This is a genomic window from Panacibacter ginsenosidivorans (assembly GCF_007971225.1).
In the GTDB taxonomy this organism is placed as follows: domain Bacteria; phylum Bacteroidota; class Bacteroidia; order Chitinophagales; family Chitinophagaceae; genus Panacibacter; species Panacibacter ginsenosidivorans.
In genome coordinates this window covers 1,792,843-2,715,588 of sequence record NZ_CP042435.1, presented here as the reverse complement: position 1 = coordinate 2,715,588, position 922,746 = coordinate 1,792,843, and the positions used below count along the sequence as shown (strand labels likewise).

Below are 922,746 nucleotides of genomic sequence, written 5' to 3'. Positions count from 1 at the left end.
AAATGCCGGCAATTGGTTATGCCATATAAGCGTATGCGCATTTATTTTCATGTTATGTTTGAATGCGTAATCTACCAGTTCATCTGCAATTGTAAAATTATAGTCGTTCCACCCGGGCTGAATAATTGCAGCTTTCATGACATTCTCTGGCGTAACAGCATTGAACTGTTGTGGCACTAATGCAACGGCGCCTGCATCTTTTTCTTCTATCTGTTGTGTGTTAAGCGCTGCACCAATGAGGAAATCATACTTAAACACTTCTTTTAGAGATGGTATATTGGTTTGTGCTAAGCCTTTGCAAGCAGCAAATAAAGAGCAGCTTAATGCAATGCCAAGTATACGTGTGTGAGGTTTTATACGCATGGTTGCTGCAATCATTTTAGTTATACAAAGATTGACAAAATAAAATAGGTACACAAACAAATTGAATTGTTACAAAGGTATTCTTCCCAGCGGTTAGCGTCCACATCCCGCTGGCCTAAGCATATAAACAAGATGCTGGCCCGGCAATGAGGCTTTAGATTTGTGCGTTAGCTTTCTGTGCCTTGCTGCAATTATGCAAATAGTTTTCTGCTGCCATTGTAACCAATTATACAAGTGAGTGACACAACCGCAGCCTCACAAATAACATGCAGCTTCCTTACTTACTCCGCGAGTCTCCAAATAATCACGTTCTCAGGCGAGTGTCAGACAACTATGTGTGTTGGCTTTGTGGCACTCGCCGCATATGATAACCAAACGGCGAGTCCGCTATGCACAATTCCACACACATGAGACTCGCCTTAAAAGTTCTGCGTTAAGTCAAATCAATATCTTCTAATTCCAGGTAGTGCAATACTTCATAATGATCTTGTTTACCAGTAATGTAAAATCGAGCTGAGCTATGCTGATAATCCTCTGGTAATATCGCAAGCTTCCATTTAGCAGCACAAGGGTTATTGTGCATGTATTCTAACTTTTGAACGATGAAATCATTACCATAACAGTGCTTCCAGTTAAATGTATCTTCCCATATTTCATGAAGTTTTCCCCTTGCCAGGTCACTTTGAATTAACTGCATTTTCAAGCTTACTCAATAATATCTCATGCTTAATATCTTTCAATCGTTTGATGATATCATAAGCAATAAACCTTTTTCCATCACCCACAATTTTATTGATGCTCTTATTAGTTTTAGAAAATGCAATTGTTACATGAATATGATTGGGCATGATAACATAGCCAGTTATAAAATGTCCCTGACTTTTAAGATAATCAAATCAATTATAGATTAGATCATAGCTATTGGTTAATTCAATTAGCGGAAGCCATTCAAAACAAGTGAAGGTTATAAAAAAATGACCACTGTTATATGGTATTGCTTTTTGGGTGAGCATACTCTAAAATAAAAATTTTTATATTTCACGAGTTGACTTTCGCATAAAGAACCAACTGTACAAGTGTTCCAATTTGCTGCTCCGACACGCAAATTGCTCAACGGAAGCTTCACATATAACCTGCAGCTTACCTACTAAAAGCCAATTGTATTTATAGATAATGGTCATTGTAGTATACATGGTGGTTACCTGCTATATAGCAAAACCGACAAGCCCTAACGTTAGCGGTCATGCTATGATGACAATCACGCATTCAACTTTCCAAGAAATAATTGTATTTCTCTATCGGTCGGTGTCCGTAATTACCCAACCATTCCGGCGGGTGAGGACACACCGCCGGTAGAACGTAAATGCATCATTTAATTAACCAGTAACACAACTAAGCTCTATCGGCTGGTGTCACAGTTAGCCTAAGAATATAAACAAGCTGTTGGCACAGAAATAAGGCTTTAGATTTGTGCGTTAGCTTCCTGTGCCTTTGCTGTAGTTATGCAAATAGCTTTCTGCCGCCATTAAAATCAACCGTACAAGTGAGTGACACAACCGCAGTTGCCACTATAACCAAAAGCTTAGTAATGAATATTCTTTATTTGTTACAGACAAAGAGGGAGTGTTTGTAATAACATGTATAACTATACTATAATAACAAGATGCCATAATATAATAATATTATCCCCTTACCGTAATAACAGATGCTCTTTGCTTCTCTGCAATGCCTCTTTACAAAACCATGTGTGCGTGAGCAAGGACATTCGGAAAAATATGAAAGATCGATGAGGAGGTAATATATGCCTGTTTACGTACCGCCCTGATCACTGTTTACATTTGCACCTTTCTGATTGCACGTGGGGCTGCGTTTGTCCATGATTTAAAGGCCTTTCTAAATGCAGCACCGTTTGAGTAACCTAAAATGTCTGATATATCGGATATTTTTATTGACTGGTTTTGCATTAATTGCAGGGCAATATCCTTTCTTATTTCTCCCGCAACATCGCGGAAGGTGGTTCCTTCCAACAGCAGCTTTCGTTGAAGGCTGCGTGGTGTTATATGTAATGCGGAAGCTGCTTCGTTAATGGAAGGTATTCTTCCTTTGAACTGCATAAATAACACCTGTTTTAAATTTGCTTTCATACTGTTGGTTGCCAACAGTGCCTGCTTATCAGCTACAATTGAGTTGAATAAATGAAACATGGATTGGTCGCTGGTGAGTATAGCGGTGTCTACATCTTTTTTACTTAAAATAATACGGTTCGAATCTTTATTGAAAAGTACATCACAGCCAAAAAATGCCCTGTATTTAGAAATTTCCCTCATTTTATAAGCCAGTTCAATCCTTTGAGGAATAAGATGCTTACCTGTAAGTGCAAAGAATGTATTAACCATTGCCGCGAATAAAAAATCATTAGCCTGCCTTGCCGGTTCCGGATGTTTCATCAGCCACATCTTATTCTGCTGTACCTCAAGAATGGCTACATCGCGCATAGTATAACTGTATTCAACCATAGGCGATACCATATTGCCATACCGGCATAACATCTGAAGGCACTGGTCAATATCTTTACTGCTTTGCATTAAAAAACCAACCATTCCATGAAGCAGCTTATTGGTGCCGATGCCTATATGCAGGCCAATCAAAGGATCATCCGTTAACTTTAAAAGTGGCACCCATATAAGCGCAGCTTTTTCCCATTCAACCATGTTTTCTGAATCACCTATCTCTTCAGCGTTAATGCCCGACATCCGGCAAAGTGTATCGAAAGCCGTTCCAAATGAAGTAGCATTTTGAAAAATGGTGCGAATGACTGTTCCTTGTAAACCCATGTCGCAAAATATATCATTTTAGGAAGAAAAGATGCTTTTTCCAGCGCGCAAAGTGAAGGTATTTTGTATTCTAAAAATCACACATCTATGAGATCAGTTAAAAGCATGTTTTTAAAAAAGTGGGTAACCGGCAACCTGGTTATTTATCCCGGATTATTAGGTTTTTTGCATCCACTGATTGCACATGGGTTTACCGGCGACCATGACCGGCTGTTGACAACTCCACAGTTTATCATGCATACAATATCTATATTAATTTTTGTTTTCTTTCTTGCAAGAATGCAGAACAAAACCTTTGAAATGGCGGGCAAAAAGAAAACCCTGTCAAACATCTGGCCATTTCTATTCTTTACACCGTGGGTATTCTGGCTTGGCTATTATACGCTGTTCGTTCCGTTTGATATTTTGTTCATGTTCCTTTCAATCGGCATCATCAATGCTATACAGTTAAAACCGCTGGTAAAATCTCCAACAAAATGGATATGGCAATGCATCCTGGGCTATCTTCTTGCAGCAATAGCCGGAATTATAATTGGGCTGAGTGCTTACCTGCGTTATTATAAAAATTTCCAGGGAGTTTCAAGAGATTTGGCTACCTGGCTATCAATCAGCATTCCTGCGGCTTTCGTTGTTGCTTATTACTTCAGGTATATTCTGCGCGTGCAGATCCGGATTGAAGATCATGAGAGCATAATAAGCGAAGAAAATACGCATTTCTCAAAAGTTGCGTGAAAATTCATGAACCCGCACAAAAGTTGTGTTCCTTACTCAGCGAGTCTCCGCTAACCTAAGAACATAAACAAGATACTGGCGCAGGAATAAGGTGTTAGGTTTGTGCGCCAGCTTCCTGTGCCCTGCTACAATTATGCAAATAGTTTTCTGCTGCCATTGTAACCAATTGTACAAGTGTGTGACACAACCGCAGCCTCACAAATAACATACAGCTTGCTTACCAATAGCAATTGTATATATGGATAATGGTCATTGTATGTATACATGGTGATCACCTGCCACATAGCAAAATCGACAAACCCTAACTTTAGCGGTCATGCTATGTTGACAATGGCTCCTTCAACTTTCTAAGAAATAATTGTATTTGTTTTTTGCCTTTTGTGGTAGCGTATGAAGACAAGAGCTTTCCAACCAACGACAAATAATAATTGAGTTGATCTTCAGCACTCAATTGACGAAATGATATAGTTGCCTCTGAGATCCAAAACCGGGCAATCAGCGCAATAGTTGACACTAAATACTCTGTTTCGTTTTCATCATAAACTTTTAGATAACCTGACTCAGTGAGTGAATTTATATTAGCCCTTAGCGTAGCATTTCTATCCTTTTGGGTTTTCTTATGACGCACAGACATCTCTTTGTTTTGCTCCATCAGGTGAACAATACTAAGCAACATGCAACGATACCTTAACTGGTTTCTGAAAACATTTCTTAGCATCGCAAGAAACGAATGCATGGTTATACTTTTATCATGCACAAGAAATTCAGAGTTTAACTTGTTCAGGTCCAGTGAAAGCTGATTTACCAAATTATCTTTTGTTGGGAAATAATACGTGATGTTGCTTACTCTCATATCAAGAGAGGCTGCCAATTCTCTTAACCCTACATATTCAACACCTTTTGCGTTGAACATTTCAAGCGCTTTGTTGAGAATTTTTTCCCTTGTATTTAACTGATCGTTGGACATTGTCCAAAAATATGTTTTTTCTTTTTTGGACATTGTCCAAATATTTGTATTTTCATAAAAAATATTAGAAAAATGACATACAACTACCCCCACACAATTGAAAACAGCATTGGTGAAAAAATAATTTTTCTAAAAGAAGAAAAAACAAATAGTGACGACAAAGTATTTTTTGAAGGGTTCGTTGAACCGGGATGTGGTCCAACTTTTCACACCCATTTAAAGCAGGATGAAGAACTTACTGTGGTTTCAGGTAAAATGGGTTATCAATATTTTGGACAAGAACCCAAATACTTAACAGCCGGTGAAAGCGTTCTGCTTAAAAGAGGCTCAACGCATAAATTTTGGGCAGAGGGAGAGCCCCTGCATGCCAAAGGTTGGGTATCACCGGCAAACTCTTTCGTGTTTTTCATGACTGTTTTGTATGGAGCACAAAACAAATCGGGTAAAGGGCAACCTGAAACATTTGACGGAGCATATTTAACTACAAAATATAGGAGTGAATACGACATTCCGGAAATCCCATCATTCGTAAAAAAAACAATTATTCCTTTTACTTACTTCATCGGGCGACTTTTGGGCAAATACAAAAACTTTAAAGACGCACCAACACCAGTTAAGTAGAAGCCTAAGAATATAAGATGTTGGCGCACGAATGAGGTGTTAGATTTGTGCGTTAGCTTCCTGTGCCCTACAATTATGCAAATAGTTTGCTGCCATTAAAACCAACCGCACAAGTGAGTGACACAAGTACTGCTGCCACACCTACCAAAGCCTGTCAACAAAAAATATTTCAATTACTGTTAATCTGGATTTTTATACCTACCAAATCTTTTATAACTTGTTAGAAAACCTGCTTTATGAAAACAAAATTTACATGTATCGTTATAATTGCGATAATACTTCGTCTTGCCGGTAACGCACAAACAAGTTGGCAGTTTGAGACAATCATGGTAAACAATGGGGGTAGTTGGTTTGCTTAAAAGATTTTTTGCGTGTGGTTCTAATGTTTAACAGACCTTGTCAATTTTTCTATGGCATAGTTTTTATATCAGCAATCTAATGCGAATTAAAGATGCAGGTATCATTCTTACTAAAACATATCTCGTTTTTAAACGTAATGATCCTTTGCGTCTTGCCGGGGCTACAGCGTTTTTCACAACATTTGCTTTGCCTCCCATTCTTATTATTCTTATACAATTGTTCGGGCTTTTATTTAATCCCGTACAGGTAAGTACTAAGCTTTTTTCACAGGTTCAATCGTTGCTCGGTAAAGAAGGCACTGAACAAATACATAAGATATTAACGGGGTTTCAGGAGCTTGCACATAATTGGCTTATTACAATCGGCGGATTTCTTTTTTTGATATTTGTTGCTACTACATTATTTTCTGTAGTAAGCAATTCACTAAACCAGTTATGGAATATAAAACTTGAAACCAAGCCAGGTATTACATTTAGATTGACGCTAAGAATAAAATCAGTAGCGATAATTGTATTTACCGGTCTGTTACTTTTTGCACAATTACTGGCTTCGGCTTTGCAGGCATTGTTAGCCAGTTATTTAGACGACATCTGGAGCGGGTTTAATTCTCTATTGTATAAAATTATTTCCCAACTGGTATTTGTAGTAATTGTAACTGGCTGGTTTACGATAGTCTTTAGATACCTCGCTAATGCGCACCCTTCATGGAAGGTTGCGTTTACCGGTGGATTGTTTACCGGCATTTTGTTTACAATCGGAAAGATTATATTAGGACTTCTTCTAACCTTTAGTAATTTGAAAACAGTATTTGGTGCCGCAGGCTCTTTTGTGTTGATATTATTGTTTGTTTTTTATTCCGCATTTATTTTTTATTACGGGGCTGCATTTACAAAGGTGTGGGCAGATAATAAGAAGAAACCATTGCAGTTAGATAAACGGGCATATGAATACACAATTGAGGAAATAAGAAAAAAATGAACGTATAACAAATGAGTGCTGTAGTTGCATAAATAACCAAACGTACAAGTGAGTGACACAACGAAGATGCCACAACTACTGATCTCTGGCAAATACAATAAAGTGCACTTTCTTTTCCCAAATGGTATAAGTATGGTAGTCACTGGCGCAATATGCAGCTAAATCTTTGCAGCGCAGTGTAGTTGTGCCAAAGCATAACGTAATCATCTTTCATCAATTAACGGAACGGTATACACCACTATGTTAGGACATGACACAAAATATCTTGAGGCGAGCTAAAATGGGACCCTGCAATAACAGATATTTATGCAGGACTTTTCTCAGAAACGTGATAGGATACGTTGCAGTGCAAGCGGCATATTATTTCTTTTTCTCTTCTTCCGGCTCATCATTATCTGTTTTGTTTTCGTCATTAGGAAACTTAGATAATGGTGCTTTCTTTCCTTCTTCATTTTTTAATGCTTCTGCAAAATCTGTAGTAATAAGATCTTCTTCCCTTTTGTCATCAGGCACCACTGCATCTATATCTATCACATCTTTAGTGCGTTGAACAGTGCCGTCTTTTTGTTGTTGTGTGTTGTTCATATAATAAGCATTTATTGTAATCTATTGCAAAACGCGGACCATTGCATAATCGTGGTATTATTTACACGTTGTTCTTTAAGAACAACAGCGCTGTTTGCATTGAACTGTGCAGGTATCCAGGTTATCGTTAAAGAATTTGCAGGAATATTTTTAGCTAAGGGCGGTGCGTTTATTGTATCGCAATATTGCTGCTCTTGCATAAGCAATATGCTTAAGATATTTTGGCGAAAGAAGAAAATATAAAAGCCCTTTTGGCTCATCAGTTATTACTAAAATGCCCTGATCAGGAATACACCGGAATTAATTGTGATCAACATTTACCCATTTTCTGCCGCTGCATTTTTTTCAATTTCCGCACCTATCTGTTGAATATGCGCATCATCTAATGGTTCTACATTTTTGTCCACAATGTCCCAATAATTCCCCTCTTCGGCAATAGTGAAAAGATATTCGCAGTTTGTTTCTATTATAAATTCCTGTTTGCCGGGCACTGATGCAGACGGCACCGGTGTAACGAGGTATTCATTCCCCTTAATATAAATCATCAATTTGTTCCTCATGACAGTTTATTTTACTATATCATTTCAAAATACATACCACTGATTATAACAGCAATACACGCTCCAATAACTGGCCCAATCTCTGTATGTAAAAAGTAAAACAATGTTATGGCAGATAATAAAGATCAAACAAGCCAGCAGGACAGGATAAGGGTTGATTCCAATGACCCGTCAGAAGTAGAATACCTGCACAAGCAATACCCCGACATGTCTCACCAGCAAATTGTTGATGCCATCAGGATAGCAGGACCAATACGGGCAGATATCATTGCCTGGCTTGACAAGCACCAATAAATGAAAGCTATCCTTTCAACTGCAGAAAGTATAAACAAAGCAGAAGATACTATCAGCAATAAAGATTGGGTCTCAGCTACGGTCATCTATACGCGGCCGAATAAACGCATGCCTTGCACATGACATTCTATGACCGCCTGATAACGTTGTACCAGCGTCAAAACCTGTTTATAAAAGAGCTTGTTGTTATCAATGCTGGTATCAAAACCATATTAACCAACTTGCAAGGGGCAGAAACGCTTTGCACAAAATACAACAGTAAGCTGCATTAGTAATGCATTGATGAAATCATTAAACCTTAAAAATCCCATGGCAAATATCTTTTCTATCCCCATAAGGTAGAGCGATGGCAGAAAAGAAAGGAAGTAGTATTAAAGAAAATTTCGGTACAAAAACTAAAAGGAAAAATATGATGGTATTATTGCTATATGCTTTTTTCAGAATATTCATCTCATCAAATAAACTTCAAACTGAAAACGATCTATGAAATTTTTTCAGCAGACCTTTACACTGGCGCAAAGAAGGAGAGGTTTTCACCTGATAACTGATGAAGTAATAAAAGCGGTTCCACAGTTGCAGGAGCTTACTGCAGGAATCTGTCATGTATTTATACAACACACTTCAGCGTCGCTTACCCTTAACGAAAATGCAGATCCTACGGTAAGAAAAGATTTTGAAATGTTCTTTAATAAAACGGTAAAAGAAAATGACCCGGATTACCAGCATGATTACGAAGGTGCAGATGATATGCCTGCACATCTCAAAGCTTCGCTACTGGGTTCTTCTGTAACAATCCCGGTAAGCAACGGCGTGTTGGCATTGGGTACCTGGCAGGGGATTTATCTATGCGAACACCGCAACCATGGGGGCGGGAGAACAATCGTTGTTACTGCATGGGGCGAATAACCGCTATTACTTCAAAAAAAATGTTTGTACTGCTGCGACTTTTACAGCAGTACAAGAGTGCGACGCAACGGCAGTTGCTTATTGTTATTCAGGCCGGTTCAAAAAAATACACCAATCATTCAACAACGAATATTTATAAAGAGGATCCCGGTACAATTTTGATCATGTGACAAAAAACTATACATATGAAGATTGATCTGGGGGATACTATTAATTACAATTATCAATGCAATCATGCATTGATTGCAGCTATGCAGCAACAATACGAGCGGGTGCCTGGAAACGCTATAAAAATTTTCAGCCATATATTAAATGTGCACAGAATCTGGAATTGCAAAATTGATAATCGCCGACCTGAATTCACACCCTGGCAAATACAAAGGATAGACGACTTTGATTTTATCAACCAAAAGAACCACAGCCATACGCTTGCCGTTGCAAAAGAAAATAATGGCAACCGGGAGATTCAATACATGAATACTAATGGCACAATGTATGTGAACTACCTGAACGAAATTTTATTTCACGTTATCAATCATTCCACCTATCACCGCGGACAGGTAGCAGCAGCATTCAGGAAAGCCGGACTTAAACTACTGTTGACCGATTATATCTTTTATAAGATGAAAAAAAATCAACTGGTATATGGAGATACAATATAGCTGTGAAAAATACCTACAGCAGACGAGATGATTGCGCTTTATAGCGACGCAGGTTTACCAAGACCATTGGATAACAGGGAAAGGATGCAGCAGATGATTAACAACAGCAGCCTTTTTGTTTCCGCGTGGCACAATCACTTGCTGGTAGGGCTTGCCCGTTCTGTTACAGACCTTGTTTGGTGTTATTATCTGGCTGACCTTGCAGTGTTAAGCGACTATAAGAAAAAAGGAATAGGCAAAGAACTGATAAGGCGAACCAAAGAATGGGTTGGACGAGAGTCTATGTTGTTATTACTGTCAGTACCTGCAGCAATGGATTACTATCCAAAAATTGGATTTAAGAAATGCGATAATAGCTTCATCATACATAGATTAGAATAATAAAAGCATGTTTATTGCATTGGTTGTTATGAAAGTATTTTTGTGTTTAAATAATTACCCGCAGGGAACTATATGGGTATGGCTGTACTTAGCCACCGCTGCGTCACCTGAAAGGTGCTCTGCGGAAACAAAATTTTCCTTTTTATCGGTAATGTCTCTTCATAGCTTTCGTGGTTTGGTTAAGGACATTGCGTTACTAATCTGAAACGTCCCTCGCTTTTTCACAATTCTGTTTAGAAGACGTTTCAGTGAAAGGAAACGCCACCGCCTTTGCACAAAGGTATATAGGAAACGTTTCAGCGAAAGAAAAGAGCAATACCGCAACGGAAAACCCGGCAGGCATTTTGATTAGAAATATTATCCTCATTACTATTTAAATCATTAAATTTAAAAAACACCATGAAAAAAAGTAAATTTATAAAACTGGGCATTTTAGTATTTGTTGCCTGGTTTCTGCCACATGCACTCCTCGCACAGGATGACGAAGCTAAAAAGCTGATTTCTGAAAGCAGTAATGCAAAAACTGAGTTTATAAAAACAGACCCTTCTATGGAAGATCTTTTTAAGTCATCTTACGGGTACCTTATTTTTCCTAAAATTGGCAAAGGTGGCTTTATCGTCGGCGGCTCCGGCGGTAATGGCATTTTGTATGAACGCGGTAAAGCTGTAGGGTTGGTTAAGACAGGCCAGGTTACTATAGGTGCCCAGGTGGGTGGTCAGACTTACAGGGAAGTTATATTTTTTGAAAACAAGGATGCACTCGACCGCATGAAAGCAAGTAAAACAGAATTTAGCAGCCAGCTCTCTGCCGTTGCTGTTAAATCGGGCGTATCAAAAAATGCTAAATATACCGAAGGCGTTGTGGTATTTACACAGGATCTTAGCGGTTTAATGGCAGAAGCCACCGTGGGTGGGCAAAAATTCAAGTACACCGCATTCTAAAGAGATTCAGCCAAGAATATACGTTGACTTTTCAAGGAGTTGCTCATGGCAGCTTTTTTTGCCCGTAATTATGTTGCTTAAGTGCTAAAAAATTAACCTTAGTTTATAAGCCTGCTGGAAGCACATTATTAAATTCCGGTTAATAATATTATCCATTGCTGACGAATAAATAAATTATTTTTTGTCACCGGCACTTGTTCTACTGTTAGGCTTCCGTTGCGTCGCACTCTTCCGCAAATTGTCTTTTTCTCAGCAATATCTCTTTATAGTCTTTGTGTTTAGCTAAGGACATTGTGTTATCAAATCTGAAACGTCCCTGCCTTGCACGAATCCATTTAGGAGACGTTTCAGCGAAAGAAAGGAATTATTCTATTCTAATGATTTGCTTGCCGGTTAGTCCATTGTAGCTTTTATGCATTTTTATTATTTACTTTTTGTCTTGATACAAAAAAGCAACCGTAATAGGAGATTGCGAAAAAAAGTCAGGCAAGAAATGATATTGTTCAGTGCATATATATTTTTTTATTTGCCTTCACGAATCTCCTTCGTCGATTTCAGCACATTTGTTCTCTCGCCTTGATTAAGCTTTTGTGCTACTGTGACTTCAGCTAAGTAGCTTTAATGTGCCCGTCCTGATGTTCGATCATCGCACTTTGTGCAAGAGCACTACATCTTACAGAAAAGAATACATAAATAAAGAACGCGATGGGTGGGCAGTGGGAGGCAAAACGGGTGGAGCCTTCGGGTTAGCCCTGATCTTTCTTTGCTACGTTCTTTGCATAAAGACAAAGAAAGCAGGAGAAATAAAATGCAGCAAGGCGTCGACAAAAAAACAGCAAAAATTTCCATTAGCCAATCCCGGCTGCCACGGAATCTATAGAACAAAACTGTATACACTAATGTGGTGGCATATGTTTTGACTTAATATATTACATTAATAATAACATAAAAAAATTACATGAAAACGATTGACACGCTACATGAATTATTGAAACATGAGCTTAAAGATCTTTACTCTGCAGAAGCACAGATAATAGAAGCCCTGCCTGCGATGATAGAAAAAGCAGCTGACAAACGATTGAAGAGTGCATTGAAGCAACATCTTGATATTACCACCAAACAAAAAGCAAGATTGGATAGGGTACAGGAAATGTTGAGTGATGAAAAGAATACACAACAGGAAGAAAAGAAAGGATTTTTTGCCAACCTTTTTAAAGGCAAAGAAGGAGAAGAACATTGCAAAGCAATGGAAGGCTTAATAGAAGAAGGAAAAACATTGTTGGGTGAAGACATGACACCTGAAGTAATGGATGCGGGTATTATTGCAGCCTGCCAGAAAATAGAGCATTACGAAATAAGCAGCTATGGAACGGCAAGAGCTTATGCTTTACAACTTAAGTTGCAAAAGGTTGCAGGCCTGCTGAATGAAACACTAAATGAGGAATATGATGCGGATGATAGCCTTACCAAACTGGCGGTGGGTGACGTAAACCTGCGTGCGGAGACTGCTGCAGGCAAAAAAGCAACCGGCAAAAAGCCTGCGGTTGCAGCTGCTGGTAAAAGGGCAAAGGCTACTGCTAAACCCGCTGCAAGGCCACCAAGGAAAGCAATGATTAAAAAGACAGCACCTAAGAAGGCAGCGCCGGTAAAATCAAAAGGCTCACCTAAGAAAGCGATTACTAAAAAGAAATAAAGAAAATAAAGGGCTGTTTTTACGCAACCCTTTTTTTATTTGTATGACTAGCTAAATAAAACAATGTTTTAAAAGAATAAGACTTTTAAAGGCAATGTAAATGCATTGTGCTATGTGTTACCTTTTTAAAATAAAGGAATGAGTGATGATATAAGTTGTTCCAGTTTTAAATACTTTATGGAGAGCCGGACAGCTTTTAAATCATTAAGTTTTTTGCTTATTTTTATTTTTGGGTGCCGGCTTAGCCACCCATGGAAACGCCTGTTGCGTCGCACACTTATACAGTTGAAACAATATGCAGCAATAAACCCCCCGTTAGCCTGTAGTAACTATATAGCAGTTGCTATGTAAAACTTTTATGGCATGGTTTTACAACATTCTAAGTAAACACAGTATGCGTGATCAGGAAGCAGTAGATTTCAGGGGCCATCAATGGATAGATGTACAGGACCCATCCGTTGAAGAGATGCAGGCGCTTAGCACAAAGTATAAGCTGGATGATCACCTGGTAAGAGATTGTATGGAGCCTGATCATTTGCCTAAATATGATTTTGTAGATAATGTGCATTTTTTGATACTGCGGTTTTATGCCCCCGAAGCCCGTAAAAGCAACACCACCATACAGGAGCTAACCAATAAGATCGCTATCTTTTTTACTGAAAGTTTTGTTATTACGATACACAAGTCTGCCTGTGATTTTTTAGAAGTGCTAAAGCATAAATTTATCCATACCCCTTCCTGTTCATCCGTTGCAGCACTTATTATAAAAATAGCCTGGTATGCACTGGAAAGTTTTGATGATCCTGCCTATAAATTATCCGAACATATTGACGTCTACGAAAAGGAACTATTGTTAAAAAAAACCGTTTCAGACCATATGCAACACCTGTATGACATAAAGCGGCAAGCTTCTATTTCCCAGAAAATTATTATGATGATGCTGGAACCTATTAATCATATCGGGATAACTGAACAGGACAGACCTGCTTACCAGGATCTGAAAGATCAGCACTTAAAAATGCAGACATTATATCACCAGGCATTGGAGGATGTAACCAATCTGTTGAACCTTTCCATGTCTATTTCTTCTCATAAAACAAACGAAGTAGTAAAAGTGCTTACCCTATTCTCTGTATTTTTTATGCCGCTTACATTTATTGTGGGTGTATATGGTATGAACTTTCAATTCATGCCAGAGCTTCGGGAGAAATGGGGTTACCCGGGTGTGCTTGCCTTAATGGTGCTTGTTTCTCTTGTAATATTTATATGGTTCAGGAAAAAGAAATGGTTGTAGGAAATGCTGAACGTTAATTTGTAGAATGAATAAAACATAGAAGCCGCTTAAGAGCGGTTTTTTTGTGGAAATGTTTTTTAGCGGTTACCCCGCCGGCAATTTTAATTTGGGTCTTGCCGGCTAAACATCATTTTTATTGCCTGACAAAAATGGTATTGTTTTTTGAGGAGTATAATTTTTAAAGAGGGTATACAAAAATTCTGAGACGTTTTACCGGATTTTATATTTCAACCGATCCTGTTTAATTGGACCAAAAATTAGCCGGCTCATTATTATACAGAAAGTCAAAGTGCATTAAAATATAATTAGCTATGGATTTTTATACCTATAAAAAACTCACCCAATGAAAAATGGAATGCGAAAAACTGTTTACCTTATTGATGACGATAGTGATATTCTATCTGTTTTAGCTGTGACATTACAGTATGGAAAATTTGAACCGATAATGGATTTTAACGGTAACAATTTTGATGTTACCCGGCGTCCGTGTCCCGATCTGTATATTATTGATATTAATCTTTTAGGTAAAAACGGTTGCGATCTGTGCGGGCAGATAAAGGGTGCATGCCCTGATATTCCGGTAATACTCCTTTCTGCCAATATGGATATAGAACAATTATCCTTAGCGTGTAATGCGGACGCCTTTATATCTAAACCATTTGATATATTGAATGTGCTGGACACCGTAAATAAATTAATGTACAGTGAACGGAGAACAGTGAACAACTAAACGAGCAGTGAAAAAGCGAAAAGAAAAAATTACTTACCCTTTATATTCGCATTGCACTTCTTATATTTTACTCCTTACTTTTTCAGCAAAGAGAAGGAATCTTTTGCCAGCCTGATAATGGCGGTAGTGCCGCTGCCCCGGGCACTGGTTATCTGCATACTGCCATTAACTAATTTCATCCTGTTATACATGTTGCGCAGGCCAAGACTTTTATGTGCTGCTGCTGATTTATTTTCTATATCAAACCCATTTCCATTGTCTTTTACGGAAATGACCAATTGCTCCGGCTGGTATTGTATAGTGGTTGTGATAACGGAAGCAACGGCATGTTTTACAATATTGTTCAGCAATTCCTGTATAACGCGGAATACCACCAGTTCTCTCTGCGGATCGTTCTTGTATTCGGTTCCTTCAGCAGTAAAAACAACAGTATACCTGCCTGTTTTCTCCAGCAACTGTAGTTGCTGTTTTATGGCATTAGCTAAACCAATATCGCTGATAAAACCAGGGTTAAGACTACGGGAAAGATCACGCAGGTCGTGGATGGTTTTATTAAGCAGTTCGTTTGATTCTGTTATTTTAGCGGAGATAATATTATCATCTGTTTTAATGGTACTGAGATTGAGCTTTACAAAACTGAGTGTTTGACCAATATTGTCGTGTATCTCCTCGCTGATGATCTTAAAAGTCTGCTCCTGTATTTCGAGTTGTGTTTGCAGTAATTCTTTTTTATAGCTGATCTCTGCAAATGCTTTTTCCTGCAGGTAATTGTTGCGTTTTTTACGGTACCAGATAAATATGAATAAAAGAAAACCTGCAATGAGGATTGCCAGCAGTGTAAGCATGAATACTGCTAATATGATCTCGTTTTTTTCCATGGTTCATTACATAAGAAACCGGCAGCAAATAATGCATACTGCAGGTTTGTTACTACAGCTGTTATTATGATATAGACATTGCCATTGGGATCCAGGTTGTTATTTAAGATATAATCCAGGAAGCTGGTGTACACAAAATTGCCGACGCAAAAGATCATTATGCCGGTTACGATCCAAAACAAAGGCAATTTAAAATAATTGATCAGGGTTTCCTGCATCAGCAGTTCTGTCATATACAGGAAACACAAGAGCAGCACCAGTAACTGACCGGTGTTATCGGTAACAGTGCTGTAATTATAAAAACTGTTTTTCAATAATACCTGATAACAAAAGAATAATAAAAAAAATGCAGCGAGTGCAAGAGTTACTCTTTTGAATTTTTTGTTGATGAATGCTTTGTAAAAAATAAAAAAATAGAAAGCATATTGCGGTACCAGGTAGAGGTTAAAGATAAAATGATTGCTATTGCCTGTTATTACCCAATACCAGTATCCGGTAACCTGCACCAGCACCCATAATAGCATAGTAAAAGGAAAGAGCCTTAGCCACCGTGGTTGTAACCTTTTATAATAATACAATGAAACAAAAAGGGCAATCAACAGTGTGACAGACAGTATATAAATATCATCCATGCATTCACGGCATTTTGTAGTGATATGCTATTAGTACTATGGTGTTTTGCATCTTGGAGGGCAAAGAACACCATCATTTAATGCCGCACCTTCAAAGAGTCGCATTTATGTTTTGCAGGGTCCAGCATATCTACACTGTGGCGTTGGGTTGGTTTATCTGGTGTCATTTCATCTCTTGTTGCTACCAATGCAACCGTAAGATGGCCTGCATAATAAGGATGGTCATTGTCATAACGGCCCAGATAAATCTTTATGCCATTAGCTTTATTGTCTTTTATAAGCGTCATAATATCCTCCACACTAAACCAGATATGTTGTGTTTCGGTCTGGCAAACAGTTTCGCGGTAATTGGCAGTTAGTTTTTGCAATTCAGCAAAGGGTACGATATTGCGGTTGGGTTCTTTTTCCCACTCCTGCTGGGGCATGTTTTCTGGCATAGCGGTATGGTTTTATATTTCTTTGAAATTACTCTTTGTATTTTGAAAATGCAACCTGTTTTTTTCAGAAGATTGTTATTAAAGATGCAAATAGTAATGAAGCTATTTGCTGGCAGTATTTCGTTTGGTTCAAGAACTAGCAAGGTTATTGAATCCGGTTCTATCATTATTGTAAACTTTGGGCTATATTTTTCCCGTATCATTCGTATTAAGGTTGTTTTTCAACCACAAAGCATACAGTATTTCACCAGGAATATAGAGCCTGAATTACGTTTAATTTTTTTGCGGATGTTGATTTCAATAAGGTACGTTTTAGATAAGTATGACATAATTATTATACCGGCTTTTGTACGCTAATGTTTCTTCGTTGCGTCGCAATCCATTCATCTTTCTTATCATTAATGCAACTTTTAAAATCATGTGCTGCCAAAAGACGTACAGATAAAGTGCTTGCGACGCAAGGAACGATGCCATAAAATACTACTGCCGGTATTCCAGAAAATAATACATCCTTGTACCGAACTCACAGAACTGTTACAGTATTGTGGTTTCGGCTTTACAACAACAGGTGCTTTACTTTTTATTTCGGGAACTTTTATTTTCTTTTTGTCTCAGTGAATGCTTTGTATTCATGAACACTAAAATAAAACAATAGATGAGTGATTAATTTTCTTTGTATCAAGGTAAAGAAATGAAAAAAGGCAGAGAAACTGCCAATGGTATTATTCAATTCCATAACACTTATACATCAAAAAAGCTATTTAATAGCTACTCGTTGTCTGTAGCAGTCCTGAAACCAAAGAAGCTTGGCCATTTCCTTGATTTCTTAGGAGGAGGCGGGGTGGCTTTGGAATTATCTGTCTGAACGGTATCAAATTGTTTGCGTGTAGCAGCAAGTTCTTCTTTCAACTGGAGCAGTGCAGCCTTATGCAGCGCTATATTAGGCTGATCATTTGCACGCAGAGAGCTGTTGTATTCCAGCTCTTTTCTGCTAATACTGTGTTCGAGTGTAGATATCTTATATAGCAGTTGGCTGCTGTTCATAGTAACTGTATTAATTGTAAAGGATATATTTCATTTATAAGGAAAGCATAGAAGTATGATGTACAACAATGCATAGGGTTAATTGTTTGGTGAAGATAGCCCTAAATAAGCAGATGAGTTGTTAATGGTTACGATATAAAAAAATTTCTGTTTAAATACACTTATAAAGATCGCTGTGAAAACGCATGTAAGGTGTTTTATAATAGACTATGATCAGGTTATACAAAAAGGATTTTGTAGTAAGCCTGCTACAAAACCCCGGTACAAAATTGTACACTATTTAGATAAGTAACTCTATTTTCCGGTACCAATAGGGGTTGTTACTTTGTGTTATCAAAAACAAAGGAAATCAAAGTGTTTTTGAGACCGTTCTACTATCCAATTATCATATAGAAAAACCGTACTGTTAAAAAGAAACTCTGGTACATGGTTTCTTTTTTTAAACAGATTTTAAACCGTTAACCCAACCTTGTAGTATACCATTTATATGGAATCGTACAAGCCTGCTGCATTATACTGCATGTATGGTACAAAAGTTTAAGTGTGATTAGCAGTGTTTGTTTTAAGAAAAAGGTTGCTGAACAGTAACCTTTTTTAATGCCGTATTGTGGTAGTTTTCACGCATTGTTAATTTACTAAATATCAACAATATAATGGCTATTTTGGCACTATTATCGTGCAGGTGTTATTATAGCAAAAAGGAGTATTTTATGACAGCAACATTTTCAAAACCGTTTTTAATGGAACTAAAGCAGACGCTGAAAGATTTTGAATTCAGGGATACCTATAAACATATACATGAACAGGAGTTATTTCTCCGTAAATCAAGAAAAAAACTTCTTATCATTTCATTGGTATATGGTGGTTTGATCACTTACTTAATTTCACTGGTTGTGTAGGTTATTGCCTATTATTTTTAAAGGCCACATTCGTGGCTTTTTTTATATCTACGAATGAAGAAAGCTAATTCGTCTTCATTGTAACGATGGATCATTAAATGTATCTCCCCGGGTAATATCGCCGGTGGTATATCCCCTTTTAAACCAGGCAATCCTTTGTGCAGAAGTACCATGTGTAAACGCATCGGGAACCACATAACCCTGTGATTGTTTTTGTAACCGGTCATCGCCAATAGCATTGGCAGCGTTTAATGCCTCATCTATATCCCCATCCTGTATAATTGTTTTGTTTAACCGGGGATCTTCTTTTAGTGTTTCATAGTGTGCCCATACGCCTGCCAGAAAATCTGCCTGCAATTCCAGTTTCACGCTTAACTTATTCATTTCTGTTTTAGTAAGGCTGCTGCGTTGTTCATCAACCCGGTTGGTAATGCCCAGCAGGTGTTGAACGTGGTGCCCCACTTCGTGGGCAATAACATAAGCCTGTGCAAAATCGCCGGAAGCATTAAAGCGGGTTTTCATTTCTTCGAAAAAGGAAAGGTCTATGTAAACTTTTGAATCGGCAGGGCAGTAAAATGGCCCTGATGCCTGGCTGGCAAATCCGCAACCTGACTGTGTAGCTTCTGAAAATAATACCAATGTTGGGTCGGTGTATTGTTTATTCATTTTATTAAATAACTGAGACCATATATCTTCTGTATCGGCCAGCACCACCGCGGCAAATTGGCCTGCTGCATCATCTGCTTTATTAGGTGCAGTGGTTTCCTGTGCCGGTTCGTTAACAGGACTATTGTTGATAACCTGGGAAGGATCTCCTCCCAATAAGTAAATGATCGCAGCTATCACCATGGTACCTATTCCGCCTCCTACCGCGATGCCTTTTCCACTCATGCCACGACGATCTTCAATATTTGAGCTTTGCCTTCTTCCCTGCCAGAGCATATAATGTTGTTTAGTGGTAAATAAAGTATATATCCGTGACATATAATGAAAAGAGTATGCCAATACTTATGGTTAGGTTAATGGCTTGCAATTTGCCTTTTACAAATTGTCGCTAATAAATTATTTGTAAATAAGAATTGCCAGTCATGTTTAATTTATTTAAATCGAGGCCTCCTATTATTATTATTAATGAAGCAGAACGCCACGCACCAACCCCTGTAATCCAGAAAAAGACCTGGTGGGCAAAATTTAGTGGAGTTGTGTATGTAATTACCGTCTTTTTCCATTTCGCAGTATTAATCACTATACTTATGATCATGACACGGATCCAGCAAAATGCAGTGCAGGCTAATGATTTATTACTGCGTCAATTAAGGGTTTCTGATTCATTATATAACGCTGCCACCCTTATGCATTATTATGATTCTATCAATGTTGAAAGGCATTATGCTATTGCAGACAGTGTGCATGCTGTTTCTTTTCAATTGCTGTCCCATCAATTAAACGAGATGGTGAAACAAAACAAGATGTGGCAGAAAAAATATCAGGAAAGGCTGCCAGCCCCACAGCCAAATACTTCACTACGGTAAGCTTATTTTTATAATTATAATAAAAAAAGAAATGCCTCGCTATTTTGTAGCGAGGCATGAAGTAGTTTTCTTAGGATGATTCATTTATAACCCCCGTTAAAATGAAAGTATTTATACTAAATCAAAATATATACCATGATTATTTTGCTTGTAAACTATATAATATTGATTGCAGGTGAGCAAACTATTGCCGCCTTGTGGTTATCATGGGGAATTTTTTCTTTGATACCTCTTATTCTTTTTCCTCAGAAATATATACTCGCTGAATGGTTTCAAGTTCTATTGTTTAGCCAACACCATTGTAATAGGAAGACACTGTACTCTTTTTGTTTCGGGCTTAATGGTTGCAGGATCTGTGTAGATGATTCCAGAAATAGCATTCATTTTAAACTCCTTGCGAACTGATGCAAAAGACAGCTCAGTTAACCCGTTAATGTTATGCACTTTGATGCATTTGTGTTTTCTCTTTAATGATAATATTGTCATCAATGAAGAATTGAGCAAATACTGATAATTGTCGTCCTTCACTTTGTACTTATTCCCTTAAGTCTGTTGAACCTTAGGTTTGTATTGCTTTTTACATAGAGGTACTTCGAAAGACAAAAATTTGCTGTTGAGTTTCAGTTATTAGTGCCAAAGAGAGTAAATAGTGATCAGCTTTTGAGCCTGGCATTTTATTCATTATGGGGTTCCTTGCATCGCATACTTTTACTGCATAGCTATAACAGCAATTGAGGTGTAAGCAAGAGAACCAGTTCAATATATTATAGTTTTTAAGACATACAGGCCTGTTGGCAGTGTAGTACTCTTGCTACAATTCTTTCGTAAAGAAATATACAGCATTTAAATAGTGCGTTCTATTTTCTATGCTTTTGACTGACTGTTATTTTGTGGTATCAAATCAACTACTCCGGGTTTTTAAAAGTAAATTTTAAATCGTTAACCCAACCTTCTATTATATTGTATATGAATCAGTGTGTTTGTTTGTAATGAGTAAAAAAGGTGCCTTCAAGGCACCTTTTATTTGTGTAGCTTGTATTTACTATAGGCTTGGAACTTATGTAAACTACTTTGCATTTATCATTTATGGATATTTACGTAACTACAGGCATTACCAGTGTAGTAATGGTTCTACAAATGCAATAAAAAATACAGTACAATATTTATACAGCCCCCTCTATTTTTTAAGCTTCAGAACCATCTTTATTTTACAGTTTCAAATCAATTAAGTTTTAAAGGAATGAAAATAAGCAGTAATAAAGAGGCAGTTACTTATATCCAATCATCCATGTTTAATAACCAGGGTATTAAAAAAAGCAGGTATAAGGCCTCTCCATTGGAGCAGAAAAAGTATGGCCGCGGCAATAAATCCTTATTCTATGCCATTATTTACGGCTGTATTATCGGTGCTCTTCTGTTCCTGATTTTACGTTAAAGAAGATACCTACTTAAAACATAAGCTTGAGGAAGAACAAGAGGCGTTTGATTTGTAATGTAAAAAAGGTTACTGAGAAGTGGCCTTTTTTAGTGTGCTGATCAAAGATAAAAAAACCCCGGTTTTACCGGGGTAATTAGTTTGAGCAGGTTTTGCGGATTTTTTGGGGTTCGGATTGGGTTGTCAGTATAAATCAATTAAAGGCCATGTTTTCATATTGTACGTTTGTTTTCATATCAGCCATTGTTTTCAAAGGTTCGGGGTTTAAAGAACTAATGCTTTCATAGTTTTTTAGGGGTTCGTCAAAATTCAAGGTTACGGTAATAAAAACGGACTATTAGTAGAAAGCCAAAGCTTATGCCATAAGTATAAACAATTGATTTTCAATATATTTTATAATTTCGGAGATCTAAATTTCCCATAATTGGAAAATTGGATTTCTATTTGGGACAAAATTTGCTATAAATAGCAAAAAATTGACAGGTTTTTACAAAAAAGTAATATTTGAAAAAATAAAAAGCTGCTCTGTTAAAGAGCAGCTTTTGAAATCATAGCGACAGTTTTAAAAAATTAATTCACCAGCAGCTGTGCGCGTCCTACAATTTTTCCATTCTGCTCTGCCACTACCATAAATACGCCACTGTTTAGTCGTTCTGTTCCTTTAAGTATAAACGTATTCTTTCCCTTTGTTCCATTATTTTCTTCCTGTAATACCAGCAGCCTACCGGAAAGGTCGCTTACTTTCAGTGTAACCTTTCCCTGCGCAGCCAGTTCCATTCCCACTGTTGCCATAGTCCCTTTCAGCGGGTTAGGAAGTATAGTAAGGCTATTGCCCTTGTTTTGTGTAATATCAGTCATTGTAGCCAAACCAGTACCACCACTTATGCGGATACTGTAATCTTCCACTTCACCGTAAGTAAAGATGGCACAAGGGTCGGTTTGTGTAACGCTGTAAGACATTTGTACCCTTAAACCTGTGCGTGCATTTGTAGCTGTTGCCGGTACAGTGAATGGAAGGTTAACTGCAGCAGCACTGGTTGAAATAACACTACCCAGGTTTTCTCCTGCATCTGCATAATCACCATCACGGTTAAAGTCGGCATACACTGTCCAGTTTTCTGAAAATATACTGCTGACAAAGCCTGGTGTTAACTGCAACACATAAGACCTGCCTGCTTTTACAGGACCAGAAAAGCTAACGAAATTTCCATAACCTCCATTATTACCGCTTGTATAGCCTGTAGTACCCACCGCAACCCTTTGTATAAATTCATAATCGGTACTCTGACCGTATGAAATACAATATCCACCTGCTGTTAATGTGGTAAAAGTTATAGGTGAACTATAGCCGCTTGTAGTACCACCGGAACAATTGCTTTCTATTTCTACATCGTAGGCAAATGCTGGGCTTAAACCGGTAAGATTATAACTCGTTGCTGCGATATTCGATACAGTGTTCCAGGTAGTGGCGGTAGATAATTTCCATTGCAGATTATAACTACTTACTCCTGAAACGGCTGACCAGCTAATAGTTGCTCCGGACTTTGTAATATTGGAAGCAGCAAGGCCAACAGGATAGTCACAACCGGTAGAAGAAGATCCCAGACCTACTGCATAGAAAGCATTTTTAACCTGGTCTACTTCGTTAGAAGTAGCACCATAAAGATCTGATGCAGCATTTACACAGGCAGTACGCCAGTCGATATACTGGGAAGTAGAAACAAGGTAAACTGACTGGGACCTGTAGATGATCTGGTCTGCTTTTTCAAGGCCAAGTGCTCCAACGGTATAAGCATTGCCTATGTCATTAGTGCCGGTGCCCCCATTAACCAAAAGATAAAACATGAAATTGCCCACACCGCTGTTATAATGTACGCCGCCATTATCGCCAAAACCGGTGTACCAATAAGTACCTTTATATGTGTCAGGCTGACCAAGCAAATTAGGGTTACTAATGTCTCGTATTATCCAGTTCATATCATTACTCAATTGCCAGTTAATGTCTGTTGGTTTAGACCAGAACTGAACAGATTTACCCATTATATCACTGAGGCTTTCATTCATTGCGCCTGACTCGTAACTGTACACAAGACCGCAGGTTGCCTGTGTTACACCATGAGTAAGTTCATGACCCGTTACGTCTATGCCTGTTACCCCGCCGCCTTCATTTGTAGATCTTTTGCAAAAATGCATGGCACTTCCATCCCAGTAAGCGTTATCAATATAGGTGGGATCGTTCACGTAACTGTATAATGCGGTACCTGCATTATCATAACTGTTACGTCCAAATTTGGCCATGTAAAAAGCATAGGTTTGCCCTACACCATAATGTGCATCAAGTGCTGCAACATTGAAACCGCTGAGTGTCCAGTTGGCAGTAGCGCTGGAATAGTCTGTTCCGTATGAACCTGATTCACCATGCAGTGTTATCACACCATTTCCTTTTGTATAGTCTCTTAACTGGTAATTGGTACCGGTAAAATCGGAATGTATGGTTTGTGTTCCGCTCCAGTAAGTACCAGCCGTACCAGTAGCATCAGTAAAATATATTTTATCTTCCTTGCCGATTATTTTACCTGTAATAGCATCCACGAAATAATCAGCCCTGCTCAGCGGTTTAATGGCATATACATCTATCTTATATGCAAGACGCAATGCTCTTGAGTCTAAACCAAAACCCGGGCTGTACCATACCAATCTGGCCTTTGGCATATAGCTGGCATATTTATTACCGGTTTGCATTTTGATGTTTTGTTCCATACCTGCATCTTTCCATGCATAGACCTGCGCACCTACAGAACGAATAGCAGTTTCTTCAGCCTGGCTGGCAGATAAACGGGCTGTATTTCTTTTGTCCATTTCAGGATCAAAATCTACAATTATCCTTCCCGTCATTCCCCGCAGGAGACCGTTGCGGGTATGTGCTATATACATGCTGTTCTCAACAGGGATGCCTTTGTAAGTCTGGAAATACCTGTAATGTATATAGCCTAGTTTATCAGGCTCAGTCTTTGTCAATATAAGATCCGCATTAGCATCCAGTCCAAATATTGTCCGGGCGGATGCAGCTGTAAAACGGACATTCTGATTGGCGGGTACAGCAGTATAATGATTGCTGACGCCTTTTTCGCCACGAATAATGGATTTTAAATTTACCTGCCCATATATGATACCGGACAAGAAAAATGTAGCAATAACAAGTAAATGCTTTTTCATAGTTTTTGTTTTTATGATGAAAGTTTAAAAAATAACCATAGAAAAAAGTTCAATGGAATACTCGTAAAAAATACCTGCGCCAAAATATAGCCGCCTGTGCATTAGTAAGGTATGTGCAAAGCAATAAACAGGCATTTCATGACTGCTTTATATTTCTGAAATGAAAAGTGTTGACTAAGGTTTTTAACAGGAAAATGGGTTATTCCGGATGGCTGTGAGGACAAGTTAAATGAAATTTCTTTTTTGTAAAAAAGAAATATGCTAAACAGGAAAGCAGAAGCTGATGTTACGCAATAGATCTTTTTTGGATCCCGGCTTTTAGTACTTAAAGTGTCTTTTGTTGCGTCGCACTCTTGTACTGCAGTAACATTAAGCAGCAGAACTTAGCCACACCAAGCATAGCCCTTCAAATACCTTATATTGAAGACCAAGGTCGAAAATCCTTTGCATTCTTATAAAATTTGCTGCAATACTGCCTTCTGTCTTTATTTCAAAAGGCTGCAATAAAATATGATCGCTGAAATCTACGCTACCCCAGCCCCACCATTTATATACGGCTTCTTTGGCACACCATAAAACAGTGAGGCTTTTATCGTTTAGCGTTAATGATGTATCAGCTTTGTCCTGCAGCCAGGTACCTGCCACATGGAAGTGTTCCCGTTCCTGAATATTTAAAAATTTGTGACTTATTTTTTTTATCCTGCCGGTGGGTAGTTCTATATCTATACCTACCCTTTCTTTCCTGCTTACAATGGCTGCAGCATAATTGCCACAATGAGAAATAGAGAAATGATATTGTTCATAAGGAAGGTAAGGTTTTCTTGTATCGGCAATCACAATCTCTTCGTAAGGAAAATCAGGGAACAGGTGTTTTAATAAATATCTCCCGGCAAGGTGCTGCAGTCTTTTATGCGGATGTGTAATAGCTCTATGCTGCGGTACGGATGCTAAAAAAAAATCCTCCGGTTCTTCTATCTGCCAGATGCCCAGTTTTGTATTGTCGTTAATATTATGTTGATAAAAGAGTGCCAATTTAAGATTGAGGACTTTAGATTGCAGATTTACGATTTATTTGCAGAATATTTGTTGACCAAAGTTACTTTACGCTAAAGTGAGTGACACAACAGGCGATGCCACAAAGAACATAAGCCGGTAACATAAATAAATATCACATGATCTTATCTGATTTACGCATATTGGAAGAAATAGAAAAAGGTACTATAAAGCTGATACCTTATGACCGTGAATGTCTCGGCAGCAACAGTTATGATGTGCATTTGGGCAAGTGGCTGGCTACTTACCGCGAACATATTCTTGATGCAAAAAAGCACAATGAAATTGAATATTTTGAAATTCCGGAAGAAGGTTTTGTATTGTATCCGCATATATTTTATTTAGGCGTAACACTTGAATATACGGAGACGCATGCGCATGTGCCCTTTCTGGAAGGCAAATCTTCTACCGGCCGTTTAGGGATAGATATTCATGCAACGGCAGGCAAAGGTGATGTGGGTTTTTGCGGCAACTGGACCTTGGAAATATCGGTAAAGCAACCAGTGAAAGTTTATAAGGGCATGCCTATCGGCCAGCTTATTTATTTTCCGGTTGATGGCGAGATAGAAGTAAAATACAACCAGAAAAAAAATGCCAAATACAGCGGGCAGCCGGACAAGCCTATTGAAAGTATGATGTGGAAGAATAAGTTTTAGCAATAGTTATTGTGCAATTTGCAGGTAGATCAAAGTAACTGCAGCAGTGGTCATTAACAGCAGGGTAAAGCCTCCCAAAATGTTGGCAGTTCTTTTATTGGTAAAGTCCCCCATTATTTTTTTGTTATTGCATATGTGCAATATAATGGCGATAAGAACAGGTGCAGTTAATCCGTAAAGAATAGCAGAATAAACAAGAGCCTGTATGGGTGTTATTCCTATATAATTCAATGAAAGACCCAGTATAAGAGAGATGGCAATAATAATGTAAAACGGCCTTGCTTCATTAAACTTTTTATCCAATCCCTCTTCCCAATCAAAGGTCTCACAAAAAATATAAGACAGGGAGCCACTTAAAACCGGGATGGCTAGTAAACCTGTGCCAATAACGCCAACAGCAAAAAGCCAATATGCAGCATCTCCGGCAAGCGGACGTAAAGACTCGGCAGCCTGTTCTACCGTATCTACCTGGTGAATACCTCCTTTAAATAACACGGTACCTGCCGTAAGTATAATAAAGAACATTACCAGATTGGAGAAGAACATACCAAAATCCACATCCCTTTTCATTTCTTCTGTTACTCTTTTATTTACAATCAATTTCTTTTTGCGATGTTTTATTTCTTCCACTTCCATGTTAGCCTGCCAGAAAAAAAGATAAGGAGAAATGGTAGTTCCAAGAATAGCCACAAGCACGGTAAGATAATTCTTATTAAATTGAATGGTGGGTACGATAGTATCTTTAAGAATAGTTAACCAATCCTGTTTGTATAGAAAAGGAACTATAAGATAAACAAGCAAAACAGCACAGAGGTATTTAAGTACGGCCGCAATTTTCTGGTAAGGAAAATAAATAATCGAAAACAACAGCATTACGGTAAACAATACACTAAAATAGCCCGGTTCTATAGATGGGAATAATAAATTACCCACTGCACCCATACCCGCGATATCTGCACCGATGTTCATAACAATAGCAGGAAAACTAAATACCAGCATTAAATATAATACGGGCCTGGCATAATGCTTTTTAAGCGTTCCTGTTAAACCATGCCCGGTAACCAATCCTATTCTTGCGCACATTTCCTGTATGGCAGCCATTAAAGGAAATGTAATAAATGCGGTCCACAGTGTATTTAAACCATAGGCAGCACCCGCCTGTGTATAAGTGGCTATGCCTGAAGGATCGTCATCGCTTGACCCTGTTATAAGGCCAGGGCCCAGTTTTTTCCAATACCGGAGAAATTTATATGCTCTTGTTTTTTGTTTATTCATGATGGGGGCCTTAAAATTTAACTGGTAGTGTTATCAAAAATAAAAGAATAACACCTGACAATAACAGATAACCCAAAAATTACTCATCAGGTAACAACAATGATTATCTTAGCCGCCGAAATATTGGGTATGAAAAGAATTATTTTTTTGATCGGCATCCTGTTCATTGTAAACATAGTTTTGGCACAAAAAGATACAGCGCTTATTAATGAGATCAACCGCTTTCAAAAGGAACTGATACAGGAATATACAAATGCCGGTACGTCACCATTAAGCAGGGAAGCAAAAAAAGAATTTAAAGGCATTCATTTTTTCCCGGTGAGTATGCAATATGTGGTTACCGCAAAGTTTACACGAACCGCTAATGAAAAAATATTTGAGATGCCTACATCCGGAAAGGAAACCAAGCAGTATGTAAAGTATGGTGAAGTAACCTTTACTATAAAAGATAAAGAATATACATTAGGCGTTTATCAATCTATCAGCCTTGCCAGCCAGCGTCAGTATCGTGATTATCTTTTTATTCCTTTCCGCGATGCAACAAGCGGTAAAGAAACTTATGGTGGGGGCCGTTATATAGATCTTACTATTCCACAAACAAATACGGTGGTTATTAATTTCAACAAAGCTTATCAGCCTTATTGTGCATATACTGAAGGATACAATTGCCCCATACCACCAAGAGAAAATTATGTGCCCGTAAAGATAGAAGCAGGAGTAAAGTATTAGTATTTATGCTGGGCCCTACAGCAGTAATACTATTATACCTTCGTTGCGTCGCACACTTGTGCTGTTGTACAAATTTCATCAGTTTAAAAGTTCACATATTTACAAGTTCTCTGCGTTAAACAACGCGTAAACTTTTAAACCCGTAAACGTGTAAACCTGCTCATATTTACTCCAAACGTACCAGTGAGTGACACAACAGCAGATGCCATAAAGAACAACAGCCGGCTACAAAAAATATTTTATCAATCTGTTACAAACCTGTAACCAACGCCTTTAATAGTAAGTATCTCCAGTGCGCTATCTGCTTTTAAATAACTACGCAGTTTTGTAATATACACATCAAGATTGCGGCTGTTGAAAAAAGAGTCGTTGCCCCAGATCATGTTGAGCATGTCTCTTCTGTCAATAATACTATTCCTGTTTTGCCATAAAAATTTCAGTAACTCCGTTTCCCGGTAAGATAATTTTCGCTCTTCGTTATTTATTGTCAGCGTTTGCCTGTTAAGATTGAAAATATATTTACCCATGTGGAGGCTTTCTGCAGTAGCAGGTATAGCCCGTTGATCTTTTTTTATATGCAATACATTTTCGATACGCACTATTAATTCTTCCATACTAAAAGGCTTGCGTATATAATCATTGCCACCGGTGCGAAAGCCTTTTATCACATCTTCTGTTTGCGTTTTTGCCGTAAGAAAAATAACAGGTATATCAGCATGCTCATTTCGTATATCTTCTGCCAGTTCAAAACCATTGCGGTTGGGCAGCATTACATCCAGTACACAAACATCGGGTTGTTCTTTGCGAAATGTTTGCATTACCACAGCGCCATCTGTTTCCATGGCAACTTCGAAGCCACGGCTTTCCAGTGTTTCCTTTACGATCTTGCCAAGAAACAATTCATCCTCTACATAGAGAACTTTAATGCTCATAATTTTATTTCTTTTTTATGATCCTGCGATGTTCATCAATATAAATTACAGGTGCTTCTTTAACAGGCAGCTTAATAATAAACGTGCTACCCTTTTCTTTTTCACTTTCCACGCAAATGAATCCCATATGACGTTTCAGTATCTCTGATACATAGCTTAATCCTAAACCATAACCTTTGGTATTATGCTTATCACCTGTTGGCACACGAAAGAATTTATCAAATATTTTTTGCCTGTATTCGGATGCAATACCAATACCGTTATCACTCACTTTTATTTCAAGTATATCATTTGGTAATGCTGAAAGCTGAACATTAATAACCGGTTTTTCTTTGCTGTACTTTAATGCATTGTCGAGTAAATTATAAATAACACTGGTGATATGCAGTTTATCAGCTTCGAGCATAAACTGTTCGCCTGCTGTTGTAAAATTTACTGTTGCATTATATTTTTCAAACTGCAGTTTCATGGTATCAATAACATCCTGTATCAACACCCGCAAATCAAATTGTTCTTTAGTGAGTTCAATATCCCTGTTCTCAAACATAGACAGCCGCAGTACTTTATCAACCAGCAATGATAAACGTTGCAATTCTGCTGCAGATATATCCAGGTATTCTTTTGTTCTTTCCGGGCTTTGCAACGCATCGAAATTGCGTAATGCTTCAATGGCAACATTCACGGTTGCAATAGGTGTTTTTAATTCATGGGTAATATTGCTGATGAATTCATTCTTCATTTCTGCGAGTCTTCGTTGCGCCAGCAGGTTGCGGTATAAAAAAACAAATGATATAATTGTGAATGCAATTAATAAAACGGATACGAGTATAGGAAGACTTATTTTTTTAATGATATAACCAAACGGATTATCAAATACTGCCTGGTAAGCAAATGTTTTTGATAAGCCAACAAAAGTAAAATTGGTGCGTAGCTCCCCGGTATGTGCAGTATCCGGCTCATGTTTTGAATTGGTGTCTAATAAAATATGAAACGGAATAAAGATGCCAATTCTTGCCAGTTCTGTTTTATAGGCTGAATCAATTTTTTGCAGTGAGATAGAGTCGTTAATAGTTTTACTTTTAGAAAAATATTTTATCAATTGCGGTGGTCCATCATGCGGAGGGTGAATAGGGATGTCAAACGGCTCTGTGGTGCCAACCTGCATCGTTGATTCTCCCTGCATATGTACATCCGGACTGTCTTTAAACCTATTCACCGAGATCATCACCTGTCGTTCTCCATTTTTTCTTAATGTAGAATCAATAAACTTTTCTTTTACACTATCTATTACATCAAACACGAAAAGATTATCAGGTAATCCTTTTTTAAAAAAAGCGGTATCGTTTCTAAATCTTTGCAGTTGCAGTTTATATACCACATCGCGAAAAATTATATCAGTTCCTTTGCTTAAATTATTCCATTCATCTTTATACAATCGGTTTATCCACCAGCACTGGAAAGCAACGATCAGAATGATCGTACTTATCATCAGTATCACTGATACAATTTTAATTTCCCAAACCAGTTTTCTTTTTCCCATTGTTTGTTGTGATAATGTTTTTGTTACCGGCTGTAGTACTGATGGCATCGCTTGTTGTGTCACTCACTTGTGCGTTCTGAACTCTATGAGCAGTGAAAAGTCAACATGCATTCACTTTTCACTTTTATCTTTTCACTTGTTGCTTTATGTAATGAAGCACAAGAGTGCGACGCAACAAAAGTCTAATACATATTCTTTAGCCTGGCTCAAAACATTTCTCTTCTTGCAAAAATATACAAACAATACTGCAGCCGTTGATGCATTAACCTTAATTAACCTTATAGCAAGATTGATTAACAGGCATTGCCTTTAGTTTTGATATTACAAAAACAAAGGTTATGAAAAGATATGCAGTAACAGCATTCATGTTGTTTTGCGCCGCAATGGCCAATGCGCAGATAAAAGAAGGTACAATTATTTATGAGCGAAAGGCAGATCTGCACCGGCGCATGCAGGATGAACAAATGAAGGCAATGGTGCCGCAATTCAGAACAGACAAACAGCAATTATTTTTTAAAGAAAATATTTCTGTCTACAAGGCCATAGCAGAAGATGAAGCTCCTGATCCTTTTGATGATGGCAATGGTGGCAGGATTATGATACGCATCGGAGGGCCAGGTGATGGCGGCATATTATATAAAAATTTTTCTACACAACAATTCTTTGAACAAACATCATTAGGGGACAAAGATTTTATAATTGATGATACGGTAAAAGCACAACCATGGAAATTATCTGATGAAACAAAAGTCATTCTTGGGCATACCTGCAAAAAAGCAACTGTAAAAACATCCATGGGCAGCGATGTAACAGCATGGTATACGGATGATATTCCTCTCCCAATTGGTCCTGAGAATTTTAATGGTTTACCTGGCGCAATCTTAATGATGGATGTAAATAATGCAGAGATTGTGTTTACCGCAGTTGAAATTAAAAACGTTGCGGATGCAAAAGAATTAAAAGTACCCAGCAGCGGCAAACATATATCAAGAGCTGATTTTCAAAAGAAAATGGACGAATTGTTTGGCCCTCCCACACCAGATGGGCGACGTATTATAACACGTGAAAATTAATTTCTTTCTTAAATATGTTTTTAAGCCCTGGCTTTTGGCCGGGGCTTTTCTTTATAAAAAGATTTAAGCACCTGGATAAGGAAAACCGGCATAAAATTTCTAATTTTATAATGCTTACGGTAATTTGAAAATCCAAAATATCCAATTCATGTTAACCGAAAACCTTGTTGATGAAACACGCTTCATTTCTCCTGAAACCTTTGTAAATTATTTGCGTTGGAATATTGCTGCAAACGGAGAGCCACTACATACTGTTTTTAGAAAGACAATTTCCCACATACATAATGCCAGTGAAAAATCTGCAGAGCAAGCATATCTTATTTTAAAAGATGATCTTAAGAAGGCTATGGAACTGTATGCACGGCACGCAGTTTCAAAAGGTAAAATATCTTTTGAGATGGTGTTGCGTTATCATACAATACAGGGAAAAACAATTTATACACTTTGCAAAGCAAACATAACCGAATGGTCAAAGCAGGGTACCGCCTTAAAGATGGAGGGATGCCATATGGATATAACAATGGATAAAAATGCATTTGCAAAAGATGAGGAACAACACCGGCTGATTATTGAAGGCGTTAATGCAGGCATATGGGATCTTGATGTAAGAACGGGGCAATTGTGGTGCTCTGATAAAGTATATGAACTTATTGGTTATAAGCGTGGCGAGATAGAATCTACTTACGATATTTTTTTTAATGAATTGCTACACCCTGACGACGTAAAGAGAACTGTTGAAATGATGAGCGGGCATTTTAAAAGCAGTGCGCCTTACATAAACGATATAAGGCTTAAACATAAAGATGGAACTTATCATTGGTTTGAAACGGCTGGTAAAGCAAAACTCAACAGGGCAGGAAGACCTGTGAGAGTAGTTGGCTCGCTCACTAATAAAGATCAGCGCAGAAGATTATTAATGGAATTGGAGCGCTACCAATTCCTCATCAACGAATCAACAGCATTAATAAAAGCCGGCAGTTGGGAAATAAATTTTGCAAACGATACACTCATCTGGTCGCCTGCCATGTTTGAGCTTCATGAAACAGAAGAAGACTTTCGTCCATTGATCCGCAACCTGTTCCAGTTCCTGCAGGAGAGAGATCGTATACATTTTAAAGCCTTACTAAAAGAAGCCTATCACAACGGCAAAGCATACGACGTAACATTTGAATCTGTAACCGCAAAAGGAAACCTGAAATGGATAAGAACAATTGGCAAACCTGTAATTAATACAGATGGCAGTATTACTACCATACGTGGTATTACGCAGGATATACATGCGCAGAAACTCAAAGATGACCAGATAAAAAACTCTATAGATGTTATTACTGCAAGGAATGAATCGCTTAGTAATTTTGCGCACATCGTTTCGCATAATTTAAGATCACATGCAGGCAACATGGAGAGCATTCTAAAATTGCTTGATGCCAATAGTGATCCTGTTCAACAAAAAGAATTGCTTGTGTATCTTAAAAAGATATCTGCCAATCTCAACCAAACTATTGAACATCTTACAGAAACAGTGAAGGCGCAGAATAGTTCAGTTATTCCAAGGACTAATATTGTTTTTAGTGATACCCTGAATGAGGTACTTGATGTATTGCGCCCAACCATCAATGAAACAAATGCAATCATAGTGCATGATACAGCCGAATATGAAGAGATCGAATATATTCCTGCTTACCTTGAGAGTATTGTGCTCAATTTACTTTCTAATGCAATCAAGTACAGAAAACCTGATATAAGACCTGTTATAGAGATCAGAACTTTTTTTGATAAGGGAAGAAAATGTTTATCTATTACTGATAACGGGCTGGGTATAGATCTTTCCAAACATGGCGATAAACTTTTTGGTATGTACAAAACGTTTCACGCCAACCCGCATGCTATTGGTATTGGTTTGTTTATTACAAAGAACCAGATTGAATCTTTAGGTGGATGCATTATAGTAGAAAGCGAACCCGGGAAAGGAACAATATTTACTATACGATTTTAGCTACGATGTACCCAACTGCAGTAAATAAGTTGGGCTGCTGTTGCGTCGCACTCTTGTACGCTTTATCCATGAGCCGACTAAAAACAATTTCCAGAAAAATAAAATTAGCAAGCAAGCATTCCATTGCTTATCTAAAATCTTATCAAGGCGCTGGCCCATGTAAAACCACTGCCATAAGCTCCTAAACAAAGAAGATCGCCACTTTTTAGTTTGCCGTCTTTTACCGCCTCATACATTGCAATAGGAATTGATGCAGCAGTTGTATTACCATAGCGGTAAATATTTATATAGATTTCATCATCTGTTAAACCAAGCTTTTGTTGCACAAACTCTGCGATACGTGCATTTGACTGGTTCAGGATGAGCATATTCAGATCATCTATAGTATAATTGTTTGCAGTAAGGGCTTCATTAATTACATCAGGCAAAAAAGTAATAGCCCTTTTCATCACCGCATGGCCATCCATGTTTGGATATATCTGTGCGTTTTCAATCATTTCCTGTGTGATGTACTGGTTTCCGAACCAATCCTGTTCAGGATATGTTGCGGCAGTTTCTTTTGCCCAATGATTAGCATGGGTTCCGGGATTGTAACACGCTAACACTTCCGCACCATTACCATCACAATGAAGATGCGTACTTAAAATGCCATCATTTTCTTTTTCTGTTGGCTGCACTACAACGGCACCGGCTCCATCTCCAAACATTACACTAACAGAACGGCCTCTTGTAGAAAAATCAAGCGCAAAAGAATGTTTCTCCGCACCTACCACAAGAATATTCTTATACATACCCGAACGAATAAACTGGTCAGCGACGCTTAACGCATAAATAAAGCCGCTGCACTGATTGCGCACATCCAGGGCACCAATATTTTTCAGGCCCATTGCTCTTTGCAGCAAAACGCCACAGCCGGGAAAAGTATAATCAGGAGAAAGTGTTGCGAATACAACAAAATCAACTTCATCTTTTGTAATACCGGCATTCTCTATCGCCATCTTTGCTGCTTCGGCTCCCATTGTGGTGGTAGTTTCTCCAATCCGGTCTGCATATCTTCTTTCTTTGATACCCGTTCTTTGCTGGATCCATTCATCAGTGGTATCCATGTATCTCATAAGATCAGCGTTGGTAACAATATTTTTGGGTACGTACATGCCTATTCCGGCAATTCTAGTTTTTGGCATAAGATGTTTTTACAGTGGTGTTCCATGAATTTTGGTGTGCAAAAGTAACGAAAAATACATGGTAATAATTGCCATAACAATTTGTTCTGGCTTATTTATATAATCCGGAAGACGTTTTTATCAAAAATAACCTGAATTTTAGCTTTGCATTTATATATCACATTTTTTTGCCTCCGGATGATCATAATATTTATATTCGGTTACTGAACAAAACAACATGACAACTACCAACAACCAACGCTTTACTGCGCTTGATGTTTTCCGGGGAATGACCATTTGCTTCATGATCATCGTAAACACCCCCGGCAATGGAGAAACCACCTTTGCTCCTTTGCAGCATGCCAAATGGAATGGCTTTACACCTACAGATCTTGTATTTCCTTCTTTTATGTTTGCAGTAGGTAATGCTATGAGCTTCGTAATGAGCAAATGGGGAAATATGAGTACAGGTGCAGTAATGGGCAAAATATTCAAACGTACCATCATTATTTTCCTGCTGGGTTATTTAATGTATTGGTTTCCTTTTGTTCGCCAGAATGATGCAGGCAATATAATTTTAGCACCCATTGCCAATACGAGAATATTTGGCGTACTGCAACGTATAGCACTTGGTTATTGTGCCGCCAGTCTTTTAGTATATTTCTTAAAACCTCGTACGGTTATTATTATTTCCGTTGCAATTCTTCTGCTATACTGGCCTGTAATGTTGTTGTTTGGGGATGCAGCTGACCCGCTAAGTTTACATGGAAATGCCGTACTTAAGCTGGATACATGGCTGATAGGAGAAAACCATTTATACAGAGGAGAAGGTTTTCCATTTGATCCGGAGGGACTGCTTAGTACATTTCCTTCCATCGTAAATGTAGTAGCCGGTTATTTCGTGGGCAGGTACCTGCAAAAGAAAGGCAACACATTTGAAGGTCTTGCCAAATTGCTGATGACAGGATTCGTTTTATTCATTATAGCGTATTGGTGGAACCTTGGTTTCCCCATCAATAAAAAACTATGGACCAGTTCATTTGTATTAAATACTGTGGGTTTAGACTGTATGATACTCGCCTGCATTATTTATTTTGTTGACTTTCTTGGCAAAACAAAAGGTGTTTATTTTTTCCAGGTCTTTGGCCGTAACCCATTGTTTATTTACCTGCTGTCAGAGCTTACTGTTATTATTCTCTGGATAATACCCGTTGGCGATCTTTCATTATTTCAATGGATCTATCAAAATATTTTTGCGCATGCAGGCGCTTATATTGGTTCCTTTCTTTTTGCGGTTACCTACATGCTTTTCTGCTGGAGCATTGGTTATATACTCGATAAAAAGAAGATATATGTTCGGGTATAATTTTTTTGTACCCGGCTTAAGCAATACTTATCATCACCTGTTGCGTCGCACTCTTGTACTGAAAAGCATGTTTCAGCAACAAGTAGCAACTGTAAGTTTTTTGCTGATACCTGATTGCTTAAAGCTCATACCCTGACAACAGTACAAGTGAGTGACACAACCCGGGATGCCATAAAAAACAAAAGCTCATCACCAAAAAAATTCCTGTGATTATCAATAGGCTTTTCTGCTGCTAACAATTGTTATTAACAATGCATTGTTTACAATTCCTTTATTTTGCAACTTCAATTGAAAGGGATATATGAAGATGCATAATTTTAATTCCGGCCCGTCTATACTTCCGGATGAAGTGATGGAACAGGCTGCAGCAGCGATTCACGATTTTAATGGCATTGGGTTATCAATTCTTGAAATAGGCCACCGCACTTCGTGGTTTGGCGATGTAATGACAGAAGCAAGAAGCCTTGTAAAAGAACTCATGAACATTGGTAATGAGCATGAAGTATTGTTTTTACATGGCGGTGCTTCCACGCAATTTATGCAGGTACCCATGAACCTGTTGGATAGTAACGAGACAGCAGCTTATGTTGATAATGGCATTTGGGGAACCAAAGCTGTTAAAGAAGCAAAGCTGTTTGGTAATGCAATTGTTGTTTCATCTACAAAAGATAGAAATCATTCTTACATAGCAAAAGATTTCAGCATACCAGCTGATGCAAAATACCTGCATTTTACCACTAATAATACCGTTGAAGGCACAGAATGGCATCATATTCCTGAAACCAATGTGCCGCTTGTTGCAGATATGAGCAGTGATATTTTCAGCCGCCCGTTTGATTATTCAAAATTTGCGCTGATCTATGCAGGCGCACAAAAGAACATGGGTGCTGCTGGTGTAAATATTGTTGTGGTTAGAAAAGATATACTGGGTATTAAAAGAGCAATACCTGCAATTATGGATTACCGTAATCATATAGAAGCGGGTTCTTTATTGAATACACCACCTGTGTTCGCCGTGTATGTGGCATTACTAACCATGCGCTGGATAAAAAAAGAAGGTGGCCTTGTTGAAATGGGAAAGAGGGCAAAAGAAAGAGCAGATCTTTTTTATAATACACTTAACGCGTTACCTGCATTCAGGCCACTTGTAGTGGAAGAAGACAGGAGCTTTATGAATGCAACCTTCACCACCGCAAAACCAGAAATGGAAGATGTGTTCCTGGGTTTATGTAAACAAAATGGTATGGTAGGCGTAAAGGGTCACAGAAGTGTAGGCGGGCTAAGAGTGAGTATGTACAATGCTTTGCCGCTTAGCAGTGTGCAGGCAATCACAGATTTAATGAAAGACTTTTCTGAAAAGCATGCATGATTATTGCTGTAAAGAGTCTACCAAAAATTAACTAACATTCAATGAGTAGTATAAGACCATTTAAAGCATTACGGCCTCAGGCACAGTTTACCAAACAGGTTGCCAGCAGGCCATATGATGTATTAAGCAGTGCAGAAGCAAGAATAGAAGCACAAGGCAACCCGGCCAGTTTTTTACATATCACCAAAAGCGAGATAGACCTTCCTGAATCAACAGATATACACAGTGCCGAGGTTTATGAAAAAGCAAAAGAAAATCTTACCGCATTTTTAAAAAGAGATATACTGTTCAGGGAAAATAAAGATTGTTATTACGTGTATCGTTTGATCATGGATGGGCGCAGTCAAACAGGTTTGGTTTGTGTAAGCAGTATTGATGATTACGAGAATGGCATTATTAAGAAACACGAATTTACAAGACCCGAGAAAGAACAGGATAGAATCAATCATATCAAAACAACAGGCGCACAAACAGGAAATGTTTTTCTTGCTTACCGCAATGTTGAAGAATTGGATGAACTCATAGAAAAATGGATGAAGACTAAAACAGCGGTATATAACTTTACTGCTGATGATGGTATTGAACATGCTGTATGGATCATCAATGATACGGCTGCTATCGAAAAGATAACAGCGATTTTTGAAACGCAGGTTCCCTGCACCTATATAGCGGATGGTCATCATCGTGCAGCCTCTGCAGCAAAGGTTAGAAAAGCCTTGGGCAAAGATGCTACGCCTGAAGCAGATTATTTTCTTACCACTTTATTTCCCGCAAGCCAGTTGGTTATAATGGATTATAATCGTGTTGTTAAAAACCTGAATGGGCATAGTGTAGAAAGTTTTCTTGAGGCGTTGAACCAGGATTTTATTGTTGAAGAAAGCGGCCGTAAAGCATATAAGCCACAGTCATTGCATGAATTTGGTTTTTATGCTGCAAAGAAATGGTACAAGCTTACAGCAAAAGAAGGAACTTATACTGAAGACCCGATCGGTGTACTTGATGTAACCATTTTACAAAATAATGTCTTAGGTAAGCATTTGAATATTCATGATCAGCGCACTGATAAAAATATTGATTTTGTGGGTGGCATTCGTGGCCTTGCCGAATTAGAGAACAGGGTTAACAGTGGAGAAATGGCTGCGGCATTTAGTTTATATCCTGTAAGTATAGAACAGTTATTTTCTATTGCAGATTCCGGAAATGTGATGCCACCAAAAAGCACCTGGTTTGAACCTAAACTCAGGGATGGATTGCTTACACATCTTATTACAGAATGAAGCGTTTAACACATAGATTCAGTTGCATTGCAGTTATAATGATGATGAGTATTGCACTTGTGCATGCTCAGGATGCTGATGCCTTTCACGAAACCGGCCGCAGTTTTATGCGCCAGGGAGATTTCCCCAGTGCATTGCAGGCTTTTGATAAAGCTCTTGAGTTAAAGCCTGATGATATTGATATTTTAAAAGACAAAGCATTTGTCTTTTACCTGCAACGGGACTTCGCCAATACCATTGATCTTTGTAAAAAGATAACTGCAAGACAGGATGCGGATGCACAAAGTTTCCAGATACTTGGGCTTGCATACAAAGCGATTGCCGAAACAAAGGAAAGTGAGAAAATGTATAAGCAGGCGCTCACCAGGTTTCCAAAAAGCGGCGCATTGAATTGTGATTATGGCGAATTTCTTTCATCAACAAATCCTGCAGAAGGAATAAAGTATTGGGAGAGAGGTATTGAAGCAGATCCCAATTACAGCGGCAATTATTATTTCGCTACAAAATATTATGCGCAAAAAGGGAATATTATCTGGGGCCTGCTTTACGGAGAAATTTTTGTGAATATTGAGAGCCTGAGTAAACGTACAGAAGAAATAAAAAATATTTTATATGGGGGGTATAAAAAACTATTTGACGATATTTCTATTCTTGATAATTCAAAACAAAGCACTTCAACTTTTGAAAAACAGGTAGCCATAAACCTTGGTAATCTTACCTCATTCGGCCGCTACGATGTTTCCCCTGAAATGCTTACTGCGCTTAGAACACGGTTTATTTTAAATTGGTATAACAACGAAGACAGCAAAAAAATTAATTTTCACTTGTTCGAATATCAGCGGGATCTTTTGCGTGAAGGATATTTTGACGCATACAACCAATGGCTAATAGGCCCGCTTACAGATTCGCAGAGATATACACAATGGGTGCAACAACATGGTGATGATGTAAAAGGTTTTCAACAATACCAGCGTAATCAATTATTCAAAATGCCTGTTGGACAATATTACCGCCACTAATTTTATAAATATTTTTTTGTACTAAGCTTCTGTGCATGCATTAAGCTTCTGTTGCGTCGCACACTTGTGCGTTCTTATTAGTACTCAACAGCCAATGTTCTGTTTTATAAAATATTTAGTGCAAATAAAAACCGCATCAATGCGGCTTTTCCATTTCCACTTCGCATTCAATAATGTTATCCAAGCACATTATTTTTCTTAAGGTCTTTCATCACCGATCTTGAATAATCATAAGTAAGTGTACCCATAGTAGAAGGATCATTACTTTGTGTTTGCACGGAATAAATCAGTTTCTTACTGTTTACATCATACAGGTTCGTTTCAAATGTGTAATTGATATTGGTTTCGTAATGGCCGCTTCTGAAACCAGGCATATAGTATGGCCTGTAATAATAACCCCATGGCCTGAATGCATAAGGGCGATAATAGCGGGGGCCCCAATAATTATTGTCGGGTACATAGCTCCTGTCTTTCGATTTATCAATAAGACCAATAGTTATCACACCATCAACACTGTTGTCTTTGATCATCTTCAAAGCCTTTTCTTCGCTTACATTTTCAAAAGATTTTGGACCGTAAATACTCACGGATGTCACGGCATTGAATCCTTCGCTGCGCAATTGCTGTGCAAGCTGGCCTTCCATTTGTCTGCGTAGTGCACGGTTGTTATCATCGAATAATCCTACAACAATTATCTTGTTAAACTTAACAGGGTTTTCAATACTATTTTTATCATTCCAGCTGCTGGTGATCTTTGAGCTGCTGCACCCCCCAAAAATTATCATGAGTAGTGCAATGATGGAATAAATTAGCTTTTTCATATGCTTCATTGTTTTTTACTATCTGTTGGATGAAAATGATGTACAACAGATTAAAAGCATAATCAAGCTTAACAATGTATTTGACAAAAAAAATTAACAGCAGTTAACAATGAAAAATGACCCGTAAGCAATAGAACTAATCATTTAGTTTGTTGCATTGCATTCAACAGTACAAGTGTGCGACGCAAGGAACGATCTTTTGAAAAAATTAAGCCTGGCTCATAATAATTCTTTCGAGTTAAGAAACATTCATTTTTATATTGGTCATTTGAATGATGAATAAGTAAATTTGTTGCTCTTTAAAAAAAGATTGTTAATCTAAAAACTTATAGTATGGCATTTACACTACCTGCGCTGCCTTATGCACACGACGCATTGGAGCCACATATTGACACACTGACCATGCAGATACATCATGGAAAGCACCACCAGGCTTATGTTGATAATTTGAATAAAGCAATTGCGGGAACGCCGAATGAAAACAAAAGTCTTGAAGAATTAGTTAGAAATGCAGGGGCTATTTCTGCGCCTGTTCGTAATAATGGTGGTGGCCACTGGAACCACACTTTCTTTTGGGAAAGCCTTGCACCAAATGCAGGTGGTGCGCCATCAGGTGCATTGGGAGATGCGATCAATTCAACATTTGGCAGCTTTGATGAGTTCAAAACAAAATTTGCCGCAGCAGGTGTTGGCCGTTTTGGTAGTGGCTGGGCATGGCTGATTGTTAAAGATGGCAAGCTGGAGATTTCTTCTACACCAAACCAGGATAATCCTTTGATGGATGTTGCTGAAGTAAAAGGCACACCAATACTTGGCGTGGATGTTTGGGAACACGCTTATTATTTGAAGTACCAGAACAAGCGCCCTGACTATCTTGCGGCAATCTGGAACGTGATCAGCTGGAACAAAGTTGCAGAACGTTTTGCTGCAGCAAAATAAAATTCATAAACTTTATTATCTTTCAAGTCCTGTAAACTCTTTGCAGGACTTTTTATTTAAAACTATTTGTCATGAAAAACATTTTATTGCTTACCGGTATTGTTGGACTCTTTTTAGTGTCTTGTAGCAATGGCTCACAAAAGCTTATTGTGTATTCAAACAATGGGGCTGCAATTGATGAAGCTTCAAAAGTGATAACTGTAAAAGATACGTTTGGACATAATGATAAGGAGATTAATTTTTCCGGCGGCAATAAAAAGACGCTGACTGTAAAGTTGAGTTCTGGTGATCAAAACATAGACATCGATGGGGCCGGGTATTTTATTGTAAATGCAAAAGCAAGAGATACTATTATTGGTGGCTTTCAAAAATATTCAACAGTTCAGGAAGCCAACAGGGTAATGACACAGGAAGAACTTGCACATAACATTGATTCATTAAAACAAATGATGACAGGAGCCAACACAAATGTTGCAAATAAAACTTTTTTTATTCTGCCCTACACTGCAGCCAAGATCACAGACAATACCGATGCATTTATTGTTGGGCCGTATCATCGCATGACATCAATTGAAAAAGTTGGAGATAAAGATCCTGAAGTGTACAGATTTTATAGCGTAAGAGAAGTAAGGGAAACGATTGATAAACTTGAGAAGCTTACAGGCGCAAAACCTGCCGAGGATAGTACTGGCAAGAAAAAATAATGTACGATCTTATTTTAAAAAATATTGCTGATCATATCACACTCTCAAATGAAGAGCGTGACTATTTTATTTCTATTCTTAAGAATAAAAGCTTACGGAGAAAACAGTACCTGGTGCAAGCCGGCGATCCATGTAGATATGAATGTTTTATTACGAAAGGATGTCTGCGTCAATATTATGTTGATGAAGCAGGCCAGGAGCATATACTGATGTTCGCAGAAGAAGGTTGGTGGATAAGTGATATGTTTGGTTTTGTTTCAGGCAAGGTTGCACTTACAAATGTTGATGCATTAGAAGATGCAGAATTATTATTAATAGAGAAAACTGCTTTTGATAAATTATTACTTCAGTATCCTGTTTTTGAAAGATTCTTCAGGATAAAATTACAAAGAGCTTTTATTTCGCATCAGCGAAGGTTGATTGAAAATATGAGTCTCCCCGCTGATCAGCGTTATTGTAATTTTGTTGAACGTTATCCATCTTTTGAACAAAGGCTTCCCCTAAAACAAATAGCTTCTTTTCTTGGTATAACCCCTGAATCGTTGAGCCGCATTCGTAGCCAGCGTGCAAAGAACAGCTGAGTTTTTCTTAACATAGATCAAGTTTATTTCTTACCATACGTTATTGGAAACGCCTTCATTGTAATAGCATTTTTGTAGAGTAAATTTTTAAAACAAAAACTACAAAATATGCAAACGTTAAAAGAAAAGATCAGTCATCTGAATCAATTGATTCTTGAAGGAAAAGCTTTGGATGGCTTTGAATTGTATTATGATGATGAAGTGGTAATGCAGGAAAACGCTGCTGAACCAACTGTTGGTAAAGATGCAAACCGCAGAAGGGAAAATGAATTCTTTGGAAGTATCACAGATTTCAGAGGCGCTTCAGTAGAAGGTGTTGCAGTTGGCGATAGCATTACAACTGTTATATGGCATTTTGATTACACACATAAAGATTGGGGTGTACGTAATTACAAACAGGTTTCAGTGCAGCATTGGGAAAACGGAAAGATCGTGAAAGAGCAATTCTTTTACGGTAATTAATAACTCTCTAAATCAAGGTTATGTTCAGAAAAATAATAAATACAGGAAATGATTATAGCGCTTTTATTTTAAGAGTTGCTCTGGGAGTAGTCTTAATGGCGCACGGACTTCAAAAAGCGTTTGGCTGGTTCAATGGTTTTGGCTGGAATAACACTATCAATTATTTCACCGGAACAGTAGGAATACCAGCTTTACTTGGAGCATTTGTTATACTGATTGAAACACTTGGTGCTTTTTTATTAATATTAGGTTTTGCAGGTAGAATTAATGCTGTTTTGATGGGTATTGTAATAACAGGAGCAATGGTTGTTGATCATGCGCAGAATGGTTTTTATATGAATTGGTTTGGCGTTCAGAAAGGAGAAGGTATTGAATTCGACCTATTGTTTCTTGCGATATCAGTAGCATCAGCCATAAAAGGAAGCGGCAGTTTTTCAATTGATAAATGGTTACTTCAATTCAAAAAGAATAAGGAAATGAATATCTCAGGGAAGACATTATACCGTCCTGATAAAGTTTTCAGTTAGTACTTGCTGAGTATTGATTTGTAGCACAAGAGTGCGACGCAAGGAACGATGCCAGTAGTTAATTCAGATGGGAACAAAATTTAAGCTGTTACTTTGGTAATAGCTTTTTTATGGAACAGGATCATGCCCGTGCCCACCCCACGGGTGGCAGCGGCTGATCCTTTTTACTGTTAGCCAAAAGCCTTTGAATACGCCATATTTTCTAAATGCTTCCAAACTATATTGAGAACAGGTAGGCGTAAACCTGCATTTAGGCCCAAGTATGGGTGAGATGGTATACTGGTAAAGCTTTATCAGCAGTATAAAAGGGTAACTAAGTATTTGCAACAGCCACTTCATGCAATTGTTTTATCAGTTTACCAATAGCCAGCGGCATTTTTGATTTTATGAGCGTGTATTCCGGCAAAACTTTATCAATGTACAAAAAGAAAATAGCCACATGTTTTTGATTAGCCCTGGCATAATCAGTTAAAGCATTTTTTTCAGTTCGGTAAGCTTCCCGTAACAAACGTTTCACCCGGTTTCTGTCTGCAGCTTTTTTAAAGTTACGGCTGCCGGTGCCTACACCTGCCTTAACAGGGAAATCTAATTCTTCCTTAACAGGCATATAAAAGACCTTTAGCGGAAACACAGTAAACGTTTTTCCTTTACTAAAAAGCTGCTCCGTAAGCTTCCTGCTTTTCAGTTTTTCTTCCTTTCCGTATGAAAATTGTTTTGCCATATACAACAGAAAAAAGCCCCATCACAAAGATGAGGCTTTAAATAATATCGGTCTTCACACCTTTTAGAGGGGGTGCTGTTACTTTAATGCTCTTTCGTCAGAAACAGTTAATTTTTTGCGGCCTTTCGCACGACGGCTAGCCAGCACTTTGCGGCCATTGGCAGTCTGCATGCGCTCCCTAAATCCATGTACTGATTTGCGGCGGCGTGTATGCGGTTGAAATGTACGTTTCATAAATAATGTTTTACTAACCCAAAAATTGTTATTTCAACTACCAGGAAACAGTCACCATCACTGCCTCCCTGTGAAAGGACGGCAAAAGTAAGGCAAAAATTGATACAGAAGCCTTTGATAAGAAAGTTTTTTATGCTTCCGGCTTTTGAAACCCAGATTAGGCTGCTATTGCGTCGCACTCTTGTGCATTTATATCAGTAAACAGCAGTAAGCAGTTTTACCAAATCGGCTTCTTTAGATTTTAAAAAGCTGCAATGCTTATTTTTATATTTCATCTCCAACAACAATTTTCAAAATGAAAAACAAATATTACAGCCTGTTGATCATTTTTATTTTCAGCTTCTTTGTTCATAACAGCATTACTGCACAGGCTCTTACAGGTTCAAAGTCAGCTTTAGACAGTATTATACCTGTACGTGGCTTCTGCATTGCAGCTCCTGCTGCAAAAGAGGTTGACAGGTTTGTAAAATTTATCAATGAAGAACTGGCACCCCGAAAAGTAAATACGCTTATTCTTCGTGTTGATTACAATTATGCATATGAAAGTCACCCTGAATTACGTGACAATAACCCGCTTTCTAAGAATGATGTAAAACAACTGGTAAATGCCTGCAAAAAGAATAAAATAAGGCTTATTCCCCAGGTTAACTTACTCGGGCACCAATCCTGGGCAAATAAAAATGAAAAGTTGCTGGAAGTATATCCTGATTTCGATGAAACACCATATGTAAAAATGCCCGTAAAATATGAATGGCCTAATGCAGATAACCTTTACTGCAAAAGCTACTGTCCGCTGCACCCCGGTGTACACAAAGTTGTGTTTGATATTGTTGATGAGATCTGCGATGCATTTGAAACAGATGCATTTCATGCAGGTATGGATGAGGTTTTTTACCTGGGAGAAGATGGATGCCCACGTTGTGGTGGCAGAGACAAGGCCGAATTATTTGCTGAAGAGGTAAGAACTATACGCGATCATCTTGCACAAAAAAACAGGCAACTATGGATATGGGGCGACAGGCTCATCGATGGTAAAACCACTGGTCTGGGCATGTGGGAAGCCAGTTATAATAATACTTACAGAGCTATTGACATGATACCAAAAGATATCATGATCTGCGACTGGCATTATGAACGTGCCGATAAAACACCTGTTTATTTTGCAATGAAGGGCCTTGATATTGTAACATGCCCGTGGCGTATGCCTGCACTTGCTGTTACACAAACAGCAGATATGGTAAATTTCAGAAAGCAATCTTCTCCTGAAATGAGTGAACATTTCAAGGGAATGATGCAAACTGTATGGAGTGATGCTGGCTCTTTTCTTGATGGTTTTTATGGCATAAAAAAAGATGATAAAGCAGGTGAAAATACACCATGGGATTGCTTCAGGGCATTGTATCAAAAACTTGGTACTTTGGCCGAATGACTTCGAAAGTTAGTGACGTAATTTCATAGACTCACACTTTTTATGCTCATAGCAATTTTGAACGTACAGGAGTGCGACGCAACAAAAGCATCATAGCAGCACTACCGCCCGGCTCCAAAAATTATCTATGCCTTAAATATTTCTTCTTCTATGAAAGGTTGTTTTCTCAAACGCTTACCGGTAACCTTAAAGATAGCGTTGGCAACAGCGCCACCTGTTGGTGGCAATGCAGGTTCTCCCAAACCGGTAGGGTCAATGCCATTATCAATAAAATAGGTTTCTATCTCCGGTATTTCTTTCATCCGTATAAGACGGTAGTTGTTATAATTTTTTTGTTCGGTTGCACCATCTTTAAAACTGAGTTTACCAAACATGGCATGGCCATAGCCATCTGTAATAGCACCCATCACCTGTTGTTCTGAACCTGATGAATTAATGACCTGACCACAATCCGCTACAGCATATATTTTCTTTACAACAGGCTTGCCGTTTTGCATAGCAGCTTCACAAACCTGTGCTACATAAGAGGCGTGAGAGAAGTAAACACTGAATCCCTGTGCAATATCTTTCTTAGTACCCCAGCCAGATTGCTGTGCCGCTTTTTTTATTACCGTTTCCATCCTGTCTATATTATATTTAATGGCGCCTACTGGTTTTTGTTTTGCTTTTGCTAACAGGTCAAGCCTGAACTGCACTGCATCTTTTCCTGCTGCCATGGCCACTTCATCAATAAAAGATTGCTCCGCAAAAGCCAGGAAATTGGTGATTGGTGCACGCCATGCGCCGGTAGTAATGGGGGATACATATTCAACCGAATCGATCAGTAAATTATCAACTGCACCTGACGGAAAATTATCTTCTCTTGTACAGTTACCTGCATTGATGCCAACTCCCCTGAGCTTATAAGCAATCAGATTGCCTTCGCTATCCAGACCAGCTTCAAAACGGTAACGCACAGCGGGCCTGTAACTACCGCCCTGCATATCATCTTCTTTGGTCCACATTACTTTTACCGGTGCTTTTATAAGACTTGATAATTCTGCTGCTTCTGTTACATAATCAAACTTTAACCTGCGGCCAAATCCGCCGCCCAATCTTGTAAGCTCCAATGTTATTTTATCTTCTGGTATATTTAAAAGTTTGGATACTGCTTCTCTTGCTCTTGCCGGTGTTTGACTTGGCCCTGCCAGTTCTACCGTACCATCACTTTTTACATGTGCAAAAAAATTCATGGGCTCCATAGGACTATGTGCAAGAAACGGGCATTGAAATTCTGATTTCACTATTTTAGCAGCATTCTTTAAAGCAGCATCAGCATCGCCGTCTTTCCTTCGAACTTCGGCTTTACCATTATCAAGAAGATCTGCAAAGATCTTATCGTGATCAGCAGTACTCTCTATATTGCCATCTTTCTCATATTCTATCTTCACAGCTTTTCTTGCCTTCATTATTTCCCAGGTTGATTTACCCACCACTGCCACATTATTTTTAAATGTTACAATGTCAACAATGCCAGGCATTCCTTTAGCCGCTGTGGTATCTACCGATTTTATTTTTGTGCCAAATGCAGGAGGTCTTTGTATCATGGCATGCAGCATCCCTTCCCTGTAATAATCCAATCCAAACAATGGTTTTCCTGTAAGAATATTTTTATTCTCTACATTTCTTACAGCCGTTCCTATGATCTTGAAATCTTTCCTGTCTTTTAGTTTTACATCTTTTGGCACAGGTACTTGAGAGGCTTCTGATGCCAGCTCACCATAACTGAGTTTATTTCCGGTTGCACTGTTTATAACAAAGCCATTTGCAGCTGCGAGCGTGGAAGGATCAACGTTCCATCGTTTGGCTGCAACAGTAACCAGCATTGCTTTTGCCGTAGCACCGGCATTTCTTAAACGCATCCAGCTATGAGGAACTGCACCGCTGCCGCCAGTGAGTTGCCGGTCAAATTTATTTGTGTCCAATGCTGCCTGCACAACTTTTACTTTCGTCCAGTCGGCATCAAGTTCTTCTGCCACGATCATGGGGAAAGATGTCTTGATATTCTGACCTAATTCCGGGTTGGGAGAATAGATGGTTACAGTGCCATCTGCTGCAATAGCAAGATAGCTGTTGAAACTTGCCATTTCACCGGAAGATGTTCCACCGATAATAGCGGGTGTTTTTTGTGTAGCACCAAAGGCATTAAACCCAAGTATAAAACCGCCGGTAGTAAGTGTGGATAGTTTCAAAAAGTTTCTTCTGCTTGAATGTGTAGCTGACATAAGTTAGATTTTAGTGCTGGCTAATTGTACTGCTTTGCGAATGCGATGATATGCTCCGCAACGGCAAATATTACCGTGCATAGCGGTCTCAATTTCTTCCTGTGTTGGATGTGGATTTTTTTTGAGAAAGGCTGCTGCTGTCATCATTTGCCCTGCCTGACAATAACCACATTGCGGCACGTCGGCCTCATCCCATGCCTGCTGCACCGGATGATCACCATTTTCAGACAATCCTTCTATGGTAATAACAGTTGCTGTTTTTACGGCAGAAACAGGCAATGAGCAGGAACGTACTGCCGCGCCATTGATGTGTACGGTACACGCACCGCACTGCGCAATACCACATCCGTATTTTGTTCCTACCAGACCCAGGTGATCTCTTAACACCCATAGCAATGGGGTGTCTGCGGCAACATCTGCTTCTAATTGTTTACCGTTAATATCAAGTTTGAAAACTGGCATGGTTAGTGATTTTTTGAGGAGTTTAAAGTTAGTCAAAATAGTTGTTTCTTCATGTAATTATGGACGCACTTTCTTTTTGCTGATGCATTTCAATTGGTAAAGGCAGATGAGTTATGTAATGCAGATGAAGTGCTTGCGACGCAACAGTTGATGCTATAAGAAACTACTGCTGGTATTTAAAAATTATCCTCGTATAATTACTAATCAAACAAATTTGAAAATTAATATAACGCTATGGCAATATCACTCTTTGATCCATTCACTATCCGCAGCATTACTTTAAAGAATCGCCTTACTGTTTCACCCATGTGCCAGTATTCAAGCATTGATGGTTTTGCAAACGACTGGCATCTTGTACATCTCGGCAGCCGTGCTGTTGGTGGTGCTGGTCTTATCATTATGGAAGCAACTGCTGTTTCACCGGAAGGCAGGATAACACCCGATGATATGGGTATCTGGAAAGATGAACACATCGATTTCTTAAAACGCATAACTACGTTTATAGAATCACAGGGCGCAGTGCCCGCCATACAATTGGCACATGCTGGTCGAAAGGCAAGTAACAGTGCACCATGGAAAGGTGGTGTAGCACTTACTTCAACAGAAGGCGCATGGCAAACATTGGCACCTTCTGCTATTCCTTTTAACGATAAACATCCTGCCCCCAAAGCAATGACCAATGATGATATCAGACAACTGCTTATTGATTTTCGCAATGCCACAACAAGGGCATTGCAAGCAGGCTTTAAAATAATAGAGATCCATGCGGCACATGGTTATCTTATCAACTCTTTTCTTTCTCCGCTCAGCAATCAGCGCAAGGATGATTACGGAGGTTCATTTGAAAACAGGATAAGGCTACTTTGCGAAATAACCGAAATTATCCGTACTGTTTTACCAAAAGACTATCCATTATTCGTTCGTATTTCCGCAACAGACTGGGTAGATGGTGGGTGGACAATTGATGATTCAGTCAGGCTGGCGGCTATTTTAAAAACAAAAGAAGTTGATCTGATAGACTGCTCAAGTGGTGGCAATAGTACTGCGCAAAAAATACCCGTTGGTCCAATGTATCAAACGGTGTTTGCTGAGCGCATCAAAAAAGAAACAGGCATACTTACGGGTGCCGTTGGCATGATCAATACAACAGAAGAAGCAGCCTCAATCATACAGGATGAAAAAGCTGATCTTGTTATTATGGCAAGACAAATGTTACGGGATCCATATTTTGCATTGCATGCAGCAAAAGAATTGAGTACAGATATTAAGTGGCCTGATCAATACCTGCGGGCAAAAAGATAGGATGCATGAATTATATTTTTTACCCAGCCCATGAAGCATTATGCAACGCTTGTTGCGTCGCACTCTTGTACTACAAAATATCCTTCGGCAAAAAGCCAAAGGGGTGTAATTTTTTTTAAAATTTACACAATATATTCCTCCTGTTTAATGTAGCAGAATCAGCTCTACAACTATTCTTCGTCATTGATATATAAAAAGGTGCTTACTACCTTGTATTGGTATTTCAAATTTTTACTTCGTTTTAAAATTGCCAATATGAAACATATAATATTCTTCCTGTTTCTGCCCATGGCATTTATTACCAATGCACAGAAATGGACTAAAAATTTTGATTTTGTAGACCCGGCTATTTGCGGTCTTTCTCTTGTATCCAAAGATCATCTGTATGGGTTTGTGGATAGAGGCGGTAATATAATTATACCCCTGCAGTATGATGAAGCGCTAACTTTTAGTGAGGGTTATTCTGCCGTGCGTAAGGGCAGCAAGTGGATGTATGTAGATAGTAGCGGCAAATCAATTACAGACGCTGTATATGAAGATGCCCAATCTTTCCATAACGGTTTTGCGGCGGTAATGAAAGACCAGCTTTATGGTTATATCAATACAGCAGGCAAACTGGTGATTGATTACCAGTATTATAATGCCCGTGATTTTGGGGATGAGCTGGCACCTGTAGCCAACAAAAAAGGCGAGTGGGGTTATATTAATATACACGGTGAAATAATGATTACCCAGCAATACGACTTTGCTGATCATTTTGCAAATGGAGAAGCAAGGGTAATGAAAGGCGATAAATTATTTTATATTGACAGGCATAATAAAATACTGCACGAATAGCGGCATAGATGGATGCAAATAAACTTCATGACTGCATCTTAGTACAAGTGTGCGACGCAACGATGCTGATAGCAGCACTAAAGCCGGGCCAGTAAAGACTACCGGCTTTTAGAAAATAGTATAGTTATTACGCATGTTACATCTGCATTGTTGTATTATTTATTGGGCAGGTGCAAATAAATGCTAAAATCATATTGGCTTAATGGCAGGGTAATTGTCGCAATAGTATGCTAACAATTTTTCTTTCGTTATTAAAATAAAAGATTATGAAAAACTTATCGGGTAAGAAAGTAGCTATTCTTACAGAGAATGGCTTTGAGGAAACAGAACTGACCGGTCCGAAACGTGCGTTGGAGGAGGCTGGTGCTACTGTACACATCGTTTCTCCACAGGATAAAAAGGTAAAGGGATGGAATCATGATCATTGGTCGCTGGAACTGGCGGTAGATGTACCCCTGCACAATGCACATCCTCAAGACTATGATGCGCTGATGATTCCGGGTGGGGTAATTAACCCTGATCAGATGCGGGTGAATAAAGATTGTGTAAGCTTTGCCACACATTTCCTCCAGGAAGGGAAACCATTGGGCGCTATTTGTCACGGCCCTCAGTTATTAATTGAAACAGGAATGTTAAAAGGGAGAAAAATGACTTCTTACCCGTCCATTAGTACTGACCTGAAAAATGCAGGTGTAAAGTGGGAAGATAAAGAAGTTGTTGTGGATAAGGGGCTTATCACGAGCCGGAGTCCTAAAGATCTTGATGCTTTTAACAAAAAACTGATAGAAGAAATCTACACCAGTGTGTATGAGCCTGCGCATGCATCAACATAATTTTATGATTTAAGAAGGTTGCATGGTAAGATACTTGTTTGATGCTGCATTAAAAAGATTAACCATGAAAAAGATCATCTTAACAGTAATGTTAACCAGTACCCTCATCGGCTTCACAGCCTGTAGTGAGCCTAAACCAGCCCCGGAAAATAGTATGGACAGCAGTAATAATAAAATGCAGGTTCAACCGGATACAAGCGCAATGCATGATACGGATGCAGACACCCTGCAGTAAAAAACCGGGGAAAAAAATCGTATATTTGTACCTGCAATTCACCAAAGAAAAGGAGGTATTCATGCAATCTACAGATCTGTCATGGAAGCCTTCGGTTAATATCGCTTAACCGGGTTTCTCCATCGAAAAATATCTGCTCCGCATAGCGGAGAAGGCCACTGTAATATCAGTGGCTTTTTATTGGTAGCTTTTTTGTAACGTAGCCATATACGCATCAATATGAAAAAAAAATTTTCCTTTGGGGGTTTATGGCAGATACTCAAAAATGCATTTAAAAGTTTCGGCCCGGATAAGATCACTAAACTTAGCGGTTCTCTTGCTTACTATACGGTGTTCTCCATGGGCCCGTTATTGCTCGTTATTATTTCGGTGTGCAGTATTATTTTTAGCAGGGAGGCGATAGAAGGAAAAGTATACGCACAACTTGCGGGTTTTGTAGGCAATGATACGGCTGCACAATTGCAGCAGATCATCAGGAATGCATCGCTGCAGGGGAAAAGTACTATGGCAGCAATAATTGGTGGAGTAACATTATTACTGGGCGCCACTTCTGTATTTGCTGAAATACAGGATTCTATCAATATGATATGGGGCCTTAAACCAAAGCCCAAAAGAGGATGGCTTAAGATGCTGCAAAACAGGTTTCTTTCGTTCTCGGTCATTATAAGCCTTGGCTTTTTATTATTGGTGTCGCTGGGTATAAGCGCTCTTATTGATGGCTTCAGCCAAAGACTTGCAGCGGCTTATCCCGATACTGCAGTAATTATATTTTACATCATCAATCTGGTCATAACCTTTATCATTACAACAGTTATATTCGGCGTTATTTTTAAAGTATTGCCGGATGCACGCATCAAATGGAAAGATGTGCGGGCAGGTGCCACCACAACTGCTATATTATTTATGTTGGGTAAATTTGCTATCTCATTTTATATTGGTAAAAGCCATGTAGGCAGTACTTACGGTGCAGCCGGTTCTTTGGTGATCTTACTTTTATGGGTCTACTATTCCGCTATTATTTTATATTTTGGTGCAGAGTTTACAAAAGCTTACGCCGTGGAATATGGAGAGCCTATTCATCCCAATAGCTATGCGGTAACAACCAAGCAGATAGAGGTAGAAACAGGTAACGCAAGCGTCCAACAAAAGGAGCATATCGATTCAAAACAGATAATAGAAAAAGTAAAAAATAAATAGCCCACCATTTAAAAACCTGATGCATTGCATTATTAATAACAGTTATTGTATTGGTAAATACCAAGCCTGGTATTTTACCGAAGGCATATTTATTGTTAGTGTATAACAAATATAATTTATGCAGTGGTGTATCGGCTGTTCCGGTTTCAGTTACAAAGAATGGAAAGGAAATTTTTACCCGCAGAAACTTCCGCAGACCAGATGGTTTGAATACTACTCCACACATTTCAATACACTCGAATTGAATGTTACATTTTACCGGTTCCCGCAATTAAAAATCATGGAGAACTGGTTTGCAAAAAGCCCTGAAGATTTTTTATTTGCTGTAAAAGCTCCAAGGCTTATAACACACTATAAAAAATTTAATGATTGCCAGCAACTATTGTCAGATTTTTATACAACAATCAGCAAAGGATTAAAAAACAAACTGGGACCTGTTCTTTTTCAACTGCCGCCACAAATAAAATATGATGAAATTTTTTTGCAGAAACTGATTTACAGTGTAGATAATAGTTTCAATAACGTAATTGAATTCAGACATTCAGGCTGGTGGCGCCAGGATGTATATGATATACTGAAAAAACACGGCATTACATTTTGTGGTATTAATCATCCGCAATTACCGGCTGATGTAATCACTAATACACCCCTTGTTTATTATCGGTTTCATGGTGCACCAAAATTGTATTATGATGAATATGCTAAAGCAGATATAACAACAATGGCAAACGACATATTAAGCTCAAAGCGGGCTAAAGATGTTTTTGTATTTTTTAATAATACGGCAACAATGGCTGCTATTAATAATGCGAACCAGTTAAAACAATATATAGCAACAAACAGATAATGCTTACCAGATGCACGTCGTTGTGCTAAAAGTATGCGCCATTTATTTTTTCCCGCGAATAACAAATTTGCAGAACTTCATTACTATACGAAGCATTTATGAAATATGATGTATTGATCATTGGTGCAGGTGCTGCCGGGCTAATGGCCATGAGGGAGCTGATTAAATCAGGTTATCAGGTATGTATCCTCGAAGCTACCGGTATTGCAGGTGGAAGGATCCATACCATTAAAGAGAACGGTTTTGATGATACCGTAGAAACCGGCCCGGAATTTATTCATGGTAACCTTGAACGTACACAGCAACTGGTTAAAGAAGCGGGCCTTTCATTGATACCCGTCACAGGTAAAATGGTCTCTGTGCAAAAAGGTAAATGGTTAACTGAAGATGATGAAGATGAACATTGGGATGTATTTATGAAGCGTCTGCAGCAACAGGAAGATGATATTACGATTGAACAATTTTTGCAGCAATATTTTTCAGCGACACAGTATGCATCGTTGCGCAATGCTGTACAACATTATGCAGAAGGCTTTGATCTTGCCGATATTTCCAAAGCATCGGTTTTATTCGTTAAAGAAGAATGGAGTCAGCATAATGAAGTCAACTACCGCATTAAAGGCGGGTATGGTAAACTTATTGATTACCTGCAACAGCAATGCATGCAGCAACACGATGATATATTTTTCAATCACCCTGTTTATAAAATTGAACACTACCCCGGTCATGTTACGGCACATACCATAAACAATAAAACCATCAGCGCGTCAAAACTTATTGTCACAGTGCCGCTGGGTGTATTACAAAATAACAGCATAGAATTTATGCCCGCACTTGCCAGCCATTCAACTGCCATAGCGCAATTAGGCTTTGGTACTGTTATAAAAATATTGTTACAGTTTAAAACAGCTTTCTGGAAAAAGCATGCAGATGATATCGGTTTTATCTTAAGCGATGAAACCATCCCAACATGGTGGACCCAATCACCCATACAAAATAATTTGCTTACCGGCTGGCTTGGTGGTCCCAAAGCAGCAATGCTTTCACGGTTAACCAATGATGCATTATTGCAAACGGCCCTTCATTCCCTCTCGGCAATTTTTCATAAAAGTATGCCTGTACTGCAACAGCTGCTTACGCATCACAAAATCATTTGCTGGTCCAATAATCCCTATATACAGGGTGGGTATAGTTATAACACCATTGCTTCAGCCGAAGCGAAAAACATACTTGCAACACCTGTAAACAATACCATTTTTTTTGCTGGCGAGGCATATTATACCGGTAAGTCGCAGGGTACTGTAGAAGCAGCTTTGCAAAGTGGCAGGGAGGCAGCGGGAAAACTCCGTGCTTTTATATAAGAACCGTATAAAGTAAAATAGTAGTATTATCAATCCGGCGGTATGCTTGCTATTATACTTTCATTGCGTCGCACTCCTGTACTGCAACAATGCTATGCAGCAAATACTGCTACCTGGTAACAGCAGCAGAAAAATATCTGCTGCACCCGGCTACTTTATCTGTGTTGATAATATCTATACCCATCTCATGAAACTTACGCCAGTACGCTTCATTATCGGGAATAGCCCAAAGCCTTAATAACTTCCCTTTATTATGTGTTGCTGCAACAAGTTGTTTAAGCTTTATATCTATGCTGTCTTTTGGTGAAATATAATTCATATAACTATCGCTTATAAAAGCTACGCGTTTTAGTATAGCGTTGTCATATCTTTCATAAGGCCTGCCATCAAAAAAGATATAAGCAGGCCATTGGGTCCATTGAGCATTATGCCCGCGTTCACCACTCAGCACTATAAGCACCGCATGCGGGTTTATGCTGCGGTCAAAAACATCACGGTAAGGTGCAAGCAGTTTTACAAGTGCAGGTATTACTAATTCGCTGTTCTCTTTAATGTCAATCATCAATATGGGCGCATAATCTGCATCTCCACTAATGCGGCCATGATAGCTGTTAAATAATTGTACAATAGGTTGCAGGTACATGTTTACCAGTGTTCTGCCTGCACGTATATCTTTTTTATCATGCGCCACAAAGAGACTATCGCCGGGGTAAACATCAGCTTCTATTGTAAATGCTTTATTGCGGAGCGCATTGAACAATGGTTCAGGTTTTTCATAATCGTTGTGTGAGTGGATCAATGGTTGTTGGGCTGCGGCTATATAACCCATAAAAAGCAGTACACACAAAAAAATATTTCTCATGCATTAAATTTCGGGATAATATTTTGCATATCTGTTTAAGACACTGTTTCCAGCACCGCTATAAAATGACAGATGCCACCACCCAATACAAAAAGATGCCATAATGCATGGTGATAGCTCCATTTTTGCCACACATAAAAAGTAACACCCGAAATATACAATGCCACACCTGCCAGTACAAGTGCAGCAACTTCGTTTGGCATTGAAGCAAAGAAATGGTTGGGCACAAAAACAAAGATCAAACCCATCAACAGGTATGAAGCCAGTGAGAATATATTGTATTTGCCAGGGAAGAAGGTCTCGAAGAAAATGCCTGCCAGCACCAGTCCCCACAATATGCAAAGTAATACAATGCCTGTAGTGTCAAAGAGGTAGTAGCGTATGATTGCCGTATAGGTGCCGGCAATCAGGAAATAGATACTTATGCGGTCAAGTTTTTTAAACAGCATTTTGCGTTTATACCGCCGCACGCTGTGGTATAATGTAGAACTGGTAAACGTCATTAAGAAACACAATGCGTAAATACTTACACTTATTATATAGCTTATGTTACCATCACTTGCAAAGTCAAGTAAAAAAGGTATAGCTACGATACCGAAAATAATGCCGAGTATGTGTATGATTATATTGGCCAACTCCTGCCGTTTGCCAAACTCCTCAATAAATTCAGGAGGCGAGGAATGCGTGCTCATAGGTTATTTTTAAATACATAATGCAATCAGTGTGCCCACCAATAAAGGTAAATATTAAACCGTTATTGTTGGTACAACAAATATGTTTGTGTTGAGTTCTTTTTTACAAAGCTTTTATTAACCCGCCAATGGTATTCCTATTTAGCAGCCGTTGCGTCGCACTCTTGTACGGCAACAAAAAGACTCGTCATTACGAAGTATATGAGTATATGTACGGATATGCTTAACTAAATGCTGTGGCAATCACTCAGATCAAGGCCACAAACCTATCTTCGCACAATGGCAGATGTGCATAGTAAAGAAACGCGCAGTTATAATATATCTGCCTCATCCTCCCGTCCTTCTCCTTTAGGAGAAGGACGCTACATTTGTACTATCTATGGCAGATGTACACAATAAGGAAACGCGGAGCTATAATATGAGTCGTATCCGCAGCGCCAACACAAAGCCTGAAATGCTGGTGCGTAAATTTCTCCATGCACATGGCTTTCGTTATAAGCTGCACGACAAAACACTATCCGGCAAACCAGATATTGTTTTGCCAAAATACAAAACTGTCATCTTTATCCACGGTTGTTTCTGGCATGGGCATAAAGACTGCAAATACTATGCAGTACCCAAAACAAGAACAGAATGGTGGCTGCAAAAGATTAGCGGAAATATTGCCAATGATGAAAAAGCTGTAAAGGCTTTGAAGAAAGATGGATGGAGAATTATTACAATATGGGAATGTGATCTAAAACCAGATAAACTCGATAAAACACTTCACTCTCTTCTTGTGCATTTCTTATAATTAATTTAAGAAGTTATGCAACGTGACTTATAAGCAAATGTATTATGAGTCACGTTTGCCACTTTTACCTAATGGACATTCAGGTAAAAATTGGTGAACGCATAAAAGCACTCCGCAGCGAAAAAAATCTTACACAGGAAGCTGTTGCATTTAAAGCAGATGTTGACAGAACATACATGAATCATGTAGAAACAGGGAAACGAAATATTTCTGTTGTCACACTTGAAAAAATTGTATGCAATGGCTTGGAAACATCTTTCAAAGACTTCTTTGAACACGAATCATTTTCTAACTCGAAAAGGAGAGGTAGGAAATGATCAAAGAAAAAGGTGTTGCATTAGAAAGTTCAAAGATTCATGCAGTAGCAGATAAGATTTGGAAAATTTCAGTATTTGGACCTGATAATTATAGAACAGCAGTTATCAGTCATTATTTGAGAACAAAAAATAAAAAACTTAAAAAGCCTGCTATTGAATTTGCTGCGAATATTCTTGAGGGATATTTTGATGAAGAGATTACAAATAAAGTTGCCGAAGAAGCACTTCAATATATTATTCGTTTTAATGATGCTGTGTTATTTCCTAAACCCGCATTTCCAAAATTTACATTCATCGATTTATTTGCTGGAATAGGAGGTTTCAGAATTGCAATGCAACGATTACAGGGAGAATGTATTTTTTCTTCTGAGTGGGATAAGATGGCTCAAAGAACCTACTATGCAAACTTTGGAGAAATACCATTTGGGGACATAACTAAAGAAGAAACGAAACAATGGATACCCGATAAGTTTGATGTATTGTGTGGAGGTTTTCCATGCCAGCCTTTTTCTATAGCGGGTGTATCAAAGAAAAATAGCTTAGGGAGAAAGCATGGTTTTGAAGATATAAAACAAGGCAATTTATTTTTCCATATAGCTGAGATAATTGAGAAACATAGACCAAAAGCATTTTTTCTTGAAAATGTAAAAAATCTTGTCTCACATGATAAAGGCAACACGTTTAAAGTAATTAGAGAAACCTTGATTGATCTTGGTTATTCATTTCACTCAAAAGTTTTAAATGGAAAACATTTTGTTCCTCAAAATAGAGAAAGAACTTTTATGATTGGATTCGACGCAGAGGTTTTTAACTATAACGAAAAGTTTGAGTTTCCTGATTTGCCTGAAGCAAACAAAAAATTAAAAGAATTTCTTGAGCCCAAAGTAGATCCGAAATATACACTTACCGATCATCTTTGGAAATATTTACAAGACTATGCTCAAAAACACAAAGAAAAAGGTAATGGATTCGGTTTTGGGCTCGCTGATTTAAATGGGATTAGCAGAACAATGAGTGCTCGGTATTATAAAGACGGTTCGGAAATACTTATACCTCAAAAAAATAAAAATCCAAGAAGACTTTCCGTAAGAGAAGCGGCAAATATACAAGGCTATCCAAAAGATTTTATTGTTGATGCTGTATCAATGAATCAGGGGTATAAACAGTTTGGAAATTCTGTAGTAGTTCCATTAATTGAAACAATTGGAGACAAAATAGTTGAAGTTTTAGAGACAAAAAGAAAATGATGTAAAGTTTAAATAAATGGAAAGCATTTTACAAAAGGCTATTCAATCAATACAAAAATCAAGTATTGCATTTTCTAAATATATCACCGCAAATGATACTGGCGCTACTGGTGCTCATCAGGCTGGCTTTCATATTCACAAAAACGCTTGGCAGTTATTCTTTAAAACGCCTGGTAAAAAAGGTACAAATGAAGATAAATTTGTTACGATAAAATGGCAAGACGATTTTGAAACACAAAGTCGTTTCATTTACTATGGAACTGGAACAAGAAATGAATATCGTTTAACAAGATTTGGAAAAGGCTTTCCTTATCTGCAAGATGACAATATTGGCGATTTATTAATTATAATTAAGAGAACAGATGATTATTATGAAGCGTTTGTGTTACAATCAGATGAGGAAATTGATGATTTTTTTGCAGAACTTAATATTTCTTCAACTGATACAAACGGAATTTTACCAAGACAATTTCAGCAAACTTCAGAGGATAAATTACACGATTGTTTTTTAGCATTTCTCAAATCGCTTAAAGTTGATTTTCCAACAACATTAGAGCTTGCTACGAATTCACGTAATTGTTACAATAATGCTTTTGGTATTACTCAACAAATAATCAAATCTAATCCTGATAAAGAAATTTTAAATTGGCTTAACACTGAATTTCAGCTTTTTAAAACAATTGAAATTGATCGATACTCAAAACGTATTCAAACACCATTTAAAACAGTTGAAGAACTTGTTGAAACTGCTAACACAATTCTCAACAGACGAAAAAGCAGGGCAGGCAAATCACTTGAGCATCATCTTTCAGAGATATTCAAGACATTTCAACTCGATTATTCTACACAGACAATTACTGAAGACAATAAAAAACCTGATTTTATTTTTCCGAATTTAGAAGCTTATCATAATTTAAAATTTGATCCAGAAAAACTTGTTGTGCTCGCTTCAAAAACAACTTGTAAGGATCGCTGGAGGCAAATATTAAACGAAGCTGATAGAGTAAAAACCAAACATCTTTTTACTTTGCAGCAGGGAATATCTAAAAATCAATTAGAAGAAATGTATAAATACAATGTTTGTTTAGTTGTACCAAAACCATATTTAACTAGTTTCCCGCAAGACTTCAAGGAAAAAATTTTAACTCTTGATTCTTTTGTGAAGATTGTTCAATTTAAACAACAATAAAATTCCTTTTCTAAATATATTACTACTGAATCCTTTTAGTAAAAGTTCCATAACGAATTCAACCGTACAAGTGTGCGACGCAACAAAAGCTTAATAGTAATACTACTGCCGGGTTCATGAGAAAGATTGCCACAGCCCATGCCTACACACAAGGGCGTTGCATGGGCTTCGCAATGACCTGATAGTTTTTGGCTTTTAGATAAAATGCTTTGTTATTAGGAACATGTAACCATACCGGAACAAAGGCGTTATAAATGGAGTGTAAAGGAAGTAATATATCAAAAACAACCCATTTTGGGTTGTATATAAAAAACATAACCCAAAAAACAGCTTTTTTGGGTTATGTCATAAAGTTTCGCAATGACGGTGATCATGTTGAGTAATTGTTCTGAAAGTACAAGCGTGCGACGCAACGGCTGCTTAATAGCAGCGCTTCTGTTGGGTACATAAAAAAAGTCCTGCAAGAAACTTACAGAACCTGTTTAAAATAGTTATAAAGAATATCTTGTTATGAGTGCTTCGTTGGATGGTAAGCGTAATGTGTCTTCCCGGTCGTCTTAAGATTATCTCTACATATACGGAATAACATGCTGAACGGGGTAAATACACCTCAATCCAGAATGCAAAGCCCTGACACTGGCATTCACGTTCTTATAAAAGAACCGTACAAGGAATTTATTCAACATACAGGTAAAATCAGCAACATTTTGCGGGCTAATAATTTGATATGCTGATACATTTTTTATTGGCATTAAATTGTACCATACATTATGTAAATAAACTTACTTATGATAACCCGTGTGCCGCTCTATGTTAAGATCACCTGCATTCTTCTTCTGTTAAGTATATTGTTTTTTACTCTTTTTGCAGCACAGGGAATTATACTGCCGCTTGGTTTTTCTTTTTTGATAGCGGTGCTTTTATTTCCGCTGGAAAAAAAGATGGCCCGGATTGGATTACCCCGTGTGATCTGTATTTTACTTTCACTGGTCATTGCAACAGTTGTACTAACAGCATTGATCATGTTTATTTCTTACCAGATGTCTTCTTTTATAGATGACCTGCCTGCCATTAAAAAAAATCTTACCGGTTTTTTTTCGAATGCCCAGGAATGGGTAGATCATACTTTTCATGTAAGTAAGCAACAACAAAACCAGGTGATCACTGATGCGCAAAAAGATGGGATGGGTAATGCAAAAGACATGGCAGGCAGTACACTGGGGGCTTTAACTGCATCCCTGGCTACGCTTATGCTGGTACCCATTTATACTTTTCTTTTTATGTATTACCGCAGCCATCTGATCATGTTCACTATAAAAATATTTGACGACAAACATGCAAATACTGTGGCCCGTGTTATAAGCAAAATAAGAGAAGTGATACTTCAATACGTATCGGGCTTATTAATTGAAACAGGTTGTGTGGCAGTACTCAATTCCGCAGGGTTGCTTATCATTGGCGTTCCTTATGCAATACTGCTGGGCGTAATAGGCGCTATACTAAATCTTATTCCCTACATAGGAGGGCTTATTTCCCTGATATTAACGGCGATAGTAACCTTGAGTAATACCGGCGACACTTATAAAACACTTGGCAGTATGGCTATTTTTTTTGTGGTGCAATTCATTGACAATAATTTTTTGGTGCCACGTATAATTGGTTCCAGTGTAAAACTAAATGCGCTTGTATCTATTCTTGCTGTGCTGTTAGGCGGCGCCTTGTGTGGTGTTGGGGGCATGTTTCTAAGTCTTCCTTTTGTGGCTACCTGCAAAGTAATATTTGATCATGTGGAAGAGTTAAAGCCATGGGGTATGTTACTGGGCGATGAAGATGATGCACGATGGCATAAACTTAAAAAAAGGAAGCCTGCACCTAAGAAACAGCCGGTTGCCTGATTGGTTATCTAAAGTGTAGTCACAACACGGCAGTGTACAAATTATACAAGTATACGATGCAGGGAAACCCGCCTGTTATAAGGTAAGTTAATGCGCTAACAATTTTCTTATCATTTTATTGCTGCGGTCTTAGGTTTTACCTTTTTATGGTTAATGTCAGCTGTTACAGGCACGATAATGATCTTACTAAGCAGTTTACTCGCTTTTTTCAACCCTTTTTCATAATTCTTACCGGGCCTTACATTATACATACCCAATGCATGATCTATTTTTTTGGCTATCAATTCCCGTCGGCTGGCCTTTTGCCGTTTCCTGACTGTATTGGCTGTTTCCCTGACTTTCATATATGTAATTTTTGATGAAGGTTATTCTGATGATGCCCCTTTTAAAAAAGCAAATTTTGATGCACGATAAAATTATCGTATAAATATGTATGGATACATAACCTGCATTATGGTTAAGGATGACACTCATCAGTAAATAAGAAGAAATCAGATGATTATAGGAGTAATGCTGCAAAAACCTGTTCGGTTGTAAAATATAGCACAGGTTATTTGTTGCGCAAACCGGTTGCTTAAGAATAAAATTGTATTTTAAATTTTCATCTCAACATACTTTATGCGTAAAACACTTTTCGTTTTGTTTGTACTGGCAGGAGGAGTAACAAGCCATGCACAGGACAATCTTCATGTTATAAAGCATCTAAAGATCACCATACTCAGTACCATGCTTGCACAGAGGGGATGGGGAGAGTGGGGATTTTCTGCACTTATAGAAGCAGATTCCACAAAAATATTGTTTGATGCAGGTTCGCATGAAAACACGGTATTGCAAAACAGTAAAGCGCTTAATATTGATCTTTCTGATGTAAATACTTTGATACTAAGTCATGACCATACCGATCATACTGCCGGGTGGCTTCCTTTACGCAATGCACTCGCCGCAGTAAATAAAAATGCACTGGGTGTTACGCATGTGGCGCCTGGTTTTTTTGATACAAGGATCAATGATGATGGCAGAGATGACAATGACCGCAAAAAAGATTCATTGCTGTATATAGCTACCGGGGGAAGAATAGTGCTGCATAAAAACTTTGAGGAAATAGCACCGGGCATTTACTTAACAGGGATTGTGCCGAGAGTGCACCCCGAAAAAAATTATGATACTACAGGTAAAATGAAAGATGCGACCGGTAGGGTGATAGCGGATAATGTACCGGAAGATATGGCGTTGGTAATACGCACAACGGATGGGCTGGTTCTAGTAACAGGCTGTGGCCATTCGGGTATCGTTAACAATCTTACGCATGTAAATAACAACTTAAAGCATGAAAAGATCTATACCGTAATTGGCGGACTGCATCTTTTAAATACCAGTGATGATAAAATACAATGGACCGCGCAAAAATTAAAAGAAAACGGTATAAGATATTTTATGGGTGCACATTGTACGGGAATAGAACCTGTGTATCAAATAAGAACATGGGCCGGACTAAAAAGGGGCGAATGTATTGTTGGGTCTGTAGGTGCAACATTTCAAACGGGCAAAGGATTTACAGCAGGATCACTTACCAGGTAAATACAACTACAGAGAGCACTATGGATAAGTGCAGTCATCTTTTTGGAAATTGATTTAGTCATCTGCATGCAACTATAAAACGGCCTTATGCAAAGCTGTTTTTATTGTTTCATAAAAGTTGGCGGTTTTATTAAACCCTGTCGTCGCTGCCAATGCTTAGATCGTTGTATTCGTCTTCTGCCTCATTGGTCATATCGCTCACCATATTCTTTATGGCAGTTATCTTTTCCGATACCATATCGCTGATATCATTTAAAGTATCGGTCATGTCATCTTTAATATCTGAGGCCACACCGGAAATTTTTCTTCTTGTTGCGGATCCTTTATCAGGTGCAAATAAAACACCAAGTATAAACCCGATTGAAACACCTTTTATGAATGTTGTTAAACGCATAATATAAATTTTAATGGTTAACAGATACAAACTAAAAATCCTGCCATAATTAATGCAGTCTAAAACAGGGATGCAGCTTCATATGGCAGCGAAAAATATTCCTCATTATGGTATTAATACAGCACAGGGTTATAATAGTATTCCCGCCACTCTTAACCATCATAAATGGTTTAATAAAGGTACGCACTTGATAGTAAAAAGCCGCGTATAGCTATAAACGCAGAAGTGTGCGACGCAACGGAAGCTTTATACCAGCACTATAGCCCGCTGTCAAAAAAATCCTTTCTTTTAAAAGTAACAATTTTTTGTACCCGGCTTTTGTAGTTATGGCAACTATTGTTGCGTCGCACACTTATACTGCAATGCATAATGCGGCAGAATATGGATGTTTGCATTTTTATGCCCTATAAACTTTAAACTTCTTATTACACGTATTCATCTGTAAAATTTTCCTGTTCAGTCTTTTTAACATGCTGCATTACTGCAACAAAAATAATTTACAGGCAATTTATTAACTGGTTGGTTGTAGCCCTGCTGATAAAATACTTTCCGGTCTTTTAATCATTAAAACAACATATGGACAGAAAACAATTTTTATCGGAAATGGGCTTTAGCGCAGCAGGTTTATTAATGATCAGTTGCCTGGGCGGCTGTAGTAAAAGCTCTGCTACACCTGCAGCTTCAAAAGATTTTACAGTTGATCTTAATGCGGGCAGCAGCGCGGCACTCGGCAGCCCGGGTGGTTATATTTATACCAATGGTGTAATTGTAGCACAAACATTAGCGGGAAAATTTATAGCTGTATCACAGTCGTGTACACATGAAGGCGTAACCGTTACATACGATGGCACAGCTGATCATTTTTACTGCCCTGCGCATGGTTCTGTATTTAATGATAGCGGGAAAGTAATAAACGGACCGGCCAATAACCCCTTGCAGGAATATACCGTTGATGTGAATGGCAGTTCCCTGCATATACATGTTTGATTTGTTGAAACCCCACGTTAAAAAGATCCTTCCTGTGAGGGATCTTTTGTTTTTATTCAGCCTGATATCTCTGTTAATACCCCAACTTAACGCGGCATAACCTTTGTTTTATTTACCGTATTATATAATTCGATTTAAATGATTTACTATGTGGGAAGTAATAACAACATTATCAGAGATAGATACTGTGCATACAGGAACTTTGCTGGCAGAAAAAAATCCACAGTCAGCAGAGAATATTACCATTTTCAGGGTTTCAGATAAAAAAGGTGATAGTATTACTTTGCAACCAAAGGATAATTATGATGCGGATAGCGGAATTACTGTTGAGGCGGACGAATTGTTTGACCGTAACTGGTGGATGTTTAAGAATGACTAATCATAAAAAATAAAAAAGGTGGATTGTGCTATCCACCTTTTTGTTTTTTAACTTAAGCAATATCTATCATGCGCGGCGGCCTTTGCCTGGCATGTTCTTTTTTTGGAATAGTAAGATGAAGTAACCCATTCTCGTACTTTGCCTGGATCCTGTCTTCGTCTACCACATCTTTTGGTAACTGAAAGGTGCGTTGAAAACTCTGGTAACTAAATTCGCGCCTGGAATAACGTTCGCCTTCTTTTTCTTCCCATTTGTTTTGCCGCTCGCTGCTAATGGTAAGCATGTTGCCGTTCAGTTCAATCTTAAAATCTTTCTTCTCCATTCCGGGTGCTGCCACTTCTACTTCATAATTGTCGTTGGTTTCTTTTACGTTAATGGCAGGAATGGTGGTGTTGGTGGTGGAATTATTTTCCAATCCCCAGTTCCATAGATCACGGCTGAGAAAATCGTTGAAAAGGCCCGGCATATCGCTGAAAGGCCACCCGTTTCTTTTTACAATTGACATGTTAACCTCCTTTTTAAAATGTTACAAATAGTTGTTACATGGTGAAAAGAAAATCAATGTATCCAATAACATATTTTCAAGTCTTGTGCCAATGGGATGCTATGTATTTTTTTCAGTTTTTAAAATGCAATTCTGGCAATATTTGATTATGTTAACTTTCATTTTGACAGTGCAGTGAAAGGGAGATAGGATCTGAAGCACGCACAAAAAAAATTGATCATCATCATTGCATACTAACTTTATACCCTTGTATAAAAACTATGATACATCAATACGAACGATTACTAACCACTTATGCATACAACATTCTCGGCTCATACGAAGATGCCAGGGATGTTGTGCAGGATGCTTATCTGAATTTTATGCAACGCGGCAATACGGCTGTTGAAGATACCAAAGCCTACCTGGTACGCAGCGTAATAAATCTTTCTATTAATAAAAAGAATAAACAAAAAAGAGAAAAAAGTCTATATCCCGGTGAATGGCTGCCGGAACCCATTGCCACAGAAAAAGCAGACAGTGCGGTTAACCGTAAAGAAATTCTTTCCTACACTCTCCTGGTTTTACTGGAGCAGTTGAATGCAAAACAAAGAGCGGTCTTTATTTTAAAAGAAGCGTTTGCATATGATCATGCAGAGATAGCATCCGTTCTGGGTATTACGGAAGAACATTCAAGAAAATTATTAAGCCGCGCAAAAGAACAACTTAAATTATTTGATGCTGAAAGAATAAAACCAAAAAATAATACAGCGTATGTAGACAAATATCTTGCAGTAATACAACACGCAGACATGCAGCAACTCGAAAAAATGTTGCACGATGAAATAGTGGTTATTTCTGATGGTGGCGGTAAAGCAGTAGCATTTCGTAAACCGGTTGCCGGAAGAAAATCTGTTGTTAAATTATTGCTGGGCGTGTTCAAAAAGTTTTATGCAGAAAATACTGTGTTGAAAAAAACTACTATTAACCATGAGCCCGCATTATGTTATTACGAAAACGGTAAACTCGTCAATTGTCAGATATTTTCTTTGCGAAAAGAAGGATTGCATCATGTATATTTTATCCGTAACCCCGATAAACTAAAAGCACTCGAAAAAAATCTATCAAGATCTGTCACGTTATAAAGCCTTTGTTTGTTATTCTTTCCAAATAAAACAAAAAAACTATGGAAAGGATCACTTACAAAGATGTACCTGCGGGTTTAACACAGGCCATGCTACAGGTGCAGCATTATATAGACAACAGCGGTTTAGATCACAAACTATTAGAGTTGTTGCGTTTCAGGATTTCTCAGATCAATAGTTGCGCATATTGTTTGGACATGCATTACAAGGAGGCGATGCATGCAGGTGAAGATCCGTTGCGTTTGATCTCAGTATCTGCATGGAGGGAAACACCTTATTATTCTGAAGCGGAACAGGCTGCACTTGCGTTTGCAGAAACACTTACACATATGCCTGCTGAAGAGCACAGCGATGATATTCATGCAGCACTTGAAAAATATTTTACTAAAGCAGAGATCGCAAATCTTACGCTGGCCATTATCCAGATCAATTCATGGAACAGGCTTACGCGTTCTTTTGGCAGCACGCCCGGAAAATATAAAGTAAGGGAAACTGCGGTGCATGCAAATTAGATTGCAGATTTTTTTGAGCCATGCTTCAGCTTTAATGGCATCGTTTGTTGCGTCGCACTCTTCAGGGTTTTGATCAATGCTCAGCAATGAACAAAGCGTACAAGCGTGCGACGCAACGATGCTTAATAGTAGTAATGCAGCCAGGTACACAATTCTATATTTACTTAACAATAAAATGAAAAAAACATGCAATTGTATTTGCATGCTTTTGTATGACCGGGAAAAGATTTTATTTGTGTAAGATAATTGTTCCTGCATCAGTAACACTGCCGCTGGTAACCGGTATATTATTAATCAGCGTATCATTATAACTATTTGCTCCATCAATAGCCAGTGAATAACTACCGGCATCCAATCCCTGTATTATAAAACTACCGGTAAGTGTATCGGGTCTTGCAGAAGCAAGCGTATCATTAATGCCTGATAAAGCATATATCCAGGCATCTGCTTCTATGGGTTGCACAATGCCGGTAATTGAACCACTTACTGCTTTGGTATAAACCCTTATTACAGGTTTGAGTAAATACTTGCCATTGCCTGTTGTTACAACAGATCTTGCTGCATCAAAATCAGTCCATACTTTGTAATCAATGCCGGGTGTAAGTTCTGCATTAATAAGCAGCTTTATTCCTGATTGCTGCGCAGAAGGTGTTTCCAAAGGAAAACTAATACCGTTAATAACTACAGAATTTGATGTGCCCAGTATTAACCTGATCTGTGAAATTTTACCGGCAGGTAATAACCCAGAGGCGAGTAATGTATCAAGACCATTGCGTAAATGTAAGAGGTTGAAAACACCCCTTCGTGGCATTGGCAGTGCTATCCAACCGCTTTCGGAACTATCAGAAGCGTTAACTTCTACTCCCTGGATGTCGATGTTCACTTCATCATATAGAGAGGGGTCGTCCGTAAGATAAATGCTCATAGAAGCATTTCCTTTGCTTTCATTGCTATTGGTTTTATCGCAGGAAGCAAATAATAGACAAGCAATAAAACATACAATTGATACTTTCATGGAATTTAGAATTTATGCCAGAAAGACAAGTTCTATGCCAGAGAATATTTGCTACTAATAATACAGGTAGAAATATCAAAATAAAGAGACCATAGCAAATGCTACGGCCTCTTATAAAAATCACTCACTAAACCCACTTATTTTAATTATGCTGCTTCCATCTTTAAAGATCTTTTAGCAGCAAGCACCTGTTTTTCTTTTCTTTGTCTGGCAAGATTAATTAGTAATACACTGGTTAATATTACAGCCAAACCCACGATCTGTATTGTACTCATGTGTTCACCTGCAAAGAATACACCGAGTAAAACTGCAACCACAGGATTTACATAGGCATACGTGCTAACCTGTGTAGCAGGCCTTACCTGTAGCAGCCACACATAAGCACTGTAACCTGCAAGAGAGCCCATTGTTATAAGATAAAGCACAGAGAGCCATGCTTCGTTACTTACTGACTGCCATTGAAAACCTTTCCATTCATTGCCTGCAAAGCTAAAGATTGTGAATGCAAAACTTGCAGCCAGCATTTGCCACATAGTGTTTACTATTGCAGATCCGGTGCCTTTATATTTGGAATACAGTGAACCCCCTGCCCAGCTCATAGAACCAATAATTAATATCAACAGGCCCAAGACCTGTTCTACACTCCCTGAGGATGAAAGTGCTTCAGAAACTTTTTCACTGAAAAGAAGTATTACACCTATAAATCCTACTGAAAGCCCTATAAGAATCGGGCGGCTGGTAAGGTTTTCTTTCCATTTTGGTTTATCGAGTAATACAAACCATAAGGGAGCTGCGGAAACAAGCACTGCAACAAGTGAACTGGGTAGTTTTTGCTCAGCCCATATAACTGCCCCATTGCCTATAAACAGTAATAAGAACCCACTTAATACTGCTACTTTTATTTGTTGGGGGTTCCATAGCTTTTCTTTTTTATAAATGCACCAGAATAGCAACAACAGGCCGGCAACTAAAAAACGCAAAGCTCCCATGATAAATGGTGGAATATCATAAACTGCTTTTTGTATAAAAAAATAAGTAGAACCCCAAACCAGGTAAACGGTTGCAAAAGCAATTATGACCATTAATGCAGATGCCTGTTTGGTAGTTGTGCTGCTCATAACATTCAGATTTTATCGGTTAGCATTTTTTCGGTTGATTCAATTAAACAATAGCCTTTACAGGTTTAGGGATTACCAGTTGTTGTTGCTCTTTCACTGTCTCTAAAACAATAGTAGTTTTTGTAGATAAGATATTTGGAATCTTTTGCAATGAATTACGCATTAGCGCCATTAATGAAGCGGAATCTGCTGTTCTTATTTTGATTAAAAAACAATCTTCGCCTGCTATATGGTGCACTTCCTGCACTTCGGGAATATTGGCCAGCTGCTGTGCTATATCGCTGCAGCAGGTAAATCCTTCTTTAGATTTTATAAAAATGAAAGCAAGTAATTTTTGCTGTACCGATGCAGGATCAATAGCTGCATTGTATTGTTTGATGACCTTTTTCTGTTCCAGCTTTTTTACTCTTTCCAACACAGCGGAAGGGGCCATATTAATTTCCTTTGCGAGATCAGAATTTGAGATACGGGCATTGGATTGCATCAGGTTTAGAATTTGCAAATCAATATTATCCAGCACTACATCCATATCGATTATTTTTCTGTAAATATAATAACATTCAGAATAAAATTCTGAATTATTTTTTTATACTGAATTAAAATTGGTTTTTGTCGACTTTATATCAATGGTACAAGAGTGCGACGCAAGAGGCGATGCCATTTTATTGAATTGATGGGCTCTAAAAAATTTACATAAAAAAGCCCCGAAATCTTTACGACTTTGGGGCGCCTCTTTACTTTTGAATCTTTTAATTATTTAACATTAACGGCATTACGAGCATTAAAAGATCTTCACCTACGCCCTGCTCTGTTGGTTTTATGATTCCGGCTTTTGTTGGGGTAGACAATTCAATTTTTATTTCGTCTGTATCTGCTGCATTGAGCATTTCAATTAGAAATTTGGCATTAAATGCTATCTGGAGATCTTCGCCATCATACTGGCAGTTCATGCGTTCATTACCTTCAAAACTAAAATCGACGTCCTGTGCCGCGAGTTGCAATTCACTGCCACTAATGCTTAATACAACCTGATTGGTACTTTTATTACTAAAAACGCTTACCCTGCGTAACGCATTCTGGAAATCGTTTTTATTTACCACTAACCTGTAAGGGTTATCAGTTGGTATTACTACTTTATAATCAGGAAAACGTGCATCGATCAGGCGGCATATCAGTTGTGTAGAGCCGTGTGTTACAAAAAGATGATTGCTGTTATAGCTGATGTTCAGTTCATCTTCATTGTCTGGTAAAACATTTCTGAGCAGGTTAAGTGGCTTTTTCGGTACAATAAAGCTTTCGTTCTTTGGGCACTTAACATCTGTTCTTTTATAGCGCACCAGCCTATGTGCATCGGTAGCTACAAACTGTGCCGCATCTTTACTCAACTCAAAAAAAACACCTGTCATAGCTGGTCTCAGGTCGTCATTGCTTACGGCAAATAAAGTATTGTTTACAGCACTTAATAATGCAGTGCTACTCATTTTGAAAGAATTGGTATCGTCGGGTACCGGCTCTTTTGGAAAATTATCAGGGTTTTCGCCCATTACTTTATACTTACCATTGTCGCTGGTAATTTCGACTGTATAATTTTTGTCAATGTTAAAAGTAAGAGGCTGATCGGGAATATTCTTCAGAGAATCAATCAGGATCTTTGCAGGTATACAAACCTTACCATTTGTTTTACTTTCTACTTCCATTTGCACCCGCATTACCGTTTCAAGGTCAGTCGCAAGAATATTCAATTTTTTATCTTCAATATCAAAAAGAAAATCTTCGAGTATGGGCAAAACGGTATTAGCATTTATTACACCACTTATTTGTTGAAGGTGCTTAAGCAGCGAGGAAGCGGAAACTATGAATTTCATGTTACTGGTAAGTATTTTTGTGTAGGAACAAACCTACTGTAAAATAACCATACAAAGCAAGATGTATTTTGCGTTGGCAACTTATCAACAGGCGAATGTGAATTATTTGTGTGTGAGCATTAACTGATAGCCGACTGAAGAATTTCGCTGAACTTTTCCTTGTATACAGGCTTTACCACATACTCAATTACACTGTTGTATTCTTTAGAGCGCATAATGTCATTTTTATCAACAGAGGAACTTAAGATATAAATTTTAATATTGTCGTTAATGCGTGTCGATAATGTTTTATATTCTTCGAGAAATTCCCATCCATCCATTACCGGCATATTGATATCAATAAAAATAACATCGGGTAATTTTCCTGATGAGCTAATTATTCTATTCAGGTACTCAAGAGCATCCAATCCGTTTGTGCATACATCTACAGTGCCGGCCAGTCCTGTAGCTTCTATAGTTTTGGTGGCGGCAAATAAGTATACCTGATCGTCGTCAATTAAAAGCACCTGGGGCTTGCTGTCATTCATCCGATAAATCCTTATGGAGTGTAAATGTAAACTACAATTTTTTAACGAAACCGGAATCTTTTTTATTATTACAAAACAAATCTCATCAATTGGGTATAAAATTTTCATTATCTGTAATACAACAGAAAGCTAAAAATTATTGTGCTTATCAGGAAAGATCACACGCAGAAGTAATGAAAAAATTATACAGTTTTGGCTTGCACAAAACAGAGGTTGATGAAATACTAGGCTGGCTGATAGAAAGTAATTATTTGAATGAAGAAAGATTTGCCATCCTTTTTGCTGGCGGAAAATTCAGGATAAAAAAATGGGGGCGTATAAAAATAAGACAGGCATTGCTGCAGCACAGGATCAGCAATTATAACATCAATACAGCACTCAATAATATTGATGAATTAGCTTATATGAAAACACTCCAAAGATTAGCCTCTGTAAAATGGCAGTCTTTAAAGACAGACACTGTGCTTGTAAAGAAAATGAAAACGACCCGCTACTTATTGCAGAAAGGCTATGAGCGCCCACTTATAGTGCAGACGCTTAGTATACTTGCCTTTCCTTAATTTAGCTTAAATGCAGCAATCTACTAACTTTGCAAAAATTTTTTTATGGCACAGTTCCGCAATTTCAAAATGGTGAGTTATGTGGTGTATGGCAGAGGTAGTTTCAACCAGCTTGATGAAATACTTGCACCCAATCGAAAAGCCAATGCTCCAATGATCTTTTTGGTTGATCACTTTTTTCAAAACAAACCTCTTGTAAACAGAATTCCTTTGCGCGGCAACGATAAAATTCTTTTAGCTGATGTAAGCTACGAGCCTAAAACCACTTATGTGGATGAGCTGGCACAACAATTAAAAGATGAATTTGGCAATATTTCGGGTATCATTGGTATTGGTGGCGGTTCAGTGATGGATTTAGCAAAAGCAGTTTCACTAATGATGAACAACCCTGGTTCTTCTGCCGATTACCAGGGATGGGATCTTGTAAAAAACCCCGGTGTATATAAGGCTGGCATACCTACATTAAGCGGAACCGGTGCAGAAGTAAGCCGCACCTGCGTGCTTACCGGCCCAACCAAAAAATTAGGCATGAACTCTGATTTTACGCCATTTGATCAGATCATACTTGATCCGGAACTTACTGCCAACGCACCATCCAATCAACGGTTTTATACAGGTATGGATTGTTATATTCACTGCATTGAAAGCCTGCAGGGCACTTTCCTGAATGAATTCAGCAAAAGTTATGGTGAAAAGGCACTGGAGCTTTGTCAATATATATTTCTTGAAAAAAATGCCTGGGATGATGAGTGTGATGATAAGCTGATGATGGCTTCTTATGCAGGGGGTATGAGCATCGCTTATTCACAGGTTGGTGTTGCGCATGCAGTAAGTTATGGCTTGAGTTATTTGCTTGGCACAAGACATGGCATCGGTAACTGTATTGTGATGAATCATCTTGAAGAATATTATCCCAAAGGTGTTGCTGAATTCAAAAGAATGGTAGAAAAAAATAAGATCGATATTCCTTCTGGTATTTGTAAAGGCCTTACTGATGAACAATTTGAAGCCATGATCAATGTATCAATGGGCATGAAGCCACTTTGGGAAAATGCATTGGGAAAAGATTGGGAAAAGATCATGACAAGAGAAAAACTCAGGTTGCTTTACGAAAAATTTTAATTTTTTGTTGACTATTAGCAGGTCTCCGTTGCGCCTTCCGTTGTGTCACTCACTTGTACATTTATTTTTCATGGCATCTTCATGATGTTTCTGCCATTAAAAGAAAAAGCCACGCAATTATTATTAGCTATAAATAAAAAAGCCTTGGTAAGAATACCAGGGCCGTTGCTAACCTATGAAAAACACCTAGTTAAATTAGGTTGATATTATCGATTGTATTTAGACAAAGTTGCAACATTAATTATTACAGCAAAATTATAAACACATTAATTTGTATATAATACGCATTAAAAGAATAAGCTAAATAAAGCTATTTTTCTCAAGTTTACAGATCTATAAAAAATAAGTTGATTGATACTCAATATCTAAAATAAAACTGCGATTATATGAGAAAGCGCACAAGAGTGCGACGCAACAAATGCTTCATTTTATTCCAATGCTTGTCACAAAAAATAAATTCCGCAAAAAATGGTGGCACAGTAAATGATTTTATAACAAACTATTTTTCTCTAACGCTCAGAGATATCCTTCTGTCTCTTTTGCGTTCTTCGTCCGGTGCATCAGCTGCAGTTTTTGCATATTGAGAACCATAACCTTCAGCGCCCAATAATTGTTCAGGATTGGCATTTGTTTTCTTTAAAGCTTCCAGCACTGCATCAGCACGTTTTTGTGATAATTGTACATTTGCAACACTATCGCCTGTCTTATCTGTATAACCACCTATTTTTATTTTCAGTTTGGGGTAAGCCTTTAATATGGCCGCAATGTTTTGTACCTGTACATTGCTTTCTTCAGTTATTTCTGCACTGTTGGTTTTAAAATTCAGGTTATCAAAATCGAACCACACATCTTTACCTGGTTTGGAGTCAGGATCATTTAAAAAAGCTGTCAGTTTATCTTCAATGCCGCCTTTTAATGCTTCGATTTCAATACCTGCAGGTAATGTTACTTTTATTGATGCCGGATTGGGCGTAACTTTTTCTACTGTAGCAACTTCTTCCTTAACACCTTCAGTTACGGTTACTGAAGCATGCTCACTACCAGGTATAAAATCTCCCTTCCATTGCATCATTAATATTACAAAACAAAACACAGCCGCAAATGCAAGAAAAATGGTAAGTGTATATTTTCTTATGCTATGCTCATCAAAATGTTCTTTATTCATAAGTTTAATTTTTAGGCTGCGCTAAAGTAAAAACTAATTGGTATAATGAAAAAATGAATTTCAACAGTTATAAAATTATGATTGCTGTTTTGCATGCTGCATCATATTAAGCATAAGATCGGGGTCAGGGCAATTGGCAAGGTACTTTTCACGCTCACTAAATTTACATACACCGGGATAATCCCCTTTATGTAGTTGCATATCTTCTATCACCTGGAAATGCAGGTGTGGCGGCCAGTGGCCATTTTCTTCCGGTAATCCAAAATGACCAAACTCTTCGCCAATATTTATATACTGACCTTCTTTAAGAACTGAGATATCTTTTAACGAAAGATGACCATACAACGTATAAAATGGCATGCCATCCAGCTGATGTAGTAAGATTATTGTAGCGCCATAATCTCCAAAATGGTCATTGTATGCGAAGCTATGTACCATGCCACCTATTGGTGCAAATACAGGTGTTCCGGCAGCACCCCAAATGTCTATACCCAGGTGCACCCTCCGCGGCTCCGTACCATCCGCTGAGTCAAAATGTTTACTGCGACTGTACACTGTTCTGCTTTCGTTATAACCACCAATGCCATAAACTGCATCTGCATTCAACAGTTGGGTTGCTATATATGCAGTAAATTTTTCCGTATGTTCAAATATCTCTCCGGTTAATATTTTATTTGAAGCGGTGAAATCTATACGCAACAGTTTATCCGTTGCGGCATTGAATGGCACAACCTTTTTGTAAATGCTACTAAACTTTCTAAGCAGATTTGCAATCATTTAATGCATATTTAAAAGAATAAATATCAGTAATAAAAAGGACCTGAAAAGAATTTTGTTACCTGCTTTAAACTTATGACCATGTAATAAAATGTTTTATTCGTAAACACATCAATCCCCATTTGCAAACCATATGTCCGTTGTGATTATATTTGCCGCTCAATTCCTGCTTCATGACAATTCACAGGGAAGGATATCAGTCCATCGGTATTGCCGCCTTTTTATTTGGGCTGATTAACATTGCTTCTTTTAATTTTTTGAGTGCTGCGGCACCCTGGCTTACAATTGCCATTTTTGTAGTTACATTAATTTTTTTTCTTTTCATTGTTTCTTTTTTCAGGATACCCAAACGCATACTCTCCATCAACGAGCGCCAGGTTATATGTCCTGCAGACGGCAAAGTTGTAGTTATAGAAGAAATAACCGACAAAGAATATTTCAAGGATAAGCGTATACAAGTTAGCATTTTCATGAGCCCCGCCAATGTACATGTAAACCGAAATCCCATCGCAGGAAATGTGAAATACAGTAAATATCACAAAGGAAAATATCTGGTAGCATGGAACCCAAAATCTTCAGAAGAAAATGAGCGCCACAGCGTCGTAATAGAAAATCCAAACGGTATTATTCTGGTAAAACAAATTGCAGGCGCTCTTGCAAAAAGAATTTGCAATTACCTGAATGTAGGTGAAGAAGTGAAACAAGGCGCTGAATTTGGATTTATAAAATTCGGTAGTCGTGTAGATGTTTTGCTTCCACTAAATGCAAAAATCAACGTACAATTAAACCAGGTTGTAAAGGGCGGCGTAACAGTACTGGCAAGCTTTTAGGCGAAAATGGATATAAACAGGAGAAAGAATTTTGAACTTTACGCAGGATAAATATTAAGCTTTTGTTGTGTCACTCACTTGTACGTTTTGCTCTTTATTCAGCATAAAAAAAATGGAAACTATCCTCAATTTTTTTCATAAAAAATCCATTAGCACATCTCCAGCCCCTTGCGATAAATATGCAGGCATTTTTCATAATAAGCATCCACTGAATAATAAGTATCAAAAAGCTTTAGTAATTGTTGTTGCAATGCATCGTTATCCTTCTGCAATAATTCCTGTATCCTGTTTGACCATTCTTCAATATCAAAGTTTTGCATAACGCATTCAGGTAGATCACTCTTTATTTGCTGTACTACTTCACCCGTATCATAGGTAATAAATGGTAAGCCCTGTGCCATGTATTCGATTAAAACCAGCGGCCCCGATTCTGATGTAGCTGTATGCATTGCCAGATCAAATTCATACAGCACAGATTGTATATCTGTTTCTTTTGTTCTTATACTTACAGCTTCCTGCAATTGTTGAATACCTATATAGTTAACAATGCTATCGTAATATGCTTTGTCTGCGACCTGCCCCATGATCGTAAGATGAAACGATGACCCCCTGCTCAATAAATTTTCCAATATTTGTATACCCGCAAGAATATTTTTTGTAGGCCTGAAATTAGAAACGATCAGCAACCTTTTTATTCCATCTTTTTTTAATTGTACTGACGGATATTTTCCCCTAATAACCGTATTAGGCAACACAAATACTTTATATGCAGGCATCTTCAATTTTTCCATGGCCCAATCTGCGATCTGCTTTGATACCGCTATAAGAATTGTTTTGGGATAAATAAGTTTTGTATGCCAGCGTACAGATTGATCAATATTAATATCACCGAAATGTTCATGAAAAAAAATTGGCCTCTTTAAACGGAATATAGATACAGCAAGAAAAAGATAGCGCAGATTATAGGAAGAGTGTACATGAATAATATCAAAATGCTTAACTGCTTTTATAAGCCTGTACATAGTTACAGGATTCCATTTCCATTTTCTTTTTAATTCAATAACCGGAATTTCTTTGTTCAACATTACTGCAAGCGGACCCTTTGTTACAGTTGTAACAACAGCTACATGATGACCATTATCCTGCAGCAGGTTACTAAGTGTTACCAACACTCTTTCTGTACCACCAATATTTAAGCGGTCAATGATCTGAACTACTGAAAACTTTTTATCTTTTGCCAATTCCATCTTTGCTATAGAAATAATTCAATAAACAGGTATATTTTTGAAACAAAACTAATACATGCATAAACCTTTAAACGCAACACTTTTTCTAAGTACAGACGTTTTGCATCTTAACCAGGTTTATGTTGGCTTTGGTATACTCCGGCAGCTTGGACTTATAAATGTTGCCATAAAAAAAGGAGAAGACACAGGTTTTGGTACGCCGTTCTTTAAATGCATCATTGAAAATAAGAAGATTATTTTTGAAATGCACGACAGTCCCGGATATATTGCAAAAGAAGCATACAACTGGTGCGATTATTATTTTAAAAGAAGCGTAACACCTGTTATTAAAATAAATAACCCAAAGATCATTCCATGGGGTTTAAATTTTTATATTACTTCTGTTCATGATTTTTCATTAAAACGATCACTTTTAAAACCGGGTTTTAAGAATGCTGTTTCCACGTATGTAAGAAGTAATATTTTTCTGAGCAATATTTTTAAAATTAAGAATGGCGCAAGTTCTGCTAACATAAAATATTTCAACGCAAAACCATTTCATACAACAAAACCTGTTATAGTTTTCTCACCACGTTTATGGGATCCACAAAGAGTTGAAGGGCATAAGTATGAAGAACGTATAAGATTAAATGCAGAAAGAATAGCTTTTGTAAAAGGGCTAAGAGAACATTTCAGCAATTACTACAATGGTGGTGTTGAAGATACAGCTTATGCAAGAACGGTGTGTCCTGAATTGATCATACCGCTAAAGCAAACGCATAAGAAAAAATATTTACAGGATCTGAAACAATCCGCGATCGGCGTATCCACAGGCGGACTGGTTAATTCAATAGGCTGGAAGTTTGGTGAATACATAATGTTTTCAAAAGCTATTATTTCAAATAATATAAACGATTTTTTGTTACACGCTCCGGTACAGGAGCAAACAAATTATTTTGCTTATGAATCAACAGATCATTTTTTATCGCTTACTGACTTGCTTATTAAAAAAGATGCATTGAGATATGAGATGATGCAGGCAAATTATACATACGCTCAAAATTATTTGCGGCCGGAAAAGCAACTGGCAATTGCTTTAGCAAATGCAGGATTTGAATTGCGTGTTTAATAATTTATGTAGCAGGCCATTGAATCACTATGTAACAATGGTTGTGTAACTCACTTGTACGTTCTTATATATGCCCGGCAATGAACAAAGTGTACAAGAGTGCGACGCAACAAAAGCCCCATCAGCGTTTCCACAGATGGGGGCATAAAAATCTATAATATATATAAAGGATTAGTTTGCGGGAACGTTTATTTCGGTTTCTATTTCTTCTTCTCTGTTCTCATTCCATTCCACAATAAAATTATTACGGCCTTCGCCTACCATTATGCTCATATATTTCTGTTGTGCCAATTCAAGCATCGATAAAAAAAGAAAAATAGCATGTATGCGGTCATTGCATTGTTCAAATATTTTTTCGAATGAAACAGTTTTCTGCTGCTTTACCATTTCAAGCATGTTTTCGCGGCTGCCTTCCATGGTGTAATTATAACGCACCACAGTGTGTACAGGCTTGTTGTTGCGGTCATGTACACGCTGCATAACTTTTTCAAAAGCCTTCATTAATTTGAAGAGCGTTACCGTTTGTATCTCTGTGCCTTCTGATGCTTCTTCGCCAATCTGTGCAAGTTCTTTCTGCAGATTGCCGCGTTTCATCATTAGCATGCGCATAGCTTCCATCCCGGCCATTTGCACGGCAGCTTCTTTGAATTTTTTGTATTCAAGAATTTTATCAACCAGTTCCTGTCGCGGATCAATTTCATTACCCTGTGCGTCAATTTCTTTTCTTGGCAATAACATTTTTGCCTTGATGCGCATCAATGTTGAAACCAGCAAAATAAACTCACTGCTTAATTCTATATTCAGCTTTTCCTGGTCATGTATATAGGCAAGAAAATCTTTGATGATCTTTGTGATAGGAATATCATAAATGTCCACTTCATCTCTTTCAATAAAAAAAAGCAGCAGGTCAAAAGGGCCTTCAAATTGCGGAAGTTTTATTTGGTATGCAGGTGCGCTCACATGTATAATTTTAAAAGAAAAATCCCGGCGGCTATAGCGTACCGGGATTTCAAAGGTATGATGTGCAATGGAACAGAGGGCTGTTTCCCTCACAAGTATTCCACAATAATTACTTTTTAAGTGAATCGCGTATCTCCATTAGCAATTTATCTGTAGAAGAAGGCTCAGGAGGTGCGGCGGGGGCAGCAACTTCCTGTTTCCTTTTAAGTCTATTGATAGCTTTTACCATTAAAAAAACAGCTAAAGCCAATAAGAAGAAATTGATAGCTACAGTCAGGAAATTACCGTAAGCGAATACTGGTCCTATTTTTTTTGCATCAGCAAGTGAAGTGCCGGGCGGGATGCCATCGACCAAAGGAATATAGGCATTAGAGAAATCCGGGGAGCCTATAATTTTTGCAACAAGCGGCATTATAAGATCATTAATAACCGAGTCTATGATTTTACCGAATGCGCCGCCAATGATAACACCGACAGCAAGATCAATTACATTTCCCTTTACGGCAAACTCCTTAAATTCTTTTACAAATCCCATAAGGTTGGTTTTAAGGTGAGGAATAGAAAACAAGGTAACAAAAAATCCTGCTAAAACAAATATTGCTATTTCTTTAAGCCGGGATAACGCATCTTTAGCGAGGTTAATAACTTATGTAATGCATTTGCAATAATGAACTCTTTATACCAGTTTTGATCTGATGGCACTATTGTCCAGGGTATGTTATTACAGTTTTTAAAACAATCTTCATACACTTTCATGTATTCATTCCAAAGCTTGGCCTCTTCGAAATCTTTTTCGTTGTACTTCCATTGTTTGGTTTTATCACTTAGCCTTTCTTCGAGTCTTTGGTGCTGTTCTTCTTTAGATACATGCAAATAAAATTTCAAGATGTGCGTGCTGTTGTGTTTTGTAAGTAAGTCCTCGAAATCATTAATGGCTTTCATTCTTTTTATTGCCATATCATCATCAATAATTTTATGGACCCGTGTTACAATTATGTCTTCGTAATGAGAACGGTTAAAAAGCTGAATCATTCCTTTTGGCGGTGTATGCTGGTGTATGCGCCAAAGAAAATCATGTGATAATTCAAGGGCTGTAGGAACTTTAAAAGATTGAACGGTAACGCCCTGCGGATTAAGATCACCAAATACATTTCGTGTCAAGCCATCCTTACCACTTGCATCCATGCCTTGTATTACCACCAATACAGCATGTTTATTTTCTGCATATAGAAGATTTTGCAATTCATCCAGCTCTGTTAATAAAGAAGTTGTTTTTGCCTCTGTTTTTTCTTTATCAACATTCTTCGGAGCTCTTGTGCTAATAGCGTTCAGTTTTATGACACCCATATATATATCAATTTGTTTTAAAGTTATCTTTTATTGTTTTAAAAAGAGACCTTTGCGAAAATTTTTGGAATTGGCAAAAAGTGTTACAGGCTGGATATTGTTTATCATACTCGCAGTTATCTGGGGCAGTTCATTCATACTTATGAAACTTGGTATGCAGGCATTGAGCGCCTACCAGGTTGCTGCCATACGCATATTAAGTGCAGCGATTGTGCTGGTGCCTTTTGGTGTGAAAGCATTTAAAAATGTGGCAAAAGAAAAACGTGTGTTTGTAATACTTTCCGGGTTACTTGGCAGTTTTTTCCCTGCTTTTCTTTATTGCCTTGCTGAAACAAGAATTGATAGTTCACTCGCAGCGATATTGAATTCTTTAACACCTTTATTCACCATTATTATCGGTGTAACCTTTTTTAAACTTACTGCGGGTGTAAAAAAGATCATCGGAGTAATCATTGGTTTTACGGGTCTTGTATTATTACCTTTTGCCACACACCAGGGTATTAGTTTTAATGACCTTTCCTATGCATCATTAGTTTTGCTGGCCACTATTTGTTATGCATGTAATGTAAATATGGTAAGCCGTTATTTACAGCAAACAGCTTCTTTGCATGTGGCCGCTTTATCATTTAGTTTTCTATTAATACCTGCATTTATCATTCTTGCTGCAACAGGTTATTTTCAATTGCCATTATTGCAACCAACATATCTGCATGCTACGTTAGCTTCTGCGTTATTGGGTGTTATGGGTACCGCGGTTGCTACCATATTATTCTATATGCTTGTAAAAAAAGAAGGCCCTTTGTTTGCTTCGTTGGTTACTTATGGTATTCCAATTATTGCTGTTATCTGGGGATTGCTTTATGGAGAAACTATTACACTTGCAGAGATAGGATGTTTAATTATTATTCTTGCAGGTGTTTACATGGTTAATAAGAAATAGACCTTTTGAGCCCGGCATTGGAATAAGCATTAAACTTTACTTGCGTCGCACTCTTGTACACTTACTTTATATGGCATCTGTTATATATAATAGCTAAAGTAATCTAAGAGCTTGAAGGTTTGAAAAACCTTCAAGCTCTATATAATTAATGATTCACCAGTTTCAATGCGCCATCGCTATAGCGTTGGCCAACATTAGGATATTTATCTAACAGATATTCAATTTGCAGAAGATCAGCATTGCTTAGTTCAATGTCAACCGCAGCCGCGTTTTCTTCCAGGTATTTTCTTTTCTTGGTGCCTGGAATCGGAATCATATCATCACCCTGAGCAAGCACCCATGCCAATGCTAATTGTGCAGCCGTAGTATTTTTACTTTTTGCAATAGCAGCAAATTCATCTACCAGCTTTTGATTATTGTCCCATGAATCATCTTTAAAACGTGGAAGGGTTCTCCTGAAATCATCCGTTGCCAGTTCATCCATATTCGTTACGGTAGCTGTTACAAGTCCTCTCGCAAGCGGGCTGTAAGGAACTAAAGTAATGCCGAGTTCTCTGCAGGTATCAAGTATCCCGCCTTCAATATCTCTCGTTAATAACGAATATTCACTTTGTAATGCAGTGATCGGATGTACAGCATGTGCCTTGCGAATTGATTTTGGAGATGCTTCAGATAGTCCCAGGTATTTTACTTTGCCTTCTTTTACCAGGTCGGCCATAGCACCAACCATATCTTCCACCGGAACGTTCGGATCTATGCGATGTGCATAATAGAGATCAATAGTGTCGATCTTTAAACGTTGTAAACTTTTTTCAACTGCCTCTTTAAGATAGGCAGGCGATCCATCAAAATAAGAAGCCGGCGTGCCAACAAACCCCGTGGCTCCTTCCCGTAAACGGAAGCCAAATTTAGTGGCGATAAATACTTTGTCCCTGTTAGGTACCAGCACTTTTGAAATGAGTTCTTCATTGTGTCCCATGCCATACATGTCAGCTGTATCCCAAAAATTAATACCCAGTTCAAGTGCCCGGTTTAGTGTAGCAATAGAATCTTCATCGTTGCGTGGGCCATAAGCAAAGCTCATACCCATGCAGCCAAGGCCAATAGCAGATAATTCTACACCTGTGTTTCCTAGTTTTCTGTGCTTCATAAGTTAATTATTTGAAAGACAAATTTACCTCAGAAAAAATATGATTGATGATAGTTTTTAATCGGTAAAATATAAAATTCAAAGAGTACGCTATTGCTGAATTTTATACAAAACGCACACGAGTGCGACGCAACGAAAGCATAATGTCTAAATAAAAGCCGGGCTCAAAAAATCCCTGACGAAACTTTGCTTCATAAAAACTTTGAAACCGCTATTCCCTTACCTTTGCGGCCGAAATTGGATTTAATGCTATTTGAATAGCCCGTTTTTCATACATTTTGTTTGAAATAATTTGAAAACCTGCTAAAAATAAATGTCATTTATGGCTAATAAAGGGAAGATCAAACAGATCATTGGTGCGGTAGTAGACGTACAGTTTGCAGATGGCAACCTGCCCGAGATCTATAACGCATTGGAACTGAAAAGAGATAACGGTGATAAACTGGTTCTTGAAGTTCAGCAACACCTTGGTGAAGACAGTGTTCGTACGATTGCAATGGATGGTACAGAAGGTCTTGTGCGTGGTACAGAAGTAATTGATACGGGAATTGCCATTGCAATGCCCACGGGAGATGCAATCAATGGCCGCTTGTTCAACGTAACCGGTGACGCGATTGATGGTTTGCCCCAGGTTAGTAAAGTAAATGGTCGTCCTATCCATGCTTTACCACCATTATTTGAGAACCTGAGTACTGCAACAGAAGTATTGTTTACCGGTATTAAAGTAATTGACCTGATCGAACCTTATGCAAAAGGCGGAAAGATTGGTCTGTTTGGTGGTGCTGGTGTGGGTAAAACAGTATTGATCCAGGAATTGATTAATAATATCGCCAAGGGTTATGGTGGTTTGTCCGTATTTGCCGGTGTAGGTGAGCGTACCCGTGAAGGAAATGACCTGTTGCGTGAAATGATCGAAGCAGGCATTATGAATTATGGTGCTGCTTTTAAACATAGCATGGAAGAAGGTGGATGGGATTTGAGCAAAGTGGATATGGAGGGTTTGAAAGAATCTAAAGCCACTTTCGTATTCGGGCAAATGAATGAACCTCCCGGAGCCCGTGCACGTGTGGCTCTTAGTGGTCTTACCGTTGCAGAATATTTCCGTGATGGAGACGGTACAGGAAAAGGTAAAGACATCCTGTTCTTCGTAGATAATATCTTCCGTTTTACACAGGCAGGTTCTGAAGTATCAGCGTTGCTTGGCCGTATGCCATCAGCGGTGGGTTACCAGCCAACATTGGCTACCGAAATGGGCCTGATGCAGGAACGTATCACTTCAACAAGAAATGGTTCAATCACTTCCGTACAGGCGGTTTATGTACCTGCGGATGACCTTACTGACCCAGCCCCCGCTACTACCTTTGCACACTTAGATGCTACAACGGTATTGAGCCGTAAGATCTCTGACCTTGGTATCTACCCTGCGGTGGATCCGTTGGATTCTACTTCACGTATCCTTACTGCACAGATAGTAGGTGATGCACATTACGATTGTGCTAACCGTGTTAAATTAATATTACAACGTTATAAAGAATTGCAGGATATCATTGCCATTCTTGGTATGGATGAATTGAGTGATGATGATAAACTTGTTGTAAGCCGTGCACGCCGTGTTCAAAGATTTCTTTCTCAGCCTTTCCATGTGGCAGAACAGTTTACCGGTTTAAAGGGTGTGTTTGTTGATATTAATGATACTATCAAAGGCTTCAACATGATCATGGATGGAGAAGTGGATCAGTATCCCGAAGCTGCATTTAACCTTGTAGGTACTATCGAAGATGCAATAGAAAAAGGTAAGAAATTGTTGGCGCAGGCACAAGGGTAATGCCTTCCCAAACCTTTCCCGTGGAGAGTCTCTTCACGAAAACAGTATTCTGAGCCCGGCTTCCGGCAAAGAATATAGCTTTAGTTGCGTCGCACTCTTGTACGTTTAGTTCTTTATTCATTAATAAGAAAATCAAATACGTTTGCGCATAGGCAATATAAACGTGTTTGCAAAATCCTCCCCCACCGGGGGATGTTAGAGGGTTCCTTATGACTTTAGAAATATTAACACCGGAAAAGAAAATCTATAGCGGCGATGTATATGGCGTGCAGTTACCCGGTATAGATGGGTTACTTGAAGTGCTGGATAAACATGCACCATTGGTAAGCGCCCTTGGAAAAGGGAAACTAAAAATACTTAAAGACAAAAGTAGTACAGAGTCTTTTCAGATTCAAGGTGGCTTTGTTGAAGTGTTAAATAATAAAGCAACTGTATTGGTAGAAGGTGCACAGGAGATGTAAGGCACGAATTCAAATATTTTTTAAAGAGCGCTCATTTTATGAGCGCTCTTTTTTTAATACAGTACACAAAAAATTGTTCAATTGCTTTTTGTTCTCACACATTTAACATCTTTTCTAAATGTTTCTTAAAGCTTAACTAATAAGTAAACCTATCCATATTATAACGTCTTATGATGTGGTTTGGAAATTCTTATTAATCTATAGAAAAGAAACATCATTATGAAAAGAGCGATTGCAGTATTAGCAACAGCTATAGCGGCAGTGAGTTGCCAAAAGGAACCATTAAATAATCTCACACCCGAAGAATCAAGGATCTATGTAACCAATCATGATTCTTCAACAAATTTCAGTGGGTATAAAACGTATAACCTGACAGATTCGGTTGCAGTAATTGATAACGGACACGTAACAAAAGAAATAACTGCAACTGATCAGGCATATATTGATGCGGTAGATAAATACATGCAGCAGCGTGGATACAAAAAAGTTGGTAAAGATCAATCTCCGGATCTTGCATTAACGGTAAACCGCATTTACCAAACATCAACCACAGCAGTCAGTTATGGAGATTATTACGATTCTTATGGCGGTTACTGGGATCCTTATTATTGGGGATATTCCGGGTACGACTATTATGTACCTTATGGATACGCTATTTATCAAATAACAGAAGGCGCAATATCAGTAGATATGCTCGATCTGAAAGATGCATCCGGCAGCAACAAAATAAGTCTTGTATGGAATGGACTTGTTCGTGGGGAGGGCATCTTCAATGCATCTAATGCAGATGCACAGGTAAAAGCATTGTTTGATCAGTCTGCTTATATACAAACAAACAATTAAAAAGAAACTTATGAAACATCTGAAATATTTAGGGGTGTTAGCGATACTGATGACCATTGCTTCAGTGTCTGCAAATGCACAGCAGAAAGGCATATTGAAATTTGACCTAAATTATAACTATAGTATTCCACTGGGCAGTTTTAAGAATAACATTGTCAGCGATGCATCTCCACGCGGTGCAACAGGCGCATTGATGTATGGCATTAACAATAAATGGTCTGCAGGTCTGCAGTTTGGTTACCAGGATTATTATCAAAAATATCCCAGAGCTATTTATAAAACAGGAAACAATGAAGAAACTTCTGCTGTTTTGACCAACTCTCTTCAAACTGTTCCGTTGATGGCTAAAGCAGCATTCAAGCCATTGGGAGGAGGCAATGCTTTAATACAACCTTACATTTCTGCAGCAGCAGGTTTTAGTGTGATTGATTTCAGGCAGTACCTCGGCGAGTTTGGAGGTTCAGACAATAGCACATCCTTTACTGCGCAGGCTGGTGCAGGAATTATGGTGCCGTTTAGCAAAGGCGGCGCCTCAGGTTTTAGCGTTGGTGCAGATTATAATTATATAGCTTATAAAAAACTGGGGTATGATAATTTAAATAACCTGTCTTTACATGCAGGCGTGCATTTCCCTTTGAGATAAAGATTAAATGTTTTGGTGCGGTGTTTGGATATAGCCCCTGGTAGCAATGCCAGGGGTTTTTGTTATGAACATGGCTGTAATATTTTATAGCAGCTTCGTTGCGTCGCACACTTGTGCAGAGAATCGTAAATCATCAGGATTATCATTGCTCCTTTTACAATTCATGACTGCAGAAAAGATTTCCGAACGTACAAGTGAGTGACACAACCATAGCCTAATATTACTACAGCTGTTTGTCGCCAAAACATTATTTCATAAATGCAGAAAGATTGGTACTGAATATTTTTACTGCAATTGCCAATAATATCACACCAAAAAATTTGCGGATGGCAGTAAGACCTGCTTCACCTAATACACGCTCTATGCTTCCTAACGATTTAAGAACGATATAAACCACCACAAGATTTATAAGAATGCCGGCAAGTATATACCAGTCTTCATAATTTGCTTTAAGCGACATGATAGTGGTAAGCGTGCCACTGCCTGCAATGATAGGAAATGCAATGGGTACAACAGTTCCACTTTTTGCATTTGTATCGCTGTGAAAAATTTCTTTACCCAACACCATCTCCAATCCAATAAGAAAAATTACTATAGACCCACCCACAGCAAAAGAATGTACATCAAGACTTAGTATACTAAGAAACTGTTTGCCTACAAATAAAAAGACGATCATAAAAATGCCCGACACAAACGTTGCCTGCATGGAACGTATGCTACCCATTTTTTCTTTGAGACCGATAAGTATAGGAATAGAGCCCACGATATCTATAACAGCAAACAGCGTAAATATTACCGTAATGAGTTTACTAAGATCAAATACCATAAGCAGCATTTTAGTAAAGATAAACTTTTCAGCTGCAGGATAAATTACTTATGCCGGAAGTAAATCGCAGAAATAAAAACCATAGTCAGGCTTAGTTTCGTTACTTGTTTTAGGTGCGTGGTAAGTTTTGTAAACTATTTCTCCTTTTGTAAATGGTATTGGTTTTTTAAATATTGGCCCATCAAAAACAAATGAATGAAATTCTCCGTTCTCGCCGCACGGATCAACATTCTTAGGAAGATCATTTATAAAATCCTCATCGATTATTCTGCCGCAAAAATTTTTATCAAGATATTGCTCATTTATACAAACAATGATACTTTTAAAACCTAATTCGATAAATTCATGAACAAGTTCTGTTGTGTTTATCTTCCATAAAGGAAAGCTACATTCGACGCCAGCATTTGCTAATTTTTGTTCACGGTAATTTTTTAAATCTTCAAGAAAAATATCACCGAAGATGGCATGTGTGCAGCCTGTTTGCTTTAATTCATTTACTTTTTGCAACATCGCATTTTCATATTCTTCCATACCAGGTTCTTCCGGCAATTCAATTGTTGTGAGTGGAATTCCAATAGACGAAGCTTGTGCTTCTAACAAACTTCTTCTTACGCCATGCATGGATATACGATCATGAACAGCATTCACACTTGTTAGTAAATGTGCGATGTTATAATTGCCTGATTGAAACACCTTATACAAACACAAAGAAGAATCTTTTCCTCCACTCCAGTTCATATATGCCTGCACCTTACTCAATGGTTCAAAAATTTTTCTTTAAAGAAAATATATTTGTTCTTTAGTTCTTTCAAACAACCGATGCACAAACAGTCTGCATAACGGTCTTCAATAAAAGCCTGCTCTTCTACAGACAGTGATATGGAACTGCATTGACAATTTGGAGTATCACCAACACGACACTCAAATTGTTTATTACAACGCGGACATGTTTTTGGTTCATGCTGTGGCATATATATTCAATAACAAAATTTTTATGGTGCGTAGTATCCTTATGTACAAGTGTGCGACGCAACAATGTTGATTAGTATTGCTAAAGCCTGGCTAATAAAAATTTTCTACGCTATTCTTAATGCTGAATATTTTTTCTGCATCAATTCAAACACAGCAAACATAATTGTGCTATAAATAACAGTTGCTGTTAATAATCTTAATTCAAACGGGATGGCAGCATTAAGACATTCTATTAATCCAACCCATGTTTGGGTATAAATCCTGCTGCCGATCCACACACCAAGATCTGTAACGATCCAATGAATAAGAACTGCTGTAATTATTGCTACGGCTATGTTTTGGACGGTCACTTTTCTAATGATCAGCTTTGCACTGATACCAATTAATAAGAATGCGCCATACACCCAAAGCCACCCATCATATAAAATACCATTTCCATAATCTTTGTAAACGGTATTGAATAAAATGATATCACTGATGAAAATTGCCATTAGCGGGAACAACAATGGTTTTGCATTTCCTTTGAAGTAAGCACTACCAAACAATGCCATGGCGGCAAGCGGGGAGTAGTTTGCAAGCACAGTAATATTTGAACTCAAATTATTTGCCACGCGAATTGCTGCAATTACAATAATGATGAGTAACACAACCGCATTGCGTGGATTGAATTTTGTTAGTGACATATAAAAAAAGTTTTTTGTGTTTATAATCTGAAACGTATACCTGCAGTTACAGTAATGCCCTGCACATTGTAACCATACACTTCATAAAAATTTCTTTTGTTACCAATATTCTTTGCATCAACAAAAAGATCGATCCTGCTCTTTAAGAATTTATATTCTGCGTATGCATTTAGCAATGCATAAGATTTCAATTCAACCTCTGAAGATGTAAATGTGTTTGGATCAAAATAATTATCGGTGCGCTTACCAATGAATTGCGTAGATGCACTGACGAATAATTGTTTGGTGATTTGATAACCAACAAAAAGATTCACAGTATTCTTTGGTCTGCGTACAAGATTATAAAAAGAAGTGTCTTTGCCAGCAAGTGCCTGGGTTATCTTTCCATCAATGTAGGCGTAAGAAGCTTTAATATTCAGTTGCTCAATTGGTGAATAATTCAATTCTATTTCCACACCAAAATCATGTTGCTTATCGCGGTTCTCATAAGTGTAATTGCTGTTATAAATAATTACATCTTTTATTATTCTGTTGAAACCGGTAAGTGTTGCTGTTAATTTCTTATTGGCTAAAGATGCCTGCACGCCTGCTTCCTGCGTTGTTGACCTCTCAGGTTTCAAATCAGGATTGGAGCCATAAGGTCCAAACAATTCATTGATAGATGGTGCACGAAATCCACTGGTAATGTTTGCAAACAGTTTCACTTTTTCATTTATTAAATAAGAAGGATTAAAGCTGTACGTAAAATTATCCCCGTACTTGTTGTGGTGGTTGTAACGTCCGCCTAACTCTACATTCCATCCATTATTGCTGTGCAGAAACAAAGAAGCATACGGACTAATAATGCTGTTGACTGTATCCGGCGCATCTATGCGATATACCTGCATGTTTGCACCGGCAACCATTTGCACAGCTTTGCTAAAAGCATGATTCACGAATGCTTCTGCCTGGTGAAATTTTCCTTTCATAGAGAAATCACCATACTGGCTTGCATATAATCTTTTGGTGAAATCATATCCGTAATTAAAATGCACAGTTCCTTTTGCATAATTATATCTTCCATCGAGCCCGGTATTTACCAATGATGCATTATAATGATTATCTCCATCAGTAAACGCATCTGCATCATAACCACCTTCAAATTGTGTAAAGCGATAATATGGTGATACTTTGAATTTATCTGTTATGTTCACGCCGACAACAGCCTGCACTGCATGTTGCGTAAAACCATCTTTATCAAAATTTGCTTTGCCTGTTGTGTCTTTCGCTTCTGAAATGCCATCTGTATTGTAATAAACATAATTCAGATCGTACTCCAGCACTTTTGTTTTCTGGCTGATGTTCGCGTTACCTTTAAAAGTGTTGAAACTTCCGTAAGTAGCTAAGCCATTGAATTGTGGCTTGCCTGTCGTTGGCTTTTTCGAAATAATATTGATAACACCTGCTACTGCATTTGAACCATACAATGTACTCTGACTGCCTTTTAAGATTTCAATGCGTTCAATATTATCAAGCGATAATAAACGCAGATCAAAACTGCCACCAACACCTGCTGGTTCATTCAATGGAATACCATCCAATAATATCAACGTGTATTTATCAGTAGCGCCGCGAAGAAATATCGATTTGTCTTTACCTGGGTTGCTAATGGCACCATTAACTATAATGCCCGTTTGTTCTGTGATCAGTTGTGCAAAATCTTTACCACCACTTTTTTCAATTTGCTCTTTTGTAATAACAGTAAGAACTTTTCCTGTCTCACTTAATTTTTTCGGACTCTTTGTGGCAGTAACCACTACCTCATCCAAAATGTTTTGTACCGAATCTTTTTGTGCGTACGTGTTTTGCGCCGTAGCAAAAACAGCAAATGCGAATAGAATTTTTTTCATGCTCATTCTTCTGAATGTTTAAAGTGTTTGAAGAATAAGCTCCCGTAAAATGAAATAAGTAGAAATGAAAATGTCTGCAGTAAGACTCTCTCATCTCCGGCTTTTCACCCGAAAGCTCGTGATAATACTGGAGATGGCAGGTCTTCTGGCTCGCTTCCCGTTGAACACCTTCCCGTATAAAACAGTGGTATGAAGATTCAACAGTATAAAAAGCTTACAGCTACGGGGATAGCGCCGGAATTACACCGGACTTCCCTTTTAATCCGTCGATAATTTTTTGTACCCGGATGCAACGTTTCAATTAAGCATCGTTGCGTCGCACTCTTGTACTGCTGCAACTATATGCAGCAAAAATCATCTTCAGAACCAAATCCACGGCAAAAATAAGGGATGAAAATTTGCCCGAAAATTTTTATTTCCACAGCAGTTGGTGAAAACTTTACATGAATGTGTTAACGCTCAATAAAGAGAAGAACGTATAAGTGAGTGACACAACAGCAGCTGATAACAGCAATTCCGCTGATAAATAAAAGGATTTATGTATTTATATTTTGGAGCTAATAGTAAAGTAAGTTATTGTTTAAAAACTTCGCCGCCTTTCATTACAAAGCTTACATGTTCAAGTGAAGTAATGTCTTTCAATACATCTGCTTTTACAGCAATGATGTCTGCATAGCCACCAATTTTTATTGTTCCTATTTTTTTATTACCAATAAGATCAGCGGCATTTACGGTAGCAGCCTGTATTGCCTGCATTGGCGTGCAGCCGAATTTTACCATGTAATAAAATTGTTTGGCGTTCCAGCCATGCGGATATACACCGGCATCTGTACCAAAAGCGATATTTACTCCGGCCTTCACCGCTTTTTTAAAACTTTCTCTTTGCACTTGCCCAACCAGTTTTTCCTTTTCGATGATCTTATCAGGGTAGCCAAGTTTTGCATACTCGCTCCGGATATAATCATCGTTGTAAATATCTGCAACAAGATAAGTACCATGCTGTATCATTAATTGAATGGTCTCGTCATCTAACATACTGCCATGTTCAATGGAAGCAACGCCGGCTTTTACCGCCATTTTAATGGCCTCCGTTCCATGTGCATGTGCGCATGTTTTTTTGCCCCAGAGTTTTGCTTCATCTACAATGGCATTCATTTCTTCCTGTGAATATTGCGGAGCACCTACACTCTCTTCTTCTGTAAGCACACCGGCACTTGCGCCAAACTTTATTACATCTGCGCCATATTTGATGTTGTAGCGAACCTGTTTACGAAGCTCATCTATACCATCTGCAACGCCGGTCATTTGTTTTGGTAGATTCCAGTCAAGATAAGGTGAGAAGCCTTCAATATCTCCATGACTTCCTGTTGATCCGATAAACAAAGTGGCAACAAACAAACGCGGACCTTCAATATCTCCGCGATTGATGGCATTACGCAAAGCCACGTCTGCAAAGCCTCTTGCACCAACATCTCTGCAGGTTGTAAAACCGGCTTCCAAGGTTTTCTTTGCAAATACAGTTCCCATGATAGCATCATCAACCTGTGTGGCACGGAAAATATCGGCGTAATAATCCCCACTTGGTTGCATTGTAATATGTGTGTGGCAATCTATTAAACCAGGCAGCACAGTACTGTTACTTAGATCAATTACTTGTGCGGAATCAGGAATGGAAATATTTTTCCCGATTGCTTTAATAGTGTCATGATCAACAAGGATAGTTACATTCTCAAGCACAACACCTTTTTCTACATCGATCAGTTTCCCGGCTTTTATGGCTTTTACTGTTTTGTTTTGTGCAAAAGAAACATGCAGCATAAATATGCTGAGAATAAAAAGCAGTTTGGTTTTCATGTGCGACTAATTATAAAATCAAGATAAAGAAATTAAAAGTATCTCTGTTCATTAAAAATAAGAACGTTGAAGCGTGCGACGCAACGAAAGCTGAATTGAAATACAAAAAGACTGGTCCGTGATTGTTTTACTTTATATATCCTTCTCCATACAATGCTTTACCATTTCTGGCGCCTGTATGCACACCATTATTCAAAGTAAGTTTGCCGTTAACAAGAATGTATTTGAAGCCGGTTGAATATTGATGTGGCCTTTGAAAAGTTGAAAGATCATTAACTGTGTTTGCATCGAACACCACAATGTCTGCAGCAAAACCTTCGCGTAAAAGACCACGATCTTTAAAGTGAAATTTTTGTGCAGGCAAAGAAGTCATGCGCCTGATGGCATCTTCAAGCGACATAATATTTTCTTCACGCACATATTTACCAAGTACTCTTGCATTGGTGCCGTAACCACGTGGATGTGGCGCGCCTTCTCCAAACTTTCTTATGCCTGCATCTGAGGCAGGCATGTTGAAAGGATATTGCATAATGTATTTTACGTCATCTTCACTCATGCCATGAAAAACCATTGATGCACCGCCATTCTTAACCATATCAATAATGGTTTTTGTTTCTTCTGTTGCGGTATGTTTTCGTTTCCACAAAAGATTTATTTGTTCAATGCTTTTCCCATTCAGTGTTGTATCTGCTTTATAATAAGCAACTACTGCATAACTGAAATGTTGCAGCTTGCGTGCTGCAAGCTTTTTCAACATATAACCTGCTGCCTGTTTCACAATATCCGGTTCTTGTAATCTTTTCCTCACAGTGCTGTCGCCATCTGCAAGAATCCATTCGGGCAATAGTGTATTCAAAGAAGTGCTGCTCGCTGTGTATGGATATTGATCAATTGTAACATCGAGACCTTCTGCTCTGGCTTGTTTAACCATTGCAAGTGTTTGTTTGCTTCGTCCCCAATTTTGTTGACCACCAACTTTAAAATGTGAAATCTCTAAAGAAATATTTGCTGCTTTTGCAATGTTCAATGCTTCTGCAATTGCATAATTAACACTGTCGCTTTCATTACGCATGTGTGTTGCATAAACCCCATTATATGTGGCAGCCACTTTTACAAGTGCAATTATTTCATCAGTCTTTGCATACGTGCCCGGCGTATAAATCAACCCTGTTGAAAAGCCTACAGCGCCGTCCTGCATTGCTTTTTCAACGAGCGATTTCATTTTATTTAGTTCATCGTTCGTTGGTGCACGATTATCCATGCCCATTGCTGCTTCACGCACATCGTTGTGACCAACAAGCGTGGCAACATTTATAGAAATATGCAGGCTGTCAATGAATGATAAATATTGTTTGACATCAACATGAGATGAACCGCAGTTACCCGTAATTACTGTTGTTACACCATCCATGATAAAATTATTTGCGAACGGATTTTTTATTTCATCATCTTCAATATGCGTGTGCACATCAATAAAGCCAGGTGCAACAATTAAACCCGTAGCATCTATTATTTTATCTGCCTGCCAGTTTTTTAAATTGCCTATTGCAATGATCGTTGAATCTTTCACAGCCACATCTCCATAAACCCATGAGTTGCCGGTGCCGTCAATAATTTTACCATTGCGAATTAAAATATCGGCACGATTTTGTGCTGATACATTTATTGCAATAAAAAGAAGGATAAAAAAGAAAAACTTCATGGCTTCAAGTTATTAAGATAAATGTTATGGAAGTAAAGATTTTTTAATGAAGCGGGCTGTTGTAATGCTATTAAGCTTATGTTGTGTCACTCACTTGTACGTCCTGTTTTTTATTCAGCTTAAAATGTTTTAGTGTACAAGTGTGCGACGCAACAGGCGACGCCATAAGTATTGCAGCCGGGATCATAAAAAAATTTGCCAGCGTCCTTTGAAACACTATATTCATATTACCAAGTACGTTTCTATGAAATCTAATGGGATTATCACTTTATCTGTCCTGCTATTGCTGTGCTATGCCTGTGGCAATAATGCACATAATAAAACCGTGGAAAGAGACACCACTATTAATGAAACAACATCTTTCAATAATTTATTCCTGGACAGTAATACATTGCATCAGTTTTTTGTAACCAACCCCAGGTATGAAAAATATGAAAAGCAGTTCGATGATTTCTACAAAGAACGCAACTATGAATATGCATGGTTTGACAGCAGCGGGATAGGTGAACAGGCACGCGGTTTTATTAATCTGCTCAACAGCACGATAAGCACTATGCAGGATAGCAGTTTTTATAATGAAAGGTTGATGTCTCTTTACAACAAATTTGAAGACAGTGTTGAAAAAAAACATACGGCTGAGGAAGTGTTAAATACAGAACTTTTATTGACAGGTCAATTCTTTCACTACACCGCAAAAATGTACAGGGGAACTGACAGCAACATTGCAGATCTCGGCTGGTTCATACCAAGAAAAAAAATCAATCTTACTGCGCTGCTTGATTCTGTGATACTGACCAAGAATACACAGGTTGATCAATTTGCTTCGCTGAATGAACAGTACAGTAAGCTGAGTGCTTTTCTGCCATCTCTATACGCTTTACAAAAAGAGGGTAACTGGGACTCTATTCCGCAAAGAAAGAAACCTTTGCATTTGAATGATGATACCATAATTATTGCAACCATAAAAGATCGTTTACACAGGCTTGGCGATCTTGCAGAAATTGATTCAACTAACAGGTTTGATTCTGCACTTTTTACAGCAGTAAAATCTTTTCAACGCCGGATGGGCTTGAGTGTTGACGGAGCAATTGGCCCCAAGATGATCGATGAGATCAATATCACTCCCACACAACGCATTCAACAGATATTGGTGAATCTTGAACGTATGCGCTGGATGCCAGCACCGCATAAAAAGCACGAATTTATTTACGTGAATATACCGGAGTACAAAATGTATGTGTATAATGATGACACACTTAAATTTAGTATGAATGTTATTGTAGGTACCGCTGCAAACAGCACGGTAATTTTTTCCGGAGATCTTAAATTTATTGTATTTGCACCTTACTGGAATGTGCCCGTTAAAATTGTAAGAACAGAAATTGTTCCTGCAATAAAAAAAGATCCAGGTTATCTTGTCAGGAATAATATGGAGCGCACCGGCGGACCGGACACATTACCTTCCATAAGACAACTGCCTGGCCCGCTAAACTCGTTGGGCAGGGTAAAATTTTTGTTTCCAAACAATTATGATATTTACTTTCACGATACACCAAACAGGAATTTATTTTCTGCTTCCAGCAGAAGTTTTAGTCACGGTTGCATACGCGTAGGTGAACCCAAGAAACTTGCACAATTTTTACTGCGCACAGACACGGCATGGAATGACATAAGAATTGATACTTCCATGGAAAGCCATACTGAAAAATGGGTAACACTTCCGCATACAGTTCCTGTAATGATAACATACTTTACAGCATTTGTAGATAATGAAGGAGTGCTTAATTTTCGCAAAGACATTTATAAACATGATGAACGATTGGCAGATAAATTGTTTGCCCGGCATTAGTGCCATGAGCAAGTGGCATACTCTAAAAAACTTGTAACCTGAAAGTTGTTTCTTGTTTCTTATTCTTTATCTTGAAAGCCCAAAACGAATTGCTTCATGGAAAAATTTATACTCGCTTTTGACCAGGGTACTACCAGTTCCCGTGCTATAGTTTTTGATAACAATGGAAGTATAGTATCTGTTGCACAAAAGGAATTTACCCAGATATTCCCTCAGCCCGGCTGGGTAGAGCATGATGCCAATGAAATATGGAGTACACAATTGGGGGTTGCTGCGGAAGCAATATCGCAGGCTGGCCTTTCCGTAAAAGATATTGCGGCAATTGGCATAACCAACCAACGTGAAACAACAGTGGTTTGGGATAAAAAAACAGGTAATCCTCTATATCACGCGATTGTTTGGCAGGACAGAAGAACAGCTACTTACTGCGATCAACTAAAGCAACAAGGTTATCTGCAACCGATACAAAGAAAAACGGGTCTTATTGTTGACGCTTATTTCTCTGCTACAAAACTTAAATGGATACTCGATAATGTTGCAGGTGCAAGAGAAAAAGCCGCCAATGATGAATTATGTTTTGGAACTGTAGACACCTGGCTGCTCTGGAAATTAACCAACGGACAGGTGCATGCAACGGACGCTTCAAACGCATCAAGAACGATGTTGTACAATATTCATACACTTGCCTGGGATGATGACCTTTTGCAATTAATGAATATTCCAAAAAATATTTTGCCTGAAGTAAAAAGCAGCAGTGAAGTGTATGGACACACTCAAAATATTTTATCTGCAGTAAACATTCCAATTGCTGGTATCGCCGGTGATCAGCAGGCGGCATTGTTTGGGCAAATGTGCACACAACCGGGCATGGTAAAAAACACTTACGGTACAGGTTGTTTTATGTTGATGAACACTGGAGAGCAACCGGTTTTTTCAAGCAATAATTTATTGACTACTATTGCATGGCAGATCAATGGCAAAACACATTATGCACTTGAAGGCAGCGTATTCATTGCAGGAGCTGTAGTGCAATGGTTAAGAGACGGCTTACACCTTATTCGCTCTTCAAGTGAAATAGAATCATTGGCGCAACAGGTAGAAAGTTCAGATGGTGTATACCTGGTGCCTGCATTTGCGGGGCTTGGTGCACCTTATTGGAACCAGCATGCACGCGGCACTATCGTTGGTATTACCCGTGGTACAACTTCCGCACATATTGCACGGGCAGCCCTGGAAAGCATTGCCTTTCAAACTATGGATGTTGTAAATGCTATGCAGGCCGATGCCAGCCTCACTGTAAAAGAATTGCGTGTAGACGGTGGCGCAACTGCAAATAATTTTCTCATGCAGTTTCAAAGTAACCTGCTTAATACAAAAGTTATACGTCCGAAAGTAACAGAAACAACTGCGTTAGGTGCCGCCTATCTTGCGGGGCTTGCCGTTGGTTTCTGGGAAAACATGGAAGCCATTCAATCGCAATGGCAGGTTGATCGCATATTTGAATCTGCCATTAATGATGAAGAGCGAAAGGAAGCGGCAGGCAACTGGAAAAGAGCAGTTGGCGCTACAAAGTTCTGGGCAGATAATGCATAAATTTTTTTGTTTGCCAACTGCAGTATTTTATGGCATCTTCGTTGTGTCACTCACTTGTACTGTTGTGCAAGATGGAACAACTATAATGTAGATTCGCTTTCTAAATTCCGCTTCATGAAATTCATTGCTTCACTTTTATTTTTTTGCTTCCGGCTAAGTGCTTTTTCACAGACTGATACATCAATCATAAAATTCAATAACCCTGCTGTTGTTTATCCTGTAAAAGGTTATTCACAAACCGCGTCTGTTGATCTTGGCACATGCACCATGCTTGTAATATCGGGTCAGGTTGCTTTTGATAAAAATGGCAACCTTGTGGGCAAAGACGATCTTTCAAAACAAACAGAGCAAATATTTTCCAACATAAAAAGTATAGTAGAAGATGCAGGCGGTTCTATGAATCAAATACTCAAACTCAATTTTTATCTTCTTGATGTCAGCCAGATACAAAGCGTAAGAAATGCAAGAGATAAATTTATCAATACGGCTCAGCCACCTGCAAGCACATTAGTGCAGGTTAGTAAATTATTCAGGGATGATGTTTTGATAGAAATAGACGCAACTGCCATCATTCCAAAGAAAAAATAATGCAGGAATATTAATCATGAACAGAGATGAAATGCTGCAGCAATTGCAGCAAACAACAGAATGGGATATCGTAATTATTGGTGGGGGCGCCACAGGCCTTGGCGCTGCTGTTGATGCAACAACACGCGGCTATAAAACACTACTGATCGAGGCGTATGATTTTGGAAAAGGTACATCCAGCCGATCTACCAAGCTGGTACATGGCGGTGTAAGATATTTAGCCCAGGGCAATATTAAATTAGTAATGGAAGCATTGCGGGAAAGGGGATATCTTTTAAAGAATGCACCACATATTACTTCGGCGTCTCCATTTATAGTTCCTGCTTACAGTTGGTTTGATAAATTTTTTTATGGTGTTGGCCTTAAGGTTTATGATATCATGGCCGGAAAACTAAGCCTTGGCAAAACAAGATTGCTTAATAAAAAGGAAACACTGCAGCAATTACCAGGTGTAAGTGATAAAAATTTAAAAGGCGGCATCCTTTATTATGATGGTCAGTTTGATGATGCAAGACTAGCTATAGATCTTGCTGTAACTGCAGCAAAGCATGGCGGGGCTATTTTAAATTATTGTAAAGTAAATGCGCTTGTAAAAGAAAACGGAAAGATAAAAGCAGTAATACTGGAAGATACCATTAATAAAAAAGTGTATAAAGTAAATGCGCAAATAGTTATTAATGCTACCGGCGTTTTTACCGATGACATTATGCAAATGGATGAACCGGAAAATGATATGCTGGTGTCACCGTCGCAGGGTATTCATTTAGTGGTTGACAGAAAATTTTTTCCCGGCACCAATGCGTTGATGATACCCAAAACAGATGATGGCCGTGTATTGTTTGCAGTGCCATGGCACGATAAAGTTGTATTAGGCACAACAGATACACCTGTTGATAATATAAGTTTCGAACCAAGACCTTTAGAGGAAGAAATTGAGTTTGTGCTGCATCACGCCAATCGTTACCTGGCGCAGCATATTCAACGTAGTGACGTACGCTCTGCATATGCGGGACTTCGGCCTCTGGTAAAACAAAAAGGTGCAAAAAATACAGCCCTCATTAGTCGTGATCATACGATCATTGTTTCAAAGGCAAACCTTGTAACCATTACAGGTGGCAAATGGACCACTTATAGAAAAATGGCAGAAGATGTGGTTAACAATGCAGCTTTTGCTGCAAAGCTTTCAAAGAAATCATGTGTAACAAAGCAACTACCGATTGGTGATACGAAAAAAGCACTATCAAAAAATGGGGATACTTTTTTGCATAGTGCATTTACTTATACAGAAGCAGATATCATTCATTTTGCCAAACATGAGATGGCTGTTACTGTGGAAGATGTTTTATCGAGAAGAACAAGAATATTGTTGCTTGATGCAAAAGCTGCAACAGAAGCAGCGCCTTTTGTTGCAAAAATACTGGCAGAAGTAATGAACAAGGATGCGCAATGGATCAACGAACAGGTAAATGCTTTTACAGAACTTGCCAATAATTATAAACTATAAATCTCTAACGAATGTCTCCATTTATCGCAGAAATTACCGGTACTACCATACTAATTGTTTTGGGTGATGGCGTTGTTGCCAATGTTATACTAAGTAAAACAAAGGGGTTTAACGGCGGACTGATCTCTATTACTGTTGGCTGGGCCATGGCTGTATTTGTTGGCGTGTATGTTGCTGCAGCAGCAAGTGGGGCACACTTAAATCCTGCAGTAACCATTGCCCTTGCCTATGCGGGAAAATTTGATTGGTCACTGGTGCCACAGTATATAGCAGCCCAGATGATTGGTGCAATGCTCGGATCTTTGCTTGTATGGCTTGCTTACAAGCAACATTTTGATGAAACAGAAGATGGAGATACTAAACTGGGTGTATTCTGCACCGCACCTGCAAAGCGTAACAGGATGCATAATTTTCTTACTGAACTCATTGGCACATTTGTATTTATGTTTGCCGTTCTATCTATTACCAAATCATCTTCCAGTTTAGGTTCTTTAGATGCACTGCCTGTGGCACTCGTTGTGCTGGCTATTGGTTTAAGCCTGGGCGGACCGACGGGCTATGCTATTAATCCGGCACGTGATCTTGGTCCGCGTATTATGCATTTTTTATTACCCATAAACAATAAAAGAGATAGTGACTGGGGTTATAGCTGGATACCTGTAGTGGCACCAATAACAGGGGCGCTCTTAGCGGCTGTTGTTTACAATATTGTTATGTAAGTGGCGACTGGTAAGATTTAATTTGCTGAGTAATGGTAGAAGCGCACAAGAGTGCGACGCAACAGGTGCTTCCAGAAGTTCTACTGCCAGGACCCATGAAATTCTTACTTGTGATTATTGATGTTCTTAAAAATAAAGCAGCGGCTATAATAAGTAATATGTTTTATTATAACCGCTGTTAAATAAAATAAACCTGGTTGTTTAACCTACAAGTTGCTCTACAAAGGCATTTACTTCTTTTACACGTTTGTAATTGATGGTGTAATAGATGAATTTTCCTTCGCGTATTGCGCTTACCAAACCTGCCCTGCGCAGTATAGCCAGGTGCTGAGATGTAACTGATTGTTCAAGTCTCAATTCGATATAGATCTCTGTAACAGTCACTTTTCTTTTTTCATCGAGCAATTTTAAAATCTGTTGTCTTAGTTTATGATTCAATGCACGTAAAATCAGCATTGATTTTTTCATGTGTAAAAAATCCAACCGTAGGCTTTCGTTGGTATCCGGGTCATTAATAATTGCTATCTGCTGGTGGTTCGTCATTACGGTTTTATTCAGAGATTAAAAAATAATAAACTGGTATATGTAAAATTATAATAAATTTTTAATTTTTATACCATGTTGAGGGTTGAAAAATTCTTTTATGTAAAAGGGCTCACTATAGGCGAGCTCTGTAAACTCATTTTTATTAAACGCTTTAGCACCCAACACAGCCAGATGATGCACAGAATGCTCATTTTCAATAAAAACGGCATTTTCGCGGAGGTTAATATTTTTGAATTTCCGGCTACCTGATCCCGAAAACACAATTTGTTTATTATCGGGCAAAAAGCCGGCCGACATTTCTGTAAGTACTAATGCAGCCGGTTTTGATAAACATTTTAGCTGAGCATTATATAAGGCCGTAAAGACTTCCATGCGTCTTGCGTCGATCATTGGACAAAAAAGTAAGTCTCTAGATCCCACCTGAAAATTGCTGTATGCAAATATGGAAGCATAAGCCATTACTTCCAGCGTATTTATCATGATCAAAGGTTTTTGTAATGCATAGCAGAGTCCTTTTGCAGTAGCCAATCCCACACGCAAACCGGTATAACTACCCGGTCCCGCTGAGAGAACAATTGCATTAATAGCACCTGGAGAAATGTTAACCTGCTTCAATAATTTTTGTATGGCCGGTTGCACAAAAGAACCATGATTTTTTTGATCTCTGCTTTCTTCTGTGGCCAGTATCTCCATGTTGTTACTTATGCAAACTCCTGCATAAGTTGTAGCGGTGTCTATATTTAGTAATAAAGCCAAGACTTTATATTTTCAGAATAAGTGATTTTTATTAATTGTTTTATTACAGGGTGCAGTTAAAATGAATTGAACATTACCTCTTGTTCAAGATAAGGAGCTACAATATAGCGATCATCCTCAACAAAAAGTGATTTTAGTAAACTGTAAATATTATACAAACCTATCTTTTCACTCCATTCGAAAGGTCCATAAGGATAATTAGTGCCCAGTTTCATGGCAGTATCAATTTCTTGTTTGGTACTAACATTATCACCTAATACATAGTAGGCTTCGTTAATGATCATACTGATCGTTCGGGCACCAATCATGCCACGTATATCAGCTGTAAAAATGTATTTCCAACCCAATTGTTCCATAACCTGAACTGCAACCGCTTTATTTTTTTCTGATGCCACTATCTCCACTACCTCTCTTTTTAAAAAACCATTCCAGGCATTTATCCGAATATAATTGTAAGGCAATTCACTCAGTAACTCAGCTACTGCATGTACGAAAACAGGTTTGTCAATGTTGGCTGCTAAAGATTTGTCTTTCGCAAACAACAGATCAAAATAAACATCATCACTTTCACCTGAAAAAAGATCTTCATCTGCACCAATAAATCTTACCGCAGTATTTTTAACCGCATTTTTGTTTTGCCATTCTTCTTTTTGTTCTTTTGATGCCCTTACTACAATTTGCATGTAACAAAAATAAGCTGCAAAAATAGGTTGCATAGTTCAGGTAAATACAGCAACTTGCCCGAAATTTACAGTATGCCTAAGCAGATCATCAACACAGACAAAGCACCTTCTCCTATCGGACCTTATAATCAGTCAGTTAAAGCCGGTAATCTTTTATTCATAAGCGGGCAAATACCTGTAAACCCCGCCACCAATGAGCTCATAACCGGCGATATTTTGCAGGAAACGCAGCAGGTAATGAATAATCTTGAAGCAATTCTTTCCGAAGCCAAATTAACTTTTGAACATGTTGTAAAGACAACAATTTTTCTTAGTGATATGAGTTTTTTTGCTGTAGTAAATGAGGTATATGGTTCTTATTTTAATGGCGATTACCCTGCACGTGAAACGGTTGCCGTAAAAACACTTCCAAAAAATGTGAATGTAGAGATCAGTATGATTGCTGTGGTAAGTATTTAGAGAAGACCAAAGACAAAAGAATTTTATTAACCCGGCTTTCAAAAAAATGAGATGCTTTCGTTGCGTCGCACTCTTGTACTGAATCAAGAAGAGCAACAAGCATTGCTCATAAAAGTTCAGAACGTACAAGTGAGTGACACAACGAGTGATGCCCTATGCACCGGGGCTGACTAAAATAAAAAGCATCAGCCTTTATACGACCGATACTTTATTCAAAAAAGTAAATGTTATTGACCTAACTGCCCATCTTCTGCATCTTTCTTCATTTTATCGTTAGCATAAATAGCCAGCTCAACACGCCGGTTCTTTACTCTGTTGCTGTCACTGTCGTTTGGATATTTTGGTTGCGTTTCTCCATACCATTTTACAGTAAACCTGGTGGCTGCAAGACCTTTATTTTCGAGATAACCTGTAACAGCATTAGCTCTCTTTTCTGAAAGTTTCATATTGTAATCATCAGAACCTGTATCATCGGTATGACCTTCTACTAAAATATTCGTTTCAGGATATTGCACAAATACACCGGCCAGTTTATCAAGGTCTGTTTTGGCAACCGTACTAAGTTCTGCGGAATTGATCTGAAAAAGTAATGCTGAATTAAAGGTCATTTCAATGCCTTCTCCAACCCGGGTAACTTCTGCATCAGGGATAGCGGCTTTAATAGCCTTTGCCTGTTTATCCATATGGCGGCCGATGGCATAACCTGCACCGCCACCAACTGCAGCGCCGATAATTGCACCTGCTGCAGTATTCTTAAAGATCAAGCCACCTGCTACGGCGCCTGCTGCAGCGCCAATTCCTGTTCCCTTTTGTGTGTTGTTTAAACTTTTGCATGAACCAACGATGATAGCAAGTGCTGCCACAAAAAAATATATCTTTTTCATAAGTGCTTTTTTAATAATTATTTACAAAGGGAAAGTTCAAGCAGGTCAATATTTATATCTTTTACGCCTTTTGCTTTTGCTTTGGCAATTTCACCACACAGGATCTGTTTATCTGATGAAGATATTTTGGATGCCAGTTGTTTGGCATCTGTAGTATTGTATTTCTGCTGATAAGATTTTACATAGGTAACAGATTTTGCTTTCCATGCTTCTGTATCATTTTTACCTCTTGCTATAGCAAGGTCATAATCTGCAATTGCAGCCGTAAAGTCTCCCTGCGCTGTTTTTATATCTCCGCGCTGCATATAAAAATCATTATTATCAGCATCAAGCGCAATGGCCTGTTGAATATTATTTAGGGCATCAGCCTGCATGTTTTGTTTAAGATCAATCTCCGCCATCTTTGCATAAATAGTTGCACGGTCTTTTACATTCTGGTTTTTTTGTGTAAGATCAATGATGGTGCTGAAACTTGCTTTTGCATCTGTTGTCTTTTTAAGTCCAAGCTCTGCGGTTGCTTTTTCGAAAAGATTATCTACGCTTGTTTTGTTAATAACAAGACCTTGTATTGCGGCATCCAAAGCTTCATTATATCGTTGCAAACCGTTAAGTGCAGCGGCTTTGCCCGCATAAGCTTTTTCTTTTGCATCATAGGCTTTACATTGATCCAGTACCTGGTTAAATTGATCAAGAGCATTACTGTAATTACCGGACTTATTTGCCTGCTCTCCCTGTTGAATAGCATTGTAACAACTATTCGTCATGGTTACAAGGCCGCTTCTGCACTGTACAAAAAATAAACTTGCAGATATAATCAGTAAAAGAGGATAGGTTTTCATGTGTTTTAATTTAGGTTAGGCAATTAGATAAAAATAAACACGTAATACAAAATATAGTTCGAAAAAGAACGCAATTTTACGGTGCTGATCTTTTAAACAATAATTTATTTTTTCACTTGCAGCCATCTACAAAACCTTATGAAGCATTTTTATTTGCTAATATTTGTTTTTAAATGCTGCTATAAAATTATGTTGTACAAGAGTGCGACGCAACAATAGCTGCAGAAAGTGTTTGAGCCCGGTACATAAAATCTTTTATTTATTTTTTTCTGCTGCGATCGTTGTAATTGCTTTTACCATGGTATCAAGATCCTGCAAGGTTGTGTATACATGCGGCGTAACACGAACACAATTTATATTCTCGTATTTAATTGGCACTACATGTATTTTGTATTTATTGAACAACTCAGCATCAAGATCGGCGGCTTCCATATTATTTATACTTACACCGCAAATAGCGCATGAATGTTCAGCTTTAAGTGAAGTATGCAGTTTTACACCGGGCACATCTTTAACACGCTCTGCCCAATAATTTTTAAGATAACGTATGCGCTCTTCCTTTCTTTTTGCGCCAATAGCATTATGGAAATTGAGCGCTTCACCAATGCCCTGCTCAATCGGGAAGCTGCGGGTACCGAGCGTTTCGAATTTTCTTATATCGGTGCTGTGTGGTTTATCATTGCAAAGCAGTGGCCATATTTTTTCTATCTTATCTTTTTTTATCCATAACATGCCACTGCCAATGGGTGCACTTAAAAACTTGTGCAGGCTGGTGCCAAAATAATCACACTCAAGATCAGGAATTTTAAAATCGAGTAAACCAAATGCATGCGCACTATCGCATATAACTTCTATGCCATGTGCATGCGCCATTTGAGCGATCTTTTTTACCGGCATTATTTGTCCAACCCAATTGATGATATGCGTGACATGAATGATTTTTGTTTTAGGCGTTATTGCTTTTTCATAAGCTGTAACAATCGTTTCATCATTTTCGATAGGAAAATCAAAACTAAGCTGGTTATAAACAATGCCATCACGCATGCCACGCTGTTTCCAGGCATTCATCATATTGGGATAATCCTGTTTAGTGCCGATCACTTCATCACCAGGCTTAAGATTGAGGCCATAAATAATCGTATTCAATGCTTCTGTTGCATTCCTGTTGATGGCAATCTCTTCCGGGTCACAACCAGCAAGTTCAGCCAGTTTATTACGTAAAGGTTCGCGGCCCTGGTCAAGTATGCGCCACATAAAATAGGAAGGCCCCTCATTACTCAATTTATTGTAACGTTCTACCGCTTCCTGAACAACACGCGGAGAAGGGCTTACACCGCCATTGTTAAGATTAATAATATTGGGATTTACAGTATATGCCTGCTGAATAACAGTCCAATAATCTTCATCGCCTGCAAGTTGCTGTGCTGAAAAGCCTTCAACCTGCCTTGCTGCGCTTTCAAAATCTTTTGCATACAATTTATTAAATAAACTGCCTGCAGAGAATGCTCCTGCAGTTGCCGTAAGTTGCTGTAAAAATTTTCTCCTGTTTGCCACAAATTTTTTTTAGATAAGAAAGATAAAACTTTTACTGGTTCCGGTGCGTATCTTTGCAGCGAAATAATGATGCGATGAAAAAGTGGTCTGCGATAATAATTATTCTTTGTATTTTTTGCTTTGCTGCCGCAGAAAAAGCAACTGCACAATGTTCTATCTGCACCAAAACTGCTTCCCAGCTTGGTGAAAAACCTGCAAAAGGCTTGAATTCCGGCATTCTTTATCTCATGTTTGCACCGCTTGCTATTGGTGGTTTTATCGGTTACCGCTGGTGGCAAAGAGAGAAAGCAGTAATAGAAGATGAAGCAAACAGCTGATCCGGTTTTATTTATGGGCCCAACTACAGCACCTCTATTCTGCTTCCGTTGCGTCGCACACTTGTGCTGAAGAATAAATTTCTGCAATAAAAAATTCTCCGGGTCATTTGAATAACGAATAAAAGAGCCACCATAAATTTTATTCCAATGCGCTACAACTTTATTGTAAACAAAAAGGGCCAGTAGTTAAAAAACTACCAACCCGGCGTTTAACCCTGACCAAAAATTTAATACTTATTCTTTTATAAAGCTCCCTGTAAATATTTCCTTCTCGCTGTTAATCTTAAAATAGTACATGCCAGTTGCGAGACTTGCAATAAATAATTTTATTGGTTCAGTTATATCTTTAATTACCTGTTTATATTTTATGTTTCCATTTAAATCAATAATCGAGATTTCACTTTGTGCAGGTATTGTTTTACCAGTTGTTATGATTATATAAGTTTTTGCAGGATTTGGATAAACACCTGCAACATTAGTATTCTTAATTATTTCACTTGAAGCGTTAGCTGCAAACAAAGACTGACTATAGATATCAATCCTGTTACTTGTAGTTGCTAATGGATACGCAAAGTCTTTATAACCACCTGCAAAAACAGCTTTATTACCAAGGCTTACAGCAGAAATGCCATAACGTGGCTGGGATAATGCATCGATGGACCATGTTTGTGTTGTGGTATTATAAACCTGTACAATAGACGAAGCTCTATTAACCACATCATAACCCCCCGCATAATAAATTTTATCGCCAACAACTGTCGCTGTATAACCTTTTAAAGAAACAGGCATGGTAAGATTTGTCCATGTACCCATTGCTACATCATATACTTCAATAGAATTATCAGCGCCACCACCACCGGCAAAATAAGCTTTGGTTCCTACAACTGCAATTGCCATATCATACCGGCCTACAGAGAAATTAGTATTAGTCCACGTATTAGTTAACGCATCATATATATCTACATTTTTTGAAGCAAATGATGTTCCCGTAGAAGTGTAGCCTCCTGCAAAAAGGATTTTATTTCCTACAACAGCAACACCTATTTCTTCTCTTTTTTTGGATAGTAAAGCTTTAGACCAAATACCTGTTGTATTGTTGTAAATGTCTACCACATTTGTTTGTAACTGGTTGTACATAATATCCCAGTACCAACCGCCGGCAAACAATATTTTATCAGCTGCGCTGCCTACTGCAATATTTGATCTTGCTTTTGAAAGTTTTGCAGTTGTTCGTAAACCTGTTGATGCATTAAAAATATCAACACGGTTATAGATATAAACAGGACCGCCAAAATCACGGCCTAACCCGCCAGCAAAAAAAACTTTGTTACTAATACTTCCTGCACCACCTACCAACCTTGCGAGTGAAAGTTTTGCAACAGACCATGTATTTGTAGCACTGTTATAAATGTCTACATTCTTTGTATAAAGAGGGTCTGTGTATGGACCGTATTTGCCTCCGGCGTAATATGCATTTGTGCCTGCCTGTGCAAATTTTATATCGGTTCTGTTAAAGGATAATGAGCCTGATGTGTGCGTATTGGTTGAGAAATCAAATACATCCCAATTGATTCCGGTACCTGCACCGAATACCATTTTATTGCCAAACACTGCTACTGGTATATTTGCTCTTGGTGAATTAAGTGAATCAACCGTCCATTGACTAATCGCTGATAAAGTAACCAGCGTCATTATATATACTAAAATTGTCTTTTTCATAGTTTGCATATTTTAAAACAGCATAAAGCTATTATCACATCAAAAGAATAACGGTGACAATCATCACTCAGAATAATGAGATGCAGCAATAGCGACAACATTATTTTTTTTCCTTTGGCATTTGCCCGGGTGCTTTATGCAGGTTACAGTAATAAACACCTTCATGCAAATACACTACAGAAGTCCTGAAGCCACCGTCATAATGTTTATACCGGAAAGCTTTATATTTATTGAGTGTTTTACTGAGTGTAACCTTATCAGCATCTTTCAACCCAAGTATTTTTATGAGTAAAGAAACGGGTCTTGCCTGGAAAACTATTTCTGCTTTTTCTAACTGTGTCACTTGATATTTTTTAACAGGTAAATGCAGGCTATCACGGTTAATTATATTTTGCAATGATTATGGTCAATGTAACCCATATTTGCTGATTTATTTCCAGGCGTACAAGTGTGCGACGCAACAATGCATCACCAGTGACTTGCAGCTGGCTACATCATTTTAAAAGTTACTTAACTGCAATAAGCCTGATAATTTTTTTCTGGCAGTTATATCCCTTTTTAAATAAAATGCAATTGACTGCATACCGCTAATAAGCAGGCGTAGAAAATGATTTTGCTTTTACTCACAATAAATGAAGTAACAATAAAGGGATATTAGCATTGCCGCGGAGGCTGAAAAATAGATTTTCCCTGGTTGAGATTATTTACCTGCTGGTTGTAAATAATATAAACTTCTTTTATTTTATGCGGAGTTATGGGTTCTATTGAAGCAGCAAATGGAACTATAATATTTGTAGTTTGACTAAACACTACAGGCGTTGTTTTAAAGGGTAGTTGCATATCCTGGTCAAAGTCAGCATCAACCACAAGCAGCCCGTCGTTGTAATGTATTTGTAAAAAACCTGCAATAGAAAGATCAGGGTTTTGTTGCTTGTGCACGAGGTAATGTTCCACAAACAATGGCAGCTTTAATAACTGGTAAGCATCTGTTGCTCCAAACAGGTACAGGGAAAAAAGAAATATGACTACATATTTTTTCACGAGGTAAAGCTAAGAAACGGCCATAGCCAAAAACATGATAAAAGTCACACAAAAGCTGAGGGCGGAAATGTCTCTCCTGAACGGGCAAACATCCTATTTAAACTGACTGAACATAAGCATATTGCTACTTTGAAAGCCTTTCTATGCTTTTTTGATAGACTTCTTTTGCTGTAACATTATTTCTTTTCAACCAAAAATTTTCTGTCCGCTCAAGGTTTGCATGTACATCCTGGTTTAAGTTCCAGCAAATCTTTGCAAGGCAATCAGGACAAAAATAGGTTGGATGACTGTTCAGTTCTCTTAACGAGTTACTCCCATTCATACAACATTCATATTTAGCACAATGTGGCAAAGAAAACATATGCCCAATTTCGTGTGTAGCTGTTTTGATAGTAAACATCAGGCATTGCTCTTTTTGCTCTTTTTTGTGCGGATCGCCAAAGCGATACATAGACCACACGCCAACTCTTTCTTTTGTAGAACCCAAACCAAAAATATAACTCCAGCTATTTTCAGGATAAAGATCATAATTAGTTAATGCTATTAAAGTTGCTGCATCTTTTGGGAGTTGAGGTTTTAATACAACATTCATGATTTGTTTTGCAGATAATTGTAACTGGCCTTGTGTTGGATGTTTGCGCGAATTAGCGAAAATATCAGCATCTTTTCTCATCTCAATGAAATCAATTTGCAAACCATAAAATGCATGCAAATATTCAGCTGTGCCGGTTACAATTTCTTTTTGCGTACTATCGAAATCTCCGATGAGCATAATGTATATTTTCTTTCTTATGCTATCGGTACTTGTTGGTTTAGATTTGATATAATCATTAAGCGATTGATATTTGTCAATTCTCGTATACAGCCAATCGCCTTTCTGTGCTGGTTTTTTAAACGGGTAGATCGGTGCAAGTTTTTGTTGTGCTGATTCGTATGGATTAGACGAAAGACAAGAAGAAAATATGATGCATAACCATAAAATTTTAAAAGTATAAGATTGATTAAGCATTGCGATCAATGATTTTCCTTGTTGCCATTATAACAGAAAGATAAAGTGCTTGCGACGCAACGAAGATGCCATAAAAACTAAAAGCTGGTATCACTACCCTATTTCATGATATATGTTTTTCTTACAATGCCAATTCCTTTCAATGTTAAAGATTTCCAGCCTGCAGGCAACGTTGTTTTAATTTGTGTTATACCTTTTGCAGAAATATCAAGGCCACCGAAGCCCATCATAACAGCCTGCAGAATACCACCCGCCCCTGTGCCAAAATACGGATTGGTGCCGCCCTTTGTTTCTGCAATCACACGAAACGGCGGATTAAGATTGGGTACATAAGAATCTTTAAAGAAATGTGCGGCTTTATCTGCATCGCCAAGACGTGCGTACAGCAATGCAAAGATGGCCTGTGTCATTGCAGGTGTGCCTTCATTGGGCACACGTAATGAATAATAATCAAGATCTTTTTTTATTTGTGCTGCATCAGTAATTTCTTTTAGCGGATATGCCAGCAAATTCACATCGCCCTGCTTGATGCCTTCACCATGATACGATGCATGTTCCTGCGTAACACCATCGCTCATTTTTAAGATAGGAATATTATCTGCAACATTTTTCCAATCTGCATTGGGCGCAATACCAAGCAACTTTGCAGCTTCTGTTGCTGCATACAAATTCGCTTTTGCTGCTGCATTGGTAAATGCATTGTTGTCTACATTCTCCGCCCACTCATCTGCTGCCACTACATTTTTTATATCATAATGACCAGGGCCATTTCTTTCAACGCGACTTGCCCAGAAATCAGCTGTAGCCTGTAACAATGGCCAGCCCTTTTCCTTAAGCCATGCTTTGTCCTGCGTAACGCAATAATAGTTCCATGCAGCCATACCAACATCTGCAGTGATATGATGTTCAAACGGTCCGCTTAATGCCCACACCGGCGTTTCTTCTACGCCTGTTTCTGCACTCTCCCAGGGAAACATTGCACCTTTATATCCATGCGAGAAGGCATTTCGTTTTGCCGCTTCCAAACGTTGATAACGGTATTCAATTAAACTCTTTGCCATTTCAGGATGCAATACAAGAATAGCGGGGAACATCCACAATTCTGTATCCCAAAATGTATGACCATTATAACCAAGTCCGCTTAAACCCATTGGTGATAAAGAATACGCAGTGCCTTCTCTGGTGAATGAATATAGATGATACATCATACTATGCACATCCTGTTGAGCCTGTGCATCTCCATCAATAATAATATCGCTTGTCCATAAACTATCCCATGCCCTGTTGTGAAAATTTATTAAACGATCTCTTCCTTCAAGTTTAGCAAAGATGGTCATGCGTTCTGCTTCATTCAACGGGTCCTCATGTTGTGCTGATGTAATAGAAGAACCTGCAATAGAATAACGATATGTTTCTCCTGCTTTGATCGTTCTGGAGAATTTCATCAGGTGCATATTGTTATCCCACATTTCATGAATTACACGTGGCTCTTTTCCATGCTCTTCACTAAATAAAAATGTGTTAGATGCACACATCAATAATTTTCCGGTGGGGCTTTTTGCAGAAGACGTTAATAAACTGATCACAACATGCGGCCGGTCAATTTCATTATAATAATTCTGTACATCGCGTAAGGCATCAGGTGCTTCCATTACACTGGCAGCGGTAATATTAATATCTTTCTTTGCAGTTATTTCTATATCCATCAGCACAGTAAATGGCAAGTGGCGCAATGCATAGTATGTGTATTTTACAGAAGCTTTATCAGCATTATCAAATGATGTTGTAAAAGCGCCATGCTGCATATCCAACTGTTGTTGAAAATTGCTTACGTTCTTTGCATCAATTCTTTTGCCATCCACTTCCAGGTAACTGTTCAGCAAATTAAAGCTGCGCAGAAAATTACTTACACGTCCACGTCCATATTGGTCATAAGCACCTGCCAGTACTACATCTTTTACTTTAAATGGTTCCGGCGAAGACACGATTCCCACCATGCCATTGGCAACGGTAATACCATAATAATTTGACGGATCGATGGCAGAAGCTTTAATGATCCATGGATCCTGGGAAAATGAATAATAAACAATGAACAATGAACAATTTAAAAGTAGCAATAGCTTTTTCATGCTGGCAATATTTAGTAGAATAAGCTAATATACTACAGTAAAGGAAAGAGAAAACTTTTTGTTTACCAGCCATTAGTCCATTCATTGAGCTTTGGTTGTGTCACTCACTTATACGGCTTAATCTCTGTTCTGCAATAAAGAAAATTTTTGAACACTATAAGCAGACGCTATAGATACAGAAGATTTTCTGGCACTTTCTTTGGGTATAGAGAAGTGACCATGAAAAGCATCTGAACCATAACCGGCTCACCTGTTTTGTACTACATACATACTTAAAAAAATATGTTAAGTCATGAAAACCAGTTATGTTAAACACAAATTCATTTCATATTAATTTTAATTATTCGCTGTCAGAAAAAATTGTCGTAAACCTGAAAGCCTTTATTGTCTGCGATTATATGCATACCTGTTACGCAGTTAGTGAACTGGAAGTTGTAAACAATGCATCCGGTCAAAAAAATTTTGACAACGAAATAAAAATAATACCCGTAATAAATGAAGACCATATTGAATGGCTGCATGCCGATTCTTTGCGCAGCAGTATTTTAAGCAGTGCCATTGGTAAAGCCATAGAAGCAACAGGAAATGTAGAGATGCTTAGAAGGAGAGAAGCAGCAGCATAATAAAATAAATATTATTATACTTGGGGGACACAGCAAACAAAAGCCCGTGCATATGCCGGGCTTTTTTATTTATGATATTCGTCATTCTGTAAATGTTTTATTTTAGTTCTATGAAAACCGCTTCGGTAAATGAACTAAAACAGGAACTGCTCAATATACCGCAAAAAGACCTGGCAGAATTATGTTTAAGATTAGCAAAATTTAAAAAAGAAAACAAAGAATTACTAACCTTTCTTTTATTTGAAGCGCATGATGTACAAAGCTATATCAACAGTGTAAAAGCTTTGATGGATGAGGAGTTTACCGAAGTGCATAAAACCAATCTTTATTACGTCAAAAAAAACCTGCGCAGAATATTACGTACCGTTTCTAAACATATAAAATACACCGGTAGTAAACAGGCTGAAGCAGAACTGCTGATACATTTTTGCAAGCTTATAAAACAATCAGGTATAACCTTAGGTAAAAGCACAGCGCTTTATAATATGTACACACAACAATTAAAGAAAATAAACGCAGCTATTGCCACCATGCATGAAGACCTGCAATATGACCTTATGAAAGAGGTAGAGCATCTCGTTTAAAAAGCTATTAGCCACCAAAGTGCACTTCGAAACTTTTTGTTATCACTGCATTTCATAACTTTAATAATTACAACTATTCCAACCAGCACCATTTAATTTATCAAGTATGGACCGAAAAATATTTATCCGCAACTCCGCATTTACCGCAGCAGGATTATTACTTGCACAAAAGAATTTACTGGCCTCATTTTTTCAAACGCCTGCATTTAAAATAAAAATGCTTAACAAAGAAACGGGCATCTTTACCGAGAAAGGTGGCACCATATTGTTTAGTTTTACCAAAGATGGTATTGTAGTAATTGATACAGAATTTCCCGAACAATCCCAGCACCTGATAGATGAATTAAAGAAACAAAGCGACCAACCATTCAGGCTTGTTATTAATACGCACCACCACGGAGACCACAGCAGCGGAAACATATCTTTCAAAGGAATTGTGCCGCATGTTTTAGCGCATGAAAACAGCAAGACCAACCAGCAGGTATCCGCACAAAAAAATAAAACAGAAGACAAGCAATTATACCCCGATCAAACCTATGGCAGCACCTGGTGCGAGGATATTGGTAAAGAAAATTTCTGTCTGCATTATTTTGGTGCCGGTCATACCAATGGTGATAGTCTTGTGCAATTGCAAAAAGCAAATATTGTACACATGGGCGATCTGCTGTTTAACCGCCGCCATCCATTTGTTGACAGAAGTGCCGGTGCCAGCATGAAAAACTGGATAACCGTTTTAGACAAAACACTTGATAAATTCAATAAACGCACCACCTACATATTTGGCCATGCCGCTGACGGTTACGATGTTACCGGCACCTCCGAAGACCTGAAAGCTTTCCGCAATTACCTGGAAAAAACTTTGACGTTTGTAGAAGGCGAAATAAAAGCAGGCAAAACAAAAGATGAGATCATAAAAGCAACAGCTATACCCGGTGCCGAAGAATGGAAAGGCGATGGTATAGACAGGCCGTTAACAGCAGCGTATGAAGAGCTGACTGCTTAATATATTTTGGATACAGGCTTTTGTATTTTATGGCATCGGCGGTTGTGTCACTCACTTCGGGGTTCGGAAATATGACGTACAAAGCGAATAATAGCTTCTTCTATCGGTATGTGTCTTCACATACCGAAACATCTGCAATCATTTTCGGTTGGTGCGGACACCAACCGATAGGAAAATGGATGATAAAATTTTAGTAGCCCCCGCAGTGTCACTCCGCAGGTATGTGTGTTTGCAGAGGACGCTGTGGTATCGCGGATCACTATTTTAAGTATTACTCAAAACCCACAGCGTTCCTTTCAGGTAACGCTGTGGAGACGGAAGATTTTTTTTGCTTACCAGCTTTTGTATTTTATGGCATCGGCGGTTGTGTCACTCACTTGTGCGTTCGGATGTTTCTTGAACTTTTATTTTAGCGAATTGGTGGTACATGAGACACGTACCACGGCAGGACTTTATGGTTGCTGTTCTCTATAAACCATCCCATACTTTTTCTCCGTTATTGCATATTCTTCATCGGTTTTTACTTTAGTTAGCATTCCAACCTGTGTGCCGTTCTCTATGAAATAATCTTCAAACCCGGCTGGCGAATACTGAAAAACCATTAGCAAGTTTTCTGTGCCGGTATTGTCCAGTCCATGCCATATACCCCTGGGAACAAATACAACATCACCGGTTTTTACTTCTATAGATTCTTCATCTAAAGTAAGTGTGCCTTCTCCTTTGTGAATAAAAATAAGTTCATCATTATTCAGATGTTTGTGAATACGCATCTTGCGGCCTGGAGACATATCTTCTGTGCAAAATGAAATACCATTTATGCCATTTTTGGTTTTGGAAATTTTTATGGTGATTGGAACTTTGCGTCTGGATAAAATATGTATTCCCTCCTCTTCACGCACTATAAGTCCTTTATCATTATCAGCAGCTGGTTGAGCAAAACTGATTTTTGGCAGGCCTCCAAAAAGCGCAGTTACAACGCCTGTAGTTCCTATCTGCAGAAATTTTCTGCGTGGTTGTTGAATGTGACTCATAATTTAAATTTTGAATCACAGTAAGATAATCTATTTGGCAGGGAATACAGATTTTATATTAGGTTGGTCTCCTCATTCACTCACTAGATATGTCGTTTGCCGGGAACGTTGCGGTATCGTGGATCACTAGTTTAAATATTACTCAAAAACCCACAACGCTTCTTTAAGAACGCTGTAGAGTTTAGTTTAAGTCGTGAAACCGGGAACCTGGTATCTAAAGCGTGATTTTTTAATGCTTAAGCATAACATCAATATCCAACGGCCTGGTTGAATGCGATGTCATCAAATAAACTTTTATGAGACTTGTAATCATATTTATCATTACCGGGTTGATCTCCTGCAAAAAGCATGATTTGCCAAACTATTGTTCGGAAATTGGTACAATAAAAAAGGGTAGCACATTGGGATTATCGTGCCCAGATGCTTTGTTTATTGTAAGAAGCGATAACAAAATTGTTGAACCGGTAATTACACACGATCTTTTAAACGGGTTCTCCGAAGGTGATGTTATTAGATTTGGGCATAAAGAAATTTTCCTGGGTATGAGAAGCTGCGGTGAAAATATTGAAACGGCAGAACTTCTTTGTGTTGACACATTCAAGCCAAACAAATAAATATTACAAAAACCAAGGAGTTGCCTGCAACGTTTGTACCTGGATCTTCTTCGCCATGGTTCGTGTTCCTAAACACCACTGCTTCGGTTTGATAAAGCTCAATAAATTTCCAAAAGTACAAGAGTGCGACGCAACGAAAGCTTAATTGAAATACAAATGTTGGGCTCCAAAAAATCAATAACTAATTACCATAGTGCTGTCGTTATTCCGGGTGAGGATGTAGGCTTCTTTATTAGCAATATTTATTTTCCTGATGTGGCGCACCTGGCCGTTTATTGTAAGGCCATTCAATGTTTGGGCTACGAATTGCGCTTTGCCTTTGTTTATTAAAACAGTGCCGTAGTCTGCATCGTAGCGGCCCATTTGCACATTGCTTTCGTAGTAATTACCTGCAAGCAATATATCGGGCAGGTTGTCTCCGTTGGCATCTGTAATAATTGCATCGCGGTAAGTGGTAAGCTGTGCCTGCCATGGCATGGGCTGTGCTGTATAGGTAAGATTTCCCTGGTTTATAAAAATAGTGTTGGCAAAATAATCTGCTGAAAGCACCTGGGCATAGTCAAGCTTTTCTTTCGTAAAAATGTCTTCGAGTGTGGCTTTGGCAAAATCTCCTGCATAGAGATAGGTTCTTTTTATAAGCGGTATCTGGCGTTGCAATTCATCTTTGCTGGCAAAGGGAACCTGCCTGCCCTGCAAATAATAAGTGAGCACAGGCTCTTTGATACCGTTGTTATCAAAATCGTTATAGTACAACTGTACCGGCTCTTCCTCTGTTGCTTTTAAACGGCTGTTAAGACCAAGATTACCTGCTACAAGATCTATATCTCCATCATTATCTATGTCGCAGGGCAATACAAAATTCCACCAGCCTTTTTTATCGGTAAGTTGTTTTTTGGTAAACTTTCCATTGTTGTTTATAAAAGCGTAAATGCCATCCCATTCCAAAGAGACTATGAGATCACTATCGCCATCTTTATCAATATCGTACCAGAGCCCTTGTGTTACAAACCCAACATGCTCCAGGTCTTTGGCGTAAGTAGTAGTTACATCTTTGAAAATTCCTTTGCCATTATTTAGCAAGAGATATGATCTTGGTATTTCCCCATAACGATATGCTACTGTTCTTGCACCAATGAAAAGATCTGTGAATCCATCGTGGTTAAAATCGCAGGGCGTTACACATGAAGCAGTAACAAATATGCTGTCGAAAGCATTTGGTAAACGGGTTAGGGCTCCTTTGCCATCGTTAAGGTAAACACGTGGTTGCAAATGGATTTCCTTGTTATAATATTCATTGCCTCCACTTGCTATCACGAGGTCTTTGGTGTTGTCATTGTTTACATCAACCCAGCAGGCATCTGCATCTTCATAAGTACTGTCTTCATTTAAAGCAGGTTGCTTTATTTGCTGAAAACGGCCTTCCTTATTTTGCAGGAATACAACAGGCTGTTTTCTTTTTGATGCGCCAATAAAAACATCATCCAATCCATCGCCATTAATATCTGCAATGGTAATTGCCGGGCCTTCTGTGGAAAGCATATGTGGAATAAGCGGTTCGCGGTCAAATTCATTAAAACTGTTTTCTTCATGTTTGTGCAGCAGATTAACAGCTTGTGTTATATCGTGCAAGGATTTTGTATAAGCACGCTTGTCGCGCTGAAATAAATTGTAATTAAATTGTGGCAATCCTTTTTTATAAGTTACACTTATTGTATAGGAAGAATCTTTGAAAGTAGATAGTTGTTGATAACTGTTATCGGGCCAAATGAGCAGTACAGAATCAACAGATGATTTATACGTACCTATGTGTAAAGGTATTTCCATAGAAGAAAGGAAACCATGTACCGGATATTTTTCATAGGTTCTCATACTGTCTCCTGCAAATACAAGAAGCTTAGCGCCAAGTGCATTGATATTTTTCGGCGGGCCTTTTAGTTTTACTTCAATCGCAGGTTTATCCTTTTTATCGTTAGTGGTATTTTCATACAGCAATACCGGTTCATCAATATTATTTACTACCATATCAAGATCGCCATCGTTATCGAGGTCTGCATAGATAGCGCCATTTGAATAAGTGGATTTATTATTTTCGATACTGGTGGCCATATCTGTAAACTTCATCTGGCCTGTATTGCGGAAAAGCCTGTTGGGTATTTTTATCTGGGGAAATTTATCAATCAGCGACATATCTTTTTCACCCATTGTATTGGAATGTATCTTGGCCTGTATCTCTTCGTTGGAAACATAGTTGATATAATCAACATCATTCAAACGTTTCGGAATACCGTTCGAAATAAAAATATCTTTGGAACCATCGTTATCAAAATCGAATAATAAAGTACCCCAACTCCAGTCTGTTGCAGCTATACCCGAATAGAGACCTGTTTCACTAAACTTTCCATTACCCCTGTTGTATTGAAGATTATTGCGTGAGTATTGATAACTGTATCCGTTCTCGATTTTGGTATTAAATACATCATATTGGTCTTCACCTTCTGAACGTTTCAATATGTACGGATCATCGGGCAACATATCCATTGAAATAATCTCAGGAAGCCCGTCATTGGTAAGATCGGCAACATCTGTACCCATTGTGTACTGGCTGGTATGTTTTAGCTCATTACTGCCATCATCTTTAAAAGTGCCATTGTGCTGGTTGATGTAGAGATAATCATTTTCATGGAAGTCATTGCCGGTATAAATATCAGGAAAACCATCAGTGTTTATATCTGCTACAGCAACGCCGAGGCCATAACCAAGGACAGAACTGTGTATGCCTACTTCATTGGTAACATCGGTAAACTTCATATGCAACAGACCATTTGCAGAAGAATCATTATAGCTATCGTTGCGATAAAAACGGTCCCCTGAAAATGCATTTTTCTTATTCAACAGATCCGCTCTTTTTCCAAATGTGCCGTTCTGGTGTATTGAGTGATTGAGTAAATAAATATCAAGATCACCATCCATATCATAATCAAAAAAAGCCGCCTGGGTACTGAATCCTGAAAAATCAAGGCCATAATTTTTTGCTTCATCCTCATAATATGGCACGCCGTTTTTGTCTATGCCTTTACAAATAAGAAACTGGTTATGGCTGTTGAGTATTTCATATTTTCCTACGCGGCAAATATAAATATCCAATAAGCCATCGTTGTTAATATCTACAACAGAAACGCCGGTGCTCCAGCCACCATCATTAGGAATTTTTGCTTCTTTTGTTACATCTTTAAAATGAAGCTTTCCTTCATTAAGATACATTTTATCATCACTTTGGTTGGCTGCAAAAAAAAGATCGGTCAAGCCATCGTTGTTAAAATCACCGGCTGCTACTCCTGCGCCATTGTAATAATACATGTAATGAAAAACATTGAAGCCATTGGTGGGTTTAAGGGTATTGCTAAAATCCAAGCCGGTTGTTTTGCTTTCCAGTATAGTAAAAACAGAGTCTTTCGCTTTATCTGTATTGCAGCCAAAAAGAAGGCCAATAAAAAAAAGGTATAGCCAGGCATTACGCATATGGACAAATCTCATTATTCCGGGTTTCATTTTTATAATGCCACACATAAATCAAAAACGAAAAGTAAATTAATTTTCATTGTATTGCTAATTAAACACGCTATAAAATTCATTAGTAATACTTGATATGCCATAATAAGTTTTGATCAGCATTACAACCTATCTTATTCAAAACATTTTTTTGGGTATCGGGCAGCCGCGCTTTGGTCATCAACTGTTGCGTCGCACTCTTGTGCTTAATGTTAGGTATCAGCAATCAGCACCCAGGTTTCAGGTAAAAATGTTTGCTTAATGAAAACTCATACCAGAAAGCTGATGCCTGTTGGAACGTACAAGTGAGTGACACAACCGGCGATGCTATAAAAAACCAAAGCCGGCAACCAATAATTACCGGCTTTATGTATAAAACTAAATAATATTAAAAATCAAAGCCCATGGCAAAATACCACCTTGGGCTACCACGGAAAATGCCCTGCATTTGCCAGGCCGCATCTATCTTAAGAAAATAGCCAAGCAAAGTGCTGCGTGCACCAAAACCATAACCACCAGCAAGTGGGCCAATACCACCCGCTATCTGTCTTACAGAAACAGGGTTACCGGCGTCGCCACTATATACAAGTGTGGGCCTTTCAATATTCTTCAGGCTTCCTTCCCATGCAGTTCCTAAATCTATAAATTGCACCAGTTGAAAATTACGCAGGAATGCGGCATTAACAGGCTTGTTGAAAAATGTGCTGAATACCGGCAATCTTAATTCACTATTTAACACGAAGGCATTATTGCCATTGGCAATATTCTGGTTAAAGCCTCTCATGTTAACCGTAAGAGACTGGAAAGCGTAGTTGTTATTCCTGGGTAAATTATTGGTAGTGAATTTGGGTGTAAACCATCCGTCAACACCACCGAGATAATAAAGCAATTTGGAATCTCCAAAAGAAAAATCGCCTGCCCCACGCAATGCCCATATAAAATTGCGCTGGATCTTTATATAATGTCTTGCATCAAAACCAAGATTAAAAGTATTACCCCCCTTAGATGAATTTTTACCCACGGGAACATTATAATCAAAATATACTTTCCATCTTGTGCCCACCCAAATATTGGTAGCCGGATTTATTGTATTGTCATGCACAAACTCAAGCCTTGATACTGCCGTGTAAGAAGATGAATCGGGTATACCAAGTGCAGAAGCAAGCGGCCCTAATGCATAATGTATTGGCCTAAGTATGCCTTTATCTCTGCGGATGCCGGTAGTAAGGCGAAGACTGTTTATTTCACTGAACGGGTACGCTACATTTACCTGGTATAAACTGGTAATAACTACATTATCAAGATCTGAATAATAAATACCAAGTGTATCAATTGGCTTTTGCGGGAAAAAGCCCTGATAATTGGTTACGTTGCTGCGGTAATAAGTTAAGCCCCAGTCAACACGCTTACGGTAATTCTGAAAAGAAAGCAGGATATCTTTATCCGATAAAGTGGTACCAAAACGAATACCGCCAATGAACTTAATATCTTCCATAAGATCGCTAACGCCCACTCTGAATGAGAAATTAAGGTTGGTGGAATTGTTCAATTGTATCGGGCTGTCATCACCTGGATCTCTTTGCTGATATGGCTGGTACCTGTTTACGAGGATATTATTGGTGATTCCTGCCAAAATATAATCAGCATTAAATTTAAGCCGGTAATTATGAAGTGATGATCTTGCTAAAACACTCTCTCCTGCCGGTACTGAACTAATATTTGAATTGGCTGCACCCGATGAATCTTTTTTTCTATCATCTTCAAACTCATTTTGAAAACCGTTATCCGGTGAACTTTCTGCAGCAGTATCTTTTGGTATTTCAACTGCTTTACCTGCTTCTATACGCTCCTGCCGCAAAAGAGATTTTATATAATCTGTTGGTCTTGCATTTACATTGCGTTTACGCAGTGCAACGGAATCAACCTGCAATTTGTACAGGAACTTCAGATCACCTTCACGTCTTACCTCACTAACCTGGCCGTTATTGCCTGCTATCCTGCTTTCCAATAAACTGCTTTGGTAATTCGTAATTGGAAAAGTATAAGTAGAATCTTTATAAACAGAAAGATAGCTTACGCTATCAGGCTCCTGTTTTTGCCAGGCATTTAATGTAGAATCAAGCTCTTTATCAGTAGGATTTCTGATTATATCTTCCCCTACATAATAAAGCGTATCCAATCCATCTCTTTGTGTAGAGAAGAAACCGGCCCAACGATTACCCACACCATTCTCATCGCTTACATACGTAAAGTGGTTAGTGTTATATTGTGTGGGATAACGTGCATTGCCATATTTTACATTTGTGAGCTGTGATATTTGTTTATAGTCACTATTATTAAGCAGGTCAACAAGAAAAATATTAAAATGATTACGGCTTGGTAGCACCGTATCTGAACTGACAACATTTACACCCGGCCTGTTAGAAGCAAATACAATACCGTTGCGGTTTGGAAAAGCAACAGCAGTGGGGTCAAGATCATCAAACACATCATTGGTTATTTGCTTGCTCTTACTGTTGTCTATCCTGTATGTGAAAATATCTGTTTGCCCCTTTTTAACTGCACTAAAAAGCAGCGTGTTTGCATCAAACATAAAACCTGCATCAACTATTTGTTCGAAGCCTTCTATCTCCTGCTGAAAGCGTTTTATGTTAGCAATGACATCGTACACAAACATGTATATTTTCCCATCTTTTGAATAAATTACCAACAGTCGGCTTCCTTTTCCATCCCATGCAAGAATGGGATAGTTTGGATTTATATCGCCAATAATTGTTTTGGTGCCGTATTTAAGTATTGTTTTTGTCTCGTATAAATTGTCTACATACTTAACGCTGTACACACCTTTCCTGAACTGTACTACCGCATAAGAATTATTCTTTGCATTTGGGTTGGCTGCAAAGCGATAAAAATCTTCTCCTTTTTTCAGTTCTTCTATTACACTTAATTTACCACGCGGCGCATTGCGACGCTGCTTAATATCCTGCACATAACGATCCTGTTCGTATACCATAAAATCTGCAAGCACGTCCTTGAATTTCTTTTTGCAAATACGCTCAGATGCCGAATTAAGATTTTTATACAACCTTGCCAGGTAAAGAAAATAGGTAACATTTTCGGGTTTATACTTTTCAGCTATATAATACCAGAAGCTATGACCGGCCAATGTGGGTTTGTCAAAAGCAAACTGGTAAAAGTTATTATACTCACCGCTTAATATCGCATTACGTAATGCATCATCGCTGGAAGTGCTCCATGGTTCTGCTATATATTGCACATACCCATCCGTTAACCATTGGGGAAGATCAAGCAAAGCCTGGTTACTGGCAAACTCACCAATATCGTCTCCAAAAAGAATATTGTCTGTAAGTATTTTGGCAATGCCTTCACGGATTTTCAGGCGCAGGGTATTTTTGTTGCCATCAAAATAGATGACCAGTTTATTGTTTACCAGTTTAGTTATACCTCCCGAATTTTGCCAGTCTATACCTAAACCAATATTGCTGGTTTTATAATCATCGTAATTATTATACACTACAATATTGGCACTGCGTTGCAAAGAATATTCAACGGCAGATTGTATTGATGGTAATTCTTCTTCCGCCACCTGTGCCACAAACTTGGCAAGCTCAAGGCCACCCTGGTTAAAGTAGGTATTGAAATTGGGGCTTTGGTAAAACTTCCAGTCAAACTTTTTATATTGGATCCGGTTCTTTCCATAATCCACAGTATTAACCTGTGCAAGAGAGAAAAAAGGCAATAAGGCAACAACAATTAAAGCAGCGAAAACTAAGCTAAGGCGGTTAACTTGCATATCCATTCATTAAAGTACTAAAATTAGGTATTTAAGGATAACGGATTGTAAAAATAGTGTTATGATGCAACTCAAAATGTTTACGTTTAACCCGGTACAGGAGAACACTTATGTGCTGTGGAACGAAAAAAAGGATGCGATTATTATCGACCCCGGATGCTATTTTACAGCAGAAGAAGAGACTTTACAAACCTTTATACGAGAGAATGAATTGAAACCTGTTAAGCTCATTAATACTCATTGCCATTTTGATCATGTGTTCGGGTTAAAATGGGCCGCTAAGACTTTTGAGCTTCAGGTTTTTCTGCACCCAATAGCTGAAAAAGAGTTGCAATTTGCAGCTACTTCTGCCATTCAATGGGGCTTTGGCATTGCCAATTATGCGGGTCCTTTTCATTACTTAAATCATGGAGATACTATTGAACTTGGCAACGATAAATTAAAAGTACTGTACACTCCCGGCCACTCACCCGGCAGTATTTGCTTTTATTGCGAAAAACAAAATTTTGTTATTGATGGCGATGTATTGTTTTTGCAAAGTATTGGCCGTACAGATTTTCCCGGAAGCAATCACCAGCAATTATTGCAAAGTATAAAAGAGCAATTATTTGTTTTACCAGATGAAACGATTGTTTATCCCGGTCATGGGCCACACACAACCATTGGCAATGAAAAAAAATTCAATCCTTTCTTAAGAGAGATCGCATAATTTTTTGTACCCGGCTTTTGAAAAAATATTGAACTTTACTTGCGTCGCACTCTTCAACTGAATAGCTGAATTGAGCAAATTCAATTGGTGTTATTAATCAGTTGTCTAAAGGAGTTGCATTACAAAAAACTTTGCACAGCCAGTAACAATTTTACGCATCTTTCTGTTGCTATAAAACAGAACCATGAAGTGATTGCTCACGCATCAGTTATTTTATTTTGGTGTTCGCGAATCTCCTTCGTCGATTTGCGACGCAACAGGTGATGCTATGAAATACAGGAGTTGGTATTACAATTTACTGCGTAAGGTTAATGTACTTCTTAATGCTCATCCTGTTTACCAGCCATAAAACTATTAATATTAAAAATCCGGCGATAATAGTTGTATAAGAAATTACAGGGTTAAGATAGATATGCTGTGTTTGTAAAAAACTTTTTAGGGAGAATTGCAATATCGCAAGCACGATCAATACTATAGTAACGATAATAATATTGGCGGGGAAAAATTGTTTCATCAGAAATTGTTGCAATTGCTTTGGCGCTGCCCCAAGTGTAATAAGTAATGTTATTTCTTCTTTGCAGGAAGCAATTGTTAACTGGATGAATAATGTAAAAATGAGTAACGCAAACAATAACATAGTTGCGCCGGTAATCCATGAAATATTTACCACTATATCTACCACCTGCCTGTATTTGCTGAAACGTGTTTTGTCTGCATCCGTTGCAAGAGCGTGCTCATTTAAATAACTTACGAGTGCGGGGTTGCCAGGATCTTTTGTTCTGATAACAACCCTTGATGGCGCTGTGTTTTCATTCTCGCCAAATTGTTTGTTTGCCCAGTCCATAAAAGGTTGTGGAACCAGTACAGAAGAAATACGATCGCTAAAGCCAACAACTTTACCATAAAAGATCTGGCGGCCCAGCGGAGATTTTATTCTTATCTCAATAGGCAAATTTTTTACAAGGTCCTGTGTAAGTTGTGGCAGGTCCTGTGATGTAGCAAAACCGAAATTGTACATATCCAAAAACATATTCGGTACGATCATCGGGATAAAATTGGAAGTGCCATCCCATTTCCAGTCGGTACTTTGTACATCAATAAATTCATCCGGAACGCTTTCGAAAAATATATCTGAATAAAAAGGAATTTTATCACTTACACTTTGCGCACCAACTTTAAAACGGCTGGGTGTAAGTATTCCTACGGCATCTACAAAAGGTTGTTTTTTTAAATCTTCAATTTCAGCATTGGATAAGCTGGTGGCGCCAACTGTTTTATCGCTGACCTTTTTATTGATCACCAAAAAATTGGCAATGCTATCCTGGTTGGTTTTGCTGTGCAGCAGGTCATTATAATTGGTTTGTAATTGGACTGCAGAAAGTATTAACAATAGTGCTACCGACATACCAAAAATTGCCAGCACAAATTTTGTGCGTCCACTGCTGGCTTTGATCAGTTTTTTTAGAAGAAGGTTCAACATTGGCCAATCGTGAATAGGGGATGATCAATAAATAATTTCATTATAAATTCAAAACTTTTGTGTACTTAAAATGGCTATCCTCATCAAGATCTGTAAGCATAAAACCTGCCTTGCGTTTTGTGCATTCTTCTGCAATTAATGCCGCAGCTTTACCAATGTTTTCCTGGTCAAGATGACTGAATGGTTCATCCATAATAAGCCAGTCGAATGGCTGTATTAGTGCACGGATGATAGCAATACGTTGTTGCTCACCATAACTGCATAAACCTGCACGCTGGTCTAAAATATGCGATACACCTAATCTTTCCGCCATCGCATCAATCATGTTTTTTTCATAAAACGGCGTTTGCAACACCCGTTTTAATTCTATGTTTTCTCTTGCTGTAACATTGGGAAATAAGCGCAGGTCCTGGAAAATAACACTGATATTTTTTTGCCTTAATTGTGCAAGATCATCGCCTGCTATTTTTGTAAGTTCATTATTGCTCCATAAAACAGTGCCTTCATAATCATGACGCAGTTTATAAATAATGTGAATAAAAGTTGTTTTGCCTGTACCACTGGGCGCTTTTATTTTTATCCATTCGCCTTTTGAAAAATGCAGATTGTTGTTCCATATATCGGAACCGCGTTTGGAAAATTTATCCTTTAATGGTATAGGAACAATTTGTTTTAATTCAAGCTGCATGTTATTCTAATTGTGAAAAGTGAAACCTGAATGCATTGCCGATTCATGTACAACTGTATAAGAGTGCGACGCAAGTAAAGCTTAATAGCATTACTACAGCGGGGCTCCCCAAATATTATACTCTAACAAAAAAAGGCTGCTTACGCAGCCTGGATATTTTATTATTGTTTTGGCGGTGGTGGCGGCGGAATTGCGTCAGAATCAGCATGTGGCATATCTTCCATTTCCATATCACTCATGCCGCCATGGTTCATCCTGTTTTCCATGCTCACCGCTTCTTTTGAAACTGCTGCAAAAAATTTAACCAGCGACACAAGGCTGTTCTCTTTATCATTTGCCATTTTCAATTCCATGTTGCTGGCTACGTACTTGCCATTATAATTCTCACTTGTGGCTATTGCACTATTGAAAGTTGATTGTGCCGCTTTTATTGTTTCAGCACCCGCAGAATCTTTTGCAAATGCACCCAATATTTTATTGATGTCAACATAAAACGCAAAAGCTTTTCCTTTTGACTGGTCTGCAATGTTCGAAGGCACTGCAGCATTGCCTTTGCCTGCAAGATATTGCTGCAGCAATGTGCTGTCTGTTGCAATAATAAGATTCTTGCCATCCATGCTCCATGCCATTTCTCCAAGTTGTTTGGGTACATACTGACCATTCTTCATTTCCATCTCGCCCATTTCTGCAAGCTTTGCGGCAACTTTATCATAAGCGGCTTTATCACCAATGGCTGCATTGAAAACAAGTTTTGCAACAGGTCTTTTTGTTTTGTATACCTGGTCATCAAATGTGTAAGAAGTTTCTTCGTAAGCAATATCACCAAATACTATGGCGAAATCCCCTTTGAATATTTTCAATACATCATCCATTGTAAAACCAGCTTTTTCCATGAATTGTTTCACCGTGCTTTCAAAGCCACCATATTTAACGATCTCTGCAATGATCTGAGGGTTGAAGGAGAAAGCTGCATAACCTTCCACCGGTGAAGGAAACTGGTTAACCATTCCCATATCGGCCTGCGGGCCTTTGTATTTATCCCAGATAGCGGCAAGGTCTTTGCCACTGTATGATTTAAAACTGGCAGTTACTTTTCCATCTTCAAAATTGATAACACCTGCGCCATAAGAATCTTTAAACAGGTCTGCGATCTTTGTCATGCCTAGAAATGGTACAGAGCTGAATGCGCTGCTTGAATTGCTCCAGAAAAGCATATCGCCTTTTTCTTTCATCAACTCCTGGAACTCGGTTATAGAAGCAACAGATTCTTCTTCTTTTTGTGCAAAGAGTGCAGCCAGTGCCGCAGCGCCACCACTGTTATCAGCAGATACACCCGGACCGGTACTGTCGTTATAACGAACACTTTGATTTTGAACACCGGTTAAGATCACCACATCTTTATTCCAGCCTACAAACAATTCATTTTCCAGTTTTATATAACTGTAATTATTTCCTTTTCTTATTTCACCTGCACGGGGCTGGCCTTTTATATATGCTTCAAATGCAACCGCATCTTTCATGGCACCCACAACACCACCTGAAACCTGCTGGCCACCCATTATAGAGCCACCCATTTTAGCAAAGAAGAAAATATCTTTGGTAGTATCTATGCCTGAACGCATAAATTCCTGCATCACTTTCCTTCCTTCTCTTATGGCAGAATCGGCTTCTTCATCAGCAACTGATTTGTACAAAGAATCCCAGTTGATGTTTCCTTTGGAAGCCTTGTCTGACAGGCTTTTCCAGTTTAGATCAAAAACAAACACAGCATCCTTAGGAATATATTTTGTTTGTTCCGGAAGCGATTTTTTACAGGAAGTTGCTACTAAAACTATTGCAGTAAAGAGCAGGGTGTAGCGAAGCATATGTTTCATAATGTGCAATTATTTTGTATTGTATTTGCGAATGTATGTTTTCACCAGTAAATAACAGCAAAAATGCAATAAGCGGTAAAAGATTTATGTACCCGGCTGCTGGTATTTATGGCAACGCCTGTTGCGTCGCACTCTTGTACGTTGGTTTTCTATTGCATCATATTAAAATCATATCAGATTAAGAAGTCCCTTTAGGGATTTAGGGCTCCTTATTCTTAACTTCGGTTTATGTATAACGTTCCACATTTTAAAACTTCAGACAGCGATGAAGTGATCGCATTTATGCATGCGCATCCATTTATTATGCTTTGTGGCGTATCAGAAAATAATACACCTGTTGTAACGCATGTCCCTGTTTTAATAGAACAAAGAGGCGATAAAATTTATTTGCTGGCACATGTAATGCGCAAGCAGGATCATACAAAAGCATTTGAGGCAAACCCAAATGTATTAGCAGTTTTCTCTGGTGCGCATACTTATATAAGTGCAAGCTGGTACGGGAATAAACAATCTGCCAGCACATGGAATTATCAAACAGTGCATGCAAGAGGTATTCTAAAATTTTTAGATGATGATGGGTTACTTAATATTATTACCAAACTCACCGAAACATTTGAGCAAAATCCGGCTTCGCCTTCGCTGGTTCATAAAATGGAGGAAGCTTATGTAAGCAGTATGATGAAAGCAATTGTGGCATTTGAAATTGAAGTAACAGACCTGCAACATGTTTTCAAACTGAGTCAGAACCGTGATGAAAAGAGTTATGAGAATATTATAGAACAGCTTGGCAGTAAAGATTCTGAAGCAAAAGAAATTGCAGAGATAATGCGTAAAAGAAAATCAAAAGTATATCCTTCATGAAAAGAATATTCGCCATTGCTATTGCACTTATGAGTTGCTCGCCAAAAATAAATCCGTCATATACGCCATTACAAGGTGCAGCTTCTTTTGACTTAGAGGGTCATCGGGGCTGCCGTGGATTATTTCCCGAAAATACAATTCCTGCTTTTATAAATTCAGTAAGCATGGCGATTACAACACTGGAGATGGATGTTGTAATAACCAAGGATAAAAAAGTTGTTGTGTCGCATGATAATTATTTCAGCCATGAAATAACGACAAAACCAGGTGGAGACACAGTTACGGAAGCAGAAGAAAAATCTTTGAACATTTATCAAATGACCTATGATGAAGTAAAGAAATATGATGTTGGTTTAAAACCACATCCCCGTTTTCCGCAGCAGCAAAAGATGGCGGCTTATAAGCCTTTGCTTTCAGATGTCGTAGATAGTATCGTGCAGGAAATGATGACAATGAAACGCCCGCCGATACGCTATAATATTGAAACAAAATGTACGCCTGAAGGTGATGATATTTATCACCCAAAACCTGCTGAATTTGTTGAATTGCTGATGTCTGTTATTAAAGAAAAAGGCATTACTGATTATACAACGATACAGTCATTTGATATCAGAACATTGCAATATTTACATCAGCATTACCCGGAAATGAAAACTTCTTTGCTGGTAGAAGATAAAAAATCATTTGCCCTGCAATTAAAAAGCCTTGGCTTTATCCCAACTATTTATAGTCCTGATTATACATTGGTGACACCATTGCTGGTAAAACAATGTCATGATGCAGGCATACAAATTATTCCATGGACAGTGAATGACAAAGAAGAAATGAAAAAACTGAAAACACTTGGTGTTGATGGCATTATTACTGACTACCCGAACTTATATGGTGAACTTTAAATTATTTTGAATATGGACCTATCGTTACAAGGTAAAACAGCATTGGTTTGCGGGAGCACACAAGGCATTGGCCTGGCAACAGCTATAGAGCTTTCTGCACTTGGCGCAAATTGCGTACTGATGGCAAGAAATGAAAAAGCGTTACAGGAAGCTATAGCACAATTAGATACTTCAGTTGGTCAGCAACACACTTATCTTGTTGCGGATTTTAGTAAACCACATGAAGTAAAAGAAGCAATTGAAGCATTTACAAAACTGCATATAATTCATATTGTTATCAACAACACCGGTGGACCAAAAGCAGGGCCAATCGTTGATGCTGACGAGGAAGCTTTCCGTATTGCATTTAACCAGCATGTTGTTTGCAATCAAATTATAGCAAAGACTGTCATTCCCTGTATGAAAAGAGAAGGGTACGGTCGCATTATTAATATCATTTCAACCTCAGTAAAAATCCCGTTGAGTAATCTTGGCGTATCGAATACAATACGTGGCGCAGTTGCATCATGGGCAAAAACTATGGCGAATGAGTTAGGACAATTTAATATTACTGTGAATAATATTTTACCGGGCATGACAAAAACAAATCGCCTTGAAAGCCTGATATTAAATACGGCTGCAATAAAAAAAATTACGGCAGAAACGGTAAGAGAAAATATGCAGCAGGAAATTCCTATGAAACGATTTGGTGAAGCCACAGAGATAGCAAATGTTATTGCATTTCTTGCATCACCCGCAGCTTCCTATGTAAATGGAGCAAGCCTTCCTGTGGATGGCGGAAGAACGGGAAGCATCTAATGGTTATGATGCAGAGTAAAGATATAATTGTACAAGAGTGCGACGCAAGAAAAGCTTAATTGAAACGCTGCAGCTGGTAACATAAAATTGCAGCGTTCATTGAGACTAAAATAAAAATAACTAATACCGGAATAAATGCAATTGTTCGGCTCAAAAAACTATAACAATTAACGATGACTTTTGAAAACACATTATCATTCGCGCAACAATTAGATGCTAACGACACATTGAAACATTTTCGCGAACAATTTTATTTCCCCCGGCATAATGGAAGTGACGCAATTTATTTCTGTGGTAATTCTTTGGGGTTGCAGCCAAAGAAAGTTGAAGATGCTATACACGTTGAGTTGCAGACCTGGCGTGAGTTAGCAGTAGAAGGATATTTTAAAGGAACAAATCCATGGTTGTATTATCACGAATATTTGCGTGGCTCGCTGGCAAAAATTGTTGGCGCAAAAGAGGATGAAATAACGGTGATGAATGCGCTTACTGTGAACCTTCATTTTATGATGTTGAGTTTTTATAGGCCAACAAAACAACGGTATAAAATAATGATGGAAGCAGGAGCATTTCCGTCTGATCAATATGCAGTGGAAACGCAGGTTAAACATTATGGTTTTGATCCTACTGATGCGATCGTTGAAATTTCGCCACGTGCCGGAGAAAAGATCTTACGCAATGAAGATATTGTAAAAGCAATTGACGATAATAAAGACACACTTGCGTTAACCATTTTTGGGGGCATCAATTATTATACTGGTCAGTTGTATGATATTCCTTTGGTAACAAATGCAGCACAAAAAATTGGCGCTATTGCAGGTTGGGACCTGGCGCATGTTACGGGCAATGTGCCTACGCAATTGCATAACTGGAATGTTGATTTTGCAGTGTGGTGCAGTTATAAATACTTGAATGCCGGGCCTGGTGCGGTGGGTGGCGTGTTTGTACATGAGCGCCACGCAAATCCTTCCACAGAAAGGCTTGCAGGTTGGTGGGGTAATGATGAAAAAATAAGATTTAAAATGGAAAAAGGATTTATTGCAAAGTCTGATGCAAGCGGCTGGAACCTGAGTACTACGCAGGTTTTTAATATGGTTGCTTTGAAAGCATCACTTGAATTATTTGATGAAGCGGGCATACAGAATCTTCGTGCAAAAAGTATTTTGCTTACCAACTTTCTTGAATTTTTATTGCAGCAATTAAGGTATGATGCATTTGAAATAATTACGCCTGCAAATGAACATCAGCGCGGTGCACAACTCTGTTTGTTTTTTAAAGAAAAAGGCAAAGCCATTCATGAGCAGCTTATGCAAAACGGCATCATCGTTGATTACCGTGAACCCGGCGTAATTCGTGTAGCGCCTGCACCTTTGTATTGTTCGTTTGAAGATGTTTATAAATGCGTAAAAATTATAAGTGAAGTTTTGAATACTAACTAAAGTATTTCATGGCATCTTCGTTGCGTCGCAATCCGATTAAGGAGCGTTGCAAACGCTAAAATAAAATAAAAGAGAAGTGAGCAAATTTTTCAATTATAGAGTAAATATTGAGCAAAGCGAATGAAGAAATATTTATTAAAAAAGGAAAATATAATAATACTGCTTCTTGGAGTTTGCATTGCGCTTGCTTTGCTTATTAATAATCAATCACTACTTCATTTTAATTTCCAGTATACTTATTTTATAGTCTCAATTCGTCAGTTTTCCGAAGTTCTTTTTATATACACCCTTCTTGTATATGCTATTTATTATTACTTTAGAAGGAAGAATTGGCATATTTCTGGTTTAGTTGTTTTTATTCAAATATCAGGGTTATTTCTTTTTAGTATAATTCAGCTTTTTTATATAAATCAAGCAAATCTTGCAGGGGCACCACGTTATTATTATGACAGTACTTACACCTATTTGAGGACAATAATATTTTCAAATAAAATCAAGGTCGTTGCTACCTTATATTTTATTGTGAGCCAGCTTTTTTATTTTTTTTATGCAATTATTGCTTTTATCAAGCAACTGATCAAAAAATCCTGAATTATTTTTTCTCTTTTACCTTCGCGCCATGAATCGCTTTCAACTTGTACAACAGATAAAAGGTAAACGTTCCTTTCTATGTGTTGGCTTAGATACAGACATCACAAAAATCCCAAAGCATTTACAATCTCATGCAAATGCAATCTTTGAATTCAACAAATCCATCATTGATGCAACAAAAGATCATTGTGTGGCGTACAAGATCAACACAGCTTTTTATGAAGCACTTGGAGTAAAAGGCTGGGAAGCAATGGAGCAAACAGTTGACTATATTCCTAAAACACACTTTACTATTGCAGATGCAAAACGTGGAGATATTGGCAACACCTCTTCTCAATACGCCAAAGCATTTTTTGAAACACTCAATTTTGATTCTATAACTGTTGCGCCATATATGGGTGAAGACAGTATAAGACCTTTCATGGAATACGAAAACAAATTTGTAATTGTTCTTGGGTTAACTTCCAACAAAGGCGCAAAAGATTTTGAACTACAAAAAATGGGTGATGAATTTTTATATGAAAAAGTTATTTCAAAAGTTGCTGAATGGGGAACTCCTGAAAACCTGATGTTTGTTGTTGGCGCAACACAGTCAAGTGAATTAAGTAATATCCGAAAGCTTGTTCCTGATCATTTTTTACTTGTTCCTGGTGTAGGTTTCCAGGGAGGCAGCTTGAAAGAAGTAAGTGAACATGGTTTGAATAAAGATTGTGGCTTACTGGTAAATGCAAGCCGCGCCATTATCTATGCTTCTGAAGATGAAAGTTTTGCTGATGAAGCAAAGATCATTGCGCAACAATACCAGCAAGAAATGAACGGGTATCTGAATTTTTAAACCACCGATTTACCAAAAGGTGTTAGAGAAATTTCAGCAAGTTTAAAATGTTGCTTTGCAAATGGAATTCCAATGATCGTTATAAACAATAATACTCCAAAAATAATATGCACTGCAGCAGTGTAAAGTCCGCCGGTAAGAATCCAGATGATATTAAACAGTAATGAAAGACAACCACCACTATTACTATTACTAACTACTTTTTTTCCAAAAGGCCATAACACTAATCCTGCAATTTTAAAACATTGCATGCCGAATGGAATGCCAATAATGGTTAGGCATAAAATAAATCCACCAAATACGTACCCAAGTGCAGCAGCGAGTCCGCCGAAGATGAGCCAGATAAGATTACCTATAAAATTCATACAGTAAATATAACGGGCAACATTTTATTTGAAAACTGAATTTTGTATAAGTGGTAACACTGCTTTATTCTCAGCTCCTTTTTATTATGCAGTACAAGAGTGCGACGCAAGAAAATTTTAATTGAAAAATTAAAGTTGGTTCAAAAAAATTCTTTCATTTGACTCAACATAAAATTGATACTAACAATATTTTAAATGCGGGTAAAATTGTTGATGTGGATTATTCAGCTACGTTTGTAATAAATAAGCTGAAGATGAATAATAAACATTTGTTACTGGCATTTGGAATAATGATCACCACGCTTGTGCAGGCCCAGCGCCCTGCTACTTATGATGCAGAGGAAAGTAAACAAAGTGGTTTTTCAACCAACAGGATATTTGTTGGCGGTTCTATAAATCTTGGTTTTAGTTCTTATAGTTTCCAGGCAGGTGCTGTACCTGAAATAGGCTACAGCATTACAGACTGGCTGGATGCGGGCCTTGGTATTAACCTCAATTATTCTTCTGAGCGTGCTGATTATTATTACAACGGCAACGTGCGTTACCGCAATTTCAATTATGGTGGCGGCCCTTTTGTAAGAATATATCCGATTCGTTTCCTTTTTGTACAAACCCAATTTGAACACAACTGGCTAAAGCAAAATGCAAAGGACATGAATACAGGTTATGAATATAAAGCGACATACGGGTCAAATAGTTTTATTGCGGGTATCGGTTATACACAACGCATCGTAGGGCAAAGCAGTTTCTATACCATGATTGGTTTAGATCTGCTGACGGATAAAAATTCTCCTTACAGAGATTATAACGGAAGTGCTTATCCAATTATACGCGCCGGTTTTAATTTTTATCTTAAACCATCGAAGCGATAACAGCATCAGGTGTATCGTAAATTTCGAAAGTATCCCGCAGGTCTGTGTGTAAGAAACCCTGCACCTGCATTTGGTTTATATGGCCGATCAATGCATTATAAAATCCTGCTGTGTTCAGCAGGATTATTTTTTTATTGTGTATGGTCAATGCGTTCCAGGTGATCATTTCGAACATCTCATCTAATGTACCATTGCCACCAGGCAGTACAATAGCAGCGTCTGATAATTCATACATCATTTTTTTTCGTGTATGCATATCAGCTACGATATGCAGCTCTGTTAAGCCCTTGTGATGACGCTCAATATTTTTCAGTAATTCGGGAATTACGCCAATTACTTTTCCCCCTTCCTGCAGCACAGTGTTGGCCACAATGCCCATCAGGCCAGTGTTTCCACCGCCATATACCAGCATAATATTTTTTTCGGCAAGCAGTGTACCTATGTCTTTTGCATGCTGTTCGTAAATAGGATCGTTACCACTGTTTGAGCCACAGAATACAGCTATAGATTTATACATATGAATTAACGAAATTTAAAAAGCAATATTAACAGCCTTTCATGATTTTAGCATTATATAACTGATATTTGTTTGTTATATGATCTTTATGGGCCGGGCTTAAGTGCAAACATTAAGCATCGTTGCGTCGCACTCTTGTACTGTTGAAAAAGAATCAGCAAGTGAAAAAGCAAATTTCAAAAGTGAAAGCTGATTTTGAGTTTTTCACATCTCACTTTTCACTGATCAAAAAATTTCTGAACGCACAAGTGAGTGACACAACAAGCGATGCCATAAAAATCTGAAGCCGGGGAAAATATATCCAATAAATAAACATACATGTCTGCAACTTTTTTGTTCTCTTTTGTAATTGCATATTTTCTTTTATTGCTTGGTGTGGCATGGTACACCAGCCGCAACAGTAACAACGATTCATTTTTTATTGGCAACCGCAGCAGCAACTGGATGCTTGTTTCTTTCGGTATGATCGGAACATCACTGAGTGGCGTTACGTTTGTAAGTGTGCCAGGTACAGTTGGTGCAAATGCTTTTGGTTATTTCCAGGTGGTGATTGGTTATTTCATTGGCTATTTTGTGGTGGCCTATGTTTTATTACCGCTGTATTACAGGCTTAACCTTACTTCTATTTATAATTATTTATTACAACGTTTTGGAAACACTGCATACAAAACAGGCGCTATGTTTTTCATATTGTCAAGAGTGCTTGGCGCTACCGCCAGATTATATCTTGTAATAAATGTATTACAGCTTTTTATTCTTGACAACCTGCATATACCTTTTCCTTTGACCACTTTTGTTATACTGCTGATGATTTTGTTGTACACGTTTGAAGGTGGTGTAAAAACAATTGTGTTTACAGATACATTGCAGACAACATTTATGCTGCTTGGTCTAATTGTGTGTGTGTTTTATATTATGTATTCGCTGGATCTTTCTTTCGTGAGTACTTTAAAATTGCTCTCTGCTCAAGGCTACACAAAAATCATTAATACAGATGTTAACAGTGCCGGTTTCTTTTTAAAACAGATTATAGGTGGTGCATTTATTACCATTGGTATGACGGGGCTTGACCAGGAGATGATGCAAAAAAATATCAGTGTAAAAACATTGGGTGGTTCACAAAAAAATATGGTCACTTTCAGTTTTGTACTGGTAGTAGTAAATTTTCTTTTCCTCTTATTAGGCGGCCTGCTTTATCTTTTTGCATCAACCAATAATATTGCCATTAAAGGCGATGATCTTTTTCCAACAGTTGCATTGCAATATTTACCATCCTTTGTTTCTATTATTTTTATTATTGGGCTTATTTCTGCTTTGTTCCCAAGCGCAGATGGGGCGTTAACAGCATTAACATCCTCTTTCTGTATTGATATTTTGGGGTTAAAAAAAAGAGATGATCTGGACGAAAAACAACGCAGAACAATTCGGTTGAAAGTACATCTTACAATGGCAATAATTTTCTTTCTGTGTGTAATGATGTTTAAATGGATTAATGATAAATCAATTATCAACATTATACTAACTGTTGCCGGTTATACTTACGGACCACTACTTGCTTTATTTGCATTCGGCATTTTTACAAAGAGAAAGCTGCCCGATAATTTTGCAGTAATATTTGTTTGCCTTGCTGCACCATTGTTTTGCTATTTCCTTAGCAATAATGCTGTAACATGGTTTAATGGTTACCATATTGGTGTTGAACTTTTATTGATCAATGCACTGGTGACTATTGCAGGCCTGTACTTTATTTCACAACCTGCTGATAAAATTGCTGCGTAATGGAACTGGTAAACATACTTGCAGAAGCTTATGCAGAAAAGTACACTTCTCCGGAAGATGCAGTGCTAAAACAAATCAATGAAGATACTTATGCCAATCACACACAACCGCACATGCTTAGTGGTCACGTACAGGGGAAAGTATTGGAATTTATCAGTTGCATCATGCAGCCAAAATATATTTTAGAAATAGGCACATTTACCGGTTATAGTGCTTTATGCCTCGCTAAAGGATTACAAAATGATGGAGAACTACACGCCATTGAATTAAGAGAAGAAGATGCGCAGCTATGTGCAAAAAATTTCAGTCAATCTGCATTACATAAAAAAATACATTTGCACGTTGGCAATGCATTGGATATCATTCCCAATTTGCCTTATAAGTGGGACCTGGTATTCATAGACGCAGATAAAACAGGGTATATTGCATACTATGAAATGCTGTTATCCCGTTTAAATGATAACGGACTGATTATTGCTGACAACGTGCTGTTTCATGGCAAGGTGCTTGAAGATAACATCTCCGGCAAAAGTGCAAGAGCCGTAGATGCTTTCAACAGACATGTTGCCGAAGATGAAAGAACTGAGCAGGTAATGCTTACGGTAAGAGATGGCTTGTTGTTTATAAAAAAGAAAAAGTGATGAAGCGATTTTCCCTCTTAATTTTCCCGCTGTTTTTTTTGATGACATATGTATCTGCTCAAACTAATGATGCGGTGCAACAGTATATTGAAAAATATAAAGAGATCGCTATTAATGAAGAAATCCGCACCGGCGTGCCTGCTGCTATAACACTGGCACAGGGTATCTTTGAATCGATGGCAGGGCAGAGTGATCTTGCCCTGGCATCCAATAACCATTTTGGCATTAAATGCAAAGAGAACTGGACCGGCAAAAAAGTGTACCATGATGATGATTCACGTGGCGAGTGTTTCAGAAGTTATACTACCGTAGAAGAATCTTACCGCGACCATTCTGATTTTCTTAAGTCAAGGCCTAACTACACTTTTCTTTTTACAATCGATCCCTCCGACTATAAGGCATGGGCTTACGGTTTAAAGAAGGCCGGCTATGCTACCAATCCTGTATATGCACAGGCAATTATAAAAAAAATTGAAGACAATGATCTGCAGCAATATACTTTAATTGCTATGCAGCGCGGTAGTGGTGTGCAGCCTGACGTTGCAGTAAATAATACACCCGATAAACCCGTAATGAACACAGTGGTTGCCGCTTTACCAGATGTTTCTGCTATAGCGATACAATCTGCAGAAAAGCCGTCAGCACAGGAAACAGTATTGGCTGAATATAACGGCGAAGGAAATTATCCAATAGGCATGTTTACTATTAATCAAACCAAAACTATTTATGCCGCAGCCGGTACTTCGCTGTTTGCGTTGGCAAGTAACAATAACATAGCGCTGGAAAAATTACTTGAGTTTAATGAGATCGATAACAGTGATGATATTCTTGCACAGGGTCAGTTAATCTATCTGGAGAAAAAGTCAAAGAAAAGTAACACTAAAGATTTTCATATTGTAGCGCCCAATGAAACCATAGAAACAATCGCGCAAAGAGAAGGCATACAACTGGAAAGTTTATTTGAGTACAACAAAATGCAAAAAGGTTTGGAACCTGCACCAGGCGAAAAAGTTTATTTAAAACCAGGCAGACAAACATACTATCCAAAGCTTCTTCCAAAGAATAATGCAAAGATTGGTTAACCCTTCATATCAAATACAAACTGCATGGCCGAGATAAAGGTTCACGATAAATATTTTGTACCCTGGCTTTCAGAAGAAATAATTCAGCAGCGCGTAAAAGAAATAGCAACCGAAATAAATACAGATTATGCCGGCAAAAAGCCATTGTTTATTGGCGTGCTTAACGGGGCTTTTATGTTTGCATCAGACCTGTTTAAAAATATTCATATTGAGGCAGAAATATCTTTCATCAAATTGGCTTCTTACAAAGGCACCAAATCTACCGGGCAGGTCATCACGGCCATTGGTCTCGATATGGATCTTACCGGCCGCGACATCATCATAGTGGAAGACATTATTGATACCGGCAAAACACTCACAGAATTTCTTCCGCAAATACGCAACCAGCAGCCAGCCTCGTTAAAGATCGCTGTACTACTACACAAGCCGGAAGCAATGGTACATCCAATCCATATTGATTATTGTTGTTTTTCCATCCCCAACAAATTCGTGGTGGGCTATGGCCTTGATTATAATGGTCTTGGCCGAAATATTTCGTCTCTCTACCAGGTAAAAGAGTGATTTTTCGATTGCAGGCTTTTGGTTTTCATGGCATCGCCGGTTGTGTCACTCTCTTCATCGTTCAGATGATAAATGAACAGAGCGTAGAAGAGTGCGACGCAACAAAGCTTAATGCTTAAATATAGCCTGGCTCAAAAGAATAAAAGAAAACTTTAGTGTGCTTAATAAAAGCTTAAGAGCATGTGGCACTTGTCATTTCTAACGTTATAGTAATAAGTGAGAGTAGCTTTGCTAAAGGCTTTTAAACATAACTAAACAGCATTAACCAATTGAGACCTGCATTGCTATTGATATTTGCAAGTATTATTGCCATGCAAAGCCATTCGCAATACTACCTCCGTGGAGAGGTAAAAGATGAGAATGGACAGGGTATCTACAATGCAAAGATCTTCTTATCTTCAAAAGGCACGATTCCTTTTTATACGGGCAGTTCAGGTGCATTTGGCATTCCACTTTCAACACCAACAGACAGCATAATTTTTATGGCAGATGGCTATGAAACTATCAAAACGCTTACTGATGCCAGGAAATACAACACTTATACTTTGAAATTTGCCTCGGCAAATGCATTGGTGGCAAAACATAAATTGTATTCGCTGGTTCCGCAAAATGCAGATGATGTAACCGAAACCTATTATAACCAGGGAGAGACCTACACCAATCTTATAGAAAACGATTTTACTTTCGCGGAGAAATATCCCGAAACTGGTTTTGCATTAAACATTAACAGGGCATCGTACAGTAATATCAGGCGCTTTCTTAATAACAACATGACCGTGCCACCTGACGCAGTGCGTATTGAGGAGATGCTGAACTATTTTGATTTTGCTGATAAGGCAAATACAGACCGTGACAATTTCTCCTGCGCAACCCAACTAACACAATCGCCATGGGATGTAGGCAAACGATTGTTGTTTATAAAATTTAAAGCACCCTATATAAATGTTGACACGGCCCCGCCAACCAATCTCGTTTTCCTGGTTGATGTATCAGGGTCTATGGAAAACCCTAACCGGCTTCCCTTATTGAAAGATGCTTTTAAAATGCTTGTCAATAACCTTCGGGATAAGGATACCATTGCCATGGTAATATATGGTGGCATTGTAGGCACATATCTGCAACCTATTTCCTGTAAATACAAAGACAGTATTAATCGTAGTATAGACAAACTGGAAGCAAGCGGTGAAACTCCCGGTGAGGCAGCCATTCGTACGGCTTATGCACTTGCCGAAAGAATGTATAAAAAAGAAGCTAATAACAGGATCATATTAGCAACTGATGGAGATTTTAATGTTGGGCAAACAACAGATAAAGAATTGGAAGACCTGGTAGTAACACATCGTAATTCCGGAATATATCTTACCTGTCTTGGTGTTGGCATGGGTAATTACAAAGACAGTAAATTAGAAATACTTGCCAAAAAGGGGAATGGCAATTTTGCGTATATTGATAATATTTACGAAGCAGAAAAAGTGTTGATCTCAGAATTTTCAAAAACAATGTATGCCGTTGCCAATGATGCATCTGTAAATGTTTACTTCAATCCTTACTATGTAAAAAGATACAGGCTTATAGGTTTTGACAATAGAAAAGAATTACTTGAAAATAGTGTAGCAGAGCTCGAAGGTGGCGAAGTAGGAAGTGGACATTCGCTTATGGCAGTTTTTGAAATTGAGCCAGTAGATGCAATGTATGATAGCATTATGCGTAATAACCCTGATGTAAATATAGCTCAGCTGCAACTGCATTATAAAGTGCCACAAAGTGATCAACAGGTGGTTAAAAACTTTTCTGTACCCAACAATTTTGAAGATTTCAATACCTGTGATAGCTCTATACGTTTTGCAACTTCTGTTATAATGTTTGGTGGGTTACTCAAGCAATCTGAGCTGTGGGAAAACCTGAACTGGGAAGATATTATAAAAATAGCCCGCAACTCTGCGATGGAAAATGATTTTTCTCAAAAGGAATTTGTTGCCCTGGTCGGAAAAGCAAAAATTATTTACGAACCATATAGGAAGAAAAAGAAAAAAGAACAGGAGTAGAAGTCTTGATTAAATATTTTTTGATACTGGTTGTAGTACTTCATAGCTACATTGTGCCACAAATCGACGTAGGAGGTTCGCGAACAATAAAATAAAAAATTCATGAACAATCCGTTCATCTGCATATCATTTACCAGCAAACATGAATTTCTCAATAGCATTCAATTCCTGATGACTTTTAAAGTCACCCTACCCGTATTATTTGTAAGTGTAATGAAATAAAGTCCATTGGAATACGGCTGCATGTTTATTTTCTCTGTATTTGCACCAATTATTGATGTAAGTTTTTTTCGTAGTAATGTTTTACCCGTCAGATCAGTTAACTCCATCTCATAAACATCCGTTTTTTCTGCAATAAAACCAACTATGGCAAGTGTATTAGCGGGGTTAGGCATAACAATTGCCGAAAGGCTTTTTATATTGCTTTTGTTTTTGACTTTAGTTTTTAATGTGTTTTGCAATGCGGGAGATAAAACCGTAACATCAATACTTGCAGGGCCAGATGAGCCACAATTATTGTTTGCTTTTACATTTACTTTTCCATCAACAGGACCCCAGTTTATAGTTGCCTGCCAGGTATTCTGGCCTGTTGTTATTCTTGTTCCGCTACTGGATGACCATGTGTAAGTTAAAACTGATTTTGGATTTATAACACTGTAGATGAGGCCTGCCTGGTTTGCAAAAACACTTACAGGTCCTGATATACCAACAGGTTTTTCAGGAATTGCAGTTATAGTTTTTGAAGCAGGCAGGCTGCTGCCACATACATTGTTTGCGGTTACTAAAAGTGTACCTTCTGCAAATTCCGCTTGTACAGTAAGAGAAATGCTGTCTTTTTTTGCACTGGTTTTCTTAATTACGGTACCTGCAGGTAAAGTCCATGTGTAAGAGGTGGCGGAACTCACAGGTGATGCAGCATAATAAAAAGTACCACCGTCACAGAGCCCTCCTCCATCATTACCTTTTATTTCATCTGGTTTCGGTGGTACAACCAAAGCTCCCGGTAAAATAGTTATTTTATCCGTTTCGGAAGCACAGCCATTTGCATCTGTAACTACGAACGATACATTACCTGAACTTACTGTAAATATTCCTGTACCAGCATAAGGTGTTGTTCCACCAACTGCTGAAACTGTTACTGTAGTAGTACTTCCTTTACAAACAATATCGCTGTCTTTTTTTATAGAGGCAGATAAGATGCTCGGTTGCGTTATAATGTATTCAGCAGTTACAGTACAACCACCAAATGAATTAACGGTAACAGAATAATTTGCAGGTGATAATCCGTTTATATCTTCAGTTGTTGATTTAAAGGGAAATGAATCAGTTGTCCAGCTATATGAGAAAGGGCCTGCACCACCCGTTACCACAAGATCAATTGCCCCATTTTTTGTGTTATTGCAACTTGCATTTGAAATATTTGCGGTTAATACAGGTCTGCTGTTTATACCTGCACCTTTTAGCGCCATTGATATTGCTTTATACCCACCACCTGAGATGAAAACATTGCCACTATAAACATTTGTTTTTAGCGGAGAGAATTTTACATAGATAGATTTATTTATTCCGGTACCATAACTACTGATAATAAGCGAGTCTGTAAATGTTCCATTTATAGCAGTAGAAAAACTGTACCCCGGCAAAGGACTTATTAAGATATTTGAACCATTTAAGAAATAGCCATTCAATATAAAAGACTTAATGCTGCCTGTAGATTTTGTACAAATTGTATCAAAAAGTAATGATTCTTGTGTAAAAAGCCCAAGTCTCGGGTTGGCAGAATCCGGTCTGCTTAATTCCACTACACTAAAAAGTACATTTTGATTATTAATAGCCTGGATGTAAAAATCAGATGCATTGAAGGCCCGGTTTCCAAAATAAGCATCGTAAAGTGTAACTGATGCTTTTTTCCAAACATTTGTATTGGTTAACTGTACAGCAAGTGATGATTTATTTGTAGATGTCTTTGCATCATAAAACATCCTGAAACCACCAAAACCACTATCAAGATATGTAATATCAACAATGATGGGGTATTTGCCGTTGACTGGCGCATTATTTAAAAAAAGACTATCGACGTCAAAATACAGCGCATTCTTTGAATTTGTAGCATTAATACCTCTTGCATATTTGCCGTACATAGTATTAGAATCTGCAAGAGCTCTCACGTTCCAGTACCCCACACTTGTTTCATTTGCTTTTAATTGATGCAGATAGCGTTCATAATTACCTGGAAAAACATCCCACCCTACATCATTAATACCATTTGCAGCAAGGTTATTAAGTTCACCAAGCGTTGCTGTTAGCGGATCCTCTTGCCGGGCGCCAAATTTTGCAAACCTGGTTGCGATATTTTTATACCTCGTAGTATCTGCTCTGTCAGCTTTGCCATATACGCTTACAGGGAAACGAATTGTATCAGCAGCATTAAGACCATCTCTTAATGCGCACATAGCGTTTGTTGCTGTTGATGGTTTTTTTTGACCGGCGTATTTATTGTAAAAATTAAAGGCATAATCATATTGTTGATCGAATATTTGACCCGGGGCTTGATTACTCCAATCAAGACCCCAGAAAATATCATAAGTAATTAATGCAAACATATTCTTGTATTTATACTCGCTCCACCAGCCACTTTCATCCGGATTAAACTGTAATTCAGATCTTGATCTTATGTAATCTCCGTTTTGAGGATAGTTTAAGAGATTATACAACCAACCAGACTTATACACTTCATCATTAAGCTGAAAACCTTTGCCAATAGAGCCACATTTAATCCAACCATTGGGGCAATTCTGAATAAGCCAGTTCATTTGATCTTGCCCATTATTCTGTGGGTTACTTAGGAGATATATTTTGGGATCTGTATTAACGTATTCGTTATAATAATACTGACTAAACTCAGTGAATAGACCAAAAAATTGTTCATCAGTTAATGCATATTGAGAATCTACAGTTCCTTTATAACCGATATAATCTCCGGTGCTACCGAAACAGCCTTGTACACCAATGATAAATTTTCTAACAGGATAAGGCAAAGTTTCAATGTGCTGATGCACTGTAGTGATCATTCTTTTAAAAAGGTTTTTATACCTGTTATTTGCGTAGTATGGGGCATAAGTAATTGTGCCGTTTTCATTTTGCGCTACTTTGGGCACGCCAAGATCATATATCCAATCTGGCGCTCCTTCTTCTGTATAAACAAGAAATATAATAGGTAATGAATCCTGTGCCCTTCTGGTAAGCTCAATATCAAATGAATCCCAGGCCCAGACATTGTTTGCAACCTCAATGTCTTTCCAGTTAAAATTGCAGAGCCGGCCTTTTATTTCGGGGTATTGTACAACATTAATAGGATCCCCAAAGGTTTGCCATACGCCATAATTAAACATGGAGCCGGGGTTTTGAGCAAATATTGATTGGGGTGCGACAAAACCACAAAGACTGGATAATAAGATAATAAACGTCTTTCTTTTCATTAGGGGGAATAACCACAAAAATTAAACTTTTTTTTGATATTTAGCTTTTAAACAGCTTAAATGAATTTCGTTAAAAGCATTTGATGTGAAACAGAATAAATTTTTGCTCAATTATAGAAAAACTTTGAAGAGTGCGACGCAACGATGCACAATAGCATTGCCAAGGACCGGAATTAAAAATCTTTTCTTTAAAACTCCTGACTCAGGCCATTTTATATTATGCATGTTTAACAATATTGCTATAATAATATTTTATGGAGCAGGCTGTAATTTTTCATAGCATCATCGTTGCGTCGCATTACGTTCATCCATAAATCTTTGTGCCGCTTGATTTATAACACCATGAGTTTCCCTGTATATAGGGCAGTTGCCGTGCTCACTTTTATGAAATAAATGCCGGGTGTAGCAGCGGCCATCTCATTTCTGTTTACTACAACTACTAATCCTGCCGATACTTGTTTCTGAAGTATTATTTGCCCGGATTGATTATAAATAATAACCTGCCTTATAAGTTGGCTATCTTTTGTTTGAATATAAAAATGATCCGTTGCAGGGTTGGGATTGATCAGCAATTGATCTTTTACATTTGTATCATTTGTAATACTTGTTGCCTGGCTATTGGTATTAGATGATAGCATTGAAATGGCAGATTTAGTACTAAATGCAAAATTTGAAGGCCTTGATAATTCTACCACAGAAAAAATAACGTCCTGCTTTTTGCTGGTACTTCTTATACTAAAGTCAGAAGCATTTGGCCCTTTATTGCCAAAATATGCATCGGGTATTGTAATGGTTGCTTTTTTCCATTTATTGGTATTGGTGCAGCTAATAATGCCAGAAGCTTTATCTGGGCCGGTTTGTGCATCATAATATAATTGCCAGCCTCCAGTACCTTTATCAAGATAAGTTACTTCAATAGTTATAGTGTATTGTCCTTTTAAAGGTTTGTTGGAAAAAAATGCATTGTCAACATCAAAGTATAAGCCCATTTTATTATGTGCTACGTCAAAGGCACGACCAAACCTGCCATACATACTATTGCTATCTTTTGATTGAATATTCCAGTAGCCAATACTGGTTTTGTTTGGAATTAACTGATGTAGAAAACGGTCATAATTGCCTGGCATCAAATTCCAGCCAACGTCGTTTGTACCACTTGCCCGAATATTATCCATTTCGGCTAATGTAGCAGACTTTACATCTTCCAGCAGAGCTCCTTTGGAAGAATATTTATTAGCAATATTTATATAGCGCTGTTGATTTGTTCTTGACACAGTACCATAAGTGGATGCAGGAAAGCGCTTTGCATCGGCAGCGTCCAACGCATCTTTAAGTGCGCACATTGCATTTGTGCTGGAAGCAGGGTTTTTTTGACCGGCATATTTTGAAAAAAATAAGAAAGAAGAATCGTAATTGTTATCATTTAGTTGTGCATAATCCTGATTGCTCCAATCTAAGCCCCAGGAGATGCCATAACACATAACCGCAAACATATTCTTATAAGGAGCCCTTTTCCACCAACCGGTAGCAACATTCCCATGAGTCATTTCAGATCTTGTTCTCATATATTCCCCGGAGTTTTGAGGAATATTTATCATGTCATATAACCAGGTTAATTTATCTGCCTCATCATTAAGCTGAAAACCTTTTCCAAGAGTGCCTGTTTTTTGCCACCCTGGACAGTTATCTTGAACCCATATTGCTGCATCATTGCCCTGGTTGCGGGGATTGCTCATTAAGTAAATTTTAGGGCTAGTGTTTTTGTACTCATTGTAGTAATATTGGCTGAATTCTTTGAAGAGGTCAAGAAACTGTTTTGAATCCAAGTCATACTGAGAGGGTACATTTCCTTTATAACTTATATAATCACCGGTACTGCCATAGCATCCTTGTACACCAACTATTCCGTTTCGTACTGTTGTAGGCAAGGATTCAATATGACTATGTACTTTTTGGATCATGCGTTTAAAAAAATATTTATAGTCTGTGTCTGCGAAATAAGGTGAGTACCCCACTATCTTACCGTTATTATCTGTCTCCGTTACTTTCGGCACTCCCGCACTATATATCCAATCCGGAGCATCCTCTTTTGTATAAACCATAAAAATCACTGGTAGTCCATCTTTTGTTCTATCTGTAAGGTCTTTGTCAAAAGTTGTGAAATCCCATACATTGTTAGAAGGCTCAATATCTTTCCATAAAAAATTACAAAGCCGGCCGTTTACAAATGAGAATTGCGATCTGTCGACAGGATTTCCAAATGTTTGCCACATGCCTGGCGTAGCTTTTTGATAGCTAGATGTTTGTGCATTCGAAAAAAGAGTGTATAAAATAAGAGCTGCGCTAATACCGAAGAACTTGTAAAACTTCGACATTGGATTAAATTTTGGGGTTATAAAATGAATGGCTAAGTGAATGGAGCAAATACAATACCACTTAAACTTGTTGCTGAGGGAAATATGTCAAAGTCTTGCCCCACAAAGACATTGATTTGCTTTATAATATTCAGTCTTCGTTTTTTCAAATGACCAAGCCTTTTAGTGTATAATTTTAAATCTTATAGAATTTTTAAAAGCAATGAATTATATATTAAGTAAATAATATATTTAATGAAACATCTTACATAACCTCGTTTTTTCTTGCTGCTGAGCAATTTTTTTATAATTCTTTAAACTTTTATCTAAAGAAGAGTATTAAAATTTTTAAAAAAATCAGTTAATAATTCCATAACATACAATTAATATGTAATTGATACACAGTACTCAAATTTGCAAAAATTGACAGTTATGAGTAAATACCTTATTTCTTTTTGCAGTATTATCTTTTTATTAAGTATTTCTACGATATTAACAGCTCAGGAAACGACCTCCGATATTATTGGTACTATAATATCAGACCAAAAGCCGGTTGTCGGAGCAACTGTGACTGCCTTACACGTCCCAACGGGAACAGTGTATGCCACCACCACACGGGCTGACGGTCGTTATAATTTGCCAAACCTCAAGATAGGAGGACCTTATACCATAACAGTGACTTTTATAGGGTATAAAGAAGAAAAACAGGAAAATATTTCTTTACTACTTGGGCAGGAATATAAAGCTGATTTTGTACTTGTATCTTCAGCTAATACACTAACAGAAGTTGTTGTGTCATCAATCAGCCAGAATAAAATTTTTAACAACAGTCGTACAGGTAGTCAGGAAATTATTAGCCGCAGTCAGTTGGAAAGACTACCAACGATAAACCGCTCTCTTCAGGATTTTACCAAACTTACTCCTTCCGCAAATGGGTTAAGCTTTGGCGGACGAAATGGCTCATTTAATAATCTTACTGTGGATGGTGCTAACTTTAATAATGCTTTTGGTCTTTCGGGTACATTAGGTGGCCAAACAAATTCTCAACCAATCAGTCTCGACGCAATTGAGCAAATACAGGTAAATATTTCGCCTTATGATGTAAGACAAGGAGGTTTTTCCGGCGCAGGCATTAACTCTGTAACAAGAAGCGGTACAAATGTATTTAAGGGGTCTGTATATACTTATCTTAAAGGACCTAATACACAAGGCTACAGAGTTGGAACGGTTAAAGTTCCTAATCAGGATTTTAGCTATAATCTAAGAGGTTTCTCTTTTGGCGGACCTGTAATTAAAAATAAATTGTTCTTTTTTATAAGTGGCGAACAGGAGAGGGTCACAGCACCTGCAACAAGTTATATTGCTTCAGATGCAGCCCACGCCCCAAATGCTTCCTCTGTGTCTCTGGCGAATGCAGACACATTGAATCAGCTTAAACAATTTCTGATTGATAAATATGGTTATGATCCCGGCTCTTTTCAGGGCTATAGCTATGATACATATAGCGATAAGATCACAGCAAAAATTGACTGGAATATTAACAGGAATAACACTTTCACAATTAAATACAATTACTTAAAATCTTATCGGGATATTGCAGCCAGCAATAGTGGTGCGCCGGGAGGCAACCGTCAGCCCGGATCTACAAGTCTTCCTTTTAGTGGCAGCGGTTACAGGATTAATAATAACTTCAATATCCTCATCGCAGAATTGAACACTCGCTTTGGTAATAGGTCATCAAATAAATTGCAATTTGGGTATACTGCTCTAAGAGATTTCAGAGCAAGTCTTGCAGGTGGAGATTTTCCATTGGTTGATATTATGAACGGTCAGGGACAAACCTATACTTCTTTTGGGTATGAACCCTTTACTTATAATAATTTGTTGAATACAGATATCTACCAGTTGAGTGATATTTTTACAATGTATAAAGGTTCACACGAAATAACCATTGGTACGCAGAATTATTTTAAGAAATTTAAAAATGGTTTTGCTCCTAATTATGAAGGTGTTTACCGCTTTAATACACTTACAGATTTTTACAACAGTGCTAATAATGGTTTAGCTAATGCTGTTAGCTATAATTTGCAGTATGCTGTTACAAAAGACGGATCTTTCCCTTTCGCTGAAATTGGTTCTACAGAGTTGGGATTATTTGCACAGGACAAGTGGAGAATCGGTACTCACTTCACCTTTACTTATGGGTTACGCGTTGATGTGCCAATCTTCCAGGATAAATTTGAATCGAATCCTTATGCCAAAGATCTTGTATTCCGCGACGGAAAAAAATATGATGTAGGCCAAAAGCCAGCCACTAATCCGCTGATATCACCAAGAGCTGGTTTTAACTGGGACGTAACCGGTGATCAAAAGACGCAATTGCGCGGTGGAATAGGTTTATTCTCAGGTCCGCCACCTTTTGTTTGGATCAGTAACCAGGCAAGTAATAATGGTGTACAGTTCGGTTCTTTTTCTACTACAGGTGTAGCTTTCAATAATGATATTAATGCTTACAGGCCAAATGCAACTGCAGAAAACGTGGCTTATAATTTAGTATTTACTGATAAAGATTTTAAATACCCGCAAGCTTTGAAAGCAAGCCTTGCTGTGGATAGAAAACTGCCTGGAAATATAGTGGCTACTTTGGAAGCAACTTATTCAAAAGATATCAATGGCGTTTATTTCCAAAATGTAAACCTTCCTTCTACAGGGGTTGCCTTTAATGGCTCTGATCCGCGTCTCCGGTACGACAGTACTAAGCTATACGGAGGTAAACCTACAGCTACCGTTACAAATCCCAATATTTCCAATGCTATCCTTATGACTAATTCAAATAAAGGATATGCTTATAATGTAACATTACAGTTGCAGAAAACCCTGCGTAATTTCTATTTTAGCGCCGCATATACTTTGAACAAATCAAAAACATTGAATGATGGTGGTTCTATAGCTGCAAGTATGTGGAGAGACAGGCCTGTCATGGGAGATCCTAATGCAGAAGAACTCGGGTATGCTAATTTCTATCAGCCGCACCGCTTTATTGGTTCTGCATCTTATCGCAAAGAATATGCAAAACATTTTGCAACATCTGTTGGTATTATATTCGAGGCTGCGCCAGCAGGGGTAGGTTCTTATACTTACAGTGGCGATGCCAATAATGATGGTACAGGTGGCAACAATGATCTTATTTATATTCCAAAAGATCAGACAGATATTGTGCTTGTTCCGGTAAATACTGGTGGTGGAACTATTACAGACACAAGAACTGCCGCTCAAATATGGGCCCAGTTGAACAACTTTATAAATCAGGATCCTTATTTAAGCAAACATCGTGGCGAAGTTGCACAACGCAATGCAGCGGTATTGCCAAACTTCCACCGCCTTGATATAAATATTACACAAGACATTTATTTCTTTACAGGCAGTAAAAAAGATACGAAGCACACCCTGCGTTTAAGCTTAGACATTATCAATGCAGGCAATCTTTTCAATAAGAACTGGGGCGTCGTAAAAAACTTTACCAGCACGTCATTCCTGAAATATGAAGGCCTGGTACCATCAACAGATGTTGATAATGCAGGGAGACCAAGATTCTCTTTCCCATATCTTGATCCTGCAAATCAAATACCAGTTGTAAACAGTTATATTGATAATACAAGCATTCTTTCACGTTGGCAAATGCAGTTCGGTATCCGTTACCTTTTCAATTAGAACGAAAAACCATTATACACAAAGGCTGCCTGAAAAGGTGGCCTTTTTAGTTGATGCAGTGCATAAAAATTATTTGATGAATACCATCTTTTGTAACTCCGGTTTAGCTTCGTTGCGTCGCAATCCTTTCATCGCCTGTGCTGTTATTATGCTTTCAAACACCAACTTAAGCTTATCTTATAGCTGAAAGGTGAAGGAATTGCGACGCAACGAAGATGCTATAAAATACTGCAGCTGGTATCAAAAATAATTTCATGGGAATATTTATTAAGGAAAACAAAAAAAGACCGCCAGGAGTAGGCAGTCTTCAATTTTTTAAGTAGAGAAACAATTACTCTGTACCCGGCTTTACTAAACCCAATTTAGCTTCAAGACTTAATGTAGCATGGGGAACGGCACGTAAACGGGCCTTGTCAATCAATTTACCGGTAACCCGGCAAATTCCGTACGTCTTGTTTTCAATACGAATCAACGCTTTTTCAAGATGATCTATATAAGTTATCTGGCGGCTGGCCATTTGGCTCAGTTGTTCACGTTCCATACTCATACTGCCATCTTCCATGGTCATGTAGCGGTTATCAGTTTCATCGCCGCCCATATCATCTTTTCTCGTTATAAGACCCTGCAGGTAAGCCAGCTCTTTTTTTGCTGCTTCCAGCTTTTTGTTTATCAGGTCTCTAAACTCTCCGAGGTCACTATCACTATATCGTACCAATGGTTCATTAGTTTTTGGTGAATCTGTTCTTTTTTCCAACGGTGTGTATCCCGGTTGATAGGGAACACTTGTCTTTACAGTTGTTTTGGGCACTTTCACCTCTTTTGGAGGCTCAATTTTTGCCGGCCTGGTAGGTGCTGGTGTAACCTTTACTACAGGAGCCCTTTTAACTTCTGCAACCAGTGGTTTGGCCTCAACAACATGTTTTTTTTCTGCCTCTTTTTTAACCACTGCCGTTTGTTTAACAGGTGCTGTTTTAGCTGCGGGTTTTGGCGCTGGCTTTGACACAGGCTTATGGGCAGGTTTTGCAGCTGGTTTAGGAGCTGCTTTAACTGCTTTCTTTGGCGTCGCTGCTTTTGCAACGGGCTTATGGGCAGGTTTTGCTACGGGCTTAGCTGCTGCTTTCTTAGGTGCAGCTTTTTTGGGAGCCGCTTTGGCGACTGGTTTTGCAATCTTCTTTGCCGGTGCAGCTTTTTTAGCTGCCGGTTTTTTTGTAGCCATACCGTTAACCTTTTTTATTTACACGCACTTTCAACAGAATATCATTTATCTCTATCTCAGTACCATCCTGCATTTCGGGCACCCAAGTTAAATTTTCTGCCAGAATTTCCGCGCAAATATAGTTTTTAAATTTATTAATAGATAGTTTGAGCAAATCGTTTTCAAGCAATTCCACGAATATACGGTCTGTAAGTTCAAAACCATTCTCTTTTCGAATATTTTGTATGCGATTCACTAGTTCACGGGCCTCCCCTTCCTGTTTCAGGTCTTCCGTAATAATTATATCAAGAGCTACGGTAAGGCTACCTTTAGATGCCACGCTCCAACCCGGTATATCTTCCGCAGCTATTTCCACATCTGAAAGAGAAAGTTCTATGAGCCCCCCATCGATAGTCAAAGTATAATTACCGTCTTTTTCAAATTGTATAATCTGCTGCTGGCTGAATTGGGAAAGGGCTGCATTAACCGCTTTCATTTTAGGACCAAGCTTACTACCCAGTGATTTGAAATTGGGCTTTATCTTTTTATTGATAAAGCCTTCTGTTTCAGTAATGTATTCTATTGCTTTTACATTCACTTCCGCTTTTAAAAGATCTTCAACTTTTTCAAGCTGGTGCTTCATTTTTACATCAAGGACTGGTATCAATACTTTTTGCAAAGGCTGGCGGACCTTTATGTTCACCTTCTTGCGAAGTGATAAAACCAAAGAAGATGCATCCTGAGCCAGTTGCATTCTTTCTTCAAGATCAGTATCGATCACTTTTTCATTGGCAACAGGAAAATTTGCATGATGTACAGATGCTGCCTGAAGCCTGCCTGTAACTGCTTCAAGATTTTGAAAAACGGCATCGCTGAAAAATGGGGAAACCGGTGCAATTAATCGCACCAGCGTTTCTAAACATTCATATAACGTTTGATAAGCGCAGATCTTGTCATGTTCATACTCGCCTTTCCAGAAACGACGCCGGCAAAGACGCACATACCAGTTACTTAAATGTTCGTCAACAAAAACTTCTATAGACCGGCCGGCAATAGTTGGTTCATAATCATCCATGGCCACCGTAACTTTTTTGATAAGCGTATTCAAAGAAGAAAGTATCCAGCGATCAATCTCTGGTCTTTCTTCAATTGGTATATATGCTTCTTTAAAGGCAAAGCCATCTACATTTGCATAGAGCGCAAAGAATTGATACGTATTATATAGTGTTCCGAAGAACTTACGCTGCACTTCCTGTATACCTGCTAAATCAAATTTCAGGTTGTCCCATGGCGAAGCATTGGTGATAAGATACCAGCGTGTTGCATCTGCTCCATATTTTTCAATCGTTTCAAAAGGGTTTACCAAATTACCCAGGCGTTTACTCATTTTAACGCCGTTCTTATCCAACACAAGTCCATTGGAAACAACTGTTTTATAAGCAACACCCGGATATCGTTTTTCCAATTCATCTGCTTGAAGACCGGTTTCACTCAATTGCTCATGTACAGATTCTTTCATCAAAGAACCTAATGCATGTAGCGTATAGAACCAGCCTCTTGTCTGGTCTACACCTTCTGCAATAAAATCTGCGGGATAGCTATTTTCAAAAATATCTATGTTCTCAAAAGGGAAATGCCATTGCGCGTAAGGCATAGCACCACTATCGAACCATACATCGATAAGATCTGGAACACGTTTCATTGGTTTGCCGGAAGCAGATACTAATATTATTTCATCCACATATGGTTTGTGCAAGTCAAGAATCCCTTCATGCAAATAACCCTTATTTACATTTCCACCTAAAATTTCACTGGCCTTTTTGATACCATCATTTAATTCCTGGATAGATCCAACACAAACTTCTTCTTGCCCATCTTCTGTTCTCCAAACGGGCAAGGGTGTTCCCCAGAAACGGCTACGGCTTAAATTCCAATCCACCATATTCTCTAACCAGTTCCCGAATCTTCCTTCTCCTGTTGATTTTGGTTTCCAGTTAATAGTTTTATTCAGTTCTATCATCCGGTCTTTTAAAGCTGTTGTTTTTATAAACCAGGCATCTAATGGATAATACAAAACCGGTTTGTCGGTGCGCCAGCAATGAGGGTAACTATGCTCGTACTTTTCAACCTTAAATGCGCGGTTCTCTTTTTTCAGCTTTACAGCAATATCAACATTTACATCCTGGTAATTGGGTTCATCTTTATAATCTTTTACATAACGGTTGCTGAATTCTCCAAGCCCATCTACAAATTTCCCCTGGCGGTCAACCATTGTTAGAATACCAATATCATATTTCTTCCCTACTCTGAAATCATCTGCACCAAAAGCAGGTGCAGTATGTACAATGCCGGTACCATCTTCTGTTGTTACAAAATCTCCTAGTAAAACTTTAAATGAATTTGGGTTATCTATCTTGTTTGCTTCAAAAGCTAAGAGTTGTTCATAAGAACAACCTTCAATTTCTTTGCCTTTAAATGAAGTAAGAATTTTCCATGGAAGAATTTTTGTCTTCTCATTATAATTGTCAAAATCTCCGTTTTCCCCCTCTTCTTTAAAATACTTTCCCAGCAAAGGTTTTGCAAGAATTACATTAACTGAATTATGCAGATACGGATTGAATGTCTTCACCAAAACATAATCAATGTTTGCCCCAACAGTCAACCCTAAATTTGACGGTAATGTCCATGGAGTAGTCGTCCATGCAAGAAAGAAAACATCTTCATCTTTTGCAGCATCAAACAAGAATTTACTTTTCTCATTCTTAACAGCTTTGAACATCGCCACCGCACTCGTATCCTTTACATCTTTATAAGTGCCCGGCTGGTTCAATTCATGGGAACTTAAACCAGTGCCCGCAGCAGGTGAATATGGCTGAATGCTTACACTTTCATACAGCAAACCTTTTTTATAAAGTTCGCTCAGCATCCACCACAATGTCTCAATGTATTTATTATCGAAGGTTATATAAGGATTATTCAAGTCAACCCAATAACCCATTTTCATGGTTAATTCATCCCATTTGTCTTTGTAGCGAAGCACGGCCTCACGACATTTCTGGTTATACTCTTCAACTGAAATTTTTTTACCTATATCTTCTTTTGTAATTCCCAATTCTTTTTCTACACCCAATTCAATTGGCAGTCCGTGCGTATCCCAGCCGCCTTTGCGTTTTACCTGAAATCCACGCATCGTTTTATATCGGCAAACCAGGTCTTTGAGCGTACGTGAAATTACATGGTGAATTCCTGGCATACCATTAGCACTGGGCGGGCCTTCATAAAATACAAAAGGCACTGCGCCTTCACGCAGCTCCACGCTTTTTTCAAAAGCCTGACTTTCGTTCCATTTTGCCAATATTTCCTGTTCTATGGCAGGCAGATTCAAACCCGAAAATTCTTTATATTTTGCGCTCATACCCTTTAATACCTTGTATTTCCTGAAATTTAAAGGCTGCGAAGTTAGGAAATATACAGATGGAAAGAAGAGGGTTTATGATTCCAGCTTTTATACAAATAGCATCACCTGTTGCGTCGCAAGCACTTTATCGTTCCGGTCAATAAGCAGCAGGAAAGCACATTTACCTGTTTACTGTTAGTTGACAGACTATATGTAAGCCGCAAAAAGTTTTTATTTATCTTACATCTTGATTTTCAAATAATACCAAAATGAAAACGATACTCATCTTATTTATTACAGCATTTCTTGGTATAAATGCATCTGCGCAGCAAGATGGTTATTGTGGACTGGAAAGATTATTTGCTTTAAACAAAAATCTGTCAAAAGAGGCTATTGCAGATTCTGTAAAAAATATTTATGGGGCAGAGGCTTTAAATATTAATACTGCTGGTAATTCTGCACCAAAAGAACTACTTATTTATCACATTAGAAATAGTGAATGTTTTAATGGCAATAACATAAGGCTAAGGTTTGAATTTTTGAATAATAAACTTGTAAAAGCTTATATGCAAACTGAATTTGCAAGGACAGATTATTACCAGATGCTTGACAATTTTAATGCACTTCGTAATTTTCTCAGGCTGCATTGGGAAAAGGAAAAGGAAATAAAATTTTCTTCAACAGATTTGATAAGTACCGGTTTCGATTTTACTAAACCAAAACAATCAATAACTATTTCAGATAAAATTGCACTTCAATATATAAACACCAGGCCAGATAAAGGTTATGGCATTTACTTACTGCGGTTAAGCTGGGTTAACAGCAATAATGCTGATATTGAAAATATTGTTTATTAATTCACGGGATTTTACTGCTCAAATTATAATAAGGCGTACAAGTGTGCGACGCAAGTAAAGCTCAGCAACATTTCTAAAAGCCGGACCCCAAAATAAATATTCTTTAAAGAAACTACATTTCAGGAGTTTCTAATACCCGGTTGGCTACAAAAATGTGTATCATTTCTATTGAAAATCTTAAATTACATTTTACCGTATCTCAACAAAATGCACTAAGCTTTTGTCATATACCCAAGTATAAACTGCATAGTGAAAAAAATTATTTACTTCTATATTATCCTTACCAGCCTGGCAAATAATGCCAGGGCTGACCATATAAAAGGCGGTGAAATTTCTTATATACTTAAATCCGTTGCTGGCTCAGATTATACTTACACAGTAACTGTAAAAATGTATATGGAATGTAATTCCTACAGGGAATTTTATAATCCAACCTTTGTCTCTGTTTTTAACAGGAAAACAGGTATTCGGGTTCGTGATCTGTCGGTGCCGATCACAAAAATTGAAGTAACCAGTCTTACAGATAATGATGATTGTATAACTAACCCGCCGCAGGTTTGTAACCGTATAGGTTATTATATTTTTGATGTTACACTACCTGCATCTCCAGATGGTTATTTGCTTACAACGGAAGTATTTTTTCGTGTGAATAATATGAGCAATCTTATGCCCGGTTATCAAAACATCGGTGCTACTTATACTGCTGAAATACCCGGTACTTTTAATATTACCACCGGACCAAAAAACAATAGTGCAAAATTTGCTGATAGCGACCTGGTTATTGTTTGTGCAGGACATGAATTTAATTACAGTTTTGCTGCAGAAGATAATGATGGAGATGCTCTTGCTTATTCCATGACCTATGCGTACAGGTCTGACAATTTTATGTTTGGTATCGACCTTACGCCAGCTGCTCCGCCACCATATGGCTCTGTGCCGTATGGCCCTGAATATAGTGGGGGCAAGCCTCTTGGCAATAATGTAAAAATAGATGAACACACAGGTATGATTAGTGGTATTGCTCCTTCGCCCGGTACTTATGTAATTGCAGTATCTGTAGAGGAGCGAAGAAACGGGCAATACATAGCTACACAACGAAAAGATCTGCAGATAAATGTTGCTTCCTGCTCTTTTACTTCAGCATCTCTTGCCGATACCTATCTTTTGTGTGGAAATACAAATACCGTAAACCTTGAAAATCTTTCTGTAAGCGAACTTATTCAAACATATAAGTGGAGTATAACAAATAATGTGGGTGAAACCATTTTCAGTTCTGCCAGCCCCACCGTAAATTATACCTTTGCAGATACAGGTGTATACAACGTAAATCTCAAGATCAATGAGAATGCTAAATGTGCCGATTCTACAGACAGTCAAATAAAAGTGTACCCGGGCTTTAAACCTGATTTCAATTATAAAGGAGTATGTTTAGATAAAGCAACGCAATTTACAGATGCTACATCATCTGTTTATGGAACGATCAATTCATGGCAATGGAACTTCACAGGAGATATACTTTCAGATGCTGTATCAAATACTCAAAATCCGGTATATAATTACACCTCTCTTGGAAATAAAAGCGTTAGCCTTATAGTAACAGACAGCAAAGGCTGTATTGATACGGTGTATAAAAACATTGAGATATTCGAAAAGCCGCCCATTCAGCTGGCGTTTACTGATACCCTGATTTGTAAACCTGATACATTACAACTAATAGCAAACGCCGTAGGTATCTATAATTGGACTCCTGCAAATGAAATTTTAAATGCGAATACTTCAAACCCCACTATTATACCAACACATACAACCAAATACTATGTGGACCTTGACCGGGATGGATGCACCAACCGGGATTCAGTAACAGTAAATGTTGTGGATCATGTAACAATGCAGGCAATGAAAGATACCACCATTTGTAAAGGGGATGCTATTCAATTGCATAATATTTCTGATGCACTGCATTATACCTGGCAACCGGCAAACCAGTTGAATGATGCCACTATTCAGCAGCCCTTTGCAACAACAAGCAGCAATACAAAATATACCGTTACGGCCAATATTGGCAGTTGCACTGCTTCAGATGAAATAAATGTTGTTACGGTACCTTATCCTGTTTCACTTGCGGGTAACGATACAATTATTTGTTTTGGTACAAATGTTTCATTGAACGGTGTTACAGATGGCAACAGGTTCGAATGGTCGCCGTCTGTTGGTTTATTCAATTATACTTCTTTGCATACGATTGCAAATCCAACAACAACTACCACTTATATACTTACCACTTATGATATCAAAGGTTGTCCAAAACCTGGTATCGATTCTGTAACTGTTACTGTACTACCTAAAATTAATGTATATGCGGGGCACGATACAGCCATCGTCATCAATCAGCCGTTACAATTAAATGGAAGTGGAGGGTCAACTTATACTTGGTCGCCACCAAATAATTTATCTTCTCCCTTTATTGCCAGTCCTGTTGCCCAATTTTATTATCCCTCAGATGGTAACCGGTACAAGCTGATAGTAAATAACGAGGCAGGTTGCGCAGACTCAGCTTTTATTACCATCAAAGTGTATAAAACACTTCCATCAGTTTTTGTACCAACTGGGTTTACGCCAAACCGTGATGGTAAAAATGATATACTCAAACCAATTCTTGCAGGCATACAACGCATACAGATGTTTAATGTATATAACCGTTTGGGGCAACTTATTTTTTCAACAAGCACAGAAGGCCGGGGATGGGATGGAACAATAGACGGTATACCACAAAATACAGGCACTTATGTATGGATGGTAAAAGCCGTTGACTACAATGGCGTTCCCTATTTCAATAAAGGCACCGTAACATTAATAAGATAATTTTCTGTTGTACTTAGCTATATTGCTACTATTAAGCTTCGTTGTGTCACTCACTTCAACATTCTTATCAATATTGAGCAATAAATGAGCATTGAGCCGATGCTGATAATTTTTTCGTTAGCTTTATACTTCCTGCGCTTGTTCAATATGAAGAAAATATTCATTACAATTTTATTGCTTTCGTCAGCTGCTGTTTTTTTCATGAATGCATGCAACACAAATGAAGTTGCCGCAGACGGAACAACTATGCCCGATAGCATTAGCTACAACTTTAATATAAGACCAATCTTATCAGACAAGTGTTTTGCATGTCACGGACCTGATGCAAACAAACGAAAAGCCCAGTTAAGATTAGATATAGCCGACAGTGCTTTCAAAGCGTTAAAGGAAACAAAAGGTGCATATGCTTTAGTACCCTTTAAACCAAACGAATCTGAATTATATAAAAGAGTTTCTTCAACAGATACATCATACATGATGCCGCCACCAATTTCGCATTTGGCATCCTTATCACCTTTCGAAGTTCAGTTAATAAAAAAATGGATTGAGCAAGGTGCCAAGTATGAGAAACATTGGGCTTTCACTGCACCTAAAAAGGTTGCATTGCCAAAAGTAAGTGATGAAAAATGGGCAAAGAATGAAATAGATTATTTCGTTTTAAGTAAGCTTGAGAAAATTGGACTCAAACCAAATGAAGAAGCAGATAAAGAAAGATTATTAAAACGTGTTTCATTCGATCTTACAGGGTTGCCACCAACCATCGAAATGATGGATGCATTTAATGCAGACAATTCTCCAACTGCTTATGAAAAAATTGTTGACAAACTAATTGCATCTCCGCAATATGGAGAACATATGGCAGTGCATTGGTTAGACATAGCGCGTTATGCCGATTCTTACGGCTACCAGGATGATAATATACGTACGCAATGGCCATGGAGAGATTGGGTGATACATGCATTCAACGAAAATCTTCCTTACGATAAATTTATTACATGGCAGATTGCCGGCGATATGTTACCCAACGCCACAAAAGAAGAAATACTCGCAACAGGTTTTTTGCGCAATCATAAATACACAGAAGAAGGTGGTGTTGTTCCCGAAGAGTACCGTGTTGAATATTTGATTGATAAAACAAAAACTTACGGTAAAGGCATTCTTGGTATTACCATCGAATGCGCACAATGCCACGATCACAAGTACGATCCATTTCCACAAAAAGATTATTACTCGTTGCTTGCATTTTTCAACAACACGCAGGAAGTTGGATACGAAGGCGATGTAAGTGTATCGCAGCCTGCAAAGCATCCTATACTTACTTTAAATGATACAGACATTGTAAGAACAATGCAGTTCATCAATAAAAAAGATACAGGTAAGCTGACTGTATCCGTAATGGGTGAATTGAAAGATAGCGTTCGCAAAACTTATGTGCTTAATCGTGGGCAATATGGCTCGCCAACAGATGAAGTAAAGCCGCATGCACCAACAGCAATACTTCCATACGATACAACAAAGTATCCACGCAACCGCCTTGGTCTTGCAGCATGGACGGTTGATAAAAACAATCCTCTTACTGCGCGTGTTTTTGTAAATCAATTATGGCAGGAAATTTTTGGAAGAGGTCTTGTAAAAACTTCGGGGGATTTTGGCATGCAGGGAGAATTGCCATCGCATCCTGAATTGCTCGACTGGCTTGCTGTTGATTTCATGGAACATAACTGGGATATTAAACGTTTGGTAAAACAAATGGTAATGTCTGCAACTTATCGTCAGAGTGATGTTGCAAATAAAGAACAATTAGAAAAAGATCCCGAGAATAAGTATTATGCACGTGGTCCCCGTAATCGTTTGCCTGCGGAATCTATTCGTGATATGATCCTTGCGAGCAGTGGGTTGCTTAATAAATCAATAGGGGGTCCAAGCGTGAAACCCTATCAGCCAAAAGGTTTATGGGAAGGCGCAACATCCGGTCGTGGCGTCTTGGCAACATACAAACAAGATCATAAAGAAGATTTGTATCGCCGCGGTATGTACACATTCATTAAGCTTACCGTACCACCGCCATCAATGATCATGTTCGATGCTAGCAACCGCGATCAATGTCAGGTATACCGACCCAAAACAAATACGCCATTGCAGGCACTCATCATGGAAAATGATCCAACCATGCTGGAAGCATCGAGAGTGCTTGCACAAAATTTAGCGCTGCAGCAATCATCTGCACAAGATAAGATCACAAAAGCATTCCGGTTAATTGTGTGCAGGCGTCCTTCGGAAAATGAAAATAAAATTTTGAACGAATATTATACGGAACAGCTTGTAGCATTTCAGCAAAAGAAATTAAGTGCAGACACTACACTGAAAGTTGGCGAATATCCAATGAATGATAAAGCAGATAAAACAGAATCAGCAGCATTGATGAAAGTGATAGAGATGATCTACAATTTAGAAGAGAGCATTACTAAAACGTAGTCTGAACCTGGATTTGGGTGAGATTATAAAGAGTATGAAGATTTATTTTTTGCCCCAAGGCGACAGAATAAATATTTAGCTTTTGTTGCGTCGCACTCTTGTACTGTTGAATAAGAATCGTCATAGCGGGGAGCGAAGCGTAGATAATGTGTGTAGGGCGATGTGGCTATCTGTTGGAATTATGTTCTTACTTTTTGCACGAGATTACCACACGCCACATAGCTAAAGCTCAAAAGCTATTCATGTGGCTCGTAATGACGATTAAAGTATAGAACGTACAAGTGAGTGACACAACAGACGATCACATGAAGAATAAAAGCTGGCAACAAAAATATTCTCCATGATTTTCTGACTTTTTACTTATACACTATGTCAAAAGAATTTATAGAACACAGGTTGAACATGAATCGAAGGAGATTCTTATCAAGATTAAGTCTTGGCGTGGGAAGTGTTGCGTTGGGTTCATTGTTGATACCTGATCTGTTTAGCGGCAAAGAAGAAGATGCAGTGATGGCGGGGCTTCCACATTTTGCACCGAAAGCAAAAAGAGTAATTTATCTGTTTCAGAATGGCGCACCATCGCAACTTGATCTTTTTGATTACAAACCTTTGCTCCAACAAATGCATGGACAGGATCTGCCTGCATCCATCCGTATGGGACAGCGCTTAACAGGTATGACTGCTGATCAGAAAAAATTTCCGTTAGCAGGAACTGTTTTTAAATTCGACAGGTATGGACAGGCAGGCGCATACATTAGTGAATTGCTTCCGCACACAGCAAAAATTGCAGATGATCTTTGTATTGTAAAAACCATTTTTACAGAAGCAATTAATCATGATCCTGCACTTACATTTTTTCAAACAGGCGCTCAGGTTGGTAACAGACCAAGCATGGGCGCATGGGTGAGTTATGGTTTGGGAACAGAGAATAAAAATCTGCCGTCGTTTTGTGTGTTGCTCTCGAAAGGAAAAGGAAATGGACAAGGTGTTTATTCAAAGCTTTGGACGAATGGGTTTCTAGATTCAACATACCAGGGTGTACAATTCAGTAGTGGTGAGCATCCCGTGCTTTACCTGAATGATGCCGATGGTATAACAAGAGAAGATCGCAGAAAGATGCTGGATAAATTAGGCGAGTTGAATGAAGAAAGTTATAAAGAATTTGGCGATCCTGAAATTGCTGCAAAGATCCAACAGTATGAGCTTGCATACAGAATGCAAACCGCAGTACCTGAAATTACAGACCTGACTAAAGAACCGGAATCAATTGTAAAAATGTATGGACCGGAATGTTTAGTGCCCGGCACATATGCGGCCAATTGTTTGCTTGCAAGAAAACTTTCAGAAAATGGTGTACGCTTTGTGCAATTGTATCACCAGGGTTGGGATGGTCATAATAATTTGCCTGGAGAAATTGTTGGTCAGTGTAAAGATGTTGACCAGGCAAGTGCTGCATTAATCACCGATCTTAAACAACGCGGTTTGCTTGATGAAACATTGGTAATATGGGGTGGTGAATTTGGCAGAACAAATTATTGCCAGGGAGAATTAACGAAAGATAATTATGGAAGAGATCATCATCCAAGATGCTTTACAGTTTGGATGGCTGGTGGGGGAATAAAGCCAGGTGTTTATGGAGAAACAGATGAGTTTGGATACAATATTGCAAAAGATCCTGTGCATGTGCACGACTTTCATGCTACCATCCTAAATCAACTTGGTTTAGACCATGAGAAATTAACCTTTAAACATTTGGGAAGAAGGTACCGGTTAACGGATGTTTCAGGAAAAGTGGTGCAGGGAATTATCACTTAAAAAACTTATTTCTATAAAACAAAAAGGCTGATCAATTTTTTGATCAGCCTTTTTGTTTTAAATTGATTTGCTTAATATATTATAATCTTACACCAATACCTACACTAAATGTTCTGTACTTGTTATTATCTGTGCTATTATTTGTTTGTGTAGAATTTATTTTCGTTAAACCCCATCCATAATTAACCCCAAGTGCAAATCTGCTGATCTCCATGCCTGCCAGTGCATTGATACCAACATCAAATCTTTTTAGCCTGTCATAACGTGCGCCTTCCTGCTGGTCAGTTAATGGATTATCGTTGTTGAATTTAATAGCTTCGCTTGTTGATGATTTTACACCCAGTAATGACGATTCTGTTTTTGAATTACCGCCAATACCCATCGCTGCATAAGGGCCTGCACCGGCATATAAACGTACATCGCTACCTAAAGGAAATTTAACTACAAGATTTGCTGGTAACTCCAGATATAACGGGTTGAATGTAGATTTTACATAGTTATCAGAATGATCGCTGGCATCTGCATAGAAAGTTGATTTAGCACCCTTACCAGTTAATAGCAATCCCGTTTGAAAAGACAGTACAGGTGCCAATGGAATATCTGCAATTGCTCCAATATGGAATGTGCTTAATGTTTTTGCGTCATTGGTAGACCCGTCTTTATTTACAGAAATATTAGCGGCGTTATAGCCTCCTTTTATATAAATGCCTCCCGGATTGACTTTGGGTTCAGTCTGCTGCGCAATTAAAGCTCCCGAAATAACTACGCCGATCATAAGTAATGACAATGCTTTCTTTTTCATAAGTTTCAATTTTTGAAACATAATTTTTCCAAAAACATGCCAAATGAAAATATCTATTGAACCTCATGTTTAGTGTAAGTTAAAATGTGGAAGTTATTACCAGTTATTTCTACAGGCTAAACATAATAACAGAGGGGGATTTAAACAAAAGGAGATAGCTTTATATTTTAACAGCACCTGCAACAACCATTGCATCAAGGTGGGGTGATTGGCTACCACCTTTCGGCTCCACTGTAATAGCGAACATGGATGCTTTGGGCACATTGCTCATTTTGCACAAACCATTACAATCTTCTACCAGTCCGGCACTTACGGGTTTACCATCAACAATTGCCCAAAGCTGGTATTGTTTATCAGAAGGAAGAGCATCCATTTTTGCGGGCAGTAAATAAACATCCTTTGTTTTACTGTCCCAATAAACTGCAGCAAAAGTATTCTCATGACCTTTTATACCTGGCAGATCTATTTTCTGTACATCAGGGTTTTGAATAATGTGCATGCTTTCTTCATAATCATTAAGCCTGGTCAGGTTCACATCATTCTTTGCCTGCAGACTATTGCGCTCTTCTAATAAGGCTACATATTTCTCATTACTTGTTTTGTAATTGCTGTAGAAATAAAAATTCAGCGCTGTACTAACAACCAATAAAATAATTGATGCAGCAGCAAGATAACGCCATGTTGGTTTTGGTGCAACCGTCACTGTTTCAGCATCTGTATTACCGGTATGCAAAGGAATAACAGGAACAATTTTATTTTTTTCTTTCTCAAACTCTTCACTAAGTGCAAGCATCACTTTATCCTTCACCGTTGGGGGAGGTGTAACCGCGTTATTAAAAGCATTTGCTTCTATCAATGCTGCAAATTCATCCACAGCATTCTTGATATCGGCATGTTGCATGCAGAGCAATTCCAGCTCAGCCGCTTCATCGGCGCTGGCAAGACCAAGCACGTAGCTTTCAATAACCCCACTTTCTATGTATGCTTTTGTGTCCACTTAATTTTTAACTAATTCACGTAATTGTAATAATGCAGCCCTAAGCCTGGTTTTCACCGTCCCTAAAGGAATATTCAGCATTTTGGAAATTTCATCCTGCGTAAATCCTTCGAAGTAAGAAAGCTCTACAAGTACTTTGTAGTCATCCTTTAAGGTATGAACCAGTTTGCGGAGGCCAATTTTATCGATGTTGGTCGCTGTACTGCCACCGCTCTCATATACGGTTTCTGTTAACTCACGGTTTTGCTGATTGTTCTGGTAGCTTTTGCTGCGTATCACATCAATAGAAGCATTCCGTGCTATATTCATCATCCAAGTAAACAAACGGCCCCTTGTTGCATCGTAAGATTCACTCATACGCCAGATCTTTACAAACACTTCCTGCAACACATCGCTTGCCTGCTCATGCTCCGGAACTATTGCCAATATTACATTGTAGAGCGCACCGGAGTAATGATCATACAAATAACTGAATGCATTTTGCTGGCGCTCTTTTAAAAGCGTCACCAGTTCTTCTTCAGTGTATTTCACAATTTCCGGCATTATAATTACATCCCTTAAATATCTTTTAAAATATATTTTTAAACAAACTGCAGCTTTTTATAGCATCGCCTGTTGTGTCACTCACTTGTACTGTAGAATACAAGTCAGCAAAGTCAGGAGTCGGAAAGTCAGCAAAGACTATTACTTGAAATTAACTTCTTTCGGACTTTTGGCCTTGCTGACTTCCGGACTGGAGTACAAGAGTGCGACGCAATAAAAGCTTAACTGCTGCATTCAGTTTGGCTCATAAAAATTCCTGCACTAAAACTACATGAAACAAATAAACAGTACGGATGTTCAGTTTAAGATTATCCTACCAATGCTTCATAAGCCGCAGCATCCATCAGCGCATCAATATCGGCAACATTGGCAACTTCCAGCTTTACCATCCAGCCTTCACCATAAGGATCCGTGTTTACCAATTCGGGCTGTTTCTCCAGGGCTGCATTAAGTTCCAACACTGTTCCTGAAACAGGAAGAAAAAGATCGCTTACCGTTTTTACTGCTTCTACCGTACCAAAAACTTCTTGTGCCTGCATTGCCTTACCAATGCTGGCAACATCTACATATACAATGTCACCAAGCTCATGTTGCGCAAAATCTGTAATGCCAATCAATGCGATATTACCATCAACCAGTTTTATCCATTCATGATCTTTGGTGTATTTCAATCCGGAAGGAAAATTCATAATTGTATTTTTTTGGAGTACAAATATTGAATAAAAAATTTTAAAACGCGATGCTTTTTAATCGTACACATTTTACAACTGGCAGCCTGGGTTTAATTAAGCATTTTCATTTTCATGCGTATATCTTTCAGCGGCCTGTCGTTACCATCTTTTTCTGCCGCTGCAATTTTATCTAACACCTCAAGCCCTTTTATTACTTCGCCAAAAACAGTATAGTTCTGATCGAGGAAAGGTGTGCCCCCAATTGTTTTATACACTTTACGCTGTGCCTCTGTAAAACGGAAACCGGGATTTTCCTGGCGCACATTACATTCCATCATGTTCAATGCAGTATCGTTATAAGTTTGTCCCTGCACAATATAAAACTGGCAATTACTGCTGGCTTTGTCCGGATTATTATCTCTTGCTGCCGCAAGCGCACCTTTTTTATGGATAAGGTTAGGCGCAAACTCTGCAGGTATGCGTTCTGCGCCCGGGGCACTTCCTGCCCCAAGCTGTTGGCCGGCTTCTGCATTTTTACTATCCGGGTCTCCGCCTTGTATCATAAAATTTTGAATAATGCGGTGAAACATCAGGCTATCGTAAAATCCTTCTTTAACCAGTTTGATAAAATTATCGCGGTGTAGCGGCGTTGAGTCGTAAAGACGAAGTACCATTACGCCATAATCTGTGGTGAGTTGTACCAGCCTGCCTTTTGAAACTGTTGCAGCAGGTTTTGCTGTAGTTGATTTAGGTTTTGCGTTTTGGGCAAACGAGTTTTGTGCTGCTATAAGCACCAGTAAAATAAATGCTGCTTTTTTCATGCTGTAATAGTGATTTTAAAATCCTTGCTGGTCGAAGTAAAGCAAAATATGGTCTTTTAAAAAATTTTCCTGTTCTATCAGACCATTAACGGGCATATCTTTTAGTTGTTTGAAATGTGGCCAGCCATCTTCATCGTGCCCTTCCAGTGCATACAAGCCACTTTGGGAAAGTACGGTACAAACAGCCACATGCATCAGGTCTTGTTTCTGTTCTTTGGTAATTTTTTCTTTCATGAAACTGGTTTCCTGCATACCTATCAGGAAGAGTATAGCTTCCAGGTCGGGTTTCTTTCCAAAACGCTCTGCCAGTTTAGCTTCCAGGTTCCACCAGCGTTGCTGCAGATCATCGTTCACATTTTGCATAGTGCGCAAAGGTAAGTGAGTAAAAGAATAAGTTTTAAAATACGAGAGCCAAGACTGAACCCATTTGTTGTTTTCTTGTCCCTTGTTTCTTGTCGGCCTTATCTTTGCGGCAAAATATTCTTGCATGTTACAGGTAAATGTATTGCGCCAGAAACCTGATTGGGCAAAGGAAAGGTTAGCATTTAAAAACTTTAAGCAAACGGAACTGGTTGATGAGATTATTGCATTGGATGATGAACGTAAAAGATTACAGGCCGAGTTTGATAATACACAAGCTTTAATAAATGTGGCCTCAAAAGAGATCGGCAAACTAATGGGGCAGGGCAAAAAAGATGAGGCAGAAGAACAAAAAGCAACCGTTGCAAATCTAAAATCAACAGCTGGTGAGCTAAATGAAAAAATGTCTGTAACAGAAAAATCGTTGCAGGAAAAATTGGTCGTGCTGCCCAATCTACCATCCGCATTAGTACCTCCGGGCACTTCTGCTGAGGACAACGTAGTGGTAAGGTCTGGCGGCGTAGACAATATTAATCTTCCGGCCAATGCTGTTCCGCATTGGGATCTTATAAAAACATATGACCTCGTAGATTTTGAAACTGGCTCAAAAGTCACCGGTCGTGGTTTCCCTTTTTACAAAGGCAAAGGTGCCAAACTGCAACGCGCCATGATACAGTATTTTCTTGATTTTAATACTGCCGCTGGATATACAGAATTTATTCCGCCATTCATGGTAAATGAAGCAAGCGCTTATGGCACCGGCCAGTTGCCCGATAAAGAAGGACAGATGTATCATGTAACAGAAGACAATTTTTATCTTATTCCAACATCTGAAGTACCACTTACCAATATCTATCGCGATGAAATTTTAAAAGAAAATGAGCTGCCCATAAAAATGACGGCATATTCTCCCTGCTTTAGAAGAGAGGCAGGAAGTTTTGGAAAAGATGTGCGTGGGTTAAACCGTTTGCACCAATTTGAAAAAGTAGAGATATTACAAATAACACATCCGGAAAAAAGTTATGACGCACTGGAAGAAATGGTGCATCATGTAGAACGGCTTGTACAAAGCCTTGAACTGCCTTACCGCATTTTAAAACTCTGTGGCGGTGATATGGGTTTCACCAGTGCACTTACCTACGATTTTGAAGTGTACAGTGCAGCACAGCAACGCTGGCTCGAAGTAAGCAGTGTAAGTAATATGGAAAGCTATCAGACAAATCGTCTTAAATGCAGGTTCAAAGATGCCAATGGTAAAACGCAACTTGCACATAGCCTTAACGGAAGTTCACTTGCATTGCCGCGTATACTGGCAAGCATACTTGAAAATAACCAAACCGAAAATGGAATAAAAATTCCGCAGGTACTGCATAAATATTTTGGTGCAGAGATGATTAGTTAGTATGTACAAACTAATATAGAGTAGATAACTGCCTGCAAAAAGTGCAGGTTTTTTTTACCTGGCATTTGTACCGCTATTAAGCTTTTCTTGCGTCGCACTCTTGTACTGAAGCTTAGATGTCAGCAAGCAACAGCCATGTTTCAAGCTAAAACGTTTTTAACGACTGAATGCTGATACCTGGCTGCAGATTGCTGTTATGAACGCACAAATGAGTGACACAACGATGATGCTATGAAATACTGCAGCTAAAAAAATTACTATGCAGTATTCACAAATACTAAAATGAAATAACAGGCAGCTTTATAAAACAAAAGCCGGTTAGCAAAATCTTTACCTAATATGTTTCGTTATTATTTTAAAGATCAAACACCGTTTATGAAACTGCTCCTTAAAAAAACTGCTTATATACTTTTATTTATTTTCATTTTTTTCAATATTGTTTGCGCTGTTCAGGCTTACCATTTCACCCGCTTTGTAGATAATGCACCACGTCAAAACCCAGCGGAGATGGGCCTTTTTATAAAAGTAGGCGCAGTATTATTTGGTACACCTGTTCCAAAAAGCAAAGTGGTTGATTCATTGCATATACCACACAGCACGGTAAAAATTATAACCGAAGATGGCTTGCAACTTGCAGCATGGAGCACGCTGCATAATAATGCTGTTGCCGCAAAAGGAACGATCATTATGTTTCATGGGCATGGCAGTTGCCGTAGTGGGCTTACAAAAGAAGCCGAAGCATTCTATGGGCTTGGCTGGAATATTTTAACGGTTGATTTTCGTGATCATGGTGAAAGTGAAGGCACCACTTGTAGTGTTGGTTATAATGAAGCCAAAGATGTAAAAGCCGCTTATGATTACGCTGTTGCAAACGGTGCAAAGAATATTGTGCTGTATGGCATATCAATGGGTGCGGCAACCATAACAAAAGCTATGCATGATTACAGCGCCATTCAACCAAAAAAAATAATTCTTGAAATGCCTTTTGGCACTATGCATGATGCGGCAGAAGGTTTTGTAAGGGTGATGAATTTGCCCGATGAACCGTTGGGTACTTTTCTTGCATTCTGGGGCGGCACAGATCTTGGCATTTGGGCATTTTCAAATAAGCCCGTTGAATATGTAAAAGATATTCACTGCAAAACTTTATTACAATGGGGGCAGGAAGATTTTCGTGTAACGCAGGAAGAAACAAATACTATTTATAATAATCTTGGCACTAAGGAAAAAAAATTGGTTGTGTATGCAAATTCAGGACATCAGAGTCTTTGCAAGAATGAGCATGATAAATGGATGCAAAACATTACAACATTTTTGAACGAGTAATCATTTTCTTATTTGTACTTTTGTTCCTACGGGTATCATATTGTATAATTCTTCCACATCTTCATTCTTCATGCTTATGCAGCCCATTGTCCAGTTGTCATAACGGTCAATAGCATAATCTTCACGCGGCCATGTGCCATGAATACCGATACCACCACCAATAGTTGCATTCTGGGGTATCAGGCCATGCGCTTTACGCTCATAAAATCTTTGATAGCTTTCCTGTGTAGGATAATCAAGCATCATGAATCTATCCCATTTTTCATGCACTTTTTTACTGATAATGGTAAATGTTCCTTCAGGTGTTTTGCGGTCGCCTTCCCGCATTTTATCTCCAAGATCTTTATTGCCAAATACAACTGGGTAAGTGGCGTACCAGCCATCATCATCATATACGCTTAATTCATATTTGCTTTTCTCTACAACTAATAAATAAGTACCCTTTGGTAAAATATGTTTATCATGAAAAGATGTAAAACCTAACAATAAACTTATGCAGCAGCAGGAATAAATAAGGCTTTTCATTGCATCAAAATTTTAGGAGGTTAACAATTTGCTATGTGTAAAATTTTAAATGCAACAGGAGGATGATTTGTTAGTGATAACGCAAAAACTATTCCCTGATTTTTTAAGCGGGGTAAAAATTTAGTTAAGAGATTTTATCCACCGGCCCAACTTTACACTGCTGCAATAAAATATTCAGTACAAGTGTGCGACGCAAGGAACGATGCAGGTAATTACTTAAGTCCGGAACATAATAAAACAGCTCTTTGTCAAATGCTGCTTATTATGGTAAACTATTAATGCCGCTTATACTTTTTGGATGGTCAAAGCCTTTAATTGTTGATAACTTAGAATTGAAAACGATATTACTTATGCCTTATGTGCACCTGATAAATGAACAAAATAAACTATCGTTGAATAAGCCAGCCGATACGGACAGGATTTACTATTCTGAACTTAGAGAGTGGTTTACGAATAATGCATTCAGAAGCTTTAGTGTAAAATATGTGGTGGAAGGCGCTATTACTTATCGTTGCGGACAAAAGGAATACAAAGTGGAAAAAAATCATTTTTTGCTAACCAGCAAACAACCTTTTGTAAAAGCATATTTTGAATCTAAACAACCTGTAAAAAGTATTTGCATTGATATATGCCCGTCTTCGATTGCAGAAACATTTTCGGTGCTGCATCACAAAGAAGAACATAACCTAGATAATTACATGACGGGTTATTTTGAATGTCCGCACTTTTTTGAGCATGTATATAATACCGGGCAAACACAATTGGGCCTTCAACTAAAGCAACTTTCTATTGCATTAAAAAATGGCCTGATCTACGAAGATATTGTTAATGAAGAATGGTTTCTGCGGCTTACAGAAGAAATAGTATTGCAGGAAAAACAAAACTGCTTTTCGCTTAATAATATTTCATCGAGAAAAGTTTCTACACGCAAAGAGACCTACGAACGTTTATTAACAGGCAGAGAATTTATACATGCACATTATCTGCAGAATCCTGAAATTGCTGAGGTTGCAAGGCATTGTAACCTTTCCGTATACCATTTCTTCAGAAGTTTTAAACAGGCATTTAAAATATCACCTTATCAATATATGTTGCAGTTACGTTTGCAGCATGCATTGGAGCTTTTAAAGACCGGCATTTATTCTGTTACAGATATCGCTTCGCTCTGTAGTTTCCCGGATGTTTTTTCTTTCAGCAAGGCTTTTAAAAAACAGTACGGACTTTCCCCTAACTATTACATACGCTCAATATTTGAGAGTACATCGTCGGCAAAATTATAATCTTCAGGAAAAGATTGGTCAACCCACATTTGTACAAATTTTCCTTTGCCGATATTTTTTATCCAAGCAGATGCTCTTCCTTTTTCATCAATACCAAGCACGGTGGTCGCATCATTTTTATCAATAGGAGATATGGCTGTCCAATGATCTTTTATCCCCATTGACTTTCCCGCTGCTGTTGCAGTTGCTGAAAAGAAACCACCAAAGCTACGCAGATCATTTGCAGGATAATTGACGCCAATTAAAGATTTGCAGCGTCTGTAATTAAAGCCGTTCAGATTATTGCTTGAATCAATATCACACACCAGAGAATTATTGCCGATATCCACTACAATACCGCCTGATTCAATAAAGCTGTGTAAAATATTTATGGTATCTGTTCTTAAAAATGAAGCTGGCAGTTTTGATGAAACAAATACGATCACCTTTCCACTTCCATCATTTTTATTTTCTGTAACTAATGAAGACAGCTTTTTTTCATCAATCACTATATAGCCCTTGCGGTAAAAAAAATCTTTCACCAATATATCAACCCCATTGCGAAGAAAAATGGATGCATTTTTTTTATCCCAGTAAACATAACGATTCAAAGAGTTTTTATTAATTACTGTATTTTCCAGGCAATAAAATAAACCATTGTCTGCACCAAAATACATCTTGTTATCACCCACAACAGGTGAAGAGAATATTTTCGAATTGATACAAAAGGGATGCGCTTGCTTTTCGCCGGTATTAATATCAATACAATAAAGCACGCCTTCATTACCTCCAATGTAAACATTATTACCAACTACAAGAGGCGATGACCATAATGGTGCGGTGCCATATGTTCGCCATTTTTCCTGCCCTGTTTTAATATTTACAGATTGTACAAAATGCCCATCCGATGTACCTGTAATTACATGCCCGTTTACAACAGATGGAGAAGAAATAACCCATGATACTTTGTGATCAAATTTCCAGCGCAAGGTTCCATCAAAACGATTTACGCAATAAAGAAACCCATCCCTGCTGCCAAATACAACTGCATCATCTTCTACAACTGCAGAACCAAGAATTGCTTTTCTGTCAAAACCAATAGTGTCATTATTAAGTAAAGAGCCGAATGTTTTATATACCCATTTTTGTTTACCTGTTTTTGAATCAAGGGCATACATATCTCCGTTTGTATCCCCAATATATATCCATCCGTCTTTCAACGCAGGTGTGGCACGTATAAAATGTTGTGCTTTAAATTCCCAATAGCTTTTGCCATTTTGTTTATTAAGCGATAATACTTTTCCATCTGCAGAGGCAATTAGTAATGTATCTGTATTAATAGCAGGTGATGGGAAATAATAATCAAAGCCCCAGTCATATGGTTTGTCTTCGCCGATTGATTTTTGCCAGTTGAGGTTTCCATCATTAGCATTTATAGCGAACAAAATTTGTTGTTCACTTAGTATATAAATCAGTCCTGTTGAATAAGCGGGTGATGATGATACCGAACTGCCACAATTAAATTTCCATTTTAGTTCTCCAGTCTTTTTTTCGAGCGCATAGAGATAGCCATCATTACTGCCAAAGTATACGATATCATTTACCGCAATGGCAGTTGAGCGAACTGCAGCACCGGTTTTAAATGTCCAGGAAATTTTATTGAAGACATTATCATCCTGGCCTGCATAGTTTTTATTGTGTGCAGCATTGCCGCGAAACATTTCATCTGGCTGTGCTTTTACGCGTATGAAAAATATGAAAATAAAGAAAAGCAGGCTGTATATTTTATTCATGTGGGGTTATTGAAATAAGTTATAATAAGGTTTAAAATTAATAAGCGCAATTACTATAACTATGTCAAATGCTGCACATTTTATAAATGAGGTTCAGCATGTTCATAATGGCTGTGAAAACGATAGGTAATTTTTTTAGCCGGGCTGCAGTACTACTTTGCTGCTTTTCTTGCGTCGCACACTTGTACTTTCTTATTTCTGCTGCACAAAGTTCAGAATGTACAAGTGAGTGACACAACAACCGATGCCAAAACAGCTGAAAGCCGGTACGCAGAAAAGCAATTATTATCATTAAAGGAAGCCTTTTATCATATCAGTATTCATGTAATGCTTTTGTGTGTTAACTTCCCCGCTTATTAAATTATTGCTATGAAACATTTATTGCTTATTTGCAGCCTTATTGCCTGCAGTGTGGCCGGTGCAAATGCTCAAGCGTTGTATATGCCAAGAGAGGTTAAGGAAGCTTTTAAAAAGGAAACCCGGTCTATTGATGGAAAGCCTGGTAAGAATTACTGGCAGAATTACGGCCGCTATAATATTACTGTTACAGCAGCACCGCCGGATCGTAATATTAAAGGCAGTGAAACGATCATGTATGTAAATAACAGCACCGATACGATCCGTAATCCCGTTATCAAACTTTTTTTGAATATACATAAACCCGGTGCTCCCCGCAATTTTGGCGTTGGCGCAGATTATCTTACGGATGGTGTGCAAATAGATAAAGTAACGGTGAACAACCAGCCTTACCAATGGAGAAACAACCCCAATGCATTTACCTTTCAGTCAATGCGTTTGCCAAAACCACTTGCACCGCACGATTCTATACAACTTATGTTCGATTGGCACTACGAAATATCATTGCAGAGTAACCGCGAAGGCATGATAGATTCCACTACTTATTTTCTTGCTTACTTCTACCCGCGTGTAGCAGTATTTGATGATATAAGCGGTTGGGACCGTATGAATTTTATGGATTCTCATGAATTTTACAGCGACTTCAATGATTATACTGTAACACTTAATGTTCCTAAAAATTATATCGTTTGGGGAACAGGTACACTCAATAACCCTGAGCGTTTATTACAGCCCGATTTTCTAAAGAAATATTATTCATCTTTCACCTCTGATGAAACAATACATGTGGCAACCAAAGAAGATCTTGCTGCAAAAAGAGTAACAGCACAGGATAATATGAACAGCTGGAAATTTACAGCTAATAATATTCCTGATATGGCTTTTGGTTTAAGCGATCATTTTGTATGGGATGCAGGAAGTGTATTGGTTGATGATGCAACAAAAAGAAGGGCAAGTGTGCAGGCTGCTTATAATGATACAGCTGCTGATTACAGGAATATGGTAGAGTATGGAAAACATTCATTGGATTGGTTATCGCACAACTGGCCGGGCATTCCTTACCCTTACGAAAAGACAACAATTTTCCAGGGTTATGCAGGAATGGAATATCCTATGATGGCAAATGATGAAACTTATGAAGATCCTAATTTCTCAAGGTTTGTTGCAGAGCATGAAATAGCACATACCTATATGCCATTTTATATGGGCATCAACGAAACACGTTATGGCTTTATGGATGAAGGCTGGGCGACCACTTTTGAACTGCTGATTGGCCGTGCAGATCTTGGTGTGGAGAAAGCAGAGAGTTTGTATAAGCAATTCCGCATAGCAGGCTGGATAGGCGATCCATCTGCAGGTGAAGATATTCCTATTGTTACACCAGGCGATGCGCTTACCGGTCAGGGCTTTGGGAATAATGAATATGGAAAGGCTTCTATCGGTTATCTCGCAATGAAGGACCTGCTGGGCGACCAACTTTTCAAAACATGCTTACATGCATACATGAACCGCTGGAATGGAAAACACCCTATTCCATGGGATTTCTTTAATACATTCAATAACATCTCGGGGCAGGATCTAAACTGGTTCTGGAACAGCTGGTATTTTTCTAACAATTATATCGACTTTGCTGTTCAGTCTGTAAACAAAAACAAGAATAGCTATGCAGTTGCCATACAAAATATAGGTGGTTATCCTGCACCCTTTGATCTTGTAATAACTTATGATGATGGCAGTTCTGAAAAGCAGCACCAAACACCCATGTTGTGGAAAGCTGATCTGAAAAATGCATCAGTAAATATTACCACCAAAAAGAAAATAAAGTCAGTACAGATCGATGGTGGCATTTTTATGGACGCAGATGAAAGCAACAACACTTTTAATGTTCAGTAAAAATATTTAATGAATACAAAAGGCCATTCAAACGAATGGCCTTTATTTTTTTATGAGCCTGGCTTTGGTAATACTATCACACTTTACTTGCGTCGCACCTTTGTGCATTTATATCGCTATGCAACAATAGCAACAAGTTACTTAGTATTTTATATTTCTTTTCTTCATTTCTGTTTTCAGCTTTTCAGGAATATCCCTGCATCCACAATATTTGCGGTGCTCCAAATGCCATGCAATACATTGCTCTAACGTGGCTTTTTCCGGCATACGGTTTTGTTTGTGCCAATCAGTATTAAGTTTTTGTTTAGTAGCCATGGCAAATATTTAAACGCCAAACTGTCTCAGGTGATGATCAAGATGTTTCCATTGCAAAATGCCCCATTCATCAATAGTCATCTTACCAAAAAAAGGATGCACTCTTGCTGCAATAGTTTGAGGATCGGCTTCTGCAAATCTTTTTATAAGTGTAAAAAGCTGTTCCTGTTCATCAGAAAAAACGCGTTCATCTTTTACAACAAAACTTCCATCTGTTGGCAGGTTGTGCTGGAAGGGAGGTTCCTTCAACATTTTCTTTTTAGCCAGCTTACCAAATAACCAACCAATAAAACTATGTTTTAAAATTCTGTCGCCAAGCGCCACTTCCAGTGGCGCTTTACAATGAGCAAGCATCTGTGCAGCATTCATTTTCCCCCAAAGGGCTTTGGCAGCTGGCTTTAATCTGGCAATGCGCATTACGATTCCGGTGGCAGATTCCGGTTGAAAAAGGTTTTGCATAATTACGGATTGAAAAATGTAAAATATAAAAAAATAGCCGGAAACTAAAATGCATTTTATATTTAAGGGTGGCTCACAAGCGAACTTTAATGGAGCTTTTATCTTTTCCTAACTTAGCCACATGTTATCCATAAGTGATGAATACTTTATGCAACAGGCTTTAAAAGAAGCACAGAAGGCTTTTGATACTGACGAGGTGCCTGTTGGCGCTGTTATAGTGATCAATAATAAAATTATTGCAAGGGCGCATAACCAGGTTGAATTGTTGAATGACCCAACAGCCCATGCAGAGATACTAGCTATTACAACTGCATGTAATTACCTTGGTGCAAAATATTTGCCTGATGCAGCATTATATGTAACCATCGAACCTTGCCTTATGTGTTGCGGTGCACTTTACTGGAGTAAGATTGGGAAGATTGTCTATGGTGCGCCGGATATAAAAAATGGTTACAGAAAATATATTCATGCATCATCACAAACACATGACACCGGAGAGGCACCATTTCATGTAAAAACGGAAATTATAAAAGGTATGCTTCAGGATGAATGCGCTGCATTAATAAAAGAATTCTTTAAAAGGAAAAGATAGATTGAGACATTAGCCTATCTGTCAATAGCTAATAAAAAATCCAGGAAACAATTGTTCCGGGATTTTTTATATCGATTACTATTGTTCATTATGCTTTCAATGTCATCATATACTTTGCATCGGCCTCAGCGCTTAACATGGGCGTAGTGTCATCAAATTTTTCCTGCTCTACTATAAAATATTCTACACCGTATTTTTTTGCAATCGGTACAATAGAGGGATAGTCTATACTACCCGTACCCAATATAACCGATGCATCTTCCACACTTGCATCCACGCCTTTTTGCCTGTCTTTAACATGGCACAGACGGAAACGACCTTTGTATTTTTTTAAGTATGAGTTAATATCTGCCCCTCCTGTTACAACCCAGTACATATCCATTTCAAAATCTACGAGGTCAGGATTTGTATTCGCCAGCATTATATCTTCCGGTACCTGGCCATCAATGGTTTTGAATGAATACCCATGATTATGGTATGCAAAGCGTAATCCGTTCTTTTTACAAATCTCTCCTTTTGCATTGAAATTATCTGCAGCCTTTTTAAAATCATCGGCAGATTTTTGCGGACCAAGGTATGGGCATATCAAGTACTTCATGCCCATGTTGGCTGCATTGGCTGCTTTTATTTCAAACTTGTCGTTGATATTGCAATGGCTGGAGATCATCGTCATGCCAAGATCATCCATATACTTTTTCATGTCGCCAACAGTCATTCCCCAAAACATACCCATCCTGCCTTCAAAGCCTTCGATCTGTTTGTATCCATAAGATGCCAAAGCTTTTAATGTGCCGGCAGCATCTTTAGCCATATCCTGCTGCACTGTCCATAATTGAATACCAAAATTGGTAAGAGGAGCTTTGCCGGCAAATAAATTATTAGAAGCAAGCATTGCACCTGCACCTAACAAACCTGTTGTTTGCAAAAATTTTCTTCTCGAATAACTCATGGCTTATAATTTAATCGTTACATGCTCTTTTACAGAGTTGTAAATATTTGCTGAGAAAAGAACAAGGCGTAAAAGTGTGCGACGCAACGTAGGTGAGCGGTGGCTTATAGCCAGGCTCAAAATAATTGCATAATTCTTCCTCTGTAACCACTAGGTAGCCCAGGCCTTATCACCTTTTTTATAAGGTATGCAACCTTCATATCTTCCGGGCACAGCCACATAACGCAATGCTTTGGTAGCGCCTGGTTCAGAAGTAAAATAGCCCCACAACGTTAACTGCTTGAACGCAGAAAAATAATGAGAGGGATCTTCCGGCTTTTTACTTTTATTAAATGCAGTTGCTTCTTTGTCAAGATCTATCAACAAAGCTTTACGCTGTTCTGGTGTACTTTCCATAAAAGACTTGCTATTCTTTTTCTGGCTGGCATCGTCAAGTTTTTTCATGCCTTCAAGAAAAGCTTTCTGGTCTTTTTCTTCGTAGCAATCCTTAACGATTACGGTCATGAATTCACCAACCTTTGCATCTTTTGCGCCGGGTGTGGATGTAGCAGGAATAATGGTTTCAGCGATCTCGTTCAGATAGGCAATATCTTCCGGAGTAAAGTTGAGGCTCTCGCCATATTTGGTAGCCGTTTTACAGCCACTCAAAAAAGCTTCTGCCCCAATAACAGTGCCGCCCATTATAAGCGCAACACGTGATAAGGCATCTCTTCTGTTCATAACAAACAATGGTTTATAGTTATCAAATGTAATTTAAAAGTGTACGTGTTTGTTTTTACACGTTAATATTTTGATTTCTTTTTTGAACTTAGCTTTTGTATTACTATTAAGCTTCGTTGTGTCACTCACTTGTACTTCCAGTTTATTACTCATCTGTTCTTCAATTGCACATCTGCACATATTCAAATTAGCACATTAAATATTTCCTTTCTTCAATTCTTCCACCGCATGATTGGCTGCTCTTGCTGTAAACGCCATATAAGTTAAGGAAGGGTTCTGGCAGGCCGATGAAACCATGAAAGCACCATCTGTAACAAAAACATTCTGGGCATCCCAAACCTGGTTCCATTTATTGAGCACAGAAGTTTTTTGATCTGCCCCCATACGTGCTGTGCCCATTTCGTGAATACCATCACCAATCTCGTGCCCGCCATCATGCGTTGTTACATTCTTTACACCTGCTGCTTCCAGCATAGCTTTGCCTTCTTCAAGAATATCTTTACGCATCTTCTTTTCATTGTCTTTTATTTCAGCATCCATCGCTAAAATGGGTAAGCCCCACTTGTCTTTTCTGTTCTTATCTAATGTTATCTTATTTTCATGATAAGGCAATAATTCGCCAAAGCCACCCATGCCTATGCGCCAACTACCGGGCTCTGTTAATGCTTCTTTGAATTTATCACCAATACTGAATTCTGCCACATCCCTGCTCCAGCTACCTCTGCTGGCTGCGCCCTGGTAACCAAAGCCACGCAGGTAATCTCTTTTATCGCCATATAAGTTTGCAAACCTTGTTAAGTAGAAACCGTTGGCGCGGCGACCATAATAATATTTATCCTCATAGCCTTCAAAATCTCCGCTAACACCAAGGTTGTAATGATGATCCATGATGTTATGCCCAAGCTCTCCACTGCTGCTTCCTAAGCCATCAGGCCAAACATCTGTTGCGGAATTCATAAGCACCCATGCACTGTTCAAGGCAGAAGCATTTAAGAAAACGATCTTTGAATAAAACTCATAAGTCTTATTTTCTTCTGCGTCCATTATCTCTACACCTGTTGCTTTCTTTGTGTTCTTATCATATAAAATTCTTGTAACAATGCTCCACGGTCTTACTGTAAGATTGCCTGTTTTCATGGCAGCAGGTAATGTAGAAGATTGTGTGCTGAAGTAACCACCAAACATGCAGCCTTCCCAGCAACGGTTACGGAACTGGCATTGTTCTCTATCGGGATGCGGTGCAGTGATATGTGCAGCACGCCCAATGATCATGTGTCGCTGACCTTTGTAAAAATCTTTTATTCTTGCTGATACATCTTTCTCAACACAATTCAATTCCATCGGTGGTAAAAATTTTCCATCCGGCAAATGTTGCAAGCCTTCTAAACTTCCGCTGATGCCTGCAAATTTTTCAACATGATCATACCATGGCTGAATTTCTTTATAACGCACCGGCCAATCTATTGCCCAGCCATCTTTTGCATTTGCTTCAAAATCAAAATCGCTCCAGCGATAACTTTGCCTGCCCCACAAAATGGAGCGGCCACCTAACTGGTATGCACGCCACCACTTGAATGGTTTTACTTCCGTATATGGCGCTTCTGAGTCTTTAACCCAATAATCCATAATGCCTTCACTCTTGCCCCAGGTGCGTGCAATAACAGGTCTTACTTTTAGTTGCTCCTGTGTTGCCATGCCACGGTGTGGAAATTCCCAGGGATTTAAACTTGCTGTTTTATAATCCTTGATATGCTCAAAATTTCTTCCACGTTCCAGCATTAATACTTTCAAGCCCTTTTCACACAATTCTTTTGCGGCCCAGCCACCACTGATGCCACTGCCTACAACAATTGCATCGTACGTGTTTTGCGCTACTGCTTTATTGTTTACATTAAGTGAATCGCCTGGCATAGTGTTTAATTTGAAAATTTGTATTTAAAGATTTCCCTTTTTCAATTCTTCCACCGCACGATTAGCAGCCCTCGCCGTCAACGTCATGTACAAAATGCTTGGGCTTTGATTGCCGGTACTCGTCATGCATGCGCCATCTGTAACAAAAACATTTTTGCAATGATGTAACGCATTCCATTTATCAAGCATTGATGTTTTTGGATCAGCACCCATTCTGCATCCACCCATCTCGTGTATATCAAGACCGGGAGCTTGCTTGCTATCCCTGTGTTCAATATTTTTTACGCCTGCCTTGGTAAGCATCTCTTCTGTTTGCACAAAAAAATCATTTAATAATTTTTCATCGTTATCATCATACCCAACGGAAGTAATTAGCAATGGAATGCCCCATTGATCTTTCTGATCTTTGCTCAACCGCACATGATTCTCTTCTCTTGGAACTGTTTCTCCCTGCAGGTATGCGTATACATGCCACTGCCCTGGTTCAGTCATTGCTTCTTTATACACAGCGCCAATTTGTTCAGGAGAACGATCTCCGTCATGCCTGTCACGGTAGGCACCCATATATGTTGTATAACCACCAACAAAATCCGTATCGATCTTATGAAGATTACGATAGTTTGCAATGATGGCATCTGTTGGATTGCGGCCATAGACATATTTATCTTCAAAGCCTTCCATAAGGCCATTCATCCATCCACGGTAATTGTGGTGACAAACATATTTACCAAGTATGCCGCTATCATTTCCCAAACCATTTGGAAAACGATTCGATGTTGAATTGAGCAATATTAAATTGCTGTTCAATGCTGAACCATTTACAAAAATTATTTTGGCAAAGAACTCGGTCGTTTTGTTTGTTTCAGCATCAATAATTCGTACGCCACTTGCTTTTTGCTTTTGCTCATCATAGATGATTGAATGAACAACAGAAAAAGGCCTTATCGTTAAGTTACCAGTTTTTGCAGCCCAAGGCAATGTTGATGAATTGGAACTAAAGTAACCACCAAACGGACAACCTCTTTGGCATAAATTTCTTGCCTGGCATTTGCCTCTACCCTGGTCAAGATGAATTTGATTGGGTTGCGTTAAATGCGCCCATCGTGCATGAACCAAATAACGGTTGCCATAATTTTTTAAAATACTTTCTTTCAAATGTTGCTCTACACAGTTCAATTCAAATGGTGGAAGAAACTCTCCATCAGGCATAGCTTCCAAACCATCTTTGTTACCACAAACACCAATAAATTTTTCTACATGAGAATACCATGGTGCAACATCCGCATAACGTATCGGCCAATCCCATCCGTAATTAAATCGTTGCGGACCGGTAAATTCAAAATCACTCCAGCGTTGCGTACATCTTCCCCATGTTAATGATTTACCTCCAACCTGGTAACCACGAATCCAATCAAAAGGTTTTTCCTGTATATATGGATGTTCTTTATCTTGTACAAAAAAATGCGCAGCAGTTTCATCAAACGCATAACATTTTGATATTACCGGGTTTTCTTTTTTCTTCTCCTCAGGTAAAGAACCACGATGTTTAAATTCCCATGGTGCTAAAGTAGCCGTAGGATAATCTTTAATATGCTTTACATCTCTGCCACGTTCCAGCACCAATGTTTTTAAACCAAGCTCACACAATTCTTTTGCAGCCCAGCCACCACTGATGCCACTGCCGATAACAATTGCATCGTACGTGTTTTGTGCTACACCTTTTGAATTAATATTTAAAGAATCTCCCGGCAAGGTTTATCGTTTTTATTTTTTGTACTTAACAGTTGTGCTGCTATTAAACTTCGTTGTGTCACTCACTTCATCGTTCAGATTAATGCTGAACAGTAAGTACAAGTGTGCGACGCAACGAATGTTTAATGCATATTCAAACGCTTGGCTCATAATTTATTTTCATTTGCACATTCCCACATTAAATATTTCCCTTCTTCAATTCTTCCACTGCATGGTTTGCTGCACGCGCAGTAATGGCCATGAAAGTGAGCGACGGATTTTGCGTACTTGTTGAAGTCATACACGCACCATCCGTTACAAAAACATTATTGCAGTTATGAAAAGCATTCCATTTGTTGAGCATGGATGTTTTTGGATCTGTACCCATGCGCACACCACCCATTTCATGAATATCCAGGCCCGGTGCCTGTTTGCTGTCGTTCTTATAAATGTTTTTGCAACCCGCTTTAGTAAGCATCTCTTCACCCTGTTCAAAAAAATCTTTCAACACTTTTTCATCGTTATCATCATAATCAACAGAGGTAATAAGTTGCGGAATTCCCCACGCATCTTTCTGGTCTTTACTCAAACGCACATGATTGGTTTCTTTCGGAATCGTTTCGCCCTGCATCATCATAAACACTCCCCAATCACCTGCTTCTGTAATGGCATCTTTAAATTCGCCACCAATCTCTGGTTTGCCTTCTGGCGCATTTGCTGTGCCACGGCCTGCACTGAAATGCACCATATAACCGCGCATGAAATCCATATCGTGCTTATGTACATTTCTAAAGTTAGGAAGCATGGCACCCGTTGGTTTGCGGCCATAATAATATTTATCAAGATAGCCGTCAATGCTTGCATTGAGCGTACCGCGATAATTATGAAAGCAAATGTATTTTCCGAGTAAGCCATTATCATTCCCCAAACCATTTGGAAAACGTGATGATGTTGAATTGAGCAGAATAAGATTTGAATTCAAACAGGCAGCATTTACAAAAATGATCTTTGCAAAATATTCTGTTGCTTCTTTTGTATGTGCATCAATTACACGCACACCAACAGCCTTTCCTTTCTTATCATCATAAATTATAGAATGCACTACTGAATCCGGACGCAATGTTAAATTACCTGTTTTTGCAGCCCACGGCAAAGTAGATGCATTAGAACTGAAGTAGCCACCATAAGGGCAACCTCTTTCGCACAATGTTCTTGCCTGGCATTGCATACGTCCCTGGTCAAGATGTATTTGATTGGGTTTTGTTAGGTGTGCACAGCGTCCAATAATTGCAGTGCGGTCTTTATAAGTTGAATTTATCTTTTGCACCATATCTTTCTCTACACAGTTCAATTCCCATGGTGGTAAAAACTCGCCATCTGGTAAAGTATCTAAACCATCTTTATGTCCACTGATACCTGCAAACAATTCTACGTGAGAATACCATGGCGCCATTTCATCATAACTTACAGGCCATGGCACCGCATAACCATCTCTTGCGGGGCCTTCAAAATCGTATTTACTCCAGCGTTGCGTAGCTCTTGCCCACAACAAAGATTTACCGCCTACCTGGTAACCACGAATCCAGTCAAAAGGCTTTTCCTGTATGTATGGATGTTCGTGATCTTTTACAAAAAAATGTGCTGATGTTTCGTTGTATGCATAACATCTTGCTACAACAGGATCATCTTTTAAATTTTTTACGGGTAATTGTCCGCGATGTTCAAAGTCCCACGGATTTTTTGTGGCAGTTGGATAATCTTTTATATGCACCACATTTTTGCCACGCTCTAATACCAATGTTTTCAATCCATGATCACACAATTCTTTTGCAGCCCACCCACCACTGATACCGCTACCGACAACTATTGCATCGAAAGTGTTTTTATCAACACCGCCTGAATTGATGTTTACTTTGGAAGAATCGCCTGGCATTAGAACCTTGATTTACGTTATTAAAAAAGATTTTGATGAAAATGTTTTATTACCAACTTTTATTCTTTATGCATCTTCGTTGTGTCACTCACTTGTACGCTTTGTTCAGTATTGAGCAGGAAGTACAAGAGTGCGACGCAACGAATGTTTAATACTTATTCAAAAGTTTGGCTCATACAATTCTTCATCTTCACATTTGCATATCTACACATTTGCACATTAAATATTTCCTTTCTTCAATTCGCTTACTGCATGATCTGCTGCACGTGCAGTAAATGCCATATAGGTAAGCGATGGATTTTGACAGGCTGCCGAAACCATGAATGAGCCATCTGTTACAAATACATTCGGTGCATCCCAAACCTGGTTGTATTTATTGAGTACAGAGGTCTTTCTGTCTGCACCCATACGCGCTGTGCCCATTTCATGAATACCACGGCCGAGGTACGGATTGCTGTCTCCACCCTGTACATTCTTAACGCCAAGAGAAGTAAGCATTTCTTTTGCATCTTCCAGCATATCCTTTCGCATCTTAAGTTCATTTTCTTTTAGCTCAACATCGAACGACAATATATTAAGACCCCATTTATCTGTTCTTGTTTTATCAAGTGTTATTTTATTTTCGTGATAAGGTAATGTTTCACCAAAACCACCCATACCAAAGCTCCATACACCGGGTTCAGTCAATGCTTCTTTAAGATCGGCACCAATGCTGTATTCCGCAATATCTGCAGGCCCGCGGCCACGGCTTGCACCGCCCTGGTAACCAAAGCCACGCAGATAATCTCTTTTATCTCCGAAGAAATTGCGATATCGTGGAATGTAAATACCATTTGCACGGCGACCATAATAATATTTATCATCATAACCTTCTACAATACCGCCGGCATATACATTCAGGTGATGATCCATAACATTATGACCAAGCTCTCCACTACTACTGCCCAAACCATCGGGCCATATATCTGTTGCAGAGTTCATTAATATCCATGCACTGTTCAAAGTAGAAGCGTTTAAGAAAACGATCTTTGCTTTGTACTCATATGTTTTGTTTGTTTCTGCATCAAGGATCTCAACGCCGGTTGCACGTTGTGTATCTTTATCGTATAAAATTTTTGTAACAATTGCCCAGGGGCGAACAGTAAGGTTTCCTGTTTTCATCGCTGCAGGTAATGTTGCAGATTGTGTGCTGAAATATCCACCGAAAGGACAACCGAACCAGCATTTATCCCTGAACTGGCAATTGGTTCTGCCAAGATCTTTCTGATGTTGCTGCAGGTTGGTGATATGCGCTGTACGGCCCATGATCATCTTACGATTGCCGCCATAGAAATTTTTTATTCTGCCTGCAAGATCTTTTTCTACACAGTTCATTTCCATGGGCGGAAGGAACTTGCCACGAGGCAATTCAGGAAGGTCTTCATCACCACCGCTAATGCCTGCAAATGTTTCCACATAATCATACCACGGCGCAATTTCTTTGTAACGAACAGGCCAGTCAATAGCAATGCCTTGTTTTGCATTCTCTTCAAAATAAAGATCACTCCAGCGGTAGCTTTGACGACCCCACAAAAGTGAACGACCACCCACGTGATATCCACGAAACCAGTCGAAACGTTTTACTTCTGTATATGGAGAATCTTTATCACTTGCCCACCAGTCAAGGTTTCTTTCATTAAGCGGGTAATCTCTTTTTAGAACAGGATAATCTTTGATCATCTGCTGTGTCCGTTCGCCGCGATGTGGATGATCCCAAGCCTCTTTGGATGCTTCCGGGTAATCCTGAATATGTTTAATGTCTTTACCACGTTCAAGCATAATGGTCTTCAAGCCTTTTTCGCAGAGTTCTTTAGCGGCCCATCCGCCACTGATACCAGAGCCAATGACGATGGCATCATAAACATTGTCAGCCATGATTTTTTTGTTTGCCCCCATCCCCTGAAGGGGGTTAATAAAACCCGGTATAAAGGGGAAATTTGCCGGGCTGATTAATTAATTTATTTTTTATTACAAGCTGCACATCTTTTGGCATCGCCTGTTGTGTCACTCACTTCAACGTTCAGATCAATAATGAACAGAAAGTACAAGTGTGCGACGCAACGAAAGTTTAATACTTATTCAACAGCAGGGCTCAAAAAGGTTTTATATGTTTCCTTTCTTCAATTCACTCACTGCATGATCTGCGGCACGTGCGGTAAACGCCATGTAACCAAGCGATGGATTATGACACGCAGCTGAAGTCATAAATGCGCCATCTGTTACAAACACATTGGGTGCATCCCAAACCTGGTTCCATTTATTGAGTACAGATGTTTTAGAATCTTTGCCCATACGAGCTGTACCCATTTCATGAATGCCGCGGCCTAAAGTGCCGTCGCCTTCTCTACCTTTTACATTTTTTACACCAGCGGCTTCAAGCATTTCTTTTGCATCTTCCAGCATGTCTTTACGCATTTTCTTTTCATTCTCTTTATACTCAACATCAAATGCCAAAACATTTAAACCCCATTTATCTTTCTTCGTTTTATCAAGTGTTATTTTATTTTCATGGTACGGAAGTGTTTCACCAAAGCCACCAATGTTCATACTCCAGGAGCCCGGTTCCGTAAGCATCTCTTTCAGTTCTGCACCCATTAATGATTCTTCCAACGGACGTGCATAACCCTGCCTGCTTGCACCACCCTGGTAACCAAAGCCGCGGAGGTAATCTCTTTTGTCATTTCCAAAATTTCGGTAACGTGGAATGTAAATTCCATTTGCACGGCGACCATAATAATATTTGTCTTCATAACCTTCTACCAAACCACCTGCTCCAACACCAAGATGATGGTCCATTACATTATGACCAAGTTCTCCGCTGCTGCTTCCCAAACCATCGGGCCATATATCTGTTGCAGAATTCATAAGTATCCATGCACTGTTTAACGCAGAAGCATTTAAGAAAACAATCTTTGCTTTATACTCGTATGTTTTATTTGTTTCTGCGTCGAGCACTTCAACACCTGTCGCTTTTTTGGTGTCTTTATCGTAAAGGATTTTTGTAACAATACTCCATGGTCTTAGTGTAAGATTACCTGTTTTCATTGCAGCAGGTAATGTAGAAGATTGTGTACTGAAATAACCACCAAAAGGGCAACCCAGCCAGCATTTATTACGAAACTGACAAGCCTGCCTGTCCTGTAGTGGTTGTGTTATATTGGCAACACGACCAATGATCATGTTTCTTTCACCTTTGTAATGTTCCTTCAACCTTGCTGATACATCTTTCTCTACGCAATTCATTTGCATGGCCGGGAGGAACTGTCCGTCAGGGAGATTTGGAATGTGCTCAATACTACCACTGATGCCGGCAAATTTTTCAACGTAATCATACCATGGCGCAATTTCATTGTAACGGATAGGCCAGTCGATAGCAATGCCTTCTTTTGCATTGGCTTCAAAATCAAAATCACTCAGGCGGTAACTTTGGCGACCCCACATAAGTGAACGCCCACCAACATGGTAGCCACGAAACCAATCGAAACGTTTTATTTCTGTATACGGAGATTCTTTTTCATTAACCCAGTAATCAAGGTTGCTTTCATTTAAAGGGTAATCACGTTTCAGCACCGGGTAATCTGCCTTCATTTGGTTGGTAGCCCTCCCATGATGCGGGTAATCCCACGCTTCTTTACTCGCATTTTTATAATCTGTTATATGCTTAATGTCTCTGCCACGTTCAAGCATAATGGTCTTCAGACCTTTTTCACAGAGTTCTTTTGCAGCCCAGCCACCACTAATGCCCGAGCCAATTACAATAGCATCATAAACGTTTTCTGCCATGGAGTTATAGTTTTTATATTACAAGCAATATTTTTTTACAACGCAAACTGTTATTTATTTTGTGTTTGTGAAATGAATTCGGCAATACTTTTTAAAATGTATAAACTTGTTGCTAATGCCGCAATTTTTTTTGTTTCAAGCTGCGGCATTTCATAGCATCGCCTGTTGTGTCACTCACTTGTACTTTTGAAATATTTTCGACAGTAGACTAAAGAGCTAAACGTACAAAAGTGCGACGCAACGGTAGTTTAATTTATATTCAACAGCAGGGGAAAAATTAAACATCACATATTTGAACGGCCTTACGAAGAGAAGCAATCTTATCGGGACCTGCAGGAATGAACTCCTGTGCTACGTATCCTTTATAACCTGTTTCTAAAATTGCACGCATGATAGCAGGATAAAATAATTCCTGGCTCTCATCTATTTCGTGCCTGCCCGGAACACCACCTGTATGATAATGACCGATGTACTGATGATTATTTCTTATTGTACGAATAACATCTCCTTCATCGATCTGCATGTGATAAATATCATATAACAATTTAAAGTTCTCAGTGTTCAAACGTTTACACAATTCCACACCCCAAGGAGTTTTGTCGCACATATAATCTTTATGATCAACCTTACTGTTCAGTAATTCCATGTGCACCGTTAAACCACTTTTTTCCGCAGCGGGTAAAATTTTCTGAAGGCCTTCAACACAGTTCTTTAAACCTGTTTCATCATCCATTCCATTACGGCTGCCACTAAAACAAATCACATCTTTATAGCCTGCCTGCACCATCATCGGAAATGTTTCCAGGTAATCTTTTATAAGCTTTTCATGATTTGCTTTATCGTTCCATCCGCTGGTAAGACTTGAGCCTGCAGCTACATAACACATGGAACTGTATAAATTATATTTCTTTAAAGTGGGCCAGTCTTTGGGCCCCATAAGATCAATGGCCGGTATGCCAATATCGTTGGCCACCTTGCACAATTCTTCTACCGAGAGAAATCCATATGTCCATTGACATACAGAATGGTTGATATTTCCTTTCAAGGTATTTTCTTTTTTGTTTTCAATACTAAATGATGAAAGCAATGGTGCAGCAGCAATGGCGGCGGAACCTGCCATAATGTTTTTCAATGCTGCCCTTCGATCTTGATTTTTTGACATATCAGGTGCTGCTAAAATTTTATGCTGTTACTGGTTTTAAACTTGGTTTTTTTCTTCCGCGCATATAAAGAAACAGGAGAAGAAATGCAACAGACAAACAGATTGGTATAATCAATGTTGCGTTGATGATTTCCGGACCTGCTGCTTTCTTTGCTTCATTTAAAGCAGCAGCCATTTCAGGTGTTGCTGAAGCGTCAGAATAAGCTTGCAAAGAAGCGCCTTCCGGTAATTTTGCAGCGAGTAATTTATCATAATAACCACCCATAAAGATCATGTAAACAGAAACTGCAAACATTCCGGCACCGCCCATAAGATTCATTCCTACTGCTCCTGTTCTTGGTAAATTTTCTGAAACAAAGCCAATCATAGTAGGCCAGAAATAACAAACACCAATACCAAACACAAGCGCACCAACAAAAAGCATATTGCCGGTTGAATGTCCTAAAAGATATAAACCTAATGATGCAAAAATTGCGGAGAACAATAACACACCTGAAGGAGAGAGCCTGTGAACAACAGGTCCGGCAAAGGCGCGTCCAAGTACCATTACACCCGTTTCAATAGTAAGCAACAAAATTGCATTATCCGTTACATTCTTTAATAAAACATCTATCCATTGTCCGGTAAATAATTCTGTAATAGCAGTACCGAACATTAATATGATCATGATGATAAATAACGGCGTTAACAATGCTCCATACATTTCTGATGTAGAGATACCGCTTGATACGCGTTCTGTCTGCGGAAATTCAAGTTTGCTGAATAAGTATAAGTACAACAATGTTGGTATTAGCATAAGACCTACTTGTACCTGCCATCCTAATCCAATTTTATCCAAAAGAAAAACAAGTAAAGTACCTACTACAATACCACCAGGGAACCATAAGTGAAAGTGATTAAGTTTTGTTGTTTTATTGTCGGGATAAATGCTTGCCACAAGCGGGTTACAGGCTGCTTCCACGGTGCCATTACCTAAACCAATCAGCAAGGTAGAAATAAACAAAGACCAATACCCCGTGGCGAAGATCGTTAGAAGAATGCCCGCCAGGTGAAATATACCGGCACCTACAAGCAGTTTTTTCATGCCGATAACATCAACCACCATGCCGCCAATAATTATTGCAAGCGGAAAACCCCAGAAAGCCGTTGCAGCAATAGTTCCCAGTTGTGCAGCACTTAATTGAAATTGTACCCCAAGGCGTCCAAGAATCCCTGCACGTATTCCAAAAGATAAAGATGTTACAAGAAGAGCAAGACAACTAGCAACAAACAGTTGATCGCGTTTAATGGCTGACATAATCGTTAGATTGTTTGATTAGAGGTTATATAATGATAATCGTTAATAATACACTTATAAAACTTGATCGCCCTAAATGTACATACAATGCGTCATAAAAACGCAATGGAAAAATATTTTTTAACAAAAGCGTCCCTTACGAATGTTAGCAATGAAAAACAATACAATCGTTACAAGAATCAGATATTAATTTGCACAGGGTAAATATAATTTTTTTACTTTTAAATTCACTTTCTCCTCTAAAATTATTTTCACAAATGAACAGAAAACTAAGAATGGGAATGGTCGGTGGAGGCAAGGATGCTTTCATTGGCGCCATTCACCGCATTGCTGCCAACATGGATGGCCTGATAGAATTAAGTTGCGGTGCACTAAGTATCAATCCTGAGATTGCCGTTGATTCAGGTAAGATGTTGTTTCTGCCTGAAGACAGAACCTATCTCAACTTCGAAGAGATGATCAAAAAAGAAGCTGCATTACCTGCTGACAAAAAAATGGATTTTGTAACAATTGTTACGCCCAACTTCGCCCACTTTGCTCCTGCAATGATGGCGCTTGATCATGGCTTTCATGTAGTAATTGAAAAGCCGATTGCATTTACACTTGATGAGGCCAAACAACTAAAACAAAAAGTTACTGAAACGGGATTAACACTTTGCTTAACGCACACTTATTCCGGTTACCCGATGGTTAAGCAGGCCAAAGCAATGGTTGCTGCAGGTACACTTGGTAAAATACGAAAAGTATGGGTTGAATACCCACAAGGTTGGCTTAGCAAATTAAGCGAACGTGAAGGCAATGCACAAGCTGCCTGGAGAACAGATCCCAAGAAAAGTGGTAAGAGCGGTTGCATGGGCGATATCGGCACACATGCAGCACATCTTGCAGAATATGTTACCGGTTTAAAGATTACACACATGTGTGCAGATCTTAATGTACTGGTAGAAGGCCGTGCCTTGGATGATGATGGCGCTGTATTATTAAAATTAGAAAATGGAGCAGCAGGTGTATTAATGGCAAGCCAGGTTGCAGCAGGTGAAGAAAATGGTATCCGCATTCGTGTGTATGGAGAGAGAGGCGGTCTTGAATGGTATCAACACGAACCAAACACTTTATTGGTAAAATGGCTTGATGCGCCAACCCAAATATTAAGAGCCGGTGGAAATTATGGAGATCGCCTCTCCAGTTTTGCAACGCATAATTGCAGAACACCCGGCGGCCATCCCGAAGGTTACCTGGAAGCGTTTGGAAACATCTACAGAAATTTTGCACTTACACTCTCTGCAAAAATGGATGGCAAAGAACCAACCAAAGAAATGCTTGATTTTCCTGGTGTTGAAGATGGTATCCGTGGCATGGCGTTTATAGATAACGTGGTACTCTCCGCACAATCAACAGAAAAATGGACAGAACATGTAGTAAAGTAAAAAATGTATATAAAGTAAATAGTGTATTCAATATTTGAGGTTTATTATGAACCCACCTTTTGAGGAACTATTAAACTTTCGTTGCGTCGCACACTTGTACTGAAGAAAAGCTATGAGCTATTAGCTACGAGCCATGAGCTTTTAAAAATGTGAATAGTTATTGGCTCGAAGCTCACAGCTCGCAGCTCGAAGCTAAAAAGTATAAGTGAGTGACACAACAGGCGATGCCATAACATACGAAAGCTTGTAACAAAAAATCTCTCCAAATAATATGACAACACTTAAAGGTCCCGGAATTTTTCTTGCACAATTCATGGGCGATAATCCGCCGTTCAACAATTTGCAATCTATATGCCTCTGGGCAGAAAGCCTTGGTTTTAAAGGCGTACAGATTCCTACATGGGATGCACGCTGTATAGACCTGCAGAAAGCAGCAGAAAGCAAAACTTATGCAGATGAACTGAAAGGTATTGTAAATGATGCAGGCCTGGAAATAACCGAACTCTCCACGCATTTACAGGGGCAGTTAGTTGCGGTACACCCGGCATATGATGCACAGTTCGATGGCTTTGCACCTGCATCTGTTCATGGCAATAGTAAAGCAAGACAGGAATGGGCCGTGCAGCAATTAAAGTATGCTGCAAAAGCATCACAAAATTTAGGATTGAATGCACATGCAACATTTAGTGGCGCATTGCTTTGGCACACCATGTATCCATGGCCGCAAAGGCCGGCGGGATTGGTAGAAACAGGGTTTAAGGAATTAGCCAAAAGATGGTTACCGATACTTAATGAATTCGATGCATGCGGTGTAGATTTATGTTACGAAATTCACCCCGGGGAAGACCTGCATGATGGCGTGAGTTATGAGATGTTTTTAAAAGAAGTAAACAATCATGCAAGGGCATGTTTGCTGTATGATCCATCTCATTTTGTATTGCAATGCCTGAACTATCTTGATTACATAGATTTTTATCATGAGCGCATCAAAATGTTTCATGTAAAAGATGCTGAGTTTAATCCAACAGGCAAACAAGGTGTATATGGAGGTTACCAGGGTTGGATAGACAGAGCAGGACGTTTCCGTTCATTGGGAGATGGACAGGTTGATTTTAAATCAATATTCAGTAAGCTTGCTGCTTATGATTACAAAGGATGGGCAGTAATGGAATGGGAATGCTGTTTAAAACATCCGGAAGATGGCGCTAAAGAAGGCGCAGAATTCATTGCAAAAAATATTATTCGGGTAACAGAAAAAGCATTTGACGATTTTGCCAATACGGGCAGCGATGAAAATTTTAATCGCAGCATATTGGGCATTCATTAATATCTTAGCTCACTTAATTTCATAACCTCAAAACTTTATTACGTTGAAAAAGTATTTTGTAAGCGCTGCATTAATCGTTCTTATTGCAGCCTGCGGTGGCGGCAGCAGCAGTGATGCAGCTAAAGATTCTGCAGCTACAGTAGCAACAGAACCAGCAGCGGCAGAAGATATAACTGTAAATCCTGATTACAAAGCTGGCCTTGCTCTTATTGCTAAATCAAACTGTCTTACCTGTCATAAAGTATCAGAAAAACTGATAGGTCCTGCTTATGATAGTGTAGCAGCAAAGTATGCAGGTGTGGATACAGCTGTTACATATCTTGCTAAGAAAGTTATTGCAGGTGGTTCCGGTGTTTGGGGAAACGTTCCAATGACTGCTCATCCTGAACTTTCCCAGGCAGACGCTGAACAAATGGTAAAATATATTCTACTTCTGAAAAACCAATAAATAACAGCCATATGAAAATGCTGATATTGAGTGCAGTAATTGCACTCGCATTAACCGCATGCGGAACAGGCACAGAAAAAGCCGCTACAGAAGATACTGCTTCTGCCGTAGCAACAGAAACTACAGCTATGGATACGGGGTGGGTATCTTTATTTGACGGCACAACTTTGGCGGGCTGGCACTCTTACGGTAAAACAGAACCAGGTAAAGCATGGTCTGTTGACAGTGGCGCTATACATTTAAGTGCTGCTGCAAAGAAAGCTTATCAAACAGATGGCGGTGGCGACCTTGTTTCTAATGATGAGTATGAAAATTTCGACCTGAAACTTGAATGGAATATTTCAAAAGCTGGTAATAGTGGTATTATATTTTATGTTCATGAAGATACTGCCAAATATAAAGAAACATGGAATACCGGTCTGGAAATGCAGGTGCTGGATAATGATGGCCACAGCGATGGAAAAATTCCAAAACACCGCGCAGGGAATTTATACGACCTGATTGCGGCAAATCCTGAAACGGTGAAAGGTCCGGGACAATGGAACCAGGCCGAGATCGTTTCCAATAAAGGCCAGCTTGATCTTTATTTAAACGGTACGAAAGTTGTCTCTACTACTTTATGGGATGATAACTGGAAAAAACTCGTGGCAGGCAGCAAGTTCAAAGACATGCCTGATTGGGGCACGTTCACTAAAGGTCATATTGCTTTACAGGATCATGGCAATGATGTTTGGTACAGGAATATCATGATCAAAAAATTATAAACAAATTTCTTTTTTTATAAAAGACTGTTGAGCGATCAACGGTCTTTTTTTATTTTGGTACTTAGCTGCATTGCTGCTATTAAGCTTTACTTGCGTCGCACACTTCTGCGTATTATCACTATTCAACACACATAAAGTCTTGTAATTTTTTTATCTTTCTGGTTAAATCAAAATGCTATGCCAACAACCGAACCACGCATTGATGCATACATAGAAAAATCAGCAGACTTTGCAAAACCAATACTATTGCACTTACGCAAATTGGTACATAAAGCATGCCCTGATGTGAATGAAGCTATCAAATGGAGCATGCCTTTTTTTGATTACAAAGGCGCGGCACTTTGCAACATGGCAGCATTCAAGGAACATTGTGCATTTGGCTTTTGGAAAGCCCGGCTTATGAAAGACCCTGAGAAATTATTTAATAAAGATGGCAAAAATGCGATGGGCCAGTTTAACAGGATCATCTCATTAAAAGATCTGCCTTCAGATAAAATATTGGTTACCTATATTAAAGAAGCAGCCCAGTTAAATGAAGCAGCTGTAAAGCTTCCGCCAAAGCAAAAAACACCTGTAAAAGAGATATCTGTTCCCGCTGCATTGACTGTGGCATTAAAGAAGAACAAAAAGGCACAGGAGGTATTTGAAAAATTTCCACCCTCGCACAGAAAGGAATACATACAATGGATAACCGAAGCAAAAACAGAAGCCACAAGAGATAAAAGAATTAAGTCTGCTGTAGAATGGATCAGTGAAGGAAAGGGTAGGAACTGGAAGTATGAACGCAAATAGAATATTTATCAGTTATAGAAGTTCAAGGTTACCTAAGCTGTATTTTTCATAGCTATCAAATCACCCAATGACCTTGCAGTGCGTATAAGATTTTCATAAGTGTATTGCATTGCTGTATATAGATCCATTGCTTCATTGCTTATCGGCATTAACACATCAAAATATTTTTGAAGGTTGTTGTCTTCTAGCAGAGGTACTTTGCCGGCGATGCCCACAACAGGAAGGTTATATTGTTTTGCTTTTTGTGCTACACCAAATGGACCTTTCCCATTTAAAGTTTGCGTATCAATACTTCCTTCCCCGGTAATGACCAGGTCTGTATGCTGAAGTGCTTTATCAAAATTTGTTACCTGTAAAAAATGATCGATGCCATTCACCAGTTTTGCATGCAGGAATGTATACAGACCGGCGGCTACCCCACCTGCTGCGCCGCCATGTTTTATCATCGACATATCTTTTCCTGATTCATCATAAACAATATTGCAAAGTTTTTTAAAGCCTTCTTCCAATATTAAAATGTCGTTTTGTGTTGCGCCTTTTTGTGGCCCGAATATTTTTGCGGCTCCATGCGCTCCAAGCAGGGTATTTTCAACATCACATAAAACAATTATTTCTGTGTGTAATATTCTGCTGTCCAATGAAAGAAGATTAACAGCGAAAAGATCTTTGAGTGTTGCGGGCAACTGTTGTAATTCTTTTTCATGTATATCAAAAAATTTTCCGCCCAATGCCTGCATAATACCTGTACCTGCATCCACAGTTGCACTGCCTCCGATGCAAATAATTATTTGATTTGCGCCACTATCCAGTGCTGCTTTTATCAGTTCTCCGGTACCATAAGTGGTGGCATGCAAAGGATCATATTCTTCCGGGTTTAATAAACGTAAGCCCGATGCATCTGCCATTTCTATGATAGCTGTTTTGCTTTCATTACTAAAGTCATATGACGCTTCGATGATCCTGCCTAATGGATCATGAACAGTTTTAATAATTTTTTTTGCATTGAAATGTGCAGCCAGCAATGCGCCTGTTCCATCGCCACCATCACCCACAGGAAAACAAATTGTTTCGCATTGAAGTTTGCTTTGCTGTAAGCCTTTACTGATAGCTTCAGCAACATCTTGTGCGTTTAAACTATTCTTAAAAGCATTGGGCGCTATAACTATTTTCATTGAACTGCGATTTGTATTGGTGGCCGACTTATAATATAAACACTGCAGCATAATATAAGTACAACAGATGAACGTAATGCGACGCAACGATGATGCCATGAAATACTATTGCTTGTACCACGTTATTTATAAAATAAACAGTGATAAAATATAAACCATGAGTAATGTTACAAGGCCCATGAATATCGTTGCGGTTGAATATACCCTTAGCATTGCTTTCATTTCTATACCTGAAAATTTTGTGATTACCCAAAAGTATGCATCGTTTGCATGAGAGATCATCATAGAACCGGCACCCATTGCTAATACTGCAATTAATTTTCCTGCTTCAGTATTTAGTCCTAATGCCGGTAATAAAGGTTGCACAATGGAAGCTGCTGTAATTATTGCTACAGTTGATGAACCCTGTGCAGTTTTTAAAATAAATGTAAGCAGGAATGGAAAGAGTATTCCAAGTGTGTTCAATGTAAATGCAGCACTAAAATGATCACCGATCTTTGTTGCAGCAAGCACGGCGCCAAATGCGCCGCCGGCACCGATGATTACTAATATACCACCGGCTTTTTCGGCAGATTCCTGAAGTAAGAGGCTTACTGTTTTTTTGTTCCATTTCTTTTTTGCATTAAAGGCAAGCAATATACCTGCACTTAATGCTACAACAGGGTCGCCGAGCACAAACCAGTTTTTTATCCAGTCATTTGTCAATGCGAATTCATTAAAAAAAGACGCGGCTGCAATCAACAGTATGGGAACAATTACCGGTAAAAATGCTTTTATAACAGAAGGGTGTGCAGTTTTGTCCTCAGGTATTTCATCTTCTTCAATGATGGCATATTCTATTTTATTGCCCGCATACCTTGCCCATAAGTGGCCAACAACCATGGCAGGCACGGCAATGATGATACCGTATGAAATAAGCTTACCAATATCTGCACCTATAGTTCCCGCAGCAGCTGCAGCACCGGGATGCGGTGGTAACAAACAATGCACGGCCAGTAAACCTGTAGCGAGGGAAACACTCGTTACTACAATAGACGCTCCTGTTTTCTTTGACAATGATTTATTTAAACCACTTAGAACGATATAACCTGAATCACAAAAGACAGGGAGCCCAACAATAAATCCTGTAATGCTCAAAGCTAGTGCTGCGTTGCGTTCTCCAACTTTTTTAAGAATATAACCGGCCATTACTTTTGTACTTCCGGTATGCTCCAGCAAAATGCCTAACGCAGTACCCAGCACAATTATAAACCCTAAAGACCGCATAATATTTCCAAAGCCATCTTTGATAACAGTGATAACATTCGTCATTCCCATACTTACGCCCAGCCCGGTAATAAAACAGGCAATCATCAGGGCAAAGAATGCATGAACCCGAAACTTTGCAGTAAGCAGAATAATAACTGTTATGCCGGCAAGCAAAAAAACCATTACCTGCAGAAAGGAAACATTCATTAAAACAAGTTAGGAAAATAATTGCTGAAACATTTTGTGCGGTTATTTTATTTGTTATCCAACGCCAGAAAATGCATTGGGCTTTTCTTGCGTCGCACACTTGTACGTCTTATTTTATCTCAGCTACTTTACTATAGTATTTTTATTGGTTGTGTCAAGCGAAAGAATATAACGCACCATTTCTTTTGCGTCAGCCATCTTCAGGTTTGGATGCGCGGTCATTTCTTTATTTCCCCACAAACCTTTACTGCCATGGATAACAGAATGAGAAAGATTTTCAACATTCCCTTCATTAAAATGATATTTTGCTGCAATCTCACGATAGGAGGGGCCAATCGTTTTTTCTTCTATCCTGTGGCAGGTAAAACAATCATTTGCTGCAATTAGCCTTGCTCCTTTCCGGTAAGCAGCGTCTGCTGTGTTTCCGGCGCTGTTTATAATACTATCTGTTGCAGAAGTTTTATCAGGATATTTTTTATTGGCCGGGTTGCCATTGTTGCATGCAATATGCGTCATTATTAAGATGACAGTACAACTAATAAGAGTATTTTTCATCACTAACATTATTGGTACATACTAATCAAGCAACCATAGTGCCAGAGCATTTGCTGTGATGCTATATGATGCAACAGTACAAGAGTGCGACGCAAGAAAAGCTTCATAGCGCCAGCGCTGCCCGGTAAAAAATCTACTAAAAATATAGACTAAAACACAGGCCCGTGGATGATTATAAAGTGCACAATTCATCAGTATAATTGCACATTTCATGCATGTCTGCCTGTTATGTTAATGAATGTTAATAGAATTTTGTACCTGTAGCTGGAAATATAATATCCTTACTGATTGACCTGTTAAGCATAAATAATTCACATGACACATCTTTTAAATAAACCGGTAAGTTTTGTAGATGACCAGGTTTGGACGGTATTGCCGGATTCCTTCTCTGCCCCCTATGATGGCAAAGCCAGGTTATATGAATGGCTGGTAAAACGGCATTGGTACAACAAATTATTCTGGGGAACTTCTCCATGCGATTACAGGCAGTTTGCAGCAAGATCTATTATGCACTCGAAGGGCAACCTTTTAGATATTGGTTGTGGCGGCCTTATACATACCGCTGCCATTTACAGCAAAACAAAACGAAATGTTTTTTTGCTCGACAATTCAACAGAGATGCTGAAACGTGGCTGCAGCCGTGTTACCAATGGACGCATTAACAACAATCTTTTCTTTTTGCAGGCCAACGCATTTGATATTCCATTCAGCAACAACAGTTTTGATTCGGTTGTAAGTTTTGGTACCATTCATTTGTTTGAAGACAAAGCCGCTTTTGTAAATGAGGCGTTGCGTGTGCTAAAGGTCGGTGGCGATTTTCACTTCTCTACCATGGTCACAGAAAGGCCTTTCAGTAAAAAATACCTTACTGCATTATATAAACGAAAAGAAGTAGGAACTCCTTTTAATGCTGATGAAATAATGGCTCTCTTTAAAGACAAAGTAAATGCCGTAAGCTATACACTGAAAGGAAGTATGCTTTTTATAAAAGGAGTGAAGTAATTTTTTGAGCCCGGCTGCATTACTACTATTAAATTTTCGTTGCGTCGCACTCTTCTACATTTTATAATTCTATTCAACAAATTCATCCGTTCAATTCGTGTAATTCGTACATTATAATTCGTGGCTTATTCTTACATCAACGCTTCATATAAAATCTCCACGGGATGTTTCGCATGTTTGCCTGTTCCATCTTTTACCTGGTGGCGGCAACTGGTACCCGGTGCAGCAATGACCACATCATCTATTTGTTTGCGAACTGCAGGAAATAAAACAAGTTCTCCAATTTTCATGGAAAGATCATAGTGTTCCTTCTCATAACCAAAAGAACCAGCCATACCGCAACAACCTGAAGGGATTGTTTCAACAGTATAATTTTCCGGAAGTGTTAGTGCTTGTACAGTAGGTGCAACAGAAGACAATGCTTTCTGCTGGCAATGGCCGTGCAGCATTATCTTCTTTTTTTCTTTGGTGAATTGTTCTTTACATATGTTGCCATTTTGAATTTCTTTTGCAATAAACTCATCAATTGTAAACACAGATTTACTCATTTCTACGGCGGTGGTGTAAAGGTCATCATCTGCAAGATCTACATATTCATCCCTGAAAGTAAGAATAGCAGAAGGTTCTATACCAATAAGCGGTGTTTCTTCGCTGATCAGTGAACACAACAGTTTGATGTTTTTGTTGGCCATTTTTTTTGCTTCTCTTATTAAACCTTTGCTCAACCAGGCACGGCCGCTTTCTTCATGTTTCGGAATGATAACTTCGTAGCCCAAGCGCTCTAAAAGTTGTATAGCTTTTATGCCAATTTCTGTATCGTTGTAATTAGTGAATTCATCACAAAAAAGATAAATTCTTTTTTGACTTTTGACTTTTGAGTTTTGAGTTTGATGCTTTTTATACCAGCTCATCAACGTTGTTTTATACATCGTCGGCATCGACCTGTCAACGGCAAAGCCTGATATTTTTTTAACGAGTGTACTTATAGTTTTGTTAGTCATCACAAAATTGTACACCCCCGGCATAATAGCACCAAGCCTTGCAGAATTACTGAAGTTCGCTATCAGCCTGCTTCTGAAAGGAACGCCATTGGCATCATAGTAATGCTGCATAAATTCTGCTTTCAGTTTGGCAACATCCACATTACTCGGACATTCAGACTTACAACCTTTGCAACTCAAACAAAGATCCATCACTTCATAAATTTCTTTATGATCAAACCGGTTAACCTTATCTGAATGCGTAAGAAATTCTCTTAAGATATTTGCCCTTGCTCTTGTGGTATCTTTTTCATTCCTTGTGGCCATAAAAGAGGGGCACATCGTACCGCCAGATAAATGTGTTTTCCTGCAATCGCCACTGCCATTACATTGTTCTGCATGCTGCAATACATCCTGGTTATAATACCTGAACACTGTATCGAATTTTGGTGTATGCTGGCCGGGTGTATAACGCAGCATGCTGTTCATGGAAGGTGTGTCAACGATCTTATTGGGATTGAAAATATTTTCAGGGTCCCAGGTATATTTTATATCTCTTAATAACTGGTAATTTTTTTCACCCACCATTTGTTTAATGAATTCGCCACGTAGCCGTCCATCACCATGTTCACCACTTAAAGAGCCATGATATTTTTTTACGAGTGTTGCGATCTCTTCTGCAATCGTTCTGAAAAGATGATTGCCTTCTTCTGTTTTTAAATTAATGATCGGCCTTAAATGGATCTCACCACTTCCTGCATGCGCATAATGCACTGAATACAAATTGTGCTTCTTTAAGATAACATTGAATTCTGCAATAAAATCCGGAAGGTCATTTACATCAACGGCAGTGTCCTCAATTACAGGAACGGCTTTATCATCGCCGGGCAGGTTACTCAATAAGCCAAGACCAGCTTTACGCAATGTCCAGATCTTCTTGGTATCGTCACCAAACAATAAAGGGAAATGATAACCTAAACCAGCAGCACGCATATCTGCTTCTACCTGTTGAGCAATTGGAATAATTTCTTCTCTTTTTTCTTTTGCAAATTCAATTACGAGTATTGCACCAGGATCTCCCTGCACAAAAAACCTGTTCTTGCGCTGTTCAATATTATCCTTTGTGCATTCAAGTATATAATGATCTATTAATTCACTGGCAGATGGGTGATATTTTAAACCGATAAGATTTGCTCTTAATGCTTCATCAATGGAATTAAAATGCACACAAAGCAAACCTGTTTCTTTTGGCGGCAATGGAACTACATTTACTTTTATTTCTGTAATAAAAGCAAGTGTACCTTCAGAGCCAGCAATGAGTTTACAAAAATTGAAACCCTCTTCACCCGCAGTAAATGGCGCAGTCTCCAATAGCAGATCAACTGCATAACCGGTATTTCTTCTTTCAACTGTTTTCTTGGGAAATTCTTTTCTTATTTCTACCTGGTTGTCGTAGTTACTTAAAATGCTCCTAACTTTTTTATAGATCTTTCCTTCCAGTGTTTCCACTTCACATTTTCGGTGAAATTCTTCAGCATTTATCGTTTTAAATTCAGCTTCACTTCCATCACTAAGAATTGCTTTTACTTCCAGTAAATGTTCTCTTGTGCTCCTGTACACAACAGAATTGGAGCCACAGGAATTGTTCCCCACCATACCACCGATCATAGCACGATTGGCAGTTGATGTTTCGGGGCCAAAAAATAAACCATGTGGTTTAAGAAACATATTCAGTTCATCACGAATTACACCAGGCTGCACCCGCACCCAATGTTCTTCTTTATTCAGTTCAAGTATTTGAGTAAATGATTTTGATACATCAACGATAATGCCGCTTCCCACCACTTGCCCTGCCAGAGATGTACCTGCCGTTCTTGGTATCAGCGAAGTTTTATTGGCACGTGCAAATGCAATCAGTTTTTTAATGTCATCAGTTGATTTTGGCATGGTTACCGCTAATGGCATTTCGCGGTAGGCAGATGCGTCCGTAGCATATAAAATACGCATCTTATTGTCGAAATAACAATCTCCTTCCAGTGATTGGGCTAACTGCTGCAACTTTTCGTTCATGTTTATACACTTGCTTTAACGGGCAGCAAAGTTACGTCGTTTAATGGCTTTACAGTAACCTGTTTGCCTTACATATGTTAGGAATTTTATGTACCCGGCAGTAGAATATGTATGTGACTTCTGTTGCGTCGCACACTTGTACCGGGGAAAAGTTTCATCAGTTTATGAAATTATATGTATTAAATAACCTGCAAGTTTTTAAGCAATTAATATTTTATTATTGTTCTGAACGTACACGAGTGCGACGCAACAGCAGCTTAATGCTTATTCAAAAGCCTGCTCAATAACCTTTCTTATGTATACTTATCTTTTTGATTTACTTTCATGCGTCTGCATTATAAAAGACTCTTGGCATGGTATTTAAACAATATGGATAACACTGTTTCATTGCATGAAAAATAATAAACTTTATCAGTTACTTACTTTGGCTACCTGCCTGTTATTTTTAATGGCGCCGCATCAACTATTTGCGCAACATAAGCCTGGACACGACAGTATTTATTTTACAACTTATCCGCAGAGACTTACCACCAGATTTTATTTTTCCAAAAAATACACATCAGTTACGTTTCCCGCAGCAGATAAACAAAACGATCTTACATACCGGGCCAATACGCCACTTACCATGGGTGTTGGTGCTACGTATAATAATTTGTCTTTGAACCTCTCATATGGTTTTGGTTTTCTTAATCCGGATGATGAGAAAGGGAAAACAAAAAGTATAGATCTTGAATTGCATGTTTATCCTTACAAATGGGCGATAGATGTGCTGGGCATTCACCATAAGGGTATGCATATTGAGCCTAAAGGTTACGCAGCAGTTAATGCAAACAATTATTATTATCGCCCGGATGTAATAATGACGCTTGGTGGAATTAGTGCGTATAGAGTAATTAATAACGACAGATTTTCTTACAATGCAGCCATGATACAAAGTGAATGGCAAAAGAGATCGGCTGGCTCTTTGTTATATGGCGGAGAAATTTATTATGGATCGATAAAAGCAGACAGTAGTTTAGTACCTGTGGCAAAAACAAGTTTGTTTGAGCAGGCAGGTGTAGATAAAATGCAGTTCTTTACAGCTGGCATTGGGGCAGGGTATGCATATACACTGGTAATAGAAAAGCATTTATTTGTAATGGGTTCTGCTATTGCCAATATAGATATTAATTTATCTGACGAACATAATGGAAATAATCAAAATAAACATACAGCGGTAACACCGTCTTTTATTTATAAAGCGGCTGTTGGTTACAATTCCCATGATTGGGTTATAAGTGCCAACTGGGCCGCCAATACTTTATGGGTAAATGGTGAATCTTCGGCAAGATCATACATGATCCCAACCGGTAACTATCGCTTTATTCTTGCTAAACGAATCGGGATAAAAAGAAAATAAATATTAGTTGATTTTCTGTTGTATTAGTGAATCAACAGGGGCAGAAGCAGGAAGATGCTCATCCCTTTTTACATTTAGTTTATAGCGCATAATAATTTCATCATCAAAGATTACATGCAGCCATTCTATTTCTGCTGACATAACATGGTAAGTGTAACTTATTTTTTTACCAGACACTTTATTAACGGGTTTAACGGCACCACAACATTGCATAATAAATACTGTGTTTGAATCTGCATAAGGCAGGTCTGAGATCCATAATCTTTCAGGGCGTACTGCTTCAAGTTCAAACACAATACTGTCGCCCACATTTGCTTCTATAATTCCAAATGAAGGGCTATAAGATTTAATATAAAACCTGTTAAACGCCATTGTTTTAAAAGGTGCATACATAAACTCATTTAATACCGGTGGTTGTGGCAACAAGGTCCATCGCATATCTTCAGGATAATGGTCCTTGATGAATTCAACAGGGTCTGTGAGAAAATAGTTAGGATTATAGTCACGTTGAAATTCATTCTTATAATTAATGTATCCGCTTGCCCAGGTGGCATCAAGCAGGTGCCATACTGTATCGAAGAAAACAGCATTCCACCGGTGATTGCTGGCAAATCTTTTATCTGTTCTGCCAGCACTTGCTTTTCCGAGACCTGTTATTACTTCGCATGGTATGCCTGCATGCAGGCATAAGGATTTAAAAAGATTTGCATATCCGCTACATACTGCTGTTCTTCTTTTTAAGACCAGTATGGCAATACGCTCATATAAAGGCTTTAATGGGGCAATAGTATCTTCATCTTCCTCATCAACCACAGGAGCGTATCTGTAGTTATTATTAGTCTCATAACGTTTTACATTATAAGCTATGTTTTGAGTGATCCAGTTAAAAATAGAAGCCACTTTCTGCGCGTCTGTCGTATCTGTGGCTGTGAGCATTTGCGACAATAACTCAGGTGAATTTATTTCATTCAAGTCAGGGTATTGTTTTGCACTATTTTGCGCTATGCAATGTTGAACTAAGCATAATAAAAAAATAATAGTCATGTTTTTCATATACTTCATAATCATTTTAGAAAACAGACTTAATTTAATTTATTTACTGCAATATAATTGCGACAGTTTAATTTTTATCTAAACGTTAAGGTGCGCAAGTTTCGGGTTGGTATAAGTACAGTAGCTATATATTTTTGCAATATGAGAACAGATTATGATCGCATAGAGCAGGCCATTCTTTACATTAAAGAAAATTTTCAGCAACAGCCCGCATTGGATGATGTAGCTAAACAGGTGCACGTAAGCTCTTATCACTTTCAGCGTATGTTTAAAGACTGGGCAGGAGTCAGTCCTAAAAAATTTTTACAATATATAAGTTTAGAACATGCAAAGAAATTATTACAGCAAAATGCTTCTCTTGCTGATGCAAGTTTTGAAACAGGCTTATCTGGCACAAGCCGTTTGCATGATTTGTTTATAAGTATTGAAGGCATGACGCCCGGTGAGTACAAAAATGGTGGGGAAAATTTAGAGATACATTACAGCCATGCTGAAACCCTGTTTGGAGATGTTATCATTGCTTCAACTTCAAAAGGCATTTGCCATCTCGCTTTTATTGCAAAAGAAACGGAAGCCGTGGAACAACTGAAAGCGAAATTTCCGAACGCATTATTGATACAGAAGACAGATCTTATGCAGCAGCATGCATTAGAAATATTTAAAGGCGATTGGGAAAATTTAGCAGCAATTAAGCTTCACTTGAAAGGAACACCTTTCCAGTTAAAGGTATGGGAAACCTTGCTGCATATACCTTTGGGCGGTGTAACGACTTATGGTACTATTGCCAGTTATGCAAACCAACCCAATGCTTCCCGTGCAGTAGGCACAGCTATTGGCAGCAATCCTGTTGCATATTTAATTCCCTGTCATCGTGTTATTCGCGCTACGGGTATTACCGGGGAATACGCGTGGGGTAGTACACGCAAGACTGCATTGCTCGGTTGGGAATCAGCAAAAATTTTTGGTGATAATTGATATAAGAATTTTTTTGGAATCAAGCCATAATACACGTGGCATCAACTGTTGCGTCGCACTCTTGTACTATAGAAAATGAATGAACAGTGAACAATACTCTTTACTTATTATCTCATCGGCTTGTCGCATCTTCTTCCGAACGTACAAGTGAGTGACACAACAGAAGTTTAATAGAATTACTAAAGCCTGCACCAAAATAAAATTCTAATTCGAAACGAATTTTAACCCAATAATAGATGCTATCAATGTAGTGAGAAAAAATAAACGCCAGAAATCTGCTGGTTCATTAAAAACAAAGATTCCAACCAATACCGTTCCTACAGCTCCAATACCAGTCCACACTGCATAAGCTGTTCCTACCGGTAATGTTTGTGTTGCTTTATAAAGCAAGTACATACTGATAGAGAGGCTAACGAAAAAACCAACCATCCAAAGAAGTGATGTATTGCCGGTTGTTTCCTTTGCTTTGCCCAAACAGGCGGCAAAACCAACTTCAAAAAAACCTCCTATAATGAGTATTAGCCAATTCATATAAATTTTTTTTATTGCGTTTGTGCCACTTAATTATCAAATTTCTAATATGAGAATATTTATTTGAGCTATCATTTTGGGAACTGATTTTCCATATACGGGAAAGTAGTAAGGTGTCGCTGATCTTATGTACTGATAATCAACCAGATATTTCAAAATACTTTCTGGCACCGGGTTTGACTATAATAGATAGTCCGTTTTTAGTACCACCCTCTGAAACCTTTGAAACTACCCAAATTAAATTGCAAAAATTATCAAAGCCTCCATTCAATGGAGGTTTTCCTTTTAAAATATTGGTTTAGCTATTGATTAACTTTAGAAACTGAAAATTTTTGTCAACCACAATTATATCAGCTTTTGCCCCCTGTTTTAATACACCTATTTTATTTTGCATACCTAATGCCATTGCCGGATAAAGGCTACACATTCTAATTGCTTCTTCAGTGTCAATACCGCAGTGCTGCGTCAGGTTTTGAAAAGCTTTATACATCGTAAGTGCAGAACCACTAAGAATTCCGTTAGAAGTATATTTATCACCGTCCAATTGATGCTTGTAATAGCCTTGGGATGTTTCTGTAACAGCGTCTGTTATAACAAATAAACGGTTCCCCATTATTTTTTTGGCTATTTGAATAGCTGAGAAGTCAACATGGTGACCATCCGGAACAATACTGCATAGCACTTTGGGATGATTGAAAACAGCGCCAACTAAACCTGGTGCCCTGTGCTGCAACGGGCTCATAGCATTAAATAAGTGTGTAGTAAGATTAAGTCCTTTCTCAAATGCGCCTGTTGCCTGTTCATATGTTGCATTACTATGACCTGCAGAAATAATGATATTATATGATCTGATAAGATCAATCACTTCTTGCGAAACGCATTCTGGCGCCAGGGTAATTATTTTAATTATTCCGTTACCATAGTCAAGTAATTCTTTTGCCTGTGCAATAGTTGGAGAAAATATCCACTCCTCCCGGTGAGCTCCTCTTTTAGCGGGGTTGATCCATGGACCTTCTACGTGCAACCCTATAACACTTTTGCCACCTTGCTGCCAATAACTCTTAAGAGCATCAATACAATGAAAAATTGTATCGTAAGTATTGGTAGCAACAGTAGGTAAACAATAGGCAGCCCCTCCTTCAGCACAGTATTTAACAATACCTGAAATTGTTTCTATATCCGGGTACTCTGAAAGCAGGCGACCAAAAGCTCCATATAACTGGATATCTATAAAGGCTGGCAATAAAATAACATTACCAAGCTCGACGATTTCTTCCTGGGTATTTATTTCAGCTTTAGGCATAATAGTTTCGATAACACCATCCTTTACTAACATTGCATGTTCCTGCAACATTTCTTGGCCCGTAAAAATCAAGGAAGCTTTATAGATCATTTGTTATTCATTAATAATCGTAAAGTTATCAGCATCTTTCCAAAAAGGGAAACGACCTCTTACTTCATCTAATAATTGTTTTTGCAACGTAACAGTAAATATATCTTCTTCATTTGTTTTATGATATAGTATATCTCCAAGTGGAGAAACAACCATACTGTCACCGCTATGGTAAATATTATTGCCATCATTACCAACCCTGTTTACACCCACTACAAAACACTGGTTTTCTATGGCACGTGCCTGCAATAATGTTTTCCACGGATGGCTCCGGCGTTCAGGCCAATTGGCTGTATAAATAAGCAGGTCATATTCAAAAACAGGACTGTTATTATTGCTATGATGAAGCTGCTGCCTTGCCCAGACAGGAAACCTGAGGTCATAACAAACCTGTAGATTTATTCTCCATCCTTTCACAGAAGCAATCAGCCGTTTCGAACCAGGCTTGTAGTGATGATCTTCATTGGCAAATGCAAAAAGATGTCGCTTATCATAGTAACCACATTCACCATTGGGCAACATCCATATAAGACGGTTATAATAATTGTCATATTCTTTTATGATGATACTGCCGGTAAGAATAATTTTTTTCGATAGGGCTATATCACGCATCCATATTACCGTTTCTCCATCCATTGTTTCAGCAAACCGTTCTGGTTGCATAATAAAGCCTGTGCTGAACATTTCAGGCAAAACAACGATTTCTGTTTTAGTATTTATACTATTTATTTTATCTGAAAACATAGACAGGTTTGCCGCCTTATTTTGCCAGTGAAGATTAGTTTGTATAAGAGTTACTGTAAGAGAAGACATTATTTATAGCATTAAGTTTGGTGCAAGCTACATTTTTGCAGAAATATTTTTGGTTTGTATTAAATGATTTTGATCCAACCAGGTGCTTATTCCGTCTTGTTCACTATATCCTGATGCTTCTAAATAATACAAATTTTTGGAGATGAGCTATACTATTTTATGGAATCTTCGTTGCGTCGCACACTTGAGCTTTTTATTAACAGTGTAACTAAATATACCGATGCACATATAGTAGTTGCGCTTACGGATAATTGTTCGCAGATTTTATGAAACAATAAAAAGCGAGGTTATAATATTAAAAAACCAGCCGGCGGGCTGGTTCTGCTTCAAGGATTACATGAAGCAATAAATTAATTGTAATAAAACTTAAAGACTGGAAATAATGCAGGTATATCGCTAAATAAGAAGCGATAATACCACAAGAAATAATTCTTTCTATCTATAATACAAATGAAATAAGAAAAGCAAGTACTACCCCATAAACCAACGCAAAAATTAAGAGGTTTTTTCTGCTAGTGCGACGGCTAATTTTCTTTGAATGCGTTAATCTCAGATTTGCATTCATCGAATTTCTTTGTAATAAGTTGAAATTTAAAGTATCAGAAGTCTGCAGTAAAGTTGGAGATTTCATAAATATTGTTTTTCGGATATTGAATACTTAAAAGTAGGAACTAATTTCAATTATCAAATAAAAAAGCCCATTAAGTACCCTTAAAAGTGGCTTAATCGCCACGTATTTAGTTAAATATCCTAATGTATTGATATGCTATTAGAAAAAAAGAGACGAAAGTAGGTCAATTAAAAATATTTATACAATGCGCATAAAGCATATGTACTCTTTTAAAGAAACTGGAATACATAAGATTATTTTCCATATTACCACTTATCAATCTGACATAGATTTTACAGCAACGGTTTCTCATTTATAAAAACTAAAAAGACATTTGTCTAATAATGCTTATTTTATTATTAGAATAATAACACGTGCATTGTTATAGCGCTGTATGCTGTCTTGATAGTTAGGAAAAATGCCTTTTATAAATTATTAATGTTATTACGAGCAGGCTAAAAGCCTTGCCCGCATAGCTTAATATCATTACAGTAGTTGAAGAGTGCGACGCAACATAAGTATAATAGTAGAAATGAAGATGGGTTCTAAATAAGCTTTTCCGTTCATGTAAAAAGCATTCATTCAACACTAATTAACAATTTATTTTTTGGAAATACGAATAATTTCATAGATCAGAAAATGCAAAGACACCATTATTAATCTTATCACTGCTTCCAATGATAAACGACAAAAGAATAAGAGTTTTTTTTATTCCATTACTTGGCATAGTTATTCCATTGGCATCGGGTTTTTACCACTATAAAACAGCTTCTTTTGAAGAAATTATTATAGCTAACTGTTATTCAGTTTTTATTTCTTTTTGCGTATGGCATGGGGGAAGCTTGATCATTTACAAATATAGGCTGCTATTGCCTTACAACGCTGTTGTAAAAATAGTTACGCTTTGTTTTCTTACGGTTTTGTATGGAGGAATTGTAGCTACAATATTAAGCGGTATATGGCTTTTTTTTACCACAGCTCATCATATAGATTGGCAATTGTTAATGCGAAATACATTGGCCGTATGCATTGCTGTAGTTGTGTTTACATTAATGTATGAAATACTTTTTTTATCAAATGAAAATGAAATAGGACATATAAAAACAAAACAGCTTGATACAGCACTTACAAAAGCTCAATTGACAGTATTGAAAAATGAGCTTGATCCGCATTTCATGTATAATGCATTAAACACGTTATCCTGGTTGGTGCATAAGGATGAAAACAAAGCGGATGATTTCATCAATAAACTTTCCGAAGTCTACAGGTATTTTCTCGTTAATAAAAACAAGGAGCAGGTAACTCTTGCAGAAGAAATTGATTTTATTAAAAACTATTTCGCTCTGCTGCAACTTAGATATGAAAATAAGATTACCCTTGATATAGAACTGCACCATCACAATACAGCTGACATCACCATATTGCCTTGCGCTTTACAATTATTAGTAGAAAATGCTATAAAGCATAATGCATTTACAGCTGCTGATCCTTTATGTATAAAGATCACAGTTGAGAATGAAAGTATCTATGTTGTTAATACAAAAAGGGCTGGTAAAATATCGCATTATTCTACAAAACTGGGCCTAAATAATTTAAGAGAAAGATATCAACTTGTTTGTCAACAACCCGTTACTGTTGAATCTGGCAGGGATTATTTTGTGGTAAGCTTACCTATGTTAAAAAGCGCATAACAACTTATATGCTTAATGCAGTAATCATTGAAGATGAAGGATTAGCCATAGATAAATTAAAAAGCATCCTTACAGAACTGGTGCCTGATATTTTTTTTACAGCCATCATTACTTCTGTAAAAGAAGGTATATCTTATTTTGCAGGGATGCCAAAGCAGGATATTATTTTTTGTGATATTCACTTAACAGATGGCCTTTCATTTGAGATATTCAACAATTTCCAGGTAGATACACCGCTGATCTTTACCACTGCTTATGATGAGTTTATTATGAAGGCATTTGATTATAACAGCATCGATTATTTACTAAAGCCGGTAAATGTGCAGGAAGTTTCCAAGGCAGTTCAGAAATACAAATTGCTGCAACAGCATTTTAACCAAAATGCACAAAAGCTAAATAACCTGCTCAATTATCTTGGAACACCAAAGAAAACCAGGATCATAGTGAAAAAAGGTATGGAACACATTGCAGTAAAACTTGAGGAAATAGTTTTATTCTATACCGAAAATAAAGTAGTGTATCTAATAGACAGACAAAAGACAAAATACATATATGATAAGAATCTAAGCTTATCAGAAAATGAACTTGATCCAAATATTTTTTTCAGGGCAAATAGAAAATATATAGTAAACATCAATTATATTAAATCATTCAGGTCTTATGAAAAAGTAAAATTGATGTTAGAATTTTCTACACCTGATATATCACACCAGGTTATTATAAGTCAGGAAACAGCTCCTGACTTTAAAAAATGGTTGACTGGTACATAGGGTGTCTTTTTCATCTTTATTATTACGTGCTACAGCTACCATATTTCATGCTACAGTTAAATAGCAGCATCATTCGGTTGCCTATCTGTTATCTTAGCAAATAAGGTTTTAAAAATATTTTCTCATGTGCATTATAGCATGTCGGCCGCTATCTCTATAGTGGCCTTTTATGTAAGTAGAATTGCCTTTTCTCCTTTTGCGTTAAAATAGTACTTTCAACAATTATATATTCCCTGCTTGCCGCGCAAGGTATAAATGTACAAGAGTGCGACGCAAGTAAAGTTGATGCCTGTGCCACTGCCCGGTACATAAAAAAAGTATTTATGAAAATTTATCGCTTATTTAAATGCATACCTTTTACAGCTATTTTTATTGTATTTTCTATTGTATCTCTTGCGCAAAGCAGCGATACCACAGCCATCCGCACAGTTATGAATGCACAGGTAAAAGCATGGAACAATGGAGATATTGATGCTTTTATGCAAACGTACTGGAAGAGTGACAGCCTGCTTTTTGTGGGATCGAAAGGCCCGAATTATGGTTGGCAAACAACGCTTGATAATTACAAAAAAAGATACCCGGACACTATTGCAATGGGTAAACTTAATTTTACCATTCTTGAAATAAAATTACTTTCTGCAGAATATGGTTTTGTGTTAGGCAAGTGGCATCTTGCAAGAACGATCGGCGATATAGGCGGGCATTTTACTTTACTCTTTCGTAAGATAAACGGCCAGTGGTTTATTGTTGCTGATCATACGAGTTGATATCTTTTTCCAAAGGCTTCTTCCACAAACGTATATAAAGCCAAAGCATTCCCGCAAAACTCAGGATAAACCAAATGTAAAAAATAACATTGCCCAGGGAAATGCCATCATGTACAAATGCAAAATCAAACATAATACCCAGCGTGGAATTCATGATCATCCAAAAAAGGCCGATGCCTAACGAGAGCGATATGCGTTTTAAAAATTCTCTTACTTCAGGTTCCATAAAAAGTATTACAAGTAAAGTTACAAAAGGTTGTAATGATAATAATGCAAAGCATTTGATTTAGCTGGCTGTATCGCTACTATTATGCTTCGTTGTGTCACTCACTTGTACGTTCAGTACGCCATTGAACTTTAGCGCTACAGTTCCGTTTCATTCAATAGCTTTGCCCACATGCAAAAATTCCTGGTAATACAAACAGCATTTATTGGTGATGTAGTGTTGGCAACAGGCATCATCGAAAAGCTGCACCAGTATTACCCCGATGCTGCCATAGATTTTTTAGTAAGAAAAGGAAATGAAGGATTATTAACTGATCATCCTTTTTTGCATGAAGTACTGATATGGGATAAAAAACAAAGCAAGTATGGCAACTTGCTAAAGCTTCTAAAAAAAATTAAAGCCAATCAATATGATAAGGTTATCAATGTACAACGCTATGCTACCACAGGATTGCTTACTGCATTCTCCAAAGCAAAAGAAACGATAGGCTTTGATAAAAATCCATTGAGCTTTCTTTTTTCAAAAAAAATAAAACATGCTTTCACAGAAGGTACGCATGAGATTGAACGCAACCACGCATTGATCAGTACGTTTACAGATAGTATGGCAGCTAAACCAAAATTATATCCTTCTAAAAATGATTTTGGAAAAGTAAGACAATACAAAGACAAGCCTTACCTGTGCGTTGCACCATCTTCTGTGTGGTTTACCAAACAATATCCAAAAGAAAAATGGATCAGTTTTTTAAACCAGTTGCCACCAAAATATAATATATACCTGTTGGGCGCACCAAGTGATAAATCACTATGCGAAGAGATCAGGAAAATATCGCTGTATCCATTTGTGATCAACCTTGCAGGGCAACTTAACTTTCTACAATCTGCCGCGCTGATGCAGGATGCCGTTATGAATTATGTGAATGACTCAGCGCCCATGCATTTCGCTTCTGCAGTAAATGCTCCGGTCACCGCTGTTTATTGCTCCACTGTTCCCGTTTTTGGCTATGGACCATTAAGTGATAAAAATTTTGTTGTGGAAGTAGAGGAAAAGCTAAACTGCAGGCCATGTGGCTTACATGGTTACAAAGCCTGCCCTAAAGGGCATTTCAAATGTGCGATAGATATAAGAGATGAACAATTGTTATCTGTTGTCGGTTATTAATAAAGACTCCTGTATATTTCTAAGTACTTTTTTGCAGCTTCCTCCCACGTAAATTTTCCAGCTCTTTTTTTTATTATTTCAGAAGGGCTTGTATCTATGTAGTGCTCCATACCTCGCTGAAATGCTTGTTGCATTTCATCCGCATCAAATGATGGAAAATAATAAGCTGCATCTCCACCAACTTCAGGTAAGCTGGTAGCGGTAGAAAGAAATACAGGTTTACCAAAGGCCATTGCCTCTATAACAGGTAAACCAAAACCTTCTGCAATGGATGGAAATGCAAATGCCAAGCAATTTTTTAAGAACCATTCTTTGTCATTTTCTGAAACAGCTCCTGCAAAGATTACCCTGTTACCAACTCCATATTTATTTGCTTCTTCTTTGATCTTTGCGAGATATGCTTCTTCCATTATAGTGCCTGCAATTACAAGCAGCAGATCATTATTACACAATAAGGCCGGTAAAACATGAAAGTTCTTTTTCGTCATTATTGTTCCAATTGTAAAAACGAAAGGTTTATCGGGAATCATTGCCGGCTGCTTTGGATTTGTGTTTAAAGACAGATTGCAACCATTGTAAACGACTTGCACTTCTTTATTTTTTACATCCAGGTTTTCCAGCACTTCTTTTTTTACAAATTCGGAAATAGTACAGATCCTATCGGCATCATTTATTTGTTTCTGAATTTTTGCGAGGTTACTTTTTTTTTTCGCGGTATTGTTCTTGTGCTCGAGCAAAAAGTTAAGATCATGTATGGTAAGCACTTTCTTTATAGAAGATTTTTTAGGCGAATAATTCGAGCCCTGGAAAGTTCCATGCCAGATATCAAAGCCTTTAACAGAAGGGAATACAAATTTGTGCAAACTGCTTTGAGAGATGTAATTATATTTTTCGCCGAATAATTTTCCAACGGAGGACGGCAGGTAAAATGAAATATCTTCTTTTTCTACGTTTATGTTACGTGTTAGTGCAAGCCCAAGTTGTAAACAAAAATAGTACAACCCAGTGTGAGGATATTTCATTCGCTCACAATCAAACAATATATGCTTCTGTTTTTGTCGCATGCTTCAGAAAATTCATCATTGCCTTATTGCCTCAACAGCATAGCAAAAGTCATTTATAGGTTCTGCTGTTAACTGGTAACCTAAAGAGGTAAGATATTTTTTCATTTCCCTGAAGTTATTCTTTTCATCAAGATCATGAATTTCTAAAGCAATAAATTTTGCTCGTTTTATAATTTCAGCATCAGTGTTATAAATAATGTCGTATTCACTTCCTTCACAATCAATTTTTAAAAGATCGATCTCTTCCAGTTTATTTCCTGTAATGATCTCTGTTAAAGTAATAGAAGGAACAGATATTTTTTTAGTATTGTTCTTGTTGAAACCAGAAAAGACAGAAGCTACTACCTGGCTATCGTCTGTGTCTTCCATGTACAATTCAAGTGCTTCTTTGGAATTACCGGTAACTGCACATTGATAAACACTGATGGCGTCTTTTATTTGCGGGTTTTCTGAAATGATCTTATTCAACTTAGCAACATTCACAGGCAGCGGCTCATAAGCATAAATAGTTGCTCCCGGTAATTTGGATAATATCAGCATGTCAAAAAAACCAACATTAGCGCCAATATCAACAATAACAGGTTTTTCAGGAATTTTTTTTAACAGCTCGTCGATGTTGTAAACATCGCTCATAAATATTTCTTTGAACACCAGATAAATACCCGAAGACACATCAAAGGAAATTTTATTAGGACGTGTGGTAAAGTTTAAATTTTTCTCATGGCGTTTTCTTTTGTTGAGAAAATATTCCCATGGATTTTCTACATTCTTTATAAGCTTTAAATATCTTTTGAATCCTGAAATTGCCATACTTTAATTTTCTGTATGATGAACTTATTTTTGCAAAGAAACATTTTATTCATGGCATTACATTGCTGATCTGTATTCAATAGTACAAGTGTGCGACGCAACAGATGCTTAATATTTATGCTGCGGCCGGGTGCAAAATATTATTCAAAATTTTTAATAAATCGGTAAAGGTTAAATTGATCCTCTTGTTGTGAATCTTCTTTTATTTGCTTTACTAAATTTTCTTTACTTACATCTTCCATGCGTTTAGATTGTATAAGCTGGTAAGCTCTCTCTGCCAATAACCTATATTTCTTTTCAGATTTCTTTGAGTTATTAAGTATCGTAATAATCTTTTTATATAATTCATTTACTCCTTCATGCTTTTCTGCAATGGTTTTTATTACAGGAATTTCTTCTTTACTCCTGCTGAAAACCGGCGCCAGCATTGAATGCAGAAATTTTACAAACCTGTCGGCTTCAGGCCTGTCGCATTTATTTACAACAAAAATATCAGCAATTTCCATGATGCCGGATTTCATCGTCTGTATTTCATCTCCACCTTCAGGAACCGTTACAACAATCGTTACATCTGCGAGGCCAGCTATGTCCACTTCGTTTTGGCCAACGCCAACAGTCTCAATAATTATGTAATCAAAGCCCGTTGTTTTTAAATACTCTGTTTCTTCAATGATCATCGGGCTTAATCCGCCCAGTGCTTTTCTTGATGCCATCGAACGAATAAAAACATTTTCATTGTTGTACCATTTACTCATTCGTATCCTGTCGCCTAACAAAGCTCCCATATTAAATGGCGAAGATGGATCAACACAGATTACAGCTATTTTTTTTTCATCGCTGATCATTTCCTGTATCAGTCCATCCACTATTGTGCTCTTACCCGCTCCCGGTGCGCCTGTAATTCCAATTATTGCAGCAGTGTTCTTGCTATTAGCCCGGAGTAATAGTTCTTCAAAACCACTAATGCGGTTTTCAATCAGCGAAACATTTCTGGCTATACTTTTTATATCAAGCTTCATTAATTAATATGGCTGTTTTATGACATCGATACCAGCTAATCTTTTACTTTGGTGTCTGTTATTTTCTTTTTGTCTCAGTGAATGCCGCAAATTTTATGGGTACAAGCTGCGGCATTTCATGGCATCATCGTTGCGTCGCAATCCGTTCATCTGTAATAACACTATTAAACTTCGGCTTTTGTTAGTTGTGTTGCAGCAATTTTGTCCAAAGCATTCTTTATTTGCAATGGTTGTATTTCTGTAATGCAATGGCAACTCATTTTATTATTCTTACAATCCATACAGTCTTTATCTAAAACAAACACCTGCGCCCTAGCGCCCAATGGCGCCCATCTTCCCGGGTGAATAGGCCGCATAGGCGGATAAATGCCCAAAGCATCTTTATTTAGCGCAGCAGCTATATGCAGCGGACCTGTACTATTAGAAACAATCCCATCACATGCATTAATAAAAGAAATGAATTGATCAAGATTCATCATACCGGTAATATCTGTAACAAATTCTCCAGCCGCATCAAAAAGTGGCTGCATTTGTTCCCTTTCTTTCTTTGTACCGGAAATAAAAATATTGAACCTGCTTTTATCCAGCAATTGAATAAGCGCTGCAAAGTTTTTTAATCCCCATTCTCTTGCACTTCCCTGCGAGTGTGGGTGAAGAATAAGATTGTACTTGTCTTTGTTTATAAGTGCACAAAGTCCTTGTTCTAAATCATGTAGCTTTTTCAAACCAAACAATTGCGCAATTTCCTGTAGCGAATAATCATCATTGATACCAAATACTTCCAGCAACTTAATATTTAGTTGCGCCTCGTGTAAATCAGAATTTTTGCGACCAAGCTTTATTAATTTATTGCAGGTGGTCCAATGATAAAGCCTGTTAGTAGTTCCTATGCGTATAGGAATGCGTAATTGCTTGGCGCGTCTGGCAATATTTGTAACAGGGAAAACGTGCAAAATCGCTTGTGGCTTTTCATTGCAAATGGTAATTTTTTTGTACATGAAATCATGTATATCAATAAACTCATCCACAAATTTGCATGCATTTATTACAGGCTTTGTATAAGCCTTACCTATAAAACCAATCTTAATTTTTGGAAAATGTTTTTTTAGAATTGCAGCAACAGGTAATGTTAATACAACATCTCCAATGCTGTCTGTTCTGCTGATAAGTATATTCTCAGGAATTTGCATAGGTTTTATATGATCCTGTAATTTTTAAAATCAAAAGGTCTTAATCCTGTAAGTTTTTCAAAACGGTAAAGCATGGCGTCTTTAAAAGAGAATTTTTTCTCTGAAAGATCTATCTGTATATCCCAATTCTTTTTTTCTATTCTTCCTTTCATCATAGCTGGGTGCGTTCCTGTAAATTTTTGCAATGAATCAAAATCATCAAAATTAAAATAGTCTTCCTGTTGAATATAACTGCGCCATTCATCAGAATCATCATGCCAAAATCTGCTTACATTTTTTTGCTTGCGCATCATTTGTTGGGGACTTTTTACCCATCCATAATGATATATAAACGCGTCTATCAGTTTCACTTTCAGTTTTGTCTTGCCAATTCTAAAGCCTTGCGCATCTTTATAAGCTGATATCTTTTTGTCATTCCTGATGATGCGAACTTCCCTGTGGTACCACCTGCGGCTGTCGCCAACATAATCATACGTTCCATAGAAATGCAGGTATTTGAAAAGTAATCCTTCTACAGACTTATCATCCTTATATTTTTCACAGGCTTCTTTTATCGCAGGTAAATATTTTTCGTGCACCACTTCATCACCCTGAATATAAAAAGCCCAATCGCTTGCCGGATCAATTAACTGAAATGCCTTATTGGTTTCCACAGCAAGCACTACGCCACCTTTTCTCAGCGACATATCCCAGGTTGAATGATGAATCTTTATTTTAGGATCATTTATATTTTTAATCAGTGCTTCTGTTGCATCTTCTGAATCACCGACAAGTACGATCATTTCATCTACAACAGGTAGTACAGATCTTATAGCTTCCGTTATGGGATAGTCGTTTTCAACCGCATTCCTGATGATCGTAAAACCCGATATTTTCATTTCAGTTTTTATGTATTGCGCAAAGAACGGAAAAATTACAGTACCAAATTTTTCGGTTTGGTAAGTAAATGACCAATGCAATTAAAACTTAATTTGCAACTCATTTTTTTAAACATGATCAATTTCATTCCCATTTTTCCGTTGGGTATCGTAGTGTATCCGGGCGAATCGCTTAACCTGCATGTTTTTGAAGAGCGGTACAAGCAACTCATTACTGAGTCATTTAAAGAAAAGAAGCCTTTTGGTATTCCATCCGTTGTAAATAATAATGTAACCGAGATGGGTACCCTGGTAAAAATTACAGAGATCGTGCAGGTGTATGAAGATGGCAAAATGGACATACGTACAGAAGGCATCAGTGTTTTTCGCGTACTGGAAGTAATAAAAAGAGTGCCCGATAAATTATATAGCGGTGCTATAGTAGATTATCCGCCCAATGAGACACAGTTAAAAGTTGCGATGATGCAGCAAGTTATTAATGGTATCCGGGAACTGCATCGTGTGCTAAAAGTAAGTAAAGAAATAAAGAAGCCTGATGAACAATTAACCAGTTATGATATTGCACATCATGCGGGCCTTACACTCGAGGAAGAATATGAATTACTTGGTTTGTTAAGAGAAGACCAGCGAATTGAATACCTGAAACGTCATCTCAATAAAATTCTTCCCATGATCAATGGCATCGAAAACCTGAAAGAAAAAATTCAGCTCAATGGCCATTTCAGGGAGTTAAAAGGTTTCAATTTCGATTTCTGATACAAGCTTTCGGTTTCTATGGCATCAATTGTTGTGTCACTCACTTGTACGTTCCTTTTCTATGGCAACTAAAAAAAAATCTTTTAAAAATAGATACATAATTCGTATGCTTCCTAAAATAAAAATATGTTGTATCAGTTCTGTTGATGAAGGTAAAATCGCTATCAGTTACGGCGCTTCAGCACTGGGCCTTGTAGGTTATATGCCCAGTGGCCCGGGTGTAATTACCGATGAAATGATTGCCTCTATCGCTAAAACGGTTCCTCCACCTGTTGCAACATTTCTATTAACAAGCGAAACTAGAGCAGAGGACATTATTGCACACCAGCAAAAAGTTCATACCAACACAATACAAATAGTAGATGCATTACCAGAACGTAGTTATGCATATATTAAAAAACAATTGCCTTTTGTAAAACTGGTACAGGTAATTCATGTAATTGATGATGCATCCGTAGATGAAGCGCTGGAGCTTTCAGAAGAGGTAGATGCATTATTATTGGATAGCGGTAACCCTAATCTTGCCATAAAAGAATTGGGCGGTACCGGTCGTGTACACAACTGGCAACTTAGCAGGAGGATTGTTGAACGAAGCAAAGTGCCTGTGTTTTTAGCAGGCGGTTTAAGAGCAGATAATGTACAACAGGCTATCGATGCAGTTCAACCTTATGGCCTTGACCTTTGCAGCGGCGTAAGAACCAATGGTATGCTGGATAAACAAAAACTTGATATGTTTTTTAAAGCAGTGGGATATTGATCAAAAATAATCTATGGACAAAGAAGTACCTATACAAACCCAGCATTTATTTCCTGTTCTTGATAATAAACTAATGGAGTTGCTGCATTCACTTACTCCTGAAGAATGGCAGGCCCAAACAGTTGCAAAGCTTTGGAAAGTAAAAGATGTAGCCGCACATTTATTGGATGGAAACATAAGGGCATTATCTATACAGCAAGAAAAATATTTTGGAGAAATACCACCTGCTATCACATCTTACAACGATCTGGTAAGCTGGCTTAATCAACTGAATGCAGATTGGGTAAAAGCTGCTAAACGCATTAGCCCCTCTGTAATGATATTATTGCATGAGGCTACCGGCAAACAAACCTGCGAATATTTTGCTTCTGTGGATCCATTTGAGAAAGCCATATTTGCCGTATCATGGGCTGGTGAAGATGAAAGCCTGAACTGGATGCACATAGCAAGAGAATACACAGAGAAATGGTTGCACCAGCAACAGATCCGCGATGCAGTAAACAAACAAGGCATCATGACAAAAGAATTATTCTATCCATTTATTGATACGTTTATGTATGCCTTGCCATATACTTATAAAAATGTAGTTGCGGAAGAAGGAACAGTGATACAGGTAAATATCAATACCGAAATTGGAGGTATATGGTATCTTATAAAAGATGCGGCAGGATGGAGGCTTTCAAAATCTGTCAATCATGAAATTATTGCTGCAATTACTATCGACCCTGACACTGCATGGAAATTATTTTCAAAAAGTTTAAGAGCAGAAGACGTAATGAAAAATATAGCAATAGCAGGAGATGAAAAGCTGGCCGTAGTTACATTGGAAATGATTTCAGTGATGGCTTAGTGATTGGCTCAATAGAGAACAAACCGTACAAGAGTGCGACGCAAGAAAAGTATTATAGCACCACTACAGTTTGGTTCAAAAATATTCTTCTTTAAATTTCACATTTACAAATCTCCCAATTGTGGTCTCATAATAATTTCTTCAACGCATGCCTGCGAGGATAATTGCGAAACAGCGTAGATCATCTTTGCCACATCATCCGCTTCCATCATGCGTTTGGGATCAATACCGCTACTGCTCCACGAATCTGTATATGCTGCGCCGGGGATTACTGCCGTAACTTTTATATTATGAGGTTTCATTTCTTCACGCAGATTTTTGCTAAAACCAAGCAACGCAAATTTGCTAATGCTGTAAGCACCGCCATTATGATATGCCTGCACAGATGCAATAGAACAGATATTAAAAATATGACCGCTCTTTTTTTCCATCATTTTTGGCAGTAACAACCGCGTAAGATGGTAAGCGCTGTAAAGATTTACTTCTATCATTTTCTCCAGCGCATCTTCAGGCTCGTTGTAGACACTGCCCGGTATAAATTGTCCTGCATTATTTATTATAATATCCGGAACACCAAACTGTAAACACCAATCACCAAATTCAACCACCTGTTCTTTAATGCTCATGTCAACTGGCTTTGCATGAACAGTACATTTCGGGTATTGTGTTTGCAATGCTGCAATGGTTGCATAAAGATCATGTGCATTACGGGAACACAATAATAAAATATGCCCCGCGGCTGCAAACTGCGCTGCCATTGCTTTTCCAAAACCTTTCGATGCACCGGTAATAATAACATTCATCAGGAAGATGTTTTTAATAACAGGCAAGTTAACGTCAAAATAATAATTTCAAACAGCCTAAATTGTAAATTGCGCCATGAAATATCGCCATCTCTTTTTTGATCTTGATCATACACTCTGGGATTTTGAAGCTAATGCAAAAGAATCGATACAGGAAGTATATGAACTGAATGCTTTACACGCAAGAGGCATTACAGACTTCGAAGCTTTTTTTAAAAGTTACAGTCGCCATAACGAGAGGCTTTGGGACCGCTATACAAAAGGTTTTATAAAACAGGAAGAACTGCGCTGGAAAAGAATGTGGTTTGCATTGCTCGATTTTAAAATCGGTGATGAGGCTTTATCAAAACGCATGTCAGTTGAATTTTTAGAAAGGCTGCCACTAAAGAAAAATCTTTTTCCCTACACTATTGAGATACTGGAATATTTAACCAACAAAGGTTACGTGCTGCATCTTGTAACGAATGGCTTCGAAAGTATTCAGTACAGCAAACTGGATAACAGTAATATGCGCAATTATTTTGTGGAAGTTATCACTTCAGAAGCCTCCAATAGTTTAAAACCCAACAAAGAAATTTTTGAATATGCATTAAGCAAAAGCGGCGCTGCTATTGAAGAAAGCATCATGATCGGCGATAATCTTGATGCCGATATAAAGGGTGGTATGGATGCAGGGCTCGATACTGTGTTTGTAAATCATTTAAAAATAGTACCGCATATTAAGCCAACTTATATGATCTATCATTTAAAAGAACTGGAAGATATTTTTTAATTTTTTGTACCGGGCTACTGAATATGCATTGAGCTTTTCTTGCGTCGCACACTTGTACTTTCTGTACCTGGATAAAAATGATTTTACAATAATAAAAATTATTGAATGCTGCTTACAGAAAAAGATTATCATCTGGTTACTGCAAAAGTAAATTTCCTGGAGATGCACAAACAGCCAGAGGCCCGCCCTGTGGTTCCGGAAGGTGTTTCTTTTCTGTTACTTCAAAAACCTGTTGACACAGAATTATACAGGCATTATTACCGCAATGTTGGGTTTACTTATAACTGGCTTGACAGGCTTGCAATAACAGGTGATGAACTACATAAAAAGATCAATGCAGAAAATGTTTTGATCTATGCTTTAAAAGTCAATAATGCAGATGCAGGTTATGCAGAGTTTGCTTTGGAAAATGAATATACTGAAATCGTGTATTTTGGGTTATTCCCTGAATTTGTGGGGCGAGGATTGGGAAAATCCTTTTTGAAATGGGTAATCTTTAAAGCGTGGTCGTTTGGTGCAAAATGGATCCAGTTAAATACGTGCTCGCTGGATCATCCGAATGCTTTGCCCCTTTATCAAGCGCAGGGATTTGAAATAGTACAAACAACAGAAGAAATAAGAAAGGTATTTAATACAAAAATCTGACGGGAAGAAGGACAATTTTAAATTAAGCCACTTAAACCAGAGACAAAAGTTGCCAAAAATGCTTCAGCTGAAGCGCTTGCGACGCAACGATGATGCTATAAAAAACCATCGCTGGTATCAATATAAAGAAAAAGGGCAAATTATTCTACATATTGGGGAATATACTACCGGTTATTTTAATTTTTCAACTACGTTATAGATTATTTCCATGTTAAATGGCTTTGAAATAAAATAATCTGCGCCATGCTCGTAAGCCATCTTCCTGTCAGAAGAAGAGTCAACCGCTGTAATGATCACAACCTTTGTTGAGGGATAATATTTTTTTATATGATCAATAAATTCAACACCTAAACCATCTGGTAAATGATTGTCTAAAAATATAATAGACGGTGTTTCTTTTCTTAGCATTATTTGCGCATCAGATAAAGTATTAACGTATGTTGACCAGACGCTTTTCTTTTTTAAAATGCCTTCTAACAAATAGCAAATATCTATTTCGTCATCAACAATCAATGCTTTTGAAATTTTTTTCCTCACACTCGTTTCCAATTGCTTCAATTTTTAAAAGTGAATTGAATATCATTAACAAATAAAAAAATGTGCCACGATTTATTCTTGAAATCATAATCGATTTTTTAACAAATATTCCCGGACTTCAGTTTTTAAAATTGTAACTTCAATACCATATGGAAATTTGGCACGAATTTGTAGATTATAAGAATGTACTGAAACTATTTTTAAATTCTTAAAGTGGCTGCATACTCTCATGAAAAAAAGAATACTAATTATTGACGATGATACTGATATCTGCCTCTTGCTTAGTAAATTCCTGATGCGTAAAGGCTATGATACTGACACAGCTTACAGTGGTGCAAAAGGTATTGCAATGTTTGCGCAAGAAAATTACGATGCTGTATTATGCGATTACAGGCTCGGAGATAAGGATGGTAAAGATGTTCTGGCTGCATTAAAAGAAAAAGATGCAAAAGCAATTGTGATCGTTATTACAGGCTATTCAGATATTAAGACGGCCGTAGAAATAATTAAAGCCGGGGCTTATGATTATATTACCAAGCCTCTTATTCCTGATGAGGTAGTAAATGTATTATCAGCTGCTTTTAATCAGTCAGAAAAAGGCAGCATTACAATGCCGGCCTCTTCATCAGTAAAAACACCTGCCAGAAAAGCCAGCACTACCAGTGTAGATTTTATGATTGGCAATGCTACTTCAACAAAAGAATTATACAGGCAAATAGAAATTGTTGCTCCTACAGCATATAGTATTATTTTATATGGTGAAAGTGGGACAGGTAAAGAAGTAGTAGCACGAACCATTCATGATTATAGTGACAGGAGGGACAAGCCATTTGTTGCAGTTGATTGCGGAACACTTTCAAAAGAATTAAGCGGTAGTGAATTATTCGGCCATGTAAAAGGCGCTTTCACCGGTGCGTTGAATGATAAGGAAGGACATTTTGAAACAGCGAACGGGGGCACTTTATTTCTTGATGAGGTAGCCAATCTTTCTCCTGATATACAAGCTTCTTTATTGCGCGTGATACAGGAGAGAAAATTCAAACGTGTAGGTGGCAACAAAGAAATGGATATAGACATCCGCATTTTAGTTGCCTCGAACGAAAACCTTCAGGATGCTTACAGGAAAGGTAAATTCAGGGAAGACCTTTATCATCGTTTCAATGAATTCTCTATCAACCTTCCACCATTACGTAACAGGAAGGATGATATTATTTCATTCGCTAATTTTTTCCTTGCAAAAACAAATACCGAACTAAATAAGGAAGTAACAGGTTTTGACGATAAAGTCATTAATATGTTTCTGAGTTATAACTGGCCGGGCAATTTGCGAGAGTTCAGAAATGTGGTAAGACGTTCTGTACTGCTAACGCCCGGCGGTACCACTATTAAAGCTGATACATTGCCCTGGGAAATAACAGGCAGCTCGCAGGAACTTGGCTCAGTTATCAATGAAAGTAGTTACCTGCAAAACGGAGTGGTACATAACAATGGCGCTCCCGCTATGCATACGGAAAATAAGGACCTTGATCTTAAGAGTACTGCGGTTAGAGCAGAATATGAAACCATCATGAACCTGTTAAAACAGGTAAATTACAACAAGAAGAAAGCAGCAGAGATATTAAACATAGACCGCAAAACATTATACAATAAAATAAGAAATTACGAACAGCTTACTGAAAAACTCAATTAGTAATTTTCATCCCTTTGCTTAAACTAAAATCTGTTCAATACTGAATAGATTTTTTTATGCGGTTCAGTTGCCGATTTTTACAGAGGTCATGGTTAATGAACCTGCAACAGCTTTATCATTAAAGAACGAAACTTTATCATTACTGCCCTGCAAGGCGAGTGTATATAAAAGTGGTAAATAATGCTCAGGTGTTGGAATAGCAAGCATCGCTTCTTTTCCTAGGTTTTCATACTTTATCAGTTTATCATGTGTGCCTGATGTGATCAATTCTTTGAAAATATCATTCATTTTCAAGGCCCAATCAAATCCGTAACCAGGTGTATTTATTTTGTCCCATGAAACCAGGCGAAGATTATGCACCATATTTCCGCTGCCAATAATCAACACACCTTTTTTACGCAGTGCATAAATTTCTTTTGCAAGATCATAATGATATTGCGGCGGCTTTGTATAATCAATGCTTAATTGCAATACAGGGATCGTTGCTTCAGGATACATGCGGCGCACAACGGTCCATGTGCCATGATCTAATCCCCAGTCATGTGCAAGCCCAACATCTGTTGTATGTATTAAAGCTGCTGTATCCTTTGCCAGTTGCGGATTGCCGGGTGCAGGATATTGCACATCAAACAATGCCTGCGGAAAACCGCCAAAGTCATGAATGGTTTCAGGAAAATCCATCGCAGTTATATGCGTACCGCGTGTGAACCAATGCGCCGATACAACAAATACAGCTTTAGGCACAGGAATTTCTTTTGCCATCTGTGTCCATCTCTGCGAGAACTCATTGTCTTCAATGCCATTCATCGGCGATCCGTGGCCAATAAATAATACCGGCATCAATTGTTCCTGTTCATCAAGACTGTCTGTAAAATTTTTAAATGCTGATAATGTTGACATACCTGTTACTCCTGTTATTGCTAATTTCAAAAATTGTTTTCTCTTCACAAAGCATATTGGTTAATGTAAACAAATATTTTGGTTACCGGCTGTAGTTTTTATGTCATCACCTGTTGTGTCACTCACTTGTACGTTCGGAACAATGATGAAAAGGATCACGCGTTTATGTGTTTCAAAAGTTTACTGGTTGTTGTACTACAATAAACCTGTAAGCTTGTAAAACGTGTAAACTGTTGAAACTTCATGTTAAGTACAAGAGTGCGACGCAACGATGCTTCATTAAAATGCAAAAGCCGGGTACATAACTCATTTCCTTTTCTTCAAATGCAGTGTACCCGGCTAAATATTTCCCGTGCAAATTATTTCGCCTGTGCAAATTCAAGTCTCATTTCTATTGTTACATCTTTGCCTACCACTGCGCCACCGGCTTCTGTTAAACTGTTCCATTTAAGATTATAATTGAAACGATCTATTGTTGTGGTGGCTTTAAAACCAGCCTTTATATTTCCGTATGGGTCCTTCATAGAGCCACCATAAGAAACATCAAATGTTACCGGCCTTGTTACATTCCTTATTGTAAGATTTCCTTTCAACTGGTATTTGTTACCCGAAACTTTTTTGAAAGATGTGCTTTTGAAAGTCATATTTGGATACTGCGCTGCATTAAAGAAATCATCGCTTTTCAGGTGATTGTCACGCATTTCATTGTCTGTGCTAATGCTGTTTATGTCAACAGCAAAATCTACTGCAGCATCTGTAAAATCTGTATTTGGTGTAGATATAGAGCCATTGAATTTTTTAAATGTCCCTTCCACTTCTGAGATCACAAGGTGTGTAACATTAAATTTTACACTCGAGTGCACATTGTCTACATTCCATCTTGTTTGTGCAAATAAAGCTGTACTAAGAAAAGTAATTGATGCCGCTAATAATGACTTTTTCATGATTAAATTTTGTAACGCAAAGCTACACTTGCATCCAGCCAGCCTCCATTGAGGTATAATAAGAAATGGCATTGATGTAGATCAAGAGAATTTACTTTGCCGTACTTATTTGTTTACGGATACGGCTCAAAGTTTCGGGAGTGATGCCAAGATACGAAGCGATCATATGTTGCGGCACGCGTTGTATAATAGTGGGGTAAGCATTTACCATTTTTGTGTATTTCTCCTCGGCAGAAAGACTGAGAGAAGCCGACAGCCTGCGATGCAGGGCAATCATATTATTTTGTAACAGCAGGCGAAAATATTTTTCCATAGGTGGCACTTTGCTTAGCATTTCTTCAAAAGAAGTATGTGTAATAACTAACAATTCCGAGTCTTCAATTGCATCTATATTATATAGTGAAGGTTCTCCTGTAAGTAAACTGTATTGATCACTTATCCACCCTGCTTCCAGCGCAAACTGTACCACATGTTCATTTCCTTTTTCATCAATAGTGTAAGAATGCAATGCACCTTTTTCTACAAAGGCGGTGTATTTGCATACATCACCTTCCTGTAACAGGTATTGTTTTCTACGAATTTTCCTGGCAATAAAGAAAGGTTTTATAACCTCCAGATCTTCTTTAGTAAGTTGTATTTTTTGATTGATGGTATGAAAAAGTTTTTCAAACATACTGCAAAGGTTACATAAAGTTTGATATAATAATTCAATCACTGTATGTAAAGTGTTTTACAATTATCTATAAAAATTATTTTGATCGTATTGCTTTAATCGTATATTTGCGATATAAGATTTATAAATAAGGCAGTCAGCTTTTTTTATTGAGTTTACTCATCGTATAAATACGATCACTAATATGGCAGTTCACAAAAAAGAAGAATTCGGAAAAAAGGAACAGGACCTGGCCAACTTTGCAAAAGCAATAGCCCATCCTGCACGCATCGCCATTTTGAAAGTGCTTGCCCAAAAAAATGAATGTATCTGCGGCGAGATCGTTGAAGTGCTTCCGCTTGCCCAATCAACAGTATCACAGCATCTGAAAGCATTGCTGCAAGCAGGTCTTATAGATGGCACAGTTGATGGCCCCCGCAGTTGTTATTGTATAAACTGGAAAGTATTCTCTAAATTCTGCGATCAGTTCACCAACTCATTCTCCAAATTAATTGAACTAAGAAAAGATACCTACAAAGGTTATCCCGATAGTGCATGTAAAGATCCAAAGAACAAATGTTGCTAATATTTAAAAATAAATTTTATGTCTAACGAAAAAGAACTTAAAGCACTCGTAAAAGAAAAATATGGTGAGATTGCTGAGCAATCAAAAACACAGAATGAAGGCTCCTGCTGTGGATCAGGGTGCTGCAGTGATGAGATGTATAACATCATGAATGATGATTATACAAATCTTAAAGGGTATAATCCTGATGCAGATCTCGGTCTTGGCTGTGGTTTGCCGACAGCTTTTGCAAAGATGAAAGAAGGCGATACGGTAATTGACCTTGGCAGCGGCGCAGGCAATGATGCGTTTATAGCAAGAGCGGTGGTCGGCGAAAACGGAAAAGTGATCGGTATTGATTTTACTGAAAAAATGATTGAAAAAGCCAGGGCTAATGCTGAGAAACTCGGCTACAATAATATTGAATTCCGCCAGGGAGATATTGAACAAATGCCTGTGTCTGCAAATGTTGCAGATGTTATTGTAAGCAATTGCGTGCTCAATCTTGTTCCTAACAAAAGCAATGTATTCAAAGAAATTTATCGTGTGCTAAAACCTGGCGCTCACTTCAGTATTTCGGATATTGTACTCGAAGGTCAATTACCTGATAAATTAAAAAAGGCCGCCGAAATGTATGCAGGCTGCGTATCCGGCGCTATTCAAAAAAATACGTATCTCGAACTTATAACGCTTGCAGGCTTTAAAAATATTACTGTACAAAAGGAAAAATCTATTCTGTTGCCCGATGATATTCTTGCAAACTATTTTTCCAAAGAAGAAATAGCCTCTTTTAAAAATAGCAGTGTAGGTATATACAGTATCACTGTTTATGCAGAAAAGCCTACTGAAACCAAATCATGTTGCGGTCCCGATTGTTGTAACTAAAATTTTGTTATGCAGATAATACCAATGCTTCCTGAACATTGGAGTGTCGTAAAAAAAATTTATGAAGAGGGCATTGCTACCGGCAATGCCACTTTTCAAACTACTCCGCCTTCCTGGGAAGAATGGGACAAAGATCATTTAACCACTGCAAGATTCCTCGCCCTTGATAACCATGAAATAACTGGATGGGCTGCGCTTACCCCGGTCTCAGGCCGGTGCGTATACGCAGGTGTTGCAGAAGTAAGCGTATATGTAGCTGCTGCTGCACGTGGTAAAGGTGTTGGAAAAATTTTATTGCAGGCATTGATAAAGGCAGCCGAAGAAAATGGTTTGTGGACATTACAGGCCGGCATTTTTCCAGAGAATATTGCCAGTATCAAACTTCATGAAAGTAATGGATTTCGTATTATCGGTACAAGAGAAAAGATTGGTAAAATGCATGGGCTGTGGAGAGATACAGTCTTACTTGAAAGAAGAAGTAAGATGGTTGGTAACAATTGATTTTTGAACCCGGCTATATTGCATGTAGCATCAACTGTTGCGTCGCACACTTGTACTTTTAAAATTAGTTGAGCAAATAAAATTCAACATATTAGAACAGTTTAGGCATCATGAAAAAGAAATTACTTTTTGTTTGTATAGAGAACAGCAACCGTTCTCAAATGAGCCAGGCATTTGCAACAATCTATGGAGGCAATGCTGTAGAAGCTTACAGTGCAGGATCAAAACCATCTGGTGTTGTAAATTCAAAAGCTATTGCAGCAATGAAAGAACTGGGTTATGATCTTAATAAACATGATTCAAAATCTTTAAAGGAAGTAGAAAAGTATGCGCCATTTGATGTAGTTGTAACAATGGGTTGTGGCGATGCATGCCCCTGGATGCCTGCAAAACAATTTATTGACTGGCAGATACCAGACCCCAAACACATGGAGCCTGCTGAATTTAATATAGTGAGAGATTTTATTGCAGGTAAGGTTAAAGATCTGCTGGCAATATTGAACATACCTGTGCAAACAATAACTACATAAGCATTTGCTGAATAATGAGCAAAGCGTAAAAGTGAGTGACACAACCAAAGCTTCATAGTAGTATTACTCCCTGTACCAAAAGTTTATGTAATAATGCAAAATATTACTGCTGCTTACGCAATAAATTTGCGTTATGAAGATCACTTTCTTTTCTACACAACCATACGATAAAGAATTCTTTAACCGGTATAATGACAGTTTTGGTTTTCAACTTGATTTTTTTGAAATAGAGTTAAACGCACAGACCGTTCACCTGGTAGATAAATCAGATGCTGTTTGTGTTTTTGTTAATGATATTGTGAGCGAAACTGTAATTGCGCAACTGTCTATAAAAAATGTAAAGGTTATTGCACTGAGATGTGCTGGGTTTAATAATGTTGATCTTGCGGCAGCAAAACAACACAATATAAATATTTGCCGGGTTCCTGCTTATTCTCCGCAGGCAGTGGCAGAGCATGCTGTGGCATTGATACTTACACTCAACCGTAAAACACACAAAGCATATAATCGCGTACGTGAACAGAATTTTTCTTTAAATGGGCTGCTGGGTTTTGATCTTTATGGTAAAACAGTAGGCGTGATTGGTACCGGTAACATTGGTAAGGCTTTTTGCCGTATTATGCAGGGATTTGGTTGTAAAGTTTTGGCATTTGATATTATTGCCAATAAAGAACTGGAAGCGTCTGGGGTGCAGTTTGTGCCGCTGATAGAATTGCTTCAGCAATCAGATATTGTTTCTTTGCATTGCCCGCTGAATGAGCAAACAAAACATATCATCAGCAGCGATACGATACAAATGATGAAACCTGGTGTAATGCTTATCAATACCAGCAGAGGGGCATTGATAGATACCACTGCTGTTATAACTGCGTTAAAGTCAGGTCAGATCGCGTATCTGGGAATTGATGTTTATGAACAGGAAGAGCATATTTTCTTTCGCGATCTTTCTGCCACAGTTATTGAAGATGACACTATACAAAGGCTCATGAGCTTTTCCAATGTATTGGTTACAGCACACCAGGCATTCTTTACAAAAGAAGCACTTACGCAAATTACTTTAACTACGCTGCGCAATGTGGATGAGCTGCTCAAAACAAACAATTTATCCGCCAGATCTGCGTTATTGGTGTAGGAATGATTTTTGCAAAAAATGCTTCTCATATTTCACACTTATGAAAAGAAACACGCTGGTAATTTTTGCCCTGCTTTGCACGGTTTTTTTTGTTTTTAGTTGTAGTAAAGAACTAAGCCTGGAAAACAGTGTATCTACTATTGTTGCAGAAGGCAGTTTATGGGATACAGCAGGCAATTGTTTGCCTGACAGTGTACACGGTACTTTTTATAATGGTGTACAACCGGGTGGTGATACTGCGTATGTTGAAATAACAGTAGATGTTGCAGTGGCAGGTGTTTATAAGATCTCGTCAGATCTTCAGAATGGTTTCATGTTTTCCGATTCAGGATATTTTGCTACCGCAGGCACCAATACTGTTCAATTAAAACCTATTGGAACACCTGTGCTTATTAAGCCTACTGTATTTATTGTTTCTTTTGATTCAACAATTTGCAACTTCATTGTTAATGTTCAGGATAGTACAGGATTAGGTCTGGGTGGAACAGACACTACGAGTGTGCCGCCGGTAGATTCTACTAATCTTTCAGACACAGCATGGAAATTCAGTGAAGGCCTCAACGCATATCATGGATCAATTGATACAGCCTTTGTAATAGATACGTTGGGATTAAAATATCTTACGCTCGTAGGAAACACGCCGTCTGGTGATACTGCATTTTTAACAGGCATACTTCTTTTAACAGGAAACATCACGCCGGGCACTTATTCAACTGCTTCTGTAGCGGGTGTTTATTTAACAACACTTAATGGTACTACACCTGTTACTATTTACCAGGCAGATGCTACCACAGCATCTTCAGGCTCTGTTACTATAACTATTACTTCATACGACAGCAGTACAGGCGTAGTGCAGGGCACTTTCAGCGGCACGGCTGTTAATAGTTCAGGTGGTCCTGTGATAATCAATAACGGTTCATTTAAAGCCAGGGTTACATAAAAATATTTTTAATAAAAGTAAAAGCAGGTTTTTACGAACCTGCTTTTTTGTGCTTTTATTTTATGAGCCCGGTTTCTGATACTTTGTATATCGTTCCTTGCGTCGCACACTTGTACTACAGTAAGTAATGCAACAGTAATTATTATTTACCTGAACCTTTCACTTACCAGAAGGTCTTTGCTACCTGCCGTGTAAGTATAAAAGCCTTCGCCGCTTTTTACACCAAATTTACCCGCAACTACCATATTTACCAGTAACGGACATGGCGCATATTTAGGATTGCCAAAACCTTCATATAAAACATTCAGAATACTGTGGCAAACATCAAGGCCTATAAAATCTGCAAGCTGCAAAGGACCCATCGGGTGAGCCATGCCCAATTTCATAATTGTATCAATCGCTTCAACACCAGCAATGCCTTCGTATAAACTGTAGATTGCTTCGTTGATCATCGGCATCAATATCTTATTGGCGATAAATCCGGGAAAATCATTAACCACACAAGGTACTTTACCTAACTGTTTACTTAAATCAACAATTGCAGCTGTTACTTCTTTTGCAGTTGCATAACCATTAATGATCTCTACCAGTTTCATTACCGGCACAGGGTTCATGAAATGCATGCCTATAACCAATTGCGGCCTTTTTGTTACCGCAGCAATTTTTGTTATGGATATTGAAGATGTATTTGATGCAAGTATTGTTGATGCAGGTGCAGCTTCATCAACCTGTTTAAAAATTTTTAGTTTCAAATCAACATTTTCTGTCGCGGCTTCTATCACAAGCTCTGCATTTTGTACACCCGCAGCAATATCTGTTTGCGTGTTTATGTTTGCTAATGCAGATTGCTTTTGTGTTTCTGTTAGTGTCCCTTTGGCAATTTGCCTGTCTAAATTTTTTGTAATGATTTGTATAGCTTTTTCTAATTGTGCTGCATTCACATCAATAAGTGTAACGGTAAAACCACTTTGTGCAAATACATGTGCAATGCCATTGCCCATGGTACCTGCACCTACGACTGAAACGTTTTTCATATGCTGAGAATATTTTATCCGTGATGGCGGATGTTTTAAAATCGTTTAGCAATTTCTGTTGCTGCAAAGTAATATGTTCCTGTTGTAAAAGTGAAATATATACACTAATGTATTGACTGCTGCAATAATTGCTATAGTACAAGTGTGCGACGCAACAGGAGTACAATAGCCGGCAGAACGTCGGGTACATAATAATCTAATGACTGCACAAGTTTTGCACAATGTTTGCGAGGGTTATGCATCACTGCTATAATCATCAGTATTTTTACAGTATGCAACAGTTAGATCTATTTGCAGGTATACAGGAGCCACCATCGCCAAAACAAGCAGAGAAAAAAGCTATTGATACTGCTGTTGAAGAAATAAAAGTGCTGCAGGAAATTGAATCTTTACCTGAAAAGGAAGAGGTAGCTGTTGTTCCTGAATTTATTCCTGTTGAAAAAGTTGCTGTGGTGGAGAATGTTCCATCAATACCAAACGGAAGTAAACGTGGCAGGAAATCTTTCAAAGAAATGGATGCAGAAATTGTAATGGTTGAAGTGCCGGATGATGATATTCTTTTTCAAAAACAGTATTATGCTATAAGCGAGGTGGCAAAATGGTTTCATGTAAATCAATCTTTACTGCGTTATTGGGAAAATGAGTTTTCTGTTTTAAAACCACGCAAAACAAGAAAGGGAGACAGGCTTTTCAGGCCTGAAGATGTAAAAAATTTACAATTGATCTATTACCTGCTGCGCCAAAGAAAATTTTCTATTGAAGGTGCAAGACAATATTTAAAGGACAATAAAAAGAAGGCAGACACACAGATGCAGCTCATACAATCTTTAACAAAATTCAGGGCATTTCTTTTAGAATGGAAGGCTAATTTAGGGGTATGAGAAAAATGGCAGCCTTCATTTTTAGTACACTTTCTTTTCTATTAACCACGACAATAGTTACTGCACAACTACGCAGCTATGAAATAAGTACGGATGCAGAAAATGGCTCTAAGGTTTTAAAAGGCCTGTTAACGAGGGCTGATATACAAAATGATACTGCATTCAAATGGTTCAATGATAATATGAAACTAGGCCAGGTAAACGCAGCCGCTGTTGATGCTTTTAAAAAGCATCAACAGGGTATACAGTTGGTTGTATTTGGTGGTACCTGGTGTGAAGACACACAAAATCTGTTGCCGGTATTTTACAGGCTGATTGATAAAAGCAATTTCCCTGACAGCAGTATTACTCTTATTGGCGTTGACCGGCCTAAAACAACACTTTATAATCTGCACAAAGCTTTTAATGTAACAAAGGCACCTACGTTTATTGTTTTAAAAGATGGTAAAGAAGTTGGCCGTGTTGAGGAATATGGAAAATATGGCCAGATAGATAAAGAACTTGGAGAGATTGTTGCTTCTATACAATAATTACCGGTATTACTCTTTTTGCTTTACTACAACGTCGGTGTTTGCAGCTGCAAGTTCTACCCCATTTTTATTCAGCAATTCTATTACGGCAAAATTGATCTCTTCCCGTAGGGCATTAAACTCGCTTATGTTTTGTTGCATAGTAGTGAAATATTCAATAGAAATAATGTGTGCATTTTTTCCTGTATCGCTTAGAAATACGGTACTGTTCTCTATTGTATCTTTTTGCAGCAACGTTTTTATCGCCGGAATTATTTTTCTTAATTGCTCAATACCTGCGGATAGGTCTATTTCCAGTTTTACTTCTGCTCTTCTTTGTGTGCGCAATGTTATGTTGTCAAGAATAGTATCAACCATTTGCTTGTTGGGAACAGTGATAAAAGTCTTATGGTCTGTACGTATGCGTGTACTGCGTAAACCGATCTTTTCCACGTTACCTGTAAAACCCTGCACTTTAACAAGGTCGCCGGTAGTAAAAGGTTTATCGAAAAATATTATAAAAGAAGCGATAAGATTTTCAAGACTTTCCTTTGTGGCAAGTGCTATTGCCGCCCCTACAATACTTAAACCTGTAACCAGTTTGCTAATGTCGTAATGAAAAGTAAAGCGCAACAGTAACATGATACCAAGTATATAGAGCAGCACTTTGAAAAAGTCCCGGAAAAAAATAACCAATTGATTATCGCTCTGGTCGGCAGTAAGGTTTGCCTTTTCTTCAAATATCATAGCAGCATATTTCACAAATCTTATGCACAACCTTATAAATGTAATGATCAGCGCTATGCTTGCAATTCCATCCAGCAGGTCTTTTGTCGTTGCTTTATATATCTTGACTTGAAGAATTTCCGGCATTGCCAGTTTGTCGAGTGTAATTACAATTATGAACGTAATGAAAAATGCATCCAGCGGGGAAACGATCAGATCAATAAATGCCTGTCTCCGGAATTGCTTTTCCTTTTTGGTGAAAAGCCTAAACAATAAACCTGCGAGATATTTGGATATGATTCTTTTAATGATCAGCACAACTAATATAAACCCAAATACCTCAATATAGAGTTGTACGGTATTGTTTAAGATCTTTAACTGAAGAATATCGTTCATGCTTTTTCTATTGAATGCGGTATTGACTTAATTCATTTTTTGTCAACACATAAAGTTTATCAGATACCTGTTGAATTTTTGTAGCATTTGAAATACCCAGGTTTGCTTTTCGTTCGCTGAAGGTTTCTGGATTTATAGTATAGAAATAATTGTTCACAAAACCTGACAATGTATTCCCGGAGGCTTTCACATCATTCCATCCCGGAACGTCAATATGCTTTTTATAAGCACCATAATAATCAAAAATAAGCCAGCCTTTCTTTACGTCATAAAGGTATAAAGTGCCGTCTGCATCAATGATCTGCTGTGGATTGTAAGCGTAGGAAAATAATACCCTGAAATCTGCTGATTCAAGTAACACATTACCATTATCGTCGATCTTTTTTATTTTGCTGTTAAGCTCATCAAACACCCAATAATTGTTATCGTAACTCTGCGCAACAGCCCTGGCCTGCAATATACCGGCACTACGAAGGTCTATTGTATTACGGATATTAAGAAACCGGTCGAGTACAAGAATAGTAGTAAAGTCGCGGTAATATATAACCATCTTTAAAGGGTTATTTACATCAACCATATAAACATCTCCGTAGCGGCGTACATCATTAAATATGCCAACAGAATCAAAATGCTGGTCAAGTTTTTTTATTTGATTATTTGCTGAAATAAGAAATATATTACCAAAATTATCCGTATAAAAATCTTTGAAGCTACCGCTAATAGTCTTTTGCTTTATAAGATGAAATGCAGTGTCCTGGCCCGAAGTAAATACAGGTTGCAAGATCAGAACTAAAAAATATAGGCTTATTACTCTTCCCATTTTTTCAGGTATAATTCACTGCCATCAAAATATGCGTAAGTAAAATCACGTATCCAATCGCCAAGATTTATATAACGGCTATGGCTGCTTAATTGAAAGTCTAATGGAAAGTGGCGATGGCCGAAAATGAAAAAATCAAAATGTTCTTTTGCCAATACTTCCCTGCAAAAAACGATCAGCCATTCCTTTTCTTCGCCCAAAAATATTTTATCGCTCTGCATGGTCTTGATGCGACTCTTACCACTAAAATAATTTGCCAGTCCAATGCCCCATGTGGGATGTAACTGGCCAAAGAGCCACTGGCAAAACCTGCTTCGAAAAATTTTCTTCAGCATTTTATATTTATGATCACCTGGCCCAAGACCATCGCCGTGACCTATATAAAAACGTTTGTCGTTCCATTCAAATATATTAGGTTCATAATAAACGGGAATATTGAGTTCCTTTTCAAAATAGCCTGCCATCCACATATCATGATTGCCCACAAAGAAATGAACCGGTATACCGCTGTCAGTTATTTCTGCAAGCTTTCCAAGAATGCGTACATAACCTTTGGGAATAACAGTTTTATATTCATACCAGAAATCAAACATATCTCCAAGCAAAAATATTTCAGCAGCATCTTTTCTTGCTGCTTCAAGGAAAGCAACAATTTTTTTTTCACGAACAAGACTGCTTGCATAATCAGGTATTCCCAGGTGAAAATCAGAAATGAAATATATTTTTTTACCTTCAGGAATATTCATGTTGATTGTTTGTATTTCTCCCGTATATATTGCATAACATCTCCTGAAGCTATAACTGGCCTGCCACTAATATCTCCGTTATACCAATAAACCCATGCATGCTTTATATCTCCGGTGTCGGCAAAAACTGTTGTCATCTCTCTTTGGAATAACACCTTTTCCCCTTCATCTTCTTCCGGGAACAAACCTTCATATTCGTCAAGCTGCTCTATAGCCCAGTTAAATTCATCTTCATTATTGATGACATATAACTCACCGATAATATAATGCTCTTCTTCACATGGAGTAGCTGCCGGGTATTCTCCCATATCACTCAGGGTACCTTTAATTTTTCCATTGCACACAAAAGAAAAGTACTTGCTGATATATTGGTGCACAGCATGATGAAATCCTTTGCGCAGAGAGCCATACACAAATAAATGGTGTTGATCCTGTTTCATAAAAGCACTTATAATTATGAGTGTTCAATCAAAAAGCAAAAAACTTCTTTGGGGCCATGCACACCAACAACCAACGTTTTTTCTATATCAGCGGTTCTGCTGGGGCCTGTAGCCAAAGTTATGAGAGAAGGTAGTTGTTCAGAATATTTTTCTTTTACTTTAAGCAATGCATCTTTTATATCGTATACCAGTTGATCTGTATAAGCAATACAAATATGCACGGGTGCATATACACTTACTGTTCGGCCACTTTGCTGTGTACTGCTTAGCATAATGCTGCCGGTTCTTGCAACCAGGAATTCGCAATCCGTTATAGAAGCATCACAATTAGGAAGGTCATTGCTGTAGTTGACAATAAAACCGTTTTTTGAAAGTATTTCACGCAGTGCTGAATCGTTACAAAAAATATTGTCCCATTTGCGTGTTGCACATAACTCTTTTAACTGCTTTACTAATTCCAACTCATTCAGGCAATAAGAAAATCTTCCCTGCAGATTGGTAAAATTTTCTGCAAATGTTATTTCCGGGTCTTCTGTCGCAGGTTGAAATACGCTGTCGTTGCCTTCACTTTGCGGAAACGGAACAGGCACTGGTGTTGCCAATGCCTGTCTTATTTTTTTTAATATTTTTTCTTTTGAAGCGGATACTTTCATAATGCTCTGCTTAAAAGATATTTTATTTTATGAACCCAACTTTAGGTATTCTATTAAACTTTCGTTGCGTCGCACCCTTCAGCGTTCAGATCATTATTTGAACATAAAGTACAAGTGAGTGACACAACCGGCGATGTCCAAAGAACTGCAGTTTGCCAACAAATATTTACCCTTCTGCTTTCATTGGCGGAACGGAAACACCGCTATCGTAAGGCGGTACTCCTTCACTAACGGCGCCTTTGCCGGAATGATGTTCTTCAGTTCCGTTCTTGTCCACATCAAGTAGTTTCTTCTCTTCAAACGGGCGCTTGCCAATCAATGCTTCTACGTCACTTTGAAACAATACTTCCTTCTTCAATAATTCCTGCGCCAGTTTTTCTACTTCAACCCTGCGTTCAGTTAATAATGCTTTTGTTCTTTCGTATGCCGAGTCAATTAATTTTCTTACTTCTTCATCGATCAGTTTACCCGTTTCTTCACTGTATGGTTTGGTAAAAGTATTTTCCTGTGTAGGATCGTAGAAACTAACATTACCTACTTTCTCGTTCATGCCATATACAGTGATCATGGAATATGCCATACGTGTTATCTGCTGCAGATCGTTCGATGCACCTGTAGAGATCTTATGGAAGAATATCTCTTCGCTTGCACGGCCACCGAGCGTCATGCAAATCTGATCGATAAGCTGATCTGTGTTATATAAATATTGCTCTTTTGGTGTGTACTGCGCATAACCTAAGGCCGCCGTACCTCTTGGAACAATAGTTACTTTCAGTAAAGGATAAGCATGTTCCAGGAACCAGCCACATATTGCATGGCCTGCTTCGTGGTATGCAATGATCTCCTTTTCTTCAGGAAGAATGATCTTATTTTTCTTTTCAAGTCCACCGATCACACGGTCAATAGCATCCTGGAAATCGCTCATATCAACAGCATCTTTTCCTTTTCGCGCTGCTATTAATGCAGCTTCATTACAAACGTTGGCAATGTCCGCACCAGCAAAACCAGGTGTTTGTTCTGCCAGTTTATGAATATCGAGTGTTTGAGAAATTTTGATTGGTTTCAAATGCACTTTAAAGATCGCTTCACGGCCTTTTACATCAGGTTTGTCGATAGAAATTTGCCTGTCAAAACGCCCCGGTCTAAGCAGCGCACTATCCAATACATCCGGCCTGTTGGTAGCCGCAAGAATGATGATGCCTGCATCACCAGCAAAGCCATCCATTTCTACCAGTAACTGGTTCAATGTATTTTCACGTTCGTCATTGCTCATGATGGCATTACGGCCACGTGCACGGCCAATAGCATCAATCTCATCTATGAATATGATACAAGGTGCTTTTTCTCTCGCCTGTTTAAACAGGTCGCGAACACGGCTTGCGCCCACACCTACAAACATCTCTACGAAATCGCTACCACTGAGGCTGAAGAAAGGAACTTGTGCTTCACCAGCCATAGCCTTTGCAAGCAATGTTTTACCAGTACCCGGAGGACCAATAAGTAATGCGCCTTTTGGAATTTTACCACCGAGTGCAGTATATTTTTTTGGGCTCTTGAGGAAATCAACGATCTCCATCACCTCAACTTTGGCTTCATCCAAACCGGCAACATCTGCAAACGTAATGTTTACTTTAGTGCCTTTATCAAACAGCTGCGCTTTTGATTTACCGATACTGAATATACCGCCGGCACCACCGCCACCAGCAGGGCCACCAACTTTACGCATCAGCAATACCCAAAGGCCGATAAAAAATAATACGGTCAGGATAGTTTGTGCTACCGGACCCAGCCATTCACCTTCATTAATCGTTTTTGTTGGAACCTGCTTTACGGTTGGATTTTCTTTGTAAAAATTATTTAGATCGCTGTTGAAACTTTCCCAATCTGTAACCTGAAACTCGAATAACGGGCTTGTATTACTTGCAGGAACAGCTTTTTTAAGTTTATCCTGGTAATAAGGTTTTTTGAGACTATCACTGTAAATATATATTCTTACAATCTCTTTGTTTTTAACAAGATCTATCTTTTCAACATCACCTTTTGCAAGCATGGTATCTTTAAAGGCAAGTGGTGAAACGCTTCCGGAGTCTACTGTATTGAAAGGATTAAAGAACTGGTATCCCAGTAATATAACAGCTATTAATGCATAAACCCAATATATACTGAAACGCGGGGGTTTTTTTGATCCCCTGTCATCGTTACCCCTGATTGGAAACCCGGGCTTTTGTTTATTATCTTCCTGTGCCATGTTTTATTGTTGCTTCTCTGAATGTATAAATGTTTTTTTTGAAGAAAAGTTGTATGGAGCAAAGTAAATATTATCCGTCATTATGCTCTGTTAAAGCTGCATCGCTCCACATTTCTTCCAGCTTGTAGAATTTTCTTGTTTCGGGTTGCATTACGTGCACCACAATGTTTACGTAGTCGATCAGTATCCATTGAGAAGCTTGCTGGCCTTCATGCTTGTAAGGGTTTTCACCACAATTCTTCTTTACCACATCTTCAATATTATCTGCTATTGCTTTTACCTGTGTGTTGCTGGTAGCCTGGCAAATGACAAAAAAATCTGCCACCGCTTCCGGTATTTTTCTCAGATCGAGCGATACAATCTGTTCTCCCTTCTTCTGTTGGATAGCAGTGATAATGGATTTGAAAATTTTTGAGTTCCTGGTAAGCCTCGTTAAACCTGGTTTTTTACGGTTGGCCAAAAGAGATAAAGTTTCCAATAATCAATAAGTTTGATAAATAATTATATGCTTTTTGAACCAGACTTTTGTGCTATTCCTAACTTCTGTTGCGTCGCACACTTCATGGTTCTGTTTTCAATCAGCAAAAAGAGGTTGTATGATGTTATTTGTTATTTCTTATGTAGTAAGTACAATAACCCACACTTTTATTACAAACTCCTCACCTAAATTTGGGCAAAAATAGTAATTCTTTTGCCTGTCTCATCCACAAATAATATAATCGGAAATCCGCTGATAGAATTCAATTCAGTTGCAAGTACCAACAACTATGCCATGCAACTGGTTCACAAGGGCTTGGCACAACATGGTGCAGCTATTTTTGCGCATGAACAAACGGCCGGAAAAGGGCAGCGTGGCAGGCAATGGCATTCACAGGCAGGAGAAAATATAATTTTGTCTGTAATACTCAATACCAGTGAGTTGCAGGTTTCCAGTCAGTTTTTATTAAGTATGGCGACAGCACTTGCAGTGTATGATTTTTTCAATAGTTATGTAATAGATGAAACTGCTGTTAAATGGCCTAATGATTTGTATTGGCGTGACAGAAAGGCAGGAGGCATACTTATCGAAAGTATTGTTACCGGTAAGGAATGGCAGTGGGCAGTAGTCGGAATAGGAATTAATGTTAACCAGGTAATGTTCAATGAAGATGTTACAAATGCAGTTTCTTTAAAACAAATAACTGGTAAACATTACAAACCCATAGAACTTGCAAAAGAGGTTTGTAATTTCCTGCACACACAATACCAACGGCTTCTAAACGAAAGCAGCAAATCAATAATAACAGCGTATAACGATGTGCTTTATAAAAAAGGACAAGTGGTTACCCTAAAAAAAAACAGTGCAGTGTTTAATTGCACGGTAAAAGGCGTAAATGCTTTTGGACAATTAATTACCGAATCTGCAACAGAACAGCTATTCAATGTTGGCGAAGTGCAATGGGTTATTTGACCTGCACCAAAGAAGAAAGTGCAGATTCATTTTCGTACAATCTTGCTTCTTCTTCAAACTTATTTCTATGGTAGCCTTTTTTTAAAGACTCCCATAAATACAGTGCCATAAATTTAAAACATCCATGTTCGCGGTATTGCAATACATGCACCAGTTCATGCTGAAGCCACTTTTTGTTTTCCAGAAATTCTTCTTTGCCTGTATTCCACAGATGAATAATGTTGCAGGTTACAATCGCTACTTTCTTTTGTTTTAAAAACAAGGTGGCAATCCAGGCGATCAATGACCGCTCTTTGATGGAAATTTTCAATTCACTTAAATTTAGAGCTACACTTAAACATATTTTGTACCATACTATAAAATATTTTGCATTGTTGCCATAAAATTTAACTGTACAAGTGTGCGACGCAACAACAGATGCCATATGCTTTTGAAGCTATGTACCTGATTTTCTTGATCACAAAACGGCAAACTGCTGAATCATAGTCATTAATGCATTACAATGTAGCAATTTTATTTTAGTAAGCTGAATGACATAATTTTTTCAAACTGTTTACAACAGCCATGTATTAACAAAAGTTACAAAAATCTATATAGTTTAGTAATTACATTTGTTGCCAAAATTCCTACAGCATATTAACTCAATAATTGTTCACCTTCAAAACATGAATCTCATGAGAATTAAAAATGGAATTATGCTTGGCTTGTTACCGGTTGTTTTGTTTTCCTGCGTCAGCTCAAAGAAATTTAAAGAAGCTGAAGCAAAATACACACAATTAAATGGCGCTTATGCAGAAATGCAGGGCAAGCTTCGTGATTGTGAAAGCAACCTGAATAATGCAAACAATGACATCAGTAAAAAGAAAGGCGAAATTGATGCTTTGAACACACAGATCGATCTGTTGAAACAAAATAATAATGCAGCGCTTAAACAATTGCAGGACCTTTCTGTAATATCCGGTGCACAGGCAGAAAGCATCAAAAAATCACTGGACAATATTGGCGCAAAAGATATGTATATAAAAGATCTTCAAAGTGAGATGGCCCGCAAAGATTCTTTGAACATGGCGCTGGTAATGAATCTCAAGGGTGCAGTTGGTGATTTGAATGATCAGGATATTAATATTAAAGTTGACAAAGGTGTCGTATTCATAGACATCTCTGATAAACTTCTTTTCAAGAGCGGAAGCTTTGATCTTACAGACCAGGCAAAAGTTGTATTGGGCAAAGTAGCCAAGGTGTTGCTTAACCAACCAAATATAGAATTTATGGTAGAAGGCCATACTGATAATGTGCCTTATAAAAAGAATGCTTACCTGCTGGACAACTGGGATCTTAGCGTAAAGAGAGCAACATCTGTTGTACGTGTATTGCAGAATGATTATGGTATTCCGCCTGCACGTATGGCCGCTGCAGGAAGAAGCGAATACTTACCTGTTACCAGCAACGATACACCGGAAGGCAAAGCGGCAAACCGCAGAACAAGAATTGTTATTTTACCTCAGTTAGACCAGTTCTTTAAATTACTGGAACCTAATGGTGGCAGGCAATAGAACAGGTTTATAATACTTAACAAAAAACCATCACCATTTAAAAGGTGATGGTTTTTTGTTTTATACACTTAGCTTTTGTACTGCTATTAAACTTTGGTTGTGTCACTCACTTGTACAGTTTGATCTGTATTCAGCAAATGCAATTAGTGCAACAAAAAATTTCTGATAATATAAGAAAGCATATCAGTATCTACCTGTTCAATAGGGTGAGATGTGTTGGGCAACACACTCAATTGTGCATTGGGTAAATTTTTATAAACTGCAATCGTTTCTTCCAGTGTAACCATCTTGTCTCTGTCTCCAAGCATTAATAAAGATGAAGTAGCAATTGAATTATAATCATTAATACTTAGGGTATTGTTGCGGCCAAGATTCATCATCATTTCAGCAGTTTTTTGTAATAATAATTTCCAGTCCGAAGGTGCATGTCTTGCAGCAAGTTGCTGTGCAAAGGCAGGAACTTTTAATTCAATTGCAGCAGCGTCAAGCATCTTTACTTCTTTAGCAGCAATAGTTTCATCCCAATGAAATTTAGACGCAAGGGTAACATTCTTCTTTACTTTATCAGCAGCATGCTTTGCAATATACATCGCTACATAGCCGCCCATACTGTACCCGAAAATATTTGCCTGCTCAATATTTTGCGTAAGCATATAATGCAATACATCTTTAGCATACAACTCAATTGATAATGATGTTCCTGGTATTGGTGTTCCACCATGCGCACTAAAATTCAACGTATGAATAATAAAATCATCCTTTAATTTTTCAGTCAGTGGTTCAAACTGATCCTTTGCACCAAACGCACCGTGCAGTAGTAATAGATGTTGCATGAAATAAAAATAGAGAATATCTTATTTCAATTCTTTGATCTTAATATTTCTGAAATAAATAGGCGCGCCGGCATGTTTTCCCTGGAAACCAATATGCCCGGTTAAGGGAATTTCTGCCAGCGGGTTACTTAACCAGGATGGTATATCACTGCCATCTGGGTTTTTCTTTGCAGAAGTGTATAAGCTCATATCAAAAGTATTTACCAGTTCACCGTTTAATACGATCCATATTTTTCTATCGATACAGGTAATAGTATAATGATTCCATTCTCCCGGATGTTTTACAGTGCGTTTACTGGCCGCCTGGTGGCCAAACACTGCTGCGCATTGCCAGGTAGGTACAGCTTTACTCCACTCTGCAGAGTAATCATCAGCAATTTGTATTTCAACTGAATGTGGTATCCATTCTTCCATATTACTTGCATGAACAATTACGCCACTATTGGTACCGTCTGCTGTTTTAAATTCAAGGTCGAGTATAAAGTTGTTATACGTTTTTTCGCTCCACAATGCTTCATCAGCGCTGGCTGTAAAAACACCATCAGCAACGGTCCATATTCCTTTTGGAAAGAGTGCATTCGAAAGATCCGTATTAAACATATCAACCCAACCCGGGCCTGAAGTGTCCGGATGTTTAGAATGATCATCCTGGGCAAAAAGCATACCGGCAGAAAAACAAAACAATGCAATTAGAAGAGACCTGTTCTTTATCATAATGGTGAGATTATAGTTAGCAATAAAGGTAAGGTGATAAGCAAAGCAATTTTTTACAATTGCTTGTTCAATATTAGCCTCTGGGCAATTATCTTTTCGAGTACTATAAATTCAAGCGCTTGTGTGGGTACACCAAAACGTTCTTCAACAGGGAATGGTTTTGTTTCACCGGTATTAACATAGCCATGTCTTTTATACCATGCTATTAATTCTTGACGCACAGAAATTACGGTCATATAAACAGCTTCGCATTGTCGCTCATTTGCAAATGCTTCTGCGGCTTGTAATAACTTTTTACCAATACCCTGCGACTGTGCGGCCGGCGAAACACTAAGCATGCCAAGATAAATTTTATGATCTTTCTGCTCCAGGTAAACACAACCGGTTATTTCATCCCGCTCATTTGTGAATTTCAGAATAACAGCATTTTTGTTTTGGAATTGTTTTAAAAGGGTTGGTTCATCTGTTCGTAAATCTCCTTTTAAAAGATGTGCTTCAGTGGTCCAGCCCTTGGTGGATGCTTCTCCGCGATAGGCACTGTTAACAAGCTTAAGCAATGCTGATATATCTTCTATATTAGCTTTTGTTATTGGCATAACGCAAACTTAATTAAAGATTGGAATTGTATTAAACTGCTCAATTATTAACAATGCGTTGAAGTGTGCGACGCAAGAAAAGTTTTATTGGAGCGTTGCAGCCTGTGCCAAAAAATTACTCTTTGCAAAACAGTATAGTAAACTTTGCAGCGGGCCGCATAAAATATCTTTCATATTTTTTACTGTACTGCGCTATATCTGCATTGTTTAAAATATAGAAAGCTCCTTCGTCTTCATTGTTTACATACTGCATGCTCAGCGACCATCTGTGGCTTAGATCATTTAGCCATTTAAGCTTTTCATCAGTGCTGTGCATAGTTTTATATTGTTCAGCATATTCGGGCGGGTAAATAAATTCAAACCCAAACACGATCCAGTCTTTGGGAAACTCAATTGTTTTGTCGGGCAATTCAAAATCATTCCAGCCGGATTTATATGGGTAAACAATTATGCTGGTATCAGTAAGTTCTTTACCCGGCATATGCAGATCATTATTCCACTCATACCAATGCAGGCGAATGGGTATTTGAAGATTAGGAGATTTTTCATCGAGTAAGAGACTAAGTTTTTTTAAATAGCTGTTACGGCCCGTAGTGTTGTAGTAGCGTGACATGATGACCAATCTTGTCTCAGGTCCTGGCCCTACATATTGTTTTATGCGGCCTTTTTTCTTGTTGAGCGTAAATGATTCGTACCGCGGGCAGTTGGAAACAAAAACCGGCTGCAAGGATTGCTCTTCCCTTATCATTTTTACAATAAAACCAGATGATAAAGCACCCACTGGTAAAAGCTGGTTTACATAACCGAGGTATTGTATAACAACAGAATCATTCTTTTTAAGTGAATCTGTGGTTAATGTAAAATAGCCATTTATATCTGTATAAGTTACCCGCAACCTGTTATCATAAATAACTATGGCGTAAGCAAGTGGCTTATTGTTTACTGCATCAACTACACGGGGTATTATGGTTTGCGCTTTTGTAAATAGAGAGCATATAATAAATAACGGCGATAGTAACCTTTTCATGTACCGAAGTTATTAAGCACATTTCAATGTTCAGAAGAATATTTATGAACCGGACTTAATAACTATGTGCATCGTTCCTTGCGTCGCACACTTGTACAATTTCAATATTACTCAGCAATGCTAAAAAAGATGGCAATTTGGTTTTTCTTTCAATACATAAGTAATCAGTGATCGGTTGTTTGAATATCATCACACAATGTTTCCATACCTGGGGCATAGATTTTCTTTTACAGGTATTTCTTTCTTTGCTGATTTAAGTACGGTGGCAATATTGTACGATGCTGTATGACAAAAAGGGCACGCATGTACATCACCAGCACTGTCTATATAAACACTGCGGCTGCCACTGTAACAGCCAATCCTGCGCTGATGATAACCATGATACATTACCGTAGGATAATCCTTATAAGTGGCATCATGATTTACAATTTTGAAAAATGTTTCCAGTTGCTGAACATGTTCTTCTTCCAGCAGTACATCTTTATCTGCATAATGGCCAACATTCTTAGGTTCTAGTAGTTGCACAAAATGCACGCCCAGCGTTTTAGCAAATTCAAAATATGGGATCAGGTGCCCGCCGTTGATAAAGGCTTTGGTTACGCAAACACTAAGCGCAGTTACCATGCCCGCCTTTAGTGATGCCTGCACACCTTCTACAGCTTTGAAAAATATATCAGCATGGTTACGGAAGCCATTGTGTAATTCAGGTATATAATGATCAATGCTTACGATAATTCCTTTGCAGCCCGCTTCTTTTAAAAGCGCTGCATTGGTTGCAGTAAGATTAAAACCGGATGTTACCACATAGCATTCGCTTTTGTTTTTTGCATGCTTTATCACTTCAATAAGATCATGCACCCGCACCAATGGTTCACCACCACTGAAGTGTATCTGCAGCACACCTTGTTGTTGATAAATATCTACGATCTCTTTTAATTCATGCTGCGTAAATGTTTCTTTTTTATTCAGGTTATCCCATTCGAAACAATGCTCGCAACGCATGGGGCATTTTCTTGTAACGGCCAGGAAAATAAAAGTGAGTTTGTCAGTTGCTGATAATGGTTTTGCATGCCTTAGTAATTCATTTTTTATTAATGAATCGTATGCTGCAGATGGCCAGCCCGGTGTGTACAGGTTGAAATAATATCTTCCATGCACACGGTATATTTTGTTTATAGCTATGCCCCATGTTTTCCTTCTCAGCTCAAGCATAGCTTTGTAGGTTCTCCATATTAATACTGGTTTTTTTAGTGTAATGCAGGCAATAAAAAAGATACGCAGTTTTATCGCGAGCCATATAATGCTTCTTTCCATACCTTTAACTTTTGCATTATTTGACGCATCAACATCTTTTTTTATAACAATAGGCGCTTTTTTGTATTCATGATGCACTGCAGTTAATGAGAATGTTTGCATAAATAAAAATTACTCTGGTGAAAATATTTTTGATACCATGTGTACAATAAATAAACGAGGCGCTGAAGAGTGCGACGCAACCAAAGCTTTATAGTAGCAATGCTGCCGGACTCATAATCATATTATTTATTTGCCATTGCCTGCAGATCAGCCTGCATTGCTTCTTTGTACAGGTTTAAACTATATGTTGAAAGCGCACCTGGTTTTTTGAATTGCTCCAGGAAAGCTATATCCGGTTTGTTCTTATAATCACGCACATGCTCGTAATAACCTTTTGCATGTAGAATAAATGTTTGTGTTTTAGCAGTATCTTTTAACGGCGTGTAAGCATATTCAATGATAGCTGCGTTACCCGGCACGGGTTGTTCAAGAAAAGCATTGTCTTCTTTTTCAAGCGCAGGCATTACATTACTGCCGGTTTCATCTGTTGCTTTTATGGGCAATAATCTGGTAACCAGTAAAGGTGTCTCTGCTGAAAAATCAACGGCAGCATAGTCAATTTCCCAAAACATAAAACCGCTACTTAATTCAAGTGTTACAGTTTTACTGTTTATACCGGTAAGATCGATGGGGACAACTATTTCCCTTGTAGCTACGGGGCCAAATGTTGTAAGCTGTTGCTGTTTTTGCCAGCCTTGTGGCGTTTGCACTGAAATGGAAAGTGGTATCTGTTGTGCATTTGTCCACCGTTTAAGATCTTCTACAGGTTTCTTGTATTGCTGCTTTATAAAACTGGGATAATAAGAACCAAAACCTTCCGTCATTTTTCCATATGCAAGATCAAGCCAGTAAGAATTTTTTAGCCTCAGCACCAATTTTGCATTTGCTGCTGATGATGGTTTGGTAAACGTAAGCTGTAAGTTATTGCTGCCATTATTCAATGCCGTATCATTAAAATTATAAGTTTGATCATCCTTTTGATAGAGCAATAAAGGAAGTACATCACGCCCTGAAGCTGTTGCTGCAACCGGTATTTGAGGGTTTGAAATGCTGTAGAGGTTTCCTTGTTCATCAGTCATAACAGTAACATCTTTATCGTGTGTAACAACCATTAGTTCTGCCAGGTCTGTGAATTGTTTTTCTTTTAATTCATTGCTTATTTGCAATTGAAGTGTATTAGTTTTTGCAGGCGCCATCTTTAGTTTTATAAAATCATTCCTGCACAGTTGGGGGTAAATGGCTCCTCCATATATCTCTCCCTGTAATGACATTTCATTACCATCGTATGCACTTACAAACGGGCATGAGCTTTTAGTGGCCGCAATAATAACCGCTACTACTACTATTGCGCCTACAGTATATCCAATACTACCCAAGACCCAGCTTGTAGTAGTTTTACCTTTATTCTTTTCGAGCACTTCAATTTTTTGCACTTTATCTAATGCAAGTGTGTAGTTGCTGCCTGCAACAATAGCATCGTCATTTGCTATATACAGGTGTATCTCATCTAATACTGCCTTTTCCGGCTTATTTATTTTGTAACGCATATTGCCACCTCTGCCATTTTTGAGGTGTAACTGATGTTCCGGCTCAAGGCTGTCCAGCATACATGTAATTGACCTTTTATCCGGGCTTACTACCATATTGCTCATATGGTATGCTTTGCCGGGAGAAGTGCCTGAGCGCAAAACAAAATAACGCTGCGGATTTGCAGTAACTAAACTATCTGTATGGGCTGTGGCAACAGGTGTTTTGGAAACTTTGTAAAAACTCTGGCAGGAAGTGATAAAAGTAAGTGTGGCTGCAAAGAAGCAGAAGTATGCTACCCGCAACAGGTATGTTTTTCTCATAAGGGAATTATTTTGTCCTTAAAACTATGCTACTATTTCATGAGAGCATAATTGAATATCGCTTATAGCAATGAGCTGATACGCGTTTTGTACAAATAAAATAATCCACAACAGATTCAGAATTATAAAACAGCATCTTTTCTAAGCAGGCATTTGTTTATTACGATTTTTTACAATAAATTGTAAAAGCATGTTTTAATATTTAAACCGTTCCTTTTAAAGATATCTAGAAACCCCGCTTATGCAAAGTCTTCCTGCCCAGCAATACCTTTTTGCCCATGTCCGTGAAATATTACCTGCAAATGCATCATTGGCAGACAGCATAGCCTCTTTGCTTTCTGTAAGTAACGATAGCGCTTACAGGCGCATTCGTTGCGAAACAGCTCTAACGCTTGATGAAACCAAAATACTGGCAGAGCATTTTAATCTTTCCATAGACCAGTTACTGCATTTTAATAATAACTCTGTCTTATTTCAGAACAGCCGCATTACCGGAGAAAATACTTTTGAAAATTTTCTCAAAGGCCTTGAAGAACAATTGACGGCTATCCAGCATTTTGACAATCACGAGATCATCTATCTTACCAAAGACATCCATCTTTTTCAGACTTTTTATTTTCAGCCATTCTTCGCATTCCGTTATTTCTTCTGGATGAAATCTATCATTCAGCATCCTGATTACAGGAACAAACAATTCTCTTTTGATTGCCTTCCAAAGCATATAGAAAAAATGGGGCATAACATTACAAGACTTTACAACCGCTATTCATCTATTGAACTATGGAATACAGAATGTATCAACAGTATTCTTTTTCAAATAGAATATTATAGAGAGGTAGGGTTCTTTCGCTCCGCTGAAGATATTGATGTATTATATGAGTCGGTAATTGAAACGCTGGATCATTTATGCAGGCAGGCCGAGGCCGGATCAAAATTTTTGCCACATGAAAACCCGGAGCTTAAAAAAAATAATTTCCAGTTATATTATAACAGGGTAATACTTGCAGACAATACAATTTTTGTAAAGGTCGATAACAGGCCGGTCGTGTACCTAAACTATGATGTGTTGAATTATATGCAAACGAGTAATGAGCTATTTTGCAATGATACTTATGAAATGATGCAGAATCTCATCCGCCGTTCTACACTTATCAGTTCACAAAATGAAAGCCAGCGGTATAAATTTTTTAATGAAGTAAAACAAAAACTTATTGCACATAAAAATAAGCGGTAAATATTTTTTGTACCCGGCCATAATTTTTTTATAGCATCGCCTGTTGCGTCGCACTCTTATACTGCATAACTTAATGCATCATTAATGCTCTACAAAATTGTTCCCGAAAGCAACACTTGCCATGCTTCCCGAACTCTGCCGGCATCTAATAATTCTTTAGCATACATATGCAGTTCCTTTTCCATTTCATCAGGCATAAGAGAATAGTATTGAAAAATATTTTTGAGCTTATCGTCTTCAAACGCAGCATCAATTAGAGGCAGTTCATGTACATTGGCCAGCATGCCGATATTATTGCCGGTAAGAATGTTGCTGTTACGAATGCTTTCAGGTAATGCATCTACACCAATGCCTAACTGCACATTTGGTTTTGGTACCTGGAATAAATTATGTTCATTCACCACACTGTACCAGTTACCGCCTAATCTTGCTACCTGGTGAAACTTAAGCTGATCAATCATTGAATGATCTTCGTTAAGTATGCTTTCTTCTACATGCATGCAGATAACTTCTGCAATTACAAGGTTACCTGCACCGCCTTCATTTCCCAGCGGTTTTATTTCAAGCACTTTACATTCAAGTTTTACTTTGGCTTCTTTTACCATAGGTGGTTTTACATGCAACGCAGCTTGTTTTGTAAAGCCGGTTTTTATAAATTCATCAACGCCTTTTGGAAATTCGCAACTGGCAAGACTTATTTGCTGCACCATATCATAATCACAAATATTGATGACAACTTCAGGTACTTCTTCTATGTTTTGTAAGGTGTGTTTGGTGGTATTATCTCTTACTCTTCTTGCAGGTGAAAAAATAATTATTGGTGGACTAGAAGAAAACATATTGAAGAAACTAAACGGGCTAAGGTTTACATTACCTGCTTTATCAATAGTACTTGCAAATGCAATAGGTCTTGGTGCAATGGCATGCTGCAGCCAGTTTTGTTTTTCTACTGTTTTTAAATTATTTAATTCGAGTGTAAGCATGCTCAGTAAAATTCAGAACGTACAAGTGAGTGACACAACAGGCGTTGATGAGTATTACAAAAGTTGGTAACTAAATATTTTTCTTCAACGCCAGTATAGAAAAATCATCGTCTTCCTTTACAATCGTGTTACTCAGTTTTCCCAAACCATCAATTTCCATTTCCACTACATCGCCTTCCTGCAGCCATTGTTCCTCGTAATTAGGATCGTTGCGTTTGCCGGTGCCATTCAATTCCAAAAAGCAACCAGTACCAACAGTGCCGCTGCCAATAATATCGCCCGGATATAACGTAACACCATATGAGCAACGTTCAATGATCTCTGCAAAGGTCCAATCCATATCAGCAACATTACCTTCACTAACCTGCACACCATTTACAAAACATTTCATGATAAGATTCCAGTTTTTGCCGGTATGATTTTCTTTTGGAGCAGTTTCAAATGGTTCAAGCTCATCAAGCGTTACAAGACATGGACCAACCGCCGTTGCAAAATCTTTTCCTTTCGCAGGGCCGAGATTCAGCAACATTTCTTCCATTTGTAACCGTCTTGCACTTATGTCATTCATGATCATCAAACCTGCAATATATTCGTCGGCTTCTGCAGCTTTTATATTCCTGCCCATCTTGCTGATAACAATAGCAACTTCTAATTCAAAATCAAGTTTCTCAAAATGATCGGGCATACATTTTACTTCGCCGGGCCCCTGCACACTATGATGATTGGTAAAATAAAAAATGGGGTACTGATCGAACTCCGGAATCATTTGTGCGCCACGGTTTCGTCTTGCAGATTCCACATGCTGGCGAAATGCATACCCATCCCTGCAACTGGAAGGAAACGGAACAGGTGACAGCAATTCAACTTCATCAACAGGAATGGCATGTTGTGAAAACCGGCCGTCATGTATAGCTTTGTCAACAGCCTGTGCTGTGGCAAAACTATCGTCCCAGTAATTCAGCAACATACTCATAGACGAAGGCAGCTCAGGATGTACCATGTCTGCATCGTATACTTTATTGTTTACCAGGAAAGCAAGCTGGTCGTGGCCATCTTTGAGATAAGAAACTAATCGCATAAAATAATAGTGATGTTTGTAAAATAAAAGTGGGCGTAAATGTAGTGGATTTTTATTCGCAGCAAGACGCAGTATTTTAAACAGCCAGCACAAATCTTATCCTGCAATGGATTTTAAAGCCTCTCTTTTTGACGAGGGGTTTGGGATGAGGTCAATGAGTTTTTGTATTATCTTTCACCAATAAAATTGTTGTATGAAAAAATATCTTTTACTCATTGCATTATTTTTTACTTTCTCTGTTGCTGGCTTTGCACAGGTTATTGATAAAAGCGGTAAACAAAATGTCACAGTAGATTATACCAGATTAGCACGTATTGACAGCCTGGTAAATAGTTATGTAAAAAATGATTGGGTAAAAGGTGTGGTTACAATTATCGTAAAAGACAATCAACTGGTGCAATATAAAGGCTACGGATACCTTGATGCAGATACAAAAAAGCCAATGCCAAACGATGCCATATTCCGCATTATGAGCCAGACAAAAGCCATCACCAGTGTTGGTATTATGATGCTGTATGAAGAAGGGAAGTTTTTGCTGGACGAACCTATTTCGGATTTTATTCCCGAATTCAAACATCCTGTTGTATTAGATAAGTATAATGCTGCAGATACAACTTATACAACTGTTCCTGCAAAAAGAGAGATCACTTTTCGTGACCTGCTCACACATACATCAGGTATTGATTATGGCGATATTGGCAGCGATGACATGAAAGCCATTTATGCAAAAGCAGGTGTTCCTTCCGGACTTGGATATTTTGATGCGAGCCTGCTGGATAAAATGAAAATACTTGGCAAACAGCCGTTAAAATTTCAACCTGGCGAAAAATGGCAATATGGTTTAAATACTGATTTGCTGGGTTGTTTAACTGAAGTGATCAGCGACATGAACCTCGAAGATTATTTTCGTAAAAGAATTTTTGAGCCGCTTGGCATGAACGATACTTATTTCAATTTGCCTGCTTCAAAAGCAGGCAGGCTTGCTACAGTATATACAGAAGATGACAATCACCAGATCATCAAATGGAGCCACACTTTTCGTAATATAGATCCTGACTACCCAATTATGAATAAACATTATTTTAGTGGTGGTGCGGGTCTTTCTTCTACAGCATATGACTATGCCATCTTTTTGCAAATGTTGCTTAACAAAGGAAAATATAATGGCAGCCAATTGTTAGCGCCACGCACTGTTGAATTGATGCTGAGCGACCAACTGGAACCAGGGTTATTCGGCGATAGTAACTTTGGCCTCGGCTTCGAGCTCGTTACAGCAAAAGGCGCTGCAAAAGGTTCGCGCAATGAGGGATCCTTTGCATGGGGCGGTTATTATGGCACTACTTATTGGGCAGACCCAAAAGCAAAACTTGTTTGCCTTATAATGACACAACATACACCTAACACTCATGGCGATCTTGCGTCTAAATTTCAAAACCTTGTATATTCCAGTTTGAAATAACACCATTAATTAACCTTCTTAGCCTTGCAGGTATTGATACCCGCCAGTGTATATAAAGGACAAAAACCTATAAGAGAGGTAAGCAGGAAAATGCCTCCAAGTACAAGTAGTGCAACACCTGCTACGCCTGTTACAGTACCGGTAAAACAAAGTACTGCAAATAATGCTGCCAGTATAAATCTTATTAGTCTGTCGCTATTGCCAACATTCCTTTTCATAACAATGAATTTATTTGAAACATAAAAGTAGCAAGTCTGTGTAAGCTGGAATATGACATTTGTCACACACACCAATGATCATATGCATACTGCATGATTAAGTGCACCATATTTTTTACTTTCGCTGCTTAATTAATATTATGAGAATACTGATAGATATGGATGAAGTAATGGCCGACGCCATTGAACGCTTTTTAGAATGGTACGAACGTGATTTTGGTATCCGTTACACTAAAGAAGATCTTTATGGCACAAAGTTGCATGCAATTGTTCCCGAAGAGCACAGGCAGGTTGTAAAGCAATACCCGCACCAAAAAGGATTCTTCAAAGACCTGCCATTGATACCGCACAGCCAGGAAATGATTAAAGAACTGAATGACCGCTTTGATGTGTATGTCGCTTCCGCTGCTATGGAGTTTGAATACTCATTGCAGGATAAATATGAATGGCTTGATAAACATTTCCCTTTCATACACTGGAAAAGAAGAATTCTATGCGGAGATAAAAGTGTATTGAAAGGCGATGTACTGATAGATGATCATGATTTTAATTTGTCTGTATTTAATGGAAGAGCCATCATGTTTACGGCTACACACAATATGCATGAGACAAAATATGAACGAATGAATACCTGGCTTGATGCAGAAAAGTTTTTTGATATGAAGTAGGATTTTGCTTATCAGCTTTTGTTCTTCATGGCATCGCCTGTTGTGTCACTCACTTGTACGTTTGGAAGAAGAAGCGGCTTTTATCTAAGCACAATTGTGGTGCGTGTCACACACACCACGGCGAAAGGAAATTCACGAAAACTTTACAATATCATCATTTCTTTTTTGTTCTCTCCATGCAAAAAATCAAACGAAAAAACGCTATCAAAAGATTATACGATGAACTATATAATGGAAATTCTTGACGCAACCTTTCCTTTTGTTGAAGATCTATTAACAAAGCCTGGAGAATTTTATCCGTTATCGTCAGCGGTAGATAATAAAGACAGCGTTGCTTTTGTGGGAACTTATGACGGAGATGAAAATCCAGAATCAAATACAGTTATTAAAGATTTAAAAGCAGGACTAAAGCAAGGCGTAGAAAGAGGCGATTACAAAGCAATTGCAATTTTCTATGACGTTAAAGTAATTGACCCTGACACAAATCAAAAAACTGATGCAATTGCAGTAATTGTTGAAAGCAAAGATGAAGAGGACGCTTACACATTCTATTATCCATATAAGTTGACAAAAGATAAAAACTTAAATTATGGGGATAGTTGGAAAACAAAAAAAGAAAAAGAAATTTTTATTAAATGACACAAAGTTCTCCTCAGCCGTGGTGCGTGTGTCACGCACCGCAACTCCGCTACAATGAAAGCTGAATAATCTTGATGCTGTACAAGAGTGCGACGCAACAGAAGTTTAATAGCAGTACAGCAGTTTGGCACAAAAATATTTTTCTTATTCCCCTTCAGGGGTTGGGGGCATCTACTTCATCAATGCCTGTATATCCGGATCGTCCTGGATATTATTCATCTGCCTCAAGATCCATTTGTATTTCCACGAAACAAAACGACTTTGTGGTTTTACGGTATAAACTTTTGGATTGGGCAAACAGGCAATGATCTGTGCGGCTTCGCTGCGGGTAAGATTTTTAGCGGGCTTTTTGAAATAGGCCTGTGAAGCGGCTTCTATGCCAAAGATGCCTTTGCCCATTTCAATAGTGTTGAGATAAACTTCAAGAATACGTTGCTTACCCCAGATCCATTCGGTGAGTTGTGTAAAATAAAACTCGGGTGCTTTGCGCACATATTTCATAAAGCCTTCGCCTTGCCACAAAAAAACATTTTTAGCTGTTTGCTGGCTGATGGTGCTTGCACCGGTACCTGCTATTTTATTTTTTTTCCGCGGATCTGTTGCAAAACTTTTCTTCAATGCGTTCCAGTCAAAACCATTGTGATCAGGAAACAACTGGTCTTCACTTGCCATGGCTGCAAGTTTTACGTTGGGAGAAATTTCTTCCCAGCTAACATAATCACGTTTTAAACCATCGCCTTCAAACAGAGCTCCCAATTGTGTTAGTGTAATTGGTGGCATTGCCCATTTGCAGATAAGCAGATAAATAAATGATGAAATAAAGCCTATAATAAAAATGCGTTTCGTCCAGCGCCAAATGGTTTTTAGCATGCCATAAAAATTACCGGCCTAAGATAGAGGATGTTGAAAATTATTCGGTTGAATCTTGTGTGTTTTTTTCTTCGTTGATCTGTTTAAAGATCTCTTCCATTTTAAAAACCTGGTCAAGTGTATCGTCTTTAAAATAATGCAAAACAGGTATGCGGCGCAACTGATGTTTTACTCTTTCTGAAAGTTCCTTTTTTATTTCCCATGCCTTTGCTTCAATTTTTTTCATCGCGGCTTCCTGGTCTTCGATTTTGAAAAGGCTTAAATAGATACGTGCTTCCAGCAGGTCTGGTGTAACTTTTACACTGGATATGGAAACCATTCCACCGTTGATCATATTCAATCCCAGCCGTCTGAAAATATCATTCATCTCTTCCTGTATTACACCAGCTACCTGGCGCTGTCGTTTTCCTTCTGTCATTGTATTAACGTATTAATCGTGGCAAAATTAGTTACTTTGCGGCTTTTAAGCGATTATATTAACAATGAAGAAATACGGAAGGATATTAGATTATCTCAAAGCATATAAACCGAACATCTTACTTTATTTTATCTGCATTTTACTTTCAATAGTTTTTTCAGTGATCTCTTTTGCAATGCTCATGCCTTTTATGAACCTGATCTTTTTGGGCGACCAGGGCGTAGCTGCACTTGCAAAATCTTCACAAAGCCCCATCGTGCAATGGATCAATGACGGAATGGTAAATATCATTCAGTCTGGTGGTGTACAGGGAAAAATAAATGCATTGCTTATTATCTGCATTATAATATTTGCTGCTACTTTTTTTAAGAACCTTTTTATTTATCTCTCTTTTTATATTCTCAATCCTATCAAGAACACGATCGTTAATGCATTGCGGCAGGAGATCTATGATAAGATATTAAGATTACCGATTGGATATTTTACAGAAAAAAGAAAGGGCGACTTGATGAGCAGAACCACCAATGATCTTGCAGAAGTAGAATCTTCTGTAGTAGGTGTGTTGGAAGGATGGATCACTTACCCGTTACAGATACTTGCCTACCTGGGTGTATTGCTTGTACTTAGTCCGCAGCTAACCATATTTGTTTTGATCTTTATTCCTGTGATGGGTTTTATTATCGGCAGAATTACGCGTTCTTTAAAAAAACAATCATTACAGGTGGCAGAAAAATCCGGTGAATCTGTTTCTATACTGGATGAAACATTGGGTGGCTTGCGTGTAATAAAAGCTTTCAATGTTGAAAATATTTTAAGAGGTAAATTTTTTGCAGTTAACAATGATCTGCTGGCTGCAAGAAATCATATCAGCTACAGGAGAGATATGGCTTCACCCATGTCTGAATTTCTTGGTGTAACCATGTTTTGCGGCATTTTGTATTTCGGTGGCAGGCTTGTTTTGGGACAGGATATTAATCTTGCACCATCCGCTTTTCTCACTTACCTGGCTATGTTTTATAATATCATTAACCCGGCTAAATCTTTATCAACTTCTTTTTCTAATGTGCAGAAAGGAAGTTCAGCAATGAAGCGGATAGATGAAGTATTGAATGCACCCGTTACAGTTGATGATAATACAAACGGCAAAAAAATAACTGCATTTAATGAATCGATTGAATTCAGGAATGTTTGTTTCTCTTATGAAGATTTTAGCATCTTGAAGAATATCAATCTAACGATAAAGAAAGGGCAAACCGTAGCATTGGTTGGCAGTAGTGGTGCAGGCAAATCAACACTCGCAGATCTTGTTCCCCGCTTTCATGACGTAACAGCAGGCGAATTATTGATTGATGGTGTAAACATAAAAGACTACTCACTAAAAGCTGTCCGGCAATTGATGGGCATCGTAACTCAGGAACCTATTCTCTTCAATGATACTATTGCCAACAATATTGCACTTGGTAAAGAAGATGCATCAGAGCATGAGATCATCAAAGCCGCAAAGATTGCCAATGCACATAGTTTTATTGAAAATAAAGAAGACAGTTACCAAACCAATATCGGCGATCGTGGCTCCAAGCTTAGTGGCGGAGAAAGACAACGTTTAACCATTGCAAGAGCCGTACTAAAAAACCCTCCCATACTCATTCTTGATGAAGCAACTTCCTCACTTGATACAGAAAGTGAAAGGCTGGTGCAGGATGCGATCAATAATCTGATGCAGGATAGAACTTCAATTGTTATTGCGCACCGCTTAAGCACGGTTCGTCATGCAAATGAAATAATTGTTTTGCAAAAGGGTGAGATTGCAGAACGCGGCACACACGATGAATTGCTGGCAAAAAACGGTATCTACAAGCGTTTGGTAGATATGCAGGAAGTGAAATAAATTTAATAATACCAACTGCAGTTTTTATGGCATCGCCTGTTGCGTCGCAAGCACTTTATATTAATTGATATAAAAATTAACCTGATATTTATTGGAACCCATCTTTATAAACTTTTATGGGTCTTTTGTTGCGTCGCACTCTTGTACTTCCTGTTGCTGAGGCGGCTTACATAGATTTATCATCAGCTAATAAATCTTTCTATCTTTTTCATTTTTTCAGCTGGCACAAATAAAATGTCTGAGGAAGCAATTTGTTCCATCGAAAGTTTATCGCAATGAATCAGCTTATTCTTTTGAAGATTGAATGCAGTATAACCAAGCGCTTTAAAAAAGTTAAGCATTACAGGTAGCTGTTCGCCCCAGGTTTCTAATTGCACCAGCGGTGTATGTTTTTCCAGTATTGGTTTTAACTCCGGAAAGACAACTGTTTCATACCCTTCAATATCACATTTTATGTAATCGAGTTTTTGAAGACCTGCAAATACTTCGCTGCCTTTGCGGATATCACTTTCAAAAATTAACTGGTTTACACTAATATTTTCGTCTTTAAGAATAGTAACTGTGCCATGTCTTAAATACTGCAGCTTTTGCAAAAAGGGAGGCATTCCCAATTTTACCGGACCTTCGTTACTGTTGCCTAATGCAAAAGGATAGATAGTAATATTTGGTTTTTGGGGCAATAACTTTTCCAGTAATTCGCGGTAAGGTTTTACAGGCTCTATACTGTAGAGGCTGCCATTTTCATTAATGATCTTACTGAAAACATAACTGAAGTATCCAAGGTTAGCGCCAATGTCTATAATTGTATCTGTTGGTGTTACGAGCTGTTTTACAAAATAGTGCCACTTATATTTTTCATTCCATTTTAGTGCGCCGCTTTTGTAAGCATTGATAAAAAAAGTTTGCAATAGCTGTAGGTAACGTGTTAAGCCAACTGTCTTGTATAACCATGCTTTTAGTTTGTCCGTCATAGTCACCACTTATTTTCATCAAAGATGTAACAAAGCAACAAACAATGAGCAAGAAATTTTAATAGGGTATTTTCTATTTGAGATACAGTTTTTTAGCTGCTCAGTTATGTTTCACAAGCTGAAGAGTGCGACGCAACAAAAGCTTCATTATTGCGTAGCAGCTAAGTACAAAAAAACTTCTTTGTATTTTTTATTTTGGAATAGCCCAGCCTTTGTTTGTTTTTATTAACTGCACCGGATTACTGAGTTTGCTTTCATTGTTTTCCTTATCTACACTGCTTATTGCAATGTAACAGTTTTTCCATTGCATTGGAATTTGTGCAGCATCAAGATTGAATACAGGTTCTTTTGAAACAGCGTTGATGAGCATGAAAGGTGTATTGCCCAGTGTAGCAAATTCATCGGAAATATAAAACACGTATTCCTTTACTTTCTCTGATTCGTTAGTATCGCCGGCCTTTGCATTTATGATAAAATTGCTGCCGTTTTTTTTATCTTCTGTATAATTTGCAATTACTGGTGGTTCCGGAGCAATGTTATCAATCCATGGCATAGGTGGTATAAGCGCAGGCGTATTGTAATAATTATTGCGCAGAGTATCTGCCCAGCCATTTGGATTTGCCAGCAAATTCTTAGTGCTGAAATATATGCTGCCCTGTATAGTTTCATAACCACGCAAGGCTTTTATTTGATTGGGAAGCTCATTGGAATTACGCCAGGGCGGTGTTGGTTTTTCAAAAACCCGATATATGCCATGCCCAATATAAACATGTTTGCCATAACTGTGATTTGCCCACCAGTTGAGCAACACATTGTAGTCGCAGAGTGGATGACCGATCTCCCAATACAATTGCGGGGCAACATAGTCTATCCAGCCTTCTTTTAACCATAATAAAATATCTGCGTAAAGGTCATCATAGTTTGTTTGGCCTGCCTGTGTGGCACTGCCTTCAACATCTTTATCATTGTTACGCCATACTCCAAAAGGACTGATACCAAACTTAACCATTGGTTTGGTATCGAGTATGGTTTCGTGGATCAGTTTTATAATGCTGTCGCAGTTGCTTCTGCGCCAGTCATCTTTTGATAAGTCATTTCCATATTTCCGATAAGCCTGCTCATCTGGAAATTCTTTACCATTAATGCGATAGGGATAGAAATAATCATCCATGTGTATGGCATCAACATCGTAACGTGTAAGAATATCTTTTACGATATTGTTTACATATTTCATCACATCAGGCAGGCCGGGATTAAAATATTTCTTATTGCCATAAGTAATAAACCAGTCTTTATGTATACGTGTTACATGTTTGGATGAAATGGAAGAACTATTAATGTCGAATACCGCACGATAAGGATTTAACCATGCATGGAATTCCATATTGCGTTTATGGGCTTCATCTATCATGAACTCCAGCGGATCATAAAAAGGAGAAGGGGCAAGGCCCTGTACGCCACTTAGAAATTCGCTCCAGGGTTCAAAACTGGAAGGATAAAAAGCGTCTGTGGCAGGACGTATCTGCACTATGACTGCGTTGATACCTAAACGCTGCAGTCCATCGAGCAGTTGTAAAAATTCAAGCTTTTGTATTAATACAGGGAGGCCTTTTTTAGAGGGCCAGTCAATATTATTCACGGTTGCTATCCATGCGGCTCTGAATTCATATTTAGGTTGTGCATGAATATTGGTGATGTTGCAGACAATAAAAAATATAAAAAATATACCTGATAAAAGGTTCTTCATGCAGCGAAGATAAAAGAATGTGCAGGCATTAATCGCCGCGCATCTTATCGAGTAAATCATTTAACATTTTGGCTTCATTAGGTAGAAGGTTCGATACAATTGATTCAAGTTCGTGGTTTTGTTTATCCAGCACTTCCAGGATGTGTAACCCTTTTGCCGTAAGGGTTATATCAACAAGTCTTTTGTCGTTATCGTTAGGTTTTTTTTCAACGATGCCTTTGACAACCATACGGTCTATAATACGGCTTGTATCGCTCATGCGGTCGAGCATTCTTTCTCTTATTTGCATGGTGCTTAATGGTCTCCCGCTGCCTTTTAAAATACGCAGGATATTATACTGTTGCAGGCTTATATTTTGCTGCTTAAGGAAGTCTCTTGATTTTTCTTCAAGCCAGTTATTGGTGTATAATAAATTTACCATTACCCTGTGATATTGGTTCCTGAATGGCCGTTTTTGCTGGATAGCTTCCTCTATTCTCATAAACAAATAAATATAGATTAATGCAGATTCCGGTGTTGTAAATTAAATATAAAAAATAATGTATTATTAAATATAACGGATAAGTCTTTGTGAGGATACGATGGATAACGTACAGACATTCTTTTCAAAAATGGGTTGAAAAAAGTGGCATAAAAGCAAACAATTCCTGCAGCAATATTTAAGATCACCTCACCCGCATGACCATGTTAGCCGAGTGCCTCTATCTCGCTGTTTACAAATTCCATGAGTGATTTGATATGATCAGGCGACAGATCAAATTTTAAACCAGCTGCCGCATACAATTGTGGTAATGTTTTAGTTCCACCAAGGCTTAGTGCATTGATATAATTTTGCAATGCCTGTTGCGGATCTTTTTTATACTGCATCCATAAACCAATGGCGCCTAATTGTGCAATGCCATATTCAATATAATAGAAAGGCACTTCAAATAAATGCAGTTGACGCTGCCATCCAATTTTTCTGAATTCCTCCAGCCCGCTTGTGTCAACTGTTTTCGTAGAAAATTCATTAAGTATTTCTACCCATTTTGTTGTTCTTTCTTCTATAGTATGATTTGGGTTTTCGTATAACCAGTGCTGGAATTTATCAATGGTAGCGATCCAGGGAAAAATAGTGATCACTCTTTCCAGCTGGTGCTCTTTCGCACGCAAAAGGTCCTCTTCATTATCAAAGAATGTGTTCCAGTGATTCATGCTGAAAAGCTCCATAGCCATACTGGCTACTTCTGCAATTTCCATAGGATATTCTTTAAAAGCACTAAGCTCTAAAGGGTGAGAAAGAAAAGAATGAATAGCATGTCCGCCTTCGTGTACCATAGTTGTTACATCATCCATCTGGCCCGCAGCATTCATAAAAATAAATGGTGCACCACTTTCTGCCAATGGACAGTTATAACCGCCGGGAGCCTTACCTTTCCTGCTTTCCAGGTCAAAATGTTTCATGTTGTCCATAGTGCGCAGGCAATCTGCAAAGAATGGATGCATCTGTGTAAAACATGCTTCTGTTTTTTCCAGCAATTCGGCTCCTGTTTTAAATGGATGTAATGGTTCCAATCCTTCAGGTTGTGCTTCAATATCCCAGGGACGTAATGTATCTAAAGCGAGTTTTGCTTTTTTCTTCTGGTAGATCTTTTCAACGAGCGGCAGTACGTGTAGTTTTACTGCTTCATGAAAGCGATAACAATCCTCTTTTGTATAATCAAATCTGCCTAGCTCTATAAATTTGTAATCACGATAATTTTCAAAACCAGCATTCTTTGCTACTTTATTTCTACGCTCAATTAGCTGCGAGAATAAATTATGCATGGCCTCTTTATCCTGCAAACGCCTGTTCTGAATTTTGAAATAAACTTCTTCACGCAAACCGCGATCATGATTTTCTAAAAACTTTGCAGCCTGCTGTAAAGTATATTCCTGGCCGTTTACTTCCACAGTCATCTTGCCGGCAATAACACCAAACTGTTGCTGCATTACACTCAACTCTGCCTGCAGCGGGATATTCTCTTCGCGAAAAAGATCAATGTTCTTTTTTACACTGCGCAGGTAAGTAAAATATTTTTCCTGGTCCAGTTCTTTTGTAAAAGGGCTGTCAATCAATTTGCGATTCAACTGATCTGCATAAGGTTGCAGCTTTGGCTGTATCTCCATGCAGAAATACGTAAAGGCTTCTTCCAGTTTTTTATCAGTTGTATCACATGTCATGCGTATCTGTCGCCAGCATGCATCTTCGCTTACTGCTGCCTCAACTTCACTGATATCTTTTAACCATTGTTCAAGGGATGACACACTATTGATCTCTCTTTCAAGCAATGCTTTAAAAAAAGGTTCCAGTGCATCCCATGTTTTTACGGTAAAATCTGCAGGAAGAAAGTGTCTTTCGGTTTTTTTGATAGTAGCACTCAGTTGCATAAACACACAATATTTTTTGAACCAAACTGTAGATCTTTATTCAACGCCTGTTGCGTCGCACTCTTGTACTGTTGAATCCTCGATGATCAATCACACATTATTCTTCAGCCTTCTTTTTCTTTGGCGCTGCTTTTTTCTTTGGAGCAGCATCTTCTGTTGCTGTTGTTTCTTCGGCTACTGCTTCTTTTTTCTTTGCAGATTTTTTCGCTGTAGTTTTTTCTTCTTTTGCAGGTTCTTCTGCAACAGGTACGGTTTCGGTTTCTTCCACTTCTTCTTCAGCTTCTTCTCTTAGTTTTATTTCAACGCCATTCTTCTGCAATATATCGAACCAGCGCACCATTTTTTTCATATCGCTGGGATACACCCTGTCAAAATCAAGTTCAGGATAAACTTTGGTAAAATATGCTTTGATAGCAGCCACATCTTTTTCGGAAGGCAACGCTTCTTTGCTTGCACTCATGGCATTAAATACGTCTACGAGATTTACATTATCCCTTTGTGTATATACTTCTATGCTTTCCAGGTGAGAAAAGCTATGCTGACGGGATGATACAAACTTTGTGCTTTTATCGTCCAGTGACTTTACTATAGCGCCGTCTGTTTTGCTGGCCACCAATTCAAACAAACCTCCAAGACCTGTAACGCTGATTAATTTACTGTATTCCATATATAGATTTTAAAATCGAGGATGCAAAATAAAGGAAAATTAAGTAGCTGGTTGCAAAGAGATATTAAAAGTCTTTTTGGTGCTGCTTAATGATACAGAAAATTGCTGTTAATTGCCGCATAATGAGCTGCTGTAAAAGTGTGCGACGCAAGGGACGATGACCAGAGAAACTATGCCGGGGCTCATAAAAGAAAAAACCCGCAAATAAGTGCGGGTTATACAAAAAATAGGGGGCGCTTATACATATTTTGTAATACCCGGCGTGGCTATTGCATAGTAGCCATCTTCTTTTGGTAATGTTTTGGGTACCGTATCCCATGTGTATGTATCGGGATGCAGGTTCATATTTACGTTGATGGCTTTATCCCATTCAACAATTTGCCCACTGTAAGTTGCCATGCGACCGAGAATGGCAGTCATAGTACTTTCTGCGCCATAATCTGCATTGGCAAATTTGTACTCGCCTTTTGCAATGGCTGCAAACAATTCATCATGTTCTGTTTGGTATGGATTGTTTTCTTTTTCAGTATCGTATTGGTACAGCACTTTTCCTTTTGCATCTACAATGTTTGCAGCGCCGCATTGTATCTTTCCTTTTGTACCAACGAGCAACTCATCTACTTTACTCATCGTGCCAGGGATGTGGCGGCATTGGCTATTCAAAATAGAACCGTCTGCGTAATGAAATTCTACATAATGGTGATCGAAGATCTCCCCATACTCTTTTCCTTTTCTTACCTGCCTTCCACCCATGCCTTGTGCTTTTACAGGATGCCCGCCTTTGAACCAGTTAATAACATCAATGTTGTGAATGTGTTGCTCATTGATGTGATCTCCGCAAAGCCACACAAAATAGTACCAGTTGCGCATCTGGTATTCCATTTCTGTTTGCCCGGGCTGACGCATTTTAACCCACACACCATCATTGTTCCACCATGCCTGTGCAGAAGTTATGTCGCCAATCATATCTTTTCTGCTAAATAATTCGCGATAAGAATTCTGATAATGGCGTTGCAAACCAACCACCACATTCAGTTTCTTTTGTTTTGCAATTTGTGCATTTTCCAAAACACTTCTTATGCCCTCAGGTGTAGTCGCCACGGGCTTTTCCATGAAGATGTGTTTGTTTTGTTTTACTGCTTCTGCAAAATGAATAGGGCGAAAACCGGGGGGCGTTGTAAGTATTACCACATCTGCCAATGCGATGGCTTTCTGGTAAGCATCAAAGCCAACAAATTTTCTTTCTTCAGGAACATCTATTTTATCTTTTATATTTCCTGAACCGCCACTCCAGTCAGATATATCATCTGCGGTTAATGTTTTATAAGCATCATCCAGCCTGTCGCGAAATGCATCTGCCATTGCAACCAATTTTACATTTTGCTTGCTAAGCATTGCCTGCATGGCTGCACCTGTGCCGCGGCCGCCGCAGCCTATCAATGCAACTTTAATAACATCAGATGAGCCAGAGAAAAAGTTGGCTCTTGATAATAATGGAGCTGCCATTAGTCCGCCTGCAAGCATAGATGTTTGCTTTACAAAATTGCGGCGGCTTGATTTGTTGTCGTTACTCATATCGTTAGATTTTTTGTGTAGGTGAATGGAGTTAATATTGTTTATAAAATGCTTCTGCTTCTTCAGGTGTTGGTTGTTTTACCGGGCGTACCAAACGGAAGCCTACAGATTTTGCATCTGTTAGCCACCACTTACTTTTTGGCACCTGCGGATCTTTTCGATTCCATAAGACATCTGATTTATTTCTTGCTGCACAACGAACCATTTGAATTCCTTCATTATAACCTCCACCACGAACCGTTTTTGGATATGTTGTTGCCGGTGGAATCATTGGATCATTTGGTTTTGATGCAATCGTTGTAAAATAATTTTCATCATATTGGTCAAGTACCCATTCGCTTACATTTCCTAACATGTCGTACAAACCCCATGCATTTGGTTTCTTCTGCATTACCGGTTGGTACTTGTAAGGACTATTGCCTTCATACCAGGCATAATCATCTATTTTAGAACTGTCATTACCCCAATAAAATTCTGTTGTTGTTCCAGCCCGGCATGCATATTCCCATTCAGCTTCTGTGGGTAAACGATAAAATTGCCCTGTTAATTTATACAACCATTTGCAGTACATCATAGCGGTTTTTTGTTGCATACTGTTTACAGGATAGCCACCTGTTTTACCCATGCCCCAGCTAAGATCTATATATTGAGGTGTTGGTCTTGTAACAGCATCCACGGTTGAGTTTACGCTTGTATTTGCATCCTGGAAGAAAAGCAGAAATTCATCGTAAGTAACTTCATGCTCGCCCATCCAGAAAGCCCCAACAGAAACTTTTTGCTGAGGGCCTTCATTTGCTTTGTGGTGTTTTTCTTTATCGCTACTACCCATTAAAAAACTACCTGCAGGTATGGGAACCATTTTAAAACCTACAGTCGAATTGGGGATAGTGGTGGTGTAAGCAATAAAATCTTCCTGTGCATTCGATTGCACAACTAAGTGCAGTATGGCAAAAAATAGGCAGATTCGTTTCATATTTCGAACATACAAATAAATTGGCATTGCTGCATTTTATTTTGGTGACAAGCACCTGTAATGCTATTGAACTTTTGTTGCGTCGCACTCTTGTACTGTATTGCACAAGGCAACATTAATTACCTGTTATTAAGAATGAATTGAAATACAAATTGAAGGGTTACAATGAAACAGGATAGTGCATTCATTTAACTTTGCTGTTTTAAAAGAATTTGTTTGGTCAATAAAGAAAAAATAAAAGCAGCGCTTAAGAAGATTGGTATTGCAGGGTTTCTTTTCTTTTTGATAAAAGGATTGATATGGCTTGCCGTATTCTTTGGTGCAGCTAAACTTCTTGATTGATAATTTGAAAAAACGCATGGAGTAATGCAGTAAAATGCTGCGTAAAGAAAAGGAAGTATAAGTGAGTGACACAACGAAGCTTAATAATAGTTAAAAAGCCTGCTCAATAAAAATGACTATTTCTGACCCATTTGTAAATACTGCTGTAGCGCTTTTACATAATCTTCAAATGCAGCAATTCCCTGTTTGGTTATTTTACAGGTAGTATTTGGATAATTGTCTTTGAATTCTTTTATAACTTCTATATAGCCAACTTCTTTAAGTTTTTGCACCTGCACACTAAGATTACCCGCAGTAGCATTTGTTTTCTCTTTTATAAAAGTAAACTCTGCTTCTTTTACACTAATAAGCAAACTCATTATTGCAAGCCTTAATTGAGAGTGTAATATGGGATCCAGTTCTTGAAACATTCACTTCATTTTTCTTTAACCACGATGTTGTTTTTTGAAAACTGCATTCAGTATAAAACCCGGAATGATCCATACCAGGATAGCTGTGGCTGCTAGCAGTATATATATGTTCTCATTTTGTATAAAGAATGAAATAGCTGCAAGTAGCCATGTAGCAAAAGCTGCAATGATATGATACCTGAATTTTGAGATCATGCCTGTCAGGAAAACTGCGAGACCTGTGAGCAGCAAGATCACTGATATGATGATATAAGTAAAGCCTGCAAAGCTTGCAGTGAAAGCTGCAAACACAGAAAGGAAATAACCCATCCAAATGTAATTAATGGCTTCGTCTGTAAAGGTCTTTGCTTTCTTTTTCTTTTCTTCCCTTATTTGTATAAATGACTGCACAAAAAATATCGGCACAATAAACCAGAAAGGATGAAACGGCAATGAAAGTATTTGCTTATCTCTGAGCCATGTTAGTATGCTGCAGATCAAAATACTAAAACCATACACCAATGCAGCTATACCACTTTCATAAAAATATCCTTTTGCTTCATGGATCATGCGGCTGATAAGCTGCAGACTTTCCTTTTCGCTAAGTTGATTTTCCTGTTCCATAATTATTGGGATTTGTATTTCGCTCTTAATAAATAACCGGGAATGATCCAGGCAATAAGCATGGCAAGCGGTATCATTAAAAACTGGTAATCATAATTGATAATGAAAGTTGTAATAACACAAAGGAGCCAGCACCCAATACCACCAATAATAAGCGGTTTGAAACGCATAATAATTCCCGTTAAGAAAATGGGCATTCCATATAATGCAAGTACAATTGGAACAATGTGAGTGTAATATTCACCGGATGTTAACCTGCCAATTAAAAAGCCTAACAAAAAAATAAGCACAACAAAGGTTAACCATATATACCCGATTATATAATCAGTATAAGTGCGCACTTTTTGTTTTCTGTATTTTTTGCGCATGTGAACAAGCTGGTAAATTACAATTACCCAGCAAAACATCCATACTATATAATGGTAGGTGTATTGAAAAAAATGAAGCAGCACAAACTGAGTAAGACTTAAAAAGAAAACTGCCCATCCCCAAAGCAGGTACATAAAACCGCCTTCTGCAAATTTATCTTTAGCACGGTTTATCATGCTTTCAATTAACTGCAGGCTTTGCTGCGGATCAAAATCAGGATTATTATTATCCATGTTACAAAAATGAGGTTGAATGAATACAAATCAACAAACCGTATTTTATTGTTTTGCACAGGCTTTGCACTTTATGAAAACACAACAACGATATTTCATTTTTGAAATATCGTTGTTGTGTTATTTTATTTTCACTGGCATTGTGCCAATGCGTCTTCCGCCTGCTTTTGACCCCAATGCGGGTACATTGGTTTGGGCTGTTCTGCTTTAAACAGATCAACTGCTTTCTGCAATATTGGTTTTGCTTTTTCTTTACCGCCACCAAATTGTTCCGGTGTACCAAAAACACTCATGCCCTGCAGGTAATACAATCTTGGATTATTAGGATCAAGCTCCATTCCCTTTTGTAATGCAGCAGCAGCTTCTTGCCCATAGCTAGCCCACCGGCTCTGCGGATCGACGATCATTTGCTGTGTGGCAGCCATGTTGCGCAATGAATAGATCTCTGCATTTTTTTCAATGGCTTCTGCTTTATCGCACAATGCTTTTATTTTATCTGCATTGGCATCTGCATCACCTTTAGGGTTCATCCAGCCGATTGTTGAATAGGCAAGACCCGCATAATAATATGGAAGCCATTGTGTTTTTTCTGCATCGCCAATACGTTCAAACATGGCCGCAGCATTTTGCCAGTCCATAACTGTTTTGGCGCTGTCCATTGCTGCAAAACCTTTCTTCATGGCAGCTTCATATTTATCGCTTTGTGCCATTGCTGTTACAGATACAAACAGCATAAGAGAGAAGATCATTTTTTTCATGGTGTGATAATTAAAAGCTCCCTAAATCCCCCGGTGGGGGACTTTGGAAACGCGTTAATGATGATTATGTGTGTTAAAAAATTTATTCACTTTTTGTTTATCAACTTTTGCTCTTTGGTCATCGCCTGTTGTGTCACTCACTTGTGCGTTCAGATCATTATTGAACAAAGCGTACAAGCGTGCGACGCAACGATGCTTAATACTTATTCAAATGCATGGCTCAAAAAATTATTCTTACAAATTACCATTGATTGCATCCTGTGTTCTGTCAACCCCCCAGCTAAAGAATGCACCAATAAAGAAAAATCTTTTTGCGGGTGGTGTTACGGGCACTTTGTTGGTGCCATCCTGCGAATAATTGTAACCATACACTGCATCATAACCAAGCACATTTGTTACACTTGCCACAATCACCCAGAAAACTTTTGAATTTGTTTTGCCAACGCTGGGCACATAGTTCATACTAAAACCAAGGTTGTGATAATCTTTTGTTTTGCCCTGGTCTGCGATGCTGAATTTACTTGTGCCATTGTCATTATTGTACATGAAATTATAATAAGGCCTTCCTGTTGCATAACTATAAGTGAAATTGAAACCTGTTTTCCAGTTTATCACAAATCTTTTTACTACTAAAGACGCTGTGTGATTGGCTGCAAAATCCGGTTGCAATTGTTCCGGATAATTCATGAAATCTCTCTTGGTATCGAGGTAAGAATAGCTGACCCAGTAATCAAGATTTTTGATGGTTTTCTTATCGCGAAAAAACAATTCGATACCTTTTGCATAACCAGAACCGCCATTATCAAACCTGCTATAATAAAAGTTGATGGGATATGATTTTACAAGTGCATCATACTGCTTATAAAAACCTTCAATGCGAAAGATCCTGTCATTAGTATTTTTCTGGTAGTTGAGTATATAATGTGTTGCTTTTGTATAACCCAATGCTGTTGTGTACGCAAGCTCCGTGTACTCAGGCTTCTGATAGAAGATACCATAGGCCGCAGATATTTGCCCGCCTTTGCCAACTTTATAAGCAAGAGATATACGCGGCGCTATGTTTGCTTTATTGATGATGGAAGAGTGCTCAAAACGTCCGCCAATTTTTGCTGCAAGATCATTGGTAATATAAATGTCTGTTTCTGCAAACAGTGCTTCATAATGATCCTGGAGATTACTTATAAAAGTGTCGTTGAAGTTGGTATTATTTACACTATACATATACTCACCTCCAAACCGCACTGTACTTATACCAAACATTTTCTTTTCAAATACTGCTCTGATCTGTGAGAGTTCCTGTTTGTTTTTGATGACAAAATTTTTACCAAAACTCCATGGTTGATCAACAATATAAGCAGGCTTGTTTTGCTGATCCTGTATTTCCTGTGTAAGATCATCTGTATTGGTACTATAGCCTGCACCCAGGTTCATTTTCCAACCATGACCAAGATTCTCTCTCCAGCTAAGATTATTGTACCAGTTAATATTCTTTAAACCAAAGGCATCTTTCAATTCAAGACTGTCTATATCAGCTCTTCTCAAACCCACATTTCCCTTTGCAAAAGTGGTATAGTATTTTATCATGCCCCCGCTTTTTGTTTTAAAGCGAAAGTTTGCATCTGCATTATGAAATACAGGCATTTTAAAATAATCCGGTGTTTGTTTTACAACACTGAAATAGGCTATCAAATTCACATAGTTATAATTCACTCCCCATGATGACTTTTTATTCTTTGCCAGTTGCTGAAATCCACCATTCACAACGATTGGAGATATGCCGAGACTTGCAGTAGATTTTTCAGGAAGGTCGATAGATTCAAGGATCAATGCAGACGATAAGGCTTGCCCATATAAAGCCGAATAACCACCTGTACTAAAAACAGTTCCTTTAAATAACATAGGTAAGAAACGACCCCTGCTCGCAATATCCGGAACACTGGAGTAGTAAGGATTATTTACAAGCGTACCATCTATGAATTGTTTTGTCTCTGCACCGGTACCACCACGAACAAACAAGCCTTCCTGTTCACCAATCTGCTGAGCGCCGGGTAATGTTTTAACAGCAGAAGTGATGTCAGCGTTACCGCCGCCAACGGTAAGCACATCCAAAGAAGTAAGTACGGTAGCCGCTCTTTTATTATCACCTGCAGCAAATGAACCTGCAGTAACAGTTACAGCTTTTAATTCGTTGAGTTCTTCTTTTAAAACGGCATCTATAACCATGGCAGTGTTGCCGATCGTGATCTGTTGTTCAAAAGATTTATATCCTGTACTGGTAAACTGCAAAAGAAAACTTCCTTTTTCCGTAGTGGTAAATCGGTAATTGCCCATAGAATCTGCAATGGCACCATCATAAGTATCTTTCAGTGTAATGGTAGCCGCAGTTACTGGTCGGCCCCGGTTATCTTTTACTTTGCCGCTTATGGTTACCTGTGCAAATAATTGTGCACCGGTGGTTAGCAATACCATAAACATTATAAACTTTCTCATAATTTCATTTTGATAACACAAACGTAAAGTAGTTTATAAAATAAACCAAATTATTTTTCAAATTTAATACCCGTTAAATGATGAGAGGATGTTTTGTGTGGTGACCGGCAGCAGAAAGTAATTGCAATGCCTGTTGTGTCACTCACTTGTACACTCAAAACAATATGCAGCTTTCAAAGACGGACTGTTAGCAAGAAAAGGCAAGCTTATTGACTTATCTTTATATCATTAATGTCAACATAAATATTCATTATTTGAAAAATATTTTCTTCATAATAGCTTTACTTCTGACCATATTCTCCTGCAACACAAAAACAGAATCAACTTCAACCGTAGCAGGCGCTACAGCAAAAGATGAACTTATAAAACCCGAAGGAAAAGATTCTATGCTATTGCTTACAGACAGGCCTCCTAACCTGGAAACACCGCTGAAATATTTTCTTCAGGATTATACGCCTAATAATGTATTTTTTGTACGCTGGCATTTGGCAGGTCTACCCACAAAAATTAATATAGATACTTTTCGTTTGCGTGTTAGCGGTAATGTGCAAAAGGAATTATCACTTTCAATGAATGATCTTAAAACAAAATTCACTCCTTACACTATTACAGCTGTATGTCAATGTGCAGGCAATTCAAGAAGCTTTTTTGACCCCCGTGTGCCCGGTGGACAATGGAAGAACGGGGCAATGGGCAATGCCAAATGGACCGGTGTTAAATTGAAGGATATTCTTGCTATGGCAGGTGCAAAAAACGATTCAAAAGAAGTAAGCTTTAACGGTCTCGATGCGCCACCAATGGCTGCGACACCTGACTTTGTAAAATCATTGAAATATAATCATGCAACAGATGGCGAAGTAATGATCGCTTATGAAATGAATGGCGAACAGCTGCCTTTATTAAATGGATACCCTTTGAAGCTGGTTGTTCCCGGCTGGTATGCAACTTACTGGGTGGGTATGTTAAGTAAAATAGATGTCTTAACGGATACATTCAGGGGTTTCTGGATGCAGAAAGCTTATTTGATTCCAAAAGAATCAAAAAATGGCAATGAACATCCTGATTCTCTTGCTACCAAAATGCAACCGATCAATAAAATAGATGTGCGTTCTTTATTTGTTTCACCGGAACCAGGCAGCGCCATAACAGTTGGCAGGGTTACCGATATACAAGGTCTTGCTTTTGATGGCGGCGATGGTATTACAAAAGTGGAGCTTTCTGCAGACAGCGGCAAAACATGGATGCCTGCAAAGCTTGATGCAGACTTAGGTAAATATTCGTGGCGCCGATGGCATTACAATTTTACGCCTGCAAAAAAAGACATTTATTATTTACAGATAAAAGCCACCAATGCCAAAGGGGAAACTCAACCGGAACATCAATGGAACCGAAGCGGTTATATGCGTAATGAAATTGAAACTTTAATGATCAAAGCTGAGTAATAATGAAGAACATCACTTCACACGTATCTGTTTTATTCTTTGTTTCCGCATTGGTTCTTGCCGCCTGCAATGAACAGGAAAAGCGGCCGGTAACTGCTTCATCAAATGAACCTGCTAGCCTGAATACCGTTAATACAGAATTACCGGATGGACCAGGTTATGAAACTTTTAAAACAAATTGTACCAGTTGTCATTCTGCCCGCTATATTAAAATGCAGCCTGATTTCCCGGAACAAACATGGACAGTGGTTGTTGCCAAAATGCAGAAAAATTTTGGTGCACCGGTAGCCGACTCTTCAGCAAAAGAAATTGTTCAATACCTTGTGGCTATTAAAGGGAAGAAATAAATTATTACCAATAAGTTATAGAGATCAGGATGTGCCGCTCAACGAACCGAACGTACAAGTGAGTGACACAACATCAGCCAAATTATTAGCCATCAGCCTGAATCAAAATAAAAGAAAAGGCAAGAAATTCTACTAATGAGTGTTATTTTTGCGCTATGGCAAGAATACAAACTGAAAAAGACGTCTCCAGAAAAGAAGTTATACTCAAAGCATCGGCGAAGCTATTTCGCGAAAAAGGTTATAAAGCCGCGAGTATGCGTGACCTGGCCGTAAAAGTGGGTGTGGAAGCGGCAAGCCTTTACAACCACATTCGCTCAAAAGCTGAACTGCTACACGACATTTGTTTTAATGTGGCCAACATTTTCTTCGACCATATCCTGGTTGTTGAAACATCTGACGAACCTGCAATTAGCAAGCTGGAATCGCTTATCCGCTTTCACATCAAACAGATGATCGAAAATTTTGAAGAGGTTTATGTGAACGACCGGGAATGGCGTTATCTCTCTGAGCCTTACTTTTCCAACTATCAGAACCAGCGCCGCAGCTACCGCAAACGTTTTGCTGCAATTATTCAGCAAGGTATTGAGCAGGGCCAGATCAACAAGATCGATGCATCAACTGCAGTACTTATTATTTTGCATGCAATTGGTGGCATTGAATCCTGGCACCGCAGCACGCACAAAATAAGTGGTGAAGAACTGGAAGAAAATATGGTTACCATTTTGATCGATGGGTTAAAGAAATAATTTTTAACCAGGCTTTATAGCTAACATTAAGCTTTCGTTGCGTCGCACGCTTGTACACTTTGTCCTTTATTGAGCAAAGAAAACCCCAGAGATAGAAAGACGCAAAGAAAAATAATTAAACATCTCTGCGTCTTAGCGTCTCTGCGGTGCATAAATAAGATTACAATGTCTGTTCATTTTGAGAAAATTCGTGTAAAAAAAATTAACAGGGAAACCCCTGAGTGTGTTTCTATCACGTTCGATATTCCTGAGACACTTGCAGAGCGGTTTGCATACAAGCATGGTCAGCATTTGAATATGCGTACATTTTTAAATGGGGAAGAAGTAAGACGCTCATATTCTTTATGCAGTTCTCCATTAGATAATGAATGGAAAGTTGCGGTAAAAAAAGTAGACGGTGGTGTATTCTCCTCTTTTGCAAACAGTGTACTGAAACCAGGCGATGAAATTGAACTGATGCCTCCAATGGGGCATTTTTTTTGTGAACTGGATGCTGCAAATAAAAAATCTTATGTAGCATTTGCAGCGGGTAGTGGTATTACGCCGGTTTTATCAATCATTAAAACAGTGCTTTCAACCGAACCTCATAGCAATTTCACATTAGTATATGGCAACCGCAACAGGGCTTCTATTATTTTTAAGGAAGAACTGGAAGCGTTGAAGAATAAATATATCAACAGGTTTAGTATTATTCATACGCTGAGCCGTGAAAAAACAGACGCAGCTATAAATCATGGCCGAATTGATATTGCAAAATGCGAAGCTTTATTTGTAAAGGCAGTTGATATAAAAGCCGATGAATTTTTTCTCTGCGGTCCCGAAGAAATGATCTTTTCTGTAAAAGATTATCTGGAAGCACATAACGTTGATAAAAAGAAAATTCATTTTGAATTGTTTACAACTTTAGAAAGTAAAAAGTCAAAAGTAAAAAGTCAAAAAGAAGAAATTGATAATACCGCGAAAAGCCATGTTACAGTAAAGCTTGATGGTATTGCATTTGATTTTGATATGCCGTTTAACAGTGATGATTCTGTATTGGATGCTGCAACAAAAAAGGGCGCTGACTTGCCATACAGTTGCAAAGGTGGTGTATGTTGTACCTGCAAAGCTAAATTACTCGAAGGCGAGGTGACAATGGATGTACATTGGGGACTGGAGCCTGAAGAAGTGGAAGAAGGATTTATTCTTACCTGTCAATCGCACCCCGTTACAGAGAAGGTAGTAATTGATTTTGATATTAAGTAACCCTAGTTTTTTGAAGGCTGCAACAGATCAAAACAGTCTTTGATAATTTCAAACTTTATCTGCGCGGCAGTTTCCTTTGGCTCGCCATCAATATGTAAAGGAGCCTGCTTAATATTATTAATTGTTATTGTATCCGTTTGAAAATACAATACATTCTTTTTGCTCATTGCTTCTACCAACTGCTGCATTTTATTGTTACCACGTAACTGTTTTAAAATAGCAAAAGGCAGTTTTGCCTTATTCATCTTCTGCACAATTACCACATCCAGCATACCATCATTCAAGCTTGCTTTTGGTGCAATAGTAAAATTATTGCCAAATTGATTTGCATTAGCCACACTTATAAAAAATGCTTCTGTAAAAAGGGAAAATCCATCTACGGAAACTTCAAACTGGTAAGGATGTGCTTTAAAAAAATTAATGATGCTTTGCTGTGTATAAGTAATTAACCCTCTGCTTGATTTTGCTGCAAAATCATGCGCCACCTTTGCATCAAAGCCAATACCGCTAAGCATACAGGAGAATTCCTCATTCACTTTAAAAGCATCTACAACAGACGATTTCCCTTCCAGAATAATTTTGGTAGCCTTTGACACATTCTTAGGAATACCTGCTGCAAATGCAAAACCATTACCACTGCCAAAAGGTATAATACCAAAACGAACTTTTTCCGTACGCAATGATTGTACTACCTGGTTTACAGAAGCATCGCCGCCAATGATCACAATATCTGTAATATTTTCTTCCCTGATCTTTGCTTTTAGGAAATCGTAATCACCCGAAGCAACGGTGGGTAATATTTCAAATGGAATTTGCTGTTTTTTAAAAGTTGCATCTATATGCTTGAATGCTGAATCTTTCTTTGTTCCGCCGGAGATAGGGTTCGCAAGAAAAATAATTTTTCTTTTCATAAGGCATTGTCATTAGCGTCGCAGAGTATTAACAATACACAAATGTATAAACATTAATATTGAACAACTGGATTCCCGCATCTGGTGATAAGGCTTTATCAAAAAATTAATCTTTTGAAGCGTTGTTATAACTTGTTTTTAATAATGAATCAATATTTTATGATTCCAGCGCGTAAATAAGAATTGAGCTTTCGTTGCGTCGCACACTTCAACATTATATCCTTCCTGAAATTGTTTTTTGTGATTGTATATTGTTCTTTATTTTTATAAAAATTAAACCCATGAAAAAATTAATGTCCTTACTCTTAGCTTCAGCTTTAATTGTATCCTGTACAAAATCTGATGTAGTAAAACCATCAACCGTTTCTACTACAGATAATTCCAATGCTGTAACAGCAAAAAATACTTTAGCCCTGCTTACAGCAAATACATGGATTTACGTCAGGTATTACACATCCTCAGACAGCATCGGTTCGGGAACACTTGCTTACAAAAGAGGTCGTGTGAATAATATTATTGCGTTAGACAACAACACTGTAAAATTCAACATCGATGGTACAGTTGATGAATTTGATAATGATGGAAATTACATTCCAGGTACATGGAGTTTTACAAATGATGGGAAAACTTCAATGGTGGTTAATAATTCCTATGGCACATTTTATTCTGATATTCTAAAACTTTCGGCTACGAAATTTGTTTGGAATGGCCCTTACAGTCTTACAACAGGTATTATGCAACCGAAATAATTGTCTTATGCAAATTATTAAAACAGAAACGCGCCGCAAGCGGCGCGTTTCTGTTTTATGAACCCCCTGCTTTTCTTGGTGCAGAAACGCTGTTGCCTTTTTTGGCCGATGAAATATTTTTATTCACCATAAAGGACGAGCCTTTTGCATGTGAACCACCACCGCTGCTTTTTGTAACCATTCCGGAAGCTGCTGCTTTTTTTGGCGGCTTTGCTTTTGATCTTTTTGAATTTGATTTTGCCATAATTATTTGTTTGGTTAGTTATGTAAGAATTGTCTGTAAAGTTACGAATGGTAAATCATAACCATCATTTTGCTCATTATTATTCAGAACCCTTAAGTGAGTGACACAACAGGCGATGCCATTTATTCTACTGCTTGTCCCCTAACATTATTACGCATAAATTCTTTCAATGACATCTTTATATTTTTCCATTACGATCTTTCTTTTTAAACTCATTTTCGGTGTCATTTCACCTGTTTCAATGCTCCATTCACGTGGTAGCAATTCAAATTTCTTGATCTGTTCTACATGATTAAAATTAGGGTTCATTTCTTCCACAATATTTTTATACAGGTCAAGCACTTTAGGATTGTTGATGGCTGCTTCATTTGTAGTAAAAGGTATGCTTTGTTGCAGCATCCACGATTTAAGCATAAGAAAGGAAGGTACGATCAATGCGCCAACAAATTTTCGTTCTGCACCAACTATCATTATTTGTTCAATATAAGGACTGCTTTTTAATAAATTTTCTATGGGTTGTGGTGCTACATATTTTCCACCACTTGTTTTAAAGAGTTCTTTCTTTCTGTCTGTGATCTTTAAAAACCTGTATTCAGGATGCTTTGTATTTTCTACCCATGTACCAATATCACCTGTGTGCAGCCATCCATCAATAACAGTTTCGGCTGTAAGATCGGGGCGTTTATAATAACCTTTCATTACCGTATCACCACGCACAATTATTTCGCCATCTTCGGCCAGTTTAACTTCAATGCCATTCATTGCCGGCCCAACAGTACCATATTTGGTGAGCCCCGGCCCCTGCCTGTTAACAGCAATTACAGGGCTATTCTCCGTAGGGCCATAACCTTCATAAACCGGAATTCTTGCAGCGTTAAATATGCGTAATAATTTCTCCTGGCAGGCGGCCCCACCTGTAATGATAAATTTAATATTGTTACCAAGTGCTTCTCTCCACTTACTGAAAATAAGTTTGTTTGCAAGTGCGAGTTGCATGTTATACCACGGGCCACCACTTATATTGTTATCATATTTTTCTCCAAGTGCCACTGCCCAGAAAAATAATTTTCTTTTTACACCGGTAAGCTCACTACCCTTGCTCATTATTTTTTCATAAACTTTTTCCAGTAATCTTGGTACGGTATCAAACCCATCAGGTTTTATTTCACGCAGGTTATCTGCAATAGTATCAAGGCTTTCTGCAAAATAAATACTGATGCAATTGAACATATAAATGTAAGACGTGCATTTCTCGAATATATGGTTCAATGGCAAAAAGCTCAATACTTTATAAGAAGGGTTTTCGGGGAAAGGAAAACTCTCAATACCAAAGCGTGCACAGCTTACAATATTTTTATGCGTAAGCATTACGCCTTTTGGTGTGCCCGTTGTGCCTGATGTGTAAATGATGGTTGCAAGATGCTCTTCAGGTGTAGATTGTTTTAATGTCTCTACCTTTTGCAGTGTTTCTGCCGACGACATATTTAGCACCATCGTCCAGTGGTCTACATTATTGATATGATCAAATGAATAAATATTTTTTATAGAAGGCACAAAGGCGCAAATACTTTTTACTTTTTCATAAAGATCCTGGCTGCTAACAAAAATATATTTAACCTGTGCATCATTTAAAATGAATTGTAACTCGTGTGCATTAGTTGTAGGATAAATAGGCACCAGCACAGCGCCTGTTTGCTGCACGGCCATATCTGTGAAAAGCCACTCAGGCCTGTTATTGCTGATGATCGCAATTTTATCAACACCTTCATCACTCATATCATTGCCACCAACACCAAGCTCAAGCAATCCGGCGGTAAAACTATCAACTGTTTCTTTTACTTCAGTGGTGCTATATGTTCTCCAACTGCCATTAACCTTTGCTGCAAGCATATCTGTTTTAGGATGCTTGTGCAACTGCAGCGCTACGCAATCAAATAATCTTTTTGGTTTATCCATGACCGGCGATCGTTGTTAATTATTATTTCAAATATATGTACTTGAGTCTGCATATATCGTAAACGTAAGGTATATAAAATGGATCAAATAAAAAAAGTAACAACAGGTGTTTTGCAACATACTTTTTTGTACTTAACTGCATTGCTGCTATTGAGCTTTTGTTGTGTCACTCACTTGTACATTCTTGCCTTTATGCAGCATTTAAGAGGTCTCCGCTTAACAGTTACTGCCAATAAGTCTTGTTCTGTTTTATATATCTTGTGTGGTGCATTATTTGATTATAGAGTAAATTCCTTTTAATTTCAGGAACTAATCAAAACTATATTAAACGGGCATATTATGAAGATATTGATGCAATATTTGAAACCTTACAAAGGGCTGGTATTACTGGCCTTACTGCTGGCAGCTATCAACCAGACCTTTTCCATGTTCGATCCTTTGATTTTCGGTAAAATAATTGATCACTTTGCAAATCATCCTAAAACATTTGATGATGGAACAGCAAGAGATGAAAGCCAGTTTATCAGTGGGTTGCTGTTATTCCTGGGAATGCTTGTTGGCACAGCTATGGTCAGCAGGATTGCCAAAGCATTTCAGGATTATTTCTCCAGTGTTATCATTCAGAAGTTTGGCGCAAAAATTTTTACGGACGGATTAAAACATTCCATGCGCCTGCCTTACCAGGATTTTGAAGACCAGCGTAGTGGCGAAACATTATCTATTTTAAATAAAGTTCGCAGCGATACAGAAAAATTTATCAGCAATTTCATTAATATTTTATTTGGCATTTTAGTAAGTGTTGTGTTTGTAAGTATTTATTCTTTCAGGCTGCACTGGAGCATTATGCCCATTTATTTTTTAGGTACGGTAATAATTGGTGTGGTGACAAACCTGCTGAGTAAAAGAATAAAGAGCATTCAAAAAAATATTGTAAAAGAAACAAACGCACTGGCAGGTTCCACTACAGAATCATTGCGCAATATAGAGTTGGTAAAAAGTCTTGGTCTCACCGAGCAGGAAGTAAAGCGGTTGAATGTAAACACATATAAAATTCTCGGGCTGGAATTAAGAAAAGTAAAAAGCATTCGTGCATTGAGTTTTATACAAGGTACCATGGTCAATTTTTTAAGACAGGTATTGACCTTTACTTTTCTATGGCTCATATTCAGAGATATTATTACTACAGGTGAAATGATCTCTTTGCAGTTTTATAGCTTCTTCATTTTTGGACCATTGCAGGATATTGGTAATATCATCATTTCTTATCGTGAGGCAGAAGCCTCTTTAAATAATTTCGATGGGTTAATGAAAAGAGCCGTAGAACCAAAGCCGGCTTCTCCAAAATCTGTTGGGGCCATTGAAGAACTTGAATTCATCAATGTTTCTTTCCAGCATAAAACCGCACAATACAAAGCACTTGATAATATAAGCTTTGATGTAAAGAAAGGTGAAACCATTGCATTTGTTGGCCCTTCAGGATCGGGAAAAAGCACACTGGTAAAATTATTGGTAGGTTTATACAGAACCAATGAGGGGAAAGTGCTCTACAATAATATTGATGGTAACCTTATCAACTTTGACGAGCTGCGTACACAGATCGGTTTTGTAACACAGGACACACAACTTTTTGCAGGCACAATTAAAGAAAACCTGGTATTTGTAAACCCATCTGCAACAGATGATGACCTGCTCGATGCAATGTATAAAGCCAGTTGCCAGAATTTATTGGCACGGGCAGAAAAAGGTATTGAAACAGTAATCGGCGAAGGTGGTTTAAAATTAAGTGGCGGTGAAAAGCAACGATTAAGTATTGCGCGTTCATTGTTGCGTCATCCGCATTTATTGATCTTCGATGAAGCAACATCATCACTTGATTCTATTACGGAAGAAGAGATAACTTCTACTATCAAAAATATTTCGAAAGAGAAAGAACAAATTACGGTACTTATTGCCCACAGGTTAAGTACGATTATGCATGCAGACCGGATATTTGTTTTGGAGAAAGGCCAGATCGTTGAAACGGGTACACACCAGCAACTGATAACAGATAAGGGCTTGTACTATGCAATGTGGCGCCAGCAGATCGGCGAAAGAAAATATGCAGCTGCAACTGTTGCGTAAAATTTAAAAGACCTGTTGGTTTTTTTAATACCTAACAGGTCTTGTTATTATTATTTGTTCAATTAAATTCTTCAGCTGAAGAGTGCGACGCAACAGGTGATGCTATGAAAAACTGCAGCCGGGCTCATAAAAAATCATGTTCAATTATTTTGCTCTCACATTAACAGAGATTCTCCTGTCTTTTTGTTTTTCTTCATCGGGTGCATTTGCAGCGGCTTTTGCAAACTGTGAGCCATAACCTTCTGCGCCCACTAATTGTGCAGGATTTGCGCCCGCTTTCTTTAAAGCATTAACAACAGCATCCGCTCTTGCCTGCGATAACTGCATGTTTAGTTTTTCATCACCGGTCTTATCTGTATATCCACCTATTTTTATTTTTACCTTAGGATATACTTTAAGTATTACGGCAATATTATGTACCTGGTGCATGCTGGAATCGGTTAACTCTGCGCTGCCTGTTTTAAAATTAAGATCATCAAAATCGAACCAGCGGTTTTTACTGATACTATCTACGGGGTTCTTAGACATGATATATAAAATCAGTTTGTTCTCTATTCCATTTTTATACGCTGTTATTTCTGTGCTGTCTGAAAGTCTTATAGAGAGCGACTTCCTGAGAGTTATATGACTGCTGTCGGGAACAATTGCTTCTGCAGCCGTATCTTCAACATATGCAATGCCCGGCACAGATGTATCATTGACTCCTTTCATAAAATACAATACGAGGCCTGCGGCTAATACGATCAGCAACAAAGGCAACAGCCAGCCCATGTTGTATGTTTTTTCAAAATATACAATGTTCTCTGTTGATGATCCGTCTTTTGACAGATCGTTTAAAGAATGATCAGAAGACATGAGAAAATAAAATTTTAGTTTTCAGTAAATAACGGGCAACAGCAGGATTTTATAATAACAAGTTTACTTCCTTTTTATTGGTTTACAAAAAAGTTATAATAATGCCTTTACTTTCTCAATTACCTGTTGCAAATTACTGGTGTCCTGGCCTCCTGCGGTAGCCAACGTTTTTTGTCCGCCACCGCCACCTTTTATTAATGGTGCAATATGTTCTTTAATGATCTTTGGTGCGTCAGTATTTTTTGCTGCAATAAAATTATCATCCATAGAAACAGCTACGGAGGCTTTGCCTTCTATATTGGCTGCAAGTACAACTATATAATTATTCAAAGATGTTTTGAGATCGAACGATAATTTCTTTAATGCATCGGCATTACTTACTTCCAATACTTCCCCAATAAAGTTGAAGCCGTTAATGATTTGGGCTTTGTCAACCAATTCACTTTTTATAGCAGCTAATTGTTTTGCTTCAAGGCTTTCTACTTTCTTTTTTAGCTCATTATTTTCTGTAACAAGGTTTTCCACTGACTTTTGTATTTCCTTCGGATTTTTTAGTGTCTCACGAATTACACCAAGTGTTTCGAATTGCTCTGCAATTAATTCTTCTGCAGCTTTACCACTAACTGCTTCTATTCTTCTTACGCCTGCTGCAACAGCGCTTTCATGTTTGATCTTAAAGAAACCCAGTTCACCGGTATTGCAAACATGTGTGCCGCCACATAATTCTATGGAGTAATGCGGATCAATAATTACTACACGCACAGTATCTCCATACTTCTCACCAAACAATGCCATGGCACCCATAGCAATGGCTTCGTCTTTATGCATTTGTTTTATTACGACAGGAATATTGGTTCTTATCTTTTCGTTTACGAGTATTTCTATCTGCGCAATTTCTTCATCGGTAACTTTTGCGAAATGAGAGAAATCGAAACGCAAATGTTCATTATTCACAAGGCTTCCTTTTTGCGCTACATGTGTGCCCAATACTTTGCGTAAAGCTGCATGCAGTAAATGTGTTGCGCTATGATGAACTTCTGTTGCTTTTCTTTTTGTAACATCCACTTTTGCAAAAACTTCTCCATTCAAGTCTGCAGGAATTGAGTCTGCAAAATGTATGATAAGGTTGTTTTCTTTTTTTGTATCGGTAATGATTATTTCTTCATTGTTGAGCAATAGCTTTCCTGTATCACCAACCTGTCCACCGCTTTCTGCATAAAATGGCGTTGCTTCCAGAACAATTTGAAATGCTTCTTTGCCTTTTGCTTTTACTTTTCTGTACTTGGTAACTTTTGTTTGTATCTCCATTGAATCATAACCAACAAATTCATTCAATGCATATTCATCTAAAACAATCCAGTCTTCTGTATCTATTGCTGTGGCTGCACGGGAGCGGGATTTTTGTTTAGCCAATTCCTTTTCAAATTCTTTGACATCAACTTTCCAGCCTATTTCTTTTGCCATTAATTCTGTCAAATCAATCGGAAAGCCGTAAGTATCGGTTAACTCGAAAGCAAACTTGCCAGGAATTGTTTTTTGAGTTACTTCAAGCGATTGAGGATTAACTATAACCTTTTTCCCCTCTTGAATATCATAAGGAAATTCATCGCCGAGTTCTTCATTATATGCATGAGTCGCTTCTGGGAATTGCTCACGAAAATTAATATATGAATTGAACTTAGTAATACCTTTTCCAAGTGTTTTTAAAAAAGCATCTTCTTCTTCTTTTACCACTTTGCTTACAAAATCTAATTGTTGTTCTAACTCAGGAAATACATTTGCAAATTGTTTTGCAATAACAGGCAATAGCTGATGCAGTAATGGTTGCTTATAATCCAAATAAGAATAGTAATAGCGGACTGCTCTTCTTAATATTCTTCTTATAACATAGCCTGCACCGGTATTAGATGGCAACTGTCCATCCGCTATAGTAAATGATATTGCACGGATATGATCTGCAATTACACGAAAAGCAACGGCCTCCCTCCAACTCCCTCCGGTTGAGGGAGAGTTAATTGCGGTTGCATTATATTTTTTACCAACTATATTTTCTGTTGCTGCAATCGTTCCTGTAAAAACATCTGTATCATAATTAGATGTATTATTTTGTATCACACGCACCAAACGCTCGAAACCCATACCGGTATCTACATGTTTAGCGGGTAATGGTTCAAGGCTCCCGTCTTTTAAACGATTGAATTGTATAAATACATTGTTCCATATTTCTATCACCTGGGGATGATCATTATTCACCAAAGTTTTGCCATCAACTGCTTTTCTTTCTTCATCCGTTCTGCAATCAACATGAATTTCTGTACATGGTCCGCATGGCCCTGTATCGCCCATTTCCCAGAAATTATCTTTCTTATTGCCTAATAATATGCGGTCTTCTGCAATTACTTTTTTCCATTCATTGTATGCTTCTTCATCTTTGGGTAAATTCTCTTTTACATCACCTTCAAAGATGGTTACGTATAAACGGTCTTTATCCAGTTTATAAACTTCGGTAAGTAATTCCCAGCTCCAGGCAATAGCCTCTGCTTTAAAATAATCACCAAAGCTCCAGTTGCCCAGCATCTCAAACATAGTGTGGTGATACGTATCAACCCCTACTTCTTCAAGATCGTTGTGCTTACCACTTACGCGCAAACATTTTTGTGTATCGGCAACACGTGTATATGGTGCTTTTTTGTTACCCAGGAAATAATCTTTGAACTGGTTCATACCTGCATTGGTAAAAAGCAAAGTGGGATCGTTCTTTACAACAATAGGAGCAGAAGGAACTATATGATGACCTTTCGATTGAAAGAAATCTAAAAACTGTTTTCTTATTTCAGCGCTTGTAAGCATAATCGTCAATCAAAATTTAGAATAGTATTAAGTTTGTAAGCCTTTATCTTTGTTCGCTTACGGGTGGCAAAGGTAAGATTAAGAAAGTTTACAGTTTTATGTTTAGTGTTTAAAGTTGTGCGGATCAAACTGCTGAATAATGATAAAAATGCACAAGTGTGCGACGCAACGAAAGTTAAATAGTTATTCATAAGTTGGGCCCATAAATATTTGCTTGCTCAATGAAGAAAGTAAAGTACTACTACAATACACATACACTCCGGTATGAAAAGCTGGAAACCCCACTGCGGGTAAGACTTTTACGATTATTTGGTTTTATTGCTGCAACGCTTGTTGCTGCCGCAATTATTGTTGCCATTGCTTTCGAATATATTGAATCGCCCAAAGAAATTTTATTGCGCAAACAGAATGATGACCTTCGTGATCAATATTCTATTTTACAACAACGTACCGATGATTTGCAGAAACAAATGCTGGAACTGGAAAACCGCGACAACAATGTATACCGCGCTATTTTTGAAGCTACACCAATACCTGATAGTGCAAGGCTAAAAGAAATGGAAAAAAGTAAAGAAGTGCAATTGGTGCAAAGTATGGGCGAAACAGAACTGGTGAAGAGTTTAACCACGCAGCTGAACACATTGAGTTTACGTGTTGCTTACCAGCAAAAATCCTATAGCGATATTGATGCAATGATAAAAGACAAAGAAAAATTGCTGGCTGCTATCCCTGCGATACAACCTGTAAGTAATAAAGATCTGCGGCATATTGCATCGGGTTTTGGTTATCGTGTAGATCCTGTTTATAAGATCACGAAATTTCATGCAGGTCTTGATTTTGCTGCAACACAGGGCACGCCCATTTATGCCACTGCCAATGGCGTGGTAAAAGAAGCCTCGTACGATGCAGGTGGTTATGGCAATCATGTTGTCATCAATCATGGTTACAGTTATGAAACTTTATATGGCCACATGGTGCGTATTAAGGTGCATATTGGTGAGCAAATAAAACGCGGCGAAGTAATAGGTTGGGTGGGAAGCACGGGTAAGAGTACCGGACCGCATTGTCATTATGAAGTGCATAAAGGTGGCCAGCCTGTTGATCCCGTTTATTTTTTCTACAACGATCTTACACCTGAACAATACGACCAGGTATTGAAATATGCAAAAGCTGCTAATCAAAGTTTTGATTAGGAAATTTTTAAGATCCCGGCCGCAAAGCTTGTAGCATCTGCTGTTGCGTCGCACACTTCTACATTCTGTAAATGGCGCAGCAAAAAAAATTATTTACCAAAAACTTTTTTGCCATTACTGTATGTGGAGATAACTTTTGTATTCAGTACATCTGTTTCATTCACCTTCATAAGGTCATTATCAAGAATAATAAAGTCTGCTTTTTTGCCTGTTTCAATACTGCCGATTTCATTCTCCATAAAGTCTGCTTTGGCAGCCCAGATGGTCATGCCACGAATCGTTTCTTCTCTTGATAGCGCATTCTCCATTTGAAAACCACCTGCAGGATAGCTTTTTGCATCTTTCCTGAAAACTGCAGCCAGAAAGGTTTTGAACGGACTAATATCTTCTACAGGAAAATCTGTACCAAGTGGCAACCAACCATTCTGTTGGAGCAATTGTTTTAATGCATAACCACCTTTTAATCTTTCGGTACCAAGACGTTCGCCGGCCCAATACATGTCACTCGTTGCATGCGTGGGCTGCACAGAAGGAATGATAGAAGCATTGCCAAATAGATTAAAGTCATTTTGATTAATGATCTGTGCATGTTCAATGCGCCAGCGTTTATCATTCTTTCCTTTCAGGTATTTGTTGTACACATTTAGTATCTCACGATTAGCGCTATCGCCAATAGCATGCGTGCACATTTGAAAATCTGTATTGGCGAGTAATGCTGCAACAGAATCGTAATGTGATTTTGTGTTTAATAAAAACCCGTGCCAGTTCGGCCTGTCGCTATATGGCTGCAATAAACAGGCACCACGGCTGCCCAATGCACCATCCGCATAAACTTTAAAACCTTTTACAAAAAGCTTGTCTGTTTTGTATGGGCCTTTGGAAAGATATTTATCGTAATTTACTTTATCATCACTGAGCATAATGTACAAACGCATATCCAGTTTGCCTTCTTTTTGTAAGGTATCGAGCAGGTCAACAGCACGATAACTTATACCACATTCTGTAATGGTAGTGAGGCCTTGCTCAAAACAATTTTTTTGTGCAGCCATTAGCCAGCGTTCCATTTCTTCTTTGGAAGGATAAGGAATTTTTGAAGCAATAACATCTCCGGCATTATCTACAAGAATACCCGTAAGCCTGCCATTAAATGTTTCAAAAGAACCGCCATTAATAGTTTGACCCGGATGCACATTTGCAATCTCCAATGCTTTTGCATTGGCTACATATGCATGCCCATCCACACGTTCAAGTAATACGGGCTTATCAGGAAAGTATTTATTTAGTGAATCATTGGTTGGAAAAGATTTGCCGGGAAATTTATTCTGGTCCCAGCCGCGGCCACGAATCCATGTTTCGCTGGGATGTTCCGCAGCAAATTTTTTAACCCGCTCTAATACTTCATCAAAACTTTTGGAATCATACAGGTCCACAGAAAAAAGTGATTGACCATAACTTATAAAATGTGCATGTGCATCTATAAAACCTGGGTAAACAGCTTTGCCACCTGCATCAACTTTTTCTTTTGCTTCATAGTTATTGAGTATTGCTTCATTGCTTCCTACTTCTACGATCTTGCCATCTTTCACCGCAAATGCCTGCGCTGTGGAGAAACCGCTGTCAACAGTATAAACAATTCCATTATGAACGATAAGGTCAACTGAAGTTTTAGACGAACAGGAAAAAAGCAAAAAACTAATTACAAAAAGCAACAATATATTTTTCATACAACGTGAGTTAAATTATTTTTTAGTTCGAATGATCTTATAAATTTTTATAGCGCTCATCAGTACGATAATAAATCCTATCAATCCTGCAAGTGACCAGATGAAGCTTTCAGATTGTTTTACTACGGCAAGTGTAACGATGGCAACAAGAAAAACTGTTGATACTTCATTCCACATTCGCAATTGCTGTGATGTGTATTTGTATATGCCATTCATTTCCTGTTTAAAAATCTTATGCAGCGTAAAATGATAAACGTAGAGTAATACAACAAAGATCAGTTTAATAAGTAACCATCTTCCTTCAGGTTCCAGTATGAGTTTATTCCAGCCAGCATTAAACATCACCAGCGGCCCAAAGATCAATGTAAGGATTGCAGAAGGCCATGTAATACCATACCATAAGCGCCTCATCATGATCTTAAACTGGCTACGCAGGATATTGCATTCTATTTCTGTTTTTTCGCCAGCTTCTGTACTGTAAATAAACAAGCGCGGCATATAAAACATACCGGCAAACCAGGTAACTACAAAAATGATATGTAATGCTTTAAGATAACTATACATACAACGAATGTATTTTATTTACCGGTTATTTACCACAAACGGGGAAGAGACGCAGAGAAATATTTTTAGCTTCCTGTTTTTTGTTGAAATATATGCTGAACGTACAAGAGTGCGACGCAACAAAAGCATCATAACAATTCAAAAGCCTGGCTCAAAAATTACTTGCTTTTCTTTTTCTTAACCAATGTATTGATCAATACGGGCAGCAATACAAGATTGGTAACAGTACCAACTAACAGTGTTAATGAAGTGAGCCAGCCCAATGCTTTAGTGCCGCCAAAATCACTGACACAGAAAATTATAAAACCTGCTATCAACACAAGCGATGTGTAAATGATGCTAATGCCGGTGTGGCGGATAGTTTGTATCAATGTGTCTTCCACATCATCGTTGCGTAACGGGAGTTCCTGTTTGTAGTTGACAAGAAAACGTATGGTTACGTCTATCACAATGCCAAGTGCTACGCTGAAAATGAGTACAGTAGAAGGTTTCAGTGCAATGCCTGTCCAGCCCATTACGCCTGCAGTGATGACCAGCGGCACTAGATTGGGTATAAGCGAGCACAATAAAATTCTTGCAGAACGAAAGAGATAAAGCATACATAATGCGATGAGCAGGAATGCCCACATGATGCTTTCTTTTAAACCATTGATGATAAAACTGGTGCCTTCAAGAAATGTTACGCTGGTACCGGTGAACGTAATTTTATATTTTGAAGTATCGAATGTTGCTTTTGCTACAGAGTCAAAATCTTTTAACAGCAACGGCAGTTTTGCGCTGCCAATATCTTTCATGTTTACACTGATGCGTGCTGTTTGCTTGTTGCTGTCAATAAAACTACGCAACATATTGCTTAATCCTGTTTTATTGGCGGCCGTATCTTTTTTATCCTGTTTTAAATATTTACCCATTAACGGCATGTCAAATTCTGTTGGTGTTGTGTAGTTAACACTGTCACCATCGTAATATGCCTGCTTGGCAAATTTCAAACCTTCTACAAAAGAAAGTGGTTTTGCAGTTTCAGGCCTGTCTGCAATGTATTGCGAGAATGCATCTATCTTTTCAATTGGCTCGAGTGATCTCAAAAGACCGTTTTTCTTTTTTGCTTCCACTGTTATTTCAAGCGGCATGATGCCATCGAAATTCTTTTCAAACCATTTCAGGTCGGTATAGATCTTATCATTCTTTGGAAGATCATCTACAATATAGCCTTCGCTTTTTAGCCTGGTGATACCAATTACAGCAGCGATCAAAATAACGGCGGTGACAAGATAAATGGTCTTTGCATGATGAAAGGTCCAGCGTTCTATGCGCACTAATATCTTTTCTAAAAATTTATTGTCCAGATATTTTACATGCTTGCTTTTGGGTGCCGGTAAAAAACTTAATACAGATGGAATAAAGATCAGCGAAATCACAAAAAGCATCATGATATTGATACCAGATACTACACCAAACTCTTTCAATAAAGCGCTTTCTGTAAATGCAAAAACGGCAAAACCTATTGCTGCCGCTATATTACAAAAGAGCGTAACAACACCCATGCGCCCCACCATTGTTCTCAGTGCTTCCTGTTTGTCATTGGTATCACGATAAGATGTATGGTATTTATTCAAAAAATAAATACAGTTGGGAACGCCGATAACAACGATCAGTGGTGGAATTAATGCGGTAAGCAATGTTATCTTATAATCAAACAGCACCATGGTGCCCAAACTCCATACAACACCCATGATCACCACCAGCAAACTCATCAGCATAGCGCTGAAAGAGCGGAAGAAAATAAGTAATGTTATTGCAGACAGCACCAGCGAACCGATGAGGAACCAATACATTTCTTTCTGAATTCTGTCAGAAACATTTGTTCTTATATAAGGTAAGCCACTTAGGTGAACAATGATATTCGTGTTGTGTTGAAATATTTCCACCTTGTCAAGAATATCATTCACAAGCCTTGTGCGTGATTTGCTGTTGGCTGTATCCTTGTTCAAACGCACGGCCATCAATGAGGCATTGGTTGCAGCATTGTAAAGCTTGCCATTATAGAAAGGATAATTCAGGAAAACATTTTTATCACTGTCAAGTGCAACCTGTGAAGTATATGGAAGATGAAATATTTTTTTAAAGGATAACTTCTCTGTGGAATCTTCTTTTACCAGCGCGCCAATTTCAGGTATGCCCATAATGTCTTCTACACCCGAAACAGTTTTCAGATCTTTCTGTAAGGTGGCTAATGCGTTGAATACAGATGGTGTATAAAGTTTATCCGTTTCTATGCCCAGCACCATTGTGTTGCCATCGTCACCAAACTTTTTCTTAAAGGCCAGGAAGTCTTTGTATTTGGGATTATCAACAGGAATGGCCTTTGCAAAATCATAACCCATTTGTACGTGGCTAGCTTTATAACCCATCCACACCGTTGAAGCAAGCAACAAAAGCAGCAGAATAATTTTGTACTTCAGTATAAATTGGCCCAGTCTGTACCACATGCGCAATAAGATTGATAAACGGCTGCAAAGAAACAGATTAATGACGGCAAATGCACCAATTAATTGCTTAAGATTTTTTGCAGTGCGCTGTAGATTATAATGGCATCGCCTGTTGTGTCACTCACTTGTACGTTCGGAACGTGAATCGTCAATGATGAATGGCCGGGGAATCTTGTGATATTTTTATTCACCATTGACTACTCACCATTCACCTGTACAAGAGTGCGACGCAACAGAAGCTTAATTGTTAAATAAAAGCCCGGCTCAAAAAAAACTTCAAAATAAATTTGGTGACTTACGATTTGAGTATTTACTTTGAATTTCAAAGTGCTTTTATGACTGACCAAAATCCTCACTTAGATACCCTGAAAGATATTAAACAGATGATGGAACGCAGCAGCCGTTTCATAAGTCTTAGTGGGTTGAGTGGAATAGCTGCTGGTATTTGTGCATTGATAGGTGCATGGTTTGCGAATGGTATTATTGACAATAACAAATATGCTGTAACCAACCTGCGCAGTATGCCGGAAGACAGTAATAATTCAATAAGCATAGGAGACTGGATGGGGAATCAGCTTTTTCAAATTGCAGTATTCACTTTTATCGCTGCATTTATACTCGCTTTTATTTTTACTTATATAAGAAGCAAAAAGACCAACACGCCAATTTGGGGCGCTATGGCTAAAAGAGTTTTGATCAACGTTGCTATACCAATGATCGTTGGTGGCATCTATCTTTTAAAACTTATGGAGAATGAAGCCTATGGTTATATTGCTCCTGGTTGTCTTATCTTTTATGGACTTGCCGTTTTGAATGCAAGTAAGTATACGTTGGACGAGGTGCGTTATCTCTCTTACGGTCTGCTGCTGCTGGGTATAATTAATCTCTGGTATATTGGGTATGGTATTTATTTTTGGGCGCTGGGGTTTGGTGCGTTGCATATAATATACGGTATACTGATGTGGTGGAAATATGAGCGTACCAGCGAATAAAATGTGTTGATGCTAATGTGTAGTGTGGTTCTATAACAAACGAAATGTAATGAAGAATCCGATTGAAAATTTAAATAAAGCTTTTGACAGCAGGGTAAGGCTGGGCATCATGAGTGCCGTAATGGTCAATGATGAAGTAAACTTTAACCAGTTGAAAGAATTGATACAGGTTACTGATGGCAACCTCGCAAGCCATATAAAGGCATTGGAAGAAATCGGTTATGTAAAAGTGAATAAAGGATTTATCGGGCGTAAAACAAATACAACTTATGCAGCAACAAAGGCAGGAGAGAAGGCATTCAAATTGCACCTGGAAGCATTGGAGCAAATGATCAAATCGACGAAGTAAATTTTTTTATATTTTCACTTTGAAATTCAAAGTGCTTTTTAAATTGGCGAAATGACATCTTCAACATTGGCCGCACGAATATGGTTCCTCTCATCTCTCTGTTTTGGGATCGGTGGATTTAGCTGGTTTATTTTTGACGAACCCGGAGCTGCTGTAATGTTGCTTTTTCTTGGACCTATCGCTGCATTTGCCGGAAGTTTCCCTGCGTTTATCATTTTATTTATTTACATTCCTCTTATACAAAAATGGCTGAAAAAAGTTCAGTATAAATTCATCGCACTGATCTCGCTTCAATTATTTATAACACTTGGCTATGGTATAATAGCAGGCATTTTCGATACCTCTTTTAATTACGATAATGAGCCATGGCAAAACTTTTTTCAAACAGCAGGGCTAAGTACTGCTTCACTATTCGCCTGTTCACTTGCAGCTATTGCATTAAGCCACAAAAAACTCACCGCTTATTTTTCTGAGAATATTCTTTCACAAACTCAAATAGACACATATATGGAAAGCAATTACACAACAGAGCCTTCGGCTTATCGCAACCCTAAACCCTCTTCGTCAAACAAAACTTTGATCAAAGGAATTATTACCGGTGTCCTGATCCTCGTATTATTGATACCAACTTATTTTATTTCAGACCTTGTAACAGAGCGAAAGGAACGCAAAGACAAAATTATCACTGAAGCCAGCGATAGCTGGGCGGGTAATCAACTCCTTAGTGGCCCTTACCTATACATTCCTTTCAAAAATGCTGCACAGCATATTACAATGTTACCAGAGAACATTGATGTAAAAGGTGATATTACTCCCGAAGATCGGCAACGCTCTATTTACAAAGTGCTGTTATATAAAAGTGTTATCAATGGCAAAGGAAGTTTCAGTTTTAAATTGCCCAAAGATGTTGATACTGCAGGTTTACAATTATCTGACGCAAAACTCTGTTTTGGTATCAGTGATTTTAAAGGCATCGAAGACAGGATCGTTATAAAATTCAATAATACAGACTATGAATTGTCGCCCGGCCTGCCAACAAACGATATAGACAGTAACGGATTGTCTGTACCAGTTTCTTTATCAGAAGCAGATCTGCAAAATAGTATTGCATTCAATTATTCCATTAAAATTAAAGGCAGCGGACGTTTGCATTTTATTCCTGCTGCAGGCAATAGTAGTTTTGCTTTGCAATCAACATGGCCCAGCCCTTCTTTTGATGGCACTACTATTCCAAATGATCACAATGTGAATGATTCAGGCTTTACCGCAAAGTGGATCTTTAACAAAGCCAATCTACCTTTCCAGACAATACTGCATGATGGTAATACTATAAAAGGTAAAGTTGATTTTGGTGTAAGCATTCTGCAGCCGATAGATGATTATGCAAAAACAACACGATGTATCAAATATGCCATCATGTTTATCGGTCTTACATTCTCACTGTTCTTTATTGTAGAGATCATGCAGAAGAAACCGGTGCATCCCGTGCAATATGTTTTGGTTGGTTTAGCGCTTGTTATATTTTATTCGTTGCTACTCTCCATCAGCGAATTTATTCATTTCGATCTTGCTTATCTTATTGCAGCCACCGCAACGGTTTCGCTCATATCTCTGTATGCAAAAAGTCATTTCAAAACATGGAAGATCGCAGGTCTCTTTGCCGCGGTGCTTGGTAGTTTGTATGCATTCAATTATGTGCTCATCAGCCTTGAAGATACTGCCTTGCTTGTTGGCAGCGTGGCCTTGTTCATCGTGCTTGCAATTGCTATGTATGCCAGTAGAAAGATCAACTGGTATGGCAATGATGCAATGGATATCAAAACGGAAGTTGCGTAGTAAAAATATTTTATGAGCCCAACAATATTACTACTATGATGCTCTGCTTGCGTCGCACACTTGTACGGTTTGTTTATTTGGCGACAAAAAGCAGAATCCTAAACACTTAACAAACATGTTGATTTTGGGCATTGTTTATTATGAGTAACCGGTTGTATAGCAGGTACAGTTAATGCAAAAGAATGTTGCAAACACAAGGCAGTTTCTCAGCCGCGCTGCCATGAAAAATACAACTGTACAAGTGAGTGACACAACGAAGATGCATGAAGCTATACTGCCGGTCTCATAATTATTAAAATTATTTTATCACAAAAAAAATATGAAAATGAAACGCGTATCCATTCTTACACATATGGCAGCTGCAATTATTGTTACAGGCATTTTACTGGCTATGTATGCTACTGTACAACAAGTGCATCGTACTGGTGCCAATGACCCGCAACTGCAACTGGCGCATGATATAAGCGCAAGAGTTAACAGCAATAACATTGATCATTTGTTACCTGATGACACGATAGATATTTCAAGTAGCCTTGGAACATTTGTGACATTTTATAACAGCAACGGTGAGCCGATCGGGTCAACAGGTATGCTGGATGGAAAACTGCCGCAGATACCAAAAGGAGTTTTTGAACACGCAAAAGCAAACGGGGAAAATGATATTACATGGCAACCACGTAAAGGTGTGCGTATGGCAATGGTTGTAGAATCTGTACCATCATCATCGCAGGTTAGTTATGTAGCAGTAGGGCGCTCATTAAAGGAAGTAGAAGTAAGGGAAAGTAATCTTGTAACAATGATATTAATGGTATGGGTTGCCTGCATGGCAGTGATATTGATGCATTATTTAATTCAGTTGTGGTTTGCAAAAAAGGTAGTTAAATAAAACAGTAATTAAAAAAATAAAATTGAAATTAGTATGATAAATGATGGTATTTATATAAACATTATCAGGATGAACAAAAAACGAAGTTTCTTCAAAGCATTCTATCATGCATGGAAAGGCATACAACAATTTTTCCTGCATGACAGAAATGGAAGAATTCATTTAGGTGCGGCTATTGCCACAGTTATGGCAGGTTTTGTTTTACATGTTTCAAATATTGAATGGATAGTGTTACTACTATGTATAGCTGCGGTCATTTCCTTAGAGATGATCAATGCTGCTATTGAAAAATTATGTGATATGGTGCATGAAGCTTATCATCCTACCATTAAGAATATTAAGGATATAAGTGCCGGAGCAGTGTTATTGGTTTCGATAATAAGTGTAGTGATAGCGGCAATTATTTTTATTCCAAAAATTATGGAGTTGTTATGATAAAGAAATTATTGAGTAAGCTGAGTGAATTTGAGAAAATGATCTTTATTTCTATGACGTTTACAGTAGTAATGGTCACTTTGCGTTATCTGTATACAGATGACAGGCAATACTTTTTTTATCCATGGAATTTATTCCTGGCTACTGTTCCTTTGTTTTTCAGCAGGCAGTTAAAGCGGTATAAAAAATTCAATCTTAAAGCAAGTGTGCTATTGTTTTGCTGGCTGTTGTTTCTGCCAAACGCACCATACATTATAACGGACATTTTTCATCTTGAAGAAAGACCATTGATACCTTATTGGTTTGATCTGCTGATCGTGATCTCTGGTGCGTGGAATGGCATTGCTTTATGTATTACTTCATTGATGCAGGTTGAAAGATTTTTGGCAAAGCATATCAAACGAAAATGGCGTTTGCCATCTACTTTGTTGCTGATCACTTTGTGCAGCTATGGCATTTTTCTTGGCCGCTATAAACGTTATAATAGCTGGAATATTATCACAAACCCAGGGGATATAATACACACATTCATCAGTCATATTGCAGAACCAAGAGAACATATACAGGCGTGGATGTTTACCGTTTCGTTTGCAATGCTGTTAACGATTATATATTTTACAGTAAAGAAGATTCCGGGAATGTTGAAGGTAGAGAAGGGCTAGTGATGAAAAGTGTTGTTGCAGTACAAGTGTGCGACGCAACGAATGTCCCATTCATCTTCTGGTGCTGGTACAACAAATCAATTTCCCTTCTTAAATAAACTGTATGGTAGTCCTAAGGAAATATCTGCCGTATCAATTCTTTGCGCAGTGAAATGCATCATCCTAAAAAAAAATGTTGCCTGCCAAAAATAATTTTTGAACAGGCAACATTAAGCAGGGGGAAAACAGCCATTTAATATCAGGGCACTAAAAACTGGTCGTGTATATAATCAACTACATCTATAAGACTGTTGTTTTGCTCATATGCAGCCAACTGCCTGTCTGCGCCTGTACCATTTTCAAGAATTTTATGCACAAGATTTATTGCATGACGGCTTCCCAACTGATCTACCACATCGTCAACAAAATCGAGCAACTCATAAATAAGTACACGTGTGTTTACTTCACTTTCTTTTCCAAAATCAATTAGTGTTCCATCAATGCCATAACGGCTGGCACGCCATTTATTTTCATTAAGTAAAGCTCTTTGATACATCATGAAATTCATATTCTGACTGCGCAGTTTATAGAGCTTAGCGCATATTGCCTGGAACAATGCAGCAATAGCAATCGTTTCATTAATAGTCATTGGTACATCGCAAATACGAAACTCAACTGTATTGAAGAATGGATGCACCCGAAGATCCCACCAGATTTTTTTTGCATTATCTATACAATTTGTTTTGATAAGCAGGTTTACATAACTCTCGTAAGCTTCTATACTTTCGAAATAATCGGGAATACCGGTGCGTGGAAACTTATCAAATACTTTTGTGCGAAAAGATTTATAGCCTGTCTTTCTTGCTTCCCAGAACGGGGAGTTGGTGCTTAATGCATAAACATGCGGTAAAAAATATCTTGCAGAATTGGCAAGATGAATAGCCATCTTACGGTCTTCCATGCCTACATGTACATGCAAGCCAAAGATGAGATTACTTCTTGCAGCTTCCTGTAGCTCATTCACAATTTGGTTATAGCGTACATGATCTGTTATCAACTGGCTTTCCCAATGACTGAATGGATGTGTACCTGAAGCACCGATCCATAATCCAAGATCACCGGCAATTTGTGAAATAGTACCACGCAATGTTGCCACATCTTTATATGCTTCATCAATATCCTGGCAGATGTCTGTACCTACTTCTACAACAGCCTGGTGCATTTCTGCCTTTACTTTGTCCTTAATAACTTTTTGACCCTCGGTAACGATCTTTTGCTCATGGCTTTTTAGTTCACGCGTTTGCGGGTCGAGCACCATGTACTCTTCTTCCACACCAATAGTAAAATGTTTATAACTGAGATTTGCCATAAGGCTACCTGATTTTTTATTTATTGATAAAAGAACTAAACGCACAAGAGTGCGACGCAAGAAAAGTCTAATGCTTATTCAAAAGCCCGGCTCAAAATAATGGCTCTTTATTGGCACCGCGCTTTATATACTCACCCCAGGTAAGATTATCTTTTCCTTCTACATAAGTCAAAGCTTTTTCAATTGCATAATTGGCTGCCGTTTCTACCACCCAGGCAAAATTTTCTTCGCCTACGCTATTGCGATCCGCATCTGGCGCAGGGTTACAGAAATCAATGGCATAAGGAACGCCATCACGAAGTGCTAATTCCACTGTATTGAAATCGTAGCCTAAATATTTATTGATGCGCAATACAATTTCTTCCATCTGTTGCAAACGCTCAGGTGAAGGAGAGAAGCTTGCCACATAACGCAGGTGATGCGGATTGCGTGGTTCGTAAGGCATGATGCGCACATATTTGCCGCCGATGCAATAACAACGGTAATATTCATCGAACACAATTTCTTCCTGGAGCAGCATTACCAGCTGACCGGTCTCTGCATGTTTATCAAAAAAATCTTCTACACTGTTTAGCTTGTACACATTCTTCCAGCCGCCGCCGGCAAAGGGTTTCATGTATGCGGGAAAGCCGATGTATTTAAAAATATTTTCCCAATCGAGCGGGTAAGCAAGATTGGCGAAAGAATTTTCAGAAGTATCTGTGGGTAAGTCTCTCGAAGGAAGGATAACAGTTTTGGGAACCGGCACGTTGATTTTTGTCGCAAGACAATTATTGAAGAATTTCTCATCAGCGCTCCACCAGAAAGGGTTGTTGATAACCGCCGTACCGCAGATCGCCGCATTTTTGAGGTAGGCCCTGTAAAACGGTACATCCTGGCTTATGCGGTCAATAATTACAGCATAATCTGTAGCCACGCCCTGCATTACCTTATCTATGCGAACAGGCTCTGCATGAATACCTTCTACATTCTTGCTGTTAACCCGTTCTACAAATGCCTGAGGAAATGTGCGTTCCTGCCCGTGAAGGATGCCGATCTTTTTCATATGCAGATAGATTTAATTTTAAAAATTTGTGTTAGAGAGACAATTTATAAAAACTAATCTGAATTTAATGCGTTGGTAACATAAAATTCTTTTTGTTGCACATTCCTTATTTTTGAAAATATGGCTGATGAGAAACTAATGGCTGATGGAATATTGGTTGAACAAAATATTGTCACTTCTTCCTTTCTTGAAAGAGATGTAATTGTTGATGCATACTTGCCAAAAAGCGTACAACATCCTGAGCAAATGAGCCTGTTGCTGATAAATGACGGACAGGATCTCCCCAAGATGCCTTTTGATGAAATACTTGATAAACTTATAATCGAAGACACCATTGATCCATTGATGTGCATTGGTATACATTGCGGCCTTGAACGCAAGATGGAATATGGTACAGCAAATGAGCCGGATTATCAAGGCAGAGGTGCGAGGGCAATGGCTTACACGCAGTTTGTCTTTGAAGAATTATTACCGTTCATTCACGACACTTATAGGGTGGCTTCCTTCAAAGAAAAATCTTTTGCAGGTTTTTCTCTTGGGGCTTTAAGTGCTTTGGATATTGTCTGGAATCATCCGCAGGAGTTTAATAAAGTTGGGTTATTCAGTGGTTCATTCTGGTGGCGCAACAAAAGTTATAAGCACGGTTATAATGATGCGGTTAACCGCATCATGCACAAGCAAATTAGAGAAGGTGAATATCATGAATGGCTGCAATTCTTTTTTGAATGTGGCGCACTGGATGAAACAAAAGACCGTAACCATAATGGCATTATAGATTCTATCGATGATACTCTTGATCTTATAAAAGAACTCCACTTAAAAGGTTATCCTGAGAAATCTATTCGTTACCTCGAGTTGCCCGAGGGCAGGCATGATGTCTTTACATGGGGCAAGGCCTTTCCTGATTTTTTGAAATGGGGGTGGGGGAAGAAGTAAAAAAATATTTTGATACCAGCTTATGTTTTATTTAGTTATTCGTTAGTTTATTTTTGCCTGAATGAATGCTGCATTTTTTTTAGTACAAGCTGCAGTGTTTCATGGCAGCATCGTTGCGTCGCAATCACTTCATCTTTCAAAGAAATAGCAGCAGTTCATTATCAGTATAAGATTTGCACCTATTTTTCTTCGTTTATTTCCTAACAAATTACCAATTTTTACTTGTTACTTTTTTGACATATTGGAAATAGAAATACAAAAAACTTTTCCACTTATTTTTTTCTGCGAATAACAGCTGTATGTTGGAGTCTTTTTCATAATACCAGCCTTCTCGTTTTTTATATAACTCCCATTCAAAAAAATGTTCCGGGAAAAATATAGAGAAGCCATGCGCACCCCATCTTTTCTCTGTTGCATTTTCATCACTTATAACAGATCCTATTTCCTTATATGCAATGAGACATATTTCCGCATACTCAATTATGTCAACAATCTGTTCTGCAATTGGTACGAACATTTTTTTATCGTTATCAGATTCAAATTTTGAATCAAGCAGTTTTTTTAAAAAATAAATCAGATCTATTGTTTTAAGATTATAACCTGAGGGGTCTTCCTCATCAAAATAAGAAAGACATAAGAATCTTGCGGTCTGTATATGTGGAAAAAGCTTTTCACTATTTTTTAGAAACACTGCAGCCAGATCATTTATTTTTTCTGCAAATCTTTCAATCTGGTCAAGCTTGATGCACGATAATGTAAAAGTTTTGTCATCGTAAATTTTATGATAAAATAATTTTATAAGCTTTTCAGGAGTTTTTGCTTTAACATTTTCAGTTACTTTAAGATAGGATGACTTTATAAGTAATGTAGCGGCTTCCAGCGGAGATGATGAAGAGTTTTTGCTAAGGTGTTTTAGAAACATATAATATCCAAATCCCTGAAGAGATGCCAGGTTTTGACTTGCTACCAGGTATTTTGCACAGGCTCTTAATGTATAAGCATTTTCCAGCATTTGCATCCAGCATGCATCAAATGCAATAATGTCAACCTGGTTAATCGTTTTTTTAATAGCGGTGAAGATTTCTTTTGTGTATAAAGCATCTTGCCTGCCCCCTCTATTACTGCCAGGATCTGGGCTGGCAGCAACGGCGGTACCGGCTCCATGATCCCAAAAGGAAAGCATGTATTTTTTAGCAGGATACCTGCTCTTACAAAAGGATAAGAAATCTTCGAGTGTTTGTGGTGAGCCAAGTCTTTCCCTTCTTATAGTCTTGCGAACTTTTTTCCGGGCTATAGCTCCTATTTTTGTTTCGATCTCGTATATTTTCGGCAGAAAATTTTTTGAAAGCCTGCCTTTTTTATTTGGATTGCGATCTGCTACTATAATTATCTTTATTGCTGAAGTGCTACCTATTGAACATATTTCCTGCAAATTTTTTTTAAAGCTCATTTCGAACCCTTCGGGTTCCACATTCATATAAATCATGATTGTCCATTCGTGTGTGGGATTAGAATTGGCCATGAGGATAGAGATTAGCGGCGGTTACGAATTATTGGTTGTTCTTACAATATAATTGTTTTAGTGGATAAATCATAATATCTTTTAGGTAATGATTTATAAGATGAAACCTGTTTGTTTTAAACCTATGTATCATTGGCTTATCCTCACAGCACTTTTCTCTCTATGTATTACTGTTTCAAACGCCCAACACTTTCAATTTCGCACCTACTCTTTTAATAATGGGTTGAGTTCTTATAATGCTAATAAAATTGTGCAGGATAATTATGGATTTATATGGATTGCGACACAGGAAGGCTTAAACCGGTTTGATGGAAATGATTTTATTGCTGTGAAAAAAGATCCGTTAAAAAATAATGGATTAAGTGAAAATTATGTAACAGGTATTGCAAAAGACAATAAAGGAAGACTTTGGATCGCATCTGCTTTAGGTGGTGTGGATCAATTAAATCCTGAGAATTTTAGAATTGAACAAAGACTAAAAGCTGATAGTGCTGCAAAAAATAAACTTATAACTAACTGGGTGCGGTGTCTTGCCTGGTCACCACAGCAGGAATTATGGATCGGCACATATTACGGCTTCAATGTTTACAACAGCAGGGATAATAGTTATAGAGCTTTTATTGAAAACCCGTTTAATAAAAACATAGAGTTGAATATATCATTTACCGGCCTGGATTCTATAGGTAACATTTGGCTGATAGCAGAAAATAATGGAATCATTATTTATAATATGAAGACCAAAAAAATGGTCACAACTATTTCCAAAGAACAACTGGGCATCAAGGCTGATGAAACTTTCAATGTAACTGGTCTTTTCGTTGATAAGCCTAACAGCATTTATGTATGCTCAAGCAAGGGGTTAAAGCATATTCTGTATCAGAGCAACAAATACATACCTTCTGCAACCGATAATACTTTTTTTAGGTCTTTTGAAAATGCAGATGTGCGGGCTTTAATTAAGGACAGAGATGAGCGATATTGGGTTGGTACTGCTAAAGGTATTTTTGTTTCTAATGGAAAGAGCGCTCCGGAAAAGATCATTCATTCTGATTTCTTCTACAATACTATACTGGATGATAATATTAACTGTATATATAAAGATGTGTTTGAAAATATATGGGTAACAACCACCAAGGGATTGAACCTTTTCATTAATGACGAATATCGTTTCCAGGCTTATAAAGCCAAGTCTGGTACGTTAAATGAGATAAAACAGGTAAATGTGTTATACCCGGATAATGATTCTCTTATTTACGCATGTGCTTCAACAGGCCTCTTTAAAATAAATATTAATAATTTTTCAACATCAGGTATCTTAAATAGTGATAAATACGGAGAGATGGAAACGCTGATAAGAGTTAATAAAAATGGATTTCTTGTATCCTCTGTTCAGCAATTATTATTCCTTCAAGTAAATAATGATCATTATCAATGCATGGATGCCGGATATGTTTTTAAAGAGCTTATGCCTATAAAGTTTAATTATTTTTCCACTTTTTTAAAATACAATGACTCCATTATTTTACTGGGCAGTATGGAAGACATGGGATTGTTTAAATGGGACATTAAGAACCATAAACTTAAACAATTCAAGAGTCAGCTTAATGCCAGTAATTGTTTACATGAAGATAATATTCATAATATCAAAAGTGACAGATCTGGAAATATCTGGCTACTATGCAATGAAAGCATTACAAAATACAATCCTTTAAAAGACTCCTTTGTAAATTTTTTTCCCAAAATTGAAAATGATGAACATGGCGCCCCGCATTTCTTTTTTGACTTATATGACGATGGCAGGTATCTCTGGATTACGTCTTATGGAAATGGACTGATCCGATTTGATGTAAAAGACAATTCCTTCACTTCGTACACTGAAAAAAAAGGCCTCGCTTCAAATGCCACTTACAATATTCTTAGTGAAAACGACTCCATAATCTGGGTTTCTTCTAATAGAGGATTAATGAAATTCAATCTCTCATCCACACTCAGCTCTTCCTATTTTTTTAGTGATGGTTTGCAATCAGATGCATTTGATGAAAGATCTGCATGCAAAATTGGAAACAACCTTTTCTTTGGCGGCATTGATGGATTTACCAGCATTGCAAAAAACAGGTATTATACTGCTGCGAAAAGAATTCCTGTTTACGTTGGCAAAATTATCTTCACTGCATTAAACGGTGAATTAACAGAAATAAATTCCTTGAATGGTGTTAATTCAGATTTGAATATTAAACCAGGGCCCGTTACTTTTCATATCATATCTCCTGATTATGCTAATAATAACAGGGATAACTATGCTTACAGAATTGAAGAATTAAATGATGGCTGGATACAAATGGGCTCCAAAAAAGAAATTACCCTTGCGGGTCTTGCGCCGGGAACATACCATTTCCAGGGAAGAATTTACAATGCGCATGGTGTTACATCTGACTCACAAACAATTGAATTTTTAGTTGTACCCCAATGGTATCAAACAATCTATTTTAAATTAGCGTTAATATTATTGGGAATAATGGTTATCTCTTTCTTTTATGGTTACCGGTTGAGCCAGCTTAGAAAGCAACACCAGATTCGAAAAGAAATTGCAGAAGACCTTCATGATGATATTGGCGCCACACTTAACAGCGTAAAAATATTTACACATCTTGCCGAAACATCGCCGGAAAAGAAAAAATATTTTGCAAACATTAAAGAATCACTTACGCAGGCATCCGTTGGTCTAAGAGATATGATCTGGGTGTTAGATGATGCCGGTGATACTGCAGGTGATCTGTTAAAAAGATTAGCCATGTTTGCCCACCCTGTTGCAGAAGCAACAGGTATATACATAAGTTTTAATGTAGATGATACGGCACGTGATACCGTTCTTAACAAAACTGAAAAAAGAAATTTATTACTCATTGCAAAAGAAGCCATCAACAACAGTATAAAGTATGCGGAAAGTAAAAATATTACTGTTACTTTCTCTAGGTTGCATAATAAAAATGTGCTTACAGTTGAAGATGATGGCAAAGGGTTTGTTCAAAATAAGATAACTCCGGGAAATGGTTTGAACAATATGCAGCAAAGAGCTCAACAGATACATTATAATATTACACTCAAATCTGCAGAAGGGAATGGGACAAAGATCACCGCTATGAAAAGGTAAAATTTGAATGAGTATTTTTTATGTACAGGCATTAGTACTTATGGCATCTTTTGTTGTGTCACTCACTTGTACGTTCTTATCTTTTATCGTCATTGCGAAGCTTTACCCAAAGATTTATGTGTGGCAAAACTGTGGCAATCTCATTAAACAGATAGCTAAGTTGCACCAACACACATTGACCGCCCTTCGTTCCTCGCTATGACCCACATATATTCTGCAGTACAGGAGTGCGACGCAACGATGCTTAATTTAAATACAAAAGCCCTGGCTCATACAATCTAATTCATCAAAGCACTATTTAACAGTTCAACGGCTATTTCTTTTAAGTGAAGCGGAACATATAATTCTATATCGCCAAAGTTGAGGTAACTGCTGTCGAGCTTATTAAGTACCACTACCTCAATGCTGTTCTCTTCCAGCATACCTTTGATGATGCTGGCTTCTGCATAGTTGCGGGTAATGTATAACTTATACCATCCTTTCATAACAGGCTACGGTTTTTATTCCGGCTGCAATAACAACCGGTCTGATTCTTTTTTGAAAGCAATAAAAAGTGCTAGAATGGCAGCCACTCCAATTAAACCATAATATAGCGGGTACGAATCTTCCATCGCATCCGGCGTTAATTTGCCAGCGCGGCTAAGGCTATATAAAGCTGTAACGCTAAATGCATTATTAATAAAATGAGCTGTTACACTTAACCAGAGATTTTTGCTGTAATAAAAAATATACCCCAGCAATAATCCCAGAAACAAGCGTGGCAGAAAGCCATAAAAAGAGATATGAATGGCGCTGAAAATAAAGCTGGTTATAAAAATACCGATGAAAGCATTTCTTGTCCATGAAACCATGATCTGCTGCAGACAGCCACGGAAAAACATTTCTTCAAAAAGTGCCGGCACAACGGCTAAAACCATAAGTGAAAAAATATAATCGTTGGTTGTTTTCATATTGGCTATGCTCATTACACCCTGGTTGTAGGCATCTTCAAGTTTTTGAAATGAATCTGCCAACTCTTTGGTAAGTGGTATCAAGCGGTTCAATTCTGCAAGTGTATTACCGATCATTATACCGGCAACCATCATAAGCACTACAAAAAATGTTTGTTTACCACTAAGTGTATCATTGCAGCCTAACTGGTTTATCGGGTCTTTGCCGCTAACCGCTGCAACCACAAGGGCGGGTACACCCCACATCAGGAAAGAAGAGAAGACCTGCAACAGCCTTGAAAATATGATGTTTTCAGGGTTTAAAAAAGCCTCCTGCATTTTGGACAATGGTATATGCATTACGTAATTCGCTATTAGTCCCGTAAACATAGAAAGAAGGATCATACCCAAACCTACCAAAGCTATTAACAGTGCAAATTGTGAAACAGGATTCAACTTTTGATTATTCAACATATCATTTACTTATAAGGCTGTAAATTTGCAACTCATTTTTGAGAGTCAGCTATTTTATGCTGATACTTATTGAAATTTATTTGAATGGTTAAGATTGGTAACATAGAACTTCCTGAATTTCCTTTATTACTCGCACCAATGGAGGACGTGAGTGATCCGCCTTTTCGTGCGGTATGTAAAGACAATGGTGCGGACCTGATGTACACAGAATTCATCAGCAGCGAAGGTTTGATTCGTGATGCTATTAAGAGTCGTCATAAGCTTGATATATTCGATTACGAAAAACCAATCGGTATTCAAATCTTTGGCGGCGATGAAGAAGCAATGGCACTAAGTGCAAAGATCGTGGAGACTGTGCAGCCTGATCTTGTTGACATAAACTTTGGTTGTCCTGTAAAAAAAGTAGTAAGCAAAGGTGCAGGTGCAGGTGTGTTGAAAGATCTTCCGTTGATGACACGGCTTACAGAAGCAGTTGTAAAAAGTACTTCACTGCCTGTGACTGTTAAAACGCGTCTTGGCTGGGATGATGAACACAGGAACATAGAAGAAGTTGCAGAACGCCTGCAGGATGTTGGTATAAAAGCACTCGCCATTCATGGCCGCACACGCACACAGATGTACAAGGGCGAAGCAGATTGGTCATTGATCGCTAAAGTAAAGAACAATCCGCGCATTCAAATTCCCATCTTTGGCAACGGAGATATCGACAGTGCTGAAAAAGCAATGGAATATAAAAATCGTTACGGTGTTGATGGCATTATGATCGGTCGTGCTGCCATTGGTTATCCCTGGATCTTCAACGAGATCAGGCATTACATGCAAACGGGCACGCATTTACCAGCACCAACTTTACAGCAACGCATCAATGTTATCAGCAAGCATTTGCATAAGTCTGTGCAGTGGAAAGGACCAATCGTTGGCATCAACGAAATGCGTCGCCACTACGCAAATTATTTAAAAGGAATGCCGGGCATAAAAGAATATCGCAATCGTTTAGTAATTCTCAAAACTGCAGAAGAAGTTGATGAAGTACTTGCAGAGATCGCTAATAAATATGCAGACTTTGAATTTGAAAAACTGGCAATTGAATTAGTGAATTACCACGAGAAATGCCCTTTGTAATTTTTGTTAGTGAGCTGTATTGCTGCTATTGAGCTTCCGTTGTGTCACTCACTTGTACGTTCTGAAGTTTGATGAGCAAGCATTCTTATATCTTCTGTTTTTGTAAGAAAATTTTCAATCCACTACTGTAATTACTTGCTCTTTTCTCTGCAATAAAATCTGCGCCGAACATTAATGCGGCTTCAATTGCTAATGCAATACCAATACCAACTATTAGTTGCTTATCAGTATTCGTTCTGTAAACAAGCGCTAATGCAATACCTGCAACAAACAATATAATTTCTATCCAGCGGTAGGTAACAAAATTTCTGTTGACTTCTTCCATTCTTGGCACTTCTTCATTTTGCAATTTAGATGGATCCATATCAAATGAATAAACCACATCTGTTCTATGTTTATCAGTTCTTGCATAAACAGTATAGCCAACAATTATTTGTATCAATGCAATTAAGATTAAAGGAATGGAAGCGCCTTTCCAGAATTGTGTTTTCCAGTAAAATAAACCAATCAATGCAATTACAATTGCAACAATACCCAGCATTACAAACAATAAGTTTTCCTGTTTTTCTGCAATAAAATATTTCTCAATATCTGTTTTGGTAAACATTCAATTGTGTTTCAATAAAGATAATTATTTGTTTATTGCATCAGTAACTTCTTTACTCATCGGAGAAACAGAACTATTATAAAAGTTTGTAAGCACACCATTTTCATTAACAAGGTATTTGCAAAAATTCCATGTTGGTTCCTGATCGTTCCAGCCGTTTTTAGATTTATCAGACAACCATTGAAATATTTCATTCTGATCTTTACCTTTTACAACAATACTTTTTTTCATTAAGGGAAATGTAACGCCATAATTCACCTTACAAAATGTAGCAACTTCTTCATCATTGCCTTTCTCCTGCTCGCCAAAATCATTTGCAGGAAAGGCGATGATCATAAGTCTGTCTTTGTATTGCCGGTATAATTTTTCCAGGTCTTCATATTGAGGTGTGTAGCCACAATCGCTGGCTGTGTTTACCAGTAATATTTTTTTGCCATGGAACTGTTCAAAGTTTACACTGTTGCCTTTGTTGTCTGTTGTATGTAATGAATAGAAAGAAACAGGTGGTTGCATATTCGTTGTATTTTTTTGTTCATTTTTTGATTTACCAAAAGCCATTAGCACAGGATAGAATGTTTTTAATATCGATTGTCTCAGCGTCATATTTTCTTTCTTTATAAAGACTAGTACTACTGCAATTATTAAAATTACAATAGCTGATCTTTTGATGATTTTATTTTTGAACATCTTAATAAACACTAAAACAAAAGATAAACAGAATTGTTGCAGTACAAATGTGCGACGCAACGATGTTTAATTGAAAATACCAAAGCCAGGTACAAGAAATTATTTGATAACCCATTTAAACAATTTCAATTTTCCTTTAAATGGCGGATATTTTATATCAGGATCGAACCATGTAGGTGTTTTCATAATTGCTTTTTTATGACTGAAAGTATTGAATGAAAACTTGCCATGATAAGCGCCTGTCCCACTAAAGCCCCGACCGCCAAAAGGCAAATGGTAATTGGTTAAATGCCAGCTCGCATTATTAACGCAACCACCACCAAATGCAACACTGTCAAGCCATTCACGCTCTTTGGTATTGCTTTGCGTGAATACATACAATGCCAGAGGGTTTTTATGTTGCGTAATTATTTTCAACGCTTCTTCTTTTGTGTTAAAAGTTATGACGGGAAGAATCGGTCCAAAAATTTCATCCTGCATTACTGGCAAAGAAAGATCAACGTGGTCGATTAGAGTAGGCGTAATAAAAAGTTTGCTTGCATCATGAGTGCCACCACAAATGATATTTGCATTTTGCAAATAGCCTAGTAACCTATTGAATTGTTTTTCATTAATAATCTTTCCATAACTATATGCAGTTAATGGATCAGTGGTATAAAATTTCTCAATCCATTTTTTTAACGCTTCAACAAGTTTTTCTTTTACAGAAGTATGCACAAGCAGATAATCTGGCGCAACACACATTTGTCCGCAGTTAGAAAATTTTGTAAGCACTATTCTTCTTGCAGCAACTTCAATGTTAGCATCGCTTTCAACAATACAGGGGCTTTTGCCACCAAGCTCTAATGTTACTGGTACAAGATTTTTAGCCGCCATTTGATAAATTACTTTCCCAACCATTGTGCTGCCTGTATAAAATACATGATCAAAAACAAAGTTGTTCATCATTTCGGGAACAACTGCTGCGCCATCACCTTCAACAAATAAAACATAATTTTCATCGAATGTTTTTGTGATGATCTCTTTCATTACGTTCAATGTTGCCTGCGCAAACTCACTTGGTTTTACAACAACACAATTACCTGCAGCAATAGCGCCAATAATTGGCGTAAACAATAACTGTAACGGATAATTCCATGGACCAATCACGAGTACAACACCAAGCGGTTCATTTATTACATAACTCGATGATGGCATGTTCAACAGATTTGTTTTTACTTTTTCCGGCTTCATCCATTTATGCAAATTGCGGATGGCATCATTTATTTCTGCAATAAAAAATCCTGTTTCGGTAACCCAGGTTTCTTCTTTACTTTTTTTGAGATCCGCGTACAAAGCATCATACAAATCTTCTTCATGTTGCAACACTGCATCCTTTAATTTTTGGAGTTGCATTTTTCTGAATGCCAAAGATTTTGTTGCGCCACCGTTGAAATAGTTGCGCATCGCTTCCAGCTTTTGTGGTAATGTTTGTGGCATATTGCAGCGGTAGAAATATTTTATAAATTATTTTTTGAACCGGGCTTTGTCATAAGTATTAAACTTTTGTTGCGTCGCACCCTTGTACATTTTGACTGCTATTCAGCAAATACTTCATCAATCGCTTCTATAATTTTTTTGCAAGCATTTATTAACTCTTCTTCTGTAATAATTAATGGTGGCGCTATGCGCATCTTATTTGGCGCAAACAAAAACCAATCTGTTATCAGGCCTTTGTTAATACATTTATGAATGATCTTTTTGTTTGTTTCAAAACTAGCAAACTCAAGGGATGCCCATAAACCTGCGGTATTTAGCTGGATGATCTTTTCATGCTGAAGATGTTGTCTTAAAATTTCTTCTTTCTTCTTTACTACATTGATCAAATTGCTTTGTAATAAAACTTCGAGTGCAGCTTTTCCTGCAGCACAGGAAACAGGATGACCACCAAACGTTGTAATATGACCAAGTACAGGATCGAAAGTTAATGTATGCATTATTTTTCTGTCTGCAATGAAAGCGCCTAAAGGCATGCCACCACCCAAAGCTTTTCCCAAGAGTAAGATATCTGGAACAATATTGTATTGCTCAAAAGCCCATAAAGAACCTGTTCTTCCAAAACCGGCTTGTATTTCATCGAGAATAAGTAAAGTTCCTGTTTTGTTGCATTTTACGCGAATTGCTTTCAGCCATTCCGGTAAAGGTTTTGTTACGCCACTCTCTGCCTGTATAGTTTCTAAAATTATACAAGCTGTATTTTCGTCTATGGCAGCAATTACTTCTTTGCTGTTGTAATTGAAATGATGAATATCAGGCAAGAGTGGACGGAATGCATTTCGGAAATATTCATCTCCCATCAGGCTCAATGCGCCTTGTGTACTACCATGATAACTTTTATTAAAAGCTATAATTTTCCAGCGCCCGGTGGCTCGTTTGGCAAGTTTCATAGCGCCTTCCGTTGCTTCGGCGCCGCTATTGGTAAAATAGACTGAATTGAGTGATGATGGAAGATTATCTGTAAGTGCTTTTGCATAAGCAACCTGGGGTGTTTCTATAAATTCTCCATAAACGATCAGGTGCATGTATTTGGCGGCCTGCTTTTGTACTGCTTCAACAACCTTTGGGTTTGAGTGACCAATATTGGCGACGCTGAAACCAGAAATAAGATCTACATATTCTTTACCATTTACATCGTATTGGTACATGCCGGAAGCCTTTGCGATTTCCAGGGCGATTGGTTCTGTTGAAGTTTGTGCAACGTGCTGAAAAAATAACTGTCGCTGGTTCATGCAAATGAATGTTAGTAAAAATATGCGGCTAAGTTAGCTGAAGTTAGTTGTTCAATTTAAATTCGCAATGTTGCTGACTTGCTGAGGTATAGATAAACGTACAAGTGTGCGACGCAAGCAAAGTTTAATAGTTATTCGATAGCCGGGCTCAAAAAATCATCTTTAAAAATTATTACCAATGACAACTATATTACCTGTACATGGTAAATTTCCAAAATTTGGCAAAAATTGTTTCGTAGCACCTAATGCTACTATTGTTGGCGACGTGGTGATGGGAAATGAATGTAGCGTATGGTTTAATGCGGTAGTAAGGGGCGATGTACATTATATAAAAATGGGCGACAAAGTGAATATACAAGATGGGGCAGTTATTCACTGCACATTTGAAAAGAACCCCACAAATATTGGCAATAATGTATCTATTGGGCATAATGCGATTGTTCATGGCTGTACGGTTTATGACAATGTGCTGATTGGGATGGGCGCCATTGTAATGGACCGATGTGAAATTCAAAGCAATTCTATTATTGCTGCAGGGGCTGTTGTGTTGGAAGGAACGATTGTAGAAGAGGGCAGCATTTATGCCGGCGTACCGGCAAAAAAGGTAAAAGATATCTCCAAAGACCTTATTCATGGCGAAATTGACCGCATTGCGAATAACTACGTAAAATATTCTTCATGGTTTTCTGATTTTAATGCAGCGAAATAAAAATCTGTCTGTCTATTATATCTAAGGATAATTTCCGAAGAGCCATAACTAACTGCTTGTTTTTACATTATATTAATATCCGAAGGGAATTATCCTTATTTTTTTGCACGAAATTTGCCATAATAAAATTTCGGGGTCGTTGCTAATTATTTTTATTGCCTGCCTAAAATAATACTGCGATCTGATTAAGTCAGCAATTACTTTTTTCCGAGAGAATTGTAACCTAACAAAAATCGTTAATTAAACGTATTAATTATATATGATATAAACAGGATTATTATGAGACCAAATGATTACAACACCAACACAACCATTATCGACGACAACGCTACCTTACAGCAGTTTTACGGGCTCACCAACGAATTGAGCCGTATTCGTAAAGTTCGGTTTACATCAAAACATGATGAGATCGACAATATTGAATGGAACTTCAAGTATCGTGGTTACCCGCTTAGCCTTAATTACAGCATTTATTCCGGTGTAACATTAACGCCTCAGAACAGCAAGGATGCTAAGGTTGTGATTGAACTGGCAGGTAAACTAAAAAGCAAAACTGCTCATCAATAACTTTTATCGTTGATGGACTCAAGAATGTTATAATAACTCACATAACGTTCCATTGCAATTTTTCCATGCTCCGCTGCATATTTAACCGCACATCCCGGCTCATTAATATGAATACAATTATTGAACTGGCAATTCTGTAATAATTGGCGCATCTCAGGAAAATAGTGCGACAGTTCTTCTTTTTTTATATCCGTAATACCAAACTCTCTTATTCCAGGAGTATCTATAATTCTTCCACCAAATGGCAAATCAAACATTTCTGCGAATGTGGTAGTATGCATTCCTTTGCCGCTCCAGCCACTTACTTCTTTGGTGCGTAATTCAAGTTCAGGAAAAATAGCATTAATGAAGGTAGATTTACCCACACCGCTATGACCGCTAAGCAAAGTGGTTTTATCTTTTAAAGCAAGTTTTAAATTTTCCAGCCCTTCATTTTTTTCAACACTTGTAAGCAATACTTTATAGCCAATAGCATTGTACATTTCTTTCCGTTCTTCAAAAAGTTGCATTTCCTTTTTACGGTATAGATCCGCCTTGTTAAAAACAATTATGGGCGGCACATGGTAAGCTTCTGCCGCTATCAGGAATCTGTCAATAAATCCTTGCGAAGTTCTCGGTTCTTTTAATGTAGCAAAGAGTAAAAGCTGATCAAGATTTGAAGCAACAATATGACGTTCTTTGTTTTGATGAGGTGTGGCTCTTGCTATATAATTTTTGCGTGGAAGAATATTTGTAATTGTAGCTGTTTGTTCCACTTCATTTTCCATTTCTATTTCAACTTCATCGCCAACAGCAATGGGGTTGGTAGAAGTAATGCCATCAATTTTAAAAATGCCTTTTATACGGGCATTCATTGTTTTACCGGTTTGGGTTTTTACAACATACCAGCTGCCTGTAGACTTGTATACCAAAGCTTTCATCGAAACGAAGATACGTGGAGTTTGATTTTAGCGTAAGAAGAGTTGTGTGCCGGGCTCCGGAATATGCATTGATCTTTCGTTGCGTCGCACTCTTGTGCATTTTATTCTCTACTCAACTGCTGAGAATTGTTTCGTAAGTACAAATGTGCGACGCAACAATGTTTAATTGATTACTGAAGCTGATAACAAAAGAAAAAATAAATATCAAACTTGAGGAATATTGAAATCAATAACTCTTAATTGCAGGCTTTGCTGACCGTTCCATTCATTCATGTCAAGCGTATAAACAATATCGAATGGCTTATCTTTTTGCAATAGATGAAATTTTTCTGCCAGGTTAAATCCTATACCGGTTAATGTTATGCCGTCTTGTCGTGCAACAAAACGTACATGTTTTTCTTTTACAACTTTTGAAAAACCCGTTTCCCCGGCGTTCCTTGTAATAAAGACAGGGCGCATATTCCCGGGACCGAAAGGTTCCATCTGAAGAATAATGCTGTAGAATGTTTGGGTAATGTCCCTAAAATTTATCGCAGCATCAATAACAATTTCAGGTATAAGCGATTCCTCGGTGATGGTGTTATGTACTACTTCCTCGAATTTATCTGCAAAAGCTTTTACGTTTTCTTCGAGCAGCGTCATACCTGCTGCTGCAAAATGCCCACCATAGCCGAGTAAACTTTGCCTGCATGCGTGTATGGCTTCATATAAATTAAAACCCGGTACACTGCGGGCACTGCCGGCAACTATATCTCCGCTTTTTGTAAGTACTATAGTTGGCCTGTAATAACTTTCAATAAGCCTTGATGCAACAATGCCAACCACGCCTTTATGCCAGTGATCGCGATAAACTACAGTTGTTTTACGGTTTATTAACGAAACATCATTTTGAATGATGGCTAGAGCTTCTTCTGTAATATTGCTATCTGCTTCGCGGCGGTCTGTATTATCATTATGCAGCATTTCCGCATATTCCAGCGCTTTATCGAAATCATTTTCTATAAAAAGCTGCACGGCTTTTTTTGCGTCGTCCATACGACCTGCTGCATTAATACGCGGTGCTACAATAAAAACAAGATTAGTTATATGTACTTCTTTTTCCTGTGCTGCAAGTTTTAGTAATGCTTTTATTCCGGTACATGGATTTTCATTTACTTTCTTTAATCCATAAAAGGCAAGAACCCTGTTTTCGCCGGTAACAGGAACAATATCGGCTGCGATTGCAGTAGCAACAAGATCTAGGAATTCGAGAAAATAAGTATCAGGTAATTGCCAGGTTTCGCAAAGCGCCTGAATCAACTTAAAACCAACCCCACAACCACATAATTCTTTATAAGGATAATTACAATCTTTTTGTTTTGGATTCAGGATGGCAACGGCGGGTGGTACTTCAATATCTGGTAAGTGGTGATCGCAAACAATGAAATCTATACCAAGAGTTTTGGCATAAGTAATAAGGTCGACAGATTTTATACCGCAGTCGAGTGAAATAATAAGTGTAAAGTTGTTTTCTTTGGCAAAATCAATCCCGGCTTTTGAGACGCCATAACCTTCTCTATAACGATGAGGGATATAAAATTCAACATTAGAATATTGATTTTTAAGAAACCTGTACATGCAGGCAACAGCTGTTGTTCCATCTACATCATAATCTCCAAAGACTAGTATGTTTTCTTTATTATTAATTGCTCCTTCAATGCGTTGTACCGCCAGCCTCATATCTTTCATGAGCCAGGGAGCATGGAGATCTGAAAGTTGTGGTCTGAAAAAGGATTTTGCTTTGTCGAATGTATTAAACCCTCTTTGTACCAGGATTTTACAAAGTGCAGGGTGGATTTTCAAAGCTTTGCTTAATGTTGCAGAATCCTGTTCATTTTCCTTTTTTATGTTCCATCTTTTTTGCATTATTATTTCTTTAATAATAGAACGGTGTTTAAGATTATGAAACTGTATAATAATGATAAAAAAAGTAATGAACGTACAAGAGTGCGACGCAAGTAAAGCTTAATTGAAATACCGAAATCGGGCTCCAAAAAAAATTAAAAATTTCGATCTGTTGTAAACCGCACCAATTCTTCTAATGCATCTCTTACATCCGTTTGCTCAAATTCGTTCAGTATCGTAAGAGCTTCATCCCTGAAAGAAAGCATTTTTTTTGTTGCATAGTCAATGCCTCCGGTGTTATGCACTGCATCTATTACATACTTTACTTTAGTTTTATCAGTATTGTTATTTTTTACAATGTAGATAATTTTGTTTCTTGTTGTTTTATCACAGTTATTTAATGTATAAATCAATGGTAAGGTAAGTTTCTTTTCCTTTATATCGTTGCCGGTTGGTTTGCCAATATTTGTATTGCCATAATCAAAAAGGTCATCTTTTATTTGAAAGGCCATACCGGTTTTTTCACCAAATAGTCTCATACGCTCAATCTTATTGTCATCATCAAATGTGGAAGATGCCCCTGCTGCGCAACAGGATGCCAGCAAAGAAGCAGTTTTGCCTTTGATAATGTCATAATAAACGTCTTCTTTGAGATTTAAATTACGTGCTTTCTCGAGTTGTAATAATTCGCCTTCACTCATAAGCTTTATTGCTTCTGATAATATTTCAAGTACTTTGTAGTCCTTATTGTTTAGTGAAAGTAACAAACCTTTGGAGAGAAGGTAATCTCCAACGATTACCGCTATTTTATTTTTCCAAAGTGCATTAATTGAAAAAAAACCACGGCGCTCATCCGAATCATCAACAACATCATCATGAACTAATGTAGCCGTATGCAATAATTCTACAAGTGATGCAGCTCTTAAAGTAGATATATTTATGTCACCACCAAGTTTTGCACTTAGCAATACAAACTTGGGTCTTAGTTGTTTACCTTTTCTATTAACAATATAGCGCATTATCCTGTCCAGCAGCGGCACCCTGCTTCTAACTGCTTCTTTGAAATACTCTTCAAATTGTATTATTTCCTGTTGAATTACCTGTGTTGCTTTATCCATCTTCTTAACTTGACTGCAAGATAACTGCAATTAATATTTAAAGCTGTGCATCACTTTATTTATTGTAAGTGTCATTGCAAGGGGATAAAATATATTGTAAAAATTTGGTATTTCATAATCTATCTATAAATTTGTTGGTAGATTTTAAGTGGGAAACATTACAAACAAATCAATTATTACCTATGGCAAGCGGAAAGTACTTATCAATCTTAGCCCTAACGGGGTTAATCACCACTGCTTCATTTGCACAAAAAAGTGATGCAGATTATGGCTGGGTGTTAGATTCTTCAAAAAGATCTGTGAAGAACATGCCTCAGCAAAACGAGTTTTTAAATAATCAGTATCCTTACCCATCCAAACCCCGCAGTATGTGGGAACTTGGCGTAAGCGGCGGCGGATCATTCATCTTTAGTGACATAGATCCTAAATTTGGTTTTGGCGGGGGGCTTTCTCTCAGAAAATCTTTAGGTCATATTTTCTCTGTAAGGGGTAGTTACAATGGTTCTATTAATAAAGGTGCGGATTATCGTTTAAGAAATACTTACGACGGAATTAATGGTCCTTGGAACGGGAATTACCTGATTTACGGAAACAAGTATGTAGCTAACTACAGGACAAAGGTTCACCAGTTATCGGTTGACTTCATTGCCAGCTTAAATACGCCAAGTATTTACAGAGGCAATCCTAAAACAAATATTTATCTTTTAGCAGGATACAGTATTTTAGGTGCTGACGTTGATGTTGACGCAGTGGGTTCTAATGGTCAACCATATAATTATACTGGTATTAACTTCGAAGGAAAAAGAAGTGATATAAAGAGTGCATTAAAAGATAAGTGGGATGGTGAATATGAAAGCAATGGTTCTATCAGAAATGAAAGCAGAGATGCTATCGGAAGAAGCGATAAGAACTGGCTGATACGTCACGGATTAGATCTTGGTGCAGGAATTGCTTTCAGAGTTACTGACAGGGTTAACATTGGCATAGAACAGAAATTCACAATGCCTTTTGATGATAATTTAGATGCGGTTAAAATTGGTTCTGCAAATGATTTCATCAGCGCAACCCAATTCAGACTCAACTTCAATATTGGTAATTCTTCAAAAAATGTACTGCCTCTTTGGTGGCTTAACCCAAACAATTATGTGTATAATGAGGTTAACACTCCAAAACACATGAAAATACCTACACCAGTATTACCTGATGCTGATGGTGATGGTGTTACTGACCAGTTTGATATGGAACCAAATACACCAGCTGGAGCTGCGGTTGACAGTCATGGTACAAGCCGCGACACAGATGGCGATGGTGTTCCTGATTATAAAGATAAAGAGCCACTTACTGCACGTGATTGTTTCCCTGTTGATGCTGACGGTGTAGGCAAATGCCCTGAACCTCCATGCTGCACAGAATTGCGCGAAAAGATGATGGCTAAACCTGCTTGTGCAATTACATCTTTGCCAAGCGTACAATTCAAGACCGGTAGCTTAAGCCTGAGTGCAACTGCTAAAGCTGTTTTAAATAGTGTGGCACAACAAATGAACGCTAATCCTGAGTGTAAGGTTAAATTAACCGGCTATTACAAAGGCTCTGACAAACGTTCAATGCAGTTGGGTTGGGATAGAGTTAATACCGTTATTAAATACTTAGTTGAACAACAAGGTATTGGCGAAGGTAGATTAATTTTCAGCCTGAGTGATGGTGGCGATCCTAACACTGTTGACCTGATGGGTACAACTGAAGAAGGTCCTAACAGCATTCCTGCTCCATTCCCTAATCTTCAGAAATCTAAATAAGATAGATATTCTAGGTAAATAAATAAAAGCCACCAATTGGTGGCTTTTATTTTTGCCACAATTTGTTGGATAATTATGAAGATTTTTATGCTTCCGCTTTATAACCTTTTTCAACTTTTCTTGCGTCGCACTCTTCAGCGGTATAATATAAATGGGCATTTTACTGTTGCAAATATTATGATACATACGCTGTATATTTTATAATCCAATTCGTCACCTTCCTGTCATGTTTCCTTCTTTCGAACATTCATTAGCGTGCATTTGTCTTAAATTGCGCTTTCAAATTTCAAAACAACATTCATGGATAATCAGCAATTTGATTTTGGAATGATTGGTCTTGGTGTAATGGGCAGAAACCTTTTACTTAATATGGCGGATCATGGTTTTGCCGTTATTGGGTTTGACCTTGATGCACAGAAAGGAAGTACGCTCGAATCATCTGCTACACCTGGCACTAAAGTAAAAGGTGTAACTACATTGGCAGATATGGTAAGCCAGTTAAAATCTCCCCGAAAAATAATGATGCTTGTTCCTGCCGGCAAACCTGTTGATGATGTTATAGAAAGTTTGTTGCCATTAGTTCAGCAAGGCGATATAATTATTGATGGCGGTAACTCTCATTACACAGATACATTGCGTCGTGTAAATTATTTGCATCCCAAAGGCTTTCATTTTATGGGTATGGGTGTAAGCGGTGGCGAGCAGGGTGCTCGTCGCGGCCCAAGTATTATGCCCGGTGGCGATGCAGATGCATACCAACATGTAAAACCTTTGCTCGAAGCAATTGCAGCTAAAGTAAATGGCGAGCCATGTACAGCATACATGGGTAAAGATGCTGCTGGTCATTATGTGAAGATGGTGCATAATGGAATTGAATATGCCATCATGCAATTAATAAGCGAAGTGTATGATCTGCTGAAAAGAGGTTTGGGACTTTCTAATCAGGAGCTGCATGATACTTTTAAACAGTGGAATGAAGGTGAACTGCAATCATTCCTTGTAGAAATTACAAGAGATATTTTTTTGCAAAAAGATGATATTACAGGAAATGATCTTATTGACATGATCCTTGACAAAGCAGGCAGCAAAGGCACAGGCAAATGGACAAGCCAGGATGCAATGGAATTACCAATTGCTATTCCTACGATAGATATGTCTGTTGCGCTACGCACTGTTTCTGCATACAAAGAAGAAAGAGTGCAGGCGGCTGCATTATATAAACCATCTGTAAAACCTTTGAAAGGAAATAAAGAAGCTATCATCAAGCAATTGCATGATGCATTGTATTTCTCAACCATCATTTGTTATGCGCAAGGTTTATCAATGTTATACAAAGCATCTGATGAATTGAAGATGGATATTCCGTTGAAAGATGTGGTTAAATCATGGCGCGGAGGTTGCATCATACGTTCTTCATTGCTTGAAACTTTTTACGCTGCATACAACAAGAAAGGAAAAAAACTTCCAAACATTTTGCTTGACAGAAGCATTGCAAGCCTGCTAAAGAAGAAAGAAAAAAATATTCGCACTGCTGTAAAACTTGCATCCCAGAGCAAATTGGCGTGTGCATGTTTAATGAGTTCGCTTGCATATTTTGATGCATACACAACAGAACGCATGCCTACGAATTTGATCCAGGCACAACGAGATTATTTTGGAGCGCATACTTATGAGCGTATAGACAAAGAAGGAAAGTTTCATACTGAATGGCAAAGCCATGAGTAATTTTTTTATGAACAGAGCTATGGAATAATTATCGAACATCGTTGCGTCGCACTCTTCAACGCTTTGATCAATAGTGAACAGGGGTACAAGTGAGTGACACAACGAAGATGAGCAAAGAACTAAAAGTTCATCAACAAAAAATAACAGAATAATTTTTGAGAGATGTCGAACAGTAATAATCACAATCGCCCACCTGCATCGGTGATATTTATTTTTGGCGGCAGCGGAGATTTAAATCAGCGTAAATTAATTCCTGCTTTATACAATTTGTTTTTAGATGAATGGCTACCAGAAAAATTTGCAGTAGTTGGTCTTGGGCGTACACATTATGAGGATGAAACTTTTCGTGGTCACTTGTATGAAGCCGTACAGCAATTTTCGCGTCGTAAAGGAGAATTGAACGGGCACTGGAAAGATTTTTCCAACTATGTCTCTTACTTGCAAATGGATGCAGAAGACCAGGAGTCTTATCATAAAATAAGTGAACGTGTAAAGGCATTTGAAGAACAATTTGGCGAGCATCCGAATGTAATTTTTTATCTGGCTGTAGCGCCACAATTAGTTCCTGATATTGCAACTAAACTTGGGGCGCTCAATATTTGCAAAGACACAAGATGCACACGTATTGTGGTAGAAAAACCTTTTGGTCATGATCTTAAAAGTGCGCAGGAATTGAATGGTCTTCTTGCACAGATTTATGATGAAGACCAGATATATCGGATAGATCATTACCTCGGTAAAGAAACTGTGCAGAACATTCTTGCATTGCGATTTGCCAATGCGTTGTTTGAACCGATATGGAACCGCAATTACATAGATTATGTACAGATAACCGTTGCAGAAACTGTTGGCGTGGAAGGTCGCGGTGGTTATTATGAACAAAGCGGTGCATTACGTGATATGGTGCAGAATCATATTCTTCAGCTGTTGTGTATGATTGGTATGGAAGCGCCGGTGAGTTTTGAAGCGAATGAAATACGCAACAAAAAAGTTGACGTGTTGAATGCCATTCGCAAAATAAAAAAAGAGGAAGTGCAGTCTTACGCAGTTCGCGGACAATACAGCGAAGGATGGATGCAGGCCAAAGAAGTAAAGGGTTACAGGCAGGAAGAAAAAGTTGATCCGCATTCATCAATTGAAACGTTTGCTGCGGTTAAATTTTATATAGATAACTGGCGCTGGCAGGATGTACCTTTTTATGTTCGCACCGGTAAAGCCATGCACCAGAAAACTTCTATTATCACCATACAATTCAAGCGTGCGCCACATTACGCGTTTCCGCCGGAAGCTGCAGATACATGGCGCCCCAATCGTTTGACTATTAGTATTCAACCGGAGATGGATATTCGTTTGCGTTTCCAGGCAAAGCGCCCAGGGCAAACGATGACGTTGAATCCTGTTGATATGATCTTCAGTTACCACGATGCGTATGAAGACGGTCACGAACCCGAAGCTTATGAAACTTTATTGCTTGATGTGATGGAAGGAAACGCCACACAGTTCATGCGTGCAGACCAGGTTGATGCTGCATGGAAAGTAGTGATGCCGATCATTGAAGCTTGGGAAGCAAGACCGCCTGTTGATTTTCCAAATTATGCGCCGGGCAGTTGGGGTCCGGAAGATGCAGAAGCATTGATCGCAAGAGATGGACACAACTGGGTTACATTGCCTGCGCCGCATAAAGAGTAATTAATTGGTTGTGATACCGGCATTTGTTTTTAATGGCATCTTCGTTGCGTCGCAATCACTTCGCCGTTCGGTAAATAATTGAATATTTCCTTCTATGCAATTACATATTCTAAAAGACTCAACAGAATTTAGTACAACAGTAGCAGATTGGATGGTTGAATACATCAATAAGACTTTGCAAAAGCAAGACAGGTTTACATTGGTGTTAAGCGGCGGTGGAACGCCAAAAAAATTGAATGAGCTTTTGGCAAGTAAGACTTATAAAAATAGAATTGACTGGAGCAAAGTTCATTGCTTCTGGGGAGATGATCGTTTTGTTCCTTTTGATGATGAACGCAATAATGCAAAGATGGCTTTTGATACTTTGCTGAATCATGTGCCTGTTGCAAAAGAACATATTCATGTAATGCAAACTGAAAACATTACACCGGAAGATTCTGCAAAAGCGTACGAAGCAATTTTAAAAAGCTATTTTCCTGAAGCACTTACAACGCACAACCCAAAACCCACAACTTTCGATCTGGTTCTTTTAGGCATGGGAGATGATGGTCATACACTTTCTTTATTCCCCGGCAAAACAGAAGTAATACATGAAACAAAAAAATTGTGTACATCATTGTGGCTGGAATCTCAGGATATGTACCGCGTTACATTGACACATCCAATCGTTAATCAATCCGCTGCAGTTGCCTTTCTTGTTACAGGAAGTAGTAAAGTAAATGCTTTGCATGAAGTATTGGAAGGCGCATATAACTCTGATCTTTACCCATCACAAATTATAAAACCTGTAAACGGTGAGTTGCATTGGTTCTTGGATGAATCTGCTGCTGCAGGAATTAAACATTAGCAAAATTTATTATCATGTCTTCAAAAATCAGCACAATCATTTTTGATTTAGGAGCAGTTCTTATAGACTGGAACCCACGCTATATGTATCGCAAGATCTTTAAGACAGAAGAAGAAATGGAATGGTTTCTTGAAAACATTACTACAGGTGAGTGGAATGAAAACCAGGATGCTGGCTATCCGCTTCATAAAGCAACCGAAGAATTGATTGCAAAACATCCTGAATGGGAAAAAGAGATTAGTTCTTATTATGAAAGATGGATAGAAATGCTTGGCGAACAAATACACGAGACTGTTGAAATACTTGCTAAGCTTAAAAAGGATAATTCGCTCAAAATTTATGCGCTTACCAATTGGAGCGCAGAAACATTTCCTAGAGCATTGGAACGTTTTGAATTTTTACAATGGTTCAATGGCATTGTAGTTAGCGGGGAAGAAAAGACCAGAAAGCCTTTTGCTGATTTTTATAAAATATTACTGGATCGTTATAATATAGATGCAACAACATCTTTGTTAATTGATGACAACCTTAGAAATATAAAAGGTGCAGAACAACTTGGAATCAATGGTATTCGTTTCATTAATGCTGAACAATTAAGAAATGAACTTGAAAACGTTTATCAGATCATTGTATAAATTTGTTCTTCCCGGTTGAATAATGTAATACGGTACAAGAGTGCGACGCAACGAAAGCTTAATAAGGTAGACCTATGTTGGGTTAATACAATATAACTATTTGACCGCGGTAACTGTTGAAATAGGTAGAGCAGATGTGCCGTTTAACAATAACTGCACGCTTTCATATAAAATTTGTTGACGCCTGGTTTTAAAGATATCCATTTTATCCTGCGGCAATTTTACTGTGTAAGGTTTACCTTCCGATAAGGTTTTATCAAAATACGGATTAAATGCATTGAACTGACCGATACTCATCATAAGAATGTTAGCCGCAACTAAAGAGTTATATTTACCTGTTATTTCAAAACTTATTGTATTGGCATTTGTCGTAGTGTCTGACCTGCTTAACAGATAGGCCAGCGTTTCTTTTTTCTCTTCAGTTTCTTTAGCAGTTATAGTGGTCCAACCTCCTCCACCTTCAAAAAAATAATGTGTAGCAATATATTTTTTTACATGATTGCGGGTTTCTTCCGAAAGGTACATTTGCAAATCATAAAAATTGCGGGAACCGGATTTTACTATGGCACGGTTAACACCACCTTTTCCGCAGTTATAAGCTGCAATAACCAATAACCAATCTTTGTACTCGCTGTAAAGCTCTTTTAGCAGTTTTGTTGCTGCCTCTGTACTTTTTAAAACATTAGTGCGTTCATCATAACCGGGTATAACTTTCAGACCAAACCTTTTTGCTTCGTCAGGCATCAATTGCCATGGGCCAACAGCACCTGCATAAGAAACTGCACCAGGCTGCAAGTTACTTTCCACTACAGATAAATATTTTAATTCTACAGGTAAACCATTTGAAGATAAAACATGTTCGTAGATCATAAAGTATGGTTGCCCCCATGATCTCATTTTTTCCAGATTGCCTGACTGTTTTTTTAAATAGTCAGTTACAAATGGAACAACCCTTGCGTTAATTTCGAAAAGAACCGTCGTATTGTTTGAGGTGATATTGCTGCTTAATAGATTTCGAAAACCTTTTACACTATCTTTTTCACCATCTTCGGGATTGGTTGATAATGGTTTAGAAAGCGGAGTGTAAATTGTAAAAGACATTAAAGTACAACCCAGCATTAGCATTATGGCTAATGGAATAACTTTTTTCAGGAGTGAAGTTTTTTTATGAAAAAAGTTTTTATGCATAGCGTACTACTTTTAAATTATTGTTAGCCTTTTGAATGTTTCATATATCAGTTCACTATTTATGCAACAACCTTATTTGTTTTTTATTTAAGTTGCATAAACACTTTCGAAGCCTGTAGCAATGTTAATTCGTTTTCACGGGCAGCCATTACCTGAAGGCCAAAAGGCATGCCAGAACTATGAGAAAATAAAGGTAACGATATGCCCGGAATACCTGCCAAATTAGCAAAAACTGTGTAAATGTCGGCCAGGAACATTTCAATAGGGTCTTTACTTTTTTCTCCCAGCTTAAAAGCAGGAGCAGGAACTGTAGGACTTACTAACACATCGTATTTATTAAATATTTCGTTTGTTTTGTTTGCAAGTATTTTTCTTACCTGCTGGGCTTTTGTAAAGTATGCATCATAATAACCCGCGCTTAACACAAAAGTGCCCAGCATTATGCGCCTTTTTACCTCTTTGCCAAAACCATAGCTTCGACTTCTTTTATAAAATTCTGTAAGATCAGAAAAGTCTTCTTTGGCTGCATACCCATATTTGATGCCATCAAAACGGGAAAGGTTGCTGGAAGCTTCAGCAGTTGTGAGTATATAATAAGCTGGCACTATATAATCCAATAAATCAAAGTGTACGGGTTCAATGGTATGCCCTTCAGCTTGTAACTTTACCATAAATGACTGAACAGATGTAGCTATTTCCTTATCAAGGCTCGGGTGCTCTAATGCTTCATTGAAATAGGCTATCTTATATTTCCTGTTTTCGTCTTTAAAAGAGCCGGAATAATAAGGTACGGGCTCATTGCTTATGGTGCTGTCAAATTCATCAGGACCTGCAATTGCTTCAAGCGTTAAAGCAGCATCTTCAACAGAATTTGCAAAAATGCCAATCTGGTCAAAAGAAGAAGCATAGGCAATTAGCCCGTATCTTGAAACTTTGCCATAGCCAGGCTTTAGACCTACAATACCGCAAAAATCTGCAGGTTGCCTTACAGAGCCGCCTGTATCGCTGCCAAGACTTACCATACAAAGACCTGCCTGAACGGCTACAGCAGAACCACCGGAAGAACCACCCGGGACCCTGCTACTATCCTTTGCATTTAACACCGCCCCAAAAGCAGAGTTTTCGTTACTGCTGCCCATTGCAAATTCATCACAGTTATTGCGACCGATAATTATAGCTCCTGCTGCTAATAATCTTTCTACAGCAGTAGCGTTATAAATTGCCGTATAGTTTTCAAGAATTTTAGATCCTGCAGAAGTTTTGTGTTCTTTATGGCAAATAACATCTTTAAGTGCTACAACAACACCATGCAACTTGCCGGGAGTATGACCAGAGGCAGAAAAAGCATCCAGCTCTGCAGCACGTTTCAAAGCTTCGTCGTTATAAACTTCGAGAAAAGCATTCAGGTGACTATTGGTTCTTATTTGCGCTAAATAAAAAGAAACGGCCTCAACACACGATGTCTGGCCGTTAAGCAAACAAGTTTGATAGTCTTTGATAGAAGTGAAACTAAACAAAGGCTTATCTGATTTTAAAACAGGGAAAATTACTGTTGAGTGGTAGTAGTTTTAGCAGGAGCTTTATCTTTTTCATTCATGCCCTCTTCCAGTTCTTTCTGCACATTGCTCTTGGCATCATTAAATTCGCGTATACCTTTACCTAAACCCCTCATAAATTCAGGAATCTTACGGCCACCGAAAAGAACGAGGATTACTACAGCGATCAGGAGTATTTCCTGGAAACCTAAATTGCCCATACAAGTTTTTTTTGAGAAGTGAAAAGCGAAGTTAAATATTAATTCGTCTGCAAAATCAATAATTATTGTTAACACAGCTTTTAGGCAGAAAATTTAAGTTTCCGGCTGTGGTTTTCCATTGCATGGTCTGTTGCGTCGCACTCTTGTACTAAGCAATAAAAAGCGTCAGAGGAAAAGTTATTGATTTAGTAGTTGTCTTATTTAAATGCCGCTTATAATTCAAATGTACAAGAGTGCGACGCAAGAGGTGATGCCATTAGAGTGGCGGTTTGTTTAATAATATTCCTTGTATTTGTTAAGTTGTGTTGGTTCAAAATAAGCTGCTTTTATACATTTGTTATGCTGCATTACACGTACAATATCCCCTAACTTCGTAACTACATAAAATGGATTGCTGCCATGTATTTCGACAGAAAAAATTTGCCTGACAACGAACTTGTTGCACTTTATAAAAAATTATTATTACCAAGACTGATTGAAGAAAAGATGCTTGTATTACTGAGACAGGGAAAGATCAGTAAATGGTTTAGTGGTATTGGCCAGGAAGCTATAGCTGTCGGCGCTACTGCTGCGTTAGAGGAAGATGAGTGGATAATGCCCTTGCATCGTAACCTTGGGGTATTTACAACCCGTAACATGCCCCTGCATAAATTATTTATGCAATGGCAGGGTAATAAAGATGGATATAGTAAAGGCCGGGAGAGAAGCTTTCATTTTGGTTCACGGGAACATTGTATCTGTGGTATGATCTCTCATCTTGGTCCGCAGCTTGCGATTGCTGATGGAGTTGCATTAGCCTACAAATTGAAAGAGGAAAATAAAGTATCACTTGCATTTACAGGAGAGGGTGGGACCAGTGAAGGTGATTTTCATGAAGCCCTGAATGTAGCTGCTGTTTGGGATTTGCCGGTAATATTTATTATTGAAAATAATGGTTATGGATTAAGTACGCCCACACATGAGCAATACCGCTGTGAAAACCTAGTTGATCGTGCACGAGGCTATGGTATGGAAGGTGTACAAATAGACGGCAATAATATTCTCACGGTATATGATACAATCAAAGGTGTACGTGAATACTGCATACGTGAACAAAAGCCTTATCTTATTGAATGCATGACTTTTCGTATGCGTGGCCATGAAGAAGCAAGTGGCACCAAATATGTACCACAGGAATTATTTGATGAATGGGCACACAAAGATCCCGTTAGCAATTATGAGCATTATCTGCTTGCTGAAGAAATTATTGACAATACAACAATGGATTCAATAAAAGAATTGCTTAAAGAAACAATTGAAGAGGAATTAAAAATTGCGTTCAATGTCTCTCTGGTTCAGGCTGATGCCGCAACAGAACTTAAAGATATTTATGCGCCAAAACCCGAGATAAAAAGATCCAAATATGAGGTAATATATATTGATGATGTAAAAGAAAATGATATCCCTGATAAGCGATTTGTAGACGCAATTACTGAAGCATTATATCAATCAATGGAGCAATATGACAATCTTGTTTTAATGGGTCAGGATATTGCAGAATATGGTGGGGCTTTTAAAGTAACAGATGGCTTTGTAAAAACATTTGGGAAGGCAAGAGTTCGTAATACACCTATTTGCGAGAGTGTAATTCTTGGCGCTGGTCTTGGACTTTCATTAGAAGGCTATAAGAGTGTAGTGGAGATGCAGTTTGCAGATTTTGTAAGTGTGGGGTTTAATCAGATCGTAAATAATTTGGCAAAGATACATTACCGGTGGGGTCAGTCTGCAGATGTGGTAGTACGCATGCCAACAGGTGCAGGTGTTGGTGCAGGTCCGTTTCATTCGCAAAGTAATGAAGCATGGTTTATGCATGTTCCGGGATTAAAAATCGTTTATCCGTCTACTCCTGAAGATGCAAAAGGGTTGTTGATCGCTGCAATCAACGATCCTAATCCGGTTATGTATTTTGAGCATAAGGTTTTATATAGAAGCATAGCAGGGCCTGTGCCTGAAACTTATTATGAAATTGAAATCGGCAAAGCAAAAATTGTACAGGAAGGGAAGGATATTACTATTATTACTTATGGCAGTGGTGTTCATTGGGCAATTGAGTATGCAAATCAACATCCCTATATTTCAATTCATATACTTGATCTCAGAACATTATTGCCGCTGGATTATAGCGCTATAAAAAATGCAGTTGCAGCTACCGGTAAAGTTTTGCTTTTACACGAAGACACGCTTATCGGTGGAATAGGTGGGGAAATAAGTGCATGGATAAGTGAACATTGTTTTGAATTACTGGATGCACCAATACAACGTTGTGCATCTTTGGACACACCTGTTCCTTTTAATCAGGAACTCGAAAAAAAATTTCTTGGGAAATCAAGATTACACGAATACGTGGAGAATCTTATGCATTATTAGGTGTATAACTTAAAGCAAGCGTTCGGCATTATCAAAGGTTTAATAGCACCTTTCGGGCATATTAAAAATCAAACGATATTAACGCGAGGGAATGTTCAATTTATCGTTTGCGTACTTCATAATACTCTCAATTGTTTGCTTTCTTGGAGAGTGTAATTTCATTCCGCCAAGTCTCTCAGCAGATTCTTTAATTACATTATACTTTTCTCTTAATACCCAGTTCTCCTCTAATTCTTTCTCGATTTCTTTGTTGCGGTTGTGGTTAGATTCGTTATACATATAAAGTACCAACTCTTCAATAGTAGAATTTACCATACAATGGCTGTTTAATTATGAATAAATGATATAAGCCGCCATGCTTATATGATTCTTCACAGGAGTTGGTTGCTTATTAAAACGTTGCGAGGTTTTTAATATTGTATTAAGAGTTACTTTTTTAATGAGTCATTAGTATTTTCAACCATAAAAACATCTTCGTTATCTCTTTTCATCTGGTAATGTTCTCTTGCATATTTTTCTATGGCCGCGGGGTTATTGCTTAGGTCGGCAAGTTCTTTTTTAGTCTTTTCAATCTCATCCTGATAGTATTGTTTTTTGGCTTGCAATTCCTTTAATTCCTGTTTGCGATCGATCTGTTCAAAGAGATTATTATGATCAAAAAAAAGCACAATAACTGTAAATGCAGAAATGGCAATTAAATATTTATTCTTAACTATTGAAATGATACTTGAAGATATAAGCATAAAAAAATCGTTGGCTTTTGTAAAACTACAAAATCACCAACGATTTTTATTAGGTTTGAATAGTTAATTATTACTTGCTGAATTTAATTTTCCCTTTGGGATATATACCATTCGCTCCCAATGCTTCTTCAATGCGGATCAACTGGTTGTATTTAGCCATACGGTCTGTACGGCTTGCAGAGCCGGTTTTGATTTGTCCGCAATTCAGTGCTACGGCAAGATCGGCAATAGTAGTATCTTCTGTTTCACCGCTGCGGTGGCTCATAATGGTTGTATAACCTGCATTCTGCGCCATTTGCACAGCATTGATAGTTTCTGTAATAGTACCGATCTGGTTTACTTTGATCAGTATACTGTTGGCAGTACCTGTATCTATACCACGTTTTAAAATTTTTGTATTGGTTACAAAAAGATCATCACCTACCAACTGAACACGGTTACCAATTGCATCTGTTAATTTTTTCCACCCATCCCAATCTTCTTCAGCCATGCCGTCTTCAATAGAAACAATAGGATATTTATTTACCCATTCAGTCCAGTAAGCCACCATTTCGTCACTGCTTATTTCACGACCATTGCTTTTATAAAATTTGTATTTGCCATCTTTAAACATTTCACTGCTGGCAGCATCAAGTGCAATACCAATCTGTGAACCAACTTTATACCCGGCAGCTTCAATAGCCAGCAATACAGTTTCAATAGCTTCTTCATTGCTTTGAATGTCTGGAGCAAAGCCACCTTCATCACCAACATTTGTGCTGTAGCCTTTTCTCTTTAAAACGTTTTTTAACTGGTGAAAAATCTCAACACCCCAACGCAAACCTTCACTAAAAGTTTCAGCACCTACCGGTACGATCATATATTCCTGGTAGTCAATTTTATTATCTGCATGCACACCGCCATTAAGTATATTCATCAAAGGCATGGGTAATACAGTAGCGTTTACACCACCAAGATATCGGTATAAAGGCAGGTTACTCTCAATCGCAGCAGCTTTGGCAACTGCCATAGAAACTGCTAATGTAGCATTTGCACCAAGCTTGCTTTTATTCTCAGTACCATCAATTTCAATCAGTTTAGCATCAATACCCGCCTGGTCATTTATGCTCCAACCAATCAGTTGATCCGCTATAATATCATTTACATTCGCAACAGCCTTTAATACGCCTTTGCCAACATATACAGACTTGTCATTATCACGCAACTCTACAGCTTCATGAATACCTGTAGATGCCCCGCTAGGTACAGCAGCACGGCCAAGTTGCCCGTTTTCTGTTAACACATCAACTTCTACTGTTGGGTTGCCACGGCTATCCAGAATCTGGCGGGCATGAATGTCGGCAATGTAACTCATAATAAAGTGTAGGTTTTAATAATAGTAAGATTTTGATAGCAGGCTTTTGTACATCTGCTGAGCTTCGTTGTGTCACTCACTTGTACGCCTTATACTTTGAGCTGCAAAGAAACACTCTTTGCATGAAGATACTACACAGCTTTACCAGGAAATTTTAAAAGAATTTGCTGACGTTTGTTAGGATGAGACCCCGCATCGCAGTTAACATGCATTATAAAGCTTAACTATTATACCTCGTGAGTATTCAATAAATGTCTTTATATTTTTACTTCCTCTTTTCAGTGTAGTTAATAACTGAAAAGGGCGCATCAATCAGCGCCATTTCAATGATATTTATTGGTATTGGATTTGACTGTAAAATTAAAAGTTTTCAAAAATTGGTACAAGGTCTAAAAACAGGCTTACTATTTTTCTTTAGGGTATTATTAGTTAAAAAATTTGCTTTTTTTCTTTGCTTTTTTCCCTTCTGCAAATTTTATCATAACCTCATTATCTCTTTGAACCCAGTCAAGACAACCATTCTCCTCCTTGATGCTGTCGAGTTCCGAAATGTCTGATGAAAAATGAAATGGGTGATCCTGCTTTGGTGGTATGCACATCCATTCAATTGGTATATCTATATAACTAAGGCTTTTTGGTTTTTCTGAATTACTCATTAATACCTCTTTTATGTACCCGGTTATATGGTTATCAATAAAGCGCAATTTTACAATGGTTACAATCTCTTCTCCCTCCTCTGTAAGATCTGTATGCTGGTATTCTTCGTTAAGATCTTTTATTTGAACCGGTGACAAATGTTTTATACGCATTACCATTGATTGGGGTATATTACATTGCTCAAGATCATTTACAATAACAGGCTTTTTATTATTCGCCGAATCCAATTCTCCCGCCTTTGCAGGCTGAAAAGAAAATGAAAGCAAAAAGCAAAATAAAAATAATAAGGTAAATATTACTTTACCCGCTATTATGTAAAAAGTAAACTTCCGTGAAATAAGAGTAGAAGTTTTGTTCATAAGCATTGTTTTGAAAACCTGGATTTTGGGTACGGTTACGGCGTTTCAACGGAGATTGGAGATATGCACAGGTGTTAATAACCTGTATAAAGCAAATGTATTGAACATTAATTATATAAACTTCAAACCCAGATTAAAAAATAACCATGAAAATTAAAATTGAATTTGCCGAAAAGTATTACCTGAAGCTAAAGAGTGCGACGCAACAAAAGCTTAATAATTGAAATGCTGCCTGGTACAAAAAAATAATCCTAACCTGCCCAGCCTTCCCTGTCAAGGCTCCTGTATTGTATGGCTTCTGCCAGGTGTTCTGCTTTTATATCGGCACTCCCAGCAAGATCTGCAATGGTTCGACTTACCTTTAAAATACGGTCATAAGCACGGGCCGAAAGATTCAGGCGCTCCATAGCTTTCTTTAGCAGCAATTCTCCTGCCTGGTTAATCACACATATTTCGCGAAGTTGTTTACTGCTCATTTGTGCGTTGGCGTACATACCCGGATTATTCTTGTATCGCTCTGACTGCACTTCTCTTGCTTTTATAACACGTGTACGAATTGCTGAGGACAATTCTCCTTTGCTGTTATGATTACTAAGTTCGCTGAAAGCAACAGGCGTAACTTCAACATGCAGGTCAATACGGTCCAGCAAAGGGCCTGAAATCTTATTCAGGTATTTCTGTACTGCACCGGGCGGGCAGGTACACTCTTTTTCGGGGTGATTATAAAAGCCGCAGGGGCATGGATTCATAGAGGCTATAAGCATAAAATTGGCCGGAAAATCAAGTGCCACTTTTGCTCTTGAAATAGTAACCTTCCTTTCTTCCATAGGCTGGCGCATTACTTCCAGCACTGTTCTTTTAAACTCCGGTAATTCATCCAAAAACAAAACGCCATTATGTGCCAGTGATATCTCGCCCGGTTGTGGTACACCTCCACCACCTACCAGGGCTACATCGCTGATCGTATGATGTGGTGAACGAAAAGGTCGTTTGCTTACTAATGAACTATTCTCCGGTAGCTTACCCGCCACGCTATGGATCTTTGTTGTTTCCAATGCTTCCAATAAACTCAATGGAGGTAATATCGTAGGCAATCTTTTTGCAAGCATTGTTTTGCCTGCGCCCGGTGGGCCAATCAATATCGCATTGTGCCCACCCGCCGCAGCAATTTCCATGGCGCGTTTAATATTCTCCTGCCCTTTTACATCATTAAAGTCAAGTTCAAATTCGTACTGCGATTCAAAGAATTCTTCCCTGGTATTTACTTCAACAGGCTTTAATGAGGTTCGATCTTTGAAAAACTGCACCACGTCTTTCATGTGAGAAACACCATATACTTCCAAGTTATTTACGAGACCTGCTTCACGTACATTCTGTATTGGAACGATCAATCCTTTAAAACCTTCTTTGCGTGCCTGTATCGCAATGGGCAATGCGCCTTTTATAGGCTGAATGGTTCCATCTAAACTTAATTCACCCATCATTACATAGTCTGCCAAACGCTCGGGTTCTTCAATTTGCCCCGTTGCCCCAAGCACACCAATTGCTATAGGGAGATCAAATGCAGAACCACTTTTCTTGATATCTGCAGGTGCAAGATTTACTACAAGTTTGGTACGGGGCCAGGTAAGATAATTATCTTTAATAGCGCTTTCAATTCTTTGTAAACTTTCCTTTACAGCATTATCAGGCAGGCCCACAATAAAATATTTCAGATCACCGGCAAGCACATTTACTTCTACAGTAATAGTTATTGCTTCTACTCCATAAACAGCGCTGCCAAATGTTTTAACGAGCATAAAGGGTTATTGTTTTTTTTTTGATATCGGCTATAGCATTTACTTGGGTATTTGTTATTTTGTTTTCGTCTCAGTGAATGCCGCAAATTTTATTTTAGTACCGGCTGCGGCATTTTATAGCATCGCCTGTTGCGTCGCAAGCACTTCATCGTTCTGGTCATTTTGCAACAAGAATGAAAATAATTATAAGCTTTGTAACCAGCAACTATTTTCCTTTATGCAATGCGGCGTTAAATAATAAATTCACTTTTGGATCCAACTCTATTAAATTTGGCTCTGCATCGCAGGTAAATGATATGGTTGTGGTCTTATCTTTTATATCTATTGTTTTCAAAACAGATTTATTAATTGTTATATCCAGTGAAAATGTAAAGAAATGTTTCTGCTGCTGTTCAATAATAAGTGTGATCTCTTTTTTCTTTTTATTGTAACTCCACTTTATGTCAAGTTCAGGCTGCCCTGACGTGTAGATCCACTCCTGAAAAAAATCTTTAAGATCTTGCTTGCTTACATCTTCGAACACTTTACGCAGATCATTAGTGTTGGCATTGCTGCCTTTGTAAATATCATAGTAAGCTCTTATGCTTTGCCAGAACAAACTGTCGCCAACTTTTCTGCGCAGCATATGCAATATCCAACCTCCTTTTTGATAACTGTTTGCATTGAGCAATTGCATAAGATTGTTTGAAGCAGAAGTGTCTGATACAGGTGTATTACGTGTTTTAGAAAATGCGATTACTTTTTCCCTGTCTGCTTTCAACCTGTTGTTGAAACTGTCTTCACCATATTTTTCTTCATGGTATAAATGCGTCATATAGGTTGCAAAGCCTTCACTAAGCCATAAATGACTCCAGTCTTTTTCTGTCGCATTATCGCCAAACCACTGGTGTGTAATTTCATGAACAAGTAAACCTTCCAGTCCTTTATCTGTAACTGAATTTTCAAAATAGAAAATAGCACTGGCATTTTCCATGCCACCAAAAACGGTCTTTGATTGCACATTGGCTAATTTTTTATACGGGTAGGGAGCAATATGTTTTTCAAACCAGGGCAAAATATTTTTTGCCGCTGCATAAGCCAGGAATCCTGTATCCTTGTCTTCAGGATATACCCAACTGTACACAGGAATGCAATCAACACTGCCTGCATAATTTACGGCAAAGTCTGCCGCACCTATTACCATTACTTTTGTTGGTAACAGCATATCTTCTTTATAGTGTGTAAGTTTTAAATGACCGGGTAAGTTGCTCTCTTCTGTTTGTATACCGTTTGAAATAATTTGATAATGATCCGGTGCTGTTACAATAAACTCTACCGACGCTTTATCAGATGGGTGGTCATTACACGGCAACCAGTTACGTGCACGGTTTGGCCAGTTATCTGAAAAGAAAGTGCGGTGATTGTATTTGTTAACACCAATAATCAAACCATCAGCAGGAATGCCTTCATAAGTAATGGTATAAATATTTTGATCTGTTGTGTTTGCAGATTCGTTGATGATGATGTGTTGTGCATCCTGTGTGAAAGATATTTCCTGATCTTTTTTTGTAACAGTAGTAACTGTCATTCCTTTACCATCTTTTTTTTTCTGAACGAGATCGAAAACAACTTTATCTACGGCTTTTGTAAATTTTGTTGTAATAACTGCTGTTCCTTTTATGAGATTATTACTGTCGTTAAGTTGTATGGTGAACTGATAATGCTGAACATCGAGACCGTTGGTGGGAATTTGAGCGACTGATTTTATACAGGAGATGATAGTTATGAAAGCACTTATTGCTCTTTTCATGCAAAATATTTTTTGATAATTATTTTATCAGCTAATATAACTATTAGGACTGCAAGAGTAAAGATAAGGAAAGCTTGTATGTAGCTATACTGCCAGGTTTTCGTATAGAATACACTCCACGATGAAGAAAGATAATCCCTGTAAAATCCTGTAATAAAAATTACTATGTTCTCAAGATTGAAAAATATTATCACTGCCAAACTCCACAGAAGAGAAGCCCTCACTTTCTTTTTTAGAAAAAGTAAACATAAAATAAATGGTAAGAAGATTGCGGGATAATGCGACCAACCATAAGGAGAAAAAAAATTTAGTCTTGTGTAATAAAAGGTATACACCTCTTTTTCTGTGTTAAATTCAGAAAGTTCTTTTATAAAGTAAATGATGTTAGCGATTGAAAGATATATGAAGAAGAGGAATACAACCCAATTGGCTATTAAATACCATTTGTTTATGATTGTTTTCTTTGAAGGAATTATTATTTTCAATATCATTATAAGCAGAATTGTAAACGTAAATCCAAATTGAAGTATAAAGAATGGATCAGGTAGCATAGTCGCTTTTGTTTGCTAATATAGTAATCTAAATGTACAAGAGTGCGACGCAACAACCGTTGCCATTATAACCAAAAGCCGGGCTCATAAAAACTTTCTCTTACTGTCAACCCCATTCATATAATTTCCTGCACAGTATTTCTGTATTCGGTTTCTATTCTATACTTTCCAACTCTAAAACTTTCTGCAATGCATAAATTCTTAACCGGCTCTGCTATTTTAGCAGGGTTATTCTTATTGTTTAGTGCACAAACGGAAGCAGGTTATTTTCCTTTTAGTCCAAAAGATCATAATACTGCAGATTCCACCAAAAAAGACACGACAAAATATTCGGAATTTAAAAGTCTTCCGCTGAAGCCCGTTCGCAAGATCAGCTACTCAACCAATGAAGGTTCGTGGATGAGTCTGGATGTTAGTCCTGATGGCAGCAGTATTGCATTTGACCTGATGGGCGATATTTATACCATGCCCATTACCGGTGGTAAAGCAACTGCTATTACAAAAGGCCTGGCGTATGATGTGCATCCGCGCTATAGTCCTGATGGCAAGAAATTATTATTCATCTCAGACAGAAGCGGGGCGGATAATGTATGGTACATAGATATGGCAAAGCAGGATACTGTGCAGGTTACCAGCGACCAGAACCAATACTTTCCTGATGCATGCTGGACGCCCGATGGGCAATACATTGTTTTTAGCAAAGGGCGACGCAATATAAAATTATATATGGCGCACATGAAAAGCGGCAGCGGTATTCAACTGATTGCAGAGCCCTCTACTTTGAAAACGATTGACCCTGCAGTGAGTCCTGACGGACGGTATATTTATTTCTCTACCAGGAATGGTGCGTGGAAATATAATGCCTTGCTTCCGCAGTATGAGATTGGAGTGTATGACAGGGAAAAAGGAACGGTGAATACTATTACATCACGATATGGTTCAGGGTTTACACCGGTGCTTTCTAAAGATGGCAAATGGCTGGTGTATGGAAGCCGTTATGAAGACAAGACAGGACTTGTGATACGCGACCTGAAATCAGGTGATGAAAAATGGCTTGCTTATCCTGTGCAACGCGATGAGCAGGAATCCATAGCACCACTTGGTGTATTACCTGCCATGTGTTTTACGCCCGACAGTAAAGCGTTGATTGCTTCTTATGGCGGACGTTTTTATAAAATACCAATTGACGGTACTGTACCAACAGAAATTCCATTTACTGCGAATGTTGAACTGGAACTGGGTCCGAAACTTGAATTCAAATATCCTGTATCAGATACTGCATACCAACAATCAACACAGATTAGAGATGCAACACCATCACCGGATGGTAAACGTCTTGCTTTTACTGTACTAAATCGTTTGTATGTAATGGACTATCCCGCTGGTGTTCCCAAACGGGTAACCAATAATGATTTTACAGAAGCAGAACCCGCATGGAGCCCTGATGGCTCTGCAATCGTATTTACTACATGGAATGCAGATGGTGGGAATATTTACAAAGCTACGGTAGGAACGAAAGGGACAACATTACAAAAACTTACCAATGAAACCGGACTGTATCAAAATCTTATTTTCACACTGAAAGGTGATAAGATCGTTTTTATCCGCAGTAAAACAAGAGCATACAAAGATGCCTATGGTCCCGGCTACGATGGCAGTGAAGATGAACTTTGCTGGATAGCACCGGGTGGGGGAGAGATCACAAAAATATATAACACTTTAGGTAAGTATAATCCGCATTTTATAAAAGGAGAGGATTCAAGGATATACCTGAATGATGGAAACGGAAATCTTATTTCTATAAACTGGGAGGGAACTGATGAAAAAAGAGTTGCACATATCACTGGTATCACGTCTTATGGAAGCATCCCTTCAAAAATGGGCAGGCCAGACCCATCTAAAATGCAATGTATTCTGCCTGATGTTGAGGATGAAAGTGCAAAGGAATTGAACTTACCTGCTGCTGCTTCATGGATCACTATGTCGCCAACAGGTGTTTGGGCAATTGCTCAGATCAACAATAATATTTATGTTGTAACCATTCCTAAAACAGGTAAAACAGATGAAATATCCGTAGCATCTGCAGATAATGCAGAATTTCCTGCACGCAAGCTTACGGATATTGGTGGTGAATTTCCCTTCTGGCAGGCAGATGGCAAAACAGTGCACTGGAGTTTGGGTAGCACCCATTTTTCTTATGATGTGGAAAAAGCACAATTCTTCGATGACAGTCTTAAAGAGGCAAAGAAAGCTGAAGATAAAAAAGCTGCGGATTCAATTGCAAGATTAAATGCAGACTCCTCGCTTAAGAAAGCAGCTGATTCATTAAAGAAGATCCAGGATTCGATAAAAGCCAAGGACACTACGATAAAGAAAAATGAAAAAAAGGAAGAGCCGAAATATAAAGCGCAGGAAGTGGATGTAAAAGTGTTCTTTAAAAAAGATATACCACAGGGAACTATCTTGTTTAAGAATGCACGCATTGTAACTATGAAGGGCGATGAGGTAATTGAAAATGGTGACATCCTTGTCGAGAACAACCGGATAAAAGCAGTTGGAAAAAGTGGCTCAATATCAGCACCGTCCGGTGCTAAGATCATGGATGTCTCTGGTAAAACAATCATACCAGGCTTTGTTGACCCACACTCTCACATGTGGCCAAACTGGGGCATACATAAAAACCAGATTTGGATGTATGCAACCAATCTTGCTTATGGGGTTACCACCACAAGAGATCCGCAAACATCAACCACTGATGTATTAACTTATGGTGATATGGTTGATGCAGGCATGATGACCGGTCCAAGAATTTATTCAACAGGTCCCGGTGTGGGTTATTGGTTTTATAATGTAAAAGATTCATCGCAGGCAGAAGATATACTGGAGCAATACAGCAAATACTTTCACACAAAGTATATAAAAATGTATCTAACCGGTAACCGTAAGCAACGTGAGTGGATCATTACTGCAGCGCGTCACCAGCAACTGATGCCTACAACAGAAGGCGGCCTTGATTTTAAATTGAACATGACCAACATGCTTGATGGTTATCCTGGTCATGAGCATGCCTTACCAATTTATCCTTTGTATAGTGATGTGTGGAAAGCCATCTCGCAGGCACACATGATCGTTACACCAACATTGCTTGTCTCTTATGGTGGGCCATTTGGCGAAAATTATTTCTGGACAAGAGAAGTGCCTTATCATGATCCAAAAGTGCAGCACTTTTTTGCTTATGAAGAACTTGCTTCAAAAACAAGAAGAGTGGGTGGTTCATTCCCTTATGCAAATGCAGGATGGAGTATGGATGAAGAGCAGGTATTTCCTAAACATGCAAAGAATATGAAAGCGCTTGTAGACGCAGGGGGTATGGTTGGCGTAGGCAGTCACGGCGAGTTTCAGGGGCTTGGTTACCATTGGGAATTGTGGGCGCTACAAAGTGGTGGCATGCGTACTATAGATGCATTGAAATGCGCTACCATACTTGGTGCAGAAGGATTGGGGCTTGATAAAGATCTTGGCAGCATTGAAGTAGGCAAGCTTGCAGATATGATCGTTCTTGACAAAAACCCATTGGAAAATATCCGCAACACGAACAGTATTCAGTATGTAATGAAGAATGGAAGATTGTATGATGGTAATACCTGTGATGAGGTTTACCCGCAACAACGCAAGCTGAATTTAAGCGAATGGCAATACGACAGGCCAACAATTAATACAACTGTAAAAGAATAAATTTTTCCTGCAGTTATAAAAGCCGTTGGTAACAGTACTAACGGCTTTTTTTATTTTTTTATAACTGGCTTCACTGGTGTTATTATACTGTGGTTGTGTCACTCACTTGTACGTTCAGAACATTATTCAACAGATTGATTTGAGATTATTATCAAGTACGAATAATGATATGATGATTAATTTTGCCGCATTAATAATAAAAAGCACAAGAGTGCGACGCAACAGAAGCTAAATAGCATTCTTGTTGAATGGTACACAAAAAACTAAGCTAAATGAACAGAGATATTGCAGATATAAGAAAAAACTACAGCCTTGAAACGCTTGATGAGACAAACATTGCAGGAAGTGCAATGGAGCAATTTACAATCTGGTGGGAAGATGCAGTAAAAAGTGAAATAGACGAAGTAAATGCAATGACGCTTGCAACAGCAACACCGGATGGAAAGCCTTCTGCCAGAATTGTGTTGCTTAAAGATTATGATGAAAGAGGTTTTGTGTTCTATACAAACTATAAAAGTAATAAAGGCCATGCACTTGATGCAAACCCGCACGCAGCGCTTAACTTTTTTTGGAAAGAACTGGAAAGACAAATCCGGATAGAAGGAATTGCAGAAAAAGTGAGTGGACCGGAAAGCGACGAATATTTTTTTTCAAGACCCGCAGGCAGCAGAATCGGAGCATGGGCATCTCCGCAAAGTTCTGTTATACAAAACAGGGAAATGCTTGATGAAAATGTAGCGAAGTATAGTAAGCAATTCGGTGATGAGATACCAAGACCTGAACACTGGGGTGGGTTTCGTATAAAGCCTGTTATTATTGAGTTCTGGCAGGGTCGGAGTAACCGGCTGCATGATAGGATTCGTTATACTCTTATAGAAAAAAATAAATGGAAGATAGAAAGGCTTGCGCCCTGATGGTTGAGATATTGATGAGTTGATAAGTTGAAAGCATCACCATTCAACCTATCAGCTCTATCAACTTGTAAACATTCATTACGCTTTTTTCTTGTCGTCTGTCTTTACTGCTTTTGTTGCTTTTGCAGGACGGCTTTTGCCAAATGAACCTTTGAATATTTTTCCTTTTTTCGATTTTTTATCACCTCTGCCCATGATTGTATTTTTAATTGTTTAAAAAATTAGCGTTGCAAAAATGCAAAAAACATTTTAAACGGCTGTAAATAAAAAAGCAGAAGATGTTTTTCTTCTGCTTTTTACTTTTAGTGCAAGAACCGTAATTACAATTTAGCACTGAGTTCTTTACCGGCTTTAAAGCGTGCTACTTTTTTAGCTTTGATCTTTATAGCAGCGCCTGTTTGCGGGTTACGGCCAGTACGTGCAGCACGTTTGGATACTGAGAAAGTACCAAAACCTACCAATGTAACCTTGCCACCACCTTTCAAAGTTTTTGTAACAGCTTCAACGAAAGAGTCAAGTGCAGAGTTAGCCTGTGTTTTTGTGATGCCAGCATCATCCGCGAGTTTGGCAACCAATTCAGCTTTGTTCATAATGTTATTTTTATTTTGATTAGTAACAGAAACAAATTTATTCGCTTTTGGCAATCAACAAAATTATTTTTGATGATTAATGAAAATTTTATGACGACGTTAAATGCAGGTGGGTAAAGGGTTTCAGCAGATTTACGTAAAATGGCATTATGTATCAAAAAGCATGCTGAATGTTGAAATCCTTTGCAGCAAAGGGTTTCAGCGGCATTCTCTTAAAATACAGTGCTGTAGCGGGTTTTGGAGAAATATATCATTCTTTTTGAATAGAGAAAATTATATTCTTAAACTATCCACAATTAATGCACAACATCCATCAAAGAGCGGAAAGCAATTATTTTATTTCCCCATTTTTCCAGGATCGATTGCCGGAATGCAGGTGCATATAATTCTATATACCTGTTATAATCTGCTTTACTTTCTGCATAATACTGTACTGCGTAAGTTGCCCCTTCTGTTTCATCAACCTCCAGCATACGTATCATTTGAAATTTTATAAAGCATTTGGTTTGCATTACTTCGGGTATATGTATTTGTTTCATCCATGTAAGCCATGCTTCATGAATAGTGTGATTTACATGTGTAGTTACATTATAGATGATCATACAATCAATTGTTTATTTCAAGATATACAGGACAGTGGTCACTGTGTTTTGCATCCGGGTAAATATCTGCCGCAATAAGTTCTGATCTTAAATTTTCTGTGACACTTATATAATCTATTCTCCAGCCTTTATTATTCAAACGTACTGTAGGAAATCGTTGACTCCACCATGAATACTTGTGCGCTTCTGCCGGATGTAAAGCACGAAATGTATCTATATAACCATGCGCTAAAAATTTATCCATCCATGCCCGTTCTTCCGGTAAAAAGCCGGATGAATTTTTATTACCCTTTGGATCATGAATATCTATGGCTGCATGTGCAATATTGTAATCGCCTGTAATAATAAGTTTGTGTCTTGTCTTTTTCAACACTTCAAGATATTCACGGAACTCATCCAGCCATTTATATTTGTAAACCTGCCTTTCATCACCACTCGTGCCCGATGGAAAATACGCATTCACCAATGTTAGATCACCAAAGTCGAGTCGTATTACTCTTCCTTCGGCGTCACTTTGCATAATGCCATTTCCAAACTGTACATTATCTGGATGAATTTTTGTAAATACAGCCACACCACTATAGCCTTTTTTATCAGCGGAGAACCAGTAGGTATCAAAGCCAAGGTCTTCAATAATTTTACAATCAACATCACTCTTCATGGCCTTTGTTTCCTGTATACAAATAATGTCTGCCACATCTGTTCGCAACCATTCAATAAAACCCTTTTTTATCGCGGCTCGTATGCCGTTTACATTGTAAGAGATAATGCGCATTTAAAAATAATTGGTTGCGCAATATATAAATATTTACATGGTTGCAACGAAGGTTTATTATGAGCCCAACTGCAGAACAAATATTATCGTCCCTTGCGTCGCACACTTGTACCTGTTGAAAAGTTTCTGCATTTAGAGTTCTTTGTATTTAAATAACTGCTAAAATTTTCAACCAGTGAATTGGTAAACTTGTTCACTTTTTATTGCGAACGCACAAGTGAGTGACACAACAGTTGATGCCATAAGCATTATCGCCGGTCACAAAAAATTGTATTTGTATAACAAAGCTTTTATTGATATTTATTCTTTATTTATAAACTATGGCTCAAAGAATTATTCCGGCGCATGAACAGGTGTACCTGGATGGACCCAAAAGCAGAACCTACGAATTGAAATTTGCTTTCCAGGTTTTTAAACAATTTATAAAAGGCTTTCGAACATTGCACTTTGTAGGACCATGTATTACTGTTTTTGGTTCTGCACGTTTTAAAGAAGAAGATGCTTACTACCATGCAGCTAGAGAGTTTGGCAAACGCATAGCTGGTCTTGGTTTTACAACTATGACGGGTGGGGGGCCTGGTATAATGGAAGCAGCAAATCGCGGTGCATTTGAAAGTGGCGGTGCATCCATAGGCTGCAATATTGTTTTGCCTCATGAACAAAAAGAGAATCCCTATTTAACAGGCTCTGTAACATTTGATCACTTTTTTGTGCGTAAAGTTTTGCTGGCAAAATATTCTTATGCATTTATAATTATGCCCGGTGGTTTTGGAACAATGGATGAGTTCTATGAAATATTAACGCTGGTGCAAACAAAAACAATTACACAATTTCCGATTGTGGTTTATGGAACAGCTTTCTATAAAACATTGATTGATCAGATAAATTTTATGAGCGATCAGGGTACCATTTCCCCTGAAGATATGAAACTGGTATTGTTTACAGATAATATAGATGATGCCATGCAGCACATTTCAAAATACATAGAAGCAAACTATAAGATAAAGCCCAGAAAAAAAGCCTGGTGGTTATTTGAAAAACGATAACCCCAGGCTCTTTGGTAAACGATCAGTTGTTGCAGACATTATTGAAAAACACCTGTTGTTGTTTTCCTTTTGAAAGGATGCAGCAACAGCTCAGAACTCTTGCGATAAAAAGTTAAGTACGGTTTAAACAGTGCCGAGAATAAACTTTTTTCTAAAACAGGGGCAGGCTCATCTGCATATACTGCTTTGTTAATATAGAACGATACCGCGCCTGATAGATTATTATCTATAAAAGCTATTCCATGCAAAACAAAACTTCCCGGCACATTCTTTTTGTAGAAATGTAATTCAGCGGCAAATGAATTCCAGTTCATTTCAGTTACAGGAAAATAGTTTGTTGAGAACGACAATGTCTTATCATCTTTAAATGTGAAATCATAAATCATTCCTACAGGAACCCTTTGGGAAGATGCATTGTAACAATAAAATATTGCCTGATTCAAAGTGTGTACCTTATTTAGGTATGCAGGCGGATTGGGTAAATGGTGCTCCATAAAATTAAGGTTGTTTAGTTAGATAATTTTCATAATGGGTTTAGATACGTTGGTACTAAATTATAATACAAGTTACCGAAAATAAAGTTCGTCTGTTATTAAAATTTATACACACAAAATCTCTTACTCAATTGAAAAAGACCATTTCAGTAACAGACTTTGGAATATTGATTTTGTTTAATTTTTTAGAAAAATAATTGCGTGCAGTTAACAGTGTATTGTTTATTTTATTCATATAAAGCGCTTATTTTCGTTTAGCATTCCTGATTTATAACACTAATATCTTTGTTGATGATTGCTGCACTGGCAAAAGGTTTTGCGTTGGGGCTTTTGTTGAGCATTTCCGTAGGGCCGGTAATTTTTTCTATCATCAAGCAAAGTCTAACAAACGGGCATAAAGGTGGCTTTGCTTTTATTGCCGGCGTTTCTGCAAGCGACATTACATTGGTGCTTATCTGCAATCTCTTCACCAATTTATTTCAATCTGCTATGACGCACGAATTGATCATTGGAGCTATAGGCAGTATATTTTTGATGTTTATGGGTATTTACACAATTTTTTTTAAAAAGGTTAGTGTAGCTGCAGATGATGGAAAAATAAAATTAAGTGTAATGCGTAAACGGGATGTTATTGGTGTTTTTCTTTCGGGTTATTTTATGAACCTCTTAAACCCCGGTGTATTACTTTTCTGGATTGGTGCTTCTACAGCGGTGTTGTCTGGTTCAGAAAAACAAGATCATCCGGATGAGTATATACTTGTTGCATTTTCTGTATGCCTGCTGCTGAATTTATTTGCAGATACACTTAAAGTAATGCTGGCAGGAAAAATACGCGAAAAACTAAACCCGCACAATATTCATATTATTAACCGCATCGCAGGTATCATATATATAGTGTTTGGCATTGTGCTTATTTACGGATTGGCTACGCACAAAATCATGCAGTAATATTTTATGAGCCATGCAGCATATCATCAATTAAACTTCCGTTGCGTCGCACACTTGTGCAGATGAATATGAATGAACAGTGAACAAGTAACAATATAAAACTCTTTGCCTGTTGCCTGTTCTCCCGAACGTACAAGTGAGTGACACAACAGGCGATGCCACAGCGATTGAATGCCGGTGAAAAATATATTTTATTAAAATGAAAAACTAAACTGTAATAATGCCGTTTCTTATGGCATACATAACCAGCCCTACGCGTGAAAGTGTTTCAAGTTTTTCAAACAGATTGCTGCGCAGAGATTCTACAGCTCTTGTAGGAATATTCATGGCATCAGCAATTTCTTTGTAAGATTTTTCGGTACAACACCATTTAAGAAATTCTATTTCTTTATCGCTTAAAAGAATATGATCTTTTTTATCCTGGTCTCCTTTACTTATCATATGCATGAGCTTATTGCTCACCAGGTCGTTAAAGAAAAAGCCTTTTTCACTAACATCACGTAATGCATTGCGTAATATATCAGGTTTGCTGTCTTTAAGTATATAGCCTTTAGCACCGCTTTGCAGCATCTTGATAATAGCAGTATCATTATCAAGCATAGAGAGCACAAGAACTTTTATGTCAGGGGCATTGTTTTTTATCCAGTTAGCAGTTGCAAAACCATCCATTTCTGGCATATTTATATCAAGCAATACAACATCTGGTTTTCCTTTTGTCTTTATGCTTTCTATAAACTGCCTGCCATTGTCTGCTTCAAAAATTACCTTATAATCTCCAAAGCTGTTTATAACACTGGCAAGGCCACTTCTAAGCAGGGCATGATCATCAACGAGTGCAATTTTTTTCATAGTCAAAATTAGCTATTATTAATAACCAATAGTATAGTAGTGCCTTTACCGGGTATTGAATCTATGCAAAATGTTGCATTGATAAGTTTGCAGCGTTGTTCCATACTCTTTAAACCAATACCTGTTTCTGTACTTTTAATAGAAGTAGTGTCAAACCCGCTGCCATTATCGTTTATTTCAATTATGATTTGTGTTCCATGTTGGCGCATGGCTACTGTAACATTAGTTGCTTTTGCATGTTTTAACGTGTTGTGAAGGGCTTCCTGTATCATACGAAAAATGATAACAGACTTATTACCATCAATAGATATCTCTGTTTCATCTGCAATGAGTTCGGTTCTTATTTTAGAGGCACGTTGAAAAGTAAAAAGCTCATGGCGTGTAGCATTTACAAGGCCAATGTCGGAAATCTTTTCGGGATGCAGACTTTTGCTAAGATCTCTCAGATCATTTATTGCTTTGCCCAGCAATTCTTCAGTTAATGAAATTTTATCAGAAGCTCCTTCGTGTGGAATAGTATTGAGGTTAAGCTTTGCAAGACTTAGCACCTGGCCAATATTATCATGTATTTCCTGGCTTATGTTACGAAATGTTTGCTCTTGTATCTCCAGTTGTGATTGTAAAATAGTTTGCTCATAACGTACTTTGAGATCTAACATTTCTTTTTGATGCATTATTCTGCGGCGCTGTGATTGTATGAAAAAAAGATAGAAGAAAAAAAGAAAGAATAGTATTATCGCGCAGCCGGCAATGATCAGGTTGACGATATAGAATGGCGGCGTCTGTAACATAAAAGTCCGATTGTAATAAAAACAAATCTAAAGATGATGGAAAACAATGGTACTAACCATATTTTATTAGCATCGTCTTTATAGTTAATACCCTGGAAGTATTTATAAGCTACAAAACCAAAAATACTTAATGCACAAGATACAAGAAAAGCACTGGCAATCCAGAAACCGGGGAGCCTTTGAAAATATAATACATCTTCACTTTTTGAAAGTTCAAAGAGGTAATACATAGCAACCAGAAGTATTATGAGATTTGAGACGACAGAAGAATTGCTGTTAAATATTTTGAGGTTTTCAAAAATGAAAATATTAATCAGCCAGAACACACTATATCCTGCCAAAATAAGCCAGTAGAAGGTGAGAGATTTGTGCAATAAGGATTTTAAAAAGTAAAAACTGATAACTGCCATTTCAAAAAGCGAAAAGAAATGGTAAAGAAACATATTGTTCACTCCTCTATCGGCCATTATATTACTTATAAGAAAAACTATGAAGCATGTTATCACATATGCAATCAGGATATATTCTTTTTTATTCATCCGCTTTAATAAAGGAAAGGAAATAATTAAGGTTAGCAACGGCATGTAGGTATCAGTATAGTTTAGAATCCACTCAGGAAGTTGCATATTAAAAATGTTAGCAGATCTGCTATGATTTTAAAAACATTTTCAAATATTACGAGTTTAAAAAATTGGCAGTACTGCACATATTAGGACATGGCCTTGTATCTGCAGTCAGTGGTTGAGATCCTGAAGGAACCGTCATTCCAAGATCATAATCATTATAATTGCCAGCTGCATCTTTCTGGACAGCTACAACATACATGGTAGGCACCATTTGCCCATCAATAATGTCTGCAGCAAAATAAGCCCTTAATCCATCTAGCTGTTGAACACCACCAGCCTGGTCGATCATTGTTTTAATATCATCTTTCGTAATTAAAAAGGCGTATTTAGCTGCTGATCTCGCTGTTGGTGTTAAGCCCTGAACGTAAGTTCTGAATGCCTGTACTTTGGTTTTTACTTCTTGCCATGTTGCCATAAAATTTGTTTTTAGGGATTATAATAATAATTGTTATGAACATACAAAATAAACTGCTAAATATATTATGAACTAGGTGAAAAATCACCATACTGATTGTGATTTTTCACCTTAATAACTTTTCTTCATGAGTATTTAATTTTATACAATTGTTTTTATCCTTAAACGAAACGCTTCAGGGCTTATTTTTGCAATGCATAATCAAAACTCTATGAATAAGCTCAGTAAGCTGGCCGAAACACTTAAAGGATCTGAAATAGTGAAGTTGGGAAACGCTATTAATGAACGTATAAGGCAGGGTGAAAAAATATACAATTTTACTATAGGCGATTTTGATCCTTCCGTTTTTCCCATACCTTCCGAACTTGAAGAACTTATAATTGAGGCATATCGAAACCACTACACCAACTATCCACCTGCTGATGGTATATATGAACTTAGAAAAGCTGTCAAACTTTTTATACAAGAGCATGAGCAACTAAATTTTGAGATGAATGAGATACTTATTGCTTCAGGTGGCAGACCACTTATTTATACATTATTTAAAACAATAGCTGACCCTGGTGATAAAGTTATTTATGCAGTGCCTTCCTGGAATAATAATCATTACTCCAGTATGAATGGTGTAGAGCATTGCATGGTTGAAGCAACACCGGAAAACAATTTTATGCCGCATGCCGGTGATATTGCCCGCAACATAAAAGGTGCAGTACTTGTATGTTTATGTACCCCTCAAAATCCAACGGGTACTACACTACAGAAAGAAGAACTAGAGAAAATATGTGATATTATATTGCAGGAAAATGCCAGCCGCAGCGCGACAGAAAAAAAGGTTTATCTAATGTTTGACCAGATGTACTGGAAACTGACTTATGGTAATACTGTTCATTATAATCCACTCAGTTTGCGCCCCGAAATGAAGCACTGCACCATTTTTATAGATGGTATATCAAAAGTTTTTGCAGCAACTGGTGTGCGTGTTGGCTGGGCCCTTGGCCCTTCCGATGTTATTGCTAAAATGAAAGCATTACTTAGTCATGTAGGTGCATGGGCACCAATGGCGGAACAGAAAGCTGTGGCTTCATTCCTTATGCAAAAAGATGCAGTAAATAAGTATCTTGAAAAATTCAAAGCTTCGTTGGAAGAAAGGCTCCATAAGATTTATGAGGGGTTCGTAAAACTAAAACAAAAAGGATTTCCTGTTGATGCAATAACTCCGCAGGCTGCTATTTATCTTACTATAAAAATTGATATTAGGGGTAAAAGTAACGGTAACAAAATTTTAACCACGCAGTATGATGCTACTGATTATATTCTGGGTGAAGCCAAGCTTGCCGTTGTCCCATTCTATGCTTTTGGAGCAGAAAGCAACTCACCATGGTACCGCCTTAGCGTAGGCACTTGCCACCTGGAAGAAATTGATCCGGTGTTTGAACAGTTGGAAGCAGCACTGCAAAAACTGCGGTAATATTTTTAAAAGCACTTTTTTATTTCTACTATTTTATTTCGGGGTAATGAAAATTGTAGTTATTTATGTTGCCATCTTTGGTGTTTCATGGCATCTGTCGTTGCGTCGCACACTTTAACTTCCAATTATATTATGAAGTTTTTTTATCGCGGATTACTAAACTGAATTTATAAAACCAGGCTAATAATAGTTACCTTGAAAAAGTAAATGTAAAATTTTTTTGTTACTCATTTTTAAAACTAACATCAATTGCCATGTTCGAGAATCTTTTAAATTTAGTAAAGGAGAATGCAGGTGATGCTATAATTAATAATACTGCTATACCAAACGAGAGAAATGACGAAGCTATATCTTATGCATCCAATTCTATTGTAGACGGTTTAAGAGAGGCTCTTGTCAACGGAAATATAAATGATGTGGTAAGCTTGTTCAAAGGTGGTAATGCGGTTGCTTCTCCTGTGGCGCAAAATATTCATGGCGGATTTGTTCAAAGCCTTATGGACAAATTTGGTCTTGACAATAATCAGGCTGGTGGTATTGCAAGTAATTTGCTGCCTTCTATTTTAAACAAATTCATAAGTAAAACGAATGACCCTAATGACAAAAGTTTTGATCTGGGCGATATAATCCAAAAATTGTCTGGAGGTAATGGTGTTATAGACATTCAAAACATAATTTCTAAATTTCAGGGAACTGGTAACCTTGGTGGCGGATTAATGGATAGAGCAAAAGAGTTTTTTAATTAATATAATGACAGTTTGTTTAATGTCGGGAAAATATGAGGTCTCAGTCATTTTGTGTATTTTCCTACACAGCTGGGGAATATTATTATCAACCTATGTGTCTTGCTGAGCAAGGAATATTTAAGTATAAGTGTGCGACGCAACAAAAGCTTGCGTGAAATATGGAAGCCGGATTTAAAAATTGTATTTTATTCAGTTTCCTCATGCATTTCTATATTAAAGTAGTAATTCTTCGGTTTACCTTTAATAAAATAAGCCATCATGAAAAGAATAGCATTTTGTCTGTTGTTTTTTTATTTGTTTGGAAATTTGTGTAGTGGACAATCATCATTACGTTTAGGTATTAAAGGAGGCATTAGCATACCCAATCTAAAATCTTCAAGTGATAACCCGGTAAGTAAAGGATGGTCTTCGCGTCAAGGCCCATATTTCGGAGCTGTTATCGAAATGGGAATTAATAAAAGACTGTATGTGCAAGCTGAACTTAACTATTCTTCACAAGGAGGGAAGAAGAATGGAACGCAAGCTATTGCTAGTGCTCCTTATGCAAATTTTTTTCCACCTGGAACAACTGTGCCAGATTATTTTTATGCGAAGTATAACAATGAAGCCAAGTTGAATTATCTTGAATTACCTGTATTGCTAAAGTTTTATTTTCCATTTGGAGAAAATTTTTCATTTTTTGTTACTGGCGGCCCCTATGTTGCTTATTTATTGGGGGCAAAAGATGTAACTAATGGATTGAGTAATGTATATTTTAACGATCAATTTGCCGAGCCTGTTTTACCTGCGGCAATTTCTTTTGATGCAACTTCAGACGTACAAGGTAATATCAAAAATTTCAATATTGGAATACAAGGGGGTATTGGATTTGCTTGCAATATCTTTGATAAAAATAATTTGTTTTTTTCTGCAGGAGGTAATTATGGGTTAATCCCTATTCAAAAAGATAAGATTAATGGGAAAAGCAATACTGGCGCTGCTACGATTACGCTCGGATACCTCATTGTGCTATGAAAAAGAGAGAATGGATTAACAAGAATAAGACGTTTACTTAACATTTTCTTATTAAACTATGAATGAAATTTGCATCTATAAATGAGAGATGAAAATTGGTAGAAAAAGCAGTAAGAAAGTTATTAGGAGATACTTAACATACTATATAAATATTCTGGCATCTCGTTTGTAAAATTATAAAGCATTAAACTTAGTCAATTTTCTCATAAGCAGTTAGTTTTGGTTGCGGCCCCTGTTTCCACAGGGGCCTATTTTTATAAACTTTATCTTCTTTTGGATAGAAATTTTAATATAAAGAATGCACCAATCAATGAACCAATTGCATCAACCAACATATCGGTCAGATCAAAACTACGGCTTGTAGCATAATATTTCTGCACAAATTCCATCGCAATTCCATAAGCTGTTGCAGATAATGTAACCAGGACAAGTATTCTGGCAGACAAAGGTTTTGATCCAAAGAATGGATATGCCCATAAAACAGTTAAAACACTAAATAACCCTAAATGAACCCATTTATCAAAATAAATAAGTTCAAAAAAATCATTTGAAGGGATGTCTGTTCCAGGCATAATTAGTAAAACGAAAATCATTATTACCCATATAACACCTGGTACAAAGAATATCAGCCTCACTTTAATTTTTTGCGAATCTATGAAAAAAGGGTTGCTTTTAAGCAACCCATGTTCATCTTAAAAAAACCCCGCTATATAAAATATGATGTTTTCAAATGAATTATTGTAAATACGAAGAATCAAATTGACTGGTTTTAAATACTGTCATATATTTTTTGCTCCAAATTTCTTTGAAACCCTATTGCAATAGAAAACATATTTAATCGAATAACACATTATTGTAAAATATATGTTTTGTAGAACTAATAGAAATTCAATGATTAAGACAATATATTTGAAAATTTTTCAAATAATAATCTATAAATGCAAAAAAAATGGGGTTACTTTTAAGTAATTATTGAATAAACGTGTAATTTTACTTTCATAATAATGCATATATTTTTTTTTAATACAAAAATAACCCGCTATGAAGAAAGTTAGCTTTTCGCAAATTGCTCCATTTTTAATTCTGGCATTGGTTGCGATAACCAGCATTTTTATCCCTTCATTACCTGCCTTTAATGATGAAGGAAAATATAATGCAGCAGATACAGCCTGGCTTATAGTTGCAACAGCGCTGGTTTTTTTAATGACTCCTGGTTTAGCCTTTTTTTATGGCGGTATGGTGCACAGGAAGAATGTATTATCTACAATGATCAAAAGCCTTATCGCTGCGGGTGTAGTAAGTGTAATTTGGGTCGTAGTTGGTTATAGTTTATGTTTTGGTTCAGATATTGGTGGATTTATTGGGGATCCGATGGATCATTTATTCTTCAAAAATGTTGCTTCGGGTGCACCTTGGAGTCTTGCTCCAACTATTCCTTTAACACTTTTTGCTTTGTTTCAATTAATGTTTGCAGTAATAACTCCCGGGCTTGTAGTTGGGGCTGTAGCAGAGCGTATACGTTTTACGGCTTATGTTTTATTTAGCGTATTGTTTTGTATACTGGTATATGCCCCACTTGCACATTGGTCCTGGCACCCAGAAGGTTTTCTATTTAAAATGGGAGCTCTTGATTTTGCAGGTGGTACTGTAGTTCATATTTCTGCAGGCTGTGCTGCGCTTGCTGGTGCAATAGTCCTGAAAAGAAGAAAAGTTCACATGGCGCATACTGAAATTCCCCCTGCTAATATCCCTTATGTACTTATAGGCACTGGGTTACTTTGGTTTGGCTGGTTTGGTTTTAACGCCGGTTCTGCAGGTGCTGCAAACTCTCTTTCTGTATCTGCCTTCGCTACAACAAACACAGCCGCCGCAGCAGCAGGCTTGTCATGGATGTTTTTTGACGTTGTAAAAGGTAAAAAACCTTCTGTACTTGGATTCTGCATAGGGGCAGTGGTAGGCTTGGTTGCAATTACTCCTGCCGCCGGATTTGTAGCAATCCCTCAAAGCATCTTTATAGGAGCGGTTGCTGCAATTATTTCGAACCTTGCAGTGTATTACAAATCTAAATCAAGACTCGATGATGCATTAGACGTATTTCCTTGCCACGGTATAGGTGGTATGGTAGGTATGTTGATGACTGGTATTTTTGCTACAAAATCTGTTAATCCTGCTGGGAATGATGGCCTGTGGTATGGAAATCCGGACTTTTTCTTCATACAATTAAAGGCAATGCTGATTGCTGTTTCTTATAGCTTTATTGTTTCATTCCTAATCTTCAAGTTCATTAGTTTTATTTTACCCTTACGTGTTAGTGCTGAAGAAGAAGATAGGGGTCTTGATGAAAGCCAGCATAACGAAAAATATTTACAGGGTACACTTTTGGTTACCACAAATGGTGCAATAACTGAAAAGAACGCAGAAGACTTGTCAGTTTAATACAAACAAATTATTTAAAAAAGAGGATTTCCAAATCCTCTTTTTTGAATTGAAATATTTTAATTTTCAATTGCTATTAGAGGTTCTTCAGGTACTTTGTCAGAATTAGGTTTGGATATGAAACCATTAATGCTGATATATTAATGTTGAACTGCCTTCAAATCCATAACCTATTATAGTTTACCGAAATTAACACCGATTGACTAATGATTGCTTGATTAAAGGGTAGGAATACTTGGGCATATGAAATTTTTCATGTGAAAAAACAGGAATTTATTATTTAACTCTTAAATCAAGTTACATGCTAAAGAAATCTCTTGCAACGTGCATTTTATTGGCTTCTTTTTTTTCAGCATTTTCTCAGTTTGATTCTGCTTCAACTCCACCGCCCGTAACTATTACAGGTTCTGTGGACGTTTATTACAGGTATAATTTTTCAAATCCCAAAACAGAAGGGGTTTATAACAATTATACCAGTTTTACAAATTCACAAAGTTCTTTCGAGCTTGGTATGGCCAGCATACAGGCATCTCACAGTTTTGGAAAAGCAAATGCTTTTGCAGATCTTGGTTTTGGACGAAGGGCCCAGGATTTTTCTTATAACGATGGGGTGAATAACTCATTTTTCTCCCTTTCAAATGTAAAGCAACTGTACGTTAGCTATGCTGTAACTGACAAGTTCAAACTTACGATGGGTAAATGGGCAACCCATGTTGGATACGAGCTTGTTGATGCCTATCTTAACAGAAACTATAGTATGGATTATATGTTTTCTTATGGACCTTTCTTTCATACGGGATTAAAAGCAGATGTTTCTTTAGGTGGCACTTCTGCTTTTATGGTAGGTATTGCTAATCCAACGGATAATTCTACCACCACTTCTTCCACAAAATATATTATTGCACAATTCAGCACGGGTACCAAAAGTGGAAAACTAAAGGGATACCTGAATTTTCAGGGTGCTAATTGGGGCAGCGGCGGCAGCACTAACCAGTTTGACCTTGTTGTTACAGGTGCGGTTAGTGATAAGTTCAGTATTGGATATAATGGTACTGTTTCTTCTTCAAAGCCAGACGGGGGTGATAGTAAAAGCTGGTGGGGTTCGGCATTGTATTTTAACGTAGATCCAAGCAGTAAAGTTGGATTGACATTACGCGGCGAATACTTCGATAATAAAAAAGGTCTTTTACCAATCGGCGAAATGCCCAGCAGCATTTTCGACCTCACTTTCTCCACTAATTTCAAAGTTGGTAATCTTACCATCATCCCTGAGATAAGGCTTGACAACTCCTCAGAAGAAATTTTTGAAAAGGCTGATGGTTCAGGAACAAAAAGTACAGTAACAGGCATTCTTGCTGCAACATATCATTTCTAATCAATTTGTTTGGATGAAGCTAATTGAGGATTTTATTTCTCAAGTTAGCAGATAAATTTTTTATCAGTTCTAGCCCGCTGCTTTTGTATTCATCACCAAAAAAATCTCAAAATGAAAGCAAACCCCTTCGGGAAAATTCTTACCGGTTTTAGTAAAAAAGTTAACCGGCTTACAAAATCTCTGATTCTGCTACTTTTTCTTTCTTGTAGTATTTCTTCTTTTGCTCAGGATGCTAGCGGCGCCAATACCGGTACTATAAAAGATCTTGGTATGGACTCTGTAGCAGCTACCAGTGATACTACACTTAACAAAGTAGTAGACGCTGTGAATACAATAGCAAATGCTGACGGGCACAATAAAATTGCCATCAACATTATGTGGACATTACTCGCAGGTTTTTTAGTAATGTTTATGCAGGCAGGTTTTGCACTTGTTGAAACCGGTTTTACACAGAAAAAGAACGTGGCACATACAATGGGCATGAATTTCATGGTATATGCGCTGGGTATGATTGGTTTCTGGATATGCGGCTTTGCACTTATGTTTGGAGGAGCCCTTAACGCTCTTACATTAGGTGGTGCGCCTGGGGTAATTCCAAATGAATACACCATAACAATGTTTGGCCATAGTTTTGGCATTTGGGGTACAGTTGGTTTTTTCCTAAATAGTAAGGTATATGATGTAGGTGTTTACACGCTGTTCCTTTTTCAAATGGTGTTTATGGATACTACGGCTACTATACCTACAGGCTCTATGGCAGAACGATGGTCTTTTAAATCGTTCCTTATTTTCGGGTTGTTCATCTCTATGTTTGTTTACCCTCTTTATGGAAACTGGGTATGGGGAGGTGGATGGCTCTCCCAGTTAGGTGTTAATTTTGGATTGGGTCATGGGCATGTAGATTTTGCCGGATCTTCTGTGGTGCACCTTGTAGGTGGTATAGCAGCATTAGCGGGTGCCATTGTAATCGGCCCGCGTGTGGGTAAATATGGCAAAGATGGCACCGTAAATACTATCCCAGGTCATAATATACCAATGGCTATTCTTGGTACTTTTATTCTTGCTTTTGGATGGTTTGGTTTTAACCCTGGCTCTACACTTGCCGGTGGTGATCTGCGTATTGGTGTTGTTGCTGTAAATACGATGCTGGCGGGTACAGGTGGTACATTATCAGCATTATTATTTCTGTACGCAACGGGTAAAAAGCCAGATCCCGGAATGCTTTGTAATGGCCTCTTAGCAGGCCTTGTAGCAATTACCGCACCTTGTGCATTTGTTACTTCATTATCTGCGGTAATTATTGGTGCAATTGCCGGTGTGCTGGTGATTGTTGTGTATAATTTTGTTGATGCTAAGCTGAAAATAGACGATCCTGTTGGGGCATTTGCTGTACATGGCGCAAATGGAGCTTGGGGTTGTTTAGCACTTGGACTTTTTGCAGATGGCTCTTACGGCGATGGATGGAACGGGGTAACGGGGCCTGTTAAAGGATTATTTTATGGCGACAGTGGCCAGTTCTTTGCAGAGCTTATAGGTGTGGTTGCCTGTATCATTTTTGTTTTTATAGTCATGTATGTCTTCTTTAAAGTATCTAACAAGATAACACCAATAAGAGTGAAGGAATCAGACGAAATTGCTGGTCTTGATATACCTGAAATGGGTGTTCATGGTTATATAGATTAAGTTTGGAAATGCATGAAAAATTTATAAAAGATCCCGGATTGAGTTCCGGGATCTTAATTTTTTAGACAAGCTTGTAGATAGAAAAATTTGTATCCAAACTGTGATGCTTTAGTTGAGCAAGGTTGCGTCGCACACTTGTACTTCAGAATTTTAATAAGTTAATTTATTATATTTAATTTACTTTAATATTTTATTTTATAATAATTTAAGCGTAAAAAATAATAAAAATTAATTTCAAAATTAAATATTGATTTGAAAGAAAACATAATTGTTACTATTTTTGAAAAATTGTAATACATTAAGTGTTATTATAATATTTAAAAATATGCATAGAAAAGTTCTATCAATAGCGCATCATCACGTAATTACTCCAATCAGGGAGTTCTTACAAGACAGCAGGTCTGTTGGCATAATATTGATTGCATTTACCATTATTTCACTCTTTCTTTCTAATAACTCTTTTACCAGTGAGGCCTATATTTCTTTTTTTCATACGAGTGTTACTATAACAGCCGGAAGTGTTAATCTACCGGAAAGCCCTTTAAGTTGGATTAATGATGTGTTAATGACCTTGTTCTTTTTCTTGGTGGCAATGGAAATCAAAAGAGAATTGACTATAGGAGAGCTTGCTTCAATAAAAAAATCATTATTACCTGTACTTGCTGCATTCGGAGGTATGGTTTGTCCGGCAATCATTTACACTTTTTTTAATGGCAATACAGATTACCATCATGGATGGGGTATCCCCATGGCGACAGATATTGCTTTTTCGCTTGGTGTACTATCACTGTTAGGTAAAAAAGTCCCTGTACAGCTTAAAATATTTTTGGCGGCACTTGCTATTATAGATGATCTTGGTGCAGTAGTAACAATTGCAGTTTTTTATACATCTAAAATACAATTAATCTACCTGTTAGGTGCTATAGGTTCTATAGGCATGGTATTATTATTTAATTACCTGAAACTGCAAAGGATATTTTTATATATTATTCCAGGTGTTGCTTTATGGTATTGCCTCTTTAATTCAGGCGTACATCCTACTATAGCGGGAGTTATGATGGCATTCTCAATGCCCTTATCAAAGCTTGAAAAGCTTGAACGCATTTTACATTTTCCAGTAAATTTTATTATTATGCCGTTATTTGCGCTTGCAAATACGGCAATACTTCTGCCATCTGATTTTAGTAATGTTTTTGATTCGTCCGTAAGCTATGGCGTAATGCTTGGATTGATCATTGGAAAGCCTGTGGGGATATTTTTATTTTCATATATCGCAACAAAAGCCGGGATCGCTTCCTTACCCTCTAATACTAATTACAAACAGCTTTGGGGCATAGGAATGCTTGGTGGTATTGGGTTTACCATGTCAATTTTTACTTCTACACTTGCCTTTAGTGTAGAATCTTTGCAGGTTATTTCTAAAGTAAGTATTATAGGTGCTACATTAATTTCGAGCGTTATAGGTTATGCATATTTGAAACTATTGAAGGCTGCTCCTCTTAAAAGCAAATATGCTGAAGATGCCTCAATTGTAGAATCTTTGGATAACTTGGCTTTAGAGCTAAACCCGACGATATCTATGGCGGAGTAATCTTGCCTTTATACATACTAACCAATAATCTTTTATTCCCCAATTATTTTTTAAAGAAAGATATAAGAAATGAGGGGGTGCTTCTGGTTACAATACATTTAAATAAAAAATATTTCTGCATTATTAGTCGGGTGTTATACAATAAAAGCGAGTAAAGCTTAAATATGATGAGATCTTAAAACTCTTATACCCCATTTTTATATATTGTACTGCCTTTACGCAAATAAAGCAACAACATAAAATATATATTATTTCATATTATTTATAAGTTGCTAAAAATAAAAGCTTAAATTAAGATTATAATTCAATAAAAATACTTGACGCACCATTATTTCGCGCAAGCTTTACCTGTAGAAATTAATTTGAAATGCCAGGTATTATTTTCGATATACTAAAATACGTGTTCGCTGAATGGAACTATGTTTTTCAAAATACAACCACTTCCTCACTGGAATATTTTAAAATTTTTCTTGTTTCTATCGGCTGGATAGGTAGCTTGATACTTTGGTTAGTTCGCAAACAACACAAAGCTCCAGCGACATTTTAACAGCTTTTGAAAGCATTCCCTTAGCGATTTTACTAAGTCTTAATTTCTAAGATTTGTTAATTAGAAAACTTCAATTTTTTATTTTGACCTAGGCACCAAAACTTCCATTTGAAAATAGTTCCATAACGGTATAAGTGTTGAAGTGTGCGACGCAACAACAGTTTAATATTTATTTAAAAGCCCGGTCCATAAATTTTAAACTACCATCTTACCGAACTTTTCTTCATCAAATTCAAATTTCCAACGGCGGTGGCTCCACAAATAACAGGAAGGATTATTGCGTATAGATTGCTCAACAAAACTTATCATCTGCCTGGTAATCTCTCCATGGGGTAAGCTGCGTGCATCAGTGGTAAGTAATACCATGTCGCTTTTGTAGTAACCGCGTTTTACTTTATAGAAATTGCACATAACAACAGCCGTATCGCTAATTTTTGCAGTGCGTTCCGGACCTTTTACAATGGGCGTCATTTTGCCAAAAAATTTTGTCCAGTATGCTTTGTCGGGACCGCCTGGATTCTGATCGCCTACAAGTGCAAGACAATACTGTGTTTTGCTGTATGGCAAAAAGCTGTTACTAAAATCCGTTGCCGGAATAAGTATGGCACCAAATCTTTTGCGCATATAAATAAAAGCGCGGTCAAGAATTTTATTGCTGATGGGCATATAAACAGTAATAAGCGGGTAAATAAAATTATGCGAGTAACCGGCATTGGCAAACTCCCAGTTAAAAAAATGCCCGGAATGTAATTGAACTTTTTTTCCTGTTGCGTGTAAGTCATTCACCACTTCAAAATTGCCGACAAATCTTTTATTCAATTCATCACCACTCATGGAGAAGAGTTTAATGGTCTCAATAAAATTATCAATGAATCCTTTGTAAAAATCTTTCTCAATCTTTTTTCTTTCTGCTACTGTTTTTTCAGGAAAGGCTATTAAAAGATTATTAGCTACCACATCTCTTCTATATTTGATCACATAATAAACCAACAGGTAAATAGCATCGCTAAAAATATATAATACACCAAAAGGAAGTAAGGAGAGTAAATAAAGAAATCCAAAAACGATATAATACATAAATAAGTTTCTGTTTACAATACTACATTCTGTAAAAGCACACTCTTTTGAGGATGATCTGTATTAAAGTGAAGACCCCTGCTTTCTTTTCTGAATTGCGCACCTTTTACTATAAGATAACCAACAGTAATCAAACTTCTTAGTTCGCAAAGTTGGGGAGAAACTTTTGTGTTCTCATATAACTGCTCAGTTTCTTCATGCAGAAGATCTATTCTTTTCATCGCACGTTCTAAACGCACATCAGTGCGAACGATACCTACATAATCACTCATGATCTGCTGAAGTTCTTTTAAACTCTGTGTTATCAGGATCATTTCTTTGGGATCTGTAGTGCCACTGGCATTCCAGTCAGGAATATTAATTTGTAAAGACGCATTGTCAATCTCTTTTTGTTTCAATATCTCAACAGCATCAAGATATGCCCGGTGACTAAATACCATTGCTTCCAGTAAACTGTTACTTGCAAGCCTGTTTGCTCCATGTAATCCTGTGCTGGCACATTCACCTGCTGCATATAAATTCAGTATAGATGTTCTTGCCCACTCATCGGTTTTTATTCCGCCGCAACTATAATGCGCAGCAGGTGCTACAGGTATCATTTGTTTCATTACATCAATGCCAATGCTTTTACATTTTTCATAAATGTTGGGAAAATGATGAATGAATTTTTTTTCATCCATATGCCTGCAGTCAAGATACACATGCTCTGTACCCGTACGCTTCATTTCACTGTCTATGGCACGTGCAACAATATCGCGGGGTGCAAGATCTCTGCGTATATCATATCGCTCCATAAAAGCTTCGCCATCTTTGGTACGCAGTATACCTCCATCGCCACGTACTGCTTCTGTTATCAGAAATGATGGAGATACACCGGGTTCATACAATGCTGTGGGATGGAATTGAATGAACTCCATATTTTCTATTTTGCCTTTCGCTCTATATACCATAGCTACACCATCACCCGTTGCTATCTTTGGATTTGTTGTTGTTCTGTAAGCTTGCCCACAACCACCGCTTGCAAGTAATGTAATATTGGCAATAATCTTTTCGATATTATTAGAGCGAAGATTTAACACATACACACCATAGCAGGTAATATCAGTTGTTGATTTTGTTACAAGATAACCAAGGTGATGCTGCGTAATAATATCAACCACAAAGCAATGATTGATGAGTTCAATATTTTTATGTTGCTTCACTTGCAAGAGCAACGCTCTTTCCATTTCCTTCCCCGTTACATCTTTGTGATGTAATATCCGGTGCTCGCTGTGGCCGCCTTCCATACCCAATGCATATTCGCCGCTTTCTGTTTTATCAAACTGTGCACCGTATTCAATAATTTCTTTAATGCGTTCAGGTCCTTCTTTTACAACAATCTCCACTACATTTTCATTACATAAACCATCACCTGCAATTAATGTATCCTCTATATGTTTTTCATAACTGTCATTCTCTTCATCCCACACGCCTGCAACACCACCTTGCGCATACTTGGTATTTGTTTCATCTGCCTGTGTTTTTGTTATAACAATAACTTTCTTTTCCGGAAAAGCTTTCGCCACTTTCAAAGCATAAGTCAATCCTGCAATTCCTGAACCGATCACTAAAAAATCTGTTTGCTGCATGCGTTATTTTTTTGTTACCAGCTTTTGTTTTTTATGGCATCTCCTGTTGTGTCACTCACTTGTACGTTCGGAAGAAAAGCAACAAGTTCCCGAGTTCGCTGTTTCAAAAATTTCAGAGTTGTTAAACACCTTGAACTCGTAAACATGTAAACTGATGAAACTTTTTCAACAAGTACAAGAGTGCGACGCAACAAAAGCCCAATCTTTATTCTGCTGTGCGGTACAAAATAATTGTATACCATTTTTAAAATGCAAATCTACTAATGCAAGATTGTAATATTATAAGATTTCCTTTCACTTCATTTACGGTGTGAGTAAAACTACTTAAAAGTATTCGTGGAAAATCACCATGCATTTTGTGTATAATCACCTTGTACAGGCTTTACAATCGTATTTACTTTGTGTTTCGAAAATGAACGTTGCCCGTTTTAGTCCAACATAACTTTTTAATTGCCGACGAATGAAAACCACCACCTATTCTAGCCAATGAAAACCACTCAACCAACAGACCATTACCACTGCATGCGCCATTCCCACTAGGGAATGGCCATGAAGTTGGTAAACAAAAATCTTCGCTTACCTATTTTTTACACCATAATCATCAACAATGAAAAATTACGATCAAAAGGAATTACAATTCCATGTGCAGTTTGACGAAAAACCAAACGAAGCTATTAATTACCAGGTTGCTGTATTTGACAGAAACAAACAACTTGTGTATCAGTCACCTGTTAGTGAAAATTATTTTTCACTTCCTTTTTCTTCAGAAGATGCAAGAACAAAGCGCATTTTCTTAACGCCTTATATCGATCAGAGAAAAACAAAGCTTTCGCTTGATAATCTTGAGAAAGGCGGTAATTACGAAATAAGCATTCCGAGAGAAATTCCTTCTGAAGGACCAATTGTACTTAATCCTATTCCAAATTACATCTGGTGCTGGTGGCTGTTTTGTACGTGCCATATCAGGGGCCGTGTATTTAACTATTGTGGCGACAAATACCAGCCTGTTTACAAAGCAAGGGTGCATATTTGCGAAGTAGATCCTATCTACTGGTATATTTATAAATTGCCTGATGTAGAAATTTTAAAACTGCGTGATGATATACTTGCCAAGGCAATTAACTGGCACCTTCCCGATCCGCCACCAGACCAGGTTATAAGAGTAAACCCAGCCATAAAGAATTTAGCCGCTACTACGGGCAAAACTGCTATGCGTACTGCAGCTTTTAAAGAAGATGCAGCAATAAGCAAAACGGCTGCAGATCTTTCAATGTCTCTTCCGCAACAAAATATTACATCGCTTTATTCCAATTCATCTTACCTGGTAAAAGATTACCTGTTGCAGAATTATAAGTTGCTTTATCCATACTGGTGCTGGCTGTACCCCTGGTGGCTTACCTGCACTGAAGTTGCAGTGGTTGAAACAGATGCCAATGGTTGGTTTGAAGCTGATATGTGGTACTTATGCTGCGGCGATAAACCGGATTTGTATTTCAGTGTTGAATATCTTATAAATGGCGTATGGACTTATGTTTATAATCCCGGTCTTTCTTGCGGTACACATTGGGATTATGCATGCAATACCGAAGTAGATATTTATGTAAATGACCAACGTATACCATGTCCTAATACACCAACTATATACGGTAACAAAGTTGTGGTAACAACATTAGGTAATAATATCAATGCAAGTCGTGTTGCCCAAAGCGGGACAGACTTTGGTCTTGCTCCTGATCTCTGGTATGGTCACAGCAATACAGGTCCTTTCAGTGGAAGTATTGAACCACATGTAATGTTTGGTGATGCGTTAACAGGCATTGGTGTTAAATATTATCGCTGGAGATATAAAGCTCATGCGGACGCGGATATAGAAGCCAACTGGCATAATATGAATCAAAGTGTTGACCGCTATTATTTTCATGAAAGTCCTGACAGTTTCCTTACCTATAATTTAGGCCCTAAAGCTTACCAGACTGGTACAACTACACCATTAGTTAATGCTGACCTTTTTGAAATACAAACAGAAAATGTTCCGGCGCCAGGTATCAATACATGGTTTACACTTAATGCAAGAACAGATACCGCCACTGCGTACTTGAATACTTATCCATTAAATACTTTTGACATCAATGGTCACGTAACAGCATTTGCAGATGGGTTGTATGATCTTAAATTAGAGTTCTATGATGCAACTGGTGCACAGGTTAACCTCTCTGCATTGGGCACAACTTTAGAAGTATTAGATCCAACAAAAACTGCGGCATTCACGGATCCATTTATTGATGCAGTTCCTGCACCCGCGGTAAACCAATTGCTTGATGCAAGTAATAACCTGCTTGGTTTTAAAATGACCATAAGAGTTGACAATAATCCAACGCATGCAGTTATTCATGAAACTACTGTAGGCACACATGCTGCAGGGCCATGCGGTATGATTCCTTATCATCATAAAAACACAGCATTGGCACATATTGCATTCGAAGCTTTCCAGAAAAATGATTTTGCATATTTTGATTTCAGTATCACAAAAGGAAGTTCTGGTCATGTGCACGATGTATCTGGTAATGTAAGCAATTCACCTGCTGTTACAGTGCTTGATAATGGTGCAGCTTCCGCAGAAGCGTATTCTTATAATGGCACTACTGACCAGTTTGATTCTGACAAACATGTTAGCACTTTATTGGGAACCTGCGATGATGCAGCTTTTGCTGAAGTGCTTAATGTATATGCAACTGCCACTGATGGATGGGGCCGCATTGGTTATGATTCAAGCGATGTAAAAGCGTTTGCACTTGTTCACAACACTAATGTAAATCCATAACAGTAACATTAAAAGCAGGGCAGGTCATAATAAACCTGCCCATGCTTTTAGTTCAGAATATTTAGAAGTATATTTATTTAGCTGATGAATATTCTTTATCTCATATTATCTGTTTTAGCGGTCTGGCGCATTACCCATATGCTGGGTAAGGAAGACGGCCCGTTCGATATTATTTTTTTAATGCGCAAAAGAGCAGGAGCAGGTTTTTTCGGAAGCCTGCTCGACTGCTTTTATTGCTTAAGCATCTGGATAGCATTACCATTTGGCATTTGGTTAGGCACAAACTGGTACGAAAAAATTTTAGTGTGGCTTGCGGTTTCCGGTGCCGCATGTTTATTAGAACAGGCAACTACAAAAAATGATCAGCCTCCAAAAACTGATTATTATGAAGATTAATTTTTTTGTATTTTGTATAATAGTTTTTTGAACCCGGCTACAAAATAATTATTAAGCACCTGTTGCGTCGCACACTTGTACGATAACAACATAACTCAACTTTGAAATATATACCTAAAGATAAAACATCATAACCTATGTGTAATTGCGGAAAAAAAAGAAACGAATACAGCCAGCAAAGCAATGTTGCAGCAACTCAACCAAAACCACAAATGATACCTGCGATGCAGCAAAACACTAACAGTGTTTTTGAATATACTGGTAAAACAGCATTAACAGTTATGGGTAGTATTACCGGCAGACGTTACCGTTTCAATCGTCCCGGTGATATGCAATCTATCGATCCACGTGACGCTGCAGGTATGATGGCTGTGCCTGTATTGCAGAGAAGATAATTTACGGTTGCAATAATCATTGAGGAGTTAAAACTGTTACAACATTTCATTTTATCCATACAGCGCATTTGCTATGCAGTGTGTTGTATGGATTTTTTGTTTAGTGTGTTATATAAAGTATTTGTTAGTAAACTTATTGCCGAAATATATGTTGCAGTAAAAGAGTGCGACGCAACGGAAGCTTAATGCTTATTCAGAAGCACGGGTCAAAATAATCTTCAAAACGATACTAACAATCGTTAACAGCAAATAGTAATTACGTAGTTTTGTGCGCTCTTAAACATTCAACTATGTCTTACACGCCTCAACATAAAATCAGGATTGTTACTGCAGCTTCGTTATTTGACGGCCACGATGCGGCTATTAATATTATGCGGCGGATTATGCAAAGCAAGGGAGCAGAGATCATTCATCTTGGGCATAACAGGTCTGTAGCCGAAATAGTAGAATGTGCTATTGAAGAAGATGCACAGGGGATTGCTATTACAAGTTACCAGGGGGGCCACGTGGAATTTTTTAAATACATGAAAGACCTGCTTGATGAAAATGGTTGCGGACATATCAAAATATTTGGTGGTGGTGGGGGAACAATTTTACCAAACGAGATACAGGAACTGCATCGCTATGGTATTACAAAAATTTATTCTCCTGATGATGGAAGACAAATGGGTTTGGAAGGAATGATCGAAGATGTAATAAAGCAATGCAGCCCCCTCCTGACCTCCCCCGGTGGGGGGAGAACCTGGCAAGACGATCCATTTTTCAAATCTTCTGAAAAATGGAATGGCAAATTGCCATTAGGAGAAGTAAAAGATATAAGAAGAGTTGCAAGGGCAATTACACTTGCTGAATTAGGAATCAAAAAAGAGAATGAGTATGATGGTTCTTCTATAACGGTTGGTCAGTTTAAAGCTGATCCGATCTTATATGGAAGTCTTAAGCAATTTGCATTAACTCATCGTAAAGAACCAACGATAGCAGAATCCTTATTGTGGGAAAGACTAAAAAGTAAAAAAGAAGGTTACAAATTCAGAAGACAACATATAATTGGACAATTCATAGCAGATTTTGTTTGCCTGGAAAAAGGATTAGTGATAGAGATCGATGGTAATTATCATCAATTACCTGAAATGAAAGTAAATGATGCAGAAAGGACAATCATGCTGAATGATCTTGGATTTGAGGTACTACGATTTATAAATGATGATATACTTTATAATATTAACGAAACGATAGAAAAAATCCATTCTACATTAAAAGGGCTTCCCACAAAACAATTTAATGAGGATAGTAACAATTTACAAAACTCTTCCCCCACCGGGGGAAGTTGGAAGGGGGCTGTACTTGGTATTACGGGCACAGGTGGCGCAGGAAAATCTTCTGTAACAGATGAAATCGTTCGTCGTTATTTGAATTCATTCAGTGATAAAACAATTGCTGTTATCTCAGTTGATCCATCCAAGAAAAAAACAGGTGGTGCTTTATTGGGAGATAGAATAAGAATGAATTCCATTCATCATCCACGTGCCTATATGCGCAGTCTTGCTACTAGAGAAAGTGATAAAGCATTAAGTGTGCATGTGCAGGAAGCGATTGATATTTGCAAAGAAGCTGCTTATGATTTTATTATTTTGGAAAGCGCAGGTGTAGGACAAAGTGATGCATCTATCCTTGATTTCTGCGATGTAAGCTTATATGTAATGACACCTGAATATGGTGCTGCATCTCAATTAGAGAAGATCAACATGCTTGACTATGCAGATGTAATTGCTATAAATAAATTTGATAAGGCAGGTGCGTTAGATGCATTGGCTGATGTGCGTAAACAATATAAACGCAATCATTCTTTGTGGACTGCAAAGGATGATGAGTTACCTGTAATTGGCACCATCGCTTCACAGTTTAATGATGCAGGTATTAATGAATTATTTGAAAAGCTTGTAATAGCTGTTGAAAAGAAGACAGGAATAAAATTTGGAACAACAGAACATGTTGCGCATAAGGATACAGTAAGCAAAGCAATGATCATTCCGCCTGCAAGAGTGCGTTACTTAAGTGAAATAACAGATGAGATAAAAAATTATAATCAACTGGTTATTGACCAGGCGGTTATTGCAACCAAATTATATCAACTGCATGGAGCGCTTGAAATACTGAAAGAAAAAAATGATTCCTCAATTATTAGTGCAATTGAATCACAGATCAATTTTTATACAGAACGATTAACGCCGGTAAGTAAAAAACTAATTCAGCACTGGCCTGAAAAGCTGAAAGCCTACCAACAGGATTTTTATGAATACAATGTGCGTGATAAAGTAATAAAGCAACCGATGTTTAGCAACAGTTTATCGGGCACAAGAATTTCAAAAGTTATTTTACCAAAATATAAAGACTGGGGTGATATCTTAAAATGGCAGGCACAGGAAAATGTACCTGGAAGTTTTCCATATACGGCTGGTGTGTTTCCATTGAAAAGAGAAGGCGAAGACCCGACACGCATGTTTGCCGGCGAAGGGGGACCAGAACGTACCAACAAACGTTTCCATTACGTATCACAAGGTCAGCCTGCAAAGCGTTTATCTACTGCGTTTGACAGCGTTACATTGTATGGAGAAGACCCTGCGCATCGACCCGATATTTATGGCAAGGTTGGTAATAGCGGTGTAAGCATTGCTACTGTAGATGATGCAAAAAAACTATACAGCGGCTTTGACCTTTGCGATCCTAAAACGTCTGTGAGTATGACCATTAATGGCCCTGCAGCTATGTTACTTGCATTTTTTATGAATGCCGCTATTGATCAGCAATGCGAAAAATGGATAGAAGCAAATGATCAATGGTCAATGATTAATGAAGCTTTTGAAAAAAAATATAAACACTTACCCAAACCGATTTACTATAACCCTTCTTCACCTGAAAGATTACCGGAAGGTAACAACGGACTTGGCTTAAAATCACTCGGCTTAAGTGGTGATGAAGTATTGCCAAAGGATGTATATGAGCAAATAAAAGCATCTGCATTATCACAGGTTCGTGGTACTGTCCAGGCAGATATTTTAAAAGAAGATCAGGCACAAAACACTTGTATCTTCTCCACTGAATTTGCATTAAAGTTGATGGGTGATGTGCAGCAATATTTTATTGAAAATAATGTGCGCAATTTTTACAGCGTAAGTATCAGTGGTTATCATATCGCTGAAGCTGGTGCCAATCCTGTAACACAGCTTGCATTTACATTAGCTAATGGCTTTACATATGTAGAATATTATTTAAGTCGCGGTATGCACATAGATGATTTTGCACCGAACTTGTCTTTCTTCTTCAGCAATGGGATGGATCCCGAATATAGTGTTATTGGCCGTGTTGCACGCCGCATCTGGGCTAAGGCAATGAAATATAAATACAAAGCCAACAAGCGTAGCCAGATGTTGAAATATCATATTCAAACAAGTGGCAGAAGTTTGCATGCACAGGAAATTGACTTCAACGATATACGCACCACCTTGCAGGCTTTGTACGCTATTTATGATAACTGTAATTCGTTACATACAAACGCTTATGATGAGGCGATTACAACGCCGACAGAAGAAAGTGTACGTCGTGCAATGGCTATACAACTAATCATCAACCGCGAACTTGGTACCGCAAAAAATGAAAATCCCAACCAAGGTGCTTTTCTTATAGAAGAGTTGACTGATCTTGTTGAGGAAGCCGTGATGAAAGAGTTTGACCGTATTACAGAACGTGGTGGTGTGCTTGGCGCCATGGAACGCATGTATCAGAGAAATAAAATTCAGGAAGAGAGTTTGCATTACGAGCATCTTAAACATACCGGCGAGTTGCCGCTTGTTGGTGTAAATACTTTTCTTAATAAAAAAGGTTCACCAACTATTATTCCTTCAGAAATTATACGCAGTACAAAAGAAGAAAAAGAACAACAGATTCAAAACCTGCAGGCGTTCTGGAAACGTAATGAAAATAAAAGTGCAGATGCACTAAAAAGACTGAAAGAAGTTGCTGTTAATAATGGCAACATTTTCGAACAATTAATGGAAACTGTAAAATACTGCAGCCTTGGTCAAATCACTCATGCATTGTATGAAGTAGGCGGACAATATAGGCGCAATATGTAGCCTCCTTTTATAATATGATTTTTCTGCAGGAGCTTTTTTCTCGCTAATCATTCCGTAATTTATAAGCTTGCCTACTGTTGAAACTTATTTAAAGCGTACAAGTGTGCGACGCAACGAAAGTTTAATAGCAGCAAAAATGTTTGGCTCAACATATTCTTCTCACATGCTATACTCAGTAAATTTTTTGCAGGAATTTTAAGTTTGCAAATCGCTTCAAAAAGTTAATGTTGCAAAAATATTTTTTACCAACAACTGCATAGAAATGAATACAGCGCCGGCAAACAATGTTTTGGCAACACAACAGTCAGCATCAGTAGAAATGCATACTTCGCAGGCAAATGAGCAGTCTTATTCCATACCGTTGCGTTACCGCAAAATGGAAAATCTGCATATTGTATTCTGGCTGTTCAAAGATATAAGCTGGTGTTTGGTTTGGAAGCCGCTTGGTATAGCGATGATATTTCCCACACTTATTATCTCTATCGTCATTGCGTGGCGAACGAAACAATATGTTTCAGAGCTATGTCATAATCTTGCCATCACAGTTTGGATAACAGCCAACTCTTACTGGATGATCTCTGAATTCTTTGGTTTCGATAGTAAAATTGTTTTTGGTGAAGTGGCGTATAAACATCTTGCTATTATTCCATTTTCAATGGGCGTACTAATTCTTGGTTATTATTATTTGTATTTTAAACCGCGGCATAAAGGTGAGGCAGAAACGATGTGAGAAATTTTATTTACACGGCAATTGTATAACTATTAAACTTTTGTTGCGTCGCACACTGCGGCGCTTTATTTTTTATTCAGCTAAGCATACTATAAATTTTGCTTGTTAATAAAAAAGGCATGCAATTATAGTGCATGCCTTTTTTAAATTGTGTTTTTAGGATGAGCAACGGCTGGCGTAAATAATAGCTATCAGGAAATAGCTTTTTGCATATCCCGCATTGCTTTAATTTCGTCGTGCGAAGCACGTAATGTTTGTTGCTGTTGCCCGATGAAATCACGTATCTCTGCTGGCAAATCCTCTGTTTCCATAGCATCTCTGTATGCCTTCTGGGCAGCATCTTCACCGGTTTCACATGATTCAAGTAATGATGTTCGGTCTTTACCTGTAAATGTTGCTTTTACATCCATCCATGCGCGGTAAAGCTTACCTGATACAGTGGTGCCATCCTGTGGCTCGCCACCCAATTGCAAAACGCGGTTGTGTAGTTCAGCGGTGAATTTGATACTTTCGCTTTTCATTTTGCTGAAAACAGTTTGCAGGCCTACATCAATCGTCTTTGCATTTTCAATTGCCTTATCATAACCTTCAATACGATCATTATTGATCTTTATAAGATCATTTAACACTTCGATGATTTCTTTTGATGATTTCATAGTTAAATATTTAGGTGAACGTTCTATAATACAAAATACATGCCCTATGCCATATCATTGGAAACAATTAACTAAATCGCTGAAAACAGCGTACTGATACACAGGAAAAAAATTTGTGCGGAATTAACTACACAAAAACTACTCATGATGCACATAATACAAAAACAATACTAATTTTATTTTGACCTTGTTATTTTTGCTACAATGGAAAATGACGCTCTGCAGCCTGATTCAGCAATGTTGACGCAACTTGTGCAGATGAAAATGCCTTTTGGGAAATACAAGGATGTAGTATTGTGTAATCTCCCCGTATCTTATCTGGAATGGTTTGGCAGAAAGGGTTTTCCAAAAGGTAAACTGGGCATGCTGCTGCAAACGATGTATGAAATAAAGCTTAATGGACTTGACTATTTATTAGAGCCTTTGAAGAAAAGATAACTTATTATTTATTTTATCCGTTCAGCTTGTAAAATTGACCATTCATATTTTATAAGCAGGTGTTTGAGATACGTGTTACTATTTTTATACTGTTTCCAGCCACGTGCATTCCGCACAATTAACCAAAGATTTTTTATTAATATTTCACAGGTATTTTTTAAATGCCTTTGATAATTGTTTGCTACAAACAGGATAATTTATTTACTCATATTTAAACATGCACAACTATGAAAAAATTTTTTGTTTTAATCATCGCTTTTATAGCAACCGGTTTGGTTTCAAAAGCACAATGCGAGGGAGCTACAAAATGGACCTGTACTAAAATGAAAGTTGTTGATGCTTCCGGAAACACGGTTCATGAAAAGGAAGAAAATGTAATAGTCGAAGTGGGAAGTAAAAACATAGAAGTAACACCGGAAGATCAGCAGGACCATATGACAGGTGCGGTAAGTGATTACAAATGTCAATGGCCCGAACCTGGAAAAAATGGTAAGACCATAGTTAAAGGTGAGGTTACTGATGCCGGTGGCAAACTGAGACACGCTACAATAACTATTGAAGGAATCAATGGGAAAATAACTATAACGTTAGAAGCCCCTGAAGAAACTACTAAAATAGTTCTTGACGTAAAAAGCTATGAAGCAGTAAAATAATTTTTTGATGATTCAGGGCTTGCAGTACAGGTGTGCGACGCAACGAAAGTTTAATAGCAGCAGTATAGCCGGGCTCATAAAAATAATATATTTGGTTACAGGTAATAATTTGATAAAACGTTTGTTTTCATCTCGGCTTATTATCTTCATTATCTTTCCGGTTTATGGGTAACCAAATATATTATGGATAACAGAAGAGATTTTATAAAGAAAGCCGCAATGCTTGCAGGCGGGGCAGGATTAATAAACATGTTGCCGCCTTCGGTGCAAAAAGCATTAGCTATAAATCCTGCACCCGGTACTACGTGGCAGGATGCAGAACATGTTGTTTTGCTGATGCAGGAGAACCGTTCTTTTGATCATTGCTTTGGTATGCTGAAAGGTGTGCGTGGCTTTAATGATCCGCGTGCAATAAAGTTACCTAATAATAATAAAGTATGGCTGCAGACAAATGCGAAGGGTGAAACCTATGCACCATTTCGTTTAAATATAAAAGATACCAAAGCAACATGGATGAGTTCATTGCCACATTCATGGAGTAACCAGGTTGATGCACGCAACAATGGTAAGTTTGATAAATGGCTTGATGCAAAGAGACCCGGAAAACCTTATGAAGATATACCCATGACGATGGGTTACTATACCCGGGAAGACATTCCGTTTTATTATGCAATGGCAGATGCATTTACTGTTTGTGATCAGCATTTTTGTTCATCACTTACAGGCACTACACCTAATCGTTTATTTTTCTGGACAGGAACTGTACGTGAAGATGCAAACCATAAAGCAAGGGTAAGAAATGCAGATACAGATTATGGCGTGGAAGCTGCATGGAAAACATTTCCGGAAAGACTGGAAGAGAATGGCGTATCATGGAAAATATACCAGAATGAAATAAGCGTAGGTGTTGGGTTTGAAGGCGAAGAAGAGGCATGGCTTGCCAACTTTACAGATAATCCTATTGAATGGTTCTCTCAGTATAAAGTGAAATTATCGAAAGGTTATCTTGATTATTTGCAAAAAGCAGAGCCGGTTATTCTGCAAAGAATCGAATCACTAAAAAGTAAAGTAGCCTCTGCAAATGCTGATGAACAAAAAAAGATCACTGAGCAAATTGCTGATCTTGAAAAACAATTAGCAATTGTAAAGGAAGACAAGAAAAATTTCACAAAAGAAAAATACGACCAGCTTTCTGCGTTTGAAAAAAATATTCATGATAAAGCTTTTACTACAAACAGTGGTGATGCGGCTTATCATGAACTTACAACATTAAAGTATAAACATAACGATAAGGATGAGACACTCTCCATCCCCAAAGGCGATGTATTACATCAATTTCGCAGCGATGTAGCCAATGGTAAATTGCCAACCGTGTCATGGATTGTGGCACCGGAAAATTTTTCTGATCATCCAACTTCACCGTGGTATGGTGCCTGGTATATTTCTGAAGTGATGGATATACTTACAAAAAATCCTGAAGTATGGAAGAAGACGATCTTTATTCTTACATACGATGAGAATGATGGCTGCTTTGATCATGTACCGCCGTTTGTGCCCCCACATAGTAAAAAGCCTTCAACGGGTTTGGTTACAGGCAATCTTGATACAACTGTTGAACAGGTAAGTCTCGAAGAGGATCTGAAATATTATCCAAAAGATGAAGCAAGAGAAAGCCCCATAGGGTTGGGTTATCGTGTACCACTTATTATTGCATCGCCGTGGAGCCGTGGCGGTTGGGTAAATTCGGAAGTGTTTGATCATACTTCTTCATTGCAGTTCCTGGAAAAATTTATCACCAATAAATTCAATAAAAAAATAGAAGAAACAAATATCAGTACATGGCGCAGGCATGTATGTGGAGATCTTACTTCTGTTTTCAGGCCATACAATGGCGAGCAAATTGATGCGCTTTCTTTTCCTTCAAAAGAGACATTTATTGAATCAATACACCAGGCAAAATTTAAAGCCATTCCTGATAACTTTAAAAATTTAACTGCGCAGGAAATTGCTGTAGCTAATAATAATCCATCAGTATCTCCATACATGCCGCAACAGGAAAAGGGTGTAAAGCCAGCCTGTGCATTGGCTTATGAATTATATGCAGACGGAAATTTAAGCGCTGATAGAAAGCAATATCAAATAAAACTAATAGCAGGCAATACTGTTTTTGGCAGCAATGCCAATGGTGCGCCGTTCCATGTTTACTCCTATAATAAAGAAGTTATAGTAAAAGCTTACACCGTTACTGCAGGCAATGAATTGCAGGATGCATGGCCACTTACAGGGAATGGCAATTACGATCTGCATGTGTACGCCCCCAATGGTTTTTACCGTGCCTTCACCGGCGATGCAAATGATCCGCGTTTGAAAGCACAACTGAAATATGAATTTGAAAAGGGAAATTCAAATGCACTTACAGGCAATCTAATTCTTTCTTTGTATAATGTAAGCAGCAAAGATCTTGCGGTGCAGATAAAAGACAACGCTTATCACAATCCAGTACAAACAACATTGATACAGGCAAGTTCACAGGAGATCATAACACTTAATCTGGGTAACAGTGCTGGCTGGTATGATATAAGTATAACGGTTGATGGCAGCAATACTTTTCTGAAAAGATTTGCAGGACATATAGATACCGGTAAACATAGTTTCACTGACCCATTGATGGGCGGAACTGTCTAAAAAATTTTATGAACCCCACGGTTGAATATCCATGAAGCTTTTGTTGCGTCGCACTCTTGTACGTTTTAAAATATATGCAGCAAGGGGTTCCTCCCATTGACAGCGATTACATTTACCGCAAGATGTTCTTAAATCAATTTAAAAAAGAAAATAGCCGGCGTATTAAGATATTCTTTTGATGGTTAATTCTATTGTACCATGATTATTCCAGTACATAAATATTAAATCATTTGCGTAAAAATATAAATTACCTGCTTTGCAAAATTTGATATTGCTTTTTTGGCCAATTAAATACTTGCGGCCTGATTTATCAACGGTACCAATCAAAGCAAACCACTTGTTTTTAAATGATCGTCTGAATATTGTTGCAAGCGTTAATGCCCAATAACTATAACCATCAGCAGTGCATTCAATGCCTGCATCTTTCCATGTACCAATAGCTTCAAAATAATATTCTTCTTTAGCGAGCACCGATAATCCAGTTGAATTCCATTTAAGTTTAGAATCAATAATAAACTTTTTCTGTTCTCCAATGTTGAGGTGCATAAAAAATTGGCGGTAACGTGAAAGTGTTTATGAAGTTGTGGAATTTGAAAAACGTCAGTTTCAATTAACCACACAAGCAAAATAGCGATTTTAAGTCGAATGCTTAACGTCCCGCCACAATTTTATAAACACACTGTTGCATGCAGTTTTTATCCCACGATTAGCAGCAATATTTGATTGTCGTTTTGCACCTTGCTTAAATTGTCCCGCAATACTTCGATAGCTTCAAGTGTCAACTTTGCTGTTTCTTCATCACCTTCCTCTGAAAAGTTTTGATTGAATTGTTGAATTTCTGCCAGTGAATAATGAGCCGTGTCAAGTTGATTAATAAAAGCGTTTTTTTGATTATTAGTGAGCAAGAAATGAGAGGTTCCTCTTTTGTCAATAAGTTCTTTTGCTATGTCGTCATATTCGTTTTGCGTTAAGTCAATGTTTTTTTCTTCTTGCAGATAGACAAGTAAGTTCGCATAAACGTATCCGGAACCGTCAAATCCTTTCAACTCTTTCGCATTATTCGACAAATAGTCCCGATAATTATCTGTCACTTTCTTGCTGAAAAGACTTTTCTTCACAATGATTTCTGCGCTCTTTTTTAGTTCATCCAGTTTAGAAGTGTCCAATAAATAAAATGAAGCGATTGCAGACATAAGCTTGTTCTTAATTTTTTTGTCCCGTTTTGGAAAGTTTAAGGTGTCACAGAAAATTGCATGCAACGTGTGTATTGGCGCGATAAATTTATAGAAGAATATTGATTTTCAATAATAATCTATTGCGCAAATACAACTTTGGGCTTTCGTTTTTAAACGTTTCTAAACGTTTAAAAACGGATAGAATTATCACGCTCTTTTTATTCACCATTGTTACAACGGTACAAGAGTGCGACGCAACATAAGCCTAATAGAATTACTGCAGCTTAGTACAAAAAATTAAATATCCAGTTTATCCAACACGATCTTAGCCATTAAATAATATGCTTCATGGCTGTAACCTGCAATATGTGGAGTAATAATTACACTAGGTTGCGCACATAACCAATCGAGTTGCTCTTGTTGCGCAGTAGTAAGTGTTTCCAGCTTTTCATTTTCCAGCACATCTAATGCAGCGGCTTTTATTTTGTTTTGTTTTAGTGCTTCAATAAGTGCGGCCGTGTCAGTAACCTTGCCGCGGCAGGTGGTGAGAAAATATGGCGGTTGTTTAAATGCATTAAAAAAATCTGCATTGGCATAATGATGTGTTTCTTCGGTAAGGGGTATATGCATACTGATGACATCTGCATAACGAAAGATCTGCTCAGGTGCCGCTTCACGTATGTAGTCATGCGCATAGCCATCTTTGTATTTATCGTGTGCAAGCACCGTAACATTAAATGGCGCCAGCAATTTTGCAAAGGAAGAGCCTGTATTACCAAAGCCAATGATACCAACTGTCTTGCCGCTTAGTTCTGTGCCACGGTTGGCATCGCGAATCCATTTGCCCTGTTTTACTTCATCGTAACTGCTGCTGATCTTATTCATAAGATTGAGCAGCAAGCCAAGCGTGTGTTCTGCTACAGCATTGCGGTTGCCTTCAGGGCTGCTTACACATTTGATGCCTTTGCTTTCTGCATAAGGCACATCTATCAATTCCATGCCGCTGCCGAGACGACCGATCCATTTTAGTTGCGCTGCTTCATCCAAAATATTTTTGTCGATCTTCAGTCGTGTGGTGATAATAAGACCCTCGATATCTTTTATGGTAACAGCAAGTTCATCATAACTAATGGTTGGCTGAAACAATACTTCGTAGCCGCTGTTTTGTAAACGTTCTGTAAGGTGTTCATGTACTTTGGCAGTGACTAAAACTTTTCTCATTGCATCTTAAAAGTTAGTGCGGCAAAATCATCAATGCTTAATTGTTCTGCACGCTTATTAAAAATATCATCTTTCAAAACATCTTCGGAGAATAAACTTCTGGTGGCGTTGCGTAATGTTTTGCGGCGCTGGTTAAATGCAGCTTTTACGAGAACAAAAAATGATCTTTTATTTTTCATCTCTAATGCTTCATTCTTCATTGTTAATTTGATTACGCCGCTCATTACTTTTGGCGGTGGATTAAAACAGCCGGGTGCCACATCAAACAAATATTCCACTTCATAAAAGGCCTGCGTTAAAACACTCATGATGCCATATACTTTGCTGCCAGGTTTGGAAGCGATGCGTTGCGCCACTTCTTTCTGGAACATGCCGATCATTACGGGCACGAGTTCTTTCCATTCCAATACTTTAAAAACGATCTGCGTGGAAATATTGTAAGGGAAATTTCCTACTACAATAAATGGTGCTGCATAAGGTGCATCTACATCTAAAAAACTCTGGTGAATAATCTTGTCTTTTATTGCCGGATAAGTATGTTCGAGATAAGCTACTTTTTCATCATCGAGTTCCACTGCTTTAAAATCAATACCCGGGATCTGTAAAATGTATTTTGTAATGGCACCTGCCCCTGGCCCGACTTCCAGAACATTATGAATAGCAGTATTTGTAATGGTTTGCTGCAATGCATCCACTATCTTATGGCAAATGTTTTCATCTTTTAAAAAATGCTGACCCAGTGATTTTTTTAGTGTGTATTGCATGCGGGGCAAAAATAGTTGATTGGGGTGAATGCTGAGTGGTCAATGGTGAAAGGTGAAAAGTGAAAATTCAGGGGGAATAAAATTATCATAAAATAAAAGCCCGGCACATTTTTTTGCACCGGGCTTTTAAAAGACTTAAAACTTTTTTACTCATGCACTACCAGCAAAGGCACATGGCTTTGAAATGCCATTTTTTTGGTATGGCTGTTTTTAAAGAGCCTGCTAAAAAGTGAATGCTCCCTGTGTACATTAATAACAAGGTCAATATTTTTATCTTCTGCAAACTGGTTAATGGCATCTTCTATTTCAAAGAGGCGAAGGAAATAAAACTCAGGGTTATACTCACTGAACATTTCATCCAGTTTGTTTCTTTCTGCACGGGCTTCTTCTGAAAGCTCTATATAATGTTCTTCGTTTACATTGATCACATGCAGATTCAGGTTAAACTCTTTCAATATCTTTTTAATGGGAGCTGAAGGTGTGGTTCCTACAACATTCTTAAGATCTGTTGCCAGCAATACATTTTTCATTCCTTTGTATTTACTGTTTTCCGGTACAATTAATACCGGTATATATTTATTTTCGGCAAGCTTTAATGCATTGCTGCCCATAAAACGCTGCTCTCTGCTGGAGCGTCCGCCGGTAATACCCATTATTACAAGATCTGCTTCCCTGTGCCTTGCAAGTTTTTCAAGTTCTTCTAAAAATTCATCTGTTCTTTCTGCCAGCAAGGTTATATTTAAAGGGGTTATCTCCAGAAGCCTGTTCTTAAGATTACCAAGGTTTTCAAGGCTGTTCTCTTCACCTAATTCTGTATCGTAACAATGGTAAAGAATGATTTCAACACCATAATGGCCTGCAAGGAACCTGGCTGCATATTCAGCGGCATTTAAAGACGTATCAGAGAAGTCAATAGGAACAATTACTGTTTTCATTTGCTGGTTTTTTTTGGTGGTGTAAAAATAGCGGTCGCAATTGTCTTATAAAAATCGGAATGAAGATATTATTTTTTACACAACAGATACCGCTAAGTTTGAAGTTTACGCCGTTTAAAGTTTACCGGCTTTTATCCTGCATGGCTAACCCGTATGCGCCTGACCGTGAGAACTGTTCAGGATATAACCTCAGGTACAAGAGTGCGACGCAACGGAAGTTTCATACTTTATCAATTGTCGGGCTCAAAACACATAAATCAATACTTATACGATAATCCTTATTTTTACCGGATAAATTATTTGCATGAGTCATGAATTGCAAAAGCCCGTGGTGGGTTTTACCTGTGGTGACCTGAATGGGATTGGTATTGAACTGATCATTAAAAGCCTTGCTGATGGCCGCATCACAGAATTTTGTGTGCCGGTTATTTTTGCGAGTAATAAGAGCATAAATTTTTACCGTAAAGTAGTACCCGATATTAATTTTTCGTACCAGGCGGTGAAAGATTTTTCGAGGCTGAATCCAAAACAGATCAATGTGTTTAACTGCTGGGAAGAAGAAGTGCAGATAACACCCGGCCAGTTAAATGATATTGGGGGCAAATATGCACTGCTATCCTTGCAGCAGGGCGTGCAGGCTTTAAAAGAAGGAAATATACAGGCATTGGTTACAGCGCCTATTCATAAAAAAAATATTCAATCAGAAGCATTTAATTACAGCGGCCACACGCCTTACCTGAAAGCTGTGTTTGAAGTAAGCGATGTGGTAATGCTGATGGTGGCCGAAAATATGCGTGTGGCGCTGCTTACAGAACATGTGCCTGTGAGCGAGATTGCACAATATGTAACCAAAGCAAATATTTTAAGCAAGCTGAAAATATTGCATGCAAGCCTGCAGAAAGATTTTGGCGTGGATAAACCGAAGATAGCAGTGCTTGGGTTAAACCCGCATGCAGGTGATGAAGGACTTATAGGTAATGAAGAAGAGACCATTATAAAACCTGCCGTAAAAGAAGCGAAACAACAGAATATGCTGGTGTTTGGACCTTATAGTGCCGACGCTTTTTTTGCCCGGGGCCATTATGAAAAATTCGATGCGGTGCTTGCTATGTACCACGACCAGGGTTTGATACCTTTTAAATCCCTGGCCATTGGTGAAGGTGTTAATTACACAGCAGGCCTGCCTGCAATAAGAACAAGCCCCGATCATGGCACTGCGTTCGACATTGCGGGTAAGGGAAAAGCAGATCATAATTCTTTTATAGAAGCTACCTATAAAGCAATAGATATTGCGCACATGCGTTTGGGTTATGCAGAAATGCGCCGCAATCCTTTGCGCAAAATGAGTAATATGATTGTTGCCAATGCACAGGATGAAGTAATAAAAGAAGATGCGGAATAGTTTTATACCAGCAAATGTTTTTTATAGCAGCTTTGTTGCGTCGCAAGCACTTTATCTGTAGTACTTATGGCATCTGCAGTTTCAAAACCTGGATTTATTTACAGTTTCTACGCCTTAATCAATTATGCAGTACACTATAGAAAATCAGTTAGTAAAAGTTGTCATCGACTCTAAAGGTGCAGAACTACAAAGTCTTACCCATAAGAACTTTGCTATGGAATTTATGTGGAGTGGCGATCCGGCTTTCTGGGGTAAGAAAAGCCCGGTACTCTTCCCTATAGTTGGTGGTTTAAAAAATGGAAGCTATGAATACAACGGGCAGTTGTATAAAATGGGCAGGCATGGCTTTGCAAGAGATATGGAATTTGAAGTAAGCTGGCAAAAAGAAGACGGCATCATGTTTACACTGCTGAGCAACGATGCAACACTTACTATGTACCCGTTTCATTTTTCTTTCTCTGTAAGATATACGCTGGATAATAATGATCTCAATGTTTCATACATAGTACAGAATACAGGAAAAGAAAAAATGTATTTTTCTGTTGGTGGTCACCCCGCATTTAAAGTGCCGTTTACAGAAGAAACTTCTTACGATGATTACTTTCTGCAGTTCAGCAGGTCAGAAGCTTTGGACAAATGGCCACTTTCTGCAGATGGATTAATAGAAGATCACGCTAAACCTTTGGTAAAAATTTCCGATAAACTTCCGCTGATCAAAGAGTTGTTTTATGATGATGCACTGGTATTTAAGAGACTGCTTTCCAAATATGTTTTCATTCGCAGCAATAAAAGCACGCATGGTATAAAAGTACATATTAATGGGTTTCCTTACCTCGGTATATGGGCAGCAAAAAATGCTGACTTCGTTTGCATAGAACCCTGGTGCGGTATTGCAGACAATGTAAATGCAAGCGGTAAACTGGAAGAGAAAGAAGGCATTAATCAATTGAATGCAGGAGGCACTTTTGAAAGAACATGGAGTGTGGAAGTGTATTAATATTTACCGCTGATGCAGAGATAACTGAATTGACAATTTATTTTTTTTTGCGCCTTCCTGCCTCAGTGATATAACGCTCTCTTGTAAAATTTTCTTTGAGCCTTATCATCCCTGTGGTAACTTCCTTGTATGAATTTCATCAGGCGTTCTCTTAAGTTCCTGCTCACCAAACCTGTTCTATTTATTGTCAACAGGTTTTCTTCCGCACCTAAAAGAGAAAATGTTTTTGCTTCACTAACAAAATTGTACAACGAGTCGCTTGACCAGCCGGATAAAAAAAGCGGCAGCATGTTCAGCTTCGATCCAAGAGAACAATCAATAATCATTTTCTCCGATCATCATAAAGGCGCAAGAGATGGTTCAGATGATTTCAGGTTTGCTGAAAAAAATTATTTAGCTGCTTTGGATTATTATAACGAACAAAATTTTTTTTATGTAAATCTTGGAGATGGAGAAGAGTTATGGGAAAACACTATTTTCTCTGTGCTGAAACATAATAAAGAAGTGTTTGCCAAAGAGAAGCTATTTGCTGATCGTGATGCATACTGCAAGATCATCGGCAACCATGATCTGTTCTGGAAGAACGATCCTTTTACAGCGCAGTTATACATAAAGAAAATGTATGGCAGGGAATTGAAAATGTTTGAAGGTATTGTATTACGTGTGCAACTGCCTACAAAATACGTGGATGTATTCTGCACACATGGCCACCAGGGAGATGTACAAAGTGATGGTAATGCGTTTAGCAAATGGTTTGTGAGTTATATATGGGGCCCGTTGCAGTCTTTCCTTGAAATAAACATAAACAGCACATCTGCAAATGATAATTTAAAATCGCTGCACAATAAAATGATGTATGACTGGGTATATGAAAAACCTTATTGTATATTAATAACCGGGCATACACACCAACCGGTTTTTAAATCACTCACTCACCTGGAAAGATTATACCTGGCCCTGGAAGATGCAAAAGAAAAAAATGATGCTGCTGCAATAGATAAAATAGAAGCGGAAATTCCGCGCAGAAGAAGAGAGTATGATTTTGTAAACAATTCTTTCCGCAACATGAACCCTTCTTATTTTAATTCCGGTTGCTGTTGTTTTGATGATGGCACTATTACCGGCATCGAACTAGATAAAGGGTTTATTCGTTTGATAAAATGGAGTTACAAAGATGGAGTGCCCGAAAGAATTGTTGCAGAAGAAACTTCACTATATGAGCTTTTACCTTTTATGGCGTAACGCAAATTTGTGAATGTAAAAATGTTGAAAATCAGTTTAAAGTATTCCTGAATTTTAACGTTGTTATTGCTGTTTTTTTTTGCTTTTGATACAGGCTGTATAGCCCTGGTTAAACTTCGTTGCGTCGCATTACGTTCATCGGTTGAATTATAGATTGAACAATGATCTTTTCATTAATTAAAACCTTTCAGCTTTGAAATACATTACAAGAACGGTTTGGGTCTTATCACTCATTAGTTTGTTTACAGATACTGCAAGCGAAATGCTTTATCCTGTAATGCCCATTTATTTAAAGACGATCGGCTTTTCAATTGTACTGATAGGAGTGCTGGAAGGTGTTGCAGAAGCAATGGCAGGACTAAGTAAAGGATATTTTGGTAAGCTCTCTGATAATTCAGGTAAAAGAGTTCCATTCGTACAGGTAGGTTATACATTAAGTGCTTTGTCAAAACCCATGATGGCATTTTTTATTTACCCGCTTTGGATATTCTTTGCACGAACTATTGACCGTTTGGGAAAAGGCATACGAACAGGTGCAAGAGATGCTATATTATCTGATGAAGCAACACCATCAACCAAAGGAAAAATTTTTGGCTTTCATCGGTCAATGGATACATTTGGCGCTGTTTTAGGACCGGCTTTCGCGTTGCTTTATTTATATTATTACCCGCAGCATTACAAAACATTATTTTATATCGCTTTTATCCCTGGCCTTCTTTCCATAGCAGCTTCGTTCTTTTTGAAAGAGAGAAGAAAATCAATTGAACAGAAAAAAAAGGCAACCTCCTTTTTTTCATTTCTGCATTATTGGAAGCAAAGCCCTGCAGTATATCGCAAACTTGTAATTGGCCTTTTGATCTTTACTTTGTTCAACAGTTCTGATGTTTTCCTGCTGCTTAAAGTAAAGCAATCTGGTCTTAGTGATACCATGGTAATTGGTATTTATATTTTTTACAACCTTGTATATGCTTTGTCTGCTTTTCCGCTTGGTGCAATTGCTGATAAGATAGGTTTGAAGAAAATGTTCATCATCGGTTTGTTCTTATTTGCAGCAGTATATTTTGGAATGGCAGCAAACAATAATACTTACCTGTTCTTTGTATTGTTCCTGTTGTATGGTATGTATGCAGCAGCTACAGAAGGAATTTCAAAAGCGTGGATCAGTAACATCAGCAGTAAGGAGGATACAGCAACTGCAATTGGTACCTATTCAGGTTTTCAAAGCATCTGCACCATGCTGGCAAGCTCTCTTGCCGGTTTTATATGGTTTGAGTTTGGAGCACCTGCAACCTTTATGCTTACAGGTGTTGCTACAATTGGCGTTACTATTTATTTTTTAGCGATGGTAAAATTTACGTCTTCAAATAAATAAAGTATTGATTTAATAATGAGTTTTACTGTTCAACTATTTGTTGTTGTATAAGTGTGCGACGCAAGAAAAGCATCATGGTATTACTGCAGCCGGACTCAAAAAAAATATTTGAAATAAAAAAGGGCCCGCAGAGAATTCCGCGGGCCGTATTCATCACCAAAACCAACTTGTATAATTGAATTAATTTCCGCCTATGCCACCACCCTGACCACCTACACGTTTGCTCTCATCTTCTGCAGCAGTCTTACGTTGACGTGCCGCTTTTATTTGTGAACTACCAAAACGATAAGTGAAATTCAAACGGAACTGGCGGCTTTCCCATCCACCGCTTGTTTTTAAATATTGCCCTGCAAAATCGCTGGTGCCGGCCCAATGCATGGTTTGGAATATATCTGTAACAGTTGCTTTAATATTTCCTTTTCCTTTTAAAACAGATTGTTGCACACCAACATCTACACCACCCATTGCCTTGCTCTTAAAGGTGCCCTGCCATATGGACGGCGAAGTGTAAAATCCTGACAACTCCAATGTAGTTTTCTTTGCTACTTTAAAAGTGTTCTGCATATACACATTTGTTGCGAACACATCAAGATTTACGCCACGGCCTTCACCAAAGTCTGCCTTGTATTTGGAATAGTAAGTATTTATGTTTGCAAAGACACTGTAAAATTTATACTGGAACGGCATACTGATATTCAGGTTCACAATGTCTTGTGTGGCAAGATTTTTCTTTGTGATGAAAGCGGCGGAAAGGTCAGCAGTATCAACGATCTGCGAGAATACATCGTTTACATGGCTGTAACTAAGTGTAGTATTCAGTTTGTATTTGAATGTATTGGTAACAGAGAAACTATTGGTGTACTGCGGACGTAATTGTGTATTGCCCTGCTGGAACGTGTACTTATCCAAACGGAATTCAAATGGATTAAGATCCTGGTATGCGGGCCTGTCAATTCTCCTGCTGTAACTGAAACTCCACTGGTTCATCGGGTTCTTGTTCAGTGTAAATGCTGCACTAGGAAAGAAGTCTGTATAATTTCTGTCGAACGTAGAATCGAAGGATACATTTTCTCCATCAACCAGTGAAACACCTTTTGAGGCTCCCTTTATATTAGTGTTTTCCATACGCACACCAGCCTGTATCATAAAGCCTTTAAACTGCCTGTTATAATTTACGTACAATGCATTGATGTTTTCTTTATATAGAAAATTGTTGTTGCGGTCTTTTATTTTATCAGTTTCTTCTACAATATAACGGTCGAAATTATTGTCGCTTTTTACATAAGAAGTTTTTCCACCAATACCTAAACGGCCTTTCTTAAAGTTTTGTTCATAATCAGCTTTTGCTGAATAGATATCAATATTTGTGGGTGCCAGCATATTGTACACTTCGCGTTGCAGAAGATTTTCACCTGTAGCATCATACGTGTAGTTGGGCTGATACTGATCACTCTTAAGCCTGTATAAACTGTAATCCGCATCAACATTCAATTCATGACCAGATGTATCAGCGCGACGAAAGTTTGCATTGAAATTTACATTGTCGCGGCTACTGGTTGTTTTATTGTTGGCGATCAGTAAACGATCCGCCAGCTTGGTTGGCTGATAAGAAATATCTGTACGGCTGTCGTTGCCCAATGTAAAATCAGTAAGGTTACCATTTACCATTACACCAACGGTATTCTTGCTGTTGATATAATAATCCGCACCGGCTTTAAAGTTGTGGCTGTTGTTGCGGAACGTCATGGTAGCATGTTGATCGAACAATGTATCCAACTGTATGCGATACAGGTTCATGTAATTTTCATTGTGGTTCTTATTGTAATTGTAATTACCAAACAAATTCAAACGCTTGTTGCGGTTGTTCAATGAAATACCTGCGTTGTATTTTGGATAGGTGCCAATATTGTAACCTGCATTTACAGAACCGTTGGTGCCGTAAGATTTATTTTTCTTTAGCTTAATGTTAATGATACCTGCATTACCTGCTGCTTCATATTTTGCAGACGGATTTGTAATAAGTTCAATAGCCTCAATCTGGGAAGACTGCATTGATTTTAAAAAATTACTCAAATCTGTTCCGCTGAGCGGTGAAGGTTTGCCATCAATGTACACCTGCACACCATTTTTTCCGCTGAGGCTGATATTATCATCTTTATCAACAACAACACCCGGAGATTTGCGCAGTAATTCCAATGCATCATTACCCACAGCATTAATGCTGTTCTCTACATTTACAATAGTTTTATCTGCTTTTACTTCTATCATTGGTTTTTTTGCAACAACTGTTACACCTTTCAATTCTGCAGCAGCTTTTTCCAATGCAAATGAAGGAACGTTCACATCACCATTTACCTCAAATGCAGCAGAATATTTTGCAGTATAACCAACAAAAGATGCACTTACCATATAAGTGCCTTTGTTTATAGCCACGAATTTATAGTTACCATCTTTGTCGGTAACACCTAATTTAATTACAGCAGTATCTTTTGCATTATGCAGCGATACAGTAGCGTTAGCAACGGCTTTCCCGTCTACATCTTTCACAACACCTGATACCTGCTGCGCCATTGTTGTAAAGGCCATCAGAAAAAAGGCAGCGAAGAGGGATAAAAATTTATTCATAACAAAAGTGTTTTTCTATTGGTGCGCAAAGTTGCTTCAACATTACAGCAGGTTTATGCTGTTTATGTATCAACGGTGTAAATGTTGTTATGAATGGTTGCAATGCTTGCTTAAAATGTTTTGCGCATTTATTTGTTATGAGCAAAAGAAAATTTTGTTCCGGGCTTTTGTTTTTTATAGCATCAACTGTTGCGTCGCACGCTTGTACTTTTTATTGTATGTCAGCAGGGCAACGAGTATAATTTGCAACATGGTTAAAAAGATATTCCACTTACAGAAAAACCGTTTGGATATCAAAGCTAACTTTGCACTGTAATCCCGCAATGATAAACCCAGCTTCAATTGTGTCGTTTACTACTGCTGAATAAAAAACAGAATGCACAAGAGTGCGACGCAACTGTTGCATCATAATTATTCAATTGCCGGGTTCACAAAAAATTAACAAATGGAAAAGGTAAACTGGAAAGTGGAAGGGATGAGTTGCACCAATTGTGCACTTACCATTCATAAATATCTTGAAGGGAAAGGGTTGCAGAATGTAAAAGTAAATTTTATTGGTGGCGATGTGAGTTTTGATATAAATGGAAACGTAGCAAAACCTGATTTGGAAAAAGGCATTGAAGGGTTGGGATATCATGTAGCAAATGGAATACTTGCACAAACAGGTACAAAAAATAAAAAACTTTTTAAAAATCATTTACATCGTTTTTTGTTCTGCATCATTTTTACTGCACCAATGCTTATAAATATGATACCGGGTATTCATATCCATGCTTTGATGAATCCTTATGTGCAACTGGCATTAACTGTTCCGGTGTTTATTGTGGGTATGGATTTTTTTGGAAGAAGCGCTATCAAAAGTTTGTTGAAAGGAATACCCAATATGAATGTGCTGATAGCATTGGGTGCTGTTGCTGCTTTTGGTTATAGTTTGTATGGCACATTGATCGGCCACGCAGAGCAGTATATGTTTTATGAAACTGCTGCAGCTATTATTACATTGGTATTTCTCGGCAACTGGATGGAAGATAAATCTGTGGAGACTACGCAGGCTGCATTAAGAAAATTAACAGTTACACAAAAGGTAATGGCGAATATGATCGCTTATGATGACCAGCATAACGAACATATTTTTCCTGTTGAAAGTACCAGTTTAAAAGTAGGCGATCTTATACTTATTAAAAATGGCGAACATGTGCCGATGGATTGCAAAATTCTCTGGGGCGAAGCGAGTGTGAATGAAGCAATCATTACGGGTGAAAGTGCACCGGTAGAAAAAAAGATGAATGATAAACTGATGGGTGGAAGTATATTGGAAGATGGAACTATAAAAGCATATGTAACAGCAGTTGGTGAAGATACGGTGATGAGTAATATTTTAAAACTCGTAAAAGAAGCACAAACAGAGAAACCACCTGTACAGCAACTGGCAGATAAGATCAGCGCCATATTTGTTCCTGTTGTTATAAGCATATCAGTAGTGACTTTACTCATCAATTATTATTTTACCGACATCGGTTTTGGAGCGAGTTTGTTGAGAGCTATTGCAGTTTTAGTTATCTCATGTCCATGTGCAATGGGACTTGCAACACCTGCAGCAATTGCTGTTGGTTTAGGTCGTGCAGCAAAGAATGGAGTTCTTTTTAAAAATGCAAGAAGCCTTGAAGTTTTTAAAAGTATCAAACAGGTTGTGTTTGATAAAACAGGAACACTGACAACAGGAAAATTCAGGATTGCAAAATGGCGAGTACTTGTTCCGGATTTTAGTGAAGAGGAATTTAAGAGGATTGCTTACTCGCTGGAACGTTACTCTAATCATCCAGTGGCACAAAGTGTTTCAAAAGAATGGAAAACAAAAAATGAAATGCGCTGGCAGAAGATAGAAGAGGTAAAAGGTAATGGTATGAAAGCGCTGGACAAAGAAGGTAATGAATATATTGCGGGTTCTTTTAAAGCTGCAGTTGGTTTAACAGAAAATCATTCACATAACGTCTATATTATTCGAAACAACATTTTATTAGGCTGGATTGACGTAATTGATGATATAAGACCGGAAGCAAAACAAGTTATTACCTTATTAAATGCGAGTGGGTTCAAAACTATTTTACTAAGTGGCGATAAAAAAGAAAAATGCGAACAGGTGGCAAAAGAGCTGGGTATTGAAGAAGTAGTTTCAGAACAAACACCTGAACAAAAATTAGAAAAGCTTGCTTACTATAACAGCATTGCACCAACTGCCATGGTAGGCGATGGAATTAATGATGCGCCGGCGCTTGCCAAAGCAACGGTCGGTATTTCGTTGAGTGAAGCTTCACAGGTTGCCATGCAGAGTGCACAGGTTGTTTTGATGAATCATGGATTGAAAAATTTACCACTATCATTAGGTTTGGGAAAGCATACATATATTACTATTAAGCAAAATTTATTCTGGGCATTTCTATACAATGTTATTGCGATTCCTGTTGCAGCAGTCGGCTTGCTCAGTCCAGCATTTGGCGCATTGATCATGGGTTTAAGTGATGTTGTACTGGCAGTGAATTCTGTAAGACTGAATTGGAAAAAAGTGGTGTAGAGATTTTTGTCACAAACAAAGAGGTTTCATGGCATAGTTCCTTGCGTCTCATTACTTTCATCTTTATATCTTTAGGCAGCAATAATCAAAGCTGCCTTTTTAATTAATGAATGAGACTGCATTAAATATCTTACAACAATACTGGCATCATGATGCTTTCCGCCCACAACAAGAAGCAATTATAGCCTCTGTTCTTGATGAAAAAGACACGCTTGCATTATTGCCAACAGGTGGCGGTAAATCTGTTTGCTTCCAGGTGCCTGCATTGATGAAAGACGGTTTGTGTTTGGTGATCTCTCCATTAATTGCTTTGATGAAAGACCAGGTAGAAAATTTAGTTAAGCGAAATATACCTGCAATTTCTATCCACAGCGGCATGACATTTTATGAAGTAAGACAAGCACTACAACAGGCATCGCATGGTGATATAAAATTTCTCTATCTCTCCCCGGAACGTTTAGAAACAAACCTGTTTAAAGAATCATTGCATCATCTCAACATTAGTCTTATTGCTGTTGATGAAGCGCATTGTGTGTCGCAGTGGGGTTATGATTTTCGTCCGCCGTATTTACGTATAGCCAATTTGCGTGATGAATTGCCTGATGTTCCTATACTTGCCTTAACGGCTTCGGCAACACCGTTGGTGCAGGATGATATTGTTGTCAAATTAAGATTTAAAGAGCCGAATATATTTCGCCAGTCATTTGAAAAACCAAATCTTTCTTACAGTGTCTTTAAAGTGGATAGTAAGATCAACAGAGTAATGGAGATATTAAAGAATGTTAATGGTAGTAGTATTATCTATTGCAGAAACAGGAGATTGACCAAAGAAGTTGCACATCTTTTATCATTACAAAATATATCAGCAGATTTTTATCATGCCGGTTTATCACAGGATGACAGAAATAATAAACAGGAGTCCTGGATAAACAATAGGACACGGGTGATCGTTTGCACCAATGCATTTGGTATGGGTATTGACAAAGCAGATGTAAGAACAGTTATACATTATGATACACCTGATTGTCTGGAAAATTATTACCAGGAAGCCGGTCGTGCAGGGCGAGATGGTAAAAGAGCTTATGCTGTATTGTTATACCAGCCAGAAGATGCAGCTACACTGGAAGCCTTACCAGATGTTCGTTTCCCGGTAATGTATGACATAAGAAAAATATACCAGGCACTTGCTGATTATTTGCAAATACCTGTAGGTTCAGGTGAAGGATGTTATTATGATTTTGATCTGAACGAATTTGTAAAGAATTTTAAACTCGACATTCACCTTGTAATTAACGTACTGAAAGTATTGGAGCAGGAAGGCCATCTTACTTTTAATGAAAGTATCTTTTTACCATCTCAGGTAAAGTTTCTGGTAGCAAAAGAGTTGTTACTTGATTTTGAACAAAGTCATCCTTCACTTGAACCAGTAATAAAATGTTTGCTCCGCACTTATGAAGGTGTGTATAATAACCGTGTATCTGTGCATGAAAGACAAATAGCAAAACTCACCCGTAAGAAAATTGAAGAGGTAAGGAGTGAATTAATGCACTTAGATGCACTTGGTATTATTGAATACCTGCCACAGAAAGAAACACCACAAATCTATTTTATACTTAACAGGGCGCCTGCACAATTCCTTTATATCAATCATGAAAATTACCTGCAGCGGAAACAGCAATTTGAATTAAGAACAGAAACTATGCTTCGTTATCTGCATTTGCAAAAAGAATGCAGAAGTAAATATATCTCTAATTACTTTGGTGATGTAGCAGTAAAAGAATGCGGCATTTGTGATGTATGCCTGCATAAAAAAGGAAGCGGTTTGACCGAAGAAGAATTCAATAAAATTCAGCAGCGTATATTTCATCATACAGATAACATTGCTATTCCGGTTAAAGATCTATTAGAGCATTTGCAGGGTATAAGAAAAGAGAAAATATGGAAAGTGCTGGAGTTTTTGCAAAGTGAAAAGAAAATTGAGATAGATGAATTTGGAATTATTAAATCTTTATAACAACGTGCTGCAAGTTGAGTAATAAATTCACAGTACAAGAGTGCGACGCAAGAGGTGATGCCATTAGCAATACAGCCCGGTATCAAATTTTACATACTATTAATAACAAGAGGTTCGGCAATGCAATTACCGAACCTCTTACGTTATAAAACTTATTTACCTTAAATATTTAATCAGGGCATAATTATTAGTGAACTGCCACCTGCAATCTCTACCATTTCAATATCAAAAATGAGTTCTTTGCCTGCAAGCGGATGATTGGCATCCAGTATCACTGCATCTTCCTTTACTTCTGCAATCACTACAGGAAATTGCTGACCTTGTCCATTGCTCATGTTCAATGTCATACCAACTTCTGGCTTCATGTCAGGAGGAAAACGGTCGATAGGGAACTCCATCAGCATTTCATCCTGCACTGGACCATATGCTTCTTCTGCGGGGATACTAATGGTCTTCTTTTCGCCAACGATCATACCCAGCACACCGCTGTCAAAACCAGGTATCATCATACCGGCACCCACTTCAAACTCAAGCGGTTCGCGGCCTTCCGAAGAATCAAATGTGGTACCATCTGTTAATTTACCATGGTAATGCACTTTAACGGTATCACCACTCTTTACTTGTTGCATGTAAATGTTTTTTGCTTTTTAATTTTTTTGAGGTCAGCTTTTTTACAACCATCAGCTTCCGTTGCGTCGCACACTTCAGGTGAAGTATATAATTCAACAAGTCAGAAGGTACCAACCATTTTGAGGCTGCAAGGTAAGCCTATCCACATTTTCGGGCAATTATTTTTAGTTAACTTTCCTGCTTTATAAACAGGTGCTATGCAAAAAATATTTTTTTTCTTAGTTATATGTATAATGACTGTCGCAGTAAATGCACAACCTAAAAAAGCAGTTGCATCAAATGAAAAAATAATATTACCCGGTGCTTATCAAACTACAGAATACCTGCCTTTATTAAAGGGGAAAAAGGTGGGCGTTTTTGCGAATCAGACCTCTGTTATTGGTAACACGCACCTGGTGGATAGTTTACAAAGACTCGGTGTAAACGTAACAAAAATATTTGCACCCGAACATGGTTTCAGAGGTACTGCAGATGCGGGTGAAAACATTAAAACATATATTGATGAAAAAACAGGAATAACGGTTGTGTCTTTATATGGTGCAAAATTAAAACCCGCTGCAGCGGACCTGAAAGATGTGGACATAATGCTTTTTGATATCCAGGATGTAGGTGTTCGTTTTTATACTTTTATTTCTTCATTGCAGTATTTTATTGAGAGTGCTATTCAAAATAATTTGCCAGTAATTGTTCTTGACCGTCCCAACCCCAACGGATTTTATGTGGATGGCCCTGTATTAGATTCCTCTTACAAAAGTTTTGTAGGCATGCAGCCTGTGCCTGTTGTATATGGAATGACGATAGGTGAATATGCAAAAATGTTATTAGGAGAAGAGTGGCTGCCATGGAAAACGGCAAGACAGGCAGATGGCAAAATTTCGTTAGGAGAAGTGTTGGGCTTTGAAGAAGAGCATAATAACTTCAGGCTTACCGTTATTAAGTGTAAAAACTATACGCATAAAAGCAGGTATGTATTGCCTGTAAAGCCTTCACCTAATCTTGCAGACATGGATGCCATTTATTGGTATCCCTCTACCTGTTTTTTTGAAGGAACTGTTTTAAGTGAAGGCAGGGGCACAGAACATCCGTTTCAGATTTTTGGACACCCTGATCTGCCTGATTCTTTATACGCTTTTACGCCAAAATCAAATGCCGGAGCACAGGACCCTAAATGGAAAGATAAAGTTTGCTATGGCTGGAATCTGGCAGTAATGAAGGAAAAAAGCCCTGTAAGAATTCAACTAAAGTGGCTGATTCGGGCTTACCAGCTCTTTCCTGATAAAGAGAACTTTTTTATAAAACCGAAAAGGTTCAACCAGGAGCCAGAAGATTATTTCTTTAATAAACTTGCAGGCAATGATGAATTGATGCAACAGTTAATAGCCGGAAAAACAGAAGACGAAATTTGTAAAAGCTGGCAGCCAAAACTTGAAGCATTTAAAAAGATCAGGAAAAAATATCTTTTGTACTCCGATTTTTAACGCATGTAGATTTCTCTTTATAGATTTCAGATTGTTCTTTTGCAAATGGATAAAAATCTTCGCATTGTTTTTATGGGTACCCCCGAATTTGCTGTGGCATCACTTAATGCTTTGGTCGAATCCGGGTATAACATCGTGGGGGTTGTAACAGCGCCTGATAAACCTGCCGGTCGCGGTATGAAAATGAATGAAAGTGCCGTTAAGAAATATGCTGTTGAAAAAGGGTTGAAAATTTTGCAGCCAGAAAAACTCAAGAATCCTGCTTTTATTGATGAGCTAAAATCACTGAATGCAGATATACAGGTAGTGGTAGCTTTTCGCATGTTACCAGAAATTGTTTGGAATATGCCACCCCTTGGAACAATCAATGTACACGGCTCTTTATTACCACAGTATCGGGGAGCAGCACCTATTAACTGGGCTATTATTAATGGGGAAAAAGAAACAGGTGTTACTACTTTCAAATTACAGCATGAAATTGATACCGGCAATATTCTATTACAAGCCGTTATTCCAATTGGAGAGGATGAGACTGCAGGGGAGCTCCACGATAAAATGAAAGAAGTGGGAGCGGAGTTACTTGTGAAGACCATTCAGCAGTTAGGTGAAGGAAAATTAAAAGAAATGCCACAACAAAATATTGCTGTGGAAATAAAGCATGCTCCGAAAATTTTTACTGAAACCTGTAAAATAGACTGGAATAAATCAACAGATGAAATTCATAACCTGGTACGCGGCCTTTCTCCTTTTCCCGGTGCCTTTACTTTATTAAATGAGAAGGCATTCAAGATTTATCAAAGTAAAAAAGAGATGGCAATGCATAATTTTGAAAACGGAAGTCTTCATACAGATCATAAAACGTATCTCAAGTTTGCATGTAGTAATGGATTTATCCATGTAACAGACATTCAGTTAGAAGGTAAAAAACGAATGTTCACTGAAGAATTTCTTAGGGGGTATAGGTTTAACTAAGTTGAAACTTTTAGCTTCAGGAATCAATTCATTGCAATTAAGCTATTAATATAATGCCAATTTCACTACACCGGTAATTCTATAATACATAATTCTATTCCTTTATTTATCTTCGCAGATTACCACCTATTCATCAGATGAATAAAGTGCATAACCATAAGAAAAAGAATTATTTAAAAACCCAAAAGCATGGATCAGAATGTTATTTATATTATAATCAGTTTAGTATCAATAGCGATAGGTATTATAGCCGGTAAGTTCATTTTTGCAAAAGATACTAAAAAACAGGTTGCTGAAGCCGAATCTCAGGCTCAAAAAATAATTTCCGAAGCAGAGCTTAAAGCCGAGACTACTAAAAAGGAAAAGATTCTTGAGGCGAAAGAAAAATTTGTACAGCTAAAGTCTGAGCATGATAAAGAAGTGCTCGATCGTAACAGGAAGATTAGCGATGCGGAAAATCGTATTAAGCAGAAAGAGATCAGCATTAATCAGAAAGAAGCTTCACTGGAGAAACAGGTTAAAGATAACGAGGCTATTAAGGAAAACTTAAACAGGCAGATTGAAGTAGTTAATCACAAAAGAACAGAACTGGAAAAGCACCAGGAAGAGCATATCCGCAGGCTGGAAAAAATTGCCGGACTAACAGCCGATGAAGCAAAAGCACAATTGGTAGAAAGTCTAAAAAATGAAGCACAGACTCAGGCACTTGCGCTTCAACAGGAAATTATTGAGGATGCCCGCCAAAAAGCAAATAAAGAAGCCCGTAAGATCATCATACAATCTATACAGCGTACCGCTGCGGAGCAAACAATTGAGAATACAGTTACCGTTTTCAATCTTGAGAGTGACGAAATAAAAGGCCAGATTATTGGTCGTGAAGGCCGTAATATCAGGGCTATTGAGGCATCCACTGGTGTTGATCTTATTGTAGATGATACCCCGGAAGCAATCATCCTTTCTTCATTTGACCCACTTCGCCGTGAAATAGCCCGTTTAAGTTTACAGCGGCTTGTGGCTGATGGTCGTATCCATCCGGCTCGTATTGAAGAAGTAGTAGAAAAGACCCGTAAGCAACTGGAAGAGCAGGTAATGGAAATAGGAGAAAGAACTGTTATTGAGCTCGGTATTCATGGATTACATAAGGAATTGGTAAGAATTGTAGGAAAAATGCGTTTCCGTTCTTCTTATGGTCAGAACCTGTTGATGCACAGCCGAGAAACAGCCAATCTTTGTGGTATCATGGCGGCTGAATTAGGATTAAATGTAAAACTTGCCAAACGGGCAGGTCTACTTCACGATATAGGCAAGGTGCCGGATGAAGAAACTGAACTGAGCCACGCCTTATTGGGTGCTAAATTAGCAGAGAAATATGGCGAGAACCCTGCAGTAGTGAATGCAATCGGTGCCCACCATGATGAAATGGAAATGCAATATGTTATCTCACCTATTATACAGGCTTGTGATGCCATTAGTGGCGCACGACCAGGTGCAAGACGCGAGATCATGCAGCAATACATTCAACGTATTAAAGATCTTGAAACGCTGGCTATTTCTTATCCGGGTGTGGAAAAAGCCTATGCTATACAGGCTGGCAGAGAATTACGCGTAATTGTCGAGGCCGATAAAGTAGGTGATTCTGACAGTGATAAACTTAGCTTTGAAATTGCTCAAAAGATTCAGACAGAAATGACTTACCCGGGCCAGATAAAGGTTACGGTTATCAGGGAGAAAAGAGCCGTAAATGTGGCCAGGTAAAAAGCTGCAGTTCCCGAAAAAAGTTTAGACGTAGCAAAAAAATAGTAAACAATACTGATATTATTGGCAAAACCCCTTACCTTTGCCGTCCTTAAAATTTAAGTTATGAACGCAGCAGTTCAGTTTGTACACGAGCAGCTTACAGCAAAAAAAACATATCCAAAGTTTAAAGCTGGTGATAATGTTACTGTCAATTATAAAATTATCGAAGGCGGTAAAGAACGTATCCAGGGTTTCCGCGGAGATGTATTAAAGATACAGGGTACAGGTGCAACAGCCACTTTTACTGTGCGTAAAATATCTGATGGTGTGGGTGTTGAGAGAGTGTTTCCTTTCTTTTCTCCAAACGTGGAATCAGTGCAGTTGAATAAGGTTGGTAAAGTACGCCGTGCTAAATTATTCTACCTAAGAGAGCGTAGCGGTAAGAGTGCAAGGATCAAAGAAAAACGCATGTAGTTTTATTTATAAAATTTTTAAAAGGCAGAAGACTTATTAAATCTTCTGCCTTTTTTATTTTTAGTTTAAAGCAGCTTTTGAACCAGGCTATCGATCATGAATGGGGCATTGTTGCGTCGCACTCTTTTGCTTTTAAAACCTTATTCAACAGTGCGAGTAATAAAATCATTAAATTCAACTACGCAATTTCCCTTGCTAAAAACAAAAGCTATGAAGGAAACATTGCAGCGAAAGAAGCCATTAGAGATGTTTCTACGGAAAAGGCTATGGCGGAAATGTTGTGACACATAAATAGTTTTTGCAGCTTTTATAGTCAATTATGAAGTATTTGACATTTATTTATTATAAACTCTACACCATTTATATGAAAAGAAAGTATGGTGAATTCTGGGCAAATGTTAATGCGTTTATGGTAACGGGATTTTTATTTATAGCTAATATAATTACAATATCAGGTTTTTTTAAAGGTATATTAAGAATTGACTTTATTCACTACTTTATTAATGAAGGAACTTTAATAAATAGAATAAGAATCGCTATTTTTTATCTTCTAATTTATTTATTAATGTACATTATTTATAAAATCAAAAAACAGTCTATTTTATCGTATTTTGATAAATTCAAACAAATGAGCGAAATAGAATCAAAAGCATTAAATCAATTTTTTATTACTTATTTAATCATTAGTGGCATTCTATTGTTATGCTCGGTTACGAGTCCATTATGGTTAAAAATGTAATTTTTCTTTCCGAAAAAATCTGTTTCCTTCATAGCCTTGTATTTGGTTATACGACATTATGTAGCTTATACGTCGACTGGCTGTTATCAATCTAACACTTTGTAAGCGTCTGACCGAGTGTGCATCTTGCTGAATATTGAACAGAATGTACAAGAGTGCGACGCAACAATGCTTAATGCTTGTTCAAAAGCTTAGTACATAGATCTCCTACTTCAAATATTTATTAAACCAATCAATGTAATTCGTGTACTTGAAAACTTCATAGCTTGGAATATTCAAGCCATGATTTTGATTTGGATAAATGATGAGCTGCGTGGGAATGCCATTGCTTTTTAGCGCCTGGTACATTTGCTCTGCACCGGCAACGGGCACATTGAAATCTTTCTGCGAAGCCATGAAGAGCGTTGGCGTTTTTATTTTATCTGCCTTGAGAAACGCGTATGAAACTTTGAGCCACTTGTCTAAATTTTTCCAGGGCACACCAAGCTCTGTTTCATATTGTGTAACATATTGATCGGTGCCGTACATGCTCAGCTGTAAAGCACTTCCTGCGCCGCTACAAGCGGCTTTAAAGCGTGTTGTTGTTGCAATGGTATAATCTGTGAGAATGCCGCCATAGCTCCAGCCTGCAACGCCCATGCGGTTTTCATCGATGGTGCCTTGTGCAATTAAATAATCAACTGCGCCCATAAGATCTGTAACTTCTTTATTGCCCCAGTCTGCATAGATGGCTCTTGTGTAATCAACACCCCGACCACTGCTGCCACGATAATTTACCTGCGCCACTGCATAGCCTGCACTCGCCATGCTTTGAGGAATAATGTCGAACTCGTAATCGTCTTGTCCAACAGGTCCGCCATGAATGTATAAAATGAAAGGAAGTTTTTGACCGGGAACAGCATTGGCGGGTTTATATAAAATGCCGGAAACCAATGTGCCATCTTTACTCTTGCTCTGAAAAGGTTCAACAGTTGGTAATGTAAGCGGCGCAAGAAAAGAATCCTGCACATGCGTAAGACGTCTTGTGTTGTTGTTCTCAACAGCAAATAATTCGAAAGGTAAATTCGGTTCACTCATTAATGCAACCCAACTATCATTTGCAGGATTTGGTGTAAGATCGAATGTGGCGCGTTTGCCATCTGATAATTTTTTCATCGCACCTGAAGCAACATCAAAAGCAACCACATTACTTTCACGGTCATCTTCCATGAGGGCTGCAATATATTTACCATCTTTACTCCAGTTAACATTCGTTGCAGGGCGATCAACAGACTTAGAAAGTAATTTTGGTGTGCCGCCATCTTTTGAAATTACAGCCACATAATCTTCTCCATACATCGTGAAAGCTTCATTGCTGCTGCTTTGTAAGTATGCGATAGAAGTACCGTCGGGACTGAATTTTGGCGAATGATCTGTGCCTGCCCATGTGGTCAATTGTTTCATTGATGCATTGGGTGTTGCAGCCATTATATAAATATCACTGTTCTCATTCCTGTCGGGATCTTGTGTTCGGTTACTTGTAAAAACAATTTGTTTTCCATCGGGGCTAAAGTCAGGATCAGTTTCATCGTACATACCTGTGGTAAGTGTATCTATGTTTTGCGTAACAAGATCAAGCATGTATAAATGTTTTGCACGACGATCTAAGTAACCAATATAATCCTGTTTGAAATGGTAACGGTCCATTACATAAGGCTTGCGAATTTCTGAAGAAGCGGTGTCAGAAAAATCCTGGTCTTCTATAACCATGAGCACTTTTGTACCATCGGGGCTCCATATATAATCATCAATATCACCGGTAACGTCGGTAATTTTTTTTGCTTCACCACCACGACAATCTAACAACCATAATTGAGATAAGTCTTTATCATCATCTTTTTCATCGCCGCTTTTGCGTGAAGAGAGAAACGAAATATATTTTCCATCGGGACTAAACTTTGGAGATGATTCATCCTCTTTGCTATAAGTAAGTTGTATGTTTTGTTTGCCATCCCAACTAATCATCCAGATGTTATTATCACGTTTGTCTTTTGCTGTATCAACGGTGCTTACAACATAAGCCACCCAATTACCATCCGGCGAAACCTGTGCTGCGCTTACATCCTGGAGGCGGTAAACGTCTGAGGGAACAAGTGAACGCTTTGTTTGTGCATTGAGCGAAAGGCAATAAAGCAGCATTATTGAAAGAAAGAAAATTTTTCTCATATATAGCATTTAGTTATTGAGGGAATTAAATGTAAGGAAAATTTTTTAGCAAGCTGTTTTACTACTATGATGCTTTTGTTGTGTCACTCATTTGTACGTTCGGAAGGAGAGGCAACAAGGCATAGGCAAAGAGTATTGTTTTTTTGCTGTCCATTTATGATCTAGGGCACAAGTGTGCGACGCAACAGTTGATGCCATGAAAAACAAAATCCGGGTTCATAAAAAATTATTTCATTGCTTCGAGCTCTTTCTGCATACGGAACATTTCATCTCTTAAACGTGCAGCCTCAATAAAGTCAAGATCACGTGCAGCTTTCTCCATTTGCTTCTTTGTTTGATGAATAGCTTTTTCCATTTGCGGAATTGTTTTGTACACTTCCTGCTCTTCTGCGGCAGTTGTTATAATGTCTCCATCAGGTGCAATAGCATAAGGGTTTTTTACATCGTATCCTTTTATATCAAGAACAGAAGTTTGTTTCATGATCTGTTCTATAGATTTCTTTATGGTTCTTGGTGTAATGTTGTGCTCAATGTTGTAAGCAACTTGTTTTTCTCTTCTGCGTGTAGTTTCATCAATGGTTCGTTGCATACTTTCGGTCATCTTATCTGCATAGAAAATTACCAGACCGTCCACATTACGGGCCGCACGACCGGCAGTTTGTGTAAGCGATCTTTCATTACGCAGGAATCCTTCTTTATCTGCATCAAGAATGGCAACCAAAGAAACTTCGGGAAGATCAAGACCTTCTCTCAAAAGATTGACGCCAACGAGCACATCAATTTCTCCCAAACGCAACTGTCGCAATATTTCCACACGTTCAAGCGTATCAACATCGCTATGAATATATTTTGATTTGATGTTGATGCGATGCAGGTATTTATCCATTTCTTCTGCCATGCGTTTGGTAAGTGTTGTTACCAAAACACGATCACCTTTTGTAACACGTTTATCAATTTCATCGAGCAGGTCATCAATCTGGTTTACACTCGGTCTTATTTCAATCGGTGGATCGAGCAAACCTGTTGGACGAACAACCTGTTCAACAACAACGCCTCCTGTTTGTTCGAGTTCATAATCACCTGGCGTTGCACTTACAAAAACTGTTTGGCCAATCATGTTTTCAAACTCGTGAAAATTCAATGGTCTGTTATCAAGTGCAGAAGGCAAACGAAACCCGTAATCAACAAGAATAAGTTTGCGGCTTCTGTCACCGCCATACATACCTGCAACCTGTGGAATGGTTTGGTGGCTTTCATCAATGATGCACAAAAAATCTTTTGGAAAATAATCCAATAAACAGAAAGGTCTTGTGCCTGGGTTGCGACGATCAAAAAATCTGGAGTAGTTTTCAATGCCATTGCAATAACCAAGTTCGCGTATCATTTCGAGATCGTATTCTACACGTTCTTTTAAACGTTGTGCTTCTATTAGTTTACCTGTACTTTTAAAATATTCTGTCTGTGCCATCATTTCATCCTGTATCTCATGCATAATACTTTGCAGCATATCTTTTGGTGCAATGTATAAGTTAGCAGGAAAGATAGCGGCGTTCTCAACTGTTCCAATTCTTCTATTGGTTTGCACATCCATCGTTTCTATTTCTTCTATCTCATCTCCAAAGAAAGTTATGCGATAACCATAATCTACATAAGGAAGATTGATATCAACGGTATCTCCTTTTACGCGGAATGTGCCACGCTTGAATTCTATTTGTGTGCGGGTATATAAACTATTCACCAATGAATGAAGAAAGCCTTGCCTTGAAACGGTTTGCCCTCGCTGAATGCGGACAATGCCATTTTCAAAATCGGTAGGGTTACCTATACCATAGATACAACTTACACTTGCAACTACAATAATATCTCTGCGGCCAGAAAGTAATTCACTTGTTGCCTGCAACCGAAGCTTATCTAATTCTTCATTTATACTTAGATCTTTTTCAATGTAAGTATCGCTAACAGGCATGTAAGCCTCCGGCTGATAATAATCGTAATAGCTTACAAAATAGCCAACCGCATTATCAGGAAAAAACTGTTTGAACTCTCCATACAATTGTGCAACTAATGTTTTGTTGTGTGTAAGAACCAGTGCAGGCCGCTGAACATTTTGTATAACATTGGCCATCGTATATGTCTTGCCACTACCGGTTACACCCAGTAATGTTTGAAATCTTTCCCCACTAATTAATCCATCTGTTAGCTGCTGTATGGCTTGTGGCTGGTCTCCGCTCGGTTCGTATGGTGCATGTAACTTAAAAGGCATGCTGCTAAGTTAATAAGTTGATCGGTTGATAAGTTGAGCATGTTGTTAATTATATTCCCGGCTTTTGTAGTAATAGCAGCTTCGTTGTGTCACTCACTTGTGCTTTTGATACATTAATGAGCAATGAGGAAAAGCTTTTTTTCTGCTGACTTTTTTGCTGTAGTACAAGAGTGCGACGCAAGGATGTATAATGCATATTCAAAAGCCGGTATATAAAAAACAAATCCCGGCAAGACTGCCAGGATTGTCCGTTTTTATTACCTAACTCTGAATCTATCTTTTTTGTCTCTTCTTGGGGAAGAAGTTACCATTTTGTAATTTCGAAGAAGTGCCTTCTGTAGGGCCAAAGTGGCTCATTGCACAGCGGAACCCAAGTCCGCTGCTACTTTGATCTTCCTCTACAAAACGACGAGCACCTGGGCTTAACCAATAAGGCATATCCATCCAGCTACCGCCCTTTATAACCCTGGATTTATCACTAACTAAAGTAGTAACACCGTAACCATAATATACTTTGCTCAATGAATCACCATCAAGGTAATTAATAGCGTAGGCATGTTGGTAGTTGCGGCGCTCCGTTAAAGATGAATCATTTTCAGGAACAGTTTTAATGCGTCCTATGCTGTCTCTCAGGTTACCCTGACCACCACTCATATCAACTTTGGAGAAAACGTTACCGCGGTAGGGGTTCATATCATCTGCTTCCATATTTGTCTGTGCTCTATATACGTCAGCAACCCACTCACTGACGTTGCCACTCATATTATATAAGCCAAAACCATTAGGGAAGAAGGAAGTCACGGGTGCCGGTATAGCTGAACGGTCATTCAAGCCACCTGGTGTACCCATATAATCACCGTTGCCTCTTTTAAAGTTTGCAAGAAATGCGCCCTGCCATGTACCTCTTTTTGTTGCACGCAGGTTGTCGTAACCTTCATTTTTCCAGGAATAGATCTGTTTATTGGCTACCAGTTCCTCACCTCTTTTCTTTTCAGATTTGCGGGGTTTTGGATTTTCAAGTATCAGACCCAAAGCGGCATATTCCCATTCTGCTTCTGTCGGGAGCCTGTAATCAGGAAACATAATGCCATCTTCAAACTGTACTTTGGTACGCGGCCTTCCCTGTGCATCAAGTAAAGGATTTTTCTTAGGCTTTCCGGGGATACCTTCATATTCGCCCATCAGGTAAGATTTACTGTTGAAGTTATCCTGACCGCCACCATTCATTTCCTGTTTTATAACATTTTTATTCTGATAGCCGGCATTTACCAGTTCATTTTCATTTACCCTGTCTGTACGCCAGATACAAAAATCGTGAGCCTGTTTCCAGGTTACACCCACAACAGGATAATAATTATAGGAAGGATGGCGGAAATAAAATTCCACATAAGGTTCATTATAGGCTAATTCGCTGCGCCATACCAAAGTATCGGGATAAGCGCCACGTACAACGGCTTCATATTGAGGATCAGAAAAAACATTATTCAACCAATGCAGGTATTCACGGTAGTGCACATTGGCAACTTCTGTTTTATCTATAAAGAAAGAGTTTACAGTTACACGGCGAGGCACATTGTTCCAGTCTCCCATTACATCTTCTTCGGTTGCACCCATTGTAAATGTGCCACCTTGCACAAAAACAAGGCCCGGCCCTGTTTTTACATCCTTAGCTTTAAAAACGTAATAACCGCCCTGGTTTTTATCATTGTAATTCCAGCCGGTAACATCAGACTTTTCTGGTTTCTTTTTAAATATGCTCCCGTTCTTACAGGAAGCGAAACCCAAAGCTGCTGCGAGAAAGAAACTGTTTCTAACTATTTTGTACATGTGAATAGCCTTTTTATCAATTTATAGAACGATAACAAAAATGGAATATTGTATTTTTTTAATGGAATGTGCGAATATATAAGTTTTACTTTCTAAAAAATTCAACATTTACAACAAGAAAGCCTTTAATAGCGTTCTAAGCTAAACATGAATATTTGATTTCTTTCCCAGAGATTGTTTGGCGGGAATCAAAAAAGTTACATATTTGTTTTATTAAAAAATAAGCAATCCATCTTGGAACATTCAAAACCTGACCTGATATAGACCAAAACTCTACGTTAATTTGCTGAAAAATAACACCGGCAACTGGTTAGCCTATTGAATAATTTCAGCTATTTCTCAACAGTAAAAAAATAATTTCAATGAAGCGGATAACACTGAGATCAACTGCTTTATCTGTTCTGTTTAGCATAGGGTTGGGTTTGGCCGTGCAGGCACAGTCATCAATTAACATAGTAACTACAGCAGTTCCGTTTTTGCGAATCTCACCAGATGCTCGTGCTGGTGGAATGGGCGATGCCGGCATCGCTACCACGCCTGATGCAAATGCTGTTTTCTGGAACAGGGCAAAATTACCTTTTGCCAATTATAGCGGGGGGGTATCTGCTACTTACACGCCATGGCTAAAAGATATAGCACAGGATGTTTATTTAACCACGCTTGGCGGCTATTACAAAATAGATGAAGAGTCGGCTATCTCGGGAGGACTTAGGTATTTTAGTCTTGGCAATATACAGTTTACCGATTATTCGGGTAATCCTATTTCAACAGGACGGCCAAGAGAATTTTCATTAGATTTTGGGTACTCTAGAAAAATTTCTGATAAGTTAGGGGTGGGTGTGGCTTTGCGTTATATCAACTCAAGTCTTGCTAACGGGTATAGTAATAATGGGGTTACTTATAAAGCCGGTAATGCTTTAGCGGCAGATTTGTCTCTCTACGGCAATAATCTTGATGAAAACGGCCAGGGCCTTACTTATGGTCTTGCCATAAGTAATCTGGGCTCAAAAATAGGTTATACGACTGATGCGAAGGCAAAAGATTTTATACCGGCAAATCTTGGCGCCGGTGTAGCATACACATGGGCTTTTGAAGAATTGCACAAGTTTACTTTGGCTTTGGATATTAATCATTTGCTCGTTCCTGCATTCCCAGAGTATACAGGTGATACTTTAATAGATGGTCCAGCCATAGACGAATATCGCAACCAAAGTGTATTAACCAGCTGGACAAAATCTTTTGGCAATAAAGCAAACACAGCATCGGTAGGGGCTGAATATACTTATAACGACCAGTTTTCTTTAAGAGCCGGTTATTTTTTACAACCAAAAAGCCAGGGTGGTCAAAGTTATTTTACGGCTGGTGTTGGTTTAAAATATAATGTATTCGGGTTTAATTTTTCTTACCTGGCGCCTTCAGGTAATGGAGTTACACGCAATGCTTTGTCAAATACCATACGCTTTAGCGTAATCTTTGATCTTGGTGAAGCTGCAGAATAACAGAAAATAAATTTTTGTAACCGGCATTTGAAACACTATTTAACTCCGGTTGTGTCACTCACTTGTACAGCAACAATTCTATTCACCAACCATTGGTAAATAATTAAAAGGGATAGTATCTGAAAATGATACCATCCCTTTTTGATTTTTTTTCTTTCCTTCGTTTGGCATTGAATTTTATGGGCCAGCTATTTATGTGCTGTATAAAATGAAACAGTACAAGAGTGCGACGCAACCATGCTTAATAAAAGCGGTAGTGTGGGGTACATAATTTATTTAAAACAATAAAATATTTATGAGTATAAGAATTGGAATGGGTGTAGATTTTCACCAGTTAACAGAGGGGCGTGACCTATGGCTGGGCGGTGTAAAGATACCTCACAGTAAAGGGGCTCTGGGCCATAGTGATGCAGATGTATTGCTGCATGCTATATGCGATGCATTGCTTGGCGCTGCATGTCTTGGAGATATTGGAGTGCATTTTCCTGATACGGATAATGCGTTTAAAAATATTGACAGTAAAATATTATTGTCAAAAACAGCAGAGCTTATTAAAACCAAAGGTTACAGCATTATAAATATTGATACATCATTGTGCTTACAGGCACCGAAAATAAAACCTTATATTGTTTCTATGCAACAAACAATTGCAGGTATTTTGGGTTTAAGTGAAAATGATATTTCCATTAAAGCCACTACTACAGAAAAGATGGGATTTGTAGGCCGCGAAGAAGGATTAATGGCTTATGCGACCGTGCTGTTGCAATCGTTGTAACTTTAACAATGCAGTTTCATACAACTATCGTCAAACAGATTCATTTATCTACATTTGCCGCGTGGAAAAAATAAATGTAAAGATCATTAATCATTCTGCAAATCCTTTGCCTGCCTACGCTACAAGCGGCTCTTCTGGTATGGATATACGGGCAAATCTTTCTAAAACTTTTATTTTATTACCAATGCAAAGAGCCGCAATACCAACTGGTATATTTATTGAATTACCTGAAGGATACGAAGCACAGATAAGACCTCGTAGCGGGCTTGCTCTAAAACAGGGTATAACCTGTTTAAACACACCCGGTACTATAGATGCAGATTACAGGGGCGAAATAAAAGTTATACTTATTAATCTTTCGGTAGAAGAGCAGCCTATAAACAATGGGGATAGAATTGCACAATTAATTATTCAGCGTGTAGTAAGTGTGGAATGGGAACCTTCTATTGAGATAAATGAAACGCAAAGGGGCGCCGGCGGTTTTGGACACACAGGCAGATCATAAATAATAAGAATGAAAAAATATTTGTTTTATGCAATTGCTTTAATGGCGATGGTTGTTGGTTGCAGACCTGCTAAAAAAGTGCAGCGTATTGAGCAATCAATATCAAAAAAAGATACGGCAGTAACCGTAATTGTTACACCTGCTGTAGATTCATTTTCCATTGTAAAAAACATAGTTGACAGCATTAATAAACGGCGCATTGATTTTGCAACTTTTTCCGCAAAAATAAAAGTAGATTATGAAGGAAAAGACGGGGGTGACCAGGCAACAGCTTATGTAAGAATTCAGAAAGACAGCATTATTTGGCTATCTCTTACCGGCGCTTTGGGTATAGAGGGTTATCGTTTGATGATAAGTAAAGATAGTTTCAGGCTGATGAATAAATTACAGAAGACAATACAATACCGCAGCATTGCTTACCTGCAGGAGATCACAGAAGTACCTTTCGATTTTTATTCGCTGCAGGATGTTATAATTGGTAACCCGGTTTTTATTGATAGTAACATTGTTTCCTATAAGAATACAGAAAAGGGATTACTTGTATTAATGATTGGTAACGTATTTAAAAACTTGCTTACACTTGAAAATATTGACTATCGGATAATGCATAGCAAACTTGATGATGTTAATACACTACGCAACCGAACCTGTGATATAACCTATGACGCCTATGAAAAAAGTAATAATTTCTATTTCTCAACTAAAAGGCGCATAAGTGTTGCAGAGAAATCTAAACTGGATATAAACGTAGAGTTTAAACAGTATAATTTTAACAAACCGCAGGATTATCCTTTCAATATTCCTAAAAATTATAAACACGGGTAATAAACAATTCCGCGATACGTTAACTTAGCAATTACCCCATTAATTTTATCTGTTATGGTAAGAAAAATTTTCATATTACTGCTATCTGTTGGTATTGTATTGTTAGCTGGCGCACAGGAAACCAAAGAAGAGATACAAAAAAAACAACAACAGTTGATGCAGGAAATTTCTTCTTTAAATAACACATTAAACGATATCAAAAAAAATAAAAAACAATCCCTGGGGCAACTTGCTATAGTACAAAGAAAAATACAGGCAAGGCAGGAGCTTATTTATAATATTAATAAAGAACTTAAGAGACTTAATGATAATATTTACCTGAACCAGGTAGAAATATACCGCATGAAAAAGGAGCTGGATACCTTAAAAGGCCAGTATGCCAAAAGCCTTGTATTTGCGTATAAGAACAGGAGCAGTTACGAGTATCTTAATTTTCTTTTTTCTGCTGCATCCTTTAATGATGCAATAAAAAGAGTTACCTACTTAAAAAGCTATCGTCGTTACAGGGAAACGCAGGCAGATGCAATAAGACAAACACAGGATGTTCTTGCAAAACAAATCAATACACTTAATTCCAATAAACAGGAAAAAAATAATTCGCTTAAAGAACAGGGAAAACAATTAACTGTTCTGGAAAGTGACAAAAAGGAAAAAGACCAGGTAGTACAGAGCCTAAAGGGCCAGGAAAAAGAAATTGCTGCACAATTAAAAAGCAAAGAACAAATGCGGCAAAAGTTAAATATTGCATTGCAGACTGTAATTAAAAGAGAAATAGCAGCGGCAAAGAAAAAACAGGAAGAAGAAGAGAAGAAAAGAAAACTTGCAGAACAACAACAAACTATTGCAAATAGTAAAACAGACAATAGCAACACAGACACAAAAACAAAAGCAACTCCAAAAAATAATGCGCCTGTAACTGGTATGACGGCGACCAAATCTGATCGTGTATACAATGTTTTTGAATCAACAACAGAGGAAGCAAATATTTCCATCAATTTTGAAAACAGCAGGGGGCGTTTACCATGGCCCGCAGATCAGGGCTATGTTTCTACACACTTCGGGCCTTATACGGTACCGGGCACCAAATTAAAAGGTGATATGCCAGGTGTGGAAATCACCCTGCCAGTCGGTTCTAATATTAAGAACGTCGCAGATGGAGAAATATCAGCTGTATTTGATCTTGGAAACGGGCAAACTGTTGTAATAAGACACGGGAAATATTTTACTACATACACCAATCTTTCTAATGTAAGTGTTAGCAAAGGTCAGCAAGTGAAGCCCGGCAAAGTATTAGGCAAAGCGGTTGCAGGTATGAGCGGAGATGGGCAGATCATATTCATGGTAACCAGTGATAAGGGAACTAATATGGATCCCGAAAGATGGCTGAAAGCAAGATGATTTTCCTTGTTACAAGATCGCTTCTTATAGTTATGAAGATCCATGCGTAACACGATTAGCTTTTACAGGCAAAAAATTATATATTTGTTTTATAAGGATGTTAACCATGAAAGCAGAAATCAACAAAGCCCAAGTACCCGGCTTTATTTTTCTCTCAGGTAAATATTAATACAGCCATTATTCTTAATACTGTGAATATTTTCATTCACATGGTTTGATGTACTAAAAAATTCATCCTAAGAAATTAAAATAGTTTGACTTTGAGATTTTAGAAAAATCAAACACCCCGCCGCCTTTGTCTGAGGTGGCGGTTATTTTTTTTAAGAATGCAGGTAACCAACATTTCAATATTAAGTCAGCTTCGTTGTGTCACTCACTTGTACGGTTTTTTCATTGCTCATCAATGCTAATGCAGTATAAGAGTGCGACGCAAACGCCGATGCACAAAGTATTACAGTCCGGGTCAAAAAAAAGCCTTGCATTTGTGCAAGGACTTTATTATAAATATTAAGAAGGTTATACTATTTCCCATACTTCATTTCCACGTAATAATTTATCAAGGTTTCCAGAACCTTTTGCTGCTATAGCTTCTTCTATCTGCATAGCCATTACATCTTCATAACATGCTCTTTCTGTTTCGTAGAATACACCAAATGGCCTTGGGAAATGACCTTCCACCCTTGGGTCATCAAACATGCGGATGAGCATTTGCGCTTTATAAAAATCCCTTTCGTCATGTATCCAAAGATCATCTGTACTTACACCATTTCCTAATTCAACAACAACGGGTTTAAACCCATCGAGTTTAATACCCTTGCTTTGACCCGCACCAAACACCAATGGTTTGCCATGCTCAAGAAATAATGCTTCATCTGCCTTAGTAGATTTTTCTGTGAATATTTCGAATGCACCATCATTAAATATGTTGCAGTTCTGGTATATTTCAAGAAAAGATGCACCTCTGTGTTGGTGGCTGCGCGTAAGCATTGTTTGCAAATGCTTTGGATCACGGTCCATACTGCGGCCAATAAATGTTGCATCAGCACCCATGGCCAATGCCAATGGATTAAATGGATGATCGATACTTCCGTATGGAGTAGATTTGGTGATCTTATGTTCTTCTGACGTTGGTGAGTATTGTCCTTTTGTTAAACCATAGATCTGGTTGTTGAAAAGGAGAATATTTACATCAAGATTTCTTCTGAGTAAATGTATAGTGTGGTTGCCACCAATGCTCAATGCATCTCCATCTCCCGTTACGATCCATACACTTAATTCAGGCCTTGAGGCTTTTAAACCTGTTGCCACTGCAGTTGCCCTTCCATGAATTGAATGCATACCGTAAGTATTCATGTAATAGGGAAAACGGCTGCTGCAGCCAATGCCACTGATAATAACGATATTTTCTTTTGGAACGCCAATGCCGGGCATAATTTTCTGTACCTGTGCAAGAATAGAATAATCGCCGCAGCCAGGGCACCAGCGTACTTCCTGGTCTGTAACAAAATCTTTGGCTGTTAATGTGGCGGCTCCGTTAGTAATTGTGCTCATATAAAATGATTCTGTACAAAGATAAGAATTTGTATTACTCTGCATGTGGCGCATTCAGCTCTTCCCAATACTCTGCAGCTCTTCTTGTGTGTGGTATAACGATAGTGCCGCCTACAATATTGGCAACAGCAAAAATTTCGTACATCTCATCGGTTGTTACACCAAGCTCATAACTTTTGCCAAGGTGATATTTTATACAATCATCACAACGTAATACCATGCTTGCCACAAGACCCAGCATTTCTTTTGTCTTTTTGTCAAGTGCACCATCTTCGTAGGTATTGGTGTCGAGATTCCATAACCGTTTCATCACAAGGTTATTTTTGCTGAGGATAACTTCATTCATCTTTTGTCGGTAGTCGTTGAATTCTTTTATAAGTGCTGACATAATTTTTTTACAAAAATAAGACTGTGCTTAACTCTTCATACGTGTTTTTATCTGTTGCGTATAGATTCAGATGTACAAGAGTGCGACGCAACCGAAGTTTAATACATATACTTACGACTGGTACATAAATGATTTCATTGTTTTAATGTAGGTTTGAAAAATAATGAGCCTGAAAAAAAAGTATAAAATATGGATCAACTATGTAATTGGTCCTTTGTTGTTTATTATTCTTTCTTTTTCTATTTACTATAAGGTAAAGAACCAAACCGGTTTAGAGGAAACAAAAGATCTTTTGAATAGCGCTGTATCGGGCAACAACCTTTGGTTATTATTGTTGTTGGTCCTGCTGATGTGTGTTAACTGGGGTATAGAAGCGCGTAAATGGCATTTGCTTGTAAGCCGTGTGCAGCCGGTGAATTATTTTACTGCATACAAAGCAGTTTTATCGGGTGTTTCACTTTCATTATTTGTACCAAATGGTATTGGTGATTATGCAGGGCGTTTGGTTTATATGCAGGAAGGCAACAGGTTAAAGTCAATTACACTTACATTGGTGGGTAGCATGGCTCAATTGATAATAACATTAACAGCTGGCCTTGCGGGACTCTTATACTTAAGTAAAGGCAGTTGGTTAGAACTTGAACAATTCAAAGGGCTTTCTGTATATTGGGTAAACGGTATAATATTTATGATTGCTATGGGTGCATTGCTGATGCTGTTTATTTTCTTTAAACTAAATTGGCTTACCATTATGTTTGAGAAAATACCCTTTGTAAACAAATATCGTTTTATGGTTGAGAACCTTGAAACGATAAGCCGTGGAGATTTAACAAGAATTTTGTCGTTATCGGCAGGTCGTTATTGTGTATTTGTCGTTCAATATTTGATTATGTTGCATATTTTTAATGTGCAGCTAAATACTGCTGATGCAGTAAGTTCTGTAGGTGTGTTATTTCTTGTATTGGCTATATTGCCAACTATTCCTGTGGCTGATCTGGGTATGCGTGGAGAAGCAGGTTTACAGCTTTTTGGTTTATTAAGTTTAAATAAGCTTGGCATTATTGCCACAACGGCAGGTATCTGGCTCATAAACCTTATACTGCCTGCTGTGGCAGGAAGTTTGTTCATATTAGGCATTAAATTATTCAGAAACAGGTAACGTGAAGAAAATTTTTATAAGTACCATAGCTATAATAAGTTGGTTAACGCTAACGGCCGGAGATGATTTTTGCGGCATGACCAATAAGGCTTTTAAACCCGGTGAAGTTATTACATACAATGTTTTTTATGCAGTGGCCGGTATTTATGTAAATGCAGGCACAGCTACTTTCTCTCTTACAGAAGAAAAGGTCAATAATATTCCTGCTTATCATGTAGTAGGCGAAGGCCGCACCAATTCGGGTTACGACTGGATCTTTAAAGTACGTGACCGTTATGAAAGTTATTTTGATACTTCCAATTTGCAGCCTTTAAAATTTATACGTAATGTTGATGAAGGTGGTTACAAAAAAGTTGAGAATGTAACTTTTAACCAGCAAACAAATACTGCTATTACCAACGAAGGTGTTTTTAAATTACCCAATTGTGTGCAGGATGTATTAAGTTCTGTTTATTACGCACGCAACATAGATTTCAATAAATACAAACCAGGCGATAAGATACCATTCAGTATGTTTCTTGATAATGAAGTGTACGATCTTTACATACGCTACCTCGGAAGAGAAACTATTAAAACACGGTACGGAAAATTCCACGCTATAAAATTTAAACCACTGCTTGTAAAAGGAACCATTTTTGAAGGTGGTGAAAAAATGACCGTATGGGTAACGGATGATCCCAATCATTTTCCTGTGCGCATAGAAAGTCCCATTGCAGTGGGCAGTATAAAAGTGGATATGATGGGTTATAGAAATAACCGCTACCCGGTTAGCTCACTTATAAGTTTTAGATAATTTTTTTGGGCCGGTCTGCATTGATGCTATTTAGCTTTCGTTGCGTCGCACTCTTGTGCGGTTGGAACATCTTTCAACTAATAATGTACTATAGGTTTTGTAAAAGGCTTATAATATAAACCTTTGCTGGACGATACTTATTCAAAGTACAAGTGTGCGACGCAACAACCGATGCCATGACAACCTTCGGCTTGGCTCACAAAAATTTCTTCTTCCTTAACATTGCAATGCATTAACAACAGTTTTCTACCTTCGCAACGGCAAATGCGTAAATACGTGAACTTGTAAACTTTTAAACTTTTTTATATGCCCGGTTTTGAATTCTTTGGAGATGAAGAAAGAAAAGAACTGAACGATGTGCTGGAAACAGGCATCCTTATGCGTTATGGATTTGATGGTCCACGCAAAGGTCATTGGAAGGCAAAAGAACTGGAGACAGCTATTACAGAAACATTTGGCTGCACCTATGCACAACTTACCAGCAGTGGCACTGCTGCATTAACAACAGCCATGAATGCATTGAACATTGGTTATGGTGATGAAGTTATCATGCCTTCATTCACATTCGTCGCAAGTTTTGAAGCAGTATTAAGTGTTGGTGCTGTACCTGTACTGGTTGATGTAGATGAAAGTTTAACGTTGAATCCTGATGCAGTTCGTAAAGCCATTACATCAAAAACAAAATGTCTAATGCCCGTGCATATGTGCGGTAGTATGGCCGATCTTGATGCATTGAAAGCTATTTGTAAAGAACATGATCTGATACTGCTTGAAGATGCCTGTCAAAGTATTGGCGGTACTTACAAAGGCAAAGCGTTGGGAACAATTGGAGATGCCGGAACATTTTCTTTTGACTTTGTAAAAACAATTACCTGTGGCGAAGGTGGCGTGGTAATGACCAATAATAAAGATGTTTACACAAAATGTGATGGCTATACAGATCATGGTCATGATCATTTGGGTGTTGACCGTGGTGCAGACCTTCATCCATTTATTGGTTATAATTACCGCATCAGCGAATTGCATGCTGCAGTAGGTTTGGCGCAGATAAGAAAGCTGCCAAAATTTTTAGAGATACAAAAGAAGAATCACACACAACTAAAAAATATGCTGCAACAAGTTACTGAAGTTTCTTTCCGTGTAATTCCGGATGAAAGTGGTGACAGCAGAACATTCTTAAGTTGGTTTTTACCAACAGAGGAATTAACGAGAGCAGCAGTTGCAGAAATGAAAGCACAGGGCATTCTTGCAGGAAATTTTTACTGGTTCGACAATAACTGGCATTACATTCGTAAATGGGATCATTTGAAAAATTCAACCGCATTAAACAGGCTGAACCCTTTACAGGAAGAAGCTTTGCTGAAATTGCGAACCACAGATTTTTCTGTAAGTGATGCAATCATGAGTCGTTGTATTTCTACTGCTATTGGCTTAACCTGGACAGAAGAGCAAACAAAAGAAAAGGGAGAGAAGATGGTAGCGGCAATAAAGAAAGTACTGAGTGCTGCTGTTGTTGGTGCGTAGTTTTTTTTGTGAGTCAAGCAGCAGTGATTCTATTTCTCTTTCGTTGCGTCGCACATTTGTACTAAAAAATATAATTGAGCTTTAAACAACAATAAAAAAAGGTCACTTTCGGGTTGACCTTTTTTATTGCAAATAATATTTTATTATTCAGTTGTTGGTATGTTTTTTCTTTCTTTCGCTTTTGTGATTATAATGACTACTCCACTCTTACCATCTTCGCCATAAGCTTTTGTGGCTTCGTTGCCTTTTAAAACATTTACAGTAAGAATATTATTGGCATCTATCTTTTTTGCATCTGTTTCACTTACGGGCTTGCCATCTACAATATAGATAGGTGCATCACCGGTTATATTCTTAGCAATAACCTTTGGTTTATAATCTTTTGTTATAACAACAACTGCAGCCTGCTTCCCTTTTATATTGTAAATACTTTTTCTCCATGGATCATCTTTCAAAATCTCTATGCTTGCTATGTTGTTTGGATCGAGTTTGTCAATTGTTTCTTTTGTTGTTATTTCCTCATTCAATACGTAAACAACATCAGCGGGGATTGTTGTACTTGTTTTTGTATTGTCTTTTGGTTTGGTTGTATCTGCCATCGCATTATCATCCTGGAGTTTTACTTCGTAAGGTTCAACAGGATTATTATTATTGTTTGCATAAGCAACAACGCCTTCAAGAATTTTCTTTGCCATCAATTCAATTTGAACTTCGTCTTTAAGTAAACTCAAATCTTTGTTGTTTGTAAGATAGCCACACTCAACAAGCACGGCGGGTACAGTTGTGGCTTGCAAAACCCAAATACCTGTTTTTCTTTGCAACAATGATTGTGTAGTACTGAAATTCTTATTCAATTCCTGTAAAAGTGCAGAACCCAGGATTTTACTTTTATCTAATTGTTTGTTGTCATTGTTTTTCGAAACGACCACTTCCATTCCTGATTTGTATAACTGATCCTTTTCTGCAGCATTTACATGTATTGAAACAAATGCATCAGCATTCTGTTTATTTGAGAAATCTGCTTTCTCTCTTGGATTCATGTATGTGTCTTCAGTTCTGGTCAAAATAACATTTACACCATAATCTGCAGAAAGTGCTTTGATCTTTTTAGAAATTGCCAGAGTTATATCCTTCTCCTTTGTGCCATCTGTTGTAACTGCACCTCCATCATAACCACCGTGCCCTGCATCAACAACAAGTTTGAATGTTGTACCAGGTTTAAGGGTAGTAACAACTTCATTGTTTTCTTTCTGCAATCTGAAAGCAAATAACAGTACAACACAAGCCAGCAGTGGCAGCGCCATTATGCGTCGTACATAACTAAAACGTGGTTCTTTTGAGGTTGTAAGCATAATTAAACGTCTTTTGATTGGTGAGTAAAAAAATGGTTGGGCAGGATCAAAATTGAATTTGCCATAATGTGCATGCAATAACATTTCGGCAAATGCAGCAGTATCTTTATCGGTGACAGATTTGCCATCTGCAATAAATTCATGAATAAGGTAAAGCTCTTTTTGTATAAGCCTGTACAATGGGTTCATCCATAATACCGCGATCACTACCTGCATAAATAATTTATCCCAGGTATGTTTTTCTTTTATGTGTGTAAGCTCATGTTGGAGTATCAATCTTCCAGCATTTTCTTCCAGTGAGATATCGTTTCGCCAGAAAACATTTTTGAGAAATGAAAAAGGAGCTTGACTCAGATCTGTATTTACAAAATCAAATTCCTGCATAGTGCTTACAGGGAATTTTTTCTTAATGCGATAAATTGTAATGATCCTGTATGCGAGCATCAATAATAGTACAGCAGTAATAGCAAGAACGAGCAAGAGTAATAATTGCTGCCAGTCAGGCAATATTGATTTGTGATCAAATATCATTTCGGCTTCACCTGCTGCATAGATTACATTAAACATGCTGATGGCTTTGTCGCTGCTGCTGTTAAGTGTAAACAGTTTTAGGTTTAGCAACGGCAACACGACACTTAATACAACAGCAGACAATAAATAAAACCTGTTATAATAATGAAAACGCTTGTTGCGTAGGGCAAACCAGTAATACAAAATCAGTACTGCTGATACGATAATTGTTTTAAGCAGATAAATGGCAATGAGCTGCAGCATATTATTTCTTTTTAAGTTGTTGCAATAAAAGTTCGAGTTCCTCTACACTCAGTTTATTTTCTTCTACCAGGAAGGAAACTGCTTTGGTAAAAGATCCACCGAAGTAGCCTTTCACTACAGTGTTCAATGAATTTTTTGAATAAGTGTCTTTTGAAACCAATGGCTCATACTGGTGCATGCGGCCATAAGTTTCTGTTTCCACAAACTTTTTCTCAATCAGAATTTTAAGTAGTGTTGCTACTGTGTTGGAATGTGGCTTTGGATTTGGCATTGCTTCTACTATATCTTTCAGAAAACCTTTCCCAATTTTCCATAAAGCCTGCATGATTTGTTCTTCTGCTCTTGTTAATGTTTTCATGTTTCTTTTTTTGTCAGAACAGTTAGGTTTTAAAAACCTGATAGTTCTCTTATATTTATTCTGTTCTTAAACTGTTTACCGGGTTTGCTGTTGCAGCTTTTACCGTATGGAAGCATACCGTTAAAAAGGCAATGGTTGCTGCAATAATACCTGCTGTTATAAATACCCACCAACTAATTGAAATACGGTAAGCATAATTACTCTCCAGCCATTTGTGCATTAATATCCAGGCAAGAGGCGATGCAATAATAATGGCAAGTAATACCAGTTTAAAAAAATCTTTTGACAGGTTGTTTACAATATTAAGTGATGTAGCGCCAAGGATCTTTCTGATACCAATCTCTTTTGTCCGTTGTGCAATACTAAAGGCCGACAATCCATACAAACCAAGACAGGAAATAAAAACAGCAATCGTGGCAAGGCATATAAATAGTTTGCCAAAACGGGCTTCATCCTTGTATTGGGCATCATATGTTTCATCAGAGAAATTATAAATGAGCGGTAACCCGGGTGCAATAGACTTCCATGTATGCTCAATTTTGTTAATAGTTTCACTGATATCATTTGATGATACATTCAGCGTAATGAATGTAAAAAACCATGGAGACATTTTTATTGCCAGAGGCTGGATGTCTTCTGCATAAGAGCGAAAATGAAAGTCCTTTATAACACCTGTTATTAACCCACTGCTTCCTTTTTGGGCAAAACGTTTTCCAATAGCTTCTGCAGGATTTTTATAACCCAATGCCTTTGTCGCTGCTTCATTAATAATGATAGCAGCAGTAGTATCTGAAATTATCAGCGGAGAGAAATTTCTGCCGGCTACTATGTTGATATTGTATTGTTGCAGGAAATCTTTATCTACGGCATAAAGATCCCAATCTGCTTTTACCATATCACCGTTATTATTTTCTATATCCAGTGATAATTTCCTGTTTGCTTTTCCGGGAACTGCGGAACCAATACTGGCGAATGTAACACCGGGAATTTCTTTTAGTTGTTGTTTTACGATTTCTGTATGTGCAAGAATCCTTTCATTAAAATGGAAATCTATTACCAGCATGTGGTCTTTTTTAAAACCCAGATCCTGGTTGCGCATATAATCAAGTTGGTTGTAAACAACTATTGTAGCAACAATCAAAATAATGGAAATGGAAAACTGTGTAACGACTAAAGCTTTCCTGATTTCAATGCCCTTAAAGCCTGCAATCAAGCGGCCCTTTAAACTGGCAACCGGCTGAAAACCTGATAAGAAAAGTGCTGGATAAATTCCTGAAAATAAGCCGGTAATCAGCGCTATACAAAATAGTAGCAGTAGGTACAGTGGTTGCTCAAAAATACTTTGACTGATCACTTTACCTGATACATTATTGAATAAAGGAAGTAATAAAAAACAAAGTATACAAGCAAGAAAATAAGCAGCAAGACTGAGAACGAATGCATCAATAAGATACTGAAGGATTAACTGTTTTCTCGAAGCACCCAATATTTTTCGTACGCCTGTTTCCTTTGCACGCTTTAATGAAAAAGCTGTAGCAAGATTGATAAAGTTAATGGCCCCAATAATGAGGACAAACAATGATACTATTGAAAAAATATATACATTATTGATATTGCCATGAACAGAACTACCTGTTCTGGAACCGCGGGATTTACCATATAAATAAACAGATCTTAATGGCTCCAATGCCAATGTATATTTTGTTACAGAACGTTCTATATGCTGGTCAATAAATGTGTGTAGACGCGAACTTAATTTATCAATATTATAATTTTCAGGAAGTAACAGGTACGTATAAAAGCCAAATCTTGTCCAGTTAGTTGCCATGTTTGTATTCCACTCTTTTAATAAAGTAGACATGGATACAAGTATGTCTACTCTAAAGTGCGAATTATAGGGTATGTCTTTCATAAGACCAGTAACGACAGCCGGAAATTTGCCATCCAGCAGCAATGTCTTACCTACAGGATTATCTGTACCAAAATATTTTTTTGCTGCAGTTTCTGATAATACAATTGTATAAGGAGCTTCCAGCGCCTTGCTGGGTTTTCCGTTGAGTAAAGGCAATGTAAAAACATCAAATAACGAACCATCCGCATAAGCAATCGTTTCGTCAGCAAAATTATTTTCATCTTTTTGTATTATCAGGTTGTCAAGGAAAATTCTTGTTGAAGCTTTAACTTCAGGAAATGCTGCCTGCAGCGCAGGTCCCATGGGAGCAGATGTGCTTTGATAATCGATTCCGGTTTGCGTTTGTACATCTGTAACCAACCTGTAAATACTGTCAGCGTTTTTATTAAAACTATCATAGCTAAGTTCGAAGTTGACATATAGCAAAGCAAAAAAGCAAACGCATAAACCAGTTGCAAGCCCAACAATATTAATAGCTGAGAACGCTTTATGATGCCACAAATATTTTAAAGCTGTTTTGCAATAAGTTTTAAACATAAGTCAAACTTAAAACTAAATATTTAGTTATACAACTAATTTTATAGTTAAACAATTGCAAATATGTTTGTTGTTGTTTTTAAAGCGATCTCTATACGGTTCTTTTGCAATGCTTTTTATATTTGTAATATTTGGGTGGTTAAGCAGTATTTTTGAGGACTATAATGAATGTTGCATAATGATAAGGATGTACAAGCGTGCGACGCAACAGGTGATGACACATATACAATTGCCGGGCTCAAAAAAATTTATGTATCAAAGGCGTGAGCCGTTAATTTTACACATCACAAAGTTTTACCAGTTATGGCAGAAGCAATAGTAAGTGTTAGAAATGTAAATATATACCAGGGTAATAATCTTATTTTACAGAATGTGAATTTTGAGGTTAACCGTGGTGAGTTTGTCTACCTTGTTGGTAAGACGGGCACAGGTAAAAGTAGCCTGTTAAAAACACTATATGGAGAACTACAATTAAAAGAAGGTGAGGCAAGTGTTGCTGGTTTCAACCTGAAAGAAATGACCTGGAAAAAAGTACCGTTTCTGCGCAGAAACCTTGGTGTAGTGTTTCAGGATTTTCAACTGCTTACAGACCGTAATGTTCATGAGAATCTTCGTTTTGTGCTGAAGGCAACAGGCTGGAAAGATGAAAAGCTGATTGAAGAAAAAATAAATGATGTGCTTGATAAGGTGGGTTTGAAAAGCAAAGGGTTTAAAATGCCTTTTGAAATGAGTGGCGGTGAGCAACAACGTGTGGATATTGCAAGAGCTTTGCTCAACTCTCCTAAATTAATATTGGCTGATGAACCTACCGGCAATCTTGACCCGGAGACCAGCGATGAAATTATGCAATTGCTTTTTGCGATTAGTAAAGATTATGGCACCGCTGTAATTATGGCTACGCATGACTTTATAGTAATAAGTAAAAACCCTGCACGGATTTTAAAAACAGAAAGGGGTAAAGTATTTGATAGTGCGGTGACTGAGGTTTAGAAAAGTTTACCTATTAAAGCGTTTGAAAAGTTTACGAATTGTGATCAACTTGTAAACACGTGAACCTGTAAACTATCAAACTACTTATAAGTCTCCCAAATCCATTTTACCATTTGCTTTGCTCCGGTTTCATTATTGAAATGTTTATATAATATTTTTTTTCTCGCTTCAGTTTCTGTTTGTGTAAAGGGTTGGTGATATAGTAGCTGAATTCTTTCCCTAAATGCATCTGCTGTTTCAACAACATGACATAATTCTCCAAGAGAAGTGCCACTTACCATCGCATCGTTAACCACACAATGCCTTCCATTATACAATGCATTCACTAATTTTATTTTAATGCCTGTATTATTAAAGCATGGGAGTATATTAATATGTGCTTTGGAGATCATATCCTGCATTTCTTTGCCGGATGGATTTGCTACAATGCATGCATTTGCATTTTCATGTACCAGGTCTTCTAAAGATTTGGAAGGATCTTTGCCGGCAATTACCACCGGCAGGTCAAGATCATGAAAAACTTTTTCCAGTAGCCATTTTACCGCATAATCATTTGCCGCAACGCTAAGATCTCCATGATACAAACAATAGGCGCCCATACCTTCTTTGCAGGTTACCTCCCATGGTGGAAGAAACAAGGGCAAATAATCCATGGTATTGCAATGCAATTCATTTCGATAATACTCTGCATCTTTTTCCGTTACCGACCAGAATGCTGTTGCATGATGTACCAGTTGCTGCTCGTATTTTTTAAGTAGTTTACTTTCCCAGAGAAAGTATAATTTTTTAAATACTGCTGTGGCGCAATTGTAGAGTTGTTTATAGTATTCATATTCTACATTGTGAATGCGTACAAATTTTCTTCGATTATTAAAACGCTTATCCAGCGTGATATACGTGCTGTGTACGCCTTCCATAAATATAGGGTAGTCATCTTTCAACAGGTTGCTCAAGAGCGTTTCATTTTTTCTGCTGGCAACGATATAAGGTAGATTTGTTGTAAACCCTTTATGCCCCGTATTGCGTGGATAATAACGCACTTCTTGGCAATATTTATCCAGTTCGGGTTGTTCGCCACGCCCATTATCAAAACAATGTAAATGAATTTTTACGCCTTGTGCCTGCAATGCCGGAAGTTTATAGAAAAGGTCATATACACCACCATAATTTACCGGCCATGGCACATCGAGACTTATAATATGTAAGTGCTTATCCAATTTTTTATTTTTATGAGCCCGGCTTAAAACCTGTATGCAACTTTAGTTGCGTCGCACACTTCTGCTTTCTCTTATGTTGCTTCAAACACTTTTTAAGACGGGTTTATCAGACTAAAAAATGCAATTAGTTTTTTTTCTTCCGATTGCCAGTTCAGTTGTTCTCTAGCTATAACGCAATTTTGCTTCAACTGTTCATACAAAATATTATCGTTTAATAATCTGTTCAATGCATCAGCGATTGTTTGTTCATTTGTATCGTCGATCATCAATGCAATATTATATTCGTCGTTAATAGCTTTATATTCAGGATAGTTTACGCAAACCTGCGGTATACCTGCCATAATGTAATCAAAGAAGCGGTTGCTAAGTGAGTAATATTGATTAAGTCCGGTTTTTTCAAAAAGGGTTAAACCAATATAGGCTTGCTGTGTTAACTTTTTCAGTTGTAGTGGAACCACATAGCCTGCTAATTCTATTTTATCTTCAAGTTTATTGGTTATGATCAATTGTTTTGTTTGTTCAAAGAAATTCCCTTTGCCATATATTTTTAAAGGCGCATCAACCTGTTTCAATGCCGGTATCAGTGTTTCAAAACTTCTGCCTTCATTTACTGCGCCCTGGTAAATAACAAACCTCATCCCTAAACCCTCTCCGCAAAGAGAGGGGGTAAGAGAATAATATTTAGGCAGATTTCTTATAATGCTGTAATCAACATTGTATCTTCTTCTCAATTCCTCTTTAATAAAAATATTCACCGTATAACCATATTTGAATTTTGGAACTGTAAATCTTTCTATTGCCAGCCAGAACTTGTGCACTGTTGGCCTTGTAATTATTTCTTTCTGTTCAGTAAATAATTCATGCGCATCGTATATTTTCTTTTTGCCTTTAATTGCTGAAGCAAAATAAACAGGGAGAATAGTATCAAGATCTACGGCATAAAGGATATCTGCCTTTTTAAACAAAAGATAAAAAAACAACCGAATATTATATTCTACATAAAAAGTAAAACCTGACTGAAAAAAACAGCGAAGTCTTTTTTGTTTGAAGCTTTGTTCTGCAAGTACTATAGAGTTATACATTTTCCTGCCAACCAATGTTACTTCAAAGCCATTTGCAGCCAGCGTGTTACAAATGCGTTGCATGCGCTGATCGTAAGTAAGATCATTGGTGACTGAGCAGATAATTCTTTTCAATAATGAAATATTGTGAGACAAAATAACGGGAGTTGCCTGAGCCTGCAAAGAAGTTTAAAAAATGTATACCAGCGTTATTGCTTTCAGGAACTCTTTTTCTTTTTGTATTTTATTTCTACTTCAGCCACACCTGCAGTTGTTAGCGCTATTTTTTGTGCGGCTTTTTTACTAAGGTCTATAATACGTCCTTCCACAAAAGGTCCCCGGTCATTGATCCTTACCTTCACTGTTTTACCATTTGAAAGATTGGTCACTTTTACTTTAGTACCAAAAGGTAAAGTTTTGTGTGCCGCTGTTAGTTTATGTTGGCTGAAAACAGCGCCGCTGGCTGTTTTGCGGCCATCAAATTTATCTGCATAATAAGATGCTTTGCCTGATTCCACTAAACTGCGACTACAGGAAAACATGCAAACTGAGAACAATAAGAAAATGTAAAAAAGCAAATTAGGTTTATTCATGATAATTAGATTTTATAATGATCAATATGTAACAGCAATAATATTAATGCTTACCCGTTTTAACTGTTTCAGCATATTTTTTTATAAACTTATTTCGTTCCTGCAGCAGTCTTTTCATATAACCTGTTAGAAAAAACTTACAAACTACTTTGCCTAAAATACCAAATGGCGCTTCAAATGTGAAGCTATCTTTCATAGTTGTGCAACCTTGTTCAAAACTAAAATGATGTTCATGATGCATACTTTTGAAATCACCTTCTACCATTTCATCTGTAAAATGATCATAAGACTGCATGGATGTAATTTTTACAGTTAATGATCTTGTTTTGAAGAAATGTTTTGCCTGCCATGTTACTGTTTCGCCTTCTTCAATTAGGCCTGTTGTTCTGCCTGCAACCGCTTTTTCATTGGTAAGCTCCATGCTCTGCTGGTGCAAATCTATGCTACGACTTAAGTCAAATACATGTTTTTTGGGAGCCTTAATAATAGTGGTTAAATGAATAACTGGCATACTATAATATTACAGCTTGGTCTTATGTTGCATAACGATCAGAATGTAGAAGAGTACGACGCAACAAATGCTGGTAGCGGCAATGCAGAATGGTACAAAAAATAACTATGCAAAAGGAACTTTTACCACTTTCGCTCTTACTGCATTGTTGCGGATAGAAATAAATATTTCACTATCCAGCGCAGCGTGTTCAACAGTTACATATCCAAGCCCTATAGCTTTTCCAAGCGATGGAGCCTGTGTGCCGCTTGTAACGTAGCCGATAACATTATTGTCTTTATCTACAATTTGATAATGATGGCGAGGAATGCCGCGGTCGATCATTTCAAAGCCAACCAGCTTTCTCCTGATGCCTTCCACCTTTTGTTTTTCCAAAATTTCTTTAGCAATGAAATTGGTTGTTTTGTTTAGTTTGGTTATCCAGCCAAGACCAGCTTCAAGTGGCGATGTTGTATCATCAATGTCATTGCCGTATAAGCAATAACCCATTTCCAAACGCAATGTATCTCTTGCAGCAAGACCGATGGGTTTTATATTAGACGCTGCGCCTACTTCAAAAATAGTGTTCCATATTTTTTCTGCACAATCATCTTTGTCTTCAAAATAAATTTCTACGCCACCACTGCCCGTATAACCCGTAGCGCTGATCAATACATTTTCCACACCTGCAAAAGTTCCTTTTACAAACGTGTAATATTTTAAATTCATGATATCAAGATCAGTAAGCGGTTGCAAAATTTTACAGGCATTAGGCCCTTGTATCGCAAGCAGGCAGGTCTTATCACTGATGTTATGCATTTCTGCATTATTGGTATTTTGACTGTTGATCCAATTCCAGTCCTTTTCAATATTCGATGCATTTACCACCAGCATATACACTTTGTTTTCTTCAATGCAATACACAATCAAATCATCAACAATACCGCCTTCATTATTGGTTAGTGCGGAATATTGCGCTTTACCGTTAGTAAGTTTCGATGCATCGTTGGTAGTAACGCGTTGTATAAGATCAAGTGCCTGCTCACCTTTCAAAATAAATTCCCCCATGTGGCTTACATCAAAAACGCCTGCATTGTTGCGAACAGCTGCATGTTCATCATTGATGCCGCTATAACTAATAGGCATATTATAACCTGCAAACTCAGCCATCTTTGCACCCAATGCAATATGTTTTTCTGTAAACGGTGTATTCTTCATCATGGTGATTTTATGTGCCGCAAAAATAACAGACTTGCTGTGCAGGAAAAAATTATGTTCTTAAGTGTGTTTTTTATTTTTTGTAGCCGGGCAGCAGCTTATGCATGAAACTTTTGTTGCGTCGCACTCTTGTACGCAAACAAGAGGTTCAGCAGTTTACATGTTCACCTGTTCAAGAGTTGGTTGACAAGAGTATAACATGTGAACTTTGAAACGCGTAAACCTGTAAACTTGCTCCTGATATTTTGAACGTACAAGTGAGTGACACAACGAAGATGCCATTTGTACAAAAGCTTGTGAACAAAGCCTTTTATCTTATTTTAGGCACTGTGTTTGCTAATAATTGCCGATTTTGATATAAAAGCCAATAAATTCGCAGCAATTTCGTTTGAATAGAACTTATCTGGCATTGGGTGAAACCAAAGTAAATAGGAATTTCACTTTGATTGACCAAATATACTTCCTACCCTTTTTTAACGAGACTTGTTAATTCAAACAGAAGGCCTGAAAAATCTGCATTTTGCACCTTGTTAATTCGGGTTAATTACATGAATTTTGCAGGCATTCAAATAACAGTACTTAAATCGGAGTTTTTAATATAATGGGAATTTTTAATTTTTTTACACAGGAGATAGCGATGGATCTTGGTACGGCCAACACCCTGATCATCCATAACGAAGAAATTGTAGTTAATGAACCTTCTATAGTTGCCCTTAACAGGAATAACCTGAAAGAAGTTTTGGCTGTTGGTAAACGTGCATTGATGATGCATGAAAAAACGCATGAAAGTATCCGGACAGTGCGTCCGCTGAAAGATGGTGTGATCGCCGATTTCAATGCGGCTGAATTGATGATAAGGGAAATGATCAAAATGATCTATCCCAAGAAACCGTTGTTTCCGCCAAGCTGGAGAATGATGATCTGTATTCCATCTTCTATTACCGAAGTGGAAAAACGTGCAGTTAGAGATAGTGCAGAGCAGGCGGGAGCAAAAGAAGTTTACCTGATACATGAACCTATGGCTGCTGCGCTTGGTATTGGCATTGATGTGGAAGAGCCTGTTGGTAATATGATCATTGATATTGGTGGTGGTACAACAGGTATTACTGTAATTGCGCTTGCAGGTATTGTGTGTGATCAGTCTATTCGTATTGCGGGTGATGAGTTCACTGCAGATATTATGGAAGCACTGCGTCGTTATCACAGTTTATTGATTGGTGAAAGAACTGCAGAGCAAATAAAAATACAGATAGGTGCTGCAATGAAGGACCTGGAAAATCCACCGGATGATATTCCTGTAAATGGTCGTGACCTTGTAACAGGTATTCCAAAACAGATCATGGTAAGTTTTCAGGAAATTGCAGAAGCATTGGACAAATCAATTTTTAAAATAGAAGAAGCTATCCTGAAAGCGCTGGAAACAACACCTCCCGAACTGGCAGCAGATATTTATCGCCGTGGTTTATATTTAACTGGTGGTGGTGCATTGCTGCGTGGTTTGGATAAACGTTTAAGCCAGAAAATAAAATTACCTGTACATATTGCAGACGATCCATTAAAGAGCGTTGTGCGCGGTACAGGCCTTGCATTGAAGAACTACCAGCGGTATCCTTTTGTAATGAGATAATAAGACTTAGTTGCGGGTTACCGGTTCCTGGTTCCCGGTAACTTGTAACCTTTAACCAGGAACTTGTACCACTGTGCGTAATATCTTTCTTTTCATAAGGCGTTTCTTTAACCTCATTCTGTTCCTTGTATTGCAGGGCACAGCGATTTATATTCTTACCAACTACAACAAAACGCACCAGGCTGTCTTAGGTGCAGTAGCCAATGAGGTTACAGGAAGCATCAGCACAAAGTATAATAACATTGAATACTACTTTCACTTAAAGAAGACCAATGATTCTTTGGTAAAAGAAAATGCAAGGCTGCATAATATGCAGCCTTCCAGTTTTGAAAGCGCTGATACAACCAATACAATCAAAGTTGATAGTTTGCTTAAAGACACCATGGGTACCAGGAAATTTCTTTTCATGGAAGCGAAGGTGGTAAACAGCTCTGTATCGCAGGAGAACAATTATATCACTTTACACCGTGGTGCAAAGCAAGGAGTAAAAACTGATATGGCTGTTATTGGTCCGGATGGTATTGTTGGTAAAGTGATTCTTGTAAGTGATAATTATAGTCGTGTTATGAGCCTGCTGAACAGGAAGAGCAAAGTGAATGCGATGCTTAAGAAAGGCTTTTATACCGGCGACCTTGAATGGGATGGTAAAGACCCTTCTTACTTAACATTAAGCAGTATATCCAAAAGTGCGAAAGTACAAAAAGGTGATACGGTGCTTACCAGTAATGTGTCGCAGGAACTGAGTTTTCCGCCTGGTTTAATGGTTGGTACTATAGCAGAAATTATTCCTGATCCGGGCAGCAGTTTCCTTACTTTGAAAATAAGGTCTGCTACAAATTTTTACAGCCTGCAGTATGTTTATTTAACTGAGAATCTTCAATGGCAAGAACAGAAAGAATTAGAAGCTAAAACACCAAAAGATTAATGAGCAATCTGCTTAAAAATATTATCCGTTTTACTTTATTTATACTGGTGCAGGCATTTGTGCTTGATAAGGTTCCGCCATTACACCAGTTTGTAAAACCTATATTGTATTTTCTTTTTGTGCTATGGCTGCCTTTTAGTATTAACCGCAGTGTGCAATTGATCATTGCATTTATATTCGGCTTATGTATGGATTATTTTACCGGTACGCCCGGCATGCATGCAATACCATGCGTTATGATCGCTTATCTGCGTCCCTTCTTACTAAACATATTATTATCGCAGGAAAAAACAGAAGTAAGTTATGCAGAACCCAGCATCAAAAGCCTTGGCTGGGCTCCATACAGTGTTTATATTGTAGTGCTAACATTCATACACCATGCATGTCTTGTATTAATTGAATGGTTACAGTTTGGTGATTTTGTTTTCTTCATAGGTAAAGTTGCTGCATCAACCGCAGTAAGTATCTTACTCATCTTTATAACAGAAATGTTGTTCCCACGCAAAGCGAAGTTTAGAACAAACGCAGCATAGTTTTTTATGAACTATCTTTTGAATAAGCATTAAGCTTAGGTTGTGTCACTCACTTGTACGCCTTGTTTTTTATTCAGCGATTGGTGCAGTTGTATTTTTTTCTTCTTCCATCATGCTTCTGTAAATACCAAGTTCCAAACCTCTAATTTCAGCAAGTCCCCTTAGCCTTCCGATAGCAGAATAACCAGGATTTGTTTTTTTGTGCAGATCATCAAGCATCTGGTGGCCATGATCAGGCCGCATAGGAATAGATATATTTCTTTGTTGCATTACTTTCAAAAGATTCTTTACTACTGCATACATATCTACATTGCCGTCAAGATGATTGTCTTCAAAAAAATCTCCCCACTCATTTGTTCTTGTACTACGAAGATGAACAAAATGAATTCTGTCTGCGAACTGCATAACCATCTCAGGCAATTTATTATCAGGTCTCACACCAAATGATCCTGTGCAAAAACATAATCCATTGCTTAAAGAAGGAAATGCATCAAATATTTGTTGTGCCTGCCGGTAATTACAAACTACTCTTGGTAATCCTAAAATACTATATGGCGGATCATCAGGATGAATAGCCATTTTTACACCTGCCTCTTCTGCAACAGGAATAATTTCTTTTAAAAAATCAATAAGATGTTGCTGTAATGTTTTTGTATCTATGTCTTTATATCTTGCCAGCGCAGCTTTAAGATCATCAAGAGAAAAACTTTCTTCACTGCCCGGTAAACCTGCAATAATGTTTTGCATCAGCTGAATTTTATCTGCTGCAAACATAGATGCGAAGCGGGTTTTGGCGCGGTTCAACTCTTCCCAACTGTAATCATGTTCTGCACCGTCTCTTTGCAGCATATACATATCAAATGCAATGAATGCAGCTCTTTCAAAACGAAGTGCTTTACTGCCATCGGGTAATTTGTAAGCAAGGTCAGTTCTTGTCCAATCAAGTATCGGCATGAAATTATAAGTAACGATATTTATTCCGCAAGCTGCGAGGTTTAATAAAGTTATCTTATAATTTTCGATGTATTGTTTATAGTTACCGGATTGTGTTTTGATATCTTCATGAACAGGAACACTTTCTACAACATCCCAGTAAAGACCTGCAGCTTCAATTTCATTTTTTCTTTTTTGAATTTCTTCTACTGTCCAGATTTCACCATTAGGAATATGATGTAAAGCAGATACAACACCTGAACACCCTGCCTGTTTTATATCTGATAAGCTAACAGGATCTGTCGGGCCAAACCAACGCATGGTTTGAAGAAAAGTGTATACCTGCTTAGATGTTTGATCGCTCATGAAAATAGTAAGGTTTTGTGTTGCGTAAAGATATGCAGTACAAGTGTGCGACGCAACGAAAGCTAAATAGAATATAAATGCCAGACACAAAAAAAAGATCCTCATTCAAAACTTGAATGAGGATCTTTTTAATTAATTAATATATAAGTTAATGCTACCTGTTTATGATCATTTGTTTTGTATCGATCTTTTTACCATCGATGTATAAACTGTAGCTGTAAGAACCGGCTGACAAGGAAGCACCATCAAATGTAAGTTGTGATGCACCTGAAGAAAGTGGTATTGTTTTAATTACTTTGCCAGAGCCCGTTTGACTAACAATAATGTTTGCATTGCTACCTTGTGGTACACTGAAAGAAATTACCGTACTCTTTGTAAAAGGATTCGGAAAGTTCTGGTTTATTGAAGCGCTGCTTGCTGAAATGGTACCTGTAGATTTTGTTAATTGACTTACTGTTTGTGATAATACTGATACCTGGTTTTTGAGATCATCATTTTGTTTGCTGAGTTCCTGCATTGCTTTGATCATAATAGGGATGAGTTCTGTGTAGTTTACAGCTTTTATATTCATAGTTTCAGCAGATGGCGCCTGCTTTACGCTTTGTGCTATTGTTTCCCTGGAAGGCTGGCTGCCATCAGTTGTTCCTCTAATTGCATCCGAATGGGATTCATTAACAGGGTGAGCACCTTCCTTTACAAGATTTGGTAACACTTGTTCAAGGTCTTGCGCTAATAATCCATAATGCGTTCCTTTAGGAAGATTTAGTGATGCATATTTTTCATCAGTCTTAAATTCATAATTTTTAGGCTGTAGCTTATTAATTATACTCATGGCATTATCGAAGTCTTTTATATTTTTCTTCAGATTTTTGTCACTTGTATAATAAGTTCCTGAGGTCCATACATTCCCATCAAATACACCGGCGTAAAATCCGGTGCTGGTACCAGCTCTTACTCCATATGAACTGGTGGAGTAAAAATAACCACCATAATAACTGCTGCTGCTGCCATAAACACCATAACTAGTGCTGCTAGTGCCTGTAGCACCATACCCACCCGAGCTATAGCCATATGTGCCATAACTTGTTCCGGTTCCATAAACACCCAGGTAACCGCTGGAGCCATAAACACCATAATTACTGCCGCTATAACCATAAACGCCATAACTGGTACCAGTACCATAAACGCCAATATAGCCACTCGAGCCATATAGTCCATAATTACTACTGCTGTAACCATAAACTCCATAAGAACTTCCACTACCATAAAGACCATAAGTACCACCAGATGCATACACACCATAAGTACTGCCACTGCCATAAACGCCTAAATATCCGCTTACACCGGCTACACCATAACCGGCGCTACTATAGCCATAAACACCATAACTGGCGGCAGTTCCATAAACGCCATAGCTACTGCCAACGCCATAACCATAGACGGTAGCATTAAAATAACCGTTGCGCCAGCGTTTGGTATTTGAGCCAATGTCTTTTGTGCCAGTAGTACCACCAGGTATTAAATTGACATTTACTGCCGTAGGAGCTACTAAATTGGAAAGTTTGGTGTTTGCCTGTGCATTGCAAAGGTTAGCAAATGCAAGCAAGGTCAGAGAAAAGAATACTTGTTTCATAGTCTAGTTTTTTAATTTGAAAGAAATGATTTTGATACAGCTTGTAAACTGGAAGAGAACTAGTTCGAAATGGCTTTAGAAATATGGATATTGTTTTTAGTTCAATAATTAAAAGAAGTAATAACTATTTCCCTACTGAAGTGTGTTGGTGGTGTATTAAATATTTCCCATTAGCATCTAATCGTGTTAAATTAATAAATGAATATTAGATTTCATAGCTTTTTTTATTTTTTAATTTCCCTTTTTTTGATCTTACCGGTTATGATTGTAAAAAACCAAACGCCTATTTTTGTCATTACAAAATATGTTTATGGGAAATAATATCCGTAATGACTGGACTATCAATGAAATTGAAGATATTTATCATACACCTTTACTGGAACTGATCTATAAAGCAGCAACTATTCATAAAGAATATAACGATACAGCTGAAGTGCAGGTTTGTACTTTACTAAGTATTAAAACTGGCGGCTGCAGTGAAGATTGTGCGTACTGCCCGCAGGCTGCACGTTATCATACAGGTGTGGATGTGCATGCGTTAATGCAAAAAGAAGAAGTACTTGGGTATGCACAAAAGGCAAAAGATGCAGGCAGTACAAGGTTTTGCATGGGTGCAGCATGGCGTGAGGTACGTGACAATCGTGACTTTGACCGTGTACTTGATATGGTGAAAGGCGTAAATGAAATGGGTATGGAAGTTTGTTGCACACTGGGCATGCTTACAGAAACACAGGCACAGAAATTAGCTGATGCGGGGTTGTATGCTTACAATCATAATCTTGATACATCATCAGAGTATTATGAAGCCATCATTACTACGCGTACCTATGAAGATCGTTTACAGACATTAGATAATGTGCGTAAAGCAGGTGTAAGTGTTTGTTGCGGCGGCATCGTTGGTCTGGGTGAAACACATGAAGACAGAATAAAAATGTTGCATACACTTGCAACAATGCCCGTGCATCCTGAAAGTGTGCCTATCAATGCTTTGGTGCCTGTTGCAGGTACGCCGCTAGAACATAATACCAAAGTTGATATTTGGGATATGGTACGCATGATTGCAACAGCGCGTATTCTTATGCCGGCTGCAATGGTGCGTTTAAGTGCAGGCCGCACAAGTATGAGCGTTGCAGAGCAGGCATTGTGTTTTATGGCTGGTGCAAATTCTATTTTTGCCGGAGATAAATTGTTAACCACACCTAACCCATCTTTTGATGAAGACAATGCGATGTTCCAGCTGCTGGGATTGAAGCCAAGAGCTGCATTTAAAGCAGAAAAAGCAGAAACGCTTGCAGAAGCTGTTGAAGCACTTATGGAGTAAAATTATAACAGCGCTTATATAATGTTTAACCCGCTGAAATTACAGCGGGTTAATTTTTGGGCCGGGCTTAGGGATATTATGGCATCGTTCCTTGCGTCGCACACTTGTACTTTATAATTTTTTCCATCTTATCGAAGCGATGATTTTTAGCAATAACGGCGCAGCCGCAGGCTGCGCCGGAAGGATTGAACTGTTAACCGTATAAAATACTCATCCTTCATTTACTATGAACGTAATGGATTGCGTTTGGCGGTACATAACTTTATTACCATTCTGTATTGCAGGAATCCATTGCTTACTTTTCTTAATAACTTTTACAGCTTCATCAGCAATGCCATAACCGGGATCATTCAATGCCTGTATCTCTGAAACATTACCTTCTCTGTCAACAATGAAAGAAACCTCAACTGTGTACCTTCCTGCAGGTGCACCATTTTCAACAGGAATATCTGTATTGAGTGTTCTTTCCAGAAACTTGCTCCACTCTTTTATGCCACCGGGAAATTGGGCTTCTATCTGAACTTTGGTATATACCGATGGTTCATCTCTTGCAATTGGGGCATCAATTTTTCCTGTTCCTTCTTTTTCAACCAGCGGTGCTACTGCATCGCCAATTTCTTCGCCATCTTTTGTTACGTTTGAAATAGTTACATTTTCAATTTGGTCGTCTGTAGGAACTTCCGGCTCTTTAACCAAATCATCAGGAACAATTTTAGGGATTGTAACAGCAATTGTTTTTGCTTCAATCAGTTTTGGTTTAGGAGTTTCAGCAACAGGTTTCACTTCATCTTTTTCTTTAACTGATGATAAGTTTACTTCTGTTACAACTACCGGATTAATTGCTTCTTTTGATTTCGAACTGGCCAGTAATATGCCGGTAGTAAATACCAAACAAACCACACCCATTCCTATCATTGCTTTCCTGATGCGAATGGAATAAGTGTTACGAAGATCATAAGCGCCATACGCTTTATTTCTACCTTCGAAAATAATGTCGAGCAGATCTGCATTTAGAATTTTGTTAGCTTCCATGGTTTTAGTTTTTTCAACTAAGACACAGCACTAAACAGTATTCCATAAAAATAAAGTTGTGTGGAATTTTGTAAAACTTGCATCGCAGTAGAATTAAAAAGCGCTTACTGCTGCACAGAGTATCACAGTACAAGTGTGCGACGCAACAGAAGGTTAATAGCAATTATTTGGCCGGATTCAAGAAAATAAAATGAGCGATCAATAATTTTATTTTGGGTCAAAAAGATTTATTTATTCTGCAGCAGCATAAACGTTTGCTGTGTCCAGCAGCACTTCCATAAATTTTTTGCCTTTCTTTAATATCTCATCGCCTTCTTTTAGATCGCTCATCATTTCTTTACCTTTCATGCTTTGTAAAAATAATACTAAGACCGCTGCAGCCGCTATGCAAGCAAAAGGTCGACAATTAATTTGCTCTTTCCGTTCAGAATTGTATAACTTAATTAATGAATTAATACTTTTGAACAAACTGCTTTAAACAAACTGCATGGAAAATTCAAAAGAATATAAGGTTAACCGGTATTTTTTTCTTGCCATCATTATAGCGCTGGCAATTTTTTTGGTATTTAGCCTTATTCAGTTTTTTACTGCATTCTTACTGGCTATTATAATTTACATTTTGGGTAAACCGCTTAGCGACTGGCTTATCAAGCGAAGAAGATGGAGGAAAAGTATGGCTGCGTTGCTTATAATAGCTTTATCATTCTTTATTATTCTACTACCAGTTATTACACTTGTTTCACTTCTTTACGATAAAATATCATCTGTTATTACACATCCTGAAAGCATTCTCAGCAGTCTGAAATCTTTTGATGCATATATGCAGAATCGTTTTGGCCTGAAGTTGATCTCTGATAAAAATATTACTGAGTTACAATCTTATGCTACATCGGGACTTTCAGTTATTTTAAGCCAGGGTCTTAGTTTTTTTAGTACCATTATCATGAGTTATTTTTTCCTGTATTTCATGATGATTAATACAGGTAAAATGGAAGCGGCTATTGTATTTTATCTGCCTTTTAAAAAAGATAAGCTATTACTTTTTGGTAATGAACTGGTGGCACAAACATTCAGTAATTCAGTAGGTATACCACTTATTGCTGTGGCTCAAGGTATCTGTGGGTATATAAGTTTTTTGATTGCTGGAGTGCCCGAGCCAGGCTTCTGGGGCATTATAGCAGGGTTTGCTTCTGTAATACCTGTAGTAGGTACAGGCATTGTATGGGTGCCGATTAGTATTTATCTTTTCGCTACCGGCAATAACTGGCAAGGCTTTTTCGTGATTATTTGGGGCCTTCTTATTATGGGCAGTGCAGATAATGTAATTCGATTCTTACTTGCCAAACGCATGGCCGATGTACATCCTATCGTTACTGTGCTTGGCGTTATTATGGGCCTTAAGTATTTTGGAGTTGCAGGCTTAATATTCGGACCAATACTTATATCATTTTTTATTTTGTTATTAAAGATTTACTATTTGGAATATCAAAAACCAGCAGCGGCAAAACGTACCAGTAAGCCAAGGCAATTGATGCCTTCTTATATGCAACCTTTCCTGGGAGGAAATATAAAAAAGAAAAAGTAATAAAATTTTTGTGTTACGGGCTACTGGTTTCTATGGCATCGTCGCTTGTGTCACTCACTTGTACGTTCAGAACTTTATTCAGCTTTAAACTCATTTGGGTTTAACAATTATCAAACTAAACTTATAGCTCGGAGGCTAGTCTTACTTAAGCTAATTCCAATAAAATGAACAGATTATTTTCAGCGGCGCTACTTTCAATTTTGACAATAGCAGCTTTTAGTCAACCGGTAAGTCACAGGAGAGTTTTTGTGCATCCTTCAACAGCGCCGGTTGTAGTACACAGGGCACCTGTTGTGGTAAACAGGGGGCCTGTCGTAGTTAATCGCAGCCCGGTTGTGGTGAACAGGGCCCCGGTAATCGTTAGTCGCCCATCTGTATATTACCCTTATCATGGTATATCATACCGTTTTAACTGCGGTTATTACTATAGGCCTTACGGTAGTTACTGGCGTCCTGCATTCCCGCCAATAGGCTTACGTGTTAATTTTTTACCTTATGGCTATATGCCAATGTATGTGGGGCCTTCTTTGTTCTATTATAATAATGGTGCTTATTACAGAAGATATAATGATAACAGTTATGAAGTGGTAGATCCTCCGATGGGCGCTACATTATCATCACTTCCCGGAGGAGCAAAAAGAGTAACTGTAAATGGCGAAGAGTTTTATGAATTAAATGGGACTTACTATAAGGAAACTACGAATGAAAAAGGCAAAACCGTTTATGTTGTTACAGGCAAACACGGTGAGATAAATAATTCGGTTACTCCTGATTCTTCAGAACAAAATTTTATACCTCAGCAAGGCGATATTATTGATCAGCTTCCTGACAACTGTAAAACAATTACTTTAAATGGAACTACTTACTATGTATCGCCTGATGATATTTATTACCAATCTATAGACCAGGATGGTACTACAAGATATGAAGTGGTGGGAAAGCCTGATGGGAATATCCAGGATTAAGAGCTGAATAAAGGAAATAAGTACAAGAGTGCGACGCAAGAAAAGCTAAACAGTTTTACAAAAGCTAAGTACATAAATTTGAATATAAACAAAAAGGGCGCTGATTTATCAGGGCCCTTTTTATAACTTATAAAAATTATTCTTACTTGTAAGCCGGCATCAAACCTTTAGCTAATTCTACCATTTTAGTAATACCGTCTTCGGGTAAATTACCTTTTTTAAACTCGGCCAGTACTTCAGGCATTTTATTCTGCATTTCAGTTAAGAAATGTTCTTCAAATGCTTTTACATTTTTAACCGCTACATCACGAAGTAAACCTTGTGTACCAAGATAAATGATAGCTACCTGCTTTTCAACTGTTACAGGTGCATACTGTGGTTGTTTAAGAATTTCCACGTTACGTGCACCTTTATCAATTACATATTTAGTAGCAGCATCAAGATCGCCACCGAATTTTGAGAAGGCTTCCAGCTCACGATACTGCGCCTGGTCAAGTTTCAATGTACCAGCCACTTTTTTCATTGATTTGATCTGCGCATTCCCACCTACACGGCTTACAGAGATTCCCACGTTGATTGCAGGACGAATACCGGCGTTGAACAGGTTACCTTCCAAAAATATTTGACCGTCTGTGATAGAAATAACGTTAGTAGGGATATATGCAGATACGTCACCCGCCTGTGTTTCAATAATTGGTAAGGCTGTTAAGCTACCGCCCCCTTTTACAAGATGTTTGATTGAATCAGGAAGATCGTTCATGTTCTTTGCAACAGAATCGTTGGCGATAACTTTTGCAGCACGCTCTAACAAACGGCTATGCAAATAGAATACGTCACCAGGGTAAGCCTCACGACCTGGCGGGCGGCGTAACAACAAAGAAACCTCACGGTAAGCAACCGCCTGTTTAGAAAGATCATCAAAGATGATCAATGCTGCACGGCCGCTATCACGGAAGAATTCCCCAATAGCTGCACCGGCAAATGGTGCATAGAACTGTTGTGGAGCAGGGTCACTTGCAGAAGCAGCAACAATGGTAGTATATGCCATTGCACCATTATCTTCCAATGTTTTCATAACACCGGCAATAGTAGAAGCTTTCTGGCCAATCGCCACATATATACAGTAAACAGGTTTGCCTGCAGCATAAAATTCTTTCTGGTTTATGATGGTATCGATACAGATAGCTGTTTTACCAGTCTGCCTGTCACCAATTACCAACTCACGCTGACCACGGCCAATTGGGATCATCGCGTCAATTGCTTTGATACCAGTTTGTAATGGCTCTTTTACCGGCTCACGATAGATTACACCCGGTGCTTTACGCTCTAAAGGCATTTCATACAAATCACCAGTAATAGGGCCTTTACCATCGATAGGTTCCCCTAACATATTAATAACGCGGCCAGATAAACCATCGCCTACTTTGATAGAAGCGATATTTCCTGTGCGACGCACTTTATCACCTTCCTTAATACCCTTGCTTTCGCCCATCAACACCACACCCACGTTGTCTTCTTCCAGGTTAAGTGCAATAGCTTTTACACCATTTTCGAATTCAACCAGTTCACCGGAACGAACATTGTTCAATCCGTAAACACGTGCAATACCATCACCCACCTGGAGTACGGTACCCACTTCTTCAAGATCAGCAGAGGCATTGAAGTTGCTCAATTGTTGCCTCAGTATTGCTGATATTTCGTCGGGCTTAATCTGAACCATATTTAACTGTTTACAATTTGTAGTTTATAAATAAGTAGTTGAATTTTTTTGAACCCAGCTACAGTATTTTATTTCATTTGTCTTCTGTTGCGTCGCACTCTTGAGCATCTTATTCTTTGTGCAACTATCTTATCTGTTGTACGTAAACGTTCTGACTGAACTGCTTCTTTATATCCTTCAGATCACGAATAATACTTGCATCAACAAGATTATTATTATACTCCAGTAAAAAACCGCCGATCAAACTTTCATCAACTTTTGTTTCAAGTTCTACTTCAGCCAAACCAGCTTCTGTCTTTGCTTTTGCTACAATTGCATTCTTTAGTTCCTCACTTACCGGCACTGCTGTTGTGAGTTTTACTTTATGAATTCCTTTAATGGTATTGTATTGATCAATGAATGTGTCAAAAATCTCAGGCAATTCACTTTCACGGTTTTTTGCCACCAGCAGTTTATTAAACGAGGCAGTAATAGTGCTCACATTACCTGCAGTAACCGCGTCAATGATCTGTTGTTTTTTATCAGATTTAATAACAGGACTATGTAGCAAGTTGGTAAAATCCTTACTTGCTTTGCATACAGCCTGTAAATATTTTGCATCCGCATAAACAGCTTCCAACTGGCCTTTTTCTGTAGCAAGGTCAATCAGGCTTTTTGCGTATCGTGCGGCTAAACGTGGATTGGGCATAATTCAATTTGCAAATTGACTGATGTGCAGATGTGCAGATTTCATTCGCACATTTACACATCTGCACATTAATTAATTTAACTTTACTCCGTCTGCTAATTGCTTAATATAATTTTCCTGTTCTGATTTGTTAGCTAATTCTTTGCGCAACACTTTCTCTGCTACTTCAATTACAAGGTTACCAACCTGATTTTTCACATCGGTCAATGCTGCATTCTTTTGTTGCTGAATAGCAGACTGGGCATCGGCAAGAATACGATCATATTCATTTTTGGCTTTTTCCTTTGCTTCTGCAATCATTTTATTGGTTTCTTCTTTAGCCTCTTTAAGCATTACTGCTCTTTCTTCACGGGCCCTGGCCATTAGAGCTTCGTTCTCACTTTTTAAAGATGCCATTTCTGCTTTTGCTTTTTCAGCCGAAGCAAGTGAATTGGCAATGCCTTCTTCACGTGCCTTCAAACCTTTTGTAATGGCGGGAAAAGCAAATTTTGCCATGATCCAAAAAAAGATAAGGAATGAAACCAGTGTCCATATCAACAAACCAAATTCTGGTGTAAGTAATTTCATAATATATTCCTCCTATTCTCCACAATGGAGATGATTATGATTTTTTCAGTTATATACCAAACGTACAAGAGTGCGACGCAAGAAAAGCTCAATGCTTATTCAATAGCCGGGTTCATAAAAAACTACGAAAAGAACTGTGAAAATTACTGCATCCTCCGCCCTGTGCTTTGGATGCAGTAAAAAATTTGTGTTTACACGAACATTGCAAGGATACCTGCGATAACGGCAAAAAGTGCAACACCTTCTACCAGTGCGGCTGCAAGGATCATGTTTGCACGGATGTCGTTCACAGCTTCCGGCTGACGGGCTATACCTTCTACTGCGCCTTTACCAATCTGGCCGATACCGATACCTGCACCGATTGCTGCAAGACCTGCACCGATTGCGCCTCCGGCATTTGCCCATGCTACGTCGCTTAACAGAACGTTCATTAAGTCCATAATTATTCTTTTATATTGGTTTTAAAAAGACTTATGCAATTACTGCATCATCGTAAGCTGCTGTTGTTACCTTTTCGCCTTCTACATGATGATCTTGATGATGATCATTACCGTGTGTTTCTTCGATAGCCTGCCCGATGAATACTGCAGTAAGATTTGTAAAAATGAATGCCTGGATAAATGCTACCAGAACTTCTATCAAATATATAAATGTTGAAAATGCAATAGAGACAGGAGAAAATCCCCAGCCGATTCCGGTGCTGATATTTGCAAAAATGAATATCAGCGATATCAAACAAATAATGATAATGTGACCTGCGAGCATATTTGCAAAAAGACGAATGATCAATGCAAAAGGCTTGGTAAAAATTCCAAGAATTTCCACCGGGATCATGATTGCTTTAATGCCTCCGGGTACAGGAGGATTAAAGATGTGCGCCCAATAGTGTTTGTTTGCACTAAACATTATAACTATAAAAGAAATTACACCCAGCACTATAGTGAACGCTATATTACCGGTTACGTTCGCAGTACCTGGTATTAATCCAAATACATTATTTATAAGAATGAAGAAAAATACAGTTAACAGGTAAGGAAAATACCTTTCGTATTTATTGCCAAGGTTTGGTTTTGCTACTTCATCGCGGATGAAAGTGATAACAGGTTCCATCAGGTTTTGCATACCTTTTGGAGCAGAAGTAACACCCTGCCCTGCTTTGTAACGTTTAGCAATGGTAAGCATGATCCATACAAGTATAATCAGTGCAAGGATCATTTGTACTACGTTGCGGGTTAGTGAAAGGTCATACACTTTTACAGTTTCATCAATATTACCATTAGCATCAACTGCAACCACATTACCATCTTCCAGTTTGTAACCTTCGTAAGTAGCATGACCATGTTCAAATTTGGATGACATGAAGCTGGTAAAACCACGTTCAGGGGAATATAAAATAACAGGTAATGGAATTGTTACAGGGCCACTTGGCAAATCAAGAAAATGGAATTCATGGGCGTTTAGTACGTGTCCGAAAATAACTTCCTGAGCATCAAAGGCTTCTTTCTTTTTTTCATGATTTGCTCCGGATTTGGCAGCTTCATCGTTATTTTCCTGTGCTATTAAAGGTGCGGTAAAATGAGTAAAAATTAGGCTGAAAACCGCTACCAACAAGCATTTGACACGTTTTGATATCATACCGATCCTGAAATTTGGCGCAAAGATATGCGTTGAGAGATGAAAAACGGAATTTGGAAAGAAATTAATCAATACAATTTGGGAAAAAGTTACACATTCAATTTGTTACAACTGCTTTGGATCTTTTATAAACCAACTGAATTGATATTTATTTCTTGCCTTCAAAAAACCCTAATTGTTTAAGTATGCCATCTAAAATGTTTTTTCGTACGGTGGTAATATCTGTATCATGCGGGCCTTCAACATTTAGCACAAAAAAGTAGGGATGCTGGTTCTCTTCTATCCAGCCAATTATCCAGCCTAAAGCGTCTCCATTTTCAGTATTGCCCCAACCAGTTTTATAGCTGAGTTTGTAATTGGAGTTACTTTCCTGCAGCATCAGCTTCTTTACAATATCCTGTGGGCGGCCCTGGAAGGGTAATTGATTAAAATATAATTTTTTTACCAGTCCAAGTTGTTCATCAGGGGTTACTTTAAGCGAGTTATCAAGCCAGAAAGTATCTATGTTGTTGGTGATTTGGAATTTTTTATAACGTGAACCATAGCCAAGTGTATCAAGCCAACGTTGCATTGTATCTTTCCCAATTCTTCTGGACACTTCCTGGTAATAAGGTACAGCTGAAACTTTAAAGGCTTCTTCCATAGTAAGGTCCTTGTTCCACGCAGTGGCTGTATCACCGTTAGGAAATTTACGAATGATGCCATCCCATGGGATAATCATTTTCTCACCGGAAATTCTACCGGTTTGTATCCCTACCATGGAACTGATTATTTTAAAAGTAGAAGCTGGTAAATAGGTAGAATCTTTATATCTGCCAAGATTATAAACTGTAAACATCCCCTGGCCATTATCAAATAATCCAAATGTTCCGGTTACTTTGTTTTCATCAAAATACTTTTTCAAAGTATCGTCTTTAGTAACATTATTAGGCGCACATGCGGCCAAAGACAAAATAAAGGAAGCAGCAGTTAATCTGAATATTATCTTCATCCAAGAAAATTTGTGCAAAGCTAAAGCAGCGTGCTTTTAAAAAATAAAATATTCCGGTAGTGTTGGGCGCCTAACTTTGTAAGTGGTATGGATGGTTGTAATTACAATCTCCGGAATTTATTATTTTTAACCCGGCTATGCTGCTGCTATGAAGCTTTTGTTGCGTCGCACTCTTGTACTTGAGAATGATAAATAATCAACTTAATATTGTTGTTGTTCTGCTATTAATTAAGCATTGTTCTAAACGTACAAGTGAGTGACACAACAGGCGATGCTAACTGCCATGTAGCCTGGATCAAAAGAAAACCCATTTTCACTCTTTTGGAAAAAAAGTTTACCAACAGGTTAATTAAGGAAACAAGTCCTTATTTACTGCAGCATGCGCATAATCCTGTGGATTGGTTTCCGTGGGGCGAAGAAGCATTACAAAAAGCGAAAGAGGAGGATAAACCTATATTGGTAAGTATTGGGTACTCGGCTTGTCATTGGTGTCACGTAATGGAAAAGGAAAGTTTTGAGGATGAGGTGACGGCCGACATTATGAATAAACATTTTGTTAATATAAAAATTGACAGAGAAGAACGCCCCGACCTTGATCATGTTTATATGGATGCTGTGCAGACAATGACAGGGAGTGGTGGTTGGCCTTTGAATGTTTTTCTTACACCGGATACAAAACCATTTTACGGAGGTACCTATTTCCCACCTGTTCGCGCATTCAACCGCATGAGCTGGAAAGAAACTTTATATGCCATTAACGAATCTTACAGGGACAAAAGAGATGAAGTTGAATCGCAGGCAGAAAACCTTACACAGCATATTATAAATGCAAATTCTTTCGGCATTAGTAAAAAAGCAACAGATCAGATATCTAATTTTTTCTCGAAGGATGATCTTGACCTTATAGCAAAAAATTTGCTACAGTCTGCAGATAAAGAATGGGGTGGGTTTGGAAATGCGCCGAAATTTCCCCAAACTTTTTCTATACAGTTTTTGCTGCGGCATTATCATTTCACCAAAGATGATGATGCCTTAAAACAGGCATTATTGAGCATTGATAAAATGATGCAAGGGGGTATTCATGATCATTTAGGAGGCGGTTTTGCACGATATAGTACCGATGCTCAATGGCTGGCACCACATTTTGAGAAAATGCTTTATGATAATGCACTATTAGTAAGCATTTTAGCAGAGGCATATCAATTAACCGGGCAGGAAAAATATTCAGAGACTATCAAAAAAACACTCGCTTTTGTAGAACGCGAATTAACCTCACCAGAAGGGGGATTCTATAGCGCATTAGATGCAGATAGTGAAGGTGTGGAGGGGAAATATTATGTGTGGAGCAAAAATGAAATAGATCATTTACTGGGAAATGATGCAGAGCTGTTTGCAGAAGTTTATGGCATTTCCGGGAAGGGTAATTGGGAGCATACTAATATTCTATGGCTGAAGGAAACTATTGAAGTGCAAGCTAAAAAGATGGCCATAGATGAAATATACTTAAAAAATAGGCTAAAGTACTGTAGGGAAGTATTATTTAAACATCGCCAAACCAGAATAAGGCCTGGACTTGATGACAAGATATTGCTTGGCTGGAATGCTCTAATGATAACGGCTTGTTGTAAGGCTTATGCTGCTACAGGAGACGCTATTTGCTTAGATATGGCTGTCCGCAATATTAGATTTCTTGAAACCAATCTCAGGGATAGCAAAGGAAACTGGTTACATACGTGGAAAAATAATCAGTCGAAATACCTGGCTTTTTTAGATGATTATGCTTTTTTAATGCAGGCTTATATTCATTTGCAGGAAGTAACAGGGAGACAGGAATATCTTTTTGCAGCAAGAAATATTTTGACAAAAACTATTGATGAATTTTCTGATGAAGATGATACTTTCTTTTTCTTTACTTCTGTTTTACAAGAAGACATTATATTAAGGAAAAAAGAGGTTTATGATGGCGCTGTTCCTTCAGGAAATGCAGTAATGGCTTTCGATTTACTATACTTAGCAATGATATTTAATGAACGATTATGGCTTAAAAGGGCAGAAAAAATGTTGATATCGCTGGATAAAGTCGTTATTAAATATCCATATTCATTCAGTTACTGGGCAGGCTTATGGCAACATATGGTTACAGGAATAAATGAAATAGCTGTAACTGGAGAAAATGCGTTTACTATTGCTTCCCTAATAAACAAAAATTTTATACCTAATAAAATTATGCAATCGGCTATCCTTCCTACAGTAGGAATGCCATTATTAGAGGGGAAATTCAACGATGAAAATGAGACGTATATATATTTATGTAGAAATTATACGTGTGAAAGGCCTTTAAAAATAATTGATGACCTTATTTTGTTACTGAAAAATTAAAAATATACAATAAGACATAACGATTATCGTTAATAGTATTTTGTTGAGAAGTTGTAAAGGTAGTGCCCGATAATGAATGTGATGAAAAAAGTAAGATCACTATAATTTTTACATTTGCTCAATCCCACTTAATTATATAATAAATGAAAACCCGGTTACTAACAATTTCAGCTCTTACATTGATTCTTTTGGGATCTGTAAGTTGTTTCAAAAAAGGCAAAGCGAAAGGGGCGATTCCCGATAATGGCCAATTGATGGGTGTTTCTCCTAGCGCTGCAGGTGGTATGGGTAAGCCCATTGGTATGGTATATGTACCCCCTGGCACATTCCATATGGGGCCGAGCGATGAAGACATAAATTATAATCTTTCTGCGCGAAACAGAGAAATATCAATTATGGGATTTTGGATGGATGCTACGGAAATTACTAATAATGAATATCGTCAATTTGTTAATTGGACACGGGATTCACTTGCGGCGGTTCAACTAGGATATTTTAAACAAGGTGCCGAAGGTGATACGGCCATTGATTGGAAAAAGGCAGCAACTCTAAAATGGGGTGATAAGGCCGCAATGGAAAAATTAAGTCCATTAATGCTTACTCCTGAAAATAGGTTATATGGAAAAATGGAAATAGACCCTGAAAAAATTGTCTATAATGTTCAGGGATTTGATCTTAAAGAAGCTGCAAAACTAGAAAATAAAGGTAAACCAAGAAAAGATTTTATATATCGTTATAATCAAGCCGTTTATCCTGATACATTGGTTTGGATGAGAGATTTTTCTTACTCTTATAATGAACCACAAGCAAAGCGTTATTTTTCACATCCATCTTTTGGGAATTATCCAGTAGTAGGCGTAAACTGGAAGCAGGCTGTTGCGTTCTGCCATTGGAGAACACGTTATCTGAATGCATGGCTGATGAAGAATAAAAAAGCTGTTGAAAGTGATTTTAGGCTGCCAACTGAAGCTGAATGGGAATATGCAGCTAGAGGTGGCCGTAGTCAGTCTCCATATCCTTGGGGTGGTCCTTATTTAAGAAATATGAAAGGATGCCTTTTGGCAAACTTTAAACCTGGTCGTGGTAATTATGTAGAGGATGGGGGATTTTATACAGTAAGGGCAGATGCTTATTGGCCTAACGATTTTAACCTTTATAATATGGCTGGAAATGTTTCTGAATGGACATCTTCATTGTATTATGAAAGTGCCTATAATTTCGTACATGATATGAATCCTGATATAAGATGGAATGCATTAGATTCAGATCCTCCTCGTATGAAACGTAAAGTTGTGCGAGGTGGTAGTTGGAAAGATATAGGTTATTTCCTACAAACCAGTGCACGTCAATATGAATATCAGGATACAGCTAAATCTTATATAGGTTTTCGCTGTGTAATTGATTTACCTGCACAATTGAGAAAAAAATAAGTAATAATAATCATTAAAAATCAAACTTTTTGTCACTTAATAAAGTGAAGTGGCGGTATTCCTAAAAACAAAAACAAAATCAAAAGAAAATTTAAAAATCTAGTCTTATGGCAGCCCAAATTCCTCCAAAAGTAAGCCGAATCGTTGACATTTTTGTTTCTCTGGCAGCAGCAGTAGTAATTGTTGGTGCATTATTTAAAATTATGCACTGGAAAGGTGCAGATGAAATGCTGATCATTGGTTTAGGTACAGAAGCCTTGGTTTTTGGTGTGTATGGCGCCTTGTATCTAAGATATCCGGCTATTGATGATCATCAGGTAAAAATTGCAGGTGCAGATGCCGCAGGTAATCCAGCTTTAAAAACAATGGAAAAAATGTTGCAGGAAGCTGATATCACTCCAGCTAACCTTTCAAAATTAAGCGCAGGTTTTCAGAAATTGGGAACTACTGTTGATGGGATGAAAGAAATAGGAAATGTTGTTGCAACTACGAGTGAATTTGAGCAAAAAACCAAGGAAGCAAGCAAAGCAATGGGTGCGGTAAGTACAGCCTATGCTAATGTTGCCAATTCTGCCGTTGCTTTTAATAATGCATCCGATGGTGCAAAAGTCTTTCACGAGCAAGTACAGGTATTGACAAAAAATCTTTCTTCTCTTAATACAATATATGAGTTGGAATTAGCAGAAAGCAATAATCACCTTAAAGCTATGAATCAGTTCTATGGTAAGCTTGCTGAGGCGTCTAAAGCGATGACTAATACCGCAGATGATGCTAACAGAGCAAAAGATCAGATTGCATTACTTGCTGGTAATCTTAATAAGCTTAACCAGATATACGGTAACATGATTAGTGCAATGTCGGGTAAATAATTTTGATAATTAAGGAATTAGCATTAAACAATTAACAAAATTAAAACCGAAACAGAATGGCACTACCTAAAGAGCCGCGGCAGAAGATGATCAACCTGATGTATCTGGTTCTTACTGCCCTGCTTGCACTAAATGTATCATCTGAAATTTTGAATGCTTTCAAAACAGTTGATGCAAGTTTGATTAACTCAAACAATGTAATTGACGAAAAAAATAATACACTATTTAAATCCTTTGCCGAAAAAATTAAAGATCCCGCTACTAGAGAAAGGGCAGAGCTTTGGGGAACAAAAGCTGACAAGGCTAAATCTTATTCAGACGCCGTTTCTCAATATATCGATGGGCTAAAATTAACACTGAAAAAAGAAGCAGGTTTGGATCCCGTTAAAGGAACCTTTAAAGAAGATGCTCTTGAACCTTCGACAAGATTATTTGTAGAAAATAAGGAAGGTGCAAATCTTCTTAAAAAACTTACTGAATTCAGAAACAATCTTTTAGCAATTGATGACAGTATGGCCAAGGATATTGGCAGTACTTTACCGTTGAATCTGAATCCTCCTGCTAATGTAAATAGCGCAGCTGCAAAAGGAGACTGGGGCTATACTTATTTTCATATGACACCAACTGTAGCAGCACTTACAATTCTTAGCAAGTTTCAAAATGATGTGAAAAACAGTGAGGCACTTGTTGTAGACTACTGTCACAGAAAGACGGGTGAGGTAAAAATTATTTTTGACCAATTCCAGCCACTTGCAAGTCAAAGTTCAGAATATTTGATGCCAGGACAGGAACTAACAATACAAGGAGGGGTAGGAGCATTTAGTAAAGCTGCGCAGCCTACTGTTACTATCGATGGGCAAAATATTCCATTAAATGCTGATGGTGTGGCTGAATTTAAAACAAATGTTGGCGGACCTGGCTCATATTCTAAGAAAGTAGTTATTAGTTTTAAAAAGCCAGATGGAACACCTGGTGTTCTTGAAAAAGAAATCAAATATACAGTTGGTTCTCCTACCGGCGCTAGTGTTAGTGCTGATGCCGTCAAAGTATTATACATAGGATTGGACAATCCTTTAAGTGTTAGCGGTGGTAATGTGGGTGACGAAAGAGTTACCGCTTCTATTGATAATGGCGAGCTTGTAAAGCAAGGTAACGGAAAGTATATAGCTAGGCCCAGAAGTACGGGTAAAGCTAATATTACTTTGAGTATCGATGGTAAGCCTCAGGCTTTTGAATTCCGCGTGAAGAATGTACCAGATCCTGTTGCTAAAGTTGGTAATAATAAAGGAGGCCAAATGGGCGTTAATGAATTTAAGGCACAGTTTGGGGTACGTGCAGATCTTGAAAACTTTGTATTTGAAGGTGTTAAATTTAATGTAACAGGTTTTACTCTTGTAATGACTGGTGCTAATTTCCCAAATTTACAATACAGACAAGTTCAGGGAGATTCTTTTGATAAAGTAAGAGACTTAATCGAAAAAGCAAAACAAGGCACTACCGTTTCTATAGATGAAATAAAAGCAAGTGGCCCTGGTGGTACGCGAACCTTAGCTCCTATAGTATTTAATCTTCGTTAATATAGTAATAATAATTATTTCATCATGAGGACTCGATCATTAAAGTGGATTCTGTTTGCAGCAACGCTTATTATAACAGGTACATCCTTTTCCCAAACAAAGAAAAGAACTACAAAAAAGAAGACTACCTCTACAAGTGGTTATAGTACTTATGGCGGTAATCAAACTAATACAGGATCCTCTTATGGGAATACTAATAAGAAAGATACTACAGCAAATCCAAATAACGGCGGCTCCTCATATGGCGCAAACTATAGTTCTCTTGGTCGGGATACAACTCTGCCGATTGAAGTTATAAAAAATACTTCGGGAGGATTACTTGATACTACAAAAATGTCTTTAAGAAATGATGCCGGTATCGAGCAGAACCTTATTAAGGATAAATCACCTCTTGCATATGAGAATATACGTGAAGATGATGCTGTATATCGTGTTAGAGTTTGGAGAGAAATTGATGCGAGAGAAAAGCTAAATCTTCCTTTCCGTTATGCAGCTACAGAAGATAATGGTAACCAGAGATTTATTAGTATTCTTGTTCGGGCAATAAAAGATGGAGAAATTACCGCCTTTGATGCTGGAGATGATCGATTCACTACCCCTATTACACCTGATGCTGCCATTGCTGCATTTGGGAGTGGTTATGATACGGTCCCGAAATATGATCGCGATGGAAATATTGCTGGATACCAGGTTAGAGAAAAGGCAGTTGATCCTGATTCAATTTATAAGTTTAGAATAAAAGAAGAATGGATTTTCGACAAAGAGAGCAGCAGGTTATTCGTAAGAATTTTGGGAATAGCCCCTGTTGTAGGTCGCAAACTTTCAAACGGAGATCCAATACCTAATTCTGAAGGACCTGTGTGGTGGGTATATTATCCTGACGTAAGGCCCGTATTTGCAAAAGCACAGGTGTATAATCCAAAAAATTTTGGCGCAAGAATGAGTTGGGAAGATTTGTTTGAAAGCCGAATGTTTAGCAGTTATATTATCAAATCATCTTTTGATAATCCTTATGATGTTGACCTTGCTGCAGTTTACCCTAACAGCACACTTTTTCGTTTGCTCGAAGGGGAACGTATAAAAGACAAGATTTTTAATTATGAGCAATCGCTCTGGCAATATTAAAGAGGTTGTTTTATTATTTAAAAATCCCGCTGGTTTTCAATCAGTGGGATTTTTGTTATTATCCATCCCTATAGCCACAACTTTGCGTGGTTAATTTTCGCCAGATAAAATTCTATGTAGTTTGAAAAGAGCTGGTCATCAATAAAAGTAGTTAACAAGTAATCGAATCATGGGTATGCAGACTTATGCACAATTGTACAAGAGTGCGACGCAAGAAATGATGAGAATAGCAAAGAAGCCTGGACTCAAAAATGCTCATAACATATTTAAAATCAGTTTGTTAAAAGGCGTTAATCGTTAATCTGAAGTTAAATGAAAATATTTTTATCAACTTGTTTAAAAAAAATATTGAATATGAGTAATTAAACCGTAAATTTGTAACGGTTTTTCATAGGATATTGGATTTTAAAACGGGGTTGGATCTTCATCCAGGCCCCTTTTTATTTATGGAAATATTCATATACAATTTTCGCTTTCTTATCGCCGATAACTTTTGAAAGTGCTTTCTCTTCCTGAATACTTACATTTTTTATAGAACGAAATTTTTGTAGCAGCACTGTTGCAGTATTCTCTCCAATGCCTTTAATCTTCTCCAATTTATTACTGAATGTACCTCTTGATCTTTTATTACGATGAAAGGTAATACCAAAGCGATGTACTTCATCTCTTATGTAGCGTATCAATTTCATACTCTCACTGTTCATAGGCAATTTAAAAGATTCCGTATCCCCACTAAAGAAAATTTCTTCTTCATTTTTAGCTAGACCAACTACTGTGATTTCCCCTTCTAACTGTAGCAACCTTATACTTTCCATAGCAGCGCTCAACTGCCCCTTGCCTCCATCTATTACTATTAGCTGCGGTAAGGGTTGTATTTCATCAAGCAGCCTTTTATAGCGCCGGTAAACTACCTCTTTCATTGTAGCAAAGTCATTAATACCATCAACGGTTTTTACATTAAAATGTCTGTAATCTTTTTTGCTTGGAATGCCATTTTTGAAGCAAACCATTGCAGATACTGGAAAACTCCCCTGGAAATTAGAGTTATCAAAGCACTCAATATGTAATGGCAGTTGTGGTAATTGCAGGTCTTGCTGTAAATGATAAATAACTTGCTTTTTTTGTATATCTGTTTTCCCTTCCAGATGTAGTGTTTTTTTCTTTTTTATTTCATGTAAAAAATAGTCTGCATTCTTTTGAGAGAGCATTAAAAGTTTCTTCTTATCACCTCCTTTAGGTACTGTAATAACTACATTGTCAAAAGCATTTTCAATTTCAAACGGTACAACAATTTCATCACTTAAACTGTTGAATGTTTCTCTGAGATTTGCTACCGCAAAAGACAATACATCTTCTTCAGTTTCATCAAGTTTTGTTTGCAACTCAACTGTGTGTGTTTGCACAATAGTACCATTTTGTACCATCAGGTAATTAACGTACGCAATATCGTCTTCTTTTAAAATGGAGAACACATCTATATTAGAGATATGTTTGCTTACAATTACTGAACTGGATTGATAGTTTTCGAGATACTCAATTTTCTTTTTAACTTGTTCTGCTTTCTCAAATTTTAAATCAGCTGACAGGATGATCATTTCTTTTTTATAACGCTGAATAATTGGAGTTAGGTTTCCTTTTAGCATTTGCTTTATTTGTTGCAAGCCTTCAGCGTACTCCTGTTCGCTTTGTAATCCTTCACAAGGGCCTTTGCAATTGCCCAAATGATATTCAAGGCATACCTTGAATTTATTTTTTTCTATATTGCTTTGTGTAAGATTAAGCTTGCAGGTGCGTAATGGAATGAATTGCCTGATAAAGCTTATAAGCTCACGAACTCTTCCTGCTGAGGTAAACGGGCCTAAATATTCAGAACCATCATTAATTTTTCTTCTCGTCAAAAAAATACGTGGAAAGGACTCTTTTTTTATTACGATATAAGGATAGCTTTTATCATCTTTCAGGTTAATATTAAATCTTGGCTGAAATTGCTTAATAAGTGAGTTTTCCAATAAAAAAGCGTCTTGCTCTGAATCTACAATCGTAAATTCTATATACTGTATTCGTTGAACTAATTCATGTGTCTTATAACCAGTATATGTTTTGGTAAAATAAGAACTGATACGTTTTCTTAGACTCTTTGCCTTACCCACATACAATAATTCCTTCTTTTCATCGAAGTATTTATAAATGCCTGGTTGCAACGGAATTGTATGCGCAATATCCTGAAATTGTTTAGCTGTCATAATTACGCAACAAAATTAATCGTTACTACTCCATGAAACTGTTATCTGTTGAGTAGTTTCTTTATTTCCGGGCAGTTGTACAATTCTATTGATAAAGAAACTTTCTCCTGTTTTCCAGCCCATTTTTTCAATAATAGTACTATCTCCTTTTGTAAAGTTTTTAGCAATGAACACACGTTTTACATTATTTGTTATTGTGTCTAATAATATATCAAGTGTTTGTAAAGGCAACTTATTGGTTACACTTGTATATGTAAATGTATTACTGGCTGTAGTTACATCGTGAAAGATGGACTCTCGATAATATTTCTTTATGCTCCTGTCATTAATATCATCTTTGAGAAAAGGATTGGCTAATTCTTTGAATTTTGCTGAAGTAATTATTGCCGAATCATTTTTATTATCGGAATCAATGTAGGTATAGCGTATAACAGAAAAACTATCTCCTTTAAGTATTTGAGTTTTAAAGTACTCGTTAACAGGATAAAAAATGGAAGAATCGGTTGAAATAAATATATCTTCTTTTGTAGCATTCTTGTTATTGCATGACCAAACAAAAAAAGTAAGCATAAGAGCAACAATGATTTTTAATGAACTTATCTTTTGTTGAAAATTATTACCGAACGGTGAAAGGAATACGACGCAACTAAAGTTAAATAGTAGTACTGGCTTCTGCATCATACTTTAAAATATTTAAACACTGCAAAAATATTTTAAAAAGATAGTAAAGAAAGTATGTATTTACACTGCAACAAGTAAAAGCGTCTTACTATGTAAAAAAATATTGAAATTATGATTTGCTATTTATCTCAATGCTCTTGTTAAACCAAGTTTAATACCGAAATCAACAGGATATTCACGAATAGGGAAAGAGTTTGCCATTGTTGGCATAAGCTGGTAACGTAATTGAGGGCCTATTTGCCATCTGTATTTGCCAGTGTTGTACCCAAGATATGTTTCAAAATTGACGTTGATATTCCAATTGCGCATAAGCTGAGAACCATCTGCATAATTCTTATAGTTAGAAGTTATAATGAAGGGTTCTTTATCAAATGTATAAGTTGGTTGTATGGCAGTAGCAATACCCCAGGCAAATTTTTTATTTACAGGCCGCCAGTCAATACCAATTGGAACAGCTATTTCGTAATAACGATTCTTCAGCTTAATTGGAGAGCTTCCATCAATATTCCGAAAACCCGAAATGGTGTTGAAAACAAGGTTTGAATTATCTGCACTCAAGGCAACTGTTGCCGGTTCTGCACTATGTACAAATGCATCAATATTGTATTGTCTTGTGTTAAATTGAAGACCGGTACGTATCGCGAATTTTCTTCCGGTATTATATCCCAACGAAAATCCTATTTCATAGCCGGCTGCTGGCCTGTGTTGTATTACATGATTTAAGTCTACGATATAATTGGATGCGTATGGCAACGCTGTCACATATGATTTTGAAAGAGAGCCCTGTACATCGTCTACCAAACGCCTGTAGCTTATGGAAGGCGTTACAAAAAACTGAAAATCAAGTTTTGAAGATCTTTTCCCGATATTTAATAAAGAAGGACTTGATGTTGGCCTGGTAGCACCCAGATCAATATTTACCTGTGAGGAGCTAGCATTTCTCACATATGAAAATTCGTCATTATAAACTGCACTTGTAAAATAATATCCACTACTGTTTGGAACACTGAAATTATTACTGAAAATAAAACGTGCATCAGGTAAAGATGTATTGTGCAGTGTAGTAGCTGAAGTATTGTCGGCAATACTATTCTCATCTTTATTATCCTGTATTTGTACAGGTGCATTAACAGATGTTTTCTCAGGAATATTTATATTAGCCAAATGGTTTGCAGAGAATTCAGTTGATGGAACAATCAATAATTCTTCTGCCTCTTTTTCCTGGATAGTCTCCGTTACTTTAGCAATAGTTTGACGGGTAATATTATTAACGGTAAGATGATCAGCATAACTTTTCTCACTTTCAGTTATTGTAGTAGCTGTTGCCTGATCCTTTGATTGTTCATTTCCAGTCGACTGTGTTTTTTGCTGTACAATAAATTCAGAATGAGGTTTAACCGCAACTGTACCCACTACTAAAGCCGCAATAATAAATACAGCTATTATAGTTAACGCAGGCCATTTCCTGTATCCATGCACTTCGCCTTGTATCTTACGCCATACCTGGTCGGATGGATACATGCGATGTTGGTTAGCCTGGTTTTTCAGGAATTCCTCAAATTCATTATCGTATAACCGATTCCCCATAGAATCAATTCTGTAAAACAGTTAGTTGGTTTTATTATGAGTTGTACTTTCTTCATTTCTTATAAAATGCAACAAGCCTGAAATCTTCTTCTGGTTTATCCAATATCTTTTTCTTTACGAGTATTGATTCCAGCATTGCCTTTGCTCTTGTATACTGGCTTCTGCTGGTACTCTCCTCAATTTCAAGCATCTCAGATATTTCTTTATGATTATAACCTTCAATTGCATAAAGATTTAAAACAGTGCGATAACCAACCGGCAATAGCCTTATACACTCAATTACCTGTTTTGCCTGCATTATAGAAGGTATTGTTTCTTCCTTTACCGCAACATATCCTGCATAGCCTAATTCCAGATTCTCACTAAATTTCTTGTACTTTTTCAAAAAATTGATGCAGGTATGTACAATAATCCTCCTTATCCAGCCTTCAAAAGAACCTTTATTTTGAAATGTATGTATCTGGGTAAATATTTTTATGAATCCTTCCTGCAGCATATCTTCAGCGTCTTCACGGCTTTGCGCAAACCTGTAACACACCGACAGCATTCTAGGACTGTATCTGTTATACAGTTCTCGTTGTGCCGCGGGATTATTTTGAAGGCAGCCCGCCAGAATAGTTTGTTCAGTCATGCAGGTAAATGGGATTACCCTATAAATATAGACAATTTTTTCATTTTATTGCTGCATCGGTTTTCTTAGGAAAACCCCTGGAATTTTTTAACAGGCTTTTTCCGCTTTTGTATTACTCTTTTGAAGACTAGATTGTACAAGCTTTATAATGCGTTTTCAGAACAAAACAACAGGCTCATATTTTGATAAGCCTAATTATTAAGCCGAACGATAAAGTGCTTGCGACGCAACGATGCCGCTATGAAAATATATTGCTGGTATTATAAATAAAAAAAGCCTGCAAAACTGCAGGCTTTAAATGTGGAGCTGGCGGGACTCGAACCCGCGTCCAAACACAATTACCATAAGCTTTCTACATGCTTATTTCATTATTATTTGTCGGCGCAAAACAGGAAACGAACCAACCGATCCTGCGCTTAGCTGTATAGTCTTAAGCAACGGTCACAGCCTTCCATTGCAGCATTCTGTGTTTGTTTTTGAGTCGGCGGCGGAGCTTGGTAACAGAACAACCTGCTCAAGCGGCCCTAATGACTAACTAATCACTGATTAGGCAGCCATGGCATACTGAGTATTGCCATTTAAAGTTTGAATCTTCAGATTAAAGTGCTAATGATACAACGCACTGCATGCTTACACCTACCGTAACCTGTGCTGTCAAAACCAATACAGCCCCATTTAATTTACAATTGATGATTGTAGATTTTAGATCTGTAAAAATATTTATAAGCCAATCTGCATTACTGCTATTAAACTGTTGTTGCGTCGCACTCTTATGCACTTTGTTCTTTATGCAGCAGTGAGAAACGGTTCCATGTTTTCACAATATCGTATTCAGAGAACTATTAAACGAACAGCAAATTTACAAAACAACTACTTATTAATTTCATAAAACTCTTTTCCGTAGCTTCATCCGCATGAACCAGGCTGAAAATTCAACAATATTTTATAGTAAAAGAATAGCAGAACTTGAACAAATACTAGAGCGGCTACATAGCAAAAGAAAAATGCTCGGCTGGTTGCGCTTTGGAATATTGATGTTAACCTTTTTGGCGGTTTATGTAACGTGGGATGCTGATACAGCTTACATTATCACTCTCGCAGTGGGCGGTGCAACTCTATTTTTATTTGTAGTTTCAAAAGATGTAAACAACAAAGAGGCTATAGAAAACTATGAAACATTGGTAGCCATTAATAAAAAAGAATTGGCATTTTCAGATGGGGATTATTACAATGAATATGATGGCAAAAATTTAGAACCGGAACATCACCCATATGCGGCTGATCTTGACCTGTTTGGCAAAGCTTCATTATATCAATACATCAACAGGTGCAATGCAGAAAAAGCGAAGCTGCTACTGGCCAAAAGATTATTACAACCATTAAACAAAAAAGAAATTTTATTACAGCAGGAAGCCGTAAAAGAATTATCTGCAAAACCTCTATGGCGTCAGCAATTGCAGGCATTTGGAATAAAACAGAAAATATCAATTAATACTGAAAGACGAGTCTTTAACTGGCTGAAGGATGAAAAAGAAAAATATTTTGATATGCCTGTTTTCAAAATAGCACTTTATATTTTTCCATTAATAACCATAAGTACTCTGATTTTATATCTTTCAGATTTTATAAGTACATCAATCTTTTCATTGTGTATTATAATTTTTTATTCAATCTCTTTATCGGTAAGTAAAAAAATTACACCTACTTATAATCTTCTGTCAGGAATCGTTACAGAAGTCAATGTGCTGTACAATGAGTTGAACTGGTTTGAAAAGGAATCATTTCAAAGTGAGCTTTTGATTGTAATGCAAAATCAAATCAAACACAATGATACAAAGGCAGCAAATGAAATATTGAACTTAAAAAATATCCTCAATCGTTTCGATGTAAGGTTAAATGTATTTGCGTTTATCATTCTTAATACTTTTTTGTTGTGGGATCTTCATCAAATAATGGCACTAAAAAAATGGAAAGTACAAAACGAGAATCATGTTCCTAAATGGTTCAGTATTATTGCAGAAATTGAAGTATTAAACACAACTGCTACGCTTGCGTTCAATCATGCTGAATGGTGTTATCCGATTATTAGTGATACACATTTTATATTAGAAGGAAAAGAAATCGGTCATCCATTAATTCCTGCAAAACAAAGAGTCAACAATTCGTTCAGCATCACCGGAGCAGCAAAAGTTGATTTAATCACCGGTTCAAATATGGCCGGCAAAAGTACTTTCCTGAGAAGCCTTGGCATAAACATGATACTTGCTTATGCCGGTGCTCCTGTTTGTGCGGAAAGCTTTACAGTATCTATCAGTAAACTTATGAGCAGTATGCGTATTACTGATAATCTTGCGGAAAACACTTCTACATTTTATGCCGAATTAAAGAAGCTAAAATCAATTATTGATGAAGTAAACAAACAAGAAAACTTATTTATTCTGTTGGATGAAATTTTGCGGGGCACAAATTCTTTAGACAGACACACTGGTTCTGCAGCTTTAATAAAGCAGCTTATCAAAAAGAACGCAGTGGCTTTAATAGCCACACACGATGTTGAACTGGCTAGGCTTGAAAATGATAATCCTGCAAACATTTCGAATTATCATTTTGATGTTCAGGTTTCCGGTGAAGAATTGTATTTCGATTACAAATTAAAAGAGGGAATTTGTACAAGTTTAAATGCATCACTGCTTATGAGGAAAATAGGGATTGAATTAGCATAAATAAAAATGCACCTTCTTCATGATGGTGCATTAAAGTAGTATAAAATATTTTTTTTACTTAAACATCCTGAAAATATCCAGTCCCAGCGCATAAGCCATTAAACCAAGCAAGAGCACCATCCCAACCATTTGCGCATATTCCATAAATTTATCGCTCGGTTTTCTGCCGCTGATCATTTCAACCAATGTAAACAAAGCATGACCTCCATCGAGACCTGGAATCGGTAGCAGGTTCATTAATGCAAGTACCAGCGAGAAAAAAGCTGTTAGGCCCCAAAAGCCCTGCCAGTCCCACTTTGGATCAAACATTTTACCAATGCTAAAAACACTACCCAAAGATTCGTTAGGATTTACCTTACCACTAAAAATGAGTTTCAATTGTAGCCAGTAGGATTCAAGTGTTTCATAACTTTTTCTAAAGCCTGCAGGAACAGCTGTTAAAAAAGTATAATCGATCTTTTTCACTTCAAAAGCAGAATCAAGAAAATGCTCATCAATATTATTTGCTATACCAATAATACCTGTTTCAGGCACAAGCACTTTAGCAGGAAGTGTATCTGCTCCACGCAGTATAGTAAGATCAACAGTCTTCTTTTTGTTTTTCACAATCTCATCTCTAAACTCATCAAAAAATATTATTGGCTTTCCATTCACAGCAAGCACTTTATCATTTTCTTTCAGGCCTGCTTTTGCTGCAGCAGATGTATCAGATTGTAAAGAATCTATTGATGTGAAAGGCACACGCAAACCAATATAACCAAGATCTTTAAAATGTATCAGGTTACTGGAGAAATCATCAGGAATTGCTATGTTTACTTTTTCTCCATTTCTGTCAACTGTAAGATTCTTTGTAGAGTTTAGCAGCACGCTCATTCTTATCTTATCAAACTTATCTATATATTGCCCGTCAGCAGTTAGGATTTTATCGCCGCTTTTTAGACCAATGCTCTGCGATAAAGAATCTGTTGCAATGCCGTAAGTCATTTTATTGGTAGGAATATATTCCTCACCCCAATGCCAAAGCATCATTGCATAAATAAGAAAACCAAGAATAAGATTAACCACAATACCTGCCAGCATAATAATCAATCGCTGCCATGCTGGTTTGCTCCTGAATTCATAAGGCTGAGGAGGCAGTTTTAATTGTTCCTTATCCATGCTCTCATCGATCATGCCGGATATTTTTACATATCCACCAAACGGCACCCAACCAAAACCGTATTCAGTCTCGCCAATTTTTTTCTTCCACAAACTAAACCATGGATTAAAGAACAGGTAGAATTTTTCCACGCGGCATTTGAACCAGCGTGCAGTAAGAAAATGTCCTAATTCGTGCAGCGTAACAAGTATTGAAAAAGATAGAATAAATTGTAAAGCCTGCATTCCCGTATTACCCCAGTTGATCGCTAATAAAGTCATACTTCCTTAAATCCCTACAGGGACTTTTTTTGTTTTTAAATTTATGAACCCAGCTTTTGTTTTTTAATAAAGCTTCCGTTGCGTCGCACTCTTCAACGTTCTGTTATCTGCTGAACATGATTACACTTTGCTGAATAAAGAACAAGACGTACAAGTGAGTGACACAACAAAAGCTAAATAGCCCTGAAAAAGCAGGTGCAATAATAGCACATTCATCGTTAACGAAAACAGATATTATGTTTAGCTACATCTGTATAAGAGAAGCGGCAAAATTGCGGGCCTCGCCGTCGCTGTCAAAATATTCATCTAAAGTGGGATTTTCTATGAACGTGATTTTGTTCATGGTACGTTCCACCATTTCTGTGATGTCCAGAAAACCAATGCGGTTGCGCAGGAAGGCAAACACGGCAATTTCATTGGCAGCATTAAGAATGCAGGGCATATTACCACCCTTATACAATGCCTCTGTGGCAAGTACAAGATTGCGGAACGTGCGTGTATCAGGCTCTTCAAACGTTAGTGTATTAGGCTTTTTAAAATCATAGCGTGGAAACTGGTTAGGTAATCTTTCCGGGAAACCCAAAGCATATTGAATGGGCAGTTTCATATCTGGCAAACCCATTTGTGCTTTTACGCTGCCGTCTTCAAACTGCACCATACTATGAATAATGCTTTGCGGGTGAATGACTACCTGTACCTGTTCGGGCTTTAAGTTAAAGAGCCACTTTGCTTCTACCATTTCAAGCCCTTTGTTCATAAGTGTTGCAGAATCTATAGTGATTTTTGCACCCATGCTCCAGTTGGGATGCTGCAATGCATGGTCTCGTTTTACATTGACCAAAAAGTTGGGTTTCTTGCCAAGAAACGGGCCGCCGCTCGCCGTAAGAATTACTTTTTCAATGGGGTTCCTGCTCTCGCCAACAAGACATTGAAAAATAGCGGAGTGCTCGCTATCCACGGGTATTACCGGAGCCTTGTTTTCTGAGGCTTTGCGCATTACAATATCACCGGCAACTACCAGTGTTTCTTTATTAGCCAAACCAATTGTCTTACCATTTTCAATAGCTTTCAAGGTGGGTTTCAATCCTGCAAAACCTACGATAGCAGCCAGCATTATATCATAGCAATCCATTGCGGCAACCTCATCCAATGCATCTTCGCCTGTAAATACTTTTACATGGGTTTTGGAAAGTGCATCTTTTACCCGCTGGTATTTTTTCTCATCCACTATTACCACCATATTGGGCTCAAACTTTAATGCCTGCTGAATAAGTAATTCATCATTGGTATGCGCAGTAAGTATCTCAACGGAGAATTTATCAGGATTGGCAGCAATTACTTCCAAAGCCTGTGTACCGATTGAACCTGTAGAACCAAATATTGCGATGCGTTTTTGAGCAGTCATTATTTCACTTTGTCATTATAAAGTCAGCAAAGATGGTAAAGATAATGTAAAGAGGAACGAAGAAAGAATAGAAAATGAGCTTAAATAAAACAGCCTTAATCTTTTCCAATTGAACGCTATAAACAAAAACCGTTCCCTATTATTTAATCTTTTGAACTTCTATGTTTCGAAGATCACGGATCTTGTACAAAAATTCTTCAAGCCTGCTCAAAGGCACACCAACTTTTAAAATGCAGAATAACTGTGTTTCCTGTGCCAATATGCTGCAATTGTATTTTTTTACAAGGATCATCACGTCATTCATCTGCGTGTAATCGTACTGCAACATATAATTAACTTCTACCGCTTTTGCAATTATCGTAGTTAACTGCAACGCCATAGATGTGGCGTTTTTATAAGCATTAATAAGACCAGGCACCCCTAATAAGGTGCCGCCAAAATAGCGAACTACAACAACCAGCGTATTGGTAAGCTCTTTACTGTCTATTTGCCCAAGTATTGGTTTGCCTGCTGTGCCGGAAGGTTCGCCATCATCGCTTACACGAAAATTATTGCCATCTAAACCAATGCGGTAAGCAAAGCAATGGTGCACTGCTTTTGGATGTTCTTTCTTTAATTGCTGCAAATGATTTTTAAATTCCTCAACATCTTTTATAGGGAAAGCATACGCCAGAAAGCGACTGCCTCTATCTTTAAATTCGGCTACGGATTGCTGACCTACTGTATTGTAAAACTCCTTTTGTTGCATTAATTAGTTTTCTTGTAGTGAGCTATCCTGTCATCCAAAATTTTTGTTGAACCTGTAAATTGATGATTGCTTAACTCCGGTGCTGCTAAGCCTTCCTCAACAATCAATAACTCGTTTGTTATAATTCTTGCTTCATCCCACAAGCCTTCATCAATAAAAGTTTGCAGCAGTTTTGCGCCACCTTCTACCAGTATACTTTGAATATTATTTTGGTAACAGGCATTGAGTATTTGATGAACAATACTTACATCATCTGTAACCTGGTAAAGCCCCCCTCTAACTCCCCCCGGTGGGGGGAGAATTTTGAAAACATCTTCTGAATGTTGCAATGTGTTAAAAATAATTGTCGGTTGTTTTCCATCAAAGATTTTCAAGTTGCGTGGCAAACGCAAATGCATATCCACAACCAACCTTGTTGGGCTTTTACCACTCCATAACCGGTTTGATAATTCAGGATCATCCAATAAAGCAGTGTTGGTACCAACCAATATCGCGGCTTCTTCACTACGCCATTTATGTACGAGTTTATTGGTCAATGCATTTGTAATAAGTAATCTTTTATCTGTTTGTTTTAAAGCCCTCTCCTTTGGAGAGGGTTTGGGTGAGGTTGCAATTTTTTTATTCGCTGTTTGCGCCCATTTCAAAATAATATATGGTCTGTGTTCTGAATGAAATGTAAAGAATCGTTTATTCAATTCTTTGCAAGCTGATTCAAGTACACCAACTTTTACATCAATACCTGCGGCTAAAAGTTTTTCAATTCCTTTGCCATCAACTTCTTTAAAAGGATCTCTGCAACCAACAACAACATTTGGAATTTTCTTTGCTATGATAAGATCGGCGCAGGGTGGTGTTTTGCCAAAATGTGCACAAGGTTCAAGTGAAACATAGATAGTGGATGAAGCAATCAAATCATGATCCTTTTCTGCAACACTGTTAATACAATTTACTTCCGCATGTGCCTTGCCATATTGCATGTGATAGCCTTCGCCAATTATCCTGCCTTTATATACCAACACCGCACCCACCATAGGATTGGGGGCAACAAAACCTGCTCCCATTTCTGCAAGCTGTAAACAACGGTGCATGTATTGTTCGTCTGCTGTCATTTATTTTTATTGGCCCAGCTGTATTGCTACTATTAAATGTTGTTGCGTCGCACACTTGTACGTTCTGATCTTTACGCAACATATTTGCAAGCCGCAAAACTAACCGAAATCATCTTAACATTGCAGTATGGGCATCCAGGAAGCTTATACTCAACTCATGTATCAATTGTTTGAACTGTATGATGACAGGGAATCAGCCAATATTGCAGACTGGACAATCGAACATATTACTGGCTTCAAAAGAATTGACAGAATAACCAATAAGCAGTTTCCTTTAAATATTTTGCAAGAGGAATCGCTAAAAACTTATACAGAACAATTACTACAACACAAGCCTGTACAATATATTTTGCACGAAGCTTGGTTTGCAGGAATAAAATTTTATGTTGATGAAAATGTATTGATACCAAGACCTGAAACGGAAGAACTGGTAATGTGGATTGTTGAAGAGACTAAAAAGTCAAAAGTAAAAAATCAAAAAGTTTTAGATATTGGAACTGGTAGCGGTTGTATTCCTATTGCTTTGAAAAAGAAACTCCCGGAACTTGATGTGCATGCATTAGATGTTTCTGAAGACGCATTAAATGTTGCAAAGAAAAATGCTGTAACACAAAACGTAGATATAACTTTTTATAAAACAAATATCCTCGACAGGGATAAATGGAACTCACTTCCACTTTTTGATATCATTGTAAGTAATCCACCATATATAAAGCAATCAGAAGAAAAAGAAATGCGTGATAATGTATTATTGCATGAACCACACCTTGCATTATTTGTTCCCGATGAAGACGCTTTATTATTTTATAAAACTATTACTGAACTTGGCTTGCAGCATTTAAACAAAGATGGTCAACTTTTTTTTGAGATCAATGAGATGCTGGGAAATGAAGTAAAGGATTTACTTAAGCAGAAAGGCTATTCAAATATTGAAATAAAAAAAGACATGCAGGGAAAAGACAGAATGGTAAAAGCAAGCTTTACTTAACAATAGCTACAACCTTTGCCCCGGCACGTTTAGCGCTTTGCATAACTTTGAATACTTCTCCATAATATGCAGAAGTATCTGCATTAACAACTACAGAAGGTGTATCTACAAAGGCTCTTTGCTTCATTACTTCTGCTTTGAGAATAGTATCGATCATGTTTATATCAATAAGCTTTTGACCAAGATATAATTTCTGTGCCTTATCAATAGAGATTACAATATTCTGTTTTGCTTTTGTATCTTTTTTGCCCGCAGGGTTATTCACTTTTACAATATTTGGATTGGCAAGTGTAGATACAATAAGAAAAAAGAACAACAGTATGAACAGGATATCGTTCAGCGCATTAGCGTGAAGTTCTCCATGTGATTTGCTTCTTTTCAGTTTCATTTGTCTTTATTACTGTTGTTTCCGTTTGAGAAAAAATCTGAACGTACAAGTGTGCGACGCAACGAAAGCTTAATGCTTATTCAAAAGCTTAGCTCATAAAAAATTAGCGTGTTGGCTCCTGCAACATATCTACAAAATCTGCGCTTGCTGCTTCCATTTTATTTACCGTTTTACCGATCTGTGCATTCAAAAAATTATAAGCCAGGTAAGCAAGCAAACCAATGATCAGACCACTTGCAGACGTTACCATTTTTGTATAAATACCACCCGCAATGGAAGCAGGTGTAAAATCTCCTGTTGTACTGATGGCCGAGAACAATTGCAACATACCAAAGATGGTTCCAAGAAAACCGATCATAGGCGCAATGCCATACACCAGCGATAAAATAGAAATATTGCGTTCCATTTTATACACTTCAAGATTGCCTACATTCTCCATGCTTTTTTCAATGGCATCAATTGGTTTACCAATGCGCTGAATGCCTTTGTCTATAATGCGTGCAACAGCATTGTCAGTATTTTTTGCAAGATTTCTTGCAGCGCTCAGGTTGCCTGTCATAATATTATCGCGGATGATGCTCATAAAATTTGCATCGATCTTTGAAGCTTTATTAATAGCAAAAAAGCGTTCAAAAAAAACAAAAATGGTGGCCACAAATAATGCGTATAAAGGATACATCAAAAAACCGCCTTTCTGTAATATGCTCCATGCACTTTCTGTTTGCGGCGCTACTGCATTTATGGCTGTTGTAACGCTGTCCTGAACCTGTAATAATACAACCATGATATAAATTAGGTTTTTGCTAAAGTATGTGTTAACTCAAAACAACGGACAATGTGTGTATAAATTATCAACCTGTGTATGATTTAAGAAAGATTTTGCACAAAGGGGAAAATTATGAACCCGGCTAAAGCAGTTGTGGCGTCGCCTGTTGCGTCGCACACTTGTACTTTTTATCCTTACGCAGCAATAAAACAAACAACAAAAAAATATCGGCCGGAAATTTCCGGCCGATATTTCTACTGTTTACTAATTAGTTATTATTTCTGTTTATCGGTATTCATCTTCAACATGGCCATTATCTGGTTCATTGTTTTTTGCATGCCATCTGTACTTCCATCAAGAAACATAATATTGCCTTTACCAACTTCAGCAAAATTTTTGATTGCTTCTGTCCACATGCTAAAGAGAATAACGTTTGTGTCAAGGTTGGCTTGTTTCATTTGTTCTGCAGCCTGACTCATACCTTTGGCCACTTCTTCTCTGAACAATGCAACGCCTTGTCCGCGCAATCTTGCAGCTTCTCTTTCTGCTTCTGCAGCTATTTTTATAGCGTTACCTTCTGCTTCCGCCGCTTTTGTTTTTGTGATCAATAATGCCTGGCCTTCATTTTCTGCAGCAGCTTTTAAATTATTACTGGCAACAACTTTGCTCATGCTGTCAATAATTGCCTGATCGAATGTTATATCATTGATCTGCAAATCAAGCAGATGGTAACCCCATTCTTCCAGCACATGATCTACTTCAAATTTTACAGCATCAATAATTTCTTTTCTCAAACCAAGAATTTCTGCCTGGCGTTTCGTAGCTACAAATGAACGGATATTACCTTCAATTGTTCTTACCAATGCCTGCATCAAATCCTTATCACTAAAGAATTTGAAAGCTACTTTTTTGATCGTTTCTTCCTCTGCACCCATTACTGCATAAAGCAGCATGCTTTTGAAATATACATTGGCCTGGTCTGCAGTAACCGCCTGGAATTCGAGTTCCACAGAACGGTTCTGTATACTGATACGTTTATATATCTGTTCTATTACCGGGATCTTGAAATTCAATCCCGGCTTTAAAACACGCTGATATTTGCCAAACATTGTTATTACACCAATGGTACCCTGGTTTATAGATACGAACCCGCTAAAAAATATAAAGATTATGACGAGCACCCACCAGTAAGAAATAAATTCCATATTGTTAGATTTTAAAAAGGAAAGATAAGCATTGGAACATCAAGTTTAAAAATTAACTGTTCTCCTCCCATACCTGTACAAGGTTTACCAAAACTTCTACTGCTTTCTCCATATCCTTAACAGCAATCCATTCATGCTTGCTGTGTATAGCCTGCATGCCGGTAAAAATATTCGGGCAAGGTAATCCCATAAAACTTAAGCGGCTACCATCTGTTCCGCCACGAATTGGTTCATTCACTACATTTAAACCTGCACGTTTGTATGCTTCTGCTGCAAATGCAGAAACCTGTGTATGCTGATCCAGTATTTCTTTCATGTTGCGATACTGTTCCCATACTTCAAATTGCATACCTGCTTTGGTATGTTTGCTCATTACTTCTTCAGCAATGGCTTCCAGTCTTTTCTCATGCTTTTCAAGATTGGTTGTAATAAAATCGCGGATAATAAATTCTATGGTTGCTTTTTCTGCAATTCCATTTACTGAAACAGGATGCACAAAACCTTGTCTTCCTTTGGTTGTTTCAGGACTGAATTCATTTTTTGGTAATGCGGCTAAAATTTCTCCGGCAATCTTTAAAGCATTTACCATTTTGTCTTTTGCATAACCTGGGTGAGAGATAACCCCGTTTATAATAATCCTTGCGCCATCTGCACTAAATGTTTCATCTTCAAAAGTGCCGGCTTCGCCGCCATCTAATGTGTAGGCATAATCTGCACCTAACTTTTTGAGATCGAGTTTTGCGGTGCCTTGTCCTACTTCTTCATCAGGCGTAAAAAGAATTTTAATATCTCCATGTCTTATTTCAGGATGCGATACAAGATAGTTTGCCATATCCATAATAACAGCTACACCGGCTTTATCATCAGCGCCCAATAGTGTTAATCCACTTGCAGTGATAATGTCATTACCAATATGTTTTTCTAAATAAGGATAATCTTTTTTACTGATCACCTGTGTTGTATCATCTGGCAGTATAATGTCTTCTCCGCTATAATGTTTATGTAGTATAGGTTTTACGTTGGTGCCACTGCAATCAGGTGCTGTATCTACATGACTGCAAAAACAAATTGCAGGAACTTTTTTATCTGTATTGGAAAGAATGGTTGCATACACATAACCATATTCATCTGTATGCGCATCTGCCAAGCCAAGACTTAATAGTTCTGATGTTAATACCTTACTTAGATCTTTCTGCTTTTCTGTGGTAGGATGTTTATGGCTTGTGGGGTCACTTTGTGTATCTACCTGTACATAACGCATGAATCTTTCTGCAACCGTGAATAGGTAATCTTTCATTAAACACGAATTTTTTGAACACGAATTTCACGATTTACATTAATGGACGCAAATGAAATCTAATTTTCAATTGAAAGAAGAACGATGAAGTGAGTGACACAAGAGGCGACGCCATGAAAACCCAAGCTTGTAAAATAAAAAACCCGGAACTTATAAAAGCCCCGGATAACTATAGTCAGAGTGAAAATTTATTAATGATGATGGTGATGCAACTTCTTTGCAAAATCTTCTGCACTGATGCTCTCTTCTGTTGCCTGAACCTGCTGCTCTACTAACCTGAATAATTTTTCAGTCTGCAGTTTCATATATGTTTCTTCCACGAACTTTTGATCTTTCATCATGCGGTTGGCATATTCATCAAGCCATGGTGCTTCGTCAAGATTCTGCATGCCCATATAACCTGCTATTTGGTTAAGTGCAAACTGCCTGATCTCGGCCGGGTCAACAGTGATCTTATTTTCATTAATTAGCTTGCTGCTGATTAATGACCATTTCAACTGGTTTACAAAAGAAGGATATTCTTTTTCTGTCTCATCGTCAGTTTTCTGTTTTTCACTGCCATCTTTCAACCATCTTTTCAGGAAGCTTTCCGGAAAGTCCATAGTGGTGTGATCTGTAAGATGGTGATAGATCTGATCGTGTACCTGGTTACTGCTTTGCGCGGCATAATAATTTTCGATCTCTACTTTCACTGCATTGCGAAACTCTTCTTCAGTTTTTATGCTGCGGCCGGGATAAACTGTTTCAAAGAATGATTCAGTCATTTCAGCTTTTTCAACCAGGCCTACTTTTGTGATAAGTAGTTTAAACAATTTATCTGCATCTTCTTTGCTGTCTTTATTAAGGCCAAGATCGCCGATTACCCATTCTCTTTCTTTTTCGTCAAATGCAGTGCTCAGCTGAATTGTGATGGTGTCATCTTTCTTTTTACCGATTAATTCAGGGCGAACTGATTCGGCAAAATATTTTACCAGTAAAGAGTTAGATTTTATTAATCCCCCTTCAATAGCATTACCGTCTTTATCAACCTCTGTAAATTCTACATTCAGCACATTATTATCGCCGCTTACAGCTTCAGGCTCTGTCATTTTACCGTGACGGGTTGTTAAACGTTCTACTTCTTCATTTATCATTTGCTCTGTAACCTGTATTACATACCGGGTAACTTTTATATCTGAAATATGTAGATCGAAAGCAGGCTTTAATCCTATTTCAAAAGCAAATGCATAATCAGCAGGATTATTCATATCCAGCATACGTGCATCGTTTTCCAGGGGTAAAGGCTGGGCAAAAATATCAAGTTGCTCCTGCACCATATAATCCTGCAATTGCTTTTCCACAAGGCGTAAAACTTCATCAGAAAATACACCCTGGCCATACATTTTTTTCACGAGGCTGGCGGGTACCATTCCTTTACGAAAGCCAGATATATTAGCTGTTTTAGCATATTTCTTCAGGCTGCTTTCAAACGATTGCAGGTAATCTTCCTTCGCCACTTTTACAATAAGCTTATCTGTAAGCTTACCGATATTTTCCCTCGTAACAGTTGCCATAAAATAAATTGAGAATTTTAAGTTTTGGCTGATAAGTCGTTCATACAACTTATCAGCCATTTGGTGCGGATGATAGGAATCGAACCTACATGCCTTGCGGCGCTAGATCCTAAGTCTAGTGCGTCTGCCAGTTTCGCCACATCCGCAGGAATCCCGGTAACAAATTCAAATCGGGGGCGCAAAAATAGGGAATTTACACAAAAGGGCAAGTGTAGTTGAATTGTTTGTTTGCAAAAGTTTTGTATTGCCGGCTTTTATACTGCTATTTAGCTTCGTTGTGTCACTCACTTGTACACTTCGCACACTATTCGGCTATGCTCATCTATTAACTTTTTTGCTTTCAACAGGCAGCATTACCTTTAGTTTTTATAACATTACAATTCGTAATTATGCAGGAACTTATTGACCGATTGAAAGCGCAGGGGTTAACGGAAGAGCAAGCCTATAAAGCCATTGAAGTAATTAAGGACTTTGCCAAAGAGAAATTTCCCATATTCGCAGGGGCTATCAATAAACTTTTTGATAAATACGGCCCAAAAGAGGAAGAAGACTTTATGCCATAATGTATTTTTCTCAGGGAAGAATTGTAATAACGATAAACAATGGAATGCAAATGATAGACTTTTCTGCCCTTTTGACGTGAAAAGCCGTTTGCATGGTATTTGGTATCTTTTGGCGTTGATTGTTCAAAACACTTATCTTCAATCGAAAATAATTACAAATGAATTTTGGAAAGGAATTTGAAAAGTATGCTGTGAAGCATCAGGGTATCAGCAGCAGTACGCTGCATAGCTATCTTAATCACAATGTAACAAATCTTACGCCATACATTATAGAAGAAAGACCATTGAATGTAGCGAGTATGGATGTATTCAGCCGTTTGATGATGGATCGCATTATCTTTCTCGGCGAAGGCATTAATGATTATGTGGCAAACATTGTAACCGCACAGCTATTATTTTTAGATAGTACAGATCGCACACGTGATATACAGATGTACATCAACAGCCCGGGTGGCAGCGTTTATGCAGGTCTTGGTATTTACGATACCATGCAATTTGTAAGCCCTGATGTATCTACAATTTGCACAGGCATGGCTGCAAGCATGGGCGCAATTTTAATGTGTGCCGGTGTAACAGGTAAACGCAGTGCTTTGAAACATGCACGGATTATGCTTCATCAGCCAAGTGGTGCAATTGGCGGGCAGGCAACAGACATCGAGATCACTGCAAGGGAAATAAAAAAGATCAAACAGGAATTGTATCATGTTATAGCACATCATACTAACCAACCTGTAGAAAAGGTAGCTATAGATTGTGATCGTGATTTTTGGATGACAGCAGATGAAAGTAAAGCTTATGGATTGGTGGATGAAGTATTATTAACTAATCCAAGAAAGGAAAAGAAGTAACTGCGAATGCTCATTCTATAGCAAAACGCATAAGAGTGCGACGCAACAGGCGATGCCATAAAATACAAAAGTAGGATTCACAAAAACTTATACTTACAATATAGAACGTTAATATGATGCAGTCAAAATATATTATTCATCCTGTAATGGATGAAGAAGAAGAAAACGAAAAGGAAAATAAACCGGAAGCACATAGTCCATTTCTGATGAAAAAAATGGAGCAGCTTTTTTTGGAAAAAAGAGCTGTGTATCTATGGGGCATTGTAGATGATAAATCTGCAAGAGACATTGTTTCAAAACTTTTGTTACTTGATGCAGACAAACCGGGTGATGAGATCAGATTCTTCATCAATAGTCCGGGTGGAATGGTTACCAGCGGTATGGTGATGTATGATACCATGCGCTTGATAAAATCTCCGGTAAGCACCATTTGTATGGGTCTTGCTGCAAGTATGGGATCTATTTTATTAAGTGCCGGCACAAAAGGAAAACGGTTCATTTATCCTCATGGTGAAGTAATGATACACCAGCCAAGTCTTGGCGGTTATTTCCAAGCCACATCGGCTGATATTGAAATTCAAGCCAATCAAATGCGCAAAACAAAAGAGATAGGGGCAAAGATATTAGCTGAAAACTGTGGCAAAACGGTAGAGCAGATCATGAAAGATTTTGACCGTGATTATTGGATGGACGCCAAAGAATCAGTTGCTTATGGTATTGTAGACAAGGTATTGGATAAGCTTTAAGCCTGACTTAAAATTTTTTAAAAATCACTTACAGCGATTTAAGTATTTTTGCTGTGGCCCTGAAACCCCACAAATACTTAAATCGCTGCATTTATTATGGCAAAACAAACAAATTTACATTGTTCCTTTTGTGGGAAAAGCCGTGATGAGGTGAAAATCCTTATTGCCGGCCAGGAAGGGCATATCTGCGAAAATTGTGTAGAGCATGCCCAGGAGATCATTGTACAGGAGCTACAGAAAAGACACGAGATTCAAACAACGCAATATCGGTTTAACATTCGCAAACCGATGGAGATAAAACAGTTTCTGGATGAGTATGTGATTGGTCAAACAGATGCAAAGAAGATATTATCAGTTGCGGTTTACAATCATTACAAAAGAATTACTCAGAAGCAACAGAATGATGAGGTTGAAATAGAAAAAAGCAACATCATTATGGTTGGGGAAACAGGTACGGGCAAAACATTGCTTGCAAAAACAATTGCACGTCTATTGAATGTTCCTTTTGCTATTGTTGATGCAACTGTATTTACAGAAGCGGGTTATGTTGGTGAAGATGTTGAAAGCATGCTTACCCGGTTGCTGCAGGTTTGTAACTACGACGTAGCTGCTGCAGAAAAAGGTATTGTATACATTGACGAACTTGATAAGATTGCCCGTAAAGGAGATAATCCATCTATTACCCGTGATGTAAGCGGCGAAGGAGTACAACAGGGCCTTTTAAAAATGCTGGAAGGGACGGAAGTATTAGTGCCACCACAAGGCGGCAGGAAACATCCTGAGCAAAAGATGATCAAGCTGAATACGAGCAATATTCTTTTTATATGCGGTGGCGCATTTGATGGTATCGATAAAGTGATTGCACGCCGTATCAATACGAATGCAATTGGGTTTAATGTAAATAAAAATGAACAGGAGCAACAACGTCAAAACCTTTTGCAGTTTGTAAATGCACAAGATCTTAAATCATTTGGTTTGATTCCCGAATTGCTGGGCCGGTTGCCGGTTGTTACACATCTTGACCCGCTGGATGCAAAGACACTTCGCTCCATTCTTACCGAACCTAAGAACAGCCTTGTAAAGCAATACACACGCTTGTTTGAATATGAAGGCATAGCACTGAAGATAGAAGATGAAGTACTTGATTTTATGGTGAAGAAAGCATTGGAATATAAATTGGGTGCAAGAGGATTAAGAACTATTTGTGAACATATTCTTACAGATGCCATGTTTGAATTACCGGGTACAGGAGTAGAGAAATTAGATGTTTCACTTGAATATGCAGCAGAGAAACTGGGCAACAGCAAATTGAATATGCTGAAAGTAGCTTAAGAAATTTTTTTAGATAATTTGAAAGCAACGTTAATAGCGTTGCTTTTTTTATTTTATGGTTTCGGCTTCAGTTTTCATGTCATCAACTGTTGCGTCGCACTCTTGTACGTTTGAGCATAAGCAGCAATGGAAAACTAAATGGCGTAAAAAAAATATTTACTGCGCCTTTGCATCTCTGCGGTTTATAATGTTGCACAAAGATCAGAAAGTACAAGAGTGCGACGCAACAAAAATTTAATGCTGATTCTAAAGCTTGGTTTATAAAACTATCCATTCAAACTTTCCCTTGCAATAACGATCTTCTGCACTTCGGAAGTGCCTTCTCCGATAGTACAAAGCTTGGCATCGCGATAAAATTTTTCTACCGGAAATTCTTTTGTATAACCATTGCCACCAAAGATCTGCACGGCATCATTGGCAACTTTTACAGCAACTTCGCTGGCATAATATTTTGCCATGGCGGCTTCCCGGGTTACTTTCTCTCCGCGATTCTTAAGATCACATGCTTTGAGTGTAATGAGTTCTGCAGCCATTATCTCTGTTGCCATATCTGCAAGTTTAAAGCTTACGCCCTGAAAATTTGAAATGGGCTGATCAAATTGATGACGATCTTTTGAATATTGCAGTGCGGCTTCATAAGCTCCTTTTGCAATGCCCAAAGAAAGTGAAGCAATGGAAATACGTCCGCCATCCAAAACTTTCATGGCTTGTTTAAAACCAGCGCCCACTTCGCCAAGGCGTTGAGCGTCTGAAATAGTGCAGTTATCAAAGATCATTTCTGCAGTTTCGCTGGCACGCATACCAAGCTTGTTTTCTTTCTTGCCACCCATAAAACCTTTAGTACCACGCTCTACAACAAATGCTGTTGAATTGTCTTTTGTGCGTGGTTCTCCGGTTCTTGCAATTACTACTGCAACATCCCCTGTTTTGCCATGGGTGATCCAGTTCTTGGTCCCGTTAATAATCCAGTTATTGCCGTCTTTTATGGCGGTACATTTCATGTTGCCTGCATCACTGCCGGTGTTTGGTTCTGTAAGTCCCCATGCACCGATCCATTCTGCAGATGCAAGTTTTGGAAGATATTTTTGTTTTTGGTCTTCATTGCCAAAAGAAAGGATATGACCTGTGCAAAGTGAATTGTGTGCTGCAACGCTAAGCCCAATTGAGCCACAGACTTTAGAGATTTCTTCAATTACAGTTTTATATTCAAAGTATCCAAGACCAGAGCCTCCATATTGTTCAGGAACAAAAACACCCATCATTCCGAGATTACCCAATTCCTTGAAAACTTCTATAGGAAAATGTTGTGTTTCATCCCATTTCATTACATGAGGCTTTATGTATTGGTGTGCAAAATTCCTGGCTGTATCTGCTACTTGTTTGGTTATTTCTTGTTGTTGAAAATTCATAGCTAACATTTGTTAGTTCGCAAATGTAGTGGATTCACTAACAAGTTTGAATTTAAATTTTAGTTATCACCCGAAAGAGTGAGATAGGGTAGAATAAGTTGGAAAGCTGAATCAGATAAGCCATATGTTTTGCTGACATCATTTATAGATTTAAAACCATGTATACTGTTCCTGAATTTTATAATGCGCTTACTAAGTATATCTCCTATGCCAGGCAAAGCTTTAAAATCTTCCTCACTTGCAGTATTTATGTCTATTTTTTTTATTACTGATTTAGGTTTTTCTTGATTGTTTTCATAAGCTGATTCTTCTTCTTTGTTGGAGTAGCGGTTTGCAATTTTTATAAATGGAATGAGTTTGTTTGCTTCTTCCTCTTCGAGGCCATAAATTTTGCGAATATCCTCTGCAGTTTTAAAGTGCCCTCCTTTACTTCTGTAATTGATAATTGTCTGAATGGTTTTATCTCTTAAACCAAGTTGCTTAAATCCTGCTGCATCAAGTGTATTTGGATCAAAGTAGAAAAGTTTTATAGAATCAATGGAATTCTTTGTTTGTTGTATTTTGTCTAAATTATTTACAGCAGAATCTTCCTGTATATTTCCTAAAACCGAATCAAGCTGCTTTTGCAAAATTTCATCAACAACTGGTGGTGCAAATGATTTTGCATAAAAAAAGGGAACAATAATACTAATGATCAAGATACCCAGGAAAATAAAAACTGATGCACGTTCACCTTTAGTAAAAGTGAAATAATCTTTCCAAATTTTGTTTGCCATAAAAAATTAATTTTTCAACTAATTCTCATGTAGGGTTATATGCTGATCTGTAAATTATCATAAGCTAATTGAATGCCTTTTGGCAACATGGCATCTATTTCATCATGTTTTCCTAACTGGTGACTGATATGCGTAAAATAAACTCTTGGCACTTCGAGTTCCTGCGCAAGATCAACTGCTTGTTTTAAAGTAAAATGCGAGATATGATCTTCTTTTCGCAGTGCATTTAATACAAGAGCTTCAGACCCTCTGATCTTTTGCTTTTCATTTTCCTCAATCCTGTTCGCATCAGTAATATATGTAAAATTTCCGAAGCGAAAGCCATACACAGGCATTTTATAATGCCATACCTGTATAGGCGTTACTTTTATATCGCCGATAAAAAAAGGAATCTCGTCAATAGTATTCAAATTAATTTCCGGGATGCCCGGGTAGCGTTTATCTGAGAACACATAAGCAAATTCTCTTTTTAAAGCTTCTTCTGTAAGCGAGTTGGCATAAACTTCCATCGCACGATTCGAAAAGAAATTGTACGCTCTTACATCATCCAGGCCTGCAGTATGATCTTTATGCGGATGCGTGAACAATACGGCATCCAGTTTTCTATTATCAATACGCAACATTTGTTGCCGAAAGTCAGGTGTGGTATCAACAACAATAGTTGTTGTTTCAGATTTCACCAAAATACTGCTGCGTAATCTTTTATCTTTTGGATTTGTCGAGGCGCATACTTCGCATGGACAAGCTATCATAGGCACACCGGTACTGGTGCCTGTTCCAAGAAATGTTATGTGGAGATGAGGTTGGCTCACAGGCCAAAAATAATGGACTATTTTGTTTCAATCACCGATTTCTTCATTACCTCTTCATATAATTTCTGAGACTCATGTGTGAGCTTGTCAAATTCTATTTGTAATTGAGGGATCAGTTCAAGTAAGGTATTTATGCGGCCTTCTGTATCTAAAAATTTATTGAGCACCACCATTCTTTTCTGCTCCAGCAAACACCAGCCGCTCTGGAAAGTTCCTCTTTCATACCGCGTAGTATAACCAGATTCACTCAAAATATCTTCCAGTTTATCGAGATTGGATTGCGTAAATTTCATACAGCAAATGTAGTTATACCTTTCAGCAGGTGACATTGCTTTTATCCACAGAAATCTAATAATAAAGTGAAAAATCGTGAGCCGGGCTTCGGTGCAGGAATTTAGCTGCAGTTGCGTCGCACTCTTATACCCAAGTATGTATTGCGGCAAATACAACAATTTGTTCATTAAAGAGCAAAACGTATAAGAGTGCGGCGCAACAGATGTTCAATGCCTGATTAAAAGCCGGTACTAAAATCATCTTTAACAAAATATCAGTGAAAAAAATTTGGAAATAATACATGTATATACATACATTTGCCTTGTGAAATTAGAACAGGCAATAAAAAGTACAAAATTTAAGAGCGAAGTGCATAAAGCAGGTTTGAATATTTTATATACAGCCTGGTGGTTAAAAACCATCATGAGTAAAGAATTAAAAGAATACGGGTTAACACATGAACAATACAACGTGTTAAGAATACTGAAAGGTAAGTACCCTGATCAAATGTGTGTAAGAGATATTGCCTGCCGAATGATAGAGAAAAATTCAAATGTACCACGTATTATAGACAGATTGGAAGTAAAGAAACTGGTGAGAAGAAGTACATCAGCAGAAGATAAAAGGGAAACAGTTATTACGATTACACAAGCGGGTATTAATATTTTAGAAATGACAACCGCACGTATAGATAACCTATATGCAAAAACAGTTACCATGGATGACGAGTCGGCAATAATTTTAAATAATCTGCTGGAGCAGTTAAGAATAACCGAAGAATAAATTTTTTTACACAAATACATGTATATACATGTATAAAAATCAAAACAAAAAAGGAGTATTTATGAAAACTATCTTACACAAAGCCGCCGAGAGAGGACACGCCAATCATGGCTGGTTAGATAGTTACCATTCTTTCAGCTTTGCACATTTCTATGACCCTGAAAAAGTTCATTTTGGTGCATTGCGTGTGCTGAATGATGATACAGTTAAAGCCGGATTTGGTTTTTCAAAACACCCTCATGATAATATGGAAATAGTTTCCATCCCGCTATTCGGGGATCTGGAGCATAAAGACAGTACCGGCCGCCATGAAATCATTAAACAAAATGATGTACAGATCATGAGTGCCGGCAGCGGTATTGCCCATAGTGAAATGAACGCCAACAAAGACAAAGAAGTAAAATTCTTGCAAGTGTGGGTATTTCCTAAAGAACAAAATATTACACCGCGCTACGAACAAAAAACTTTTAATCCCGAAGACAGGAATAACAAGATACTGACAGTAGTAGCACCCGATAATAAAGATGCAGTCTGGATAAACCAGGATGCGTGGTTTTCATTAGGAAAAATGGATAAAGATTTTTCTACAACCTATTTGATAAAGAATAATGGGAACGGGGTATATGCTTTTGTATTGGAAGGCGAAGTGACGATTGGTGGTCAGAAACTTGGCAAAAGAGATGCATTAGGAATTTGGGATACAGATAACATAAGCATTACAGCAACCACAAATGCTGAAGTATTATTGATAGACATTCCAATGAAATTAGAAGGAGTAGCGTAATATGAACAACAGAACAATTAAACAAACATTATACGCACAACAATTTGATATGGGCGGCTTTCCTGTAAGACAACCATTTCCTTCAGGAAAAACAGAACAACTAGATCCATTTCTTTTATTACATCATGCAGATGTAAAAGTACCACAACATAAACCTGTTACGCAATCAGGTGTTGGTCCACATCCGCACAGAGGTTTTTCTCCTGTTACATTTATCTTCAAAGGTGGCGTGCATCATAGAGACAGTCGCGGAAATAATAATACCATTTACGCAGGCGGCACACAATGGATGAATGCAGGTATGGGAATTATTCACAGCGAAAGACCTCCACATGATATTTTTGAAATAGGCGGAAGACAGGAAATTATACAGCTCTGGGTTAACTCTCCTGCAAATCATAAAATGGATCAGCCACATTATTATCCATTAACAGCAGAAGAAACGCCAACCATTCTTTCAGAAGATGGATTAATAGCAATACATGTAATTGCAGGTGAACTTGATGGTATTAATGGAAAGATTCCAACACTTACACCTGTAAACACTTTTACTGCTGAGTTTAAAAAGGGTGGTAAATATTGCTTCACCATCCCTGCAAACCATAATGCATTTATTTATTTACTCGATGGAAAAGTAAATGTAAACAATGAACATGCAGTAGATGGAAAGTATGCAGCCGTATTCAATAATGATGGTGCAGGTTTTGAAGTAGAAGCATTCGAAGATACAAGGTTCTTCATTGGTTCAGGAGAACCACTTAATGAAAAAGTCGCTTCTCACGGGCCATTTGTAATGAATAATGAAACAGAATTATTGCAGGCTTTTCGCGATTATCAAATCGGTAAAATGGGTATTTTAATTGAAGACTAAATAACAAACATAATAATAAATCACACAAACCAAGTATTATGGCAACGTACAAATTCGACGCATCACACTCAGAGGCTACATTTAAAGTAAAACACCTTATGATTTCAAATGTAACCGGAAGTTTTTCAAAATTCGATGCAACACTTACAGCAGACAAAGAAGACTTCACAGATGCAAAAGTTACTTTCGAAGCAGATACGAATAGTATCAGCACGAACAATGAACAAAGAGATGGTCATTTAAAAGCTGATGATTTCTTTAGCGTAGAAAAATTTCCAAAGTTGACATTTGAATCAACTTCAATAACTAAAAAGAATGAGGAAGATTATATAGTAACCGGCAATCTCACCATTCGCGATGTAACAAAACCTGTAACACTCGATGTTACTTACAACGGTTCAACAATTGATCCATGGGGGCAAACAAAAATAGGTTTTGAAATTAACGGAAAGATCAACCGTAAAGACTTTGGCTTGGTATGGAATGCAGTTACAGAAACCGGTGGCTTTTTATTGAATGATGATGTAAAGTTGCATGTGCAGGTACAATTTATAAAACAAGCATAATTATAAAAGTGCCAGGTAATATGCCTGGTGCTTTTTTCTGTTGAACCGGGCAGCAGCGCTACCATTAAGCTTTTGTTGCGTCGCACTGTTCAAGGTTCATCGCAATGGTAAACAAATCCGGTTATAATTATAATTTTGATCTGTAATAAAAGTCATCACGAAAAAGATTTCCTCTTTAAGAAATAAGATATATGCAATACATTATTCATCGCAAAGAAGACCGCGGCACAAAAGACATTGGCTGGCTCATCAGTAAGTTTTCATTCAGCTTTTCGTCTTACTACAATCCTTTAATGAAAGGCTTTGGACTACTCCACACTCTCAACGATGATATTGTAAAACCCGGTGGTGGTTTTGGTTTGCATCCACACACAAATATGGAGATCATCAGTATTTTACTACAGGGCAAAATGAATCATAAAGACTCAATGGGCTACAGCGATATAGTAGAAAAAGATTGGGTGCAGATAATGAGCGCAGGCAAAGGATTAAAACATGAAGAATACAATATTGGTGGAGATGATGTAAACTTTTTACAGATATGGATTGAACCAAAGCTGCAAAATATTGAACCTAGATATCAACGAAGAAATTTTCCGAAAGACAAAAGGAAAAATATTTTAAAAACAGCCTTAAGTAACGAAGAAGGACAGGAGCATTGTTGGATCAATCAAAATGCCAAGATCAGCCTTGGGTATTTTGATGCAGGTAAAACAATTGAATACAAACTGAATCCATTAAATAAAGGCGTATACATTTTTGTAATGGAAGGAAGTTTACAAACAGCAAACGAAACGATCAATAGAAGAGATGCAATAGGTTTTTGGGAAGCAGATACAATTACATTACTGACAACAGCAGCATCAGAATTTATAATAATAGAAGTACCGATCAATCATTAATGCTGCACCGTTTTATAAAGTACAAGTGTGCGACGCAAGGAACGATAAGTAAAGAACAAAAGGATGGGTACACAAAATAATAATGAATAACAATTATGAACATAGAAATAATCTCAGGAAGCCCGAGAAAAAATAGTTTATCACACAGGGTAGCAATATTTCTGCATAAATATATGAGTGAAAGAACGGAACACAATATAAACATAATCGACGTGAGAGATTGGGCTTTCCCATTGTTGCAACAGGAAGTGTTTACAAGTGTTGAACGAGCGCCCGAAGAATTGAAACCTTTGGCAAAAAGAATGTTTGAAGCCAATGCTTTCATTATGGTAAGTCCGGAATATAATGGCAGTTATACACCAGCGTTGAAAAATTTATTCGATCATTTTCCTAAGCAAATGCATAAGACTTTTGGTATTGTTACTGCTTCGCCGGGTATAATGGGTGGTATGCGTGCCACACAACAAATGCAACTGTTAATTAATGCTTTATTTGGTATCGGATCTCCTCACATGTTGGTTACACCAACGGTAGATAAGAAATTTGATGTGGACGGAAACCTGATTGATCCTTCCTTTCAGAAAAATATTGATGTGTTTGTGGGTGAGTTCCTGTGGCTTGCAGAAGCGCTGGCCCCGGAACTGCAACCCATTGTATAAATAACTTTTTTTAACGGTAACTAACCGTAAATTTGCGGCTTCTTTTCGTAAAACCATCATGAGCGACGAAATAAAACATGAATGTGGGTTAGCCTTCATTCGCCTCCGAAAGCCTTTTTCTTATTATCTCCAGAAGTATGGAACAGTTATGTATGGTCTTAACAAGCTGTACCTGTTGATGGAAAAGCAACATAACCGTGGCCAGGATGGGGCAGGTATAGCTGCAGTGAAATTGAATGTAGAGCCTGGACATCCGTTTTTATTTAGAACACGCAGCAATGCACAACAACCAATAGCAGACATATTCTTTAAACTTGGCCAGGAGATTCAGGAGCTGGAAAAATATCAGCCAGATATTAAGCAGCATCCGGGTTTAATGAAAGGTCATGTACCGGCATTAGGTGAGTTATTGCTTGGGCATTTACGTTACGGCACACAGGGTAAGAATAACGTAGAATTTTGTCACCCCTTTATAAAAAGAAATTTAATTCCCGGAAGAAATTTAGCACTTGCCGGGAATTTTAATTTAGTAAATACAGAAGAGCTTTTTGCATTGATCAATGTTGATCCAGGGGAATTTCAACGTCAAAGTGATCTTGCTGCAATGATGGAAGTGGTGCATCATTTCCTTAGTAAAGAGGAAGAGAAAAGTCCTAATGCAGCAGATATTGCAACAGTACTTAAAAAAGCTACGCCGCTTTTTGATGGAGGTTATACTATCGGTGGTTTGATTGGTAATGGTAATGGTTTTGTAATGCGTGATGCACATGGTATTCGGCCGGCTTATTATTACATAGACGATGAAGTAATTGTAGCAGCAAGCGAAAGAGCATCTATACGCACTTCTTTCAATGTGGGCGAAAACGAAGTGCTTGAATTAATGCCTGGTAATGCATTGATCGTTGATAACGATGGCAATTATAAAGTAGAGCAAATTCTGGAACCAAAAGAAAGAAGGGCCTGTAGTTTTGAACGTATTTATTTCAGTCGCGGTAGTGATGAAAAAATTTACAGGGAACGCATTGCATTGGGACATCACTTAAGCAAAGCCGTACTCGAAGCTGTTGAATATGATCTTAAGAATACTATCTTCTCATACATTCCAAACACAGCAGAAGTTGCATTCTTTGGTTTGATAAAAGGAATGGAGGAATATCTTAACAAACGCAAGATAGAACGCATTCTTAGTTGGGGAAATGATTTTACGCCTGAGAAACTCGAAGAGATGATCAACCGTAAAATTCGCCAGGAAAAGATTGCCATCAAAGATGTGAAGCTTCGTACATTTATTACAGAAGATTCCGGCAGAAACGAAATGGTGCAGCACGTTTACGATATAACCTATGGTACCGTTCGTAAAGATCTGGATACACTGGTTGTAATAGACGATAGCATTGTTCGCGGAACCACTTTAAAAGAAAGTATTGTGCGCATGTTGGCAAGATTGCATCCCAAACGTATTATCGTTTTATCTTCCGCGCCACAGATCCGTTACCCTGATTGTTACGGCATTGATATGAGCAAGCTTGGTGATTTCATTGCATTTCGCGCAGCTATCGAATTATTGAAAGAGCGTGATATGGAAGAAACTTTGAATTGTGTATACGAAAAAATAAAAGAGCTGCAGCGTAACAATCAATTGCACACAGAGAATGTTGTTCGCCAGATTTATAAACCTTTTACTACTGAAGAAATATCTGCAAAAATTGCTCAACTTATAACACCTAAAGAAGTAATGCTTCCGGTTGAAGTTATATATCAAACTATCGAAGACCTGCACGACAGTTGTCCTACCAATACCGGCGACTGGTATTTTACCGGTAATTATCCAACGCCAGGAGGAAATCGCGTTGTAAACAAAGCATTCATTAATTATTATGAAGGCAAGAATGTAAGAGGTTATTAAGTTTTTTTGAGCCCAACTATATTGCAGGTATTTAGCTTTCGTTGCGTCGCACTCTTGTACGTTTAAAACTTTGCTAAGCATAAATAAAAAGTAAGCATGTATACATGCTTACTTTTTATTTTAAAATACAATGATAGTGTTTAATAATTAAGATTTGTATCTTCAATAGATGAAAGCCTTGCTATTGATCCGACATGCAAAAAGCAGTTGGGATACGCCATCACAAAAAGATTTCGACAGGCCATTGAATGATCGTGGTCATCACGATGCGTATGCAATGGCGGAAAGGCTACTCGATAAAGGAATAAAAATTGACGCTTTTATTTCCAGTACTGCAAACCGTGCACTTAGTACTGCCAGGTATTTCGCAAAGAAGTATAATGTTTCAGAACATGATATTATAAAAGCATCTGAATTATACGAAGCACCTTTTGATGTGTTTTACGATGTGATTCGAAAAGTTGATAATAAATTTGATTCAATTGCCATTTTTGCCCATAATCCCGGTATTACTGCATTTGCGAATGACCTTACAAAAACAAGGATCGATAATATGCCAACCTGTGGCATATTTGCTATTCAAACCAATATAAAAAACTGGAAAGATTTTGAAGATGCAACAAAAACATTTTGGTTTGTTGATTATCCCAAATTAAAAGAATAGTTGCTGCAACTATACCCCGCAATCGAGACTTATTAAAAAGTCATCTATCACCTTTTCATAAAAAGGTTCATCCAACCCAGGAATCACATAATCAAATTTTTCTGCTTTCAGTATGTGAAATAATAAATCGTCATCCTGCTTGCATTTATAACACCATTGTTGTTGCATAAGATGATCTGCTAAATACTCCTGTTCTGTTTGCCCGGGAGTTGGCATAAGGATAGATTTTTTTCCAAGCGATAATAATTCCATTATTGTTGTGTAACCTGCGCGGCTTATGATATATTCACTTTGTAGAAAAGCGTTTTGCATTTCATCTGTTGTGAGATGATTTTTTATGTTAATCAATCCAGGAGCAATATCTGATTCAGGCTCTGTTGGTTTTCCCCGAACAACCAATATTTTTCCTGAAAGCTTTGGCGTAATAAGCATTATTTTTTCTTCCAATATCGTTCTCTGGGGCTCTGGTCCCGAAAGAACAAAAAAATATTTGTAAACATTTCCTTTTTTTTCTTCCCTGCTAAAACGGGATAACGGCCCAATATATTTGTTAATGCCTGGTGGCATTATTTCAGGATGCGATAAAAGCCCGGCAATATTTTTTTTGCCTTCGAAGTCGGGTATCCAGCATTCAGTAAAACGACTTATAAACCTGTAATTTATTTTTTGTATAAAATTCTGTAACCAGGGGAATGGCGATTTTACAATAAGCTGGTGTGTAATGAATATGCAGGGAACTTTATTAGTATGCAAACCATACCTGTTGTCTGATATCACCACATCTATATCATATTTGTCAACTATCCCCCCCAGGTCAGTATGTTCATGCCTGATTCTTAGCAGAATTTTAGGTGTTTGCCACAATATTTTTGCCCCCAGCCATCGTTTATATTTTGAATATCTGACGTTGTATCCTTTTAACTTAACAAACTCGAGGCCCGGAAATTCTTTCTTTAGCAGGTTCAATTGTTCTCCATCAGAAGCAATAATAACTTTGCAGCCTCTTTTTTGCAGGTATTTTATGATAGGTATACAACGCGAGGCATGACCTAGACCCCAGTCTAGAGGTGCTATCAATACCGTTTTGTGAAAGAGATGACTTATCAAAATTTAATAGAAAATTGTTATTGTGTAAAAAATACCTAATTTTAAAAATACTTATTAATGCGTAAGATAAACCAATGGATCATTTTTTTGTTTGTAGTTACATTGACGATGTCATCCTGCGGCGCAAGCAGGCACAGCAGTGATGTAAATTACGGTAAGTGCAAATGTCCAAAGCTTTAGACAATATTATTTTCGATTTTTATTTTAAAACGATTGTAACCCCAGACTTGTTATGAACCCCCGAAACAGAGACTTGCTGGTACTTACAAAAAAGGAAACAATGAAGCCCGGTGAGCTTGAACATGAAGTTGAGCTACTGGTGGATCTGCTTTATCATGTAGAGCAAATGGATGCATTTTGTACTGCAAACGAACTTATTGATCTCAATCGTTACAAAATCATTCAAAAGCCGCACCTGATAAAACAGGCCGTAAAAGAAAAGAAATTAAAGCCTTTTGTTTTTATCAGCAACAACAATTAAAAGAGCAAAGCAGCAGAAAATTATTGAACTCCGGAAACGGAGTTTTTTATTTTAATTAACCAGGCTTTGGATAAGTAATTAAACTATTGTTGCGTCGCACTCTTCAGGGTTCTGTTCTTTGTGGAGCAATGAACCAAATGTACAAGAGTGCGACGCAACGAAAGATGCTATAAAAAAACAAATGTTGGGTACAAAAAACTTACACTTCATCTAAACTAAAAGGCAATTTCCTGATTCGCTTACCTGTAAGATCGAAAATTGCATTGGTTAATGCCGGCGAAAATGGCGGTAAACCCGGCTCACCAACACCACCGGCTTTTTCATCATTATCCATAATGTGCACTTCTATTTCGGGGGCATCTGTAAAACGCGGCATCCTGTATCTATCAAAATTCTTTTCAACAGCTTTGCCATCTTCGAAGGTTGTTTCATGTACCGTAGCTGCGCCAAGCGCCATCATAATGCTGCCTTCTACCTGTGCCTTAATGATATCAGGATTTACATACCAGCCGCAATCCATTACTGCTATTACTTTATCTATCTTAACGCCGCCTGATGGTTTTTTTGAAACTTTTACCACTTCGCCAACAATGCTGTCGAAACATTCAGTGATAGCAACACCCCAGCCTTCATTCTTTCCACGCGTTTCCCAATTTGTCACCTCTGATAATTTATCAACGAGCACGGCATAACGTGGATTACTTTCTAAATGCGCTCTTCTAAATGCAAGCGGATCTTTTTCTGCAGCTATTGCCAATTCATCTATAAAACTCTCATATGCAAATCCATTGGTAGATGCATATACGGAGCGCCACCACATAACAGGTATGGGAGATGCAGTTGGTACATCCCCAAAACTATAATCAGGTATTACATCTAAATAAGGTTTCAAAAGCCCTTCTATCGTACTGCTATTATATTTGCTTTTATCTGCATTGGGCCCTTGCTGATCCATATTTTGTGTGGCCATTTTGGTTTGCATGGCGGCAATCCTGCCTCCGTTTATAGCGCCTTTGCAACCATAAACTGCTCCAGGTCTGAAAGGCCCTTGCGTCATATCGTCTTCCCTTGTCCAAACAACCTGAACAGGCGCTTTAATTTCTTTTGATATTACCACTGCTTCATGTGGATAGTCAGTAAATGCTTTTCGGCCAAATCCACCACCGAGGAAGGTCATATTTACTGTTACATTTTCAATTGGTATACCCAGGTGTGTACTAATATCTGCCTGTATCCAATCAGGGCCTTGTATGGGACCCCATATTTCACATTTGTTATCATGTACGTGCGCCACACAATTCAATGGTTCCATGCAACTGTGGCTTTCATAAGGGGTCTCATATACGGCTTCTACTTTCTTTGTTGCTTTATCAAAAACCATTTGAAAATTACCGGCTGACCTGTCGTTCAGATGATCTTTGCTTAAATCAGCTTTCATTCTTTCATATAACTGTGCAGTGCTCAAATGTTCAAAGCCATCATCATCCCATTCAACTTTTAAAGCTTTTCTTCCCTGCATGGCAGACCAAACATTATCTGCTACCACGGCAACACCTTCCAGTAATGAATCAAAAACACCACGTTGAATTTTAAAAACATGTTTTACACCAGGAACTGCTTTTGCGGCACTGTCATCAAAGCTTTTCACTTTACCAACTATACGCGGGCAGCGTTCAACAACGGCATACATCATCCCCTCTAATTTTTTATCTATGCCAAATATTGCTTTGCCATTTACTTTAGAAGGTGTGTCCTGTCTGTGTAAAGGCTTGCCAATGATTTTATAGGCTTCCCTCTTTTTTAATTGTACATTTTTTGGAGCTTCTGATTTTGCAGCTTCTTCCGCCAGCTCCCCATATCCAAATTTCTTTCCTGTTGGTTTATGTATAACCGCAGCGTTTTCTGCATAACATTCGGTGTTGGAAACATTCCATTTTTTTGCAGCAGTTGCAATTAGCATTTCCCGGGCAGTAGCGCCCATGCGCAACAAATTTTTATAGGAACCACGTACAGTAGAGCTACCACCTGTTATCTGGCTACCATATTTCTTATTATTTCCCGGTGCAAATTGAATATTTACATCATTAAGATTCACTTCCAGTTCTTCAGCTATCATTTGCGGAACTACCTGGTAAGCGCCCTGACCCATTTCGGAACGATGATTCATCAGTGTAACCTTACCTGCTTTGTCAATTGATACCCATGCATTCATTTCTATACTTAGGTTAACCGCATCTTCACCTGTTATAATTTTTGCTTTATTTTTTGCCGATGCTGGTAAATAAAGTCCTACAGTTAGCGCCGCCCCTGAAATGCCTGTAATTCTTACAAAATTGCGACGGGATACGTTTTTATTGCTAGTGTTCATTGTTACAGTTTTAATTAGTGCACTAAGATTTGGACATTATTTCAGCGGCTGTATGTACAGCTTTGCGGATGCGTACGTAAGTACCACAGCGGCATATATTTCCCTGCATCGCCACATCAATATCCTTATCTGTTGGTTTTGGATTTTTCTTTAACAGGGCTGTTGCAGTCATGATCTGCCCACTCTGGCAATAGCCGCATTGTGGCACTTGTTCTGCAATCCATGCCTGCTGAACCGGATGTGAATTATCTTCCGATAATCCTTCGATCGTAGTGATCTTTTGAGTTGCCGCAGCCGAGACTGGAATAGAGCAGGAGCGTACTGGTGTACCATTCAGGTGCACAGTGCAGGCACCACATTGTGCAATGCCACATCCATATTTTGTTCCTGTAAGACCAGCCAGATCCCGTATTGCCCACAATAGTGGCATTTTAGGATCTGCTTCAATTTTGTATTGCTTATCGTTTATCTGTAATGTATAGGCGGCCATATAGCAGGGATTTTTTGTGAAGAAAATCTAAGTTACAAAATAGCTGTATAGAGATGTATAAATTGTTTAATCAGAAGAATGTTTTTGTGGACGGCTAATGGTGCGTATAGCAGCGCCTATTGTGTCACTCACTTGTACTTTCGGTGCACTATTGAACAATAAAAGAAAAGGAATTATTAGACTGATTGTTTTCTTTTGCGTGCATATAAAAGATCTATCAGCAGCACAATTATCAAAATAACTAATCCAAAAAATTCTCTTGTTTCTTCCACCCATGGTTTTTCCGCTTTCATAGTTTCTGCAATGTTTTCAGCATGATGTAATTCAAGCCAATCCAATAAGCCATTTTGATCGAAGATTTTGTATACTGCATAAACAGCATATACAATAATCCCTGCTATATATGCTTTCGGGTAAAACTTTTTACGTGAAGCCTGCCAGCATAATGCTGCTGCATATAAATAGATAGGCATCCATATATAAGGATCCGGGTCATTGTACTGAAGAGCTGCAAATAATACAAACAAAAAAACAAAAATGAGATTAAAAATTTTCATTGAATTAGTGTAATATTTTATGTGTTAAAAGCTATGCAATCATTATTAGATGCAAGTTTGAATTATCATATAAATATACTTAGTAGTTCTTCTTTATTTATAGTTTAACATAATTTGTGCATCAGTTTACTTATGTTAAATATACTGAAAACCTTGCTAGTATTGATTTTTAGAAACCATGCATTATATAAAAAATGAGTCTAATATGGGAAACATTTTTGTTCTTTTTTTTAAAATAATCACTTTCATTTTGATGTATGGCATAATAGTTGGCTATAAAATAGAAATTATTTTTCCTTTTAATCAAAAGAGTTAACCATGAAAAAACTATTATTCGGAAGCATGATGCTCATGCTTGTTGCAGCGTATGCTTCAAACAAAGACAACAAAAGTAGCGTAGCATTTGCACAAAGTAATTGGAACAATATTACAGATACTGTTCCCAAAGACACGTCTGATACAACGCACAAACCAGAGTCTCTTTTTATTGCTAATTTACTCGCAAAAAATTAGAACTATTTTTCTAAAGCCTTCACAGATTTTTGTTGAATTTAATAGCAAGAATTATGTGAAGGCTTTTTATATATATTACAAAAAGCAGTACAAATAGTAATTATAATTATAGCAAATACAAAAGTAATGCTGTAATTGCTGCGGTAAAAGTATTAAGAAAATTAACGGTATTATTTCCTAATAAAAATTTTCTTTCTGCTGTTGCACCTAAAAGAGAGTCTGCTAAATTACCTGTTGTTCCTGCTACTATAATCAATAAAATATATTTATTAGTCCAGTCAAACCCAATGGCGTAAATGATTGCTATAATACTGCTTCCGGCTAAGCCAATCAATGTGCCTTCTATACTTACTACTCCGTTTAAACCACGCTGGTCTTCTTTAAAAGTAATTATGTTATAAAATTTACTGCCATAGATATTGCCAAGTTCGGAAGATAATGTATCTGCTGTGGCAGAAGAAAACACTGCTGCAATCATTAAACTTACCAGCTCTTTTTGTAGCGGGTATAACCATATTATTATCGATAATAAGGCCGCTATCCCTGCATTTGCAATCACTTGTGGGGCTGTTCTTTTCCCTTTATTTATTTCTGCCAGACCAAGTTGCTGTTTTGCTTTTATTTTCCATAAGGTGGCGGCTGTACCAAGAATAAAAAAAGACGTCATCATTATAACGCCGGTATAACCTGTGCCGATAAATACAAACCAGGCGATGATTGCACCGGTTAGCGCAGCATGAATAGTTAGTTTTTTAAAAATGATGCTTAATAATACTCCTGTAATGATGACGATGAGTATGACAATATCATGGAAATGCATTTATGAATATATACATTAAGGAGCATGTGCAAAGCTGATACTATTAGAAAAATGTGCTGATGCCGCTGATTGCTTTATTGAATGATTGTAATTGTTCATATACTCTTTGGCGTACAAGAGTGCGACGCAACGAAAGCTTAATAGTGATTCTTTCGATTGGCTCATAAATTTTTTCAGATAATTATTGTATTGGTAATAAAGGGCGGAGATAACTCTATTCAACGTAAAAGCAATTAGAAAATAATAAAATTGTGACATATGCGTTTTAAAACCGGGTAACTTTCCCGGAATTGGAGTAAACATTCAAATCTTATGATATGCTGCCGTTGTTTTCTCAAATAACTTTGAGTCTTATACTGGGAACATTTCTTTTAAAGATGGTTTTTATATTTTATTTCAGGTTGCGTAAGAATAACCAGCTTATTGAACATTCATTACTTTTTATTTTTTCAAGGTCTGCTATCAGGAACAGCTTTTACAGGCCTATGGCAAAATACATGCGTATCAGCAACAAGCTTACTTATACCTTATACCTGCTGATAGCTTTATTTGTAGTTCTTAAGTTTTTTGAGATGCAGGTTATATTATGAAGGCTTGTAGTTCGTTTTAAAGTTAGCTTATTGAGCATCATTGTGGCAGTGTACTATCTGGTACATTTCTTATACCTGAACCCTGGAAAAGTGTCCATTCCTTAAAAGATTGATCTGCCTGCATACCATTTTCCCCAATAAATTTTTGATTGTCTTTTTGATTGATCCACACTTTTTTATCGGTATAAAAAATTTCTTTATCGCGGTCCCACCACAGCTCATTTGTAAGTAATGTGTCTCCTTTTATATTAAAGACAATCACACTGTCTTTGAGAAAAACTTTGCCTTGCTGTTCAAAATATTTGCCGTAATTAGCAAAAAGATGGCTTTCTGGTTTAGTGCTGTCATCATAAAATTCTACCTGCAATGTTTTGGGGAATTCTATTATAGCAGTGTCAGCTTCGGTACGCGTCATTAATGGAGATGTAAGTTTTGCTTTTACATGTGCGCCCTGGCTCATATAACTGGTTACATCTTCGGCAATGTCTTTACCTATCTTTTTCTTACTAAGATCATTTACTTCCTGCATACTGTTTTCACAACTGCATACAAAAAAGCAGCACATGATGATGGCTGCTTCGTAATATAGTTTATGAGAAAACAGATTAGTCATATTTGCGTTTGATGAACCAAAGATCAGCTAAAGATAAACCTACAGAGAATTTGAAAAAGTTTTCTGTAACATTATTAACATTGCTTCCTCTCTTTCCAATCTCAAATGCGGTATTTATGAAAGTTGAGTTATTGTCATAACTGGTATATTTCTTTACAAAAAAACCAAAGCCAAACGTTATTGCTCTAACATTGTAATTGTTACCATCGGCATTTATATAATCTTTACCGGTATATAGGCCAAGTCTGTAAGTTGAGCGACTAAAAAAGTGAGTGCTGGTTAGGGCTGGCACAAATTCACCCCCTGCACGAAATGTCCAGCTGTTTATTAGTTTATCAGCTTTGCCATAGTACCTGTAATCTGCCCAGCTTCCGGCGCCAAAATCAGCGCCCAATGACCATTTTGTAGCTACAGCATTTTCACCAATCATATATTTTTTACTTAAAAGAAATCCTGCATTATAGGTAAGCGGAATATCAATATTACCGTTAACCTTTGTAATGCTATGTATGGTATCTATTGGAGTGGTGGCTCCTCCTGAACTATAATCAAAAGTTTCACGAAGTGTGTCAGTTGTAGCTTTTAAACTATGCGCCAGGGTGCCTGACGCACCTAATCTTAGAAAATAAGCTTCACTATAAGCGTTGCCGGCTTTTTTTACCTCATTCAATTTAATATTGTATGAAATACCCGGGGTTACAAAAAGCCCCCAGAAAGTAGTATTCTGCGAAGAATTGGATTTGTAATAATTAACTGTATCGTTTAATAATAATATCCTGGTATTTACATCTTTCCTGCCAAATTCGTATCCGCCATTTACACCAAAACTAAGATTACCAAAGCGTTTGCCTAAACCAATAAATACCTGGTTTAACCCTCCGTTACCTTCATAAAGGGTTTGTCTCGTATAAGCACTTTCTACAACTGAATCCATAACATTGTAATGAATACGTGTAGCGGGTTTAAGACCAAATACAAGGCCGGCGTTTCGTTTCCTGGCATCTGCTTTACTGCTAAGTGGTATACCCATTTGAATATAGGAAGGAAGAAAATTTGTTGATTTATAGGTCTCGCCAAGCGAAACACTGCGTAAAGTTCTGCCATCAATAGAAATACCTATATCATAAGTAATTAATCCTCCATTGGTACCATTGGCATATCTAATAAACTTTAATGAACTGTAAGATGCAGGATTTACAGTATTCAATGCCTGTTCATGACTATAACCTGCAGAAACGCCACCCATACCGCGGGAAGCAATATTCTGTGCGGGGTAAAGATCACCTAAACCATATCTTGAAAATGGAGAATTTTCCTGTGCTGAAAGATGTAGGGAAAGTATCAAACCGAACGCTGCAAAAAAACTTTTCTCAACTATTGCTTTTATTGATCGCATATAAGCCTTTATAGATTAAATGTGGGTCTGCAAATATCTTCTTTTTGAAATGAGGCACAAAAAAGCCCATATCCCCCCCGGTTAAAAGCGCGTTAAAGTTGGCATATCTCATTTCATATTCTTCTATAATGCCTTCTATTTCTTTGCACATGCCTAATATAACGCCGCTAAGCATATTTGTTTTTGTATCATAACCTGTAAGTGGGAAATTCCAGTGTGGTTTTATTAAAGGCAATTTAGCGGTAAGCTGGTTCATTGCTTTGAAACGCATTTCTAAACCAGGAGAAATACTGCCACCAAGAAACTCATGAAATTTATTTACAAAATTGTAAGTGATACACGAGCCTAAACCTATTACAAGATTATGTTTACCAGGATGTATTTCTACTGCTGCCGCAATCAATGCTAGCCTGTCTGCACCAATTGTTTCAGGCTTTCCTACAGGTGTTGTAAATGGTAGCTTACTTGTGTGACCAAGCTTGTGAAAAGTTGTTTCAGAAGCCAGTAATTGTTCTATTTCCGGCGGGTGATTTACAACTGATGAAAGAATAGAGTGAGTTGCTTTTTGTTCGTGCAGAAATTGCTGCATTGTTTCAATGCCTGCATCGTTGAGAATAACAACATCTTTAAGTGTTTCGTTTTCAAATATGGCGCATTTTAAACGTGTATTGCCAAAATCAAAACAAAGCGTTGTTTGCATGTAAGAATATTGCAGTTAGAATATTTTATTTTTTTACAGGCTATAAAACTTATGGCATCGCCTGTTGTGTCACTCACTTGTACGTTTGAAACAGGTATCAGCTGAAACCTGGCTGCTGATTGCTGAAACCTGTTTATCAGCACAAGAGTGCGACGCAACGAAAGCTTTATAGCAGCCATACAGTTGGGTTCAAAAAAATTATAAATACTGATCTCCTATATTACGCCTTACTTCTGCCACATAATCTTTTATCTGTTGTTCTTTGTCTTTTTTGCAGATCAATAATACATCTTTGGTATCAACAACTATAAAATCATCAAGGCCTTGCAGTACCAGCAACTTATGGTTAGTTGCAGAAACCATACATTTTGTAGCATCAATGATCATGACATTTTCGCCGGCAACAGCATTGCCCAGATAATCTTTCTCCAGATTGTCGTAAGCGCTGTTCCAGGTTCCAAGATCGCTCCAGCCAAAAGAAGAAGGAATTACATATACATTATTTGCCCGCTCCATGATGGCATAATCAATAGAGATGTTTGTGCAGAGAGGATAAATGCGTTCAAGTGCAGCCTGCTCTTCAGGCGTATTATAATGAGGCAGTTCTGCGGCAAACAGCTCGTACATTTCAGGCTGGTATTCTTCAAACGCATGCAATACCTGTTTTACTTTCCAGATAAAAATGCCTGCATTCCATAAGAAATCTCCACTGGCAATAAATGCTTTTGCAAGTTCTGTATTAGGTTTTTCAGTAAAGGTCTTTACTTTGAAAATATTGTCTGCTACAGCAAGCGTTTCATGTTGAATGTAACCATAACCGGTGTTGGGGTATGTTGGTTTTATGCCCAGCGTTACAAATGCACGCATGTGTGCGGCGAAACCAAGCGCCTGAATAGCTACCCGTTCAAATTCTGCGTTGTCTAATACAAGATGATCACTAGGCGCTACAATAAGAGAAGCTTCGGGATCGTTTTGCATCAGCTTGAAGGAAATGTAGGCAATACAGGGCGCTGTATTTTTCCGGCTTGGCTCTGCAAGTATATTTTTTATATCTGCTTCCGGCAATTGTTTTTTTACAATATCCACATATTCGGCTACAGTTATAATAAAAATATTTTCCTTTGGAATAAATGCTGCGTAACGGTCAAATGTGGACTGTATAAGTGTTTTGCCAGTATTGAGTATATCAAGAAATTGTTTCGGAAATGGCGTTCTGCTTTTGGGCCAGAATCTGCTTCCAATTCCACCGGCGAGAATAGCAACGTAATTGTGTTCGTTCATTTAAATACTGGTTTATATAATTCCTTCCCTTATTAGATCGTGCAAATGTAGTATTCCGAGATAAATTCCATCTGCATCGGTTACAATAAGCTGGCTTATATCAAATTGCTTTAATAATTCAAGCGCCTCAACTGCAAGTAAACCCGATGCTATTTTCTTAGGATTAATATTGTAAATATCTCTGGCTTTTATATTACTTACATCATTCGTTTCTTCGAGCATTCGTCTAACATCGCCATCGGTAATAACTGCCCTTAATTTATTATCCTTATCCACAACAGCAGTTGCGCCGAGACGCCCTTTGCTTATCTCAATGATAACATCTTTAAGACTCGTTTCCTCATATACAGCAGGTCTTTCATTTTGCTTATAAAGATCATCCACTTTTAGATAAAGCCTTTTGCCAAGATTGCCACCGGGATGATAACGGGCAAAATCCTTACCGCTAAATTCATTTAGCTGCATCAGGCATACTGCTAATGCGTCACCCATAACCATTTGTGCCGTTGTACTGGAAGTGGGTGCAAGATTATTGGGGCAGGCTTCCTGAGCCACCGTTGTATCAAGCAGATGATCAGATTCCCTGGCGAGAAATGATTGCCTGTTACCAATCATTCCAATCAAAGTATTCCCAAAATTTTTTATCAATGGTGTTAGTACTTTTATCTCAGGACTCTCACCACTTTTACTGATAACAATTACCACATCGTCTTTTTGAATCATACCAAGATCTCCATGTATGGCATCACCTGCGTGCATAAACAAGGCAGGGGTACCTGTAGAGTTAAGTGTGGCAACGATCTTTTGCCCCACAATAGCACTTTTTCCAATACCGGTTATAACCACCCTTCCTTTAGAACGGTGAATAAGTTCAACCGTTTTTACAAAGTCATCATCAATGTATGCTTTTAATCCCGCCAAAGACCGGGTTTCCAGTTCAATAGTAAGAAGGGCAGATTGCTTTATATCCTTATTCATCGGCGCAAAGGTAAACTTTAACAACAATGGATTTTTTAGTAATATATTTGCAAGCTAACTTCGTCAGGGTCGATATCATTTTTGAATGATATTTATCTCTGTCATTCTATAATTGTGGTCATCTAAAAGCAAATTATTTTATTGCCTTTTCCGGCCAAAATATAGTACCTTATCAGTTTAATTTAATTACCCCGTGAATGAGGGGTTGGAAATTTATGTGAACAATGGGAACCGTTACTAAAAAGTCAGTTACTAAAAAGGCCGCTGTTTCAAAAACAGCTTCAAAAAAACCAGTATCAAAGAAATCTTCTGCAAGCAACATTGCCCACAACCATAATATACTTGAAGGGCTTCGTATTCATTTTGGCTTTGAACAATTCAAAGGCACCCAGGAAGAATCGATTAACAGTTTACTGGATGGCAATGATACATTCGTAATAATGCCAACAGGCGGCGGTAAAAGCCTTTGTTATCAATTACCGGCAATGATATTGGAAGGTTGTGCCATAATTGTTAGCCCGCTTATTGCTTTAATGAAAAATCAGGTTGATCTGGTACGTGGTTACAGCGAGAATGATAATGTTGCACACTTTTTAAATTCGTCGCTTAATAAAGGCCAGATAAAGGAAGTAAAAGATGATCTTATTGCAGGTAAAACAAAATTGCTTTATGTTGCGCCGGAGACTTTAACCAAGCAGGAAAATCTTGACTTCTTCAGCGATCTTACTATCTCATTTTTTGCAGTTGATGAAGCACATTGTATTTCAGAATGGGGGCACGATTTCAGGCCGGAATACAGAAGATTACGGGAAATGATGGATATCATTAATCCTGATATTGCAGTGGTGGCCCTTACCGCAACGGCTACACCAAAAGTGCAAAGTGATATTGTAAAAAACCTTGGCTTACGCAATCCGAATATTTTTATTTCTTCGTTTAACAGACCCAATCTTTATTACGAAATACTGCCTAAGATCAAAAAAGATCAAACGGTAAAAAGTATTGTTCGCTTCATTTCACAGAATATGGGCAAGAGTGGGATCATCTATACACTCAACAGAAAAACTACAGAAGAACTTGCAGAAGTATTGGTTGCTAATAATATTAAAGCAGTAGCGTATCATGCAGGACTAGACGCTAAGCTAAGGTCCGAAAGGCAGGATCAGTTTTTAAATGAAGATGTACAGGTAATTGTTGCCACTATTGCATTTGGGATGGGGATAGATAAACCTGATATACGTTTTGTGATACATTTCAATATACCTAAATCAATAGAGAATTATTATCAGGAAACCGGTCGTGCTGGCCGCGATGGTCTTGAAGGGAAATGTCTGTTATATTATTCTCATAAAGATGTTTCCAAACTTGAACATTTAATGCGTGATAAACCATTAAGCGAAAGGGAAATTGGGGCACAATTAATCAATGAAACAGTGGCATATGCAGAAAGTTCTGTATGCCGCCGTAAAATATTACTGCATTATTTCGGTGAAGACAGACACGAAGAAAATTGCCGGAACTGTGATAATTGTCTGCATCCAAAAGAGAAGATCGAATCAAAAGATGAAGCAGTAAAAGTGCTGAAGGTTATTAAAGCTTTGGATGAACGCTTTACTGCAGAATATGTGGTAAATGTTATAATAGGAAAATTAACGCCTCAACTGGCAATGTACAGGCACGAGAAGCTTCCGGAGTTTGGAATCGGTAAAGATAAGGATGAACACCTGTGGAACAGTCTTATAAGACAAATGTTACTCGAAAATCTTATCCGTAAAGATATTGAAGAATATGGACTACTGAAGTTTACAGAACTTGGACAAAAATTTTTAAAGAAACCAGCCAGCTTTAAAATTGTACTCAACAATTTATTTGAAGAGGCTAATGCTGATGATGAAGAAGGCGAAGGTGGCAGTAATGCAAGTGCAGCAGCAGATGATAAACTGTTCGAAATGCTGAAAGACCTGCGCCATAAAGAAGCAAAGAAAAAAGGACTCCCTCCATTTGTCATTTTCCTTGAATCTTCTCTGCAGGATATGGCTACCATGTATCCAACCACCTTACAGGAACTGGAAAAATGCCAGGGTGTAAGCAAAGGCAAAGCCATCAAATACGGAAAGCCTTTTGTTGATTTGATTGCAAAATATGTGGAGGAAAATGAAGTGGAGAAGCCAGATGATTTTGTAATGAAAAGCGTCGCTAATAAAAGCAGTAACAAAATATATATTATTCAGAATGTAGATAAAAAGATACCGCTCGAAACCATTGCACGCAATAAAGATCTGCGTTTAGATGCATTGCTCGAAGAAATGGAAACCATCGTTGCAAGCGGCACCAAACTCAATCTTAATTATGCAATTGAAGATATGCTTGATGAAGATGAGCAGGATGAAATAATGGACTATTTCAAAAGCTGTCAAACATCTTCATTGCAGGTAGCACAGGAAGAACTTGCGGACGGCGGTTACGATTGGGAACAGCTAAAGATCATGCGCATCAGATTTATAAGCGAGTATGGAAATTAAAATAAATTACTTCGAAAATAAACCCGTTTGAATTGCAAACGGGTTTTTGTTTTTATAAAATATATTAAAGAATAACAGAGTTTAATTATGAGCCAGGCCGTATTGCATGTGTTAAACTTTCGTTGCGTCGCACACTTCAGCGCTTAGATCAATAATGAGCAGGAAGTACAAGTGTGCGACGCAACTAAAGCTACATATTTTTACAAATGCAGGGCTCTTAAATACCAGTATCCATAACGGTCTCAGATTTTGACAGCATCAGCATTTATATTATTTTCGATGCATGGGAGCGATATATATTCTTCTTATAAGCATATTTGTGTCATTGTTATTTGTGGCTTTTTTTTCTGGCATCGAGATCGCTTTTATAAGTGCCAACCGGCTGGGCATTGAGTTAAAAAAGAAGCAGGGCAGATCTAGCGGTCTTATTATGTCAAGGCTTATGGAACAGCCTTCTAAATTTCTCGGCAGTAATCTTATAGGTTTTAATTTTTTTCTTATCATTTATGGGTTGCTGGTAAGTGAGCTGATCAAAACTTCTTTCTGGATACCTGTTGTACATACAGAAAATCCGTACTTAAAACTGATATTGGACATTGCAGTAGTATGGCTGGTAGTTATCTTTTTTGGAGAGCTTTATCCTAAAGCAATATTTAAAGCAAAGAGCGATTCACTGCTCAGTTTTTTTGCACCCCTAAGCGATTTTTTTCACGATATATTTTCGCCGGTAGTTACTGCCTTTGTAAACTTTTCAGAAAGCATTTTAAAATATCTTTTTAATGTGCGCATAAGAAATACTGACGAGCCATTTTCCATGGTGGATCTTGAACATTTTCTGCAACAAACCAATGAGCAGGGAGATAACAATCAGGAACTAAACAGGGAGTTATTGCAAAATGCCTTATCGCTCCCCGCAGTGCGCATAAGACAATGCCTTGTACCAAGAACTGAAATAGAAGCAGTAGATATACAATCTACCGTAAAAGAAGTGCGTAAGAAACTGGAGGAAACAAAACTCAGCAAGATCATTGTATATGATGGTAATATAGACAATATTGCAGGATATGTGCACCAGCTTGACCTTTTCAAGAAGCCTGAAAATATTCAATCAGTGGTGCATCCTATACCTGTTGTACCGGAAAGTATGAGTGCAACAGATCTTATCAATAAGCTTTCCAGAGAAAGAAAAAGTATTGCATGGGTGATAGACGAATTTGGCGGTACTGCAGGCATTATCACTATGGAAGATGTATTGGAGGAAATATTCGGCGATATAAAAGATGAATATGATATTGAAGAATTTGTGGAGAAGCAAATATCTGAGAACGAGTACATTTTTTCAGGCAGACTGGAACTGGATTACCTTAATGAAAAATACAATCTCGATTTTCCTGAAAGCGAATATGAAACATTATCCGGATATATTATTAATGAACATGAGACGATTCCAAAACCTAAAGAGCGCATCATTATTGACAAATATGAGTTTGATGCACTCAATGTTAGCGATACACGCATAGAAATGGTAAAAATGAAAGTGTTGAGATAATTAACGTTTCATTGCTGAAAAATTTCAACCGGCCATACATTTTAAAATTTTCAAATTAGCACATTAGCAAAGCAGCCTTTACCTTTGCCAACTCAAAATAAGCAATCAACCAATGGCAAGTGGATTTTTTGAACGCAGAAGCAAAGGCAAAGCAGAAATGTCTTTTATAGACCATCTCGAGGAATTACGCTGGCATATTATTCGAAGCGTTATTGCCATATTGATATTAGCCGTCATTATCTTCCTCAATATTCAATGGGTATTCGATAATATAATTGCAGGTCCTGTAAATCCACACTTTGTAAGTTATAAAGCCCTCTGCGATTTCAGTAACTGGCTGCACCTGGGCGATGCGCTTTGCCTTAAACCTATTGATGTGAACATGCAGACTACCACATTTGGCGGTCAGTTCTTTAGCAGTTTCAGCATTGCTTTTGTGGGCGGTTTTATTGGCGCATTCCCTTATATTTTTTGGGAATTCTGGAGATTTGTAAAGCCGGCTTTAAAACCAAGTGAATTAAAAAATACACGCTTTATTATTGCGTTCGTTTCTTTCTTTTTCTTTCTGGGTGCGGCTTTTGGCTATTTTATTCTCGGACCTTTTACTTTTAATTTTCTTACCAACTTCCAGATAAGTGCACAAAATCTTGTACAGGTAAAACCAACTATCAACGATTATCTTGATAATCTTACCAACCTTATTTTAGGATGCGGTATTGCATTCGAATTACCTGTATTAGCATTTGCATTAACCAAGATTGGTCTCATTACTCCGTCCTTTTTAAAACGGTCAAGAAAGTATGCTATCATCGTTATACTTATTGTTGCAGCGGTAATTACGCCAAGCCCAGACTGGATAAGCCAGACAATAGTATTCATACCTCTTTTTGGATTATACGAATTAGGTGTGTTTGTATCAGGCAGAGCATATAAAGCCGATCAAAAGCGTGAGATGGAAGAGTGGAGTTAATACATTTTGATGGCAGGCTGCAGTGCAAATGGCATCGCCTGTTGTGTCACTCACTTGTACGTTCTGATCATTGCTTTACAAAGGTTGTTTATTTTTAAAATCTCTTTTATCCAATAAACATTATTATAAGTTTCTTATATGGAAAACATGTTCGATCTCTCCAGGCCTGTTGCCATCGGTTGCGATCATGCTGGCTTTGAATATAAAGAAGCCATCAAAAAATGGTTAAATGAAAAAAAGCTTGTGGTAAAAGATTTTGGCACCAGCTCCCCGGATTCTGTAGACTTTCCTGATTTTGCGCACCCAACCGCATCATTTGTAGAAAGTGGCGAAGCTGCCTTTGGTATTTTGATATGCGGGTCTGCAAACGGAGTGGCAATGACAGCCAATAAACGCCAACATATACGTGCAGGCATTTGCTGGCAAAATGAAGTAGCAAAACTGATACGCCTTCATAATGATGCAAACATGATTTGCATTCCTGCAAGGTTTGTTGCACTGCCACTTGCAACAGATATGATCGAAACTTTTATGACCACTGCATTTGAAGGTGGCCGTCATGGAAGACGTGTGGAGAAGATGGCTTGTATGTAATGCTGGTAAGAAAGACAGTGAGCCGGTAAAGCAAGAAAGTATTTTGTTTTTAGTTTTATTTTCTTTCGGGCTTTTAGTCTTGCTGAATTTTTGGCTAAAAGCACAAGAGTGCGACGCAACAGGCGGTGCTGCAGGCCCTTTAGCCTGGTTCAAAAAATTTATAGTCAACATTTAAAATAAACACATGAGGAAATTCTTTATTGCTGCTGCTTTGCTCAGCACTACAATAACCTATGCACAAAGCACAAGGAAATTACAAAAAGTAGCCGGAACTATTACTGCAAAAGATTTGAAAGCAAAGCTCTCTGTAATTGCAAGCGCAGAAATGGAAGGCCGCGAAACTGCGACAGCGGGGCAAAGGAAAGCAGCCGCTTACATAGAGAATTATTTTAAACAACTTGGTCTGCAAACTGGCAATGGTGATAGTTATCAAATGCAGTTTCCGGTATTGCAGGATTCTGTGACTTCATCTTCCTTCGCTGTGAATGGAAAAAGTTTTGAGCCGTTTAAAGAATATGCACTTAGTCCATTTTCTATGAATACCGGTAATTGGAATACGGATAGTGTGGTGTTTATTTCTTTTGGTATTGTAGATTCAACAAGAAATGATTTTAAAAGTATTGATGTAAAAGATAAATGGGTAATTGTTGCGGAAGGAAAAGCCGAAGATGCCGATAAACCTGCAGGTGCTGTGCAGTATAGTTTTCGTAACCCTGCATCTGTATATGTTAAAATGGTACAAGCCAAAGCCAATGGTGCAAAGGGTTTGATAGTTGTTACAAAAGATTTTCCGAAGAAAGCAACTCCGGTAAAAAGCAATATGTACCTAAAGAAAAATCAAAGTACAAATATTCCAATGGTATATGTTTCTTATAATGTAGCGTCTACTTTATTGGGCAGATCATTACAATCATTTGCCGATCTGAAAAATATAGCTGCTGCTGGTTTTAATGCTTCAGTTGCTTTGTCTGCCACAACTGTTACCAATAATTTGCAAAGCACAAATGTATTGGGAGTATTGCCTGGTACAGATAAAAAAGATGAGTATGTTTTTGTAACGGGTCATTATGATCATCTTGGAAAAAGAGATTCTGTAATTTATTATGGTGCAGATGATGATGGTTCCGGAACAACGAGTGTATTGGAAATTGCAGAAACATTTGCCAAAGCAAAACAAAAAGGCTATGCACCAAGAAGAACAATTGTCTTCATGACTGTATCAGGTGAAGAAAAAGGTTTATGGGGTTCTGAGTATTACACATCGCATCCTGTTTATCCGTTGAATAAAACCACCGTTGACCTGAATATTGATATGGTGGGCCGTATAGACCCTGATAGAAAATATGGAGACTCTTTGAATTATGTTTATACTATTGGTGAAGATAAACTCAGCAGTGATCTTTTTAAGATCAGTGATAGTATCAATAACAAATTTGCAAAGCTTGAATTAGACAGGAAGTATAATGATCCCAAGGATCCCAATCGTTTTTATTACCGTTCAGACCATTACAATTTTGCAAAAAATGGCGTGCCCGTTATCTTTTATTTTAATGGCACACATGCAGATTACCATCAGCCAACAGATACGGTTGACAAAATCAATTTCGATCTTATGGCCAAACGTGTAAAGCTTGTTTTTTATACAGCATGGGCCATGGCCAGCCGCGATGAAATGCTTAAACGCGATATACCATTAAAGTAAGCAACTGCATAAAACCTTCTCAATATATTTTGAAGGTTTTTCAGTATGTTGCAGTAAATGGAACACAGCCCAATAAATAATATTGATCCTCAAAAAATAGCACAGGCTTATAAACACCTGCCGCAGGTAAAATTTGGCGAAACGCCAAATCAAAACTGCAGCAGGTGTTTATATATTAATGAGACCGGTAATAATTTTTGCACTAATTGTGGCTATCCTCTTCATAAAGGAGATATGCAGTTGCTTTACCAGTTTCGGTTAAAGCAACGCAAAGAAATGCTGAAGAAAAATCTCTTATTTATACAGATAGCCCGTGTGTTTTTATATTCGTTATCAGCACTTCTTATAACTGCATGTATTGGTTTTATGTTTGGCAGATTAAGTAACCGCTTTCTTATCGCAATTATAGCTTTAGCCAGCGCTGTTTTATTTCTGTTACTTGCACGCTGGAGCTTATCAAAGCCTTTCACAGCTTTGCTTACAGCATTTGTTATCATACTTACGTTCACTACCATTGCCGTATTCGGTGAGTTCACGAATACATTTACTTCTGTGCGGGGTGTTTACACCATTGCAGGAAGCTTTGCAATATTATTTTTTTTGTTACGGGGTGTACAGGGCGCTTATAAAGCAGATTTAATTAATGAAGAAATGCAGGTAAATTAATGGAACAGCACGAAGACGATATTTATTATTGCAACGATTGCGATAGTAAGGTAAAAGGCTTTCATCGCTTTTGCCATAACTGTGGGGCATATCTTGGTTCAGATGCTGAACAAATAGATGTTTTCAACAACAGGTATTTAAGATCTGCATTTATTTTTTATACGATCTACCTTTTCGTTTGTCTTGCCGTTAAATTCACCAATTGGTTTACTTCTTATGATACATTGTTTTTTGTAGAGATTTTCCTGGCCTTAGTTACTATTTATTTTGCGTGGATAAACCGCAAGACCATAAAGCCAGTGCTAAAGTTCAATAATTTCGATCCTTTTATACTGATTGTTGTAATTGCCGTAGCAATAGTCTTTTCCACTGTTATAAATATTTCTATTAACCAGATCAATATTTCCGTGTTCCGTATAGATACCAGCCTTTTTGAACCCTACAAAATTTACCAGGCGCCCATACTTGTAATGATCTATTCCATTGCGTTAATGCCTGCGTTATTTGAAGAAATTGCTTTCCGTGGTGTCCTGTACAATTACTTTAACTCTTTTCTTGATGAGCGTATGGTGGTGATGATCACAGGTTTCATATTTGCTGCTATACATCTTAATTTCTTTTCGTTGGTATGGCTTGTTCCTTTTGGTATTCTCATCGGTTCACTACGTAGAAAATACAACACCATCTGGTATGGTATAATATTTCATTTTGTATTTAATCTTACTGCTTGTCTCATTGATCTGCACAGGGCAGGAGAGTTGGGGTAATTTTTTTTGCCTGCCGCAGCATTTCATAGCATCGGTTGTTGTGTCACTCACTTTATCGGCTAGTAATGCTATTAAGCTGGAGCTAGACTCTATTTAGAAAATGTATTTAATATGCTGAATAAAGTTAAGAACGTACAAGTGAGTGACACAACAGGTGATGCCACTATAGATAAAAGCTGGTAAAAAAGGTAATTTTCAATGACTTCTTTTTAGCGCAACACCTTTTATGATATTATATAAAGCAGCAACAATAAAAATCAATCCCAGCACCGTTACAATAGATGAGCCTGCGGGAAAATCGTAATGAAATGAAAAGTTTAGACCGAAGAAACCTGCAAGAATACTGATGATAAATGCAATAATAATAACTGCAATTTTATTTTTTGTAAGCATGATTGCAGATACGGCAGGAATAATAAGAAAAGAAAAAACCGGGATTACGCCATTGATCTTTACTGCAAATACAATTGCTAAACCGATTGAGATATAAAAAAGAAAATTCCAGATATTGAAGATGCCTACCAGGTGGTTCTCGCCATTCTCGAATGATTCTGTTAACGTAAAAAATTTCCTGAAAAAAATTAAATGCATTAGTCCAATAGCGCCGAACACAATACCTATTGATGAGATTTGTTCCCAGCTTACTGATAAAATGTTTCCAAACAATACTTCCTGTATATCCGAATCGCCATGTGCTGTTTTTGAAATAAGTAATACTGTAACAGCCGATGCAAAAGCATATAATATTCCAATGATAGCTTCCTGTTTAAGACGTTTATCGCGGATATTAATAAATGACATAAGCAATGCGCCAACCAGTGTAAAAACAAGCGGAATAGTAGTAAGACCTGTTCCAATATAAGCAGCAAACGCAACACCTAACGACGAGATTTGTCCAAGTGCAAGATCAACAAAAACAATTCCTCTCCCTACAACATGAACACCAAGAAAAGACAGTAAGACTCCTGTAATAACAGCCGCTGTAAAAGCCTGCACCATAAACGGCAATTGAAACATTTCAAACATGATCACGACAATTTAATTTTATAAAAATATCTATTATTTCAGTACGGCAATTAATTGGTTTATGTCGTAATCAAATAGGTCGAAATAACTCTTTATGGCAGGAAATGCACCAGTTGAAGTTGCAATCGTTAATTCTTTTACACCTGTTTGTTTTGAAACAACATCTGATGATGAAGTGGTAAAATAAGGCGATGAGATAATGACCTTGATATTATTTGCTTTTACTTCATTGATCACTTTCACTAACTGTGATGGTGTAGGAGGAATGCCAGGCTTCGGTTCCATAAAATCAACGATCTTTAAACCGAAGCGGGTTTCGAAATAAACCCACTCATTATGATATGCAATGATCTTTGATCCTTTGAAAGGCGCCATCTTAGCCTGCCAGTCTTTCATTTTGGCATCAATATTATTATTGAAAGCCTGAAGGTTGTTTTCGTAAGTTGCCTTATTGGATGGATCAACTCTTTCCAATCCGTTTGCAATATTTCTTGCAATTATTTTTCCATTCAAAGGATCGAGCCAGTAATGTGGGTTACCAAAAATATGAATGTCACCCTCACCTCTGTTTGCAGAAGTAGGAACCTGTACTAAACTTACACCTTCAGAGGCATCCACATATCCTGCAGATCCTTTTTGAATCTTTGTATTTCTTGAGCTGGAAAGCAATTGCGGCGACCAGCCTGTTTCAAGATCTAATCCAACTGTTACAAACAAATCAGCATGCGTTAAACTGATAATATAACTTGGTTTCGGATCTACGAAGTGAGGGTTCTGGTAACCGGTTGCAATAGATGAAACGGAAACTTTATCGCCACCAATTAATTGCGCAATGCTTTGCATATCCGTTGTAGTAGTTACAACTTTAACTGTGCCTGCTTTGGCAATTGAAACAATAAGAAGTAGTAAAGAAGTAAATACAATTGATCTTTTTTTCATCATTATAATTTTATACTTGTTAGAAGCAGCATGAGTTAAATATTTTTTGATACCAGCTAAAGCGTTTCATGTCATCTTCGTTGCGTCGAATTCTCGTACAATAAATTTGTAAACAGCAGAAGCACGAACCAATTTTGAAATTCTACCGAATTGCAAAACACCTCATCAACATTTATTGCAGTATTTGTGATAAAAATTATTCTTTTAATTCAGCAACTAATATTGATGCGCTCCATGTGCACCAATTACAAAAATCCAGCGCAGCCACGCCTGGTAAAAACGCGCCTCAGTATTATCATCTGTTGTTTTTCCTTCAAACTCCAGTTTTGAAAATTCAGTGGCATACCAGCCTGCCGTCAATGAATATGCCTGTTCCTTTAGCGATTTATTGTAAGGTTTTTGCGCATAATCATAGCGCCCGGTTAAAAACCATCTTTTTGCTATCTGGTATTCCAGGAATGAATATAATCCAAATGAACTCATTGAAGTGTTCTCTGTATAATTGGCATGACTATAATAAAATTCACTTTGCCAGGTAAGTGAGCGGTAAGTGTTCATTTGAACAGGCTTCCACTTGTAAGTTAAATCAGCTGCTGCCATATTGGTTATACGCGAAGAATCATTAGGGCCCGAAATGCCTGTAAGCCCTAATTCAAGTGTATTATTATCATCAAGCGTAAAGAAATTTTTAAGATGACCAAGATATATAAAATGATTGCCCTCGCTGCGCATAAAACTTGGTGATTCTGAGGCACCCGCTGTAGTTTGAAATACCAACTCCTGATAAAATGCTTTATTAGGTACCAGCCAACTTAGAGACACCCCTTCATCATTCAATCCGCCTTCTCCAAAATAATTTACATAAGCATTCGGCAGGTCAATAAAAGGAAGTGCATGCGGGTGTGTAGGATTTATTCTGCCCACTGCTTCCCTGAATTTTCCTGCTTTCAATTGTAATTGTGCAGGCAAAGAAAGTGTGGTTAAATATCCTTCTTCTATTTCTACTCCATATTTACCGGTTACAGGATCTCTTGCAAAAGACACAAAAAAATCCGCACGTGCATAAGGATCTACTACTGCTTGTAATGAGACCTCGGTTTCATTAAGATAAAGATCAAAGTTCTTCGGTCCTTTGCTGAAATAGGATGCTCCAAAATCACCAATAACACCAATATCAGGGTTAAATGAAAGACTTGAACGTGGCTGTGCAGCAGTAACAGGTTGATTATTGCTTTGCATTTGCTCTTCAATTTGTTTCAGTAGGGCCGAATCTGCCTGGCTTTTGATCGCAGAACTGTCTCCGGGAATTTGTGCAATTGAAGTCTTTGTTATTAAAAGCCCTAAAAAGAAACAAAATGCAGTGGAAAAAAATGTTGGTTGTCGTTTGTAATTCATATTGAATTTTAAACCTTGATAAAAATGCACAGCAGGATTAACTTTTGTAAGCGATTGCAACTACCAGAAATTTTCAATCAAGTAAAAAAGTGATTGTGTTATCAAAATTTGTTACAATGTTGCAAATATAGAAGCAATAGAATATTCTGCATCTTGTTATGAAAGATTTAACAAAATGTATTTTCATCAAAAAAGACAAAACCACCATATTCAGGAAGGATTGATTTTGTGGAAGCGTATTGGTAAAGTACAAGAGTGCGACGCAACAGTTGTTGATTAATATTTACTAATGCCTGGCTCATAAAATATAAATTACTTTTTAGAGCTATTTTTTATGTAGGTGATACAAGTCACAATTTTTTTTTTAGCATTACCTCAAATTTGTGATCTGAACTACAAAAATTTAAAACTTATTATATGAAAGTTGAACAGATCTATACCGGTTGTCTTGCACAGGGAGCTTACTATATTGAAAGCGAAGGCGAAGCTGTAGTGATTGATCCATTGCGTGAAGTAGAGCCTTATATTCAAAGAGCTGAGCGTAATAACGCAAAGATCAAATACGTGTTTGAAACACATTTTCATGCTGACTTTGTCTCCGGGCATCTTGACCTTGCAAAGAAAACGGGGGCCACTATTGTATATGGCCCAACTGCAAAACCAGGCTTTGAAGCGCATGTAGCAAAAGATGGAGAAATTTTTAAAGTAGGGAAGATCAGTTTTAAAGTGTTGCATACGCCGGGCCATACAATGGAAAGCAGTTGTTATTTATTAACTGATGAAAATGGAAAAGAAACAGGCATATTCACCGGGGATACTTTATTCATTGGTGATGTGGGACGTCCTGATCTTGCACAAAAAGTAATTGCAGAATTAACACAGGAAAAACTTGCTGCATATTTATACGATTCTCTGCAAAATAAAATAATGCCGCTGGCAGATGATATTATTGTTTATCCTGCACACGGTGCAGGCAGTGCCTGTGGTAAGAACATGAGTAAAGAAACAACAGATACACTCGGTCATCAGAAAGCTACCAATTATGCATTGCGTCCGGGCTTAACAAAAGAGCAATTCATGAAAGAATTGCTTACCGGTTTAACACCGCCGCCTGCTTATTTCCCATTGAATGTATTGATGAATATAAAAGGGTATGATAGCATTGATGAAGTAATTAAACGTGGCCAGCATGCACTTTCACCAGAAGCATTTGAAGCTGCAGCCAATGAAACAAATGCAGTGATACTCGATACAAGAGACGCGCAGGTTTTTGCAAAAGGGTTTATTCCTAATGCTATAAACATAGGTATTGATGGAAGTTTTGCACCATGGGTTGGTACGATGATACCAGATGTTAAGCAGGAGATATTATTGGTTACCGAACCGGGCCGTGAAGAAGAAGTGATCACACGTTTGGCAAGGGTTGGTTATGATTATACAATTGGTTATTTAGCGGGCGGTTTTGAATCGTGGAAAAAATCCGGTAAAGAAACAGATCACATAAACTCAATTAATGCAAATGAGCTTGCCGATGTAGCTAAGAAGGAAAGCATCAACATACTTGATGTTCGCAAGAAAAGTGAGTACGACAGCGAGCACATGATAGATGCAGAGAATGCACCACTTGATTATATCAACGATAGCATGTTGCAGGTTGATAAAAGCAAAACGTATTATGTGCATTGTGCCGGTGGTTACCGTTCTATGATCTTTGTCTCTACATTAAGAGCAAGAGGCTACCACAATCTTATTGATGTTGCAGGTGGTTTCAAAGCAATAAAAGAAAGTGGCAAATTTAAACTCACAGAATATGTGTGCCCAACTACTTTGTTATAAGAAAATGTTGAACCAGGCTATAGAATAAGTATTTGACTTTTGTTGCGTCGCACTCTTGTGCGTATGAGTATGTGATTCAGCAAACCGGCTATATAGATGTTAGGTATAGGCTGCCATCTGTTGCTGCCATGTTTGTTGCAGCTGAAGGGTGCGACGCAACGAAAGTTTAACAATTAAATAAAAGCTTACTGTAAAAATATATGCAAACACTATTAAAGGGCTGGAATGTAATGCGGGTGCTGCGTTTGGCAATTGGTATTATGGCTATCATACAGGCATATCAGCAAGGTTCATGGGCGCTGGCTATCGCTGGCTTTTTTGTTGTGATACTTGCAATTGCTAACTTGGGTTGTTGCGGTGCAGCCGGCTGTAATGTAAAGAGTAGCCGCCGTGAAGATAATAGCAAAAATGAAATAGTATATGAAGAGTTGGGCAAATAGAAACAGGTTGTATTTAGCAGGTGCATTAGTTGGTGCTCTTGCAGGTTTTTTATATTGGAAATTTGTGGGTTGCGCATCCGGTACCTGCCTGATAAGCAATAAGCCACTGAACAGTACTGTTTATTTTGCGGTTATGGGATCATTATTTTTCGGAATGTTTAAAAAAGAAAAGCAACAAAAACAATCATAATATGCTAAGCACAGAAACTTTTCTTGTAGAGAATATTAAATGCGATGGCTGCATAGTGACCATTACAAACAGCCTTATGCATTTGCGTGAAGTGCAGTCTGTAAATGTATATAAAGATCAACAAAAGGTTTGCGTTACGGGTATAGCTATGGACAGGGATATCATTAAAAGCAGACTTGCATTACTTGGCTATCCTGAAAAAGCATCGAACAATCTCCTTAAAAAAGCTAAATCATTATTGCATTGCGTAATAAGTTAAATAAATGGTTCTTGTTTTTGAATACGCAGCCTCTTTAAAAAGAGGCTGTTTTATTTTATCCAACAAAATATTTTAAGAAAAAATATGCAACGTGATAAATGTCACCACTATTCTTTTTTTATCGGTATAGCTTAGCAATATAAAAACGAATTGTATGCCACTACATCATCAGATCGTAATTGTGGGAGGGGGGAACGCAGGCATTTCAACCGCAGCACAATTATTAGTCAAAGACAAAACACTTGATATTGCTGTTATAGAACCAAGTGATAAACATTATTATCAGCCTGCATGGACATTGGCCGGCGCTGGTGTTTTTGATATAGCGAAGACAGAGCGTGACGAATCTACAGTAATACCCGAGGGTGTTTCATGGATAAAACATAAAGTAACCAGTTTTCATCCTGAAATGAACGAAGTACTGCTGGAAAATAATGATCGTGTACAATATGATTACATGATAGTAGCACCTGGCATACAATTAAACTGGGATGCCATTAAAGGTTTGAAAGAAACATTAGGTAAGAATGGTGTGTGCTCGAATTATAGTTTTAAAACGGCGACGTATACGTATGAGTGTATTAAAAACTTAAAAGGTGGTAAAGCTATTTTTACCAATCCTAACACGCCTGTAAAATGTGGCGGGGCACCACATAAGATCATGTACCTGGCTGCAGATTATTTCAGGAAACATGGACTACTTGATAAAATTGATATTCAATACTGGAGTGGCGGCACAAGATTATTTGCTGTAGAAAAATATGAAAAGACGTTAAAGAAAGTAGTTGAACGTGGACAAATTAAATTAAACTTTTTTGTAAGGCTCGACGAAATTGATGGTACTAATAAGAAAGCAAAATTTATGGGCTTCGGAGAAGCTAACAAGGACAAGGAATATTGGGTTGATTTTGATATGATACATATAACACCGCCTCAGTCAGCGCCTGATTTTATTAAGAATAGTCCGCTGGCAAATGCTGCGGGCTGGGTTGATGTGGATAAAAATACATTGCAGCACATGCGGTACGAAAATATTTTTTCATTGGGTGACGCATCGTCTTTGCCTACATCCAAAACAGGTGCCGCCATCAGGAAACAAGCGCCGGTTGTGGTAAGTAATTTGTTGTCTTTGATTAACAATAAACCAATGACCGCAACTTACGCTGGTTATACATCCTGCCCATTGGTTACCGGTTATGGTAAACTGGTTTTAGCAGAGTTTGATTACAACAACGTGCCGCAGGAAACATTTCCTTTTGATCAAAGCAAAGAAAGATGGAGCATGTATAAATTGAAAAAAAATGTATTACCATGGTTATACTGGAATAAAATTCTCACAGGGAAAATGTAAGTTTTAGGCGTAGTTTGTTTTAGTTTGGAAAAAAGCAGCCTGGTGCTGCTTTTTGATTTCTTAAGAAGCTTTTTGTAATTGGCAAACTGCTTTATTGGCACAATTTTTTTATTGATAATACTGAATCACTATTCGCTCATCACTAAAAAAATTATATGTCACACAATCTTATCGATGCAATTAAAAAAAATCTTGGAGACATTGAACTAAAAAAAATTGACCCCAATACACAGCAACCTATTGCTGATGGTAAGGACGAAGATAAACTTAACCAGGCTGCAATACCGGCCGTACTAATAGTATTATACAAGTTTACACGCACAGATGAAGGAGCACAACAGGTAATGATTGCCAGCCTTACCAATGACTGGCTTAATGCAATGCTTGGCGACGACACTGCTGATGCTATAATAAAAGTTTCAAAATACAGCGATGTATCTGAAGTAAATGCAGCAGAACGAATGGAACTGATAGCAAAACAGGCAGTAGGATTAATAAGGGCGGCAAACCCTTTGTCAGTAAAGGATGTAAAGAATATTGTTGCGGCTGAGCGCAGTAACATATTACTATATCTGCCACCTTCATTGCATATGGGAGATTTGCTGCACGATGATACGCTTGATGATAATATAACAAAAATGGAAGGGCCTGTTTCAAGCATTGTAAATGCTATTGGTAATGTCTTTGCCGGAAGTGAAAAGGGAAAAGATGATTAGTTGTGGGGAAAATGATGCCCATAAGATACAGCGATGATTGTATATGGGACATTGAAAAAACTGGCAACATTTTAGTAATTAAAATAAATACAATAACAATCAATATTCATTTTATGAGCACACAAAAAATTATTACAGGCGTTTTATTAGGTGCGGCAGCTGGCGCTATCCTGGGCGTGTTATTTGCACCAGATAAAGGTTCAAAAACAAGAAAGAAAATAGCAGATAAAAGCGCTGATCTTTCAGAAAGTTTAAAAGCAAAAGCCAATGATCTTTCAGAAGAGATGAGCGAAAAATTTAAATCTGCTAAAGAGGAAATGTCAGAGTTTATTGCAAAAGGAAAAGAAAAGATACAGGGTTTTAAAAGCCAGGCTGGTTCAGGCCTTTCATAGACTATATGTAAGAATTATTGAAAGACACTGACCGGCAGGATAAATGAATCAATTGAAAATATGGAAGACCGAAGAGATGAGTATGTAGTGTAGTTTTGGTATGAAAACCCGGTGCATCGAAAGATGGCCGGGTTTCTTTTATGTACCCGGCTTTCTTACTACTATTCTTTTTCGTTGCGTCGCACACTTTTACTTTCTGTTCACAATGCTGCAAATTAGCAAAGCCCATTTATTTTATTATACACCTATTATGCGTTCAACTGTCCAATAACCTGCAACCAACGCGATCATAATGGATAAAGGATATACAAACTGCTTTTTAAAATTCAACCTTTTTCCAAAAGGTATTATTAGTAATCCAAAAACCAGTAAAATCACTGCTATCTGTCCAAGTTCTACACCAATATTAAATGCGATAATGGACGTATAGAAATTATTTCGCGGCAAACCAACTTCACCTAATGCACTGGCAAACCCTAATCCATGTACCAGGCCAAAGAAAAATACAATTACTACCCGCCAGGGTTTTAACTCATTGAGTAAAATATTTTCTACAGCTACGAAAGCAATAGATAATGCAATAATGGGTTCTACTACCTGGCCCGGTGCTACAATTATATTTTTCATACTTAATGCAATCGTAATAGTATGCGCAACAGTAAAAGCAGAAGCCTGCCATAAAATTGTTTTGATCTTATTGCTCAGTAAACATAAACTTACCACAAACAAAATATGATCGATTCCATTTGGAATAATATGCGTGATACCCATTTTGGTATAAAACCAGAATACTTCATTTGCCGGTGCACGTTCCATTGCTACATTGATAGGGTGCGCCAGCAATGGCATGGCTGCGCAAATGCACAAAAGAAAACATACGATGATTTTTTTTGTGTAGTTATAATGTTGCTGATGTTTCATGACAATGATTGCTTAAAGCTGCCTATTGCACAAACAGTACAAGAGTGCGACGCAAGAAAAGGTTAAACAGAGAATCGGCAGCCGTGTCCAAAAATTTTCTTGCCAGTTTCTTACAATGTTTGTAACGCAGAAGCTCCCTGCATTTTAAGATCGCTGGTGATATTTGCATTCATATTAAGCGCCTGCTGTAGTGTTGCTTTTGCAATTGTTTTATTGCCTGCTTTTGCATAGATCAATCCTGCATGACAAAGCAATGTTGGGTTTTTACAGTTTGTTCTCAATGCCGTTTTTATATAAGGTAATGCCTTTTCGTAATCTCCCATATTGTAGTAAACCCATGCCACACATTCATTCACATCAATATTATCTGGTCTGCGATCATACTCTAGCAATGCATGTTTTAATGCATTGTCATTATCATTTATTTTAAGATATGCATAAGCAAGTTCCTTATCTACATAGTGACCAATTGTTTGATCATTTACCGCACTCTGTGCTTCGCCATTCATTGTCTTGATAATTTCTTTTTCTAATGCATCGGCCTTTGCTGTTTGTCCCATCTCCCGGTATACATCAGCCAGGCCTTCCTTTATAGAAAAATCTGTAACAGTTGTATCGGCTTGTTCATAATAACTGATTGCTTTAGTAAAATCTTTTTTTGCTGCGGCAATCCTTGCCAAACCTGCAAGTGCATATGGATAGCCTGGTCTTGCTTCATTAGATAATGTGTAATACATTTCAGCATTCCTGAGATCTCCGGTGTTTTCATACAAATGACCCAATTGTATTCTTGTCCACTCAGTAGCTTCATCACCGGGAGCGCCAGCTTGTACTGCCATTTTCATTGCTTCAATAGCACCGGGATAATCACCATAAATTTCTCTCAAATAAGATGCACGGGAATAGGAGCGAAGGTCCGGCCGTATAGATAGCATTTTGTCTGCATCTGCAACTGCAGAATCATAATTGCCCATTTCAACATTGCCATCTATTGCAATGCCATATACATAAGCATTGTAAGGATTAATTGATTTTGCTTTTTCAGCTAATGCAAGACCATCTGAAAAATGGTGTTGTGAAAGATATAAGAGCGATTTTAAGATGAGTGCTTCAAAGTTTGCTGTATCTATTGCCAGCGTATTATTCACATAGGTTAGTGCTGCTTTATCATAGTAAGTATAGTTGCCGGTGATCCGGGCTTCACGTATATAAAGCGTAGCAAGTTGTATAAGGGATTTGGTATCGTTTGGATTTGTTTGAATGGACTTTAATAACTGGTATCCCTGTTCTTTTACTTTAATCCACTCAGGAGAGTTTGCTGCAGCTCCTTTGCGGGGAAGAAGTGCATATGTTTTGTTTGCATTATCATTTGGTTTGCTGCTGGTATACTTATAAACAATAGTGCCAACTGACATAACAAAAGCAATAACAAGCAGGGTATAAATAGTATTCTTTTTCATAACAAAATTTTCAGGACGAACCTGCAGGTAACAGAACCCGCAGTTTTATATTTACTGCGGGCCTGCCTGCAATTATGTTGAACAATTATTGTTTGGTAACTTTTATACTTTGTATAAGACGGCCATCAATAGTCGCGTTAATAATATAAAGCCCTCTTGCATTAGAGCCGGTATTCCATTGTACATTGTAAACTCCTGCATCCTGTTTACGGTTTACCAATACAGCAACCTGTTTGCCTCTTGCATCATATACACTTACAGTAACATTTGATGGTTTGGAAACATGATACTTAATAGTGCTTGCGCCATTGGTTACCGGATTTGGATACGCCGATAAAAACACATCTGATGCCGGGGCTTTAATGATATTAGAAACCTGTGGTTGTGCATGTATTATGTCTGTGTTATCATCAGCAGCATCATACGTTGTAGTATTTGTGCTGCAACCACATTTAGCATCTGTTCCGCTCCAGGGCATTTGTACATAAGGAAACTGATCGAGATAGTTGATATCGTTCTTGCTTACACCCGTATGGTACGTCAATACCTTTTCCAATTGGGGAGTTACAAGGCTGGTGCCATTGTAATCATCATAAGGCAAGCCGATGGCGGCTAAAGCAACACCTGCAACTGCCTGCAATTCTATACGTGTTACATCATCTTCAATTCTTCTTCCATTAGGGAAGCCATCCATGTTAGGAATAAATTGTATGTCTGTATTCTTATTGTAATTCGTATCTAATAAACCAAGCACAGCAGCTCTTACAATACCATCGCGGCTAAAGTTTGGATCTTTGCGATTGGTAGGAGGCACAGCCATATTAAGCCTGAGCATATCGCCACCGTTTGGCAAAAAGTTATTGATAAATGGTTTACCTGCAGCCAGCGGATCACCGTTCTTGCCTGTTGCCAACTGGTAAGGAGCAAGATTAGGAACACCTGTATGGAAGATAGGCCAAAGATCAACTGATCTCGGAGAGCCTGCAGCAGGAAGTAGCAATGTTCCGAATATTGCATCATCCAACGCAGTGCCTGCAACGGCTGCCGTACCTTTTAAACTATACAAACCATCCTGTCCATTGCCAAAGCCAAATGAACCCAATGAATTTTTTTGAATACGCAATTTTGATAATGCAGGAATAGCTGCACCAAACTGCGCATCGTCCATGTATAAAGCCAGTTCAGGATTGTAAAAGAAATTACCAAAGGTTGAAAGGTTTGCAAGATCCTGGTAAGGAGTAAGAGAATTCCAAAGGTCTTTATAACCAATAGGCACAACTGCTTCATTGGTTAATGGCATCCCCAGCCTCGAAACCTGCACCCAGTTACCGGAATGTGTTTCAGTACCATTGCCATTTAGCACACGCATACTCTGCCTGCTTGCAGATGCCCACACACCAATTACAAAATCAGGATCGAGAATATTTACTGCCTGACTTACAGATTTATGATCTTTCTGTAAAGAGGAAATTGGAATTTGAATGGCTATTGCAGAAACATTTTTGCATGCAAGACCATCGGATGGCTGACCATTTTGACGTGGTGCGTCACCAAGATCGAAAATGCCACCAAGATCAACATAGAACGGATCATCTACCGGGCCACAGAAAACGGTTTCCCCACTTGAAGCATGCTGTACACCTTTCTTGAAAAGCGAGCCATAACCTGGGGCACCCAGGCCTGTGGTTGAAGTAATAGATCTTGGCCCGATATTATAAGGAGGTACATAACCGTCTGACTTTACTGTTTGAAAAGTAGCACCGCCGTCAGTACTTTTTTCCATCGTAAATGTTGTCTTCAGGTTTTCTTTACCAAGCCTTATGTTGAAGAAGGTTGTAGGGTCTTCGTTCACCTGTTTAAAAGTGAAACGATAAACAATATCATCACCTGCAGTGGTAAGGTTATTGTCTATATGAATTTCATAACGAATGTTCTCGCCAAACTGGTAATAGTTTGGCCCGCCAAAAGGCAATTGCCCCGGAACATAATTGGCAATAATCGTGATCATGTCGGGCTTGTCAGGACTGCGGAATGCATACACATCCGTATTGTCTGCAAGCGGGTCATTGGCAATCAACGGCGCTTCCCTGTGGCTGCTGGACATAAGCAGCACCGCCGTTCCCAATACGGCAGCAACAGGCACAAGACGCCAGGCCTTGAATTTTCTAAGTCGCATGTTTTTTATTTTTTGGTGTTAAGAAACAGACATATGATGTCGGGGGACTGCGGGTACGCCCCTGGCAAGTATTAAGCACTTTAGTTGATATATCTACGGAAACTGTTTAACCTTGGATTTAAGACAAGAATATATTTTTAACAAGCTGTTGAATATATGGCATCGCCTGTTGTGTCACTCACTTGTGCGTTTAGAACTTTCTGCATCTTATATGTTTATTATTTTTTCACGAGGCAACTGTTTTTTATTTTGTGGGGTTTACTTATACAGTACAAGAGTGCGACGCAACAGAAGCTTAATGCTTAATCTAAAGCTGGATTCAAAATATATAAACACTTATTTAAAAAACGAGATCGCAGTTTATTTCAACATCGTCTATAACTGCTCCCAGTTTTTTATAAAATGTTTGTGCATGGGCGTTCCATTTGGAAACCTGCCAGCGCATTTTTTTGCAGTTGTTTTCTTTGGCGAATTCAATAACAGCATTCATTAAAAGGGATCCAATGTTCTGACCACGATAATTTTCTTTTACAAAAAGATCGTCGAGATAAAGAGATTTGCCGCTCCACGAATAATAAATAATAGAGAAGCATGCGTAACCAACAATGTTATTTGACGTTGTATCTTCTGCTATAAAACAATTAAATAAATCTTTATCTGCCTGCATTTGTTCAGGCGTTATAAAGAATTTTTCCGGTGTTTTTTGAAATGTAGAGAACTCCTTAATTAAAAGAAATATAGATGGAATATCTGTTTCGGCAGATTTGCGAATTGTGATCATGATCAAATATAAAAATTTAACCATTGAAATTATTTGTATTGTTTTTGTAGGAGGATTGGTTTGGTATATGGATGGTCAGGACATATTTATAAGGTTTCAATAGACTTTTTTGCCTGTTGTTTTTCATTCATCATATTCTTTGCATTCGGGTAGTGCAATTTTCTAACTTTAATATACGGCACTATCCTTTGTAAAATCACAGCAACACGCTTAAGCATTTATCTGTACCATTTTGATTATTAACTTTAAAACGACACTGTATGCTTAGGCTCAGTAAACTCATTTCCGCGCTATTATTATTGCAATTAAATGTAACTGCACAATGGACAAAAACAGCAGGCCCGCCAGGTATGTCTGTTAATTGTTTTTATGGTGTTGGCAATACACTCTTTGCAGGATGTTCTGCAAAAGCAGTTTTCAGATCAGTTGATAACGGTGTTAACTGGCAGGCTTCAAATACAGGAATAGAAAACCTTTCTGTTTTTTCTTTGATAGCTAAAAGTGGTTTTCTATTTGCCGGAACTACTGATGGTGTATATCGCTCTGCAGATAACGGCGCAACATGGCAGCCTTTTAATACAAACCTGTCAGGAAAATTCGTGCAAACACTCTATGTTTCAAATGGTTTTATCTATGTAGGTACCACAGGCCAGGGATTATTTAAATCTAATGACAATGGCAGTACATGGACTGATGCCAGTGGTGGTGCATTGGGCAGTTCGACAATACATGCTGTTACTTTTTCATCACCAAATCTCGTGGTAGTTGCAGATAATCTTATTTTTTATTCAATTGATAATGGCGATAGCTGGTTCTATGAACCTACTTCTCCGGTTCTGTTAGTAGGAGAATCTTCTTTTCTTACCAACCGCGATTCTATTCTACTTGTGGCAGGAAGAGGCATCTATCGCTCGTTTGATGCAGGCGTACACTGGGGTAATTTTATTCCCGTAATACCTTCAGCAAAGCAAGCCAACATTAATGGCCTTATAAGAGTCAGTAATACCATTGCTGCAGGAAGTAAAGTTGGTATTTTTTACTCCACAGATTTTGGTGTGTCATGGAAAACTATTACTGCAAATGGTTTGCGCAACGGTAGCTGGTTTACGCACCAATTCTATAATTATGGTAATACTTTATTACTCGGTTATGATGAAATTGGCATTGCATATTCGAATGACAAAGGAAAAAACTGGAACTATACGCTTAATGGTTTTACACCAACTGCATCTATTGATAATGCAATGACCTCTTCAGGCAACGCGGTGCTTACAGGTACACACGGAGATGGTGTTTATGCTTCTTCCAATGCAGGCAATTCATGGAGCAGGATAGGAACTGCAAGTAATGCCGATACACTTTCTAATTCAAATGTTTTTGCAACACTTGTTGTTAATGGTAATATACTACTTGCTGGCACCTGTGGCAATGGGTTATACAGGTCAACAAATAACGGCGCTACGTGGACACGAATACGTAATGGCTTGTCTCAAACATCTGGTTTTTTATGTATTCAAAGTCTTGCAAAAACGACTGATAATATTCTTATGGGTACAGACAAGGGTCTTTATTATTCAACCGATCTTGGCCTTAGCTGGAACGCTTCTAATATAACAGGCACTGGTTTTAATATTGAAGGAATTGCTGCTAATGGGGCAGTGGCTTGTGCAGCATCAGAATCTATTATATTAAACAACAAAATTTACAGATCCACAAACAATGGCGTCACATGGACAAGTGTATTTGAAACAAGCGCTTCAGATTTTGCGTGCATGGCTTCTGATGGAGCAAATCATTTCTATGCAGGCACATTAAATTCAGGAAATCTTGTATCAAACAACAATGGTGCATCATGGCAAAATGTTGGCAGCGGAATTCCCAATGGCAGTGGTGGCTTTACAATAGGTGTCTTACGCAATAATGTTTTTATAGGCAATAACACCGGTGTTTATTTTTCAAACAATAATGGTCTTTCTTTTACACAGCAAAATACAGGATTTGATCCTGCGCCAAATAATGTTGTTCAGGGTTTAACATTTACAGCCACTGATGTGTATGCAGGTCTTTTTGGAAACAGCGTATGGCGCAGACCGCTTGCAGATTTTGGTATTTCTACATTGCCAACAACAGAAAATAAAAGTGAATTAAAAATATCAGTTACACCTAATCCTGTCACAGGACAAAGTGTATTAAGATATCATTTAGTAAATGCAGGTAATGTAATCATAAATGTTTACAGGGCTGATGGCAGTCTTGTGCAAAACCTTTTGAATAATATGCAGCAGTCAGGCGATCATGAAACGTATATTTCAAAAAACAAATTACATCCGGGCAATTATTATGTGGTAGTGGTTACGGGTAACAGCCATGCATCTGTAATATTTACGGTAGAGTAAACGAAATATTTGTAACCAGCAGCTGCGCAAATGGCATCGATGGTTGTGTCACTCACTTGTGCGCCTGGAATAATAATTAAACTAATTCAAAAGCAAAAAATCAAAAGCGAAGGCTTTTGATTTTTTGCTTGCCGCGCCTCTTCCAAAAGTACAAGAGTGCGCCACAACGAAAGCTTGTTGTTTATTCTATTACCGCGCTTAAAAAAATAACAACGCTATTTATAATTAGCTATGCGTATAAGCTTGTTCACATCCTGCACAATGATCTTACGGCCTTTTGTTGTTAAAATTTTATCTTCTTTAAATTCTGTTAATACCCTTACTACATTTTCTCTGGCGGTTCCCACAAGATTTGCAAGATCTTCTCTTGACATATTTATTTCAACAGCCATACCCGGGGAAAAATTTACTTTATACTTTTCACGCAGAATTATTAGTTGTAAAGCGAGTCTTTCCCGTACAGATTTTTGCGTAAGGAGAGTTAATGAATTTGCCAGTACAGCAAACTCGTGACTTAATGTTTTTAAAAGCCGTTGATTTAAAACAGTTGATTGGGCAAGCGCTTTTATGAAGTCCTCTTTAGGTATAAAAGTAATAACGCTGTCTTCAAGTGCAGCAGCAGCATCAGGATAACGATCTTCTGAAAGTATGGCGTGATAGCCGATCAGTTCACCTGTGTTGGCAACATAAATAATATGTTCCCTTCCTTCATTATCTACTTTGTATTTTTTTACTTTACCCATATTTATATAAAAGATTCCGGATGGGTAAGCGCCTTCCCTGAAAATGACATCAGCCTTTTTATAGGTGTGTTCGCTTTTGTTGGTCATTAATATTTCGAAATCCTTTTCAGGCAAATCTGCAAGTATTGATTCGCTTTTGAAATCCCATTTATCTATTGGAAAAAATTCCCTGATGCTCATACTATTCTCAAAAATACCATTTTGAAAATTGATAATGATCACTTTTTGCAGTGATAAGAATTACCGCTGCAGGCAGGTATTGCAGGTAGCTTTGCATCATGAAAACTTTTGGCGCTGCTAAGAAAGATTTATACTACACTAATGATCATGAATGGATAAATTTTCAAGGTTCTATCGCGTACATTGGTGTCTGTAACTTTAAACTCAAAGGAATAAGGAATGTTGAGAAAATAATATTTACTGCGGATATGGGTTTCAAAAAGCAAGGAGATGTTGTCGCTGTTATTCATTATGATGATTACAAAATACCCGTGGGTATGCCGGTGGACGGCAAAATAATCAATCTCAATCAATGGCTGCTAAACGGTCAGCATCAAATATTGTTACAGGATGCTGAAAATACAGGTTGGATGGCACTTATTGTTCCTAATCAGCCTTACGAAAGAAAAAACCTGCTTCAGTACACGCAATACAACCTTAAGCTAAAAAGAAAACCCTAGAAAAACTTATGCCAAATACAACAATTCCTGAGCCGGAGGATGCAAAAAAATGGTTTACCTCTGACACGAAATTTAATCATCTTTATCCTGCCTCTATTCAAATGATGGCACGCCGGCATTGGACACCATTGCACACTGCGTATAAAGCTGCCAACTTTCTTGCTGCAGAGAACGGAGTTAAGATACTTGACATAGGAAGTGGTGTTGGCAAATTTTGTTTGGCAGCTGCATGTTACAAACCGTTGTCTTTTTTTTACGGAGTAGAGCAACGTAAACAACTGGTAAATTACGCCAACGAGGCTGCTGAAATACTGTCATTGGAAAATGTATCCTTTATTCACAGCAATTTCACGCAGCTGGATATTAAACCATATGATCATTTCTATTTTTTTAATGCGTTTTATGAAAACCTGGTTGATACAGCCAGGATAGATGAAAGCATTGATTATTCCGGTGAACTGTATAATTATTACAACCGCTATTTATTTAAGCTCCTTGATCAGAAGCCTGCCGGTACAAGACTGGCAACATTCCATAGCCTGGAAGATGAAATACCACGCAGTTATCACGTTGTTGACACCGATGCTGATAATCTTTTAAAATGCTGGATAAAAGTTTAGCAGTTGAAAACTTAAACTGGAGTTTACATTGGTTACAGATCCATGTGAATCTAATAGCGAAACCATATTACTAAAATATAAATACTAACTTCTATGCCACTTGCATTGTTTGACTATCGCAAAAAGCTTATCGGTAAAATCTTGTCGGCATCTTCTCAGGAGGAGGTGAAGCAAATTATTGATAAAGCTATGGATGGCCTGGAAGATCATAAAGCTGTTAAGAATATTGTCTGTAGCTTTTCAGATAATATGCTTAGTGATCTTGAACAGTTTGACCCGATTAATAAAACATCGCAACAATGGGCTAACATAAATATGGCAAGGGTTACTTTTAACCGTATTAAAGCAGCGATAGGTATAAAACTTAATCAATAATGTTTAAACCAAAATTATTCGAGTCGTTAAAGAGTTATAGTCGCAAACAGTTCTCCAAAGATCTGATGGCGGGTGTAATAGTGGGCATTGTAGCGCTGCCGCTTGCTATTGCCTTTGCCATTGCATCAGGCGTCTCTCCTGAGAAAGGTTTGTACACAGCAGTTATTGGTGGGTTTATTATCTCAGCGATGGGTGGCAGTAAAGTGCAGATCGGTGGACCCACCGGTGCTTTTATCGTTATTGTATATGGCATCGTACAACAGTATGGCGTTAATGGTTTGATTATTGCCACGTTTATTGCCGGCGTAATGTTGATTATAATGGGTTTTGCACGATTAGGAGCGGTAATAAAATTTATTCCACATCCGCTGATTGTAGGCTTTACAAGCGGCATAGCGCTCATTATTTTTTCTTCGCAGGTGAAAGATTTTTCAGGATTACAAATGGGCGCCGTTCCGGCAGATTTTATTGATAAATGGAAAAGTTATATCGAGCATTTTAACTCTGCTAATTTGTATGCAATAATCATAGCAACCATTACAGTCGTTATAATTTTTTTATGGCCAAAAGTTACACATAAAATTCCCGGATCATTGATTGCTATACTCGTTACAACAGCGGCGGTGCAACTATTGCATTTGCCTGTAGAAACGATTGGCAGCAGGTTTGGCGTCATTCCTTCATCGCTGCCTAAGCCGGTTATTCCGGATATTGATCTTGCCACAATAAAAAATCTTATGCAGCCTGCTTTTACTATTGCTTTACTGGGTGGTATTGAATCCTTATTATCGGCAGTAGTATCAGATGGTATGATCGGAGGTAACCACAAATCAAATATGGAGCTGGTGGCGCAGGGCACAGCCAATATTTTTTCTTCCATTTTTGGAGGTATTCCTGCAACAGGCGCAATTGCAAGAACAGTAACCAATATTAAGAATGGTGGCCGCACACCTATAGCAGGTATTACACATGCTGTGGTGCTTTTACTCATCATGCTCTTTGTTGGTAAGTGGGCCGCATTAATACCAATGGCAACACTGGCTGGTATATTGGTGGCAATTGCTTACAATATGAGTGAGTGGGAAAATTTTGTTTCCGTTTTAAAAAGCAGCCGCAGCGATATTGCCGTCTTGTTAACTACTTTTTTTCTTACCGTTTTAATAGATCTTACGGTAGCCATAGAAATAGGTATGGTACTCGCTGCTTTTTTATTCATGCGGAAAATGATCAGGATAAGTAATGTAAATATTCTTACCGGTCAGCTTGATGATCATCGTGCAGGTGTTGACAAGGATGCCATTAGTAATTACGTTATTCCAAAGAATGTAGAAGTTTTCGAAATAACCGGCCCGCTGTTTTTTGGCGCTGCTTATAAATTTAAAGATGCCATAAAATTTGCAGAGAAAACACCACGCATATTTATCATACGTATGCGGCAGGTACCTATTATTGATGCAACAGGGGTAAAAACAATTGCCGAAGTAGAAAAAGATCTCAGGCATCGTGGTGCAAAACTTATACTTGCAGAAGTTCATAGCGGGCAGGTAATGCAGGAATTAAAAAATGCACGTTTATTGTTTGCTATTGGTAAAGCAAATGTTACAGAAACGATGGAACAAGCACTGGAAAGAGCCCGTCAATTACTCTTTGAATAAATTGTTTTCGCAGTAATTTATTTAGGTTACCGGCTAAAATTTTCATGGCATCGCCGGTTGTGTCACTCACTTGTACGTTCGGAATAATTATGTTGCAGATCGAAATTTGTAGCAGTTAATTTGTACATGAGCATATCTTTATCTTCAATAGACTCAGTATCTGCATCGAAAATGAAATTGTTTTTCTCCAGCAATTTTACTGAAGCAATATTTTCTTTATGCACTAAAGCAACAATTGATTGCAGATTCATTTGATCAAATCCATATTCAATCACTTTTTCTATTGCTTCCCTGGCTATTCCCTTCCCATGATAGTGCGGTAACAGTTCATAACCAATTTCTGCCTCATTCTTTTCTTTGTTGATGTTCCATAACAAAATTCCTCCTGCTAAAGTACTTTCTGTTTTTAATGTAATTGCCCACCAGATGGATTGATTATTTTCGATAGCATTCAGAATTTTTGTTATGAATTGCTCTGCATCTTCAATGGTTTTTGCTTTAGGTCGGTTAATATATTTGTTGATGGTATCATCAGACCGCAATGCAAAAATTTCATTTGCATCTGATGGCTGCAATGAACGCAACAAAAGCCTTTCCGTTGACAGTTGTGGAAAGTAAGAAAAATTTAATTCCATCATTTATTTTATTTTGGTTGTATTAAGTCCCACAAATTTCCATACAGATCTTTAAATACAGCGACAGTGCCGTATATTTCTTCCGAAGGTTGCCTTACAAATTCAACATTATTCGCGATAAAATTTTCGTAATCCCTTTTAAGATCATCTGTATGCATAAAAAGAAATACACGACCGCCTGTTTGATTACCTATACGACTTCTCTGTTCTTCATTGGCAGCTTTTGCAAGTAAAATATTGCAACCACCTTCACCATTTGGTTTTACAACAACCCATCTTTTTGTTTCACTAAGTGTAGTATCTTCTATTAAAATAAAATTGAGCTTTTTTGTGTAGAAGGCTATCGCTTCATCATAATCATTAACAACAAGTGCTATTTGTGCCAGTCTTTGATTCATTGATTAATTATTTATAATTGTAATCTTAATTTAATTTTACTCAGCAACATTGCAATGCCCATAACTGCAACAGCAAAAAATGCAGACCATAATGCTCCTGGTAACCCGTAAGCCAAGCTATCAGGAAATAAACTTATACCAAGCAATGCTGTTAGAAAATAAATAATATCCGGTATAATGTAAGTCAGTAAAGGGTTTGCAGCGGCTGGTTTAAAGAATGAAGTCCACTTTTCAATATGCTTTTTATCAATAAGCCAATATAAAAAAATAAAAATGATACAACAGAACCCTGCACTATACAATGCCCATGTTGGCGTTGCATGAATTTTTGATATTTTAAAAGCAGGGCGCAAAAAATAACCTGCAACAAATAATGCTGCTGTGAAAATAAACGCATTTAAAAAGCGATTGCTTTCTTTTATTTCTTTATCCATTTTAAAGAACAATAATGATAACACCATTCCGCTTAGAGTAAGCGATGTATGTATTGCATTGCCACTTTGTGCATGCGTCCATTGAAGCCAGCTTATATCTTTTAATGAATCAGTATGGCTTGCAATAAACACACCCATACAAACAGCTATCATTAAGCAAATTCCCAAAACATTTCCTTTGAACAACTGGTAAATAATACAGCTATATAAATAAGCCCAACCGATCAAACCAAGAATGCCCCACCATTCCGGTGTAATGTGTTCGCCTTTTTCACCTTTGTATATAAATGCAAGCGCAGCAAGCAATACAACACCAATTGTTTTTAAGATATACACAAGTGTTTTGTTCTTTGTATAATAAACTTTCCACACTAAAATAACACCAACAAAGAACAGCAATGCCCAAAGATTAATTGACATACCCATGAGTTGTTCATTATATCCTTCTTCTGTGTTTACCAGAAAAACACCAAGCACCAGCAAACCTAATATGCGAAATAAAATATGCAACTGCAGTTGCCAAACACTATCACCTTTCTTCAAACGATTATTAATTGCAAATGGAATAGACATACCAACAATAAAAAGAAATGCGGGAAACACCGCATCTACAAAACTCATCGCATCCTCATCTGCGTGCATGTGTTTTGCCCAGGCAGGAATATCACGAATGCCTGCGAGTTCATTAACAAAGATCATTACAAGAATAGTTATGCCACGAAACGCATCAATAGACAAAATACGCTGGCTGCTTAGTTTGTTGTACTGCATGAAATGTTTTGGTTGTACTAAAGGAATGCAAGAAGCAATTCAAATATAATGATTGTTTTTATTGACCAACTGTTGGTTAATATGGCATCATCTGTTGTGTCACTCGCTTCTACGTTTGGAAGTTGGATGAACTTTTAAAAAAAATTGCTAATATCGTTATAGTACTTACTCTTTGCGAAACTTAAAATGACAAAAATGAGTTTATATATTCTGGCAGGAGCGGTTATCTTAATTGCTCTAACTTTTTTTCTGAGAAAAAAATCTTCGCCTGACGCATCATCTTCTTTAAAAGAAAGTCCTCTCGATCTTGTTGAATCAACAGCTATCGTAAAACAGTTGGAAAGTCTTGGCTATTTTAAATATGCTGATCCAAAAAATATTGATACTCTTAGAGTAAATCTTGTAAGCTCTATTTCAAGTAATTTTATTTCTTCTGTTGATGATGATACGACGTTGTTGCCTCTTGACTACAGATGTTACACTCTTGATGGGGAAACGCTTTTTGAACAGGATGGCTTTACTGATTACTTGAAGGATATGCAGCCATTATTTAATAAAATGAACTTGAAGATAGATATCACAGATCACATTGAAGATTATGATATGACAAATAAATGGGTGAACCATAGAATAACTATAAATAATAAAGAATATATCATTTTTGCAAACTTTGAAGGATATGGCTGGGGCGAAGCTGCTCAACGATTTGCAGAAATATTAAATGATCAATTAGAACTTCAAGGAAAAGATGAGCGGGTATATTTAATTTATGCCGCCAATGATGGCAGATGTGTGTTTTTAACAAATGAACAATTTGCTTTGATAGATAAAAAAATTAAAGACAAAAAAGAGAAGCCACTGCCAGTTAATGAATGGTGTACTTTTTTTAAAGTAGACCCTACAAAGTATAAGAAGAATATGAATCATTGATTACAATAGTTAATTCTAATTGCTGCATAGCATATCCAACCGTACAAGTGAGTGACACAACCAAAGCATCATAGCAGCACTACAGCTTGCTACACAAAAATTTTCCAAAAATCCACTTCAGATTAATTCCCTTTATTTTGCACAACGCTATGCAGGAAGAACAAGAAATATTGCAGGAAGACAACAGTGAAGAGCTTTATGAGCGCAAGGCTTTTCATGTTGATAAGGGACAGGAGCCGATGCGCATTGACAAATGGGTGCAAATGCACATGGAAAATGCTACGCGGAATAAAATTCAGAAGGGCATTGAAGATGGCTTTCTTACCGTGAATGGTAAAATTGTAAAGAGTAATTACAAAGTAAAGCCAGGTGATGATATTTTGTTGCTGAGTCTTGAACATCCTGATGAATCAGATGTAAAACCGGAACCTGTTCCATTGAATATTGTTTACGAAGATGATGCTGTGATGGTGCTGAATAAAAATGCAAACATGGTGGTGCATCCGGGTGTTGGAAATTATACAGGAACATTGCTGAATGGCATTGCATATCATTTGCTGCAACAAAATCCAACGCTTGATGAAGAGAGTTTACCGCGTTATGGTTTGGTGCATCGCATAGATAAAAATACAACAGGCTTACTGGTTGTTGCCAAGACTGCAGAAGCTGCGGCAAATCTTGCGAAGCAATTTTTCAATCATACCGTGTCGAGAAAATATGTGGCGCTTGTGTGGGGAAATGTGGAAGAAGAGGAGGGGAGAATTGAAGCACATATTGGTCGCCATCAGCGTTTCAGAAAAATGTTTGAGGCATATCCTGAAGGTGATCATGGTAAGCATGCAATAACACATTACAAAGTGCTGGAGCGTTTCAATTATGTAACGCTTGTGGAGTGTGTGTTGGAGACTGGTCGCACCCACCAGATACGTGTGCATATGAAACATATTGGTCACACATTGTTTAACGATTTTGAATATGGCGGCGATAAAATTTTGAAAGGAACGATCTATACAAAGTACAAACAGTTTGTAGATAATTGTTTTGAATTATGTCCGCGCTGTGCACTGCATGCAAGAACATTGGGTTTTAAACATCCTGTAACAGGCAAAGAAATATTTTTTGAAAGTGCATTGCCTGATGATATGAATAAGGTGATCGATAAATGGAGAAATTATTCTAAGCCGAAAGAGATGTGAAGAAGTAAAAAGTCAAAATTCAAATGTAAAAACATGCATCCTTTTTTGAATTTTGACTTTTTACTTTTGAATTATATTCATCAGCTGAAGTGTGCGACGCAACAAAGATGCCATGAAAAACTTCGGCTTGTTACATTAATAAAAAAGAGCCGCATAGAAATGCAGCTCGCTTTAGTAGAACTAAAACTCAAACTTAAAAAATACCAAATTCTTAGTGTCCTACACGTAAATATTCTTTGAGTATATCTGTTTTTGGGTTTTCGAATATCTCTGCTGCCGGTCCGTATTCTATGATCTCTCCGTAATACATAAACACAACATAATCTGCCAGGCGCTTTGCCTGTCTTAGCATATGCGTTACAAGAATGATTGTATAATCCTGGCGCAGCTTTGAAAATTCTTCTTCAATAACCCGGCTTGATATTGGGTCGAGCGCTGAAGTTGGTTCATCAGCCAAAATAATTTCAGGCTCAACAGCCAAGCCTCTTGCCAAACATAAACGTTGCTGCTGACCAATAGATAAACGCTGCGCAGATGTTTTTAAACGATCTTTTACTTCATCCCACAATGCCACTTCACGCAAGTGTTTTTCTACTTTTTCAGCCAATATTTTTTTATTCTTTACACCTTTCAATTTCAAACCATAAGTAATGTTGTCTGCGATAGACATCGGCAAAGGAAATGGTCTTTGCATTACCAATCCCATTTTCTGGCGAATCTGTGTGATATCATTTTTCTCACTTAAAATATCCTGCCCATCAATTTCAATTGCACCGTCTAATCTTAGTTCGCTGTACAGGTCGGTAAGCCTGTTCATGCATTTTAATAAAGTTGTTTTACCACATCCTGAAGGACCTAATAATACAGTGATTGCATTCTTGGGAACCTTAAGATTTATATCTCTTAATATATGTGCGTTTTTACTGTAAACATTCAAATGACGAATGTTGAGCACAGGCACTTCAGCAGTTACTGCATGAAGCGTTGGTTCGGCGTTTGCCATTTCTGTTGGTACGATTGCTGTTTTCATAAATTGTGTTTTAATGTTTGAGTTTTGTTTTAGTTGGTATGTTTTTTAAGAAGATTTGTGTTTATTGCGTGATAACAATCTTGCACTAACACTTATCACGAGTACAGTAAACGTAAGTATGATCGCAGCTGCATATGCACGGTTCTGTACTTCAGGTATGGGTGAACCTAACTGGAAATAAATTGCTAATGGTAACGTAGCAGTTGGATCGCTGAAATTCCTTGGGATATAATCTGTATAACCTGCGGTAAACAATACAGAAGCTGCATCACCAATGCCACGACCAAAAGCTAGCAGAATTGCTGTTGCAAAACCTGGCAAAGCCTGGCGAAATAATACTTTATATGCAGTTTCTGTTTTTGTGGAACCGAGCGCATAAGATGCTTCCTGTAAACCGATGGGTGTTGTTTTTAATACTTCATCCATGGCGCGTATCATGATTGGTGAGATCATTGCACCAACTGTAAGAATACCAAAACCGAGTGATGATTTTAACCCAAAATAGATCATGATTGTAAAACCAAATGCACCGTAAACGATTGATGGTATACCCCATAATACATCAAGGAAAAAACGGATGCCGGTTAATGTTCTGCCATATTTAATTAAATAGGTATTCATGAACAATGCAACAGGTAAGCTAACCAAAAACGCAAGTATGGTTGCGCAAATAGCCAGGTAAAAGGAGCCTGCTATAGCATTAAGAATGCCACCTTCTTTACCAAAGTAGAAACCACCCTGTGGCTCTTTACTTATTATATCCCAGGAGAGTGATGAAAAACCTTTTTCAACAATGCTCCATATAATGTGTGCCAGTACAAACACAATAACAAGTGTGAATATGGCAGATAATACGCGGAAGAATTTCTCTTCATATTTTCTTCTTAGTGTCATAGGGCTTCGGATTTATAGATTAGGTAACGGAATAATACATTGATCGTAATGATGATCACAAATAACAATAGTGAACCAAACATCAATGCTGAATCGTATGATGGAATTGACATCATTTCTCCATAGTTGTTGGCAACAAGTGCCGGCAACGGGTAACCCGCATCAAATACAGAAGATGGTATTTGTACAACATTTCCGATCACCATCATTACTGCAATGGTTTCTCCCAATGCTTTTGAAAAACCAAGACCGAATGCAGAAATAATTCCCGTTGCACCTTTGCGCAGGAAGATATGTTTTATCATTTCCCATTTAGTGGAACCCAATGACAGTGAGGCTTCGCCGAGTTCTATAGGAATTTGCCTGAACACTTCAAGCAGCATGTTTAGGATATATGGAATACTCATTACTGCAAGCACCAATGCGCCTGCAAGAATGCTATAACCAAGAGATTCTGTACCAAAGAATGGTGCTATCTTATCACTTACAAGTGGTACAATTACAAGCACTCCCCACACGCCATATACAACAGAAGGAATACCTGCAAGTATATCAATAACAGGACGCATAAAATTCAAAAACCATCTTGGTGCAAACTGTGTAAGATAAATTGATGCGAGTAAACAAAATGGAATTGAAATACTTAATGCCACCACGGTTACCCACAAAGAGCTCAATATAAAAGGCCAGAATCCAAACTTACCTTCAGAGGGCGACCAGTCTGATGAAAAGATCAGAGCGCCGATAGAGCGTCCATCAAATAAGCCCATCGATTTGAAAACAAGTCCTGCTCCTATTGCCAATGGTAAGAGCAAAAAGAAACAGAGACAGACGACCATCCATTTCGAGGATAAGCCATCAATGAATTTGCGTTTAGTCATAGTTCTTATGTTTTAAGTTCTAGTTTAGTTTTTATTGGTACAGGATATTTTATTTTTTACTTAACTGCATTGCTGCTATTAAGCTTTTGTTGTGTCACTCACTTGTACTGTTGAATCACTGCGCAACACATTTGATTTTATTTTAAAAAATGCGCCGCACACTTAGTTGCTTATTACCCCCAATAGCACAAGAGTGCGACGCAAGAGGCGATGCCATGAAATACTTTAGTTTGGAACATATTTATCTTCTTCAGCTTTCATGAGACCGTGAATAGGATTATACCGGCCTTGGAAACATACATCACCTTAAACCCCCAAATCGCCCAGTTAAATATTTTTACTGTTCTAATTTTTTTAATTGTTCATTGATTACGTCTGCAGGCAAAGGCACATAACCAGCTTCTCTCACCATCGTCTGCCCGTCAGTTAACACCCATTTGAAGAATTCAAGAATTGCTTTATTGGATGTTTTTCCTTTTGTAATAAAATAAAGATCTCTTGCTGGCGGCGCAGGAAATTTTCCTGTGTTTACTGCATCAAGAAATGTATTTAAATCGGCATACACATTTTCATCTGCATCTATTTTGCCATTACCATTTACATCGATCGGCACTACTTCAATTCCCGGATTTTTTTTGCCGGAAACATTATCATAAACAAAGAGCGTGTTATTGTAACCAATACCACCTTTATCTTTCTTGACAGCGTCTGCAACACCTGGATCGCCTGATGCACCAATGCCTTTTAAATTCTCCTGTTTCTTGCCAAAGAATGATGCCCATGAATCTGCTGCGCCTGCTGCATCTGCTCTTGTATAAACTGCGATCTTTTGTTTGCTTCCATTCTTAATATTCAATAAACTGTCCCATGTTCTTGGACGCTGATCGATAAAGATGGATTTGAATTCTTCTTTCTTTATGCCTCTGGCTTTAATGCTGTCTATGTAAGGGTTTGATGCATTTAATGTTGGTAAAACGGCATCCTTACAAAGAGATATCCACCATACACCTTTTGCTTTTTCCGCATCAGTAATTCCTCTTGAGAACATGCCAACATCTACCGTGCCTGATAAACAATCCGTCAAACCTTTTCCTGCCCCGCCAGCCTGTATGTTCAGGCGAACATTAGGATGTGTTTTATTATATTCGGATGCCCATTTTTGAGCTAACGGATACAACGCAAAAGCACCGGAAAAAGAAATAGAAATGTTCTCATTATTGCTAGTGGTTTCACTACCGCCGTTTGAACACGAGCCTAACAAAATTGCTGATGTAAAGAGCTGGATTAAAAGGGACCTGATTTTCATAAATTATAGTTTTTGAGTTTTAATTCTATGCCCTACTTTATCTATATATCCTATAAGTAAAGTAGGAATTAAAATTATACCTTTTCAAACTACTACCCAATTTTTATGGCTTAAATTTTTATTACGAAAACCAGGTGCTCCTTAATGAAAACTATACTGCTTGCTTATGAGAACTATTTGCCTAATTTTTTGATCTGATCCTGTACTGTTCCTTTTGGTAAAGCAACATATCCCGCAACGCTTACAAACTGCTGCCCATCTGTTAATACCCATTTAAAGAAATCAAGAATGTCTTTATTGTTTGTTTTGCCTTTGGTAATGAAATACAAATTTCTTGCAGGAGGTGAAGGATATTTTCCATCATTCACTGCTTTTAAAAAGATGCGCAGGTTGTCATAGAAATTTTCATCCGGATCAATAGTACCATTACCATTTACATCAATTGGAACTACATCAATGCCAGGTAATTTTTTTCCTGTTTTTGGATCGTAAACAAATAATGTATTGTTATAACCAATAGCATTAAGGTCTTTGCGTACTGCATCTGCAACACCAGGATCTCCTGATACACCAAGACCTTTTAAATTTTCCTGTTTCTTTCCAAAGAATGCTGCCCATGAATCAGCAGCACCAGCAGCATCTGCTCTTGTGTACACATTTATTTTGTGTGGGCTTTTAGAAGTAGTTCCTAATAATTGCTCCCACGTAGTGATTGTATGATCTGCAAAAATTGAATTGAACTCTGCTCTCTTTACACCACGGATCTGGATGCTCTTTGCATTAGCATTTTTTGCATTATACGTAGGAAGAACTGCATCGCGGCAAAGTGCCAATGTCCATACACCTTTTGCTTTTTCTGCATCAGTTAATTCTCTTGAGAACATCCCTACATCTACTGCACCAGCAAGGCAATCTGTTAAACCTTTACCAGCACCGCCTGCTTGAATATCGAAGCGGATATCGGGATGTGTTTTGTTATATTCTGCTGCCCATGTTTGTACTAATGGATACAAAGCAAAAGCACCTGAGAATGAAATAGAAACTGTTGTTACTGACGGATCAGGATTAGGTGAACCACCAGGCTTTCCTGAAAATGTTGTAACACCAAGTGCTATAGCTGTTAATAAAATAAATATTCTCTGTTTCATAAAGTAATTGTTGTGTTGTTGATTGTTTAAAATTGTTTTAGCGGTTGTATTTCCTGGTTGCATTTTTTTACATCAGTACAAGTGTGCGACGCAACGATGCCGCCATGAAATACTTTTGCCGGGTAACAAAAAATTTACTCGTTTATTTTAGAAAGTGAATTTTCCTATTGTTGGTGTGAACTTCAGACTGAGATAATACCAATATGGAAATGCTTTTGTATCTCCGCTTTTTTTAATTACCGTCATAGATTTTGTAACTACAGCCCAACAGAAACCTGATTCAATTTCGAACATTGGCATAACCTTATAGTTTATGCGCCAGTCGTTTTCAAAACCAAGGTAATGATCAAGATCTCCTTTACCTTTGAATGCTGCATTTGATTGGGAATAAAAGAGATGGTTTTCCATGCGAAGCGTAAGTTTCTTGTTCTGATACTGGAAGAACAAGTAAGGATTTATTAAACCGCCGTTGTTAAGATCTGAAGGGAACGTTGTGAAGAAATCCATATTACCCATGAAACGGTGAGCAACGCCATACAAAGGAACAAAGTTGTTGTCTTTTGAATTAAGCGTATCCTGACCGCTCACATATTCCACACCTAAACGGATAGACAAGTTTTTTATACCGGAATATTTTATTTCTGGTTGTAAGTAATATGCTGATAATTTTTTACCCGAAGAGTCTTTACCAAATTGGTAGTAGCCACTCATAGTAAGGTACCATTTGTAAGATGAGTATTCCAAACGTCCACCGGTAGTGAAACGCATGTAAGTTGTTTTATAGTCAGAGGCAACTGAACTTTGGTAACCATCTGCAGTATTGATGGTAAGAAAATTCCAGGTTTTACTCAGCTTCCAATTAAGATAATCTACTACAAGTGCTTTATAGTTTGAAAAGCCTACAGGCTTATAGTTTGAAGTAAAATTGTTTTCGCCATATTGGTTATATGCAACAGTAAGCTCGTTCGTAAAATTGATCTTGTTGTTGTAGATAAATCTTATCGCATCGTGAGAGTTTCCAGGTAAGCGCCAGTCATTTTCTGCATATAATCTTTGATTGTCATAGATGAGCCTTTGACGACCAATTCTTACAGAGAATTTATCTGAAAAATGTGGCTCTGCATATATTTCAAACATGTACAAAGGATAGGTTGTTGCTTCTGTTGTTGTAACAGCGCCTTGTCCTTCACGCGGGTCTTGCTGACCCCAAACTCTTGTGTCTTGCAGCGATGCATAAAGATCAAATCTCTTTGTTTTAAAATCGAAATTTAACCTTGTACGTTGATTGGTAAAGAAAGCAGCAGTGGTGTCTTGCGTAGGAATTACGCGATAACCATGTCTTATTTCTGTTCGTGTGCGCATGTCTACAGAAATAGTTAACGAATTAGGTTTATTTGCTGCTTTAAGTGAATCATTTTTTGCTGCGATCTTCAAAGAATCCGCAGTGGTAAAGGCTGTTTTCAATGTGTCTGCTGTTTGCGCAGATAAAATATGCGCTATTAAGATCAGAGTTGTTCCCAGGATGAGTTTTGGTGTTAGTTTCAGATTCATATTAGAATTTTTTTCAAATATATAAATCCTATCGAATTAATAGGAATTAAAATCAAAAAAATTTATTTATTATTTTTTAATTTTTGTCTTTTCCAGTTTTTTGGTTCTGGACATAATTTCTGCAAGTGTTGCCTGCTTTAACATATTTACTGTTTCATTTCTTACATCAAAAAACACAGAGCGTATGCCGCAAGTGGCTTCATCTTTACATTCCTCACATCTTTCATAATACATATGTGTAACGCATGGCAGCAATGCTATGGGTCCGTCAAACAAGCGCATTACATCAGCAATATTTATTTCTTCCGGTGTTTTGTGCAAATAATAACCACCTGTTTTTCCTTTGCGGCTGCTAAGCATTCCCGCATTTTTAAGATCTAATAAAATGGCTTCCAGAAATTTGCGTGGTATGTTTTCACTCTCAGATATCTTACTTATCTGTATCGGCTCTGTACCTTTTCCTTCTTTTGCAAGATATACAAGTGCGTTAATGGCGTATTTCGTTTTCTTTGAGATCATAATTCTTCTTTAATATAAATCCGGGTTCAGTAATATTATTATAAGAGTAGTAATAACTTTTATGAGTCCAACTTTTTTGGTACAATTAAACTGCGTTGCGTCGCACTCTTGTACTTTCGTATCATTATTCAGCAATAATAGTAACAATCATTAATAACTATAAACAAAGTAATCCCAAGGTCTCAACTTAAATATTTGCCCACGCTTCAGATCCTCAGCCTGTTTAGAAAATACATTTATAGCTTTTCCTTCGATCATACTATTATTAAGAACACAATCAACAGCTTTATTACTGAGGTTCAAAATTACCAATACTTTTTTTGTTCCCTTTTGTCTCAGGTATGCATATACTGATGCATCATTATTAGTTTTTATTTTCGTAAACGATGCATTACCTGCTAGTGCCGCATTACTGTTTCTTAACTCCAATAAAGTTTTATAAAAATCGGCTCTTCCATATTTGCCAAGTGTAATCGTGTCTTTATAAAAGAAACTAATGCTGTCCAGGAATGGTTCTTCCTGCCCGCTGTATATTAATGGAACAGATCTTTTCATCGTTTGTGTTAATACTGCAAATGGTGCATGAGATGCTCCGGGCATGGTTTTATAATCAGCTTTATTCCAGCTGTTTTCATCATGGTTACTGGTAAAGTAAAGCAATAAGCCATTCTTCGGAAATGCAGAATCCACGTGGTTTACAACGCTATCCAGTGCAAACGCAGGTCTTTCTCCTTTTGCAATCAGTTTCATCATATTAAATTCATCCCATGGGTATGTTGCATCAAAACCATCTAGCTGCTCAGCAGCTTTATTACTTTCTGCAAGCATGAAAATATTTTTCATTGCTCTTAACTGCGGAATACATTTTTTCCAGAAATCATCAGGTACATTCCATGCAACATCGCAACGAAAACCATCAATATCAGAATTGGTAATCCAGTATTTCATGGCATTGATCATAGAATCTTGGAGCACAGGATTTTTATAATCGAGTTGTCTCGTATCACTCCAGTCAAATGGTGATAATGCTTTTCCTGTAGTGCTATCCTTCACAAAAAAATCAGGATGTTGTTCCAGCCAGTAATGATCTCCTCCCGTATGATTTGGTACCCAGTCAATGATCACTTTAAAACCCATGTCATGACATTTCTTTACAAGCGCTTTCCAATCATCCATTGTTCCAAATTCAGGATTGATAGCATCATAATTTGAAACCGCATAATAACTCCCTAATGCACCTTTCCTGTCAACCTTACTGATAGGATTGATCGGCATGAACCACAATGTTTGAACGCCCATATCTTTCAAGCGTTGCAGGTTTGGTTCAAATGCTTTGAATGTTCCTTGCGGTGTGTATTGACGAACATTTACCTCATACACATTTCCCTGCATGATCCATGATGGGTGCCCATCGATCATTGCAGTGTCTTTTGTTACAATTGCAACGTCTTCTTGTTTTTGTATATTGGTCTTGCAGGAAAATATGACAACGGCAAGCGCCAGCAAATAAATAAAACGACCATGTTTATACATAGAGGGAAAATTAGTTGTTCTACTAAAAGCACACAAACTTAATGATAATGTGCGGATATGCAAATGTGCTCCATAAGCAACAAAGCGTACAAGAGTGCGACGCAAGTATGCTTAATTGAAATACTTCAGCCGGGTTCACAAAAAACTCAAACTATAAAACTCAAAGCAGCCTTTTATCTTTGCGCAAAATGCAACACATGGATGGCAAAAAAGCTGTTGAAAGTTTTACGGTAATGAATGAACTGGTACTGCCCAACGATACGAACACGTTTGGCAACCTGATGGGCGGACGGCTGATGTATTGGATGGATATTGCCGCCGGTATTGCTGCGGGCAAGCATTGTAATGCACCGAGCATGACTGCCAGCGTTGATAACCTGAGTTTCAAAAACCCAATCAAACTGGGTAACGTGGTACACATAGAAGCGAAGCTTAGCCGTGCGTTCAACACGTCGATGGAAGTACATTTGCGCGTTTGGGGCGAAGACAATTTGCATCAATACAAGTACGAAAGCAACGAAGCGTATTTTACATTCGTGGCACTTGACCCCAATGGCAACCCACGTAAAGTGCCGCAGCTGATACCTGAAACGGAGGAAGAAAAGAAGTTATTCGATGGGGCATTGCGCCGTCGGCAGTTGCGCTTGATTCTTGCCGGAAAAATGAAACCGGATGATGCAAGTGAATTGAAAGCGTTGTTCTTTGCAAAATGATTTTGCTGACCGGCTTTTGTTTTTCATAGCATCGCCTGTTGTGTCACTCACTTGTACTGTATATCTTTTCTTAACATTTTTTAAAAAAGTAAGTGCAAATAAATTTGAAAACTCCCCTTTAGGGGATGGGGGCTTTCCTTTATCTTGCAAAACTATAAGCAGTACTTACTTCAATTAATATAAGTCAGCATGAAACACTTGCCACTTAATCCGAAGATTTTTATCGGGAACCGCAAAAGGTTCATCAAAGAAATGAAACCCAACAGCATTGCTATTTTCAACAGCAATGATGAAGTGCCTTCTAACGGAGATGCATTATACCGTTTTCAGCAAAACAGTGACCTGTATTGGCTTTGCGGCATTGAACAGGAAGACACAATGGTTATTTTATTTCCTGATAATCCGGACCCGAAATACAGAGAAGTGTTGGTGCTTGTGCGTCCCAATGAACTCAAAGAAAAATGGGATGGCAAAAGATTAAGAGCAAAAGAAGCAACTGAGTTGACAGGCATTGAAACAATCATATGGCTGGATAGTTTGGACGTTCTGTTACAACCATGGATACATCTTGCAGATAATATTTACCTCAACACCAATGAGAATGACCGCAAAGGCAATCCGCTTGAAACAAGAGATTACCGTTATGCAAAAGAAATGATGCAGAAATATCCTTTGCATAAATATGAGCGGTCTGCCAAGATCATGCGCAACCTGCGTGCAATAAAATCTGCAATGGAAATTGAAGTAGTGCAAACTGCCATTGACATAACGGAAAAAGCATTTCGCAGATTATTGCAATTTATAAAACCCGGAGTATTTGAGCATGAAATAGAGGCAGAACTTGTGCATGAATTTCTTCGCAACCGTGCAAAAGGAGAGGCTTATGGCAGCATTATAGCAAGCGGCGACAGAGCAAGAACATTGCATTATATTTCTAATAATTCAGAATGTAAAGACGGCGAATTGATTCTTATGGATTTTGGCGCAAACTATGGCGGGTATACTGCGGATCTTACCAGGACGGTGCCTGTAAATGGCAAATTCACCAAACGGCAAAAAGAAATTTACAATGCGTGTTTACATTTGCACAACTATGCAAAAAGTTTATTGAAACCTGGTATTACAATTCTCGCGTATCACGATAAAGTTGGTGACGAAGCAACACAAACATTCTTAAAGGCTGGCTTGCTTAATAAAACTGATGTAAAGAATGAAGACAAGAATAACAGGGCTTATAGAAAATATTTGTATCATGGTATATCTCACCATCTTGGTATAGACGTGCATGATCTTGGCACAAAAACAGAGCCTTTAAAACAAGGCATGTTACTTACAGTAGAGCCGGGTATTTATATTGAAGAAGAAAAAATGGGTGTGCGTATTGAAAATAATGTTTGGATAACAAAGAACGGCAACCAGGATCTTATGAAAAAGATTCCAATAACAGCAGAAGAGATAGAACAACTAATGAAGAAGACGACAGTCAACAGCTAACAGACGACAGAAAATTAACTAACAATCAACCATGCCTTTTAAATTTGAAAAATTAAAAATCTGGCAAATTGCACTTGAACTTGCGGGAGAAATTTCTGATATGGTTAAAGCGTTCCCAAAAGATGAATTATTTATTCTTACTTTTCAAATAAAAAGAGCAAGTGATTCTGTCGTTCTAAATATTACAGAAGGCTCTACTTTGCAATCAGATAAAGAATTTTCAAGATTTCTTGTTATGGCAAACAGGTCTGCAATGGAAGTAATAGGTTGCTTATATCTTGCCAAACAAAGAAAGTACATTGACCAAACTGTTTTTACAGAAAAATATACCAAGTACGAAAATCTTATAATTAAAATTCAATCCCTCATTAATTCTTTAAATAAATGAAAGAAAAGGAGCAAGCTCAATCGCCTGAAAGCCGTGGACTGTCGTCTGTCGTCCCAAACCTTTTCACCTTACTCAATCTTGTCTTTGGCTGTCTTGCTATTGTATGCATTTTGCAGAACGGATTGTCTTTTACTGTTAATGAAAATGCCGAAGCATTTGTAATAATGCCGGAAAAAATATTTATGGCTTCAGTGTTTATTGGTTGTGCTGCGATAATAGATTTTTTAGATGGATTTGTAGCAAGGCTTTTAAAAGCTTCCTCAGAAATGGGCAAACAATTAGATTCATTGGCCGATGTTGTAAGCTTTGGCGTTGCGCCAGGGTTGATCATTTACCAATTTCTTCGTTTAAGTTTTGCACAACAGGAGGCTGGTTTGGACGTGAGTACATTGTGGTTATTGCCGGCATTTCTTATTCCATGTGCCGGAGCTTATCGTTTAGCAAGGTTCAATATCGATACCACTCAATCACATGGCTTCAAAGGTGTTCCTATTCCCGCCGCAGGATTATTGATCGCCTCATTTCCATTGATCTATTGGTTTAGTAATACAGAAATGATCATTACACTTTTTACCAACCAGTGGTTTTGGTATGCAGTAATTTTTGTAGTAAGCTATTTAATGATCTCGACTTTACCCATGATGGCGTTAAAGTTCAGTGGTGTAACCATTAAGAAATTAATGCCATTCATTATAATCGGGGCAATTGCGATTATATCTGCAATTTTCCTGGGCTGGCTTGCAGTACCAATTTCCTTTGTTGCTTATGTTATTTTATCTTTGCTTGCAAAACAAAAAGAATCATGACCTATAACGTTCAGATAAAAGTAATGCCATTGAAAGATTTGCTTGACCCACAGGGAAAAGCAGTAATGGGTGGATTAAAAAATCTTGGTATTAATTCAGTTGAAGACGTACGCATTGGAAAACATATTACGCTTCAAATAGATGCTGATTCTGAAGATGCAGCCAAAGCCCTTGCAGATGAAGCCAGCAAAAAGTTACTCGCCAATCCTGTAATGGAATTTTACGAAATTGAAATGATCAATTAATAATGTGCAAATGTGCAGGTGTGAAAATGTGCAAATGATTTAATGCATTCATCCGCACATCTGCATGCTCACACATCTGCACATGCTCTACCTCGTTCCTACGCCTCTTGGTAATTTAAAAGATATAACATTACGTGCACTTGAAGTGTTGCAACAGGTTGATGTAATTCTTTGTGAAGACACACGCACATCTTCAAAGCTTTTGCAGCACTACAATATTCATAAACCACTCTCGCCTTATCACCAGCACAATGAGCACAAAATATTTTCACACATTGCAGATCAGTTAGAATCTGGCAAACCAATGGCACTCATTACAGATGCAGGTACACCGGGCATTTCAGACCCTGCATTTTTATTGGTAAGAGAGTGCGTAAAGCGAAATATTAAAGTAGAATGCTTACCTGGTGCTACTGCATTTGTTCCCGCACTTGTAAACAGCGGGCTTCCTATAAACCGTTTTATTTTCGAAGGTTTCCTGCCCTTAAAAAAAGGAAGACATACACTCTTCACACAACTTGCAACAGAAGAAAGAACAATGGTGCTCTATGAAAGCCCTGTGAGGTTGTTAAAAACATTAGAGGATCTTATTGAATACTTTGGTGCCGAAAGACAATGCTGTATCAGCCGCGAGTTAACAAAAATGTTTGAGGAGAATTTTCGGGGCACATTGCAGGAAGCGCATACACATTTTTCTTCGAAGACAATCAAAGGAGAAATTGTAATGGTTGTGCAGGGTAAAGAAAAATATGTGAACCCGTCTGTGGAATAAACATTAAGCTTTCGTTGCGTCGCACACTTGTGCTGTTTGTTCTTCTGTCGACAGTCGGCCGTCAACTGTTGACGGTTTATCCGAACGTACAAGTGAGTGACACAACAGGCGATGCTCTAAGAATCTGATGCCGGTTTCAAAATGATCTCTATTGTTAGCGCACAGTTAAACAATGTGCTGTTTGTTTTTAACAGTAGTTATTTGTACGAAATTTGCAAACTGTTATCACTAAAATAATACGGCATGAAATTCAATTTGACATTACTTCTTTTATTATTGATCACAGTTTCTTTAAATGCACAGATACGTAAAATACCTGCTGATGTTACGGATGCATTTAAAGCACGATATCCGCATGCAGAAAGAGTTTCATGGAAGGATAACCTGAGTTCTTTTGAAGCGCAGTTTATATTGAATAACTATGAAATGAGCGCCAGTTTTAACAGTGATGGGGATTGGCTGCACAGCGAAAGAAAGCTAAAATATGAAGAATTGCCCGAAGAAGTGAAAGATGGTTTTGGAAAAAGCAAATTTACAGATTGGGAAAAAGGGTCTGTATTTGAAATAACAAAAAATACAGAGCCGCTGCAATACCGCATTCTTGTAAAGAAAAGCGGTGTTCAAAAAAAATACCTTTTTTTTGATGTAGACGGGAAATTAAACCGCGAAAGTTTTACACTCTGATCTTTTTATAATATTTATTATACCCTGCCTGTGTAAATGATGCATGCGCAGGGTATATTTTTTATATCTTCATCGCATTTAAAATTTTTAGCATGAGGAAATATTTATTGTTTGTTCTGTTGTTTATTGCTGTTGTATCAGTTCATGCTCAAACTGACAGATGGCAGCAAAAAATAAAATATCTTATTAATGTAAACATGAATGTGCAAACCAACAGGTTTACAGGTTCAGAGAAAATTGATTACTGGAATAATTCTCCGGACACATTGAACCGCATCTTTTTTCATTTGTACTGGAATGCATTTCAACCCGGCAGTATGATGGATGTGCGCAGCCGTGAACTTGGCAAAATATTATTGGGCACAAACAAGAAAGGGGAAAATGTTTACGATTGGGATGATCGTGTTAAAGATAGGATCAGCAAACTACAACCCGATGAACTTGGTTTCGACAGTGTAAAAACGATTAAGATCAATAGCGTTTCTCAAAAACTTATTTACCACGAAACTATTCTTGAAGTTGATCTTGATAAGCCAATTCTTCCACACACTAAGATAAGCATGGATGTAGCATTTGAATCACAGGTGCCGTTGCAGATACGCCGCAGCGGAAGAGACAATGCAGAAGGTGTACGTTACAGTATGAGTCAATGGTATCCCAAAGTTGTTGAGTATGATTACCAGGGCTGGAATGCCAATCCATACATTGCACGTGAGTTCTATGGTGTGTGGGGAGATTATGATGTAAACATAACTATCGATAAAACATATCTCGTCGCAGCAAGCGGAACTATTCAAAATCCAAATGAAGTTGGTTTTGGTTACCAGGCAGACAATGTAAAAATAAAAGCACCTGTTGGTAACACAATTACCTGGAAATTCAGCGCCCAAAATATACACGATTTTGTATGGGCAGCAGACCCCGGTTACGTGATGCAAAAGAGACAGATCAAAAACGGGCCACTGATATATGTAATATATAAGCAGGTAGATTCTCTTGAAGCAAAATGGACAGGTGTGGCAGATAGTGCTGTTGCGGCTTATCCTTTTATAGCAAAAACTTTTGGAGCATACCCTTATAAAAATTATTCTTTTATACAGGGTGGAGATGGGGGTATGGAATATCCCATGGCTACACTTATAAAAAATGCAAGTATTGGCACTGCTATACATGAGTGGATGCACAGCTGGTACCAGGGTATGATGGGCACTAACGAAAGCCTGTTTGCATGGATGGATGAAGGATTCACTACTTATGCAGAATTAAGAACAACGGCATGGTTAAAGAAGAATGATACCGGCTTTGCTTATAAAGAAGCTTACAACTCGTATTTGCGTTTGGTTAAGAGTGGCCGCGAAGAACCCATGACTACACATTCGGATCACTTCAATACAAACATGGCTTATTCAGCCGCAGCTTATTCAAAAGGTTCTATTTTTCTTTCTCAGCTTGGCTATATAGTTGGCGATAATGTGCTCGATAAAATCTTATTGGAATATTATAATGAATGGCGCTTTAAACATCCTAATGCAAATGATTTTGTCCGCGTTGCAGAAAAAGTAAGTGGCATGGAACTCGACTGGTATAAAGAATATTGGATTTATAGCACCAAGACTATTGATTATGCAGTGGGTGATGTAACAGATGATAATGGTAAAGCAAAGATCACTATAAAACGTATAGGCCTTATGCCAATGCCTGTTGATGTGCTTATCACTTACAAAGACGGTACAAAAGAAATGCATTATATTCCATTGAACATGATGTACGGTGCAAAACCTGCAGAAGACAATACACCACGCATCATACACAACGAATGGAAATGGGTAGACCCTGAGTATAATTTTACGCTAAGCAAAGGCGTAGGTGAAATAAAGCAAATAGAAATAGATCCAAGCATGCGTTTGGCAGATGTAAACAGAATCAATAATAAAATTGTCGTGCCTTAAATTTTTTTTTGAGCCTGGCTGTAGCAATACTATTAAACTTTCGTTGCGTCGCACTCTTGTACGGCAAACCTTTCTTGTACAATACATATGATAAAATACAAAACCACCAATATGGTGGTTTTGCTTTTTCACGATCCATCCATGCAACTATACCTTAGGATAAGCAGAAATAAATGCGCCATCTGCAGTATAATTGGCTTCCCATTTTTGAGTACCTAAATGAAAACTTGCAGTATATACAGGAGTGCCGTAATAAACTGGCTTGTATTCCCACTCAACTTGTGTAGCAGTTGGGTACATATTCCTGAAATTTCGTTTTACTGGCTTTGGTACCTGGCTGGCAGGAATGCTGTTTGTACTGCCGCCTGATCTCGCATAGGAGGATTCAGGCACTAAAGTAAATGTTGCAGTTGCTGCAGTAAGAAGAAGTACCGCGAGGAGTAATTTTTTCATGACCTTTTTTTTGGTTGTTAATATTATGTATAGCCAATGAATACTTTATTTGCTTTATCTTGTTTTCACTGGATTATATATTAGTGGAAGCACTTAAAAGAAATGTAACCGCTATCTGTAAATTATTTTCATTTTATTTAAAAACTTCCTTCCTGCTTATTCGTAGCTTAGCTTGTATGAAAAAATGTTTATTTGTAGTTCTGTTGTTTGTGTTTTTCAAACCAATGTTTGCGCAACAGCTGGTAAGCAATACATTGTTTTCCCCGGTAACTACAAAACAGGCAAGGGCAGAACGTTACAAATACCTTGTTGATACTACCATAAAACAATACCTCGCAGAACCTTTGAATGACGATAATGAAGGTTTATGGAACGAAGCGCTTTGGTCAATAGAATTGATACAGTATAAAAATGCATATACCAAACAAAAATTAACTGTTGCGTGGAGTAAAGCAGCACAACTATCAGAATATTTTCAAAAAAATTTACTGGAAGCAACATATTCATTATACAAAACAGAATTTAAAACACAGGTATCGCAATTAATGCATAGCACTAATTCTGTTCCTGTATTTATACGATGTGCAGAATATGTTTTAAGAGCTGACTCCATCAATAACAAAACACCTATTACATCTTTGATCAAATCAAAATTTCCTTCTGATACAAGTGTTGGGTTAAAGATATTGCAAAGCCGGTTATCAACTAAAAAGCATACAACACTTCCACCGCTGATAGATATTTTTAGCAGGGAGTTTTTAAAAAATCAAACGGTAGTTTATAGCTTGCAAAGAAGCAACCGCGATTATGCAGGCCTTGTTATAATTCGCAAACCAGATGGAAGCTTTGTAAAAGATTCTGACGGTAATTATTTTCATGCAGCGCAATTAGCAAGAGCAATTACAGCTTATCCATTTTATATTACCAACGGAAATTCACCGCAGGGTATTTTAAGATGGACAGGTTTTGGGCACTCAAGATTGTTATATATTGGCCCTACTACAAACCTGCAAATGGTTATGCCATATGAATCTAAGCCTGCTGTATTTTTTGCAGACAGCACTATGCCCGATATACCCTGGCAAAAAGAAATGTATGCATCTATGCTTCCGGAGACGTGGAAAAATTACAATGGCATTTATGAAAGTTTTTTTGCAGGCGCTATGGGCCGTTACGACGTAATTATGCATGGCACTACAATTGACCCCTCATTTTATAAAGGGCAAAAATATTTCCCACAAACGCCATCGCTTGGTTGTTTGTGCAGTTATGAAGAATGGGACACTACAGGTTATCGCGTAAACAGTAATCAGCAACAAATAGCAGATGCTTTAAGTGGCATCGGTAGTAATAATGGTTATGTAGTTATAATTGATATCGATAATAAAAATACACCTGTTACAATTGATGAAATAGAAAAGTATATCAGCATAGCGCAGAATATTGAATAAGGTTGTTTGCTTGTTGCATACAGATCAGAACGTACAAGTGAGTGACACAACCAAAATTTAATAGTAGCAATAAAGCGTAGTTCATAATCTCTCTCTTGGTTATTATTTCATTTCGTAGTTTTATAATTATGGCTAATACTCCTCTGGCAGAACGTATGCGCCCAAACACTTTGGATGAATTGGTAGGGCAGGAGCATCTTATCAGTAAAGGAAGTATTCTGCGCACTGCTATTGAGCATGGTAATATTCCTTCCATGATTTTTTGGGGACCGCCAGGCGTTGGCAAAACAACTATTGCAAATATTATTGCGCATACATTGAATGTTCCTTTCTATCAGCTAAGCGCCATCAGTAGTGGCGTTAAGGATGTGCGTGAAGTAATTGAACAGGCAAAGCAACAGTCAAAAGCAATTTTATTTATTGATGAAATTCACCGGTTCAACAAAGGACAACAAGATGCATTGCTTGGAGCTGTTGAAAAAGGAATTATTACGCTGATCGGCGCTACTACAGAAAACCCGTCATTTGAAGTCAACTCCGCATTGCTTAGCCGCTGCCAGGTATATGTTTTAAAACCATTGGATGAACAACATCTTGTGCAGCTATTACATGATGCACTAACGAAAGACGAAATACTTAAACAGTATAAAGTTGACTTGAAGGAAACTACTGCACTTATAAATATCTCCGGTGGTGACGCAAGAAAATTATTAAACCTTTTGGAACTTGTAATTACTGCATCAGACAAAAAAGAAATAACGATCACAGATAATTATGTGATGGATGTTGCGCAAAAAAGAATTGCGATCTATGACAAGCAGGGTGAGCAACATTATGATATCATTTCCGCATTTATCAAAAGCATGCGTGGCAGCGATCCCAATGCTGCTGTGTATTGGCTGGCACGTATGTTAGAAGCCGGCGAGGATGTAAAATTTATTGCACGACGAATGCTGATACTTGCCAGTGAAGATATCGGCAATGCAAATCCCAATGCTTTGTTATTGGCTAATGCTACGTTTGATGCGGTTAATAAAATTGGTTATCCTGAATCATCGCTGATACTTTCTCAATGCGCTATTTATCTTGCTTCCAGTCCGAAGAGTAATGCTTCAACTGTTGCAATCGGTGCTGCGATGAGCGCAGTCTCGCAGCATGGTGATCTTCCAGTGCCTTTGCATATACGCAATGCGCCTACAAAACTCATGAAGGATCTTGGTTATAATAAAGACTATGAATACAGCCATAGTTTTGAAGGAAATTTTTCACCACAGGAATATTTACCGGAGAAAGTTGCGGGCACAAAATTTTTTGATCCCGGAAAAAATGCACGTGAAGAAGAACTGCGTAAATTTTTAAAGGGGTTGTGGAAAGCGAAGTATAATTATTAAGCAAACTTAAGTGTTGCTATTAAGCTTTGGTTGTGTCACTCACTTGTACGTTCTGTACTTTATTCGACTGAGTTACGAGTCTGTTTTAACTTTAATGAAATTATTCATCAGCCAGCTTAGTAATACAACCGCAAGCGCACCTACAACATTCAACCATAAAAAGCTAAAACCTATTACACCGGATTTATCCAATATATATAAAGCTATCACAAGTAGTTCACCTATTATAGCGCTATAAAAAACAGGGTTGCCATTTATCTTTTTCATATAAAAGGCCACAAGAAAAATTCCAAGAATAACGCCGTAGAACAAAGATCCATATTCATTCACCGCTTGTATCAAACTGCCCATGTTGGTAGAAAATTCAGCTATTATAATACAAAACACGCCCCATCCAAATGTGAACCATTTTGAAAGATTGTATTGCCTTAGTTCTGCAATATCACTTTGTTTCACGTGTGTCTGGTGTTTTTTAAACCGGCAATAAAAATCAATCATGGTGCAGGATGCCAATGAGTTCAATGCTGCAGCAATAGAACCCCATGACGCAAGGAATATAACTGCTATCAGCAAACCAACCAGGCCTGCAGGCAATGTATCTACCACAAAACGAATAAAAATATAGTTAGTATCATTGGTGTCAATGGATGGATCAGCTTTTTGAAGCACGGTTTTATAATTGTTACGGAGATCATTTACCTCCGTATTTATTTTCGTAAGGCTGTCTTTTAAAACAGCAGCGCTCGTTGCTTCATCATTTGTTGCCTGCAGGTATGCAGCAGAAATATTTGACTGGGTTTTATTTAGTAAATTAAATTCATTCTCCAGCATTTTCAAACTATCGCCATATTTGGTTTCATAAACTTTTTCATTAACAGCCGAATTAAAAAAGATCGGCCCACTGTTAAACTGGTAATACGTAAACAGTAAAGCGCCCAGCAACAATATCAGAAACTGCATGGGTACTTTTACCAAACCGTTCATCAATAAACCCAGTTTACTTTCTGTATTGTTTTTTGCAGTAAGATAGCGCCCCACCTGGCTTTGATCAGTGCCAAAATAAGATAAGGACAGAAAGAATCCGCCAATCAAACCACTTATGATATTGTACTTGTCTTTCCATGCAAAACCATTTGCATCAACGCCTGTTGTTATAACATTTAATTTACCGGAAGCTCCACTCACTTTCAATGCATCTGTAAAACTTACACTGGCTGGCATGTCATGCACAATGTAATAACCTGCAATAAACATAGCCGTAAAGATGATGATCATTTGCAACTGTTGCGTATATGCCACCGCTTTTGCACCACCACTCACCGTATAAATAATGAGTATGCCTCCCATTATAATATTGGTCCAGAAAATGTCCCAGCCAAGCAATGATGAAAGAATAATAGAAGGTGCATACACACTAATACCTGTACTAAAACCTCTCGACAGTAAAAACATAGCTGAGGTAAAAGTCCTTGTCTTTATATCAAAACGTTGTTCGAGAAATTCATACGCTGTAAAAACTTTTAGTTTATTAAAGATGGGTACAAAACTTATGCTCACAACAATCATGGCGAGTGGCAAACCAAAATAATACTGCACAAAACGCATCCCATCAGTAAATGCCTGTCCCGGTGCTGAAAGAAAAGTAACAGCGCTTGCCTGTGTGCCCATGATGCTCAGCAATACCAGCCACCAGGGCATACTGCGGTTACTCAAAAAATAGCCTTCCAGGTTTTTGCTGGTACGGCTTTTATACAAGCCATACAGTACAATGCCCGTCAGTGTAAGCACCAGAACAATCCAGTCGAAACTCTTCATGAAAAATGTTTAGTGAACCAGCTAAAGAAAATAATTAAAGCAATCAGCACTGCGATTAATAGTATATACCATTGTCGCCATGATTTTAATAGGGGTATCTTTTTTTTTTGCTGCATGTTTATGGCAAGTTTTTTTGTTACAAGCTTTTAGTTCTTTATTGATCGTCCGTTGTGTCACTCACTTGTACGTTCAGAAATTAATGGACTATTAAAACACGAATTATTATTCACGAATTACACAAATTGTCTTTGTGGTTTTTATTGCTTCATAAAGAATTAACAGTACAAGAGTGCGACGCAACGAAAGCTAAATTTATATTCTATAGCTGGCTCATAAAAGTCTTCTTTAATAATTCATTTAGGGGCTGGGGCTCTCTATCTTCTTCCCGCCAAACTTCCCGCAAGCAAGCCAACCATAAGTCCTATGATCAAACCAACTTCTACATTTTTTATTATAAAGCCAATTGCCACACCGAGTATAACAAGGAACCAGATACTTACTTTCCTTCTTTGTGTTTTTTCTTTTTCAACCATGCTATTTGTTTTGTGGCAATGCAATTAGATTAGCCATAAGCCTGTAGGCACCGGGCACGCCTGCAGGCAATTCGCGGAAGAACACAAGACCGGTATACACAAAATTTCCTTTGCCATATTTTGTAAGAATAAGGCTGCCATTGCTTTCCGGCTCATTGGCATCGTGCATGGCAAGCGGCGTTTTGTAATGGCTGTCTGGTTGTTCTGCCTGGTATATACTTCGTTCCTGTATCCAGTTGTTGAAATCTGCTTGTGTTATTTTATTTGGATAATTGAGTACGGTACTGTTGGGTTGTAAAATTTTTACTTCTGCATTTTCATCTGTAACTCTTGTGCGGCTAACCGTAAAAGGGTATGGCCCGATTTTATTGGAAACGCTGCTTATAAAATTTGATGTGTTGTATTGCACAATATAGTTACCGCCGTTTTGTATATAACGCATCAGTACATCGTATTTGCTGTATAACCAATCCTGTGTGTTGTATGCACGCACACCCGCAATAACGGCGTCAAATTTTTTCAGATTATCATCGGTAATAGTCGCTTCGTTTAACAGTGTTACATTGTAACCCATTTGCTGCAAAGCCTGCGGCACTTTGTCTCCGGCTCCGATAATATAGCCAATGTTTTTACCTTCTACAACAACATCGATCTTTTCAACTTTTGCAGTTAATGGTTTGTAGTAAAGAATAGGTGGAATATGTTCGTAAACGATGCTATGCTCTTCCTGCAATGGTTGCGTGTATGAATTATTTTGATCATCAGTAATATTGTTAATAGCAACAGAAAGATTTGTAATACTGCCTGCTGTTCCTTTACTTACAACAGCATTTGTTTCTTCTGTAGTATTTTTTTGAAGCGCTTTGTTGAATGTGCCGCCGGTTACAGTCCATTGGTCCCCTGCAGAAAGTTTAACATCAACCTTGTTGAAAGTTTTCTTTGTTTTAAGATCGAGTGCAACTTGTTTTTGTTTTGCCCCATCCAGTACATACAAAGGCTGATCGAACTTTCCTGTAATGGCCGGCACTATAAGTAAAGGTTGATATACTTCTCCTTTTACGGGATCAGTAAATTTATATTGCACTGCACGATCTACTGAAAAGTCAACACCATTGATAGTAAAAATAAATCTGGCAATATATGCGGCATCATTTTGTGCTTTGCCGATCAGCGTTTGATCACTTACATCAAAGCTGCCTGATTGCAAAGGCTTCTCTAACCAATATGGCTGAGAAATTTTTGCATCAACAGGAACGGTAAATGCTTTTGTAAAACTAAGGTTTTGATTATTTCCTAATACTTTACCTACAGTTGAATCATAAGATAATAGCTGAACTTCTTTCAAATTAACATTAGCATTGTTTCTCTTGTTGAAGAAGAATTGTACATGAATACTATCACCCTGCACTGCATGTTCGTTGCTAGAAGCCGCTTCTGCAAATAAGCCGGTACATGCAATAATTAATTGTTGAACTTCTGCAAGTTTTTTTGTTTTCCAATAACTATCCGGCAACTGCTGAATAGATTTATAAAGATCAACCAATGGAGCGGTCGAGTATTCCGGGTACTCAAAATTGTATTGCGAAATAATTCCGTTGATTTTATCGTGAACAGTTGATGCTTTTATCCTATCCCAAGTATTATCCACTCCATCCATCAAATCATTCTTAGGCGCATCACCACCTGTTGTAAGAAAATATTCGAAGGCCTGACCTCTTTGTCTTGGTACGCCAAAACCCTGGCTCTTGTGCTGGCTGCGGCTTTCGCTGGCAATCTCTCCATAACTTTTACCAATCAGGCTATTGTACACACCAACATCTATTTTAAATTGTGTACTATCAGTTGTATTAACAGAACCAAAATTAAAGGTGTTCCACAAAATTCGTTTTGCCTGCCAGGGGTGTACACCATATTTAAATTGTTCGGGAAACATGTTAGGGTCAGCAGCCGCTTTAAATGCTTCATTGGCTAACAAAGAAGATGCCTGGTGGTGCCCGTGCCCGGCTCTTTCATCTCCGGGGAATCTTGTGATAATAACATCCGGTTGAAACTTGCGTATTACCCAAACAACATCGCTCAATATTTTATCATGTCCCCATGTTTCCATGGCTTCCTTTGCCGTTTTGCAAAAACCAAAATCATAAGCACGGCTAAAGAATTGCTCTGCACCATCTATTCTTCTGGCAGCCAATAATTCCTGTGTTCTTATCAGTCCAAGTTCAATACCCTGCTCATCACCAATCAAATTCTGACCACCATCGCCACGGGTTAGACTCATATAACCGGTACGGTATTGTTTTTCTTTTGAGAGGTATGCCAGCAACCTTGTGTTTTCGTCATCCGGGTGTGCGGCTATATACAAAACACTTCCCAGTACATTCAGTTTTTTTAGTTGCAGATAAATATCAGCGCTGTTGTAAGTAGGCGGCGTTTGCGCATGAATAATCGAAAAGGGGAAGATAAAAAGTAAAAGGAGAACGAGACGTAAAGATTGCTTCATAATCAATATTGCTGGTTTGTGCATAGCGAAGATAAGTGTAAGATAATTTTTTTATCTCCCATTTATAAAAACAAGTAAACCTGCTTACTTTTTTAACGGATAATATAGATTTTGTACTTAGCGGTAGTGCTGCTATTAAGCTTGGGTTGTGTCACTCACTTGTACGTTCCGAACCAAAGGCGGAACGATGAAAGGATTGCGACGCAAGAGGCGATGCCATAAAAAACTGTTGCCGGTATCATAATTCACTAAACTGTAAACAGATTTACTTTTATCGAAAGTGGGTTTTGCTAACAGAAAGTTTTAAGCCGTAATTTTGCTGATTAAACTTTTTGTATGCTCGATACCATTGAAAGTGCGATTGAAGATATAAAGCAGGGTAAACTGGTAATTGTAGTGGATGATGAAGACCGCGAAAACGAAGGCGATTTTGTAACTTCTGCAGAGAATGCTACGCCGGAGGTGATCAATTTTATGAGTAAATATGGCCGTGGCCTGATCTGTGCCCCCATTACGCAGCAACGTGCCGATGAACTGCAGCTTGAATTAATGGTAAACAACAATACCGCCATTCATGAAACACCTTTTACGGTAAGCGTTGACCTGTTAGGTTTTGGCTGCACCACAGGTATAAGCGCTCATGACAGGTCTGCAACCGTAAAGGCATTGATAGATCCTTCTAAACGCCCGGCTGATTTTGGCAGGCCGGGACATATATTTCCACTGCGTGCAAAAGATGGCGGTGTGCTGCGCCGCACCGGGCATACAGAAGCTACTATTGATCTTGCACGGCTTGCGGGTATGGGACCCGCAGGTGTTTTGGTAGAGATCATGAACGAAGATGGTACAATGGCCAGGTTACCGGAGTTGCTCGAAATAGCCAGGCGGTTCGACCTGAAAGTTGTTAGCATAAAAGATCTTATTGAATACAGGCTTAAAACAGATTCGCTGATAGAAGAAATTGTGCGTGTAAATATGCCAACTAAATTCGGCACTTTTAAACTTGTTGCTTTCAAAGAAAAATTAACCGGTGGAGAGCATCTTGCGTTGATAAAGGGAGAATGGAAAGAAGGAGAGGCTGTGCTTACCCGCGTTCATTCCAGTTGCTTTACGGGTGATATACTGGGTAGTTTTCGTTGTGACTGTGGTGAACAATTGCATAAAGCCATGCAAATGGTGGAAGATGAGGGTAAGGGTGCTATTCTTTACATGAACCAGGAAGGTCGTGGCATTGGCCTCATGAATAAATTGCGTGCATACAAATTGCAGGAAGAAGGACTTGATACAGTGGAAGCAAACCTGCAACTGGGTTTTGGAATGGACGAGCGTGACTATGGAGTTGGAGCCCAAATATTGCGGAAGCTCGGCATAACCAAACTGCGGTTGATGAGTAATAATCCTAAGAAGCGGGCAGGTTTAAGGGGTTATGGGCTGGAGATAGTGGATATAGTTCCTATGCATATAACACCCAATCCACACAACGAAAAATACCTGCAGACAAAGAGAGATAAACTTGGTCATGAAATTCTTTCAGGTGATACCCATTTATAGTTTTTGGTAGTCAGCAACCAAGCAGGTGGCATCGCCTGTTGTGTCACTCACTTGTACGTTCCGAACTTTTATTAGCAGTTAAAGATATAAGCCTGGCAGGTTTTTAAAACCCGACAGGCTTTTTATTATAATTTGCATACTGTACATAAATTATCAGCATGAATTATATTATAAAGAATACATCTATTGTAAATGAAGGTGCTGTTACAAACGGAGATGTATTGATAAAAAACGGCAGAATAGAAAAGATTGCCAACAACATCGATGTAAAATTTGCTGCCACAGAAATCGATGCAGCCGGAAAATATTTGCTGCCTGGTGTAATAGACGACCAGGTTCATTTTCGTGAACCGGGGCTTACACATAAAGCAACGATTTATACAGAAGCAAAAGCAGCCGTGGCAGGTGGCGTTACCAGTTTCATGGAAATGCCCAACACCCAACCGCCAGCATTTACACAGGAACTGCTGGAAGATAAATATGCTATTGCATCCAGAACATCTATGGCTAATTATTCATTCTTTATGGGCACCTCAAACGATAATATTGAAGAAGTGCTAAAAACAAACAATAAGAAACAGGATGTATGCGGAGTAAAAATTTTCATGGGCTCTTCTACCGGTAATCTTCTTGTAGATAATGCCCTAGTGTTAGATAAAATATTTGGTGGCACAGAATTACTCATCGCCACACATTGCGAAGATGAGCAGATCATCAAAGCCAATCTTGCACGATTAAAAGCAATAAAGGCTATATTGGAACCATCTGATCATCCCATCATAAGGAATGAAGAAAATTGTTTTGAATCTTCTTTTAAAGCAATTCAGTTTGCAAAAAAACATGGTAGCCGTTTGCACATTCTGCACATAAGTACAGAAAAGGAATTACAGTTGTTCACCAATATGATTCCATTAGAGGATAAACGTATTACAGCAGAAGTATGCGTACATCATTTACATTTTACCAGTGATGATTATGCTGCATTGGGCAATAAAATAAAATGCAACCCTGCTATAAAGGCACCGAACAACAGAGCTGCTTTATGGCAGGCTCTGTTAGACGATCGTTTGGACGTTATTGCCACAGACCATGCACCGCATACCTGGGAAGAAAAAAATGAGCCTTATGAAAAAGCCCACGCTGGTTTACCATTGGTACAGCATTCTTTATCACTTATGTTGCATTATGTAAAAGAAGGGAAAATAAGTTTGGAAAAAGTAGTAGAAAAAATGAGCCATGCAGTAGCTAAATGCTTCCATGTAAAAGAACGTGGCTATATAAGAGAAGGATATTTTGCAGATCTTGTATTAGTCGATTTAGATAAATCATACACCGTGAGTAAAGAAAACATTCTTTATAAATGTGGCTGGAGCCCATTGGAAGGGTTTACTTTTCCCTCCTCAATCATGAATACTTTTGTAAACGGCCATATGGTTTATGGAAATAATGTGTTTGATGAATCTCATAGGGGCATGCGCATGAAATTTGAGCGATAATCTTTTATCTATCTATTTATTTTTCATTATTACATATCAACCTAGCTGATGAACGTTGACAATACCACGCTAAACGATCTGTCCATCTTTGCCCACGAAGAAGAGCTTTCTGTTTTTCATCGCCTAGATTTTGCCAGGACCATTGGTGGCCGTGCTTGGTTGCGTTATTATATCGATCAGCCACTCAACAGTATTAAACTGATTAACGACAGGCAGCAATTATTGCAGCGTATTATCAATGTACTTGACCAGTGGCCGGTTACCATTAATAATGGAACCATTATGGTAATTGAGCGGTATTTTGAATCAGCAGTTGATAACATTCCTAAAGCACCCGGCGTAATAAATGCACTTTCTTACAAATTACTCAGCGGCCCCGATTATTCTTTAATATCTTACACAGTTGGTCATTTCGCAAGTTTTATAAGAGGTATGCACCAGGTAAAAGAATTACTATGGGCCAATGATAATGCACCTGAACTTGCTATCATACTTGAACGTATCAATGCATTACTCAAAAGGCCCTTGCTGCAAAATATACTTCAACGCGACGCTACTAAAAAGTTTTCAGCTTCAGATAATTTAAATATCGGTCATTTTCTGCGATATGATTTTAAGACACAGTGCCAGGACATGATCGAGCTTTACTCCAAGCTTGATGCATTTTACAGTATGGCCACAGCATGCAAAAAATATGATTTTTCATTTCCTGCATTTACAGATGCTGAGCGGCCGCAATTATCCGCAGAACAATTGTATCATCCGCTTTTGCCTGTTCCTGTTGCTTATGACATTGAATTAACACCTCAGCAAAATTTTCTTTTCCTTACCGGTGCAAACATGGCTGGCAAAAGTACCTTTATCAAAGCCGTTGGTGTATCTGTTTATCTGGCACATCTTGGTATGGGCGTACCTGCAAAAAACATGCAGCTAAGTTATTTTGATGGCTTGCTGAGTAATATACAGGTGGTTGATAATATCATTAAAGGGGAGAGTTATTTTTTTAATGAAGTGCAGCGCATACACAACACTCTGGAAAAAATAACAGATGGTAAAAAATGGCTGATACTTATTGATGAACTGTTCAAGGGTACTAATGTACAGGATGCCATGAAATGCAGCACAGTTGTCATACAGGGCCTGCGCAAAATGAAAAACACTTTGTTTATTCTTTCCACGCATCTTTACGAAATAGGCGAGGAGTTAAAACAATATCCCAACATCCAGTTCCGCTATTTCGAAACCGAAGTGCAGGATGATCAGCTATTGTTCAGTTACCAGTTAAAAAACGGTATCAGTAATGACAGGCTCGGATACCTCATTTTAAAAAGAGAAGGTGTTGTAGATATGCTGGAGAAGTTGTAATTTTTTTCTTTTGATACAAGCAAATCTTTTCATAGCATCACCTGTTGCGTCGCAAGCACTTTACCTTTCTGCTCTTTATTCAATTTCAGTCTCTATTTCTTTCATCTTCTTATTTTCATTATTTCTTTATAGTAACAGTAGTCATTTTAGACACCACATTTTAATAGCATTTTACTAATTATTAGAGCTGTCAAATGTTAAATTTTTTAAAATCAGGTATGCCTGGCGCAACAATCTACGAATCACATCGTATTTTTATACGAACAAATTCGTAAAATGAATTCCCACATTATAAAATCAAAAAAATGAGAAATGTATTCAAGAATCCCAAAGGCCTTATATTGGCTGGTTTGTCTGTCATTGTTATTACTGCTGCTGCCTGGCAGACAGATGATAAAGACAAAAAAAATGACTCAACACGCAGGCAGTCAACAGGAGATACCATTGTACCAAAGCAACGCAATAATGATAAGAATGAATTTAGAATGAAGCAACTGGATGAAGCAATGAAAGAACTGGATCTGCACCTGAAAGACCTTGATATAGAAATTTCAAAAAACGTAAAAGAAGCCCTTGCCCAGGTTGATTTTGAAAAAATAAGTAAAGATGTACAAGCACAATTAAAGCAGGTAGATTTTGATAAAATAAATAAAGAAGTGCAGGAAGAACTGAAGAAAGTTGATTTTAATAAAATAAATATCGAAGTACAACAATCCCTTAAAGAAGCACAGGAGGAAATTAAAAAAGTTGACATGCAAAAACTTCAAAACGAAATGAAAGAGATGCAACTGAAACTAAACAGCACCCAATTCAAACAGCAAATTGAGAACGCCATGCAAGGCGCAAAAAAGGAAATTGAAAAAGCAAAGCAGGAACTGCAGGATTTGAAAGATTTTACCAATGCTTTGGAAAAAGATGGATTGATAGATAAAAAGAAAGGCTACACAGTAGAATGGACAAAAGATGGAGATCTTATTATCAATGGTAAAACACAGCCAAAAGATATTGCTGATAAATACAGCAGGTATTATAAAAAAGATGGCTACAAAATAAAAATAAGACCTGACGATGACCACCTTGAAATTGATGATCTGTAAAGAAAAATATTGATCTTAGAAACGCTTTATTGCTGCCTATTGGTTTAAAGTACAAGAGTGCGACGCAAGAAAAGATGCTATGAAAAATTTTTGAAGGGCCAATATAATTACTACTCTACATATATCAATTCCGTTTAAAAAATATCCCGGAATGTTCCGGGATATTTTTTTAAAAACCTACTGTTGGACATTTTAAATTTTTTCCACCTGGACTAAAGAAACCGCTTTTCACAATCGACAATTCGTAGGCACCACGTGTTTGGTTATAACTGCCAAGTGTAGAACTGGTGGCATCATAACTTACCGTAACGGCAAGTGTGTTCCATTGATAGCCGAACATAGGAATAAATGAGTCTTTAAGACGTAAGTATATGCCGCCAATCAATTGAGAGCTTCCATCGCCACTAAGATTATAGTGCGCATTAAGACCTGCAACGGTTTCCCACACATTCCCCATTTTACTTACATATACATTTGGGTTTACTATCCACTGATTATTTACTTTATAGCTACCATTCATAAATACAGTAAAACGTGGGTCAACACGAACATCTGTTATGTTATTTGCAAAGAATGATTCTTTCGGCCTGTTAATGTGCATTACGCTGAAGCCTGCGTTGAAATAAGCATTATCGCTAGGGAAATATGCATAGTTTAAACCGAGCTGCAGATCAAGATAAGTAACAGATTTATATGCAAAAGATTCACCGCTTGGAATGGTCACATCAAAGAATTTATTGTTCCACTGGTTGTCAAACGTAAGTTTACCAAGATCAATTCTTTTATTTATAAAACCCACATTAAAGCCACCACTTAAAAGACTGTTTTGTCCAAGTAACTGGTGATAAGCAATGGAACCAAAACCTTTAGTGCTGACAAGCCCGCCACTGCCTGCCTGATCACGCAACAATGAGCCCCCTAAACCAACCCAGCCATTATCAAAACGATTGTTGAATAACTGTACATCGCCCCATGCACTCATTGTTTTATAGGGATTGGGTGTAATACTTGCCCATTGGTTACGATAGTTGATGCCCACCCTGTAATCTACATCCGGGGCAAATCCTGTATTGGCAGGGTTTATTAGTAATGGAGAATTAAAATATTGGGAAAAGTGCAGGTCTTGTGCATGCAACTTAGCTATGCAAAAGCAAGCTGTTATTGCAAGTAATACTTTCAGGTATTTATTCTTCTTCGTCCTCATAAAACTATTTCTATCTCAGTAGGGTAATATCACCCGTTTTTCTGTATTTGGTCCCATCAGAAAATGTTACATCCAGTACGTACACATATACTTCCTGTGGCTGTATTGTTCCATTATAACGGCCATCCCAGGTTTCTTTTAGAGTGGTACTGTGAAATATCATAGTACCCCAGCGGTTATAAATTCGCCAATCCATCTTTTCAATGCCAAACCCCCGCACTCTTACAAAATCGTTTGTTCCATCCCCATTTGGTGTAAATGCATTTGGAACATCAACCAGAGGGACAATAATGGCACTTATAGGTGTACAAACAGTGCTGTCACAACCAAACTCATTATAAGCTGTAAGGCAAACATTAAAAGTTGCGGTAGCATTAAAAGTATGTTTTATGGTTGTGTCAATTTTAGTAGTAATGATTGTGTCACCATCACCAAAATCCCATTTATATAAAACCGCCGCTCTTGAAAAATTGGTAAAGGTATATTCCTGGTTCTCTTTAGGCACCTGCGGTGAATAAGTAAATGCTGCAGTTGGAGAGGCACTGACAATTATTGTTTGCTGTGCACTATCGATCTTGTTACAGGTGTTCGGATCTGTAGCCACCATTTTTACTGTGTAAGTTCCGGGCGTAGCATATAGATGCGTAGGACTTTCATCAGTTGAAGTAGTGCCATCACCGAAATTCCAGGTAAATTGAGATCCACCTATCGAAATATTATTGAATGCTGCTGTGTATGGAACACAACCGGATGCAGGTGTTTCAAACAATGCATCAACATTGTCTGCAACCCTTAATGCAAGTGTTGCAGAATCCGGGTAATTGCAATAGCCTGTATCAATTAAACGCAATGCTACATTATAGGTACCTGGTGCTGCATAACTATGGGTAACAGAAGGGGCATTGCTTACAAGTGTATTACCGTCTCCAAAACTCCATTCAAAGCTTCCTGCACTAAAAGGAAGTGCCGGCGGAGCAACGGATGTATTATTAAACTGGTAGAGCAATGCTTCGCAAGGGTCTAATTTTAAAGCACTAAGGCTTACAGAAGCTTTATTATCGCCTACTTTTATATTCAGGTAAGATGTATCGGCAATATTACACGTAGCTGAATCAATAGATACCAATCTTACGTGAAACCTGCCAACACTATTAAAGGTATGACTTGCGGAAGCGGTGGTTGTATTGGTATCAGGTGTTCCGTCACCAAAATTCCATATATATTTTTTACCGTTTGCAATGGTATCTGTAAAATCAACCGTAAGTGGTACACAACCGGAAGTATCTCTTGGAACACCAGCAATAGCAGAGCGAATTCCAGAACCAACCCCGGCAAATTCAAAAGCAATTTTAAGCATAGCCTCGTTGCATTGGGCACCTGTTTGAGCAGGGTTAGAAGGGCCCCAAACGCCGGGAGGTGAAGTTGGAAATGTTCCTACGGTACCACAGTTAGCACAAAGAGCTTCATAAATAATACCTTCACTGTCATAACGACTGGTGCCCCCATCAACATGGTCTCCAACATCAGCAGTGAGATCTATGTTACCATAGAAAGTGCCATATAGCTGGCTCAATGCATTTTTTTCCAGTATAAAAAAATAAAAGTCACTTCCATCAGAAGTAGGGCGTATGGCATTAGCTGTTGTTCTTAAACCTAACGTACCTGCATTAGGATATCCTGAACCTTTATTAATTCCCCCACCCCAGCCTGCAACATATACGTTCTCACACCTGTCTACCAGGAAAGCAGTTGGCGAAATATCAGGAACGCTGTACCCTGATTTACCAAAATTGGTAGAGTATATAATGCCATTTAGAAGAGGTTGCATCTTGGTGATAAATTGCTTGCCTGTAGCCTGCGTATTAAAGGCAGGATTGCCTACGAGCGGGAAAGGTACTGTAGTAGTACCCATTATATAAGGGAAACCTTTGCGGTCGAAATCAATGCCATATATTAGGTCGTCACTATTATCGGCCCCTGATGAAACATAAGTAGTTCTTGTTAATATGGTACCGGTATTATTTATTAGAGAAATAAAACCATCGCATACCCCTCCCTTAAATGAGTTGAAGAGGATAGGGCCATTAAAATTACTCGTCCCTGCTAAATCATTACTGGTCGTAGCCCCGGCTATATAAATATTGTTATTGGTAGGATTTAGTGCCAATACAAAGGCGGCGTCATCACCAGTGCCACCAAGAAAAGAACTCAGGAGAATATTAGAAAGGTCATTACTCGCTTTGATAACTACTCCATCCTGCTGACCTCCAAAACTGCCCTGGAAAGCACCTGCTGTTGTGGGATAATCTGATGATTGTGTACAAGAAGCCAGGTATATGTTATTATTGCCGTCAACAATTACTTCACTTCTTGCATCATCACCATAATTTCGGGTAATACTTAAAGGCCCGCCAATTTCTTTTGACCTGATATTAACACCATCATCCTTGCTGCCACCTATTTTTCTTGAACCAATCAAAGCTGTACCGGCAGAATTCATTACAGTAATAAAAATGTCAAATCCACCACCGCTGCCGAAGGTGGCAGTCTTTATTGGAAAATTACCTGAATTGGTACGGCCTGCTATAACCAGGTTACCAGAATGATCTACCACAAGACTATGTGGTTGCTCATTACCACTGCCACCTAGATAAGTGCCATATAACCTGCTGGTACCATTCGGGCTTAATTTTATCAAAGCAATGTCATACCCACCAGTTAGAGGCCCATCATTAACGCCTCCTCCAAATGTTTGCTGAAAAGCTCCAATGCTTGTTGGATAACCATTTGCAAATGCAATGCCTCCCGCATAAAAATTACCGGAACCATCATAAGTGGCAGTATAACCCCAGTTATCACTTATGCTGGCAGTGAAACTTGCAAAGATCAAAGTGGGATCTATGATTAGTGTAGAAGATTTAGAATAATTGTTGATCTTAAAGCGAACCGTATTTCCATCAATAACATATTTTGCATCTACATCTGCTCTTCCTTTTCCATCAAGCTGGTAGCAATAAGGGCGTAACTCAGAAACTTCTCCTATCGAAGTTTTTACAATAAGGTTTCCATTCTTTACTGCAAGACCATCCACCCCATCAAAACGCAATGCTATTTTATTAATGTCTGCATTTGGGCTTACAATAAGATCATATTTAAGATTGCCCTTATCTGAATAATATCTTGCATCAATACCTGGATAAATATCCTTGTAAGTCACGCCCTGAAAAATGCGACAGCCGGATGCCCATTTACTGGAATCAGTTCCGTAGAAATAATTGTTATAGGTATCTACTGGTTTATCGGGGATGGCAAGCGCAGTTGGAGAAGAGCCAACAAAATTTACTTCATAAGCATGTGAGTGTACCACTACAGGCTGCCCGGCGGCCGACAACGCCATTTTTGTGGCAACGCTGCTGGTGCCTTCATTGTTATGAAAATGCCCGGAATATTTCGCCGCTAATTTTTGGAGATCTTCTTTATTATTCAGCATTACTTTATAACCATGCTGCTGTAAATAAAAAGCACTGCCACCCATATCACTTTTAAACTTCACTTTACTATCCCACTGACCTTTGTTTTCTACAAACTCCATGGACTGGGCTAAGGTAGTTTTGTGTATGACAAGCAATAAAACAAGACAAGTGCAGAATCTGGTCATCAAGTTCAATTGAATTTATTTATAAAAGTTACGAATTATATTTTATCAACGTTTTAATACTGCGTTTATAATTTATTAATTTTTATGGGCCTTGCTTTTGTGTTTCTATATGGCTGTTGTTGCGTCGCACTCTTGTGCGTTTGGTCGGGAAGTCAGCAAGACCGAATGTCCGAAAGACAATGCTGATTAAACGATGTTCTTTCCTTCTTTCTGACTTTATTGACTTTCAGACTTGTTCAATAAAGTTCTGAACGTACAAGTGAGTGACACAACCAAAGCTTAATAGTAAATAAAATGCCGGTATCAAAAGGATATTGGAGGGAATAAATTAATAACGCCGCTGCTATTTATTTGTTGTCTATGATATAAGGCTCCACGCTGTTTTTCCCTTTTGCGATAACAGGAATTGTTTTAACGGGGCATTCTTTTCATGAACAAGTTCCTCATCTGCATTCAGCACCTCAAGCGCATAATGTTTTGCCACATCTAACAAAGCTTTATCATTGACTATACTTGCGAGTTTAAAGTTTAACACACCGCTTTGCCGTGTACCTTCAATATCGCCGGGTCCACGTAGCTCCAGATCTTTTTCGGCAATGGCAAAACCATCATTGGTGGCGCACATGATCTTTATACGTTCCCGCGCATCCTGGCTTACTTTGCTGCCTGTTAAAAGAATGCAATAGCTTTTTTCACTGCCACGGCCAACACGGCCACGTAACTGGTGCAATTGTGATAAACCGAACTTCTCTGCGCTTTCGATTACCATTACGCTGGCATTGGGCACATTTACACCTACTTCAATTACGGTAGTACTTACCATTATGTTGGTGTCATGGCTGATGAAACGCTGCATATTAACATCTTTTTGATCTGCAGGCATGCGGCCATGCACCATACTTATTTTATAGCGAGGTTCCGGAAAATAACTTTTCACCTGTTCATAACCCTGCATCAGGTCTTCGTAACTTAGCTTTTCACTTTCTTCTATAAGTGGATAGATGATGTAAGCCTGTCTTCCTTTTTCAATTTCTGTTTTTATAAAATCCATGACGGCAGCACGTTGCATTTCGTTGCGATGCACTGTCTGTATGGGTTTTCGGCCGGGTGGTAATTCATCCATTACACTGTAATCAAGATCTCCGTAGGCTGTCATGGCTAATGTGCGTGGAATGGGTGTTGCCGTCATTACTAAAATATGAGGAGGGATGGTTGCTTTTTTCCAAAGCTGCGCTCTTTGCGCCACACCAAAACGATGTTGTTCATCAACAATGGCAAAACCGAGATTTTGAAATTGTACAACATCTTCTATCACCGCATGCGTACCTACCAAAAAGTGAATAGTTCCATCTAATAAGCCTGCCAGCACTTTTTTCCTTTCAGCAGATTTGGTGCTGCCCGTTAATATGCGAATCTGTACAGGCATATCTTTCAGCAATTCTTTTAAGCCATTGTAATGTTGTTGTGCAAGAATTTCTGTAGGTGCCATCATGCAGCTTTGAAAACCATTATCCGCAGCGAGCAACATACAAAGCAAAGCCACGATAGTTTTTCCACTGCCAACATCACCTTGCAATAACCGGTTCATCTGGTGTCCTTGTGCAGTATCGGCACGTATTTCTTTGATCACCCTTTTTTGTGCACCGGTTAATTCAAAAGGAAGGTACTGACTATAAAAAGTATTGAAGAGTTCTCCTACTTTTTCAAATACAACACCTTTGCTGCTGCGGTGACGACGCAATCTCGTTAACTGCAATCTTATTTGTGCAAGAAAAAATTCTTCAAACTTTAAACGGTTTACAGCAGCTTCATAATCTTCCATATTGCGTGGAATATGAATATCGCAAAAGGCTTTATAACGCCCAGTAAGTTTTAGCTTTTCAACAATGTATGCTGGAATATTTTCAGGAATATCACGTTCTGAAATTTGTGGTAATAAAGCAGCTGTAAGTTTACCGATCTGTCTTCCGTTTAATGCCCTTGCTTTTAATTTTTCTGTACTGGAATAAATGGGCTCCAAATAATTTTTTCCATCTGCAATGCCTGCAGTTCGTAATTCAATTTCAGGGTGACTCATTTGCGGCTTACCATTAAAAAAACTTACCCGCCCGTAAACGAGATAATCACTGCCGATCTGTAAAATTTTTTCAACCCAGTTAATACCCTGGAACCAAACCAATTCAAGATAACCGGTATTGTCTTTTATTTCTGCCACAAGGCGCTTGCCTCTTTTTTCACCAATTAATTCAATACTGGTTATAGTGCCGGCTACCTGTATAAAATCTGTTTGAGGGTTTATCTCCGCAATTTTATTTACAATGGTTTTATCGATATGCCGCAGCGGAAAATGTTCCAGCAGATCACGAAAAGTAAATATGCCCAGTTCTTTTTTGAGCATGTCTCCACGCAACGGCCCAACGCCTTTGAGGTATTCTATTGGTGAGTCAAGTATGGATGGTCTTGTTTCTATGATCCGTGTTTATGCTGGTAAAAATAGGGAAAGAGTAAATAAGGTATGTAAAGTATATAGGGTAGATAAAATTGCTCAGTATTACCCGGAACGTACAAGTGAGTGACACAACAACAGATGCCGCAAAGCACTATAGCTTGTAACAAAAAAATTTTCTATTAAACAAAAATAGGTTTGCATTTTGCAAACCCATTTTCAAAAATTGTATTGAAATATTTTTTAGAAAATATATCTCAAGCCTACCTGCAACTGCCAACGGGAAATAAGATCCGGGCTGGCAATAAATGTTTGTTTCAAAGAAGGATCGAACTGGTAAGTGGGCGCATTGTTATTGTATGAAACAGACAATGGCTGAAAGTAACCTGATGTAGTTGCATACTTGCGTACACCCCATTCGCTGTTGAGCAGGTTGCCTACATTTACAATATCAAAACTTACCTGTACTGTTTGTGTTTTGTTCTTGCCTTTGAAATTAAAGTCCTGCAATATGCGCATATCAACCTGGCTGAACCATGGTGTTTCGCCGCCATATTTTTCTGTGTACTGTCCGCGTAAACCATTGAGATAATCATCCTGCCCTATGAATTGTTTAAAGGCATTGCGCTGTGTGGCCTGGTCCTGCACATTACCATTTGCATCTGTAAGTGGCGTAAAGGTCATGTTGTCTATTTCAGCATCTGTTGGCACGTATAAAAGATCATTGCTGCTGGTGCCATCGTTGTTGATGTCTCCACCATATACATAAGCGAAGCGATTGCCTGACGTCCAGTTAGCGAATAGTGAAATAGTAGTAGCATACATCTTGTCTTTGCCATAATCAAACTTCTTATAAACTGCTGCGAGTATCCTGTGCTTATTTCCATAGAGCGACGGTGTAAGTCTTGCTTCATTTGCATTGTTAAGAATCGGGTTGCGATCGAATGCATCGCTGGAAATTTCTGCAGAGATGGAACTTGCGTCTTTTGCTACAAGAAAATTATAACCGATCATTGCATACAAACCCTTCTTAAATGTTTGCTGTGCCTGGAAACTAAAGTTGAATTGATAACCAACTTTTGTGTTGGTAAATACATACGTGTTTGCTGTGCCCTGATCATTAGCAGTATAAATTTTCCTGTCATCTCCTGTGCCTGAGTTAAGTGTGCCGGTTGGTGTACCTAATTTATAGTTGCGTACCATCATGGCATTTACATCTTTTGTATATGCTACATCAAATGTGTAAATGGTTCCGAATTTGCTTTTTACATCTGTTCCAATATTGCTGCGCCAAACCTGTGGCCATTTAAAATTCCTGTCTGTGGCATTGTAAAAGAAACTAAATGGATTGCCAATATGATTGCCGATCCACACAAAAGGAAAGCGACCGGTAAATAAACCTGAACCACCACGTACCTGTAAAGTTTTATCACCTTTTACATCCCAGTTAAAACCAACACGCGGAGAAAGTAATGGCGTTGATTTTGGCAATTTAGTATTGTCCAGGTCTTTACCAACACCATTGGTAACAGGATTGCCGTTTGCATCAAATAAAGTAAGATCATCGTTATTAGGAACAGTTGGGTCGCCTGTTGTATAACTGCCAGTAAAAGTTCCATCGCTATTAAGATTGGGTGTTGAATAACTTGAGTTAAAATAAAAAGGAACATCCATTCTTAAACCATATGTCAGCCTGAAGCGTTCACTGGTTTGCCATTCATCCTGTACATATAATGAACCCTGGGCAACAGTTAAATAATACCAAGTCCACACATCTGCAGCAGCATGATTTTTTGCATAGTTTACATCTACATCCAACGGATAAGCACCAAATACAAGAGCTCCGCCAACAGGAACAGAATCTTTAAATGTTTGTATGTCTGAATCCCAGAATAAAGTAGGGCCGTAACCTGTAAGATTAAAGGAGTTGGCAAACTTGAATGATTCATAAGATGCCCCGATTGTTATATTATGGTTCTTCGCAAATATGTTGAAATTATTAGTAGCCTGGAATGCATCCTGGTTAAGACGATTATTGATAGAGAAAGGTTCATGACCTGCAACAATATAACGGGTATTATATTTATCAATGTTTACAACAGGGAAAGGTTCTGAGAATGGATTACGTTTATCGCGGAATGTTGTATAAACCAGTCTTAATTTATTTGCATAATTGCTACTGAAATTTGATTTCAATTCTGCACCAAAAGAGTTGAGTTTATTTACAATCTCATAGCCAGAGTTTTGAAATTGTAATGTGGTATAATCAGGACCTCTTCTTCCAATAGCACTGGGATGTGCTGGTTTGTCTTTACTTGCATCAAGACCATTGTAGGTAAAAGAAAGTTTATGTACACTGTTAATGTTCCAGTCGATCTTCGCTAGCCACTTGTAATTTTTCTGATCGAGTGTGAAATTTTGATAAGGCCCTGTTTCGTAGCCAAATCTTGTTTTCAAAATATTACTTACATCAATAAGATCCTGCTCTAATACACGTGATGTAGTTGGCTTGCCAACATTGTTGCTATTTTGCGCTACATACGCAGAAGCAGCATCTGTTCTTTGTTCTGTTTCGAAACTGAGGAAATAGAATAGCTTATTTTTTATGATAGGACCGCCTAATGCAACGCCGGCCTGTAACTGGCTGAGGTTAGGTATTTCAAAAGTCTCCTTATCAACTTTTTTCCCTGTCATGCCTTCATTTCTATAAAATCCATACATCGTACCGGTAAATTTATTACTCCCACTTTTTGTAACTGTATTCACACCTGCACCTGTAAAGCCCGCCTGCGTTACATCGTAGGGTGCAAGGTTTACCTGTATCTGATCAATGGCGTCCAGTGAAATTGGTTGAGCACTTGTTTGTCCGCCGGGTGTTGGCGCATCCAAACCAAATGGATTATTGAACACAGCTCCATCCAAAGAAAAATTATTATACTGTCCATTTCTGCCTGCAAAAGACAATCCATTATATGTTGCAGATGCAGATGGTGCTAATCTTAAATAATCATCAGACGAACGGGAAATAGTCGGTAATGTTTTTATGATGTTGTTGCTGATATTCGTAGAGGCTCCTGTTCTTTTATTGTCAAAAACTTTAGAACGTGATGAAACGGTTACAGCTTCCAGTTCCTTCTTTCTTTCTTCCAAAACAAATTCGAGCGAGTTGTTCAAACCAAGTTCAAGGAAAATATCAGAAGACACAGCTTCCTGGTAGCTTACATGTGTAATTGAAACTTTATAAGGCCCGCCCACTCTTAGGTTTGGCACAGTAAAACGGCCATCAGATTTTGTAATTACTGTTTGTCGTATTCCGGCATCAACATATTCTATCACAACAGTAGCGCCTGTTAAAGGCTGGCCCTTGGGGTCTTTTACAATTCCATTAATGGTGGCGGTAGTTACCTGTGCATTCGCACATAAAATGGAAATAACAAATAATAAGAGGCATGTAAAACGCCGCAGAAATTGAGCATATTTCATAAGCAGTAGTTTAAGATGCAAAGGAAAAAAAGGTTCTTAACAAAACGATATTATATTTTTCATACTTTGATAATATGTTTATAATAAGGGGAGAAGTTTTTTGAACCGGGTTTTGGATTTTTAATTTGGCTTTCGTTGCGTCGCACACCTGTACTGTCGTGCATTATGCATCTAAGAATGTATTGACTATCGATAATGTTGATTTCAAGATTTTGTTTCTGTGTTTTTTCTTTTCCACGCCGGCAATAGAATATTATTTTTTCGCTTAGCCAGCCATAAAAATAATAAGCTTACTGCAGCACATAATAACAGCGACTGAATGGAGTTTTGTGGTCCTGTTTGCCCGCCGGTTATAAAGACAGGACCGGTAATTTCATTGGTAAATAAACTTTGTTCAATTGAGTTACCTGGATTGATTGCGCCAAAAATTCCCGGCTCAGCAAAGTCCCATGCAAAATGAAGGAATATAGGTACCCAGAGATTGCGACTAAAAATAAAAGCAGCAGAAAGTAAAACACCTGCCTGCATGGAAGTGGCACAAACAGAAAGAAAGGTTGCGTGGTTACTGCCAGAATGTATTACGGCAAAAAGTATTGTAGTAATAAGCAACGTATTTATAGTGCCTAGCTTTTCTTCTGCTAAGCGAAAAAAGATTCCTCTTATCAATATTTCTGCAACAAAACCGGCTGCAAGTGCTGTTAAAAAAGAAGGAAACAAAAATGAGAATGGATTAACCCGTATGATTTTATAACCGCCTGCAAAATAAATGACCAGGATAAAAAGTGTTTGTAAAAAAAGACCCGTTAGAAAACCAATGATTGCATTTTTAGTAAATGTTGGTAATTGTAATTCTTTGATCTCCCTTTTTTCATAAAAGCGAAAAAGAAAAATATAGCTCAATAAGGCAATGACGCAAAATGGTATCGTAATGATCAAATTTTTAATATCATCAGGCGTCCCTGTTTTGTCAAATATGAAATTGAATAGTTCTCCTGATAAAACAACTGATCCTCCAACTATAAAAATACCAATGATGATCTTTATTAAAAAGAAATGCAGGATATTATATAAATTGATTTGTTTGCTCATTTATTAATTAATGAAGATATAATAAAAGCTGAATGATAACAGAAAGTACAAGAGTGCGACGCAATAGTTGATGCCACACATTACAAAAGCCGGTAACAAAAAAATCTGTACTTATCTTTACAAAAAAATATTTTGACACCGGTTAAGTTTGATATACATAAAGAAGAGTTTTGGCTTTCGCCCGGGAAAATGATCTGGTATCCTGCCAATAAAACTTTGATCATTGCTGATCTGCATTTTGGAAAGACAGGTCATTTCAGAAAATCCGGTATACCTGTGCCGCAGGATATTTTTAAACAGGATCTGCACCAACTTTTTGCTGGCATACAATTTTATAAACCGGAAAGATTATTGATCGTTGGCGATATGTTTCACAGCAAAGCTAATAAAGAGCTTGATCTTTTTTTTAAATGGCGTAATGATCTTTCTCATTTGCATATTCATTTAATAAAAGGTAATCACGATATACTCAATGACCAGTATTATACTGATACGGCTATACAGGTGGATCCACACCTTACTGCGGGCAGATTTTCTTTTATACATGATATAGCGGAAATAACTGTGGATGAAAATGATGAACAATTTTATTTCAGCGGGCATCTGCATCCTGGAATTTCTCTTAACGGTGGCAGCAGGCAATCTTTACATTTTCCCTGTTTTTATTTCACCAAAAAATATGCTGTATTGCCAGCATTCAGTGCATTCAGCGGTCATTGTATGATAAGACCCCGGAAAGGTGAAAATGTTTTTGCGATTGTAAATAATTCAATCGTGCAGATCCAATGATAAAGATTGCGTACGATGCAATATATGCACACCCTTTGCCTGAAGGTCATCGTTTTCCTATGCTTAAATATGAATTGATACCTGAACAGTTGTTGCATGAAGGAACAATTACTACAGAGAATATTTTTGCACCGCAACCATGCAAGGAAGAAGTTGTTTTACTAACACATGATAAAACTTATTTTGACAAACTCATTCATCAAACACTTACTGCCAGCGAACAAAGAAAGATAGGTTTCCCGCAGTCGCCGCAACTTACACAACGTGAACTGATCATTACACAAGGCACTATAGATTGTTGTATGCATGCCATGCAATATGGTGTAGCATTGAATGTGGCAGGCGGCACACATCATGCATTTGCAGACAGGGGAGAAGGTTTTTGTTTACTGAATGACATGGCGGTTGCTTCAAATTATTTGCTGCAAAAAAAGCATGCACATAAAATTCTTATCATCGATCTTGATGTGCATCAGGGTAATGGCACTGCAAAAATTTTTGAATATGAACCGCATGTATTCACTTTTAGTATGCACGGTGCGCATAATTATCCTTTTCATAAGGAGAAAAGTGATCTTGATATTCCGTTGAAAGATGGTACGGATGATGAAACCTATCTTTCATTGTTGAAAGAAACATTACCTGCATTGATAAAAAAAATTAAACCTGATTTTGCTTTTTTTCTTGCCGGTGTAGATATACTCTCAACAGATAAATATGGTAAATTACAAGTGACTATTACTGGTTGCAAACAAAGAGATGAATTTGTTTTTATGGTGTTGAAGAAAAATAATATCCCTGTGACTGTTGCAATGGGCGGTGGTTACTCGCCGGATGTAAGAACAATTGTGGAGGCGCATTGCAATACATTCAGAGCTGCTGTTGATGTTTACGGATGAAGTTGACATGCCTAATTTAGTTACGTGTTTTCTTCATTGCTGAATAATGGTTTGGCGTACAAGTGAGTGACACAACGATGTTGCTATGAGATAGCATTGCCGATAATCTAAAATATTTACTCTTTTTTCTTAATAAATTTTTGTGCATCGATATAATACACAAATTTTATGCTGATCTCATTGCTGTGTGGCACATTGAATAATTCTTTAAAGTTGTTGCCGTATTTTGTATTGCTGTATCCATCAACAATCGCATCCGGGCCAAGTGCATTTTTGTACGCAATGATCAAACGGCTACCCAACCGAAAATCCCAGGTAAAAAACATGTCTATATTAAAGGCATTAAAATTCTCATCCTGATCATCGATGAAAGGCCGCTCTGTTCTGTTGCCATCAAGGTCCACATCGTAGAATGTATTGTAGTGCACTTTACTCCAATAGTGCCTTACTCTTGCGCTAAGATTCATGCGTGCTTTGAAATTATAAGTGGCATTGATCAAAGTAGAAAACTGTGTTACTTCACGTAAACCTGCAATAGGCTCGCCTGTAATAGGCTCGTCTAATGCCCACCCAATATTACCTTTGTCGAATTGCCTTTCGCCTTCAACAGATAAACTGAATTTAGGGTTGAACCTGTAACGCAAACCGAGGTTATATAATGTAAAGGGATCGTCTTTCTGTGGCGAGAAATTTGCATAACCTACAAAATAACTGGCAAATATTTTTTTACGGCTATCAGTGCTTCCACGAATACCTGCAAATGCAAACGGAACTGTCTTTAATACGCGGCCTGGCTTTCTTAAGTTATAATAATCATTATCCCAAAAAGGGTGTACAAAAGCAACCAATGATGCGTCCCAGAAATTTTTAAATACATGCAGGAAGTCGCCGTTTATTTCGAGAGATGAATAAGAGAAAGGCTGTAGCCTGTTGATGTAGTCGATACTTATTTCGTAGTTTCTGAAATTAAAAGTTTTGTTGGGTGTGAATTGTTTGTAAGAGAGTTTTGCAATGCTTTCCATTTCATTGTTACGAAAGAGAATACCCAGATCATTGGGATCGTATTGTTTTGATTTTATAAGATTAGATGCTTCCCACTGCCACTTGCCACTTACTTTTCCAAAGCTTGTGTATGTTCTGAAACCATTGTGCGGATCATCTCCTGTTACATAACTATAGGCGCCTTTTGCCTGGAAATTATAAGTATTTGATTTATCAAATAATGAAAGATCAAGTGCACTTACATTTCCATCTCTTGCATGGCTGTTGCGGATTACATTGGTATTGGTGAATGTAATAAATGAACGATTCTTTAAAGATTGGTCTATAACAAATACATTATAATTGGTAAGCGGCTCTGTTTCTACGCTGAATATTTCGCCACTCTTTTTTTCAAACTCTGCATGCATAGGTGCTGTAACTGCATTAAAGATGCCTATACCCAACCCATCCTTTGTGCGGCCGGAAAATTTTGTTGCATTGTATAACTGTGTAGCAGAGGGATTTTTAAGAATAGTATAGCCGCTGTCTGATGCCAGTTGCAACGCATCATAATAACCACCCGGAGTAGCCCCTACACGCCTTGAATAAAAAATGCCTGCTTTATTAAACAGTTCTGTTCCTTCCGTAAAGAAAGGGCGGTTTTCTGCAAACTGTTGTTCAAAGGGTGTAAGATTAAGAATAATATTATCGCTCTGTACCTGGCCAAAATCAGGCACTAATGTCATATCCATTGTAAAGCTTTCATTGATGCCATACTTTACATCCATGCCACCATTATGTAAAAATGTATTGATGCTTCCTTCATTGGTAGGCACTGTTCTGTAACCTGTAGAAATATAGGGCAACAATGAAAGACGCAATGGTGGTTTTATATCTTTCAAACCACTAAGCACTCCAAATTGGTTTACAAAACCATTTTCTTTTGGGTTTACTGGATTCCAGTAAGATGTTTCATTCAAGCGCCTGATATATCTGGAGAAATTTACACCCCATTGCTGTACTTCTTCTTTTGAAAAGCGGATGGCGGAATAAGGAATTTTTATTTCGGCTATCCATCCGTCAGAAACAATAGTTGTACGGCTATCCCACACTGCATCCCAGTTATAATCAAAGCCTCCATTATCGTTGCCATCATCTGCCCCTGATTGTACGGTTGCAGATATACGCACATCGCTTTGTACATTGGCAGATGTAACAATAAACTGAAATGCATTTTGTTTATCACTGTATGTATCGAATGCAACACCAAAATTATCTGCGTCCTGGAATTCCTGTTTATCTCTTTGTGTTAATTGCCTTCTTATAAGTTTGGGGTCATCATGCATGTAAGCGCCAATGTAGATCGCTTCATCATCATATACCACTTTTACATCTGTTGTTTGCGTAGATGCTTTGCCAAAATCGGGAAAGTTGATAATAAATGAATTTGCATCCGCAGCATTTTGCCATACTGCATCATCTAATATGCCATCCAATTTTGGGGGCTGTTCAACTTTTATTACAGGTAATGATTTTACCTGCGCATTCAGGCAAACAGAAACAGAAAAAAGAATAAGCAGTAAGGTTATGTGCCTTAGCATTAAGGTTGGTTTGGCGCAAAAATAGATTGCTGCGCATGCAAACGGTTCATAAAATTGACGAGTGGTAATATAGATAAATCAGGTAGAAGAGATGTTAACCTGTTAATATTTTATTTATAACATTTTTATAAAATATTTTTACACCAGCCGTAGTTGTTGTGGCATCACCGGTTGTGTCACTCACTTGTACGTTCGGAACAATATTGTGAAAGGTGGGATGTGAAAAGTAAAAGTATTTCTGCATTTTTTCTTTTCACTGATGCGATCAGTATATGAGTATAAGTGTGCGACGCAACGATGTTTAATAGAATATCTGTAGTATGGTGCAAAAAAATATTGATGCTCTTAAGAAGCTGTTTTTAAATATTGCATCAGTTTATTGCGGAATGATTCGGGTTCGAACGGTTTTACAACAATATCATTGGCGCCACACGCAATTACTTTTTTATTTTCATCTGCATAAATACTTGCAGTAAGCGCAATGATGGGCACTTTAGCCCCTTGTTTTCGCAATTGTATCGTTGCATCACGGCCATCCATTACCGGCATATGAAGATCCATCAGGATCAGTTTATGTTTTTCTTCATCAAATTTATCAATAGCTTCCTGGCCATTTTGTGCCACATCAATTTCGGCACCCCATGCCTGCAGGAATCTTGTGGCTACAATTATATTAAACTCGCTGTCTTCAACCAGCAAAATGTGAATGCCGAGAAACGGTTTATTATTATCAACTGTTACGGGTTTAATTACCGCTTCAATTTTTTTACAAACAGGAAATGACTGCACAAAAAAGAATTCAGTTCCTTTATTTTCTTCACTTTGCAATTGCATTCTGCAGCCTTGTTTTTCAAGAATGCTTTTACAAATAGAAAGCCCTAACCCTGTACCGCCAAAACTTCTCGATGTAGAAGAGTCTGCCTGTGTAAACTGATCGAATATAATGCGTTGTTTTTCCGGTGGGATGCCTATGCCTGTATCTTTTACACTGAATAATATGCTAATAACAGAGTTGTTTCTTTCCTCAACTTTACAGGATATGGTTACCGATCCTTTTGAAGTAAACTTAATGGCATTGTGTACAAGGTTGGTCAATACCTGGCTGGTTCGTGTAGGATCCGCCAATACGGTAACATCAAGACTTTTATCTGGTTCCACAATAAGGTTGATACCCTTTTCATCTGCATAGGTTTTAAAACCACCGGCAATATTTTTAATGATATCATGCACATTTGTTTCAATGCACTCAAAATGAATTTTTCCCGCTTCTATTTTATTGAAATCAAGAATATCATTTACAATCGACAAAAGATTATTTGCCGAGAAAAGCATGATCTTTAGTTCATCTTCCTGGTCTTTGCGTGGTTCATTCTTTAACATGAGATGTGTAAGACCAATCACTGCATTTAACGGTGTTCTTATCTCATGCGACATGGTGGAAAGGAACTGCGATTTTGCCAGTGATGCATCTTCTGCTTTTTGGCGCGCCACTTTGAGATTATCTGCAAAACGGAATGTAAGGATAAGCGACTGCAGGATAAAGAACAACAGGTAGCCCGACAATATCCAGGCATCCGGTGATGGGATAATGCCAAAGTAGTTCAGGTCGAGTACTGTAAATACTGATAGGCTTATAGCTATGCCTATTAAAGAATATACAGAGCCCTTTCTTTTATTTTTTGCTGCAATTATAAAGACATAAAAAATGTACACCATGTAAAGAAGTATGATAACAAGAAAAGGTGCCAGTAATGTTGTGAAAAATGATATGGGCGTACATATAACAGTAAACAGGAATAGCAAAGAGATTGCTGTCATAATCCTGGTTAGTTTCTTATGAGTGTCTTCAGGGTACAGATATCTTATATATAAAACAAAAAAACAAACACAGAGATACAATGAAATGTAATCTGCATGCATGGTAAACCAGTATGGTATAGAAGGAAACACTGAGTTAAGTAAATAAGGCGGTGACCCTATTACGCGATAGCTGTATAAAACAGAGAATAGTGAAAAATAAAGTATTACTTTATCCTGTTGCCCGAAGAGGTATAATCCAAAGAAAAAAAGCCCGCAAATAAATATACAACCGGCTAACAAAAAATTTGAAGCAAGTTCTTTCTCCCTGTCGGCAGAAAGTTTTGCATTGTCTCCTAGATATATCTTCCTGTTAAAGCCACCTTTTGAATGTGTAAAATTAGCAACCTGTAAAACCAGTTTAAGCGTGTCTGTTTCAACGGGAAGTTTTCTTGTTATTTGTTCAAATGCCGGAACTGTTGTCTCGGCATTAGTCGAAGGATTACCATTTTCTGCAAACAGAACTCCATTAACAAACAATCTGTACGAGGAATAAAAATCTTCGATCTTCAATGCCAGTGGATCTCTTTTAGCCGGCAGCAGGATCGTGAGCGCATAGGTGGCATACCCTTGTGCCGGAAGCTGTTTACCGTTAATTTTAGTATTGTTCCATAATGCGGGAAAAACTGTATAAAGCGGTTTTGCCGAAGGCAATGAATCGGGTGTGAGTAGTTGGTGCCAGTAGAAGCCCCATTCTCCCTGTGGGACAATATTTTTTTCTTTAAAATTATAACTTCTTAAATCGAGTATTCCCTTATGGGCATAAGAAACAGCAGACGAATCAGCGGCAAAACAAGATACCGTGCAGTATGATAAACATACTAAAAACAGAAAGCGATACAGGCTCTTCAAAACGATTATTGGATTTGGACAATAAAAGTATAACAATTACACACTGTAATAACATTGCAGGGAAGGATTTTATTGTATCCGTTTAATATTAAGCTGCTGATTAATAAAGGATAAAAAGATATATATGTTCTGCGGGGTAGTGCTTTGAGCTTGCCGAATAAAGCTGTGAACGATGAAGTGAGTGACACAACAGACGGCGCCATAAAAAACAAAAGCTGGTTCAATAATGACCGGCTCTTATTATATCTTATGAATATTCTACTTGCTCAAATACATACTCTTTTCTTTATACAGTTGCCTGAAATATGGATCACGCAGATCTTTTATAAATCGGATTGCTTCGCCTGTACTCTTCATTTCAGGACCCAGTTCTTTGTTTACGTTCGGGAATTTATTAAAACTAAACACAGGTTCTTTTATAGCAAAACCTTTTAGCTTCTTCTCGTAAGTAAAGTCCTTAAGTTTTGCTGCACCTATCATTACTTTGGTGGCAATATTAAGATAAGGAATCTGGTAAGCTTTTGCGATGAAAGGCGTGGTACGACTGGCTCTTGGGTTTGCTTCGATCACAAACACTTTATCATTCTTTATCGCAAACTGTATGTTAATGAGCCCACGTATATTCAATGCCCTTGCAATTTTTTCAGCATAATATTCCATCGTTGTTATAACGAGTGGTGTAAGGTTGAAAGCCGGTAACACCGCATTACTGTCGCCACTGTGGATACCTGCAGGTTCTATATGCTCCATCACGCCCATCACATGAAAATCTTCGCCGTCAAATATGCCATCGATCTCAGCTTCCTGGCAACGATCCAGGAAATGGTCGATCAGTATCTTGTTGTTAGGAATATGTTTCAGCAAACTGATCACCGCTTTTTCTACCTCATCATCATTGATCACGATGCGCATTCTTTGCCCGCCCAACACATAGCTTGGCCGCACCAGCACGGGGTAGCCAACATTATTGGCCACTTCAATCGCTTCATCAGCTGTATAAGCGGTTCCATATGCCGGGTAAGGAATATCGAGGTCTTTCAGCAGGTCACTAAAACGGCCACGATCTTCGGCAATATCCATACTGTCGAAGGAAGTGCCAATGATCTTAATACCTTTCTGTGTAAGCTTCTTTGCCAGTTTTAAAGCTGTTTGCCCGCCAAGCTGCACAATAACACCCTCTGGTTTTTCCAGTTCAATAATTTCCCAGAGATGTTCCCAATAAACCGGCTCGAAATATAATTTATCGGCCATGTCAAAATCGGTGCTCACTGTTTCGGGGTTGCAATTGATCATGATCGCTTCATAACCACATTCTTTTATTGCCAGCAGACCATGCACACAGCAATAGTCAAACTCGATTCCCTGGCCAATCCTGTTGGGACCGCTGCCTAAAACAATAATTTTCTTTTTCTGCGATGGAATAGACTCGTTGGAGGAAATTGTATGATTCATTTCTTGAAAGATTGCGCAAAATTAAGGGTATGCAACCTTATTAAAACATAAAATTACCCGGCATGTATAAAGTGTGGATATGATTGTATTTGAAAGGGGTTTTTATGAGCCTGGCTTTAATAAAACTATTGAGCGTTCGTTGCGTCGCACTCTTGTACGTTTGATATACTATTGAGCAAATAAAAACCGCAGAGACAGGGAGTGGCAAAAGAAGGAAAAATCTCTTTGAGCCTTAGCGCCTTTGCGTTGAATACTATTTCTCCAGGTTATCCATCAGCGAGCCGGGGCTGTTCAACAGATCTTCCATATTTCTGTCGTTGTCAATTTTGCCTTTCATTTCCAGCATGCGCATGTCTTTTGCATCCTGCAAAAATTCTGACGCAAAAATGAACTTGTTCAGTTTATCACTCTTGCTGAAGATGATCTCTTTGTTAGAGCCTTCCCATTCTTTTTTGCCCTGGTATAAATAAACAATATGATCGCCGATTTCCATTACACTGTTCATATCGTGCGTAACAACAATAGTAGTGGTATTAAACTCATTGGTAAGCTCCTTGATAAGCTTATCTATTACCAAAGATGTTTGCGGATCAAGACCGGAGTTGGGCTCATCGCAGAACAAATATTTTGGATTGAGTACGATAGAACGTGCTATACCCACACGCTTTTTCATACCGCCACTTATTTCTGCAGGGAATTTCTTATGTGCATCTTTCAGTTCTACACGTGCCAGTACCTCATCTACTCTTTTCTTTCTTGTTTTATAATTATCTCTTGAAAACATTTCCAGCGGAAACATTACGTTCTGTTCTACTGTCATGGAATCAAACAATGCAGAGCCCTGGAAGAGCATGCCAATCTGCTGGCGCAGCATTTTGCGGTGCTCATCGTCCATAGCGCCAAAACTTTCGCCGCTGTATAAAATTTCGCCGCTGTCGGGATGAAACAAACCTACCATACATTTGGTGAGCACGGTTTTGCCGCTACCACTGGCGCCAATGATAAGATTGCATTTCCCGGCTTCCATTACAGCGCTTATATCATCAATGATGATCTTATCGCCGAAGGACTTTTTTATATTTTTTATTTCGATCATGCCCTAATCCCTAAAGGGGAATATTTTATTTCCAGATTTCTTTTATTGCTCAATCTATGATTGAAAGATGAAAGGATTGCGACGCAACGAAGATGCCATAAAATACAAAAGCTGGTATCATCATTTTCTTTAATTTTCACATTTGCATATTCGCACATCTGCACATTTTCTTACAACACTTCTACCTGGTTCTTCAGCAGATCAGCAAACTCATCACGCTTTCTTATTAAATAAGCCTTGCCATCTTTTATCAATACTTCTGCGGGTTTGAGGCGACTATTAAAATTACTGCTCATTTCAAAACCATAAGCGCCGGCATTGTAAAACACAAGAAAATCACCTTCACGTACTTCACGCAGTTTGCGATCCCATGCAAAAGTATCTGTCTCACAAATATTACCTACAACGGTGTAAATACGTTCAGGGCCATTTGGGTTGCTGATGTTTTCAATGCGGTGGTACGCTTCATAAAACATAGGGCGTATCAAATGATTAAAGCCACTGTTTACGCCAACAAAAACAGTAGCTGTTGTTTGTTTGATCACATTTGCCTTTACTACAAAATAACCAGATTCACTTACCAGAAATTTTCCCGGCTCAAACCAGATTTCTAATTTACGACCATTCTCTTTTTCATACACTGCAAATGCCTCAGCAACTTTTTTGCCAAGCGACGCAACATCTGTTTTTACATCATCATCCTGGTAGGGCACTTTAAAACCACTGCCGAGATCAATGAATTCGAGTTTTGGAAAATGGCGCGCCATATCAAACATTACTTCCAAACCCTGCAGGAATACATTTACATCTTTTATCTCGCTACCCGTATGCATATGCAGTCCTGCAACGTGTATGTTGGTTGTTTTTACAATACGTTCTATGTGGCGCATCTGGTGAATGGAAATACCAAACTTACTGTCGATATGGCCCGTAGAAATTTTAAAATTCCCACCCGCCATTATATGTGGATTTAAACGAATGCAAACAGGATAAGTATGCCCGTATTTATTACCAAACCTTTCAAGTAAAGAAATGTTGTCAATATTTACATTAACGCCTAATGCAATACCTGCTTCGATCTCTTCAAAGTCAACACAGTTTGGTGTAAATAAAATTTGTTTTGGTGCAAAGCCGGCTTTTAAACCAAGATTCACTTCATTAATGCTTACGCAATCAAGGTTGGCACCGTACTGCTTTATAAGTTTTAAAATATTGATATTGGTCAGCGACTTGCAGGCATAAAAAAACTTTGCATTACAATCTTTGAACGCATTGGTTAGTTCATTAAGCTGCTCTTCTATTTTTTCTGCGTGATAAACATATACCGGTGTACCATACTCATTAGCTACACTGATCAGTTGTTCTTTTGTTAGTTGCTGCGACATAATTTCGAAGATACGATATGAGTGGGGATTGATTTAATAAATGGATTATAAAAATAAAGCCCTTCATTGAAGGGCCGTTATATTAGTCTTTTGAATTTTCATTATCATCGGCTACTTCATCATCGCTTTCGTTTAGATCTTTCTTATTCTTTTCTTCGTCAGGTTCATCTGAAGTACCGGCTGTTTCAACATCTTCATCCAATGTTATCTCAATTGTTTCTTCTATAATAATTGCTTCGTCATCTTCTGCATGCAATACCAGGTCTCCGTTACTATCTACAGAAAGCAATGGTATTTCTGCAGGTATTTCTTCTTCTGATAAATTTTCTGCGCTTACAATAGTGGGTTCAACCATTTGCTCAGCAAGCACCTCTTTTATTTTAGGCAGATCATCGGTTGAGTTCAAACCAAAATAATCCATGAAGTTTTTAGAAGTAGCGTAGACCAATGGTTTGCCCGGTGCGGTTTCATTACGGCCACTTATGAGTATTAATTCTTTTTCCAACAATTTTTGAATACTGTAATCGCTGTTTACACCACGGATACCTTCAATCTCACCCTTGGTGATCGGTTGTTTATAAGCAATAATAGCCAATGTTTCCAACGCTGCTGTGGATAAGCGTTTCAGGAATTTCTCACCATTCAGTTGAGCCAATGTTTTATGAAAATCTTTCTTTGTAAGAAACTGCCAGCCACCGCCACTTTCTCTTACTTCAAATGGGTAAAACTCACTCTGGTATTTTTCTTTGATACCTTCTATACAACTCTCCACCTGGTCGGGCATAATACGCTCTTCCATAAAACCAAAAGCATTGTTGATGAGTTCAACGATCTCAAGGCTTGTCAATGGTTTTTCACTGGCAAAGATCAATGCTTCTATATGAGGTATTATCTGGGAAAGTTCCATGTGGTGAATTTGAAAATTTGAAAACAATGCAGAATATTTTCTGCTAAAACATTTTCAAATCTTTATATTTTCAAATTGTATAATTAGCCTTGCAGAGCTGCTGCGCCGCTTACTATTTCTGTCAGCTCAGTTGTAATGGCTGCCTGGCGTGCACGGTTGTAAGAGATTTTTAGTGCTTTAAGCAATTCATTGGCATTTTCGCTTGCCTTATCCATTGCCGTCATACGTGCGCCATGTTCACTTGCATTCGCATCTAATACAGCTTTGTATAACTGTGTGTTTAGAATCTTTGGCATTAACTCTGCAATGAGTTGTTCTTTGTTAGGCTCGAAAATAAAATCGGCCTTTTTAGCACCTGCTTTCTTTTCTACTTTAGGAATGGGAAGAAATGGCTCGCTCTGGAAACGTTGTGTAGCTGCATTTTTAAATTCGCTATACACGATCTCTACTGCATCAAATTCTTTATTCTCAAAAGCTTTCATCGCAGCAACAGATGCAGCCTGTACATTTTCAAATGTAAGGTTCAAAAAAATATCTTTATAAGCAGCATCAGTCTTGTAACCGCTTTTGCTTAAACTTTCAAACCCTTTTTTCCCAATATTCCAGATGGTTACATTTCCTTTTTTGAACTGTGCAGCATATTTTTCTTCAATGGTTAGCTTGGCAGTTTTTATAATATTGGTGTTATAAGCTCCTGCAAGACCACGGTCGCTGGTAATAACTATAAATAGAACCTTTTCAACTGGTCTTTCTTCTGCAAGTTTTATACTTACATCGCCATCAGAATTGCTTACTATATTGCTCAATACTTCCTGCAGTTTCTGTGCATAAGGCCTCATCTGTATAATGGCATCCTGAGCGCGGCGCAGTTTGGCGGCACTTACCATCTTCATAGCCTTGGTTATTTGCTGTGTGCTTTGTACTGATTTTATGCGGTTGCGAACTTCTTTTAACTGACCAGCCATTGTTGTAAAGTTTTAAGATTCAGCCATTTACGAATACTTAAATCTATTCGTAAACAAAAGGAACCTGAAATCGGCGGCAAAGTTAACGGAAACAGGTGAAATTATTAAGCGTGTTTTCAACTATGTGGATTTTTATAAACTTAGCTACAATGGTACTATAAAGCTTTGGTTGTGTCACTCACTTGTGCGTCTTGTTTTTTGTTCAGCAAATTTCGGAACGTACAAGTGAGTGACACAACTGCCGATGCCATAAAGCTCAACAGCCGGCTTCTAAAAAATTGTTTTAAGAGAACTTATCTGTAAATATTGCTTTTTTATGATTATTTATTTGGGTAGTAATTACTAACTTTAATTATCTGCTATAATTTCTGCAACTATTTTCTAACGAAACCATTGCATTGTGCAAAAGAAAAAAAACCGGGTAAGAATAATTCTGATTGTTTGCTTTGTAGCTTTTTTACTTACAACTAATAATGGTATGGCACAAGAGCCTGTTGCAAAAACAACAACAGGCGCAGAGTTGAAACATTTATGGAAAAAGAATGAAGTGCTTATTGGGGTTGGAACCGCCATGCTACTTACACTGATTGTATATGCGTTATGGCGCAGGAAAAAATCTAATACCAGCAATATAGACTCTATAACGTAGTTTTTGTTTTGCTATTATCATCTTTCAATTCAACCTATATTCTTTCAAGGTCATTTATAGTAATCATTCTGCCTTTTGGAAAAACCATTACTCTTTTTCACCCATCGAAATGCTTACTACATATTTGTCATCGGCATTTTTAAAAAGCGTAAGCCATATTTTGAAATAAATAAAACTGTCTGAACCAGATGGTAAAGAAAATTCTGTTTCGGTCTTGTCGTTTGAATTATTAGGTGCAGTTACAGTGCCTTGTAGCTTAACTTTAGTTGGGTAATATGAATTAGCAATAACAAGATTCTGCAATTGACCAGCCAGGTCTTTATACTTAGCAGTAGCCTTAGCCGCATCATCGGTTTCTAACATTTTTGCGTAATAATAAGTAACAAGATCAAAATCCGTCGCAATGATATTTTTTTCTACACTACCCGGCACCTGAAACAAGGTATAAGAATAATCAAGGTAAGAAGAAGTATCCTGATCCTCAAACTGATCTAGCAAATCATAATCATCAACAATATCGCCTGCAATGTCATCATAATAATTAGTGGGATAATCTTTAATGATATTGTTTATTGCTTCTGCTAATGTTTTGGGGGAACCTGTTATAACATCTCCCTTAGAAGTAATAAGGGTATTAAGGTTAATTACTTTACCATCACTCCACGTTCCTGAAGTATATTTACCAGAAGTTTCCAGGCGGTAGCCATTGCCTGAAAACCTTCCTTTTACGTAATCGCCGGAATACATGCTTCCACTTTCATTAAAGAAATATGCCTTTCCGGTGAATTCACCTTGTATTGCATTGCCATAATAAGCAGATTTCTTTTCGAGATCAATATCAACAATCTCACCATTTAGGTAATCGTCTGTATAGGTTCCTTCGGAATAGTATTTTCCAAATTTGAAATCATAAGAATAGCCATTTGCACCTTTGGTGCCTAATGGACCATAAAAACGTGTGCTGTCGTCTCTAATAATAAGTCCGTTCCTCATGTGTCCATTTTCATAAAAGCCAAAATATCTTTTATGTGCGTTCTGATCATAATAATATGAAGTATCTACTAAATATTGGTTCGAATTGACAGGCCCCATTAAAACATGGTCCGTGGTATTTTCACCAATAAAAGAAGCCGACTTTAAAAAGCTACTAAAATTTGGGGTAGTTGCCTGAACCCACTTGTCATCTCTCCACTCACCTTCATATAATTTTTTTACTTTGGCTTCATATTGATAACCGGTGCCGTTTCTTTTATCATCAGCATAAATAATATCGCTTATAATCGTGCCATCCGTCCATAGGTTAATACAACGGCCATTCATTTTATCGTTTTTATAATTGCCTTTAACAAAACTGTTGTCTTTGTAAATAAGTAAACCCTGACCGTTTTTAAGTCCATCTGCAAAGTCACCAATATAGAGACTTCCGTCACCATTTAAGTTTGCCCCTTTGCCATTGAGCTTTCCATTTTTCCAGGTGCCGGTAAGAAATGCTCCACCATCAAAGAACATGGTGCCTTTACCGTTGTAAGTACCATTCATAAAACTCCCTACATACCTCAGCACATTTCCTGATGCATATTTTGCAACACCCATACCATTTGCTTTACCGTTTACAACTTCACCAGTATAGGTATACAACAGACCCCAGGCATCTTTCTGATTGGTTAAAATACCCGTTTTTTGCGCATTTAACCCGAGACTGATGGCAAACACTACGGAGATAAACAAAAACTTTTTCATGCTGCAGAGATTTGGTTGATATTGAAATTTTTTGGTTAATCTTTTTGAAACAGCCTTTTACAGTGCTATAATACTTATGTTTCGTCGCACTCTCGCTCTTACCATTCTTCTTTGACGAGTCATTATAGAACGTACAAGTGAGTGACACAACCAACGATGCCCATTGCACCAGGTGCTTAGATCAAATTCAACTTCATTAAGACCCGGAAGCCTGTATACAAATCCCGGTTACATAAGTCTGTTCAGAATAAACTCATAAACGCATCTTTGGTTAATTATTGTCTAAACTGTGCATACTGTTTCACTTTTAGCTACACTCCGGGCAAATTGTTTACCTTTGGCGCCTTAAAATAAGACCTGCTGCCATTTTGACCATAAGCGCTTGATAGCATGATTTTTGGCAATGTGAAGGTCTTAATAAAACATACTATTATCAATACCCAATAACACGGATATGTTGAAGTTTATTTCGAAACTTATAGGCGGTAACAAAAGCGAGAAAGATGTAAAACAACTTGAGCCTATTGTGGCTAAGATCAACCAATACTTTCAGCAATACCAATCTCTTTCAAATGATGCACTGAGGCAAAAGACTCAGGAATTTAAACAGCGCATAGCACAGCATATCAAAGAAATTGATGATGTTATTGAAGGCAGAAAGAACACGGCAGAGTCTTTACCTGAATCTGACATACAGTCAAAAGACGAGATCTATACGGAAGTGGACGCGCTTAAAAAGGACCGCGATAAAAAGATTGAAGAAGCACTGGAGGAAATTCTTCCTGAAGCATTTGCAGTTGTAAAAGAAACGGCCCGCAGGTTTAAAGAAAATACACAACTGGAAGCAACAGCTACAGAACTGGACCGTGAGCTTAGTGTAAAAAAAGACTACATAAAGATTGAAGGTGATAAATCTTTTTTTAGTAATACATGGACCGCCGCAGGCGGACAGGTAACCTGGAACATGGTGCATTATGGTGTTCAGTTGATCGGTGGTATAGTATTGCACCAGGGAAAGATTTCTGAAATGGCAACGGGTGAAGGTAAAACACTGGTTTCCACATTACCTGCTTACCTGAATGCATTGGCTGGTGAGGGTGTTCATATTGTAACGGTGAACGATTACCTGGCGCGTCGTGACTCGGAGTGGAATGGAACAATTTATGAGTGGTTAGGATTAACAGTAGACTGTATAGATAAACATCAACCTAATACACAACAACGTCGCAATGCTTATCTCGCAGATATAACCTATGGTACCAACAACGAATTTGGTTTTGATTATCTCCGCGATAACATGGTGCATAATCCTGATGAAATGGTGCAACGTAAACATCATTTTGCGATGGTGGATGAGGTTGACTCGGTGTTGATTGACGATGCAAGAACGCCGCTGATTATTTCTGGTCCTGTTGGACACAGTGATAATACACAGCAATTTTTTGATCTTAAACCAAGAATTGAAAAATTGGTAGATGCTCAAAAGCGGGCTACCAATCAATTCCTGAATGAAGCAAAGAAAAAAATTGCAGAAGGTAATGATGACCCCAAAGATGGTGGCCTGGCATTATTCCGTGCACACCGTGGCTTGCCAAAAAGCAGTGCATTGATCAAGTTTTTGAGTGAGCCGGGTATTCGTCAGAAATTGCAGCGTACAGAAAATTATTATCTCGCAGATCAGCAAAAAGAAATGCCCAAGGCCGATGAAGAATTATATTTCTACATTGATGAAAAAAATAATTCTGTTGAGTTAACTGACAGAGGCATTCAGCTTATTACAGGTGCCGGTGAAGACCCTCATTTCTTTATTATTCCTGATATTGGTGTTGATCTTGCTTCTATAGATACAAATGCAGCATTGCCTCAGGAAGAGAAGATGAAGCAGAAGGAAGTATTACTAAATGAATATGGTGTTAAGAGCGATCGTATTCATACTGTGCAGCAATTACTAAAAGCATATACTTTATTTGATAAAGATGTTGAATATGTTGTTTTAGATGGCGCTGTAAAGATCGTTGATGAACAGACAGGTCGTATTCTTGATGGCCGCCGGTACAGCGATGGCTTGCACCAGGCACTCGAAGCAAAAGAAAATGTAAAGATCGAAGCTACTACGCAGACCTATGCCACCGTTACGCTGCAGAATTATTTTCGTATGTACCATAAATTGTGTGGTATGACTGGTACTGCGGAAACGGAAGCAGGTGAATTTTGGAGCATTTATAAATTAGATGTTGTAACCATTCCTACTAACGTTCCTGCAATCCGCACAGATGAACAAGATCTTGTGTATAAAACCAAACGTGAGAAATATAAATCTGTTATTGAAAAAATAGAAGAACTGCGTAATGCTGGGCGCCCGGTGCTGGTTGGCACTACTTCGGTCGAAGTAAGTGAATTGCTCAGCCGTATGCTGAAGCAAAAGCAAATTCCACACAATGTGCTTAACGCAAAGCAGCACGCAAGAGAAGCACAGGTAGTTGCAGAAGCTGGTTTAGCAGGTGCCATTACTATTGCCACTAACATGGCAGGTCGTGGTACCGATATTAAACTCGGGCCCGGTGTAAAAGAAGCTGGAGGCCTTGCTATTATCGGAACAGAGCGCCATGAAAGTCGTCGTGTAGACAGGCAGTTGCGTGGCCGTTCAGGGCGCCAGGGAGATCCTGGTTCAACTCAATTCTATGTATCATTGGAAGATGACCTGATGCGTATGTTTGGCAGTGAACGTATTGCTAAGGTGATGGATTTTGCCGGTTATAAAGAAGGCGAAGTTATCCAGCACAGTATGATCACCAAGAGCATTGAAAGGGCACAAAAGAAAGTGGAAGAAAACAACTTTGGTATTCGTAAACGTTTGCTTGAATATGATGATGTAATGAATAAGCAACGTACCGTTGTTTATACAAAACGTAACCACGCATTATTTGGAGAACGTCTTGCGCTTGACCTTGATAATGCATTTTACGATGTGGCCGAAGGACTGGTAAATACTTTTAAAGAGAACAATGATTTTGAAGGCTTCCGTCTTGAAGTAATCGTGAATTTTGGAATGGACACTGCTATAACTGCAGAGGAATTTAATAAAGAAAGCAGCACCAGCCTTTCAGATAAACTATACAACGAAGCATCCACAAATTACCAGCATAAACGCCAGGATATAGCTAAACGTGTGTTGCCTGTGTTTGCAAACATAAGACAAGGTCAGGGTGCACATATACAAAATGTGGTGGTACCATTTACAGATGGCAGAAGAGGTTTACAGGTACTCGCCAATCTTGATAAGACTTTATCTTCACAAGGTGCAGAAATGGTTAATGCGGTTGAAAAAACGATTACGCTTTCTTTTATTGATGATGCATGGAAAGAACATTTGCGCGCAATGGACGATCTTAAGCAAAGTGTACAAACTGCATACTATGAACAAAAAGATCCATTGGTTATTTATAAAGGCGAAGCGTACATGCTCTTTAAACAAATGGATAGCGGTGTAAATAAAGACATCGTAAATTTCCTTTGTCACGCAGATATTCCTGTAGAACAACGCCCTGCAGATATAAAAGAAGGTCGCGAACAAAAAACAGACATGAGCCGTATGCGCTCTAACAAAGCAGAAGTTGAAGCTGCCGGAGAAGATTATGCTGCCAATGAGCGAGATCAATATCACGATCCATCGCCGGTAAAACAGGAGCCTGTAAAGGTTGGTCCTAAAATCGGAAGAAATGATCCTTGTCCGTGTGGTAGTGGAAAGAAATATAAGAACTGTCATGGCCGCGAAGTATAGATGAAAAATTAATTGTTGTATAAAAGCCTTCTCAAATAACAGAGAAGGTTTTTCTTTTATGAGCCAGGCTTTATTACCGCTATTAAGGTTTCGTTGCGTCGCACACTTTTACATTCTGTTCTTTGTTGAGCAAGGATAAACAGTACAAGAGTGCGACGCAACAAAGAAACCATGAAATACAGTTGCCTAGCTCATGAAAAATCTCAGAAAAAATATTTTGACAAACTAAAAAAATTAGTAACTTGCGCTAAATGCATTAGCTATGAGTTATGCCGGAAAAAATCTCCGTTACCTGCGCAAGCTGCGTGGATGGACTCAGGAAGAGTTTGCGAACAAACTTAAGATCAAGCGTTCTCTTATTGGCGCTTATGAAGAAGAACGCGCCGAACCAAGGCTGGATGTTTTGGAAAATCTGTGCAATATTTTTAAACTAAGCCTCGATGAGCTTTTGCTGAAAGATCTTACAGCCTCAAAGGGCTCCGGTTCTTATTTAGACAAACGCCGCCAGTTAAAAATGGCTGCTGAAACCCAGGTCATACAATTTGTTCCTGTGAAAGCAGCCGCAGGGTATCTTGCCGGTTATGCAGACCCTGAGTTTATAGATGAACTCAATACGTTTACACTTCCCATGCTCGGCTCTGGTAATTTCCGGGCCTTTGAAATTGTAGGAGACAGTATGCTGCCTACGCCAAGCGGTAGTGTTATTGTAGGCGAAAAAATAGAAGATGTGGAAGATGTAAAAGCCAATAATACTTATATAGTGGTATCAAAGGGCGAAGGCATCGTTTACAAACGCATCATGAAGAATAATCGCCTGAAAAATAAATTAACTCTTGTAAGCGATAATCCTCAGTACTCGCCTTATAATGTAAATACCGAGGACATTATGGAAGTATGGAGAGCACAGATGGTTATTACCAAAGCCAATACTATGCAGCGTTGGGATGTAAACCAACTTGCGGGTTTGGTAAGTAATTTACAGGAACAGGTAAGCACACTTAAAAGAAAAATGAATTAAGTACAATCTTATTGTAAAAGATTTAATAATAAATAAAGAAGGTGATGCACTTGCATCACCTTCTTTATTTTATAATTACTTTACTTGTCACTAAACTAAGGTGCAACCAACCTGAATCCATTACCATGAATATTTACGATCTCGATCTGTTCATCATCTTTTAGATACTTGCGCAATTTGGCAATATAAACGTCCATACTGCGGCCATTAAAATATGTATCGCTGCCCCATATTTTTTTCAATGCTCTTTCTCTTGGTAGAAGATCATTCTTATGCTCCGCAAGCATTTTCAGCAATTCATTTTCTTTGGGAGAAAGTGTTTGAGTTTTACCATCATGTATCAGTTCACGAAGCTTTGGATTAAAATGATAACGCCCAAGATCAAATTGCATGTTCTCACTTTCCCTGTTCAGTTCTTCGTTGCGTTTTAGAATTGCTTTTATTTTTAAAAGCAACACTTCGCTGTCAAAAGGTTTGGTGATATAATCATCAGCACCAAGTTTATAACCCTGAATGATATCTTCCTTCATTGTTTTAGCACTCAAAAAGAACAAAGGAACTTCCGGATCTATGTCACGAATTTCTTCTGCCAATGTAAAGCCATCCATATTTGGCATCATTACATCAAGCAGGCATATATCAAACTTTTCACGCTGAAATGCAGCCAGGCCAAGACGCCCATCCCTTTCAAGTGTTACATCATAATCGCTCAGTTCAAGATAATTTTTCAATACCATGCCAAGGTTCTGATCATCTTCACACAACAAAATTTTGTATTTACTTCCTTCCATAATTGTATAATTTTTTCAATTAAATATAATGCTTTTAAAAAGCCGGAACAAACATCGGGCATTTTTTTGTTAAAGCATTTCCAATTATTAAAAGTTTTTTGCATGTTTTATGTTAGCAATTGTTTAAACCTTGTGTTTATTTTTGCAAAACAAATACGCAATATGTTGTTAACACACGATAATAAACTTAAGAAGCTCATAGTAATAGGAGATCGTTTGCTGATAAGGCCTTCAAAACCAAATGAGCAAACAGCGAGTGGTCTGTATCTGCCACCAGGCGTACAGGAAAAAGAAAAAGTACAACAGGGTTACGTTATTAAAACAGGCCCGGGTTATGCCATTCCTATGCCTATAGAAAATGAATCATGGAAAGGTGAAGAAGAGCAGGTGAAATATGTTCCACTGCAGGCAAAGGAAGGAGATCTTGCTATTTTTTTAGTAAGTGGCGCCACTGAAGTAATTTACGAAGGCGAGAAGTATTTTATAGTGCCGCAGGGAGCTATACTTATGTTAGAACGGGAAGAAGATTTATAATAATTTTATGTACCGGGTGTAGGGCACATATATTAAGCTTCTCTTGCGTCGCACTCTTGTACTTGTTGTGCATGTATCAGCAGGTGGTATCGTACAACAAGACAAATAGAAATAATAATTCAAATGCTCTAACATCATACAACCAACTGCTATGCAATTAAAAGAGCATTATACAAACATGTGGAATGAAGCATTTCATCATTTCGAAAGGAATATGTTTGAGTATGATACTTTAATTGATTCGGTTAAAGATTACAGGTTTGGTGTAACGCTGATAGCAAAGCCTTCAATCGAAACCCAGCTGGAAATAACAAAAATGCTGAATGATCTCAGGCAAACAGAGCCTGACCAATATTATTATCCTCTTGATGATGTACATGTAACTATACTATCAATTATCTCTTGTTACGACGGATTTAAACTAAGCAATATAAATACTGATGCTTATATAGATGTTATACGTAAGTCCCTAAAAAACATTCATTCCTTCCCCATAATGTTTGAAGGTATAACTGCATCTCCAGCCTGCATTATGATACAGGGTTATGCCGGTGATGAGATCGAAAAAATAAGAAATAACCTGCGGGATAATTTTAAGAATTGCAACCTTGAAACTTCCATAGACAAACGCTACCAGATACATACTGCACATTCTACAGTTGTACGATTCAGGCATCCCATAAAAAACTCAAATGCTTTTCTGGAAAAAATAAAACAATACAGGCATCATTATTTTGGCACTACTGAGGTACAGGAACTGGAATTTGTTTTTAATGACTGGTATCAAAGGCACCTGGATGAACATATACTTGCAAGGTTTAAGTTGCCACTTTACTATTAAACTTTACGGCTTTATTTGAACAATCTACAAACCTGTTGCTCAATGTTCAGAACGTACAAGAGTGCGACGCAACAGGCTATGCCACAGTGCATTATAGCCCAGCTACAAAAAAATCCTTCCTTTCCTGTAACATTCAAAACGCTGGCACGTATAACAGGTGTACTTTTAATGCACCAACAAGGAAACACTGTTTATGACGGAACGGGAATACAACGAATGTGTACATCAATATGCGGATAATGTTTTTCGCTTCATCGTAAAAAATTTACGACATGAAGAGGACGCGAAGGACGTGGTGCAGAGTGCTTTTGAAAAACTTTGGCGCAACAGGGATGCAGTAGAGACAAGCAAGAGTAAATCTTATTTGTTTACGGTGGCATACAACCAGATGATTGACCATTTAAGAAAGGCAAAAAGAATTCACCTGCAGGAAGAATTTTCGGCAGAAGCCAAAGTAGCGCACCAACCCGTACATAATATGAAAAAAGCATTGCATGAAGCACTGAACCGTTTAAATGAAGTACAAAAAAGCCTGGTAATGCTGAAAGATTATGAAGGTTACAGTTATGATGAAATTGCGCAAATAACAGGATTAAATGAAGGCCAGGTTAAAGTATATTTACACAGGGCAAGACTGGCATTAAGGAATTATTTGGTGAGCCCGGAAAATGTGATGTAAGAAATGAAATTACCTTAACCATTGAATGTAGAAAAATGATTATCACCCGACATAACTACGAAGAGCTTTTTCTAATGTATGTTGACAATGAGTTGACAACAGAGGAGCGTGCGGCAGTGGAATTGTTTGCAAAGCAAAACCCTGATCTTGCACCTGAGCTCGATATACTGTTGCAGACAAAACTTGCTACAGATGATGTGTTGCCATTTATGTATAAAAATACATTGCTGCAAAATGCTGATACAATAAGCATAGATAATTACGAAGAACAATTTCTGCTGTATATAGATAAAGAGCTTGATAAGGACAAGGAAGAATCTGTTGAGAAGTTTGTATTGCAGCATCCTCAGTTTCAGGATGAATTTATCTTACTAAAACAAACAGTACTGGAACCTGAAGTTGTGGTTTTTGAAGACAAGGCATCCTTGCTAAGAAGAGAAGAAAGAAGAGTTATACCATTGTTCCTTCGCTTTGCTGCGGCTGCAGCAATAATAGGTATTGCTGTGATGGTATGGTGGATTCAGTCTGATAAAAACACCATTGCAACACCTGTTGTTGAGGTTAAGAAAGTTGATTCTGCAAAAGACAATACAGCTTCTGTAAACGCAAATGAAGAGAAGAAAGTCGTACCGGAAACAATAACAAAGCAAGAACAAAATCAGCATAAAGAAGAAGTGGTTGCTACTATAAAACCAGGAACAATAAAAGAAAAAAAGAATACTGTAACAGTTAAAGGCAAAGAGGTAAATACAACACAAGATATTGTTGTTATTCCTCCTGTTGTGAAGAATGATAATACAGTTGCCATTAATAATCCTGATGTAATACCTGTGCATAATAATGTATCAATAATCGGCGCAACTGCAACACAGAATAATAATACTACAGATTATTCAGTTGCTTTAGATAAAGAGCAGCATGCTAATGACAATGGTGTTCGTTTTGCCAATAATCCGGATGCAGGTGATAAGAACAACTTCGCAAAAAATGCAGTCTATAAAGAACTAAATACAGATGAAGACGAAGAACGTAATTCCCTATACCTCGGTTCCATGCAGATCAATAAAAACAAGGTCCGTGGATTTGTGAAGAAAGTAGGTGGCCTCTTTGCGGGAAGATCCAAAGAAGCATCTGCCAATAAAGATGGCAAACTGCAGATTGCCAATCTTGAATTAAATACCAATTAATACAAATTTTTAATCAAAGAATGATATGAAGAGCGTTATTTACACAGCAGCATTTTTACTGCTGGCATTCCAGAGTTTTGCCCAGGCGGATACAACAAGACCCAATGAACCAGATACCATTAAGGTTGGCAATTTTATCATCATAAAAAAGAATAAATCTAAAAATGCCCCCGATACTTTGCCGCAAAAAAAATATTCTATCGATATAACTATTGGTGAAGATAATGGGTCATCATCTTCAAACTACAACGGTCATTCATGGCACCGTTCAAACATAAGCACCAACTGGTTAATTTTCGATCTTGGCTTTGCCAACTGGAGAGATAAAACAGTGTACGGTTCACCTGAAGCAAATGCATATTTACATGCAGCACCGGGCGAAGAAGATTTTACCGGCGGAGACCTTGATCTTAGAAACACTAAATCTTCCAATGTTAACATCTGGTTATTCATGCAAAAGCTGAATATTACGAAGCATGTGGTAAACCTTAAGTATGGTATAGGTCTTGAAATGTATAACTATAAATATTCCACCAATATAACTTACAAGAAAAGCCCCGATGCTTATATATTCAGAGATACCATCAGCTTCTCTAAAAATAAACTGATGACTGGTTATGTTACTGTGCCGGTGATGCTGAATATTGATCCTTTTCCAAACAGGCGGCGCGGACTTAGTTTTAGTGTTGGTGTAAGTGCAGGCTACCTTTATAACAGCCATACCAAACAAATAAGCAATGAGCGCGGCAAACAAAAGATAAGAGGAGATATTGGTATTGATCCCTGGCGCATAGCATACATAGCAGAGGCAGGCCTTGGCCCCATAAGATTATATGGAAGCTACAGCACTAATCCGCTGCACGAAAATGGCCTTAAGCAATATCCATATGCCATTGGCTTAAGGTTTAGTAACTGGTAATTAATTTATATAAATTTTGTTTTCTCGTTTGTGCATTAAGAAGGGTTCCGGTTCTCCGGGCCCCTTTTTTTATTAACCGCAAAGACGCAGAGGCAGAGAGTATTTATTTTGAACCAGGCAAAAGAATTTATGGCATCGTTTCTTGCGTCGCACTGTTGTACTGTTTATTCATTTATCCACAGTCGACCGCCAAGTGTCGACGGCTTTTCCAAACGTACAAGTGAGTGACACAACAACCGATGCCACTGTTAACTGCAGCTGGTAATAAAAAAATAATTACTGTTAGTTTTAGACATTAAAAGTGTTATTGCTATAATAACAGGGCCATTTTACCGTTACCACACTAATTATTTATTTGCGCACCAAGCAGAATGATTACATAATTTTGCGGCGCATAAATTTATTTGTTAACCCTGCAGAAACTAAATGAAAAAGAACTTATGAGAAGAGTTGTAATAACCGGCATGGGCGCTATAACGCCGCTTGGTAATAATGTAAATGATTATTGGAATGGTCTTGTAAATGGTGTAAGTGGCGCCGGTCCAATAACACGTTTCGATGCTTCAAAATTCAAAACAAGGTTTGCCTGCGAAGTAAAAGGTTTTGATCCGCTGAATTATGTAGAAAAACAGGAAGCAAGAAAATACGATCTCTATACACAGTTTTCCATTGCAGCATCAGACGAAGCTATTAAGCAAGCCAATATTGATTTTGATACAGTAAATAAAGACCGCATTGGTGTTATCTGGGGTTCTGGTAATGGCGGTATTCAAACTTACCAGGACCAGATAATTGAATTTGCAAAAGGAGATGGTACGCCACGTTTCAATCCTTTTCTTATTCCCAAGATGTTGATGAATATTGCTTCAGGTATTATCTCTATTCGTTATGGTTTGCGGGGTATAAATTATGTTACCGCTACAGCATGTGCTTCATCCAATACAGCAATTGTAGATGCCTTATATCATATCCGTTGGGGTAAAGCAGATATGGTTGTAACAGGTGGTGCAGAGAACCCCATAATTCTGGGATGTGTTGGAGGATTTAGTGTAATGAAAGCTTTATCGAATCTTAATGATAATCCACAACTGGCTTCCCGTCCGTTCGATATAAACCGGGATGGTTTTGTAATAGGTGAAGGAGCTGGTGCAATGGTGCTGGAAAGTCTTGATCATGCATTGGCACGCGGTGCAAATATTATAGCAGAAGTTGCCGGTGGTGGTATGGCATCAGACGCCTATCATATGACAGGCACACATCCTGATGGCACAGGTGCATATTTGGGTATGATGGCTGCATTGGATGATGCAGGTCTTAAACCATCTGATGTTGATTACATGAATGCACATGCAACCTCTACACCTGTTGGTGACATCAGCGAATTGAAGGCCATTCAACGTGTATTTGGCGATGAGGCTAAACTTAATATAAGTGCTACCAAATCTATGACGGGCCATTTACTTGGTGCAGCAGGCGCTATAGAAGGCATTGCTTCTGTAAAAGCAATTACTGATGGTATAATTCCACCAACCATTAATTCAAAAGACATAGAGCCTGAGTTTGCAGGTAAATTTGATCTTACGCTGGGCACTGCTGTTAAACGGGATGTGCGATGTGCCATGAGTAATACTTTTGGTTTTGGTGGTCATATTGCAACAGTGATATTTAAAAAATACGAATCATAGATATTATTCCAGTTGTATAAAATAAAAGCCGGGATTTTTGTGGTCCCGGCTTTTGTATTGTATGGCATCGGTTGTTGCGTCGCACTCTTGTACGTTCATATCTATAATGATCTTAAACAACAAAAAAATTATTCCTGCTCTCTTATCTTTACCGCTTTAAATTGCCTGCTATGATAAAAGAAAAAATTTTAGTGATTGGCGCATCGGGACAAATTGGTGTGGAGCTTACATTGGCGCTACGAAAAATTTACGGTAATGCAAATGTTGTTGCCAGCGATCTTCGTGAAGAAAACGACCTGCTGAAAGGCACAGGACCTTATGTATCGCTTGATGTGATGAACAAAGAAATGCTGCATGTACAGGTGATACGCCAAAATATTACACAGATCTATTTATTGGCTGCTATACTTTCTGCAACAGGAGAGAAGAACCCCAATCTTGCATGGAGCCTGAATATGCAAAGCCTGCTGAATGTTTTGGATATTGCACGTGAAGAAAAGCTGACTAAAGTTTACTGGCCCAGCAGTATCGCGGTGTTTGGGCCAACATCACCCAAACAAAATTGCCCGCAACAAACCATCATTGAACCCATAACAGTGTATGGCATTAGCAAGTATGCGGGTGAATTCTGGTGCAATTATTTTTTCAAACGTTATGGTGTTGATGTAAGAAGTTTGCGTTATCCCGGCTTGATAAGCTACAAATCGGCGCCCGGCGGTGGTACTACAGATTATGCAGTGGAAATTTTTCATGAAGCACTCGAAGAAAAAAAATACGAATGTTTTTTAAAAGAAGAAACTTACCTGCCCATGATGTATATGCCTGATGCCATACGTGCAACCATCGAATTAATGGAAGCGCCAGCAAATAAAATTTCTGTTCGTACTTCTTACAATATCGCAGGTATCAGTTTTTCACCTGAAGAAATAAGTAGTGAAATAAAAAAACATATCCCTGAATTTAAAGTAAGCTATAAACCCGATTACCGGCAAGCTATTGCTGACAGCTGGCCCGGAAGCATTGATGATTCAGTTGCAAGAAATGATTGGGGTTGGCATCATGAATATGATCTGCCGAAGATGACGGAAGATATGTTAAAAAACCTGCAAACCTCATCCTAAATCCTTCTCCTTAAGGAGAAGGACTTTGAAAGCAGGATAAGCTATTATACCTTTCCTCTAATTATTACTGATCACTATGCAAAAGCTACTTTACAGTATTATTTTCCTTCTCATTTTTTCTGTTGCATTTTCGCAGGATGATGAAATTCCAAACTACAGAAGCAAGCGTGAAAATTTTTTGAAGATGACAGAGAAAGACCTGCGTGCAGATCTTGCTACATTTACATTAGGCGGACTTGATGAAGCATCAGGTAAAGAGCCGCTGCCTTATATACCGGTTGTTGCGTTTGGCAACGATTCTGTATTGTTTCAAAAAGATAATATTAAGATCGTTATCAAAGCAGGAACTTTCGATAAAGCAAAACATAAAATATTACTCTACGATGAAAAGTATGTAACCAAGATCGATAACAAACCTTATTATGGTACTATCGGCAAAATGCCAAAGACCACTATACAATATTTGCTTATTACTGTGGGCAGAGATACCATTACCATTCCTGCCGCGGCTTACACAGATCTTTATGATCCTGCTTTTTGTCATCCCGGCGCCAATGCAAAAACAAAATGCAATACGGGTGTTTATCTTTCAAGGGACAATCATCGCATGTATATTTACATGCTCAACGGCAACGGCCGCGAGGGTTATGAGGTAACCTGGATCATACAGGACAAACAATATTTGCGCCGCGTTATAGATTGGGATTTTCAATAACTACAAGCGCAGTTAAAAAATTATGAACCCAACTTTTAAATAGGCATGTAGCTTTCGTTGCGTCGCACTCTTGTACATTATATTTCTATTGAACATGTTCAAACAAAAAAGGCAACTGTATTCAGTTGCCTTTTGTTTTGTAAATCACACTGATCACTAATCCACGTTAATTTCCTGTGCAGGTCTTTGTGCTTCCGCTGTTTTTGGCAGCGTTACAATTAATACACCATTTTCCTGTCTTGCTTTAATACCTGAACTATCTACCTGCATGTTTAAGGAAATAATTCTTTCAAAAGATTTTACAGGGAATTCCTGTTTGGTAAAATTTGGTTTGTTGTTTTCATCAATAGTTCTTGTACCTGTTATATACAATACATCATCTACAACAGACAGTTTGATATTCTCTTTGTCAAAGCCTGTTGCGTACACGGTTAACTCATAGTGATCTTCCTTCTCTTCAATGTTTACAGGTACATTATATTTTGGACGCCTGTAACCTCCAAATCCATAGTGGTCAAAGTGATGACCCATTCTTCTGTGTGCAGGCCCGTAACCTGCTCCATTGCATCTTCCGTACATAGTTGTTTTGTTTTTATTTTAATAGATTGTTTTTTGCTGAATCGCTTTGTGTATGCGTGCTCTGCTCCTTATGCCAGCAGTTATGATTTCGTTTTCCATATGCATAATATGGTTTTGCAAATACAGTAAGTGTGGCAAATGTTATCACTGCTGTTATTAAACCAATAAGCAAGCCTGATCTTCGTTGCATAGTGTTTTATTTAATCAATTGAAATGATGTTGGGATCGCTTTCATTTTTTCTGCGTAAATGAATAACGGTATCGTTATACATATTTGTTGGACGCATATGCTGATATGCAGAAAACCTGCTATAACCGCGTCTCCATCTTCTCCATACAAAAAAGCGGATGATAGCACTGATAATAAAAAAGAATAGCAATACCCTTAATACAAAGAAGCCAAAAAAGAATAAAGCAGCACCTGCAAGTATTCCTATTAATATTGGTTTGAAAATTGAACGTATCATGTTTTTAAATTTTATTAATAATTGTATATAAAGGAAGACGTGCAACCGGAAGAATTACTTTAAAATCTTTGAAATAAAAAAACCGCAGTTTTAAACTGCGGCTTATAAATGTTTTTTGTTTACCCTTTTCGTTGCTCACAACGCTTTTTCCATTCTTCCCGGAACCTGGTTTTTTCTTCATCGCTCATGCCACTCCATTTATCTTTCCAGTAAGGTTTTTTAAAAGGTGTCCCACCACTATGACGACGTGTTCCAAAACTACCGAATAGAATTTTGCATAGTACCAGTAACCCAACAGCCTGCCAGTATGTAATGGCATTTATATTTAATAACGAAGGCAGTATTGCATTCCATAATAACATAACAACCGCGCCCATTATCAAAGCTGCTGCAATAATAAATAGAGGGAATAGCAGGAATTTTTTCGGACTACGTTTATAATTATTCTGCATCATTGCTAAGTTATTTAATAGTTGATTAAATCGTTGTAAAGATGTTGTAGTCTTTTACGTAAGTGCTGCACGGCATAGCGTTTCCTGCTGATAATGGTCTTAAGATTTTCGCCGCTTTCGTTTGCTATTTCCTGTAGGGTCTTGTCTTCCAGTTCATTCTGCACAAATACGTTGCGCTGATTTTCGGGTAGTTCATCAAGGGCCACAAAAAGTTCTTCCCAGAATATATTCCTTATGTGCTCTGTTTCAGGATTATTTGTGTCTGTAAGTAAGATATCTGTAAAATGCAGCTCACCATCTTCGTCTTCATAGCTTAGATCGTCGATAAGTTGGGGTTGCTTTTTGCGGTAGCGGTCTGTAATTTTATTTCTTGCAACGGCAAACAACCAGCCGCTTACCTGTTCTATCGTTTCAGTTGCTGAAGTGTTGGAGAACTGGTACCATACATCCTGTAAAATATCTTCTGCATCTTCGTCTGTGTTCACTCTTCCGCGGATAAATCCAAACAGCTTTCTGCCATAATCTCTTACGGCCTGTACAACATTCTGTTTTGGTTTATCTGCCATGATTGTATGTGCTGGTTCATCATCCATTGCTGATGAAGACGAATGAAGATTGAAATTACTTTAAAGATTATTAGTAGCAGAAATGACAACGTTATTACTTCCTTGTTCAAATATGGTTAAGGTGCATAAGTGTGCGACGCAACGAAGTTTAATAGTAATAATGTAGCCCGGCTCATAAAATTACATGTCAGCAATATCGGCCACGGTTTTCTTTTCAAGTATGGCAAGGTTTGCATCCCGTACTTCTATCATTACCCGGTTAAGACCGCAATTCTTTTCATCGCAGTTGCTGCATTTTTGATAGAAATGAAGGCTTACGCAAGGCAGTAATGCAATGGGGCCATCAACCAAGCGAAGTACATCGGCCAATAAAATATTATGCGGATCTTTTGCAAGAAAATAACCACCGCCTTTTCCTTTCTTGCTTTCGAGTATACCTGCTTTTTTTAATTCGAGTAAAATATTCTCCAAAAATTTTAACGGTACTTTCTTCTTTCGGGCTATGTCTGCAATAAGCACAGGACCTTTATCGTACTCATGGGAGAGATACATCAGGGCCTTAAATGCATAGAGCGTTTTTTTAGAAAGCATGTGGCAGGTTTATTGCAAGATAAATATTTTGTATGTTGCAATAATTAATTTCATTTTCTAAATACCTTGATATGACACCATTTGCAAAAAAGCAATTACTGATCCTGCTGGCTGGTTGTTTTGCATGTTTTGTTCCGGGTAAACTGCGGGCTCAAAAACTTTTCTTTTTATATGCACATGGCTTGTATGCCAACCCGGTTGATAAAAATTTTAAAGACAATAATAAATACGGTGTTGGTGTGGAAGGCGGTGCCGCTGTTGGCTGGGGTAAAACATTTATTGTGGGTACTGTTGGCTACACTTCTTTTTCTAACAGTGATAAAAACACAGCCGGTAAAACAAGTTATGTTCCATTGAAAGTGGGGTTACGTCAGTATGTTTTTTCAAAATTCATTTACTTACATGGCGATGTTGGCGCAGGCAAAATAAAAAATGATCTGTATGATTATTCGGCGTTTAGCGGTGATATAGGCGTGGGTATAAAACTCACCGCATTTGAAGTGCAGCTTGATTATGATGGATTCACCAGGAAAAGCCCGGAACCTTCCGGTTATGCGTCATGGATCGGTATAAAAGCTGGCTTTAATCTGGGGCTATAAAAATTATATCAGCTTATGCTCATACGAATATTTTACCAGGCCAATAACACTATTGGTTTTTGTTTTTCTGAAAATATTCTTGCGGTGTGTTTCTACAGTTCGTTCGCTGATGAATAATGTATCGGCAATTTCTTTGTTTGACATTTCTTTTTCTATCAGCCGTATAATCTCAACTTCTCTTTGCGTAAGATGCGCCTCATCATTTTGTTTGCGCATATTACTGTAGCGGTTCAGTTCTTCCAGAACCTTTTCATCAAAATAAATACCGCCACCTGCAATTTTCAAAATAGCGGCAGAGAGTTCTTCTTTGCTGATATTCTTCAGCAGGTAACCGGCAATGTCAGAATCGTTGATCATTTCACTAACAATATCACCTTCGCCACTCATGCTAAGTGCAAGAATTTTTATAGCCGGAAATAACTTGCGCACTTCCTTTGCAAGTTGTTGCCCGTTCATCTCAGGCATCATAATATCGGTAAGTAAAATATCAACAGGCTGCTGTTTTAGTATGTCAAGCATTTTCTTTGCAGAATCAGAGCAGGCAATAATGTTGAATGATGGATGATCTTCCAGCAAAGATCTTATGCCATCAATCACTAACCTGTGGTCGTCAACAATAGCAATTTTGATTTTATTTTTTTCCATGTATAAAGAAGCACAGGTTTTCTATTGATAAATAATGAGTATGCTTTTGAACCCAACTGTTGAATTACTATTAAGCTTTTCTTGCGTCGCACGCTTGTACTTTCTGTTTTCTTTTCAGCTAAACCCGTCCTATCAATGCCTGCATTATAACTATAGTATAAAATTCTGTAATTTTTAAACCTTGTGACATGAACAATATCAGTATCAAAGTTTTTAATCAACTTTTATACAGGAATATGCATGGCTACCAATGTACCACCTCCCGGCGCACTGTTCCATTCAATCGTTCCTTTCAAAAAATCTATGCGGCTTTTGATATTCTTCAGCCCAATACCTTCAAACTCTGTAATGCCTGATGTGTCAAATCCTTTTCCGTTGTCTTCAATGGTTACACTAATACCATCATTGTCTTTTATCAGCGAAATATCCAGCAGGCTTGCATTAGCGTGTTTAATAACATTGTTCACGCACTCCTGCACAACACGGTAAAGTACCGTTTCTATGTTGCTGTCAATACGTTCGTTTAAACCTTCTGTATAAAGATTTATTTTAATCACGTGTTTATCTATCTTATCAATGAAAGTTCTTACTGCAGCAGCCAGCCCCGCTTTCAACAATGCGTTGGGCATCATGTTGTGAGAGACTGTTCTAACTTCCAGGCAACTCTCATCGATCAGGCTTTCTATTTTTTCAAAATTATTTTTCTGATCCGCAGATGCAAATGGAAGATTACTTTTCATAGCAGAGAGATTCATTTTTGCGGCGCTCATCATTTGTCCAACGCCATCATGCAATTCTCCCGCAATACGTTTGCGTTCTTTTTCTTCTGCTTCAATTACTGCTTTGGTAGCCTGGTCCTGCTGCTTCATGATCTCTGCCTGCAAATGTGCCTGCTGTTTTAGTTTGTATCGGTGATAATTAGAATACCCAAGCAAACTGCCCAGCAACAATAAAACGCTTATGGCAATGATCCAGTAGTTGCGCTGTTTTATTTCAAACTGCTGTTGCTGTATTTGCTTTTCTTTTTCTGCGGTTTCAAATTTTACAGAGAGTTCTTCAACTTCTTTTGCAGTTTCTGTTTTGTAAATAGAGTCTTTTAAAACAGCAGCCTGTTTAAAATAATCAAGTGATTTTTTATAATCACCTTTCGATGCTTCAATAGCAGAAAGTTCATTAAAATTATTTCGCAGCAGGTCAATATAACCCAGCGCCTGTGCAACTTCATTTGCTTTAAGAATATTTTCTTCCGCTTTGTCAAACTTACCTTCTGCATTGTAAATGCTGCCAAAGTCTGTATAAGTAAGTGCAATGGCAAAGGAGTCTTTCATTTGTTCACGAATGCGCAACGATTGTGCATTGTAGTCTTCAGCTTCTTTAAATTTTCTCATTTGTGCATAAGCACCCGCAATAAAATTCAGTGAGTAAGCAATGCCTTGCTGGTTATTCATTTCTTTACAGATATCCAGCGATGCCTTATAGCTTTTAATGGCTTCTTCAAAATTGCCTTCATATTCATCAAGCACGCCAGATTCATTGTAGATAGTGGAAATACCACCCTTGTCATTGAGTTGCCGGTAGAGGCTCATTGCTTTGTTATAAAATTCATGAGACCTGCTGTAAGGGCCGATCTTTCGATATAATTGTGCAAGGTTGTTGTAAACAGAGGCAAGGCCCGCAAGTTCATTTTTCGATTCAAGTATGGCTGCACTTTTATAATAGTAGTTTGCAGCACTGTCATACCTTCCTTTTAAGTAATAATCCGTACCAATGTTGTGCAGGAAATTTGCAATGCTTACAGAATCATTTTTTGCTTTTGCTATGCTTAAACCTCTAAAGCCGTAGACAAGATTTTCATCAAAATTTTTTAAATTATATTCTGCAGACAAACTCATACAGGCGTGCATAACAGCATTGCTGTCTTTTGCATTTTTTATCACAGCACGCAGACTGTCTATTTTACCAGGCTGTGCAAAAAAAGAAGCAGGAAGAATAAAAAGAATAAATGAGATGGCAGCAGTTAGAAATTTCATATCAGAGGTTCAAAACATCTTTCATGGTAAAAATACCTTTTTTGCCACATAGAAATTCTGCAGCCATTACAGCGCCGGAAGCAAAACCCTGCCTGTTATGTGCTGTGTGAATGATCTCAATATCATCAATAGCAGAACTATATTTTATTTTATGTGTGCCGGGCGCAGGATCAATTCTTTCGCTGATGATCTCCAGCTCCTCTTCATTATCGCTGATATGATTTACCCAAACTTTCTTTGTTTTTATTTTTTGCATTACCTGCTCCGCTAGGGTAATAGCCGTACCGCTTGGCGCATCTCTCTTTTGCGTATGGTGTGTCTCTTCAAGCGCTACATGATAGTTCTCATGTTTGCTCATTAATTCAGCAAGAAAGCTGTTGAGTTCAAAGAACAGGTTTACGCCAATGCTAAAATTGCTTGCATAGATCAGTGCACCCTCTTTATACGTTACGTAATCTTTTACATCGTTCCAATGCTGCAGCCAGCCTGTAGAGCCGCTAACAACAGCAACACCTGCATCAATGCATTTTCTGATGTTGTGTACAGCGCTGTGTGGCGAAGTAAATTCAATGGCCACATCTGCCCTGGCTACGTTTTCCAATGTAAAATCTTCGAGGTTCTCTATACCAATGCGCAGTACAATTTCATGGCCTTTTGCTGTTGCGATCTGTTCAATGGCCTGGCCCATTTTGCCATAACCGATAAGTGCAATTTTCATCTTTTGATAATCTGTGGTTGGTTGCTAATGATTACCACAAAAATAAATGAATAATTTTATTGAACCGGCAACAGAATATGCATGATGCTTTGGTTGTGTCACTCACTTGTGCGTTCGGGAATTAATGGAGTTTTAAACATTATTATAAGATAAATTGCCCCTCTAATACGGTTACCGCTTCCCCTAAAATGTAAACTTTGTCTTCTAAAAGTTCTGTACTCATTGTTCCTGTTCTTAATGAAGACTGGTAAGCATTCAATTTTGTTTTATTTAATTTGATTGCCCAATATTTTGTCAAAAAAGTTTGAATGCCACCTGTTACAGGGTCTTCATTAGTTCCAGCCCAGGGCCAAAAATACCTGTAATGAAAATCAAAATTTTCACTATCAGAAATGGCTGTTACTAACACACCATTTATTCCTGTGTATGAATTTATCAATGCCGGAAAATCAGGTTTCAAATTTGCCAGCTCAGGTGCACTTTTAATTTCAATTAAAACTATTTTATTTTTAGGACTGTATCTTTTATCTGCCATTTCAGAAATTCCAAGTGCATCTAACATCTTTCGGGGAACTTCGATTTCTTCTGTGTCGTAAACAGGAAATTGCATTTTGATTTTACTACCTACTTTCTCAATAAACAATTCAACATTGTTACAGTTGATGAATTTTATACTGTCAAATGAGTTTGTATCGAAAATAATTTTTGATGAAGCCAATGTAGCGTGTCCACATAATGGAATTTCAATCTTTGGCGTAAAAAATCTTATGCCATAAGTGTTGCCTGTGATTTGTTTTATAAAAGCAGTTTCAGAAAAGCCAATTTCTGTTGCAATGCTTTGCATAGTTGTACTGCTCAAATCGCTTTCTGCAATACAAACTGCAGCAGGATTTCCTTTGAATTTTTGATTAGTAAAAGAGTCAACAAAATATGTCTTCATTTTTCTGATTTTCTATTAGTTTAGAGTTTCGTCAAAATAGTATGCAACATTTATTTTGTATTGTCGTCGGGACAAACCACTTTTTTATAGCTCAATTTCTTTCCCGACTCAAGTGTGCGACGCAGCCACCCATTTTGCCATAGCCTATAAGTGCAATTTTCATCTTTTGATGATCTGTGGTTGGTTGCAAATGATTAAAACAAAAATAAATGAATAATTTTATTGAGCCGGCAACAGAATATGCATGATGCTTTGGTTGTGTCACTCACTTGTACGTTCGGTTCTTTATTGAGCTACGTGTAAAACGGACAATTGTTTATTTCGATAACTATAATGCAAGGTTAATTTGTATTAATTTGTATTTTGGTTTTTATGAAACTATATGACAAAAGCTCGGTAAGTATGAAATTTAGTTTAGTAATCCCTTTTAAATGCACAAATCCGTTAGAAATTGGTTTGTTTGAATAAAAAGAGATAGCGGTACCAGAAATTTTAAATGTGTTCTTCGATTGTGCAAATGTCTCAGACATAAAAAGTGTCAAGCAATATATTATTGAGAGTTTAAGCATGGTCGCATTATGATGCCCCATAACGCCTGTATAGGCGTTATGCCACGCAATATAAATATTTTTCCTACTCATGAAAATTAGTCCATTAACATTATACATTTTGTATTATCAGTAGGATAATCCACTTTTTTATAGCTCAATTTATTTCCCTTAGTACAAGTGTGCGACGCAACAACCGATGCCATAAAACACTACAGCCCGTAAACAAATTATTTTTTCCTTACACAACGAACCATTGATCTGCAAAGGGTTTTAGCAGATCATCGGCTGCTTTGGGGCCAGATGTACCGGCTTTGTAATACAGCAATTGTTTTGACGGATTTTTCTTCCATGCATCTACAATGGGCATTACTACTTTCCAGGCGGTCTCTACCTGGTCTGCACGCATAAACAATGTGGCATCGCCATTCAATACATCAAGCAACAATGCTTCATATGCTTCGGGTATAGCTTCGGTGTAAGATTGGTTGTAAGTGAAATCCATTTCAACGGGCTTTAATTTCATATGCAGACCGGGCACTTTGCTTTCGAAGAGTAAACTTATTTCAAGATCGGGTTGTATGCTTATAACAAGGCGATTGGGTACAATATCGTCTTTAAAAATCCTGTTGGGCGAATCTTTGAATTGCAATACGATCATGGATGTTTGTTTGGGCATGCATTTGCCGGTGCGCAAATAGAAAGGCACATTTTTCCATCTTTCATTGTCTATAAAAAGTCTTGCCGCCACATATGTTTCGGTGGTAGAATTTTTTGCCACATGTTCTTCTTTACGATAAGCATGTTGCGGAATATTATTAATGCTTCCTTCTTTGTATTGTGCACGTACCACATTGGTGAACACCTGTGATTCTTTATAAATGCGCACCTGCTTAAGCACATTTACTTTTGCGTTGCGTATGGCTTCAGCCTCGTACTTTGGAGGGCTGTCCATGGCAATAACACAGAGCAGTTGCAACAGGTGGTTCTGGATCATATCACGCAGTGCACCGCTGCCATCGTAGTAGCCGCCGCGTTTACCAACGCTTACCTGTTCGCAAACATTGATCTGTACATGATCAATATAATTCCTGTTCCACAAAGGTTCAAACACATAGTTGGCAAACCTGAATGCAAGAATATTTTGCACGGTTTCCTTGCCGAGGTAATGGTCTATTCGGTAGATCTGTTTTTCTTCGAAACGTTTGCGTAAATACCGGTTGAGCTTTTGTGCAGATTGAAGGTCTGTACCAAACGGTTTCTCTACTACGATCCTGTCTTTGGTAAGTTGGTTGGCAATTTGGTGCGTATATAAACCTTCTGCAATAACTTCTATAAATTTTGGTGATACTGCAAAGTAGAACATGCGTGTACTACGTTGTTTATTTTTTACATCAAATACATCCAGCTTTGCTTTTAGATTAATGAAGGTTTCTTCATTTAAAAAGTCACCTTGTATGTATTGAATTTTATTGGCAAATGCACTCCATGTTGGTGGATCTGCTTTTCCGCTGCGTGAAAATTCATTTACACCAAGTAAGAGGTCGTTCTTAAATTCATTTTCATCAACTGTCATAAAATCAACACAAATAATTGTGCAAATAGCAGGCAGGTGATTGCCAATAAATAAATTATATAAAGCGGGTATTAGTTTGCGGCGTGTAAGATCTCCTTTTGCGCCAAAGATGGTGATGGCAGCAGTATTTGTTGTTGTTTGTTTCATATCTAATGGAAAGGCATTTGAAAATAAAAATAAGACAAATGCAAACGACTATTTTGTATCTTTTCTTTTATAGCATGAATTGCTCAATGCTGCCATAATAACGAACGTACAAGTGAGTGACACAACAACTGATGCTATAAAAAACTAAAGCTGGCAAATAAAAAATTAAAATGCAGGCAATACTTTCCGTTGTGGGTTTTTTAAATTGAAAGCAACTCCTAATCCCGGTGTTTTGGTAGAAAAATTATAAGTGGGTTTTATGTGCATGCTAAGATCGTCGCTTACATCAAAGTCTTTGAGGTGCCCGAAAACAGTGGCGTCTACCACATTTAATCCCCACGCAAGCAGGAAAAATAAAACAGAATAATCGCGGTTTTTTCTGAAATCATTACGGTAAAACTGGAGGCTTTGCGGATAATCTACCAACCCTTTAAGCTTTGGGTCTATCTGGTCATAGTTAGCAGTATCACCATTGATTACGATGCTGTATGCATCCCTTGTTCTTTTATACCATTTATCATTATAAACATAGGTGCCTGCTGTAATACCGAGCGCAGCATATACCAGGGGTATCTTCCAGTACTGCCTGTTATAGGCCTGGCCCCAACCCGGTATAATTGCCGAGCGGCGTGTAGCTTTTGCAGGATCGTGTTTTTTTTTGAGGAGCGTATCTTTTACGGGAACAGAATCTTTTGCTACAATTGCAGTATCTGTTTTGATCTTTATACTTGTGTCCATGATGGACGTAGATGCTAATTGTTGCTTATCATTCTGTGCATACAGACTGGTAACAATAAAGCTTATAAAAAACGGTATGATAATTTTTTTCAGCAGCATTAAGATCAGCTTACCTGAATACTCATCTGTTCCAGGATCTTATTTAATTCTTCGAGTGAATAATATTCCAATGTAATACTACCATAACCTTTATTGTTATGATTGAGTTTTACTTTGGTTCCAAAATGAGACGCTAAATTATCTTCTATTCTTTTGTAAGCAGGCGGTAAGGAGGATTTTGAAGAAGATTTAACAGCACCTGGTTTTTCATTCTTATACAGGTTGCGCACCAATTCTTCTGTTTGTCTTACGCTTAAGCCTTTATTTTTTATTTCAGCGTAAACGAAGAGTTGTTTGTCAATCGTATCAATATTGATCAATGCTCTTGCGTGGCCCATACTTAAATTACCGCTGCGTACAGCAAGTTGTATATCGGGTGGTAATTTTAATAAACGTATATAATTGGTAACCGTGCTTCTTTCTTTGCCCATGCGCTCTGCCACTTGTTCCTGCGTATGGTTAAGTTCTTCCATCATGCGTTTATAACTGAGACCGATCTCAATTGCGTTCAGGTCTTCACGCTGCAGATTTTCGAGTAAAGCAAGTTCTAACAATTCAGCATCATTGGCCTGGCGTATATAAGCAGGTATATCTTTTAGCCCTGCCATTTTAGCTGCACGAAAGCGGCGCTCACCGGCAATCAATTGATATTTGCCTGAGGCAAGTTTTGAAACAGTGACAGGCTGAATAATATCGTGCAGCTTTATTGAAGCTGCCAGTTCATTCAATGCTGTTTCATCAAAATCGTGACGTGGATTTCTTGGATTGGTTTGTATTTGCTCAAGTGCAATGCGGCTGCTGGCTGTAGCGGTTTCTACCACAGTACTTTTTAAATTACCTGTTGTGGTCTTAAGATCAGTGTCAATATTTTGTAGAAGGGATCTTATTCCCTTACCCAATAGATCTTTATTCTGTTTTGGAGTGGTCATGAAACGTTATAAGTTTTAAATGGTAAGTTGTAAGTAATTCGGCGTTTTACTTTGTACGTATAACTTATTACTTACAACCTATTCAATAATTCTTTCTTCATTGGTCATCTTCGTCATACCATTTTTCTGCAGCACTTCTTTTGCAAGGTTCAGGTAATTGATAGAACCTTTGCTGTCTGCATCATATAATATTACCGGTTTGCCTACACTGGGCGCTTCGCTTAATCTTGTATTGCGGTGAATGATGGTGCTGAAAACCATTTCATCAAAATGCCTCCGCACTTCACTTACTACCTGGTTGCAGAGACGCAACCTGCCGTCATACATGGTCATTAATATACCTTCTATCTGTAATTCTGTGTTCAGCCTGCTTTGAACAATTTTTATGGTATTTAGTAATTTACCTAAACCTTCGAGTGCAAAGAATTCGCATTGCACAGGCACTATCACACTATCTGCAGCTGTAAGTGCATTTACAGTTATCAGGCCCAATGAAGGTGAGCAATCAATTACTATAAAATCATAGTTAGCTCTTAATGGTTCAAGAATGCCTTTCAATACCAACTCTCTGTTCGGGTAATTGATCATTTCAATTTCAGCACCCACCAAATCAATATGAGAAGGTATCAGGTCAAGATTTGGTATCTCACTCTTCAATATTACATCAGCGCCAGGCACATTATTTACCATACAGTCGTAAAGGCTGTTGGTAACATTATGCAGGTCAAAACCCACGCCTGTAGTGCTGTTTGCCTGCGGGTCTGCATCCACCAGCAATGTTCTGAACTCCAGCACAGCAAGGCTGGCTGCCAGGTTAATGGCTGTAGTGGTTTTGCCTACACCGCCTTTTTGATTTGCTACTCCAATTATTCTTGCCATAAGCCCCCATCTCCCAAAGGGGAGTATTTGTTTTTATGTTACCAGCTATATTGCTACTATTTAACTTCGTTGCGTCGCACTCTTGTACCTGTTATTCTATATTCAACAAACTACAGTTACGATAAACCAGAAACCACAAACATTAAACTTCTACTGTTTCTCCAATACCCGGCAGTAATAATTTTTTTCCTTTAGCAGCAAAATCGGCTTTTGCTTTTTCTGTATCTATTACTATCGGTGGAAATGTATTGTAATGAACACCTACAATTGTATTGCATTGCACAAAGTCTGATGCTTTTATGGCATCGTTTACATCCATGGTAAAGTTGCTGCCAATTGGCAATACAGCAAAATCAAGTTTTGCCCATACCGGTATAAGCTGCATATCCAGTGTTAAAGCTGTATCGCCGCTGTAATAAAAATTGCCCTGTGCAGTTGTAAAAACAAAACCTAACGGATTACCGCCATAAGTGCCGTCCGGTAACGAAGATGAATGTATAGCGCTAACACCCCTTGCTGTTCCAAAATCAAAAGGAATAGGCCCGCCATGGTTCATGGAATGAACTTTTTGTAATCCTTGTTTTTGCAACCAGCCCGCTACTTCGGCTGCGGCAACACAGGTAGCATTGGTGTTTTTAGCAATGGCTACAGCGTCTGCCACATGGTCTCCGTGGCCGTGGGACAGGAAAATATAATCTGCTTTGAGGTTGTTTATATCAATATGCTTTGCCTGCGGATTCGGGCTTATAAAAGGATCAAATAAGATCGTTTTATTTTCAACCTGCACGGCAAAGCTGGCATGACCATAAAATGTAAGCTTCATAAACCGGTTTTTATATTATGCGGAAAAGGCAGCAAAAATAAATTTTCAGATTCAATTTTCTGTTATTAATAAAATGATCTTTTGCCTATTCTTAAAGCGGAATGATACATTTTTGGTGAATTGATGCTATAAATACTTTTGTACAAGAGTGCGACGCAACAGGCGACGACATGAAATACAACGGCCGGGCACATTAATATTTAAAAACCCATTAATATGATTAAGGATAAAATAACATTATTGATAACCACGTTCTTTTAACATAAAATTTTATCTTGCCGACTTGATGAAAAACACTATCATTAACCGTAAAAACAATAAATGAAAAACTTTATTCATGTATCCGTGCTGGCAGCCATTGAGGCAGGCAAACAAATTTTAGAAGTATATAATCAGGATTTTGCAGTAGAAATCAAGAGTGATAATTCTCCTCTTACCATTGCAGATAAGAAGTCTCATGAAGTAATAAAAGCTGCTTTAGCCGGTACAGGTTTCCCTTTATTGAGTGAGGAAGGTAAACAGTTGTCTTATGATGAAAGAAAAGACTGGACTACCTTTTGGCTGGTTGACCCATTAGATGGGACGAAGGAATTTATTAAGAAAAATGGTGAGTTTACCGTAAATATTGCACTTGTTAAAGATAATAAGCCTGTGCTGGGTGTAGTATATGTTCCTGTAACACGAGTTTTATATTTCGGTGCAGAAGGTGTAGGCAGTTATGCGGTAACTATACAGGAAGAAGTAAACGCTGACAATATTGAAGGTATTTTAAGTGTTGCTACCACATTGCCCGGGGCGGAACAACCAAAAGTTTATACAGTGGTGGCAAGCCGCTCTCATAATACCCCAGAAACAGAAGCCTTTATAGAAGAAAAAAGAAAGGAACATGGCGAGGTGGATATGGTAAGCTCGGGTAGTTCCATAAAACTTTGTTTAGTAGCAGAAGGGAAGGCGCAGGTTTATCCGCGTCTTGCACCAACAATGGAGTGGGATACCGCTGCAGGTCATGGTGTGGCTAAGTTTGCAGGCTGTAGTGTATATAATTACGAAACCAAAAATGAAGTTGTTTATAATAAAGAAAACCTGCTGAATCCCTGGTTTGTGGTAGAACGCAGTAATTAACTGATTTTATTATTCAATTATCGGAAGAGACCATTCAGAACTGCCTATGCCACCAAATAAAATTAAAGTCGGGTTTTTAATTGATAGCTTTTTTGTGCCTGCCTGGGTGCATGAGACGTTTAAAAGAATTACTGAAAGCAATTATGCGTTTGCAGTTGTTGTTATAAAAAAAGAAGGTGGGGTATCAACATTCAAAGGATTTAATTACATAGCCTACAATCTGTACGGCAAAATAAGCAGGAAATATACCAAGATAAGACCCAAAGCATTTTTAAAAAAGAACGCTACAGAGTTTTTTAAAGATGTGCCCGTTTTAGAAGTAAAAACATCTTTGCAAAACGGCGCTTCACATTTACAGGAGCATGATATTAATACCATAAAAGGTTACGGCCTTGATGTGTTGATAAAATTTGGCTTTAATAAACTGGGAGGTGGCGTACTTAGTGCGGCTGCCTGTGGTGTGTGGACATTTGACAATGAAAAGATCTATGGAAGTGCAGGTACAAATGCAGGTGTGTGGGAAGTTGTAAAAGGCAGTTGCGCTACACCAATTACACTAAGAATACTTGCTGATACTGAACCTGAAAAAGTTTTGTACCAATCTTTTTCCACTACGGGAATTTCAATAAGTAAATGCCAGGGGCTTGCCTGTTGGAAAGCCGTTTCATTTATTCCTAGGAGGTTGAAAGAATTGTATGAGTTCGGTACAGAAGCTTTTTTACAAAATATAAGAGATTATAGCAAGTCAATAAATTTAAAAGGACAACCTGCAAATCCACCTGCAAATGGAAAATTTATTACTTACCTGTTTAGCCGGTACAGCAAATGGATAGGTAGGAAAATATGGGGCTTGAATAACCAGGAACAATGGCTGCTACTGTATCATTTTAACGATCAGAATAAGCTTCCTGATCTGTCTGTAACTGATTTTAAGTACAAAGAAATTATTCCGCCTTCCAGTAAATTCTGGGCAGACCCATGTGTTTTTAAAAATTCTGATGGCAAATATTTTATTTTCTTTGAGGAGTATGTTTACAAGAGAAAGAAAGCACATCTTTCGGTATTGGAAATTGACAAAGATGGTACCATTTCCAAACCACAAATAGTATTAGAAAAGCCTTATCATTTGTCTTATCCTTTTATTCTGACAGAAGGCAATGATATTTACATGATACCTGAAACAAGCGAAAATAAAACTATTGAGATCTATAAATGTGTATCATTCCCCGATAAGTGGGAGTTCCAGATGAACCTGATGGAAAATATTCATGCAGTAGATACCACTATACATTTTTACAACAATAAATACTGGCTTTTTGTAAACATCAAAGAAAACAAGGGTGGTTCTGCATGGGATGAATTGTTTTTATTTTCTGCAGACACTTTGCTTACACAGAATTGGAGGCCGCATCCGCAAAATCCTATCATTTCAGATGTAAGACAGTCAAGACCTGCCGGGCATTTGATTGAACATGAAGGGAAATTATACCGCCCATCGCAGGATTGTTCCTGCAGTTATGGCTATGCAACCAATATGAACGAGATTATTACGTTAAATGAAAAGGAATACAAAGAGAAGACTGTAACAAAGCTTTTACCTAAATGGAATAAAAAGGCAATGGCGGTTCATACTTTATCAAGTAGGGATGGATTAGCAGTGCTTGATGCCCGATATAAAAGCAAAAAATAACTGATAATATAACCAATATTTATGAACCTTTTTTACAAAACCATTCTCCGCCATGTATAAGATCGTTCAAATGCTGCCGGCATTAGGCTGGGGAGGTGCCCAGGTGTTTTGCATACAGCTTAGTAACGAACTGGCAAAAAATCCTGATTATGATGTTACGTTGGTTTCATTGTACGATCACACCAGCAATCATATGCCTGTTGACAGGATTGATAAGAAAGTCAAGTTTATAACACTTGGCAAAAAGAACGGATTAGATATTGACATTTATAAAAAAGTATACGCGCTTTTAAAAAAGTTGCAGCCAGATGTTGTGCATACACATTTGCACGCAGGTTATTATGTAATGTGGGCTTACCTGCGCATGAAAAATAATTTTGCTAAGGTGCATACTTTTCATTCGCTTGTTACAAAAGATGCACCGTGGCATGGAAGGCAAATGAATAAATATTTTTTCAGGAAAGCTGTGATGCATCCTGTAAGTATATCAGATGAAGTTTTAAAAGGTGCGATAAAAGAATACGGAAAAAATACAAAGACGCTTATATACAATGGCTCAGATACTGCAAAAGCTACAAACAAATTACAGGAAGTAACCAATGCAATCACTGCCTTAAAAAAGAATGCAAATACAAAAGTGCTGATAAGTGTGGGCCGCATTTACGATGTAAAAAATCATCGCCTCATTATTGAAGCAATGAAAGTGCTTGCAGCAGAAGGAGCGAATGTTATTGCATTAATTGTCGGCGGTCATTTACCACAAGACCAGGCTTTATATGATGAACTTATAAAAGACAAGCCAGCATGTGTGCATTTCCTCGGCAAAGCAAATAATGTTGGTGATTATCTTTTGAATGCCGATGCGTTTCTGATGCCTTCATTGTATGAAGGTTTGCCCATTAGTTTGCTTGAGGCAATGTCTGTTGGTCTTGTGCCTATATGCACGCCGGTAGGAGGTTTGCTCGATATTATAAAACCAGGCACAGGTTATCTTTCAAAAGATCTTAGCACAGAAAGTTATGTTGCTGCAATCAAAAAATTTTTGAATCTTGAACCAACTGAATTGCAATCGTTGAAACAAAATATCAAAACTGTTTTTCAAAATGAATATAGCATGGAGAGTTGCGCAAAAAAGTATGACGCATTATACCATAGCTTATAAGAGAAATTTATTTTTGTGCCCGGCTGAAGAATAAGTATTAAGCTTTGATTGCGTCGCACTCTTGTACGGTTAAAACTATATTCAGCAATAAACGTGGATAAGGAGCATATTTAAAATATAAAATGAACAATAAGCCCACGATAATTTATATCATGTCAGACAACAGGTCTGGTTCTACTTTGCTGGAAAATATTTTATCAAAATCTGATGAATGTTTTTCGGTAGGAGAGCTTGCCATGTTGAAAGGGCACCTGCTAAAAAATGGTCCGGGTGAAAAATGGAATTGGACCTGTGCATGTGGCAGTGCTTTAACTGATTGTGTTTTCTGGTCGTCTATAATAAAACAAACCTACCAGGCAGATCCGGAAAATTTTGCCAGTGCGCTTACCTGGAATTTTAAATCGAAAGCACTTGCACTAAATGCAATGGCTCCTTTTATGTTCAAAAAGAAATTTTTGAAAGTTATTAATCAGCCGGTGAATGTAAAAGTAACCAATACGCTGAATAAATTATTTCAATTAGTACACGAAAAGAGTGGCAAAAATTTCATTGTGGATTCTTCTAAAAATCCTTTGCAGGCACTTGCTATTTATAAAAAAGTTACTGGCTTTGATGTAAAAATAATCTGGCTAAAAAGAGATTTGAGAGCAATTGTAACTTCCAAAACCAAATGGAAAAGCCTGAATAAAAAGAAGGAAAAATCTATGCAGAAACTCCTGCTTGATGTTTTTTATTATCGCAGGCTTTGTTATACTGTTTCTACTTTAGTAAAGCCTGAAGATATTATTGAGCTTGATTATAAAACTTTGGCAACAAATACGCACGAAGAATTACAGAAAATATTTAATGCTTTTGGTATGAAGGCTTTTCCTACACCAGAGTATATGGAATTGGTAGAAGATCATACCATTGGCGGTACACCAGGAAGATTTTCAAAGAAGCCAATTCAGTATGATGATAGCTGGAAAGAACAATACAATGACAATAAGCTCGCTTATTTTACAGGTGGTGTATTGAATAAAATATAGTAGCACTTTGTTCCACCATATAACAAAGCGCTGAAGAGTGCGACGCAACGAAAGCTTAATAGCAGCAAAATATGATGGGTTTATAAAAGTATGCAACTCATATTAAAATTTGCTATAAAATAATAGGTTCATTCCGGGCGTTATTACGACATAAAAATTATCTTGTCCGTACGTGTATATCAATGCCAGCGGAAGTTTTGAAATAAATAGAGCTTACATTTTTCAAGGTATAAAAGCGATCTATGAGCAGGGCCATATTGCCAAATACATTTATAATAGGTGTTCAAAAAGCCGGCACCACTACGCTGGATGGCTGGCTTAGCCAGCATCCGCAGATCTATTGCTATGAATCTTTGAAAGATGTGATGCTTTTTTTTCGCTTTAAATCTATAGAAGAGATACTGCAACGAATGGAAAAAGAACCGGTGCCGTATAAAGGGCAGCCTGTGGTTCTGCAATCAGCAGTTAATTACATTTTCTACCCGCAATATTTGGAGAAGCTTGGGCAAATGAGTCCTGCTGCGAAACTGATTCTTATACTAAGAAACCCTGTTGACAGGGCGGTTTCTTCTTACGGCTATTTTACAAAAATGCTTCGCGAAAAAAGACGCATGCAGGGAGCCGTAATATATGAACCAAAAGACAGCACTGAATTTTCTAAGGACAATAGTGATTTTACTTATATAGAACACGGTTTCTATGCAAAGCAAATAAAAAGTTGTTTAAAATATTTTTCAAGGGAGCAATTGCTGATATTGGATTATGATGATCTTGCAAGCAATCCTTCAAAACTTTTGAAACAGGTATTTTCATTTTTGAATATTGACGAAAACTTTCAACCTGATCTTGCGCCAAAAAATGTAACAGGTTCTGTGAAAAATCAATATCTGCAAGAGAGTTTGATTCATCGCGGCAAATTTCGTAAATGGGTTGTTGATAAAATAGTTGATCCTATTTTTCCTGTTGGAAAAAGAAAAATGTTGAAGCGTAAATTATTTGAATTAAATACCGGTAAGAAAAAAACCGAAGTGCCTGTTGTTGCCGATAAAGAAACCATAGCATCCATCAAAAAGCAATTGCAGCCTTATTTTTTGGAAGACACAAAGGAACTGGATGTAATGCTGGGAACAGATTTTTATAACAAATGGTTTGAGAAAAAAATGGTTAGTGAACCAGGTAATTAAGTTACGCAGGTAAGAAAATTGCGAATGACTTAATTTTGCGACTTAATAAATGAATGAAATAATAGTAGTAAAAAGGAATAGATAAAACTATATTTTAAAAAGACCATGCAGCAAAAGATACCTAATTTTTTAGTATGCGGACCGCCCAAATGCGCTTCTACATCTATATATTTTTACTTAAAACAACATCCCGAAATTTACATGTCCCCTGAAAAACAAATACGGTTTTTCAGTGTATATTATGATAAAGGAGCAGACTTTTATATCAATACTTATTTCTCCGGTATTACTACAGAAAAAATGGCTGGGGAAGCTACACCTACCTATTCCTTATTACCATTTGTAGCAAAACGTATCTATGATTATAACCCAGAAATGAAACTTGTTTTTTGTTTGCGTAATCCTGTTGAAAGAACATTTTCAGGATATACCATGCGTGCAAACAACGGAACAGAACATCTTTCATTTCGCGAGGCAATAACAGAAAATCTGAAGCAAAGAGAAACGGTGAAATTCGAAAGTGAAAAAGATGCTGCAGACTGGGCAGCTGATATGATCCGCGGAGACAGGCTCGAAGAAACAGGCTTCAGAACTTACCTTGAAGGAAGTTTGTATGCAACCAATCTTCGTCATTACTTAAAATATTTTTCACTTTCACAGATCAAAGTTGTTTTTCTTGATAACCTGCAAAAAGACCTGCATGGAACACTAAAAGAAATCTATACTTTTCTTGGTGTGGACCCTAATTACGTAATTGAAAAAACAGAGCAAAAGAACACATACAAGAAATCAAAACTCAAGTTCCTGGAACCAATACTCGGAAAGAATAAACCACTTTCTAAAATGCTGGCTCGTATTATGCCGGGTGGAATAAAGAAGAAGATTCTTGATACTATGTATGTTGAAGGCAGTAAGAAAAAGTTAACACCGGAAGACCGGAAGTTTGCTTATGAAATATTGAAAAATGAAATTGATGATCTGGAAAAATTACTAAGTATTGATCTTTCACACTGGAAATTATCTTAAACTGAGTCCAATATAAATTCTATCAGAAATAAAATTAAAGCTATCACATGAAAATCGTTGTTGTTGGTACTGGTTATGTTGGCCTTGTTACAGGCGCCTGTCTTTCTGAAGTAGGTATAGAAGTTATTTGTGTGGACGTAAATATTCAGAAGATCGAAAACCTGCAAAAAGGAATTCTGCCTATTTATGAACCAGGCCTTGAAGATATTGTGGAACGCAATTTCAAAAATGGTCGTTTGCAATTCAGCACCAACCTGGCAGAAGCTATCATTGGTGCTCAGGTTGTATTTATAGCAGTTGGTACACCTCCGGGTGAAGATGGTAGTGCGGATCTGCAATATGTATTAAAAGTTGCAGATACGGTGGGCACATATATGAACGGTTATCTTGTTGTTGTTACAAAGAGCACTGTGCCCGTTGGTACAGCTGCTAAAGTAAAAAGCGCTATCTCAAATGCATTAAAAAATCGTAGTGCTTATATAGATTTTGATGTAGCTTCTAATCCGGAATTCTTGAAAGAAGGCGCAGCTATTGATGACTTCTTAAAACCAGATCGTATTGTAATTGGTGTGGAAAGTGAGAGAGCGAAAGCAACATTACACCAGTTGTATGATCCGTTTGTTTTAAATGGACATCCTATTCTTTTCATGGATATTCCTTCTGCGGAGATGACCAAATATGCTGCAAATGCAATGCTGGCAACCAAAATATCTTTCATGAATGATATTGCCAATCTCTGTGATATTGTTGGCGCCAACGTAAATGAGGTGCGTAAAGGAATCGGCTCTGATGCACGCATTGGTAACAAATTTATTTATGCAGGCATTGGTTATGGCGGTTCATGTTTTCCAAAAGATGTAAAAGCGCTTATACAAACTGCTGAACAAAACAATTATAAACTTCGCATATTAAAAGCTGTTGATGAAGTAAATAATGATCAGAAGAAAGTAATACTTCAAAAGATCATGAAACATTATAACGATGATGTGGCAGGTAAAACATTTGCAGTCTGGGGGCTTGCATTCAAGCCTAAGACAGATGATATGCGTGAAGCACCATCGTTGGTGATCATCGAAGCGTTACTCAAAGCAGGTGCTAACGTACAGGCTTACGACCCTGTTTCTATGAACGAAGCAGAGCATATGCTTGATGCAAAAGTGGTACTTACAAAAGATGCTATCAACGCAACCAAAGGTGCGGATGCGTTAATACTTGTAACAGAGTGGCCAGAATTTCGCTTGCCCAACTGGGATAAGATCAGCGGTAATATGAAAGATCATGTGATCTTTGATGGCCGCAATATTTATAATGGCGATGAAATGAGAGCAAAGGGCTTTGATTATTATGGAATAGGTATTAAATAATATTTCGATAATTATTGGCCCGGCTGTAAAATAAAAATTTAGCTTTTGTTGCGTCGCACCCTTGTGCATTCTGTTCAATATTCTGCAAAACTGCTGCATGGAAAAGATAAAAGTCTTACATATAACCCAGTCTGTCGGTGGTGTAGAAACCTATCTGCGACAGGTTATTCAGAATATTGACCGCAGTAAGTTCGATCTCAGCATTGCATCCTGCGAACCTTCTCTTGAGAAGATGTGCGCTACATACGAGATTCCTTATCATCACATTAATATGTCAAGGGGGTTTAATCCTTTTACAGACCTGGTATCCATTTTCAAAATCCGGACATTAATTAAAAAGCAAAAACCAGCACTAGTACACCTGCACAGTTCCAAAGCAGGTTTTGTAGGAAGAATAGCGGCAAAGTTTGCAGGCTGTAAATCATTATTTACACCGCATGGGGTTTCTTATTTATCATTTACTGGGTTTAAGCGTGTACTTTTTTTTATGCTTGAATTGGTAGGAAAAAAATTCACGTATAAAGTACTGGCCATCTCTCAGTCAGAAGCAAACAGGTGTATTTATGAAATAGGGCATAAAGAAGAAAATATTTATGTAATTCCTAACTCTATGACGATACCTGTTGTGCCAATACTTGTACCGGATAAATTAGGGCAACTGGAAGGTGAAATAAAAATTGGAACAATAGGCAGATTAACTCCACAGAAAAACCCACTGCAATTTGTTGATATTGCTAACGGTGTTATCAAAGGAAACAATAAAGTACACTTTCATTTTCTTGGTGCAGGCTTTCATGATCACCTGGGTAAGGAAGTAAGAGAAAGTGTAGCGCATCACGGCATTGCTGATAATTTTCATTTGATTGAAAAGGGTGACAGTATCATTGCGTTGAATTTTCTACGCCAGTTAGACATTTTTATTCTGCCTTCTATATTTGAAGGTTTGCCTTATGCTTTACTCGAAGCTATGCTGGAAGCTGTACCCTGTGTGGTAAGTAAATGTGATGGCAACAATGATGTAATTGATAACAACGATAATGGCTATGCCTGTTTAATTACAGATGAATTTGTAAGCGTTATATCAAAACTTATTGCTGATAAAGAGAAAGCAATAGCGATTGGGGAAGCTGGTAAACAATACGTAAAAGACAGGCATGATATAAGCAATAACATAAAAGCGTTGGAAAAAATCTATTCAGAATTGTAGCCGCACTGTTGCATAATAATGAGTCGTACAAGTGAGTGACACAACGGGGATGCCATGAAATTCTGTTGTAGGCATCCACAAAATAAAAAAACCACCGGATTCCGGTGGTTAATATAATAGTTCAAAAGTCAGTTAAACTTTAAAGTGGGAGAAAGCTTTGTTTGCTTCTGCCATACGGTGTGTATCTTCTTTCTTTTTGAAAGCGGCACCTTCACCTTTACTTGCTGCTATTACTTCATTGGCAAGTTTATCAGCCATTGTTTTACCATTGCGTTCGCGGCTGTAACGGATTAACCACTTCATACTCAAAGATATTTTTCTATCCTGGCGCACTTCTGTTGGGATTTGGAAAGTAGCACCACCAATTCTGCGGCTGCGCACTTCAACAGCAGGAGTTACATTGCCTAATGCTTTTCTCCAAACTTCATATCCATCTTCACCTGTGATCTTTGATATTTTATCTACAGCATCATAAAAGATGTTAATGGCTACACTTTTTTTACCCTGCCACATCAGGTTATTGATAAAACGGGTAACCAGTTTATCATTATAACGAGCATCTGGTGCTAAAGGTAATTTCTTGGCTTGCGACTTACGCATATCTTAAAGATTACGTTGATTTAATTATTTTTTCTTTGCTTTTTCTTTCTTGGTACCGTATTTAGAACGGCTCTTTTTGCGGTCTTTTACACCGGCAGTATCAAGACTACCACGTACAATGTGGTAACGTACACCTGGTAAATCCTTTACACGACCACCGCGGATCAACACGATAGAGTGTTCCTGGAGATTGTGACCTTCACCTGGAATGTATGCGATAACCTCTACTTTATTGGTCAAACGCACCTTTGCTACTTTACGCAAAGCTGAGTTTGGTTTTTTAGGTGTAGTCGTATAAACCCTGGTGCAAACACCGCGACGCTGAGGGCAGGAATCAAGTGCCCTTGATTTACTCTTCGCCCTGATGATCTCACGGCCTTTTCTTACTAACTGTTGTATTGTAGGCATTCTGTACCAATTATTTTGGGACGGCAAAGGTATAAGCCTTACTGTGAAATTCCAAATCAGCACGATGTTTTTTTACACTTAATGTGTATTTCCTTTAGATTAAGGATCAAAACTGGCTTATTTTAAAACATTTACAGACTGCATTTCATAAAAAAGCAGCCTGAAAGGCTGCCTTAATATTTAGCATAGTCGCTTTATATTTTATATAACCATCCATATTTATCTTCAATCCTTCCTTCCTTTATATTGTTCATCTTTTCCCTAAGCTCAATAGCAACCTTAAACTTACTGGTATCAAAATGCATGATCTCATCCCTGTATTTTAATTCCTGGATCATAGCAATAGTTGCTGCAGTACCCGTACCAAAAACTTCCTGTAAGTGACCTTTGCGATAAGCTTCAGTCAACTCATCAATACTTATTTTCCTTTCATCAACGGTATATCCCATTTCTTTTAGTAAAGTAATAGCACTGTCTCTTGTAACTCCGGCCAATATCGTTCCTTCTTCAAGGGAAGGTGTTACCACCAGCCCATTGATGATAAAGAATACGTTCATCATACCTACTTCCTGTAACCATTTGTGCTCAAAAGCATCGGTCCACAAAACCTGGTCGTAGCCTTGCTTTTTAGCCTCTGTGGCAGCACGCATGCTGCCACCATAATTACCTGCATTCTTTGAAAACCCAACGCCACCGGGAGCTGCACGGGTATATTTTTCTTCAACAGCTATTTTCATAGGTGCTGCATAGTATGGTCCAGTGGGACTTAAGAGAATCAAAAATTTATAACTGTCAGAAGGCTTTACACCCAGCATAGTGTCCGTAGCAAACATCACAGGCCTTATATATAAAGAGTGGTCTTTACGTGCAGGTATCCAGTTCTTATCCAGTTCAATCAACTGACGCATACCTTCAATAAATATTTCTTCAGGTACTTCCGGCATATTCATGCGTTCAGCAGAAATATTAAACCTGCGGAAATTATCATAAGGTCTGAAAATAAACGCCTCTCTATTATCACTCCGGTAAGCCTTAATACCTTCAAAAATGGCCTGGCCATAATGCAGCGCAGATAATGAGGGTTCCAGCAATAATGGTTGGTAAGGCTTAATTTCTACATTTTTCCATTCGCCATTTTCATAATCGGCTTCCAGCATATGGTCGCTGAAATATTTGCCAAAAGGAATGTTTTCGAGGTTCAAATCGTTTAATTTGCTACGCTCAGCTTTGATAACATTGATGTCAAGTGCTTCTGTCATATCACTAAATTTGTTGCAAAGAAAAGAAAAAAAGAAAACTAACAAGCGTTAACAACTATATTAAAATGTCAACTCAATTGCCAGGTTTTATTATTGCAGGTCTCTATAAAGATTCGCTGGTCCTTGTAGAAGAAACTACGGAACAAATAATACCTGCAAAAAAACAAGTGCAAAATACTAACAAATCGCCTAATCATGAAGTCACTCCGCCACCGCAACCAAAAAAATGGTTCCTGGGTGACAATAAAAAAAATATAACCATTTTATTGAAAGACCCCGATGCTGTTCATATTAATGATGAATGGCTCGGAACATTAAGCAAATTGCTAGCTGCCTGCAAGCTTAACCTTGCGGATGTCGCTATTGTTAATTTGAAAGAGAATCACTCTTTTGCTGATATAAAACAGCAATTGCAGCCGCAATATGTTTTAATGTTTGATGTAAGCGCCAACGATTTGTCGTTGCCATTCAGTATTCCAAATTATCAGCTGCAGCAATATGGAGGCTGTGCTTTTATGACAGCACCCGCTGTTACATTATCGGCAGATAAAACAACCGAAGCTATTAAAACAGAGAAAAGAAATCTTTGGGAAAAACTCAAGGTTATATTTAATGTTTAATTTTTTGGAGCCCAACTTTTGAAAAGTTATTAAACTTCCGTTGCGTCGCACTCTTCAGGTTTCAGTTCATTATTCAACAAATCACAAATGGATAGATCAACACTTATATTCGCTACCAACAACCAGCATAAAGTTGATGAAATAAAAACAGTGATAGGCAACAAGCTACACATTATAACCATGAAAGAGGCCGGTATTGAAATTGATATTCCTGAACCACACGATACACTTGAAGCAAACGCAACAGAAAAATCTTCTACTATTCACAGGCTTACAAAACGAAATTGTTTTAGCGAAGATACAGGACTTGAAGTGGAAGCATTGAATGGGGAGCCTGGTGTAAAAAGTGCACGCTATGCAGGCGATGGGAGAAATTTCCAGGCAAATATTGACAAGCTGCTTTTTAAACTGGAAGGAAAAAATAATCGCAAAGCAAGATTCAGAACGGTGATCTCATTAATCTGGAACAAAATGGAATATTTGTTTGAAGGCGTTTGCGATGGAAGCATAATAGAAGATCAGAAAGGCAACCAGGGTTTTGGGTATGATCCTGTTTTTATTCCTGATGGCGCTGAAAAAACATTTGGCGAAATGAGCAGGGAAGAAAAAAATAAATATAGCCATAGGAGAAAAGCTACTGATAAACTTATTACATTTTTACAAAATCAGCAGTAATGGAAAGAGTAAAAATAAAACTGCCTGCAAATTTTACATTTTCAACAATTGTAAGAATACGCATAACAGATTTGAATCTTGGCGGTCATGTTGGTAATGATACTTTCTTATCGTTGCTGCATGAAGCAAGACACGAATTTTTAAAGCAACATGGATACGGCGAAACTTCTTTTGAAAATGCCGGATTGATAATGGCAGACGCAGCTATTGAATACAAAAAAGAATTGGTGCAAGGTGATGAAGTAAAAATATCTGTTGCTGCAGATGGCTTTGATAAATTTGGGTTTGATCTTTTCTATAAAATGGAAGTAGTAACAGCAACAGAAAATATTTTAGCAGGAAAAGCTAAAACCGGAATGTTGTGTTTCGATTATACAATAAAGAAAATTGCACCACTACCTGAAAAAGCGAGATTAAAATTACAGGGTACCTGACATATATGCTGCATACGGGATAAAGCGTACAAGAGTGCGACGCAACCAAAGCTTAATGTTTGTATAACTGCCTGCTCAAAACAGTTCCAAAAACAATCGAGCGTGATTACATACCAAATAATGTTCTGTTGCCGGAAACAGATAAGATTTTATGAATGATTTTTATAACAGAAATATCTGTATCAGATAATTCAATATTTCTGAAGTTGCGGTCTTTTTGAAGATATTCCGAAATACTTTCCGATATAGTAACGATTATAGATCTTTTATTTTCAATTTCTACGATGCAGGTGTCTTCGTCTGCGTCTGGTCTTACAGCGTGAAGATCGTCTTTGATCTTTTCAACAGGCAGATGTGTTTTGAAATATTTCATAAATCTTTGGGGTATGCTTTGAGATAATAGCAAAAAAAGAGCCACATTTAAAGTTAAGATATTATTTTTTGGAATCCAACGTGAAATTAAAACCAAGTGCTTTTATATATCCCTCATTAGGTATACAGTTCTTAAACGCACAGTTTTCAAGGAAGCCATTTAATGCAGCTTCTATTTCTTCAATATTTTTGGGCCTGTTACTACGGATGTCTTCGAAACTTCTTCTTGTTGTATCAGCAAATTGTATAACCTGATCATAATACTGAGGTACTTTAAAAGTTATAATGCCTTTCGTGTTATCCATTTTTTTGTATGGCCAGTAATGCCAGCCAATGTTGTTTTCATCTAATGTTTTTCTGAATGCTTCAACCCATGCATCATCATTTTCGCCAGTCTCTCCACAGTACAATGGCACATTATATTTATTGCTGAAATCAATATAATCCTGGATCACTTCTTTTGTAGGTGCTGTCCAGTATTTATGAAATGTGTACACCAGTTTGCTATCGAACGGAGCACCAAATGGCTGAAAGTTAGAATCCCATTGAGCGCCACCAAGAAAGAGCAAGTGATTTTTATCAACCATCCTTATTGCAATTGTTATTTTTTTATACATAGGTTCCAGCAATGGATTCAATTTGTCTTTATCAAAGTAATGCGCAATAGGTTCATTTAGCAGATCATAACCAATTACAGTAGGTTCGTTTGCATAATGTGCTGCAATTTTTTTCCAGATGTTTACACATTGCTGCTGGCTTTCTTCATTTTCAAAAAGAAAAGGATAGCCGGAACCATCATCAATATTATCACCCGTTTGCCCGCCGGGTGCACAATGCATATCAAGCAGTACATATAAACCTTCTGCTTTGCACCATTTAATTACACGGTTAAGCATTGTAAAACCACGTGTGGAATCATTATCACCCATATAATTTTCATTCGTAAACAGGCGATAATTAAACGGCACACGAATAGAATTCATACCAATCCGCTTGAGATAATGAATGTCTTCCTGTGTAATATAAACATCCAGGTATTTTTTCCAGAATGCTTTTGTGGCGTCTGGTCCGATCAATTCTGTAAAAGCCTGGTTGATGAGTCTTGGGGAATTGGTATTGCTGAACCTGAACATATAACCTTCGGGTACTAACCAGTTACCAAGGTTAGTGCCCTTCATCAGGAAGGGTTTGCCATCAACACCTATAATGTTTTTGCCTTTTGTAGTGATAAATTTTTGAGCGTTTGCTTGTATACCTAAAGTTATAAGGCAACAGAAAGAAAAAATTTTGAGTTTCATATAGCTGACTAAAGAATGGAGATTTTTAATTGCCGAATAAAGATATGCAGTACAAGTGAGTGACACAACAAAAGCTCACAGGTAGTTATTAAGCTAAGTGCATAATTATGCATATTACTTATGTTTGCAGAAACATCATTTCATGATACTGCGATTAAACCGGTCTTCATTTGGAGATGCTGCAAATAAGGGAAATGCACTTTCAAAAGAAGATGCTGAAGCACTATTTTATGGTTGGGTATTGAACCCAAAACTGCAATTGCATATGAAACAGGTAGGTTATTTGATGAAATGCTGGGCAGCAGAAAAGGAAATGCTTGATGAAATTGATCAGTGGCGTTGGGAATTGGCGGGCCTGCTGCATGATGCAGACTGGGATCAATGGCCGGAACTGCATTGCAAAAAAATAATTGAAGAACTGGAAGCAAGAAATGTTGACCCTGAAATTATGCATGCTATTGCATCTCATGGCCCCGCACATTTTGGAGTAGAGCCGGAAACAAAAATGGATAAGATGTTATACGCCTTTGATGAATTAAGCGGACTGGTACATGCTTATTCATTAATGCGTCCAAACGGTTATGATGCGATGGATGTAAAAGGTGTAAAGAAACGTTTGAAAGAAAAATCTTTTGCTGCAAACGTTTCAAGAGAAGATATTAATGACGCCTGCAGCCGTGCAGGCATTGCATTAGACGAACTGATCGCTTTTATTATTGCCAGGCAACCTGTTGTGCAATAAAATCCCCAAAATAAGTTATTGATTTACGATCTGCCATTACAAATAGTACTGGCAGTTTTTTTGTTGCGTTAAACTGGTAAACCAATCTATTAAATTCAAAATTATTTTTATGGCAAAGTATTCAAAAAAGGCGCAAACAAAAGTTAAGCGTGCAATGGAAGAAATGAAAGAAGGCAAATTGAAAAGTGGACGCAGTAACAAGAAAGTTACTAACCCAAAACAGGCCGTAGCAATTGGATTATCTGAAGCAAGGGCAGAGGGTGCAAAGGTTCCAAAAAAGGCTGCTTCTAAGAAAAGTACAAAGAAGGCAGCATCTAAAAAAGCAGCCTCTAAAAAATCTGCAAGGAAAACCGCTCCAAAGAAAGCTGCAAAGAAAGCTGTATCAAAAAAATCAGCACGTAAATAAATCTTGATTTCGGTATAGTGAAATATAACTGTCACTTAAAAATACAGGCCTCTAAGGCCTTTATCTTTTATGCAACTGTTGTATCAATAATATTGATGACCTGCGCTACATCATCATATTCTATTGCACGAATTGTTTGCAAGAGATAATGACTTAATATTCCCGGCGATTCAATACCAGTACCCAGTCTTTGCACCACTATATCCATTTGCTGAACATAAACCTGCTGTTGTTCAGCCGTCATGCCTGCAAGCAATAATGCGCTGGCCCACGAAGCATCTCTTGCTTTATCAATGCTGAAATTCAGTACTGCTTCCTGCCTGCCATTGGCAATTTTTGTTATCATACGCATGGGCCACCAAACACGGCATAAACTTTCCTGCACATCATCTACCAATGAATTGATCACATCATTGATCTTATTAAAATCATGCTGCAATGCATTGATGGAATTACCAGGACAGGTAAGTGCTGCTGCAACAGCAAGATCAAGATTAATGTGCGTATTAATGCCAAGCAGTAAATGTTGTATCACTGTAAGATTGTTATTATTGCAACAATCAAATACAAGTTTCCACGAGGAAGAACAGGGCTTGCCGCTATAATAAGCATCGTAAGCATCTGTGTAACGTTTTGCAAAAATAACATCCAGCCTTTCCATACGCGGCCCATCTTCAAATGCATGTTGTTGTATGCCTTCCGCAACTGCAGCAGTCATGCGTTTATACAAGGCAGCAAAATAACCTGCACGGTTTTTTGTATGGATACATTGCTGCACTGTTGCGTCCAGCCGTATAACAACATCATTAATGGTTTGCATCTAGGAAAAATAATGTGTTTAAAGCAACTTTACAAGTGGTATTTTTAGATGCAAGCTTATGTTTATATAGCATCGCAGGTTGTGTCACTCACTTGTGCGTTCTGCACTTTATTTAGCAGTTTATCTGCCCTTTAATGAACTTTTAACGCCATGTAGCGCAGCTATTCATTTTCAAAATAATATTTTTTGTTTTTTGGGCGTTATACTCAGTACGGCCGTCAATTCCGCCAACATCCGGAAACTGGTTACCGCTAAAAATTTCTTCCAATATCTTAAAACTATTATTTATGCCTGTTGCAACCATCCGTTTCGCGGATTCTCCAACTAAAGCCTGGTTGCAAAACAACAAACAATATCCTTCCACAAAATAAAACCAAACCGTATGATCAAGATTTTTTCGCTCGACTTCGAATTTAAAAAACTTACCTGTTTTGCCATTATCCGTGTGAGCCGTAAAACCGGTAACACAGAATATCATGTAAGGGTTATGAACAGCCGCCTCGACAATTTACTTTGTGGCTTCAACACTTTCAAAGAAGTAAATGGCAGGCTCATTAATGAAATGCCTGCAGATGGCAGCCGTGAATTAAGATTCAGAACACTGATATTCCAGCGTTTGAATGTATACCTCCAAAACAATCCAAACAGCAACAGGAATTTGCAAACTGCATTCTCTTTATAAAAGTTTGCGCATTGGTTACAAATCAATTAAATCTTTGACTTTGTAAACAGCTGAAACTTTTTTAACAGTAAAAGAGTGCGACGCAAGTAAAGCCCATAATAATTCCAATTGCCGGCTACAAAATAATTAATCGCCATTTTTGACCTGTAAAGTGGTTGATTAATTAGATTTGTTCCATGCGATTGGTTTTTGCTTTTATAATACTCAGTGCATTTTTATTTTTTAAACCGATAGATGAAAAACCTGTAAAGGAAATTATTATCAACGGCCTTGCTCAAGGTACTACGTACCATATTATTTATTTTGCCGCAGACAGCATAATCAGGAAAGCGCAAATTGATAGTGTGCTTGACAAGATCGATAGCTCTCTTTCTATTTATAAGCCTTATTCTTTAATCAGCCGGTTTAATCAATCAAACGAAGGCATTACTGTTGACCAGCATTTTATAAATGTTATCAACTCTTCACTTACTACTTACAAAGCTACGGGTGGACTGTTTGATATAACTGTAGAGCCGCTTGTGGAAGCATGGGGCTTTGCAACAAAACATATTACCGAAATTCCAACCGCCACAAAAATTGATTCACTGCTTAAATGCATAGGGTCGAACAATCTTTCACTCAAAAAAAATTTCCTGCACAAATCAAAGCCTTGCATAAAGATTGATGTAAATGGTATTGCCCAGGGTTATACTGTAGATGTGCTGGCAAATTTTTTTGAACTGCAAGGCATACACAATTACCTTGTAGAGCTTGGCGGAGAAATAAGATTGAAAGGAAAAAAAATACCAGGCAATGAGAAAATGAAAGTGGGTATTGAATCGCCACCCGATGATGATATGGATGATGAAATTATGCAGCAGGTGCTTAAGCTTGACAGTGGCGCTATTACTACCTCTGGTAACTACAGGAAATATTATGAAAGCAATGGAAAGAAGATTTCACATCTTATCGATCCACGCACAGGTTACTCTATACAAAATGAAATGATCAGTGCAACCGTATATGCAAAAGATGCAACAACAGCAGATGCATTCGACAATGCATTAATGGTTATGGGACTTGACAGCGCTATGCATTTTGTGGAAAAAAGAAAAGACCTTGCAGCTTATTTTATTTATAAGAGAAAAGATGGAACGGTTGCTGATACAGCTACAACAAAGTTTTATAGACTGATGCATCCATAAAAAATAGTAGATTTAATTTTTTTAAAATTTCCAATATGAAACATCCCACATTTTTAATGATTGCTTTTATATGCTGCTTTACAGTACAGGCACAGAAAAATACCAGTGGCTTTGTAAATCTTTTTGACGGTAAAACATTTAATGGCTGGAAAAAAATAACGGGCAATGCTGATTATAAAATTGAAGGTGGGATGATCGTTGGCACAACAGTGCTTTCATCGCCTAATACTTTTCTTGTCACTGAAAAGGAGTATGGTGATTTTGTTCTGGAACTTGAAGTAAAGATCGACGATACAACAGCTAACTCAGGCATACAGTTAAGAAGCCATTTTGATGCGCAGGCAAATGATGGGAAAGGAAAAGTTTACGGTTACCAGTATGAGCTTGATCCATCCAGCCGCAAATGGACAGCAGGTTTATATGATGAAGGAAGAAGGGATTGGTTATACCCATTATCATTAAACCCTGCTGCGCAGAACGCTTTTAAACCCGGTGCATTTAATAAGATACACGTGGAATGTGTTGGTCATGAAATAAAAACCTGGATAAATGATGTGCCTGCCGCATACGTGGTAGATACAATGGATAGTAAAGGTTTCATCGCATTGCAGGTACACAGCATTGGCGATAATGCAAAACTCGTTGGCGAAAAAATTTACTGGAAAAACATCCACATCAAAACAACCAATATTACACCCACAACTTTTCCTCCTAATATTTATGTGCTTAATAATATCCCCAATACATTAACCGATTACGAGAAAAAGAATGGCTGGAAATTATTATTCGATGGTGTAACCAGTAAAGGATGGCGTGGTGCATATAAAGATGATTTTCCAAAAGAAGAATGGACAGTAAAAAATGGAGAGATCACGGTCTTATCTTCAGAAGGTAAAGAAGGTGGCAACGCCGGTGACATAGTTACGCTGGATCAATACAGCGCATTCGATCTTTCTTTCGAATTTAAACTTACACCCGGCGCTAACAGTGGTGTAAAATATTTTGTAACGCTTACAGAAAACAATACTGGTTCCGCAATCGGTTTAGAATACCAGGTGCTTGATGATGCATTGCACCCCGATGCAAAGCTTGGTCGTGATGGCAACAGAACGCTGGCTTCTTTATACGATCTGATCGCTGCACCAAAACAGCCACGCTTTGTTCATAAAGTCGGGGAGTGGAATACCGGCCGCATCATCGTGTATCCCAACAATCATGTGGAGCATTATCTCAATGGCATTAAAGTGCTGGAGTATGAACGTGGTTCGCAGGCCTTCCGCGATCTTGTTGCCATCAGCAAATATAAAGTGTGGCCAAACTTTGGCGAAGCAAAACAGGGACATATTCTTTTACAGGATCACGGCAACGAAGTACACTACAGAAGCATTAAGATAAAAGAGTTGAAGTAATTTTTTGATACCAGCTTTTGTATTTTATGGCGTCGCCTGTTGTGTCACTCACTTGTACTATTGTCCATTATTCATCAGGCTTGTTTATTTCTACTAGCGGATAGAACTTTTCTACTGTTGTTATTTTTTTAGCCTTGGTTTTATAAACCAGAATCTCAAACCATTCATCAAACAAAAAATCTGAGTAAGACATAATATAAAAAGGTACGATTATTCTTTTTTGATTTTTGTCTGTAAAACGGAAATACCTGTAAGAACCATAAGGAGATCTTAGACTGTAGATACCTTTAGGCATGCATTAGTTAAGGGCAATGATTTTATTTCTGTAATCAATAAATAGCTGCCTAACGATTTGAATGTACAAGTGAGTGACACAACAGGCGATGACCAAAGAACCAAAGCCCGTAACCCTAAAATTATTTTATGCTTGTTGTTTTTCTTTCAATGCGTTTTGCATAATTACTACCTTTAAAGATGCGGTGCACATATACACCGGCCACATGTATTTCGTCGGGGTTTAGCGCGCCGGGCTCTACCAGTTCTTCTACTTCTGCAATGGTAATATCGCCGGCCTTTGCCATTGACGTAGAAAAATTGCGGGTAGTTTTTCTAAACACCAGGTTGCCCATTGTATCGCCCTTCCATGCTTTTACCAACGCAAACCTTGCATGCAATGCATGCTCCATTAAATGCATCTTACCCTTGAATTCGCGAACCTCTTTGCCTATGGCTATTTCTGTTCCATAACCTGCGGGTGTAAAAAAAGCAGGGATGCCCATGCCTGCCATTTGTATGCGGGTGGCCAACGTGCCTTGCGGTATAAGATCAACTTCAAGCTCGCCGCTGAGCAATTGTCTTTCAAACTCTGCATTCTCGCCCACATAACTGCTGATCATTTTTTTGATCTGTTTTGTTTTTAATAAAAGCCCAAGACCAAAATCATCCACACCTGCATTATTGGAAATGCAGGTAAGGTTTGTAGCGCCTTTGCGCACCAGGGCAGCTATACAATTTTCGGGAATACCACAAAGTCCGAATCCACCAAGCATAATGGTGTCGCCGTTTTGCAGGTCGTGTATGGCATCATCAGCATTTGCAAATACTTTGTTCATGGCAGGCGTGTTGTAGTGAAGCAAATTTATTTTTAAGCATGGTAAATGAGCAAAATAATTACTCTTCATGTAGCTTTTTAAAAAGATCTATTCTTTGCCTGTTGGCATAAGCTGCTACTGAATCGAGTAATATTTTATGTTTATCAGGATGTTCAAGATAATATTGATAACTGTGATAGAATGCATCTTTAGTAGTGCCGTGTATATCAAATACTTTTTGATAATTGGCTACGGCTTCTTTTTTTTGAGTTGCCGTATCCAGCCTGAATTGATTTTGTACAAGCATTCCTGCACGCATCATATCCCAGACGATTGGTTTCATTTGTTCGATATTCATTACATCCTCCGGCATTTTATCAGGAGAAGTGCATGCAAAAGCGCAGCATACCAATATTGTTACAAACAATTTTTTCATGCTCTATTTTAATTCTGTTCTGTACCTGGAAGTATTTGCAACATCGATCTTTGAAAGCAACTCAACCGCTTTTGCCTTGGTAAGCGGGTCGGCTTTCTTAAAAATGCCGATCAGTTCATCGCTCCTGTTTTGCAGAAAGAACTGTACGATCATGGTATTAGGATTTTGCTGTACAAAATCCATAAGATTACCAAGTGTAGAAAGGGTACTGTTACGTGCTGCCACCTGGTCCTGATAAAGGTTGTCAAGGCCAGAACGAAAATAGGAGTAAAGTATATCGTGTATCTGGTTGTACTTGCTGGTGGTAAGATTATTGCTTAACCAATAACGGTTACGATTGCCATCAAAAGCCTTCCATCCGCTGATGTCTCTTGATTCAGGTGCATTGGTTACAATGTTCTGTGCTTTTTGAAAATATGGGTCGCCACCTTTTGCTTCAAAAGAATCATAATCAAGACCAAGTATGATATAGACATAATAAGCAAATATGGCTGTAAGATTTCCGGCAAGCGGATCATTACCGCCTACCCTCGTTTCATTGAATTCTACGGGCTGGTATTCTATATATTTAAAAGTAAAATCAACATCCTGGAAATTTACCAGGGGGCTTTGATAAGTAGCATTGTACACTGGTCTTGCAGCCTGTATAGTCAATGATGCCTTGTATACATTATCGTCTGCAACGCTTGAAATATTCAACAAAAAATTGCATTGTATTTTTTCCTGTGTTTGAAAAACATCTTTTGTCCACTTACGGCTATTGATCATATTCGTAAGCTGGTTCTGCATTGTTACAAATATGTTTTTATTTACTGAAGTGCCTAATTGCTGTGCAAGTACAGTAACCTTTGCCTGCATTTCCTGTGCCCCGGCATAAAATGTTACAGCGGTAAGTAAGACTAAAAGACAAATTTTCTTAGGCATTGATCTTTTGTATAATAATGTTTACAATGTCGGTTGCAATATTTTGTTTCGATGCAAGGTCTAAAGCAAATTCATTGCCTTCTTTATCAAAGATGGTTACTTTGTTGGTGTCATGACCAAAGCCTGCATTTTTATCGCGCAATGAATTAAGCACGATCATATCTGTGTTCTTTGTTTGCATTTTCTTTAATGCATATTCTCTTTCATTATTTGTTTCCAGCGCAAAACCAACCAATAACTGACCTTTCTTTTTTTGCTCACCCAAAGATTTTAAAATATCCTTTGTTTTGGAAAGACGTATTGTTAAATCTTCGGTTGTTTTTTTTATTTTTTCCGGGGCAACTTCTATTGGTTTGTAGTCTGCAACTGCGGCGCTCATTACTGCAATGTGCGCAGAAGGAAAAATTATACTGCACTTCTCATACATTTGTTCAGCACTGGAAACTTTTGTAACATTTATTCCAGAATAGTTTGTTTGCAGTTGGGTTGGCCCTGTTACCAAATCTACTGATGCACCATTTAAATAAAATGCTTCAGCTAAAGCAAAACCCATTTTACCAGATGAATGATTGCCAATAAAACGAACAGGATCCAGAGCCTCGTATGTTGGCCCCGCTGTTATCAAAACTTTTTTACCACTTAGTGCTAAGCCTCTGAAAAAATGTTCTGTAAGATATTGCACAATTGTTTCGGGTTCAGCCATACGTCCTTCCCCGATTAAACCGCTGGCAAGCTCTCCTTTCTCCACATCAATAATGCTATTGCCATAAGATTGGAGTAGCTCAATATTTCTTTTGGTAGACGGATGGTGCCACATGTCTTCGTCCATGGCAGGCGAAACAACCACAGGACAGGTGGCTGATAAATAAACAGCAAGTAATAAATTATCGCATTGGCCATTGGCCATTTTAGCCAGTGTATTACAACTAAGTGGAGCAATTAACATTACATCTGCCCAGCGGCCAAGCATAACATGATTGGCCCAGGTATCCTCGTCAAAAAGATCAACTAAAACTTCATTATTAGAAAGTGTAGACAGTACCAGCGGCGATACAAAGCTTTTTGCAGATTCCGTAATAACAACTTTTACTTCTGCACCCGCTTTTACAAGAAGCCTTACAAGCAAAATAGTTTTATATGCAGCGATGCTGCCTGTAATACCGAGTAGAATTTTTTTCCCTTTAAGCATATTTACTTGTATAAGGAATGATTTGGTTACCGGCTTTTTTTTCTTTTGGTCATCGCCTGTTGTGTCACTCACTTGTGCGTTTGGAACAGGTATCAGCTATCAGGTTTCTGCATTGAGTAAGCAATGCATATTTATTTTAAACCTGATTGCTCATTGCTTAGACCTATTCATTGTAGAAGTGTGCGACGCAACAAAAGTTTAATAGTTATTCTTAAGCCCGGTTCATAAAAATTATAACTAAGTTAATAACCTGTAATCATAAATAAACCTCTAAAATAACAAAAACGACAGTGTGTACTGTCGTTTTGCTGATAATATCAAAAGAATAACGTGTTATCTAAACAGGTCATCGTCATTATTGCGGTAGTAAACTTTACCTTCCAGGAATTCCTGTGTTGCAAGAATAGCAGGGTTTGGCATTTTTTCGTAAGCTCTTGAGATCTCTATCTGCTCTTTATTTTCGTGAATCTCTTCAAGACTGTCTGTATGGCTGGCAAATTCTTCCAGCTTATTGTGCAGCTCTTCTTTCAATGAAATATTGATCTGATTAGCCCTTTTTGCAATGATGGCTATAGATTCGTAAAGGTTGCCGGTGGGCGCCTTTATCTCCATGAGGTTTTTTGCTTCTACAACATTGGTTGTATTGGCGCTCATATGCTTCCTTAGTTTATTCATTTTGTGATATTTTTTATATTGTTTTCTGCTAATGCTTTATAAGAATCTACTTCTGCAGCATGTTTACTGTCAGTAAATCTATCTTTAAAATCTGAACATTCGGAAATTACCTTTTCAAAACGTTCCTGTTGTTTATCAATAACACTTAGCTCTGCATATTTATAATATGCTTTAATGGCCATTAGTTTGTATTCGTCGCTTTTATCAGAATCGGGATAGTCGTCCATTAAAGTAGAAAAAGCGATGGCTGCGGCCCTATAGTTATATCCGCCCATGTCATAATACAATTGGGCTGCTTTAAATTCTTTCAATTCAAGCTTTGCCCTGCAAATATCCATTATCTCGGTGGCATCTTTTATTCTGGATGATTGCGGATGCGTATTTATAAACGCCTGCATCAAAGAAATAGTCTTTGAAGTAGCTGTCTGGTCAAGTTCAACTTTGGGAGATTGCTTGTAGTAACAGTAACACCGCATGTATTCACATTCTTCCAGCCTGGTACTGTTGGGAAAATTTTCTGTATAAGTTTTGAAAAGGCTTTCCGCATTCAGGTAATCTTTTTGATTATAAGCACAATAAGCATATTTATAAAACATGTCTTCATACTTATCACTACCCCTGAAATATGGCATTATATCTTCAAAGACCTGTTGTGCCTGAACGTATTTTTTCTGTGCATAGTATTGCTCAGCCATTTTCAATTTATACTCATTGTCCTTGCTTTTCAACACTTTACCAAGTTTTGAAGCACAAGAGGTCAGTAACACAGAAGCCATTAAAATGCTCAGGAAAAATTTCATAAAGTGTGCAAAATTATATTATTCCGGCAAATTATCGTTTAGAAAATTCTTAAGCAAAGCTAAATCAGTTAATAAATACATAAATCCCGGTTTAGTGTCTCATTGTGTCATAACAGGCAATAAAATTGATTTATAGTGATATATTAAAAAAAGAACATTAAGAAGGACAAATTAAACGTCTATTTTTGCAAACCCAAAAAAGAAGGAAATGAAAAAAGTTTATCTATTGCTTTTACTAATTATTGGTTTTAATGGAATTGCTAATGCACAAAATGACCCTAATGCTAAGAAAGTGCTGGATGAGGTGAGCGCAAAACTTAAAACGTTGAAAGGTGTAATAGCAAATTTTTCTTATACCACCAAAGACAGGAATAAAGCATTAAAAGGTTCCGCCAAGGGTATTATTAACATTAAAGGACAGAAATATTACCTAAAACAAGGTGCTACTGAAATTTTCTGCGATGGTGTCAAAGTTTGGAATTACAACGGAGAGGATGAAGTAACTGTAGCTGATGTTGATAATGAAGACACAAAAATGCTTACGCCTCAAAAATTACTTTCCAATTTTTATGACCAGGATTTTACCTATAAACTGATATCAAGTGCAGGCCCGTCTCATGAAATTGTTATGTATCCAACTGATAAACGTAAAAACTTTAAACAGGTTACCGTATATGTTGATAAAACAAAGAAGATGATCCTAAAAGCACAGGTTATTGATAAGAGTGATAATATTATTGAATTCAGCCTAACCAACGTAAGTACTACCGCGGCACTCGCAGACAGCAAATTTGTATTTGATGCAGCAAAACATCCAGGTGTGGAAGTTGTTACACAATAAAGTAGTAAAAGTAATATTCTTGATAATGCCTCGTTTATACGGGGCTTTTCTTTGAACAACGGTTTTTTTTTATCATTTTTACCCCCTCATGAAAAAGATCATTGTTACTATTGATGGTTATTCGTCTTGTGGCAAAAGCACACTTGCCAGACAATTAGCCAGTGAACTGGGATATACTTTTATTGACAGTGGCGCTATGTACCGTGCTATTACTTTATATTTTTTGCGCAACCATATAAACTGGAAAGACAAGAAGAAGGCAGAAACAGCGCTTCAGAATATTAGCCTCGGATTTGTATTCAATAATAGCACTGGTAAAAGTGACATTTACCTGAATGATGAAAATGTAGAAGCACTTATAAGGGATATGCTGGTAAGCGAAAGTGTAAGTGATGTTTCCACTATAAAAGAAGTGCGTGATTTTGCAGTGGCACAGCAACGCAAAATGGGAAAACAAAAAGGTATTGTAATGGACGGCCGGGATATTGGTACCACGGTGTTTCCAAAAGCTGAACTAAAAATTTTTATGATTGCTGATACCGCCATACGTGTTGAGCGTCGTTATAAAGAATTATTTGCAAAAGATCCCAATATCACAATAGAGGAAGTGATTAATAACCTGGCCATGCGTGATTATATCGACAGTAACCGTGAAGTAAGCCCACTACGTAAAGCAGAAGATGCAATCGTATTAGATAATTCAAAACTAACTATGGAAGAACAGTTGAAAATAGCTTTAAAATGGGTAAAAGAAAAAGTTACATAATTTTTTATGAACCCGGCCACATTCTTTCATAGCATCGCCTGTTGCGTCGCACACTTGTACTTTAAAAAGTATACATCAACAAAGGGCTATTGATTTTTAGTTTTACCTGTGTTGCTGAATAATGTTTTGGACGTAAAAGTGAGTGACACAACCAAAGCTTCATCTTTTATTTTGCCGCCACTTACAAAAATTTTTACGCCTGAAGGAAAAAATTACACACTTAATTATTTTACTACTGTATTGTATTAGACAAATAAAGCATTTGTTCATTGTTTATGTTAAAGAAGTACCGCGTAGCAATTTTTTTATCCTGCACCCGTAGTAATCACAAGCATAAAAGTGTATCTTTATTTTTCACCCGGTTTTAATTTACAGACGTCAGCACAATTATTAATTACATAATGGACCTTGGTATTTTGGGCATAACTTTTGACTTATTTTAGCACCGGGTGTTTTCTATCATACCCCTTGAAAATCTGTTATATAGCATTTTATTTAAACCATGAGATACGCTTATGCTAACTATTATTATTCCTGCACTTAATGAAGAAAATACTATTGCGAATGTTGTAAGTTTTTGCAGGCTTAATAAACTGGTGAGTGAAGTAATAGTTGTTGATGATAAATCAGATGACAATACGGTGGAACTGGCAGAAACTGCAGGTGCAAAGGTTGTGATAAGCGGCGTGCGTGGTAAAGGCATTTCAATGAAAGATGGTATTGATAATGCCACTAATGAAATTATTATTTTTCTTGATGCGGATATTGACCCTTATCCTGAAGAGACCATTGCGAAACTTGCCCAGCCATTATTGATTGATGAAGCAGATTTTGTAAAAGGAACATTTGCACGTAATGCGGGCAGGGTTACAGAACTTGTTGCCAAACCATTGCTCAACATTTTTTATCCCGGACTTGCAGATTTTTCCCAGCCATTAAGCGGCATGATCGCGGGCAAGAAAAGTTATTTTAAACGCATTACATTTTTTAATGATTACGGTGTTGATATCGGCATTCTTTTAGATATGTACCTGATGAAAGCACGCATTAAAGAAGTGAATATTGGGTATATAGAAAATAAAAGTAAACCATGGCAGGCGCTCGGAAAAATGAGCCACGAAGTCTCGAAGGCTATTATTTCAAAAGCGCAGCAGCAGAACCCCGGCGAACAAATGGAAGAAGCTGTAGAATCAATAGAAGAAATAAACAGGCAGATGCATGATGTACTCAAAGAAAATCTTGGTGTGCATCACAGGATGGCCATTTTTGATATGGATGATACTATATTGAAAGGAAGGTTTATAGAAGCCTGCGCAAATAAATTTGGCTTTACTGCAAAACTGCACGACCTGCGTGAAGAAGAAACAGATGCCATGATATTAAGCAAACGAATTGGTCTTTTGCTAAAAGGAAGAACTATTGATGAGCTGCTTGATATTGTGCATAACATTCCAATGGTGGAAGATATAAAAGAAGTAGTTGCAGGGCTTAAACAAAAGGGGTATAAAGTTGGTATCATTAGTAATAGTTATACGCTTATAACAAATTATGTGGTAAAAAATATTGATGCAGATTTTTCGTATGGTATACAACTGGAAATAATTGAAGGTAAAGCAACCGGTGAAGTAAACATGCCTTCTTATTTCTTTGCATCACCTGACAGCATTTGCGGCCATTCATTTTGTAAAACGAATGCTATGCAATTTGCTTGTGAAAAATTCAATGTGCAATTCAGGAACTGTATAGTTGTGGGCGACAGCAAAGATGATCGTTGTATGGTTGGTCATGCAGGTAAAGGGTTTGCTTTTTGCACAAAAGATGAGTTACTTAAAAAAATTGCAGCAAAAGAAATAAAAGAACCCAGCTTCCTTTCGTTGCTGGAATATGCATAATTAATAAACAAATTTTTTAACCAGGAAAACAATTTACTATGCAGAACAACTTATACAATATTCTTGTTCCGGTTGATTTTACACAAAAAGATAAATGGGCAACTGCCAAGGCAATAGAATTAGCCAATGCACTGCATTGTAATATTCACCTGGTGCATGTGGTTTCAAAAAATATATTTCCTCTGTTAACAGTAGAAGCCGCCCATTTTTATCCTTACGATTATACTGCAGATCTAAAAAATGCACAGGATCGTTTGCACGAAATGAAAGAAGCATACAGCCAGCATCTTTGTGGTAAAGGACAGATAGAAATAAGTGTATTGCATGGAAACGAGCAGGAAGAGCTGGCTAAATATGCACGTCTTTACCAGATGGATATGTTTGTAAAAGGGTTATCTAAATTCAATTTGCTGCATCGGATTATTTCAACAGTTAGTATAAGTAATCTCGCAAAAAAAACATTTATACCGGTGCTTGCTGTAAGGGCAAGTGGCTTGGTAAGTCATTTTAAAAAGATCGTATTGCCGTTGCATGATGATCATGTGCCTATGCGTCGTATAAGACTGGCAGCTATGCTTGGCCGCTATTTCAAATCAACCATTTTTGTAGTATCGTTAAGAAAAGAAAACAATGAACCGGGGGTGCCCATACTTTCACAGACAATGGAAGTGATACAAAGCCTTACTACTATACCGGTGCAGTCTATTATATTGGAAGGTAAAAATCTTGCCACAACAACATTGAACTTTTCCAAAAAGATCAATGCAGATCTTATAATGATAAATAACAAACATGAATATTATCTGCCTGGTTTATGGAACAGGGTTACCAAAAGATTACTATCCTACAATTCCAGTATTCCTGTAATTACTTTGGAAAAAGAATACGAATAAAAATATAAACTCCTGTGTAAAGACCACCACATTCAGGCAAATCACTATTGTGTGATTTGCTTTTTTTATTGTGTATGATCGTTCAGTCCTTTATTGAACTTCCGTTGCGTCGCACACTTGTACAATTAGATCATGTATGGGCTGATGCATGATCCAAAAGATGCAGTGTGCGACGCAAGTAAAGATGCTCAATGCCCAGGAAGCTTGTAACAAAAAATTTCTCATCATATGCAACTGCACATAACCATTCATAGTTGCTATTATACATTTATCCCAGACTTCCTTATATTTAAAAAAAATCGCAATGTTATGCAGCTTTAAACTGTAGCTTTAAAAAAATAAATATTTCGTATGAAAAAAATAATTTTTATTGCCTTTATTGCTTTTATAAGTGTTTCGGCAAACGCACAACTTACCAATTCAAAATGGAAGGGCACACTACAATTGGATAGCCCAACCGATATAGTTTTTGATTTTAGAACCGATACATTAGAAGCTATTGTAGCAGCAGACAATTCGAGTCTTGAATTAATGAAATATAGTATTAAAGACAGTATCTTGTCTATTCAAAAGATAAGCGGCCAGAGCGATTGTGATGACAGTGCCATTGCAAAATATAAATTTGAAATAAACAGTGAAGGTTTATTATTAACTGTAATTGAGGATGGTTGTATTAACCGTTCCGGTGTGCTTGATAACACTAAATGGGTAAAGGAATAAAAAATAAAAATTTTTTTAAGCCGGCAACTGCCGGCTTTTTTTATACTGTCTTTTAATTTAAAAATGCGATCAGTTTTTCTTCGAGACTGTGGATTTTGCTGATAATATCTTTAAGCTCAGACAAACTTTTGCCACGGTGAAACCCAAGTGCAAGATTTTTTTTAAGCTGCTTCAATTCTCTTTCTATCCGCGCAGGCGCGGGGGTTTTAATATTGCTTTCCATAACCAAACGAATTTCTTTTTTCACTATTGAAATTAATAATTGTCAGTAAACAAATAATTTCAGGCATACCAAACCGGCATTTTAATTGACTGAACCGGCTTTTTGTTAAACTAACATATAGCATGTATGCAGATAACAACTTTAATAAGGAATTGGTTACCTGACGGCAAAAAAAATGTTCGATACATATCATGCATCAAACACTTTTAAAACTACAAACCTCGTAAGCCGGATTCTGTTTTTACACTATCATTTATCTGCGATAAACATTGCTGTTTACCTGTTGCTGCCTACCCTGGTTCGTGTCCACTCACCGGTGGAATCGAAAGCGGGCCGCTTTCAGACGAACCTATACGTGGCATTACAGCCCCCAAGGTTTACCCATATGTTGCATCGCTGCAATACATCGTAAGCTCTTACCTTACGTTTTCACCCTTACCCTAAGGCGGTTATTTTCTGTGGCACTGTCTGTTGCTTCAAAAGAAACACCCGGCTCTTCACCGGTGGGTTGCCCTATGCTGTCCGGACTTTCCTCCCTGCTTGCACAAGGCGATAGTTCGGGATTGTAGTAAATACAAAAATAACAATAACTAATGAGAGAATTTTTTTGATACCGGCTGCATTTTTTCATAGCATCGTCCCTTGCGTCGCAATCACTTCATCTGTAAATCTTTTGGCATCAATAAATCTTCTTGGTTTTTTTAAGTCATCCACCGGGAGATTTAGGGGGCTTTAATACTGAAAGAATATTTCCGTAGCGCCATACCCATATTGCGGATGATATTGGTTGATAAAATACCGCACTTCTTTTTTTGTTTTTAGTATATCATGTATCTCACCCCTTAATTTGCCACTGCCTACACCATGTATCACAATCAGGTTTGGCTGATGATGTGCAACAGCAAGCTCATACCATTTTTCAAACTCTTTTAGTTGCATGGTAAGAATTTCAAAGTTGCTCATATGTTTCCAGTCATCACTCAGCTTTTCCATGTGCAGGTCTATTACACTGCGCGGCGCCGGAAGATTTTGCCTGGCTTTCTTTGCTTCATATACAGCAAACTGGTTAGAGATCTTTGAGGTTACTTCAGGTTTATCTTCTATTGCTTTATCAGGATATTTTTCAAACAATTGAAAGCTGATGGTGGGCTCATTCTTTTTTTTCATTTCTTCCACCCGCTGAAACAGTTGCTTAGCTTTTATTTTAATAGTTGCTTCATAAAATTCTGCTTTCTTTTTATCAGGTGTTATCAGTGAAAACTCAAATGCAAACGATGGGTTATCATTGAAATCTGCAAAAGAAAGATCGTGTAAATAAAAATCATGGTAAGCAGTTACTTCATTGGTAAGGTCAAATGCAGGATTACCAAAAAAATGTTGCTTGTAAATGAATTTATAGCCTGTATCAGTTCTGTTTACCAGATGAATTTTAAAAAGCTCCACTATTTCATCACCAAATTCATCGGTTGTAAATTTTGGAAGCAACGAAAGCCAGACGCCTGTGGTAGCTTTAATTTCAGCAGGTTTTGATTTTTCTTTTGGAATATCATCCACAAACTTTTTTTCTTTCTTTTGTTGAAAGATGGGTTTCTTTTCGGTAAAGCGTTTGAAATAAGGAAAATCGATCTGGTCCATGTACGATGGAAATTTTACACCACGCACTTCCACCATCACCATCTTATTATTAATGATCTCTACAACCTTACCCTCCTCATTAGTATGCAGCACCACAATATCATCACCAACCTGGTATTTCATAAACGCGATTGTTTATTTTATGAACTGCAAAATTAAGTGAGATTTTTTTATGAGCCGGACTGAAGTGTTTTCATGGTGTCGCCTGTTGCGTCGCACTCTTGTACAGTTTCATTTTACGGCAGCGGATTGAAGCGTATAAGGAAAGACCTGTTAGGTTTTTTAAAATCTAACAGGTCTGGTAACTATTTTTATTGCTCAAACACCTGTTTTAAATGGTGCTCCATATGGTCTACGTAATCATCAATAATGAATTGAAGTGTAAAATCAGTCTCGCCTAAAGTAACTATATGCTGCAGTTTTGTTTTATCTATCTTTTCAAATATATAAGCAATATGCTCATTGTATAATTGCCAGAAAGCAAGAATAGCAGACCACTCTTTATCCTGCCAGTGCTGTACGGCTACCCATTCATTCTGCCTGTACTTGGGCAGCTTTACATGATCTTCTATTTGCAGCCTTACAAATCGCTGGTGATTGTTTGATGCAGAGTCTATCAAATGCCCCATTATCTCTTTCCTGCTCCATTTATTGGGAGAAGGTTTTATAGCAGCATCTTCGTTTGGAATACTGCTGAGCCTTTCAGGAACCGTAGCAAGAATATTTTTTAATCTTGTAAATGCATGCAACATATAATGTAAATTATAAAAGATGAATATAGATAAGAACGTACAAGTGAGTGACACAACCAAAGCTTAATAACAGCACTAATGTTCAGTACAAAAAATCATAAAATAGTTTGTGCAAGCCTGCTTTTTTTATAACCGTAAGAAAAATAAAATATTAAACCAAGTGCAAGCCAGGAACCAAACCATGCCCAGTTTGCACCAGTCATACCCGTTAATAAATATAAGCAGCTGGATAGGCCCAGCAACGGAATAAGTGAAAAAGATTTTACATAACTGAACACGGCAAGTATGATCAATACTATCCACAAAATAATAGTGGAAATATTTAATGAGGCATTGTCTTCTGTAACATTAAACAGTGCACTGAAATAATCTTTGTTGGCCAGTTTAATAATAACAACAGCACACATAATCAGCAAGGGGAAAATATATTTTGAATTAACATAAGGCATATTGAATTTCCCTGCTACTTTTTCTTTTTTAGGAATGAGTAAAATACCGCCGCACACCAGCACAAAAGCAAATAAAGTAGCAATACTGGTAAAGTCAAGTACAAAAGTTTTATCTGTAAATAAAATAGGTACACCTACCAATAAACCTGTAATAATAGTTGCGAAAGATGGTGTTTGATATTTGGGGTGTATACGTTGGAAGGCAGGTGGCAAAAGGCCGTCGCGGCTCATGCTCATCCATATTCTTGGTTGCCCCATTTGAAAAACAAGTAATACACTCGTCATGGCAATTACTGCAGCCACAGAAACAAATGCCTGCATCCAGCCAACATTTTTTACCTCAAATATTTTTGCCAGTGGATCACCTACACCTTCAAACATTCTATAATTGAGTACGCCGGTTAATACCAACGTGAGCAGTATATAAACAACAGTGCAAATAACCAGTGAAAGAATCATACTCCTTGGCAGATCCCTTTGCGGATTCTTACTTTCTTCTGCCATTACACTGATAGCATCAAAACCAATATAGGCAAAGAATACACCACTCACAGCCGTCATTACGCCAGCAAAACCATTGGGCATAAAAGAAGCAACACCTGCATCATTTACGGGCAACCAGTTACCGGGATCAACATAATATGCGCCTACGCCAATTACCAATGCAACAATAATAAGCTTTAGTATCACCATTACATTGCTGAAGTTCCTGGATTCTTTTACACCTTTATAAACAAGTATAGTGATAAACAAATTGATCATTAATGCAGGCAGGTCGAAAATAATTTTAAAACTGCCAACAGTTGGTGCATAATTCCATGCTCCTGTTAATTCTGCGTTGCTGGAGTTATTCATGAAAGCTTTTTTAGCTTCCATATAGCTGCAGGTAAGATAATCGGGAATATGAATATTTATTTTGTGAAGGAAAGAAGTAAAATAGTCGCTCCATGAAAATGCCACATAAATATTACCAATGGAATATTCCATGATTAGCGCCCAGCCAATGATCCACGCAAACAACTCTCCAAAAGATGCATAAGCATAGGTGTAAGCGCTGCCCGCAACTGGTATGCGGCTTGCAAATTCTGCATAGCACATAGCGGTAAATCCGCAGGCTATGGCACATATAATAAAAAGAAAAACCACACCCGGGCCACCTTTAAAAACTGCTTCACCCAAACTGCTGAAACTTCCTGCGCCAATAATAGCGGCAATACCAAAAAATGTAAGGTCCCGCAGCGTCAACACTCTTTTCAAGCCACCGCTGCCATGTGCATTTTCTTCGTTGGTAGCAGCATCTCTCAGTATCTTATCAATATTCTTGGTACGGAACAGCGAGTTGGACATACTATGAGTATTTTTTTAATAGGTTAAAGTAAGCAAAGCATAGTAAGTGATAAAATATTTTTTATGAAGCCGTGCCAAATGCAAATGAAGCGGCTTTTGTTGCGTCGCACACTTGTACTTTCAGTTCATTGCGCAGCTTCAGTTTCAGTGTGCTGTCTTTTATTATTTAGGCTAGAGCAGTTCTATGCAACAACATAGCAACACTGTTTCTGTGATGCTCCACGTGAAGGATATTAAAATAGAGCATTTCTCTCAATGTAAGTTTACCTAATAGCGGATGCGGCAGAATATAACTTTCCAATTCTTCTTCTGCGCAGCTATTTACTTTTTTACAAAGCGCGTCATTTACTAAAAGAATTTCATTGCAAATTTTTTCTTTAGCGTTAAACGCTACAGGTTGTGGTATAAATCTTCCTGATGCACGGCCACCAGCCGCTAATTTTTCTTTATACCTGTCTAATAACTGTTCATAAGTTCTCGATGGCCTGTTGGCCTTACCAAAAAATAACTTCAAAAAAAATTTAGGGAGCGTGAAGGCAAGTTTTACAGGTTTAATAGCGCGGAGTATATGTTCTGCCTGCTGGCCCGCTGTCCATTTATTATCTGTCGTAAACAGGAAATCTTCTTCTCTCAGTGATCTGATATAATCAGCAAAATCATGATGATTTTTTTGCAGCCGGGAGATGATTTGTTGCTTATTCATGATCTGTAATTGATATTTAAATGTTCAGTTTTCATTCAACAGTACAAGAGTGCGACGCAACGAAGATGCTATTTGCACTATAGTTGGTTACCAAAAATAGAAATGCTTTTAAAAGTGCAACCACTACTTCTTTTGGGGTTGGGGTATATCAATGCTCTCTTTGCACCAAAAAATTCGCCAATTCCATCAATGACTTTTTCCTGGAAGAAACCACAGCCACCGCATCAAGATGCTGCATTGCTTTGTCCATGTATTGCTGTTTCAGTTGCCAGGCCCATTCATCTACATTACATGCTTTAAATATTTCCAATACACGTTGCACTTTATCAGCAGGGTTTTCTTCCATCAGTTGCAGTAATGTTTTTTTCTGTGCTGAGTTTGCAGCTTCTAATACATGAATTAACAGAAAGGTTTTTTTATTCTGGCGAATATCGCCGCCTACATCTTTACCAAATTTTTGAGGGTCGCCAAATGCATCTAAATAATCGTCCTGTATTTGAAAAGCAATCCCCAGGTTTCTGCCGAATTCATAAATATGCTGGCGGTTTCCTTCGCTGGCACCGCCAAGAATGGCACCCAATTGCAAACTTGCTGCAAGTAAAACAGAAGTCTTTAGTTCTATCATTCGTATGTAATCATCCAGGCTTATGCTTTGTTGTTTTTCATAATCCATATCCAGTTGCTGTCCTTCACAAACCTCTCTTGCTGTTTTATTGAACAAGGCAATCACTTTATGCAAATATGTATTGTTGATCTTATTCAGGTAATCATAAGCCACCACCAGCATTACATCACCGCCAAGCAATGCCGTATTATTGCCAAACTTTGTATGCACCGTTTGCATACCACGGCGCAGTGGCGCTGCATCCATAATATCATCATGCATCAATGTAAAATTGTGAAAGAGTTCTATTGCAGTTGCCACGTACCACGCATCAGGATTGATCTCGTCAAACAGTTCATTCCCCATCAGGCACATCACCGGCCTTACTCTCTTGCCACCAATAGAAAGAAAATAATCGCAGGACTCGTAAAGACTCTGCGGCGTTGCAGGGAAATGTTTTGTTTCAAATCTCTTCTTAAATAAATCTGCTAATTGTTCAAATGAATGCATAATGCTGTTTAAGTATATCCGCTAAAGTACCAAGAAAATCAAAAGCCTGCTGTAAAGATGTTTGATTTGTGTTTTTGTTATTTATGCCAGGCATGAAAACTGCTTTTTATATTTGCCGAAAAGCTGGAAATATGAATAAGCACAATCGTGTTGTTGCAACGCTTGCCTGTTGCATAATATTTATACAAACATTTGCGCAAAATAAGATCGTTGTTTTTCAAACAGATTTTGGCTTGAAAGATGGTGCCGTTTCTGCTATGAAAGGAGTAGCCATGGGCGTTTCCGCCGATCTTAAACTTTTCGATCTTACTCATGAAATTCCTGCTTACAATATTTGGGAAGCCGGCTATCGTTTAAAACAAACCGCGCAATACTGGCCCGCCGGTACGGTGTTTGTTTCCGTTATTGATCCCGGTGTGGGCAGTGCAAGAAAATCTGTTGTGTTAAAAACAAAGAGCGGTCACTTTTTTGTGACACCAGACAACGGAACACTTACTTTGGTTGCTGAAAGCCTTGGTATAGATTCTATAAGAGAGATCGATGAAACAAAGAACCGTTTAAAAGGTTCGGGTGATTCTTATACTTTTCATGGCCGCGATGTATATGCATATACCGGTGCAAGATTGGCAGATGGTGTAATAAAATTTTCCGGAGTGGGCCCTTTGCTTCCTCCTAAAGTGGTGACCATCGATTATCAAAAGCCTGTCTTTGAAAACAATATCATCAAAGGCAATATTCCCATTCTTGATATTCAGTATGGCAATGTCTGGACAAATATTGATAAAGCAACATTCAGCAAATTAAACATGCAGACAGGAGATCAGATACATGTAACTGTTTTCCATAACAACGATAAAGTGTATGAAGGTACCATGCCTTATGCAACTACGTTTTCAGCAGTTGCAGAAGGAAAGGCTTTGTGTTATCTCAACAGCTTACTCAATATTTCCTTTGCATTAAATATGGATAATTTCTCTGCAAAAAATAAAGTGTATAGCGGAGCGGATTGGAGTGTGGAGATTAAAAAGGAGTAATTTTTATGAGCCCGGCAATTGAATATACATGAAGCTGCTGTTGCGTCGCACACTTGTACGTTCTGTTATTACTACTCTCCGGTATATGGATCTGAAATTTTTCTTTCCTCATATAATATATCAGAAAAAGTAACGGTGCAGCTTGTGCCTGTTGGTGATTGTGCAAGAAAGCCTACTTCAAATTCCGGCCTGGCATCAAATTGAAAATGACGAACAAGAAACCATCTTTTTCCTTCTAAAGAATAATACAACGTAATTACATTATCAGCTTTTGCTATTTTATAAAATACTTTATTGCCCGCTATTTCAACTGAATTGCAATCATCGGAGATATCTTTTGTTACCACGCTTACTACTCTTTTCCCTCCTGCATAGTCTTTTTCAAAACAAAATTTTACCCAGTTCAGGCTATCACTTTTTAAAATAATGGCGCCACCATCCCATTTGTTTGCAAACGCATGCTGAATAGAAGCTGTTAATACAAAATTGTCTGCGGGTTTAAATAAAAGCTTTGGAGCATTGTCTGTGTTATAGGTAACATTTGGATCGCGGAACATATCTGTTTTCTTGCCAGCAACCATTGTTATGGTATTGCCTTTTACCGAAGAATGTAATGGCTGAATATCACAATGCAACGGATAAGGAATTCCCGGAACAGTAATCGTTTGAGCATTTGTAATTGTTGCAAACCAAACGGCAAACAGTAAACTTATAATAGATTTTATTTTTTTCATGAAAGCTACTTTAAATTTTAAATTCTACCCGAATATAAACAATGCATTTTTGATGTGATAGTATTAACTTCATTCTTAAAAGCTGCATAAATTTAGCTTGTCTTTTATAATGTTTTCAAAGTTGCCGTTAGCTGAAGCGTTGAAAGGATTGCGACGCAACGAAGACGCCATAAAAAACCACAGTTCGTATCATAAAATATTTTCAAAAATCAATAAACATTTTGCTATGAGTTCACGCCGCGACTTCTTACAAAAAATCTCTTTATCTGCTGCAGTAATTCCATTTCTCAGTGCGAAAAGTGTTGCTGCAACAAAAGATGACAAGCCTTATGATGGACCAATTTTGCGTGTAGCTATTTTAGGTTTGGGCAGTTATGGTACACGTGTGGCAGATGCCATGCAAAGTTGTAAAAAGGCAAAGTTGGTGGGTGCTATAAGTGGCACGCCTTCTAAGCTAACAGCCTGGCAAAGCAAGTACGGCATTCCTGAAAAGAATTGTTATAACTATGAAACATACGATGCGATAAAAAACAATCCTGATATTGATGCCGTGTACATTATTACACCGAATGCATTACATAAAGAAGCGGCAATGCGGGTGGCAAAAGCGGGCAAACATGTGATTTCTGAAAAACCAATGTCAATCAATGCAAAAGACGCACAGGAAATGGTGGATGCATGCAAAAAGGCCGGTGTAAAATTATTGGTTGGTTACCGTATGCACTACGAACCAAAAACGCTTGAAGTAATTCGTATGCGCAATGCAGGCGAGTTTGGCAAAGTATTATTCTTCCAGGGGTTGAGCGGCTTTATTATTGGTGATCCAACACAATGGCGTTTGAATAAAGCATTATCCGGCGGCGGCGCCATGATGGACATTGGCATTTATTCTGTTAATGGTGCACGCTACATGATCGGTGAAGAACCTATTTGGGTCACGGCACAGGAAGTAAAAACAAATCCTGAAAAATTCAAAGAAGGTATTGATGAAACTATTACGTTTCAACTGGGCTTCCCTGGTGGTGCCGTGGCTTCCTGTTTATCAACGTATAGTTTAAATAACCTTGATAAATTTTTTCTTGATGGCGATAAGGGTTTTGCCGAAATGCAGCCTTCAACCGGTTATGGACCCATTCAAGGTCACACACACAAAGGAGAATTAACGCAGCCACACATCACGCATCAAACATTGCAAATGGATGGTATGTCAGAACTGATCTTTGAAGGCATACAACCTGTGGTGCCTGTGGATGGCGAAGAAGCGGTAAAAGACCTGAAGATCATTGATGCCATTTTTGAAGCTATTAAAACAGGAAAGAAAGTTGCGCTGAAGTTGTAAGTTTTTTTTGGAGCCAGGCAAACGAATAAATATGTAGCATTTGTTGCGTCGCACACTTGTACTGTATAAATAATATAAGCAATGATGTTTGAAAATAGCAGCCCATAATGAAAGCACATGAGCATATAAAATTTAATGGTGCATTGCTGGATAATTTTCTTGCCCAGGGCTGTTATAGAATGCGACAGGATATTTTTACAACTAATCTAATTTGGGATAAAGGAAATATTTACCATGTGTTTTGGTTGCGCTATCCCCTTGCTGATTTTTACTTTGATAACAAACCGCAGAAACTTCTTACAGCCAATAGTTTTTTTGAAATTGGCAACAGGGATTTTTTTATACACACAGAGATAGAAGAACTTTACAAGCTATATCTTGATAAAGTAAATTTTGACGCGCCACCCACAATGCAGGATTTCTTATTTGGGGAAGCATTTACTGCAGGATTTCATCATAATTTATTTGATTCAGCGATCATTGAAATAAGAGACGGTGCTAAATTAATCGCAGCCGGTATTTATGATAAAGGGTCGGAAGCTATTGCAGGCATTATGAACTTTTACGATCCTGCATACAGGAAATATAGTTTAGGAAAATACCTTATGCTGCTGAAGATGCAATATGCCATAGAAAATCAACTGCAGTTTTATTATCCCGGTTATATTGCTTATGGGTATAATAAGTTTGATTATAAATTATTTCCTAATCCGCATCTTGCGCAAATATTTGATGTAAAGAAAAAAGTGTGGCTGCCATACAGCAAACAGTTGCTTGCCCAACTGGTGGATGAATTTGAAGAGTAATTTTTATTCTGCTAATTATTTTTCCCTGCCATCCGTACCTCCCAAACCCTTTGGGTAAGGTTCATTTTTCGATAGCATCTAAAAAACAGCAACAAATAAAAATGCGGGATAATTTTTTAGCTTTGAAACCTTCTGGATAATAAATGTAAGAGATAAGAACGTAAAAAAATTTAACCAGGTATGAACAACGATAATAATAGCATTTTTGAAAGAATGCTTGCAGGAGGATTAATTCCTGATAATGACCCACAATTGCCGGAGATGTGGAAAGTTGTTCAGCGAACCATTGAATTATCTGCCGCACTTAATACTTCTGCCAGCGTTGATCAAATACGGGAACGTTTGAGTGAGATCACCGGAAAAGAAATCGATAAAAGCACTACCATATTTATGCCATTTTATACAAACTTTGGGAAGCATATAAACATTGGTAAAAGAGTATTTATAAATCATGCCTGTTCTTTTCTTGACCTGGGCGGCATAACTATTGAAGATGATGTACTGATAGGCCCTAAGGTTAATCTTATTACAGAAAACCATCCTTTAGATCCATCAAATAGAAAGTCACTTGATCTTAAATCTATTCTCCTAAAAAGAAATGCATGGATAGGCGCAGGGTCAACTATATTGCCCGGTATAACTGTCGGCGAAAATTCAGTTGTTGCGGCGGGTGCAGTAGTAAATAAAGATGTTCCTGACAATACAATCGTTGGTGGCATTCCTGCTAAAATCATCAGGACGATTGACTGATCTTTTTCGGCAACCGAAAGAAAATTAAAGTTAAGTTTTATAACTAAATATTACTAACTATGGCAAAACAAGTATTTATCAATTTAGCAGTAAAAGATGTGGAAAGATCAATGAGCTTTTACACTGCATTGGGCTTCACCAACAATCCTCAGTTTTCTGACGACTCAGGTAAATGCATGGTATGGAGTGATAACATTTTTGTTATGATACTATCGCACGAAAAGTTTGCATCATTCGCAACAAAACCTATTGCAGACACCAAAACCAATCTTGCAGCACTTTATTCTTTATCACTAGACAGTATAGATGAAGTAAATGAATTAATGACAGCCGGACTTGATGCAGGTGGAATTGAACCACATGAAATGAGAGACTATGGGTTTATGCAACAGCGAACCATAGAAGACTTTGACGGTCACAGTTGGGAAGTTTTCTTTATGGATATGAGTAAATTTCCAACAGAACAGCAAAAAGGATAAACTAATTATTGCTTCTTACTTCTATCGGTCGATGGTCCTCACCGACCGAAATGTTTTTAGTTGATAAATTTTCAACAAGCCGAATGAACAAATGGAAAAAAGTAGACTGGAAATCGACTGTGCTCATGGAAAAGGAATTGCTTCAATAGTTTGTTGCCATCTTTTAAATTCTGTTGACTCTGTTGGCTTTATTGAAAATAACTCAGACCCAGATAATCTACAAGCATGGTGCTACGCCTGCGAGTTTTTCTTTCAGCAAGAAGAGGAAATGAGCGAAGAATTCAAAAATTTCAATAATGCAAAAGTGGTATGTGAAAAGTGTTATGAAGAATTGAAAAACACTCACTCGATTAAATAACTTTCTTCACCCCACATGGCTTTGTACAAATCTATTCATGTGGCTTTTAATGACGATAGAAGTGACGCCGCACAAGTGTGCGACGCAACAAAAGTTTAATAGATATTAAAAGCTTAGTACAAAAAAATTCTTTCAATCCACAACAAGTGCTTTACTTCGTAGCAAACTTTTTTTTATGGCAATAAAAGTATTGGTAGTCGGGTGCGGAAACATGGGCGCATCGCATGCAATGGCATATCATATAACAGATGACTTTGAAATTTGCGGCATAGTGGCAAGAGGCAAAAGCAAAGAAACATTGAATGAAAAACTTGGCGGGGGTTATGCGTTGTTCAATGATTATGCAACTGCGCTTGAGGCTACAAACCCCGATGCGGTATGTATTTCAACGTATCCTGATACGCATGAGCAATACGCCATCATGGCTTTTGAAAAAGGTTGTCATGTGTTTATAGAAAAGCCATTGGCAGATACAGTAAAGGGCTCACAGCGTGTTGCAGATGCCGCAAAGAAAGCGGGAAAGAAACTGGTGATCGGCTATATTCTTCGCCATCATCCATCGTGGGAGAAGTTTATTGAAATAGCGCACACGCTTGGTAAACCATTGGTAATGCGCATGAATTTGAACCAGCAGAGTCATGGTTATATGTGGGATGTGCATCGCAATTTGATGAAGAGCCTGAGCCCGATCGTAGATTGTGGTGTGCATTATATTGATGTGATGTGCCAGATGACACGCAGCAAACCGGTGCAGGTAAACGCAATAGGAGCAAGACTTACAGAAGATATACCCGAAGGCAACTACAATTATGGACAGTTACAGATTCGTTTTGAAGATGGCAGTGTTGGCTGGTACGAAGCAGGCTGGGGACCCATGATCAGTGAGACCGCATTCTTTGTGAAAGATGTGATTGGTCCGAAAGGTTGTGTGTCGATTGTTGCTGAGAATGCAGGGGGCAAAGGCAAGTCAGATTCTGTTGAATCTCATACCAAGACAGAAGCCATACGTGTGCATCGCGCAGAAATAGATATTAGTAATGAATTTCAATTTCCCGATGAATGGATTCATCTGGAAGATGAACCTGACCACCAGGAATTGTGCAACAGAGAGCAGCGGTATTTTTTAAAAGCTATAACAGAAGATGTTGATCTTACAGATCATGTAGAAGATGCAGTAAATAGTTTGCGTATTGCATTTGCGTGTGATGAAAGTGTAAGAACAGGGCAGGTGGTTAAGTTATAAAAAAAGGCATTGAGACAATGAGTATTTTATGAGCCGGACTTCTATGTTTCATGGCATCTCCTGTTGCGTCGCACACTTTTACTGTATAACGGTATTCAACTTATAATGCAGGATGATAATGCTATCTTTACGGCATATATTTTTTTCATGATACAGGTTGGTGTTTATAATACGCTCAAAGTTTCCCGCAAAGTAGATTTCGGTTTTTATCTTGATGATGGTAAAGAAGGTATTCTGTTGCCTGTAAGATTTGCACCAAAAGATCTGCGTATTGGTGATGAAATAAAAGTATTTCTCTATCATGATTCTGATAACCGTTTAATCGCTACAACACAGGAGCCCAAAGGTATTGTTGGTGATATTGTAAAACTCAAATGTGTAAGTACAACAGAGCACGGCGCATTCCTGGACTGGGGATTGATGAAAGATATTTTTGTAGCCAAGTCCCAGCAGCTTGCACGTATGAAAGTTGGTGGCGAATACGTTGTAAAAATTTATATTGATGAACAAACGGGGCGTATCGCGGCAACAGAAAAAATTGAAAAGCAGATCAGTAATGAGGAGCTGACTGTAAAAGAAGGCGAAGAAGCTGATCTGTATGTTCAGCGTATAAGCGATCTTGGCTATGTAATGCTCATCAACGGAAAACACAATGGCCTGCTGCATTTCAATGATGTGTTTCGTGATATTCATGTTGGAGACAGGTTGAAAGGTTTTATTAAGACCATTCGCGCCGATAATAAGATAGATATTATTCTTGACAGGCCTGGTTATAGTAAAGTGGAAAATGAAACGGAGAAAATATTACGCTTATTAAAGGATAATAATGGTTACCTGCCTTATCATGATAAAAGTACACCTGAAGATATTTACAGCTTCTTTGGTATGAGCAAGAAAACTTTTAAGATGAGTACCGGTGCATTATACAAACAACATAAAATAGATTTTGCTAAGAACGGGATCGTATTGGTAGAGTAATAAGTTTAATACTGTTCACTATTGTTTTAAGCGTACAAGTGAGTGACACAATGAAGATGCCATGAAAAACTACAGCACGTAACAAAAATCTATTTCTCTTTCTTGGGCTTCCTAACCGTTCCTTTGCTCTTCTCTTTTTTGACTCTTGATTTTTCAGTTTTCACTTCGCTTTCTTCATCAGGTTTCAGCACCCATTCATAATCGAGTTGTCGTTTATCAAGATTGGCTGCAACCACGCGAATAAAAACTTTATCACCCATGCGGAATGCTCTGCCACTTCTTCTGCCCACCAACGCATAATCGCTTTCTATGTGGCGGAAGTCATCATAATCGCTAAGGCTTGTTATGTTCACCAGACCTTCGCATTTGTGTGCAACAGTCTCCACCCAAAAACCGAAAGATGAAACACCACTTACAACGCCTTCAAACACTTCACCAAGATGATCTTTCAAAAACTCAACCTGTTTGTATTTATTAGAGGCGCGTTCGCAATCCATTGCAGCACGTTCACGTTCGCTGGTGTGCTTGCATTTCTCATCCATCTTTTTGTCGATGATGGGCCTGCCCTGTAAACATGATTCCAGTACGCGATGCACCAGCACATCGGGATAACGGCGGATAGGTGATGTAAAATGACAATAATCTTCAAAGCCTAAACCGTAATGACCGATATTCTCCGTGTTATAAGAAGCCTTTGCCATGGTACGTATGCCAAGCTGTTCAAGCACATGCTGCTCAGGCTTTCCGTTTACATCTGCAAGCATAGCGTTGAAGCTTTCTGCAATGCGTTCAGGAGAGCTTATATCAAACTTGTGACCGTACTTTTTTGCAAACTCAATAAACGGTAAAAGCTTTTGTTCATCTGGTGTATCATGTACACGGTAGGGGAAAGGAACAGGCTTCTTGTTTACTTTTATTTTACCAATATATTCTGCAACCGTTCTGTTTGCCAGCAACATAAACTCTTCAATCAATTGATGCGCTTCTTTACTTTCTTTAATTACAATGCCAATGGGTTTTCCTTTTTCATCTAACTTAAAACGCACTTCCTGTGAAGAAAAATTAATAGCGCCTTTATCAAATCTTACCTTTCGCAGGCTGCGTGCAATGCGGTTGAGTAAAATAATCTCTTCACTGAATTTACCTTCTCCTTTTTCAATTATTTCCTGTACATCTTCGTATGTGAAACGATGATCTGAATGTATCGCTGTTCTGCCGATCCAGTGATTTTTTACTTTGCCATGTACATCCATTTGAAAAACGGCAGAGAAAGTAAGCTTGTCTTCATTTGGTCTTAATGAACATAATTCATTCGAAATCCTTTCCGGCAACATGGGGTTTACACGATCAGGCAAATACACTGATGTTGCACGTTTATAAGCTTCTTCATCAAGTTTTGTTTCGGGCTCTACATAATGACTAACATCTGCAATGTGAACACCTATCTCGTACAAACCAGAATTCAATATGCGGATAGATAATGCATCATCAAAATCTTTTGCATCAACCGGGTCTATTGTAAAAGTCAATACATCACGAAAATCTTTTCGTTTATCGATCTCACTCTTACTTATTATATCAGGTAAACGTTCACTTTCTTCCAGCACATCATCACTAAACGACAAAGGGAATCCGCCTTCTGTAAGAATTTCTTTCATCGCCATGTCATTCGCATCTTCAGGCTTCATCACACTCACAACTTCGCCCACAGGATTTTTATCTGCACTTTCCCATTGCAGCATGCGCACCACAACCTTGTCTTTATTTTTTGCACCATGCACATTTTGCAGCGGAATAAAAATATCAGGCATTGGTTTATCACTGTCTGCAACAAAAAATGCATAGTTGGTAGCAAGTTGTAAGGTGCCCACAAATTCTGTTTGCTTACGCGACACAATTTCCGTAATGCGCCCTTCCCGCCTGCCATTCAGCGGATTCATTTTGGTAACTTTTACACGCACAGTATCTCCATGCAGCGCATTATTAAAACTTCCCGGTCTTACCAGCACATCGCCGGTTCCGTCACTTATTACCACGTATCCAATTCCGGAACGTGTTATCTCTAAATTGCCTTTCAATGCCTGTGCATCATGACCTTTGTTGTGTTTGTTCTTATTTTTTTTAGCCATGGTTTTTTATTTCTTTTTTGGTCCAGGGGTTCTGTTATTAATTAAGCCTTAGTTGCGTCGCACTCTTGTGCGTTCAGTTCATGAATGGTCAATGATATGTACACCGGATTTTATTGACCATTCGCTATTCACCAGTACAAGTGTGCGACGCAACAGTTGATGCTATGAAATGCTGCAGCTAATAGCAAAATAACTGCTGCAGCATTCACAACGTAAATACAACTGCATGGCTCATAATTTTTTTATTCTTCAACTACTTCTTCTCTCATTTTAAAGTTGCGGATAAAATTCACAACCAGCTCATCAAATTCACTGCCCGCATTAAATAAAAATTTGTGCCGGATGGGCAACACATACAAATGCATATCACGCAATTCTTCTGTGAATTTTATTAAACGCACTGCATCTTTCTCTGTGGTTATGATCATTTTTTTATCTGCAGTAATGCCCTCATATTTTTTACGGATATCCTTAAGGTCATCAATCCTGAAAATATGGTGATCGCTGTAGTCCATTTGATAATAAGTTGCAGCATTGTCAAAGATATAATCTTTTAAAGGCTTTGGATTGGCAATACCACATACCAGCAGCACTTCATCTTCATTTGAAATTTTTCTGAAGCTGTGATTGCTGATATGATAGGGAACACCATATTCAATTGCGGTAAAGAAAATCTTCTGATGCGCCAATGGTTCAATTTCATTGATGATCTCTTTGCGTGCATCATCTGTAATTGTAGCAGGACATTTTGTTACAATAATTACATCAGCTCTTTGGTAAGAAGCTTTTTGATCTCGTAAATCTCCTGTCGGAAGAAAAAAATCGTTGGTAAAAAGATCATCATATTGTGTAAGCAAAATATTAAGCCCCGCTCTTACTTCACGATGTTGAAATGCATCATCTAAAATAATGGCTTGTGTATCTGGTTTATCGTGCAATAACTGGGGAATGGCTACAATTCTTTCTTCACCAACAGCAACAGCTATGTCAGGAAAATTGATATGGAATTGCATGGGCTCATCGCCAATTTCCAATGCAGTGGTGTTGTCTTTTGCCAGCACATAGCCTTTAGTTTTGCGTTTATAACCGCGGCTTACAGTGGCAACTTTAAAATGTGGACGCAGCAACTGGATAAGGTATTCCACCATCGGCGATTTGCCCGTGCCACCAACAGAAAGATTGCCCACGCATATCAAAGGAAAATTGAACTCTGATGAACGCAGGATTTTCTTATCGTACAAAATATTCCTGATGATGACAATAACCCCGTATAGCAAAGCAAACGGCAGCAACAATAAGCGAAATGATTTGAGGAAAAGCGAGTTAAAATTCATAAACACTTTCTGGCGTAATACAATAATCTAAAGGTATATCAAAGTCATTCTTATCGTCTATTTTTTCAACGGGGTCAAAATAACTAAAGCCGATCTTTATTATATCCCGGCGACATCTTGTAAGATATCGATCATAAAACCCCTTACCATAGCCCACACGGTAGCCATTATTATCACAAACAAGCAAAGGCACAAAAACAAGATCAATTTCTGCAGGCTCAATAATGATGCCTTCTTTTGGTTCGGTTATGCCATATTGATTGCTGTAATATACAGTATCTTCATTTACCTGCAAGGCTTCCATGCTGTAGTTGTTGAGATCACATTTTGGATAGGCAAGCTGCAAACCAGGAATGCTATGTCTTAAAAAGCCGGAGAATAAATGTGTGTTGGGCTCCTGCGCATCTGTTTTTGCCCAATAGGTAAGCAATACGGCAACATCTTCAAAATACAATCGCTGAAAATTGATGAGCAGGACATCATCTAACTTCAGTTTCTCTTTTGAAGGAATAGCTGCACGTTTTTCTTTATAAATTTTTCTTAGCTCTTTTTTTGTCATAATGCTGCCAGTAAAGACGCACTGATCTTTTCTGCTTCTCTTCTGATAAAATTTTTATCTATAGTCGAATTGAAAGATACGGAACCTAATTTTTTATATCCCGACCATTGCACAATTTCTTCTTCATATTGCATATATTGATCATTGAATATCCACCCGGGAACATTAATGTTATGTTGTTTACAAACCATTGCTGTAAGTAATGAATGATTGATGCTGCCCAAATAATTCCTGCTTACTAAAATAACCTTTGCATCAAGTTTCCTGATAAGATCGAGCATGAATTCATTATCGTTTAAAGGAACGAGTAAACCGCCTGCACCTTCTATAATAAGTTGCCTTTTAACTGTTGCCAGTTGCCGGTATTTATCAGCGATCAGGTCAAGATCAATTTTAATATTTTCTTCTCTTGCAGCAATGTGAGGAGATGCTGCCAGTTTGAGTTTGTAAACCTCAGGGTAAATGATTGAATCTTTGTTTAAAATAAGTTCACTGATCAATAAGGCATCAGTCCCATCATCAAAACCTGCCTGTACAGGTTTCCAATAATCTGCCTGCAATGCTTCTGTTACAATTGCTGAAACAATTGTTTTACCGATGCCCGTTCCAATGCCTGTGATGAAAATTGGTTGCATTAAAATATTTGCTGTAGGGTAGAAATAAAAAATGAAAAAAGTGTGGTGCCGTAATTCCTCACAAAACTAAACCCGTTAAAACTTTCGTAACTATTTCTGGGCGTATGTTCTAACACAAAAAAGCCATCTTTCGCAATAAGATTTTTTGAAACAATGATCTTTGGCAATTCATCAATACTGCCCAAAGCATAAGGCGGGCCGGCAAAAATAAAATCAAACTGCTCGTTGCAATTCGTAAGAAAATTGAAAACATCCATCTTCAGCACTTTGCAATTCTCTATACCAAGCATTTCAACGTTTTTTTTAATGAATGAATGCATGGCACTATCTTTTTCAATGATCGTTAAGTTGCCGGCGCCCCTGGAAGCAAGCTCATAACTGATACTTCCTGTACCCCCAAAAAGATCCAGTGTTTTAATGTCTTCGAAATGTATCCTGTTCTGAAGAATATTGAACAAGCCTTCCTTTGCTATGTCTGTTGTAGGTCTTGTATGCGGCATATTTGCCGGCGGATTAATACGCCGTCCACCAAACTTTCCGGAAATAATTCTCATACATCGTGTTGACAGAATGATAAAAAATAATGCAGCGGGTATTCATGAAAACCTTCAGCGGCAAAAAGCGATTTGTCAGGTATTTCAAAAGAAAAATCTCCGAGGTAAGAAAGTAATGTACTGTATAACGGCGATGAATTATCTATCATCCCGCTACAGCGGATATTTACTTCTGCAACAGGCAACCGGTATGTTTTACAAATATTGAGTATATGGTACAATACATCTTCTGCCGTTTTATAAATAAAGCGTTGTATCAGTTGTAGAGCGCCCTTTTTATATGCAGAAATGATAACGTCATTGTTATAAAAAACGAGATGCAGTTTATCCTCTTCATCCGTTGGTTTTTGAATTTTGAGTAACGAATAATATTTATGCATATTAGCTGTAATGCGGTAATGCCTGCTATACACATCCCATGCATCTTCATTAATGGCTGTTGATATTACACAATCGCCCAGCGTATTTTCAATCACACTTCTCTGTTCAATTGCAGCGCCAAACATAAGCTCCATTGCAGATGCTGCCATACCACGCGAATACAATTCATTAGGTGCACAGATGCTGGTTTCATGCCCCCATATGCAATACACATTGTTGAAATGCGTAGTAAGCAAACGCGAATGCAATTGCACATCTGTGAACAATTTTTCAAAGCTCGTATAAGCGTTAACGTCAAAACCAAATTGTTCAAATGCTTTTACAGTTCCTGCCGCTTTATCCTTACACCAGCAGGCAATGTAATCACTTCCTGTCTCGATCATAAAATCGCAACCGGAAAGATCATCACTGTATATTCCAAAATTTTTATTCACCATGCCATACGCATTAATCTGCAATGTTAGGAATTAATGCGGAAATGTGGCAAATGTGATGAATGCGGGAAATTATGAACCCGGCAACAGAATAAATATTTGGCTTTCGTTGCGTCGCACTCTTGTGCTTTAGAAAATAAATGAACTAAGAACAACGTAGAGTGAAAAATAATGCAAAACTTTTTGCTTGCTGCCTTTTCTTCCAACGCACAAGTGAGTGACACAACAGTCGATGCCACATGCACAACAGTTTGTAACACAAAAATAACCGCACATATATTCCCTGCTTTGCTTATTGCAAATACTCATAGTACATTTGCAACCCTTTATGGATGCGGTTACTACAAATAAAAGTTTACAGGTTGAAATCAACAACAGGCAGATCCTGAAAATTGCCATGCCTATTGCTGTGTCTATTCTTGTGCCGCAGATAAATTTTATTACCAACAATATTTTTCTGGGCGGGCTTGGTGAGCAGCCACTTGCAGTTGCAGGTATTACCGGCGTATATTACCTCATTTTTGCAGTGATGGGTTTTGGGCTCAATAATGGTTTACAAGCATTGATTGCAAGACGTGCCGGCGAGAACAGGCTGCATGAAATTGGCAACCTTTTTAATCACGGTATTCGCATTACATTGGTTATTTCTGCATTTAGTATAATAGTTACTTATTTGCTGGCACCGGTCATTTTCAGTTTTGCATTGCACGATGAAACAAATGTGCAGATGGCAATACATTTTTTGTATATACGCATTTGGGGTTTGCCATTTTTATACCTCTATCAAATGCGCAATGCATTGCTGGTTGGCACCAATCAAAGTAAATGGCTTATATGGGGCACACTCGCTGAAACCCTTACCAATATTATACTTGACTACGCTTTGATCTATGGGCAATTTGGTTTGCCTCAAATGGGTTTCAACGGAGCAGCAGTTGCATCTATCATTGCAGAAGCTACCGGGTTGCTTGTTATGTTTTTTGTGATCCACAAAAAAGGTGTGGCAGATGGCTTTAATATTTTTGGCAAACATGCATATGATGGCGCTACCATAAAATTAATATTAAATCAATCTTTACCGCTGATAATGCAATATGTAATAAGCGTCGGAAGCTGGGAATTTTTTTACATTCTTGTAGAGCATCATGGTGAAAGAAATCTTGCAATTTCAAATACCATGCGCAACATCTTTGGTTTATTTGGCTGCGTTACATGGGCATTTGCAGCGGCATCTACAACAATGGTAAGCAATATTATTGGGCAGGGTTTGCAGCATCGTGTTATCGAACTGGTGACAAAAATTACCAGGCTAAGCGTATCATTTGCTTTGATCATTTTTTTATTGCTGAATATTGCACCCGCACTCTTATTACAGGTGTATGGGCAAAGCGAAGATTTTATTGTTGCTGCAGTTCCGGTTGTAAGAGTTGTATCAGTTGCGTTGATCATGATGTCTTTTGGCACTGTTTGGCTAAATGCTGTTATTGGCACAGGCAACACAAGAATAAACCTGGCAATTGAATTTGCAGCCATTACTGTTTACAGCATCTACGCATACATTATACTTGAAAGATTATTTTTATCCATTACCATCGGCTGGACGGCTGAATGGGTATATTGGTTCTGTATGTTCACACCTGCATTCTTCTATTTAAAGAGCGGAAAATGGAAGAACAAAAAGATATAATTTTTGTGCCGGCCTGCATTACTACTATAATGCTATACTTGCGTCGCACTCTTGTACATTCCCATCTTTAATTGAGCACATTTATTAAATTGTATAAGCGCTTAAATATTTTTTCTTTCCCCCAACAAATACAAAATGTTTTTCGTACAGCATTTTTAACAAAAACATAAAGAAAAACTATGAAGGCTAATCTACTAATGACAATGCTATGTGCATGTGCTGTGAGTGTATGTTCTGCCCAATGGGTGCAACAAACAACTCCAACGCAAAACAACTTAAAAGCAATTAGTTTTTACAACAATCGAATTGGTTTTGCAGTTGGAGACGGAGGAACAGTTTTACGTACAAAAAACGGGGGACAAACCTGGCAACAAATGACCGCACCATCTAAAGACAATCTTACTTCTGTAACACTATTGGATAGTGGTATTGTGATTGTAACAACTGCTACATGGGAAAGCAGTCCATTAGTCTACAGGTCTGAAGATGCCGGTGCTACATGGCTAAAATCGGTAAGTGATACACGAAATTTTTATGCGGCAAAAACTCCTGCACAGCGTTTGTTCTCTGTTAGTGATCATATTTACGAAAGCGATGATGCAGGAAAGCAATGGGCGCCACAACACGATCTTAACAACACAAGCACCTATACATACATTGGTTTTGCTGATGAAAATACAGGCATGGTTGCGGGAAATGTTTCAGGTGCATTTACCTATTCTGCAGAATTTGTTAGATCTGCAGACGGAGGAAAAAACTGGTACAATTCTTTTGTATATAATTTCCCTAATGCAAATGGTTTCAGCACCATGGATTTCGTAAACACTGATACTGTTTTTATGTTCACCAATTTTTACAACAGGTATAGCCCCGGAGATTCATGCCAACTGATAATGCTGTATCATTTTCGGTTGCGCCCCGGCATCAGCAATCTTGAATGGTATTTCAAAACAAAAACGCTGGTACCCGGTTTTCGTGACAGGTTGAATGCTTGTAAATTCTTTGCTAATGGAACTGCATATACTGTTGGGGACAATGGTATTATTTATAATTCTTCAAACTATGGTAAAAGCTGGAAGCCGGAATATACAGGAAAATCAATTTTACACGGCATATATATGATAAGTGAGTCAACTGGTTATGTAGTTGGCGATGGCGGCCTGATCATGAAACGAGACAGCGTTGTAAAAAATACACCGATAAGGCAAATGTTGCCTGTGAAATTATACCCTAATCCTGCGCATGATAAAGCAACAGTAAGTTTCAATTTGGAGAAGCAATCAAAGATTTCTGTACAGGTTACAGATGCCAGCGGAAACATTGTAACAACCAGACCTGCGATTATTTTAGAAAAAGGAACACAGCAAATTATTTTACCCGTTGCCAGTTTGCAACGTGGTATTTACCAGGTCAATTTAATTTCAGAAGGAGTCGTTGTTGGTAATTCAAGACTAATTATTGTTCGCTGATGCATGCATTTCTGTACAAGTGTGCGACGCAAGAAAGGCTTAGTATTTATTCAACAGCCCGGCTCATAAATCTAAAAGCAACAGTCAAAATCTGTTGCTTTTTTATTGAAATGCTGCTTCGGCTAACAATCATTCATTTGTGATATTTAAATAAAAATCTGTGCGTTGCATTATATTCCCCCATTTTTTGCGAAATTTGCGCTGCCTGCCTTTACATATTCTCTACTAACGTTTTAAAAAAGATTGCAAAAAATGAGCAAATCTGCCAGCACCCTTTTCGATAAAGTGTGGGATTCCCATGTGGTGCGCAAAATTGAAGATGGCCCCGATGTGTTTTTTATCGACCGTCATTTTATTCATGAAGTCACCAGCCCTGTTGCGTTTCTTGGTTTGGAGCAAAGAGGTTTAAAAGTGATATTCCCTGAAAGAACTTTTGCTACTGCAGACCATAACACACCGACCATTAACCAGGATAAGCCGGTAAAAGATCCTTTGTCTGCCAATCAGTTGGCTGCTTTGGAACGTAACTCTGCCAAATATGGTATCTCACACTGGGGTTTGGGTAATCCAAAAAACGGTATTGTGCATGTGGTGGGGCCGGAAAATGGTATTACACTTCCGGGCATGACCATCGTTTGCGGGGACTCGCATACTTCAACACATGGCGCATTTGGTGCCATTGCTTTTGGTATTGGTACATCTGAAGTTGAGATGGTATTAACCTCTCAATGCATTATGCAGCCAAAGCCAAAGAAAATGCGCATAAATGTAAATGGCAAATTGCAAAAAGGCGTACTTCCTAAAGATGTGGTTTTGTATATTATTGCTAAACTAACTGCTGCCGGTGCAACAGGTTATTTTGTAGAATATGCAGGGGATGTTTTCCGCAACATGAGCATGGAAGGCAGGATGACTGTTTGTAACATGAGCATTGAAATGGGTGCACGTGGCGGTATGGTTGCTCCTGACGAAACTACTTTCGAATATATAAAAGGAAAAGACAAAGCGCCAAAAGGTGAAGCATGGGATAAAGCTCTTGCTTACTGGAAAACATTGAAAACAGATGAAGGTGCAACCTTTGATCTTGAATATAATTTCGATGCAGCTGATATTGAACCAATGATCACTTACGGAACAAATCCGGGAATGGGTATTGGCATCAGCAAACATATTCCAACTGCTGCTGAAGTTGGTGGTGGTAAATCTACTTACGAAAAATCGCTTGGCTATATGGGCTTCCATGAAGACGATGCGATGATCGGTAAAAAAGTGGATTATGTTTTTATTGGTAGTTGCACCAATGGCCGCATAGAAGATTTTCGTGCATTCGCTTCTATTATTAAAGGAAGAAAGAAAGCAGATAATGTTACGGCATGGATCGTTCCGGGTTCGCACATTGTTGAACAACAAATAAAAGATGAAGGTATTCTTGATATACTTACTGAAGCAGGTTTTCAACTGCGTCAGCCAGGCTGCTCTGCATGTCTTGCAATGAATGATGATAAAATTCCTGCGGGCAAATATGCAGTAAGCACAAGTAACAGGAACTTCGAAGGCAGACAAGGCCCCGGTGCAAGAACATTACTTGCCAGTCCGCTGGTTGCAGCAGCAGCAGCAGTTACCGGCGTTGTAACAGATCCAAGAGAGTTGTTGCAGGAAGCATAGAAAGAAACAAGATTCAAGAAAACAAGATTTAAAAAATCAAAAGCTAGCGGCTCACAGCTAGCAGCTAATAGCTCAAGATATGGCTTACGATAAATTCACCGTATTAAGAAGTACAGCAGTTCCAATGCCAATTGAGAATGTTGATACAGACCAGATAATTCCCGCACGTTTCCTGAAAGCCACGGAACGTAAGGGTTTTGGCGATAACCTTTTCCGTGACTGGCGCTACAACAATGATGATTCTCCTAAACAGGATTTCGTGTTAAACAATCCGATTTATTCAGGAAAGATTCTTGTTGCAGGTAAAAACTTTGGTAGTGGCAGCAGCCGCGAACATGCAGCATGGGCTATTTATGATTATGGTTTTCGTTGTGTAGTATCAAGCTTTTTTGCAGACATTTTCAAAGGCAATTCTTTAAACATTGGCATTCTTCCGGTAACGGTTAGCCCCGAGTTTCTGGAGAAAATTTTCACCGCAATTGAGGCTGATCCAAAAACAGAACTGGAAGTAAATCTGCCAGAACAAAAGATTACCATTCTTGCATCCGGCGAAAATGAATCTTTCGCAATTAATGGTTACAAGAAACATAATATGATAAATGGTTTTGACGATATCGATTACCTGCAGGCAATGAAAGCCGAGATCAAAACATTTGCAGATGCAAGTATGTATTAAATTTTTTTGAACCAGGCAATGGAATAAATATTAAACATCCGTTGCGTCGCACTCTTCAACGCTTTGATCAATGTTGAACTGAACGTACAAGTGAGTGACGCAACAGGCGATGCCATAACGATTACAGCTTGTAACATAAATAAAATATCAGCGATTGAGCATTGCATGAATTAAGTGAACATGACAACAACACAACCTACGATGGATACAGCTCTTTCAAGAGATGTACACAAAAGCCACAAGCAGCGGCACATTGAAATAATGGATACAACGCTGCGTGATGGCGAACAAACAAGTGGCGTATCTTTTTCTGCATCAGAAAAGTTGACGATTGCGCAACTGTTACTTACAGAACTTAAAGTTGACCGTATTGAAATTGCATCTGCACGTGTATCTGAAGGTGAGTTCCAGGCTGTAAAAAAAATTACAGAATGGGCCACTGCAAATGGTTTTATTGATAAAGTTGAAGTCCTCACATTTGTTGATGGTGAAGTGTCTATTAACTGGATGTTGGAAGCTGGTGCAAAAGTGATGAACCTGTTAACGAAAGGCTCATTGAATCATTTAACGCATCAGTTAAAGAAAGCTCCCGAGCAACATTTTAATGAGGTGGGAGCGGTGATTGCGTTAGCAAATAAAAAAGGGATTGAATGCAATGTATATCTCGAAGACTGGAGCAATGGTATGCGTCACTCAAAAGATTACGTTTTTGCTTATCTGGATTTTCTTGCAGAGCAACCTGTAAAAAGAGTTTTATTGCCCGATACACTTGGTGTATTAATTCCTTCTGAGACATATGAATACCTGCATGAAATTGTAAACAGGTACCCCCATGTGCATTTTGATTTTCATGCACACAATGATTATGATCTTGCTACAGCCAATGTGTTGGAAGCAGTGAAAGCCGGTGTGCATGGTTTGCATCTTACCATAAATGGTATGGGTGAACGGGCAGGCAATGCACCCCTTGCAAGTGCTATTGCCGTGTTGAATGATTACATGAAAGATGTGAAAACATCTGTTGAAGAACAGGAATTATATAAGGTAAGTAAACTGGTAGAAACATTTTCAGGTTTCAGAATACCGGTTAATAAACCTGTTGTTGGTGAAAATGTTTTTACTCAAACTGCGGGCATACACGCTGATGGCGATAAGAAAAATAATCTTTATTACAACGATCTTTTACCTGAACGTTTTGGCAGAAAACGAAAATATGCTTTAGGTAAAACAAGCGGTAAAGCCAATATTGAAAACAATCTTCAGCAATTAGGAATTCAACTGTCTGATGAAGATTTGAAGAAAGTTACGCAACGTATTATTGAACTTGGTGACAGAAAAGAAGCGGTAACACAGGCGGATCTTCCCTATATTATTTCTGATGTTCTTGATAGCAGTGCGATAGAAGAAAAAGTGCAGATAGAAAACTATGTGCTTAGTCATTCAAAAAATCTTAGACCTTCTGCTACGATCCGTGTAAACTTTAATGGCGAAATTTTTGAAGAACATGCACAAGGTGATGGTCAATATGATGCATTTATGAATGCCTTGAAAAAAGTGTATGTAAAGAAAGATATAGAGCTTCCTTTATTAACGGACTATGCAGTTCGTATCCCTCCTGGTGGTAAAACAGATGCGCTTTGCGAAACCATTATTACATGGATGCATAAAGGCAGAGAATTTAAAACACGTGGTTTAGACAGCGACCAAACTGTTTCGGCAATACAGGCAACACAAAAGATGCTGAATATAATTTAAACAAGCAAGGAGGCAATAGGCAAAGAGGCAATAGAAAAAATATGTCGCAAATAAAAAGTTATAGAGATTTAATTGTTTGGCAAAAGTCTATTGAGCTTGTGAAAAATATTTATCTGTTTACACAATCCTTTCCTAAGGAAGAACAATATGGCTTAACAAATCAAATGAGACGTTGTGCCGTTTCAATTCCAAGTAACATTGCTGAAGGATATGGAAGAAATGCAACTGGCGATTACAAAAGATTTTTACAAATTGCAGTTGGCTCATTGTATGAACTGCAAACCCAATTAGAGATTTCATTTCATTTAAAATATTTAGACGAAAATAATTTTATATCTATCATAGCTTTATGCACAGAGATAGATAAAATGTTATACTCATTAATCCAAAAAGTAAAATAGCCAAAGAACAATATGCGGCCAAGCAATTAGAAAACTCTTTGCCTCCTTGCCTATTGCCTATTTGCCTCAAGAAAAAATGAACAAACACATTCTAATAGTTCCGGGAGACGGAATAGGACAAGAAGTAACAGCAGTAGGTAAAAAAGTTTTAGACAAAATAGCTGCAAAATTTGGACACACATTTACATACGATGAAGCATTGATCGGTCATGTGGCTATTGAAGCAACAGGCAATCCCTTGCCCGATGAATCATTGGAGAAAATGCGTAAGTCAGATGCTGTATTATTTGGCGCAGTTGGTCATCCAAAATATGATAATGATCCTTCTGCCAAAGTAAGACCAGAACAGGGTTTGCTGAAGATGCGCAAAGAACTAGGCTTGTATGCTAATCTTCGTCCAATAAAATTATTTGATGAATTACTGGAAGCATCCAGTATAAAACCTGAGATTTTAAAAGATGCAGATATACTTTTCTTCCGCGAATTAACAGGTGATATTTATTTTGGTGAAAAAGGCCGCAAGAATAATGGCGATACTGCTTATGATGTAGCAGAATACAGTCGCTATGAAGTAGAGCGTATTGCACGCAAAGCATTTGATGCTGCCAGAACCCGCAGAAAAAAATTATGTTCTGTAGATAAAGCAAACGTGCTTGAAACAAGCCGCTTGTGGAGAGAAGTAGTGCAGAAAGTTGCACTGGAATATCCCGATGTGGAAGTGGAGCACCAGTTTGTTGATGCAACAGCAATGTTGCTGATCAAAGATCCACGCAGGTTTGATGTGGTTGTTACAGCAAATCTTTTTGGTGACATTCTTACGGATGAAGCCTCGCAAATTGCAGGTTCTATGGGTATGCTGGCCTCTGCTTCCATTGGTGATGGCACAGGTGTGTATGAGCCTATTCATGGCTCTGCGCATGATATTACGGGCAGAGGTGTTGCCAATCCCCTGGCTTCCATTTTATCTGCAGCGCTGCTGCTGGATATTTCTTTTGGTATGAAAGAAGAATCGGAACTGGTGATAAGCGCCGTAGATAAAGTATTGAAAGAAGGTTATCGCACAAGAGATATTGCCGACGCAAAAATACCAGCAGATAAAATTTTAGGCACGGATGCTATGGGTGCGGAAGTTTTGAAATTTATTTAATTGAGTAAATATTTGAATAACAAAGCCACGTTATCGTGGCTTTGTTATTCAAATATAATTGTTGATTTTTATTGCTGCGAAAAGATCAAAACGTACAAGTGAGTGACACAACTAAAGCATCATAGCAGTACTGTAGCTAAGTACATTATTTTTTCTCCCACAATTGAAAACTGTAGTCGTAAGCATGCTTTTCATCTGCAAAAAAATCCTGGTTAGAAATCAATTTCCATTTGCGTTCATCTATTTCGGGAAAAAATGCATCCGCATCTTCAAACAGAGCATGCACACGGGTTATGTAAATTTTGTCAGCTATATCAATTGATTGTTTATAAATTTCGCCACCTCCAAGAATCATCAGTTCTTTATAATCATGTTGCTGCGCAACAAAAATGGCATCGTTAATATTGTTTACAACAACGCAACCATCTGCTTTAAAATCTTTATTCCTGGTTATGATGATATTGAATCTTCCGTTCAAAGGTTTATTGCCTAATGATTCAAAAGATTTTCTACCCATGGCAACTGGCATTGCCCATGTAACATTTTTGAAAAATTTCAGATCGTTTGGTAAATGCCAAAGCAATTGATTGTCTTTGCCAATGGCATTGTTTGTGGATGCGGCTACTACTTGTGAAAGAATCATAAAAAGCCCCTAACCCCTAAAGGGGAGTTATTAAAGTTAATAAAGTAAGAATCTGCATAAAGATAATTAATCCCCCTTTAGGGGATAGAGGCTAAACCGCAACCGGCGCTTTTATCGCAGGATGTGACTGATAATTTTCCAGCATAAAATCTTCGTAAGTAAAATCAAAAATATTTTTTACCGAAGGGTTCAATTTCATTGTTGGCAATGGATATGGTGTTCTGCTTAATTGCAAATTCACTTGCTCTACGTGATTGCTGTAAATATGCACATCGCCGAATGTATGTATAAAATCTCCAGGCTTAAGATCGCAAACCTGCGCCATCATTAATGTTAGCAATGCATACGATGCAATGTTGAAAGGTACGCCAAGAAAAACATCTGCACTGCGTTGATACAACTGGCAACTCAATTTTCCATCTGCAACATAGAATTGAAAAATGGTATGGCAAGGCATCAGCGCCATCTTTGGCAGATCAGCAACATTCCATGCACTCACAATAATGCGCCTGCTGTCAGGATTATTTTTTATTTGTTTTATCGCATCACTAATCTGGTCAATCACCACACCATCTTTACCTTCCCAGCTACGCCATTGTTTGCCGTAGACAGGTCCGAGTTCACCATTCTCATCAGCCCAATCATCCCAGATCTTTACATTATGTTCTTTTAAGTATTTAATATTCGTCTCACCTTTTAAGAACCAAAGCAGTTCATAGATAATGCTTTTCATATGAACTTTCTTTGTTGTAACCAGTGGAAAACCTTCCTGTAAATTAAAACGCATCTGGTAGCCAAAACAACTGGTGGTGCCGGTTCCCGTACGGTCAGTTTTTGTGCTGCCGGTATCAAGAATATGTTTTAGTAAATCGAGGTATTGTTGCATGGGTGCAAGGTAAGAAAAACGGCAAACGTGAAAAGTGAAAGGTAAAAGGGTGTGGGCAATGTGTGGATTTGAATTTTTTATGAGCCCGACTTTTGTTTTTTATGGCATCGGTTGTTGCGTCGCACACTTGTGCAACAAAATTTTATTGGTCAGTATTCTTTATTGATCCATTTCCGTTTATTGCCTTGTACTTATTAGAACAACCTTCAATACAGCTTACCGGAGATATAATTAATGTAGTTCCATTGTCCTGTATTTGGTAGTAGCACTCATGTGTTGAAGGTATTTGTGTTGGCAGTATAAACTCGAGCCGATTACTGTCTATTATATTAAAACCTATTGCATTTTGATAAGCACTGTCGCTGCTTATGAAAGAATTGTCATTTCTGAATTCTATTGTGTGCTGCGTTGGAGTATCTGCAGGATACCACGACCCACCATTGCCGGGGCTTATATAATATTCTGTAAGCTGCCACTTACCCCGGAGCCTCGTATTTTGATAAAGTGAAGCAGATTTATTACAGGCAAAAAAAGCAGCAAAAATTGCAAATAAAAATATCTTTTTCACAATGAAGATTTCGTACCTGACATCAGGTTAAACGTACCCGTTGCATGAAAAAATAAATTATTATTTTATTTGATCAAAAGGGCAGTGGTGTACAAGAGTGCGACGCAACAAAAATTTCACAAAGTTTCTGCTGGCGGGTACCAAAGAAAAATATACATTTTCATTTCTTGTAAATTTGCAGCGAGGAATTTTTGTTATGCATGAGATTGAACCATTTTACAACTGGCGCCATTTATATACAGCGGAAGAAGATCCGCGGTCTCCTTTTTTTGGACGTTTATACAATGAGTTTGAATACTCGCAGGTGATATATAATTATTATATACATCCGCAGTGGGATGAGTTTGGCAGCCGTACCTTATATATGAAAATTTTGTATGCAGATTATGAGCACCAGTTCGTGATTATTGAACTGATCGGCGAATGGAACGATGCAATTGAAAATGATATTATGACTCTGAAACGGGACGTGGTTGATAAATTATTTGCAGAGGGCATTACAAAATTTATTTTGATAACAGAGAACGTTTTGAACTTTCATAGCAGTGATCGTGAATATTACCAGGAATGGTTTGATGAAGTAACAGATGAAGGAGGCTGGATCGTTGCCCTCGATATGCCCGAAGCCACCCAGTATGATTTCCGCAAGAAGAAACTCAACTATTATATAGAACTGATGGATATTGCTAACTGGCGTGTGTATAAACCCGAACATTTGTTTACCCGAATCAATGATGTTTTTACCAAAAGATTGAACGGCTAGGATTTCCAGTTTTTTTAAGCTTAAAAGTCTTGTTTATTTTTGTTAATGTGTATTTTTTACACATATATTTGCCTGCTCACTCGCTAAATCAAAAAAAATTGCTGTATGAAAAAAATGCTACTCCTGCTATTTCTATTTATAGCGCTCATTGCTCAGAGTCAGTTACTTTCCTGGACACCTGATTTTATTAAAGAAAGTTCCACACCTGTTGTAATAACAATGGATGCAAACTATGGCAACAAAGGCTTGCTGAATTACACACCTACAACTGATGTGTATGTGCATATTGGTGTAATTACCAACAAGAGTACTTCTTCCAGTGACTGGAAGCATGTGCCTTTTACATGGGGCACGACAACTGTTGCAGCGCAATGCACCTATCTGGGCAGCAACAAATGGAAGTTTACTATTACCGGAGGTTTGAGAACATTCTTTAATGTTACAGATGGTACAGAGACCATTCAAAAGATCGCTATTCTTTTCAGAAGCGGCAATGGAAATAAGAAACAGGCAAATGCAGATGGTTCTGATATGTACATACCCGTTTATGATAATGGTGTGTATGCAAGAGTTGATGATCCGTTTAAACAGCCAACGTATGTTCCGATCATTGAACCAATATCAAAAAGTGTAGGTGATGCATTAAACATTACTGCAAAACAAAATACTGCAGGTACATTGAAAATTTATTTCAATGGCAGTTTGTTGAACAGCACTACTGCAGCATCATTAACAGTGAATACAACCATTGCTGTTTCAGGCGATCAACAGATCGTTGCAGAATCAAACAATGGAACAACTACAAAAAGTGATACGGTGAAGTTTGTAGTTGCACCCTCTAATACTGTTGCCGATCTGCCTGCAGGCACACAGGATGGAATTAATTATGAAGCAGGAAACACTTCAGTTGTTTTAGTGTTATATGCGCCCGGCAAAAAGAATGTTTTTGCTATTGGTGATTTTAATAACTGGTCGGCCACTGCAAGTAGTTTAATGAATATTACACCAGACTCAAAACGTTTCTGGATAAGGATATCGGGCTTAACGGCAGGAACAGAATATGCTTACCAATATTTAATTGACGGCAATTTAAAAGTTGCAGATGCTTATGCAGAAAAAGTGCTTGATCCCGATAATGACCAATATATACCTGCCGCAACTTACCCAAATCTAAAAGCATATCCAACAGGTAAAACAACAGGCATCGTAAGTATTTTGCAAACAGCAAAACCTGCATACAACTGGCAGGTTACCAACTTTACAAAGCCTAATAAGAGTAATCTTGTTATTTACGAATTATTGGTAAGAGATTTTGTTGCAGCACACAACTGGCAAACTTTAAAAGACACCTTATCTTATTTAAAACGTCTTGGTGTAAATGCAATTGAAGTAATGCCATTCAACGAATTTGAAGGCAACAGCAGCTGGGGGTATAATCCCAGTTTCTATTTTGCGCCGGATAAATATTATGGAACAGAAACAGCATTGAAACAATTCATTGATGAATGTCATAAGCAAGGCATGGCAATTATTATGGATATTGTATTAAACCATACATTCAATCAATCTCCTTTAGCACAAATGTACTGGGATGCTGCTAACAACAGACCTGCTGCCGATAACCCATGGTACAATGCAGTTGCACCAACTGCTTTTGGGTTTGGGAATGACTTCAACCACGAAAGCACGGCAACAAAATATTTCTTCAACCGCGTATTACAACATTGGCTGAACAATTATAAAATTGATGGATATCGTTTTGATTTCTCAAAAGGCCTTACACAAAAAGTTTCGGCAAGCGATGCAACTTTCTCTGCGTATGATGCAAGCCGTATAGCAATTATAGAAGGCTATCAAACTACAATTAAAACAGCATCGCCAAATGCTTATCTTATACTGGAACATTTCTGCGATAACTCAGAAGAAAAAGAATTGGCAAACAATGGTATGATGCCATGGGGCAATGGTAATTATAATTACAACCAGGCAACAATGGGTTATGCAACGGATTGGGATTTTACTTACAGCAGTATTTATAATGCTGCTTCGAGAGGGTGGACACAACCCAATCTTCTCGGCTACATGGAAAGTCATGATGAAGAACGCCTGATGTATAAGAATGAAAAATACGGCAATGTAAACGGTTCTTACAATGTAAAAGATACAGCAACCGGATTAAAGAGAAATGGTATGGCTGCTGCCTTCTGGTCAATGATACCTGGTCCGAAAATGATGTGGGAATTTGGCGAACTTGGGTACGATTATTCAAGGTGTTATTTATCTACAAATGGCGAAGGTGGTGATTGCAATAAAAAGCTCGATCCAAAACCAATACGCTGGGATTATTACAATAATACAAACCGAAAAGCTTTATACAATGTGTATGCAAATCTTATCAAGCTAAGAACAACGCCTGCATATCTTTCAACATTTACAACCGGCGCCATTACTTCAAATCTTAGCGGTGCTATTAAATGGCTCAACGTTTCTGATAATGCATTAAAGGTTGTTGTGTATGGAAACTTTGGCGTAACCAGTACAACTGCCACTGTTACTTTCCCGTCAACAGGCACGTGGTATAGTTACCTGAATGATTCTGTTGCAGCCATTAATTCAACAAGTGTAAGTGTTACGTTGCCGCCGGGTGCTTATTATGTATTCACCAGCAAAGACATTGTGTTGCCGATAAACCTGTTAAGCTTCACCGCAGAAAAAAGTGGTAAACAAGCGGTGCAATTAAAATGGAGTACATCAAACGAGATCAACAATCAATATTTTGAAATTCAGCGCAGCAGTAACGGAACAAACTTTACAACCATCGGTAAATTGAATGCGCTCATCAATTCATCTTCAGTTAAGCAATACAATTTTACAGATGCAAAAGCCGGCAACATAAATTACTATCGCCTCAAACAGGTTGATATAAATGGCCAGGCGCATTACTCTGCAATCATACGTGTAAGTTTCAATGGCAATGTACATTGGCAGGTTTATCCAAACCCCGCAAATGCAGGCACAGCCTTGTATGTACAGGATGATGTTACAAACCTGCAGTTGACTTTATCAGATGCTTCCGGTAAAATTCTTTATCGGAATACGCTTAAAACCGCGGGTGCAGGTCAGCAGGTTCCTTTGCCTGTAACAACGCTTGCAAAAGGAATGTATTTGTTGAAAGTGCAAAGTGATAAAGGCAGCAGTACAGAAAAAATTATCTTGCAATAAAATATAACAGCTAAAAATTTTCAATCCCGTTTCATTTTAGAAGCGGGATTTTTTTTGTGAACCCAACAGAAATTTTTCATGGCATCGGTTGTTGCGTCGCACACTTGTGCTTTGGAACTGAAAACTGAATAAAGTTTTGCTGTCGATTGTTTCAGCGTCCAAACCCACTTGCAGGAATATTTTTGTTGGAAGAAGTATTAATAGTATTTGTTTGTGTTTGATAATTTCAAATCGAATGGGTCTAGTATTGGATTTGAAACTTTTGCATTTTCTGATAATGGATGACCTAGTAATGTGACCTTTTCTACTTCATCATATTTCCATTTCACTGCAATGGGAAGTGTGTTCAAGCTTTTATAAATTTTTAGCATTTGTGGCGCACCTCCGATGTCCAAATAATCAGCAGATTTTTGTCCTTCAACTAACATGTCTCTTAGAACTTCAAATGGCTCCATTTCAAAATCACCACTCTGCAACTTGCCATTTGCTTTTAATTTTTCAATTAATCTTTTTTTAGCGTCAGCAATATAGTCGCCAATGAAAGTTATTTTTCTTTCACCTTTTACGCCTTTCCAGAAATCAATAGAATGTTGAGTGAATTTTTTTATGCCCTTTTGATACTTTAAATTCCAAAGCAAAAATTCTTGTCGATGCCAACAATAACCACCAAATATGAAACTTACTGCTGGCAATTCATAATCGCTTTTGTATTCAAGCATTTCATTTAGAATATTGAGAACAATTCCTTTGAACACTTCCAGTCGTTGATGTCTACTTTTAATTTTAGGATTAGCATCAATTGTGTTCTTAAGCTGTATCATCATTGGATATGCAAAAGCCGTATCTCCAGCGAAACACATAGCACAGTCGGTTCTGGAAAAAGTAAATATTTTGGGATTACAGTCCCAAGAACCAAATGACCGAAGCCTGCTATCGGTAGCCATTATTAATTCTTCAGCTCGTTTATTTTTCCGTGTCCATGCTATACAAAGTGTCATAAAAGTATTTCGCACAACGTCTGTATTGACGCTATCATACACAATCTAATATTTTTCTGGTATTAAAAACCAACTCTTTAATCGTTATACATTTTGTATTATCGTTAGAACAATCCACTTTACCATTTTTCCGCTTCAATAAAAGTTCCTTCATCTTCCTTCCGCACAAGTGTGCGACGCAACGGCAGCTTAATACTTGCACAAATGCCTGGTTACAAAATAAACATTTCATAACTTCAGATCAATCCTTACTTAGCGGAGGTCCGATCAGCGTCATGTTATATTTTTCAAAGAGCTGGGCAACCACCATTTTATCTGGTGAACCATTGCGGGTGAGTGGGCCTAATTCTTCATAAAATTTGTGACCACCTCCCGGAGTATACACAACAATAATTTCTGCTTCCTGGTCAGTGAGGTTAAGGAAGGCATGAGGAATTTTCGATGGCAGGTAGGCAAAGTCACCTTCGTTGAGATAAAAAATTTCATCACCTATCCGAACTTTAAACTTGCCTTTGAGTACCTGAATTGTTTCCTCCTGTTTATGGTGCACATGTAATGGTGGACCTCCATACGGTGCTACTTCTACAATAAAATAGTCGAATGCGCCATTGGTATCCTCACCGGTAACTTTGAAAATAAGATCGCGGCCGGGACCGGACTGGAGTTTCAAACCCTCTTTTGGAGTTAGAACCCTTGATTGAAGTGAAGTCATGTTTTTGTTTTTAGTGATTGGTTAATGGATACAAAGGTGCCATGCATAAAATACAAAACGATTAACCCGGGTTAAGAAATGAAGGAGAAAGAAAATTCAATGTTTATTCTTGAGACGGTTCCTCATGCGGCTGAGCGATTGGGGTTCAATGTTGAGGTAAGAAGCAATGTATTGCTGAGGAATACGTTGACAAATATGAGGTTGTTTTTCTAATAAATTCAAATATCGTTCCTCTGCCGACAGGGTTTTCATTTCTTCAATTCTGTTTCTTGCAGCGCTTGCTGATCTCAACATTTTGAAGGTATACCATTGTTTAAGTTTTGGTATTTCCAATTCCAATTTTTGAAAATTTTCTTTTGAAATTATCAGCAGTTCTGAATCTTCCATCATTTGAACAAAGTTTGTTGCCGGTTTACCAGAATAATAACTATCAAAGTCACCGAGCCACCAATCTTCAAAGGCAAAGAATAAGATCCGTTCGTGTCCTTTTTCGTCCAGCACAAAGTTTCTTACACAACCTTTGTTGAGATAAGCTTTTGAGCGGCAGCATTCACCCGCTCTTAAGTAGTACTTTTTTTTAGGAATTATTTTAACAGTAAAGCATGACAAGAACAAAGCAAATTCTTCTTCGGTGAAAGCGAACGTTTCTCTGAACAGTTCTGTAAATTTTGGGTTGATATTTTTTAAGTCAATATCCATTGATAATTGCGTGTTTGAGTGTGCAATGTCAGCGGGTGTATTTTTCTAAATTAAATAATGTGTCAATTAATTGAGCTTTGCTTTTGTTCATTAATGATAATGTATATTTTTTTTCGCCGTTATCGAATTCCGGATCATCAGGTTGAATGTTGTATAAACGTTTTAATATTTCGTTTGCTTGCGCAGAGTCGCCTAACATTATTAAGTTGATTGCTTTGTTAGTGGTTAGCATTACATAGTCTCTGTTGCTTGTCTTCATAGTATCTAAAGCCGAATTACATATTGCCAGCGATTTTGTAAAGTACGGTTTTGAAGAAATTGTGTTTATAACTTTTTCATGCAAAATTCCAGCGGCCAAATAAAGGTCATGAGCATCAGGCTTTATTCTGATGCAATCATCAATAGTCGAAAAAATTCTGTCATATTGTTTAAGCGCATACAAAAACATTAATTTGTTGTAATGACAAAGGAAGCAATTGCTGTCAATCGCTGTAGCACTGTCAAGAAATGAAAGTGCTTTTTTACAACTATCAACATTGTCAACATAACTAAATAAAGGAGTTACTCGTCTGCTCAGTCTTGCTACTTCAAGATTTGTTTGATTGGTTGTTTGCTTTTGTTCACAAGAGCACAGCCCGATTAATAAAAATGTCGTTATAAATTTTAGGGTCGTCATAATATTGCTACCAACGCCTGAATTGGCTATTATACGCAATGTAATATTTTTCCTGTTATAGAAGACCAGCCTTTTAATTGTTATACATTTTGGATTGTCGTTAGGACAATCCACCCAACCATTCTTCCGCTTCTCTCGAAGCTGAATAAAATTCCCACAGCACAAGAGTGCGACGCAACGGCAGCTTAATACTTGCACAAATGCAGGGAACATAAAAAATGTTTTGCATCAAAAAAATGGAAGGGAAATATGCAATTACTTTTTTTGATCAGTATTAAGCCAAACAACTTTTTGCTCGGGTATGTGATCTTGCCCGATAATGTTTTTATACAGTTCCGGACGTCTTGCTTTTATATAACGATAACCTCCGGACTGCGTAAGTTTTTCGGGTGTAATGGTAGTGGTGACAAAGCTATCTTCAAACGAACGGCACTCAGCAAGAATATCTCCAAACGGATCAATGATCATGGAGCAACCATTTTTTAACTGGTCATCATCCATGCCAATAGCATTTGAAAAAACTACGTAGATGCCATTGTCATAAGCCCTGGACGGCAACCATTTCATTAACCATTTTCTTCCTTTCATTCCATCAAATTCAAGGCGAAGAGAGGTGGGATCTGCTTCGCGGTTTTGCCAAAGCTTTGGATCTACAAATCCAGCGCCCGGCCTTGTTGAAGGCGTACACATTGTTACATGTGGCATGAAAATAATGTCTGCACCAAGGAGCTTTGTAGCTCTTACGTTTTCAATGATATTATTGTCGTAGCAAATTAATATGCCGCATTTCCAGCCAAACAATTCAAAGATGCAATAGCTGTCGCCGGGCGTTAAATACGGATTTATGAAAGGATGCAGTTTTCTGAATTTTGCAACCAGCCCATTCTTATCTACGCAAACATATGCTTTGAACAAATTCTCATTTTCATCTTTTTCAAAAAGACCTGCGAGGATAGCGATGTTATTTTTCTGGGCTATTTCAGTAAGCTTTGTAATACTTTCACCATGGGGAATAGGTTCAGCCAAATCAAGCATCTGTTCTTTTGAAAGATGCATTGCAAATGTGTAACCTGTAATGGAGCATTCGTGGAACGCAATAATGTTTGAACCTTCTTCCGCTGCTTTTTTAGAAAGCTTTTCAATAACCGAAAGATTATATGCTTTGTCTGCACTTTTATGTTCAAACTGGGCTGTTGAGATTTTTATCTTGTCCATGCCTGATATTTTATTTTACGCAAAAGTAATTTATTAGGCTGCGGGTAAATTATTCTTGAATATATTATTTAATAGCGGAGTGAAATCCTGGCCGCCTTATTACACGTTTATGCTTTCTGTACTGCGTTCGGCAAGTTTATCGGATCGGGGTTTACAGCTTTTGTAAAAACTATATGAGGATCTCCATTTTCAGCAAGTACTAATGCATGAAATTTTATTGTTTCTTTTTTATTTTGTTTGCAGAAACTTTATATAGCACATACGATGCATAAGAAGCTGTATGCAATTGTTATTAATTTTTTTGAGCATGCATTATTTTTGAATTTTGCATTGCTGAATATATAACAAATTGCACAAGAGTGCGACGCAACAAAGGCTTAACAGCAGTATTATAGCCAGATACAAAAATGTATTTATACTATCTCTGTTTTTTGCCTGTATTCTTTAGGGGAAAGCGCTGTAGTTTTTTTAAAGATCTTATTAAAGTTTGACAATGTTTTATAACCGCATTGAAATGCGATCTCTGATACATTTAGATTTGTTTCGAGCAAAAATTTGCATGCATTAGAAATGCGCACTTCGTTAAGGTATTCAACAAAATGCCGGTTGGTTCTTTGCTTGAACAACCTGCAGAAGGCAGTGGGTGAGAGGTTGGCAATTTTAGATATTTCATCAAGCGAAATATCGTTATAATAATTGGTGGTAATGTATTTGTACACATCAGAGAGACGATCAGTTTTTGTCTGTAGAGTGGTGCCCGTATAACCTTCATTGGTTATGTATTCTATATCTTTTGAAGTGGCAAGTATGTTAAGCAGTTCCATAAGGCAAATGATCCTGTCGAAGTCTTTCTTTTTTACAAGCTTCTCCATTTTAATAGCGATCTTTTTTTGCGTTTCACCCATAATTCTGATACCACGGGAAGCGCGGTTAAAAAGATCATTGATCTTGCTGCTTTCTTTTAATTCATAAAAGTTTTTGGAGAAGACTTCTTTATTGAAATATACCACGATTGATTGTGCATGGAGGTAGGTAAACCCTTTGTAATATATTTCATCATTGAGCCATACGTGCGGCAGATTTGAACCCATGAAGACCATATCTCCATCAGTGAATGTATCCAGCTTGTCGCCAATGATACGCTTTCCATGGCTTTCTTTTACATATACCAGTTCAAGCTCCGGGTGGTAATGATATGGCGACTTAAAATAAGGTTCATTCCGTTCTACCACAGCTATATAACTGTGTAAAAGATTGGAAATTTCAGTTTGCAGTGCTTTCATGTATAAAGAAAATGAGTTGGTTGTTAATAAATAATATAACTATACAAGCCCTAATGTTTTGTCTCTAACTAAAAGGCAGCATCCCAGCAAACCTGCTTTTTCATGGATATTGGAAACAATGATTTCTGTATCTGTGTTTACCAGGCTGAGAGAATGCTGAAATATAGATGATTGGACAACGGGTAGAAGCAGTGAATCTTCCAACCCTGAGAGTGTGCCGCCAATTACAATAATATTGGGGTTAAATAAATTGATGGCTACAGCCAGCCCTTTGCCGAGGCTATATCCTATTTTAGTTACACCTTCAATGGCGAGGTTATCTCCAAGACGTACTGCTTCTACTACGTCTTCCAGTTCAAGAAACCCTTTGTTGCTTAATACAGTGCGTAAACGGCTGTTGCTGCCTTCACTCATTTTTTGATTAATAAATTCGATGAGTGCTACGCCTGATGCTTCTGTTTGCATACACCCTTTTTTACCACAAAGGCATATTTTTTCATTATTGAATAAGGGTATGTGTCCAAGCTCACCTGCGTAGCCTGAAGCACCGTAAACAGGTTTGCCATCAATGAAAATACCAGTGCCTAAACCATAATCAAGATTTACAACAATAGCGTTCCCTGCGTATATTTTCTTGCCAAAATAATATTCTCCGTAAGCAATGGTGCGACTGTCGTTATCAATATATACCGGCAATTCAGTGGCTTCTTCGAGTATTGCCTTGACAGGTGCATCTTCAAAGTGGTAAATAGTAAGTACTTCTCCTTTTTTAACATTTATGCGGCCTGCAATACTTAATCCCATACCTACAATTTTTTCTTTGGGTACCGAAGAACGGTCTAGAAAATTATTGATCTCCTTTATAATGGCATCCAACGATTCGTGCGGGTCAAGAAAAGGGAAGGGGATATTTAATATAGAATCAGCAATAGTTTTATCAAAGCCCATTATGCCAATATTGATTTTATATTTTTTTATTTCCACACCCAGAAAATAGCAACTACTTTGATTTAGCGCATAGGAGGTTGCTTTACGCCCTACGCCCTCTGTTTTTTGCCCGGCTTCCCTTACCAATCCTTCTTCTACAAGCCCCATAGTGAGTTCATTGGTTTTTGGGATACTGATGTTAAGAAATTCCGCTAATTCAGGTATAGTACACTCATTGTAGGCGCTTAATTGCGCAATGATTTTTTTTCTGTGAACATGCTCTTTAAAAGCAATGCCAGACAATTCAGAGCCTTTCAAATGACCAAAAACTGAATAATTCATACAGGATATTTGTGCAAATGGTTAAAAATATTCTATTAGTGGGAAATATTTAGCAATTTATTTATTAATGTAATATCTCATTGTAAAAATATTTTAATTTGATAAAGATTTGTTTAAAATCTTTTAATAAACCATTTCTTAACTAAAACTGCTACGAAACGATGAAAAAATTATCCCTTCTTTTCACATTTCTGGTTGCTACGCTATTCGCAGTAGCCCAGAATGTTACAGTTTCCGGTACGGTCACTAATAGTGCCGGGAAAGGTATTGAAGGTATTAATGTACTAGTGAAAGGCACCAGTAAAGGGACTATAACCAAAACTGATGGCTCTTTTAGCATTAATGCTCCTTCAAATGGAACATTGGTATTTAGCGGTGTTGGCTACGCACAACAGGAAGTAGCTGTGAATAACCAGGCCTCTATCAGTGTTACCTTGACAGAGTCTCAGAATGAACTGAATGCTGTGGTTGTAACAGCATTGGGTATTACCAAAGACTCACGTAAACTGGGTTATGCAGTGACTTCTGTAAACGGAGACCTTTTGAACAAAGCCAGGGAAACAAATGTGGCTTATTCACTTACCGGCCGTGTTGCCGGTTTAAATGTAAGCGGTACAAGCGGCGGACCCGGTTCTTCTGCCCGTATTTTGCTTAGAGGCTTAACCTCGGGGAATGCATCTGGTCCTTTATTTGTTATTAATGGTGTTCCCATGGATAATACCCAAAGAGGAAGTTCCGGCGAATGGGGTGGCGCAGATCAGGGTGATGGTATTGGTAACCTTAACCCTGATGACATAGAGAGTATGACAGTATTGAAAGGCGCTTCTGCATCCGCTTTATATGGCACACGAGCAGCAAACGGAGTTATCCTTATTACTACAAAAAGTGGTAAAAAAGGAACTATGTCTGTTGAATATAATGGCAACTATACTATTGACAACGCCGTTAATAATACTGATTATCAGTATGTATACGGACAGGGGCAGCATGGCTCAAAACCTGCTAATGTAACTGATGCCTTGAACTCAGGTATGCTTAGCTGGGGTGCAAAGCTTGATGGTTCCCAGGTTATACAATTTGATGGGAAAGAATATCCTTACTCTGCGGTTACTGATAACATGAAGAATTTTTATAGAACTGCACCGACATTTACTAATACTTTCTCATTTTCCGGTGGCGGAGATAATGGTACATACCGACTCTCATTGTCAAATATGGATAATCAGTCAATTCTTAGAAATAGTGGTGTAAAAAGGAATACCATTAATCTAAGCCTCAATCAGAAATTTTTTGATAAGCTTAGTGTAAACGTAACTGCAAATTACATAGATGAATCTTCTAAGAATCGCCCTCAGTTAAGTGATGGACCACTTAATGCCAATAACATCAATTTCCTTGCAACCAGTGTTAATCAGGTAGCTTTACAGCCAGGGTATGATGTAAATTCTCCGGTCGGAGCCGAGATTCAATACAACGATGATATTTACGTTACCAACCCCTGGTTTGTTGTAAACAGGTACATTAATAACGTAGACAGAAAGCGTTTGATATCTTCAATTAGTGCACGTTATAACTTTACAGATTGGTTATATGCACAAGCCCGTTTAGGATATGACCTTTTAAATGACAGATACTTTTCTGTAACACCTACTGGTACTGCTTATTCCGGTGGTAACTTAGGTGGGTTGAATAATCTTTCAACAGGTCAGACTACAGAAATGAACGCAGATGTACTTGTTGGTGCGAAAAAGAACATTACGAAAGACATCGCGGCTGATGTATCTGTTGGTGCAAACCTGAGAGAAAATAAAAGCGAATCGATTGGTATAAATGGCGGCCCTTTTGTGATACCATTCTTCTACAGCCCATACAACGTAAGCTCTTTTGGAAGAAACTACGGATTCCAGCAACAGGAAGTGCATTCAGCATATTATACTGTTGATTTCTCCTATAAAAATTTCCTTACTTTGTCAACAACAGGAAGGTATGATGCTTTCTCTACGTTGCCGGCCAATAACAACAGTATTTTCACACCTTCAGTATCAGGAAGTTTTGTTTTCTCTGAGTTAGTACATATTCCTAATCTCAATTATGGTAAATTAAGAGTATCTTATGCTCAAACCAGTGGTGATCCTGGCGAAGCTTATAAAACTTCACAATACTATAGTGTAGGATCCACTATTAATGGAATGACCACAGGTTCTTTTAGCAGTCAGCTTCCAAATCTCTTCCTTAAGCCATTTACTTTAACAGAATATGAAACCGGCTTAGAATTGAAATTACTTAACAGCAGGCTGGGTTTTGATATCGCTTATTACAACAGAAAAACAGCAAACGAAATTACAAATGGTTCTTTGTCTGAATCCACAGGTTACAGTAATCAGTATTTAGGAACAGGTTCTACTCAAAATTCAGGGTTGGAATTATTGATAACAGGCAATCCAATACGTCAAAAAGAATTTAACTGGAATGTTTCTTTCAATTTTACAACTGTTAAAAACAAAATAGTTGAAATTGATGGGTCTGGTAATGCAAATGAATCTAAAGGTCTTGGCACTTACCGTCCGTTGAATGCTAATACAGCACTGGTTAAAGGTTTGGCAGGTCCTCAGGTTATGGCTTACGATTATCTGAGAGATGCAAGCGGTAATATAATAATTGATGCTACCGGGGTTCCTATCAGGGGTGCTCTAACACCAATGGGAAGTGTATTGCCAAATGTATACGGTGGCCTCAACAACGAATTCTCTTATAAGTCTTTCAGCTTTGCATTTTTGATTGACTACAAGTTTGGTAATAAAGTATTATCTGCAACTAACTATTATACTATTTTCCGGGGTTTGAACAAGATGACATTGGATGGAAGAGAAACTGGTGTAGTTGCTGATGGCGTCCTTGAAGACGGTTCTAAGAACACTATTAATGTAGATGCCCAAACTTATTACCAGAACTTAGCCCGTAGAATTTCTGCATTGAATGTACTGGATGGTGATTTCATCAAACTTCGCCAGGTTACACTTGGTTACACATTTGATAAAAAGATGCTTGGAAGACTTCCTTTCAAATCTATTACACTTTCATTTGTTGCACGTAACCTGTTAACATTAATGAAGAACACAGACAATATCGATCCCGAAGCTGGGTTCTCTTCCCAGGTTAATTATGCAGGTATTGAAGGTAATAGCCTTCCGTCTACAAGAACATTCGGCTTGAATCTAAATGTTAAATTCTAAAAACAGTTGAAATGAAAAAAGTACTGATATATATATTTTTAGGTTCGGCATTATTCCAGTCTGCGTGTACAAAGGAGTTTGCAGAGATCAATACAGACCCTAACCAGACGAGTGCCGATGTTTTCAATCCCAATTATCTGTTGTCGCAGTCTGAATATGAGGCATCTCAGTCAGGCTATACGCAACTGTTATTCCAAAGCATGTGGCCTCAGGTATTAGCTTCTACTTTTTCTTACTATGGAAATGGCGATAAGTATGTTGCTTCAGGAAGTTTTGATGCCTATAAAGGAAGAACATGGAGCGAACAATATCGTGCTGCAAGTCTTGCTTTTGAAATGCAGAACCTTACAAGAGACAAAGAGAACTATACAAATCTTTATAACATAGGTACTATTGTAAAAATAGTTTGCTTATCAAAGGTTACAGATTGTTATGGTGATGTTCCTTATTCCGAAGCATTAAGAGGAAAAGAAGGAATCAGTGCACCAAAATATGATGCGCAGCAGGACATTTATAATTCAATGCTAAGTGAACTGGAAACTGCCATCAATGGTCTTGATGCAAGTAAAGACGTGCCTTCTGCAGATGTTATTTATGGCGGCGATATAACCAAATGGAAAAAATTCGGTTATTCATTAATGCTGAAATTAGCTATGCGTCTTACTAAAGTTGACCCTGCTACTGCACAGTCATGGGCAGAGAAAGCTGCTGCAGGTGGTACTTTTACAAGTATAGATGACAATGCTAAAGTTAAATGTGACAATAGCACTGGTTATGGAAACAACACAACAGGCGCTTTACGGGTACCGGATGATTACAGGGAAGTTCGTTGGAGCAAGACTTTCATTGACTATCTTAACGAAACTGAAGATCCACGTGTAGGTGTAGTTACTGAAGTAGCGCAGGCTGGTCTTGCGAATAATTCTAATCAGGATCTTGCAGGCGACAGAACTCCGGGAATTCAGATTGGATTACCCAATGGTTATGATCTAAATGGCGGTGCTACTGACATCAGAAGCTATGCTGGTTATCCCGGCAGCACTGGTAGCGGAGATGATATTGCACCTGATGGTAAATATTCCCGTCCTACCACATCCATCTATCTCGACAGAAGTGGTGCAAACTTTATACTCACTTATGCAGAAACTGAATTGTTACTTGCAGAAGCTAAAGTAAGGGGCTGGAATGTAGGCAGCACAACTGCTGCAGAGCATTACCAAAATGGTGTTACTGCTGCCATTGCTTCTCTTGCTCAATTCAATAGCGCTGCTGCAGGCGATGCTGCAATTGCTGCTGCTGTTGCTGCTGTTCCTGCTTTTATTGCTGCAAATCCGCTAAGTGGTACAACAGAAACTGCATTAGAGCAGATCAACACACAATATTGGGTTGCTACAGGCACATTGTTCAACTTTATTGAAACATGGTGCAACTGGAGAAGATCAGGATACCCTGTTCTTACACCGGTAGTATATCCAAATGGTTTCTCAAATGGTACCATACCAAGAAGAATTCCTTATAACGTATCTGAACCTTCTACCAATGGCGCAAACTATGCTGCTGCCGTGGCCAATTTAGCAGGTGGAGATACTTTTACATCAAGGGTTTGGTGGGATAAATAATATCGTTTCACAAGCAGTGTTTCCTTAGCATGGACATGAGACAGGGTTGTTTTCAACCTTGTCTCTTTTTTTAATGCTAAATATTTATACTAAAGATGAACGAAATGCGACGCAACGAAGATGCCATGCTTGTTGCAGCTTGTATCAAAATAATTTTTAAGATTTTGTTACCAGCTTTTTTTACTTTGGGCATCGCCTGTTGTGTCACTCACTTGTACTGTATATCATTTATCAGCTAACTTGCAAACATCATAAAATGCTTTACTTAAAGTATAATTTTAAGCCTCATGAAGTGTTTGTATAAAGTGTGCCTGTTTTTAGTAATGGTTTTTGTTTGTGCTGTTTCAAAAGCACAGCAAACATTGTTTCAATTATTATCTCCCAAAGAAACAAACGTAAAATTTGTAAACGAAATAAGTGAAACAGAAAACCTTAATGTACTGGCGTATGAATATTTCTACAATGGTGCAGGCGTTGCTGTTGGCGATATAAACGGTGATGGCCTTGAAGATATTTTTTTTACTGCCAACATGAAACCAAATAAACTTTTCCTCAACCTTGGCGGAATGAAGTTTAAAGACATTACAAAAGAAGCCGGTGTGGAAGGAAGAAACAACGCATGGAAAACCGGTGTTACAATGGCAGATGTAAATGGTGATGGTTTGCTGGATATTTATGTTTGTTATTCGGGTAAAGTAAGTGATGATCAAAGACGGAATCAATTATTCATTAATAAAGGAAATTTAAAATTTTCTGAGGAAGCAAAGCAGTTTGGTCTTGATGATAAAAGTTACAGCACGCAGGCTGCATTCTTCGACTATGATAATGATGGTGATCTTGATATGTTCTTACTGAACCACAGCACTAAGAAAATAGATAACATGGAGCTTGCCCGCTATCGCAATGATGTTGATTCTTTGTCGGGTAATAAATTATACGAAAATCAAAATAATCATTTTGCAGATGTTTCCGGCAAGTGCGGTATAAGACGCAACCCACTTACGTTTGGCCTCGGCATCGCCGTTGCTGATGTAAATAAAGATGGCTGGCAGGATATTTACGTTTCCAACGATTACAACGAACCTGATTACCTGTACATCAATAATCATGATGGAACTTTTAAAGAAGAATCGCAGCAATGTTTAACGCATCTTTCCCAATTTTCTATGGGTGTAGATATTGTTGATTTCAATAATGATGCGTTGCCTGATATCATGACATTGGATATGTTACCCGAAGATAACCGGCGACAAAAATTATTACAGTTGCAGGAGAATTATGAATCATTTCAATTGATGCAGTCGCAGGAATTGTATAAGCAATATATGCGCAACATGCTGCACCTGAATAATGGTGATGGCACATTTAGTGAGATTGCACAGGCATCCGGTGTTTCTAATACAGACTGGAGCTGGAGCCCGTTATTCGCAGATTTTGACAATGATGGTTATAAAGATTTGTTTATCACAAATGGATATTTACGCGATTATACCAACAAAGATTTTCTGCGTTACTGGGGCGATTATAAAATAAAAAAGGCAATGGATCGGGAGCCTTCAAAGATGATGGATCTGGTAACAGCGATGCCTTCCACAACTTTGTATAATTATATTTTTAAAAATAATCATGATCTTACTTTTTCAAATATGAAAAATGATTGGGGCATGACAGAGTCTGGTATTTCAAGTGGTGCAGTATATGCAGATCTTGATAATGATGGTGATCTTGACCTGGTAGTGAATCATATAAACAGTAATGCTGCGGTATATCAAAACATGGAGGAAGACCAAAAAAAAGCTGCTTATCTCTCTGTGAAATTAAAATATAAAGGAGCTAATATAAATGCTGTTGGTTCTAAAATTTATGTGTACAGTAATGGTACGACGCAGTATGAAGAAGTAAATCCTAATCGTGGTTATTTATCCTGCATGTCAACCATTCAACATTTTGGTTTGGGTGATAATCCAAAAATTGATTCTGTAAAAATTATTTGGCCTGATAATACAGCGCAACTGCTTACCAATGTTACTGCTAATCAAAAAATAGCTATTGAGTATAAGGATACAAAACCATCTATAAATTCAAACGCAGTAGCTGCAACTATATTTTCAAAAACAAAAAATATCATTAACTACAAGAATGAATCTTTTGATGAAAATGATTTCAAGAGACAGCAATTAATGATGTTCATGTATTCAAAGACAGGCCCTGTAACTGCGCAGGCAGATGTAAATAAAGATGGACTTGAGGATGTTTTTATAAGTGGTGACAGAAATAAACCCGGCGCACTTTATCTGCAACAAAAAGATGGAAACTTCACTGCTGTTAAAGGATTGAATATCGGCGATGAAAATATTAGTGCTACAAGCGCAGCAACATTTGCAGATGTAAACAATGATGGATTTGTTGATCTTTATGTTGCCAAAGGGGGTTACTCTTTATTTCAGCCAAATACTGCGGCGCTGCAGGATGAATTATACATGAATGATGGGAAAGGGAATTTTGTATTGTCAACAGATGCATTGCCTGATGTAAGCGCCAGTTCAAAAAGTTGTGTGCGTGCCTGCGATTATGATAATGACGGCGATATAGATTTTTTTGTTGGCGGTCGTGTGGTGCCTGGTCGTTATCCAATGACGCCGGTGAGTTATCTATTAAGCAACGATGGTAAAGGAAAATTCACCATTGTAAATACTTCGTTTAGTGATATAGGAATGGTTACTGATGCACAGTGGGCTGATCTTAATAATGATGGAACAAAAGACTTGGTGCTTTGCGGCGAATTTATGCCGGTAAGTGTTTTCATTAATACAACAAATGGTTTTGTTGATAAAACAAATGAATACTTCACCAAGCCTGATAATGGTTTATGGTTCTCTTTAAACATTGCAGATGTTGATGGTGATGGCAGGCAGGATATTATTGCAGGCAATGTAGGTCGTAACACACAAATACATTTTTCAGAGAAGGAACCTGCTGAATTATACTTTGCAGATTTTGATGGCAACGGTTCTATCGACCCTTTTTTGAATTGTTATGTGGAGGGAACAAGTTATCCTTTTGTTAGCCGCGATGAATTGAATGAACAGATCTACCCCATGCGAAAAAAATTTACATCGTATAAAGATTATTCTACTGCAACGATGAAAGATATTTTTAGTGCCGACGATATGGCAAAGGCCGGAAAGCTTACGGCCACTGAATGTAACACGGTCTGTTATCTCAACCGCAATGGTAAGTTTGAAAAGATAATGTTACCGTTAGAGGCACAGTTTTCGGTGGTAACAAAGGTCATTGTTAATGATTTTGATAAAGATGGAAAGCAGGATCTGCTGTTGCTTGGCAATCGTTCTGATAATCGGTTGAAGATCGGCGCAATTGATGCCAATTATGGGTGCTTGCTGAAAGGTGATGGCAGAGGCAACTTTGCCTATGTGGCGCAAACGCAATCAGGTCTTTCAGTAAAAGGCGATGTAAAATCTGCAGAAGTTATTACTGTAAACAATGAAAAATATTTATTGATCGGCGTTGCTGATGGGCCAATGCAGTTTTATAAGATGCAATAAAATTTTTATGAACCAGTCCTTTGTTTCTTATGGCATCAGCCGTTGCGTCGCACTCTTGTACTGTATAAGATCTGTCGACAGCTGATGGTCGATTGTCGAAGTTTTTCCTGAACGTACAAGTGAGTGACACAACTAAAGCTTAACAGAACCACAAAAGTTTGTAAACAAAAAATTTTATTTCGTGTAATGAAACAATTAATTGTAATCTTACTGCTTGCATCAAATAGTTTGTATGCGCAAAAGAAAATTGCATATGAAGATTTGATGCAGCCCGCTGTTTTTTCTTTGTCAATGGTAATGCTGCATGACGTGGTAAATCCGCCTGCCGCAAGCCGTTATTATGCATATTGCACATTGGGTGCTTACGATATTGTATCACAAAATAATAACGCAATTGTAGCGCCTTCATCATTTATTAAGAGGTATACGCCAGTAGTAATTACTACGCCAAAGACTTCATATGATTACCATATTGCCGCATTGTATTGTGTATATGAAAGCGGAAGATTATTATTGCCTTCCGGTTACATGCTGGAAGAAAATGAAAAGACATTTATTGAATTATTGCAAAAGCATAAAATAAAGCAGAGTGTTATTGACAGTTCTGTTGCAGTGGCAAAATCTGTGGCAGCGCAGATCGCTGCATGGTCGAAACAAGATGATTATGGAAAGTTAAGTACAAGATTACGTTACACGCCTTTGAAAGGCGATGGCTATTGGTTCCCAACGCCACCCTCTTACATGGAAGCAGTGGAGCCAAACTGGAAAACCGTTAAAACGCTTGTTATTGATAGTTGCAACCAGTTTGTTCCTGCACCGCCTGAAAAGTTCAGTAAAGACAGTGGTACTAAGTTTTATGCATTAGCCAGAGAAGTGTATGATGTATCAAAAAATCCATCACAGGAGCAATTGAATGTTGCAGGCTTTTGGGATTGTAATCCTTTTGCTGTTGCAAGCGAGGGGCACATGATGATTGGATTTAAAAAAATCAGTCCGGGAGGGCATTGGATGAACATAACTGCAATAGCAGCAAAAAAGGCAAAACTTGATTTCGATAAAACTATTCAGATACATGCCATAGAAGCAGTAACATTAATGGATGCATTTATCAGTTGCTGGGACGAGAAATATAGAAGTAATAGAATAAGACCTGAGACATATATTAACAGATACATAGATCTAAAATGGCAACCACTTTTACAAACTCCTCCATTTCCTGAATATACAAGCGGGCATAGCGTTGTTTCAACAGCATCAGCAGAAGTGCTTACATATTTACTGGGTGATAATTTTTCTTTTACAGACAACTCAGAAGAAATGTTTGAGTTAAAGCCAAGAACATTTAGTTCATTCAGGAAGGCTGCAGCGGAAGCTGCTATTTCAAGATTGTACGGTGGTATTCATTTCAGGGATGCCATTGAAAGCGGGCAGGTTGAAGGAAAGGCTATCGGGAAATTTATCTGTGAAAAAATAAATGCAGCGGGAATAAAACCAGTTATTCAGTGAGGTTGAAATAAAAGGGAGGTAATAGACATTACCTCCGTCAACCATAAATTGCCCGTGAGGCAAAATCTTTATATATAATTCTTTAAATCCTAATCTTCCGACCTTGCAATATTACCCTTCCGGCGCGGTTTTTACTGCCTTGATATTAACCAAAACAGGGAATATTTTAAATAAGTGTTATTAATACACTTATTAGTTTATAAAATAATAAATTATCTGATTTAGAATAATTCCAAAAGCGGGGGGTTTACTTTTGAATTTTTCTTAATTGCTGTAAAACCGCTTTCAGATCTTTGGGGAGTTCAGCTTCAAATTCATAATGATTCCCATTCAAAGTAAACTTGAGCAAAGAGGAGTGGAGCGCTAAACGTGAAAGCAATGGTCTTTCGCTTTCGTCTTTTGTCGATAAATGAAATTTTCGTTTTAGTGCAGAGAGTAAAATAGGATCAGCGCTTCCATATAATTCGTCACATACAATGCTGTGACCTATGTGCTGCATGTGTACACGGATCTGGTGTGTACGACCCGTATGTATGCGAAACTTTAACCAGGAAAATAGTTTAAAACTTTCCAGCACCTCGTAATCTGTAAGGGCAGGCTTTCCTTTTTGATTAGTAACCATTTTGCCATTCTTGCCGGGATGCTCCATCATTGGTGCATCAACACTGCCGCTTTCATTCATCATTTGGCCATGCACAAGACCTACATAATATTTTTCTACTTCACGGCTTTCAAATAATTGGGAAAGTTGTTTGTGAGTAACTTCATCTTTTGCAAAAACAATAACACCGCTGGTGCCTTTGTCCAAGCGATGCACTGTATAAATGTTGCCATATTGTGCTAAGAGCATGTCTTTTAAAGAAGGTTCAGACTGCATTCGATCAGGAACACTTAATAAACCGCCTGGTTTATTAATGGCTACAAAATATTCGTTCTCGAAAATTATTATTGGTTTGTTATGCTTGCTCATGATGGAACTTGAGTTGCTCAATAAAGATTAAACTGTACAAGTGTGCGACGCAACGATGTTAAATAGAACTACATCAGCATGGCTCAAAAAAATCACTTTTCTTTTTTAGCTCTTACAAAAGATTGGTTCATGTATTTCAATAAACGTACTTCTTTGTCATTGAGAAAACGCCACTTGCCACGATCAACATTTTTCTTGGTAAGATTAGCGAACATAACGCGGTCAAGATTTTTTACATCGTAACCAAGATGTTCGAATACGCGGCGGACAATGCGGTTGCGGCCGCTGTGTATCTCAATGCCTACAACGCTTTTATCTTTGGAGTCTGCATAAGAAATTGCATCTGCATTTATAAAACCATCTTCAAGTGTAATGCCTGCAAGTATGGCTTCCATATCTTTTTTTGCGACAGGCTTATCAAGCCTTACTTCGTATATCTTTTTTATTTCGTAAGAAGGGTGTGTAAGTTTTTGTGCAAGCTCACCATCATTGGTCATGAGTAAAACGCCGGTAGTATTTCTATCCAAACGGCCCACAGGATAAATACGTTCCTGCGTAGCGCCTTTTAAAAGATCGAGAATTGTTTTTCTGCCTTCGGGATCTTTTGCAGTGGTTATATAATCTTTGGGTTTATTTACAAGAATGTACACCAGATTTTTCTGTAGGAACAAAGCTTTGCCTTTAAACAATATTGCATCGTTCTTTGATACTTTATAGCCAGGTTCAAAAACAATAGCACCATTCACTTGCACTTTGCCTTCTTTCACAAATTGCGCAGCTTCGCGGCGACCGCAGACACCCGCATGAGCAATGAATTTATTCAGTGGCATCTGTTCTTCGCTGCTTTCTTTTTCGGTTTGCTGTTTTTGCGTTATCTGCTGGTAAGTTTGTTTTACAGGCTTGCCTTGTTTGTAACGTGGAGCTGGTTTAGCGTTTGCTGTTTGTCGTTTTTCATTAAATGAAGATGGTTTTGTTTCTTCAATTTTTTTCGACTTGTTTAATTCGATATTCTTTTTTCCAAAATCTTTTTCACCTGAATTTTGTACTTTGTTTCTTACGTCTCTATTTGTTACCAGTCGATATTTTTCTGCATTTAATCTTCTTTCTTCTTCACCTTTCTTTTTTAATTCCTGTTTGATCTTTCTTTTTTCCTGGCGCAGAGCTTCTTTTTTCTTAGCGCCTTTTGGTGCCTGGTTAATAAACTTTTCAAATGCGTTTTTTGCCATGTTATGTTGTTTTGCTGTTTTGCAACAGTAATAAGTGATGTGTAAATTCTAATCCCTGTCTTTATTTGCAAGCTGCCCGCATGCAGCATCAATATCTTTACCGCGGCTTCTTCTTAGCCTTGCATTTACACGGTTTGCTTCCAGGTAATTCATAAAGTTCTGTATAGTATCCTCATCCGGTTTTGAGAACCTGAATGCATCAATAGGATTGTATTCAATAATGTTGATGAGATCTGCAGGAACCTGCCTGTAGATTTTAATAAGTTCCTCCGCATCTTTCTGACTGTCGTTGAAATTCTGGAAAAGAATATATTCAAAAGTTATTTCATTCTTGGTCTGCTTGTAAAAATAGTTCAGCGCATCAATTAATGCTTTGATGTTATTAGTCTCATTGATCGGCATTATTTCGTTACGCTTCGTATCATTAGCAGCGTGCAATGATAAAGCGAGTTTAAAACGCACATTATCATCGCCCAGTTTTTTTATTTGTTTTGCAACACCCGCCGTAGACACAGTGATGCGTTTTGGGCTCATAAATAAACCATCTTCCGCAGAAATACGTTCAATGGCCTTCATTACATTATTGTAATTAAGCAATGGTTCACCCATTCCCATGAAAACAATGTTGGATAATTTTTTATCGTATACTCTTTCGCTCTGCTGATTTATTAAAACAACCTGATCATATATTTCATCGAACGATAAATTTCTTTTGCGATCCATATAACCGGTAGCACAAAACTTGCAACTTAAGCTGCACCCGATCTGAGAAGAAACACAAGCCGTTTTTCTTTCGTCTGTTGGTATTAAAACACCTTCTACAAGGTGGCCATCATATGTTTTAAAGCGGCTCTTTACAGTGCCGTCTGCACTGTATTGTGTCGCATCTATTTTTAATGCAGGTAAAGAAAATTGTTCACCAAGTTTTGTACGCAGCTCTTTGCTAAGATTGGTCATGTCAGCAAAACTATGTGCATGTTTTTGCCACAGCCATTCATACACCTGTTTGGTACGAAATTTTTTTTCGCCCATTTCTTCAAAATAATTCTCCAATTCACCAAGGCTTAAATGCCTTATGTTCTGCACTTCTTTCATGCCGCAAAGATAGAATACAGATCGTAGTTTATGGTTTGTAGTTTTTTACTGAAGATTTGGGGGCAAACTGCTGTGTTTCATAGCATCGCCTGTTGTGTCACTCACTTATACTTTCATTTCTTTATTGAGCTGTTATCCATTAGCTAACAGCCAACAGCTGATAGCCTATCTTCAGTACAAGAGTGCGACGCAACAAAAGCTTAATGGATAAAAGAAACTATGACCACAAAAAATAAAAACCGGCATCGTTAACTAATGCCGGTTGATAATAAGCAACATTTTTTTAACGACAGCTTGACGCATTATCGCCTATATAATAACCTCTTTCCGGTTCTTTGCCATCGGCCATCAGGCTGTTAAGAAAGCAGGCACTGTTATCTGCACGAAAATCATCAGTAAATACCCCATGGCCACCACCAGGTTCTACGTGCGCAACTGCGGGTGTTCCAAAACTGGTTAGTAAATCGTAAACCGGTTTGGTGCCATAAGCCAATGGATAACTATCGCACAGATAGAAATGATCAATATCAAATGGTACCACTGCATCGGCTGTTCCATGAAAGAAAATGGTGGGAACCGCATTTTGTCTTGTAATAATACCAAGATCACCAACTGCACCCCACATTGACATTATCCCTTTTATAGTAAATGAATTTGTGAGTGAGTTGTCTGCATTAAGCGGCCCTAATTTAGAAGTTAGTGCAGTACCCAAATAAGAGTCTGCAACTTCTTGTGTAAAATAAGGGAGGTTTAAAGAGGTTACGCCACCAGCACTTGCGCCACCAATAAAGATCCAGTTTGTGTCAATTGAATATTTATCGGCATTAGCAACGAGATAGCGAAGAGCTGCCCTTGCATCTTGCTGTGCACGATAAAACGCTTCCTTAGCTTGCACTGAATCGCCATCGCATGTATTGGTTTCGCTTTTTGTCCAGCCTAGCCTATAGTCAATAGGGGCTGTTACAAAACCTCTTGCTGCCATATCTGATGAAAATGTTTTGGCAGATTCTTTATCGCCTACTAAGAAGCCACCCCCATGCACCCATAATATCAAAGGATACTTTGCTCCTGCAACACGGTTTGGCGGTAAGTAAACATCAAGTTTTAAATCTTCGGTCTGGCCTTTCCAGTCTATATTAGATCCATATGAAAGATTGGTAATAACATCACCTGAAGTATTGGGTGGAGTTACAATATTATTATAACTGTTACTCTTCGAACAGGAATTAAATAACGCTAGTGAAATAATTGCAATCAGGATCGTATATATGCTGCCCGTCTTCATACTCATAATTTGTATTGACATAAAAACATTCTTTAAGTTTAATACCTTTTCCAGTGAGTAATTAATCTTTCAGATTTATCAAGTACAAATTTTCAAAAAGCATGCCGTTACTAAAGAGGACTATTAGTTGCAAAGTATTTGCTGCGTTTGCAAAAGCTATTTAACTTTTTGAAATCATTAGCTGTTAAACAGTTAAGACTATTAAATTGTAATTTGAAATTGTAGCCGGGAAGAAATTATTTCTGATAATAAGCTTACCAACATTTGCGGGTTTGCAATTTATAGCGGACATTTTGCACAATAGTTAACAGGAAGTACAAGTGAGTGACACAACAGGCGACGCCATAAAAAACCAAAGCTGGAATCATAACATTATCCGGCTTTTCTTCTTTCGAGTTCTTTATTAATGAGAGAAAGTTCACGACCAGTCTGACCGCTTACGCTGGTATTTTCCTGGGCACGGCGCATGAGGTAAGGAATCACTTCGCGTATCGGCCCAAAGGGTAAATATTTACTCACAGAGTAACCTGCTTTTGCAAGATTAAAAGTAACATTGTCACTCATTCCATAGAGTTGGGAGAAATGAACATTAGGATTATTATGTGAAAGACCTTTTTCATGCAGCAAGCGTGCAGCTAGTAAGTTACTCTCTTCATTATGAGATGCCACAATAACAGCAATATCCTGAATATTATCTATGCAATAACGAACAGCCTCATTATAATCTCTATCAGTGCTCTTTTTATCGGGTTGAATAGGAGAGGGATAGCTTCTATCTTCTGCGCGGCTTCTTTCTTTTTCCATGTAAGCGCCGCGCACCAGTTTAACTGCCATCTTAAACTGTTTTTGTTTGGCAATACGATGGCTCATCTTTAGAAACTGCAACCTGTCGTGCCGATAGAGTTGAATGGTGTTATATACGATCGGTTTTTCTTTGTTGAAGATCGACATCATATCTATTACCAGTCTGTCTACCGGATCCTGTATCCAGCTTTCTTCTGCATCTACCAATACGCCAATTCCTTTTTCAGCAGCCGCTTCACATATACGATACATACGGTCGTATACCCTGTCTTTTTCTGCTGTTTCTTCTTCATGATCATGTATGCCACTGCGTAAGCGGGGTGCTTCATCCAATGTTTGTAATAAGCCGAAACGGGCAATGGCAGTAACTTTTACACTGATGAATGGGATTTTTTCCTGAGATGCAGCATAGTTAATTACGTTTATAAATTCTTCTGTTGCATGATCAAAATTTTCTTCACTCTCTTTTCCTTCCACACCATAATCAAGTATTACCTGCACATTATGATCTGCCAGTAATTTGCAAACATGCTTGGTATCTTCGAGTGTTTCGCCGCCAACAAATTGTTTGAAAATAGTTTTTCGGATGATGCCATGAACAGGCAACCCTGTTTTCATGAGAAAAGGGGTAAGGCGGGAACCAACAGCCACAAACCATGGGTAATGCATGGTTTTGAGCAGCCAGCGTCCACTTTTTAATTCTTTATCGCTTTTATAAGCAAAGGCGGTCTCAGTGTTGTCGAAGGATAGATCCATACTAACAGTCATTCATCTGCAAATATCAGTACTGTTGTCTATAAATTAAAATATTCGGTGAAGTTATTTTAGTTGAAGTGTTGATAGGTTGACAAGGTGAAGCTTTAGTAAGTTTATTAATGAATAAAGCGTATAAATGTGCGACGCAAGGAACGATGCCATGTAAAACTTTAGCCGGATTCAAAAAAAATTCACAACTTAAGCTGTACACATTAAACCCAGATCTGAAATCAAAAATCCGAAATGAAAATCACCTTCTCATGCCTGGCATTTTGCCCATTGGCATTTTGTTCATCATCTTCATCATCTGGCGCATCTGATCGAACTGTTTCATAAATGCATTTACATCCGCCATTTCTTTGCCACAACCTTTTGCTATACGTTGCCTGCGGCTTGGTGTAATGCTATCAGGATTGGCCCTTTCGTAAGGTGTCATAGAACTAATCATTGCTTCTACTCCTTTAAAAGCATCATCGCTTATATCAACATCCTTAATGGCTTTGCCCATACCGGGAATCATACCCATCAGGTCTTTGAGATTTCCCATTTTTTTGATCTGCTGCAACTGTTCTAAGAAATCCTGGAAATCAAATTGATTCTTGCGGATTTTCTTCTCCAGTTTCTTTGCTTGTTCTTCATCAAACTGTGATTGTGCTTTTTCAACTAATGAAGTAATATCACCCATGCCCAGTATGCGTTGCGCCATACGATCAGGGTAGAAAACGTCGAGCGTATCAAGCTTTTCACCACTGCTTACAAACTTGATAGGTTTTTCTACAGTGTACTTAATAGAAAGGGCAGCACCACCTCTTGTATCACCATCGAGTTTGGTTAACACTACTCCGCTGAAATCAAGACGCTCATTAAATGCTTTGGCTGTATTTACGGCGTCCTGGCCGGTCATACTATCAACCACAAATAATATTTCCTGTGGCTTTACAGCATCTTTAATATTCGCCACTTCGGTCATCATCACTTCATCAACAGCAAGACGGCCGGCAGTATCTATGATGATAACATTCTTATTCTTACTCTTTGCTTCTTTAATGGCATTTTGTGCAATAGCTACTGCATCTTTATTCTCTCTTTCACTATATACATCCACGCCTATCTGTTCGCCCAACACCATCAACTGGTCAATAGCCGCAGGACGATAAATATCTGCTGCCACCAATAAAGGTGATTTACCTTTTTTTGTTTTCAGGTAGTTAGCCAGCTTACCACTGAATGTTGTTTTACCACTACCTTGTAAACCAGCGATCAGTATTATAGCAGGGTTGCCTGTGATATTGAACTGCGCTTCTTCACCGCCCATTAATTCGGTCAGCTCATCCTGCACAATTTTCACCATCAACTGGCCCGGACTGATGGCATTGATAACTTTACTGCCTGTTGCTTTTTCTTTTACCTTGTCGGTAAACTCTTTTGCAATTTTATAGTTAACGTCTGCATCAATCAATGCACGTCGAATATCTTTTAGTGTATTGGCAATATTCAGGTCATTAATGCGTGCCTCGCCCTTCAGGTTCTTAAATGCACTTTCTAAACGCTCGGTAAGATTATTAAACATATTATTAATTCTATTAAACGGGTTGCAAATATAAAGCAAGTTTTGGGTTTACTGTTTTGGGTTTTGAGTTGGTTTTTTATGTAATAAACTATAGTTTTCATGGCATCGCCGGTTGTGTCACTCACTTATACGTTCTGAACAATGCGCAACAAAATGCAAATCAATAGCCCTATCTTTTGATTTTTGAATTTTGCTTTTTAAATGTCCTGTGCACAATTATTTTATGTTCAAAGAATGGTTGTTTATTTTTACTCTTCTAAAATGATTACTAATGATACAAAGAATACAATCCGTTTGGTTATTACTGGCAGCAGTTTGTGCTTTCCTTTCATTAAAGGTTTCTTTTTATACAGGGCATCTTATTAATGATCCGCAGCGGTTACTGGTTTCTTTGAATTCAACAACCACCATTCCCATTGTTATAGCAGCAGTAGCAGTGGGTATTGCAGCACTGGTAACTATTTTTCTATATAAAGACAGGAAGATGCAGATGAAAATAGTTTTTGCAACTTTCGCTGCATCTGTTTTGCTGATCTTTCTTTGTTTTTCTTATGTAAACTCCAAATATGCTGAAGGTAATTATGACCTTACTGCACCTGTTGTTATTCTTATCCCTATATTCCTATTACTGGCTATCCGCAATATTTATAAAGATGAGAAGCTGGTTAAGAGCGTAGATAGACTGAGATAAAAATAGTTGAATAGCATGAAAATTAAAAAGGTCAAATAGTGTAATATCTATTTGACCTTTTTATTGCTGCATAGAATTTCCATTGTACAAGAGTGCGACGCAACAAAAGCTTAATGCATGTTATGCAGCCGGGCTCATAAATATCACTACTAAAACACTGCTGCAGTTATTTTTGTATCTGCTCTTGCAAAAGCTTCTTTAGCTTGTCGTTGTGCTTTCAAACTTTCATTGGTATTGCCTTGCATAATTAATGCTGTTGCAAGCCCGGTAAGCGACCAGCCATTATTGGGGTTTTGTTTCAGGTCTTCCCTGAAAGCTTTTTCTGCATCACTAAGTGCGCCTGATCTTAGTAACACATTACCCAGGTATTGCCGCACCGGGTGCACCCAGTCCTTTGGCTCGTTGTAAAGCATATTATCTTCTTTGCCCATGGCAACAGTTAATAATTCTATGGATATGTCTAAGTGCCCGTTTTCTTCAGCAATTACGCCTTCCAATACTTTTTCTGCAACGCCTGCACCGGCAATAGCAGGGTTAAATGCTGTTGGATGTTCCAGCAACTGCGGATCGTTCATATCCCTGCGCAACATTGCTAACTCATTTTCTGCCCTGTCTGTTTGTTGTTTTCTTGCCAGTGCAAGTCCACGTGCATAATGCCATATAAGATTTGCATACACGTGTTTTTCAGAAATAGCAGGGAGACTAAGAATATCATCCCATTTTCCAAAACGTATCATTGTAAAAACAGGCGTCATATAAATATACTGCGCATATGCGCCAAGGTAACCGCCAAAATCAAGAAAACTGCTATCGGAACTATTCCTGCAATCATTGGAAAATTTCAAAGCATCCGCATAACGGCCATCCATGTTTGCACAGGTAGCCTGCATGTGAAGATTGTGTACAATATAGAGCACGCTATTATTAACAACAGGCGCATATTGGCCAAGGTAATTGTAATAACTTTTTACGGCTGCTACATTTACATCAACGCCTTCTTTGTAATAGCCAGAGCGTATATAAATATGTGATGGCATGTGCACCAGGTGCGCTACACCAGGCATTAGTGAAGGCAATTCTTTTGCAACAGCAAGGCCTCTTTCCGGATGATCGGATGCTTCAACAGCATGAATATAATAATGCGCCGCACCTGGATGTTTTGGATTTGTTTTTAAAATTTTTTCCAGTGTATTTACAATTTCGGGGGTCCATGCTTTTGCTTTGCCTTCATGATCATAAAAATCCCAGGGATGCTGCACCATTAATGCATCTGCATATAACGTAGCGGCATCAGCACTTTCAGGAAATTGCGCATGCACTTTTTTCATCGCATCTGCATAATATTGATTTAGTACTTCACGTGCCTGTGTTGTGTCTGCTGAATACCTTACCTGCATCGCATCTATCAAAGCTTTTTCTACCGGCGTACAATTATTGTATAATTCTTTTGCTTTATGCATGGCCGTTAGTGCATCAGGCGATGCAGCATAACCAAGATCATTTATGTTGGGTCCATAAGCCAAGGCTTTGCCCCAGTAACCCATTGCAAAATTGTTATCAAACTGTGTAGCTTTTTCAAAAGATGCCAGTGATTCAATAATGTGAAATCCATAATACATATTGATGCCTTGTTCAAAATATATTTTAGCGCTGTCATTGGCTTCGGTTACAGGCATGCGGTAATCGCCCCATCCTTCCAGCAATGGAATAACAGTTGTTGAATCATCGAAATCAATGGCAGCAAGGTTTGGACTGCAACTAAAAGACAATCTTTTTTTGTAAGCTACATTTTGTAATGCTTTTGCGTTACTGATCTTATTTTGTGTTGTATTGTTATAGATATATGTTGATGACAGCAATATGGCGGCAAGCAACACAAGCAGAAAAGATTTCATAATAGGGAATTGTTTCTCGAAAGTTACTCAAAAAAATAGTAATTACAATTACGGCAGAATAAGCATAAATAGATCTTGAATTCTAAAATTTATGGACCGGGCTTTTGAACAGGTATTAAGCTTTCGTTGCGTCGCACGCTTGTGCGGTTTGTATGTGTGGCAACTTTTTGATAGCAACATTTTATAACTGCTGTAAATAAATTAGTTTTAAATCGTTAAGCAGGAAAAATATTACATGAAAGCAAGTATAAAAAAAATTTTGAAGCCATTGGTTCCGCCAATTTTACTAAACAATATACGAAAGCAGATCTATAATAATAAGCTCAGGCAGGAACTCAAAACCTGGAAACAAAATGGCCGCCCGGCACCACCGCCACATATTATAAAGCAACATACAATAGCATGGTATCAAAAAAAATGCAGCAATAATATTTTAGTGGAAACCGGCACTTACAAGGGCGATATGGTTGAAGCGCAAAAAAAGCTTTTCAAAAAAATAATTTCGATTGAGTTAAGTGCTGATCTTTTTGAGAAAGCGCAAAGAAGATTTAGCAATGATAAAAATATAACCATCGTGCAGGGAGATAGCGGGCAGGTGCTGCCATCAATTTTGAAAAATATAAATGAACCAGCCATATTCTGGCTTGACGGTCATTACTCCGCAGGAATAACAGCAAAAGGTGATAAGGACTGCCCGATCTTTGAAGAGCTTGATGCAATATTCAGCAACAAAAAATTTGATCATATTTTATTGATTGATGATGCAAGATGTTTTAACGGTGAAGGAGATTATCCAACTATTCAACAACTAACTGATTTTATAAAACAGAAAGATAGCAGGTATAATGTTGAAGTAAAAGATGATATTATTAGGTTTGTTGTATAATTTAAATGCTGATAAATTATTTTATGGCACAAGAGTGCGACGCAACAGCCGATGCTAACTATTCAACAGCCCGGTACAAAAAATTTCTCTCACATTTTCTAATCTCCTAACTTTCCCAAAACTTTTATAATGCCAACACAAGATCAATTCTCTGCTGCTGTAAAAGATGGGTATAGTTTTAAAGGCGAACATGTAAAGATCGGCTGTGCTATGCTGGATGGAAATGTGGTGCCAGGTGCAGATGTTTTTATTCCACTGAAAATGTTGAACAGACATGGCTTGATAGCGGGCGCAACAGGAACGGGTAAAACAAAAACATTGCAGTTGCTTACTGAATTTTTAAGTGATGCAAGTGTGCCTGTTGTAATGATGGATATAAAAGGTGACCTTAGTGGTATTGCTGCTGCAGGAACGTTGAATGATAAGATCACAGAACGTTGCAAACTTTTAAATGTAAATTATAAACCGACTGCATTTCCGGTAGAGTTGATGACACTAAGCAATGAAAAGGGTGTACGCTTAAGAGCAACCGTAAGTGAATTTGGTCCAATATTGTTAAGCAAAATTCTTGGCCTGAATGATACGCAGGGCGGGCTTGTTGCCATGCTTTTTAAATATTGTGATGATAATAAATTGCCACTGCTGGATCTGAAAGATTTTATAAAAGTGTTACAGTTTGCCAGCAACGAAGGTAAAGATGAACTGACAAAATTATATGGCAGTATTTCTTCTACATCAACCGGCACTATCCTGCGCAAAGTAGTAGAACTGCAGCAACAGGGCGCCGATATATTTTTTGGTGAGCCAAGTTTTGAAGTGGATGACCTGATGCGCATCAGTGATGATGGTCATGGTATGATAAATATTTTGCGTGTTACAGATATGCAGAGCAGGCCGAAATTATTTTCTACGTTTATGTTGCAGTTGCTTGCGGAGTTATATGCAACATGCCCGGAAGAAGGAGATATGGATAAACCAAAACTCATCATGTTTATTGATGAAGCACATTTATTATTTGAAGAAGCAACAGATGCATTGCTGAAGAATATTGAAACCGTAATAAAACTGATACGCTCAAAAGGCATTGGTATTTTCTTCTGCACGCAAAACCCGCAGGATGTTCCGGCTTCGATCCTTAGCCAGCTTGGATTAAAAGTGCAGCATGCATTGCGTGCATTTACAGCGACAGACAGGAAAACGATCAAGCAGGCCGCTGAAAATTTTCCCGAAACTGAATTTTATAAAACAGAAGACTTGCTTACGCAAATGGGAACCGGTGAAGCGTTTGTTACCGTGCTTAATGAAAAAGGAATTCCTACGCCACTGGTGCACACCATGCTTTGTCCGCCACGCAGCCGTATGGATATTTTAAGTGATGTAGAAATTGATGCACTTATCAGTAAAAGCAAACTGGCCAATAAATACAACCGCACAGTTGACAGTGAAAGTGCTTATGAAATTCTCAATGAAAAATTAGAAGAGGCCGCAAAGAAAACACAACAACAGCAGGAAGAGCAGGAGCAGGCGAAGCAACAGGCGAAAGAACAAAAAAGCCAGCCGAAAGAAAAAAGTTTCTTTGATAGCGCCGCGGTAAAACAGGTAGAGCGTACTGCAGCTTCTGTTATTACACGCAGTTTGTTAGGTGCGCTTGGTCTTGGCGGCAGAAGCAGTAGCAGAAAGAAAAGTCTGTGGTAAAAACAATCCTTCAGTAGTTGCTTAGTGATTGTAGAATTTTTGTGAGCCCAACTAAAGTGCTGCTATAAAACTTTTGTTGCGTCGCACTCTTCGGCGTTTGTTCATTGCTGAACATTGATAAGAAAGTACAAGTGTGCGACGCAACGATGTTTAATACATATTCAGAAGCCGGGCTCATAAAATCATTTATTGATGAGACTTAAAAATTCATCTTCTGAAATAATGCGAATGGTGTTTATCTTTTTTGCTTTCTCTAATTTGCTACCTGCATCTTCGCCCACAACAAGGTAATTGAGTTTACTGCTAACGCCGCTTACAATTTTACCGCCATGGTCTTCTACCATTGCTTCAGCATCGCTGCGTTTAAGTTTAGTAAGTGTGCCGGTGAAAAGAAAAGTTTGTTCTTTAAGTGTTGAATCACCTGTTGATGTTTTCTTCTGGTTCTTCATTTGTAAACCTAATGCTCTTAGTTCATCAAGTATTTTCAGGTTCTGCTCATTATGAAAAAAACGATAAATACTTTGTGCAACCTTTACGCCAATATCTTCCAGTTGCTGCAAGTCTTCTTCTGTTTTATTTGTAAAATCGTTGATGTCATCCACAGCATTGGCCAATGTTTTTGCAGTAGTTTCGCCAACAAAACGAATGCCCAGACCATACACCAAACGATGCAATGGTTGTTCTTTTGAAGCTTCTATAGCAGTTTGTAAATTATCAATTGATTTTTTTCCAAAGCCTTCCAGTTTGCTTATTGCTGCAAAGTCTAATTTATAAATGCCGGGCACATCTTTAAGCAATCCGAGTTCGTAAAATTTACGCACGTTGGCTTCTCCAAAATTCTTAATGTCCATTGCATCTTTGCTTACGAAATGTATGATGCGTTCCACAACCTGTGCAGGGCAATCAATGTTTATGCAACGCCAGACAGCTTCACCCTCTTCTTTAAATAATTCACTTGCACAAACAGGACATTTTTTTGGAAAATGAATATTGTGTTCATGACCGGTTCTTAATTCCGGTAGTGATTTTACAATTTGCGGTATAACATCACCTGCTCTTTCGATCAATACATTATCGCCAATTTTGAGGTCTTTTTCTTTTATATAATCTTCATTGTGTACAGAAATACTGGAAACTGTTACACCGCCAATGTGAACGGGTTCAAGTTTTGCAACAGGCGTTACCGCACCTGTTCTGCCAACCTGGAATTCTACTGCTTTTAATTTTGTTGTGGCTTGTCTTGCCTTGAATTTAAATGCAATTGCCCAGCGTGGATGATGCGTGGTCATGCCCATTTTATCCTGTAATGCAAAGTCGTTTACTTTAACTACCATGCCGTCTATTTCATAAGGAAGTGTGTCGCGCATTTCTTCAAAATCGTGTACATGTTTTATTACTTCATCAATGCCATTCAGGATAAGCTTTTCTTTTTTTGGAGCACGAAAACCGCATTCCCATAACATATCTAAAGAGCCACCATGTGTTTGCAAATATTTATTATGCTTTGGAAGATTATCATTTTGTATTCCATCACTCGATTGAACATGACCATCTCTTGTTGTATAATAACTGATGTGATAGAGAAAAGCATCAAGATTTCTTTTCGCTACATTTTTGGGATCTTTTTGTCTAAGGCTTCCACTGGCTGCATTGCGTGGATTAGCAAGTGGTGGCAGGCCTTGCTCTGCAAGGCTTTCATTATACTTTTTAAAAACATCTTTTGTAAGAATGATCTCGCCACGTATTTCAACCTGTTGCACACCGAATTTTGAAAATGGTGCAGATAAAGGAATTGATTTTATTTGTTTGATGTTGGTGGTAATATCTTCACCTTCCACACCATCACCACGTGTGGCACCCCGCACAAGTATATCATTCTCATAAATGAGTGAAATGCTTGCACCATCGAACTTTGGTTCCACACAATATTCAATTATATCAAGTCCCGTAAGTTCTCTTGCTTTGCGGTCAAAATCGTAAAGGTCTTCTGCGTTGTAACTATTATCGAGACTAAGCATGGGCACCAAATGCTGAACAGTAGGGAATGCTGCATTTAATGTGCTGCCTACTCTTTGCGTAGGAGAGTCTTTGGCTACCAGTTCAGGATGTTGCTTTTCTATGTGTTCAAGCTGTTTATATAACTTGTCGTACTCCACATCTGCAAGAAGCGGATCATTAAGAACGTAATAGCGATATTCATGGAAGCGTAATACATTTCTAAGCGCATCAATATCTTCAACTGAGGCAGCATGTTTTAAAAATGTATGGGTAGCGGTTTGTAATTCTTTCGTTTGTTCAGTGGTGTACATAAGCGATAATTATACTGCGATAAAGATAAAAGAGAATCGTTGCTTAACGGAAGTTGAAATTTGGGAACATGTTTTATCATGCTGCATAAATAACAAAATGTACAAGTGTGCGACGCAACGGAAATCTCACAGTTATTCATGAGCGGGTACAAAAATCTCCCTGAATTTTTAAAGTGTTATTTTTACACATTTGTAAAAATATTTTACTTTCGGGCTTTGGAAAGTATGCCTGCTTACTAATAAACTGCTTTGAAATTTGCCAGTATGAAAAAAGAACCCGCTGTTATTACTGAACTACGCAAAAAGGAAGATGGACTTATAAACGATGCCAGGAAACTGGTAGAATCGTATCCGCGTGTACCTATAACTGTTGACTGCGTGATCTTTGGGTTTGATGAAAATGAACTGAAGGTATTGCTGATACGCAGTGACCTTGAAATGTTTCATGATAAATGGTCTTTACTTGGTGATTTTGCCGACGATAATGAAATGCTGGATGACGCAGCATACCGTGTATTGAAAGAGCGTACGGGTATGGATGATGTATACCTGGCACAGGTAAAAACATTCAGCCGGCCAGACCGCCATCCTGGTGGGCGTGTGCTTACGGTGGCTTATTGTTCACTGTTGAATATTGAACACCATCAACTTAGCAGGATGGATAATGAACTGCACTGGCATTCCGTGAAAAGCATACAGGATATGGCTTTTGACCATAAAGAGATCATGGATGAATGTTACGCCTGGCTGCAGAAACGTATACAGGAGCACCCGCTTGGCTTTAACCTGTTGCCCGAGAAATTCTCGCTTCGGGAACTTCAAAATCTTTATGAAGCCATTCTTGATATAAAGATGGACAGGAGAAATTTCAGGAAGAAATTTTTTGCTATGGACTTCTTAATTGATACCGGGGAATTTGAAGATGATGTGCCACACAGGCCTGGAAAGCTTTACCAGTTTGACTTTAACAAGTACAAGCATACCAAGAAAAAATGGAGCGGTATAGATTTTTAGTAATTTTTTGATCCGGCCATTTGTAATACTATTGAGCTTTCGTTGCGTCACACACTTCACCTTTTTGTGCTTTACTGAACAAAGAGTCAGTTATTGCATAATTATTCCACTAAGGATATTTCAGAATGTTGATATGCTGAAAGCCCCGCCTGAATTTAGCTTTTTCTGTATTTCTGTTTAGCCAAAACTTCCTGAAAGAATAAAATCCTTTCCTCAAAGCAAAAAAATATCCCTAATAATTTTTGTGTTGTGTAAAAAATACACATATTTGCTAATTAATGTGTATTTTTTACACCTTAATTAAGAATACGATTGCTTAACAACCATGAGACTAACTGAACAGTATAACCATAACATTGCTTAGCATCTTTCTGCATGGACATATTATATCGTCTTCTTCATTGCTTTTATTTATTGCATTTAAGATTTTACAAATAAAAACCAGTAAATCTATCATTATGAACTTTAAACGATTGTTTATGATGCTTGCGCTTCCGCTGGTATTGGTAAGCCTACCGGCTTTAGCGCAGGATAAAGTTGTAACCGGAATGGTTACGGATCTGAAAGATGGAAAGCCCATCGCAGGTGCATCAGTGCTGGTGAAAGGAACCAATATAGGTACCCAAACCAAAGCAGATGGATCGTTTTCATTAAATGCGCCTTCCAATGCAACAACGATTGTTATATCGTATGTTGGCTACACCACACAGGAATTATTAATAGGCAGCGGCGGTATGAATGTATCTCTGGTACAATCTGCAAGTACCCTCAATGATGTTGTTGTGGTAGCCTACGGAACAAGGAAGAAAGGAGATCTTACAGGATCTGTAACATCTGTTACCGCAAAAGACTTTCAGAAAGGTGTAAACAATTCATCAGAGCAACTGTTGCAGGGTAAAGTTGCAGGTTTACAGGTTACTTCAGGCGGTGGTTCTGCAGGTGGTGGCAGTAAAATTCGCATTCGTGGTGGTGCATCATTAAATGCAAGTAATGATCCTTTGATTGTTATTGATGGAGTGCCTGTTGAAAGTAATGGCCTTCCAGGTTCTGCTAATCTTTTGAATACAATTAACCCTAATGATATAGAGTCAATGAGTGTATTGAAAGATGCCTCTGCAACTGCATTGTATGGCTCAAGGGCTTCTAATGGAGTTATAATAATTACAACTAAAAAAGGCGCAAAAGGCAAAGTGAAGTTTAATTTTAATACAACCACATCCGCCGGTGTTGTAGGCAAAACTGTAGGTGTACTAAATGCTGGCCAGATTAGAACAATTATCAATAATGATGCTGCTGCAACCGGTATTAACACTTATAAAGATCTTCTTGGAGATGCCAATACAAACTGGCAGGACCAAATCTATCAGACTGCAATGGGATATGATAACAATATTAGCGCAAGTGGAAGTATTGGTAATTTGCCATTTAGGGCTTCACTTGGTTATCTGAACCAGGATGGTATTTTAAAGACAAATAATTTCAAAAGACTTACATCATCGTTAAGCCTTACGCCCAAGTTTTTTGATGACCATTTAGCAGTCAACCTTGTTGTTAAAGGCAGCCAAACAAAAAACGTTTTTGCCGATGAAGGTGCTATAGGATCAGCTATTTATTTTGATCCAACACAACCGGTTTATGATCAAAAAAATGAGGGCTATTATTATGGTGGTTATTTTGAATGGCGACAATTAAATCATCAAGGAGTTTTTGATAGTGCAATAGATCTTGCCAACCGTAATCCTCTTGGATTGTTAAACTTAAGGAACAATACTTCTACTGTGAATAGGCTTATTGGAAATATCCAACTTGATTATAAATTACATTTTTTTCCAGACTTGCACGTGATGGTTAATTTAGGACTTGATGATGCAAAAGGATCAGGTAATGATAATATTGACTCCGTTTCGGCCACAAATTATAAAACAGGTGGAAGAAAGACCTATTATCAACAAAAGAAGCAAAATACCTTAGCTGATGTTTCTTTATTCTACGCCAAGGAATTAAAAAGCCTAAATACTAAATTTGATTTATTGGTAGGGCATAGTTACCAGGATTTTGTGACTGATGTTTTTAATTATCCGTCATTTAGCTACAGACCAATTGCAGATTTTAATCACCCAGAAAAGAAAGATACGATTGCAGGTACGGAACAGACATTTTATACAGACAAACCAGAATACAGACTTGAATCTTATTTATCAAGGTTGAATGTAACAATTGCAAATAAGTTCCTGCTTACTGCTTCAATAAGAAGAGATGCCAGTTCTAAGTTTTCAAAAGATAACCGCGTAGGTTATTTCCCTGCTTTTGCCGGAGCCTGGAAACTGAAAGAGGAATTCTTCAAAAACACAACTATCGTAAGTGACCTTAAATTACGTTTGGGTTGGGGTGTTACAGGTCAGCAGGACGGTATTGGTTATTATTCTTATTTACCAAGATATACACGAAGCTTTAATACCGGTGCACAGTATCAGTTTGGAGATGCTTTTTACAGCTATCTGCGTCCTGAAGGATATGATGCTAACCTGAAATGGGAAACAACTACAACCTCTAATATTGGTTTAGACTTCGGATTTTTAAATAACCGTATATCAGGTTCTTTGGATTTCTACAAGAAAAAAACGAAAGACCTTTTAAGCCAGGTGCCAGTTGCGCCAGGTGCCAATTTTGTGAACCTGCTTACTATTAATGTAGGTAACATGGAAGTGAAAGGGTTTGAATTTACTTTAAATACAACACCTGTAAAAGGTCCGAATCTTTCATGGGATTTAGGCTTTAATATCAGTTATAATAAATCTACCATCACAAACCTGCTGCAAAATCAGGACCCTAATTTTAAGGGTATTGATGTAAGCGGAATAGGTGGTGGTACAGGTAACAATATAGGCAAGTTTGCAGTTGGGTATGCACCTTATATATTTAATGTTTACAAACAGGTATACGATAAACAAACAGGTAAACCAATTGAAGGTTTGTATGAAGATATAAACAGGGATGGAATTATAAATGATGATGACCGGTATTACTATAAGAAACCTGCTCCTGATGTGATACTTGGTATTAACACACAGGTAAATTACAAACAATTTAGCCTTGGACTTTCTGCACATGCATATTTAGGAAATTACATGTATAATAATTTCAATTCAGGTGCTACACTACGATCTATAAAAAATCCTATCAATTTTATTGGAAATACTGGTGTTAATTATTTAGAAACAGGGTTTTCAAATGCACAGTTTCTTTCTGATTATTATGTGGAGAATGCTTCTTTCTTAAGGTTAGACAATATCAACCTGGGATATAATGTAGGTAAGATATTTAATAACAAAGCAAGCTTAAGAATTGCGGGCAGTATTCAGAATGTTTTTGTTATATCAAAATACTCAGGTCTGGATCCTGAAAACGCAAGTGATACAGGTGTAGATGGAAATATTTACCCGCGTCCGCATACTTATTCTCTCGGACTAAATCTTGATTTTTAGTTATCAAAATAATTGTAATGATATGAAAAGTTTAATAACGAAAAATATGATCATAGTATGTGTTGCAGTAATTACTGCCACATCCTGTGCAAAGAAGCTCGATCTTTTACCACAAAATGACCTTACACCAGCTACTACTTATTCAACTGCTGAAGGATACAAAAGTGTGCTGGCTAAAATTTATGGAGGATTGGCAAGTACTGGTAATACAGGTCCTGCAGGAAGTTCAGATATCCAGGGCCTTGATGAAGGGTCTCAATCACCTTTTATAAGAGGATTTTTTAATTGTGAGGAACTTCCAACAGATGAAGCTGTAGTAGCGTGGAACGACCAAACCATACATGATTTCCACAATCTGAAATGGAGTAGTTCTGACCCTTTCCTGCGTGGTATGTATGCTCGTCCTATCTATAATATTACGATAGGTAATGAATATTTGAGAGAATCAACTGATGAAAAATTATCCGCCCGCAATATAACAGGTGCTGATGCTGATGATATAAGAAAATCGAGAGGAGAAGTTCGATTTTTACGTGCCTTTAATTACTGGGTAATGCTTGATCTTTTTGGTAAGTCTACTTTTATTACTGAAGATGATGGCATCGGTACCTATCTGCCTAAAGAAATAAGCAGAACTGATTTATTTAATTATATAGAAAGTGAACTTAAAGCCATCGATGCAGATCTGGCTCCTGCGAAAACAATTGAGTATGGCAGGGTAGACCAGGCTGCTGCCTGGGCTTTGCTTGCAAGACTTTATTTGAATGCAGAAGTTTATACCGGAACAGCACATTACGCAGATGCATTAAACTATGCACAAAAAGTTATCGATGCCGGTTACCAGTTACAGCCGGAGTACGATAAATTATTTATGGCGGATAATGATAAAAGAAAAGATGAATTTATATATGCTATAAACTGCGATGGCCTTTATACACAGTCCTATGGCAACACTACTTTCTTTGTGCATTGCGCTTCTGGAGATGATCATAATGAATATGGAGTGAGTGGTGGCTGGTATGGGTACAGAGGTACATCTGCATTAGCTAATTTGTTTCCAGACCCAACGGGTGTTACTGATCAGCGCGCAATGTTCACCACTTCAAAATATGGAACCAGTGCCTCTCAAATAGCTATTGGAGATATCAGTGATTTTAATAACGGTCTTCATGTAAATAAGTATAAGAATATTCGTTCAGATGGTTTGCCAACATCAGATGTGCAGAACAATTTTGCCGATGTTGATTTCCCGGTATTCCGTTTATCTGAAATGTATTTGATCTATGCGGAAGCTCATTTACGTGGCGGGGGAGGCGATGCTGAAACTGCACTGGATTATCTAAATAAGATCAGGTTCAGAGCTTATGGTCAGAGTTACGGACCCGGCGATGTTGGTAAACTTACTTCTTCTGACTTAACATTACAAACCATATTGGATGAAAGAGCAAGAGAATTATATTGGGAAGGTCATCGTCGTACAGATCTGATACGCTACGGGTTGCTTACTACCAGCACCTATTTGTGGCCCTGGAAAGGTGGAGTAGCTTCTGGTACCGGCGTAGACAGTAAATATAATATTTACCCTGTTCCAGCGTCAAACCTTACAGCCAATCCAAATCTTACACAAAATACTGGCTATTAATTTTTAATAAGACAAACTCATTAATATGAAACTCATTTCAAAATTGCTGTTCCTCTCTTTACTGTCCGCAGTAATGTTCTGGTCATGCGAAAAAGATGAACACAAGATTTATTATGAAGGTGGAACTCCACCCGAATTATCGGCTTCAGCCAGTGAATTAATCCTCGTGAGAGATAATGCAAACCAGGATGCAATTCAATTTGCCTGGACAAATCCAAATTACCAATTTACAACAGGCATTAGTTCACAAGACGTGAATTACATATTGCAGGTAGACACAGCAGGTGCAAATTTTTCCAGCCCATCCTTGCAGGAATTATCTATTGCAAAAGACTTGGGTGTAACATATACTGTAAGTCAGCTTAATACGATACTTACAAAACTTAATCTGCAGGAAGATATATCCCATACTGTTGAATTCAGGGTAAAATCAACATTGGTTAATAACAGTGCGCCTTTGTTTTCTAATGTTGTACAGGCAGTGATAACTCCTTACCTGGATGTTGCTGTTCCTATTTCTCCAACAGGAGACCTGTATATAACAGGTGATGGTACACCAAGCAGCTGGACCAATAATCCACCGGAAGATCAAAAATGTACGAAGGTTAGTAATACGGAGTATAATATCGTTATGAATTTTAGCCCCGGGTTTTATTATAAATTTCTTACGACTCTTAATCAATGGCAACCTCAATATGGTATAAGCAAATTAGCTGGTGCCAGCGGGGACGCTTCAGGTGGAGATCTTGGATTTAATTTCGGATCGGAAGGTGATCCCGATGCGATTCCGACACCAGCAGTTGCAGGTAGCTACAAGGTAACTGTAAACTTTAAAACCGGAAAATACACTGTTGTTAAACAATAATTCAATCTAATTTTTAAATTATGAAAAAATTCATTCCTGCTGTAGCAACAGTTCTAACCGCAGCGCTGATCTTCGCAGCCTGTAATAAGGTTAAAGACCTGCCATTCTATGCAAATGGCACAGCAGTAACACTTTCCGCTTCTGCAGAATCGGTTGCACCAACACCTGCAGATTCTTCAAATGAAGTGATCAGCTTTTCGTGGACAAATCCTAAGTACGCTTCAGATTCAAATACCTACAAGTATATTTTAGAGATAGATTCTGCCGGAAGAAATTTCTCTAATAAAACAAGTAAGATTGTTACAGGCACTCTTAGTACGTCGCTTACCGGTAAGGAGTTAAATGTTATATTATTAAATTACGGTTTTACATTAGGTGCTCCTTATAGCCTTGATGTTCGTGTCGTTTCTTCTTATGGCAATAACAATGAACAGTATACCTCAAATGTGGTAAATGTAACTGTTAGTGCATACGGAGATGCTTCTGTACTTACCAGTTCTGCTACTTCTGTTACCGCCGGTATTAATACATCTAATGAGCATGCGATTGATTTTTCATGGGGCCAATCTTTCAATGGTTATACCGGAGCTGTAACATATACATTACAGTATGATTCTTCAGGCAAAGAGTTTGCGACGCCTTCAGAAATAGCTGTTGGTACCGGCATTTATACAAAAGGATTGACGCAGGGAGAATTAAATGAAACTGCATTAAATTCAGGCATTCCGGGGGGGAACTCAGGCGATGTAGAATATCGTGTAAAAGCAACGACTGCTCTGGGAGCAACAGTTTATTCAAATGCTGTTGTGGTAACAGTGCAAAGCTATTTCCCGCTATTGAGATTTTATCTTCCAGGTGGCTACCAGGCTACAACTAATAATGGTAATAACTGGGACCCGGGCACTGCTCCTGAGTTTATAAGAGACCTTCGTACAGATGTATTTAACGACATGTACTACATGTACATTTACTTACCTGCCGGTTCTGAATTTAAAATTACACAAGGCAGAAGCTGGGACATAAACTATGGTGGTTCTGGTGGAGATTTATCTGCCGGTGGTGCTAATCTTTCTGTTTCAGCAGATGGTGTTTATCGCATCAGCATTAACAGGAAAACGCTTAAGTACGATATACGTGAAGGCAGGATGGGCTTTGTTGGTGGTGCTGTAGGTGCAAACTGGGATCCACCAAGCGTATTTCCTAACTATGCAATGGGTGCACCTGCAGATAATTTGTTCGTAGGTATCACCAATTTTACGGCAGACGGATGGAAGCTTATAGATAATAACCAATGGAATAACGGAAGCTTTGCTGTTGATGAAACCAGAAGCTACGGATCAAATGGTGGAGATGGAAGTACAATGGAAGTAAACGGGCCAAACTTTCCTAATGCAACTGGAGGTGTTAACAGGGTTATATGGGATGGACGTGACAGGGATAACATAAAATATTTCATGAGCCCTGCTACAGAAATGAGACTTGTGGGAGACGGCATTAACCAGTCAGGTGTTAATGATTGGGATCCGCCAAGCTCTCCGCAAATGACTTACCAGGGCAACGGCGTGTGGACGATCACTGCTACTTTAAAAGCATCTAAGTCTATTAAATTCCTTGCTGGCAATGCATGGGGTGCTTTCGATTATGAAGATAATGGAGACAATGGCACATCAGGCGGTACCATAAAGCGTAAGATCAAGTGGGAAGGCGGCGATAATTTTAGCACACCTTCTACAGCAGGAACATATACCATAACACTTGATGAATACAAACAAACAGTTACTATTCAATAAAATATTTTGAGGTTTGTTTTTGTAAGGGCCATCTTTTAAGATGGCCTTTTTTATTTTATGAGTCCAGCAACAGGAACACTTATGTAGCTTTTGTTGCGTCGCACACTTGTACTTTAGCAAGGTACTCTTCAATGATACTCAACGAACAGAACGTACAAGAGTGCGACGCAACAATGCTCAATCACAGAACAGGAAGTCGGCTACAAAAAAAGTATTTGATTTTTTTTCTCAATTATTTCAGGAAGAGGGCAGGATTGTTTTATATTTAATCATAAGCAGGAACTATCTGAACTTCTCCCTTTTTTAAAATTTTATTATGAGACAATTCTTTTATTTGTTGGTTGTAACGAACGGTTTGTTTCTTGCATCATGCAACAATAATATGGCAGATAAAAAAGCGGGTTCAGAAGATACAACGTTTTCTTACAGGCCGCTATATCACTTTACCACAGACTCCAATTGGATCAATGATCCGAATGGTTTGGTATATGCCAACGGGCAATATCATTTGTTTGCGCAATACAATCCTTATGGAGACAAATGGGGCCACATGAGTTGGGCGCATGCAGTAAGCAAAGATTTGTTTGAATGGAATCAATGGCCACTTGCTATTCCTGAAATAAAAAATAATGACAGTACTACTATCATGATATTCAGCGGCAGTGCTGTTGTGGACAGTTTTAATACAAGTGGTTTTGGTAAAGATGGACAAATACCTTTAGTGGCAATTTATACTTCGCATGTTGATAAAAATGGAAAAGGACTTGCGCAGCATGAAAGCCTTGCTTACAGCGTTGATGAAGGAAAAACATGGCAGCAATATGCTAACAATCCTGTGCTGGATATACACCTTACAGATTTCAGGGATCCCAAAGTATTCTGGTATGCGCCGGAAAAGAAATGGATAATGGCGGTGGTTAGATCGCTGGAATACAAAGTGCAATTCTATGCATCTGCTGACTTAAAAAAATGGAATCTCTTAAGTGAATTTGGGGGTGTAGGTAACGTAGATAAAATTTGGGAATGCCCCGATCTGTTTCCAATTACAGTTGAAGGAAGCAATGAACAGAAATGGGTATTGTCTTTATCCGCAGGCCACCCGCAGAAAGGTTTTATTGCTGTACAATATTTCACTGGCAATTTTGATGGAAAAAAATTTACTGCTGATAAACTTGATTACCCTTTGTACATAGACTATGGCAAAGATTTTTATGCAGGTGTTACTTATAACAATATTCCTGCATCTGATGGAAGAAGAATAATGATCGGCTGGGCCAATTGCTGGAACTATGCAAATGATATTCCTACGAAAGGATTTCGTGGCGCATACTCTGTGCCACGGTCATTGACTTTAAAACAAACCGCAGAAGGTTTGCGATTGTTTCAGTTACCCGCTGCAGAGCTTAATAACTACGAGCAAGATCTTTATAGCGAAACTTCTGTTGAATTAAATAATACTTCAAAATCATTGGACTCAGTAAAAGGAACAGCGTTGGATATTTCTTTTGAATTAAAAGCTGATGCAGGAGCAACAGCAGGCATCAATGTTTTTAAGAGTGGTGATGAAGAAACAACTATCGCTTATACCGCTGCCACGAAAACGATCAGCTTAGACAGAACAAAATCTGGTGATACCAGTTTTCATAAAGATTTTTCCAGCGTAGAAACGGTTCATCTAAATAATGCAGATGAAAAAATAAAACTGCGCATATTAATAGATAAAAGCATGGTAGAAGTTTTTGTTAATGATGGCCTGTATGCAATTACTGATCTTGTTTTTCCTAAACACAGTGATGGAGGAATTGAATTATTTGCTAAAAATGGTACAGCTGTATTTATGAACTTAGATATTAAGAATGTTGCTAAAACAATTCATTAAAACTAAGGCTCACATTATAGTAAGTCGGGTTAATCGAATAATAATTCTTTATCAATTCCATCAACTTCGATCTTCACCTGCACCTGAAATTTTTCTGCAGGTCTTTGTGTAGGTAACCAGCCACGATTTGTTTTTGAAATAATAAACAAGCCATGTGAATCTCCCATCACGGCAAAATCATTGTGAAAAGGTCCTTTTTCAAAATAAGGTATGTTGTATTTTGTTTTTATGACTTCACATGTTGCTAAAACATTTTCTGTAACAATACCAATTTCACAAATGCTTTCTACAGATGATGCAGAGAAAGGGTTTTCATCATTTGTATGCAGATCAAAATGCGTAATAAACTCCAGGATATTTTGTTGCGCATCATGGAAATAAAATGCTTTGGCATTCCAGCCTTTGAAATCGGCGATTTGTTCTTTTTCCAGGTAAATTAAAATGGGCACACGTTGCTCAATCCACTCCAAAGCTTCATTTAATTTATTATTAGGAATTGAAAATGCAACATGATAAAAAGGTACCAAATACGAATTGGTAAGTTCAAAAGATAAAATGGAGTTACCCGTTTTGAAAGAAACACTTTGCGTTGTTTCTTTTATAAGAGGGAACCCCATTAATTCCTCGTAAAATTTTTTTACTGCTGCAATATCTGTAGTTAGTAACACCAGTTCTTTTATAAGCATACAGCAAAATTATTTATTTAGCTTTTTCTAATGTGTATACTTATAAAACTGACTGAATATTTATACCGAAGAAGCGGCTCAGTTTCATTTGATGCATAGCAAAATAAATAAGCAATGCAGGTGTTGCGAGAAATAATTTCTTTTTCATTTGGTTATTAGCTTTTTTAAAGAAACAATATGACTTAATAATACAGCAGGTACAATAAAACAGGGCAGCCATATAAAAGGAAAATAAAGTACAGCAATGTTTGGCTGCTCAAAAGCGAATTGCTGTATGGGTGAAGGCACTGAGAGTATTGCATTGATAACTATATTTAAAAGCAGGATCAGCCCTAATATATTCCAGGTTAATAGTAGGTTTTTATGTACAACTTCTTTGCCTTTGAAACAAATAAAGAAAACCGCTATTGCTGTAATGCCTGAGACAATATCAAAATTTCTTCCTTCAAATGTCATTAGCTGCGGAATGGTTTTGTAACTGTATAGCCAAAACAAAACCAGCTCAACAGGTATTCGCACTATACCTAGTAGTGTTAATATAGAAAGTTCTGCTTTTGCTAAAAATGCTTTTCCCTTAGTAGTAATATGTAAAACAAGTATTGCTAATAACGGAGGTGCAACAGCCAGTGCAAAATGTGGCGGCGTTGCGCCTGTTGCCGCATAAAAACCTTTCCATCCTAATACAGCATTTAATAAAAGCCATGCAAAAAGAACCATAACCACTTTTGCTCCGGTATGCAATGCTTTTGCCAGAAATATAAATGTAAGTATTACTGTAAGTGTAAAAACGATTACAACATACATTGGTATTTGGCTTAGCATGGCTTTATATTTGAATGAATGATCTGTTAAGCAGCTATCCCTTCCTGTATTTTTTCAACACGTTCTGAAGGTAAAGTATTTACAGCTTCAGTTAATATGGATTGCAATACAAATGGCGGTGCTGTTGCTTTTACCTGAGACAACCAGCCGATAGCTTCTTTGTTGTTTATACTGCGGATCATCCACTTTGAAGCAAAAGCCAATTCCTCAGGTGGAATACTTGCTGCTATTTGCTGGCTAATGTCAAGCAACTGTTCATCTGTGTAATGTTCCCACAGTACTTTGTTGATAAGTATCTCTTCTTTACCCATATGCTCCAGGTTAAATACCATAAAATCTATAAACGCTTTGGTTAATGCTGAACCCGCATTAATTCTTTCTTCCTCAAAATTTACGTTGCGGTAAATATTAATAAGATTCTTAAGCAGATTACCAAGACCAAGATCTTTTTTATGCTCTGCTTCAAAAGAAGCTACGAGTGCTGCGTTATATTTTTCTACAGCAGGTAAAACATAAGTGTCTTCATGATGTGCATGACGCTCAAAAATATGAATCACGGCCTCTGTTTTTTCAATTGCAGTTTCAGCTTCTTTAATGTCTGCAAACCATGTTTGCTGTAAAGTTAAAGCAGTATCGTACAGCATATGACGAAGTGCTTTATGGATCATGTTGAATGCATTGTAACGTTGCATAAAATTTATTTTAAGTGGTTAATTAATGATCAAATTTCTTAGTAATGTATGTTTGAGTCAAAGATCTTGGGTATGAACTGTTGTATTTTATGTACAGGTTGCAGATCTTAAAAATTCAATTTTATTTTTCTGCAAGATCTGGTAGTGCAGGTGTTTTCGCAGGCTCAACTGTTTTCAAAAATTTATAGATAGCTTTTAATTCATCATCTGTCATGCGACTGAAAGAACCCCATGGCATCGGGCTGTAAGGAATTACTTTTCCCATGCGGAAACGATTAATGAAATCCTGTTGGCTCCATCCAAATATTCTGCTGCTCGAATCTGTGGTAAGATTTGGAGTGTATAAGACAGGATTTCCATGTTCTTCAAATTTATTGCCGCCGCCAAATGGTTCACCAATAAATGCACCTGACATATCTCTTAGTGTATGACATCCGTTACACTCTGCAATACTTGTTGCCATATATTTTCCATAAACTGCAGTTGTATCTTGTTTTACTGCTACGGGAACTTCACCGGAAGGTCCAACCGGCTTTACCATAAAAGCTTTTACCAGTTTGCCCATAATAGTAAGTGTGTTCTCAGGAACAACATTGTGCACAGGTTTTTGTGAACGAATAAAAGAAAGCACTGCTGTAAGATCTTCATCACTTAGATTATGAAACTGCATAAAATCATAAAGTATTGTTCCATCTGGTTGTACGCCATAACGCAGTGCCCTCGCAAGTTCTTTGTCTGTAAATCTTCCAATGCCTGTTGCAGAATCCGGCGTAATGTTCTTTGAATAAACATGACCAATGCCAATATCAAAATCAAAGCCACCACTCAATGGTACATCAAGACCAAGCTTTATTAACGAGTCTGCATTTGCCGTGCTGTGGCAATCTATGCAATGCGCAGAACTGTAGGCAAGATGTTTACCTCTCGCAATAACTGCACTGTCTGTAGTTGTTGTTATGTTTGGGTATGGCGCATTGTAGTGCATGTTTTGCCTGAATGCTGCAGTAACAGAAATGCCTGCGATCAATACCAGCAATACAATGCCGGTCCATTTCAAAATTTTCTTAAACATGTTGGTTAATTTCAAGGTTTAATAATTACGACGCCAAATTATAAATGGATTTAAGCAGTTAAATTTTGCACCTGTATGAACTGAATAAAATTTGTAATGAAGTATACTTTTATGAGCCGGACTTTTAGTATTACTATTTAACTTTAGTTGCGTCGCACTCTTGTACTTTTGAATAGCTCTCAGCAATCAGCAGCCAGGCCTTAGTTAAAATACACTTTGCCAACTGAAAGCTGATATCTGAAAGCTGATACCTGTTCAGAACGTACAAGTGAGTGACACAACAGGCGATGCCATATATTCAAATGCAGGGTATAAATAAAAAAACAGGATCCTGGAAAGAACCCCGTTACATTATCACCAAACCAACTTTAACTATGCCTTATATTTATGATGTAAAGTTGCAATGGATTTTATTTTGTAAAAATGCATTTGGGTATGAAGTGTTATAATTACTGCATGAACCGTGTATTGCTTATTTAGCAACAGTTCATGCATGCTTTAGCGCAGTTCATCCGGTATAAATGAAGTATGTTTTATAAGTTGATAGAGTGTTTTTATTTTTGAACACAACTAAAACCAACAGTTTGCAAAAAAAGGTATGTTTATGCATTGCATTGCTGATAGCGTTTTGCTGTTTTGCGCAACAGGAAAATCGTTACGTATTTACGCATTTCAGCACCAGCAACGGGCTTGCCTCTAATATTGTTTACAGTATCGTTCAGGATCGCCAGGGATACATGTGGCTAAATACGTTAAGTGGCCTTCAGCGGTACGATGGTAATAAGTTTATTACTTTTCGTAACAGACCCTCTGACCCTTTCTCTGTACCTGCAGATTATCTTACCGGTTTAATAGAAGATGATAAAGCAAACTTATGGCTATGCAGCGGCGATAAGATTGGCATTTTTAATAAACATACAATGCTTTATGAGAATAAAGCCGTGTATGGTAATATGCAGGAAGACCCTTATAATATAATGTTTCTTGCACAGGATGCAACAGGAACAGCAGTTATTTATGTTCAGCATAAAGGCGTTTTCCGGTATGATACTTTGAAGGATCAGTTTATGCCGGTAGCGCTTTTTCGCCTGCCTGTAGATTGGGATCCTATTCATATAAAAATGTCTGCAGACAGAAGCGAAATTGTTTTTGCCTGTGTTCCCGGGTTTGCTGTTTATAATTTTAAAACAGGAAACATCAATATGCGTGGGCATATTATGGATAGCATTCCCTTACTACAACAGCTTCCTGACGAAAAAGTAATAGTGCATATTTTTGAAAAGGGCAATAATGATATATGGTACAGTACCTGGCCACTCGTTAGTGGCGCACCTTTTTTTCAATATAAAAACTTTAAAACGGGTGAAACAAAAAAGTATAGTTTGTATGATGAATTTCCCGGCACAGGATATTACGAAATAGCGGGCTCTTTAAGACAGCGAAACGGAAAGCTTTGGTTCTATGGAAAAACTTTTATTATTGAATATACAGGAGGTAAAAAACCTTTTCAAAAAATTGACAATGAATATCGTGATGAGCAAAGCATAAAGTTTGACCAGGCAATAATGTTGTATGAGGACAATCAGCAAAATATTTGGGTATGTACTGATAATGGCGTTTTTCTTTTTAACCCGGGTGCACAATCTTTTTTTAGTTACAGTCTTGTAAGGCCAGATGGCAGTGGCATTAAAGATGGGCCTGCACAAACTGCATTACAATTAACCAATGGAAAAGTTTTGGTTGGCGGATGGGGTACAGGCATCTATGCTTATGATGCAAAATTTATCCCAATCCCGTTACCGGCATCATTAAATAAATACAGGGAGCCTTATAGTGTTTGGGATATGAAGCAGGCAAAAGATGGCCTGGTATGGATTGGTCTGCAGGGTGGCGGTATAATTGTTTATGATCCGCAGAAAGATAATTCAACCATTGTTGAAGACAGTATTTTTCGTTTAAAAACAATCAGGCAGCTCGATGAAGATGAATATGGTAATATGTGGTTTGGTACACAATCCGGCCAGGTAGTGCAATGGAATAAAATGGCTGCTAATGGTAATGTGCACAAAGGATACAGCACCGTTAAAAAAAATGATTCAGTGTACATTAATAAAATTTATGCAGATAAGAGAGGTTATGTATGGGCAGGTAGCGTAAGCAAAGGATTATTTAAATATAGCACTACTACCGGCAGACTTGAAGATCATATTACCACAACTTGTCCGCCGGGTCACAGGTTATGGAGCAATAATGTAAATGATGTGTACAGGTACAACGATAGTATAATTCTTATTGCATGTGGCTCGCTGGATGTATTGAATACAAATACAAACGAAATAACACATATAACCACAGAAGATGGCTTGCCTTCTAATACCGTCTACTCACTGCAAAAAGATAAAAGCGGCACTTTATGGATGGGCCTTGCGCATGGCCTCTGCCGTTTGAACCTTGAAAAGAAAATATTTTTTATTTATGACAGAAGAGACGGTATCTCCTATGATAATTTCAATCCCGCCGGTGTGGTAAAAATGCAGGACGGCAGATTGATCTATCCAACTGATCACAATGTCGTTGTATTTGATCCATCCGGTATAAAGGATGCACCAACGCCGCCGCCCGCAGTCATCACAGATTTTAAGCTGGCAAATGCTTCATTGCTGGTAGATTCACTCACTGCACAAAAGAAAATTGAACTTCCTTTTGACAACACTTCCATTACTATTGAATTCAGCGCACTCAATTATATAAGCCAGGATAAACTGCATTATCATTACAAGCTGGATGGACTTGATAAAGACTGGAACGAAACAACCGATCTTAACCAGGCTATTTATACGTACCTGCCGCCAGGCGATTATACTTTCAGGGTAAGAGCAGAAAACAGTACCGGCACGCCCGGTAAAGAAACCGTATTACAAATTGTGGTTGTGCCGCCATTTTATGCTACCTGGTGGTTTTATGCATTGGTTATTCTTGCAGGTATCGCAGTTATATACTGGATAGATAAAGAAAGAATAAACAAGCTGCTTAGCATGCAACAGGTGCGTACAGAAATTGCAGGCAACCTGCACGAAGAAGTCAATACTACACTCAGCAATATCAACCTGCTTAGCGAAATGGCCAAGATAAAAGCAGATAAAGATATTATACGTTCAAAAGAATATATAGACCAGATAAGCGATAAGAGCCGCAAAATGATGGATGCTATGGATGATATGTTGTGGAGCCTGGACCCCACAAATGATAATATGGAAAGAACTATTTTGCGTATGAAAGAATTTGCAGAAGGCTTGCAAAATGATCATGAGATATTCGTACAAATGGAAGTGGGTAAGGATGTGCCATCTATAAAAGCAGGTATGAAAGTAAGGCACGAATTATTCCTTATTTTCAAAGAAGCGTTAACACAAATTGCAAAAAGTGGCAATGCATCGCAATGCATCGTTAACATAGATAAAGAATCTTCAAAACTCTCTCTTAAGATATATGATAAGGCTGCTATGCTCGATACTACCAATGCAGAAGTAATGCATGCAATTGCCGATATGGAAAAAAGAGCAGCTATAATGAACGCTTCGCTCGATATACAAACAGATCATACCGGCACATCAGTTATATTGCAGCTGCATGTATGATTTTTTGTACTTAGCCGCAGTAATGCTTATTAAACTTTGGTTGTGTCACTCACTTGTACGTTCAGAACATGCATCAGCTTTAAGGTATCAGCTTTCGGTGGGCAAAGTGTATTTTAACTGAGGCCGGGCTGCTGATTGCTGAGAGCTATTCAAAAGTACAAGAGTGCGACGCAACTAAAGCCTCATAGAAATAATGCAGCCGGCTTATAAAGAAAAATTCTAAAATCAGCAATCGCCAATCTTCAATCGCATTACCTTTGCGCTTCTAAAATCAGCTGTATGGATTATCGCATAGAAAAAGATACAATGGGCGAGGTTAAAGTGCCTGCCAACGTTTATTGGGGTGCGCAAACACAGCGCAGCATTGAGAATTTTAAGATTGCACAGGATATTAATAAAATGCCTAAACCAATTATTGAAGCCTTTGCTTACCTAAAAAAGGCAGCTGCAATAACCAACTTTGAACTGGGTGTTTTGCCTGTTGAAAAGAAAGATGCCATTGCGCAGGTATGTGATGAAATTTTAGAAAATAAACTCGATGATCAGTTTCCGTTGGTTATCTGGCAAACAGGCAGCGGTACGCAAAGCAACATGAATGTAAATGAAGTGGTGGCGTATCGTGCGCATGTTATAAAAGGCGGAGCACTTACAGATAAAGAAAAATTTTTGCATCCTAATGATGATGTAAATAAATCGCAATCATCTAATGATACATTTCCAACAGCGATGCACATTGCTGCATACAAAATGCTGATGGAAACAACTATTCCCGGCATTGAAAAACTGCGTGATACACTTGCTGCAAAAAGCAAAGCATTCATGAACGTAGTGAAGATTGGCCGCACACATTTTATGGATGCAACACCACTTACACTCGGCCAGGAGTTTAGTGGTTATGCTGCTCAGTTAACACACGGCATAAAGGCAATCAAAAATTCTTTATCACATCTTAGCGAGTTAGCACTTGGTGGTACCGCAGTTGGTACAGGCATTAACACACCAAAAGGTTACGCAGAGCTTGTTGCAAAACATATCGCATCGCTTACTGGTTTGCCTTTTGTAACTGCGGAAAATAAATTCGAAGCATTGGCAGCGCATGATGCAATCGTTGAATCACATGGAGCTTTGAAAACTGTTGCAGTTAGTCTGATGAAGATCGGTAATGATATTCGCATGTTAAGCAGCGGTCCACGCAGTGGCATTGGAGAAATATTTATTCCCGATAATGAGCCGGGTTCTTCCATCATGCCGGGTAAAGTAAACCCTACACAATGTGAAGCATTAACGATGATTGCTGCGCAGGTGATGGGCAATGATGTTGCCATAAACATTGGTGGTGCAACCGGTCATTTTGAATTGAATGTTTTTAAACCGGTAATGATCGCAAACTTTTTACACAGTGCAAGATTGATTGGCGATGGTTGCGTAAGCTTTAATGATAAATGCGCAGCAGGCATTGAACCAATCGAAGCAAACATCAAAAAGCACGTTGATAATTCTTTGATGCTTGTTACTGCTTTGAATACAAAAATCGGGTATTACAAAGCTGCGGAGATCGCACAGAAAGCGCATAAAGAGCACACCACGTTGAAAGAGATGGCGGTTAAATTGGGTTATGTAACGCCTGAAGAATTTGACGCATGGGTTATTCCCGCAAACATGGTGGGAAGCTTAAAATAAAAATTCAAAAGTCGCTCTGTAAAAGAGCGACTTTTTTTATGAGCCAGACTTTTGTACAAAATGGTATCGCCTGTTGCGTCGCACACTTGTACATACTGTTTTTCATTGCAACATTTTAACAAGCATCTGATAAGTTATTATTTACTTTCACAGATATTTGTTATTCATAAATGTTCCTGATGAAAAAAATATTTTTCCTGCTCTTAATATTATCAAGTGCTTTATTGGTTCATGCACAAAAAGAAAAGAAACCACCTTATCAAAAAGATTCCACGCTTCCTATATTCAGCATGCTGGAAACAGACAGCACCACGTGGTTTAATACAACAGATTTTCCAAAAGATAAACCAGTTGTGATCGTTTATTTTAATCCCGAATGCGGGCATTGCCAGCTTACTGCCCATGATTTTATGGAGAAGAAAGATGAGTTTAAAGATGTGTTCTTTGTTTGGGTAACATATCGTGCAACAATGGATGAAATAAAGCAGTTTGGTGATGATGCAAAGATGTTTGATGATAGGAATATTCGTTTAGGAAAAGAAATGAAATACACTATTGTTCCATTTTTTAGTGTCCAGTACACACCTTATATAGCAGTGTACAATGAAAACCATAAACTGCTGCAAACCTTTGATGGAGGCACAGATCCCGATACTATTATAAACTTGTTGCACCCGGCTAGAAATTAATGACAACAGTTATAAATGCTGCATAATGATAAAGTTGCACAAGAGTGCGACGCAACAGAAGTTTAATACCTGTACTGCAGCCGGGTGCATAAAAATCCTTTGTATATTTTTCATTTTTGATTGTACATTTTTATGTATCCAACCCTACCTTTGCAACTCTGAATAATTTCTTACACTATAAACCAATTGTTATATGAAAGTTACTGTTGTAGGTGCAGGTGCAGTAGGTGCAACCTGTGCAGATAATATTGCCCGTGCTGCCCTTTGCGAAGAACTGGTATTGCTTGATATTAAAGAAGGTTTGGCTGAAGGTAAAGCGCAGGATATGATGCAAACTGCTGCATTACTGGGTTTTGATACACGCATTACCGGCAGCACCAACGATTATTCAAAGACTGCAGGTTCTGATGTAGTGGTAATTACATCTGGCCTTCCACGCAAACCGGGAATGACACGTGAAGAACTGATTGGTACCAATGCTGGTATAGTTAAAGGTGTGGCTGAAAATATTTTGAAGTATTCTCCTAATACTATCATCATTGTTATTTCTAACCCAATGGATACAATGACTTACCTGGCGTTGACTGCAACGGGTTTGCCAAAGAACCGTATTATTGGTATGGGTGGTACATTGGATAGTGCACGCTTCAAGTATCAATTGAGCCAGCACCTTGGCTGCAGCCCTGCTGATCTGAATGCGGTGGTTGTAGGCGGTCACGGAGATACAACGATGATTCCTTTGATTCGCTATGCTACATGGAACAGTGCACCGGTAACAAAATTTTTGAGCGAAGACCAGCAAAAACAAATTGTTGCTGACACAATGGTGGGCGGAGCAACACTTACCAAATTGATCGGCACTTCTGCATGGTATGCACCGGGTGCAGCAGGAGCAGCTTTGGTTAAAAGCATTGTGCGTGATGAGAAGAAATTGTTCACCTGTTGCGTAAGCCTTGATGGTGAATACGGACAGAAAGATATTTGTTTGGGTGTGCCGGTAGTAATTGGCAAAAATGGTTGGGAAAAAATTCTCGACTTTGGTTTAAATGCAGATGAACAGGCATTGTTTAACAAAAGTGCTGATGCTGTAAGAAATATGAACGATGTACTGAAAACCCTGTAATTATATTTTCGCATTTATACAAACCCCGCCCATTAAGGCGGGGTTTTTGTTGTTTAGATAATTGTAAAACAGTTGTACCTTAAATTTCTTTTCCGTATTTCTCCACAAAATGCTACTGCTATGAAAAAATATTTATCCTTCCGGTTAGTATTACTAATGAATATTGTATTAGCTATTGGTTGTTCTTCAAAAACGGATGCGCAACCGCAGCTTACATTTACTCCTTACATCAATAACATATCCGCTGCGGTTGATATCAAAAATGCCGGCGATGGCTCAAATCGTTTATTTATTGTTCAGCAATCAGGTGAAATACGAATATTTAAAAATGGAGCGTTGCTTAGCACGCCATTTTTAAATATGAGTAATCTTGTTAAGTATGCAAGCGAGCAAGGCTTATTAAGTATTGCTTTCCCTCCGAATTATAAACAGGCAGGATATTTTTTTATTTACTACAATGCACGAAATGAGAATGTTACACTGGCTCGTTATAAAGTAAGCACTTCGAATCCGGATGTAGCTGATCCTTCCTCAGGTGTTATTTTATTTTCTTATCCAAAGCCTGGAGGTTTTGGTAATCATAATGGGGGCTGTTTGCAATTTGGTAAAGATGGTTATTTATACAGTTCAATTGGTGATGGCGGTAGTGGTGGCGACCCGTTCAATAATGCACAGAATCTTGCTTCTCCTTTTGGTAAAATTCACAGGCTTGACGTAAGAAAGCTTACTGCACCTTATTATAAAGTTCCTGCCGATAACCCCTTTATAAATACTGCAAATGCAGTAAAGACGATCTGGGCTTATGGCCTGCGTAATACCTGGCGCTGGAGTTTTGATCGTCAAACCGGCGATGTGTGGTTAGGTGATGTAGGGCAGGATCTTTGGGAAGAAGTAGATTTCTCAACACCCCAACAAGCAGGAGGCGCTAATTATGGTTGGCGTTGTTACGAAGGAAACAACACATACAATACAGATAGTTGCAGGGGCAAAAGAAATTACAGGTTCCCCATTTTTTCTTATCCGCATAACCTTGATACAGGTGGTTTATCAGTGATAGGAGGGTATGTATACCGTGGGAATGCTTTTCCTGCATTAAAAGGTTATTATGTGTGCGCAGATTATTTAAGCAGTAATGCCTGGAAGATCATTTCAAACGGAAGTGGTGGATGGAATATTTACTTACAGAAAAATGTTCCCGCTTCTATTGTTTCTTTTGGTGAAGATGAACAGGGGGAATTGTATGCGGCTTCATTCAATGGTACCATATATAAAGTAGGAGCAACTGCAACTGCGATAAAAGCAAATGAACAGGCTGGCAATACTAATGCCATAAAGAATAATTATATATTTCCCACAGTTGTTACCAATGGAAAAATAAATATTGTTATGAAAGATAATTTCAGTAGAGTAAGAATATTAAATGTAAGTGGTCAGCAAATCATGCAGCAGCAACTGGCAGCACAGGTTAGAACTTTTACTTTATCGCTTCCTCACCTTACTGCAGGCATGTATTTGCTGGAACTTGCTGGAAAAACAACAGAGAAATTTAAATTTTTTATTCAATAGTTTTTTGAGCCTGGCAGCGGTCTTTTATGGCAGCATTGTTGCGTCGCACTCTTGTACTTCATTGCATAAAGAAACAAGTGAAAAGTGAATGCATGTTGACTTTTAACTTTCACTTTTCACAGCTCATAAAGTTCCGAACGTACAAGTGAGTGACACAACTAAAGATGCTATCATTGCTGTCGATTGTCTAATAATAAAGAAACCCCGTTCAACTATGAACGGGGTTTCTTTGTATAAGCACTTATATAATTTTATATCAGCGTACCTCTTTGAATTATTCCACCGCCAATCACTTCATCGCCTTCATAAAATACAGCACTTTGTCCCGGTGTAATGCTTTTTACATTTTCATAAAAGCGAACACGAATGCCATTATCATCATTATATAAATTGCTCAATGCGCCTTTGTCTTTGTAACGTATTTTGGTAAATGACTCCATGCCATCTGTTACTCCATTATACTTTATCCAGTTAAGTTTTGTTACAAGCATATCGTTCTGCGCAAGATCATCTTCATCACCAAGTATAACTGTATTTGTTGATGGATCAATAGCTATAACGTAGGCAGGTTTGCCAAGCGCAATATCCAAACCCTTACGCTGACCAACAGTATAAAAAGGATAACCTTTATGCTGACCCAATTTCTTTCCTTCTTTGTCAATAAACCAACCCCCTGCAACGTTTTCTTCCAAACCATCTACACGGCGCTTTAAAAATCCGCGGTAATCATTATCCGGCACAAAACATATTTCATAACTCTCACTTTTCTTTGCCAGTTCAGGATAACCGTAATCATGCGCCATTTGCCTTATCACAGTCTTGCGATATTTCCCCAGCGGCATAATTGTTCTTGAAAGCAATTCCTGATCAAGCCCCCACAAAACATAACTCTGGTCTTTTGTTTCATCCAAACCTTTGCTGATTGTATATCTTCCATTATCTGCCTGGTAAATATTTGCGTAATGCCCGGTTGCGATAAAATCGCAATTCAATGCATTGGCACGTTTCAGCAATGCACGCCATTTAATATGCGTATTGCACATTACACAGGGGTTTGGCGTGCGACCTGCGAGATATTCTTCCACAAAATTCTCAATTACAAAATCGCCAAACTCTTCACGTATATCTAAAATAAAATGTGGAAACCCATGTTGCACAGCGGCTGCACGTGCATCGTTAAAGCTATCTAAATTGCAACAGCCTGTTTCTTTATGCCCGCCGCCACTTGTAGCGTAATCCCATGTTTTCATCGTAATGCCCACCACTTCATAACCTTCGTGATGCAGCATAAGCGCCGTAACGGTACTATCAATACCGCCACTCATTGCCACCAAAACTTTTCCCTTACGGCTCATTGTTAATAATTTAAAAATGCCTGCAAAGATAACGCAAACGCTTGTAATGCTACTTTTGAGAGCATTTAGCGATTTTCGGATTAGGAAATTTTTATGAGTCCGGCAATTGTAAATAAATAGGGCTTCTGTTGCGTCGCACTCGTGTACTTGATAGCTTTATGAAGCAAATAAAAGATTAGAATTAATTAAAAGCTAATATGAAAAATATACTGATCGCATCTCTGTTATTAATCACCGTCAGCAGCTTTGCGCAAACAAAAAAAGCAGTCTTTATTATTATTGATGGTATTCCGGCTGATCTTATTGAAAGATTAAATGCGCCAACAATCAAAGAAATTTCTAAAGGAGGTGGATTTGTACATGCATATTGTGGTGGTGAAAAAGGTACATACGATGAAACGCCAACGATTTCGGCCGTTGGTTATACAACAATACTTACAGGAACATGGGTTAACAAACACAATGTTTGGGATAATGATGGCATAAAGGAAAACTATAACTACAAAACTATTTTCCGATATTTAAAAGATATTGATCCATCGAAGAAGATTGCTATTTTTTCTACGTGGTTAGATAACAGAACCATTCTTTGTGGTGATGGTTTGCCGGAAACAAATAATCTAAGATTCGATTATGCTTTTGATGGGTTGGAATTAGATACGGTTCATTACCCGCATGATAAGAATGCGGATTACATAAAATATATTGATGACACTGTTTCAACAGTTGCAGGCGAGTATATAAAAGCAAATGGTCCTGATCTTTCATGGGTTTATTTAGAGCATACAGATGATATGGGACACCGTTATGGTGACAGCAAACAATATTATGATGCAATTGAAGCTGCAGACACGCGGATAAAAAAAGTATGGGATGCCATTCAATATCGTAAAAAACAATTTGGAGAAGATTGGTTGATCATTATTACAACAGATCATGGAAGAGACAGCAGCGGACATAATCATGGCGGGCAAAGTGATAGGGAAAAAAATGGATGGATCGCGACAAATGCAAAAAACCTGAATGCCGAATTTAAAACCGACCCGGCATCGCAGGCAGATATAATGCCAGCCATAGCAAATTTTATGAACATCAGTATTCCAAAAGAAAATGCAATGGAAATTGATGGCACTTCTTTTATTGGAACCATTAGCGCAAATAAACCAACAACAAAATTGGAGAATGGAAAAATTACAATAAACTGGAATGCGGTTACAAAAGAAGGTAACGCAAAATTATGGTTAGCTACAACCAACAACTTTAAAACAGGCGGTAAAGATGAGTATAAAATGGTTGCTGAAATTCCACTTAGTAAACAGCAGGCAATAATTGATGTGAGCAAAATGCCGTCAGCATTTTATAAAATTGTAATTGAAACACCAACGAATATTTTGAACAGGTGGATCGCTGTGAAATGATGAATGAAGAGCGGAACGTATAAGTGAGTGACACAACAGGCGATGAGTAAAGAACAAAAAGCTTACTCACAAAAATTATTCTTCATTCCATAATTTCCAATTCTCTTCTGCCTGCAAGATCAGCATATCATAACCATTTTGAACAGCCGCGCCCTGCTTTTCTCCTAAAGAAAGAAATTTAGTTTTAGGAGGATTATACACCAGGTCAAACAGGTAATGTTTCTCTGTTAGCAATTGGTAAGGTATTTCAGGTGCTTCATCAACTTTTGGATAAGTGCCCAACGGTGTGCAATTGATAATAACGGTATAAAGGCTTAACATGTTTTCACTAATGTCAGCATAACCAAGAATATGCCTGTCCACATCACGATGACGCGATACATAACGATAGTCAATGTGTAAATGATCCAGTACAAATGCAACGGCGGAAGAAGCACCACCCGTACCAAGTATCAATGCTTTTGTATGATGAGGCTTCAGGTACCTGATAAAAGATTGTTCAAATCCATAAACATCTGTGTTATAACCGTGTAGTTTACCATGCCGGATGGAAACACAATTGCAGGCCTGCATTTTTTCTACAGCTTCTGTTTTAGTATCGAGAAATTGCATCACTTCTCTTTTGTATGGAATAGTGATGGCAAAACCCTTTAATAACGGATGCTCTTCAATCAAATGCGGTAAGTAATCGATTGTTGGTATGGGGAAAGCATGAAAAATTGCATCATGAATCCCATCACGATGAAACTTTTCCGTAAAATATTTTTGTGAAAAAGAATGTGAGAGTGGATAACCGATCAATCCGTATTCCCGTATCATGCAGTTTCTTTATTCAGGTAAAGATCAAATGTGTCTCCGCGTAAACCTACACGCATAGCTTCCAGCGGAATCACTTCTGTCGGTGCAATATTGCCAAGGTTTACATTGCAGCCAAGTAGTTCAAGAAAATATAATTGCTGACCTTTCTGTGGCGCTTCCCAAAGAATTTTTTCGCCGGGTATCTGTGTTAGAATTTCCTGTACAAGACCTTCACGCACTTCACCACTGCCGCGATAAATGCCAACGTTACCAGATTCTCTTGCCTCTGCAATTACATAAGAAGAACCGGCTTCCAGCTCTGCACGCATCAGTTCTATCCATTTATAAGGCGGAATAATATGCGCCGCATCTTTGCTGCCTACTTCGCTCAGTACGGTTCCATGTTTGGTAAGTTTTTCTATATAGCCACATTTTTCTGCATGCGGTATGGTAACCGAACCATCGCTCACTTCCATGTAATCGATCTTGTAATCTTTGCAGATAGCTATATAATCTTCAAATTGATTGCGAATTAAAAACGCCTCGAAAAGTGTACCGCCAAAATATACCGGTATGTCGTAAGACTGGTATGCTTCAATTTTTTCTCTCAGGTTAGGTGTAACGTACGATGTACCAAAACCCAGTTTCACAATATCAACATGCGGGTAAGAAATGCTCATGAAATTATGTACCTCTGTAATGCTCAATCCCTTATCCATAACCATTGTAATGCCTGAAGTCCGTGGCCGCTGATTACGTGCGGGCATTTGCGATAAATTAAAATTCATCTCGTAACTGTTAATTTAGAAATTGAGCAAATTTAAGGGAACGGTTTGTTCAATAACTACTAAAATAAGCACAACTTTATCCGGGCCTGTGTACAATTAATAAACCTGGACAGATTTATATATAAGTTGAAAGGAATTTTTTTGTACCCGGCTATATAACTGCTATTAGACTTTTCTTGCGTCGCACTCTTGTACTTTCTGTAAAAAAAGCAGCAAAGCGAATTTTATAAAATGCCTGGAATATTATTTAACGCACAATACTAAACTTCTTTTCGGTACCCGTTTTTTCATCTGTAAGAATATAATTACCTGCGGGCAAAGGGCTAAGGTTTACAGTAGCTTTTTCTCTTATAGCTGTCCTGAATATCAGCTTACCTTCTTCATTATGCAGCGTAACTGTTTGCTTACCGGTAATATGTATATAAATGATCTTATTTGCAGGGTTGGGATAAAGATCAAAAATTTTTAAAGGCCTTGGTGGCTTTTTATAACGAACCGGTTCTGCATCTGAAACAGCTTTTGCTGTGTCAGTTAAAGTATATTCAGAAACTGGTAAAGCATCATGATGACAAACAGTTTGCAAATCGTGCGTATAATGTACGGTAGATGTACCCGGTTTGGTATTACTTTGTAACCCAAAAGATCCAAGGAGGGCACAATTAATGAATAGCAGGTATGCGGATACAGTTTTCAAGTGGGAACGGTTTATTGTTTAAATGTAACTAAAACCTCTTTACCTCTATATTAAAATCCTGCGTATCAGTACAGGCAGGATAAATAGATACAGATAAGCTGCTGCATTAATTTAACGGGTATGAAATATACTGACAAAAATTCCTCAACTTTATAGTTACATTTATTTTGCAAAATTTAAACAAGCAAAGAATATGAAAGCAGATTTCTTGCCGCAAACAAACCCATTGGAATCTTTAGATGAATGGGAAGATGATTTACTTACCCGCTATCCAGATCCTGAAACAATCGTACAGAACAAAACAGTAGAAGAATACCGCGATTACGAAAATACTACCAGGGATACGGTGAAAGAATTCTATAAACTTAATCATACATACCAGACGTATGACTTTGTGATGCAGAAACGTAACGATTACCTGAAGTTTGATAAAAAGAAAATGCCGGTATGGAGTGCATTTGAATTCCTCAATCAACTCGTTGATGATTCCGATCCAGATACAGACCTCGATCAGTTTCAGCACTTGTTACAAACATCAGAAGCCATACGCAGAGATGGTCATCCCGACTGGATGGTAGCAGTTGGTTTGATTCATGATCTTGGTAAAGTATTGTGTTTATTTGGTGAGCCACAATGGGCAGTTGTTGGTGATACATTCCCTGTTGGTTGCGCATACTCCGATAAGGTTGTCTATCCTGAGTTCTTTAGTCTCAATTCTGATTATAATAACGAAGTGTATAGCACCAAAAACGGTGTTTACGAAGAAGGTTGCGGATTGCGTAATGTAACAATGAGTTGGGGCCACGATGAATATATTTACCATATAGCAAAAGAGCGTATTCCTGAAGAAGGTTTGTATATGCTGCGCTATCATTCATTTTACGCATGGCACCGCGAAGGTGCATATGATCATTTATTAGATGATCATGATCGTGCAATGCTAAAATGGGTAAAGCTGTTTAATCCTTATGATCTCTATTCAAAGAATCCAACGCCGCCAAACTGGACTGAATTGAAACCATATTACGAAGATTTGGTAGCAAAATATTTGCCTGCTGAAATAAGATTTTGATTTTGTTATAAGCTGTGGTGCATAAGGCATCGCAGGTTGTGTCACTCACTTCATCGTTCGGAATTTTGCTGAGCAATGAACAAGGAGTACAAGAGTGCGACGCAACAAAAGTTTAATAATTATTCTTTGATTGGTCCAAAGAAAATTCATAAAACAAAAAAGGCTGTCTCGCAAAAGAGATAGCCTTTTTAAATTTTGATAGTGATATTATTTTTTCAAATGATGAAAGTTAGAACCTGCCCAATAAGAAACAGGTTGTCGTTTTAATAATATCAATAACGCTTTCTTTATTTTATGAATGAATAACTTTTTCATGATTTATGTTTTTGTGAAGAATAGTTTTTACTGTTGTTGTAATTGGCTGTTCTGTTATTGCCAGCAACTCAACAGGCTGCTCTTTTCTTTTTCGGTAGCCGATACCAATACAAAACAGAAGACCAATAAATGCAAGACCAGCACCTGCATATTCAGGAGAAGTATATCCAAAGCCTGCAGCTATCGGTAAACCACCAAGAAATGCACCAAGTGCATTACCCATATTAGCGCTGGCCTGTAATGCAGCAGAGGCAAGCATTTCAGAACCTCTGGCCGCATTGATCATAAGCATTTGCATAGGCGCAATTACGGCGAATGCAATAGCGCCTGTAATGAATGTCATCAATATTGCTGTTGGTTGAAATGAAGATACCAATGCAACAATGATAAGTGCAACGATCATTGTAAGCAACAATGTGCCAGTTGTTTTGAGTGGTGAAAAGCGGTCTGCAAAACGACCACCAATAAAATTACCAACAGCCATACCAAGACCAGCAATGATCATAATAACTGTAACCATATTACTGTTGAAGCCAGCAACTTCTGTCATCAACGGGGCTATATAACTGATCCATGCAAAGAGACCGCCTGTACCAATTGCAGAGATGCCAATGATGAGCCATAGCTCTGATTTGCCAAATACTTTTATGCTGTCGCGAAAACTATTTTCTGAAGCTGCTTTTACATTGGGCATCCATTTTTTAATGCTACCTGCTGCTATCAATGCAACTGCTGCAATGATGAAGAATGAAAGTCTCCAGCTAAGATTGTGACCAATATAAGTTCCCAATGGCACACCGATAATATTTGCAATCGTTAATCCTGCAAACATTACAGATACAGCTCTTGCTTCTCTACCTGGTTCTGCAAGTTTACTTGCAACTACTGCACCCATTCCAAAGAAAGCGCCATGTGGTAAACCAGCAAAAAATCTTGCTACCATTAATAGTTCGTAGTTTGGTGCTAATGCAAACAGCGCATTAAATACACAGAACATCAGCATTAAGGTCATCAATACTTTTTTAGGCGCAAACTTTCCAGATAATGCGACCAATAATGGTGCACCTATTACAACACCCAATGCATAAATAGATATTAAATGCCCCGCAGTGGGTATAGATACCTGTAATGATTTTGCTACATCAGGTAATACACCCATCATCATAAATTCCGTCATACCAATAGCAAACCCGCCAATGGTAAGTGTAAGTAAACTTGGTTTTATCGAAGAGAGAAATCCTTTTTTGTTCATACTTATTTATTTGATTTAACAGTGACCAGTTTAAACTGCTTACTGTTTATTGAATGCTTGCAGTAATTTTTATACGGCAAGTTTTATTTCATCTTCAGCAACTGCAGTTAATGCACCCTTTTTTGAAGCAGGTATATAGGCTGGTCCTTCCGGTGTGTAAGACTCATTCATTAATATTGAGTCCATAACATAATCTGCTGTTGTGCGGTTACAACAAACAATAATGTTGTGGCTGATAGCGAGTTCCAGCAACTTTCTTATATCACTGTTGTTGAAAGAATCTTTCATTGCATCACTGAAAAAAATGAGTGCATCAATTTTTCCTTCTTCAATCATTGTAGCAAGTTGTGTGTATCCGCCAACTGCACCACTCAATATTTTTTGTACAGGTACATCTACAGTGCCTTCTATAATATCGGCAGTAGTGCCTGTTGCAATCAACTGGTGTTTTGCCAATGCTTCTCTTTTGAAATAAGACCATTCTATCAGCTCAGTTTTTTTATGCTCCTGCGCTGTGATGGCTATTCGTTTTACTGTTGTCATATTTCCTTTTTCCATAGTATCTTATTTAAAAAATGCCTGCACCATAAGTGCAGGCAATCGTTTTTTTATAATATTTTTTTCAAATACTGCTTTACTTATATTCACAGTATTGGTTTAAATTTTTCTGCCTTTATTCTTTGGTACCCGGCAGTGGTATTTTATGTCATCGCCTGTTGCGTCGCACGCTTGTACTATATATCTCTGCTGAGCTACTTTATGAACGTACAAGTGAGTGACACAACAATGTTTAATAGCGATCTATAAACTGATTACAAAATTTTTATATTACTCTTACATATTTTCCTGCTTCCAGTACTTCGCCCACAATATCCATGTCCGCATCATGCGGCGAGGAAACAATTACTAGATCAATTAATGCATCATTGATGATTGATCTGGTATCGTTTACTATTTCTGCCTGCGGGTATTGGTCCTTTACTTCTTTTTCGGATATATTGTTATTGAGGTAAACCTTTTTTATGTTGTAGCCATTTAGTTTGCTTGTTTCTGACATTTGTAAAACCGGTCCATGGTCCCTGCATTCTATCAATCCCACATTTTTATACTTGTCCATATACTTCAGTTTTTTAGTTATTTGATGATGCAAATATATGCATTATTTGTTTAAACGTTTAAACAGATTCAACTATTGTGCCAAATGCCTGACTCTATTGAATACTGCAGAGTTGACAGACCTGATTTTAGATATGTTAGTCTTTATAAACACGTGATTTACAGCTATTATATCTTTTATTTTAAAGCATATTGTTTAAACGTTTAAATTTGTATTACCATCTTACAATGGATTCTTGCTATGAAAAGGAAAGTATCGTTAAAAGATATAGCTCAAAAAGTGGGTGTTTCTATAGCACTTGTTTCTTATGTGTTGAATAATAAGAAGGAGGGAAGGATAAACAAAGAGGTTGCTACAAAAATAAGGGATACAGCAAAGGCATTAAACTACAGAACTAACCAGATTGCAAAAAGCCTTAAGACGAACAGAACTTTTACCATCGGACTTATTGTGTCAGATATTGCAAACCCCTTTTCATCTTCACTGGCACGTATTATAGAAGATGAAGCTGACAAAAACGGATATACGGTGATCTTTGGAAGTTCTGATGAAGACGCGCAAAAATCTCAAAAGCTGATAGATACATTTATTAACCGGCAAGTGGATGGTTTAATAATTGCACCGGTCGATAATTCTATTGAACAGATCAAATATCTTGAGCAGGAAGGTATTCCTTTTGTGTTGGTTGACCGTTACTTCCCTGAATTGAAAACAAGCTATGTTACTATAGATAATTTTAAAGCGGCCCATGAAGCAACCACTTATCTGCTGAATTCTTTTTACAAAAAAATTGGGTTAATTACCTATCAAAGCAAGCTGCATAATCTTGTTGAAAGGAAGAATGGATATCTCTCTGCATTAAAACAACATCATATAGAAATAAAAAAAAACTGGATACGGGAGGTTTGTTACAACAATGCAAGAGAAGGTGTTGAGAAAGCCATGAGTAGTTTGTTATTAATGAAAGAACCTGTGGATGCAATTTTGTTTGCATCGAATGCACTTACTACGGACGGCTTAAGGTATATAAACAACCATAACATAAAAATTCCTGAAGAGCTTGGCATTGTAAGCTTTGATGAAAGCGATGCATTAGATCTTTTTCGTCCTGCACTTACTTATATAAAGCAGCCCCTGCACGAAATGGGACAAACCGCTACAAAAATTTTACTGGAAAATATTAACAGGAACAATAAGATATCTCAAATAAAAATGGATGGTGAATTAATTATCAGAAAATCTGCACTTCCTGTTGCCATGCATGTTTAATAATTTTACTTCCAGGCGTTTCTTATAAACCGCAGCCAGTTGCTATGCATTATGTTTTCAATATCCGCTTTGCTGTAACCCCTTGCCTTAAACAGGTCAGGTAATTTCTGCAGGTCTGCAATAGTTTCAAGATCATAAGGGCATTGCTCTTTGCCAAATGCGCCATCAAGGTCTGTACCTATACCAACATGTAAACTGTTTCCTGCAAGCTGGCAGATATGGTCAATATGATCTATCATTTTTTCAAGGTTGCATTGCATATTCTCAGGAGTTGAGCTATTTCTTTTCCAGCCGGGTACCATCATCCATGCGTCGAGGGCTGCACCAATTACTGCACCTTTTGCTACCAATGCATTGATCATCTCATCACTAAACTGCCTGTTATGATCTACCAGGGCACGACAATTATTATGGCTTGCCCAAATATGGCCGTTAAATATTTCCATGGCATCCCAGAATGCATCATCGCATAAATGTGTTGCATCAAGAATGATATTGAGCTTTTCCATTTCCTTCAATAAGGTTTTACCTTGCTCGTTCAAATGGCCTGTTGCATCTGTTCCATTTGAATAACGGCCGGGGCCATAATGTGCAGGGCCTATTGCACGCAATCCATAGTGATACGCAACATATAAATTTTCCAATGTAACCAGAGAATCCGCGCCTTCCAGGCTTAATATATAGCCGATTGGTTTTTTTTCATTTAATGTATCGTTTAACCATATTGAAATGTGTTGCTCCAACATGGTGAGATCTTTTATCATGATCATCTCACCATCCGCTTCCATTGCTTTATACCATGCAAGCTGCGCTTGCGTTTGGGCCCATGCCTGTTGTGGTGAATGCCAGCCTGGTAAAGGGTTTTCAGGTGCTACATATCTTGCTATTTGTGTTGCTACCACAAGCCCGATATTTCCTTTACGTAATTCAGGAAAAGCAACAGTGCCTTTTGCCCTGTCTGGTTTATCTGTCAATCCTTTTTCGCGTTTGCGGATATCAAAAACAGAAGAACGCAGATCACGGTTCCATTCCATAGCGTTCATGCTCAGGTCTAAATGTGCGTCTATAATAAACATGATGATAAATTATTTTGTTGCTATTATTTCAAAAAGTACAAGTGAGTGACACAACAGGCGATGACATGAAATGCCACAGCCGGTAACAAAAAAATATTTTCAGCGAATGATTCTTCCGGATGTTCCGTTCTGTATAAACTGTTCAACTTCTTCTTTTGTTATGATCGCCCAATCGCCGGCAATGCTTTGTTTAAGTGCACCACAGCCCGTTGCAAATGTGATGATCGTTTGCGGGTCTAAAGAATGAATAATGCCATACAACATTCCTGCAGTAAATGCATCTCCGCTACCAATCTGATCTGTAATAAATGGCAATTGAAAATCATCCGTAAAATAATATTGACCTTTATACATTAATGCGCCGGAGTAATGATGCGTTAAGCCTGTTGCTCTCCGAAAGCTCATAGCCAATGATTGCATGCGCGGCATTTTCTGCAGCAGTGCTGCTGCACATTGTTTGAATTGCTCTTGTGTGCTTGCCTGCTTATCTGTTGTAATGCCATAATAAACAAATGCAGCATCAAGATCGGCCACAACTATTTCACTGTTTTGTAAAAGACCGGGCATTATTTCATTTGGTTGCTTACCATATTTCCATAATGTAGAGCGATGATTAAAGTCAGCAGAAATAGTAACACCATTTTCATGTGCAGCCTGTAATGCCTCTGCACAAACATCTGCAGCTCCCTGCGACACAGCAGCGGCAATACCGGACCAATGAAAATATTGAACGCCTTTTAAAATATTTTTCCAATCGATCATACCCGGTTGCAGGGTTGCATACGATGAGCCGGCACGATCATATATAACACGCGAAGACCGCATTGCATTCCCTGCTTCTGTGAAATAAATGCCAAGTTTATCGCCGCCATACACAATGTTTTCTGCGCCTACTGCATGACTACGTAATTGTTGCAACGCAGCCAATGCAATATCGTTCGCAGGCATACGCGTTACAAAATCTGCGTTTACGCCAAGCCGTGAGAGCAGCACACATACATTCGCTTCGGCACCGCCATAATAAGTATCATAACTGGTTGATTGCAGGAAACGCTTGCCGGCGTTGCATTGCAGCCTCAGCATCAGTTCGCCGAATGCTATAAGTTGCGGCTTATTGGTATTCACTGTTGCCATAAAATTTATTCAAGGAGCCTTGAAGTTATGCAACAGGATGTCATGATATAAATTTTTTTTATGGGCCTGACTTTTGTATTTTATGTCATCGCCTGTTGCGTCGCACTCTTGTGCAATAGAATTATATATCAATAGCTGTGCAATATTTATGTATTAAATTGCCAGCTGAAAAAATAGTTGACCATCATGGAAACAGAAGCATATGTTATCAGTAAAATAAAAGAGCAGGCTGTGATGCCGTTATTCTATCATAGTGATGCTACGACATGTGTCAACATTACAAAAGCATTGTATGATGCGGGTATAAGATTGATCGAATTCACCAACCGCGGTGCAGAGGCATTGCATAATTTCAAAACATTGATCGCAGAAAGAAATGCAAATATGCCGGGACTTTTGCTTGGAGCAGGTACTATAAAAACAGATAACGCAGCGAATGATTTTATAGAAGCCGGTGCAGACTTTTTAGTAAGTCCCGTTTTTGACAGCAGTGTATGCGATACGGCTTATATGCAGAAAATTCTATGGATACCGGGTTGCATGACACCCACTGAAATACATGCAGCAGAACAGGCCGGTTGTAAACTGGTAAAATTATTCCCGGGCCAGTTATTGCAGCCTGCTTTTGTAAGTGCTGTAAAGGAATTATTCCCTGGTATGTTATTTATGCCAACAGGCGGCGTAGAAGCGACTGACACAAATTTAAAAGCATGGTTCGCTGCGGGTGTTTGCGCAGTAGGTATGGGCAGTAAACTTATTTCAAATGAAATGCTCTCGTCAAATAATACTGAACTTTTGAAAGAAAAAACAACTGAGTTATTAAAGTTGTTGATTAAAATAAAAAAACAGTAAGCTGTACGACTTACTGTTTTTTACAGAACAAGATCATTTTACTTCTGCCATTTATTAGCCAATACTTTTATAAAATATCCACCTACAACACTTCTTGCCTGGAAGCCAACCTGTTTACCGTCTGTTGTTTCGTGCCAATCGCTTAAAGGAACACGTGTTGGTGTTTCTGTTGCATATTTGTATAAAGGATCAATGAATGCTTTAAAATCTTTTTGATTGTCTGCAAGTGTTGCGGTCCACATGATCCAGTCAGATTTTGTGTAAGTCTTCCTGCTATCGAGTGGTAAACCAAAAGTGTTTTGTTTAGTTAAATAATAAGCAATTTCTTTTTCATAAACCTCTTTGGGAAAAAGATCAAGCCCAAGCAATTTATCCCAAACCATATTGTATTTCTGGCTCCAGGTATTTTTATTATCAAAAGTAAGTGAGTAATGATCTCCTGCATCTGCAAGCTGCATCCATTTTGTAGCCATTTCTTTTGCAACAGCATTATATTTTACGGCAGTATCTTTTTCGCCGATCATATCAGCCATCATTGCATAAGCGCCGACACCGCAAATTGCTTTTACTGCGAGGTTTGCATTGCGTGCAAGATGACCCGCAAAATCATCTGTGCATAATTGATTGGCTGGGTCAAGACCTTCTTTCACAAGAAAATCAACCCATGTGCTTAATGTTTTCCAATGCTTTTTTGCATAATCAGCATTGCCTTCAGCTTTTACAATAGCTCCTGTAAGACAAACCATATTACCACATTCTTCAACAGGCATGTCTTCTCCGTATGTTTGCCCATTTGCTAAAGGATATGTACCAAGATCATGCGCAGCAAAAGGTTTCGTCCATTTACCACTTTCACTGTAATAGAAAATTCCATTCAACATCCCCTTTAGTAGTTCAGGATTATAAGCAAGGTATAAAGGCGCCGATGGATAAGTTACATCAACTGTATTAATAGAACCGTTGCTGAAATTTTCTTTTGACAAAAATAAAATTTCTCCCTGTGGACTTTTTAAAACTTTATGTGCAGAGATCGATTGCCTGTATGCCATTACACAAAGTTTTGCATAAGTTTCGCCGCCGGCTTTTATCGCATCATCATAAATCATTTTATCAGTTGCTTCGCATTTCTGAAGTATAGAAGAATAATTAGTCGCAGCGTTTGATAATTCCTTTTCAATATTTGCTGATGCATCTTCTTTCCACCATGCTTTTAAATTCTGTTGAAAGTATTGTATTGCATCGATATCATCATATGCAAGCATAATAACTTTTTCTGCTGCATCATTTATCTTGCCAAAAGGGATGATGGTATTTAACCACAAGCTTTTGCCCGTTGTAAGATTGACCTTAGCTGGAGTAAAAGCTGTAACCGGAGATATCGATGCACTTATTGTTTGTACAGCATTCAAAGATTTTGGAACACTTACATACACATATCCCCAGTCAATACGCAGATCATCTCCTTTCTTTTTGAGAATAGCTTGTTCTGTGGTTCCTGCTTTTAAAATGTTCAGATCACCTGAAGTATAATTCTTTGCAGTTACGGTTTGCGAAGGAACATTCACTGCAAGATCAGTTGATGTGCCAAAATAGACCTGTGCATCATGCGCTTTGCCGTCATTCGATTTTAGGTTGAATGAAATGTAAGAAACAGGTTTTGATAATTGATCAATATCTGTAATGATCAAAGGATTGATAAACGAAAGATCGACATTTATTGCACCACATGTAAATGAATATTTTGTTTGTGTTGCAGTAACATCAACAGAATTTTGAACTGCGTCTATTACACTTTTTGCTGCAGCAATCTTTGGTTCATCTGCAAAACCTGCATCAAGCCATGAATTGCCAACAGTATTTTTACAATGCATTGCAAGAACATTATTTCCCTTTTTCAATCTGCTTTTTACTGCGTCATCCATTAAAAAATTTTCCAGTTTTCCATTCCAGCAATTGCAATTATATATTTCCGTTCCATTAAGATAAACTTCTACATCTTCATCGTGACGGATCTGTAAAAAGAGTTTATTTATGTTTACACCATTCAAAGTAAAATTTCTTCTAACCCAAATGTCACCGATTGTCCAGTTTGTTTTTGCAGTTTCATCATTACCAAAAGGCGCTTGTGTTGTCTTCCATTTGCTATCGTCAAAATCCGCGCTCATCCAGCCTTCTGCAGGTCTTTCAGAAACATATTTTACGCTGTAACCTTTTTCTTCTCCTGTTGCAAGAACAGTTTTTAGTGGCGCAGATTCTTTACCAATGAACCTGTAAATATTCCCATCTACTTTTATAAATCCAAGCAATGGCTGTTCAGCGCCCGTCCAATGTTTTGTTGGAGATTCCGTTAGCTTGTCTGTAAATGACCACACGCTAAAATACGGATCGTGAGATATTAATGGATAAGCAGGTGCTTTATTTACCTGCGCAAAAATCTGTTGAGAAAAAATTAAACAACCGAATGTTTTTGTAAGTGTTTTGAAATTCATTTTATATTTTTTTGTGGTCAGCTTTTTGTTCTTTGGTCATCGCCTGTTGTGTCACTCACTTCATCGTTCTGATCATTAATGAACAAAGCGTACAAGAGTGCGACGCAACGATGCTAAATACTTATTCAAATGTTGGGCTCATAAAAATTTTTATTCAATTATTTCTTTCCTGTTAAAGATTTGATGAGTTTTATTTCATCTTCGCTGTAAGGCGTTCCATCTTTACGGAATATATCATGAAACCAAACTTTTGGCTCGCTTCCATCAGGCATTGGCGTGTCCCATGCATAAATGGTATTTGTTTTGCCAGACACAAAACCCCAGTTGATAGCACCAACATTATTTTGTTTGAGCAGCGGCATGATGTTGGCAAAACGGCTGCCACGTGTACGCGCCATATACTCCGTGCAGATCATCGGGCGACCATATTTTTTCAATGAATCGATAACCATTGCATGTTCTTTCTCATCGCTGTAATTGTGATACGTGATAACATCTGAATTCTTTAACTGGAAAGTGTTTAATTCTGTAAGATCCGGTGCCCAAACACCAGACGATAAGGGCTGATCAGGATTTATTTGCCTGCCCCATGAAAATACTTTTGCAAGCAAAGGAAGGCTCTTGCTTTTATAGTTGCTATTTCCTGGTTCGTTGTAAACATCCCACAACAAAATGCGTTTATCATTTTTGAAAGTTGTAAGAATATCTTTTACATATTTCTCAAGCGTAACAATTGCTTCAGGATCTATATCTGAAAGTAATTTCCCCGGATCCTGTACCCAGCCTGAGTTGTGGACACCTGGCTTTGGGTCTCTTTGCTTGCCTGCTGCATAGTTTGCATCCCAACAATCATCAAAAAAAACAAAGATTGTTTTGATGTGATGTTTATCTGCAATAGCAAGATATTCATTCACTCTTTGTTTGAATCCATCAGGATCTATTTCCCATGCAAGGTGATGAAGAAAGACGCGCATAGCATTTAAACCAATGCCTGCTGCATAACCCAATTCACGATCGATGGTTGTGGGATCGAAGGTTTCCTGCTGCCACATCTCCAGTTGATTGATGGCGGTGCTTGGAATAAAATTACATCCGCGAATCCAACCTTGTTTACTATACCATTCATTTGCTTTTTCCTTACTCCATACTGCACGTTCTTTTTGCGCATTTATTTTTGAGAACAATAAAAAAAATGTCAGGGCAAGTAACATCGTTGATTTCTTCATGATCGTTTCTATTAGTTTGTTTCAAGTTTCATTTTATGTTGTTGTGTTTTGCTGCATAAAGATCCATCAGTACAAGTGTGCGACGCAACGATGCTTAATATTTATTCAGTTGCGTGGTCAAAGAAACAAATAACTTTTACTTTACCACAGGGAATGATGATATTCTTAACCTTGCTGCACCCATTGGTATTAAAGTTATGTCTGTTTCTTTTGTGGTAACTGCCACAGGACTTTGTGGTAATGTATCGCACAAACCATATTTATCTAATGTCCACTCAGGAATTAATTTACCTTTTGCTTTTAACATGATGGGCACATCATTTTGTGTAAAAGGAAAATTATTTGCGGGCCATGCTTTCTTTATTATTTCAAATTGCTGATCGAGTGGTTGATCATTAAGCGTCAAACCATAATTCCACATGGAGGCTGGATAAATTTCATAAGCCGGCCATTTACTTTGATCTGCATTTGCCTGCCATTTAGAATCCCATGCAACTGCTTGCTTACTGTCTATAAGTTTGTATACTTCATCTATTTTCAAAGAGAAAGTAAGCGGCCCATAATTTACACTTGCACTGTTTTTATTTTTATCCCATATGCGAACCGTTACATGCATAGGGAAAAATATTTCGATTTTGTCTCCTGTTTTCCATTTTCTTTCAACGCGCACATATGAACCTGCCCCTGGCGTAATATCAACGTGTTGGCCATTTATTTTTATTGAAGCACCGGTACACCAACCCGGAATACGCATGTACAAAGGAAATTCAACAGCATTTGCATCGGTAATGTTGATGGTTATGTTTTCGTCGAAAGGGTAATTGGTAGTTTGCTTTAAGCTAACCTCTTTATTATTGCCAACTTTTGCAGTTACTTCACTACTGTTGTATAAAATTGCTGCAAGACCGTTATCAGGTGTTGCCATCCAAAGATGTTCTGCATAATACGGCCAACCTTGTGAATGATTATGCTGACAACAGCGGCTGCTAAAAGGATTCATCATTAAGAATGGTCTTTCATTTTGTATGCCGGGTGAATGATTCTTGCTATCACTGATAACCATATTGGGCGCAGTAAGATAACGAAGCCCTTTAAAGTCAGGCATTACTGCAGCAGGATAAGTATTGAAAGCAACATCCTCGCAATTATCTGCCCACATTGGATCTCCGGTGATGCCTATTAATAATTCATCTGATGCCATTTGCTCCACCATGCCGCATGTTTCAACAGCCTGGCGGGGATCATCATAACCTTTCCGTGCATTTTCATCTGCGCCAAACATGCCACCGGGCACCTGTCCGTAAATATTTCTTATGAGATGAAAATCTGTATAAGTTGCATTTAGAAAACTACTATCTTTTGACTGCAAAAAATAAGTTGCGGGTTCACGAAAGCATTGCGCAACATTTACATTGTGCCAGTTGGGAAGATTATTTTGTTGAGTCCAGTCTGCTGTGTTATTGTGAATTTTATTGGCAAGATCAAGCAACCATTTTTCACCCGTACGATTGTACAACCAGTAAATGCTATATAAATTATCTCCACCGCGGCTGTTCTCCCAATAGGTTTGTAATAATTTATTATCCGGAACTGTTGTTTGCCATTTAAAATATTTTGTCATGAACGGAATAACACGAGGATCATTGCTGTATTCATAATAAGATTGCATTGTCCATAACATGATCATGTTTGGCCACAGGTCTGTATAATCATTTTGTTTAAAGGTCGGCCCAAAATAACCGTTGGGCTGCTGGCTTTGAAAAACTTTATCGAGCCATGCTTTTGTTTCAGCAATTATTTTTTCATCATGCAATTCATAACCAAGATCGCCGTAACCTTTTAGCCAATATGGAACTTCTTCCCAGCCATGATCTCCTTTGCCCGTGCCACTAAACCATGCATTGTCATTCTTGTCGAGCCATGCACTTATTTCACCAAGATGGCCCGTTAATCCATCTCTTTGTAATTCTAAATATTTCAAGATCCAGCCTTCTGCTTTAATGCTTCCAGCAGGCAATTTTATAAATTGGTCTGGCTGCAACGGTGCTTTGTTAGAAATATAGAATTTATTAGTGGACTTAATTGTAATTCTTTTTACAACAGTTACTGATTCATCGATCGGTTTTCCCCAATTAATGAATAGTAAACTTGTTATAATGCAGATTCCTGCAATGATGAAACTTTTTATTTTGAAATAGCTACGCATTGTGACGAGTTATGTTTGCTGATTGTTTCAGTGACGAAAAGTAGCGAAAGTATTTGCTTTTGGAAAATGGTTCTGCTTTTTTATTTTACAAGCTTTCGTATTTTATGGCATCGCTTGTTGTGTCACTCACTTGTACGTTCGGAGCCATATTTAACAAGCCCAGTGATTTATAATTATCGATAATATTTAGATGAGCTTTTAATGCATGGAGGCCTTGCATATATTGGTAAGATCAATCTTACTCAATGATTGAACGGATTGCGGCCAACAGGTGAACTTGTTGCTAGGTAATAAAACAAAAAAGACCGTTGATTTACAACAGTCTTCCTTTAGTTGTGATCCCGTTGGGACTCGAACCCAAGACCCATACATTAAAAGTGTATTGCTCTACCAACTGAGCTACGGAATCTCCTATTGCTTTACAGCACCCCTTTTGTTTTGGGAGTGCAAAAATAGGTTAAAACATCAATCGCCCAAATTTTTAAACTGTTTTTTTCCTGCAGGCGATAAGTACGTAAATACACTTTCATAAAAGTATCATGTATGTATTGCAGATGAACGTAATGCGACGCAACGAAGACGCCATATGGTTTGCAGTTGGATACCAAAAAAATTCTTTACAGAGAAAATGTGAAAATCGTAAAAGCATTTTCAGTCATTGTATTAACAGTTACTTTTGTGCATATATATTTTATATGTCATTCTTCAATAATAAAGTTGTTGTTGTTACAGGTGGTTCTGATGGAATTGGTAAAGCACTGGTGGACGCATTATTGCAGCAAGGTGCAAAAGTGGCGACCTGTGCTAGAAATTTAGATAAGCTTTACGAGCTTGGTAAAACGCATGCAGGGAAAGCTTTGTTTACTTCTGCAACGGATGTGAGCAACGAAAATGAATGCAAACTTTTTTTGGAAGATGTTGTAAAAACCTACGGTACTGTTGATATTCTCATTAATAATGCCGGTATTTCTATGCGTGCATTGTTTACAGATACCTCGCTTGATACGATGCATAAAGTGATGGACATTAATTTTTGGGGTACCGTTTATTGTACCAAGTATGCATTGCCATATATACTTAAACAAAAAGGTACGGTAGCTGCAGTTTCTTCCATTGCAGGTTTTCGTGGTTTGCCGGGGCGTACAGGATATTCTGCCTCTAAATTTGCAATGAATGGCTTTATGGAAGCATTGCGCACTGAGTTGCTCGAAACAGGTGTTAATGTAATGTGGGTTTGCCCGGGTTTTACTGCATCCAATATTCGAAATGCTGCATTAACAAAAGATGGAACACCACAAGGTGCATCACCCCTTGATGAAGGAAGTTTAATGACGGCAGAAGAATGTGCCACACATATTTTGCACGCAATTGAGAAAAGAAAAAGAACACTTATTTTTTCATCTGGCGATAAACGCACGGTACTATTCAATAAATTCATTCCTGCATTAACAGATAAATTTGTACGCAAATTCTTTTTTAAAAACGGTGAGTTAATAAAGTAAATGTTTCATATTTGCTGATTACGCATGCCTGTAATAACTTTTTCCAGCGATATTGGCCTTAATGATTACCTGGTTGGCGCCATAAAAGGCCAGCTTATTTCTGCTATACCCGATTGCACTATTGCTGATATCTCTCATCAACTTTCTCCTTATGATTATCAGCAGGCAGCCTATGTTTGCGGCAATGCGTTTAAATATTTCCCGGCAGATACTTTTCATCTTATCATGGTGAATTTTTTTGAAAAGCCACTTAAATATTTATTGCTGGCAGAATATGGAGATCAGTATATTATTTGTCCTGATAATGGTATGCTTACAATGATAACCCGCACCAGGCCTGAAAACATAAATGCAATAGATATTGGGGATGCTGTTTCGTTGCTTGATTGTACAAAAGTTATTGCAGCATGTATCCATAAAATGATCACAGGTGCAAAGCTTACCAATGTTTCTTCTATAACAGAGATAGACGAAAAATATCCTATGCGTTCTGCTGTCGGAAATGATTGGATAGACAGCCAGATCATCTATATAGACAACTTTGAAAATGTTGTTTTAAATCTTACCAAAGAAGAATTTGAAGAAATCCGGCGTAACCGAAAATTCAAAATTGTATTGATGCGCAACAGCGAATTCATTACAAAGATCAGCGATCATTATGCTTCTGTACAACCCGGTGAAAACCTTGCATTCTTTAATGCTGCGGGTTATTTGGAGATTGCAATCAATAAAGGAAATGTAGCGGGTTTATTTGGTCTGCAGAAATATGCAAATACTTCCAACATGCAGAACCGTTTGTTATATCAAACCGTGCGGATAACCTTTGAATAATTTTTTTGCGGGCTTTCTATTCTTTACTCATAGCTTGTTGTGTCACTCACTTGTACGCTTTGAACTTTGCGCAGCATTCAACGAATATTTATCAGAACGAAACTGAAATGCCTGTATGTATCCAGCCTTTGGCACCAAAACCAAGTTCTGTAAAACCTGCAAACGCTTTACCGTAGCGAATACCGCCACCAACAATCTGGTAAGCAAATTGTGTGATCGGTGTTTTATCTGTCTGTCCTGTATAAGAATTAAATCTTAAACCAAACTCTGCACCTGAATAGACACTGAACTTCGGTTTCATTACATAGTTATAATGTAATCCTGTAAGCGCTGTGTTCATATTTCTTTTGTACGTAGTAATATTTATGCCTGAATAATCTGTAATCTTCAACCGCTCAAAAACATAAGAATAGGTAAGTTGAAAATGCGGATCACTTAAACTGAACAACAGGTCCTGCGAATAAGTTCCATAATCAGTAAGCCTGAAATTCTTTTGATCTTTGCTGAACAACGAACCAAAGAAAGAATAAGTGCTTTTGTCAAGAGTAGTATAGATCTGCGCATCTGATATATAACCAACAGAACTTCTTAGTTCAATTTTTTTGTATTGCGCATTGGATAAAAATGCAAAAATAGAAAACATGAATGGCAAGTAAATTTTCTTCATGTAAATATTGACAGCATCATGCCTTTTATTGTTGCATTCATTTTTTAATTTAATTGCTCAATAATGTTTTGAACGTATCAACGCCTTTGGCGTGATGCCGCTGAAACTTTCAGTTGAATAATGTGAAAGCGGCACAAGAGTGCGACGCAAGAGAAGCTCAATAGTAATAATGCGGCCTGCTGCATAAAATAAAAAAACCTCGTTAAAAAACGAGGCTCGTAAAAAATATAGGAAGTTTATTTACCACGTTTTGCTTTTAGATTTACATCCAAAGCATCAAGAAATTCTTCGGTATATAAATAATGTTCGCCGTGATTTACTTTATTGCCATAAATGCAAACTGCAAGATCTTTTGTCATCTTACCACTTTCAACAGTTTCTACACAAACTGCTTCAAGTGCATGACAGAAATCTATAAGCTCCTGGTTGCTATCAAGCTTGCCGCGGAATTCAAGACCTCTTGTCCATGCAAAAATTGATGCTATAGGATTTGTAGAAGTTGGTTTGCCTTTCTGGTGTTCACGATAATGACGTGTAACCGTTCCATGCGCAGCTTCTGCTTCCATGATCTTTCCATCAGGTGTTACAAGTGTTGATGTCATTAAACCCAATGAACCAAAACCCTGTGCAACAGTATCGCTCTGTACATCGCCATCATAATTCTTACAAGCCCAAACAAAATTGCCATTCCATTTTAATGCAGATGCAACCATGTCATCGATCAAACGATGCTCATAAGTAATACCTGCTTCTGCATACAAAGCTTTAAATTCATTCTGGTAGATCTCTTCAAAAATATCTTTAAAGCGGCCATCGTATTTTTTAAGAATGGTATTTTTTGTAGAAAGATACAAAGGCCATTTCTTTTGTAATGCAGTGTTGAAACAGCTTCTTGCAAAACCTTTGATGCTTTCATCTGTGTTATACATTGCAAGAGCAACGCCATCACCTTTGAAATTGAACACTTCAAACTCCTGTTTTGTTCCATCTTCGCCTTCAAATTTTATGGTAAGTTTTCCTTTACCTTTTGTAACAAAATCTGTTGCACGATATTGATCACCAAAAGCATGACGACCTATACAAATTGGTGCAGTCCAGTTAGGAACCAAACGCGGTACATTCTTACAAACGATTGGCTCACGAAACACAGTGCCATCAAGAATGTTGCGGATAGTACCGTTCGGACTCTTCCACATTTGTTTTAGTTTAAATTCTTCCACACGTGCTTCATCAGGTGTTATAGTTGCACACTTGATACCAACACCATATTGTTTAATTGCGTTGGCTGCGTCAACAGTAACCTGGTCGTTGGTTTCATCGCGGTATTCCATTCCAAGATCATAGTATTTAATATCAACATCAACATAAGGAAGAATCAGTTTATCTTTTATAAACTTCCAGATAATGCGTGTCATTTCATCTCCGTCAAGTTCCACTACGGGATTGGTAACTTTAATTTTTTGGCTCATGCTCGTTCGATTTTTTGGTTGGTTAAAACGGGACTGCAAATGTAACAGTTTAAGGTTTTATACAAAACAAACAATTTTTATAAGCCCGGCTTAAGTATTTCATGGCATCGCCTCTTGCGTCGCACTCTTGTGCAGATAGATGTTATGGCAGCAAAAACTTCTTACTCGCTCAAAAAACTCTGAATGGTTTTTATATATAATGCAGGTTGTTCAACATAAATGAAATGTCCTGCACCCGGAATAACAGTTAATTTACTGTTTTTAAAAAGCTGTAAGTATTCGTTGGTGAACCCCCATTTTTGGTTATCGCATTGACCTTTCATTACTAAAACTTTAGTATCGAGATTTTTAAATTTATTTCGTGGGTCTTTGATTTTAGTAAGGTCTAAATACGTCATTAATTGCGCGTAATAACCGCTGCCCGCTTCTTCTTTTAATACATTAGATGTATCACATACACAGGATTTGTTTACTTCATAATTCAAATAAGATGCAAAAGCATCTGCTTGTTCATCTGAAGCAAGCTTTTTACCAAATGTTGTTGCAATGAAGGACATTGTTTTTGTTCTAACATTATTTGCTTTTTTATTTCCGTCTGCATTTGAAAGCATTGGATCTTTTAAATGCAATCTATCAGGTGGTTTTACTGTTGCCAATTCGCTATGATAAGGATAAACAGGACCGGGACATGTTAGTATAAGCTTTTCGATCTTGTCCTTATTGTCTGCAGTGAATAACGTAGCTAAAATTGCTCCCCACGACTGACCAATTAATATTACTTTTTCAGCGCCAATATTTTTAATGATCTCATTTAGGTCATCAATATGTTTTTGTACAGTGTAGTCTCTAATATTTTCTAGTCTTGATGATCTGCCGCTGCCAATCTGATCGTACATGTAAACTTCATAGCCACTATCTGCAAGTGGTTGCAGCATTGTTATGGTATTATCAGAAATAAATCCGCCAGGCCCACCATGTAAATAAATTATTGGATAAGGCTTTTTTACACCTTTCGCAGAAAGAAGTGTGTATGCAATTTTTGATCTGTCACTTAGATTCCAGTATTGCGTACTTTTTCTTTCCTGTAGCTGAGGAACATCATAATTTCTTGGAAAAAAAATGAGGAATAAGAAAATAATGATGCAAAGCAACAAAGCGTAAGTAAAGAATTTGACTAGCTTTTTCATTATCGTGTTTTGTCTTAATGCAAAACACTAATCACGCTTTTTTTATTGTTCGAGTAGTTTATACAACTCATCAAGTTTTGGTGAAAGTATAATTTCGGTTCTCCTGTTCTTTGCCCTGCCTTCTGCAGTGGAGTTAGATTCAACAGGATCATATTCACTATGTCCGGATGCAATTACTCTTACAGGGTCAACATTATAGTCTTTTGTTAGTATTCTTACAATTGATGCGGAACGTGCAAGACTTAATGCCCAGTTATCTTCATACGTTTTACGAATAGGAATAGAATCTGTATGACCTTCAATGTTTATGCTGATATCGGCATTTGCATTTAATACACCGGCAAGTTTACCCAACGCTTCTTTGCCTTGTGCATTTACCGCAGCGCTGCCGGATGGAAATAATAAATTCTCACTAAGGCTTACATATACTTTGCCATTCTTTTGTGTTACAGTAAGATCACTTGCAGCAAAGCCACTCAATGCATCTGCCATTTTCTTTCTCAGCTCTTCAGATTTTTGTTTCTGCTGATCGAGTAAGTTTTGCAGTTGCGTAAGCTTCTGTTGCTGCTCCTGTAATTCTTTTTGTCTTTGTGTTAATTCTGTTTGTGTAAAAGATGCAGAAGCCTGCAGGTCTGCATTCTTTTTTTGCAGATCTGCTATCAGCTTTTTTTGGTCTGCAACCTGCTGTTGCAGATCAGTAACTGTTGTAGTTAAACTGTTTACTTTATTGGCAAGCTGTGTACTGTCATATTTGAGATAACGGATAGCAACCTGTGATTCCAAATATTTCTTTTTGCTTACACAGCTTGCCATGAACAACACACAGGCTGCGAGAATAATGATTACATGACGATGATTATTTTGCATACGATGATTTTATGTTTATTTCAAATTCTACAGTATAAGTGTGCGACGCAACCAAAGCTTGATAGCTATTCAACAGCTGAGTACCAACAAAATCATGCCAACACTTCCCCGATGTTAGAATAATTCAGGTTGTTTGTTATTGTCTTCTTCTCTTTTCTCCCATTCCATCTCAACAGATTTGCTGTAATCCATAAGCTTTGCACCAACTGCTTTCCAACCCATTACTTCCACCATTTTATTGATCTTGAATTTTGCTTTTCGTATTTGTTGACCGCGACCTGTTTGCACTACAAGAATTGGTTCTTCAATTGAAGTGATAGCTTCCAGCGTTGCACCTTCTTTGATGAATAAAAATTTACTGTGCAGGGTTGTTGTCTCAATCTTGAAACGTTTTACATTATACTGTCCTTTTTCACTATCAAGATATACTGCGGTAAGAATTTTCTCAGGATTGAATTTTTCTATCAGCAATATTTTATCTGCTTCAAAACGCTGTGTAAGTTCTGTATCGGTGATCTCGTAATTGCCATCGTTGTAAATCACCAGGATTTTTTCTTCTTCAAAGCTTCCAAGGTATGTGCCTTTCTGTTCATTGTTCAATCTTCCATATACGTCATCAAACCAAAGCTTGCGGCCTTCCAATGTTGACTTGCCCTTTTCTTTCAGTTTTACTGAGCGGATAGGATATTTTACCACCTGGTTGCCCATGCTGCTGCGGCCTTTTATTTCAAGCTCTTCAAAATAATAATCAAACTCTTTATTGCGTGCAGTACAGTTCGGGCTTAATGTGATCTTTACCACTTCTGCTTCACCATTTGGATTGGCAGAAAAGTATTGGACTTTACTTTTGTCGCTCCCTTTTGTAAGGTCATATTCTTTATCACGGGTGATACCGGTAACATTGAATCGCTTTGCATAACTAGTGCCACTATCACCATCGGTGTAGATCATGTTGTAAGTGGTGCGCTCATCATTCTTTAGAAACACTGCCGCATGAATAATGTCTTTGCCAATAAAGACTTTGTCTGCAACCTTGACGATCTTCATGATACCACGTTTGGTAAACACAATGATATCATCAAGATCAGAACATTCAGTAAGCAATTCATCTTTCTTCAAACCTGTTCCCACAAAGCCTTCTGCACGGTTTACATAAATCTTTGTGTTGGCAATAGCAACTTGTTTGGCAGTTATGGTATCAAAAGGTTTGATCTCTGTTTTGCGTTCACGGCCTTTGCCATATTTTTTTAAGAGATTCTCGAAGTATGCAACAGCAAAATCTGTGAGATGTTCTAAATCATAATTTACCTGCTTAATATCTGCTTCAATATTTTTGATCTGTTCATTCAGTTCATTAATATCAAGACGATAAATTCTTCTTACGGGTTTCTCTGTAAGTTTTATTATATCTTCTCTTTTTATCTCACGTTTCAGTTTCTTCTTGTAAGGGCCAAATGCTTTATCAATGGCTTCAATTACTTTGTCCCATGTTTCATGTTTTTGTTCAAGTTCTTTATAGATCTTTTCTTCAAAGAATATTTTCTCCAAAGAAGTATAATGCCATTTGCCTTCCAGTTCAGCAAGTTTTATTTGCAGTTCTTTCTGCAATAAATCTTTAGTGTTATCTGCTGAAATGCGCAACAGTTCATGCACGCCGAGGAAACGTGGTTTATTCTCCACGATCACACAACAGTTAGGAGAGATGCTCACTTCGCAATCGGTAAATGCGTATAAAGCATCAATAGTAATGTCTGGAGAAATACCAGCTGCTAATTCAATCTGTATCTCTACATCTTTTGCAGTAGCATCTGTAACTTTTTTTATTTTGATCTTGCCCTGGTCATTGGCCTTTACTATGGAATCCATCAGGCTCGACGTGGTAACACCATAGGGCACACTTTTGATTACCAGTGTTTTCTTGTCCACTTCTTCAATCATTGCTCTCACCCGTATCTTACCACCGCGTTTACCTTCGTTGTAGTTGCTCGCATCCATCATACCGCCGGTAAGAAAATCCGGCAATAATTCAAACTTTCTGCCACGCAAATATTTGATCGATGCTTCACACAATTCGATAAAGTTGTGCGGTAATATTTTCGTTGATAAACCAACTGCGATACCATCTGCACCTTGTGCCAGCACCAATGGAAATTTCATGGGTAGTACAACAGGTTCCTGTTTGCGGCCATCATAACTTAATTGCCATTCCGTTGTCTTTGCATTGAATGCAACTTCCAATGCAAACTTTGATAAACGTGCTTCTATATACCTTGGCGCAGCTGCATCATCACCTGTTCTTACATCACCCCAGTTACCTTGTGTTTCTATGAGCAAATCTTTTTGCCCCATGTTTACCAATGCTTCACCAATACTTGCATCACCATGAGGGTGGTACTGCATCGATTGCCCAATGATGTTGGCCACTTTATTAAAACGCCCATCATCCATTTCTTTCATGGCATGCAAAATGCGCCGCTGCACTGGTTTTAAACCATCCTCCACAGCAGGCACGGCACGTTCCAGTATTACATACGATGCATAATCAAGGAACCATGTTTTATATTGGCCCTGCACACCGTTTTCATTTGAGAGATCAATTTCTTTCTTTTCTTTCGCCATCTTTTATCAAGTCAAAAATTCAAAAGTAAAATTCAAAATATTTTGAGCCAGTCTGCATTGCTACTATAATCCTCTAGTTGCGTCGCACTCTTGTACGTTCTTTTCATTGCTAAGCAAAGAACAACCAGTACAAGTGAGTGACACAACAGGCGATGCCATGAAAACTCATAGCTTGTTTATAAAATTATTCTTCATACAATTCTAACGGCTGCCCATTTGGATCGATAAAGAATACAAATTTCTTCCCTGTCAATTCATCAATTCTTACATCCTGCACATCCACATTTTTACTTTTTAAAAATGCAGTGCTTGCTTCCACATCATCTACTGCAAATGCCAAATGCCGCAGACCTTTTGATTCAGGATATGAACCACGCTCTCGATAATCAGGAAATGAGAACAACTCTATTTGATACAAACCGTTTATTGCAAGATCAAGTTTGTAAGAATTTCTTTCTGCACGATATGTTTCAGCAATAATTTCAAAGCCGAGTATTTCTGTATAAAATTTTTTACTCTGCTCATAATTATCAGTCAGAATTGCTACATGATGTATATGCTTGATCTTGATCATTTCCCGATCTCTCCTAAATGCGTGGATTTAAATCCTGCGAAAGTTTTTAAACCATAACCAAATAGCCTGTCCATGGAAGAATGACCAAATAAAATAATACCAGTCAGTTGTATAATTTCATTCTGCAAATAACAGCCGAGAACATACACGCCTATTGCCAATGCCTTGTGATGAAAAAAATTATACACTATAGCGCCAACTTTATTTCCTGCAGCGTAACCTAGCATACTTAAATCAGGCGTTAAAATTAAAACCGGGAACCACCACCATGCGAAATATAATGTGCTGAAAAAATAAATGCTCAACAGAAGCATGGCAAGTTCTTCCAGTTGTATAATTTGTTTCATAATTATTCAGTAACAACTTCAGTTTGTACAGGAGCGCCGGCAAGCTTTATAGTAATCTCTTTCCAGCCTTTTGCCCAATCGCCGCCGGCTTCTAATTTCCCTGCATTGATCAATTCTTTTATGCGCCATACCAAGAAAACATCGCCTGTTTTTATTTTCATTTTGCCGAACATATTGCCTAACAACTTATGCAGTTTTTGAGGTTCGGTATTTACTGCACTAAGAATCTCTTTATCATAAAAATCTGCTTCTTTACTGGCGATCTTTTTACCGCCTTCCAGTATTCGCACCATGCCATTTTCACTGCAGAGTTTCTTCCATTCATCAGGGTCTATTTCAAACTCGCTCAATGTTATTGGTCTTGCCAGCTTCTTTGCTTTTAAAAATTCTTTTGGCTGAATTTCGTGTAAAGCAGTTGGGTAAAATATTCCACCCTTTTCATTTATAAAAGGCAGGTTGTTCATGTATAATACAAATATCCTTCCCTGGTAATCTTTTAACTGGCTCATCATCCAATAGTAACCACAGACATCATGTTGGTTTTGCCCCAGCCAGATCCATACTTCCAGTTCGGGTTCTTCTTCTAATTTTTTTAAGAGATTATGCACGGTCATTTTATCGTCGACCAAGTCTATTTGCTCTGTATACGGAGAAGATTCAAGCAACATTTTCCACCAATCCCTTCTTGCCTGGTAACCTTCTGTTTCATAAATGCCTTCAACTGGACCAACAGCAAAATCATCTTTGATCTGCCATACTTCACCGGCTATTGTTTCGTCTAACTCAATAGCTTTTTGCAATACTGCAGTATCTGCTTCCTGGAAAACGATGTGTAACATATAAAACCCTCCAAACATCCCTACAGGGAGTCTTTATAATTTTGATTAGCGATATAACTTAATTTAAAAATCATCATTGCTTATTATTGCACAAACCGTTGAAGTGTGCGACGCAACAAAAGCTCAATAGTAATTCTTCAGCTTAGTACATAAGAACTTTCCCCGTCATCTTCAACCATTTTGCTGACTCAGCAAAATGGTAAATAAGTCCCCCAACCGGGGGATTTAGGGGGCTTCTTCAACAAGATCCAACTCTACTCTTAAGTTATCTATGATAAATTCCTGCCGCTCCATTGTATTCTTGCCCATAAAATATTCAAGTAAATTCTGAATGTGATCGCCCTGTTCGAGTATCACAGGCTGCACACGCATATTATCGCCGATAAATCTTCCAAACTCTTCCGGTGAAATTTCTCCAAGACCTTTAAATCTTGTGATCTCAGGCTTGCTGCCTAATTTTTTTACTGCTGCCTGTTTTTCTGTTTCATCATAACAATAGATCGTTTCCTGTTTATTGCGCACACGGAACAACGGCGTTTCAAGAATATACACATGGCCCTGCTTTACAAGATCTGGAAAGAATTGCAGAAAGAAAGTCATCAGCAGCAAACGAATGTGCATGCCATCCACATCCGCATCCGTAGCAATTACAATGTTGTTGTAACGCAAACCATCAAGGCCATCTTCAATATTCAATGCATGTTGTAATAAATTGAATTCCTCATTTTCGTACACCACTTTTTTGGTAAGGCCAAAACAATTAAGTGGTTTACCACGAAGACTGAAAACAGCTTGCGTATCTACCTGGCGAGACTTGGTAATGCTGCCACTTGCACTATCACCTTCGGTAATAAAAATGGTCGATTTATTTTGCAACTCAATGAACGCTTCTTTATTTTTTGTAGGCGGTTCTTCATTGTAATGCACGCGGCAGTCACGAAGTTTTTTATTATGCAGGTTGGCCTTCTTTGCTCTTTCATTAGCAAGCTTTTTTATGCCTGCCAGTTCTTTTCTCTCCCGTTCACTTTGCTCGATCCTTTTCTTAATGGCATCTGCAACTGATGCATTGCGGTGTAAAAAATTATCAAGCTCTTTTGCAAAGAAATCGCCAATGAAATTTTTCATTGTCGGACCACCTTCATACACGACGGAACTGCCCAGTTTCGTTTTTGTCTGGCTCTCAAACACTGGCTCCTGCACACGCACTGCAATGGCAGCAACAATGCTTTGTCTTATATCAGCCGCATCATAATCTTTCTTAAAAAAGTCGCGGATGGTTTTTACAAACGCTTCCCTGAAAGCCTGTTGATGCGTACCGCCCTGTGTAGTGTACTGACCATTAACGAACGAAAAAATATCTTCGCCATAATCATTGTTGTGTGTAATGGCTACTTCAATATCTTCCCCTTTTAAATGAATAATGGGATAACGTATTTCATCTTCATTACTCTTGCGTTTCAGCAGGTCAAGTAACCCATTTTTACTTACATATCTTTTGCTGTTGAAAGTGATTACAAGTCCTGCATTTAGGTAGCAATAATTCCACAGAAGGTTATCAAGATACTCGTGTATGAAATGAAAATTCTTAAACACGGTATCATCGGGAATAAATGTTACCAGCGTTCCATTTGATTCTTCAGTCTTCGCTTCTTTATGATCTTTTATAAGAATACCTTTCTCAAATTCCGCAGCTTTTGTTCTCCCATCACGAAAACTTTCTACTTTAAAATAATGGCTCAGCGCATTCACAGCCTTTGTACCCACACCGTTCAGCCCTACACTTTTTTGAAACGCTTTGCTGTCATACTTCGCGCCGGTATTTATTTTGCTCACCACATCCACCACTTTGCCCAATGGAATGCCACGGCCATAATCGCGAATGGTTACCCCTTTCCCCTCGATCATAATTTCGATCTGCTTGCCATAACCCATCATGTGCTCATCAATACAGTTATCAAGTACTTCTTTTATCAGCACATAAATGCCATCATCCGGCGCAGAACCATCACCGAGTTTACCAATATACATACCGGGGCGTAAACGAATATGCTCCCGCCAATCCAGGCTTTTAATGCTGTCTTCGGTATAATCAAACAAGTCTTTTTCTTTAGCTTCTGCCATATCTTAAACACATTGAGCTTTAAAGAATTTTTTTGTGAACCCAGCCATATATCTTCCTATATCGTTCCTTGCGTCGCACTCTTATACTTCCTGTTCCTTATTGAGCAAAATACAACTTCAAGCCTTTTCTTACTCTCTTTTAGTGGATGGGGGCTTTAATCCCGTGCAAATTTAACTGTACAAGTTACTTTTTCACGTTTACTTTTCTACAATTCAACTAGCCATGTGGATAAAACAATTTTTAGCTGCAACATAATACACACGTGAACTTTAACGTATTTAGTTAGATTACAATGGAAGTCAAAACCCATTGATTTTTAACTTTGCAAAGACAGTTCAGTCTTAGCAGGAACGTTAATAAATCCAATGAGTCCGGAAGCAATAAAAAAACATTATATAACCACACAGGAAATCCTCACCAATATCGCCGGTATCCTATTCATTATACCACTGGCGCCTTTTCTGTGCCGTTTTATACCACCTGTTTTTATTGGCGACTGGAATGTAGACCTTATTATAGCGCTTATCATTTCAGTTATCATTATACGCTTAATGCAGTGGCTGGTAAAACCGTTGATTATCCCGGCTTTCCTGGTAGTATGCGCTATACTTATTTATAATCAGTTTAACAGCAATTATACATTCACCAATATTGCCAGCGGTTATAAAGCTATTGTAAACCAAAACTGGAATGTGAGGGAGCAGAAACAAACAGACCAACTTAGCTTCGACCCGCATCTTTTTGAAAATCCTGAAAAGAAAGTAACAAGGCTTGTAAAAGAAAAAATGCAGTACAAAGATTCTGTGGTAAGAAATTTTGCAGTTAAACATTCACTGGAAAATTTTGATGAGTTTAATTATAAATACCAGCGTTTAACGAGATATTTCTCTCTTTTTAAATATATCAACACCAATTTCAAATATGTTCCCGATGCACAGCGCGATGAATATTATGCTACGCCAAGAGAAACGATATTGAATGGTTTAGGCGGTGATTGTGATGACCACAGTATTTTGATGGCTGCATCGCTGATGAGCATTGGCGCTATGTGTAGACTGGTAATTATCGAAGGACATATGTACCCCGAAATGTATATTGGTGACAAAAAAGATTTTGAAATTGCCCAGGCTGCCATTATTCAATTCTTTGGCGATGATAAAATAGATCGTATTTACTATCATGAAAATGACGGCGAATATTGGGTAAATCTTGATTATACTGCAAGCTACCCCGGCGGCCCTTATATGAATGATAAAGTAAAGCTGGTAATAGCCTTCCCTTAGATATTAGCTACCTTGCGCCCATGCTTTTGACAGACCTTGTAGCAATATCAATGAACGCTAAAAAAAATGAAACTGCAAATCTTCATTTCCGCGAACTGTTAAAGCAGAAAGACAGTAATAGAATAGATGACCTGGTTTTCAAATTGAATGATGAAATTTCAGAAAAGGTTGATTGTACAAAATGCGGCAACTGCTGCCGTAGTTTAATGATAAACGTAAATGATGCAGACGCAGCAAGACTTTCAGCGCATCTTCAGATTGATAAAGAAGATTTTTATAACTGTTATGTTGAACGATCTTCACAAGGCTCACTTGCGGTAATGAATACGATCCCCTGTCATTTCCTAGATGAAAATAAATGTACCGTTTACGAAGCAAGACCCAATGAATGCCGCGAATTTCCGGGCCTGCATCACCCAGGGTTTACAAAAAGATTGTTTACCATTTTTATGCATTATGGCCGCTGCCCAATTATTTATAATGTGGTAGAAAAATTAAAAGAAGAGATCAGCATGTAATTGTTCAATAATGAACAATCGTACAAGAGTGCGACGCAACAAAAGCTTAATACTTTTACTAAAGTTTGGTTCACAAAAAAGAAAAATGCTTCGCTGTTAACGAAGCACTATATACTTTACAAACTTTATTTACTTAACAAACTATCCTTCCCAGATCTCATCTTTTCCTTCAAGCCACAGTTTTACAGATTGTGTGGTTACACTCTTTGGCCTTTCCAATGGGAACGCTAAACCTCTATCCCAGATAAGGCTCGCAAGCACACCCAATGCACGGCTTACAGCAAACAACACCGTATAAAATTCATATTCCACAAGACCATAATGTACCAGCAATGCACCACTGTGCGCATCTACATTAGGCCATGGATTTTTGATCTTACCTAAAGATTGCAATATCGGCGGAACCGTATCATATATCTTCCAAACCGTATTTACCAGTTTATCATCAGGCATGTGCTTCTTGCCAAATTCCATTTGCGCTGTAAAGCGTGGATCTGTTTTGCGCAACACCGCATGGCCGTAACCCGGCACCACTTTACCTGACTTCAAAGTTTTCTGTACATAGTCTGAAATCTGCTCAGCGGTTGGTTCTTCAGAACCTATTTCTTTCTGCATTTCGTAGATCCATTTGATTACTTCCTGGTTGGCAAGACCATGTAAAGGACCAGCCAAACCATTCATGCCTGCAGCATAAGAAAGGTAACAATCACTTAATGCAGAGCCAACAAGATGCGTAGTATGTGCAGAAACGTTTCCACCTTCATGATCTGCATGAATGGTCATATACAATCGCATCAGTTCGTAAAAACTTTCATCGTCATAACCCATCATGTGCGCAAGGTTTCCCGACCAGTCAAGCAAACCATCCGGCTGAATGTGTTCACTGTTCTTATATTTACGGCGATAAATATATGCGGCAATTCTGGGCAGTCGTGCTATTAAGGTAAGTGCATCTTCAAAAGTAGATTCCCAGTAATCTTTTTTACTCAAACCATCTGCGTAATTCTTTGCAAAAACACTTTCAGTTTGCAATGCCATTACACCCACTACATACATGGTCATGGGGTGTGTGGTTATTGGTAAAGCATCTATTGCTGCAAAAACGTGGTTGGGAACATGGCTGCGGCGCTGTAATATAGAGGTAATGCGGTTTGCATCATCCTCGGTAGGTAATTCGCCAATCAGCATCAGGTAAAAAAGTGCTTCCGGCAAAGGTTCGCTGCCCCCTTTTGCTTTGGGTAGTTTTTCCTGTAGTTCAGGGATAGAATATCCACGAAAACGAATGCCTTCCTGCGCATCAAGCAAACTTGTTTCTGTTACAAGCCCTGTAATGCCACGCATGCCCTGATACACCTGGGATAATGACACTTCTCCTATCTTTTTGCTGCCATGTTCTTTCAGCAATTCCTTGATCTCTGTTGCTGCGGCGTCTGCTTTTGCTTTAAATCGCTCCTTAATGATATCCATTGCCGTGTATATATTTTGTTGGTGATATATTCAGCGTAATTACTGATGCAGGGTAGCTTTTTATGAGCCGGGTATTGCATCATTAGTCATCGTTCCTTGCGTCGCACTCTTGTACTGCATAACATTTTTCATCCGTTGCGATTGGGGTAAAGGTAAAACAACTTGCCTTTGAATTACAAAAGAATTGCAAGAATGTTGTCAAAAATATAAGTTGTAAAATCCGCACTTGCTGATAAAAGAATAAAGCGCAGAAGTGTGCGACGCAACAGGCGCTCATGAAAATTATAATGCCGGGTACATAAATTTTACAACTGTTAGTTTAGATTTTACTTAGGTGTCTTTCTGTAAATGTATATGGCTATAAAACTGAAGAATACATCGGGTATCCATGCAGCTATATAAGGCGGCAGGCTTCCTTTGGTAGAAAAAATGGTAGAAAACCTGTCCATGAGTATAAAGGTTACTGCTAGTACAATACCGATTGCTATATGTGCGCCGCTTCCACCACGCACTTTGCGGCTGGCGATAGCAGCGCCAATTATAGTAAGAATAACAACTGCGAGTGGGGTGGCAAAACGTTTGTATTGCTCTATCTCCAGTGCATTTAAACCTTCTGAACCGCGCAGTTTCTCCAGTTGCACAAACTGGTGCAATTCAGCGGTAGTTAATTTGTCTTTGGCATATTCATCGTGACTAAGATCGAAAGGTTTGAAGTTGAATTTCATTTCTTTTTTTTGTGAATAATCAACTTTCTCCTGCAGGCCGTTTATGTTTCTTTCCAATACTGTTTGCAACCGCCAGTTTTTTATGGCAGTATCCCATCTTATCACTTCGGCGCGAAGATTATAAACCAGTTCATCATTCTTTACCCGTTGCATAAAGAATGGCCCGCCGGCTTTTGTGCCTGTATCATAATTCCTGATACCGGCATACGTAAAAGAATCAATACGGAAATAAACATTGTGGCTGCTTCTTACCAGCGGGTCGTATGTTGAATTTACATTCACATATTTTGCTTCGAAACTGGTTCTTATTTCCTGTGCCTTGGGAATATAATAGTTGGCCGAAACAACCAATAATAAACCAAGCGTAATGCCACCCACCCAATAAGGGCGCATCATGCGGTTAAAACTGGTGCCACTTGCAAGAATGGCGATCAGTTCACTTTTTAAGGCCAGTTTAGAAGTAAAAAATATTACCGCTATAAAAACAAATAACGGAAACAGAAGCGCAATGATGTAAGGAACAAAACCAATATAATATTTCATGATGATGTCTGTGGCACTTAAACCCGATGCAACAAAATCATCTGTTTTTTCGCTAACGTCTACAGCAACAGCAATGATGGTAAAGAGAAATATGGAAAAGAAAAAAGTGGTAAAGAATTTTTTGAGTATGTACCAGTCGAGTTTCTTCATGCCATATCCCGTAAAGGGGTATTTTGATTATCGCCAAAAGTAAAGTAAAACCTGTTGTAAAGTTGTTATAACCGTTGTTTAATGATTTCTCTCGTGGAAGTTTTCCAGCTCTTAAAATCACCGGCTATAATGTGTTTCCTTGCTTCGCCCACCAACCATAAGTAAAATGCAAGGTTGTGAATGCTGGCGATCTGCAAGCCCAGTATCTCATCTGCCACAAACAAATGGCGCAGGTATGCTTTGCTGTAATAATTACTTGTTTCGCAATCAATGCCATCATCTATAACAGAAAAATCGGTTGCCCATTTTTTGTTTCTGATATTGATAACACCCTTTGTGGTAAACAACATGCCATTGCGGCCATTGCGTGTGGGCATTACACAATCAAACATATCTATACCAAGACTAATACATTCCAAAATATTCCAAGGCGTGCCAACACCCATTAAATAACGCGGCTTATTGTAAGGAAGATTTTCTGCGCACAAGGCCGTAAGATCATACATCATAGCTTCTGGCTCACCAACACTAAGGCCACCAATTGCGTTGCCTGTTGCTTCTTTTGAAGATACAAATGCACAGGATTCTTTGCGCAGATCTTCGAATGTACTGCCCTGCACAATGGGAAATAAATTCTGCGAATAACCATACTTATCTTCCGTTTCATTAAAACGTGTAAAGCACCGTGTAAGCCAGCGATGCGTAAGCTCCATACTTTTTTTAGCGTAAGCATATTCGCTGGGGTAGGGCGGGCATTCATCAAACGCCATAATGATATCTGCGCCAATGCTGCGCTGAATATCCATTACATTTTCTGCAGTAAACAAATGCCTGCTGCCATCAATATGCGACTGGAACAAAGCGCCTTCTTCCGTAAGTTTCCTGTTCTCTGCCAGTGAAAAAACCTGGTAGCCGCCACTATCTGTAAGAATGGGTTTGGGCCAGCCGTTGAATTTATGCAAACCACCTGCTGCTTCAATAATAGCCGTTGTTGGACGCAGGTATAAATGATAGGTATTACCCAAAATGATCTGTGCTTTTATCTCATCTTTCAACTGTTGCTGCGTTACAGCCTTTACGCTGCCAATAGTACCCACCGGCATAAAGATGGGCGTTTCAATAACACCATGATCTGTAGTTATTGTGCCTGCTCTTGCCTTGCTGTTATTATCTGTATGTTCCAGTTGAAATGTGAGTGCTGCCATAAAGGGCGCAAAGATATTCGTTTATCATTTGTAGTTTATCGTTGGTTGATTTATGGGCCCTGCTTTAGCAAATGCATGAAGCTTTTGTTGCGTCGCACTCTTGTACGATTTGGATTATTAATTGAGCAGGGGGAGAAAAAGCAAATACAATCTGGACTGTAAGAACTTTCGTTTTTTGTATTATCGCCTGCTGACAATTGAGGAAGCACTATAATTTTGGGCAGAGGAAACTTTCATATATTTTTGAGCTATATGCCAAATTATGACTAGACCCTTCCTATTAATTGCAATTCTCTTAATCTCGACCCATGTATTTTCACAAACTATTCAAGACTTACAAATAACTAAAGAACTCAATTTAGTTTATTCAGACACTGTTAACGGTAAAACCTACTTAGGGAATTATGAACCAACAGGAGCAATATCCTGTAATGATAGCTCATATATAATTTCAACAATCTTTTCAATTGATTTTCCAGAACAATATGACACGACATATTTAAGAACGGACTTCGCTAAATATTATGAACGCTCAAAGCTTTATTCTGCCAAGGCTCACGTTAGCAGTGGGAGCGTTTTGAAATTGAACAAGGACTTTAATAAAATATGGGAAGTAACTTTTAAAGATAAAAGAGTAACTCATATCATTTCATTTGACAGTTCCTCCTTTATAATAGCAGGAGAAAGGATAGACCTCAATGTTATTTGGATTGCAAAAATTAATAGTAACAATGCCAATATTATTTGGATGAAGGAATTTAAAGTGGGACGCAGTCTTTCAACTTGTGGGTTGACGTATGCAAATGGAAATTTTTATATTTTAGGAGAAACAGAAAGAATTATTCCACTCAAAATACAAAAAGACTATGGGCGAACACGAATTGAATTATTTAAAGAGAGTGACATGCAGTCTAGTTTGATTTTATTATGTGTTTCAAAAAACGGAAGCTTAAACTGGAAGAAAAAAATTGACCCTAAAAGAAACTATAATTATTTTGGATACAACTTTATTTCAACAAACGAAAATCATTTTATTTTATCTTCATTTACTGGATTTAATAAAGTAAAAAAGAAATGGGTTAAGGACGAAGCTTTAGCTTTTTATACATTAAATAAGAAAGGAAAAATAAAATCGAAGGAGGTAGTAGATTTCAATGATATGCTTTATTTCGATACTTCAATCGTTTTTACAAAGACAAATCTTGGTAGCGATACAATAAAAATATATAAGCTTACAAATTTAGGAGTCGATCGAACCGACTCTTTTTCCATTTTTTCTGAAAGAAAAGACATAAGAATTGAATCAGTTTTGAATACTTCAAAGAATTATTATTTATATGGTTCAATGCAAGTCAATAATAAAGACTATTTAATTTGCAGTATGACGAAAGACTACCAAATAACTGAATGTCGAAAACATGACCAACCAGACTATAATAATCTTGTATCATTGATGGAAACACATGACAAAGAGCTTTTGATAATTGGTTGGTGTTATAAAAGAAATGAGCAAACAGGCAAACTATACAAGTATATGAACCTCATTAAATTCAAAAAATTTGGCACATAGAAAAGTATTACTGCAAGTGGCGCTGGACATTTAAACATCGAACTGCTGCCCTTAGATCCAAAAGTACAAGTGTGCGACGCAAGGGCACTCATAACTGATTTGGGACAAGATAGCGAATTGCAATTTATTGCTTCTGATGGGAATATTGTTGAAATAGATTTAAAATGCAGTATTAAAATCGGTATTATACACGATGAGGAAAGAGCAGTTGAGTTAATAACAAAAGCCATTGATAAAATCAACGAATCCAATCTTGGAAATCAATTTGTGAAAACTCAACAATAGGAACAATTATGAGATTTTCATTTTTATCTACTATTCCATTTTGTTTTATTTGGCTTTCAAATATAGATAAAGCATATTGGTTTAATAGCCATAAATCATTTGCTTCTTTTATTGGCTCATCATTTCTACTTAGCATTACTTCCATTTCAAGAATTGCAACATATTCTCTTACATTCTCATCATTTAATAATACAATTAATCCTGTTGTTACATTGCTATTGAATGGTGCATTAGTATATGTTGGACGTATAAAATATGGCTTTTGTGAAATTGCAGTAGAATTTTCAAGTTTATTCAATCTCTTTATAAAAAAATCAACACTACACTTCCATACCGATATTTTCAAGCCGCTTTTTATTAATTCTAAATTCCTAAACTCTATTTTATTATCCATATTAGTCGTTTTGAAACTACAATTTAAAACTAAATAACCATGTTTAAAAATCTTCATGAACTAATTGCAACGATGCCGGACGATGCTACATGCAGAAAGTTTTTAGCTGAAAGCCGTTGGCAGGACGGTAAAGCTATTTGTCCTTACTGTGGTTATGGTAAATGCTATGTGATTGAGAACGGCAAGCGTTATAAGTGTGGTTCATCTGCATGTTATAAAAAGTTTAGTGTTACAGTAGGAACAGTATTTGAAGCAAGCAATATTCCCTTAAACAAATGGTTCATGGCATGTTATTTAGTTACTGCTCATAAGAAAGGAATATCTTCTTATCAATTAGCAAGAGATATTGGTGTAAGCCAAAAAGCAAGCTGGTTCATGATACATAGATTACGTGAATTAATGAGAGATAAAGAACCTGTTGAATTAAATAATACCTGTGAAATAGATGAAGTTTGGATAGGTGGAAAGATGAAAAATAAACACAAATCAATACGTAATAAAGCACACGTTGAAAATAGAAGTCATACAGAAAATAAAACTGGTGTTATGGGACTATTAGAACGTGAAAACAAAGTAGTATTTAAAGTTATTGATAGTAGTAAGGACACATTAAAAGGTATGGTTAGAAAGCATGTAAATAAAGATGCTGTTGTTATTACTGATAGCCTTATCTCTTATAAAGGTTTGGATAAAGAATATAAACTGCATGAAGTAGTAAATCATTTGCAGGATGAATTTGTAAAAGGACAATACCACACGAATAGCATAGAGGGAGCGTTTAGTTTATTAAAAAGAGGCATTATAGGAATATATCACCAAGTAAGCGTTAAGCATCTTGAAAGATATTGTGATGAATTTGCATTTAGATATAACAGTAGAAAAATGAAAGATGCTGATAGGTTTAGAATGTCATTAGGACAAGTTGAGGGACGTTTGGATTATAAGACATTAACTGGTAAAAAGTAAAGTACATTATAAAATTATTTTTGTTAATACATGCTGTTTTTATATATTCACACTCAATCTATTTGTGCTGCTCAACCAATTTATTAACTGTTTAACCATTATACATACAACTTTCTTTAAATCAATTCGTTTATTATTTAGCATGTTATTTGTTCGCAAAGATTATATATTTGCGCTCCGAATAAAATAAAAAAAGCCCAGTACTGCGAATACCGGACTTTTGGAGATGTGTAAATTCAACCTGCTTGCTTACTACAAGTTTTTAGGTTCTTTACACTGACTACTTTTTCAAACATCTAAGGCAAATGATAACAAGTTTGCCTTTCTTTTTTTCATCCGTGTCCTCGTCATCTTCCTTTTTGACAGTCCTAAAGGTTATCTGCCCAAAATTTTTACAACAAAAACACTTCCCAAAATAGGCTTTACGTGCCATATTATAGGAGATTGTGCCACTACAATGTAGGTGCGGTTATTTACTCAATATCGAGCAAATAGTTAAGCAGCACGCTGCGAAAAATTTAATGTTAAACGGTAATAATTAAGGCGAGAACTGCATTGAAGTATGCAAAGTGTTACGTATATTCGTAACCGAAATCATTCTCAATCCCTCGATTTTTAAGCGTCCAAACTTAGTCGAGGGATTTTTAATTATAGATATAAAGAGCTTATATACCAAATATAACATTTTAATCTTAATGTGTAAATGAGTTTGCTAAAATAATTATCAACAATAAATTACGCCGGTTTTGTACCTTGTATTTATGAAAAATAAAAAGCCACCCAAAAAAGCCTTTATTACTCCAAACACAAAGCAATTACCAGAACAACCATTGCATATAGATATGTCATTTCAAGACCTTATTAAAAAGGCTGCTAATACTCCAATTAAGAATAGTAAAATCAATAAGAAATGACTTTTGAAGAAAAGCAAGACTATGATATTTTAAAATTACTTGTAGATAATAATGGCTATTTAAATTACTGGGATTTTATATCAAAAGCAAGCGAAGCTGGCGTAGGTTTAGAGCATGAGATAACAGAAGAAATGAAAAATAGAGGTCTGATAGAAAAGGGAATGTATTTTGTTGATGATATAGAGGAACAAGGGAATAGATTAACAACAGCAGGTAGAAATAAATATAATTTCTTAGTGGAACAAATGGAAACAGAAAAAAGGAATGAGAAAATAGCTAAATGGACTTTTTGGATTGTAATAATAGGAACTATTGCCGCAATTTTATCAGTAGTGATACCATTGTTATAATAAACTGCAAAACCACCAATATTAATATGCGGCGGTAAATCTTTGACATCTTTATTTCGTGTTCAGTCAATTAAAAAAAGTATCAATAAAGGTTTTTAAAGTATGCTGTGAATATAAAAGCCATCCAATAAGAACGGCTTTTATTAACTTTGAATTTCCGTGAAAGGGAAGAAATTCTCTCTTTATGTGAGATGCGTAGTTCCTATTGTTTTTACATTTCGGGAACTACTGCAAAAGTAAGTCGTTTTGAAACGATAGCTTTTAATTATATACCTTGTCCCTTATTGGCTGTTGTTTCCGACGCAAGGAACGAGGCCATGAAAATCCACTGCCGGGTTCAAAAAATCAATTCCCGCCACTGTGCAAATGTGGATAATCAACCCCGCAAATCCTCTACAGTTAAGTATTTTTGCCGCCATGCACTTAATACAGTTACCCGACTTTCTGCAACTAACCATATTCATCTGCTTTTGTGCTATAATAGCCATACAGCTTTTTTATTACCTGTTTTTTTTTAACAGGCTGGCGCAATACAGGGCGCCCGAAAAAACGGAATCGCAGGAATATCCGGTATCCGTAATTATTTGTGCGAGGGATGAGGCAGAGAATATTGCCCGTAACCTGCCCGGCATTCTGGTGCAGCAATACCGTACTACTCATGAAGTAATTGTAGTAAACGATAACAGCACCGATGAAACAAAATTTTTGCTGGATGAATTCAGGAAATCCTTCAAGAATATAAACCCTGTGGCGCTTACACAGGAAGCGAAGATGATACCGGGTAAAAAATTTCCGTTGTCGATGGGTATAAAATCTTCGAAGTACGAAGTGGTGCTGCTTACCGATGCGGATTGTGTGCCTGCCAGCGAAAACTGGATTCAGAAAATGCAGGATGCTTATCATGATGATGTGCAGATCGTATTGGGTTATGGAGCGTATCATAAAAAACCGGGTCTGCTGAATAAGCTGATAAGGTTTGAAACTTTTCACAGTGCATTGCAATATTTTTCTTTTGCATTAAGTGGTATGCCATATATGGGCGTGGGCAGAAATCTCTCTTACAAAAAAGAATTGTTTTATAACAACAAAGGTTTTTCCGCCATCAATCATATACCCGGTGGCGATGATGATCTTTTTATAAATAAGGTGGCAACCAAAGACAATACTGCCATTGCAATAGATCCGGAAGCGCATACGCTTAGTGAACCAAAGCTTAGTTTTGGCGAATGGCAGAAACAGAAATACCGCCATTATACTACTTCAAAATATTATAAACCAAAACATAAATTTTTGCTGGGGCTTTATTCTTTTTCGCAGATACTGGTGTACCCGTTGTTTGTTGCAGCATTGTTGTTCTACAACTGGTGGCTTGCACTTGCGGTGTTACTGTTGCGTATGATCGTGCAGGGCGCGGTATGGCGCAATACCATGAAGAAGCTAAACGAAGCAGACCTGTGGCCTTATTTTATTTTGCTTGATATCTGGATGCTCTTTTACTATTTATTGTTTACACCGGCATTGTTTAAGAAGCCTGCAAAGAACTGGAATTAAGTTCTCCCCCAACTCCTCCGGTGGAGGGGCATAAAAGCAAATCATGGAAATTCTTTTAAAATATTTTTCTGATTTTACCGAAACGCAATTACAGCAATTTGCTGCGCTGGATGAATTGTATAGAGACTGGAACAGCAAAATCAATGTTATTTCAAGAAAAGATATTGATAGTTTATATGAAAAACATGTATTGCATTCATTAGCAATTGCTGCAGTAATAGAATTTAAACCCGGTACACAGATCATTGATATCGGCACAGGCGGAGGTTTTCCTGGTATTCCACTCGCCATTTTTTTCCCGGAAGTAAAATTTCATTTGGTAGACAGTATTGCAAAAAAGCTAAAAGTGGTAGAAGGCGTTGCAGCAGGCATTGGTTTGAAAAATGTAACCACACAACATACACGTGCAGAAGAAATAAAAAACCGAAAATTTGATTTTGCTGTATCACGCGCTGTTGCACCGTTAAAAGAACTCTGGCAATGGAGTAAACCTCTGATAAAAAAAGGCAATACACAGGAACTGGCCAACGGGCTGATTTGTTTAAAAGGCGGCGATCTTACAGTAGAAATTTTTGAAAGCAATGTTCGGCCCTACATGGTAGCTGTTCAGAATATTTTCAATGAAGATTTTTTCAAGGATAAACACCTGCTGCATGTAACTGCATAATGCTTTTCTCAGGATTTAATTAGCATGTTTTTGAGGTAAACAAAACATAAATTTTTATCTTCACCAGAATCGGAAATCTATAAACTAAGCGCCTATGAACCCATTCTGGAAACAGGTTGTCATTAATACCGTTCTAAAAAAAGAGCAAACCAAAACGGGCGAAGAACCGCAGTACACCTCGTTCCAGTTAGCGAAAGCTTTTCGGAGGTTCAAACTGATGAGCCGCAGGATTGCGAAAGATGCTGTATTAATGGCAATAGGCATTATATCAGCAGCGTTTGGACTCGAGAGCTTTTTACTGCCCAATCAATTTATTGACGGCGGCGCAACAGGTTTATCATTGCTTACTTCAGAAGTAACAGGCACACCTATATATTATCTTATTGTACTCATTAACCTGCCCTTTATTTTTCTTGCCTATAAAGTAATAGGGAAGGAGTTTGCCATAAAAACATGTATCGCTATTATTGGACTTGCGTTATGCGTCGCGTTTATACATTTTCCCGAAGTAACACACGACAAATTATTGGTGGCAGTATTTGGTGGATTTTTTCTTGGTGCAGGTATTGGCATGTCTGTAAGAGGTGGTGCTGTAATTGATGGTACTGAAGTGCTGGCCATTTTTTTAAGCCGCAAGCTTAGTACAACAATGGGCGACATCATCATCATCATCAACGTACTTATTTTTTCTATTGCAGCATATTTATTATCTGTAGAAACGGCTTTGTATTCTATGATCACATACCTGGCTGCTTCCAGAACACTCGACTTTGTGGTAGAAGGTATTGAAGAATATACCGGCGTTACCATTATATCCCCGCATCATGATGAGATAAGAGAAATGATCGTAAATATTATGGGTCGTGGCGTAACTGTTTACCGTGGCCGCCGTGGTCATGGCAAAAGCGGCGAAACAAAAGATGTTGATATTCTTTATACGGTTATAACGCGTCTTGAATTAAGTAAGTTAAAAGCAGAGATCGAACGCATAGACACCAATGCCTTTGTTGTGATGAGTAGTGTTAACGATACCAAAGGAGGTATGATAAAAAAACGTCCGTTGGATCATTAGATTTTTTTTTCTGAACCAGACTGCATTCCAACTGTGATGCTTTTGTTGCGTCGCACTCTTGTACGTTCTCATCATTATTCAACAATGTAGAATAGTAAAGAATTTTAAAGTCTCCCTTTAGGAGATTTAGAAGGTTGTTAGTTTGTTTGTGCTTCTTTGCTGCCAAAAACTTTTTTCAATATATCTGTAACACGTGCAGCGGGATCTTTCCTGATCTTTTGTTCTTCCAGCGCCACTTCATAAAAGATTCCGTCAATCGCTTTACCGGTAACATAAGCACCAAGATCAGTATCTACTTTTTTCGCAGAGAACTTATTGTACACACTAAATACATCTCCCCAATATTTTGTGGCATCTGTTTTTACCAATGCTTTATCTATTACCGGGCGAAATGCTGATGTTAACTGTGCTGTTGTTTTGTCTTTGAAATAATTGGTAGCAGCATTATCGCCACCTTTTAAAATACCCAGTGCGTCAGTGATAGTCATTTGTTTGATAGCATTTACAAAAATGGGTGTAGCAGATTTTGCTGCATCTTCTGCACCACGGTTCATAGAGAGAATAGCTTTATCAACTACGCTCCCAAAACCCAGGCTGCGCAATGTGCTTTCTACTTTTTGTGCTTCCGGTGGCATTAATATTTTTATGGCTGCATCTTTAAAGAAACCATCTACAGCTGAAAGTTTATTACTGCTGTTTTGAGTGCCTACGGTTAACGCTTCTTTTAACCCTGCTACAATATCTGTTGTGGAGAGTGCGCCTGTTGTTGATGTTGAATCATTAAGCACCTGCTGCGCAACATCACAACTGCTAAAGAAAGGAAATATCAGGAAAGCGCATAATAGTTTCTTCATAACGATTGGTTATTTGTGTGTTCAAAATTATTGGAATAGTATGAGGCTGTCAAAAACAATGCAGGAACATGCTTTGAAATAAAAAAAGCAACCATATGATATGACTGCTTTTTATTTTATTGAGGCATTAATATAATCTGTACAAGTGTGCGACGCAAGGGACGATGCAATAACATACTACAGTTGGGAACAAAAAAATATTCTTAATTGGCAAATACTTTTTTCAAAAGATCACTTGTTCTTGCTACAGGATCTTTGCGTATCTGCATTTCTTCCAATGCTATCTGGTAAAAAATTCCGGAGAGTGCTTTCTCTGTTACGTAAGCGCTGAGATCTGGGTTAACCTTGTTGAATGCGATTTTATTATAGCTGGTAAATGCGGTGTTCCAGTATTTGGTAGCGCCTGTTTTTTCAAGCGACTGATCTATAACTGGCTTGAATGCTGCCGTAAGTGCGGGTGTTGTTTTTGTGCGCAAATATTTTGTAGCAGCGCTATCGCCACCTTTTAAAATACTCCATGCATCTTCAATACTCATTTGTTTGATGGCATTAATAAAAATTGGTGAAGCACTTTTTGCAGCATCTTCTGCGGCGCGGTTCATGGTAAGGATAGCGTCGTCCACCTGCTGACCAAGACCAATGCTGCGTAAGGTTTTTTCTGCTTTAACAGCATCTGGTGGCATTAATATTTTTATAGCGGCATCTTTAAAGAAACCATCTGCAGCTGAAAGTCTTGTAGTTCCTTCTGTTACACCTTTATTCAACGCTTCTTTGAGGCCATTGGCAATTTCGTCTGTGCTTAAATTACTTTTATTATTGCTTTTACCGGTAACTTTTTTAAGAAGATCATTACCTATTTGCGCCTGTGATGATAAAACGATCGTTGCTGCACCAAAAAGAAAGAATAGTTTTTTCATTATGTTGAATTTTCAAAACAAGGTCAAAATTAATGCCGTGTGTGGGACACGCTGGTTAAAGAAATGGCAAAATAGAAAAGCAGGAGTTTTTTGCTCCTGCTTTAATACGGATTTTTTTAAACTTTATTGTTTTACAATTTTATATTGTATCTGCTCGCTGCCTGCATTGATCTTTAGTATATATATGCCCGGTTTTAAGGAAGATGTGCCATCAAGTACAATGCTGTTTGATGATGCATTGTACATTTTATTTAACTGGCTTACTACCGGTTTGCCCTGCATATCAAATAACTGTACGGAGATATTTTGTGCAGTAGCCAGGTTAAGCTGCAGTTTTAATGCGCCGTTGAAAGGATTGGCAAAAGTTATATCAGAAATAATTGCATTTGCTTTAACAGCAATTACTCTTGAATATTTTACAGTACCATCACCATCAATTTGCTTAAGCCTATACTGAACAGTTGATGCCGAAGTGAATGCATTTTTATCTGTTACTGAATAAGATTGGTTCTTTGCATTATTTGCTGCTGCTATATTGATAACAGTATTAAATACACCATTGTTATCTGCTCTTTGCACTTCATATCCTTGCATGTTGTATTCATCTGCAATCTGCCAGTTCAATGTAACATCTTTATTATTACGTTGAGCATTGAAGGAAAGTAGTTTTACAGGAAGTGCAGAGCAACCAGTGGAAGAAGTGCTTACGATAGGGAAAGTCCAATAAGTTATATCGGCTGCATAGTCATTTGCATAAGAGATCCAGGTATTATCATTCCATTGTTCCCATGCTTTGCCGGGGATATCTTCACCAACGCCAAATTCATCTAATACAGTACTTGCAATTATTAAAGAGTCAGTAGGCCATGTCAGGCTGGTCAGGTCAACAAAAACATATATCTTTTTTGAGGTCGGTAAAGCTATTGCAGAGGGAAAAGATACAAATGTGTACGAAACCGCATTATAATCTGCAATTGCTTGCGAAAAAGGTATTTGAGCTGAACCTAATAGTGTACCGGGCAGTCCACCATTATCACCGTATACTCTAAAATAAATAAGCTTAGATTGGTTGGCAGCACTTGCCGTATTTGCGAGCAAAAAATCTACCATCATGCCTGTTATGTAGCCATTGGCTGTGGCGGAAAGATCGTAGACATTTCCTTTTTGTTTGTCATCATCCACATTTGTGCCATTCAAAAATCCATCATTTGGGTCATTGGTATAATAATATGCGCCTTCAGTCCAGTTGGGAGCTATAGGATAATCAATAGTATCACAATCAGAGGTAGTGCCTGCAACAATTGAATTAACGGGTAAGTGTGTTTTTATCCTGGTATTTTCGAAACGTTTTACAAGTTTTCTTTGCGCATTGGCAACTGTGCAAAACATGCTTACAAAAAGTGTAATAACTACAGCAGTGTAAATTTTTCTCATAAAGTGGATTTGAGCGTTAGCAAAATTGGTTACATGGAAATTTACAGAACTTTATTTGTAAAACCTGTCCGTTTCTAATAAATATTTCAGGCTGGGTACTGTCTTAAAGATTTGGCATCTTACCATTTTTTTAATTTTTACAGTTATACATTTGCGGCAACCGACATTTTATGCGTAAATTTTTGTTTGCTGTTATAGTCTTATACACACTGCAAGCCTGCAATGGTAGTGATGGACCTGCAGATTCAGGCACTGAGGATAACGCCAACCCTTCACCACCACTTATCAGTTACAATATTGTAAGAGTGTACCCGCATGATACAAGTTCCTATACAGAAGGATTGATCTGGCAAAACAATGCATTGTACGAAAGTGCCGGCAGTTACAATGAAAGCAGGTTGTTTAGGACAAATCTCGAAACTGCCAAAGCAGATAAATCTGTAAAGCTTGCCAATGAATATTTTGGCGAAGGCATTGCAATTCTCAATAACAAAATTTATCAGCTTACCTATAAAGAAGATAAGGTTTTTGTGTACGACCTTAATACATTTCAAAAGATAAAAGAACTGCAATGGCCGCATGAAGGTTGGGGAATGACAACGAATGGTAAAGAACTTATTATAAGTACCGGCAGCAGTAATATCTATTATGTAAATCCGGAAAATTTTAAGATCATAAGAATGATTGGTGTTACAGATAATTATGGGCCTGTAAGCAACATCAATGAGCTTGAATATGTAAATGGTATTCTTTACGCCAATAAATATTTAACCAACGATATCTTAAAGATCGACCCTGAATCAGGAAAGGTTTTGGGGAGAATGGATCTTTCTGGCTTGCTTGCAAAAAGCGGCTATAAATATGATCCCGCCATGTACGAAGGCAATACAGACAATGTACTTAATGGCATAGCTTACGATTCTGCAAAAAACAGTTTTTATGTAACCGGAAAAAAATGGCCTGCTCTTTTTGAAATAAAGTTGAATTAATTTTTTGTTTTTGTAACAGGCATTTGATGCTTTACGCAGCATCGTTGTGTCACTCACTTGTACGTTCTGAACTTTTTTGAACTAGTGAAGCGTTCAAACACAATGCATATTCACTTTTTACTTTGTCTTTTCACTTGCTGCTTCATGTATTGCAGTACAAGAGTGCGACGCAACGATGATGACATTTTAACAAAAAGCCCGGCTCAAAAAATTCAATTCAATAAAATTAATAGTGCAGTTAATTATGCACTATTAATTTATCTCTGTACACGGATTGTGGTGTGCGTATTTCTACAAAGTATAAACCATTAGCCAATGTATTGGTCGGTATGTTTACTAGAGATTGAGATGTTGCGTTAGGAATACGTATCACTGCTTTACCAACAACATTGTAAATGGTAATTTGTCTCATCGATTCTGTACCCTGCGCAATATTTACAAAACCATTTGCAGGATTTGGATACATAAGCGGCGCTTTTGCATTGGTTACTCTTATTGCAACGACAGGTGAATAACTTACTTGGCCATCCATATCCACAATGCGCAAACGATAATAATTAATGCTCTTCAACGGATTCATATCTTTTGCTGCATAGTTCTGTGTAAACTCTCCGTTGTTTTCTGCATATACCGTATCTATGGTTTTGAAATTCATAAAATCGGTAGTGCGCTCTACAATAAAATATTTTGTTTTTGTTTCGAGTGTTGTTATCCAGTTAAGATCTACTGTTTTATTTAAAGTAAGATGTCCCGTAAAACTGATAAGCTTTAATGGTAATACACCACCTAAAGAATAATTATCAATATGTGCAGTAGATAATGTAGCATAATCATGACTGGTTATAGCGAGCCCTGCATACACAGGCTGGCCACCACCAAAACCTGCATCAACTGCAGGTCCTACCTGTGTCCATGTTAATCCATCCGTTGATTTGAATGCTGTATAGGTAGTTCCTGTTATATTTATTTTCAACCATTGTGGTGCAACATTAGTGTTTGCAGTATTATCATTATCGCTATAGCCGCCTGTAGTAACTCTTCTTTGAAAAGCAACGCCATTGCCACTTGTAAGCGCAATGAACACATGTCTTGAAGAAGGGTCAAGACTTTCTCTAACCATAATGCCCGCTTTATTCCACGGATTGATATTATCAATATCAACTACTCTTGCCTTGATGTCTCCGTTGCCCACTAGGGTTTTGTATGCAAAACGAAATGCATCTTGTGTATCCCATATATCCGCACCTGAACCTTTTAGTTCAAATGTTCCTGTAGTGCTGTTGTAGCATGCAGAGCCGGTTGTGCCAACATCGCCAATATCTTGTGTTGACCAGCGTGTAGGCAAAGGATCACAATTGATTTCGCAGGCCAAAGTTGTAAATGAACCTTGAGTAGAAAATGCACTTGTTCCATCACTGCAAACAGTTTGTATACGATAGAGATAAGGCGTGCTGCAGGAGAGACCATTTAGCACAATGCTGTTTGGAGTAGAAGTTGTTTGCACCCAGTTAGTAGCAGTAACTGTTTTGTACTGCACATTATAACCTGTTGCTGAGACAGGATTCCAGTGAAGTGTTGCAGTGTTTTCATAAACATCTGATGTATATAAGCCCGTTGGTACCGGGCAACTGTTAACGCTTGGTTTTCCATATACTTCAAATTCCCAAAGCGAATAGCCATATTGCGAACCCCGTTTTGTACCATACATGCGTACATATCTTCCTGATGCTTTAAGTGAGACATAATTATTATAACTGGTATTGCCTGTGTAGCTTGCAACATCTGTCCAGTTAATAGCATTATCAGAAACCTGTATTTTGAAATCCTTTCCTAAGGCTATTTGCCAGTGCAACACAACTTTGCATATATCATAACTGCTGCCAAGATCAACATAAATATTTTGAGGGTCACTGTAAACGCTTGACCAACGTGTATTTAATTTTCCATCTGTTACATTGCGTGCATAATAATCAGGAGTTTCAAGAGAGGAAGCATATGCTGGCTTATTTAAAGCAATATTCTGTATACCGCAACTATCGGGTTTATTGCCTGTTAAGCCATATACCACAAGTTGGTTTGAAAACGTACCAAGATATACTTTACCATTTGCAACAGTAGGGCAATTGAACTTGGCATAGTTCCCGGGAACATCTTCCGGATACGTTGAAGAATTCCATAATTCTTTTGTTACATCAGTAGCATCAATTGCACGAAGAATTCCCGGTCGCACACTTTGATTAGCATCGCCGTTTGCAGCATGACTTGCCCAAAGAATAGCAGTTGAATCTACTGCACCGTTAGAAGATACAGAAAGCAATGCGCCATTGTTTCCTGTTGGCCCCTGTATACCACTGCTAACTGTATTGGGAAGATCAAATAGATTGGTTGTTCTGCTATAAGGAAATGCGCGAAGTAATGAATTCTCACTCCATGAATAAACAAACTCTTTTTGTGCACCTTTGTAATAAGACATGGATGAACGCAAAAATGCATTGCCGCCAAGATCGATTGTTTGCAGAATATTATCTGTTGTAGAATTATAACCACCCATATTATCCCTGTTCAACAAATAAAGTTTACCATCTTTTACACCAACCATTACACGATTGGTATTTGGTATCAACATCATTTGCGTTACACCAAAATCAAGATCGGCGCCTTCCAGTACTTCATAATTTTTTGGTGTAAAGAAGCTGCTGATGGTAAGTGCTGATGAAAGTTTTAATGCACTTTCTGAACGGTTAGCAAGATCAGATGCATTATTGCCTTTACCAACAGAACCATTACCCACAGCCGCATATACATTACCATTTTCATCTGCGGACATGCCGCCGCCACTCATCCATATACCACCATTGTAACCGTCTGCCGTAGAACAATACACATTTTTTTGTACCAGCGTAGTTTTATCATAACTCATGATCCATCCATGATAAGGCCCCCAGTCGCAATGCGAAGACCATCCTATATAAACAAGCCCGTTCAGCAACAATAGACCTGGCCGCTGGTTATTCTTCTGCGAATCAAAGCTTACTTTTCCTCCCGAACTGCCATCACCTGTACCATTAACGGAAGCAGTAATTCGCACAGGGCTATTTGGTTTTTCAGCACCAGTTGTTATATCCAATGCATGCAAGTATTGATAATAGACATTCGTTGTTGCATTTAAACTTCTTGCCACCACATACAATGTATTTGTGGTACTGTCTATAACAGGCGTACCAACAATTCCCATATTACCGGAAAAGTCGTTATAAAATCCTCCGCATGCGCCAACCATATCTGTTTTTCTTGGAGGCCTGGCGCCTGCCACCGTTAGATTTACCTGCCAGTATGGAGTTGCACTATTTGCCGAGTCTGCATCAAACGCATACACCGTATTATTGACTGTTGCAACAAAAACAACATTCTTTATTCCTTTACCAGGAATGTTGAGTTTTAATTTCACAAGTGGTTGCGCGTAGATCTGGTCGTCCACAACACGAACGAATAATTTCCCAAAGGAACCTGGTTGTACATTCTTTTTATTAAGAATAGTTTCCTGGTCGTTCCATCCTGTGCGGTTGATATTATTGTGTTGTGTAAGCACACTTGTTTGCGCATATGCAGCTATAGAGAAAAACAAAAAAGCTAAAGCAGTAAGCAAAGATTTTTTCAAATGTATTACAAGCATCATATAAATATGAATTGAAAAAGCAATATATATTTATTCATTAATACTAATAAGTTTTACAGGCCACCAAATTTCTAATAAATGATAATTTAATTATTCTGCAAGCTAAAATCTTTCATAGCATCACTTGTGTATCACTTACTGCATCGTTCAGATCATTATTGAACAAAGCGTACAAGAGTGCGACGCAAGAAAGACGCCTTTAAATACTGCAGCCGGTAACCAAAAAATAGAAATATTTTCGTTATCATTACGATTAATAAAATATACCTGGTAAATGAGCATTAAGTTTCGCCTCACCCTCATGAATTTTTTGCAGTTTTTTATTTGGGGATCGTGGTTAATTTCCCTGAATGTGTACCTGGATAAAACATTGCATTTTACCGGCGGACAAATTGGAAGCATTTATGCAACCATGGGCGTAGCATCTCTATTTATGCCTGCATTACTGGGCATTGTAGCCGATAAATGGATCAACACAGAACGTGTTTTTGGCATCTGTCATATTCTTGGTGGTATTCTATTATATAAAGCTTCTACAGAAACAACTTTTAATTCCCTTTATCCAATTATGCTCCTGAATACAATGGTGTATATGCCTACCATCGCACTAAATAACACGGTATCTTATGAGGTACTGGAGCAAAAGAATTTTAATATCGTGAAAGATTTTCCTCCCATTCGTGTGTGGGGAACAGTTGGTTTTATAGTTGCTATGTGGATGGTTGATCTTGCTGGATTTAATAATAGTGCACTTCAATTGTATATTAGTTCTGCAGCTTCGTTTTTATTGGGCATTTATGCTTTTACAATGCCATCATGCAAGCCAAAAAAATCCGGAGAGAGAAAAACATTTATTTCATCATTGGGTTTAGATGCATTTGTATTGTTCAAAAAAAGAAAGATGGTAGTCTTTTTTATTTTCGCCATGTTCCTTGGAGCAGCACTTCAAATAACAAATACTTTCGGCGGCGCTTTCCTTACTGATTTTGGCAGTCAAAAAATTTATGCTGATTCATTTGCTGTCAAGCATCCGGGTATATTAATTTCTATTTCCCAGGTGTCTGAAACATTGTTCATACTTGCCATTCCTTTTTTCCTGCAAAAATTCGGCATAAAAAAAGTAATGCTCATGAGCATCTTTGCATGGGTACTTCGCTTTGGTTTATTTGGCATCGGCGATCCGGGCACAGGGTTACCCCTGTTAATTTTATCCATGATTGTTTATGGGATGGCTTTTGACTTCTTTAATATTTCAGGGTCCCTGTTTGTAGAGAAAGAAACCGATATAAAAATAAGAGCAAGTGCGCAAGGCTTGTTTATGGTTATGACCAATGGCATAGGCGCATATTTGGGAGGCGTTATCAGTGGCTGGGTTGTTGATCAATTTACTTCAAATGAGGTGAAAGACTGGAGAAGTATATGGTTCAGTTTTGCTGCGTATGCTTTAGTGCTCGGCATAATTTTTCCGCTTGTTTTTAAATATAAACACATGCCTTCGGCCAAGGAGATCGGTAAAGCCGAAGCAATTGAAATGACACCGCATTAACTGCTTATATTTCCAAAGTAATTTTTTAGTTGCCCGGCTTTACTTATTATGGCATCTGCTGTTGCGTCGCACTCTTGTACGTTCATAACATTTTGTAGCAAAGCATAACTATTATTTTTATCTTTCATTTATAACCATTGTTGCACATGGAAAGAAACATAAAAAATTCATCATCGTTTATAAAAGCAGTTGCAATAACAGCTTTAATTGCCGGCACACTTGATATGATCGGCGCCATTATCAGTTATACAGCTAATGGCGGAAAAAATCCACTCGTGATTTTTCAATATATAGCAAGTGCCGTGTTTGGAAAAGTTGCTTATAATGGAAACGTGTCAATGATCCTTGCAGGTTTGTTTTTTCACTATCTTATCGCTTTTATTTTTACACTGTTTTTCTTTTTGCTTTTCCCAAAAATAAAATTGCTTGCAGCCAATACTATTCTTTTGGCTATAGTGTATGGTATTTTTGTTTGGGCTATAATGAACAGGATTGTTATACCGCTGACCAGGCTTGACCATGTTTCTTTTGATATTACAAAAGCATCCATTGCCGCTTTTATATTAATTGTTTGCATCGGGCTGCCTGTTGTTATTGGTGCAAAAAAATATTATCGAAAGTTTGCATAGCGGTCTGACGGCTTTGAGCCGTCTGACCTGTTGTTAATGGTTTCCTTTGGTCGGTTTTCTGCGCGCAATAGAATTACAAACCGTACAAGAGTGCGACGCAACGGCAGCCTGATGGCAGCACCAAGTCAGGCACATAAAAAATCCTGAATCTCAAATCCCTTGGATCATCCACAGACTTTCCCCAAGTTCAACAGGATGCTTTTTATCCCGCTTACAACCGTTAACTTTGCCGATCTTTTAAGTGGTCAACCTATTATATTATGAATTTATTCGAAAAACAAGCTTCCGAATTTATACCAAGGCATATTGGCCCAGGTGCGTCAGACACAAAAGAAATGCTGAAGACAATTGGCTTGAACAGCCTGGAAGAACTGATCAGTGATACGGTTCCTGCCGCTATCCGCATGCAGCGCCCATTGAATTTACCGGAGGCAATTAGTGAAAATGAATACCTGAAACTCATTAAAGAAATGAGTTTGAAGAACAAGGTTTACAAGAACTATATCGGGCAGGGTTATTATGATACGATCACGCCTTCTGTAATTCTTCGCAATGTTTTTGAAAACCCGGGATGGTACACACAATACACACCTTACCAGGCCGAGATTTCGCAGGGCCGTTTGGAAAGCCTGTTAAATTTTCAGACCATGGTAAGTGATCTTACGGCTTTGCCCATTGCAAATGCATCTTTATTAGACGAAGCCACTGCAGCAGCAGAAGCAATGGCAATGATCTTTCATCATGTAAATAAAACAGACAGGGTAGAAAGGCCAAAATTTTTTGTAGACAACGAAATTTTTCCGCAGACAAAAGATGTGTTGGTAACAAGAGCAACGCCAATAGCCGTTGAACTGGTATATGGTAATTACGCCACTGCGTTGATCGATACAAGTTATTGTGGTGCCATTGTGCAATATCCAAATGATAAAGGCTCTATTGAAGATTATCGTGGCTTTGTGAATAAAGTGCATGATGCAGGCGGACATGTAGTGATGGCAACAGATCTGTTAGCATTAACATTATTGACCCCCCCAGGAGAATTGGGTGCTGATGTTGCAGTTGGTTCTGCGCAACGTTTTGGTGTGCCTTTAGGTTTTGGTGGTCCTCATGCGGCATTCTTTGCTGCAAAAGATGAATTCAAAAGAAATCTCCCCGGAAGAATAATTGGTGTAAGCATAGATGCGCAAGGCAATCGTGCATTGCGTATGGCATTGCAAACAAGAGAGCAACATATTAAACGCGAAAAAGCAACATCCAATATTTGCACTGCGCAGGCATTGCTGGCTAACATGGCGGCCATGTATGCGGTATTTCATGGTCCGCTTGGATTGAAATCAATAGCGGAACGTATTGCAATACTTACACAAACGGTGGCGGAAGCAATTGAAGAAAGAGGCTTTGAGCTGGTATCAGATAATTATTTTGATACCATCACGGTAAGGGTTGATAATATAAAAGCGATCAGGGAAAAAGCAGAAAGACAACAGATCAATTTAAGATATATTAATAACAACCTTATTGGTATTTCAATTGATGAAACAGTAACAGTAGATGATCTGTATGATCTGATCAATTGTTTTGAGAACGATGTTGATCCTGTTGCATTCGATATTGAAGAAGATGATGAACCAAGGCATATTCCTTTGAATCTTGCACGCACTTCTTCTTATTTAACGCACCCCGTGTTTAACATTTACCGCAGTGAAAGCCAGGTAATGCGTTATATCAAACAATTAGAAAATAAAGATCTTTCGTTAAATACTTCGATGATCTCACTCGGTTCCTGCACTATGAAATTAAATGCAGCCAGTGAGATGATCCCATTAAGCTGGAGCCATTGGGCTAAGATGCATCCGTTTGCACCTGTTGATCAAACTGCGGGTTACCAGCAAATGATAAAAGAGTTAAGTGATTATCTCTGCGAGATCACCGCATTTGATGCATGCAGTTTACAACCCAACAGTGGTGCGCAGGGTGAGTATGCAGGATTGCTTACTATTAAAGCATATCATGAAAGTCGTGGCGATCATCATCGTAATGTAATGCTGATTCCAATTTCTGCGCATGGTACCAATCCTGCAAGTGCAGTAATGGCGGGTATGAAAGTGGTTGTAGTAAAAGCATTAGAGAATGGATACATTGATGTTGAAGACCTGAAAGCAAAAGCTGCACAACATGCGGACAATCTTTCCGGCATCATGATCACTTACCCGAGTACGTATGGTGTGTATGAAGAAACCGTAAAAGAAATTACTGCTATTATTCATGAACAAGGTGGCCAGGTGTATATGGACGGTGCAAACATGAATGCCCAGGTTGGGTTAACAGCACCTGGTTTAATTGGTGCGGATGTTTGTCATCTTAACCTGCATAAAACATTTGCTATTCCGCATGGTGGTGGTGGTCCGGGTATGGGGCCTATCTGCTGCGCAAAACATCTTGCTCCGTTTTTGCCTGGTCATGTTAATGAACAAACTTCAAATGCTGTAAGTGCTGCGCCATATGGTTCTGCATCTATTTTATTAATTTCTTACGGATATATTCGTATGCTTGGTGCAACGGGCGTAAAAGCTGCGACTGAATATGCAATACTCAACGCAAATTATATGCGTGCTCGTTTGGAAAAACATTTTGATATTCTCTACACAAACCACAACGGAGAGTGTGCGCATGAATTCATTGTTGATCTTCGCCCTTTCAAAAAGAGTGCAGAGGTAGAAGCAGAAGATGTGGCCAAGCGTTTAATGGATTATGGTTTTCATGCGCCAACCATGAGCTTCCCTGTTGCCGGCACAATCATGATAGAGCCAACGGAAAGTGAAGACAAGGCAGAATTGGATCGCTTCTGCGATGCGCTCATCAGGATACGTGAAGAAATAAAGACCATTGAAGATGGCACTGCAGATAAGAGAGATAATGCATTAAAAAATGCACCGCATACACAAGCCGTTGTTTGTGCCAACGAATGGAACCACGCATATACAAGACAGGAAGCTGCATTCCCGCTGTATTATGTAACGCAAAATAAATTCTGGCCTTCCGTTGCAAGGATCAACAATACGCACGGAGACAGAAATCTTATCTGTACCTGCGAACCTGTAAGTTCTTATGCAGAAGCAGAAGCATAATTGGTTTATCGTTTTTTGTTCATCGTTATAGAGAAGCTGGTTTCTTTTTTGGAGACCAGCTTTTGTTTTTCATAGGATCGCCTGTTGTGTCACTCACTTGTACGTTTTGAATTTTTAGGCACTTTCTTTTATCATTTATACTTTATATGAATATAAAATTTCAATCATTAATCCTTACCTTAACAACATAACTTAATATTACGCTGAATAATAATTTACACTTATGGATAAAACGATTACTGTGCAGGGTAAAAATATTCAAATGGAAATGACCCGGCATAAAGTAAAGCTTGTCAACGATGATCAATTAACGGCATTACTTGCGCAAAATACAGAAGCTTCAACAGATGAACTTGTTACAGCTATCAAGGCAGCATTTCAGCAAGAGAATAGCAGGGAACTTGATATTTCAAACGCATCTATGGCGGTGGAAATATGGGGCCATGTTTATACCGAAAGTTTTGCCGCTGCCATAAAATCTTTATCTCCGTTTGGATTTGTTGATAGCCTTGCAGATAAGATCATTGGTCATTGTGAAGTAATTGATATGGGAGAATCAGGACGTGATAATAACCGTTTTATCTGGGACAGGCTTGCTTCTTTTAAATCAAATATTGCAGGGCTTTTACCTAAAACAACTGTATAAGTCTTTTCTATGAATTATCTTTTGGAAAACGAACAATCTGTCAGACTCTTATTTCGCAGGCTTGAAGAAAGCGATTTTGATACATGGCTGGAGTTTTATAAAGATCCTTCCTCAACGTATCAATGGTTTTCTGAAATAACAGATGCTGCAACAAACTGCCGCATGTGGTTTGATAAAACATTTTACCGGTACGCAAATAATTTAGGCGGCATGAATGTCTTGACAGATAAGGCAACCAACGCATTAGTTGGCATGTGTGGTTTGCTAATGCAAACCGTAGATGGAACAGAAGAACTTGAAATTGGTTATTCCATTATGCCTGCATTCCGCAACAAAGGATATGCAACAGAAGCTGCTGTTAAATGCAAGGAGTTTGCATTTGAAAATAAGTTTCGTGATTCATTGATATCGATCATCGCAGTTAAGAATCTTGAATCTCAGAGAGTAGCGTTAAAGAATAATATGCAGTTGGAGAAAACAACTATTTATAGTTATAACCTGGTGCATATTTTCAGAGTGTGTAATAAAGAAGTTAAAAGTAAAAAGGCCTTGAACACAACTTAGCTGCCTTTTTCTTCCGAACGTACAAGTGAGTGACACAACAGGCGATGCCATAGAAAACCAATAGCCGGCTACAAAATTTCTCTTCATCATATTTATTTACATCTTAACAGGCACATCTTTACATTTGCTTGTTCCCTGTTAGCATATTTCCTAAATTTCAACAATAATCACATGATGAGAGCGACAAAAAGATCTTTGTTTTTCCTTGCTATGATTTTAACCAACAGTGTTTTTGCACAGCGTTCCAATTATGATCAGCATGATGCATTTGCGCCGTTTTTTTATCCTGCATACGGCGATAAGGTAAGAGCCGCAGATGGCACGCCCGGCCCTGATTACTGGCAGAACCGCGCTGATTATGCTATACAGGCAACACTTGATGATTCGTTGCAAAATGTGCAGGGCGCCGTTACTATTACTTACACCAATAACAGTCCGCAAAATTTATCGTTTGTATGGCTACAGCTTGATCAGAATATTTATGACCAGGATTCGAGAGCTGTTGCTGCAACTGCTATCAGCGGTGGACGCTGGGCAAACCGTAATGCATTCGATGGCGGCTACAACATAGAGTCTGTAAGTATTGTAGTAAATGGTAAAGAACAAAAAGCAAATTATTTTATTACCGATAGCCGCATGCAGATAAAATTAGCTGATGCTCTTAAAGCAGGCGGTGGCAGTATACAATTTAAAATTGCCTTTCATTTTGCCATTCCTGAATATGGTACGGACCGCATGGGCCGGTTGAAAACAAAAAATGGCTGGATCAATGAAATTGCACAATGGTATCCGCGCATGTGTGTGTATGATAATGTGAATGGATGGAACACGCTGCCTTATCTGGGTCAGGGTGAATTTTATTTGGAGTATGGCAATATTGATTATAGCATTACTGCACCGGCTAATCAAATTATTGTTGGGTCAGGCGAATTACTCAATCCTAAAGATGTATTAACTGCAGAACAATTGAAAAGATGGGATGCTGCAAAGAACAGCGACAAAACAGTGATGCTGCGCACCGCAGATGAAGTTACCGATCCATCTACAAGACCTTCAAAAGATCACCTTACCTGGAAGTTCCGTTGCACCAATACAAGAGATGTGGCATGGGCATCTTCTGCTGCATTTGTATGGGATGCGGCAAGAATAAATTTGCCATCCGGTAAAAAAGCATTGGCCATGTCTGTTTATCCGGCAGAAGTAGCAACAGACAGTGCATGGGCAAGAAGCACAGAATATGTAAAGGGCGCTATTGAATTTTATTCAAAATATTTATACGAGTTCACTTATCCTGTTGCAACAAATGTGGCAGGCATAGTTGGTGGTATGGAATATCCCGGCATTGTGTTCTGCGGCTCAAGAGCAAAAAAAGGCGGACTATGGGGGGTAACATCGCATGAGTTTGGCCACAACTGGTTCCCGATGATTGTCGGCAGCAACGAAAGAAAATTCCCGTGGATGGATGAAGGCTTTAACACATTTATCAACACCATGGCAGACTCTGCATTTAATAACGGCGAATACAATGACGATGATCCGGGTAACCATACAGGATATACTAAATATATGTTTACCGATAGTTCGGAAAGTATTATGACCGTACCTGATGTAACACAACCACGCAATCTTGGTTTTGTTGCTTACTTTAAACCCGGTCTTGGTTTAACTATGCTGCGTGAAAATATTTTAGGCAGAGCACGTTTCGACAGCGCATTCAGTTATTATGTGCATACCTGGGCATTCAAACATCCAACGCCTTACGATTTCTTTCATTGCATAGAAAATTATGCAGGCGAAACACTTGACTGGTACTGGCGTGGCTGGTTCATGAACCAGTGGAAGATAGACCTGTCGATAGACGATGTTGCATATATAAATAGAGATCCATCACAGGGCAGTATCATTACTATTTCCAACATGGAAAAATTACCAATGCCTGTAACGCTTGAAATAACCGAGGCCAATGGCAAAGTAAGCCGCAAAATGTTGCCTGTAGAAATATGGCAGCATGGCTCAGTATGGAAATTCAAATTCAGTTCTACAGATAAGATCGCAAAAATTATTGTTGATCCCGACAAAAATTATCCTGATATAAACAGGGGTAATAATGTGTGGTTGGATTATTAAAACCAAACGCAACATTATTAAGGCCGGAGACAGTATTGTTTCCGGTTTTTTTATTTTTATGAGCCGGGCTTAAGTAATAATATTAAGCATCGTTGCGTCGCACTCTTGTTCGGTTGGATATTATTGCGGCAAAAGAGAAAACTAACTGGTTACATATAGTCGGAGAAATTGGAACGCATATAACCAATTGGTTGGATACGGTCGGAAAAATCAGAACATATATAACCACCCGAAATTATTTTTCCATTTGCTAAAATAGATTCCGCTTCATTTTAAAGCTCATATAAAAACAAGCAGTACAAGAGTGCGACGCAACGAAAGCCCAATAGCAGCACTGCACTCTGGCTCATAATAAATCTCATGCTGTTGGAAATTATGCATCATTGCAATTAATACTATCTTTATTTCTTATTCATTGATTATGTCAGAAACAGAAAATGAAGCAACGGTAAAACGCAGGCAAAACCGCTACCGGCTTGTAGTGATGAATGATGATACGTATGAAGAAGTGATCACATTTAAACTGTCGCGGCTTAGCGTGTATGTGGCACTGAGCAGTATCTTTATTTTGCTGGTTGGTTTAACGGTGGCGCTGCTGGTGCTTACGCCATTGAAGTTTTATATTCCGGGTTATGGCAATAATACCAGCCGTGCAGAGCTGCAGGTATTAAAGATGCGTACAGACTCGCTGCAGCAGGCCATTATTTATAAAGATCAGTATCTTGACGGGTTGAAAAAAATTCTTAACGGCGGCAATGCGGTGCAATTAGATACCACCACACTTAAAGTGCCCAAAGCCGAAAGGGTAAATGATTAGCTAAGCCTTATGGAAAAAGGAAAAAGTAATAAAGCATTAATGCTAAGCTATGCAGGACTTGCATTCCAGTTGCTGGCAGGTATTGGCCTCGCAACTTACGCAGGCTCGTGGGTTGATAAGTGGATAAAAACCGGTTTCCCTTTGTTTATCTGGTTGCTACCTTTGATCGTGATCATTGGCATGATCATTAAAGCGGTAAAGGATACTTCAAATAAACAATAATGGATAAAACGAAAGAGAATAAAACCATTGCCCCACTGTTTATACTTTTTATGATCGTTACCGGTTTTTGTACCGTTACAAAAACATGGCTCACTGCAAAAAATATTGATCCCATAGTACTTGGTTTTGGTAACATTTTACTATTTATACTTTCTCTTGCTGTTTTTTCTATACAAAAGAGAGCCATACAGAACCCCAATCCACAGGTGTTTGTAAGATCAGTTATGCTGGGTACTTTTATAAAGCTAATGATAATAGCAATTGTAATCGTTATATACCTGGTAGCTGCAGGTGAGAGCAGGAGTATTTATGCAGTTATTGCCTGCATGGTCCTGTATATTTTTTATACTGTAATTGATGTGCGGATAGCCTCGAATTTAAACCGGAAGAATGGCAGCAGTTAAAGAGCATCCTATGCATGCGCTGGCAGCATTTCTGCCGGATAATTGTTTTGATAAAGTGGTGTATTATCTGCACCATTATAAAGTGCACCTTACTGTTACAAGAGAAAGAAAATCTGTGCTCGGGGATTACCGTAATGCAGTGCATGGAAAGAACCACCGTATTACGGTAAACAGCAACCTGAATAAGTATGCATTCCTGATAACATTGTTACATGAGCTGGCACATTTGCTTACCTATGAGCATCATGGCCACCGGGTTTCTGCACATGGTAAAGAGTGGAAACATATTTACGGCCGTTTATTAGCCGACTTTGTAAACAAAAATATTTTCCCACCGGATATTGAAGAAGAACTGAAACGCTCCCTCACAAACCCTGCAGCCAGCAGTTGCGCAGAAGAGCATTTGATGCGTGTGCTGCGCAAATATGATGCTGGTAAAGATGGTATTTTGCTGGTAGAAGAGATACCGGCTAATGGATTGTTTGTCACCAGGGATGGCAGGGTATTCAGGAAGGGGGAGAAGCTGCGCAAGCGCTACCGCTGCACAGAAATAAAGACCGGCCTGGTTTATCTTTTTAGTGCTATCTATGAAGTAGTGCCCGTAAAATAATAAGCATCCACCTAAATCAAACCAGGCTGAAATATGTGCCCTACATATAATTATGTTTAAGGAATTTCATTCTTGCTATATTTGTTTGTTGAACGTATTTAAGATCCTCCAATGTCTTAGCTAATGAAAAGCATTATTTATATCCCCATTTTTTTCCTTGCAATGTTGTTAGCGCTCATTGTTTACGATGGTATTAATGCCATCAATATGCGCAATGATATGCTTCTAAAAGAAGACAGGATACATTTTCACAGCATAGTTGTTAAGGCGGGTCACACACATTATCACTTTAATATCGATAGCTTTCACTATGTGGTTTTTGTTCAGCCGCACGATCATGAAGAACGTTCTAAAATGCTTGATGATATGGACACCACTATTTTAGTTTTTGCTGAGCGCCTGCAGATCCTGCCCTGAATATACATCTTCTTTACCCGGTTTTTGCAGTATTGATTAACTTGCCTTTGCCATGCAAAAGCTCATTTATACATTCTTTATACTTATTGCTTCAATAACTGCCGATGCGCAGGATGCAATTCCCGGGCAAACAATTTATAGCAGCAACTTTAATATTGACAATATACCACGCAGCTGCACTTTTTATATTCCGCTTGATTATGGGAAACAGGAAACATATCCATTGGTCATAATACTGCATGATAAAGGTTCTTCTGCAAAGAATGTCATCAAAACTTATGGCGATCTTTTGCACGCAAATGCAGACAGCGCCGGAGCTATCATTATCTACCCTGATGCAGTTGACACAAAGTGGAATGATGGCACAAATAAAGATTCAGTAAACGATGTCGGTTATCTTTCCATACTTACAGATTATTTCATTCAGCGTTATCAGTGTGATCCGGACCAGGTTTATATTGCAGGCTTTGGTAATGGCGCTGCAATGGCCCACAAATTTGCCTGCGATCTGCCGGGAAAAGTTACTGCCATCGCTTCTTTTTTTAATCCGGATAACAAAGGTTCCTGCAATAACTTGTTAGTACCTGTGCTACCCGTAACAGCAATTTCATTGTCTGCAAATGGAAGACTTACAACTACAGCAATCAGTAATATGTGGAAGTTCTTTATGCAGCACAAGAAAAAATAAATGTTGGTTACCAGCTGTTGTGCAGGTGGCATCTTTGTTGTGTCACTCACTTGTACGTCTTAAACTTTTATCGGCACAACATTGCCTCATTTTTTTATTTTTCATCAGCAGAAAAAAACTCCTGTGCAGGAAAATCTTAAATTGCAGCAGTAATCATTAACTGATCCGTAAACTTATTCTTCAAATTTCTTGTCAAAAATCAATCACCCATCATGAAAAAGCCGATTCTATTAGTGCTTGTCTTTAGTGCTCTTTGCGCATACAATCCATGCCACGCACAGCTTTTAAAAAAGTTAAAAGATAAAGTAAACAAAACAGTAAATCCTTCAACCACCAGCACTGATAATACCAGTACAGATGCAAACACAGCCACAGACGCGAACGGAAAACCTGTCAATAAAGGTGGTGGCGGTTTAAAGAACACACCACCCCCCGATGTAAATCAGCAGATGGCCGATGCTGAACAGGCACAGGCTGCAGCTAATTACAGCGATGCGCGTTATTCTATACAGCAGGCTTTGATCGGTATAGAGATACAACTGGGACGAGAACTGTTGAAATCATTACCAGACCCTGTTGACGGTCTTGCAAAAGATACCATGCAGGATAAAGTGGTAAGCACACAATGGGGCTGGAATAACATGACCATACAACGTGTTTACACTGACAAGAAAGATAAACAGCTAACCGTTACTATTGGTAATAATGCCATGTACGCAGGCATGGCAAACCTTTACTTCAACAATGCTTATATGACGCAGGCCAATGGGCAGGATCAGAATATGAAGCAAACAAAAGTAAAAGGTAATAAAGCTATCATACAATACGAAGACAGCAAAGGCTATACATTGATGGTAACACTTGGGCAGTCGTCACTCATCGTTTGGGAGTGCATCAACTTTGCGGACGAAACAGAAGTAATGAATGCCGCCAACGCATTTGATATTGACGGCATCAAAAAAATGCTCGGCGAACAATAACAACCACAACCAAAAAAATAAACAATGAAATGAGCCAGAAGAAAGCTGCTCTTATCTATAATTAATTAGGGCGAATTCCATTTGGCAAAAAACAATAAAAAATAATCAAATGAAAAAACTTATTATATCTGTATTCTGTTTAGCCTTTGCAGCTATCTCGTTTGCGCAGGGCGACTTTAAAACACAAATGACAACAGCTAAAACTTCTTACGCTGCAGGAAAACTGGAAGATGCACATTTTGCATTGGAGCAGGCTATGCAGGAACTAGACATGATTATCGGCAAAGAAGTTTTAAAAATAATGCCTGTTAAGTTAGATACACTTGCCATGAATGCAAAAGATGATCATGTAAGTGCCAATGCAGGATTTGTTGGTGCTACTATTCATCGCAGTTATGGAACGATGGGCAAAGCATCCATAGAGATCATTAATAACTCTCCCTTGATAGGTACATTAAACACTTTTCTAAATTCAGCATTACTGGGTGGTATGATGCGGGATGAAAATACCAAAGTGGTTAAGGTACAAGGTTACAAAGCAAGGTTGGAAAAGCAGGGAGAAAACGCAGACGGACAGTCAAACTATAGTTTGCAAATACCTTTTAACAGTGCGTTGATGACTATTACAGTTAACGGCACTACCGAAACGGAAATACTTGCAATGGCCAATACGCTGCCATTGCAGAATATAGCTAAACTGATACAATAGATAAATTGGTGCCTCATTAAAAAAGCCGCTACATTGGTTGCGGCTTTTTTAATCACTATTCACCTTGAAGGTTTCAAAAATCTTCAAGGCTATATATTAATTTATTTCAACTCACTTGTATCAACTCTTGAAGGCGTATCTTTTCCTGCAACAATACTCGCAGAACTAATAGCAATAGCTTTAATGATCTCTGCCATATTATTCATATCAAGCGTTCCCATCTCATCGCTTACTTTATGATAATTAGGTTCGCTATCCATTTTAGAAGTAGAAATGGTATGAGCCGGAACACCAAGCCTGGCAAGTGTTGCATTATCTGACCGATAGAATAAATTTTGTTCTGTATAAGGATCAGGATAAAAAGTAAAAGCAGAACCAGTAAGATTTTGCTGAAGTATTTTTCCCATATCTGTTTTCTCGTAACCTGTAATATAAGCTGAGTTATTTCCCCATTTGGAATCTGTACCAATCATTTCAATATTGAACATGGCCATAACCTGAGAAGGCGCTAATTGTTCTGAAAAATATTTAGAACCGTAACCACCGCTTTCTTCACCTGTAAATGCAGCGAATATGATAGTGCGTTCGTTGTTATGCAGCTTAGCAAAATATTTTGCCAGCATAATAACGGCTGTTGTTCCCGCAGCATCATCATTTGCACCATTATAAATTGAATCGCCATTTACAACTTTGCCAACACCAAGATGATCATAATGACCAGAAAAAATTACAAACTCATCCTTTTTTGATTTACCGGGTAACATACCAACAACATTTGCAAGCTTCAATGTGTCAAAGCTATGCCCGGCTTCTATTTTAAAAGTAGTAGGTGCTGTTGCAGCCAGTATAAATATCACACTTGTTTCCGAAGGGTTTACCTGTTTGGTAAAATATTGTAAGCGCGGAAAACTTTTGGCAAACGCGGTATCAACAGTTACTACATAATTCTTTCCGGCACTTATAAAACCAAATACCATATTGAAAAAATTATCCCCACTTTTAATAGATGCTTTTTCAAAACCCGAAGCATCGTTTATAGAAAGATCTTTTTTAGTAGTTACTATAATTATATTTTTTTCATCAATAACCTGGCCATCGGCAGTGGCTGAAACACTTTGCCTTTTTGGTTTAAGCATGATAAAAGATTGGCGAAAAACATCTGCATTGTTGAATGTTTTTAGCCCGGCGTTTTTAAATTCACTGCTTATAAAATCAGCGGCTTTGTCTATGCCAGGTGTAAATATGGCACGGCCTTTCATGTCATCAGCAGAAAGAACCTTTTCTATTCTTTCAACTTCTTTGGCATTAATGATCTTATTTATTTTTTGCGAGAAGGTAAATGGTGAAATAAATAATAAAGTAATAAAAATGGTTTTCTTCATGTGTATTTTTTGTTATCGGCATTTATTTCTTTGGTCATCTTCGTTGTGTCACTCACTTGTACGTTCTAACCTTAAATGAACAATAAATGACTTCGACACGAATTTTGAATCACGAATTACACAAATTTTTTTAAGGTTTTGTGTCTTGGTAGTTTGCTGAATAATGGCCTGAACGTACAAGAGTGCGACGCAACAGCAGCTAAATATTTATTCTGCTGTTGGGCCCAAAATAATTCTCTTCATTTGATGGTCTCTGCGATAAAAATCAGAAGCTCATCATTTCTTTGAACTTCACTGTTTGCCTGCGGCTTACCTCTATTTTTTCGCCACCTTTTAATTCAACCAGCAAACCGCCATTAAAATAAGGTTCAATTTTTTCTATCCACCGCAGGTTGATGATGTGTTTACGGTTAGCACGGAAGAATACGCGCTCATCCAATCTTTCTTCCAATGCATTCAACGATTTTAAGATGAGTGGTTTATTGGTAGCGAAGAAAACTTTAGCATAGTTGCCAACGCTTTCAAAAAGACGAATTTCATTAAGCTTTACAAACCAGCAACGCTCACCATCTTTTACAAATACCTGATCGTTTTCTGTAAGAGGGCCACGATTTAGAAAACCATTCAACCCTTCACGCTCCTTACTTATTTCATACTGCAATTTTTGAATAGCATCGCTCAAACGCTTTGGTTCTATGGGTTTTAGCAAATAATCAAGTGCATTTACTTCAAAAGCTTTTAATGCATATTCATCATAAGCTGTTGTAAAAATAACATGCGGTGCTTTATCTAATTCTCCCAAAAGATCAAAACCGGTTTTTCCCGGCATCTGTATATCAAGAAAAATGAGATCAGGATTTTGTGTTTCTACTTTTTCAACACCTTCATCTGCATTGGCAGCTTCGTCAATTACATGAATATCTGAAAACTCCTGCAAGAGTTTTTTGAGCTCTGTCCTGGCCAGGCGTTCATCGTCGATTATAATTGCTTTGATAGGCATAGGAATATCTGCTTTATGATTTTAGTTATGAATTTAAAACGGGAATAATTACTTTGGCTTCTACCATATTGCCATTTACATTCTGTAATGCAAATGCGGCTTTACCGCCATACAAAAGTTTAAGCCTGTTTTGTGTACTTACAATACCAAAACCTTCTGAATTTGTTTCTACCGCAAGTTTACCGGTATTCTGAACGATCAATTCATGATGATCTCCCCTGAAATCTGAAATGATCTTTATTTTACCACCGCTAACCTGTTTGCTGATGCCATGTTTAATGGCATTTTCAACCAATGTCTGCAGCATCATCGGTGGCACCTGCTGATCCAATGTATCTTCATCAATATCGTATTCAACATTCAGCCTGTCTTCAAAACGGATATGCTCTAATTCAAGGTAATCTTTTACCAGACTAAGTTCTCTTTCAAGTGTTGCTGTTTCCAGTTTTTCGGCCTGCATGCTGCTGCGGAGTATATTGCTTAATTCGGTAATAGCAGTTCTTGCTCTTTCGGGGTTTTCATCTACGAGCGCTCTTATGCTATTAAGCGCATTAAAAATAAAATGAGGGTTAATATGTGATTTAATGGTCTTTAATTCTAATTCCTTTACGAGGCTTTCAAGTCTTATTTTATCTAACTTATCTGTTCTTGTTCTCATTACGTAGTGATAAGTAAAGTAAATAAGGTTCCAGATGCTAAGGATAAGAAAATACGAAATGGATGCACGCATTACTTTATTCCAGAAAGTATATTGCTTCCACATATCAGATTCGTAATTCAGCAATTCATCAACCTTTACTACAATGGTTCCATATAAAAGAGAGAAAACCAAAGTAGTTACTGCCATGAAAATGATCTGTTTTCTTATATCATGATTAAGGAAATTGTACTTTTTTATGAAAATGCGCATCAGGTGTGTAATACATAAGCCACCAACAGCATCAATAAACAGGGTTGGAAAAAAATCCGGACTTGGTTTTGTGCGGATAGTAAAATAAAAAAAGGTATATACAAGGATATAACTGCTCCAGCCACCCAACTGGCACAACCAATATGCTGATACTCTGTACTTCATTTGTGATTAAGGTTTATGCTTTCTCATGTTCATTTGATTCCTTTTCATCATAAGCATTTTGGTACAAATGGGACAAATTCAAAGTTAACCGAATATATCTCCAAACCCGGATGCCATTTGATTAAAGGTAAATATGGCGGCTATCTGGTTATAAAATTATTTTGAAAATAGTAAACTATCATTACAGTATATGCGTTTGTGGATATGCGAAAAGTCAGAATGGCCTTAAAATTGTACTTTTACAGCTTTAAATTATTCCCGAATGGAGATAACACCCGGCGCTTTACTTAGTAAGATTAATTCCCCCGATGATCTTAAGCAGTTGAGCCGCGAACAGTTACACCAGGTTTGTGATGAATTGCGTCAGTATATTATTGATGTGGTAAGTGTGCACGGCGGTCACTTTGGTGCCAGTCTTGGTGTGATAGAACTTTCTGTTGCACTGCATTATGTGTACAATACCCCCTATGATCAACTTGTGTGGGATGTGGGTCACCAGGCTTATGGTCATAAGATACTCACCGGCCGTCGTGATAATTTCAGCACCAACCGTAAATACAAAGGGCTAAGTGGTTTCCCCAAGCGCAGCGAAAGTGAATACGATACTTTTGGTGTAGGACATTCCTCCACTTCTATTTCTGCGGCACTTGGTATGGCCATTGCTGCTAATCTTAAAGGAGAAGAAAGGAAATCAGTTGCTGTAATTGGTGATGGCGCTATGACCGCGGGTATGGCTTTTGAAGCTATGAACCATGCAGGCGTTGCAGATGCAGATATGTTGGTGGTGCTTAATGACAATTGCATGAGTATTGACCCAAATGTTGGGGCACTAAAAGAATATCTTACTGATATTACTACTTCGCATACCTATAATAAATTCAGGGATGATATCTGGAAGATGCTGGGTAAGCTTCCGGTGGGCAAACATTTTACCCGTGATATGGCGAGTAAAATGGAAGCCGGTATTAAAGGTATGATTAGCAAGAGCAGTAATCTTTTTGAATCATTGGGCATACGTTATTTTGGCCCGATTGATGGACATAATATTACCAAGTTGGTTGATACATTGAAAGACCTGCGCAAAATGCCCGGTCCAAAATTATTACATATAGTCACAGTAAAAGGGAAGGGCTACGATCTTGCAGAAAAAGATCAAACAAAATGGCATGCACCAGGTTTGTTTGACAAGGTTACCGGTGAGATCTATAAAAAGAAGTACGAAACTGCACAGCCACCAAAATACCAGGATGTATTTGGTTATACCATTATAGAACTGGCAGAGAAGAATGAAAAGATCATGGGTATTACACCGGCTATGCCCAGCGGTTCTTCACTAAAATTTATGATGGAAAAAATGCCTAAACGTGCATTGGATGTGGGCATTTGTGAGCAGCATGCAGCCACATTAAGTGCTGGCCTTGCCACGCAGGGTATGCGTGTTTTCTGCAACATTTATTCTTCTTTTATGCAGCGTGCTTTTGACCAGGTAGTGCATGATATAGCTATACAAAAGCTACCGGTTATCTTATGTCTTGATCGTGCCGGTCTTGTTGGTGAAGATGGACCTACGCATCACGGCGCTTATGATATACCTTATTTCCGCTGCATACCAAATATGATCATCAGTGCGCCAATGAATGAACAGGAATTACGCAACCTGATGTACACCGCTCAGCTCGATAGCAATCAATGTCCATTTGTTATCCGCTATCCGCGTGGTGAAGGTGTAATGCCTGAATGGAGAACTGCTTTTCAGGAAGTAACAGTTGGTAAAGGGCGCAAAATAAAAGATGGAAAAGATGCTGCCATATTAAGCTTTGGTCATCCGGGTAATTTTGCAACTGCAGCTATACGCGAATTAAGAACAGAAGGTATCGATCCTGCACATTACGACATGCGTTTTGTAAAACCAATTGATGAAGCATTGCTGCATGAAGTATTTACAAAATACGACAAAGTGCTTACTGTTGAAGATGGAACTATTGTGGGCGGTTTTGGAAGTGCTGTTCTTGAATTTATGAATGCACACAACTATAAAGCAGAAGTAAAAATATTGGGTATACCAGACAGGCTTGTAGAACATGGCACATTGAAAGAGTTACACAAGGAATGCGGTTATGATGCTGCTGGTATTGCTTCAGCTATTCGTGAAATGCTGAAAGAAAAAGTGTATACTAATTTTAGTATAGCCGGATAAAAATTGTTGAATATTATTTATATAAAACATCAATACATATAAAGTGTTGATGTTTTTTTATGTGCCTGGCAGCAGTAATGCTATGATGCTTTTGTTGCGTCGCACACTGCATCGTTTAGTTCAATAATGAACAGGAAGTACAAGCGTGCGACGCAACGAAAGTTTAATGCTTATTCAACGGTGTGGCCCATAAATTCTATAAACTACTTATCTGTAAGCGGAATAGAAACAAAGAAAGTAGTGCCTTCATTTTCTTTTGTTTCGAACCATATATGCCCGTTGGCTTTTTCTACAATGCCTTTGCAAATTGCAAGTCCAAGACCGGTTCCTGATGATTTGGTGGTAAAGTTGGGTGTGAATAGTTTAGGCCGCATAGTTTGCGGAATACCATGCCCGTGGTCTTTAATAGAAATAAGTACTTCATTTTCTTTTATCAATTGTTGAATGAAAATTTTTGCGTCATTAATATTTTCATGTGCCTCGATGGCGTTCTTTACAAGATTGGTAAAGAGCCTGTTTATTTGTGTTCTGTCTGCCTCTATGAGATATGTTCCTTCTTCTTTCTCCCACGTTATCTTAATGCGTTCATCTGCGCTATACAATTGTACGATCATTTCTATTGTGTTGGAAAGATCGAACACTTCAATATTTACATTGGCAATGTTCGCGAACTGAGAGAAGTCACCTGCAATTTTCGACAACTGATCTATTTGTTCAACCAGTGTTCCTGCAACCTGTTTTGAAAGATCTTTTACATTCGGCGCATTGTTGTCAATGGCACGCTGCAGGTATTGAATGCTTAGCTTCATTGGCGTAAGCGGATTTTTTATTTCATGCGCCACCTGCCTGGCCATTTCACGCCATGCACCTTCTCTCTCACTGCGGGCAAGTGCCTGTGCGCTGTCTGCCAGTTTGCGCACCATCTTGTTATACTCTGCAATCAGTTCGCCTAACTCATCTTCTTTTTTCCATTCTATTTCTTCATTTACTGAACCGAAACTGATGGCTTTCATTTTATTACCTATGAGGGTAAATGAAGTAGTGATTCGCTTTGTAACCCAAATGGCAATAGCGCCTGCCATGATAAATATTAATGCATTCAGAATAAGAATGGTTATAAGAAAATTCGAAATCTCCTGCTTTAATTCTTTTTGTGTATTGATGGATGGAATATTGAGATAAGCAAATGTTGTTTTATTGCTACCCTGTACAGGCACATAAATGGTTTGAAAAGAAAAGTCAATAACCTGTTCTTCCTGTATAAACCTTGTGCTGTGTTCATAGTGCATGGAATAATATGCACGTGGATCCATCTTGCGGCTGAGTATGGCATTATCGTACACATATTTTTGAGAGGAGATGAGCAGATTTCCATTAAGATCAAAGAGATTAAAATCTATATCGTGTACAATTGCTATATCAAGTATCTTTTGTTGCAGCTCGCTGCCAAGGTCTATTTTGCTGAGGTCTGCAATATCGCTGATGGCATATTTGTCATCTGAAAGTTGTTGCACTTCTTTTACAATAATATCCGAGGTGGCCATCAGTTTTTTTTCATTATTACTGGTAAAGCTGAAAATGAAAAAAGAAATGATCGTTATACCGATAATAATAAAAGATATGATGCTGACAGACACAATGATGGCTTGTATTTGCGTACGGATATTGAAACGGAAAATTCTTTTTAACTCTTCTGCTTTAAAATGCGTGCTGAAAATAAGTGTGCCAAAATGCTGTATTGCAATAAGCAGGATAAGCAGTGCAAAAAGATAAGCGAAGAATGTGATCGCCTCAATAAACCAGATATTCTTTTTTGCCACTACAACAACCCTTCCGTCTGATGCTTTGTGCCAGAGTTCAGAATAACCATCATGCTGCACATATTCATCCCCGAATTTTGGCACCTGTTTCATTGAAATAATATCGCTGAAATTATAGTTGCCGCTGCTCTTAATAAGATTATATTGCTTGTTGTAAACGGCGTAGGCATAATCTTTTCCTACAACCGATTCGTCTTTTACAAGCTGCTTGAATATTTGAGGGTTAAACCCTTCTTCTCCATTTTTTTTTGGGCTGATGATAAGGAATATATGTCCATCCAAAACAGAATCAGGCTCGTAAATATCTTTTTCATAGATATAACTAAAACTGGTTGCGTCATTTTCATAATAATATAGCTCGGGCACATCTGTTACCTTAGACTGGTTGACAATGATAGATTTCAGTACATTGTAAGAAGTGGAATCTGTATTGAATAAGGGTTGCTGGTGGCTGCCAAAAGTATAAATGCGGGTATAAAAATTATTCAGGTACCCTTCAAAGTTATTATTGCTAAGATTTTCTTTTAATAACCTGTTTTTTTCTTCATCGGTAAATTCACTGAATTTCGTATCCTTTATAAAATTTGAAAACCCGGTTAGAGAAACATCGAGTATTTTGGCACTTGTGTAATCGCTTTTCATACTCACATTTTCTGCAATGGTCGTTCGTCTCGTATGTTCAAGCTGCCTGTTTTGTGAAATAAGCAGTGCAGAAACAGATGCTATTAAAAATATGCTCCACGGAATAAAATAAGAGGTCTTATAAAATATACTGTTAATGCCACTTTTATCAAGCTCAACAAAAAAATAAAATAATATGATCCATGCTACAAGTGAAAAATTGATGAGCGTATCATTATCTCCCGAGATCTTTAAGCCAAGCAGAAATAATGCGAATGAAAGTAGTATTATAATACGCCAATAAAGCCCTGACTGTGTAAAATGCGAAAGCTTAACAAGCATTTGCGCCGTATAAAAATAGCTTAGTATCAAAAAGCAAATAATAATAAAACTTACCAGTGTATAAATGTTCAGATCAAAGAAACTGGTGACATCAAAGGGGATGCCCACTCCATCCATTACAAGGCTGCTTAGTATGCCGGCAAGCTCCATCGTAAAAAGGGGCAAAAGAAGCAATGCAATTACACCGGCCATTTTTTTGATCGTTTCATTTAACGGCAGCTTTTGAGAAAAATGATAATTAAATTTTATAAAGTAAACGAGCCAGTAAAGCAAAATGGTGTTGATAAGAAGATCGCCCAATGAAGGATGCAGGCTGCTCGATGCAAAGATGGCCGGATTAAAAAGCTGGTATTTTTGAAAGTTGAAAAGAGAAGGCAACAGGTAAGTAAGTATTCTCGCTGTTACTACAATTATAAAAAGAAAAGAGAAGCCTGTAATAAAGCCTGTACGTTTTGCAAGCTCTACTGCAAGAGCATTTATAAATATCATCAGGAGCATCAATGCTATTACACGCAGTATAATAGAAGCAACTCCCGGTTCATCTGGTGAGGTTACGCTTTTATCGCCCAGGTAAAAGACCGGTTCTTTTAAAGAGTTTAGTACAGTGACAGCGCCACTGTCTTTTGATATAGCATATCCTTTCTCAAGCCCGGGCACAGCAAATCTTTTTTGTACATCATTCGATTCAAAGCTATAATCCCAATATACCGGCACCAGCGCAGCAACAACATATTCCCGTTTGTCAACAACAACAGTTTTTTTCAATAACTCAAAAAAACCATTTTTATATTTTACTGCATGAAAGCCATCCGGTCTTTTAAGATCATTTGCCTGTATAGACATTTGATTAGTGTTCCAGTAAACCTCTATGGTGTTTCCAATGTCATTGATGGCATAAAGGAATAAGCCATAATCTTCTTTAAATGCTTCCTTTTGTTCAGACGCATCATTATCAAGAATATCTTTTAATCGTTGCGTGTCTTTGCAGAATGTTTCGAATATTTTTTCTTTTTCAGTAAGGTATTGGCTAAGCACTTTTGCAACTTTACCGGCGCTTGCATCAGCGGCAAAATAATTAGAGAATAAGAATGAGATAGTGTACAGCCATGCGGCAGCAATAATCAAATAGCCATGCCTGTAAGCAGCTTTTTTAAGTATACTGATCAATGCGGCTGATTTTCATGTTTAATACGGTTCCAGATGGCGTCCATTTCTTCCAGTGTCATATCAGTTAGTTGTTTACCCTGCTCCGCCGCTCCTTGTTCCATTTTATTAAAACGATGCAAAAATTTTTTATTTACTTTTTCCAAAGCAGCTTCGGCATCCACCTGCAAAAACCGTGCATAGTTTATAAGACTAAAAAGCACGTCTCCAAATTCTTCTTCAGTATGTTTTTCATCACCATCTGCAATTGCTTCTTTAAGTTCATCCATTTCCTCTTCCACTTTTTTCCATACATCTTCCTTGTTGTGCCATTCAAACCCAACCTGCTTAGCCTTTTCCTGTATACGGGTTGCTTTTACAACTGCAGGTAATGCAACCGGCACGCCTGTCATTACAGATTTTTTTCCTTCTTTTATTTTAATGGCTTCCCAGTTTCTTTTTACATCTTCTTCATCATTCACTTTTACGTCACCATAAATATGTGGATGACGAACTATAAGTTTTTTACAAATCCCCTCTATCACATCTTCCAGCGTAAACTGCTGTTGCTCCGTTGCGATTTTTGCATAGAATGTAATGTGCAACAGCAGATCGCCTAATTCTTCCTTTATATTTTGCCAGTCTTCATTGGTAATGGCATCTGCCAGTTCATACATTTCTTCGATCGTCATAGAGCGAAGTGTCTGAATGGTTTGCTTCCTGTCCCACGGGCATTTTTCGCGAAGCTCATCCATTATTTCAACCAATCGCTCAAATGATTCACTAACTTTTTTCATTGAACAAATATTTTAAAAATTATTTTGATAGCAGCTTCAGCACTTATGGCATCGCCTGTTGTGTCACTCACTTGTACGTTCCAGACAGGTATCAGCTATTAGCATTCAGTAATCATAAACGTTTTTAGCTGAGGCCTGACCGCTGATTGCAGACATTTAACCTTCAGTACAAGTGTGCGACGCAACAATGCTTCATAGCAGTAACACAGCTAAGTACATAAAAAGCTCTTTTTACATCGCCGATTTAATTGCAAACACACCAAAAACAATGGTAAATAATATAAACGCAGCAAACAACAGTATAAAATATTTAAACACAGATTTTGCAATGCCTTGCTCGTAGAAATTTTTCATTGCCCATGGCGTGTAAATAAACATGTAGGTACCTACCAGGAAATTAAGCCAGGTAAAAATTTCCCAGCCAGATACTTCGTACAGACCGCCAATACCAAAGGTTATTAGCCACCCAATGAAAAGTGCAATATATACATGCGTTAAAAAAATTACATGGTTTACGTAAAATACCTGCCTGCGTTTTCTTATGTAGAGCAACTGCATGAATAATGCAATTAATGGCAGTGTTACAAACATTACCTGCGGCACGGAATGAAAGAATTTTTCAATAAAGTCTTTCTTAAAATCATCCGGATTTTCTTTATACTTATTATTTACGCCAATTGCCCATTTGCTTGCAATACTTTTAAACCATCCATCGCGTTGATCTTTGGGCAGTGCATTTTGAATGGAATCATATTCCTTTTCTGTTTCGGGCAGGTTTTTGTCGCCAAATACCCTGAAGACAGCTTTATTATTCAGATCTATTTTTGCAGTGTCTTTTAACGACTGCCTGTGCAGAGAATCAGTTTTCTTATTTGTTGTATCTTCTGAAAAATAATCAATAGCATTTAATAGTTTTTCGATCTTTTGTTTTTGTACGCTGTCTGTAGTTTTTGCATAAGCAGCAGATAGTGAATCCCTGAAAGTATTTACATGCTCTTCAGAAAGAGGGCTATTGGTTGAACCTATTGATTTTGCAATTTCATCCGGCTTTACAATGAACGAAAAAAATATAATGAAAAAGATAGCAGATGTGAATACATACATTCTTATGGGATGGAGGTAACTTGCTCTTCTGCCACGCAAATATTCATGCGATAAAAAGCCGGGTTTAAGCAATAGATATTTTAGGGTACTAAAAAATTTCCCATCAAAGTGCAGTATATCGTAAGCAAAATGTGTTGCCAGCATCCAGAATGTTTCTTTGGGCTCAATATTTTCCTGCCCGCATATATGGCAATATTTTCCTTGTACTTCTGCATTACAGTTCAAACAATTTTTTTCTTTTCTTTCCTTTAGATGTGACACCCTGTTAAAATTTGACTAAAAATACATAACTCGGTCAATGCAGCAATACATACTTTTCAAGATGTTTTGCATAATAAAAATTACAGAGCTTACTTTTGAAACAAATATAACCAGATGAGGCTTCTATTTCTATTGATATGTGCTACAATAACAGTTATGGCATCAGGGCAATATTATTTTAATGATATTCTTACCACGAAACAAACCAACAAACAATACAAGCTTTTAAAAGATAACAATGTACAGCAGGTTTCTGCAAAAAGTTTTGAAGCAGATGGTACCATAAGTGAAGGCTTTTCACTTACACAACAATTGTCTGAAGGCAGCACGGTAATTACAACAATATCAGAGCATCCCGGCTCCCCAAGAACAATTTCCACATCGCAGTATAACAATAATAAGATCAGGAAAACAGTTGACAGCAGCGATAAAATTAAAAGCACCACCACTTATAGTTACAATAACAACGACCTGGCAAGTATTAGCACTATAACTGAAGATGCGTTTATGAATAATAGTGCCATTGAAGTGCATCAGTGGATCTATGAGAATGCAGCACCTGCAAGAATGCTGCTTATAAAGAATAATATAGATACCACCATTGTACAACTGATAAAGGATAGTGTGGGCAACATAGCAGAAGAACGCTGGATGAAAAGAGGAACACGTGTTGAGACTTATTATTATTACTATAACACAAAGAATAATCTAACAGATATTGTACGGTATAATATCAGGGCTCAGAGACTATTGCCCGATTTTATTTTTGAATACGATGACAAGGGAACAATTACGCAAGCCATACAGGTGCCGCAAAGCTCAGGTGATTACCTTGTATGGAAATACATTTATAACCCTAATGGTTTAAAACAAAAAGAACTTTGTTTTACCAAAGAAAAGCAACCTGTGGGCAGAATAGAATACAGTTATAAGTAAACTATTTTAGTATGCTGGGTAAAGACAGGAACAGGAACATAGCAGATCATATTTTTAATGGATCTATTACAATGTCCGGCGTATGTGTAACCATCATTGCGCTCTTTCGTGTTATGAAGATCGGATTGCTGACTTATGCTGATGAAATACTTTCTGTAAATACTTTTATCTTTCTGGCGGCTACCATGTTTTCCTATATCTCTTTACGAAAGGAAAATAACAGGCTTTCAGAAACGCTTGCAGATATTTTATTTTTTACCGGGATGGTAAGTATGATTATTGTTGGCATCATCATAGTGTACACAGCTTATTAAGTCATGATTATGATAATTGCTTTTTATGCCAGCTAAGGTTTTCATGGCATCTGCTGTTGTGTCACTCACTTGTGCGTTCGGAGCAACCTGGAGCAAACCACGAACTTTGAGCTATGAGCTTCGGACAAATCACAATGACTCATGGCTCGCAGCTATAAGCTCATAGCTATTCTTCAGTACAAGAGTGCGACGCAACAACAGTTCAATAGAAGTAATAAAGCCGGATACAAAATTTTCTTCATACTTAGTTCTTCAAACTTCTTTATGTTACTTCCGTTTCCGTATGTAATTTGCGCGTATGAGTGAGTATGATATATTGATTATTGGTGCAGGCCCCATTGGCCTTGCATGTGGCATTGCTGCAAAGAAAGCGGGATTGAGTTATGTTATTGTTGAAAAAGGTTGTCTGGTCAACAGCCTGTATAACTATCCTGCTAATATGACCTTTTTCTCTACTTCGGAAAGACTTGAAATAGGCGGGGTTCCTTTTATGAGTTTGAACAACAAACCAAACCGTGCAGAAGCGCTGGAATATTACAGGCGTGTAACACAGGTGTTCAGTTTAAATGTGCATTTGTTTGAAGAAGTGAAAGCTGTAATAAAAAATAAAGACAATTTTTTTTCAATAACTACATCAAAGAATAATTATACAGCTAAGCATATAATTGTATCAACTGGCTTTTATGACATCCCGGTATTAATGCATGTGCCCGGTGAAGAAATGAATAAGGTAGTACATTATTATAAAGACCCGCATTATTACGCATTTCAAAAAGTGCTGGTAGTTGGTGCACAAAACTCTGCGATAGATGCTGCATTGGAAACATGGCGCAAAGGTGCTGAAGTAACCATGGTGGTGAGAGAAAAAGAAATTGGCGAACGAGTAAAATATTGGGTAAGGCCTGATATTATCAATCGTATTGCGGAAGGAAGTATAAAAGCTTATTTCAGTGCTTCGGTTATTGAAATAAGAAAAAATGAAGTGGATATTCAAACAAAAGATGGTCCTGTAACTATTGCGAATGATTTTGTTATTGCTATGACGGGATATAGACCAGGCTTTGATTTCCTGCGAAAGATCGGTATTGAATTATCTAATGATGAGAGTCTTCGTCCATCATATGATCCTGAAACAATGCAAACAAATAATAAGGGCATTTATCTGGCAGGCGTTGTGTGCGGTGGCATGGATACGCATAAATGGTTTATTGAAAATTCAAGAGAGCACGCAGATAAAATAATTAAGAATATTCTTGCAATGCAGGAAAAATAAAGCTGCATTATGTATGATGCAGCTTTACTGAAAAAAGTTTTATTATAAATATTTTATTTAGGACTTATTACAGTTTCATTGGGCCCTTTTCTTATTTCATATACGCTGTCAACAATATATTTTTGCATACCGCGCCATGGTAGTGCTCCAAAATATTCTTTGTAACGTAATTCTACTTCACGGCCTGAATTAGCAAGTAATATCTGCGCTACTTTTTCATCAACTACGCTAAACTCAAATTCATTGCTTTGTACATTCGCTTTAAAACCACTTTGTATGATCTTGCCCTCATAGGTTTTGAAGATATAACCCTTCTTCATAAAAGCATTAAGTACACCAGCTTTAGTACCATGGCCAAATTCCCAGTAAAAATGGTAGTAGATAAAAAGCCCTAATCCAATTACCAGGATCAGGAGTGTGTAACGTAATATTTTCTTTTTCATATCATAAACCATATTTATCTACAAGATACAACAAAGCTGCCATGCTAACTGCGCCTAGCTTTAACTCACGGATGTTTACTGCTTCAAATACATCAGATGCTGCATGATGCACATCAAAGTAGCGTTGTGTATCGGGACTTAAACCTGCAACCGGCGTATTAAATGTTTCATTTAGCGGTTCAATATCTGTACCATCGCCGCCTCTTGTAAATTTATCAGAACCATAAGGTTCAAATAAATTTTTCCATGCATAAATTTTGTTCCACACTGTATCATTTGCAGTAAAGCCAAATCCTCTTGGTGTAAATCCACCGGCATCACTTTCCAGCGCAAAGATCATTTTCAAATTATTGGCTTTTGCATCTTCAGCATATTTGTTTCCGCCTCTTGTACCATTTTCCTCATTTGCAAATAATACAAAACGTATGGTATGTTTTGGCTGGTAACCCAAGGCCTTGAATGCTCTTAATATTTCTATTGTTTGCACTACACCGGCGCCATCATCTGTTGCGCCTTCATTTACATCCCAGCTATCAAGATGGCCGCCGACTGTTATTATTTCATTGGGAAATTGGCTGCCTGTTAATTCACCAATAACACTATGGCCAATAGTATCGGGTAGTTGTTTACCATACGTAAATAATTGTGCAGTAACAGCAATATTATTATCCAGTAAAGAATCAAGTTTTGCCACATCTTTCAAACCAATGGCAGCAGCAGGAATTTTGGGAAAACTATCATTATATCTTAATGAACCGGTATGCGGATTATTATCCATGGCATGTGTCATTGATCTTACCAAAACCGCTGCAGCACCATATTTTGCGGCACGGCTTGCACCAATAGCACGGTATATAACATTCTTTCCATAGGCGCGAAAAGTTTGAACAAAAGTTTCTTCAAATGGTACATTGTAAAAAACGATCTTACCTTTTAACTGGTCTTTTTTTTGCTCCAGTTCATCAAAATTATTTACACGTATGATCTGTGCTTCCACACCTTTTGCACCTGTGCCAAGTGAATTACCCAATGCAAGTGTATTCAGCTGATAGGTTTGTTTTTTTCCTGCAGCATTATACATTATCGCAGCTTTGTCTTTACCACCACGCACCCAATGAGGCACCATACATTCCTGCATGATCACTTTATCAGCGCCGGCAGTTTCCATTGCTTTTTTACCCCATTGTTCTGCCATTACCATTTGTGGAGAGCCCGCAAGCCTGCCACCAACTTTTTTGGTAAGGTTGTAAAGGTTATCGTATGATGACCTGCTTACCAGGATATTATCCGAGATCATTTTTATAAATGCAGAATCACTTAAACTACCTTCATATTTTGTTTGTGCCATCACTGAAAATGGAAATGCCATTAGTACGATCAATAATTTTCTCATCTGTATTATTTTAAGGTCAATTTTTTTATGAACTAAGCTAAGGAATAAAAATTAAGCTTCCGTTGCGTCGCACGCTTGTACTGAAGAATAGCTATGAGCTTTGAGCTGTTAGCGTTGAGCCATTGCGTTTTGCCCGAAGCTCATAGCTCAAAACTCGTCGCTTGCATCTCAGAGTTCCGAACGTATAAGTGAGTGACACAACCGGCGATGCCATAAGTACTGCTGCCGGTAAAAAATCATCATTCACTGCTTGCTGCTAATTTTTTTCCCGCCGCCAAGTTAAGCAAATGTTGTTTGTTTTCGGGATTGGATAAAAGGTAAAACCAAATGAATAAATGGTTGTTAATTTGCAGTCTCAAACTTTATGACATGCGTATAGGGATTGTTTGCTACCCGACATTTGGCGGAAGTGGTGTACTGGCAACAGAACTGGGTAAAGCATTGGCCGATAAAGGACACAGCGTTCATTTTATTACTTACCAGCAACCGGTAAGATTAAATGTCTTCAATACAAATATTTATTATCATGAAGTGCGTGTGCCTACTTACCCGTTATTTGATTACCCACCTTACGAGATAGCGCTGGCAAGTACTATGGTTGATGTAATAAAAAATCATAAGCTGGATCTGCTGCATGTACATTATGCTATACCACATGCTTCGGCTGCCTATATGGCCAAACAGATTATACAGAAAGAAGGTGGTAAAATTCCTTTTATTACTACGCTGCACGGTACAGACATAACACTGGTAGGTAAAGACAAGACCTACGAGCCTGTGGTTACTTTCTCTATCAATGAAAGTGACGCAATTACAGCGGTATCCCAGAATTTGCGGGAAGAAACGTATAAATCTTTTCGCATAACAAAAGAGATAGAAGTAATCTACAATTTTGTTGATGTAAAACGTTTTAGTAAGAAACCTATTGATGCATTTAAAAAAGTAATTGCACCGCACGGCGAAAAAGTTTTGGTGCATGCATCCAACTTTAGAAAAGTAAAAAGAGTGCAGGACGTAATAAAAGTATTTGCGGGTGTAAGAAAAGCAATGCCTGCTAAATTGCTGATGATAGGAGATGGGCCTGAGCGTTCACCGATGGAAGTATTGGCCAAAGAACTGGGTGTGCAGGATGATGTGCGCTTTGTGGGTAAACAGGAGCAGATAGAAGAAATATTATTGGTGTCTGATTTGTTTCTGCTTACTTCAGAATATGAAAGTTTTGGTTTAGCTGCACTGGAAGCAATGGCTGCAAGAGTGCCTGTCATAAGTACGAATGCAGGGGGCTTACCTGAAGTAAATATTTTTGGAGAAACAGGTTTCACTGCCAATGTTGGTGACGTAGAAACAATGACACAGCAGGCTATTGAATTACTCAGCAACAATGAATTATTAGAAAAATTAAAAGAAGGTGCTTACAACCAGGCTGTGCGTTACGATATTAATAATATTGTGCCTCTGTATGAAAAATTATACAGCCGTTTTTGTACAATGGATTGTGCTGAAAAATCACTTATGGAAACAAAGCAACAAACTACTGATGTTGTGATACGATAATTACTTTCCAATTATAAAACTGTCCCCGGTTGTATAAATGCTGATATCGGCATTTTTTAATTTTATCAAACCTTTTTCATCATAGATAATGCCTTGTGGTTTTTGCATTACTATAACCTGGCTCTCACCTGCAACTTTTACTGTGTGGTTGTGTACAATTATCGCAGTTGCTTCATCGATGCCGATGCAAGTAAAAGAAGGAAATGCTGCCAATGCAGAGATCATACGGTTGTAACGGCTTCGTACTATAAAATGCTGATCGATGATGATAGAATCGAGTAAGCCCAATCCTTCTTCAAACTCTATATTGCCTTTCCATAACCTGTCAAATGTAGCATGGTAAACAGTATCGCCTCGTAGCTGGTTGCCTGTAATCATATGTTTACTCATAACTGCAGCACCGGCGCTGGTTCCTGCAATAACAGCACCATTATTATAAGCTTCATGAATAGCATTGTAAACTGGTGTGTTCCATACTGCTTTCATAAACCGGCTTTGGTCGCCGCCGGTAATGAAAACAAGTTTTGCATTTTTTAGAGAGTCAAGCCATTCTTTATCATTAACCTTATCTTTTGTAAAATTTAGAAATGAAACCGTATTTGTGCACACAGAATCAAGATCCTGCCTGATGTAGAAAAAAGAAGTATCAGGTTCTGCACCTGACATAGGCAATATAGCGATGTGATCTGTATTTTTTAATTGTGCAGTATTGATCATTTCCTGCATTAATGATTTGGTGCGGTAGCCGCCACCAATAATAAAAAGGCTTCCTTTTTGCGCATGCAATGCAACTGAAAAAAATAAACATGCTGCTATAAAGATGAATAATTTTTTATACATAAAAATTAGTTGATATTACAAAGGCAGGTTTTGTGTGCCGAATAAAGATAAGAACGTACAAGTGAGTGGCACAACAAAACTGCATAGTAGCAATGCAGCTTGTAACATACAATTTGTGAGTGATGAGTTGTCGGTTGTGGGTGGTAAGTATTTAGCTAAGTTAATTCATTCACCATCGACCACTCACCAGGTTAGCTGTTCCACCAATAAGTAAACTTCAACACAAAGGCTCTGTTACGGACTGATAATGGCGCAGGATAATAATTATCCGTGTACACAAGAAACAGGTCGCTTGCAGGCCTGTAACGCCATTGCAGTCTTGTATTAAGATTTATATTCTTCTGTTGATTGTTGTATTGTACAAAGGTTGTAAAAAAAAGTTTGTTTGTAAACGTAACATCGATGCGTGGACCCACCAGCCAGAAATCTGTTATGTTCCAGGGCAGTGGCATATTTATATGATTGTAACTCGTGCTGAGTGTAATGCTTGCATAAGGCTGAATGCGGTAACCAATATCTGTGCTGATGTTAAGTCTTGTGCCGTCTGCATAATAACCGCCAAACCTGCCGGAGATATTATATGTAAAGAGGTGTTGTGGTTTGGAGAAATAATCAAAACCATACGCTTTCCAACTATGCTTTGAACCTGTAGGCAACGTATCCTTATTGCTGTTGGTGGGGTCAAATGGCTGCAAAAGTTCCACATAATCATGCGCTACCCATGCATCTGCAATACTTTGATCGCGAAAGTTTAAAGTATAAACAAAATATGTCTCATCATCGGTATGCCGCAGATCATTGTTGTAATAATACGTCGTACTAAGCTTTGGCCCGTGACTCAAAATTTTTCCATACGTTTTTGGAAAAAAAAGATAACCTGCAACAGGATTAATTTTTACATAATTTCTGCGTGGTACATAACCAACCTCTGCATTGTAATTATTGCCCACTATTTCATGCTGCCATGAAAGCGTCCAGTGCCTGCTGGTATATTGCAGGTTTGCAGCATGTGTAAAATCTTTATCAGATTTGCCTGGACTAAAAGATTTTACCAGCATAGCTTTTCCGGTCCATACATTATTTGCAGAAGCAAGATTGTATTCGATGCCAATATTCCTGTTGTACAAAGAATACGATGGTTTGGTAGTGTCTTTGCCTGGCTCGTAGTTCAGTGATTGTTTGTTTACAAACATGAACCTTATGTTTGACCTTGCGAATACCCTGCGCTGTAGTGCAAGCACAGCAAAGTTTTGAGAAGGTAATCCAACTTCCCTGTCATGTTTAGTCTGCATATCCATTAACCCAATACGCCAGTTCTTATCAAGGCTGCCGCTTAACCTTGTACCAAAACTTATAGGAACACCCAAACCAATTCTTCTTGAAAAGAAGGGGCGAATATTTGTGTAACCAAAGTTTGCAAAGAGGTCATTATTCTCTAAAAAGAATTGTCTTTTCTCCGGAAAGAATAATTCGAAGCGATCAAGATTGGTAACCTGTTTATCAACTTCTACCTGAGAAAAATCGGGATTTACTGTAAGATCTAAATTCAAAGAGGAGCTTAAACCGATCTTTGCATCTGCACCAATATCTTTTCTGTAAACAGCTTTGGAATTGTTGTCATAATCTTTTGAAACGCCACCCAATGCGTAAGGAATTACGGCAAAATTTCCACCGGTTTCAGGCGGTGGTGCATCCCATAAAAGATCGCCGGTGTAGGCAAGTGATGCGGTAGGAAATTGCCTTGGAACCGGCGCCCATGCTGACTTTTCGGCCACAGTAATATCAAGCCGGCTAAAATTTATACCCCATGTTGTATTACCTTTTTTATAGCGCATAGACTTGAACGGGATAGCTGCTTCAAAGATCCATTTATCACGATAATTCTTTACAACGGAGATCCATTTGTTGTCCCAGTTAAGATCTGCTTTGCCACCTTCGTACAACATGCCATCCCATTGCGCACCTGCAGCATTTGCACCAAACGTAAACCCGTTGGTAAGATCATTGAAGGGATCGAGAAAGAAAATAAAATTATCATTCTTGCCAAAAGTAAAATCGCGACGGAGTGATTCTACCATGTAAGGCGCCTGTTTTATAAGATAACATACGGCAATTATATAGATGTTCTGATCATCATATGTCATGCGTATTTCGGTGGAAACTTTTGAATGGCTTGTATCCATAGGCAGTACCATAAAAAAATTTTTGGCTGCTTCTGCATTCAGCCACGCAGGCTCATCCATTGATCCATCTACGATTACAGGCGAAGTTGCTTTATTAATATGCAGTTGATAAGCGCTGTTCTTTTTTTGCGCAAATGAAATAAGAGTAGAGCAGCAAAAAAAAGCAGTAAGAAGATTTTTCAAAGCGATCGGTTGGTTTATGCTGTAAAAGAAAGTTCACAAGTTAAGTAATGCTGATAAAAAATGAGGGATTTATATAAGCCGGCCTGAAGCGCTTTGATTGTACATGGTTGCGTCGCACACTTGTGCAGCAGAAATTGTTGCAGCAATTCACGTGTTTTCAGGTTCGCAGGTCATTCCATGGAAATAACGTGTAAACGTTATGAACGCATTAACTTGTTCAAGTTTGTTCCGAACGTACAAGTGAGTGACACAACAGGCGATGCCATAAAATACGTATGCTGGTTACAAAAAAATAAATAGCCTCTTATGTCATTCACTTAATTTTGTTGCCCTGATAAAAACAATATATGCCTGAAAGAACCAAGCAGCCACCTATACTTGATGCAGTACAACTTGATCTTAAGTTAAAACCATGTACACAATTTAATTTAGATAATGGTGTACCTGTTTATGCTATTGATGCGGGTGAGCAGGACGTATTAATGGTGGAGTGGGTTTTTTATGCGGGCAACTGGTATGAGGATAAAAACATAGTTGCTGCAACTACCAATTATATGCTGAAGAATGGCACAAAGAATAAATCCGCATTTGCCATTAATGATCATTTTGAATATTACGGTGCGTATCTCAACCGCAGTTGTTATAATGAGACTTCTACAGTAACGCTCCATTGTTTAAATAAACACATCAATAAACTGCTGCCGGTTGTAGCAGAATTATTTACCGAAAGTATTTTTCCGGAAGAGGAACTGGCCATTTATAAAAAGAACCAGAAACAAAAGCTGGAAGTAAACCTGAAGAAATGTGATTTTGTTGGTGGGCGTATTATTGATGAATTGCTCTATGGCATTGATCATCCTTACGGCAAATACAGTTCAGCCGAAGAATATGATGCATTACAAAGAGATGAACTGTTCCGGTTCTATAAAAAATATTATACCGAAGGCAAATGCATTTTGTTTGTTGCAGGTAAACTACCTACGGATATACAGGGACAGCTCAATAATGTTTTTGGTAAGCTTCCACTGAATGCTGCAACTATGCCAATGGTTGAGCATGTTGCAAAACCTGCTGCAGAAAAGAAACACAATATTATCAATGATCCAAATGGTGTGCAGGGCGCCATAAGAATTGCAAGGCCTTTCCCCAACAGGCATCACCCTGATTTTATAAAGGTGCAGGTACTGAATAACATTTTCGGTGGCTTCTTTGGCTCAAGGCTTATGAGCAATATTCGTGAAGACAAAGGCTACACTTATGGAATTCACAGTTATTTGCAAAATCATTTGCAGCAAAGCGCATGGGCTGTGAGTACAGAGGCTGGTCGCGATGTTTGTGCAGCTACGGTTGCAGAAGTATTTAAAGAAATGAAAATATTGCGCGAAGAGTTAGTTGAGGAACAGGAACTGCATCTTGTTCGTAACTATATGATCGGCTCTATTCTTGGTGATCTTGACGGGCCTTTTCAAATAATTGCCCGCTGGAAAAATTATGTACTCAATAATCTTACAGACGCGTACTTTTATAAAAGCATTGAAACGATCAAAACAATAAGTGCTGAAGAAATTATGCAGCTTGCGCAAAAGTATTTGGTAGAAGATGCGTTTTATGAACTAACCGTAATTTAAAACTATGGGCAAATTCATTGGCAAATTATTGGTTACCGCATGCGCTGCAATTATAGCAGCTTACTTGTTGCCCGGCGTAACTATTGTTGATAGTGTTACGGCCATTTTGCTTGCACTTGTACTTGCCTTACTCAATAGTTTTGTAAAACCAATCCTTATTATACTCACTATACCACTTACCATTATTACACTTGGATTGTTCCTGCTTGTCATCAACATCCTAATCATTAAATGGGCTTCAGATATTGTGCCCGGTTTTAAAGTAGATGGCTGGTGGGATGCGTTGCTGTTTAGCATATTACTCTCCTTAACTACAGCACTAATAGAAAGTTTGTTGGGCACAAATAAGAAAGAAGAAAAATAATGTAGCGGGCAGAGGGTTATTATGGCATCGCCGGTTGTGTCACTCACTTGTACTTTCAGAACTATGTTCCTCAAACTAAAAATTCAAAATTAAAAAGTAAAAATGCCTTCATGGTTTGAATTTTGCCTTTTTACTTTTGACTTATGCTCAGCAGTACAAAAATACGACGCAACAACCGCTGCCATAAAAAAACAGCCTGTAAACAAGTATTTATTTCCTTTTTGCCTGCTGAACTTTTAAAAATGCTTCAAATGCTTCCAAAGAAAAGCTGCTCAGGTTATTTTCTTTAGTCACACCTGCTTTTTGGGCAGCCAGTACACCGTAATGTATATCGTGGTAGCCTTCTATGCTGTGTGCATCGGGGTCAATGGAGATGAGAACATTTTTTTCAAGACAATAATGGATCCAGCGCCAATCTATATCGAGTCGTTTGGGATGTGCATTCAATTCAATAACCACATTGTTGGCGGCGCATGCATCAATGATCTTTTTATGATCTACAGGGTAACCATTTCGGCTTAGTAATAGCCTGCCCGTTGGATGACCAAGAATACTTGTATAAGGATTTTCAATAGCATTGATCAAACGCATCATCGCTTTATCTTCTTTCATTTTTAAATTGGAATGTACCGATGCAATAACGATAGCGAATGTGGCAAGCACTTCGTTAGTATAATCTAAATTTCCGTCATTCAAAATATCTGATTCAATACTTTTAAATATTTTAAATGGCGCTAATTTTTTATTCAGTTCATCTACTTCTTTGTGTTGTGCTATCAATCTATCTTCCGTTAAACCTTGCGCATAGAATGCAGTTTTGGAGTGATCACTAATAACAAGATATTGCAAACCTTTTTCTTTTGCAGCAACAGCCATTTCTTCAATTGTATTTGCACCATCACTCCATTTACTATGACTATGAATGATGGCAGTAATATCATTATCCTGTATTACAACAGGCAATTGTTTAGTAAGAATTTCTTTTGACTCTCTTAAGTACGGAGGTATAATTTTAACATTTGCATTTTCAAAAATGGCGTCTTCGGAATTATAAGTATCATTGAAATTATTTTTTGAGACCCATGCTTCCAGGAATTCGGGAGCACAACTTTTCTCAAAAAGTGTTTGATAAAATTTCTCTTTCGTTGTATGATAAAACACCAGCAACACATTTTCTTTTCCTTTGAATTGCGATTCTGTTTCTGCTGATGAAACGACTTCATATTCATTCGTTGTAAAAAAGTCACGTAATGTTTTTGGATCTGCTGTTGTAACCCATTCTACTTTTTCAATGATCTCAAGATGCCTTCTAAAATCACCGCAAAGTTCAAACATAAAAGAAGGGGAAGCTGTCTTCATTTTTGCATCTGCTTCTGTTGCATACTTTTCTATTTGTGCATAGAGATAACTGCCCTGGTTACTTAAATAAAATTCTATGGCTTCTTTTATATTCTGTTGTGTTTTCTCGCCAAAACCTTTATACAGTAATAGCCTGTTTTCATTACATGCGTACAATAATTCACCAAGGCTTTCTACTTCAAGGTCTTTCCATATCACAGCAATTTTTTTCGGCCCAATCCCTTTGATAGCAAGCATTTCCATGAGGCCATGCGGTGTTTTGGCAATAAAATCATCAAGCAAAGCAAGTCTTCCTGTTTCCATTTGCTCTATAATCTTTTTGCCAATCGTTTCACCAATTCCTTTTATGCCGAATATTTTATCCGCAGGCAATGATGATAATTCTACAGGTAATTTCTCAATGGTAAAAGCAGCAGATGAATAAGACTTTGTTTTGAAACTATTTTCTCCATGTATGTCCATTACTTTAGCAAGCAAAGAGAAGTTGTCAGCGATAGCATAATTATCCATAATGTAAAGTTCTGTAAAATAAAAAAGTCCCGGAATAAATCCGGGACTTAAATCTATTGTGCTTTTGAAAGCGACAAGACTACTTCTTTTTAGGAGCAGCTTTCTTTGCAGCTTTTTTAGGAGCAGCTTTCTTTGCAGCTTTTTTAGGAGCAGCTTTCTTTGCAGCTTTCTTCGGAGCAGCTTTTTTTGCAGCTTTTTTTGCAGTTGCCATTGTTTTTAAAATTTAATGGTTAGTAAATATTGGATAAAAATAAAAAAACTTTATGATAACTGCCAAAAAAAACATTTACGCTGTTATTTCGACCGGTAAAACTGACACTGTTGTCTTGTCATTTCTACCTTTTTTGAATTCAACAACACCATTCGTTAATGCAAACAAAGTAAAGTCTTTACCAACTCCAACATTTTTGCCGGGATGATAAACAGTACCTCTTTGTTTTAAAATAATGTTGCCGGATATAGCAGGTTGTCCACCAAATATTTTCACACCGAGACGTTTGCTTTGTGAATCACGTCCGTTCTTAACGCTGCCTTCACCTTTTTTGTGTGCCATATAAAAATGATTTTAAAAATTTATTGATTTCGATATTTTGATATTTGCTTATACACATAATTTATAAAAATAAATTACTGCATCAGCAGTCACAAAATACTAAGCTATGCTTTCGATTTTTATTTGTGTGTACTGTGTTCTGTGTCCGTGTTTTTTACGGAAGCCTTTTCTTCTTTTCATTTTAAAGGCGATCACTTTATCGCCCTGTACAAAATCGCTAACGATTTCTGCTTTAACGGTTGCTTTTACATCGCTGCCAACAGAGAATTTGCCGTCATTGTCTACAAGCAATACTTCGCTGAATTCAACTTTGTCACCGCTTTTTCCTGTGAGGTGTGGCACGTACAGATTTTGACCTTCCTGTACTTTAAATTGCTGACCTGCTATTTTAACTACTGCAAACATAACTTTCCAAAATTAGGACGGCAAAGGTAATGGTTTCAAGTTGAAAGAAGCAAGCTGAATAGAAAAAATCTTTAGTTTTTCCACTGTTTCCAATAGTTAGCTGGGTTTATAAGCTGGAAATTGGTTTCATTTTGCCGAATTTTAATCAAACCGTACAAGTGAGTGACACAACCGGGGCTGATAATAGCACTGCCGCCCGTCCCAAAACCAATCTAAAAAATTACCTGTTTGATCTTCGTTTGGCAAAATTAGCCGTCTTTTGCGCTTTGCTTAAAAGCTATTATTAATTTTGGATACTGATTACTGATCATGAACTTAAAGTCGCTATTAGCCCGTCCGTTTGCCAATTATATTAATAACAAGATATCCAAAGGAATGGAAACTGCTGTGGCCGATCAGCAGCGCATTTTCAAGAACCTGATAAAATCTGCCAAGGTCACCACATTTGGGAAAGATCATGGATTTGATACCATTCAATCTTATGATGATTTTAAAAAGCTGGTACCTATCCGCGATTATGAACAGATAAAACCTTACATAGAAAAAATAAAGGAAGGCAAGCAAAATGTATTGTGGAAAGGCAAGCCTATTTATTTAGCTAAAACAAGTGGTACAACCAGTGGTGTAAAATATATTCCTATTACTAAGGATTCTATTCCCAATCATATCAATTCTGCAAGAGATGCATTGCTTTGTTATATTGCGCAATCGGGCAATTCAGAATTTACAAAGGGTAAACTTATTTTCTTGAGTGGCTCACCTGAACTGGATAGAGTAGGAGGCATACCAACAGGAAGATTAAGTGGTATTGTTAATCATCATGTACCAAAATATTTGCGCAGCAATCAACTGCCGAGTTATGAAACCAATTGCATTGAAGATTGGGAAACAAAACTGGATGCAATAATTGGAGAAACCATTGATCAGAACATGACACTTATCAGCGGCATACCGCCATGGATGCAGATGTACTTCGACAGGCTGATAGAAAAATCCGGCAAGAAAGTAGGAGAGTTGTTTCCGCAGTTTAGCGTAATGGTGCAGGGCGGTGTAAATTTTGAACCATACAAATCAAAGTTGTACGAGAGCATTGGAAGAAAAATTGATTGCATAGAATTGTATCCTGCAAGCGAAGGATTCTTTGCATTCCAGGATAATTATAAAGAGCAGGGACTTTTATTGAATACAGACTCAGGAATCTTTTTTGAATTCGTTCCTGCCGGAGAAATTTTTAAAGAGAACCCGACACGCTTAACTCTTGCTGATGTAAAAGAAGGAGAAAATTATGCACTCATTGTTAGCAGCAATGCGGGTATGTGGGCATATAATATTGGCGATACGGTAAAATTTATTTCAACAAAACCATATCGCCTGCTGGTAACCGGAAGAACCAAACATTATATTTCTGCATTTGGGGAACATGTTATTGCTGAAGAAGTAGAGCATGCGTTAATGAGAGCTGCTAACGAAGAAGCACTGAACATAATTGAATTTACCGTTGCGCCGATGGTAGAGCAGGGCAAAGGAAAAAGTTACCACGAATGGTTTATAGAATTTGAAAATACTCCGCAGGATATGCATGCCTTTATTGAAAAGGTTGATAATAATCTTCGTGCAAAAAATGTTTATTACGATGATCTTATCACAGGAAATATTCTGGAGAAATTAAAAGTTACTATTGTAAGAAAAAATGGCTTTATAGATTACATGAAATCAATTGGTAAACTTGGCGGGCAAAATAAATTGCCACGCTTAAGCAACGACCGCAAGATAGCCGATGCTTTGCAGGAATATATTGAATAGAATTTGTTTGCCGGCTTTCAATTATAATAGCATCGCCTGTTGTGTCACTCACTTGTACATTCTGAACTTTATGGAACTTTTCTGAAAACAGATGCTATCAAAATATCTTTACAAGTCAATATTCAGGAAGTTTAGTATTTTCAATCAAACTATCTTACCTCAAATATTTAATTATGAAAAGAATAATTGCCGTATGCTTGCTTGCTTCAATTGTACTTGTATCAAACGCACAAAAGAAAGTTTCCCTGTTCAACGGTAAAGATCTTGCCGGCTGGAATATTCATGGAACTGAAAAATGGTATGTAGAGAATGGAGAAATGATTTGCGAAAGCGGGCCTGATAAACAATACGGTTATCTTTCTACCGAAAAGAATTATAAAAATTTCATACTCACTTTAAAGTTTAAGCAGGAAGCAAATGGCAACAGTGGGGTATTCTTCCGTTCTTCTATTGATGGGGTGAAGATCAGTGGCTGGCAGGCAGAAGTAGCACCGCTTGGTCAGCATACCGGCGGTATTTATGAATCTTACGGTCGTGGTTGGTTAATACAACCGAAACCTGAAGATGAAAAATATTTGAAAGAGGGTGATTGGAATGATTATAAAATAGAAGTAAAAGGAGACGAAGTAACCACATGGTTAAATGGTCATCAAATGATCTATATAAAAGATGCAAAGATCGGTGAGGGTGTTGGTTTTATAGCATTACAAATACATGATGGCGGTGGGATCAAAGTAAGGTGGAAAGATATTAAGATAGAAGAATTGTAACGTATTCGCCGGACAGTCCCGGTCTGACGATAAAGTATTGATTTGACCAGCAGCAAAATATTTTGCATGATTACAAGAATATGGCATGGACGCACCTTAACAAAAGATGCAGCCGAATACAGAAACTTTGTAATTGAAACAGGGGTTAGAGATTATAAATCTGTTCCCGGAAATCTTGGCGTGCAGATATGGCAAAGAGAAGAAGGAGAAGTTACACATATCTATACAGTTTCCTGGTGGGATACTTACCAGAGTATAAAACAATTTGCCGGAGAAGATTTTGAGAAAGCGAAATATTATGAAGATGACAAAAAATATTTACTGGAATTTGAGCCGCATGTAATGCACTGCGAAACTTTTGATTTCAGGTAAGGAATAATAATTGTATTGCTAAGTTTTTATAATAAAGTACAAGAGTGCGACGCAACGAAAGCTTAATAGGAATTATTCAGCCTGGCTCATAAAAAAATCCCGCCATATTATGTATAGCGGGATTTTTTTTGATTTTTTCTTTATTACATGCCGGGAAGTAAAGGTCTGCCAACTGCATCGCGGAAAGGCCATGGCACTACGGCAAGAATTAATATAAGTGCCAGTACAAAAAACATGTTTGCTTTTTTAGTATTGCCTCCTTTCAGCGATACATGGGCAATTGTAATAAATGCTATTGATACGATCATGCCTGAAATATGTTCAACAGCCCAGAAACGCATGGTGGCATCTTTCATTACTGCAGCCATGCCGTTTTGCTGAATCAATGCGTAACCGCTACCTCCTGCAAAGTACTGGTATAAGCCAATAAGTAATGTAGTATGGGCTGCTATCAGTAACCATTTGCTGTATTTTATTTTACTGTTTCCTGTAGCTATCTTGATGATGTTGATGACAAGCAACGCCAATATTATCCAACGTAAAATACTGTGCAGATATAATAGTACTGTATACATGATGTTTAATTTTTGACAAATCTAACCTTGCTGGCCCAAATAAAAAATTATAAGGTTTTATTAAATCATTTGAATGTTGTTACTCTACCCAATCCGCAACAAACAAATTGGTATCATGTGTGCCGCCATTATTTCTGTTAGAAGAAAACAGGATCCTCTTTCCATCAGGACTAAACATAGGAAATGCATCGAACCCTTTATCGCGGCTTATCTTTTCTAATCCAGTACCATCAAGGTTTATAAGGTACATGTTAAAAGGGAAACCTCTTTTGTATTCGTGATTACTGCAGAAAATAATATGCTTACTGTCTGGTGTAAAATTGGGAGCCCAGTTAGCTTGTCCAAGACTGGTTACCTGTCTGGCATCGCTGCCATCCGCATTGGCTACAAATACTTCCATCTTTGTTGGAGCAACCATACCTTGTGCAAGCAGGTCTTTATATTCTTTTACTTCTGCTTCTGTTTTTGGACGGCTTGCACGCCATACGATTTTCTTTCCGTCGGGGCTAAACCATGCACCACCGTCATAACCAAGTGTATTGGTGATCTGTTTTATTTTATAAGTTTTAAGATCCATGACGTACAGATCAAGATCCCCATTCCTTATGGAAGTAAATAACATCTTTTTTCCATCAGGCGAAAGTGTTGCCTCAGCATCATATCCTTTTTCAGTTGTAAGTTGTTTTACGATCTTTCCATCTTTTGTGGCCATGAAAATATCATAGCTTTCATAAACAGGCCATATATATTTATTGCCAAACTTACTGCGATCTGGTATGGGCGGGCAGGTATCTGCACCCAAATGCGTAGAAGCATAAATGATCTGCTTACCATCAGGAAGAAAAAACCCACAGGTAGTGCGGCCTTTGCCACTGCTTACCATTTTGTATTCAAATTTATTTCCTGCGGCAGGAATATTACCAATGAACATTTGATCACAAAGCAATCCTTCTTTTGCATTAGTGCGTTGAAAGATAATTTGTTTGCTATCATAACTCCAATATGCTTCAGCATTATCGCCGCCAAAAGTTAACTGCTGAATATTTTTAAAATGTTTTTCTTCTGCATAATGCACTGTATCTCCTGTTGTTTGTGCTTTTGCCGTAAAGACAATGGCAAGCATGCAGCAAAAAAGGGTTATTCTCTTTTTGATGTGTAACATCATAATAGTAAAAATTTGTGCAAAAATATGTGTTGGTGTACGAGGTTGTTGTCAGAAAATCGTCATAAACGAAATCATGCCTTTATTTTTGTGGTATGACAAAGGCCACAAAACTTATTCCTGCGCTGATTATCCTGCTTGCTTCCTGTAATAGTGGTACCGGTAACACTGACGTTAAAGATTCCATAGTACAGGCTGCAAAACCATACCCTGACTATGTGCAGGATTTGTTTGATGGGGTGAAGCAACATCCCGATAGTGTTGGCCTTCGTCTAAAACTTGCCACAGCTTTGGATAGTGTTGGTGCCTTTAAAATAGCATTGCAACAAATGGATAGCCTGATTGAAAAAGACACTGTTAATTATGGGCTATGGTTTACCAAAGGTCGTATTGCTGAAGATGCAGGCGATACACTGCTTGCAATGAAAAGTTACGATAAGGCCTTGCGCATCTATCCTTCTGCCGATGCCATGCTTGGGCTTGCTAATCTTTATGCTGAACAAAAAAATGAAAGAGCACTGCTGATATGCACACAGGTTAAGCGTTTGGGGCTAGGCCGCGAATACGACGCACATGCAGATTTTATTTCAGGTGTTTACAATGCAAGAACGGGCAACAGGGAAAAAGCACAGGATTTTTTTGATGACTGTATCGCCAATGATTATACTTATATGGAAGCATATATCGAGAAAGGACTTATTTACTATGATAATAAACAATACAATGAAGCATTGAATGTGTTTAAATTTGCTTCAACAGTAAATGCGTTGGATTCAGATCCATACTACTGGCAGGGCAGGTGTTTTGAAATGATGAATATAAAAGACAGTGCGGTATTGCGTTTTAAGCAGGCATTAAGTCTCGATAAAGATGATAAACAAATACAGGAAGCATTAAAGAGAGTTGAGTAAAGGTGAACAGTGTTCAATGAACAAAGAATAATAATAAACCACAAACTAAATAAATGGCAATAGTAGCACCATCATTTTTAGCTTCGAACTTTTTGAGACTGGAAGAAGCATGTAACATGGTAAACAGCAGTGAAGCTGAGTGGTTTCATCTTGATGTGATGGATGGCGTGTTTGTGCCCAATATTAGTTTTGGCTTGCCTGTTATAGAACACATACGCAAAACAACTAAAAAGATCTGCGATGTTCATTTGATGATAGTTGATCCGGGCAAATATGCAGAAGCATTTAAGAAAGCAGGTGCAGATGTTTTAACGGTGCACATAGAAGCCTGCCCCAATCTTCACCGGAATATACAGCAGATAAAAGAACTTGGTATGAAAGCAGGTGTTGCTGTAAACCCGCATACGCCGGTAAGTTTGCTCAAAGATATTTTACAGGATGTTGATGTGGTAAATCTGATGAGCGTTAACCCTGGTTTTGGTGGACAAAAATTTATTCCACACACCATGCATAAGATCCGCGAAGTAAAACAAATGATCCTCGACCGAGGTCTTGATACACTTATAGAAATTGATGGCGGTGTAACTATGGAAAACGCTGCAGAGATCGTTGCTGCAGGCACCGATGTGCTTGTTGCAGGAAGTACGGTGTTTAATGCAAAAGACCCCCATGCTGTAATTGCCGCACTAAAAAAATTACATTGATTTTTTTGTACCAGGCTTTAGGAATACTATTAAGCTTTGGTTGCGTCGCACACTTGTACTGAATAATATAATTCAAAAATAAAAATTCAAAATTGAGTGTTTATTGTTTTGACTTTTTAATTTTGAATTTTTATTTCAAAGTTCCAAACGTACAAGTGAGTGACACAACGGACGATGCTATGAAAAGCCAAAAGCTTGTACATAAAAAATAATCTCTTTATTAAAATCAATTCATTCGCATATCCACATATTTGCACATCCGCACATTTCCCTATCTTCAAAGCCCAAATAAACTGCATGCTTAAAGAATGGTATAAGGGTGTTTTTCTTGTTGTTTTTTGCTTTGGCGCAATGTGTGTGGCTGCACAGAAGAAAGTTGCATCTATTAGTGGTAAAGTGATTGATGAAAACGATAAAACCATCAGCGGTGTAATTGTGCAGGTATTAAATATTGCAAAGAATACAATCACAAACGATTCAGGTTATTTTAAAATAGAGGTACAATCTAATAAAGCGGTAGCGCTTGTTTTTAGTTTTACAGGTTATGCCAGTGTGCAAAAAAATTTTTACCTGAGTGTTGGAGAAGAAGAAAAAGTGACGATCAAATTACAGCACTCCGTAAAAGAATTGCAGGGGGTTACTGTAACAGATCAAAGGGACCGCAGGCAACCCGGACTTATAAATATCGATGCATCAAAAGCATTGTTGAATCCTTCGCCAATCGGCGGTATAGAAGGATTAATAAAATTTTTTGTTGGCAGTAATAATGAACTTACCTCTCAATATTCTGTGCGTGGTGGCAGTTATGATGAGAATCTTGTTTATGTAAACGACTTTGAAGTATATCGTCCATATCTTACAAGAAGCGGTCAGCAGGAAGGCTTAAGTTTTATAAATCCTGAATTAACCAGTGGTGTAAAATTTTATAACGGTGGATTTTCTGCAAAGTATGGTGATAAGATGAGTTCAGTCCTGGATGTGACTTATAAAAAACCTGTGCGCAATGGTGGTTCTGCATATTTTGGTTTGCTTGAACAAGGTTTCCATTTGGAAGGTGTCGCAAAAAATAATAAGGTCACTTATTTGATTGGTGTACGCAACAGAACTAATCAGAATTTAGTGAGCAGCCAGGAAACAAAAGGAAATTATATTCCCTCGTCTGCTGACCTGCAAACATTGATCACATGGCAGGCTTCAACAAAATGGAAGCTTGAAGCATTAGCTAATTTATCACAAACAAAATTTAGCTTAACACCAACCGAAAGTCAATTGACTGCTGCAGTATTCTCTCCATTGTTTTCTCAAAATCTTGGTCTCGATATTTTCTTTGAAGGGCATGAGAAAGATAAATACAGCACCAATTTTGTTGGACTAACTGCAATTAATCAACCTACAAAAAGATTGCAATTAAAATGGATGCTTGGTTATTTCAATGATTATGAAGAAGAGAACATTGATATAACAGGCGCTTATTTATTTGGCGAAAGAGACTATGATCCTGTTACCGGGCAAAGCGGTGCAGTAATAAATCCGCTGGGTGCCGGTATTAACCAGACATATGCAAGAAACAAACTCAATATTAATGTATGGAGTGCTTCGCATAAAGGCAGTTTGGATAAAGGCAGAAATTTTTTGCAGTGGGGTAATACCATCGAAAGACAACTTGTAAATGATAAGCTGCACGAATGGGTGTATAATGATTCTGCAGGTTATTCATTGCCGTATAATCCGGGTAATTTTAATCTCTTTAGTTCTCTTAACAACAATGCAGATTTTGGTATTACGCGATTCAGTGGATATATTCAAGATAACATTCGTTTCCACGATTCATCAGGTTTTATTCTTAATGCCGGCATCCGATATAATTACAATACACTGAATAAAGAATTTCTTGTTTCACCGCGTTTGGGTTTTTCTTTCAAGCCAAAGAATTGGGAGAAAGATATTATTATTCGTGGTGCTGCGGGTGTGTATGTGCAGCCACCTTTCTATCGCGAAATGCGACGATATGACGGCAGCATTAATTATGATCTTAAATCGCAGAAGAGTTACCAGGTAACATTTGGTTTTGATAACAACTTTAAATTATTTCAGCGCCCGGCAAGATTTACAACCGAAGCGTATTATAAACACATGACCGATGTGGTGCCTTATGATATTGATAATGTCCGTTTGCGTTATTATGGTACCAACAACGCAAAAGCTTATGCAGCGGGCATTGAAGCAAGGCTGTTTGGCGAGATTGTTAAAGATGCAGAGAGCTGGATAAGTCTTGGCTTCATGCGTACAAAAGAAGATATTGATAACGATCAATACACCACTTATAAAAATGCGGCAGGTGAAATAATTGGTCCAAATACAACGGATAAAATTCCTGCAGACAGTGCTGTAAATAGTATTGGTTATTTGCGCAGACCAACTGATCGTCTTGTAACTTTTGGTATGTTCTTCCAGGATTATTTAAGCACTAACAAAAATTTCAAAGTATATTTTAGTACGTTGTTTGGCAGCAACATGCCATTCAATATTCCCGGCAGTACACGTTACCGCAATGCTTTGGAGATACCACCATACATTCGTGTTGATCTTGGTTTCAGTACACAGTTACTTGGGCAAGAAAGCAAGCGCCGTGGTCATTCGCCATTCCGCAACTTCGAAAATATCTGGGCTTCGCTGGAAATATTTAATGTGGTTGATCGTGCCAATACCATCAGCTATCAGCTCATCAAAGATTTTTCAAACAACACTTTTGCCATGCCCAATCGTTTAACGCCACGATTACTGAATTTTAAAATTGTAGCGAAGTGGTGATGGAATATTTTTTTACCGGCTTTTGATTTTCATGGCATCACCTGTTGTGTCACTCACTTCAAGGTTCCTTTTTCAATTAAGCTCATTCAAAATTTCAATGATCGTTTTATAAACTTTCATTAATTCATCTTTGGTAATACAATAAGGCGGCATAATATAAACAGTGTTACCAAGTGGTCTTATATAAACACCTTTTGCCAATGCTTTTTCTGTAATAACACTGCTGATATTATTTAAGTATTCATCTTTGCCCAACGCAATTTCAAAAGCAAGAATAGTTCCCAAACAGCTTACATTCCTGCAAATAAGATGGTACCCATTTATGATTCGCTCCCTGAATATTTCATTTTCTTTTGTAAGCCATTTAATAGCTTCATGGGTTTGTGGTTGCTCTAAAAGGTACATGCTTGCCAATGCTGCTGTACAAGCCAAAGGATTTGCAGTAAATGAATGCCCGTGAAAAAAAGTTTTGAGTTTATCATCATTTACATAAGCATTGTAAATTTTTTCATTACAGGCTGTAACACCGAGAGCCATTGTGCCACCCGTTAATCCTTTGCTTAAACAAATAATGTCTGGTTTTTGATTCATGTATTCACTTGCAAAGATTTTTCCTGTGCGCCCAAAGCCAGTCATCACTTCATCAGCAATGCAAATAATGTCGTGCTGTTTTACAGTGCTAAGCAATTCATTCATCAGGTAATCATCATACATTTTCATGCCGCCTGCCCCTTGCACCAATGGCTCGTATATGAATGCTGCGATTTCATTGGCATGTTTATGAACGATTGCTTTCGTGTCGTCAATGTTATCTCCGGTTGGTGTATCAATAAAAATTACTTCAAACAAAAGGTCGTGAAATGCAAGGGTGAAAACACTTCTGTCGCTAACACTCATTGCGCCGAAAGTATCTCCATGATAAGAATTTTTGAAGGCAAGGATTTTATTTTTTCTTTCTTGTTTCGTGTTTCCTGTTCCTTCATTTTGATTCCACCAATATTGTATTGCCATCTTCAACGCCACTTCTGTTGAGGTAGAACCATTGTCACTATAAAATATTTTGGAAAAACCTTCTGGCAATAAGTTGATCAATCGTTCTGCAAGATCAACAGCAGGTTGGTGTGTAAAGCCTGCAAAAATCACCTGTTCCAATTGCAAAGCCTGCTTGTATAATTTTTCTGCAATGTATGGATGTGCATGTCCATGTAATGTAACCCACCAGCTGCTGATAGCATCTACATAACTATTTCCCTTATCGTCGTATAATAATGCTCCTTTTCCTTTTACTATGGGAATAGGTATTACCATATTTTTTTGCGGTGTAAAAGGATGCCATATATATTTCCTGTCGCGTTCTGTTAATTGCATGCGCAAATGTAATGTGTGACAAGCTAATCAATACATATTAAGCTTATGTTGTGTCACTCACTTGTACATTCGGAACTATGCTGGGCATTCAACAAAGCGTACAAGAGTGCGACGCAACGGAAGTCTAATAGTAATTAAACAGCCGGGCTCATAATTGTTTTCTTTCTTCTGAATTTAGATATAATCCATTTTACAAACAATGCAATGACAGTTGTGAGAAACGCATAGAGACAAGCATAACCAAACGCATCACCAATGATATTATAGATTGTGTTTACATGAGTAATTGGAATATCTGCGATCAACAACTTTTCCTCTGGTGTAAAATAATCATGACTTGCAATTATTTTTCCGCGATAATCTGCAGCAATGCTTAAGCCTCCATTCACCTGACGAAAAATAGAATTTCCGTTTTCAATTGCCCTGTACACTGCGGCATTGCTGTGATAAGGGGAGATTGCTTTCCAATCTCCTGAAGGCAGCAGCAACAAACCAGATTTTTGTTTGCCCAACTGCTGCATGAGCGAAGGGAAATCTGCATCGTAACAAATAGAAGTGGAAATATTTCCGTAATCCGTTTTTATTAACGGGATAACGCCATCGCCGGGTTTACTTGGCTCTATGCCTGGCACAGGTTTGTTTTTGAAAAGTGTGTTTTGAATAATGCCATTATGATCTATATAAACGGCTTTATTCTCCATGAACTTTTTGCCTGAGGTTATTTTGCCGGTTTCAATAGACGCCATTGCTATCAACAGGTCTACGTTATTTTCCTTTGCAAAATTTTGTGAACGGGTAATGAATGATCGTTCATTACCTTTCCAGGTTATCACGCTGCCTTCGCTCCATTCGATAATTTTTGCCCCCTGGTCCGCTGCTTTTTTTGAAAGCGCAAACAAACTGTCGTAAATGTTTGAAAGGGTTTGTAATGTTATTTTAAATTTTGTACTATCCGGGTGTTCTATAAAAGGTATCAAAGAAAGTTGTGCCTGTTGTAGATCCGGAGAAACAGGAGAGCTGGCTGGATCTATGTGAATGCTTTTTCTGTTTACGTCTTTATATAATGCTTCAAGAAAAGGAATTGTGTTAACAGTAATGCCTGCAACTTTTACACTATTTGAGGACTGATCATTGCCGTAATACCTAATAGCCCCGGTTGTAAGAACAATAAATAATATAGAAGGAAAAACGAATGCAGTTTTGCCAAAAGGTTTTTTAACCATCAATAAATTCACTAACCAGCCTGTATAGGAAGCAAACCAATATACTAAAAAACTAATTCCCCAAATGCCTGTAACGGAAGCTAATTGATTCAACCAACTAAACTCAAACTGCGTGTTTACAATAGAACTCCATGCCCCCCAAGGTCCAAATGAACTGATAAATTCAAAAGCTGTATAGGTAATTGGAAAAATAAGTGTTGCCCAAAATGAATTGCTCTTTTTTGTAATGACCTTATCCAATACAAAAGGCAATGACTTAAAAATGCTATTCAATAAAACAAAAATGATCAGCCCTGCACCTGGGATAGGGACTACTTCATAAAAGGCGATGATCTGGGAAATGACCAGTACTGATAATACCCAAAGAAATTTTCTTTTAAAATCACTGAAATGGTAAAACAAAAGTAAGGCTGCGGGCCCTGTCCATGCGCAAATTGGAAAAAGCCATTTGGGCGAAATGAAAATAAAACTGGAGAAGCCTGTAATCAATAAAATTAAACTGTAAAAATTGGAGATCTTTTTTGCAGATGCATTTTCAAGCTGTATCATAATAATTTTTTTGCAGCTCAAAATTGCTATTAGCGACAGGTGATTTTCGCCCGACTTTGCGAACCCGAACGAAAAAATCCGTTCGACTTTAAGCAAACGCAATACCGGAAAGGGTTACACCGTAGTGTTCGTCTTTTTGAATTCGCTGGGAGTAAGCCCTGTATATTTTTTAAAAAGCGTATTGAATGAAGATTTGGAATTGAAGCCCACTTTATACAAAACTTCAAGCACAGTTATTTTTTTATCATCGGGATTAGAAAGTAATCGTTTGGCTTCTTCTATCCTGTAACGATTTATAAAATCAAAGAAATTCTGATTAAGACATTCATTAATGACCTGTGAAAGTATCCTTGGTTTTATTTTCAGCATATCTGCCAGTTCTTCAAGTGTTAATTGTGGCTCGAGATAAGGCTGCTGCTGTTGCATGTAATTAATCAAAAGCATTTTTATATTTTCTTTTTCTATATCCGAAAGTGTAGAACCAGCATACCGTGAAGCAGGTTTTTCTGGCTCTACGTTTTCTTTTTCTTTTATTATTTCCGTTTCGCCTTCTATAATGCCATCGAATATGGTTGGTTGTTGCAGAGCTTTAAATAGAACCCTGTTTATGAAAAGAAAAATAGCTATGATGATCAATGTAAGCGTTACATTAAAATAATGCATTAATGGTGTTAATGTGATAAAAGAATTGAGCAGACCAATTCCAATTACGATCATAAAAAGCACTACAGTTGAATAAAGCCAATCAAGGTTAATTTTATTAACGGCTGAAAAGTGATTACTAATAGCTTTCCGGTAGTTTCTTATCTGTAAAAGCGAAAAAAAGGCATAAGAAAAGAATTGTATATATAATAATATACCGACTATATAAAGAACAGCGGGCATCTCCTGCTTGACGGCCGAGCTTAATATAAACCTTTTCATGTCGCTTGATTGTGTATGGTAACTTATTATGGCAAACACTACAAAAACAAAAAAGGGCGCCGCATGTAAAACATCTCTAGCCTTCAACCTGAAATTTTTATAAATCACACTTCTTGTATATAGATAAAGCAATGGCCCGAACAGCAAACTGAAATTGTTACCAATAAATGCAAACGAAGGATGATCAAAATAAGCATTCCGTAAGATCAGTATGCCGTCAGTAAAGTTGAAACAAATTGCCAGGAAAAAACTTGCCAGTAAAATATTGCTCAACCGCTTTCCTTTAGTATAAGAAAAAAGAAATACAGCAAGAAAGAGTAATTGAAAAATTATAATGATTGATAATATGTCAGTAAATCCAAAATTCATAATCAATAACTGAAGAAAGATACTGTAAGATTTATTGTAAAATGTCGGCAGGCAGGCGTTAAGTACAAATTTCTGGATTTCAGGTGCATTTCGTTGTGGCATCGTCCCTTGCTACGCTCAGTTCAACGTTGTATCATTGGGCATCTTTAGCAAGCTGGTTATACTTTTTTCTAACAAAATTTCATCATTGGCCAGCAAAATGGGTATAGGTTTTATAAAAAACAGGTTATTTTCGCTTTCTTTTTCCACAAAACGGGGAAAAATTATTCTGAAATTTTCTTTATTCAGTTGCAAACTTCTATCTTTGCGCTCCCAAAAATTATGTCAAAACAATCATTGATCAAACAGGACGGCGTTATTTTAGAGGCTCTTAGCAACGCTATGTTCAAAGTTAAACTACAGAATGGTCATGAGATTCTGGCAACAATTTCGGGGAAAATGAGGATGAATTACATAAGGATACTTCCAGGTGATAAAGTGGGTGTGGAGATGAGTCCTTATGATCTAAGCAGGGGCAGAATTATATTCAGGTATAAATAAGGCTGACAGCTTATGCTGAAAGCTGAAAGCTAAATTTTAAAGTCATGAAAGTCAGAGCATCAGTAAAAAAACGCAGCGTCGATTGCAAGATCGTTCGTCGTAAAGGCAAGCTGTACATCATTAACAAAAAGAATCCACGCTTTAAGCAAAGACAAGGATAGAACCTGTTAATGTAAAAAGTAAATCAAAAAAAATCAGAAATTAATACACTATGGCCCGTATTGCCGGTATAGACTTACCAAAGAATAAAAGAGGCGAAATTGGTTTAACCTATATTTTCGGAATAGGTCGCTCTACAGCTCGTTATATACTTGATACTGCTGGTATCAGCTATGATAAGAAAGTGAATGAGTGGAACGATGATGAGCTTGCAGCTATCCGTAATCTCATTACAAACGAATTCAAGGTAGAAGGTCAGTTACGCAGTGAAGTGCAAATGAGCATTAAGCGTTTGCTTGATATTGCCTGCTACCGTGGTCTTCGTCATCGTAAAGGATTGCCAGTTCGTGGCCAGCGTACTCGTACCAACAGCCGTACAAGAAAAGGTAAACGTAAAACTGTTGCCGGTAAAAAGAAGGCACCTAAGAAATAAAAAATTGCAAATAAGCAGTCCCGATCTGTATCGGGATTGTTTTTTTGCGTTTTCATATAAAGCCGCTGGATAGTTCTCCGCAATAAGCGCAGAAAAGGAGGGGCTTGATTTTATAACAAGAAGATTACCTCAAAAAAGAATCATGGCAAAACCAGTTAAAGCACAGAACAGCGCTAAAGCCGCTGCCAAAAAAAGGATCGTAAAAGTTGATGCACATGGCGATGCGCACATCAATGCAACTTTCAACAATATTATTATTGCGCTTACCAACAAGCATGGCCAAGTTATAAGCTGGTCGTCTGCAGGTAAAATGGGTTTCAGGGGTTCCAAGAAAAATACTCCATACGCTGCACAAATGGCTGCTGCTGATGCTGCAAAAGTAGCTTCAGAAGCAGGTTTGAGAAGAGTAGATGTATTTGTAAAAGGTCCTGGTGCCGGTCGTGAAAGTGCTATCCGTGGATTAGCACAAAATGGCATTGAAGTATCAATGATCAAAGACGTTACACCTTTACCACATAATGGTTGTCGCCCTCCAAAGAAACGTAGAGTATAATTTGAGATTAATATCTCATTTTTCATAAACGGGTGTACAATTCATTTTAAGATTTTTACTGATTGTACATCGTCAACAAAAAATCAAACATTAAAAGATTATGGCACGTTACAACGGTCCGAAAACCAAGATCAGCCGCAAATTCGGCGAACCAATTCTTGGTAATGGCAAGTGGTTAGACAAGAATAGCAACCCTCCGGGTCAGCACGGCGCAGCAAAGAAGCGCAAGACCTTGGGAGAATATGCATTGCAGTTAAAAGAAAAGCAAAAAGCAAAATACACTTATGGTGTATTAGAGCGCCAGTTCCGCAATACATTTGAAGAAGCTGCACGAATTAAAGGTGTTACAGGTGAAAATCTCATCAAATTACTTGAAGCTCGTTTGGATAATACAGTTTTTCGCTTAGGTATAGCTCCTTCACGTCCTGCGGCACGCCAGTTAGTTAGTCACAAACACGTTACAGTAAATGGAGATGTTGTTAATATCCCTTCTTACCAATTGAAAGCCGGTGACATCATCGGCCTTAAAGAAAAGAGTGGTGCTAACAGTTCTCTTACCAGCGTGATCCGCGGAAAGAATCCAAAGTTCAGCTGGCTGGATTGGAATGATACTGAGAAACAAGGTACTTTCATTACTTACCCTGAAAGGGAAAGTGTTCCTGAAAACATCAAGGAACAACTGATCGTAGAGTTGTACTCTAAATAGTGAGTGCTGAATAGTGAGTTGAAAGTACAGGAGTGCGACGCAACGGAAGTAACATAAGAAGTACCGAAGTTGGGTACACAACAGAAAAAAATCTTCGACCGTAAAAAGTTGAATTAACAAGCAAAATAAAAACCCAAGTTTTAATATGGCCATATTAAACTTTCAGAAGCCAGACAAGATCGTTTTACAGAAAGCAACCGATTTTGAAGGCCAGTTTGAGTTTCGTCCTTTGGAGCCAGGTTATGGCTTAACTATTGGTAACGCATTGCGCAGGGTGTTACTGAATAGTTTGGAAGGATATGCCCTCACCGGAATGAAAATTGAAGGTGTGGACCATGAGTTTGCAACCATCAAAGGTGTTACAGAAGATGTAACAGAAATGATCCTGAACTTAAAACAGGTTCGTTTTCGTAAAAAAGTTGACCATGATGTGGTTAACGAAAAAGTTTTACTGAGTGTAAAAGGTAAAACAGAATTTACTGCAGCTATGATTGGGGAAGGAACACAGAGTTTCGAGGTGATGAACCCTGAGCTGGTGATCTGTACCATGGATACTTCTGCAAGATTGGATATTGAATTAACTATCGGCCGTGGCCGTGGTTATATTCCATCCGAAGAGAACAAAGTTAAAGATGCTCCTTTTGGATATATTCCTATTGATTCAATTCATACTCCTATTAAAAATGTGAAGTATGCAGTTGAAAACTATCGTGTGGAACAAAGAACTGACTACGAAAAATTAGTGCTTGATGTTGCTACAGATGGTACTATTCATCCTGAAGATGCTGTAAAGCAGGCTTCAAGAATATTGATCCAGCATTTGATGATCATCACTGATGAGAACATCACATTCGACAATAAAGAAGACAAGAAAGAAGATGTAGTTGACGAGCAGGTCCTTCAATTACGTAAAGTATTGAAGACACCACTTGAAGACTTAGATCTTTCTGTACGTGCCTTCAACTGTTTGAAAGCAGCTAAGATCAATTCTTTAAGCGAACTGGTACAGTACGAACAGGAAGACCTGATGAAGTTCCGCAACTTTGGTCAGAAATCTTTAAGCGAAATCGAACAGGTACTTAGTGAAAGAGGCTTACACTTCGGTATGGATCTCGGAAAGTTAGGTCTTGATGATCTGGATAGATAATTAAGCATGTTGAGCTTTTAGCTCGCATATTCATAACAGTCTTGTAATTCCTGACACGGTACAAGGCTACAAAATTTAAACGTCATGCGTCACGGAGACAAAATCAACAACCTGGGTCGTAAGAAAGCACACAGGGAAGCATTACTGGCAAACTTAGCCAGCCAGTTAATAGTGCACAAGCGTATTGTAACTACATTGGCAAAAGCAAAAGCTTTACGCACTTATGTAGAACCGCTGATCACTAAAACAAAGAAAACAGGAAGTCCAGAGCAAATCATGCACCAGCACAGGGTTGTGTTTAGCTACCTTGGCGATAAAATAGCAGTAAAAGAATTGTTTACTGTAGTAGCGCCAAAAATTGCAAGCCGCCCCGGTGGATATTCAAGAATTTTAAAGCTTGGTATTCGTCCCGGTGATAATGCTGAATTGGCAATGATCGAACTGGTTGACTTTAATGATGTTTACGGTAAAGGTGTTGAAAAAGCTACTGAAGCTACCAAGAAAACACGTCGTAGCCGTGGTGGTGCAAAAAAAGCAGATGCTCCAAAAGCTGAAGCTGCTGCACCGGTTGAAGAAGCATCACCTGCAATTGTTGAAGAACCTAAAACAGAAGAAAAAGCCGCTGAATAATGAAGCAGTTTTAAAAATACAAAAGGCAAGATCGTTTACCGGTTTTGCCTTTTTTGTTGCACGTTATTTTTGGAAGATATTTTTTATGAGCCATAATGTAAAATAGATATTAAGCTTTCGTTGCGTCGCACTCTTCAACACCTTGTTCATTAATGAACAGGACGTACAAGTGAGTGACACAACAGGTGGACGCTACCTGCACAATGGCTTGTAACACAAAAGGAAAAATAGTGTGACAAACTTTTTATCCATATTTAGAAATCATATTCTTTTTTTGCAAACTGAAACAAGAAAATAAATAATGCCGAATTCACAACAACCTGCCGTTTTATTGTTAGCTGATGGAAATGTATTTCATGGTAAAGCATTTGGAAAGATTGGCACCACTACCGGGGAAATATGTTTTAATACCGGCATGACAGGCTACCAGGAAGTTTTTACAGACCCCAGTTACTCAGGCCAGATACTGATCATGAACAATGTGCACGTAGGTAACTACGGTGTAAAAGACGCCGATACAGAAAGTAATGGTGTAAAGATTCGTGGCCTTATTGGCAGAAACCTTGAAGATAAATTCTCCCGCTACCAGGCGACAGACAGTCTTGATGCTTATCTTAAGGCAAATGATATTGTTTCTATTGAAGCAATAGATACAAGAGCCTTGGTATCACACATACGCACCAAAGGTGCTATGAACTGTATTATATCTTCTGAGATATCAGATATAGAACAGTTAAAAGCTGAACTTGCCAAGGTGCCGGATATGGACGGCCTTGAGCTTGCCAGCCTTGTAAGCACAAAAGAAGAGTACGAAGTGGGAGATACTGATGCGTCTATAAAAATTGCGGTGCTTGATTTTGGTGTAAAAAGAAACATCATTACCTGTCTGGCAGCACGTGGTGCATATGTAAGGGTACATCCTGCAAAAACGTCCACCAGCAGGTTGAAAGAATTTAACCCCGATGGTTATTTTATCTCCAACGGCCCCGGAGATCCCGCTGCCATGCCTTATGCAGTGGAAACATTGAAAGAAATTCTGAAAGAAAATAAACCGTTGTTTGGAATTTGTCTTGGTCACCAGTTGCTGGCTTTAGCAAATGATATTCCAACTTTCAAAATGCATCATGGTCACCGTGGATTGAACCACCCGGTGAAAAATATTATCACCGGTCAGTGTGAGATCACTACGCAGAATCATGGCTTTGGTGTGTTGCCCGAAGCAGTGAGAAATCATCCAAATGTTGAGATCACACACGTTAATCTTAATGATAACAGTATTGAAGGTATTCGTTTGAAAGATAAGCCAGCGTTTAGTGTACAGTATCACCCGGAAAGCACACCGGGTCCGCATGACAGCCGTTATTTGTTTGATGATTTCATCAACATGATTAAAGCGAACTAGTTTTCGTACTAAGCTGCGGTAATGCTATTAAGTGTTGTTGCGTCGCACTCTTCAACGCTTTTATCTTTGCTGAGCAAAGAACAAAAACGTACAAGTGTTCAAATTTGCTGCTTCGACACGCAAATTGCTCAACAGAAGTTAAATAGTAGTAATAAAAGTTAAGTTCATAAATAAATTTAAAGCCATCTTTTTGATGGCTTTTTTTATTACCAAATCTTTAAAAGCTATTCCGGTATTTTTGCCACATACAATGTTGCCACAAGCACTTATAAAAAGTTTGCAAAATGTAAAAGGCTTTGATGAAGAAGCTTTTAAAAAAGTGCATGCATCTGGTATGCAGGTTACCAGCGTGCGTTTAAACCCTGATAAAAAGGTCAATGGTGAATGGTCAATGTTTAATGAAGAACCAGTTCCATGGTGCAGGTATGGGAAATATTTAACAGAGCGTCCATCATTTACATTTGACCCTTTATTTCATGGTGGTGCGTATTATGTGCAGGAAGCAAGCAGTATGTTTTTGTGGCATGTATTGCAACAGGCCGTAGGTGCTGAAACAACAGGTTTGAAAGTGCTCGATCTTTGTGCAGCACCCGGTGGCAAGAGTACATTGCTGGCGTCTTATTTCAAAGATGGATTACTTGTGTCGAATGAAGTAATTAAATCAAGAGCCAATATTCTTGTTGAAAATATTACAAAATGGGGTAATGATAATGTGATTGTTACGAACAATGACCCAAAAGATTTTTCTTCTCTTGAAAATTATTTTGATGTAATAGTTGTTGATGCTCCATGCAGCGGCAGTGGCTTATTCAGAAAAGATCCTGACGCAATTAATGAATGGAGTGAAGCGAATGTGGCACTCTGTAGCCATCGCCAGCAAAGGATCCTGGCGGATATATATCCTGCCCTGAAAAAAGATGGGATATTAATTTACTCAACTTGTTCCTATTCGAAAGAAGAAGATGAAGATATACTTAACTGGATGAGCGGAGAGTTTAATGTTTCCGGGGTAAAGTTAAAAATTGAAGATGAGTGGAGCATTGTTGAAACAATTACGTCAAAAAAAAATTATGGTTATCGCTTCTATCCGGATAAAGTAAAAGGGGAAGGTTTTTTTATTGCTGCATTTAAAAAAAATGATGGCTATGGGAATGATTTTAAACCACTATCTATACCATCCATTTCAAAAAATGAAAATGCATTGATCAAAGAATGGATTAAAAATGACCAATCACTTTTCTTTTTCAAACAGGCTGACAACATTATTGCTATTCCGCAACAATGGAAAAATGATCTTGCTTTACTGCAAAAGAGTTTATACTTACGTAAAGCCGGCATTACAATTGGTTCACTAAAAGGTAAAGATGTGATTCCGGATCATGAACTGGCATTAAGCTTGCTGATGAATGACCGGGTTCCGGTTGTATATGTCAGTAAAGAACAAGCTTTGCAATATTTAAAGCGGAAAGAGTTTATTATTGAGGACTCTGTTAAAGGTTGGGCATTGGTTAATTACTGTGGAATAAACCTCGGCTGGATGAAAGTTTTGCACAACCGCATCAATAATTATTACCCCGTGAACTGGAGAATTTTAAAAGACTAATTTTACCTGCATTGAAAATCTGTTCATACATGAAAAAGATATTCTTATTACTCTTTACATGCGCATTGTTTTTAAATGTTTCTCTTTTTGCACAAAATGTAAAATATACGTTACATACACTGGCACAAGGTGAAACACTTTCAATGCTTGCAGAAAAATATAAAACTACAGTCGGTGATATCATGCGATTGAATGGAATGCATGCAGATACCAAACTTGCTGTCGGGCAAAAAATTAAAATACCTGCAAGTGGTCAGACTGTTGTACGCGGTGGTACGACAAAAGAAGTACCGCCTGTTCCAACTAAAGCAAAACCTCCAGTAGTTAAAGATTCACCACCCCTCACACAGACACCGGCAGCAACCACAAAATCAAAGAGCTTATCTAAAGAATTAACGCACATTGTTGAGCCCAAAGAAACAATGTACAGTATCAGTAAAAAGTATGGTATTACAGTTGAGCAACTGCAAAAATGGAATTACAAAAAAGATAATAATCTTGAAACAGGAGAGGTGCTTGCAGTTAGTGTTGATGGTATACCTGATGCAATAGCCAAAAGAAAGACAATGGAAGAGTCAAAAGCTATTGCTGCTGTTCCCGATCAAACACCGCCATTGATAGTCAACGAACCGGTCAATGTCGATAAAACGGCTACAGAAAAATCTGCAGCAGATATAAGTGCCAAAGAAAATAAAGCTGTTGAAGAAAAGAAACCAGCAGCATATATAATTACAGAACAAAAACAACGACCAACTATAAATGCTGCTGCTGATGGCAGTGATAATTTCTTTGCAAAGAATTTTGGGGATCAGGCATCCGGCAGATCAACTGCTAATAAAAGTGGCACTGCCATGATATTTAAAACTGCCAGTGGCTGGAGTGACAAAAAATATTATATACTGATGAATGATGCGCCATCGGGTTCTATCGTAAAGATCAGCGCACCAAACGGAAATATTGTTTACGCAAAAGTGCTTTGGAAACTGGATGACATGAAAGAAAACAAAGGGCTTCAATTTCGTATAAGCGAAGCTGCCGCTGCTGCATTAAATGTGCAAGACGATAAATTTCCTTTAACTATTCAATACTATCAATAAATCCAATTATGAAATATCTATTTTTAGTTTTAATGAATGTAGTGCTGTTCTCCTGTTCATCTACAGCACAGCAAACAAATACAGATGTGGATGTTTCCACATTTCAGCAACATCTGGCAAAAGAAAATGTGCAGGTGCTCGATGTAAGAACTGCAGGCGAATATCAGGGCGGTCATATAAAAAATGCTATGCTTGCAGACTGGATGAACCCTGAACAATTCAAAGACCGGGTGCAATACCTTGATAAATCAAAACCCGTATTGGTGTATTGCGCATCGGGAGGCCGTAGTGGTAAAGCTGCACAGTGGTTAGCACAAAATGGATTCACAACAGTTGAAAATCTTAAAGGTGGTTTTACTCAATGGAAGATCGAGAATAAACCCGTGGAAGGCGCTTCAAATACGCCCCAGATCACTGATGCCGATTATAAAACTTATACTACTTCATCAAATGTTGTCTTGATAGATTTTGGTGCAGAGTGGTGCCCGCCCTGCAGAAAAATGGAACCTGTTATTAATGAATTGCAATCAACAGCAAAAGATAAATTCAAGATTGTAAGAGTGGATGGTGGAATAAATACTAATGTAATGCAACAGCAAAATGTAACCGCGTTGCCAACTTTTATTATCTATAAAAATGGCAAAGAAGTCTGGCGCAAACAAGGTGTTATAGAAAAGAGTGAATTGCTTGAGCAATTAAATAATTAATTTTTTGAGCCGAGCTTTTTTACATTTTGCATCTCCTGTTGCGTCGCACACTTATACTTTTGAATTTACTTTAGCAATATTATATAATGTTGAATAAAAAACAGGACGTACAAGTGAGTGACACAACAAAAGCATAATTGTAATGCTACAGCCGGTCACAAAAAAAGCCTGCATCACCTGCAAGCCTTTATATACTTAATACTACTTTATTTACTTTACACATTAACTACTTCCACTGAGTGCTTTATCAATCAACTCTTCCATTTGTGATAACTTGCTGATCGTTTCTTCTAATTGAAAATGCTGACCACCATTTTTTGATTGCTCTGTAGTAAACCAAATAAGCACCATTGATATAAAATCCTGCATGTCTTTACCTGCAAATGTGCCACGGAATTCAATGATCTTTTCGTTAATGAGCTTTACAGACCTGCGTAATGTTTCTTCGTCTTCCGGCTCTATCTTTAAACGGTAAGTACGGTCGCCAATAATAACATTTACGGGTATCAATGCTTCCATATTTATTCATTTATAAGTGTCAGGCATTTCTCTATTTCGGCAAGATACATGTCGATCCTTTTTCTCAATTCCTGTTTTTCTTTTTCATCAAGCGCATTGGCACTTAATTTAAAAACATCCATTTGCTGTTGCATCTTTGTTACTGTTTCTTTTTTTTCCTCAACAGATGTTTTGAGTGCAAGAATTTCTTTTTGTAAAGCCGCATTCTGTTTTTGCAACAACTGGTTTTGCTTCAGCAATTGCTGAAGTTTGGTGTACAGATTTTTTACTTGTAATTCCAGTTGTTCCATGGTAATTATTTTCTAATTACGGCGTTCAATTCTTTTTCGCACGCCTGCATTATTTTTTGCATCATGTTATCGGTCTCTTTATCAATAAGTGTTTTTTCTTCGTCAAGAAAAGTAAAATTAATAGCTAATGATTTTTTATCTGCACCCAATTTATCACTTTCAAATACATCGAATAATTTTATTTCCTGCAATTTTGAAAGGTTCAGTTTCTTTATCACTTTTTCTATCTCTGCAAATGTTATGGCTTTTTCAACCACCAGTGCAATATCTCTTTGTACTGCCGGGAATTTTGATACTTCTTTATAAACGATCTTTTGTTTTTCAATTAAGTTTATGAGTGGCGCATAATAAAAGTCAATAAAATATACCGGCTGTTTTATATCAAACCCCTGCAGGTAATTATTACTTACTTCAGCAATCGTGCCGAGGATGTTATTTTTTATTTTTAAATTATGCTTCCTTCCATAATAAATGCTCGTAGGTTCTTCCAGTTGCATTCCTGAAAGACCACATAATCTGCATAAAGCAAAGGCAATGCCCTTTGCTGTAAAGAAATCCGGTGCCATGCTGTTTTTTCGCCAGTTGTCATTATCATTATTACCGGTAATGAAAACTGAAAAATGTTCTTCTTCTTTATACACGCCAACATTTTCTGAGAAATAAATTTTTCCAAATTCAAAGAAACGCAGGTTGTTATTTTTACGGTTGATATTATATGCAATTGATTCAAGCCCGGTCTCCAGCATGGATGGACGCAACACATCAAGATCAGCACTTAAATTATTGACCATTTTCACGGTAGTTGCTGCAACTTCTTCATTGTAATATTTACTGTTCGTAATTGAATTGGTCAATATTTCATGGAAGCCTAAGCCAACAAGATAATCAGCCATTTTCTCCTTTAGTCTTTCTGTATAAACGGTGCCTTCATTAGAAGGCGTTAAGTAAATACCTTTTGGTATTTCAATATTGTCGAGGCCATCTATGCGGATAATTTCTTCCACAATATCTGCGGGTAAGCTTATATCAGGCTTGCTGAAAGGTACCGCTACGCGAATCTCGTCCATGCCTTCTTTTACAATTTCAAAGCCGAGGCTTTCAAGGATATTTTTGATAGAATCCTGGTGATAATTTTTACCACTCAGTTTTTTCAAATAATGATACTTAATGGCAACCTGTACTTTATCTTTTTTATCAGGATAAACATCAACGACATCACTTGCAATTTCACCACCTGCAATTTCTTTGATAAGCAGTGCAGCACGTTTCAAAACATTTACTGTATTGGAAATATCAACACCCTTCTCAAAACGTGTAGCAGCATCTGTGCGCAATCCATGTTGCACAGATGTTCTTCTGATGTTTACAGGATTGAACCAGGCACTCTCCAGAAAAATATTTTTCGTAGCTTCTTTTACGCCGCTTTTTATACCACCAAAAACACCGCCGATACACATGCCTTCCACTTCATTACAGATCATTAGATCATCTGCTGTTAGTACGCGATCCTTATCATCCAATGTTTTAAAAATGGTGCCGGCCGGCAGGTTCTTTACAATGATCTTAGAACCGGTTATGGCGTCTGCATCAAAAGCGTGCAATGGCTGGCCAGTTTCATGCAATACATAATTGGTAATATCGACAATGTTACTGATGGGTCTTAATCCGATCGCTTTCAGTTTATTTTGCAACCATTCAGGAGATGGTTTTATAGTCACATTTTTTATGCTTACACCGGCATAGCGTTGGCACGCTTCTGTGTTTTCAATAGTTACTTTTATGGGCAGGTCATTATTATCCGGTTTAAAAGCATTTACAAATGGTGTAACCGGTTTTGTTTTCTTCCTGTTGTGGTGAGAAAGATAAGCGCATACATCTTTGGCAACACCCATATGGCTCATTGCATCCATCCTGTTAGGTGTAAGGCCGATCTCGAAAATGTGATCTGTATAAATGCCGAAGTAATCGCTGGCTGCGGTGCCCACTTTTACAGTTTCGGACAAAACCATAATACCTGCATGACTTTCACCAATACCAATCTCATCTTCAGCGCAGATCATACCATGGCTTTCAACGCCGCGGATCTTTGCTACTTTCATAGTAAGCGGTTCACCTGATATTGGGTGTATAGTTGTGCCAACCTTTGCTACAATTACTTTCTGTCCCGCGGCCACATTGGGCGCACCACAAACAATCTGCAATGGTTCACCGTTACCAACAGTTACTTTGGTTACAGAAAGTTTATCTGCACCGGGATGTTTTTCGCACTCCAGTACCTGGCCAATCACCAATCCTTTCAGACCACCTTTTATGTTTTCGTATGTTTCAAGGCTTTCTACCTCAAGTCCAATGGATGTAAGTATCCTTGATAATCTTTCCGGTTCAATCTTTTCGGGCAGGTATTCACTCAGCCAGTTATAAGAGATCGTCATGTAGCTATGCTATTTATAATGGCTGCAAATATAATTCATGCCTGCAAGCTTGGCGGCATAAAAGCTTTCCTGTGTATATTTTAGTGTTGGAATTATTTTGAGCCCGGCTGTATTTCAATAATTAAACTCCTGTTGCGTCGCACTCTTCAACTTTTATGGCAAGATGGGGCAATAATATGAAAATCATTTTTACTGGATGCCCAAAGTTCAAAAGTAAAAGAGTGCGACGCAAGGAACGCCGGGTTATTTATTTTGCCGGCAACACCATTGAGTTTATTTCCTGATAGCTATTAATTTATTTATGTAGCCAACTGAGCCATTTTTTTGGCGATATGATCCATAACTTCTTTGAGCTCTTTTTCCGGGCTAAAATCAATTATTTTAAGATCTTTTTTTACAATGGCAGTATGCCCCGGAGGCATATAGAAGGTATCTCCTGTCGTTAGCCTTTCTTCTGCTCCTGTATCGTATTTTATCAATATCTCACCTTCAACTATATAACCCCAATGGGGACATTGGCAACTATTATTTTTTAACCCCTCCAATAACGGAGAAATATCTGTGCCTGCAGGAAGTTCATTAAAGGCAACAGTCATTCCTCCATATCCGGAAAATGCTCTCATTATTGTACCTGGAGATTCCATTATCATCGGTATTTCTTCTTTTTTGATTTTCATACTATTTATTTTTTATTGCCAATGAACAATGAATGTTTTATAGTCAACTATTGTTCGTCAATTCGTTAAAGGTTATCAGGCCATAGCAGGTGCCTCCACCATTTGCGGTTTAATGTTTTGATTGACCCTGAATAAATTGCCCGGATCATACTTGGCTTTTATTGCAGCCAGTCTTTTGTAATTATCGCCGTAAGTAGCTTTTATCCTGTCTTCGCCTTCGTCCATCATAAAGTTTACATAGGCACCGCCTGCGGAGAAAGGATGCAATGCGTTCCAGTAATCTCTTGCCCAGCTAATGATCTTGTCTTTGTTTGCAGTGTCTGAATCGATACCAACTATTACAACAGCATAATTGGCATCGCGGTAATTCCATGCAGTATCACTTTTACCAACACGGCTTGCTGCGCCATTTACCGGATACATATGCATGCTGGAAAGCGGCGTTGGCATTTCGTTTCCGAATTTTGCATGAATATCAATAGACACTTCATGAAGATCTTTTACAAAATCCGCTTTCCAATACCACATCAACCCCGGCGGATAAAGTCCGTCAAACATGGTTTGTAAGGCAGGCACAGGCAACGGCCCAACAAAATCCAAAGCCGGTGTTTTATAAGCACGGATTGGTTTAAATACTTCTTCTGCTTTGTCAAGATCGCCGGTGTAGCACCAAACAACACCGCACATTTTTTTCATGTGTAAATGTTCCGGGAATGGGGGGAATGGCGGGACAGTAAGAAATGCAAAAAAACCATTGATATTATCAGGAGCAGTTGTAATAAGATTATTGTACCATGTCATCATTTCTTTCGAATCTTCAATATTCCAAAGCATTGGTCCGCCATAGATAGTGGCTGTTGGTTGTAACTGGAAAGTGAATGAAACAACCACACCAAAGTTTCCACCGCCACCACGCAAAGCCCAGAAAAGATCAGGGTTTTCGTTAGCCGATGCGGTTACCTGGTTGCCATTTGCCAGTACTACTTGTGCTTCCAAAAGATTATCGATTGAAAGTCCGTATTGGCGTGTCATATGCCCTAGTCCGCCACCAAGTGTAAGTCCTGACACACCAGTTGTTCCAAATATGCCCGATGGAACAGACATGCCTACCTCATGTGTGGCCGCATCTAATTCTTTTAATAAAACACCACCTTGTACACGTACTGTTTTAGTTGCTGTATCAATTTTGATATCTTTCATATGGGAAAGATCAATCACCAACGCATCGTCTGCAATGCCCAGCCCGCCTGCATTATGCCCGCCTCCTCTTATCGAGAGAAGTACATTGTTTTCTTTTGCAAAATTTATACAGGTCTTTACGTCTTCTACATCAGTGCATTGCGCAATCATGGCCGGATGTTTATCAATCATGCCATTATACACTTTGCGTAGGGTATCATAATCTGCATCATTGGGCAGCACCAGTTTACCGTGTAAACTGTTTTTGAGAGCGTTAATTAATTCGTTTGTCATACGGGAAGTATTTAGTTTAAGTGAGTAATTAAAGTGCAGTTAAAACTGTTTTGTGTTGTTGTAGGTAAATTGTTCTGAAAGTTTCAAACTGTCTGAAGAGTAAGCCCGGATTTGTTTTTGCCGTTTTCTTTAGCTTATATAAGTATGGTACAAAATTATATTTGCAGATAGCAGTATGTTAGCAATAGCTGTTCAAAGAGTAACAATATTTGTTCAGTAATTATATCAGGCAATATCAGTTTTGATAAACAAAGAAGGCGTACAACCAAATTTTTCGGCAAAACATTTGGTAAAATAGGAAGAGCTGTTGAATCCGCTCTCATAGGCTATTTCAGCTATGTTAGATCTTTTTTGTTTTAATAAAGTAAGCGCTTTATCCATTCGCAGGTCACGTATAAAATCAATCGGGGAGCGGCCTGTAAGAGACATAACTTTCCGGTACAACTGTGGTCGGCTCACACAAACCTCATTGCTGAGTCTGTTAAGATCGAATTGCTGGTCGGCTAATTTTGCTTCGGCTATACTTATAAGGGTTGAAACAAATTCTTCTTCTTTTTCATTTAGAAATTTCAGTGAAGATTTTTTTGTTAAAAGTTCTTCATTCCTGCAAAGCTTTTTTACAAGAGAAGAAATAAGTATCTGATTATCCTGTACCGTTACGCTGAGACGGTGTGCAAGCTTTATAGCTTCTTTAAAAAAATCACCATTTTGTGTTACAGGCTGCGAGGCACTGATACCGATCTTAAAAATAATTTCCGGTTGTTTTTGTTCAAAATGTATAAGCTCCTGCTGAATTTGTAATGCGCATTGTATAGCATGAGTGGCATTATGAAAAACACCAATAAGACTGTCGTCTTTTTCCCACCCAAGTTCTCTGCCGTTAAATGCAGGAATATTTTGCATAATAATTTTTCTTGCCCAATCCGGTCTCTGTAATTGAGAAAGATCAGTTAAACCATAAGCCCTGGTTTTGCCATATACAGAAGCGATCAAAATATTCCTGTAGCCAAGATCTTCAGAACCGTCATTATTTTTTACATGTCCGTTATCAACAGTGTGTTCTTTCCCCATTAACTTTTCATAGAAGCCTATTTCTACTTCTGTAAGTGCACAGGCAAGATTACCATGTGCCATTTGATGTACTCGTTCACAGGTTTCTTTGTCCGGGCCTTCTACCAGGCAAAACACAGAACCATTTTCCTGGTTTACCCAAAACTGGTGATATTTTACACCGTATTTATCCTGTATAGCTTCATCTGCCATATGAGCTTTTTTTACATCATCAATGGTTACATTGGCGATTTTATGAAAGTCCATGTAGATAGGCATAGTGCAGATATTTAAACGCAGGCTTATAAAGTTAGTAATTTCCGGATGGTATAGAAATAGTAAGAGTTTTTTAGCTAAAATTTATTTTGCACCAAACTGTAACGGTTTATGGAGCGACTGTTGCGTCGACTCTTGTACTGTTGAATGTGAATCGTCAATGAAAAACACCATTTGACCTCACGATTCACTTTTTACAACTGATGAATAAAGTTCCGAACGCAAAAGTGAGTGACACAACAGGCGATGCTACGAAGTGCCAAAGCTTGTAATATAAGATTACATTATTATGACTTTTATTTCTGGTCGTCAAAACCATCCATCAGTTCTCTTTCGATTTCTTCCATTTGCACAATATCCCACGCTTCGCTTTCTGTTGGTGTAATATTCATTATTTCAAGTAGTTCCATTTGCTCAAGTTTTTCCGATACAGCAGGTTGCATTTCGCAAATAACAAAAGAAGTGTTACTTTCATAAAACGATTGCTGCAGCGTCATAAGATTTGTAGCAGCGGCTTCATCCAATGAAACCACTTCCTTCATGTTGAGCACTACGTTCTTTATGTCGGTTTGCAGACAATTAGTTGCAGTTTGATTGAGTTCTGCTGTTAAATTGTCAGACAAATGAAACTGCAGGGGTGTAATAACCGTAAATTTCTCTTTGGTATCAATTTTGAAATTCATATACCTTTATTAATACATTAACAGGCTGTGCATAACTGCACCATAACATAGCTCAAATTTATTTGTTATAATTGTACAAACACAACTAAATGGATAACAACTTTTCAGCGCAGGTAAAAGAGATCATTTCGTTCAGCAGGGAGGAGGCACTGCGGCTGGGAAATGATTTCATAGGGACCGAACATTTGTTGTTGGGTCTCATTAGAGAAGGAGAGAATATGGCCATAAAAATTCTGAAGCAATTGAACGTGGATCTTTATGAATTGCGCAAAGAAGTTGAACTGGCTGTAAAAGACAAGACAGGAAAAAATATTGCCAACATTAACAGTCTTCCGTTAACGAAACAGGCAGAGAAAGTAATAAGGGTTACTGTGTTAGAAGCAAAAGCTTTGAAGAGTCCGCTGGTAGAAACAGAACACCTGATGCTTTCTATTTTAAAGAACAAAGAAAATATTGCTACACAAATACTCGGACAATTTGATGTAGACTATGATATTTTCAGAAACGAATTAGGTATGGTAAGAAGCAATGAAACTCGCAGCGAGTATACAGAAGATGACAATGATGATTTTGATGAAGAAAAGAAAAGTTATTCTCAGCAATCGAAAGGCAAGCAGGCTGGTGCTGCAAAAAGCAAAACACCTGTGCTTGATAATTTTGGAAGAGATATAACAAGGCTTGCAGAATCAGGATCACTTGACCCGATTGTAGGAAGAGAAGCAGAGATAGAACGAGTGTCTCAGATACTTTCAAGAAGAAAGAAAAATAATCCTATTCTTATTGGCGAACCCGGAGTTGGTAAAACAGCAATCGTAGAAGGTTTGGCATTGCGTATCGTTCAGCGCAAAGTGAGCCGTGTATTATTTGATAAGAGAGTGATTAGCCTTGATCTTGCCGCATTGGTTGCAGGTACAAAGTATCGCGGCCAGTTTGAAGAGCGTATGAAAGCCATCATGAATGAACTGGAAAAAAATCGTGATGTGATCTTGTTCATTGATGAAATTCATACGATTGTTGGTGCAGGTGGCGCCAGTGGTTCTCTTGACGCAAGCAATATATTTAAACCGGCATTGGCACGTGGTGAACTGCAATGCATTGGTGCGTCTACATTGGATGAGTACCGTATGTATATTGAAAAAGATGGCGCATTGGACCGTCGTTTCCAGAAAGTATTGGTAGAGCCACCAACAGTGGATGAAACCATACAGATATTAAACAACATCAAATCTAAATACGAAGATTACCACAACGTAATTTATAACGATGAAGCAATTGATGCCTGCGTAAAACTGAGTGATCGCTACATGACGGATCGCCTGTTACCAGACAAAGCTATTGATGTTTTAGATGAAGTGGGTGCAAGAGTGCATTTGAAAAATATCAACGTTCCCCAGAATATCATTGAGCTTGAAAAACAGATCGAGGATATTAAGCAGGAAAAAAACAAAGTAGTAAAAAGCCAGCGTTTTGAAGAAGCCGCAGCATTGCGTGATACAGAAAAACGTTTAGGCGAAGAGCTTGAAAAAGCAAAGAACAACTGGGAAGAAGAAAGCAAACACAAACGCTATCCCATAGATGAAGAAGCTATTGCAGAAGTAGTAAGCATGATGACCGGTATTCCTGTAAAACGTATGGTGCAGGCAGAAACAGAGAAGCTGCGTAAGATGAGTGATGACATGCGTGGAATGGTTGTTGGACAGGATGAAGCAATCAGTAAAGTGGTGAAGGCAATTCAGCGTAACCGCGTTGGGTTGAAAGATCCAAAGAAGCCAATTGGTACATTTATTTTTCTTGGCCCAACTGGTGTTGGTAAAACAGAGTTGGCAAGAGCATTGGCAAGATATATGTTCGACAGTGAAGATGCATTGATAAGAATGGACATGAGTGAATACATGGAAAAATTCACTGTGAGCCGATTAATTGGTGCGCCTCCGGGATATGTTGGTTATGAAGAAGGTGGTCAATTAACAGAAAAAGTTCGCCGCAAACCCTACAGCGTAATCCTGTTGGATGAAATTGAAAAAGCGCATCCAGATATTTACAACATCTTGTTGCAGGTGCTTGATGATGGTCAGTTAACGGATGGTCTTGGCCGCAAGGTTAATTTCAAAAATACCCTGATCATCATGACATCAAATATTGGTGTACGACAGTTAAAGGATTTTGGTGATGGTGTTGGTTTTGCAACAGCGGCACGTGTACAAAACCAGGATGAGAACAACAAAGCAGTAATTGAAAAAGCGTTGAAGCGCACTTTCTCGCCTGAGTTCCTGAACCGTGTGGATGATGTGGTGATATTCAACTCACTGGATAAGACACATATCTTCGACATTATAGATATACTGATGCGTGGTGTGTTGAAACGCCTTGCCAACCTTGGTTTCAGTCTTGAGCTTACACCGGATGCTAAAGATTTTCTTGCAGAGAAAGGTTACGATTCGCAGTTTGGCGCAAGGCCATTGCATCGTGCCATTCAGAAATATCTTGAAGATCCTTTGGCAGAAGAAATTCTTAACCTGAACATAAAGAACGGCGACATCCTTATTGCTGATGCTGATAAAGAAAACAGCAAACTGAAGTTTAGTTTTAAGAAGAAAGAAGAAGAAGCGAGTGTATAAATAAATATTTTTTATGAGTAAGGTCATCATGCAAATGGTGACCTTTTTTATTTTTATGAGCTGAGCAGTTGAAATGCTATTAAGCTTTTGTTGCGTCGCACACTTGTACACAAGATTATAAATCAGCATTGATGTTAAGGTTACACTATTTACTTTTGCAACAAGCTTATGATTGAAAAGAAAAATAGCACAATTACATTTCGAATAGTTTTTCCGTTTTTGGCTTTAATAGTTCTTGTCATTTTGTTCTAATAAAAACCTCGAATGACAACTCTTCTGAAGAAGAGTATTTTAAAAATTTAGACTTAAAATTAACTGGCATAATAAAATATATAGGCACCCGCAGTAGTTCTAATGGCTTTGGAGTGGTTGGTGTAAAGGTTTTATCATCAAACAAAAGTTATGTTGATGAACGAAAGCAAAGAAAAAATTATTACTGCTTAGTCAAAGAAGACAATGCAGAATTATACCAAATGATTTACGATAGCGACGTAAATAAAGTGGGAGACACAATTTTAGTTGACACTAAAGAGATGATATTTAGCATAAATAAAAATGAGAGCACCCGAACATTTCCTTTGAAGCTTTACGACAATGAATTTTTTTGGGATTTTGTTGAAAAAAATTATCAAAAATTTTAGTTGATTAAACACTGATTTTATTAATCTATTGTTGAAAACCTTTTGCATGTCAAGAACACTGCTCCCCAAACATCCAATCGTACAAGTGAGTGACACAACAACCGATGCCATGAAATACTAAAGCGTGTAACAAAAATATTTTTCTATTTCCCCATCCACTTTTTAAAGTCCGTAACTTTTTCGCGGCTTACAATTGTTTCTTTATCTACGGTTGGTTTAAGCTGCAGCAAAAGGCGATTGCCAAAATAGTCGTGTATCTGATCGATACTGGCAACGGAAATATAGAAGGAGCGGCTGATGCGGAAATAGCGCTGCGGATCAAGCATGTCTTCGAGTTCATCCATGGTATAATCAACAACAAATTTGCGGTTGTCGAATGTTTTGAAAAAGTTTAAACGTCCATCGCTGAAGAAGTATGCAATATCATCTGTTTCGATAGACACAAGTTTTTGCCCGTGCTTTACAAGAAATCTTTTTCTGTAATCTTTTGGTTGTAATTTCTGTTGCAATTCTTTTACCAGTGCATCCATATTCAGTTCGGTTTTTTCTGTTGGTTTATAGATGCCCGTCATGTTTTTGAATTTGTCAAGTGCTGCACTTAACTCTTCTTTCTGCACAGGCTTTAGTAAATAATCTATGCTGTTTACTTTAAAAGCTTTTAGCGCAAACTCATCATAAGAAGTAGTGAATATTACTGCGCTTTTTACTTTTGTTCTGCTGAATATTTCAAAGCTTTGCCCGTCTGATAATTCAATGTCCATCAATATAAGATCCGGAGCAGGGTTACCTTCAAGCCAGTTAACGGTGCTCTGTATGCTTTCTGTAACAGCAATTACTTCTGCAACAGGGTCTACTTCTGCCAGTGTTTTCTTTATTTTTTTTGCTGCCAGTTCTTCATCTTCTACTATCAGGATTTTCATACTACATGTTTTATTGGTTTGGAGATAAATTGATTGCATTTTGTTGAGCAAAGGCCATTTGTTTATCGGCTGTATGGTTCCAGATAAGCGGCAATATCACGGTAAAATTTTTTGGGTCTTCTAATACTTTAAAACCTGTTTGCTGCAGTAATTCATATTTTAGTTTAATATTGGAAAGACCCACTTTATTTGAGTGGACATTTGCAGGTTTGCATTGCAGGTTATTATTTATTGCCAGCTTATTGCCGGGCATACTGAAAATATCTATAGAAAGTGGTTGCTGTTTTGAAACGATATTATGTTTTACCGCATTTTCTACCAACAACTGAAGTGTTAATGAGGGTAAGAGGTAATTGTAATACTTTTTGTCCACTTCTATTTGCAATTGTATGCAATCGCCATGTCTTGTTTTAAGCAATTCAAAGTATGAGTTGATAAAATTAAGTTCGTTCTGAAGCGTTGATAAGCCGTCCTCATTATTGCGCAGCAGGTAGCGATATACTTTACTGAGGTCATTTAAAAAAACTTCGGCCTGTTTAGGATCTTCTGTAATTAATGACGAGAGGGTATTAAAACAATTGAAGAGAAAATGCGGATTTACCTGGCTTTTTAGTGTTTCAAATTCATATTGTAATGACAGCTGTTCTATTTGTTCTTTTTCAGCAAGGCTTTCTTTCCATTTGGTAATAGTGTACTCTGCTTCCCATGCTGTAGTAGCGATAAGCGTTAATGCTACTGCTGCAAGAATAGATATCTGCAGGTTATGTGCGTCAAAAACATACCCAAGAAAATGAAACCTATCGTAGCCGTAAAAAAGCGCTGCAAACGTTAAGGAAGTAAGCGCAACATGAGTAAAAAATAAAAGCACTAACCGGTACACCGCTTGTTTCATCAGCGGGAACCAGATACGGTAGAGGTGCATGGCCACAATATGAAAATACCATGATATAAATCCCTGTGCATAAATAACCGGAAAAGAATACAACCAAATATATACATCGTGCCATATGCGCTCACCAAAAAGCAAATAGTTAAGCGTTGCATCAATAAAAGGCATTAATGCAAAATAAGTTATCCATTCGATCTTTGTTGGCCGCCACGGGTTCATGTTATTGTTATTGCTTCTTTTGCCGGTATTAATGGCACTGTTATCAATTGGTATTCGCCGGTATCTTTAACTATGATATACTTGTTACACAACAACCTGAATTTTTTTGACAGGTTCTGAATACCACTTCTGTCTGCAAGGCTGTCTGTAATCTTACGCTGCACATTATTTTTTATCTGCAGCCAGCCATTATCTGTCACTGACAATTCAATCTTTAATGGTTGCTCTTTGCTTATTGCATTCATATTAAATGCAGATTCGAGCAGTATCTGTAGTGTAAGTGGTGGCAATTGTTTTTCATTATGAAAGGAGTTGATGTTTATTTCCATATCAAGCCCTTCTCCATGTCTTGCTTTTAACAAATAGAAATATGATCTGGTAAACTGTAATTCTGTTTCAAGGGTTACAAGTTGTTCGTCACTATTCTTTAACAGGTAACGATATACCTTACTCATCTCATCTAAAAATTTTTCTGCCTGCTGCGGTTGCTCCTGTATAAGACAGGATAAAGAATTGAGACTATTAAAAAGAAAATGCGGATTAAGCTGGCTCTTCAATCCCAGTAACCTGCTTTGCATATATTCCGTTTTCAATGACTCTGTTTCTGTAATTGTTTTCTTCCATTTTTCAAAATTGGCCACACCCTCATGCAGCAGTGTTATAAAAATATTTACGATCACACCAGACATTAACACCCATTTCAATCTTGCATCGTCAGTAAATGGTTCTATTAAAGTAATACGGCTAAATAGCCAGAAAATAATCGTAAGCGTAAGTGCCGTTATAATAATGAACAATAATATTGCAATGCTTAATCTTTTTAGAATGTCTTTGTCATCAGGAAAACGGTTGCGCAGTGTGACGGCAATCCATGTAAGTAATTGCCAGGAAACAGTAAGAATAATGGCTGCAAATAATGTTGCTAACATAAAAACACCAAAAGAACTAAAATAGCCACTACCCAGCAGTATCGTATTTACCAAAAAAACAAACAAAGGCATTGCTATAGCAATGATAAGCCAGTCTTTTTGTGTGTATTGCGGCAACTTCATAAATATATTCGGGCATATGCCTTTATGCAATTTACAGAAGACGTTATAATTATTTGGCCATACAGCAAATGAATTGACACAGTATCAGATGAATTGTACTAATTACTGTACAGGTTGTAACAGGAATTGTATGGATTGGGCACCCGGCATTTATAATGCTATCAGACTTTCGTTGCGTCGCACTCTTGTACTGCCGTAATTATTTTGAGCGATGATAGGGTTCAATATATGTATTGCCTTACCAAAAGATCATCATTTTTCTGAAACCTGAAGTGTGCGACGCAACAGGCGGTGATAATAGTTTTGTTGACGGGCTTATAAAAATTTAAAAGCGTGTTGCATCAACCATTGAACTTTTAATTGTAATGCATATCTTGTCCCGACAAGAGTCAAACGGGATTAAATATTTTTAATATTAGAGTAAGTAAATAAAAATTTTATAGCTTCAATTTTATCCAATACTGTTGAGAAATTATATCACTTACCCTGCGATTACACATGAGCATGTCTGCAACGATCACTAATGAGACCGGTTTCATTGCTTTCCGGTAACAAGTAAAAGGCAATAACATCATTTACTAAAACCAAAACAGATTATGAAAAAATTTTTCCTCATGATGGGATGCTCTTTGGGCATTCTGGTTTCTAATGCACAAAATGTACAGTCGGGTTTATGGAAACGTACAGACAATGCTGCTTTAAGCACCGAAGTGTTTAAGCACAATTACAAGCCGGAGAATTTTATTACATTTCAACTGAATGAAGCAGGCATGCAATCAGCTTTAAAAAATGCACCTGCTGAAAAAAGTATTGTTGCTGGTATCTCCTCATTAATTTTTCGTGTTCCCAATTCAAAAGGCGAAATGGAAAGCTACCGTGTAGTGGAAGCACCCGTAATGGAACCTGCTTTGGCAGAAAAGTATCCAAATATCAAATCATATGCAGGCCAGGGAATTGAGCATCCGCAATCAACAATCCGTTTTGATATTTCACCCCTCGGCTTTCATGCTATGATCATTTCTCCTGACAGAAAAACGATTTACATTAATCCTGTTGATAAGAGCACTAACTCTTACATTGTTTTCGACAGGGAAAATCTAAATAAAGAACGTCAAACTTTTGACTGTTCTGTGGATGAAGCGGTGAACAGCCAGTTGCAGGCTTCTGTAAAAATTAAAGATGGTGGTATTAGTAACCTGAATGCAAATGATGGAAAGCTACGGCAATATCGCCTGGCGTTATGCACCACCGGCGAATTTTCTACTGCAGCATTAAATGGTGCAACAGGCACAGATGCAGAAAAGAAAGCAATTGTACTTTCTGTTTTAAATACAGACCTTACAAGGGCAAATGCTGTATATGAAAGAGATTTTGGAATAAGAATGGTACTGGTAGCAAATGAAACCAATATTATTTATCTCACTGCATCTACAGATCCATGGTCAAGTTCGTCAGTATGGAACAGCGCCACACAAACCACCTGCGATAACGTTATCGGTAGTGCCAATTATGACGTGGGTCATTTGCTTGCCTGGGTTTCTTCAACTGCAAGCAATAATGGTAATGCCGGCTGTATTGGTTGTGTTTGTAAATCCGGTTCAAAAGGCAGTGGCTTTACGGCTCATACAGATGTGCAGGGAGATCCATTGGTTATTGATTACTGGACACACGAACTGGGGCACCAGTTTGGGGGCAATCACACGTTTACTTTCAGCAGCGAAGGAACTATCGCACAGGTAGAGCCTGGCAGTGGTTCAACTATCATGGGATATGCAGGCATCACAGGTGCAACCGATCTTCAGCCACATAGTGATGATTATTTTAGTGCGATCAGCATTCAACAGATAACAGACTACACACAAACAGGTACAGGTTCGGGTTGTGCTGTGGCAACTTTAACCGGTAATAATATTCCAACTGCTAATGCCGGTGCGGATTTTACGATTCCAAAATCAACGCCATTCATATTGACGGGTTCCGGTTCCGATGCAGATGCTGCCGATGTTCTTTCTTATTGCTGGGAGCAATTAGATGCATATGGTACAAGTTCTAATTCCAACACATACCCAACATCTACAACAACCAAAGGGCCGGTATTCCGTTCCTATTTACCTGTTACAGGAACAAGCAGAATTTTTCCACAGCTAAGTTCAATACTAGATGGCACTAACGCCAATAAATGGGAAGTGTTGCCATCTGTAGCGAGAACATTAAATTTCCGCCTTACGGTAAAAGATAATCATACCGGGGGTGGCGGAAACCAGAGTGATAATATGATCGTTACCGTCAACAGTACATCAGGGCCATTTGCTGTTACTGCTCCTAATACAGCAATAACATGGGCAGCAGGTTCGCAGCAAACTGTTACCTGGAATGTAGCATCTTCCAATGTTACACCTGTTAATTGTGCCAACGTAAATATTCTTTTATCTACAGATGGTGGTCAAACTTTCTCTACCGTGTTAGCTGCCAATACTCCTAATGATGGTTCAGAACTAATAACATTACCATCCATTCAGAATACAACATGCCGTATTAAAGTTGAATCAGTTGGTAATATCTTCTTTGATATTTCAAATACAAACTTTACTATCGGCACACCGCCTGCCTGTGCAGACCCAACGGGCCTTGCTTCTTCCGCAATTACAGCATCTGGTGCAACTGTTAGCTGGACAGCAGTTAGTGGCGCTTCGTCCTATGCAGTAGATTATAAATTGAATTCTTCCTCTACATGGATAAACGCAGCAACAGCCACAACCGCAATATCTGTTAATCTAACAGGTTTAACAGCTTCCAGTTTGTACGATTGGAGAGTAAGAACAAATTGCTCTTCTTCAAACAGTAATTATGTGGCGGCACAATTTACTACAGCAGCAGCTTCTTCCTGCCCGGGCACTTACGATTTAGTAGCAAATGAATCATTCAGTGCTGCCGTTTTAATACCTTTAAACACAGATGTTAAAGGACTCATCAGTACTAACACCGATAATGATTACTACAAATTCACTTTTGTAACAGGTGGCACTATTACGGTGTCATTAACCACGCTTCCTGCAGATTTTGACCTGCGATTATACAATAGTGCACAAACACAGGTAGCTATTTCACAAAACAGTGGTACAATATCTGAAACCATAAACTATACTGTATCTGCCGGCACATATTATGCAAGAGCTTATGGCTATAAAAGAGCAAAAAGCACCACAGTTTGTTATACACTGAAAGTGGCTACAGGTACAGCCGCCAAAGCAGGGATTGCGTTAGCGGGTGATGCATTTAATAAGTTGTATCCTAACCCGGCACAATCTGTACTTAATATCAGTATTACAAAACTGCCTGTCAATGCAGTTATAAAAGTGTTTGATGTTAATGGAAAACAGGTCATGAGAAATACTCTTACACAAAAAGATATACAGCTCGATGTGAAAAAATTAATACAGGGTATGTATTTTATAAAAATAGAAGATGCTTCGGGTGAAGTATTTTACACGTCTAAATTCCTGAAACAATAATATTTTGCTTGTAATCTCCCCAAAAGAAAGGTCGCTGTAAAAAGCGGCCTTTCTTATTTTTACGATACCGGCTTTCAGTTCTCCGGGCATCGTTTGTTGCGTCGCAATCACTTCATCGGCTGGTCAATGAATCAGCTTTTTAAAATGTATGAATCTTATTGTTTTCGTAACCGGTATTTAATTCAACAAAAAAGCGACAATAATAAAGTGCCGCTTAACAGATCTTCGGTACTATAACTATTAAGATACTGCCTGTAACGCTTTCTTCAAATATACTTTTGCCAAATGCCTGCGGTAAGGTTCAGATGCATAGTGATCACTCATGATACTTACACCTGCAGCAGCAGCATTGGTTGCTGCGCTAATTGTTGCATTATCCAATGTTTTGCCTGAAACGGCAGCTTCAGCACCAGCATCACGAAAAGGATTATCACTTACACCTGTAAATGCAATATTCGTTTTGCCATCTGGTGCCCGCATCACTGCACAACCAACAATCGCAAATCTTGAAGCGGGTTGCACAAATTTCTGGTAACTTGTTTTAGTACCCGCAGCAGGAACCGCAATACGGATAGCTGTGATTATTTCTCCATCTTCTAGTGCTGTTGAAAATAAACCGGTGAAAAAATCTGTGGCTTTTATTATTCTTTTACCGCTACTGCTTTGCACCTCAATAGCAGCATCTGCAGCAAGCACCAATGCTGTCCAGTCAGCAGCGGGGTCTGCATGTGCCAGGCTGCCGCCAATAGTACCATGATTACGTACCTGCACATCACCGATCATAGAGGCGCCATCTGCAAAGAATGGTAATTTAGTTTTAATGAGATCATCTTTGGCTATATCGCCATGTGTGGTGCCTGCGCCAATAACAATTTCTCCATTTTCTTCTTTAATGCCTTTTAAGGCAGCAATCCTTGTTATATCAACGAGTTTTGCCGGTTGACTTAAACGCAGTTTCATAGCAGGTAAAAGGCTATGACCACCTGCCAGAATTTTACTGTCGCCTGATAAAGCTGCAATAGCTTCATCAACAGTTGTTGCTCTTTGATAATCGAATGCAACTGGTATCATAATAATTAATAATTAAAAATGAACAATGAATAATTAGAGAACTGAAACACGAATTTTAGCGCACGAATTACACGAATTCCATTTTGTGTTTCTTTGTGTCTTCTTGGTTTCATAGCTGAATATTGTTTTAGCGGTACAAGAGTGCGACGCAACCAAAGCATCATGGATGAACAATTGCACGGTTCATAAAATTCATCTTGTACATAGAACTAATCCTGCATTGCATTCCAGACACGTTCTGATGTAAGTGGCATGCGTATATCTTTTACTTTATGCCCACCACTCCACAATGCATCGATCACTGCATTTACAACTGCTGGCGTAGAACCAATGCAACCGGCTTCGCCTGCACCTTTTACACCAAGCGGATTATGCGGACAGGGTGTAACCTGGCTGCCTGTTTCAAACATCGGGAAATCATCAGCGCGTGGCATGCAATAATCCATATAAGAACCGTTGGTAAGCTGGCCATTATCATCATACTCAGCACCTTCAAATAATGCCTGTCCAACACCCTGCACAACGCCGCCATGTATCTGGCCTTCAACGATCATCGGGTTGATAACATTGCCTACGTCATCTACCGCAACAAAACGTTTCAATTGCACCTTGCCGGTTTCTTTATCTACTTCCACCACGGCGATATGACAACCGAATGGATAAGTGAAATTTGCGGGATCATAGAAACTGCTGAAATCGAGACCCGGCTCTAATCCGGGAGGATATACATGCGGTACATAAGCAGTAAGTGCAATATCACCAAAACTCAATGATTTGTCGGTGCCTTTTACGGTGAATTTACCATCTGTAAAATCAATATCATCTGCACTGGCTTCCAGTTTATGGGCTGCAATCTTCTTTCCTTTTTCAACAATTTTATCAATGCTTTTTACAATAGCGGATCCGCCAACTGCAAGACTTCTGGAGCCATAAGTACCCATACCAAAAGCCACGCTGTCTGTGTCTCCATGAATGATATCAACATCCTCCATGGGAATACCCAGTTTATCTGCAACCACTTGTGCAAAGGTTGTTTCATGCCCCTGCCCATGCGAGTGAGAACCCGTGAAAACACTTACTTTACCGGTTGGCTGAACGCGTACCTGGCCAACTTCAAACAAGCCAGCTCTTGCACCTAGTGAACCAACCACTGCGGATGGCGCAATACCACATGCTTCTATATAGGTAGAGAAGCCAACCCCAATTAATTTGCCATTGCCGGCTGCTTCTTTTTGTGCTTTGCGCACATCCTCATAGCCCAGCATTTTTAAGCCTTTTTCTAACACACCATGATAGTTACCACTATCATATTGTAATGCCACCTGTGTTTGATAACCGGGTTGGTTAACTCCGTCAAATGGTGGAATGAAATTTTTGAAACGCAGTTGAACAGGATCAACATTCATTTCCAATGCGGCAAGATCAATCAATCTCTCCAGTAAATAAGTTGCTTCGGGTCTGCCTGCACCACGGTATGCATCCACGGGAGTTGTATTGGTGAATGTTGCTGTTACATCTACATTGATCTTTGGAGTAGTATATAAACCCTGTAACAAAGTGCCATGCAAATAAGTAGGAACACAACTGCCAAATGTGGAGAGGTAAGCACCAAGGTTGGCATAAGTTTTTACACGCAGGGCAACGATCTTACCATCATTATCAAAGCCCATTTCTGCTTTGGTTACATGATCGCGGCCATGCGCATCCAATTGAAATGCTTCACTTCTTGTGGCAGTCCATTTAATAGGCCGGCCAATTTTTCTGGTGCACCAGGTAAGTAATGCTTCTTCGGTATAATGAAATATTTTACTGCCAAAACCACCGCCCACATCAGGCCCTACTACACGCACTTTATGTTCCGGAAGACCAAGCACGAAAGCGCACATCAGCAAACGGATTACATGCGGGTTTTGTGTACTGGTATATAGAACATATTTATCACTGGTTGCATCATAAGAGCTATTATAACAACGTGGTTCGATTGCATTCGGCACGAGACGCTGGTTTACAAATTCAAGCGATGTAACATGGGCTGCTGCAGCCATTGCCGCATTTACTTCTTCTATGGGGTTACCCAATGCCCAGTCGTAACACATATTATTTGGAACGTCATCATGCACCAATGGAGCGCCGGGTTGTGCAGCTTTAAAAGCATCTACTACACAAGGCAGTTCTTCATATTCCACTACAACAGCTTCTGCCGCATCAACTGCCTGTTCTTTTGTTTCTGCAATAACAAGCGCAACAGCATCCCCTACATGTCTTGCTTTATCAGACACCAGCAATGGATGCTTGGGCTCTTTCATCGTATCGCCATTCTTGAAATTTACCTGCCAGCCGCAAGGCACACCATTTACATCTGCCACATCAGCGCCGGTATAAATAGCTACCACACCAGGCATAGTTTTAGCAGCAGATGTATCCACGCTTAAAATCTTTGCATGCCCATAAGGGCAGCGCACAAAGGATGCATAGGTTTGATGTGGCAATACAATATCATCTGTATAATTACCGCGGCCGGTAATGAATCTTTTATCTTCAACCCGTTTAACGGATTTCCCGATCAATCCATTTGTACTCATACAACAGCCTCCTTTTTATTTTTTTGAGCTGCATGTATTTTATCAGCAGCATATTGCACAGACTTTACAATGTTGTGGTAGCCTGTACAGCGGCAGAAATTACCTTCCAGTGCTACACGTATTTCTTCTTCGGTTGGTTGATCATTGTGTTGCAGCAAATCTGCTGAAGTCATGATCATACCCGGCGTACAGAAACCACATTGCAGACCGTGAGACTCTTTAAATCCTTCCTGCAAAGGATGTAATTCGCCGTTATTGGCAAGCCCTTCAATTGTGGTAATATCGCAGCCCTCTGCCTGTACAGCCAGCATGGTACAACTCTTGGTGGCTTTACCATTTATATGAATGGTGCATGCCCCGCAACTACTGGTGTCGCAGCCCACATGTGTGCCCGTAAGCCGCAGCACATCACGCAGGTAATGCACCAATAGCAATCGTGGTTCAACATCGTGATTGTAATTCACTCCATTGACCTTAACATGAATTTGTATGCTCATGGATCTTTAGTTTTTAAAAATATATGATTAGAATTTTATGATACAAGCTTTCGTTTTTATGGCATCGCCGGTTGCGTCGCAAGCACTTCATCCTCCGGAATTTTATTCAGCAAGTTCCTTTTCCATATTTGTAAAAAACTGCTTACTCAACGTGTTTGCAACACCGCCTAATACACGTTGTCCCATACTAGCCAGCATCCCCGATAATTTTACGTCTCCTTCAAAAGATACTTCTGTTTGTGTGTCTGCAACGGGGGTCAACCCGATTTTTATAGCTGCATTTGCATTGCCGATCTTGCTGTTTTGCTGAACTTTTAGCGTAAAGCCTTTTTCCTGTTCTATATCTTCCATTTGCAGGTTGCCTGTAAAGGAACTGCTCACCGGGCCAAGTTTCATGGAGATGGTAGAGATGTATGAATTGTCGCCGTTCTTTTCCAGTTTGGATATACCCGGAACGATACGCGCAAGCGTATCTGTATTCATGAGCATCTGCCAAACCTTTGCGGGTACTGCATTTACCACATGTTTGCCTGTAAGAAGCATGGAAGAGAGGTTATAAGTGTTAAGAAAGCGTAGCAACGGCCTTATTATGGGCAAGCATTCGTTGCAGCAAATTCAGTATTAAGTTATGAAAAAACAATAACGATTGTATTAAAAATATGAATGATGCTATCATTTTTTACTGCAGCCATGTAAAAGCAGGTGTACAAGTGAGTGACACAACAACCGATGCCATAAAAAACAATGGTCTGCGTACAAAAAATATCATCACACAATAGCCACTTTTTATTAAAAGGGAAATCATAAATTACGCTTTGAAGTATGGCTTATGAAAAAAGCAGCTTTGAATATTAATAAACATTTGCAGATCCGCAAGCTGGAGCAGGTGGTGGAAAACCGCACGGCCTATACACTTGACCAGGCTGAACTGAGTATTTATGAAACGCATGAAACGATTCGTGATGTGGCATTTCAATTCAATATACCCGTACTGGCAAGTATGATAAGAGGGAAGAAAATTATACATATTGATGACAAACCATCTTTTGAATTTTTAGCTGGTGAAAGTATGATTCTTACACCGGGGCAAACCTGCTATATTGATTTTCCCGAAGCAACTCCGCAGGAACCTGTTGAATGTTTGAAGCTTGCCATTTCCCCGGAAAAAATAGCTGCATTTTGCAGCAAGCTAAATGAAAAATATCCCTTAACCGATAGCTTAAATGGCTGGAGTTATAACGCAAATGGCAGCCGTTTTGTAAATGATGCTATGATCAATCAATTGCTAAACAGGCTGGTGCTTATTTGTACAGAAAAAAATGAGGCCAAAGATTTTTTTGCCAACCTGGTACTCCAGGAACTGGTAGTGCGTTTGATGCAGACACAGGCCAGACATACATTGTTGGATAATAGCAAAAAGCATAACACCAGCAATCGCTTTGCACATGTGGCCGATTATATTCAAAAACACCTGCAGGAAAATATTTCAGTAAAAACACTCAGCCGGGAAGCGTACATGAGCGAGCCACATTTTTTCCGATGTTTTAAACAGCAATTCGGGATGTCTCCTGTAGATTATATAAATGAACAACGCATAAGGGTGGCAAAAATGATGCTGCAGGCCGCAGATTATAGTATTACGGAGATCAGTTTTGCCTGCGGTTTCAATAACCTCAATTATTTTCTAAAAATGTTTAAAAGGCGCACTGGTTTAACACCGGCTCAATTCCGCAAATCCCTTCATATTTAAATTTTGATAGGATTGTTCAAGCGTTTTTCTTTTCCGGATTATTAGTTTAGTTTTTGAAAAGAACAGAGATGAAAGAAATTAAAGCGATTATTGATGCTTACAAAGGAATTGATTTTGCAACTACTAAGGCCGCATTGGCAACGGTTGCAAGAGTAGAAGGATCATCATATAGAAGGTCAGGCGCAAGAATGCTTGTACTTGATAATGGTAATTATCTTGGTGGTATCAGCGGTGGCTGCCTGGAAGGCGATGCGTTGAGAAGATCACAAAAAGCAATTGTGCAGGACAAACCTTCCATCATTACTTATGACACAACACAGGATGACGGCGCACAGATAGGTGTTGGTTTGGGATGTAATGGAATTATTGATGTGTTGTTTACACCCCTGCATAAAGAAGATAAAAACAACCCGGTTGAACTACTGTCTGCACTTACAGAAATAAGGAAGCCAAAAGCTGTTGTTTCTATTACATCCGGCACCCAAAAAGATGTTCTTGGCAAAACCATAGTTTATGAAACCCGGGAACAATTCAGTAAAGATTTTCCTTTAGCGAATATTACCGCAGCGGTTGAAGAGGAAATTCATCAATGCTTAAACAAGCAGGCTTCTGTAACCGTTAATTATAATGAAGAGAGTGTAAGAGTTTTCATTGAAGTTTTATTCCCTGTAACACATCTTATTTTATACGGTGGCAACTACGATATCTATCCTATGGCAAGGTGTGCAAGAGAGTTAGGATGGGATGTAACAGTGGTGATGAATATCCAAAAAGCAAACAAAGCACTTTTTTCAATTGGGGCAAAGGTCATTAATAATAAAAGCGAAGAAAATCCTTTGATTGATGCATATTCAGCAGTTGTATTGATGGCGCATGATTACAAAACAGATCTGCAAAATCTGCAAAAAGTACTGGCGACAAACACGAGGTATATCGGTATGCTTGGTCCACGCAAACGAAGCCGGAAAATGTTTGATGTGATGGCAAATGAAGGCAACAGCCTAAATGAAGAAAATATGCAGCGTATCTTTGCTCCTGCGGGTTTGGATATTGGCGCAGCAACACCCGAAGAAATTGCTTTATCTATCTGCGCAGAGATCCGCAGTGTTTTTGCAAAAAGAAATGGCACTAGTCTGCGTTTGAGAGAAGGAACTATTTACGGAAATTCATAAAAAGGGAATAAACATTGCTTACAGATAACCACGGCAGAAAAATAAATTACGTACGGCTTGCAGTAACAGATCGCTGCAATCTACGATGCTTTTATTGTATGCCTGAACATGGTCTTGACTGGCTTTCACGCTCAGAGCTGATGAGCTATGAAGAAATGTTGCGCATCTGTTCTTTAATGGTAAGTATGGGTGTTGAAAAGATTCGCATTACCGGTGGCGAGCCATTTGTAAGAAAAGATATCATGCAATTGCTTACTTCACTTTCAAAGCTGAATGGCTTAAAGCAACTAACACTTACAACGAATGGTGTATTGACTGCACCACATGTTCCTGAACTAAAAAAGATAGGTGTAAAGTCTGTCAATCTTAGTATGGATACACTTGACCGTAACAAATTTTTCACCATCACAAGAAGAGATGAATTACCTGCTGTACTTGAAACGTTGGAACAATTGTTGAAACATGATATTGATGTAAAGATCAATGCTGTGGTGATGGATGGAAAAAATATTGATGACATTATTCCGCTTGTTGAGCTTACAAAAAATCTTCCTGTGAGTGTGCGTTTTATTGAGGAGATGCCTTTTAATGGAGAAGGTAATCATTATTCGCATCTGCACTGGCACTATATGCGCATATTAAGAAAGATACAGGAACAATTTCCAAACATAGAGAAGCTTGTTGATGCACCGCATAGCACTTCATATAATTATCATATTCCAAATCATCGCGGCAACGTTGGTATTATTGCTGCGTATTCACGAACGTTTTGTGGTACATGCAACCGTATTCGTTTAACGCCGCAGGGCATGCTCAATACCTGCTTGTATGACGGCGGTGTATTGAACCTGAAAGACCTTATGCGCAATGGTTTAAGCGATGAAGAGATTGCTCAGCAGTTACTAAATTCAATCAGCCACCGTGCGAAAGATGGTTTTGTGGCAGAGCGTTTAAGAAATGAAAAAGGACCTGTACATGAAAGTATGGCAACGATTGGAGGTTAATTTTTTTATGAACCCAGCTTCATTACTACTATGAAACTTCGTTGCGTCGCACTCTTGTACGTTTAGTTCTTTATTCAGCAATAAAAGTCAAAGAAACATAAAGCCAATTCGTGTAATTCGTCATACAAAATTCGTGTTTCAATTGTTTATTAATTTCGGAACGTACAAGTGAGTGACACAACAGACGATGCCATGAAACACATTTGCTGTACAAAAAATATTTACCATTCACGATCATGATCCAACTGAACGATATTAAACAAATGCTTTTTCAGCAGGGATATATAACTGATGAAAGTGTGGCTATGTCTGTGTTTCTTTCATTGCAATTAAATAAACCATTATTGATTGAAGGTCCTGCAGGTGTAGGAAAAACAGAGATCGCAAAAGTAATGGCGAAAGCTTTGCAAACTGATTTGATAAGATTACAATGTTATGAAGGGCTTGATGCTACACATGCTTTGTATGAATGGAATTATCAAAAGCAATTGCTGCATTTAAAAATGACGGAGCACACATCGCAGAGCATTGATGAAAAAGAGCAAACGATTTTTGGTGATGCATTCTTAATGAAACGCCCATTGCTGCAGGCCATTACACAGGAAAAAAAACCTGTATTGCTGATTGATGAAATTGACAGAAGCGATGAGGAGTTCGAAAGTTTTTTATTGGAAGTATTAAGCGACTGGCAAATAACAATACCAGAAATTGGAACAATCAAAGCAACTAATATTCCACAAGTAATTTTAACAGGCAACAGAACAAGAGAACTAAGTGAAGCATTGCGCAGACGCTGCTTATACCTCTACATAGATTATCCTGATTTTGAAAAAGAATACCTGATTGTAAAGAATAAAGTAAATGGTATTGATGTAAAACTTGCAGAGCAGATCACAAAATTTATGCAACAGTTACGTCTAATGAAACTCGAAAAAGTTCCCGGCATTGCAGAAACGCTTGATTGGGCAATGGCACTTTCTTCATTGCATATTGATTACCTCGATAAAAATATTATTGAACAAACACTTGGTGTTGTTTTAAAAGACTGGCGTGATACAAGACAGGTGCAAATGTCTTTAAGTGATCTGATGGAAAGAATCGGCGTTATTTCCAAATTAGATAATCTTTAAACGATGAAAAATAAGAATTTTATTTTGGTCGTTTTAGTTTCAATTATCTTCTTCTTTCTAGTTAGCACTACATATTACTGGGAAAGTTTTCTTGGGATTTTGGTGATGCCTTCAATATTGATTTTGATTCTTGTTTTTTTCATTCTTTTATTTATTCTTTTTAGGAATATTGCATTTGCAGTAAAAGAGAAATTCAAAGTAAGGGCAAGGATAATTTTAATTTTTATATTAATTACAGTTCTCGGACTTACTGCCTATAAGCCTTCAGGAATAATTGACTTCGATTCTTTGCAAGGCAGGGATTTATTAATCGCAGGCGCAGAAGGCGCTGCAAACTGCACGACAACATTCAAATTAAAAGATAATAACAAGTTCTACGAAAGGAGTATTTGCTTTGGCATAAGTGAAATAAATGGTGAATATTATTTATCAGGTGATACTATTAAATTTAAAAATATAAACTCTCATAGCGTTAAAGATTCTTATGATTTTGCCATTATAAGAACTGCTAAATTCTACAAAAATGAATTTAAAAGGAGCTTGTTATTTTTAGAAATGCGAAGGATACAGTTCCTCAATATCTATCTATTGAAAAAAATGAGCTTCAAATAAAATAGAGCTATTAATGATACAGCGCCAAACATCTCTCTCAAAGAACATTATACAATTCTGTCGCTTTCTGCGGCAGAAAAATTTCACCATAAGCATAGAAGAAGAAGCACTTGCATTGCAGGCGCTGGCATTTATCGACTACAGTAATAAAGATATTTTCAGGACAGCCTTGAAAGCAATTCTATGCAGAAGTCATGCACAGTTGAATGAGTTTGATGAGTTGTTCAATCAATACTGGAAAGAACTGGCAAGTGCGGTTGATTCAAAATTGAAATCTCAACAACAGCCAATTGTAAAACCAACAATAAAAGATGCATCTTTTAAATCATTGAAAGCATGGCTCAATGGCAACCGTAGCGAAGAATTGGAGGAAGTTGCATCATATAGTTTGTATGAAAGTTTATCACAGAAAAACTTTGCAGATGTGCCCGATGATGAAGTAGACGAACTGATGCGTAACATCAAAGCATTATCCAGGAGATTGGCGGCGCATATAAATCGGCGCTATGAAAAAGATAACCGAATTAATCTTCCTGATCTCAGAAGAACATTAAGAAAAAATATGCGGCGCGGCGGAGAGTTATTAGAACTTGCATTTCGTAAACCAAAAAAGAATCGTACAAAGCTTGTCGTGATTTGCGATGTAAGCCGCTCTATGGAATTATATGCAGCTTTTTTATTACAATTCGTGTATGCATTTCAGCAGGTGTATAAACGCGTAGAAACATTTGCATTCAGTACTTCGCTGCAACATATTACACAACTTCTTAAACAAAATGATTTTCATGCAGCCATGCGTGTATTGAGTACGCAGAATGAAGGCTGGAGTGGCGGTACAAGAATCGGTAAAAGCCTGCATGCGTTTGTGAAAGACTATGCAATAAAATACCTTGATAAAAAAACTATTGTAATTATTATGAGTGATGGTTGGGATACCGGCGATATTGATCTTTTACAGCAAAGCATGGAAACTATTCATAACAGAAGTAAAAAAGTGATTTGGTTAAACCCACTGGCGGGCTATTCAGATTACCAACCGCATGTAGCCGGCATGAAGGCTGCATTACCTTTCATTAATGTATTTGCGCCGGTGCACAATGCAGAGAGTTTAAGAAGTTTAAGTAAATGGTTATAATTTTATTTCAATAAGATGACGGGCACAAAAAATATAGCTATACATAAAATCGGAAACGGAAGCACTACGCAAAAAGAAGATTGCATAGTTGAAGAGTCTCCTTTGCAGATCGTTATTGAATATAGCACTGAAAATACCAGGATACAGGAATCACTTTCTGTAACCATGCGGACACCCGGCGATGACAAAAACCTTGTTGCAGGATTTTTATTTTGCGAAGGGTTTATACAGCATGCTTCTGATATCATATCCATAAAACACATCGGCAACGTAGCTGACGAATCTGTAATACTCGTGGAACTTGCCTATCATGTGTATGTAGATATAGAAAGTAAAAAAAGAAATTTTGTTTCTGCTGCTTCCTGCGGATTTTGCGGTAAAACAAATGCTGATATAATTTCGCAACAGGTATTTGCTCCGTTGAATAACAACTTTCAAATAAACGCTCAACAATTATATCAACTGCCGCAATTATTAAACACGTCACAAAATATTTTTACACAAACAGGTGGCTCACATGCAGTCGCATTGATCAATGGAAATGCTGAGTTGATACATATATGTGAAGATGTTGGCAGACATAATGCAATGGATAAATTGGTTGGTACGATGCTATTCAAAAATCTATTGCCACTTAAAGAACATGTCGTTTTATTTAGTGGCAGGCTTGGTTATGAGTTAGTACAAAAGTCTTTAACAGCGGGTATTCCGGTGGTTTGTGCAATCGGTGCACCGTCGAGTTTGGCAGTAGAACTTGCAGCAAAAAATGGCATGACTATCATTGGGTTTCTTAAAAATAACAGCTTCAATATTTATTGCGGTGAAGAAAGAATTATTCAGTCGTAAATTTGTAGAAATCTGTGATCATGAAATTGCGTTTTGAAAATAAGTCCATCCGTTTTCGCATCCGTAAATCTGAATTGCAACATTTGAAGCAACATGGTTTTGTAAAAGATGAAGTAGCATTTCCAAATGAGGTGCTTACTTATGAATTGCGTATTACAGATATTTCTGAAATAACTCCAGCTTTTTCTGATAATAAAATAACCATACATCTTCCTATTATAAAAGCCAATGACTGGCTCGATACTGATGAAGTCGGCATCTACAAACTCATCCACATTAATGCAGACGAGGTACTTGATATTGTTATAGAAAAAGATTTTCCCTGTAAAGACAGACCTGAAGAAGATAAAAGCGACACTTTTACTGAGCTAGTAGATAAAGATTCAAAAGGTAAAGTGTGTTAGTGTTTTTATGGACTTAGCTTCTGGATAAGCATTGAGCTTTTGTTGCGTCGCACACTTTTACTGTATAACTATATTCGGCAGATCATTCTCTAAAAAAATTATAGAAAAAATTTGCGCAAGTAAATACTTGCATTTATATTTGCAAGCACTTACTTGCATATTATGGAAACAAGACGCGATGTATTCCAGGCAATAGCAGATCCAACAAGACGAAAAATAATTGACCTGGTTGCCGGAGAAAAGCAAAACCTTAATGCGATAGCTGGAAATTTTGATATGAGCCGCCAGGCAATCTCGTTGCATATCAAAATACTCTCCGAATGTGGTTTAATAGTAATAAGAAAACAAGGCAGGGAAAGATATTGTGAAGCAAAACTCAAAAAACTTGGCGAAGTATCAACCTGGCTGGAGCAATACCGTAAGATCTATGAGGCAAAATTAGATTCGCTCGAAACCTACCTCGGTAAACTACAATCAAAAAACACGAAATATGGAAAACAAAAAAGCAATCGATAGTAATATATCCGATCGTGAATTGTTGCTATCAAGAGTATTAAATGCACCTGTAAAACTTGTATGGGATGTATGGACAGACCCAGAGCATATAAAAAACTGGTGGGGACCAAATGGTTTTACAAACACTATTCACAAAATGGAAGTAAATGAAGGGGGTGAATGGAATTTGACGATGCATGGACCAGATGGAACTGATTATAAAAATAAAAGTGTCTTCAAAGAAATAGTCAAACATAAAAAAATAGTTTACGAACATATTTCAGCGCCAAAATTTCTTGCAACCATAACCTTTGCCGAACAAGGAAATAAAACATTATTAACATGGCACATGCTTTTTAATACTGTCGAAGAATTTGAGCAAGTAGTAAAAGTATTTAAAGCTGATCAGGGTTTGAAACAGAACATTGACAAATTGGAAAGCTATCTTGCAAAAAGTTAATTTTCGTAATCTGCTATAGTATTTATTTAGTAATAATTGTGGAAGCGGTTATTTTTATTTCTGGTAAGGTGCGTGTTACATGCACCTTAATTTATTTTATAGCAGAGTAAAATATCCAGAGTACAAGAGTGCGACGCAACCACCGATGCCCAAAACTGTGTAGCCCGGCCAATAACTTTTTCTTTGATTACTCTTCATTCTTTCCTTAGTTTAGCAATAATTGTATTACCTACACTTAAAAGCCATTGAAATGAATTTTAAACAAAGCTTACTTCGTTATTCTTTTTTATTGCAACTGTTAATATGTCTTGTGTGTTTTCCTTCCTGTAATAATAATGAAACTGCAAAACAGAAAGAGGATAAGTCAGACAGCTTATCAGATGCACAACAACGGCTTCCTGAAAATGCATTGAAGGGTTTAACTGTTGCAAAAGACGTGCAGGTAAAAACAATGGCAACAGAACCAATGTTGAAAAACCCGACAAACATTGATGTTGATGAGCGTGGAAGAGTGTGGGTAAATGAAGCATACAATTACAGGCCTGCCATTAATGGCAATCCGGTGAATGCTTTGGGAGACCGCATTATGATTTTGGAAGATACAAATGGAGATGGCATTGCAGACACAGCAAAAGTTTTTTACCAGGGACCGGAACTTGATGCACCTCTTGGTATTTGTGTTTTGGGTAATAGAGTTATTGTTTCGCAAAGCCCTTATGTATGGGCCTTTTACGATGACGACGGAGACGATAAAGCAGACCGCAAAGAAATTTTATTTCAAGGCATCAGTGGAGAGCAACATGATCATGGTGTGCATGCATTCACTTTTGGTGCGGATGGAAAATTGTATTTCAACATGGGCAATGCAGGCGAGCAATTAAGAGATAAAAATAACAAGCCGGTTCTTGACCAGGATGGAGATGTAATCAGTCAAAAGAAATACAGGCAAGGCATGGTATTTCGTTGTGATCTTGATGGCTCACATGTAGAATGTCTCGGGCAAAATTTTCGCAATCCTTATGAAGTAGCTGTTGATAGTTATGGTACACTTTGGCAAAGTGATAATGATGACGATGGTAATCGTGGTACACGCATCAATTATGTAATGCAGTATGGCAATTATGGTTATACAGATGAAATAACTGGCGCCGGCTGGCAGGGAAACAGAACAAATATTGAAGATTCGATTCCCTTACGTCACTGGCATTTGAATGACCCCGGAACAGTACCGAATATGCTGCAAACATTTGCAGGATCACCCACAGGTATTTTAGTTTATGAAGGTTCTTTATTACCAAAAGAATTTCATGATCAGTTAATTCATTGCGATGCCGGTACAAATGTAGTGCGCAGTTATACTGTTGCAAATGCTGGCGCAGGCTACAACGCAAGCATCATCAATATTCTGAAAGGCGAGAAGGATCAATGGTTTCGCCCTGCTGATGTTTGCACTGCGCCTGATGGTTCAATCATTGTTGCGGATTGGTATGATCCCGGTGTTGGTGGTCATCAGGCAGGTGATCAGACACGCGGAAGAATTTATCGTGTTGCACAGGATATTTCAACATATAAAATTTCAAAAGAAGATTATTCAACTGCAGCCGGTGCAGTCGCTGCGTTGCAAAACCCAAATCTTTCTGTGCGTTATCACGCGTTTACTGCATTGCAGCAAATGGGTGCAATAGCAGTTCCTGAATTAGAAAAGTTATGGCACAATACAAATGCTGACCCACGCATGCGTGCAAGAGCTTTTTGGGTGTTGGTAAAAATGCCAAAAACTAATGCAGCACAATATATACAGGAAGCAATAAAAGATAACAACCCTGATCTGCGTATAACTGCAATAAGAGCGGCGCATGAATTAAATGCAAATGATGTTACAGTTATTCGTGCATTGGTAAATGTTCCAGATGCACAAGTTCGTCGTGAATGTGCACTTGCCTTACATCATAACAAAAATGCAGAAGCTGCTTCTTTATGGACAACACTTGCTTCACAATACGATGGAAAAGACCGCTGGTATTTAGAAGCGCTTGGTATTGGTGCCGATAAACAGTGGGATAAATTCTTTGCTGCTTATCTTGATAAAGTAAACGACCCTTTGCAAACGGCAGCATCAAAAGACATTGTCTGGCGTGCAAGAACAGATGCGGCTATTCCATACCTGGCAACACTTGCAAGTGATAAACAAACTGATCTCAGCAGTCGCTTAAAATATTTTCGTGCATTTGATTTTGAAACCGGGTCTTTGAAATCAAAGCTGTTGTTGAAAATGATCGAAGACAATACAAGCAATGATATTGCTTTGAATAAATTGGTGTTGCATGCACTCGATATAAAAACAGTAACACAATCACCCGTTGCGCAAAAAGCTTTGGCAGATGTGCTGCAATCTGTAGCAGGGACTGATGAATATATAGAATTGGTAAGTCGTTATGAAGTAAGATCTCAGAATAATAATTTATTACAGCTTGCCATTAACAAGCCACATGAAGGTGTTGGCAGAAATGCTGCGGGTTTGTTGTTGCATTTAGGCGGTGCGTCATTAGTTTCCGGCGTTTTCAATGGAAAAGATGCAGCACAGAAAGATAGTTTATTAATTTCACTTGCAGGTGTTGGTAGCAAAGAATCAATCGACATATTGCAGAACATTGCGCTCTCCAATAAATATGATATTGCGGTTAGAAAAAGTGCGGCTCATAAAATTGGTAATAGCTGGAGTGGCGAAGATCGTGTGCTTGAAATTTTGAAAGCAAAAAAAGTTCCTGCAGAATTAATACCCGATGTTGTTGCGAGTGTTGATGGTGCGTGGCGTGGTTCTGTGCGCAGCGAAGCAGCGAGTTATTTACCTGATAATGGCAAAAGCAAAACTTCAAAACCTGCACCAACTATGCAGGAGATCGCTGCGTTAACTCCCAATGCTGCAGAAGGACAAAAAATATTTGCAAACACCTGTAGTGTTTGTCACATGGTAAATAATATCGGCAACGATTTCGGTCCAAAACTTTCAGAGATCGGTTCCAAGTTGCCCAAAGAAGCGCTGCTCGAAGCAATCGTTAATCCTTCGGCTGGCATTGGTTTTGGCTACGAAGGCTGGGAAGTTAAAATGAAAGATGGTTCCACTATGTCTGGCATTATTGCCAGCAAAACAGAAACAGATATTGATATCAAATTTCCCGGTGGCGCACGAAAGCAGATCAAGACCGCAGATGTATTAGCGCTTACACAAATGAAAACTTCTATGATGACAGATGGCTTGTATCAAAACATGTCAACACAAGATCTTGCCAATTTGCTTGACTATCTTGAATCGTTGAAAAAGAAATAATTTTTTGAGCCGGGCTGAAGAATAAGTATTAGGCTTTCGTTGCGTCGCACTCTTGTGCGAATTGTTCTTTATGCGACATATTCTCTGGAGTAAAATGAATACAAGTAAGAAACTAAAAATATGGACAATCATTACTCAAGCATTTATTCTTGTCGGCTTTGGGCATGGAATTTTGTTCTTTCTGATAATCGAAATATTATGGTTTCCTTATTTTAATAAAGAACATTTCAGTTTTGATTTAAATGCATCTTTCGAAAATCATTTGCCTGTAGCAGGATTATTGACATTGCTAGGACAATGTGCTTTTATAATTTCGATTCTATTGAAGAATTATAAAATTAAGATGACTCTTCAAATTCTGGGGTTTGTTTTATTTTGGGTAAGTATATTTTATTTCGTTTACAACATAGAAGAATCTCCTGGGGTTCACTTTGCCACTATAACTTTTTTTCCATTTGTAATAAGCACAATCATTGCTTTTGCAGGAAAGCCAATAAGCAAATTTTATAAATATATCTTTAAAAAATAGGCATCTTCGCTGTAGTGGGTGTTATACTCTACACATTCTCTTCTTTCATAAAGTTCATCATTGTTCCACGAGTACAAGTGTGCGACGCAACAACCGGTGCCATGAAAAACTTTCGTTTGGTACATAAAAACCCTTCACTATTATTTTGACACAATTCTAATAAGTAACTTAGTGCCATGCCTGTAGAAAATGATCAGATAGATATTTCGCTTACACCTGTAAAATTTTCACACCTGTATCAAACGCCTATGCAGCATAAAGCTGTTGGTGTGCCTGCGATTGTTTCTTCGCTCAAACAAATGCTGCAATACATGCATGTGAAAGATGCGTGGAAAGCCGCGTTTGCATTAAATCAGAAAGGAGGTTTTGATTGCCCGGGTTGCGCCTGGCCCGATCCTGATGATGAGCGTTCATCGCTGGGAGAATATTGCGAGAATGGCATAAAGGCAATTGCAGATGAAGCACAGAAGAAAAAAATAACTGCGGATTTTTTTGCAAAACATAGTGTCTCAGCAATTGGTTCATGGACAGATTTTGAAATAGGCAAACAAGGGAGGTTAACGGAGCCGATGTTATTGAAAGAAGGTGCAACGAATTATACGCCTGTAACATGGGACGAAGCATTTACGATTATTGCAAATGAAATTCAGTCAATGCAATCGCCTGATGAAGCTGTGTTTTACACATCTGGCAGAACAAGCAATGAAGCGGCATTTTTATACCAGTTATTTGTAAGGATGAGTGGTACGAATAATTTACCCGATTGTTCAAATATGTGTCATGAAAGCAGTGGTGCAGGTTTATCAGAAACAATTGGCGTAGGAAAAGGAACGGTTTCATTAGAAGATATTCATAACGCAGAGTTGTTAATTATAATGGGACAAAACCCTGGCACCAATCACCCACGTATGTTGTCTGCATTGGAAAAATGTAAGAAGCATGGCGGAAAAATCATTGCCGTAAATCCTTTGCCAGAGCCGGGTTTAATGAATTTTATCAATCCGCAAAATCCATTGAAAATTGCAACGGGTGGAACACAGTTAGCTGATCTTTTTTTGCAGGTTCGCATTAATGGTGATGTTGCCTTATTAAAAGCAATCATGTTGGTGTTGTTGAATGAAGAAGAAAAAAATCCTGGAACAGTTTTCGACAAAAAATTTATTGGAGAACATACTTCAGGATATGATGAATTTATTGCTTCATTAAAAACGCAATCATTAAAAGAATGCATTGAAGAAAGTGGGGTCGAAGAAAATTTTATTCGTGAAGCAGTAACGTTAATTCAACAGCACAAAAAGATCATTGTAACGTGGGCAATGGGTTTAACGCAGCACAAGAATGCAGTTGACAATATAAAAGAGATCGTAAATCTTCTATTACTGCGTGGAAGTATTGGAAAACCTGCAGCAGGTGTTTGCCCGGTACGTGGGCACAGCAATGTACAGGGCGACAGAACAATGGGCATTTGGGAAAAAATGCCCGAGGCATTTATGCAAAAACTGAAAGATGTTTTTCAATTTGAACCACCTGCGAAACATGGTTATGATGTGGTGCAATCCATCAAAGCAATGCATGATGGGAAAGTGAGATTGTTCTTTGCAATGGGAGGTAATTTTTTGTCTGCAACACCTGATACAGCATTTACTGCAGGAGCACTACGCAAAACAAATCTTACAGTGCATGTTTCTACAAAACTCAACAGAAGTCATTTAGTGCATGGAAAACAAGCGTTGATATTACCTTGTCTTGGCAGAACGGATATTGATCTGCAAAGTGATAATGCACAATTTGTAAGTTGTGAAAATTCAATGGGTGTTGTGCAAATGAGTAGAGGCGTTTTGCAGCCACCATCAAAAGATCTGTTAAGTGAAGTTGCGATTATTTGTCAATTAGCAAAAAAGGTTTTGGGAAATAAATTCAATATTGATTGGGATGAACTGCAAAATAATTATGATGCTATAAGAGACCTTATTGAAAAAATAATTCCAGGTTTTGAAAACTATAATCAGCGTGTAAGAAACCCCGGTGGCTTTTATTTACCCAATGCGGTCAGGGAAAGAAACTTCAAAACAAAAACAGGTAAAGCAAACTTTACCGTATTGCCATTAAATAAAATTGAACTAAATAATGATGAGTATATTATGATGACGATAAGAAGTCATGATCAGTTCAATACTACTATTTACGGCATGCATGATCGTTACCGCGGAATACATAACGAGCGCAGAGTCGTGATGATGCATGAAGAGGACATGAAAGTGGCATCATTGGTAAAGCATGAAGTTGTTGATCTTGTAAGTTATTATGACAGCAAAGAAAGAGTTGCTGAAAAATTCATTGTAGTTCCCATGCCGATTGCAAAAAAATGCATTGCCACATATTTCCCGGAAGCAAACGTGTTGGTTTCTGTAAATGAAGTAGCTCACACAAGCAATACACCTGCTTCAAAATCTGTTGTGGTGAAAATAAGAAAGCGTGTTGACTAGTTTGTAGAATTAATTCCTCAGAGAATACAAATAATAGTCACCCACCTGTTAAAAAATATAAGGCATAGAAATTTCTATGTAACCTGTTGATAAACATCAAACATGGAAGCCATAGAAATTGTTCCTGCTCTTAACAAACAAAAGATCAAACGAATTGGTAAAGATCCTGTGAAAGCTGCTAAAGCTGTTGATCTCATTTATGTTTCAGACAGCCAGCCGGGCATTCTGCGTGTTCGCAATGAGAAGAACTTTGATTATGTTTTTAATAACAGGAAAATAAAAATTAAAAAAGAGCTTGATCGCATTAAAAGCCTTGTAATACCACCCGCGTGGGAAGATGTGTGGATCTGTGCTTTGGCAAACGGGCACCTGCAGGTTACAGGAAAAGATGCATTGAAGCGTAAACAATATCGTTATCATCCGGCATGGAATCATCTGCGCAACCATACCAAGTTTTATAAAATGATAGCTTTTGCAAAAGCATTACCTGCAATAAGATTGCAGTTAGAAAAAGACCTGGCTTTACCGGAACTTTCACAAAGAAAAGTATTGGCTGCGGTGGTCAGTCTTATGCAAAGAACAAATATTCGTGTTGGTAATAGTACGTATGAAAAATTGTATGGTTCATTTGGTTTAACAACGTTGAAAGACAAACATGTGGCCATAGAAGGTAGTAAGTTGCAATTCATGTTTAAAGGAAAGAAAGGTGTGGAGCATGATGTGAATATTACAAGTAAGCGTTTAGCAAGGATTGTAAAACAATGCCGCGATATTCCAGGGAAAGAACTCTTTCAGTATTTTGATGTGAACAAAGAACGTAGGAGCATTGATTCGGGCATGGTAAATAATTATATCAAAGAGATCAGTGGCGAAGACTTTACAGCAAAGGATTTCAGAACGTGGGCGGGAACAGTCAACGCTTTTCTTGCATTTAAAGAGCTTGGTTTTTTTGAAACGGAAGCTGAGTCAAAAAAGAAGGTTGTTGAGGCGTTGGATAATGTTGCAAAAAGTCTTGGCAATACAAGAACAGTGTGTAAAAAATATTATGTGCACCCAATCATCATAAGTATGTATGAAGATAAAACGCTTGAAAAATATTTGAACGAACTTGAAAAGATGGAAGTAAATGATAATAAAGCTGACCTTACTCCGGAAGAAAAAATTGTGATGAAGATTTTGGAGAATTAAATTTTTTAACCGGCAGTGGTTCTTCGTGGTATCGCCTGTTGTGTCACTCACTTGTGCGTTCGGAACATTTATGAACGGGTGAAAAATGAAAGGTAAAAAGGCAAAACTCTATTTCACATGTCACAATTGCTTTTTCACTTGCTGAAATGTGTAGTGCTGTACAAGAGTGCGACGCAAGAGTAGATGCCACCTGCATTGCAGCCCGGCTCATAAAAATAATTGTCGTAAATTAATCTGGATATGTTTTTGTAGTTAATCTTTAAATGTATTTATATGAAAGCGATCTGGACCGGTTCAATTGGTTTTGGGCTTGTAAATATTCCCATAAAAATGTACAGCGCCGTTGAAGAAAGTACACTCGATCTTGATATGCTCGACAAGAATGGGCACGCCAATATAAAATTTAAACGTGTAAATGAACATACTGGCAAAGAAGTGCCATGGGAAAACATAGTGAGAGCATACATGTTGAATGATAAGTATGTAATACTTGACGATAAAGATTTTGCAAAAGCAAGTCCTGAAAAGACAGATCATATAGAGATCATTCAATTCGTTGATGAAAAAGAAATTGATAGTACCTACTTTGAAGCGCCCTATTACCTGGAGCCACAGAAAACCGGAGGCCGTGCCTATGTTTTACTGCGGGATGCGTTAAAAAAAACTGCAAAGGCAGGTGTGGGCACTTTTGTAATGCGCAACAGAGAACATGTTTGTATCATTAAAACAATTGATGATGTATTGGTGCTTAACAGGATTCGTTTTGCAGAAGAAATAAGAAAGACGGCAGATTTAAAAATTCCAACAGCAAAAAGCAAACCTGCAGAAGTAAAGATGGCAACATCTCTAATTAATCAGTTGACAAAACCATTTGATCCATCAAAATTTAAAGATGATTATTCTGACAAACTATTGAAAGTAATTCGCGCAAAAGCAAAAGGTAAACAAGTTGCATATAAGCCTATGAAAGTTGTACATAGCAATACAAAAGACCTGATGGAACAACTAAAGGCAAGCTTATCAGGATCCGGATCAACTAAAAGAAAAGCATCATGAGTTTAAGCACTTATCATAAAAAAAGAGACTTTAAACAAACACGAGAACCAAAAGGAAGTGCAGCAAGGAAAAAAGGTTCTCGTTTTGTTGTTCAAAGGCATGATGCCTCTCATCTTCATTATGATTTTCGCCTGGAGTTGGGAGGTGTGTTGAAAAGTTGGGCTGTGCCAAAAGGCCCTTCATTGAATCCTTCTGAGAAAAGATTGGCGGTAATGGTCGAAGATCACCCGGTTGATTATATTACTTTCAAAGGAACCATTCCGAAAGGCAATTATGGAGCGGGTACAGTGCAGATTTGGGATAATGGAACGTTTATCCCTGTTGATGAAAAGCACGAACCAATAACAGAAGCAAAAGCATTGGCAAACATAAAAAAGGGTGAAATAAAATTTTCGCTGAAAGGAAAAAAATTAAAAGGTGAGTTTGTTTTGGTACGCCTGAAGAAAGATGAGAAGAACTGGTTAATGATAAAACACAAGGATGACTATTCTGTAAATAAGTTGTACGATGCTGAAGATGAAAAGAATGGCGTAATAGCAAAGAAAACGGTAGCGTCAATAAGACATGGAAAAGCAAAAAAAATAGCGACTTACATAAAGCCAATGCTTGCATCAATTGCTAAGAATGCATTTGATGATAAAGACTGGTTGTTTGAAATAAAATGGGATGGGTATCGTGCTATAGCTGAAATAAAAAAAGGTGAAGTGAAATTTTATTCACGTAATGGTATAGATTTTTCAGAACGTTTTCCAGCTATAGTAAAAGAACTGCAAAAGATAAAACATGATGTAATACTCGATGGTGAGATCGTTTTGCTGAACGATAAAAATCTTCCCGATTTTCAAAAGCTGCAGCATTACGAAAATCATTTGAATTATCCTTTGATGTATTATGTTTTCGATATGCTGATGTTGGATGGAAAATCAACAACAGAGCTTCCATTGACAGACAGGAAAGAACTGGTGAAAAAAATGTTGAAGAAGAATGGTGTTATCCGTTACTGCGATGACGTTGATGAAAAAGGCATTTCATTTTTTGCAACTGCAAAAGAACAAGGACTCGAGGGAATTATTGCAAAAAAGAAAGACAGCACTTATGCAAAAGGCGCACGCAGTAAAGAATGGCTTAAGATAAAAAATGTGCAAAGCACCGAATCTGTTATTGTTGGTTATACAGAACCAAAAGGAGGGAGGCATCATTTCGGATCTTTGATACTTGCAAATAAAAAAGGAAAAGGCTGGCAATATCGCGGTCATGTAGGCACAGGTTTTAACAATGATCTGCTTGCATCCCTAAAAAAATTAATGAAGCCTTTGGAAACAGATGCTTCACCATTTAAAGAGGAAGTGCCGGTTAATGGTGAGACAACATGGCTCAAGCCGAAACTGGTTGCCGATATTGCATATACAGAAATAACAAGAGATGGCAGCTTTCGCCATCCCGTATTTTTAAGATTACGTGACGAAAAAAATATAAGTGCTGTGAACGATGAAAGTGAAAATGCAATAGAACCTGTTGCCAAAGAAAGAAAAGTAACTATTGGGAAAGATGTTATTGTCATCACCAATCAACATAAGATTTTCTGGCCCGATGAAGGTTATACGAAAGGCGATCTGGTAAATTATTATGACAGTATTTCAAAATATATACTGCCGCATTTAAAGAACAGACCATTATCGCTGAAGCGAAATCCAAACGGTATCAGAGATGCAGGGTTTTTTCATAAAGATGCAGGTGAACATGCACCAAAATATGCTTCTGTATTTCCTGTGCACAGTGAGAGCAGCAACAAGACAGTTGATTATATTGTGTGCAACAATAAAGCAACATTATTGTATCTCGCCAATCTTGGTTGTATTGAGATCAATCCATGGAACAGCACTGTTCAAAAACCTGATCATCCAACCTGGATGGTAATTGATATTGATCCTTCCGATAAAAATGATTTTACGCAGGTTGTAGATGTTGCGCTTGTTACAAAAGAAATTTTAGACCAGGCAGGTATAATAAGTTTTTGTAAAACATCCGGCGCCTCCGGGTTGCATGTTTATGCGCCAATGAAAAATAAATATGATTATAATACGGTAAAAGATTTTGCGCACATCATTGCATCATTGGTTCATGAACAGTTACCGGATACAACTTCTATAGAGCGTTCATTAAGTAAACGTGGACCACATATTTATATAGATTACTTGCAAAACAGGAGCGGGCAAACGCTGGCATCTGTGTACAGCCTCAGGCCTGTTGAAGGAGCAAATGCATCTGCCGCATTGGAGTGGAAAGAAGTAAATCATAAACTGCATCCATCCCAGTTCAACATACAAAACATGCCTGAAAGATTGGAAAAGAAACATGATCTTTTTAGTAAAGTACTTACTACTTCAAATAACATACAGAAAGCTTTGAAATTGTTGAATGTCTAAATAATATTACTATGAAAAAAGCTACACCTCAACAAAGACCTGGCAGTGAAAGTGCCATGCACCCTGATCCCGTGAGTAATGACCTGAAAGTTGCTGCGACACCAAAGCTTAAAAATAAAGTTGCATTGATAACAGGCGGAGATAGCGGCATCGGAAAAGCTGTAGCTATTCTCTTTGCAAAAGAAGGCGCAGATATAGCGATATCTTATTGGAAAGAACATAAGGATGCAAAAGATACTAAAACAACCATCGAAGAACAGTATGGTAGAAAATGCATATTGATACCCGGAGATATAAGCAATGAGCAACATTGCAAACAGGTGATTAAAGAAACGATTAAGACATTTAAAAAAATTAATGTGCTCGTAAATAATGCCGCCATTCATTATGAAGCAAAGAGCCTTGAAGATATTACTACAAAGCACCTGAAGCACACGTTTGAAGTAAATATTTACTCCATGTTCTTCATAACAAAGTATGCATTGCTGCATATGCGAAAAGGAAGCAGTATTATTAATACTTCATCCGTTACGGCATACCGCGGTAGTAAAGCTTTGATCGATTATTCGGCAACCAAAGGCGCTATCGTTTCTTTTACGCGTAGCTTGTCAGAAAACCTTGTGCAGAAAGGCATACGTGTAAACGGTGTTGCACCCGGCCCGATATGGACGCCATTGATCGTTTCGAGTTTTGATAAGAAACGTATTAAAGAACACGGGAAGAAAGCTCCCATGCAAAGGCCAGGAGAGCCTGTTGAAGTAGCGCCGTCTTATTTGTTTCTTGCATGCGATGACAGCAGTTATATCTCCGGACAATTCCTGCATCCGAATGGTGGCGAGATCATTAATGGTTAGTATTTGTTTGTTGCAGGCATTTGTTCTTCGTGGCATCTTTGTTGTGTCACTCACTTGTGCGTTTCTACATGTATGATCTTTGAGATTGATATTATTGCCCGGGGAAGGATCAGTTAATCAAAATGTTTTAATAAAGCGGGTCTTTGCTGCGTTGAATTGGATAAGTACAAGTGTGCGACGCAACAAAAGCATCATTCCCATTCTTAAGCCAGGCTCATAAAAAAAGCCCACATAAATTGTGAGCTTTCTTATAATTATCGAATATTTTATTTCATCCGCATATATGCTTGTCCACTCATCCGCATATTACGCATACATCTCTTCTCTTAATGCATGTACTCTTGTATCTTCAATATATTCATCAAATGTCATTAACCTGTCGATGGTTCCTTTAGGCGTTATTTCAATAACACGATTGGCAACAGTTTGCATGAACGTGTGGTCATGAGATGTGAGCAACACAATGCCGGGGAAAGTTTGACAACCATCGTTGAAACTTTGAATGCTTTCAAGATCCAGGTGATTGGTTGGCTGGTCGAGCACAATAAGATTTGGGTTTTGCAACATCATCCGGCTGATCATGCAACGCACTTTTTCACCACCACTCAGCACATTGGTTTTCTTCATAATGTCATCACCGCTAAACAACATCTTACCCAAAAAACCACGCAGGAAAGGCTCATCAGCATCTGTAACATGCGCAGGAACAAATTGGCGCAACCAATCTAACAGCGTTAAACCTTCTGTAAAGAATTCCTGGTTCTCTAAAGGCAAATATGCTTTTGTAATAGTAGTGCCCCATTCAAATTTTCCGCTATCCGCAGTTGCGTTGCCATTAATGATTTCGAAGAAAGCGGTAACAGCCAATGGATCTTTACTCAACATTGCGATCTTCTCACCTTTGTGAATACTGAAAGAAAGTTTATCAAACAACTTTCTGCCATCAACACTTTTGCTGAGATTTTCAACATTCAAAATCTGGTTGCCGACTTCACGCAATGGCTGAAAAATGATGCCGGGATATTTTCTGTTGGATGGTTCTATCTCTTCGATGTTCAGTTTTTCTAATGCTTTCTTTCTTGAAGTAGCCTGTTTACTCTTGGAAGCATTTGCAGAGAAACGCGCAATGAAGTCAAGCAATGCCTGGCGTTTCTCTTCCATTTTCTTGTTCTTGTCAGTCAACTGTCTTGCGATCAACTGCGAACTCTCATACCAGAAAGTATAGTTACCCGTATATATCTTAATTTTTCTTTTATCAACGTCGGCAACATGCGTACAAATGGTATCTAAAAAGTGACGGTCATGGCTTACCACCAACACAATGTTTTCGTAATCTGCCAAAAAGTTTTCGAGCCAGCCGATGGTTTCTATATCAAGACCGTTGGTCGGTTCATCCAATAATAAAATATCAGGATTGCCAAAGATTGCCTGTGCCAATAACACACGCACTTTCAACGTACCCGGAATATCTTTCATCAAAGTCTGATGATAAATATCTTTTACACCAAGATCGCTCAAGAGGCTGCCTGCATTGCTTTCCGCTTCGTAGCCGCCCATTTCGCCAAATTCGCCTTCCAGTTCACCGGCACGCATACCATCTTCTTCTGTAAAATCTGCTTTTGCGTAAATTGCTTCACGTTCATGCATTACATTCCACAAATGTTTGTGGCCCATCATCACGGTATTCAATACGGTGCATTCGTCAAACTCAAACTGGTTCTGCTTTAGTACGGCCATACGCTCACCAGGGGTAATTTCTACCGTACCTTTATTTGGCTCAATTTCACCGCTCAGGATTTTTAGAAAAGTACTTTTACCGGCGCCATTTGCACCAATAACACCATAACAGTTACCCTTTATAAAATTCAGGTTAACCTCATCAAACAAAACACGCTTGCCATAAGCCAGCGTTACATTTTTTACACTTATCATTTATTGCTGCTCTTTTAAGAAGGCGCAAAAGTAAGGCATAGTGCGGAAATATGAGAAGAAGATTGTGTTACGGGCCGAAGTGCCTGTGGCATCGCCGGTTGTGTCACTCACTTGTGCGGTTGGGGCTATTGTGCACAGATTATTTTACTTAAATAAAATGATAAGCCAAACTTTGTAAACCGGCATTACCTAAATGCAAAAAATCTTATCCATATATTTATCTAACTAATGTTAAATAACCGCTTTTACTTATGTTTTTTCTACCATCGATTGATTTCATAACTACATAATAGACATAAGTGCCGGAAGGTGCAGGATAATTTTTAAGCATTCCATTCCAGCCTTCAGAAATATTAGAAGTTCTAAAAACTATCTGCCCCCAACGGTTGAAAACCGTAAAGCTTACAAGGAGGTTATTCACCTGTGGTGGTACACGAAAAATGTCATTCACATTGTCACCATTTGGTGTAAATGCATTTGGCATATGTATTTCAAATTCGCATTGTTTAAATACGTTAATGGTATCTTCTTTAAACCCACAGCGGTTTGTAACATTAACTTTATAAACTCCGGGCTCATGAACAGAAAAAGTATTTTCAGTCGTATTGAGTCCATCCCACACATAATTGGTATAACCCTCCTGTGTTTTTAAAATAATGGTATCTTTCTGTCCCAGGCACCTGTCTGCTCCCAGGCTTAATTGTGGAGTGAAAGCGAAATCTACATTGTAGTATACCAGACTGTCACAACCTTTAATTGTTTTGAACTTAATAGTATAAGTGCCGGAGTTTTTAATGGTATCGTTATTAGGTAAAATATAAGATGAAATATTACATAAATTTATCTTAGATGCAGTATCAGTTACATCAGTGCAGCAAAGTTGCTTACAGCCATATTCCCCTTTAATAAAATAGTCAGCTGATGATAATAAAGAAAAATCGTTCCATTGCACAGAAGGCTGTTGATATACTAAATGAATGGGCCGGTTAATAAATGCTGTAGTGGCATCATTTGCTTTTATATTTTTAGGAGCTCCGATACATCCTCCATTGCCAAAGGGATCAGTTTTAATAAGCTGTAAAAATTTGCTTCCCCCATTCTGAGTAAATGAAAAAAAGTAATGACCAAATTCTGTACTAAATAATGCATTTGTTTCCTGGCTTCGTCCAAGTCCGGGGTAAGATTTTTGCCATTTTATATTTCCCTCAGGCTCTACTTCCATAAGAAAAGCGGTATCTGCATTATCCATTAGTATCACCCTGTTTCCGGTATTTGCTATATTAGTACCTGATGAGGCATATAAAGGCGGGCTATCATTTGTATAGCTTATTACCTTTGAAAGAAAACCAAGGCTGTCTGTTATATAATTGAACAATTTTTTTGTTTCTCTTCCATAAAAGTATTTTGTATCAGCATAAGAACTAATAAATCTAAGTTTACCGCCAGGCAATTCAGTAAATCCTGTTATTTCGCCAAACACTTTCTGGGTAAAGGAGAGCGTATCCGTATCAAGTAAAAATCTTTCCCAGTTAAGCGCTCCTGTTTCGCTGTTTAAGGAAGTAAAATAATATCCCTGTTGCTGGTAAGGGTGCGCATCATCAGCGAATCCAATAAAATTTGCAGATACAATTGCGCCATTTTTTAGCTGTTTTATTTTTGGAGCACCCAACGTTGCATGCTGAATAGTTGACTGGATTATTGTGGCCCATTTTGTATTTCCATTTTTATCTGTTCTTACAATAACATTATAGTCTTTATTAGCTAAATAATTAACAGCTAAAATATAATCTCCTTCTTTAGTTATTTCAATACCGCTCACATCGGAAAACGGTTCAGTAAGTGAAGTAACATTTATTTTTCCAAGTATTTTAGACCATATTGGGTTGCCATATTTATTCACTTTTATTAAAAATGCATATTGAGAAAGATGCGTTATGGGAAAGCTTGTATCTACATTTCCCACATTTCCAGCAAGAATAAAATTTTCGTCTTCTACTGCTATAACAGTATTTAAAACAACATAATTGTAAACATTCGTTTTATAATGCCTGCTCCATTGAACAGTTCCATTTGATGAAAATTTTGTAAGCCACCCATCTTGTAACAAAGAGTTATAACGATGTACATTTCCTGCCATCAATATTTCATTTTCGGAAGTGTATATGCTGCTTCTGGGTTCTTGAACAGTTAATGTGTTAAAGTGAATATCAAAATATTCGTCTGCACACGATTGGGCTTGCAGCTGAAGAGGCATTATAAATACCATCATCCATAATATAATAAATGCCAATGTCTTTTTAAACTCCTGCATTTTTGTATGCATAAAGGGTAATGGATAAAGGTAAAATTATATTGATAATAAAGTTTATCGAATATTTAAGAGCACCAGGTTCTTTTTAGAAAATATAATCAACCTGTAAGATAAATTATTAAAAACGTATATTATAAGCTTTGGATAAGTGGCATTGCTGGTTGTGGGCTATAAAATCAGGTGAACGTGTTAAGAAATCGTTTTGAAGATTACTCATGAACTAGTTATAAACTGAATTGTTAATTTAAAAAAATAAATATTGAATAAAGATATATAGCACAAGAGCGCGACGCAACCAAAGCATCATGCATATTCTTATGCCCGTCACCAAAAAATAATTTATCAACTGCAAACGTTTGAGATTATTATTTGTAGGATTTTTTTAAACATAAAATGCACATTGCCCTTTAATATTTTATCACTTATCCTATTTTAATGTGTAACAAATACGGTTTAAATAATAAAACCTAAATTGCGGCGGCATTTTTCACCAAAACGATTGACATGAATTTTAGAAGTTTCCAGGTTCCTTATCAGGTTGACGAGCAGTATTCAACAAGAACGGCTTACTTCTCCATGGAGTTTGCAGTACATAATGCATTAAAAATTTACAGTGGCGGACTTGGTTTTTTAGCGGGCTCTCACATGCGCAGTGCGTATGAATTAAAACAGAATTTAATTGGCATAGGTATATTATGGAAATATGGTTATTACGACCAGGCACGCAACCAGGATCAGACTTTGCAGGTTACGTGGATGGAAAAAATTTATTCATTTCTTGAAGATCCCGGCATCAAGTTTCAGATACTAATTCATGAACATCCTGTGTGGGTTAAAGCATATTATTTAAACCCGGAAACATTTAATACAGCACCCATGTTTTTGCTGAGTACAGATCTTCCGGAAAATGATTATGTATCTCAAACTATTACACACCGTTTATACGATGCGAATGTTGCAACAAAAGTTGCACAATTTATTTTGCTTGGTGTTGGTGGTGCAAAGCTTGTAGATGAATTGGGTTTTGCTCCTGACTTCTATCATTTGAATGAAGCACATGGTATTTCATCTGCATTTTATTTGCTTAATAAATTCAAGAGCGTGGAAATGGTGCGTAAACATTTAGTATTTACCACACACACACCTGAAGAAGCAGGCAATGAAAAACATGATATTTATCTCTGCCATAAAATGAGTTATTTCTGTGGTTTAAGTATTGATGAAGTACGAAAACTTACAGGTTTAAAAGATGACCAGTTCAACCATTCATTGGTTGCATTGCGTTTTGCAAAAATATCCAATGGTGTTTCACAGTTGCACGGGCACGTATCCCGTGAAATGTGGGGCAAGTATGAAGGCATTTGCCCGATCATTTCTATAACCAATGCACAGAACTGGCGCTATTGGGCAGATAAACAATCTTACCGTGCAATGGAAGAAGGCAATGACTGGGCATTTGATGACCGAAAAAAATATTTGAAGAAAAGAGCATTCAATAATGTTATCGCAGACCAGACAGGGAAACTGTTTGACCCCAATATTCTTACCATCGTTTGGGCACGCAGGTTTGCAGGTTATAAACGTGCAGACATGATAACACAGGATAAGGAAAGATTTGAGGCGCTGATGCATAATAAAAAATATCCTATCCAGATCATCTGGGCCGGAAAGCCTTACCCGCTTGATTATCCGGCTATCACGCAATTCAACAGTCTTGTACATTTAAGCAAGAACTATAAGAATATGGCAGTGCTTATTGGCTATGAATTATGGTTAAGCAAACGTTTGAAACAGTCTGCAGATATCTGGTTAAACAATCCACGTGTGCCACGCGAAGCATCAGGAACCAGTGGTATGACGGCAGCCATGAATGGCGCAGTGAATTTCTCCACAGATGATGGATGGATACCGGAGTTTATTAATCATGGTCACAATGGTTTTGTAGTACCGAAAGCAGATTACGAAAATATGACCGTACATGAGCAGGATGAGTATGATCTTAATAAAATGTACGACATTCTTGAAAACCAGGTATTGCCTTTATACTATGACAACTACGATACATGGAGACAGATCATGAAAAATGGTATGCGTGATGTGCGTTTCCAGTTTGACAGCAATCGTATGGCACATGAGTATTATGAATTAATGTATAAATAAAATAACAACGTAAATAAAGTAATAATGAATCCCGTTAAATAATTAGCGGGATTTTTTATGAACTGAACTGAAGAATATGAATGATGCTTTTGTTGCGTCGCACTCTTGTACTTTCTGTTCATTATTCAGCAATTGAAACAAAATGAATTCTTGTAATTCGTGCAATAAAATTCGTGTTTCAAAGATTAGTGTTATGGAAAATACAAATAACTGCATCTGGTAGTATAAAATAATTATTTTAACAGCGTGAAGAAAGACGTTTACGCAAATATCACCGACCAACAATTGCTTGACAATTATTATGCGGGCCATGATAGTCAGTGGTTGGGTATATTGTTACAACGCTATACCATGTTGTTGCTGGGTGTGTGCATGAAGTATTTAAAGAATGAAGAAGAATCAAAAGATGCAGTACAACAAATATTTTTAAAGGCGATAACTGAACTGCAGCGTTATAAGGTTGATTATTTTAAAAGCTGGTTGTACATGGTGGCACGGAATCATTGCCTGATGAAACTGCGGGATAAGAATGGAAGAGCAGTAAGAGAAATAAATGATAATATGCCATTGGCTGCAGACATTCCGGAGCCTGCATTGCAGATAGAAAAAGATAAGCTGCTTACTTATGTAGGGCTTTCACTGAATGAACTTACTGCTGAGCAGAAAACATGCGTAACTTTATTTTACCTCGAAAAGAAAAGCTATACAGAGATTGCTGCAATTACGGGCTTTACATTAATGCAGGTAAAGAGCTACATACAAAACGGTAAACGCAATTTAAAAATTCTTGTAGAAAAAAAGATGAAAGCATAGATGGCAGATCTGAGCAATATATTACAAAGTAATGATGACTTGAATGAAGAGCAACTGAAGAAATATCTTTCAGGTGAAGCGAGTGCTGAAGAGTTGCATGCCGTTGAAAAAAATATGGCAGATGATCCTTTTACAAATGATGCAGTGGAAGGGCTACAAAACTTTTCATCAGAAGCTAAGCTAAATGATTATGTTGAACAGCTTAATAAAAAACTGCATCAGCAGTTAGAGCTGCCTAAAAAACGAAAAGAGAAGAGAAGAATAAAAGATCTTTCATGGGTGATAATTGCCGTTATTATTATTTTACTTTTATGTATTGTAGCGGTATGGGTAATAAGAATTGAACGCGAAAGACAAAATGAAAACAATCAACTAAAAGTCGAGTTTTTTAATAAGCAGGATAATAGCGATGATAATTTTATCTTGTAAGCCTTCTTATCAATACTTCGTGCTGTGGATATTGGTTGCTTAACTCATCTGCATTTGCCAGTTCAAAATCTGCAAAGTCAAATCCAGGCGCTACAGTACAGCCAACAAGGCTGAATGAAGTTGCCGGCATCGTTTCAGACGCAAACCAGCACCCTGCCGGTACAACGAATTGGAGCCTTTCTCCACTCAAAATATCAGGGCCAAGTTTAATTGTTTCAAGATTTCCATGTGCATCAATTAAGTGGATAAGCATACGGCCACCTGCATAAAAATGCCAGCATTCGTCACTTTGTATGCGATGGAACGAAGAAAAATTATTTTCCTGCAGCAGAAAATAAATTGCTGTTGAGAAATTTCTTACTCCTTTAAATCTTCCGGGTAAAGCATTATGTGCAATACTTTCCACAGCCCGGTAAGTTTCTTTATAATAGCCACCTTCCGGATGAGGAATTAATTTGTAATAATTAATAAGATCGATTGCTCTATACATAAGGTATGTGTTATATATAAATAAATCAAACCTTTCGCTTTGAGAAAAGCTTAATAGCAGCACTTCTGATGAACGTAATGCGACGCAACGAAGATGCTATATGTACCTATGCCAGGTTCATAAAATTTAATTATCAAATATATTTTTTATGGAATTGCGTGCAACTTTTTTAATGCAATCTAAAGTAAAGAAAATTTGATGGTTTGTAATTAATCCTGTTCATAGGTTAATAACTCTTTTTTAAAATCGTTTTGAACCCATTTGGAAAAAAATCGTACATCTTATTAAACAGTATTGTTTACCAGCATACATTTACATTTGAATCAACCTAATTGTAACTTAACGTTACTCAGTTTCTAACGATATAAATGTTTGTTTAATGGCGCTCGATAAATATGGTATTGCAAAACGCATTGCACAGGAACTTAAAGATGGCATGTATGTAAATCTTGGTATAGGTATTCCTACACTGGTGGCTAATTTTATTCCTGAAGGCATGACGGTAATATTGCAAAGCGAGAATGGTATTTTAGGTATGGGCCCATATCCCTCAGAAGAAGAAGTTGACGCAGATCTTATAAATGCAGGAAAAGAAACAGTGACGGTTATTCCCGGAGGCGTTTTTTTTGACAGTGCAGAGAGTTTTGGAATGATACGTGCAGGTAAAATTGATCTGACTGTTTTAGGTGCCATGGAAGTAAGTGATAGAGGAGATATTGCCAACTGGAAAATTCCAGGGAAGATGGTAAAAGGTATGGGAGGTGCTATGGATCTTGTAGCAAGTGCAAAAAATATTATAGTAGCAATGCAGCATACTAATCCTAAAGGAGAAAGTAAACTGCTTGCTGAATGTACACTTCCGCTTACAGGTATAAAATGTGTGAAGAAAATTGTTACGGAACTTGCAGTGTTGGATATAAGAGAAGATGGTTTCATTCTTATAGAAAGAGCGCCGGGTGTTTCTGTTGAAGAGATTGTTGCAAAAACAAAAGGCAGATTGAAAGTGCCTGTAGTTGTACCGGAAATGCAGTTGTAATTTTTTTATTATCCTGCATAAGTAATACGATAGGTATTCAATACTTAAAGAATTATTTTATTGAATTTATTGCAAGCCGTTTAAATAGGTGCCACATAAAAGAGTGAATGTAATGAAGTCGCTTTGCAGTATGAATTCATTAAAATTATTCGAAAACGTATATGATAGGTTTTTTAACTAAGCTGTATATTAAATAAGCTATTGCAAAAAGCGATAAACCATAATGTCTTGTTATGGGTGTTTTTTTTCTTTTGTTCCAGCATAAGAACATTCGCCCAACCCAAAGCCGATTTCACTGTAAATGCAACGCATGGATGTGGATCGTTAGTGACTTTTTTTTCAGATAAGTCTTCCGGCAATCCTACTACCTGGTTCTGGGATTTTGGTAATGGGCAAACTTCAATTATTCAAAACCCTTCTATTGTTTATAGTGCTCCCGGCTCTTATACAGTAACGCTAACTGTTACAAATAATGCAGGTAATGACAACAATACAAAAACAAATTATATAGTTGTAGATGCCAAGCCAATCGCACAATTTGATTTGTCTGCTGGAAAAGGTTGTCTGCCTTTTCCTTTATCCTTTACAGACTATTCAAATCCTGTGTCTGGAACCATAACAAACTGGTGGTGGGATTTTGGAGATAGTTCAGTTTCTAACTTGCAGAACCCTACTTATACTTACAACAAGGATGGCATCTTTAGTGTGAAACTAACCGTGCAAAATTCAAAAGGCTGCATTGATTCTTTGGTATTAGTTGATACAGTAAGTGTAGGGGCTAAACCTACACCGGATTTTGTTGCCAATCTTTTTAATGTATGTGCTTCTGTACCTATCAATTTTAATAATAAAACGAAAGGTAGTTACACTTCCTTTTATTGGGAGTTTGGAGATGGCGATACCAGTACCAAAACGGGTCCATTACATTATTTTGATGATACTGGTTTTATGAATGTAAAACTTAAAGCTTATAACAATGGATGTGTTGATTCGATAGAAAAGAAAAAATATGTTTTTATAAAGCCGCCTATTGTCAGAATCCGTTACACCTTTAATTGTGATTCTCCTTATACAAGAAATTTCCAGGCAAGATTTCTTGGCGCCAAAAGCTATGTTTGGGATTTTGGAGACGGAACTACCAGCAGCACGAGTAAGCAACCTTCACATACCTATCAAAATCCAGGAACTTATATTGTAAGTTTATATGCCATTGCAGATACGTGTGATTACACAGATACTGCTATGGTCAGTGTTGTTGATGAACACCCCACTTACTCTTTTATTTCCAAACCAAATGCCTGTAAATATGATACCATAAGATTTAAAGCAGACAATTACAATCCTGCTTTTGTTGATGGGTTTGCATGGGACTATGGTGATGGGACGATAGCTTCATTTAGCAAGTTACCGGTAAGCAACTATGCCTATAAAAGATCAGGTATTTTTTATCCTTCATTAATAGTGCGAAACATTTTGGGGTGTTTTGATACCATAAAAAATAATACAGGCATCCAGGTATATGGGCCCTTAGCGTCTTTTGCTGTTGATACTTTTGTATGCACCAATTTCAATGTAGATTTCAGAGATTTATCAACTAATGACGGCTATAACCCCATTACAACATGGATATGGCAATATGGTGATGGTAAATTTGATTCGCTTCAGTCAGCACCTTTTAAACATAATTATGCAGTTACCGGAATCTATACAATAAAATTAAAAGTAAAAGATGCGATTGGCTGCAGTGATACACTTGTAAAGCTAAACGGGTTAACGGCAATCCCAAAACCTGTTGCTGCTATTAATATTATTGATACTGTTTCTTGTTTCCTATCATCTGTTTCTTTTTTTGATCAGTCGCAGGGCCAGCAATTAGGCAGGCATTGGTTTTTTGGCGATGGCGATACATCGTCCCAAAGCTATGAGCAGCATATATATAGCCAACCAGGGCTTTATAATGCAATGCTTATTGTAGGCTCGCAACAAGGCTGCTCCGATACGGCAAGAGGAATCGTAAGGATAGTAGCCTTGCCAACTGTTGATGCTGGTGTAGACACTTTTTTATGTTATGGCAAAGGCTTATCTCTCAAACCAACGGGCGCTGATAGCTACAATTGGTATGCGGATCCTTCATTAAGTTGTACTGCATGCACAAACCCGTTTGTTCAACCCTTTTCCTCAACGCATTATTTTGTTACGGGCACGAATAAGGAAGGCTGTACTGCATTGGATTCTGTTATCGTTGAAGTTAAACCAATGATTAATCTTTCTTTTCAAAAAACACTCGATAGTATTTGTTATGGTCAATTTACACAATTGATAGCTACAGGATCAGAACTTTATAACTGGTTTCCGGCTTCAGGTTTAAGCAGTGCAAATATTCCAAACCCAATTGCCTCTCCGTCTTTAACTACCAGCTACACTATAATCGGAACCGACAGTAAAAATTGTTTCAGAGATACAGGATATGTAACTGTAGTGGTTATTCCAAACCCGCAGTTTAATATTATTGATACAAACATTGTTATAGCAGCAGGAAGTTTTTACACTATTAAAACAACCAATTCGCCTGATGTTGTAAAATGGCAATGGGCACCGCCAACTGACCTTACTTGCACCAATTGTCCGCAACCTCAGGCAAAAGGAAATAGAATAGTAGAATATACAGGCACTGCTTATAACGCCTTTGGTTGCGCCGTTACTGATAAAATAAAAGTTACAGGACTTTGTAACAATCAGGTAATATTCGTTCCCAACACATTCTCCCCAAACGGAGATGGGGTAAATGATCATTTCTATCTTCGTGGCAAGGGCTTATACATCGTAAAATCTATGCGGATTTTCAGCAGGTGGGGGCAGGCTGTTTTTCAGAAGTTGAACTTTGCTGCTGATGTAGAAAGCGAAGGATGGGATGGTACAAATTATGGTAAGAAACTTCCGTCAGACGTTTATATTTATTATATTGAAGTAATGTGTAATAATGGAGCAACTATAACACTGAGGGGAGATATTACTTTGCTTTTATAGATTACTTCAATAAATTAGTATCAATCCAAAAACCGGACAAATTTTGTCTTTTATGAGTAATACTTTTTTTGGAAACCCGGCTTTAAAAAGCACTACCTGTCTTTGTTGCGTCGCACTCTTGTACCGTAGAATATGAGGCATCAAAAATGTCTGAACCGGACACAAAAAGCTTTTGGTCATGAAATATTTTATACATTCTGCTCGTTAGATTATTAACTTTCTTTTTAGCTGTTTTATTGACGGCATAAGAAGCTAAAAGCAGATTTATGAATTAATCAAATCGAATAGTATATTTTCAACAGCAGGCTAACTGTTTAAAGACAGTTATTTTAATTGATCCCAAAACCCCTCTGAAAATCCTGCTTCATATAGGACAAATGTACAAGAGTGCGACGCAACGAAGACGCCATAAGGCCAAAAAAGCCGGGCAATAAAAAATCGCTTTAAATTTTGTTTGTAACAATTGCCAGTGATAAGTAAATGAATGTTTTAATGTTTGAAGATCAGTTATTAGCCTTATGATGTTAACCAGGATAAAACAGGTGGGGAATTATTTTAATATAAAGCCAGCGGTGTTACTGCTGACAACGGTATTTTTATACGCTTCTGCTTTTGCGCAACCCAAAGCTGATTTTACTGCTTCAGTTACTTCTGGTTGTACACCTCTTTTGGTAAACTTTAAAGATGCATCTACGGGAAACCCCACAGAGTGGTTATGGAACCTGGGAAACGGAGCCATATCAACAAAAGATAGTGCCAGTGCTATTTATATAACGCCGGGTACTTATACTATAAAACTAAGGGTAAAAAATGCCAGTGGTGAAGATTCCATTGTAAAAACAAATTATATAACTGTTTACGCAAAACCTACCATTAATTTCAATGCTTCTCCGGTTACCGGATGTATCCCGTTAAATGTAAATTTTACTGATTTGAGTACAGCAGGCAGTGGTACTTTACAAAACTGGGTATGGGATTTTGGTGATGGCACATCTTCAATAGATCAAAACCCGGCTCATACATATAATTCCAGTGGAAGTTTTAATGTAAGTCTTTTTATTGTCAACAGTTTTGGTTGTCAGCAGTCAATTATTAAGCCTGCATTTATTAAGCCTGCCGATTCTGTGCATGCAGACTTCTCTTACAGTTATCTGAATATATGCAAGCCGCCCACACTTGTTAATTTTACCAATGCTTCTGTTTCCGCATCTGCATTGACCTACTCGTGGGATTTTGGTAATGGTGGTCAATCAACTGCAACTAACCCATCACAAACATATAATACACCAGGTACTTATAATGTAAGCCTTATTGCGACAAATAGTGCAGGATGTTCAGACACTATTATGCATCCTATATCAATAGGCAATGTTTCGGCAGGATTTTCACTGCCACAAGGTGTGTGTGTAAATGAGCCTGCATTAATGAGTGACTCTTCTTCACCCGTAGCAATCTCTGCCACATGGGATTTTGGAGATGGTCAAACTGCAAGCGGTCTATCCGTTACACATACTTACACAGTTTTAGGTTCTTATGTTGTTACTTATACTGCCAATTTTGGTGGCTGTAACAGTGTTGTCACGAAAACAATAAATGTGACAGGCAAACCAACTGCATCATTTACTTCGCCATCAGTTTTGACGTCCTGTCTGCCACCTTTAACTGTGCAGTTTAATAATACTTCTGTTAATGCCACTACCTACGTATGGGATTTTGGTGATGGAACAACATCTGCTCTGGATAGTCCTCAGCATACTTATACTGTTAGTGGAAATTATACTGTAAAATTAATTGCCATAAGTGCAGGGGGGTGTAGTGATACAATTACAAGAAATAATTATGTAAGAATAAATCAGCCGCGTATAAATGGCTTTGCAAATCTTCCATTTCTAGGATGCGCACCTGCAACTGTACCTTTTAAAGCGCTCATTGCAAGCCCGGAAATAATAGGCACATATTTATGGGATTTTGGAGATGGTACTACCTCAACTCAACCCACGCCTACACATATATATACAAATACCGGAACATATACTGTTACACTTACGGTTACCACTGTCAGTGGTTGCACAGTTACGTATAAACAACTTTCTGCAGTTGTACTTGCAGCAAAGCCTGTTGCAAATTTTAGTGCCACTCCTCTAAATGCCTGCGCTTCGGATAGTGTAAAATTTACAGACCTAAGTACAGGGAATGTGGATACCTGGAGTTGGTATTTTGGTGACGGGAATGCTTATACTAACCAGAACCCTCTTTATCATTACACTGATACAGGTTATTTTAGTGTGACTTTAGTTGTAGAAAGTAGTGGGTGCAGCGACACACTTAAGAAGAATAATTATGTTTATGTTGCACCGCCAGTAGCAGCGTTTAATATTTTTGAAAGTTGCGATACGCCTTATGAGAAAACTTTACAGGACATATCAGTTGCGCCGAAAAGCTGGAATTGGGATTTTGGCGATGGTATTATTTCTAACACGCAAAACCCCGCGCATGTTTATACTACGCCTGGCTCCTATAACATTCGTTTGATCGTGACCAACGGAGCTTGTGCAGATACAATATATAAAGTCACTAATGTGATTGATGAAAATCCAACATTCGCGGCAACACCGTTATCGGGTAATTTTTGCAAATTCGACAATATTCAGTTTACAGCGGGTAACTTAAATATGACCAATGTAAATGGCATACGATGGGCCTTTGGTGATGGTACTTCTAACCCCTTCAATATTAATAATGATACTATACTGCATAAGTACGACAGCTCTGCTACTTATAATGTAAGGATGATTGTAAGTTACACAAACGGATGTTATGACACAGCGCTGCTTGCAACACCTATAACAATTAATGGCCCTAAGGCTGCTTTTGCAAACGGGCCAGGTACATGTGCGGATAGTATTTTTGTTTTTACAGACCAGTCGTCAACATATGGTGGATTTGCATTAAATAAATGGATATGGGATTATGGCGATGGTACTATTGACACGCTTACAGGCTCACCATTTCAGCACAGGTATGCAGATTCCGGGACTTATAATATAAAACTAAAAGTTTTTGACGCTAATGGTTGCTATGATAGTACATATAACACCTCATCGGTTATCATAGGTAAACCTTATGCTGATTTTTCTATTCTTGATTCACTACGGTGTACCTCAAGCAGCGTATCTTTTAGTAATCAATCAGCTGGCTTATCCTTACAATATAACTGGAATTTTGGTGATGGCACTATTTCAAATGCAACATTGCCGGCACATTTTTACGCAACAGAAGGCATTTATACTGTTTCGTTATCTGTGAGTGATATTTATGGGTGTAAAGACTCTGCAATAAAACCTACGTCTGTTACAATCTCAAACCCTGTTGCGGCTTTCAGTATTTCAGATTCAGCATCACGTTGTACGCTACCTGTGCAGGCAACAAATATGTCAAAAAACTATAGCAGCCTGGCGTGGGATTTCGGAGATGGAGGCAACGCAGTAATCGATAATCCTTTTCATCTTTATACAGTACCCGGGAAATACAATCTTCAACTGATTGCAAAAGGCTATGGTGAATGTTATGATACAGCCTACCGTTCGGTTGAATTACGCGGTCCTTATGGAACATTTCAATTCACAGCTAACGATGGATGTTTTCCATTAACAGTTACATTCAATGCAAATACAACAAGCACGGTATCTTATATCTGGGATTTTGGTGATGGCTCAGTTAAAAAGACTTTAGCAAATAATACCATATACACTTATACAACGCCTGGTACTTTTGTGCCGAGAGTTTTACTTGAAGATTCAAGTGGTTGTACTGTGGCCCTGGAGTCATCAGACACAGCACATATTGCAGGTGTAAAGCCTAAATTCTATTTAAGTTCGCAGATCGGATGCGATTCATCACTGGTTACATTTACGGATTCATCCTATATAGTAAATACTGATCCTCTAGCTTTCACGTTATGGGACTTTGGTGATGGTACAACATCAAACATAACTAAACCTGTACATTATTATAATGCACCCGGTAATTATCTGGTCACGCAAACAGTAAAGTCTGTGGCGGGTTGTGTAGCAACTTATACATTACCTGTTGATATTTTAATAAATAAATCTCCAAAGCTTAAGCTTGGACTTGTTGACTCTGCATGTGTAAATAGTACTGTCGCGTTTGACGTAAAAGATACGGCCTCTTTACCTGAAACGCTACAGTGGCTTTGGGATATAGGAAATGGAAATCAGTCGTCTACACAAAATTTTAATTACACTTATACAACCCCGGGTATTTATAATGTTAGTGTTATAGCAACATCTTCAATAACCGGTTGCGCCGATACTGTAGGCAATAGTTTAAATATACTTGGATTGCCTCTTGTAAATGCCGGTAACGACACCTCTGTTTGCTTAAATACCTTTGCAATTTTAAATCCATCGGGTGCCTCGTCATACAGATGGGCTGCTTCACCAACATTAAGCTGTACAAATTGTACAAATCCCTTAGCGGCACCAACAACATCAACCACTTACTATGTTACGGGGAGTGATAATTTTGGTTGTCAGGCATCGGATTCAGTAACAGTAATTATCGTTGCGCCTACACAACTTTCATTATCTGTAAACAGCGATACATTATGTCAGGGTAGTTCAATACAATTAGCTGCATCGGGAGCTCAAAAGTATTTATGGCAACCACCAACAGGTCTTAGCAGCACAACTATAGAGAACCCTGTTGCTTCACCAACAGTAAATACGGTTTACACGGTAATTGGCTCTGACAACATAGGATGTTTTGCAGATACGCAATATGTTTCTATTCTTGTTGCACCACTACCTACATTTGATATTGCCGATACTCTTGTAAAGCTTAGTGCAGGTTCTACCTATAGAATTGCAACAACAAGTTCACCAGATGTAATAACATGGTCATGGAACCCTCCTGCAGGATTAAATTCTCCAAATGTTGAGCAACCTTTAGCAGAAACTAAATTTACAACCACTTACAGAGGCACCGCATCAAATGCATTTGGATGTAGTGCAATTGATAATATTACTATTGAAGTGTCATGCAATAATTCGAACGTATATATTCCAAACACTTTCTCGCCAAACGGTGATGGGAATAATGAATATTTCCTTCCTCGCGGAAAGGGCTTGTTTAATATAAAGTCAATGAAAATATTTAACCGGTGGGGTGTTGCGGTTTTTGAAAAATGGAATTTCCCTGCAAACTCACAAAGCAATGATGCTGCATGGGATGGCACTTACCTTGGTAAACCACAACCTGCTGATGTGTATGTTTACGTTATAGATGTAATTTGTGAGAATGGAACAGTGTTGTCTTATAAAGGAAATGTAACACTGCTCAGATAGTTTGTGTATTTATAAAAGTTGAGAAATGAGATAAGTGTACAAGTGTGCGACGCAATTACTGCTTCATTGCAGTAATGTAGCCGGGTTACAAATAAATAAATGTATTGAAGATTATAATTGATAATGATGCAAAAGAATTGAATTATGAAAGAACTAATTTTACATTATTGGGTATGCAAGACAGTGAAAAAGAATTATTTTTTCATACTAATAATGATGCTTTGTATATCTGCTGTAAATGCACAGGATCCTCACTTTTCTCAATTCTTTGAGGCCCCGTTATTGCGTAATCCTTCATTGGCAGGTTTGTTTTCCGGTGATATTAGAGTGCAGGGTGTTTATAGAAACCAATGGGGTAGTGTTACAACGCCTTATCAGACTGGTTCTTTTAATATTGAGTATAAACAGCCAGTAGGTAAAGGGAATGATTTTCTTACTACAGGCTTGCAAATATTATATGATAAAGCGGGTGTTACAAATTTTACCACAACCAATGTATATCCTACTATCAATTTTCATAAGTCCCTAAGTGATGAGAAAAACAAATTTCTTTCTCTTGGGTTTATGGGCGGTATAGTACAGCGCAGAATTGACAGATCGAAAATGACGACCAATAACCAATATGATGGTAATGGTTATAACCCGGCCTTGCCCGATGGGGAACTTTTTAGTAAAACAAATTACAGTTACCTGGATGGTAGTTTTGGAATGTCTTATAACGCCTCCATCAATGGCAGCGAAAATGACAACTATTTTTTTGGAATAGCATACCATCATTTCAACAGGCCTGTAAATTCTTTTTATAAAAATCCACCTGTTGAGTTAAATCCCAAGTGGGTAGTTTCAGGTGGTGTAAGGTTTACGTCTTCTGAAACATCATTCATAACCATACAGGCAGATTTTAGTAAACAAGGCGAGTATAATGAAGCAATTGCAGGCGCTACTTATTCTGTAAAAATCGGCGACGATTATGACAAGCCTAAATACATAATTCATGCAGGAGGCTATCTTCGATTAAAAGACGCGTTTATACCGGTCATTAAAATTGATTATCATCCTTTTTCAATATCTATGAGTTATGATGCAAACATCTCTCAATTGAAAACCGCAAGTCAGGGAAGAGGCGGCTTTGAGCTTGCAATTTCATATGCGGGTTTTCTTGACAGGAATAATACTACTCAAAATGCGGTATTGTGCCCTAAATTTTAGTAACCGATTTTTATTTATCGGCTCAAGATTATATGGCATCGGTTGTTGTGTCACTCACTTATACACTCTATCCTTTATTCAGCAGAATAGATCAAGGTCATCTGTAATAAGCCCAATTGTTCTCTGCTAATAATTTCAAGTATTTCTACGGAAAATCCTGTATTTCTTAAGCAAAACTTCTTATATTGACTATGCATGCTGTAATTTGCGCTAATTAATAATTAATTAAGAAGCATGAGTTTAGCAATTGGCCAGCAGGCACCTGATTTTAATTTATACGATACAGAGAAGAAAATTGTAACTTTATCCGGGCAAAAAGGAAGTAATATTTTGCTTCTGTTCTTTCCATTGGCTTTTACAGGTGTTTGTACAAAGGAATTGTGCAGCGTAAGAGACAATATTGCTGCCTATAATAATGTAAATGCGAAAGTTTTTGCAATATCTGTAGATTCACCACAGACCCTTGCCAGGTTTAAGGAAGAGCAGCATCTTAATTTCACTTTGTTAAGTGATTTTAATAAAGAAGCATCGGAAGCCTACGGTTGTGCATATAATGCATTTATAGGTTGGATGAAAGGGGTTTCAAAGCGTTCCGCTTTCATTATAGACAAACAAGGAGTAGTTCAATACGCTGAAGTTCTTGAGAATGCCGGTGAGTTGCCTGATTTTGAAAAAATTAATGCAGCACTGGCTTCATTAAATTAATATTTGCTGAAAATCGCATTTCATAGTAGGAACAACAATAATATCTTGGTATTTTTATTGTACCAATATATCTTATGAAGAAAAATTTACACATCTTATTAATTACAAAATCTGTTTTAACACTCATTATAGTTCTGATGAGCGTCACTGCTGTATTCGCAAGACCAGCTGGTACACAGATTAAAATAGTTAAATGTTATCCAAACCCTGCCACTTCTGTTATTAATTTTGAGTTCCAATCCGGAGCAGATAGAAATGCCGTTTTACAGATATATAGTTTTTCTGGTAAGAAGATGAAAGATATTCCTGTTTCTTTAGGAAAGGTATCCGTAATACTCGATAATGAATATTACAGGGGTATTTATGTTTTCCAGCTAAGGGATAAAAATGGTAATATTATTGAGACAGGAAAATTTCAGGTGGTAAAATAAAATAACTTACGTTATATAGAACATTTCAAAAGCGCTTTTTACAAGGCGCTTTTTTATTCAATGCTAAAAATAATATTCCAGCGTTTTTCATAAATAGGCAATATTTTTTGTTCATAATATAATCTGAAAGATGCAATATACTACGCACCAGAAGTTTAACAGTTGTTCATAGATTTGGCTCACAATAGCCGTGGGAGTATCACAATTTTAGCGCCTAAAATAAATCTTTGTTTCCGGCTATAGAATATATATTTAACCTTGTTGCGTCGTACACCTGTACTGCAAATCTTCTATTATTACTAAGAGGATTTGGTTTTGCATAGTATCAATTTTGGTAACTGTTAGTTTTATAAAACCTTATAAATACTTTTGCAGCTATTAAGCCAATAAGGAGTAATAAAATTAATTAAGATGAACGACTTTGATAAATTGTTTTCGGATTTCTCAGATCTTAAAGTAGCAGTAATAGGTGATGTAATGCTTGATACATATTGGTGGGGAAAGGTTGAACGTATATCTCCGGAAGCGCCTGTACCAGTTGTTGCTTTGCGCAAAAAAGAACAAAGAATTGGTGGCGCAGGTAATGTAGCGCTGAACACTGTTTCACTTGGTGCAGAAACAGCTTTATTTACTGTTACAGGAGATGATGAAGATGCAGATATTTTATTGAGCCTCTTACAGGATCAGCATATAGACACGAAATATGTTGTAAAGAGTAATGAGCGCATAACTACAAATAAAATACGCATCATAAGCCGAAATCAACAAATGATGAGGCTCGACTCTGAGGTTACAGATTATATTTCCAAAGAAGATGAAACGACACTTATTCAGAACTTTACTTCTTTTGTAAAACGTTACCAACCTTCTGTGGTAATATTTGAAGATTATAATAAAGGGGTTCTAACAGAAACGCTGATTGAAAAGATCATTTCCATTTGCAAAGAACATAATATTGTAACTACGGTTGACCCTAAAAGAAAAAATTTCTTTTCTTTTAAGTCAGTTGAAATATTTAAGCCCAATCTTAAAGAAGTAAAAGAAGGTTTGAACCTGCTTACTGATGAAATAAATGAAGAAGTGCTAAAAAATATTCATAAAGAGTTACACGCTATTCTTCAACATAAGATATCCCTTATTACACTTTCGGAAAAAGGAGTTTACATACAGAAAGGCAATTATTCAAGGATCATTCCTACCCATGCGCGTAATATAGCTGACGTAAGTGGGGCTGGGGATACAGTGATAGCAGTTGCCTCATTAGTCTATGCAGCTACAAAAGATATCACACTTGCTGCCCAGGTAGCAAATGTAGCTGGCGGTCAGGTCTGTGAAGAAGTGGGAACTGTTGCGGTGAATAAAGAGAAACTGCTAAACGAATGCAAAAGCTTATTGAAAACCGAGTTATAATATTCTTATATTATTAACATTGTAATAAGTTAACTGAATTACTCTATTGGCTCTCCTTCAGTTGCTGTTATTTTTTTAAAAGCAGTATACAAACTATTTCTTATTGCTGAATTTGATTTGTTTTCAATTGTTCTTCCATCAATTTCATATACAGGTGTAAGTTCGCCCATTGTGCCTGTAATAAATACTTCATCTGCATTATAAAATTCACTTACAGAAATATTTCTTTCTATACATGGTATATTTAATTCGTGTGCAAGTTGAATAGTTGTTTCTCGTGTAATGCCTGTGAGACAAGCATCTGCATGAGGCGTAAGCAGTCTGCCATTTTTTACCATAAAGATATTGCAGTCATTTGTTTCGGAAACAAAACCAAGATTATCAAGCATAAGGCCTGCATCTGCACCACAATAATTGGCTTCTATTTTTGCAAGAATATTATTGATCAAATTGTTGTGATGAATCTTTGAATCAAGGTGCATAGGAGAATTGCGGCGGACATGCGAAGTAATAAGCCTGATACCTTTGGCATTATCAAAAACGGGTGGTTTAAATTCTGCCAATACGATCAAACAGGACCCTTTTTGATTAAGTCTTGGATCCATACCGGAGGTTACTTTCTCACCTCTTGTTAATGTCAAACGAATATGTGTATTTGTGTACATATCGTTTGCTTTCAATGTTTGCTTAATGGCGTCTTTAATAAATGCTTTTGTGGGAATATCAGCAAAAGCCAATGTTTTAGCTGATGCATGTAACCGATCCAGATGTTTATCGAGATGAAATATTTTTCCGTCATATACGCGCAAACCTTCCCAAACCGCATCTCCGCCCTGCACTGAACTATCAAATACAGAAACCTTGGCTTCACTGCGGTGATACAATTTATCTTTTACAAAGACTTGTATGTTCTCATTCTTTGGATTGTATGGTTGTTGCATGATTATGCTTTTATAGAATGTTGAAATAATTGATCGTAATATTTTTTGCTTTCGTTGTAAAGTGATTCTAAATATCCAGGTAGTGTGCGACTGCTTGTTGCCTGTTTTTCGAAGCCCGTTGACTTGTGTACATTATCATACCAGTATTTTGCCCAAACGCCGTCTTCTGATTTTGGGCCTGTCGGCCAATGCAACATTTCGTTGTAAAACGGAATATCAATAGCCTGACATAACTCAGCCAATACTTTTTTCGGTGCTTTTAGAATTTCATTAGAGTCAAGCACAACACAATTCTGGTTGTTTGTAGTGAGTTGTTCAAACAAATGCCATTGTTTTTCTATACCAATATCCTGCATATTCACATCCGGTCTTACCTGCGCATACGAGCTTATAATCTGTTTTGGATCACGAATAAAAAGTATATTTTTCATCCGAGATAGAAATTTTTCATCTAACTCCACAAGATGATGTGTCATCTGTTTAAAGAAAGCAACAGACTTATCAAAAGAACCAAGCATTAACTCATTCACTACTTTGTTGCCATCATTTTCCTGTGACTGTAATATTTCTTTCTGCCCTGGATGTACGACACCTGTTGCACGCAGGTAATGCGCATACAAAGGTTCATCAAACACAATAGTGTCGGGCCTTTGTGCAAAGGAATACATCATCGCAGTAGAAATATTTCTCGGACTACTCCATAAACAAATGCGTGTTGTATCCATTGCTAAGCTATAAATTGTGTAAGATAATTTCTTGCAGTTAAAATTGCTTTTTCAATACTTGCTGCTGAACCCTCAAAGGCTTTGTCTTCCACTTCAATACACACAGGTCCTTTATATCTTATATCAGTTAATGCAGTAAAAAAATTATTCCATTTTACATCGCCAAGACCCGGCAGTTTTGGTGAATGATATTCCAAAGGATGCGCCATGATACCAACTTTATCTAATTTGTTTTTATACAGCTTTGCATCTTTTAAATGTATATGATGCATGCGGTCTTTAAAATCATATATTGGTTGTATTGGATCCATCTGTTGCCAGATCATGTGCGATGGATCATAATTCAATCCAAAATTTTTAGATGGAAGGGCTTCAAACATTCTTGCCCAGATTGCCGGACTGATAGCAAGATTCTTACCACCCGGCCATTCATCTTTTGTAAAATACATCGGGCAATTTTCAATGCCTATGTTAATGCCGTTATCTTCTGCAAATTTTATTATCGCAGGCCAGCGTTTCAGAAATACTTTAAAATTATCATCAATGCTTTTTGTGTGATCTCTCCCAATAAAAGTATTTACCACAGGAATATTTAATAGTGTTGCAGCCTTTATGATCTTTTTTATATGATCAAGAAAAACCTTTGCCTGTGCTGTATCTGCCACTAAAGGATTTGGATAATATCCCAATCCAGAAATATAAATATTCTTCTGTTGCAAATAATCTTTTATATATGCTACATCATTTTTTGTAAGTGCATTTACATCAATATGTGTTACACCTGCATAACGCCTTTCTGCTTTTCCTTTGGGCCAGCACATCATCTCCACGCATTTAAAATCGTTGATTGCAGCAAAGTCAACCACTTCTTCAAAACTATTATCAGCAAGTATGGCGCTTACGAATCCAAGATCAAACATGATGTAATTTTTTGTGGTCGTAAATGTATTTCAAAATGAGGAATGATTTGGTTGCGGGCTGTATATTTTCATAGCATCAGTTGTTGTGTCACTCACTTGTACGTTTAGAAATTTATTGAACATAGGTTTACGCGTTCACGAAGTTTACAAGTTTACGCGTTGTTCAAAATCCAAAGAACTCGTGAACATACAAACCTGTAAACTGTTGAAAATTTTTCTCCAGCACAAGTGTGCGACGCAACTAATGCATCATATATGTTTTTCTGCCCGGCTCCAAAAAATTAATAACCATCTTTTGTATTTGTATCTGTAAAAGAGGGAGAAGCATTCGCTACACCAAATCTTTTCTTTGCATCTTCAAGAATTGTTGCAGTTGCCGTAGCACCAATACGCGTAACGCCCAGTGCTTTTACTTTTAGCAGATCATCTAATGTACGCACACCGCCAGCGGCTTTTATCTGCACTTCCGGTGTAGAATGTTTGCGCATTAAAATAAGATCATGTTCTGTGGCGCCTTCATAAGAATATTTTCCATCAGTACCTTTTACAAAACCGTAACCTGTAGATGTTTTCACAAACTCCACCTGCAGTTTGCTGCATATTTCGCAGAGCTTTATTTTATATTCATCTTTTGGTAAGTAATCATTTTCAAAAATTACTTTTAATGCAGCTTTATATTTTTTTGTAACAGCAACAATTGCAGCAATTTCTTTTTCAACATAATCCCAATCTTCACCCAACACTTTACCGATGTTTACCACCATATCAATTTCATGTGCACCATCTTTACATGCCTGTTCCGTTTCAAAAACTTTTACATCAATGGTACTGTTGCCCTGCGGAAAACCAATGACAGCGCAGACCATAACATCACTGCCTTTCAGCCATTCCAATGCTTCTTTGATTGCATAAGGTTTTATACAAACTGTTGCTACGTTGTATGCTTTGGCAAGTGCACAACCTTGTTTAAGATCTTCATCTGTCATCGTTGGATGCAGCAATGAATGATCGATCATTTTGGCAAGCTCTGTTACAGGATCCATTTTTATTAGAATTTATAATATGAAATTTATCTTCTTCGTAACGCGGTTATAGAACCGCTCCACATATAACCAACAAAAAAGATGAAATAAATAATGCCGGCAAACATTGCTGACTGGTCATTAATGAACAGCATAATGCACGTGATAATACAAAGCAATATCATAATATGTGCGGTAACCTGCCTGCCCTCTCCTTTGAACCATTTGATGGGAAAATCAATAAAGCTAAGTGGTATAGAAAGTGAGCCGATAAATAATCCCATATACAGGAATTTTTTATCGAGCCATATACCACATGCTATTGATAGTATGCCTGCAACTAACACAATGCCTACAGCTTTTGCACTACTTTTTTCACTATCTGTTAATGCAAGCCTTCCATGTTTTGATGTAAGTAAAAATAAATTTGCCAGCGAATTACCTAACCACGATAACATTACAAATGCAAGGTAGATAAATACAATGCCCACTGTAACATATTTCCACCACACAGGAGCATCCTTGCCTGCCCATGTTAATGCACGTACTACTCCCCATAATCCAAAGATCATTACAATGCGCATGGTGCGATTCTGATGGTTCATCCACAAACTATATTGCAAGATCCATCTATAAAAAGGAAGCTTAGATTTTAGCGATGCTTTGTAACCTTCTTTTGCAGCATTGTTGTTCGGATTAATACGCAATGCTTCACTAAAATGTTCATATGCCTGTTTGTGTTTGCCTTTCTCTAAATAATGCCAGCCATAATTGGTATGCGTATAATCATCTTCGGGATTTACCTGCAATGACTCGTTGATCGTTTCATAAGCTTCTTCTTTTTTATTCAACCGAAACAATGCAGCACTGCGTGCATTTAAGCAACCAATATCTTCCGCATTTATTTGCAAACCCTGGTTGGCCGCATACAAAGCATCTGCATATCTTCTTTCAGTCGCATGAATATTTGATAGTAAGGAGAAGTAACCTGCATTGTATGGAAATATTGCGATGGCCTGTTCAAGATATTTTTGCGCAGCATCAATTTCATGCTTACGATAATAACAAAATGCAATCAGGTAAAGTACATAATCATCATCGGGTTGGTGCCCAATACATTGCTGAAATATTTTTAATGCTTCATCATATTGCTTGTTATCGAGCCTGCAGTGACCAATGATCTGTAATGCATCTGCATCATTAGGGTCCTGCTGTAATACTATGCCAGCCTGCGTTTCGGCATCTTTATACCTGCGCTGACTTAATAACAATCTTGCCCTTTCAATATGTTGATGGCGGTTTAATTCACTCATGATTGATGGCAGTTCCCCGAAATGTTTATTTTATTTTTGTTCCCAACTATATTACATCTATTAAGCTTCTGTTGCGTCGCACTCTTGTACAGTTCATTCTCTATGCAACATTTGGATCCATACAATTCGCGTTATTCGCGCAGTTAGTTCTCTCTAATTCGTGTCTTACTTCTTCAAATTTAAATACTGCAAAATATCATCATACAAACCAGTTTCATTTGCATACAACGCATAGTTGCGTGCAGTGCTGAACCATTCTGCTGTTGTCGGCTTATGTACTTTAATTGCTTTGGTAATGTCTTTTTGTGTTACAGCCTGCAATGAACCTTTTGCTAAAGATTCTTCCAGTTTGCTTTCAACAGCAATATCAATTAAAGCTTTAAGATCAGCACCGGAGTAACCCGGTGTAAGTTTGGCGATATCTTTTGTATCTATTTTTTCTGTCGGTTTATCTTTAATCAACGAGTCAAGAATTTCTTTCCTGCTTTCTTCATCAGGTGGTGCCACAAATATTACACGATCAAATCTGCCCGGTCTTCTAAAAGCACTGTCAACACTCCATGGTGCATTGGTGGCTGCTAATATCAATACACCTTCGTTGCTATCTTTTACACCATCCAACTCGGCAAGAAATTGATTAATGATCTGTCGCATAGCGCTTGTGCGCATATCGCTTCTGCTTGCACCTAATGCATCTACTTCATCAATAAATAAAACACAGGGAGTATTTTTTCTTGCTGCCTGGAAAACTTCATGCAAATTCTTTTCACTATTTCCCATCCACATATCAAGAATATCATGCAGGCCAAGTGTTATAAACTTAGCATCAATTTCACCGGCAGTTGCTTTGGCGAGAAATGTTTTACCACAACCCGGCGGACCATACATCAAAATACCACCGCCTATTTTTTTCCCAAAGGCTTTATAGAGATCAGGATTTTTTAAAGGCTGAATGATCTTTAATGAGATCTCACTTTTTATTTTTTGCATGCCACCAACATCAGCAAATTTTACAGAAGGCTTCTCCATAAAATATTTACCTGATGTTGCTAGTTCTTCTAATAACTCTTCTGCATCCATCCCGGTCTCAATACCAGTCATTCTTAAAACGGAATCAATTTCTGCGTCACGGAAATTTGGTTGTTCTGTTAATGCCTGCGCATAAATTTCTTTAGCTTGTGTTATTGAATTTTCTTTCAACAGGCAACGAACCAGTTTTATTTTGTTCTCGAAGTTTAAGGCGTGCTGCTGTTGTAGTTGCTCAAATAAAATAATAGCCGCAGAATATTTATTTTGTTTGAAATAAATATCTGCCAATCCGCCTAGCGCTTTTGTATTGCTGTGTTCTCTCTTTAATATTTCAGAAAACTGCTCAGATGCTTCGGATAGAAGATTTTGCTGCAACATCATTTCTGCCAGGTGTAAACGCAAAGGAATATTATCGGGAGAAATGTTTACGGCCTGTTTTAACTGCTCTATAATTTTGTTCATATGTTATACTTCCGGTTAAGTTGGCAAAGTACAAAAGAATAAGAAATGAAATATAAAAACAGCAAAGCTTTAAGAAATGCTTCGGATAAAATTTATACCACGCTTGTCTTGGTGCCATTAGTAATGCAGGCGAAGTGCTTGCGACGCAACGAAGATGCTATAGAAAACTATTGCCGGTATCCAAAAAATTTCCCGAATGCAAAAGAACCGGCAATTGTACCGGTTCTTTTAAAAAATTCTCCTAAAACCGTTAATAACGGCTATGGATTAAGGTTGAAACTTTCGATAATTTGAGTAAAAGGTTTTGCGCTGGTTTCCACTACAAGATTACGTGGAAAAATCACAGGACAAACCCGTGTTTTTCACGAAAAAAAATGTGAGAAACACTAATTATTGTTTTAACCAATATTATTTTATCAGAACATAAGATTTTCCAAATCCATGTAATGCCGCACCTGCTAATTAAACAAGTGTAAAACCTGTAAATTATTTTTTGAGTTTAGCTCAACCCGTTGCGCATTAACGCTATAATATGAGCTTCCAGGAGTTCCGGTGCGAGATCATCGCTGGTAATATTTGTAAACCGTATGTATTGCTTTTTAGATATTTTTTCAGCTTTCGGTATATAATCCGGAGCCACGGTTAGTAAGTGTTTTTTTTCGGTGTATTTGTCGGTTAACGTATTCATAAATGGTGTTTTACTGATCATACTCTTAAGATACGATATTAATACAATTCCGGTTGATATGCAAGGTGATTTTTCACTTTGGGCAAGTGATTTTTCACATTCCATTAAGCCTCAACAGAGAAATTTACATAAATACGGAAATCTTAGTGAAAATTGTACAGCCAATTGGAGAAAAAGTTCCAGATAAATACACAACCTATGGCCATTGCTTTGGCATAATAAAACCGCACTTTAAGTTTTTCATGAAAAAAATAAAGCAGGCTATTATTTAGCAGTAACCCTATTAGGCTAAATAGTAAAAATTTTCCAAATTCCGGTAGCCAGTTTTGATTGCTGTGAAAGGTCCAGTAGCGGTTAATCAGATAATTATTGATAACAGCCAGTGTAAATCCACAAGAGTTAGCAACATATTGGTTCCATTTTAATTTTTCACGCACAAGCCAGGTAGTGCTAAAATCTACCACCATACCAATAAGACCGGTAATACCAAACCTTATCAGTTTATAAAAATTCTCCAGGTTAAATTCATTCATGCAATTTTTTTTGGCCAGCTGTATTGCTGCTATATAGTTTTTCTTGTCTGGCTTCTTCCAGTACAAGACGGTTTCACTTGTACGCTTTGTCCATTATACAGCTAGCACAACCATAATTACTTATTTCAAATTTACTCAGGCATTACTTGTAACAATACTGTTTTTCTCGTTACTGCTGTTCTTGTCGCAGGATTCAGGAACTCGCCTGTAAGCATACTTATCCGGTAATATTCAAAATTATGCAGCACTTTTATTTTGAGGCCAGCCTGCTGCAGACTGTCAACGCTTTCTTTTGCAGCATAAATAACACAAGGCTGGTGCGCAGCAGCAAAGTTTTTTACATCATCATTATTATAAAGCCAGGCTGGTTCACCTGCCGCATAAAATTCAAATGAATGCATGAATTCCTTATACATGGCGGCAGGCGTTTTATAATTGTGCTCATTCAGCCATCTTGCTGCCACCATCCCGCTTTCGTATTGCATTATGTACGGGTAAAAAATAAAATTCAGAAATGGGTAGAGGATCAAAGCAAAAGCAAAACTTCTGAAACAAATATTTATGAAAGAAACCTTCCGGAATAAGATAAGCGAGGCGGTTAAAATAAATGCGGTTAAAAAAATAATTAGTGCCTGCAATGGCAACTGTACATAGATGCAAAGAAATACAACTGCTGCGGCCACAATAACCAGGATCACAGTCTGTAAAATAAATATTGCTTTCTGCGCCTTTGCAGAACTACCTTCAAACAATCTTACAAGATAATCTGCCGCCATTATAGAAAACTGTGGAAACAGTATAATAATATAATGCGGCAATTGAAATTTAGAAAACGAGAATAATATAAATGTTAAACCGGCGCTGGCAAAGATGATCCACTGTGCTTTATTGGTAAGCCTGTTATTCCTGCGGAATAATCTTACAACCGCAATATAAAACACAACCGACCAAGGAAGAAAAGCCCATAATGTGGTGTGCAGGAAAAAACTTATATCACCGCTGCCTTGTATTGGCCCGGTGTTAAAGAACCTTCCAAACTGGCTATCCCAGAAAAAGAATTTTATACCCGAAATACCCGTTGTTCCAAACACAACTTTTTCCGGGTGCAGATCAAACTGCATATACAGGCAATACAATTCGGGAAGTATAAATACAAGTATCAATAATACTAAAACATACCAGCGATAATTAATAAACTCTTTCCATTCCTTGTTTACTATCCAGTACATAACAAAACCACCACCAATAGTAAGTAACGCAAAAATGCCTTTTGTCATTACGGCACAGGCGGCAAGCAATGCAGCAAGCAGTATATAAGAAAATTTCTTTTCCCTGTATACTTTATACATATAATATATGCTGCCGATTGTAAGTGTGGTAAGGTAAGGCTCTGCCCTTACATCAAAATTGGCAAGTACAGAATGTAATGCTATTACATAAACCAGTACAGAAACCTGCGCCACTGTTATATTATATAATTCTTTTGCAAGCAGATAAGTAAATCGTATACCAAACAACCAGAATAAAAATGCCGGGAACTTGTATGCAAAAGAATTTATGCCAAAAATTTTATAACTAAACGCAGTTATCCAGAAAGGAAAATGTGGTTTATCAAGCCAGTCGTGGTTATCACCTATAAGATTTATCCAGTCATTGCTCAAAGCCATATGCTTGGCAATGGTAGCATACAATGTGCCATCGGGTTCAAGCACATCATTGAATAATCCTGTTGCATTAAGTGCAACACCCACCAGTACCAATAAAGGAAAAAAACGTTGAATAGATGCACGCATTTTGTGCTATTTCTTTATACAAATATTATATCTGTTTTAAAATCCTCTGCAAATTAAGTGTAACAACTCGTAGTAGTACCAACCTAACAATCGTATGTTCATAAAGTAATTAACAATCACCATTTTATTATGTGGACAATGCGCTTTTGGCTTCAAAAATTTTATGGTTAATTTCATTACTGCTAAAGATTGTGGCGGCATTGTTATCTTATTATTACCATTTCATTAATTCGGTCAAGTACCATTTCGGGATGTTAGTTTTACTAAAATACGCACCATGAATTTACTACTCCAGAATCATGAAACGTTTCCTATCAAGGGAAGAAGACAATTAAATGTTGAACTGCTCAGTGGCACGGAAACAATTTTCTCCATGCATTACGATGTGCCCCTGCATACAGCAAGATTAGAAAGCAATGGCACAAGAAGAGTATTCATGGTTTACACAGAAGGCAAGCGCATGCCTAAACATGTTTTCAAAAATGAATATGGTTTCGATGTTGGTCTTATAGATCCGCAGGCTACCTATAATAATTATGGCTGCGTACAATTGTATGGCAATTCATTTTATTACAATTTAGATTTTGTAGCCACAAAATTTTTGTCTATATACAGAATCCCTGATGCGCCTGCGCAGCTTACTATAAAGCTTGACAGTTATACAACGGGCATTAATAACCTGCCTGATGATTATTTTAATTTCCTGCTTGCGGGTGTATGCTGGTATTTACAATTGCCGGTAAAAGCAGAAGTTATCAATACAAATATTTTAAACACAACGGCAACAGCAATAAGAGTGTAAATACATAAAGACATTTTATAAAAAACGGTTTGATATTTCAGACCGTTTTTTATTGTTGTTATTTTTTGTTTACCGGCTTAAGGTTTCATGGCATCTTCGTTGTGTCACTCACTTGTGCGTTCGGAAAATGGATGAACTTTTTTTAGTAAACAATTAAAGATTAAAAGTAAATTCAAAAAAGACTTCCTTTCTTATTTCTACTTGTCAAAAATATTTTTATCCCATCCCCTGAAGTCATAGTATTTTGATTTTGGCTCTCCTGTAAAACCGTGTATGC

Annotated in this window: 819 protein-coding genes, 2 tRNA genes, 2 other RNA genes, 1 pseudogene and 1 riboswitch (2 of these 825 cut by a window edge); of the genes and pseudogenes, 406 read left to right on the top strand and 418 right to left on the bottom strand. The window is 38.0% G+C overall.

Translation table 11 applies throughout. The features are described from left to right. The 3 genes and pseudogenes from FRZ67_RS11500 to FRZ67_RS11490 all read right to left on the bottom strand — a co-directional run. A protein-coding gene (locus FRZ67_RS11500; RefSeq protein WP_147189700.1) for an endo-1,4-beta-xylanase crosses the window boundary here: on the bottom strand, nucleotides 1-363 show its 5' portion. It extends 756 nt beyond the left edge of the window; 363 of the gene's 1,119 nt are visible here — the first part of the coding sequence; the start codon lies at nucleotides 361-363; its stop codon lies off the left edge, out of view. Between the two features lie 677 nt (nucleotides 364-1,040). Then, nucleotides 1,041-1,238 (bottom strand): annotated as a pseudogene (locus FRZ67_RS11495) (hypothetical protein); the annotation flags it as partial. 957 nt (nucleotides 1,239-2,195) lie between these two features. After that, nucleotides 2,196-3,197, bottom strand: coding sequence for an AraC family transcriptional regulator (locus FRZ67_RS11490; RefSeq protein WP_147189698.1), 1,002 nt, complete (start codon nucleotides 3,195-3,197; stop codon nucleotides 2,196-2,198). An 87-nt stretch (nucleotides 3,198-3,284) separates the two neighbouring features. Between FRZ67_RS11490 and FRZ67_RS11485 the strand changes: the two genes are divergently transcribed. After that, on the top strand, nucleotides 3,285-3,929 hold the full coding sequence (locus tag FRZ67_RS11485; protein WP_225975580.1) for a hypothetical protein: 645 nt from the start codon (nucleotides 3,285-3,287) through the stop codon (nucleotides 3,927-3,929). A 319-nt stretch (nucleotides 3,930-4,248) separates the two neighbouring features. Here FRZ67_RS11485 and FRZ67_RS11480 read toward each other — a convergent pair whose 3' ends face one another. After that, nucleotides 4,249-4,929: a TetR/AcrR family transcriptional regulator gene (locus FRZ67_RS11480; protein WP_147189697.1), complete on the bottom strand. Its 681-nt coding sequence runs from the start codon at nucleotides 4,927-4,929 to the stop codon at nucleotides 4,249-4,251. A 39-nt stretch (nucleotides 4,930-4,968) separates the two neighbouring features. On the opposite strand from FRZ67_RS11480, the gene FRZ67_RS11475 reads away from it, so the two are divergent. The 3 genes from FRZ67_RS11475 to FRZ67_RS11470 all read left to right on the top strand — a co-directional run bounded on the left by FRZ67_RS11475 (nucleotide 4,969) and on the right by FRZ67_RS11470 (nucleotide 6,855). Further along, nucleotides 4,969-5,517, top strand: a complete 549-nt coding sequence (locus tag FRZ67_RS11475; protein WP_147189696.1) for a cupin domain-containing protein — start codon at nucleotides 4,969-4,971, stop codon at nucleotides 5,515-5,517. Nucleotides 5,518-5,753: 236 nt separating this feature from the next. Continuing rightward, nucleotides 5,754-5,876, top strand: a complete 123-nt coding sequence (locus FRZ67_RS23770; RefSeq protein WP_262713668.1) for a hypothetical protein — start codon at nucleotides 5,754-5,756, stop codon at nucleotides 5,874-5,876. Between the two features lie 79 nt (nucleotides 5,877-5,955). Continuing rightward, nucleotides 5,956-6,855: a YihY/virulence factor BrkB family protein gene (locus FRZ67_RS11470; RefSeq protein WP_147189695.1), complete on the top strand. Its 900-nt coding sequence runs from the start codon at nucleotides 5,956-5,958 to the stop codon at nucleotides 6,853-6,855. A 360-nt stretch (nucleotides 6,856-7,215) separates the two neighbouring features. Here the strand turns inward: FRZ67_RS11470 and FRZ67_RS11465 are convergent, their stop codons facing one another. Both FRZ67_RS11465 and FRZ67_RS11460 read right to left on the bottom strand, forming a co-directional pair. Continuing rightward, nucleotides 7,216-7,440: a hypothetical protein gene (locus FRZ67_RS11465; protein WP_147189694.1), complete on the bottom strand. Its 225-nt coding sequence runs from the start codon at nucleotides 7,438-7,440 to the stop codon at nucleotides 7,216-7,218. Nucleotides 7,441-7,757: 317 nt separating this feature from the next. Next, a complete protein-coding gene (locus FRZ67_RS11460; RefSeq protein WP_147189693.1) occupies nucleotides 7,758-8,000 on the bottom strand; it encodes a hypothetical protein in 243 nt (80 codons plus the stop codon). Nucleotides 8,001-8,108: 108 nt separating this feature from the next. Here FRZ67_RS11460 and FRZ67_RS11455 point away from each other — a divergent pair, with 108 nt between their 5' ends. The 8 genes from FRZ67_RS11455 to FRZ67_RS11420 all read left to right on the top strand — a co-directional run bounded on the left by FRZ67_RS11455 (nucleotide 8,109) and on the right by FRZ67_RS11420 (nucleotide 14,902). Then, nucleotides 8,109-8,294: a DUF3606 domain-containing protein gene (locus tag FRZ67_RS11455; RefSeq protein WP_147189692.1), complete on the top strand. Its 186-nt coding sequence runs from the start codon at nucleotides 8,109-8,111 to the stop codon at nucleotides 8,292-8,294. Nucleotides 8,295-8,777: 483 nt separating this feature from the next. After that, on the top strand, nucleotides 8,778-9,200 hold the full coding sequence (locus FRZ67_RS11450; protein ID WP_147189691.1) for a secondary thiamine-phosphate synthase enzyme YjbQ: 423 nt from the start codon (nucleotides 8,778-8,780) through the stop codon (nucleotides 9,198-9,200). A gap of 185 nt (nucleotides 9,201-9,385) precedes the next feature. Beyond that, nucleotides 9,386-9,862 (top strand): DinB family protein, encoded by a 477-nt coding sequence (locus FRZ67_RS11445; RefSeq protein WP_147189690.1) that lies wholly within the window; start codon nucleotides 9,386-9,388, stop codon nucleotides 9,860-9,862. 27 nt (nucleotides 9,863-9,889) lie between these two features. Further along, nucleotides 9,890-10,243 (top strand): GNAT family N-acetyltransferase, encoded by a 354-nt coding sequence (locus FRZ67_RS11440; RefSeq protein WP_147189689.1) that lies wholly within the window; start codon nucleotides 9,890-9,892, stop codon nucleotides 10,241-10,243. A 399-nt stretch (nucleotides 10,244-10,642) separates the two neighbouring features. Further along, nucleotides 10,643-11,185: a lipid-binding SYLF domain-containing protein gene (locus FRZ67_RS11435; protein WP_147189688.1), complete on the top strand. Its 543-nt coding sequence runs from the start codon at nucleotides 10,643-10,645 to the stop codon at nucleotides 11,183-11,185. 958 nt (nucleotides 11,186-12,143) lie between these two features. Further along, nucleotides 12,144-12,878: a ferritin-like domain-containing protein gene (locus FRZ67_RS11430; protein WP_147189687.1), complete on the top strand. Its 735-nt coding sequence runs from the start codon at nucleotides 12,144-12,146 to the stop codon at nucleotides 12,876-12,878. Between the two features lie 394 nt (nucleotides 12,879-13,272). Then, nucleotides 13,273-14,172: a CorA family divalent cation transporter gene (locus FRZ67_RS11425; protein ID WP_158638359.1), complete on the top strand. Its 900-nt coding sequence runs from the start codon at nucleotides 13,273-13,275 to the stop codon at nucleotides 14,170-14,172. A gap of 343 nt (nucleotides 14,173-14,515) precedes the next feature. Continuing rightward, nucleotides 14,516-14,902, top strand: coding sequence for a response regulator transcription factor (locus FRZ67_RS11420; RefSeq protein WP_147189685.1), 387 nt, complete (start codon nucleotides 14,516-14,518; stop codon nucleotides 14,900-14,902). 74 nt (nucleotides 14,903-14,976) lie between these two features. On the opposite strand, the gene FRZ67_RS11415 is transcribed toward FRZ67_RS11420, so the two are convergent. The 4 genes from FRZ67_RS11415 to FRZ67_RS11400 form a co-directional block, all read right to left on the bottom strand. Then, nucleotides 14,977-15,780 carry a sensor histidine kinase gene (locus FRZ67_RS11415; protein WP_147189684.1) on the bottom strand — a complete coding sequence of 268 codons (804 nt, stop codon included), beginning with the start codon at nucleotides 15,778-15,780 and terminating at the stop codon, nucleotides 14,977-14,979. Further along, a complete protein-coding gene (locus FRZ67_RS11410; RefSeq protein ID WP_147189683.1) occupies nucleotides 15,756-16,412 on the bottom strand; it encodes a hypothetical protein in 657 nt (218 codons plus the stop codon). Before FRZ67_RS11410 ends, FRZ67_RS11415 begins: the two co-directional genes overlap by 25 nt. Nucleotides 16,413-16,489: 77 nt before the next feature. Further along, nucleotides 16,490-16,849 (bottom strand): hypothetical protein, encoded by a 360-nt coding sequence (locus tag FRZ67_RS11405; RefSeq protein ID WP_147189682.1) that lies wholly within the window; start codon nucleotides 16,847-16,849, stop codon nucleotides 16,490-16,492. Between the two features lie 768 nt (nucleotides 16,850-17,617). Further along, nucleotides 17,618-17,893 (bottom strand): hypothetical protein, encoded by a 276-nt coding sequence (locus FRZ67_RS11400; RefSeq protein ID WP_147189681.1) that lies wholly within the window; start codon nucleotides 17,891-17,893, stop codon nucleotides 17,618-17,620. 740 nt (nucleotides 17,894-18,633) lie between these two features. Between FRZ67_RS11400 and FRZ67_RS23410 the strand changes: the two genes are divergently transcribed. Then, nucleotides 18,634-18,792 (top strand): hypothetical protein, encoded by a 159-nt coding sequence (locus FRZ67_RS23410; RefSeq protein ID WP_158638358.1) that lies wholly within the window; start codon nucleotides 18,634-18,636, stop codon nucleotides 18,790-18,792. A 75-nt stretch (nucleotides 18,793-18,867) separates the two neighbouring features. Here the strand turns inward: FRZ67_RS23410 and ypfJ are convergent, their stop codons facing one another. After that, nucleotides 18,868-19,734: a KPN_02809 family neutral zinc metallopeptidase gene (gene ypfJ / locus FRZ67_RS11395; protein ID WP_147193199.1), complete on the bottom strand. Its 867-nt coding sequence runs from the start codon at nucleotides 19,732-19,734 to the stop codon at nucleotides 18,868-18,870. Between the two features lie 146 nt (nucleotides 19,735-19,880). On the opposite strand from ypfJ, the gene FRZ67_RS11390 reads away from it, so the two are divergent. Further along, nucleotides 19,881-20,324 (top strand): hypothetical protein, encoded by a 444-nt coding sequence (locus FRZ67_RS11390; protein WP_147189680.1) that lies wholly within the window; start codon nucleotides 19,881-19,883, stop codon nucleotides 20,322-20,324. A gap of 1,240 nt (nucleotides 20,325-21,564) precedes the next feature. Next, on the top strand, nucleotides 21,565-21,759 hold the full coding sequence (locus FRZ67_RS11385) for a hypothetical protein (protein ID WP_147189679.1): 195 nt from the start codon (nucleotides 21,565-21,567) through the stop codon (nucleotides 21,757-21,759). A gap of 570 nt (nucleotides 21,760-22,329) precedes the next feature. On the opposite strand, the gene FRZ67_RS11380 is transcribed toward FRZ67_RS11385, so the two are convergent. After that, entirely contained in the window at nucleotides 22,330-24,975 is a 2,646-nt protein-coding gene (locus FRZ67_RS11380; RefSeq protein ID WP_147189678.1) for a M4 family metallopeptidase, read from the bottom strand. Between the two features lie 369 nt (nucleotides 24,976-25,344). Continuing rightward, nucleotides 25,345-26,007, bottom strand: coding sequence for a 4'-phosphopantetheinyl transferase family protein (locus FRZ67_RS11375; RefSeq protein ID WP_147189677.1), 663 nt, complete (start codon nucleotides 26,005-26,007; stop codon nucleotides 25,345-25,347). A gap of 140 nt (nucleotides 26,008-26,147) precedes the next feature. Here FRZ67_RS11375 and dcd point away from each other — a divergent pair, with 140 nt between their 5' ends. Further along, the gene (gene dcd / locus FRZ67_RS11370; RefSeq protein ID WP_147189676.1) at nucleotides 26,148-26,684 is read left to right on the top strand and encodes a dCTP deaminase; all 537 of its coding nucleotides are present in this window, start codon (nucleotides 26,148-26,150) and stop codon (nucleotides 26,682-26,684) included. A gap of 6 nt (nucleotides 26,685-26,690) precedes the next feature. On the opposite strand, the gene FRZ67_RS11365 is transcribed toward dcd, so the two are convergent. Continuing rightward, the gene (locus FRZ67_RS11365) at nucleotides 26,691-27,959 is read right to left on the bottom strand and encodes an NRAMP family divalent metal transporter (RefSeq protein WP_147189675.1); all 1,269 of its coding nucleotides are present in this window, start codon (nucleotides 27,957-27,959) and stop codon (nucleotides 26,691-26,693) included. Nucleotides 27,960-28,088: 129 nt separating this feature from the next. On the opposite strand from FRZ67_RS11365, the gene FRZ67_RS11360 reads away from it, so the two are divergent. Next, nucleotides 28,089-28,688, top strand: a complete 600-nt coding sequence (locus FRZ67_RS11360; protein WP_147189674.1) for a DUF1684 domain-containing protein — start codon at nucleotides 28,089-28,091, stop codon at nucleotides 28,686-28,688. 242 nt (nucleotides 28,689-28,930) lie between these two features. Here FRZ67_RS11360 and FRZ67_RS11355 read toward each other — a convergent pair whose 3' ends face one another. Together FRZ67_RS11355 and FRZ67_RS11350 are read right to left on the bottom strand one after the other, a co-directional pair. Next, nucleotides 28,931-29,620, bottom strand: coding sequence for a response regulator transcription factor (locus FRZ67_RS11355; protein ID WP_147189673.1), 690 nt, complete (start codon nucleotides 29,618-29,620; stop codon nucleotides 28,931-28,933). A gap of 4 nt (nucleotides 29,621-29,624) precedes the next feature. After that, nucleotides 29,625-31,208, bottom strand: coding sequence for a sensor histidine kinase (locus tag FRZ67_RS11350; RefSeq protein WP_147189672.1), 1,584 nt, complete (start codon nucleotides 31,206-31,208; stop codon nucleotides 29,625-29,627). A gap of 290 nt (nucleotides 31,209-31,498) precedes the next feature. Between FRZ67_RS11350 and FRZ67_RS11345 the strand changes: the two genes are divergently transcribed. Both FRZ67_RS11345 and FRZ67_RS11340 read left to right on the top strand, forming a co-directional pair. Further along, nucleotides 31,499-32,233, top strand: a complete 735-nt coding sequence (locus FRZ67_RS11345; RefSeq protein ID WP_147189671.1) for a GLPGLI family protein — start codon at nucleotides 31,499-31,501, stop codon at nucleotides 32,231-32,233. 148 nt (nucleotides 32,234-32,381) lie between these two features. Then, entirely contained in the window at nucleotides 32,382-34,229 is a 1,848-nt protein-coding gene (locus FRZ67_RS11340) for a sensor histidine kinase (RefSeq protein WP_147189670.1), read from the top strand. Between the two features lie 131 nt (nucleotides 34,230-34,360). Here FRZ67_RS11340 and FRZ67_RS11335 read toward each other — a convergent pair whose 3' ends face one another. Then, nucleotides 34,361-35,413 (bottom strand): 3-oxoacyl-ACP synthase III family protein, encoded by a 1,053-nt coding sequence (locus FRZ67_RS11335; protein ID WP_147189669.1) that lies wholly within the window; start codon nucleotides 35,411-35,413, stop codon nucleotides 34,361-34,363. A 217-nt stretch (nucleotides 35,414-35,630) separates the two neighbouring features. Here FRZ67_RS11335 and FRZ67_RS11330 point away from each other — a divergent pair, with 217 nt between their 5' ends. The 4 genes from FRZ67_RS11330 to FRZ67_RS11315 all read left to right on the top strand — a co-directional run bounded on the left by FRZ67_RS11330 (nucleotide 35,631) and on the right by FRZ67_RS11315 (nucleotide 40,423). After that, a complete protein-coding gene (locus FRZ67_RS11330; RefSeq protein WP_147189668.1) occupies nucleotides 35,631-36,758 on the top strand; it encodes an acyltransferase family protein in 1,128 nt (375 codons plus the stop codon). Between the two features lie 301 nt (nucleotides 36,759-37,059). Then, nucleotides 37,060-38,127, top strand: a complete 1,068-nt coding sequence (gene serC, locus FRZ67_RS11325) for a 3-phosphoserine/phosphohydroxythreonine transaminase (protein WP_147189667.1) — start codon at nucleotides 37,060-37,062, stop codon at nucleotides 38,125-38,127. A 41-nt stretch (nucleotides 38,128-38,168) separates the two neighbouring features. Next, the gene (locus tag FRZ67_RS11320) at nucleotides 38,169-39,404 is read left to right on the top strand and encodes a DUF1015 domain-containing protein (RefSeq protein WP_147189666.1); all 1,236 of its coding nucleotides are present in this window, start codon (nucleotides 38,169-38,171) and stop codon (nucleotides 39,402-39,404) included. Beyond that, complete coding sequence (locus FRZ67_RS11315) at nucleotides 39,401-40,423, top strand: tetratricopeptide repeat protein (protein ID WP_147189665.1); 1,023 nt, start codon at nucleotides 39,401-39,403, stop codon at nucleotides 40,421-40,423. The genes FRZ67_RS11320 and FRZ67_RS11315 overlap by 4 nt, the downstream gene beginning before the upstream one ends. 176 nt (nucleotides 40,424-40,599) lie before the next feature. Here the strand turns inward: FRZ67_RS11315 and FRZ67_RS11310 are convergent, their stop codons facing one another. After that, nucleotides 40,600-41,244: a hypothetical protein gene (locus tag FRZ67_RS11310; RefSeq protein ID WP_147189664.1), complete on the bottom strand. Its 645-nt coding sequence runs from the start codon at nucleotides 41,242-41,244 to the stop codon at nucleotides 40,600-40,602. Nucleotides 41,245-41,577: 333 nt separating this feature from the next. Between FRZ67_RS11310 and FRZ67_RS11305 the strand changes: the two genes are divergently transcribed. From FRZ67_RS11305 to FRZ67_RS11285, 5 genes are all read left to right on the top strand, one after another. Next, nucleotides 41,578-42,183, top strand: a complete 606-nt coding sequence (locus FRZ67_RS11305; RefSeq protein ID WP_147189663.1) for a superoxide dismutase — start codon at nucleotides 41,578-41,580, stop codon at nucleotides 42,181-42,183. 71 nt (nucleotides 42,184-42,254) lie between these two features. After that, on the top strand, nucleotides 42,255-42,887 hold the full coding sequence (locus FRZ67_RS11300; protein ID WP_147189662.1) for a hypothetical protein: 633 nt from the start codon (nucleotides 42,255-42,257) through the stop codon (nucleotides 42,885-42,887). After that, the gene (locus FRZ67_RS11295) at nucleotides 42,887-43,468 is read left to right on the top strand and encodes a Crp/Fnr family transcriptional regulator (RefSeq protein WP_225975579.1); all 582 of its coding nucleotides are present in this window, start codon (nucleotides 42,887-42,889) and stop codon (nucleotides 43,466-43,468) included. Before FRZ67_RS11300 ends, FRZ67_RS11295 begins: the two co-directional genes overlap by 1 nt. A 108-nt stretch (nucleotides 43,469-43,576) precedes the next feature. Then, the gene (locus FRZ67_RS11290; RefSeq protein ID WP_147189660.1) at nucleotides 43,577-43,930 is read left to right on the top strand and encodes a SnoaL-like domain-containing protein; all 354 of its coding nucleotides are present in this window, start codon (nucleotides 43,577-43,579) and stop codon (nucleotides 43,928-43,930) included. A 20-nt stretch (nucleotides 43,931-43,950) separates the two neighbouring features. Then, nucleotides 43,951-44,457 carry a DoxX family protein gene (locus FRZ67_RS11285; protein ID WP_147189659.1) on the top strand — a complete coding sequence of 169 codons (507 nt, stop codon included), beginning with the start codon at nucleotides 43,951-43,953 and terminating at the stop codon, nucleotides 44,455-44,457. Between the two features lie 108 nt (nucleotides 44,458-44,565). Here FRZ67_RS11285 and yidD read toward each other — a convergent pair whose 3' ends face one another. From yidD to rpmH, 3 genes are all read right to left on the bottom strand, one after another. After that, the gene (yidD, locus tag FRZ67_RS11280) at nucleotides 44,566-44,796 is read right to left on the bottom strand and encodes a membrane protein insertion efficiency factor YidD (RefSeq protein ID WP_147189658.1); all 231 of its coding nucleotides are present in this window, start codon (nucleotides 44,794-44,796) and stop codon (nucleotides 44,566-44,568) included. Further along, a complete protein-coding gene (locus tag FRZ67_RS11275; RefSeq protein ID WP_147189657.1) occupies nucleotides 44,771-45,178 on the bottom strand; it encodes a ribonuclease P protein component in 408 nt (135 codons plus the stop codon). The genes yidD and FRZ67_RS11275 overlap by 26 nt, the downstream gene beginning before the upstream one ends. A 78-nt stretch (nucleotides 45,179-45,256) precedes the next feature. After that, nucleotides 45,257-45,412, bottom strand: a complete 156-nt coding sequence (gene rpmH, locus FRZ67_RS11270; RefSeq protein ID WP_147189656.1) for a 50S ribosomal protein L34 — start codon at nucleotides 45,410-45,412, stop codon at nucleotides 45,257-45,259. Nucleotides 45,413-45,707: 295 nt separating this feature from the next. Between rpmH and FRZ67_RS11265 the strand changes: the two genes are divergently transcribed. Continuing rightward, nucleotides 45,708-46,841: a family 20 glycosylhydrolase gene (locus tag FRZ67_RS11265; RefSeq protein WP_147189655.1), complete on the top strand. Its 1,134-nt coding sequence runs from the start codon at nucleotides 45,708-45,710 to the stop codon at nucleotides 46,839-46,841. Between the two features lie 125 nt (nucleotides 46,842-46,966). On the opposite strand, the gene FRZ67_RS11260 is transcribed toward FRZ67_RS11265, so the two are convergent. After that, nucleotides 46,967-49,105, bottom strand: a complete 2,139-nt coding sequence (locus FRZ67_RS11260; protein WP_147189654.1) for a xanthine dehydrogenase family protein molybdopterin-binding subunit — start codon at nucleotides 49,103-49,105, stop codon at nucleotides 46,967-46,969. A 3-nt stretch (nucleotides 49,106-49,108) separates the two neighbouring features. Then, on the bottom strand, nucleotides 49,109-49,567 hold the full coding sequence (locus FRZ67_RS11255; RefSeq protein WP_147189653.1) for a (2Fe-2S)-binding protein: 459 nt from the start codon (nucleotides 49,565-49,567) through the stop codon (nucleotides 49,109-49,111). Between the two features lie 234 nt (nucleotides 49,568-49,801). Between FRZ67_RS11255 and FRZ67_RS11250 the strand changes: the two genes are divergently transcribed. The 7 genes from FRZ67_RS11250 (at nucleotide 49,802) to FRZ67_RS11225 (ending at nucleotide 56,179) form a co-directional block, all read left to right on the top strand. Next, nucleotides 49,802-50,869 carry an NADH:flavin oxidoreductase/NADH oxidase gene (locus FRZ67_RS11250; protein ID WP_147189652.1) on the top strand — a complete coding sequence of 356 codons (1,068 nt, stop codon included), beginning with the start codon at nucleotides 49,802-49,804 and terminating at the stop codon, nucleotides 50,867-50,869. 255 nt (nucleotides 50,870-51,124) lie between these two features. Further along, a complete protein-coding gene (locus FRZ67_RS11245; RefSeq protein ID WP_147189651.1) occupies nucleotides 51,125-51,706 on the top strand; it encodes a WG repeat-containing protein in 582 nt (193 codons plus the stop codon). Nucleotides 51,707-51,972: 266 nt separating this feature from the next. Continuing rightward, a complete protein-coding gene (locus FRZ67_RS11240; protein WP_147189650.1) occupies nucleotides 51,973-52,539 on the top strand; it encodes a type 1 glutamine amidotransferase domain-containing protein in 567 nt (188 codons plus the stop codon). A gap of 64 nt (nucleotides 52,540-52,603) precedes the next feature. Continuing rightward, a complete protein-coding gene (locus FRZ67_RS23405) occupies nucleotides 52,604-52,774 on the top strand; it encodes a hypothetical protein (protein ID WP_158638357.1) in 171 nt (56 codons plus the stop codon). A 219-nt stretch (nucleotides 52,775-52,993) separates the two neighbouring features. After that, nucleotides 52,994-53,971: a YihY/virulence factor BrkB family protein gene (locus FRZ67_RS11235; RefSeq protein ID WP_147189649.1), complete on the top strand. Its 978-nt coding sequence runs from the start codon at nucleotides 52,994-52,996 to the stop codon at nucleotides 53,969-53,971. Nucleotides 53,972-54,089: 118 nt separating this feature from the next. Beyond that, nucleotides 54,090-54,818, top strand: coding sequence for a DUF72 domain-containing protein (locus FRZ67_RS11230; RefSeq protein ID WP_147189648.1), 729 nt, complete (start codon nucleotides 54,090-54,092; stop codon nucleotides 54,816-54,818). A 98-nt stretch (nucleotides 54,819-54,916) separates the two neighbouring features. Next, nucleotides 54,917-56,179, top strand: coding sequence for a flavin monoamine oxidase family protein (locus FRZ67_RS11225; RefSeq protein WP_147189647.1), 1,263 nt, complete (start codon nucleotides 54,917-54,919; stop codon nucleotides 56,177-56,179). A 109-nt stretch (nucleotides 56,180-56,288) separates the two neighbouring features. On the opposite strand, the gene FRZ67_RS11220 is transcribed toward FRZ67_RS11225, so the two are convergent. Together FRZ67_RS11220 and trhA are read right to left on the bottom strand one after the other, a co-directional pair. Continuing rightward, nucleotides 56,289-57,041, bottom strand: a complete 753-nt coding sequence (locus FRZ67_RS11220) for a PI-PLC domain-containing protein (RefSeq protein ID WP_147189646.1) — start codon at nucleotides 57,039-57,041, stop codon at nucleotides 56,289-56,291. Nucleotides 57,042-57,076: 35 nt separating this feature from the next. Next, nucleotides 57,077-57,733, bottom strand: a complete 657-nt coding sequence (gene trhA, locus FRZ67_RS11215; RefSeq protein WP_147189645.1) for a PAQR family membrane homeostasis protein TrhA — start codon at nucleotides 57,731-57,733, stop codon at nucleotides 57,077-57,079. Between the two features lie 379 nt (nucleotides 57,734-58,112). Between trhA and FRZ67_RS11210 the strand changes: the two genes are divergently transcribed. The 5 genes from FRZ67_RS11210 to FRZ67_RS11190 all read left to right on the top strand — a co-directional run bounded on the left by FRZ67_RS11210 (nucleotide 58,113) and on the right by FRZ67_RS11190 (nucleotide 63,174). After that, a complete protein-coding gene (locus FRZ67_RS11210) occupies nucleotides 58,113-58,526 on the top strand; it encodes a very short patch repair endonuclease (RefSeq protein WP_147189644.1) in 414 nt (137 codons plus the stop codon). A 71-nt stretch (nucleotides 58,527-58,597) separates the two neighbouring features. Then, a complete protein-coding gene (locus FRZ67_RS11205; protein ID WP_147189643.1) occupies nucleotides 58,598-58,843 on the top strand; it encodes a helix-turn-helix domain-containing protein in 246 nt (81 codons plus the stop codon). Then, a complete protein-coding gene (gene dcm, locus FRZ67_RS11200; protein WP_147189642.1) occupies nucleotides 58,840-60,090 on the top strand; it encodes a DNA (cytosine-5-)-methyltransferase in 1,251 nt (416 codons plus the stop codon). Before FRZ67_RS11205 ends, dcm begins: the two co-directional genes overlap by 4 nt. Nucleotides 60,091-60,106: 16 nt before the next feature. Beyond that, on the top strand, nucleotides 60,107-61,279 hold the full coding sequence (locus FRZ67_RS11195; RefSeq protein ID WP_147189641.1) for a type II restriction endonuclease: 1,173 nt from the start codon (nucleotides 60,107-60,109) through the stop codon (nucleotides 61,277-61,279). Nucleotides 61,280-62,067: 788 nt separating this feature from the next. Beyond that, on the top strand, nucleotides 62,068-63,174 hold the full coding sequence (locus FRZ67_RS11190; protein ID WP_147189640.1) for an AI-2E family transporter: 1,107 nt from the start codon (nucleotides 62,068-62,070) through the stop codon (nucleotides 63,172-63,174). A gap of 110 nt (nucleotides 63,175-63,284) precedes the next feature. Here FRZ67_RS11190 and FRZ67_RS11185 read toward each other — a convergent pair whose 3' ends face one another. After that, nucleotides 63,285-63,518 carry a hypothetical protein gene (locus tag FRZ67_RS11185; protein WP_147189639.1) on the bottom strand — a complete coding sequence of 78 codons (234 nt, stop codon included), beginning with the start codon at nucleotides 63,516-63,518 and terminating at the stop codon, nucleotides 63,285-63,287. 274 nt (nucleotides 63,519-63,792) lie between these two features. Here FRZ67_RS11185 and FRZ67_RS11180 point away from each other — a divergent pair, with 274 nt between their 5' ends. After that, nucleotides 63,793-64,752, top strand: a complete 960-nt coding sequence (locus FRZ67_RS11180) for an MBL fold metallo-hydrolase (RefSeq protein ID WP_147189638.1) — start codon at nucleotides 63,793-63,795, stop codon at nucleotides 64,750-64,752. A gap of 130 nt (nucleotides 64,753-64,882) precedes the next feature. On the opposite strand, the gene FRZ67_RS11175 is transcribed toward FRZ67_RS11180, so the two are convergent. Further along, the gene (locus tag FRZ67_RS11175; RefSeq protein WP_147189637.1) at nucleotides 64,883-65,146 is read right to left on the bottom strand and encodes a YtxH domain-containing protein; all 264 of its coding nucleotides are present in this window, start codon (nucleotides 65,144-65,146) and stop codon (nucleotides 64,883-64,885) included. A 52-nt stretch (nucleotides 65,147-65,198) separates the two neighbouring features. On the opposite strand from FRZ67_RS11175, the gene FRZ67_RS23400 reads away from it, so the two are divergent. The 3 genes from FRZ67_RS23400 to FRZ67_RS11165 all read left to right on the top strand — a co-directional run bounded on the left by FRZ67_RS23400 (nucleotide 65,199) and on the right by FRZ67_RS11165 (nucleotide 66,512). Next, on the top strand, nucleotides 65,199-65,357 hold the full coding sequence (locus tag FRZ67_RS23400; RefSeq protein WP_158638356.1) for a hypothetical protein: 159 nt from the start codon (nucleotides 65,199-65,201) through the stop codon (nucleotides 65,355-65,357). 365 nt (nucleotides 65,358-65,722) lie between these two features. Beyond that, nucleotides 65,723-66,133, top strand: a complete 411-nt coding sequence (locus FRZ67_RS11170) for a QcrA and Rieske domain-containing protein (RefSeq protein ID WP_147189636.1) — start codon at nucleotides 65,723-65,725, stop codon at nucleotides 66,131-66,133. 148 nt (nucleotides 66,134-66,281) lie between these two features. Further along, nucleotides 66,282-66,512: a hypothetical protein gene (locus FRZ67_RS11165; protein WP_147189635.1), complete on the top strand. Its 231-nt coding sequence runs from the start codon at nucleotides 66,282-66,284 to the stop codon at nucleotides 66,510-66,512. 52 nt (nucleotides 66,513-66,564) lie between these two features. Here the strand turns inward: FRZ67_RS11165 and FRZ67_RS11160 are convergent, their stop codons facing one another. Next, on the bottom strand, nucleotides 66,565-67,017 hold the full coding sequence (locus tag FRZ67_RS11160) for an Hsp20/alpha crystallin family protein (RefSeq protein ID WP_147189634.1): 453 nt from the start codon (nucleotides 67,015-67,017) through the stop codon (nucleotides 66,565-66,567). Between the two features lie 260 nt (nucleotides 67,018-67,277). On the opposite strand from FRZ67_RS11160, the gene FRZ67_RS11155 reads away from it, so the two are divergent. Both FRZ67_RS11155 and FRZ67_RS11150 read left to right on the top strand, forming a co-directional pair. Beyond that, on the top strand, nucleotides 67,278-68,141 hold the full coding sequence (locus tag FRZ67_RS11155; protein WP_147189633.1) for a sigma-70 family RNA polymerase sigma factor: 864 nt from the start codon (nucleotides 67,278-67,280) through the stop codon (nucleotides 68,139-68,141). A 41-nt stretch (nucleotides 68,142-68,182) separates the two neighbouring features. Further along, a complete protein-coding gene (locus FRZ67_RS11150; RefSeq protein WP_147189632.1) occupies nucleotides 68,183-68,653 on the top strand; it encodes a carboxymuconolactone decarboxylase family protein in 471 nt (156 codons plus the stop codon). A 229-nt stretch (nucleotides 68,654-68,882) separates the two neighbouring features. Here the strand turns inward: FRZ67_RS11150 and FRZ67_RS11145 are convergent, their stop codons facing one another. The 5 genes from FRZ67_RS11145 to FRZ67_RS11125 form a co-directional block, all read right to left on the bottom strand. Next, nucleotides 68,883-69,668 (bottom strand): DUF4382 domain-containing protein, encoded by a 786-nt coding sequence (locus FRZ67_RS11145; RefSeq protein WP_147189631.1) that lies wholly within the window; start codon nucleotides 69,666-69,668, stop codon nucleotides 68,883-68,885. Nucleotides 69,669-69,814: 146 nt separating this feature from the next. Next, nucleotides 69,815-70,786, bottom strand: a complete 972-nt coding sequence (locus tag FRZ67_RS11140) for an EamA family transporter (protein ID WP_225975578.1) — start codon at nucleotides 70,784-70,786, stop codon at nucleotides 69,815-69,817. Nucleotides 70,787-70,829: 43 nt separating this feature from the next. Next, a complete protein-coding gene (locus FRZ67_RS11135) occupies nucleotides 70,830-71,315 on the bottom strand; it encodes an Lrp/AsnC family transcriptional regulator (protein ID WP_192903909.1) in 486 nt (161 codons plus the stop codon). Between the two features lie 220 nt (nucleotides 71,316-71,535). After that, nucleotides 71,536-72,651, bottom strand: coding sequence for a DNA polymerase III subunit beta (gene dnaN, locus FRZ67_RS11130; protein ID WP_147189629.1), 1,116 nt, complete (start codon nucleotides 72,649-72,651; stop codon nucleotides 71,536-71,538). Between the two features lie 119 nt (nucleotides 72,652-72,770). Then, nucleotides 72,771-73,178 (bottom strand): response regulator, encoded by a 408-nt coding sequence (locus tag FRZ67_RS11125; protein WP_147189628.1) that lies wholly within the window; start codon nucleotides 73,176-73,178, stop codon nucleotides 72,771-72,773. A 173-nt stretch (nucleotides 73,179-73,351) separates the two neighbouring features. Here FRZ67_RS11125 and FRZ67_RS11120 point away from each other — a divergent pair, with 173 nt between their 5' ends. Next, entirely contained in the window at nucleotides 73,352-73,738 is a 387-nt protein-coding gene (locus FRZ67_RS11120) for a regulatory protein RecX (protein ID WP_147193197.1), read from the top strand. A 45-nt stretch (nucleotides 73,739-73,783) separates the two neighbouring features. Continuing rightward, a complete protein-coding gene (locus FRZ67_RS11115; protein ID WP_147189627.1) occupies nucleotides 73,784-74,860 on the top strand; it encodes an iron-containing alcohol dehydrogenase family protein in 1,077 nt (358 codons plus the stop codon). Nucleotides 74,861-75,359: 499 nt separating this feature from the next. Here FRZ67_RS11115 and FRZ67_RS11110 read toward each other — a convergent pair whose 3' ends face one another. Both FRZ67_RS11110 and FRZ67_RS11105 read right to left on the bottom strand, forming a co-directional pair. Then, entirely contained in the window at nucleotides 75,360-76,025 is a 666-nt protein-coding gene (locus FRZ67_RS11110) for an OmpA family protein (protein WP_147189626.1), read from the bottom strand. A 75-nt stretch (nucleotides 76,026-76,100) separates the two neighbouring features. After that, entirely contained in the window at nucleotides 76,101-76,802 is a 702-nt protein-coding gene (locus tag FRZ67_RS11105) for a peptidoglycan DD-metalloendopeptidase family protein (RefSeq protein ID WP_147189625.1), read from the bottom strand. Nucleotides 76,803-76,975: 173 nt separating this feature from the next. On the opposite strand from FRZ67_RS11105, the gene FRZ67_RS11100 reads away from it, so the two are divergent. Next, the gene (locus FRZ67_RS11100) at nucleotides 76,976-77,632 is read left to right on the top strand and encodes a phosphatidylserine decarboxylase family protein (RefSeq protein WP_147189624.1); all 657 of its coding nucleotides are present in this window, start codon (nucleotides 76,976-76,978) and stop codon (nucleotides 77,630-77,632) included. A gap of 149 nt (nucleotides 77,633-77,781) precedes the next feature. Here the strand turns inward: FRZ67_RS11100 and FRZ67_RS11095 are convergent, their stop codons facing one another. Further along, nucleotides 77,782-78,879 carry a glycosyltransferase family 4 protein gene (locus FRZ67_RS11095; protein WP_147189623.1) on the bottom strand — a complete coding sequence of 366 codons (1,098 nt, stop codon included), beginning with the start codon at nucleotides 78,877-78,879 and terminating at the stop codon, nucleotides 77,782-77,784. A 55-nt stretch (nucleotides 78,880-78,934) separates the two neighbouring features. Between FRZ67_RS11095 and FRZ67_RS11090 the strand changes: the two genes are divergently transcribed. Next, a complete protein-coding gene (locus FRZ67_RS11090; RefSeq protein ID WP_147189622.1) occupies nucleotides 78,935-79,987 on the top strand; it encodes a hypothetical protein in 1,053 nt (350 codons plus the stop codon). 171 nt (nucleotides 79,988-80,158) lie between these two features. On the opposite strand, the gene FRZ67_RS11085 is transcribed toward FRZ67_RS11090, so the two are convergent. From FRZ67_RS11085 to FRZ67_RS11075, 3 genes are all read right to left on the bottom strand, one after another. Continuing rightward, nucleotides 80,159-80,947: a segregation and condensation protein A gene (locus FRZ67_RS11085; RefSeq protein WP_147189621.1), complete on the bottom strand. Its 789-nt coding sequence runs from the start codon at nucleotides 80,945-80,947 to the stop codon at nucleotides 80,159-80,161. A gap of 109 nt (nucleotides 80,948-81,056) precedes the next feature. Then, the gene (gene mscL / locus FRZ67_RS11080) at nucleotides 81,057-81,482 is read right to left on the bottom strand and encodes a large conductance mechanosensitive channel protein MscL (protein WP_147189620.1); all 426 of its coding nucleotides are present in this window, start codon (nucleotides 81,480-81,482) and stop codon (nucleotides 81,057-81,059) included. Between the two features lie 65 nt (nucleotides 81,483-81,547). Continuing rightward, a complete protein-coding gene (locus tag FRZ67_RS11075) occupies nucleotides 81,548-82,294 on the bottom strand; it encodes a PPK2 family polyphosphate kinase (RefSeq protein ID WP_147189619.1) in 747 nt (248 codons plus the stop codon). Between the two features lie 52 nt (nucleotides 82,295-82,346). Here FRZ67_RS11075 and FRZ67_RS11070 point away from each other — a divergent pair, with 52 nt between their 5' ends. Continuing rightward, complete coding sequence (locus FRZ67_RS11070) at nucleotides 82,347-83,234, top strand: DMT family transporter (RefSeq protein ID WP_158638355.1); 888 nt, start codon at nucleotides 82,347-82,349, stop codon at nucleotides 83,232-83,234. Between the two features lie 145 nt (nucleotides 83,235-83,379). Here FRZ67_RS11070 and FRZ67_RS11065 read toward each other — a convergent pair whose 3' ends face one another. Further along, on the bottom strand, nucleotides 83,380-84,384 hold the full coding sequence (locus FRZ67_RS11065) for an aldo/keto reductase (protein ID WP_147189617.1): 1,005 nt from the start codon (nucleotides 84,382-84,384) through the stop codon (nucleotides 83,380-83,382). 322 nt (nucleotides 84,385-84,706) lie between these two features. Here FRZ67_RS11065 and atpD point away from each other — a divergent pair, with 322 nt between their 5' ends. From atpD to FRZ67_RS11045, 4 genes are all read left to right on the top strand, one after another. Further along, nucleotides 84,707-86,209 (top strand): F0F1 ATP synthase subunit beta, encoded by a 1,503-nt coding sequence (gene atpD / locus FRZ67_RS11060; protein ID WP_147189616.1) that lies wholly within the window; start codon nucleotides 84,707-84,709, stop codon nucleotides 86,207-86,209. 209 nt (nucleotides 86,210-86,418) lie between these two features. Beyond that, nucleotides 86,419-86,670 (top strand): ATP synthase F1 subunit epsilon, encoded by a 252-nt coding sequence (gene atpC / locus FRZ67_RS11055; protein WP_147189615.1) that lies wholly within the window; start codon nucleotides 86,419-86,421, stop codon nucleotides 86,668-86,670. A gap of 219 nt (nucleotides 86,671-86,889) precedes the next feature. Beyond that, nucleotides 86,890-87,513 carry a DUF4136 domain-containing protein gene (locus FRZ67_RS11050; RefSeq protein WP_147189614.1) on the top strand — a complete coding sequence of 208 codons (624 nt, stop codon included), beginning with the start codon at nucleotides 86,890-86,892 and terminating at the stop codon, nucleotides 87,511-87,513. A 10-nt stretch (nucleotides 87,514-87,523) separates the two neighbouring features. After that, entirely contained in the window at nucleotides 87,524-88,156 is a 633-nt protein-coding gene (locus tag FRZ67_RS11045; RefSeq protein ID WP_147189613.1) for an outer membrane beta-barrel protein, read from the top strand. 247 nt (nucleotides 88,157-88,403) lie between these two features. Here FRZ67_RS11045 and FRZ67_RS11040 read toward each other — a convergent pair whose 3' ends face one another. The 7 genes from FRZ67_RS11040 to FRZ67_RS11010 form a co-directional block, all read right to left on the bottom strand. Then, nucleotides 88,404-88,982, bottom strand: a complete 579-nt coding sequence (locus tag FRZ67_RS11040; RefSeq protein ID WP_147189612.1) for a MarC family protein — start codon at nucleotides 88,980-88,982, stop codon at nucleotides 88,404-88,406. A gap of 48 nt (nucleotides 88,983-89,030) precedes the next feature. After that, nucleotides 89,031-89,732, bottom strand: coding sequence for a Dph6-related ATP pyrophosphatase (locus FRZ67_RS11035; RefSeq protein WP_225975591.1), 702 nt, complete (start codon nucleotides 89,730-89,732; stop codon nucleotides 89,031-89,033). A 5-nt stretch (nucleotides 89,733-89,737) separates the two neighbouring features. Continuing rightward, complete coding sequence (locus FRZ67_RS11030) at nucleotides 89,738-89,953, bottom strand: cysteine-rich CWC family protein (protein WP_147189611.1); 216 nt, start codon at nucleotides 89,951-89,953, stop codon at nucleotides 89,738-89,740. A gap of 105 nt (nucleotides 89,954-90,058) precedes the next feature. Next, on the bottom strand, nucleotides 90,059-90,637 hold the full coding sequence (locus tag FRZ67_RS11025) for a DUF6580 family putative transport protein (RefSeq protein ID WP_147189610.1): 579 nt from the start codon (nucleotides 90,635-90,637) through the stop codon (nucleotides 90,059-90,061). 20 nt (nucleotides 90,638-90,657) lie between these two features. Beyond that, complete coding sequence (locus FRZ67_RS11020) at nucleotides 90,658-92,526, bottom strand: TonB-dependent receptor plug domain-containing protein (protein ID WP_158638354.1); 1,869 nt, start codon at nucleotides 92,524-92,526, stop codon at nucleotides 90,658-90,660. A 118-nt stretch (nucleotides 92,527-92,644) separates the two neighbouring features. After that, nucleotides 92,645-92,831, bottom strand: a riboswitch (cobalamin riboswitch). A 268-nt stretch (nucleotides 92,832-93,099) separates the two neighbouring features. Beyond that, nucleotides 93,100-94,380, bottom strand: coding sequence for a Xaa-Pro dipeptidase (locus tag FRZ67_RS11015; RefSeq protein WP_147189608.1), 1,281 nt, complete (start codon nucleotides 94,378-94,380; stop codon nucleotides 93,100-93,102). Between the two features lie 127 nt (nucleotides 94,381-94,507). Continuing rightward, on the bottom strand, nucleotides 94,508-96,082 hold the full coding sequence (locus tag FRZ67_RS11010) for an N-acyl-D-amino-acid deacylase family protein (protein ID WP_147189607.1): 1,575 nt from the start codon (nucleotides 96,080-96,082) through the stop codon (nucleotides 94,508-94,510). 244 nt (nucleotides 96,083-96,326) lie between these two features. Here FRZ67_RS11010 and FRZ67_RS11005 point away from each other — a divergent pair, with 244 nt between their 5' ends. The 5 genes from FRZ67_RS11005 (at nucleotide 96,327) to FRZ67_RS10985 (ending at nucleotide 102,335) form a co-directional block, all read left to right on the top strand. Continuing rightward, the gene (locus tag FRZ67_RS11005) at nucleotides 96,327-97,931 is read left to right on the top strand and encodes a L,D-transpeptidase family protein (RefSeq protein WP_147189606.1); all 1,605 of its coding nucleotides are present in this window, start codon (nucleotides 96,327-96,329) and stop codon (nucleotides 97,929-97,931) included. A gap of 96 nt (nucleotides 97,932-98,027) precedes the next feature. Next, a complete protein-coding gene (glpK, locus tag FRZ67_RS11000; RefSeq protein WP_147189605.1) occupies nucleotides 98,028-99,524 on the top strand; it encodes a glycerol kinase GlpK in 1,497 nt (498 codons plus the stop codon). A gap of 114 nt (nucleotides 99,525-99,638) precedes the next feature. Further along, nucleotides 99,639-100,112 (top strand): RidA family protein, encoded by a 474-nt coding sequence (locus tag FRZ67_RS10995; RefSeq protein WP_147189604.1) that lies wholly within the window; start codon nucleotides 99,639-99,641, stop codon nucleotides 100,110-100,112. Nucleotides 100,113-100,128: 16 nt separating this feature from the next. After that, nucleotides 100,129-101,616, top strand: coding sequence for a glycerol-3-phosphate dehydrogenase/oxidase (locus tag FRZ67_RS10990; RefSeq protein ID WP_147189603.1), 1,488 nt, complete (start codon nucleotides 100,129-100,131; stop codon nucleotides 101,614-101,616). An 11-nt stretch (nucleotides 101,617-101,627) separates the two neighbouring features. Then, entirely contained in the window at nucleotides 101,628-102,335 is a 708-nt protein-coding gene (locus FRZ67_RS10985; RefSeq protein WP_147189602.1) for an MIP/aquaporin family protein, read from the top strand. A gap of 201 nt (nucleotides 102,336-102,536) precedes the next feature. On the opposite strand, the gene FRZ67_RS10980 is transcribed toward FRZ67_RS10985, so the two are convergent. From FRZ67_RS10980 to FRZ67_RS10970, 3 genes are read right to left on the bottom strand one after another with little or no spacing between them, the layout of a single operon-like run. Then, nucleotides 102,537-102,878 carry an ArsR/SmtB family transcription factor gene (locus FRZ67_RS10980; protein ID WP_147189601.1) on the bottom strand — a complete coding sequence of 114 codons (342 nt, stop codon included), beginning with the start codon at nucleotides 102,876-102,878 and terminating at the stop codon, nucleotides 102,537-102,539. A 48-nt stretch (nucleotides 102,879-102,926) separates the two neighbouring features. Then, nucleotides 102,927-103,637: a tRNA (adenosine(37)-N6)-threonylcarbamoyltransferase complex dimerization subunit type 1 TsaB gene (tsaB, locus tag FRZ67_RS10975; protein ID WP_147189600.1), complete on the bottom strand. Its 711-nt coding sequence runs from the start codon at nucleotides 103,635-103,637 to the stop codon at nucleotides 102,927-102,929. A gap of 56 nt (nucleotides 103,638-103,693) precedes the next feature. Continuing rightward, complete coding sequence (locus FRZ67_RS10970) at nucleotides 103,694-104,320, bottom strand: 3-hydroxyacyl-CoA dehydrogenase family protein (RefSeq protein WP_158638353.1); 627 nt, start codon at nucleotides 104,318-104,320, stop codon at nucleotides 103,694-103,696. 72 nt (nucleotides 104,321-104,392) lie between these two features. Here FRZ67_RS10970 and FRZ67_RS10965 point away from each other — a divergent pair, with 72 nt between their 5' ends. Continuing rightward, nucleotides 104,393-104,779, top strand: coding sequence for a RidA family protein (locus tag FRZ67_RS10965; protein WP_147189598.1), 387 nt, complete (start codon nucleotides 104,393-104,395; stop codon nucleotides 104,777-104,779). Between the two features lie 227 nt (nucleotides 104,780-105,006). On the opposite strand, the gene FRZ67_RS23865 is transcribed toward FRZ67_RS10965, so the two are convergent. The 3 genes from FRZ67_RS23865 to FRZ67_RS10950 form a co-directional block, all read right to left on the bottom strand. Beyond that, nucleotides 105,007-105,663 carry a YiaD family glycine zipper/OmpA-like lipoprotein gene (locus FRZ67_RS23865; RefSeq protein WP_147189597.1) on the bottom strand — a complete coding sequence of 219 codons (657 nt, stop codon included), beginning with the start codon at nucleotides 105,661-105,663 and terminating at the stop codon, nucleotides 105,007-105,009. Between the two features lie 17 nt (nucleotides 105,664-105,680). Beyond that, nucleotides 105,681-106,502, bottom strand: coding sequence for a tetratricopeptide repeat protein (locus FRZ67_RS10955; RefSeq protein ID WP_147189596.1), 822 nt, complete (start codon nucleotides 106,500-106,502; stop codon nucleotides 105,681-105,683). A gap of 255 nt (nucleotides 106,503-106,757) precedes the next feature. Further along, nucleotides 106,758-108,056, bottom strand: a complete 1,299-nt coding sequence (locus tag FRZ67_RS10950; protein ID WP_147189595.1) for an aminotransferase class V-fold PLP-dependent enzyme — start codon at nucleotides 108,054-108,056, stop codon at nucleotides 106,758-106,760. 74 nt (nucleotides 108,057-108,130) lie between these two features. On the opposite strand from FRZ67_RS10950, the gene FRZ67_RS10945 reads away from it, so the two are divergent. Continuing rightward, entirely contained in the window at nucleotides 108,131-108,373 is a 243-nt protein-coding gene (locus tag FRZ67_RS10945) for a CAMCR motif-containing small membrane protein (RefSeq protein WP_147189594.1), read from the top strand. Nucleotides 108,374-108,607: 234 nt separating this feature from the next. On the opposite strand, the gene FRZ67_RS10940 is transcribed toward FRZ67_RS10945, so the two are convergent. The 5 genes from FRZ67_RS10940 to FRZ67_RS10920 all read right to left on the bottom strand — a co-directional run bounded on the left by FRZ67_RS10940 (nucleotide 108,608) and on the right by FRZ67_RS10920 (nucleotide 114,271). Continuing rightward, on the bottom strand, nucleotides 108,608-110,092 hold the full coding sequence (locus FRZ67_RS10940; RefSeq protein ID WP_158638352.1) for a T9SS type A sorting domain-containing protein: 1,485 nt from the start codon (nucleotides 110,090-110,092) through the stop codon (nucleotides 108,608-108,610). Nucleotides 110,093-110,192: 100 nt separating this feature from the next. Continuing rightward, on the bottom strand, nucleotides 110,193-110,435 hold the full coding sequence (locus FRZ67_RS10935) for a hypothetical protein (protein WP_147189592.1): 243 nt from the start codon (nucleotides 110,433-110,435) through the stop codon (nucleotides 110,193-110,195). Between the two features lie 311 nt (nucleotides 110,436-110,746). Further along, complete coding sequence (locus FRZ67_RS10930; protein WP_147189591.1) at nucleotides 110,747-111,133, bottom strand: hypothetical protein; 387 nt, start codon at nucleotides 111,131-111,133, stop codon at nucleotides 110,747-110,749. A 124-nt stretch (nucleotides 111,134-111,257) separates the two neighbouring features. After that, complete coding sequence (locus tag FRZ67_RS10925) at nucleotides 111,258-112,142, bottom strand: archaemetzincin (RefSeq protein ID WP_147189590.1); 885 nt, start codon at nucleotides 112,140-112,142, stop codon at nucleotides 111,258-111,260. A gap of 98 nt (nucleotides 112,143-112,240) precedes the next feature. Beyond that, entirely contained in the window at nucleotides 112,241-114,271 is a 2,031-nt protein-coding gene (locus tag FRZ67_RS10920; protein ID WP_147189589.1) for a kojibiose hydrolase, read from the bottom strand. A gap of 305 nt (nucleotides 114,272-114,576) precedes the next feature. On the opposite strand from FRZ67_RS10920, the gene FRZ67_RS10915 reads away from it, so the two are divergent. From FRZ67_RS10915 to FRZ67_RS10905, 3 genes are all read left to right on the top strand, one after another. Next, nucleotides 114,577-114,894, top strand: a complete 318-nt coding sequence (locus FRZ67_RS10915; protein ID WP_147189588.1) for a hypothetical protein — start codon at nucleotides 114,577-114,579, stop codon at nucleotides 114,892-114,894. A gap of 110 nt (nucleotides 114,895-115,004) precedes the next feature. After that, nucleotides 115,005-115,478, top strand: coding sequence for a hypothetical protein (locus tag FRZ67_RS10910; RefSeq protein ID WP_147189587.1), 474 nt, complete (start codon nucleotides 115,005-115,007; stop codon nucleotides 115,476-115,478). A gap of 106 nt (nucleotides 115,479-115,584) precedes the next feature. After that, nucleotides 115,585-116,481: an MBL fold metallo-hydrolase gene (locus FRZ67_RS10905; RefSeq protein WP_147189586.1), complete on the top strand. Its 897-nt coding sequence runs from the start codon at nucleotides 115,585-115,587 to the stop codon at nucleotides 116,479-116,481. A gap of 452 nt (nucleotides 116,482-116,933) precedes the next feature. Here the strand turns inward: FRZ67_RS10905 and FRZ67_RS10900 are convergent, their stop codons facing one another. Then, on the bottom strand, nucleotides 116,934-117,512 hold the full coding sequence (locus FRZ67_RS10900) for a cupin domain-containing protein (protein ID WP_147189585.1): 579 nt from the start codon (nucleotides 117,510-117,512) through the stop codon (nucleotides 116,934-116,936). Between the two features lie 296 nt (nucleotides 117,513-117,808). On the opposite strand from FRZ67_RS10900, the gene FRZ67_RS10895 reads away from it, so the two are divergent. Next, nucleotides 117,809-118,126, top strand: coding sequence for a hypothetical protein (locus tag FRZ67_RS10895; protein WP_147189584.1), 318 nt, complete (start codon nucleotides 117,809-117,811; stop codon nucleotides 118,124-118,126). 174 nt (nucleotides 118,127-118,300) lie between these two features. Here the strand turns inward: FRZ67_RS10895 and FRZ67_RS10890 are convergent, their stop codons facing one another. Both FRZ67_RS10890 and FRZ67_RS10885 read right to left on the bottom strand, forming a co-directional pair. Further along, on the bottom strand, nucleotides 118,301-121,660 hold the full coding sequence (locus FRZ67_RS10890; protein ID WP_147189583.1) for a VCBS repeat-containing protein: 3,360 nt from the start codon (nucleotides 121,658-121,660) through the stop codon (nucleotides 118,301-118,303). A gap of 403 nt (nucleotides 121,661-122,063) precedes the next feature. Continuing rightward, nucleotides 122,064-125,489, bottom strand: coding sequence for a hypothetical protein (locus tag FRZ67_RS10885; RefSeq protein ID WP_225975577.1), 3,426 nt, complete (start codon nucleotides 125,487-125,489; stop codon nucleotides 122,064-122,066). Between the two features lie 61 nt (nucleotides 125,490-125,550). Between FRZ67_RS10885 and FRZ67_RS10880 the strand changes: the two genes are divergently transcribed. Further along, a complete protein-coding gene (locus FRZ67_RS10880; RefSeq protein ID WP_147189582.1) occupies nucleotides 125,551-126,198 on the top strand; it encodes an MBL fold metallo-hydrolase in 648 nt (215 codons plus the stop codon). Between the two features lie 295 nt (nucleotides 126,199-126,493). Here the strand turns inward: FRZ67_RS10880 and FRZ67_RS10875 are convergent, their stop codons facing one another. The 3 genes from FRZ67_RS10875 to FRZ67_RS10865 all read right to left on the bottom strand — a co-directional run bounded on the left by FRZ67_RS10875 (nucleotide 126,494) and on the right by FRZ67_RS10865 (nucleotide 130,240). Then, the gene (locus tag FRZ67_RS10875) at nucleotides 126,494-127,678 is read right to left on the bottom strand and encodes a transporter (RefSeq protein ID WP_147189581.1); all 1,185 of its coding nucleotides are present in this window, start codon (nucleotides 127,676-127,678) and stop codon (nucleotides 126,494-126,496) included. A gap of 40 nt (nucleotides 127,679-127,718) precedes the next feature. Further along, complete coding sequence (locus FRZ67_RS10870; RefSeq protein WP_147189580.1) at nucleotides 127,719-128,366, bottom strand: ATP-binding cassette domain-containing protein; 648 nt, start codon at nucleotides 128,364-128,366, stop codon at nucleotides 127,719-127,721. Nucleotides 128,367-128,527: 161 nt separating this feature from the next. Continuing rightward, on the bottom strand, nucleotides 128,528-130,240 hold the full coding sequence (locus tag FRZ67_RS10865) for a DUF4836 family protein (RefSeq protein WP_147189579.1): 1,713 nt from the start codon (nucleotides 130,238-130,240) through the stop codon (nucleotides 128,528-128,530). A 228-nt stretch (nucleotides 130,241-130,468) separates the two neighbouring features. Between FRZ67_RS10865 and FRZ67_RS10860 the strand changes: the two genes are divergently transcribed. The 6 genes from FRZ67_RS10860 to pyrF all read left to right on the top strand — a co-directional run bounded on the left by FRZ67_RS10860 (nucleotide 130,469) and on the right by pyrF (nucleotide 135,660). Next, nucleotides 130,469-131,101 (top strand): FMN-binding negative transcriptional regulator, encoded by a 633-nt coding sequence (locus FRZ67_RS10860; RefSeq protein ID WP_147189578.1) that lies wholly within the window; start codon nucleotides 130,469-130,471, stop codon nucleotides 131,099-131,101. Then, the gene (locus FRZ67_RS10855; RefSeq protein WP_225975576.1) at nucleotides 131,098-131,997 is read left to right on the top strand and encodes a glycerophosphodiester phosphodiesterase; all 900 of its coding nucleotides are present in this window, start codon (nucleotides 131,098-131,100) and stop codon (nucleotides 131,995-131,997) included. The genes FRZ67_RS10860 and FRZ67_RS10855 overlap by 4 nt, the downstream gene beginning before the upstream one ends. 12 nt (nucleotides 131,998-132,009) lie before the next feature. Further along, nucleotides 132,010-132,795 carry an SDR family oxidoreductase gene (locus tag FRZ67_RS10850; protein ID WP_147189577.1) on the top strand — a complete coding sequence of 262 codons (786 nt, stop codon included), beginning with the start codon at nucleotides 132,010-132,012 and terminating at the stop codon, nucleotides 132,793-132,795. 173 nt (nucleotides 132,796-132,968) lie between these two features. Then, on the top strand, nucleotides 132,969-134,234 hold the full coding sequence (gene kynU, locus FRZ67_RS10845; RefSeq protein ID WP_147189576.1) for a kynureninase: 1,266 nt from the start codon (nucleotides 132,969-132,971) through the stop codon (nucleotides 134,232-134,234). Nucleotides 134,235-134,354: 120 nt separating this feature from the next. Next, nucleotides 134,355-134,825: a hypothetical protein gene (locus FRZ67_RS10840; RefSeq protein WP_147189575.1), complete on the top strand. Its 471-nt coding sequence runs from the start codon at nucleotides 134,355-134,357 to the stop codon at nucleotides 134,823-134,825. A gap of 28 nt (nucleotides 134,826-134,853) precedes the next feature. Further along, nucleotides 134,854-135,660, top strand: coding sequence for an orotidine-5'-phosphate decarboxylase (gene pyrF, locus FRZ67_RS10835; protein WP_147189574.1), 807 nt, complete (start codon nucleotides 134,854-134,856; stop codon nucleotides 135,658-135,660). On the opposite strand, the gene FRZ67_RS10830 is transcribed toward pyrF, so the two are convergent. Continuing rightward, nucleotides 135,657-136,025 (bottom strand): YccF domain-containing protein, encoded by a 369-nt coding sequence (locus FRZ67_RS10830; RefSeq protein ID WP_147189573.1) that lies wholly within the window; start codon nucleotides 136,023-136,025, stop codon nucleotides 135,657-135,659. The two genes, pyrF and FRZ67_RS10830, sit on opposite strands and share 4 nt — an antisense overlap. A 158-nt stretch (nucleotides 136,026-136,183) precedes the next feature. Here FRZ67_RS10830 and FRZ67_RS10825 point away from each other — a divergent pair, with 158 nt between their 5' ends. Continuing rightward, nucleotides 136,184-136,897 (top strand): hypothetical protein, encoded by a 714-nt coding sequence (locus tag FRZ67_RS10825; protein WP_147189572.1) that lies wholly within the window; start codon nucleotides 136,184-136,186, stop codon nucleotides 136,895-136,897. Here the strand turns inward: FRZ67_RS10825 and FRZ67_RS10820 are convergent. Further along, nucleotides 136,878-137,414 carry an LOG family protein gene (locus FRZ67_RS10820; protein WP_147189571.1) on the bottom strand — a complete coding sequence of 179 codons (537 nt, stop codon included), beginning with the start codon at nucleotides 137,412-137,414 and terminating at the stop codon, nucleotides 136,878-136,880. The two genes, FRZ67_RS10825 and FRZ67_RS10820, sit on opposite strands and share 20 nt — an antisense overlap. Before the next feature lie 318 nt (nucleotides 137,415-137,732). Here FRZ67_RS10820 and FRZ67_RS10815 point away from each other — a divergent pair, with 318 nt between their 5' ends. From FRZ67_RS10815 to FRZ67_RS10795, 5 genes are all read left to right on the top strand, one after another. Next, nucleotides 137,733-139,193, top strand: a complete 1,461-nt coding sequence (locus tag FRZ67_RS10815; protein WP_147189570.1) for a sodium:solute symporter — start codon at nucleotides 137,733-137,735, stop codon at nucleotides 139,191-139,193. Further along, on the top strand, nucleotides 139,193-139,834 hold the full coding sequence (locus FRZ67_RS10810) for an O-methyltransferase (RefSeq protein ID WP_147189569.1): 642 nt from the start codon (nucleotides 139,193-139,195) through the stop codon (nucleotides 139,832-139,834). Before FRZ67_RS10815 ends, FRZ67_RS10810 begins: the two co-directional genes overlap by 1 nt. Next, nucleotides 139,834-140,916 (top strand): glucosaminidase domain-containing protein, encoded by a 1,083-nt coding sequence (locus FRZ67_RS10805; protein ID WP_147189568.1) that lies wholly within the window; start codon nucleotides 139,834-139,836, stop codon nucleotides 140,914-140,916. The genes FRZ67_RS10810 and FRZ67_RS10805 overlap by 1 nt, the downstream gene beginning before the upstream one ends. A gap of 24 nt (nucleotides 140,917-140,940) precedes the next feature. After that, complete coding sequence (hpt, locus tag FRZ67_RS10800) at nucleotides 140,941-141,477, top strand: hypoxanthine phosphoribosyltransferase (RefSeq protein WP_147189567.1); 537 nt, start codon at nucleotides 140,941-140,943, stop codon at nucleotides 141,475-141,477. 311 nt (nucleotides 141,478-141,788) lie between these two features. Beyond that, on the top strand, nucleotides 141,789-143,522 hold the full coding sequence (locus FRZ67_RS10795) for a YfbK domain-containing protein (RefSeq protein WP_147189566.1): 1,734 nt from the start codon (nucleotides 141,789-141,791) through the stop codon (nucleotides 143,520-143,522). A 161-nt stretch (nucleotides 143,523-143,683) separates the two neighbouring features. Here FRZ67_RS10795 and FRZ67_RS10790 read toward each other — a convergent pair whose 3' ends face one another. Continuing rightward, the gene (locus FRZ67_RS10790; RefSeq protein WP_158638351.1) at nucleotides 143,684-146,914 is read right to left on the bottom strand and encodes a PKD-like domain-containing protein; all 3,231 of its coding nucleotides are present in this window, start codon (nucleotides 146,912-146,914) and stop codon (nucleotides 143,684-143,686) included. Nucleotides 146,915-147,333: 419 nt separating this feature from the next. Beyond that, entirely contained in the window at nucleotides 147,334-149,376 is a 2,043-nt protein-coding gene (locus FRZ67_RS10785) for a T9SS type A sorting domain-containing protein (protein ID WP_147189564.1), read from the bottom strand. A gap of 411 nt (nucleotides 149,377-149,787) precedes the next feature. Here FRZ67_RS10785 and FRZ67_RS10780 point away from each other — a divergent pair, with 411 nt between their 5' ends. After that, on the top strand, nucleotides 149,788-153,066 hold the full coding sequence (locus tag FRZ67_RS10780) for a TonB-dependent receptor (protein WP_147189563.1): 3,279 nt from the start codon (nucleotides 149,788-149,790) through the stop codon (nucleotides 153,064-153,066). 331 nt (nucleotides 153,067-153,397) lie between these two features. Here the strand turns inward: FRZ67_RS10780 and FRZ67_RS10775 are convergent, their stop codons facing one another. Together FRZ67_RS10775 and ileS are read right to left on the bottom strand one after the other, a co-directional pair. Then, complete coding sequence (locus FRZ67_RS10775) at nucleotides 153,398-154,282, bottom strand: TraR/DksA family transcriptional regulator (protein WP_147189562.1); 885 nt, start codon at nucleotides 154,280-154,282, stop codon at nucleotides 153,398-153,400. A gap of 4 nt (nucleotides 154,283-154,286) precedes the next feature. After that, nucleotides 154,287-157,676: an isoleucine--tRNA ligase gene (ileS, locus tag FRZ67_RS10770; protein ID WP_147189561.1), complete on the bottom strand. Its 3,390-nt coding sequence runs from the start codon at nucleotides 157,674-157,676 to the stop codon at nucleotides 154,287-154,289. A 251-nt stretch (nucleotides 157,677-157,927) separates the two neighbouring features. Here ileS and FRZ67_RS10765 point away from each other — a divergent pair, with 251 nt between their 5' ends. From FRZ67_RS10765 to FRZ67_RS10750, 4 genes are all read left to right on the top strand, one after another. Beyond that, complete coding sequence (locus tag FRZ67_RS10765) at nucleotides 157,928-158,515, top strand: hypothetical protein (RefSeq protein WP_147189560.1); 588 nt, start codon at nucleotides 157,928-157,930, stop codon at nucleotides 158,513-158,515. A 249-nt stretch (nucleotides 158,516-158,764) separates the two neighbouring features. Continuing rightward, entirely contained in the window at nucleotides 158,765-161,377 is a 2,613-nt protein-coding gene (locus FRZ67_RS10760; RefSeq protein ID WP_147189559.1) for a PKD domain-containing protein, read from the top strand. Between the two features lie 147 nt (nucleotides 161,378-161,524). Next, nucleotides 161,525-163,852: a PSD1 and planctomycete cytochrome C domain-containing protein gene (locus FRZ67_RS10755; protein ID WP_147189558.1), complete on the top strand. Its 2,328-nt coding sequence runs from the start codon at nucleotides 161,525-161,527 to the stop codon at nucleotides 163,850-163,852. Between the two features lie 369 nt (nucleotides 163,853-164,221). After that, the gene (locus tag FRZ67_RS10750; RefSeq protein ID WP_147189557.1) at nucleotides 164,222-165,667 is read left to right on the top strand and encodes a DUF1501 domain-containing protein; all 1,446 of its coding nucleotides are present in this window, start codon (nucleotides 164,222-164,224) and stop codon (nucleotides 165,665-165,667) included. A gap of 79 nt (nucleotides 165,668-165,746) precedes the next feature. On the opposite strand, the gene FRZ67_RS10745 is transcribed toward FRZ67_RS10750, so the two are convergent. The 6 genes from FRZ67_RS10745 to FRZ67_RS10720 form a co-directional block, all read right to left on the bottom strand. Further along, on the bottom strand, nucleotides 165,747-166,469 hold the full coding sequence (locus tag FRZ67_RS10745) for a porin family protein (RefSeq protein WP_158638350.1): 723 nt from the start codon (nucleotides 166,467-166,469) through the stop codon (nucleotides 165,747-165,749). A gap of 160 nt (nucleotides 166,470-166,629) precedes the next feature. Then, complete coding sequence (locus FRZ67_RS10740) at nucleotides 166,630-167,466, bottom strand: anti-sigma factor (RefSeq protein WP_147189555.1); 837 nt, start codon at nucleotides 167,464-167,466, stop codon at nucleotides 166,630-166,632. Next, nucleotides 167,467-167,997: an RNA polymerase sigma factor gene (locus tag FRZ67_RS10735; RefSeq protein ID WP_225975575.1), complete on the bottom strand. Its 531-nt coding sequence runs from the start codon at nucleotides 167,995-167,997 to the stop codon at nucleotides 167,467-167,469. A gap of 320 nt (nucleotides 167,998-168,317) precedes the next feature. Beyond that, on the bottom strand, nucleotides 168,318-168,698 hold the full coding sequence (gene gcvH / locus FRZ67_RS10730; protein WP_147189553.1) for a glycine cleavage system protein GcvH: 381 nt from the start codon (nucleotides 168,696-168,698) through the stop codon (nucleotides 168,318-168,320). A 92-nt stretch (nucleotides 168,699-168,790) separates the two neighbouring features. Continuing rightward, a complete protein-coding gene (locus FRZ67_RS10725) occupies nucleotides 168,791-169,501 on the bottom strand; it encodes a peptidylprolyl isomerase (protein WP_147189552.1) in 711 nt (236 codons plus the stop codon). A gap of 15 nt (nucleotides 169,502-169,516) precedes the next feature. Beyond that, nucleotides 169,517-169,864: a hypothetical protein gene (locus FRZ67_RS10720; RefSeq protein WP_147189551.1), complete on the bottom strand. Its 348-nt coding sequence runs from the start codon at nucleotides 169,862-169,864 to the stop codon at nucleotides 169,517-169,519. Nucleotides 169,865-169,988: 124 nt separating this feature from the next. Here FRZ67_RS10720 and serS point away from each other — a divergent pair, with 124 nt between their 5' ends. Then, complete coding sequence (gene serS, locus FRZ67_RS10715; RefSeq protein ID WP_147189550.1) at nucleotides 169,989-171,263, top strand: serine--tRNA ligase; 1,275 nt, start codon at nucleotides 169,989-169,991, stop codon at nucleotides 171,261-171,263. A 375-nt stretch (nucleotides 171,264-171,638) separates the two neighbouring features. After that, nucleotides 171,639-172,589: an alpha/beta hydrolase gene (locus FRZ67_RS10710; RefSeq protein WP_158638349.1), complete on the top strand. Its 951-nt coding sequence runs from the start codon at nucleotides 171,639-171,641 to the stop codon at nucleotides 172,587-172,589. Here the strand turns inward: FRZ67_RS10710 and FRZ67_RS10705 are convergent, their stop codons facing one another. Further along, on the bottom strand, nucleotides 172,590-173,114 hold the full coding sequence (locus tag FRZ67_RS10705; protein WP_147189548.1) for a L,D-transpeptidase family protein: 525 nt from the start codon (nucleotides 173,112-173,114) through the stop codon (nucleotides 172,590-172,592). It abuts the gene before it with no gap. Between the two features lie 245 nt (nucleotides 173,115-173,359). Here FRZ67_RS10705 and FRZ67_RS10700 point away from each other — a divergent pair, with 245 nt between their 5' ends. Beyond that, complete coding sequence (locus FRZ67_RS10700; RefSeq protein ID WP_147189547.1) at nucleotides 173,360-174,394, top strand: helix-turn-helix transcriptional regulator; 1,035 nt, start codon at nucleotides 173,360-173,362, stop codon at nucleotides 174,392-174,394. Here the strand turns inward: FRZ67_RS10700 and FRZ67_RS10695 are convergent. Next, nucleotides 174,349-176,166 carry an outer membrane protein assembly factor BamB family protein gene (locus tag FRZ67_RS10695; protein WP_147189546.1) on the bottom strand — a complete coding sequence of 606 codons (1,818 nt, stop codon included), beginning with the start codon at nucleotides 176,164-176,166 and terminating at the stop codon, nucleotides 174,349-174,351. The two genes, FRZ67_RS10700 and FRZ67_RS10695, sit on opposite strands and share 46 nt — an antisense overlap. 369 nt (nucleotides 176,167-176,535) lie before the next feature. On the opposite strand from FRZ67_RS10695, the gene FRZ67_RS10690 reads away from it, so the two are divergent. Continuing rightward, the gene (locus FRZ67_RS10690; protein WP_147189545.1) at nucleotides 176,536-178,416 is read left to right on the top strand and encodes a M1 family metallopeptidase; all 1,881 of its coding nucleotides are present in this window, start codon (nucleotides 176,536-176,538) and stop codon (nucleotides 178,414-178,416) included. A 141-nt stretch (nucleotides 178,417-178,557) separates the two neighbouring features. Here the strand turns inward: FRZ67_RS10690 and FRZ67_RS23495 are convergent, their stop codons facing one another. Then, nucleotides 178,558-178,731: a hypothetical protein gene (locus tag FRZ67_RS23495; RefSeq protein ID WP_192903926.1), complete on the bottom strand. Its 174-nt coding sequence runs from the start codon at nucleotides 178,729-178,731 to the stop codon at nucleotides 178,558-178,560. A gap of 9 nt (nucleotides 178,732-178,740) precedes the next feature. Beyond that, nucleotides 178,741-179,190: a DUF1569 domain-containing protein gene (locus tag FRZ67_RS10685; RefSeq protein ID WP_147189544.1), complete on the bottom strand. Its 450-nt coding sequence runs from the start codon at nucleotides 179,188-179,190 to the stop codon at nucleotides 178,741-178,743. Nucleotides 179,191-179,311: 121 nt separating this feature from the next. Here FRZ67_RS10685 and FRZ67_RS10680 point away from each other — a divergent pair, with 121 nt between their 5' ends. Then, the gene (locus tag FRZ67_RS10680) at nucleotides 179,312-179,782 is read left to right on the top strand and encodes a nucleoside deaminase (RefSeq protein ID WP_147189543.1); all 471 of its coding nucleotides are present in this window, start codon (nucleotides 179,312-179,314) and stop codon (nucleotides 179,780-179,782) included. Between the two features lie 88 nt (nucleotides 179,783-179,870). On the opposite strand, the gene FRZ67_RS10675 is transcribed toward FRZ67_RS10680, so the two are convergent. The 9 genes from FRZ67_RS10675 to FRZ67_RS10635 all read right to left on the bottom strand — a co-directional run bounded on the left by FRZ67_RS10675 (nucleotide 179,871) and on the right by FRZ67_RS10635 (nucleotide 193,307). Further along, a complete protein-coding gene (locus FRZ67_RS10675) occupies nucleotides 179,871-180,731 on the bottom strand; it encodes a sugar phosphate isomerase/epimerase family protein (protein ID WP_147189542.1) in 861 nt (286 codons plus the stop codon). 150 nt (nucleotides 180,732-180,881) lie between these two features. Then, entirely contained in the window at nucleotides 180,882-181,451 is a 570-nt protein-coding gene (locus FRZ67_RS10670; protein ID WP_147189541.1) for a gluconate 2-dehydrogenase subunit 3 family protein, read from the bottom strand. A gap of 195 nt (nucleotides 181,452-181,646) precedes the next feature. Then, the gene (locus tag FRZ67_RS10665) at nucleotides 181,647-183,362 is read right to left on the bottom strand and encodes a GMC oxidoreductase (protein ID WP_147189540.1); all 1,716 of its coding nucleotides are present in this window, start codon (nucleotides 183,360-183,362) and stop codon (nucleotides 181,647-181,649) included. Nucleotides 183,363-183,386: 24 nt separating this feature from the next. Beyond that, a complete protein-coding gene (locus tag FRZ67_RS10660; protein WP_147189539.1) occupies nucleotides 183,387-185,114 on the bottom strand; it encodes a GMC oxidoreductase in 1,728 nt (575 codons plus the stop codon). A 178-nt stretch (nucleotides 185,115-185,292) separates the two neighbouring features. Then, nucleotides 185,293-187,026 (bottom strand): GMC oxidoreductase, encoded by a 1,734-nt coding sequence (locus FRZ67_RS10655; RefSeq protein ID WP_147189538.1) that lies wholly within the window; start codon nucleotides 187,024-187,026, stop codon nucleotides 185,293-185,295. 219 nt (nucleotides 187,027-187,245) lie between these two features. Beyond that, on the bottom strand, nucleotides 187,246-188,940 hold the full coding sequence (locus FRZ67_RS10650; protein WP_147189537.1) for a GMC oxidoreductase: 1,695 nt from the start codon (nucleotides 188,938-188,940) through the stop codon (nucleotides 187,246-187,248). Between the two features lie 228 nt (nucleotides 188,941-189,168). Continuing rightward, nucleotides 189,169-190,848 (bottom strand): GMC oxidoreductase, encoded by a 1,680-nt coding sequence (locus FRZ67_RS10645; protein ID WP_147189536.1) that lies wholly within the window; start codon nucleotides 190,846-190,848, stop codon nucleotides 189,169-189,171. Nucleotides 190,849-191,125: 277 nt separating this feature from the next. Continuing rightward, a complete protein-coding gene (locus FRZ67_RS10640) occupies nucleotides 191,126-192,010 on the bottom strand; it encodes a hydroxypyruvate isomerase family protein (RefSeq protein ID WP_147189535.1) in 885 nt (294 codons plus the stop codon). Nucleotides 192,011-192,029: 19 nt separating this feature from the next. Beyond that, entirely contained in the window at nucleotides 192,030-193,307 is a 1,278-nt protein-coding gene (locus FRZ67_RS10635) for an MFS transporter (protein WP_147189534.1), read from the bottom strand. 257 nt (nucleotides 193,308-193,564) lie between these two features. Here FRZ67_RS10635 and FRZ67_RS10630 point away from each other — a divergent pair, with 257 nt between their 5' ends. From FRZ67_RS10630 to FRZ67_RS10610, 5 genes are all read left to right on the top strand, one after another. Beyond that, nucleotides 193,565-194,734 (top strand): Gfo/Idh/MocA family protein, encoded by a 1,170-nt coding sequence (locus tag FRZ67_RS10630; RefSeq protein ID WP_147189533.1) that lies wholly within the window; start codon nucleotides 193,565-193,567, stop codon nucleotides 194,732-194,734. A 271-nt stretch (nucleotides 194,735-195,005) separates the two neighbouring features. Further along, nucleotides 195,006-196,061, top strand: coding sequence for a sugar phosphate isomerase/epimerase family protein (locus tag FRZ67_RS10625; RefSeq protein WP_147189532.1), 1,056 nt, complete (start codon nucleotides 195,006-195,008; stop codon nucleotides 196,059-196,061). Nucleotides 196,062-196,104: 43 nt separating this feature from the next. Next, nucleotides 196,105-196,509: a c-type cytochrome gene (locus FRZ67_RS10620; RefSeq protein WP_147189531.1), complete on the top strand. Its 405-nt coding sequence runs from the start codon at nucleotides 196,105-196,107 to the stop codon at nucleotides 196,507-196,509. Between the two features lie 11 nt (nucleotides 196,510-196,520). Further along, nucleotides 196,521-197,273, top strand: coding sequence for a 3-keto-disaccharide hydrolase (locus tag FRZ67_RS10615; protein ID WP_147189530.1), 753 nt, complete (start codon nucleotides 196,521-196,523; stop codon nucleotides 197,271-197,273). Between the two features lie 177 nt (nucleotides 197,274-197,450). Beyond that, the gene (locus FRZ67_RS10610; protein WP_147189529.1) at nucleotides 197,451-198,065 is read left to right on the top strand and encodes a YdeI/OmpD-associated family protein; all 615 of its coding nucleotides are present in this window, start codon (nucleotides 197,451-197,453) and stop codon (nucleotides 198,063-198,065) included. Between the two features lie 32 nt (nucleotides 198,066-198,097). Here FRZ67_RS10610 and FRZ67_RS10605 read toward each other — a convergent pair whose 3' ends face one another. From FRZ67_RS10605 to FRZ67_RS10595, 3 genes are all read right to left on the bottom strand, one after another. Beyond that, nucleotides 198,098-199,237 carry a glycerate kinase family protein gene (locus FRZ67_RS10605; protein WP_147189528.1) on the bottom strand — a complete coding sequence of 380 codons (1,140 nt, stop codon included), beginning with the start codon at nucleotides 199,235-199,237 and terminating at the stop codon, nucleotides 198,098-198,100. Between the two features lie 126 nt (nucleotides 199,238-199,363). Beyond that, nucleotides 199,364-200,692, bottom strand: coding sequence for a GntP family permease (locus tag FRZ67_RS10600; RefSeq protein ID WP_147189527.1), 1,329 nt, complete (start codon nucleotides 200,690-200,692; stop codon nucleotides 199,364-199,366). Nucleotides 200,693-200,815: 123 nt separating this feature from the next. After that, entirely contained in the window at nucleotides 200,816-201,247 is a 432-nt protein-coding gene (locus tag FRZ67_RS10595; protein ID WP_158638348.1) for a c-type cytochrome, read from the bottom strand. A 315-nt stretch (nucleotides 201,248-201,562) separates the two neighbouring features. Here FRZ67_RS10595 and FRZ67_RS10590 point away from each other — a divergent pair, with 315 nt between their 5' ends. Continuing rightward, complete coding sequence (locus FRZ67_RS10590; protein WP_147189525.1) at nucleotides 201,563-202,249, top strand: class I SAM-dependent methyltransferase; 687 nt, start codon at nucleotides 201,563-201,565, stop codon at nucleotides 202,247-202,249. Nucleotides 202,250-202,380: 131 nt separating this feature from the next. Here the strand turns inward: FRZ67_RS10590 and FRZ67_RS10585 are convergent, their stop codons facing one another. Then, nucleotides 202,381-205,299: an FAD-binding and (Fe-S)-binding domain-containing protein gene (locus FRZ67_RS10585; RefSeq protein WP_147189524.1), complete on the bottom strand. Its 2,919-nt coding sequence runs from the start codon at nucleotides 205,297-205,299 to the stop codon at nucleotides 202,381-202,383. A gap of 391 nt (nucleotides 205,300-205,690) precedes the next feature. On the opposite strand from FRZ67_RS10585, the gene FRZ67_RS10580 reads away from it, so the two are divergent. Next, nucleotides 205,691-206,698: a DUF4421 domain-containing protein gene (locus FRZ67_RS10580; RefSeq protein WP_147189523.1), complete on the top strand. Its 1,008-nt coding sequence runs from the start codon at nucleotides 205,691-205,693 to the stop codon at nucleotides 206,696-206,698. 3 nt (nucleotides 206,699-206,701) lie between these two features. On the opposite strand, the gene FRZ67_RS10575 is transcribed toward FRZ67_RS10580, so the two are convergent. Continuing rightward, a complete protein-coding gene (locus FRZ67_RS10575) occupies nucleotides 206,702-207,670 on the bottom strand; it encodes a transglutaminase domain-containing protein (RefSeq protein WP_158638347.1) in 969 nt (322 codons plus the stop codon). 222 nt (nucleotides 207,671-207,892) lie between these two features. On the opposite strand from FRZ67_RS10575, the gene FRZ67_RS10570 reads away from it, so the two are divergent. Further along, entirely contained in the window at nucleotides 207,893-208,726 is an 834-nt protein-coding gene (locus FRZ67_RS10570; RefSeq protein ID WP_147189521.1) for a bifunctional transcriptional activator/DNA repair enzyme AdaA, read from the top strand. 204 nt (nucleotides 208,727-208,930) lie between these two features. Here FRZ67_RS10570 and FRZ67_RS10565 read toward each other — a convergent pair whose 3' ends face one another. From FRZ67_RS10565 to FRZ67_RS10555, 3 genes are all read right to left on the bottom strand, one after another. Continuing rightward, the gene (locus FRZ67_RS10565; RefSeq protein ID WP_147189520.1) at nucleotides 208,931-209,257 is read right to left on the bottom strand and encodes a DMT family transporter; all 327 of its coding nucleotides are present in this window, start codon (nucleotides 209,255-209,257) and stop codon (nucleotides 208,931-208,933) included. 298 nt (nucleotides 209,258-209,555) lie between these two features. Continuing rightward, nucleotides 209,556-210,650, bottom strand: coding sequence for an N-acetylglucosamine-6-phosphate deacetylase (gene nagA, locus FRZ67_RS10560; RefSeq protein ID WP_147189519.1), 1,095 nt, complete (start codon nucleotides 210,648-210,650; stop codon nucleotides 209,556-209,558). A 3-nt stretch (nucleotides 210,651-210,653) separates the two neighbouring features. Then, nucleotides 210,654-211,463, bottom strand: coding sequence for an amidohydrolase (locus tag FRZ67_RS10555; RefSeq protein WP_147189518.1), 810 nt, complete (start codon nucleotides 211,461-211,463; stop codon nucleotides 210,654-210,656). 1,287 nt (nucleotides 211,464-212,750) lie between these two features. Here FRZ67_RS10555 and FRZ67_RS10550 point away from each other — a divergent pair. From FRZ67_RS10550 to FRZ67_RS10540, 3 genes are all read left to right on the top strand, one after another. Then, a complete protein-coding gene (locus FRZ67_RS10550) occupies nucleotides 212,751-213,764 on the top strand; it encodes a sensor histidine kinase (protein ID WP_147189517.1) in 1,014 nt (337 codons plus the stop codon). Nucleotides 213,765-213,772: 8 nt separating this feature from the next. Further along, complete coding sequence (locus tag FRZ67_RS10545) at nucleotides 213,773-214,534, top strand: LytR/AlgR family response regulator transcription factor (protein WP_147189516.1); 762 nt, start codon at nucleotides 213,773-213,775, stop codon at nucleotides 214,532-214,534. Between the two features lie 323 nt (nucleotides 214,535-214,857). Next, nucleotides 214,858-215,301 carry a YybH family protein gene (locus FRZ67_RS10540; protein ID WP_147189515.1) on the top strand — a complete coding sequence of 148 codons (444 nt, stop codon included), beginning with the start codon at nucleotides 214,858-214,860 and terminating at the stop codon, nucleotides 215,299-215,301. Here FRZ67_RS10540 and FRZ67_RS10535 read toward each other — a convergent pair. Beyond that, the gene (locus FRZ67_RS10535) at nucleotides 215,276-215,527 is read right to left on the bottom strand and encodes a hypothetical protein (protein ID WP_147189514.1); all 252 of its coding nucleotides are present in this window, start codon (nucleotides 215,525-215,527) and stop codon (nucleotides 215,276-215,278) included. The genes FRZ67_RS10540 and FRZ67_RS10535 overlap by 26 nt on opposite strands. Before the next feature lie 171 nt (nucleotides 215,528-215,698). Between FRZ67_RS10535 and FRZ67_RS10530 the strand changes: the two genes are divergently transcribed. Then, nucleotides 215,699-216,688 (top strand): glycosyltransferase family 9 protein, encoded by a 990-nt coding sequence (locus tag FRZ67_RS10530; protein ID WP_147189513.1) that lies wholly within the window; start codon nucleotides 215,699-215,701, stop codon nucleotides 216,686-216,688. Here the strand turns inward: FRZ67_RS10530 and FRZ67_RS10525 are convergent. The 5 genes from FRZ67_RS10525 to FRZ67_RS10505 all read right to left on the bottom strand — a co-directional run bounded on the left by FRZ67_RS10525 (nucleotide 216,685) and on the right by FRZ67_RS10505 (nucleotide 221,649). Continuing rightward, nucleotides 216,685-217,710, bottom strand: coding sequence for a glycosyltransferase family 4 protein (locus FRZ67_RS10525; protein WP_225975574.1), 1,026 nt, complete (start codon nucleotides 217,708-217,710; stop codon nucleotides 216,685-216,687). The two genes, FRZ67_RS10530 and FRZ67_RS10525, sit on opposite strands and share 4 nt — an antisense overlap. 57 nt (nucleotides 217,711-217,767) lie before the next feature. Then, on the bottom strand, nucleotides 217,768-218,562 hold the full coding sequence (locus FRZ67_RS10520; protein WP_147189511.1) for an FkbM family methyltransferase: 795 nt from the start codon (nucleotides 218,560-218,562) through the stop codon (nucleotides 217,768-217,770). A gap of 140 nt (nucleotides 218,563-218,702) precedes the next feature. Further along, entirely contained in the window at nucleotides 218,703-219,581 is an 879-nt protein-coding gene (meaB, locus tag FRZ67_RS10515; RefSeq protein ID WP_147189510.1) for a methylmalonyl Co-A mutase-associated GTPase MeaB, read from the bottom strand. A gap of 164 nt (nucleotides 219,582-219,745) precedes the next feature. After that, on the bottom strand, nucleotides 219,746-220,771 hold the full coding sequence (locus tag FRZ67_RS10510) for a glycosyltransferase family 9 protein (RefSeq protein WP_147189509.1): 1,026 nt from the start codon (nucleotides 220,769-220,771) through the stop codon (nucleotides 219,746-219,748). Between the two features lie 5 nt (nucleotides 220,772-220,776). Continuing rightward, nucleotides 220,777-221,649 carry a glycosyltransferase family protein gene (locus tag FRZ67_RS10505; protein ID WP_147189508.1) on the bottom strand — a complete coding sequence of 291 codons (873 nt, stop codon included), beginning with the start codon at nucleotides 221,647-221,649 and terminating at the stop codon, nucleotides 220,777-220,779. A gap of 114 nt (nucleotides 221,650-221,763) precedes the next feature. Between FRZ67_RS10505 and FRZ67_RS10500 the strand changes: the two genes are divergently transcribed. From FRZ67_RS10500 to FRZ67_RS10490, 3 genes are all read left to right on the top strand, one after another. After that, nucleotides 221,764-222,405 carry an LON peptidase substrate-binding domain-containing protein gene (locus tag FRZ67_RS10500; protein ID WP_147189507.1) on the top strand — a complete coding sequence of 214 codons (642 nt, stop codon included), beginning with the start codon at nucleotides 221,764-221,766 and terminating at the stop codon, nucleotides 222,403-222,405. A 106-nt stretch (nucleotides 222,406-222,511) separates the two neighbouring features. Next, nucleotides 222,512-223,162, top strand: coding sequence for a phosphoribosylanthranilate isomerase (locus tag FRZ67_RS10495; protein ID WP_147189506.1), 651 nt, complete (start codon nucleotides 222,512-222,514; stop codon nucleotides 223,160-223,162). 13 nt (nucleotides 223,163-223,175) lie between these two features. Further along, the gene (locus tag FRZ67_RS10490; RefSeq protein WP_147189505.1) at nucleotides 223,176-224,012 is read left to right on the top strand and encodes a maleylpyruvate isomerase N-terminal domain-containing protein; all 837 of its coding nucleotides are present in this window, start codon (nucleotides 223,176-223,178) and stop codon (nucleotides 224,010-224,012) included. A gap of 104 nt (nucleotides 224,013-224,116) precedes the next feature. Here the strand turns inward: FRZ67_RS10490 and FRZ67_RS10485 are convergent, their stop codons facing one another. Next, nucleotides 224,117-224,815: an SDR family oxidoreductase gene (locus FRZ67_RS10485; protein WP_147189504.1), complete on the bottom strand. Its 699-nt coding sequence runs from the start codon at nucleotides 224,813-224,815 to the stop codon at nucleotides 224,117-224,119. 76 nt (nucleotides 224,816-224,891) lie between these two features. Between FRZ67_RS10485 and FRZ67_RS10480 the strand changes: the two genes are divergently transcribed. Both FRZ67_RS10480 and FRZ67_RS10475 read left to right on the top strand, forming a co-directional pair. After that, nucleotides 224,892-225,587 (top strand): YjjG family noncanonical pyrimidine nucleotidase, encoded by a 696-nt coding sequence (locus FRZ67_RS10480; protein ID WP_147189503.1) that lies wholly within the window; start codon nucleotides 224,892-224,894, stop codon nucleotides 225,585-225,587. 105 nt (nucleotides 225,588-225,692) lie between these two features. After that, on the top strand, nucleotides 225,693-226,232 hold the full coding sequence (locus FRZ67_RS10475) for a GNAT family N-acetyltransferase (RefSeq protein ID WP_147189502.1): 540 nt from the start codon (nucleotides 225,693-225,695) through the stop codon (nucleotides 226,230-226,232). A gap of 171 nt (nucleotides 226,233-226,403) precedes the next feature. Here the strand turns inward: FRZ67_RS10475 and FRZ67_RS10470 are convergent, their stop codons facing one another. Beyond that, nucleotides 226,404-226,781 carry a response regulator gene (locus FRZ67_RS10470; protein WP_158638346.1) on the bottom strand — a complete coding sequence of 126 codons (378 nt, stop codon included), beginning with the start codon at nucleotides 226,779-226,781 and terminating at the stop codon, nucleotides 226,404-226,406. Between the two features lie 217 nt (nucleotides 226,782-226,998). Here FRZ67_RS10470 and FRZ67_RS10465 point away from each other — a divergent pair, with 217 nt between their 5' ends. Next, the gene (locus FRZ67_RS10465) at nucleotides 226,999-228,459 is read left to right on the top strand and encodes a sigma-54-dependent transcriptional regulator (protein ID WP_147189500.1); all 1,461 of its coding nucleotides are present in this window, start codon (nucleotides 226,999-227,001) and stop codon (nucleotides 228,457-228,459) included. Between the two features lie 63 nt (nucleotides 228,460-228,522). Here the strand turns inward: FRZ67_RS10465 and ygiD are convergent, their stop codons facing one another. The 3 genes from ygiD to FRZ67_RS10450 form a co-directional block, all read right to left on the bottom strand. Continuing rightward, nucleotides 228,523-229,407, bottom strand: coding sequence for a 4,5-DOPA-extradiol-dioxygenase (ygiD, locus tag FRZ67_RS10460; protein ID WP_225975573.1), 885 nt, complete (start codon nucleotides 229,405-229,407; stop codon nucleotides 228,523-228,525). 311 nt (nucleotides 229,408-229,718) lie between these two features. Continuing rightward, complete coding sequence (locus FRZ67_RS10455; RefSeq protein WP_147189499.1) at nucleotides 229,719-230,303, bottom strand: YceI family protein; 585 nt, start codon at nucleotides 230,301-230,303, stop codon at nucleotides 229,719-229,721. 91 nt (nucleotides 230,304-230,394) lie between these two features. Then, nucleotides 230,395-230,976 carry a Crp/Fnr family transcriptional regulator gene (locus FRZ67_RS10450; RefSeq protein WP_147189498.1) on the bottom strand — a complete coding sequence of 194 codons (582 nt, stop codon included), beginning with the start codon at nucleotides 230,974-230,976 and terminating at the stop codon, nucleotides 230,395-230,397. Between the two features lie 184 nt (nucleotides 230,977-231,160). On the opposite strand from FRZ67_RS10450, the gene FRZ67_RS10445 reads away from it, so the two are divergent. The 6 genes from FRZ67_RS10445 to FRZ67_RS10420 all read left to right on the top strand — a co-directional run bounded on the left by FRZ67_RS10445 (nucleotide 231,161) and on the right by FRZ67_RS10420 (nucleotide 235,508). Beyond that, nucleotides 231,161-231,541, top strand: a complete 381-nt coding sequence (locus tag FRZ67_RS10445) for an ArsR/SmtB family transcription factor (protein ID WP_147189497.1) — start codon at nucleotides 231,161-231,163, stop codon at nucleotides 231,539-231,541. Nucleotides 231,542-231,559: 18 nt separating this feature from the next. Beyond that, nucleotides 231,560-232,405: an arsenite methyltransferase gene (locus FRZ67_RS10440; RefSeq protein WP_147189496.1), complete on the top strand. Its 846-nt coding sequence runs from the start codon at nucleotides 231,560-231,562 to the stop codon at nucleotides 232,403-232,405. A gap of 9 nt (nucleotides 232,406-232,414) precedes the next feature. After that, on the top strand, nucleotides 232,415-232,906 hold the full coding sequence (locus FRZ67_RS10435) for a GNAT family N-acetyltransferase (RefSeq protein WP_147189495.1): 492 nt from the start codon (nucleotides 232,415-232,417) through the stop codon (nucleotides 232,904-232,906). 110 nt (nucleotides 232,907-233,016) lie between these two features. Next, nucleotides 233,017-233,436: an arsenate reductase ArsC gene (locus tag FRZ67_RS10430; RefSeq protein ID WP_147189494.1), complete on the top strand. Its 420-nt coding sequence runs from the start codon at nucleotides 233,017-233,019 to the stop codon at nucleotides 233,434-233,436. Between the two features lie 133 nt (nucleotides 233,437-233,569). Then, on the top strand, nucleotides 233,570-234,568 hold the full coding sequence (locus FRZ67_RS10425) for a 2-hydroxyacid dehydrogenase (protein WP_147189493.1): 999 nt from the start codon (nucleotides 233,570-233,572) through the stop codon (nucleotides 234,566-234,568). A gap of 40 nt (nucleotides 234,569-234,608) precedes the next feature. Further along, on the top strand, nucleotides 234,609-235,508 hold the full coding sequence (locus FRZ67_RS10420; RefSeq protein WP_147189492.1) for a hypothetical protein: 900 nt from the start codon (nucleotides 234,609-234,611) through the stop codon (nucleotides 235,506-235,508). 146 nt (nucleotides 235,509-235,654) lie between these two features. Here FRZ67_RS10420 and FRZ67_RS10415 read toward each other — a convergent pair whose 3' ends face one another. Next, entirely contained in the window at nucleotides 235,655-236,542 is an 888-nt protein-coding gene (locus FRZ67_RS10415) for a 3-hydroxyacyl-CoA dehydrogenase family protein (protein ID WP_147189491.1), read from the bottom strand. A 272-nt stretch (nucleotides 236,543-236,814) separates the two neighbouring features. Between FRZ67_RS10415 and FRZ67_RS23610 the strand changes: the two genes are divergently transcribed. Both FRZ67_RS23610 and FRZ67_RS10405 read left to right on the top strand, forming a co-directional pair. Next, nucleotides 236,815-237,423, top strand: coding sequence for a MerR family transcriptional regulator (locus tag FRZ67_RS23610; protein ID WP_225975572.1), 609 nt, complete (start codon nucleotides 236,815-236,817; stop codon nucleotides 237,421-237,423). Continuing rightward, nucleotides 237,420-237,953, top strand: a complete 534-nt coding sequence (locus FRZ67_RS10405; protein WP_147189490.1) for a thioredoxin family protein — start codon at nucleotides 237,420-237,422, stop codon at nucleotides 237,951-237,953. The genes FRZ67_RS23610 and FRZ67_RS10405 overlap by 4 nt, the downstream gene beginning before the upstream one ends. Nucleotides 237,954-237,962: 9 nt before the next feature. Here the strand turns inward: FRZ67_RS10405 and FRZ67_RS10400 are convergent, their stop codons facing one another. The 7 genes from FRZ67_RS10400 to rsfS all read right to left on the bottom strand — a co-directional run bounded on the left by FRZ67_RS10400 (nucleotide 237,963) and on the right by rsfS (nucleotide 244,439). Next, nucleotides 237,963-239,054: a mechanosensitive ion channel family protein gene (locus tag FRZ67_RS10400; RefSeq protein ID WP_147189489.1), complete on the bottom strand. Its 1,092-nt coding sequence runs from the start codon at nucleotides 239,052-239,054 to the stop codon at nucleotides 237,963-237,965. Between the two features lie 7 nt (nucleotides 239,055-239,061). After that, nucleotides 239,062-239,874 carry a hypothetical protein gene (locus tag FRZ67_RS10395; RefSeq protein ID WP_147189488.1) on the bottom strand — a complete coding sequence of 271 codons (813 nt, stop codon included), beginning with the start codon at nucleotides 239,872-239,874 and terminating at the stop codon, nucleotides 239,062-239,064. After that, complete coding sequence (locus FRZ67_RS10390; protein ID WP_147189487.1) at nucleotides 239,862-240,620, bottom strand: UDP-2,3-diacylglucosamine diphosphatase; 759 nt, start codon at nucleotides 240,618-240,620, stop codon at nucleotides 239,862-239,864. Before FRZ67_RS10390 ends, FRZ67_RS10395 begins: the two co-directional genes overlap by 13 nt. Beyond that, complete coding sequence (locus tag FRZ67_RS10385) at nucleotides 240,617-241,060, bottom strand: gamma-glutamylcyclotransferase family protein (RefSeq protein WP_147189486.1); 444 nt, start codon at nucleotides 241,058-241,060, stop codon at nucleotides 240,617-240,619. The genes FRZ67_RS10390 and FRZ67_RS10385 overlap by 4 nt, the downstream gene beginning before the upstream one ends. Nucleotides 241,061-241,074: 14 nt before the next feature. Next, entirely contained in the window at nucleotides 241,075-241,713 is a 639-nt protein-coding gene (locus FRZ67_RS10380) for a LutC/YkgG family protein (protein ID WP_147189485.1), read from the bottom strand. A gap of 166 nt (nucleotides 241,714-241,879) precedes the next feature. Further along, a complete protein-coding gene (gene ftsH / locus FRZ67_RS10375; RefSeq protein ID WP_147189484.1) occupies nucleotides 241,880-243,961 on the bottom strand; it encodes an ATP-dependent zinc metalloprotease FtsH in 2,082 nt (693 codons plus the stop codon). A gap of 70 nt (nucleotides 243,962-244,031) precedes the next feature. Further along, nucleotides 244,032-244,439, bottom strand: coding sequence for a ribosome silencing factor (gene rsfS / locus FRZ67_RS10370; RefSeq protein ID WP_147189483.1), 408 nt, complete (start codon nucleotides 244,437-244,439; stop codon nucleotides 244,032-244,034). Nucleotides 244,440-244,652: 213 nt separating this feature from the next. On the opposite strand from rsfS, the gene FRZ67_RS10365 reads away from it, so the two are divergent. After that, the gene (locus FRZ67_RS10365; RefSeq protein ID WP_225975571.1) at nucleotides 244,653-245,411 is read left to right on the top strand and encodes a biotin--[acetyl-CoA-carboxylase] ligase; all 759 of its coding nucleotides are present in this window, start codon (nucleotides 244,653-244,655) and stop codon (nucleotides 245,409-245,411) included. On the opposite strand, the gene FRZ67_RS10360 is transcribed toward FRZ67_RS10365, so the two are convergent. Next, complete coding sequence (locus tag FRZ67_RS10360; protein WP_147189482.1) at nucleotides 245,404-245,721, bottom strand: DUF4157 domain-containing protein; 318 nt, start codon at nucleotides 245,719-245,721, stop codon at nucleotides 245,404-245,406. The genes FRZ67_RS10365 and FRZ67_RS10360 overlap by 8 nt on opposite strands. A 364-nt stretch (nucleotides 245,722-246,085) precedes the next feature. Here FRZ67_RS10360 and FRZ67_RS10355 point away from each other — a divergent pair, with 364 nt between their 5' ends. Next, the gene (locus FRZ67_RS10355; RefSeq protein WP_147189481.1) at nucleotides 246,086-246,964 is read left to right on the top strand and encodes an OmpA/MotB family protein; all 879 of its coding nucleotides are present in this window, start codon (nucleotides 246,086-246,088) and stop codon (nucleotides 246,962-246,964) included. Between the two features lie 143 nt (nucleotides 246,965-247,107). On the opposite strand, the gene FRZ67_RS10350 is transcribed toward FRZ67_RS10355, so the two are convergent. From FRZ67_RS10350 to FRZ67_RS10325, 6 genes are all read right to left on the bottom strand, one after another. After that, a complete protein-coding gene (locus tag FRZ67_RS10350; protein WP_147189480.1) occupies nucleotides 247,108-247,797 on the bottom strand; it encodes an alpha/beta fold hydrolase in 690 nt (229 codons plus the stop codon). A 21-nt stretch (nucleotides 247,798-247,818) separates the two neighbouring features. Next, nucleotides 247,819-248,511, bottom strand: coding sequence for a 3-keto-disaccharide hydrolase (locus FRZ67_RS10345; RefSeq protein WP_147189479.1), 693 nt, complete (start codon nucleotides 248,509-248,511; stop codon nucleotides 247,819-247,821). 53 nt (nucleotides 248,512-248,564) lie between these two features. Further along, nucleotides 248,565-249,107, bottom strand: a complete 543-nt coding sequence (locus tag FRZ67_RS10340; RefSeq protein WP_147189478.1) for a GNAT family N-acetyltransferase — start codon at nucleotides 249,105-249,107, stop codon at nucleotides 248,565-248,567. A gap of 115 nt (nucleotides 249,108-249,222) precedes the next feature. Next, complete coding sequence (locus FRZ67_RS10335) at nucleotides 249,223-250,134, bottom strand: peptidase associated/transthyretin-like domain-containing protein (protein ID WP_147189477.1); 912 nt, start codon at nucleotides 250,132-250,134, stop codon at nucleotides 249,223-249,225. 189 nt (nucleotides 250,135-250,323) lie between these two features. Continuing rightward, nucleotides 250,324-251,550, bottom strand: coding sequence for a radical SAM protein (locus FRZ67_RS10330; RefSeq protein ID WP_147189476.1), 1,227 nt, complete (start codon nucleotides 251,548-251,550; stop codon nucleotides 250,324-250,326). A gap of 122 nt (nucleotides 251,551-251,672) precedes the next feature. Beyond that, nucleotides 251,673-253,340 carry a hypothetical protein gene (locus FRZ67_RS10325; RefSeq protein WP_147189475.1) on the bottom strand — a complete coding sequence of 556 codons (1,668 nt, stop codon included), beginning with the start codon at nucleotides 253,338-253,340 and terminating at the stop codon, nucleotides 251,673-251,675. 241 nt (nucleotides 253,341-253,581) lie between these two features. On the opposite strand from FRZ67_RS10325, the gene FRZ67_RS10320 reads away from it, so the two are divergent. Then, nucleotides 253,582-254,574, top strand: coding sequence for a helix-turn-helix domain-containing protein (locus FRZ67_RS10320; RefSeq protein ID WP_147189474.1), 993 nt, complete (start codon nucleotides 253,582-253,584; stop codon nucleotides 254,572-254,574). An 89-nt stretch (nucleotides 254,575-254,663) separates the two neighbouring features. Here the strand turns inward: FRZ67_RS10320 and FRZ67_RS10315 are convergent, their stop codons facing one another. Then, nucleotides 254,664-255,557, bottom strand: coding sequence for a flavin reductase family protein (locus FRZ67_RS10315; protein ID WP_147189473.1), 894 nt, complete (start codon nucleotides 255,555-255,557; stop codon nucleotides 254,664-254,666). Nucleotides 255,558-255,627: 70 nt separating this feature from the next. Beyond that, nucleotides 255,628-256,635 carry a fumarylacetoacetate hydrolase family protein gene (locus FRZ67_RS10310; RefSeq protein WP_147189472.1) on the bottom strand — a complete coding sequence of 336 codons (1,008 nt, stop codon included), beginning with the start codon at nucleotides 256,633-256,635 and terminating at the stop codon, nucleotides 255,628-255,630. Nucleotides 256,636-256,828: 193 nt separating this feature from the next. On the opposite strand from FRZ67_RS10310, the gene FRZ67_RS10305 reads away from it, so the two are divergent. Next, nucleotides 256,829-258,094 carry a serine hydrolase domain-containing protein gene (locus tag FRZ67_RS10305; RefSeq protein ID WP_147189471.1) on the top strand — a complete coding sequence of 422 codons (1,266 nt, stop codon included), beginning with the start codon at nucleotides 256,829-256,831 and terminating at the stop codon, nucleotides 258,092-258,094. 5 nt (nucleotides 258,095-258,099) lie between these two features. Here FRZ67_RS10305 and FRZ67_RS10300 read toward each other — a convergent pair whose 3' ends face one another. Continuing rightward, nucleotides 258,100-258,312, bottom strand: a complete 213-nt coding sequence (locus FRZ67_RS10300; RefSeq protein WP_147189470.1) for a YgaP family membrane protein — start codon at nucleotides 258,310-258,312, stop codon at nucleotides 258,100-258,102. Nucleotides 258,313-258,452: 140 nt separating this feature from the next. Between FRZ67_RS10300 and FRZ67_RS10295 the strand changes: the two genes are divergently transcribed. Beyond that, nucleotides 258,453-258,980, top strand: coding sequence for a 5' nucleotidase, NT5C type (locus tag FRZ67_RS10295; RefSeq protein ID WP_147189469.1), 528 nt, complete (start codon nucleotides 258,453-258,455; stop codon nucleotides 258,978-258,980). A gap of 27 nt (nucleotides 258,981-259,007) precedes the next feature. Beyond that, nucleotides 259,008-259,619 carry a hypothetical protein gene (locus FRZ67_RS10290; RefSeq protein ID WP_147189468.1) on the top strand — a complete coding sequence of 204 codons (612 nt, stop codon included), beginning with the start codon at nucleotides 259,008-259,010 and terminating at the stop codon, nucleotides 259,617-259,619. A gap of 171 nt (nucleotides 259,620-259,790) precedes the next feature. Here FRZ67_RS10290 and mtgA read toward each other — a convergent pair whose 3' ends face one another. Together mtgA and rbfA are read right to left on the bottom strand one after the other, a co-directional pair. After that, complete coding sequence (gene mtgA, locus FRZ67_RS10285; protein ID WP_147189467.1) at nucleotides 259,791-260,489, bottom strand: monofunctional biosynthetic peptidoglycan transglycosylase; 699 nt, start codon at nucleotides 260,487-260,489, stop codon at nucleotides 259,791-259,793. Between the two features lie 40 nt (nucleotides 260,490-260,529). After that, nucleotides 260,530-260,907, bottom strand: a complete 378-nt coding sequence (gene rbfA, locus FRZ67_RS10280) for a 30S ribosome-binding factor RbfA (protein WP_147189466.1) — start codon at nucleotides 260,905-260,907, stop codon at nucleotides 260,530-260,532. 64 nt (nucleotides 260,908-260,971) lie between these two features. On the opposite strand from rbfA, the gene FRZ67_RS10275 reads away from it, so the two are divergent. Next, entirely contained in the window at nucleotides 260,972-262,795 is a 1,824-nt protein-coding gene (locus tag FRZ67_RS10275; protein ID WP_147189465.1) for an ABC transporter ATP-binding protein, read from the top strand. A 182-nt stretch (nucleotides 262,796-262,977) separates the two neighbouring features. Here FRZ67_RS10275 and FRZ67_RS10270 read toward each other — a convergent pair whose 3' ends face one another. The 7 genes from FRZ67_RS10270 to FRZ67_RS10240 all read right to left on the bottom strand — a co-directional run bounded on the left by FRZ67_RS10270 (nucleotide 262,978) and on the right by FRZ67_RS10240 (nucleotide 271,137). Continuing rightward, on the bottom strand, nucleotides 262,978-263,766 hold the full coding sequence (locus FRZ67_RS10270) for an FkbM family methyltransferase (protein ID WP_147189464.1): 789 nt from the start codon (nucleotides 263,764-263,766) through the stop codon (nucleotides 262,978-262,980). A gap of 190 nt (nucleotides 263,767-263,956) precedes the next feature. Then, entirely contained in the window at nucleotides 263,957-265,513 is a 1,557-nt protein-coding gene (locus FRZ67_RS10265) for a glycoside hydrolase family 10-like protein (RefSeq protein ID WP_147189463.1), read from the bottom strand. Nucleotides 265,514-265,541: 28 nt separating this feature from the next. Beyond that, the gene (locus tag FRZ67_RS10260; protein WP_147189462.1) at nucleotides 265,542-265,994 is read right to left on the bottom strand and encodes a MarR family winged helix-turn-helix transcriptional regulator; all 453 of its coding nucleotides are present in this window, start codon (nucleotides 265,992-265,994) and stop codon (nucleotides 265,542-265,544) included. A gap of 206 nt (nucleotides 265,995-266,200) precedes the next feature. Continuing rightward, on the bottom strand, nucleotides 266,201-267,922 hold the full coding sequence (locus FRZ67_RS10255; protein WP_147193185.1) for a M3 family oligoendopeptidase: 1,722 nt from the start codon (nucleotides 267,920-267,922) through the stop codon (nucleotides 266,201-266,203). 97 nt (nucleotides 267,923-268,019) lie between these two features. Continuing rightward, nucleotides 268,020-268,589: a DUF5606 family protein gene (locus FRZ67_RS10250; protein ID WP_147189461.1), complete on the bottom strand. Its 570-nt coding sequence runs from the start codon at nucleotides 268,587-268,589 to the stop codon at nucleotides 268,020-268,022. A gap of 237 nt (nucleotides 268,590-268,826) precedes the next feature. Further along, nucleotides 268,827-270,164, bottom strand: a complete 1,338-nt coding sequence (locus FRZ67_RS10245) for a Gfo/Idh/MocA family protein (RefSeq protein WP_147189460.1) — start codon at nucleotides 270,162-270,164, stop codon at nucleotides 268,827-268,829. 31 nt (nucleotides 270,165-270,195) lie between these two features. Beyond that, nucleotides 270,196-271,137, bottom strand: a complete 942-nt coding sequence (locus FRZ67_RS10240) for a formylglycine-generating enzyme family protein (RefSeq protein ID WP_147189459.1) — start codon at nucleotides 271,135-271,137, stop codon at nucleotides 270,196-270,198. Nucleotides 271,138-271,353: 216 nt separating this feature from the next. On the opposite strand from FRZ67_RS10240, the gene FRZ67_RS23765 reads away from it, so the two are divergent. Continuing rightward, a complete protein-coding gene (locus FRZ67_RS23765; protein WP_262713667.1) occupies nucleotides 271,354-271,479 on the top strand; it encodes a hypothetical protein in 126 nt (41 codons plus the stop codon). Between the two features lie 116 nt (nucleotides 271,480-271,595). Here FRZ67_RS23765 and FRZ67_RS10235 read toward each other — a convergent pair whose 3' ends face one another. The 5 genes from FRZ67_RS10235 to FRZ67_RS10215 all read right to left on the bottom strand — a co-directional run bounded on the left by FRZ67_RS10235 (nucleotide 271,596) and on the right by FRZ67_RS10215 (nucleotide 276,342). Then, nucleotides 271,596-271,889 carry a winged helix-turn-helix domain-containing protein gene (locus FRZ67_RS10235; RefSeq protein ID WP_147189458.1) on the bottom strand — a complete coding sequence of 98 codons (294 nt, stop codon included), beginning with the start codon at nucleotides 271,887-271,889 and terminating at the stop codon, nucleotides 271,596-271,598. A gap of 15 nt (nucleotides 271,890-271,904) precedes the next feature. Further along, nucleotides 271,905-272,492, bottom strand: a complete 588-nt coding sequence (locus tag FRZ67_RS10230; protein WP_147189457.1) for a hypothetical protein — start codon at nucleotides 272,490-272,492, stop codon at nucleotides 271,905-271,907. A 2-nt stretch (nucleotides 272,493-272,494) separates the two neighbouring features. After that, a complete protein-coding gene (locus FRZ67_RS10225) occupies nucleotides 272,495-273,094 on the bottom strand; it encodes a hypothetical protein (protein WP_147189456.1) in 600 nt (199 codons plus the stop codon). Between the two features lie 131 nt (nucleotides 273,095-273,225). Continuing rightward, nucleotides 273,226-273,852 carry a hypothetical protein gene (locus FRZ67_RS10220; RefSeq protein WP_147189455.1) on the bottom strand — a complete coding sequence of 209 codons (627 nt, stop codon included), beginning with the start codon at nucleotides 273,850-273,852 and terminating at the stop codon, nucleotides 273,226-273,228. Nucleotides 273,853-274,086: 234 nt separating this feature from the next. Continuing rightward, a complete protein-coding gene (locus FRZ67_RS10215) occupies nucleotides 274,087-276,342 on the bottom strand; it encodes a TonB-dependent receptor (RefSeq protein WP_147189454.1) in 2,256 nt (751 codons plus the stop codon). Between the two features lie 254 nt (nucleotides 276,343-276,596). Here FRZ67_RS10215 and FRZ67_RS10210 point away from each other — a divergent pair, with 254 nt between their 5' ends. The 4 genes from FRZ67_RS10210 to paaE all read left to right on the top strand — a co-directional run bounded on the left by FRZ67_RS10210 (nucleotide 276,597) and on the right by paaE (nucleotide 280,122). Continuing rightward, a complete protein-coding gene (locus FRZ67_RS10210) occupies nucleotides 276,597-277,784 on the top strand; it encodes a molybdopterin-dependent oxidoreductase (protein WP_147189453.1) in 1,188 nt (395 codons plus the stop codon). Nucleotides 277,785-277,786: 2 nt separating this feature from the next. Beyond that, the gene (locus FRZ67_RS10205) at nucleotides 277,787-278,131 is read left to right on the top strand and encodes a hypothetical protein (RefSeq protein WP_147189452.1); all 345 of its coding nucleotides are present in this window, start codon (nucleotides 277,787-277,789) and stop codon (nucleotides 278,129-278,131) included. A gap of 155 nt (nucleotides 278,132-278,286) precedes the next feature. Next, a complete protein-coding gene (locus FRZ67_RS10200; RefSeq protein WP_147189451.1) occupies nucleotides 278,287-278,877 on the top strand; it encodes a TetR/AcrR family transcriptional regulator in 591 nt (196 codons plus the stop codon). 165 nt (nucleotides 278,878-279,042) lie between these two features. After that, nucleotides 279,043-280,122 (top strand): 1,2-phenylacetyl-CoA epoxidase subunit PaaE, encoded by a 1,080-nt coding sequence (gene paaE, locus FRZ67_RS10195; RefSeq protein WP_147189450.1) that lies wholly within the window; start codon nucleotides 279,043-279,045, stop codon nucleotides 280,120-280,122. Nucleotides 280,123-280,124: 2 nt separating this feature from the next. On the opposite strand, the gene FRZ67_RS10190 is transcribed toward paaE, so the two are convergent. Then, the gene (locus FRZ67_RS10190; protein ID WP_147189449.1) at nucleotides 280,125-281,033 is read right to left on the bottom strand and encodes a diacylglycerol/lipid kinase family protein; all 909 of its coding nucleotides are present in this window, start codon (nucleotides 281,031-281,033) and stop codon (nucleotides 280,125-280,127) included. A 281-nt stretch (nucleotides 281,034-281,314) separates the two neighbouring features. Here FRZ67_RS10190 and FRZ67_RS10185 point away from each other — a divergent pair, with 281 nt between their 5' ends. Then, nucleotides 281,315-281,782 carry a hypothetical protein gene (locus tag FRZ67_RS10185; RefSeq protein ID WP_147189448.1) on the top strand — a complete coding sequence of 156 codons (468 nt, stop codon included), beginning with the start codon at nucleotides 281,315-281,317 and terminating at the stop codon, nucleotides 281,780-281,782. Nucleotides 281,783-281,837: 55 nt separating this feature from the next. Here the strand turns inward: FRZ67_RS10185 and FRZ67_RS10180 are convergent, their stop codons facing one another. Beyond that, complete coding sequence (locus tag FRZ67_RS10180; protein WP_147189447.1) at nucleotides 281,838-282,026, bottom strand: hypothetical protein; 189 nt, start codon at nucleotides 282,024-282,026, stop codon at nucleotides 281,838-281,840. A gap of 150 nt (nucleotides 282,027-282,176) precedes the next feature. After that, nucleotides 282,177-283,982: an AMP-dependent synthetase/ligase gene (locus FRZ67_RS10175; protein ID WP_147189446.1), complete on the bottom strand. Its 1,806-nt coding sequence runs from the start codon at nucleotides 283,980-283,982 to the stop codon at nucleotides 282,177-282,179. A 339-nt stretch (nucleotides 283,983-284,321) separates the two neighbouring features. Here FRZ67_RS10175 and FRZ67_RS10170 point away from each other — a divergent pair, with 339 nt between their 5' ends. Next, on the top strand, nucleotides 284,322-286,103 hold the full coding sequence (locus FRZ67_RS10170; RefSeq protein WP_147189445.1) for an ABC transporter ATP-binding protein: 1,782 nt from the start codon (nucleotides 284,322-284,324) through the stop codon (nucleotides 286,101-286,103). A 144-nt stretch (nucleotides 286,104-286,247) separates the two neighbouring features. On the opposite strand, the gene FRZ67_RS10165 is transcribed toward FRZ67_RS10170, so the two are convergent. Both FRZ67_RS10165 and alaS read right to left on the bottom strand, forming a co-directional pair. Beyond that, nucleotides 286,248-286,958: an OmpA family protein gene (locus FRZ67_RS10165; RefSeq protein ID WP_147189444.1), complete on the bottom strand. Its 711-nt coding sequence runs from the start codon at nucleotides 286,956-286,958 to the stop codon at nucleotides 286,248-286,250. A 93-nt stretch (nucleotides 286,959-287,051) separates the two neighbouring features. Next, complete coding sequence (gene alaS / locus FRZ67_RS10160; RefSeq protein ID WP_147189443.1) at nucleotides 287,052-289,808, bottom strand: alanine--tRNA ligase; 2,757 nt, start codon at nucleotides 289,806-289,808, stop codon at nucleotides 287,052-287,054. 221 nt (nucleotides 289,809-290,029) lie between these two features. On the opposite strand from alaS, the gene FRZ67_RS10155 reads away from it, so the two are divergent. Beyond that, complete coding sequence (locus FRZ67_RS10155) at nucleotides 290,030-291,001, top strand: M23 family metallopeptidase (RefSeq protein WP_147189442.1); 972 nt, start codon at nucleotides 290,030-290,032, stop codon at nucleotides 290,999-291,001. An 89-nt stretch (nucleotides 291,002-291,090) separates the two neighbouring features. On the opposite strand, the gene FRZ67_RS10150 is transcribed toward FRZ67_RS10155, so the two are convergent. The 3 genes from FRZ67_RS10150 to FRZ67_RS10140 all read right to left on the bottom strand — a co-directional run bounded on the left by FRZ67_RS10150 (nucleotide 291,091) and on the right by FRZ67_RS10140 (nucleotide 295,778). After that, nucleotides 291,091-292,725, bottom strand: coding sequence for an amidohydrolase (locus FRZ67_RS10150; RefSeq protein ID WP_147189441.1), 1,635 nt, complete (start codon nucleotides 292,723-292,725; stop codon nucleotides 291,091-291,093). A gap of 15 nt (nucleotides 292,726-292,740) precedes the next feature. Further along, nucleotides 292,741-293,289 carry a CopD family protein gene (locus FRZ67_RS10145; protein WP_147189440.1) on the bottom strand — a complete coding sequence of 183 codons (549 nt, stop codon included), beginning with the start codon at nucleotides 293,287-293,289 and terminating at the stop codon, nucleotides 292,741-292,743. A gap of 158 nt (nucleotides 293,290-293,447) precedes the next feature. Next, nucleotides 293,448-295,778, bottom strand: a complete 2,331-nt coding sequence (locus FRZ67_RS10140) for an efflux RND transporter permease subunit (protein ID WP_147189439.1) — start codon at nucleotides 295,776-295,778, stop codon at nucleotides 293,448-293,450. Nucleotides 295,779-296,113: 335 nt separating this feature from the next. On the opposite strand from FRZ67_RS10140, the gene FRZ67_RS10135 reads away from it, so the two are divergent. The 6 genes from FRZ67_RS10135 (at nucleotide 296,114) to FRZ67_RS10110 (ending at nucleotide 300,938) form a co-directional block, all read left to right on the top strand. Beyond that, nucleotides 296,114-296,770: a hypothetical protein gene (locus FRZ67_RS10135; protein ID WP_147189438.1), complete on the top strand. Its 657-nt coding sequence runs from the start codon at nucleotides 296,114-296,116 to the stop codon at nucleotides 296,768-296,770. A gap of 49 nt (nucleotides 296,771-296,819) precedes the next feature. Beyond that, nucleotides 296,820-297,119, top strand: coding sequence for a winged helix-turn-helix domain-containing protein (locus FRZ67_RS10130; RefSeq protein WP_147189437.1), 300 nt, complete (start codon nucleotides 296,820-296,822; stop codon nucleotides 297,117-297,119). Nucleotides 297,120-297,170: 51 nt separating this feature from the next. Further along, nucleotides 297,171-298,955 (top strand): cell envelope integrity protein CreD, encoded by a 1,785-nt coding sequence (gene creD / locus FRZ67_RS10125; protein ID WP_147189436.1) that lies wholly within the window; start codon nucleotides 297,171-297,173, stop codon nucleotides 298,953-298,955. Between the two features lie 325 nt (nucleotides 298,956-299,280). After that, the gene (locus FRZ67_RS10120) at nucleotides 299,281-299,841 is read left to right on the top strand and encodes a hypothetical protein (RefSeq protein ID WP_147189435.1); all 561 of its coding nucleotides are present in this window, start codon (nucleotides 299,281-299,283) and stop codon (nucleotides 299,839-299,841) included. Between the two features lie 69 nt (nucleotides 299,842-299,910). Then, entirely contained in the window at nucleotides 299,911-300,276 is a 366-nt protein-coding gene (locus FRZ67_RS10115) for a diacylglycerol kinase family protein (RefSeq protein ID WP_147189434.1), read from the top strand. Beyond that, nucleotides 300,273-300,938, top strand: a complete 666-nt coding sequence (locus FRZ67_RS10110) for a DUF1361 domain-containing protein (RefSeq protein WP_147189433.1) — start codon at nucleotides 300,273-300,275, stop codon at nucleotides 300,936-300,938. The genes FRZ67_RS10115 and FRZ67_RS10110 overlap by 4 nt, the downstream gene beginning before the upstream one ends. Nucleotides 300,939-301,176: 238 nt before the next feature. Here FRZ67_RS10110 and FRZ67_RS10105 read toward each other — a convergent pair whose 3' ends face one another. Beyond that, nucleotides 301,177-302,286 (bottom strand): carboxylate-amine ligase, encoded by a 1,110-nt coding sequence (locus tag FRZ67_RS10105; protein ID WP_147189432.1) that lies wholly within the window; start codon nucleotides 302,284-302,286, stop codon nucleotides 301,177-301,179. 91 nt (nucleotides 302,287-302,377) lie between these two features. After that, nucleotides 302,378-303,331: an ATP-grasp domain-containing protein gene (locus FRZ67_RS10100; protein ID WP_147189431.1), complete on the bottom strand. Its 954-nt coding sequence runs from the start codon at nucleotides 303,329-303,331 to the stop codon at nucleotides 302,378-302,380. A gap of 120 nt (nucleotides 303,332-303,451) precedes the next feature. Here FRZ67_RS10100 and FRZ67_RS10095 point away from each other — a divergent pair, with 120 nt between their 5' ends. Further along, nucleotides 303,452-304,267 carry an alpha/beta hydrolase gene (locus tag FRZ67_RS10095; RefSeq protein ID WP_147189430.1) on the top strand — a complete coding sequence of 272 codons (816 nt, stop codon included), beginning with the start codon at nucleotides 303,452-303,454 and terminating at the stop codon, nucleotides 304,265-304,267. Nucleotides 304,268-304,475: 208 nt separating this feature from the next. On the opposite strand, the gene FRZ67_RS10090 is transcribed toward FRZ67_RS10095, so the two are convergent. Further along, nucleotides 304,476-305,789, bottom strand: coding sequence for a clostripain-related cysteine peptidase (locus FRZ67_RS10090; protein WP_147189429.1), 1,314 nt, complete (start codon nucleotides 305,787-305,789; stop codon nucleotides 304,476-304,478). A gap of 88 nt (nucleotides 305,790-305,877) precedes the next feature. On the opposite strand from FRZ67_RS10090, the gene FRZ67_RS10085 reads away from it, so the two are divergent. Then, nucleotides 305,878-308,940 (top strand): ligand-binding sensor domain-containing protein, encoded by a 3,063-nt coding sequence (locus FRZ67_RS10085; protein WP_147189428.1) that lies wholly within the window; start codon nucleotides 305,878-305,880, stop codon nucleotides 308,938-308,940. Between the two features lie 278 nt (nucleotides 308,941-309,218). On the opposite strand, the gene FRZ67_RS10080 is transcribed toward FRZ67_RS10085, so the two are convergent. Further along, nucleotides 309,219-309,425: a putative signal transducing protein gene (locus FRZ67_RS10080; protein ID WP_147189427.1), complete on the bottom strand. Its 207-nt coding sequence runs from the start codon at nucleotides 309,423-309,425 to the stop codon at nucleotides 309,219-309,221. Between the two features lie 15 nt (nucleotides 309,426-309,440). Beyond that, a complete protein-coding gene (locus FRZ67_RS10075) occupies nucleotides 309,441-310,343 on the bottom strand; it encodes a CPBP family intramembrane glutamic endopeptidase (RefSeq protein WP_147189426.1) in 903 nt (300 codons plus the stop codon). An 84-nt stretch (nucleotides 310,344-310,427) separates the two neighbouring features. Between FRZ67_RS10075 and dusB the strand changes: the two genes are divergently transcribed. Continuing rightward, nucleotides 310,428-311,465 carry a tRNA dihydrouridine synthase DusB gene (gene dusB, locus FRZ67_RS10070; RefSeq protein ID WP_147189425.1) on the top strand — a complete coding sequence of 346 codons (1,038 nt, stop codon included), beginning with the start codon at nucleotides 310,428-310,430 and terminating at the stop codon, nucleotides 311,463-311,465. An 85-nt stretch (nucleotides 311,466-311,550) separates the two neighbouring features. Here the strand turns inward: dusB and FRZ67_RS10065 are convergent, their stop codons facing one another. From FRZ67_RS10065 to FRZ67_RS10050, 4 genes are all read right to left on the bottom strand, one after another. Beyond that, nucleotides 311,551-312,072 carry a hypothetical protein gene (locus FRZ67_RS10065; protein WP_147189424.1) on the bottom strand — a complete coding sequence of 174 codons (522 nt, stop codon included), beginning with the start codon at nucleotides 312,070-312,072 and terminating at the stop codon, nucleotides 311,551-311,553. Nucleotides 312,073-312,096: 24 nt separating this feature from the next. Then, nucleotides 312,097-312,675, bottom strand: coding sequence for a glutathione peroxidase (locus tag FRZ67_RS10060; RefSeq protein WP_147193184.1), 579 nt, complete (start codon nucleotides 312,673-312,675; stop codon nucleotides 312,097-312,099). A 183-nt stretch (nucleotides 312,676-312,858) separates the two neighbouring features. Next, nucleotides 312,859-314,238, bottom strand: coding sequence for an aldehyde dehydrogenase (locus FRZ67_RS10055; protein WP_147189423.1), 1,380 nt, complete (start codon nucleotides 314,236-314,238; stop codon nucleotides 312,859-312,861). A 98-nt stretch (nucleotides 314,239-314,336) separates the two neighbouring features. Next, entirely contained in the window at nucleotides 314,337-315,527 is a 1,191-nt protein-coding gene (locus FRZ67_RS10050; protein ID WP_147189422.1) for an aspartate aminotransferase family protein, read from the bottom strand. 178 nt (nucleotides 315,528-315,705) lie between these two features. On the opposite strand from FRZ67_RS10050, the gene FRZ67_RS10045 reads away from it, so the two are divergent. Both FRZ67_RS10045 and FRZ67_RS10040 read left to right on the top strand, forming a co-directional pair. Continuing rightward, nucleotides 315,706-316,236: a gamma carbonic anhydrase family protein gene (locus FRZ67_RS10045; protein WP_147189421.1), complete on the top strand. Its 531-nt coding sequence runs from the start codon at nucleotides 315,706-315,708 to the stop codon at nucleotides 316,234-316,236. A 279-nt stretch (nucleotides 316,237-316,515) separates the two neighbouring features. Further along, nucleotides 316,516-316,803, top strand: coding sequence for a DUF3630 family protein (locus FRZ67_RS10040; protein WP_147189420.1), 288 nt, complete (start codon nucleotides 316,516-316,518; stop codon nucleotides 316,801-316,803). Here the strand turns inward: FRZ67_RS10040 and rsgA are convergent. The 3 genes from rsgA to FRZ67_RS10025 all read right to left on the bottom strand — a co-directional run bounded on the left by rsgA (nucleotide 316,797) and on the right by FRZ67_RS10025 (nucleotide 320,725). Continuing rightward, entirely contained in the window at nucleotides 316,797-317,723 is a 927-nt protein-coding gene (gene rsgA, locus FRZ67_RS10035; RefSeq protein WP_147189419.1) for a ribosome small subunit-dependent GTPase A, read from the bottom strand. The two genes, FRZ67_RS10040 and rsgA, sit on opposite strands and share 7 nt — an antisense overlap. Before the next feature lie 204 nt (nucleotides 317,724-317,927). Then, the gene (gene recJ, locus FRZ67_RS10030; RefSeq protein WP_147189418.1) at nucleotides 317,928-319,628 is read right to left on the bottom strand and encodes a single-stranded-DNA-specific exonuclease RecJ; all 1,701 of its coding nucleotides are present in this window, start codon (nucleotides 319,626-319,628) and stop codon (nucleotides 317,928-317,930) included. Between the two features lie 134 nt (nucleotides 319,629-319,762). Beyond that, a complete protein-coding gene (locus tag FRZ67_RS10025; RefSeq protein ID WP_147189417.1) occupies nucleotides 319,763-320,725 on the bottom strand; it encodes a polyprenyl synthetase family protein in 963 nt (320 codons plus the stop codon). A 182-nt stretch (nucleotides 320,726-320,907) separates the two neighbouring features. Between FRZ67_RS10025 and FRZ67_RS10020 the strand changes: the two genes are divergently transcribed. From FRZ67_RS10020 to FRZ67_RS10000, 5 genes are all read left to right on the top strand, one after another. Further along, the gene (locus tag FRZ67_RS10020; protein WP_147189416.1) at nucleotides 320,908-322,521 is read left to right on the top strand and encodes an OmpA family protein; all 1,614 of its coding nucleotides are present in this window, start codon (nucleotides 320,908-320,910) and stop codon (nucleotides 322,519-322,521) included. A gap of 300 nt (nucleotides 322,522-322,821) precedes the next feature. Then, on the top strand, nucleotides 322,822-324,246 hold the full coding sequence (gene gnd / locus FRZ67_RS10015; RefSeq protein WP_192903908.1) for an NADP-dependent phosphogluconate dehydrogenase: 1,425 nt from the start codon (nucleotides 322,822-322,824) through the stop codon (nucleotides 324,244-324,246). 162 nt (nucleotides 324,247-324,408) lie between these two features. Further along, nucleotides 324,409-325,935: a glucose-6-phosphate dehydrogenase gene (gene zwf, locus FRZ67_RS10010; RefSeq protein ID WP_147189415.1), complete on the top strand. Its 1,527-nt coding sequence runs from the start codon at nucleotides 324,409-324,411 to the stop codon at nucleotides 325,933-325,935. A 94-nt stretch (nucleotides 325,936-326,029) separates the two neighbouring features. After that, nucleotides 326,030-326,782 carry a 6-phosphogluconolactonase gene (gene pgl / locus FRZ67_RS10005; RefSeq protein ID WP_147189414.1) on the top strand — a complete coding sequence of 251 codons (753 nt, stop codon included), beginning with the start codon at nucleotides 326,030-326,032 and terminating at the stop codon, nucleotides 326,780-326,782. Nucleotides 326,783-326,796: 14 nt separating this feature from the next. Further along, a complete protein-coding gene (locus tag FRZ67_RS10000; protein WP_147189413.1) occupies nucleotides 326,797-327,417 on the top strand; it encodes an HAD family hydrolase in 621 nt (206 codons plus the stop codon). 96 nt (nucleotides 327,418-327,513) lie between these two features. Here FRZ67_RS10000 and FRZ67_RS09995 read toward each other — a convergent pair whose 3' ends face one another. From FRZ67_RS09995 to FRZ67_RS09985, 3 genes are all read right to left on the bottom strand, one after another. Continuing rightward, nucleotides 327,514-328,605, bottom strand: coding sequence for a lytic transglycosylase domain-containing protein (locus FRZ67_RS09995; protein ID WP_147189412.1), 1,092 nt, complete (start codon nucleotides 328,603-328,605; stop codon nucleotides 327,514-327,516). An 83-nt stretch (nucleotides 328,606-328,688) separates the two neighbouring features. Beyond that, nucleotides 328,689-330,122 (bottom strand): Asp-tRNA(Asn)/Glu-tRNA(Gln) amidotransferase subunit GatA, encoded by a 1,434-nt coding sequence (gatA, locus tag FRZ67_RS09990; RefSeq protein ID WP_147189411.1) that lies wholly within the window; start codon nucleotides 330,120-330,122, stop codon nucleotides 328,689-328,691. 29 nt (nucleotides 330,123-330,151) lie between these two features. Beyond that, nucleotides 330,152-330,361 carry a Sec-independent protein translocase subunit TatA/TatB gene (locus FRZ67_RS09985; RefSeq protein ID WP_147189410.1) on the bottom strand — a complete coding sequence of 70 codons (210 nt, stop codon included), beginning with the start codon at nucleotides 330,359-330,361 and terminating at the stop codon, nucleotides 330,152-330,154. Nucleotides 330,362-330,760: 399 nt separating this feature from the next. Between FRZ67_RS09985 and FRZ67_RS09980 the strand changes: the two genes are divergently transcribed. Then, a complete protein-coding gene (locus FRZ67_RS09980; protein ID WP_147189409.1) occupies nucleotides 330,761-332,767 on the top strand; it encodes an alpha-ketoacid dehydrogenase subunit alpha/beta in 2,007 nt (668 codons plus the stop codon). A 78-nt stretch (nucleotides 332,768-332,845) separates the two neighbouring features. On the opposite strand, the gene FRZ67_RS09975 is transcribed toward FRZ67_RS09980, so the two are convergent. The 7 genes from FRZ67_RS09975 to FRZ67_RS09945 all read right to left on the bottom strand — a co-directional run bounded on the left by FRZ67_RS09975 (nucleotide 332,846) and on the right by FRZ67_RS09945 (nucleotide 340,019). Then, complete coding sequence (locus FRZ67_RS09975) at nucleotides 332,846-333,082, bottom strand: hypothetical protein (RefSeq protein WP_147189408.1); 237 nt, start codon at nucleotides 333,080-333,082, stop codon at nucleotides 332,846-332,848. Nucleotides 333,083-333,195: 113 nt separating this feature from the next. Beyond that, nucleotides 333,196-333,510 carry an FtsB family cell division protein gene (locus FRZ67_RS09970; protein ID WP_147189407.1) on the bottom strand — a complete coding sequence of 105 codons (315 nt, stop codon included), beginning with the start codon at nucleotides 333,508-333,510 and terminating at the stop codon, nucleotides 333,196-333,198. Between the two features lie 70 nt (nucleotides 333,511-333,580). Beyond that, nucleotides 333,581-334,864: a phosphopyruvate hydratase gene (eno, locus tag FRZ67_RS09965; protein WP_147189406.1), complete on the bottom strand. Its 1,284-nt coding sequence runs from the start codon at nucleotides 334,862-334,864 to the stop codon at nucleotides 333,581-333,583. Nucleotides 334,865-335,289: 425 nt separating this feature from the next. After that, nucleotides 335,290-335,880 (bottom strand): hypothetical protein, encoded by a 591-nt coding sequence (locus tag FRZ67_RS09960; RefSeq protein WP_147189405.1) that lies wholly within the window; start codon nucleotides 335,878-335,880, stop codon nucleotides 335,290-335,292. A gap of 251 nt (nucleotides 335,881-336,131) precedes the next feature. Continuing rightward, entirely contained in the window at nucleotides 336,132-337,679 is a 1,548-nt protein-coding gene (locus FRZ67_RS09955) for a YifB family Mg chelatase-like AAA ATPase (RefSeq protein ID WP_147189404.1), read from the bottom strand. Nucleotides 337,680-337,884: 205 nt separating this feature from the next. After that, nucleotides 337,885-339,468 carry a M1 family metallopeptidase gene (locus FRZ67_RS09950; RefSeq protein WP_147189403.1) on the bottom strand — a complete coding sequence of 528 codons (1,584 nt, stop codon included), beginning with the start codon at nucleotides 339,466-339,468 and terminating at the stop codon, nucleotides 337,885-337,887. Beyond that, nucleotides 339,465-340,019: a hypothetical protein gene (locus FRZ67_RS09945; protein WP_147189402.1), complete on the bottom strand. Its 555-nt coding sequence runs from the start codon at nucleotides 340,017-340,019 to the stop codon at nucleotides 339,465-339,467. Before FRZ67_RS09945 ends, FRZ67_RS09950 begins: the two co-directional genes overlap by 4 nt. Nucleotides 340,020-340,208: 189 nt before the next feature. On the opposite strand from FRZ67_RS09945, the gene FRZ67_RS09940 reads away from it, so the two are divergent. Together FRZ67_RS09940 and pdxH are read left to right on the top strand one after the other, a co-directional pair. Continuing rightward, complete coding sequence (locus FRZ67_RS09940; RefSeq protein ID WP_147189401.1) at nucleotides 340,209-343,754, top strand: amidohydrolase family protein; 3,546 nt, start codon at nucleotides 340,209-340,211, stop codon at nucleotides 343,752-343,754. 272 nt (nucleotides 343,755-344,026) lie between these two features. Further along, nucleotides 344,027-344,668, top strand: a complete 642-nt coding sequence (pdxH, locus tag FRZ67_RS09935; protein ID WP_147189400.1) for a pyridoxamine 5'-phosphate oxidase — start codon at nucleotides 344,027-344,029, stop codon at nucleotides 344,666-344,668. 78 nt (nucleotides 344,669-344,746) lie between these two features. Here pdxH and FRZ67_RS09930 read toward each other — a convergent pair whose 3' ends face one another. From FRZ67_RS09930 to FRZ67_RS09915, 4 genes are all read right to left on the bottom strand, one after another. After that, nucleotides 344,747-344,863, bottom strand: a complete 117-nt coding sequence (locus FRZ67_RS09930; protein ID WP_147189399.1) for a 30S ribosomal protein THX — start codon at nucleotides 344,861-344,863, stop codon at nucleotides 344,747-344,749. A 125-nt stretch (nucleotides 344,864-344,988) separates the two neighbouring features. Continuing rightward, a complete protein-coding gene (locus FRZ67_RS09925) occupies nucleotides 344,989-345,258 on the bottom strand; it encodes an HU family DNA-binding protein (protein ID WP_147189398.1) in 270 nt (89 codons plus the stop codon). A gap of 296 nt (nucleotides 345,259-345,554) precedes the next feature. Next, a complete protein-coding gene (locus FRZ67_RS09920; RefSeq protein ID WP_147189397.1) occupies nucleotides 345,555-345,860 on the bottom strand; it encodes a DUF4286 family protein in 306 nt (101 codons plus the stop codon). A 4-nt stretch (nucleotides 345,861-345,864) separates the two neighbouring features. Beyond that, the gene (locus FRZ67_RS09915) at nucleotides 345,865-346,635 is read right to left on the bottom strand and encodes an exodeoxyribonuclease III (RefSeq protein WP_147189396.1); all 771 of its coding nucleotides are present in this window, start codon (nucleotides 346,633-346,635) and stop codon (nucleotides 345,865-345,867) included. A gap of 320 nt (nucleotides 346,636-346,955) precedes the next feature. Here FRZ67_RS09915 and FRZ67_RS09910 point away from each other — a divergent pair, with 320 nt between their 5' ends. Continuing rightward, entirely contained in the window at nucleotides 346,956-347,681 is a 726-nt protein-coding gene (locus FRZ67_RS09910) for an LOG family protein (protein ID WP_147189395.1), read from the top strand. A 38-nt stretch (nucleotides 347,682-347,719) separates the two neighbouring features. Here the strand turns inward: FRZ67_RS09910 and FRZ67_RS09905 are convergent, their stop codons facing one another. After that, complete coding sequence (locus FRZ67_RS09905) at nucleotides 347,720-348,175, bottom strand: hypothetical protein (RefSeq protein WP_147189394.1); 456 nt, start codon at nucleotides 348,173-348,175, stop codon at nucleotides 347,720-347,722. 291 nt (nucleotides 348,176-348,466) lie between these two features. Between FRZ67_RS09905 and FRZ67_RS09900 the strand changes: the two genes are divergently transcribed. Then, nucleotides 348,467-349,123, top strand: a complete 657-nt coding sequence (locus FRZ67_RS09900; protein ID WP_225975570.1) for a LysE family translocator — start codon at nucleotides 348,467-348,469, stop codon at nucleotides 349,121-349,123. 207 nt (nucleotides 349,124-349,330) lie between these two features. Here the strand turns inward: FRZ67_RS09900 and FRZ67_RS09895 are convergent, their stop codons facing one another. The 3 genes from FRZ67_RS09895 to FRZ67_RS09885 form a co-directional block, all read right to left on the bottom strand. Further along, on the bottom strand, nucleotides 349,331-349,972 hold the full coding sequence (locus FRZ67_RS09895; RefSeq protein WP_147189393.1) for a response regulator transcription factor: 642 nt from the start codon (nucleotides 349,970-349,972) through the stop codon (nucleotides 349,331-349,333). Between the two features lie 8 nt (nucleotides 349,973-349,980). Beyond that, nucleotides 349,981-350,631, bottom strand: coding sequence for a sensor histidine kinase (locus FRZ67_RS09890; protein ID WP_158638345.1), 651 nt, complete (start codon nucleotides 350,629-350,631; stop codon nucleotides 349,981-349,983). 807 nt (nucleotides 350,632-351,438) lie between these two features. Further along, a complete protein-coding gene (locus FRZ67_RS09885; RefSeq protein ID WP_147189391.1) occupies nucleotides 351,439-351,804 on the bottom strand; it encodes a hypothetical protein in 366 nt (121 codons plus the stop codon). A 211-nt stretch (nucleotides 351,805-352,015) separates the two neighbouring features. Between FRZ67_RS09885 and FRZ67_RS09880 the strand changes: the two genes are divergently transcribed. The 3 genes from FRZ67_RS09880 (at nucleotide 352,016) to FRZ67_RS09870 (ending at nucleotide 355,032) form a co-directional block, all read left to right on the top strand. Beyond that, nucleotides 352,016-353,272 (top strand): pyridoxal phosphate-dependent aminotransferase, encoded by a 1,257-nt coding sequence (locus tag FRZ67_RS09880; RefSeq protein WP_147189390.1) that lies wholly within the window; start codon nucleotides 352,016-352,018, stop codon nucleotides 353,270-353,272. 254 nt (nucleotides 353,273-353,526) lie between these two features. Then, nucleotides 353,527-354,018, top strand: a complete 492-nt coding sequence (locus FRZ67_RS09875; protein WP_147189389.1) for a hypothetical protein — start codon at nucleotides 353,527-353,529, stop codon at nucleotides 354,016-354,018. A gap of 258 nt (nucleotides 354,019-354,276) precedes the next feature. Beyond that, entirely contained in the window at nucleotides 354,277-355,032 is a 756-nt protein-coding gene (locus tag FRZ67_RS09870) for a porin family protein (RefSeq protein WP_147189388.1), read from the top strand. Between the two features lie 263 nt (nucleotides 355,033-355,295). Here the strand turns inward: FRZ67_RS09870 and FRZ67_RS09865 are convergent, their stop codons facing one another. Beyond that, the gene (locus FRZ67_RS09865; RefSeq protein ID WP_158638344.1) at nucleotides 355,296-355,604 is read right to left on the bottom strand and encodes a VanZ family protein; all 309 of its coding nucleotides are present in this window, start codon (nucleotides 355,602-355,604) and stop codon (nucleotides 355,296-355,298) included. Between the two features lie 469 nt (nucleotides 355,605-356,073). Between FRZ67_RS09865 and FRZ67_RS09860 the strand changes: the two genes are divergently transcribed. The 4 genes from FRZ67_RS09860 to nhaA all read left to right on the top strand — a co-directional run bounded on the left by FRZ67_RS09860 (nucleotide 356,074) and on the right by nhaA (nucleotide 362,117). Then, entirely contained in the window at nucleotides 356,074-357,468 is a 1,395-nt protein-coding gene (locus FRZ67_RS09860; protein WP_147189386.1) for an ammonium transporter, read from the top strand. A 301-nt stretch (nucleotides 357,469-357,769) separates the two neighbouring features. Continuing rightward, on the top strand, nucleotides 357,770-358,843 hold the full coding sequence (locus FRZ67_RS09855; RefSeq protein WP_147189385.1) for an outer membrane beta-barrel protein: 1,074 nt from the start codon (nucleotides 357,770-357,772) through the stop codon (nucleotides 358,841-358,843). Nucleotides 358,844-358,954: 111 nt separating this feature from the next. Next, on the top strand, nucleotides 358,955-360,526 hold the full coding sequence (locus FRZ67_RS09850; RefSeq protein ID WP_147189384.1) for an ammonium transporter: 1,572 nt from the start codon (nucleotides 358,955-358,957) through the stop codon (nucleotides 360,524-360,526). A 325-nt stretch (nucleotides 360,527-360,851) separates the two neighbouring features. Continuing rightward, on the top strand, nucleotides 360,852-362,117 hold the full coding sequence (gene nhaA / locus FRZ67_RS09845; protein ID WP_147189383.1) for a Na+/H+ antiporter NhaA: 1,266 nt from the start codon (nucleotides 360,852-360,854) through the stop codon (nucleotides 362,115-362,117). Nucleotides 362,118-362,859: 742 nt separating this feature from the next. Here the strand turns inward: nhaA and FRZ67_RS09840 are convergent. Both FRZ67_RS09840 and nadB read right to left on the bottom strand, forming a co-directional pair. Next, entirely contained in the window at nucleotides 362,860-363,741 is an 882-nt protein-coding gene (locus tag FRZ67_RS09840; protein WP_147189382.1) for a lysophospholipid acyltransferase family protein, read from the bottom strand. A gap of 14 nt (nucleotides 363,742-363,755) precedes the next feature. Continuing rightward, nucleotides 363,756-365,369 (bottom strand): L-aspartate oxidase, encoded by a 1,614-nt coding sequence (nadB, locus tag FRZ67_RS09835; protein ID WP_147189381.1) that lies wholly within the window; start codon nucleotides 365,367-365,369, stop codon nucleotides 363,756-363,758. Nucleotides 365,370-365,976: 607 nt separating this feature from the next. Here nadB and FRZ67_RS09830 point away from each other — a divergent pair. From FRZ67_RS09830 to FRZ67_RS09805, 5 genes are all read left to right on the top strand, one after another. Next, on the top strand, nucleotides 365,977-368,190 hold the full coding sequence (locus FRZ67_RS09830; protein WP_147189380.1) for a hypothetical protein: 2,214 nt from the start codon (nucleotides 365,977-365,979) through the stop codon (nucleotides 368,188-368,190). An 84-nt stretch (nucleotides 368,191-368,274) separates the two neighbouring features. Further along, nucleotides 368,275-368,586: a DUF1360 domain-containing protein gene (locus FRZ67_RS09825; RefSeq protein ID WP_147189379.1), complete on the top strand. Its 312-nt coding sequence runs from the start codon at nucleotides 368,275-368,277 to the stop codon at nucleotides 368,584-368,586. A 137-nt stretch (nucleotides 368,587-368,723) separates the two neighbouring features. Continuing rightward, nucleotides 368,724-368,981, top strand: a complete 258-nt coding sequence (locus FRZ67_RS09820) for a hypothetical protein (RefSeq protein ID WP_147189378.1) — start codon at nucleotides 368,724-368,726, stop codon at nucleotides 368,979-368,981. Between the two features lie 290 nt (nucleotides 368,982-369,271). Then, nucleotides 369,272-373,114, top strand: coding sequence for a methylmalonyl-CoA mutase family protein (locus tag FRZ67_RS09810; protein ID WP_225975569.1), 3,843 nt, complete (start codon nucleotides 369,272-369,274; stop codon nucleotides 373,112-373,114). A 262-nt stretch (nucleotides 373,115-373,376) separates the two neighbouring features. Beyond that, the gene (locus FRZ67_RS09805) at nucleotides 373,377-373,844 is read left to right on the top strand and encodes a hypothetical protein (RefSeq protein WP_225975568.1); all 468 of its coding nucleotides are present in this window, start codon (nucleotides 373,377-373,379) and stop codon (nucleotides 373,842-373,844) included. Nucleotides 373,845-374,035: 191 nt separating this feature from the next. Here the strand turns inward: FRZ67_RS09805 and FRZ67_RS09800 are convergent, their stop codons facing one another. Further along, a complete protein-coding gene (locus FRZ67_RS09800) occupies nucleotides 374,036-374,500 on the bottom strand; it encodes a PA2169 family four-helix-bundle protein (protein WP_147189377.1) in 465 nt (154 codons plus the stop codon). Nucleotides 374,501-374,704: 204 nt separating this feature from the next. Between FRZ67_RS09800 and FRZ67_RS09795 the strand changes: the two genes are divergently transcribed. The 3 genes from FRZ67_RS09795 (at nucleotide 374,705) to FRZ67_RS09785 (ending at nucleotide 378,276) form a co-directional block, all read left to right on the top strand. After that, the gene (locus FRZ67_RS09795) at nucleotides 374,705-374,938 is read left to right on the top strand and encodes a DUF3820 family protein (protein WP_147189376.1); all 234 of its coding nucleotides are present in this window, start codon (nucleotides 374,705-374,707) and stop codon (nucleotides 374,936-374,938) included. A gap of 227 nt (nucleotides 374,939-375,165) precedes the next feature. After that, nucleotides 375,166-375,591, top strand: a complete 426-nt coding sequence (locus FRZ67_RS09790) for a hypothetical protein (RefSeq protein ID WP_147189375.1) — start codon at nucleotides 375,166-375,168, stop codon at nucleotides 375,589-375,591. Nucleotides 375,592-375,774: 183 nt separating this feature from the next. Then, complete coding sequence (locus FRZ67_RS09785; RefSeq protein ID WP_147189374.1) at nucleotides 375,775-378,276, top strand: phosphocholine-specific phospholipase C; 2,502 nt, start codon at nucleotides 375,775-375,777, stop codon at nucleotides 378,274-378,276. A gap of 162 nt (nucleotides 378,277-378,438) precedes the next feature. Here FRZ67_RS09785 and FRZ67_RS09780 read toward each other — a convergent pair whose 3' ends face one another. From FRZ67_RS09780 to FRZ67_RS09760, 5 genes are all read right to left on the bottom strand, one after another. Then, entirely contained in the window at nucleotides 378,439-378,822 is a 384-nt protein-coding gene (locus FRZ67_RS09780) for a hypothetical protein (protein ID WP_147189373.1), read from the bottom strand. A gap of 149 nt (nucleotides 378,823-378,971) precedes the next feature. Further along, nucleotides 378,972-379,469: a hypothetical protein gene (locus FRZ67_RS09775; RefSeq protein WP_147189372.1), complete on the bottom strand. Its 498-nt coding sequence runs from the start codon at nucleotides 379,467-379,469 to the stop codon at nucleotides 378,972-378,974. 279 nt (nucleotides 379,470-379,748) lie between these two features. Then, a complete protein-coding gene (locus FRZ67_RS09770; RefSeq protein WP_147189371.1) occupies nucleotides 379,749-380,672 on the bottom strand; it encodes an NAD(P)-dependent oxidoreductase in 924 nt (307 codons plus the stop codon). Next, nucleotides 380,669-381,436: a 16S rRNA (adenine(1518)-N(6)/adenine(1519)-N(6))-dimethyltransferase RsmA gene (rsmA, locus tag FRZ67_RS09765; protein WP_147189370.1), complete on the bottom strand. Its 768-nt coding sequence runs from the start codon at nucleotides 381,434-381,436 to the stop codon at nucleotides 380,669-380,671. The genes FRZ67_RS09770 and rsmA overlap by 4 nt, the downstream gene beginning before the upstream one ends. 146 nt (nucleotides 381,437-381,582) lie before the next feature. Further along, a complete protein-coding gene (locus FRZ67_RS09760) occupies nucleotides 381,583-382,371 on the bottom strand; it encodes a universal stress protein (protein WP_147189369.1) in 789 nt (262 codons plus the stop codon). A gap of 304 nt (nucleotides 382,372-382,675) precedes the next feature. Here FRZ67_RS09760 and pdxA point away from each other — a divergent pair, with 304 nt between their 5' ends. The 4 genes from pdxA (at nucleotide 382,676) to FRZ67_RS09740 (ending at nucleotide 387,384) form a co-directional block, all read left to right on the top strand. Further along, nucleotides 382,676-383,773, top strand: a complete 1,098-nt coding sequence (gene pdxA, locus FRZ67_RS09755; protein WP_147189368.1) for a 4-hydroxythreonine-4-phosphate dehydrogenase PdxA — start codon at nucleotides 382,676-382,678, stop codon at nucleotides 383,771-383,773. A gap of 124 nt (nucleotides 383,774-383,897) precedes the next feature. Further along, on the top strand, nucleotides 383,898-384,770 hold the full coding sequence (locus FRZ67_RS09750) for an aldose 1-epimerase family protein (protein WP_147189367.1): 873 nt from the start codon (nucleotides 383,898-383,900) through the stop codon (nucleotides 384,768-384,770). 129 nt (nucleotides 384,771-384,899) lie between these two features. Continuing rightward, nucleotides 384,900-386,012: a metallophosphoesterase gene (locus FRZ67_RS09745; protein ID WP_225975567.1), complete on the top strand. Its 1,113-nt coding sequence runs from the start codon at nucleotides 384,900-384,902 to the stop codon at nucleotides 386,010-386,012. A 193-nt stretch (nucleotides 386,013-386,205) separates the two neighbouring features. Next, entirely contained in the window at nucleotides 386,206-387,384 is a 1,179-nt protein-coding gene (locus FRZ67_RS09740; protein ID WP_147189366.1) for an MFS transporter, read from the top strand. A gap of 180 nt (nucleotides 387,385-387,564) precedes the next feature. Here FRZ67_RS09740 and FRZ67_RS09735 read toward each other — a convergent pair whose 3' ends face one another. Then, nucleotides 387,565-390,009, bottom strand: a complete 2,445-nt coding sequence (locus FRZ67_RS09735; RefSeq protein WP_147189365.1) for an outer membrane beta-barrel protein — start codon at nucleotides 390,007-390,009, stop codon at nucleotides 387,565-387,567. 445 nt (nucleotides 390,010-390,454) lie between these two features. Between FRZ67_RS09735 and FRZ67_RS09730 the strand changes: the two genes are divergently transcribed. Further along, nucleotides 390,455-392,581: a heavy metal translocating P-type ATPase gene (locus FRZ67_RS09730; protein WP_147189364.1), complete on the top strand. Its 2,127-nt coding sequence runs from the start codon at nucleotides 390,455-390,457 to the stop codon at nucleotides 392,579-392,581. Between the two features lie 106 nt (nucleotides 392,582-392,687). Beyond that, entirely contained in the window at nucleotides 392,688-394,595 is a 1,908-nt protein-coding gene (locus FRZ67_RS09725; RefSeq protein WP_147189363.1) for a RecQ family ATP-dependent DNA helicase, read from the top strand. Between the two features lie 173 nt (nucleotides 394,596-394,768). Here the strand turns inward: FRZ67_RS09725 and FRZ67_RS09720 are convergent, their stop codons facing one another. Then, nucleotides 394,769-395,224 (bottom strand): FKBP-type peptidyl-prolyl cis-trans isomerase, encoded by a 456-nt coding sequence (locus FRZ67_RS09720; protein WP_147189362.1) that lies wholly within the window; start codon nucleotides 395,222-395,224, stop codon nucleotides 394,769-394,771. Nucleotides 395,225-395,422: 198 nt separating this feature from the next. On the opposite strand from FRZ67_RS09720, the gene FRZ67_RS09715 reads away from it, so the two are divergent. From FRZ67_RS09715 to FRZ67_RS09690, 6 genes are all read left to right on the top strand, one after another. After that, entirely contained in the window at nucleotides 395,423-396,703 is a 1,281-nt protein-coding gene (locus FRZ67_RS09715) for an exo-beta-N-acetylmuramidase NamZ family protein (protein WP_147189361.1), read from the top strand. Nucleotides 396,704-396,748: 45 nt separating this feature from the next. Next, a complete protein-coding gene (gene fmt, locus FRZ67_RS09710; RefSeq protein WP_225975566.1) occupies nucleotides 396,749-397,675 on the top strand; it encodes a methionyl-tRNA formyltransferase in 927 nt (308 codons plus the stop codon). Nucleotides 397,676-397,864: 189 nt separating this feature from the next. Further along, nucleotides 397,865-399,430 (top strand): ribonuclease Y, encoded by a 1,566-nt coding sequence (gene rny / locus FRZ67_RS09705; protein WP_147189360.1) that lies wholly within the window; start codon nucleotides 397,865-397,867, stop codon nucleotides 399,428-399,430. A 105-nt stretch (nucleotides 399,431-399,535) separates the two neighbouring features. After that, the gene (rplS, locus tag FRZ67_RS09700) at nucleotides 399,536-399,886 is read left to right on the top strand and encodes a 50S ribosomal protein L19 (protein WP_147189359.1); all 351 of its coding nucleotides are present in this window, start codon (nucleotides 399,536-399,538) and stop codon (nucleotides 399,884-399,886) included. Nucleotides 399,887-399,963: 77 nt separating this feature from the next. Continuing rightward, a complete protein-coding gene (locus FRZ67_RS09695) occupies nucleotides 399,964-400,170 on the top strand; it encodes a hypothetical protein (protein ID WP_147189358.1) in 207 nt (68 codons plus the stop codon). 80 nt (nucleotides 400,171-400,250) lie between these two features. Continuing rightward, nucleotides 400,251-400,625 (top strand): hypothetical protein, encoded by a 375-nt coding sequence (locus FRZ67_RS09690; RefSeq protein WP_147189357.1) that lies wholly within the window; start codon nucleotides 400,251-400,253, stop codon nucleotides 400,623-400,625. Nucleotides 400,626-400,832: 207 nt separating this feature from the next. Here FRZ67_RS09690 and FRZ67_RS09685 read toward each other — a convergent pair whose 3' ends face one another. The 3 genes from FRZ67_RS09685 to FRZ67_RS09675 all read right to left on the bottom strand — a co-directional run bounded on the left by FRZ67_RS09685 (nucleotide 400,833) and on the right by FRZ67_RS09675 (nucleotide 406,920). After that, entirely contained in the window at nucleotides 400,833-402,830 is a 1,998-nt protein-coding gene (locus tag FRZ67_RS09685) for a S9 family peptidase (protein ID WP_192903907.1), read from the bottom strand. 226 nt (nucleotides 402,831-403,056) lie between these two features. Further along, on the bottom strand, nucleotides 403,057-405,093 hold the full coding sequence (gene uvrB / locus FRZ67_RS09680; RefSeq protein WP_147189356.1) for an excinuclease ABC subunit UvrB: 2,037 nt from the start codon (nucleotides 405,091-405,093) through the stop codon (nucleotides 403,057-403,059). A gap of 273 nt (nucleotides 405,094-405,366) precedes the next feature. Beyond that, the gene (locus tag FRZ67_RS09675; protein ID WP_147189355.1) at nucleotides 405,367-406,920 is read right to left on the bottom strand and encodes an SUMF1/EgtB/PvdO family nonheme iron enzyme; all 1,554 of its coding nucleotides are present in this window, start codon (nucleotides 406,918-406,920) and stop codon (nucleotides 405,367-405,369) included. A 362-nt stretch (nucleotides 406,921-407,282) separates the two neighbouring features. Here FRZ67_RS09675 and porV point away from each other — a divergent pair, with 362 nt between their 5' ends. The 5 genes from porV (at nucleotide 407,283) to FRZ67_RS09650 (ending at nucleotide 411,922) form a co-directional block, all read left to right on the top strand. After that, nucleotides 407,283-408,419: a type IX secretion system outer membrane channel protein PorV gene (gene porV, locus FRZ67_RS09670; RefSeq protein ID WP_147189354.1), complete on the top strand. Its 1,137-nt coding sequence runs from the start codon at nucleotides 407,283-407,285 to the stop codon at nucleotides 408,417-408,419. A 295-nt stretch (nucleotides 408,420-408,714) separates the two neighbouring features. Further along, entirely contained in the window at nucleotides 408,715-409,194 is a 480-nt protein-coding gene (ispF, locus tag FRZ67_RS09665; protein WP_147189353.1) for a 2-C-methyl-D-erythritol 2,4-cyclodiphosphate synthase, read from the top strand. Between the two features lie 61 nt (nucleotides 409,195-409,255). After that, the gene (gene dut, locus FRZ67_RS09660) at nucleotides 409,256-409,699 is read left to right on the top strand and encodes a dUTP diphosphatase (RefSeq protein ID WP_225975565.1); all 444 of its coding nucleotides are present in this window, start codon (nucleotides 409,256-409,258) and stop codon (nucleotides 409,697-409,699) included. 9 nt (nucleotides 409,700-409,708) lie between these two features. Further along, a complete protein-coding gene (gene lolB1 / locus FRZ67_RS09655; RefSeq protein ID WP_147189352.1) occupies nucleotides 409,709-410,524 on the top strand; it encodes a lipoprotein insertase outer membrane protein LolB1 in 816 nt (271 codons plus the stop codon). Between the two features lie 54 nt (nucleotides 410,525-410,578). Further along, entirely contained in the window at nucleotides 410,579-411,922 is a 1,344-nt protein-coding gene (locus tag FRZ67_RS09650; protein WP_147189351.1) for a murein hydrolase activator EnvC family protein, read from the top strand. A gap of 516 nt (nucleotides 411,923-412,438) precedes the next feature. On the opposite strand, the gene FRZ67_RS09645 is transcribed toward FRZ67_RS09650, so the two are convergent. Both FRZ67_RS09645 and FRZ67_RS09640 read right to left on the bottom strand, forming a co-directional pair. After that, entirely contained in the window at nucleotides 412,439-413,473 is a 1,035-nt protein-coding gene (locus tag FRZ67_RS09645; RefSeq protein ID WP_147189350.1) for a 2-oxoacid:ferredoxin oxidoreductase subunit beta, read from the bottom strand. Between the two features lie 34 nt (nucleotides 413,474-413,507). Beyond that, entirely contained in the window at nucleotides 413,508-413,861 is a 354-nt protein-coding gene (locus FRZ67_RS09640) for a carboxymuconolactone decarboxylase family protein (RefSeq protein WP_147189349.1), read from the bottom strand. Nucleotides 413,862-414,024: 163 nt separating this feature from the next. Here FRZ67_RS09640 and FRZ67_RS09635 point away from each other — a divergent pair, with 163 nt between their 5' ends. From FRZ67_RS09635 to FRZ67_RS09625, 3 genes are all read left to right on the top strand, one after another. Further along, nucleotides 414,025-415,020, top strand: coding sequence for a lysylphosphatidylglycerol synthase domain-containing protein (locus FRZ67_RS09635; protein WP_147189348.1), 996 nt, complete (start codon nucleotides 414,025-414,027; stop codon nucleotides 415,018-415,020). Nucleotide 415,021: 1 nt separating this feature from the next. Beyond that, the gene (locus tag FRZ67_RS09630; protein ID WP_225975564.1) at nucleotides 415,022-415,813 is read left to right on the top strand and encodes a DUF3108 domain-containing protein; all 792 of its coding nucleotides are present in this window, start codon (nucleotides 415,022-415,024) and stop codon (nucleotides 415,811-415,813) included. A gap of 306 nt (nucleotides 415,814-416,119) precedes the next feature. After that, the gene (locus tag FRZ67_RS09625; protein ID WP_147189347.1) at nucleotides 416,120-417,337 is read left to right on the top strand and encodes a DegT/DnrJ/EryC1/StrS family aminotransferase; all 1,218 of its coding nucleotides are present in this window, start codon (nucleotides 416,120-416,122) and stop codon (nucleotides 417,335-417,337) included. A 143-nt stretch (nucleotides 417,338-417,480) separates the two neighbouring features. Here FRZ67_RS09625 and FRZ67_RS09620 read toward each other — a convergent pair whose 3' ends face one another. The 3 genes from FRZ67_RS09620 to FRZ67_RS09610 are packed head-to-tail and all read right to left on the bottom strand — an operon-like array spanning nucleotide 417,481 to nucleotide 422,270. After that, a complete protein-coding gene (locus tag FRZ67_RS09620; protein ID WP_147189346.1) occupies nucleotides 417,481-419,463 on the bottom strand; it encodes an N-acetylmuramoyl-L-alanine amidase in 1,983 nt (660 codons plus the stop codon). Between the two features lies 1 nt (nucleotide 419,464). Then, nucleotides 419,465-419,821 (bottom strand): BlaI/MecI/CopY family transcriptional regulator, encoded by a 357-nt coding sequence (locus FRZ67_RS09615; protein WP_147189345.1) that lies wholly within the window; start codon nucleotides 419,819-419,821, stop codon nucleotides 419,465-419,467. Nucleotides 419,822-419,876: 55 nt separating this feature from the next. Next, entirely contained in the window at nucleotides 419,877-422,270 is a 2,394-nt protein-coding gene (locus FRZ67_RS09610; RefSeq protein WP_147189344.1) for an ABC transporter permease, read from the bottom strand. A gap of 303 nt (nucleotides 422,271-422,573) precedes the next feature. On the opposite strand from FRZ67_RS09610, the gene FRZ67_RS09605 reads away from it, so the two are divergent. After that, on the top strand, nucleotides 422,574-423,260 hold the full coding sequence (locus FRZ67_RS09605) for a cell division ATP-binding protein FtsE (RefSeq protein WP_147189343.1): 687 nt from the start codon (nucleotides 422,574-422,576) through the stop codon (nucleotides 423,258-423,260). An 80-nt stretch (nucleotides 423,261-423,340) separates the two neighbouring features. Here FRZ67_RS09605 and FRZ67_RS09600 read toward each other — a convergent pair whose 3' ends face one another. From FRZ67_RS09600 to gcvT, 5 genes are all read right to left on the bottom strand, one after another. Further along, on the bottom strand, nucleotides 423,341-424,477 hold the full coding sequence (locus FRZ67_RS09600) for a glycosyltransferase (protein WP_147189342.1): 1,137 nt from the start codon (nucleotides 424,475-424,477) through the stop codon (nucleotides 423,341-423,343). 92 nt (nucleotides 424,478-424,569) lie between these two features. Next, entirely contained in the window at nucleotides 424,570-425,673 is a 1,104-nt protein-coding gene (locus FRZ67_RS09595) for a glycosyltransferase (RefSeq protein WP_225975563.1), read from the bottom strand. Nucleotides 425,674-425,756: 83 nt separating this feature from the next. Further along, nucleotides 425,757-426,131 (bottom strand): septal ring lytic transglycosylase RlpA family protein, encoded by a 375-nt coding sequence (locus FRZ67_RS09590; RefSeq protein WP_147189341.1) that lies wholly within the window; start codon nucleotides 426,129-426,131, stop codon nucleotides 425,757-425,759. Nucleotides 426,132-426,174: 43 nt separating this feature from the next. Next, nucleotides 426,175-426,642 carry an SRPBCC family protein gene (locus FRZ67_RS09585; protein ID WP_147189340.1) on the bottom strand — a complete coding sequence of 156 codons (468 nt, stop codon included), beginning with the start codon at nucleotides 426,640-426,642 and terminating at the stop codon, nucleotides 426,175-426,177. A gap of 105 nt (nucleotides 426,643-426,747) precedes the next feature. Next, nucleotides 426,748-427,842, bottom strand: coding sequence for a glycine cleavage system aminomethyltransferase GcvT (gcvT, locus tag FRZ67_RS09580; RefSeq protein ID WP_317131458.1), 1,095 nt, complete (start codon nucleotides 427,840-427,842; stop codon nucleotides 426,748-426,750). A 598-nt stretch (nucleotides 427,843-428,440) separates the two neighbouring features. Here gcvT and FRZ67_RS09575 point away from each other — a divergent pair. From FRZ67_RS09575 to FRZ67_RS09565, 3 genes are all read left to right on the top strand, one after another. Further along, the gene (locus tag FRZ67_RS09575) at nucleotides 428,441-429,466 is read left to right on the top strand and encodes a rod shape-determining protein (RefSeq protein WP_147189339.1); all 1,026 of its coding nucleotides are present in this window, start codon (nucleotides 428,441-428,443) and stop codon (nucleotides 429,464-429,466) included. A 73-nt stretch (nucleotides 429,467-429,539) separates the two neighbouring features. Beyond that, a complete protein-coding gene (gene mreC, locus FRZ67_RS09570; protein ID WP_147189338.1) occupies nucleotides 429,540-430,391 on the top strand; it encodes a rod shape-determining protein MreC in 852 nt (283 codons plus the stop codon). Next, nucleotides 430,391-430,924, top strand: a complete 534-nt coding sequence (locus FRZ67_RS09565; RefSeq protein ID WP_147189337.1) for a rod shape-determining protein MreD — start codon at nucleotides 430,391-430,393, stop codon at nucleotides 430,922-430,924. Before mreC ends, FRZ67_RS09565 begins: the two co-directional genes overlap by 1 nt. Before the next feature lie 69 nt (nucleotides 430,925-430,993). On the opposite strand, the gene uxuA is transcribed toward FRZ67_RS09565, so the two are convergent. Then, nucleotides 430,994-432,223: a mannonate dehydratase gene (uxuA, locus tag FRZ67_RS09560; RefSeq protein WP_225975562.1), complete on the bottom strand. Its 1,230-nt coding sequence runs from the start codon at nucleotides 432,221-432,223 to the stop codon at nucleotides 430,994-430,996. A 154-nt stretch (nucleotides 432,224-432,377) separates the two neighbouring features. Further along, nucleotides 432,378-433,856, bottom strand: coding sequence for a tail fiber domain-containing protein (locus FRZ67_RS09555; RefSeq protein WP_147189336.1), 1,479 nt, complete (start codon nucleotides 433,854-433,856; stop codon nucleotides 432,378-432,380). Nucleotides 433,857-434,166: 310 nt separating this feature from the next. Here FRZ67_RS09555 and bioB point away from each other — a divergent pair, with 310 nt between their 5' ends. Next, a complete protein-coding gene (gene bioB / locus FRZ67_RS09550) occupies nucleotides 434,167-435,177 on the top strand; it encodes a biotin synthase BioB (protein WP_147189335.1) in 1,011 nt (336 codons plus the stop codon). Between the two features lie 210 nt (nucleotides 435,178-435,387). On the opposite strand, the gene FRZ67_RS09545 is transcribed toward bioB, so the two are convergent. Beyond that, nucleotides 435,388-436,209: an energy transducer TonB gene (locus FRZ67_RS09545; protein ID WP_147189334.1), complete on the bottom strand. Its 822-nt coding sequence runs from the start codon at nucleotides 436,207-436,209 to the stop codon at nucleotides 435,388-435,390. A gap of 487 nt (nucleotides 436,210-436,696) precedes the next feature. On the opposite strand from FRZ67_RS09545, the gene FRZ67_RS09540 reads away from it, so the two are divergent. Continuing rightward, nucleotides 436,697-437,794 (top strand): AI-2E family transporter, encoded by a 1,098-nt coding sequence (locus FRZ67_RS09540; protein ID WP_147189333.1) that lies wholly within the window; start codon nucleotides 436,697-436,699, stop codon nucleotides 437,792-437,794. A 164-nt stretch (nucleotides 437,795-437,958) separates the two neighbouring features. Beyond that, on the top strand, nucleotides 437,959-438,759 hold the full coding sequence (locus tag FRZ67_RS09535) for a DUF6515 family protein (RefSeq protein ID WP_147189332.1): 801 nt from the start codon (nucleotides 437,959-437,961) through the stop codon (nucleotides 438,757-438,759). Nucleotides 438,760-438,901: 142 nt separating this feature from the next. Here FRZ67_RS09535 and atpA read toward each other — a convergent pair whose 3' ends face one another. From atpA to FRZ67_RS09505, 6 genes are all read right to left on the bottom strand, one after another. Beyond that, nucleotides 438,902-440,479 (bottom strand): F0F1 ATP synthase subunit alpha, encoded by a 1,578-nt coding sequence (atpA, locus tag FRZ67_RS09530; RefSeq protein ID WP_147189331.1) that lies wholly within the window; start codon nucleotides 440,477-440,479, stop codon nucleotides 438,902-438,904. Nucleotides 440,480-440,603: 124 nt separating this feature from the next. Continuing rightward, nucleotides 440,604-441,167, bottom strand: coding sequence for an ATP synthase F1 subunit delta (atpH, locus tag FRZ67_RS09525; RefSeq protein WP_147189330.1), 564 nt, complete (start codon nucleotides 441,165-441,167; stop codon nucleotides 440,604-440,606). Between the two features lie 72 nt (nucleotides 441,168-441,239). Next, nucleotides 441,240-441,734 carry a F0F1 ATP synthase subunit B gene (atpF, locus tag FRZ67_RS09520; protein WP_147189329.1) on the bottom strand — a complete coding sequence of 165 codons (495 nt, stop codon included), beginning with the start codon at nucleotides 441,732-441,734 and terminating at the stop codon, nucleotides 441,240-441,242. Between the two features lie 191 nt (nucleotides 441,735-441,925). Beyond that, on the bottom strand, nucleotides 441,926-442,165 hold the full coding sequence (gene atpE / locus FRZ67_RS09515) for an ATP synthase F0 subunit C (RefSeq protein ID WP_262713666.1): 240 nt from the start codon (nucleotides 442,163-442,165) through the stop codon (nucleotides 441,926-441,928). Between the two features lie 40 nt (nucleotides 442,166-442,205). Further along, nucleotides 442,206-443,369, bottom strand: coding sequence for a F0F1 ATP synthase subunit A (gene atpB / locus FRZ67_RS09510; protein ID WP_147189327.1), 1,164 nt, complete (start codon nucleotides 443,367-443,369; stop codon nucleotides 442,206-442,208). A 148-nt stretch (nucleotides 443,370-443,517) separates the two neighbouring features. Then, nucleotides 443,518-444,360 (bottom strand): penicillin-binding transpeptidase domain-containing protein, encoded by an 843-nt coding sequence (locus FRZ67_RS09505; RefSeq protein WP_147189326.1) that lies wholly within the window; start codon nucleotides 444,358-444,360, stop codon nucleotides 443,518-443,520. A gap of 252 nt (nucleotides 444,361-444,612) precedes the next feature. Between FRZ67_RS09505 and FRZ67_RS09500 the strand changes: the two genes are divergently transcribed. The 5 genes from FRZ67_RS09500 to porN all read left to right on the top strand — a co-directional run bounded on the left by FRZ67_RS09500 (nucleotide 444,613) and on the right by porN (nucleotide 451,740). Further along, nucleotides 444,613-446,739, top strand: a complete 2,127-nt coding sequence (locus FRZ67_RS09500; RefSeq protein WP_225975561.1) for a thioredoxin domain-containing protein — start codon at nucleotides 444,613-444,615, stop codon at nucleotides 446,737-446,739. 143 nt (nucleotides 446,740-446,882) lie between these two features. Beyond that, entirely contained in the window at nucleotides 446,883-448,169 is a 1,287-nt protein-coding gene (gene porK / locus FRZ67_RS09495) for a T9SS ring complex lipoprotein PorK/GldK (RefSeq protein WP_147189325.1), read from the top strand. A gap of 107 nt (nucleotides 448,170-448,276) precedes the next feature. Continuing rightward, nucleotides 448,277-449,038, top strand: coding sequence for a type IX secretion system motor protein PorL/GldL (gene porL, locus FRZ67_RS09490; protein ID WP_147189324.1), 762 nt, complete (start codon nucleotides 448,277-448,279; stop codon nucleotides 449,036-449,038). Between the two features lie 56 nt (nucleotides 449,039-449,094). After that, nucleotides 449,095-450,615 carry a type IX secretion system motor protein PorM/GldM gene (gene porM, locus FRZ67_RS09485; protein WP_147189323.1) on the top strand — a complete coding sequence of 507 codons (1,521 nt, stop codon included), beginning with the start codon at nucleotides 449,095-449,097 and terminating at the stop codon, nucleotides 450,613-450,615. Nucleotides 450,616-450,639: 24 nt separating this feature from the next. Continuing rightward, nucleotides 450,640-451,740: a type IX secretion system ring subunit PorN/GldN gene (gene porN, locus FRZ67_RS09480; RefSeq protein ID WP_147189322.1), complete on the top strand. Its 1,101-nt coding sequence runs from the start codon at nucleotides 450,640-450,642 to the stop codon at nucleotides 451,738-451,740. A 440-nt stretch (nucleotides 451,741-452,180) separates the two neighbouring features. Here the strand turns inward: porN and uvrC are convergent, their stop codons facing one another. The 5 genes from uvrC to ssrA form a co-directional block, all read right to left on the bottom strand. Further along, nucleotides 452,181-453,983, bottom strand: coding sequence for an excinuclease ABC subunit UvrC (gene uvrC, locus FRZ67_RS09475; RefSeq protein WP_147189321.1), 1,803 nt, complete (start codon nucleotides 453,981-453,983; stop codon nucleotides 452,181-452,183). Between the two features lie 15 nt (nucleotides 453,984-453,998). Then, on the bottom strand, nucleotides 453,999-454,553 hold the full coding sequence (locus FRZ67_RS09470; protein ID WP_147189320.1) for a hypothetical protein: 555 nt from the start codon (nucleotides 454,551-454,553) through the stop codon (nucleotides 453,999-454,001). Between the two features lie 234 nt (nucleotides 454,554-454,787). Next, nucleotides 454,788-456,251: an outer membrane beta-barrel protein gene (locus FRZ67_RS09465; RefSeq protein WP_147189319.1), complete on the bottom strand. Its 1,464-nt coding sequence runs from the start codon at nucleotides 456,249-456,251 to the stop codon at nucleotides 454,788-454,790. Between the two features lie 52 nt (nucleotides 456,252-456,303). Next, nucleotides 456,304-456,882 (bottom strand): RNA polymerase sigma factor, encoded by a 579-nt coding sequence (locus FRZ67_RS09460; RefSeq protein WP_147189318.1) that lies wholly within the window; start codon nucleotides 456,880-456,882, stop codon nucleotides 456,304-456,306. Between the two features lie 298 nt (nucleotides 456,883-457,180). Next, nucleotides 457,181-457,555, bottom strand: a transfer-messenger RNA (tmRNA) gene (ssrA, locus tag FRZ67_RS09455). A 241-nt stretch (nucleotides 457,556-457,796) separates the two neighbouring features. On the opposite strand from ssrA, the gene FRZ67_RS09450 reads away from it, so the two are divergent. Continuing rightward, on the top strand, nucleotides 457,797-459,605 hold the full coding sequence (locus FRZ67_RS09450; protein WP_147189317.1) for a MutS-related protein: 1,809 nt from the start codon (nucleotides 457,797-457,799) through the stop codon (nucleotides 459,603-459,605). A 54-nt stretch (nucleotides 459,606-459,659) separates the two neighbouring features. Here the strand turns inward: FRZ67_RS09450 and rseP are convergent, their stop codons facing one another. The 4 genes from rseP to ribD all read right to left on the bottom strand — a co-directional run bounded on the left by rseP (nucleotide 459,660) and on the right by ribD (nucleotide 464,286). Next, nucleotides 459,660-461,024, bottom strand: a complete 1,365-nt coding sequence (gene rseP, locus FRZ67_RS09445) for an RIP metalloprotease RseP (RefSeq protein ID WP_147189316.1) — start codon at nucleotides 461,022-461,024, stop codon at nucleotides 459,660-459,662. Nucleotides 461,025-461,268: 244 nt separating this feature from the next. After that, the gene (locus FRZ67_RS09440; RefSeq protein WP_147189315.1) at nucleotides 461,269-462,429 is read right to left on the bottom strand and encodes a 1-deoxy-D-xylulose-5-phosphate reductoisomerase; all 1,161 of its coding nucleotides are present in this window, start codon (nucleotides 462,427-462,429) and stop codon (nucleotides 461,269-461,271) included. Between the two features lie 139 nt (nucleotides 462,430-462,568). Continuing rightward, the gene (locus FRZ67_RS09435) at nucleotides 462,569-463,177 is read right to left on the bottom strand and encodes an IMPACT family protein (protein WP_147189314.1); all 609 of its coding nucleotides are present in this window, start codon (nucleotides 463,175-463,177) and stop codon (nucleotides 462,569-462,571) included. Next, on the bottom strand, nucleotides 463,177-464,286 hold the full coding sequence (gene ribD / locus FRZ67_RS09430; RefSeq protein WP_147189313.1) for a bifunctional diaminohydroxyphosphoribosylaminopyrimidine deaminase/5-amino-6-(5-phosphoribosylamino)uracil reductase RibD: 1,110 nt from the start codon (nucleotides 464,284-464,286) through the stop codon (nucleotides 463,177-463,179). The genes FRZ67_RS09435 and ribD overlap by 1 nt, the downstream gene beginning before the upstream one ends. 127 nt (nucleotides 464,287-464,413) lie before the next feature. Here ribD and prmC point away from each other — a divergent pair, with 127 nt between their 5' ends. Next, a complete protein-coding gene (gene prmC / locus FRZ67_RS09425) occupies nucleotides 464,414-465,274 on the top strand; it encodes a peptide chain release factor N(5)-glutamine methyltransferase (RefSeq protein ID WP_147189312.1) in 861 nt (286 codons plus the stop codon). Here the strand turns inward: prmC and FRZ67_RS09420 are convergent. From FRZ67_RS09420 to FRZ67_RS09395, 6 genes are all read right to left on the bottom strand, one after another. Further along, a complete protein-coding gene (locus tag FRZ67_RS09420) occupies nucleotides 465,267-465,662 on the bottom strand; it encodes an ExbD/TolR family protein (protein ID WP_147189311.1) in 396 nt (131 codons plus the stop codon). The genes prmC and FRZ67_RS09420 overlap by 8 nt on opposite strands. Nucleotides 465,663-465,765: 103 nt before the next feature. Then, nucleotides 465,766-466,446 carry a MotA/TolQ/ExbB proton channel family protein gene (locus FRZ67_RS09415; protein WP_147189310.1) on the bottom strand — a complete coding sequence of 227 codons (681 nt, stop codon included), beginning with the start codon at nucleotides 466,444-466,446 and terminating at the stop codon, nucleotides 465,766-465,768. Between the two features lie 257 nt (nucleotides 466,447-466,703). Beyond that, the gene (locus FRZ67_RS09410; RefSeq protein ID WP_147189309.1) at nucleotides 466,704-467,633 is read right to left on the bottom strand and encodes an SPFH domain-containing protein; all 930 of its coding nucleotides are present in this window, start codon (nucleotides 467,631-467,633) and stop codon (nucleotides 466,704-466,706) included. A 52-nt stretch (nucleotides 467,634-467,685) separates the two neighbouring features. After that, the gene (pepT, locus tag FRZ67_RS09405) at nucleotides 467,686-468,930 is read right to left on the bottom strand and encodes a peptidase T (RefSeq protein WP_147189308.1); all 1,245 of its coding nucleotides are present in this window, start codon (nucleotides 468,928-468,930) and stop codon (nucleotides 467,686-467,688) included. A gap of 191 nt (nucleotides 468,931-469,121) precedes the next feature. Further along, the gene (tig, locus tag FRZ67_RS09400; protein WP_147189307.1) at nucleotides 469,122-470,483 is read right to left on the bottom strand and encodes a trigger factor; all 1,362 of its coding nucleotides are present in this window, start codon (nucleotides 470,481-470,483) and stop codon (nucleotides 469,122-469,124) included. A 61-nt stretch (nucleotides 470,484-470,544) separates the two neighbouring features. Next, nucleotides 470,545-470,629 (bottom strand) — tRNA-Leu (locus FRZ67_RS09395). A 243-nt stretch (nucleotides 470,630-470,872) separates the two neighbouring features. Between FRZ67_RS09395 and FRZ67_RS23490 the strand changes: the two genes are divergently transcribed. The 4 genes from FRZ67_RS23490 to clpX all read left to right on the top strand — a co-directional run bounded on the left by FRZ67_RS23490 (nucleotide 470,873) and on the right by clpX (nucleotide 473,972). After that, a complete protein-coding gene (locus tag FRZ67_RS23490) occupies nucleotides 470,873-471,046 on the top strand; it encodes a hypothetical protein (protein ID WP_192903906.1) in 174 nt (57 codons plus the stop codon). Between the two features lie 158 nt (nucleotides 471,047-471,204). Next, a complete protein-coding gene (locus FRZ67_RS09390) occupies nucleotides 471,205-471,894 on the top strand; it encodes a ClpP family protease (protein WP_147189306.1) in 690 nt (229 codons plus the stop codon). Between the two features lie 113 nt (nucleotides 471,895-472,007). Further along, nucleotides 472,008-472,640, top strand: a complete 633-nt coding sequence (locus FRZ67_RS09385; RefSeq protein ID WP_225975560.1) for a ClpP family protease — start codon at nucleotides 472,008-472,010, stop codon at nucleotides 472,638-472,640. A gap of 96 nt (nucleotides 472,641-472,736) precedes the next feature. After that, the gene (clpX, locus tag FRZ67_RS09380; RefSeq protein ID WP_147189305.1) at nucleotides 472,737-473,972 is read left to right on the top strand and encodes an ATP-dependent Clp protease ATP-binding subunit ClpX; all 1,236 of its coding nucleotides are present in this window, start codon (nucleotides 472,737-472,739) and stop codon (nucleotides 473,970-473,972) included. A gap of 266 nt (nucleotides 473,973-474,238) precedes the next feature. Here clpX and FRZ67_RS09375 read toward each other — a convergent pair whose 3' ends face one another. Genes FRZ67_RS09375 through FRZ67_RS09360 form a run of 4 tightly spaced genes read right to left on the bottom strand, consistent with a single transcriptional unit; the run spans nucleotide 474,239 to nucleotide 477,262 of the window. Continuing rightward, nucleotides 474,239-475,381, bottom strand: a complete 1,143-nt coding sequence (locus FRZ67_RS09375) for an acyl-CoA dehydrogenase family protein (protein WP_147189304.1) — start codon at nucleotides 475,379-475,381, stop codon at nucleotides 474,239-474,241. Nucleotides 475,382-475,440: 59 nt separating this feature from the next. Beyond that, a complete protein-coding gene (locus tag FRZ67_RS09370) occupies nucleotides 475,441-476,157 on the bottom strand; it encodes a ComEA family DNA-binding protein (protein ID WP_147189303.1) in 717 nt (238 codons plus the stop codon). A 35-nt stretch (nucleotides 476,158-476,192) separates the two neighbouring features. Then, nucleotides 476,193-476,969 (bottom strand): MBL fold metallo-hydrolase, encoded by a 777-nt coding sequence (locus FRZ67_RS09365; RefSeq protein WP_147189302.1) that lies wholly within the window; start codon nucleotides 476,967-476,969, stop codon nucleotides 476,193-476,195. A 17-nt stretch (nucleotides 476,970-476,986) separates the two neighbouring features. Further along, nucleotides 476,987-477,262 carry a hypothetical protein gene (locus FRZ67_RS09360; RefSeq protein ID WP_147189301.1) on the bottom strand — a complete coding sequence of 92 codons (276 nt, stop codon included), beginning with the start codon at nucleotides 477,260-477,262 and terminating at the stop codon, nucleotides 476,987-476,989. Nucleotides 477,263-477,566: 304 nt separating this feature from the next. Here FRZ67_RS09360 and FRZ67_RS09355 point away from each other — a divergent pair, with 304 nt between their 5' ends. From FRZ67_RS09355 to FRZ67_RS09320, 8 genes are all read left to right on the top strand, one after another. Beyond that, nucleotides 477,567-478,025, top strand: a complete 459-nt coding sequence (locus FRZ67_RS09355; RefSeq protein ID WP_147189300.1) for a MarR family winged helix-turn-helix transcriptional regulator — start codon at nucleotides 477,567-477,569, stop codon at nucleotides 478,023-478,025. A gap of 61 nt (nucleotides 478,026-478,086) precedes the next feature. Then, nucleotides 478,087-478,809, top strand: a complete 723-nt coding sequence (locus tag FRZ67_RS09350; protein ID WP_147189299.1) for a pirin family protein — start codon at nucleotides 478,087-478,089, stop codon at nucleotides 478,807-478,809. Nucleotide 478,810: 1 nt separating this feature from the next. Beyond that, on the top strand, nucleotides 478,811-479,680 hold the full coding sequence (locus FRZ67_RS09345) for a pirin family protein (protein WP_147189298.1): 870 nt from the start codon (nucleotides 478,811-478,813) through the stop codon (nucleotides 479,678-479,680). 38 nt (nucleotides 479,681-479,718) lie between these two features. Then, nucleotides 479,719-480,246, top strand: coding sequence for a YceI family protein (locus tag FRZ67_RS09340; RefSeq protein WP_147189297.1), 528 nt, complete (start codon nucleotides 479,719-479,721; stop codon nucleotides 480,244-480,246). 191 nt (nucleotides 480,247-480,437) lie between these two features. Beyond that, entirely contained in the window at nucleotides 480,438-481,148 is a 711-nt protein-coding gene (locus tag FRZ67_RS09335; protein WP_147189296.1) for a pirin family protein, read from the top strand. Nucleotides 481,149-481,243: 95 nt separating this feature from the next. Then, nucleotides 481,244-481,807, top strand: coding sequence for an NADPH-dependent FMN reductase (locus tag FRZ67_RS09330; protein ID WP_147189295.1), 564 nt, complete (start codon nucleotides 481,244-481,246; stop codon nucleotides 481,805-481,807). A 58-nt stretch (nucleotides 481,808-481,865) separates the two neighbouring features. After that, entirely contained in the window at nucleotides 481,866-483,713 is a 1,848-nt protein-coding gene (locus tag FRZ67_RS09325; protein ID WP_147189294.1) for an amidophosphoribosyltransferase, read from the top strand. Between the two features lie 169 nt (nucleotides 483,714-483,882). Next, nucleotides 483,883-484,377 carry a SixA phosphatase family protein gene (locus FRZ67_RS09320; protein WP_147189293.1) on the top strand — a complete coding sequence of 165 codons (495 nt, stop codon included), beginning with the start codon at nucleotides 483,883-483,885 and terminating at the stop codon, nucleotides 484,375-484,377. Between the two features lie 9 nt (nucleotides 484,378-484,386). On the opposite strand, the gene FRZ67_RS09315 is transcribed toward FRZ67_RS09320, so the two are convergent. After that, nucleotides 484,387-485,454, bottom strand: a complete 1,068-nt coding sequence (locus FRZ67_RS09315; RefSeq protein WP_147189292.1) for a glycosyltransferase — start codon at nucleotides 485,452-485,454, stop codon at nucleotides 484,387-484,389. A gap of 262 nt (nucleotides 485,455-485,716) precedes the next feature. Here FRZ67_RS09315 and FRZ67_RS09310 point away from each other — a divergent pair, with 262 nt between their 5' ends. Beyond that, nucleotides 485,717-485,965 (top strand): hypothetical protein, encoded by a 249-nt coding sequence (locus FRZ67_RS09310; RefSeq protein WP_147189291.1) that lies wholly within the window; start codon nucleotides 485,717-485,719, stop codon nucleotides 485,963-485,965. Nucleotides 485,966-486,164: 199 nt separating this feature from the next. On the opposite strand, the gene FRZ67_RS09305 is transcribed toward FRZ67_RS09310, so the two are convergent. The 3 genes from FRZ67_RS09305 to FRZ67_RS09295 form a co-directional block, all read right to left on the bottom strand. After that, on the bottom strand, nucleotides 486,165-488,333 hold the full coding sequence (locus FRZ67_RS09305; protein WP_147189290.1) for a xanthine dehydrogenase family protein molybdopterin-binding subunit: 2,169 nt from the start codon (nucleotides 488,331-488,333) through the stop codon (nucleotides 486,165-486,167). 22 nt (nucleotides 488,334-488,355) lie between these two features. Beyond that, the gene (locus FRZ67_RS09300; protein WP_147189289.1) at nucleotides 488,356-488,823 is read right to left on the bottom strand and encodes a (2Fe-2S)-binding protein; all 468 of its coding nucleotides are present in this window, start codon (nucleotides 488,821-488,823) and stop codon (nucleotides 488,356-488,358) included. A gap of 176 nt (nucleotides 488,824-488,999) precedes the next feature. After that, entirely contained in the window at nucleotides 489,000-489,380 is a 381-nt protein-coding gene (locus tag FRZ67_RS09295) for a transmembrane 220 family protein (protein ID WP_147189288.1), read from the bottom strand. A 318-nt stretch (nucleotides 489,381-489,698) separates the two neighbouring features. Between FRZ67_RS09295 and FRZ67_RS09290 the strand changes: the two genes are divergently transcribed. Next, complete coding sequence (locus FRZ67_RS09290; RefSeq protein WP_147189287.1) at nucleotides 489,699-489,893, top strand: hypothetical protein; 195 nt, start codon at nucleotides 489,699-489,701, stop codon at nucleotides 489,891-489,893. A gap of 106 nt (nucleotides 489,894-489,999) precedes the next feature. Here the strand turns inward: FRZ67_RS09290 and FRZ67_RS09285 are convergent, their stop codons facing one another. Next, complete coding sequence (locus tag FRZ67_RS09285; protein WP_147189286.1) at nucleotides 490,000-490,713, bottom strand: DUF92 domain-containing protein; 714 nt, start codon at nucleotides 490,711-490,713, stop codon at nucleotides 490,000-490,002. Between the two features lie 317 nt (nucleotides 490,714-491,030). On the opposite strand from FRZ67_RS09285, the gene FRZ67_RS09280 reads away from it, so the two are divergent. After that, entirely contained in the window at nucleotides 491,031-491,303 is a 273-nt protein-coding gene (locus FRZ67_RS09280; protein WP_147189285.1) for a hypothetical protein, read from the top strand. A 37-nt stretch (nucleotides 491,304-491,340) separates the two neighbouring features. Here the strand turns inward: FRZ67_RS09280 and lptC are convergent, their stop codons facing one another. The 5 genes from lptC to FRZ67_RS09255 form a co-directional block, all read right to left on the bottom strand. Beyond that, nucleotides 491,341-491,916: an LPS export ABC transporter periplasmic protein LptC gene (gene lptC, locus FRZ67_RS09275; protein WP_147189284.1), complete on the bottom strand. Its 576-nt coding sequence runs from the start codon at nucleotides 491,914-491,916 to the stop codon at nucleotides 491,341-491,343. After that, nucleotides 491,909-493,312 (bottom strand): BamG-related protein, encoded by a 1,404-nt coding sequence (locus tag FRZ67_RS09270; RefSeq protein ID WP_147189283.1) that lies wholly within the window; start codon nucleotides 493,310-493,312, stop codon nucleotides 491,909-491,911. Before FRZ67_RS09270 ends, lptC begins: the two co-directional genes overlap by 8 nt. Then, nucleotides 493,287-494,012 (bottom strand): type III pantothenate kinase, encoded by a 726-nt coding sequence (locus FRZ67_RS09265; RefSeq protein WP_147189282.1) that lies wholly within the window; start codon nucleotides 494,010-494,012, stop codon nucleotides 493,287-493,289. Before FRZ67_RS09265 ends, FRZ67_RS09270 begins: the two co-directional genes overlap by 26 nt. 198 nt (nucleotides 494,013-494,210) lie before the next feature. Continuing rightward, nucleotides 494,211-495,293: a mannose-1-phosphate guanylyltransferase gene (locus FRZ67_RS09260; RefSeq protein WP_147189281.1), complete on the bottom strand. Its 1,083-nt coding sequence runs from the start codon at nucleotides 495,291-495,293 to the stop codon at nucleotides 494,211-494,213. A 12-nt stretch (nucleotides 495,294-495,305) separates the two neighbouring features. Further along, nucleotides 495,306-496,271: a KpsF/GutQ family sugar-phosphate isomerase gene (locus tag FRZ67_RS09255; RefSeq protein WP_147189280.1), complete on the bottom strand. Its 966-nt coding sequence runs from the start codon at nucleotides 496,269-496,271 to the stop codon at nucleotides 495,306-495,308. A gap of 224 nt (nucleotides 496,272-496,495) precedes the next feature. Here FRZ67_RS09255 and recQ point away from each other — a divergent pair, with 224 nt between their 5' ends. From recQ to FRZ67_RS09220, 7 genes are all read left to right on the top strand, one after another. Then, nucleotides 496,496-498,793, top strand: coding sequence for a DNA helicase RecQ (recQ, locus tag FRZ67_RS09250; protein WP_147189279.1), 2,298 nt, complete (start codon nucleotides 496,496-496,498; stop codon nucleotides 498,791-498,793). 283 nt (nucleotides 498,794-499,076) lie between these two features. Continuing rightward, the gene (locus FRZ67_RS09245) at nucleotides 499,077-500,342 is read left to right on the top strand and encodes a hemolysin family protein (protein ID WP_147189278.1); all 1,266 of its coding nucleotides are present in this window, start codon (nucleotides 499,077-499,079) and stop codon (nucleotides 500,340-500,342) included. 112 nt (nucleotides 500,343-500,454) lie between these two features. Next, the gene (gene tatC / locus FRZ67_RS09240) at nucleotides 500,455-501,312 is read left to right on the top strand and encodes a twin-arginine translocase subunit TatC (protein ID WP_147189277.1); all 858 of its coding nucleotides are present in this window, start codon (nucleotides 500,455-500,457) and stop codon (nucleotides 501,310-501,312) included. Nucleotides 501,313-501,450: 138 nt separating this feature from the next. Continuing rightward, entirely contained in the window at nucleotides 501,451-501,906 is a 456-nt protein-coding gene (gene rpiB, locus FRZ67_RS09235) for a ribose 5-phosphate isomerase B (RefSeq protein ID WP_147189276.1), read from the top strand. Nucleotides 501,907-502,090: 184 nt separating this feature from the next. After that, nucleotides 502,091-503,608 (top strand): M28 family peptidase, encoded by a 1,518-nt coding sequence (locus FRZ67_RS09230; RefSeq protein ID WP_147189275.1) that lies wholly within the window; start codon nucleotides 502,091-502,093, stop codon nucleotides 503,606-503,608. Nucleotides 503,609-503,665: 57 nt separating this feature from the next. Further along, nucleotides 503,666-504,274, top strand: coding sequence for a zinc ribbon domain-containing protein (locus tag FRZ67_RS09225; RefSeq protein WP_147189274.1), 609 nt, complete (start codon nucleotides 503,666-503,668; stop codon nucleotides 504,272-504,274). Continuing rightward, nucleotides 504,274-505,041, top strand: a complete 768-nt coding sequence (locus tag FRZ67_RS09220; RefSeq protein ID WP_147189273.1) for a CPBP family glutamic-type intramembrane protease — start codon at nucleotides 504,274-504,276, stop codon at nucleotides 505,039-505,041. The genes FRZ67_RS09225 and FRZ67_RS09220 overlap by 1 nt, the downstream gene beginning before the upstream one ends. Nucleotides 505,042-505,236: 195 nt before the next feature. On the opposite strand, the gene FRZ67_RS09215 is transcribed toward FRZ67_RS09220, so the two are convergent. The 3 genes from FRZ67_RS09215 to FRZ67_RS09205 form a co-directional block, all read right to left on the bottom strand. Next, nucleotides 505,237-506,067 (bottom strand): metal ABC transporter permease, encoded by an 831-nt coding sequence (locus FRZ67_RS09215; RefSeq protein WP_147189272.1) that lies wholly within the window; start codon nucleotides 506,065-506,067, stop codon nucleotides 505,237-505,239. Between the two features lie 33 nt (nucleotides 506,068-506,100). Continuing rightward, the gene (locus FRZ67_RS09210) at nucleotides 506,101-507,006 is read right to left on the bottom strand and encodes a metal ABC transporter substrate-binding protein (RefSeq protein ID WP_158638343.1); all 906 of its coding nucleotides are present in this window, start codon (nucleotides 507,004-507,006) and stop codon (nucleotides 506,101-506,103) included. A gap of 216 nt (nucleotides 507,007-507,222) precedes the next feature. After that, nucleotides 507,223-508,401, bottom strand: a complete 1,179-nt coding sequence (locus tag FRZ67_RS09205) for a hypothetical protein (RefSeq protein ID WP_147189270.1) — start codon at nucleotides 508,399-508,401, stop codon at nucleotides 507,223-507,225. A 417-nt stretch (nucleotides 508,402-508,818) separates the two neighbouring features. Here FRZ67_RS09205 and FRZ67_RS09200 point away from each other — a divergent pair, with 417 nt between their 5' ends. The 7 genes from FRZ67_RS09200 to FRZ67_RS09170 all read left to right on the top strand — a co-directional run bounded on the left by FRZ67_RS09200 (nucleotide 508,819) and on the right by FRZ67_RS09170 (nucleotide 513,585). Continuing rightward, a complete protein-coding gene (locus FRZ67_RS09200; protein ID WP_147189269.1) occupies nucleotides 508,819-510,237 on the top strand; it encodes an MBL fold metallo-hydrolase in 1,419 nt (472 codons plus the stop codon). A gap of 200 nt (nucleotides 510,238-510,437) precedes the next feature. Beyond that, complete coding sequence (locus tag FRZ67_RS09195; RefSeq protein ID WP_147189268.1) at nucleotides 510,438-510,677, top strand: hypothetical protein; 240 nt, start codon at nucleotides 510,438-510,440, stop codon at nucleotides 510,675-510,677. Further along, nucleotides 510,658-510,867: a hypothetical protein gene (locus FRZ67_RS09190; RefSeq protein ID WP_147189267.1), complete on the top strand. Its 210-nt coding sequence runs from the start codon at nucleotides 510,658-510,660 to the stop codon at nucleotides 510,865-510,867. The genes FRZ67_RS09195 and FRZ67_RS09190 overlap by 20 nt, the downstream gene beginning before the upstream one ends. Before the next feature lies 1 nt (nucleotide 510,868). Continuing rightward, nucleotides 510,869-511,126, top strand: a complete 258-nt coding sequence (locus FRZ67_RS09185) for a heavy-metal-associated domain-containing protein (RefSeq protein WP_147189266.1) — start codon at nucleotides 510,869-510,871, stop codon at nucleotides 511,124-511,126. Between the two features lie 154 nt (nucleotides 511,127-511,280). Then, nucleotides 511,281-512,477: an NAD(P)/FAD-dependent oxidoreductase gene (locus tag FRZ67_RS09180; RefSeq protein WP_147189265.1), complete on the top strand. Its 1,197-nt coding sequence runs from the start codon at nucleotides 511,281-511,283 to the stop codon at nucleotides 512,475-512,477. 155 nt (nucleotides 512,478-512,632) lie between these two features. Then, nucleotides 512,633-513,193: a hypothetical protein gene (locus FRZ67_RS09175; RefSeq protein ID WP_147189264.1), complete on the top strand. Its 561-nt coding sequence runs from the start codon at nucleotides 512,633-512,635 to the stop codon at nucleotides 513,191-513,193. Between the two features lie 113 nt (nucleotides 513,194-513,306). After that, the gene (locus FRZ67_RS09170) at nucleotides 513,307-513,585 is read left to right on the top strand and encodes a YtxH domain-containing protein (protein ID WP_147189263.1); all 279 of its coding nucleotides are present in this window, start codon (nucleotides 513,307-513,309) and stop codon (nucleotides 513,583-513,585) included. A 237-nt stretch (nucleotides 513,586-513,822) separates the two neighbouring features. Here FRZ67_RS09170 and FRZ67_RS09165 read toward each other — a convergent pair whose 3' ends face one another. The 4 genes from FRZ67_RS09165 to FRZ67_RS09150 all read right to left on the bottom strand — a co-directional run bounded on the left by FRZ67_RS09165 (nucleotide 513,823) and on the right by FRZ67_RS09150 (nucleotide 518,947). Beyond that, the gene (locus tag FRZ67_RS09165) at nucleotides 513,823-514,506 is read right to left on the bottom strand and encodes a HupE/UreJ family protein (RefSeq protein WP_225975559.1); all 684 of its coding nucleotides are present in this window, start codon (nucleotides 514,504-514,506) and stop codon (nucleotides 513,823-513,825) included. A gap of 110 nt (nucleotides 514,507-514,616) precedes the next feature. Continuing rightward, nucleotides 514,617-515,966 carry a tetratricopeptide repeat protein gene (locus FRZ67_RS09160; RefSeq protein ID WP_147189262.1) on the bottom strand — a complete coding sequence of 450 codons (1,350 nt, stop codon included), beginning with the start codon at nucleotides 515,964-515,966 and terminating at the stop codon, nucleotides 514,617-514,619. A gap of 85 nt (nucleotides 515,967-516,051) precedes the next feature. Then, nucleotides 516,052-518,142, bottom strand: coding sequence for a DUF4331 family protein (locus FRZ67_RS09155; protein WP_147189261.1), 2,091 nt, complete (start codon nucleotides 518,140-518,142; stop codon nucleotides 516,052-516,054). A 340-nt stretch (nucleotides 518,143-518,482) separates the two neighbouring features. After that, the gene (locus tag FRZ67_RS09150; protein WP_225975558.1) at nucleotides 518,483-518,947 is read right to left on the bottom strand and encodes a GNAT family N-acetyltransferase; all 465 of its coding nucleotides are present in this window, start codon (nucleotides 518,945-518,947) and stop codon (nucleotides 518,483-518,485) included. A gap of 236 nt (nucleotides 518,948-519,183) precedes the next feature. Between FRZ67_RS09150 and FRZ67_RS09145 the strand changes: the two genes are divergently transcribed. Beyond that, nucleotides 519,184-521,319, top strand: coding sequence for a WD40/YVTN/BNR-like repeat-containing protein (locus FRZ67_RS09145; protein WP_147189260.1), 2,136 nt, complete (start codon nucleotides 519,184-519,186; stop codon nucleotides 521,317-521,319). Between the two features lie 215 nt (nucleotides 521,320-521,534). On the opposite strand, the gene FRZ67_RS09140 is transcribed toward FRZ67_RS09145, so the two are convergent. Next, nucleotides 521,535-522,284 (bottom strand): Crp/Fnr family transcriptional regulator, encoded by a 750-nt coding sequence (locus FRZ67_RS09140; protein WP_225975557.1) that lies wholly within the window; start codon nucleotides 522,282-522,284, stop codon nucleotides 521,535-521,537. A 56-nt stretch (nucleotides 522,285-522,340) separates the two neighbouring features. Between FRZ67_RS09140 and FRZ67_RS09135 the strand changes: the two genes are divergently transcribed. From FRZ67_RS09135 to FRZ67_RS09120, 4 genes are all read left to right on the top strand, one after another. Then, nucleotides 522,341-522,742, top strand: coding sequence for a biotin/lipoyl attachment domain-containing protein (locus tag FRZ67_RS09135; RefSeq protein WP_147189259.1), 402 nt, complete (start codon nucleotides 522,341-522,343; stop codon nucleotides 522,740-522,742). Between the two features lie 8 nt (nucleotides 522,743-522,750). Further along, nucleotides 522,751-523,362 (top strand): methyltransferase domain-containing protein, encoded by a 612-nt coding sequence (locus FRZ67_RS09130; RefSeq protein ID WP_147189258.1) that lies wholly within the window; start codon nucleotides 522,751-522,753, stop codon nucleotides 523,360-523,362. Nucleotides 523,363-523,455: 93 nt separating this feature from the next. Then, on the top strand, nucleotides 523,456-523,737 hold the full coding sequence (locus FRZ67_RS09125) for a hypothetical protein (protein ID WP_147189257.1): 282 nt from the start codon (nucleotides 523,456-523,458) through the stop codon (nucleotides 523,735-523,737). After that, a complete protein-coding gene (locus FRZ67_RS09120) occupies nucleotides 523,737-525,392 on the top strand; it encodes a SulP family inorganic anion transporter (protein ID WP_147189256.1) in 1,656 nt (551 codons plus the stop codon). The genes FRZ67_RS09125 and FRZ67_RS09120 overlap by 1 nt, the downstream gene beginning before the upstream one ends. A 62-nt stretch (nucleotides 525,393-525,454) precedes the next feature. Here the strand turns inward: FRZ67_RS09120 and FRZ67_RS09115 are convergent, their stop codons facing one another. From FRZ67_RS09115 to FRZ67_RS09105, 3 genes are read right to left on the bottom strand one after another with little or no spacing between them, the layout of a single operon-like run. Then, complete coding sequence (locus FRZ67_RS09115; RefSeq protein ID WP_147189255.1) at nucleotides 525,455-526,030, bottom strand: GNAT family N-acetyltransferase; 576 nt, start codon at nucleotides 526,028-526,030, stop codon at nucleotides 525,455-525,457. 5 nt (nucleotides 526,031-526,035) lie between these two features. Next, complete coding sequence (locus tag FRZ67_RS09110) at nucleotides 526,036-526,425, bottom strand: VOC family protein (protein ID WP_147189254.1); 390 nt, start codon at nucleotides 526,423-526,425, stop codon at nucleotides 526,036-526,038. Between the two features lie 11 nt (nucleotides 526,426-526,436). After that, on the bottom strand, nucleotides 526,437-527,630 hold the full coding sequence (locus tag FRZ67_RS09105) for a DUF5009 domain-containing protein (protein ID WP_147189253.1): 1,194 nt from the start codon (nucleotides 527,628-527,630) through the stop codon (nucleotides 526,437-526,439). 195 nt (nucleotides 527,631-527,825) lie between these two features. Here FRZ67_RS09105 and FRZ67_RS09100 point away from each other — a divergent pair, with 195 nt between their 5' ends. Together FRZ67_RS09100 and FRZ67_RS09095 are read left to right on the top strand one after the other, a co-directional pair. Further along, nucleotides 527,826-528,560, top strand: coding sequence for a hypothetical protein (locus FRZ67_RS09100; protein WP_147189252.1), 735 nt, complete (start codon nucleotides 527,826-527,828; stop codon nucleotides 528,558-528,560). Nucleotides 528,561-528,709: 149 nt separating this feature from the next. Beyond that, complete coding sequence (locus tag FRZ67_RS09095) at nucleotides 528,710-529,756, top strand: RluA family pseudouridine synthase (RefSeq protein ID WP_147189251.1); 1,047 nt, start codon at nucleotides 528,710-528,712, stop codon at nucleotides 529,754-529,756. Between the two features lie 211 nt (nucleotides 529,757-529,967). Here FRZ67_RS09095 and FRZ67_RS09090 read toward each other — a convergent pair whose 3' ends face one another. The 8 genes from FRZ67_RS09090 to FRZ67_RS09055 form a co-directional block, all read right to left on the bottom strand. Beyond that, nucleotides 529,968-530,786 (bottom strand): phosphate ABC transporter ATP-binding protein, encoded by an 819-nt coding sequence (locus FRZ67_RS09090; RefSeq protein ID WP_225975556.1) that lies wholly within the window; start codon nucleotides 530,784-530,786, stop codon nucleotides 529,968-529,970. Between the two features lie 45 nt (nucleotides 530,787-530,831). After that, nucleotides 530,832-531,680, bottom strand: a complete 849-nt coding sequence (pstA, locus tag FRZ67_RS09085) for a phosphate ABC transporter permease PstA (RefSeq protein ID WP_147189250.1) — start codon at nucleotides 531,678-531,680, stop codon at nucleotides 530,832-530,834. Beyond that, on the bottom strand, nucleotides 531,677-532,561 hold the full coding sequence (pstC, locus tag FRZ67_RS09080) for a phosphate ABC transporter permease subunit PstC (RefSeq protein ID WP_225975555.1): 885 nt from the start codon (nucleotides 532,559-532,561) through the stop codon (nucleotides 531,677-531,679). The genes pstA and pstC overlap by 4 nt, the downstream gene beginning before the upstream one ends. 337 nt (nucleotides 532,562-532,898) lie before the next feature. Then, nucleotides 532,899-533,867: a PstS family phosphate ABC transporter substrate-binding protein gene (locus FRZ67_RS09075; RefSeq protein WP_147189249.1), complete on the bottom strand. Its 969-nt coding sequence runs from the start codon at nucleotides 533,865-533,867 to the stop codon at nucleotides 532,899-532,901. 173 nt (nucleotides 533,868-534,040) lie between these two features. Further along, nucleotides 534,041-535,015 (bottom strand): PstS family phosphate ABC transporter substrate-binding protein, encoded by a 975-nt coding sequence (locus FRZ67_RS09070; RefSeq protein WP_158638342.1) that lies wholly within the window; start codon nucleotides 535,013-535,015, stop codon nucleotides 534,041-534,043. Nucleotides 535,016-535,162: 147 nt separating this feature from the next. Beyond that, nucleotides 535,163-536,566: an alginate export family protein gene (locus FRZ67_RS09065; protein ID WP_147189247.1), complete on the bottom strand. Its 1,404-nt coding sequence runs from the start codon at nucleotides 536,564-536,566 to the stop codon at nucleotides 535,163-535,165. Between the two features lie 69 nt (nucleotides 536,567-536,635). Beyond that, the gene (locus FRZ67_RS09060) at nucleotides 536,636-537,085 is read right to left on the bottom strand and encodes an RrF2 family transcriptional regulator (RefSeq protein ID WP_147189246.1); all 450 of its coding nucleotides are present in this window, start codon (nucleotides 537,083-537,085) and stop codon (nucleotides 536,636-536,638) included. A 150-nt stretch (nucleotides 537,086-537,235) separates the two neighbouring features. After that, nucleotides 537,236-538,618 carry an alpha-amylase family glycosyl hydrolase gene (locus FRZ67_RS09055; protein ID WP_147189245.1) on the bottom strand — a complete coding sequence of 461 codons (1,383 nt, stop codon included), beginning with the start codon at nucleotides 538,616-538,618 and terminating at the stop codon, nucleotides 537,236-537,238. Between the two features lie 197 nt (nucleotides 538,619-538,815). Between FRZ67_RS09055 and FRZ67_RS09050 the strand changes: the two genes are divergently transcribed. The 8 genes from FRZ67_RS09050 to FRZ67_RS09015 all read left to right on the top strand — a co-directional run bounded on the left by FRZ67_RS09050 (nucleotide 538,816) and on the right by FRZ67_RS09015 (nucleotide 545,669). After that, a complete protein-coding gene (locus FRZ67_RS09050) occupies nucleotides 538,816-539,331 on the top strand; it encodes an acyl-CoA thioesterase (RefSeq protein WP_147189244.1) in 516 nt (171 codons plus the stop codon). Nucleotides 539,332-539,520: 189 nt separating this feature from the next. Further along, nucleotides 539,521-540,825: an aminopeptidase P family protein gene (locus FRZ67_RS09045; RefSeq protein WP_147189243.1), complete on the top strand. Its 1,305-nt coding sequence runs from the start codon at nucleotides 539,521-539,523 to the stop codon at nucleotides 540,823-540,825. A gap of 31 nt (nucleotides 540,826-540,856) precedes the next feature. Continuing rightward, entirely contained in the window at nucleotides 540,857-541,213 is a 357-nt protein-coding gene (locus FRZ67_RS09040; protein WP_147189242.1) for a four helix bundle protein, read from the top strand. After that, entirely contained in the window at nucleotides 541,210-542,019 is an 810-nt protein-coding gene (gene pssA / locus FRZ67_RS09035) for a CDP-diacylglycerol--serine O-phosphatidyltransferase (protein ID WP_147189241.1), read from the top strand. Before FRZ67_RS09040 ends, pssA begins: the two co-directional genes overlap by 4 nt. After that, nucleotides 542,016-542,264, top strand: a complete 249-nt coding sequence (purS, locus tag FRZ67_RS09030) for a phosphoribosylformylglycinamidine synthase subunit PurS (protein ID WP_147189240.1) — start codon at nucleotides 542,016-542,018, stop codon at nucleotides 542,262-542,264. The genes pssA and purS overlap by 4 nt, the downstream gene beginning before the upstream one ends. 82 nt (nucleotides 542,265-542,346) lie before the next feature. Further along, nucleotides 542,347-543,036: a 16S rRNA (cytidine(1402)-2'-O)-methyltransferase gene (gene rsmI, locus FRZ67_RS09025; RefSeq protein ID WP_147189239.1), complete on the top strand. Its 690-nt coding sequence runs from the start codon at nucleotides 542,347-542,349 to the stop codon at nucleotides 543,034-543,036. A gap of 243 nt (nucleotides 543,037-543,279) precedes the next feature. After that, complete coding sequence (locus FRZ67_RS09020; RefSeq protein WP_147189238.1) at nucleotides 543,280-543,720, top strand: PepSY-like domain-containing protein; 441 nt, start codon at nucleotides 543,280-543,282, stop codon at nucleotides 543,718-543,720. Between the two features lie 92 nt (nucleotides 543,721-543,812). Then, complete coding sequence (locus tag FRZ67_RS09015) at nucleotides 543,813-545,669, top strand: M1 family metallopeptidase (RefSeq protein ID WP_147189237.1); 1,857 nt, start codon at nucleotides 543,813-543,815, stop codon at nucleotides 545,667-545,669. A 147-nt stretch (nucleotides 545,670-545,816) separates the two neighbouring features. On the opposite strand, the gene FRZ67_RS09010 is transcribed toward FRZ67_RS09015, so the two are convergent. Beyond that, nucleotides 545,817-546,122 carry a hypothetical protein gene (locus tag FRZ67_RS09010; protein WP_147189236.1) on the bottom strand — a complete coding sequence of 102 codons (306 nt, stop codon included), beginning with the start codon at nucleotides 546,120-546,122 and terminating at the stop codon, nucleotides 545,817-545,819. Between the two features lie 176 nt (nucleotides 546,123-546,298). Here FRZ67_RS09010 and FRZ67_RS09005 point away from each other — a divergent pair, with 176 nt between their 5' ends. After that, on the top strand, nucleotides 546,299-547,573 hold the full coding sequence (locus FRZ67_RS09005; RefSeq protein WP_147189235.1) for a hypothetical protein: 1,275 nt from the start codon (nucleotides 546,299-546,301) through the stop codon (nucleotides 547,571-547,573). Nucleotides 547,574-547,701: 128 nt separating this feature from the next. Beyond that, nucleotides 547,702-548,964 (top strand): replication-associated recombination protein A, encoded by a 1,263-nt coding sequence (locus tag FRZ67_RS09000; RefSeq protein ID WP_147189234.1) that lies wholly within the window; start codon nucleotides 547,702-547,704, stop codon nucleotides 548,962-548,964. A 72-nt stretch (nucleotides 548,965-549,036) separates the two neighbouring features. Here the strand turns inward: FRZ67_RS09000 and FRZ67_RS08995 are convergent, their stop codons facing one another. The 3 genes from FRZ67_RS08995 to FRZ67_RS08990 form a co-directional block, all read right to left on the bottom strand. Then, entirely contained in the window at nucleotides 549,037-550,779 is a 1,743-nt protein-coding gene (locus FRZ67_RS08995) for a sodium:solute symporter family protein (protein WP_147189233.1), read from the bottom strand. Between the two features lie 374 nt (nucleotides 550,780-551,153). Then, nucleotides 551,154-551,312, bottom strand: a complete 159-nt coding sequence (locus FRZ67_RS23395) for a hypothetical protein (RefSeq protein ID WP_158638341.1) — start codon at nucleotides 551,310-551,312, stop codon at nucleotides 551,154-551,156. A 1-nt stretch (nucleotide 551,313) separates the two neighbouring features. Beyond that, nucleotides 551,314-553,812, bottom strand: a complete 2,499-nt coding sequence (locus FRZ67_RS08990; RefSeq protein WP_147189232.1) for a PIG-L family deacetylase — start codon at nucleotides 553,810-553,812, stop codon at nucleotides 551,314-551,316. A 336-nt stretch (nucleotides 553,813-554,148) separates the two neighbouring features. Here FRZ67_RS08990 and FRZ67_RS08985 point away from each other — a divergent pair, with 336 nt between their 5' ends. The 4 genes from FRZ67_RS08985 (at nucleotide 554,149) to FRZ67_RS08970 (ending at nucleotide 559,321) form a co-directional block, all read left to right on the top strand. Beyond that, nucleotides 554,149-555,363 (top strand): bifunctional 3,4-dihydroxy-2-butanone-4-phosphate synthase/GTP cyclohydrolase II, encoded by a 1,215-nt coding sequence (locus FRZ67_RS08985; protein WP_147189231.1) that lies wholly within the window; start codon nucleotides 554,149-554,151, stop codon nucleotides 555,361-555,363. Between the two features lie 158 nt (nucleotides 555,364-555,521). Then, on the top strand, nucleotides 555,522-556,859 hold the full coding sequence (locus FRZ67_RS08980) for a dihydroorotase (RefSeq protein ID WP_147189230.1): 1,338 nt from the start codon (nucleotides 555,522-555,524) through the stop codon (nucleotides 556,857-556,859). 48 nt (nucleotides 556,860-556,907) lie between these two features. Beyond that, nucleotides 556,908-558,224: a MutS-related protein gene (locus FRZ67_RS08975; RefSeq protein ID WP_147189229.1), complete on the top strand. Its 1,317-nt coding sequence runs from the start codon at nucleotides 556,908-556,910 to the stop codon at nucleotides 558,222-558,224. A 305-nt stretch (nucleotides 558,225-558,529) separates the two neighbouring features. Then, nucleotides 558,530-559,321 carry a hypothetical protein gene (locus FRZ67_RS08970; protein ID WP_147189228.1) on the top strand — a complete coding sequence of 264 codons (792 nt, stop codon included), beginning with the start codon at nucleotides 558,530-558,532 and terminating at the stop codon, nucleotides 559,319-559,321. A gap of 169 nt (nucleotides 559,322-559,490) precedes the next feature. Here the strand turns inward: FRZ67_RS08970 and FRZ67_RS08965 are convergent, their stop codons facing one another. The 5 genes from FRZ67_RS08965 to FRZ67_RS08945 form a co-directional block, all read right to left on the bottom strand. Next, on the bottom strand, nucleotides 559,491-560,525 hold the full coding sequence (locus FRZ67_RS08965; protein WP_147189227.1) for a PorP/SprF family type IX secretion system membrane protein: 1,035 nt from the start codon (nucleotides 560,523-560,525) through the stop codon (nucleotides 559,491-559,493). A 10-nt stretch (nucleotides 560,526-560,535) separates the two neighbouring features. After that, entirely contained in the window at nucleotides 560,536-564,117 is a 3,582-nt protein-coding gene (locus FRZ67_RS08960; RefSeq protein ID WP_158638340.1) for a DUF7948 domain-containing protein, read from the bottom strand. 424 nt (nucleotides 564,118-564,541) lie between these two features. Further along, nucleotides 564,542-566,635 (bottom strand): ATP-dependent DNA helicase RecG, encoded by a 2,094-nt coding sequence (gene recG / locus FRZ67_RS08955; protein WP_225975589.1) that lies wholly within the window; start codon nucleotides 566,633-566,635, stop codon nucleotides 564,542-564,544. Nucleotides 566,636-566,872: 237 nt separating this feature from the next. Beyond that, nucleotides 566,873-570,112 (bottom strand): TonB-dependent receptor, encoded by a 3,240-nt coding sequence (locus tag FRZ67_RS08950; RefSeq protein ID WP_147189224.1) that lies wholly within the window; start codon nucleotides 570,110-570,112, stop codon nucleotides 566,873-566,875. Between the two features lie 204 nt (nucleotides 570,113-570,316). Beyond that, nucleotides 570,317-571,201: a CPBP family intramembrane glutamic endopeptidase gene (locus FRZ67_RS08945; protein WP_147189223.1), complete on the bottom strand. Its 885-nt coding sequence runs from the start codon at nucleotides 571,199-571,201 to the stop codon at nucleotides 570,317-570,319. A 132-nt stretch (nucleotides 571,202-571,333) separates the two neighbouring features. On the opposite strand from FRZ67_RS08945, the gene pdeM reads away from it, so the two are divergent. Continuing rightward, the gene (pdeM, locus tag FRZ67_RS08940) at nucleotides 571,334-571,990 is read left to right on the top strand and encodes a ligase-associated DNA damage response endonuclease PdeM (protein WP_225975554.1); all 657 of its coding nucleotides are present in this window, start codon (nucleotides 571,334-571,336) and stop codon (nucleotides 571,988-571,990) included. Next, nucleotides 571,987-572,889 carry a histone deacetylase family protein gene (locus FRZ67_RS08935; RefSeq protein WP_147189221.1) on the top strand — a complete coding sequence of 301 codons (903 nt, stop codon included), beginning with the start codon at nucleotides 571,987-571,989 and terminating at the stop codon, nucleotides 572,887-572,889. Before pdeM ends, FRZ67_RS08935 begins: the two co-directional genes overlap by 4 nt. Before the next feature lie 116 nt (nucleotides 572,890-573,005). Here FRZ67_RS08935 and FRZ67_RS08930 read toward each other — a convergent pair whose 3' ends face one another. From FRZ67_RS08930 to atpG, 8 genes are all read right to left on the bottom strand, one after another. Further along, nucleotides 573,006-575,471, bottom strand: a complete 2,466-nt coding sequence (locus tag FRZ67_RS08930; RefSeq protein ID WP_147189220.1) for a DUF5916 domain-containing protein — start codon at nucleotides 575,469-575,471, stop codon at nucleotides 573,006-573,008. Between the two features lie 94 nt (nucleotides 575,472-575,565). Further along, nucleotides 575,566-575,715, bottom strand: coding sequence for a hypothetical protein (locus tag FRZ67_RS23390; RefSeq protein ID WP_158638339.1), 150 nt, complete (start codon nucleotides 575,713-575,715; stop codon nucleotides 575,566-575,568). Nucleotides 575,716-575,816: 101 nt separating this feature from the next. Next, on the bottom strand, nucleotides 575,817-578,180 hold the full coding sequence (locus tag FRZ67_RS08925; protein ID WP_158638338.1) for an ATP-binding protein: 2,364 nt from the start codon (nucleotides 578,178-578,180) through the stop codon (nucleotides 575,817-575,819). 258 nt (nucleotides 578,181-578,438) lie between these two features. After that, nucleotides 578,439-579,632: a carbamoyl phosphate synthase preATP-grasp domain-containing protein gene (locus FRZ67_RS08920; RefSeq protein WP_225975553.1), complete on the bottom strand. Its 1,194-nt coding sequence runs from the start codon at nucleotides 579,630-579,632 to the stop codon at nucleotides 578,439-578,441. Nucleotides 579,633-579,885: 253 nt separating this feature from the next. Then, the gene (locus FRZ67_RS08915) at nucleotides 579,886-580,728 is read right to left on the bottom strand and encodes an ABC transporter ATP-binding protein (protein ID WP_147189218.1); all 843 of its coding nucleotides are present in this window, start codon (nucleotides 580,726-580,728) and stop codon (nucleotides 579,886-579,888) included. Nucleotides 580,729-580,898: 170 nt separating this feature from the next. After that, the gene (gene lysA / locus FRZ67_RS08910) at nucleotides 580,899-582,113 is read right to left on the bottom strand and encodes a diaminopimelate decarboxylase (protein ID WP_147189217.1); all 1,215 of its coding nucleotides are present in this window, start codon (nucleotides 582,111-582,113) and stop codon (nucleotides 580,899-580,901) included. Nucleotides 582,114-582,195: 82 nt separating this feature from the next. Then, a complete protein-coding gene (gene scpB / locus FRZ67_RS08905) occupies nucleotides 582,196-583,020 on the bottom strand; it encodes an SMC-Scp complex subunit ScpB (protein ID WP_147189216.1) in 825 nt (274 codons plus the stop codon). 83 nt (nucleotides 583,021-583,103) lie between these two features. Beyond that, complete coding sequence (gene atpG, locus FRZ67_RS08900) at nucleotides 583,104-583,985, bottom strand: ATP synthase F1 subunit gamma (protein ID WP_147189215.1); 882 nt, start codon at nucleotides 583,983-583,985, stop codon at nucleotides 583,104-583,106. Between the two features lie 400 nt (nucleotides 583,986-584,385). Here atpG and FRZ67_RS08895 point away from each other — a divergent pair, with 400 nt between their 5' ends. Then, nucleotides 584,386-584,634, top strand: coding sequence for a hypothetical protein (locus tag FRZ67_RS08895; RefSeq protein WP_147189214.1), 249 nt, complete (start codon nucleotides 584,386-584,388; stop codon nucleotides 584,632-584,634). An 87-nt stretch (nucleotides 584,635-584,721) separates the two neighbouring features. Here the strand turns inward: FRZ67_RS08895 and FRZ67_RS08890 are convergent, their stop codons facing one another. Continuing rightward, nucleotides 584,722-586,374: an MORN repeat-containing protein gene (locus FRZ67_RS08890; RefSeq protein WP_147189213.1), complete on the bottom strand. Its 1,653-nt coding sequence runs from the start codon at nucleotides 586,372-586,374 to the stop codon at nucleotides 584,722-584,724. 454 nt (nucleotides 586,375-586,828) lie between these two features. Here FRZ67_RS08890 and secA point away from each other — a divergent pair, with 454 nt between their 5' ends. Continuing rightward, nucleotides 586,829-590,155, top strand: coding sequence for a preprotein translocase subunit SecA (gene secA / locus FRZ67_RS08885; protein ID WP_147189212.1), 3,327 nt, complete (start codon nucleotides 586,829-586,831; stop codon nucleotides 590,153-590,155). 262 nt (nucleotides 590,156-590,417) lie between these two features. Then, nucleotides 590,418-591,173, top strand: coding sequence for an XRE family transcriptional regulator (locus FRZ67_RS08880; protein ID WP_147189211.1), 756 nt, complete (start codon nucleotides 590,418-590,420; stop codon nucleotides 591,171-591,173). 95 nt (nucleotides 591,174-591,268) lie between these two features. On the opposite strand, the gene FRZ67_RS08875 is transcribed toward FRZ67_RS08880, so the two are convergent. Beyond that, nucleotides 591,269-591,964 carry a response regulator transcription factor gene (locus tag FRZ67_RS08875; RefSeq protein WP_147189210.1) on the bottom strand — a complete coding sequence of 232 codons (696 nt, stop codon included), beginning with the start codon at nucleotides 591,962-591,964 and terminating at the stop codon, nucleotides 591,269-591,271. 162 nt (nucleotides 591,965-592,126) lie between these two features. On the opposite strand from FRZ67_RS08875, the gene FRZ67_RS08870 reads away from it, so the two are divergent. The 8 genes from FRZ67_RS08870 (at nucleotide 592,127) to FRZ67_RS08835 (ending at nucleotide 599,645) form a co-directional block, all read left to right on the top strand. Beyond that, nucleotides 592,127-592,498, top strand: coding sequence for a co-chaperone GroES (locus FRZ67_RS08870; protein WP_147189209.1), 372 nt, complete (start codon nucleotides 592,127-592,129; stop codon nucleotides 592,496-592,498). 151 nt (nucleotides 592,499-592,649) lie between these two features. Continuing rightward, on the top strand, nucleotides 592,650-593,339 hold the full coding sequence (locus tag FRZ67_RS08865) for a 2'-5' RNA ligase family protein (protein ID WP_147189208.1): 690 nt from the start codon (nucleotides 592,650-592,652) through the stop codon (nucleotides 593,337-593,339). Nucleotides 593,340-593,532: 193 nt separating this feature from the next. Next, nucleotides 593,533-594,018, top strand: a complete 486-nt coding sequence (locus FRZ67_RS08860) for an RNA polymerase sigma factor (RefSeq protein WP_147189207.1) — start codon at nucleotides 593,533-593,535, stop codon at nucleotides 594,016-594,018. A 35-nt stretch (nucleotides 594,019-594,053) separates the two neighbouring features. Then, entirely contained in the window at nucleotides 594,054-595,205 is a 1,152-nt protein-coding gene (locus tag FRZ67_RS08855) for an anti-sigma factor family protein (RefSeq protein ID WP_147189206.1), read from the top strand. 25 nt (nucleotides 595,206-595,230) lie between these two features. Further along, nucleotides 595,231-596,124 carry an outer membrane beta-barrel protein gene (locus FRZ67_RS08850; protein ID WP_147189205.1) on the top strand — a complete coding sequence of 298 codons (894 nt, stop codon included), beginning with the start codon at nucleotides 595,231-595,233 and terminating at the stop codon, nucleotides 596,122-596,124. 440 nt (nucleotides 596,125-596,564) lie between these two features. Continuing rightward, nucleotides 596,565-597,809 (top strand): beta-ketoacyl-ACP synthase II, encoded by a 1,245-nt coding sequence (gene fabF / locus FRZ67_RS08845; RefSeq protein WP_147189204.1) that lies wholly within the window; start codon nucleotides 596,565-596,567, stop codon nucleotides 597,807-597,809. Between the two features lie 170 nt (nucleotides 597,810-597,979). Beyond that, a complete protein-coding gene (locus FRZ67_RS08840) occupies nucleotides 597,980-598,930 on the top strand; it encodes an NAD-dependent epimerase/dehydratase family protein (protein WP_147189203.1) in 951 nt (316 codons plus the stop codon). Between the two features lie 76 nt (nucleotides 598,931-599,006). Continuing rightward, nucleotides 599,007-599,645, top strand: coding sequence for a hypothetical protein (locus FRZ67_RS08835; protein WP_147189202.1), 639 nt, complete (start codon nucleotides 599,007-599,009; stop codon nucleotides 599,643-599,645). A gap of 156 nt (nucleotides 599,646-599,801) precedes the next feature. On the opposite strand, the gene FRZ67_RS08830 is transcribed toward FRZ67_RS08835, so the two are convergent. The 6 genes from FRZ67_RS08830 to FRZ67_RS08810 form a co-directional block, all read right to left on the bottom strand. Next, nucleotides 599,802-600,224, bottom strand: a complete 423-nt coding sequence (locus FRZ67_RS08830) for an Hsp20/alpha crystallin family protein (RefSeq protein WP_225975552.1) — start codon at nucleotides 600,222-600,224, stop codon at nucleotides 599,802-599,804. Between the two features lie 13 nt (nucleotides 600,225-600,237). Next, on the bottom strand, nucleotides 600,238-600,414 hold the full coding sequence (locus tag FRZ67_RS23385; RefSeq protein ID WP_158638337.1) for a hypothetical protein: 177 nt from the start codon (nucleotides 600,412-600,414) through the stop codon (nucleotides 600,238-600,240). Nucleotides 600,415-600,424: 10 nt separating this feature from the next. Continuing rightward, on the bottom strand, nucleotides 600,425-600,691 hold the full coding sequence (locus FRZ67_RS08825) for a hypothetical protein (RefSeq protein WP_147189201.1): 267 nt from the start codon (nucleotides 600,689-600,691) through the stop codon (nucleotides 600,425-600,427). A gap of 119 nt (nucleotides 600,692-600,810) precedes the next feature. After that, complete coding sequence (locus tag FRZ67_RS08820; protein ID WP_225975551.1) at nucleotides 600,811-601,146, bottom strand: hypothetical protein; 336 nt, start codon at nucleotides 601,144-601,146, stop codon at nucleotides 600,811-600,813. Between the two features lie 11 nt (nucleotides 601,147-601,157). After that, nucleotides 601,158-601,736: an RNA polymerase sigma factor gene (locus FRZ67_RS08815; protein WP_225975550.1), complete on the bottom strand. Its 579-nt coding sequence runs from the start codon at nucleotides 601,734-601,736 to the stop codon at nucleotides 601,158-601,160. Nucleotides 601,737-601,889: 153 nt separating this feature from the next. After that, entirely contained in the window at nucleotides 601,890-602,300 is a 411-nt protein-coding gene (locus FRZ67_RS08810) for an RrF2 family transcriptional regulator (protein WP_147189199.1), read from the bottom strand. Nucleotides 602,301-602,371: 71 nt separating this feature from the next. On the opposite strand from FRZ67_RS08810, the gene FRZ67_RS08805 reads away from it, so the two are divergent. Continuing rightward, a complete protein-coding gene (locus FRZ67_RS08805; protein WP_147189198.1) occupies nucleotides 602,372-602,899 on the top strand; it encodes a hypothetical protein in 528 nt (175 codons plus the stop codon). Nucleotides 602,900-602,902: 3 nt separating this feature from the next. Here the strand turns inward: FRZ67_RS08805 and FRZ67_RS08800 are convergent, their stop codons facing one another. The 9 genes from FRZ67_RS08800 to FRZ67_RS08760 form a co-directional block, all read right to left on the bottom strand. Further along, nucleotides 602,903-603,544, bottom strand: a complete 642-nt coding sequence (locus FRZ67_RS08800; RefSeq protein ID WP_147189197.1) for a response regulator — start codon at nucleotides 603,542-603,544, stop codon at nucleotides 602,903-602,905. A gap of 224 nt (nucleotides 603,545-603,768) precedes the next feature. After that, nucleotides 603,769-605,574: a tetratricopeptide repeat-containing sensor histidine kinase gene (locus FRZ67_RS08795; protein WP_147189196.1), complete on the bottom strand. Its 1,806-nt coding sequence runs from the start codon at nucleotides 605,572-605,574 to the stop codon at nucleotides 603,769-603,771. Between the two features lies 1 nt (nucleotide 605,575). Then, entirely contained in the window at nucleotides 605,576-606,292 is a 717-nt protein-coding gene (gene dapB / locus FRZ67_RS08790) for a 4-hydroxy-tetrahydrodipicolinate reductase (protein WP_147189195.1), read from the bottom strand. Between the two features lie 142 nt (nucleotides 606,293-606,434). Continuing rightward, nucleotides 606,435-607,232 (bottom strand): PhzF family protein, encoded by a 798-nt coding sequence (locus FRZ67_RS08785; RefSeq protein WP_147189194.1) that lies wholly within the window; start codon nucleotides 607,230-607,232, stop codon nucleotides 606,435-606,437. 789 nt (nucleotides 607,233-608,021) lie between these two features. Next, nucleotides 608,022-609,503 carry a glucose-6-phosphate dehydrogenase gene (gene zwf / locus FRZ67_RS08780; protein ID WP_147189193.1) on the bottom strand — a complete coding sequence of 494 codons (1,482 nt, stop codon included), beginning with the start codon at nucleotides 609,501-609,503 and terminating at the stop codon, nucleotides 608,022-608,024. 165 nt (nucleotides 609,504-609,668) lie between these two features. Next, nucleotides 609,669-610,340 carry a DUF5683 domain-containing protein gene (locus FRZ67_RS08775; RefSeq protein ID WP_147189192.1) on the bottom strand — a complete coding sequence of 224 codons (672 nt, stop codon included), beginning with the start codon at nucleotides 610,338-610,340 and terminating at the stop codon, nucleotides 609,669-609,671. Between the two features lie 5 nt (nucleotides 610,341-610,345). Continuing rightward, entirely contained in the window at nucleotides 610,346-611,269 is a 924-nt protein-coding gene (locus tag FRZ67_RS08770; protein WP_147189191.1) for a ParB/RepB/Spo0J family partition protein, read from the bottom strand. 78 nt (nucleotides 611,270-611,347) lie between these two features. Beyond that, entirely contained in the window at nucleotides 611,348-612,148 is an 801-nt protein-coding gene (locus tag FRZ67_RS08765) for a ParA family protein (RefSeq protein WP_147189190.1), read from the bottom strand. Between the two features lie 142 nt (nucleotides 612,149-612,290). Continuing rightward, nucleotides 612,291-612,971: a metal-dependent hydrolase gene (locus FRZ67_RS08760; RefSeq protein ID WP_147189189.1), complete on the bottom strand. Its 681-nt coding sequence runs from the start codon at nucleotides 612,969-612,971 to the stop codon at nucleotides 612,291-612,293. 321 nt (nucleotides 612,972-613,292) lie between these two features. Between FRZ67_RS08760 and cysQ the strand changes: the two genes are divergently transcribed. From cysQ to FRZ67_RS08720, 8 genes are all read left to right on the top strand, one after another. Further along, complete coding sequence (cysQ, locus tag FRZ67_RS08755) at nucleotides 613,293-614,093, top strand: 3'(2'),5'-bisphosphate nucleotidase CysQ (protein WP_147189188.1); 801 nt, start codon at nucleotides 613,293-613,295, stop codon at nucleotides 614,091-614,093. Between the two features lie 46 nt (nucleotides 614,094-614,139). After that, entirely contained in the window at nucleotides 614,140-615,783 is a 1,644-nt protein-coding gene (locus FRZ67_RS08750; protein ID WP_147189187.1) for a glucosamine inositolphosphorylceramide transferase family protein, read from the top strand. A 52-nt stretch (nucleotides 615,784-615,835) separates the two neighbouring features. Further along, entirely contained in the window at nucleotides 615,836-616,945 is a 1,110-nt protein-coding gene (locus FRZ67_RS08745; RefSeq protein ID WP_147189186.1) for a glycosyltransferase family 4 protein, read from the top strand. Between the two features lie 152 nt (nucleotides 616,946-617,097). After that, nucleotides 617,098-617,973 (top strand): sulfotransferase, encoded by an 876-nt coding sequence (locus FRZ67_RS08740; RefSeq protein WP_158638336.1) that lies wholly within the window; start codon nucleotides 617,098-617,100, stop codon nucleotides 617,971-617,973. 242 nt (nucleotides 617,974-618,215) lie between these two features. Continuing rightward, nucleotides 618,216-619,157, top strand: a complete 942-nt coding sequence (locus FRZ67_RS08735) for a sulfotransferase domain-containing protein (protein ID WP_147189184.1) — start codon at nucleotides 618,216-618,218, stop codon at nucleotides 619,155-619,157. A gap of 201 nt (nucleotides 619,158-619,358) precedes the next feature. After that, nucleotides 619,359-620,183 (top strand): sulfotransferase domain-containing protein, encoded by an 825-nt coding sequence (locus FRZ67_RS08730; RefSeq protein WP_510184717.1) that lies wholly within the window; start codon nucleotides 619,359-619,361, stop codon nucleotides 620,181-620,183. A gap of 47 nt (nucleotides 620,184-620,230) precedes the next feature. Further along, the gene (locus FRZ67_RS08725; RefSeq protein WP_147189182.1) at nucleotides 620,231-621,547 is read left to right on the top strand and encodes a UDP-glucose dehydrogenase family protein; all 1,317 of its coding nucleotides are present in this window, start codon (nucleotides 620,231-620,233) and stop codon (nucleotides 621,545-621,547) included. A gap of 97 nt (nucleotides 621,548-621,644) precedes the next feature. After that, complete coding sequence (locus tag FRZ67_RS08720) at nucleotides 621,645-622,754, top strand: glycosyltransferase (RefSeq protein ID WP_147189181.1); 1,110 nt, start codon at nucleotides 621,645-621,647, stop codon at nucleotides 622,752-622,754. Nucleotides 622,755-622,886: 132 nt separating this feature from the next. On the opposite strand, the gene rpsG is transcribed toward FRZ67_RS08720, so the two are convergent. From rpsG to FRZ67_RS08705, 3 genes are all read right to left on the bottom strand, one after another. Next, complete coding sequence (gene rpsG, locus FRZ67_RS08715) at nucleotides 622,887-623,354, bottom strand: 30S ribosomal protein S7 (protein ID WP_147189180.1); 468 nt, start codon at nucleotides 623,352-623,354, stop codon at nucleotides 622,887-622,889. A gap of 24 nt (nucleotides 623,355-623,378) precedes the next feature. After that, complete coding sequence (rpsL, locus tag FRZ67_RS08710) at nucleotides 623,379-623,762, bottom strand: 30S ribosomal protein S12 (RefSeq protein ID WP_147189179.1); 384 nt, start codon at nucleotides 623,760-623,762, stop codon at nucleotides 623,379-623,381. Between the two features lie 194 nt (nucleotides 623,763-623,956). Then, nucleotides 623,957-625,021, bottom strand: coding sequence for a branched-chain amino acid aminotransferase (locus FRZ67_RS08705; protein WP_147189178.1), 1,065 nt, complete (start codon nucleotides 625,019-625,021; stop codon nucleotides 623,957-623,959). A 65-nt stretch (nucleotides 625,022-625,086) separates the two neighbouring features. Between FRZ67_RS08705 and FRZ67_RS08700 the strand changes: the two genes are divergently transcribed. The 3 genes from FRZ67_RS08700 (at nucleotide 625,087) to FRZ67_RS08690 (ending at nucleotide 626,750) form a co-directional block, all read left to right on the top strand. Continuing rightward, nucleotides 625,087-625,641, top strand: a complete 555-nt coding sequence (locus FRZ67_RS08700) for a hypothetical protein (RefSeq protein WP_147189177.1) — start codon at nucleotides 625,087-625,089, stop codon at nucleotides 625,639-625,641. A gap of 87 nt (nucleotides 625,642-625,728) precedes the next feature. Continuing rightward, nucleotides 625,729-626,316 (top strand): RdgB/HAM1 family non-canonical purine NTP pyrophosphatase, encoded by a 588-nt coding sequence (gene rdgB, locus FRZ67_RS08695; RefSeq protein WP_147189176.1) that lies wholly within the window; start codon nucleotides 625,729-625,731, stop codon nucleotides 626,314-626,316. Next, entirely contained in the window at nucleotides 626,316-626,750 is a 435-nt protein-coding gene (locus FRZ67_RS08690) for an acyl-CoA thioesterase (RefSeq protein WP_147189175.1), read from the top strand. Before rdgB ends, FRZ67_RS08690 begins: the two co-directional genes overlap by 1 nt. 106 nt (nucleotides 626,751-626,856) lie before the next feature. Here FRZ67_RS08690 and FRZ67_RS08685 read toward each other — a convergent pair whose 3' ends face one another. Beyond that, nucleotides 626,857-627,123, bottom strand: coding sequence for a hypothetical protein (locus FRZ67_RS08685; protein WP_147189174.1), 267 nt, complete (start codon nucleotides 627,121-627,123; stop codon nucleotides 626,857-626,859). A gap of 61 nt (nucleotides 627,124-627,184) precedes the next feature. Further along, nucleotides 627,185-628,420, bottom strand: coding sequence for a glycoside hydrolase family 5 protein (locus FRZ67_RS08680; protein ID WP_147189173.1), 1,236 nt, complete (start codon nucleotides 628,418-628,420; stop codon nucleotides 627,185-627,187). A gap of 142 nt (nucleotides 628,421-628,562) precedes the next feature. Between FRZ67_RS08680 and FRZ67_RS08675 the strand changes: the two genes are divergently transcribed. Together FRZ67_RS08675 and FRZ67_RS08670 are read left to right on the top strand one after the other, a co-directional pair. Then, nucleotides 628,563-629,162: a hydrolase gene (locus tag FRZ67_RS08675; RefSeq protein ID WP_147189172.1), complete on the top strand. Its 600-nt coding sequence runs from the start codon at nucleotides 628,563-628,565 to the stop codon at nucleotides 629,160-629,162. 109 nt (nucleotides 629,163-629,271) lie between these two features. Continuing rightward, complete coding sequence (locus tag FRZ67_RS08670) at nucleotides 629,272-629,568, top strand: DUF6496 domain-containing protein (RefSeq protein WP_147189171.1); 297 nt, start codon at nucleotides 629,272-629,274, stop codon at nucleotides 629,566-629,568. Between the two features lie 67 nt (nucleotides 629,569-629,635). On the opposite strand, the gene FRZ67_RS08665 is transcribed toward FRZ67_RS08670, so the two are convergent. After that, complete coding sequence (locus FRZ67_RS08665; RefSeq protein ID WP_147189170.1) at nucleotides 629,636-630,388, bottom strand: DUF5995 family protein; 753 nt, start codon at nucleotides 630,386-630,388, stop codon at nucleotides 629,636-629,638. Between the two features lie 382 nt (nucleotides 630,389-630,770). Between FRZ67_RS08665 and FRZ67_RS08660 the strand changes: the two genes are divergently transcribed. The 3 genes from FRZ67_RS08660 to FRZ67_RS08650 all read left to right on the top strand — a co-directional run bounded on the left by FRZ67_RS08660 (nucleotide 630,771) and on the right by FRZ67_RS08650 (nucleotide 633,666). Further along, nucleotides 630,771-631,070, top strand: coding sequence for a hypothetical protein (locus tag FRZ67_RS08660; protein ID WP_147189169.1), 300 nt, complete (start codon nucleotides 630,771-630,773; stop codon nucleotides 631,068-631,070). 176 nt (nucleotides 631,071-631,246) lie between these two features. Next, nucleotides 631,247-632,257: an FAD:protein FMN transferase gene (locus FRZ67_RS08655; protein ID WP_147189168.1), complete on the top strand. Its 1,011-nt coding sequence runs from the start codon at nucleotides 631,247-631,249 to the stop codon at nucleotides 632,255-632,257. A gap of 35 nt (nucleotides 632,258-632,292) precedes the next feature. After that, on the top strand, nucleotides 632,293-633,666 hold the full coding sequence (locus FRZ67_RS08650) for a 3-keto-disaccharide hydrolase (RefSeq protein WP_147189167.1): 1,374 nt from the start codon (nucleotides 632,293-632,295) through the stop codon (nucleotides 633,664-633,666). A 67-nt stretch (nucleotides 633,667-633,733) separates the two neighbouring features. Here FRZ67_RS08650 and FRZ67_RS08645 read toward each other — a convergent pair whose 3' ends face one another. From FRZ67_RS08645 to FRZ67_RS08615, 7 genes are all read right to left on the bottom strand, one after another. After that, nucleotides 633,734-633,961 carry a hypothetical protein gene (locus FRZ67_RS08645; protein ID WP_147189166.1) on the bottom strand — a complete coding sequence of 76 codons (228 nt, stop codon included), beginning with the start codon at nucleotides 633,959-633,961 and terminating at the stop codon, nucleotides 633,734-633,736. A gap of 121 nt (nucleotides 633,962-634,082) precedes the next feature. Then, the gene (locus FRZ67_RS08640) at nucleotides 634,083-634,778 is read right to left on the bottom strand and encodes a CoA transferase subunit A (RefSeq protein ID WP_147189165.1); all 696 of its coding nucleotides are present in this window, start codon (nucleotides 634,776-634,778) and stop codon (nucleotides 634,083-634,085) included. 58 nt (nucleotides 634,779-634,836) lie between these two features. Further along, nucleotides 634,837-635,193, bottom strand: coding sequence for a DUF4296 domain-containing protein (locus FRZ67_RS08635; protein ID WP_147189164.1), 357 nt, complete (start codon nucleotides 635,191-635,193; stop codon nucleotides 634,837-634,839). Nucleotides 635,194-635,196: 3 nt separating this feature from the next. Next, entirely contained in the window at nucleotides 635,197-636,117 is a 921-nt protein-coding gene (gene porD, locus FRZ67_RS08630) for a type IX secretion system protein PorD (RefSeq protein ID WP_147189163.1), read from the bottom strand. Continuing rightward, nucleotides 636,110-637,378: a bifunctional phosphopantothenoylcysteine decarboxylase/phosphopantothenate--cysteine ligase CoaBC gene (gene coaBC, locus FRZ67_RS08625; protein ID WP_225975549.1), complete on the bottom strand. Its 1,269-nt coding sequence runs from the start codon at nucleotides 637,376-637,378 to the stop codon at nucleotides 636,110-636,112. The genes porD and coaBC overlap by 8 nt, the downstream gene beginning before the upstream one ends. Nucleotides 637,379-637,639: 261 nt before the next feature. Further along, on the bottom strand, nucleotides 637,640-637,981 hold the full coding sequence (locus tag FRZ67_RS08620; protein WP_147189162.1) for a DNA-directed RNA polymerase subunit omega: 342 nt from the start codon (nucleotides 637,979-637,981) through the stop codon (nucleotides 637,640-637,642). Then, nucleotides 637,978-638,781 (bottom strand): outer membrane protein assembly factor BamD, encoded by an 804-nt coding sequence (locus FRZ67_RS08615; RefSeq protein WP_147189161.1) that lies wholly within the window; start codon nucleotides 638,779-638,781, stop codon nucleotides 637,978-637,980. Before FRZ67_RS08615 ends, FRZ67_RS08620 begins: the two co-directional genes overlap by 4 nt. A gap of 208 nt (nucleotides 638,782-638,989) precedes the next feature. Between FRZ67_RS08615 and lolA1 the strand changes: the two genes are divergently transcribed. The 5 genes from lolA1 (at nucleotide 638,990) to FRZ67_RS08590 (ending at nucleotide 643,893) form a co-directional block, all read left to right on the top strand. Continuing rightward, nucleotides 638,990-639,622: an outer membrane lipoprotein periplasmic chaperone LolA1 gene (lolA1, locus tag FRZ67_RS08610; protein WP_147189160.1), complete on the top strand. Its 633-nt coding sequence runs from the start codon at nucleotides 638,990-638,992 to the stop codon at nucleotides 639,620-639,622. A gap of 88 nt (nucleotides 639,623-639,710) precedes the next feature. Next, on the top strand, nucleotides 639,711-640,388 hold the full coding sequence (cmk, locus tag FRZ67_RS08605) for a (d)CMP kinase (RefSeq protein ID WP_147189159.1): 678 nt from the start codon (nucleotides 639,711-639,713) through the stop codon (nucleotides 640,386-640,388). Between the two features lie 515 nt (nucleotides 640,389-640,903). Further along, nucleotides 640,904-642,280: an HAD-IB family phosphatase gene (locus FRZ67_RS08600; protein WP_147189158.1), complete on the top strand. Its 1,377-nt coding sequence runs from the start codon at nucleotides 640,904-640,906 to the stop codon at nucleotides 642,278-642,280. A gap of 38 nt (nucleotides 642,281-642,318) precedes the next feature. Continuing rightward, nucleotides 642,319-643,173, top strand: coding sequence for a universal stress protein (locus FRZ67_RS08595; protein ID WP_147189157.1), 855 nt, complete (start codon nucleotides 642,319-642,321; stop codon nucleotides 643,171-643,173). A 351-nt stretch (nucleotides 643,174-643,524) separates the two neighbouring features. Continuing rightward, nucleotides 643,525-643,893: a hypothetical protein gene (locus FRZ67_RS08590; protein ID WP_147189156.1), complete on the top strand. Its 369-nt coding sequence runs from the start codon at nucleotides 643,525-643,527 to the stop codon at nucleotides 643,891-643,893. Nucleotides 643,894-643,945: 52 nt separating this feature from the next. Here the strand turns inward: FRZ67_RS08590 and FRZ67_RS08585 are convergent, their stop codons facing one another. The 7 genes from FRZ67_RS08585 to FRZ67_RS08555 all read right to left on the bottom strand — a co-directional run bounded on the left by FRZ67_RS08585 (nucleotide 643,946) and on the right by FRZ67_RS08555 (nucleotide 650,116). After that, a complete protein-coding gene (locus tag FRZ67_RS08585) occupies nucleotides 643,946-644,140 on the bottom strand; it encodes a hypothetical protein (RefSeq protein WP_147189155.1) in 195 nt (64 codons plus the stop codon). A 184-nt stretch (nucleotides 644,141-644,324) separates the two neighbouring features. After that, nucleotides 644,325-644,685, bottom strand: an RNA gene (gene rnpB / locus FRZ67_RS08580) — RNase P RNA component class A. A gap of 163 nt (nucleotides 644,686-644,848) precedes the next feature. Next, nucleotides 644,849-645,874 carry a Smr/MutS family protein gene (locus FRZ67_RS08575; protein WP_147189154.1) on the bottom strand — a complete coding sequence of 342 codons (1,026 nt, stop codon included), beginning with the start codon at nucleotides 645,872-645,874 and terminating at the stop codon, nucleotides 644,849-644,851. 188 nt (nucleotides 645,875-646,062) lie between these two features. Next, nucleotides 646,063-646,503, bottom strand: coding sequence for a DinB family protein (locus tag FRZ67_RS08570; RefSeq protein WP_147189153.1), 441 nt, complete (start codon nucleotides 646,501-646,503; stop codon nucleotides 646,063-646,065). A 95-nt stretch (nucleotides 646,504-646,598) separates the two neighbouring features. Beyond that, entirely contained in the window at nucleotides 646,599-648,299 is a 1,701-nt protein-coding gene (locus FRZ67_RS08565) for an amino acid permease (RefSeq protein WP_147189152.1), read from the bottom strand. 166 nt (nucleotides 648,300-648,465) lie between these two features. Next, a complete protein-coding gene (locus FRZ67_RS08560) occupies nucleotides 648,466-649,002 on the bottom strand; it encodes a DinB family protein (protein ID WP_147189151.1) in 537 nt (178 codons plus the stop codon). A 148-nt stretch (nucleotides 649,003-649,150) separates the two neighbouring features. Then, the gene (locus FRZ67_RS08555; protein WP_147189150.1) at nucleotides 649,151-650,116 is read right to left on the bottom strand and encodes a polyprenyl synthetase family protein; all 966 of its coding nucleotides are present in this window, start codon (nucleotides 650,114-650,116) and stop codon (nucleotides 649,151-649,153) included. Nucleotides 650,117-650,247: 131 nt separating this feature from the next. Here FRZ67_RS08555 and FRZ67_RS08550 point away from each other — a divergent pair, with 131 nt between their 5' ends. Then, entirely contained in the window at nucleotides 650,248-651,150 is a 903-nt protein-coding gene (locus tag FRZ67_RS08550) for an SAM hydrolase/SAM-dependent halogenase family protein (protein ID WP_147189149.1), read from the top strand. 71 nt (nucleotides 651,151-651,221) lie between these two features. On the opposite strand, the gene FRZ67_RS08545 is transcribed toward FRZ67_RS08550, so the two are convergent. Continuing rightward, nucleotides 651,222-651,884, bottom strand: coding sequence for a DUF1349 domain-containing protein (locus FRZ67_RS08545; RefSeq protein WP_147189148.1), 663 nt, complete (start codon nucleotides 651,882-651,884; stop codon nucleotides 651,222-651,224). 226 nt (nucleotides 651,885-652,110) lie between these two features. On the opposite strand from FRZ67_RS08545, the gene FRZ67_RS08540 reads away from it, so the two are divergent. The 7 genes from FRZ67_RS08540 to FRZ67_RS08510 all read left to right on the top strand — a co-directional run bounded on the left by FRZ67_RS08540 (nucleotide 652,111) and on the right by FRZ67_RS08510 (nucleotide 657,837). Continuing rightward, complete coding sequence (locus FRZ67_RS08540; protein ID WP_147189147.1) at nucleotides 652,111-653,223, top strand: Gfo/Idh/MocA family protein; 1,113 nt, start codon at nucleotides 652,111-652,113, stop codon at nucleotides 653,221-653,223. Nucleotides 653,224-653,330: 107 nt separating this feature from the next. Then, the gene (locus FRZ67_RS08535; protein WP_147189146.1) at nucleotides 653,331-654,029 is read left to right on the top strand and encodes a GNAT family N-acetyltransferase; all 699 of its coding nucleotides are present in this window, start codon (nucleotides 653,331-653,333) and stop codon (nucleotides 654,027-654,029) included. Between the two features lie 180 nt (nucleotides 654,030-654,209). Beyond that, complete coding sequence (locus FRZ67_RS08530; RefSeq protein WP_147189145.1) at nucleotides 654,210-654,779, top strand: DapH/DapD/GlmU-related protein; 570 nt, start codon at nucleotides 654,210-654,212, stop codon at nucleotides 654,777-654,779. Nucleotides 654,780-654,838: 59 nt separating this feature from the next. Then, nucleotides 654,839-655,258, top strand: a complete 420-nt coding sequence (locus FRZ67_RS08525; protein WP_147189144.1) for a VOC family protein — start codon at nucleotides 654,839-654,841, stop codon at nucleotides 655,256-655,258. 91 nt (nucleotides 655,259-655,349) lie between these two features. Next, on the top strand, nucleotides 655,350-655,616 hold the full coding sequence (locus FRZ67_RS08520) for a hypothetical protein (protein WP_147189143.1): 267 nt from the start codon (nucleotides 655,350-655,352) through the stop codon (nucleotides 655,614-655,616). A 175-nt stretch (nucleotides 655,617-655,791) separates the two neighbouring features. Further along, nucleotides 655,792-656,859 (top strand): Gfo/Idh/MocA family protein, encoded by a 1,068-nt coding sequence (locus tag FRZ67_RS08515; protein WP_147189142.1) that lies wholly within the window; start codon nucleotides 655,792-655,794, stop codon nucleotides 656,857-656,859. A gap of 105 nt (nucleotides 656,860-656,964) precedes the next feature. Then, a complete protein-coding gene (locus FRZ67_RS08510) occupies nucleotides 656,965-657,837 on the top strand; it encodes a CvfB family protein (protein WP_225975548.1) in 873 nt (290 codons plus the stop codon). Nucleotides 657,838-657,926: 89 nt separating this feature from the next. Here the strand turns inward: FRZ67_RS08510 and rnr are convergent, their stop codons facing one another. The 6 genes from rnr to FRZ67_RS08480 all read right to left on the bottom strand — a co-directional run bounded on the left by rnr (nucleotide 657,927) and on the right by FRZ67_RS08480 (nucleotide 663,887). Continuing rightward, nucleotides 657,927-659,966 (bottom strand): ribonuclease R, encoded by a 2,040-nt coding sequence (gene rnr / locus FRZ67_RS08505; protein ID WP_147189141.1) that lies wholly within the window; start codon nucleotides 659,964-659,966, stop codon nucleotides 657,927-657,929. Nucleotides 659,967-660,208: 242 nt separating this feature from the next. After that, nucleotides 660,209-661,300 (bottom strand): tetraacyldisaccharide 4'-kinase, encoded by a 1,092-nt coding sequence (lpxK, locus tag FRZ67_RS08500; RefSeq protein ID WP_147189140.1) that lies wholly within the window; start codon nucleotides 661,298-661,300, stop codon nucleotides 660,209-660,211. Further along, nucleotides 661,290-661,859, bottom strand: a complete 570-nt coding sequence (locus tag FRZ67_RS08495) for a 5-formyltetrahydrofolate cyclo-ligase (protein ID WP_147189139.1) — start codon at nucleotides 661,857-661,859, stop codon at nucleotides 661,290-661,292. Before FRZ67_RS08495 ends, lpxK begins: the two co-directional genes overlap by 11 nt. Then, a complete protein-coding gene (gene bioD, locus FRZ67_RS08490) occupies nucleotides 661,856-662,494 on the bottom strand; it encodes a dethiobiotin synthase (protein WP_147189138.1) in 639 nt (212 codons plus the stop codon). Before bioD ends, FRZ67_RS08495 begins: the two co-directional genes overlap by 4 nt. Continuing rightward, nucleotides 662,494-663,048, bottom strand: coding sequence for an RsmD family RNA methyltransferase (locus tag FRZ67_RS08485; protein WP_147189137.1), 555 nt, complete (start codon nucleotides 663,046-663,048; stop codon nucleotides 662,494-662,496). The genes bioD and FRZ67_RS08485 overlap by 1 nt, the downstream gene beginning before the upstream one ends. Beyond that, on the bottom strand, nucleotides 663,045-663,887 hold the full coding sequence (locus FRZ67_RS08480; RefSeq protein WP_158638335.1) for a DUF3822 family protein: 843 nt from the start codon (nucleotides 663,885-663,887) through the stop codon (nucleotides 663,045-663,047). The genes FRZ67_RS08485 and FRZ67_RS08480 overlap by 4 nt, the downstream gene beginning before the upstream one ends. A gap of 304 nt (nucleotides 663,888-664,191) precedes the next feature. Between FRZ67_RS08480 and FRZ67_RS08475 the strand changes: the two genes are divergently transcribed. The 7 genes from FRZ67_RS08475 to leuB all read left to right on the top strand — a co-directional run bounded on the left by FRZ67_RS08475 (nucleotide 664,192) and on the right by leuB (nucleotide 672,663). Continuing rightward, nucleotides 664,192-665,550: an MATE family efflux transporter gene (locus FRZ67_RS08475; protein WP_147189135.1), complete on the top strand. Its 1,359-nt coding sequence runs from the start codon at nucleotides 664,192-664,194 to the stop codon at nucleotides 665,548-665,550. Nucleotides 665,551-665,729: 179 nt separating this feature from the next. Next, nucleotides 665,730-667,019 (top strand): T9SS type A sorting domain-containing protein, encoded by a 1,290-nt coding sequence (locus tag FRZ67_RS08470; RefSeq protein ID WP_147189134.1) that lies wholly within the window; start codon nucleotides 665,730-665,732, stop codon nucleotides 667,017-667,019. A gap of 252 nt (nucleotides 667,020-667,271) precedes the next feature. Then, entirely contained in the window at nucleotides 667,272-668,684 is a 1,413-nt protein-coding gene (leuC, locus tag FRZ67_RS08465) for a 3-isopropylmalate dehydratase large subunit (protein ID WP_147189133.1), read from the top strand. Between the two features lie 79 nt (nucleotides 668,685-668,763). Continuing rightward, the gene (leuD, locus tag FRZ67_RS08460; protein ID WP_147189132.1) at nucleotides 668,764-669,360 is read left to right on the top strand and encodes a 3-isopropylmalate dehydratase small subunit; all 597 of its coding nucleotides are present in this window, start codon (nucleotides 668,764-668,766) and stop codon (nucleotides 669,358-669,360) included. A 180-nt stretch (nucleotides 669,361-669,540) separates the two neighbouring features. Beyond that, nucleotides 669,541-671,115 carry a hydroxymethylglutaryl-CoA lyase-like TIM-barrel protein gene (locus FRZ67_RS08455; RefSeq protein ID WP_225975547.1) on the top strand — a complete coding sequence of 525 codons (1,575 nt, stop codon included), beginning with the start codon at nucleotides 669,541-669,543 and terminating at the stop codon, nucleotides 671,113-671,115. Between the two features lie 41 nt (nucleotides 671,116-671,156). Then, on the top strand, nucleotides 671,157-671,516 hold the full coding sequence (locus FRZ67_RS08450) for a four helix bundle protein (RefSeq protein WP_147189131.1): 360 nt from the start codon (nucleotides 671,157-671,159) through the stop codon (nucleotides 671,514-671,516). A 76-nt stretch (nucleotides 671,517-671,592) separates the two neighbouring features. Next, nucleotides 671,593-672,663 (top strand): 3-isopropylmalate dehydrogenase, encoded by a 1,071-nt coding sequence (gene leuB, locus FRZ67_RS08445; RefSeq protein WP_147189130.1) that lies wholly within the window; start codon nucleotides 671,593-671,595, stop codon nucleotides 672,661-672,663. Nucleotides 672,664-672,808: 145 nt separating this feature from the next. Here the strand turns inward: leuB and FRZ67_RS08440 are convergent, their stop codons facing one another. From FRZ67_RS08440 to FRZ67_RS08430, 3 genes are all read right to left on the bottom strand, one after another. After that, the gene (locus tag FRZ67_RS08440) at nucleotides 672,809-673,306 is read right to left on the bottom strand and encodes a dihydrofolate reductase (protein WP_147189129.1); all 498 of its coding nucleotides are present in this window, start codon (nucleotides 673,304-673,306) and stop codon (nucleotides 672,809-672,811) included. A 91-nt stretch (nucleotides 673,307-673,397) separates the two neighbouring features. Next, nucleotides 673,398-674,192, bottom strand: coding sequence for a thymidylate synthase (locus FRZ67_RS08435; RefSeq protein WP_147189128.1), 795 nt, complete (start codon nucleotides 674,190-674,192; stop codon nucleotides 673,398-673,400). A gap of 142 nt (nucleotides 674,193-674,334) precedes the next feature. Further along, nucleotides 674,335-674,760: a hypothetical protein gene (locus tag FRZ67_RS08430; protein WP_147189127.1), complete on the bottom strand. Its 426-nt coding sequence runs from the start codon at nucleotides 674,758-674,760 to the stop codon at nucleotides 674,335-674,337. Between the two features lie 196 nt (nucleotides 674,761-674,956). Here FRZ67_RS08430 and FRZ67_RS08425 point away from each other — a divergent pair, with 196 nt between their 5' ends. Next, a complete protein-coding gene (locus FRZ67_RS08425) occupies nucleotides 674,957-675,523 on the top strand; it encodes a hypothetical protein (RefSeq protein WP_147189126.1) in 567 nt (188 codons plus the stop codon). A gap of 105 nt (nucleotides 675,524-675,628) precedes the next feature. Next, the gene (locus FRZ67_RS08420) at nucleotides 675,629-678,745 is read left to right on the top strand and encodes an alpha-amylase family glycosyl hydrolase (RefSeq protein ID WP_147189125.1); all 3,117 of its coding nucleotides are present in this window, start codon (nucleotides 675,629-675,631) and stop codon (nucleotides 678,743-678,745) included. A 197-nt stretch (nucleotides 678,746-678,942) separates the two neighbouring features. On the opposite strand, the gene FRZ67_RS08415 is transcribed toward FRZ67_RS08420, so the two are convergent. From FRZ67_RS08415 to FRZ67_RS08385, 7 genes are all read right to left on the bottom strand, one after another. Next, a complete protein-coding gene (locus FRZ67_RS08415; protein ID WP_158638334.1) occupies nucleotides 678,943-679,785 on the bottom strand; it encodes a hypothetical protein in 843 nt (280 codons plus the stop codon). A 199-nt stretch (nucleotides 679,786-679,984) separates the two neighbouring features. Further along, nucleotides 679,985-680,455 carry a cupin domain-containing protein gene (locus tag FRZ67_RS08410; RefSeq protein WP_147189123.1) on the bottom strand — a complete coding sequence of 157 codons (471 nt, stop codon included), beginning with the start codon at nucleotides 680,453-680,455 and terminating at the stop codon, nucleotides 679,985-679,987. Between the two features lie 96 nt (nucleotides 680,456-680,551). After that, complete coding sequence (locus FRZ67_RS08405) at nucleotides 680,552-681,154, bottom strand: Crp/Fnr family transcriptional regulator (RefSeq protein ID WP_147189122.1); 603 nt, start codon at nucleotides 681,152-681,154, stop codon at nucleotides 680,552-680,554. Between the two features lie 28 nt (nucleotides 681,155-681,182). After that, a complete protein-coding gene (locus tag FRZ67_RS08400) occupies nucleotides 681,183-682,043 on the bottom strand; it encodes a tetratricopeptide repeat protein (RefSeq protein ID WP_147189121.1) in 861 nt (286 codons plus the stop codon). Nucleotides 682,044-682,085: 42 nt separating this feature from the next. Further along, nucleotides 682,086-683,045 (bottom strand): nitrilase family protein, encoded by a 960-nt coding sequence (locus FRZ67_RS08395; RefSeq protein WP_147189120.1) that lies wholly within the window; start codon nucleotides 683,043-683,045, stop codon nucleotides 682,086-682,088. 413 nt (nucleotides 683,046-683,458) lie between these two features. Then, nucleotides 683,459-684,328: an AraC family transcriptional regulator gene (locus FRZ67_RS08390; RefSeq protein WP_147189119.1), complete on the bottom strand. Its 870-nt coding sequence runs from the start codon at nucleotides 684,326-684,328 to the stop codon at nucleotides 683,459-683,461. A 39-nt stretch (nucleotides 684,329-684,367) separates the two neighbouring features. Further along, nucleotides 684,368-685,597 carry an ROK family protein gene (locus FRZ67_RS08385; RefSeq protein ID WP_147189118.1) on the bottom strand — a complete coding sequence of 410 codons (1,230 nt, stop codon included), beginning with the start codon at nucleotides 685,595-685,597 and terminating at the stop codon, nucleotides 684,368-684,370. 161 nt (nucleotides 685,598-685,758) lie between these two features. Here FRZ67_RS08385 and FRZ67_RS08380 point away from each other — a divergent pair, with 161 nt between their 5' ends. From FRZ67_RS08380 to FRZ67_RS08365, 4 genes are all read left to right on the top strand, one after another. Continuing rightward, nucleotides 685,759-688,830, top strand: coding sequence for a SusC/RagA family TonB-linked outer membrane protein (locus tag FRZ67_RS08380; RefSeq protein WP_147189117.1), 3,072 nt, complete (start codon nucleotides 685,759-685,761; stop codon nucleotides 688,828-688,830). Between the two features lie 11 nt (nucleotides 688,831-688,841). After that, entirely contained in the window at nucleotides 688,842-690,449 is a 1,608-nt protein-coding gene (locus FRZ67_RS08375; protein WP_147189116.1) for a SusD/RagB family nutrient-binding outer membrane lipoprotein, read from the top strand. A gap of 287 nt (nucleotides 690,450-690,736) precedes the next feature. Further along, the gene (locus tag FRZ67_RS08370) at nucleotides 690,737-694,015 is read left to right on the top strand and encodes a VCBS repeat-containing protein (protein ID WP_147189115.1); all 3,279 of its coding nucleotides are present in this window, start codon (nucleotides 690,737-690,739) and stop codon (nucleotides 694,013-694,015) included. Between the two features lie 186 nt (nucleotides 694,016-694,201). Then, the gene (locus tag FRZ67_RS08365; protein WP_147189114.1) at nucleotides 694,202-695,521 is read left to right on the top strand and encodes a vanadium-dependent haloperoxidase; all 1,320 of its coding nucleotides are present in this window, start codon (nucleotides 694,202-694,204) and stop codon (nucleotides 695,519-695,521) included. A 247-nt stretch (nucleotides 695,522-695,768) separates the two neighbouring features. Here FRZ67_RS08365 and FRZ67_RS08360 read toward each other — a convergent pair whose 3' ends face one another. From FRZ67_RS08360 to ffh, 6 genes are all read right to left on the bottom strand, one after another. Continuing rightward, a complete protein-coding gene (locus FRZ67_RS08360; RefSeq protein ID WP_147189113.1) occupies nucleotides 695,769-696,491 on the bottom strand; it encodes an RluA family pseudouridine synthase in 723 nt (240 codons plus the stop codon). 92 nt (nucleotides 696,492-696,583) lie between these two features. Further along, a complete protein-coding gene (locus tag FRZ67_RS08355; RefSeq protein ID WP_147189112.1) occupies nucleotides 696,584-697,717 on the bottom strand; it encodes a pseudouridine synthase in 1,134 nt (377 codons plus the stop codon). Nucleotides 697,718-697,765: 48 nt separating this feature from the next. Then, nucleotides 697,766-698,812 (bottom strand): dual-specificity RNA methyltransferase RlmN, encoded by a 1,047-nt coding sequence (gene rlmN / locus FRZ67_RS08350; RefSeq protein ID WP_147189111.1) that lies wholly within the window; start codon nucleotides 698,810-698,812, stop codon nucleotides 697,766-697,768. Nucleotides 698,813-699,095: 283 nt separating this feature from the next. Continuing rightward, the gene (locus FRZ67_RS08345; RefSeq protein ID WP_147189110.1) at nucleotides 699,096-700,118 is read right to left on the bottom strand and encodes an alpha/beta hydrolase; all 1,023 of its coding nucleotides are present in this window, start codon (nucleotides 700,116-700,118) and stop codon (nucleotides 699,096-699,098) included. A 351-nt stretch (nucleotides 700,119-700,469) separates the two neighbouring features. Next, complete coding sequence (locus FRZ67_RS08340) at nucleotides 700,470-701,657, bottom strand: proline dehydrogenase family protein (RefSeq protein WP_147189109.1); 1,188 nt, start codon at nucleotides 701,655-701,657, stop codon at nucleotides 700,470-700,472. Between the two features lie 250 nt (nucleotides 701,658-701,907). Next, nucleotides 701,908-703,227 (bottom strand): signal recognition particle protein, encoded by a 1,320-nt coding sequence (gene ffh / locus FRZ67_RS08335; RefSeq protein ID WP_147189108.1) that lies wholly within the window; start codon nucleotides 703,225-703,227, stop codon nucleotides 701,908-701,910. 271 nt (nucleotides 703,228-703,498) lie between these two features. On the opposite strand from ffh, the gene FRZ67_RS08330 reads away from it, so the two are divergent. Continuing rightward, complete coding sequence (locus tag FRZ67_RS08330; RefSeq protein ID WP_147189107.1) at nucleotides 703,499-703,918, top strand: DUF4293 domain-containing protein; 420 nt, start codon at nucleotides 703,499-703,501, stop codon at nucleotides 703,916-703,918. A gap of 149 nt (nucleotides 703,919-704,067) precedes the next feature. Here FRZ67_RS08330 and FRZ67_RS08325 read toward each other — a convergent pair whose 3' ends face one another. Continuing rightward, complete coding sequence (locus FRZ67_RS08325; protein WP_147189106.1) at nucleotides 704,068-705,813, bottom strand: tetratricopeptide repeat protein; 1,746 nt, start codon at nucleotides 705,811-705,813, stop codon at nucleotides 704,068-704,070. Nucleotides 705,814-706,048: 235 nt separating this feature from the next. Here FRZ67_RS08325 and FRZ67_RS08320 point away from each other — a divergent pair, with 235 nt between their 5' ends. Together FRZ67_RS08320 and FRZ67_RS08315 are read left to right on the top strand one after the other, a co-directional pair. Continuing rightward, a complete protein-coding gene (locus FRZ67_RS08320; RefSeq protein WP_147189105.1) occupies nucleotides 706,049-706,699 on the top strand; it encodes a class I SAM-dependent methyltransferase in 651 nt (216 codons plus the stop codon). A 129-nt stretch (nucleotides 706,700-706,828) separates the two neighbouring features. Continuing rightward, nucleotides 706,829-708,394, top strand: coding sequence for a helicase HerA-like domain-containing protein (locus tag FRZ67_RS08315; RefSeq protein WP_147189104.1), 1,566 nt, complete (start codon nucleotides 706,829-706,831; stop codon nucleotides 708,392-708,394). 182 nt (nucleotides 708,395-708,576) lie between these two features. Here the strand turns inward: FRZ67_RS08315 and ligA are convergent, their stop codons facing one another. Next, entirely contained in the window at nucleotides 708,577-710,703 is a 2,127-nt protein-coding gene (gene ligA, locus FRZ67_RS08310; protein ID WP_147189103.1) for an NAD-dependent DNA ligase LigA, read from the bottom strand. A 264-nt stretch (nucleotides 710,704-710,967) separates the two neighbouring features. Between ligA and FRZ67_RS08305 the strand changes: the two genes are divergently transcribed. The 6 genes from FRZ67_RS08305 to FRZ67_RS08280 all read left to right on the top strand — a co-directional run bounded on the left by FRZ67_RS08305 (nucleotide 710,968) and on the right by FRZ67_RS08280 (nucleotide 721,378). After that, nucleotides 710,968-711,717 (top strand): NUDIX hydrolase, encoded by a 750-nt coding sequence (locus FRZ67_RS08305; RefSeq protein WP_147189102.1) that lies wholly within the window; start codon nucleotides 710,968-710,970, stop codon nucleotides 711,715-711,717. A gap of 458 nt (nucleotides 711,718-712,175) precedes the next feature. Further along, nucleotides 712,176-715,202 (top strand): SusC/RagA family TonB-linked outer membrane protein, encoded by a 3,027-nt coding sequence (locus FRZ67_RS08300; protein ID WP_147189101.1) that lies wholly within the window; start codon nucleotides 712,176-712,178, stop codon nucleotides 715,200-715,202. 22 nt (nucleotides 715,203-715,224) lie between these two features. Then, nucleotides 715,225-716,844 (top strand): RagB/SusD family nutrient uptake outer membrane protein, encoded by a 1,620-nt coding sequence (locus FRZ67_RS08295; RefSeq protein WP_147189100.1) that lies wholly within the window; start codon nucleotides 715,225-715,227, stop codon nucleotides 716,842-716,844. Nucleotides 716,845-716,869: 25 nt separating this feature from the next. Continuing rightward, a complete protein-coding gene (locus tag FRZ67_RS08290) occupies nucleotides 716,870-717,709 on the top strand; it encodes a SusE domain-containing protein (protein ID WP_147189099.1) in 840 nt (279 codons plus the stop codon). Nucleotides 717,710-717,729: 20 nt separating this feature from the next. Beyond that, nucleotides 717,730-719,499 (top strand): SusE domain-containing protein, encoded by a 1,770-nt coding sequence (locus tag FRZ67_RS08285; protein ID WP_147189098.1) that lies wholly within the window; start codon nucleotides 717,730-717,732, stop codon nucleotides 719,497-719,499. A gap of 316 nt (nucleotides 719,500-719,815) precedes the next feature. Continuing rightward, on the top strand, nucleotides 719,816-721,378 hold the full coding sequence (locus FRZ67_RS08280) for a glycoside hydrolase family 32 protein (protein WP_147189097.1): 1,563 nt from the start codon (nucleotides 719,816-719,818) through the stop codon (nucleotides 721,376-721,378). A gap of 29 nt (nucleotides 721,379-721,407) precedes the next feature. On the opposite strand, the gene FRZ67_RS08275 is transcribed toward FRZ67_RS08280, so the two are convergent. The 4 genes from FRZ67_RS08275 to FRZ67_RS08260 form a co-directional block, all read right to left on the bottom strand. Beyond that, nucleotides 721,408-722,064, bottom strand: a complete 657-nt coding sequence (locus FRZ67_RS08275) for a VOC family protein (protein WP_147189096.1) — start codon at nucleotides 722,062-722,064, stop codon at nucleotides 721,408-721,410. A 144-nt stretch (nucleotides 722,065-722,208) separates the two neighbouring features. Then, nucleotides 722,209-722,886, bottom strand: a complete 678-nt coding sequence (locus FRZ67_RS08270; protein ID WP_147189095.1) for a DUF8737 domain-containing protein — start codon at nucleotides 722,884-722,886, stop codon at nucleotides 722,209-722,211. Nucleotides 722,887-722,912: 26 nt separating this feature from the next. Beyond that, nucleotides 722,913-723,578, bottom strand: a complete 666-nt coding sequence (locus tag FRZ67_RS08265; RefSeq protein WP_147189094.1) for a hemerythrin domain-containing protein — start codon at nucleotides 723,576-723,578, stop codon at nucleotides 722,913-722,915. A 121-nt stretch (nucleotides 723,579-723,699) separates the two neighbouring features. Further along, on the bottom strand, nucleotides 723,700-724,650 hold the full coding sequence (locus FRZ67_RS08260) for a cytochrome c family protein (RefSeq protein WP_147189093.1): 951 nt from the start codon (nucleotides 724,648-724,650) through the stop codon (nucleotides 723,700-723,702). 584 nt (nucleotides 724,651-725,234) lie between these two features. Between FRZ67_RS08260 and FRZ67_RS08255 the strand changes: the two genes are divergently transcribed. The 5 genes from FRZ67_RS08255 (at nucleotide 725,235) to FRZ67_RS08235 (ending at nucleotide 733,346) form a co-directional block, all read left to right on the top strand. Then, nucleotides 725,235-728,288 (top strand): ligand-binding sensor domain-containing protein, encoded by a 3,054-nt coding sequence (locus FRZ67_RS08255; RefSeq protein ID WP_158638333.1) that lies wholly within the window; start codon nucleotides 725,235-725,237, stop codon nucleotides 728,286-728,288. Between the two features lie 279 nt (nucleotides 728,289-728,567). Then, nucleotides 728,568-729,968, top strand: coding sequence for a class II fumarate hydratase (gene fumC, locus FRZ67_RS08250; protein WP_147189091.1), 1,401 nt, complete (start codon nucleotides 728,568-728,570; stop codon nucleotides 729,966-729,968). A gap of 179 nt (nucleotides 729,969-730,147) precedes the next feature. Then, nucleotides 730,148-730,657: a TlpA family protein disulfide reductase gene (locus FRZ67_RS08245; RefSeq protein ID WP_158638332.1), complete on the top strand. Its 510-nt coding sequence runs from the start codon at nucleotides 730,148-730,150 to the stop codon at nucleotides 730,655-730,657. A gap of 193 nt (nucleotides 730,658-730,850) precedes the next feature. Continuing rightward, nucleotides 730,851-731,780, top strand: coding sequence for a malate dehydrogenase (gene mdh / locus FRZ67_RS08240; RefSeq protein ID WP_147189089.1), 930 nt, complete (start codon nucleotides 730,851-730,853; stop codon nucleotides 731,778-731,780). A gap of 120 nt (nucleotides 731,781-731,900) precedes the next feature. Beyond that, nucleotides 731,901-733,346, top strand: a complete 1,446-nt coding sequence (locus FRZ67_RS08235) for a PQQ-dependent sugar dehydrogenase (RefSeq protein WP_147189088.1) — start codon at nucleotides 731,901-731,903, stop codon at nucleotides 733,344-733,346. Nucleotides 733,347-733,597: 251 nt separating this feature from the next. Here FRZ67_RS08235 and mnmA read toward each other — a convergent pair whose 3' ends face one another. Then, complete coding sequence (gene mnmA, locus FRZ67_RS08230; protein WP_147189087.1) at nucleotides 733,598-734,701, bottom strand: tRNA 2-thiouridine(34) synthase MnmA; 1,104 nt, start codon at nucleotides 734,699-734,701, stop codon at nucleotides 733,598-733,600. A 197-nt stretch (nucleotides 734,702-734,898) separates the two neighbouring features. Here mnmA and FRZ67_RS08225 point away from each other — a divergent pair, with 197 nt between their 5' ends. Further along, nucleotides 734,899-736,119, top strand: coding sequence for an alkaline phosphatase family protein (locus tag FRZ67_RS08225; RefSeq protein WP_147189086.1), 1,221 nt, complete (start codon nucleotides 734,899-734,901; stop codon nucleotides 736,117-736,119). Between the two features lie 75 nt (nucleotides 736,120-736,194). Here FRZ67_RS08225 and FRZ67_RS08220 read toward each other — a convergent pair whose 3' ends face one another. The 3 genes from FRZ67_RS08220 to FRZ67_RS08210 form a co-directional block, all read right to left on the bottom strand. Further along, nucleotides 736,195-736,938 (bottom strand): shikimate dehydrogenase family protein, encoded by a 744-nt coding sequence (locus FRZ67_RS08220; protein WP_225975546.1) that lies wholly within the window; start codon nucleotides 736,936-736,938, stop codon nucleotides 736,195-736,197. Then, on the bottom strand, nucleotides 736,935-737,705 hold the full coding sequence (locus FRZ67_RS08215) for a phosphosulfolactate synthase (RefSeq protein ID WP_147189085.1): 771 nt from the start codon (nucleotides 737,703-737,705) through the stop codon (nucleotides 736,935-736,937). Before FRZ67_RS08215 ends, FRZ67_RS08220 begins: the two co-directional genes overlap by 4 nt. A gap of 247 nt (nucleotides 737,706-737,952) precedes the next feature. Further along, the gene (locus tag FRZ67_RS08210; protein ID WP_158638331.1) at nucleotides 737,953-738,399 is read right to left on the bottom strand and encodes a T9SS type A sorting domain-containing protein; all 447 of its coding nucleotides are present in this window, start codon (nucleotides 738,397-738,399) and stop codon (nucleotides 737,953-737,955) included. 193 nt (nucleotides 738,400-738,592) lie between these two features. Between FRZ67_RS08210 and FRZ67_RS08205 the strand changes: the two genes are divergently transcribed. Next, nucleotides 738,593-739,471, top strand: coding sequence for an inositol oxygenase family protein (locus tag FRZ67_RS08205; protein WP_147189083.1), 879 nt, complete (start codon nucleotides 738,593-738,595; stop codon nucleotides 739,469-739,471). 292 nt (nucleotides 739,472-739,763) lie between these two features. Here FRZ67_RS08205 and FRZ67_RS08200 read toward each other — a convergent pair whose 3' ends face one another. The 3 genes from FRZ67_RS08200 to FRZ67_RS08190 all read right to left on the bottom strand — a co-directional run bounded on the left by FRZ67_RS08200 (nucleotide 739,764) and on the right by FRZ67_RS08190 (nucleotide 742,155). Further along, nucleotides 739,764-741,038: an MFS transporter gene (locus FRZ67_RS08200; RefSeq protein ID WP_225975545.1), complete on the bottom strand. Its 1,275-nt coding sequence runs from the start codon at nucleotides 741,036-741,038 to the stop codon at nucleotides 739,764-739,766. Between the two features lie 69 nt (nucleotides 741,039-741,107). Further along, entirely contained in the window at nucleotides 741,108-741,596 is a 489-nt protein-coding gene (locus tag FRZ67_RS08195) for a methylglyoxal synthase (protein ID WP_147189082.1), read from the bottom strand. Between the two features lie 265 nt (nucleotides 741,597-741,861). Beyond that, a complete protein-coding gene (locus tag FRZ67_RS08190; RefSeq protein ID WP_147189081.1) occupies nucleotides 741,862-742,155 on the bottom strand; it encodes a Gfo/Idh/MocA family oxidoreductase in 294 nt (97 codons plus the stop codon). Nucleotides 742,156-742,395: 240 nt separating this feature from the next. On the opposite strand from FRZ67_RS08190, the gene FRZ67_RS08185 reads away from it, so the two are divergent. Further along, a complete protein-coding gene (locus FRZ67_RS08185; RefSeq protein ID WP_147189080.1) occupies nucleotides 742,396-743,424 on the top strand; it encodes a LacI family DNA-binding transcriptional regulator in 1,029 nt (342 codons plus the stop codon). Between the two features lie 5 nt (nucleotides 743,425-743,429). Here FRZ67_RS08185 and FRZ67_RS08180 read toward each other — a convergent pair whose 3' ends face one another. After that, nucleotides 743,430-744,500: a dipeptidase gene (locus tag FRZ67_RS08180; protein WP_147189079.1), complete on the bottom strand. Its 1,071-nt coding sequence runs from the start codon at nucleotides 744,498-744,500 to the stop codon at nucleotides 743,430-743,432. Between the two features lie 99 nt (nucleotides 744,501-744,599). Beyond that, nucleotides 744,600-745,634, bottom strand: a complete 1,035-nt coding sequence (locus FRZ67_RS08175) for a sugar kinase (RefSeq protein WP_147189078.1) — start codon at nucleotides 745,632-745,634, stop codon at nucleotides 744,600-744,602. Nucleotides 745,635-745,820: 186 nt separating this feature from the next. Here FRZ67_RS08175 and FRZ67_RS08170 point away from each other — a divergent pair, with 186 nt between their 5' ends. Continuing rightward, the gene (locus FRZ67_RS08170; protein WP_147189077.1) at nucleotides 745,821-746,486 is read left to right on the top strand and encodes a beta/alpha barrel domain-containing protein; all 666 of its coding nucleotides are present in this window, start codon (nucleotides 745,821-745,823) and stop codon (nucleotides 746,484-746,486) included. Nucleotides 746,487-746,524: 38 nt separating this feature from the next. Here the strand turns inward: FRZ67_RS08170 and FRZ67_RS08165 are convergent, their stop codons facing one another. The 4 genes from FRZ67_RS08165 to FRZ67_RS08150 all read right to left on the bottom strand — a co-directional run bounded on the left by FRZ67_RS08165 (nucleotide 746,525) and on the right by FRZ67_RS08150 (nucleotide 752,816). Further along, complete coding sequence (locus tag FRZ67_RS08165) at nucleotides 746,525-748,975, bottom strand: glutaminase family protein (RefSeq protein ID WP_147189076.1); 2,451 nt, start codon at nucleotides 748,973-748,975, stop codon at nucleotides 746,525-746,527. Nucleotides 748,976-749,133: 158 nt separating this feature from the next. After that, on the bottom strand, nucleotides 749,134-750,201 hold the full coding sequence (locus FRZ67_RS08160) for a glycoside hydrolase 5 family protein (protein WP_192903904.1): 1,068 nt from the start codon (nucleotides 750,199-750,201) through the stop codon (nucleotides 749,134-749,136). A 136-nt stretch (nucleotides 750,202-750,337) separates the two neighbouring features. Next, nucleotides 750,338-752,407, bottom strand: coding sequence for a beta-L-arabinofuranosidase domain-containing protein (locus FRZ67_RS08155; RefSeq protein ID WP_147189075.1), 2,070 nt, complete (start codon nucleotides 752,405-752,407; stop codon nucleotides 750,338-750,340). A gap of 336 nt (nucleotides 752,408-752,743) precedes the next feature. Continuing rightward, nucleotides 752,744-752,816, bottom strand: a tRNA-Lys gene (locus FRZ67_RS08150). Between the two features lie 286 nt (nucleotides 752,817-753,102). On the opposite strand from FRZ67_RS08150, the gene FRZ67_RS08145 reads away from it, so the two are divergent. Together FRZ67_RS08145 and FRZ67_RS08140 are read left to right on the top strand one after the other, a co-directional pair. After that, nucleotides 753,103-753,909 (top strand): SDR family oxidoreductase, encoded by an 807-nt coding sequence (locus FRZ67_RS08145; protein WP_147189074.1) that lies wholly within the window; start codon nucleotides 753,103-753,105, stop codon nucleotides 753,907-753,909. Between the two features lie 24 nt (nucleotides 753,910-753,933). Next, nucleotides 753,934-754,740: an SAM hydrolase/SAM-dependent halogenase family protein gene (locus FRZ67_RS08140; protein ID WP_147189073.1), complete on the top strand. Its 807-nt coding sequence runs from the start codon at nucleotides 753,934-753,936 to the stop codon at nucleotides 754,738-754,740. A gap of 91 nt (nucleotides 754,741-754,831) precedes the next feature. Here FRZ67_RS08140 and FRZ67_RS08135 read toward each other — a convergent pair whose 3' ends face one another. The 9 genes from FRZ67_RS08135 to FRZ67_RS08095 form a co-directional block, all read right to left on the bottom strand. Further along, nucleotides 754,832-755,407, bottom strand: a complete 576-nt coding sequence (locus tag FRZ67_RS08135; protein ID WP_147189072.1) for a hypothetical protein — start codon at nucleotides 755,405-755,407, stop codon at nucleotides 754,832-754,834. Nucleotides 755,408-755,643: 236 nt separating this feature from the next. Continuing rightward, nucleotides 755,644-756,876, bottom strand: coding sequence for an NADP-dependent isocitrate dehydrogenase (locus FRZ67_RS08130; protein ID WP_147189071.1), 1,233 nt, complete (start codon nucleotides 756,874-756,876; stop codon nucleotides 755,644-755,646). A gap of 161 nt (nucleotides 756,877-757,037) precedes the next feature. Beyond that, nucleotides 757,038-758,063: an alpha/beta hydrolase gene (locus FRZ67_RS08125; protein ID WP_147189070.1), complete on the bottom strand. Its 1,026-nt coding sequence runs from the start codon at nucleotides 758,061-758,063 to the stop codon at nucleotides 757,038-757,040. Between the two features lie 42 nt (nucleotides 758,064-758,105). Then, nucleotides 758,106-758,930 carry an OmpA family protein gene (locus FRZ67_RS08120; RefSeq protein WP_147189069.1) on the bottom strand — a complete coding sequence of 275 codons (825 nt, stop codon included), beginning with the start codon at nucleotides 758,928-758,930 and terminating at the stop codon, nucleotides 758,106-758,108. A 114-nt stretch (nucleotides 758,931-759,044) separates the two neighbouring features. After that, nucleotides 759,045-761,549: a DNA gyrase/topoisomerase IV subunit A gene (locus FRZ67_RS08115; RefSeq protein ID WP_147189068.1), complete on the bottom strand. Its 2,505-nt coding sequence runs from the start codon at nucleotides 761,547-761,549 to the stop codon at nucleotides 759,045-759,047. A 184-nt stretch (nucleotides 761,550-761,733) separates the two neighbouring features. After that, a complete protein-coding gene (gene gloA2, locus FRZ67_RS08110) occupies nucleotides 761,734-762,123 on the bottom strand; it encodes an SMU1112c/YaeR family gloxylase I-like metalloprotein (RefSeq protein WP_147189067.1) in 390 nt (129 codons plus the stop codon). Continuing rightward, nucleotides 762,120-762,470, bottom strand: coding sequence for a DUF4260 domain-containing protein (locus FRZ67_RS08105; protein ID WP_147189066.1), 351 nt, complete (start codon nucleotides 762,468-762,470; stop codon nucleotides 762,120-762,122). The genes gloA2 and FRZ67_RS08105 overlap by 4 nt, the downstream gene beginning before the upstream one ends. 2 nt (nucleotides 762,471-762,472) lie before the next feature. Then, entirely contained in the window at nucleotides 762,473-763,309 is an 837-nt protein-coding gene (locus tag FRZ67_RS08100; protein ID WP_147189065.1) for a DUF1835 domain-containing protein, read from the bottom strand. Nucleotides 763,310-763,534: 225 nt separating this feature from the next. Continuing rightward, nucleotides 763,535-765,430 carry a DNA topoisomerase IV subunit B gene (locus tag FRZ67_RS08095; protein ID WP_147189064.1) on the bottom strand — a complete coding sequence of 632 codons (1,896 nt, stop codon included), beginning with the start codon at nucleotides 765,428-765,430 and terminating at the stop codon, nucleotides 763,535-763,537. Nucleotides 765,431-765,796: 366 nt separating this feature from the next. Here FRZ67_RS08095 and FRZ67_RS08090 point away from each other — a divergent pair, with 366 nt between their 5' ends. Next, on the top strand, nucleotides 765,797-766,714 hold the full coding sequence (locus tag FRZ67_RS08090; RefSeq protein ID WP_147189063.1) for a transglutaminase domain-containing protein: 918 nt from the start codon (nucleotides 765,797-765,799) through the stop codon (nucleotides 766,712-766,714). 50 nt (nucleotides 766,715-766,764) lie between these two features. Next, a complete protein-coding gene (locus FRZ67_RS08085; RefSeq protein ID WP_158638330.1) occupies nucleotides 766,765-767,232 on the top strand; it encodes a YkgJ family cysteine cluster protein in 468 nt (155 codons plus the stop codon). Between the two features lie 141 nt (nucleotides 767,233-767,373). On the opposite strand, the gene FRZ67_RS08080 is transcribed toward FRZ67_RS08085, so the two are convergent. The 3 genes from FRZ67_RS08080 to tgt all read right to left on the bottom strand — a co-directional run bounded on the left by FRZ67_RS08080 (nucleotide 767,374) and on the right by tgt (nucleotide 771,322). Further along, nucleotides 767,374-768,699 carry a citrate (Si)-synthase, eukaryotic gene (locus tag FRZ67_RS08080; protein ID WP_147189061.1) on the bottom strand — a complete coding sequence of 442 codons (1,326 nt, stop codon included), beginning with the start codon at nucleotides 768,697-768,699 and terminating at the stop codon, nucleotides 767,374-767,376. Between the two features lie 326 nt (nucleotides 768,700-769,025). After that, nucleotides 769,026-770,117, bottom strand: coding sequence for an LptF/LptG family permease (locus tag FRZ67_RS08075; RefSeq protein ID WP_147189060.1), 1,092 nt, complete (start codon nucleotides 770,115-770,117; stop codon nucleotides 769,026-769,028). Between the two features lie 65 nt (nucleotides 770,118-770,182). Beyond that, nucleotides 770,183-771,322, bottom strand: a complete 1,140-nt coding sequence (gene tgt / locus FRZ67_RS08070) for a tRNA guanosine(34) transglycosylase Tgt (RefSeq protein ID WP_147189059.1) — start codon at nucleotides 771,320-771,322, stop codon at nucleotides 770,183-770,185. Nucleotides 771,323-771,584: 262 nt separating this feature from the next. On the opposite strand from tgt, the gene FRZ67_RS08065 reads away from it, so the two are divergent. Next, nucleotides 771,585-772,892, top strand: a complete 1,308-nt coding sequence (locus FRZ67_RS08065; RefSeq protein WP_147189058.1) for a hypothetical protein — start codon at nucleotides 771,585-771,587, stop codon at nucleotides 772,890-772,892. A 238-nt stretch (nucleotides 772,893-773,130) separates the two neighbouring features. On the opposite strand, the gene FRZ67_RS08060 is transcribed toward FRZ67_RS08065, so the two are convergent. Then, nucleotides 773,131-773,571 carry a hypothetical protein gene (locus FRZ67_RS08060; RefSeq protein WP_147189057.1) on the bottom strand — a complete coding sequence of 147 codons (441 nt, stop codon included), beginning with the start codon at nucleotides 773,569-773,571 and terminating at the stop codon, nucleotides 773,131-773,133. Between the two features lie 39 nt (nucleotides 773,572-773,610). On the opposite strand from FRZ67_RS08060, the gene FRZ67_RS08055 reads away from it, so the two are divergent. From FRZ67_RS08055 to FRZ67_RS08035, 6 genes are all read left to right on the top strand, one after another. After that, nucleotides 773,611-774,537 carry an IS1595 family transposase gene (locus FRZ67_RS08055; RefSeq protein WP_147189056.1) on the top strand — a complete coding sequence of 309 codons (927 nt, stop codon included), beginning with the start codon at nucleotides 773,611-773,613 and terminating at the stop codon, nucleotides 774,535-774,537. Nucleotides 774,538-775,298: 761 nt separating this feature from the next. Then, nucleotides 775,299-775,451 (top strand): hypothetical protein, encoded by a 153-nt coding sequence (locus FRZ67_RS23380; protein ID WP_158638329.1) that lies wholly within the window; start codon nucleotides 775,299-775,301, stop codon nucleotides 775,449-775,451. Further along, the gene (locus tag FRZ67_RS08050) at nucleotides 775,448-775,801 is read left to right on the top strand and encodes a hypothetical protein (protein ID WP_147189055.1); all 354 of its coding nucleotides are present in this window, start codon (nucleotides 775,448-775,450) and stop codon (nucleotides 775,799-775,801) included. The genes FRZ67_RS23380 and FRZ67_RS08050 overlap by 4 nt, the downstream gene beginning before the upstream one ends. Before the next feature lie 366 nt (nucleotides 775,802-776,167). Then, nucleotides 776,168-777,352, top strand: coding sequence for a glycosyltransferase (locus tag FRZ67_RS08045; protein ID WP_225975588.1), 1,185 nt, complete (start codon nucleotides 776,168-776,170; stop codon nucleotides 777,350-777,352). A gap of 43 nt (nucleotides 777,353-777,395) precedes the next feature. After that, a complete protein-coding gene (gene rsmG / locus FRZ67_RS08040) occupies nucleotides 777,396-778,019 on the top strand; it encodes a 16S rRNA (guanine(527)-N(7))-methyltransferase RsmG (protein WP_147189054.1) in 624 nt (207 codons plus the stop codon). Nucleotides 778,020-778,113: 94 nt separating this feature from the next. Further along, entirely contained in the window at nucleotides 778,114-779,091 is a 978-nt protein-coding gene (locus FRZ67_RS08035) for a YitT family protein (RefSeq protein WP_147189053.1), read from the top strand. A 137-nt stretch (nucleotides 779,092-779,228) separates the two neighbouring features. On the opposite strand, the gene FRZ67_RS08030 is transcribed toward FRZ67_RS08035, so the two are convergent. The 3 genes from FRZ67_RS08030 to FRZ67_RS08020 form a co-directional block, all read right to left on the bottom strand. Beyond that, nucleotides 779,229-779,945, bottom strand: a complete 717-nt coding sequence (locus tag FRZ67_RS08030) for a DUF4197 domain-containing protein (protein ID WP_147189052.1) — start codon at nucleotides 779,943-779,945, stop codon at nucleotides 779,229-779,231. Nucleotides 779,946-780,148: 203 nt separating this feature from the next. Further along, the gene (locus FRZ67_RS08025) at nucleotides 780,149-780,862 is read right to left on the bottom strand and encodes a DUF4197 domain-containing protein (protein WP_147189051.1); all 714 of its coding nucleotides are present in this window, start codon (nucleotides 780,860-780,862) and stop codon (nucleotides 780,149-780,151) included. 123 nt (nucleotides 780,863-780,985) lie between these two features. Then, nucleotides 780,986-782,296: a T9SS type A sorting domain-containing protein gene (locus FRZ67_RS08020; protein ID WP_147189050.1), complete on the bottom strand. Its 1,311-nt coding sequence runs from the start codon at nucleotides 782,294-782,296 to the stop codon at nucleotides 780,986-780,988. Between the two features lie 170 nt (nucleotides 782,297-782,466). On the opposite strand from FRZ67_RS08020, the gene FRZ67_RS08015 reads away from it, so the two are divergent. After that, nucleotides 782,467-783,285 (top strand): glutaminyl-peptide cyclotransferase, encoded by an 819-nt coding sequence (locus FRZ67_RS08015; RefSeq protein ID WP_147189049.1) that lies wholly within the window; start codon nucleotides 782,467-782,469, stop codon nucleotides 783,283-783,285. A gap of 238 nt (nucleotides 783,286-783,523) precedes the next feature. Here the strand turns inward: FRZ67_RS08015 and FRZ67_RS08010 are convergent, their stop codons facing one another. Next, the gene (locus FRZ67_RS08010) at nucleotides 783,524-786,961 is read right to left on the bottom strand and encodes a discoidin domain-containing protein (protein ID WP_147189048.1); all 3,438 of its coding nucleotides are present in this window, start codon (nucleotides 786,959-786,961) and stop codon (nucleotides 783,524-783,526) included. Between the two features lie 274 nt (nucleotides 786,962-787,235). Between FRZ67_RS08010 and FRZ67_RS08005 the strand changes: the two genes are divergently transcribed. The 14 genes from FRZ67_RS08005 (at nucleotide 787,236) to FRZ67_RS07940 (ending at nucleotide 800,448) form a co-directional block, all read left to right on the top strand. Next, the gene (locus FRZ67_RS08005; RefSeq protein WP_147189047.1) at nucleotides 787,236-788,507 is read left to right on the top strand and encodes a nucleoside permease; all 1,272 of its coding nucleotides are present in this window, start codon (nucleotides 787,236-787,238) and stop codon (nucleotides 788,505-788,507) included. A gap of 146 nt (nucleotides 788,508-788,653) precedes the next feature. Then, on the top strand, nucleotides 788,654-789,136 hold the full coding sequence (locus FRZ67_RS08000; protein WP_147189046.1) for a hypothetical protein: 483 nt from the start codon (nucleotides 788,654-788,656) through the stop codon (nucleotides 789,134-789,136). 260 nt (nucleotides 789,137-789,396) lie between these two features. Beyond that, nucleotides 789,397-792,264 (top strand): aminomethyl-transferring glycine dehydrogenase, encoded by a 2,868-nt coding sequence (gcvP, locus tag FRZ67_RS07995; protein WP_147189045.1) that lies wholly within the window; start codon nucleotides 789,397-789,399, stop codon nucleotides 792,262-792,264. A 223-nt stretch (nucleotides 792,265-792,487) separates the two neighbouring features. Further along, the gene (locus FRZ67_RS07990) at nucleotides 792,488-792,910 is read left to right on the top strand and encodes a hypothetical protein (protein ID WP_147189044.1); all 423 of its coding nucleotides are present in this window, start codon (nucleotides 792,488-792,490) and stop codon (nucleotides 792,908-792,910) included. Nucleotides 792,911-792,919: 9 nt separating this feature from the next. Then, complete coding sequence (locus FRZ67_RS07985) at nucleotides 792,920-793,474, top strand: GNAT family N-acetyltransferase (protein WP_147189043.1); 555 nt, start codon at nucleotides 792,920-792,922, stop codon at nucleotides 793,472-793,474. Nucleotides 793,475-793,645: 171 nt separating this feature from the next. Then, complete coding sequence (locus tag FRZ67_RS07980) at nucleotides 793,646-795,601, top strand: M1 family metallopeptidase (RefSeq protein ID WP_147189042.1); 1,956 nt, start codon at nucleotides 793,646-793,648, stop codon at nucleotides 795,599-795,601. 421 nt (nucleotides 795,602-796,022) lie between these two features. Beyond that, nucleotides 796,023-796,418, top strand: coding sequence for a hypothetical protein (locus FRZ67_RS07975; RefSeq protein WP_147189041.1), 396 nt, complete (start codon nucleotides 796,023-796,025; stop codon nucleotides 796,416-796,418). A 9-nt stretch (nucleotides 796,419-796,427) separates the two neighbouring features. Then, complete coding sequence (locus FRZ67_RS07970) at nucleotides 796,428-796,640, top strand: AtpZ/AtpI family protein (RefSeq protein WP_225975544.1); 213 nt, start codon at nucleotides 796,428-796,430, stop codon at nucleotides 796,638-796,640. Then, a complete protein-coding gene (locus FRZ67_RS07965) occupies nucleotides 796,640-797,044 on the top strand; it encodes a hypothetical protein (protein ID WP_147189040.1) in 405 nt (134 codons plus the stop codon). The genes FRZ67_RS07970 and FRZ67_RS07965 overlap by 1 nt, the downstream gene beginning before the upstream one ends. Continuing rightward, nucleotides 797,031-797,654 (top strand): SprT-like domain-containing protein, encoded by a 624-nt coding sequence (locus tag FRZ67_RS07960; protein ID WP_147189039.1) that lies wholly within the window; start codon nucleotides 797,031-797,033, stop codon nucleotides 797,652-797,654. Before FRZ67_RS07965 ends, FRZ67_RS07960 begins: the two co-directional genes overlap by 14 nt. A gap of 123 nt (nucleotides 797,655-797,777) precedes the next feature. Then, nucleotides 797,778-798,071 (top strand): hypothetical protein, encoded by a 294-nt coding sequence (locus FRZ67_RS07955; RefSeq protein ID WP_147189038.1) that lies wholly within the window; start codon nucleotides 797,778-797,780, stop codon nucleotides 798,069-798,071. 52 nt (nucleotides 798,072-798,123) lie between these two features. Continuing rightward, nucleotides 798,124-798,759, top strand: coding sequence for a CE1 family esterase (locus tag FRZ67_RS07950; RefSeq protein ID WP_147189037.1), 636 nt, complete (start codon nucleotides 798,124-798,126; stop codon nucleotides 798,757-798,759). A gap of 212 nt (nucleotides 798,760-798,971) precedes the next feature. Beyond that, nucleotides 798,972-799,739 carry a hypothetical protein gene (locus FRZ67_RS07945; protein WP_147189036.1) on the top strand — a complete coding sequence of 256 codons (768 nt, stop codon included), beginning with the start codon at nucleotides 798,972-798,974 and terminating at the stop codon, nucleotides 799,737-799,739. A 109-nt stretch (nucleotides 799,740-799,848) separates the two neighbouring features. After that, nucleotides 799,849-800,448 carry a hypothetical protein gene (locus FRZ67_RS07940; RefSeq protein WP_147189035.1) on the top strand — a complete coding sequence of 200 codons (600 nt, stop codon included), beginning with the start codon at nucleotides 799,849-799,851 and terminating at the stop codon, nucleotides 800,446-800,448. Nucleotides 800,449-800,549: 101 nt separating this feature from the next. On the opposite strand, the gene FRZ67_RS07935 is transcribed toward FRZ67_RS07940, so the two are convergent. The 3 genes from FRZ67_RS07935 to FRZ67_RS07925 all read right to left on the bottom strand — a co-directional run bounded on the left by FRZ67_RS07935 (nucleotide 800,550) and on the right by FRZ67_RS07925 (nucleotide 803,905). Then, a complete protein-coding gene (locus FRZ67_RS07935; RefSeq protein ID WP_147189034.1) occupies nucleotides 800,550-801,830 on the bottom strand; it encodes a M28 family peptidase in 1,281 nt (426 codons plus the stop codon). A gap of 265 nt (nucleotides 801,831-802,095) precedes the next feature. Next, nucleotides 802,096-802,830, bottom strand: coding sequence for a LytR/AlgR family response regulator transcription factor (locus FRZ67_RS07930; RefSeq protein WP_225975543.1), 735 nt, complete (start codon nucleotides 802,828-802,830; stop codon nucleotides 802,096-802,098). A 25-nt stretch (nucleotides 802,831-802,855) separates the two neighbouring features. Beyond that, a complete protein-coding gene (locus tag FRZ67_RS07925) occupies nucleotides 802,856-803,905 on the bottom strand; it encodes a sensor histidine kinase (protein ID WP_147189033.1) in 1,050 nt (349 codons plus the stop codon). Between the two features lie 262 nt (nucleotides 803,906-804,167). On the opposite strand from FRZ67_RS07925, the gene dxs reads away from it, so the two are divergent. Next, entirely contained in the window at nucleotides 804,168-806,102 is a 1,935-nt protein-coding gene (gene dxs / locus FRZ67_RS07920; RefSeq protein WP_147189032.1) for a 1-deoxy-D-xylulose-5-phosphate synthase, read from the top strand. 203 nt (nucleotides 806,103-806,305) lie between these two features. Here dxs and FRZ67_RS07915 read toward each other — a convergent pair whose 3' ends face one another. The 3 genes from FRZ67_RS07915 to FRZ67_RS07905 all read right to left on the bottom strand — a co-directional run bounded on the left by FRZ67_RS07915 (nucleotide 806,306) and on the right by FRZ67_RS07905 (nucleotide 812,190). Continuing rightward, a complete protein-coding gene (locus FRZ67_RS07915) occupies nucleotides 806,306-810,052 on the bottom strand; it encodes a sensor histidine kinase (RefSeq protein WP_147189031.1) in 3,747 nt (1,248 codons plus the stop codon). Further along, nucleotides 810,049-810,825, bottom strand: coding sequence for a nucleoside triphosphate pyrophosphohydrolase (mazG, locus tag FRZ67_RS07910; protein ID WP_147189030.1), 777 nt, complete (start codon nucleotides 810,823-810,825; stop codon nucleotides 810,049-810,051). Before mazG ends, FRZ67_RS07915 begins: the two co-directional genes overlap by 4 nt. Before the next feature lie 231 nt (nucleotides 810,826-811,056). Further along, nucleotides 811,057-812,190, bottom strand: coding sequence for a DUF3667 domain-containing protein (locus tag FRZ67_RS07905; RefSeq protein ID WP_147189029.1), 1,134 nt, complete (start codon nucleotides 812,188-812,190; stop codon nucleotides 811,057-811,059). A gap of 156 nt (nucleotides 812,191-812,346) precedes the next feature. Between FRZ67_RS07905 and FRZ67_RS07900 the strand changes: the two genes are divergently transcribed. The 3 genes from FRZ67_RS07900 to FRZ67_RS07890 all read left to right on the top strand — a co-directional run bounded on the left by FRZ67_RS07900 (nucleotide 812,347) and on the right by FRZ67_RS07890 (nucleotide 814,713). After that, on the top strand, nucleotides 812,347-813,126 hold the full coding sequence (locus FRZ67_RS07900) for a hypothetical protein (RefSeq protein ID WP_147189028.1): 780 nt from the start codon (nucleotides 812,347-812,349) through the stop codon (nucleotides 813,124-813,126). Between the two features lie 11 nt (nucleotides 813,127-813,137). After that, nucleotides 813,138-813,440 (top strand): hypothetical protein, encoded by a 303-nt coding sequence (locus tag FRZ67_RS07895; RefSeq protein WP_147189027.1) that lies wholly within the window; start codon nucleotides 813,138-813,140, stop codon nucleotides 813,438-813,440. Between the two features lie 298 nt (nucleotides 813,441-813,738). Beyond that, on the top strand, nucleotides 813,739-814,713 hold the full coding sequence (locus FRZ67_RS07890; RefSeq protein ID WP_147189026.1) for a YpdA family putative bacillithiol disulfide reductase: 975 nt from the start codon (nucleotides 813,739-813,741) through the stop codon (nucleotides 814,711-814,713). A gap of 53 nt (nucleotides 814,714-814,766) precedes the next feature. On the opposite strand, the gene FRZ67_RS07885 is transcribed toward FRZ67_RS07890, so the two are convergent. Together FRZ67_RS07885 and FRZ67_RS07880 are read right to left on the bottom strand one after the other, a co-directional pair. Beyond that, entirely contained in the window at nucleotides 814,767-815,156 is a 390-nt protein-coding gene (locus FRZ67_RS07885) for a hypothetical protein (protein WP_147189025.1), read from the bottom strand. Nucleotide 815,157: 1 nt separating this feature from the next. Next, a complete protein-coding gene (locus FRZ67_RS07880; RefSeq protein WP_147189024.1) occupies nucleotides 815,158-816,549 on the bottom strand; it encodes a M20/M25/M40 family metallo-hydrolase in 1,392 nt (463 codons plus the stop codon). Between the two features lie 369 nt (nucleotides 816,550-816,918). On the opposite strand from FRZ67_RS07880, the gene bshA reads away from it, so the two are divergent. Beyond that, nucleotides 816,919-818,103, top strand: a complete 1,185-nt coding sequence (gene bshA, locus FRZ67_RS07875) for an N-acetyl-alpha-D-glucosaminyl L-malate synthase BshA (protein WP_147189023.1) — start codon at nucleotides 816,919-816,921, stop codon at nucleotides 818,101-818,103. On the opposite strand, the gene FRZ67_RS07870 is transcribed toward bshA, so the two are convergent. Together FRZ67_RS07870 and FRZ67_RS07865 are read right to left on the bottom strand one after the other, a co-directional pair. Next, on the bottom strand, nucleotides 818,104-818,943 hold the full coding sequence (locus FRZ67_RS07870) for a cyanophycinase (protein WP_147189022.1): 840 nt from the start codon (nucleotides 818,941-818,943) through the stop codon (nucleotides 818,104-818,106). A gap of 191 nt (nucleotides 818,944-819,134) precedes the next feature. Further along, a complete protein-coding gene (locus FRZ67_RS07865; protein WP_225975542.1) occupies nucleotides 819,135-821,309 on the bottom strand; it encodes a DUF5916 domain-containing protein in 2,175 nt (724 codons plus the stop codon). A gap of 347 nt (nucleotides 821,310-821,656) precedes the next feature. Between FRZ67_RS07865 and FRZ67_RS07860 the strand changes: the two genes are divergently transcribed. Together FRZ67_RS07860 and FRZ67_RS07855 are read left to right on the top strand one after the other, a co-directional pair. Beyond that, a complete protein-coding gene (locus FRZ67_RS07860; RefSeq protein ID WP_147189021.1) occupies nucleotides 821,657-822,937 on the top strand; it encodes a M16 family metallopeptidase in 1,281 nt (426 codons plus the stop codon). A gap of 4 nt (nucleotides 822,938-822,941) precedes the next feature. Next, on the top strand, nucleotides 822,942-823,301 hold the full coding sequence (locus tag FRZ67_RS07855) for a phage holin family protein (protein WP_147189020.1): 360 nt from the start codon (nucleotides 822,942-822,944) through the stop codon (nucleotides 823,299-823,301). Nucleotides 823,302-823,511: 210 nt separating this feature from the next. Here FRZ67_RS07855 and FRZ67_RS07850 read toward each other — a convergent pair whose 3' ends face one another. The 4 genes from FRZ67_RS07850 to rplU all read right to left on the bottom strand — a co-directional run bounded on the left by FRZ67_RS07850 (nucleotide 823,512) and on the right by rplU (nucleotide 826,128). After that, complete coding sequence (locus tag FRZ67_RS07850) at nucleotides 823,512-825,170, bottom strand: DNA polymerase/3'-5' exonuclease PolX (RefSeq protein WP_147189019.1); 1,659 nt, start codon at nucleotides 825,168-825,170, stop codon at nucleotides 823,512-823,514. Nucleotides 825,171-825,249: 79 nt separating this feature from the next. After that, the gene (locus FRZ67_RS23760; RefSeq protein ID WP_262713662.1) at nucleotides 825,250-825,381 is read right to left on the bottom strand and encodes a hypothetical protein; all 132 of its coding nucleotides are present in this window, start codon (nucleotides 825,379-825,381) and stop codon (nucleotides 825,250-825,252) included. Between the two features lie 75 nt (nucleotides 825,382-825,456). Next, nucleotides 825,457-825,723: a 50S ribosomal protein L27 gene (gene rpmA / locus FRZ67_RS07845; protein WP_147189018.1), complete on the bottom strand. Its 267-nt coding sequence runs from the start codon at nucleotides 825,721-825,723 to the stop codon at nucleotides 825,457-825,459. Nucleotides 825,724-825,822: 99 nt separating this feature from the next. Next, the gene (rplU, locus tag FRZ67_RS07840; protein ID WP_147189017.1) at nucleotides 825,823-826,128 is read right to left on the bottom strand and encodes a 50S ribosomal protein L21; all 306 of its coding nucleotides are present in this window, start codon (nucleotides 826,126-826,128) and stop codon (nucleotides 825,823-825,825) included. A 309-nt stretch (nucleotides 826,129-826,437) separates the two neighbouring features. Between rplU and FRZ67_RS07835 the strand changes: the two genes are divergently transcribed. From FRZ67_RS07835 to FRZ67_RS07825, 3 genes are all read left to right on the top strand, one after another. After that, nucleotides 826,438-827,931 (top strand): GH3 auxin-responsive promoter family protein, encoded by a 1,494-nt coding sequence (locus FRZ67_RS07835; RefSeq protein WP_147189016.1) that lies wholly within the window; start codon nucleotides 826,438-826,440, stop codon nucleotides 827,929-827,931. Between the two features lie 173 nt (nucleotides 827,932-828,104). After that, entirely contained in the window at nucleotides 828,105-828,701 is a 597-nt protein-coding gene (locus FRZ67_RS07830) for a 3-keto-disaccharide hydrolase (protein ID WP_147189015.1), read from the top strand. 66 nt (nucleotides 828,702-828,767) lie between these two features. Beyond that, on the top strand, nucleotides 828,768-829,073 hold the full coding sequence (locus FRZ67_RS07825; RefSeq protein WP_147189014.1) for an antibiotic biosynthesis monooxygenase: 306 nt from the start codon (nucleotides 828,768-828,770) through the stop codon (nucleotides 829,071-829,073). A 143-nt stretch (nucleotides 829,074-829,216) separates the two neighbouring features. On the opposite strand, the gene FRZ67_RS07820 is transcribed toward FRZ67_RS07825, so the two are convergent. Both FRZ67_RS07820 and FRZ67_RS07815 read right to left on the bottom strand, forming a co-directional pair. Then, nucleotides 829,217-829,648, bottom strand: coding sequence for a hypothetical protein (locus tag FRZ67_RS07820; protein WP_147189013.1), 432 nt, complete (start codon nucleotides 829,646-829,648; stop codon nucleotides 829,217-829,219). A 79-nt stretch (nucleotides 829,649-829,727) separates the two neighbouring features. Then, nucleotides 829,728-830,813, bottom strand: a complete 1,086-nt coding sequence (locus tag FRZ67_RS07815) for a TolB family protein (protein ID WP_147189012.1) — start codon at nucleotides 830,811-830,813, stop codon at nucleotides 829,728-829,730. A 92-nt stretch (nucleotides 830,814-830,905) separates the two neighbouring features. Here FRZ67_RS07815 and FRZ67_RS07810 point away from each other — a divergent pair, with 92 nt between their 5' ends. From FRZ67_RS07810 to FRZ67_RS07800, 3 genes are all read left to right on the top strand, one after another. Then, nucleotides 830,906-831,721: a tetratricopeptide repeat protein gene (locus FRZ67_RS07810; RefSeq protein WP_147189011.1), complete on the top strand. Its 816-nt coding sequence runs from the start codon at nucleotides 830,906-830,908 to the stop codon at nucleotides 831,719-831,721. Between the two features lie 53 nt (nucleotides 831,722-831,774). After that, on the top strand, nucleotides 831,775-832,425 hold the full coding sequence (gene rpe, locus FRZ67_RS07805; protein WP_147189010.1) for a ribulose-phosphate 3-epimerase: 651 nt from the start codon (nucleotides 831,775-831,777) through the stop codon (nucleotides 832,423-832,425). Between the two features lie 297 nt (nucleotides 832,426-832,722). Further along, a complete protein-coding gene (locus FRZ67_RS07800; protein ID WP_147189009.1) occupies nucleotides 832,723-835,236 on the top strand; it encodes a TonB-dependent receptor in 2,514 nt (837 codons plus the stop codon). A gap of 72 nt (nucleotides 835,237-835,308) precedes the next feature. On the opposite strand, the gene bioA is transcribed toward FRZ67_RS07800, so the two are convergent. The 3 genes from bioA to FRZ67_RS07785 form a co-directional block, all read right to left on the bottom strand. After that, complete coding sequence (gene bioA, locus FRZ67_RS07795) at nucleotides 835,309-836,604, bottom strand: adenosylmethionine--8-amino-7-oxononanoate transaminase (protein ID WP_147189008.1); 1,296 nt, start codon at nucleotides 836,602-836,604, stop codon at nucleotides 835,309-835,311. Nucleotides 836,605-836,738: 134 nt separating this feature from the next. Next, nucleotides 836,739-838,376, bottom strand: a complete 1,638-nt coding sequence (locus FRZ67_RS07790) for a nitrilase-related carbon-nitrogen hydrolase (RefSeq protein WP_147189007.1) — start codon at nucleotides 838,374-838,376, stop codon at nucleotides 836,739-836,741. A gap of 114 nt (nucleotides 838,377-838,490) precedes the next feature. Next, on the bottom strand, nucleotides 838,491-839,669 hold the full coding sequence (locus FRZ67_RS07785) for a helix-turn-helix domain-containing protein (RefSeq protein WP_158638328.1): 1,179 nt from the start codon (nucleotides 839,667-839,669) through the stop codon (nucleotides 838,491-838,493). Nucleotides 839,670-839,990: 321 nt separating this feature from the next. Here FRZ67_RS07785 and infA point away from each other — a divergent pair, with 321 nt between their 5' ends. The 11 genes from infA (at nucleotide 839,991) to FRZ67_RS07730 (ending at nucleotide 848,646) form a co-directional block, all read left to right on the top strand. After that, on the top strand, nucleotides 839,991-840,209 hold the full coding sequence (gene infA / locus FRZ67_RS07780) for a translation initiation factor IF-1 (RefSeq protein ID WP_147189005.1): 219 nt from the start codon (nucleotides 839,991-839,993) through the stop codon (nucleotides 840,207-840,209). A gap of 44 nt (nucleotides 840,210-840,253) precedes the next feature. Next, on the top strand, nucleotides 840,254-840,370 hold the full coding sequence (gene ykgO / locus FRZ67_RS07775) for a type B 50S ribosomal protein L36 (protein WP_146782672.1): 117 nt from the start codon (nucleotides 840,254-840,256) through the stop codon (nucleotides 840,368-840,370). Nucleotides 840,371-840,420: 50 nt separating this feature from the next. Next, entirely contained in the window at nucleotides 840,421-840,801 is a 381-nt protein-coding gene (gene rpsM, locus FRZ67_RS07770; protein WP_147189004.1) for a 30S ribosomal protein S13, read from the top strand. A 142-nt stretch (nucleotides 840,802-840,943) separates the two neighbouring features. After that, entirely contained in the window at nucleotides 840,944-841,354 is a 411-nt protein-coding gene (rpsK, locus tag FRZ67_RS07765) for a 30S ribosomal protein S11 (RefSeq protein ID WP_147189003.1), read from the top strand. Nucleotides 841,355-841,454: 100 nt separating this feature from the next. Further along, the gene (rpsD, locus tag FRZ67_RS07760; RefSeq protein ID WP_147189002.1) at nucleotides 841,455-842,060 is read left to right on the top strand and encodes a 30S ribosomal protein S4; all 606 of its coding nucleotides are present in this window, start codon (nucleotides 841,455-841,457) and stop codon (nucleotides 842,058-842,060) included. Nucleotides 842,061-842,205: 145 nt separating this feature from the next. After that, nucleotides 842,206-843,207: a DNA-directed RNA polymerase subunit alpha gene (locus tag FRZ67_RS07755; RefSeq protein ID WP_147189001.1), complete on the top strand. Its 1,002-nt coding sequence runs from the start codon at nucleotides 842,206-842,208 to the stop codon at nucleotides 843,205-843,207. An 84-nt stretch (nucleotides 843,208-843,291) separates the two neighbouring features. Then, on the top strand, nucleotides 843,292-843,837 hold the full coding sequence (rplQ, locus tag FRZ67_RS07750; protein WP_147189000.1) for a 50S ribosomal protein L17: 546 nt from the start codon (nucleotides 843,292-843,294) through the stop codon (nucleotides 843,835-843,837). 301 nt (nucleotides 843,838-844,138) lie between these two features. After that, the gene (gene carA, locus FRZ67_RS07745) at nucleotides 844,139-845,239 is read left to right on the top strand and encodes a glutamine-hydrolyzing carbamoyl-phosphate synthase small subunit (RefSeq protein WP_147188999.1); all 1,101 of its coding nucleotides are present in this window, start codon (nucleotides 844,139-844,141) and stop codon (nucleotides 845,237-845,239) included. Between the two features lie 193 nt (nucleotides 845,240-845,432). After that, nucleotides 845,433-846,842, top strand: coding sequence for a methyltransferase RsmF C-terminal domain-like protein (locus tag FRZ67_RS07740; protein WP_225975541.1), 1,410 nt, complete (start codon nucleotides 845,433-845,435; stop codon nucleotides 846,840-846,842). 29 nt (nucleotides 846,843-846,871) lie between these two features. Beyond that, complete coding sequence (locus FRZ67_RS07735) at nucleotides 846,872-847,939, top strand: LysM peptidoglycan-binding domain-containing protein (protein WP_147188998.1); 1,068 nt, start codon at nucleotides 846,872-846,874, stop codon at nucleotides 847,937-847,939. 8 nt (nucleotides 847,940-847,947) lie between these two features. Further along, nucleotides 847,948-848,646, top strand: coding sequence for a thioredoxin domain-containing protein (locus FRZ67_RS07730; protein ID WP_147188997.1), 699 nt, complete (start codon nucleotides 847,948-847,950; stop codon nucleotides 848,644-848,646). 222 nt (nucleotides 848,647-848,868) lie between these two features. Here the strand turns inward: FRZ67_RS07730 and FRZ67_RS07725 are convergent, their stop codons facing one another. The 7 genes from FRZ67_RS07725 to FRZ67_RS07695 all read right to left on the bottom strand — a co-directional run bounded on the left by FRZ67_RS07725 (nucleotide 848,869) and on the right by FRZ67_RS07695 (nucleotide 856,046). Beyond that, entirely contained in the window at nucleotides 848,869-849,165 is a 297-nt protein-coding gene (locus tag FRZ67_RS07725; RefSeq protein WP_147188996.1) for a cell division protein ZapA, read from the bottom strand. Between the two features lie 2 nt (nucleotides 849,166-849,167). Further along, nucleotides 849,168-849,455 carry a hypothetical protein gene (locus tag FRZ67_RS07720; protein WP_147188995.1) on the bottom strand — a complete coding sequence of 96 codons (288 nt, stop codon included), beginning with the start codon at nucleotides 849,453-849,455 and terminating at the stop codon, nucleotides 849,168-849,170. A 5-nt stretch (nucleotides 849,456-849,460) separates the two neighbouring features. Beyond that, nucleotides 849,461-851,887, bottom strand: coding sequence for a phenylalanine--tRNA ligase subunit beta (gene pheT, locus FRZ67_RS07715; protein WP_147188994.1), 2,427 nt, complete (start codon nucleotides 851,885-851,887; stop codon nucleotides 849,461-849,463). A 299-nt stretch (nucleotides 851,888-852,186) separates the two neighbouring features. Further along, entirely contained in the window at nucleotides 852,187-852,564 is a 378-nt protein-coding gene (locus tag FRZ67_RS07710; RefSeq protein ID WP_147188993.1) for a cupin domain-containing protein, read from the bottom strand. A 75-nt stretch (nucleotides 852,565-852,639) separates the two neighbouring features. Then, nucleotides 852,640-854,037: an FAD-binding oxidoreductase gene (locus FRZ67_RS07705; RefSeq protein WP_147188992.1), complete on the bottom strand. Its 1,398-nt coding sequence runs from the start codon at nucleotides 854,035-854,037 to the stop codon at nucleotides 852,640-852,642. A 225-nt stretch (nucleotides 854,038-854,262) separates the two neighbouring features. Then, entirely contained in the window at nucleotides 854,263-855,366 is a 1,104-nt protein-coding gene (locus tag FRZ67_RS07700) for a nickel-binding protein (RefSeq protein ID WP_147188991.1), read from the bottom strand. 293 nt (nucleotides 855,367-855,659) lie between these two features. Next, entirely contained in the window at nucleotides 855,660-856,046 is a 387-nt protein-coding gene (locus FRZ67_RS07695; RefSeq protein WP_147188990.1) for an STAS domain-containing protein, read from the bottom strand. Nucleotides 856,047-856,135: 89 nt separating this feature from the next. Between FRZ67_RS07695 and FRZ67_RS07690 the strand changes: the two genes are divergently transcribed. Further along, complete coding sequence (locus FRZ67_RS07690; RefSeq protein WP_147188989.1) at nucleotides 856,136-858,664, top strand: ATP-dependent Clp protease ATP-binding subunit; 2,529 nt, start codon at nucleotides 856,136-856,138, stop codon at nucleotides 858,662-858,664. Nucleotides 858,665-859,448: 784 nt separating this feature from the next. Here the strand turns inward: FRZ67_RS07690 and FRZ67_RS07685 are convergent. The 3 genes from FRZ67_RS07685 to FRZ67_RS07675 are packed head-to-tail and all read right to left on the bottom strand — an operon-like array spanning nucleotide 859,449 to nucleotide 862,385. After that, complete coding sequence (locus FRZ67_RS07685; protein ID WP_147188988.1) at nucleotides 859,449-860,225, bottom strand: LytR/AlgR family response regulator transcription factor; 777 nt, start codon at nucleotides 860,223-860,225, stop codon at nucleotides 859,449-859,451. A gap of 10 nt (nucleotides 860,226-860,235) precedes the next feature. Further along, entirely contained in the window at nucleotides 860,236-861,333 is a 1,098-nt protein-coding gene (locus FRZ67_RS07680; RefSeq protein WP_147188987.1) for a sensor histidine kinase, read from the bottom strand. Next, nucleotides 861,330-862,385 carry a sensor histidine kinase gene (locus FRZ67_RS07675; protein WP_147188986.1) on the bottom strand — a complete coding sequence of 352 codons (1,056 nt, stop codon included), beginning with the start codon at nucleotides 862,383-862,385 and terminating at the stop codon, nucleotides 861,330-861,332. Before FRZ67_RS07675 ends, FRZ67_RS07680 begins: the two co-directional genes overlap by 4 nt. Before the next feature lie 596 nt (nucleotides 862,386-862,981). Here FRZ67_RS07675 and FRZ67_RS07670 point away from each other — a divergent pair. Beyond that, entirely contained in the window at nucleotides 862,982-865,897 is a 2,916-nt protein-coding gene (locus FRZ67_RS07670) for a reprolysin-like metallopeptidase (protein ID WP_147188985.1), read from the top strand. Between the two features lie 240 nt (nucleotides 865,898-866,137). Here FRZ67_RS07670 and FRZ67_RS07665 read toward each other — a convergent pair whose 3' ends face one another. From FRZ67_RS07665 to FRZ67_RS07650, 4 genes are all read right to left on the bottom strand, one after another. Beyond that, nucleotides 866,138-866,968 carry an FAD binding domain-containing protein gene (locus tag FRZ67_RS07665; protein WP_147188984.1) on the bottom strand — a complete coding sequence of 277 codons (831 nt, stop codon included), beginning with the start codon at nucleotides 866,966-866,968 and terminating at the stop codon, nucleotides 866,138-866,140. A gap of 209 nt (nucleotides 866,969-867,177) precedes the next feature. Then, nucleotides 867,178-869,550 carry a xanthine dehydrogenase family protein molybdopterin-binding subunit gene (locus FRZ67_RS07660; protein WP_147188983.1) on the bottom strand — a complete coding sequence of 791 codons (2,373 nt, stop codon included), beginning with the start codon at nucleotides 869,548-869,550 and terminating at the stop codon, nucleotides 867,178-867,180. Continuing rightward, nucleotides 869,547-870,047 carry a (2Fe-2S)-binding protein gene (locus FRZ67_RS07655; protein WP_147188982.1) on the bottom strand — a complete coding sequence of 167 codons (501 nt, stop codon included), beginning with the start codon at nucleotides 870,045-870,047 and terminating at the stop codon, nucleotides 869,547-869,549. The genes FRZ67_RS07660 and FRZ67_RS07655 overlap by 4 nt, the downstream gene beginning before the upstream one ends. A gap of 102 nt (nucleotides 870,048-870,149) precedes the next feature. Next, a complete protein-coding gene (locus tag FRZ67_RS07650; protein WP_147188981.1) occupies nucleotides 870,150-870,590 on the bottom strand; it encodes an SRPBCC family protein in 441 nt (146 codons plus the stop codon). 286 nt (nucleotides 870,591-870,876) lie between these two features. Between FRZ67_RS07650 and FRZ67_RS07645 the strand changes: the two genes are divergently transcribed. The 17 genes from FRZ67_RS07645 (at nucleotide 870,877) to FRZ67_RS07565 (ending at nucleotide 890,922) form a co-directional block, all read left to right on the top strand. After that, entirely contained in the window at nucleotides 870,877-871,797 is a 921-nt protein-coding gene (locus tag FRZ67_RS07645) for an AraC family transcriptional regulator (RefSeq protein WP_147188980.1), read from the top strand. 68 nt (nucleotides 871,798-871,865) lie between these two features. Further along, nucleotides 871,866-872,969, top strand: a complete 1,104-nt coding sequence (locus FRZ67_RS07640) for an XdhC family protein (protein WP_147188979.1) — start codon at nucleotides 871,866-871,868, stop codon at nucleotides 872,967-872,969. A gap of 14 nt (nucleotides 872,970-872,983) precedes the next feature. After that, nucleotides 872,984-873,973, top strand: coding sequence for a GTP 3',8-cyclase MoaA (gene moaA, locus FRZ67_RS07635; RefSeq protein ID WP_147188978.1), 990 nt, complete (start codon nucleotides 872,984-872,986; stop codon nucleotides 873,971-873,973). Between the two features lie 236 nt (nucleotides 873,974-874,209). Continuing rightward, nucleotides 874,210-875,103: an AAA family ATPase gene (locus FRZ67_RS07630; protein WP_147188977.1), complete on the top strand. Its 894-nt coding sequence runs from the start codon at nucleotides 874,210-874,212 to the stop codon at nucleotides 875,101-875,103. Between the two features lie 3 nt (nucleotides 875,104-875,106). Next, a complete protein-coding gene (locus FRZ67_RS07625; protein WP_147188976.1) occupies nucleotides 875,107-875,715 on the top strand; it encodes a hypothetical protein in 609 nt (202 codons plus the stop codon). Nucleotides 875,716-875,728: 13 nt separating this feature from the next. After that, the gene (locus FRZ67_RS07620) at nucleotides 875,729-876,850 is read left to right on the top strand and encodes a vWA domain-containing protein (protein ID WP_147188975.1); all 1,122 of its coding nucleotides are present in this window, start codon (nucleotides 875,729-875,731) and stop codon (nucleotides 876,848-876,850) included. A 15-nt stretch (nucleotides 876,851-876,865) separates the two neighbouring features. Further along, on the top strand, nucleotides 876,866-877,696 hold the full coding sequence (gene fdhD, locus FRZ67_RS07615) for a formate dehydrogenase accessory sulfurtransferase FdhD (RefSeq protein ID WP_147188974.1): 831 nt from the start codon (nucleotides 876,866-876,868) through the stop codon (nucleotides 877,694-877,696). A gap of 20 nt (nucleotides 877,697-877,716) precedes the next feature. After that, nucleotides 877,717-878,100, top strand: coding sequence for a DUF7009 family protein (locus tag FRZ67_RS07610; RefSeq protein WP_147188973.1), 384 nt, complete (start codon nucleotides 877,717-877,719; stop codon nucleotides 878,098-878,100). Nucleotides 878,101-878,262: 162 nt separating this feature from the next. Further along, on the top strand, nucleotides 878,263-878,616 hold the full coding sequence (locus tag FRZ67_RS07605) for an ArsR/SmtB family transcription factor (protein WP_147188972.1): 354 nt from the start codon (nucleotides 878,263-878,265) through the stop codon (nucleotides 878,614-878,616). After that, nucleotides 878,591-879,055, top strand: a complete 465-nt coding sequence (locus tag FRZ67_RS07600; RefSeq protein ID WP_147188971.1) for an SRPBCC family protein — start codon at nucleotides 878,591-878,593, stop codon at nucleotides 879,053-879,055. Before FRZ67_RS07605 ends, FRZ67_RS07600 begins: the two co-directional genes overlap by 26 nt. A 250-nt stretch (nucleotides 879,056-879,305) precedes the next feature. Next, entirely contained in the window at nucleotides 879,306-882,383 is a 3,078-nt protein-coding gene (locus FRZ67_RS07595) for a PVC-type heme-binding CxxCH protein (protein WP_147188970.1), read from the top strand. Between the two features lie 70 nt (nucleotides 882,384-882,453). After that, nucleotides 882,454-882,912: a hypothetical protein gene (locus tag FRZ67_RS07590; protein ID WP_147188969.1), complete on the top strand. Its 459-nt coding sequence runs from the start codon at nucleotides 882,454-882,456 to the stop codon at nucleotides 882,910-882,912. A gap of 176 nt (nucleotides 882,913-883,088) precedes the next feature. Then, complete coding sequence (locus tag FRZ67_RS07585) at nucleotides 883,089-885,398, top strand: FdhF/YdeP family oxidoreductase (RefSeq protein ID WP_147188968.1); 2,310 nt, start codon at nucleotides 883,089-883,091, stop codon at nucleotides 885,396-885,398. A 102-nt stretch (nucleotides 885,399-885,500) separates the two neighbouring features. Beyond that, nucleotides 885,501-886,586 carry a DNA topoisomerase IB gene (locus tag FRZ67_RS07580; protein ID WP_147188967.1) on the top strand — a complete coding sequence of 362 codons (1,086 nt, stop codon included), beginning with the start codon at nucleotides 885,501-885,503 and terminating at the stop codon, nucleotides 886,584-886,586. A gap of 273 nt (nucleotides 886,587-886,859) precedes the next feature. Further along, nucleotides 886,860-887,642: a non-homologous end joining protein Ku gene (ku, locus tag FRZ67_RS07575; RefSeq protein WP_147188966.1), complete on the top strand. Its 783-nt coding sequence runs from the start codon at nucleotides 886,860-886,862 to the stop codon at nucleotides 887,640-887,642. Next, on the top strand, nucleotides 887,639-890,068 hold the full coding sequence (gene ligD, locus FRZ67_RS07570; RefSeq protein WP_147188965.1) for a DNA ligase D: 2,430 nt from the start codon (nucleotides 887,639-887,641) through the stop codon (nucleotides 890,066-890,068). Before ku ends, ligD begins: the two co-directional genes overlap by 4 nt. 11 nt (nucleotides 890,069-890,079) lie before the next feature. Further along, nucleotides 890,080-890,922 (top strand): SDR family oxidoreductase, encoded by an 843-nt coding sequence (locus FRZ67_RS07565; RefSeq protein WP_147188964.1) that lies wholly within the window; start codon nucleotides 890,080-890,082, stop codon nucleotides 890,920-890,922. Nucleotides 890,923-891,228: 306 nt separating this feature from the next. Here FRZ67_RS07565 and FRZ67_RS07560 read toward each other — a convergent pair whose 3' ends face one another. Then, nucleotides 891,229-892,854 carry an ABC-F family ATP-binding cassette domain-containing protein gene (locus tag FRZ67_RS07560; protein ID WP_147188963.1) on the bottom strand — a complete coding sequence of 542 codons (1,626 nt, stop codon included), beginning with the start codon at nucleotides 892,852-892,854 and terminating at the stop codon, nucleotides 891,229-891,231. Nucleotides 892,855-893,071: 217 nt separating this feature from the next. Next, nucleotides 893,072-894,991 (bottom strand): T9SS type B sorting domain-containing protein, encoded by a 1,920-nt coding sequence (locus FRZ67_RS07555; RefSeq protein ID WP_158638327.1) that lies wholly within the window; start codon nucleotides 894,989-894,991, stop codon nucleotides 893,072-893,074. A gap of 678 nt (nucleotides 894,992-895,669) precedes the next feature. Between FRZ67_RS07555 and glgP the strand changes: the two genes are divergently transcribed. The 3 genes from glgP to FRZ67_RS07540 all read left to right on the top strand — a co-directional run bounded on the left by glgP (nucleotide 895,670) and on the right by FRZ67_RS07540 (nucleotide 898,567). Continuing rightward, the gene (gene glgP / locus FRZ67_RS07550; protein ID WP_147188961.1) at nucleotides 895,670-897,325 is read left to right on the top strand and encodes an alpha-glucan family phosphorylase; all 1,656 of its coding nucleotides are present in this window, start codon (nucleotides 895,670-895,672) and stop codon (nucleotides 897,323-897,325) included. Nucleotides 897,326-897,571: 246 nt separating this feature from the next. Continuing rightward, a complete protein-coding gene (locus tag FRZ67_RS07545) occupies nucleotides 897,572-898,138 on the top strand; it encodes an RNA polymerase sigma factor (RefSeq protein ID WP_147188960.1) in 567 nt (188 codons plus the stop codon). After that, nucleotides 898,139-898,567: a hypothetical protein gene (locus tag FRZ67_RS07540; protein WP_147188959.1), complete on the top strand. Its 429-nt coding sequence runs from the start codon at nucleotides 898,139-898,141 to the stop codon at nucleotides 898,565-898,567. Here the strand turns inward: FRZ67_RS07540 and FRZ67_RS07535 are convergent. Further along, nucleotides 898,557-899,057: a cupin domain-containing protein gene (locus FRZ67_RS07535; protein ID WP_147188958.1), complete on the bottom strand. Its 501-nt coding sequence runs from the start codon at nucleotides 899,055-899,057 to the stop codon at nucleotides 898,557-898,559. The two genes, FRZ67_RS07540 and FRZ67_RS07535, sit on opposite strands and share 11 nt — an antisense overlap. 379 nt (nucleotides 899,058-899,436) lie before the next feature. Between FRZ67_RS07535 and FRZ67_RS07530 the strand changes: the two genes are divergently transcribed. The 7 genes from FRZ67_RS07530 (at nucleotide 899,437) to FRZ67_RS07500 (ending at nucleotide 912,241) form a co-directional block, all read left to right on the top strand. Continuing rightward, nucleotides 899,437-900,093 (top strand): 3-oxoacid CoA-transferase subunit B, encoded by a 657-nt coding sequence (locus FRZ67_RS07530; protein WP_147188957.1) that lies wholly within the window; start codon nucleotides 899,437-899,439, stop codon nucleotides 900,091-900,093. Between the two features lie 237 nt (nucleotides 900,094-900,330). After that, nucleotides 900,331-903,120 (top strand): PKD domain-containing protein, encoded by a 2,790-nt coding sequence (locus FRZ67_RS07525; RefSeq protein ID WP_225975587.1) that lies wholly within the window; start codon nucleotides 900,331-900,333, stop codon nucleotides 903,118-903,120. Between the two features lie 518 nt (nucleotides 903,121-903,638). Then, nucleotides 903,639-908,486 carry a PKD domain-containing protein gene (locus tag FRZ67_RS07520; protein WP_147188955.1) on the top strand — a complete coding sequence of 1,616 codons (4,848 nt, stop codon included), beginning with the start codon at nucleotides 903,639-903,641 and terminating at the stop codon, nucleotides 908,484-908,486. Nucleotides 908,487-908,630: 144 nt separating this feature from the next. Beyond that, the gene (locus FRZ67_RS07515; RefSeq protein ID WP_147188954.1) at nucleotides 908,631-909,695 is read left to right on the top strand and encodes a PorP/SprF family type IX secretion system membrane protein; all 1,065 of its coding nucleotides are present in this window, start codon (nucleotides 908,631-908,633) and stop codon (nucleotides 909,693-909,695) included. 234 nt (nucleotides 909,696-909,929) lie between these two features. Continuing rightward, complete coding sequence (locus FRZ67_RS07510) at nucleotides 909,930-910,400, top strand: redoxin domain-containing protein (RefSeq protein WP_147188953.1); 471 nt, start codon at nucleotides 909,930-909,932, stop codon at nucleotides 910,398-910,400. Between the two features lie 137 nt (nucleotides 910,401-910,537). Continuing rightward, the gene (locus FRZ67_RS07505; RefSeq protein WP_158638326.1) at nucleotides 910,538-910,831 is read left to right on the top strand and encodes a T9SS type A sorting domain-containing protein; all 294 of its coding nucleotides are present in this window, start codon (nucleotides 910,538-910,540) and stop codon (nucleotides 910,829-910,831) included. A gap of 411 nt (nucleotides 910,832-911,242) precedes the next feature. Then, nucleotides 911,243-912,241, top strand: coding sequence for a bifunctional heptose 7-phosphate kinase/heptose 1-phosphate adenyltransferase (locus tag FRZ67_RS07500; RefSeq protein WP_147188951.1), 999 nt, complete (start codon nucleotides 911,243-911,245; stop codon nucleotides 912,239-912,241). 38 nt (nucleotides 912,242-912,279) lie between these two features. Here the strand turns inward: FRZ67_RS07500 and FRZ67_RS07495 are convergent, their stop codons facing one another. From FRZ67_RS07495 to FRZ67_RS07470, 6 genes are all read right to left on the bottom strand, one after another. Further along, on the bottom strand, nucleotides 912,280-913,182 hold the full coding sequence (locus tag FRZ67_RS07495; protein WP_147188950.1) for an aminotransferase class IV: 903 nt from the start codon (nucleotides 913,180-913,182) through the stop codon (nucleotides 912,280-912,282). 2 nt (nucleotides 913,183-913,184) lie between these two features. Next, nucleotides 913,185-913,907 (bottom strand): sulfotransferase-like domain-containing protein, encoded by a 723-nt coding sequence (locus FRZ67_RS07490; RefSeq protein ID WP_147188949.1) that lies wholly within the window; start codon nucleotides 913,905-913,907, stop codon nucleotides 913,185-913,187. A 2-nt stretch (nucleotides 913,908-913,909) separates the two neighbouring features. Continuing rightward, on the bottom strand, nucleotides 913,910-914,827 hold the full coding sequence (locus tag FRZ67_RS07485) for a sugar phosphate isomerase/epimerase family protein (protein WP_147188948.1): 918 nt from the start codon (nucleotides 914,825-914,827) through the stop codon (nucleotides 913,910-913,912). A gap of 281 nt (nucleotides 914,828-915,108) precedes the next feature. Next, nucleotides 915,109-915,870: a deoxyribose-phosphate aldolase gene (gene deoC / locus FRZ67_RS07480; protein ID WP_147188947.1), complete on the bottom strand. Its 762-nt coding sequence runs from the start codon at nucleotides 915,868-915,870 to the stop codon at nucleotides 915,109-915,111. A 26-nt stretch (nucleotides 915,871-915,896) separates the two neighbouring features. After that, nucleotides 915,897-917,162 (bottom strand): tetratricopeptide repeat protein, encoded by a 1,266-nt coding sequence (locus FRZ67_RS07475; RefSeq protein WP_147188946.1) that lies wholly within the window; start codon nucleotides 917,160-917,162, stop codon nucleotides 915,897-915,899. Nucleotides 917,163-917,327: 165 nt separating this feature from the next. Beyond that, a complete protein-coding gene (locus tag FRZ67_RS07470) occupies nucleotides 917,328-918,653 on the bottom strand; it encodes an ATP-binding protein (protein WP_147188945.1) in 1,326 nt (441 codons plus the stop codon). 45 nt (nucleotides 918,654-918,698) lie between these two features. Here FRZ67_RS07470 and FRZ67_RS07465 point away from each other — a divergent pair, with 45 nt between their 5' ends. Next, nucleotides 918,699-918,947: a hypothetical protein gene (locus FRZ67_RS07465; protein ID WP_147188944.1), complete on the top strand. Its 249-nt coding sequence runs from the start codon at nucleotides 918,699-918,701 to the stop codon at nucleotides 918,945-918,947. 205 nt (nucleotides 918,948-919,152) lie between these two features. Here FRZ67_RS07465 and FRZ67_RS07460 read toward each other — a convergent pair whose 3' ends face one another. The 3 genes from FRZ67_RS07460 to FRZ67_RS07450 form a co-directional block, all read right to left on the bottom strand. Continuing rightward, nucleotides 919,153-919,341 carry a hypothetical protein gene (locus FRZ67_RS07460; protein ID WP_147188943.1) on the bottom strand — a complete coding sequence of 63 codons (189 nt, stop codon included), beginning with the start codon at nucleotides 919,339-919,341 and terminating at the stop codon, nucleotides 919,153-919,155. 143 nt (nucleotides 919,342-919,484) lie between these two features. Next, nucleotides 919,485-919,874, bottom strand: a complete 390-nt coding sequence (locus FRZ67_RS07455) for a GtrA family protein (RefSeq protein ID WP_147188942.1) — start codon at nucleotides 919,872-919,874, stop codon at nucleotides 919,485-919,487. A 131-nt stretch (nucleotides 919,875-920,005) separates the two neighbouring features. Then, nucleotides 920,006-921,667 carry an ArnT family glycosyltransferase gene (locus tag FRZ67_RS07450; protein WP_147188941.1) on the bottom strand — a complete coding sequence of 554 codons (1,662 nt, stop codon included), beginning with the start codon at nucleotides 921,665-921,667 and terminating at the stop codon, nucleotides 920,006-920,008. 277 nt (nucleotides 921,668-921,944) lie between these two features. On the opposite strand from FRZ67_RS07450, the gene FRZ67_RS07445 reads away from it, so the two are divergent. Further along, complete coding sequence (locus FRZ67_RS07445; protein ID WP_147188940.1) at nucleotides 921,945-922,469, top strand: hypothetical protein; 525 nt, start codon at nucleotides 921,945-921,947, stop codon at nucleotides 922,467-922,469. A gap of 197 nt (nucleotides 922,470-922,666) precedes the next feature. Here FRZ67_RS07445 and FRZ67_RS07440 read toward each other — a convergent pair whose 3' ends face one another. Continuing rightward, nucleotides 922,667-922,746, bottom strand: the end of a protein-coding gene (locus tag FRZ67_RS07440) for a hypothetical protein (protein WP_147188939.1). Its footprint extends 250 nt past the window's final position; the window shows 80 of its 330 coding nt (coding positions 251-330); the start codon falls outside the window, past its right edge; it ends in the stop codon at nucleotides 922,667-922,669.

Bases quoted from the DNA above. Each gene is read 5' to 3' on its own strand.
- FRZ67_RS11490 (WP_147189698.1), bottom strand. From the start codon at position 3,197: ATGGGTTTACAAGGAACAGTCATTCGCACCATTTTTCAAAATGCTACT.
- FRZ67_RS11485 (WP_225975580.1), top strand. From the start codon at position 3,285: ATGAGATCAGTTAAAAGCATGTTTTTAAAAAAGTGGGTAACCGGCAAC.
- FRZ67_RS11480 (WP_147189697.1), bottom strand. From the start codon at position 4,929: ATGTCCAAAAAAGAAAAAACATATTTTTGGACAATGTCCAACGATCAG.
- FRZ67_RS11475 (WP_147189696.1), top strand. From the start codon at position 4,969: ATGACATACAACTACCCCCACACAATTGAAAACAGCATTGGTGAAAAA.
- FRZ67_RS23770 (WP_262713668.1), top strand. From the start codon at position 5,754: ATGAAAACAAAATTTACATGTATCGTTATAATTGCGATAATACTTCGT.
- FRZ67_RS11470 (WP_147189695.1), top strand. From the start codon at position 5,956: ATGCGAATTAAAGATGCAGGTATCATTCTTACTAAAACATATCTCGTT.
- FRZ67_RS11465 (WP_147189694.1), bottom strand. From the start codon at position 7,440: ATGAACAACACACAACAACAAAAAGACGGCACTGTTCAACGCACTAAA.
- FRZ67_RS11460 (WP_147189693.1), bottom strand. From the start codon at position 8,000: ATGAGGAACAAATTGATGATTTATATTAAGGGGAATGAATACCTCGTT.
- FRZ67_RS11455 (WP_147189692.1), top strand. From the start codon at position 8,109: ATGGCAGATAATAAAGATCAAACAAGCCAGCAGGACAGGATAAGGGTT.
- FRZ67_RS11450 (WP_147189691.1), top strand. From the start codon at position 8,778: ATGAAATTTTTTCAGCAGACCTTTACACTGGCGCAAAGAAGGAGAGGT.
- FRZ67_RS11445 (WP_147189690.1), top strand. From the start codon at position 9,386: ATGAAGATTGATCTGGGGGATACTATTAATTACAATTATCAATGCAAT.
- FRZ67_RS11440 (WP_147189689.1), top strand. From the start codon at position 9,890: ATGATTGCGCTTTATAGCGACGCAGGTTTACCAAGACCATTGGATAAC.
- FRZ67_RS11435 (WP_147189688.1), top strand. From the start codon at position 10,643: ATGAAAAAAAGTAAATTTATAAAACTGGGCATTTTAGTATTTGTTGCC.
- FRZ67_RS11430 (WP_147189687.1), top strand. From the start codon at position 12,144: ATGAAAACGATTGACACGCTACATGAATTATTGAAACATGAGCTTAAA.
- FRZ67_RS11425 (WP_158638359.1), top strand. From the start codon at position 13,273: ATGCGTGATCAGGAAGCAGTAGATTTCAGGGGCCATCAATGGATAGAT.
- FRZ67_RS11420 (WP_147189685.1), top strand. From the start codon at position 14,516: ATGAAAAATGGAATGCGAAAAACTGTTTACCTTATTGATGACGATAGT.
- FRZ67_RS11415 (WP_147189684.1), bottom strand. From the start codon at position 15,780: ATGGAAAAAAACGAGATCATATTAGCAGTATTCATGCTTACACTGCTG.
- FRZ67_RS11410 (WP_147189683.1), bottom strand. From the start codon at position 16,412: ATGGATGATATTTATATACTGTCTGTCACACTGTTGATTGCCCTTTTT.
- FRZ67_RS11405 (WP_147189682.1), bottom strand. From the start codon at position 16,849: ATGCCAGAAAACATGCCCCAGCAGGAGTGGGAAAAAGAACCCAACCGC.
- FRZ67_RS11400 (WP_147189681.1), bottom strand. From the start codon at position 17,893: ATGAACAGCAGCCAACTGCTATATAAGATATCTACACTCGAACACAGT.
- FRZ67_RS23410 (WP_158638358.1), top strand. From the start codon at position 18,634: ATGGAACTAAAGCAGACGCTGAAAGATTTTGAATTCAGGGATACCTAT.
- ypfJ (WP_147193199.1), bottom strand. From the start codon at position 19,734: ATGCTCTGGCAGGGAAGAAGGCAAAGCTCAAATATTGAAGATCGTCGT.
- FRZ67_RS11390 (WP_147189680.1), top strand. From the start codon at position 19,881: ATGTTTAATTTATTTAAATCGAGGCCTCCTATTATTATTATTAATGAA.
- FRZ67_RS11385 (WP_147189679.1), top strand. From the start codon at position 21,565: ATGAAAATAAGCAGTAATAAAGAGGCAGTTACTTATATCCAATCATCC.
- FRZ67_RS11380 (WP_147189678.1), bottom strand. From the start codon at position 24,975: ATGAAAAAGCATTTACTTGTTATTGCTACATTTTTCTTGTCCGGTATC.
- dcd (WP_147189676.1), top strand. From the start codon at position 26,148: ATGATCTTATCTGATTTACGCATATTGGAAGAAATAGAAAAAGGTACT.
- FRZ67_RS11365 (WP_147189675.1), bottom strand. From the start codon at position 27,959: ATGAATAAACAAAAAACAAGAGCATATAAATTTCTCCGGTATTGGAAA.
- FRZ67_RS11360 (WP_147189674.1), top strand. From the start codon at position 28,089: ATGAAAAGAATTATTTTTTTGATCGGCATCCTGTTCATTGTAAACATA.
- FRZ67_RS11355 (WP_147189673.1), bottom strand. From the start codon at position 29,620: ATGAGCATTAAAGTTCTCTATGTAGAGGATGAATTGTTTCTTGGCAAG.
- FRZ67_RS11350 (WP_147189672.1), bottom strand. From the start codon at position 31,208: ATGCCATCAGTACTACAGCCGGTAACAAAAACATTATCACAACAAACA.
- FRZ67_RS11345 (WP_147189671.1), top strand. From the start codon at position 31,499: ATGAAAAGATATGCAGTAACAGCATTCATGTTGTTTTGCGCCGCAATG.
- FRZ67_RS11340 (WP_147189670.1), top strand. From the start codon at position 32,382: ATGTTAACCGAAAACCTTGTTGATGAAACACGCTTCATTTCTCCTGAA.
- FRZ67_RS11335 (WP_147189669.1), bottom strand. From the start codon at position 35,413: ATGCCAAAAACTAGAATTGCCGGAATAGGCATGTACGTACCCAAAAAT.
- FRZ67_RS11330 (WP_147189668.1), top strand. From the start codon at position 35,631: ATGACAACTACCAACAACCAACGCTTTACTGCGCTTGATGTTTTCCGG.
- serC (WP_147189667.1), top strand. From the start codon at position 37,060: ATGAAGATGCATAATTTTAATTCCGGCCCGTCTATACTTCCGGATGAA.
- FRZ67_RS11320 (WP_147189666.1), top strand. From the start codon at position 38,169: ATGAGTAGTATAAGACCATTTAAAGCATTACGGCCTCAGGCACAGTTT.
- FRZ67_RS11315 (WP_147189665.1), top strand. From the start codon at position 39,401: ATGAAGCGTTTAACACATAGATTCAGTTGCATTGCAGTTATAATGATG.
- FRZ67_RS11310 (WP_147189664.1), bottom strand. From the start codon at position 41,244: ATGAAAAAGCTAATTTATTCCATCATTGCACTACTCATGATAATTTTT.
- FRZ67_RS11305 (WP_147189663.1), top strand. From the start codon at position 41,578: ATGGCATTTACACTACCTGCGCTGCCTTATGCACACGACGCATTGGAG.
- FRZ67_RS11300 (WP_147189662.1), top strand. From the start codon at position 42,255: ATGAAAAACATTTTATTGCTTACCGGTATTGTTGGACTCTTTTTAGTG.
- FRZ67_RS11295 (WP_225975579.1), top strand. From the start codon at position 42,887: ATGTACGATCTTATTTTAAAAAATATTGCTGATCATATCACACTCTCA.
- FRZ67_RS11290 (WP_147189660.1), top strand. From the start codon at position 43,577: ATGCAAACGTTAAAAGAAAAGATCAGTCATCTGAATCAATTGATTCTT.
- FRZ67_RS11285 (WP_147189659.1), top strand. From the start codon at position 43,951: ATGTTCAGAAAAATAATAAATACAGGAAATGATTATAGCGCTTTTATT.
- yidD (WP_147189658.1), bottom strand. From the start codon at position 44,796: ATGAAGTGGCTGTTGCAAATACTTAGTTACCCTTTTATACTGCTGATA.
- FRZ67_RS11275 (WP_147189657.1), bottom strand. From the start codon at position 45,178: ATGGCAAAACAATTTTCATACGGAAAGGAAGAAAAACTGAAAAGCAGG.
- rpmH (WP_147189656.1), bottom strand. From the start codon at position 45,412: ATGAAACGTACATTTCAACCGCATACACGCCGCCGCAAATCAGTACAT.
- FRZ67_RS11265 (WP_147189655.1), top strand. From the start codon at position 45,708: ATGAAAAACAAATATTACAGCCTGTTGATCATTTTTATTTTCAGCTTC.
- FRZ67_RS11260 (WP_147189654.1), bottom strand. From the start codon at position 49,105: ATGTCAGCTACACATTCAAGCAGAAGAAACTTTTTGAAACTATCCACA.
- FRZ67_RS11255 (WP_147189653.1), bottom strand. From the start codon at position 49,567: ATGCCAGTTTTCAAACTTGATATTAACGGTAAACAATTAGAAGCAGAT.
- FRZ67_RS11250 (WP_147189652.1), top strand. From the start codon at position 49,802: ATGGCAATATCACTCTTTGATCCATTCACTATCCGCAGCATTACTTTA.
- FRZ67_RS11245 (WP_147189651.1), top strand. From the start codon at position 51,125: ATGAAACATATAATATTCTTCCTGTTTCTGCCCATGGCATTTATTACC.
- FRZ67_RS11240 (WP_147189650.1), top strand. From the start codon at position 51,973: ATGAAAAACTTATCGGGTAAGAAAGTAGCTATTCTTACAGAGAATGGC.
- FRZ67_RS23405 (WP_158638357.1), top strand. From the start codon at position 52,604: ATGAAAAAGATCATCTTAACAGTAATGTTAACCAGTACCCTCATCGGC.
- FRZ67_RS11235 (WP_147189649.1), top strand. From the start codon at position 52,994: ATGAAAAAAAAATTTTCCTTTGGGGGTTTATGGCAGATACTCAAAAAT.
- FRZ67_RS11230 (WP_147189648.1), top strand. From the start codon at position 54,090: ATGCAGTGGTGTATCGGCTGTTCCGGTTTCAGTTACAAAGAATGGAAA.
- FRZ67_RS11225 (WP_147189647.1), top strand. From the start codon at position 54,917: ATGAAATATGATGTATTGATCATTGGTGCAGGTGCTGCCGGGCTAATG.
- FRZ67_RS11220 (WP_147189646.1), bottom strand. From the start codon at position 57,041: ATGAGAAATATTTTTTTGTGTGTACTGCTTTTTATGGGTTATATAGCC.
- trhA (WP_147189645.1), bottom strand. From the start codon at position 57,733: ATGAGCACGCATTCCTCGCCTCCTGAATTTATTGAGGAGTTTGGCAAA.
- FRZ67_RS11210 (WP_147189644.1), top strand. From the start codon at position 58,113: ATGGCAGATGTACACAATAAGGAAACGCGGAGCTATAATATGAGTCGT.
- FRZ67_RS11205 (WP_147189643.1), top strand. From the start codon at position 58,598: ATGGACATTCAGGTAAAAATTGGTGAACGCATAAAAGCACTCCGCAGC.
- dcm (WP_147189642.1), top strand. From the start codon at position 58,840: ATGATCAAAGAAAAAGGTGTTGCATTAGAAAGTTCAAAGATTCATGCA.
- FRZ67_RS11195 (WP_147189641.1), top strand. From the start codon at position 60,107: ATGGAAAGCATTTTACAAAAGGCTATTCAATCAATACAAAAATCAAGT.
- FRZ67_RS11190 (WP_147189640.1), top strand. From the start codon at position 62,068: ATGATAACCCGTGTGCCGCTCTATGTTAAGATCACCTGCATTCTTCTT.
- FRZ67_RS11185 (WP_147189639.1), bottom strand. From the start codon at position 63,518: ATGAAAGTCAGGGAAACAGCCAATACAGTCAGGAAACGGCAAAAGGCC.
- FRZ67_RS11180 (WP_147189638.1), top strand. From the start codon at position 63,793: ATGCGTAAAACACTTTTCGTTTTGTTTGTACTGGCAGGAGGAGTAACA.
- FRZ67_RS11175 (WP_147189637.1), bottom strand. From the start codon at position 65,146: ATGCGTTTAACAACATTCATAAAAGGTGTTTCAATCGGGTTTATACTT.
- FRZ67_RS23400 (WP_158638356.1), top strand. From the start codon at position 65,199: ATGCAGTCTAAAACAGGGATGCAGCTTCATATGGCAGCGAAAAATATT.
- FRZ67_RS11170 (WP_147189636.1), top strand. From the start codon at position 65,723: ATGGACAGAAAACAATTTTTATCGGAAATGGGCTTTAGCGCAGCAGGT.
- FRZ67_RS11165 (WP_147189635.1), top strand. From the start codon at position 66,282: ATGTGGGAAGTAATAACAACATTATCAGAGATAGATACTGTGCATACA.
- FRZ67_RS11160 (WP_147189634.1), bottom strand. From the start codon at position 67,017: ATGTCAATTGTAAAAAGAAACGGGTGGCCTTTCAGCGATATGCCGGGC.
- FRZ67_RS11155 (WP_147189633.1), top strand. From the start codon at position 67,278: ATGATACATCAATACGAACGATTACTAACCACTTATGCATACAACATT.
- FRZ67_RS11150 (WP_147189632.1), top strand. From the start codon at position 68,183: ATGGAAAGGATCACTTACAAAGATGTACCTGCGGGTTTAACACAGGCC.
- FRZ67_RS11145 (WP_147189631.1), bottom strand. From the start codon at position 69,668: ATGAAAGTATCAATTGTATGTTTTATTGCTTGTCTATTATTTGCTTCC.
- FRZ67_RS11140 (WP_225975578.1), bottom strand. From the start codon at position 70,786: ATGAGCAGCACAACTACCAAACAGGCATCTGCATTAATGGTCATAATT.
- FRZ67_RS11135 (WP_192903909.1), bottom strand. From the start codon at position 71,315: ATGGATGTAGTGCTGGATAATATTGATTTGCAAATTCTAAACCTGATG.
- dnaN (WP_147189629.1), bottom strand. From the start codon at position 72,651: ATGAAATTCATAGTTTCCGCTTCCTCGCTGCTTAAGCACCTTCAACAA.
- FRZ67_RS11125 (WP_147189628.1), bottom strand. From the start codon at position 73,178: ATGAATGACAGCAAGCCCCAGGTGCTTTTAATTGACGACGATCAGGTA.
- FRZ67_RS11120 (WP_147193197.1), top strand. From the start codon at position 73,352: ATGAAAAAATTATACAGTTTTGGCTTGCACAAAACAGAGGTTGATGAA.
- FRZ67_RS11115 (WP_147189627.1), top strand. From the start codon at position 73,784: ATGGCACAGTTCCGCAATTTCAAAATGGTGAGTTATGTGGTGTATGGC.
- FRZ67_RS11110 (WP_147189626.1), bottom strand. From the start codon at position 76,025: ATGAATAAAGAACATTTTGATGAGCATAGCATAAGAAAATATACACTT.
- FRZ67_RS11105 (WP_147189625.1), bottom strand. From the start codon at position 76,802: ATGATTGCAAATCTGCTTAGAAAGTTTAGTAGCATTTACAAAAAGGTT.
- FRZ67_RS11100 (WP_147189624.1), top strand. From the start codon at position 76,976: ATGACAATTCACAGGGAAGGATATCAGTCCATCGGTATTGCCGCCTTT.
- FRZ67_RS11095 (WP_147189623.1), bottom strand. From the start codon at position 78,879: ATGGAATTGGCAAAAGATAAAAAGTTTTCAGTAGTTCAGATCATTGAC.
- FRZ67_RS11090 (WP_147189622.1), top strand. From the start codon at position 78,935: ATGCATAAACCTTTAAACGCAACACTTTTTCTAAGTACAGACGTTTTG.
- mscL (WP_147189620.1), bottom strand. From the start codon at position 81,482: ATGGGATTTGTAAAAGAATTTAAGGAGTTTGCCGTAAAGGGAAATGTA.
- FRZ67_RS11075 (WP_147189619.1), bottom strand. From the start codon at position 82,294: ATGGGTGTCATAAAACTGAACGCTATTAGCACAAGAGCTCCGAAGAAT.
- FRZ67_RS11065 (WP_147189617.1), bottom strand. From the start codon at position 84,384: ATGAAGCACAGAAAACTAGGAAACACAGGTGTAGAATTATCTGCTATT.
- atpD (WP_147189616.1), top strand. From the start codon at position 84,707: ATGGCTAATAAAGGGAAGATCAAACAGATCATTGGTGCGGTAGTAGAC.
- atpC (WP_147189615.1), top strand. From the start codon at position 86,419: ATGACTTTAGAAATATTAACACCGGAAAAGAAAATCTATAGCGGCGAT.
- FRZ67_RS11050 (WP_147189614.1), top strand. From the start codon at position 86,890: ATGAAAAGAGCGATTGCAGTATTAGCAACAGCTATAGCGGCAGTGAGT.
- FRZ67_RS11045 (WP_147189613.1), top strand. From the start codon at position 87,524: ATGAAACATCTGAAATATTTAGGGGTGTTAGCGATACTGATGACCATT.
- FRZ67_RS11040 (WP_147189612.1), bottom strand. From the start codon at position 88,982: ATGGTATTTGATCTTAGTAAACTCATTACGGTAATATTTACGCTGTTT.
- FRZ67_RS11030 (WP_147189611.1), bottom strand. From the start codon at position 89,953: ATGCCACAGCATGAACCAAAAACATGTCCGCGTTGTAATAAACAATTT.
- FRZ67_RS11025 (WP_147189610.1), bottom strand. From the start codon at position 90,637: ATGTCACTAACAAAATTCAATCCACGCAATGCGGTTGTGTTACTCATC.
- FRZ67_RS11020 (WP_158638354.1), bottom strand. From the start codon at position 92,526: ATGAAAAAAATTCTATTCGCATTTGCTGTTTTTGCTACGGCGCAAAAC.
- FRZ67_RS11015 (WP_147189608.1), bottom strand. From the start codon at position 94,380: ATGAAAACCAAACTGCTTTTTATTCTCAGCATATTTATGCTGCATGTT.
- FRZ67_RS11010 (WP_147189607.1), bottom strand. From the start codon at position 96,082: ATGAAGTTTTTCTTTTTTATCCTTCTTTTTATTGCAATAAATGTATCA.
- FRZ67_RS11005 (WP_147189606.1), top strand. From the start codon at position 96,327: ATGAAATCTAATGGGATTATCACTTTATCTGTCCTGCTATTGCTGTGC.
- glpK (WP_147189605.1), top strand. From the start codon at position 98,028: ATGGAAAAATTTATACTCGCTTTTGACCAGGGTACTACCAGTTCCCGT.
- FRZ67_RS10995 (WP_147189604.1), top strand. From the start codon at position 99,639: ATGAAATTCATTGCTTCACTTTTATTTTTTTGCTTCCGGCTAAGTGCT.
- FRZ67_RS10990 (WP_147189603.1), top strand. From the start codon at position 100,129: ATGAACAGAGATGAAATGCTGCAGCAATTGCAGCAAACAACAGAATGG.
- FRZ67_RS10985 (WP_147189602.1), top strand. From the start codon at position 101,628: ATGTCTCCATTTATCGCAGAAATTACCGGTACTACCATACTAATTGTT.
- FRZ67_RS10980 (WP_147189601.1), bottom strand. From the start codon at position 102,878: ATGACGAACCACCAGCAGATAGCAATTATTAATGACCCGGATACCAAC.
- FRZ67_RS10970 (WP_158638353.1), bottom strand. From the start codon at position 104,320: ATGCAAATTGTAGTAAGGGCATCAAAAGAACAAAAAGAAGAATGGCAA.
- FRZ67_RS10965 (WP_147189598.1), top strand. From the start codon at position 104,393: ATGCCTAAGCAGATCATCAACACAGACAAAGCACCTTCTCCTATCGGA.
- FRZ67_RS23865 (WP_147189597.1), bottom strand. From the start codon at position 105,663: ATGAAAAAGATATATTTTTTTGTGGCAGCACTTGCTATCATCGTTGGT.
- FRZ67_RS10955 (WP_147189596.1), bottom strand. From the start codon at position 106,502: ATGAAAACCTATCCTCTTTTACTGATTATATCTGCAAGTTTATTTTTT.
- FRZ67_RS10945 (WP_147189594.1), top strand. From the start codon at position 108,131: ATGAAAAAGTGGTCTGCGATAATAATTATTCTTTGTATTTTTTGCTTT.
- FRZ67_RS10940 (WP_158638352.1), bottom strand. From the start codon at position 110,092: ATGAAAAAGACAATTTTAGTATATATAATGACGCTGGTTACTTTATCA.
- FRZ67_RS10925 (WP_147189590.1), bottom strand. From the start codon at position 112,142: ATGCTTAATCAATCTTATACTTTTAAAATTTTATGGTTATGCATCATA.
- FRZ67_RS10920 (WP_147189589.1), bottom strand. From the start codon at position 114,271: ATGAAAAAGCTATTGCTACTTTTAAATTGTTCATTGTTCATTGTTTAT.
- FRZ67_RS10915 (WP_147189588.1), top strand. From the start codon at position 114,577: ATGTTAAACACAAATTCATTTCATATTAATTTTAATTATTCGCTGTCA.
- FRZ67_RS10910 (WP_147189587.1), top strand. From the start codon at position 115,005: ATGAAAACCGCTTCGGTAAATGAACTAAAACAGGAACTGCTCAATATA.
- FRZ67_RS10905 (WP_147189586.1), top strand. From the start codon at position 115,585: ATGGACCGAAAAATATTTATCCGCAACTCCGCATTTACCGCAGCAGGA.
- FRZ67_RS10900 (WP_147189585.1), bottom strand. From the start codon at position 117,512: ATGAGTCACATTCAACAACCACGCAGAAAATTTCTGCAGATAGGAACT.
- FRZ67_RS10895 (WP_147189584.1), top strand. From the start codon at position 117,809: ATGAGACTTGTAATCATATTTATCATTACCGGGTTGATCTCCTGCAAA.
- FRZ67_RS10890 (WP_147189583.1), bottom strand. From the start codon at position 121,660: ATGAGATTTGTCCATATGCGTAATGCCTGGCTATACCTTTTTTTTATT.
- FRZ67_RS10885 (WP_225975577.1), bottom strand. From the start codon at position 125,489: ATGCAAGTTAACCGCCTTAGCTTAGTTTTCGCTGCTTTAATTGTTGTT.
- FRZ67_RS10880 (WP_147189582.1), top strand. From the start codon at position 125,551: ATGATGCAACTCAAAATGTTTACGTTTAACCCGGTACAGGAGAACACT.
- FRZ67_RS10875 (WP_147189581.1), bottom strand. From the start codon at position 127,678: ATGTTGAACCTTCTTCTAAAAAAACTGATCAAAGCCAGCAGTGGACGC.
- FRZ67_RS10870 (WP_147189580.1), bottom strand. From the start codon at position 128,366: ATGCAGCTTGAATTAAAACAAATTGTTCCTATACCATTAAAGGATAAA.
- FRZ67_RS10865 (WP_147189579.1), bottom strand. From the start codon at position 130,240: ATGAAACATATGCTTCGCTACACCCTGCTCTTTACTGCAATAGTTTTA.
- FRZ67_RS10860 (WP_147189578.1), top strand. From the start codon at position 130,469: ATGTATAACGTTCCACATTTTAAAACTTCAGACAGCGATGAAGTGATC.
- FRZ67_RS10855 (WP_225975576.1), top strand. From the start codon at position 131,098: ATGAAAAGAATATTCGCCATTGCTATTGCACTTATGAGTTGCTCGCCA.
- FRZ67_RS10850 (WP_147189577.1), top strand. From the start codon at position 132,010: ATGGACCTATCGTTACAAGGTAAAACAGCATTGGTTTGCGGGAGCACA.
- kynU (WP_147189576.1), top strand. From the start codon at position 132,969: ATGACTTTTGAAAACACATTATCATTCGCGCAACAATTAGATGCTAAC.
- FRZ67_RS10840 (WP_147189575.1), top strand. From the start codon at position 134,355: ATGAAGAAATATTTATTAAAAAAGGAAAATATAATAATACTGCTTCTT.
- pyrF (WP_147189574.1), top strand. From the start codon at position 134,854: ATGAATCGCTTTCAACTTGTACAACAGATAAAAGGTAAACGTTCCTTT.
- FRZ67_RS10830 (WP_147189573.1), bottom strand. From the start codon at position 136,025: ATGAATTTTATAGGTAATCTTATCTGGCTCATCTTCGGCGGACTCGCT.
- FRZ67_RS10820 (WP_147189571.1), bottom strand. From the start codon at position 137,414: ATGTATAAATCTATAGCTGTATTCTGTGGCTCAAACAGTGGTAACGAT.
- FRZ67_RS10815 (WP_147189570.1), top strand. From the start codon at position 137,733: ATGTCTGCAACTTTTTTGTTCTCTTTTGTAATTGCATATTTTCTTTTA.
- FRZ67_RS10810 (WP_147189569.1), top strand. From the start codon at position 139,193: ATGGAACTGGTAAACATACTTGCAGAAGCTTATGCAGAAAAGTACACT.
- FRZ67_RS10805 (WP_147189568.1), top strand. From the start codon at position 139,834: ATGAAGCGATTTTCCCTCTTAATTTTCCCGCTGTTTTTTTTGATGACA.
- hpt (WP_147189567.1), top strand. From the start codon at position 140,941: ATGGCCGAGATAAAGGTTCACGATAAATATTTTGTACCCTGGCTTTCA.
- FRZ67_RS10795 (WP_147189566.1), top strand. From the start codon at position 141,789: ATGCAAAGCCATTCGCAATACTACCTCCGTGGAGAGGTAAAAGATGAG.
- FRZ67_RS10790 (WP_158638351.1), bottom strand. From the start codon at position 146,914: ATGTTTAATTATGGCGTATGGCAAACCTTTGGGGATCCTATTAATGTT.
- FRZ67_RS10785 (WP_147189564.1), bottom strand. From the start codon at position 149,376: ATGTCGAAGTTTTACAAGTTCTTCGGTATTAGCGCAGCTCTTATTTTA.
- FRZ67_RS10780 (WP_147189563.1), top strand. From the start codon at position 149,788: ATGAGTAAATACCTTATTTCTTTTTGCAGTATTATCTTTTTATTAAGT.
- FRZ67_RS10775 (WP_147189562.1), bottom strand. From the start codon at position 154,282: ATGGCTACAAAAAAACCGGCAGCTAAAAAAGCTGCACCGGCAAAGAAG.
- ileS (WP_147189561.1), bottom strand. From the start codon at position 157,676: ATGAGCGCAAAATATAAAGAATTTTCGGGTTTGAATCTGCCTGCCATA.
- FRZ67_RS10765 (WP_147189560.1), top strand. From the start codon at position 157,928: ATGAAAACGATACTCATCTTATTTATTACAGCATTTCTTGGTATAAAT.
- FRZ67_RS10755 (WP_147189558.1), top strand. From the start codon at position 161,525: ATGAAGAAAATATTCATTACAATTTTATTGCTTTCGTCAGCTGCTGTT.
- FRZ67_RS10750 (WP_147189557.1), top strand. From the start codon at position 164,222: ATGTCAAAAGAATTTATAGAACACAGGTTGAACATGAATCGAAGGAGA.
- FRZ67_RS10745 (WP_158638350.1), bottom strand. From the start codon at position 166,469: ATGAAAAAGAAAGCATTGTCATTACTTATGATCGGCGTAGTTATTTCG.
- gcvH (WP_147189553.1), bottom strand. From the start codon at position 168,698: ATGAATTTTCCTTCCGGATTGAAATACACCAAAGATCATGAATGGATA.
- FRZ67_RS10725 (WP_147189552.1), bottom strand. From the start codon at position 169,501: ATGAAAAAAGCAGCATTTATTTTACTGGTGCTTATAGCAGCACAAAAC.
- FRZ67_RS10720 (WP_147189551.1), bottom strand. From the start codon at position 169,864: ATGCAAAATGTGAACGATGATCTGCAGCAACGCTGGTGGAACCTGGAA.
- serS (WP_147189550.1), top strand. From the start codon at position 169,989: ATGTTACAGGTAAATGTATTGCGCCAGAAACCTGATTGGGCAAAGGAA.
- FRZ67_RS10710 (WP_158638349.1), top strand. From the start codon at position 171,639: ATGAAACTGCTCCTTAAAAAAACTGCTTATATACTTTTATTTATTTTC.
- FRZ67_RS10705 (WP_147189548.1), bottom strand. From the start codon at position 173,114: ATGAAAAGCCTTATTTATTCCTGCTGCTGCATAAGTTTATTGTTAGGT.
- FRZ67_RS10695 (WP_147189546.1), bottom strand. From the start codon at position 176,166: ATGAATAAAATATACAGCCTGCTTTTCTTTATTTTCATATTTTTCATA.
- FRZ67_RS10690 (WP_147189545.1), top strand. From the start codon at position 176,536: ATGAAACATTTATTGCTTATTTGCAGCCTTATTGCCTGCAGTGTGGCC.
- FRZ67_RS23495 (WP_192903926.1), bottom strand. From the start codon at position 178,731: ATGGCTACTAAACAAAAACTTAATACTGATTGGCACAAACAAAACCGT.
- FRZ67_RS10685 (WP_147189544.1), bottom strand. From the start codon at position 179,190: ATGCAAAACCTTTTTCAACCGGAATCTGCCACCGGAATCGTAATGCGC.
- FRZ67_RS10680 (WP_147189543.1), top strand. From the start codon at position 179,312: ATGTTATCCATAAGTGATGAATACTTTATGCAACAGGCTTTAAAAGAA.
- FRZ67_RS10675 (WP_147189542.1), bottom strand. From the start codon at position 180,731: ATGAGTTATTCGAGAAGAAAATTTTTGCAAACAACAGGTTTGTTAGGT.
- FRZ67_RS10670 (WP_147189541.1), bottom strand. From the start codon at position 181,451: ATGAACAGAAGAGATGCCTTATCACGTGTTGCGCTTATAATGGGCGGC.
- FRZ67_RS10665 (WP_147189540.1), bottom strand. From the start codon at position 183,362: ATGCCAGGCGATTCACTTAATGTAAACAATAAAGCAGTAGCGCAAAAC.
- FRZ67_RS10655 (WP_147189538.1), bottom strand. From the start codon at position 187,026: ATGCCAGGCGATTCTTCCAAAGTAAACATCAATTCAGGCGGTGTTGAT.
- FRZ67_RS10650 (WP_147189537.1), bottom strand. From the start codon at position 188,940: ATGGCTGACAATGTTTATGATGCCATCGTCATTGGCTCTGGTATCAGT.
- FRZ67_RS10645 (WP_147189536.1), bottom strand. From the start codon at position 190,848: ATGGCAGAAAACGTTTATGATGCTATTGTAATTGGCTCGGGCATTAGT.
- FRZ67_RS10640 (WP_147189535.1), bottom strand. From the start codon at position 192,010: ATGTCAAAAAATCAAGATCGAAGGGCAGCATTGAAAAACATTATGGCA.
- FRZ67_RS10635 (WP_147189534.1), bottom strand. From the start codon at position 193,307: ATGTCAGCCATTAAACGCGATCAACTGTTTGTTGCTAGTTGTCTTGCT.
- FRZ67_RS10630 (WP_147189533.1), top strand. From the start codon at position 193,565: ATGAACAGAAAACTAAGAATGGGAATGGTCGGTGGAGGCAAGGATGCT.
- FRZ67_RS10625 (WP_147189532.1), top strand. From the start codon at position 195,006: ATGACAACACTTAAAGGTCCCGGAATTTTTCTTGCACAATTCATGGGC.
- FRZ67_RS10615 (WP_147189530.1), top strand. From the start codon at position 196,521: ATGAAAATGCTGATATTGAGTGCAGTAATTGCACTCGCATTAACCGCA.
- FRZ67_RS10610 (WP_147189529.1), top strand. From the start codon at position 197,451: ATGCCAACAACCGAACCACGCATTGATGCATACATAGAAAAATCAGCA.
- FRZ67_RS10605 (WP_147189528.1), bottom strand. From the start codon at position 199,237: ATGAAAATAGTTATAGCGCCCAATGCTTTTAAGAATAGTTTAAACGCA.
- FRZ67_RS10600 (WP_147189527.1), bottom strand. From the start codon at position 200,692: ATGAATGTTTCCTTTCTGCAGGTAATGGTTTTTTTGCTTGCCGGCATA.
- FRZ67_RS10595 (WP_158638348.1), bottom strand. From the start codon at position 201,247: ATGAAAAATACTCTTATTAGTTGTACTGTCATCTTAATAATGACGCAT.
- FRZ67_RS10590 (WP_147189525.1), top strand. From the start codon at position 201,563: ATGACACATCTTTTAAATAAACCGGTAAGTTTTGTAGATGACCAGGTT.
- FRZ67_RS10585 (WP_147189524.1), bottom strand. From the start codon at position 205,299: ATGAACGAAAAGTTGCAGCAGTTAGCCCAATCACTGGAAGGAGATTGT.
- FRZ67_RS10580 (WP_147189523.1), top strand. From the start codon at position 205,691: ATGAAAAATAATAAACTTTATCAGTTACTTACTTTGGCTACCTGCCTG.
- FRZ67_RS10570 (WP_147189521.1), top strand. From the start codon at position 207,893: ATGAGAACAGATTATGATCGCATAGAGCAGGCCATTCTTTACATTAAA.
- FRZ67_RS10565 (WP_147189520.1), bottom strand. From the start codon at position 209,257: ATGAATTGGCTAATACTCATTATAGGAGGTTTTTTTGAAGTTGGTTTT.
- nagA (WP_147189519.1), bottom strand. From the start codon at position 210,650: ATGATCTATAAAGCTTCCTTGATTTTTACGGGCCAAGAAATGTTGCAG.
- FRZ67_RS10555 (WP_147189518.1), bottom strand. From the start codon at position 211,463: ATGTCTTCTCTTACAGTAACTCTTATACAAACTAATCTTCACTGGCAA.
- FRZ67_RS10550 (WP_147189517.1), top strand. From the start codon at position 212,751: ATGATAAACGACAAAAGAATAAGAGTTTTTTTTATTCCATTACTTGGC.
- FRZ67_RS10545 (WP_147189516.1), top strand. From the start codon at position 213,773: ATGCTTAATGCAGTAATCATTGAAGATGAAGGATTAGCCATAGATAAA.
- FRZ67_RS10540 (WP_147189515.1), top strand. From the start codon at position 214,858: ATGAAAATTTATCGCTTATTTAAATGCATACCTTTTACAGCTATTTTT.
- FRZ67_RS10535 (WP_147189514.1), bottom strand. From the start codon at position 215,527: ATGGAACCTGAAGTAAGAGAATTTTTAAAACGCATATCGCTCTCGTTA.
- FRZ67_RS10530 (WP_147189513.1), top strand. From the start codon at position 215,699: ATGCAAAAATTCCTGGTAATACAAACAGCATTTATTGGTGATGTAGTG.
- FRZ67_RS10525 (WP_225975574.1), bottom strand. From the start codon at position 217,710: ATGAAATATCCTCACACTGGGTTGTACTATTTTTGTTTACAACTTGGG.
- FRZ67_RS10520 (WP_147189511.1), bottom strand. From the start codon at position 218,562: ATGGCAATTTCAGGATTCAAAAGATATTTAAAGCTTATAAAGAATGTA.
- meaB (WP_147189510.1), bottom strand. From the start codon at position 219,581: ATGAAGCTTGATATAAAAAGTATAGCCAGAAATGTTTCGCTGATTGAA.
- FRZ67_RS10510 (WP_147189509.1), bottom strand. From the start codon at position 220,771: ATGCAAATTCCTGAGAATATACTTATCAGCAGAACAGACAGCATTGGA.
- FRZ67_RS10505 (WP_147189508.1), bottom strand. From the start codon at position 221,649: ATGAAAATATCGGGTTTTACGATCATCAGGAATGCGGTTGAAAACGAC.
- FRZ67_RS10500 (WP_147189507.1), top strand. From the start codon at position 221,764: ATGATCAATTTCATTCCCATTTTTCCGTTGGGTATCGTAGTGTATCCG.
- FRZ67_RS10495 (WP_147189506.1), top strand. From the start codon at position 222,512: ATGCTTCCTAAAATAAAAATATGTTGTATCAGTTCTGTTGATGAAGGT.
- FRZ67_RS10490 (WP_147189505.1), top strand. From the start codon at position 223,176: ATGGACAAAGAAGTACCTATACAAACCCAGCATTTATTTCCTGTTCTT.
- FRZ67_RS10485 (WP_147189504.1), bottom strand. From the start codon at position 224,815: ATGAATGTTATTATTACCGGTGCATCGAAAGGTTTTGGAAAAGCAATG.
- FRZ67_RS10480 (WP_147189503.1), top strand. From the start codon at position 224,892: ATGAAATATCGCCATCTCTTTTTTGATCTTGATCATACACTCTGGGAT.
- FRZ67_RS10475 (WP_147189502.1), top strand. From the start codon at position 225,693: ATGCTGCTTACAGAAAAAGATTATCATCTGGTTACTGCAAAAGTAAAT.
- FRZ67_RS10465 (WP_147189500.1), top strand. From the start codon at position 226,999: ATGAAAAAAAGAATACTAATTATTGACGATGATACTGATATCTGCCTC.
- FRZ67_RS10455 (WP_147189499.1), bottom strand. From the start codon at position 230,303: ATGAAAAAGTCATTATTAGCGGCATCAATTACTTTTCTTAGTACAGCT.
- FRZ67_RS10450 (WP_147189498.1), bottom strand. From the start codon at position 230,976: ATGTTTGAAAAACTTTTTCATACCATCAATCAAAAAATACAACTTACT.
- FRZ67_RS10445 (WP_147189497.1), top strand. From the start codon at position 231,161: ATGGCAGTTCACAAAAAAGAAGAATTCGGAAAAAAGGAACAGGACCTG.
- FRZ67_RS10440 (WP_147189496.1), top strand. From the start codon at position 231,560: ATGTCTAACGAAAAAGAACTTAAAGCACTCGTAAAAGAAAAATATGGT.
- FRZ67_RS10435 (WP_147189495.1), top strand. From the start codon at position 232,415: ATGCAGATAATACCAATGCTTCCTGAACATTGGAGTGTCGTAAAAAAA.
- FRZ67_RS10430 (WP_147189494.1), top strand. From the start codon at position 233,017: ATGAAAAAGAAATTACTTTTTGTTTGTATAGAGAACAGCAACCGTTCT.
- FRZ67_RS10425 (WP_147189493.1), top strand. From the start codon at position 233,570: ATGAAGATCACTTTCTTTTCTACACAACCATACGATAAAGAATTCTTT.
- FRZ67_RS10420 (WP_147189492.1), top strand. From the start codon at position 234,609: ATGAAAAGAAACACGCTGGTAATTTTTGCCCTGCTTTGCACGGTTTTT.
- FRZ67_RS10415 (WP_147189491.1), bottom strand. From the start codon at position 236,542: ATGAAAAACGTTTCAGTCGTAGGTGCAGGTACCATGGGCAATGGCATT.
- FRZ67_RS23610 (WP_225975572.1), top strand. From the start codon at position 236,815: ATGCAACAGTTAGATCTATTTGCAGGTATACAGGAGCCACCATCGCCA.
- FRZ67_RS10405 (WP_147189490.1), top strand. From the start codon at position 237,420: ATGAGAAAAATGGCAGCCTTCATTTTTAGTACACTTTCTTTTCTATTA.
- FRZ67_RS10400 (WP_147189489.1), bottom strand. From the start codon at position 239,054: ATGAACGATATTCTTCAGTTAAAGATCTTAAACAATACCGTACAACTC.
- FRZ67_RS10395 (WP_147189488.1), bottom strand. From the start codon at position 239,874: ATGGGAAGAGTAATAAGCCTATATTTTTTAGTTCTGATCTTGCAACCT.
- FRZ67_RS10390 (WP_147189487.1), bottom strand. From the start codon at position 240,620: ATGAATATTCCTGAAGGTAAAAAAATATATTTCATTTCTGATTTTCAC.
- FRZ67_RS10385 (WP_147189486.1), bottom strand. From the start codon at position 241,060: ATGAAACAGGATCAACACCATTTATTTGTGTATGGCTCTCTGCGCAAA.
- FRZ67_RS10380 (WP_147189485.1), bottom strand. From the start codon at position 241,713: ATGAAAGTATCCGCTTCAAAAGAAAAAATATTAAAAAAAATAAGACAG.
- ftsH (WP_147189484.1), bottom strand. From the start codon at position 243,961: ATGGCACAGGAAGATAATAAACAAAAGCCCGGGTTTCCAATCAGGGGT.
- FRZ67_RS10355 (WP_147189481.1), top strand. From the start codon at position 246,086: ATGAGAATTAAAAATGGAATTATGCTTGGCTTGTTACCGGTTGTTTTG.
- FRZ67_RS10350 (WP_147189480.1), bottom strand. From the start codon at position 247,797: ATGCAACATCTATTACTACTGCACGGTGCGTTTGGTGCAAAGGATCAG.
- FRZ67_RS10345 (WP_147189479.1), bottom strand. From the start codon at position 248,511: ATGATAAAGAACAGGTCTCTTCTAATTGCATTGTTTTGTTTTTCTGCC.
- FRZ67_RS10340 (WP_147189478.1), bottom strand. From the start codon at position 249,107: ATGCCAATAACAAAAGCTAATATAGAAGATATATCAGCATTGCTTAAG.
- FRZ67_RS10335 (WP_147189477.1), bottom strand. From the start codon at position 250,134: ATGAAAAGGTTACTATCGCCGTTATTTATTATATGCTCTCTATTTACA.
- FRZ67_RS10330 (WP_147189476.1), bottom strand. From the start codon at position 251,550: ATGCAAACATTCTCATTAACTGCAGTGCATCATGAATACAAAAAAGCG.
- FRZ67_RS10325 (WP_147189475.1), bottom strand. From the start codon at position 253,340: ATGAGAAAAACATACCTGTTGCGGGTAGCATACTTCTGCTTCTTTGCA.
- FRZ67_RS10320 (WP_147189474.1), top strand. From the start codon at position 253,582: ATGCAAAGTCTTCCTGCCCAGCAATACCTTTTTGCCCATGTCCGTGAA.
- FRZ67_RS10315 (WP_147189473.1), bottom strand. From the start codon at position 255,557: ATGCTTACACTCGAATTAAATAATTTAAAAACAGTAGAAAAACAAAAC.
- FRZ67_RS10310 (WP_147189472.1), bottom strand. From the start codon at position 256,635: ATGCGATTAGTTTCTTATCTCAAAGATGGCCACGACCAGCTTGCTTTC.
- FRZ67_RS10305 (WP_147189471.1), top strand. From the start codon at position 256,829: ATGAAAAAATATCTTTTACTCATTGCATTATTTTTTACTTTCTCTGTT.
- FRZ67_RS10300 (WP_147189470.1), bottom strand. From the start codon at position 258,312: ATGAAAAGGAATGTTGGCAATAGCGACAGACTAATAAGATTTATACTG.
- FRZ67_RS10295 (WP_147189469.1), top strand. From the start codon at position 258,453: ATGAGAATACTGATAGATATGGATGAAGTAATGGCCGACGCCATTGAA.
- FRZ67_RS10290 (WP_147189468.1), top strand. From the start codon at position 259,008: ATGGCATCGCCTGTTGTGTCACTCACTTGTACGTTTGGAAGAAGAAGC.
- mtgA (WP_147189467.1), bottom strand. From the start codon at position 260,489: ATGCTAAAAACCATTTGGCGCTGGACGAAACGCATTTTTATTATAGGC.
- rbfA (WP_147189466.1), bottom strand. From the start codon at position 260,907: ATGACAGAAGGAAAACGACAGCGCCAGGTAGCTGGTGTAATACAGGAA.
- FRZ67_RS10275 (WP_147189465.1), top strand. From the start codon at position 260,972: ATGAAGAAATACGGAAGGATATTAGATTATCTCAAAGCATATAAACCG.
- FRZ67_RS10270 (WP_147189464.1), bottom strand. From the start codon at position 263,766: ATGACGGACAAACTAAAAGCATGGTTATACAAGACAGTTGGCTTAACA.
- FRZ67_RS10265 (WP_147189463.1), bottom strand. From the start codon at position 265,513: ATGAAGAACCTTTTATCAGGTATATTTTTTATATTTTTTATTGTCTGC.
- FRZ67_RS10260 (WP_147189462.1), bottom strand. From the start codon at position 265,994: ATGAGAATAGAGGAAGCTATCCAGCAAAAACGGCCATTCAGGAACCAA.
- FRZ67_RS10255 (WP_147193185.1), bottom strand. From the start codon at position 267,922: ATGCAACTGAGTGCTACTATCAAAAAAACCGAAAGACACTTTCTTCCT.
- FRZ67_RS10250 (WP_147189461.1), bottom strand. From the start codon at position 268,589: ATGGAATACAGTAAATTAATCAGCGTTACAGGTCTTGGAGGTTTGTTT.
- FRZ67_RS10245 (WP_147189460.1), bottom strand. From the start codon at position 270,164: ATGAGTAACGACAACAAATCAAGCCGCCGCAATTTTGTAAAGCAAACA.
- FRZ67_RS10240 (WP_147189459.1), bottom strand. From the start codon at position 271,137: ATGAAACGAATCTGCCTATTTTTTGCCATACTGCACTTAGTTGTGCAA.
- FRZ67_RS10235 (WP_147189458.1), bottom strand. From the start codon at position 271,889: ATGTTTCAAGAACTGGATCCCATATTACACTCTCAATTAAGGCTTGCA.
- FRZ67_RS10230 (WP_147189457.1), bottom strand. From the start codon at position 272,492: ATGGAACAGGAAAATCAACTTAGCGAAAAGGAAAGTCTGCAGCTTATC.
- FRZ67_RS10225 (WP_147189456.1), bottom strand. From the start codon at position 273,094: ATGGATAATAATAATCCTGATTTTGATCCGCAGCAAAGCCTGCAGTTA.
- FRZ67_RS10220 (WP_147189455.1), bottom strand. From the start codon at position 273,852: ATGAAAAAAATGATCTTCTCTCTTATGCTGTTTGTATCTGTAACAGCA.
- FRZ67_RS10215 (WP_147189454.1), bottom strand. From the start codon at position 276,342: ATGAGAAAGTTTATAATGTTTATGGTATTGCTAACCACCGGTGCACAA.
- FRZ67_RS10205 (WP_147189452.1), top strand. From the start codon at position 277,787: ATGAAGAACATCACTTCACACGTATCTGTTTTATTCTTTGTTTCCGCA.
- FRZ67_RS10200 (WP_147189451.1), top strand. From the start codon at position 278,287: ATGGCAAGAATACAAACTGAAAAAGACGTCTCCAGAAAAGAAGTTATA.
- paaE (WP_147189450.1), top strand. From the start codon at position 279,043: ATGTCTGTTCATTTTGAGAAAATTCGTGTAAAAAAAATTAACAGGGAA.
- FRZ67_RS10190 (WP_147189449.1), bottom strand. From the start codon at position 281,033: ATGAAAAGAAAAATTATTTTTCTTGCGAACCCTATCTCCGGCGGAACA.
- FRZ67_RS10185 (WP_147189448.1), top strand. From the start codon at position 281,315: ATGAAAAAATTAATGTCCTTACTCTTAGCTTCAGCTTTAATTGTATCC.
- FRZ67_RS10180 (WP_147189447.1), bottom strand. From the start codon at position 282,026: ATGGCAAAATCAAATTCAAAAAGATCAAAAGCAAAGCCGCCAAAAAAA.
- FRZ67_RS10175 (WP_147189446.1), bottom strand. From the start codon at position 283,982: ATGGATAAACCAAAAAGATTATTTGATTGCGTAGCGCTGCAGTTGCAC.
- FRZ67_RS10170 (WP_147189445.1), top strand. From the start codon at position 284,322: ATGAAGATATTGATGCAATATTTGAAACCTTACAAAGGGCTGGTATTA.
- FRZ67_RS10165 (WP_147189444.1), bottom strand. From the start codon at position 286,958: ATGTCTTCTGATCATTCTTTAAACGATCTGTCAAAAGACGGATCATCA.
- alaS (WP_147189443.1), bottom strand. From the start codon at position 289,808: ATGCTTACAAGCGCTGAAATAAGAAAACAGTTTTTAGATTTCTTTCAA.
- FRZ67_RS10155 (WP_147189442.1), top strand. From the start codon at position 290,030: ATGAAGAAAGTAAAGTACTACTACAATACACATACACTCCGGTATGAA.
- FRZ67_RS10150 (WP_147189441.1), bottom strand. From the start codon at position 292,725: ATGAAAAATATATTGTTGCTTTTTGTAATTAGTTTTTTGCTTTTTTCC.
- FRZ67_RS10145 (WP_147189440.1), bottom strand. From the start codon at position 293,289: ATGTATAGTTATCTTAAAGCATTACATATCATTTTTGTAGTTACCTGG.
- FRZ67_RS10140 (WP_147189439.1), bottom strand. From the start codon at position 295,778: ATGTGGTACAGACTGGGCCAATTTATACTGAAGTACAAAATTATTCTG.
- FRZ67_RS10135 (WP_147189438.1), top strand. From the start codon at position 296,114: ATGACTGACCAAAATCCTCACTTAGATACCCTGAAAGATATTAAACAG.
- FRZ67_RS10130 (WP_147189437.1), top strand. From the start codon at position 296,820: ATGAAGAATCCGATTGAAAATTTAAATAAAGCTTTTGACAGCAGGGTA.
- creD (WP_147189436.1), top strand. From the start codon at position 297,171: ATGACATCTTCAACATTGGCCGCACGAATATGGTTCCTCTCATCTCTC.
- FRZ67_RS10120 (WP_147189435.1), top strand. From the start codon at position 299,281: ATGAAACGCGTATCCATTCTTACACATATGGCAGCTGCAATTATTGTT.
- FRZ67_RS10115 (WP_147189434.1), top strand. From the start codon at position 299,911: ATGAACAAAAAACGAAGTTTCTTCAAAGCATTCTATCATGCATGGAAA.
- FRZ67_RS10110 (WP_147189433.1), top strand. From the start codon at position 300,273: ATGATAAAGAAATTATTGAGTAAGCTGAGTGAATTTGAGAAAATGATC.
- FRZ67_RS10105 (WP_147189432.1), bottom strand. From the start codon at position 302,286: ATGGCAAATCTCAGTTATAAACATTTTACTATTGGTGTGGAAGAAGAG.
- FRZ67_RS10100 (WP_147189431.1), bottom strand. From the start codon at position 303,331: ATGAAAAAGATCGGCATCCTTCACGGGCAGGAACGCACATTTCCTCAG.
- FRZ67_RS10095 (WP_147189430.1), top strand. From the start codon at position 303,452: ATGGCTGATGAGAAACTAATGGCTGATGGAATATTGGTTGAACAAAAT.
- FRZ67_RS10090 (WP_147189429.1), bottom strand. From the start codon at position 305,789: ATGGCCAATTCTAATCCCACACACGAATGGACAATCATGATTTATATG.
- FRZ67_RS10085 (WP_147189428.1), top strand. From the start codon at position 305,878: ATGATTTATAAGATGAAACCTGTTTGTTTTAAACCTATGTATCATTGG.
- FRZ67_RS10080 (WP_147189427.1), bottom strand. From the start codon at position 309,425: ATGAAAGGATGGTATAAGTTATACATTACCCGCAACTATGCAGAAGCC.
- FRZ67_RS10075 (WP_147189426.1), bottom strand. From the start codon at position 310,343: ATGTTGAATAATCAAAAGTTGAATCCTGTTTCACAATTTGCACTGTTA.
- dusB (WP_147189425.1), top strand. From the start codon at position 310,428: ATGGTTAAGATTGGTAACATAGAACTTCCTGAATTTCCTTTATTACTC.
- FRZ67_RS10065 (WP_147189424.1), bottom strand. From the start codon at position 312,072: ATGTTTACCAAAACAGATATTGAGAAATATTTTATTGCAGAAAAACAG.
- FRZ67_RS10060 (WP_147193184.1), bottom strand. From the start codon at position 312,675: ATGACGCTGAGACAATCGATATTAAAAACATTCTATCCTGTGCTAATG.
- FRZ67_RS10055 (WP_147189423.1), bottom strand. From the start codon at position 314,238: ATGCCACAAACATTACCACAAAAGCTGGAAGCGATGCGCAACTATTTC.
- FRZ67_RS10050 (WP_147189422.1), bottom strand. From the start codon at position 315,527: ATGAACCAGCGACAGTTATTTTTTCAGCACGTTGCACAAACTTCAACA.
- FRZ67_RS10045 (WP_147189421.1), top strand. From the start codon at position 315,706: ATGACAACTATATTACCTGTACATGGTAAATTTCCAAAATTTGGCAAA.
- FRZ67_RS10040 (WP_147189420.1), top strand. From the start codon at position 316,516: ATGAGACCAAATGATTACAACACCAACACAACCATTATCGACGACAAC.
- rsgA (WP_147189419.1), bottom strand. From the start codon at position 317,723: ATGAAAGCTTTGGTATACAAGTCTACAGGCAGCTGGTATGTTGTAAAA.
- recJ (WP_147189418.1), bottom strand. From the start codon at position 319,628: ATGCAAAAAAGATGGAACATAAAAAAGGAAAATGAACAGGATTCTGCA.
- FRZ67_RS10025 (WP_147189417.1), bottom strand. From the start codon at position 320,725: ATGGATAAAGCAACACAGGTAATTCAACAGGAAATAATACAATTTGAA.
- FRZ67_RS10020 (WP_147189416.1), top strand. From the start codon at position 320,908: ATGGCAAGCGGAAAGTACTTATCAATCTTAGCCCTAACGGGGTTAATC.
- gnd (WP_192903908.1), top strand. From the start codon at position 322,822: ATGGATAATCAGCAATTTGATTTTGGAATGATTGGTCTTGGTGTAATG.
- zwf (WP_147189415.1), top strand. From the start codon at position 324,409: ATGTCGAACAGTAATAATCACAATCGCCCACCTGCATCGGTGATATTT.
- pgl (WP_147189414.1), top strand. From the start codon at position 326,030: ATGCAATTACATATTCTAAAAGACTCAACAGAATTTAGTACAACAGTA.
- FRZ67_RS10000 (WP_147189413.1), top strand. From the start codon at position 326,797: ATGTCTTCAAAAATCAGCACAATCATTTTTGATTTAGGAGCAGTTCTT.
- FRZ67_RS09995 (WP_147189412.1), bottom strand. From the start codon at position 328,605: ATGCATAAAAACTTTTTTCATAAAAAAACTTCACTCCTGAAAAAAGTT.
- FRZ67_RS09985 (WP_147189410.1), bottom strand. From the start codon at position 330,361: ATGGGCAATTTAGGTTTCCAGGAAATACTCCTGATCGCTGTAGTAATC.
- FRZ67_RS09980 (WP_147189409.1), top strand. From the start codon at position 330,761: ATGTATTTCGACAGAAAAAATTTGCCTGACAACGAACTTGTTGCACTT.
- FRZ67_RS09975 (WP_147189408.1), bottom strand. From the start codon at position 333,082: ATGGTAAATTCTACTATTGAAGAGTTGGTACTTTATATGTATAACGAA.
- FRZ67_RS09970 (WP_147189407.1), bottom strand. From the start codon at position 333,510: ATGCTTATATCTTCAAGTATCATTTCAATAGTTAAGAATAAATATTTA.
- eno (WP_147189406.1), bottom strand. From the start codon at position 334,864: ATGAGTTACATTGCCGACATTCATGCCCGCCAGATTCTGGATAGCCGT.
- FRZ67_RS09960 (WP_147189405.1), bottom strand. From the start codon at position 335,880: ATGAACAAAACTTCTACTCTTATTTCACGGAAGTTTACTTTTTACATA.
- FRZ67_RS09955 (WP_147189404.1), bottom strand. From the start codon at position 337,679: ATGCTCGTTAAAACATTTGGCAGCGCTGTTTATGGAGTAGAAGCAATA.
- FRZ67_RS09950 (WP_147189403.1), bottom strand. From the start codon at position 339,468: ATGAAAAGAGCAATAAGTGCTTTCATAACTATCATCTCCTGTATAAAA.
- FRZ67_RS09945 (WP_147189402.1), bottom strand. From the start codon at position 340,019: ATGCTACCTGATCCATTCTTTATACTTCAATTTGGATTTACGTTTACA.
- FRZ67_RS09940 (WP_147189401.1), top strand. From the start codon at position 340,209: ATGCATAAATTCTTAACCGGCTCTGCTATTTTAGCAGGGTTATTCTTA.
- pdxH (WP_147189400.1), top strand. From the start codon at position 344,027: ATGAACAGAGATATTGCAGATATAAGAAAAAACTACAGCCTTGAAACG.
- FRZ67_RS09930 (WP_147189399.1), bottom strand. From the start codon at position 344,863: ATGGGCAGAGGTGATAAAAAATCGAAAAAAGGAAAAATATTCAAAGGT.
- FRZ67_RS09925 (WP_147189398.1), bottom strand. From the start codon at position 345,258: ATGAACAAAGCTGAATTGGTTGCCAAACTCGCGGATGATGCTGGCATC.
- FRZ67_RS09920 (WP_147189397.1), bottom strand. From the start codon at position 345,860: ATGATCATCTATAATGTAACTACACATGTAAATCACACTATTCATGAA.
- FRZ67_RS09915 (WP_147189396.1), bottom strand. From the start codon at position 346,635: ATGCGCATTATCTCTTACAATGTAAACGGCATACGAGCCGCGATAAAA.
- FRZ67_RS09910 (WP_147189395.1), top strand. From the start codon at position 346,956: ATGGCTCAAAGAATTATTCCGGCGCATGAACAGGTGTACCTGGATGGA.
- FRZ67_RS09905 (WP_147189394.1), bottom strand. From the start codon at position 348,175: ATGGAGCACCATTTACCCAATCCGCCTGCATACCTAAATAAGGTACAC.
- FRZ67_RS09900 (WP_225975570.1), top strand. From the start codon at position 348,467: ATGATTGCTGCACTGGCAAAAGGTTTTGCGTTGGGGCTTTTGTTGAGC.
- FRZ67_RS09895 (WP_147189393.1), bottom strand. From the start codon at position 349,972: ATGAAAAAAATTGCACTCGTTGATGATCATGCCCTGCTTAGAAGTGGC.
- FRZ67_RS09890 (WP_158638345.1), bottom strand. From the start codon at position 350,631: ATGTTAGATCTCAAAGTACGTTATGAGCAAACTATTTTACAATCACAA.
- FRZ67_RS09885 (WP_147189391.1), bottom strand. From the start codon at position 351,804: ATGGCAACATGGCAAGAAGTAAAAACCAAAGTACAGGCATTCAGAACT.
- FRZ67_RS09880 (WP_147189390.1), top strand. From the start codon at position 352,016: ATGAATAAGCTCAGTAAGCTGGCCGAAACACTTAAAGGATCTGAAATA.
- FRZ67_RS09875 (WP_147189389.1), top strand. From the start codon at position 353,527: ATGTTCGAGAATCTTTTAAATTTAGTAAAGGAGAATGCAGGTGATGCT.
- FRZ67_RS09870 (WP_147189388.1), top strand. From the start codon at position 354,277: ATGAAAAGAATAGCATTTTGTCTGTTGTTTTTTTATTTGTTTGGAAAT.
- FRZ67_RS09865 (WP_158638344.1), bottom strand. From the start codon at position 355,604: ATGCCTGGAACAGACATCCCTTCAAATGATTTTTTTGAACTTATTTAT.
- FRZ67_RS09860 (WP_147189386.1), top strand. From the start codon at position 356,074: ATGAAGAAAGTTAGCTTTTCGCAAATTGCTCCATTTTTAATTCTGGCA.
- FRZ67_RS09855 (WP_147189385.1), top strand. From the start codon at position 357,770: ATGCTAAAGAAATCTCTTGCAACGTGCATTTTATTGGCTTCTTTTTTT.
- FRZ67_RS09850 (WP_147189384.1), top strand. From the start codon at position 358,955: ATGAAAGCAAACCCCTTCGGGAAAATTCTTACCGGTTTTAGTAAAAAA.
- nhaA (WP_147189383.1), top strand. From the start codon at position 360,852: ATGCATAGAAAAGTTCTATCAATAGCGCATCATCACGTAATTACTCCA.
- FRZ67_RS09840 (WP_147189382.1), bottom strand. From the start codon at position 363,741: ATGTATTATATCGTTTTTGGATTTCTTTATTTACTCTCCTTACTTCCT.
- nadB (WP_147189381.1), bottom strand. From the start codon at position 365,369: ATGCAGCAAACAGATTTTTTAGTGATCGGTTCAGGAATTGCAGGATTG.
- FRZ67_RS09830 (WP_147189380.1), top strand. From the start codon at position 365,977: ATGAAAAATTACGATCAAAAGGAATTACAATTCCATGTGCAGTTTGAC.
- FRZ67_RS09825 (WP_147189379.1), top strand. From the start codon at position 368,275: ATGAATATTCTTTATCTCATATTATCTGTTTTAGCGGTCTGGCGCATT.
- FRZ67_RS09820 (WP_147189378.1), top strand. From the start codon at position 368,724: ATGTGTAATTGCGGAAAAAAAAGAAACGAATACAGCCAGCAAAGCAAT.
- FRZ67_RS09810 (WP_225975569.1), top strand. From the start codon at position 369,272: ATGTCTTACACGCCTCAACATAAAATCAGGATTGTTACTGCAGCTTCG.
- FRZ67_RS09805 (WP_225975568.1), top strand. From the start codon at position 373,377: ATGAATACAGCGCCGGCAAACAATGTTTTGGCAACACAACAGTCAGCA.
- FRZ67_RS09800 (WP_147189377.1), bottom strand. From the start codon at position 374,500: ATGAAATCATCAAAAGAAATCATCGAAGTGTTAAATGATCTTATAAAG.
- FRZ67_RS09795 (WP_147189376.1), top strand. From the start codon at position 374,705: ATGGAAAATGACGCTCTGCAGCCTGATTCAGCAATGTTGACGCAACTT.
- FRZ67_RS09790 (WP_147189375.1), top strand. From the start codon at position 375,166: ATGAAAAAATTTTTTGTTTTAATCATCGCTTTTATAGCAACCGGTTTG.
- FRZ67_RS09785 (WP_147189374.1), top strand. From the start codon at position 375,775: ATGGATAACAGAAGAGATTTTATAAAGAAAGCCGCAATGCTTGCAGGC.
- FRZ67_RS09780 (WP_147189373.1), bottom strand. From the start codon at position 378,822: ATGCACCTCAACATTGGAGAACAGAAAAAGTTTATTATTGATTCTAAA.
- FRZ67_RS09775 (WP_147189372.1), bottom strand. From the start codon at position 379,469: ATGTCTGCAATCGCTTCATTTTATTTATTGGACACTTCTAAACTGGAT.
- FRZ67_RS09770 (WP_147189371.1), bottom strand. From the start codon at position 380,672: ATGAGAAAAGTTTTAGTCACTGCCAAAGTACATGAACACCTTACAGAA.
- rsmA (WP_147189370.1), bottom strand. From the start codon at position 381,436: ATGCAATACACACTAAAAAAATCACTGGGTCAGCATTTTTTAAAAGAT.
- FRZ67_RS09760 (WP_147189369.1), bottom strand. From the start codon at position 382,371: ATGAAAACAGTAATTGTTCCTATTGACTTCTCTGATACGTCTTTAAAT.
- pdxA (WP_147189368.1), top strand. From the start codon at position 382,676: ATGAGTCATGAATTGCAAAAGCCCGTGGTGGGTTTTACCTGTGGTGAC.
- FRZ67_RS09750 (WP_147189367.1), top strand. From the start codon at position 383,898: ATGCAGTACACTATAGAAAATCAGTTAGTAAAAGTTGTCATCGACTCT.
- FRZ67_RS09745 (WP_225975567.1), top strand. From the start codon at position 384,900: ATGAATTTCATCAGGCGTTCTCTTAAGTTCCTGCTCACCAAACCTGTT.
- FRZ67_RS09735 (WP_147189365.1), bottom strand. From the start codon at position 390,009: ATGAATAAATTTTTATCCCTCTTCGCTGCCTTTTTTCTGATGGCCTTT.
- FRZ67_RS09730 (WP_147189364.1), top strand. From the start codon at position 390,455: ATGGAAAAGGTAAACTGGAAAGTGGAAGGGATGAGTTGCACCAATTGT.
- FRZ67_RS09725 (WP_147189363.1), top strand. From the start codon at position 392,688: ATGAATGAGACTGCATTAAATATCTTACAACAATACTGGCATCATGAT.
- FRZ67_RS09720 (WP_147189362.1), bottom strand. From the start codon at position 395,224: ATGCAACAAGTAAAGAGTGGTGATACCGTTAAAGTGCATTACCATGGT.
- FRZ67_RS09715 (WP_147189361.1), top strand. From the start codon at position 395,423: ATGCAAAAAATATTTTTTTTCTTAGTTATATGTATAATGACTGTCGCA.
- fmt (WP_225975566.1), top strand. From the start codon at position 396,749: ATGGATAAAAATCTTCGCATTGTTTTTATGGGTACCCCCGAATTTGCT.
- rny (WP_147189360.1), top strand. From the start codon at position 397,865: ATGGATCAGAATGTTATTTATATTATAATCAGTTTAGTATCAATAGCG.
- rplS (WP_147189359.1), top strand. From the start codon at position 399,536: ATGAACGCAGCAGTTCAGTTTGTACACGAGCAGCTTACAGCAAAAAAA.
- FRZ67_RS09690 (WP_147189357.1), top strand. From the start codon at position 400,251: ATGAAAAGAAAGTATGGTGAATTCTGGGCAAATGTTAATGCGTTTATG.
- FRZ67_RS09685 (WP_192903907.1), bottom strand. From the start codon at position 402,830: ATGAGAAAAATTTTCTTTCTTTCAATAATGCTGCTTTATTGCCTTTCG.
- uvrB (WP_147189356.1), bottom strand. From the start codon at position 405,093: ATGCCTTTTAAGTTACATGCACCATACGAACCGAGCGGAGACCAGCCA.
- FRZ67_RS09675 (WP_147189355.1), bottom strand. From the start codon at position 406,920: ATGTACAAAATAGTTAGAAACAGTTTCTTTCTCGCAGCAGCTTTGGGT.
- porV (WP_147189354.1), top strand. From the start codon at position 407,283: ATGAAGCGGATAACACTGAGATCAACTGCTTTATCTGTTCTGTTTAGC.
- ispF (WP_147189353.1), top strand. From the start codon at position 408,715: ATGAGTATAAGAATTGGAATGGGTGTAGATTTTCACCAGTTAACAGAG.
- lolB1 (WP_147189352.1), top strand. From the start codon at position 409,709: ATGAAAAAATATTTGTTTTATGCAATTGCTTTAATGGCGATGGTTGTT.
- FRZ67_RS09650 (WP_147189351.1), top strand. From the start codon at position 410,579: ATGGTAAGAAAAATTTTCATATTACTGCTATCTGTTGGTATTGTATTG.
- FRZ67_RS09645 (WP_147189350.1), bottom strand. From the start codon at position 413,473: ATGAGCACAATTACTAACGGAGCCGCCACATTAACAGCCAAAGATTTT.
- FRZ67_RS09640 (WP_147189349.1), bottom strand. From the start codon at position 413,861: ATGTCAGCACTTATAAAAGAATTCAACGACTACCGACAAAAGATGAAT.
- FRZ67_RS09635 (WP_147189348.1), top strand. From the start codon at position 414,025: ATGAGCCTGAAAAAAAAGTATAAAATATGGATCAACTATGTAATTGGT.
- FRZ67_RS09625 (WP_147189347.1), top strand. From the start codon at position 416,120: ATGCCCGGTTTTGAATTCTTTGGAGATGAAGAAAGAAAAGAACTGAAC.
- FRZ67_RS09620 (WP_147189346.1), bottom strand. From the start codon at position 419,463: ATGCTGCAGCTCATTGCCATTTATCTGCTTAAAACAATTATCGTATCA.
- FRZ67_RS09615 (WP_147189345.1), bottom strand. From the start codon at position 419,821: ATGAAAACATTAACAAGAGCAGAAGAACAAATCATGCAGGCTTTATGG.
- FRZ67_RS09610 (WP_147189344.1), bottom strand. From the start codon at position 422,270: ATGTTTAAAACTTATTGCAAAACAGCTTTAAAATATTTGTGGCATCAT.
- FRZ67_RS09605 (WP_147189343.1), top strand. From the start codon at position 422,574: ATGGCAGAAGCAATAGTAAGTGTTAGAAATGTAAATATATACCAGGGT.
- FRZ67_RS09590 (WP_147189341.1), bottom strand. From the start codon at position 426,131: ATGAATAAACCTAATTTGCTTTTTTACATTTTCTTATTGTTCTCAGTT.
- FRZ67_RS09585 (WP_147189340.1), bottom strand. From the start codon at position 426,642: ATGCCAGTTATTCATTTAACCACTATTATTAAGGCTCCCAAAAAACAT.
- gcvT (WP_317131458.1), bottom strand. From the start codon at position 427,842: ATGATGAAGAATACACCGTTTACAGAAAAACATATTGCATTGGGTGCA.
- FRZ67_RS09575 (WP_147189339.1), top strand. From the start codon at position 428,441: ATGGGAATTTTTAATTTTTTTACACAGGAGATAGCGATGGATCTTGGT.
- FRZ67_RS09565 (WP_147189337.1), top strand. From the start codon at position 430,391: ATGAGCAATCTGCTTAAAAATATTATCCGTTTTACTTTATTTATACTG.
- uxuA (WP_225975562.1), bottom strand. From the start codon at position 432,223: ATGAGCGATCAAACATCTAAGCAGGTATACACTTTTCTTCAAACCATG.
- FRZ67_RS09555 (WP_147189336.1), bottom strand. From the start codon at position 433,856: ATGAAACAAGTATTCTTTTCTCTGACCTTGCTTGCATTTGCTAACCTT.
- bioB (WP_147189335.1), top strand. From the start codon at position 434,167: ATGGGAAATAATATCCGTAATGACTGGACTATCAATGAAATTGAAGAT.
- FRZ67_RS09545 (WP_147189334.1), bottom strand. From the start codon at position 436,209: ATGGAAGCTAACAAAATTCTAAATGCAGATCTGCTCGACATTATTTTC.
- FRZ67_RS09540 (WP_147189333.1), top strand. From the start codon at position 436,697: ATGGAAAATTCAAAAGAATATAAGGTTAACCGGTATTTTTTTCTTGCC.
- FRZ67_RS09535 (WP_147189332.1), top strand. From the start codon at position 437,959: ATGAACAGATTATTTTCAGCGGCGCTACTTTCAATTTTGACAATAGCA.
- atpA (WP_147189331.1), bottom strand. From the start codon at position 440,479: ATGGTTCAGATTAAGCCCGACGAAATATCAGCAATACTGAGGCAACAA.
- atpH (WP_147189330.1), bottom strand. From the start codon at position 441,167: ATGCCCAATCCACGTTTAGCCGCACGATACGCAAAAAGCCTGATTGAC.
- atpF (WP_147189329.1), bottom strand. From the start codon at position 441,734: ATGAAATTACTTACACCAGAATTTGGTTTGTTGATATGGACACTGGTT.
- atpE (WP_262713666.1), bottom strand. From the start codon at position 442,165: ATGAACGTTCTGTTAAGCGACGTAGCATGGGCAAATGCCGGAGGCGCA.
- atpB (WP_147189327.1), bottom strand. From the start codon at position 443,369: ATGATATCAAAACGTGTCAAATGCTTGTTGGTAGCGGTTTTCAGCCTA.
- FRZ67_RS09505 (WP_147189326.1), bottom strand. From the start codon at position 444,360: ATGAAGATAATATTCAGATTAACTGCTGCTTCCTTTATTTTGTCTTTG.
- porK (WP_147189325.1), top strand. From the start codon at position 446,883: ATGAAAACCCGGTTACTAACAATTTCAGCTCTTACATTGATTCTTTTG.
- porL (WP_147189324.1), top strand. From the start codon at position 448,277: ATGGCAGCCCAAATTCCTCCAAAAGTAAGCCGAATCGTTGACATTTTT.
- porM (WP_147189323.1), top strand. From the start codon at position 449,095: ATGGCACTACCTAAAGAGCCGCGGCAGAAGATGATCAACCTGATGTAT.
- porN (WP_147189322.1), top strand. From the start codon at position 450,640: ATGAGGACTCGATCATTAAAGTGGATTCTGTTTGCAGCAACGCTTATT.
- uvrC (WP_147189321.1), bottom strand. From the start codon at position 453,983: ATGACAGCTAAACAATTTCAGGATATTGCGCATACAATTCCGTTGCAA.
- FRZ67_RS09470 (WP_147189320.1), bottom strand. From the start codon at position 454,553: ATGCTTACTTTTTTTGTTTGGTCATGCAATAACAAGAATGCTACAAAA.
- FRZ67_RS09465 (WP_147189319.1), bottom strand. From the start codon at position 456,251: ATGGGGAATCGGTTATACGATAATGAATTTGAGGAATTCCTGAAAAAC.
- FRZ67_RS09460 (WP_147189318.1), bottom strand. From the start codon at position 456,882: ATGACTGAACAAACTATTCTGGCGGGCTGCCTTCAAAATAATCCCGCG.
- FRZ67_RS09450 (WP_147189317.1), top strand. From the start codon at position 457,797: ATGAACCAGGCTGAAAATTCAACAATATTTTATAGTAAAAGAATAGCA.
- rseP (WP_147189316.1), bottom strand. From the start codon at position 461,024: ATGACTTTATTAGCGATCAACTGGGGTAATACGGGAATGCAGGCTTTA.
- FRZ67_RS09440 (WP_147189315.1), bottom strand. From the start codon at position 462,429: ATGACTGCTCAAAAACGCATCGCAATATTTGGTTCTACAGGTTCAATC.
- FRZ67_RS09435 (WP_147189314.1), bottom strand. From the start codon at position 463,177: ATGCAACAAAAGGAGTTTTACAATACAGTAGGTCAGCAATCCGTAGCC.
- ribD (WP_147189313.1), bottom strand. From the start codon at position 464,286: ATGACAGCAGACGAACAATACATGCACCGTTGTTTACAGCTTGCAGAA.
- prmC (WP_147189312.1), top strand. From the start codon at position 464,414: ATGGGCATCCAGGAAGCTTATACTCAACTCATGTATCAATTGTTTGAA.
- FRZ67_RS09420 (WP_147189311.1), bottom strand. From the start codon at position 465,662: ATGAAACTGAAAAGAAGCAAATCACATGGAGAACTTCACGCTAATGCG.
- FRZ67_RS09415 (WP_147189310.1), bottom strand. From the start codon at position 466,446: ATGGTTGTATTATTACAGGTTCAGGACAGCGTTACAACAGCCATAAAT.
- FRZ67_RS09410 (WP_147189309.1), bottom strand. From the start codon at position 467,633: ATGGAATTTATTTCTTACTGGTGGGTGCTCGTCATAATCTTTATATTT.
- pepT (WP_147189308.1), bottom strand. From the start codon at position 468,930: ATGAAAGATTACCTATTCACGGTTGCAGAAAGATTCATGCGTTATGTA.
- tig (WP_147189307.1), bottom strand. From the start codon at position 470,483: ATGGCAACTGTTACGAGGGAAAATATCGGTAAGCTTACAGATAAGCTT.
- FRZ67_RS23490 (WP_192903906.1), top strand. From the start codon at position 470,873: ATGCAGGAACTTATTGACCGATTGAAAGCGCAGGGGTTAACGGAAGAG.
- FRZ67_RS09390 (WP_147189306.1), top strand. From the start codon at position 471,205: ATGAATTTTGGAAAGGAATTTGAAAAGTATGCTGTGAAGCATCAGGGT.
- FRZ67_RS09385 (WP_225975560.1), top strand. From the start codon at position 472,008: ATGATGCAGTCAAAATATATTATTCATCCTGTAATGGATGAAGAAGAA.
- clpX (WP_147189305.1), top strand. From the start codon at position 472,737: ATGGCAAAACAAACAAATTTACATTGTTCCTTTTGTGGGAAAAGCCGT.
- FRZ67_RS09375 (WP_147189304.1), bottom strand. From the start codon at position 475,381: ATGAATTTTCAACAACAAGAAATAACCAAACAAGTAGCAGATACAGCC.
- FRZ67_RS09370 (WP_147189303.1), bottom strand. From the start codon at position 476,157: ATGGCAAACAAAATTTGGAAAGATTATTTCACTTTTACTAAAGGTGAA.
- FRZ67_RS09360 (WP_147189301.1), bottom strand. From the start codon at position 477,262: ATGAAATTTACGCAATCCAATCTCGATAAACTGGAAGATATTTTGAGT.
- FRZ67_RS09350 (WP_147189299.1), top strand. From the start codon at position 478,087: ATGAAAACTATCTTACACAAAGCCGCCGAGAGAGGACACGCCAATCAT.
- FRZ67_RS09345 (WP_147189298.1), top strand. From the start codon at position 478,811: ATGAACAACAGAACAATTAAACAAACATTATACGCACAACAATTTGAT.
- FRZ67_RS09340 (WP_147189297.1), top strand. From the start codon at position 479,719: ATGGCAACGTACAAATTCGACGCATCACACTCAGAGGCTACATTTAAA.
- FRZ67_RS09335 (WP_147189296.1), top strand. From the start codon at position 480,438: ATGCAATACATTATTCATCGCAAAGAAGACCGCGGCACAAAAGACATT.
- FRZ67_RS09330 (WP_147189295.1), top strand. From the start codon at position 481,244: ATGAACATAGAAATAATCTCAGGAAGCCCGAGAAAAAATAGTTTATCA.
- FRZ67_RS09325 (WP_147189294.1), top strand. From the start codon at position 481,866: ATGAGCGACGAAATAAAACATGAATGTGGGTTAGCCTTCATTCGCCTC.
- FRZ67_RS09320 (WP_147189293.1), top strand. From the start codon at position 483,883: ATGAAAGCCTTGCTATTGATCCGACATGCAAAAAGCAGTTGGGATACG.
- FRZ67_RS09310 (WP_147189291.1), top strand. From the start codon at position 485,717: ATGAACCCCCGAAACAGAGACTTGCTGGTACTTACAAAAAAGGAAACA.
- FRZ67_RS09305 (WP_147189290.1), bottom strand. From the start codon at position 488,333: ATGAACACTAGCAATAAAAACGTATCCCGTCGCAATTTTGTAAGAATT.
- FRZ67_RS09300 (WP_147189289.1), bottom strand. From the start codon at position 488,823: ATGGCCGCCTATACATTACAGATAAACGATAAGCAATACAAAATTGAA.
- FRZ67_RS09295 (WP_147189288.1), bottom strand. From the start codon at position 489,380: ATGAAAATTTTTAATCTCATTTTTGTTTTTTTGTTTGTATTATTTGCA.
- FRZ67_RS09290 (WP_147189287.1), top strand. From the start codon at position 489,699: ATGAAAAAACTATTATTCGGAAGCATGATGCTCATGCTTGTTGCAGCG.
- FRZ67_RS09285 (WP_147189286.1), bottom strand. From the start codon at position 490,713: ATGCATTTCCATGATATTGTCATACTCATCGTCATCATTACAGGAGTA.
- FRZ67_RS09280 (WP_147189285.1), top strand. From the start codon at position 491,031: ATGCTGCCGTTGTTTTCTCAAATAACTTTGAGTCTTATACTGGGAACA.
- lptC (WP_147189284.1), bottom strand. From the start codon at position 491,916: ATGACTAATCTGTTTTCTCATAAACTATATTACGAAGCAGCCATCATC.
- FRZ67_RS09270 (WP_147189283.1), bottom strand. From the start codon at position 493,312: ATGCGATCAATAAAAGCAATAGTTGAGAAAAGTTTTTTTGCAGCGTTC.
- FRZ67_RS09265 (WP_147189282.1), bottom strand. From the start codon at position 494,012: ATGCAAACAACGCTTTGTTTTGATTTTGGCAATACACGTTTAAAATGC.
- FRZ67_RS09260 (WP_147189281.1), bottom strand. From the start codon at position 495,293: ATGAACGAACACAATTACGTTGCTATTCTCGCCGGTGGAATTGGAAGC.
- FRZ67_RS09255 (WP_147189280.1), bottom strand. From the start codon at position 496,271: ATGAATAAGGATATAAAGCAATCTGCCCTTCTTACTATTGAACTGGAA.
- recQ (WP_147189279.1), top strand. From the start codon at position 496,496: ATGGGAACCGTTACTAAAAAGTCAGTTACTAAAAAGGCCGCTGTTTCA.
- FRZ67_RS09245 (WP_147189278.1), top strand. From the start codon at position 499,077: ATGGGAGCGATATATATTCTTCTTATAAGCATATTTGTGTCATTGTTA.
- tatC (WP_147189277.1), top strand. From the start codon at position 500,455: ATGGCAAGTGGATTTTTTGAACGCAGAAGCAAAGGCAAAGCAGAAATG.
- rpiB (WP_147189276.1), top strand. From the start codon at position 501,451: ATGGAAAACATGTTCGATCTCTCCAGGCCTGTTGCCATCGGTTGCGAT.
- FRZ67_RS09230 (WP_147189275.1), top strand. From the start codon at position 502,091: ATGAGGAAATTCTTTATTGCTGCTGCTTTGCTCAGCACTACAATAACC.
- FRZ67_RS09225 (WP_147189274.1), top strand. From the start codon at position 503,666: ATGGAACACAGCCCAATAAATAATATTGATCCTCAAAAAATAGCACAG.
- FRZ67_RS09220 (WP_147189273.1), top strand. From the start codon at position 504,274: ATGGAACAGCACGAAGACGATATTTATTATTGCAACGATTGCGATAGT.
- FRZ67_RS09215 (WP_147189272.1), bottom strand. From the start codon at position 506,067: ATGTTTGAAATGTTTCAATTGCCGTTTATGGTGCAGGCTTTTACAGCG.
- FRZ67_RS09210 (WP_158638343.1), bottom strand. From the start codon at position 507,006: ATGAAAAAAAGATCAATTGTATTTACTTCTTTACTACTTCTTATTGTT.
- FRZ67_RS09205 (WP_147189270.1), bottom strand. From the start codon at position 508,401: ATGAATTACAAACGACAACCAACATTTTTTTCCACTGCATTTTGTTTC.
- FRZ67_RS09200 (WP_147189269.1), top strand. From the start codon at position 508,819: ATGAAAGTTGAACAGATCTATACCGGTTGTCTTGCACAGGGAGCTTAC.
- FRZ67_RS09195 (WP_147189268.1), top strand. From the start codon at position 510,438: ATGCAAACACTATTAAAGGGCTGGAATGTAATGCGGGTGCTGCGTTTG.
- FRZ67_RS09190 (WP_147189267.1), top strand. From the start codon at position 510,658: ATGAAGAGTTGGGCAAATAGAAACAGGTTGTATTTAGCAGGTGCATTA.
- FRZ67_RS09185 (WP_147189266.1), top strand. From the start codon at position 510,869: ATGCTAAGCACAGAAACTTTTCTTGTAGAGAATATTAAATGCGATGGC.
- FRZ67_RS09180 (WP_147189265.1), top strand. From the start codon at position 511,281: ATGCCACTACATCATCAGATCGTAATTGTGGGAGGGGGGAACGCAGGC.
- FRZ67_RS09175 (WP_147189264.1), top strand. From the start codon at position 512,633: ATGTCACACAATCTTATCGATGCAATTAAAAAAAATCTTGGAGACATT.
- FRZ67_RS09170 (WP_147189263.1), top strand. From the start codon at position 513,307: ATGAGCACACAAAAAATTATTACAGGCGTTTTATTAGGTGCGGCAGCT.
- FRZ67_RS09165 (WP_225975559.1), bottom strand. From the start codon at position 514,506: ATGAAACATCAGCAACATTATAACTACACAAAAAAAATCATCGTATGT.
- FRZ67_RS09160 (WP_147189262.1), bottom strand. From the start codon at position 515,966: ATGAAAAAGAATACTATTTATACCCTGCTTGTTATTGCTTTTGTTATG.
- FRZ67_RS09155 (WP_147189261.1), bottom strand. From the start codon at position 518,142: ATGCGACTTAGAAAATTCAAGGCCTGGCGTCTTGTGCCTGTTGCTGCC.
- FRZ67_RS09150 (WP_225975558.1), bottom strand. From the start codon at position 518,947: ATGGTTAAATTTTTATATTTGATCATGATCACAATTCGCAAATCTGCC.
- FRZ67_RS09145 (WP_147189260.1), top strand. From the start codon at position 519,184: ATGCTTAGGCTCAGTAAACTCATTTCCGCGCTATTATTATTGCAATTA.
- FRZ67_RS09135 (WP_147189259.1), top strand. From the start codon at position 522,341: ATGAAAACTTTTGGCGCTGCTAAGAAAGATTTATACTACACTAATGAT.
- FRZ67_RS09130 (WP_147189258.1), top strand. From the start codon at position 522,751: ATGCCAAATACAACAATTCCTGAGCCGGAGGATGCAAAAAAATGGTTT.
- FRZ67_RS09125 (WP_147189257.1), top strand. From the start codon at position 523,456: ATGCCACTTGCATTGTTTGACTATCGCAAAAAGCTTATCGGTAAAATC.
- FRZ67_RS09120 (WP_147189256.1), top strand. From the start codon at position 523,737: ATGTTTAAACCAAAATTATTCGAGTCGTTAAAGAGTTATAGTCGCAAA.
- FRZ67_RS09115 (WP_147189255.1), bottom strand. From the start codon at position 526,030: ATGATGGAATTAAATTTTTCTTACTTTCCACAACTGTCAACGGAAAGG.
- FRZ67_RS09110 (WP_147189254.1), bottom strand. From the start codon at position 526,425: ATGAATCAAAGACTGGCACAAATAGCACTTGTTGTTAATGATTATGAT.
- FRZ67_RS09105 (WP_147189253.1), bottom strand. From the start codon at position 527,630: ATGCAGTACAACAAACTAAGCAGCCAGCGTATTTTGTCTATTGATGCG.
- FRZ67_RS09100 (WP_147189252.1), top strand. From the start codon at position 527,826: ATGAGTTTATATATTCTGGCAGGAGCGGTTATCTTAATTGCTCTAACT.
- FRZ67_RS09095 (WP_147189251.1), top strand. From the start codon at position 528,710: ATGCAGGAAGAACAAGAAATATTGCAGGAAGACAACAGTGAAGAGCTT.
- FRZ67_RS09090 (WP_225975556.1), bottom strand. From the start codon at position 530,786: ATGAAAACAGCAATCGTACCAACAGAAATGGCAAACGCCGAACCAACG.
- pstA (WP_147189250.1), bottom strand. From the start codon at position 531,680: ATGACACTAAGAAGAAAATATGAAGAGAAATTCTTCCGCGTATTATCT.
- pstC (WP_225975555.1), bottom strand. From the start codon at position 532,561: ATGACTAAACGCAAATTCATTGATGGCTTATCCTCGAAATGGATGGTC.
- FRZ67_RS09075 (WP_147189249.1), bottom strand. From the start codon at position 533,867: ATGAAAATCAGGTCCCTTTTAATCCAGCTCTTTACATCAGCAATTTTG.
- FRZ67_RS09070 (WP_158638342.1), bottom strand. From the start codon at position 535,015: ATGAAACAGAGAATATTTATTTTATTAACAGCTATAGCACTTGGTGTT.
- FRZ67_RS09065 (WP_147189247.1), bottom strand. From the start codon at position 536,566: ATGAATCTGAAACTAACACCAAAACTCATCCTGGGAACAACTCTGATC.
- FRZ67_RS09060 (WP_147189246.1), bottom strand. From the start codon at position 537,085: ATGATCTCAAAGAAAACGAAATACGCCATTAACGCACTTGTATATCTT.
- FRZ67_RS09055 (WP_147189245.1), bottom strand. From the start codon at position 538,618: ATGTATAAACATGGTCGTTTTATTTATTTGCTGGCGCTTGCCGTTGTC.
- FRZ67_RS09050 (WP_147189244.1), top strand. From the start codon at position 538,816: ATGGATGGCAAAAAAGCTGTTGAAAGTTTTACGGTAATGAATGAACTG.
- FRZ67_RS09045 (WP_147189243.1), top strand. From the start codon at position 539,521: ATGAAACACTTGCCACTTAATCCGAAGATTTTTATCGGGAACCGCAAA.
- FRZ67_RS09040 (WP_147189242.1), top strand. From the start codon at position 540,857: ATGCCTTTTAAATTTGAAAAATTAAAAATCTGGCAAATTGCACTTGAA.
- pssA (WP_147189241.1), top strand. From the start codon at position 541,210: ATGAAAGAAAAGGAGCAAGCTCAATCGCCTGAAAGCCGTGGACTGTCG.
- purS (WP_147189240.1), top strand. From the start codon at position 542,016: ATGACCTATAACGTTCAGATAAAAGTAATGCCATTGAAAGATTTGCTT.
- rsmI (WP_147189239.1), top strand. From the start codon at position 542,347: ATGCTCTACCTCGTTCCTACGCCTCTTGGTAATTTAAAAGATATAACA.
- FRZ67_RS09020 (WP_147189238.1), top strand. From the start codon at position 543,280: ATGAAATTCAATTTGACATTACTTCTTTTATTATTGATCACAGTTTCT.
- FRZ67_RS09015 (WP_147189237.1), top strand. From the start codon at position 543,813: ATGAGGAAATATTTATTGTTTGTTCTGTTGTTTATTGCTGTTGTATCA.
- FRZ67_RS09010 (WP_147189236.1), bottom strand. From the start codon at position 546,122: ATGAAAAAATTACTCCTCGCGGTACTTCTTCTTACTGCAGCAACTGCA.
- FRZ67_RS09005 (WP_147189235.1), top strand. From the start codon at position 546,299: ATGAAAAAATGTTTATTTGTAGTTCTGTTGTTTGTGTTTTTCAAACCA.
- FRZ67_RS09000 (WP_147189234.1), top strand. From the start codon at position 547,702: ATGGCTAATACTCCTCTGGCAGAACGTATGCGCCCAAACACTTTGGAT.
- FRZ67_RS08995 (WP_147189233.1), bottom strand. From the start codon at position 550,779: ATGAAGAGTTTCGACTGGATTGTTCTGGTGCTTACACTGACGGGCATT.
- FRZ67_RS23395 (WP_158638341.1), bottom strand. From the start codon at position 551,312: ATGGTTGAAAAAGAAAAAACACAAAGAAGGAAAGTAAGTATCTGGTTC.
- FRZ67_RS08990 (WP_147189232.1), bottom strand. From the start codon at position 553,812: ATGAAGCAATCTTTACGTCTCGTTCTCCTTTTACTTTTTATCTTCCCC.
- FRZ67_RS08985 (WP_147189231.1), top strand. From the start codon at position 554,149: ATGCTCGATACCATTGAAAGTGCGATTGAAGATATAAAGCAGGGTAAA.
- FRZ67_RS08980 (WP_147189230.1), top strand. From the start codon at position 555,522: ATGAATTATATTATAAAGAATACATCTATTGTAAATGAAGGTGCTGTT.
- FRZ67_RS08975 (WP_147189229.1), top strand. From the start codon at position 556,908: ATGAACGTTGACAATACCACGCTAAACGATCTGTCCATCTTTGCCCAC.
- FRZ67_RS08970 (WP_147189228.1), top strand. From the start codon at position 558,530: ATGAGAAATGTATTCAAGAATCCCAAAGGCCTTATATTGGCTGGTTTG.
- FRZ67_RS08965 (WP_147189227.1), bottom strand. From the start codon at position 560,525: ATGAGGACGAAGAAGAATAAATACCTGAAAGTATTACTTGCAATAACA.
- FRZ67_RS08960 (WP_158638340.1), bottom strand. From the start codon at position 564,117: ATGGAGTTTGTAGAAAACAAAGGTCAGTGGGATAGTAAAGTGAAGTTT.
- FRZ67_RS08950 (WP_147189224.1), bottom strand. From the start codon at position 570,112: ATGAAATATGCTCAATTTCTGCGGCGTTTTACATGCCTCTTATTATTT.
- FRZ67_RS08945 (WP_147189223.1), bottom strand. From the start codon at position 571,201: ATGAGCAAACAAATCAATTTATATAATATCCTGCATTTCTTTTTAATA.
- FRZ67_RS08935 (WP_147189221.1), top strand. From the start codon at position 571,987: ATGATAAAGATTGCGTACGATGCAATATATGCACACCCTTTGCCTGAA.
- FRZ67_RS08930 (WP_147189220.1), bottom strand. From the start codon at position 575,471: ATGCTAAGGCACATAACCTTACTGCTTATTCTTTTTTCTGTTTCTGTT.
- FRZ67_RS23390 (WP_158638339.1), bottom strand. From the start codon at position 575,715: ATGCAGAAATACTTTTACTTTTCACATCCCACCTTTCACAATATTGTT.
- FRZ67_RS08920 (WP_225975553.1), bottom strand. From the start codon at position 579,632: ATGAATCATACAATTTCCTCCAACGAGTCTATTCCATCGCAGAAAAAG.
- FRZ67_RS08915 (WP_147189218.1), bottom strand. From the start codon at position 580,728: ATGATCGAAATAAAAAATATAAAAAAGTCCTTCGGCGATAAGATCATC.
- lysA (WP_147189217.1), bottom strand. From the start codon at position 582,113: ATGTCGCAGCAACTAACAAAAGAACAACTGATCAGTGTAGCTAATGAG.
- scpB (WP_147189216.1), bottom strand. From the start codon at position 583,020: ATGGAACTTTCCCAGATAATACCTCATATAGAAGCATTGATCTTTGCC.
- atpG (WP_147189215.1), bottom strand. From the start codon at position 583,985: ATGGCTGGTCAGTTAAAAGAAGTTCGCAACCGCATAAAATCAGTACAA.
- FRZ67_RS08890 (WP_147189213.1), bottom strand. From the start codon at position 586,374: ATGAAAAAGTTTTTGTTTATCTCCGTAGTGTTTGCCATCAGTCTCGGG.
- secA (WP_147189212.1), top strand. From the start codon at position 586,829: ATGTTGAAGTTTATTTCGAAACTTATAGGCGGTAACAAAAGCGAGAAA.
- FRZ67_RS08880 (WP_147189211.1), top strand. From the start codon at position 590,418: ATGAGTTATGCCGGAAAAAATCTCCGTTACCTGCGCAAGCTGCGTGGA.
- FRZ67_RS08875 (WP_147189210.1), bottom strand. From the start codon at position 591,964: ATGGAAGGAAGTAAATACAAAATTTTGTTGTGTGAAGATGATCAGAAC.
- FRZ67_RS08870 (WP_147189209.1), top strand. From the start codon at position 592,127: ATGTTGTTAACACACGATAATAAACTTAAGAAGCTCATAGTAATAGGA.
- FRZ67_RS08865 (WP_147189208.1), top strand. From the start codon at position 592,650: ATGCAATTAAAAGAGCATTATACAAACATGTGGAATGAAGCATTTCAT.
- FRZ67_RS08860 (WP_147189207.1), top strand. From the start codon at position 593,533: ATGACGGAACGGGAATACAACGAATGTGTACATCAATATGCGGATAAT.
- FRZ67_RS08855 (WP_147189206.1), top strand. From the start codon at position 594,054: ATGATTATCACCCGACATAACTACGAAGAGCTTTTTCTAATGTATGTT.
- FRZ67_RS08850 (WP_147189205.1), top strand. From the start codon at position 595,231: ATGAAGAGCGTTATTTACACAGCAGCATTTTTACTGCTGGCATTCCAG.
- fabF (WP_147189204.1), top strand. From the start codon at position 596,565: ATGAGAAGAGTTGTAATAACCGGCATGGGCGCTATAACGCCGCTTGGT.
- FRZ67_RS08840 (WP_147189203.1), top strand. From the start codon at position 597,980: ATGATAAAAGAAAAAATTTTAGTGATTGGCGCATCGGGACAAATTGGT.
- FRZ67_RS08835 (WP_147189202.1), top strand. From the start codon at position 599,007: ATGCAAAAGCTACTTTACAGTATTATTTTCCTTCTCATTTTTTCTGTT.
- FRZ67_RS08830 (WP_225975552.1), bottom strand. From the start codon at position 600,224: ATGTACGGAAGATGCAATGGAGCAGGTTACGGGCCTGCACACAGAAGA.
- FRZ67_RS23385 (WP_158638337.1), bottom strand. From the start codon at position 600,414: ATGCAACGAAGATCAGGCTTGCTTATTGGTTTAATAACAGCAGTGATA.
- FRZ67_RS08825 (WP_147189201.1), bottom strand. From the start codon at position 600,691: ATGATACGTTCAATTTTCAAACCAATATTAATAGGAATACTTGCAGGT.
- FRZ67_RS08820 (WP_225975551.1), bottom strand. From the start codon at position 601,146: ATGATGCAGAATAATTATAAACGTAGTCCGAAAAAATTCCTGCTATTC.
- FRZ67_RS08815 (WP_225975550.1), bottom strand. From the start codon at position 601,736: ATGGATGATGAACCAGCACATACAATCATGGCAGATAAACCAAAACAG.
- FRZ67_RS08810 (WP_147189199.1), bottom strand. From the start codon at position 602,300: ATGCTTTCTAAAAAAACGCTCTATGCATTTAAGGCCCTGATGTATCTC.
- FRZ67_RS08805 (WP_147189198.1), top strand. From the start codon at position 602,372: ATGACACCATTTGCAAAAAAGCAATTACTGATCCTGCTGGCTGGTTGT.
- FRZ67_RS08800 (WP_147189197.1), bottom strand. From the start codon at position 603,544: ATGGAAAAAAATAAAATCAAAATTGCTATTGTTGACGACCACAGGTTA.
- FRZ67_RS08795 (WP_147189196.1), bottom strand. From the start codon at position 605,574: ATGAAATTTCTAACTGCTGCCATCTCATTTATTCTTTTTATTCTTCCT.
- dapB (WP_147189195.1), bottom strand. From the start codon at position 606,292: ATGAAAATTGCACTTATCGGTTATGGCAAAATGGGCCAGGCCATTGAA.
- FRZ67_RS08785 (WP_147189194.1), bottom strand. From the start codon at position 607,232: ATGAAGACATATTTTGTTGACTCTTTTACTAATCAAAAATTCAAAGGA.
- zwf (WP_147189193.1), bottom strand. From the start codon at position 609,503: ATGAAACAAACAACAACAAATACTGCTGCCATCACCATCTTTGGCGCA.
- FRZ67_RS08775 (WP_147189192.1), bottom strand. From the start codon at position 610,340: ATGCTGCTGAAAAAAATTATCATACCGTTTTTTATAAGCTTTATTGTT.
- FRZ67_RS08770 (WP_147189191.1), bottom strand. From the start codon at position 611,269: ATGACCACTCCAAAACAGAATAAAGATCTATTGGGTAAGGGAATAAGA.
- FRZ67_RS08765 (WP_147189190.1), bottom strand. From the start codon at position 612,148: ATGGCAAGAATAATTGGAGTAGCAAATCAAAAAGGCGGTGTAGGCAAA.
- FRZ67_RS08760 (WP_147189189.1), bottom strand. From the start codon at position 612,971: ATGAAGCTTACATTTTATGGTCATGCCAGCTTTGCCGTGCAGGTTGAA.
- cysQ (WP_147189188.1), top strand. From the start codon at position 613,293: ATGAAAAACTTTATTCATGTATCCGTGCTGGCAGCCATTGAGGCAGGC.
- FRZ67_RS08750 (WP_147189187.1), top strand. From the start codon at position 614,140: ATGCCACCAAATAAAATTAAAGTCGGGTTTTTAATTGATAGCTTTTTT.
- FRZ67_RS08745 (WP_147189186.1), top strand. From the start codon at position 615,836: ATGTATAAGATCGTTCAAATGCTGCCGGCATTAGGCTGGGGAGGTGCC.
- FRZ67_RS08740 (WP_158638336.1), top strand. From the start codon at position 617,098: ATGTCAGACAACAGGTCTGGTTCTACTTTGCTGGAAAATATTTTATCA.
- FRZ67_RS08735 (WP_147189184.1), top strand. From the start codon at position 618,216: ATGAGCAGGGCCATATTGCCAAATACATTTATAATAGGTGTTCAAAAA.
- FRZ67_RS08730 (WP_510184717.1), top strand. From the start codon at position 619,359: ATGTCCCCTGAAAAACAAATACGGTTTTTCAGTGTATATTATGATAAA.
- FRZ67_RS08725 (WP_147189182.1), top strand. From the start codon at position 620,231: ATGAAAATCGTTGTTGTTGGTACTGGTTATGTTGGCCTTGTTACAGGC.
- FRZ67_RS08720 (WP_147189181.1), top strand. From the start codon at position 621,645: ATGGAAAAGATAAAAGTCTTACATATAACCCAGTCTGTCGGTGGTGTA.
- rpsG (WP_147189180.1), bottom strand. From the start codon at position 623,354: ATGCGTAAGTCGCAAGCCAAGAAATTACCTTTAGCACCAGATGCTCGT.
- rpsL (WP_147189179.1), bottom strand. From the start codon at position 623,762: ATGCCTACAATACAACAGTTAGTAAGAAAAGGCCGTGAGATCATCAGG.
- FRZ67_RS08705 (WP_147189178.1), bottom strand. From the start codon at position 625,021: ATGACAGAAGCACTTGACATCAATGTTATCAAAGCTGAGCGTAGCAAA.
- FRZ67_RS08700 (WP_147189177.1), top strand. From the start codon at position 625,087: ATGTCAACTCAATTGCCAGGTTTTATTATTGCAGGTCTCTATAAAGAT.
- rdgB (WP_147189176.1), top strand. From the start codon at position 625,729: ATGGATAGATCAACACTTATATTCGCTACCAACAACCAGCATAAAGTT.
- FRZ67_RS08690 (WP_147189175.1), top strand. From the start codon at position 626,316: ATGGAAAGAGTAAAAATAAAACTGCCTGCAAATTTTACATTTTCAACA.
- FRZ67_RS08685 (WP_147189174.1), bottom strand. From the start codon at position 627,123: ATGAAATATTTCAAAACACATCTGCCTGTTGAAAAGATCAAAGACGAT.
- FRZ67_RS08680 (WP_147189173.1), bottom strand. From the start codon at position 628,420: ATGAAACTCAAAATTTTTTCTTTCTGTTGCCTTATAACTTTAGGTATA.
- FRZ67_RS08675 (WP_147189172.1), top strand. From the start codon at position 628,563: ATGATACTGCGATTAAACCGGTCTTCATTTGGAGATGCTGCAAATAAG.
- FRZ67_RS08670 (WP_147189171.1), top strand. From the start codon at position 629,272: ATGGCAAAGTATTCAAAAAAGGCGCAAACAAAAGTTAAGCGTGCAATG.
- FRZ67_RS08665 (WP_147189170.1), bottom strand. From the start codon at position 630,388: ATGCAAACCATTAATGATGTTGTTATACGGCTGGACGCAACAGTGCAG.
- FRZ67_RS08660 (WP_147189169.1), top strand. From the start codon at position 630,771: ATGATCAAGATTTTTTCGCTCGACTTCGAATTTAAAAAACTTACCTGT.
- FRZ67_RS08655 (WP_147189168.1), top strand. From the start codon at position 631,247: ATGCGATTGGTTTTTGCTTTTATAATACTCAGTGCATTTTTATTTTTT.
- FRZ67_RS08650 (WP_147189167.1), top strand. From the start codon at position 632,293: ATGAAACATCCCACATTTTTAATGATTGCTTTTATATGCTGCTTTACA.
- FRZ67_RS08645 (WP_147189166.1), bottom strand. From the start codon at position 633,961: ATGCCTAAAGGTATCTACAGTCTAAGATCTCCTTATGGTTCTTACAGG.
- FRZ67_RS08640 (WP_147189165.1), bottom strand. From the start codon at position 634,778: ATGAACAAAGTATTTGCAAATGCTGATGATGCCATACACGACCTGCAA.
- FRZ67_RS08635 (WP_147189164.1), bottom strand. From the start codon at position 635,193: ATGAAAAAATTGTTTGTAACAATATTGGTATGCTGCGCTTTTGCATGC.
- porD (WP_147189163.1), bottom strand. From the start codon at position 636,117: ATGCCTAAGAAAATTTGTCTTTTAGTCTTACTTACCGCTGTAACATTT.
- FRZ67_RS08620 (WP_147189162.1), bottom strand. From the start codon at position 637,981: ATGAATAAACTAAGGAAGCATATGAGCGCCAATACAACCAATGTTGTA.
- FRZ67_RS08615 (WP_147189161.1), bottom strand. From the start codon at position 638,781: ATGAAATTTTTCCTGAGCATTTTAATGGCTTCTGTGTTACTGACCTCT.
- lolA1 (WP_147189160.1), top strand. From the start codon at position 638,990: ATGAAAAAAGTTTATCTATTGCTTTTACTAATTATTGGTTTTAATGGA.
- cmk (WP_147189159.1), top strand. From the start codon at position 639,711: ATGAAAAAGATCATTGTTACTATTGATGGTTATTCGTCTTGTGGCAAA.
- FRZ67_RS08600 (WP_147189158.1), top strand. From the start codon at position 640,904: ATGCTAACTATTATTATTCCTGCACTTAATGAAGAAAATACTATTGCG.
- FRZ67_RS08595 (WP_147189157.1), top strand. From the start codon at position 642,319: ATGCAGAACAACTTATACAATATTCTTGTTCCGGTTGATTTTACACAA.
- FRZ67_RS08590 (WP_147189156.1), top strand. From the start codon at position 643,525: ATGAAAAAAATAATTTTTATTGCCTTTATTGCTTTTATAAGTGTTTCG.
- FRZ67_RS08575 (WP_147189154.1), bottom strand. From the start codon at position 645,874: ATGAAATACCAGGTTGGTGATGATATTGTGGTGCTGCATACTAATGAG.
- FRZ67_RS08570 (WP_147189153.1), bottom strand. From the start codon at position 646,503: ATGTTGCATGCATTTACAAGATTAAAAAATATTCTTGCTACGGTTCCT.
- FRZ67_RS08565 (WP_147189152.1), bottom strand. From the start codon at position 648,299: ATGTCCAACTCGCTGTTCCGTACCAAGAATATTGATAAGATACTGAGA.
- FRZ67_RS08560 (WP_147189151.1), bottom strand. From the start codon at position 649,002: ATGAATAAGCAACAAATCATCTCCCGGCTGCAAAAAAATCATCATGAT.
- FRZ67_RS08555 (WP_147189150.1), bottom strand. From the start codon at position 650,116: ATGCATTCATTTGAACAATTAGCAGATTTATTTAAGAAGAGATTTGAA.
- FRZ67_RS08550 (WP_147189149.1), top strand. From the start codon at position 650,248: ATGAATAAGCACAATCGTGTTGTTGCAACGCTTGCCTGTTGCATAATA.
- FRZ67_RS08545 (WP_147189148.1), bottom strand. From the start codon at position 651,884: ATGAAAAAAATAAAATCTATTATAAGTTTACTGTTTGCCGTTTGGTTT.
- FRZ67_RS08540 (WP_147189147.1), top strand. From the start codon at position 652,111: ATGAGTTCACGCCGCGACTTCTTACAAAAAATCTCTTTATCTGCTGCA.
- FRZ67_RS08535 (WP_147189146.1), top strand. From the start codon at position 653,331: ATGAAAGCACATGAGCATATAAAATTTAATGGTGCATTGCTGGATAAT.
- FRZ67_RS08530 (WP_147189145.1), top strand. From the start codon at position 654,210: ATGAACAACGATAATAATAGCATTTTTGAAAGAATGCTTGCAGGAGGA.
- FRZ67_RS08525 (WP_147189144.1), top strand. From the start codon at position 654,839: ATGGCAAAACAAGTATTTATCAATTTAGCAGTAAAAGATGTGGAAAGA.
- FRZ67_RS08520 (WP_147189143.1), top strand. From the start codon at position 655,350: ATGGAAAAAAGTAGACTGGAAATCGACTGTGCTCATGGAAAAGGAATT.
- FRZ67_RS08515 (WP_147189142.1), top strand. From the start codon at position 655,792: ATGGCAATAAAAGTATTGGTAGTCGGGTGCGGAAACATGGGCGCATCG.
- FRZ67_RS08510 (WP_225975548.1), top strand. From the start codon at position 656,965: ATGCAGGATGATAATGCTATCTTTACGGCATATATTTTTTTCATGATA.
- rnr (WP_147189141.1), bottom strand. From the start codon at position 659,966: ATGGCTAAAAAAAATAAGAACAAACACAACAAAGGTCATGATGCACAG.
- lpxK (WP_147189140.1), bottom strand. From the start codon at position 661,300: ATGAATTTTAACTCGCTTTTCCTCAAATCATTTCGCTTATTGTTGCTG.
- FRZ67_RS08495 (WP_147189139.1), bottom strand. From the start codon at position 661,859: ATGACAAAAAAAGAGCTAAGAAAAATTTATAAAGAAAAACGTGCAGCT.
- bioD (WP_147189138.1), bottom strand. From the start codon at position 662,494: ATGCAACCAATTTTCATCACAGGCATTGGAACGGGCATCGGTAAAACA.
- FRZ67_RS08485 (WP_147189137.1), bottom strand. From the start codon at position 663,048: ATGAGAATTATTTCCGGAAAGTTTGGTGGACGGCGTATTAATCCGCCG.
- FRZ67_RS08475 (WP_147189135.1), top strand. From the start codon at position 664,192: ATGGATGCGGTTACTACAAATAAAAGTTTACAGGTTGAAATCAACAAC.
- FRZ67_RS08470 (WP_147189134.1), top strand. From the start codon at position 665,730: ATGAAGGCTAATCTACTAATGACAATGCTATGTGCATGTGCTGTGAGT.
- leuC (WP_147189133.1), top strand. From the start codon at position 667,272: ATGAGCAAATCTGCCAGCACCCTTTTCGATAAAGTGTGGGATTCCCAT.
- leuD (WP_147189132.1), top strand. From the start codon at position 668,764: ATGGCTTACGATAAATTCACCGTATTAAGAAGTACAGCAGTTCCAATG.
- FRZ67_RS08455 (WP_225975547.1), top strand. From the start codon at position 669,541: ATGACAACAACACAACCTACGATGGATACAGCTCTTTCAAGAGATGTA.
- FRZ67_RS08450 (WP_147189131.1), top strand. From the start codon at position 671,157: ATGTCGCAAATAAAAAGTTATAGAGATTTAATTGTTTGGCAAAAGTCT.
- leuB (WP_147189130.1), top strand. From the start codon at position 671,593: ATGAACAAACACATTCTAATAGTTCCGGGAGACGGAATAGGACAAGAA.
- FRZ67_RS08440 (WP_147189129.1), bottom strand. From the start codon at position 673,306: ATGATTCTTTCACAAGTAGTAGCCGCATCCACAAACAATGCCATTGGC.
- FRZ67_RS08435 (WP_147189128.1), bottom strand. From the start codon at position 674,192: ATGCAACAATACCTCGATTTACTAAAACATATTCTTGATACCGGCAGC.
- FRZ67_RS08425 (WP_147189126.1), top strand. From the start codon at position 674,957: ATGCATGAGATTGAACCATTTTACAACTGGCGCCATTTATATACAGCG.
- FRZ67_RS08420 (WP_147189125.1), top strand. From the start codon at position 675,629: ATGAAAAAAATGCTACTCCTGCTATTTCTATTTATAGCGCTCATTGCT.
- FRZ67_RS08410 (WP_147189123.1), bottom strand. From the start codon at position 680,455: ATGACTTCACTTCAATCAAGGGTTCTAACTCCAAAAGAGGGTTTGAAA.
- FRZ67_RS08405 (WP_147189122.1), bottom strand. From the start codon at position 681,154: ATGGATATTGACTTAAAAAATATCAACCCAAAATTTACAGAACTGTTC.
- FRZ67_RS08400 (WP_147189121.1), bottom strand. From the start codon at position 682,043: ATGTTCCCTGCATTTGTGCAAGTATTAAGCTGCCGTTGCGTCGCACTC.
- FRZ67_RS08395 (WP_147189120.1), bottom strand. From the start codon at position 683,045: ATGGACAAGATAAAAATCTCAACAGCCCAGTTTGAACATAAAAGTGCA.
- FRZ67_RS08390 (WP_147189119.1), bottom strand. From the start codon at position 684,328: ATGAAAGCACTGCAAACTGAAATTTCCAATCTTTTACACAGTTATATA.
- FRZ67_RS08385 (WP_147189118.1), bottom strand. From the start codon at position 685,597: ATGAATTATTCAGTTTTTGGTCATTTGAAAGGCTCTGAATTGTCTGGC.
- FRZ67_RS08380 (WP_147189117.1), top strand. From the start codon at position 685,759: ATGAAAAAATTATCCCTTCTTTTCACATTTCTGGTTGCTACGCTATTC.
- FRZ67_RS08375 (WP_147189116.1), top strand. From the start codon at position 688,842: ATGAAAAAAGTACTGATATATATATTTTTAGGTTCGGCATTATTCCAG.
- FRZ67_RS08370 (WP_147189115.1), top strand. From the start codon at position 690,737: ATGAAGTGTTTGTATAAAGTGTGCCTGTTTTTAGTAATGGTTTTTGTT.
- FRZ67_RS08365 (WP_147189114.1), top strand. From the start codon at position 694,202: ATGAAACAATTAATTGTAATCTTACTGCTTGCATCAAATAGTTTGTAT.
- FRZ67_RS08360 (WP_147189113.1), bottom strand. From the start codon at position 696,491: ATGAGCAAGCATAACAAACCAATAATAATTTTCGAGAACGAATATTTT.
- FRZ67_RS08355 (WP_147189112.1), bottom strand. From the start codon at position 697,717: ATGGCAAAAAACGCATTTGAAAAGTTTATTAACCAGGCACCAAAAGGC.
- rlmN (WP_147189111.1), bottom strand. From the start codon at position 698,812: ATGAAAGAAGTGCAGAACATAAGGCATTTAAGCCTTGGTGAATTGGAG.
- FRZ67_RS08345 (WP_147189110.1), bottom strand. From the start codon at position 700,118: ATGTCAATACAAATTATGAGTATGAAGACGGGCAGCATATATACGATC.
- FRZ67_RS08340 (WP_147189109.1), bottom strand. From the start codon at position 701,657: ATGGATCTATCCTTCGACAACACTGAGACCGCCTTTGCTTATAAAAGC.
- ffh (WP_147189108.1), bottom strand. From the start codon at position 703,227: ATGTTTAATAATCTTACCGAGCGTTTAGAAAGTGCATTTAAGAACCTG.
- FRZ67_RS08330 (WP_147189107.1), top strand. From the start codon at position 703,499: ATGATACAAAGAATACAATCCGTTTGGTTATTACTGGCAGCAGTTTGT.
- FRZ67_RS08325 (WP_147189106.1), bottom strand. From the start codon at position 705,813: ATGAAATCTTTTCTGCTTGTGTTGCTTGCCGCCATATTGCTGTCATCA.
- FRZ67_RS08320 (WP_147189105.1), top strand. From the start codon at position 706,049: ATGAAAGCAAGTATAAAAAAAATTTTGAAGCCATTGGTTCCGCCAATT.
- FRZ67_RS08315 (WP_147189104.1), top strand. From the start codon at position 706,829: ATGCCAACACAAGATCAATTCTCTGCTGCTGTAAAAGATGGGTATAGT.
- ligA (WP_147189103.1), bottom strand. From the start codon at position 710,703: ATGTACACCACTGAACAAACGAAAGAATTACAAACCGCTACCCATACA.
- FRZ67_RS08305 (WP_147189102.1), top strand. From the start codon at position 710,968: ATGAAAAAAGAACCCGCTGTTATTACTGAACTACGCAAAAAGGAAGAT.
- FRZ67_RS08300 (WP_147189101.1), top strand. From the start codon at position 712,176: ATGAACTTTAAACGATTGTTTATGATGCTTGCGCTTCCGCTGGTATTG.
- FRZ67_RS08295 (WP_147189100.1), top strand. From the start codon at position 715,225: ATGAAAAGTTTAATAACGAAAAATATGATCATAGTATGTGTTGCAGTA.
- FRZ67_RS08290 (WP_147189099.1), top strand. From the start codon at position 716,870: ATGAAACTCATTTCAAAATTGCTGTTCCTCTCTTTACTGTCCGCAGTA.
- FRZ67_RS08285 (WP_147189098.1), top strand. From the start codon at position 717,730: ATGAAAAAATTCATTCCTGCTGTAGCAACAGTTCTAACCGCAGCGCTG.
- FRZ67_RS08280 (WP_147189097.1), top strand. From the start codon at position 719,816: ATGAGACAATTCTTTTATTTGTTGGTTGTAACGAACGGTTTGTTTCTT.
- FRZ67_RS08275 (WP_147189096.1), bottom strand. From the start codon at position 722,064: ATGCTTATAAAAGAACTGGTGTTACTAACTACAGATATTGCAGCAGTA.
- FRZ67_RS08270 (WP_147189095.1), bottom strand. From the start codon at position 722,886: ATGCTAAGCCAAATACCAATGTATGTTGTAATCGTTTTTACACTTACA.
- FRZ67_RS08265 (WP_147189094.1), bottom strand. From the start codon at position 723,578: ATGCAACGTTACAATGCATTCAACATGATCCATAAAGCACTTCGTCAT.
- FRZ67_RS08260 (WP_147189093.1), bottom strand. From the start codon at position 724,650: ATGTTTAAGAAAATTTTGAAATGGACCGGCATTGTATTGCTGGTATTG.
- fumC (WP_147189091.1), top strand. From the start codon at position 728,568: ATGGATTATCGCATAGAAAAAGATACAATGGGCGAGGTTAAAGTGCCT.
- FRZ67_RS08245 (WP_158638332.1), top strand. From the start codon at position 730,148: ATGAAAAAAATATTTTTCCTGCTCTTAATATTATCAAGTGCTTTATTG.
- mdh (WP_147189089.1), top strand. From the start codon at position 730,851: ATGAAAGTTACTGTTGTAGGTGCAGGTGCAGTAGGTGCAACCTGTGCA.
- FRZ67_RS08235 (WP_147189088.1), top strand. From the start codon at position 731,901: ATGAAAAAATATTTATCCTTCCGGTTAGTATTACTAATGAATATTGTA.
- mnmA (WP_147189087.1), bottom strand. From the start codon at position 734,701: ATGAGCCGTAAGGGAAAAGTTTTGGTGGCAATGAGTGGCGGTATTGAT.
- FRZ67_RS08225 (WP_147189086.1), top strand. From the start codon at position 734,899: ATGAAAAATATACTGATCGCATCTCTGTTATTAATCACCGTCAGCAGC.
- FRZ67_RS08220 (WP_225975546.1), bottom strand. From the start codon at position 736,938: ATGATACGGGAATACGGATTGATCGGTTATCCACTCTCACATTCTTTT.
- FRZ67_RS08215 (WP_147189085.1), bottom strand. From the start codon at position 737,705: ATGAATTTTAATTTATCGCAAATGCCCGCACGTAATCAGCGGCCACGG.
- FRZ67_RS08205 (WP_147189083.1), top strand. From the start codon at position 738,593: ATGAAAGCAGATTTCTTGCCGCAAACAAACCCATTGGAATCTTTAGAT.
- FRZ67_RS08200 (WP_225975545.1), bottom strand. From the start codon at position 741,038: ATGAACAAAAAAGGATTTCTCTCTTCGATAAAACCAAGTTTACTTACA.
- FRZ67_RS08195 (WP_147189082.1), bottom strand. From the start codon at position 741,596: ATGGAAAAAGGAAATATGACAACAGTAAAACGAATAGCCATCACAGCG.
- FRZ67_RS08190 (WP_147189081.1), bottom strand. From the start codon at position 742,155: ATGGACAAGTATAAAAATGTGGGATTGATAGAATGCAGGGACCATGGA.
- FRZ67_RS08185 (WP_147189080.1), top strand. From the start codon at position 742,396: ATGAAAAGGAAAGTATCGTTAAAAGATATAGCTCAAAAAGTGGGTGTT.
- FRZ67_RS08180 (WP_147189079.1), bottom strand. From the start codon at position 744,500: ATGTTTATTATAGACGCACATTTAGACCTGAGCATGAACGCTATGGAA.
- FRZ67_RS08175 (WP_147189078.1), bottom strand. From the start codon at position 745,634: ATGGCAACAGTGAATACCAATAAGCCGCAACTTATAGCATTCGGCGAA.
- FRZ67_RS08170 (WP_147189077.1), top strand. From the start codon at position 745,821: ATGGAAACAGAAGCATATGTTATCAGTAAAATAAAAGAGCAGGCTGTG.
- FRZ67_RS08165 (WP_147189076.1), bottom strand. From the start codon at position 748,975: ATGAATTTCAAAACACTTACAAAAACATTCGGTTGTTTAATTTTTTCT.
- FRZ67_RS08160 (WP_192903904.1), bottom strand. From the start codon at position 750,201: ATGAAGAAATCAACGATGTTACTTGCCCTGACATTTTTTTTATTGTTC.
- FRZ67_RS08155 (WP_147189075.1), bottom strand. From the start codon at position 752,407: ATGCGTAGCTATTTCAAAATAAAAAGTTTCATCATTGCAGGAATCTGC.
- FRZ67_RS08145 (WP_147189074.1), top strand. From the start codon at position 753,103: ATGTCATTCTTCAATAATAAAGTTGTTGTTGTTACAGGTGGTTCTGAT.
- FRZ67_RS08140 (WP_147189073.1), top strand. From the start codon at position 753,934: ATGCCTGTAATAACTTTTTCCAGCGATATTGGCCTTAATGATTACCTG.
- FRZ67_RS08135 (WP_147189072.1), bottom strand. From the start codon at position 755,407: ATGAAGAAAATTTACTTGCCATTCATGTTTTCTATTTTTGCATTTTTA.
- FRZ67_RS08130 (WP_147189071.1), bottom strand. From the start codon at position 756,876: ATGAGCCAAAAAATTAAAGTTACCAATCCCGTAGTGGAACTTGACGGA.
- FRZ67_RS08125 (WP_147189070.1), bottom strand. From the start codon at position 758,063: ATGAAAAAGCTAGTCAAATTCTTTACTTACGCTTTGTTGCTTTGCATC.
- FRZ67_RS08120 (WP_147189069.1), bottom strand. From the start codon at position 758,930: ATGCAAAATAATCATCGTCATGTAATCATTATTCTCGCAGCCTGTGTG.
- FRZ67_RS08115 (WP_147189068.1), bottom strand. From the start codon at position 761,549: ATGGCGAAAGAAAAGAAAGAAATTGATCTCTCAAATGAAAACGGTGTG.
- gloA2 (WP_147189067.1), bottom strand. From the start codon at position 762,123: ATGATCAAGATCAAGCATATACATCATGTAGCAATTCTGACTGATAAT.
- FRZ67_RS08105 (WP_147189066.1), bottom strand. From the start codon at position 762,470: ATGAAACAAATTATACAACTGGAAGAACTTGCCATGCTTCTGTTGAGC.
- FRZ67_RS08100 (WP_147189065.1), bottom strand. From the start codon at position 763,309: ATGTTACACATCGTTTTCCAGGAAGCAGATACTGCAGTATTGCAAAAA.
- FRZ67_RS08095 (WP_147189064.1), bottom strand. From the start codon at position 765,430: ATGGCAGAAGCTAAAGAAAAAGACTTGTTTGATTATACCGAAGACAGC.
- FRZ67_RS08090 (WP_147189063.1), top strand. From the start codon at position 765,797: ATGAGTCCGGAAGCAATAAAAAAACATTATATAACCACACAGGAAATC.
- FRZ67_RS08085 (WP_158638330.1), top strand. From the start codon at position 766,765: ATGAACGCTAAAAAAAATGAAACTGCAAATCTTCATTTCCGCGAACTG.
- FRZ67_RS08080 (WP_147189061.1), bottom strand. From the start codon at position 768,699: ATGGATATCATTAAGGAGCGATTTAAAGCAAAAGCAGACGCCGCAGCA.
- FRZ67_RS08075 (WP_147189060.1), bottom strand. From the start codon at position 770,117: ATGAAGAAACTCGACTGGTACATACTCAAAAAATTCTTTACCACTTTT.
- tgt (WP_147189059.1), bottom strand. From the start codon at position 771,322: ATGGCAGCACTCACATTTCAACTGGAACATACAGATAATAACAGCAAG.
- FRZ67_RS08065 (WP_147189058.1), top strand. From the start codon at position 771,585: ATGACTAGACCCTTCCTATTAATTGCAATTCTCTTAATCTCGACCCAT.
- FRZ67_RS08060 (WP_147189057.1), bottom strand. From the start codon at position 773,571: ATGGATAATAAAATAGAGTTTAGGAATTTAGAATTAATAAAAAGCGGC.
- FRZ67_RS08055 (WP_147189056.1), top strand. From the start codon at position 773,611: ATGTTTAAAAATCTTCATGAACTAATTGCAACGATGCCGGACGATGCT.
- FRZ67_RS23380 (WP_158638329.1), top strand. From the start codon at position 775,299: ATGAAAAATAAAAAGCCACCCAAAAAAGCCTTTATTACTCCAAACACA.
- FRZ67_RS08050 (WP_147189055.1), top strand. From the start codon at position 775,448: ATGACTTTTGAAGAAAAGCAAGACTATGATATTTTAAAATTACTTGTA.
- FRZ67_RS08045 (WP_225975588.1), top strand. From the start codon at position 776,168: ATGTGGATAATCAACCCCGCAAATCCTCTACAGTTAAGTATTTTTGCC.
- rsmG (WP_147189054.1), top strand. From the start codon at position 777,396: ATGGAAATTCTTTTAAAATATTTTTCTGATTTTACCGAAACGCAATTA.
- FRZ67_RS08035 (WP_147189053.1), top strand. From the start codon at position 778,114: ATGAACCCATTCTGGAAACAGGTTGTCATTAATACCGTTCTAAAAAAA.
- FRZ67_RS08030 (WP_147189052.1), bottom strand. From the start codon at position 779,945: ATGAAGAAACTATTATGCGCTTTCCTGATATTTCCTTTCTTTAGCAGT.
- FRZ67_RS08025 (WP_147189051.1), bottom strand. From the start codon at position 780,862: ATGAAAAAACTATTCTTTCTTTTTGGTGCAGCAACGATCGTTTTATCA.
- FRZ67_RS08020 (WP_147189050.1), bottom strand. From the start codon at position 782,296: ATGAGAAAAATTTACACTGCTGTAGTTATTACACTTTTTGTAAGCATG.
- FRZ67_RS08015 (WP_147189049.1), top strand. From the start codon at position 782,467: ATGCGTAAATTTTTGTTTGCTGTTATAGTCTTATACACACTGCAAGCC.
- FRZ67_RS08010 (WP_147189048.1), bottom strand. From the start codon at position 786,961: ATGATGCTTGTAATACATTTGAAAAAATCTTTGCTTACTGCTTTAGCT.
- FRZ67_RS08005 (WP_147189047.1), top strand. From the start codon at position 787,236: ATGAGCATTAAGTTTCGCCTCACCCTCATGAATTTTTTGCAGTTTTTT.
- FRZ67_RS08000 (WP_147189046.1), top strand. From the start codon at position 788,654: ATGGAAAGAAACATAAAAAATTCATCATCGTTTATAAAAGCAGTTGCA.
- gcvP (WP_147189045.1), top strand. From the start codon at position 789,397: ATGAATTTATTCGAAAAACAAGCTTCCGAATTTATACCAAGGCATATT.
- FRZ67_RS07990 (WP_147189044.1), top strand. From the start codon at position 792,488: ATGGATAAAACGATTACTGTGCAGGGTAAAAATATTCAAATGGAAATG.
- FRZ67_RS07985 (WP_147189043.1), top strand. From the start codon at position 792,920: ATGAATTATCTTTTGGAAAACGAACAATCTGTCAGACTCTTATTTCGC.
- FRZ67_RS07980 (WP_147189042.1), top strand. From the start codon at position 793,646: ATGATGAGAGCGACAAAAAGATCTTTGTTTTTCCTTGCTATGATTTTA.
- FRZ67_RS07975 (WP_147189041.1), top strand. From the start codon at position 796,023: ATGTCAGAAACAGAAAATGAAGCAACGGTAAAACGCAGGCAAAACCGC.
- FRZ67_RS07970 (WP_225975544.1), top strand. From the start codon at position 796,428: ATGGAAAAAGGAAAAAGTAATAAAGCATTAATGCTAAGCTATGCAGGA.
- FRZ67_RS07965 (WP_147189040.1), top strand. From the start codon at position 796,640: ATGGATAAAACGAAAGAGAATAAAACCATTGCCCCACTGTTTATACTT.
- FRZ67_RS07960 (WP_147189039.1), top strand. From the start codon at position 797,031: ATGGCAGCAGTTAAAGAGCATCCTATGCATGCGCTGGCAGCATTTCTG.
- FRZ67_RS07955 (WP_147189038.1), top strand. From the start codon at position 797,778: ATGAAAAGCATTATTTATATCCCCATTTTTTTCCTTGCAATGTTGTTA.
- FRZ67_RS07950 (WP_147189037.1), top strand. From the start codon at position 798,124: ATGCAAAAGCTCATTTATACATTCTTTATACTTATTGCTTCAATAACT.
- FRZ67_RS07945 (WP_147189036.1), top strand. From the start codon at position 798,972: ATGAAAAAGCCGATTCTATTAGTGCTTGTCTTTAGTGCTCTTTGCGCA.
- FRZ67_RS07940 (WP_147189035.1), top strand. From the start codon at position 799,849: ATGAAAAAACTTATTATATCTGTATTCTGTTTAGCCTTTGCAGCTATC.
- FRZ67_RS07935 (WP_147189034.1), bottom strand. From the start codon at position 801,830: ATGAAGAAAACCATTTTTATTACTTTATTATTTATTTCACCATTTACC.
- FRZ67_RS07930 (WP_225975543.1), bottom strand. From the start codon at position 802,830: ATGCCTATCAAAGCAATTATAATCGACGATGAACGCCTGGCCAGGACA.
- FRZ67_RS07925 (WP_147189033.1), bottom strand. From the start codon at position 803,905: ATGAAGTACAGAGTATCAGCATATTGGTTGTGCCAGTTGGGTGGCTGG.
- dxs (WP_147189032.1), top strand. From the start codon at position 804,168: ATGGAGATAACACCCGGCGCTTTACTTAGTAAGATTAATTCCCCCGAT.
- mazG (WP_147189030.1), bottom strand. From the start codon at position 810,825: ATGAAAAAAGTTAGTGAATCATTTGAGCGATTGGTTGAAATAATGGAT.
- FRZ67_RS07900 (WP_147189028.1), top strand. From the start codon at position 812,347: ATGGCATCAGGGCAATATTATTTTAATGATATTCTTACCACGAAACAA.
- FRZ67_RS07895 (WP_147189027.1), top strand. From the start codon at position 813,138: ATGCTGGGTAAAGACAGGAACAGGAACATAGCAGATCATATTTTTAAT.
- FRZ67_RS07890 (WP_147189026.1), top strand. From the start codon at position 813,739: ATGAGTGAGTATGATATATTGATTATTGGTGCAGGCCCCATTGGCCTT.
- FRZ67_RS07885 (WP_147189025.1), bottom strand. From the start codon at position 815,156: ATGAAAAAGAAAATATTACGTTACACACTCCTGATCCTGGTAATTGGA.
- FRZ67_RS07880 (WP_147189024.1), bottom strand. From the start codon at position 816,549: ATGAGAAAATTATTGATCGTACTAATGGCATTTCCATTTTCAGTGATG.
- bshA (WP_147189023.1), top strand. From the start codon at position 816,919: ATGCGTATAGGGATTGTTTGCTACCCGACATTTGGCGGAAGTGGTGTA.
- FRZ67_RS07870 (WP_147189022.1), bottom strand. From the start codon at position 818,943: ATGTATAAAAAATTATTCATCTTTATAGCAGCATGTTTATTTTTTTCA.
- FRZ67_RS07860 (WP_147189021.1), top strand. From the start codon at position 821,657: ATGCCTGAAAGAACCAAGCAGCCACCTATACTTGATGCAGTACAACTT.
- FRZ67_RS07855 (WP_147189020.1), top strand. From the start codon at position 822,942: ATGGGCAAATTCATTGGCAAATTATTGGTTACCGCATGCGCTGCAATT.
- FRZ67_RS07850 (WP_147189019.1), bottom strand. From the start codon at position 825,170: ATGGATAATTATGCTATCGCTGACAACTTCTCTTTGCTTGCTAAAGTA.
- FRZ67_RS23760 (WP_262713662.1), bottom strand. From the start codon at position 825,381: ATGGCAACTGCAAAAAAAGCTGCAAAAAAAGCTGCTCCGAAGAAAGCT.
- rpmA (WP_147189018.1), bottom strand. From the start codon at position 825,723: ATGGCACACAAAAAAGGTGAAGGCAGCGTTAAGAACGGACGTGATTCA.
- rplU (WP_147189017.1), bottom strand. From the start codon at position 826,128: ATGTTTGCAGTAGTTAAAATAGCAGGTCAGCAATTTAAAGTACAGGAA.
- FRZ67_RS07835 (WP_147189016.1), top strand. From the start codon at position 826,438: ATGAACTTAAAGTCGCTATTAGCCCGTCCGTTTGCCAATTATATTAAT.
- FRZ67_RS07830 (WP_147189015.1), top strand. From the start codon at position 828,105: ATGAAAAGAATAATTGCCGTATGCTTGCTTGCTTCAATTGTACTTGTA.
- FRZ67_RS07825 (WP_147189014.1), top strand. From the start codon at position 828,768: ATGATTACAAGAATATGGCATGGACGCACCTTAACAAAAGATGCAGCC.
- FRZ67_RS07820 (WP_147189013.1), bottom strand. From the start codon at position 829,648: ATGTATACAGTACTATTATATCTGCACAGTATTTTACGTTGGATAATA.
- FRZ67_RS07815 (WP_147189012.1), bottom strand. From the start codon at position 830,813: ATGATGTTACACATCAAAAAGAGAATAACCCTTTTTTGCTGCATGCTT.
- FRZ67_RS07810 (WP_147189011.1), top strand. From the start codon at position 830,906: ATGACAAAGGCCACAAAACTTATTCCTGCGCTGATTATCCTGCTTGCT.
- rpe (WP_147189010.1), top strand. From the start codon at position 831,775: ATGGCAATAGTAGCACCATCATTTTTAGCTTCGAACTTTTTGAGACTG.
- FRZ67_RS07800 (WP_147189009.1), top strand. From the start codon at position 832,723: ATGCTTAAAGAATGGTATAAGGGTGTTTTTCTTGTTGTTTTTTGCTTT.
- bioA (WP_147189008.1), bottom strand. From the start codon at position 836,604: ATGCAATTAACAGAACGCGACAGGAAATATATATGGCATCCTTTTACA.
- FRZ67_RS07790 (WP_147189007.1), bottom strand. From the start codon at position 838,376: ATGATACAGCTTGAAAATGCATCTGCAAAAAAGATCTCCAATTTTTAC.
- FRZ67_RS07785 (WP_158638328.1), bottom strand. From the start codon at position 839,669: ATGAATTTTGGATTTACTGACATATTATCAATCATTATAATTTTTCAA.
- infA (WP_147189005.1), top strand. From the start codon at position 839,991: ATGTCAAAACAATCATTGATCAAACAGGACGGCGTTATTTTAGAGGCT.
- ykgO (WP_146782672.1), top strand. From the start codon at position 840,254: ATGAAAGTCAGAGCATCAGTAAAAAAACGCAGCGTCGATTGCAAGATC.
- rpsM (WP_147189004.1), top strand. From the start codon at position 840,421: ATGGCCCGTATTGCCGGTATAGACTTACCAAAGAATAAAAGAGGCGAA.
- rpsK (WP_147189003.1), top strand. From the start codon at position 840,944: ATGGCAAAACCAGTTAAAGCACAGAACAGCGCTAAAGCCGCTGCCAAA.
- rpsD (WP_147189002.1), top strand. From the start codon at position 841,455: ATGGCACGTTACAACGGTCCGAAAACCAAGATCAGCCGCAAATTCGGC.
- FRZ67_RS07755 (WP_147189001.1), top strand. From the start codon at position 842,206: ATGGCCATATTAAACTTTCAGAAGCCAGACAAGATCGTTTTACAGAAA.
- rplQ (WP_147189000.1), top strand. From the start codon at position 843,292: ATGCGTCACGGAGACAAAATCAACAACCTGGGTCGTAAGAAAGCACAC.
- carA (WP_147188999.1), top strand. From the start codon at position 844,139: ATGCCGAATTCACAACAACCTGCCGTTTTATTGTTAGCTGATGGAAAT.
- FRZ67_RS07740 (WP_225975541.1), top strand. From the start codon at position 845,433: ATGGCTTTTTTTATTACCAAATCTTTAAAAGCTATTCCGGTATTTTTG.
- FRZ67_RS07735 (WP_147188998.1), top strand. From the start codon at position 846,872: ATGAAAAAGATATTCTTATTACTCTTTACATGCGCATTGTTTTTAAAT.
- FRZ67_RS07730 (WP_147188997.1), top strand. From the start codon at position 847,948: ATGAAATATCTATTTTTAGTTTTAATGAATGTAGTGCTGTTCTCCTGT.
- FRZ67_RS07725 (WP_147188996.1), bottom strand. From the start codon at position 849,165: ATGGAAGCATTGATACCCGTAAATGTTATTATTGGCGACCGTACTTAC.
- FRZ67_RS07720 (WP_147188995.1), bottom strand. From the start codon at position 849,455: ATGGAACAACTGGAATTACAAGTAAAAAATCTGTACACCAAACTTCAG.
- pheT (WP_147188994.1), bottom strand. From the start codon at position 851,887: ATGACGATCTCTTATAACTGGCTGAGTGAATACCTGCCCGAAAAGATT.
- FRZ67_RS07710 (WP_147188993.1), bottom strand. From the start codon at position 852,564: ATGAAAATCAAAAAAGAAGAAATACCGATGATAATGGAATCTCCAGGT.
- FRZ67_RS07705 (WP_147188992.1), bottom strand. From the start codon at position 854,037: ATGACAAACGAATTAATTAACGCTCTCAAAAACAGTTTACACGGTAAA.
- FRZ67_RS07700 (WP_147188991.1), bottom strand. From the start codon at position 855,366: ATGCCTATCTACATGGACTTTCATAAAATCGCCAATGTAACCATTGAT.
- FRZ67_RS07695 (WP_147188990.1), bottom strand. From the start codon at position 856,046: ATGAATTTCAAAATTGATACCAAAGAGAAATTTACGGTTATTACACCC.
- FRZ67_RS07690 (WP_147188989.1), top strand. From the start codon at position 856,136: ATGGATAACAACTTTTCAGCGCAGGTAAAAGAGATCATTTCGTTCAGC.
- FRZ67_RS07685 (WP_147188988.1), bottom strand. From the start codon at position 860,225: ATGAAAATCCTGATAGTAGAAGATGAAGAACTGGCAGCAAAAAAAATA.
- FRZ67_RS07680 (WP_147188987.1), bottom strand. From the start codon at position 861,333: ATGAACCCGTGGCGGCCAACAAAGATCGAATGGATAACTTATTTTGCA.
- FRZ67_RS07675 (WP_147188986.1), bottom strand. From the start codon at position 862,385: ATGAAGTTGCCGCAATACACACAAAAAGACTGGCTTATCATTGCTATA.
- FRZ67_RS07670 (WP_147188985.1), top strand. From the start codon at position 862,982: ATGAAAAAATTTTTCCTCATGATGGGATGCTCTTTGGGCATTCTGGTT.
- FRZ67_RS07665 (WP_147188984.1), bottom strand. From the start codon at position 866,968: ATGATACCAGTTGCATTCGATTATCAAAGAGCAACAACTGTTGATGAA.
- FRZ67_RS07660 (WP_147188983.1), bottom strand. From the start codon at position 869,550: ATGAGTACAAATGGATTGATCGGGAAATCCGTTAAACGGGTTGAAGAT.
- FRZ67_RS07655 (WP_147188982.1), bottom strand. From the start codon at position 870,047: ATGAGCATACAAATTCATGTTAAGGTCAATGGAGTGAATTACAATCAC.
- FRZ67_RS07650 (WP_147188981.1), bottom strand. From the start codon at position 870,590: ATGCTTCTTACAGGCAAACATGTGGTAAATGCAGTACCCGCAAAGGTT.
- FRZ67_RS07645 (WP_147188980.1), top strand. From the start codon at position 870,877: ATGAAAAAAGCAGCTTTGAATATTAATAAACATTTGCAGATCCGCAAG.
- FRZ67_RS07640 (WP_147188979.1), top strand. From the start codon at position 871,866: ATGAAAGAAATTAAAGCGATTATTGATGCTTACAAAGGAATTGATTTT.
- FRZ67_RS07630 (WP_147188977.1), top strand. From the start codon at position 874,210: ATGATCCAACTGAACGATATTAAACAAATGCTTTTTCAGCAGGGATAT.
- FRZ67_RS07625 (WP_147188976.1), top strand. From the start codon at position 875,107: ATGAAAAATAAGAATTTTATTTTGGTCGTTTTAGTTTCAATTATCTTC.
- FRZ67_RS07620 (WP_147188975.1), top strand. From the start codon at position 875,729: ATGATACAGCGCCAAACATCTCTCTCAAAGAACATTATACAATTCTGT.
- fdhD (WP_147188974.1), top strand. From the start codon at position 876,866: ATGACGGGCACAAAAAATATAGCTATACATAAAATCGGAAACGGAAGC.
- FRZ67_RS07610 (WP_147188973.1), top strand. From the start codon at position 877,717: ATGAAATTGCGTTTTGAAAATAAGTCCATCCGTTTTCGCATCCGTAAA.
- FRZ67_RS07605 (WP_147188972.1), top strand. From the start codon at position 878,263: ATGGAAACAAGACGCGATGTATTCCAGGCAATAGCAGATCCAACAAGA.
- FRZ67_RS07600 (WP_147188971.1), top strand. From the start codon at position 878,591: ATGGAAAACAAAAAAGCAATCGATAGTAATATATCCGATCGTGAATTG.
- FRZ67_RS07595 (WP_147188970.1), top strand. From the start codon at position 879,306: ATGAATTTTAAACAAAGCTTACTTCGTTATTCTTTTTTATTGCAACTG.
- FRZ67_RS07590 (WP_147188969.1), top strand. From the start codon at position 882,454: ATGCGACATATTCTCTGGAGTAAAATGAATACAAGTAAGAAACTAAAA.
- FRZ67_RS07585 (WP_147188968.1), top strand. From the start codon at position 883,089: ATGCCTGTAGAAAATGATCAGATAGATATTTCGCTTACACCTGTAAAA.
- FRZ67_RS07580 (WP_147188967.1), top strand. From the start codon at position 885,501: ATGGAAGCCATAGAAATTGTTCCTGCTCTTAACAAACAAAAGATCAAA.
- ku (WP_147188966.1), top strand. From the start codon at position 886,860: ATGAAAGCGATCTGGACCGGTTCAATTGGTTTTGGGCTTGTAAATATT.
- ligD (WP_147188965.1), top strand. From the start codon at position 887,639: ATGAGTTTAAGCACTTATCATAAAAAAAGAGACTTTAAACAAACACGA.
- FRZ67_RS07565 (WP_147188964.1), top strand. From the start codon at position 890,080: ATGAAAAAAGCTACACCTCAACAAAGACCTGGCAGTGAAAGTGCCATG.
- FRZ67_RS07560 (WP_147188963.1), bottom strand. From the start codon at position 892,854: ATGATAAGTGTAAAAAATGTAACGCTGGCTTATGGCAAGCGTGTTTTG.
- FRZ67_RS07555 (WP_158638327.1), bottom strand. From the start codon at position 894,991: ATGGCAGGAAATGTACATCGTTATAACTCTTTGTTACAAGATGGGTGG.
- glgP (WP_147188961.1), top strand. From the start codon at position 895,670: ATGAATTTTAGAAGTTTCCAGGTTCCTTATCAGGTTGACGAGCAGTAT.
- FRZ67_RS07540 (WP_147188959.1), top strand. From the start codon at position 898,139: ATGGCAGATCTGAGCAATATATTACAAAGTAATGATGACTTGAATGAA.
- FRZ67_RS07535 (WP_147188958.1), bottom strand. From the start codon at position 899,057: ATGTATAGAGCAATCGATCTTATTAATTATTACAAATTAATTCCTCAT.
- FRZ67_RS07530 (WP_147188957.1), top strand. From the start codon at position 899,437: ATGGCGCTCGATAAATATGGTATTGCAAAACGCATTGCACAGGAACTT.
- FRZ67_RS07520 (WP_147188955.1), top strand. From the start codon at position 903,639: ATGATGTTAACCAGGATAAAACAGGTGGGGAATTATTTTAATATAAAG.
- FRZ67_RS07515 (WP_147188954.1), top strand. From the start codon at position 908,631: ATGAAAGAACTAATTTTACATTATTGGGTATGCAAGACAGTGAAAAAG.
- FRZ67_RS07510 (WP_147188953.1), top strand. From the start codon at position 909,930: ATGAGTTTAGCAATTGGCCAGCAGGCACCTGATTTTAATTTATACGAT.
- FRZ67_RS07505 (WP_158638326.1), top strand. From the start codon at position 910,538: ATGAGCGTCACTGCTGTATTCGCAAGACCAGCTGGTACACAGATTAAA.
- FRZ67_RS07500 (WP_147188951.1), top strand. From the start codon at position 911,243: ATGAACGACTTTGATAAATTGTTTTCGGATTTCTCAGATCTTAAAGTA.
- FRZ67_RS07495 (WP_147188950.1), bottom strand. From the start codon at position 913,182: ATGCAACAACCATACAATCCAAAGAATGAGAACATACAAGTCTTTGTA.
- FRZ67_RS07490 (WP_147188949.1), bottom strand. From the start codon at position 913,907: ATGGATACAACACGCATTTGTTTATGGAGTAGTCCGAGAAATATTTCT.
- FRZ67_RS07485 (WP_147188948.1), bottom strand. From the start codon at position 914,827: ATGTTTGATCTTGGATTCGTAAGCGCCATACTTGCTGATAATAGTTTT.
- deoC (WP_147188947.1), bottom strand. From the start codon at position 915,870: ATGGATCCTGTAACAGAGCTTGCCAAAATGATCGATCATTCATTGCTG.
- FRZ67_RS07475 (WP_147188946.1), bottom strand. From the start codon at position 917,162: ATGAGTGAATTAAACCGCCATCAACATATTGAAAGGGCAAGATTGTTA.
- FRZ67_RS07470 (WP_147188945.1), bottom strand. From the start codon at position 918,653: ATGAACAAAATTATAGAGCAGTTAAAACAGGCCGTAAACATTTCTCCC.
- FRZ67_RS07465 (WP_147188944.1), top strand. From the start codon at position 918,699: ATGAAATATAAAAACAGCAAAGCTTTAAGAAATGCTTCGGATAAAATT.
- FRZ67_RS07460 (WP_147188943.1), bottom strand. From the start codon at position 919,341: ATGAATACGTTAACCGACAAATACACCGAAAAAAAACACTTACTAACC.
- FRZ67_RS07455 (WP_147188942.1), bottom strand. From the start codon at position 919,874: ATGAATGAATTTAACCTGGAGAATTTTTATAAACTGATAAGGTTTGGT.
- FRZ67_RS07450 (WP_147188941.1), bottom strand. From the start codon at position 921,667: ATGCGTGCATCTATTCAACGTTTTTTTCCTTTATTGGTACTGGTGGGT.
- FRZ67_RS07445 (WP_147188940.1), top strand. From the start codon at position 921,945: ATGAATTTACTACTCCAGAATCATGAAACGTTTCCTATCAAGGGAAGA.